The organism is Pedobacter suwonensis, assembly GCF_007833675.1.
GTDB lineage: Bacteria > Bacteroidota > Bacteroidia > Sphingobacteriales > Sphingobacteriaceae > Pedobacter > Pedobacter suwonensis.
Window position 1 is genome coordinate 4381456 of record NZ_CP031708.1, and the last position, 922746, is coordinate 5304201.

At 39.8% G+C, this 922746-nt stretch carries 726 protein-coding genes, 7 tRNA genes, 3 rRNA genes and 2 pseudogenes (1 of these 738 only partly in view); 368 read left to right on the top strand and 370 right to left on the bottom strand.

The window, feature by feature from the left end; translation table 11 throughout:
- Positions 1–625, bottom strand: partial view of a LexA family transcriptional regulator gene (locus DV942_RS18105; RefSeq protein WP_145859904.1) — the 5' portion only. It extends 23 nt beyond the left edge of the window; 625 of the gene's 648 nt are visible here — the first part of the coding sequence; the start codon lies at positions 623–625; its stop codon lies off the left edge, out of view.
- A gap of 99 nt (positions 626–724) precedes the next feature.
- Between DV942_RS18105 and DV942_RS18110 the strand changes: the two genes are divergently transcribed.
- The 5 genes from DV942_RS18110 (at position 725) to DV942_RS18130 (ending at position 5232) form a co-directional block, all read left to right on the top strand.
- Entirely contained in the window at positions 725–1894 is a 1170-nt protein-coding gene (locus DV942_RS18110; protein WP_145859906.1) for a hypothetical protein, read from the top strand.
- Entirely contained in the window at positions 1860–2711 is an 852-nt protein-coding gene (locus DV942_RS18115) for a HEPN domain-containing protein (RefSeq protein ID WP_145859909.1), read from the top strand. Before DV942_RS18110 ends, DV942_RS18115 begins: the two co-directional genes overlap by 35 nt.
- Positions 2712–3264: 553 nt before the next feature.
- Positions 3265–3510: a hypothetical protein gene (locus tag DV942_RS18120; protein WP_145859911.1), complete on the top strand. Its 246-nt coding sequence runs from the start codon at positions 3265–3267 to the stop codon at positions 3508–3510.
- A gap of 96 nt (positions 3511–3606) precedes the next feature.
- Positions 3607–4446, top strand: coding sequence for a 5-dehydro-4-deoxy-D-glucuronate isomerase (kduI, locus tag DV942_RS18125; RefSeq protein ID WP_145859913.1), 840 nt, complete (start codon positions 3607–3609; stop codon positions 4444–4446).
- Between the two features lie 18 nt (positions 4447–4464).
- Positions 4465–5232 carry an SDR family NAD(P)-dependent oxidoreductase gene (locus tag DV942_RS18130; RefSeq protein ID WP_145859915.1) on the top strand — a complete coding sequence of 256 codons (768 nt, stop codon included), beginning with the start codon at positions 4465–4467 and terminating at the stop codon, positions 5230–5232.
- Between the two features lie 325 nt (positions 5233–5557).
- Here DV942_RS18130 and DV942_RS18135 read toward each other — a convergent pair whose 3' ends face one another.
- Complete coding sequence (locus DV942_RS18135) at positions 5558–6184, bottom strand: carbonic anhydrase (protein ID WP_145859917.1); 627 nt, start codon at positions 6182–6184, stop codon at positions 5558–5560.
- A 164-nt stretch (positions 6185–6348) separates the two neighbouring features.
- Entirely contained in the window at positions 6349–6987 is a 639-nt protein-coding gene (locus DV942_RS18140) for a Crp/Fnr family transcriptional regulator (RefSeq protein WP_145859919.1), read from the bottom strand.
- 78 nt (positions 6988–7065) lie between these two features.
- On the opposite strand from DV942_RS18140, the gene DV942_RS18145 reads away from it, so the two are divergent.
- The 4 genes from DV942_RS18145 (at position 7066) to DV942_RS18160 (ending at position 8858) form a co-directional block, all read left to right on the top strand.
- Positions 7066–7761: an HAD family hydrolase gene (locus DV942_RS18145; protein ID WP_145859921.1), complete on the top strand. Its 696-nt coding sequence runs from the start codon at positions 7066–7068 to the stop codon at positions 7759–7761.
- Positions 7758–8402, top strand: coding sequence for a chloramphenicol acetyltransferase (locus DV942_RS18150; RefSeq protein ID WP_145859923.1), 645 nt, complete (start codon positions 7758–7760; stop codon positions 8400–8402). The genes DV942_RS18145 and DV942_RS18150 overlap by 4 nt, the downstream gene beginning before the upstream one ends.
- Positions 8403–8465: 63 nt before the next feature.
- Entirely contained in the window at positions 8466–8672 is a 207-nt protein-coding gene (locus DV942_RS18155) for a hypothetical protein (RefSeq protein ID WP_090984950.1), read from the top strand.
- Between the two features lie 109 nt (positions 8673–8781).
- A tRNA-Ala gene (locus DV942_RS18160) sits at positions 8782–8858 on the top strand.
- A 101-nt stretch (positions 8859–8959) separates the two neighbouring features.
- Here DV942_RS18160 and DV942_RS18165 read toward each other — a convergent pair.
- Positions 8960–10840 (bottom strand): glycoside hydrolase family 97 catalytic domain-containing protein, encoded by a 1881-nt coding sequence (locus tag DV942_RS18165; protein ID WP_450091358.1) that lies wholly within the window; start codon positions 10838–10840, stop codon positions 8960–8962.
- A 536-nt stretch (positions 10841–11376) separates the two neighbouring features.
- On the opposite strand from DV942_RS18165, the gene DV942_RS18170 reads away from it, so the two are divergent.
- The 6 genes from DV942_RS18170 (at position 11377) to DV942_RS18190 (ending at position 16482) form a co-directional block, all read left to right on the top strand.
- Positions 11377–12534 (top strand): hypothetical protein, encoded by a 1158-nt coding sequence (locus DV942_RS18170; protein WP_145859927.1) that lies wholly within the window; start codon positions 11377–11379, stop codon positions 12532–12534.
- 402 nt (positions 12535–12936) lie between these two features.
- Positions 12937–13506 carry an RNA polymerase sigma factor gene (locus DV942_RS18175; RefSeq protein WP_145859929.1) on the top strand — a complete coding sequence of 190 codons (570 nt, stop codon included), beginning with the start codon at positions 12937–12939 and terminating at the stop codon, positions 13504–13506.
- Positions 13487–14239, top strand: a complete 753-nt coding sequence (locus tag DV942_RS18180; RefSeq protein ID WP_145859931.1) for a hypothetical protein — start codon at positions 13487–13489, stop codon at positions 14237–14239. The genes DV942_RS18175 and DV942_RS18180 overlap by 20 nt, the downstream gene beginning before the upstream one ends.
- A 93-nt stretch (positions 14240–14332) precedes the next feature.
- Positions 14333–15127 carry an outer membrane beta-barrel protein gene (locus tag DV942_RS18185; RefSeq protein WP_145859933.1) on the top strand — a complete coding sequence of 265 codons (795 nt, stop codon included), beginning with the start codon at positions 14333–14335 and terminating at the stop codon, positions 15125–15127.
- A 363-nt stretch (positions 15128–15490) separates the two neighbouring features.
- Positions 15491–15640 carry a hypothetical protein gene (locus DV942_RS23880; RefSeq protein WP_244950736.1) on the top strand — a complete coding sequence of 50 codons (150 nt, stop codon included), beginning with the start codon at positions 15491–15493 and terminating at the stop codon, positions 15638–15640.
- Positions 15592–16482: an ABC transporter ATP-binding protein gene (locus DV942_RS18190; RefSeq protein ID WP_244950737.1), complete on the top strand. Its 891-nt coding sequence runs from the start codon at positions 15592–15594 to the stop codon at positions 16480–16482. The genes DV942_RS23880 and DV942_RS18190 overlap by 49 nt, the downstream gene beginning before the upstream one ends.
- Positions 16483–16601: 119 nt before the next feature.
- Here the strand turns inward: DV942_RS18190 and DV942_RS18195 are convergent, their stop codons facing one another.
- Entirely contained in the window at positions 16602–17015 is a 414-nt protein-coding gene (locus DV942_RS18195) for a hypothetical protein (protein ID WP_145859935.1), read from the bottom strand.
- A gap of 134 nt (positions 17016–17149) precedes the next feature.
- Here DV942_RS18195 and DV942_RS18200 point away from each other — a divergent pair, with 134 nt between their 5' ends.
- Positions 17150–17710: a DUF4230 domain-containing protein gene (locus tag DV942_RS18200; RefSeq protein WP_145859937.1), complete on the top strand. Its 561-nt coding sequence runs from the start codon at positions 17150–17152 to the stop codon at positions 17708–17710.
- A gap of 63 nt (positions 17711–17773) precedes the next feature.
- Here the strand turns inward: DV942_RS18200 and DV942_RS18205 are convergent, their stop codons facing one another.
- The 21 genes from DV942_RS18205 to DV942_RS18305 all read right to left on the bottom strand — a co-directional run bounded on the left by DV942_RS18205 (position 17774) and on the right by DV942_RS18305 (position 40799).
- Positions 17774–18124: a cupin domain-containing protein gene (locus DV942_RS18205; protein ID WP_145859939.1), complete on the bottom strand. Its 351-nt coding sequence runs from the start codon at positions 18122–18124 to the stop codon at positions 17774–17776.
- A gap of 333 nt (positions 18125–18457) precedes the next feature.
- Positions 18458–19708 (bottom strand): threonine ammonia-lyase IlvA, encoded by a 1251-nt coding sequence (ilvA, locus tag DV942_RS18210; protein ID WP_090984925.1) that lies wholly within the window; start codon positions 19706–19708, stop codon positions 18458–18460.
- Between the two features lie 350 nt (positions 19709–20058).
- Entirely contained in the window at positions 20059–21219 is a 1161-nt protein-coding gene (locus DV942_RS18215; RefSeq protein WP_090984923.1) for a 2-isopropylmalate synthase, read from the bottom strand.
- 10 nt (positions 21220–21229) lie between these two features.
- Positions 21230–22321 (bottom strand): 3-isopropylmalate dehydrogenase, encoded by a 1092-nt coding sequence (gene leuB, locus DV942_RS18220; RefSeq protein ID WP_145859941.1) that lies wholly within the window; start codon positions 22319–22321, stop codon positions 21230–21232.
- A 141-nt stretch (positions 22322–22462) separates the two neighbouring features.
- Positions 22463–23926, bottom strand: a complete 1464-nt coding sequence (locus DV942_RS18225) for an ATP-binding cassette domain-containing protein (protein WP_145859943.1) — start codon at positions 23924–23926, stop codon at positions 22463–22465.
- A complete protein-coding gene (gene leuD, locus DV942_RS18230; protein ID WP_090984919.1) occupies positions 23926–24510 on the bottom strand; it encodes a 3-isopropylmalate dehydratase small subunit in 585 nt (194 codons plus the stop codon). The genes DV942_RS18225 and leuD overlap by 1 nt, the downstream gene beginning before the upstream one ends.
- A 121-nt stretch (positions 24511–24631) precedes the next feature.
- On the bottom strand, positions 24632–24934 hold the full coding sequence (locus DV942_RS18235) for an antibiotic biosynthesis monooxygenase family protein (protein WP_134204773.1): 303 nt from the start codon (positions 24932–24934) through the stop codon (positions 24632–24634).
- Positions 24935–24993: 59 nt separating this feature from the next.
- Complete coding sequence (gene leuC / locus DV942_RS18240; RefSeq protein ID WP_090984915.1) at positions 24994–26406, bottom strand: 3-isopropylmalate dehydratase large subunit; 1413 nt, start codon at positions 26404–26406, stop codon at positions 24994–24996.
- Positions 26407–26462: 56 nt separating this feature from the next.
- Positions 26463–27944, bottom strand: coding sequence for a ketol-acid reductoisomerase (ilvC, locus tag DV942_RS18245; protein WP_134204775.1), 1482 nt, complete (start codon positions 27942–27944; stop codon positions 26463–26465).
- A 134-nt stretch (positions 27945–28078) separates the two neighbouring features.
- On the bottom strand, positions 28079–28540 hold the full coding sequence (locus DV942_RS18250; protein ID WP_134204776.1) for a DinB family protein: 462 nt from the start codon (positions 28538–28540) through the stop codon (positions 28079–28081).
- Between the two features lie 7 nt (positions 28541–28547).
- Complete coding sequence (locus tag DV942_RS18255) at positions 28548–28925, bottom strand: glyoxalase superfamily protein (RefSeq protein WP_145859945.1); 378 nt, start codon at positions 28923–28925, stop codon at positions 28548–28550.
- A 115-nt stretch (positions 28926–29040) separates the two neighbouring features.
- A complete protein-coding gene (gene ilvN, locus DV942_RS18260) occupies positions 29041–29679 on the bottom strand; it encodes an acetolactate synthase small subunit (protein WP_090984907.1) in 639 nt (212 codons plus the stop codon).
- Positions 29680–29814: 135 nt separating this feature from the next.
- Entirely contained in the window at positions 29815–31566 is a 1752-nt protein-coding gene (gene ilvB / locus DV942_RS18265) for a biosynthetic-type acetolactate synthase large subunit (RefSeq protein WP_145859947.1), read from the bottom strand.
- Between the two features lie 21 nt (positions 31567–31587).
- A complete protein-coding gene (locus DV942_RS18270; RefSeq protein ID WP_145859949.1) occupies positions 31588–32148 on the bottom strand; it encodes an ORF6N domain-containing protein in 561 nt (186 codons plus the stop codon).
- A 45-nt stretch (positions 32149–32193) separates the two neighbouring features.
- Positions 32194–33876: a dihydroxy-acid dehydratase gene (gene ilvD, locus DV942_RS18275; protein ID WP_145859951.1), complete on the bottom strand. Its 1683-nt coding sequence runs from the start codon at positions 33874–33876 to the stop codon at positions 32194–32196.
- Positions 33877–34121: 245 nt separating this feature from the next.
- A complete protein-coding gene (locus DV942_RS18280) occupies positions 34122–34700 on the bottom strand; it encodes an O-methyltransferase (protein WP_090984899.1) in 579 nt (192 codons plus the stop codon).
- Between the two features lie 117 nt (positions 34701–34817).
- A complete protein-coding gene (ilvE, locus tag DV942_RS18285) occupies positions 34818–35708 on the bottom strand; it encodes a branched-chain-amino-acid transaminase (RefSeq protein WP_145859953.1) in 891 nt (296 codons plus the stop codon).
- 867 nt (positions 35709–36575) lie between these two features.
- Positions 36576–38111, bottom strand: coding sequence for an IS1182 family transposase (locus DV942_RS18290; protein WP_145855352.1), 1536 nt, complete (start codon positions 38109–38111; stop codon positions 36576–36578).
- 140 nt (positions 38112–38251) lie between these two features.
- Positions 38252–38497, bottom strand: coding sequence for an ATP synthase F1 subunit epsilon (gene atpC, locus DV942_RS18295; protein ID WP_090984893.1), 246 nt, complete (start codon positions 38495–38497; stop codon positions 38252–38254).
- Positions 38498–38578: 81 nt separating this feature from the next.
- Positions 38579–40081, bottom strand: a complete 1503-nt coding sequence (atpD, locus tag DV942_RS18300) for a F0F1 ATP synthase subunit beta (protein ID WP_090984891.1) — start codon at positions 40079–40081, stop codon at positions 38579–38581.
- A gap of 199 nt (positions 40082–40280) precedes the next feature.
- Positions 40281–40799 (bottom strand): hypothetical protein, encoded by a 519-nt coding sequence (locus DV942_RS18305; RefSeq protein ID WP_145859955.1) that lies wholly within the window; start codon positions 40797–40799, stop codon positions 40281–40283.
- A gap of 93 nt (positions 40800–40892) precedes the next feature.
- Here DV942_RS18305 and DV942_RS18310 point away from each other — a divergent pair, with 93 nt between their 5' ends.
- From DV942_RS18310 to DV942_RS18320, 3 genes are all read left to right on the top strand, one after another.
- Positions 40893–41807 carry an SDR family oxidoreductase gene (locus DV942_RS18310; protein ID WP_145859957.1) on the top strand — a complete coding sequence of 305 codons (915 nt, stop codon included), beginning with the start codon at positions 40893–40895 and terminating at the stop codon, positions 41805–41807.
- A gap of 56 nt (positions 41808–41863) precedes the next feature.
- On the top strand, positions 41864–42328 hold the full coding sequence (locus DV942_RS18315) for a redoxin domain-containing protein (protein ID WP_145859959.1): 465 nt from the start codon (positions 41864–41866) through the stop codon (positions 42326–42328).
- A 99-nt stretch (positions 42329–42427) separates the two neighbouring features.
- Positions 42428–42501, top strand: a tRNA-Arg gene (locus tag DV942_RS18320).
- Between the two features lie 464 nt (positions 42502–42965).
- Here the strand turns inward: DV942_RS18320 and DV942_RS18325 are convergent.
- The 3 genes from DV942_RS18325 to DV942_RS18335 are packed head-to-tail and all read right to left on the bottom strand — an operon-like array spanning position 42966 to position 44342.
- The gene (locus tag DV942_RS18325) at positions 42966–43484 is read right to left on the bottom strand and encodes a recombinase family protein (protein ID WP_186462343.1); all 519 of its coding nucleotides are present in this window, start codon (positions 43482–43484) and stop codon (positions 42966–42968) included.
- A gap of 50 nt (positions 43485–43534) precedes the next feature.
- On the bottom strand, positions 43535–44041 hold the full coding sequence (locus DV942_RS18330) for a recombinase family protein (protein WP_145859963.1): 507 nt from the start codon (positions 44039–44041) through the stop codon (positions 43535–43537).
- Positions 44022–44342, bottom strand: a complete 321-nt coding sequence (locus DV942_RS18335) for a hypothetical protein (RefSeq protein WP_145859965.1) — start codon at positions 44340–44342, stop codon at positions 44022–44024. The genes DV942_RS18330 and DV942_RS18335 overlap by 20 nt, the downstream gene beginning before the upstream one ends.
- Before the next feature lie 365 nt (positions 44343–44707).
- Between DV942_RS18335 and DV942_RS18340 the strand changes: the two genes are divergently transcribed.
- Positions 44708–45163 carry a JAB domain-containing protein gene (locus tag DV942_RS18340; RefSeq protein ID WP_145859967.1) on the top strand — a complete coding sequence of 152 codons (456 nt, stop codon included), beginning with the start codon at positions 44708–44710 and terminating at the stop codon, positions 45161–45163.
- 76 nt (positions 45164–45239) lie between these two features.
- Here the strand turns inward: DV942_RS18340 and DV942_RS18345 are convergent, their stop codons facing one another.
- From DV942_RS18345 to DV942_RS18360, 4 genes are read right to left on the bottom strand one after another with little or no spacing between them, the layout of a single operon-like run.
- Positions 45240–45731, bottom strand: a complete 492-nt coding sequence (locus DV942_RS18345; protein ID WP_145859969.1) for a hypothetical protein — start codon at positions 45729–45731, stop codon at positions 45240–45242.
- 8 nt (positions 45732–45739) lie between these two features.
- Positions 45740–46717 carry a caspase family protein gene (locus DV942_RS18350; RefSeq protein ID WP_145859971.1) on the bottom strand — a complete coding sequence of 326 codons (978 nt, stop codon included), beginning with the start codon at positions 46715–46717 and terminating at the stop codon, positions 45740–45742.
- An 11-nt stretch (positions 46718–46728) separates the two neighbouring features.
- A complete protein-coding gene (locus tag DV942_RS18355; RefSeq protein WP_145859973.1) occupies positions 46729–47100 on the bottom strand; it encodes a TIR domain-containing protein in 372 nt (123 codons plus the stop codon).
- A 10-nt stretch (positions 47101–47110) separates the two neighbouring features.
- Positions 47111–47692, bottom strand: a complete 582-nt coding sequence (locus DV942_RS18360; protein WP_145859975.1) for a toll/interleukin-1 receptor domain-containing protein — start codon at positions 47690–47692, stop codon at positions 47111–47113.
- Positions 47693–48023: 331 nt separating this feature from the next.
- On the opposite strand from DV942_RS18360, the gene DV942_RS18365 reads away from it, so the two are divergent.
- From DV942_RS18365 to DV942_RS18385, 5 genes are all read left to right on the top strand, one after another.
- Entirely contained in the window at positions 48024–48452 is a 429-nt protein-coding gene (locus tag DV942_RS18365; RefSeq protein ID WP_145859976.1) for a hypothetical protein, read from the top strand.
- Positions 48453–48485: 33 nt separating this feature from the next.
- Positions 48486–49166, top strand: a complete 681-nt coding sequence (locus DV942_RS18370) for a hypothetical protein (RefSeq protein ID WP_145859978.1) — start codon at positions 48486–48488, stop codon at positions 49164–49166.
- A complete protein-coding gene (locus tag DV942_RS18375) occupies positions 49133–49942 on the top strand; it encodes a sensor histidine kinase (protein WP_145859980.1) in 810 nt (269 codons plus the stop codon). Before DV942_RS18370 ends, DV942_RS18375 begins: the two co-directional genes overlap by 34 nt.
- Position 49943: 1 nt before the next feature.
- Positions 49944–50645, top strand: coding sequence for a response regulator transcription factor (locus tag DV942_RS18380; protein WP_145859982.1), 702 nt, complete (start codon positions 49944–49946; stop codon positions 50643–50645).
- 174 nt (positions 50646–50819) lie between these two features.
- Positions 50820–51008: a helix-turn-helix transcriptional regulator gene (locus DV942_RS18385; RefSeq protein ID WP_145859984.1), complete on the top strand. Its 189-nt coding sequence runs from the start codon at positions 50820–50822 to the stop codon at positions 51006–51008.
- A gap of 77 nt (positions 51009–51085) precedes the next feature.
- On the opposite strand, the gene DV942_RS18390 is transcribed toward DV942_RS18385, so the two are convergent.
- Entirely contained in the window at positions 51086–51901 is an 816-nt protein-coding gene (locus DV942_RS18390; RefSeq protein WP_145859986.1) for a hypothetical protein, read from the bottom strand.
- A 95-nt stretch (positions 51902–51996) separates the two neighbouring features.
- On the bottom strand, positions 51997–54414 hold the full coding sequence (locus tag DV942_RS18395) for a hypothetical protein (RefSeq protein ID WP_145859987.1): 2418 nt from the start codon (positions 54412–54414) through the stop codon (positions 51997–51999).
- A gap of 298 nt (positions 54415–54712) precedes the next feature.
- Between DV942_RS18395 and DV942_RS24195 the strand changes: the two genes are divergently transcribed.
- A complete protein-coding gene (locus DV942_RS24195; RefSeq protein WP_222431121.1) occupies positions 54713–54940 on the top strand; it encodes a JAB domain-containing protein in 228 nt (75 codons plus the stop codon).
- Between the two features lie 236 nt (positions 54941–55176).
- Positions 55177–55968 carry a hypothetical protein gene (locus DV942_RS18405; RefSeq protein ID WP_145859989.1) on the top strand — a complete coding sequence of 264 codons (792 nt, stop codon included), beginning with the start codon at positions 55177–55179 and terminating at the stop codon, positions 55966–55968.
- A gap of 175 nt (positions 55969–56143) precedes the next feature.
- On the opposite strand, the gene DV942_RS18410 is transcribed toward DV942_RS18405, so the two are convergent.
- The gene (locus DV942_RS18410) at positions 56144–56872 is read right to left on the bottom strand and encodes a hypothetical protein (RefSeq protein WP_145859991.1); all 729 of its coding nucleotides are present in this window, start codon (positions 56870–56872) and stop codon (positions 56144–56146) included.
- A gap of 185 nt (positions 56873–57057) precedes the next feature.
- Here DV942_RS18410 and DV942_RS18415 point away from each other — a divergent pair, with 185 nt between their 5' ends.
- From DV942_RS18415 to DV942_RS18430, 5 genes and pseudogenes are all read left to right on the top strand, one after another.
- Positions 57058–57402 carry a hypothetical protein gene (locus DV942_RS18415; RefSeq protein WP_145859993.1) on the top strand — a complete coding sequence of 115 codons (345 nt, stop codon included), beginning with the start codon at positions 57058–57060 and terminating at the stop codon, positions 57400–57402.
- A gap of 224 nt (positions 57403–57626) precedes the next feature.
- Positions 57627–58172 (top strand): BfmA/BtgA family mobilization protein, encoded by a 546-nt coding sequence (locus DV942_RS18420; protein WP_145859995.1) that lies wholly within the window; start codon positions 57627–57629, stop codon positions 58170–58172.
- Positions 58173–58176: 4 nt separating this feature from the next.
- A complete protein-coding gene (locus tag DV942_RS24050) occupies positions 58177–58659 on the top strand; it encodes a DUF5712 family protein (RefSeq protein WP_280525544.1) in 483 nt (160 codons plus the stop codon).
- A 49-nt stretch (positions 58660–58708) separates the two neighbouring features.
- On the top strand, positions 58709–59098 hold the full coding sequence (locus DV942_RS24055) for a DUF5712 family protein (RefSeq protein ID WP_280525545.1): 390 nt from the start codon (positions 58709–58711) through the stop codon (positions 59096–59098).
- A gap of 9 nt (positions 59099–59107) precedes the next feature.
- A pseudogene (locus tag DV942_RS18430) lies at positions 59108–59784 on the top strand (YWFCY domain-containing protein).
- A gap of 55 nt (positions 59785–59839) precedes the next feature.
- On the opposite strand, the gene DV942_RS18435 reads toward DV942_RS18430, so the two are convergent.
- From DV942_RS18435 to DV942_RS18465, 7 genes are all read right to left on the bottom strand, one after another.
- Complete coding sequence (locus DV942_RS18435) at positions 59840–61450, bottom strand: hypothetical protein (protein ID WP_145859997.1); 1611 nt, start codon at positions 61448–61450, stop codon at positions 59840–59842.
- 81 nt (positions 61451–61531) lie between these two features.
- Entirely contained in the window at positions 61532–62506 is a 975-nt protein-coding gene (locus tag DV942_RS18440) for a hypothetical protein (RefSeq protein ID WP_145859999.1), read from the bottom strand.
- A gap of 122 nt (positions 62507–62628) precedes the next feature.
- Positions 62629–62997 carry a hypothetical protein gene (locus tag DV942_RS18445; protein ID WP_145860001.1) on the bottom strand — a complete coding sequence of 123 codons (369 nt, stop codon included), beginning with the start codon at positions 62995–62997 and terminating at the stop codon, positions 62629–62631.
- Between the two features lie 60 nt (positions 62998–63057).
- On the bottom strand, positions 63058–64728 hold the full coding sequence (locus DV942_RS18450; protein ID WP_145860003.1) for an ATP-binding cassette domain-containing protein: 1671 nt from the start codon (positions 64726–64728) through the stop codon (positions 63058–63060).
- A 264-nt stretch (positions 64729–64992) separates the two neighbouring features.
- Positions 64993–65184 (bottom strand): hypothetical protein, encoded by a 192-nt coding sequence (locus DV942_RS18455; RefSeq protein WP_145860005.1) that lies wholly within the window; start codon positions 65182–65184, stop codon positions 64993–64995.
- A gap of 484 nt (positions 65185–65668) precedes the next feature.
- The gene (locus DV942_RS18460) at positions 65669–66025 is read right to left on the bottom strand and encodes a hypothetical protein (RefSeq protein WP_145860007.1); all 357 of its coding nucleotides are present in this window, start codon (positions 66023–66025) and stop codon (positions 65669–65671) included.
- 69 nt (positions 66026–66094) lie between these two features.
- On the bottom strand, positions 66095–67045 hold the full coding sequence (locus tag DV942_RS18465) for a hypothetical protein (protein ID WP_145860009.1): 951 nt from the start codon (positions 67043–67045) through the stop codon (positions 66095–66097).
- A 104-nt stretch (positions 67046–67149) separates the two neighbouring features.
- Between DV942_RS18465 and DV942_RS18470 the strand changes: the two genes are divergently transcribed.
- From DV942_RS18470 to DV942_RS18505, 8 genes are all read left to right on the top strand, one after another.
- Positions 67150–67356: a hypothetical protein gene (locus DV942_RS18470; RefSeq protein ID WP_145860011.1), complete on the top strand. Its 207-nt coding sequence runs from the start codon at positions 67150–67152 to the stop codon at positions 67354–67356.
- Positions 67357–67791: 435 nt separating this feature from the next.
- Positions 67792–68442 (top strand): RNA polymerase sigma factor, encoded by a 651-nt coding sequence (locus DV942_RS18475; RefSeq protein ID WP_244278824.1) that lies wholly within the window; start codon positions 67792–67794, stop codon positions 68440–68442.
- 101 nt (positions 68443–68543) lie between these two features.
- The gene (locus DV942_RS18480; protein WP_145860014.1) at positions 68544–69722 is read left to right on the top strand and encodes a FecR family protein; all 1179 of its coding nucleotides are present in this window, start codon (positions 68544–68546) and stop codon (positions 69720–69722) included.
- A 140-nt stretch (positions 69723–69862) separates the two neighbouring features.
- On the top strand, positions 69863–73459 hold the full coding sequence (locus DV942_RS18485; protein WP_145860016.1) for a SusC/RagA family TonB-linked outer membrane protein: 3597 nt from the start codon (positions 69863–69865) through the stop codon (positions 73457–73459).
- 4 nt (positions 73460–73463) lie between these two features.
- Positions 73464–74834: a RagB/SusD family nutrient uptake outer membrane protein gene (locus DV942_RS18490; RefSeq protein WP_145860018.1), complete on the top strand. Its 1371-nt coding sequence runs from the start codon at positions 73464–73466 to the stop codon at positions 74832–74834.
- A 14-nt stretch (positions 74835–74848) separates the two neighbouring features.
- Positions 74849–76843: a TlpA family protein disulfide reductase gene (locus tag DV942_RS18495; RefSeq protein WP_145860020.1), complete on the top strand. Its 1995-nt coding sequence runs from the start codon at positions 74849–74851 to the stop codon at positions 76841–76843.
- Positions 76843–78471: a S41 family peptidase gene (locus DV942_RS18500; RefSeq protein ID WP_145860023.1), complete on the top strand. Its 1629-nt coding sequence runs from the start codon at positions 76843–76845 to the stop codon at positions 78469–78471. The genes DV942_RS18495 and DV942_RS18500 overlap by 1 nt, the downstream gene beginning before the upstream one ends.
- A gap of 1 nt (position 78472) precedes the next feature.
- Complete coding sequence (locus DV942_RS18505) at positions 78473–79621, top strand: TlpA disulfide reductase family protein (RefSeq protein ID WP_186462344.1); 1149 nt, start codon at positions 78473–78475, stop codon at positions 79619–79621.
- A gap of 317 nt (positions 79622–79938) precedes the next feature.
- On the opposite strand, the gene DV942_RS18510 is transcribed toward DV942_RS18505, so the two are convergent.
- The 6 genes from DV942_RS18510 to DV942_RS18535 form a co-directional block, all read right to left on the bottom strand.
- Entirely contained in the window at positions 79939–81183 is a 1245-nt protein-coding gene (locus tag DV942_RS18510) for an arsenic transporter (protein ID WP_145860027.1), read from the bottom strand.
- 81 nt (positions 81184–81264) lie between these two features.
- Positions 81265–82482 carry an MFS transporter gene (locus DV942_RS18515; RefSeq protein ID WP_145860029.1) on the bottom strand — a complete coding sequence of 406 codons (1218 nt, stop codon included), beginning with the start codon at positions 82480–82482 and terminating at the stop codon, positions 81265–81267.
- 138 nt (positions 82483–82620) lie between these two features.
- Positions 82621–83976, bottom strand: a complete 1356-nt coding sequence (locus DV942_RS18520) for a sensor histidine kinase (RefSeq protein ID WP_145860031.1) — start codon at positions 83974–83976, stop codon at positions 82621–82623.
- Entirely contained in the window at positions 83977–84660 is a 684-nt protein-coding gene (locus DV942_RS18525) for a response regulator transcription factor (protein WP_145860033.1), read from the bottom strand.
- Positions 84657–85391 (bottom strand): hypothetical protein, encoded by a 735-nt coding sequence (locus DV942_RS18530; RefSeq protein WP_145860035.1) that lies wholly within the window; start codon positions 85389–85391, stop codon positions 84657–84659. The genes DV942_RS18525 and DV942_RS18530 overlap by 4 nt, the downstream gene beginning before the upstream one ends.
- Positions 85392–85643: 252 nt before the next feature.
- Entirely contained in the window at positions 85644–86381 is a 738-nt protein-coding gene (locus DV942_RS18535) for a hypothetical protein (protein ID WP_145860037.1), read from the bottom strand.
- A gap of 183 nt (positions 86382–86564) precedes the next feature.
- Between DV942_RS18535 and DV942_RS18540 the strand changes: the two genes are divergently transcribed.
- The 7 genes from DV942_RS18540 (at position 86565) to DV942_RS18570 (ending at position 97768) form a co-directional block, all read left to right on the top strand.
- Positions 86565–87149, top strand: coding sequence for an RNA polymerase sigma-70 factor (locus tag DV942_RS18540; protein WP_159435250.1), 585 nt, complete (start codon positions 86565–86567; stop codon positions 87147–87149).
- Positions 87150–87652: 503 nt separating this feature from the next.
- Entirely contained in the window at positions 87653–88813 is a 1161-nt protein-coding gene (locus tag DV942_RS18545) for a FecR family protein (protein WP_145860041.1), read from the top strand.
- 192 nt (positions 88814–89005) lie between these two features.
- Positions 89006–92479: a TonB-dependent receptor gene (locus tag DV942_RS18550; protein WP_222431122.1), complete on the top strand. Its 3474-nt coding sequence runs from the start codon at positions 89006–89008 to the stop codon at positions 92477–92479.
- Between the two features lie 22 nt (positions 92480–92501).
- Complete coding sequence (locus DV942_RS18555) at positions 92502–94079, top strand: RagB/SusD family nutrient uptake outer membrane protein (RefSeq protein WP_145860043.1); 1578 nt, start codon at positions 92502–92504, stop codon at positions 94077–94079.
- A gap of 6 nt (positions 94080–94085) precedes the next feature.
- Positions 94086–95198, top strand: a complete 1113-nt coding sequence (locus tag DV942_RS18560; protein WP_145860046.1) for an IPT/TIG domain-containing protein — start codon at positions 94086–94088, stop codon at positions 95196–95198.
- Positions 95199–95457: 259 nt separating this feature from the next.
- A complete protein-coding gene (locus DV942_RS18565) occupies positions 95458–96006 on the top strand; it encodes a carbohydrate binding domain-containing protein (RefSeq protein WP_145860048.1) in 549 nt (182 codons plus the stop codon).
- Position 96007: 1 nt separating this feature from the next.
- Entirely contained in the window at positions 96008–97768 is a 1761-nt protein-coding gene (locus DV942_RS18570) for a glycoside hydrolase family 9 protein (RefSeq protein WP_222431123.1), read from the top strand.
- A gap of 133 nt (positions 97769–97901) precedes the next feature.
- Here the strand turns inward: DV942_RS18570 and DV942_RS18575 are convergent, their stop codons facing one another.
- From DV942_RS18575 to DV942_RS18585, 3 genes are all read right to left on the bottom strand, one after another.
- Entirely contained in the window at positions 97902–99944 is a 2043-nt protein-coding gene (locus tag DV942_RS18575; RefSeq protein ID WP_145860050.1) for a PAS domain-containing sensor histidine kinase, read from the bottom strand.
- A gap of 157 nt (positions 99945–100101) precedes the next feature.
- A complete protein-coding gene (locus tag DV942_RS18580; RefSeq protein WP_244950738.1) occupies positions 100102–101451 on the bottom strand; it encodes a paraquat-inducible protein A in 1350 nt (449 codons plus the stop codon).
- Between the two features lie 11 nt (positions 101452–101462).
- Positions 101463–102785 carry a paraquat-inducible protein A gene (locus tag DV942_RS18585; RefSeq protein WP_244950739.1) on the bottom strand — a complete coding sequence of 441 codons (1323 nt, stop codon included), beginning with the start codon at positions 102783–102785 and terminating at the stop codon, positions 101463–101465.
- A gap of 228 nt (positions 102786–103013) precedes the next feature.
- On the opposite strand from DV942_RS18585, the gene DV942_RS18590 reads away from it, so the two are divergent.
- The 3 genes from DV942_RS18590 (at position 103014) to DV942_RS18600 (ending at position 108234) form a co-directional block, all read left to right on the top strand.
- A complete protein-coding gene (locus tag DV942_RS18590) occupies positions 103014–105941 on the top strand; it encodes an ATP-binding protein (RefSeq protein WP_222431124.1) in 2928 nt (975 codons plus the stop codon).
- Positions 105942–106325: 384 nt separating this feature from the next.
- Entirely contained in the window at positions 106326–107879 is a 1554-nt protein-coding gene (locus DV942_RS18595; RefSeq protein WP_244950740.1) for a PAS domain-containing sensor histidine kinase, read from the top strand.
- A complete protein-coding gene (locus DV942_RS18600; RefSeq protein ID WP_134204787.1) occupies positions 107872–108234 on the top strand; it encodes a response regulator in 363 nt (120 codons plus the stop codon). Before DV942_RS18595 ends, DV942_RS18600 begins: the two co-directional genes overlap by 8 nt.
- A gap of 205 nt (positions 108235–108439) precedes the next feature.
- Here DV942_RS18600 and DV942_RS18605 read toward each other — a convergent pair whose 3' ends face one another.
- The 3 genes from DV942_RS18605 to DV942_RS18615 all read right to left on the bottom strand — a co-directional run bounded on the left by DV942_RS18605 (position 108440) and on the right by DV942_RS18615 (position 111137).
- Positions 108440–109165, bottom strand: coding sequence for a DUF72 domain-containing protein (locus tag DV942_RS18605; RefSeq protein ID WP_145860052.1), 726 nt, complete (start codon positions 109163–109165; stop codon positions 108440–108442).
- Between the two features lie 52 nt (positions 109166–109217).
- Complete coding sequence (locus DV942_RS18610) at positions 109218–109499, bottom strand: hypothetical protein (RefSeq protein WP_145860054.1); 282 nt, start codon at positions 109497–109499, stop codon at positions 109218–109220.
- Positions 109500–109568: 69 nt separating this feature from the next.
- On the bottom strand, positions 109569–111137 hold the full coding sequence (locus DV942_RS18615; RefSeq protein ID WP_145860056.1) for an FAD-dependent oxidoreductase: 1569 nt from the start codon (positions 111135–111137) through the stop codon (positions 109569–109571).
- A gap of 178 nt (positions 111138–111315) precedes the next feature.
- Here DV942_RS18615 and DV942_RS18620 point away from each other — a divergent pair, with 178 nt between their 5' ends.
- Complete coding sequence (locus tag DV942_RS18620; protein WP_145860058.1) at positions 111316–111924, top strand: hypothetical protein; 609 nt, start codon at positions 111316–111318, stop codon at positions 111922–111924.
- On the opposite strand, the gene DV942_RS18625 is transcribed toward DV942_RS18620, so the two are convergent.
- The 4 genes from DV942_RS18625 to DV942_RS18640 all read right to left on the bottom strand — a co-directional run bounded on the left by DV942_RS18625 (position 111921) and on the right by DV942_RS18640 (position 114486).
- On the bottom strand, positions 111921–112394 hold the full coding sequence (locus tag DV942_RS18625; RefSeq protein ID WP_145860060.1) for an ankyrin repeat domain-containing protein: 474 nt from the start codon (positions 112392–112394) through the stop codon (positions 111921–111923). The two genes, DV942_RS18620 and DV942_RS18625, sit on opposite strands and share 4 nt — an antisense overlap.
- 243 nt (positions 112395–112637) lie before the next feature.
- Entirely contained in the window at positions 112638–113195 is a 558-nt protein-coding gene (locus tag DV942_RS18630; RefSeq protein ID WP_090984813.1) for a YciE/YciF ferroxidase family protein, read from the bottom strand.
- Positions 113196–113309: 114 nt separating this feature from the next.
- On the bottom strand, positions 113310–113987 hold the full coding sequence (locus DV942_RS18635) for a DUF6766 family protein (protein WP_145860062.1): 678 nt from the start codon (positions 113985–113987) through the stop codon (positions 113310–113312).
- A 10-nt stretch (positions 113988–113997) separates the two neighbouring features.
- Complete coding sequence (locus DV942_RS18640) at positions 113998–114486, bottom strand: CinA family protein (RefSeq protein WP_145860064.1); 489 nt, start codon at positions 114484–114486, stop codon at positions 113998–114000.
- A 225-nt stretch (positions 114487–114711) separates the two neighbouring features.
- Between DV942_RS18640 and DV942_RS18645 the strand changes: the two genes are divergently transcribed.
- The 4 genes from DV942_RS18645 to DV942_RS18660 all read left to right on the top strand — a co-directional run bounded on the left by DV942_RS18645 (position 114712) and on the right by DV942_RS18660 (position 118712).
- Positions 114712–115266 carry a YciE/YciF ferroxidase family protein gene (locus DV942_RS18645; protein ID WP_145860066.1) on the top strand — a complete coding sequence of 185 codons (555 nt, stop codon included), beginning with the start codon at positions 114712–114714 and terminating at the stop codon, positions 115264–115266.
- Between the two features lie 15 nt (positions 115267–115281).
- On the top strand, positions 115282–117474 hold the full coding sequence (locus tag DV942_RS18650) for a catalase (RefSeq protein ID WP_145860068.1): 2193 nt from the start codon (positions 115282–115284) through the stop codon (positions 117472–117474).
- Between the two features lie 204 nt (positions 117475–117678).
- On the top strand, positions 117679–117870 hold the full coding sequence (locus DV942_RS18655) for a hypothetical protein (RefSeq protein ID WP_145860070.1): 192 nt from the start codon (positions 117679–117681) through the stop codon (positions 117868–117870).
- Between the two features lie 47 nt (positions 117871–117917).
- On the top strand, positions 117918–118712 hold the full coding sequence (locus DV942_RS18660) for an SDR family NAD(P)-dependent oxidoreductase (RefSeq protein ID WP_145860072.1): 795 nt from the start codon (positions 117918–117920) through the stop codon (positions 118710–118712).
- 259 nt (positions 118713–118971) lie between these two features.
- Here DV942_RS18660 and DV942_RS18665 read toward each other — a convergent pair whose 3' ends face one another.
- A complete protein-coding gene (locus tag DV942_RS18665) occupies positions 118972–119979 on the bottom strand; it encodes an SDR family oxidoreductase (protein WP_090985028.1) in 1008 nt (335 codons plus the stop codon).
- 134 nt (positions 119980–120113) lie between these two features.
- Between DV942_RS18665 and treZ the strand changes: the two genes are divergently transcribed.
- The 4 genes from treZ (at position 120114) to obgE (ending at position 128168) form a co-directional block, all read left to right on the top strand.
- Positions 120114–121973, top strand: a complete 1860-nt coding sequence (gene treZ, locus DV942_RS18670; RefSeq protein ID WP_145860074.1) for a malto-oligosyltrehalose trehalohydrolase — start codon at positions 120114–120116, stop codon at positions 121971–121973.
- A complete protein-coding gene (gene treY, locus DV942_RS18675) occupies positions 121966–126018 on the top strand; it encodes a malto-oligosyltrehalose synthase (protein WP_145860076.1) in 4053 nt (1350 codons plus the stop codon). The genes treZ and treY overlap by 8 nt, the downstream gene beginning before the upstream one ends.
- 390 nt (positions 126019–126408) lie before the next feature.
- Complete coding sequence (locus DV942_RS18680) at positions 126409–126984, top strand: adenylate kinase (protein ID WP_090984795.1); 576 nt, start codon at positions 126409–126411, stop codon at positions 126982–126984.
- A gap of 188 nt (positions 126985–127172) precedes the next feature.
- Entirely contained in the window at positions 127173–128168 is a 996-nt protein-coding gene (obgE, locus tag DV942_RS18685; protein WP_145860078.1) for a GTPase ObgE, read from the top strand.
- Positions 128169–128241: 73 nt separating this feature from the next.
- Here the strand turns inward: obgE and DV942_RS18690 are convergent, their stop codons facing one another.
- From DV942_RS18690 to DV942_RS18730, 9 genes are all read right to left on the bottom strand, one after another.
- A complete protein-coding gene (locus tag DV942_RS18690; protein WP_145860080.1) occupies positions 128242–128661 on the bottom strand; it encodes a thiol-disulfide oxidoreductase DCC family protein in 420 nt (139 codons plus the stop codon).
- A complete protein-coding gene (locus tag DV942_RS18695) occupies positions 128646–129467 on the bottom strand; it encodes a hypothetical protein (protein ID WP_090984789.1) in 822 nt (273 codons plus the stop codon). Before DV942_RS18695 ends, DV942_RS18690 begins: the two co-directional genes overlap by 16 nt.
- A gap of 7 nt (positions 129468–129474) precedes the next feature.
- Complete coding sequence (locus DV942_RS18700) at positions 129475–130026, bottom strand: hypothetical protein (RefSeq protein ID WP_090984787.1); 552 nt, start codon at positions 130024–130026, stop codon at positions 129475–129477.
- A gap of 55 nt (positions 130027–130081) precedes the next feature.
- Entirely contained in the window at positions 130082–130387 is a 306-nt protein-coding gene (locus tag DV942_RS18705; RefSeq protein ID WP_090984785.1) for a hypothetical protein, read from the bottom strand.
- A gap of 256 nt (positions 130388–130643) precedes the next feature.
- Positions 130644–131297 carry a response regulator transcription factor gene (locus tag DV942_RS18710; RefSeq protein ID WP_145860082.1) on the bottom strand — a complete coding sequence of 218 codons (654 nt, stop codon included), beginning with the start codon at positions 131295–131297 and terminating at the stop codon, positions 130644–130646.
- A gap of 109 nt (positions 131298–131406) precedes the next feature.
- Positions 131407–132219 carry a sensor histidine kinase gene (locus tag DV942_RS18715; RefSeq protein WP_145860084.1) on the bottom strand — a complete coding sequence of 271 codons (813 nt, stop codon included), beginning with the start codon at positions 132217–132219 and terminating at the stop codon, positions 131407–131409.
- Entirely contained in the window at positions 132200–132865 is a 666-nt protein-coding gene (locus DV942_RS18720; RefSeq protein ID WP_145860086.1) for a hypothetical protein, read from the bottom strand. The genes DV942_RS18715 and DV942_RS18720 overlap by 20 nt, the downstream gene beginning before the upstream one ends.
- Before the next feature lie 11 nt (positions 132866–132876).
- Positions 132877–133371, bottom strand: a complete 495-nt coding sequence (locus DV942_RS18725) for a hypothetical protein (protein ID WP_145860088.1) — start codon at positions 133369–133371, stop codon at positions 132877–132879.
- Between the two features lie 475 nt (positions 133372–133846).
- Positions 133847–134212 (bottom strand): YtxH domain-containing protein, encoded by a 366-nt coding sequence (locus tag DV942_RS18730; protein ID WP_145860090.1) that lies wholly within the window; start codon positions 134210–134212, stop codon positions 133847–133849.
- A 445-nt stretch (positions 134213–134657) separates the two neighbouring features.
- Between DV942_RS18730 and DV942_RS18735 the strand changes: the two genes are divergently transcribed.
- The 4 genes from DV942_RS18735 (at position 134658) to DV942_RS18750 (ending at position 139704) form a co-directional block, all read left to right on the top strand.
- Complete coding sequence (locus tag DV942_RS18735; protein WP_090984772.1) at positions 134658–135038, top strand: OsmC family protein; 381 nt, start codon at positions 134658–134660, stop codon at positions 135036–135038.
- A gap of 92 nt (positions 135039–135130) precedes the next feature.
- Positions 135131–136381: a DUF2130 domain-containing protein gene (locus DV942_RS18740; RefSeq protein ID WP_145860092.1), complete on the top strand. Its 1251-nt coding sequence runs from the start codon at positions 135131–135133 to the stop codon at positions 136379–136381.
- A gap of 136 nt (positions 136382–136517) precedes the next feature.
- The gene (locus DV942_RS18745; protein WP_244950741.1) at positions 136518–138662 is read left to right on the top strand and encodes a glycoside hydrolase family 97 protein; all 2145 of its coding nucleotides are present in this window, start codon (positions 136518–136520) and stop codon (positions 138660–138662) included.
- A gap of 574 nt (positions 138663–139236) precedes the next feature.
- Complete coding sequence (locus tag DV942_RS18750) at positions 139237–139704, top strand: acyl-CoA thioesterase (RefSeq protein WP_145861852.1); 468 nt, start codon at positions 139237–139239, stop codon at positions 139702–139704.
- Positions 139705–140899: 1195 nt separating this feature from the next.
- On the opposite strand, the gene DV942_RS18755 is transcribed toward DV942_RS18750, so the two are convergent.
- Entirely contained in the window at positions 140900–142651 is a 1752-nt protein-coding gene (locus DV942_RS18755; RefSeq protein WP_145860097.1) for a HAMP domain-containing sensor histidine kinase, read from the bottom strand.
- A gap of 1400 nt (positions 142652–144051) precedes the next feature.
- The gene (locus DV942_RS18760) at positions 144052–144573 is read right to left on the bottom strand and encodes an NADPH-dependent FMN reductase (protein WP_145860099.1); all 522 of its coding nucleotides are present in this window, start codon (positions 144571–144573) and stop codon (positions 144052–144054) included.
- Positions 144574–144754: 181 nt separating this feature from the next.
- Here DV942_RS18760 and DV942_RS18765 point away from each other — a divergent pair, with 181 nt between their 5' ends.
- The 12 genes from DV942_RS18765 to DV942_RS18820 all read left to right on the top strand — a co-directional run bounded on the left by DV942_RS18765 (position 144755) and on the right by DV942_RS18820 (position 162456).
- Positions 144755–145558, top strand: coding sequence for a ParA family protein (locus DV942_RS18765; RefSeq protein ID WP_145860101.1), 804 nt, complete (start codon positions 144755–144757; stop codon positions 145556–145558).
- Positions 145559–145565: 7 nt separating this feature from the next.
- Positions 145566–146474: a ParB/RepB/Spo0J family partition protein gene (locus tag DV942_RS18770; RefSeq protein WP_145860103.1), complete on the top strand. Its 909-nt coding sequence runs from the start codon at positions 145566–145568 to the stop codon at positions 146472–146474.
- The gene (locus tag DV942_RS18775) at positions 146474–147187 is read left to right on the top strand and encodes a DUF5683 domain-containing protein (RefSeq protein ID WP_090984752.1); all 714 of its coding nucleotides are present in this window, start codon (positions 146474–146476) and stop codon (positions 147185–147187) included. Before DV942_RS18770 ends, DV942_RS18775 begins: the two co-directional genes overlap by 1 nt.
- Positions 147188–147303: 116 nt before the next feature.
- Complete coding sequence (gene dapB, locus DV942_RS18780) at positions 147304–148038, top strand: 4-hydroxy-tetrahydrodipicolinate reductase (RefSeq protein WP_145860105.1); 735 nt, start codon at positions 147304–147306, stop codon at positions 148036–148038.
- A gap of 138 nt (positions 148039–148176) precedes the next feature.
- Complete coding sequence (gene lepB, locus DV942_RS18785; RefSeq protein ID WP_090984748.1) at positions 148177–149370, top strand: signal peptidase I; 1194 nt, start codon at positions 148177–148179, stop codon at positions 149368–149370.
- A gap of 385 nt (positions 149371–149755) precedes the next feature.
- Positions 149756–153070, top strand: a complete 3315-nt coding sequence (locus DV942_RS18790) for a SusC/RagA family TonB-linked outer membrane protein (RefSeq protein ID WP_145860107.1) — start codon at positions 149756–149758, stop codon at positions 153068–153070.
- A gap of 23 nt (positions 153071–153093) precedes the next feature.
- The gene (locus DV942_RS18795; protein WP_186462346.1) at positions 153094–154812 is read left to right on the top strand and encodes a SusD/RagB family nutrient-binding outer membrane lipoprotein; all 1719 of its coding nucleotides are present in this window, start codon (positions 153094–153096) and stop codon (positions 154810–154812) included.
- Between the two features lie 58 nt (positions 154813–154870).
- The gene (locus DV942_RS18800; RefSeq protein WP_145860111.1) at positions 154871–155449 is read left to right on the top strand and encodes a redoxin domain-containing protein; all 579 of its coding nucleotides are present in this window, start codon (positions 154871–154873) and stop codon (positions 155447–155449) included.
- A 1-nt stretch (position 155450) separates the two neighbouring features.
- A complete protein-coding gene (locus DV942_RS18805) occupies positions 155451–156782 on the top strand; it encodes a c-type cytochrome (RefSeq protein WP_145860113.1) in 1332 nt (443 codons plus the stop codon).
- 188 nt (positions 156783–156970) lie between these two features.
- Positions 156971–158158 carry an ROK family protein gene (locus DV942_RS18810; protein WP_145860115.1) on the top strand — a complete coding sequence of 396 codons (1188 nt, stop codon included), beginning with the start codon at positions 156971–156973 and terminating at the stop codon, positions 158156–158158.
- Between the two features lie 198 nt (positions 158159–158356).
- Positions 158357–159772 (top strand): alpha-L-fucosidase, encoded by a 1416-nt coding sequence (locus DV942_RS18815; RefSeq protein ID WP_145860117.1) that lies wholly within the window; start codon positions 158357–158359, stop codon positions 159770–159772.
- 11 nt (positions 159773–159783) lie between these two features.
- Positions 159784–162456 carry a glycoside hydrolase family 3 C-terminal domain-containing protein gene (locus DV942_RS18820; RefSeq protein WP_145860119.1) on the top strand — a complete coding sequence of 891 codons (2673 nt, stop codon included), beginning with the start codon at positions 159784–159786 and terminating at the stop codon, positions 162454–162456.
- 82 nt (positions 162457–162538) lie between these two features.
- Here the strand turns inward: DV942_RS18820 and DV942_RS18825 are convergent, their stop codons facing one another.
- From DV942_RS18825 to DV942_RS18840, 4 genes are all read right to left on the bottom strand, one after another.
- The gene (locus tag DV942_RS18825; RefSeq protein ID WP_145860121.1) at positions 162539–163723 is read right to left on the bottom strand and encodes a M57 family metalloprotease; all 1185 of its coding nucleotides are present in this window, start codon (positions 163721–163723) and stop codon (positions 162539–162541) included.
- A gap of 522 nt (positions 163724–164245) precedes the next feature.
- Positions 164246–165331, bottom strand: coding sequence for an Ldh family oxidoreductase (locus DV942_RS18830; RefSeq protein ID WP_145860123.1), 1086 nt, complete (start codon positions 165329–165331; stop codon positions 164246–164248).
- Positions 165332–165418: 87 nt separating this feature from the next.
- On the bottom strand, positions 165419–167005 hold the full coding sequence (gene bshC / locus DV942_RS18835; RefSeq protein WP_145860125.1) for a bacillithiol biosynthesis cysteine-adding enzyme BshC: 1587 nt from the start codon (positions 167003–167005) through the stop codon (positions 165419–165421).
- 263 nt (positions 167006–167268) lie between these two features.
- Positions 167269–169113: an alpha-L-fucosidase gene (locus tag DV942_RS18840; RefSeq protein ID WP_145860127.1), complete on the bottom strand. Its 1845-nt coding sequence runs from the start codon at positions 169111–169113 to the stop codon at positions 167269–167271.
- 211 nt (positions 169114–169324) lie between these two features.
- Here DV942_RS18840 and DV942_RS18845 point away from each other — a divergent pair, with 211 nt between their 5' ends.
- On the top strand, positions 169325–169657 hold the full coding sequence (locus DV942_RS18845; protein ID WP_145860129.1) for a hypothetical protein: 333 nt from the start codon (positions 169325–169327) through the stop codon (positions 169655–169657).
- Between the two features lie 119 nt (positions 169658–169776).
- Here the strand turns inward: DV942_RS18845 and DV942_RS18850 are convergent, their stop codons facing one another.
- The 5 genes from DV942_RS18850 to DV942_RS18870 form a co-directional block, all read right to left on the bottom strand.
- Positions 169777–171663, bottom strand: a complete 1887-nt coding sequence (locus DV942_RS18850) for a DEAD/DEAH box helicase (protein ID WP_090984730.1) — start codon at positions 171661–171663, stop codon at positions 169777–169779.
- 256 nt (positions 171664–171919) lie between these two features.
- Positions 171920–172285 carry a DUF2200 domain-containing protein gene (locus DV942_RS18855; protein WP_145860131.1) on the bottom strand — a complete coding sequence of 122 codons (366 nt, stop codon included), beginning with the start codon at positions 172283–172285 and terminating at the stop codon, positions 171920–171922.
- 57 nt (positions 172286–172342) lie between these two features.
- Entirely contained in the window at positions 172343–172804 is a 462-nt protein-coding gene (locus tag DV942_RS18860) for a glycosyl-4,4'-diaponeurosporenoate acyltransferase CrtO family protein (RefSeq protein ID WP_145860133.1), read from the bottom strand.
- A 7-nt stretch (positions 172805–172811) separates the two neighbouring features.
- Positions 172812–173372: a DUF4256 domain-containing protein gene (locus DV942_RS18865; protein WP_403001985.1), complete on the bottom strand. Its 561-nt coding sequence runs from the start codon at positions 173370–173372 to the stop codon at positions 172812–172814.
- Positions 173373–173388: 16 nt separating this feature from the next.
- Positions 173389–173856, bottom strand: a complete 468-nt coding sequence (locus tag DV942_RS18870) for a DUF4293 domain-containing protein (RefSeq protein ID WP_145860137.1) — start codon at positions 173854–173856, stop codon at positions 173389–173391.
- A 202-nt stretch (positions 173857–174058) separates the two neighbouring features.
- Here DV942_RS18870 and truA (DV942_RS18875) point away from each other — a divergent pair, with 202 nt between their 5' ends.
- The 12 genes from truA (DV942_RS18875) to rlmF all read left to right on the top strand — a co-directional run bounded on the left by truA (DV942_RS18875) (position 174059) and on the right by rlmF (position 191884).
- The gene (gene truA, locus DV942_RS18875; RefSeq protein ID WP_145860139.1) at positions 174059–174811 is read left to right on the top strand and encodes a tRNA pseudouridine(38-40) synthase TruA; all 753 of its coding nucleotides are present in this window, start codon (positions 174059–174061) and stop codon (positions 174809–174811) included.
- 128 nt (positions 174812–174939) lie between these two features.
- Entirely contained in the window at positions 174940–176709 is a 1770-nt protein-coding gene (locus DV942_RS18880) for an ABC transporter ATP-binding protein (protein WP_145860141.1), read from the top strand.
- A gap of 110 nt (positions 176710–176819) precedes the next feature.
- On the top strand, positions 176820–178664 hold the full coding sequence (locus DV942_RS18885) for a glycoside hydrolase family 2 protein (protein ID WP_145860143.1): 1845 nt from the start codon (positions 176820–176822) through the stop codon (positions 178662–178664).
- Between the two features lie 94 nt (positions 178665–178758).
- Positions 178759–179343: an RNA polymerase sigma factor gene (locus tag DV942_RS18890; protein WP_145860145.1), complete on the top strand. Its 585-nt coding sequence runs from the start codon at positions 178759–178761 to the stop codon at positions 179341–179343.
- Positions 179344–179439: 96 nt separating this feature from the next.
- On the top strand, positions 179440–180615 hold the full coding sequence (locus DV942_RS18895) for a FecR family protein (RefSeq protein WP_145860147.1): 1176 nt from the start codon (positions 179440–179442) through the stop codon (positions 180613–180615).
- Between the two features lie 166 nt (positions 180616–180781).
- Complete coding sequence (locus DV942_RS18900) at positions 180782–184096, top strand: SusC/RagA family TonB-linked outer membrane protein (protein ID WP_145860149.1); 3315 nt, start codon at positions 180782–180784, stop codon at positions 184094–184096.
- Between the two features lie 11 nt (positions 184097–184107).
- Positions 184108–185499, top strand: coding sequence for a RagB/SusD family nutrient uptake outer membrane protein (locus DV942_RS18905; protein ID WP_145860151.1), 1392 nt, complete (start codon positions 184108–184110; stop codon positions 185497–185499).
- Between the two features lie 71 nt (positions 185500–185570).
- A complete protein-coding gene (locus DV942_RS18910; RefSeq protein WP_145860153.1) occupies positions 185571–186662 on the top strand; it encodes a cyanophycinase in 1092 nt (363 codons plus the stop codon).
- 5 nt (positions 186663–186667) lie between these two features.
- On the top strand, positions 186668–187693 hold the full coding sequence (locus DV942_RS18915) for an isoaspartyl peptidase/L-asparaginase family protein (protein WP_145860155.1): 1026 nt from the start codon (positions 186668–186670) through the stop codon (positions 187691–187693).
- Positions 187693–188532, top strand: coding sequence for a cyanophycinase (locus DV942_RS18920; RefSeq protein WP_145860157.1), 840 nt, complete (start codon positions 187693–187695; stop codon positions 188530–188532). Before DV942_RS18915 ends, DV942_RS18920 begins: the two co-directional genes overlap by 1 nt.
- Before the next feature lie 169 nt (positions 188533–188701).
- A complete protein-coding gene (gene dctA, locus DV942_RS18925) occupies positions 188702–189970 on the top strand; it encodes a C4-dicarboxylate transporter DctA (RefSeq protein ID WP_145860159.1) in 1269 nt (422 codons plus the stop codon).
- Between the two features lie 945 nt (positions 189971–190915).
- Positions 190916–191884 (top strand): 23S rRNA (adenine(1618)-N(6))-methyltransferase RlmF, encoded by a 969-nt coding sequence (gene rlmF, locus DV942_RS18930; protein ID WP_145860161.1) that lies wholly within the window; start codon positions 190916–190918, stop codon positions 191882–191884.
- 157 nt (positions 191885–192041) lie between these two features.
- Here the strand turns inward: rlmF and DV942_RS18935 are convergent, their stop codons facing one another.
- Positions 192042–192473: a cupin domain-containing protein gene (locus DV942_RS18935; protein ID WP_145860162.1), complete on the bottom strand. Its 432-nt coding sequence runs from the start codon at positions 192471–192473 to the stop codon at positions 192042–192044.
- 1538 nt (positions 192474–194011) lie between these two features.
- Here DV942_RS18935 and sucD point away from each other — a divergent pair.
- The 14 genes from sucD (at position 194012) to fabG (ending at position 213121) form a co-directional block, all read left to right on the top strand.
- Complete coding sequence (sucD, locus tag DV942_RS18940; RefSeq protein WP_090984694.1) at positions 194012–194884, top strand: succinate--CoA ligase subunit alpha; 873 nt, start codon at positions 194012–194014, stop codon at positions 194882–194884.
- A 455-nt stretch (positions 194885–195339) separates the two neighbouring features.
- The gene (locus tag DV942_RS18945; protein ID WP_090984690.1) at positions 195340–195843 is read left to right on the top strand and encodes a methionine-R-sulfoxide reductase; all 504 of its coding nucleotides are present in this window, start codon (positions 195340–195342) and stop codon (positions 195841–195843) included.
- 144 nt (positions 195844–195987) lie between these two features.
- Positions 195988–196368 (top strand): septal ring lytic transglycosylase RlpA family protein, encoded by a 381-nt coding sequence (locus DV942_RS18950; protein ID WP_090984688.1) that lies wholly within the window; start codon positions 195988–195990, stop codon positions 196366–196368.
- A gap of 454 nt (positions 196369–196822) precedes the next feature.
- On the top strand, positions 196823–197794 hold the full coding sequence (locus tag DV942_RS18955) for a ribonucleoside-diphosphate reductase small subunit (protein ID WP_090771670.1): 972 nt from the start codon (positions 196823–196825) through the stop codon (positions 197792–197794).
- A 159-nt stretch (positions 197795–197953) separates the two neighbouring features.
- Complete coding sequence (locus DV942_RS18960; protein WP_145860165.1) at positions 197954–200338, top strand: ribonucleoside-diphosphate reductase subunit alpha; 2385 nt, start codon at positions 197954–197956, stop codon at positions 200336–200338.
- Between the two features lie 196 nt (positions 200339–200534).
- The gene (locus DV942_RS18965) at positions 200535–200756 is read left to right on the top strand and encodes a cysteine-rich CWC family protein (RefSeq protein ID WP_145860167.1); all 222 of its coding nucleotides are present in this window, start codon (positions 200535–200537) and stop codon (positions 200754–200756) included.
- 474 nt (positions 200757–201230) lie between these two features.
- A complete protein-coding gene (locus tag DV942_RS18970; RefSeq protein WP_145860169.1) occupies positions 201231–203195 on the top strand; it encodes an SPFH domain-containing protein in 1965 nt (654 codons plus the stop codon).
- Between the two features lie 214 nt (positions 203196–203409).
- The gene (locus DV942_RS18975) at positions 203410–203790 is read left to right on the top strand and encodes a hypothetical protein (protein WP_145860171.1); all 381 of its coding nucleotides are present in this window, start codon (positions 203410–203412) and stop codon (positions 203788–203790) included.
- Positions 203791–203862: 72 nt separating this feature from the next.
- On the top strand, positions 203863–208230 hold the full coding sequence (locus tag DV942_RS18980) for a CusA/CzcA family heavy metal efflux RND transporter (protein ID WP_244950743.1): 4368 nt from the start codon (positions 203863–203865) through the stop codon (positions 208228–208230).
- A gap of 6 nt (positions 208231–208236) precedes the next feature.
- The gene (locus tag DV942_RS18985; protein WP_145860173.1) at positions 208237–209379 is read left to right on the top strand and encodes an efflux RND transporter periplasmic adaptor subunit; all 1143 of its coding nucleotides are present in this window, start codon (positions 208237–208239) and stop codon (positions 209377–209379) included.
- Positions 209380–209685: 306 nt separating this feature from the next.
- Complete coding sequence (locus DV942_RS18990; RefSeq protein WP_145860175.1) at positions 209686–210561, top strand: carbon-nitrogen hydrolase; 876 nt, start codon at positions 209686–209688, stop codon at positions 210559–210561.
- 227 nt (positions 210562–210788) lie between these two features.
- The gene (locus DV942_RS18995) at positions 210789–211865 is read left to right on the top strand and encodes an agmatine deiminase family protein (RefSeq protein ID WP_145860177.1); all 1077 of its coding nucleotides are present in this window, start codon (positions 210789–210791) and stop codon (positions 211863–211865) included.
- 167 nt (positions 211866–212032) lie between these two features.
- Positions 212033–212332, top strand: a complete 300-nt coding sequence (locus DV942_RS19000) for a GIY-YIG nuclease family protein (RefSeq protein WP_244950744.1) — start codon at positions 212033–212035, stop codon at positions 212330–212332.
- Positions 212333–212377: 45 nt separating this feature from the next.
- Positions 212378–213121 (top strand): 3-oxoacyl-[acyl-carrier-protein] reductase, encoded by a 744-nt coding sequence (gene fabG / locus DV942_RS19005; RefSeq protein WP_145860179.1) that lies wholly within the window; start codon positions 212378–212380, stop codon positions 213119–213121.
- Positions 213122–213306: 185 nt separating this feature from the next.
- On the opposite strand, the gene DV942_RS19010 is transcribed toward fabG, so the two are convergent.
- Both DV942_RS19010 and DV942_RS19015 read right to left on the bottom strand, forming a co-directional pair.
- On the bottom strand, positions 213307–214842 hold the full coding sequence (locus DV942_RS19010) for an IS1182 family transposase (protein WP_145855352.1): 1536 nt from the start codon (positions 214840–214842) through the stop codon (positions 213307–213309).
- Positions 214843–214965: 123 nt separating this feature from the next.
- A complete protein-coding gene (locus DV942_RS19015) occupies positions 214966–215700 on the bottom strand; it encodes a L,D-transpeptidase family protein (protein WP_145860181.1) in 735 nt (244 codons plus the stop codon).
- 239 nt (positions 215701–215939) lie between these two features.
- On the opposite strand from DV942_RS19015, the gene DV942_RS19020 reads away from it, so the two are divergent.
- Positions 215940–218024 carry a hypothetical protein gene (locus tag DV942_RS19020; RefSeq protein WP_145860183.1) on the top strand — a complete coding sequence of 695 codons (2085 nt, stop codon included), beginning with the start codon at positions 215940–215942 and terminating at the stop codon, positions 218022–218024.
- 183 nt (positions 218025–218207) lie between these two features.
- On the opposite strand, the gene DV942_RS19025 is transcribed toward DV942_RS19020, so the two are convergent.
- The 3 genes from DV942_RS19025 to eno all read right to left on the bottom strand — a co-directional run bounded on the left by DV942_RS19025 (position 218208) and on the right by eno (position 220748).
- Positions 218208–218822: a trimeric intracellular cation channel family protein gene (locus tag DV942_RS19025; RefSeq protein ID WP_145860185.1), complete on the bottom strand. Its 615-nt coding sequence runs from the start codon at positions 218820–218822 to the stop codon at positions 218208–218210.
- Between the two features lie 105 nt (positions 218823–218927).
- A complete protein-coding gene (locus tag DV942_RS19030) occupies positions 218928–219227 on the bottom strand; it encodes an FtsB family cell division protein (protein ID WP_145860187.1) in 300 nt (99 codons plus the stop codon).
- A gap of 225 nt (positions 219228–219452) precedes the next feature.
- Complete coding sequence (eno, locus tag DV942_RS19035; protein WP_145860189.1) at positions 219453–220748, bottom strand: phosphopyruvate hydratase; 1296 nt, start codon at positions 220746–220748, stop codon at positions 219453–219455.
- Between the two features lie 331 nt (positions 220749–221079).
- Here eno and DV942_RS19040 point away from each other — a divergent pair, with 331 nt between their 5' ends.
- Complete coding sequence (locus tag DV942_RS19040; protein WP_145855910.1) at positions 221080–222480, top strand: IS4 family transposase; 1401 nt, start codon at positions 221080–221082, stop codon at positions 222478–222480.
- A gap of 207 nt (positions 222481–222687) precedes the next feature.
- Here the strand turns inward: DV942_RS19040 and DV942_RS19045 are convergent, their stop codons facing one another.
- The 17 genes from DV942_RS19045 to DV942_RS19125 form a co-directional block, all read right to left on the bottom strand.
- The gene (locus tag DV942_RS19045) at positions 222688–223536 is read right to left on the bottom strand and encodes a DUF2911 domain-containing protein (protein ID WP_145860192.1); all 849 of its coding nucleotides are present in this window, start codon (positions 223534–223536) and stop codon (positions 222688–222690) included.
- A 71-nt stretch (positions 223537–223607) separates the two neighbouring features.
- Positions 223608–224117 carry a GNAT family N-acetyltransferase gene (locus DV942_RS19050; RefSeq protein WP_145860194.1) on the bottom strand — a complete coding sequence of 170 codons (510 nt, stop codon included), beginning with the start codon at positions 224115–224117 and terminating at the stop codon, positions 223608–223610.
- Between the two features lie 31 nt (positions 224118–224148).
- Positions 224149–224508: a hypothetical protein gene (locus DV942_RS19055; protein ID WP_145860196.1), complete on the bottom strand. Its 360-nt coding sequence runs from the start codon at positions 224506–224508 to the stop codon at positions 224149–224151.
- Positions 224509–224523: 15 nt separating this feature from the next.
- Complete coding sequence (gene dacB / locus DV942_RS19060; RefSeq protein ID WP_145860198.1) at positions 224524–225933, bottom strand: D-alanyl-D-alanine carboxypeptidase/D-alanyl-D-alanine endopeptidase; 1410 nt, start codon at positions 225931–225933, stop codon at positions 224524–224526.
- Between the two features lie 106 nt (positions 225934–226039).
- The gene (locus DV942_RS19065; RefSeq protein ID WP_145860200.1) at positions 226040–226642 is read right to left on the bottom strand and encodes a CDP-alcohol phosphatidyltransferase family protein; all 603 of its coding nucleotides are present in this window, start codon (positions 226640–226642) and stop codon (positions 226040–226042) included.
- A 56-nt stretch (positions 226643–226698) separates the two neighbouring features.
- On the bottom strand, positions 226699–227688 hold the full coding sequence (locus tag DV942_RS19070; RefSeq protein ID WP_090986189.1) for an aspartate-semialdehyde dehydrogenase: 990 nt from the start codon (positions 227686–227688) through the stop codon (positions 226699–226701).
- 564 nt (positions 227689–228252) lie between these two features.
- Positions 228253–229122: a sugar phosphate isomerase/epimerase family protein gene (locus DV942_RS19075; protein WP_145860202.1), complete on the bottom strand. Its 870-nt coding sequence runs from the start codon at positions 229120–229122 to the stop codon at positions 228253–228255.
- An 8-nt stretch (positions 229123–229130) separates the two neighbouring features.
- Entirely contained in the window at positions 229131–230006 is an 876-nt protein-coding gene (locus tag DV942_RS19080; protein ID WP_145860204.1) for a sugar phosphate isomerase/epimerase family protein, read from the bottom strand.
- Between the two features lie 8 nt (positions 230007–230014).
- Complete coding sequence (locus DV942_RS19085; RefSeq protein WP_145860206.1) at positions 230015–230905, bottom strand: hydroxypyruvate isomerase family protein; 891 nt, start codon at positions 230903–230905, stop codon at positions 230015–230017.
- 1 nt (position 230906) lies between these two features.
- The gene (locus tag DV942_RS19090) at positions 230907–232145 is read right to left on the bottom strand and encodes a nucleoside permease (protein ID WP_145860208.1); all 1239 of its coding nucleotides are present in this window, start codon (positions 232143–232145) and stop codon (positions 230907–230909) included.
- 253 nt (positions 232146–232398) lie between these two features.
- Positions 232399–233079, bottom strand: a complete 681-nt coding sequence (locus tag DV942_RS19095; protein WP_145860209.1) for a 3-keto-disaccharide hydrolase — start codon at positions 233077–233079, stop codon at positions 232399–232401.
- Positions 233080–233132: 53 nt separating this feature from the next.
- The gene (locus tag DV942_RS19100; protein ID WP_145860212.1) at positions 233133–234590 is read right to left on the bottom strand and encodes a Gfo/Idh/MocA family protein; all 1458 of its coding nucleotides are present in this window, start codon (positions 234588–234590) and stop codon (positions 233133–233135) included.
- A gap of 32 nt (positions 234591–234622) precedes the next feature.
- Positions 234623–235009, bottom strand: a complete 387-nt coding sequence (locus DV942_RS19105) for a c-type cytochrome (RefSeq protein ID WP_090986173.1) — start codon at positions 235007–235009, stop codon at positions 234623–234625.
- Positions 235010–235028: 19 nt separating this feature from the next.
- Entirely contained in the window at positions 235029–236081 is a 1053-nt protein-coding gene (locus DV942_RS19110) for a sugar phosphate isomerase/epimerase family protein (protein ID WP_145860214.1), read from the bottom strand.
- A gap of 9 nt (positions 236082–236090) precedes the next feature.
- Positions 236091–237248, bottom strand: a complete 1158-nt coding sequence (locus DV942_RS19115) for a Gfo/Idh/MocA family protein (protein ID WP_145860215.1) — start codon at positions 237246–237248, stop codon at positions 236091–236093.
- 85 nt (positions 237249–237333) lie between these two features.
- A complete protein-coding gene (locus DV942_RS19120; RefSeq protein ID WP_145860219.1) occupies positions 237334–239034 on the bottom strand; it encodes a GMC oxidoreductase in 1701 nt (566 codons plus the stop codon).
- Positions 239035–239052: 18 nt separating this feature from the next.
- Positions 239053–239640 carry a gluconate 2-dehydrogenase subunit 3 family protein gene (locus DV942_RS19125; RefSeq protein WP_145860222.1) on the bottom strand — a complete coding sequence of 196 codons (588 nt, stop codon included), beginning with the start codon at positions 239638–239640 and terminating at the stop codon, positions 239053–239055.
- A gap of 494 nt (positions 239641–240134) precedes the next feature.
- On the opposite strand from DV942_RS19125, the gene DV942_RS19130 reads away from it, so the two are divergent.
- Both DV942_RS19130 and DV942_RS19135 read left to right on the top strand, forming a co-directional pair.
- On the top strand, positions 240135–241079 hold the full coding sequence (locus tag DV942_RS19130; RefSeq protein WP_145860224.1) for an NAD-dependent epimerase/dehydratase family protein: 945 nt from the start codon (positions 240135–240137) through the stop codon (positions 241077–241079).
- A 74-nt stretch (positions 241080–241153) separates the two neighbouring features.
- Complete coding sequence (locus DV942_RS19135; RefSeq protein WP_090986162.1) at positions 241154–241882, top strand: YebC/PmpR family DNA-binding transcriptional regulator; 729 nt, start codon at positions 241154–241156, stop codon at positions 241880–241882.
- 678 nt (positions 241883–242560) lie between these two features.
- On the opposite strand, the gene DV942_RS19140 is transcribed toward DV942_RS19135, so the two are convergent.
- The 10 genes from DV942_RS19140 to DV942_RS19185 all read right to left on the bottom strand — a co-directional run bounded on the left by DV942_RS19140 (position 242561) and on the right by DV942_RS19185 (position 261417).
- Positions 242561–243340 (bottom strand): carboxylesterase family protein, encoded by a 780-nt coding sequence (locus tag DV942_RS19140; RefSeq protein WP_145860226.1) that lies wholly within the window; start codon positions 243338–243340, stop codon positions 242561–242563.
- A gap of 196 nt (positions 243341–243536) precedes the next feature.
- On the bottom strand, positions 243537–245834 hold the full coding sequence (gene bglX, locus DV942_RS19145; protein WP_145860228.1) for a beta-glucosidase BglX: 2298 nt from the start codon (positions 245832–245834) through the stop codon (positions 243537–243539).
- Between the two features lie 168 nt (positions 245835–246002).
- Positions 246003–247760, bottom strand: a complete 1758-nt coding sequence (locus DV942_RS19150) for a discoidin domain-containing protein (RefSeq protein WP_244950745.1) — start codon at positions 247758–247760, stop codon at positions 246003–246005.
- Positions 247761–247771: 11 nt separating this feature from the next.
- Positions 247772–248173 carry a lactonase family protein gene (locus DV942_RS19155; RefSeq protein WP_145860230.1) on the bottom strand — a complete coding sequence of 134 codons (402 nt, stop codon included), beginning with the start codon at positions 248171–248173 and terminating at the stop codon, positions 247772–247774.
- A 58-nt stretch (positions 248174–248231) separates the two neighbouring features.
- Positions 248232–249608 (bottom strand): glucoamylase family protein, encoded by a 1377-nt coding sequence (locus DV942_RS19160; protein WP_244950746.1) that lies wholly within the window; start codon positions 249606–249608, stop codon positions 248232–248234.
- 53 nt (positions 249609–249661) lie between these two features.
- Positions 249662–251134 (bottom strand): RagB/SusD family nutrient uptake outer membrane protein, encoded by a 1473-nt coding sequence (locus DV942_RS19165; protein ID WP_244950747.1) that lies wholly within the window; start codon positions 251132–251134, stop codon positions 249662–249664.
- Positions 251135–251145: 11 nt separating this feature from the next.
- Positions 251146–254157, bottom strand: a complete 3012-nt coding sequence (locus tag DV942_RS19170) for a SusC/RagA family TonB-linked outer membrane protein (protein ID WP_145860233.1) — start codon at positions 254155–254157, stop codon at positions 251146–251148.
- A gap of 371 nt (positions 254158–254528) precedes the next feature.
- Entirely contained in the window at positions 254529–257408 is a 2880-nt protein-coding gene (locus DV942_RS19175; protein ID WP_145860235.1) for a triple tyrosine motif-containing protein, read from the bottom strand.
- 390 nt (positions 257409–257798) lie between these two features.
- Positions 257799–258734, bottom strand: coding sequence for an oxygen-dependent tRNA uridine(34) hydroxylase TrhO (gene trhO / locus DV942_RS19180; RefSeq protein WP_145860237.1), 936 nt, complete (start codon positions 258732–258734; stop codon positions 257799–257801).
- Positions 258735–258969: 235 nt separating this feature from the next.
- A complete protein-coding gene (locus tag DV942_RS19185; protein ID WP_145860239.1) occupies positions 258970–261417 on the bottom strand; it encodes a DUF5686 and carboxypeptidase regulatory-like domain-containing protein in 2448 nt (815 codons plus the stop codon).
- 244 nt (positions 261418–261661) lie between these two features.
- On the opposite strand from DV942_RS19185, the gene kbl reads away from it, so the two are divergent.
- The 4 genes from kbl to DV942_RS19205 all read left to right on the top strand — a co-directional run bounded on the left by kbl (position 261662) and on the right by DV942_RS19205 (position 265025).
- A complete protein-coding gene (gene kbl, locus DV942_RS19190; RefSeq protein WP_145860241.1) occupies positions 261662–262858 on the top strand; it encodes a glycine C-acetyltransferase in 1197 nt (398 codons plus the stop codon).
- 139 nt (positions 262859–262997) lie between these two features.
- Positions 262998–264038, top strand: coding sequence for a phenylalanine--tRNA ligase subunit alpha (gene pheS / locus DV942_RS19195; RefSeq protein WP_145860243.1), 1041 nt, complete (start codon positions 262998–263000; stop codon positions 264036–264038).
- On the top strand, positions 264038–264448 hold the full coding sequence (locus DV942_RS19200; protein WP_145860245.1) for a Rieske (2Fe-2S) protein: 411 nt from the start codon (positions 264038–264040) through the stop codon (positions 264446–264448). The genes pheS and DV942_RS19200 overlap by 1 nt, the downstream gene beginning before the upstream one ends.
- 1 nt (position 264449) lies before the next feature.
- Positions 264450–265025 (top strand): TetR/AcrR family transcriptional regulator, encoded by a 576-nt coding sequence (locus DV942_RS19205; RefSeq protein WP_090501759.1) that lies wholly within the window; start codon positions 264450–264452, stop codon positions 265023–265025.
- Between the two features lie 230 nt (positions 265026–265255).
- On the opposite strand, the gene DV942_RS19210 is transcribed toward DV942_RS19205, so the two are convergent.
- From DV942_RS19210 to carA, 5 genes are all read right to left on the bottom strand, one after another.
- On the bottom strand, positions 265256–265939 hold the full coding sequence (locus DV942_RS19210; RefSeq protein ID WP_145860247.1) for an XAC2610-related protein: 684 nt from the start codon (positions 265937–265939) through the stop codon (positions 265256–265258).
- A gap of 55 nt (positions 265940–265994) precedes the next feature.
- Positions 265995–266951, bottom strand: coding sequence for a Fic family protein (locus tag DV942_RS19215; RefSeq protein WP_145860249.1), 957 nt, complete (start codon positions 266949–266951; stop codon positions 265995–265997).
- A 115-nt stretch (positions 266952–267066) separates the two neighbouring features.
- A complete protein-coding gene (locus tag DV942_RS19220; RefSeq protein WP_186462347.1) occupies positions 267067–268188 on the bottom strand; it encodes an ABC transporter permease in 1122 nt (373 codons plus the stop codon).
- A 76-nt stretch (positions 268189–268264) separates the two neighbouring features.
- Positions 268265–269029, bottom strand: a complete 765-nt coding sequence (locus tag DV942_RS19225) for an ABC transporter ATP-binding protein (protein WP_145860251.1) — start codon at positions 269027–269029, stop codon at positions 268265–268267.
- 420 nt (positions 269030–269449) lie between these two features.
- The gene (carA, locus tag DV942_RS19230; protein WP_090986133.1) at positions 269450–270562 is read right to left on the bottom strand and encodes a glutamine-hydrolyzing carbamoyl-phosphate synthase small subunit; all 1113 of its coding nucleotides are present in this window, start codon (positions 270560–270562) and stop codon (positions 269450–269452) included.
- A 35-nt stretch (positions 270563–270597) separates the two neighbouring features.
- Here carA and DV942_RS23585 point away from each other — a divergent pair, with 35 nt between their 5' ends.
- The 3 genes from DV942_RS23585 (at position 270598) to DV942_RS19240 (ending at position 272534) form a co-directional block, all read left to right on the top strand.
- On the top strand, positions 270598–270762 hold the full coding sequence (locus DV942_RS23585) for a hypothetical protein (RefSeq protein WP_186462348.1): 165 nt from the start codon (positions 270598–270600) through the stop codon (positions 270760–270762).
- Between the two features lie 113 nt (positions 270763–270875).
- Positions 270876–271691 carry a 3-methyl-2-oxobutanoate hydroxymethyltransferase gene (gene panB, locus DV942_RS19235; RefSeq protein ID WP_145860253.1) on the top strand — a complete coding sequence of 272 codons (816 nt, stop codon included), beginning with the start codon at positions 270876–270878 and terminating at the stop codon, positions 271689–271691.
- Between the two features lie 156 nt (positions 271692–271847).
- Positions 271848–272534, top strand: coding sequence for an RluA family pseudouridine synthase (locus tag DV942_RS19240; protein WP_145860255.1), 687 nt, complete (start codon positions 271848–271850; stop codon positions 272532–272534).
- Positions 272535–272707: 173 nt separating this feature from the next.
- On the opposite strand, the gene DV942_RS19245 is transcribed toward DV942_RS19240, so the two are convergent.
- The 13 genes from DV942_RS19245 to DV942_RS19305 all read right to left on the bottom strand — a co-directional run bounded on the left by DV942_RS19245 (position 272708) and on the right by DV942_RS19305 (position 284007).
- Positions 272708–273181 (bottom strand): hypothetical protein, encoded by a 474-nt coding sequence (locus DV942_RS19245; RefSeq protein WP_145860257.1) that lies wholly within the window; start codon positions 273179–273181, stop codon positions 272708–272710.
- Between the two features lie 145 nt (positions 273182–273326).
- Entirely contained in the window at positions 273327–274637 is a 1311-nt protein-coding gene (locus tag DV942_RS19250; protein ID WP_145860259.1) for a sensor histidine kinase, read from the bottom strand.
- Positions 274638–274745: 108 nt separating this feature from the next.
- The gene (locus tag DV942_RS19255) at positions 274746–275423 is read right to left on the bottom strand and encodes a response regulator transcription factor (protein ID WP_090986123.1); all 678 of its coding nucleotides are present in this window, start codon (positions 275421–275423) and stop codon (positions 274746–274748) included.
- 58 nt (positions 275424–275481) lie between these two features.
- Positions 275482–276672: an aspartate aminotransferase family protein gene (locus tag DV942_RS19260; RefSeq protein ID WP_186462349.1), complete on the bottom strand. Its 1191-nt coding sequence runs from the start codon at positions 276670–276672 to the stop codon at positions 275482–275484.
- Positions 276673–276740: 68 nt separating this feature from the next.
- Positions 276741–277181, bottom strand: a complete 441-nt coding sequence (locus DV942_RS19265) for a hypothetical protein (RefSeq protein ID WP_090986121.1) — start codon at positions 277179–277181, stop codon at positions 276741–276743.
- A 7-nt stretch (positions 277182–277188) separates the two neighbouring features.
- The gene (locus DV942_RS19270; protein ID WP_145860261.1) at positions 277189–277848 is read right to left on the bottom strand and encodes a hypothetical protein; all 660 of its coding nucleotides are present in this window, start codon (positions 277846–277848) and stop codon (positions 277189–277191) included.
- A 33-nt stretch (positions 277849–277881) separates the two neighbouring features.
- Positions 277882–278442, bottom strand: coding sequence for an RNA polymerase sigma factor (locus tag DV942_RS19275; RefSeq protein WP_145860263.1), 561 nt, complete (start codon positions 278440–278442; stop codon positions 277882–277884).
- A gap of 77 nt (positions 278443–278519) precedes the next feature.
- On the bottom strand, positions 278520–279476 hold the full coding sequence (locus DV942_RS19280; RefSeq protein WP_090986115.1) for a transketolase family protein: 957 nt from the start codon (positions 279474–279476) through the stop codon (positions 278520–278522).
- A gap of 88 nt (positions 279477–279564) precedes the next feature.
- Positions 279565–280410: a transketolase gene (locus DV942_RS19285; RefSeq protein ID WP_090986113.1), complete on the bottom strand. Its 846-nt coding sequence runs from the start codon at positions 280408–280410 to the stop codon at positions 279565–279567.
- Between the two features lie 57 nt (positions 280411–280467).
- Positions 280468–280932, bottom strand: a complete 465-nt coding sequence (bcp, locus tag DV942_RS19290) for a thioredoxin-dependent thiol peroxidase (protein WP_145860265.1) — start codon at positions 280930–280932, stop codon at positions 280468–280470.
- A gap of 122 nt (positions 280933–281054) precedes the next feature.
- Entirely contained in the window at positions 281055–282788 is a 1734-nt protein-coding gene (locus DV942_RS19295; RefSeq protein ID WP_145860267.1) for a M23 family metallopeptidase, read from the bottom strand.
- A gap of 3 nt (positions 282789–282791) precedes the next feature.
- On the bottom strand, positions 282792–283403 hold the full coding sequence (locus DV942_RS19300) for a fumarylacetoacetate hydrolase family protein (RefSeq protein ID WP_145860269.1): 612 nt from the start codon (positions 283401–283403) through the stop codon (positions 282792–282794).
- Between the two features lie 73 nt (positions 283404–283476).
- Entirely contained in the window at positions 283477–284007 is a 531-nt protein-coding gene (locus DV942_RS19305; protein WP_145860271.1) for a T9SS type A sorting domain-containing protein, read from the bottom strand.
- 179 nt (positions 284008–284186) lie between these two features.
- On the opposite strand from DV942_RS19305, the gene DV942_RS19310 reads away from it, so the two are divergent.
- A complete protein-coding gene (locus tag DV942_RS19310; protein WP_145860273.1) occupies positions 284187–286145 on the top strand; it encodes a KUP/HAK/KT family potassium transporter in 1959 nt (652 codons plus the stop codon).
- 255 nt (positions 286146–286400) lie between these two features.
- On the opposite strand, the gene DV942_RS19315 is transcribed toward DV942_RS19310, so the two are convergent.
- From DV942_RS19315 to DV942_RS19325, 3 genes are all read right to left on the bottom strand, one after another.
- Entirely contained in the window at positions 286401–286916 is a 516-nt protein-coding gene (locus tag DV942_RS19315) for a transposase (protein ID WP_145860275.1), read from the bottom strand.
- A 238-nt stretch (positions 286917–287154) separates the two neighbouring features.
- Positions 287155–287706, bottom strand: a complete 552-nt coding sequence (locus DV942_RS19320; RefSeq protein WP_145860278.1) for a hypothetical protein — start codon at positions 287704–287706, stop codon at positions 287155–287157.
- Positions 287707–287722: 16 nt separating this feature from the next.
- On the bottom strand, positions 287723–289672 hold the full coding sequence (locus DV942_RS19325; protein ID WP_145860280.1) for an amino acid permease: 1950 nt from the start codon (positions 289670–289672) through the stop codon (positions 287723–287725).
- Positions 289673–289965: 293 nt separating this feature from the next.
- On the opposite strand from DV942_RS19325, the gene DV942_RS19330 reads away from it, so the two are divergent.
- The gene (locus tag DV942_RS19330; RefSeq protein WP_145860282.1) at positions 289966–291189 is read left to right on the top strand and encodes an MFS transporter; all 1224 of its coding nucleotides are present in this window, start codon (positions 289966–289968) and stop codon (positions 291187–291189) included.
- A gap of 615 nt (positions 291190–291804) precedes the next feature.
- Here DV942_RS19330 and DV942_RS19335 read toward each other — a convergent pair.
- From DV942_RS19335 to yihA, 3 genes are all read right to left on the bottom strand, one after another.
- The gene (locus DV942_RS19335) at positions 291805–293508 is read right to left on the bottom strand and encodes a M3 family oligoendopeptidase (protein ID WP_145860284.1); all 1704 of its coding nucleotides are present in this window, start codon (positions 293506–293508) and stop codon (positions 291805–291807) included.
- Between the two features lie 96 nt (positions 293509–293604).
- A complete protein-coding gene (locus DV942_RS19340; protein ID WP_090986088.1) occupies positions 293605–294462 on the bottom strand; it encodes a UbiA-like polyprenyltransferase in 858 nt (285 codons plus the stop codon).
- Between the two features lie 107 nt (positions 294463–294569).
- The gene (gene yihA / locus DV942_RS19345; protein ID WP_145860286.1) at positions 294570–295193 is read right to left on the bottom strand and encodes a ribosome biogenesis GTP-binding protein YihA/YsxC; all 624 of its coding nucleotides are present in this window, start codon (positions 295191–295193) and stop codon (positions 294570–294572) included.
- Between the two features lie 163 nt (positions 295194–295356).
- On the opposite strand from yihA, the gene ubiE reads away from it, so the two are divergent.
- From ubiE to murI, 13 genes are all read left to right on the top strand, one after another.
- Positions 295357–296088 (top strand): bifunctional demethylmenaquinone methyltransferase/2-methoxy-6-polyprenyl-1,4-benzoquinol methylase UbiE, encoded by a 732-nt coding sequence (gene ubiE, locus DV942_RS19350; RefSeq protein ID WP_186462350.1) that lies wholly within the window; start codon positions 295357–295359, stop codon positions 296086–296088.
- Complete coding sequence (gene porT, locus DV942_RS19355) at positions 296085–296882, top strand: type IX secretion/gliding motility protein PorT/SprT (protein WP_145860288.1); 798 nt, start codon at positions 296085–296087, stop codon at positions 296880–296882. The genes ubiE and porT overlap by 4 nt, the downstream gene beginning before the upstream one ends.
- A gap of 88 nt (positions 296883–296970) precedes the next feature.
- Positions 296971–297729, top strand: a complete 759-nt coding sequence (locus DV942_RS19360) for an SDR family oxidoreductase (protein WP_145860291.1) — start codon at positions 296971–296973, stop codon at positions 297727–297729.
- A 194-nt stretch (positions 297730–297923) separates the two neighbouring features.
- On the top strand, positions 297924–298370 hold the full coding sequence (locus tag DV942_RS19365; RefSeq protein ID WP_145860293.1) for a GatB/YqeY domain-containing protein: 447 nt from the start codon (positions 297924–297926) through the stop codon (positions 298368–298370).
- Positions 298371–298543: 173 nt separating this feature from the next.
- Complete coding sequence (locus DV942_RS19370) at positions 298544–299308, top strand: alpha/beta fold hydrolase (RefSeq protein ID WP_090986078.1); 765 nt, start codon at positions 298544–298546, stop codon at positions 299306–299308.
- A complete protein-coding gene (locus tag DV942_RS19375) occupies positions 299309–299971 on the top strand; it encodes a CBS domain-containing protein (RefSeq protein ID WP_145860295.1) in 663 nt (220 codons plus the stop codon). It abuts the gene before it with no gap.
- Positions 299972–299980: 9 nt separating this feature from the next.
- Positions 299981–300862: an NAD kinase gene (locus DV942_RS19380; protein ID WP_090986075.1), complete on the top strand. Its 882-nt coding sequence runs from the start codon at positions 299981–299983 to the stop codon at positions 300860–300862.
- A 2-nt stretch (positions 300863–300864) separates the two neighbouring features.
- On the top strand, positions 300865–301677 hold the full coding sequence (gene porG / locus DV942_RS19385) for a type IX secretion system protein PorG (protein WP_090986073.1): 813 nt from the start codon (positions 300865–300867) through the stop codon (positions 301675–301677).
- 19 nt (positions 301678–301696) lie between these two features.
- A complete protein-coding gene (locus DV942_RS19390; protein WP_090986071.1) occupies positions 301697–302437 on the top strand; it encodes an isoprenyl transferase in 741 nt (246 codons plus the stop codon).
- Positions 302438–302586: 149 nt separating this feature from the next.
- Positions 302587–305130: an outer membrane protein assembly factor BamA gene (gene bamA, locus DV942_RS19395; protein ID WP_145860297.1), complete on the top strand. Its 2544-nt coding sequence runs from the start codon at positions 302587–302589 to the stop codon at positions 305128–305130.
- A gap of 102 nt (positions 305131–305232) precedes the next feature.
- Positions 305233–305763, top strand: a complete 531-nt coding sequence (locus DV942_RS19400) for an OmpH family outer membrane protein (protein WP_090986068.1) — start codon at positions 305233–305235, stop codon at positions 305761–305763.
- 64 nt (positions 305764–305827) lie between these two features.
- Positions 305828–306406 (top strand): OmpH family outer membrane protein, encoded by a 579-nt coding sequence (locus DV942_RS19405; RefSeq protein WP_090986066.1) that lies wholly within the window; start codon positions 305828–305830, stop codon positions 306404–306406.
- A 476-nt stretch (positions 306407–306882) separates the two neighbouring features.
- Positions 306883–307710, top strand: coding sequence for a glutamate racemase (gene murI, locus DV942_RS19410; protein ID WP_145860300.1), 828 nt, complete (start codon positions 306883–306885; stop codon positions 307708–307710).
- 225 nt (positions 307711–307935) lie between these two features.
- On the opposite strand, the gene DV942_RS19415 is transcribed toward murI, so the two are convergent.
- Genes DV942_RS19415 through DV942_RS19430 form a run of 4 tightly spaced genes read right to left on the bottom strand, consistent with a single transcriptional unit; the run spans position 307936 to position 314788 of the window.
- Positions 307936–309075: a cytochrome-c peroxidase gene (locus DV942_RS19415; RefSeq protein ID WP_145860302.1), complete on the bottom strand. Its 1140-nt coding sequence runs from the start codon at positions 309073–309075 to the stop codon at positions 307936–307938.
- Positions 309076–309077: 2 nt separating this feature from the next.
- Positions 309078–310637, bottom strand: coding sequence for a DUF6850 family outer membrane beta-barrel protein (locus DV942_RS19420; RefSeq protein WP_145860303.1), 1560 nt, complete (start codon positions 310635–310637; stop codon positions 309078–309080).
- 35 nt (positions 310638–310672) lie between these two features.
- The gene (locus DV942_RS19425) at positions 310673–312004 is read right to left on the bottom strand and encodes a DUF4876 domain-containing protein (protein WP_145860304.1); all 1332 of its coding nucleotides are present in this window, start codon (positions 312002–312004) and stop codon (positions 310673–310675) included.
- A 3-nt stretch (positions 312005–312007) separates the two neighbouring features.
- Positions 312008–314788, bottom strand: coding sequence for a TonB-dependent receptor domain-containing protein (locus DV942_RS19430; RefSeq protein ID WP_145860306.1), 2781 nt, complete (start codon positions 314786–314788; stop codon positions 312008–312010).
- A 222-nt stretch (positions 314789–315010) separates the two neighbouring features.
- Here DV942_RS19430 and DV942_RS19435 point away from each other — a divergent pair, with 222 nt between their 5' ends.
- The gene (locus DV942_RS19435; RefSeq protein ID WP_145860308.1) at positions 315011–316912 is read left to right on the top strand and encodes an amidophosphoribosyltransferase; all 1902 of its coding nucleotides are present in this window, start codon (positions 315011–315013) and stop codon (positions 316910–316912) included.
- Between the two features lie 374 nt (positions 316913–317286).
- Here the strand turns inward: DV942_RS19435 and DV942_RS19440 are convergent, their stop codons facing one another.
- On the bottom strand, positions 317287–317913 hold the full coding sequence (locus DV942_RS19440) for a LysE family translocator (RefSeq protein WP_145860310.1): 627 nt from the start codon (positions 317911–317913) through the stop codon (positions 317287–317289).
- A 143-nt stretch (positions 317914–318056) separates the two neighbouring features.
- Between DV942_RS19440 and DV942_RS19445 the strand changes: the two genes are divergently transcribed.
- The 5 genes from DV942_RS19445 (at position 318057) to DV942_RS19470 (ending at position 324343) form a co-directional block, all read left to right on the top strand.
- The gene (locus DV942_RS19445) at positions 318057–319493 is read left to right on the top strand and encodes an MFS transporter (RefSeq protein WP_090986049.1); all 1437 of its coding nucleotides are present in this window, start codon (positions 318057–318059) and stop codon (positions 319491–319493) included.
- A 64-nt stretch (positions 319494–319557) separates the two neighbouring features.
- The gene (locus DV942_RS19450) at positions 319558–320016 is read left to right on the top strand and encodes a deoxycytidylate deaminase (protein WP_145860312.1); all 459 of its coding nucleotides are present in this window, start codon (positions 319558–319560) and stop codon (positions 320014–320016) included.
- A 272-nt stretch (positions 320017–320288) separates the two neighbouring features.
- On the top strand, positions 320289–321818 hold the full coding sequence (gene guaA, locus DV942_RS19460) for a glutamine-hydrolyzing GMP synthase (RefSeq protein WP_145860314.1): 1530 nt from the start codon (positions 320289–320291) through the stop codon (positions 321816–321818).
- A 119-nt stretch (positions 321819–321937) separates the two neighbouring features.
- Positions 321938–323149: a type 1 periplasmic-binding domain-containing protein gene (locus tag DV942_RS19465; protein WP_145860316.1), complete on the top strand. Its 1212-nt coding sequence runs from the start codon at positions 321938–321940 to the stop codon at positions 323147–323149.
- Between the two features lie 27 nt (positions 323150–323176).
- Positions 323177–324343 carry an RsmB/NOP family class I SAM-dependent RNA methyltransferase gene (locus DV942_RS19470; RefSeq protein ID WP_145860317.1) on the top strand — a complete coding sequence of 389 codons (1167 nt, stop codon included), beginning with the start codon at positions 323177–323179 and terminating at the stop codon, positions 324341–324343.
- A gap of 502 nt (positions 324344–324845) precedes the next feature.
- Here DV942_RS19470 and DV942_RS19475 read toward each other — a convergent pair.
- The 4 genes from DV942_RS19475 to DV942_RS19490 form a co-directional block, all read right to left on the bottom strand.
- On the bottom strand, positions 324846–325412 hold the full coding sequence (locus DV942_RS19475) for a MarC family protein (protein WP_029274105.1): 567 nt from the start codon (positions 325410–325412) through the stop codon (positions 324846–324848).
- A 79-nt stretch (positions 325413–325491) separates the two neighbouring features.
- Positions 325492–326823 carry a porin gene (locus tag DV942_RS19480; RefSeq protein WP_186462351.1) on the bottom strand — a complete coding sequence of 444 codons (1332 nt, stop codon included), beginning with the start codon at positions 326821–326823 and terminating at the stop codon, positions 325492–325494.
- A 99-nt stretch (positions 326824–326922) separates the two neighbouring features.
- A complete protein-coding gene (locus DV942_RS19485) occupies positions 326923–328380 on the bottom strand; it encodes an amino acid permease (RefSeq protein ID WP_090986039.1) in 1458 nt (485 codons plus the stop codon).
- Between the two features lie 130 nt (positions 328381–328510).
- Entirely contained in the window at positions 328511–330757 is a 2247-nt protein-coding gene (locus DV942_RS19490; RefSeq protein ID WP_145860319.1) for a sodium-translocating pyrophosphatase, read from the bottom strand.
- Between the two features lie 335 nt (positions 330758–331092).
- Between DV942_RS19490 and DV942_RS19495 the strand changes: the two genes are divergently transcribed.
- The 11 genes from DV942_RS19495 (at position 331093) to DV942_RS19545 (ending at position 343846) form a co-directional block, all read left to right on the top strand.
- Positions 331093–332529, top strand: coding sequence for an APC family permease (locus tag DV942_RS19495; RefSeq protein ID WP_145861876.1), 1437 nt, complete (start codon positions 331093–331095; stop codon positions 332527–332529).
- A gap of 913 nt (positions 332530–333442) precedes the next feature.
- Positions 333443–333889 carry a hypothetical protein gene (locus DV942_RS19500; protein WP_186462352.1) on the top strand — a complete coding sequence of 149 codons (447 nt, stop codon included), beginning with the start codon at positions 333443–333445 and terminating at the stop codon, positions 333887–333889.
- 5 nt (positions 333890–333894) lie between these two features.
- Complete coding sequence (locus DV942_RS19505) at positions 333895–334611, top strand: hypothetical protein (RefSeq protein ID WP_145860321.1); 717 nt, start codon at positions 333895–333897, stop codon at positions 334609–334611.
- 34 nt (positions 334612–334645) lie between these two features.
- On the top strand, positions 334646–336451 hold the full coding sequence (locus DV942_RS19510) for a type VI secretion system Vgr family protein (protein ID WP_145860322.1): 1806 nt from the start codon (positions 334646–334648) through the stop codon (positions 336449–336451).
- A gap of 3 nt (positions 336452–336454) precedes the next feature.
- Complete coding sequence (locus DV942_RS19515; protein ID WP_145860323.1) at positions 336455–337393, top strand: hypothetical protein; 939 nt, start codon at positions 336455–336457, stop codon at positions 337391–337393.
- Positions 337390–338520, top strand: a complete 1131-nt coding sequence (locus tag DV942_RS19520; RefSeq protein ID WP_145860324.1) for a DUF4280 domain-containing protein — start codon at positions 337390–337392, stop codon at positions 338518–338520. Before DV942_RS19515 ends, DV942_RS19520 begins: the two co-directional genes overlap by 4 nt.
- Positions 338520–339098: a hypothetical protein gene (locus tag DV942_RS19525; protein ID WP_145860325.1), complete on the top strand. Its 579-nt coding sequence runs from the start codon at positions 338520–338522 to the stop codon at positions 339096–339098. The genes DV942_RS19520 and DV942_RS19525 overlap by 1 nt, the downstream gene beginning before the upstream one ends.
- 312 nt (positions 339099–339410) lie before the next feature.
- Positions 339411–340358, top strand: coding sequence for a TIGR01212 family radical SAM protein (locus DV942_RS19530; protein ID WP_145860326.1), 948 nt, complete (start codon positions 339411–339413; stop codon positions 340356–340358).
- Positions 340359–340705: 347 nt separating this feature from the next.
- Positions 340706–342112, top strand: a complete 1407-nt coding sequence (locus tag DV942_RS19535; RefSeq protein ID WP_090986021.1) for an ammonium transporter — start codon at positions 340706–340708, stop codon at positions 342110–342112.
- Between the two features lie 36 nt (positions 342113–342148).
- Positions 342149–343174 carry a porin gene (locus DV942_RS19540; protein WP_090986019.1) on the top strand — a complete coding sequence of 342 codons (1026 nt, stop codon included), beginning with the start codon at positions 342149–342151 and terminating at the stop codon, positions 343172–343174.
- Between the two features lie 93 nt (positions 343175–343267).
- Positions 343268–343846 carry a DUF4468 domain-containing protein gene (locus tag DV942_RS19545; protein ID WP_186462353.1) on the top strand — a complete coding sequence of 193 codons (579 nt, stop codon included), beginning with the start codon at positions 343268–343270 and terminating at the stop codon, positions 343844–343846.
- Between the two features lie 6 nt (positions 343847–343852).
- On the opposite strand, the gene DV942_RS19550 is transcribed toward DV942_RS19545, so the two are convergent.
- Together DV942_RS19550 and DV942_RS19555 are read right to left on the bottom strand one after the other, a co-directional pair.
- Entirely contained in the window at positions 343853–344320 is a 468-nt protein-coding gene (locus tag DV942_RS19550; RefSeq protein WP_244950748.1) for an SRPBCC family protein, read from the bottom strand.
- 242 nt (positions 344321–344562) lie between these two features.
- Positions 344563–345036 carry a ribonuclease H-like YkuK family protein gene (locus DV942_RS19555; RefSeq protein WP_090986015.1) on the bottom strand — a complete coding sequence of 158 codons (474 nt, stop codon included), beginning with the start codon at positions 345034–345036 and terminating at the stop codon, positions 344563–344565.
- Positions 345037–345250: 214 nt separating this feature from the next.
- On the opposite strand from DV942_RS19555, the gene DV942_RS19560 reads away from it, so the two are divergent.
- The 5 genes from DV942_RS19560 to DV942_RS19580 all read left to right on the top strand — a co-directional run bounded on the left by DV942_RS19560 (position 345251) and on the right by DV942_RS19580 (position 350778).
- On the top strand, positions 345251–345469 hold the full coding sequence (locus tag DV942_RS19560; RefSeq protein ID WP_090986012.1) for a hypothetical protein: 219 nt from the start codon (positions 345251–345253) through the stop codon (positions 345467–345469).
- Positions 345470–345519: 50 nt separating this feature from the next.
- The gene (locus tag DV942_RS19565; RefSeq protein ID WP_145860330.1) at positions 345520–346824 is read left to right on the top strand and encodes a DEAD/DEAH box helicase; all 1305 of its coding nucleotides are present in this window, start codon (positions 345520–345522) and stop codon (positions 346822–346824) included.
- 252 nt (positions 346825–347076) lie between these two features.
- Complete coding sequence (locus DV942_RS19570; protein ID WP_090986008.1) at positions 347077–347310, top strand: DUF1456 family protein; 234 nt, start codon at positions 347077–347079, stop codon at positions 347308–347310.
- On the top strand, positions 347294–349984 hold the full coding sequence (locus DV942_RS19575) for a TonB-dependent receptor (protein WP_186462354.1): 2691 nt from the start codon (positions 347294–347296) through the stop codon (positions 349982–349984). The genes DV942_RS19570 and DV942_RS19575 overlap by 17 nt, the downstream gene beginning before the upstream one ends.
- 59 nt (positions 349985–350043) lie before the next feature.
- A complete protein-coding gene (locus tag DV942_RS19580) occupies positions 350044–350778 on the top strand; it encodes a GDSL-type esterase/lipase family protein (protein WP_145860334.1) in 735 nt (244 codons plus the stop codon).
- 720 nt (positions 350779–351498) lie between these two features.
- On the opposite strand, the gene ettA is transcribed toward DV942_RS19580, so the two are convergent.
- Positions 351499–353178, bottom strand: a complete 1680-nt coding sequence (gene ettA / locus DV942_RS19585) for an energy-dependent translational throttle protein EttA (RefSeq protein ID WP_145860336.1) — start codon at positions 353176–353178, stop codon at positions 351499–351501.
- A gap of 823 nt (positions 353179–354001) precedes the next feature.
- Here ettA and DV942_RS19590 point away from each other — a divergent pair.
- The 7 genes from DV942_RS19590 (at position 354002) to DV942_RS23590 (ending at position 365530) form a co-directional block, all read left to right on the top strand.
- Entirely contained in the window at positions 354002–357253 is a 3252-nt protein-coding gene (locus DV942_RS19590) for a SusC/RagA family TonB-linked outer membrane protein (protein WP_186462355.1), read from the top strand.
- Positions 357254–357269: 16 nt separating this feature from the next.
- On the top strand, positions 357270–359243 hold the full coding sequence (locus DV942_RS19595; protein ID WP_244950749.1) for a RagB/SusD family nutrient uptake outer membrane protein: 1974 nt from the start codon (positions 357270–357272) through the stop codon (positions 359241–359243).
- A 24-nt stretch (positions 359244–359267) separates the two neighbouring features.
- Positions 359268–360470, top strand: coding sequence for a DUF5000 domain-containing lipoprotein (locus DV942_RS19600; protein WP_186462356.1), 1203 nt, complete (start codon positions 359268–359270; stop codon positions 360468–360470).
- Positions 360471–360519: 49 nt separating this feature from the next.
- A complete protein-coding gene (locus DV942_RS19605; RefSeq protein ID WP_186462357.1) occupies positions 360520–361710 on the top strand; it encodes a DUF4998 domain-containing protein in 1191 nt (396 codons plus the stop codon).
- A gap of 238 nt (positions 361711–361948) precedes the next feature.
- Complete coding sequence (locus DV942_RS19610; protein ID WP_145860344.1) at positions 361949–363187, top strand: hypothetical protein; 1239 nt, start codon at positions 361949–361951, stop codon at positions 363185–363187.
- A 1127-nt stretch (positions 363188–364314) separates the two neighbouring features.
- Positions 364315–365376, top strand: a complete 1062-nt coding sequence (locus tag DV942_RS19615) for a cyclic nucleotide-binding domain-containing protein (RefSeq protein WP_186462358.1) — start codon at positions 364315–364317, stop codon at positions 365374–365376.
- Positions 365363–365530: a hypothetical protein gene (locus tag DV942_RS23590; RefSeq protein WP_186462359.1), complete on the top strand. Its 168-nt coding sequence runs from the start codon at positions 365363–365365 to the stop codon at positions 365528–365530. Before DV942_RS19615 ends, DV942_RS23590 begins: the two co-directional genes overlap by 14 nt.
- Here DV942_RS23590 and DV942_RS19620 read toward each other — a convergent pair.
- On the bottom strand, positions 365512–366072 hold the full coding sequence (locus tag DV942_RS19620; RefSeq protein ID WP_145860348.1) for a cyclic nucleotide-binding domain-containing protein: 561 nt from the start codon (positions 366070–366072) through the stop codon (positions 365512–365514). The genes DV942_RS23590 and DV942_RS19620 overlap by 19 nt on opposite strands.
- A gap of 517 nt (positions 366073–366589) precedes the next feature.
- Here DV942_RS19620 and DV942_RS19625 point away from each other — a divergent pair.
- The 5 genes from DV942_RS19625 (at position 366590) to DV942_RS19645 (ending at position 374128) form a co-directional block, all read left to right on the top strand.
- Positions 366590–367654, top strand: a complete 1065-nt coding sequence (locus DV942_RS19625) for an efflux RND transporter periplasmic adaptor subunit (RefSeq protein ID WP_222431126.1) — start codon at positions 366590–366592, stop codon at positions 367652–367654.
- A 19-nt stretch (positions 367655–367673) separates the two neighbouring features.
- A complete protein-coding gene (locus DV942_RS19630; RefSeq protein WP_145860353.1) occupies positions 367674–370811 on the top strand; it encodes an efflux RND transporter permease subunit in 3138 nt (1045 codons plus the stop codon).
- Positions 370812–370912: 101 nt separating this feature from the next.
- A complete protein-coding gene (locus DV942_RS19635) occupies positions 370913–372226 on the top strand; it encodes an efflux transporter outer membrane subunit (RefSeq protein ID WP_244950750.1) in 1314 nt (437 codons plus the stop codon).
- 46 nt (positions 372227–372272) lie between these two features.
- Complete coding sequence (locus DV942_RS19640; RefSeq protein WP_186462360.1) at positions 372273–373370, top strand: sensor histidine kinase; 1098 nt, start codon at positions 372273–372275, stop codon at positions 373368–373370.
- Positions 373367–374128, top strand: a complete 762-nt coding sequence (locus tag DV942_RS19645; RefSeq protein ID WP_145860359.1) for a LytR/AlgR family response regulator transcription factor — start codon at positions 373367–373369, stop codon at positions 374126–374128. Before DV942_RS19640 ends, DV942_RS19645 begins: the two co-directional genes overlap by 4 nt.
- A 146-nt stretch (positions 374129–374274) precedes the next feature.
- On the opposite strand, the gene DV942_RS19650 is transcribed toward DV942_RS19645, so the two are convergent.
- A complete protein-coding gene (locus DV942_RS19650) occupies positions 374275–374844 on the bottom strand; it encodes an outer membrane beta-barrel protein (RefSeq protein WP_145860361.1) in 570 nt (189 codons plus the stop codon).
- Positions 374845–375222: 378 nt separating this feature from the next.
- Between DV942_RS19650 and DV942_RS19655 the strand changes: the two genes are divergently transcribed.
- The gene (locus DV942_RS19655; protein ID WP_145860364.1) at positions 375223–377751 is read left to right on the top strand and encodes a DUF5686 and carboxypeptidase-like regulatory domain-containing protein; all 2529 of its coding nucleotides are present in this window, start codon (positions 375223–375225) and stop codon (positions 377749–377751) included.
- Positions 377752–378335: 584 nt separating this feature from the next.
- Here DV942_RS19655 and DV942_RS19660 read toward each other — a convergent pair.
- Positions 378336–380927, bottom strand: a complete 2592-nt coding sequence (locus DV942_RS19660; protein ID WP_145860365.1) for a phosphatidylglycerol lysyltransferase domain-containing protein — start codon at positions 380925–380927, stop codon at positions 378336–378338.
- 302 nt (positions 380928–381229) lie between these two features.
- On the opposite strand from DV942_RS19660, the gene DV942_RS19665 reads away from it, so the two are divergent.
- Positions 381230–381415: a hypothetical protein gene (locus DV942_RS19665; RefSeq protein WP_145860367.1), complete on the top strand. Its 186-nt coding sequence runs from the start codon at positions 381230–381232 to the stop codon at positions 381413–381415.
- Between the two features lie 125 nt (positions 381416–381540).
- Here the strand turns inward: DV942_RS19665 and DV942_RS19670 are convergent, their stop codons facing one another.
- Positions 381541–383982, bottom strand: a complete 2442-nt coding sequence (locus tag DV942_RS19670; protein WP_145860369.1) for a TonB-dependent receptor domain-containing protein — start codon at positions 383980–383982, stop codon at positions 381541–381543.
- Between the two features lie 212 nt (positions 383983–384194).
- Here DV942_RS19670 and DV942_RS19675 point away from each other — a divergent pair, with 212 nt between their 5' ends.
- Positions 384195–385217: a sensor histidine kinase gene (locus tag DV942_RS19675; RefSeq protein WP_145860371.1), complete on the top strand. Its 1023-nt coding sequence runs from the start codon at positions 384195–384197 to the stop codon at positions 385215–385217.
- Positions 385218–385219: 2 nt separating this feature from the next.
- Positions 385220–385918: a LytR/AlgR family response regulator transcription factor gene (locus DV942_RS19680; RefSeq protein WP_145860374.1), complete on the top strand. Its 699-nt coding sequence runs from the start codon at positions 385220–385222 to the stop codon at positions 385916–385918.
- Positions 385919–385965: 47 nt separating this feature from the next.
- Here DV942_RS19680 and DV942_RS19685 read toward each other — a convergent pair whose 3' ends face one another.
- Positions 385966–386850: a mechanosensitive ion channel family protein gene (locus tag DV942_RS19685; protein ID WP_145860375.1), complete on the bottom strand. Its 885-nt coding sequence runs from the start codon at positions 386848–386850 to the stop codon at positions 385966–385968.
- 484 nt (positions 386851–387334) lie between these two features.
- Between DV942_RS19685 and DV942_RS19690 the strand changes: the two genes are divergently transcribed.
- The 5 genes from DV942_RS19690 to DV942_RS19710 all read left to right on the top strand — a co-directional run bounded on the left by DV942_RS19690 (position 387335) and on the right by DV942_RS19710 (position 393259).
- Positions 387335–387916, top strand: coding sequence for an RNA polymerase sigma factor (locus DV942_RS19690; RefSeq protein ID WP_145860377.1), 582 nt, complete (start codon positions 387335–387337; stop codon positions 387914–387916).
- 58 nt (positions 387917–387974) lie between these two features.
- A complete protein-coding gene (locus DV942_RS19695) occupies positions 387975–388973 on the top strand; it encodes a FecR family protein (protein WP_145860379.1) in 999 nt (332 codons plus the stop codon).
- A 50-nt stretch (positions 388974–389023) separates the two neighbouring features.
- Entirely contained in the window at positions 389024–391585 is a 2562-nt protein-coding gene (locus tag DV942_RS19700; protein ID WP_145860381.1) for a TonB-dependent receptor, read from the top strand.
- 31 nt (positions 391586–391616) lie between these two features.
- On the top strand, positions 391617–392411 hold the full coding sequence (locus DV942_RS19705; RefSeq protein WP_450091359.1) for a DUF4249 family protein: 795 nt from the start codon (positions 391617–391619) through the stop codon (positions 392409–392411).
- 257 nt (positions 392412–392668) lie between these two features.
- On the top strand, positions 392669–393259 hold the full coding sequence (locus tag DV942_RS19710) for a DUF6134 family protein (RefSeq protein ID WP_145860386.1): 591 nt from the start codon (positions 392669–392671) through the stop codon (positions 393257–393259).
- Between the two features lie 474 nt (positions 393260–393733).
- Here the strand turns inward: DV942_RS19710 and DV942_RS19715 are convergent, their stop codons facing one another.
- Both DV942_RS19715 and DV942_RS19720 read right to left on the bottom strand, forming a co-directional pair.
- Positions 393734–393955 carry a hypothetical protein gene (locus DV942_RS19715; protein WP_145860387.1) on the bottom strand — a complete coding sequence of 74 codons (222 nt, stop codon included), beginning with the start codon at positions 393953–393955 and terminating at the stop codon, positions 393734–393736.
- A gap of 26 nt (positions 393956–393981) precedes the next feature.
- On the bottom strand, positions 393982–394455 hold the full coding sequence (locus DV942_RS19720; RefSeq protein ID WP_145860389.1) for a hypothetical protein: 474 nt from the start codon (positions 394453–394455) through the stop codon (positions 393982–393984).
- Between the two features lie 384 nt (positions 394456–394839).
- On the opposite strand from DV942_RS19720, the gene DV942_RS19725 reads away from it, so the two are divergent.
- The 8 genes from DV942_RS19725 (at position 394840) to DV942_RS19755 (ending at position 407632) form a co-directional block, all read left to right on the top strand.
- Positions 394840–396024, top strand: coding sequence for a TolC family protein (locus DV942_RS19725; protein WP_186462361.1), 1185 nt, complete (start codon positions 394840–394842; stop codon positions 396022–396024).
- A gap of 10 nt (positions 396025–396034) precedes the next feature.
- Positions 396035–397141: an efflux RND transporter periplasmic adaptor subunit gene (locus tag DV942_RS19730; RefSeq protein WP_244950751.1), complete on the top strand. Its 1107-nt coding sequence runs from the start codon at positions 396035–396037 to the stop codon at positions 397139–397141.
- Positions 397142–397164: 23 nt separating this feature from the next.
- A complete protein-coding gene (locus DV942_RS24080) occupies positions 397165–399096 on the top strand; it encodes an efflux RND transporter permease subunit (protein ID WP_342354891.1) in 1932 nt (643 codons plus the stop codon).
- Positions 399030–400280 (top strand): efflux RND transporter permease subunit, encoded by a 1251-nt coding sequence (locus tag DV942_RS24085; RefSeq protein ID WP_342354892.1) that lies wholly within the window; start codon positions 399030–399032, stop codon positions 400278–400280. Before DV942_RS24080 ends, DV942_RS24085 begins: the two co-directional genes overlap by 67 nt.
- Before the next feature lie 694 nt (positions 400281–400974).
- Positions 400975–401472: a hypothetical protein gene (locus DV942_RS19740; RefSeq protein ID WP_450091360.1), complete on the top strand. Its 498-nt coding sequence runs from the start codon at positions 400975–400977 to the stop codon at positions 401470–401472.
- 60 nt (positions 401473–401532) lie between these two features.
- The gene (locus DV942_RS19745) at positions 401533–404685 is read left to right on the top strand and encodes a hypothetical protein (protein WP_145860396.1); all 3153 of its coding nucleotides are present in this window, start codon (positions 401533–401535) and stop codon (positions 404683–404685) included.
- Complete coding sequence (locus DV942_RS19750) at positions 404685–406544, top strand: clostripain-related cysteine peptidase (protein WP_145860398.1); 1860 nt, start codon at positions 404685–404687, stop codon at positions 406542–406544. Before DV942_RS19745 ends, DV942_RS19750 begins: the two co-directional genes overlap by 1 nt.
- Before the next feature lie 110 nt (positions 406545–406654).
- On the top strand, positions 406655–407632 hold the full coding sequence (locus DV942_RS19755) for a methyltransferase domain-containing protein (protein ID WP_145860400.1): 978 nt from the start codon (positions 406655–406657) through the stop codon (positions 407630–407632).
- Between the two features lie 81 nt (positions 407633–407713).
- Here DV942_RS19755 and DV942_RS19760 read toward each other — a convergent pair whose 3' ends face one another.
- The 5 genes from DV942_RS19760 to DV942_RS19780 form a co-directional block, all read right to left on the bottom strand.
- Positions 407714–408586, bottom strand: coding sequence for a hypothetical protein (locus DV942_RS19760; protein WP_145860402.1), 873 nt, complete (start codon positions 408584–408586; stop codon positions 407714–407716).
- Between the two features lie 31 nt (positions 408587–408617).
- Positions 408618–409187: a glycoside hydrolase family 108 protein gene (locus DV942_RS19765; protein WP_145860403.1), complete on the bottom strand. Its 570-nt coding sequence runs from the start codon at positions 409185–409187 to the stop codon at positions 408618–408620.
- A gap of 270 nt (positions 409188–409457) precedes the next feature.
- Positions 409458–410471: a phytanoyl-CoA dioxygenase family protein gene (locus DV942_RS19770; RefSeq protein WP_145860405.1), complete on the bottom strand. Its 1014-nt coding sequence runs from the start codon at positions 410469–410471 to the stop codon at positions 409458–409460.
- A 2-nt stretch (positions 410472–410473) separates the two neighbouring features.
- Complete coding sequence (locus DV942_RS19775; RefSeq protein WP_145860409.1) at positions 410474–411670, bottom strand: aspartyl/asparaginyl beta-hydroxylase domain-containing protein; 1197 nt, start codon at positions 411668–411670, stop codon at positions 410474–410476.
- The gene (locus DV942_RS19780) at positions 411667–413358 is read right to left on the bottom strand and encodes a carbamoyltransferase family protein (RefSeq protein ID WP_186462362.1); all 1692 of its coding nucleotides are present in this window, start codon (positions 413356–413358) and stop codon (positions 411667–411669) included. Before DV942_RS19780 ends, DV942_RS19775 begins: the two co-directional genes overlap by 4 nt.
- Positions 413359–413565: 207 nt before the next feature.
- Here DV942_RS19780 and DV942_RS19785 point away from each other — a divergent pair, with 207 nt between their 5' ends.
- From DV942_RS19785 to DV942_RS19830, 10 genes are all read left to right on the top strand, one after another.
- Positions 413566–414282 carry a Fe2+-dependent dioxygenase gene (locus DV942_RS19785; RefSeq protein ID WP_145860413.1) on the top strand — a complete coding sequence of 239 codons (717 nt, stop codon included), beginning with the start codon at positions 413566–413568 and terminating at the stop codon, positions 414280–414282.
- 9 nt (positions 414283–414291) lie between these two features.
- Positions 414292–415416, top strand: a complete 1125-nt coding sequence (locus tag DV942_RS19790; protein ID WP_145860415.1) for an ABC transporter substrate-binding protein — start codon at positions 414292–414294, stop codon at positions 415414–415416.
- Between the two features lies 1 nt (position 415417).
- Positions 415418–416356 (top strand): formyltransferase family protein, encoded by a 939-nt coding sequence (locus tag DV942_RS19795; RefSeq protein WP_145860417.1) that lies wholly within the window; start codon positions 415418–415420, stop codon positions 416354–416356.
- 6 nt (positions 416357–416362) lie between these two features.
- The gene (locus DV942_RS19800; protein WP_145860419.1) at positions 416363–416968 is read left to right on the top strand and encodes a phage tail protein; all 606 of its coding nucleotides are present in this window, start codon (positions 416363–416365) and stop codon (positions 416966–416968) included.
- Between the two features lie 24 nt (positions 416969–416992).
- Complete coding sequence (locus DV942_RS19805; protein WP_145860421.1) at positions 416993–417610, top strand: phage tail protein; 618 nt, start codon at positions 416993–416995, stop codon at positions 417608–417610.
- A 33-nt stretch (positions 417611–417643) separates the two neighbouring features.
- On the top strand, positions 417644–418264 hold the full coding sequence (locus tag DV942_RS19810; protein ID WP_145860423.1) for a phage tail protein: 621 nt from the start codon (positions 417644–417646) through the stop codon (positions 418262–418264).
- Positions 418265–418376: 112 nt separating this feature from the next.
- Complete coding sequence (locus DV942_RS19815; protein WP_145860425.1) at positions 418377–420131, top strand: Ig-like domain-containing protein; 1755 nt, start codon at positions 418377–418379, stop codon at positions 420129–420131.
- A gap of 38 nt (positions 420132–420169) precedes the next feature.
- Positions 420170–427603: an MBG domain-containing protein gene (locus DV942_RS19820; RefSeq protein ID WP_145860427.1), complete on the top strand. Its 7434-nt coding sequence runs from the start codon at positions 420170–420172 to the stop codon at positions 427601–427603.
- Positions 427604–427616: 13 nt separating this feature from the next.
- Positions 427617–428477, top strand: a complete 861-nt coding sequence (locus tag DV942_RS19825) for a PorP/SprF family type IX secretion system membrane protein (RefSeq protein WP_090988298.1) — start codon at positions 427617–427619, stop codon at positions 428475–428477.
- Positions 428478–429209: 732 nt separating this feature from the next.
- A complete protein-coding gene (locus DV942_RS19830) occupies positions 429210–431762 on the top strand; it encodes an ATP-dependent Clp protease ATP-binding subunit (RefSeq protein ID WP_145860429.1) in 2553 nt (850 codons plus the stop codon).
- An 85-nt stretch (positions 431763–431847) separates the two neighbouring features.
- On the opposite strand, the gene DV942_RS19835 is transcribed toward DV942_RS19830, so the two are convergent.
- The 12 genes from DV942_RS19835 to DV942_RS19885 all read right to left on the bottom strand — a co-directional run bounded on the left by DV942_RS19835 (position 431848) and on the right by DV942_RS19885 (position 445620).
- Complete coding sequence (locus DV942_RS19835; protein ID WP_145860431.1) at positions 431848–432720, bottom strand: ATP-grasp domain-containing protein; 873 nt, start codon at positions 432718–432720, stop codon at positions 431848–431850.
- 178 nt (positions 432721–432898) lie between these two features.
- Positions 432899–433966, bottom strand: a complete 1068-nt coding sequence (locus tag DV942_RS19840; protein ID WP_090988280.1) for a PA0069 family radical SAM protein — start codon at positions 433964–433966, stop codon at positions 432899–432901.
- Positions 433967–434082: 116 nt separating this feature from the next.
- Complete coding sequence (locus DV942_RS23885; RefSeq protein WP_244950752.1) at positions 434083–434586, bottom strand: hypothetical protein; 504 nt, start codon at positions 434584–434586, stop codon at positions 434083–434085.
- Positions 434587–434714: 128 nt separating this feature from the next.
- Positions 434715–435320, bottom strand: a complete 606-nt coding sequence (locus DV942_RS23890) for a carboxypeptidase-like regulatory domain-containing protein (protein ID WP_244950753.1) — start codon at positions 435318–435320, stop codon at positions 434715–434717.
- Between the two features lie 793 nt (positions 435321–436113).
- Positions 436114–437349, bottom strand: coding sequence for a carboxypeptidase-like regulatory domain-containing protein (locus DV942_RS19850; RefSeq protein ID WP_145860434.1), 1236 nt, complete (start codon positions 437347–437349; stop codon positions 436114–436116).
- A gap of 120 nt (positions 437350–437469) precedes the next feature.
- Entirely contained in the window at positions 437470–439122 is a 1653-nt protein-coding gene (gene recN, locus DV942_RS19855; protein ID WP_145860436.1) for a DNA repair protein RecN, read from the bottom strand.
- Between the two features lie 99 nt (positions 439123–439221).
- Entirely contained in the window at positions 439222–441318 is a 2097-nt protein-coding gene (locus DV942_RS19860) for a M56 family metallopeptidase (protein ID WP_145860438.1), read from the bottom strand.
- 94 nt (positions 441319–441412) lie between these two features.
- A complete protein-coding gene (locus tag DV942_RS19865; protein ID WP_090988290.1) occupies positions 441413–441784 on the bottom strand; it encodes a BlaI/MecI/CopY family transcriptional regulator in 372 nt (123 codons plus the stop codon).
- 394 nt (positions 441785–442178) lie between these two features.
- Positions 442179–443072 (bottom strand): type IX secretion system protein PorD, encoded by an 894-nt coding sequence (gene porD, locus DV942_RS19870; protein ID WP_145860440.1) that lies wholly within the window; start codon positions 443070–443072, stop codon positions 442179–442181.
- Positions 443069–444265, bottom strand: coding sequence for a bifunctional phosphopantothenoylcysteine decarboxylase/phosphopantothenate--cysteine ligase CoaBC (gene coaBC / locus DV942_RS19875; protein ID WP_186462363.1), 1197 nt, complete (start codon positions 444263–444265; stop codon positions 443069–443071). Before coaBC ends, porD begins: the two co-directional genes overlap by 4 nt.
- Before the next feature lie 77 nt (positions 444266–444342).
- Complete coding sequence (locus DV942_RS19880) at positions 444343–444669, bottom strand: DNA-directed RNA polymerase subunit omega (RefSeq protein ID WP_090988294.1); 327 nt, start codon at positions 444667–444669, stop codon at positions 444343–444345.
- Positions 444670–444672: 3 nt separating this feature from the next.
- Positions 444673–445620: an outer membrane protein assembly factor BamD gene (locus tag DV942_RS19885; RefSeq protein ID WP_145860442.1), complete on the bottom strand. Its 948-nt coding sequence runs from the start codon at positions 445618–445620 to the stop codon at positions 444673–444675.
- A gap of 1098 nt (positions 445621–446718) precedes the next feature.
- Here DV942_RS19885 and DV942_RS19890 point away from each other — a divergent pair.
- The 6 genes from DV942_RS19890 (at position 446719) to DV942_RS19915 (ending at position 454183) form a co-directional block, all read left to right on the top strand.
- A 16S ribosomal RNA gene (locus DV942_RS19890) occupies positions 446719–448240 on the top strand.
- A gap of 263 nt (positions 448241–448503) precedes the next feature.
- Positions 448504–448581, top strand: a tRNA-Ile gene (locus DV942_RS19895).
- Between the two features lie 80 nt (positions 448582–448661).
- A tRNA-Ala gene (locus DV942_RS19900) sits at positions 448662–448738 on the top strand.
- A gap of 431 nt (positions 448739–449169) precedes the next feature.
- Positions 449170–452045: ribosomal RNA gene (locus tag DV942_RS19905) — 23S ribosomal RNA — on the top strand.
- A gap of 139 nt (positions 452046–452184) precedes the next feature.
- Positions 452185–452296 (top strand): 5S ribosomal RNA (gene rrf / locus DV942_RS19910).
- Together the 16S, 23S and 5S rRNA genes with 2 tRNA genes alongside form the textbook arrangement of a ribosomal RNA operon.
- A 906-nt stretch (positions 452297–453202) precedes the next feature.
- On the top strand, positions 453203–454183 hold the full coding sequence (locus DV942_RS19915; protein ID WP_090985332.1) for an acyl-ACP desaturase: 981 nt from the start codon (positions 453203–453205) through the stop codon (positions 454181–454183).
- Positions 454184–454247: 64 nt separating this feature from the next.
- Here DV942_RS19915 and DV942_RS19920 read toward each other — a convergent pair whose 3' ends face one another.
- The 9 genes from DV942_RS19920 to DV942_RS19960 form a co-directional block, all read right to left on the bottom strand.
- The gene (locus DV942_RS19920; RefSeq protein ID WP_145860444.1) at positions 454248–457643 is read right to left on the bottom strand and encodes a methylmalonyl-CoA mutase family protein; all 3396 of its coding nucleotides are present in this window, start codon (positions 457641–457643) and stop codon (positions 454248–454250) included.
- 130 nt (positions 457644–457773) lie between these two features.
- The gene (locus DV942_RS19925) at positions 457774–458142 is read right to left on the bottom strand and encodes a VOC family protein (protein ID WP_222431127.1); all 369 of its coding nucleotides are present in this window, start codon (positions 458140–458142) and stop codon (positions 457774–457776) included.
- Positions 458143–458388: 246 nt separating this feature from the next.
- Complete coding sequence (gene pafA / locus DV942_RS19930; RefSeq protein WP_145860447.1) at positions 458389–460047, bottom strand: alkaline phosphatase PafA; 1659 nt, start codon at positions 460045–460047, stop codon at positions 458389–458391.
- A gap of 67 nt (positions 460048–460114) precedes the next feature.
- Positions 460115–461404: a bifunctional folylpolyglutamate synthase/dihydrofolate synthase gene (locus DV942_RS19935; protein ID WP_145860449.1), complete on the bottom strand. Its 1290-nt coding sequence runs from the start codon at positions 461402–461404 to the stop codon at positions 460115–460117.
- A gap of 489 nt (positions 461405–461893) precedes the next feature.
- A complete protein-coding gene (locus tag DV942_RS19940; protein WP_090985324.1) occupies positions 461894–462733 on the bottom strand; it encodes an energy transducer TonB in 840 nt (279 codons plus the stop codon).
- Positions 462733–463134, bottom strand: coding sequence for an ExbD/TolR family protein (locus DV942_RS19945; RefSeq protein WP_025144642.1), 402 nt, complete (start codon positions 463132–463134; stop codon positions 462733–462735). The genes DV942_RS19940 and DV942_RS19945 overlap by 1 nt, the downstream gene beginning before the upstream one ends.
- A complete protein-coding gene (locus tag DV942_RS19950) occupies positions 463134–463838 on the bottom strand; it encodes a MotA/TolQ/ExbB proton channel family protein (protein ID WP_145860450.1) in 705 nt (234 codons plus the stop codon). The genes DV942_RS19945 and DV942_RS19950 overlap by 1 nt, the downstream gene beginning before the upstream one ends.
- Positions 463838–465652, bottom strand: a complete 1815-nt coding sequence (locus DV942_RS19955) for an HU domain-containing protein (protein ID WP_145860452.1) — start codon at positions 465650–465652, stop codon at positions 463838–463840. The genes DV942_RS19950 and DV942_RS19955 overlap by 1 nt, the downstream gene beginning before the upstream one ends.
- 652 nt (positions 465653–466304) lie before the next feature.
- Complete coding sequence (locus DV942_RS19960; protein ID WP_145860454.1) at positions 466305–467207, bottom strand: class I SAM-dependent methyltransferase; 903 nt, start codon at positions 467205–467207, stop codon at positions 466305–466307.
- Positions 467208–467370: 163 nt separating this feature from the next.
- On the opposite strand from DV942_RS19960, the gene DV942_RS19965 reads away from it, so the two are divergent.
- Complete coding sequence (locus DV942_RS19965) at positions 467371–467946, top strand: RNA polymerase sigma factor (protein ID WP_145860456.1); 576 nt, start codon at positions 467371–467373, stop codon at positions 467944–467946.
- Complete coding sequence (locus DV942_RS19970) at positions 467943–469448, top strand: outer membrane beta-barrel protein (RefSeq protein ID WP_145860458.1); 1506 nt, start codon at positions 467943–467945, stop codon at positions 469446–469448. The genes DV942_RS19965 and DV942_RS19970 overlap by 4 nt, the downstream gene beginning before the upstream one ends.
- 165 nt (positions 469449–469613) lie before the next feature.
- Here the strand turns inward: DV942_RS19970 and DV942_RS19975 are convergent, their stop codons facing one another.
- From DV942_RS19975 to pyrR, 4 genes are all read right to left on the bottom strand, one after another.
- Positions 469614–471311, bottom strand: a complete 1698-nt coding sequence (locus tag DV942_RS19975) for a porin family protein (RefSeq protein WP_145860460.1) — start codon at positions 471309–471311, stop codon at positions 469614–469616.
- A gap of 5 nt (positions 471312–471316) precedes the next feature.
- A complete protein-coding gene (locus DV942_RS19980) occupies positions 471317–474340 on the bottom strand; it encodes a tetratricopeptide repeat protein (protein ID WP_134204824.1) in 3024 nt (1007 codons plus the stop codon).
- 350 nt (positions 474341–474690) lie between these two features.
- Positions 474691–475620, bottom strand: a complete 930-nt coding sequence (locus DV942_RS19985; protein WP_145860462.1) for an aspartate carbamoyltransferase catalytic subunit — start codon at positions 475618–475620, stop codon at positions 474691–474693.
- Positions 475621–475713: 93 nt separating this feature from the next.
- A complete protein-coding gene (gene pyrR, locus DV942_RS19990) occupies positions 475714–476268 on the bottom strand; it encodes a bifunctional pyr operon transcriptional regulator/uracil phosphoribosyltransferase PyrR (RefSeq protein WP_090985290.1) in 555 nt (184 codons plus the stop codon).
- Positions 476269–476535: 267 nt separating this feature from the next.
- Between pyrR and DV942_RS19995 the strand changes: the two genes are divergently transcribed.
- Positions 476536–476937: a thiol-disulfide oxidoreductase DCC family protein gene (locus DV942_RS19995; RefSeq protein WP_145860466.1), complete on the top strand. Its 402-nt coding sequence runs from the start codon at positions 476536–476538 to the stop codon at positions 476935–476937.
- Here the strand turns inward: DV942_RS19995 and DV942_RS20000 are convergent.
- The 3 genes from DV942_RS20000 to DV942_RS20010 form a co-directional block, all read right to left on the bottom strand.
- Positions 476927–477142, bottom strand: a complete 216-nt coding sequence (locus DV942_RS20000; protein WP_145860468.1) for a hypothetical protein — start codon at positions 477140–477142, stop codon at positions 476927–476929. The two genes, DV942_RS19995 and DV942_RS20000, sit on opposite strands and share 11 nt — an antisense overlap.
- Before the next feature lie 140 nt (positions 477143–477282).
- On the bottom strand, positions 477283–477657 hold the full coding sequence (locus DV942_RS20005; RefSeq protein WP_145860470.1) for a DUF779 domain-containing protein: 375 nt from the start codon (positions 477655–477657) through the stop codon (positions 477283–477285).
- Positions 477658–477866: 209 nt separating this feature from the next.
- The gene (locus tag DV942_RS20010; RefSeq protein WP_145860472.1) at positions 477867–479372 is read right to left on the bottom strand and encodes an aldehyde dehydrogenase family protein; all 1506 of its coding nucleotides are present in this window, start codon (positions 479370–479372) and stop codon (positions 477867–477869) included.
- Positions 479373–479702: 330 nt separating this feature from the next.
- Between DV942_RS20010 and DV942_RS20015 the strand changes: the two genes are divergently transcribed.
- Entirely contained in the window at positions 479703–480629 is a 927-nt protein-coding gene (locus DV942_RS20015) for an AraC family transcriptional regulator (protein WP_145860474.1), read from the top strand.
- Here the strand turns inward: DV942_RS20015 and DV942_RS20020 are convergent.
- From DV942_RS20020 to cmk, 6 genes are all read right to left on the bottom strand, one after another.
- Positions 480626–482293 carry a beta-N-acetylhexosaminidase gene (locus DV942_RS20020; RefSeq protein ID WP_145860477.1) on the bottom strand — a complete coding sequence of 556 codons (1668 nt, stop codon included), beginning with the start codon at positions 482291–482293 and terminating at the stop codon, positions 480626–480628. The genes DV942_RS20015 and DV942_RS20020 overlap by 4 nt on opposite strands.
- A gap of 370 nt (positions 482294–482663) precedes the next feature.
- The gene (gene rpsA / locus DV942_RS20025; protein ID WP_134204825.1) at positions 482664–484598 is read right to left on the bottom strand and encodes a 30S ribosomal protein S1; all 1935 of its coding nucleotides are present in this window, start codon (positions 484596–484598) and stop codon (positions 482664–482666) included.
- Between the two features lie 654 nt (positions 484599–485252).
- On the bottom strand, positions 485253–486230 hold the full coding sequence (locus DV942_RS20030) for an SH3 domain-containing protein (protein WP_145860478.1): 978 nt from the start codon (positions 486228–486230) through the stop codon (positions 485253–485255).
- 187 nt (positions 486231–486417) lie between these two features.
- Positions 486418–487914, bottom strand: a complete 1497-nt coding sequence (locus tag DV942_RS20035; RefSeq protein WP_145860481.1) for a TPM domain-containing protein — start codon at positions 487912–487914, stop codon at positions 486418–486420.
- A 48-nt stretch (positions 487915–487962) separates the two neighbouring features.
- Positions 487963–488793, bottom strand: a complete 831-nt coding sequence (locus DV942_RS20040) for a 3-keto-disaccharide hydrolase (protein WP_090985269.1) — start codon at positions 488791–488793, stop codon at positions 487963–487965.
- Positions 488794–489055: 262 nt separating this feature from the next.
- Positions 489056–489736: a (d)CMP kinase gene (cmk, locus tag DV942_RS20045; protein WP_134204827.1), complete on the bottom strand. Its 681-nt coding sequence runs from the start codon at positions 489734–489736 to the stop codon at positions 489056–489058.
- A 74-nt stretch (positions 489737–489810) separates the two neighbouring features.
- Here cmk and arfB point away from each other — a divergent pair, with 74 nt between their 5' ends.
- On the top strand, positions 489811–490218 hold the full coding sequence (gene arfB / locus DV942_RS20050; protein ID WP_145860483.1) for an alternative ribosome rescue aminoacyl-tRNA hydrolase ArfB: 408 nt from the start codon (positions 489811–489813) through the stop codon (positions 490216–490218).
- A gap of 188 nt (positions 490219–490406) precedes the next feature.
- Here the strand turns inward: arfB and DV942_RS20055 are convergent, their stop codons facing one another.
- Both DV942_RS20055 and lon read right to left on the bottom strand, forming a co-directional pair.
- On the bottom strand, positions 490407–491357 hold the full coding sequence (locus DV942_RS20055) for a lipid A deacylase LpxR family protein (protein WP_145860485.1): 951 nt from the start codon (positions 491355–491357) through the stop codon (positions 490407–490409).
- A gap of 83 nt (positions 491358–491440) precedes the next feature.
- Positions 491441–493912, bottom strand: coding sequence for an endopeptidase La (gene lon, locus DV942_RS20060; RefSeq protein WP_090985260.1), 2472 nt, complete (start codon positions 493910–493912; stop codon positions 491441–491443).
- 321 nt (positions 493913–494233) lie between these two features.
- Here lon and DV942_RS20065 point away from each other — a divergent pair, with 321 nt between their 5' ends.
- A complete protein-coding gene (locus tag DV942_RS20065) occupies positions 494234–494854 on the top strand; it encodes a tetratricopeptide repeat protein (protein ID WP_090985258.1) in 621 nt (206 codons plus the stop codon).
- A gap of 55 nt (positions 494855–494909) precedes the next feature.
- On the opposite strand, the gene DV942_RS20070 is transcribed toward DV942_RS20065, so the two are convergent.
- The gene (locus DV942_RS20070; RefSeq protein WP_090985257.1) at positions 494910–495440 is read right to left on the bottom strand and encodes a hypothetical protein; all 531 of its coding nucleotides are present in this window, start codon (positions 495438–495440) and stop codon (positions 494910–494912) included.
- Entirely contained in the window at positions 495440–496963 is a 1524-nt protein-coding gene (gene gpmI, locus DV942_RS20075) for a 2,3-bisphosphoglycerate-independent phosphoglycerate mutase (protein WP_090985256.1), read from the bottom strand. Before gpmI ends, DV942_RS20070 begins: the two co-directional genes overlap by 1 nt.
- 293 nt (positions 496964–497256) lie before the next feature.
- On the opposite strand from gpmI, the gene DV942_RS20080 reads away from it, so the two are divergent.
- The 4 genes from DV942_RS20080 (at position 497257) to DV942_RS20095 (ending at position 500111) form a co-directional block, all read left to right on the top strand.
- Positions 497257–497535 (top strand): DUF4783 domain-containing protein, encoded by a 279-nt coding sequence (locus DV942_RS20080; RefSeq protein WP_244950895.1) that lies wholly within the window; start codon positions 497257–497259, stop codon positions 497533–497535.
- Between the two features lie 129 nt (positions 497536–497664).
- On the top strand, positions 497665–498507 hold the full coding sequence (gene nadC / locus DV942_RS20085) for a carboxylating nicotinate-nucleotide diphosphorylase (protein ID WP_145860489.1): 843 nt from the start codon (positions 497665–497667) through the stop codon (positions 498505–498507).
- Positions 498508–498556: 49 nt separating this feature from the next.
- Positions 498557–499204 carry a glycerol-3-phosphate 1-O-acyltransferase PlsY gene (plsY, locus tag DV942_RS20090; RefSeq protein ID WP_090985250.1) on the top strand — a complete coding sequence of 216 codons (648 nt, stop codon included), beginning with the start codon at positions 498557–498559 and terminating at the stop codon, positions 499202–499204.
- A gap of 100 nt (positions 499205–499304) precedes the next feature.
- On the top strand, positions 499305–500111 hold the full coding sequence (locus DV942_RS20095; RefSeq protein WP_145860492.1) for a M48 family metallopeptidase: 807 nt from the start codon (positions 499305–499307) through the stop codon (positions 500109–500111).
- A 165-nt stretch (positions 500112–500276) separates the two neighbouring features.
- On the opposite strand, the gene DV942_RS20100 is transcribed toward DV942_RS20095, so the two are convergent.
- The 4 genes from DV942_RS20100 to DV942_RS20115 form a co-directional block, all read right to left on the bottom strand.
- Entirely contained in the window at positions 500277–501536 is a 1260-nt protein-coding gene (locus DV942_RS20100) for an anthranilate synthase component I family protein (RefSeq protein WP_145860494.1), read from the bottom strand.
- Between the two features lie 360 nt (positions 501537–501896).
- Positions 501897–503177 carry an adenylosuccinate synthase gene (locus tag DV942_RS20105; RefSeq protein ID WP_090985245.1) on the bottom strand — a complete coding sequence of 427 codons (1281 nt, stop codon included), beginning with the start codon at positions 503175–503177 and terminating at the stop codon, positions 501897–501899.
- A gap of 38 nt (positions 503178–503215) precedes the next feature.
- Positions 503216–503713 carry a Fur family transcriptional regulator gene (locus DV942_RS20110; protein ID WP_145860497.1) on the bottom strand — a complete coding sequence of 166 codons (498 nt, stop codon included), beginning with the start codon at positions 503711–503713 and terminating at the stop codon, positions 503216–503218.
- A 177-nt stretch (positions 503714–503890) separates the two neighbouring features.
- Positions 503891–506098, bottom strand: coding sequence for a RelA/SpoT family protein (locus tag DV942_RS20115; RefSeq protein ID WP_145860499.1), 2208 nt, complete (start codon positions 506096–506098; stop codon positions 503891–503893).
- Positions 506099–506207: 109 nt separating this feature from the next.
- On the opposite strand from DV942_RS20115, the gene DV942_RS20120 reads away from it, so the two are divergent.
- From DV942_RS20120 to DV942_RS20135, 4 genes are all read left to right on the top strand, one after another.
- Positions 506208–506822, top strand: a complete 615-nt coding sequence (locus DV942_RS20120; RefSeq protein WP_145860500.1) for a DUF4294 domain-containing protein — start codon at positions 506208–506210, stop codon at positions 506820–506822.
- Between the two features lie 6 nt (positions 506823–506828).
- On the top strand, positions 506829–507341 hold the full coding sequence (locus DV942_RS20125) for a glutathione peroxidase (protein ID WP_145860503.1): 513 nt from the start codon (positions 506829–506831) through the stop codon (positions 507339–507341).
- Between the two features lie 108 nt (positions 507342–507449).
- The gene (gene bshB1 / locus DV942_RS20130) at positions 507450–508166 is read left to right on the top strand and encodes a bacillithiol biosynthesis deacetylase BshB1 (RefSeq protein ID WP_090985235.1); all 717 of its coding nucleotides are present in this window, start codon (positions 507450–507452) and stop codon (positions 508164–508166) included.
- Between the two features lie 1727 nt (positions 508167–509893).
- Positions 509894–511255 (top strand): acyl-CoA dehydrogenase family protein, encoded by a 1362-nt coding sequence (locus tag DV942_RS20135; RefSeq protein WP_145860505.1) that lies wholly within the window; start codon positions 509894–509896, stop codon positions 511253–511255.
- A gap of 749 nt (positions 511256–512004) precedes the next feature.
- On the opposite strand, the gene DV942_RS20140 is transcribed toward DV942_RS20135, so the two are convergent.
- The 3 genes from DV942_RS20140 to DV942_RS20150 form a co-directional block, all read right to left on the bottom strand.
- On the bottom strand, positions 512005–512406 hold the full coding sequence (locus DV942_RS20140; RefSeq protein ID WP_145860508.1) for a hypothetical protein: 402 nt from the start codon (positions 512404–512406) through the stop codon (positions 512005–512007).
- A 2-nt stretch (positions 512407–512408) separates the two neighbouring features.
- Positions 512409–513740, bottom strand: coding sequence for an L-lysine 6-transaminase (gene lat, locus DV942_RS20145; RefSeq protein ID WP_145860510.1), 1332 nt, complete (start codon positions 513738–513740; stop codon positions 512409–512411).
- 220 nt (positions 513741–513960) lie between these two features.
- Complete coding sequence (locus tag DV942_RS20150; protein WP_090985223.1) at positions 513961–514491, bottom strand: NAD(P)H-dependent oxidoreductase; 531 nt, start codon at positions 514489–514491, stop codon at positions 513961–513963.
- A 97-nt stretch (positions 514492–514588) separates the two neighbouring features.
- Between DV942_RS20150 and DV942_RS20155 the strand changes: the two genes are divergently transcribed.
- Positions 514589–514981, top strand: a complete 393-nt coding sequence (locus DV942_RS20155; protein WP_145860512.1) for a winged helix-turn-helix transcriptional regulator — start codon at positions 514589–514591, stop codon at positions 514979–514981.
- A gap of 10 nt (positions 514982–514991) precedes the next feature.
- Here the strand turns inward: DV942_RS20155 and DV942_RS20160 are convergent, their stop codons facing one another.
- A complete protein-coding gene (locus DV942_RS20160; RefSeq protein ID WP_145860515.1) occupies positions 514992–515861 on the bottom strand; it encodes a 1-aminocyclopropane-1-carboxylate deaminase/D-cysteine desulfhydrase in 870 nt (289 codons plus the stop codon).
- 66 nt (positions 515862–515927) lie between these two features.
- Entirely contained in the window at positions 515928–516959 is a 1032-nt protein-coding gene (locus tag DV942_RS20165; RefSeq protein WP_145860517.1) for a DUF6588 family protein, read from the bottom strand.
- Between the two features lie 104 nt (positions 516960–517063).
- Between DV942_RS20165 and DV942_RS20170 the strand changes: the two genes are divergently transcribed.
- Positions 517064–518092: an RluA family pseudouridine synthase gene (locus DV942_RS20170; protein ID WP_145861887.1), complete on the top strand. Its 1029-nt coding sequence runs from the start codon at positions 517064–517066 to the stop codon at positions 518090–518092.
- A 3-nt stretch (positions 518093–518095) separates the two neighbouring features.
- A complete protein-coding gene (locus DV942_RS20175) occupies positions 518096–518935 on the top strand; it encodes an aminotransferase class IV (protein WP_145860519.1) in 840 nt (279 codons plus the stop codon).
- Between the two features lie 620 nt (positions 518936–519555).
- Here the strand turns inward: DV942_RS20175 and fmt are convergent.
- Positions 519556–520464, bottom strand: coding sequence for a methionyl-tRNA formyltransferase (gene fmt / locus DV942_RS20180; RefSeq protein WP_145860521.1), 909 nt, complete (start codon positions 520462–520464; stop codon positions 519556–519558).
- Between the two features lie 89 nt (positions 520465–520553).
- On the opposite strand from fmt, the gene DV942_RS20185 reads away from it, so the two are divergent.
- Positions 520554–521597 carry a DNA topoisomerase IB gene (locus DV942_RS20185; protein WP_145860523.1) on the top strand — a complete coding sequence of 348 codons (1044 nt, stop codon included), beginning with the start codon at positions 520554–520556 and terminating at the stop codon, positions 521595–521597.
- Positions 521598–521629: 32 nt separating this feature from the next.
- The gene (locus DV942_RS20190) at positions 521630–523480 is read left to right on the top strand and encodes a PAS domain-containing sensor histidine kinase (RefSeq protein ID WP_145860525.1); all 1851 of its coding nucleotides are present in this window, start codon (positions 521630–521632) and stop codon (positions 523478–523480) included.
- Positions 523481–523520: 40 nt separating this feature from the next.
- Here DV942_RS20190 and DV942_RS20195 read toward each other — a convergent pair whose 3' ends face one another.
- Together DV942_RS20195 and DV942_RS20200 are read right to left on the bottom strand one after the other, a co-directional pair.
- Entirely contained in the window at positions 523521–523727 is a 207-nt protein-coding gene (locus tag DV942_RS20195; RefSeq protein WP_134204833.1) for a hypothetical protein, read from the bottom strand.
- Positions 523728–523879: 152 nt separating this feature from the next.
- A complete protein-coding gene (locus tag DV942_RS20200; RefSeq protein ID WP_145860527.1) occupies positions 523880–525148 on the bottom strand; it encodes an exo-beta-N-acetylmuramidase NamZ family protein in 1269 nt (422 codons plus the stop codon).
- Between the two features lie 170 nt (positions 525149–525318).
- Between DV942_RS20200 and DV942_RS20205 the strand changes: the two genes are divergently transcribed.
- A complete protein-coding gene (locus DV942_RS20205; protein WP_145860529.1) occupies positions 525319–526539 on the top strand; it encodes an ABC transporter permease in 1221 nt (406 codons plus the stop codon).
- A gap of 416 nt (positions 526540–526955) precedes the next feature.
- Here the strand turns inward: DV942_RS20205 and truA (DV942_RS20210) are convergent, their stop codons facing one another.
- Complete coding sequence (gene truA / locus DV942_RS20210; RefSeq protein WP_145860531.1) at positions 526956–527762, bottom strand: tRNA pseudouridine(38-40) synthase TruA; 807 nt, start codon at positions 527760–527762, stop codon at positions 526956–526958.
- Between the two features lie 73 nt (positions 527763–527835).
- Between truA (DV942_RS20210) and DV942_RS20215 the strand changes: the two genes are divergently transcribed.
- Positions 527836–528219, top strand: a complete 384-nt coding sequence (locus DV942_RS20215) for a YchJ family protein (protein ID WP_244950754.1) — start codon at positions 527836–527838, stop codon at positions 528217–528219.
- Positions 528220–528345: 126 nt separating this feature from the next.
- On the opposite strand, the gene mazG is transcribed toward DV942_RS20215, so the two are convergent.
- From mazG to mnmD, 6 genes are all read right to left on the bottom strand, one after another.
- A complete protein-coding gene (gene mazG, locus DV942_RS20220; protein WP_145860533.1) occupies positions 528346–529152 on the bottom strand; it encodes a nucleoside triphosphate pyrophosphohydrolase in 807 nt (268 codons plus the stop codon).
- Between the two features lie 20 nt (positions 529153–529172).
- Complete coding sequence (locus DV942_RS20225) at positions 529173–529622, bottom strand: DoxX family protein (protein ID WP_145860535.1); 450 nt, start codon at positions 529620–529622, stop codon at positions 529173–529175.
- A 13-nt stretch (positions 529623–529635) separates the two neighbouring features.
- Positions 529636–529932, bottom strand: coding sequence for a hypothetical protein (locus DV942_RS20230; protein WP_090985198.1), 297 nt, complete (start codon positions 529930–529932; stop codon positions 529636–529638).
- A 1-nt stretch (position 529933) separates the two neighbouring features.
- Positions 529934–531043 carry an AI-2E family transporter gene (locus DV942_RS20235; protein WP_090985343.1) on the bottom strand — a complete coding sequence of 370 codons (1110 nt, stop codon included), beginning with the start codon at positions 531041–531043 and terminating at the stop codon, positions 529934–529936.
- 79 nt (positions 531044–531122) lie between these two features.
- Complete coding sequence (locus DV942_RS20240) at positions 531123–532070, bottom strand: aldo/keto reductase (RefSeq protein WP_145860537.1); 948 nt, start codon at positions 532068–532070, stop codon at positions 531123–531125.
- Positions 532071–532399: 329 nt separating this feature from the next.
- Positions 532400–533065 (bottom strand): tRNA (5-methylaminomethyl-2-thiouridine)(34)-methyltransferase MnmD, encoded by a 666-nt coding sequence (gene mnmD / locus DV942_RS20245; RefSeq protein ID WP_145860539.1) that lies wholly within the window; start codon positions 533063–533065, stop codon positions 532400–532402.
- Positions 533066–533280: 215 nt separating this feature from the next.
- On the opposite strand from mnmD, the gene DV942_RS20250 reads away from it, so the two are divergent.
- On the top strand, positions 533281–533619 hold the full coding sequence (locus DV942_RS20250; protein ID WP_145860541.1) for an MmcQ/YjbR family DNA-binding protein: 339 nt from the start codon (positions 533281–533283) through the stop codon (positions 533617–533619).
- 64 nt (positions 533620–533683) lie between these two features.
- Here the strand turns inward: DV942_RS20250 and DV942_RS20255 are convergent, their stop codons facing one another.
- Together DV942_RS20255 and DV942_RS20260 are read right to left on the bottom strand one after the other, a co-directional pair.
- Positions 533684–534484, bottom strand: coding sequence for a DUF2625 domain-containing protein (locus DV942_RS20255; protein WP_186462364.1), 801 nt, complete (start codon positions 534482–534484; stop codon positions 533684–533686).
- Positions 534485–534871: 387 nt separating this feature from the next.
- Positions 534872–536905, bottom strand: a complete 2034-nt coding sequence (locus DV942_RS20260; protein ID WP_145860543.1) for a M13 family metallopeptidase — start codon at positions 536903–536905, stop codon at positions 534872–534874.
- 360 nt (positions 536906–537265) lie between these two features.
- Here DV942_RS20260 and DV942_RS20265 point away from each other — a divergent pair, with 360 nt between their 5' ends.
- The 7 genes from DV942_RS20265 (at position 537266) to DV942_RS20295 (ending at position 548229) form a co-directional block, all read left to right on the top strand.
- Positions 537266–539257, top strand: a complete 1992-nt coding sequence (locus DV942_RS20265; protein ID WP_186462365.1) for a heavy metal translocating P-type ATPase — start codon at positions 537266–537268, stop codon at positions 539255–539257.
- Between the two features lie 169 nt (positions 539258–539426).
- Positions 539427–540065: a Uma2 family endonuclease gene (locus tag DV942_RS20270; RefSeq protein WP_145860545.1), complete on the top strand. Its 639-nt coding sequence runs from the start codon at positions 539427–539429 to the stop codon at positions 540063–540065.
- Positions 540066–540104: 39 nt separating this feature from the next.
- Positions 540105–540740: a Uma2 family endonuclease gene (locus tag DV942_RS20275; protein WP_145860547.1), complete on the top strand. Its 636-nt coding sequence runs from the start codon at positions 540105–540107 to the stop codon at positions 540738–540740.
- A gap of 251 nt (positions 540741–540991) precedes the next feature.
- Positions 540992–543670 (top strand): valine--tRNA ligase, encoded by a 2679-nt coding sequence (locus DV942_RS20280; RefSeq protein ID WP_145860549.1) that lies wholly within the window; start codon positions 540992–540994, stop codon positions 543668–543670.
- Positions 543671–543896: 226 nt separating this feature from the next.
- A complete protein-coding gene (locus DV942_RS20285) occupies positions 543897–545252 on the top strand; it encodes a Gfo/Idh/MocA family protein (protein WP_090985180.1) in 1356 nt (451 codons plus the stop codon).
- A 95-nt stretch (positions 545253–545347) separates the two neighbouring features.
- Positions 545348–546712 (top strand): 3-keto-disaccharide hydrolase, encoded by a 1365-nt coding sequence (locus DV942_RS20290; RefSeq protein ID WP_145860552.1) that lies wholly within the window; start codon positions 545348–545350, stop codon positions 546710–546712.
- A 323-nt stretch (positions 546713–547035) separates the two neighbouring features.
- Positions 547036–548229, top strand: coding sequence for a Gfo/Idh/MocA family protein (locus tag DV942_RS20295; protein WP_145860553.1), 1194 nt, complete (start codon positions 547036–547038; stop codon positions 548227–548229).
- Positions 548230–548399: 170 nt separating this feature from the next.
- Here DV942_RS20295 and DV942_RS20300 read toward each other — a convergent pair whose 3' ends face one another.
- From DV942_RS20300 to DV942_RS20315, 4 genes are all read right to left on the bottom strand, one after another.
- Entirely contained in the window at positions 548400–549953 is a 1554-nt protein-coding gene (locus DV942_RS20300) for a GH39 family glycosyl hydrolase (RefSeq protein ID WP_244950755.1), read from the bottom strand.
- Positions 549954–550439: 486 nt separating this feature from the next.
- Positions 550440–552089: a protein-disulfide reductase DsbD family protein gene (locus DV942_RS20305; RefSeq protein ID WP_145860559.1), complete on the bottom strand. Its 1650-nt coding sequence runs from the start codon at positions 552087–552089 to the stop codon at positions 550440–550442.
- Positions 552090–552103: 14 nt separating this feature from the next.
- Positions 552104–552553 (bottom strand): protein-disulfide reductase DsbD domain-containing protein, encoded by a 450-nt coding sequence (locus DV942_RS20310; RefSeq protein ID WP_090985170.1) that lies wholly within the window; start codon positions 552551–552553, stop codon positions 552104–552106.
- A gap of 15 nt (positions 552554–552568) precedes the next feature.
- The gene (locus DV942_RS20315; protein WP_145860561.1) at positions 552569–553630 is read right to left on the bottom strand and encodes a PLP-dependent cysteine synthase family protein; all 1062 of its coding nucleotides are present in this window, start codon (positions 553628–553630) and stop codon (positions 552569–552571) included.
- A gap of 195 nt (positions 553631–553825) precedes the next feature.
- On the opposite strand from DV942_RS20315, the gene DV942_RS20320 reads away from it, so the two are divergent.
- Positions 553826–554293 carry an Lrp/AsnC family transcriptional regulator gene (locus DV942_RS20320; RefSeq protein WP_145860563.1) on the top strand — a complete coding sequence of 156 codons (468 nt, stop codon included), beginning with the start codon at positions 553826–553828 and terminating at the stop codon, positions 554291–554293.
- Between the two features lie 321 nt (positions 554294–554614).
- Here the strand turns inward: DV942_RS20320 and DV942_RS20325 are convergent, their stop codons facing one another.
- Genes DV942_RS20325 through DV942_RS20340 form a run of 4 tightly spaced genes read right to left on the bottom strand, consistent with a single transcriptional unit; the run spans position 554615 to position 560651 of the window.
- A complete protein-coding gene (locus DV942_RS20325) occupies positions 554615–555976 on the bottom strand; it encodes a DUF3526 domain-containing protein (RefSeq protein ID WP_145860565.1) in 1362 nt (453 codons plus the stop codon).
- A gap of 8 nt (positions 555977–555984) precedes the next feature.
- Positions 555985–557430: an ABC transporter permease gene (locus DV942_RS20330; RefSeq protein ID WP_145860567.1), complete on the bottom strand. Its 1446-nt coding sequence runs from the start codon at positions 557428–557430 to the stop codon at positions 555985–555987.
- Positions 557430–559937 carry a TonB-dependent siderophore receptor gene (locus DV942_RS20335; protein ID WP_145860570.1) on the bottom strand — a complete coding sequence of 836 codons (2508 nt, stop codon included), beginning with the start codon at positions 559935–559937 and terminating at the stop codon, positions 557430–557432. The genes DV942_RS20330 and DV942_RS20335 overlap by 1 nt, the downstream gene beginning before the upstream one ends.
- An 18-nt stretch (positions 559938–559955) precedes the next feature.
- Positions 559956–560651, bottom strand: a complete 696-nt coding sequence (locus DV942_RS20340) for an ABC transporter ATP-binding protein (RefSeq protein WP_145860572.1) — start codon at positions 560649–560651, stop codon at positions 559956–559958.
- Positions 560652–563618: 2967 nt separating this feature from the next.
- Here DV942_RS20340 and DV942_RS20345 point away from each other — a divergent pair.
- The 5 genes and pseudogenes from DV942_RS20345 (at position 563619) to DV942_RS20365 (ending at position 572062) form a co-directional block, all read left to right on the top strand.
- Positions 563619–565223: a tetratricopeptide repeat protein gene (locus tag DV942_RS20345; RefSeq protein WP_145860574.1), complete on the top strand. Its 1605-nt coding sequence runs from the start codon at positions 563619–563621 to the stop codon at positions 565221–565223.
- Between the two features lie 261 nt (positions 565224–565484).
- A pseudogene (locus DV942_RS20350) lies at positions 565485–568261 on the top strand (TonB-dependent receptor domain-containing protein).
- Positions 568262–568283: 22 nt separating this feature from the next.
- The gene (locus DV942_RS20355) at positions 568284–569543 is read left to right on the top strand and encodes a right-handed parallel beta-helix repeat-containing protein (protein WP_145860576.1); all 1260 of its coding nucleotides are present in this window, start codon (positions 568284–568286) and stop codon (positions 569541–569543) included.
- Between the two features lie 2 nt (positions 569544–569545).
- Positions 569546–570625 carry a phytase gene (locus DV942_RS20360; protein WP_145860578.1) on the top strand — a complete coding sequence of 360 codons (1080 nt, stop codon included), beginning with the start codon at positions 569546–569548 and terminating at the stop codon, positions 570623–570625.
- Positions 570626–571333: 708 nt separating this feature from the next.
- Positions 571334–572062, top strand: coding sequence for a M15 family metallopeptidase (locus tag DV942_RS20365; protein WP_090985144.1), 729 nt, complete (start codon positions 571334–571336; stop codon positions 572060–572062).
- Positions 572063–572118: 56 nt separating this feature from the next.
- Here the strand turns inward: DV942_RS20365 and DV942_RS20370 are convergent, their stop codons facing one another.
- Positions 572119–573021, bottom strand: a complete 903-nt coding sequence (locus DV942_RS20370; protein WP_145860580.1) for a helix-turn-helix domain-containing protein — start codon at positions 573019–573021, stop codon at positions 572119–572121.
- Between the two features lie 541 nt (positions 573022–573562).
- Between DV942_RS20370 and spt the strand changes: the two genes are divergently transcribed.
- From spt to DV942_RS23900, 10 genes are all read left to right on the top strand, one after another.
- Positions 573563–574768: a serine palmitoyltransferase gene (gene spt / locus DV942_RS20375; protein ID WP_145860582.1), complete on the top strand. Its 1206-nt coding sequence runs from the start codon at positions 573563–573565 to the stop codon at positions 574766–574768.
- Positions 574765–575886 carry a hypothetical protein gene (locus DV942_RS20380; protein WP_145860584.1) on the top strand — a complete coding sequence of 374 codons (1122 nt, stop codon included), beginning with the start codon at positions 574765–574767 and terminating at the stop codon, positions 575884–575886. Before spt ends, DV942_RS20380 begins: the two co-directional genes overlap by 4 nt.
- Complete coding sequence (locus DV942_RS20385) at positions 575883–576872, top strand: NAD-dependent epimerase/dehydratase family protein (protein WP_145860585.1); 990 nt, start codon at positions 575883–575885, stop codon at positions 576870–576872. The genes DV942_RS20380 and DV942_RS20385 overlap by 4 nt, the downstream gene beginning before the upstream one ends.
- Positions 576873–576890: 18 nt before the next feature.
- Positions 576891–578216, top strand: a complete 1326-nt coding sequence (locus tag DV942_RS20390) for an inositol-3-phosphate synthase (RefSeq protein ID WP_145860587.1) — start codon at positions 576891–576893, stop codon at positions 578214–578216.
- Positions 578216–578671, top strand: coding sequence for a phosphatidylglycerophosphatase A family protein (locus tag DV942_RS20395; protein WP_244950758.1), 456 nt, complete (start codon positions 578216–578218; stop codon positions 578669–578671). Before DV942_RS20390 ends, DV942_RS20395 begins: the two co-directional genes overlap by 1 nt.
- Before the next feature lie 5 nt (positions 578672–578676).
- The gene (locus tag DV942_RS20400; protein WP_090985131.1) at positions 578677–579051 is read left to right on the top strand and encodes a GtrA family protein; all 375 of its coding nucleotides are present in this window, start codon (positions 578677–578679) and stop codon (positions 579049–579051) included.
- Complete coding sequence (locus tag DV942_RS20405; protein ID WP_145860591.1) at positions 579052–581595, top strand: DUF5686 and carboxypeptidase-like regulatory domain-containing protein; 2544 nt, start codon at positions 579052–579054, stop codon at positions 581593–581595.
- Positions 581596–581603: 8 nt separating this feature from the next.
- Entirely contained in the window at positions 581604–582893 is a 1290-nt protein-coding gene (locus DV942_RS20410; RefSeq protein WP_090985127.1) for a DUF4833 domain-containing protein, read from the top strand.
- A 532-nt stretch (positions 582894–583425) separates the two neighbouring features.
- Positions 583426–584046, top strand: coding sequence for a sterol desaturase family protein (locus DV942_RS20415; protein WP_090985125.1), 621 nt, complete (start codon positions 583426–583428; stop codon positions 584044–584046).
- A gap of 404 nt (positions 584047–584450) precedes the next feature.
- On the top strand, positions 584451–584987 hold the full coding sequence (locus tag DV942_RS23900; RefSeq protein ID WP_244950759.1) for a phosphatase PAP2 family protein: 537 nt from the start codon (positions 584451–584453) through the stop codon (positions 584985–584987).
- Positions 584988–585007: 20 nt separating this feature from the next.
- On the opposite strand, the gene DV942_RS20425 is transcribed toward DV942_RS23900, so the two are convergent.
- From DV942_RS20425 to DV942_RS20445, 6 genes are all read right to left on the bottom strand, one after another.
- Positions 585008–585727 carry a hypothetical protein gene (locus DV942_RS20425; protein ID WP_145860593.1) on the bottom strand — a complete coding sequence of 240 codons (720 nt, stop codon included), beginning with the start codon at positions 585725–585727 and terminating at the stop codon, positions 585008–585010.
- A gap of 245 nt (positions 585728–585972) precedes the next feature.
- On the bottom strand, positions 585973–586839 hold the full coding sequence (locus DV942_RS20430; RefSeq protein WP_342354912.1) for an alkaline phosphatase family protein: 867 nt from the start codon (positions 586837–586839) through the stop codon (positions 585973–585975).
- Positions 586755–587207 (bottom strand): alkaline phosphatase family protein, encoded by a 453-nt coding sequence (locus DV942_RS23905; protein ID WP_244950760.1) that lies wholly within the window; start codon positions 587205–587207, stop codon positions 586755–586757. Before DV942_RS23905 ends, DV942_RS20430 begins: the two co-directional genes overlap by 85 nt.
- A 10-nt stretch (positions 587208–587217) precedes the next feature.
- On the bottom strand, positions 587218–588144 hold the full coding sequence (locus DV942_RS20435; RefSeq protein ID WP_244950761.1) for a metallophosphoesterase family protein: 927 nt from the start codon (positions 588142–588144) through the stop codon (positions 587218–587220).
- Complete coding sequence (locus tag DV942_RS20440; protein ID WP_090985119.1) at positions 588144–589934, bottom strand: RagB/SusD family nutrient uptake outer membrane protein; 1791 nt, start codon at positions 589932–589934, stop codon at positions 588144–588146. Before DV942_RS20440 ends, DV942_RS20435 begins: the two co-directional genes overlap by 1 nt.
- A gap of 33 nt (positions 589935–589967) precedes the next feature.
- Positions 589968–593177, bottom strand: coding sequence for a SusC/RagA family TonB-linked outer membrane protein (locus DV942_RS20445; RefSeq protein ID WP_145860595.1), 3210 nt, complete (start codon positions 593175–593177; stop codon positions 589968–589970).
- Positions 593178–593369: 192 nt separating this feature from the next.
- On the opposite strand from DV942_RS20445, the gene DV942_RS20450 reads away from it, so the two are divergent.
- Positions 593370–593993 (top strand): TetR family transcriptional regulator, encoded by a 624-nt coding sequence (locus DV942_RS20450; RefSeq protein WP_145860597.1) that lies wholly within the window; start codon positions 593370–593372, stop codon positions 593991–593993.
- Here the strand turns inward: DV942_RS20450 and DV942_RS20455 are convergent.
- The 7 genes from DV942_RS20455 to DV942_RS20485 all read right to left on the bottom strand — a co-directional run bounded on the left by DV942_RS20455 (position 593965) and on the right by DV942_RS20485 (position 604289).
- A complete protein-coding gene (locus tag DV942_RS20455) occupies positions 593965–594150 on the bottom strand; it encodes a CBU_0592 family membrane protein (protein ID WP_186462366.1) in 186 nt (61 codons plus the stop codon). The genes DV942_RS20450 and DV942_RS20455 overlap by 29 nt on opposite strands.
- A 283-nt stretch (positions 594151–594433) precedes the next feature.
- Positions 594434–595516, bottom strand: a complete 1083-nt coding sequence (locus tag DV942_RS20460) for a hypothetical protein (protein ID WP_145860601.1) — start codon at positions 595514–595516, stop codon at positions 594434–594436.
- A 91-nt stretch (positions 595517–595607) separates the two neighbouring features.
- Positions 595608–596909 carry a hypothetical protein gene (locus DV942_RS20465; protein ID WP_145860603.1) on the bottom strand — a complete coding sequence of 434 codons (1302 nt, stop codon included), beginning with the start codon at positions 596907–596909 and terminating at the stop codon, positions 595608–595610.
- Positions 596910–597294: 385 nt separating this feature from the next.
- Positions 597295–600540: a TonB-dependent receptor gene (locus DV942_RS20470; RefSeq protein ID WP_145860605.1), complete on the bottom strand. Its 3246-nt coding sequence runs from the start codon at positions 600538–600540 to the stop codon at positions 597295–597297.
- Between the two features lie 168 nt (positions 600541–600708).
- Positions 600709–601731, bottom strand: coding sequence for a FecR family protein (locus DV942_RS20475; protein ID WP_145860607.1), 1023 nt, complete (start codon positions 601729–601731; stop codon positions 600709–600711).
- Positions 601732–602217: 486 nt separating this feature from the next.
- Positions 602218–602808: an RNA polymerase sigma factor gene (locus DV942_RS20480; protein ID WP_145860609.1), complete on the bottom strand. Its 591-nt coding sequence runs from the start codon at positions 602806–602808 to the stop codon at positions 602218–602220.
- A 71-nt stretch (positions 602809–602879) separates the two neighbouring features.
- The gene (locus DV942_RS20485; RefSeq protein WP_145860611.1) at positions 602880–604289 is read right to left on the bottom strand and encodes a S41 family peptidase; all 1410 of its coding nucleotides are present in this window, start codon (positions 604287–604289) and stop codon (positions 602880–602882) included.
- A 190-nt stretch (positions 604290–604479) separates the two neighbouring features.
- On the opposite strand from DV942_RS20485, the gene DV942_RS20490 reads away from it, so the two are divergent.
- Entirely contained in the window at positions 604480–604716 is a 237-nt protein-coding gene (locus tag DV942_RS20490; RefSeq protein WP_145860613.1) for a hypothetical protein, read from the top strand.
- 109 nt (positions 604717–604825) lie between these two features.
- Here DV942_RS20490 and DV942_RS20495 read toward each other — a convergent pair whose 3' ends face one another.
- Positions 604826–605548 carry a class I SAM-dependent methyltransferase gene (locus DV942_RS20495; protein ID WP_145860615.1) on the bottom strand — a complete coding sequence of 241 codons (723 nt, stop codon included), beginning with the start codon at positions 605546–605548 and terminating at the stop codon, positions 604826–604828.
- A gap of 91 nt (positions 605549–605639) precedes the next feature.
- Here DV942_RS20495 and DV942_RS20500 point away from each other — a divergent pair, with 91 nt between their 5' ends.
- Positions 605640–606524: a LysR family transcriptional regulator gene (locus DV942_RS20500; RefSeq protein WP_145860617.1), complete on the top strand. Its 885-nt coding sequence runs from the start codon at positions 605640–605642 to the stop codon at positions 606522–606524.
- Positions 606525–606756: 232 nt separating this feature from the next.
- On the opposite strand, the gene DV942_RS20505 is transcribed toward DV942_RS20500, so the two are convergent.
- From DV942_RS20505 to DV942_RS20540, 8 genes are all read right to left on the bottom strand, one after another.
- Positions 606757–607905 (bottom strand): TlpA disulfide reductase family protein, encoded by a 1149-nt coding sequence (locus DV942_RS20505; protein WP_145860620.1) that lies wholly within the window; start codon positions 607903–607905, stop codon positions 606757–606759.
- A gap of 24 nt (positions 607906–607929) precedes the next feature.
- Positions 607930–608379 carry a protein-disulfide reductase DsbD domain-containing protein gene (locus DV942_RS20510; RefSeq protein WP_145860622.1) on the bottom strand — a complete coding sequence of 150 codons (450 nt, stop codon included), beginning with the start codon at positions 608377–608379 and terminating at the stop codon, positions 607930–607932.
- A gap of 7 nt (positions 608380–608386) precedes the next feature.
- Positions 608387–609634 (bottom strand): TlpA disulfide reductase family protein, encoded by a 1248-nt coding sequence (locus DV942_RS20515; RefSeq protein ID WP_145860624.1) that lies wholly within the window; start codon positions 609632–609634, stop codon positions 608387–608389.
- A gap of 59 nt (positions 609635–609693) precedes the next feature.
- Positions 609694–611154 (bottom strand): RagB/SusD family nutrient uptake outer membrane protein, encoded by a 1461-nt coding sequence (locus DV942_RS20520; protein WP_145860626.1) that lies wholly within the window; start codon positions 611152–611154, stop codon positions 609694–609696.
- 15 nt (positions 611155–611169) lie between these two features.
- Positions 611170–614694 (bottom strand): SusC/RagA family TonB-linked outer membrane protein, encoded by a 3525-nt coding sequence (locus DV942_RS20525; RefSeq protein ID WP_186462367.1) that lies wholly within the window; start codon positions 614692–614694, stop codon positions 611170–611172.
- A 253-nt stretch (positions 614695–614947) separates the two neighbouring features.
- On the bottom strand, positions 614948–616093 hold the full coding sequence (locus tag DV942_RS20530) for a FecR family protein (protein ID WP_145860630.1): 1146 nt from the start codon (positions 616091–616093) through the stop codon (positions 614948–614950).
- Positions 616094–616195: 102 nt separating this feature from the next.
- Entirely contained in the window at positions 616196–616774 is a 579-nt protein-coding gene (locus tag DV942_RS20535) for an RNA polymerase sigma factor (RefSeq protein WP_145860632.1), read from the bottom strand.
- 248 nt (positions 616775–617022) lie between these two features.
- A complete protein-coding gene (locus DV942_RS20540) occupies positions 617023–618570 on the bottom strand; it encodes a cryptochrome/photolyase family protein (RefSeq protein WP_145860634.1) in 1548 nt (515 codons plus the stop codon).
- Positions 618571–619434: 864 nt separating this feature from the next.
- Here DV942_RS20540 and DV942_RS20545 point away from each other — a divergent pair.
- From DV942_RS20545 to DV942_RS20555, 3 genes are read left to right on the top strand one after another with little or no spacing between them, the layout of a single operon-like run.
- Entirely contained in the window at positions 619435–620826 is a 1392-nt protein-coding gene (locus DV942_RS20545; RefSeq protein ID WP_145860636.1) for a TolC family protein, read from the top strand.
- Positions 620827–620833: 7 nt separating this feature from the next.
- A complete protein-coding gene (locus DV942_RS20550) occupies positions 620834–624055 on the top strand; it encodes an efflux RND transporter permease subunit (protein WP_145860638.1) in 3222 nt (1073 codons plus the stop codon).
- A 12-nt stretch (positions 624056–624067) separates the two neighbouring features.
- Positions 624068–625147, top strand: a complete 1080-nt coding sequence (locus DV942_RS20555; RefSeq protein WP_145860640.1) for an efflux RND transporter periplasmic adaptor subunit — start codon at positions 624068–624070, stop codon at positions 625145–625147.
- A gap of 142 nt (positions 625148–625289) precedes the next feature.
- Here the strand turns inward: DV942_RS20555 and DV942_RS20560 are convergent, their stop codons facing one another.
- The gene (locus tag DV942_RS20560; protein ID WP_145860642.1) at positions 625290–625673 is read right to left on the bottom strand and encodes a YidH family protein; all 384 of its coding nucleotides are present in this window, start codon (positions 625671–625673) and stop codon (positions 625290–625292) included.
- Between the two features lie 399 nt (positions 625674–626072).
- On the opposite strand from DV942_RS20560, the gene DV942_RS20565 reads away from it, so the two are divergent.
- Genes DV942_RS20565 through DV942_RS20575 form a run of 3 tightly spaced genes read left to right on the top strand, consistent with a single transcriptional unit; the run spans position 626073 to position 629445 of the window.
- Entirely contained in the window at positions 626073–626747 is a 675-nt protein-coding gene (locus DV942_RS20565) for a vWA domain-containing protein (RefSeq protein WP_145860644.1), read from the top strand.
- Entirely contained in the window at positions 626744–627505 is a 762-nt protein-coding gene (locus DV942_RS20570; protein WP_145860646.1) for a PP2C family serine/threonine-protein phosphatase, read from the top strand. The genes DV942_RS20565 and DV942_RS20570 overlap by 4 nt, the downstream gene beginning before the upstream one ends.
- Positions 627505–629445, top strand: coding sequence for a protein kinase domain-containing protein (locus DV942_RS20575; RefSeq protein ID WP_145860648.1), 1941 nt, complete (start codon positions 627505–627507; stop codon positions 629443–629445). The genes DV942_RS20570 and DV942_RS20575 overlap by 1 nt, the downstream gene beginning before the upstream one ends.
- 245 nt (positions 629446–629690) lie before the next feature.
- Here the strand turns inward: DV942_RS20575 and DV942_RS20580 are convergent.
- Together DV942_RS20580 and DV942_RS20585 are read right to left on the bottom strand one after the other, a co-directional pair.
- Positions 629691–629762: transfer RNA gene (locus DV942_RS20580), tRNA-Arg, on the bottom strand.
- A gap of 226 nt (positions 629763–629988) precedes the next feature.
- On the bottom strand, positions 629989–630729 hold the full coding sequence (locus DV942_RS20585; RefSeq protein ID WP_145860651.1) for a LytR/AlgR family response regulator transcription factor: 741 nt from the start codon (positions 630727–630729) through the stop codon (positions 629989–629991).
- Between the two features lie 388 nt (positions 630730–631117).
- Between DV942_RS20585 and mgtE the strand changes: the two genes are divergently transcribed.
- The 3 genes from mgtE (at position 631118) to DV942_RS20600 (ending at position 633804) form a co-directional block, all read left to right on the top strand.
- A complete protein-coding gene (gene mgtE / locus DV942_RS20590) occupies positions 631118–632494 on the top strand; it encodes a magnesium transporter (RefSeq protein ID WP_090987572.1) in 1377 nt (458 codons plus the stop codon).
- Positions 632495–632503: 9 nt separating this feature from the next.
- Positions 632504–633118 (top strand): HAD hydrolase-like protein, encoded by a 615-nt coding sequence (locus DV942_RS20595; protein WP_145860654.1) that lies wholly within the window; start codon positions 632504–632506, stop codon positions 633116–633118.
- Between the two features lie 356 nt (positions 633119–633474).
- Positions 633475–633804, top strand: coding sequence for a hypothetical protein (locus DV942_RS20600; protein WP_145860655.1), 330 nt, complete (start codon positions 633475–633477; stop codon positions 633802–633804).
- A gap of 218 nt (positions 633805–634022) precedes the next feature.
- Here DV942_RS20600 and ychF read toward each other — a convergent pair whose 3' ends face one another.
- Positions 634023–635123 carry a redox-regulated ATPase YchF gene (gene ychF / locus DV942_RS20605; protein ID WP_145860658.1) on the bottom strand — a complete coding sequence of 367 codons (1101 nt, stop codon included), beginning with the start codon at positions 635121–635123 and terminating at the stop codon, positions 634023–634025.
- Positions 635124–635418: 295 nt separating this feature from the next.
- Between ychF and DV942_RS20610 the strand changes: the two genes are divergently transcribed.
- Positions 635419–635883, top strand: a complete 465-nt coding sequence (locus DV942_RS20610) for a hypothetical protein (protein WP_090987567.1) — start codon at positions 635419–635421, stop codon at positions 635881–635883.
- A 69-nt stretch (positions 635884–635952) separates the two neighbouring features.
- On the opposite strand, the gene DV942_RS20615 is transcribed toward DV942_RS20610, so the two are convergent.
- Both DV942_RS20615 and DV942_RS20620 read right to left on the bottom strand, forming a co-directional pair.
- Positions 635953–636276 carry a DUF3276 family protein gene (locus DV942_RS20615; RefSeq protein ID WP_090987565.1) on the bottom strand — a complete coding sequence of 108 codons (324 nt, stop codon included), beginning with the start codon at positions 636274–636276 and terminating at the stop codon, positions 635953–635955.
- 79 nt (positions 636277–636355) lie between these two features.
- Positions 636356–638146: an ABC transporter ATP-binding protein gene (locus DV942_RS20620; protein ID WP_090987562.1), complete on the bottom strand. Its 1791-nt coding sequence runs from the start codon at positions 638144–638146 to the stop codon at positions 636356–636358.
- Positions 638147–638763: 617 nt separating this feature from the next.
- Between DV942_RS20620 and DV942_RS20625 the strand changes: the two genes are divergently transcribed.
- From DV942_RS20625 to DV942_RS20660, 8 genes are all read left to right on the top strand, one after another.
- Positions 638764–639852 (top strand): Glu/Leu/Phe/Val family dehydrogenase, encoded by a 1089-nt coding sequence (locus DV942_RS20625; protein WP_145860660.1) that lies wholly within the window; start codon positions 638764–638766, stop codon positions 639850–639852.
- Positions 639853–639902: 50 nt separating this feature from the next.
- The gene (gene nusB, locus DV942_RS20630; RefSeq protein WP_134203269.1) at positions 639903–640853 is read left to right on the top strand and encodes a transcription antitermination factor NusB; all 951 of its coding nucleotides are present in this window, start codon (positions 639903–639905) and stop codon (positions 640851–640853) included.
- A 2-nt stretch (positions 640854–640855) separates the two neighbouring features.
- On the top strand, positions 640856–641314 hold the full coding sequence (locus DV942_RS20635; protein WP_145860662.1) for a DUF1573 domain-containing protein: 459 nt from the start codon (positions 640856–640858) through the stop codon (positions 641312–641314).
- 65 nt (positions 641315–641379) lie between these two features.
- Entirely contained in the window at positions 641380–641697 is a 318-nt protein-coding gene (gene yajC / locus DV942_RS20640) for a preprotein translocase subunit YajC (protein WP_090987555.1), read from the top strand.
- 121 nt (positions 641698–641818) lie between these two features.
- A complete protein-coding gene (locus DV942_RS20645; protein WP_244950762.1) occupies positions 641819–642766 on the top strand; it encodes a YbbR-like domain-containing protein in 948 nt (315 codons plus the stop codon).
- Positions 642766–643383, top strand: coding sequence for a dephospho-CoA kinase (gene coaE, locus DV942_RS20650; protein ID WP_145860664.1), 618 nt, complete (start codon positions 642766–642768; stop codon positions 643381–643383). The genes DV942_RS20645 and coaE overlap by 1 nt, the downstream gene beginning before the upstream one ends.
- Positions 643384–643427: 44 nt before the next feature.
- The gene (locus DV942_RS20655) at positions 643428–644369 is read left to right on the top strand and encodes an exonuclease (protein WP_145860666.1); all 942 of its coding nucleotides are present in this window, start codon (positions 643428–643430) and stop codon (positions 644367–644369) included.
- 150 nt (positions 644370–644519) lie between these two features.
- Positions 644520–644660: a DUF5522 domain-containing protein gene (locus DV942_RS20660; protein ID WP_244950898.1), complete on the top strand. Its 141-nt coding sequence runs from the start codon at positions 644520–644522 to the stop codon at positions 644658–644660.
- A gap of 34 nt (positions 644661–644694) precedes the next feature.
- Here the strand turns inward: DV942_RS20660 and DV942_RS20665 are convergent, their stop codons facing one another.
- The 4 genes from DV942_RS20665 to DV942_RS20680 form a co-directional block, all read right to left on the bottom strand.
- The gene (locus tag DV942_RS20665; RefSeq protein WP_145860669.1) at positions 644695–645288 is read right to left on the bottom strand and encodes a Uma2 family endonuclease; all 594 of its coding nucleotides are present in this window, start codon (positions 645286–645288) and stop codon (positions 644695–644697) included.
- A 162-nt stretch (positions 645289–645450) separates the two neighbouring features.
- On the bottom strand, positions 645451–646167 hold the full coding sequence (locus DV942_RS20670) for a ZIP family metal transporter (RefSeq protein ID WP_090987547.1): 717 nt from the start codon (positions 646165–646167) through the stop codon (positions 645451–645453).
- Between the two features lie 3 nt (positions 646168–646170).
- Entirely contained in the window at positions 646171–646734 is a 564-nt protein-coding gene (locus DV942_RS20675; protein ID WP_134203273.1) for a phosphatase PAP2 family protein, read from the bottom strand.
- Positions 646731–647462 (bottom strand): class I SAM-dependent methyltransferase, encoded by a 732-nt coding sequence (locus DV942_RS20680; RefSeq protein WP_145860672.1) that lies wholly within the window; start codon positions 647460–647462, stop codon positions 646731–646733. The genes DV942_RS20675 and DV942_RS20680 overlap by 4 nt, the downstream gene beginning before the upstream one ends.
- Positions 647463–647793: 331 nt before the next feature.
- On the opposite strand from DV942_RS20680, the gene glmM reads away from it, so the two are divergent.
- Positions 647794–649179, top strand: coding sequence for a phosphoglucosamine mutase (gene glmM, locus DV942_RS20685; protein ID WP_145860673.1), 1386 nt, complete (start codon positions 647794–647796; stop codon positions 649177–649179).
- 130 nt (positions 649180–649309) lie between these two features.
- Complete coding sequence (locus DV942_RS20690; protein ID WP_090987539.1) at positions 649310–650458, top strand: cysteine desulfurase family protein; 1149 nt, start codon at positions 649310–649312, stop codon at positions 650456–650458.
- Positions 650459–650570: 112 nt separating this feature from the next.
- Here DV942_RS20690 and DV942_RS20695 read toward each other — a convergent pair whose 3' ends face one another.
- Positions 650571–651131, bottom strand: coding sequence for a transposase (locus tag DV942_RS20695; protein ID WP_244950763.1), 561 nt, complete (start codon positions 651129–651131; stop codon positions 650571–650573).
- Between the two features lie 1333 nt (positions 651132–652464).
- Here DV942_RS20695 and DV942_RS20700 point away from each other — a divergent pair.
- From DV942_RS20700 to DV942_RS20715, 4 genes are all read left to right on the top strand, one after another.
- Positions 652465–652668, top strand: a complete 204-nt coding sequence (locus DV942_RS20700; protein ID WP_090987535.1) for a hypothetical protein — start codon at positions 652465–652467, stop codon at positions 652666–652668.
- Positions 652669–652742: 74 nt separating this feature from the next.
- Positions 652743–653642 (top strand): MBL fold metallo-hydrolase, encoded by a 900-nt coding sequence (locus tag DV942_RS20705; protein ID WP_145860675.1) that lies wholly within the window; start codon positions 652743–652745, stop codon positions 653640–653642.
- A 309-nt stretch (positions 653643–653951) separates the two neighbouring features.
- On the top strand, positions 653952–655286 hold the full coding sequence (locus DV942_RS20710) for a cytochrome ubiquinol oxidase subunit I (protein ID WP_145860677.1): 1335 nt from the start codon (positions 653952–653954) through the stop codon (positions 655284–655286).
- A gap of 67 nt (positions 655287–655353) precedes the next feature.
- Positions 655354–656358: a cytochrome d ubiquinol oxidase subunit II gene (locus tag DV942_RS20715; protein ID WP_145860679.1), complete on the top strand. Its 1005-nt coding sequence runs from the start codon at positions 655354–655356 to the stop codon at positions 656356–656358.
- Positions 656359–656891: 533 nt separating this feature from the next.
- On the opposite strand, the gene DV942_RS20720 is transcribed toward DV942_RS20715, so the two are convergent.
- Together DV942_RS20720 and accD are read right to left on the bottom strand one after the other, a co-directional pair.
- Positions 656892–658439 (bottom strand): M20/M25/M40 family metallo-hydrolase, encoded by a 1548-nt coding sequence (locus DV942_RS20720; RefSeq protein WP_145860681.1) that lies wholly within the window; start codon positions 658437–658439, stop codon positions 656892–656894.
- A gap of 444 nt (positions 658440–658883) precedes the next feature.
- Positions 658884–659729, bottom strand: coding sequence for an acetyl-CoA carboxylase, carboxyltransferase subunit beta (accD, locus tag DV942_RS20725; protein ID WP_090987525.1), 846 nt, complete (start codon positions 659727–659729; stop codon positions 658884–658886).
- A 358-nt stretch (positions 659730–660087) separates the two neighbouring features.
- Here accD and fbaA point away from each other — a divergent pair, with 358 nt between their 5' ends.
- The 4 genes from fbaA (at position 660088) to DV942_RS20745 (ending at position 662591) form a co-directional block, all read left to right on the top strand.
- On the top strand, positions 660088–661167 hold the full coding sequence (gene fbaA / locus DV942_RS20730) for a class II fructose-bisphosphate aldolase (protein ID WP_090987523.1): 1080 nt from the start codon (positions 660088–660090) through the stop codon (positions 661165–661167).
- Positions 661168–661303: 136 nt separating this feature from the next.
- Positions 661304–661810, top strand: a complete 507-nt coding sequence (locus DV942_RS20735) for a low affinity iron permease family protein (RefSeq protein WP_145860683.1) — start codon at positions 661304–661306, stop codon at positions 661808–661810.
- Positions 661785–662207: a GNAT family N-acetyltransferase gene (locus tag DV942_RS20740; RefSeq protein ID WP_145860685.1), complete on the top strand. Its 423-nt coding sequence runs from the start codon at positions 661785–661787 to the stop codon at positions 662205–662207. The genes DV942_RS20735 and DV942_RS20740 overlap by 26 nt, the downstream gene beginning before the upstream one ends.
- Positions 662208–662294: 87 nt before the next feature.
- Positions 662295–662591: a GIY-YIG nuclease family protein gene (locus DV942_RS20745; RefSeq protein ID WP_145860687.1), complete on the top strand. Its 297-nt coding sequence runs from the start codon at positions 662295–662297 to the stop codon at positions 662589–662591.
- Positions 662592–662755: 164 nt separating this feature from the next.
- Here the strand turns inward: DV942_RS20745 and DV942_RS20750 are convergent, their stop codons facing one another.
- From DV942_RS20750 to DV942_RS20775, 6 genes are all read right to left on the bottom strand, one after another.
- Positions 662756–663616 carry a hydroxymethylglutaryl-CoA lyase gene (locus DV942_RS20750; protein ID WP_145860689.1) on the bottom strand — a complete coding sequence of 287 codons (861 nt, stop codon included), beginning with the start codon at positions 663614–663616 and terminating at the stop codon, positions 662756–662758.
- A gap of 83 nt (positions 663617–663699) precedes the next feature.
- On the bottom strand, positions 663700–665034 hold the full coding sequence (locus tag DV942_RS20755; protein ID WP_145860691.1) for an NAD(P)/FAD-dependent oxidoreductase: 1335 nt from the start codon (positions 665032–665034) through the stop codon (positions 663700–663702).
- Between the two features lie 467 nt (positions 665035–665501).
- The gene (gene secDF, locus DV942_RS20760; RefSeq protein WP_090987513.1) at positions 665502–668483 is read right to left on the bottom strand and encodes a protein translocase subunit SecDF; all 2982 of its coding nucleotides are present in this window, start codon (positions 668481–668483) and stop codon (positions 665502–665504) included.
- A gap of 506 nt (positions 668484–668989) precedes the next feature.
- Entirely contained in the window at positions 668990–669493 is a 504-nt protein-coding gene (locus tag DV942_RS20765) for a dihydrofolate reductase (RefSeq protein WP_145860693.1), read from the bottom strand.
- 80 nt (positions 669494–669573) lie between these two features.
- Positions 669574–669945 (bottom strand): four helix bundle protein, encoded by a 372-nt coding sequence (locus DV942_RS20770; protein WP_145860695.1) that lies wholly within the window; start codon positions 669943–669945, stop codon positions 669574–669576.
- Between the two features lie 109 nt (positions 669946–670054).
- Entirely contained in the window at positions 670055–670849 is a 795-nt protein-coding gene (locus tag DV942_RS20775; RefSeq protein ID WP_145860697.1) for a thymidylate synthase, read from the bottom strand.
- Positions 670850–671051: 202 nt separating this feature from the next.
- Here DV942_RS20775 and ispE point away from each other — a divergent pair, with 202 nt between their 5' ends.
- The 3 genes from ispE (at position 671052) to DV942_RS20790 (ending at position 673601) form a co-directional block, all read left to right on the top strand.
- Positions 671052–671855, top strand: coding sequence for a 4-(cytidine 5'-diphospho)-2-C-methyl-D-erythritol kinase (gene ispE, locus DV942_RS20780; protein WP_145860699.1), 804 nt, complete (start codon positions 671052–671054; stop codon positions 671853–671855).
- 79 nt (positions 671856–671934) lie between these two features.
- Positions 671935–672354, top strand: coding sequence for an OsmC family protein (locus tag DV942_RS20785; RefSeq protein WP_145860701.1), 420 nt, complete (start codon positions 671935–671937; stop codon positions 672352–672354).
- 80 nt (positions 672355–672434) lie between these two features.
- Positions 672435–673601 carry a trans-sulfuration enzyme family protein gene (locus DV942_RS20790; protein ID WP_145860703.1) on the top strand — a complete coding sequence of 389 codons (1167 nt, stop codon included), beginning with the start codon at positions 672435–672437 and terminating at the stop codon, positions 673599–673601.
- A 74-nt stretch (positions 673602–673675) separates the two neighbouring features.
- Here the strand turns inward: DV942_RS20790 and DV942_RS20795 are convergent, their stop codons facing one another.
- A complete protein-coding gene (locus DV942_RS20795; protein ID WP_145860705.1) occupies positions 673676–674932 on the bottom strand; it encodes a hypothetical protein in 1257 nt (418 codons plus the stop codon).
- 313 nt (positions 674933–675245) lie between these two features.
- Between DV942_RS20795 and DV942_RS20800 the strand changes: the two genes are divergently transcribed.
- Both DV942_RS20800 and DV942_RS20805 read left to right on the top strand, forming a co-directional pair.
- Positions 675246–675968 carry a pirin family protein gene (locus DV942_RS20800; protein ID WP_090987499.1) on the top strand — a complete coding sequence of 241 codons (723 nt, stop codon included), beginning with the start codon at positions 675246–675248 and terminating at the stop codon, positions 675966–675968.
- Positions 675969–676025: 57 nt separating this feature from the next.
- Positions 676026–676331, top strand: a complete 306-nt coding sequence (locus DV942_RS20805; protein ID WP_145860707.1) for a response regulator — start codon at positions 676026–676028, stop codon at positions 676329–676331.
- A 200-nt stretch (positions 676332–676531) separates the two neighbouring features.
- Here the strand turns inward: DV942_RS20805 and DV942_RS20810 are convergent, their stop codons facing one another.
- The 6 genes from DV942_RS20810 to tgt all read right to left on the bottom strand — a co-directional run bounded on the left by DV942_RS20810 (position 676532) and on the right by tgt (position 685499).
- Positions 676532–676918, bottom strand: a complete 387-nt coding sequence (locus DV942_RS20810; protein WP_145860709.1) for a GxxExxY protein — start codon at positions 676916–676918, stop codon at positions 676532–676534.
- A 177-nt stretch (positions 676919–677095) separates the two neighbouring features.
- Complete coding sequence (locus DV942_RS20815; protein WP_145860711.1) at positions 677096–677377, bottom strand: LapA family protein; 282 nt, start codon at positions 677375–677377, stop codon at positions 677096–677098.
- A 2-nt stretch (positions 677378–677379) separates the two neighbouring features.
- Positions 677380–680184, bottom strand: coding sequence for a TolB family protein (locus tag DV942_RS20820; protein ID WP_145860712.1), 2805 nt, complete (start codon positions 680182–680184; stop codon positions 677380–677382).
- A gap of 2198 nt (positions 680185–682382) precedes the next feature.
- Entirely contained in the window at positions 682383–683261 is an 879-nt protein-coding gene (locus tag DV942_RS20825; RefSeq protein WP_145860715.1) for a DMT family transporter, read from the bottom strand.
- A 2-nt stretch (positions 683262–683263) separates the two neighbouring features.
- Positions 683264–684367, bottom strand: coding sequence for an LptF/LptG family permease (locus tag DV942_RS20830; protein WP_145860717.1), 1104 nt, complete (start codon positions 684365–684367; stop codon positions 683264–683266).
- Between the two features lies 1 nt (position 684368).
- A complete protein-coding gene (tgt, locus tag DV942_RS20835; protein ID WP_145861899.1) occupies positions 684369–685499 on the bottom strand; it encodes a tRNA guanosine(34) transglycosylase Tgt in 1131 nt (376 codons plus the stop codon).
- Positions 685500–685541: 42 nt separating this feature from the next.
- Here tgt and DV942_RS20840 point away from each other — a divergent pair, with 42 nt between their 5' ends.
- Positions 685542–686759, top strand: a complete 1218-nt coding sequence (locus tag DV942_RS20840) for a glycosyltransferase (protein ID WP_244950764.1) — start codon at positions 685542–685544, stop codon at positions 686757–686759.
- A 25-nt stretch (positions 686760–686784) separates the two neighbouring features.
- Positions 686785–687420 carry a 16S rRNA (guanine(527)-N(7))-methyltransferase RsmG gene (rsmG, locus tag DV942_RS20845; protein ID WP_090987485.1) on the top strand — a complete coding sequence of 212 codons (636 nt, stop codon included), beginning with the start codon at positions 686785–686787 and terminating at the stop codon, positions 687418–687420.
- Between the two features lie 8 nt (positions 687421–687428).
- On the opposite strand, the gene DV942_RS24090 is transcribed toward rsmG, so the two are convergent.
- The 5 genes from DV942_RS24090 to DV942_RS20870 form a co-directional block, all read right to left on the bottom strand.
- Positions 687429–688709, bottom strand: a complete 1281-nt coding sequence (locus tag DV942_RS24090; RefSeq protein ID WP_145860719.1) for a M56 family metallopeptidase — start codon at positions 688707–688709, stop codon at positions 687429–687431.
- Entirely contained in the window at positions 688709–689080 is a 372-nt protein-coding gene (locus tag DV942_RS20855) for a BlaI/MecI/CopY family transcriptional regulator (protein ID WP_145860721.1), read from the bottom strand. Before DV942_RS20855 ends, DV942_RS24090 begins: the two co-directional genes overlap by 1 nt.
- Positions 689081–689259: 179 nt before the next feature.
- Positions 689260–690234: a M28 family peptidase gene (locus DV942_RS20860; RefSeq protein WP_244950765.1), complete on the bottom strand. Its 975-nt coding sequence runs from the start codon at positions 690232–690234 to the stop codon at positions 689260–689262.
- A 317-nt stretch (positions 690235–690551) separates the two neighbouring features.
- Complete coding sequence (gene smc / locus DV942_RS20865; protein WP_145860726.1) at positions 690552–694091, bottom strand: chromosome segregation protein SMC; 3540 nt, start codon at positions 694089–694091, stop codon at positions 690552–690554.
- Between the two features lie 459 nt (positions 694092–694550).
- Positions 694551–696854, bottom strand: coding sequence for an ATP-dependent helicase (locus tag DV942_RS20870; protein WP_090987590.1), 2304 nt, complete (start codon positions 696852–696854; stop codon positions 694551–694553).
- 972 nt (positions 696855–697826) lie between these two features.
- Between DV942_RS20870 and DV942_RS20875 the strand changes: the two genes are divergently transcribed.
- Positions 697827–698150 carry a DUF493 family protein gene (locus DV942_RS20875; protein ID WP_145860728.1) on the top strand — a complete coding sequence of 108 codons (324 nt, stop codon included), beginning with the start codon at positions 697827–697829 and terminating at the stop codon, positions 698148–698150.
- A gap of 96 nt (positions 698151–698246) precedes the next feature.
- Here DV942_RS20875 and DV942_RS20880 read toward each other — a convergent pair whose 3' ends face one another.
- Complete coding sequence (locus tag DV942_RS20880; RefSeq protein ID WP_090987473.1) at positions 698247–698600, bottom strand: winged helix-turn-helix transcriptional regulator; 354 nt, start codon at positions 698598–698600, stop codon at positions 698247–698249.
- Between the two features lie 80 nt (positions 698601–698680).
- Here DV942_RS20880 and DV942_RS20885 point away from each other — a divergent pair, with 80 nt between their 5' ends.
- A complete protein-coding gene (locus tag DV942_RS20885; protein WP_145860730.1) occupies positions 698681–699565 on the top strand; it encodes an NmrA family NAD(P)-binding protein in 885 nt (294 codons plus the stop codon).
- A gap of 48 nt (positions 699566–699613) precedes the next feature.
- On the opposite strand, the gene DV942_RS20890 is transcribed toward DV942_RS20885, so the two are convergent.
- The 3 genes from DV942_RS20890 to DV942_RS20900 are packed head-to-tail and all read right to left on the bottom strand — an operon-like array spanning position 699614 to position 702698.
- Positions 699614–701119, bottom strand: a complete 1506-nt coding sequence (locus tag DV942_RS20890) for a PH domain-containing protein (protein ID WP_145860732.1) — start codon at positions 701117–701119, stop codon at positions 699614–699616.
- Complete coding sequence (locus DV942_RS20895; RefSeq protein WP_145860734.1) at positions 701112–701666, bottom strand: PH domain-containing protein; 555 nt, start codon at positions 701664–701666, stop codon at positions 701112–701114. Before DV942_RS20895 ends, DV942_RS20890 begins: the two co-directional genes overlap by 8 nt.
- Positions 701667–701720: 54 nt before the next feature.
- Positions 701721–702698: a GDSL-type esterase/lipase family protein gene (locus DV942_RS20900; protein WP_186462369.1), complete on the bottom strand. Its 978-nt coding sequence runs from the start codon at positions 702696–702698 to the stop codon at positions 701721–701723.
- A 283-nt stretch (positions 702699–702981) separates the two neighbouring features.
- On the opposite strand from DV942_RS20900, the gene DV942_RS20905 reads away from it, so the two are divergent.
- On the top strand, positions 702982–704352 hold the full coding sequence (locus DV942_RS20905) for a dipeptidase (RefSeq protein WP_145860738.1): 1371 nt from the start codon (positions 702982–702984) through the stop codon (positions 704350–704352).
- A 301-nt stretch (positions 704353–704653) separates the two neighbouring features.
- On the opposite strand, the gene DV942_RS20910 is transcribed toward DV942_RS20905, so the two are convergent.
- The gene (locus tag DV942_RS20910) at positions 704654–704842 is read right to left on the bottom strand and encodes a hypothetical protein (RefSeq protein WP_145860740.1); all 189 of its coding nucleotides are present in this window, start codon (positions 704840–704842) and stop codon (positions 704654–704656) included.
- Between the two features lie 341 nt (positions 704843–705183).
- Between DV942_RS20910 and DV942_RS20915 the strand changes: the two genes are divergently transcribed.
- Positions 705184–706164: a glycoside hydrolase family 43 protein gene (locus tag DV942_RS20915; protein ID WP_145860742.1), complete on the top strand. Its 981-nt coding sequence runs from the start codon at positions 705184–705186 to the stop codon at positions 706162–706164.
- A 51-nt stretch (positions 706165–706215) separates the two neighbouring features.
- Here DV942_RS20915 and DV942_RS20920 read toward each other — a convergent pair whose 3' ends face one another.
- Positions 706216–707442 (bottom strand): MFS transporter, encoded by a 1227-nt coding sequence (locus DV942_RS20920; RefSeq protein WP_145860744.1) that lies wholly within the window; start codon positions 707440–707442, stop codon positions 706216–706218.
- A 1611-nt stretch (positions 707443–709053) separates the two neighbouring features.
- Here DV942_RS20920 and DV942_RS20925 point away from each other — a divergent pair.
- Positions 709054–709950 (top strand): glycoside hydrolase family 25 protein, encoded by an 897-nt coding sequence (locus DV942_RS20925; protein WP_145860746.1) that lies wholly within the window; start codon positions 709054–709056, stop codon positions 709948–709950.
- A 485-nt stretch (positions 709951–710435) separates the two neighbouring features.
- Here the strand turns inward: DV942_RS20925 and DV942_RS20930 are convergent, their stop codons facing one another.
- Entirely contained in the window at positions 710436–711533 is a 1098-nt protein-coding gene (locus tag DV942_RS20930; protein ID WP_145860748.1) for a mandelate racemase/muconate lactonizing enzyme family protein, read from the bottom strand.
- Between the two features lie 229 nt (positions 711534–711762).
- Here DV942_RS20930 and DV942_RS20935 point away from each other — a divergent pair, with 229 nt between their 5' ends.
- Positions 711763–713772 carry a thioredoxin domain-containing protein gene (locus tag DV942_RS20935; protein WP_145860750.1) on the top strand — a complete coding sequence of 670 codons (2010 nt, stop codon included), beginning with the start codon at positions 711763–711765 and terminating at the stop codon, positions 713770–713772.
- 10 nt (positions 713773–713782) lie between these two features.
- Positions 713783–714289 (top strand): FKBP-type peptidyl-prolyl cis-trans isomerase, encoded by a 507-nt coding sequence (locus tag DV942_RS20940; RefSeq protein WP_090987807.1) that lies wholly within the window; start codon positions 713783–713785, stop codon positions 714287–714289.
- An 82-nt stretch (positions 714290–714371) separates the two neighbouring features.
- Here the strand turns inward: DV942_RS20940 and DV942_RS20945 are convergent, their stop codons facing one another.
- From DV942_RS20945 to DV942_RS20975, 7 genes are all read right to left on the bottom strand, one after another.
- Positions 714372–715001: a Uma2 family endonuclease gene (locus tag DV942_RS20945; RefSeq protein ID WP_145860751.1), complete on the bottom strand. Its 630-nt coding sequence runs from the start codon at positions 714999–715001 to the stop codon at positions 714372–714374.
- 3 nt (positions 715002–715004) lie between these two features.
- On the bottom strand, positions 715005–715634 hold the full coding sequence (locus tag DV942_RS20950; protein WP_145860753.1) for a Uma2 family endonuclease: 630 nt from the start codon (positions 715632–715634) through the stop codon (positions 715005–715007).
- A 41-nt stretch (positions 715635–715675) separates the two neighbouring features.
- On the bottom strand, positions 715676–716896 hold the full coding sequence (locus DV942_RS20955) for an outer membrane beta-barrel protein (RefSeq protein ID WP_145860755.1): 1221 nt from the start codon (positions 716894–716896) through the stop codon (positions 715676–715678).
- Positions 716889–717473: an RNA polymerase sigma factor gene (locus DV942_RS20960; RefSeq protein ID WP_090504850.1), complete on the bottom strand. Its 585-nt coding sequence runs from the start codon at positions 717471–717473 to the stop codon at positions 716889–716891. The genes DV942_RS20955 and DV942_RS20960 overlap by 8 nt, the downstream gene beginning before the upstream one ends.
- A 121-nt stretch (positions 717474–717594) precedes the next feature.
- Positions 717595–718290, bottom strand: coding sequence for a DUF4397 domain-containing protein (locus tag DV942_RS20965; RefSeq protein ID WP_159435307.1), 696 nt, complete (start codon positions 718288–718290; stop codon positions 717595–717597).
- 138 nt (positions 718291–718428) lie between these two features.
- Complete coding sequence (locus tag DV942_RS20970) at positions 718429–719085, bottom strand: hypothetical protein (protein WP_145860759.1); 657 nt, start codon at positions 719083–719085, stop codon at positions 718429–718431.
- A 65-nt stretch (positions 719086–719150) separates the two neighbouring features.
- Entirely contained in the window at positions 719151–720773 is a 1623-nt protein-coding gene (locus tag DV942_RS20975; protein WP_145860761.1) for an ABC-F family ATP-binding cassette domain-containing protein, read from the bottom strand.
- 377 nt (positions 720774–721150) lie between these two features.
- Between DV942_RS20975 and DV942_RS20980 the strand changes: the two genes are divergently transcribed.
- The 4 genes from DV942_RS20980 to DV942_RS20995 all read left to right on the top strand — a co-directional run bounded on the left by DV942_RS20980 (position 721151) and on the right by DV942_RS20995 (position 724408).
- Complete coding sequence (locus tag DV942_RS20980; protein WP_145860763.1) at positions 721151–721834, top strand: hypothetical protein; 684 nt, start codon at positions 721151–721153, stop codon at positions 721832–721834.
- 545 nt (positions 721835–722379) lie between these two features.
- Positions 722380–722940 carry a hypothetical protein gene (locus tag DV942_RS20985; protein ID WP_145860766.1) on the top strand — a complete coding sequence of 187 codons (561 nt, stop codon included), beginning with the start codon at positions 722380–722382 and terminating at the stop codon, positions 722938–722940.
- Positions 722941–723189: 249 nt separating this feature from the next.
- Positions 723190–723765, top strand: a complete 576-nt coding sequence (locus DV942_RS20990; RefSeq protein ID WP_145860768.1) for a nitroreductase family protein — start codon at positions 723190–723192, stop codon at positions 723763–723765.
- Between the two features lie 190 nt (positions 723766–723955).
- On the top strand, positions 723956–724408 hold the full coding sequence (locus tag DV942_RS20995) for a 3-oxoacyl-ACP synthase (RefSeq protein ID WP_145860770.1): 453 nt from the start codon (positions 723956–723958) through the stop codon (positions 724406–724408).
- 392 nt (positions 724409–724800) lie between these two features.
- On the opposite strand, the gene DV942_RS21000 is transcribed toward DV942_RS20995, so the two are convergent.
- The 3 genes from DV942_RS21000 to DV942_RS21010 form a co-directional block, all read right to left on the bottom strand.
- A complete protein-coding gene (locus DV942_RS21000; RefSeq protein WP_145860772.1) occupies positions 724801–725970 on the bottom strand; it encodes a DUF3298 and DUF4163 domain-containing protein in 1170 nt (389 codons plus the stop codon).
- Positions 725971–726059: 89 nt separating this feature from the next.
- Positions 726060–726938 (bottom strand): polysaccharide deacetylase family protein, encoded by an 879-nt coding sequence (locus DV942_RS21005; protein ID WP_145860773.1) that lies wholly within the window; start codon positions 726936–726938, stop codon positions 726060–726062.
- A gap of 12 nt (positions 726939–726950) precedes the next feature.
- Positions 726951–727832, bottom strand: a complete 882-nt coding sequence (locus tag DV942_RS21010; protein WP_145860775.1) for a polysaccharide deacetylase family protein — start codon at positions 727830–727832, stop codon at positions 726951–726953.
- 176 nt (positions 727833–728008) lie between these two features.
- On the opposite strand from DV942_RS21010, the gene DV942_RS21015 reads away from it, so the two are divergent.
- Both DV942_RS21015 and DV942_RS21020 read left to right on the top strand, forming a co-directional pair.
- Positions 728009–730516 (top strand): S9 family peptidase, encoded by a 2508-nt coding sequence (locus DV942_RS21015; protein ID WP_145860778.1) that lies wholly within the window; start codon positions 728009–728011, stop codon positions 730514–730516.
- A complete protein-coding gene (locus DV942_RS21020) occupies positions 730497–730895 on the top strand; it encodes a hypothetical protein (protein WP_145860780.1) in 399 nt (132 codons plus the stop codon). Before DV942_RS21015 ends, DV942_RS21020 begins: the two co-directional genes overlap by 20 nt.
- Before the next feature lie 809 nt (positions 730896–731704).
- Here the strand turns inward: DV942_RS21020 and DV942_RS21025 are convergent.
- A complete protein-coding gene (locus DV942_RS21025) occupies positions 731705–732541 on the bottom strand; it encodes a M57 family metalloprotease (RefSeq protein WP_145860783.1) in 837 nt (278 codons plus the stop codon).
- Between the two features lie 122 nt (positions 732542–732663).
- On the opposite strand from DV942_RS21025, the gene DV942_RS21030 reads away from it, so the two are divergent.
- Both DV942_RS21030 and DV942_RS21035 read left to right on the top strand, forming a co-directional pair.
- Positions 732664–735489 carry a S8 family serine peptidase gene (locus tag DV942_RS21030; protein WP_145860785.1) on the top strand — a complete coding sequence of 942 codons (2826 nt, stop codon included), beginning with the start codon at positions 732664–732666 and terminating at the stop codon, positions 735487–735489.
- A gap of 158 nt (positions 735490–735647) precedes the next feature.
- On the top strand, positions 735648–737423 hold the full coding sequence (locus DV942_RS21035) for an NPCBM/NEW2 domain-containing protein (protein ID WP_145860788.1): 1776 nt from the start codon (positions 735648–735650) through the stop codon (positions 737421–737423).
- 299 nt (positions 737424–737722) lie between these two features.
- Here DV942_RS21035 and DV942_RS21040 read toward each other — a convergent pair whose 3' ends face one another.
- Together DV942_RS21040 and DV942_RS21045 are read right to left on the bottom strand one after the other, a co-directional pair.
- Positions 737723–738325 carry an outer membrane beta-barrel protein gene (locus DV942_RS21040; protein ID WP_145860790.1) on the bottom strand — a complete coding sequence of 201 codons (603 nt, stop codon included), beginning with the start codon at positions 738323–738325 and terminating at the stop codon, positions 737723–737725.
- 314 nt (positions 738326–738639) lie between these two features.
- Positions 738640–739197 (bottom strand): NADPH-dependent FMN reductase, encoded by a 558-nt coding sequence (locus DV942_RS21045; protein WP_145860792.1) that lies wholly within the window; start codon positions 739195–739197, stop codon positions 738640–738642.
- A gap of 103 nt (positions 739198–739300) precedes the next feature.
- Between DV942_RS21045 and DV942_RS21050 the strand changes: the two genes are divergently transcribed.
- Positions 739301–740503 carry an MFS transporter gene (locus DV942_RS21050; RefSeq protein ID WP_145860794.1) on the top strand — a complete coding sequence of 401 codons (1203 nt, stop codon included), beginning with the start codon at positions 739301–739303 and terminating at the stop codon, positions 740501–740503.
- A gap of 38 nt (positions 740504–740541) precedes the next feature.
- Here the strand turns inward: DV942_RS21050 and DV942_RS21055 are convergent, their stop codons facing one another.
- The 5 genes from DV942_RS21055 to clpB form a co-directional block, all read right to left on the bottom strand.
- Positions 740542–741228 (bottom strand): outer membrane beta-barrel protein, encoded by a 687-nt coding sequence (locus tag DV942_RS21055; protein ID WP_145860797.1) that lies wholly within the window; start codon positions 741226–741228, stop codon positions 740542–740544.
- Between the two features lie 152 nt (positions 741229–741380).
- Positions 741381–741878: a hypothetical protein gene (locus tag DV942_RS21060; RefSeq protein ID WP_145860799.1), complete on the bottom strand. Its 498-nt coding sequence runs from the start codon at positions 741876–741878 to the stop codon at positions 741381–741383.
- Positions 741879–741889: 11 nt separating this feature from the next.
- Entirely contained in the window at positions 741890–742543 is a 654-nt protein-coding gene (locus DV942_RS21065) for an outer membrane beta-barrel protein (protein ID WP_145860802.1), read from the bottom strand.
- Positions 742544–742672: 129 nt separating this feature from the next.
- Complete coding sequence (locus DV942_RS21070; protein ID WP_145860804.1) at positions 742673–744982, bottom strand: M60 family metallopeptidase; 2310 nt, start codon at positions 744980–744982, stop codon at positions 742673–742675.
- A gap of 164 nt (positions 744983–745146) precedes the next feature.
- Positions 745147–747747 (bottom strand): ATP-dependent chaperone ClpB, encoded by a 2601-nt coding sequence (clpB, locus tag DV942_RS21075; RefSeq protein WP_145860806.1) that lies wholly within the window; start codon positions 747745–747747, stop codon positions 745147–745149.
- Between the two features lie 752 nt (positions 747748–748499).
- Here clpB and DV942_RS21080 point away from each other — a divergent pair.
- From DV942_RS21080 to DV942_RS21100, 5 genes are all read left to right on the top strand, one after another.
- The gene (locus DV942_RS21080) at positions 748500–751091 is read left to right on the top strand and encodes an FtsK/SpoIIIE family DNA translocase (RefSeq protein WP_145860808.1); all 2592 of its coding nucleotides are present in this window, start codon (positions 748500–748502) and stop codon (positions 751089–751091) included.
- Positions 751092–751155: 64 nt separating this feature from the next.
- Positions 751156–751806, top strand: a complete 651-nt coding sequence (locus DV942_RS21085; RefSeq protein ID WP_132401030.1) for a LolA family protein — start codon at positions 751156–751158, stop codon at positions 751804–751806.
- 1109 nt (positions 751807–752915) lie between these two features.
- Positions 752916–753818, top strand: a complete 903-nt coding sequence (locus DV942_RS21090; RefSeq protein ID WP_244950766.1) for a right-handed parallel beta-helix repeat-containing protein — start codon at positions 752916–752918, stop codon at positions 753816–753818.
- Between the two features lie 879 nt (positions 753819–754697).
- Positions 754698–754970 (top strand): hypothetical protein, encoded by a 273-nt coding sequence (locus DV942_RS21095; RefSeq protein ID WP_145860810.1) that lies wholly within the window; start codon positions 754698–754700, stop codon positions 754968–754970.
- A 49-nt stretch (positions 754971–755019) separates the two neighbouring features.
- Complete coding sequence (locus tag DV942_RS21100) at positions 755020–755784, top strand: MBL fold metallo-hydrolase (RefSeq protein WP_145860812.1); 765 nt, start codon at positions 755020–755022, stop codon at positions 755782–755784.
- A gap of 29 nt (positions 755785–755813) precedes the next feature.
- On the opposite strand, the gene DV942_RS21105 is transcribed toward DV942_RS21100, so the two are convergent.
- Positions 755814–756452, bottom strand: coding sequence for a DUF6266 family protein (locus tag DV942_RS21105; protein ID WP_145860815.1), 639 nt, complete (start codon positions 756450–756452; stop codon positions 755814–755816).
- 450 nt (positions 756453–756902) lie between these two features.
- Here DV942_RS21105 and DV942_RS21110 point away from each other — a divergent pair, with 450 nt between their 5' ends.
- The 5 genes from DV942_RS21110 to DV942_RS21130 all read left to right on the top strand — a co-directional run bounded on the left by DV942_RS21110 (position 756903) and on the right by DV942_RS21130 (position 762975).
- On the top strand, positions 756903–757577 hold the full coding sequence (locus DV942_RS21110; RefSeq protein ID WP_145860817.1) for a hypothetical protein: 675 nt from the start codon (positions 756903–756905) through the stop codon (positions 757575–757577).
- 95 nt (positions 757578–757672) lie between these two features.
- Complete coding sequence (locus tag DV942_RS21115) at positions 757673–760390, top strand: tetratricopeptide repeat protein (RefSeq protein WP_145860819.1); 2718 nt, start codon at positions 757673–757675, stop codon at positions 760388–760390.
- Between the two features lie 30 nt (positions 760391–760420).
- Positions 760421–761464, top strand: coding sequence for a PIN domain-containing protein (locus DV942_RS21120; RefSeq protein ID WP_145860820.1), 1044 nt, complete (start codon positions 760421–760423; stop codon positions 761462–761464).
- 414 nt (positions 761465–761878) lie between these two features.
- Positions 761879–761962 (top strand) — tRNA-Leu (locus DV942_RS21125).
- 548 nt (positions 761963–762510) lie between these two features.
- On the top strand, positions 762511–762975 hold the full coding sequence (locus tag DV942_RS21130) for a hypothetical protein (RefSeq protein WP_145860822.1): 465 nt from the start codon (positions 762511–762513) through the stop codon (positions 762973–762975).
- A gap of 641 nt (positions 762976–763616) precedes the next feature.
- Here the strand turns inward: DV942_RS21130 and DV942_RS21135 are convergent.
- Positions 763617–764252, bottom strand: a complete 636-nt coding sequence (locus DV942_RS21135) for a hypothetical protein (RefSeq protein ID WP_145860824.1) — start codon at positions 764250–764252, stop codon at positions 763617–763619.
- A gap of 419 nt (positions 764253–764671) precedes the next feature.
- Between DV942_RS21135 and DV942_RS21140 the strand changes: the two genes are divergently transcribed.
- Positions 764672–765241 carry a hypothetical protein gene (locus tag DV942_RS21140; protein WP_145860826.1) on the top strand — a complete coding sequence of 190 codons (570 nt, stop codon included), beginning with the start codon at positions 764672–764674 and terminating at the stop codon, positions 765239–765241.
- Positions 765242–765604: 363 nt separating this feature from the next.
- On the opposite strand, the gene DV942_RS21145 is transcribed toward DV942_RS21140, so the two are convergent.
- Positions 765605–766339, bottom strand: coding sequence for a GntR family transcriptional regulator (locus tag DV942_RS21145; RefSeq protein ID WP_090497403.1), 735 nt, complete (start codon positions 766337–766339; stop codon positions 765605–765607).
- 415 nt (positions 766340–766754) lie between these two features.
- Here DV942_RS21145 and DV942_RS21150 point away from each other — a divergent pair, with 415 nt between their 5' ends.
- The 11 genes from DV942_RS21150 (at position 766755) to DV942_RS21200 (ending at position 783189) form a co-directional block, all read left to right on the top strand.
- Entirely contained in the window at positions 766755–768530 is a 1776-nt protein-coding gene (locus tag DV942_RS21150; RefSeq protein ID WP_145860828.1) for a class I mannose-6-phosphate isomerase, read from the top strand.
- A 6-nt stretch (positions 768531–768536) separates the two neighbouring features.
- The gene (locus tag DV942_RS21155; RefSeq protein WP_145860830.1) at positions 768537–769955 is read left to right on the top strand and encodes a sugar porter family MFS transporter; all 1419 of its coding nucleotides are present in this window, start codon (positions 768537–768539) and stop codon (positions 769953–769955) included.
- 67 nt (positions 769956–770022) lie between these two features.
- On the top strand, positions 770023–773175 hold the full coding sequence (locus DV942_RS21160; RefSeq protein WP_186462370.1) for a SusC/RagA family TonB-linked outer membrane protein: 3153 nt from the start codon (positions 770023–770025) through the stop codon (positions 773173–773175).
- Positions 773176–773198: 23 nt separating this feature from the next.
- Complete coding sequence (locus DV942_RS21165; RefSeq protein WP_145860831.1) at positions 773199–774821, top strand: RagB/SusD family nutrient uptake outer membrane protein; 1623 nt, start codon at positions 773199–773201, stop codon at positions 774819–774821.
- A 13-nt stretch (positions 774822–774834) separates the two neighbouring features.
- On the top strand, positions 774835–775962 hold the full coding sequence (locus DV942_RS21170; protein WP_145860833.1) for a SusE domain-containing protein: 1128 nt from the start codon (positions 774835–774837) through the stop codon (positions 775960–775962).
- 48 nt (positions 775963–776010) lie between these two features.
- Positions 776011–777216 carry a glycoside hydrolase family 76 protein gene (locus tag DV942_RS21175; protein WP_145860835.1) on the top strand — a complete coding sequence of 402 codons (1206 nt, stop codon included), beginning with the start codon at positions 776011–776013 and terminating at the stop codon, positions 777214–777216.
- 19 nt (positions 777217–777235) lie between these two features.
- Entirely contained in the window at positions 777236–779590 is a 2355-nt protein-coding gene (locus DV942_RS21180; protein WP_145860837.1) for a GH92 family glycosyl hydrolase, read from the top strand.
- A gap of 22 nt (positions 779591–779612) precedes the next feature.
- The gene (locus DV942_RS21185; protein WP_145860839.1) at positions 779613–780782 is read left to right on the top strand and encodes a glycoside hydrolase family 76 protein; all 1170 of its coding nucleotides are present in this window, start codon (positions 779613–779615) and stop codon (positions 780780–780782) included.
- Positions 780783–781420: 638 nt separating this feature from the next.
- Entirely contained in the window at positions 781421–782257 is an 837-nt protein-coding gene (locus tag DV942_RS21190) for a PAS domain S-box protein (RefSeq protein ID WP_186462371.1), read from the top strand.
- A gap of 24 nt (positions 782258–782281) precedes the next feature.
- Entirely contained in the window at positions 782282–782644 is a 363-nt protein-coding gene (locus tag DV942_RS21195; protein WP_145860844.1) for a response regulator, read from the top strand.
- Between the two features lie 17 nt (positions 782645–782661).
- The gene (locus DV942_RS21200) at positions 782662–783189 is read left to right on the top strand and encodes a DUF892 family protein (protein WP_145860846.1); all 528 of its coding nucleotides are present in this window, start codon (positions 782662–782664) and stop codon (positions 783187–783189) included.
- Here the strand turns inward: DV942_RS21200 and DV942_RS21205 are convergent.
- The 3 genes from DV942_RS21205 to DV942_RS21215 all read right to left on the bottom strand — a co-directional run bounded on the left by DV942_RS21205 (position 783182) and on the right by DV942_RS21215 (position 785483).
- Positions 783182–783775, bottom strand: coding sequence for an HPP family protein (locus DV942_RS21205; protein ID WP_134203298.1), 594 nt, complete (start codon positions 783773–783775; stop codon positions 783182–783184). The two genes, DV942_RS21200 and DV942_RS21205, sit on opposite strands and share 8 nt — an antisense overlap.
- A gap of 196 nt (positions 783776–783971) precedes the next feature.
- The gene (locus tag DV942_RS21210) at positions 783972–784562 is read right to left on the bottom strand and encodes a nuclear transport factor 2 family protein (RefSeq protein ID WP_145860848.1); all 591 of its coding nucleotides are present in this window, start codon (positions 784560–784562) and stop codon (positions 783972–783974) included.
- Positions 784563–784958: 396 nt separating this feature from the next.
- Positions 784959–785483, bottom strand: a complete 525-nt coding sequence (locus tag DV942_RS21215; protein ID WP_145860850.1) for a TetR/AcrR family transcriptional regulator — start codon at positions 785481–785483, stop codon at positions 784959–784961.
- A 264-nt stretch (positions 785484–785747) separates the two neighbouring features.
- Here DV942_RS21215 and DV942_RS21220 point away from each other — a divergent pair, with 264 nt between their 5' ends.
- Positions 785748–786569: an alpha/beta fold hydrolase gene (locus DV942_RS21220; RefSeq protein ID WP_145860852.1), complete on the top strand. Its 822-nt coding sequence runs from the start codon at positions 785748–785750 to the stop codon at positions 786567–786569.
- Positions 786570–787856: 1287 nt separating this feature from the next.
- Here the strand turns inward: DV942_RS21220 and DV942_RS21225 are convergent.
- On the bottom strand, positions 787857–788723 hold the full coding sequence (locus DV942_RS21225) for a DUF5694 domain-containing protein (protein ID WP_145860855.1): 867 nt from the start codon (positions 788721–788723) through the stop codon (positions 787857–787859).
- 286 nt (positions 788724–789009) lie between these two features.
- Here DV942_RS21225 and DV942_RS21230 point away from each other — a divergent pair, with 286 nt between their 5' ends.
- The 8 genes from DV942_RS21230 to DV942_RS21265 all read left to right on the top strand — a co-directional run bounded on the left by DV942_RS21230 (position 789010) and on the right by DV942_RS21265 (position 795587).
- On the top strand, positions 789010–789687 hold the full coding sequence (locus DV942_RS21230) for a response regulator transcription factor (RefSeq protein ID WP_134203300.1): 678 nt from the start codon (positions 789010–789012) through the stop codon (positions 789685–789687).
- The gene (locus tag DV942_RS21235; protein ID WP_222431129.1) at positions 789684–790937 is read left to right on the top strand and encodes a sensor histidine kinase; all 1254 of its coding nucleotides are present in this window, start codon (positions 789684–789686) and stop codon (positions 790935–790937) included. Before DV942_RS21230 ends, DV942_RS21235 begins: the two co-directional genes overlap by 4 nt.
- A 6-nt stretch (positions 790938–790943) precedes the next feature.
- Positions 790944–791606: a cytochrome b/b6 domain-containing protein gene (locus tag DV942_RS21240; RefSeq protein WP_145860857.1), complete on the top strand. Its 663-nt coding sequence runs from the start codon at positions 790944–790946 to the stop codon at positions 791604–791606.
- A 36-nt stretch (positions 791607–791642) separates the two neighbouring features.
- Complete coding sequence (locus DV942_RS21245) at positions 791643–792335, top strand: VIT1/CCC1 transporter family protein (protein ID WP_145860859.1); 693 nt, start codon at positions 791643–791645, stop codon at positions 792333–792335.
- 282 nt (positions 792336–792617) lie between these two features.
- Positions 792618–793046 (top strand): thioredoxin family protein, encoded by a 429-nt coding sequence (locus tag DV942_RS21250; protein WP_090988014.1) that lies wholly within the window; start codon positions 792618–792620, stop codon positions 793044–793046.
- 10 nt (positions 793047–793056) lie between these two features.
- Positions 793057–793989 (top strand): FAD:protein FMN transferase, encoded by a 933-nt coding sequence (locus DV942_RS21255; RefSeq protein ID WP_145860862.1) that lies wholly within the window; start codon positions 793057–793059, stop codon positions 793987–793989.
- Positions 793990–794134: 145 nt separating this feature from the next.
- Positions 794135–794362 (top strand): DUF4266 domain-containing protein, encoded by a 228-nt coding sequence (locus DV942_RS21260; protein ID WP_145860864.1) that lies wholly within the window; start codon positions 794135–794137, stop codon positions 794360–794362.
- A gap of 13 nt (positions 794363–794375) precedes the next feature.
- Positions 794376–795587 (top strand): DUF3570 domain-containing protein, encoded by a 1212-nt coding sequence (locus DV942_RS21265; RefSeq protein ID WP_145860866.1) that lies wholly within the window; start codon positions 794376–794378, stop codon positions 795585–795587.
- Between the two features lie 393 nt (positions 795588–795980).
- On the opposite strand, the gene DV942_RS21270 is transcribed toward DV942_RS21265, so the two are convergent.
- Genes DV942_RS21270 through DV942_RS21280 form a run of 3 tightly spaced genes read right to left on the bottom strand, consistent with a single transcriptional unit; the run spans position 795981 to position 798663 of the window.
- A complete protein-coding gene (locus DV942_RS21270; protein WP_145860868.1) occupies positions 795981–797180 on the bottom strand; it encodes a winged helix-turn-helix domain-containing protein in 1200 nt (399 codons plus the stop codon).
- Positions 797181–797221: 41 nt separating this feature from the next.
- Complete coding sequence (locus DV942_RS21275; protein WP_145860870.1) at positions 797222–798124, bottom strand: DMT family transporter; 903 nt, start codon at positions 798122–798124, stop codon at positions 797222–797224.
- Positions 798124–798663 (bottom strand): GNAT family N-acetyltransferase, encoded by a 540-nt coding sequence (locus DV942_RS21280; RefSeq protein WP_145860872.1) that lies wholly within the window; start codon positions 798661–798663, stop codon positions 798124–798126. Before DV942_RS21280 ends, DV942_RS21275 begins: the two co-directional genes overlap by 1 nt.
- A 72-nt stretch (positions 798664–798735) precedes the next feature.
- Between DV942_RS21280 and DV942_RS21285 the strand changes: the two genes are divergently transcribed.
- The 9 genes from DV942_RS21285 (at position 798736) to DV942_RS21320 (ending at position 806806) form a co-directional block, all read left to right on the top strand.
- Positions 798736–799602 carry a LysR family transcriptional regulator gene (locus DV942_RS21285; protein ID WP_145860875.1) on the top strand — a complete coding sequence of 289 codons (867 nt, stop codon included), beginning with the start codon at positions 798736–798738 and terminating at the stop codon, positions 799600–799602.
- Between the two features lie 332 nt (positions 799603–799934).
- On the top strand, positions 799935–800315 hold the full coding sequence (locus tag DV942_RS21290; RefSeq protein WP_145860877.1) for a transmembrane 220 family protein: 381 nt from the start codon (positions 799935–799937) through the stop codon (positions 800313–800315).
- Positions 800316–800337: 22 nt separating this feature from the next.
- The gene (locus tag DV942_RS21295) at positions 800338–801195 is read left to right on the top strand and encodes an EboA domain-containing protein (protein ID WP_145860879.1); all 858 of its coding nucleotides are present in this window, start codon (positions 800338–800340) and stop codon (positions 801193–801195) included.
- Between the two features lie 26 nt (positions 801196–801221).
- A complete protein-coding gene (locus DV942_RS21300) occupies positions 801222–802202 on the top strand; it encodes a TatD family hydrolase (protein WP_145860881.1) in 981 nt (326 codons plus the stop codon).
- Positions 802203–802206: 4 nt separating this feature from the next.
- Positions 802207–803088: a UbiA-like protein EboC gene (eboC, locus tag DV942_RS21305; RefSeq protein WP_244950767.1), complete on the top strand. Its 882-nt coding sequence runs from the start codon at positions 802207–802209 to the stop codon at positions 803086–803088.
- 26 nt (positions 803089–803114) lie between these two features.
- Positions 803115–804278 carry a 3-dehydroquinate synthase gene (locus tag DV942_RS21310; protein WP_145860883.1) on the top strand — a complete coding sequence of 388 codons (1164 nt, stop codon included), beginning with the start codon at positions 803115–803117 and terminating at the stop codon, positions 804276–804278.
- Positions 804279–804281: 3 nt separating this feature from the next.
- On the top strand, positions 804282–805166 hold the full coding sequence (gene eboE, locus DV942_RS21315; RefSeq protein WP_244950768.1) for a metabolite traffic protein EboE: 885 nt from the start codon (positions 804282–804284) through the stop codon (positions 805164–805166).
- 77 nt (positions 805167–805243) lie between these two features.
- Positions 805244–805447, top strand: a complete 204-nt coding sequence (locus tag DV942_RS23910) for a hypothetical protein (protein ID WP_244950769.1) — start codon at positions 805244–805246, stop codon at positions 805445–805447.
- A gap of 9 nt (positions 805448–805456) precedes the next feature.
- Entirely contained in the window at positions 805457–806806 is a 1350-nt protein-coding gene (locus tag DV942_RS21320; protein ID WP_145860885.1) for an alkaline phosphatase family protein, read from the top strand.
- 368 nt (positions 806807–807174) lie between these two features.
- Here DV942_RS21320 and DV942_RS21325 read toward each other — a convergent pair whose 3' ends face one another.
- The 3 genes from DV942_RS21325 to DV942_RS21335 form a co-directional block, all read right to left on the bottom strand.
- Positions 807175–807570, bottom strand: a complete 396-nt coding sequence (locus DV942_RS21325; RefSeq protein ID WP_145860887.1) for a hypothetical protein — start codon at positions 807568–807570, stop codon at positions 807175–807177.
- A gap of 323 nt (positions 807571–807893) precedes the next feature.
- The gene (locus DV942_RS21330) at positions 807894–808151 is read right to left on the bottom strand and encodes a helix-turn-helix domain-containing protein (RefSeq protein ID WP_090987986.1); all 258 of its coding nucleotides are present in this window, start codon (positions 808149–808151) and stop codon (positions 807894–807896) included.
- A 723-nt stretch (positions 808152–808874) separates the two neighbouring features.
- A complete protein-coding gene (locus tag DV942_RS21335; protein ID WP_145860889.1) occupies positions 808875–809345 on the bottom strand; it encodes a hypothetical protein in 471 nt (156 codons plus the stop codon).
- Positions 809346–809543: 198 nt separating this feature from the next.
- On the opposite strand from DV942_RS21335, the gene DV942_RS21340 reads away from it, so the two are divergent.
- From DV942_RS21340 to DV942_RS21350, 3 genes are read left to right on the top strand one after another with little or no spacing between them, the layout of a single operon-like run.
- A complete protein-coding gene (locus DV942_RS21340) occupies positions 809544–810146 on the top strand; it encodes a TlpA family protein disulfide reductase (RefSeq protein WP_186462372.1) in 603 nt (200 codons plus the stop codon).
- Between the two features lie 4 nt (positions 810147–810150).
- On the top strand, positions 810151–813387 hold the full coding sequence (locus DV942_RS21345) for a SusC/RagA family TonB-linked outer membrane protein (protein ID WP_145860893.1): 3237 nt from the start codon (positions 810151–810153) through the stop codon (positions 813385–813387).
- Between the two features lie 7 nt (positions 813388–813394).
- A complete protein-coding gene (locus DV942_RS21350) occupies positions 813395–814738 on the top strand; it encodes a RagB/SusD family nutrient uptake outer membrane protein (protein ID WP_145860896.1) in 1344 nt (447 codons plus the stop codon).
- Between the two features lie 37 nt (positions 814739–814775).
- Here the strand turns inward: DV942_RS21350 and DV942_RS21355 are convergent, their stop codons facing one another.
- From DV942_RS21355 to DV942_RS21365, 3 genes are all read right to left on the bottom strand, one after another.
- Positions 814776–815078, bottom strand: a complete 303-nt coding sequence (locus DV942_RS21355) for a hypothetical protein (RefSeq protein WP_145860898.1) — start codon at positions 815076–815078, stop codon at positions 814776–814778.
- A 132-nt stretch (positions 815079–815210) separates the two neighbouring features.
- Entirely contained in the window at positions 815211–815636 is a 426-nt protein-coding gene (locus DV942_RS21360; protein WP_145860900.1) for a MauE/DoxX family redox-associated membrane protein, read from the bottom strand.
- A 143-nt stretch (positions 815637–815779) separates the two neighbouring features.
- A complete protein-coding gene (locus DV942_RS21365) occupies positions 815780–816370 on the bottom strand; it encodes a Crp/Fnr family transcriptional regulator (protein WP_145860902.1) in 591 nt (196 codons plus the stop codon).
- Positions 816371–816688: 318 nt separating this feature from the next.
- Here DV942_RS21365 and DV942_RS21370 point away from each other — a divergent pair, with 318 nt between their 5' ends.
- Positions 816689–816919: a hypothetical protein gene (locus DV942_RS21370; RefSeq protein ID WP_134203311.1), complete on the top strand. Its 231-nt coding sequence runs from the start codon at positions 816689–816691 to the stop codon at positions 816917–816919.
- Here the strand turns inward: DV942_RS21370 and DV942_RS21375 are convergent.
- The 4 genes from DV942_RS21375 to DV942_RS21390 form a co-directional block, all read right to left on the bottom strand.
- Positions 816916–818067, bottom strand: coding sequence for a hypothetical protein (locus tag DV942_RS21375; RefSeq protein ID WP_145860904.1), 1152 nt, complete (start codon positions 818065–818067; stop codon positions 816916–816918). The two genes, DV942_RS21370 and DV942_RS21375, sit on opposite strands and share 4 nt — an antisense overlap.
- A 222-nt stretch (positions 818068–818289) precedes the next feature.
- Entirely contained in the window at positions 818290–818562 is a 273-nt protein-coding gene (locus DV942_RS21380) for a hypothetical protein (protein ID WP_145860905.1), read from the bottom strand.
- A 219-nt stretch (positions 818563–818781) separates the two neighbouring features.
- A complete protein-coding gene (locus DV942_RS21385; protein WP_145860907.1) occupies positions 818782–819981 on the bottom strand; it encodes a pyridoxal phosphate-dependent aminotransferase in 1200 nt (399 codons plus the stop codon).
- Between the two features lie 61 nt (positions 819982–820042).
- A complete protein-coding gene (locus DV942_RS21390) occupies positions 820043–820435 on the bottom strand; it encodes a DUF1573 domain-containing protein (RefSeq protein ID WP_090987962.1) in 393 nt (130 codons plus the stop codon).
- A gap of 170 nt (positions 820436–820605) precedes the next feature.
- Here DV942_RS21390 and DV942_RS21395 point away from each other — a divergent pair, with 170 nt between their 5' ends.
- Positions 820606–823026: an alpha-ketoacid dehydrogenase subunit alpha/beta gene (locus tag DV942_RS21395; RefSeq protein WP_145860909.1), complete on the top strand. Its 2421-nt coding sequence runs from the start codon at positions 820606–820608 to the stop codon at positions 823024–823026.
- Between the two features lie 194 nt (positions 823027–823220).
- On the opposite strand, the gene DV942_RS21400 is transcribed toward DV942_RS21395, so the two are convergent.
- The 10 genes from DV942_RS21400 to DV942_RS21445 form a co-directional block, all read right to left on the bottom strand.
- Positions 823221–823829, bottom strand: a complete 609-nt coding sequence (locus DV942_RS21400) for a DUF1684 domain-containing protein (RefSeq protein WP_145860911.1) — start codon at positions 823827–823829, stop codon at positions 823221–823223.
- A gap of 9 nt (positions 823830–823838) precedes the next feature.
- Positions 823839–824936 (bottom strand): chorismate synthase, encoded by a 1098-nt coding sequence (aroC, locus tag DV942_RS21405; RefSeq protein WP_145860912.1) that lies wholly within the window; start codon positions 824934–824936, stop codon positions 823839–823841.
- Positions 824937–825139: 203 nt separating this feature from the next.
- Entirely contained in the window at positions 825140–826429 is a 1290-nt protein-coding gene (aroA, locus tag DV942_RS21410) for a 3-phosphoshikimate 1-carboxyvinyltransferase (protein ID WP_145860914.1), read from the bottom strand.
- Between the two features lie 137 nt (positions 826430–826566).
- Entirely contained in the window at positions 826567–827706 is a 1140-nt protein-coding gene (locus DV942_RS21415; protein ID WP_134203313.1) for a chorismate mutase, read from the bottom strand.
- Between the two features lie 129 nt (positions 827707–827835).
- Positions 827836–828669, bottom strand: a complete 834-nt coding sequence (locus DV942_RS21420) for a prephenate dehydratase (RefSeq protein ID WP_090987951.1) — start codon at positions 828667–828669, stop codon at positions 827836–827838.
- A 327-nt stretch (positions 828670–828996) separates the two neighbouring features.
- Positions 828997–829266, bottom strand: a complete 270-nt coding sequence (locus tag DV942_RS24095; RefSeq protein WP_145861909.1) for a type II toxin-antitoxin system RelE/ParE family toxin — start codon at positions 829264–829266, stop codon at positions 828997–828999.
- Between the two features lie 54 nt (positions 829267–829320).
- Entirely contained in the window at positions 829321–829512 is a 192-nt protein-coding gene (locus DV942_RS21430; protein ID WP_090987947.1) for a hypothetical protein, read from the bottom strand.
- Positions 829513–829680: 168 nt separating this feature from the next.
- Positions 829681–830643 carry a sterol desaturase family protein gene (locus tag DV942_RS21435; RefSeq protein ID WP_244950770.1) on the bottom strand — a complete coding sequence of 321 codons (963 nt, stop codon included), beginning with the start codon at positions 830641–830643 and terminating at the stop codon, positions 829681–829683.
- A 1-nt stretch (position 830644) separates the two neighbouring features.
- Positions 830645–831700 (bottom strand): 3-dehydroquinate synthase, encoded by a 1056-nt coding sequence (gene aroB, locus DV942_RS21440; RefSeq protein ID WP_090987945.1) that lies wholly within the window; start codon positions 831698–831700, stop codon positions 830645–830647.
- Entirely contained in the window at positions 831700–831906 is a 207-nt protein-coding gene (locus DV942_RS21445; protein ID WP_134203316.1) for an RNA-binding S4 domain-containing protein, read from the bottom strand. Before DV942_RS21445 ends, aroB begins: the two co-directional genes overlap by 1 nt.
- Positions 831907–832000: 94 nt before the next feature.
- On the opposite strand from DV942_RS21445, the gene DV942_RS21450 reads away from it, so the two are divergent.
- Positions 832001–833185 carry a proline dehydrogenase family protein gene (locus DV942_RS21450; protein ID WP_145860916.1) on the top strand — a complete coding sequence of 395 codons (1185 nt, stop codon included), beginning with the start codon at positions 832001–832003 and terminating at the stop codon, positions 833183–833185.
- A gap of 598 nt (positions 833186–833783) precedes the next feature.
- Here the strand turns inward: DV942_RS21450 and DV942_RS21455 are convergent.
- The 3 genes from DV942_RS21455 to DV942_RS21465 all read right to left on the bottom strand — a co-directional run bounded on the left by DV942_RS21455 (position 833784) and on the right by DV942_RS21465 (position 837713).
- Positions 833784–834104, bottom strand: coding sequence for a DUF962 domain-containing protein (locus tag DV942_RS21455; protein ID WP_145860918.1), 321 nt, complete (start codon positions 834102–834104; stop codon positions 833784–833786).
- Positions 834105–834110: 6 nt separating this feature from the next.
- Entirely contained in the window at positions 834111–834746 is a 636-nt protein-coding gene (locus DV942_RS21460; protein ID WP_145860920.1) for an HAD family hydrolase, read from the bottom strand.
- A gap of 258 nt (positions 834747–835004) precedes the next feature.
- Positions 835005–837713, bottom strand: a complete 2709-nt coding sequence (locus DV942_RS21465) for a PQQ-dependent sugar dehydrogenase (RefSeq protein WP_145860922.1) — start codon at positions 837711–837713, stop codon at positions 835005–835007.
- 780 nt (positions 837714–838493) lie between these two features.
- Here DV942_RS21465 and DV942_RS21470 point away from each other — a divergent pair.
- From DV942_RS21470 to DV942_RS21480, 3 genes are all read left to right on the top strand, one after another.
- Positions 838494–838679, top strand: a complete 186-nt coding sequence (locus tag DV942_RS21470; protein WP_145860924.1) for a cold-shock protein — start codon at positions 838494–838496, stop codon at positions 838677–838679.
- On the top strand, positions 838663–838884 hold the full coding sequence (locus DV942_RS21475; RefSeq protein WP_145860925.1) for a S1 domain-containing protein: 222 nt from the start codon (positions 838663–838665) through the stop codon (positions 838882–838884). Before DV942_RS21470 ends, DV942_RS21475 begins: the two co-directional genes overlap by 17 nt.
- Before the next feature lie 262 nt (positions 838885–839146).
- Positions 839147–839929, top strand: a complete 783-nt coding sequence (locus DV942_RS21480; RefSeq protein ID WP_090980674.1) for a helix-turn-helix domain-containing protein — start codon at positions 839147–839149, stop codon at positions 839927–839929.
- Positions 839930–840424: 495 nt separating this feature from the next.
- Here the strand turns inward: DV942_RS21480 and DV942_RS21485 are convergent, their stop codons facing one another.
- Together DV942_RS21485 and DV942_RS21490 are read right to left on the bottom strand one after the other, a co-directional pair.
- The gene (locus DV942_RS21485) at positions 840425–841693 is read right to left on the bottom strand and encodes an Hsp70 family protein (protein ID WP_145860927.1); all 1269 of its coding nucleotides are present in this window, start codon (positions 841691–841693) and stop codon (positions 840425–840427) included.
- A gap of 77 nt (positions 841694–841770) precedes the next feature.
- A complete protein-coding gene (locus tag DV942_RS21490; RefSeq protein WP_145860929.1) occupies positions 841771–843864 on the bottom strand; it encodes an HRDC domain-containing protein in 2094 nt (697 codons plus the stop codon).
- A gap of 226 nt (positions 843865–844090) precedes the next feature.
- Between DV942_RS21490 and DV942_RS21495 the strand changes: the two genes are divergently transcribed.
- Positions 844091–844164: transfer RNA gene (locus DV942_RS21495), tRNA-Ile, on the top strand.
- A gap of 609 nt (positions 844165–844773) precedes the next feature.
- Here DV942_RS21495 and DV942_RS21500 read toward each other — a convergent pair.
- A complete protein-coding gene (locus tag DV942_RS21500; RefSeq protein ID WP_244950771.1) occupies positions 844774–845466 on the bottom strand; it encodes a DUF421 domain-containing protein in 693 nt (230 codons plus the stop codon).
- A gap of 472 nt (positions 845467–845938) precedes the next feature.
- Positions 845939–846229 (bottom strand): hypothetical protein, encoded by a 291-nt coding sequence (locus DV942_RS21505; RefSeq protein WP_450091361.1) that lies wholly within the window; start codon positions 846227–846229, stop codon positions 845939–845941.
- A gap of 340 nt (positions 846230–846569) precedes the next feature.
- On the opposite strand from DV942_RS21505, the gene DV942_RS21510 reads away from it, so the two are divergent.
- Positions 846570–849143: an MASE3 domain-containing protein gene (locus tag DV942_RS21510; protein WP_145860934.1), complete on the top strand. Its 2574-nt coding sequence runs from the start codon at positions 846570–846572 to the stop codon at positions 849141–849143.
- Positions 849144–849209: 66 nt separating this feature from the next.
- Here DV942_RS21510 and DV942_RS21515 read toward each other — a convergent pair whose 3' ends face one another.
- From DV942_RS21515 to DV942_RS21550, 8 genes are all read right to left on the bottom strand, one after another.
- Entirely contained in the window at positions 849210–850037 is an 828-nt protein-coding gene (locus DV942_RS21515; RefSeq protein WP_145860936.1) for a glycerophosphodiester phosphodiesterase family protein, read from the bottom strand.
- A 2-nt stretch (positions 850038–850039) separates the two neighbouring features.
- On the bottom strand, positions 850040–851329 hold the full coding sequence (locus tag DV942_RS21520) for a purple acid phosphatase family protein (RefSeq protein ID WP_145860938.1): 1290 nt from the start codon (positions 851327–851329) through the stop codon (positions 850040–850042).
- Between the two features lie 30 nt (positions 851330–851359).
- Positions 851360–852832 carry a SusD/RagB family nutrient-binding outer membrane lipoprotein gene (locus tag DV942_RS21525; protein ID WP_145860940.1) on the bottom strand — a complete coding sequence of 491 codons (1473 nt, stop codon included), beginning with the start codon at positions 852830–852832 and terminating at the stop codon, positions 851360–851362.
- A gap of 11 nt (positions 852833–852843) precedes the next feature.
- Positions 852844–856296 carry a SusC/RagA family TonB-linked outer membrane protein gene (locus DV942_RS21530; protein ID WP_145860942.1) on the bottom strand — a complete coding sequence of 1151 codons (3453 nt, stop codon included), beginning with the start codon at positions 856294–856296 and terminating at the stop codon, positions 852844–852846.
- 97 nt (positions 856297–856393) lie between these two features.
- Entirely contained in the window at positions 856394–857419 is a 1026-nt protein-coding gene (locus DV942_RS21535) for a FecR family protein (RefSeq protein ID WP_145860944.1), read from the bottom strand.
- Between the two features lie 93 nt (positions 857420–857512).
- Complete coding sequence (locus DV942_RS21540; protein WP_145860946.1) at positions 857513–858070, bottom strand: RNA polymerase sigma-70 factor; 558 nt, start codon at positions 858068–858070, stop codon at positions 857513–857515.
- A gap of 235 nt (positions 858071–858305) precedes the next feature.
- The gene (locus tag DV942_RS21545) at positions 858306–859004 is read right to left on the bottom strand and encodes a LytR/AlgR family response regulator transcription factor (RefSeq protein WP_145860948.1); all 699 of its coding nucleotides are present in this window, start codon (positions 859002–859004) and stop codon (positions 858306–858308) included.
- On the bottom strand, positions 859001–860053 hold the full coding sequence (locus DV942_RS21550) for a sensor histidine kinase (protein WP_222431130.1): 1053 nt from the start codon (positions 860051–860053) through the stop codon (positions 859001–859003). Before DV942_RS21550 ends, DV942_RS21545 begins: the two co-directional genes overlap by 4 nt.
- Before the next feature lie 183 nt (positions 860054–860236).
- Between DV942_RS21550 and DV942_RS21555 the strand changes: the two genes are divergently transcribed.
- From DV942_RS21555 to bla, 3 genes are read left to right on the top strand one after another with little or no spacing between them, the layout of a single operon-like run.
- Complete coding sequence (locus DV942_RS21555; RefSeq protein WP_145860952.1) at positions 860237–861352, top strand: acyltransferase family protein; 1116 nt, start codon at positions 860237–860239, stop codon at positions 861350–861352.
- Positions 861353–861363: 11 nt separating this feature from the next.
- Positions 861364–861864, top strand: coding sequence for a nuclear transport factor 2 family protein (locus DV942_RS21560; protein ID WP_145860954.1), 501 nt, complete (start codon positions 861364–861366; stop codon positions 861862–861864).
- 29 nt (positions 861865–861893) lie between these two features.
- Positions 861894–862799 (top strand): class A beta-lactamase, subclass A2, encoded by a 906-nt coding sequence (bla, locus tag DV942_RS21565; RefSeq protein WP_145860957.1) that lies wholly within the window; start codon positions 861894–861896, stop codon positions 862797–862799.
- A gap of 87 nt (positions 862800–862886) precedes the next feature.
- Here bla and DV942_RS21570 read toward each other — a convergent pair whose 3' ends face one another.
- Positions 862887–863888, bottom strand: a complete 1002-nt coding sequence (locus DV942_RS21570) for a DUF6624 domain-containing protein (protein WP_145860960.1) — start codon at positions 863886–863888, stop codon at positions 862887–862889.
- A gap of 421 nt (positions 863889–864309) precedes the next feature.
- On the opposite strand from DV942_RS21570, the gene DV942_RS21575 reads away from it, so the two are divergent.
- From DV942_RS21575 to DV942_RS21590, 4 genes are all read left to right on the top strand, one after another.
- A complete protein-coding gene (locus tag DV942_RS21575) occupies positions 864310–865254 on the top strand; it encodes an XAC2610-related protein (RefSeq protein ID WP_145860962.1) in 945 nt (314 codons plus the stop codon).
- Between the two features lie 63 nt (positions 865255–865317).
- Entirely contained in the window at positions 865318–865857 is a 540-nt protein-coding gene (locus tag DV942_RS21580) for a hypothetical protein (RefSeq protein WP_145860964.1), read from the top strand.
- Between the two features lie 2 nt (positions 865858–865859).
- On the top strand, positions 865860–866630 hold the full coding sequence (locus DV942_RS21585; protein WP_145860966.1) for a hypothetical protein: 771 nt from the start codon (positions 865860–865862) through the stop codon (positions 866628–866630).
- Between the two features lie 197 nt (positions 866631–866827).
- On the top strand, positions 866828–869176 hold the full coding sequence (locus DV942_RS21590) for a S9 family peptidase (RefSeq protein ID WP_145860968.1): 2349 nt from the start codon (positions 866828–866830) through the stop codon (positions 869174–869176).
- A 193-nt stretch (positions 869177–869369) separates the two neighbouring features.
- On the opposite strand, the gene DV942_RS21595 is transcribed toward DV942_RS21590, so the two are convergent.
- The gene (locus tag DV942_RS21595; protein WP_090980342.1) at positions 869370–870449 is read right to left on the bottom strand and encodes an AI-2E family transporter; all 1080 of its coding nucleotides are present in this window, start codon (positions 870447–870449) and stop codon (positions 869370–869372) included.
- 308 nt (positions 870450–870757) lie between these two features.
- Here DV942_RS21595 and DV942_RS21600 point away from each other — a divergent pair, with 308 nt between their 5' ends.
- From DV942_RS21600 to DV942_RS21635, 8 genes are all read left to right on the top strand, one after another.
- A complete protein-coding gene (locus tag DV942_RS21600) occupies positions 870758–872827 on the top strand; it encodes an NPCBM/NEW2 domain-containing protein (protein ID WP_244950772.1) in 2070 nt (689 codons plus the stop codon).
- A gap of 205 nt (positions 872828–873032) precedes the next feature.
- A complete protein-coding gene (locus tag DV942_RS21605; protein ID WP_145860970.1) occupies positions 873033–873464 on the top strand; it encodes a hypothetical protein in 432 nt (143 codons plus the stop codon).
- A gap of 368 nt (positions 873465–873832) precedes the next feature.
- Positions 873833–874444: an RNA polymerase sigma factor gene (locus DV942_RS21610; protein ID WP_186462373.1), complete on the top strand. Its 612-nt coding sequence runs from the start codon at positions 873833–873835 to the stop codon at positions 874442–874444.
- A 150-nt stretch (positions 874445–874594) separates the two neighbouring features.
- On the top strand, positions 874595–875614 hold the full coding sequence (locus DV942_RS21615; RefSeq protein ID WP_145860974.1) for a FecR family protein: 1020 nt from the start codon (positions 874595–874597) through the stop codon (positions 875612–875614).
- 42 nt (positions 875615–875656) lie between these two features.
- Positions 875657–879244 (top strand): SusC/RagA family TonB-linked outer membrane protein, encoded by a 3588-nt coding sequence (locus DV942_RS21620; RefSeq protein WP_145860976.1) that lies wholly within the window; start codon positions 875657–875659, stop codon positions 879242–879244.
- A gap of 11 nt (positions 879245–879255) precedes the next feature.
- The gene (locus DV942_RS21625; protein ID WP_145860979.1) at positions 879256–880653 is read left to right on the top strand and encodes a RagB/SusD family nutrient uptake outer membrane protein; all 1398 of its coding nucleotides are present in this window, start codon (positions 879256–879258) and stop codon (positions 880651–880653) included.
- Between the two features lie 342 nt (positions 880654–880995).
- Positions 880996–882978 (top strand): TlpA family protein disulfide reductase, encoded by a 1983-nt coding sequence (locus DV942_RS21630; protein ID WP_145860981.1) that lies wholly within the window; start codon positions 880996–880998, stop codon positions 882976–882978.
- Entirely contained in the window at positions 882978–884051 is a 1074-nt protein-coding gene (locus DV942_RS21635; protein WP_145860983.1) for an alpha/beta hydrolase family protein, read from the top strand. The genes DV942_RS21630 and DV942_RS21635 overlap by 1 nt, the downstream gene beginning before the upstream one ends.
- Before the next feature lie 211 nt (positions 884052–884262).
- Here DV942_RS21635 and DV942_RS21640 read toward each other — a convergent pair whose 3' ends face one another.
- Both DV942_RS21640 and DV942_RS21645 read right to left on the bottom strand, forming a co-directional pair.
- The gene (locus tag DV942_RS21640; protein WP_145860985.1) at positions 884263–884535 is read right to left on the bottom strand and encodes a hypothetical protein; all 273 of its coding nucleotides are present in this window, start codon (positions 884533–884535) and stop codon (positions 884263–884265) included.
- 194 nt (positions 884536–884729) lie between these two features.
- Positions 884730–886166 carry an NADP-dependent isocitrate dehydrogenase gene (locus DV942_RS21645; RefSeq protein ID WP_145860987.1) on the bottom strand — a complete coding sequence of 479 codons (1437 nt, stop codon included), beginning with the start codon at positions 886164–886166 and terminating at the stop codon, positions 884730–884732.
- An 88-nt stretch (positions 886167–886254) separates the two neighbouring features.
- Here DV942_RS21645 and DV942_RS21650 point away from each other — a divergent pair, with 88 nt between their 5' ends.
- Positions 886255–887196, top strand: a complete 942-nt coding sequence (locus DV942_RS21650) for a LysR family transcriptional regulator (RefSeq protein ID WP_145860989.1) — start codon at positions 886255–886257, stop codon at positions 887194–887196.
- A 101-nt stretch (positions 887197–887297) separates the two neighbouring features.
- On the opposite strand, the gene DV942_RS21655 is transcribed toward DV942_RS21650, so the two are convergent.
- From DV942_RS21655 to DV942_RS21720, 14 genes are all read right to left on the bottom strand, one after another.
- Entirely contained in the window at positions 887298–888131 is an 834-nt protein-coding gene (locus DV942_RS21655; protein WP_222431131.1) for a DUF6671 family protein, read from the bottom strand.
- Positions 888132–888150: 19 nt separating this feature from the next.
- Positions 888151–890499 (bottom strand): DUF2309 domain-containing protein, encoded by a 2349-nt coding sequence (locus DV942_RS21660; protein ID WP_145860993.1) that lies wholly within the window; start codon positions 890497–890499, stop codon positions 888151–888153.
- Between the two features lie 2 nt (positions 890500–890501).
- Complete coding sequence (locus tag DV942_RS21665; RefSeq protein ID WP_244950773.1) at positions 890502–891848, bottom strand: proton-conducting transporter transmembrane domain-containing protein; 1347 nt, start codon at positions 891846–891848, stop codon at positions 890502–890504.
- 897 nt (positions 891849–892745) lie between these two features.
- Positions 892746–895211: a glycoside hydrolase family 95 protein gene (locus DV942_RS21670; RefSeq protein ID WP_145860997.1), complete on the bottom strand. Its 2466-nt coding sequence runs from the start codon at positions 895209–895211 to the stop codon at positions 892746–892748.
- Positions 895212–895336: 125 nt separating this feature from the next.
- A complete protein-coding gene (locus DV942_RS21675; RefSeq protein WP_145860999.1) occupies positions 895337–896668 on the bottom strand; it encodes a family 43 glycosylhydrolase in 1332 nt (443 codons plus the stop codon).
- A 286-nt stretch (positions 896669–896954) separates the two neighbouring features.
- Positions 896955–898631 carry a trypsin-like peptidase domain-containing protein gene (locus tag DV942_RS21680; protein WP_145861001.1) on the bottom strand — a complete coding sequence of 559 codons (1677 nt, stop codon included), beginning with the start codon at positions 898629–898631 and terminating at the stop codon, positions 896955–896957.
- Complete coding sequence (locus DV942_RS21685) at positions 898628–899716, bottom strand: TlpA disulfide reductase family protein (protein WP_145861003.1); 1089 nt, start codon at positions 899714–899716, stop codon at positions 898628–898630. The genes DV942_RS21680 and DV942_RS21685 overlap by 4 nt, the downstream gene beginning before the upstream one ends.
- 15 nt (positions 899717–899731) lie before the next feature.
- A complete protein-coding gene (locus DV942_RS21690; protein WP_145861006.1) occupies positions 899732–901132 on the bottom strand; it encodes a TlpA disulfide reductase family protein in 1401 nt (466 codons plus the stop codon).
- 30 nt (positions 901133–901162) lie between these two features.
- Positions 901163–902584 (bottom strand): PKD-like family lipoprotein, encoded by a 1422-nt coding sequence (locus DV942_RS21695; protein WP_145861008.1) that lies wholly within the window; start codon positions 902582–902584, stop codon positions 901163–901165.
- 3 nt (positions 902585–902587) lie between these two features.
- Entirely contained in the window at positions 902588–903295 is a 708-nt protein-coding gene (locus tag DV942_RS21700) for a DUF4843 domain-containing protein (RefSeq protein ID WP_145861010.1), read from the bottom strand.
- A gap of 2 nt (positions 903296–903297) precedes the next feature.
- A complete protein-coding gene (locus DV942_RS21705) occupies positions 903298–904707 on the bottom strand; it encodes a RagB/SusD family nutrient uptake outer membrane protein (RefSeq protein ID WP_145861013.1) in 1410 nt (469 codons plus the stop codon).
- A gap of 9 nt (positions 904708–904716) precedes the next feature.
- Complete coding sequence (locus DV942_RS21710; protein WP_145861015.1) at positions 904717–908037, bottom strand: SusC/RagA family TonB-linked outer membrane protein; 3321 nt, start codon at positions 908035–908037, stop codon at positions 904717–904719.
- A 153-nt stretch (positions 908038–908190) separates the two neighbouring features.
- The gene (locus tag DV942_RS21715; RefSeq protein ID WP_145861017.1) at positions 908191–909324 is read right to left on the bottom strand and encodes a FecR family protein; all 1134 of its coding nucleotides are present in this window, start codon (positions 909322–909324) and stop codon (positions 908191–908193) included.
- A gap of 67 nt (positions 909325–909391) precedes the next feature.
- A complete protein-coding gene (locus DV942_RS21720; RefSeq protein ID WP_145861019.1) occupies positions 909392–909967 on the bottom strand; it encodes an RNA polymerase sigma factor in 576 nt (191 codons plus the stop codon).
- 547 nt (positions 909968–910514) lie between these two features.
- On the opposite strand from DV942_RS21720, the gene DV942_RS21725 reads away from it, so the two are divergent.
- The 7 genes from DV942_RS21725 (at position 910515) to DV942_RS21755 (ending at position 922632) form a co-directional block, all read left to right on the top strand.
- Positions 910515–912149 carry an alpha-L-fucosidase gene (locus DV942_RS21725; protein WP_145861021.1) on the top strand — a complete coding sequence of 545 codons (1635 nt, stop codon included), beginning with the start codon at positions 910515–910517 and terminating at the stop codon, positions 912147–912149.
- Positions 912150–912289: 140 nt separating this feature from the next.
- The gene (locus DV942_RS21730; RefSeq protein WP_222431132.1) at positions 912290–913906 is read left to right on the top strand and encodes a glycoside hydrolase family 43 protein; all 1617 of its coding nucleotides are present in this window, start codon (positions 912290–912292) and stop codon (positions 913904–913906) included.
- Positions 913896–916037, top strand: a complete 2142-nt coding sequence (locus DV942_RS21735; protein WP_145861024.1) for a glycoside hydrolase family 43 protein — start codon at positions 913896–913898, stop codon at positions 916035–916037. The genes DV942_RS21730 and DV942_RS21735 overlap by 11 nt, the downstream gene beginning before the upstream one ends.
- 40 nt (positions 916038–916077) lie before the next feature.
- Positions 916078–918018 carry a glycoside hydrolase family 97 protein gene (locus DV942_RS21740; RefSeq protein ID WP_145861026.1) on the top strand — a complete coding sequence of 647 codons (1941 nt, stop codon included), beginning with the start codon at positions 916078–916080 and terminating at the stop codon, positions 918016–918018.
- A gap of 533 nt (positions 918019–918551) precedes the next feature.
- Complete coding sequence (locus DV942_RS21745) at positions 918552–920393, top strand: beta-L-arabinofuranosidase domain-containing protein (RefSeq protein ID WP_145861028.1); 1842 nt, start codon at positions 918552–918554, stop codon at positions 920391–920393.
- 428 nt (positions 920394–920821) lie between these two features.
- Positions 920822–921403, top strand: coding sequence for an RNA polymerase sigma factor (locus DV942_RS21750; protein ID WP_145861030.1), 582 nt, complete (start codon positions 920822–920824; stop codon positions 921401–921403).
- A 68-nt stretch (positions 921404–921471) separates the two neighbouring features.
- Positions 921472–922632 (top strand): FecR family protein, encoded by a 1161-nt coding sequence (locus DV942_RS21755; RefSeq protein WP_145861032.1) that lies wholly within the window; start codon positions 921472–921474, stop codon positions 922630–922632.
- Positions 922633–922746 lie beyond the last annotated feature (114 nt).

Consider the following 922746-nt stretch of genomic DNA (forward strand, 5'->3'; position numbering starts at 1 on the left):
TCCCTTTAATAATATAAAGTGCCTGGATATTTTTCTTACTGATTACCGTATCGCCTTTAAAATTCGGGTTTGAAGAGCGGAGGATGAGTTTGGTATCGTCAGCGTGCTGAAAAATGAGTTTGATGGTGCGCAGGCTATTACTGTCTTCATCCGTCATCACCACATAAGCCTCTCCCCACTGCAGGATTTCGTAATTGGTAATTTCTTTTATCGCTATAATTTCCCCTGCGGCATACTGCGGGGCCATGCTATCACCATAAACCGGTAAATAGGCCGTACAATCATTAAAAGGCAAATAGTTGACCAGGTATTCCGCCCGTTGCTCTTCCACAATATGTTCTTTCGCATCCGACAGGCTCATATCAAAATAAGGAACACCTTCCTTGCTTTCGCCAACAGCTGGCTTCTTTTTGAAGAAAGGCTCACCAATTCCATCTTCCAGCCAGGTTAAATTGACGTCGAATTTCATCTCCAACCTATCTTTAATCGCATTAGATACATTAACCCTTTCTCTTAAAATATCTGACAATGAACCTTGTTGAATATTTAATGCAGCAGCAAAATCCTTTTGAGTCTTAAAATGCAGTAATTCCATTAATTTTTTTAAGCGCTGATTTTCATTCATAACGGTAATTGTTGATAAGTTTAGCTTATTAAAATTAGATTAACTTATTTTATTTTACTAAATTCGTTAGCTAATATAATCATTTTAAAATTAAACAATATGGAAGCGAATACGAATTTTAAAAACGAAACGATGGCACTTATCGGTGCGATTGAAAGCTTTTTTTCTACAAACAGTGTAGATTATCATTTGAACTTTCTAAAAAACTGGTTAAATCCACCCCGTAACGAATTCGATTTCTCGCCTCAGAAGCACCCCGCGCAGCTGTTGGTATTTTATGAAAAACTCGTTCCGCTTTTCGACTATTCCGATTTGGTTTTTAACCATATTGAAACTGATAAAGCATTTATAGAGGCGATTTCGGCTGATGAATGCGGTGTAGAACGCGAAATGGTACTACTTAAGTATTGTCCGAAATTATTGAGCAGCGGAGAAGTGAAAAATCCAAAACTTACCTTTCTTGATATTTTTTTGTTCTTCCAGTCAGATACCTATAAAGTGATGTATAAAGAGTGGTTGCTGGCCGCATTAGAAAATAACCTCGACCTGGATTGGGACCAACATATTTTTCCTTTTTACGAAAACACCAAAAAAATGCTGGAGGCTTGTTGGCTCATACACGAAAGGATCATTACCAGAAATAGTTTTAAAAGTATCGATCGGTATTATCATATGGCAATCTTCGAAAGTACATCGCCTCTGGCTTTTGAACAGGAAGTATTTAACGATCCATTTAAGGTAATAGAATTTTTCTTTAGCCTTGATAACCTAAGCGGGCATAAAACCTATCTAAAAAACTGGTATAAAGCTGCCCTGGCTGAAGAAAAGTGTTTGAGCGATGTGGCCGATTATTTTTTTCTCTATAACCAGTTTATCAAATTGCTAAACGCCGGTTTTTTGATTACCGCCAAAAACTTAACTTACCAGTGTACACCGCCCAAAAATTTGCTTATTGCTACAGATCAGTCAAAAAACAGCGGTACCCATAAAGGCCTGTGCGAGGTAAATACACTGGCTGCCATGCATATCGAAAATCCCTATCTGTTTGTAACGTCTTTTTTTATTCCCGAAAAAATTAAGCAACTGCGTTTAGGGCTCCTGGAATGGTTTTATGCTGCATTCAGTACCAAAAGCAGCATTAAATTACTGGATAAGGAATTCCTGTTTGAACAGTATGAATCCATGCTGATGATTATAGAAGCTTTTTTTTTAATCATTACCAATCCTCCCTTAAATGAAACTGAAGAAAGGTACCATTATGCGGAGTAAGTTTTTGAATGCAGAACATGCCGCATTAAAAGATGAAAGCATGTTACGTTTGTTAAAGGCTATTATAGCCGCAGTTCCTGTTCAATGTGTTTATCTCCATAATAACTTTCTGGCCGGTAAGGCCGTTCAGGAAATCCTGATTATGGTTTCTTTTAAACAGGTACGTATTTTAAATGAATTAATACCAGTGTTAAATATTGTATTTAACGGGCAAACGGAACTGAGCTATCGGGTTTTTCATGTACATGAGGTAGAGCAGGCCCTGTTGGAGGGAAGTTTATTCTGTTACTATGCTACAGCTGCACAGAATTGTTTATTTAGTAAATCCGGTCATCTTTTTGATGGTGATACATCTAAGTTTATTGCAGACCAGGTAAGTGCCAGCTACCGGCATGGAATTGATAAGGCCAATAAATTTTTGGTAGGTGCAACCTTCTACTTTAAACAACAAAATTTTGAATACTGCACTTTCATGCTGCATCAGGTTTTTGATCTGATGTATCGGGCCATCGAGATTCTGGTCATGGGAAAAGATAAAAAAACACACCGCATCCGGGTTCATCAATTGTATATTAAGCCTTATGTTAAGCCGCTTTCAGCATTGTTTAATGATAGTGAGGAAGAGGCTAGCCTATTGCATTTGCTTGATGAGGCTTACCTGGCTGTGAGGTACGAAAACAGTTATGTTATTGGTGAACAAGATTTGTTACACCTGTTTGAAAAAGCAGATTTATTGTATGTGGTTGCAGAACAGGTTTATCAGCGTATCATGAATAATCATTTCGACCAACAGCGGAGCACGATAGATGCGGGTTAAGTGGTAAAACAGCATATTAAAAGCATTCATCTATTTTATTGGAAATTTAGGGTTCGGTATTTCTTCGGCAAGAGCAGTCCCGTTATTGGCTTTATCCCGATATTTTATACTACCGTGTGGACACATCTTTTTAAGAATAGTTTAGGCATTTTGCTAAGAAACTTTAATAAAGCATGGGTTTTAACTAAGGACGCTGTCAATCCCAGGAGCCAGGGGAATCAAAAAAACAGTTGCAGTTCAGATAAATTAGCACTAACAAACCTGAAGCGCAGTGGTTTTGTGTTCATAACGATAATGAAATTTTTCTAAAAAATATTGAACACAAAACGAAGTGCCACTGTTTTTTTTGATGCGTATGGGATTGTGCAAAAGGCTCATTGCTGGATTGACGAAGCGCTTTGGGTACTTTGGCGCTCCAAAGTACCATGCCCCCGCGGCATAGAGCGGAAATAAATCCATTACATCCAGCTATACTTTTTGAGATATTAAATCCTCCTAAGATGCTGAAATAAATTCAGCATGACGATCGCCCTAAAAATATGTGCTAAAAACAATGATCACTAATATAAATGTTTCCATACAAAAGGATAGCAGCGGACACGAGCCCGATATTTCATCGGGTGAAGTAAAGCGGATAGCGGGAAGAAACTTTAATCATTGCATAGAAAGCCGCTCTCCAAACAACTCAATATTAATGGTTTTAAGATTAAGTCTGCATCATGTTAATAAAATTGATTACTTTTCAGTAAAACGAATGTTTAGTACCCTAAAATTAAGAAACCATAAAAAAGGATTATAAAATTGAGTATTAATACCAATAATAAGTATCGTATAAATATATTTGTGGATAGGATCTGAGACCATTTCAGATTTCTCTCAAACTCAATTTTAACCAATGAACAAATTCGAAAGCCGTTACGCCCAAAGCCCAAAAGAAGTTAAACAAATGGATACCGCTGCTTTGCGGGATAACTTTTTGATTGAAAACGTATTTGAAGTCAACCAGGTAAACCTCACCTTATCTCATTTTGACAGGTATATTGTTGGTGGTGCCATGCCGGTTGATCAAAAAATAGCATTGCCAAACCCTGATGATTTAAAAGCGAATTACTTTTTGGAGCGCAGGGAATTGGGGATCATCAATGTTGGCGGAAAAGCAATAGTAACAGCTGACGGGGAAACATACGAACTGGATTATAAAGAAGCTTTATATATCGGCAAAGGTACAAAAGAAGTGTTTTTTGAAACTGCCACTCCAGGCGAAGCTGCGAAATTATATATCAATTCTGCCCCCGCACACCATAGCTATCCTACTAAAAAAGTAAGCAAAGCTGAAGCGGAGATTGTAGAATTGGGTACGCCTGAAACAGCCAATCATAGAATAATCAATAAGTTATTGGTGAACAGTGTTTTACCAACCTGCCAGTTGCAAATGGGCATGACCGAATTAAAATCGGGCAGTGTTTGGAATACCATGCCTGCACATACACACGATAGAAGGATGGAAGCCTATTTCTATTTTGAGGTTCCGAACGGGCAAAGTGTTTGCCACTTTATGGGACAACCGCAAGAAACCCGCCATATCTGGATGCAGAATGATCAGGCGGTGATTTCGCCAAACTGGTCTATCCATTCGGGAGCAGGCACAACCAATTACACTTTTATTTGGGGTATGGCCGGCGAAAACTTAGATTATGGCGACATGGATCACTGTGCCATTACCGAACTGAAATAATTTATTTAAGAATACATCATGGCTAACAACATATTTAATTTAGCAGGTAAAACTGCATTGGTAACCGGCTGCAAAAGAGGAATCGGAAAAGCTATGGCTTTGGCTTTGGCTGAAGCAGGGGCCGATATTATCGGTGTCTCTGCAAGTTTAGAACTGCAGGGCAGTGCTGTTGAGAACGAAGTTTTAGCGCTGGGCAGAAAATTTTATGCTTACCAGTGCGATTTTGGTAAACGCGAAAATACCCTGGCTTTTGCGGCTCAGGTGAAAGCAGATCATCCTGTGATTGATATTCTGGTGAATAATGCCGGAACGATTTTGCGCCAGCCAATTGCTGAACATTCAGACGAATATTGGGATGAAGTAATTGCCGTAAACCAATCGGCACCATTTATTTTAACGCGTGAAATTGGTAGGGAAATGATTGCCAGAGGAAGTGGAAAAGTAATTTTTACAGCTTCATTACTTTCATTTCAGGGCGGAATTACCGTGCCTGGTTATGCCGCGAGTAAAGGAGCAATTGCATCTTTAACCAAGGCTTTTGCAAATGAGTGGGCATCAAAAGGTGTAAACGTAAATGCGATTGCTCCTGGCTATATCGCAACTGATAATACTTCTGCTTTGCGTGAAGATCAGGACAGGAGCACTTCTATATTATCTCGTATCCCCGCCGGAAGATGGGGTATACCTGAAGATTTTAAAGGACCAACGATATTCCTGGCCTCAGCTGCCAGCGATTATGTTCACGGAACAATTTTAACCGTTGATGGCGGTTGGATGGGACGGTAGGGTTAGTCGTTAGTCTCTAGTCCCTAGTCAGGAGTCGATGTTCAGAAGTATTTAAACCTCGCAGATTTTCAAAGCCTGCGAGGTTTTTTTTGCAATTAGTAATGAGGACTTGCGACTCATTACTGCGGACTTAATAAACTGAACTCGATAATTATTTAGTTAAAACACTGTCTTATAGGCGCCCAATCCCTGACCGATTCGTCATGCTGAACTTGTTTCAGCATCTTTTTAGCAGGAAAGACCCTGAAATAAATTCAGGGTGACGGTCGATTAATCAAACGTCAATATAAGCTACCGATAGGTAATATTAATAATCGAACTCAGGTTAATACAAATTATAAATCTCCTTAATATCTTTCAGGATATTTTCGAAATCGATTTTAAGGTCGATTAATTTACCGGTGTGTATATCGAAAACCCAGCCGTGAACGGTTATTCCGCGTTCAGTAATGGCCTCTTGCACTGCTGCGGTTTTTAACAGGTTAACGCATTGTTCCTGAACATTCAGTTCGACGAGTCGGTTGTAACGCGCACCTTCATCCTCAATGGCATTTAACTCCTCTTTGTGGATGCGGTAAACATCACGGATATTTCTTAACCATGGATTTAATATACCCATATCAGCAGGTTGCATGGCCGCTTTAACGCCTCCACAATTGTAGTGTCCGCAAACCACAATATGGTTTACTTTTAAGTGACGAACAGCGTAGTTTAAAACCGTCATTACGTTTAAATCTACGTTATTTACCAGGTTGGCCACATTTCGGTGCACAAAAGCCTGACCAGGTTGTATACCCATTAAATCTTCGGCCGTAACCCGACTATCTGAACATCCGATATACAAAAACTCCGGACTTTGTCCTTTAGATAGCTCGGTAAAATAATTGGGATCAATTGATAGTTTTTCTGCTATCCACTTTTCGTTGTTCTTAAAAACGTCTTCTACATTCATAATGGTGCTTTAATAGCGTTTTGGATAAATAAATTATTGTTAAGCTGTTTTTATTCAATCATAATACCAAAAATAATCTTTTGCTATTAATGCATAGAAATTAAAGGCATTAACAGATAAATTTCTTTTTGATCGCTTTATTAACAAGTTTTATCCCTAAATGTTTACAGATTTGATAGTAGCTTCTTCATATGGGCTACCTGAAGGATGTTTTTAAATTCAGATGTATTAAAATCTCCTTTAGTGATGATCTGTTTTAAACTTCTGTTAAAACTTCTTACGGAAATGCCCAGATAGGCTGCCATGTCTTCTTTGGAAATGGAAATATGCTCATCAGCCTGTAGCTTGAGCAATTTCAAAAGCGCATATTCCAGTGTATATAACTGCTGAAAAGATGCGCGTGTACTGGTTTGTATAATTCTGGTAGACAATTCCTGAAGTAAGAGTATCGTGAATTCGCTATTTTTATTAATCAATGAAAGAAAAAGATGATGAGGGATAACATAAGCCGTAACATCACTAATTGCAGCTACATTACACAGACAAGTAATCTTTTTTAGCGCTTCCAGCTCGCCAACCACCTCGCCCTTACCTAAAAACTCGATGATAAAATCCTTACCATTTTCTTCAGAAATAAAACATTTGCTGATTCCATCTTTAATGATATAGATATTGCTGATTTTTTCGCCCTGCTCAATAAATTTATATCCTGCTTTAAAGTTTTTAAGCGTAATGTCTGCCTCCTTGTTTTCGGTACAAAAACGTTCTATAAAAGATAAGAAAGTAAGGTTGGTGCGTAGCATATTTATTTAGTCGAGACAAATGTCCTTTTTTGAAGGGAATTGTTGCTTTACTTTTGTGGTGCTAAAGTAAGCATAACCATGAAAAATCAGATTACTGTAATTGCTTTTGATGCGGATGATACCCTTTGGGTAAATGAGCCCTATTTCAGGGAAACCGAAAATCAGTTTGCAGGCCTTCTAGAAGATTTTATGCCCCACCATAACGTCCTGGCTGAACTTTATAAAACGGAAATAGCCAATTTGCCGCTTTATGGTTATGGAATTAAAGGTTTCGTATTAAGTATGATCGAAACTGTTTTACGGATAACGGCCGGTAAAATAGACCCTGTTGTGATTAACAGGGCGATAGAACTGGGACAGGAAATGCTTCAGAAACCTGTAGAGCTGCTAGATGGGGTGGAAGAAGTATTGAAGGCCTTACACGGAAGGTATAAACTTGTGGTGGCTACCAAAGGTGATTTATTGGATCAGCAACGAAAACTGACCAAATCGGGACTGGATCATTATTTTCACCATATTGAAATTATGAGTGATAAACAGGAAAGAGATTATCAAAAACTGATCAAACACCTGGACTGTAAACCTGAAGAATTTTTAATGCTGGGCAATTCCTTGAAATCTGATATTTTACCGGTACTGAATATTGGCGGGTACGCCGTTCACATTCCTTTTCATACTACCTGGGTGCATGAGCATATTGATCATACCATTGAACATGCAAATTTTTACCAGATGGAAAGTCTGTCTGAGATTTTACCAAAATTAATTGAATGAAAGAAAAAATAGACATCAATACCTGGATCAGAAAAGATCATTTTAAATTTTTTAGCGCTTTTGAAGAGCCTTTTTTCGGAGTTACTGTGGAATTAGATTGTACCACGACCTACAAAGAAGCAAAAAAACAAAACGTTTCCTTTTTCCTGCTTTATCTGCACAAATCGTTAATAGCCGCCAACCAGGTAGAGCCTTTCAGGTACCGCATTATTGATGGTGAAGTTTGGAAATACGATATTATAAATGCCGCGGCTACCATTAACCGTCCGAATGGAACCTTTGGGTTTGGTTATATGGATTTCTCTGAGAATTTTGAAGATTTTAGGAAGGCAGCTGATCAGGAAATTGAAAAAGTAAGAAACAGCATCGGTTTAATTCCATCTTCATCGGGCGAAAATGTAATCCATTACTCGGCATTGCCCTGGCTAAATTTCACTTCTTTATCACATGCCCGAAATTATGCTTATCAGGATAGCTGTCCTAAAATATCTTTTGGCAAGCTTAGAGATGAAAACGAAAGAAAAATAATGTCTGTCTCTATACATGTAAACCATGCTTTGATGGATGGATTTAATGTTGCCCAGTTTGTAGATTACTATCAGGCGCTGTTAAATAATGAAGAGGTTAACGTTCCTCTTTAATCTAAACCTTTAAGCCTAAGCAACATTTAATATCCAATTAATATTAGATATTTATTTTCGGTAATGTTTATTACCGCCGTAATTATTCCATTTTACCTTTTGGCTATTGTAGCCATGTGTTATATGGATACTGCATTAAAGGCTATGATGTTTTTTGTGATGTTGCTAATTGCCACATTTGTACTTTTTCTGTTCATTAATTATCCCATGCCATCAGCTTTTGCGGTAATCTGTTTGATGGCATTGTTTGCCTTTAGATTTAAAGATTAATTAAAATTTAAATTATCATTTGCATTCGAGAAAGTATTTGCTATTTTTGCAGCCCAGGCCGGAAGCTTGTTTTTCAATGTGTAGTTAATTTACCATTGGATATAAAATTGGGGGATTAGCTCATTTGGCTAGAGCGCTTGCCTGGCAGGCAAGAGGTGACCGGTTCGAATCCGGTATTCTCCACCACTATAAAAAGACCTTTCAGAAACCTGAAAGGTTTTTTGTTTATACGGTGAGAGTCGTTAGCATTCGCTTTAAATCATGTAATTGATACCTTAATATTCAGGTTAATTCGTCTTTTTCAGAATAATACAGGCACCACCACCTGGAGCAAGTTTTACCCGAACTTTAGTGCCAGATGTAACGTTCAATTCTTTCGAGGTATAACCTTCTTTATGCGTGCGATAATCAGAATCTTTACTGTCCTGAATAACAGTTGCCCGGTAGTTGCCTTTACTTAAGAACGATAACGGAATTTCCAGATCGCGGGGTTCTTCGTTAGTGGCTGCACCAACCAGCCACGTTCCGTCGGCTGATTGCCTGGCCATCGAAATATACTCTCCAATAACACCACTAATGGTTTTGCTTTCCCGCCATGGCATCTTTTCAGAAGCATAAAATTCTAGTATTTCCGGATGTTTCTTGTAATTTTCAGGAATATCAGGGATTACCGTAACACCTGAAAACATGATCAATGTACGCGCTGCTTCGCCAACCAAAGTAGAGGGTACGGGTGATGGTTCGTCCACACGGCCAGCCTGGGTAAGGTCTGCCAATCCATTGTTCATGTCAATCGGGCCGGCAAGCATGTTAACAAATACTTCTGTTACAAATGTTTTAGGGGCAACCACGCGATGTGCATCCAGCTGGGCAGGGCCGTATTCGCGGGCGAGTGCATTTGGCCAGGTACGCATCTGTCCATAGGGATGAACAGGGCCATCATGAAAATCGCATAACAAATGGTATTTAGCACACAGTTCTGTAATAAGCCTGGTCCTTATATTTTTGTCTTCCGGATCACCAATCATAAAACCATATTTTATCCCTGCTGCTCCCCAATCACTATATTGTTTCAAAGTTTGCTCAATTGGATATTTACGCCCGCCCACATCATTAATATATAGCCAGATACCAATTCCTTTGGTTTTGGCGTATGTTATGATTTCATGTACCTGAGCTACCTTACCCCCTTTAACCGGATCAGAGCCCTCTGCAAATTCTGGTCCGTACCAATCAGCATCCAGCATCAGGTAACGCATACTGCTTTGCGCCGCGAAATCAACCATCCGTTTCCATGATGGCAGCGACATTTTATACTCGAAGTTATCAACTTTAGCTCCATTAATTCGCCAATCCCATACGGCAACCCCTGGCTTTACCCATGAAAAGTCAATGTTTTTTGCTGGTGGCGGACTTAATAGCTCTATCATATGTGAGTCTACCAATTCTCCTGGTGTACGTCCATACATTACAACCCGCCAGGCAGCATTAGCCTTTGAAGCAATTGTAAAGTTTTTTGAACCTTTTTTCGATTCCAGTATTAGCGGCTCACCCTGTTCTAAATCTGCCTCATGTACGGCCATGTAATCATGATCATCAGCTTTTACCGTCATTACTGGTAAACGCTTCCCGTCCACCTCCGTTAATTTTTCCGGCCCGATATTGTGCAGTTCTCCGTTGTAAAACCATGCAGTGTAATCTCCGCTGAAATTAAATTGCGTTAAATCCCTGGATCTGCGGCTTCCGGCAGGTAACTGGTATTTAATGGCAAAACCATTATTATATGCCCGTGCAACTATTTTATAGGCTTTTAACTCAATTGTAATTTCATTAAACTGGTCGGGCACGATAGTCCGTTTTCCCCATATAGGTTTCCATACAGTATTCACGGAACGATGGCTTGCCTGGATAAATCCTATTTGGTTTAAACTATCCAAACCTAATGCCGATGGCCCGATCAACGTTTTCCCGTATGCGGTAAATGCATACGAGACATGTTTTAAGTCTGAAAAATTGAAAGAAATAAGGAGTTTGCCATCAGGCGATTTAAGTGTTTCTGCTCTACGAGCTATTTGTGCAAAAACAGCGTTTACACTAAATGCGAAAAAAGCAATTGCTAAGCAATTTAACTTTAAATGTTTAATTTTATTCATAATGCTAATAATCATCAAGGCTATTTAAACCTTGTTGATTTTGGAAAATATAATGGACAAAAGGTATGCGCCGCAATCCGGGGATCTCAGGAAGAATTGATTTCACTGCTTCTTATATTCATATATTTAGTTAGTTATTTGGCAAGCTATAGTCAAACACAATTAGTTGTATGGCTTTAATCCGCTGATACAAAGCTAATTTATGGGAGGTATAAAAAAATGGCACAAATGGACTTTTTTTTATACAAATCCGACATATTAGAAATTTGTTAAAAAGCAGAAAGAATAATTTTTATTTGTTGACAGCTGAATGTTTAACATTTGATAATTACCGCCTTATTTTACAAGCTTGGCTAAAATCTGCAGGAATATAAAAATAGTCGCTACTGGCTTATCATATAGGAGATGGGTAGAAAAGGATAGGGAATTAAAGCTGTGAATTCAAAGAATAAGGTTTATTTGTCACTTTGTTTCCCCTGCGTAAACTTCGCATGAATTGCGGTTAAATAAACCAAAAACTATTCTAAATTTGGGCCATAAAACCCAAGCTCATGTTTTTAAAAACAGGTCTGAAGAAGGCCTTAACCTTAATAAGTTTTCTGCTCAGTTCTTACATTGCCTCGGCACAGTTTAATCAATCGGCCTTCGAAAACAGGATCCGTCCCGATAGCAGTTTAGTAAACGAGGTTCATTTTAATTTTTACAATTTAAACTACGTTCGGAATTACGAATACACTAATGATTTTCATGATGGTTATACCTTGTATGGCACACAGCTACAGCCACAATTGGTATATTACGCACATCCAAACCTGGCCATTACCGCTGGTGCCTTTATCAGGAAGGATTTTGGCCGGAATGGAATTTCTGATGCCAAACCATTGTTTAGTGTAAAATACCATAAGCGTAACCTTACCTTGATTTTTGGTAGCTTAGAAGGAAATATCCAGCATAGGTATATTGAGCCTTTATACGATTTTGAAAGGATTTTAACTACACCGATTGAGTATGGTACACAGCTATTGGTTGAGCGTAAGAAATTTACTTTAGATGCCTGGATTGCCTGGCAGAAAATGATTTATAAGGGTGATCCGACCAAAGAGGAAATTATCGGTGGATTATCTACAGAGAGTTTTTTAATCAAAAATGATGACTGGAAATTGAGTATTCCTGCACAGTTTTTGGCTTTCCATCAGGGCGGACAGATTGATGTGCTGAAAGAAATCCCGATTACGACCATGTTTAATGGTGCAACCGGTATAAAACTGCATAAAGACATTAATGGCAATATTAAGCAGGTATATACGGATAACTATATTGCTGTTTATAAAGATTTCTCTCCCGATAAAAGAAGGGCCTATCAGGGCGGTTTTGGTTTATGGTTAAATGCCGGGGTAGAAAGTAAATGGGGAAGTTTAGTGGCCTCTTACTGGAAAGGCAATAACTTTATTTCGATTAAAGGGATGCCACTGTACGAGTCAGTTTCGGATAATTTATATAGTCCAGGCTTAAAGCAAAGTTCCAGAAACATTGTTTCACTACGTTATGCTTACCAAAAAGAATTGATTCCGCATTTATACCTTGATGTGCGTTTCGAACCACATATCGATTTAGATCATACTGATAAACAACTGCAGTTTAACCATTCGTTTTTCTTAACCTATAAGCAAGATTTTAAATTGTTTAAGGCGAAGAAGGATGGAAGGTAGAGGGTGAAGAGGATGGAAAGTAGAGGGTATAAAGGTAGAGGGGATAAAGGTAGAGGGTTTAAGGTGTAGGGTTGAAGTTCGTCCATTTCAAACCCATAGTTTTAAAAAGCTAAGGGATTTGTTATTTTAAGCATTGCCACTGCTTCGTAAACCCGATAGCAGCGGAAAACACGAAGGTGAGGAACGAGCCGAGGCTTTGAAGCGGATAGCGGGACTAACACTTCAAAATTGCTCCTGTCTTTGCTTTCCAAATCAGAAAGCTATATCTTTCCTGAAAAATATGATATCATTTATCTTGCTGATAATCAGTTTGATGATTAATAATTTAACTTTATTTAACTTTTTTTCTCTCTCCATGCAACCATTGTTTGTAATCTGCCATCTTCTATATACAAACACACAATGAAATTGACGCGAAGCTATACAATAAACGATTTGATGGAAGGCTGCAAAGCTGGCAACCGGAAGATGCAAGAGCTGCTTTATAAGCAAACAGCATCGAAGATGTTGGCCGTTTGTATGCGATACGCCAAAGATAGGATGGAAGCTGAAGATGTACTGCAGATGGGTTACATTAAAGTTTTTCAGAAAATTAAGGAATACAGGGGTGAGGGTTCTTTTGAAGGCTGGATTAGGCGGGTGATGGTAAATACCGCTATTGAGAGTTACCGTAAAAATTTACGCAGCTTAAATGTAGTGGAAATAGATGAAGCTTATGAGCAACCATCAACCGGATTTGATTTTAGCCGTTTAGGCATGCAAGACCTGATGAAAGTGATACAAAAACTGGCTGATGGTTACCGGATGGTTTTTAACATGTATGTAATTGAAGGTTACTCACATAAAGAAATTGGCGAGACATTAGGCATCTCAGAAGGGGCGAGCAAATCGCAACTATCGAGAGCAAGAGCAATATTAAAAGAAGAAATTATAAAAATGGAGGGATTTGGTTATGCAACCTATACGGGATAAGGATTTTGATCAGTTATTTAAGGATACTTTTGCTGATGCGGAAGTAACACCTTCAAGAGATTTGTGGAGCAATATAGAAAGCGAAATCGTGCCGAAGAAGAAAAGAATCATACCAGTATATTGGTTGTCGGCTGCAGCGATTTTATTGGTCGCCACGATCGGGATTTTGATTTATCAACAACAAAATACAACCCATCAGGGTAAACAATTGGCAAATAATGTAATTGAAAAAACTAAACCAGAGGTGAAACAACCGATTGCCCAGGATACGGCAGTTACAACAGTTGAAAGTATTGAGCCCGTTTTACCAGTTAGACCTAAAGCAGTTAACGCTATAGCCAAAACAAAGGTTAAAAAGGAAATCAAGTCGACTGGATTGAAGGAAACGCATAGCATGATTACGGCACCTGAAATGCAGAAACAGGAAGCTGTTATAGCGAAAATTGATGAACCTAAAAAAGATCTTAAAACAAAAATCGAAGAGGCAATTCTGCAGCCGAAAGAGGAGACGGTAACCGCGGCTGTTGCAACTCCGGTTAAAACAGATGAGCCTGTTAACGATAATGAACAAAGTAATAAAGGCATCCGTAATGTGGGCGATGTAGTCAACCTAATCGTTAACAAAATGGACAAAAGAAAAGATAAACTGATCCAGTTCCGCACTGATGATGATGATTCGTCTCTGTCATCCATCAATATCGGCCCTTTTAAATTTGGTAAACGGAAGAAATAGCGGTTATCAGTTGGCAGTTTTCAGTTTACAATTTTCAGTTGACAGTTACAAGCACTAAAAAATCACAACATTAAACATAACAAACACATAAATATGAAACGTCTAATTTATACAACACTTTTGGTAAGCGGACTTGCCGGTGTTATGGCTCCTGGTGCTTTTGCACAACAAGATTCTATCAAAAGGAATAGAAGAGATTTGGATTATGGAATTGTAAAGATAACAAGGGACGGCAAAGACAGCGTAAATAAACAACCCAAAAACGGCCGTTTTGTAGGTGGGATTACCTTTACCCGTGTAGATTTGGGTTTCTCCAGGTTAATTGATAATGGTAGTTTCAATTTATCTCCAAATAACGATTTTTTAGATTATAAAGGTGGCAAAACCAGTACGTTCTCTTTTGATGTGTTACAGTTTGGATACCGTTTCAATTCAAACTTTAAGGTTTACGTAGCGGGAGGATTTGACTGGACTTTGATCCGTTTGAGAAAAGATATTACCATTGCAAAAAACTCAAATGAGTTTGTTTATACAGAATCGCCGGAACATTTTTCTAAAAACCGTTTCTCGAGCAGTTATGTACACATTCCCTTAAATTTTGAATTCCGTACTGCAGAAAACAAAAACGGCAAAAGGTTTTACCTGGTATTAGGTCCGGAGGTTAGCTTTTTGTTAAACGGAAAAATTAAACAGATTAGCGAAGAACGCGGTAAAGAGAAACAATATGATAACTACCACTTTCAATCGGTTCGTTACGGTGGTACTGTTAGGTTTGGTTATGGCGGTTTAGGTTTGTTTACCAAATACTATTTCAACGATATGTTTACCACTGCACAGCAAGCTGGCTTAAAGAATATGAGCTTCGGAATTACTTTTGGGTTAAATTAATCCCTAAATCCCTAAAGAGGACCGATTAATCTATTTAGATGAGGTAATCTAAAAAACATAAAGTTGACACACACATGAACAGATCCTGTTTCGGTTAGGCGGAACAGGATTTTTTGTTTATAAGCCTGAATTCGATAATTATTTGTTAAAAAGTTTTTTAAAAAAGCCCAGTCCAGATCGATCGTCATGTTGAATTTATGTCAGCATCTTTTTAGCATGAAAGACCCTGAAATAAATTCAGGGTGACGATCGCGTTAGGAAAAGAGGGAAAAAACTGATCAAAATACAATACTAACAATTATACATGTTTTAACCTTACACCTTCAACCTCAAAACCCTCCACCTTTTTCTTATCTTTACCCTGTGAGCAATATCCTAATCAGCGTTAAAAATTTAACCAAGCAATATCAGGCAGAACAGGCCGGTGGAATCAGAAATGTAAGTTTCGACATTAAAAAGGTGATGTGGTTGCCATTATCGGCGAAAGCGGAAGTGGAAAATCAACCTTATTAAAATCCATCTATGGCTTGTTGAAAACTGATGAAGGAGAAATCTTTTTTGAAGATAAGCGTGTTAAGGGACCAGATGAGCAGTTGATTCCCGGCCATAAGCAGATGAAAATGGTTACACAGGATTTCTCGCTTAACATTTATGCGAAAGTGTACGATAATATCGCCTCACAATTATCCAATACCGACCTGAAAACCAAAGCTGAAAAAACTTTGGCCATCATGGAGCATTTACGGATTTTACCGCTCCAGAATAAGAAAATTATTGAACTGAGTGGAGGCGAACAACAACGTGTGGCCATCGCTAAAGCCATGGTTTCGGATACGCAGGTGCTGCTTTTAGACGAACCTTTCAGCCAGGTTGATGCTTTGCTTAAAAACCAGCTGCGTGCTGATATCAAACGTATAGCTGCCGAAACTGGTGTAACGGTGATATTGGTTTCGCATGATCCGGCCGATGGTTTGTTTCTGGCCGATCAGCTATTGATTTTGCGCAATGGCGAACTTTTGCAAACGGGAAAACCAGCTGAAATTTACCAGCAGCCAAAACACATTTATACAGCACAAATTTTAGGTAATGCGGTAGTTTTGGCGCGAGATGAAGCCGAAAAAATAGGTTTAAAGGCGCAAAAAGATTTCGTTGTATTTTATCCGGAATGGGCGGAGATTAATAATAACTGGAGCAGCAGACGGTATGAAGTAAAAGATGTGTACTATAAAGGTTTTTATGAGGAGCTGCTGTTGGAAAGAAACGGCGTGAATGTACGCGCTTTACAGCTAAACAGGGGAGAACATCAAAAAAATGACCATGTTCAGTTGAATATTAGCAGATACCTGGAGTTTTGATCACGATTTATAATTTCTAACACGAAGAAGTTATAAGTATAACTTTTTCGTGTTAGAAATAAGATAAAAAAAAACGACAATGTTCAATGAACATTAGTCGTTTTCAATATTTTTAAAATTTAATTTCCGGCGTAATCGGAAGGAATAATCACAACCTTTACTAAAGTATTATAGTTAGGTGGGACTGTAGCTGTTAAATTATTAGTGTCCTGAACGTCGAACCTTAAACCTCCATTGAAAATTTTATAGCTAAAAGCATTGTAATTAAATGTGTAAGGTAGCTGAATATCACCATTTGGATCATTAGGGTGCTCAAAATAAACGAGTACGCCTTCATCATCCAATGTTACCCCATCGATTGCAGTTAGTGATCTAGTTACAGAATAGCTCCCATTGGTATTGCGTTGCCATTCGTTAGCATTAATGGTAAAATTATAAGTTTTAGCCCTTAACTCTTGATAAACAGTTTCTTTCTTGCACGAAGCCAGACCTAGTGTGGCAATGCAAAGCATTAGGATGGTAAATTTTTTCATGTTGATTAGTTTTTATTTGTGTGTGATTTTGATATTACAAATCTGCTGCCAAAAAATCCAACAGCCTATTTATGGATTAATTATTGTACAGTAAACCATAAATACCAATTACAAATTTTCATTATTCACCTTATATGAAGATCTTTTTTCGACTCTTACCCTGGTTAATCCTTTTGGTCGCCGCTTACTTTTTTATTTCCAAAAAGTTTAGTATCAATACCACTGTAGAAAGCAAACATCAGCTTTTGGTGGAGAAAATTGAGGCCATAGGTAAACTGGAGCTGGTAAGGTACCAGATCAGCGACGTTTTAGAACATAAAAACAAAACAGATTTTTTACCTGAAGCCAGTGTTTTATTGATTATCAAAGCGGAAGCGGTAGGCTGTATCGATCTGACTAAAATTGCGAAAGAAGATATAAGCATTGATGCGGACACTGCTGTAGTAAATTTACCACAGCCCGAAATCTGTTATGTAAAAATCGACCATAAAAACTCACGTGTTTACGATACGAAAATGGCTTTTTTTCGCGAGGCGAGTTTGGTAGATGAAGCATACAAAGCCGCAGAAAGACAAATTACTGCCGAAGTTAAAAAATCGAGCATTTTAGTGCAAACAAAAACCAATGCTACTACGGTGCTTAAGCCCATTATTGAGGGCTTGGGCTACAAGAATGTGAGGTTTACCTTTGAATAAGGTAGAAGGCGGAAGGTTTAGGGTTGCACCCAACCTCGGACTTTCCGACTCCCGACCTCGGTCTTATTTTAAAAAATCTTCACGGTGTGGGTTAAAGACATCAATCAATATCCCATCTTCCAAACAGACCACGCCATGAAATACATTTGATGGGGCAAAGAAAACATCGCCTTCGTTTAAGATTTTCTTATCATCACCCATGCTTACTTCAAAACTGCCCTTGGCAACATAACTCATCTGTAAATGCGGATGACTGTGAATGGTACCAATGGCATCTTTCTCAAATGCTACTTTAACCAACATCAGGTTGTTATCATAAGCCATAATTTTTCTTCTAACGCCAGCACCTAAATCTTCCCAGCTGATATCGCTATCTGTAATTAAGGTTTTGTTGGTTAAATCTTTGAAGTTCATTTTTTCGATTAAGATAGGGCATGTTGAGCTTGTCGAAACATCTTGATTGTCCTTCGTTGCCCTACCATTGACAGACTTCACTAGGGAGGTCGTCATTGCGAGGAGGAACGACGAAGCAATCTTTCACGCTAAAATGATCCTTGCTGTAAAGATTGCTTCGTCGGCTGAAAAGCCTTCTCGCAATGACGATACTCGGAGAGGTTTATTTCAATTAGATGCTGCTGTCAATCATGTTGATTTTTATAAAATAAATTATCCCTCAGGATGACAGAGGAATTAATTATACTTTGCGTACCTGCGAAAAACTTCGCACCCTTTGCGGTAAAAAAAAAGCTAGACCAAATATTCAAACAAAGTCTGATCCTGATTTAACTCGATAATTTCGAATTTAAAATCTTTCATACGCTGTAATAAACTGGCGTAATCATTTTTGTTCGAAAGCTCAATGCCCACCAACGCCGGACCATTTTCCCTGTTGGTTTTTTTAATAAACTCGAAACGGGTAATATCATCCTGTGGTCCTAAAACTTCGTTCACAAATAATTTTAAAGCACCTGGTCTTTGTGGGAAACGAACAATAAAATAATGTTTTAAACCTTCGAAAAGTAAAGACTTCTCTTTAATCTCCTGCATGCGCTCTATGTCATTGTTTCCGCCGCTAACAACACATACTACCGTTTTACCGGTAATCTGGTCTTTAAGCTGATCTAATGCAGCTATAGATAGCGCTCCAGCTGGCTCTACCACAATGGCGTCCTCATTATACAGTTTTAAAATGGTAGTGCAGATTTTTCCTTCGGGTATTAAATGCATCTGGTCAAGCAGTTCCTTACAATATTCGTAAGTAATGTGGCCAATCCTTTTCACAGCCGCACCATCCACAAAGCGGTCTATTTCATCTAATGTGTAGGGGCCACCATGCTCCATTGCTGTAACCATCGAGGGGGCGCCAAGTGGCTCAACCCCAATCAGTTTTACATCGGGTTTAACAGTTTTTAGGTAAGCACTTACACCTGATGCCAGGCCTCCGCCACCCACAGGCATCACCACCATATCTAAATCAGGCAGGTCTTCAAAAATTTCTACGCCTACGGTAGCTTGTCCTTCAATTACCTTTTCATCATCAAAAGGAGGAATAAAAGTGGCCTTTTTTTCAGCACTGTAAGCAAGCGCTTCTTTTAAGCAATCGTCAAAAGTATCGCCAACCAAAACCACTTCCACATTTTCGCCACCGAACATATAGGTTTGTTTTACCTTCTGTTTCGGGGTAATTTCAGGCATAAATATCACACCTTTAATGCCCAGTTTTTTACAAGAGTAAGCCACACCCTGCGCGTGGTTTCCGGCACTTGCACAAACTACGCCATTTACCAACAGTTCCTGAGGCAGCGAACTGATTTTATTGTAAGCACCACGCAGTTTGTAAGAGCGTACAATCTGCAGATCTTCTCTTTTTAGATAAATATTGGCATTGTAAAAAGAAGAAAGTCCGGCATTAAACTCAAGCGGGGTACGTTTTACCACGTTTTTGAGCCTTTCTGTTGCAGATTTAAAATCTAGTGTATGTGGTGTTGTAGTATTCATTTTTTTAGTATCAAGTAGAGAGGATCAAGTATTAAGACTTAAAATTTCTCTTATATTTTGTAAAGCAGGGCTTGGTATTCCATCGGTTATTACAGCCCTGCTATTCGTTTCAATCTTTTTAATACAGCTGTCGTACTGAGGAGCGAAAAACCTGTTTTCCATCGGTTACAGATGCTTCGTGCCTCAGCACGACATTATATTGAAGTTGGCCGCAATTAAAAAGTATTTCCACTGCTATCAGGTTTAGGGAAGCCGGGTCGGTGTATCAAACTAAAACGCATCGGCTTAACGCCAAAACCCTGAATCTTGAGGCCCTTCGCTTGTCGCTTTTGTCTCTAAACTTTCGGCTTCTAGGCCAGGTGCAGCGCGACCAATTGGTTCAAATCAGTATCGTTAATGCCCTGTTTGCTATCGGCTAAGACCAAAAACTGTTTGTAAACAATATCAAGGTGTTCTTTTTCCAATTGATGGCCTAGGCGTTCTAAATGATGTTTTAAGGCATGGCGACCACTTCTTGCAGTTAATACTATCGTAGCATCAGGAAAACCGACATCTTCGGGTTTAATAATTTCGTAGTTTTCGCGGTTTTTTAAGAAACCATCCTGGTGGATGCCCGAACTGTGCGAAAATGCGTTTCCGCCAACAATAGCTTTATTGGGTTGTACCGGCATATTCATCTGGTTTCGTACCATGTGGCTCATTTCGTAAAAACGGGTGGCATCAATCTGGGTATTTAAACCCAGAACTTTGTGCGTTTTCAAAATCATCACCACTTCTTCCATAGAAGTATTCCCTGCACGTTCGCCAATACCGTTAATGGTACATTCCACCTGGCGGGCACCATTTTGTAAGCCAGCGATAGAGTTGGCCGTAGCTAAACCCAAATCATTGTGGCAATGTACTGAGATTATGGCTTTATCGATGTTTTTTACATTCTCTTTCAAATAAAGAATCTTCGAGCCGTATTGATCTGGCAGGCAATAACCGTTGGTATCCGGAATGTTGACCACGGTTGCACCCGCCGCAATCACAGCTTCAACCATTTTGGCTAAAAATTCGATATCGGCACGGCCGGCATCTTCTGCATAGAATTCAACATCTTCGACAAATTTTTTCGAATACCTTACTGCTTCTACGGCACGTTCTAAAATTTCTTCGCGGGTACTGTTAAATTTATGTTTGATATGGAAGTCCGAAGAGCCGATCCCGGTGTGGATACGCGGCCTCTTGGCGTAACGCAACGCATCTGCAGCAACGTCGATATCATTTTTGTTGGCACGTGTTAAGGCACAAATGATCGGGTTGGTTACTGCCTTTGATAATTCAATTACGCTGTTAAAATCTCCGGGGCTGGATACCGGGAAACCTGCTTCAATCACATCAACACCTAAAAGCTCAAGTGATTTAGCGATTTCTATTTTTTGGTTTGTATCTAACTGGCAGCCTGGAACCTGCTCACCATCACGTAAGGTGGTGTCGAAAATATAAACTTTGTTAGGGTCGTGAATCATAATCTTTGATTTAGGAGTTGATTAATTTTTGTGATAAGAATTTTAATACTAACTTTCCCATTTCGGCGGTACCCAAAACTTTAAAACGGTTAGTGCTTTGGTCGGCAATATCGTGCGTTCTGAAGCCTTCTTTTAATACCTGGTCGATGGTATCAACCAATAATTTAGCTTCTTCTTTCAGTCCGAATCCGATTTCCAGCATCAGTGCTGCCGATAGGATAGAGGCCAGCGGATTGGCTAAATCTTTACCGGCAATATCGTGAGCAGAACCATGGATGGGTTCGAAGAAACCAGTGCTTTCGCCAACAGAAGCTGAAGCCAGCATACCCATTGAACCTGCAATCTGCGATGCCTCATCGGTTAAAATATCACCAAACAAATTAGCGGTTAATACCACATCGAACTTTTTCGGGTTTTTGATCAGCTGCATGGCTGCATTATCGATAAACATATGCTCTGTTTCCACATCAGGATATTGTTTGGCAATTTCCTGAACGGTTTCGCGCCACAGGCGTGAGCTTTCCAGAACATTGGCTTTATCTACCGAACATAAACGTTTGTTGCGTTGTTGTGCAGCCTGGTAAGCCTTATGTGCAATACGCTCTACTTCGTAACGGTGGTAAATCATCAGATCTGAAGCCGTGTTCCGGTCTTCAGAACGTGTTTTCTCCCCAAAATAAACGTCACCCGTTAACTCACGGAAAAACAAAATATCGGTTCCCCTTAAAATTTCAGGTTTAATGCTCGATGCCTGAAGAAGTTCATCAAATAGTAATATCGGGCGGAGATTGGCAAATAATCCCAGTTCTTTACGGATTTTTAAAAGTCCTTGTTCTGGTCTGACTTTTAAACTTGGATCGTTGTCATATTTGGCATGCCCAATTGCACCAAAAAGGATTGCATCGCTTTGTCTTGCTTTTTCCAAAGTTTCGTCTGGCAGGGGGTCGCCGGTAACTTCAATCGCCGCATGGCCCATTAAAGCTTCTTCGAAGTTAAATTCATGCCCAAAAATTTCGGCAATTTTTTCTAATGCTGCTTTTCCCCAAGTCGTGACCTCGGGGCCGATACCATCTCCAGGTATTACTAAAATGTTCTTCTTCATTGTTGACTCCTCTTTTGCTGTTGCTGTTTTTACCACGGATTTGCACAGATAGACACAGATTGATTTCTCCCATGGTTTGTGTTTTCACGAACCATTAGATTTTTATCTGTGTTCATCCTTATTATCTGTGGTTAACTTTCATCAGCTTAATATTTCTGTGTTTAAACTTTCGACGACTTTTACCTCGCCTTTTTCTAACAATATTCTTTTTTCTATGCAGGTTGGCAGCTGCGATTCAAAATGGCCAACATAAATTAAGGTCATCCCATTGCTGCATAATTCATCAACCAATTGATTAAAATGTTTGCTTTGCTGCTGGTCTAAACCCTGGCAAGGTTCGTCCAGAATTAATAGTTCCGGATTTTTTATGATTGTCCGCGCCAACAACACCAATCTTTGTTTACCGAGTGGAAGCGCAGTTAACAATTCATTTTTTTCTTCGGTAAGGCCAAAGTATGCCACCAATTCATCAACCTGTGTACTTTTAGTATAAGGCAATTGCTGGAATAAACCTACAGTATCATAAAAACCGGAGGCAATGCTTTGCCAAACGGTAGCGGTGGGATCGAAATACCAATGAAATTCGGGTGAGATTAAACCGATATGCTGTTTAATGTCCCATATGCTTTCGCCGCTTCCACGTCTGTTGCCGAATAAATAAAGTTCGTTGGCATAAGATTGTGGATGATCGCCGTTGATCAGGCTTAGTAAGGTCGACTTCCCTGACCCGTTATGGCCTTGAAGAAGCCATTTTTCTCCTGCTTTGATTTCCCAATTAATGTTTTTCAATACCTGTTTTTCACCATAGCTGATGTTTACATTAACCATTTTTACAATATCCTGTGTACTGTAAACGGGCGATTCTTTTAAAAAATCCGGTATTTCTCTTAAGTGGATTTCGACAGCAGCACTTTCAAATGCATCTATTTTGAGCAGCTGCCCGTCTCTTATTTCTGCAAATGAACGAATGGAAGTTGGCAATTCAGTGTCATTACTAATCAAGATCAATTGCACACCTTCCGCAGCCACCTGATCCAATAAAGCGTTTAGGTTTTTCCGCGAAGCAGTATCTAAACCTGTATATGGTTGATCGATAATTAACAGCTGCGGTTTTAACCAAAGTGCTTTAACCAGCTGCAACTTTTTGTGTTCGCCGCTGGATAATTCGATTAATTGTGAACTGGCAAATGTTGCAAAACCCAAAGCTTCCAAAATCGGCTCAACCCGATCGAAATGAAGTCCTTTCTCTTTTCCATAATTCACCAATTCTGCATGAACGGTCAAGGTATCATTAGCCTGTAAACTGGTATACCGCTGTTGATAATAAAAATTGGCTACACCTTCCAGGTTTTTAAACTGGTACCAGCTTTCTACATAAAGTACTTCCTGAGGAAGTTTATTCTGCTGGTCAAAATTAATTTCTATGCTTCCCTGAAAAGGGACTAGGCTGGCAATGGCTTTGGCCAAAGCTGTTTTACCTGTTCCACTTTTGCCGCCGATTGCATAGCTTTCACCGCTATTCATTTCCCAATACAAATTCTTTAGCACCGTTTTATTGCGGTAACCTAAATTTAAATCCTGTATGTAAACGAATGGTTTATCCATTACCTGGCCTGTTCAAATTCTTCAATTAATTGTTTTTGGTTTAAGATGAAATCGATGTCATCGTAACCGTTTATCAAGCATGATTTTTTGTAAGGATTGATCTCGAAGGATTCCTGAGCACCGGTTTCTACAATGGTAACGGTTTGTTTTTCCAAATCAACTTCTAAGGCTGATTTTGGATTGTTATCCACTGCTTTAAAAATCTGCGCCAGGAAGGCGTCGCTTACCTGTATGGGTAGCAAACCGTTGTTCAGCGCATTTCCTTTAAAAATATCGGCAAAAAAACTGCTGATTACGGCATCAAAGCCAGCATCCTGAATGGCCCAGGCTGCATGCTCGCGACTACTTCCACAACCAAAGTTTTTTCCTGCAACCAAAATCTGACCGCTATAGGTAGGATTGTTCATTACAAACTCTGGTTTAGGCGTATTATCTCCATTATAACGCCAATCGCGGAACAGGTTCTCGCCGAAACCTTCGCGGGTAGTCGCTTTTAGAAACCTTGCCGGGATAATCTGGTCGGTATCAATATTTTCTATATTTAAAGGCACAACTGCCGATGTTAATTTTGTGAATTTTTTCATGTCAATTAGTATCAAGTAGGGAGTATTAAGTAGCGAGACTTAAATTCCACTTTTTATCTTTTATCTTAAGCCATTTTGCTTAATGGTAGTAATTTTATACTTCATGTGTTTACCTTCCACCTTAAGCCTTACCAGCTTCTACTTTGCTAAAGTGTTCAACTGTCGGAAAAGGATCGTAAAAGTGATGCAATAACTTTTTCCAATCCTGGTAGGCTGCAGATCTTCTAAAACCTTCGGTGTGTGCCTCCAGCGTTTTCCAGTTTACCAGCAGGATATATTTATTTTCTACCTCTACACATTTTTGAAGCTGATGAGAAATGTAACCTTCCATTGAGGAAATGATTTTTTGCGCTTCGTTAAAAGCACTTTCAAAATCCGCCGTTAACCCGGCTTTTACATTTAGTATGGCAACTTCTAAAATCATATATTTATTTGCCGAAGATTAAGCCAGGCATTTTGCCTGTACCTTAAACCTTCTGCCTTTTAACCCTCTACCTTTTCCAACATTTCCCTTACATCGGTAATTTTTCCGGTTACGGCTGCTGCTGCGGCTGTAAGCGGGCTGGCCAATAGTGTGCGTGCATTTTGTCCTTGTCTACCTTCAAAATTTCTGTTTGATGTTGATACGCAATACTTACCTGCCGGAATTTTATCTTCGTTCATTCCTAAACAGGCGCTGCATCCCGGTTCGCGTAACTGAAAACCGGCTGCTTCGAAAATCTTATCCAAACCTTCGTTTTTAGCCTGTTGTTCTACCTGTTTTGAGCCTGGAACAATCCAAACGGTAACGTTATCCGCTTTGCGTTTATCTTTAACAAAACTGGCAACTTCACGTAAATCTTCTATGCGGGAGTTGGTACAGCTTCCGATAAAAACATAATCAACAGGTTTCCCGATCAATGATGAATCATCGTCAAAGCCCATATAATCCAGCGCTTTTTTGTACGATACTTTTTCGGTTTCTGGTTGTGCTGTGGTTGCCGGAATATGTTCCTGGATGCCCATTCCCATCCCTGGGTTGGTACCATAAGTAATCATAGGGGCAATATCCGCAGCGTTGAAAGTTAACACGCTATCAAATTTTGCATCAGCATCGCTATATAAAGTTTTCCAGTAAGCTAAGGCTTTATCCCACTCTTCGCCAGCCGGAGCAAATTCCCTTCCTTTGATGTAATCGAAAGTGGTTTGGTCTGGTGCAATCAATCCACCACGTGCACCCATTTCGATACTCATGTTACAGATGGTCATACGGGCTTCCATGCTTAACGATTCGATTGCCGAACCTGCATATTCGATGAAATAACCGGTACCACCGGCAGCAGAAATCTTCGCGATGATGTATAAGATAATGTCTTTTGCACCAACACCTTTTCCGAGTTCGCCATTTACCTCAATTTTCATGGTTTTAGGTTTCGACTGCAACAAACATTGCGTAGCGAAAACCTGCTCTACCTGCGAGGTGCCGATACCAAATGCAATGGCACCAAAAGCACCATGTGTTGAGGTATGGCTGTCGCCGCAAACCATCGTTTTACCAGGTAAAGTAATGCCTAGCTCCGGACCAATAACATGTACAATCCCCTGAAAAGGGTGGCCCAGCCCATAAAGCTCTATTCCAAATTCTGCACAGTTTTTAGTGAGCATATCTACCTGATAGCGCGAAAGCTCTTCTTTAATTGGCAGTAATTGATTTAACGTAGGCACGTTATGATCGGCAGTGGCTACCGTCTGTTTCGGACGGAAAACAGGTAAACCTCTTTTGCGCAAGCCATCAAATGCCTGCGGAGACGTTACCTCATGTATTAAGTGTGTATCAATGTATAAAATATCAGGAAATCCTTCTTCACTTTTTACAACGTGAGCATCCCAAATTTTTTCTACTAATGTTTTTGACATCTTTTTATGTTTAATAAACCTTACAGGTTTTTAAAACCTGTAAGGTTTGTAATTTATTATGCAGTTTTAATGGCTTTCATAGCAGTCATGGCTTTACGTAAGGTTGCACCAATTTGCTCAACCTGATGAGAACGGATCGCTTCGTTTACCTCAATTAGCTGTCTGTTATCAACAGCACCATCTTTACCTTCATTAAAGTTTTTACCAACTAAATCGGTATCTACTTTTTTCATGAAATCACCTAATAACGGTTTGCAGGCCTGGTCGAACAGATAACATCCGTATTCAGCAGTATCAGAAATTACGCGGTTCATTTCAAATAATTTTTTACGGGCGATGGTGTTGGCAATAAGTGGTGTTTCGTGTAACGATTCGTAGTAAGCCGACTCTGGTTTGATACCAGCCTGCACCATGGTTTCGAAAGCCAATTCAACACCGGCGCGAACAAAAGCCACCATTAATGTATAGTTATCGAAATATTCCTGCTCACCGATTTTAACATCACCAGCCGGAGTTTTTTCAAATGCAGTTTCACCGGTTTCAGCTCTCCATTTTAATAAGTTTTGGTCACCATTTGCCCAATCTTCCATCATGGTACGGCTAAATTCGCCGCTCATAATGTCATCCTGGTGTTTCTGGAACAATGGACGCATAATATCTTTCAATTCTTCTGAAATTTCGAAGGCTTTGATTTTAGCTACATTGCTTAAGCGGTCCATCATGGCCGTGATGCCACCTTGTTTTAAGGCTTCAGTAATAACCTCAACACCATATTGCACCAATTTAGAAGCATAACCTGCATCAATTCCTTTTTCTATCATTTTATCGAATGATAAAATAGAACCGGTTTGTAATAAACCGCAAAGGATGGTTTGCTCACCCATTAAATCTGATTTTACCTCGGCTACAAAAGATGATCTTAAAACACCCGCTCTATGGCCGCCTGTACCCACACAGTATGCTTTAGCTTGCGCCAAACCTTTTCCCTGAGGATCGTTTTCAGGGTGAACTGCAATTAAAGTAGGAACACCAAAACCACGAACATATTCTGCTCTAACCTCACTACCCGGGCATTTAGGTGCAACCATAATTACCGTTAGATCTTTACGGATCTGCATGCCTTCTTCCACGATATTGAAGCCATGAGAATATAGCAAGGTGGCACCTTCTTTCATTAAAGGCATAATTGCATTTACAACTGCGGTGTGTTGTTTATCTGGAGTAAGGTTGATCACCACATCCGCATTCGGGATAAGTTCTTCGTAAGTGCCAACGGTGAAATTATTTTCAGTTGCATTTTTCCACGAATCGCGTTTGCCCTCAATTGCTTCCTTACGTAAAGTGTAGCTTACATCTAAACCACTATCTCTTAAATTTAACCCTTGGTTTAAGCCTTGTGCGCCGCAACCTACAATTACCAGTTTTTTGCCTTTTAATGCGCTAACGCCATCTAAAAATTCAGCACTGTCCATGAAGTCGCAAACACCCAATTGGTTTAGTTTTTCTCTAAGAGGTAATGTGTTAAAATAATTTGCCATTGTTTTTATTGGTTAATTTCTATTTAATTATCGTTTTATATATTCTTTTTTTCTTTCGGATTGATTACCCTGATTGAGTGACTTTACCGATTTTTATTTGTTGTTGTCATGCTGAGCGTAGTCCAAGCATCTTTCTACAATTGTTTTTTCAACGCGGAGGCGTAACCAAAATGTACATTATCATGTCCGATAGTGGTAATCAGGACCTCTTCAATACTATTCAGCTGTACACCGTAGGTTGATGTTAAAAAAGGGGTAATGTTTGTAAATGTTCCTTTTGCGTAATCGGCTTTAATGTTTTCAATACTCAGTAAAGCCATAGCTTTCAGTTCGGCAACTTCCGCTTCCATTACCGTATAAGTTGGTTTTGTATCTTTCTTGTAAAACTCATTAAACTTCACGGCACTTGCATCAGGCCAGATACCGGTACGGAAATAACAAAGTGTCTGAGTGCTTACTACAATGTGCCCAAAGTTCCAGATGATGTTGTTGTTATAACCATCCGGAATTTTATTCAACTGTTCGATAGTTAAGCTATCAACCAACTTAATAAATGCCGTTCTTGAGTTAATAATAAAGTCAAATATCTGATCCATTTTGGTGTTATTTTTCTGCTTCAGTTAAAGTTTGGTTAAAGATTATTTTGTTGTAAAACGGATCATTTACGGTTACTGCCCAGGTTCCGTAAAATGTTTTTTCCAATCCGGGGCGGTTGTATTTATATTTTTTATCAATAATGCTTTTATGAAATTCTTTCAGCCCTGTACAATCTACAAAAACACTTGCACCTGGAGAACAGTCGCCATGATGCTGAGTTAGATGTAATTCGATACCATTGAGTGAAATCTGCATATAAACCGGAGCATTTTCTTCGAAAGTATGTTTCCAGTCTATTTTAAAGCCAAGCCAGTCCACATAAAACTCAATAGCTTTATCGTAATCGAATATTCTTAAAACTGGTATGGCTCTATTGCATTTCATGTTTTTGTTTTTTCGTCATTGCAAGGCTGAATTGCTGTGAGCCGAAGCAATCTATTTGAACTGGTCTATAAGATTGCTACGTCGTTCCTCCTCGCAATGACGGATTTGTTGTTGGCTACATGGTAAAAATTTTCTCTCCTTTATCCAAAAATTCGTTTTCTACCAGTTCTTCCCCAGGTTCAAAGGCTTCAAATTCTTTTAACTTTTCATGGAAACCTGCGCTGTCTTTAATAATGGCAACTCTTGCTGAGCGAACAAATTCAATCAGTTCATAAGGTTCTAAAGCTTTTACCAATGCATCCGTTTCTTCTCGGTGACCAGTTACTGCGAAAACAGTATAATCTTTACGGATCACCACCGCACTTGCGCCATATTGCCTTAATAAACGCTCAACAGTTACTTTTTCCGCAATCTCATCGGTAGAAACCTTATAAAGTGCCAGTTCCTGCCAGATGATCTCATCATTGGTATTAAAATAAACTTTCAGTACTTCGATCTGCTTTTCAATTTGGCGTGCCAGTTTCCTTACTACTTCGTAGCTTTCCTGTATCACAATGTTGAAACGGTGGATGCCATCAATTTCAGAAGGGGAGGTGTTAAGGCTTTCGATGTTAATTTTTCTTTTCGAGAAAATAATCGCAATCCTGTTTAATAAACCGATGCGGTTTTCAGCGTAAACCGTAATGGTATATTCCTGCTTACCGTCAAAGTCGGCTTTTGTTGTTTTATGTTCTAATGTATTTTCAGTACTCATGATAATTTCTTTTATCTATTCGTCATTTCGACCTTTTGGAGAAATCTGTTGTTAAAAGAGATCTCTCCATTTCGCTGCGCTTCAGTCGAGATGACGAATGCGTTTGCTTTTGTCTTTGAGCTTTTACCTTTCAACTTATTTTAACCTGATTTCGCTTACGCTCATTCCCTGTGGAACCATTGGGAAAACATTGTTTTCTCTGCCAACCATTACTTCAAGTAAGTAAGAGCCTTCGTGGTTGATCATGGTTTCCAATGCTGCTCTGAGGTTTGCGCGTTCGTCAACTTTGGCTGCCTCGATGTAATAAGATTTAGCCAGTGCTACAAAATCAGGGCTGGTGATGTTAACAAAAGAGTAACGTTTATCATGAAATAGCTGCTGCCATTGACGAACCATTCCCAAGAAACGGTTATTCAGGATCAGGATTTTTACTGCAGCACCGAATTGCATAATCGTACCTAATTCCTGAGGAGTCATTTGAAAACCCCCGTCACCAATAATAGCAATAACCGTTTTTTCAGGAGCACCGTATTTAGCGCCGATTGCCGCCGGTAAACCAAAACCCATGGTTCCTAAACCACCAGAAGTGATATTGCTGCGGCTATTGTTGAATGTTGCGTAACGGCAAGCTACCATTTGATGCTGGCCAACATCGGTAACAATTACGGCTTCACCACCACAGATTTCGTTGATGTTGCGTAATACTTCGCCCATGGTCATTTCATCGCCAGCAGGATAAAGTTCTGGTGTAATTACTTGGTCTATTTCCTGTTGGTTGTATTGTCTGAACTTAGCTAACCAATCTTCATGTTTGTTTTCATTAACCAAATTGGTTAATAGCGGTAAAGTTTCCTTACAATCGCCCCAAACACCTACTTCAGCTTTAACGTTTTTATCAATTTCAGCAGGATCGATGTCTAAATGTACAATTTTGGCCTGTTTGGCATATTTATCTAAACGGCCGGTTACGCGGTCATCAAATCGCATACCGATGGCGATAATTACATCCGCTTCGTTGGTTAACACATTCGGACCGTAATTACCATGCATACCCAACATACCTACATTTAAAGGGTGAGCAGTTGGGATGGCGCTTTCGCCCATGATGGTCCAGGCAGAAGGGATGCCTGCTTTTTCGATAAAGGCTTTAAATTCTTTTTCGGCCTTGCCTAAAATTACGCCTTGACCAAACAATACAAAAGGTTTTTTAGCGGCATTAATCAATTCGGCGGCCTGCTCAATATATTCAACCCTAACTTTTGGTTTTGGGCGATAACTGCGGATATGGTTGCATTTTACGTATTCGGGGAATTCCTCAAGCTGTAACTGTGCATTTTTGGTAATGTCAATTAAAACCGGACCTGGTCTGCCACTTTTAGCAATGTAAAAGGCTTTGGCCAAAACCTCCTGAATTTCTTTGGCATCGGTAACCTGATAGTTCCATTTGGTAACCGGTGTAGTAATGTTAATTACGTCGGTTTCCTGGAAAGCATCTGTTCCCAATAAATGGGCAAATACCTGACCTGTAATACATACCAATGGCGTACTGTCAATTTGTGCATCAGCCAGGCCAGTAACCAGGTTGGTTGCGCCGGGTCCGCTGGTGGCAAAACAAACACCTACTTTGCCGCTTGCACGTGCAAAACCCTGTGCGGCGTGTATACCACCTTGCTCATGGCGAACCAATATATGTTCTAATTTATCGGCATAATCATAAAGAGCATCATAAATAGGCATGATTGCTCCTCCAGGATAACCGAAAATGGTGGTAACACCTTCTTCAATTAATCCATTCAACAATACCTGAGAGCCCGTACCTTTGAATAAGGTTTTTGAGGTTTCTGCTTTCGTCTCGGTTTGTTGCATTGTTTCTTGTGCAGTTTCCATAGTTATGTTTTTGCGGTTCTATTATTCTTTAATTTTAAACCCTATTCTTTCCCTGTCTTTCCACTTGAATTGAGCAATTTTCTCGTCAATTAAGTTTTCCATAGCATCATAAAGTTCGTTCAGCTGAACATCATGTTCCCTAATCCGTTCTTTAATTTCAGTTAATTGTTCATTAATGTTGCTTTGTTTCAGCAATATTTTACGGACATCAACGAAAGCCCTCATAATGGCGATGTTCATGTTAATGGCTTTATCGCTCTTTAAAACTCCACTTAGCATGGCTACACCCTGTTCGGTAAAAGCAAATGGCAATGCAGAATTTGGTCTTTTAGTTGGGTATGTCATCACAAATTGTGATGACATACCCCGATTCAAGTTTTCAATTTGAGCCATTATGCCTTCAAACTCATGTTTTGCGAGCTGAAACATAAAATCTTCAGGGAAACGCTTAATATTTCGTTTCACAGCTTGATTTAATACCCTTGTTTCAACTTCATAAAGTGCTGCCAGATCAAAATCGAGCATGACTCTTTCTCCCCGGATTTCATAAATCCTATTCTGAATACTTTTAATTATTTGCATAATCTGTTTTTTTAGTAATCAATTAATCCAGGGATGATTTTTGATTTAATATTCGTCAGTTACGCAACCACTTGCTGCGTCTGAAACTGTTTTTGCATATTTATATAGTACACCTTTTGTAACTTTCAATTCTGGCTGTACATATTTTTTTCTACGTTCAGCAATTATTTCATCGCTAACCTGCAGGTTGATGATGTTATTTACAGCATCGATTAAAATCGGGTCTTCATCTTCGACCAGGCCGATTAAGCCGCCTTTGTAAGATTCAGGTGTAATGTGGCCAACCACGAAACCATGTGTGCCACCAGAGAAACGCCCATCGGTAATTAAAGCTACCGATTTACCCAGGCCTGCGCCGATAATGGCTGAGGTTGGCTTTAACATTTCTGGCATGCCTGGAGCACCAACCGGACCAGCGTTTTTTATTACGATGACATCGCCAGGTTTTACACGGCCGCTCGAGATACCGGCAATTAAATCGTGTTCTCCATCAAAAACCCGTGCCGGACCTTCAAATTTTTCGCCTTCTTTACCGCTTATTTTAGCTACCGAACCTTTTTCGGCCAGGTTTCCATAAAGAATCTGCAGGTGGCCGGTTGCTTTGATCGGTTCACTTAATTTTTGAACGATTTTCTGGTCGTAATCCATAATCGATTTCACATCAGCAAGATTCTCAGCCACTGTTTTACCGGTAACGGTTAAACAATCGCCATGGAGCAGACCTTCATTCAGCAAATATTTTAATACCGCAGGGATACCGCCATATTGGTGTAAATCCTGCATTAAATATTTTCCGCTAGGTTTAAAATCGGCCAGTACCGGTGTTACATCACTCATCCGCTGGAAATCATCCTGTGTAATTTCTACACCGATAGCCTTACCCATAGCGATAAAGTGCAATACCGCATTGGTACTTCCACCTAAAATGATAATGGAACGGATGGCATTTTCGAATGCTTTTCTGGTCATGATATCAGATGGTTTGATATCTTTCTCCAGTAAAATCCTAATGTATTTACCTGCATCTGAACATTCTTGCTTTTTCTCCGGGCTTGTGGCCGGATTTGAAGAAGAATAAGGTAAACTCATACCTAAAGCCTCAATTGCTGAAGCCATGGTATTGGCGGTATACATGCCGCCGCAAGCGCCTGCACCCGGGCAAGTATGTTTGATGATTCCCTGATAATCTTCATCAGAAAGATTACCGCAGATTTTTTGTCCTAGTGCCTCGAATGCCGAAACAATATTTAATTCTTCACCTTTATAATGGCCTGGAGCAATTGTACCACCGTAAACCATAATAGACGGGCGATTTAACCGCGCCATGGCCATGATGGCGCCCGGCATATTTTTATCGCAGCCAGGAATGGAAATGATGCCATCATAATACTGTCCGCCGCAAATGGTTTCGATACTATCGGCAATTACATCGCGGCTAACCAATGAGTAGCGCATACCATCCGTACCGTTGCTCATTCCGTCACTTACACCAATGGTATTAAAAACCAAGCCCACTAAATCATTTTTCCAGACCCCTGCTTTGACCTCTTTTGCAAGGTCGTTCAAATGCATGTTGCAGGTGTTACCATCATAGCCCATACTTGCAATACCTACCTGCGCTTTAGCCATATCCGCATCGGTTAAACCGATGCCGTAAAGCATTGCCTGAGCAGCAGGTTGTGTTGGATCTTGTGTAAATGTTTTACTGTACTTGTTTAATTCGCTCATTGTTTAAAATGTATATTCTGGTTCTGTTAGTTGTATTCTTTTGAGGCAAAAAAAAAACCGCCTCTTTTAGGAGGCGGTTTCGATAAGGGTATATTTTTATATTATACGCAACGATTTCCACCTCTTTTTTTAGAAATGACAATAATAAGGTTGCTAATAATGTTTGTATTTATATTCATGTCGTCGACTGAACTACAAACATACTAACTTCTTTAAAAATGCAAAGAACTATTTACTATATTATCCTATTTTTTTACCCCGATTACGATTCCTGTTGCCCAAACTTGTTTGGTTAAGTGTAAATCATCACGGGATTCCAAATCCTTAATCAACTTATTGGCTTTTTCCTGATGACCATCAGGCCAATTTTGTTGAGGTAACATATCATCAATTATATAAAGGCCACCTTTGTTGAGCATGGCAATCGCTTCATCTAAAAGCAAATATTTTCCATGCCAGGTATCTGCAAATATGTAATCGAATTTTTTGCCTTCGTTTTCTTTAAACCACTCTGCGCCATCAGTATTCACTAAGGTTAAACGATCATCATCGCCAAGATAATCTTTTGCAATTGCTAAAAATTTAGCATCGTGATCTATTGATATCAAAGTACTTTGTTCATCTAAACCATCCAATATCCAGGCTGTTGATAAACCGGTTCCGGTGCCAAGTTCAAGAAAACTGCCGGAAGGTTTAGACGCTGCAAGTGTCTTAAGCAAAGAACAGGTTAATACGTCCGAAGCCATGTTAAATCCTGATGCCATAGTAGCCGTATTGATCTGCTGGTATGCCTTTGGATAATTTTGATTGATTTCTTCCGTCATCTGTTATTGGTTGCTCGTTATTATTTCAATTTTTTTTGGCTGCTTATTCACGTCATTTGGTTAATAGCATTTATGCTAATCTGTTATTAGCCATTTGGCGCTGAGCTATCAGCCCATTTAAATGATCACTTCATAATTTACTTTTTCGAGCACCAGGTTTTTATAAGCACGCTGTATGGTATAACCGATAGATTCTCTCCATAATGGGCGATAAACAATATCATCGATAGAGGCAATGCCTGCTATTTCGGTTGCTGTTCCACATAAAAAAGCACTGTCGGCCTTTTTAAGGTCTTCTATGGTTAGCTTTTTCTCCACACATTCTATATCCAAAACGTTGCAAAGTTCTTTAACTGTTGCTCTGGTAATACCGGGTAAAATATTGCCTGGCGATGGGGTATATAATTTGCCATCTTTTTCGAGGAATATATTTGCGCCAGATGCTTCAGCAACAAAACCATGCATATCTAAAAGCAATGCTTCATCATAACCTTTAATGTTCGCTGCTGTAGTCGCTAAGATAGAATTAACATAGTTCCCGCTCAATTTTGCTTCCATCGGAACCGATTTTGGATTTGGTCTTTCGTAATCAGAAACGGTTAATTTTAATAATTTGTTACCCGAATATGCATCCCATTCCCAAGCGCATATTAAAATCGAAACGCCACTTGGTTCGTTTAATTTCATGTTAGGGTGGCAAAATACCAGCGGGCGTATATAAGCATCTTTCAGCTTGTTCAATTGAAGCAATTTATAGGTTGCAGCAATTAACTCCTGTTTATCCCACGGAAAAGGAATGTTTGCCAACTGACAGGAACGCTCCAACCTGTCGAAATGGGCCGCAGCTTTGAAAATTCGGTTACCATTATGTGTTTTATAGGCTCTAATACCCTCGAAAGCGGCATAACCGTAATGTAGTGATTGGCCGTAAAGGTCAGTACTGCTATTTACAGCTTTTTCAAAAGCTCCGTCAAGGTAAATAATCGTATTAGAATTGTAGTATTTCATAATACTCTCTATTTTGTTATTTAAAAAAAGCGTCCCGTTTGTTCGGGACGCTTTAGATATATTTAGTTTATTAAAATCTATTTAAACTGCGTCCGCTTCTTGCCTAAAATATTTAGGAGCAGAAGGTTAAATAAAATGACAGGAAACAACACCACGCTGACAACTGTTGCTGCTAATGCTTTTGGGTTAAAGGTGTGATTTTCAATCGTCATGATTATCTTATTGTTTATAAAACCAATTTAGTTTTTGGTTCATTAATATGCAAGAGAAATCAAAAAAAAGTTAAATCGGAATATAATATTTTAATTTTTACCAAAATCAAAATATTATTCTTAATTGAGGTGTAATTAGTGATTTAATGCCGACAGTTGTAGACCAAATATCAAAACGGTATACGGTCTATTTGTTATGCTTGCATTATAAATTTTCTGATTTTCTGCCTAAAATGAGTATAAGTGCGTTAAAAATTGAAAATTTGGGGTTGTTTAGTCACGAAATAACAACGAAAAATTGCAGTTACCACCTAGGAAGACAACTGGTTATTACAGGTGTTTAATACTTATTGAGAATTGGTACGTCATTTATACAGGATCTACCCTGATCTCATCGTTATTGTACTTATTTCAGGATCTATTTAACAGGAAGGATGCTGAAACAAGTTCAGCACGATGATTGCGTCAGTTAAACCGGTTGAAGGTTAGTCAGTACAAGATTTCGAAAATAAAATAATAAAAAAAAGAGGCTGTCTCAAAATACACGAGACAGCTTTTTTTTGTGTTTAAATAATTCTGTGTGTTATTTGTTCATTGCTGGCTAGAAATGTTTATTGAGCTATCAATTTGTTAAAAAACATCAAAAGCGAGCCTTTTATGCTGCTTTTTTTCTGATATTCTGTGCGATTGCCAGTAATCCCCATTCTATTGCCACTTTTTCCTTGCCCCGGAGCATGAAGCGGCGGAACCCGTGGTTCTGCTTAATATTCCCGAAGACTGGTTCTACATCATGACACCTCTGCTTTCGTTTCCCGATTCCCTTGTCACTGTTGAGTAGCCGGTATGCTTTTGCTTTATGCCGCTTTAGGTTCTCGTTGACCTCTATGATCCTATCTCCCTGGGATTTGTGGCAGGCACCGTTGAGTGGGCAGGCAACGCAGTTCTTTGCCTGGTACCTTTTGCTGGTCTGCTCAAAACCGGTACTTGTTTTTCTCGTGCTGTCTCCGATATAATGCATTTTTTGGCCCATCGGACATATATAACAGTCCTGCTCCTGATTGTAGAATAACCTGTCCCGGGCAAATGGTTTTTTTTTGTTGTGGGCTTCACTCTGCTCTTTATCGAACATGCCATATTTTACATAGGCTTCAATCCCGTTCGCTTCCAACAGCTCATAATTCTCCTCGCTTCCGTAGCCTGCATCTGCGGTAAGGGTTTTCAGGGTTCTGCCAAAACTGGCCTCATGCTGTTCAAGATGTTCCTTTAAAGTGGTGGTATCAGTGGGATTGGGGTGAATGGTATAGTTTACGATGAACTGGTTGGAGGTTGATATCTGTACGTTGTAACCTGGTTTGAGCTGTCCGTTGCGCATGTGGTCTTCCTTCATGCGCATGAAGGTCGCATCCTCATCGGTTTTGCTAAAGCTGTTCCGGTTCCCCAGTATTTCTTCTTTACGTTCATATTCTGCCATCTTTTCCGGATATTCCCTGGTTACATATTTCAGCTTCGCTTTGACCTTTTTGTCCAGACCGGGTTTTTCTGACAATACCGCATTGAGCGTATCCACCGTCTGCTGTACCTTTTGGGTATCAATATCGGTAAAATCCGGTGGTTCGGGCAAGCCGTCTTCCATCTTGGCAACGCTCTGGGCATATTGCCAGATTTCACCCAGGGCTTTCTTCATCTTTTCCTTATTGGTCTGGATGGCCTTTTTCCATACAAAAGTGTATTTATTGGCATTGGCCTCTATCTTGGTGCCGTCGGTATAAACTTCTTCAATGCTCAACAGGCCTTCGGCAGCCAACAGTTTTACCACCTCCTCGAATACGCTGCGAAGGCTTTCCTTAAGGCGGGCGCCACGGAAACGGTTGATGGTATTGTGGTCGGGATAGCTCATCCCGCTCAGCCACATAAAGTTGATGTTCTCCCTGCAGGCCACCTCCAGCTTTCTGCTGCTGTATACATTGCTTAGATAGCCATATACCAGAACCTTCAACAGCATTTGTGGATGATAGCTTGAAGCACCCTTAATCTTGTAAGCATTTAAAAGCCCCTGGATATTGATCCGGTTGATGACGTCGTCTACAATCCGGACAGGATGGCCTTTCGCCACGAGCTCATCAAGCGTGGGCGGAATAGCCATGATCTGGCCCTGGTAATAAGGCTTGAAAACAGGTTTTTGGACAGCCATAAATCTCAATTATTTATATATAAATATCTGAAATTCAATTCAATAAAGCAAGATTAACCGACAAAAAGTGTACTTTTTATCCAAACAAAAGAGGCTGCCTTTTTGAGACAGCCTCTTTCCAAATGAGTTGATTATTTTAACTAAGCGATACCTTCGGCTAAAACCACGATTTTGTTGTGGATAGCTTCAACTACACCGCCTTTGATAAAGAAGCGTTGTTCATCGGTTTTATTTGCTTTAATAATCACTTCTCCATCTTCCAAAGTTGAGATGATAGCGGCATGGTCTCTTAAAATCTGAAAAGAACCTAAAGTACCAGGAACCGTAACTGCTGTTACTTCGCCTTCGAAAACTTTTTTATCTGGAGTTAATATTTCTAAATTCATTTTTTTTAGATTGGAGATGAGAGATATGAGATTTGAGACTAAGTCTCTCTCACATCTCATATCTAGTGTCTCACGTCTCTTTTAGTTCGCTTCTGCTAATAATTTTTTACCTTTTTCGATTGCATCTTCGATGCTACCAACCAAGTTAAATGCAGCTTCAGGGTACTCATCTACTTCACCATCCATGATCATGTTAAATCCTTTGATGGTATCTTTAATGTCAACCAATACACCTTTTAAGCCTGTAAACTGCTCAGCTACGTGGAACGGTTGAGATAAGAAACGTTGAACACGACGTGCTCTTGATACCACTAATTTATCTTCCTCAGATAATTCGTCCATACCTAAGATGGCGATAATATCCTGTAATTCTTTATAACGTTGTAACGTTTCTTTAACACGTTGTGCCGTGTTATAGTGTTCGTCACCTAAAACCGCTGGAGAAAGGATACGTGAAGTAGAATCCAACGGATCTACCGCAGGATAGATACCTAACTCGGCAATTTTACGCGAAAGTACTGTAGTAGCATCTAAGTGGGCAAATGTTGTTGCCGGAGCCGGGTCAGTTAAATCATCCGCAGGTACATAAACTGCCTGTACTGATGTAATTGATCCGCGTTTTGTTGATGTAATACGCTCTTGCATTAAACCCATCTCGGTTGCCAATGTTGGCTGGTAACCTACCGCTGATGGCATACGACCTAATAAAGCCGATACCTCAGAACCTGCCTGCGTAAAACGGAAGATGTTGTCAACGAAGAAAAGAATATCTTTTCCAGCGCCTTCGCCATCACCATCACGGAAATATTCTGCAACAGTTAAGCCTGATAAGGCTACACGTGCACGCGCACCAGGAGGCTCGTTCATTTGACCGAAAACCAGTGTTGCTTTAGATTCTTTTAATTTCTCAGTATCAACTGCATTCAGATCCCATCCACCTTTTTCCATTGAGTGTAAGAAATCGTCACCATAGTTGATTACACCTGACTCGATAAACTCACGAAGTAAATCATTACCCTCACGAGTACGCTCACCAACACCTGCGAATACTGATAAACCAGCATAAGCTTTAGCGATGTTGTTAACCAACTCCATGATCAATACCGTTTTACCTACACCAGCCCCACCGAACAAACCGATTTTACCACCTTTAGCATAAGGCTCTAATAAATCGATTACTTTGATACCTGTAAAAAGCACCTCAGTTTCAGTAGATAAATCTTCGAACTTAGGAGGGGTTGCGTGGATAGGACGACCGTCTGTTTTATCAACTGTGTTGATACCGTCAATCGCTTCTCCAACCACATTAAATAAACGACCTTTAATCTGGTCGCCAACTGGCATTTTAATCGCAGCGCCAGTATCAACTACTTGCATACCACGAACCAAACCATCGGTAGAGTCCATCGAAATTGCACGAACGCGGTCTTCACCTAAGTGCTGTTGAACTTCTAAAACAATTTTTTGTCCATTTTCTTTCGTTATCTCTAACGCATCAAAAATTTTAGGTAGATGGGCATCATCAGCAAAGCTAACGTCAACCACAGGGCCGATAATTTGTGCTATTTTTCCTAAGTTAGGCATATCTGTTGTGAGTAAATTTATTACAGTCAATGAATTAAAGCTGTTTGTAGGGGCTCCAATTCGGTTGGCAAAGTTAAGTTATTCTTGCTGAATTTTAAATATATATTATAAAATTTTTCAACAGCATAAAACTCATCAATTTTTAGCGAAAAATTTTCGCAAAAACCGATCATTTTTAATCAACGAATCCAATGCGACGTTAAAAAGTATAACCCAGTCCAATTCCGATGGTTAATAGGGTTTCATCACCGGTTATCAGCAGTGCGCCGGTTCTATACATCAATCCTCCTGTTGGCTTCTGGTGTCTAAAACCAGCCCTTATCATTACGGGGGTATTTACAGTGTTGTTATGAAAATTATAATCATATCCGTTGATGGTAAGCAGTTGTCCTGAAAAACCACTTAACGGCTTCAATACGGTTAGGCCAATACCTGTTTCGAAGAAATTTTTAGATGTATTACTTTTGCTTAGGAGAAGATTTGCCTCGAGTGGAAAAATCAATACATCCTCAAGAGTTGAAAAACCGACTCTAGGTACAATCTTTATTTGATTGCTTAATTGAAAGATCCTGTCGTAATTGATTGAATATACACCTCCGTTTCCCAGGAGTTCGGCGTAAATGCTGTTTTTTTTGAGGTAAGGTTGTGTCAATGTTGAATCCTGGGCAATGGCTTTAAAGCCAATCAGAAATAATAGAGCAGTTAAAATGGGTTTCATCTTTATATTTGGTTCTCAAATCAATTAGTGAGCAATTTACCATAAAGCTATTACAGTTGGTGGTAAATGAGAAATAATAAATTAATATAAAGAATGAAAAAAATACTGGTTACCGGCAGCAATGGACTTTTAGGCCAGAAAATAACAGAAAAAGTACTTGCCGAAGGGCGGGTAAAGCTCATAGCCAGTTCAGTAGGGGCAAACCGTTATCCTGTAAAAGAAGGGTATGAGTACGCAGAAATGGATATACTAAATCCTGAACAGGTAAAGGCGGTTATTGAAAGATATTGTCCCGATGCAGTTATCCATACTGCTGCAATGACAAATGTAGATACCTGTGAGGAAAATAAAACACTTTGCCATCAGTTAAACGTTGAGGCCGTCGCAACTTTGTTGTCTATATGCGAGGAAAAAAACATTCAATTGATCCATCTGAGTACCGATTTTGTTTTTGATGGAAAAAACGGACCTTATAAAGAGGAAGATGCGGTAAATCCGGTTAGTTATTATGGCGAATCGAAGGTGATGGCTGAAGAGCTGATTAAAAATTCAAAGGCAAATTATGCCATTTTAAGGACAATATTGGTATATGGTATTAGCCACGACATGAGCCGGAGCAACATTGTGCTTTGGGCTAAAGGTGCCTTAGAAAAAGCATCGCCCATAAATGTAGTGAACGATCAATGGCGCATGCCAACCCTTGCTGAAGATCTGGCTGAAGCCTGTCTGTTGGCTGTTGAACATGATGCCAGGGGGACTTACCACATATCAGGCAAAGATTACATGAGCATTGCCGATTTAGTGCGAAAAGTTGCCGATTATTGGAAACTGGATCATTCGTTTATTAATGAAATCAGTTCCGCAAGTTTAAGCCAAATAGCTAAACGACCTGAAAAAACAGGATTTGTGCTAGATAAAGCCATTAAAGATTTAGGGTATAACCCACATTCTTTTGAAGAAGGATTGCTAATTTTGGAGCAGCAGATGAGAGTTAGTCCGGAGTCGTAAGTCTTAAAATGATTAAACAATAAAATACTTTACATTATACATTAAATAAAAAACCAATGGCATTACAAGTTGGCGATACCGCCCCAGATTTTAAATTATACAGTTCTGATTTAACAGAAGTTTCCCTTTCAGGTTTTAAAGGCAAAAAAGTAATTATACATTTTTTTCCGATGGCTTTTACCGGAACATGTACTGAGCAATTATGTACCATGCGTGATAATTTCAGTTATTACGAAGGTATCAATGCACAGGTGATTGGCATTTCTGTAGATTCGCCGTTCTCGTTAGCTAAATTTAAAGAAGTGCAAAATTACCAGTTCCCGTTATTATCTGATTTTAATAAAGAAGTATCAGCAGCATATGGCGCTTTTTATGATGAGTTTTTCTTCGGATTAAAAGGTGTGTCGAAAAGAGCTGCATTTGTAATCGATGAAAATGGAAAAATAGTTTATGCTGAAGTTTTGGAAGATGCAAAGGATTTGCCTGATTTCAAGGCGATTAATGATGTGTTAAATACATAAGGCATAACCAGCAAAGAATTATTTTGAGATTTTTTTAAAATTTAGTTGGAAATTAAAATATCAAGTTATACCTTTGCAGTCCGTTAACGATACGGAAACGCATTCGTAGCTCAATTGGATAGAGCATCTCACTACGGATGAGAAGGTTTGGGGTTCGAATCCCTACGAGTGCACTGGAAAGGGAAGATTGAAAAATCTTCCCTTTTTTTATTGCTCACTAAGTTACTTAAACATTAATTTGAAAGACTTAAATAATTCATTTTCAATTCATTAACTGATAGTAATTCTAATATCATAGGTGTTCGATAAATGCCGTTTTCATAGTAGAGATTAGATTCGAACACCAGCTCAATAAATTCACGCTTTTCCAGGGTATCAAATTGATGGTAAACAGATTTTATGTCCGTAAATGTATCCAGGCGATTGTTGAGTATTTTTATAGGCTTCACCGTGGTTAGTGCTTAAACTGACGATAGCGATTTCCAGGTCGTCTATATTGGTCTTGTACTTTAAATACTACCTTCGGTAAGTCTCTTGGTCGATTTTATTTCTAATCCACTTTTCTTCGACAGCATAGAGTATTTCCTGTTCACCTGCCAGTTCTGCTTTTTTGTTGACCAGACCCTTCCTGTTATTTTCAAGTTCTTTTTCGATCTCCTGATTCGCGCGATCTCTGATTTTTTTTTACGGATTTTTTTTGCAGGCTCATTAATTCCAATGCGGTATCAAATTGGATGTGCGCTTTCTTTGCGCTAATGTTGTTGTGTTTAGAGAATCTGCATTTATAGTAGTAGAAATATTGGCCGGATTTGCCACGTGAGGCTGCGCCGGTCACTACATTTCCGCAATGGCATTTTAAAATGGCTCTCAAGGAGAGTTCGTCGTTGACGATTGTCCGGGTTTTGGCTGGCCTGGTAAATTTACTCTGCACCATTTTCCATGAGATCATGTCGATAATAGGTTCGTGAATGCCGGGGAATAGCCCTCCGGGATGTTCTTTATAGGGCTCAGCTTTAATCAGTCCCGCGTAAACTGCATTGCTTAGGATCCGTTCCACGATCATGTTGCCTTTACGGTCCAGGCTCATTTCGGCTGCTTTTTGTTTGATCAGGTAAAGCGGTACGTTTTTTAGATAAGCTTCATAAATGAAACGCACGATTTTTGCTTCTCGTTCATCGATGATTAGTCGCCGGTCTCTTGGTTCTCCTATTTTTTATAACCAAATGGGCTGATCCCAAAAACAAATTTTCCTTCCTTGGTTTTCTTGGAATATAAACCAGACCTGATTTTGATAATACGGTTAATGTTATCTTCCTCTGCTAAAAGTAGTTGTAGTCCTGCCCTGAAGAAGCTACCTGGGGTATTATAGTCAAATTCTATACCTTCTGAGACACTGATGATCTGGATGCCATATTTGGACTGCAATGTTTTCACCATGCTCATGACCTCGCCCGCGTCCCGGCTAAACCTGTCCATCTGGTCAACCAATAGGTAATCTACATTTTTATGGTATAGACCGATAAACTCTTGTAGTTTAATGAAATCGGGCCTGTCGAAGGTTTTTGCACTTTTTCCCCTGTCGATGAATGTATCTACGAGGTTGATTTTGTGAAATTCTATATAGTGGTCAGTTACCACCCGTTGACGCTCAATTGAGTTTTCGCTCTGTTTTTTGTCGCTAAACCTTAAATATCTAATTGCTCTCTTTTCCATATAATTCTTCCAGTGTGGATCTGACCAGCACTTTGACGATTAAATTTACCAAATTTTCCTCTTTTTGGTCGGCGATCCTACTGATATCGTTATCGGAATTTTCTATACTTTTGGCCTCTATTATTGAAGAAACGAGACCTTTCTGATCCATGTCCGTTGATTTTTTGCTGTTATTGCTTCTAGGAATTTTGGCGGTAACGGCTTTTCGTACTCTTTTTTTTGGTGTGGCAAGTAGGTTCCTGGTAACTTTGCTACCCTTTCTAATCGCTTTCCTTTTTGGTTTGCTTATTATGGTTTCCATAAGGATTAGGGTTTTTAGGTCAAAAGTCCGCCATTTCGGTTGCGCTCTGCCCAATGTTGGAGAAGTTGGATTTTAATCCGCTGCATTCAGATACATTTTAACTTCGATTGACATAGGAAGTGTTGCCGGCATTGCTATCACTCCATTGTAAGATGGACTTTATATATTGGATTAAACTTCTTTAACTGAGGGAAGTATATCTTATTCAATTCAGGTACAAATTTAAGGTTCAGTTCTGGCACGCAAAGGAATTTCCGGCATAAACGCTCCTGTGGCCTTTGCCCGCTACCCATTTATTCCGTTCCTCCTTTTGCTTTGGCAGAAGCTGAACCTTGGCCGGGCTCCATAATTAAATCAGAAAAATTATGGAAAATTTAAGTTTTAAAGTAGCAGAGATTGAGATCAGTTATCATCCGGCGTTTAAATTGGCGGAGTTGCCACAGGTTACATCTGCACAGGAAGCTTACGGGGTATTAATGGAAAGGTGGGACAAAGGCAGGCTTGAGCTTTTGGAAGAGTTTAAGGTGATTTTGCTCAACATGAGGGCTAGGGTATTGGGGGTAGTGAACATTTCGAAGGGTGGTCTCTCTGGAACGCTTGCTGATCCCAAAGTAATTTTTGCAGTGGCACTGAAAGCCTGTGCAAGTGGAATGATCCTGGCGCATAATCATCCAAGTGGGGAATTATCGCCGAGCGATGCAGATATTTCGTTAACCAGGAAATTAAAATCCGGGGGTGATATCCTAGAAATTAATGTGCATGACCATTTGATTGTTTCCAGGTATGGGTTTTATAGCTTTTTGGATAAAGGGACAATGTGATAGCAGATCAAGGATTTTTGGGGAATAGGTGGTGACTCAGGCTACTTAGATTATAATAGGAGAGCCTTAAGTGATATTAATGGTTAAGTATGTTAACTTTCTGTGCATTAATATCGAAATGTAATATTCTTTTTCCTTTACCCAATGCATATTCAACGATATCCGCAGTCCCACCTGTTCCCTTAGCCGGCTTTCCATCCCATATAGCAAAAAGGATGTCTGACCTGTCAGCAACTATTTGTCCCGCTCTGAGGAATGCTTGTTCTGACGGACGCTGATATCCAAGAACTTCGACAGTACAGCATAATTCCAGTATGGCCCGATATTTTTTTTGCTGCCCGTACCTAAAAGTTTGTATATAATCTTCGCAGGGGATTAGTGCAATAAGATCGATGTTATTTCGCAGTATAACCTCAGCAAAAAGCTGATCTGCGCCTATAGCTAGTGAGCTGTAGGCGCAGATAATCTTAGGAATGACAGATATTTCAGCATGTAGCTGTTTTTTTAACCAGCCTTTTACAAGATGTTTATTGAGGTTTTGGTGTCCGGTAATTCCAATACTTATCATTTTACAGTTTAAATTAACTCTTTTTCGACCAACCGTCTGTAATGTTCACCTAGGGCGGTCAAACGGCAGGACTTGCTCTCCATTGCTGCGCTCCACATATGGGGTGCATTTACCGGTTCGAGTAGGTTTAAACGATTGAATTTTTGAAGTCTTTTGAAAATCAGTGTGTTGGCTTCAATTGGCTCAGGCATACCTTCGTCCCTTCCTTTTAGTTCAGCTTCAAAAGTTGGGTCAAGTTGAAACTCATGCCCTGCTACTGGAAAATACTCAACTATTGATCGCAGATCTTCCAAAATTATTGGCGGTGTAACTTCCCTTAGGGACACGAAATTCTTGACATTTGTTTTGAATACAGGGCGTTGCTTATCCCAATCTCCTAGTGACTGGTCTATATGGGCATAAATGCTACCAGGCGTCACTTGCCCTACAAGGTTGGCTGCACTGCCACTTAGAGCGTCCACCATAAGTGTAGTAAAAATGCCGCTTCCGTTTTCTTCCGATGCATACTGTTCTGCAGTTGAAGCGGTGAGAATGGTCATGCCATCGGAGAGGTGCGAAATATCCGCATTTTCCATAGAGGTTCCCGCAATACCTGAATGGCAGCTATCCAGTATGATAATTTTGTTGGTAGCAGGCGAACGGTTGGCCATGGCCAGAATCTCATTTAACGATACTCCATCATCTCCGTGGGTGGCATCTGAGGCAACAAGGTAACCGCCATTTGCTTCAATGTATCCGTGCCCAGCAAAATAAAATAAAGCTACTTCAGCCTTCTGGGAAAAAAGAACGTTGATCAAGTCTTTTAATTCCCGTTTGTTTACCTGGTCAGTAGGCCCAGAAGAGGTAACCAGTTTGGTTTTGAAGTTGATCGAACCTCCATCGTTTCGCTTTAGCATACTTTCAACACTGTATGCGTCGTTTACGCATCCATGTAAACCGGATACGTTTTGGTAATAATCGATTCCGACTATAAGTGCTATTTTCATAATAGTTAAGATTAAATATTGTCGATAAATTTGCCAACTGTTTCCCAGGTCCAGATTTTGGTGGAAACTCCTGGGATAACTGTCCGGTCGTTTGTATAAATCCATATGGCAAGTATGGGCTTACCTTCTTCTTTTGCGCATTTTATTTCCCATTTTTGACCGGTAGAGGTCAAGGAATTTTCACTAACCAGTACTATTACACCATGGCTACGACGGATTCTTGTGCGTACTTTTTCTTTCCAGTCGCTGTCATAAGCTTCTTTAACCGAAAGGTCAATGTATTCGAATGGGCAATGGTCCAGTAATGACTGGCCTTTTAGAAAATCGCGTAAACGCTCATCCTCGATGGCGAACGCGATAAAAACTATTTTTTTATCAGGCATAATATAATGTTTAAAAGAATTTTCGGAATTCCTGTTTTGGTGCAGCGCCCTTTACCCAACTGTCCAGATCTACATATTTAAATTCGGAATCAACTGCAAACATGCGGTTGCTGAACACAGAAAGATCGTTTGGCTTTTCAACGTAGGGGTATAATTTGAGGTATTCTGACCTGTTAAAGGAGGTTCTGGTCAAATTATCTTTTGAGATGGGAACCAATGCACATTGCTGGGTATGTCCATCCACGTAGCCCAACTCCCATGGCACCCATTTGGAAATTTGTGCATTGTGCGAGATAGCGAGCAGAAGCGATTTTGATGACCTTAGCCTTTTGCGGATATGGGCTGCACTTGCTTCTGTGACGTTATCCCGCTCAAGGTGCGGGTCAGTTATCCAATCGACATAAACCCTAAAGCCTTGTTTTGTCAGTTCTAGGTACAATCCTTCAACTTCTTCTGCATCCAGAAAACTGTGACAGAGAAAAATGTCGAAGCTGGTATAACCGGCAGTGCGCTGGGCAGAGAGCTGAACGCTCTCATTTAGGCTTTTGTTCCTGGATAGCCCTTTGAGATAATTACTTGTAAATAATGACATAATGATATTTTTTAAATCGATCAAAACTAGGCCGTAATGGTTTTGGAAAAAACCTGTAATCAAAGGGAGAAACCCTGTAATTTATTTTGCTCGTTTTCCAGCTGATCCAGGCTGTTTTTTTAGGGTGGGGAAGGGCCTGCTTGGTCCGTTAGGGAAAAGCATTTTTTAAGGTGAAGGGAGATCTCCTGTAAAAACCAGGGGTTTTTCCTGTAAAATGACCGTTTTTCAGAAAAAGGGGGCGGTTTTCCGCGCCGAGCAGTTGATGCTATTGGAATCGCTTTTCTGTGGGTGTATCATTGTCCCAGTTTTAAAAACAAATAAATTCAATTTTATGTTACAGCAAAATGGGGCAAGACCCTTACCTTTCTTTTTCGTGGGGAAAACCCTCACCAATGAGCGCATCTTAAGATTTGCGCAGACCAAACATCCTGTATTATCAGAAAAGATCAGTAAACCTGATACCCGTTCGATCTGGTATACTAAAGAACACATTACCTTCCTATTGGAGGAGATGGAGAAGGCCAATGCGGACGGCCTCAGGATTTATTTCGGTGCGTACGGCGAGAAGGACACTTACAACGGGCAGCTTTGCCTGCTAATGGTAATGACCAAACCTGACGAACTTACCGGAGGCCATAGCGATATTTCAATTGAGGACGAGCCTAATTTTCAGGACAGGTCAATGGAAACAGGTGGGCCAAGAGACTTTAACGTTGGTTCACCCTGTCCACCGATGTGTGATGAAAAGGAAGAAGGATAAAGGAAATTCCTAAAAGATGATGTATCTTCAAGGATGAAAAATCCTGCCCAGTATCTTTATCTGATCCCTTTGACTGCCAGTATGATATGTAGTTTGAAGGCTTGGAGAAACGGCTGGGCAGGACCTTACCGTGCATTTTCCGTTTTCCTGACGGTTACTTTTCTGGTAGAGATTTTTGCTGTCAGCTGGAAACTTGGATTGCACAGTACCGCCTACTGGGACTTCCCAAAACAGAATCTCTGGATATATAATCTTTATTTTGTTCCAGAGTACCTGTTTTATATTTTCTTTTATTCCTCAGTTTCTGAAAACCGAAAACAAGGGAAATCTGGATGGTATTTAGCGACCATTTTTGCAATATTTTCACTGGCCAACATTTTTATGATCCAGGGTATGGGACAATTGGATACTTTCAGCATCATTCTCGGAAGTGGCATATTGATTGCCTGTGCAGCATCCTATTTCATTCAGGAACTTAACAGGAAAATTCCACGGGCAGTGGGAAGAGAGCCACTTTTCTGGATTTCGCTGGGTACGTTGGTATTTCACGCAGTCAGCCTTCCCTATTTTATCTTTATCAACTACCTCAGCAGGACCAACCTGTCCCTGGCAATGGCTCTGTTCAATATCCTGCTGATACTTAATATATTAATGTACATCTGCTATCTAATCGCCTTTCTATGCAAGAATCCCGTTCACAGGAAATCCTTCTAACCATTCTGGTATCGACGTCCGTAGTATTTTTCTTCGTATGTCTGCTTACTTATTTTTTCTTCAGGCAGCAAAAAAAAAGGTTTCAGTATGAACAGGAAGTACTTCAGCTGCGGGAAACATTCAATCAGACTGTCCTGCAATCAAAACTGGAAATACAGGACCGTACGCTTGATCATGTAGCAAAGGAGCTCCATGCCAATTTCAGCCATCTTGTTTCTCTTATAAATATTAACCTTTCAGCTGTACTCGCCCAAAGTTCGGGTGAGGTGAGGGAGCATGTAAATGAGACCAAGCTGCTTGCAAAGGAACTTATGGCAGAAGTTAAAGCACTTAGCGTGTCTCTTAATTCGGATTTTATTATGAAGGCCGGTTTTGATAAAAGACTTGAGCATGAACTCCAAAGGCTGGACAAAACAAAGAAATATTTAGTTTCCTATAACCGTGAAGGGGCTCCTTTCCGCTTACCTGCCAGTCAGGAAATCGTGCTTTACCGCCTCTGCCAGGAAATACTCAATAATATTGTCAAACACTCAGAAGCAAAAAATGTAGAAGTTCTTTTAAGTTATTCTGAAAACTCCCTGAACCTTCGGATTTCAGACGATGGTAAGGGGTTTGATCAGCTTAAGGCCACACAGGATGCCGCTGAACGGGAAAGTACCGGGCTGCTTAATATTGCTGGACGAGCGAAACTTATTAATGCTGAATTACAGATCAGTAGTACACCGGGTTACGGTACGCAGGTGAGCGTAGCCATCCCGTTAAATAAACCATATTAGTATGTCATACCACAAACCACAGATAAAAATAGCTATAGTTGATGACCATAATCTATTCAGAAAAGGGTTGATCACCTTGATTAACCTGGCAGACAAACACAATTACCTTGTTGTTCTTGAGGCTGAAAGTGGAAAGGACATGATTAGAAAACTGGATAAAAAAGCACTTCCGGACATACTGCTGCTTGATGTGGATATGCCTGACATGGATGGCTATGAGACCATGTTATGGTTAAGGGAGAATTACCCAAAGATTGCCGTATTAGTAGTATCGATGGTAGATAGCGAAGAAGCAATCGTACGGATGATGCGTTTGGGGGTTAAAGGGTATTTGTCGAAGGATATTGAAGTAGAAGACATCCATCAGGCGCTGCAAGCGATTAATAATAAGGGATTTTACTATACAGATTATCTCACCGGAAAGCTGATCGATTCTTTACAGCAGCAGGAATCTGAAGCTGATGGATCCCCAAGCATAAATGGTCAAGGACTTTGGGATCAGATCAGCGAGATCGAACTCAAGTTTATCCGTTTGGCCTGTTCGGATCTGACCTATGAGGAGATTGCTGGGAAAATGTTTCTCAGCCCGAAAACAGTAGATGGATACAGAGCTGCCATCTTTACGCGCTTTGGTATTAGGAACAGGCAGGGATTGGTACTCTTTGCCCTGAAAAATAAGATATGTGACATTGATAATCTATAATTGGAACTATTTTGATGCCTGTAGTCGTGAGTATATAGCTGAGGTTAGTAAGATATAAGTCAGCAGAATTATTTGTTTTATGCTGTCTATGTTAAGGAATAACCAGCCGAGGGTAGCCGACTGATTTTGGTTTCCTGTTAGACTATGGTTTATCATGAATATTTATATTTGTTCATGGAAAAAGTAATTATAAGTTGCCTGCTCCAGGGCATGAACCAAAAAGAAATTTCAGAAAGGCTTACAGAGCTTGAGATGGTGCCCTGCAGTCTGAGTGCGATTGAAAAGACCATCAAGAAACTAAAGGCACGATATGGGGCTAAAACAATGTTCCATCTTGGAGCAAAGATCGCAGGCCGTAAATGATCGTCGAAACCTTTAAACTGAGAAACCTATCTATTGTAAATATTAATTAACCATTTTATCAGTTCATTTGCTTGTTTTCAGGTTCTGTTTTTGAGTAAATGTTCAATTAACAGCCCGGAAAAAAAACCGAACACACTTGATATTATAAATAAAGTTATTTCCTCGAATATTGCATGAGAGGTATCTGTAAAATTAAAGAGAAGCCCGCTATCTGAGTCATTTACCTGAAAATCGTAATTCAGTAAATTGCCTAAAGGTAAAATACGTTCAGCTGACGGTATGGATGAGTTCAAAACTAATGTTTGAGGAGTATTCAGATTAACGTCTACCTTTTTTTCTGATGAAACACTACCCGATGTGGTGCATAAATAAAATATTATCAATGATTTGTTAGAAAAGCTGTGGCTGAAAATCGCATTATCCAGTTTAAACGAAATCTCACGACTAAAAGGGTTATTTTTAAATTTGCCGCGGAGTAAACTATCCGGGGTTGTTTTTGAAATATTAAATTGGATATTTCCTTCCGGATAAATCTTAAAAAGATAATTCGATACGCTGTCTAAAGTAAGACCATCGATATCTCCAATTGAAATATCACGCGTTCCCGGCGGGAAATTAACATTTAGCTGTTGCCAGTTCTGATTTTCAAGAGAGTGCAAGCTTATCCCGCATGAAATGTTGAAATTTTCATCGACATTTACAGTTAAGGGTAGCGCTTTGACAGTTTGACTAGAAACAGTGATTATTGGGGGATGCGATGGGTTTTTACCAGGCATCCGGAAATAAATAATTATTGCTGGACCAATAGCGATAAAAGATCCGATCAAAAGCCATTTCCTGATATGAGAAAGATTCCTCGCCAGCAGTCTGCGAGTTCTTTGAAGTATTCTCATCAACATAAATTATTTGAGTTTATTTTATTTTTTCCGGAAATACCATAATTTTTAGCTACCCATCCATCACCACTATCCGATGGATTACCAATGGTTTATTTACTTTTAGGTTGCTGTGCCACTCTCTTGATGTTGAAAGATCGCTCCCTTTTTTTGACCAACAATAAAGGCATATCTACCAAAAGTCCGGCAGAAAGCCTGATCGCATCGTTGCCTGTGCCGGTGTCAAAGTCCCTCAGTTGTGGATTCATTTGCCCACCAAAGCTTAAAGTTAAGGGGCTGTTGCCAAGGCCGAATCTTAGATTTACCCCTGGTGAAAAAAGCTGCGACCATCGTACCTCCTTTGGCAGGCCACCTTCCTCTCGCTTAATCCGATAAGAAACAACGGCACCTAGGTCAAACATAATCAGGCTTGCCGTTATATAGGACCGAAGGTTTTTACCGCTTCGCCAGTTGAAATCAAGGGTTATTGGAGCAGAAAAGCCCACTATTGCAGCATTTTGCTTTTCCTTTACAAACTCAATCCCCGCATAAGGACCAAAATAGGCACCTATAGTAATGCTGTGATAGTAATTCTGTTTTAACCGGTAGGAGGCCGGGGGCAAGGCAAAGGTTTCTATTACATCGGCCATTTGCTCCGCCGAGTTAGACTGGAGAATTCCGGATATGAATGATATAATTCGGGATGTTTCCTTCATTGATTTGCTGCCCGGCGAAAGGTAAGAGCTGAGCAGGCTCATGCAGCTTCCAGAGGCGGCACCAAAGTTTTTTTCCTGTATGAGCTGATACACTTCAAATACATTACCGACCTGCTTGACACCTTCTCTGAGGGGTTCAGAAATATTGATGATGGGTTTGTCGCTATTTACCATCAGGGCAACATCGATAACTTCCGAGAGAGCAGTCCAGTAGCTATTGATATTGTAGTTTTGCTTGTCACCTTGCTTGAGCATAACCTGGCTTTCCTGAAAATGCTGCAGAGCCATAAGCATATTACCCAGCCAGTTTTTAACCATCGTTACCTCGTCCTTTTTGAGGGAATAAAGATTGATCTTGTCGAAAAAGCCGGGAAGGTCAGGATATTTATTAATTAGTAGCGAAACGAATATGCGCATGAGGTCGTCATTATTGCGCATATTGCTGATGAAATCACTTGAGCTTATCCAAAAGGTATTAGAGGATTTCAGATTGAGCGAGTCTTTCGGCTTAAACATTTCGGCGTTTATAATATAGGCAAGCCTCATAAAGTTTTTCATACCTGTACTTTTAAGGTCCCTGATTTCTTTTTCGGCAGCGAAATATTCAACCATTTGAATGAAATTGTAGTGCTTAAGGATTTTATCAGAGACCTGATGTCCATCATTTAAATAGTCCAGATAGGGTAACATTTTATCACTTACGATCTGACGGTTGGTTCTCAGGTAATCGATTCCGTTTTTTGGCAGGGAAATAAGGTCCTTTGAGAAGGCGTATTTCCAGGAATTATCGAAGTTTGGCGGTGACATCTGGTCCCAGTCCCATAATTTCTTCGAGGTTTCGGGAAGCATTTTATTTAGCCCCTTGACCAATTCCCATTCACTTCTTGCGCTGTCAAGTTTATTTCTCAAACTTTGCATAAAATAAATCATCGCTTCTTGTTTAACCCGCTTGGCAAGGTATATTGAAAATGCATCAATCAACTCGGATTGGCTTGGCATTCCCTTATTGGTGAGCTGGGTAGCATTATTCACAATGTTTATATTATACTCCTTGGTCTGAGTTTCAATAGAAGCATAACTGCCTGTCCGATAATTATTAAGTACATCAGTCACTTCTTTTTTCTCTGCCTCTTTTTTTATATAACCAACCTCTTCGATGAGTTTTGGATCTCGCATAATGAGGTTTATCCCATTGTCGAAACTCTTGTTTTTTAACTTAAGTTCACTTTTGACCTGATCAATCGTTTGCTGTACTTCTTCTTTTTTTCGCTTGAGTATTATTGCCACCTGAGAAGAGAAACATGAATCCTGGATGTCTAGTGAATCTGGACAGTTTTTTCTTGCTTCTGTGTTAACCTCCAAAGATAGTTTTGTGGCTCCGTTTGGCGAATAGCCTGCAATGGAGCTTTGCAAGTTTTGGAGGGTCAATAGACGGCTGTTTAGCTTCTTGAGATCCTTGGTAGTTTCTTTAAGGCCGCTCAGAAGTGTCGATTTTGCATCTGTTTTTGCCTGGAGAAGTCTCATAATCTCCTCATTGACTTTTTCCCTATTTTTCTTTATTTCTTCTGCAAATGTCCTGGTATTAAATAAATATGTGAGTGAATCAATGATCGGATTTGCGGTATTGGAACTTCCTTTTAGGGTTCTTAGCTTTTGCAATATAGTCCCAACTGTTTTTGTGTTCTGGCTATTTGAATCAATTTTCCACTTATAGAGGGTTATTGCATCCCGATATAAATTTTGTCCAGTCTGGGCAAATGAAGTTGAATAAAAAACAAAAGTAACCGCTATTATTAATATAAGGTTTAGTTTCATCTGTCGAGCATTAGATGGTTTGTAACGAAATTATTGACGAGGTCGAAAGCTTTAGGGGGTTTAGTTTGTTTTTTTGATAAAAAGCTTTGGCTTTTAAAAATAAAGCTTAATTAGCTGTTAATCAATACTTATAATTGTGTATTGCTGGTGTCGTTCTGGTGTCCAGACATTGGTCATACCCATTGATCGATAATCCTTTGACTGGCATAAGACGGCTTAAATTTATTTAAGGGGGAATTGGTGGTAAAGTCGGTATTAGGGTTGCGGGTAGATCAGAATGTTTTGCTGCTGCTTTGTGATGGACGAGGGCAGGTTGGAACTTTTAGAGGAGTTTAACGTTATCTTGCTCAACAGGAGGGGTAGAGTATTGGGTTTAGTGAATATTTCACAGGGTGGTTTTTCGGGAACGGTTGCCGATCCGAAGGTTATTTTGGCGGTGGCGCCGAAAGCTTGTGCGAGTGCGATGATAGTATGCCATAACCATACCAGTGGGAGTTATAACCAAGTGATGCTGATTTGGCACTGACCAGAAAACTAAAGTCTGGTGGGATATTCTTAGGATTAGCGCATGCCACCTTATTGTTTCCAAGTATGGGTTTTATAGTTTTTTAGATGAAGGGATAATATAAGGTTGGCGCTTTGTTGATAGAATTGAGTAGGTTTCTAAATTAGCCACAATATCTATCGCTGGTTTAAGAATATAAAGTTATTCGGTCAGATTAAGGCATGGATATTTGATGACCTTTGTATAACTTGTAAATTATGAGCAATATCATTCGTGACTTTAAGACCAGTGCATTTTCTGATGAAGTAATCAATTTAGCAAAAGATTATACCGAGCTAGCCATAGACAGTATCCTCGATGAAGGTATTTTCAAAGAGATTCCAATAATCGGTTCGGTAGTAAGTCTTTATAAGATGGGATCTGCCATTAAAGAGCTGCAACTGATCCGAAAAATCGCTTCCTTTTTAACAAAACTGGACGGGATTCCCCAAGCTGATAAAGATAAATTTTTGGCCAGGCTCAACAGTGAGGATCCTGCTAGTGAAATTTTTGAAAAGCTGTTATTCCTTTTGGATCGCCTGGATGAGGTGATGAAAGCGGAAATCATCGGTAATCTTTTCCGGATCTATATCATGGATGGAATCGATAAGCCCATGTTCCTACGTCTTAGCTCAATAATCGAGCACGCGATATTGGGAGATCTGATTTCCTTCTATTTACAGTATCATGGGTTTAGCGGCCATCGCTCTAAAATAGATGAAAGATTTATAGACTTTGACAATCGACGGTACGCAAACCTGATTGATTTGAATTTAGCCAATCTGGGGTTATTGAAAACCAAAATCTCGATAAAAAAAGAAAAATCAAACTCATTAGAGTATGGCATAAAGACGCAATTAGAACTTAGTTCTGCTGGAAGAACCTTAAGTACATTTATGTTCTATGAACTGGGTGAACCAACATTTATCAAACATCTTCAAATGCTCATAAAAGAAAATTTGGAAATGAAAGAACTATATGGGAGACATCCGATAAACAGATCTAGGTAACTCTTTTTTAAAGTACAGAGATGCTACAATTCCATTGAATTTGCCAAACTCATTGTTTTAAAGGTGCTTGATTGGTTTTGGATAAGGGTGATTTGGAATAGTACAACAAAATAAGCTAGAGCAACAAAATGTTTGATGCCTTAAGGATGTCTTTTCATAATATTCTATAAATTTATTAAGCCTCATTATTGTTAACGATTTCTTGCTGAAGTCCGTTTACAACTGTTAATTCTTTTAACCCGTGATAAAGGATGTTTATCCGTGTCCATATAAGTTTTGATTTAACCTTATCCAATAGCCAATCAACCACAATATAAAAGAGAAAAGCTGTAAGAAGTTTAGCCCAAAACTCGCCCATAAAAGCAAATTTGTTTTCTAGGTAAGTTCCGAGATAATAAGAAATTGTAAATGAAAGTCCGAATACAAATGCAGATGAAATTGCTTTAAGGCTTTTACCCTTAAGTAGAAACATTAATGCTTTATTTGCGTGGTCAGCTTGACTTTTAAGTGCTAGCCATTCTGAATGGAGCTGATCAAAATTTTCCATATTCTCATTGGACCATTTGCTGGCATCAAACTCAATTTTATCGAATTCTGCGATTGGGTCGTATGCTTTCGAAAGGATTTCGAAATATTGTGGGCTGTCAAAATTTCTAATTGCTTCCTTTGTAATTTCAAACGATTTAGAAGCTGCCTTTATTCCATCATCAAAGTAAGCTAAGGTTCTTGAAAACTCTCTATCCGACGCTTTAATCTTGCTATTATAGACCTGCTTTCTATTATTGTATTTTGTAGTAACTTCATGAAAATTGCTTTCAAGATAGTCATATACATACTCCGGAGAAAGCCGTTTCTCGGCAATTTCGTTTTCCAGATCTAGTCCACTTAGGTCAGTAATTTGCATAGATTGTTTAATTAAAGCTCTAAAGTTACTTCAATTAAAATAGATTGAAAAGGCAATCATAATTAAGGGGTGAGATTTTTAAACATTGTAGATTTTATGAATTAAGCTATAATTATCCAACCATTCCAACATTGGATAAGCGATGTTTTTTCCTAGCCAATTTTGGATACCAAATTCGAAACAACATGGAAACAACTGTACTGGAATTCTCTCCTGATTTGGAAGTAGAACTCGAACCTAAAAATTATCCCTATCGCAAAGAGGATGTCCCGCTTGGTACTTATGCCGCAAAACTCGATTTTATGTTATGGTCAAAAAGTGGCTTGACCATCAACTGTTTTTTTACCCTGCCTGATTCTCATAAAAAAATTAGCCTATCGGTTTACCGGAAAGCTGCCAATCAGGGCAGATATCTGGCTGGTGAGATAGAGGTGCGATACTTGCCTTTTGGAATTTTACTCGAGCTAACAGTTGAGGCAAACGAACTCGGAAAGCCGGTACTGACTGATATGGTTATTAAAAAACACTAACAAGGAAATGGCTTATATCGGCCTAAGAGCACCGGCTCGGGTTCCTCGCCGTTAGTCCTTTTCTCCTCAAAAAGAAAAGGAGCAAGCGGAAGTCGGGCGAAGCCTGACTTTTAGCCCTCTAGCTAGCGCTAGTGGCTATTGGAGAATTCTCCGGGAATTCTTTGCTGCCTTGCAGGTGGCTTTCGACCAGAAAAAGGAACTCCTAGGGGAATTCTAAAAGGGAAATGATGGAACACTTAAACGCAATAAAACACAGCAAAACCACTGGTGACAGACTGCATAAGATCAGCCTGGCCTTAGGCCGTTCCAAGCGGCTGGTGTTCTCCCAGATGGTGGATTATTTCTACCGCAATAAAAAAGATCCCACTGATCTGAATGATGAGCTGTTAAAAAATTCGCTGGCCAAAAGCCATAAAACCTACATGGGTTTTATCCGCTCACAGGAAGAGCTGTTATTGCTGCCGGTAAAACAAGGGGTAGAAAAAATGATTTCCAACCAGCGGGATATTGTAAAATTTTTTAATGAGCAGGTACTTGGTGCGAATAAAACATTACTGGCAGGCCAGCAGGAAATGGCAAAAATCAATCAGGAGAATGAAAAACTGCTAAAAGCCGTATTTCAGCGTATGGAAGCAAAAGAGCGTCTCAAACTTAAATTTTTGCAGGTACTGGACAGTTATATCAAAGCCCGCGAAGAACTGGGTAGTTTTAAGGGCAGGGAAAAGGAAGAGCTGGCGGAAACAGCGAGGAAACAGGTAGAAATTTTGTAGGCTTATGTATATCAATATCACTGGCAGCGAGGCTGGAAACAATAAAGGCAGTAGCGCCCAACTGGTGCATTATCTGGATAAGGAAGCCCGGTTGTTTCCAGATGCAGTGGCTGAACCTTGGTTTAATGGGAATGATCAACACATTGATTCCTACCTGGTAAAAAGCCTGATTGATAAGAATACGGCTAAATTGGGCAGGGATGAGGCTAAGTTTTTCCTGATCAATATTTCGCCCAGCCAAAAAGAAATTGCCCACCTGAAAATGCTTGATAAAATGGGCGCAAAGCAAGAGTTAAAAGCTTTCGCGATAAAGATCATGGATGAATATGCCAGGAATTTTTACCGCAAGGGTATTAACGGCAACGAAGATTTGCTTTGGTTCGGTAAGCTGGAAAACCACCGTTACTATTCCTATAAAGATATGGAGGTCAAAAGCGGGCAGGTGAAAAGGGGAACGGTAAAACCTGGGGAGCAGATGCACATTTAGGTAATTGTTAGCCGCAGGGACATCAGCAATAAAAATCAAACTCAGCCCGATGAATAATTCCAGAGGCACCAATACAGCACACTCCAAAACGGTTGGGCAGTTTGACCGGGTGGCTTTTAAAGCTTCCGGAGAAAAGCGATTTGATGAGCTGTTTGGCTTCGAAAGGCCGGTGAGCGAAAGCTTTAAATTCGTCAATACCCAAAAGAACGGGAGCCTGGAGGAGCGCATAGCAATGGCCGGGCAAAAAGATAATAACATGAATCAACAATCGGTTTCAGATCAGGAACAGAACTTGAACGTTTTGCCAGCGCTATTGGCCCCGCCTGCCGATACGCTAATGGATCTGCTACTCGCCAGGGCTGAATTCGATCCCCTCGCGCCCGTCCAACAGAAAAAGAAACGGAAAAAACGGTACCAGCATTCAGAACTAAAAATCTAAAGAAAAACAATGAACACAGGAGAAGATACCAACGGACTTAGAAAGATTACCGATTTTACCAGGCTGATCAGCCTGTTTATTTTAAGCATCCATTTTTATATGAGCTGTTATTTAGCCTTTAAGACTTGGGGTTTTACCGCAGGGATTACGGATAGGTTGATTTTAAATATTTGCAGGACCGGGCTTTTTGACGGGTTCATGATGCCAAAACTTGCGGCATTATTGTGTTTAGCGATTTCCTTGCTGGGAGTGAAAGGCAGAAAAGATGAAAAGATCAAAAGAAAAGAAATTGTTATTTATCTGATAGCAGGATACTGCTATATTTTGTGGCCTATTTCGTTTTTAGGTTAGGATTTGATGTTCAGCTTACGGCTGGCTTTTATATCCTAACAACTTCTACCGGTTATCTTATGATGCTTTCCGGAGGTGCAATGCTTTCCAGGCTAATGAAAACATCTTTAAATACCGATGTCTTTAACAGCGAGAATGAAACCTTTCCACAGGAGGAGCGGTTGTTGGAAATTGAATACTCCGTGAACCTGCCCGCCAGGTATAATTTAAAAGGAAAAATCAGGAATTCGTTTATCAATATAATTAATCCTTTCCGGGGGCTGCTCGTTACTGGCACCCCCGGATCCAGGTATCCGGAAAAAGGTTTTTTCCGACAGCGTCCGTTTCTATGGTAATCAGTTCTTTCATTTATAATTTGCTGGAACTGTCGGGGTTCAGGGAGGGTAATCATTAGTATAATACGTTCAGCAAGAGTTGCCGTTCTCTTGAAAATACCTGGTAATAGATGTCGATATCCACGAGAATTTTTCTGAGGTGCTGTAGATATTCCCTTTCAATTCTTTTTGGAGAATTCAGTCCGATTATGATGAGTTTTCGGGCATAATTATTCTGGCTGTAGTAATTATATTCGAACAGTTGTCCTATTGCTTCACGTAGGCATGAAAGTACGCTCCCGTAAGTTTTGATCTCATAAAAAGTATATCCGCTCTGCGGGCAGTTCATAACCAGGTCGATAGAGGTTCCGAAGCCGGTGTCATTCTCTGTGCCTATAAGAACCCCGTTTCCTGCATTTTCTTCACATAACTGTTCGTAAATCCGGGTCTGCATTTCCTTGTGGATTAAGGACATACTAAATTCGTTTTTTATCCGTTTTCCCTTAATTATGCCTGTTTTTCCTGATTTGTGGCCCAGCTTAAAACTGAATTTTCCAATGGGCAGTTCGTCAATTGAAAAATCCGCTCTTTTTTCAAGGCATACGTAATGACTATTTTTGCCTATTTCCATCTGAGGAGATTCAATTTTTACCGGTGGGTCGAAACGGATGAAATTCTGTGGTGAAACATCGTAACGTATATTGAAGATCTTATCCTCCTGTACAGGGCTGTAGTCAAATCCGGAAATACCATGTTGTGCCAGATCGTCCACCATTTGCCCCAGCCAGCCTCTTTGCCTGAATTCCGTTAAGGCATGTTGTTGCTGTTCATTGGTTAATACTTCCAAATGTCTGAATTTTCCAACCCAGTAGTATTCACTGAGAGAATTACTGACACGTTTTATGGCATATACATTAAGCGTATATGTCTTACCTTGGTGGTCGCCCTTGTTAAAGGCCTGGATAAAACTGTAATGGTAGCCACCAAGATTTCTATCGGGATTGAATAGCCATTCTTCATACCCATAGCCTTTTTCCCGCTCAAAGCTTGCATCGCTATTTTTGCTTTTACCGAACGGGCCTGATGGCCTGCTCCAGTTATTTTCATTCCAGCAAATCCGGGCTATCTTTTGGATTGGAATAATTTCAGATAGTTCGATGAGTCTAAAGTAGTGTTCACGGTAGCAATCAATAAATTTGATCGTTTTCTCGACAAGGGATTCCCATGTTAATGAAGTAATTTGGCCGATATCCAGAAACACCCTTGCTGCAGACGGACAATTCTCTCTGATATATTTATCAAATTCATAGATCACCGATGGAGGAAGTGCATCTTTGTTGCTTCTTTCGCAGTCCAGTTTAATATCAAGTGTATTTACTACAGAATCCTCGTTTGTGAGTCGGCTTCCAACTCCTATAGTAAAATATATTCTCTTTGTTGAAGCCCCATGGAGCATTATTTTAGCCCAGGTATAATTTCTGTAATATCCGGAGTTTTGCCATTTCATCGATACATGGATATTATATCCATGAGATTCTATCAGTTCGGCCCAGTGCTCAGTTTTGGTGAAAACCGAGTCTGTCTGCAACTGATGTTTATTCTGAATGTGCCGTGCTTCGTCTTTGTTATAAACCTGGCCGCGAAGAGATGAAAAAAAATCGAAATCTGCTGTTTTGAAAAAATCCATTGTGAGCACATAATTTTGAATTCTAAACTAATGATTTGAATCTACATCTGGAAAATAAAGCCATATTATCTTCAACGCTACTTAAAAAGCTAACAAATTGATGTCTCTTGCGATATCCCGCTTATATTTAACGAGGGAACTATTGGATAGGTTCGTATCGTAAAGTTCTGCCCCAAAGAGGTTTTTACGGAGTTCGTCGGGTGATTTTCCCAGTGAATCTGCAAGTTCGGTAATTACCGAATCAGGATATTCTTTCTTTAGCATAAGCAGCCGCAATGCTTCCCGTTTGTAGTGAAAATAACGCCCTTGGAGTTTTAGCACGCTTATGAAGTTGGCATGTGCTGTAGGATTGTTCACCATAATTAGATCAACCATAAAATCGTCGAGATGCTTCACATCGTGTTCGGCGACCGATAAATACAATTTGAACCTGACATCCTGATGAAAACTGAAAGCAGCTGAAGTGGGGCTGGACAATGTTGCGCTTGTACTGTATATTTTTTTTGCACTTTTGAATTTCGAGTTACAGGCGTAACAACAGGGGATGAAATTGTAAAGGCATAAACGCAGATAATGATGCTCGGACTGGTGGTAAAAATGGTCCAAAGTAAAGTGGTTGTGTGTTGCATTATGATGACGCGCCTCTATTGCAGTGCGGATAGAAGGATAAACAGGACAATCATCCATGCTGTCAAACTGTTTGCGTTTTCGTGCATCCAGAATGTTTTTGGCGGTAACTTCACCAATACCCTTAATCAGCTGAAGCTGGGCTCCGCTTGCCCGCCGGATGAAATCCAGCGCATTACTATATTCTCCAAATTCACTGAAAGCATAGATGCTATCAATATTGCAATAATAACAGCTGGAAAGTTCGATCTCCTGTTGCTTCATAAAAAAAGAAGCAATAAGGGGCTGCAAGGTACTATAGGCCATTAATTCTTTAATCTGCTTTTTTTGTGCGATACTGAGAGAGCTGATTGCTATGTTGAGTGGCTGAAGCTCATCAAAAGGTGCAAGAAGGAGTTTTTCAAGATCAAGTACTGTTCCGTCCGACATTGAAATCTTGGATAATACCGTGTTTATTCTACTGTGATTTTTTATAGCAGGGGAAATCGTCTTGAAAAAGGAAGATTTAAATTCCTTCAGACGATCCGGGTCGGTTGGGTAGTTGATTTTGATCATCGTCCGCTGTTTAATTTTTGATTGATGGCTTTAAGCTGTTCTTCCAGACGCTGTTTTTCTGCAGAAAGCTCTTCGGTTGCTTCAATACCGAATTTTTCATGTATGAAAGCGATGTGGTTTTTTAAGATACCGTTGATGACAGGTTCACCTATCTGACTGATGACGAAGCTAAACTTTTTACGAAGTATATCATATTCTTGTTTTAATGTCGAAATGGTATCACCTGAACCTTTTTTTGTATATCTGATGCTTTGGTGCGTGATCTCCCAGTCGGATTGAGTGCCGGTAATTGCTCTTACCCTTTCATAGAACCTGATGATACTTTCATATTGGAACTTAACATAGTCCCCGGTTGTTGACTTCATGAAAAAGCTGTTTGAAAGCATTTGATGGATATTGGCCGCAAAGGTAGCTGGATGGCCTTTTTAAACGTGGCCATTTTCCAGATGCAGTACATTTACTGAAGGAATATCAGAAAGGATAAAAGGAGAATGCGTTAGAAAGAGCAGGTTGATAAATCTGATATTCGGTGTGTTCAACTCACTGATCCGCTTTAGGATCTCAGCAACAAACTTACGTTGATATTCAGGGTGGAAGTAGAGTTCAATCTCATCAAATATAATATTGATTGTATTGTAGGTCAATTTTTGCTGGATCCCGCGGTACTTAAATACGGAATCCAGGTTCAGGATATGATAAAGAACGCTCTGAACAGAATGGACAAACTGCTGCTCACCTGAACTCATGCGGTAAAAATCCTCCCCGTCTTCTAAAATTGCCTTTGGCGTAAAAGGAGCCAAGGGAACAAATTCCATTGGATCCCGCTCAGGATATTTGGCGCAGTTCTTTCGATAACGCTCAGCAAAAAGATCTGCCTGCATGGTGATCTTGGATATTGAGCGACGGATTCTATCATCATCTAGGCGAAGTGGGTCGTTACGGAAGAAGTTGAGTGCTTGGCGCAATTTCAGCGTAATATGAGTCATGTCCTTTTTAAGTTCATCAAGGTAAGGCTCTACTTCTGACAGAGCCGGCACCTGTTCCTTGGAACTCTCTGCATAAAATGAACGGTACTCTGGGTACTTCTTAGCAATGCGGATCACTTTGGTCACCACGTAATCAATGGACATTTCTCTCCATTCATCTTGGGCTATGCTGTTGTAGTCGGGCTTTTCCCCAAGCATCGCTGTATAAATGAGATCAAAAATTTCATTCCGCTGTTTTCCTGTACGGCTTTCCAGCTCTTCAAAGATGCGCTTATTGGAGTGGCCTTCTGGGCGGTTAAGCTTTTGTTTATCAATTACGAAAACGATTTCTTTAACACCTTTACCCGGGAGTATCTCATTTACGCCATGTTCGTCGAAGCGTATATTCGAAAGTAGCCTGGTCTGGGCAAATAGCATTTCTCCATTTACATTGATGGTTCCCTGGTCACGAAATGGATTGAGCACTATCGGGGTCTGATAACCGTCGTTTTTATGGAATAGCCTCCCAAGCCATGTTCCAGTAATGGATTCATTGAGGCCATAAATGGAATAGTTTACGGCCACTGTGTAAAAGAATTCTGTCAGTGGTACCCTGTCTCCGCCGAAAAGGTCATAAAACCTAATGTTCGAGTCAGAGGCGGAACGCGGATTTAGGTTGTAGTCGCGGTCCAATATGATGCAATGGTACTTACCCTTGGCCTGATAGTATACCTCTGCCTTTAGGGTTTCCTCGATCCGGTGTAGGTCGTTGGCTTGTCGTTTGCCTGAAGGAGCTCTTTCATTGATAGGTAAAAGGTCATTTACACTTGCAACGAGATAAGCGCATAAATAGAAAAGTTCGACAAGGGAACTTTTACCAGATCCATTTTTTCCTACAATTGCCAAAACGTTTATTTTCAGGTCACGTCCATTTTGAACATAATCATTGTAGATGTTGTAGTGCGTATTTGTGATTCTGATATTGGAAATAGGACCTTCATTAGGAGAAAAATTATAATCCTGATAGAATTGGTAAAGGGTGTCTGGCAATAAATTATTACTGTATTTTCGATCACAGTTTTTAAGTGGCTTAATTGCCAGGAGTTTGAAATCACTTGCGTGTTGAGGCATTGTTAATAGCGTTTAATTGGATTGGGCTAATATAGTGATCATGCAGAAAATTCAAAGCGACTCGTCTCTTTTTGATAGGTAAATAATAAATTATTATTGTTCTCTTTTTTCGGCTAGCTGGCTGGGTGATAGGTCTTGTTTTTGCCTTTGCTTACAATTAGTGACAAAGGTCATAAAAGACAACTTTTGGAAGCATTAAATGTTTTGGCCAAATGGCAGACGCTGCTTCCGGCAGTTGTCAGGTATTTTAACCTGGGATATCGGTCAGCCCAGATTTACCTGGTTCCAAACTTCTTTAAATTCCTCGCAAAAATTTTCCATTTCCCTGGATTGCAGAGAATAGTCCATCGGTGAACTTACCAGACGTCCCCCGAACACATCCAGACAGAAGCAAAGCTCGGGAGATACAATATCATCTTCCCCTGCTGCTTCTTTGGAAAGAAAAGTATGGACCATTAGGGCATTTTTTTTTGCGGCATCATATCTTAATTTTTTTCAAGCAGCCCTGATCAGGAAGCTAAATTAAGAAATATGATCAAGTGGAAGCCCAAAGTTTAAATGATAGTTCATATTTTGGACGTTTAAAAGGAATTATGATTTTCTTCACTGTTGGGCTTATTCATGTGTAGTCAAATCTTTTCATGAAATCCATCATGCTCAGTTTATAACCGATTAAAAGGCTACACAAGTTCTTGCTGAAAATAAACATATTGAAGGCGTAATCTACTTTTTTACTGATCGGAAACTTGGTTGTTTCTGCCAATCTGATACACATCAAAAAATCATCGCCATCGTCAACCCTGTCGGTATTCATTTTCAAATGCTCGTGTGAGAAATGGATTAACCACTCGTATTTTCATACAATAACCTGAAACCAGGATATATTTCATCCAATTTCGTAGATAGATATTGATCCGTCATTTTATTTCCGTCTGCGTCTTTAATGTTTCGGATACGTTCCCCCATTCTGGATGCGATTATAAAAATCTAAGCGGTCGATAACCAATGATAGGGCAAATAGTCTCATGCAATTATCTGCCTGGAGTCTGATAAGGTTAATGGCAGTTATCCAGGTATTTGCCTCCGTCAGGGTTTTAAAACCCTTATTTAGTTCTAATGCCCTGTGTACAATGGAAAATGTTAAATGGCTTGGTTTAGAAAGCAATTTTCGGCTGGTTTCATTTGTGGAAATATCTAATGCCGTTTGGTTTAGTTTTTTATTGACGACATCTAGAGACTCAAATACTTTAGCCAGGTCTACATCCGAGACCTCATGGTTTAAAGGTTGTTTTTCCATTTTGTTTCGATTTTCTGTTTCGGTAACCCGGAACAATAGATTTGTATTTGATTTATGAGTTAATTTAACCTACTTGTTGATGTTCAGAGCCGTGAGGTAGTAATTGCAAAGTGAAAGTGTTTCCCAGACATCCTGCTCCTTTTCGTTTGCCATTTGTGTCTTATCGTATTCAATAAATGATATGTAGAACTGGGATGAAACTGCAAGGCACATGTAAATCAATTTGAATTTCAAAGATTGGTTTAATTCTTTCCACCTTTCTCTCGATTGGAAATAAGTTTGGGATACACTGGAACTAAAGCCTTCAGAATGTGCAAAGGAAGAAGCGTAGGAATAGTAAGTAGTTACAAAGTTCGTTGGTAATGGGCTTTCTCTGATCAGTTTATTGAAGTTTATAAAATTGATGTAATCCTGTTCGCCTGCTTCGATTTTCTGGATTGCATTCCGTGTTTTTTGTGGCAATGCACCAAATTTGTTGCTACTTTTGATATCCTTGATGAGTTCCTTAATGCGTAAATTGAAAGTGCCTTCATCAAATTTCTCGGGCTTGATACCTTGAAATGATTTTCCATATTTCAGGAAATGCATTGCTGAGGAAAGATCATAGAGATTGAAGTAGAGGTTCTGGATTTCTTTATCTCCTTTACAACCGTTATATAGTCTAAAATATACAAGATAACTTTCCAGTAAGCTTCGTGCGATAATATTGGCGGTGCCCTCATCGAAAATCTCTCCGCCTTTTATATCCACCAGGTCGTTAAAAATTTTGATAAGATTAATTGTCCGTAACCGGAAGTTACAAACTATGGTGTAACGGGTGTTGGCATGATAGGCGGATACTCCTTGATGATTTTTAGCAACCTTAAGGCTTTGTATCCCACATTCAAGAAGTAGTTTGGTGATTTTATCGAAATGTCCGAGCAGTCTTGTTATATCGGGAAATTTACTTTTAGAATATGAAAATTCCCTAGTCATAAAGCCTTCGTAATCAAAGTTGTTTAAAGATTCGTTTGCGTCCATATTATTTGCAGTTTTTTTAGCGTGTTTGACCAGTACCAATTCCTAATGACAAAGAAATAAGGGTACTGCGCAGTGTATTCGCGTAGATAGATAAAATGTAAAATATGCAAAATATTTCAGTGTTGATTATGACAATAGATCCAAATCTGGTTGGCGACAAGTTTCTCTTTCAAAGTTTTTCTAAAAGCGTTTTATATAAAGTCTCAGAAAAAACTGGCCTAGACCCAATTTTGGTCATTTTTGAAGAATTTGCATGCCGAATTGCAGAATGGTTCAAAAACATATCTGGATGCTATTTAAATGGGGTTTGATTCTGATCCCAAAAATGCATTTTTTTGCTTTTTTTGGACGTTTTTTTAGGTGTTGATTTGGTTTAAAAAATAACTTTCCAATTTTTTAGGTTCAAGGGAAAAAATTTAGAAACAGCCTTCTCGCTACCACAAATAGGCTATTTTTGCCTACGTGCCACATTATCAAACAGTGTTAGTAATGGAATTATTTGTTCAAGTGGTGTCCCCAGGTGTGCACTAGAAAGGGAAGATTGAAAAATCTTCCCTTTTTTTATTGGTCACTAAGTTATGTAAACAGTAATTTGAGAGACCTGTGTCCGTTAGTTCTTCTAACCGGCTGATCCTGTTGCTATTGCTTATCATATTGTACAAAAGGAGCAACCGCAGTCACATACTTTACATCTTTTCACTATCATCCTCTGCTTCCTCAACACGAGTTTACAAAATGACCTCAATGTGCATTATAACGTAGCCAGTTCCATTTTCCTATTTCTATTTACCGCAAATAAGTCCTATTTTTACTCATCAATGGACCAGGACTATGCTACATATGGTGATGACAGATTACTTTCGCTATTAATAGCCCGGGATAACAAGGCCTTTTCAGAAATTTATAGCAGATACTGGCCATTACTGTACAGGCATGCCTTTCGAATGCTTAAAGAAGAGAGTGAGAGTGAAGATGTAGTTCAGGAAGTATTTACCAGGTTATGGCAGAAAGCACCTCAACTACCTGTTGACACATCCATTGGTGCCTATCTCTACGTTTCTACCAGAAATGCAATTCTGAATTTTTTTAGTAAAAATCAGGTACACCATGCCTATCTGACAGATCTTGGTCAGTTTTTGGATCAGGCACAGGAGATTACCGATCATCTCATTAGAGAACGGATCCTGGCCAAGCTGATTGAAGAGGAAATTGAAAAACTTCCTCCCAGAATGCGCGAGGTTTTCGAACTAAAACGAAAACAAAATCTTTCCTACAAGGAGATTGCAGGTATTATGAATATCTCTGAACTCACCGTTAAAACACAGATGAATAAGGCTATTTCTACGCTGAGAAGCAAATTTGGTAATCATTTGCCTTCCTTTTTTATCGCGTTGTAGCGCTTTTTCCAATAAATTAATAAAAAAGTAACTTTTTTTAATGTTGCATACAACATTGGTGTGAGCTGCCTGTCATTACTATTATACTACCTATAAAAAACATGAACAAACAAACTATAAGCAGATTTATCAGAGATTATCTGCATAATAAACTTAATGAAAAGCAAAAAGCCCAGCTTGAAACCTGGTATTTGTTAAAAGCTGAAGAAAATAAGTCGGTTGATCCGCCAATAGAATACGAGAAATTGGAAGCAAAAATCTGGAATAAAATTCTTTCTGATGTTTCCCAAACGGAAGCGGAATTGCCTAAAGTTCAGAAGCTGAATAGGTCTTACAAAAGAATAATTTCAATAGGAATTGCCGCAAGCATATTATTGATAGCTGGCATAGGTTATTTGACACTTAAAAATAACGATACCACTCCAGACCAGTTTGTTATCGCAAAAAAATATGATCTGCCTGCTGGTACTGATAAGGCCATATTAACTTTATCTGACGGTAAGGTAATCGATTTAAATAAGGATGCTGTCGGGAAAATTGCTACTGAAGCCGGTATTGAAATTACCAAAGCTGCTGATGGAACTTTGGTTTATAAAACTTTAAATACAGGCAAAAGTGATGGATTTAATACCATTACCACGCCTATTGGCGGGCAATACGCAGTTATATTACCTGATGGATCAAAAGTTTGGCTAAATGCAGGGTCGTCTTTAAAATATCCAACAGCATTTGCGGCAAGTGGAAGAAACGTAACCTTAACAGGGGAGGGATACTTTGAGGTGGCGCATATGGAAGGGACTAAAGGAAGAGTGCCATTTACCGTAACCGTGCTTAAAAACCAAACGCAATCAGAAAAAGTGGAGGTGTTAGGTACACATTTCAACATCAATGCTTATGCTGATGAACCTTTTATTAACACTACTTTATTAATGGGAAGTGTAAAGGTTGCTTTGAGCAATAACAAGACTACATTACTTAAGCCCGGGCAGCTGGCCAGGTTAAGTAATGAAAACATACAAGTACAACAGGCAGATACGGAAATGGCGGTTGCCTGGAAAAACGGAGAATTTGTATTCAGGGAAGATTTAAGAAGTGCGATGAGAAAGGTAGCGCGATGGTATGATGTGGAAATCGTTTATGACGAGACTGCACCAGAAAATTTGATGCTTGGCGGTTGGATGTCGAGAGGTACCAATATTTCAGAAGTACTCAACCATATTCAGTTAACCGGAAAAGTTCACTTTAAACTTGAAGGAAGGAGGGTAGTCGTTTCTAAATAACATTGAAAACGATTCCAAAAAAAACAGAGGTGCTTGGCGGCACCCCTGAATAATTGGCAGTCGACTATAAATAATCAACTAATCACGCATAAGGTCTTGATTTCGAAGCCCAGGCCAAATGCAATAAACCAAACAAACAAATGTATAAAAATTTTACTTCACTAGGGTTGCCCAACAGGCAGCCCCGCAAACTGCTACTCGTTATGCGACTGACGGCTGTGATTTTCTTGGCGGCTTTACTGCAATTAAGTGCATCAACCAAGGCACAAAAAGTTTCCATTGTCGAAAAAAATGCGCCGCTTGAACGCGTATTAAAAGAAATTCGCCGACAAAGCGGATATAATATTATCTATGATCTTAACCTGATCCTCGATGCCAAGCCGGTATCTATACAGGTGAACCAGGTTAATGTTTTGGAAGCCGTTCAAAAGTCGTTAAATAACCAGCCGCTTACTTTTTCTGTTGATGGCAAAACCATTGTAATCAAGGAAAGAAGTATGGCAGATAAACTGGTAGATCTGGTAAAAGACATTGATGTTAAGGTAAGCATCAGAGACTCGTTAGGACGTCCGCTTCCCGGAGCTAATGTGTACAATAAAACCATTAACAAAATGTACGTTACGGATAAAGAAGGTGATATCCTGATTAAGGATGTGCCGGCTAATGGTTATGTATTACTGATCTCGTATATAGGATATAAAGGGGAGGAGATTTTTGTGGATAGAAAGACCGTTACCTATTACGTAAGATTAACGGCGGCTTCATCAGCGTTGGAAGAGGTTAGTGTAGTATCTAACGGTTATCAAAAAATTAGTAAAGAGCGCGCTGCCGGTGCCTATAGTACAATTTCTGGAAAGGAACTGGAGGGAACACCCGCGGTTAACCTTATGGAGCGTTTGGAAGGTAAAATACCAGGCGTAAAATTTGATGTTAAAAGTAATGTCGTGCAGATCCGTGGTGTAAATAATTATGCAGCCGGTTCAGGAACTCCACTGATTGTGGTGGATGGATTTCCATTACTCGACCCAAGCGACAGGGCACAACTAACAAAAACCTATGGTGTTACTTATGGAAATTCAATTATAAGTAACATTAACATTGCGGATATTGAGCAGATTACATTTTTAAAAGATGCTTCTGCTACTTCCATCTGGGGTTCCAGGGCGGCCAATGGTGTAATTGTAATTGAAACGAAAAAAGGTCGCAATGGTACATCTCAGGTTAACCTCAGTTACGTTTTCGGAATCTCCAAAAATCCATCTATTGCCAGTCAGCGCTGGATGAATGCCGCACAATATATCGATCTGGAACAGGAAATGGTTGACAAAGGTTTTCTGGTAGATCCGGCTTCGGCAACACCAGGAAATGCCATTTATACACCAAACAATAGTGAAGCTACTGAATGGATGTTTCGCGTAAAACGTGGAACGGCAACCGTTGCCGAGCGCGATGCTGCTTTAGCACAAATTGCCATGCGTGATGGTGCAGGCCAGATCGAAAAAAACCTGTTGCAAAATGCAGTCAATCATCAATATAACCTTTCTTACTCAGGTGGTACTGAAAATAGTAACTTTTATATTTCTGGAAACTACACGAAAGATGTGCCTATCTATAAAAGTAATTTTGCTGAAAATGCTTTTATTAATGCCAATACCAGTACCGCATTATTTAATAAGAGAATTACATTACGGGCATTAATCAATTACCAATATAACAAATCGCAATCTAACAGTGCTGCAGTTGACGCCCTTTCGGTTAGTACAACCGCGCTCAGGCCATACGATTTATTATATGATGACAATGGCAATAGTATAGGTAGAACGGTTATTTTCCGACAATCATTAGCCAATACCATGATCGCACAAGGCTATCTGCCTTTCAGTTACAATGCAATTGATGAACTCAATTATTCCAACTCCATCGCCAAAAGTAATGTGATAAGATTAAATGGTGGAATTAACGGTAAAATTACGAAGTGGTTAAATGCGGATATTTCCATTTCAAATCAACGTCAGTTCAGCTCAAACAATCTCCTGAATGAATTAAATAGTTATGTGGGAAGACTTTTGGTGAATACGGGTACGGTAATTACCAATGGTAAACCGGTTTACAATGTACCTTACGGCGGGCGCTATTACACCAGTGGCAATAATGCATCTGAAACAGCATTTAGAGGACAGCTGAATGCAGATGTAGCTTTTACTAAAGATCATCATTTCACTGCCATTGCCGGAACTGAATTGAGGGAAACCCAATCAGCCAGTAATTCTGAAGTCAGATATGGTTATAACGAAGATACCGGAGCTGTGGGCATTGCAAACCCTACTGTTTCTTACGTAACCATGTATGGTTATTCGCAAACCTTAGGCAATAATCTAAGTAGTTTGGGTGCATCCAGAAAGCGCTTTTTGTCTTATTACAGTAACGCCTCTTATAGTTACAGAGATAAGTATTTCCTTACCGGTAGTGCCCGATTTGATGATTACAGTATGATAGGGGTAGACCGCAGAAAAAGAGCAATTCCACTATGGTCTGTAGGTTTAAGGTGGAATGCCAATCAGGAAGAATTTATCAGGAAGCTAGATTGGATCAATCTGTTAAGTTTAAGGGCAACCCTTGGAACTGCCGGAGTGGTACCACAGGGAGGGTCAAATATTCCTATTCTTACAACAATAGGTAGCGATTCCCGTACGGGCCAGCCCATTGCCAATATTGACAACCCAGCTAATTCTGAATTAGGATGGGAAACAACTAAGCAAGGTAATCTTGGTTTAGATTTCGGTGTCTTAAAGGGCCGTTTAAATGCAAGTTTTGATGTTTATACCAAACACACCAAAGGTCTTTTGGCTAGTTTCAATTACAATGCTACTTATGGTTGGTCTAACCTATTGTTTAATAGCGGAACCCTGAAAGGGCACGGTTACGAGTTCAGCATAAATGGTGAGCCATTAAGGGCAGGAAGATTCAGTTGGAAATCTTTGTTCAATTTCAGTTATACAACCAATACGGTAACAGAAGCCAGGTATGAAAATAATTCCAACAACCTGGCCGGGTCAGGATCAATAGTAAATGGTGCTACTTTAGGCACATTGTACGTATATAGATGGGCAGGTTTAGATAACAAGGGACAATCACAGATTTACGACCGCAACAATAACATCATCAATAATACCACCAATTTAACCAGTGCCTTTACAAAAGAAGACCTAGTTAAAGCAGGTGTACTTTATGCACCATATTCAACAGGCTTTTTTAACACCTTTAAATATGGCGAATTTGAAGCGGGAATCCAGATTACGGGTTATTTCGGTCATGTATTTATGAAAAATGCAGTCACCAATTATCCAAACTTTCAGGGTGCCTACCCAGGTGTATTAGGCAGGCAGGAAGATTTGGCCAACCGTTGGAGAAATCCAGGTGATGAGGCGATCACCGATGTTCCCGGGCTATCTAACGTAAACTTTAACAGTATTAATCGCTATCGCTTTTCTGATGCGTTGGTGAGAAAGGCAGATAACATCCGTTTACAGCAAATTTCCCTGGCTTATCAATTACCAAAACGTTTTTTACCAAGAAATACTTTCAAATCGATTTCAATTTCTGCTAATGTCAGAAATCTGGGTATCATCTGGAGGGCGAATAAAGATGGTATCGATCCTGAATTTGTTAGCAATGGCAATTTTGGCACGGTAAGCCCTACACCTAGTTACATTTTTGGAATCAATGCAACGCTATAATCAAATGAAGACAAAATATATCATCATCCTGTTTGCGTTGGCAGTTGCCTTCGCAGGCTGCAGAAAGTATGTAGAAATTGATCAACTTTCTGTACGTACCTTAAAATATACATCCGATTACCGGTATACCATGAACAATAACTCGGTTTTGGAAGGCAGTTTTTCTTATCCAATCTTATCGGGCGACGATACAGAAATTACGGATGCCACCCGTCAAAACAACCTGGGCGATATTCTGGGTAATGTGTACAGCTGGGCAGCACTTTATACAGCTGATACGCAAAGTGATGCGGATTGGGATAAACAATATAAAACCATTTATACCTGTAATGAGGTAATCAATGGTGTGTTAAATTCACAAAACGGAACGGAGCAAGAGAAGCAGAAAATTTATGCTGAAGCACTGGTACACCGTGCTTATACTTACCTGGTTCTGGTTAACACTTATGCCAAGCAATACAACAGCGCTACCGCCACCACAGATTTGGGCGTGCCTTTGCTTACCACACCAAATTTATATACTAAACTTAACCGTACACCGGTAGCAGAAGTATATAACCTCATAGTGAAAGACCTGAAGGCATCCATCAGTCGCCTGCCTGATCTTCCTGAGTTTAACGTAAGGCCGGCAAAGGTATCGGCTTATGCTTTGTTGGCTAAAACATACCTTAATCTTCGTGATTTTAATAATGCCTCGTTATATGCGGATAGTACGCTGCGTTTACAAAATACATTGATCGATCTGAAGAATTATGAAAATTCACCAGCTACCCTTCCTTTAAGGTTGAATAATCCGGAAATTATATTTTCTAAAATTGCGGCTGTAACCTATCAGGCCATTTCGTTAAGCAACGACCTGCTTTCTGCTATGGGAACAACAGATTTGCGTTATAAGTTATTTACCGATACCAGAAGCCGTTTCGGCGGGCAATTCAGCACCAGCTTTACAGGTCGTGCTTCCAGTAAGTATTTCTACAATGAATTTTCGATCAGTAATGGGCCATCGGTACCAGAAATCATGCTCATCAAAGCAGAATGCTTAGCTAGAGCAGGCCAAACCGCAGATGCCATGACGGTTGTAAATAACTTAAGGGTTAAGCGTTTTAATAATGCCAATTATGTGCCTTTAACAGCCTCATCTGCTGCTGATGCCTTGCGGATTGTAGTGGAAGAAAAAAGAAAGGAGCTGTTTGGTACAGGTTTACGCTGGTTTGATCAAAAAAGATTAATGCTTGATGATGCCTTTACCCAAACGAAAACCCGCAATTATAAAGGAATAGATTACACGCTCACACCAAATTCTAATCGCTACACCTATCCGATAGGTGATAAGTATATTTTATTAAACCCCGAATTGCAACAAAATCCGAGATAATCTACGGAGAGCTTATGAAAAAAAATCTTTTACTAAATGGTCTGCTACTGCTTTGCCCTTTTTTTGGGCAGCAGCTGGCTGCCCAGACCTTAACCTGGAAACCAGAATTGTTAAGGCAAAATCAACCTGCTACATTTTATTATCAGGCAAAGGGCGGCGACCTTGAATTTAGCGATGAACCAAACGCAACATTGGCTTATTTTAATGGCAAACGCTGGGCATCTGTACCGCTAACACTGAAAAAGGAAAATGATCAGTGGCAGGCAAGTTATACCTTGCCCAATAACGCCGTTTTTTTGGCGCTTAAATTTTACCAGGGCGCTTCAATGACGCCGGAAGCAATCGATAATAACCAGGGTAAAGGTTACTTTACAAAGGTTTTAGGTAGCAACGACAAGGAACAGCGTGGCAGTTATCTGGCAGAAGCTGCATTGCGGTCTAACTTAACTGGCGACTGGAGTTTAAATGATTTTGTTTCGGCGGCAAAAAATGCCCAAACCACTGATTCCTTGTTAAAAAAGGAAGAAAAGATTTCTGGAAAACCATCTGGCCCGTTACTCTTTACCTATCTTGATTTGAAACGTTTGACAATGCCGCCAGAAAAGTTTGATGCCTTTGCTGATGCAACTATACAGGCTATGCTTAAGAAAGAAAAGTTCAGCGACGCCTTGTTAGCAGAAGCCCATGGTTATTATATCCGGGAGAAAAGGGATCAGCAAGCAAAGGAAATAGAAAAGTTGATTTTCCAATATCAGCCAAAAAGCGGAACTGCAAAATTATTAAGCTTCCGTGCGGCAACCAAAGGAGCCTCAACAGAGGTTTACCAGGCGGCATCCGAAGATTTTCTTAAAAAATATCCTTATGCAGAATGGAAGAAAAATCCCGATGACAAAGGTTTCTTATATTATGAAATCTATAGAGGGTTGGCTACCAGATACTTTGATGGTAATCAAATAGATAAGTTCTTATCCCTGTTTAAGGATATTGATTTTAGAACAGCCAACGAAATTTATCGTTGGAACATTACGCGGAATCAAATGTCCATGTCCGGTAAAGCAGATTATAAATTACTTTATGAGCTGAGCAAAAAGATCATTCCTTACTTATTGGAACGCCAGCATGATCAGTCTTATCTAACCGACTTCGATAGGGATGCGGTTAAAGCACAGGAAAACGCCGATAAGCAAATGAACGATCGCTTATTTACCCATATTGCTTTAGCCATTAACCAAAAGGATTTTGCCGCAGCAAAGAACTTTTTCCAATACCTGTCTAAAGACGGAACTTATAGTAATGCCGACATGAATGCGATGCATCTTCGTGTATTAAGCGAACTGAAAGATGAAAAGGCCATCAAATCCTTACTGGAAAATAGTGTGGCAGCCAATGCAGTTACGCCTGAAATGTTTGCTAAGTTGAAAGAATTGTATAGAAGCGAACACCAGGGCCAGGAAAAAGGCTATGAGGAATACTTATCATCTCTGATGCCAAATGATAAAAAAGCAGAAATGAGGGGGCATGTAATGGCCAACATGGTCAATTATCCATTAAAGCCTTTCAGCCTGGAAGATGCCAATGGTAAAATGGTAAATTCTGACGATTGGGGAAATAAAATAGTAGTAATTGACTTTTGGGCCACCTGGTGCAGACCTTGTATTGAAGCTTTTCCTGGCATGCAATTGCTGATAGATCAATATGCAAAAGATCCAAATGTTGCGGTTTATATGATTGGTACCATGCAATTTGGTGATTATAAAGCCAAATCGGTAAACTTTGTTAAGAGCCAGGGCTATCGTTTTAACCTTTTGCATGATGCAGTTCTCCCTAATGGAGAGCAGGCAGCGGTTTTCTTAAGCCTAAAGCCGCTATTTAAGTCGTCAGCCATTCCACGTAAAATCATCGTAAAAAACGGCGTTGTACGCTATTCTTCTGAAGGATACTCCGGTAGTCCGAGCCAGTTAAGCGATGAATTATCAACCGCCATTGAGATTTTAAGAGCAGAGAAATAATGATAAGAAAAACGATAATTACAGCTTTTTTTTCCTTCTGGATAGGGCTTTCCGTTCAGGCACAGATGAATCCGAAGATTAAGCTGCAGGATGCCTTAAAGCTAATCCAGGATAACTATGTAGATCCGGTTAACGATGAACCCGTAGTCGATGCCGCCATCAAGGGCATGTTGAGCAGCCTTGATCCTCATTCCAGCTACATCAGCCGCGAAGAGGTAGAGGCCATGAACGAATCCATGTCAGGAAGTTTTGCTGGCATTGGAATCGGTTTTGCAATGATTTCAGACAGTACATTTATCATCAGTGTCAATCCGGATGGACCTGCAGCAAAAGCAGGCTTAAAAGTAGGCGATCAGATTGTAAACGTAGATGGTCAGACAATTCTTGGCAAAAACCTGAAAAACCAGGAAGTGATGCGGTTACTGAGGGGAGAGAAAGGAAAAGCTGTTGACCTGGCTATCAGGCGTAAAGGACAGCCAGCGCTTTTACAATTCAAGGTAATGCGTGAGCAGATTGCCGAGTTATCCATTACGGCCAGTTACATGGTTACCAAACAGATCGGTTATATTGCGCTGTCTGTTTTCAGTCAGTCTACCCGCCGGGAAATGGATGCCGCCTTAAAAAGCTTGAAAGCGCAGGGCATGACCAAACTGATTCTCGATTTACAGATGAATGGGGGAGGCATAGTAGACATGGCTATTGGCGTGGCGGATGAATTTCTTCCTCCTGAAAAAACTGTTTTTTATTCAGTTACCAATACAGGTGTGAAGGATTATTTTCTCACCGGTGGTTACGGACAGTTTATGGATGGCGAATTGGTGGTTTTGGTTGATGAATCGACTGCTTCTTCAAGCGAAATCCTGACCGGTGCTTTACAAGACTGGGATCGGGCCGTAATTGTTGGACGCAGAACTTTTGGAAAGGGATTGATGCAGAAAGGATTTCCATTAAGTGATGGTTCGGTAATCAGGTTAACAGCCGCTCGCTATTATACGCCTTCAGGCCGATCCATCCAGAAACCTTATACCAAAGGCAAAGCTGATTATTTTGAAGATTTTAACCGGAGGATGGCTTCAGGTGAATTGAAGGAGGCAGGGCATTATCATTTTCCAGATTCGCTTAAATATACTACACTTAATCATAAAAGAACGGTGTATGGTGGTGGCGGTATCATGCCAGATCAGTTTGTTTCGATAGACACGGCATTATATAGCACCTGGCTGAATCAGACCATGAACAGTGGTTTAGTAAATAAAGTAACCTTTGAGCTGGTGCAGCAGAATCGTAGTCAGCTAACCGCTAATTATCCTGATTTCGAAGCCTTTGATAAGGGTTTCAAAGTGGATGAAGCCATGGTTGACGGGATTTTTGATGCCGTCGAAAAACTTCGGATCAAAATGCCTGCAAAAACAGATCAGGTTGCAAGAAAAACCGTCCGGATAGAACTGAAAGCCGGCATAGCCGATATGTTATATGTAGGTAAGGGTTATGCACTGCGCATTCGTAACGAAGCCAGCGCCGCCTTTGATACGGCCTTATCTATTCTCAACTCAAAAGCCACTTACAATAAATTATTGGCAGGAAGTACCGCCAGTAAATCATCTCCTAATCAAAAGAAAAAAAACTAACATGAAAAAATTAATAATTGGTGCAATAGCTGCACTTTATTCCATGAGTGCAACCGCACAAACCGGATATACCATAAAAGGTCAGATCGGAAAGTTGGGTAAGCCTGCCAAAGCTTTTTTGCTAACCAAAATTGATGGCAAGCAGATTCTGGATTCAGTTCCGCTGGTAAATGGAAGCTTTACCTTTAAAGGCAAGGTTTCTTCCCCTATTGAAGCAATCGTGCGTTTGAAACATGATGATGCCATTGAGATTCCGGGCAAAAGAATAAATGTAGATGGGGTGAGTTTGATATTGGATAACGAAAACATTACCATTACCGGTAAAGACTCATTAAAAACGGCTGTGGTTAAAGGATCTGCACAGACCGAAGAAAGCCGACGTGTAGATGATCTTCTTCGTCCCCTTTATAACAAATTGCAAGCCTTGAATAAGGAATACCAGGATATGCCTGAAGCTAAAAAACAGGATAAAGCTGTTATCCAGGATTTAGAAAAACGGGCAAACGCAATAGAAAAAGAAATTGTTGACGCTAAAATCGGTTATGTGAAAAATAATCCAGACAGTTTCATGTCGCTGATGGCTTTAAACTCCACTTTAGCTCCGGGTTTCGACGCGGTGGAAATGGAAAAAGTATACCTGACCATCAATCCGAAGTTAAGAGATTCGTATTTCGGTAAAGAGGTTGGCCTGCGCATCGCTACTTTCAAAAAAACACAGGAGGGCGTAGAGGCCCAGGATTTTGCACAGCCTGATGTTGACGGAAAAATGGTTAAACTTTCTGATTACCGCGGAAAATATGTTTTGGTCGATTTCTGGGCTTCATGGTGTGCGCCATGCCGTAGAGAGAACCCAAACCTGGTTAAGGTTTACGAGCAATATAAATCAAAAGGATTTGAAATTTTAGGTGTTTCGCTTGATAAGGCTGCTGATAAAGCGAAATGGATTAAAGCGATAGCAGACGATAAATTGACCTGGAAACAGGTGGGTGATTTAAAAGGATGGGAAAATGAGGCTGCGGCCAGATATGAGGTTAAAGCTATTCCTATGAATTTTTTAATCGATCCAAGCGGAAAAATTATCGCCAAAGAACTTAGAGGTCCGGCACTGGAGTCGAAAATCAAAGAAATATTTGACGGACGCGCCAAGTAAAAAATCTTATAGTTAATGATGATTAATGCAGGTTGACGGATGTCGCCTGCATTTTTTTTATCATTTGTTTTGGACAAATCAATTGACTACAGGATTAAAGTCATGGCCTGGCAGGATAGCTAACAACCTAAGCTAGATTAATAATATGCTTTAATTTGTGTTATTTGACGCCTTGTATGCACGGTCGTCACCCTGAACTTGTTTCAGGCTCCTTTCGTGCTAAAAAGATGCTGAGATGAATCAGCATGACGAATAGTCTAATAAGCGCTTTTATAAAAAGTTATTTTGTTAAATAATTATCAATTCAAGTTAAAAAGTTAAATCCATAAGGATAGTATAGCAGCAATCAATGCTGTCGTCATAATTACGCTTCCTAATTTTAAAAATGTCCAGGCACTTACTTCCTGTCCTTCTCTTCTTAAAGCCACCAGCCATAATATAGTGGCCAGCGAACCGGTTATGGAAAGGTTGGGACCAAGGTCTACACCAATTAATACTGCACTTTTAACCAGATCGGGCGCATGGGCATTTTGCAATACACTACCTGCTATCAGTCCGGCAGGTAAATTATTCATTAAATTGCAGGCTATCGCTGTTACCGTACCACTAAGCCATACCGCTGCTGTTTCAGATTGTGCTATAGCATCATTTAACACGGCGCTTAAATGTTGTGCCATTCCGGTTTTATTTAATGCTTCAACCACTACAAATAAGCCCGCCACCAAGGGAAGCACTGTCCATGATATTCCTTTAATCACATTAACGGGATTTTTTCTCGCGCGGGTCAATACAATGGCGCTGGTGATGATCCCCGTAATCAATGTGGGCAACCCCAGTTCCATGTTCATGGCAGAAGCAGCTAATAAAACAGTTGCAGTTACACATATTCCAATCAAAGCTGTTTTACCGCCCGGGCTTAGTTCAGGCAAGTTGATCTCTGTTCTTATTTTTTGTTTAAAACACTCACGCTGTGAGAACCGGAGCACAAAATAAGTAACGGTAATGGCACATATCGAAGGGATCAGATACAAACTCAGCCAATGCATTAGGGATGGCATATTCGTACCATAGATTACCAGATTTGCCGGATTTGAAATAGGCAGCACAAAAGAAGCTGCATTGGCAATAAATGCGCAGATCAATAAATAGGGCAAAGGTTTTTCTACCTTAGCTGCTTTAACTGCCGCTGCCACAGCTGGTGTTAATACAACAGCTGTGGCATCATTGGAAAGGAATGTGGTTACCACCACACCAACCAGATAGATGAGTAAAAATAATCGTCCCGAAGATCCCTTAGCCCTCATAGTGGCATGGGCGGCGAGCCAGTCAAACAGTTTTTCCTCTCTTGCAGTTTCGGCCAGCAACATCATGCCAGTTAGGAATAAATACACATCCAAACCTTTCGCTATTCCGGAAAAGGCATCTGAAAAGGTAATCAGTTGGAATAATAATAACAGAGCGGCCCCAAAAACTGCATATACAGCTTCCGTAAATTTAAAAGGCCTGATGATTACACCCGCTATGGCAAGGAAAGAAATAATCCAGATGAGTATGTTATCCATATTTTATCGCGCTAAGATATTGCTTTTCAGTTATGTTCAACTTGGCTGTTTCGCTATACATTTTTTGATTACCTGCCAGGATTAGCAGGCATCCTTAATTGTTTTTGCAAAGATGGTCCACAATAGAATGGAACCAATGGCAAATGCACCAAGAATCATAAAAGCACTGCTGTAACCCATTCCCTGTGCTATCCAGCCCCCGATTGCGGGGCTAAGTGATGCTCCCAGGCCCTGTACCGTCATCACCGCGCCCTGCCCTATATTTACCCTTCCCGTACCATTCAGGATATGGGCAACCAAGCCGGGAACAGCAACACTTTGCAGGCCAGCCCCAACGCCATCTAAAATTTGTACAGGATAGATTCCTATGTGACTGTGCATATACGCAGCAAATAAACCACGTATAGGCAGCGACAAGAAAGAGATAAATAATACTAACCAGTAGCCACTTTTATCAGCCATTTTCATGGCTAACAATGAGGTGCCGATCATAACCAATTGTGCAATGATAATGGTCATGGCTACAAACATGGAGGCATTACCATTTCCACTGGCTGCTGCAGCAAGGCCGTAAAGCGGTAACATGGCACCGTTACCCAAATGAAAAAAAGCCAGTGCGCCCGCCAGTACCAATAATGACTTACATTGAAATAATACTTTGAATCCACTTGCTTTTTCATCTTTCTCTCCCTCTTTCATCCCTCTTGCCACGTCATCATCAATGGAATTAGCCGGAATCAATAATACTGAAATGATAGACAGTATCCCAAAAAAAGCTGCCAGAATAAATATAGCCGTGATGCCAAATTTGTAGCCCAGGTAACCTGAAAGTGCAGAACCTACCACATTGCCTGCATGGTTGAAGGCCTGGTTATAGCCATTTTGCTTGTTAAATCCTTTTTGTTTTACTATACCAAGCGTAATGCCGATGATGGCCGGGCCAATAGCCGAGCCGGCAATAGCTGTTGCCACCTGCGAAATGCTCACCAGCCAGAACTCCTGGGTGAATAAGATTATTCCAGAAGCCAGTATGGTGAAAACCGCCGATATAACCACATAAAACCTTTTTCTTTTAGTGGCATCGATTAATGCACCTGCCGGAATAGTCATGATCATTCCGGCTACTCCACCAATGGTCATCACTGAACCGATCAGCCCGCTTTTCCAGCCATGTGCCAAAAGGAAGATGCCTAGAAATGGTCCGACACCGGCCTGGAGGTCGGCCATGAAAAAATTAAGAGATTGTAAGGGCCAGATAATCCGCTTATCTGTTTCGCCTAAAGCTGCTTGTTTGCTCATACAGGTCTCCTAACACCAAGTGCGATATTTTGTTTAAACACTTAATAGGAATATTTTATGTTATTTATTTGTAAATCAGATGATTGAATTAGTTTTATGCTCGAATTAATTTTTCTTCATACTAATAAATAATAATGATTATAAATCCATACCAGGGTATAGCGTAGTTGGCAAATCAACCACTGCTTCAAAGAAAAAATTGCTGCTTTCTATACTGAATTTTCCATTGTGTAAATTAGTAATCTCTTTAACCAGCCATAAGCCAATCCCTGCACCGTTGGCTTCTATGGTCTCCCTATGGAAGGCATTCTGGAGATTTTCAGTCGGGAAACTTTCCTCGTTAATTGCATTCTTAAAACTAATGGTGATATAATCCTTTATGTTAGATTGCTTTACAGCGCAACTGATCGGCGTTCCCGGGACAGCATATTTAATCGCGTTCTCAATGAGGTTCATCAATAAGATATTCAGCTTGTCATCATCGGCAATGACTAGAAAAGTTTCAGCATCCTGATCAAAATCAATATCTGTGCTTAATTCTTTTTGCTGCATAAATGTTTGGAACCGGTTAAACAACCGGAGTATTACCAGCGAAAGATCTATCTGTTGCCGATGTAACGTAATGCCGCTACTTTTTAACTGGCTTACCAGCAGGAACTCCTGCACCACCTGTTGCAGCCTGTTGATCTCCGTAAGCTGACTTTCCATTAGGTTTGACAATGCGGGTGTCAACCCCGGTTTTGATAGGTGAACTTCTATTTCAGCACGCATAATGGCCAGCGGTGTTTTTAATTCGTGTGAGGCAGAGGCAAAAAAGTTTTGTTGCTGCCGTAACGATTCATCGATCCGAACCAACATGGTATTGATGGTTTCAGTTAATTCCTGCAGTTCGTCATTCGTTTTTTTCACTGGAATAACGTCGCGGAGTTTATGCGCATTGATGAGTTTGGCTGCGTTAATGATGCGCTGCACAGGCTGTAGCAGGTAAAAAGATAAAATATAGGCAATGAGACCTGCAAGTAAAACACTCAACAAGCTGCAGGTAAAAAGTAAAAGGAGCAGGTATTGTAAGTTACTGTTAAGTTGATCAGCACTGCGTACCAGCATCAGTTCGGCTGGATTGTCTTCATTATTGCTGGCCACGTATGCAACCCTCATGCCTAAGGTATCGGTTACGCCTGTCTTTGCAGGTGTTCGGATGTTTTTAATGATGCCCGGAGACTGGAACACCACGATGGGTTTCCCTGCTGAATGATATAATACCCTGATAGAGGTATTCTGATCAGGCAAAGGAATAATTGCAGGCAATACTTCCGTTTTATCCAGAAGCGTTTTGGCCCTCGCTATTAAATAAGCATCATTATCTGATATCATCAGCATCCTGATTTTCCGGTAACAGTAAAGGTTAAAGGAGAAACTTAACAAAATAAAAATCAGACTAAATGCAGCCGTAATTTTAAGTTTGATACCGAACTGACGCTTTCCTATTCTCATTTAACCTTGTTTTACATCGCCTTTTAAAATGTAACCACGCCCCACAACCGTGTGGATCAATTCTTCATCGTAACCTCTGTCCATTTTTTTTCGAAGCTGGTAAAGATGTACTTCTATTACATTGCTGCCGGGGTCGAAGTTGATATCCCACACTTTTTCAAGGATCTGTGATTTGGTAACCACTTTATTTTGGTTAGCAAGGAGGAACTCCAGTAGTGCAAATTCCCGGTTGCTCAGCATAACTGCTTTGCCGGCGCGGCTAACTTCCCTGGTCAAAAGATCTACCTTAAGGTCTGCAACCTGTAATTTGAGTGAATCCTGTGCAAATGATCGCCGCTGTACAGAACGTATCCTGGCCAACAGTTCTTCAAGTTCAAATGGCTTTTTGAGATAGTCAATAGCACCATGGTCAAGTCCGTTTATCACATGTTCTGTATCATTCAGGGCACTGATAATAATAACCTGGGTTTGGTTATTAAAGCTACGCAGGTTTTTTAAAACCTCCAGCCCGTTAAGCGAAGGTAGCATCATATCCAATAAAATAAGATCGTAATGGCCAATCATTGCTGTTTCCAAACCTTTATTGCCATCAGCAACCACATCGCAGATATGGCCTGCCTGTGTAAGGCCGTCAGCAATAAATCCGGCTAACTTTAACTCATCTTCTATTAATAATATTTTCATCTTACCAGGAATGTTTTGTTATCTATTGTGATGCGGAGTACAATATATACTTTGTCATGATTGATGTTGATAAAGCCCTGATCATCCTGCCGCCTCACCGCTTCAAGATTAAAGGTGTTACTTTCTTTAATGAGGTATGCAATATCATCTACCAGCCCGGGTTTAAAGTGAAATAACAGGTTGTTTTTTCTCAATGCCACAATACCACCGTATTGATCTGTAATTATAGCAGGCTTTTCCAGGTTAAATTTTTCTATTTGCTGATTGGGAACATCCGGAGGTGGAGGCAAGTCATCGAGAACCTGGCTGATGCCGGTCCGATTGTTCCGGATGGCTAATAACTGGTAGCCGACTACCTCATCGCTGGGATTTAGCGCATAAGTCGCCTCAATTTCCTCGCCAATAGTACCGATTTTGATTACCCGCGCTGCGGTATGTGGCCGAAAATCAATCGTGATTAAACCGGCTTTTTCCGTTTTCAGTTCCAGGGCATTGATATCCAAATGAGGATTGTTTTTATACCTGATAACGGTTCCTGTAATTACCTTTTGTTTAGTTGCGTGTTCCGTTTTTGGTTCATGATGATGTGATGGCGGTTTAGGTAATACAGGTACCGGAGATTTGACTAACAGCCAAATAATGACCAAGAGTAACAGAATGATGACAACCAGCAGTGGGCGATAATTTTTTATTTTTATCGGCTCATCTGATAAGTCATTATCTTGCTTCATTTTCATATGCGCTGTAAAATATCGTTATTTCATCAGTTAACAGTAAAGCAGCCAATTAGTTCATACGCATTGATAATTATTTTGAGATAGGCGGCTGTATCACAGATATCAAATTGCCAATCCTGAGCCTGTCGAAGAACCGTTGAATGCCCCGTAGAGTTTTTCGATACTTTCGTTAAGCTCAGCACAGGTTAAGCCCAACGTGACAGGCTCTAATGGAATGATAACTTATGATACAGCCACATATGACAACTATCTCAACAAATATGTTTGTCCATTGATCTCGATGGTCTCTGGATGAATAATGGTTGGGGCACCTGATTCCAATACCACACCAGATGGTGGCGTGTCTTTAATACCGGTTACCTTTACTTTATCTCCAGCTTTTAATAAAGATTGTAACTGCTCCATTGCATGTGGCGGTAAATCTATTTCTACCTTGTTATCGAGGCTAAGCCCACGGATTGCACCGCTCTGATCGCGTTTGAAATCATTGATTTTTCCCGTAAACGTTTTAGACGGTTCATTAACAGGTGCAAGAGGTACACTTGGAGGTGTATCTGCTATTTGTGTTCCATCAACAGCTAAACTTGCCATCTGGAATACATTTATGCCATCCGGCCCATTATCAGTAAAGCCCTTTACCGTTACCGATTTGCCCTTAGCTGCGGCACTCATGAGTTGTTTGCCCAATTGTTCCGGAAATCTCACTGTAATCACCTGGCTGCCATTTTGCAAGGTGAAACGATTATAGATATACCTGTCATTCGTTTGGTAAGCAATTACCTTTCCGCTCAATGATGTTAACACCTTTAAACCTGGTCCTCTTTCCATACCATGTTTGTGTAAACGAGGAGTTGGCGGCATTTCGCCGGGTGCGCTGTCCGGTGGTGCCGGAAGGTTATTTGTAGGGCGTACTTGCGCAAAGGTTACGATACTCATCAGCGCCAGACAAGCTGTTACGGCTGTTTTTTTAAGTTGACTTTTCATATGCATTTTTTTAAGATTTTATCATTTTATAATCCAAAGCTACATTGGCGACCTGAAGCGGGTATGAAAAGGGAATTAAATTTAATTCATCTGAATGGTTTGTTCTGTCATGTTCAGCTCAACGGCAGATGGAAACATCTGTCGCAACAGATGGATTCAATTTTTTTTATAATTTTACTGACTATGCGCAACCAACATAACCATACCGATGAAGAGCTGATCGTCATGTTGAGGGAGAATGAAGTGGTTGCTTTCAAGAAAATTTATACAAAATACTGGTACGACTTGTACCTCATGACCAATAAAAGATTAAGGTCGAAAGAAGCTGCAGAAGAGATCATCCAGAATTTCTTCACTACATTCTGGATCAACCGGGGAAAAATAAACATTAAAGGGTCTTTAAAAGCTTATCTCCATTCTGCCATCCGTTATTCTATTATTGATTATCTGGCTAAAGAGGCTACGAGACACAATTATCTTGAATTACTTTCTTTTAGTTATGAAGAGGCTACAAATACCACTGAAGAAGCCATATTTATAAAAGAGCTGGAAAACGGAATTGATGGGGTGATTTCAAAGTTGCCCGCCAAATGCAGAAAGGTATTTGAGCTTAGCAGGAAAGAGCATAAATCCAATAAGGAAATTGCCCAATTACTCGGACTTTCTGAAAAGACGGTAGAAAACCATATTACCAATGCCTTAAAGTACTTCAGGGTTCATTACAAGGTAATTTTGATTGCCTCTGGTTTTGCCTGGTTAATTCGGTAAACTTAACAGCGTTCAATAAAAATCGTCAGCGGGAGAGAGATCTTCTCCGTATGAAAGACCCTGAAACGGGTTCAGGGTGACGGCTGCTTATCAAAAAGGTGGTACAAGCTACTGAAACAAAATCAAACTCAGGTTAGGAAATGAGCGGTTAATGTTCATGGCGGGCTGTAGTCCCGCTATCGCTTATAGTCCGTCATCGTCCTCGTTTGAAACGAGGATGAAGGGCAAAGGCGATTGTATCGCCAAGCACATATTTCGCATTACAAATGTGGGTTTCACTAATCTTAGACGGGAGAGACCCTTTCTATAGTTAAGACCCTGAAACGAGTTCAGGGTGACGATATCCCTGGGGATTTAATGAACAGATTTAACATCGCTTAACTTTTCGTTCTCTATTTAAACTGATCATTTAGCCCTATTTTAATTTTTTTTATTTTTTTTGGGGGCAAGGCCCGGGTTACCCGACTATACTATTAACGAACCAAATATAACTACATACCAACATGGGCAGATCAATAGCCGTTTCCTTATTAAAAAAATATCTTTCCGGTGATTGCACTGTTGCTGAGGTAAAAGAAGTGGACGAATGGTTTGACAGTATGGATGCTGTACCTGAAGAGCTCGTAGGCCTTTCTGATAACCAGCGCAAGCTCGTGGAAGATAGAATTTTTGAGCGCATTCTGCTCAATATCGAAGCTAAAGAACAGCAAAAAATCATATCAGTTCCCAATAAATCAATACGTATAAACGCCATATTATGGGCAGCAGCATCGCTCATTCTGGTACTTGGTACGGTGCTGATCTGGAGATACCATGCGCCGCTAAACCTGCAAAACAAAAATGCAAAATTACAAGCCGTTCATATAAAGCCAGGTGGCAATAGGGCGGTTTTGACCTTAGGCGATGGCTCATCGGTAGTATTAACCGAAGCCAAAATAGGGGCATTGGCCAACCAGCAAAATGTGAGCGTGGTAAAAACAGCTGAAGGTGAACTCCGCTATAAAATACATGCCGGATCTGCATCTTCTGATATAAGTTACAATAAAATTGCCACACCAGTTGGTGGAAAATATAGTATTGTTTTGCCTGATGGAACCAAAGCCTGGCTAAACGCAAAATCCAGCTTACGGTTTCCAACGGCTTTTAAAGGTGCTGAACGAGTGGTACAGATGACGGGTGAAGTATATTTCGAAGTGGCCAAAAATCCAAATCAACCCTTTAAGGTACAATCTGGCGGAACAGAAATTAAGGTACTGGGAACGCATTTTGACGTAATGGCTTATGACGATGAGGCCGGGCAGAAAACCACACTGCTTGAAGGAAGCATCCACTTATCATCCGGTAAATTTTCTCAGTTACTGAAACCCGGGCAACAAGCCCTTGTAGATCCGTCTGGGATAAAGGTGAATCACAATTGTGACCTGGAAGCGGTAATGGCCTGGAGAAACGATCTTTTTATCTTCAAGGATATGGAGATCAAAGAAATTGCCAGGCAGTTGTCGAGGTGGTATGATATTCAGGTGGTATTTAGAGGAACACCTTCAAAAATAACTTACACCGGAACCATATCCAAGGACGTAGAACTTTCAGAGTTGTTAAGTATGCTTCAATTCACTGGATTAAAATATGAATTGAACAGAAACCAGCTTATTATAATCGATTAAAGAATAAAATAAATTTTAACCAAATAAATTATTTAACATGAGAAACTACTACAACACTGCATAAGTAAAGGTGTAACCATGCTTTTTAATAAAAAAAACCGGATCGTGTTCGCAGCACATCCGGTTACTGTAAAGGTTACTTACAATCCCGATTTAGACAACATTATAATTTAACCAAAACTCCATAAAGATATGAATTTATTTTTTAGGATCAGGCTGTTATTGCGCCGTGATTCTTACCAAATCTTATTAAAAATGAGACTCGTAGTGCTTTTTCTTACGCTTACCCTGATGCAGGTTAGCGCTAGCAGCTTCAGTCAGAATCTAACGCTTAAAGAGAATAATTCTGACATCATTTCCATCTTAAAACAAATAGAAAAACAAAGTGGTTACCATTTACTTTTCAGACGGGCCGACATTGACGATAAATATAAAGTAAACCTGAATGTAACCAACATGCCCATTGAGCAGGTTATGGGGGTAGTTTTGAAAAATACCAATCTAGATTTCAAAATCATTAAGAAGACCATTATTCTGAAAAAGAATGCCTATTCGCCGTTTGCAACAATTTCGGTGCGGGACCTCGAGATTTCGGGTACGGTGAGCGATGAAAAAGGCGTAACACTCCCTGGAGTGGTGGTTAATGTAAAGGGCACGAAGCAATCAACCGTGACCGATATTAATGGTAAATTTAAGATTTCACTTCCTGCGGGATCAACTACTCTCGTATTTACTTTTGTAGGCATGGAGCCTCAGGAAATTAATCCTGGCAATAAGAGCATCCTCAACGTGGTACTGAAGGCACAGACCACCTCACTTTCTGATGTGGTGGTGATTGGTTACGGTACACAAAAGCGTACAGATCTTAATGGATCTATCTCGTCGGTAAAAGCGGCCGATATTGCCAATGTACCCCAGGCCAGTATTGACCAGATGCTGCAGGGCAGGGCTTCCGGATTAACGATTTCGCAAAACTCTGGTGCGCCAGGCAGCAATACATCGGTACGTGTAAGGGGCGTAACTTCTTTAAGCGGTAGCAACGAGCCTTTGTATGTAATCGATGGTGTACCCATTTCAGGCGATGCAGGCAACCAGAGTACCAGTGGAAGATCTCCTTTACAGGCTTCATCTTCCAATGCCAATTCGCAAACCACAGTAAGTCCTTTATCGTTAATCAATCCAAATGATATTGAGTCGATCGATGTACTAAAAGATGCATCTGCAACTGCAATATACGGTAACCGTGCTTCAAACGGTGTAATTATCATCACCACCAAAAGGGGGAGGAGCGGTAATTCTGCTATCAATTATGATGGTTATTATGGTTTCCAGCGTGTTGCAAAATATATGGATGTGATGAATCTTCGTCAATACGCAGTGCTTCAAAACTCGCTGGGTGATATTTATGGTACCGGCAGAAGGGTTGAATTTGCAGATCCTTCTGTATTGGGAGAGGGCACCAACTGGCAAAAGGAAATATTTAGAACTGCGCCACAAGAAAGTCACCAGGTAGCTGTTTCCGGTGGCAAAGAGGGATTAACTTACTATATTTCTGGCGGATATCTTGGACAGGATGGTACGGTTATCGGTTCCGATTTTCGCCGCTATAGCCTTCGGGTAAATGCCGATGCCCAGGTGAAAGAATGGTTTAAGCTGGGCATTACCTTGACCGGAAGCCGCTCTGCAGAAAATGTGGTTACCAGTGATAATAACGGGATTATTTACAACGCTTTATTGCAGGCGCCTGATTTAGCCGTAACAAACCTTGATGGTTCATATACCGGGCCACCGGTGTCTGATCCATTGGCTGCCGCAGCGGCATTAAACCCCGTTGCACAGGCCCAGCAAATTAAGAATAAGCTGAACAGGACCAACATTAACACCAACATTTATAACGAAATCAAGTTTATCAAATCATTGTCGCTGAGATCAGAACTCGGGGGTGATTTTAATTTCTCGGATAATAATGTATTTACACCGAGTTATTCGTGGGGCCGTTTTACCAATCCTACAGCTTCATTAAAAGAGAGATTCCAGCAAAGTACATTTTTGATCTGGAAAGAATATCTTAACTATAACCAGACTTTTGGAGACAAACATAACTTAAGTGCCATTTTGGGTTACGAGGTTCAGCAGTCAAACTGGAGGGGAATCGAAGGTACACGTCAGGGATTTTATAGTAATGATGTACAATCTTTGAATTTAGGTCAGGCCATCACGGCTACCAATGATGAATATATTGGTACACAACGTCAGGAATCAATCTATGCACGTGCCATTTATACCTACAATTCCAAATATAGCCTTACTTCTACAATCAGGAGAGATAAGACCTCTAAGTTTGCCGAAGGCTCACAATCAGGTTATTTTCCCTCATTTGCGGCTTCTTGGAAATTGTCTGAAGAGCCATTTATGAAAAGGATCAATAAGGTGGTGAACGGACTTAAGCTCCGCCTGGGTTATGGAGAGGTAGGCAACCAGGATGTTCCCAATTATCTTTACAGCTCTTTGTTAAGGTCTTCACAAACAGGTTTGGGAACTGGTTTTCTTGCCGGCCGGATCGATAATAAATCACTAAAATGGCAAACCTCTATCCAATACAACGGTGGTATTGATATGAGCTTTTTAAACGGTAGGATTAGCACGAGTATAGATGTTTACAAAAAAACATCAAAGGACTTCTTATTCCAGCTTACGCTTCCGGCATATTTGGTGGGTGGGCCTGATTATCTGGGTGGTATTAACCCTCCGTATGTAAATCTTGGAAAGATTGACAACGTAGGTTTTGACTTGAACATCAACTCGCGCAATTTTGAAAAGGGCGATTTCAAATGGAATACCAGTGTAGTGCTATCACATTATAATAATGAGGTTAAAGAGCTTGGTAACGGCCTTACGGAACTTTTTGGGACAGTAACCAATGCTTACCTGCAAACGCCGGTTACCCGTACCGTGGTAGGCCGGTCGGTAGGTGAATTTTATGGTTATAAAGTAAAGGGAATATTTAAAACACAGGCGCAACTTCAATCTGCTCCGGTTCAGTTTGGTAGAGGTATTGCCAATAATAGCAACAGCACCTGGTTGGGCGATGTGCAATACGAAGATGTAAATGGCGACGGCGTTATCAACGAAAAAGACCGTACCGAGATCGGAAATCCAAATCCTAAATTCACCTATGGCATTACCAACACCTTTAGTTATAAAGCTTTTGATTTTACCTTGTTCCTGAACGGTTCTTACGGTTCCAAAATTATGAACCTGTTAAACAACACCATGGGGAACCTGGCGGCTGTATATCAGAATCAATATGCAGCATATAGTAATTTCTGGTCACCACAAAATCCTGATTCCAATATTCCGGCGCCTAAAATTGGTATTGATAATCCCAATCTTTTTGTCTCAGACCGATATGTAGAAAGCGGATCTTTCTTACGCATACAGAATGTGAGTTTGGGTTACAGGGTACCTGCCTCGTGGATCAGGAAATTTAAATTTTCTAATTTAAAGGTGTACTCAAGCGTACAAAACCTTTACACCTTTACAAAATATAAGGGCTATGATCCGGAAATCGGGGCAATGAACCAAAGTGCCATTTTAAATAATATCGACCTTGGAAGATATCCAATTGCCAGGACCATCACTTTTGGGGTAAATGCACAATTTTAGTGACCTATAATTATTGAACAAAATGAAATCATATATAATATATAGCTTTATTTTTATCGCCATTTTTAGTGCTGGCTGTAAAAAAGACTTTTTTAATATTCCTCCACAGGATTCACTCAGCGCTGATAATTTTTACCAAAACACCGAACAGGTGCAGGCCAGTACCATTGCGCTGTACAACTCGCCATGGTTCGACTGGAATGCCAAAGCTTCCTGGTGTATTTCAGAATTGCTTAGCGGTAATGCACACACTTATTCTCCGGATGTGATCAACTTCGGTAATTTTTCGGTAACAGGCGATAATACCCAGTTGGCATCAGCCTGGAATTCGCTATACAGCGTAGTTGCCCAATCTAATGCGTTGATTAATAATCTGAAAGCAAAAGTGCCAGCCAGCGTACCAGCATCTGTGGTTAATAATGCCATTGGCGAAGCGAGATTTATGCGTGCTATGGCTTATTTTTATCTGGTAAGAACATGGGGAAATGTGCCGATTATTGAAAATAGCCTTGATTATGTGAACAATTACCAGATTAATACCAATCCGGTAACTGATGTTTACAAGTTCATGATCAACGACCTCAAATTTGCGGAAGATAATTGCGATAAAATGATCAGGACGGGTTCTGTTTCCCAGGGTAAAGTATCCAGCGGATCAGCATCTGCATTATTGGCTAAGGTTTATTTATACATGCGCGACTATCCTAATGCCCGTTTAAAAGCAGAGCAGGTAATCAATAGCGGCGAGTTTAAATTGTATGGAATAGATATTTCTGGCAAAACCTATGCTGATTTATTTAAAACCGCCAATAATAATAACGAAGAGAGTATCGCCGCGATACAATGGTTGGGCGGATCTTCCTATGGTCATGGTAATGCGCTACAATCCTTCCTTGCCTTTAACTCTGAAATTACGGGTACCGGAGACGGTTATGGAAGTGTTACGCCTTCTATCGATTTGCTTACTGCTTTCGAGCCCGGCGATTTAAGAAGAAAGCCAACGGTGATGATGCAGGGAGATGTTTACCCTGAAATTAACCAGGCCAAAGGTGGTTACACTTTACCTGCCGGAGCGGTTGCTCAGGGGATGCCGGCATTTATTAAAAAATATGTGGTGGGTACGCCTGCAGATAATGGTGGTAAAGGCGCAGCATTTTCTACAGGTAATAATACTTATTTAATGCGTTATGCAGATGTATTGTTGATTGAGGCAGAGGCAGTACTTGCCGGGGCTGAACGTACAGCTGACGATGCGGCACTTGTACCTTTCAACAAAATCAGAAAAAGGGCCGGCCTCATTCCTAAAACATCAATTACTATACAAGATATTTATCAGGAGCGTCGCATGGAATTCGTTTTTGAGGCTGATTATTGGTTTGATCTGGGCCGGTTAGATGGTTTTAATGTAACCTCACACCCTAAAGCAATAGCCATTATTTCCAATCAGGAAAGGGGAATTTACAGTAACACCACGCCTGTTGTCATCTGGGGGCAAAAGTACACGCCAACCGATGCCAATTTCCGTTTGCCTTATCCTACAACAGAAACCATTCTAAATCCAAAATTACTATTGGCTCCGGTGCCTTACAATTTTAAATAAGCTTATATGAAAACGTTACATAAAAATATTATAGCCTTTTATCTTGTTGGCATCTTTTGCATGCTGATTTTTGCCACCTCCTGCAAAAAGGAAAAAGAAGGACAGGGTGCACCAAGCATTACCCGCGTGCGTACCTTGGTTAGGCCGGGCGATACTCAACTTACACCATTGGATTCGACAGTTACTTCGGGCGATGTTGGTGTTACTTATGTTATAGAGGGGGTAAATCTGAAATCGACTAATAAAGTAGAATTCAATGGAGCATCAGCTTATCTTAATACAGCGCTTTTCAGTGATAACAGCATTATCGTGATGATCCCGGCAACCGCCACATGGATCAATCAAACAGGAAAATTAATACTGACTAACCCATACGGCAGTACTTCCTTTAACTTTAGTATTAAACAACCAGCTCCGGTAATTAGTGATTTGAGCCAGTTTGCAGGTAATGCTGGCGATGTAATTACCATTACCGGCTTACGTTTTGATCAGGTGTCAGGCGTTAAGTTTGGTACAACTGATGCCAGGGTCGTTTCATCAACGAGCACGGAATTGAAGGTAACCGTTCCAACAGGTGCGCTCGGTGCAGTAAGTGTGACTACCCCTGGCGGTACAGGTACCGGTCCATATGTATCTTACGATGGCGTTGTGGTGCCGATATTGTTGCCATTCGGATTTACTCATTTATTTTATGACGATCAGATCACAGCGGGTTACGACTTCAATTTCGGAGGTGCGAATGCAGATGTGAATAGCACTGAAATGGTAAAAAGAGGTAACCATTCTATTAAATTAACCTATACGGGAAGTTATGCCGGATATGCGGTTGGCAGTAACACACCTGTTGATTTAACTGATAAAACCTATGTTAAGTTTTCTATTTATGGTACAACAGGTACTGAAGGGAAAGTAGTAAAAGTTGCATTGGGTGATTTTGACAACCGTAATGTAAGTGTGGTATTGCATGCGGGCAAGTGGACAAATTATGTAGTTCCAATAGATCGTTTCCAAAGCGCCAGCCAACCGGGCAAACCTACCAGTTTAAATTGGATCGGCTTTCAGGAGTTGAGCGGCAATGCGCCAGAAACCATTTACCTGGATGATATTGGGGTTTACTAATTGAAAGAATATTTAATTAGGTTATATCATAAATAAGTTAGTCCGACTTTTTCAAAGTCCAGAGAACTTTAACGTAGATATAATACCTGGTGAATATCGTCATTGCGAGGCACGAAGCAATCTTTTTTGCCAGTACCGTTGCCATAAAGATTGCTTCGTCGGCTGAAAAGCCTTCTCGCAATGACGGTTTTATTAAGGAAACCCATACCACAAATATGTTCCAACCCTTCCAGATTTATAATTTTAAAATAATTTATCAATGAAATTAATACAATACATCATTGCCATCATCATCATGCTGGCAACCAGTGCTACTGTTTCTGCACAAAAAAACCTGGTGCTTAACGGTGGTTTTGAAAATGAATTAGAGGGCTGGGTTGATTATTCGGCAAAAGTGACTCCTTATATGTATAGCGCCGGCAAAATGAGTGCTGCCTTATTTTCTTCAGATTCTTCTAAATGGACCGGTATGCACCAGATTGTATCGCTGCCCAAAAATACCCAATATATACTCATGAGCGCGAAGATTAAAGTAGATGGTGTAAGTACCGGAAAAAATGCCTGGAATGGTGCATTATTTCTTTTCGAAACGCTTGATAAACAGGAAACTAAAACAGGGGAGGGGATAAACATTGCCTCAGTTACCGGAGATGAAGACTGGAAGTTGTATGAAAAAGCATATATTGTTACACCAGGCATTACGAAAATAAAATTGTTATTTGCCTTAGGCTATGTTACGGGTACAATGTTCGTTGATGAAGTAAGCTTAAAAGCAATTACGCAATCGGAGTTTGAAAAATATTTGTAGTATGATGAATGGTATGATGTGTAAGTTGTTTTTAATCGGTTTGTTACTGTTTACAACTGCAGTTTTTGCGCAGCAAGTGGCTAGTCCTAAAATTGTGCTGAACCAGTCTGGTTATTATCCAAAGCTTGAAAAAAGTGCAGTTATACTTAGTCCCGTTTCAGAAAGTAAGTTTGAGTTGTTATCCATGCCAGACCGGAAAGTGGTGTACACCGGTGTATTATCGGAACTAAAAACTACCCAATATTCGAACATTAAAACAAAACTAGCCGATTTTAGTGCTTTTGATCAATCAGGTGATTATATCATCCACGTGGATGGCGTTCCTGAATCTCCGGTTTTTAAAATTACAGATCATGTGAACCATGATTTAGCAGTGGCCGCATTAAAGGCATTCTATTATCAGCGTGCTTCAACTGCGCTGGACGTAACCTATGCAGGGAAATGGTATCGTGTTGCCGGGCATCCCGATACTTCGGTTTATATTCATCCATCGGCCGCTTCTAAAAACCGTAAGGTTGATAGTAAGATTAATGTTTCCGGAGGATGGTATGATGCCGGAGATTATAATAAATATGTGGTAAATAGTGGTATTTCTACCTCAACCTTACTTTCTGCTTATGAAGATTTTTCTGAATATTTCGTGGGGCAGGAGGCGCATATTCCACAAGCCAAAAACAAAGTTCCAGACGTCTTAACAGAGGCTGTTTACAATTTACGATGGATGCTGAAAATGCAGGATCCTGGCGATGGCGGGGTTTATCACAAATGTACTAATCTGAATTTCGACGGTATGGTGATGCCAGATCAGGCCTTATCAAAACGTTATGTGGTGGCAAAGGGTACTGCCGCAACATTAAACTTAGCCGCAGTGGCCGCACAGGCTTATCGCATTTTTAAACATTTTCCTGAGCAATATCCCGGATTGGCTGATAGTTGCCTTTCGGCATCCAGAAATGCCTGGCGCTGGGCATTAAATAACCCTAACGTTGTTTACGATCAAGATCTGCTTAACAAAACATCAGACCTTAAAGTAAACACAGGTGCATACGGCGATAAAAATTTTGAAGATGAATGGATCTGGGCCTCTGCAGAACTGCTGGCTTCAACCGGAGAGCAGGCCTTTTATAATGCTTTTTTTGCGCGTTTGAATGCTCCGGTAAGCTTGCCAAGTTGGAGCAATGTAGGCATATTGGGGTATTATACATTAATCAGATGTGAGCGGCAGCTGCCTGAAAGTTATAAAAGTATAACCAGCATTTTGAAGAAGAAAATATTGACACTTGCTGATCGTTACTTAAATGCCTTCAAAACAGGTGCCTACCATACGGTGATTGGCGCTTCGCCTGACGATTTCGCATGGGGAAGTAATTCTTCAGCAATGAATCAAAGTATATTACTCATCAACGCTTATTTATTTTCCAAAAATGAGGCTTATCTCGATGCTGCGGCCAGTAATCTCGATTACGTTTTAGGTAAAAATGCAACCGGCTATTCTTTTGTAACCGGCATAGGTTACAAATCACCTATGCACCCACATCATCGCCTGTCGTTTGCAGATGGTATTGCGGAACCCATTCCAGGCTTACTGGTTGGTGGGCCTAACCGGGAAAAACAGGATGGATTAAAATACGATTCCGAACCAGAATTGTCATACCTCGATGATGTCAATTCTTATGCGAGTAATGAAATTGCCATCAACTGGAATGCACCATTGGTATATGTAGCAAATGCAATGGAGTGTATTGAAAAAGGGAAAAAATAAGGATCAATTGAAGTAACCCATGCCCGGAGTCCCCGCCTGTGCGGACAGACCAGCCCGTACAGGCGGCGAGATATCGATATCTCATAAAATAAAATGAAGCAAGTTGAGTTGGCGGTAATATTTGAAGTTTTATTTAGCTGGCATTGCTCAGCGGAATACTGAAAGAAAAAGTACTACCTTTCCCAAATTCACTCTCTACCCAAATTTTTCCCTGATGACGGGTTACGATTTCTGCGCACAGGTATAAGCCTATCCCGAAGCCGGCGATCGTACTGTCATTTTCAACCCTGTAATACCGGTCGAAAAGTTTTTGTTGATGCTCAGCTTTAATGCCGATGCCTTGATCAATGACACTTATTATAATTTGATCATGATCAACGGAATATTGTATATTAACCTTGCTACCCAGATCAGAATATTTAATGGCATTACCGATCAGGTTTTGAAGTACCTGGTTTAATTTATTGCGGTCTGCATAAACCATTACCTCATCGGCAAGGTGCAGCTTTACTTCGTAACCCGTGGTTAGTGTTAAGGTCTCTTCACAAACCTCTTTTAATAAATCTGTAATTTCAAATTGTTGTTTATCAATGGCTATTTTTCCTGATTCCAGACGTGAAACATTTAAAAATCCGTCAATCATTCTGGTCATCCGCTTTACCTGGTTTAGCGATTTGTCAATTGTAGCGAGCATTCTGTCTTCAGTTTGCTGGCGCGAGAGGTATTGCAACAGTTGCAGGTAGCCATTTATCGAGGTGAGTGGTGTTTTGAGCTCGTGGCTCGCCATACCGATAAAATCATTCTTACGCTGTTCATCCTCCTTTTGCTCAGTAATATCCAGCACCGAACCTATAAATCGCATCGGTTTATCGCTGGCGTCAAAATAAACCTGCCCTTTGGCCCTGATCCACCGCAGGCGTTTGTCTTCAAATCCAATGGTGCGATATTCTACGTCGTAAATGCCGTTGCTGGCTTGTTTATCAAAAACATAAGCTAAAACGGCGTTAATCCTTTCTAAATCATCTTGATGAAGGTTCTGTAAAAAATCCCGCTCAAAATCAACCTCATTCGAATGGCTGATCCCGAATAATAGCCTGCAGCGGTCGTCCCATTGCATGTGGCCTGTAGCCATGTCCATATCGAAAGTGCCCAGCTGAGCAGCTTCTTTAGATAACCTGATCTGTTCATAGGCCTTTTGAAGTTTTTCCTTTGAAATTACATGCTCGGTAATGTCCGTGGCGGTCTGCATCAGCCCGATTACCTTTCCATTTACTTTCAAGGGGGTATAGGTCAGGTCGTAATAGCCTAATGCAGGCTTGCCATTTTTGATCAGTGATATGCCAACACCGGGCACATGGTGGTTGAGCCCCGTGCGGTAAGCATAAAATAACTCGTCTACTACCTGTTGTCCAACCAATTCGGGGATAGCCTCGAACCAGGGTTTTCCTAAAACAGATGAGTCCTTGCCAATCAGGTTGAGCATGGGGCCGTTAATTACGTCAAAAACCATGTTTTCTCCTTTGGTAATCAACATCGGAACCGGAGAGGAGCGAACCATATTTTTAAACCATTCTCGGCTTGCTTCCAATTTTGTCCAGGTTTCCGCTGAAGTAACGCCATCCGCTTCACTTGTTTGAACATCATCCTTGGCAAGCAGCACATGTTCGGTTTCCAATTGCAGGCTTTCGCCTGTTGTTTGCATGTATTCTATATTTCGGCGGTTAATGCCCTTGTTCGTACCAGGCAATATTTCATTTGCAGCTTTCGGGTTTGCCGATAGCTCGTGGTCATTTACAGGCTGATGCTGTTCTGTGGCTAGCGTTGGTTTCGCGATCAGCCAAACCACAATTTTTGGTTCATGATCAGCAGCTTGTTCTAATTTGCTTGCAAAATAAAGATAGCTAGAAAATGGGGATACGCTACTTACCAGGTCAGGAATCTGTACGGGTATTGTAAAGTTGTTTTTTAACTGCAAGAAGAAATCAGAAATGTTTGAAGGCAGGTTTTGGCCCAAAATGTCATGAAGGCTCATCTTCAGGATTTCTTCCAGACTTCCATTTACTAACGCTAAAAATTGAGCATTTGCATATGCTAGTTCCAGTGAATCGGGATCAATAACGAAGATGGGGATTGGCGCCAGGGTTATGAAACTGGAAGTATTGGTTATGGTTAGCATGTTATATCCCGTTAAATACAAATGTAATCATTTTGGCTATTTACCAACGTAATAACATTTTTTAAATCTTGATCTGTTGACCTTGCAATTGTTGACCCAAACAGCAGGACTTCATTCGTGTTTACGCTATTGCCAATCCACAATTATACCTTTCAATTTAGATACAAGGTCCATTTTGTTCATCTATGCGTTTCAGTATAGCGGATAAAATCATGTTATAAGCCACATAGGCAACAAATACAAAAAAGCCTAACTGTAGCGCAGAATTATTCTCAGTAACCACTTTTAGCGCTTCGGTGTCGATATTGAGCCCGGATAGCTGGCTTTTTAAAATCCCGTTAAGACCAATATAGGTCATGGCTATCCCAACTACCATCACATCTGCCATATCCCATTTGCCGAGGTCAAATGCCAGAAAACGGATGAATTTTGAATTGCCTAATAATTTACTGCATGATACCTGCAATCCACGTGCAATGAGGCGTAGCAGGGGCAGTATAACCACGAAAAGCATCAGTAATACGCCTACCAGTACCGCATCTGGTTTGGGTTGTTCTACCAGGGTGCCAATAATACCCAATATACTCTGGCTTTGAAAAAAGAGTACCTGGTTGTTGAAAACCAGTTTTTCCCCTAACAAAGCAAACTCAAGTGTTTTAATTCTGGCGTCTACCTCTATAATGGGTGATGACACACCAACTGCAAGTAAAATGAACGCGAAAAGCAATGATATCACAAAAAGGGTAACTTCGCTATCCACTCGTTTGCGTAATAAAAGCCAAAGCATTAGGGCAATTACAATACAGGCAGTCATCCCGATTGCATACTGATAGCTCAAACCTTTAATGTGGCTAAGTTTGGCATTTACAACTTTGTCAAAAGCGTTGGCATTATCTACTTTATACTTTTTAAAAATGCTATGCTCTACGGATGAGATGGTTTGATCGCTTCGGTCATAAGTCTGTGCTTCCAGCTCGTCGAGTTTTCCGGTTGCTACAGATTTTAATTTTTTCAAGCTTCTGGGGCTGGTTATTTTGGTTACAATGGTACGTGAGAAAGATGGCACCAAGGCATGGATTTCTTTAACATCTACAAATGTATTAAACGCCAGTTTTTTAAGTTTGGCACCAAGTCCTTTCTGCGGTCTCGTCACTTCAGCAACGGCTTTGTTTACCATGCCATGTAATTGTTTTTCAACTTCCTGTTGCATATCCACCTTTTGGCTTTTGGTAAGGTTAAACCCCTTTACCTTCCGATCAACCACTGCTGAGATTTTATCTCCCCAGCGGTCTACCGAAAATATGCCGAAAGTAATGTTGTTTGAAAGGCTGTAATCTTCCTTAATGTGTTTTTGCTCATAAGCCAGTTCGCGGAAATGGTAGCCACAATACGCTGCAGCCATTAAAAGCAGCAAAAGTGCGGCAATCAGGATAAAAGATGCCGACCTGGATTGATCTGGCTTACCCTGCTTATTTGTACTCATATTATCTTTTTGCAATTCGCTCATTCATCTTAGATTTAATGCACCTCGTGCGGGGTAATAGATTTAAGGATGGTCGAAAGGATCAATCCATAAAGTACAAAACAAATAAAAACAATATAACCAGGTTGCAGCGCGGTGTTGTTGGTTGTGAGGATGGTAAGCGAATCATTATTGATATTCAGGGCCCTCAACTGGTTTTCAAGCAATCCGTTAAGCCCAATGTATGCCATTAAAATAGCGATCACAATTACATCGGCCATGCTCCATTTTCCTGATTGAAAAGCAAAATACTTAACTATACCATTTTCTGCCCACTTTTTGCCACCCAGCAGGTGAATCCCTGTTGACGTGAGCTTAACTACGGGGAACAAAATACTAAAAGCCAGAATCAATACGCCAACCAGTACAGAATCTATTGCCGATTGGCTGATGAGTACCCGCACGACATCCATTATACTTTTGCTCTGGAAAAAAAGTACCTGATCATTAAAAACAACATGTTCTCCCAGTAAAACAAAATCTAAAGACCTGATTCTGGCATCAACTTCAATCATAGAGGCGGTTAGGCCGACTGCTAAAAGCATAAAGGCAAAAAGTAACGACATAATGAAAAGCGTGGTATGCAAATCCCTACGTTTGCGCAGCAGCCACCAGAATGACAGTACGATGATTACGCAGCCTAACATCCCAAAACAGTAGTAGTAGGTTTGCTGCCGGATGCTGTTTAATGAACCAGTTAGCTTCTGGTTTAACTGTTGATTATCAGATACGCCATAACGGTTGTAAATTTTTTTCATTATGGCGTTATTGGCTATAAACGCGGTATCCTGACTTTCTTCTTTGGCTATCTCATTAAACTCGCCCAGGGCCATCCGGCCAAGTTGCTTTTTATTCTTAGGATTATCAATTTCAGCAATTATTTTTTTGGCGAAGTTTGGCACTTCTGCGCGGATACTATCCGAATTAACAAAATTTTTGATGGCAAACTTTTGGATCTTTCCGCTAATGGTTTTTTTGGGTTTGTTTACCAGGGCTTCTGCCTTATCAATAAGTGCAAGGAGTACCTGTTCAACTTCGCCCTGTAGTACCTTTTTTTGTTTGCGGGTTATTTTGAGGCCAGAAACCTGGTGGTGAACAATATCTGCTACCTTATCTTTCCATTGTTGCACAGAAAACAGTCCATAAGTGATGTTGTTTACCCTTGAGTAATCGTGTTTAATCTGTTCCTGTTTTTCAGATAGTTCGTGTAGCCTGAAACCAAAAAAGCCTTCGGCTACAAGCAGTATGCCCAATGCGAGAATCAGCAAAAGCCGGTAAATAAGTTTTCCTGATGCAGGTTTGTTGATTATTTTTTCCAATATGTGCGTGATAATGGTGATTACATCTCCCCGAAAGGGTTGAGCTATTTGCAGATAAACATTAATTTTTGCAAAATGTTTTATACCTCTGTTACAGCGGAAAGAGATCGGATAACAGGCTAATTGGATGTATTTCAGTTTTGCAGGGTAGCGTAAGTAAGTTATTCGATTATTAAGGTTTTGTTGATGCTATTTGTATTATCTTTATCGCCATAAATAAATAAAATAATGGATAATCAAAGCTTCTCTAACGAACAGTTTTTATCTGGCGGTGGAGAAATGGGCGCATTAATCCGCTCAATGGATTGGTCTGATAATCCATTAGGCCCGGTTGAAACGTGGCCGCAAAGTCTTCGGACATCTGTGAGTTTGTGTCTTTCTTCCACTTTTCCGATCCTTATTGCCTGGGGACCAGAAACGATACAGATTTATAACGATGCCTACCGCCCCATCTGTGGAACCATGCATCCCCAATCAATGGGCATGAACTTTCGCATTTGCTGGGAATCTGCTCTGGAGGTGGTTGGCGATAAATTTACGCGCGGACAGCAGGGAGAAGGAACTTACATTACCGATCAACAGATGTTTTTGTTTCGGTACGGCTACCTGGAAGAAGCGTTCATGACTTTTTCATTTGCACCTATACGGGATGAATCTGGTGAGGTGGGCGGAATATTTCACCCCATTACCGAAACTACGGATAAAATGCTCAATGGCCGCAGAACGCAGGTGCTCCGTGATCTGGCATCGGTTTTAGCCAGGGCAAAGTCCATTGAAGATATAGGCAGCCTGATTGTGGAAAAGCAGCCGGATTTTGTTGCCGATTTGCCTTTTATCTTATTTTACAGTATAGCAGATGACGGCGCATCTGCCACTTTGATCAATAGTGCAGGCACAGCGCTTGCCCCGGCATTGGCTATTCCTGAAATATTATTTGATGGAAACGCACAAGCCTGGCCGTTAGCAAGAGCAGTTGATGCGCCTTTGGTTTTAGACGATTTGATTTTGAGGTTTGGTAATTTTGCCTGCCAGCCCTATCCTGAAACACCAACTACAGCAGTAATTTTGCCGGTATTCATTTCGGGTAAGGAAAAACCCTTTGGTTACATTGTTGCTGGCGTGAGTGCCAGAAGAGCCATTGATGAAGAATACCTGGGCTTTTACTCGCTTTTGGCCAATACTTTTAGTAGTGCGGTTTCTAACGTATATGCCTACGAGCAGGAACAGAAACGGGCTGAAGCGCTGGCTGCAATAGATAGATCGAAAACAGCTTTTTTTAGTAACGTCAGTCATGAGTTTCGTACGCCTCTTACGTTAATGCTTGGGCAGCTGGAAGATCTCCAGGCCAAAACCATTATGGCCGATCCTGAAATTGGTGAGATTGTACTTTCTACGCACCGCAATTCCATGCGCCTGCTTAAACTGGTTAACAACCTGCTCGATTTTAGCAGGGTGGAAGCCGGGAGGGTAAAAGCTGCTTTTCAGCCGGTTGATATTGTAGGGGTAACTACCGACCTCGCCAGTAGTTTCCGGTCTATTATTGAGAAAGCAGGTATGGAGCTTGTTGTTAAAGCTGATTTACAGTCTTTTGAAGTTTTCCTCGATATCCAGATGTGGGAAAAGATTGTACTCAACTTGCTTTCCAATGCTTTTAAATATACACTTGAAGGAAAAATTACCGTCGAATTGATTAAAGAGGGTGATCATGTGATCTTAAAGGTTTCAGATACAGGGGTAGGCATACCAGAGGCTGAACTTCCGCATATGTTTGAACGCTTTCATCGGGTGGAAAATGCGATTGGCAGAACCCATGAGGGAACTGGCATCGGACTTTCATTGGTTAGTGAGCTTGTTGGGTTACACGGTGGAGATATAGCCGTCGAAAGTGTTTTTGGAACGGGATCAACCTTTACTTTACGTATCCCTTTAGGAAGTTCTCATCTGCCTGCAGAACAAGTTCATCAAAAAGGTTTTCAGGGACTGATGATCGGTTTGAGAGAATCTTTTCTTCAAGAGGCTTCAGGCTTATTAGGTGAAGAGTATAGTGAAATAGTAAAGGAGAACAAACCTACTCAGGCTGACCACCTACACCAACCCGAAGCTAAGGTGCTGATTGTTGATGATAATAACGATATGCGCGCCTATCTGAAACGTTTGCTTGAACCTGAATTTAACGTTTACACAGCAGTAAATGGTGAAGATGCCCTGCAAAAACTCAGCACTTTCACTCCCGAGCTTATCCTTAGTGACATCATGATGCCTGTTATGGATGGAAAAGCTTTGCTTAAAAAAATCAGGGAAAGAGAAGAAAAACATTGGATCCCACTTATTTTTCTTTCGGCAAGGGCAGGCGAAGAAGCCAGGATTGATGGGTTGGAAGCAGGTGCAGATGATTATCTGGTTAAGCCCTTTTCTGCACAGGAGTTACTGAGTAAAGTACGTGCGCAGATTAAAATAAACAGGGTTAGGCTTTACAATGAACGGCGTATGCGCGATTTTGTGGCCGTTGCTTCCCACGAATTAAAAACGCCGTTGACCGCACTCTTTGGTTATATTCAGCTCATAGGGAAAAAGTCTGCAACAATTAATGAACCTTTGATAGCCAATGCAGCAGAAAGGGCCGGTTACCAGATCACGAGAATGGCGAGGATGGTTGACGATTTCCTTGATGTGAGTAAACTGGATGAAGGGATGTTGCACCTGAATTGGGAACAATTTGATATTGATGAACTGGCTAAGGAAATTGCAGCCGAAGTACAATTTACATCTCCTTCGCATATCCTCCATTTCACCGGTGGTGATAATCTCCAGGTAAGAGGTGATCGGGAAAAAATTGGCCAGGTTATCACAAACCTGTTGATAAACGCCGTAAAATATGCACCGGAAGCACCGAAGATTGAAATTGCTGTAAATAAAAACGAAAAACAAGCGGTAATAGGTATACGGGATTATGGAATTGGGATAAAAAAGGAAGACCAAATACATGTGTTTAAGCGGTTTTACCGTACTGAATCTGCAAATAAAGGTTTTAGGGGATTTGGTGTCGGCTTATACCTTTGTGCAGAAATCGTGAACCGCCATGGTGGTACCATAGGGGTAGAGAGCGAACCTATGGTAGGTTCTACCTTTTATTTTTCCTTGCCGCTGGCTGATTAAAGCAAAGCCCATCACACACTGCTTAGCTAAAAAAAGCGACTACCGGATTGCCAGTAGCCGCATCAACTAACTGATTGAACAGTTATTTATTTTAGGTAGATGTGCGGTTATAACATTGGTCTTTTCTTAATTGTTTTGAAAAAAGACTAGTTTAGCATAATATTTTAAATTAACCTGGGTTGAGAAGTAATGTTTATAGTTGTCTTTTTTTCCACATAGATGATTTCCAACACGCATCAGTGTAACCGATTTTAGTTGTAAAGAAATAAAACAAATTACTAATTAAGGGGTTATATGATGGATTTTATTAATTAAAACGAAATTAGAAGTGGTTAAACACTTCTCAAAATACAAGTCAGATACACACAATTTTATACAGATCAATTGGAAACATCTAACAATAGAAAATTTGAACTTTCAGGAAATGCAGGTGCATCTAATTTTCAACTGATGACTATGGCATTGGATGCCTCTATTTCTGGCATCATCATTACCGATAATACCCAGCAAGACAATCCAATCATTTATTGCAATAAGGCCTTTGAAAAAATTACGGGATATTCGAGAAAGGAGATTATTGGACATAATTGCAGGTTTTTGCAGGCACAGGACCGAAACCAAGAAGAACGGGCAATTTTAGGTAAAAGCATTGCAGAAGGGGTAGAATGCCGGGTAGAAATCAGAAATTATAAAAAAAATGGCGATCTGTTCTGGAACGAACTCTATATGTCGCCAGTAAAAAATGCCAATGGTGAAGTAACCCATTTTATAGGGGTGCAGAACGATGTAACCTCAAGGAAGAATGCGGAGCACGATTTGCGGCAGCAAAAATTGGTGATGGAAAACCGGATCAAAGAGCGTACAAAAGAACTTCGGGAAAGCGAAGCCTTCCTGTCCAGTATTATAGAAACGGTTCGAGAGGGGCTTTTGGTACTTGATCCTAATTTCAATGTACTTAGTGCCAACAATCACTTTTTGAGGACATTTAAGGTAAGTAAAGAAGAAACGGTTGGCCGTCAGTTATATGATTTAGGTAACCACCAGTGGGATATTCCGAAGCTTCGTGATCTGCTTGTTAAAATTCTGCCAACCAATAATCCTGTTGTGGATTTCGAAGTTGAGCATGATTTTCCACATATTGGAAAGAAATTAATGCTCTTGAATGCATACCGCGTAGAATTTGAAGGGCAATTTAAAGACCAAATCCTGCTCGCTATTGAAGATATTACGGAAAGGCGTGAGGTGGAAATTAGAAAAGACGACTTCTTATCCATTGCCAGTCATGAACTCCGTACCCCGCTTACTACAATAAAAGGTTATGTGCAGTTGTTAGAACGTGCCATGCCTCAAGATGCGAGTGAGAAATTTCTATCTACTTTTGGCAAAGTATCGGTATATGTAGAACGCTTAAATTCGCTGATTAGCGAATTGCTTGATGTTTCGCGTATCCAGAGTGGTAATATGGAGTTGCATATGGCGCAGTTTGATTTCGATAACATGATTGCTGAAGCTGTTGATGGTATGCGTACAACAGTTCCTGGTCATCAGATCATACTAAGTGGCCAAACTGGTGCAAAGGTGCTTGCAGATGAGTCGCACATTGCTCAAGTGGTGAGCAATTTATTATCAAACGCCATTAAATATGCACCCGATTCGGAAAAAATTGAAGTCAATATTGCCAACGTAAGTGATTATGTAAAGGTATCGGTTAAGGATTTTGGTTTAGGAATGAGTGCTGAAGACAGGAAAAAAGTTTTTGAAAGGTTTTACCGGGGTGTAGAAATCCAGAAGAAGTTTCCAGGGATGGGCATAGGACTTTATATTTGCGACCAGATTATTAAAAGACATAATGGAACCCTATGGGTAGAAAGTGAAATAGGCAAAGGTTCTATATTCAGTTTTACTTTACCTAAGGCAGGAAAGGAAACGAATGGATAAAAAGAAAATCATGATCTGTGATGATGATGAAGGGATTATTGATGTATTGGAAATGATTTTGGATGAGGTGGGACATACGGTGATTTCGGTAAATGACAGTTTAAAAGTACAGGCGGCTATTGATAAGGAACAACCGGATTTGCTGATCCTGGATTTATGGATGCCTAGACTTTCGGGACAAGAGGTACTGAAGCACCTAAGAAAGCACTCGGCACATCATCAACTAAAAGTAATTGTAATTTCTGCCAGCAGAGATGGTGAACAGGTAGCAAGTGATGCAGGCGCCAATCAATTTATAGCCAAACCTTTTGATTTAAACAATATTTTAGAGTCCGTTAACGCCCTGCTTAATTAAAGGAGTTGATACATATTTTTGTTTACCGTCGTCACCCTGATCTGATAGCTCTCTGATTTATTTCAAGGGCTTCTTGCTAGAAGATGCTGACCACGAAGTAGCTACAAGGCAATTGAAATGCTAACGCTACTTGTAAAATGAATTCAGCATGATGAATCTGCATTAAGTTAATCTAAAAGCTAAACTCAGCATTTAAAGCACTTAGTTATATCATTTTCTTAAGCTCAATTGCATTAAAAGCAGCATAACCTTCTTGGTCATTATCAAAATAGAGGTATACATCTTTCTTTTCCTGCAACCAGGCATTACACATCTCAGCCCATTTCGATAAGGCAGATCGACTGTATGAACCCTGGTATTTTTCTCCGGGTCCGTGCAGCCTGATGTATACAAAATCAGCAGTGGCAACAATGGGCGATTGATGCCCGCCTAAATCGTAAATACAGAAGGCACAATTGTATTGTTTTAGCAGCGCAAATACCGCTTCATCGTACCAGGTCTGATTTCTGAATTCAAAAGTATAACGATATCCTGATGGGAGTATTTCTAAAAATCGTTCCAGCCGCTCGGTATTAATTTGCCATTTTGGTGGGAGTTGAAAAAGGATAGGACCCAATTTCTTCCCTAGCCCGAGGCTCGCATCTAAAAATTCTACGATTTCGTTTCGCGATACATTCAGTTTTTTTAAATGGGTAAAATACCGGTTAGCTTTAACGGCATAAGTAAAACGCGCGGGACTTTGTGCCTCCCAAGCTTCGAAATTCTGTAGCGTTGGCTGGCGGTAAAAAGAATTGTTCAGTTCTACAGTATCAAAATTTGCAGTAAAATATTGCAATTGATCTTTCTTTTTAAGATTTGCCGGATAAAAAGTACCCTCCCAATGGCGGTATTTCCATCCTGATGTACCGATAAAAGCCTTACCTGATTTCATTTAATCCTATCTTATGCTAAAATACTTATCACGGTTATCTTATAGCATATTGCTATTCTATTTCACCTTCCGCCAGCCCATCCAAAAACCATCCCGATCTATACTCAAACCGGGCAAATTCGTTTTTCGATTCGTTGGTTACCTTTCCGGTAAAATCATGTGCAATATCACCCTCACTTTCAAGAATCTGTTTGGCAAGCAAAGCGTATTCATTCAGGTCGAGTCCGTCTTTAATGATATACATCAGTTCTCCATTTTCGCTCCATAATGATTCTATTAATCCGTCATCAAACTTTGTCTTTAACGTATGCAGCTCTCCTTTAGGCTTTTTCATAGGTATTCCGTTCATATTGGTATCTAATGTGTTAATAAAAGTAAATTGTGACCTGGGGTTCAGGCTGATTTATTTCTTCTCCCTTACTGATTCCAGCTCATCCAATGGGATGGACCCGAGATCTTTTTGAGGCGGCCCGGTAAGCACTTGTCCATCAATAGAAAAGCGTCCTCCATGGCAGGGGCAGTCCCACGTCTTTTCAGTTGGATTCCAGTTCACAATACAACCTGCATGCGTACATACAGGGTTTAAGGCTGTTATTTTTCCGGCATTATCCTTATACAAGGCCAGTTTTTCTCCATCAAATTCTACAATTTTGCCCTCGCTTTTGCCCAGTTCGCTGGTAGATTTAATGATTTCTGCGCCAAATCGGTCTGCCACAAAATGGTAGGCTACATCTGCATTTTCTTTTACAAATTCGGCAAATCCGGCAATGGGTTTCAACCTCGACGGATTGAACAGTTTTTCATAGGGATTTTCTTTTCCCAGAATAAGATCACTGATCAGTACAGCCGAAAGACTGCCCAGGATCATACCATTTCCATTGAAACCAGTTGCAACATAAATTCTTTTATCGCCCCCAGGCAGTTGACCAACATAAGGTAGCCCATCAACAGGTACATAATACTGTGATGACCATTTGTAACTGATCTCGCCGATGTCAAAGTATTTTTTTGCATAATCCTGAAGATCTTCAAAAGCTTTTAACGGATCTCCGTGGCCGGTTTTATGGTCGGCGCCACCAATAATCAGGTATTGTTGTCCATCAATTTCATGGCTCCTGAAGTAGTGATAAGGCTCTTGCATATCGTAAGCCAGGCAATCAGGATATTTGCCGCTGTTCAGCTTTACGGCAAGCACAGAACTACGGTAAGGTGCGTTGCGTAAAGAAAGGATATTTATCCCCGGCGGAATATGCGTGGCATAAACAATATTTTTTGCCTGTAGTGTAAATTTATCACTCTTTGCATAGTGGATGTCTTCACGCAGCTCTGTACTGTGGATAAAGGTCTGTTCAATAATTTTACCGCCCAGTTTTTCAAATTCCTTCGCCAGTGCGGTAATGTATTTTAATGGGTGAAACTGGGCCTGGTTTTCAAAACGCAAAACGTGATCATAAGGGATCGGAACACCATTTTCATCAGCTTCACTTACTGCCACACCAGCAGCCTGCGATGACTCAAGGATAGATTGGAGTTCTTTTGTTTCTTTTTCGTTCTGCGAAAAAAGATAAGCCATTTTAAACTCAAAATCAGCATCAATTTTTAATTCCTGTACGTTTGTGCTGATCATTTCGATCATCTTCTTTGTTCCTTCTGCTATTAAGCCAGACGTTTCTTTGCTAAAGTCGCCATCTATTTCAGGGTAGGTAGTATCCAGAAAAGTGTTTAAATGGGCAGTTGTGCCGCCGGTGGTGCCAAAGCCGAGGTTTTTTGCTTCAACCAGCGCACAATGCTTACCCTGTTTTTGCAAAAGGTATGCGGTTGTTATACCTGTAATTCCACCACCTATAATCAGCGTATCGTATATTTCTTCCTGATCAGCATAATCTTTTGCGACACTGTTTATTGAAGCAGCCTGCCACATACTGGCATTGGCTCCATCTCTCCTATTTATTTCTGTTTCGTTATTTTTCATTTTCAAAGCAGTTGATAAATTAAGAACCTGTTATCAAACGTAAAGGTTTTAGAATTTCGTTTTAACTGCCTGGAGCAGGTCAGGATGTTTATTTCACTAAACTTGATGTCGATTTTTATTCTGTTTGATAAATAACGAAACTAAGCAGAGGAACACATGGTTTTTAAATAAAAAGACTATGGAAAAATCGAATAATGATTTGGTTCCGCCGCAACTTGTGGGAAGCCAGATGGATGCAGTTGAAGAACGTAAATTAAACACCCTCATTCAGGCTCAGGATTTTTTTGCAGCTGCTGAAAAACGATTACTGGCCGTGAATGAATGGGGCAAACTCTCCGGATTATCAGACTTTAAGGTTTTTACCCCTGACGGAAAGGAAGCCATGCGGTCAGCACAAAAGGGAGATTTTATCAGAATCGATATCCCGGGTCCCGGACCACTATCGGGTGATGGTTTTGATTGGGTGATGGTTGAAGAAATTAAAAGTGAGCATGGAGGTGACCAGGAAATGATCAGTATGTGTGTGCGCCCTTGCCCTTCGCCTTTAAACCAAGATAAGGAGGTTGCTCATTTTTTAAAAGACCATGCCACTTCTACCTTTATTATCCGAAGAGATCGGATTACGGTATGGGCAGAGGAACATGGAAGGAATGAGCAGGCTAATGTTAGTGATGGCAATTTAATTGATAGGGCCCGGAACCTGGTTGTCGGTTTTAGTGCAAAGCTGGGCTTATCCTATCCACAATGGAAATTGCTTGTAAAAGGGTTGCTTGATGGTAAGCCTTAATGCTGCAGCATGGCAAGCCCTTCTTCATTGCCCTGCATGGCTGCAAGTTCTGCAGCCCGCTGTCCGCGTACATCGGTAATGGAAGTATCTGCGCCATTTTCAAGTAACAGTTTCAGCAGGTCATTCCTGCCAAACATGGCGGCAAACATCAATGCGGTCCCCCCGTTTCCATGCTGAAGATCTAGTTTTGCCCCCCTGGCGATGAGTAATTCGGCAATGGGAAGGTAGCCCTTAAAGCAAACCCCCATCAGTGCGGTATTGCCACCAAAATCTGCCGCGTTGATATCAGCTCCTGCTGTTAAAAGTATTTCCGCACATGATAAACGGTTGTTATAACAGGCAATGATTAATGGGGTGTAGCCTTTTTCATCCCTGAAATTCACATTTGCACCCCTGCTAATAAGCTCTTTTAACACTTCCGTTTCTCCTTGTCTGGCTGCGGGTATCATTAATTGGTCTAAATTTTCCATGTAAACATAACTGTGGCTGTAATGAAAAGGTTTGGTTTATTATTCTGGATGTAATAAAGAATATTTCATTGTTGGTGGTAATTTTAACCGATTATTTCAATCGGTTTTTCGTTCTATAGCTGCTTTTTAGCATTTTTTCAACAGAAAAGACCCTGAAATAAATTCGATAACTATCGGATCAGGGTGGACGACGTAAAAATAGCACAAATAAACAAAAGGCTCCGAAGAGCCTTTTTAAATTATTTATTCTGCTACTGCTTCCTCATTAACTGCGTTAACCGCCAGTTCTGTTAAAGCTACATCTGTTGCCTTTTCATTTTCGAGGGTTTGCGTAAGAAGTTCGGCTACATCATTGTGGCCCATATTTTCTGCAAATACCCTTAAGGTTCCATAAGTTGCAATTTCATAGTGTTCAACTTTTTGAGCGGCGAGAATAAGTCCGGCATCGCGAATCATGGTACCTTTATCTGTATCAGCAATAATGCCGTCAGCTTCTTCTAATAATCCAGCCATGGCATCGCATTTTTTCGCAGTTGCTTTTTCGCCTAAAAGGCTAAATACTTCTTCAAGTGTGCTGATGTGTTGCTCTGTTTCTTCGGTATGCTTTTCAAAAGCTGCGGCTAGTTCCGGGCTTGTAGCCGCTTTCTTCATTTTCGGAAGCGCTTTTGCAAGGTGTTTCTCTGCCCAATAAATATCTTTTAACTCATCAATAAAAAACTCGTGGAATTCTGAATTCTCCATTTTTCCTGTTTTACCTGTAGGTTTTGCGGTTTTCTTTTCGGTTTTTTTTGTAGTTGCCATAATTATATTTTTTATAGGTTCTTTATGTATAGAACAGGTTGAAATTTATGATAGTTTTGACTTTTTTTATTGTTTGTAAGATTTGTTCGAAACTGTAGGCTCCACTTCGTCAGCTTATTTCCCTGTTTCCATGTGTGGCGCATCAACAGGTTTTGATTCAGGCGAACCTTTCTGCCTCAGAAAAATAGTGAGTACAACGATAGCGGCAACAGATAGGAACTCGCTCTGCCAATTTTGAAAGGTTTCAAACCAGAAAGTGGTTTGCCCCAGGTAAGCGCCCATCGTATCCGCAGGTTTTCCTTTTAGTGCCTGTTCTATGTTGTGGTCTTGCCAGCTGCCGTAAAAATGCAGATACCAGCTAAGCAAAAACAGTAAAATAAAAGCAATGGAAAGAGAATGGGAATATAGTTTTAAAATCCATCCGCCCTGGCGTACAGCCCATGGTGCATCTTTGGAGGGAACGGGTTCCCGATCCACTTCTTCTTTCTGGTCAATCTTTTTTGATTCTGCAGAACCGATCTGGCGTAGTTTTATCGTTAACAAAACATAAAGCATCATCTGTAAAAATTCACTTTCGAAATTCTCAAAGGTCGCAGAGATGAAATGGCCTGAACGCAGGTAGGTGCCTAAATTAAGGCTGTTTGCTCCATGTTCATTAAGTTCTTTATTGTGTTCATTCCAGCCGGTAAGGGCCTGGGCAAAAAGGGAGCATACAAAAAGGCCGATGAATACAACAGATAGTCCGTTTTTATATAGCCAGGTTTTTTTAGGAAATACGCTGTTAGCTTTCATGATCGTGATATTAGTCTATAGCGCTGAGGTAATTTATAAGTAAATCTGCACAGGCCTCTACCGTTGCCGAAACAATTTCTTCCCGTTCTCCGGTAAAATTAAGTCTTTCTGAAAAGGCCAGCCCACCTTTGCTGGTCGCATAAATAAATACAGTACCTACGGGCTTTTCTTCAGTTTCGCTTCCTCCCGGAGCGGTAAGCCCGGTAATACCGATATGAATATCAGCTGGGATCAACCGTGAAAGGCCCAAACTAATGGCCCGGGTTACCTCCATTGATTCAGGTGTATAGGTTTTAATCAACGTATGATCAACCTGTAAAAGATCCTGCTTTAATTGGGCATCATAACAGGCAATTCCGCCCTTAAGAAATTCTCCTGCATGGTCGATCATTGAAAATTCTGCCGAAAGCCGGCCGGCGGTTGCGCTTTCGGCAAAGGCAATTGTTAACTTTTTACCAATGAGCATTTTGCCCACAGCATCCATTTTATTGCTTTTCATATTTGCTAAAATCTGGCTCTTACTTCTTTATAATCCGATTAAAGGATATATACGCTAATTAACAAGGCGTTTTTAAAAATGGTTTTGAAGAGAAGGTTGCGTTAAGTATCCGTTTTTTTACCCAATGCGTATTAAAACACGGATAAATTACGGAAACTATATAGCAAAATATAGGGTTGTTATAGATGATGGTTAATAAAGAAACATCCTTAAACAAAACATACCATGAAAAAACAAGACAGCGGCAGTAAACCAAAACTCAGTGCTAAAGCCACGGTAGAGGCTTCTCCGGCCTTAAAAGAACTCTTTAAAGATGGAATCTGTGATCTTTATTGGGCCGAAAATCATTTGGTTAAAAATTTGCCAAAAATGATTGCCAGTGCGACAGCACCAGCGCTAAAAAGCGCAATTGAATCTCATCTTACAGAAACCAAAGGACATGTAGCCAGGCTTGAACAGGTATTTGAGCTGCTTGGTGAGAAACCCATTGCAAAAAAATGTGATGCGATGGAAGGATTGGGTAAAGAGGGTGAAAGTATCATTGAAGAAACGGAAGCCGGAACCGCAACACGTGATGTGGGCATCATACTAGCCAGCCAGAAGGTAGAACATTATGAAATTGCTTCTTATGGCGGGCTTTTCCAATTGGCCACCACATTGGGCTTAACAGAGGTTGCAGATTTACTCGAACAAACACTTGCTGAAGAAAAACTTGCTGATACCAAGCTTACTGATATTGCTGAAAATGAAATTAACTACCAGGCAGCTGATGAGGCTTAAGAAAGGAGAAATAAAATGGCAAAAAAAACAACGGTAAAAGATACCAGCCCGATAAAACAGGACAACGATAAAACCGCGAAATTAGAGGCCTTTGTTGCAGATGACAGGGGTGAAAAACTGACTACGAATCACGGAGTTAAAATAAATGACGATCAGAATTCGCTTAAGGCTGGCGATCGAGGTGCAACATTGTTGGAAGATTTTATATTAAGAGAAAAAATTACCCATTTTGACCATGAGCGGATCCCTGAACGTGTTGTACATGCAAGGGGATCGGGAGCACACGGGGTGTTTAAGGTATATGAGGATATGTCTGACATCACAAGGGCAGCTTTTCTCTGCGATCCGGGACAGGAAACGCCTGTTTTTGTTCGGTTTTCAACCGTAGCAGGATCAAGGGGTTCTACTGATCTTGCCCGTGATGTGCGTGGTTTCGCGGTAAAATTTTATACTCAAGAAGGTAATTTTGACCTCGTAGGTAACAATATGCCTGTCTTTTTTATTCAGGATGCAGTTAAATTTCCTGATTTAGTACATGCCGTAAAGCCAGAGCCGGACAATGAAATTCCTCAGGCTGCATCAGCACATGATACTTTTTGGGATTTCATTTCCTTTATGCCAGAATCTGCACATATGATCATGTGGTTGATGAGCGACAGGGCCATTCCAAGAAGTTACCGGATGATGGAAGGTTTTGGAGTTCATACCTTCCGTTTAGTTAATGCATCCGGGGTTTCCAGTTTTGTTAAATTTCACTGGAAACCATTGCAGGGTGTACACTCGGTAGCCTGGGATGAAGCACAAAATATTTCCGGAAAGGATCCCGATTTTCATAGAAGAGATCTTTGGGATGCCATAGAAGCAGGTGCTTTCCCTGAGTGGGAACTTGGTTTACAGATTGTGGCAGAGGAAGATGAATTTAAGTTTGGCTTCGATTTATTAGATCCTACCAAAATCATTCCCGAAGAGCTCGTTCCGGTGCAACGCATTGGTAAAATGACCTTGAACCGAAATCCGGATAATTTTTTCGCTGAAACTGAGCAGGTCGCTTTTCATGTTGGGCATGTGGTTCCGGGAATTGATTTTACTAACGACCCGCTGTTGCAGGGAAGGTTATTTTCTTATACAGATACACAGCTGATCAGGTTAGGTGGACCAAATTTTCATGAGATTCCAATTAACAGGCCTGTAGTGCCTATACATAATAACCAGCGCGACGGTTATATGCGCCAAACCATAAACCGGGGTAAAACCAGTTATGGCCCAAATGGAATAGCTACAAATGATCCGCGGCAAGCCAAAGCTGCCGAGGGTGGTTTTGTTAGTTATAACGAGCGCATTGATGCAAAGAAAATCCGTGCAAGAAGCAGGAGCTTTTTTGATCACTTTTCGCAGGCGAGATTATTCTTTAATAGCCAGTCTGAAGCCGAAAAAAATCACCTGATTGATGCTTTTAGTTTTGAACTGGGTAAGGTAAAAATGGTCGAAATCAGAACACGCATGCTTGGCTTGCTTAACCATGTGGATAAAGGGCTTGCAGCAGCCGTAGCTTATGCGCTTGGGCTTCATGTTCCAACCATCCCTTTAGCAGAACTTAATGGAAGTATCCCGGCAGACGCCGATCCGGCAGATTATACCCCGGAACAGAAAGAAGGTGAACTTGCAAAATCGGAGGCATTGAGTATGGCGGGTACGCTTAAAGATTCTATTGCCACCAGAAAAATTGCCATCCTTGCAGCGGATGGGGTTGATGGCCAATCATTAAGTGAGGTAAAAGATGCACTTGTAGCACAAGGCGCAATTGTTCATATTATAGCACCAAAACTCGGTACTATTCTTTCGCAGGAAGATCAGCAGATTGATGTGGATGAAAGTTTCTTAACGGCCGCTTCTGTACTTTACGATGCCGTTTATCTTCCGGGAGGAATAAATAGTTCTGCTACATTGGAAGCCGAAGCCAATGCCGTACATTTTCTGAACGAAGCTTTTAAACACTGCAAGGCAATAGCTGCCGATGCTACAGCCATACAGGTTTTAGAGGCCACCTATTTCTATAAGAAGCTTCCTGATGAATATTCGCAGGAAACTGTTCTGCGCGAAGGAATATTGGTTTCGGATAATCTTTCTTCATTAGCCGAATTGTTCGCTAAAATGATTGCCCTGCACCGATTCTGGGATCGGGAGGTGCCGAGAAAAATTCCGGCATAGGCGAAATTAATTTTAATACAATATCCCTAACAACATTTCAACCAGGTTATCATTAGCCTGGTTGTTTTTTTTAAAAATAAACCAAACTGCTAAAGGTTTCAACAGGTTCTATAATGGAGGGGCATTTACAGGGAGGAATATTTTTGATATTATCTAGGCAAATTCATCTGTCTGCTCTTGTCAATCATAAATAAGCTTAAGGTTATGGAAAACAAAAAAACAGATCACGAAATGCAGAATGAGGAAAAAGTAGGCGTTATTCCAGTCTCTCAGCTAGCGGGAAGCGATGCAGATAGTGCCCATCAGGAAGATGATGCATCAGAGAAAGTGGCCGAACAAGCTACAAAATCTGATTCGGATGCAGACAAGCAAACCAGTGAAAGCAATACTGACTAAACGGATTATTATTTACACCGGGCTTCACTAAGCCAAAAATACCTACTATGGAAAATACAAAACATTTCGCTCTGATTACCGGGGCAAGCAGTGGCATTGGTTACGAACTGGCAAAGCTTTTTGCAAAAGATCGCTTTAACCTGGTTATTGTTGGCAGGGAAGAGGCTAGCCTGCAAAAAACTGCGCTGGTGCTTGAGGAACAAGGGGTTCAGGTCATTACAGTTATTGCCGATCTTTTTGAACCAAATGCAGCTTTTAATCTTTATGAACAGATAAAAGCGAGAAATATACAGATCGATGTATTGGTGAATGATGCCGGGCAAGGCGTTTATGGTAAATTTATCGATACTGATCTTAATCAGGAACTGGATATCATCCAGCTTAACGTCGCTTCCTTAGTAACGTTAACCAAGTTGTTTGTCCGCGACATGGTAGCACGCGGAAGCGGAAAGATTTTAAATGTTGCCTCCATTGCAGGGAAAGTACCAGGGCCTTACCAGGCGGTTTACCATGGAACAAAAGCGTTTGTGCATTCCTTTAATGAGGCTGTCCGCGCGGAAATTAAAGATACACCGGTTACCATCACTTCTTTATTGCCTGGGCCTACAGATACCGATTTTTTTAGAAAAGCAAATATGCTGGATTCCAAAGCGGTACAGGAAGGAGAACTTGCAGATCCCGCAGATGTAGCTAAAGATGGTTATGAGGCCATGGTTGCGGGGAAAGATATGGTAATCTCCGGGTTTAAAAACAAATTACAGGTAGCCATGGGAAATATAACTCCTGACAGCATGTTGGCAGAACAGACGGGTAAGCAACAGGAACCGGTGGATAAATCATAATATTATCCCCATATCAATATCAGATTTCAAATAGATTTCGTCATCTCGACCGAAGCAACGCGTAGTGGAGAGATCTTTTAATGTGTTTAAAAAAAATCTCCGTGACGCTACCATTGACAAAATCCACCAGCGCGATCGTCATTGCGGGGAGGAACGACAAAGCAATCTTTCATGTAGGTAGTTTTGTGCCAGAAAGATGGCTTCGTCGGCTGAAAAAGCCTTCTCGCAATGACGATACTTAACTATCTGTCACCTAGCATTAAGGCTGCCCATTTCCTCCTGCAGCACCATATATCTGTCCGGTAGAAAAACTGGCATCATTTGCAGCAAGCTGAACATAAATCGACGCCAGTTCGGCAGGTTGGCCGGGCCTGCCCAGCGCAGTATCTTTACCAAATTCTTTAAGTTTTTCAGGGGTTGAACCACCTCCCATTTGTAATGGCGTCCATATCGGGCCAGGTGCAACGCCATTTACCCGGATACCCTTAGGCCCAAGTTGTTTGGCAAGGGATTTTACGAAATTTGTGGTAGCGGCTTTTGTTTGTGCATAATCGTAAAGATCAGGTGATGGATCGGTTGCCTGTACAGAAGTGGTTCCAATAATAGATGAGCCTGGTTTTAGATGTGGCAAGGCTGCTTTAATAATCCAGAATGGCGCATATATATTGGTTTTTATGGTCCAGTCAAACTGCTCACTGGTTAAATCAGCAAGCGAAGGCGTGCTTTGTTGTCTTGCGGCATTACTAATCAGGATATCAAGTCCGCCCAGCTGACTTACAGCGGTATCGACCAGCTTTTTGCAAAAGGCTTCATCTCGGATGTCGCCAGGAATGGCAACGGCCTTACGGCCAGCCTTTTTAATCAGTTCAACAACTTCCCTGGCATCAGGTTCCTCTTGTGGCAGATAATTGATCGCCACATCTGCGCCTTCCCTGGCATAGGCAATGGCTGCAGCTCTTCCCATGCCAGAATCGCCACCGGTAATCAGTGCTTTTCTACCCATCAGTCTTCCCGAACCTTTATAACTGGTTTCGCCATGATCTGGCCTTGGCTCCATTTTGCTGGCTAAGGCCGGCCAAGGCTGATTTTGATGGTTAAAAGGTGGTCGCGGATACTTGGTTGTAGGATCTTCGAGCGCGGCAAGTGGCGAATAATAGGTTTGGTCTACTGTTGCTGCAGTTAGTGTCGGGGCAATGGCCATACTGGCCAACCCGATGCCTAGGCCTCCGAGCGCCTCACGTCGTGTAAAAATTTTTTTTCCGTCCATAATGATGTTTTTAATAGGTATAGATATAACCAGATAAAATTTTAGAAGGTTTGGCTTTTTTGAACATTGATAAACGAGCCCGTCATGTCCAAAACTTTTAGGCCATTCTGCGTGTTTTTTGCTAAAGTGCTTCAATGGAAATAGATATACGAAAGAGAAAAATAGGATTAAATTTTAATGAATACGGGGTAGCCGAAATTTGGCTTTGGGCCCCGTTGGCAGCACAGGTTTCTATTTTAACAGAGGCGCGAGAACTAACTTTATCGCTGTTTGATGAAGGCTATGGTTATTGGCATTTGCAAACAGACCAGATTAGTAAGCACGATAAATATCGCTTTAAAATCACGCCTTTAACCGGTGGAGAGCCCCTTGAACGCGCAGACCCAGCTTCTTTATTTCAGAAAGAAGGACCAAGCGGACCATCAACCGCATTTGATGTAAATGCTTTTAGCTGGACGGATGCCGACTGGAAGGGAGTAGCTTTAAACGATCTGGTAATCTATGAACTTCACACCGGTACCTTTACGTCAAATGGAGATTTCGATGCGATCGAAGCCAAACTTGATTATCTCATCGAACTTGGTATTACAGCGATAGAAATTATGCCGGTAGCACAATTTTCGGGCAGCAGAAACTGGGGATACGATGGCGTATTTCCATTTGCCGTGCAAAATACTTATGGCGGGCCGTCATCGTTACAGCACCTGGTTAATGCCTGCCATGCTAAAGGCTTGGCCGTTATTTTAGATGTCGTTTATAACCATATAGGGCCTGAAGGGAATTATTTTTCCGATTTTGGCGAATATTTTACTGATAAATACCATACGCCATGGGGCAAGGCTGTTAATTTTGACGATGCAGGCTGTGATGCCGTGCGAAGTTTTTTTATCGAAAATGCCTTGATGTGGTTCAGGGATTTTCATATCGACGCCCTGAGGCTGGATGCCGTACACGCTATTAAAGATTTTAGTCCTGCACACATCCTAGCAGAAATTAAAGCGCATACCGATAAACTTTCTGAAATTAGCGGCAGACCTTACCAATTAATTGTTGAGCTTGATTTAAATGACGAACGCTATATCCGGTCTCAAAGCGAATATGGTTATGGTATGGATGCCCAATGGGTGGATGAATTTCACCACGCGCTTCGGGTTTGTACCGGGCAAGCCAGAGAAGGCTATTATTCTGATTTCAATGGCGTATCAGATCTGGCCAAATCCTACAAGGATGCTTATGTGTATACCGGCCAGTACTCGCCACATCGGCAAAGAAATTTTGGAATGCCATTGCAACAATCCTCTGGTGCTAAGTTTATTGTGTTTTCGCAAAACCACGATCAGGTGGGCAACCGTATGCTGGGCGAGAGAAGCAGCAACCTGGTTAGTTTTGAAATGTTGAAGGTAATGGCAGGAGCAGTTTTTTGCAGTCCGTTTTTACCATTAGTATTTATGGGCGAAGAATGGGCAGAAACCAATCCTTTCCAGTTTTTTGTAAGCCATAGCGATGAAGAACTGATTGAAGCGGTAAGAAAAGGAAGAAAGGCAGAATTTGCTGCTTTCCATACCTATGGTGAAACACCCGATCCACAGGCAGAGGCTACTTTTGAACGTTCCAAACTCAATTGGGCGAAAATTGGAGAACCGAGACACAAGACCATGTTCCATTATTATCAAACTTTAATTGCCTTGCGGAAACAAAATCCTGTACTTGCCAACCTTGACCGGGAAAATGTAAAGACAGAAAGCTTTCCAGAAAAAAACTGTCTCTTATTAAAGCGCTGGAAAGCTAACGGAGAAATTTTAGTTGGCTTTAATTTTTCCAAACAGATGCAATCCTTATCCATTGACCCCGCATTTCAACATGCCTCGGTGTTATTAGATTCTTCGTTAACACAGTGGAACGGCCCAAACCCCGAATCAAACCCTATAATGGCTGAAGGCCAGCTTAATTTATTTCCCGAATCGATTCTTATTCTTTACAAAGCAGATGCATAAACCAACTTCTACCTATCGGATCCAGTTTCATAAAAACTTTAACCTCAAATCGCTTGATCAAATTATTCCCTATCTAACAGCATTAGGGGTCGGGACTTTGTACGCTTCTCCAATTTTTGAGGCTATGCCAGGAAGTACGCACGGCTATGATGTGGTAAATCCACTGAAGATAAATCCAGAGATCGGTACAGAGGCAGAGTTGATCAGGATTTCAAAAAAGTTAAAGGCCACCGGCATCAGCTGGCTTCAGGATATTGTGCCCAATCACATGGCTTACCATCCGGATAACGCCTGGTTAATGGACGTGTTGCAAAAGGGAAAAGACTCAGATTTTGCAAGCTTTTTTGACATTGATTTACAAAAAGGAGATGGGCGTTTGATGGTTCCTTTTCTTGGTGAAGATCTTGAAGAAGCGATTGCGACACAGAAATTAAAGTTGATGGCCATTAAGGACAAATACTACCTGAGTTACGGCGAATCCAATTGGCCGGTGAATGCAGAAACTGCAAAAACGCTTTCAACGCAAGCCCTCGGGGAAATTAATAACGATGCTGAAGCGTTGACTCAGATTGTTCAAAACCAGCATTACCGTTTATGTAATTGGCAGGAAACCAATAATAAGATCAACTATCGCAGGTTTTTTACTGTCAATGCCTTAATCTGTCTGAATATGCAGCGTCAGGAAGCATTCGATCTTTATCACCGTTATATTTTTGAACTAATAGGTAAAGGTGTTTTTCAGGGCTTGAGGATCGATCATATTGATGGACTGTACAATCCGGAAGAATATGTTCAGCGGCTCCGGAAAGCGGTAGGTAAAGACATCTACATCGTGGTAGAGAAAATTCTCGAACATGGAGAAGTGTTACCACAAACGTGGAAAGTGCAGGGAACAACCGGTTACGATTTTTTGGCAACGGTAAATAACCTTTTAACCAATAAAGCGGCAGAAAAGCCTTTTAATAAGCTTTATCAGCAGGTGACAGGTAAAAAGCTCGATCCGACTAAGCTGATTTATGAGAAAAAAAGCAATATCTTGTTTAAGCACATGCAAGGCGAACTGGATAATTTATTTGAGAGTTTCCTGGCACTTGAACTGGGAGATTTTTCAGCCATTAAGAAAGCCGATCTAAAAAGGGCGCTTGCCGAAATGCTGATTGCCATGCCGGTGTACCGGTATTATAATTATCGCTTCCCATTGGCGCAGGCTGAAGCACAGTGTGTTCAAAACTTGCTTAAACCCATTCTTGAGCACAAAAAACTGGCTAAAGCAGTAGAGTTTTTGCGCCAGGTATTTTTAGAAATCCCGGGAAAGAAAAACACGGCTTACAACCAAAAACTGAGTCATTTTTTCCAGCGTTGCATGCAGTTCACCGGGCCGCTTATGGCGAAGGGGGTAGAAGACACCGCCATGTTTACCTACAACCGGTTTATAGGCCATGCAGAAGTGGGCGACGCACCGGATGCTTTTGGTATGACGGTGAATGAATTTCATGATGAAATGCATAAACGACAGCAGGAGTGGCCATTTGCCATGAATGGAAGTTCCACCCACGATACCAAAAAAGGGGAGGATGTAAGGGCAAGATTAAATGTGCTTACCGATCTGCCTGGTGAGTGGACCCTGCTGGTGCAACAGTTGAAAAAAACTTTTGCTGCCTTAAAAAAAGAGCATGCCGCTTTTGAGCAGTTACATGATAATGATATTTATTTAGTCCTGCAGACCATTATTGGTGCTTTGCCCTTTCATGAAGATGATGACCCTGACATCGAAAACCGTTTGGCCGAATTTATTGTAAAAGCATTAAGAGAATCGAAAAAGCGGTCAGACTGGGCAAATCCGGATGAAAATTATGAAGATAAACTCACCGAATTTTCGCAGTTGATATTAACTGAACCGCAGGAGAGCAATGGTTTAATCAGAAATTTTATAAAACGAATCGCTGATTTTGCAGTTGTCAACAGCTTAGCGCAACTCACCTTGAAATTTACCTGCCCGGGTATCCCTGATGTTTACCAGGGAACGGAATTATGGGATTTAAGTCTGGTAGACCCTGATAATAGAAGACCTGTTGACTATGAAACCAGGGCCAGTGTGCTGGCAGAGTTTGATCATCCTGTGAATTTTAAAAACCTTTTGAAAGAAAGATTTTCAGGAAAGATAAAAATGTGGCTAACCAAAACTTTGCTGGAGATCAGAAAAGCCGAGGCCGATGTTTTTGAACATGGAGCTTATATTCCTTTGGAGGTTCAGGGTAAGTATAGTCAACATATTTGTGCGTTTGCCAGACAATATAAAGCGCAATGGCTAATTACGGTAGTTCCTTTAGGTTTTGCTAAGTGTTGTAGTGATCAAAATGTGGCAGCCGATAGTTTTGACTGGGAAGATACAGCGGTATTGCTGCCAAACGGGGCACCATTGGGTTGGCAAAACCTGATTACAGGAAAAAAAGAATATAAAGATCCGTTACATCAGGGTATTCAGGTCAGCCAGTTGTTTAACCAGGTTCAATTGGCGTTGATAAAGTTAATTCCTGAAAATAATCAGCGTGCTGCAGGTGTGCTGATGCACATCAGTGCTTTGCCATCCCGTTTTGGTATTGGCGATTTAGGTCCCGGTGCACATCAGTTTGTAGATTTTCTTGCAGCATCACGACAACGCTACTGGCAGGTTTTACCGCTTAACCCAACCAAAAAAGAAACCGGCTATTCTCCCTATTCAAGCAGTTCTTCAATGGCCGGAAATACGATGCTTATCAGTCCCGAAAGCTTAGTTGAACAAGCGCTTTTAAGCGAAAGTGACCTGAATGATTACGTATTACCAGAAACAGGAAAAATTGATTTTGAAAAAACTGAAAAAATAAAACAGCAGGTGTTAGATAGGGCTTACCAACGGTTTAAAACTAAAGGGGATGAAGATCTGGTAAATGAATTCGACCTGTTTTGCAAAACCGAACAAAGCTGGTTAGTTGATTTCGCTGTTTATACTTGCATAAAGCAGCATTTTAAGGGGAAGGAATGGTTTAACTGGTCAGAAAAGTATAAGTTAAAAGATCCAAAAACCATCGCTGATTTCGAAAAAAGCAATCAGGACGAAATTGAAGAAATAAAGTGGAAGCAGTTTATTTTTTATCGCCAGTGGTACAGTTTAAAGGAATACGCAAATGCAAAAGGTGTGAGCCTGATCGGCGATCTTCCATTCTATCTTGATTATGATTCGGTTGAAGTATGGGCGCAGCGAGAAAATTTCCTGCTGGATAAAAACGGCAGTATGACTGTGGTGGCTGGTGTTCCTCCCGATTATTTTAACGAAAAGGGCCAGCTTTGGGGTATGCCTATATACAATTGGGAAAAGATGAAAGCCGAAGATTTTACCTGGTGGGAAAACCGGTTAAGGAAAAATCAGCAATTGTTTAACCTCCTCCGTTTAGATCATTTTAGGGCCTTTTCTACTTATTGGGAGGTTGTGGCTGGTAGTGAAGACGCCGTTGATGGCGTATGGAAAACGGGGGTTGGTGACTCATTTTTTAAAACAATAGAAAGAAAATTAGGTAAACTTTCTTTTATTGCCGAGGATCTCGGTGAAATTTCAGAATATGTGGAACATTTGAGAAAACAATTTCAATTGCCTGGCATGAAGGTATTGCAATTTGCATTTGGCGAAGATATCGCCGGATCGGTACATATTCCACATCGGTTTGGCTCAGAAAATTGCATTGCTTATACCGGAACACATGATAATAATACCACTTTGGGCTGGTTTAAAAACGAAACCGATACAGACCTTAAACAGCGCTTATCCAGATATGTCGGAACAGCGGTTAACGAAAATAATGTTAATGCCATATTGATCAGGCTATGTTATGCCTCAATTGCCAAAATGGCCATCATCCCTATGCAGGATATTTTACAATTAGACGAAACGGCGCGGATGAACATACCCGGCAAGGCATCAGGAAACTGGGCATGGAGGGCAGATAACAATTTTATAACGGAAGAAACAATAAACTGGTTGAAAGCAGAAACGGAATTTTACGGGCGTTAGGCATCCCGAAAATGCATATCAGTTTAATTTCAGGAAGATAAAAATAATGTATCGTATTATTAGTGCAAAAAGGGTGCAGATATGAAGTTTCAAAAGAAAATTGGTGAAAATTTAAAAAATCTTTGGATAATGAGACCTGGCATTTGACGAATATTCTGCCAAATATAAAAATAGCATAAGTTTCTTCTTAGAATAAGATAAATGTCATTAGAATGGCCGTTTTTTAAATATATTATCAATTTTAAATGGCATCTAAATTAATAATTATATATTTGCAGCCTTGAAAGTAAGCAATGTCTAATCCTCTTAATCAGAGGTTTAAACATTACTGCTGACCGAGCCGTAGGAATAAGGCTTTTTAATTTTTTGAAGACAACCTAAACAACCTGAATGCTTAATTTAGTTCTCTTTGGCCCTCCAGGGGCGGGTAAAGGCACCCAATCTGAAAAGCTGATTGCAAAATATCAGCTGGTACACGTTTCAACAGGCGATCTTTTTAGGGCACATGTTAAAGGAGAAACCGAACTGGGAAAAAAAGTGAGTCAACTGTTGGCTGACGGGGAACTGGTTCCTGACGCCATTACCATTGCGATGCTTGAAGAAGAGGTAGATAAAAATCCTGATGCCAAAGGATTTGTATTTGATGGATTTCCACGCACCGTTCCGCAGGCAAAGGAACTTGATTTATTTTTAGAGCGCAAAGGCAGTAAAATTGCCGGTGTTATTGCTTTAGATGTTGACCAAAACGAACTTACCAAACGTATTGCCGAGCGCCATAAAATTAGCGGCCGTCCGGATGACGATGCAGAAAAACTGAAAAAAAGGATTTCGGAATACTTTGATAAAACCATTCATGTATTACCTTATTACGAAGCACAGGGAAAACTGAATAAAGTAAACGGGATTGGTGAAATTGAAACCATTTATAAAGATCTTTGCGCAGTAATTGATCAGTATAAAGTTTAACTGATCATTAAGCAGCAGGTATTAAATACCAGTTAATTGGTGCCAGATAAAATGTATCAAGGTTAATTGCAGTACCTGATATCATCATAAAACATACAGAGAGTTATAATGTTAAAAACGTTATAACTCTTTAATTTTAATGGAATTGTTATATAAACTTTCCGTAGTTAACATTACAAGAATAAAATATGTCACAGGGTTCAAATTTCGTAGATTATGTAAAAATTTGTTGCCGTTCTGGTAAGGGCGGTGCAGGTTCGGCACATTTACATCGTGATATTTTAACGTCAATGGGTGGTCCTGATGGTGGTGATGGCGGTCGCGGTGGCCACATTATCGTTAAAGGCAGTATCCATATCTGGACATTATTACACCTTAAATATCGCAAACATATTATCGCTGAAGATGGCGGAGCGGGCGGTAGTTCGCATAAATCTGGGAGACAGGGTAAGGATGAAATATTAGAGGTTCCCTTGGGTACCATTGCCAAAGATGCGGAAACCGGAGAGGTACTTTTCGAAATTACCAAAGATGGTGAAACCCGGATTTTAACAGCCGGCGGCCGTGGGGGTTTGGGCAATGCACATTTTAAAAATGCTGTTCAGCAAACACCTCGCTTTGCCCAACCGGGCGAGCAGGGCCAGGAGGTATGGAACATTTTAGAGTTAAAAGTTTTAGCCGATGTGGGGCTTGTCGGTTTCCCAAATGCAGGTAAATCTACTTTACTTTCGGTGGTTTCTGCGGCTAAACCAGAAATTGCCGACTATCCTTTTACCACCATCGTACCTAATCTGGGTATAGTAAGCTACAGAGGTGGGAAATCTTTTGTAATGGCCGATATTCCCGGTATTATCGAAGGTGCATCAAAAGGTAAGGGTTTGGGTTACCGCTTCTTGCGTCATATCGAGCGTAATTCGGTGTTGTTATTTATGGTTCCGGCTGATACCAGTCGTTCAATTAAGGAAGAATACGCTATCCTTAAAAGCGAGTTAGAATCCTATAATCCTGAATTAATGCAAAAACCCCACGTTTTAGCCATTACCAAATCAGATATGCTTGATGAAGAACTGATGGAAGAAATGAAACAGGATTTGCCTAATATTCCTTCCATATTTATCTCATCAGTAGCCGAAAAAAATATTTTAGAACTCAAAGATATGCTTTGGAAAGCAATTGAAGGGTAATTACCGTCAAAATTGTCTTTCTAATTCAATAGCTTTAAGCTAACATTTTTTACTTTGCGGGTGCTACAAGTTATTAAATCAAAAACCTGCTTCTCACGTCCGCTGTAGGTACCATACAATGATCGGCTTGACCGAATAAAGCATAACGGTTACGAGCGAATTTTTGATACACCCGGTTTCGTATACAACCTGGTACCAGATAAGCCACATTTATGATTGGCGACCACCAGGTGCCCAGGTTTTTCAAGATGTGTAAAACCGCCTCAGATTTGCTAAAAAACCGGTTGCCGCTGATGACGATAATGCTATCAAATTTGTTAAAATTAACCACGTGTTGCTGGCTAAGTTTCAATGCAGTCTCACCGTCTAATGGAGCGAAAAGAAACCTGTTTAGCCGGTCATGCCTGATGGTGTAATTGATATAACTGTTGCAGAAATTACAAACACCGTCAAACAGGATAATGTCTTTCTGCGTATTTAAAAAAGATGCCATGACATTTGGTGATTAACAAAATAGATTGCCGGGTAGGTAGCCATGAAAGCCCAAAAAAATGAATTTAGTCCCATAATTACCGCAGTAAAAAAATGAAATATAAATCCCCATATCAGGAATATAAGGGCAAACTCCCAGGGTAAAAATAAACAGAGTGGAAATATGCTTTCCATAATGATTACGTTCCAGCATAAAAAGCGATTTGCTACGGGATATTTTTTTAGAAAGCCTGTCGCTTTTTTTGAGCCATAGGTTTTAGTAGAGAAAACATCCTTTATAGCCGTTCCCGAGCGCCACTCAGCAGATACGAGTTTGGCAATACCAGCCACCGCGTAAGATAGACAAGCTTGTAGGGCAATAAACCACAATCCAATTTCTCTTAATTTACTGCTGGCTAAAACCGGCAAATTGCACACAATCAAGGTAATAATAATGAGCATGCTCATCTGGTCGGAGCCATCGCTACCATAATAGGTGGCTAACGATGAAATCAATAAACTTGCACCCAATAAACTGATCAATGCCCAACCGATTGGGCTTTGTAGCGGAAAGAAAAACAATCCAATGATTAGTAGGCACCTGATGGAGAAAAGGACAGTAAGGCCTGATGCACTAAACAATTTAAAAAAAGGTTTTAAAAACGATCTTTGATCGTGTTTGGTCCATTTTAACTGCATTACATTCCAGGATAGCAGTCCGTTTGGAGAAAAGATCTGCACTTTTTTGAGGTACTCGAGTGTAGAAATCAATAAGCCCACACTTAATATAAGGAGTACGGTTTGCGATATATCGTTAAATAAAATCATGATAAGTTTATATTTGGTGAAAAACCGATAATAAAATTAATCCCGGTTCCGTTTCTTTTTGATAACCCGATGACTCGGCCAGCATAAACTGACGGTAGCAGTTTTGCGATTTTTTTTTATATTGACTAACCGCATGTAACACGATGATATAAGGGGTAGAAAACATAAGTAAATTAAGGTTGCCTGTTCGCTCGCGGTAGGAGGGGATACTGGCTACAAGGCTCTGTACAACGTCAGATAAAATTTTTTTGTCCCTTTTTTCAGGGTTCCACAACCATGACCAAAACGTACGTTCTTCGGTAATTTCCAATTCCTGCCATTCGCTGTAATCAGCTTCTGTCACCTTGTCTCTAAATAAGAGGTGGTAATCTCTTTTGCCGGGGTGGGGGGCAAAAAATGTCCATAATGGGATGAGATTGAAAAGATCTATTTTATACCTGATGAACCAGGATATCTTCGTTTCCTTGAATTGGCATAATACGGTTGCTATAAACCAGCAGGCCAGGAAAGCAGTTATTGTCATTTCATAAATAACTGTAGGATCTAATTTCTGTGTCATAACATCAAATAGGTTAGAAAAAAGGAGAGCACGTATGCATGCCCTCCCCTGATTGTTAATTGAATTTTTTGCGAAGTTCGATCAGTTTTTCTAACGATAAACCGTTATCGGCTTCTTTAGCTAGACTGCTGATTTCTTCTTCGTTCAAAGAACTTGCAGCTCCAATTGCTTCTGCAACCTGTGTAACTACTGGTGTAGCTTTCACAGTTACTTTAACTGCCTTTACAGCAGTACGTGCAATTGCAGCAATAAAAAGTGGTGCTGCTGAATTTGATTCAACAATTTCATTGTCGCCTTTCAAGTCGGCGATTAAGGCATCTAGAACTGCTAATTCTGCCTTGGTTAAGCTTGACTTTGCCATTTTGTTTCTTTTTGAGGTAAATAATTAATGATTAGTGTGCCTTGGTTTTGAAGCTTCGTTTGCACAATATAAATGTCGGCACACCAACGTTTCCGCAGTAGTGTGAAAATACCTATTTGAAAAGTAGCGTATTTATACGCAGTTTTGGAAAGTCAAAGGCATGATTTTAATATCAAAAATGCAGAAAAAGTATCTGAAATACAGTGTGTTATGTTGGGTTTGGATAGCCGAAGTGGCTGACAACAAAAGAGAAGAGTTATTCTACTACACCGTTTTTAATGGCAAACATCACCAGGCCTGCGGTGTTGCGAACACCGGCTTTCTCGATTATACGCATTCTAATGCCTTCAACTGACCGCGGACTTAGAAAAAGTTCATTACCGATTTCGGCAGCTGTTTTCTCATTGCAGATCATCTTTAATACATCCAATTCACGTTCAGAGAATGCTATTGTCTGGTTCAGCGAAGGTTTGATCGGACCTTTAAGAGTAAGTTTTTTAAGAAGTGCCTTCGTTACAAGATCATTAAAATAATAGTCACTTTCATATATTGAATAAATGGCTTTTCTAATTTCTTTTGGGTCTGCATTTTTCAGTAGGTAGCCATTGGCGCCGTTCTCCATCAGGTGTATAATGAATTTGACGTCATCATACATTGTTAAAACCAGTATCTTAATATCATTAGCATATTTTTTACGGATCAATTTCATGGCTTCTATACCATCTATTAAAGGCATTTTGATATCCATTACAATCACATCGGGCTGTAATTGCTCTAGTTTTTGGATAAGTTCCTGTCCATCTGAAGCCTCAAATAGTACTTCCAGATTTTTATCGCGGTTAAAGCCAACCTTTAATCCGTCTCTAAAAATACTGTAATCATCTGCTATTGCTATTCTGATTTTTAGCATCTCTGTTTATAAATTACACATAAAATTAACAATCTTAGATAAGAAATGAAGACATTTAATGATTTTTAATACTACGTATTTGTATTATTAATTTAAATCCAGATTTTAATCAGGGTTGATCTATTTGGTCGACGGGTATTTTAATTTCGATCAGATAATCGTCAAGATGATGTGAAAATTGAAGTTCTGCCTTGAGCAGGATTATTCTGTTCTGGATATTTTTAAGCCCTAATCCATTTTTAATGAAACGTAATCCCTGATATTGTTGATGCGTAAGTCCATCGCCATTGTGTGATATATGAAATACCAGGTTATTGCCGATATGGTATGACTGTATGTGGATGTGCTTAGCCCTGGCATGTTTAATGATGTTATGAACCAGTTCTTGTATTATTCTGTAAATACTGATATTTTTATGGCTTGCCTTTGTACTATATTTGTCGGTTAAATTTAAATCGATTTTAATGATATTATTATGGCTGATGTTTCCACAAAAATGAGAAATAGCCTCTTTTAATCCGAGTTCTTGCAAAATGCTGGAATGAAGATTGTGAGAAATGCTCCTGATTTTATGGATGCCTTCATCCAGTAAACTTTTACCTTTATGGTACATTTCCTTGCTAATATCGTCACAATCACTAATATTAATCCCATAAAAATGAAGGCTTGATGATCCGAGGATAGCCCCAACTTCATCGTGTAGTTCTTCGGCTATGCGGTGGCGCTCTATTTCTTCACTTCTTACAGCCGCTTCTATCAGCTTATTTTTCTGGTCATTTTGTAATGCTTGTAAATTAAGCCCGTACTGGATCTTTTTGCGCTGCATAAAGATAAAAATAAGTAACAAGCTTACAAATAACATCAGCATTGCTGCAATACCCGCCATTAACATCAATATGATTTTATTGTTTTCCTGATTCATAAAATCCTTTGGCTATAAACAAATTGAAAATAATGTATGAGATGTTATGCAGGCTCCACAGGTTAATAGCAAAATTTTGAAAATGTATAGTGAGTTCGTTGTAAAGGAGAAAAATGAAAAAATTTAATGCAACAAAGATTCCCAGGCCTGTAATGATCCAGAAACTACTATTGGTAACCTTGATGGTAACATTCTTTTTTATTTCGAATAAATAGTATTGGATCACATAAAACAAGAGTAAAATGGCTTCAGTAGAGAGTAAACGGCTGCTCAGTTTCCAGTAATCAAAAAAGTTTTCGAAAAAGATGAAATTAACGATTAAAAATAAGGTAAAACAGACCGGGATGGCTCTTTTAAGCGTAACTATAAAAGGCTGATCTAAACAGATAAAGAAAGCACTAAAAAGATAAAAGCGAACAATGGAATGTATATTGTACAAAAAATTATTCGACTTAAAGGCAACGGGTAGTATGTTTCTGAATTTCCAGATAAAGTCAATCGAAAGATTTATAGCCAATGCCATCCATATATAAAAAACAACCAGTTTAAGATGACTTGGTTGTTTTTTATATAATAATATAAATAAAGGGATAAACAGTGCCCACACTTCAGACCAATCTATAATGTATTGGAATAACTTAAGCATCTGATAATAAGTTAAAAGTCGCTTATAGTAGCCGGTGGTGATGGGTTGGTAAAAATTGGGTTGGCGTTGATATCCCGGAATAGCTCTACATCTCCTACATCAACCCGTTTAAAGGACTTAATGCTGTAAAAAACATTTCCACGGTTAACGTTTGGAATAAATACAAGATAATCTGGCTTATCACCGTTCTCATCCGGTGTGTTGATCAGAGATAGGATATTGGTGAGCGATATAATATTATTGCTCATCATAATCGGTCCGCTTAAACTCAAAGCATTATTGTTGTAAACTTCAAGGTGATCAAAATAACTGCTGTACTGGTTACTCGAGGCCATATACCCATAAGCGATAAGCCTTAACGGCTTATCCGGCTGATCTGTTTCTGGAAAGAGATAACAGAATACAAATTGATCAATACCCGGCGAATGCTGGATCATTGTTTGGATAGCGATGGTTTCGTACTTTAACCAGTAAAATTTTTGGGTTTGTTTTTCTTTTGTGAGCATTTCGTTTATAGATTTAATACTATAAATATATACAAATTTAGTATATTAAAAAATGCACGTAAGTAAAATTAAAATACTTTTTCATATGGTTAATTAGATGTGCTTGCATATCGATTTTCATAATTAGGAGGGAGTAACAGTTTTGGTTACAATCGATAATACAATCTATTATATAAAAACAGCACCCATTGGCAACATTGCCAATGGGTGCTGTTTTATTATCCGGGATTTAGAATTGCCAATTTCGGATGCAGGTCAAGTCAACCAGTCAACAGTAATTTTAGCTTTCTTATATTCCCGACTACCAAATTGGTATTTCTGCTATTGATTTTTTGATGCTATTGCAAAAGTTAAGCGCAGAAAATGTATCTGCTCCAGATTAATGAAAGCAACAATTTGAGCAGTTCAAAATCTTTAACTTTAGAAATCTAGGCATGAAATACTTAATCCATGCCAAAAACCTGGTTTTGCTTGTTTAACCCTGCCCTTCCTGAACCTGTCCATTTTCATGTGCATTTTCAAGAATCTCTTTCACATCTGATTTACGTTTTTTAGTAACCGTGTGCTTAAAATGGGGTACTTCATGCTGCACAATATCTTCTTCAATAGCCTCTACGCCAAAAACTTTCTCTTTTAGTAAATTATATTTGTCTTGGAAACCATAGCGAAGGTTTTTAGCGCCACCAGCAATTTTTCCCCGGGTGCCCGCACCGCTATCAGGGGCAAATAAAATACTGATTACTGCCCCAGCTGCCAAACCAGCTACTAAGGCCAGGGCTATTTTTGCACTGTTATCTGATTCGTGCTTCAAATATTTTCCGATTAACTTTCTGTATTTCATAAGGTAATGTTTTTCTAAGGAACAATTTGTATGTTATAATGTTTGAGTTTTTTTGATTTGGAATTCGGTTACCACTGCGCTTTTTTATCCAGGATGAGATCAAAGAATTGATACAGATGTTCGGATAAGTTGTTGCCATTGCAATGTAAAGCTTACCTGGAAAAAACAGTGGGATCACTATTTAAACAAGAAAATAGGCGTTTTTACAGTTCATTTCAACTTTTCTGAAGTAGCTTCAAAGCAGGCATGTTTAAGCGTCTATCACCATAATATGTAAGATACCTGTTAATTACTTCGCAAACATTTTGGATAGCATTTGTGAAATATAACATTGCCAAAAATTACAGCGTTATAGAAATTGCAGTACCTGTTTTTAAAAAAAGACCAGACTTTTACATATGTTTAAAGTTAAAGCACAATATTTGGCATACTAAAACGAATTGAAATGGTAAAAGCAACAATAAATAAAGAACATTACGCCTGTTCGGTTACAAATGGTTCGCATGACATTATCGTAGACGAACCGATAGAATTGGGTGGTACCCACAAAGGTTTTGCGCCTAAGGGATTATTAATGGCTTCTTTGGCCTCGTGTGTAGCCATTACCTTAAGGATGTATGCTGATAGAAAAAAATGGCCAATTGATAAAATTGAAGTGGAAGTTAATGTAGATACCGAAAACGGCGAAACGATCTTCTTGGAAGAAATTACCTGTACGGGTGTGCTTACCGAAGAGCAGAAATTGAGGCTGGAAGAAATTGCATCAAAATGTCCGGTGAGTAAAATGCTGGCTGCTGGTCATGAAATCAGATCCAGCGTACTATAGTTATACTGATGGTGCAAAACTCCTTCATGCAATCATAAAAAGCTTTAATTATCTTTGTAATCCCCAGTATTTGCTGCGTTAAAAATAATTTTATGCCGACTGAAATAAAATGCCCCAATTGTGCCCATGTTTTTCCGATGGAAGAAGCTATGGCCGAAGATTATAAGAAAGAGTTAAGAGAGAAGGCGGCCGCTTATGCCAGACAGAAAGATGAAGAATATCAGCGTAAACTGCAGGTTTTTGAATCAGAAAAACAGCAGCAGTTAAAAGCTTTTGAAGCTAAACTTGCAGAAGAGAAAACCAGGCTCAAAGATAACCTGGAGGAAAACCTGCGTAAAAGTATTTCAGCCGATTTTGAAAACAAACTGCAGATCCTGGAAGGTAATGCAAAAGAGAATGCCGAAAAACTAAAGCTGGCACGCGAAAAAGAACTCGACTTTTTACGCCGGGAGGAAAGCCTGAAGGTGAAAGAAGAAGAAATGGAACTTGCTTTTCAACGTAAAATGCAGGAGCAGCGGAATGAGCTTGTAGAACAAATCCGTAAACAGGAGGCAGAAAAAAATAGCATTAAAGATACCGAACATCAACTGCGTTTAAAGGAACTGGAAAAGCAGCTAGACGATCAGAAAAAGTTGGCCGAAGAGATGAAACGCAAAGCCGAACAGGGGAGCATGCAATTGCAGGGCGAGGTGCAGGAGTTGATTTTGGAAGAACTGCTGCGTACCAATTATCCTTTCGATCTGATTGAAGAAGTAGGCAAGGGAGTGCGAGGTGCAGATTGTGTGCAGGTGGTGCGTAATCAATTCGGACAGGAATGCGGCAAAATAATTTACGAGAGCAAGCGTACCAAAGATTTCGGTGGCGACTGGATTGAAAAATTAAAAAAAGACATGCGGAGCATGGGCATTGATGTAGCCGTAATTGTGAGTCAGTGTTACCCAAAAGGCATGAATTGTTTCGGGCAGCGTGATGGGGTTTGGATTTGTTCTTTCGAAGAAGTAAATGCCGTGGCCTATGTCTTGCGTGAGGGTATTTTGCGTTTGGCAGGTGCAGTAAAATCGCAGGAAAACCGTGGTGAAAAAATGCACATGTTATACGATTATTTAATGGGTGCAGAGTTTTCGGAACAGTGGAAGGCCATTAGAGAAGGTTTTATGAGTATGAAACTATCCATACAGCGCGAGCGCGATGCGATGGAACGTTTATGGAAAGCACGTGAAAAGCAATTGGAAAAAGTATTGCTGAATGCGACCCATATCCGTGGCTCAATAGAAGGAATTGCAGGTAGCGATAGTGTGCAGTTGAGCTTAACTGATGATGATGATACCTTGCTTTTGGAATAATCCATGGTATCGTCATCCTGAACTTGTTTCAGGATCTATTTGACTGGGCCGGGTTGCCCCTCGGCAGGTGTAAATTGCAAACTGAAATCAAAACCTGGTTACTAAACTGATAAAATAATAATAAATAAACGACAACATGAATAAGAAAACTAACCAATCTTTTACCGGCTCTAAAATCCTTACTTTAATATGCGCTTTGCTATTTTTCGGGAATGCTTTCGGGAACGTTCCCGGAACGACGTTGCAATCACCTGATGGAAACCTGGTAGCCGGTTTTGCGGTAACTGAAGGAGGAGTGCCTACCTATAGCTTAAAGTACAAAGGAAAAGATGTAATTAAAACGAGTAAGTTAGGTCTGGAACTTAAAGAGGGTAAATCTTTAATGAACGGTTTCTCCATTACCGATACCAAGACCAGCACATTCAACGAAACCTGGAAGCCGGTTTGGGGCGAAGTAAAAGAAATTGTAAATCACTACAATGAACTTGCAGTAACCTTAACCCAGAAAGAAACAAACCGTTACATTATCGTCCGCCTGCGTTTGTTTAATGATGGTTTGGGTTTTAGATATGAATTCCCAGAACAGAAAAATCTCGATTATTTTGTAATCAAAGAGGAAAAAACGCAGTTTGCCCTGGCTGGCGATCATAAGGCTTTTTGGCTTCCCGGAGATTATGATACACAGGAGTACAGCACGGTAACTTCAAATTTGTCGGAAGTTCGTGGAAAAATGAAAGCTGCTGTAACACCAAATGCCTCTCAAACTACGTTTTCGCCAACGGGCTTACAAACGCCTTTGATGATGAAAAGCAAAGATGGCTTATACATCAATATACATGAAGCAGCACTCATTAACTATTCTTTAATGTCGTTAAATCTGGATGACAAAAACATGGTTTTAGAATCCTGGTTAACACCAGATGCAGTTGGCGACAAGGGTTATATGCAGGCACCCTGTTTATCGCCATGGCGTACCATTATTGTTAGTGATAAAGCTGGTGACATCTTAACATCAAAGCTTACCTACAACCTTAACGAGCCCACAAAATTCGAAGATGTATCGTGGATAAAACCAATCAAATACGTTGGTGTTTGGTGGGAAATGATTACTGGGAAAAGTACCTGGGCATATAACGATTTAACGAGCGTGCAATTGGGCGTAACCGATTATTCGAAAACAAAACCCAATGGAAAACATGCCGCTAACACTGCGCATGTGAAAGAATATATCGATTTTGCTGCTAAAAATGGTTTAGATGCTGTTTTAGTTGAGGGATGGAACGAAGGTTGGGAAGATTGGTTTGGTAAAACAAAAGACTATGTATTTGATTTTGTTACCCCTTACCCTGATTTTGATGTAAAAGAACTGCACCGTTATGCGGCAAGTAAAGGTGTAAAGATGATTATGCATCATGAAACTTCTTCGTCGGTCCGTAATTATGAGCGTCATCTGGATACGGCTTATAAATTTATGAAAGCCAATGGTTACGATGCCGTTAAAAGTGGTTATGTGGGAAACATCATCCCAAGAGGAGAGCACCACTACGGTCAGTGGTTAAACAATCATTACCTGTACGCCATTCAAAAAGCGGCCGAATATAAAATTATGGTAAATGCGCATGAGGCGGTTCGTCCGACAGGTTTGGCGCGAACCTATCCGAATTTAATCGGAAACGAATCGGCCAGGGGGACAGAATACGAAGCATTTGGAGGCAATAATGCCGATCATACCACTATTTTACCTTTTACCCGTTTAATTGGTGGCCCGATGGATTACACCCCTGGTATTTTTGAAACGCGGGTAAGTGCGTATAATCCGGCAAATACCTCTTTTGTACACAGTACATTGGCGCGCCAACTGGCACTTTATGTAACCATGTATAGCCCTCTGCAAATGGCTGCCGATTTACCAGAAACTTACAATAAGTATATGGATGCTTTCCAGTTTATTAAAGATGTAGCGGTAGATTGGGACGATACCAGAGTGTTAGAAGCAGAACCCGGCGATTATATCACTTTTGCACGTAAGGCAAAAGGTAAAAATAATTGGTTTGTGGGTCGTACCAATGATGAGGAAGCCCGCACTTCCAAAATCGACTTCAGCTTTTTAGATCCAGGTAAAAAATATACTGCAACCATTTATGCTGACGCAAAGGATGCCCATTATGAAACCAATCCCAATGCTTATACCATCCGAAAAATGGAAGTTACCAATAAAACGAAATTGACTCAGTATTGTGCTCCGGGTGGTGGATATGCGATTAGCATTATTGCAAAGTAGTCTGTCGATTGTTTCATTTTCAGTTATCGTGTGGTGTCAGTTGTTACCAACTGACACTTTATTTTATTAGTCGTAGCGTCTCGCTACGACTTTTTTATTGCTGTTTTTCGCCACGGATAGACACAGATGAACATGGATCTGAACGCTTATCTGTGTTGATCCTTTTTATTTGTGGTTAGATTTAGTGCTTTTATTAGTTGTAGCGTTTCGCTACGACTTTTTGGTGCTGTTTTTAGCCACGGATAGACACAGATGAACACGGATCTGAATACTTATCTGTGTTTATCCTTTTTATCTGTGGTTAGATATTAGTGCTTTTATTAGTTGTAGCGTTTCGCTACGACTTTCTTATTGCTTTTGTCGCTGTTTTTAACCACTGATAGACACAGATTAACACGGATCTGAACGCTTATCTGTGTTTATCCTTTTTATTTGTGGTTAAATATTAGTGCTGTCAGTTGTTACCAACTGATAGCTAAACATTCGAATACGAAACAACAGAAAAATAGTTATTTTATAATATCTTAGCTATACCTTAAAACCAAGCAATTAACTGGACATTACCATGGCTAAAATGAAAAACCATATCGAACTTCAATTTTTAAGCGAACCGTCTGACGTTAACTATGGGGGTAAGGTACATGGCGGGATGATGATGAAGTGGATTGATCAGGCTGCTTTTGCCTGTGCCCTGCAGTGGAGCCAAACCTATTGTGTAACCGTTTACGTGGGTGGAATCCGGTTTTTTCATCCTGTTCACATCGGTCATTTAGTGAAGATGGAAGCACGTATTATTTACACCGGTAAAACCAGTATGCATATTGCCGTTGATGCTTTTTCCAAACCGGTAGCGCAAACCGATTTTGTTAAAAATACGCACTGCATTATTGTTTTTGTTGCAGTAGATGACAATGGGCAGCCGAAGGCAATCCCGGCTTTTCAACCTAAAACCGAAAAAGAAATTGCCATGCATGGTTATGCCCTTAAATTAATGGAATTACGGAAAAGCATTGATAAGGAAATGGAACCATATATTGTGTAAGGGAGTGTTGAGCGGTTGGCGTTTATCATTAACCACAGAGAAAACAGAGGAAAGGCACTGAGTATGCGGAATTAATTTTGCGGTCATGTCAACATCTGATGCTCTGTGAACCTCTGTGAAAAGCTCTTTGCCCTCTGTGGTAACTAACTTTGCGTCCTTCGCCTTTAGTATTTTTATTTTAGGTTTGACCACAGAGAAAACAGAGGAAGGGCGCCGAGTACACGAAATTAGTTTTGCGGTCATGTCAACATCTGATTTTCGGTGAACCCTGTGAAACTCTTTGCCCTCTGTGGTAAAGAACATTGTACACGTTGCGGTTTAGATAAGATCATCGGATGATGTGGTAACCAACTTTGCGCACTTTGCCTTAGTATTTTTATTTTAGGTTTGACCACAGAGAAAACAGAGGAAAGGCACCGAGTACAGGGAGTTAGTTTTGCGGTCATGTCAATATCTGATTCTCTGTGAACCTCCGTGAAAAACTCATTGTACTTTGTGGTAAAGAACATTGTACACTTTGCGGTTTAGATAAGATCATGGAACGATGTGGTAACTAACTTTGCACCCTTCGCCTTTAGAATTTTTATTTTAGGTTTGACCACAGAGAAAACAGAGGAAAGGCACCGAGTACAGGGAGTTAGTTTTGCGGTCATGTCAACATCTGATTCTCTGTGAACCTCTTTGCCCTCTGGTAAAGAACATTGTACACTTTGCGGTTTAGATAAGATCATCGGATGATGTGGTAACTAACTTTGCGTCCTTTGCCTTTAGAATTTTTATTTTAGGTTTGACCACAGAGAAAACAGAGGAAAGGCATAGATAACGAGTGAGTTTTGGGGGCATGTCAACATCTGATTCTCTGTGAACCTCTTTGCCCTCTGTGGTAAAGAGCATTGTGCACTTTGCGATTGAGATAAGATCATCGAACGATGTGGTAACTAACTTTGCGCCCTTCGCCTTTAGAATTTTATTTTAGGTTTGACCACAGAGAAAACAGAGGAAAGGCACTGAGTACGCGGAGTTAGTTTTCGGTCATGTCAACATCTGATTCTCTGTGAACCTCTGTGAAAAACTCATTGTACTTTGTGGTAAAGAACATTGTACACTTTGCGGTTTAGATAAGATCATCGGATGATGTGGTAACTAACTTTGCGCACTTTGCGGTTAAGAAATATTTGCGGTTAAGAAATAAAGGTTATTCCGCAACAGGCAAACTAAAACAAAACGTACTGCCCTCGCCAATGGCACTTACTACCCATATTTTACCGTTTTCGGCTTCAATAAAATCTTTCGAAATAGCAAGACCCAGTCCCGAGCCCGATTTATTCTGGCCATCAGTTGGTACCTGGAAATACCTGTCGAATAATCGTTGTTGGTATTTCTCATCAATGCCTTTTCCAAAATCCCGCACAGCGAATTCGATAAAATTGCCTTTTTGTAAAACATCGATAATTACTTTCGATTTTTCTGAACTGTAGCGCAGGGCATTAGATAAAAAGTTGACCATTACCCAGGCCGTTTTCTGGATATCGGCATTTACATTTGGTAAGTTTTCACCGCAGTTAAGCACCAATTGAATCGATTTCTGCTCTGCCTGGAATTTAACTGCATCAACGGCATAATTCACAATTTCTTCAGGTTTTGTCAGGGCAAAATTGAGTTTTAAATTGCCGGTTTCTACCTGCGAAAGATCCAGCAATTCACTGGTGATTTTTAGGAGTCTGTCGCTATCTTCTTTGATGTGGTGAAGCAACTCGTGCTGCTCTTCATTCATCATTCCCACCCGCTCATCATTAAGCAGTTTTAAGCTCATTTTGATTGACGAAAGCGGCGTTTTTAATTCATGCGAAACAGTAGCTATGAAATTTGTTTTGGCTTCATCAAGCTCTTTGAACTGTGTAATGTTTTTTAAGGTGTAAACGCTGCCAGCCGATTTAGATGAGGCAATCAAGGTACTATCATCTTGCTCTTCATAATTTGGGATAATGATTTCACGGTTTTCCAGCAGAAAATAGGATTCTTTATCGTCAGCATAAATTTTCAGGGTATTATCATTGGTTTCAGGTTTAATAATCCGTTTAAGCAACTCATTTTTTTGCATCAGTTCGGCTACATTTTGACCGATAACCTTATCTTCATCCAAACTCATCAGTTTTGCAGCCAAATGGTTTAGAAAGAGTACTTCGCCTTTCTCATTTAAACCAATAATGGCATCCTGCATTTGTGCAATAATGGCTTCGATACGCGATTTTTCGGATTTGATTTTGGATAAATTACTGTTTTCCCATTCATTTAATTTAAGCACCATTTTGTTAAAGGAATTGGCAAGTTCTGTAAACTCATCCCCGTTTTCGAAATGCAAACGCTGTTTATAATTTTTACGACTGATCTGTTTAATCGCTGCGCTAAATTCGGCGAGCGGATTGGCCACAAAGCCAGGGAAGTTAACAATGAAGGTAAAAAGGATGATAAAGCTTAGCGTCGCTGCGATCATAATATAAAGATTTGCGCGCGATGAGGTTTCGTTCGTCAGTTCATTTTTATCATAAATGGCTTTCATGTTAAACTGTTCTATATTTTGAAGTGCAACACGCAAATTTTTAATATTACTTTCTTTAATGGTTGCTGATTTTGAATTTTTTAGCGCATTAAAGGCTGCTTTTAATTTCCTGAAAGCTGCTTTTTCTCCGGGTTCGGTAATGTTCAAACCCTCATTTTTTAGGTTTTCAGCAAATATATTCAGCTGCGTAGGGCTTAAGGGAAAAGCATTTTGGTCGATTACATTGCGCATGGCGGCAACGTATTTCAAAGATTTGTAATTGTCTTTAAGTATTACCTTTGATTTGTCGGAGAGCTCATTTAAGAAAAAGAGCGCAATTAATCCGAAAGACACAACGATGATAAAGAGAAAGCCGAATCCGAGGCGGAGTTTGGTTTTTATTTTCATGGTGATTAAGTTAACCGCAAAGAGCGAAAAGTTTTTTGCAAAGGTTTTACAAAGCATTCCTCTCTTTTCGTGGTAAAAGTAGCTTATAATTAAATCTGTTTACTAATGAACTAAATTAAATAACAAAGGTTAGATCATCTGCAGCCGTTTAGCTCATAGCCAATAGTAATGCCAGTAGGATGATTTTTTGTTTAAGCTGTTGTTTTATAATTGTTTATGTTGTTTTTTAATTTTAATGAACAGAAGAAACCTTTTCATTTTGAAAGGGTTTTTGTCAATATGAACTATTGCTGCGGAAAGTTTACGTCGCTGTTTTGTAGAGCTAAACCTGATCGCAGATAAAACATAATGCAGTGAAAAGCAGATGCAAACATTGTTTTCCAAAGCGGAAAACATCGAATTGTTTTTTCAAAAGACACAGAAGTATATAAATGCTTGTTGTTTTTAGGAAAGCAGGTTTGGAAGCGTTTAGGTTATTGTAGTCCCACTGTCCGCTTTACTTCGTGCCCGCTTCCATTGGGTTTAGGTGGCGCAGCCGATACTAAAATTTAGGGTTGCAGGGTGCAAATGTTATGTGTTTAGGATTGTTTTAGGAGTTTACAGCATTGTCCTGTGTGCCTAAACCTGATCGCAGCGAACACGGAGTGCAACGGAGTAAAGCGAAGAGCAGGGACAAACTTTGATATGGAATACAGGTTTTGCTTTCCAAAAGCCAGAAAATCTTTAAATGTGGGGCCTTTTAAGGAAAGCAGTTTTCGGAGTATTTAGGTTACTGTAGCCCCAATTTCGCTTATAGTCCTCGCTGCGCTCCAGGCTATTCCGATCATCCGATGGTTATCGGATAGTGGTTTAGGTGGAAGGACCAATAAGAAGATTTGGGGTTGCGAAACGTATAATCTACTATGCCTTAAAATCTACATGGGTTTACCAGCACTGTTTTGTGTATCTAAACCTGATCGCAGCGAACACGGAGTGCAACGAAGTAAAGCGGAGAGCAGGGGCAAACATGGCTATGGAATACAGGTTTTGCTTTCCAAAAGCCAGAAAATCTTTAAATGCGGGTCCTTTTAAGGAAAGCCGTTTTCGAAGCACTTGGGTTACTGTAGTCCCGCTTTCGCTTGTAGTCCTCGCTGCGCTCCGGGCTATTCCGATCATCCGATGGTTATCGGATCATGTTTAGGTGGCATATCCGGTAAGGAGATTTTGGGTTTGCCAAAGTATAATCTACAATGCCTTTAAAATTTACATGGGTTTACCAGCACTGTTTTGTGTATCTAAACCTGATCGCAGCGAACACGGAGTGTAACGGAGTAAAGCGGAGAGCAGGGGCAAACATGTCTATGGAATACAGGTTTTGCTTTCCTAATTAGAAAAAAAATGAGATTATTTTTTCGAAAGCACTAGAACTTAATAAATTTCTCGATCTGCTCATTGGTAAATTTTACCGTATCAGGCTGATGGAGGTTGCCCGCTTCATCTAATTCGGTTTTGATATTCGGAATATGCAACCTTAAGGGTAAAATGTTGAGGTGGATGTAATGACAAACGCCTGTAAAATGATCTACACCACGGATATTGCCGTATTTACCGGAAGAAATGCCAACCAGAGCTGCTTTTTTATCGTAAAAACTATCCGGGAAATTACAGGCATCGATTAATACTTTTAGTACGCCTGGGTAGCTTCCGTTATACTCCGGCATAATGAACAAAAACTTTCCGGTGCTGTTGATCATGTTCTGGATTTCCTGGAAAGCTTCCGATCGTTTGCCATACATATCCGTGTTCAAAACATCTGCAGGCAGGTGTTCCAGACTGAACAGATTGGCATCGACTCCTTTTTCTTTTAATTGCTTTTGGTAATATTTAGCAACTTTTAGCGTATTGCTATTGGGCCTGTTGGTTGCAGCTATAATCGTGATCATGGATAATTGTTAATAAGATGTGTAAAACCCAAATACGCTTCTTGCTAAAATTGCCATATAGTTTGTATCTTAGCTGATTGTGAAAAAGGCCGTAAACAACGCAAAAATAGAACTTTTTTGCCAATTTAAACGCATAAATAACACAGCCCAAATAAACGTTAAGTAAATTTCTGATACATAGATGAGCAAAATTATTGCATTAGCAAATCAAAAAGGTGGTGTTGGTAAAACAACTTCATCTATAAACCTGGCTGCTAGTTTAGCCGTACTGGAATACAAAACTTTACTGGTAGATGCTGATCCTCAGGCCAATTCAACTTCAGGTATCGGTTTTGATCCACGGAATATCAAAGATAGTGTTTATGAGTGTATCATTAACGATATTGATCCGCTCCAGGCCATCCAGAAAACGGATACCCCGAATTTAGATTTATTGCCGGCACACATCGACCTGGTGGGTGCAGAAATCGAGATGATCAACCTCAACAACCGTGAGTATAAAATGAAAGCGGTTTTGGAGAAAGTTAAAGATCAGTATGATTTTATCATCATCGATTGTTCGCCATCTTTAGGTCTAATTACCATTAATGCGTTAACTGCTGCCGATTCGGTAATTATTCCGGTGCAGTGCGAGTATTTCGCACTGGAAGGTTTAGGCAAATTGTTAAATACCATCAAAATTGTTCAGAACCGCTTAAACCCTGAACTGGAAATCGAAGGTATTTTATTAACCATGTATGATGTTCGTTTGCGCTTATCAAACCAGGTGGTAGAAGAAGTGAAAACGCATTTTAACGAATTGGTTTTCGATACCATCATTCAACGTAATACCCGTTTAAGTGAAGCACCAAGTTATGGTGTTTCGGTGATTATGCACGATGCGAATTGCAAAGGTGCCATCAACTATCTGAACCTGGCCCGTGAGATTGTAAAGAAAAACGGCCTTTTAAAGGAAGAAGAAAACATTGGAACAGCAACTTTATAAATTATAGATGACATCTTTTCAGCGAAAAACAGGTTTAGGAAGAGGGTTAAGTGCGCTTTTAGATGATAGCGAATCTACTCATCCGCCTAAACAACAGGTAAATGCGGTGAGCGAAACCGAGCAGATTGGCAATATCAGTCACGTAAGTTTAACTGAAGTTGAAACCAATCCGTACCAGCCCCGTACCGAATTTGATCAGGTAGCTTTAAATGAACTTGCCGATTCGATAAAGGTGCAGGGTTTGATACAGCCCATTACGGTTAGAAAACTGTCGGCCAATAAATACCAGCTCATTTCAGGCGAACGCAGGTTCAGGGCTGCGAAGCTGGCTGGTTTAACGCAAGTGCCTGCCTACATCCGCAGTGCCAACGACCAACAGATGTTGGAAATGGCCCTGATCGAAAATATTCAGCGCGAAAATTTAAATGCCATTGAAGTTGCACTAAGTTTTCAGAGGATGATTGATGAAGTGGGTTTAAAACAAGAGCAATTAGGCGAACGGGTTGGTAAAAACCGTACCACGGTTACCAATTACCTGCGGTTGTTAAAACTTCCGCCTGCAATTCAGGCGTCCATCCGCGATCAGCGGATTAGCATGGGACATGCAAGAGCATTGATTAATGTTGACGGGGTAGACAAACAATTGTTCATCCACCAGGAAATTTTAGAAAAAGGCTTATCCGTACGTAAAGTGGAAGAACTCGTGCGTAATTTGCAGCATATCCCTTTAAAAGCCAGCGAAAAGCCAAAGGAAAAAGCGGTTTCCTTTCAGTATCAGAAATTACAGGATGATCTGGCATCTAAATTCGCTACCCGTGTAAAGTTGAAGGTAAGTCAGAACGGTAAGGGCGCAATAGAAATTCCGTTTATGAGCGATGAAGACTTAAACCGGATTCTGGAATTATTAGACTGGTAATGCAAAAGACTAAGCTTTTTATACTGGTTGCTACATTTGCATTTTTTCTGGTGAACTTTGCCGCTGCGCAGGTTAAGGATACTTTGATAAAACCCGCTGATACCTCAAAGATCAAATTATCCAAATCTTTAGATACCGTGGCTAAGAAACCGATAACCAGAAAGGATTCGATGAAAGCCAGGTATGTTAACCCAGGTAAAGTTGCCGGTAGGAAAGCTGTTTTCAGATCGATGATTATACCCGGCTGGGGGCAATTGTATAATATTCAATTGCTTAATGATGGTTATGGTACCAGGGCCGGAAAAAGCCAGTTTTTTCAAAAGCTTTACACAGGTGGTAAAATCGCGGCTATTTACGGCGGTGCCACTGCGCTTACTTTATCGCTAATGGACAGCCGAAAAAATTATAAACGTTTTTTGGCAGAGGCACAATACCGTGAGGATCATCCTGGCAAAAAGTTGGATTTGACACAATACAGCAATCAAGGTATTCTGGATGGGAAAAGTTTATACAAGCGGAATTCGCAGATTGTGTACTTTTCTTACGGCTTGCTGTATGCAGCCAACATTATAGATGCCTATGTTGCAGCCCGCCTGCATTTCTTTAATATTGATGACAACCTTTCTTTCAGGGTAATGCCAGCTGTAATGGGTGCCGATTCTATGTATGGTTTCAATTTGACGCCGGCGCTAAAATTATCTCTGACGTTCTAATGCCGTAAGCGATCATGGATAGCAATAAAAGGAAAAATACTAAGATCGCTATAATGGCGACCTGGACGGTTAGGGTTGCCTACTAAAATAATAACTGAAAAAATAAACATAACGAAATGAAAATTGCGCTTTTAGGATATGGCAAAATGGGGCAGATTATCGAAAAATTTGCAGTAGAACGTGGCCATGAAATTGTTCTCAAAATAACGATTGATAATCAGGAAGATTTAACCAGACAAAATTTGAAAACAGCTGATGTAGCTATCGACTTCAGCACGCCTGATTCGGTTTTAAAAAATATTGATGCCTGCTTTGATGCAAATGTACCCGTGGTTGTAGGAACAACGGGTTGGTATGGGAAATTGCAGGAAGTAAAAGATGATTGCGATAAAAGTAACAATACTTTGCTTTATGGGTCTAACTTCAGTATTGGCGTGAATTTGTTTTTTAAACTTAATCAAACTTTGGCCAGGTTGATGAATAATTATCCCGCTTATGATGTGCAGGTTGAAGAAATTCACCATACACAAAAGCTTGATGCACCAAGTGGCACAGCCATTACCCTGGCAGAAGGAATCGTGGATAACCTGGATAGGAAACAGGAGTGGTTAAATGAGGTAGTAGGAACTGATGTTGAATTATTTCCGAAAGCCGAACAACTGCTGATCGAATCGCATAGAATCGACAACATACCAGGTACGCATACGGTGATTTACAGTAGCGAGGTAGATGAAATAGAAATTAAACATACCGCGCATAACAGAGCTGGTTTTGCTTTAGGTGCAGTTGTAGCGGCAGAGTGGTTGAAAGATAAAAAAGGATTTTTCAGCATTACTGATATTTTTGAATAAGCAAAAGTTTTCAGTTAGCAGTTGAAAGTTTCTGGTTCACAGATTAACCAATCAGGAAATAAAACTGTGAAACCACAGTAAAGGATTACAGATAACCGGTGGCCGATTTTATAAATCGCTAAACCAAAAATAAGACATATGAATTATAAATTCTGGCAACGAAAAAAAGATGCCCCAAAGAAGAAAAAAACGAAAACCCGCGAATGGGTTGATGCAATTGTATTTGCCGTCGTGGCAGCAACGATCATCCGTGTGTTTTTTATCGAAGCCTATACCATTCCATCCGGTTCGATGGAGCGATCCTTACTGATTGGCGATTTCCTTTTTGTAAGCAAGGTTAATTATGGTGCACGTATTCCCATGACGCCGGTTGCTTTTCCATTTGCTCACCACACCATGCCTTTAACCACATCTACCAAAGCTTATTGGGATGGCGTTCAGTGGAAATATCACCGTTTGCCAGGTTTGTCTAAAATTAAAAGAAATGATGTCGTGGTATTTAACTTTCCTGAAGGAGATACCGTTGCGGTAGAAAACCAGGCAGAAAGTTATTATGCTTTGGTACGGAGCATGGGCCGGGAACAGGTGAGAAGTACCTATACCATTGTAGACCGTCCGGTAGATAAGCGCGAGAATTTTATTAAAAGATGTATTGGTATTCCGGGTGATGTCATTTCGATGCGTAATGGCATTGCTAATGTAAATGGTAAAGATGAACCTTTAAAAAGTACGGGGATGATGCCGTATCGTATTGAGTTTAAAACCATGGACTTTAATTACGCAGCCCTTGATGAGTTTAATTTAAACCTGGGAAGTGTACCTGCAGTGGCTGCGAATACTTACATCGTAGATGCTACACCCGAAATTGCTGAAAAGCTAAAAACTTTTGACTTTGTAAAATCAGTGACGTTAAGTCCTGACCCTGCCGGAGCCGTTCCGGGCGGCGTTTTTCCAAACGATCCAAACAGGGTATGGAACAGGGATAACTTCGGACCGATTAAAATCCCTTCAAAGGGTTGGACTGTTAAAATAGATAGCAATACCATGCCATTGTATTACAGGGCAATCAGAACTTACGAAGGAAACAAAGTTGAACAAAAGGCCGGCGTTTGGTATATAAATGATCAGGTAGCCACAACTTATACTTTTAAAATGGACTACTACTGGATGATGGGCGATAATCGCCATAATTCAGCCGATTCGCGTTACTGGGGATTTGTGCCTGAAGATCATATTGTGGGTAAGGCTTTATTTGTTTGGATGAGCTGGGATAGCACCGCATCTTTTTTACATAAAATAAGATGGAGCAGGCTGTTTATGGGAATCCATTAATAGAATATAATTCTTTAAAGAGGGCGGATAATCAAAGATTATTCGCCCTTTTAATTTACAAAGCATTTATAATTAACTTTTAAAAAAAATTAAAAAGTTTAAATTGTTTATAATTTTTTTTTATAAGTTTGTTGTAAACCAAATTAAACTAAGCGATTACAGATTCGGGTTACGGGCAATTAGAGTGATTAATTATATGTTGCTTCGCCGCTTCAGTCATTATTTAGATAAGAATATTCCTCAAGTATAATCTATTATAGCATTAGTCTACATCAACTAACTTAAACTAATAAATACTTAAACTGAAAAATTATGGCATAGAACAAATCAAACTTAAAATTAAACCGACTAATCAAATAATTTAAAAAAAACTAACAAATAGGACATGAAGAAAATGTACTTTAAATTTTTGAGTCTGCTTTTACTCGTATTTTTTGTAATTGCAGCTCAAGCACAAACTATAATTACCGGAACGGTAAAAGATACGTCTGGTCCATTTCCAGGGGCAAATGTCTCTGTAAAAGGTACTAAAAAATCAACACAGACAGATGCAAATGGCAAATTTAGCATAAGTGCTTCAACTACAGATGTACTTGTTTTTTCGGCTGTAGGTTTTTTACGTCAGGAAGTAACTGTTGGAGATATAAAGAATTTCACAATTACACTCAAGGATGATTCAAAATCTCTTGATGAAGTTACTGTAACAACAGGATTTGGTGTAAAACAACAAACAAGAAAGCTAAGTTACTCTATTCAGGAAGTAAAAGGCGAAGATCTGGTACGCGCTAATGAGCAAAATATTGTTAATGCATTACAAGGTAAGGTTGCAGGAGTGATGATTAATCAAGGTTCCGGTGGACCGCAATCTTCATCAAGAATCAGAATTAGAGGTAATTCATCTTTAAGTCCAAATACACAACCGCTAGTAGTTATTGATGGTGTGCTCATTCAGCCTGGGGTAAGTGGTGCTGATTCGTATGGAAATGGCCCACAGGATTTTGGTAATATCATGAAAAATCTTAATGCTGATGATTATGAAAGTATTACTGTTTTAAAAGGTGCAGCTGCAAGTTCATTATATGGTTCTCGCGCTCAAAATGGCGTTCTTTTAATTACATCAAAGAAGGGTAAAGGAGGACAAGGATTAGGAGTTTCATTTTCACATACACAAACAATAGAAGAAGCTTATAAGACAATGGACCTACAGAATGAGTTCGGTGCAGGTATTAATCCTACCTTCACTAAAGATGCTTCAGGTGCACCAATAGTTGATGCTGCAAACTATTTTTGGAGCTTTGGGCCGCGTTTTGATGGAAGCCAAGTTAAAGATATAGATGGAAGGATAATCAGTTGGAATGCACAACCAAATAACTTGTTGGATGCATATAAGTTAGGTAACTATAGCAATTCGAATTTGGCATTTCAAGGCGGAAGCGAGACTGGAACATTCAGGCTTTCTTACTCCAAACTGTACAGTACCGGTATTTTGCCGAATAACAAATTTGATCGTGATGCCCTGGATTTTAGAGGCTCGCAAAAGTTTGGTAAAATATTCGAGATTAATGCAGGAGTAAACTATACCATTAGTAATAGTTTTAATCCTATTAATCAATCAAATAATAATAATCCTCTGTTTGCTCTTGTATACGGAAATCCTAGGAGTTATGACACAAATTATTGGAAAAATAAATATATTGATCCTGTAAATGGTGGGGTATTAACTGGTAACAATGATCCATATGGACTTTCTCCCCTTTGGTTTTCTATTTATGAAAACAATGTGAGACAGCGTGAGAATAATTTTAGAGGAAACATTGACGTTAAAGCAAACATTACTCCTTGGTTAAATGCGCTTGTTAGAGGAACGTTAAATCAAATCAATATTACTGGAGAAACTAAAAACATCGGTAATGGTGTGGGTTTTGCCGGTGGTGAGTATGCTTTGAGCCAATCAAACCAGAAAAGTAGCAGGTTGCAGTTTTTATTGAATGGCAACAGGAAATTGAGCGATGATTTCGATTTCAATATGAGTTTGGGAGCTGAAACCACCAAGGACTTTGGTAATAACTACACCCGTACAAGAACCGATGGTGGATTAAAGGACCCGGGTAAATTCTTTATGGGCAACTCGGTAAATGCTGCTGTAACCGATACGCGTTTAGATGGTAGCCAAAGAACTGATGCTGTTTATGGCTTTGGAGACTTAACATATAAAAATATGTTGACCTTAAACTTCAGCGTAAGAAACGATTGGTCTTCAACCTTAACTTATCCAGATGGTCATGGCGATTATTCATACACCTATCCTGCAGTTGGTTTATCATATGTTTTCTCTGAATCATTAAAAAATAAACCAGCTTTCGATTTCCTTTCATACGGTAAATTAAGAGCCAATTTTGGATATACTGGTTTGGGAACTAATCCTTATGTTACAAGCGCCGGTAAATATCAATTTTTAGGTACATATACTGATGAGAATGGAAAGCAAATGCCTAGGTATGGTTACCCAGAATATACGCTTGGAAATAATGACCTTAAAAACGAATTAACCAAAGAGTTAGAACTTGGTACAGAATTACGTTTCTTTAAAGATCGTTTAGGGATCGATTTCTCTTATTATAAAAAGAATACCAAAAATCAGATTTTATCTTTAGCCCTACCTTCTGAGTCTGGAGTTACTAAAAAATTGTTTAATGCAGGTAACATCCAAAATCAAGGTATTGAAATTTTGTTAACAGGTACTCCGATTAAAACTAAAAATCTGGAATGGACAAGTTCTATTAATTTTGCGAGAAACAGAAACAAAATTATTGAACTGGCACCAGGTGTAGATTCCTATACTTTAGGTTATGCGTTCGGTGCCGATATGACGTCAGTTGCCATTGCCGGACAAGAATATGGCAGCATTTATACCAGCTATGGTTATGCATCATACCAAGCTACTGACGCAGCAGGAAACAATATTGATAGTCCCAACAATGGTAAGAGACTGCTAAAAGCTAACGGAAGTTATTTCAGAAGTGGTGATGCTGGTCAGGGAAATAAGATTTTGGGCTCCATGATGGAAAAATTTAACGCAAGTTCAATAAACAATATTAGATTCAAAAATTTCAATTTAGGTTTTCAGGTCGATGCTAAAGTTGGTGGTTTGATGGCTTCTGGTACACATCAGTATGGAACAAATTTTGGGGCCTTTGAAAGTACATTATTTGGTCGCTCTGCTGACTTTGGTGGTTTGCCAAGAAAAGATGCATCAGGTACCGTAATTGCTAATGATGGTATTATTCCTGATGGCGTTTTTGCAAAAGGCACAATTATTAATAATATTAATGTTGGTGGGATGACTTTCCAGGAAGCAGCCGATAAAGGATATGTACAGCCTGTGAGTGCACGTATTTATTATGCTAGGCTAACTCAATGGTCTACAGGTATTAGAGAATATTCTACATTCGAAAACAGTTGGGTTGCTTTGAGGGAAGTTTCTTTAGGCTATAATTTACCTAAGAAATTTACTGATAAAATTAATTTCAAACAGGTTAATGTAGGTGTAACAGCTAGAAATTTATTCTATATCTATAATAGTTTGCCTGATCATTTAAATCCAGAAGGTTTATTTAATAATAGTGCAGGTGCATTTGCTGAGTATGGTGGTATGCCGTATATCCGCACTTTTGCATTCTCTGTAAGGGCAGCCCTATAATGATTAAAATAAAGATATTGAAAATGAAAAAGACAAGTAATATAATCCTAATGCTTACGGCATTAATCGGAATTACCATATCATCATGTAAGAAAGAGCAGTTTGTAGAACTAAATACAGACCCTTCTATTATTGATAAAATAACTCCTGAACAGCAATTTATGAATTCAGTTATCAATATGCACGCAGATCGTTTTGAAGCATACTATGATAATTTCAGAGCGATTATGCCATGGATGCAAATGTTAACTGCCCTGAATGGAAACAGTGTAACCTTTATCTCTGATGCGGCAAGTTTTAGAAATGTGAGGTACAATAATTTCTATCCGAAGGTAGGTGGTAATTTGACTGATATGGAAGAGCTGGTAAAGAAAATGTCGCCAGAAGAGCAAGCAAAAAGAGTTTATGAAATAGAAATTGCACATATTGTGAAGGCTTATTACGCTTTTTATGTTTCGGATGTTAGCGGAAGTTTACCTTATACAGATGCTTTTATGGTAAGGTATGGAGGTACAGAAACACCGAAGTACGATACGCAAGAGGCTTTATTTGAGCTATTGGATGCTCAGTTAAAAAAATCAGCGCTTGCTTTGGGTACAACTCAGGCAACTATGCAAGCCTCATTGGGTACAAATGATTTGTTTTATCAGGGTAATGTTGCAAATTGGATAAAGGTTGCTAATTCTACCCGTTTACGCATTGCTATGCGTTTAATGAAGAGAGATCCTGCTAAGATGAAGACCAAAGTGCTTGAGATTTTGGCAGCGCCAGGTGGTTTGATAAACAGTGCTGCTGAGAGCTGGGTATTTAGAGCTAATGCAACATATGCAGATGGAGGAGACTGGTCAGCGGCCGGTTTGCGTGCTCCGAAACCAGTTGTAGATTTCATGTATGCTAACGGCGATCCTCGTATCAGATTTTTCTATCAGGAGAACACATTTACAAAGGCTAATTTTGATGCCGCAAAGGCACAGAATAAAATAGCGGCTTCAGCTACTTTTGACACCAGAAGATTTTATGGTGTACCTACAAGTCCTGATGCTTCCGCCGCACCGGCATTCGCCAATTTCTTTAATAACATTACCATTTCTGTAGTAAATTCAACCGGTCAAACAGTTAACCAGACGATGGATTCACTTTCGTTAATTCAACCTCGTTTATTTGCAGCAGGAGAGAACGGCGGAAAAGGAATTAATGCATTCCCGTTAATTACTTACGCTGATGTTTGTTTTATGAGAGCTGAATTGGCAGCCAGGGCAGTAACAGCAGAGTCCGCAGAAGATTGGTATAACAAAGGCGTTAACGCCTCTATCGCTTTCTATGATGACCTTGCTAACAAGGCACAGATTGTTGATAGGAACGGAGCTTTAAGTTATGTTCCTTCAACCTCAACGGAAATAGCGGCGTACATGGCTAAGTCAGATATTAAATTTGATGCAACCAGAGCTTTAGACCAAATTATAGGTCAGGCTTACCTAAATTTCTTTAAGCAGCCTAATGAAGCTTGGGCGTTATACAAAAGAACTGGAATGCCGAATTCTACAACGGTTTTAAAACTTGAAAAAATTATCGCAAGTGGAACTGAACAGGTAATTCCAAGAAGAGCAAGTTTGGCTTTTCCTGCTGTTACAAATCTAAATTATCAGAATATTGTTGCTGCTTATAAGGTGATGCAAGCTGATCCTGATTTCGGTCAAGGTCCTGGTGATATCCTAGGCAGAGTATGGTGGGATAAAAAATAAAAAACTTTGTTTTAAATTAGCAGAACTCCTAATCTAAATTAGGAGTTCTTTTTGTATTATGAAATTGATAATCAGCATCGCATGGCTATTTTTTCTTTCGTCCAACCAGTTATTTGGACAGACTAGGCTACCTAAGCGGCTGCTGTGGGAACAGATTGAAACGAATGTACCTTTAAGTGTTAAGAATAAGAGAAAAATAGAATTAAAAAAAAATACTGCTTTTGTTTTTTTATCCCCAGAATGCCCGCTTTGTAAAAACTATATTCCGGTATTAAATACATTGGCTAAACGATATCCTTCAGTAAACATTATCGGGATCATACCTGGTAAAGGTTATACAGTTGATGAGATTAAGTCTTACCTTAAGAATTATGATATTTTGTTTGATGTTTATTTAGACAAAAATAAATTCCTGACCAATGCCCTTGATGCTAAAGTTACTCCTGAAACGATTTTGGTAGACCATAATGGAAGCATCAGATACAGAGGATTAATTGATAACTGGCAGGCGAAACTAGGAGTAAAGAGAAAAGTTATTACGGAACATTATTTGGATGATGCCCTTAATCAAATAAATGCGCCTGGCTATAAATACATGGAAACCGCCCCCCTAGGCTGTCTCATTAACGATCTTTAGTATGCTTGATAGAATCATTACTATTCTTTTGTTTTTTTGCCTTTTTGAGAACGCATATGGTCAAAAAATTACTTATTATGAGCATGTTGCACCAATAATCCATAATAAATGTGCATCCTGTCACCGCCCAGGTGAGGCAGGGCCGTTTTCATTATTAACTTATTCGGATGTTGTAAAGAGGGTTTCTTTTATTAAGGATGTTGTAACATCTGGTTTTATGCCACCATGGAAACCTGATAACCATTACCGCGCTTTTGCTAACGATCGTTCTTTAACCGCTGAAGAGAAGAAAACGATTATCAGTTGGATTGATAATAAAGCTCCTGAAGGAAATGATAAACAAGAAAAGACATCAGGTGATACTTTTATTGAGGGGACGCAATACACCCGAAAACCAGATTTAACCTTAAAGGTGAATAAGCCATTCGAAGTGAAAGGCGACAATGAAGAACGGTTTATTGTATTTAAAATCCCTTTTGATATAGCCACAGCAAAAAATGTTGCAGCGATGGAGTTTGTTTCTTCAAACAAAAAAATCATTCACCATGCTAATTTTGCCATACATCCGGTGGCCGACAATATCGACATCAATCAGGCTGCAGATTATGTAAATTTAACGGATGATTCCAGAGTCAATTATGATCAATATTTGCCATTTAAAAAAGAAATGACTTATTATGGAGGCTGGATCCCTGGTACATCTTATGAATCTTATCCTGCTGACTTGGGCTGGATCATGCCCAAAAGGGGAGTTATATTATTGACTATTCATTATGCGCCACTTGGAAAAGATGAGAACGACATATCGGGTATTAATCTTTTCTTTAAAGATACGCCAATCAAAAGGGTTGTTAACGTAGTTAGTTTAGGTTCAGGTGGAGTTGGCGAGAGCTCCATAGATCCATACTTTATGATTCAGGCGGATTCTGTAAAGAAATTCAACCTGAAAATTTTAACTCCTCAAGATCAATCGCTTTTATACATATGGCCTCATATGCATTTACTTGGAAAAAGTTTTAAATCATACGCTGTAACTTCAACGGGTGATACAATCAAATTGATTTCTATACCAGATTGGGATTTTAGGTGGCAAGAAATCTATCGTTTTAATAAGTTGATTAAAGTTCCTAAAGGATCAGTGCTTACTATAGAAGGAGTTTATGATAACACCAAAAATAACCCAAATAATCCTAATAATCCTCCTAAAATGATATTTTCTGCAAACGATATGAAATCGACAGATGAGATGCTAACCATGATATTGGTATTCTTAAAATATGAAGGAGGAGACGAAAATAAGCATCTCGATATTTTAGAGTTATTGAAAAAGTAATTAAAGCGTATAAAAATAAACATATCTAAATTGCAAATAAGGATAAAGAATTTAGCTAACTACAATCCTGTTAAGATGTTTTCACAAAAAATATCTTGAAAATTAAGTGAATCTTTAAGTAGTTCTTTTTAAATTTTTTAAAATAGATTGCTTTTCATTATTTTATAAATTACCCAAACTAAATAAAAATGTCTGCAACCACTGAGAAAGCACAACGATTAAGAGCCGACATCATTAAACTGCTTTATTATAAAAAAAAATCATCACTTACCGATTTAAGTAAACATACAAAGAAGAGCTTACCGTTAATTACGTCAACAGTAAATGCTTTAATAGAAGAAGGTTTGATTATGGAGCAAGGATTGGCTCCTTCTACAGGAGGACGGCGCCCTTTGAATTTTCTATTAAACCCCGATTATAAGAGGTATATCGTTGCCGTGGCAATGGATCAATTAACTAGTCGGTTGACGATTTACGATTTCTCTAACCAGCAGGTTTTACCTACACAAGTGATTGATTTAGATATGACCGAGGATAAAAGTGCTGACACTTTAATTGAATTCATTAATCATTGTATTAAAAAATCAACAATTAATAAAGAAAATTTATTGGGAATAGGTATAGGCATGCCAGGGTTTGTAAATGCGGAAAAGGGAATGAATTATTCTTTTATGCACGTTGATAAAAATATAAGCCTTCAAGACTATCTTACTGAAAAATTAAATTTACCGGTTTACATAGATAACGATTCGAGTTTAATTGCCTTAGCTGAATTAAATTTTGGTGAAGCTAGAAATTTAAAAGATGTACTCGTAGTAAATATTGGATGGGGTACAGGTTTAGGGATGATAATTAATGGTAAGTTATACCGTGGCAGTAGTGGTTATGCTGGCGAATTCAGCCACATCCCTTTATCTAATTCCAACGCCTTATGTTCTTGTGGCAAACGTGGCTGTCTTGAAGTGGAAACATCTCTTTTGGTGATGGTTCAAAAGGCAGAAGCTGCAGTCGAAAATGGGGAGGAAACGAGTTTAAAAGTTCTTTTTAATGATAAAAGTAAAAGTCACTTAGATCATTTCTTAAATGCAGTTACAAAGCAAGATCCAGTAGCGATTTCAATACTAGCTGCTGCTGCATTTCAAATTGGGAAAGGATTGGCTACTTTAATTCACATTATGAATCCTGAACGAATTGTGTTAAGTGGGCGTGGTGCAAAGGCCGGGAAAATGCTTCTACCGCCAATCCAACAAGCTATTAATGAGTTTTGCATACCACGGGTGGCGGAACAAACTGAAATTAAATGTTCCAGCTTAAGTGGCGAGGCTGAATTATTAGCTGCCGCTAGTTTGATGGTAGAGAATAGCTTATTTGAATAATTAAACTAGCAAATACAATAATGTTACAATTCACATATCCAGATGATCGAAAAGCAATAGGAGGTAAACCTTTATATCATTACTGTCAATGAAGAACCTTAATTTGTACTCGAAACAAGTTCATTTGAGGCCAAGTTGCAGAAATATTTGATAACAAATAGTCCCGGCCAACTTTGGTTGGGTTTTAACAACCTAAAGATGAAGCTAAAAAATTACATTATTTTCTGTTTATTGCTTTTTGCATTTACTGCTTTCGCACAGCAAAATGACATCATGCCACAATCTGAAATTTACGAATGGCCTAAAGACGCTGCGGTCAAACAAAAACTGGAACACTGGCAAGACAAAAAGTTTGGCATGATTATCCATTGGGGCATATATGCCGTTCCGGGAATTATCGAATCCTGGTCAATCTGCTCGGAAGACTGGATTGAAAGAGACAGTACCATGAAATACGATGATTATAAAAAATGGTATTGGGGATTAAGTGAGAAGTTTAATCCAACAGCATTTAACCCCGAGCAGTGGGCAAAGGCAGGTAAAGATGCGGGAATGAAGTACCTGGTTTTTACCACCAAACATCATGATGGCTTCGCGATGTTCGATACCAAGGAAAGCAATTACAGCATTGCAAAAGGTCCGTTTGCCAATAATCCTAAAAAAGACGTGGCCAGATATGTATTCGACGCTTTTCGGAAGCAGGATTTCATGATCGGTGCTTATTTTTCAAAACCCGACTGGCATTCTCAATATTATTGGTGGGATAAATACGCTACAGCAAATAGAAATAACAATTACGATATCAGAAAGAATCCATGGCGTTGGAACATGTTTAAAAGCTATACGCAGAACCAGATCCACGAGTTAATGAACAATTACGGAAGTATCGATATTTTATGGTTAGATGGCGGGTGGGTTCGCCCTCGGTCCAGCGTAAATGATGAGGTACTTTCATGGGGTGCGCCGATTCCGGAATGGAGCCAGGATGTTGATATGCCTAAAATTGCAGCTGATGCCAGAAAAGTGCAACCTGGTTTGATTGTGGTTGACAGAACAGTACATGGTCAGTTTGAAAACTACCAGACGCCTGAGCAGAAAATCCCTGAAAAACAATTGGATTATCCATGGGAAAGCTGCATGACATTAGGCGGAGCCTGGGGTTTTGTACCTAACGATCAGTATAAATCTGCAAGAGAAGTAGTTCATAAACTGGTAGAGATAGTGGCTAAAGGCGGAAGTTTGCTTTTGGGCGTTGGACCTAAGGCCGATGGGACGTTGCCTGACGATGTGATTAAAAAATTAGTAGAAATTGGGATGTGGACTTCAAAAAATGGTACAGCCATTTATGGAACACGGAGTACCAAAAACTACCATGACGGGCAAAACTGGTTTACCCAAAGTAAAGATGGCAAAACCATCTATGGCATCACGCTATTGAATGGTACTGCACCTAAAGAAATTTCCTGGAAGGGTAGCATCCCCAAAAAAGGGACAACCATTACCTTATTAAGCAATAAGCAAAAAGTAAAATGGAAATTGATAGATGGCAGAGTACATTTTGATCTTCCAGAAACCGACGAGAAAATTGCGTTGACTTTCTCTTTTACACCCTAAACCAATTAATAATGCTCAAACAAAGGGGATACCTATGCTTATTGCCTGCATTGTTTTTATGCAGCAGTCTTTTTGCCCAGGTCAAAAAAAGCCAGTCTTTACCCTATAAAAATCCGAAGTTAAGCATCGATTTAAGGGTAAAGGACCTGATTTCGAGAATGACTCCTGAAGAAAAATTTTGGCAGTTGTTCATGATTCCTGGCGATGTAACAGAACAGAATAAAGATAAATTTAGGCATGGTATTTTTGGTTTACAGGTAAGTGCGGCTGCGCAGGGAACCGGCAATGCGCAACAGATGTTAACTTACAATACCGCTGAAGACGGGCTATCCCTGGCTAAAAAAATTAATAAAATACAAAAATATTTTGTTGAGGAAACCCGTTTGGGTATCCCGATTATCCCGTTTGATGAGGCTTTACATGGTTTGGTCAGGCAGGGCGCTACTGCTTTTCCCCAATCAATTGGTTTGGCTGCAACTTTTGATACTGGTTTGGTGGGCCGGATCGGTACAGCTATTGGTAGTGAAGCCAGGACGCGTGGCTTGAGAGATCTTTTGGCACCCGTAATCAACATGGCTACAGATGTAAGGTGGGGCAGGGTTGAAGAAACCTATGGAGAAGACTCTTATCTAACCACCGCTCTTGGTCATGCTTTTATGAACGCCATAGAAAAACAGAATATTATTGTTACGCCAAAGCATTTTATTGCTAATGTAGGAGATGGTGGCCGTGATAGTTATCCAATAGAAATGGACAAACATTTTCTGGAAGAAATACACTTTCCGGCATTTAAAGACGGCGTTAAAAATGTAGGCATCCGTTCATTAATGACCTCTTACAACAGCGTTTTCGGTAGGTCTGCAACTTCCAATAAGTGGTTGCTCACTAATAAGCTAAAATCGGAATGGGGCTTTAAAGGGTTCGTTATTTCTGATGCAGGTGCCGTTGGAGGTGCCAATGTATTGCATTTTACGGCTAAAGATTATAAAGATGCCACGGCACAATCTATTAATGCAGGCCTTGATGTAATTTTTCAGGTAGATTATAACCATTACAAACTTTTTTTACCCGCCTTTTTAGATGGCAGTATTCCCAAATCGAGAGTGGACGATGCCTTGACAAGGGTGCTGAAAACCAAATTCGAATTGGGACTTTTTGAGCAGCCTTACGTAGATGAAAGTATTGCTGAAAAGATGTTGGACGATCAAAGTAATCGCCATCTGGCAGAAGAAGCGGCCTTAAAATCTTTTGTATTGCTAAAAAACGACAATAACACACTTCCATTAAAAAGTGCAAAGCGTATTCTACTCCTTGGGGAAGATGCTGTTGAAGCCAGATTAGGTGGTTACAGCGGCACAGGAAATAATAAAATAAATATATTGGATGGCCTGAAAAGCGCAGTATCCAATGATGTTCAGGTTAATTATTTAAAAGGCAGCAGCAGAGAACTACATTCTTATCTTCCAGTTGATAGCCAGTTTCTTTCCACGAATGGGAAAACAGGATTAACAGGGACTTATTACAAAGGACTTCTACTCTCTGGAAAGCCGGTTAAAGAAATTAATGATAAGGTAGTTAATTTCAGTTGGACATTATACCCACCTGATCAACAGCTCCAACTGGATGATTATTCGGTAAGGTGGGATGGTAAAATTAAAGTACCACAAAATGCAGATATTAATATCGGATTGGAAGGTAATGATGGTTACCGGTTATATCTTGATAATCAATTATTGATCGACAACTGGGACAAAAAGTCCTTTAATACGAAGACAATTCCTTTTCATTTCGAAAAAAATAAAGAATATACCATCCGGATCGAATTTTTTGAACCTAAAGGCAATGGTAAGATCAGACTGATTTGGGATTACAATATCAAAAAATCAAATGAAATAGCAGATGCTGTGGCTGCGGCAAAAAATAACGATGTTATTGTATTTGTGGCCGGGATAAAAGAAGGAGAGTTTTTAGATCGGGCAATGCTAAACCTGCCCGGCAACCAGGAATTATTGTTGGAAGAAATCGTTAAAACAGGAAAACCTGTTATCGTGGTATTAACTGGTGGAAGCGCCATTAATATGCAGCCCTGGTTAAATAAAGTAAGCGCAGTTTTAAATGTTTGGTATCCTGGCGAGGCTGGCGGCAGCGCCATTGCAGCGGTATTGCTCGGCAAGGTAAGTCCATCTGGTAAACTTCCAATTACTTACCCGGTTGATGAATCGCAATTGCCATTGGTTTATAATCACAAGCCTACCGGTAGAGGCGATGATTACAATAACTTAAGTGGCGAGCCGCTCTTCCCATTTGGATATGGACTGAGTTATACCAGCTTTTCTTATCAAGATTTAAAGTTCGACCGTAAAAGTATAGCTAAAAATGAAACTGCTACCGTAAGTTTCGAGTTAAAAAATACAGGTAATTACGATGGTGAAGAAGTGGTACAACTTTATATGAGGCCGCTGATCAGCAAATTAGCACAGCCCGTTCTGGCTTTAAGAGGTTTCAAAAGAGTGCATTTAAAAGTTGGCGAAAGCAAGCATATTTCATTTAAGCTGGATAAAGCCGTACTTCAAACACTTAATATAAAAAATGAATGGGAAGTAGCGCCTGGGGAATATAGAATAATGATCGGATCGTCAAGTAAAGCACTTTATTTAAAAGATAATTTGAGCGTTAAGCCATAAAGAAGCTAGGCTAATGGTTAAGGCATAAACATCAACGAAATAGTTGCCGCAGATTCTGGTTAAATCTGCGGCTTTTTAAAGATTAATCTAATCCATAGTTCTTTAGCGCGATGGAAACATAGCCATTTTGTACAGACATATTAAGATTAGAAAAAGTAATTGTTTTATCGGTCGCATTTATAACTCCAGTAACCGTAGATCCGTTTGCATTTGCTGTGGCAGATACCGGAATATATCCTGAACTTATTTTTACGACTAAGGTCGAACTTGGGCTATAGCTATTAATGTTATAAACATAGGTTGAGGTTGTATTTACTGGTGGGGTCGAAATTGTTGCCGCAATATGAGTTCCATTAAGTATTAATCCATAATAAGTTGGTGTATTGCTCATGGTTGTAACCCTAAAGGAATACGTATATGTAGGATAACCATATAGATAATTCAACGCAACAATGTCATTTGTATTAAATGAGCGATCTACACCATTATTGCATGCAAGCATAAATGAATTCGGTTCGGCAGAAGCGGGGGTTCCAGGTATTTGAATCGCACCTGAAAATCTTTGGGGGTCAGCACTATCATAACTACTACCTTCATTCCCACTCTGCTGTGGACAGCTATAACTCCGGTCGTAATAGTCAGTATGTCTTAGACCTATGCAGTGCCCTATTTCATGCTGAATTACAGAGGTAATATAGCCAACATCTGGGTTTGTGCCAAATGCAGCGGGATTTGTATTTAATCCAATTTGATTAAATGGGTTTCCAGAAAAAGGGAAACCGCCAAAGCCTAGCCTAATGCCCGTAGGCGTAGGACCTTCATTAAAGCCAACGATTTCAATATTTCCGTTGCTGTTAACAAGTTGGAAGTTAATTTTCAGGTTTAAGGAGTTATATCTTCCGATGGCATTACTTGCTGCTGTCGAATAAATAGCTGGTAAATTTGAAACAGAAATTGTTATTGTACGGGGCAAGTTTTGAACCAGATTATAGGTTTGGTACTGCTCTGATTTAGCAATGATTAAGTTTGAAGAGTTTTTGGCCTTACCTAGAGAAGATTTTGGTAGAAAAATATCTCCTTCCACAATATATCCGTCTTTCATAATTGTTATTCCATTGGTATTAAATCCCATTTCTTTAATACTAGCTAATATAGATTCAGGTATTTCACTGTGTTGTTTGGTTTCTATGTTTTGTTTTTTAGCACATGAATAAATCATGAAAATGAATAAAACAGCAAAGAGCGAATAAAGATTTTTTTTGATCATAGTTTGAATTTATCTTGTAGATTTATAATAAGATTGTTTGAAATCTAATATACATAAATGTATTATTATATGATAATATGTGTGGAATTATATCGTTAAAATAAGTATTATTTAGTAGATGTTATACATATTTAGTTAAGATAGAACAATTCTTATCAGAAATTAATTACATGATTTGATCATTGTACATTCTGTCTGTAAGGTTAAGCTTAGGTCTCTACCGATACCCAAGAAGATTGAGTTTTCGAATCAATAATCATAATGCGAGGCTAAGATTTTTTCTGGTGCTTAATCCGTAGAGCTCTTTGGAACGATGCAGACAAGTTAGGGAAAATAGATTAGGGGACTATAAGAAGATCATGTAATAAAAAGATCTCTCATTACGCTGGGCTTCAGTCGAGACGATTTTTTTGAGTGCTTCTATCCGTAGAGTTAAGCGCAGCGTCTCTACGGATTTAGTGATAAGATTGAGTTTCTAACTCAACGATCGCAAAAAGTCCCTTGCGGTTAAACAAAAATCAATTATTTCAATTCTGCTAAACCCAATTTTATAGCTAACTCATTCAGGTCTTTTACCACTACATCAATAATCGGAATGCCGCTGATTTTTCTTTCCTGTTCAAATTCGTGTTCAGGCTCTCCTGGTATAATAACCTTTTTGTTGGGGTCTACTGTTTTTGCACTTTTAAAGCGTTCTATCCAATTATCCAGGTGATTTTTAAAGTCTGCAGCTGGTCTGAAACCATCTACACGCATAGCACCTAAAAAGTGGCCAAGTCCTTCACCAACCGGATTCGCAGAGGGTTCTAAGAATGCTACAAAAGGAGGTACCCATGGACCATAATTTGCCCCGGATAATACCGCCGATAAAATATCGACCGTTGCACTCAATCCATAACCTTTATGGCTTCCGTGGTCTTTATCGCTCCCTAAAGGAAGAAGCGAACCACCGTTTTTTAATTCGTTAGGGTCGGTAGAGTTTTCCCCATTTTTATCCTGAACCCAACCATCCGGGATACTTTTGTTGGCGCGCTGTGCTATTTCCAGTTTACCGTTAGCTGCAGCTGCAGTCGCCATATCTACCACTACTGGTGGGTATTTACCTGCGGGGAAAGCATAACACATGGGATTAGTACCCAGTAAACGTTCGTTGGCATAAGTAGGTGCAACCAAAGGGCTTGCATTAGTCATGCTGATACCGATCATGTCTTTTTCTACCGCCATTAAGGCATGGTAACCTGCTATGCCGAAGTGATTGGAATTTTTAACTGATACCCAGCCGCTACCATACTTTTCTGCTTTTTCGATAGCAACCTGCATGGCAAAGGGCGCCACCACCAATCCTAGCCCGGCGTCGCCATCTATTGTTGCAGTAGTAGGGGTTTCATGAACAATTTTAATGTTTGGAGTAGCATTAATTCGTTTCTTTTCCCACAGGCGTACGTAGCCACTTAAGCGCGCAACGCCATGCGAGTCAATTCCGCGTAAATCTGAGCGGACTAAAACATCGGTTGCTAAACCTGCATGTTCATCTGAACAGCCCATTTTTTTGAAAACATGATAGGTAAAGGTCCGTAGGTTGGTTTCGGTAAAAGTGATGAAGTTCATTTAGTAATATTTGTCGTCACCCTGAATTTATTTCAGGGTCTCAATAGATGCTGAAACAAGTTCAGCATGACGGATCTAAAAAATAAATTATGGCAACAAAACCGTAAAGTCACCGCCTAATGGCTCAAAATTCTCTACGCAAGATGATAGAAAATCTTCTCCATAATTAACATACATGGGTGCAATATTCAAAATTCTTTCCTGCAATGTGCCATTTGGGAATAGTCTCTTCTTTACGTTATCAATCTGCTGCAAAGCTGTTTCATGTTTTCTTTTTTCTGCCCTGAATAGTTTCTTTTCCAGGTTTGCTAACAAACGGTTGGCTCTTTGTTTTGCCGTATCTGCAGAAACAGAGAGGGTTTTATCTATCTTATAGGCATTTAACTTAATTTGGTCGAAAATGCTGTTAATTGCGCGGGTTTCATCGGCTAAACTGAGCTCGGCAGTTGTATTCCGCTTTACCCAGATGTTCTTCAGTTCTTCTGCGGGAAGGAAAATATCTTCTAATGAGAACCCCAGTCTGTACAGGTTTTCAGCACTGCGTTTGTCGATCAGTAAAGCAGAATTGCGTAGCAATAATACCGGAAAATCTACCTGATAATAATCAAAATTTGCTTTCAGCTGCATCCAGTAAGATACTTCAGCTCCCCCTCCAATATAGGCAATATTAGGTAAAATTACTTCCTGGTACATGGGGCGCATCACCACATTAGGGCTAAACCGTTCAGGATGAGATTCGATTTCGTCTTTTAATTCAGCTTCGGTAAAACTGATTTCGGTATGGTTGACAATATATTTACCATCTTCAAAAATCAGGCGTTCGCGGAGGTTATCAATCAGGTAAAAGAAATTAATATCACGACCATTAACCTGTGTTTTATAACCCAGTTTCTCAAGATTTTTAGAGCTGTTATCTATATTTTTCGCACTATTATGCTGAATAATATCTTCGGTAATAATATTCGCAAACTGCTTTTTTAATTGAGCGTCATCTGCATTTACAATCACCAAGCCATATTTCTCGAATAAGTTATTCACTAAAAACCGGGTGGCATCGGCTAAATTATCATGTTGCAAATAAGCCTGTTCTACCAGTTTGGCAATCCGTTTTCCATTTTTTGAAATACCAAGGTATCCTTTATATGCGGTTACTGCTGCGGCAACTGTTTTGGTACTTAATCTTCCGGTAGCACCATTGGTTTTCTGGATCCAGCTGATATGTTTCTCATCCACATTAACATGATTGATCTCATCAAAATCATGATCCTCGGTAGCCATCCAATAAACCGGAACAAAGTTTTTTTCGGGATGGGCCATTTTCAGCTCAATAGCTAAGTTGATGGCCGTTACGATTTTGTAAATAAAATAAAGCGGACCGGTAAATAAATTTAACTGGTGACCGGTCGTTACCGTAAAGGTATTATCAAGCGCTAAAAGCTCTATATTTTTGGTAACCGATTTATTGGGCTTTAAATGCCGGTATTGATCTTGCAGAACCTGAACTAAAGTAGTCCGGTTTCCATTGAAATTTCTGTGTTCAATTGCATGGGCTAAACCCTCCATATCCGGTCGGTAACTGTAAAAAGATTTCAGCTGTTCTTCGTCGTTAATATAATCTAAAACCAGTTTTGAAAATGATCCGGTTTCCTGATAGGAAATATATTTTGCCTGCATGATTTGCGAAAGTAATGCAATTTAAGGATAATTATAAAGTCGCGCCACTATTTTACAATTGTTAAATAATTTTTGCCAGGGTGTCACAGCAATCAGGATAATCATAGTTCTGGCTCAGTTACGGAAAAATAAAAAAAATAATGATTTGTTTTTCGTGAATTCGTCCTTTCAACCTTAGCGAAGAAATATTTTAGCTATGTTGAAAAATCGCTATCCCGACTTAACGTTCTGGTTTGCGCTTCAGTGGAGATGACGATTCTCTATTAAAGATTGCTTTCAATCGCGCTAACTTTTTCACGGTACAGTTCAATCGGACGATCTAAAAGTACAGCAATTACGGTTAATTCAGGATCCAGCTTATCTTCAGGTAGTGGAATGTAAACCATACCAGGTATCTTGCTCCAATATAGTTTGTTATAAATTTCGTGCGGAAGCATAGTACCTTCACCTACAATCCTGATCCTGCTGATGCTGTTTTTTAGGCCTTTAATGGCAATGGGGCCAGTTGGTGTGCCTTCTACAAATAAATAAAGCGTTTGTTTATCGGCAGAAAGTGCGGTGTTGCCCTGGTAATGACCGCCAGGGATTCCTTTTCCGGTTTTGTAGAGGGCCTCGGCATTTTTGATTACCCAGTTACTAACTTTTTGATCCGCATTTTTAATGCCTGGGTCAAAGTCTAAACCGTCAGCAGGTAAGCTGGTGTTTTGAAATATATTAATGCCGGCGTTTAGATTACCGGCCAGTTTACCCAGGCATAAGCTGGTTAACTCATTTTCTTTAGGCGCTGCATACAGGTCTGCCAGCGAAAGGGCGGCTTGTTTACTATCCACAAGTTCGATAGGGCCATCTAAGGAGACTTTTATAACGGTTACATCGCTGTCGAAATCAGGTTCTTTTAAATTAAGTAAATAATCAGTTTCATTTAATTTGATTGAATGTATCTGCGCTTTGCTGCCAACCATTTCAATTTTGTTGATTTTCGATTTGATACCTGATAGCAAAATGCCATTTTTTGTTTTATAGTCCAGATACAGATATAACACATCTTTGTTTTTGGATAAACTCGTTTTTCCGACAATGTGGCCACTTGGGATTCCAGCCTGCGTACCGTAAATGGCTTCGGCATGTTTTTGTGTCCAGCGAGCCAAACCTTTTAAAATTTTAACCTGTTCAGGCGCAATGGTTCCATCCGCTTTCGGACCGATATCAAGCAACAAATTACCACCCATACTGATGCAATCAACAAGTGTACGGATAATCATATTCGGCGATTTGTAGTGGTTGTCATAAGGCTGGTATCCCCACGAATCGTTCATGGTGTAACACAATTCCCACTCTGGAGATGCGGGCTTTAACACCGGTACACCCTGCTCCGGTGTATCGTAATCGCCATGGCCATTTAAACGCGAATTAATAATAACATTTGGATTCACCTTACGCAGATTTTCCAATATTTGTTTAGCTTGCCATTCTTCGCCGCTATGTTCCCAGTCGCCATCAAACCAAATTAAATCCGGATTGTATTGATTGGAAAGTTCATTGAGCTGTCCATGAAAATAATTCTGGAATTTTTTAAACCGGTCAGGGTATTGCTTATAGTCGTAACGTTTTCTGTCACGCGTAAAACCGTCATAATCAGGATAGCTCCAATCTGGTAATGAAAAATATAAACCTGTTTTAAGACCTGATTTTTTAAGTTCACTTACAAATGGTGTAATTAAATCTTTTTTGGCTGCACTATGCTTTACCGTGGTGGTAGCACCTGGCATTTTGCTGTCCCAAAGTGCAACACCGTCATGATGTTTTGTTGTAATTACGGCATATCTGGCACCACTCTCTTTTATTAAATTTACCCATGTTGCGGGCTGGTATTTAGCTGCAGTAAAACCATCAAGCTGTTTCATGTAAGCGTTATGATTAATGTAGTTGTTGAAAAACGACCAGGATTCGGAAATTCCATTTACGGAGTAGATGCCCCAGTGAATAAAAATGCCCAGTTTAGCATCGGCAAACCACTGCATTTTTTGATCAGATACCTTTGGTTGGGCATAAAGTTTATTGCCAATAAGTAATGGGAATAAAATAAAGAAAAACCTTAAATAACGCATGATGTTGTTTAGTATAGCTAACGTTAAAGATAATATTCTGAAAGTGATTTGGTTTAAAAGATGCGCATTTATGACATTCGGCGATATGTTGAAACGAAAAAGAGCTAACCCTACTATCGTATTTTTGGTGTTGTATAATTTATAAATTGCGGTTAGATTTCGTACCGGATGTTATCTTCCGGCATCACTAGCCTAAAACAGATTAAATACCTTGGAAAAAGCTACCTTATTTTACCTGGAAAAACCCGATATCAAAATATCGATGGAATTGTATTTTACTGATCGTGATCAACTTTACTTTGATGGATATGATATTGGAAAATCAGTTGAAGCCATGTGGGGAGATACGGATTATGAATATACCTATACCCTTGAACCAGAAGAGGTAGATAAGTTTTATCAAATCTTTAATTTAGAATCAGGGGATAAGTCTGGTTTATTATTCGCTTTAAAGCAGCGGTTTAGCGGTAATAAGGCCTATTCGCTGTTTGGCGAATTTATGAATGCGAATCACATAGCCTATACTGCTTTTTCCTGGAGCTGAAAAGCATAAATAGTTAACCTTTGTTAGGAACAGTGCTTCGGTAATAAATAACCAGTTCTTATTTTAAAAAAAAAGCCGCTCTGAATAATCAGAACGGCTATAAATATTTGGTTTATGTCTTACCATTTTTTACGGCGTTCGCCACTTCCACCTTCACGGTTTCCGCCTTCTCTCCGTCCGCTTCCACCTTTTTCATCACGGCTGCGACCAGAGAAATCTCTGAAACCGCCACCGCTGTTTCCACCTTCACGTCTTCCGCTGCCGCCAGAACTTCTTCTGTCGCCACCACGGTAACCACCGCCGCTTCTGCGTTCGCCGCCGAAACCACCGCCACGTCTTTCACCGCCACCGCGTCTTTCGCCAGCACCTTCACCACGACCGCTATCTCCGCTTTTCTCGATACGTACCTGGCGACCGTTAAATTCAACTGATTTAAAGCCTTCAAAAACTTTGTCTGCAACAGCATCTTCTACTTCAAAGAAAGAGAAAACACCTTTTAAATCAATTTTACCAACGCTTTTGCCACCAATTTTACCGTTGTTACAGATAAAAGATAACATATCGCCGCGGGTAAATTCATCTACAGAACCTAAATTAATAAACAAACGGGTATAGCCTTCGCTACCGCGTCCGCGTCTTTCGCCACGCTCACCTCTTTCACCACGATCTTCACCTACAGCAGCATTTAAATCAGGCGCTTTAGCATAATAATCTAAGAAACGGTTAAATTCCAGCGAAGCAAAACGTTTAATCACATCCTCTTTAGATAGATCTTTAAATTCATCCATAATACGAGGGATGTACTGATCGATCTGTTCGTTGTTAACCTCTACATTGTGTACTTTGTGTACCAGTGAGAACAATTGTTTTTCGCAAACATCAAATCCTGTAGGCAGTTCGGCTTTGGTAAACTGTTTACCGATAATGCGCTCTAACTGACGGATTTTGCCCAGTTCTTTAGAGTTGATGATACAGATTGAGATACCGGTTTTACCTGCGCGGCCGGTACGGCCCGAACGGTGGGTATAACTTTCAATTTCATCAGGTAAAGAATAGTTGATTACGTGCGTTACATTGTTTACGTCAATACCGCGTGCAGCCACATCAGTAGCAATTAACAATTGCATGTTACGCTCACGGAAACGCTGCATTACCTTATCACGTTGTTGTTGCGATAAATCGCCGTGTAAAGCATCAGCATTGTAGCCGTCTTTAATTAAATGTTCTGCAATATCCTGGGTATCTAATTTTGTTTTGCAGAAAACAACGCCAAAAATATCAGGGTTAAAATCTACAATTCGTTTTAAGGCAGCGTATTTATCACGTGCACGAACAATGTAATATTCGTGTTCGATGTTAACGTTACCAGTGTTTTTTGTGCCCATGGTTAGTTCTACAGGGTTATCCATATAGTTTTTAGCTATACGGCGAACTTCCGACGGCATGGTAGCCGAAAATAACCAGGTTTTTTTGTCATCAGGAGTGGTTGATAAAATGTCGTTGATGTCGTCCTGGAAACCCATGTTCAACATCTCGTCAGCTTCATCAAGCACCACATATTTAACATTTGAAAAATCGATGGCTTTACGGCCAATGATATCCAACATACGGCCGGGCGTGGCCACTACGATCTGAATTCCCTGACGGATTTCGCGTAGTTGTTGCATAATGTTCGCGCCACCGTAAACGGCAACTACGTGGGCATTAGCAATGTTTTTAGAAAAGTTTTTAAGGTCGTTAGCGATTTGCAAGCATAACTCACGGGTTGGGCATAAAATCAATGCCTGTGGTTTGTTAACTTTAAAATCGATTAGTTCTAACAGCGGCAAACCAAATGCGGCTGTTTTTCCTGTTCCTGTTTGGGCCAAACCAACAAAATCATTAGTGCCTTCTAACAGTACAGGAATACTTTGCTCCTGAATCGGCGTTGGATTTTCGAATCCAAGGTCCTTTACGGCATTAACGACGTCATCACTTATCCCCAATAATTGAAATGGGTTTGTCATTCGTCTATTTATTTTTAATTGAGCCGCAAAGGTACGGTTAATATTTTGTATTTCACAGAGAATCAAGTAAATAGTTTTTTAGGCTAAATGTTTGGAAATAAGGACGAAATAGGATGATTAAAAAAATAGAAAGAAAATGGCGGGCTGGCAAAGGGCAAATTGTCGCTTAAAACCTTTAGACGGATTACCGCATTAAAACTTGATTTCATTAGTGGCTGAAATCAGGATTTGATCGGTACCGATCAATTTTAATTAGTTATCCGGCCCTCAAAATTTTTTCCATCGATTTGCCTTTGGCCAATTCATCAACCAATTTATCCAGATAACGCACTTGCCTGGTCAATGGATACTCAATTTCTTCAATCCGGTAACCACAAATCATACCGGTAATCAAATGCGCTTTCGGATTGATATTAGCTTGTTCGAAAAAGTCTTTAAAGTTTGTTTTCTGTTGGATGTGTTTTTGGATTTGTTCTTCTTTATAGCTTGTTAACCAGTTAATTACCTGGTGCAGCTCTTCAACTGTTCTTCCTTTTTTCTCAACTTTTGTAACGTAATGCGGGTAAACAGATGAAAAAGTCATTTTAGCTATTTTTTCATTATGCTCCGGGGTTACCTTCATTGTATTCTTTTTAATTTCCTTTTCCTTTGACAATATTTATAAGGAGCGGATATAAATCTAAAGTTTATTGATAAATTGATCTATTCTCCTTTTGTTCTCTTGCTGCAGTAAAGACGGATACAGATTCATGAGTATGTTTACAAACATGATAATGCCGCCAGATTTAAATTTGAAATTGTAAAAAGCAACAATTGCAAAACAAGTTACAAAAATAAACGCAATTAAATGATCTGTTTCAGATGTCGTCATCTCAGCACGTAATTTAATTAAACCAGCCTCGTCAATCTTGCCTTTAAGTTTAAGTTTTTGATTGAAAAATTTGAAAAAAGTATTTTTCACTATCCATTTAAAAACAGGCAATCCAATAATTTTATTCAGTTTTTCACTTTTAATAAAATTAAGGTGGTTTAGGTGATTGTGATAAAAATCAGTTTTTCTGATGAAAGCGTTTATTAACATGCCAACAATCCATGAGATAAAGGCAATCGAAATACTGAAAGATAGATATTTAAGAATCATTTTAAAATCAAACCCTTAAGCAAGCTCTGAAAGCCCTTGCTGCATAATAAGATTCTGCGCCATTATGATAAGTGAAAACTTTTCCATAGCGGTAGTCGCAAAACAATGCACCGCCCAGGTTTCTAATATCATCAGGTGTTTTGATCCAGCTGGAGGTTTTACTGTCAAACTTGCCAATTTGCTGCAAATAATGATATTGTGTTTCGGTTAAAAGTTCAACACCCCATTCATTTGCAAGATTAATGGCGCTGTCTTTTGGCTTATGTTCTTTTCTTGATGCCAGCGCTTCGGCATCATAACACACACTTCTACGTCCTTTTGGACTTTCTGCGGCACAATCGAAAAAAAGATAAATGCCGTTTTTATCGTCAAAATCAACTACGTCCGGTTCTCCACCGGTTTCTTCCATTTCATTCAGCGCCCAAAGTTTCTGCGGATTGGCTTCCAATTTATTCAGTACGTGTTTCCATTCCATATCTTCGTGCCGGTTCATGTTTTTTTCGAAACGTTGCTTTAATAACTTAAGCAATTCACGGGTTTGATCTGTGGATAACATTCGGTTTTTCATCATGAAATCGATTAAACTATCTCAACCTTTCAGCAGAACGGATCAGCCTTTCATCTTTATTGATGCCAAAAATAGCCAGTACAATAAAGAGGATCGCTACAGCTGGCAGGTAAGCGCCAACACCAAAATTAGCACCTTCTATGCCGCCAGGAAGTTCTTTTACATAAATGCTGCACCAAAAAGCAAACCCGGCAATAGCAGCAATGGTAAATACTGCAATCCGTTTTTGCTGAGTGCGTTTTTTAAATCTGAAAATGTTAATGAAGCACAGCAATATCAGTACGGAATGTGTAATGATTAAGGGCAGGAAAACGTCAACATTTAGTACCTTTCCGCTTTTTCCATTAACAAAGTAATGAAGGCCATTTGTGAATACCTGATTTTCATCACCATTGACAACTTTTGTTGCAATTGGTAAAAAAAGCATTAAAATAAGGGTTAAAGTGGCTAAAAAAAGCCAGATAGATTGTATTCTTTGTATCATGAATGTAAATATATTAGAACAAATCTAGCCTTTTTTGATAAAAGAAAGAAGATTAAAGTTACTGGATAGGAGTGAGATTCGTATATAAGAAGCATTAATGACTGTTTGTGACGGGAATTTGCGCTGAACTCCAAACGCTCAACTCCAAACTCTCGTCTTCGCGCTTTGCCCTTTGGCTGTTAAACTGTACTTTTGCATCGTTTTGAGTAAAAAAAGGTATTTCATCCAATTGGCATACGATGGCAGCTTATACCATGGCTGGCAAACGCAACCTAACGCGATCACCGTTCAGGAATTGTTGGATAAGGCGATGTCTGTTTTTTTTCGGCAGCCTATCGAAACATTAGGCTGTGGAAGAACCGATGCCGGAGTGCATGCCACAGATTTTTATGCACATTTTGATGTTGAAGATGTAGAAGAACTTAAGGTACTGAATGCCATTGCTGGCATCAATGCCATGTTGCCCTATCAAATTGCTGCAAAAAAAATAATACCCGTACATCCTGATGCCCATGCCCGCTTTGATGCGACAGCACGTGCTTATCAATATTATATCCACTTTGCAAAAGATCCTTTCAAAGTTAACAGGTCATGGTTGGTAAAAGATCCGCTTGACGTGGAAGCCATGAATGAGGCTGCTGCTGTTTTGTTAAATTATACCGATTTCTCCTGTTTCAGTAAATCGAATACCCAAACTTTTACCAACAATTGTAAAATCACTAAAGCGGTATTTGAAGAACAGGAAGGTGGCCTGGTTTTTACCATACAGGCAGATCGTTTTTTGCGGAACATGGTGAGGGCGATTATGGGTACTTTGGTGTCGGTTGGTAAAAAGGAAATAAATTTAGCTGCTTTTAAGACCATAATAGAAAGTAAAAACCGTAGCAAGGCCGGGCAATCGGTACCTGCATGTGGTTTGTATTTAGTAAAAATAGAATATCCATATTTGAGGTAGAAGGCCGAAAGTTTAAGGCGGAAGGTGCAGCAACCGTTATAGAAATAGTGATAAAAGATAGTATAATTTAAAATTATTAAGAAGGTGTCAGGCCTTATACCTTAAGCCTTACGCCCTAAACCCTAAACATGGCAGTTACAGGCGACGTATATAACACCGGATTACTGAAACGTATTTTTAAATATGTAAAGCCTTACCGTGCCGTTTTTGTGTGGTCGGTTATTTTAACCATTTTGCTGGCAGCCATTTCACCCGTACGCCCGTTTCTCATCAAATACACACTTGATCATTATATTTTAAATGGAAATTACGATGGCCTGGTAAATATGACCATGCTGATGGTTTTTATGCTCGTTTTGCAGAGTTTGATCCAATATAACCATACGCTGTTAACCAATACATTAGGGCAGTCTGTTATCCGCGATCTGCGGATCAGTGTTTTTAACCACATTACCAGGTTGCGGCTCAAGTTTTTCGATAAAACACCAATAGGTCAATTGATCACCAGAACGGTTTCAGACCTGGAAACCATTGCTGATATCTTTTCGGAGGGTTTAATTTCCATGATCGGCGACAGTTTGCAGGTAGTGGTTATTGTTGGCGTGATGTTTTATACCGATTGGGAATTAAGTTTAGTTGTGCTTTTGCCCATTCCATTGCTGATTATGGCTACAAGGAAATTTCAGAAAGCGATTAAGGTTGCCTTTCAGGAAATTAGAAATGAGGTTTCAAACCTGAATACCTTTTTGCAGGAGCACATTACCGGCGTTTCTATTGTGCAGTATTTTGCGAGGGAGAAACAGGAATACCGAAAATTTTATGCCATCAACAAACGTTATCGCGATGCCAATATCCGTAGCAATTGGTACTATTCTATATTCTTCCCTGTAGTTGAGCTGATTTCGGCCATGTCATTGGGTTTATTGGTATGGTACGGTGCAAAAAGCATTCTTTCCAAACCGCTGGATGTTACGCCCGGCACCATTACACAGTTTATTATGTACCTCGGTATGGTTTTTACGCCCATCCGCCAACTGGCAGATAAATTTAATACCTTGCAAATGGGTATGGTGGGTGCAGAACGCGTTTTTAAAGTTTTAGATACGGATGAAACTACCCCTAACAACGGTAAACAAAAACCTGCCAAACTGGAAGGAAATATTAAGTTTGAGAAGGTCTGGTTTGCGTACAATGACGACAACTATGTACTAAAAGACCTCAGTTTTGAGGTTAAAGCTGGTGAAACTGTTGCCCTGGTTGGGGCAACTGGTGCCGGTAAATCTTCTACCATTAATATCCTGAACCGCTTTTACGAAGTGAAAAAAGGAGATATCACTGTTGATGGTATCTATATTGAAGATTTTGAACTCGATTACTTGCGAAGTCACATTGCAACTGTCCTCCAGGATGTTTTCTTGTTTTCAGACACCATTTTAAATAACATTACGCTTAACAACCCCGAAATTACGATAGAAGAAGTGGTAAATGCAGCTAAAAAAGTAGGTGCACACGATTTTATTGAACGTTTGCCTGGCGGGTATCAGTATAATGTGATGGAAAGAGGCGCCACACTTTCTGCAGGTCAGGCGCAGTTAATTTCCTTTATCCGTGCGTTGGTCCATAATCCGGCTATCCTGGTTTTAGATGAAGCCACCTCATCGGTAGATACTGAAACCGAATTATTGATCCAGAAAGCCATTGATAATTTAATGGAGGGCCGTACCTCAATTGTAATCGCTCACCGCCTGTCAACCATTCAAAAAGCCGATCAGATTATTGTGCTTGATAAAGGAGAAATCAAAGAAAAAGGAACGCATCAGCAGTTGTTAAAATTAAACGGTTATTATAAAAAGCTTTACGATCTGCAGTTCTCTTCTAAAGGTATTGCCAAAGTGTAACAATTGCAATCCATTTCTTGAAATTAATTTGACCTACACGCTCATTATCATTACTTTGCAATAGCGAGCGATGGCTTGCTAACATATCCCTGATATTTCAAGATGTTCTGATGATAAATTTGATATCCATTTTTAGACAATACCTGTTTTTCACATTAACGCTGCTGCTTTCAATAACGTTACGGGCACAGGAAGCTAAACTCCCTACCAAATGGACGATTGCTGCTACTACGGCGAAAGTGCCTTTCCCAGATTATCCACGTCCACAGCTGCAGCGCAAAGATTGGCTCAACCTAAACGGCAGCTGGGATTACATTGGCGGAAAGAATGCATCATCGGCCCAGGCGCCTAAGCAGGCCATAGAATTTCCTGGCAGAGCTGAAAAAATCGTGGTGCCTTACTGTCCCGAGTCTTTTCTTTCCGGTATTGAGCGTAAGCAGGAAATTAATATGTGGTATAAACGGGAGTTTGAGATTCCTGCTAACTGGAAAGGAAAACGAGTTATTGCAAATTTTGATGGTGTGGATCATAATGCAACGATATTCGTCAACGGAAAACTTGCCGGCCGCCATTCAGGTGCTTATGATGCTTTTGGTTTTGATATCAGCACGTTTTTAAAGAATGGCTCCAATACACTGATTGTAGCAGCCTATGATCCCAATGATGGAAAAGCACCTTCTGGCAAGAACGGTCCGCGCGGCGATTATACTTTCAGTTCAGGTATATGGCAGAGTGTGTGGCTGGAGCCAGTTGCCAATACGTATATCGAACAGATCCGCATTACACCCGATGTGGAAAATAAGCGGCTTATTCTTTCAGCTAAAGCAACTGATGGCCAGATTGAGGCTACCGCATTTGAGGGAAAAAAAGCCGTTTCGCAGATAAAGGGGGCAGCAGGAACCCGGTTATTTCTCCCGATAAATCAACCAAGGTTGTGGTCGCCGGATGATCCTTTTTTATACGACCTGAAAATTGTGCTTAAAGATAAAAACGGGAAAGCAACCGACGAGATCATGAGTTACTTTGGGATGCGTGATATTAGGCTGGGTAAAGTAAATGGTGTAGTAAGGCCGCTGCTGAACGGGAAGTTTGAGATGCAGGTGGGTTTACTGGATCAGGGCTACTGGCCAGATGGGATTTTAACCGCACCAACTGAAGAAGCGCTGAAATCTGATCTTGAGTTTACCAAGAATGCAGGTTTTAACCTCATCAGAAAACACATGAAAACTGAACCAAAACGTTTCTATTATCTGGCCGATAAAATGGGGATACTGGTATGGCAGGACATGCCCGCCATGTGGTACCAAAACGAGGATACATTGAAAAATCGAAGCGTTTTCAGAAAAGAACTTAAAGCGGTAATGGATGATCTCTACAATTCACCATCAATTATCAGTTGGGTACCCTTTAATGAAAACTGGGGTGCATTTGATGTTAAGGAGATTACCGCCTGGGTAAAAAAATATGATCCATCCAGACTAGTTAATGGCAATTCCGGGTTTAACAATAATCCTGGGTATCAGAAACCGCTGGGCGACCCTGGAAATGGCGATTTTGTAGATACGCATATTTATATTGGCCCGAACGGGGCATCACAACCAGATGAAAATCGCGCCGCTTCATTGGGAGAATATGGTGGTGTCGGACTTTTTGTGAGGGGGCACATGTGGCCGGTCGAAAATAATGCATACGGATACGAACCGACTATTAGTGCGCTTACGGATCGTTATGTACTGCTGATGCAGCAGGTTGAGCAGTTAATGCTTTATAAAGGCCTGAGCACAGCTGTTTACACCCAGACTACAGACGTTGAACACGAAATAAATGGTTTACTTACCTATGATCGTGAGGTGGAAAAAATGGATGTCAAACGTGTAAGGGAAATTAACCAGGCAATTATCGAATCTGGCAGGACCCTTGGTTCAGCTAAGAAAGATAATCGCTTAAGAAAATAATGTTTTGCATGTTTGTGGATATTCAATTCCCGTCTGGATGCATGATATAATTCCTTAAAAATGACTATGTTTGGTTTCGCAACCTACCTAATCATTGAATATTGAAAGAAATAATGAGCATGCCCATGCCCTTTTTGACTTATTAAAGCAAGGAGATGAGGTTGCGTTTGGCAAAATTTATACGTTGTATTGGATCGAACTCTATAATGCAGCCTACAAGCGCCTGCCCGAAAAAGAAAAATGCCAGGATATCATTCAGAATATTTTTACCGACCTGTGGAACAGAAAAGCTGAACTCGATTTAGCAAATCCGGTGGCTTATCTGCATACGGCGGTCCGGTTTCAGGTGTTAAAACATATTGCCAGAAGTCCAAAAAACAGCTTTTTTGGGGAGTCTTTCGAAAATAATTTAATTTCTCCTTTACAGGCCGATGGCATACTATTAGAAAAAGAAGTGGCCGAACTGATAACCTTGTTCATTAAAGCACTTCCTGAAAAACGCCGTAAAATATTTGTAATGCATTATTTTGAAGGGTTATCTACAGCCAAAATTGCTTTTGAACTTAATATTTCGCAAAAAACCGTTCAAAATCAGTTGACTGTCGCCACACAAGCACTGCGTTTAAGGCTTACACATCTCTTTTTGTTTGTTTCGGCTGTAATCGCTGTCATTTCCTGATAAGTTTAAGTTCCTTTTTTAATTTTCTTTGAAATATTTTAAATTTCTTTTGGGATATTTTGTGCTTTCCGGTACATCTATATAAAGCCGGAAAAAATGAACGCCTTCAAACCTCAAAAAGAATTACAAAAAATCATTCAGCGTTATGTGTCGGGTACAGCTACGGCAGATGAAATTATTTTTGTAGAAAAATACTATCAGTATTTGGATAAAAATGCTGATATCCTCGATCAGCTTAATACCGAAGAAATAGCTAAAATGGCTGCTGATAATTTTTCGGCGATTAATGCTAAAATTAATGTAGATCAAAAACGTAAAACCATCCGTTTATATCAGTATGGCGCAGCAGCGGCTATTTTGCTGATTGTTTTTGGACTAACCTTCGCTTTTTTTCATCAAACCAGGCCATTGCTCAAGCCTGAATTGGTCACTCAAAAATTCCTGGATGTTCTCCCAGGTAAGGATAAAGCTGTTTTAACCCTTGCTGATGGTTCAAAAGTTGTTTTAGATGACCATACTGCCGCTAATATTAGCGAAAAAGATGGTTTAAAAATTTCAAAGACAAAAGAAGGCCAATTGGTATATACCGTTTTAAACCAAAGCAATCTAAAATCAGGATCAACAGTTGCCTATAATACCATTCAAACGCCTAAAGGTGGTCAATACCAGGTGATTTTGCCAGATGGCACAAAAGTTTGGCTAAATGCTGCATCCTCTTTAAGGTATCGGGAAGTATTTAGTGGGAACGAACGTAGTGTAGAACTTATGGGAGAGGCCTATTTCGAAGTAGCTAAAAATAAGGCACAACCTTTCCATGTCAAAAGTCATCAGCAGGATGTGGAAGTGTTGGGTACACATTTTAATATCAATAGCTATTTAGACAACAATACCATTAAAACCACTTTACTCGAAGGCCGTGTTCGGATTAGCAATGGCCAGTCCGTAAAAATTTTGAAACCTGGCGAGCAAGCCATTACAGAGGTTTCGGGTAACGGTATCAGGCTGGCAACTGATGTAGATACAGACGACGAGACGGCATGGAAAAATGGTCTTTTTCAATTTAACAATGCCGACCTGAAAGGTATTCTGAAGCAATTAGAAAGGTGGTACGATGTTCAAATCGATTATCGTAGTATCCCGAATAAAAAATATAACGGTATGGTTCCACGTAAGGCCAAACTATCTGAAGTATTAAAAATGCTGGAGAAGACCGGAAATATCAGGTTCGAAATAGGCCATGGAAAGAAGTTAACCGTATTGCCAGAAAAATAATTGCCTATCCCAGAACGGCTTTCTCAATTAACCCACAAATAACCTAATCAATTTAAATTTAAACCAAACTGAATGTATGAACTTTTACACTCAAAGTAATCGGTCCAATGCCTTAAAGGCGGCAGGGCTGGTTACAAGTTATTTTAACCTAACCTGTATTAGAACAATGAAACTTTTTGTTGTTTTAATAACGGTTTTATGCTTACAGGTTAGTGCATCGGCATTTTCCCAGAACATTAGCATAAACCAAAAAAACGTGCCTCTTGTACGTGTTCTGAAAGAAATTAAGAAACAAAGCGGTTATTTTTTCCTGTATGATGCAGATTTGATTGAAAAACTGGCGAAACCGGTAACAGTTGATGTTAAACATGCCGAAATCAAAGAGGTACTTGCACAGGTTTTAAAATCGCAGCCTTTTAGCTGGGAAATTAAAGAAAATACCATTTTAATTATGCCCCTTGCCAAGAGCAACAATAATAATAGTAAAGCGATTGATGTAACAGGTAAAATTGTTGATGAGAATGGAAACCCCATGCCTGGCGCTTCGGTAAAGGTTAAGGGGCAACCGGCTGCTTCAGTTACCGATAGCGATGGAAATTTTGTCATTAGAAATGTCAACGAAAATGCGGTATTGGTTATCTCATACATTGGTTACATGGATAGAGAAGTAATGGCAAAGTCACAGATGGGTACGTTGAAATTAACGCCATCAGCAGGCACTTTAAGTGATGTGGTAGTGACTGGTTATACCAACTATACTAAAACACAATCAGCTGCAGCGAGTTCTTTGGTTACTGCTGATAAAATTAATACAGTTCCGGGATTAACAGTCGATCAGATTTTACAAGGCCGTGTACCTGGAATGAGTGTAATTTCCACCACCGGACAGCCGGGTCAAAGTGCATCAGTTGTCATTCGTGGTATTGGAAGCGTGAACGGTTCATCCACGCCATTATTCGTTTTAGATGGTGTACCGATCGAAGCCGGTTATTTCCAAACCATTAACCCGGAAGATATTGAATCGGCAACGGTGTTGAAAGATGCATCCGCAAAAGCACTATATGGTTCAAGAGGATCGAATGGCGTAATTGTGCTTACGAGCAAAAAAGGTAAGGCAGGTAAAATTGCGGTTAATTATACTTCACAATATGGTTTCTCTAATTTAAGCAGGCCAAATTTCGAGATGATGAACACTGCTCAGCGTTTACAGTTCGAAGAAGAAATTGGCGCAACTTTCGGCCGTAATCTCGGCCCGGGCTGGACATACTCTCCTAAAAACCCAACTTACGCTGCAGGAACCGCAGCATCACGTGCACGTGCTGATTATATCATCGACAGTTTAAAGCAGATCAATACCGATTGGAGAGATATTTTCTTCCAGCGCGGTAAGTTTCAGGAACAACAAGTGAGCATTAGCGGTGGAAATGATAAACTTCGCTTTTACAATTCATTAAACTATTATAGTCAGGAAGGCGTAGCGAAACGTACCGGATTGGATCGCTACTCATTAAGAAGTAATTTAGATTTTAATGATGGTAAATTTAGCGGAAGTACCAATGTGTCTATTGGCTATTCGCAATCAAGCTTTACTGAAGGTGAGGGCGGAACAGGCGCTGGTACGGCTATGGCTTCGGTTTATTATGCTTTGCCTTATGAAAAACCCTATGCATCTGACGGTACCTTGGTACACCCGGGAAACAGATCCCAATATTTCATCTTAGATCAGCGTGAAGGAAGTCAGGCTCTAGAACGTTTACTGAATTCATCAGATAAAACAGAACAATTAAAATCCATCATCAGCACCGCTTTTGCTTATCAGATTTTACCTGAATTAAAAGTAACGACCAGGGCGGGTATTGATTACCGTCAGTCAACTGACCAGCAATTCATTAATCCGGATTCTTATTATGGATCAAGAAGTGTAGCCAATACATTAGGTGGAAAAGGTCGTTTAACTGATGCGAGCAGAAGAAACTTTAATATTATTTCAACTACCGGCTTAACTTACGCGAAGAAATTCAATGACCTTCATGACTTTGAGGCTTCTGCTTTTTATGAATACGTTTACAATAATTACAATTCATTTGGTTTTAGTGCTTACGGTATCGATGGTCGTTTACCGGAAACACCGGCAGGTGCAACAAATGGCAGCGCGACATTTTTGCCAGGTACCACTGGTGGAAAAACTAAAAATGCCCTGGCATCTATCATGGGCGTAGCCAGATATACTTATAATGATAAATACACTTTAACAGGAAGCTATCGTTACGACGGATCGACCAGGGTAGCACCGGAAAATAAATGGCACGGTTTCTATTCATTCGGTGCAAACTGGAATGTAAAAGGAGAAGAGTTCTTAAAGAATAATGAATTAATTAACGATTTAAGGCTAAGAGGAAGTTATGGTATAACAGCAAGTCCGTTCGGTGGCGATTTCTTGTATTTACCAACTTACGCAGTGAATACCTCTTACGGTGGTGCTCCGGCATTAAGAGCAACTACCCCGGGCAATGATGCTTTTGACTGGGAATACGTGAAAGAATTCAATACTGGTTTTGATTTAGCGGTATTCAGCAATAGGTTACGCGTTACGGTTGATTATTATAATAGAAAAACTACTAATATGTTCATCAATCAACCACTTTCGGCAACATCCGGCTTCCTTGAGTTAAACCTGAGTGCTGGTATCATGAGAAACAGGGGAGTGGAGTTTGATGTAAGTGGAGACGTAGTCAAAAACCGTGATTTTATCTGGACTATTGGCGTAAATGCAGGTTATAATAAAAACAAAATTTTGCATGTTACCGATTTAGTGGATTCATATCCTGATGGTGATACGCGAATTTTAAAAGTAGGGATGCCTTATGGCACTTATTTTGCACCAGATTGGGCAGGTGTGAATCCGCAAACGGGAGAGCCTCAATATTATAACCTTGATGGATCGATCACAACAGCCTATAATTTAAACACACAAAGCAACACCAATTCCGGAAGTTTATATCCAACATTTACGGGAGGTTTTAATACTTCATTAAGCTACAAAGGCATTACTGCATCAGCATTGTTTTCTTTCGTATCAAACGTAATGCGTTGGAACAACGAAGATTTTTATAATGAAAACCAGCGATATGCAACCAGTAACCAAACCGTAAGGATGCTCGAAAACAGGTGGCAGGTTCCTGGAGATACAGGAAATGACGCGATTTTACAAAAATTCGATCTTCCAAGAAACTTCACCTCAAAAGATATTCAGGATGCTTCATTCCTTAGATTGAGAAATGTAAATGTGGGTTATTCTTTACCAAAAAGTTTATTGGAAAAAACCAAAATCATCAGAGGTGTTAAAATCTTCGTTCAAGGACAAAACTTATTTACCTGGACAAAATGGAGAGGTTTAGATCCGGAAAACAATGCTGTTTATGGCCGCTTCCAATATCCTAACACCAGAACCTACACAGCAGGTTTAAACGTTAACTTTTAATAATTACAGCAATGATTAATAAAATATCTCAAATATACTTACTGCTATTTTCGTTGTTAGTTTTAACATCGTCGTGCGCAAAATTGGATTTGGTTCCAACAGATACCATCTCACCAGATAAAGCTTACAGAAATATCAATGATATCAATTTAGGTGTTCTTGGTGCTTACGCTCTTTTGGACGGCGGTACCATTGGTGTAGTTTCTACCGTTTCTGATGAAGCTACGTTTCCAACAGAAAATACGGTTGGAAATAGCGATGCTTTCAGGTGGCTTTACAATGCAGGTAGTGGATCCGTGACGTCTCAATATTATACATTTTATGTTGCGATAGACCGTATAAACAGAACCCTGGCAGGTTTAGATGCATTAACGCTAACAGGAGCAGACGCAGCAACCGGTGCACGCTATCGTGGCGAATTACTTGCTTTGCGCGCTTATTTTCACTTCGAGCTGCTCCGTAACTATGCCTCATCTTATCAAACTGGTGCTTTAGGTGTGCCTTACATGAAAGCTTCTGCAATTATTTACCCTGCAAGAGACAATTTTGAAGTAGTTGTTGCTAATGCAAAAGCAGATTTAGTAGCCGCTAAACCGTTAATTCCAACAACTTTTACAGATAAAACCCGTATTACAAAAGCTGCTGTTTCAGCTATACAAGCCAGATTAGCTTTGTATGAAAAAAACTGGAGTGAGGCAATTACTTACGCTAACGAAGCTATTGCGGCTATTCCGCTTGCTACAAAAGCGCAATTTCCAGGTATCTGGACAGATGCGAATGATAGTGAAGTCATTTGGAAAGCAAAACGCGTTGGCACAACAGATTCACGTCTGGGCGAGTTTTATTTCCGGCAAACAGGAGGAATTGTCTTATACGCTCCGGCTTTTAAATTGATCAATACTTTTGATAAGGTTAACGACCTGCGTTACCCGGCTTACATTAAGTTTGATGCTACGCGTACGGGTACAAAATCGCAGTACCTGGTAAATAAATACATTGGCGGAACTTCTACTGCACCAGGCTTAACCGATATCAAATTGTTCCGCACGGGCGAAATGTACCTGATTAAAGCAGAAGCAGAAGCCGAATCAACTGGTGATGCGGTTGGAGATTTAAATGCTTTACGTGCAGCCCGTATTAATGGTTATACCAGTGCTACTTTTGCCGATAAAGCAACTTTGATCACAGCAATTCTTGATGAAAGATATAAAGAACTGGCTTTTGAAGGTCACCGTTTCTTCGACTTGAAAAGAAGGAATTTACCTGTAGTCAGGTTGGCGGCCGATGCTGCAAATGCATCCGGAGCAATCACCCTGCCGGTCACTCAGGCGCAATATGCATTCCCGATTCCTGCAGCGGAGATTTCAGTAAACAAACAAACCGTTCAAAATCCTAATTATTAAAGAAATATTTTTTGACCCTGATCACGTTAAGTTTGCCGAACGCCGATAGATGTGTCCCTTGAATTTTTACAATGAAACAATCCTTTCTTATCATTTTAATGGCATACTGTTTTTCTGTTATGGGATGTAGTAAAGCAACTGAAACTGTTGTACCTCCTTCAACAAGCAATGGTATAAACACACCCGTTGCCAAACGTAGGCCAGCATCAATCGGAATTGTTGGTGATAGTGCCAATGTGGTCAGATCAACGGGTGGCGGTATGGTTTTAATGGGTGGCGGAACTGATGTGGATGCCGCTTTTAAATGGATGATGGAAAGAAACGGTGGAGGCGATGTGGTGGTTTTACGTGCTACAGGAACAGACGCTTACAATCGGTATATCAATGGCTTGGGAAGTGTCAATTCTGTAGAAACGCTGCTTATTAATACGAGAGAACTGGCGAACAACGATACCGTTGCTTACATGATCCGCAATGCAGAGATGGTTTTCATTGCCGGTGGCGACCAGTCTGACTATATGAAATATTGGAAAGACACCAAAACCGAACAGGCCTTAAATTTTCTGCTAAACGATAAAAAAGCACCAGTTGGCGGCACCAGCGCAGGTTGTGCCATTTTAGGTGGTTTTTATTACAGTGGCGAAACCGGTGGCTTAACTTCTGCGCAGGCACTGGCAAATCCGTACCATGCTAATGTTACCTTGTACAATAACGATTTTCTGAAAGCACCTTATTTGCAAAATGTAATTACCGACCAGCACTATTTAACCCGCGATCGTGAGGGAAGGTCTCTGGTATTTCTAGGAAGGATTAATAAGGATTTTTCGGTTCAGGCTAAATGTATTGCTGTTGATGAGCGCACCGCTGTTTGTATTGATCAAAATGGAAAAGCACAGGTTTTTGGTGATTATTCGGCCACAAGGGCTTATAGTTATGCATATTTTATTGTTCCTGATGCGACTAAACAGCCGGAGCGGTTTGAGGCAAACCAAAGTGTAAACTGGAACAATGACGGAAAGGCTTTTTCTGTTTATGAAATTGCTGCCTCGGTTAATGGTGGTGGAAGTTTTAATGTTGCTACCTTTAAAGTAAATGAAGCCAGCGGTGGCAAATGGTACGCTTGGTGGATAGATAACGGAGTTTTAAATAAAAAAGATCAATAGATAAAATGAAAGCATTGAAATTATTTACAGTATTGTTATGTACTGTATGGGCATTGAATGTTAATGCACAACAGAAAAAATATGTAATGGTGATCCACGGTGGTGCAGGTACCATTTTAAAGAAAAACATGACACCAGAGAAAGAAGCTGCCTATGTAGCCGCTTTAACAAAGGCTTTGCAGGCCGGTTATGCAGAAATTAAAGCAGGTAAATCAAGTCTCGACGCAGTTGAGGCAACCATCCATGTTTTGGAAAACGATCCGCATTTTAATGCCGGTAAAGGAGCAGTTTTTACTCATGATGGCCGAAATGAACTGGACGCCGCCATTATGGACGGAAAAACCTTGATGGCAGGAGCCATTGCTGGCGTCACAACCGTTAAAAACCCCATTTCTGCAGCAAGGGCGGTAATGGAAAAATCAGAACATGTAATGATGGTGGGTTCGGGGGCCGATCTGTTTGCAAAAGATGCCGGACTGGAAATTGTAGATCCTAAGTATTTCTGGACAAAGGAACGTTGGAACGGTTTGCAGGAAGCCATTAAAGAGGATTCTACTAAAGCAGTTTTAGATCATGGCAGTAAAAAATCAGGATTGCTTGGCATCAAAAACCACGATTATAAATTCGGTACCGTAGGCTGTGTGGCTTTAGATCAGGCAGGCAACCTGGCGGCAGGAACATCAACAGGTGGTATGACCAACAAAAAATATGGAAGGGTGGGCGATGCGCCGATTATTGGTGCAGGAACTTATTGTAACAATGAAACAGCAGGTATTTCGTGTACCGGCTGGGGCGAATTTTACATCCGCAATGTGGTAGCCAAAACCATTTCCGATTTAATGGAATACAAAGGTATTTCGGTAGCAGAAGCTTCGAAAATTGTATTGGATAAAGTAGGCAAAATGGGCGGCGACGGTGGTTTGATCGCATTAGATAAAAAAGGTAATGTAGCCATGCCTTTTAATACCGAAGGCATGTACAGGGGCACCATCACCGCAGATGGAAAAATTGAGGTAAATATTTACAAATAATGAAGAAACTATTTTTGATGACATGTCTGGTCAGCCTTTCATTAATGGCGGCTGCCCAGGGAAAGCCTGAAGGTAAGCTGTTTATCATCGGAGGTGGCGATCGGTCCGATGCGTTGATGCAAGAAATGCTGAATACAGCTTCACTAAAAGCGAACGATTATATTATTGTGTTGCCAATGGCTAGCGAGTTGCCTGATGTAGGCTTCGGGACCCTTTCTACTCAGCTAAAGAAGCTTGACAACCGGGCGATCAGGAATTTTAACTTCAATAAACATGATGTGAATGATAAAAACTGGATTGATTCGCTAGTCGGGGCAAAACTGATTTACATTTTAGGCGGAGACCAGAACCGTTTTATGAAATCGGTGCTGAATACCCCGGTTTACGCTGCTATTCATAAGGCTTATCAAAACGGAGCTACTATTGCCGGAACAAGTGCTGGCGCTGCGGTAATGAGTAAGTATATGATTACCGGCAAACAACTTTTAGATACCGTTTATAAAGAAACCTTCAATAAACTATGGGATAAAAATATCGAATTTGCTGAAGGAATGGGTTTGTTGCAAAACACCATCATTGATCAACATTTTTTAAAACGTAACCGTTATAACCGGTTAATTTCTGCCTTGGCAGCGCATCCCAATATGGTTTGTATAGGTATTGATGAAAGCACAGCAATCATTGTTCATGGCAATAAAGCAACTGTTGCAGGCGAAAGTCAGGTCGTTCGTCTGGCCAATCCAAAGTCGCTTACAGAAACCGGTAAAGGTTTGCTAAAATTTAAACAGGCCGATTTTGGCATTTTTACCGCAGGTGATGTGATTGACATAAAGCCTTAATGCGTTTGCGCTCATTTTTTACGAGTGCGCAAATAACATGGCGATTCCATCGCTTTCAGGGAAAGCCTATCTTGAGAAATTAAGGTAGGCTTTTATTTTTAATTCAAATATTAACAAACTGTTTAACAAAAGGAAAATTAACTTATCTTTCATTTTTCCTAAATCATAAATGAAAAAGATTTTCTCCAATTTAACAGTTCAGGTTTTGGTCGCTATTGTCATAGGGATCTGTGTGGGTACTTACTTTCCTGGCTTCGCACCAACAGCCAAAATGATCAGTGAGGGTTTTATCAACCTCATTAGCATGTTAATTGCCCCGATTATATTTTTTACCATTGTGTTGGGTATCGCACACATGGGCGATATGAAAAAGGTTGGTCGGGTTGGTGGTAAGGCACTGTTATATTTCGAAATTGTAAGCACTGTTGCCATTGCCATTGGTTTGCTGGTGGCGAATATCTTAAAACCGGGTGCAGGAATGGTAGCCAAAACTGGTGATGCTACAAAAATCGCAGGATATGCCGAGCAGGCAAAAGAGATGAATTGGGGAGAATTTTTCCTTCACATCATTCCACATAATGTAATGGCTGCTTTTGCAGAAGGAAATATTTTACAGATTTTGCTGTTTGCCATTCTTTTTGGTTATGGATTGAACAAGCTGGGGGCTGATGGAACCAGTATTTTAAATGCTTTCGATAAAATCTCGAAGGTGCTTTTTAAAATTATGAAGCTGATTATGCGGTTAGCGCCAATCGGAGCTTTTGGTGGGATGGCTTTTAGCATTGGTACGCATGGTCTGGAAAGTATCTTCGGAATGGCAAAGTTGATGGGCTCAGTTTATTTAACCTGCATTTTATTTATTTTTATTGTGTTAAATGCCATTTGCCGCTATTATAAATTCAGTCTTTGGCAATACCTTAAATACATCCGCCAGGAGATATTAATCGTATTGGGTACTTCCTCTTCAGAATCAGCTTTGCCCAGTATGATGCAGAAAATGGAAAGCATTGGCTGTGATAAATCGGTGGTGGGTTTGGTTATTCCAACGGGTTATTCTTTTAATCTCGATGGTACAGCGATTTACCTGGCCATGGCAGTGATATTTCTCTGCCAGGTTTTTCATGTCGATTTAACATTAGGTCAGCAGATTACTGTTTTAGGGGTACTTATGGTCACTTCAAAAGGGGCAGCAGGTGTAACCGGAAGTGGTTTTATTGTATTGGTATCAACCCTCACCGCGTTAAAAATAATGCCGATTGAGCACATTTCTATTTTAATTGGTGTAGATCGTTTTATGAGCGAGGCCAGGGCCATTACCAACGTAATCGGAAACGGCGTGGCCACTATTGTGGTTGCCAAAAGTGAAAACCAGTTCGATGAAGAAAAATATCTGAAGGCCATTCAACCTGTAACTATAGAAAAGGGTGAGGAAGGTTAGGTTGGAGTTGAGCGTTTGGCATAAGGCGATCAGGAATTCGAAAGCAAACGATTAGTTTGGAGTTCTCCCTCGAGGCGTCACCCTGATCCGATGGTTTGGATTTATTTCAGGATCTTTACTATTAGAGAAATACTGAAGAATCAGGTTTTCTGTAAATGAGGGTTTGTTGCCTTTCGGTTAGATCAGTCCTTCTTTCCGCTATTATCTTTTTGTGAGGGTTTGCAGGCACATTATTTGTTTCTGCACCAAAAAGGATAGCCGCTTCAATAAGGTTTATTGAAGGTGGGGCTTGTAAGAAACCAAGCAACGATTTGCAAATTGTTAGCCATTTTGTACTTTGTGACTTGCATTAACAGTTCGATATAGCCCCCGGGCGCAGCGGTATCCCCGAAGCGCAGCTAGGGATATAGCGAAGCACGGGAACCGACTTTAATTGCTACAGGTCTTGCGCTCCAAAAAAAGTGATTTTTAAGCTGAGTTCGATAGGTGTACCCTTTTGGAACCTAAACCAGGTACTAATTTGAAATGGTCGTCACCCTGAATTCATTTCAGGGTCTTAATAGACAGAGAGGTGCTGAAATAAATTCAGCATACGACAATCCGTAAAACCTTCCCGCCTTCAACCTTTTTATTTATTGAAACAAATTCAACAGCTATCGGATCAAAGTGGCAATCGCTTTATTTCTGCAGTTGTTACTCCCAACTAAAAACGCCCAACTCCAAACCATTTCGATTATTTTTCAAGTCTCCCAATCTTTCACCTTCCCGCCTTCAACCTTCTTATGTGTCTGATTTGCCTGCTAAGTCCAACCAAAAACGCCCGACTCCAAGCTAATTCGGTTGTTTTTCAAGCCTTCTAACCTTTAACCTTCCCGCCCTCAACCTTTTTCCATATCTTTGCAGCAGAAACAGGCAACACAGCTTGTTTAGTTAATCCATAATACATTGGCTCAAGAAGAACAAAGTAACCGCAAAGAAAAAAGCGAGTTACATCCACGCAACAAACACCGTTCGCGTTACAATTTCAAACAACTTACTGCCGCTTCAAAAGAATTAAGACGTTTTGTTTTTAAAAACGAACATAACGACGATTCAATCGATTTTGCTGATCAAAATGCCGTAAAAGCACTAAATAGGGCGCTGTTGAAATATTTCTACGATATTCAGCAATGGGATATTCCACAGGATTTTCTTTGTCCGCCTATTCCCGGCAGGGCAGACTACATCCATTATATTGCCGACCTGCTGGGATCAAGCAATAAAGGTAAAAATCCCAAAGGAACTAAAATCAACGTGTTGGACATTGGCGTAGGCGCTAACTGCATTTACCCGATTATCGGTCATCAGGAGTATGGATGGAGTTTTGTAGGGTCGGAGATTGATCCACTTTCAGTTGAATCGGCAAAACGCATTATTGAAGCCAACAAACCATTGCAGGGTGCAATAGAAATCCGCCAGCAATCATCTAAAATGGGTATTTTCAGGGGGATTGTAGGTAGAACTGAGCGTTTTGATGCCGTGGTTTGTAATCCACCTTTCCATTCTTCCTTAAAAGAAGCTGAACAGGGTACCCGCCAAAAATGGCGCAACCTGGGCGGAAATGAAAAAGAAGTAAAACATGTATTAAACTTTGGAGGCAATAAGGCCGAGCTTTGGTGTCCTGGAGGCGAACGTGCCTTTGTGGAGCAGATGATTATCCAAAGTGCGCAGATTAAAAACCAGGTGTTATGGTTCAGTTCACTCGTTTCAAAAAGCGCAAACCTAAAAAGTATTTATAATGCTTTGGTTAAAGCAAATGCTTTTGAAGTGCGTACCGTTATCATGAGCCAGGGCCAGAAAATAAGCCGCTTTGTAGCCTGGACTTTTCAGGATGAAAGAGCACAGGATGAATGGGTAAAAGGATGGAATGTCTGAGTTTGGAGTCCGCAGTTTGGTGTTGTTAGTTTTGGCTGCATAATCCAATCAGATGGTACAGTAATGCCGAGTGGATATTATCATTCGGCATTTTTTTTGCAATTACTTTCATTAACTGCTTACTGAAAATTGCCAACTGCCAACTGTAAACTGCCAATCATTTTTTTTCATAAACAATCAAAATGGTTAGGTTGTTGCCTGGATCTGGCGCAATCCCGTGCGAACTGCCAGGTCGGGTTAAAATGGCATCGCCAGGTTTAACGGCAAAAGTTTTTCCGTTCATTTGCATGGTTCCTTTTCCACTGATCACATAATAAATTTCATCCTCCTTTTGCAGGTGGTAACCAATCGATGAGCCCGGTTTCAGGATTCTTTTCCTAAAGGCTGTTTTCAGGTTTTTGGCATTGGAGAAAAAGTTAAAGCCTATGGTTTTACCTCCGCCATTGTGGGTTCCTGTTTCTTCCTTAGCTACCTCAGCATCATTTTGCAAAATGTATTTACTGGTGTCAGTTGTTTGAGCTTTCGCGGCAATTGAAACAAAGAGGATAAAAAATAGTACGGCTAATGTTCGGTAACTCTTGTGGCTCATTTTTATGTAGGTTATTGGCTTAAGCTTATCTTTCCGCTTTAGTTTTTAGTCTTTAAGGTAAATTTAAATGTTTTGTCCTATTGTAGCCAATATCACTTAAACTTGTTACTAAACGTGATCGGAGTGGGCCCGGTTTTGGTGGACTCTTCATCGTCCCTTTCCCTAAGCATATTTTTTTAATTTGGAAACGAACGCGCAGTAATTCTTGGCTGTCTTTAGTCCTGCCATCCGCTTTACTCCCTTGCACTACGTGTTCGCTGCTGTCAGGTTTATTACCGAGGGGGCTGCTCCGGTTATGGGTGCCTAAAAGCACCCACATTTGTTACTAAACCCCTGCCCGTTTCAGGTGGGCGATCTTAGTAGATGCTCCCGATTTACGCACTGTTTTTTGTGTTTATTGGTGTGCTTGCTTGTTTTACAGGTTTCATCGGAGGATGAACGGGAGCGGGGCTGAAGTCCTCCAAAAGAACGGGACTGCTCATTTGCTAACCCTAAGCGTTAATGTTTTTAATTTGGAAAAGGACGCGCAGTAATTCTTGGCTGTCTTTAGCCCTGCCATCCGCTTTACTCCGTTGCACTACGTGTTCGCTGCTGTCAGGTTTATTGCCGAGGGGGCTGCTTCGGGATCTGTTGCCAAAAAGCACCTGGCCTTTGTTATTAAACCCGTATTCTTAGTGGGTGCTCCCGATTTTCATCCTACCGTGTGGACACATCTTTTTTAAGAATGGTATGGGCATTTTGCTAATCAACTTTAATAAAGCACTGATTTTAGCTAAGGACACTGTCAATCCCAAGAGCCGGGGGAATCAAAAAAACAGTAGCAGTCTAGATGAACTTGCACCAACAAACCTAAACGCAGTGGTTTTGTGTTCATAACGATGATTTAATTTTTAAAAAAAGATTGAACACAAACCCCGTAGGGCTCAATCAGACCAAAGAAAAAATAAACAATAACTGATTAAACGAAGTGCCGCTGTTTTTTTGATGCGCCTGGAATTGTGCAAAAGGCTCATTGCTGGATTGACGAAGCGCTTTGGGTACTTTGGCGCTCCAAAATGCGTAGCATTCTTGAGCACAAATGAAAAACAACTGCCTCTGCGAAAAACTACCATGCCACCGCGGCATAGAGCGGAAGAAAAATATCATAATTAATTGTGTCCACACTGTAGGATTTTCATCCGAGCAGGAACGGGAGCGGAGCTGAAGCCCTCCAAAAGAACGGGACTGCTCATTTCCTCATCAAAAGAACCAATATTTTTTCTAAATAAGCGATTTGTGTTTCTTCGGTCTCTAACCTTGCCCCACACCGACTCCGATTGAAGAAATCGGTGGTTACGGTTGATGTTGATAACCCGATAGCATCTTTTTTATGATAGTAAGACAATCGTTGATTTGCTTTAGGCTTTTAGCTTTAATCTTTCCCCTTTCGGCTTAAAACCATTTCCTTACATTTTACTGAAAAAACGGACTAAATAATATAGTTTTAGATTTGAATTCCAGTTCAATAATATTAGCTTTGCACAAAAAAATATTGATACATGAGCGTTTTAGTAAATAAAGATTCTAAGGTTATCGTTCAGGGTTTTACCGGAAACGAAGGAACTTACCACGCTGAGCAGATGCTGGCCTATGGTACAAACGTAGTTGGTGGTGTAACACCTGGCAAAGGTGGGCAATTACATTTAGAAAAGCCTGTTTTTAATACTGTTAAAGATGCCGTTGATCAAACAGGTGCAAATGTATCGATCATTTTTGTACCGCCGGCTTTTGCTGCTGATGCCATTATGGAAGCTGCCGAAGGTGGTATTAAAGTTATTGTTTGTATTACTGAAGGTATCCCGACAAAGGATATGATTCAGGTTAAAGAATATATTGCAGATCGTGATGTGACGCTTATCGGTCCTAACTGCCCTGGTGTAATCACTGCTGATGAAGCTAAAATTGGTATCATGCCAGGTTTTATCTTCAAAAAAGGTCATGTAGGTGTGGTTTCTAAATCAGGAACTTTAACTTACGAAGCAGTAGATCAGGTGGTTAAAGCTGGTTTAGGCATTACTACTGCGATTGGTATTGGTGGTGATCCGATTATCGGAACCCCAACCGTAGAAGCCGTAAAATTGTTAATGAACGATCCTGAAACACACGGTATCATCATGATTGGTGAAATTGGCGGTGGAATGGAAGCTGAAGCTGCACGTTGGATCAAAGAAAACGGAACTAAACCTGTTGTTGGTTTTATTGCTGGTCAGACTGCGCCTCCGGGACGTAGAATGGGTCACGCTGGTGCTATTGTTGGCGGTGCCGATGATACTGCAGCTGCAAAAATGAAAATCATGCGCGAGTGTGGTATCCGTGTAGTGGAAAGTCCTGCTGAAATCGGTGCTGCGATGGCAGAAGAATTGGCAAAGTAAGATTTTTAAAATTTACATAAAGAAAAGCGTTTCGATTAGGTTCGGAGCGCTTTTTTTGTTTAACCGCAAAGAACGCAAAGAGCAGTCGCAAAGCGCGCAAAGTTTTGTTTGTCCTTATTAAACCACCGAGTATATAAAGAAAGGCACAGAGAAAAACGAGGATTTAAGTAGGTCTCATTTTTTAACCGTAAAATTGGTTTTGAACACCAAATCGCAAAGCACACAAAGTTGGCCTTTGTTATTGTTTTTCGTTCGTCATTCCTACGCAGGCAGAATCTTAATGCCTTTGGTTAAGTTTAGCTTCGGGTTAAAACCACTTCATTTTGTTTCCCTTTCCTTTAGGAGAGGGACAGCACAGAAGATAATGAGCATCAAACTTTGTCAGGGTGAGGTAAACACTAATACAAACCCTTAAACCAGCAAACCAAAACAATATCTATAGCGTATATTGAGGTATGAAAACGATGTTAAATAAACTATTTTTGCTTTCTGCTGTTGTTTTAACTACAGGGCTATCTGCCTGTGCACAAAAGCAGGATAAGAAAGAAACAAAACAGGCAAAAGAAGCGACACAAATTATACCCAAGAAAAAGATGAACTGGAATCCATTAACGCCCGAAGAAGAAAGGGTAATTGTACATAAGGGTACCGAATATCCTGGTACAGGTAAATATGAACATACTACAGATAAAGGAACTTATACGTGTAAACGTTGTAACGCCCCGCTATACCGCTCAGAAAGTAAGTTCGATGCCCATTGTGGCTGGCCTGCTTTTGATGATGAAATTAAAGGCGCTGTTAAGCGTATTCCGGATGCCGACGGCTCACGTACAGAAATTGTTTGCGCCAACTGTGGTGCGCATCTGGGTCACGTGTTTTTGGGCGAGGGATTTACCAATAAAGACACCCGTCATTGCGTAAATTCGATTTCCATGAACTTTGTGCCGGATCAAAAATAAGGTGGATGTAGATGGGTTAGGTAGAGGCGTAAGGCGATAAGCTTTACGCCTTTTTTAATGCACAAAAATAGACTGTTTTTCCACAAATTATTGATTATAAACTAAATGCTTATATTTGCTGGCTCGATAAAGAAAATTTAGCCTATGAAGTATCTGCTGTTATTAAGTTTTTGTTTCCTGTTTTTACAAGGTAAAGCACAAAATTCTGGTTCATCAAATGAACCGGATCGTATCAAAAAAACAGTTCTCGCGACTTATTACCACAGAAAATTCGAAGGGCACCGAACCACCAGCGGCGCCAAGTACCGGTCGAAAAAACTCACAGCTGCACATCGTACCCTGCCATTCGGCACCATGGTTAAAGTAACCAATCCGGATAACGGAAAGTCTGTGGTAGTTAAGGTAAATGACCGTGGCCCTTTCTCTAAAAGATTGGCTATAGATTTGTCTGAACGTGCTGCAAAACAGATCGGTATTTATCGTAAAGGCATAGGTAAAGTAGAACTCAGTTATACGGTTGAATAATACTCGTTTTAGCTCTATTTACAGCTCAAAATACTCCTAAAATTTAAGTTATTAACACTCATTTTCGTTTGTTAAAGCCTTTAAAAGAAACAATTAGCTTTTTTTTTGCTTGAAAATGATATTAGGCTGATCGTTTTTCCCCAGCAATTGGGTGATGTGTTAACAACTTTGGTTCACAAAAAATAGCCCCCGTATATATATTTGTTATAACAAAGTTCTTTAACTTCTTGCGTTTGGAAACAAATATAAAAGCTTAGTTTTTAGTTAATTATAAGTAGATCTCTCAGATTACCATTCTAAATTTTCGCAACTAAAAATTCAGTTGTTTGCCGGACAATAGGGTTAACACTTTCACAGCAGCGTTTTGATCAAGACATTACAATCATCATATTAAAATTGATGGATGCATGTCTTCGTCGGCTCTGAAAAAAATAAGATTTAAAAACATCAGCGTATGGAACAGGAATTATTACTACAAGAAAACAAAGACAGGTTTGTGCTTTTGCCGATTAAGTATCCGAAAGTTTGGGAGATGTATAAAAGAACGGAAGCCAGTTTCTGGACTGCCGAAGAAATCGACCTTTCTGATGACCTGAAGCATTGGGAGAACCTTAACGACGGTGAAAGGCATTTCATATCTCATATTTTAGCCTTTTTTGCAGCCAGTGACGGTATTGTAAACGAAAATCTTGCAGTAAATTTCATGAGCGAAGTTCAGATTCCGGAAGCGCGCTGTTTTTATGGCTTCCAGATTATGATGGAAAATATCCATTCAGAAACCTACGCTTTATTAATCGATACCTACATTAAAGATCCAGAAGAAAAGGATCGTTTGTTCCATGCCATCGATACTGTTCCGGCAGTAAAAAGAAAGGCCGAATGGGCCTTACGTTGGATTGATAACGGAACCTTTGCTGAGCGTTTAGTAGCTTTTGCTGCGGTTGAAGGTATTTTCTTCAGCGGTAGTTTCTGTTCAATTTTCTGGTTGAAGAAACGTGGTTTAATGCCGGGCTTAACTTTCAGTAACGAGCTGATTTCAAGAGATGAAGGTTCTCACTGCGAATTTGCCTGCTTGTTGTACAGCATGTTGAGCAATAAATTGAGTGAAGAACAAGTGCATGGCATTATCAGCGATGCAGTTGAGATTGAAAAAGAATTTATTACCGATGCATTGCCGGTTGCCCTGATTGGCATGAATGCAAAATTAATGAGCCAGTATATCGAGTTTGTAGCCGACAGATGGTTACAGGAATTAGGTTACAAAAAAATATACAATGCAACCAATCCTTTCGATTTTATGGAAATGATTTCATTGCAGGGTAAAACCAACTTCTTCGAAAAACGTGTTGGCGATTATCAGAAAAGCGGTGTGTTAACTGCTGCAGATAACAAAGCACAAGCGTTTTCTTTAGATGAAGACTTCTAAGGTGGAAGGTTAGAAGGTTGAGGGTGGAAGGTTGTTGTAATCTCGATACCTGAGGCTCATTACTTAATACCAATTAATTAAATTACAAAATATAAAGCGATCATCAAGTCTTGATACTTGATACACGCTACCTAATACAAAACTTAAATCTCATAAAATATGTTCGTACTAAAAAGAGATGGCCGGAAAGAACCGGTGCAATTTGACAAAATCACAGCGCGTATTCAAAAACTTTGCTATGGTTTAAATTCAGATCTTGTTGATCCGATTGACGTTGCCAAAAAGGTAATTGAAGGTTTATACGATGGGGTAACCACGTCAGAGTTGGACAACCTTGCTGCAGAAACTGCTGCCTCGTTAACCACAAAACACCCTGACTATGCTTTGCTGGCCTCGCGCATTGCGGTTTCCAACTTACATAAAAACACCACCAAGTCATTCTCGGGTACGATGAAGATGTTGTACGAATATTTCGACCCGAAAGCGCAGAAAGAGGCTCCTCTTATCGCTGACGATATTTATGAGATCATTGAAAAAAACAAGGATATTTTAGATAGTTCGATCATTTACGACCGCGATTTCGGTTTCGATTATTTTGGTTTTAAAACTCTGGAAAAATCGTACCTGTTAAAAGTTAACGGTCAGATTGTGGAGCGCCCTCAGCATTTGTTTATGCGTGTTTCGGTTGGTATCCACAAAGAAGATATTGAAAGCGCCATTAAAACCTATAATTTAATGAGCGAGCGTTGGTTTACGCATGCAACACCAACGTTGTTCAACGCGGCTACACCAAAACCTCAAATGTCTTCATGTTTCCTGTTAACCATGCAGGATGACAGCATCGAAGGCATTTACGATACCTTAAAGCAAACTGCTAAAATTTCGCAAAGTGCAGGTGGTATCGGCTTAAGCATCCACAACATCCGTGCTACCGGTTCATACATTGGCGGTACAAATGGTACCAGTAACGGAATCATTCCAATGTTACGTGTATTTAACGATACCGCCCGTTATGTAGATCAGGGTGGAGGTAAACGTAAAGGTGCTTTTGCTATTTATCTGGAGCCTTGGCATGCAGATGTTTTCGAATTTTTAGATTTACGTAAAAACCACGGTAAAGAAGAAATGCGTGCACGCGATTTGTTCTATGCCTTGTGGATCAACGACTTGTTTATGCAACGTGTTAAGGATAATGGCAACTGGACCTTATTCTGTCCGCACGAAGCACCAGGTTTGGCAGATTGTTTCGGTAAGGAATTTGAAGAATTGTATACTAAATATGAAACCGAGGGGCGTGGCCGTAAAACCATTAAAGCACAGGAACTTTGGTTTGCTATCTTAGATTCGCAGATCGAAACCGGTACACCTTATATGTTGTTTAAAGATGCCGCGAACAGCAAATCTAACCAACAGAACTTAGGTACCATTAAAAGTTCTAACCTGTGTACCGAAATTATCGAGTATACTTCTAAAGATGAGGTTGCGGTTTGTAACTTAGCTTCATTGGCATTGCCTCGTTTTGTAATCAACGGTGCTTTTGATCACCAAAAATTATATGATGTAACTTATCAGGCTACTTTAAACCTGAATAAGATCATCGATCACAACTATTATCCTGTTCAGGAAGCCGAAAACTCCAACATGCGCCATCGTCCGGTTGGTTTAGGTGTGCAAGGTCTGGCTGATGCCTTTATCCTGTTGCGTTTACCTTTCGAAAGCGATGAGGCTAAACGTTTAAACAAAGATATCTTCGAAACCATTTATTTTGCTTCGATGTCGGCTTCGCACGATTTGGCAGTAAAACATGGTCCTTACCAAACGTTTAAAGATTCGCCATTATCTGAAGGTAAATTCCAGTTCGATCTGTGGAACGTAAAGCCAGATAGCGGCCGTTGGGATTGGGATACATTGCGCGAAAAAGTAGTTAAAGATGGTGTGTACAACTCATTATTGGTTGCTCCGATGCCAACTGCATCTACCTCGCAGATTTTAGGTAACAATGAGTGTTTCGAGCCTTATACTTCTAATATTTACACCCGCCGTGTATTAAGCGGAGAGTTTGTGGTGGTAAATAAACACTTATTGAAAGATTTAGTCGCTTTAGGTCTATGGAACAATGATATGAAAAACAAAATCATATTGGCCAACGGATCAATCCAGGCTATTCCTGAAATTCCTGATTACATTAAAGAACTGTATAAAACCGTTTGGGAAATCAAGATGCGTAATATCATCGATATGGCTGCTGACCGTGGTGCCTATATCTGCCAATCGCAATCATTAAACCTGTTCGTAAACGCACCAAACACATCAAAACTAACTTCAATGCACTTCTATGCATGGGAGAAAGGCTTGAAAACCGGTATGTACTACTTGCGCACACAAGCGGCTTCTCAGGCGGTTAAGTTTACCGTAGAGAACCAGGGCGGCAAAGCGATTGAAGCTGTTATCCCTGCCGAAATCCCACAAGATCAGGTAGCAGAAGAAATCATCACTGGCCCGGTTTGTACCATGGAAGAAGGTTGTATTAGCTGCTCAGGTTAAGGTAGCGGGTTGGAAGGCGGAAGATTTAAGGTCGCTAGCGCCGTCATTGTGATGCACGAAGCAATCTTAATGCAATAGTCGACCCCTTCTCATCATAAAGCAATAAAATAGATAAGGTTTTGGGCAAACGCTCAAAACCTTATTTTTTGTTTATATTTTTGTATTACAAAAGGTTTTACCTTAAACCTTACATCTCATGTCTTATACCTCTACTCATAGCAAACACGAAATCATTCCCTGCGAAAGATGCGGGAGCGCTATTGAATGCAAGGCAAATTCCTATACCAAATGCCAGTGCAGTGTGGTGCAACTCAGCATTAACGAAGTACAGTATATCTCCGAACTCTACGATGGCTGCCTTTGTGCCAAATGCCTGTTCGAACTGCAACAGGAATACAGAGAAGAAATAGGGGTATAAGTTTTAATTAATTATTGCTTTCCAGTTTATATACCTGGTCTTTGGCTAAACACCAAGGCATTGATAACGTTATCCCAAAAACGCGTTCGGTTAACTAATATCTATATTGTTTTCATTGTCCAGCTTTATGAGCATTGTCCTGCGGTTAGGTCGGTTCCTTAGGTCTAAAAAAAGGACATCTTTTTTGCATTAATTGTAATTTATACATTTAAAATTTCTGAGGCTATTTGTACAAATCTAAATGCCCGGATTTTGCTCATTATAAGCGTTCGGTCAGCTTATTCCAGGAAATGTCATCTGCAGATGACATTTTGCACTCAATGGATCCTGAGTCATTTTTGAGGCCTTAAAATCAATAAAAAATAGTTTCAAATTAAGCGCTGAAAATGATAAGAAAGCACATCATTTGATATCCATATCGCGCCTGATAAATGGTTTATCAGGCTTAAAAAAAAAGAAAAATATAAAAAGATTATGGAAGCGCTCATTTCTAATTACTGGTGGGTTTTAGTGGCACTGTTGTGCATTGTTTTATACAAATATATTTTACGTTTCCTATTCGGTATGGTCATCGTACCTGAAGACAGGATCGGGTTAATTACCAAAAAATTTGTGCTCTTTGGATCGGCAAGGGAATTACCGGACGGACGTATTATCGCGATTAAAGGCGAGGCAGGTTTCCAGGGAAAAACTTTGGCGCCGGGCTTATATTTCGGGATGTGGTTTTGGCAGTACAGTGTAAGCATGGAGCAATTTACCATCATCCCTGAAGGGAAAATCGGACTTATTATGGCTAAAGATGGGGCCGAAATCCCAACAGGCAATATCCTGGGGCAAAAAGTAGAATCTGATAATTTTCAGGATGCCGTAAAGTTCCTCGAAAACGGTGGTCAGCGGGGGAGGCAAACCGCTTACATTACTTCCGGTTCGTACCGGATCAATACCATGTTGTTTCAGGTTTCTGTTACCGATATGGTCCGCATTCAGGAAAGTATGGTGGGAATTGTAACTACGCTGGATGGTTTGCCGATCGAAGCTAACCAGATTGCGGGTAAACTGGTAGAAGGCCACAATAATTTTCAGGATTTTGATGCCTTTATAAGGCATGGTGGTAATCGCGGTTTGCAACCGCAGGTAATTCTGGCAGGTTCTTACAACTTAAACCCCTGGGCTATCCAGTTAGAAGAAATTCCCATGACTGAGATTGCCATAGGTTATGTAGGCGTGGTGATTTCGTTTATTGGTAAAGAAGGTGATGATTTAACCGGTGCTGATTTTAAACATGGTAATATTGTGGCTAAAGGATCCAAAGGCGTTTGGCTGGAACCGCTTGGACCAGGAAAATATCCGATTAACAAATACATTATGAAGGTAGAGCTGGTTCCTACAACCAATCTGGTACTCAACTGGGCATCGGCACGTAGTGAAGCACATAACCTGGATAAAAATCTATCAACTATAACCGTGCGCTCCAAAGATGGTTTCCCGTTTAACCTGGATGTGGCACAGATTATCCATGTACCCACCACCGAAGCGCCAAAAGTGATTGCCCGTTTTGGAAACATGGTGAATCTGGTTTCGCAGGTTTTAGAGCCTACCATCGGTAACTATTTCCGTAACTCGGCGCAGGGCAGCGATGTAATTGCTTTCTTAAGTACCCGTAAAGAACGTCAGGAATCGGCAAAAGAGCATATCCGTAAGGTACTTGATGAATATAACGTAAATGCGGTTGATACATTGATTGGTGATATTGTTCCACCAGAATCGCTAATGAAAACTTTAACCGATCGTAAAATTGCGGAGGAGCAAAAAGTGACATACGAAACTCAAAAACAAGCACAGGAAACCCGCCAGGGAATGGAGAAAGAAACTGCCATTGCCGATATGCAAAAAGATATTGTGAAGGCACAGCAAAGTGTGGAGATTGCTGAGCGTACCGCAAGTGCAACAGTGAAAAAATCGGAAGGTGATGCAGCGGGAGTAAAACTAGCGGTAGGAGCAGAGGCTGAGGCTACCAAAATGCGTGCTCATGCTGAAGCTGAGGCTACGAAAGCACGTGCACAGGCAGATTCAGAGGCGATTAAATTAAGAGCATCAGCAGAGGCAGAACAGATTTCGTTAACGGGTGGTGCCGAGGCGGGTAAAATTTTAGCGGTAGGTAAATCAACGGCCGAGGCTTACGAACTTGCTGTTAAAGCTTTGGGAGGCGAAAACTTTACCCGTTACAAAATTACTGAAGAGTTATCCAAAGGCAATGTGAAACTGATCCCGGATGTATTGATTGGTGGAAATGCCAGTGCGGGCGGTTCAGCAATGGATGGTTTATTAGGGTTAAAACTAATGGAGTTAATGGATCCTGAAAAACGTAAGGAGGTGGTTGCTGTTGCCGAAATTGTAGAAACCAAAACGAAACCGAAAAAGGATAATATCAATCCCTAAACAATTTTAAGAAAGCAGGTGAACAGTACTAAAAATGTTCATCTGCTTTTTTTGATATCGATTTCTGAGCTGTACTGGCTCCATTCTGCTAACATTTTTCGATTTTTGACACATTTTTAAATACCAGCTTTAGTTATCATTCTTTTCCGGTAAGTAACAGATATTATAAACGCGCAGGTTTGAATTATTTTGAAAGCTTTGCTATCTTTGCAAGGTGAATAAAGTTGTCCTTCTGCTACTTTTCCCGGTACTCGTTTTTAATACCTCCGTTCGCGAAGTAATAAAGGCACCTCAACTTGTTCTTCACTTTTTACAACACCATCAGCTCAATGCTGAAATCAGTTTTATGGACTTTCTTGAAATGCATTACTTCGGGCATGACCTGGATGATCATGATGATGAAGAGGATATGAAACTTCCTTTCAAAAAAATTGATGGTCATCATATCATTTCAATCGGTGTTCCGGCAGAAAAATTTATTTTACTAAAAGCAGTATGCCTGAATATACATACCAGGAAAACTTTCAGTTACACCAATTCCTATACTAATCCTGCTTTCGGAAGCCTGTTTCGCCCACCCATTGCCATAGCTTAAAATTTATTGTTCAAATTTTTTCAGAACCATTTCCCATGGCTTCTGGATATGTCTGTTATTTTAATTTAAGTTATGATGTTAAATAAAATCATCGGTTTTTCCATCCGGAATAAACTGATTATTGCTTTGTTCGTATGCTCACTAATTGGCTGGGGTACTTACGAGGTTACTAAATTACCGATAGATGCACTTCCTGATATTACCGATAACCAGGTGCAGGTTATTACCGTTTCTCCATCATTGGGCGCACCGGATATTGAGCGCCTCATTACATTTCCCATTGAGCAAGCCTGTAGCAGTATTTCCGGACTTAAACAGATCAGGAGTTTTTCACGTTTCGGACTTTCTTTGGTTACCATCGTTTTCACTGAAGAAACCGATGTTTACTGGGCAAGGCAGCAAATTGCCGAACGCTTACAGCAGGTGCAGCAAGAAATTCCACAGGGTATAGGCTCGCCGGCAATGGCTCCTGTTTCAACAGGCCTAGGCGAAATATATCAATATGTAGTTCGGCCAAAAAAAGGTTACGAAGGCAAATTTAATGAACAGGAATTGCGTACCATTCAGGATTGGATAGTAAGAAGGCAACTTTTAGGTACGCCCGGAGTCGCGGAAGTATCTAGTTTTGGCGGCAGGCTGAAACAATACGAAGTTGCGGTGCGGCAAGACCAACTTAAAGCCTATGGATTAACCATTGCCGAAATATTCGATGCCCTCGAAAAAAATAATGAAAATACAGGCGGGGCATACATTGAAAAGGGACCAACTGTTTTATATATCCGAAGCGAAGGATTAACAACCAATCTGGCCGATATTGAAAAGATTGTGGTAAAAACGCTTGATAACGGAATGCCTGTTTTAATGGGCCAGGTTGCCAAGGTTCAGTATGGCTCGGCCATACGTTATGGCGCGATGACTTATAATGCCCAGGGTGAAGTTGCAGGTGCTGTGGTGATGATGTTAAAAGGTGAAAATTCTTCTGTGGTAGTAAAACGGGTTAAAGATAAAATTGCGAAAATTCAAAAAATGGTTCCCGATGGCGTGGTGATCGAGCCTTTTCTGGATAGAACAAAAATGGTCGACAATGCCATTAGTACCGTAGAGACCAACTTAATGGAAGGTGCGCTGATTGTGATTTTTGTTCTGGTGTTTTTCTTAGGGAATCTTCGTGCAGGCCTGATCGTATCCTCTGTGATCCCGCTATCTATGCTTTTTGCGATCATATTGATGAATAAGTTTGGGGTTGGCGGAAACCTGATGTCGCTTGGAGCGATAGATTTCGGTTTAATTGTAGATGGTTCTGTAATTGTGGTAGAGGCTATTCTTCACCGCTTTTCGCACAGTAAACACTTTAGGGCTATCGGTAAGATAGACCAAAACCAGATGGATAATGAAGTGGAGAAATCAACAGGATCAATGATTAAATCGGCAGTATTTAGCCAGATTATCATACTAATTGTTTACCTGCCTATTTTATCGCTGGAAGGCATTGAAGGTAAGATGTTTAAACCCATGGCCTGGACCATTGCTTTTGCTATTCTTGGCGCATTTCTCTTGTCCATCACTTATGTGCCGATGATGTCGGCCTTATGCCTGAATAAAACCATCAGCCACAAGAAAAATTTAACCGATAAGCTGATGGCATGGATAGAGAGAAAGTACCAACCCATCTTAAGTAAAGTACTCCGTTTTCCAAAAACCATTCTGGTCGTTACACTATCCTTGTTCGCTATCTCTATTTTTATAATGGGTACCCTCGGCGGCGAATTTATTCCACAGCTGGAAGAAGGCGATTTTGCAGTTGAAACCCGTTTGCTCACCGGTAGTAACCTGAACAATACGATTGAAACTACACAAAAAGCATCGAAAATTCTGTTGGATAAGTTTCCTGAGGTGCAAAAGATCGTAACCAAAATAGGAAGTGCCGAGGTACCAACAGATCCCATGCCCTTTGAAGCAGGGGATATGATGGTAATCTTAAAACCTAAAAAAGAATGGACTTCTGCTAAATCATTTCCGGAATTAAGTGCCAAAATGACCAAAGCGGTTGAAGTAATTCCTGGTATTACCGTGGGTTTCCAATTTCCGGTACAAATGCGGTTTAACGAACTAATGACTGGTGCAAGGCAGGATGTAGTTTGTAAAATATTCGGTGAAGACCTGGATTCGCTGGCTGGTTATGCCAAACGTTTAGGAACCATAATCGGTACCGTTAAAGGAGCTATCAATGTTTACGAGGAGCAGGTTACGGGAATGCCTCAGGTAGTAATAAAATACAACCGCGACGGAATGGCTAAATATGGCATAAACGTAGGCGATGTAAACCGGGTGGTTAATACTGCTTTTGCAGGTCAGGTAGCAGGTCAGGTTTATGAAGGGGAAAAACGTTTTGATATGGTGGTACGCCTTGACGAAGCAGCCCGGAAAAATATTAAAGATGTAGAAAACCTGATGGTTTTAACCAAATCCGGTAATCAGGTGCCTTTAAGTATGGTTGCTAATATTGAAGAAGTGGAAGGAGTTAACCAGATTCAAAGAGAAGATACCAAACGCAGGATCATTGTTGGGTTTAATGTGAAGGATAGGGATGTGCAGTCGATTGTAGAGGAACTACAGCAGAAAGCAGCTGCAAAACTTAACTTACCTAAAGGTTATACCATTTCTTATGGCGGCTCTTTTGAAAATATGACGGCAGCGAAATCACGATTGGCAATTGTAGTACCGATCGCCTTATTGCTAATTTTCTTACTCCTTTATTTTGCTTTCAGTTCTGTTAAACAAGGACTTTTAATTTATACCGCTATTCCACTTTCCGCAACAGGTGGCATATTTGCTTTATGGATCAGGGATTTGCCATTTAGTATTTCGGCCGGTGTAGGTTTCATCGCCCTTTTCGGTGTAGCCGTATTAAACGGAATTCTCCTGGTTTCAGAATTTAACCGGTTAAAAAGAGAGGGTTGGACAGATGTAAAAAGAATTGTCATCCATGCTACAAAATCAAAACTTCGTGCCGTTTTAATGACGGCATTGGTCCCATCACTTGGTTTTATTCCCATGGCCATCAGTACCGGTGCAGGCGGTGCAGTTCAAAAACCATTGGCTACAGTGGTTATTGGTGGTTTATTAATTTCTACGTTATTAACATTATTTGTTTTGCCCATGTTATACATATTATTTGAAAAGGGCTTTTCTTATTTCAAACCTAAAAATAAACTTGCGTTAACTGTACTCATCATACTTTTTGGAGCCTTAAATACGAATGCGCAGAAGTCCATCGGCTTAAAAGCGGCGTTAGATACGGCCGTTAAAAACAACATTTCGTTGCAGGTTGCCAAAACCAACGTTCAGTATTATCAGCAAATTGCCAAAAGTAGCTTTGACGCACCAAAAACAGCAATTGGTTTCGATTATGGCAAATTCAACAGTCTGGAGAATGACAATAAATTTTCTGTTGTACAAACACTCGATTTCCCGACTGTTTATGCAAGGCAATTTGCTACCCATAAAACAAATTTGCGCATCAGTGAGATTGAAGTTGATGCGCGCCAGCTCGACTTGAAAACCGAAGTGAAATCCGCCTACTACAGCCTTTTGTTATTAAGTGAAAAAGAGAAATTATTGCTTTGGGCCGATAGCGTTTATGGTGCATTTCTGGATAAATCTACCCAGCGTTTTAAATCAGGCGATGTGGATTTGCTTGAACTTCGTACTGCAGAAAATCAAAAGCAGCAAATTAACAATCAACTTGAGTTGCTTAAAACAGATTATACACTGATGCAAAACAGGTTTAAGTTTTTGTTAAACAGCAGTGAAAACCTGCAGCCGGAGGCTGATAGCTTGCTTTACGCCACAAGGCCTTTATTGAAACAGGAAGAGATCAACCATCCTTTACTAAAATTGGGAGAGGAACAGTTGGTATTGGCCAGACAACAGAAGGCCCTCGAAAAAAGTAAACTGCTGCCTTCTTTAAGTTTTGGTTATAATAACTCGAGTATTATTGGTTGGCAAACCAACAGTATTGGGGCAGAGCAATATTTCGACAAAAGTAAAAGGTTTTCTTCAATTAGTGTTGGGATCGGAATTCCAATCTTTTTCGGTGCGCAAAATTCCCGCATCAAAGCCAATGGCATCCTCATCCAACAGCGTGAAAAAGAATTGGCCTTAACAAAAAAAACTTTGGATAATAATTTAATAAACGCGGTTGAACGGTATAACAGGCTTGAAAAACTGATCGGCTCTTACCATAAAATCGCTTTAAGGAATGCTGGTGATATTTTTAGAACGGCATCTGATAAACTCAATGCCGGCGAGATTGCCTATCTGGATTGGGTGATCTTGGTTAACCAGTTTATACAGGTCAAAGCAGAATATTATGATAAAGTGCAGCAATTTAACGAAGCTGCGTTTGAAATTGAACGTATTACAGCCACAGATAAATAAGATAAAATGAGAACTCAAATATTAGCAGGATTGGTTTGCATGTCACTTCTAATGGCTTGCAGCAGTGCGGATAAAAAAGAAACCGTACAGGCAGAAAAACCTGTTGCAGCAAACACAGACGAGGTGCAACTTACCGAGGCACAAGTTAAAAATGCGGGGATTTTAACCGGAAAAATCACGCGAAAAACGATGCATAGTACCATTAATGTTAATGGTGTTGTAGATGTGCCACCAGAAAATACCTATTCCGTAAGTGTGCCTATGGGCGGCTATATTAAGAAAATGATTATGATGCCCGGAATGTTTGTCACCAAAGGAGCAGTGTTGGCTACCGTCGAAGATCAGCAGTACATCCAACTCCAGCAAGATTACTTAACTTCTCAAAACAGACTGAAGTTTTTGGCGGCAGATTATACCAGGCAAAAGGGACTAAATCAAACCAAGGCAACGAGTGATAAAATCTTTCAGCAAACTGAAAGCGATTATAATAATCAAAAAGTTTTGGTAAAAGCACTTGCTCAAAAACTGAGGCTAATTGGCATTAATCCTGAAATTTTAAATGAAAATTCGATCACCCGTAATATTAAAATTTATTCGCCCATTAGTGGATACGTTACAAAGGTTAATGTAAACACGGGCAAATTTGTTAACGCAGCCGATATTTTATTTGAATTAATTGGTCCGGGAGAATTACACGCAAACCTTACTGTATTTGAAAAAGATGCGGCCAGTTTAAAAAAAGGACAAGAAGTGATCTGCAACACGACAACAAACCCCGAAAAGAAATATATCGCTAAAATACATCTGATTACGCCTAATATTGAAGACGACCGGACTACAACCGTACATTGTGATATTCAAAATTCAGATCATAAACTATTACCAGGCTCATTTCTAAATGCGGCCATTTCTGTTGGCAACGAAACCGTTGATGCCGTGCCGGAAGATGCCATAGTTAAATGGGAAAATAAATATTACATTTTTGAGGAAGTTGGTAATAGGCTGTACAAAATGGTTCCTGTAGAAATTGGAACAACAGTGGATGGGTTTATAGAAATTAAAACCAATAAACAGCTGGGCAGTGTGGTGACAAAAAATGCTTATGCACTTTTAATGAAAATGAAAAACGGAGGAGAAGAGGGCGAATAACTTCGGTCTGAATACCAAATATTTAAGTATGCTGCACAATGCCTCAAAAAGATAAATGAAGCAATTGCAGCATATTTTTTTGCTTTTTGGGCATTGAATTTTAAAAACAAAATGCCTCATCTTAGCATAAATGATTGAAGCCGATTTATACCAATATTTACAATTTTATGCCGTTCTACTCTTAAACAAATAGTAACTTTGCATGTTAATTTAGCATGAGTGAATTTTTGAAGGAGTGAATGTGGTTTAAAATTACAATAACATTCTCTCAATTAACCATTCTCTCATTCTCTCATTTCAGAAAACATGAAGAAAGTAAAAGTTGGCTTAGTGCAGATGAGTTGTACTAAAGATAAGCAGGAAAATTTAGATAAAGCGATTACGAAAGTAAGGGAAGCCGCTGCAAAAGGAGCACAGATTGTGTGTTTGCAGGAACTTTTTACATCCTTATACTTCTGCGATGTTGAAGATTACGATAATTTCAATCTTGCAGAAGCTATTCCAGGTCCGTCAACCGATGCTTTACAGGTAATTGCTAAAGAATTGGGTGTAGTAATTATTGCTTCGTTGTTTGAAAAACGCGCTGAAGGTTTGTACCACAATACCACTGCTGTTTTAGATGCCGATGGATCATATTTAGGTAAGTATCGCAAAATGCACATTCCTGATGATCCGGCTTACTACGAAAAATTTTACTTTACCCCAGGTGATTTGGGATATAAGGTTTTCCAAACCAAATTTGCGAAGATCGGCATTCTAATCTGTTGGGATCAATGGTATCCTGAAGCATCACGCATTACCGCATTAATGGGGGCCGATATCATGTTTTATCCAACAGCAATTGGATGGGCTACCGATCAGGATGAGGAAACCAACCAGGATCAATACAATGCCTGGCAAACCATTCAACGCTCGCATGCTGTGGCCAATGGCGTTCCGGTGGTGAGTGTAAACCGTGTTGGCTTTGAACAAGATGGGGCAATGAAATTCTGGGGTGGCAGTTTTGCAACCAATGCACAGGGTCGGTTGCTTTATTTAGCATCACATGATCAGGAAGAAACCGAAGTTGTGGAGCTGGACCTCGATCAAAGTGATTTTATGCGCAAGCACTGGCCATTTTTAAGAGACAGAAGAATTGATTCTTACCAGCCGATTACGAAAAGGTATATTGATGGGGATTAAGCGGAAAGGTTAAAGACCAAAGCTTAAAGCGAACAACTATGGAGGATTGTTTATTTTAATAAACGTCCAAAATCGTCATTTCGAGCGAGTGAAACGGAGACGAGAAATCTAATCTTCAATTTTTATCAATAGATCTCTCCATTGCGCTGCGCTCCAGTCGAGATGACGAACATCCAAATCCATGGTTCGTGTCCTCACGAACCATTCATTTTATAAATTAAAATTAGATGTCAAACTTTCCGCCAAGAAAAGATTTAAATATCAATCAATTCGATTATTCACCTAAGCAGCAAGGTTATGCTTTCCCTGCTGAGTGGGCTAAACATGAGGCAACCTGGTTAAGTTGGCCGCACAAAGAGGCCAGTTGGCCGGGTAAGATTGAAACTATTTATGAGCCTTACTGTCAGTTTATTAAAGTGGTGGCTGAGGGCGAAAAAGTACGGATCAATGTAAAAGACGAAGAAATGAAAGCCTTTGCCATTGGCGAACTTCAAAAAGCAGATGCCGATTTAACGCAGATTGAATTTTATTTCAACGAAACCAATGATGCCTGGTGCCGCGATCATGGGCCGGCATTTGTGCTTAAAGGCAATGAAAAAGCAGTGGTAGATTGGGGTTACAACGCCTGGGGTGGTAAGTACCCGCCGTTTGATCTGGATGATGTAGTGCCAACTAAAATTGCAAAACATTTTAATCTGCCATTATTCAATCCCGATATTGTAATGGAAGGCGGTTCGGTAGAGTTTAATGGCGCCGGTACAGTTTTAACCACTACAGCCTGTTTGTTGAACGAGAACCGCAATCCACATTTAACCAAAGAACAGATTGAAAAGTACCTGCTTGAATATTACGGTCAGGATCAGGTATTATGGCTCGGCGATGGTATTGTAGGGGATGATACTGATGGTCATATTGATGATATTACCCGTTTTGTAAACGAGGATACCGTTTTAACTGTTGTAGAAAGTAATCCCTTGGATGAAAACTATATTTTATTACAGGAAAATTTGGAAGCGTTAAAGGCGATGAAATTAAAGGATGGCCGCCCATTAAATATTGTGGAGTTACCTATGCCCTCGCCGGTTATCTATGATGATACCCGTTTGCCAGCGTCTTATGCTAATTTTTACATTGCTAATGCGGCTGTAATTGTGCCTGTGTTTGATGATGTGAACGACCAAAAAGCTTTAGATATTATCCAGGGCTGTTTCCCCGATCGCAAGGTGATTGGAATTAACTCAGTCGATATTATTTGGGGATTGGGAAGTTTTCACTGTTTGAGTCAGCAGGAACCGGCGGTATAAGTTTTGAGTTTGCAATTTTAAGTTTCCAGTCTTTAGCAATTCAGCAGTTAACAATTTATATCCAATCCGATTGTCATCCTGAGCCTGTCGAAGGACTTTCGGTAAGCTCAACTTGAGAACATCAGCAAGGAATATTTTTATTAACTTTATGCTTCTAAAGATTGCTAATGATTAGGATACATAATTATTTTGTCTACATTCTGGAGTGTGCGGATAAAAGTTATTATGTAGGTGTTACAAATGATTTGGAAACCAGACTTATTCAGCATAATGATGGAGAAAATGATCTAGCTTATACTTTTTCCAGGAGACCAGTCATTTTGAAATATTACCAAAGATTTGACCAAATAGAAGATGCTATTAATTTCGAAAAACAAGTTAAAGGTTGGGGCAGAAAGAAAAAAGAAGCTTTATTCGAAGAAAATTGGAATGAAATTATAAGATTATCAAACTATAAAAATAAATAACAGATGAGTCTTCGACAGGCTCAGACTGACAAACAATAATACTAAATGAAATTACTAGAAGGAAAAACAGCATTAATTACCGGCGCATCAAAAGGAATCGGTCGTAAAATAGCGGAGAAATTTGCAGAGCAAGGTGCTAATGTAGCATTCACCTATTTATCATCAGTAGAAAAAGGCGAAGCTTTGGAGCAAGAATTACAAAGCTTTGGTACCAAAGTTAAAGGTTATCGTTCTGATGCTTCCAAATTTGATGAAGCTGAGCAATTGATCAGTGATATCGTGGCAGAATTTGGAGCCATTGATATTGTAGTAAATAATGCTGGTATTACCAAAGATGGTTTATTAATGAGGATGAGTGAAGAGAACTGGGATGATGTAATCAACGTCAACTTAAAATCGATCTTTAACGTAACTAAGGCAGCATCTAAAGTGATGATGAAAGCCCGTAAAGGTGTTTTCATTAACATGAGTTCGGTAGTTGGTGTTTCAGGCAATGCTGGTCAGGCTAATTATGCCGCTTCTAAAGCTGGTATTATCGGTTTTACCAAATCGGTAGCTAAAGAACTGGGATCGAGAAATATCCGTGCTAACGTGGTTGCGCCAGGCTTCATCCGTACCGAAATGACAGATGTTTTAGATCCTAAAGTAGTTGAAGGTTGGGAAAAAGATATTCCGTTAAAACGTGCCGGCGAAACCGAAGATATTGCAAATGTTTGCGTGTTCCTGGCTTCAGATATGAGTGCTTACGTAACCGGACAAACCTTATCGGTTTGCGGTGGAATGCTCTAAGAGGTGTAAGGTTTAAGACTTAAGACGGAAGGTTTAGTTCAACAAGCGATAAAAAAGAGGCTGTCTCAAAATACACGAGACAGCTTTTTTTTGTGTTTAAATAATTCTGTGTGTTATTTGTTCATTGCTGGCTAGAAATGTTTATTGAGCTATCAATTTGTTAAAAAACATCAAAAGCGAGCCTTTTATGCTGCTTTTTTTCTGATATTCTGTGCGATTGCCAGTAATCCCCATTCTATTGCCACTTTTTCCTTGCCCCGGAGCATGAAGCGGCGGAACCCGTGGTTCTGCTTAATATTCCCGAAGACTGGTTCTACATCATGACACCTCTGCTTTCGTTTCCCGATTCCCTTGTCACTGTTGAGTAGCCGGTATGCTTTTGCTTTATGCCGCTTTAGGTTCTCGTTGACCTCTATGATCCTATCTCCCTGGGATTTGTGGCAGGCACCGTTGAGTGGGCAGGCAACGCAGTTCTTTGCCTGGTACCTTTTGCTGGTCTGCTCAAAACCGGTACTTGTTTTTCTCGTGCTGTCTCCGATATAATGCATTTTTTGGCCCATCGGACATATATAACAGTCCTGCTCCTGATTGTAGAATAACCTGTCCCGGGCAAATGGTTTTTTTTTGTTGTGGGCTTCACTCTGCTCTTTATCGAACATGCCATATTTTACATAGGCTTCAATCCCGTTCGCTTCCAACAGCTCATAATTCTCCTCGCTTCCGTAGCCTGCATCTGCGGTAAGGGTTTTCAGGGTTCTGCCAAAACTGGCCTCATGCTGTTCAAGATGTTCCTTTAAAGTGGTGGTATCAGTGGGATTGGGGTGAATGGTATAGTTTACGATGAACTGGTTGGAGGTTGATATCTGTACGTTGTAACCTGGTTTGAGCTGTCCGTTGCGCATGTGGTCTTCCTTCATGCGCATGAAGGTCGCATCCTCATCGGTTTTGCTAAAGCTGTTCCGGTTCCCCAGTATTTCTTCTTTACGTTCATATTCTGCCATCTTTTCCGGATATTCCCTGGTTACATATTTCAGCTTCGCTTTGACCTTTTTGTCCAGACCGGGTTTTTCTGACAATACCGCATTGAGCGTATCCACCGTCTGCTGTACCTTTTGGGTATCAATATCGGTAAAATCCGGTGGTTCGGGCAAGCCGTCTTCCATCTTGGCAACGCTCTGGGCATATTGCCAGATTTCACCCAGGGCTTTCTTCATCTTTTCCTTATTGGTCTGGATGGCCTTTTTCCATACAAAAGTGTATTTATTGGCATTGGCCTCTATCTTGGTGCCGTCGGTATAAACTTCTTCAATGCTCAACAGGCCTTCGGCAGCCAACAGTTTTACCACCTCCTCGAATACGCTGCGAAGGCTTTCCTTAAGGCGGGCGCCACGGAAACGGTTGATGGTATTGTGGTCGGGATAGCTCATCCCGCTCAGCCACATAAAGTTGATGTTCTCCCTGCAGGCCACCTCCAGCTTTCTGCTGCTGTATACATTGCTTAGATAGCCATATACCAGAACCTTCAACAGCATTTGTGGATGATAGCTTGAAGCACCCTTAATCTTGTAAGCATTTAAAAGCCCCTGGATATTGATCCGGTTGATGACGTCGTCTACAATCCGGACAGGATGGCCTTTCGCCACGAGCTCATCAAGCGTGGGCGGAATAGCCATGATCTGGCCCTGGTAATAAGGCTTGAAAACAGGTTTTTGGACAGCCATAAATCTCAATTATTTATATATAAATATCTGAAATTCAATTCAATAAAGCAAGATTAACCGACAAAAAGTGTACTTTTTATCCAAACAAAAGAGGCTGCCTTTTTGAGACAGCCTCTTTTTTTGTTACTTCACAACATATTTTCCCTTCACTTCACTTACATCGGCTTGATTTTTATTCTTCTCAAAAGCTAAATAGCCAGGTTGTAACGATGTCCAGAAACTGGCCTGATCAGGAAATTGCTTTGAATACTTTTTTAAGTTTCCATTGGTCATTTTGAAGGGATAAATGTTTACCGGAATCTTTTCCTGACCAGCGTTGCTTGCCTCAACGCCTAGAATATACACTTCTTTAATTTTTTCGTCCGTTAGCGGAATGCAACCAACCGTAACACAATCGCCATGGATGTAAATATCACTTCCCGGTTTTCGGCCTTTTCCAGTTCGAGCATCATCTATCGTATTCGGATAATTTATACCCATTGATAAATGAAATTTGCTCATCGGGTTGAAAACATTGATGTAATAAAATCCTTCAGGTGTTTGTCCGTCTCCTTCCACTACTTTTGGCCCCAGTGTACCCGAATGTGCACAAAAATCATAAGTGCGGAATAATTTGTAGTTTTTATCGGTATTAGCCTTTAACCAAACTTCCAGTTTACCTTCACTTTTATAAGCATTGATTACCATCGAAAATTGATCACCAAAACCTTCAGCAAGGATAAATTTTCTTAATGTTTCCCACTTTTCGCTGTATGCCTTTTCTACTCTTTCAAATTTGATTTGAGTAGCTTTGAAATTATTTTGGGCATTGACCATAAAGCTTAGAGATAGCAGTAACGTTAAAAAGATTAATTTCATAAGATCGATTTGGTTTTAAAGATAGGTAATTAACCACAGAGCATATAGCGTTCTCTTTTTTACCACAAAGGTCACAGAGAAAAGACGCGAAGCACACAGAGTTCGGTGCTTAAAAAGGTTTAGATACTCCATGATCCTCAGTGTACTCGGTGGTTAAACGAATGGTGTTTTAGCTTTAGCATAATTCTTTATGATTAACAACCTTGAAAATTTACCTAAAATTACCATCTTTATGAATTATGAATGTTTTTTTTTCAGGGGCTTCTATTTTGTCTTTTCTGGGTTGCCTGGCATTAGGCATACTCTATGCCTGGTTGCTTTATCGCGGTAATAAAAATCTGGATAAAAAACTTCAATATGGTTTGGCTGCGTTGAGGATTGTGGTTGTTACTACAATTTCATGGTTCCTGTTTGCACCACTCATTAAAACCTTAAATTATACTTTAGATAAGCCTGTAATCATCATCGGACAGGATAATTCACTATCAGTTGGTCAGGTTAAAGCAGCAGGTTTCGATCAAAAGCAATACGAACAAAATCTTGAAAGGTTAAGGGATAAACTCGCAGGTAAATACGAAGTAAAAGTCCTTCATTTTGGCGATCAGGTTGCTGATGGTTTCGACTTTAAAAACCAGGGGAAATTGACCGATGCTTCTGCATTTTTTCAGAAAATCAGAGATGAATATACCAACCGCAATGTCGGGGCAGTTGTTTTGGCCACTGATGGGATTTTTAACCATGGTGGCAACCCATTATACAGCGTTAATCAGATCAATGCACCAATTTACACCATTGCGCTGGGTGATAGTATTCCCAGGCGCGATGTATTGATCTCGAATGTAAATTACAATAACATTGTATATCTGGATGATGATTTTACGGTCGAAGTACAGGTACAGGCTTTTCAAAGCAACGGTGAAACCACATCATTAACCATTAGCGAAAACGATGCAAAGATAGCGCAACAGAATATCTTGATTAATGCCGCTTCTTTTGTTAAAACCATTCCGGTAAAGCTCCATGCAGGCAAAATCGGTGTGCAGAAGTACACCGTACAATTAGGCGCTTTAGAAAATGAAATTACCACGCAAAATAACATTCAGACCTTTTATGTAGAGGTTATTGACGGCAGGCAGAAAGTATTGCTTGCTGCTGCTTCACCTCACCCCGATCTGGGCGTTTTAAAAGAGGCTATTTCGCTTAATAAACACTACGAAGTTAAACTTACCCTTGCAGATGATTTAAATGCAACAGATCCATCTAAATTTGATTTAATTGTTTTGTATCAGTTGCCCGATGTGCAGAATATCTCTTCAGTCTTTTTAAAGAAATTCAACGCATTAAAGAAACCGGTCTGGTACATTGTAGGGGCACAGAGCAATGTAAATGCTTTTGATCAGATCCAAAATCAAGTTAATTTGAGCTCCGCCAATGGTTCTGTTCAGGAAGTATATGCCGATTTTGCCAATGGTTTTACCAGTTTCAACCTGACGGATGAGGATAAAAAGCAGGTTTCATCTTTCGATCCTTTACTGAGTCCCTTTGGCAGGTTAACCGCAAATTCAGGGGTTACACCAGTTTTTAACCAACGCATTGGTAAAGTGAGTACGCAGAACCCATTGCTGTTTTTTGCAAACGAAAACGGCTTAAAAACCGGTTATTTAATGGGCGAGGGGTTATGGCGATGGAAACTTGCTGAAGCTGAAAACGAGGCGCCAAAATCCGTTTTAAATGATCTGATTTCAAAAACTGTTCAATACCTTTCTGTTAAAGATGATAAACGCAGGTTTAAGGTTTTTACTGCTAAAGCCGCTTATGATGAAAATGAAAGCATCCAGTTTAATGCAACACTTTATAACGACAGCTACCAGGCGGTTAATGAGCCCGAGGTAAATCTGCAGGTTAAAAATGAAGCAGGAAAGCTGTTCAATTATACTTTCTCCAAAACGGAAACGGCTTATCAATTGGATGCAGGTACCATGCCAGCTGGTAGTTATTCGTATGTGGCCAATACAGCACTCGGCGGAAAGAAATACACGGCTACCGGTAGTTTTCATGTAAACGCTTTAATTGCTGAATACCAGCAAACAACAGCCAACCACCAGCTTTTAAATACCATGTCTAGACAAAGCAATGGTAAATTGTTTATGCCCGAAAACCTGCTTAAAATAGCTGATGAAATACTGAAAAATGAGAACATCAAAACCATCAGCTATGAAGAACGTAAGTACGATGAACTGATTAATATGAAGTGGCTGTTTGGTTTAATTATGATCTTGCTCGGAACCGAGTGGTTTTTAAGGAAAAGAAACGGGGAACTCTAAGTTTGGAGTTGGGTGTTGTGAGTTTGGAGACTCAGAACTCCGAACTATATATGCTATCCATAGAAAGGCGGTAATACCCGGCACCATTAAACATAAGGTACTTGTGACACCACGGAAAGGAAAAGGAATAGGGAGCTTTAAGTTTGGAGACTCAGAACTCCGAACTGAAAACTCCAAACTGAGTTAGTGCCATTCATCCCGGTAAACAAACTTAGGCATATGCCATTCGAAACGGATAGAAAGCAGTCTCAATGTTAAACCCACTATGGCAGCAACAACAGTTGCAAGCATTTCGGATCCATGAAAATGTTCGATCCCGATGTAAACAGAGCCGGTAACAATTGCGGCACTGGCATAAATCTCTTTGCGGAAAAGAAAAGGCACTTCATTGCAGAGTACATCACGAAGCACGCCACCTGCACAACCGGTGATCATTCCGCTAAAAAGTACAATCAAATAAGGTAAATGAATCTGTTGCGCTACCTGGCACCCGATAATGGTAAACACCACCAAACCCAAAGCATCCAGGTAAAGAAAAAGTTTTTTGAGCCTGGTCATGATCGACGCAATAAAAGCAGCAAATAAGGCCGCCGCCGCGGTAATCACTAAATACTCGGGATGTTCTACCCAACTCATGGGGTAATGTCCAAATAATACATTTCTAACCGTTCCGCCACCCAGAGCCGTAACCCAGGCAATAATACAAACGCCAACCCAATCCATATCGCGCCTGCCGGCAGATAATGCAGCAGTCATGGCCTCGGCAGTTATGGCTATAATGTAGAGGATATGGAGCATTCGAATGTTTAAAGGTTTAATCGGTTAATTGATCGGCAAGTTGTTTAACAGTTGAACTTTAAACTAAATACTTTCAACTGAATACTGCACACTGCCAACTGAAAACTAATCTCTCTTCTCCTCCCTGATAATCACGAAAACATCTTCATTATCTTTCTTCATAAAGTATTTTTCGCGTGCAAATTTCTCTGCAGTATTTAAGTTGGTGTTCAGTTCGTTTAAATCCTTTTTAACCTGGGCGGTTTCTTTCTCGAAATATTCCTTTTCTTCCTGCAGTTTATTCGCCTGACTGCGGTATTCATATTGCGACATCATGTCATTTTTGTCGAAAAATAGCATCCACATCGCGAAAGCGACAGTTGCAAGGAAATATTTATTGCGGAAAAGATCTATTAAACGTTTCATATTTTTCTCGAAAACCGTCATTAAACCTTGCAGGTTTTTAAAACCTGTAAGGTTTGCTGAGCAAATATAGTATTAAATAAAAACATCCGAAGATTTAAAATCTCCGGATGTTTCGCAAATAAGTTTTTCAACTTGTTAACATCAAATTCGATTGTCGTGTTGAGCCCGTCTAAACACCTATCGAAAAGTTCTTCGACAAGCTCAGAATGACACTCATCATAAGAGTTATTTTTTCGCGTATTTGAATTTCGAACCGATGAAACGTGCGTTTTCGCCCAATTCTTCTTCAATACGTAACAATTGATTGTATTTTGCAATCCTGTCCGAACGTGAAGCCGAACCGGTTTTAATCTGTCCGCAGTTTAATGCAACAGCTAAATCAGCGATGGTAACATCTTCAGTTTCACCAGAACGGTGACTCATTACCGAAGTATAACCACTGTTTTGTGCTAAAGTAACCGCATTAATCGTTTCGGTTAATGAACCGATCTGATTTACTTTTACCAGGATAGAGTTTGCCGTATCTTCATCGATACCACGTTGTAAACGGGTTACGTTGGTTACAAACAAATCATCACCTACCAATTGAACGCGGTCGCCAACTTTATCAGTTAAAGTTTTCCAACCAGCCCAATCGTTTTCATCCATACCATCCTCGATAGAGATAATTGGATATTTCGCAGAAAGATCAGCTAAATATTGTGCCTGCTCTTCGCTTGAACGTATAGCACCTTTATCGCCTTCAAATTTGGTATAATCGTATTTACCATCTTTGTAGAACTCAGATGATGCACAATCTAGCGCCAAACAGATTTGTGAACCTGGTTGGTAACCAGCAGTTTCAATAGCTTTTAATACCGTTTCAATTGCATCTTCAGTACCATCAAAAGTTGGGGCGAAACCGCCTTCGTCACCTACCGCAGTAGATAAACCTCTATCGTGAAGGATTTTTTTCAAACTATGGAAAACTTCAGTTCCCCAACGTAACGCCTCAGAGAAAGAAGGTGCACCTACTGGCATGATCATAAACTCCTGGAATGCAATAGGAGCATCAGAGTGAGAACCACCATTGATGATGTTCATCATCGGGATAGGTAAAGTGTTTGCATTAACACCGCCAATATAACGGTATAATGGCTGGCCAATTTCGTCAGCAGCAGCTTTTGCAACCGCTAAAGAAACACCTAAAATAGCATTAGCGCCTAAGTTACCTTTGTTCTCGGTACCATCAAGGTCTAACATAAGTTTGTCAATTGCGTTTTGTTCAAAAACATCAATACCCCTTAATGCATCAGCAATTTTGGTGTTTACATTTTCTACTGCTTTTAAAACGCCTTTTCCTAAATATGTAGATTTATCTCCATCACGTAATTCAACAGCTTCATATTGTCCGGTAGATGCACCACTTGGTACTGCAGCACGGCCAAATGCACCTGCTTCTGTTGCAACTTCTACTTCTACTGTTGGATTTCCTCTTGAATCGAGGATTTGTCTCGCATGGACATTAACGATTATGCTCATTTTTATTTTAATTTTTGTTGATTTTTTAACCTGCTTAGTGTACAAAGTACAATTACTAAGCCCAACATCAAAGTTAGTATAATTTTTAAATAAATAAAGCGTTTTGAGGGTTAATGTTACGATAGTTGACTGAGTTAACAGATGGTTAATTTTAAGTTTATATTAGCGGCGAAACCGATGTAGGTTGCAGCTTAACAGGTATTGAGTACTGATGTTGGTTCGAAAAGCAATTGCAGTATTACTTCGGTTGGGGTTGGCCCCGCTTTTCATTACAAGGCCTCTCCCGATGAAAAATCCTACCGTGTGGACACAAATATTTTTAGTTTTGTAGATGTTATTATCAAATGGGTATAGAGATTGTTTTCCAGACAAGCGTTTAAATAACCGTTGTGTCGAGGTTATAAATAATTTGTTTACCAAAGGTGTCCATTCCATACGCCAACTGTCCGATAGCCTTTCACAGGCAAAAGGTTTTTATAGATTCCTGAAGAATGAGCGGGTTGAAGAAGATAGCATCATTTCCGATATATCCTCCCGTTGTGGAGTAAGTTGCAAGGGAAAAACAGTCTTATGCATCCAGGATAGTACAGAAATCAATATGTACAAACATAGAAACCGATTGCAAAAAGATGGTAGTTTAGGTACTACCAATGCAAAATTCCAAGGTTTGGGCTATTTACTCCATCCATCCCTGGTTGTGGATGCCCAAAGCTGTGTTCCCTATGGCTTTTCCTATATCAAAATTTGGAATAGGCCCGAGGTTCGGGTCAATAAACATGTGCGTAAATACAGCACGCTTCCCATACAGGAAAAGGAGTCATATAAATGGATAGAATCGTCCAAGAAGAGCAAAGAGGCTTTGAAAGAAGCTGAATCCATCATTATTGTACAGGATAGGGAAGGCGATATTTATGAACAGTTTTCCTGCATACCCGATGAAAGAACGGATTTGCTGGTGCGGGCAAGCACCAACCGTACCCTTACGGATAAAACAAAGCTTTTCGACGTGTTTGATGGTCACCCTGCCCAGGGCAGTTATCAGATTAAGGTTGAGGGCGATAAGAGAAAGAAGAGATCTACCCGAATAGCCGATATAGAAGTAAGGTATAAAGAGGTTGAGATCAAAAGAACCGGCACAAGTTCAAAAGAAAGCCCCGATACGGTTAAGCTATTCTATATCGAGGCAAAGGAGAAAGTATCAAAAGGCTGCAACAACCCTGTTTGTTGGAGGATCTTAACGACAATACCTTTAGAAAATATTGATATGGCGTTATGTTGTATAGAGTGGTACAGCTGGCGTTGGACTATAGAAGAAGTTTTTAGGATATTAAAAAAAGAAGGATTCAATATTGAGGCCAGCGAACTCGAATATGGTCAGAGTATTAGGAAATTAAGCCTTCTAATGTTGGATGTGATACTAAAGCTTTTTATGATGCAGCTCTCATATGCTGTTCCAGAGGAAGAAGGCCTCTGTGCCGAAAGCTGCTTTTCCAAACAGGAACAGGAGTGCAGCGAAGATCTTATCAAAATATTGGAGGGAAAAACTGAAAAACAAAAAAATCTATATAAAAAGCAGAGCCTAAAAAGACATGTTTGGACAATAGCCAGACTGGGGGGCTGGAAAGGCTATGCAAGCGAAAGACCGCCTGGAATAACAACATTATGGATTGGTCTACAAAAATTCGCTGAAATAAATATTGGATGGAGAATCAAAAATATCCCTGAAACTTAGCAAAAGATGTGTCAACACGGTAGGATGAAAAATCGGGATTGCGGCCTTTTCATTTCAATCGGGTTTAAATTACCTAGATTCGGTAAATTATAGGAAACAATGCCCGTGCTGAAGAAGCCGTCATCCCGATGCTATAGCTGTAAGATCAGGAGGCATTGGAATGGTGATATTTATCGGTCGGTGTCTCACCGACCGAATAGAGTTTCTTTATTTTTTAGCCTCCGCCAAAAGTTCTGAATTCAGGCGTACATATTCATCAATCTTTTGGGCTTTAGCGGCGTCAATGCCTTGTTGCGCTGTAATTGCAGCAGCAGCCTTATCGCCCATTTTTAACTGAATACGGCCTTTCCAGAGTTTAAACCAAGGAGCCTTTGGATCTGATTTTTCTGCTTCAGTCACCCATTCCAAAGCCTGTTTTAAATCTTTTCCATGCTGAAAATAGTATTGTGCGGCTGCAAAATAAGGTTTCTTTTCACCTTTCATGGCTTCGGCAATATTGGCCATTACTTTTTCATCAATAGAAGTGGTGATATTAACAGCATACGCGCTATTCTCCCACATCATGTTTAATGTTGCAGAAGTTTCGCTGACAGAGGAGAACTGCATGGTCAAAGTTTCAACTTTATCCTTTAGGGCTATCGTTTTTACTTTCACTCGAAGTATGTCGTCACCTTCCTTATAATCGTATGCACCCCACTGATCGGCAGTCTTATTGAAAATAACGGTCCACTCATTTTTACCAGGAATACTGAACAAGCTATATTCCCCTGCTGGTAAATCTTTACCTTCAACTTTAACGTCATCGGTAAATTTAACCCGCGTAGCAGCGTTTGCTCCGTTACGCCATACCACACCCATCGGTTCTATACCACCAAAAATTTTGCGGCCTTTTACATTCGGACGGGAATAGGTTAAGGTTATTTTGCCCAACCCAAAATCCTGGATTAAGGTTTGGCCACTACTTGGTTGAGGGAATTTTGCATCCTGGGCACCGGCGAAATGTGCAGCACCTAAAAGTGCAACAGATAGCATTAATGATTTGATCGATAATTTCATTATTTTGTTGTTTTTGCTTTTTGCGAATTTACGCAATAAGCGCTGGGTTTAACAAAAGTTTAATATCAACTCTAAATCAGCTGGTTTTTTCTGAAACCAAAAATCAGTTCATCAAAATATTCACCATTTTTAAAAATGGTCCCCTTTAATTCGGCTTCAAAAATAAAACCAGATTTCTGTAAAACCCTTTGTGAAGCCAGGTTGGTATGGGTAGTCCTCGCGAAAATTCTGTCGATCTCAAATGTTTTGAAACCATATTGTAGCATTTCTTTTATCGCAAGCGCAACGATGCCTTTGCCCCAATGTTCTTCCCCAATCCAATATCCCATTTCTGCACTTTTGCTGTAAATGTCTGCCAGTTGATGCACGCCTATAGAGCCAATTACTTCATTGTTTAATACAATGGCTTTGATCTGTAGGGGATCGTGACTCGAAGCCAATTGAATAAAAGCTTCACCATCTTTTTTTTCGTAAGGAAAAGGAAATTTATTGGTCAGGTATTTGGAAATGTTAAAGTTATTGGCATGTTTAACCAAATTTTCAATATCACTTTTTTGGTAAGGGCGTAAAATTAATTGCATTGGTTTAGATTTTGATCTGCCGAATGTAAAGCTAAATGTTGGCAAAAATAAAATTTAAACGCTGTAATTCCGTTTTAATCTGGTTCATACCAATTAAACCGCCAGACATGCCACTTGATTGCTGAAAAACATTTACGGTAAGTTCATTTTCTGCTCCTGGCATCATGGTTACGCTGAATTTGTAGTAGGTTGTAAATGCACCCAATAATAGTCTTTTTATGCGGCTGCCTTTTTCTAAAATTAAATTCCCGAATTGTTGATCTATTACCTTGTAGCCTTGTAATTCAAAAAGCCCGGTAATTTTTCTAGTCATTTCCTCAACAGAAATATCCCTGTACAGGTTTGAAATCAATCCGTCAACCGTTTGCAGGTTTTTTACAAAAAAAGTCATAATAGTAAACAGGGGTTATTTTAGTTCATCTAACACCTTAAACAACTTTTTGTTGATACTGTTTCCGCTGTAATTATTAATATTGATCACGACCACGTATTTATTGCCTGCCGCATCAGTGTGGTAACCTGCAAATGCCGAAACATCGTTAATGGTTCCGCTTTTAATTTTCATGCCATTGTATTCTGGTAGGGCTTTATAATAATCAGGGAACCAGTTTTCTTTTTGAATCTGGAAAAGTATATTAGCCATGGCAGAGGTCGTGACCCTATCGCCCGGAGAAAGTCCGCTGCCATCAATAATGTTAAGTGCCGTTTTATCGATTCCCTTACTTGCCCAAAAATTAATCTCAGTTTCTGCACCCTTGCTTGTTATAGCTTCTTTGCCTGATTTTATTGCAATGGTTTTCAAAAGTGATTCGCCATATAAATTAATACTTTTCTTTAAAAACCAATAGGTAATGTCGCTTAAACTTGGCGAACTGATGGTGTTTATTTTCTGTGTAACAGGAGGAATAACTTGATTATTCAGGGTCATCAATCTGGTGGTGGTGGCTTGCTGGCTGGTAGAAATTCCCAGTCTTTTCAATGTATCCTCTAAGCGGTAAGCGCAATCAAACGCAGGATCGGGCAAAGCAACCGAAATGCCTGTTTTAGCAACCCCCATTCCCCAGCTCCCGCGCAGGTAAGCCACATCGCTATAGGGTGGGAGAAAGGCATAACTTCTGTCGCCGGTACCAGACGCACCGGTTTTCAGCTCGTTTATAATCTGAATGTATGGAGTCGCCGGAACTGTTTTTACAATTTTTACCTCGTCAGCTGTGCTTCTACCAGGCCTAAGGTGAATATCAAATTGATTTTCCCGCCAGGCTAAGCCAGATGTTCCTGCGCCATAATAATTGCCTATATCCTGCCATACCCAACCTTCAGGCGTGGTTTGTGTGCCAAAGATACGGTCATCACCAATTATAGCACCATCAATTTTCTTAATTCCGGCCGCCTTTATGGCAGCAACCCATTGCGTTAAAACAGTATTTTCTTTGTTTTGATAACGCCATGAACCCAAAGTGGGGTCTCCACTGCCGATTATCATTATGTTGCCCTTTAAGGTTCCATCGTTGGTAACCGTACCGGTGTAAGCCAAAGTAGTCTGGTATTGGAAATCTTTTCCTAAGATGCTAAATGCAGTAGCTGCGGTGATGGTTTTCAAGGTCGAAGCGGTAGCCAAACCAATCTGTTCATTTTTAGCATATAAGGTTTTGCCTGTATTGGCATCCAAAACGCATAGCGAAACCATCGCATGCCTGGCCTGTTCATCATTTAATAGATTATTAAAAGCTTTTTCTATATTTTGGATTCTGTTTTGGGCAAAGCTCTGGGTAAAGAAGAAAGACAGGACGATGAAAAGGAGTGTGAAAAATTTCATTTGTGGTATAGTAGAAATCACTAAATTATATATAATTTGATGATTATGATCTCTTTTTTATATATAATTTAGTAATTACGAACGCTAAATTATACTAACTCAGAACTTAGCCATTAAACAGCTTATTCCGTTTAATCTCTTTTCCCTGTCTGAGTTTTACGGCATGATAAATCGATGGTACATCGTTTGTCCATTTTTTGAGGGCGAGTATAATAGCGAGTATTTCTGACCTTGTAGCCAGGCCGAGCCAGAAACAAATTTCAAAAAGCACGACCGATTCACAATGCACCATAATCTCAACCAGGGTGCCGAATATAGTAAGTGTCCAGATTTTAGCACCGATAGAGTGGGTAGCAATTTCCTTTTTAAATTTGATAAAACTTAACACATAGGTAGAGGCCTCAAAAGTACCCAGTACGATCAGTTTTATGAGATTGGTTTTAAAAAAATCAGGACATTGGATGTAGGTGGCAATTGCTACAGAAATAAAAAATACCTGGTCTATGCCGGAATCCAGGCGCCTCAGTTTTTCAGATGAGATATTGAGTTTACGGGCGATAATCCCATCAAACACGTCGGTTAACAAACCAACAGATAATAATGTAATGGCTAAAAAAGAATAATGGCTAACATGGAAAACGCTTAACAGAATAATTCCAAAACCGATAAGTAACCGGGAATAAATTAAAAAGATTGGAATATGTTTCATGATGGAATGCGCACAAAAAAGCCCCGATAAATCGAGGCTTTTACTTAATTTATGAATTAAACCAATTCTTTTTGAACCAGGTATTCGGCAATCTGTACAGCATTGGTTGCTGCACCCTTACGTAAGTTATCCGCAACAATCCAAAGGTTTAATGCTTTCGGTGCCGATTCATCTCTACGGATACGGCCTACAAAAACTTCATCTTTTTCATGTGCATCTTTTGGCATCGGGTATTTGAGGTTAGCCACATCATCCACAACAATTACGCCTGGCGCTTTTTCTAAAATACTACGCACTTCGGCTAAATCGAAATCATTTTCGAACTCGATATTAACCGATTCTGAGTGACCACCCATAACCGGGATCCGAACTGTGGTAGCGGTAACTTTTATGTTATTATCGCTCATGATTTTGTTCGTTTCCTTCACCATTTTCATTTCTTCTTTGGTGTATCCGTTATCAGTGAAAACATCAATATGCGGAAGCACATTTAAGTCGATTTCGTATGGATAAGCTTTTGGACCATCAATGCCTTTGCGTTCGTTCATCAACTGATCAACCGCTTTAACCCCTGTGCCTGTAACCGATTGGTAGGTAGAAACGATTACACGTTTGATTTTGTATTTATCGTGCAAAGGTTTTAAAACCACAACCATCTGAATGGTAGAACAGTTCGGATTAGCAATGATTTTGTTATCAATAGACAGTTCATGTGCATTAACTTCCGGTACAATTAACTTAATTGCGGGATCCATTCGCCATGCCGAAGAATTATCGATAACCGTTGTTCCGGCTTCTTTAAAACGCGGTGCATGTTCCAATGAAGTATTTCCGCCCGCTGAAAACAAGGCGATATCCGGTTTCATGCTGATGGCAGTATCCATGCTAACAATTGGGAACTTCTTACCCTTAAAAGTAATTTCCTTACCAACACTCTTTTCTGATGCTACGGGAATTAACTCTGTTAAAGGGAAATTTCTTTCCTCCAATACTTTTAACATGACAGTGCCAACCAACCCGGTGGCACCCACTACTGCTACTTTCATTTTAATTTTTTTTAATATTATTAATTATTTGATATGAGTTCAAATATGCTAAAAATTAAGCTGATATCCCTATTCTTGATAATTAAATTTGCTTTTTATGTTTAAAATTTTTGGTTTTCCATAGAAAATATGGTTAATGGCTAAATCGCTAATTCTATTTAGCAATGCTCGGTAGAAGGGTCGTCATCCGATAGCAATCGGATGCTACTCATTTTGCAATCTTAATACATAAGGCGCTTAGATTATTCATGCGTGTTTTTTTAGTCATGGGCATTCATAAATACTATGTTGTTCCCAATCAAGTGGCGAATGACTATTCGTTGGAGTTTTCAATTTTCATTGAGTAAAGACAATTAGATTTATAGCCGCTGCCATTAAAAAGGATTGTCGTCAGGTTTAGATAAACACGGACAATACTCGCAATAATAGATGAGTTTTGGGTTATGGAAGATAGGAGGAGATGTGATTTATGAAGATAGCTCTCTCCATTTCGCGTCAGTCGAGAGGACGACTAGCATGTATCAAACCCCGCAGGTTTCAAAAGTCTGCGGGGTTTGGATAAGTTTAAATCAAGTTCGCTTTAATATAATCGCAGCTGGTTTTGATCGATCCGATCGGATCTGGTTTATAGTTGGTTTCATGTTCTACAAAGAAATGCTGCATACCCGAAAGTTTTGCCTCAGCAAAAATCGGTTTGAAATCTATAGAACCGGTACCTACTTCAGCATTTAAGGCTGGATTAGTTTTATCCATATCTTTAACATGCCACATCGGGAAACGGCCAGGATATTTTTTAAACAAAGCCAATGGATCATTACCTGAACGCACAACCCAATATAAATCCATTTCAAAGTTGACCAGGTTTTTATCGGTTTCGCTTAAGTAAACATCATAACCGGTGGTATCACCCAATTTCTTAAATTCGAAATCGTGGTTGTGGTAGGCAAACTTTAGGCCCGATGCCTTTGCAATTTCAGCCACTTTATTAAAATCGTCGGCAGTTTTCTTAAAGCCATCTACACCTTTGCCCATATCAACATGTGCACCGGCAATGGTAAAATATTTACCGCCAATAGCTGCTGCTGATTCGATATCTGCTTTTAATTTGTCGGTTTTTCCGGTTTTAGAGAATTCGTCCATTCCATAATGCCCACTTGGTGCTTTCAAGCCGTTCGCATTTAATAATGCTTTAAACTCCTTAGGTGTTAAGCCCCAAAATTTTCCGTTAGAAAAGCCATAGGTTTCCACTTCTTTGTACCCGGCCTGCGCTACTTTTTCGATAATGCCTTTCACGTCTTTCGGTAATTCTCCACGCAAAGTATAGAGCTGTAAACCAACATTTTTGCTGGCTTTATCAAAGGCAAAAGAGGGGATCAGCAATGCTGCTCCGGCCGCTAATCCTGCCTGCTTTAGGAATGTCCTTCTTGAATTCATCTCTTAAACTAAATAATCTCTTTTTTAATATAAGCACAACTTGCAGCAACAGATTCCATCGGATTTGGTTTGTAGTTGGTTTCATGCTCTACAAAGAAATGTTTCATGCCCGAAAGTTTGGCCTGTGCAAAAATCGGTTTAAAATCTATAGATCCGGTGCCTACTTCTGCGTTTAAGGCCGGGTTGGTTTTATCCATGTCTTTAACATGCCACATGGTAAAACGTCCCGGATTTTCTTTAAACAGTTTTAAAGGATCGTTTCCTGAACGTACCACCCAATACAGATCAAGTTCGAAATCAACCAATTTTTTATCTGTCCCTTTCAACAGGATTTCGTATCCGGTAGTATTGCCAATTTTATCGAATTCGAAATTGTGGTTGTGGTAAGCCAGGCGAATACCTGCCGCTTTGCACATTTTTCCAGCTTCGTTTATTCTGGAGGCAATTTTTTGATAATCTTCAGCATTTTTTCTGAGGCTGGTATCTAACCAAGGGATGGTTACATATTCGCTTTTCAGTACTTTCGCTGCTGCAATTGCAGCCTTTAATTCGGTGGTGTTGCCATCACTTAAATAAGTCCCTAAACCGTAATGGCCACTTGGTGCCTTTAAACCGTGAGCATCCAACAATGCTTTAAATTCTTTAGGCGTTAAACCCCAAAACTGATCCTTTATCGAAAAACCATAGGTTTCTACTTCCTTAAAACCTGCTTTGGCGATTTTTGCAATCGTCCCTTTTACATCTTTAGGCAACTCATCTCTTAAAGAATACAACTGGAGGCCAACAACTCTTTTATTATCCGCTGCAAAAGCAAATGACGGAACGATCAGTGCCGCTGCTGCAGCCACGCTGCTGTTGATTAGAAAATTTCTTCTTGATATCATAATGTAGATTAAATATCGCAGATGGATACAGCCTTTTTCAATGAGGCTATTTTATCTGCATGTTTAGGTATAAATTCTTGTGCAACGTAACCTTTAAAGCCGGTTTCGGCAATGGCTTTCATAATGGCAGGGTAATACAATTCCTGCGTATCGTCTATTTCATTACGGCCTGGTACACCAGCGGTGTGGTAGTGCGCAATGTATTGGTGGTACTGCCTGATGTTACTGATTACATCACCTTCATCAATCTGCATGTGGTAAATATCATATAACAATTTGAGATTTTCAGAACCCAGGCGTTTGCAGAGTTCAGCACCCCACGATGTCCTGTCGCATTGGTAATCTTTATGGTTTACTTTGCTGTTTAGCAACTCCATAACCAATACCACCTTGTGCTTTTCGGCCAATGGAATTAACTGTTTTAATCCTTTAACACAATTGTTCCAACCGGTTTCATCGTCTTTACCACGACGGTTTCCACTAAAGCAGATCAGGTTTGTATAACCGGCTTCAGCCACCAGCGGAATCATTTTGGTATAATTTTGAACTAACTTTTCGTGGAATTTTTCGTCGTTAAAACCATCTACTAAGTTAATCTCGGCTCCATTGCACATAGTTGATTCTAAGCCATGTTTTTTTAATGTAGGCCAATCGTTCGGACCAACCAGATCAATTCCTTTGATTCCTATTTTTTTTGCCTCAATGCAAAGCGCTTCAACATCAAAGCTGCTAAAGCACCAGCGGCATACGGCATGGTTGATATTTCCTTTTAGCCTGAGTGGCTCGTTTGATTCTGTTTTGTTCATGGCTAGGGCGGAGAGGCCTGAAGAAACACCAACTGCTGCGGTTCCTGCAACAATATTCTTTAATGCATTTCTTCTATTAATGTTAGAGGTCATATTAAACAGTTTTAACTTCTACTTCTGATTTGGTTTTATCGTTAAATAATAAAGCAAATAATAAGAAAACTGCAGCTGCAATTCCTGCTGGAATAATCCACACCATTTTCCAGTCAGTTACATCCCCTGTTTTATACATATCTGTAATTAAGCCCGCTACTTTAAACCCAATTAACATACCAACGCCATAGGTAGCTAGGGTGATAATACCCTGAGCTGCGCTTTTAAATTTTTCTCCTGCTTTTGAGTTGGTGTAAATCTGACCGGAAACAAAAAAGAAATCGTAGCAAACACCATGGAGTGCGATACCTATAATGAGCATAAAACTTAAGCTGCCGGCATTGCCATAAGCAAAAAGAATATAGCGTACCGCCCAGGCCAGCATACCAACTATAATGGTTTTCTTGAAGCCGTATTTTGAAAAGAACACAGGAATAGCCAGCAAAAATAATGCTTCGGAAACCTGACCAATTGCCATTTTACCTGTTGGGTTGGAAACTTTGATATCAGCCAGGAAAAGGCCTGCATTTTGATAATAAAAGGCTAACGGGATACAGATCAGGATGGAAGAAATAAAGAAGACAGCAAAATTTTTATCTTTTAACAATTTCAATGCGTCTAATCCTAAAATGTCGCCTACTTTTATTTTTTCGTCTTTGGCAACCTTTGGCGGAGTTGCAGGTAGAGTAAAACTAAACAATCCCAATACCAAAGAAGCGATGCCAGCCATCAGAAAGGTGCTTTTTAATAATCCGGCTTGAATTCCTTCCGGAGAATCCCAGTGGAAGGCAAAACTGATCAATAAACCAGCGATGATCCAGCCTATTGTACCAAATACCCTGATGTTAGCAAATTCTTTTTCCGCATCTTTCATTTGGTTGAATGAAACAGAGTTTACAAGCGCAAGGGTTGGCATAAACAAAATCATGTAAGCTAAAACGTAAGGGTAGAAAACACTTACATCCGGCGCACTATACATCTGGTACATTAAAATAGCACCAATAATGTGTAGAACACCCAAAATTCTTTCAGCGTTAAAATATCTGTCGGCGATAAGGCCTATTATAAATGGAGCAATAATGGCGCCCCATGATTGGGTTGAAAATACAGAACCAATTTCAGAGTTGGTTGCTTTCAGGTTGTTGTTTAAGAATGCTCCTAAAGTTACAAACCATGCGCCCCAGATAAAGAACTCAAGGAACATCATGGCAGAAAGTTTAAAGCGGGTAGTGCTATTCATTTGGCTGTTAATTATGTAAGATGGTTAAGGTAAGAGGGATGAAGGAGACGTATCCCCGTAACTCATCTTACAACTTTATAATATTTTAACTGGATTTGGTAAGAGGGTCTTTGTAATTCAAATTATACATTTCCCTCTTACATTTTCTATTTTTCTAATTCTTTTTATGGAGATGTTGTAGCTACACCATCTGAATTTTTAAGAGGGAGACGGAATTCACATTATACATTTTCCCTCTTACATTTTCCGTTTCCTATAGTTCTTTGATAGAGATGTTTTTGTACCAAACTTCATCTCCATGATCCTGTAGGGCAATTTTACCGGTTTTAAAAGTTCCCCAGTTTTCCCATGTGGCAAATTTGCTTCCTGCAACAATCTTTTTCCAGTTATCATCCCAAAGGGTTGTTTTTACTACTTCAACACCGTTCAAAATTAAAGTTAGCTTTCCTTTTTTGCTGATGATTTCAGCTTTGTTCCACTCGCCAACCGGTTTAACGGGTTCTGACGAACTTTTTACCAAATCATAAAGATCGCCGGCACGGTGTTTTGTGATTTTTCCATCAGGGTGGCCATCATTATCGATTACCTGCATTTCTAAGCCGGTAGAATAGGTAGCATGGTATTTAGGCTCTTCGTGAACATAAAAAATAAGGCCGCTATTTGCTTTTGGAGCTACTTTCCAGTCATACTTTAAGTGGAAATCACCATATTCTTTATCGGTAACCAAATCGCCACCACCGTCTTTACCTTTCTTAGCTAAATCCAGGTGTAATGCACCATCCTGAACCTGCCAGCCACTACCAACAGTAGTTTTATTGTAAGTATGCCAGCCAATTGTGGTTTTACCATCAAAAAGTGGTTTAAAGCCTTTTTGTGCTTTTGATATTTGTGTAACTGCCAGCACAATGCAAGCAGAAAGAAAGATTTTTTTCATTTTTTTTAAATTAAACCTCCTAGGTTTTTTAAAATCTGCGGGGTTTGTAATTATTAAAGTGTTAAATTGTTCCAGCCTTTACGGTATTCGCGTTTAACAAACTGGTTTGCTTCATCAAAGTTGGTCACTTTCATTTTATCGTTATCCCAAAGCATTTTCATATACCGGCCCGGGTAACTGGTCTTGCCATTTACCGTTTTTTGTACATCAAAACTTCTGATGGCCAGGTTGGCCATCAATAAAGCCTCCGTTAACGGACCAGCAATTTCGAAAGGCGAACTCACTTCTTGTTTGCCGTAACCAGCAATTGCCGCTTCAACCCATTGCTTGTAGTGTCCGTTTGCTCCATCTGGTACCCGGGCATATTTTGGCGCAACTTTAATGTCCTTGTTTTTACTTAAAGGCAATAATTTAGGGTTTGCACTATAAGTTTCGGCCATCATCTTACCTTTTGTTCCGATAAACAACGTACCATTGCCACCATCGCCAAAAGTTTCATTCGCTTCTAATTCTTCCGGACGTTCTGGCTGGATCCCACCATCCATCCAATGTAGGGTAACATCACCTTTGGTTTTATCCGTTTTAGGGAACTTTAAGGTAACATGGCTTGACGGCGGGCAGCTTTCTGGGAAATAACCGCGTTTAAATTCATCCACATAAACAGAACCTACACTGGCCTGCACCTCTTTGGCATATTTTAAATTTAATACGCTAAAAGGAGCTTCGATTAAGTGGCAACCCATATCGCCTAAAGCGCCTGTTCCGTAGTCCCACCAGCCGCGCCAGTTAAATGGAACCAATTTATCTACATAGTCCTTTTCAGGGGCTGTTCCCAACCATAAATTCCAGTCTAATTCTTTAGGGATTTCTGCTTTTTGACTTGGCCACGGAATACCCTGAGGCCATACCGGGCGGTTGGTCCAGGCATAAACTGTATGCACATCGCCGATTAAACCCGCTTCGTACCATTCCTTCATCTGGCGTGGACCATCATTTGATGCCCCTTGATTGCCCATTTGCGTAACCACTTTATATTTTTTTGCGGCTGCGGTCAGAATCCGCGCTTCATAAATATCGTGTGTTAGTGGTTTTTGAACGTAAACATGCTTACCCAGCTGCATGGCAGCTAAAGCCTGTATGGCATGGTTATGATCGGGAGTAGAAACAGAGACAGCATCGAAGTTTTTATGCTCTTTATCCAGCATTTCGCGCCAATCTTTATAATATTTTGCTTTAGGGAAAGCTTTTACGCTAGTTGCCGCGCGACGATCGTCTACATCACACAGGAAAGCAATATCTGCTTTTCCACTTTTGTAAAACATATCCAAATCGCTTTGGCCTTTTCCGCCAACCCCAATGCCGGCAACCAATAGGCGATCGCTCGGTGCTAAATAGCCAGTTCCGCCCAAAACGTGGCGCGGAACAATCATAAAGGCAGCGGCAGCGATTGCTGAAGTTTTAATAAAATCACGGCGGTTACTCGTGTTTTTATTTTCATGCTCTGTTTTCATATTTAGTAAATCGATTTGCTAGCTAACTTCGACTATTTTTTCTTTAAAGATAAAATATACTTTACCATAAGTTTGGCATCATCTTTTTTAAGCGTAGCATGTGCGGTCATCGGCATATTGCCCCAAACACCTGTTCCACCTTTAATAATCTTATCGGCCAACATGTTGATATTTTTTTCGGTAGCCGGATATTTTTTTGCGATATCTACGTACGCAGGGCCAATAATTTTATTGGTTTTATTATGACAGCCTAAGCAGTCTGATTTGTTGATCAGCTTTTCGCCCGGATTTGATTGAAAGGCAGCGTGGGTTGTTGTAGTGGCTGTTGCAAGCACAGCCTTCTCTTTTGCTAAATCAGCCTTTGAAAACGACGCCATAAAAATGACTACAGCGCCTAAAATTAAAAATGTTTTTTTCATGTTGTGTGTGTTGTTATTTTTATAATCCTAATATTCTTTTATTGAAAGCGCTGTCACTGCCCGATGCAGCAAAATCATCAAATGCTTTATCAGTTACATTAATAATGTGCTTTTTGATAAATTCTGCACCTTCCCGGGCACCATCCTGCTGGTTTTTAATGCAGCATTCCCATTCCATTACAGCCCAACCTTTAAAATCATACTGGGCTAATTTACTAAAAATGGTTTTAAAATCAACCTGTCCATCACCCGGCGAGCGGTAGCGACCTGCGCGGTTTGCCCAACTCTGGTATCCGCCAAAAGTGCCCTGTTTGCCTGTAGGATTAAATTCTGCATCTTTTACATGGAAAGCTTTGATACGTTCGTGGTAAAAATCGATGTACTGAATGTAATCCAATTGTTGCAACACAAAGTGAGATGGATCATACAATAAGCATGCCCGCGGATGATTATTCACTGCCGCAAGAAACATCTCGTAAGTTTCACCATCAAATAAATCCTCTCCGGGATGGATTTCGTAGCAAACGTCTACACCACATTGGTCAAATTCGTTTAGGATCGGTGTCCACCGTTTTGCCAGTTCTGCAAAACCTTCTTCAACCAATCCGGCCGGACGTTGAGGCCAAGGGTGAAAATATTGCCATAATAATGAGCCACTAAACGTTGCATGTGCATTTAAACCCAGGTTCTGCGATGCCTGTGCAGCATATTTCATCTGTTGTACAGCCCATTCCGTTCTGGCTTTTGGGTTTTTATGTACATCTTTTGGCGCAAAAGCATCAAATAAATCATCGTAAGCAGGATGAACGGCAACCAACTGACCTTGCAGGTGTGTTGACAGTTCGGTTATTTCCAAACCGTAGGTTGCAATCTTACCTTTTAACTCATCAGCGTAGGCTTTACTTTCTGCTGCTTGTTTAAGATCAATAAAGCGGGTATCAAGGGTTGGCATCTGGATGCCTTTAAAACCTAAATCTGCAGCCCACTTGCAAATGCTGTCTAGTGAATTAAATGGTGCTTCGTCGCTTATAAACTGTGCTAAAAATACAGCTGGTCCTTTTATTGTTGTCATGCCGGGTTGTTATATTTTATAGTCGAACCATTTTTGGTCTGATTGGCCAGAAGCCACTACATTTTCAATAAATGCCATTCCTCTGATTCCATCTGAGGTTCCGGGGAAATCAAGCATTTCTGGCGTAGGTTGTTCATTGTTTAATTTTGCATCTACAGTAAGTGCAAAGTTTTTATAGATATTGGCAAAAGCCTCTAAATAACCTTCAGGGTGGCCACCCGGTGTACGGGTATTGTGTTTTGCAAAACTATCCATATAGCCGTTACCTGTTCTGTAGATCTGAGCTGGTGCGTCTAACCATCTTACAATCATGGTATTGGGTTCCATTTGGTGCCATTCTAAGCCGCCTTTTTCGCCATAAACCCTGATTTTCAATGCGTTTTCCTCGCCGGCAGCAATTTGTGAGGCCACCAGTACGCCATTGGCGCCATTATCGAATTTTAAGAGTACGTTACCGTCATCATCAATGGCTCTGCCGGGAACTACAATATTTAAATCAGCACAAATTTTAGTGATTTTTAATCCCGAAATATATTCAGCTAGGTGTGCTGCATGTGTACCAATGTCGCCCATACAACCACTTTTACCAGTTTTAGAAGGGTCGGTACGCCAGGCTGCCTGCGCATTGCCTTCACGTTCAGAAAGTGTGCTTAACCAGCCTTGCGGATATTCTACTACAATTTTACGGATAGCACCTAATTTGCCTTCGCTTACCATTTGTTTGGCTTGCTTAACCATTGGATATCCAGAGTAGGTGTGGGTTAAACAAAGGGTTAATCCCGTTTCTTCCACTTTAGCATGAAGTTCTTTTGCTTCTTCTAAAGTTAACGTCATTGGTTTCTCAATCACAACGTTAAATCCTTTGTCCAATGCCATCATTGCCGGGGCAAAGTGGGCAAAGTTTGGGGTAACAATGGTTACAAAATCTATTCTTTCGTCTGCTGGCAACTCACTTTCTTTGGTCAGCATTTCTTCATAGTTGTTGTAAATCCTGTTATCGGGAAGAAAAAGCATTTTTCCAGATTCGTATCCAACTTCAGGATTTACACTTAGCGCTCCGGCAGATAATTCGATCAGGCCATCCATGTTAGCGGCCAAACGGTGTACGGCACCGATAAAGGCGTCTTTTCCACCGCCTATCATGCCCATTCTTAATTTTCTTTTCATGTTTGAATTATGGGGTATAGGGCTAAAGGTTTAGGGCATAGGGTTTTTTAACCTTACACCTTAAACCTTCTACCTTAAACCCTTTCTAGATATTCTTTTTCTTTAGTTCTTTTACTGCATAATCAGCAGCACGCGCAGTTAGCGCCATAAATGTTAACGAAGGGTTTTGGCAAGCGATTGATGGCATGCACGATCCATCGGTTACAAAAACATTGTTCACTTCGTGCATCTGGTTCCATTTGTTGAGCACTGAAGTTTTTGGATCGTTACCCATTCTGGCAGTACCCATTTCGTGGATCGCCATGCCCGGATAGCAGCCATTATCATATGTTCTGATATTTTTTATGCCTGCTCTTTCTAACATTTCAGCAGCGTCATTCATCATATCCACACGCATTTTTTTCTCGTTCTCTTTGTATTCGCAATCAATTGCCAATACAGGCTGACCCCATTTATCTTTTTTGGTTTTATCAATGTAAACCTTGTTTTCGTAGTAAGGCAACATTTCCCCGAAACCGCCCAATCCCATGGTCCATTTTCCCGGAGTGGTCATTTTTTGTTTCAGATCTGCACCAAACGATAATTCAGCAACATCATTTTGCCAGTTGCTTCTACTCGCACCGCCCTGGTAACCGAAACCACGTAAATAGTCGCGTTTATCCTTACCGATGTTCTGGTATCTTGGTACATAAATACCGTTTGCACGGCGACCATACGTGTATTTATCGTCAAAGCCTTCAGCCTCTCCGGAAGCTCCGCAACGGAAATGGTGATCCATTAAGTTATGGCCCAACTGGCCGCTGCCATTGCCCAGTCCATTAGGATGTGCTTCTGATGTTGAATTCAATAAGATAAATGTAGAGCCTAATGTAGAACCGTTTACAAAAATGATTTTTGCATAAAACTCCATCGTTTTATTGGTTTCTGCATCAATAACCATTACGCCTTTAGCCTTCTTGGTATCCTTATCATATATGATATGATTTACGATTGAGTATGGACGCAAAGTTAAACGTTTGGTTGCCATTGCCGCAGGCAGGGTTGAAGACTGCGTACTAAAGTAAGCGCCAAACGGACAACCGCGGCTGCACAGGTTTCTGTATTGGCAATTGCCACGGCCTTTGTGCGGAACAGTGAGGTTAGCCACACGGCCAATCATCATAATCCGTTCTCTTTTATAATGTTCTTCTATCCGCGCTTTTACCGATTTTTCTACAATGTTTAAATCCATCGGAGGCAGGAACTGCCCGTCCGGGCAAGTTGGCCAGTTTTCGTTAGAACCACTGATACCCGCAAAACGTTCTGCATAATCGTACCATGGAGAAAGTTCTGCATAGCGGATCGGCCAGTCGTTTCCATGGCCATCTTTTGCATTATCTTCAAAGTTGTGGTCGCTTAAACGGTAACTTTGACGGCCCCACATCAATGATTTACCTCCTACATGGAAACCACGGTACCAATCGAAACGTTTATCTTCGGTATACGGGCATTCTAAATCGTTTACCCACCATTTTTCGTTTGCTTCCTGGTATGGATAATCCCTTTTTTGTACCGGGTGGGTACGTTTTTGCTCTTCGGTAAGTCTGCCTGCATGTTTAAAATCCCATGGATTTTTCATCGCATTTTCATAACCGGTAATGTGCTCAATGTTCATTCCTCTTTCGAGCATCAGTACACGTAGACCTTTCTCGGTAAGTTCTTTTGCAGCCCAGCCGCCACTAATCCCCGATCCTATAACAATAGCATCGTAAGTATTTTCTGCTTTTAAATTCGTATTTAAATTCATGGTGTTTTGTAGTTGTTGTTAGGAGGTAGCCCAGGATTTTTGGCCAGGTTTTAAAGGCGCGTTGCCATCATAGCGGCCCGGAATAAGGACATATTCCCTCGCTTTGGTACAACCAATTTCTGAAGAATAGTAACCGAGCAGGGTTAAATCTCTTGCTGTTATGAAAAAATAAGCTAAATCTTTATTATCTTCTGATTTGCTTTCTTTCTGAGCAAGTGCAATAGCTCTCAAATCGATCATTAACTTTGTGCGGTCGGCAGGTGTTAACGCAAGATAACTTTTGCCAAAATCTTTCATCGATTTTGCCTGAAAATCTTTAAAGCCTTTTGCAAAGGAAGTTTGCATGGTGGCAGGGTAACAATCTTTCATCATCATCGGAATAAACTTACCTAATCCAGCTGCTTTGGCACCTGCAGATGATTTGGTAGTAGGAACGATAATATCAGCAAATTCAGCAAAAATCTTTTCGTCTTCCAGTGAATAGTTTACAAAGTTTTTTTCATTTTCGGGGAGCGTAAAACTTTCAAATAACACGCCCATTGTACTTGCCGAGATTGCTCCACCCAGCAAAAATGCAACGTTTTTGAGTGCTTCTCTTCTGTGCATCGTATTTATGATTTTATATTTTGGTTACTTATGTGTTGAGTTAGTAATATTAGCAAAAATATAGCGTAAAGAATGAATTTTTTAAATTAAATTAACTGTATGAAATATGATTGTTACTGAGTAGAATTATTCTAAATAGAGGCCAATTTGTAGCTCAGCGGTGTTTTAAACGGTGTTTTTATTTAAATTTTACTTGGTGTAAAAAATACATTTAGTATATATAAATGGGTTTTTGAAATATAAATCTAAAAATGAAGATTTTTCAGGCAAAAATCAGGTATAACGTGGCTTTTAATTTAGCGGTTTTATCAATCACAATTGATTAAAGTTCATCAGACTGAGTTGGTAGTTTTTGGTTAGCATTTTTTCTTGATCTGATCCTTTATCCGGTCAATAAACTTCCCGGTTTATATATTAAAGGTTTAAACGTCATCTTAAAATATTTTATTGCCTTTTATCTCATTTTTTTACCTTTGCTCAATCTCAAAAAAAATATGCAGGAAAAAATTGTTGTTTTAGGTTCTAACGGTCAAATTGGCACCGAGTTAGTAACGACGTTACGTAAAATATATGGTGATGATCACGTTGTTGCGTGCGATATACGCAGGCCGGATTATGATATCAAAAACTCTGCACCTTTCGAATTTGTGAATGTACTTGATAAAGAAATGATCAATGGCATTTTCCATAAATACAGACCCACACAAGTTTACCTCCTGGCGGCATTATTATCGGCAACCGGTGAGCAAAACCCAAAACTAGCCTGGGATTTAAATATGAACGGTTTGCTAAATGTGTTAGATTTAGCCTTAGAATATAAAACGGCAAAAGTATATTGGCCAAGTTCTATCGCTGTATTCGGACCAAATTCGCCAAAAGATCATACTTCACAATATTGTATCATGGATCCGAATACGGTTTACGGAATCAGTAAACTGGCAGGTGAGCGCTGGTGTGAATATTATAACCAAAAATATGGATTGGATGTTCGTAGCATCCGTTATCCGGGACTCATCAGCTGGAAAGCTGCTCCGGGAGGGGGAACGACGGATTATGCGATCCACATTTTTCATGATGCATTAAAAAAAGGCAGTTATCAAAGTTTTTTAAATGCAGAAACAGAGCTGCCTATGATGTACATGGATGATGCGATCCGCGGAACAATTGAGCTAATGGATGCTCCGGCAGACCAGATTTCAGTGCGTAGCAGCTATAATTTTGCGGGGGTAAGTTTTACACCTGAAGTTTTGGCCGCTGAAATCAGAAAACATATTCCGGATTTTACGCTGACTTACAGCGATAACGATCCCCGTCAACAAATTGCAAACAGCTGGCCACGCTCTATTGATGATAGTTATGCAGTAAAAGACTGGGGGTGGAAACCAGCATTCGATTTATCGAAACTGACAATTGATATGTTAAATAATTTAAAAAAATAAGATATAGGTAGAGGGTTGGAAGGTTGAAGGCCTAAGGTCTCACCTCTTACATCTCATATCTCAATACTAAAATAATGGGAAGAGCATTCGAATTTAGAAAAGAGAGAAAATTTAAGCGTTGGGCCAAAATGGCTGTTCAGTTTACGCGTATTGGTAAAGATATTGTAATGGCGGTAAAGGAATCAGGACCTCATCCGGAAACCAATTCCCGCTTACGTACAGCGATACAAAATGCCAAAGCGGTAAATATGCCAAAAGATAGGGTAGAGGCTGCAATTAAACGTGCCTCTGATAAATCGATGGCTAACTATGAGGAAATTGTATACGAAGGGTATGCACCACATGGTGTAGCCGTTTTAATTGAAACAGCTACTGACAATACCAACCGTACGGTCGCAAACGTACGTAGTTATTTTAATAAAACGAACGGTACTTTAGGTAAAACCGGATCGCTGGATTTTGTTTTTAACCGTAAATCTATTTTCCGTTTTGTACCTGTAGAAGGTTTGGATCTGGAAGAATTAGAGTTTGAGTTAATTGATGCTGGTTTGGAAGAGCTTTATGTGGAGGCCGATGAGGAAGGAAACGATATCGTGGTGGCGCAAGGTGCTTTCGAAAACTTTGGTTCTTTGCAGAAAGCGCTGGAAGAGAAAGGTATTGAGTTGAAAAGTTCAAAATTGGAGCGCATTGCTTTATCTCACCATGAGGTTACTGAAGAGCAGGCTGCTGATGTATTAAAATTGATTGATAAGTTGGAGGAAGATGATGATGTGCAGGCAGTTTACCACAATATGGCAGAGTAAGTGCAACTGATATTTACTGAATAAGGCTTGGGGATTTTCTTCAGGCCTTTTTTGCATTTAGACCTTGCAGGTTTTTAAAACCTGCAAGGTCTGGATATGATGATATTTGATTTATCGAACAATTTAATTATGATTAGAACAATTTCCTATTATCTCGTCTTATCGTTTCGCTAAGAACACCCAATTACGTGTTCCAAATTTATATGGGTTAGACTAAGCGCTTAGTGAGGTGCAAAGATTGCATGACCTTAAGATTTCTGAAGTTTTGTTTTTTGGAGAGCAAAACCTGTATTTATCGGTTACGGCAGTCCCGCCACCACTTCAAGTCCTCGGCTTCGTTCCTCAACCTCCGGGCTTTCCGTTTTTGTCGGGTCTAGGTTACCTAGGTTAACCCAGGTAAGTTAAACCTGACAGGAGCGGGCAGGAGCATCAATTTTTTCAATTGGTGCGAGTAAAGCGGATGGCAGGGCTTTCGAAACCGATCATCTACCAAACCCTGCTTTCCAATTCTTTTACCTGAAAATCAATTTTACATTATCTCTTTTAAATTTGTCGTTCTGCTGAACTTCCGGCTGGTAGGACAGGTGTTTTAACATCTATTGAAGAAAGTGAAATAAATCTGATAGCCATCGGATCAGGGTGACGATAGCGAGAAACCTGCGAGGTTCGATTAACTTACTATTTCTTATGCGAAAACAACCAGCTTAATAACTCTGGTTCGGCAAATGCATTATCCCAGCTATTGTGGTTTGCGTTAGGGTACAGCGTGAATTTAACCTCCCCACCAATACTTTTTAGCCGTTCGGCAATGGCCATAGATAATGCCGGATCTACAATATCATCTTTTGCACCATGAAAAATCCAAAGCGGTATTTTTCTATACTTTTTAATGTTATTGGTATTGTCGCCACCACATATAGCAATGGCTGCCGCAAATTTACGCCTCTCTCTCCTCAACAATTCATAGGTACCCATAGCGCCCATTGATAGGCCGCCAACATAAACCCGATCTTTGTTTACATAAGGTTTTTTAAGAAAATCTTTGATCATTCCCTGTAAGGCATGCATTATTTTCGTTGGTTTACCGCCTTCTACAAAGCTGAACGTTCTTTTGCCATTGGCATTTTTTTCAATATTAACATTAGCCCAATAATCGTTCTGCGGACATTGGGGGAAAACGATTATAGCAGGGAAATTTTTCCTTATATCATTTCTTAAAAATAATTTTCCACCATGTACCAGTTGACTGGCGTTATCACTGCCCCTTTCTCCGCTTCCGTGTAAAAAGAAAACGATCGGGTATTTTTGGTTGGGATTAAAATTCTCCGGAAATAAAACCCTGTAGTAAATAGAGTCCTTTCCTTTAATAAAACTTCCCCTGTCGTATTTTTTTAAGTCCTGAGCATTTAAAAAGAGTACAGGAAAAAGAATGCAAATTGTTAGAATAATCTTTTTCATCTGTTTGTTTATTAATTGTACTTGATTATGTCTGGTTTTCGAGCGTGTAGGTTCGATTGGTTTATAGTAGAAACGAAGCGATCATAGGGCTTATTAGTAGCTGTGCTTTTTGAGATCCTGATCGTTCATTCAGCAAAAATAAAAAACCCTGGCTACTTTACAATAGCTCAGGGTTGATAACCGAACCTAATTGTCTTTATTTCAATGTAAAAGATGCTTCTTTTACATCGCGGGAATTTGTACCGATGAATACCTTGAAATCACCAGGTTCTGCAGCGAATTTTAAATCAGAATTGTAAAATTTAAGGTCTTTTTCGGAAATATTGAATGTAACCGTTTTGCTTTCTCCGGCTTTTAAATTAATCTTTTGGAAGCCTTTTAACTCTTTAACCGGACGGGTAATGCTTCCAACAAGATCCTGAATGTACAATTGAACAACTTCTTTACCGTCATATTTGCCGGTGTTGCTTAAAGTAAACGATGCTGTGATCGATTTTCCTTTGCTTAAGGTATTGGCACTCAGTTTAACATCGCTATAATTAAATGTTGTATAGCTTAAACCAAAACCAAAAGGATACAATGGATCATTACTTACATCTAAATAATTGGAGCGGAATTTTTCGAACCATTTACCTTCAGCCAGTGGACGGCCGGTATTTTTATGGGCATAATACAACGGCACCTGACCTACATTTTGAGGAAAAGTTGCGCTCAGTTTGCCTGAGGGATTAACATCCCCGAAGAGGACATCGGCAATTGCATTTCCTGCCTCACTACCCGGGAACCAAACATTTAAAATTGCCGGTATATTCTGCTGTTCCCAATTCAATGCCAAAGGGCGACCTGTAAACAGGACCAATACCACAGGTTTACCAGTTTTAGCCAGAGCTTTTAAAAGGTTTTTCTGTGTTTCAGGAATCTGGATATCGGTTACACTGCTGCTTTCGCCTGTAAATTCAGAACCTTCTCCAATAGTGGCTACAATAACATCTGATTTTTTTGCCACTTCTAAAGCTTCTTTAATCATTTCAGCTTCTGTACGTGGATCACGTTTGTATGTTGGGTTGTGGATGTTTACATAACGCTGCTCCATAGCAGAATCTGCCAGGAAGTTTGCACCGCGTGCAGTTAATATTTTTGCTTTATCACCCAATACATTTTTTAAACCTTGTAGTACCGTTACCGACTTGTCAAAAAGTGCAGCAACGCTCCAGGTACCATACATATTAGCGGTATTATCTGCCAAAGGACCGATTAAACCAATGGTACCTGATTTTTTTAAGGGAAGTAGATTATTGTTATTTTTCAACAGCACGAAACTTTCTGTTGCAACTTCGCGTGCCACCTGGCGGTTAGCCGGGCTAAAAACCTCTTTTTCTGCTCTTTCTGTATTGCAAAATTTATAAGGATCTGTAAATAAACCCAACTTGTATTTGGCCTGAAGCACTAAGCGGCAGGCACGGTCTATTTGTGCGATACCCACTTTTTTCTCTGCCAATGATTTTTTTAAAGTGCCTAAAAAACCTTCGCCTACCATGTCCATATCAATGCCGGCATTCAGTGCCAGGGCGGAAACAGTTTGTAAATCACCCATCCCATGCGCAATCATTTCAGGGATGCCGGTATAATCAGTCACTACAAAACCTTTAAAGCCCCATTGATTTCTCAAAACATCTGTCATTAGCCATTTGCTTCCCGTAGCCGGGATACCATCCACTTCGTTAAAGGAAGCCATAATGCTAGCTGCACCGGCATCAACAGCAGCTTTATAGGGCGGGAAATATTCGTTGTACATCCGCACTTTGCTCATATCGGTTGTATTATAGTCTCTACCTGCTTCAGCAGCCCCATAAAGCGCATAATGTTTTACGCAGGCTAAAATCTCGTTATTGGCCTGGAGTTTTCCCTGATAACCTTTCACCATGGCGGCGGCAATTTGCGAACCTAAATAAGGGTCTTCCCCACTTCCTTCTGAGATGCGTCCCCAGCGTGGATCCCTGGAAATATCGACCATAGGGGAGAAGGTCCAGTTAATTCCACTTGCGCTGGCTTCTATAGCAGCTATACGGGCCGATTTTTGCACGGTTGCCATATCCCAGATACAACTAACGCCTAAAGGAATCGGGAAAACAGTGTTGTACCCATGGATCACATCCATTCCGAATAGCAATGGAATTTTCATACGACTGTTTTCTACCGCTATTTTTTGTACCGCTTTAATTTTATCTACACCCTTGATGTTGAATAAACCCCCAACTTGTCCGGCTTTAATTTTTTTTGAGATGTCGCTGCTGTTGGCCTGTCCTGTAGTAATATCACCCGAACTTGGCAAATTCAACTGACCTATTTTTTCATCAACGGTCATTTTCGCCATGAGGTTGCTGATGAAGGTATTCATCTTTGCTTCTTCTGCCGAAACAGTTTTTTTGGTCTGTGCCGATCCGTTCAGCACAAAAAGGGTTAAAAAAACAACCAGGATATTCGCTCTCTTCATTATATATGTGTTTTATTCTTTATTGATCAAATTTTTGCCGGCACTCGTTAAAAACGAATGCCTGAAAACTTAACGATTCTATTGTTTTACTGTTAATCGTTAAAAACGATTGGCTTTGTCCGCGCTCGTTAGAAACGGGCGCGAGCTGTTTATTTGTGAACATTTATTTTAATCAACTTTTTTTACTTCGGTTTTTACCGAAACGCCATTTTCATTGATGGATTCCATAGCAAAATAATACGCTTTCTTACTGTCCATCGCTTTAAACCAGTATTCGTTAAAATCGTGGATCATGATGCAGTTGTACAGTTTATCCGGGGCTGTACCATAGTAAAGGTTATAGGCAAATGCATTATCAACAGGTTCCCATTTGATATAGGCACTACGTTTATCTTTTTCTGTTCTTAAAACGATCAGGTTTTTTACCTGAGAGGGTTTCTCGCCATTCCCATTGCCGAAAATGCGTAAGCCACTAATGGCAAATTTCCCGGTAGGCATATGGATGTTTACCATTTTGATAAACCTGGTTTTAACCGGCTTTGGCAATTCGATATAATCATGCGGAACATCTGTTTTGTTTTGGCTTTTATCAACCAAAGTCGTCCATTTTTTGCCGTCAAATGATGAAAGGATTTTATATTGATGATAAATTCCTATCTGTTTTCCTAAAAATTCGGCATCCTGATCAGCATAATTAATTTGTATGGCATTAACGGTTGCAAGGCTCCCTAAATCAGTCTGGATCCATTCGCCGTTATCAGCTGTTTTAGCACTCCAATACGTTTTAATATTTTCATCAACCGCATTATTGGCGTTAAAGCCGCCAAGGGTAGAAGATACAGTTACCGGTTTTTTATAGTTAATGAGCATCCACCCGGGACCGGCAGGTCCACTTTCTTTCCTTTCGGCAGGTAAATAAAGCGGATAATCGCCAAATGCGGTATTGGTCCACATTACATCGTCCTGATCAAAACCAGTTGGCCAGATGCCCATGCGGCGTTCCCATGTGTTTTTTACGCAGATAATGCTGGTAGAAATGTGCCAGTAATTTTTGTTATTATCCTGAAAGGTTGCTCCATGACCCGCACCGCGTGAAAATCCCCCACCTTTATAACTTAACGGATCTGATTGCGGTGTGGTAGGCGTATCATAAAACAGCGGTTTGTTACCTACAACCACACCGTCTGAATAGCCGCTAAATTCGGTTCCCGGTGCGCCATATTGGAAATAATATTTGCCATTATGTTTGGTCATCCAGGCACCTTCGGCGAAGGGATCAAGAAAGGTATTGTCCATATACTCGCCGAAGCGTTGCCAGCCATAGCGCCAGCTTTCGAGTAAATACATTGGTGTACGGGTACCTTTGGGTTTAAAAGTTTTGCGGTCGAGCTCTACACCATACATGGGGTAATTATTGCTACTACCATTGTACATATAAAATTTACCATCATCATCGGTAAAAAAGGCTGGATCCCAACCACCTATTTCCAAGGAGTCAACCAAAGGAAACCACTTATTCCCTTTAGGATCTGTACTGCCCCAAAGGGTGAAGTTTTTGGTGTAAGTGCTGCCAAAAACCACCATGGTATCGCCAACAATGCCCACGCCTGGCGCACAGAGCTCATCTTTGGTTTTGTTCCATGGTCGTAAGAATTTTCTTTCGTGGAATTTCCAGTTCAGCATATCGGCACTATGCCAATAACCCCATTGGTTGGTACTAAACAGGTAAAAATCGCCCTTATAGTTTACAATAACCGGATCGGCTGTAGCCCTGTGTTTGCCCCATTCAGTAAAAGACTCGAAAGGCGTGTAACCATAATCTACATTGATGGGATTACAATAGGTTTTTTGCTGGGCAAATGTGGTATAAGTACCGCAGAACAGGACTGTTAACAGAAATATTTTGAATAAATGTTTAGCCATCATTCGTTGGTTAATTAATTGAAAATGTTAATTCTTGCACAGCTTGAGCAGCCTATCGACATTCCGCTTACTGTTAAGCCGGTAACGTGCGATTGGTGTTCCCAGTACACCCACATATCATGTGCGCCGCCTGTTGAGGTTAGTGTAACAGTATATACATCTCCGTTTTCCGGTATCTGTCCGATAACAGTTCCACTAGGTGAATTTGGTGGTATAAAGAAAGAATAAACACCACCGCTGGTATTATTTTCTAATTTCACATATACTCCATCAGTGGTGGCGTTTGTTGCAGTTACATTTACCGTAGCGAATTTTGATTTTATAGTTTTATGTTTAGCTTCATTCACGTTAGTGAAGCCTGAATTAAGGATTATACATCCTATTATTGCTGTTAATATTAAAATTACTTTTTTCATGGTTCTGTAGATTTAATTTAAAATATATGATGGCTAAACATTTATATACAATCTGATATTAGGGTTGAAACTGGAAATCCAGTTTCTTCAAACCATTCTGTACGTCTTCATTTCCCATAAATAACTTCCAGAGCAGACCTGAACGGTAATTTTCGATCATCACTACCATTGGTCCCTGATCAATGCCCAGATATCTTTGAGGATACCAGTTATCAGTTTCGGAAAAAGCATCGTAGAAGCCGTATTTTCCCCAAACTTTGTCTCCCAGATCTTCGTAGAGGTGCCTGATTACTTTCATCGATTCTTTTGGGGTATAGGGGATAGAGGATATTGCTGCGGTAGGAGAGATTACGCCAAAATCTTCCTGAATACTGTGAGCGGCGTATCCTTTTACAGAATAACTGGCCGTTAAACCCCAGCTATTTTGGCCATAGCCTTTAAATTTCTTTGGATTAGCCACGCAATAATCATGTATGGCTAATGTTTGATTTACATTGTTTTGCCAATAATTGGCATAGCGGTCTTTTAATCCTTTAGGATTTAAACCTAAATAGGAATAGTGCGCCCAGAATAATGGACCCACAGAATTTTTTGCACCTTGATAATCTAAAGGGATATGATGCCCGTATAGATCGAAATTTGCTTTAATTGCACCTCCTCTGGCCCAACCTTCGTGATAAACTTCGGCAGGTATACTATGGGTAGGAGAAGATGCTCCCACTACGTACATAATTAAACATTCGTTATAGCCTTTAACAGGAAAATTCATTTCCCACTGGTATTCTGGCGACCAATGCCAGTACAATACATTCTGGCTACCATTGCGGTACCAGTTAAAATCAATGCCTTTCCAAAGTTTGTCAGCTTTTTCAGCTAAAGCTTTTTCGGCATCTGTTCCGTTTTTATAATATTCTTTAATGCAGATTAACGCCTGTGCAACAAATGATGTTTCTACAAGATCGCCTCCGTTGTCTTTTTGTCCGAATGGACGTACCTTACCGGTTTCACCATAAATCCAGTGTGGCCAGGCACCATGAAAGCGATCTGCTTTGGATAGAAAATCCAATATTTTATTTAACCGGTCTAAACCTTCCCTTTTAGACACATAATTTCTGTCAATCCCGCTTAAAATAGCCATCAAGCCAAAACCGGTAGCACCGGTTGCAACGGTGTTCTTGTCGTTTTCGGGATAAACATTATCTATATGATAACGTTCGCGACCGGCACCAGATGTCGGTTCTGCACCATCCCAAAAATACTGGAAAGTCTGTTTTTGAACGAGGTCAAGCAATTGCTCATCACTAAGGTTTTTTTTAATGCTGAGGTCAGGATTATAGACTTGAGTTTTGGCTTTAGAGCATGCACCGAAAACCAACAACGAAACCAAGATAATTGATAATAATGAAATTCTTGTAGGATAGATTTTTAACATCATAGAAGTGTGAAAAAAGGGTTGCCAGTTATCTGGCAACCCTTTAAAATTATGTTTTAGTAACCAGGATTTTGCTTAAGCAAACCTCCACTTAAATCAATTTCAGTTTGTGGAATTGGCCAAACTTCATTTTTATTGGCTTTCCATCCTTTAGGACCAAATACGGTTAATGCTCTTCCTTGTCTGATTACATCGAAATAACGATCGTTTTCCATCGCAAGTTCAACCTGTCTTTCTTTCCAGATAGCTGTTCTTAATGCAGATTGGTCTGTTGTAGTCACATCAGGTAAAATTGCCGGATTTGATCCTCTGGCACGTTTGCGCACCCTGTTTAACGAGGTGAGCGCCTGCGTAGGATTTCCGAGTTCGTTAGCAGCTTCCGCATTCATAAGTAGTATATCAGCAAATCTTAATACCCTTATATTTTGTTGCGCACCTTCATTAAATCCTGATATTCTTGTATTAAACGGAACATAAGATTTTTGATTGTAACGAGGATTCGGTACAGATGTAGGAACAAGGTCGCCCTGTGGAGTAGTTTCTCCTCTGAACAGAATAGTAGCGTCTTTTCTTGGGTCTCCGGTTTCATACGCTGCCTCCAATTCTGCAGATGGTGTATTAAAACCCCATCCCATAACGCCTGCTACTCCTTGCACCTGACTGTATTGTGAGTTAGAGGCAGCAGCGTTGCCTTGAATTAATGAAGCTTGTACTTCAAATAAAGATTCTACACTGTTTTCATTTGCTTCCCTAAATCCTTTTTCATAATCAGGAAACAGATCGTATCCCAAAGTCATTACCTGATTGGTTAGCGCCAGTACATCAGCCCATTTTTTCTGATACATGGCAACTTTTGCTTTCATGCCCAATGCAGCGCCTTTTGTTGCTCTACCTAAATCAGTTGCCGGATAAGACTGTGGTAACACAGCAGCCGCCTCTGTAAGGTCTTTTTCTATCTGCGCATATACAGCTGCTTTATCAGACTGAGGAAGGTTGTATTCTGAATTATCTTTAGGAACGTTTAATCTTAATGGAACGTTTCCGTAAGCCCTAACTAGTCTGAAGTAAGAGTATGCACGTACAAATTTTGCCTCGGCAAGATATCTGGCTTTTAATGTAGCGTCCATATTGATGTTGGGTACATTATCCAACACCTGGTTACAAAGATTTATATTTTGATATTGACCCGTCCAAAAGCCCAATAAAGATCCCTGAGTAGAAGTTACTGTAAACTGATCAAAAAGGTTAAAGAAAGTTGCATCGGTAGGGGTACTGCCTTTGTCTGCTTCATCTGATCCGGTACTTTCAATAGCAATTGCGTTAAATGCCACGTTATCCCAGCTACGTAAATTGGCATAAATGGCATTTACACCTTTTAAAGCATCGTCACCTGTTTTCCAAAAGGTAACAGATGGTTGCTGGCCTTGTGGCGGAACATTAAGGAAGTCTTTTTTACAAGATGCGGTAAAAAGCATTGTACCTAAGGCTGTAGCCACAAGACAAGACTGTATATTTATATTTTTTTTCATTTTGATGTCGATTAGAAAGTTACGTTAACTCCGAAATTATAAGTTGCGAACAAAGGATAAACGTTTGTATCTATACCTGCATTGGTTGGCGTTCCACCCACTTCAGGACTGAAGCCTTTATAGCCAAATATGTTAACAGCATTTTGAGCATTTAAGAATACTCTAAGCCTTTGCATTTTCATTTTTGTACTGATGGCTGCAGGAAGTGTGTATCCTAGCTGAATATTTCTCAATCTGATATAATCGCCTTTTTCTACGTAGAAAGAGTTTGGTGCATTGTTTAGGCCTCCCGCTAAATTTGCTGACGCATAGGTGTTAGATGTACCTGGACCATTCCAACGGTTATTGAAGAAATCTTTGGTGTAGTTTTCATTACCAAAACGGTTGCTGAGATTAGCATTAAATACATCAACATCTGCAACACCTTGAATATCCAAGGTTAGATCGAAGTTTTTGTAGGCGAAATTTGTATTTAAGCCATAGGTAAATTTAGGATTTGGATTTCCTAGAACAACTCTGTCTTTTAAATCAATTACACCATCATTATTGACATCAGCGTATTTAAAATCGCCTTTTTTGAAACCTGGCCATGCGGCAGCCTCAGCATCTGTTTGGAAAACGCCTATAACCTGATAGCCAAAAAACTCTCCGATCGGGCGATTATTAACCGTTCTTGTAGATAGATATCCGCTGGTTAAACCTGCACCACCTTTATAGATTGGATTTGCTCCAGATGTTACATTCATTACTTTATTATTGTTGATGCCAACATTTCCACTGATTGAGTAAGTAAAACCACCAGCTGTTTTATCTGCCCAGGTTGCTAAAAACTCAAAACCTCTGTTACGGATATCTGCCTGATTGGCAATTAATGAACTATTTACAGTACCTAAACTTCCTAATACAGGAATATCGAAAATAGCCTGTTCCGTTTTTCTGTTGTAATAATCAGCTTCAACTGTTAATCTGTTATTCAGAAAGCCCATTTCCAGACCTATATCGGTACCAGCACTTCTTTCCCAGAATAGTGTAGGAGGTACTAAAGATCTGATGCTTGCGCCAGTATAAGGTATGCCACCAAAAATGGCAATTAAGGCTGCCGATTGATCTACCGTTTGAGTAGAAGGGTTGAAAGGTACGCCGGCATTACCCACTTTACCCCAGCTTCCTCTTAATTTTAAATTGCTGAAGATTTTTTGGTCTTTCATAAAATCTTCATTGCTGATTACCCAGCCTGCACCGATTGAAGGGAAGTTACCCCAAACATTATCAGAACCAAAAAACTGTGAAGCACCATCTCTTCTAACAGATGCATTGATTAAATATCTGTTTTTGTAGCCATAATTTATCCTGGCAAAATAAGATGCAAAAGTTGATAATTCGCCCCTATCTACTATACTTCTGCTAGCTGCATTACCTAATGCCAGATACAGATCTCCTTCTGAAGTATAGGGTACGTTTAATGCGTCGGCATTGATTTCATACAGTTTATTGCGCTGAGCAGTTTGTCCCAACAAAACAGTCAAGCTATGATCTGCCCACTTTTTATCATACGTTAGCGTGTTTTCAATAATCCAGTTTCTGTTTTCAACGCGATCTATATCCAGTTTGCTGTTTGTATTTTGCTGGGTATTACTTGCTTTGTAAACCGGTACATATCCCCTAACTTCCTGTTGTCCGAAATCACCTCCAAAGCTTGTTTTAAAGGTAAAGTTCTTTAGGAATTTTAATTCAGCATAAATATTACCGGTAACTTTATACTTTGTGGTATTTTGATTAAAGAAATCAAGTGTAGCCTGAGGGTTCATGTTACTTCCGTTACCCAGGTTAAATGCATTTGGATCGCCGTAGCTTCCATCAGCATTAAATACAGGTACAACCGGAGATGCTGCATACAATGCCCTAAAAATACCTGAAGGAGCATCTTTAGATTTGCTAGAGGTAGCGGTTACATTATAGCCGACTTTTAAGGGTTCAAAAATCTGAAAATCGTTTGATAACCTCGCAGTGTACCTTTTATAGTTATTGTTTTTTACAATACCATCCTGATCTAGGTAACCGAGAGATAGGTTATAGGTAGACTTTTCTGTTCCACCACTTACTGATAGCTGGTGATTTGTCACCAAAGCATCCCTTAATATAACATCGTACCAGTTTGTGCCTTCGCCTAAATTAGTATTTGCGAATAAAGGAGCAACTGGCGGATTTAATAGACTGTAAGCCTCATTTACGGCAGTAGCATATTCCGATGCATTTGCCATTTCAACCTGGTTAGTTACTTTTTGAAAACCTACGGTTCCATTATAGTTTATAACAGCATCTCCTCGTTTTCCTTTATTGGTGGTAACCAAAACGACGCCATTTGCAGCTCTGATTCCGTAAATAGATTGAGAAGAAGCATCTTTTAATATACTGATGCTTGCGATATCTGCAGGATTTAAGAAGTTAATATCATCATACCAAACACCATCAACCACGTATAACGGGCCGGTTTTACCATAAATTGTTCCTGTTCCCCTAATAGTGATAGTTGGTGATGCACCTGGCGTTCCTACGTTTGTGATGGAAACTCCTGCAACTTTCCCTTGTAATGCACTTACCGGGTTAACTGATGGTTGTTTGGAAATATCTTCTCCTTTAACATTTCCCACAGACCCGGTAACATCGATTTTTCTTTGTGTACCATAACCTACCACCACAACCTGTTCTAATTGCTGTGTAGAAGATGCCAATGATACATTAATGGTAGTTTGATTGTTTACAGCTTGCTCAGTTGCTGTGTAGCCTACAAAGTTAAATACTAATGTAGCGTTGGCCGGCGCGCTAATAGAGTAGTTGCCATTTACATCTGTTTGGGTGCCACTTTGTGTGCCTTTAATCAAAATAGATACGCCAGGTAATGGGGTCTTGTCACCGCCATCGATTACCTTACCTTTTACAGTAATGTTTTGCGCTAATGCTACGTTAATTGTTAGCAAACAAAATGCAGCGAGAACAGAAATTCTTGTAAAGATTCTTTTCATGCTTTATTATAAATTTAGTTTAATTGTTAGTTAAATGTGAGGTTGTTTTGGTAGATGTGCAAGTGATTTTACCTCTACATTAATACATCATCATAGCCTTTGGAGTTTCGAAGGCAAATAAACCAAACGCGATTTCAGGTCAAAAACAGAGTTTTTTTTAGTTTTAATGGAATGTTAGCATCTTGCTTTGTGTAAAAAGTACACCAAGTATTTTGTGGGGGTTGCAAAATTTTGATGAGAGGTAATGATGTAGTCCCTGACGAACTAAAAAATCGTAAAAAGCCGCGAAAACGATTTCTTAAAATAATAATCGTTTAATGATGATGTGTTGTCTTTGCATGGATGATCATTAAAAAAATGAAATCCAAAGGCTAGAGTTCCATTAAAAATTCGGTTAAATTTTTGTCGTGTGGCACCTCGAGTTTTTTACGTAAACGGTACCGGCGAATTTCAACTCCTCTTAAACTGATATTCAATAACGACGACATTTCCTTACTGCTCATGTTCATCCTTAAATAAGCACATAGTTTTAGATCATTCGGGACCAGATCAGGATGCTGGGCTTTTAACTTTTTAAAGAAGCTCTCATGGGCTTCGTTAAAACTGTTCTCGAACAGGTGCCAGTCGCGTTCATCATTCATCCCGTCGTTGATCACCTTTTGTATTTTACGGGTCTGCTCTTCCGAAAGTTTCTTACCATTTTCATCCTTTAACTTGGTAATGTCGTCAGCCAGTTTTTGAAGCAACTCGTTTTTGTATACCAATGTCATTGCAGAATTAGCCAACTCCCTATTCTTCGAAGCAAGTTCAGCCTGGAGTTTTTCCGTTTGTAATTTAATAATCTGCTTTTCGCTTATTTCAGCTTCCTGCCTCAATTTTTCTTCCTGCTCTGCTTTTAAACGATCGGTAATTTTCTGACTATCACGCTGCAGTTTCTTTTCGTATATTTTTTTACCCAAAATTAAAACTGCCACAAACAGGATGGTATATAATAAAATAGCCCAGTTGCTCAAATACCATGGTCGTAGGATGGTAAATGTATAAATTGTTTCATTACTAATTGTATTATCGTCAACTTTTGCCCTCACTTTAAAAGTATAAGTGCCTGCGCTTAAATTGGTGAAATCTTTTTGCGTAGCCGAAGACCAGTCAGACCAGCTGTGTGAATAGCCTTCCAGATAAAACTGATATTTCACTTTAGCTTGTCTGTAATAAGGAAGCGCATAAGAGATGCGGATATTGTTTCTGCTATTATGGATTTCTGCTTCTTCGTTGCTATTTCCACCTTCACTGATTAGTGAGAATTTGTCAGTAATATCTTCTACCCGTCTGATTAAAACAGAGGGTAGTTTTTTCTTTTCCTGGTTGAGCTGTTCAGTAGGGTTATAGATTACAAAACCGTCATCAACACTGATGAGATAAATGGAGTTACTGATGCGACTGATATTTTCATAGTATTGCACCATCCGGCCATCCAAAATGCTGAATTGATTAGAATCTATTTCTACCTTGCCCGGCTCACTAAAGTTAACCATCGCCGTTTTGCCATGATTAATAAACCAGTATTTTTTACTGCCTGCGGGGATGATTTTGTTGGAAGTTTCGAATGAGCCCAGGCTTTTATTGAGTGCCTCATATTTGGTGAATTTGTTGCTGAGTTCATCATAGGTATAAAAGCCGACATCAGACGAAAAAACAATTTTATTCTCCAGGTTGAAAATGTTAATGTTATAATTACCAGGTAAGCCATTTTTCTCATCGAAGTATTTAGTGCTCGTTACCCTGGTGTAATCGGGGCTAAGGCTTAATTTAAATAGACCTTTATAGGCATGTCCAACCCAGATATCTCCTCTGTTATCTTGTTCAACATATCTGGAAGGCGCTTGAAAGCCCGCTATTTTAGTCGCGAACTTTAATCCAGAACCTGGCGATTTAGTAAATAAAGATAAGCCTGTATAAGTTCCCTGAACAAGGTAATTTGGATTTGAATTTAGTTTTTTGATGGTCCAGCCACCTGTCGACCTCGATATCCATTCTATTTTATCGCCCAAAACTTTAAAGGTACCGCTGTTATGACCGCAAATTAGCTCATTATCGATAACTGTCAGCTCCCAAACCTGACCCTGCGAGTTAGGAATTAAACGGAAATTGAAAGGCAAAAGATTGTCTGGCGACCACTCGCTGTAAAACAGCCCTTGATTAGTGCCTAAGTAGATTTTATTGTTGAAAATAATACTGGAATAGACCGTCCCAAACTGACCAGTTTTATCGAAGTAGAAATATAAGGGCGAATTCAGTTCTATCCGGTCGATTCCGTTGTCAAGTCCTGTCCAGAAATTTTGTTCGTTATCCGCGTATAAGCTTAAAACCGTATTATTCTGCAAACCGCTAGATTTATTGATCCGCTGCACAATTTTTCCATTTTCATCGATTATGATCAAGCCGTTAAGAATGGTACCATATGCGAAATACTTGCCTAACAAACTTACCCCATTGTTGAGCTGGTAGGTTTTCAGGTAATTATTAGCGGGAGTATTTAAAGGACTAAAATCTTTGCCATCATAAGTAAACAATCCCTGTTTGCTTGTTCCAATGATCAGGCCAGTATGTTTATAGGGAAGAATAGATAATATACCCTCTTTGCCTAGTTTGTCACTATTGGGAATATAGACTAACTTATTGCCGAGTAGTTCAAATAAGCCTTTTTCCAGCACTTCTATAAAGTACCTGTTATTTACCTTATGCAGAAATAGAAACGATGCCGGTGACTTTATCACCTCTATTTTATTATTTCTATAGATAAATATTTTGGAAAAGGACTGGAAGATTACCCTATCCGGATCGACATAGATTTTCCATACCTCATCATCTATTTTTATCCCTTTCGGCAGCAGATTGGTAAGTGAATGGTAGCTTAATTTATTGTTTTTAATTGCCCAGTAACCAAATTCGCCAAAACTACCGGTATAAATTTTTCCACTTTTATCGGTGGCTACAGCTCTAACAATCTGTCTGTTCGGCATTTGGTATTTCTGCCAGTAACGTCCATCGAAAGTTAACAATCCTTCCGCATTGCCAAAGTACATTACACCATTTTTATCTTTGGCTATGCTCCAGTTCTGATTTCCTGACGCATAAACCGCTTTTGGATAATTTTCAATGTAAGGAACGCCAATACTTTTAATTTCTGATGCGGCGCTGGTTATAGTAACGCAGGATAATAATAGTAAAAGCCTGAAGTAGTTTAGCATAAAGTGATATTGGGTACACCCATTATGCCACAAAGTAAAGAAAAATTGTTAGAACATGCGAGAGGTGATGGATGTTAAGGATTCAAGCATGAAAAGATCGAAATTTTAGTAGTTCCTAAAATTGCCGACATTTCGAGGGGTAATTTATTGCATTAAATCGATATAAGTGATATAAAATTCAAGGAAGCAGCGCACTAAACCTAAAGGATCAGCCCGCTACACTGGCTAGTTCTTGACTGCCCATGAAACAAAAATAAAATATTTTATTTGCAAATCGGGTGCAACGAAGTCGAGAAGCACGTAAGTGCTCAGTGAAGCTAAATCTGTCTCAACAGCGCTCTCCATTTCACTGCTTTCCAATCGAAATGACGATCTTTCTATTAATTTTCTCTACCCTTTTACCGCTACCGGCTGCGGAACTTTCACATAGTAACCTGTACCATCGTAAGGGCGTTTGCGCGGATTGGTTGTACATGCTACCGAGCAGCAGCCCTGAAGCTTTTCTCCACAGGCATCGCATTGGGTAATATGCTCATTACACTCAGGATTGGCACAGTTAATCATTTTCGGCGTCGTAACTCCGCAATTATAACAAACTGAAACCACTGTTGGGTTAACCTGGTTCACATCCACTGCTATTCGGTTATCGAATACGTAACATTTACCTTCGAAATCTTTTCCGCCAGCTTCCTTGCCATATTTGATGATACCACCATGTAATTGATAAACATCGTTAAAGCCGTGGTGTAACAATAGGGCAGATGCTTTTTCGCATTTAATCCCACCTGTGCAATAAGTAAGTATTTTTTTGTCTTTATACTGGGCAAGCTGGTTAATCTGCTCAGGAAAATCACGGAAATTCTCTATGTCGAGCGTTACCGCATTTTTAAATTTGCCAAGATTGTGTTCATAATTGGAACGTACATCCAGGATTACTACATCCTCGTCATCCTTCATTTTCATGAAATCGACCGGTTCTAAATGTTTACCGGTTTGTTTGTTGGGATCGATAATTGTCGTGTCCCTTAAACCAGAATGCACAATTTCCGATTTGTAACGGCAATGCATTTTCAAAAATGAAAGCTCTTCTACGTCGTCAATTTTAAACTCTGTTTTGGCGAACCTTTCATCAGCATGTATCGCTTTCATATAAGCTTCGCAGGCTTCCGGAGTGCCCGATATGGTACCATTTAAACCTTCGTCGGCCACGATGATACGGCCAACAAGGCCTAAAGATTTGCAAAATTTAAGATGATCGGCTGCAAATTGCTCTGCCTCTGCTATGTAGCTATAGCAATAGTAAAGTAGTGTCTGATATTTTTTCATAACGCTGTTGATACCGTTGCAAACGGCGTTTAAAGCAGTGCAAAGATAGTAAAAAAAGGTGAAGGTAGAAGGCTTAAGAAGGAAGGTTTTTTTATGATGTAAAATGGAAAATGTAGAATGGATTGCGAACTGCCCTCTCAGCAACTTCTTTATTGAATAGATAAATTATATAAAAAAGTAAGATGGAAAATGTGTTGTCTGCAATCATCCATCTTACATAAAAACATCTTCCGTATTAGAATCCGTACGCGATCCTGAATCCCTGCGTCAACTTACGTCCGCCGTCATAGGCAAAGCCGTAGCTGGCACGCAATACCAGGCGTTGGATACCGAAATAGAATTCTTTATAATTCCTTTTTTCGGGAGACGATAAATAACCTCCACCAATAAATTCCTCCAGTTTTGCTTTACGCAACAAGGGAATTTTATTCATAAAGAAACCTGCAAAATTATGTTCTAAGTGGGCTTCGAAATATTGTTGATTGGTGCTAAACTGATAGAAGTCGAGGTACTGGAATTTTCTGATGTTAGGAGGGAAAATAGTGGAAATGTTACCCGCGAAATGTTTAAAGTCAGGATAATACATGTTTTTGTTGTTCAAAAATTTACCCACACCGGCCAAAAAGGAGGTATAGCCCCATAATCCCATCCCGATCCTGTCTTGAGAAACTTCCAGCTTCACAAAATCGTAGTCAATATCGCTATTCAATACACCGTTAAAACCTTTTTTATATAATAATGTAATTTTTGGGAACTTCGATTCGGTATAAAACTTGCCATCCGGACGGGTGATATACTGCTGTCCGAAGGTATAGGTTAAACTTGCCGTTGCGCTGAAAGAATTATATGTAGGGAACAGCGGTATCTCTTCATTTGGACTGAAAGGGTTGTTCGAAGTAAATTCGAGGTCTTTAACGTCTATAAATTTGAAATTGGTATTATTGGTGAGGTTTTTATTCCTGCTGTAATCCAAGGCCAAGCTTCCCTGAAGGCCTGAGACGAGCTCGCGGGTGGTATTAATATTTATAAAGCTCTTTTCGTAAAATTTGGCAAAGTTTTTTTCATAAAATAATGAGTTAATGGTATTGCCCAGCTGTGTCATAGAGCCCAGATTGTTCAGATCGAATATCCCATTTCCGAATGATGCGCCAACACTGGCCCGCTTACGTGGGTTGTAATAATAGCTTCCGCTCAGACTTCCGGTAAGCTTTTGGTTGGCGAAACCAAACCTCAGCTCAGGTCGGATGGAATAAGATCTTCTGTTCTCAAAATCCTTACGATAGGTAACACCATATTTTATGGCAAATCCTTCTACTGTATTGTAAAATATAGCTTTTAATACAGGGTCGAAAGTCCAATACTCTTTATCATACCGGTCATTGATACTTACACCCCTGAGCAAAAGCTTACCTATTCCGAATTTGTTATTTTCTCTTTCAAGAGAATCGAGATATTTTTTCGATTCTTTTAGTTTCGCTATGCTATCTTTTTTGACATAGTTGATCTTTTCGTCTTCCGTTAGCGGGATAGGCCTGTTGTTTTTCCAATAAATGGAATCTTTTTTATTTACCATTTCGGTAACTTTTAAGATCTCCCCATTAAAAAAGTGTTTTGGGAATTTAGGATCAAGGTTATAATTGCTGTAAATACCAACATAATAACCGTCTATTTTAAATCCCAGCACATTACCGCCAAATTTAAAGTTAATGGCAGTAGGCATATACGCTTCATTAACCTTGGTAAACTGCTGGCTGATGTGCAGCGTATCAATGAAATTGATGCCTGCTTTTTTGGTGAGGTAAACATCGGTATTGTAAATTCTCCAGCTATTATCGATAATATAAATAATTCCCCTGAAAACAGGGTCGTTCTCGCGACGTGGAATCACCTCTATTTTATGGATAGTTTCCCCGTTTTCATTGCTTTCCCCTAATAATTTATATTTATAATAAAAAAGGGCATTATCTGCGATAGGTGAAATGTATCCTCTCGTACTCAATTTGTTTTCAAGCAGGTAATTGTCGTAAAAATCGATGATCAGATCGGATGCCTTATTAAAACTGAATGTATTGTTTCGGCCGGCAACTTTTGATGAAATCATTTCTTCGTGTACCTCATTGGGCCGTTTGAAATTAAATTTGCTCTGTGATTCTGAAAGGTAAATAATACCCCTCCGGTTAGTGTCAAGTTCCAAAATTTTCTGTATATCCTGACCGAAGAATTTTTTAGGTGCACCTTTTAACCTTTGCACTCCTTTAATGTATACGTCACAGCTAAACGCTTTAACTTCATTCAAGTGTGCTTTTCGTTCCTTAATGGCTTTGCGGATAATGGCATAGGCCGGATCTTCAGCACTGACCGTGATATTCACGTTTTCTAGCGTATAACTTTCTGAGGTTAAGATAACGTTGAGCGATTGATCTGCAGATAAATTGACAATATGATCTTGTTGTTTATAGCCAACAGCCCTAAAACTTAAAGTGTATTGGCCATTTTTGAGTTTTAACGCATATTTTCCATCAACATTTGCTGATGTTCCTTTGGTGGTATTTTTTAAATAAACAGTTGCAAAAGGAATAGGTTGGCCGCTATTATCTTTAACCATTCCGGTGATGGTAGATTGCTGAGCTAAAATAATATTGGTAAATCCGCAAAAAAACAGGAGCGATAAAATTCTTATCATATGTTGGGTTAGTAAGCTATAAATATCGAATAACTTTAACACTATACACATAGGTGAGTGTTAAAGTTTGTTAAGATCGAAAAAAAAATAATCAAGATAGATGTTGTTTAAAGATTCGTCATAGAAATGCTGAGCTGATCAGTCAAATATTTGTATTCTAAATGTTGGGATAAAATTGCCCTTTTAGGTCGGAAAAGACTTTTTTTTATAACTTTGGTGCCAAATCAACCATTAAAAAAAGGCCATGTACAAAACATTACAACCTGTTCTCCAAAAGGAACTTGAAGAAATCGAAAACGCTGGATTATTTAAACGTGAACGTATCATCATCACCCCTCAGGGTGCCGACATTAAAGTAAGCGGTGGTACTGAAGTGGTTAACTTTTGTGCTAATAATTATTTAGGCCTTTCTTCTCATCCCAAAGTGATTGAAGCAGCTAAAAAAGCAATCGACGATCATGGCTATGGAATGTCTTCAGTTCGTTTTATCTGTGGTACACAAGATGTGCACAAAGAACTTGAAGCAAAGATCTCTAAATTTTTAGGCACTGAGGACACTATTTTGTATGCTGCTGCTTTTGATGCAAACGGAGGGGTTTTTGAGCCATTGTTTAATGCTGAAGACGCTATTATTTCTGATGAGTTAAATCATGCGTCAATTATAGATGGGGTAAGGTTGTGTAAAGCACAACGTTTCCGTTATAAAAATGCCGATATGGAGGATTTGGAAAAACAGTTAATCGCGGCCAAAGATTGCAGGCACAGGATTATTGTAACTGATGGCGCTTTCTCTATGGACGGTTCTGTAGCACCACTGGATAAAATTGCAGATTTGGCTGATAAATACGAGGCATTGATTATGATCGATGAATCGCACTGTACTGGTTTTATTGGTAAGAACGGTCGCGGAACTCATGAGCATTTTAATGTAATGGACCGTATCGATATCATTACCGGTACATTGGGTAAGGCTTTAGGCGGTGCATCGGGTGGTTTTACTTCAGGCAAGAAAGAAATTATTGATATGTTACGCCAGCGTTCACGTCCGTATTTGTTCTCTAATACTTTGGCACCGGCAATTGCAGGAGCATCTATAGCGGTATTAGATATGCTGAGCGAAACCACATCATTAAGGGATAAATTAGAAAAAAACACCAAATATTTCCGTGAAAAAATGACAGAAGCAGGTTTTGATATTAAACCTGGTTTCCATCCAATTGTTCCGGTAATGTTGTATGATGCTAAAATTGCACAACAGTTTGCTGCTAAAATGTTAGCAGAAGGAATTTATGTAATCGGGTTCTTTTATCCGGTTGTGCCTCAGGGGAAAGCCAGAATCCGTGTACAATTATCTGCCGGGCACGAGCAACACCACCTAGATAAAGCCATTGCCGCATTTACTAAAGTTGGGAAAGAATTAGGGGTAATTAAAAATCCATAAATTTATATAAACAACAAAAGCCGCTGTAAGCGGCTTTTGTTGTTTATGGGTTCATTTTCTTTTATAATGCCATTGTAAACAGATTATTTGAACCGGACAAGCTTAAAATTATTGGATAATTTGCTGTATATTTGATGCCATGTTACAGGACAAAATAGCACAGTATACCGAGAAAATTAATGCTTTCGTAACTGAAAAGGCAGACGAGTTAGAGCAGTTCCGCATTAAATATTTAGGAAGCAAAGGCATCATTAAGGAGATTTTCGACGAATTCAAATCTGTTTCTGTTGAAGAAAAAAGATCGTTGGGCAAGGTTTTAAATGAATTTAAACAACTAGCCGAATCAAAATACATTACACTAAAAGAAGCAACCGAAAGTAATGATGCTAACAGCGAAAGTACGCAATTGGATTTAACTTTGCCTGGCGAAGGTTTCGAGATCGGTTCGCGCCATCCTCTGGCTCTGGTGCGTAGAGAAATTGTGGAGATTTTTGCCAAACTAGGTTTCACTGTAGCAGAAGGGCCCGAAATTGAAGATGATTGGCATAATTTCTCGGCCCTGAACTTTCCTGAAGAGCATCCTGCAAGAGATATGCAAGATACTTTCTTTATTAAAAAGGGAGGTGAGAAAGGCGATATCGCTTTACGTACACATACTTCTTCGGTACAAGTGCGCATGATGGAACAAGGCCAGCCTCCATTCAGGGCAATTATGCCAGGCCGTGTTTACCGAAACGAAGCCATTTCTGCCCGTGCACACTGCTTTTTCCACCAGATAGAAGGTTTATATGTGGATGAAAATGTTTCATTTGCAGATTTAAAGCAGACTTTGTTTTATTTTGTGCAGGAATTATATGGAGAGGGTACAAAGGTGCGCTTCCGTCCATCATACTTCCCTTTTACCGAACCATCTGCAGAGATGGATATTTCTTGTACCATTTGTAAAGGCTCCGGTTGCCAGCTTTGTAAATACAGTGGTTGGGTAGAAATTTTAGGCTGTGGCATGGTAGATCCGAATGTGTTGGAAAACTGCGGTATCGACTCAAAAAAATATAGTGGTTTTGCATTTGGAATGGGGATTGAACGTATTGCCAATCTAAAGTATGAAATTAAAGACTTGCGTTTATTTTCTGAAAATGATGCACGTTTCTTAAAGCAATTTAAATCTGCTTTAATTTAATGACGAAATATCTATATAGCATATTGTTTGTACTCCTTATGGTTACGGGTTGTGGTAAAAACCAGGGTTTTATTCCTGAGGTACCTGTAAACTATAACGTAACGATAACGGAATTTAGCTTAAAGGCAGTAAACAATGTCTTGGTTGTTTCAAACAATGGAGTGGGTGGATTGCTGATTGTAAAAACGCCGCTAGGTGGATATGTTGCCTTTGATCGATGCAGCACGGTAAACCCGGAAAAGATTTGCAAAGTAACACCTGACGATAGCGGTGTAACGGCTACCGATCCTTGTTCGGGCGCCAAATTTTCGCTGCTTGATGGTAGTCCACAAAAAGCGCCTGCCGAAAGAAGCCTGAAAGCTTATAATATTTCTTTGCAAGGCAACACATTATTACACGTAAGCAATTAAGATGGAAGCTGAAAAAATAAAAGAAACAGTAAAAAAAGCTGCCAAAGAATTATTTCGAAAATACGGTTACCATAAAACCAGTGTAAATGAAATTGCAAAAAAGGCCCGCATAGCCAAAGCAACCATTTACAAATATTTTGAGAGTAAAGAACAGGTTTTGGATAGCATTCTGATGGATTACCTGGACCAGAACCTTTATGAGATATTAAACAATAAGGTAAGTTATGCTTCAGAAGAGGAACACCTAAAAGCATTGGTAATGAAAACGAGCCGTTTATCATTTACTGCCTGTAATGAGTTTATCGGCTGGGATTTTGTTCGTGAAAATGCAAATTCGCAAGAGTTTTTGAAACATCTATCAGACCAGTTAGAGGCTTTATTGTTGGCTGCTTACCTGCAACTGGATAACTTTAAAAACAATCCGGCAAGAAGAGAAGGACTGGCATTTTTGCTTAAAGCAAGTAAAAGTATTGTATTTTCATTTGCCTTTACCTCAGTTAGCGATTCTGATGTACGTAAGAATTTTGTGAGTTTCCAGAAAGAAATATTGCCATTTTTAGTAAAAGCAGCACTGTAAACTATTTCAGTTATACAAGCGATCGTCATGCTGAATTTATTTTACAAGGAAGAAATATTATTTTCAATTGCCTTGTAACTACTTCGTGGTCAGCATCTTTCCTGCAATAGACTCTGAAATAAATCCGAGCTATCGGATCAGCATGACAACTCCAGTTAGTTTTACATTTTTAGTGCATTGTTTATTAAGGTAAGCTATTAATTTTAAACTGATGTTAAAAATAAGGTAACTTATTGATTATAATAATCTTTCATCTTAAATTTTTGCACCGTTCTTTTTATTTTTCCATCAACATTTTTTTGAGTAATTACCGTCACGATATCGGCAATGCTGGAGTCTTCAATAACTGATGAGTCTTCGTAAAGTATGTTCTTAGCGTTAAATTTATAGTTTACGGTTTTATCAAAGCAACAACCATCTTTTTGATGGGTAGCAATTTGTTTTCTTTTTTTGTCAAAATCAAACATGCCAAGGTTTTCGCTGGCCAGTTTGGTCAGTTCCTCGCTTTTTAAAAATTTATTTTCTTTTGATGATAAATAAACGTCGTATGATGGGCTGCCATAAGCGCCATTACTACCGTTTCTGATGGCAAGATCTTCAAGCCCGTCAAAATTAAAATCGCCGAAAATTAAAGGCGTTTGGTATTTGCCAAGTTCGAGCCATCCAAGTTTGGCATTTTGAGTTGCTATTAAGCCGAAGTCCAGGTCTTCAGAGTGAAAAATATCTGTTTCCCTGTCTGTAACTTTTTCATAAATAATAATTGTGGCTTTTCCACTACAAGCATTTCCTTCACATTTCTCAACAAAAATTTTGGCCTTGTATTGGTCAGAACTGTTGTTTGCCAGAAACTTAAATTGAGCTTGTGAACTACTGAAAAGAAGCAAAATACCACAAAAGATGAACAGACTTTTCATTAACTATTTTTGGGTAAAATTACGCCAATATCCTCTACCAAAAAGTTAAAAAAGGTTAACGTTTTCTTTTCCTCGTTTTGATATAGCTTTGTACTGCAGCTTTAGTGGTAAGCCAATCTCTACCCTCTTTATAAGCATCTATTTTTCCTTGCCTGGCCAGTAGGCTCACATACTCCTGGCCATAAGGAACATCAGGTTCTGAAACGATATTGGAGATGGGTTCATAATCACCATAATGGTTTCCTGGCAATGCATTTATATAGATATTTAATGAGCGTTCTAGGGCTTGCAACATCAATAAACAAAGTTTATGGTAAGTGCCCTTGTTTGCCTGGTTAAGCGCTTCGTAGTATTTCTTTCTATCGTTTTTGAGGATGATAGCAGGGGGGAAGCCTCTTCGCATAAGTAGTAAATTCATGGCAAGCCTAACGGTACGCCCATTCCCATCAAAAAAAGGATGTATCCAAACAAGTTTATGATGAAAAATACTAGCTAACAAGATATCATTTAAGCCCAATGGGTTATCGTTGATGAAAGTGATCAATTGATCTAATAAATCAGAAACCTTATTGGCATTGGGTGGTGTAAAATTTGCACCTACAATGCGCACACCGCCATTTCTTAAACGACCTGCGTAATCATCCTCAATACTTCTGAGTACCAGGCCATGAAGCGATAAAATGTCAATGCTTCTGAGGGTGTAATCTTTATTAACCAAAGTGTACAGGTAATCGATAGCTTTTTCGTGGTTATAAGCTTCGAAATGTTCCCGTAACGATTTGCCTTTAACCGTTATACCCTCCTGTAAAACCATCTGGGTTTCTTTCAGGCTTAAAGTATTTCCCTCTATGCTATTGGAGTTATACGTCCACTCGAGGGTGAGGTCTTCTTTAATGCGGTGCAGGGCGCTATTAGGCAAAGGCCTTGAAGTTTCTAACTTGGCCTTTTTCTCATATAACCTTTCTATTTGCGGTAATAGCTCTACTAAATCGCTTAAATCAAAATCCCACATGCCCAAAGGTAATAATATCGGATGATATTAAAAATTAAATTATCCGATATTAAAAATTTTCTTTCAAAAAAAATGATAACAATGTGTTATCATTTCAAAATGCTTTCAGGCTGTCTTATTCCCACTTAAATACTTTTACCGCGACGGCGTAAATACCAATTCCCCAAAGCAATAGAATCATAATCTGAAACTTAACATCCCATAATCCTAAACCTTCGAAAGCCACTTTACGCATGGCATCATTTAAATAGGTAAGCGGTAACGCCCTGCTGATTGGCTGTAGCCAACCCGGGAAAGCCTCGATAGAAAAGAATGTACCCGATAGTAAAAACTGTGGCAAGGTAATGATATTTGATATTGGAGGTACCATGCTTTCGCTTTTGGCGATGCCTGAAATAATAAAACCAAAGCCCATAAAAACGATGACCCCAAGGGTGGCCAGTATAAGCATGTTGATGACCGTAAGCGCTCCGTGGACGAGTGTGAAGCCAAAAAAGAAATGGCCAATTAAAATGATAAATAAGGCGCCGATCAAGGCAAAGCCGATACGCGCAATGCCTTCGCCGATAACAATGCTCGATCGCCTCACAGGAGTAGCAAAAAAGCGTTTGATTACTAAGGTTTGGCGCAGACTTAAAAATACGAATGCCGTTCCGAAAACGCCCGTGCTTAATAGCGAAAAACCCAATTGGCCGGGAAGGATAAAATCTATCGTTTTATACTCTCGACCTGTAATGGTACTTTCTATAATTTCTGCAACAGTTGGTTTTAAGGTTTTATCGTAAAAGATGTTATTTAAAACTGATTTTAAAATCCCGCCTTTATCTCTCGATGCCGAAGTATAAACCACATTAACCGAATAGGCGGCGGTATTTACTTTTCTATGTACATCAATCATCGCATCAACATTCCCTTTTTCCAGTAACTTATCGAACTCGGTTTTTGATTTATCTTTTACCAAACGGATCATGCCTGTTTTTTCCAGCATACCCATTACCGGGTTGTTTACATCCGAACCTGGCGTTACTCCAACATCGATACGGGTTCCGCCGCCACCTAAGAATCCAAAAACAAGTATGAATATCAGGGGAAAAGCCAGGGTAAAAACCACCGCAGAGGGGCTCCGCATAATAGAACGGAAACTTGCTTTGGCAAGGGCAAGAGTTGCTGTAAGATTATTGTACCCCCCAGCCCCTGAAGGAGAGTTTGATTTTTTTTTGTGTATATCTGTTTGCATATTGGTTTCGCTGGATTTTATTTAAAAAATGTATGAAGTACATTAGGTTTCAAGTTCCCCTTTTTGGGATAGTGGGCTATTCACGCCATTCCTGACCTGTAAGATGAATAAATACATCTTCCAGATTAGCCTTTTTAACCTCTTTTTTACGTTCAAAACCACTATTTACTAAATTATCTATCAAGTTATCAGGCGTGTCCAGCGCAATAATCTGTCCGCGTTCCACAAAGGCAACTCGGTCGCAAAGCTGTTCAGCCTCATCCATGTAGTGTGTGGTAATAACAACCGTTGTACCTGCATTCCGGATTTCTGTAATTAGGTCCCAAAGATTCCTGCGTGCCTGTGGATCTAAACCTGTTGTGGGCTCATCCAGAAAAATAATTTTTGGTTGGTTGATTAGGGTCGTAGCTATTGAGAAGCGTTGTTTTTGCCCACCTGAAAGTGCTTTGTATTTGGCTTTTGCCTTATCCTGAAGGTTTACTTTTTCCAACATCTCCATGGGTTTAATGTTGGCACCGTATAAACCGGCAAAAAGTTCAACGAGTTCGATCAGATTTAGATTCGGATAATAACCGGCTGCCTGTAGCTGTACACCAATAATCTGTTTGATATCCTGTGGATGTTTGTCAACAGAAAAACCATCAATAATAATTTCACCAGATGTTTTGTCTCTCAATGTTTCGATAATTTCGAGGGTTGTGGTTTTTCCGGCACCATTAGGACCAAGCAGTCCGAAAATTTCATGCTCGTAAACCTCGAAACTAAGCCCTTGAACGGCTACAAAATCATCATATTTTTTTACCAGGTCTTTAACACTGATAATGGCTTTTTTTGTTTCCATATTGCGAATGTAAGGAGCTTTAAATGAATAGGGAATGAATTTTTGAATACATTGATGAAAATGTCGGTAAAATGATGTTTAAGGTAGGTAAACCATCACTTATTATTTTTTAGGGTTGCAATTATAATGTTTTAATTTATCGAATCTGTTTTGTAGTTGTTTTTTTGCCTGATTAAAAGCTTCATCAAAACAATATTATTTTTTTGAAAAAATGAATGTATCACTGGTTTGGATTTTATTGCTCGGCATAGCATATGATTTTCTATAAATGCACTCATATTGCAACCTTTGTTTCCTGGGATTTTGGTAACCCGGTATCTTTTTTTCAAAGTAAGTGCCTAGAAAATTCTAATTTAAATAAAAAAAACACTGCCAATAGAAATGAGCAGTGTTTTAATACTTTATATAAAAAATAATTTTTTACCAGGCTAACTCACCTTTCATTACCTCAACAAAATCATCGAATAAGTAACGTGAATCGTGTGGACCTGGAGAAGATTCTGGGTGATATTGAACCGAGAATGCTTTTTTGCCTTTAACACGGATACCCTCAATTGATTTATCGTTTAAGTTAACATGTGTAATTTCTACCTTGTCAGAGTTTCTAACTTCATCAGGTATTACACCAAAACCATGGTTCTGTGAGGTAACCTCGCAGTGGTTTTTGATGATGTTTTTAACCGGATGGTTTAAGCCACGGTGACCGTTAAACATTTTCATGGTGCCGATGCCGTTAGCTTCGGCCAATAGTTGGTGACCTAAGCAGATCCCGAATAATGGCTTGTCAACTGCTAGAATTTCTTTGATCGTTTCCACTGCATAAGGCATTACCGAAGGATCGCCGGGGCCGTTTGAAATAAAGTAACCATCAGGGCTAAATTTTTCCATTTCGGCAAAAGTGGTTTTAGCCGGAAAAACCTGAACATAGATGTCGCGGTTTTCAAAGCTGCGCAAAATGTTTTTCTTGATGCCTAAATCAAGTGCTGCTACTTTCAAGCTCGCCTCAGGATTGCCATAAAAGTATGGTTCGCTGGTGCTTACTTTAGAAGAAAGCTCTAAACCTTCCATTGAAGGTACTTCAGCTAATTTTTGTTTTAATTCTTCTAAATCAGTGATTTCTGAAGAAATAATCGCATTCATGGCACCTTTATCTCTGATATGGCGCACCAATGCACGTGTATCGATATCTGCAATAGCAACCAGGTTATCGTTCTGAAAATAATCCTGAATAGATTCAGTAGCTTCTTTACGGCTGTAAATGATATTGTAATTTTTGCAAACCAAACCAGCAATTTTGATCGATCCCGATTCGATTTCATCTTTGTGGATACCATAATTACCAATATGTGCATTTGTGGTAACCATTATCTGTCCAAAGTAACTTGGATCGGTGAAAATTTCCTGGTAACCTGTCATCCCGGTATTAAAACAAATTTCGCCGGTAGTAGTTCCAATTTTCCCGGCCGCTTTGCCGTAAAAAACCGTGCCATCGGCCAGTAATAAAATCGCAGGTAACTTGGTGTAGTTAGTCATGGTAATTACAATATGGATTTTGATTTAAAAAAGAGTTGAAAAAAGAATGGCTTTCGGCATTAAAACCGTATTTGCAGGGTACAAAAAAAGATGAAGATATCCCGTCCATTTCGGGGTACAAAGATAGAATTTTAGATTGGAAATCTAAAGAGAAAAATGAAATAAGGCAGAAGCTAAAAGCAAAAAGATTAAAGTATTAAAGCCACATCAGTATAAAAAAGATTTTAGTTTGAGACCGCTTTGGTCTTTTACCTTTCGTCTTTCAGCTTAATTAAAGAAAAAACAATACTTTTGACAACACAAAACAAATCCCATGTCGGTACATAAAGAAATCAAACGAGTTACCACGCATATTTTACAGGAAATGAAAGAGCGTGGTGAAAAAATATCAATGCTTACGGCTTACGATTATTCGATGGCAACCATTTTGGATGATGCAGGATTGGACGTTTTATTGGTTGGCGATTCTGCGTCAAATGTAATGGCTGGTCATGAAACAACTTTGCCCATCACGTTAGATCAGATGATTTACCACGCTGCATCTGTAATCAGAGCCGTTAAACGAGCGTTTGTTGTGGTTGATTTACCTTTTGGCTCTTATCAGGGAAATTCAAAGGAAGCTTTGAATTCAGCGATCAGGATTATGAAAGAATCAGGTGCTCATGGTGTTAAACTGGAAGGCGGAGAAGAAATTATCGAATCTGTTCAACGAATTATTACGGCAGGAATTCCTGTCATGGGACACCTGGGTTTAACCCCCCAGTCTATTTATAAATTTGGAACCTATACCGTTCGTGCAAAGGAAGAAGAGGAGGCTAATAAGTTGAAAAGCGATGTTTTGGCTTTGCAGGCTGCGGGTTGTTTTGCCATTGTATTGGAAAAAATTCCCGCAGCACTAGGTAAAGAAGTTACAGAAAGTTTACATATTCCAACTATTGGCATTGGTGCCGGACCAGATTGCGACGGACAGGTTTTGGTGGTAAATGATATGATTGGTTTAACCAAAGGATTTAAACCACGCTTTTTACGCCAATATATTAACCTTTACGATGAAATTTTAGGTGCAGCGCAGTCTTATATCCGCGATGTAAAAGGAAATGATTTCCCGAACGAAAAAGAACAGTATTAAGTTGGAGTTGGGCGTTTCGAGTTTGGCGTTTTTTAAGGCGCAGATAACCGTCCAACCATTAACAATTAGCAGCTAAATGATTAACCAATAAACTTTCGCATTAGCCGATTTGCTTTATCAAATAAACTAATGACGGATGAACCAATGAACTAACCGATGCCAATTACCGATAACGACATCCTTTTTGAAGACAATCATTTAATCGCTATTAATAAAAGAGCAGGTGATATTGTGCAGGTTGATGAAACTGGCGACGAGCCATTGGACGAGCAGGTAAAAAAGTATATCGCTAAAAAATACAATAAACCAAATGGTGCTTTTTTAGGGGTAGTACACCGTTTAGACCGACCAGTAAGCGGCGTAATTTTATTTGCTAAAACGAGTAAGGCTTTAGAACGTATGAATGCCGTATTCAAAAACAGGGAGGTAAAGAAAACGTATTGGGCTGTGGTGAAGAATAAGCCGGAGAAAGAATCGGCTACATTGGTACACTGGCTGGTTAAAAATCCACAAAAAAACGTGGTTTCTTACTATAACACAGAAGTTACGGGCAGTCAACGTGCCGAGCTTTCATATAAAGTAAAAGCTAAAGTAGGCGATTATTATCTTTTGGAAGTTGATCCTTTAACAGGCCGCTCACACCAGATTAGGGTTCAGCTATCCTCAATGGGTTGTCCGATTATGGGTGATAACAAATATGGTTATCCACGAGGAAGCAGAAAGGGAAGTATTTGCCTGCATGCCCGTAGATTACAGTTTATACACCCCGTAAAAAAGGAACCGGTAAACATATTTGCCAAATTACCTGTTGACGGATTCTGGGAAAGATTTGAGGATATATAGTTCAATGCCAGAATAAGTAAATTCATTACTTCCCGGGATATTTATTTAATAATTTCTTTGAAGTTACCCTCATTTCGAGCGAATTGCAGCGAATTCGAGAAATCGATGGTACCAGACAACAGATTTCTCGACTGCGGTCGAAATGACAACTTTTGAATGAAGATGACGAAGTATTATTTACAATCAATTTTTTCGAAAGTCATTGATCCATCAAACTTTAGTTTGCTCAGATCTTTAAACTTGGTTTCTCCATTTACTTCCTGTACATCACCAAATCCCTCTGTTAGCTGATTACCCTTTTTCAAAAAGGCTACTTCTCTTACCGATGTTTTGCCTTCAGATTGAAAGGTGTAATTTGCAATGATGGTATCGCCTTTGATAATACCGGCTACCGTACCCGCATTTTTATCTTTTTCGTATAACTTATAGCCTAGCGTACCTGTCAATTTGTTATCCAATGTTTTTAACGATAGGGTAGCGGTATCACGGTTTTTAATGTATTGGTAACACTGAACCGAATCAGTTGTCACGGCTGCATTGGCTACAATAGTGGAATCTATTTTGGCCTGTGTTTTTTTGGCTGTTCCGCCCTGGCATGATGCCATCAATAAAGTGGCGGCTCCTAGTATGGGGATAATGTTTTTCATTACAATACGTTTTGCTTATTAAAAATGAATTAACAATAAGCAAAGCCCCTGCCAAAATTTTATACTGTTTGCAGGGTACCGTTGGTTTTAAAGTCAGGCAATACAAACGTATCTTATTTGGTTAAATAATTTGATCAATAAAGTCTTATATTGAAAAGGATAGGGAAATGTTGGTGCCTTTTTGTTCTTCGGATTTGATATCAACATCTATTTTATGGAACCGGGCAATACTTTGTACAATGGCCAGGCCCAGGCCAAATCCATTTTCTTCTGAATTTCCCCTTTTAAAACGATCAAAAGCATTTTCTACCAGTTCTTTGCTCATACCTGTTCCGGTATCGCTGATGGTGAGGATATATCTGTCACTTTCAGTTTTATCAGTTATGGTAATCGTTCCATTATCAACGTTGTATTTAATGGCATTGTTGATGACGTTGATTAAAAGCGTATGTATCAGTGCCTTGTTTCCTGTAAAATGAAAGTCTTTTGAAAGGCGGGCACTGTAACTAATGTTTTTATCCGCAATCCGATCTTCCAGATCCTCATGTATATCATCAATTTCTTGGTTAAGGCTGATTTCTTCCGTTTTTAGGTACTGATTGTTTTCAACTTTTGAAATGAGTAGCAGACTGTTGATAATCAGCTTTAAGCGGTTCAGGGTTTTTAATGAGGCGTATATTTTATTTTCATGCTCAACGGGAATATCCGGTGTATTAAGCATATTTTCAAATCGTGTACTTAAAATCGAAATAGGGGTGAGCAACTCATGCGAAACATTGGCAATAAACTGCTTTTCTAAGGCAAAAAGTGTATTTATTTTTCGCATTAAAGAGTTTATGCTGTTATCAAGGATTTTAAAATCACTGGTGCTGGTTGGGATGTTCTGGTAATTATAATGGCTGGGATCATCAACCAGGTTAATCTTTTTATCGATAATCCGATAAAATGGTTTGAGTAAAAAGTTAGAAAAAGTGTAATCGGCTATCAATGTAATCAGCAATGCAGCCACAAGTACTATCAGCATATAAAAACGGATCGAATTTTTGATAGACTGAAGTGCTGTCATGGTTTCACCGATCTCCAGGTTATACCAGTTTTTGTGATAAGAGAATTTATAATTTAAAATGCGGTATACTTCAATATCACCTTCAATCTCTCTTTTTTCCGTAAATACCTTTGCTGTCGAATCCTTTTGATTGTCGGGAAGAACTGTTAATACAATAAATTCTTCCTTCAAAATATTATAATCAGTAAATGATTGTTCTTTATTTAAAAGGCTGTCGATTTCATTATCATTCAGGTGTTTGATGATTTTGTTCTTTTTTTTAATCAAACGGTTATCAAGCTGGTTGTAAGCCAGTCTATCTAATGAAAATAAAATGATAGCACCCAATACCAGAATGATGGCAACCTTGGTTACGGCATTATATAAAGAAAACTTAACCTGTAGCTTCATTTAGATGAATGATGGTTTACGTAAGATGGATGAGGTGTCATTTTGGTTGGGTGAGCAGGCTAATTGGTCAATTGACGCTCTTCGCCAAACGCCAAACCCTAAAACTCACTAGCAATTGATTCTATAACCTATACTTCTTACCGTTTCAAACCAATCTATTGGCGTAACCCCGGCGAGTTTTTTTCGTAAGTTTTTAACATGTACATCCACAAAGTTTGAGTCAGAGTTAACCTCTAAAATATCGCCCCAAACATGTTCCGTTAAACTCATTCTCGATACTACACGATTTTTGTTCAACACCAGATAGTTAAATATTTCGAACTCTTTTTTGGTAAGGTTTAATCTTTCATCACCATAAGAAACCGTTCTGTTCTGAATATTGAGCAAAAAGTTGTGGATGTTTACCTCGTTTTTTTCCAATTTATGTTTTCTACGCGTAATGGCATGTATACGTGCTAAAAGTTCATTTAGGGAAAACGGCTTTGGCAGATAATCGTCTGCACCCTCATCAAGGCCTTTAATCCGGTCATCAACGGCACTGCGCGCTGTTAAAATAATTACGGCATCGTCGCGGTCTTTAGTCGCTTTCAGCTGTTTTAAAATATCAAAACCATCGCCATCAGGCAAGCCCAGGTCTAATAAAATGAAATCATAATTATTTACAAAAATCTTTTCTTCAGCAGAAGATTTTTTCCAGGCATGCTCTACAATAAATCCTTCTTTGCTCAGGAATTCATCCATTTCAAGCGCGAGGCTTTTTTCATCTTCAACGATTAATACATTCATTTCAGCTAACTTTGTTTAATTTTTTACCGCCATGCGCTTTGCGCTCAGCGCTATGCGTTTACCCTGCAACTAAGTTAATGTTTTTTAAGATGGTCTCGCAAGCATCTTTAATTTCTTCTTTGGTAATAATTAGTGGGGGGGCTATCCGCATAGAATTGCTGCAATGTAAAAACCAGTCTGACAATACGCCGTCTAAAATACAGGCATCGATAATTTTTTTATTAAGTTCGAAATTCTCAAACTCAACAGCGAGCATCAAACCTTTGCCCCTGATTTCTTTAATAGCCGGATGTTTTAAAAGCTGTTTAAATAACTGGCCTTTTTCTTCTACTTCCTCTACAATATGATCATCAACCAGGGTGCGTAAAGTTGCTAAGCCGGCAGCACAGCAAACCGGATGACCTCCAAAGGTAGTCATGTGGCCCAAGATTGGCGTATGCGATAATACCGACATAATCTCTAATGAGCTGATAAAAGCGCCTATTGGCATTCCGCCGCCAATTCCTTTTGCCAGTAGCAATACATCTGGTACAACCTGGTAATGTTCAAAGGCAAACATTTTGCCACTGCGGCCAAAACCTGACTGTATTTCGTCGAAAATCAATAAAGTTCCTGTTTCGTTACATTTTGCTCTTAAAGCCTGCATGTAACTTAAATCGGCCACACGTATTCCGGCTTCACCTTGTATAGGCTCAATAAAAACAGCAGCAATGTCTGAAGTGATTTTTTCAAGGTCAGCAAGATTATTATGTTCAATAAAATTTACGTGCGGTAGGAAAGGACCGTATCCAGCAGAATAAAAATCACTTTCCATTAAACTTTCCGCGCCTTGGGTACTGCCATGATAAGCATTTTTACAGGCAATAAAACCTTTGCGGCCGGTATAACGTTTAGCCAGTTTCATGGCACCTTCTACAGCTTCTGTTCCAGAGTTTAAAAAATAGGTGCAGCTTAAACTTTCCGGTAAGATTTCGGCAAGTGCCTTTGCAAAATTAACCTGGGGTGTTTGAATATATTCACCATAAACCATCAGGTGCATATAGGTTGCTGCCTGATCTTGAATGGCTTTCACTACAGCAGGGTGGCAATGGCCAACATTGCTTACGCCGATACCGGCAATAAGATCAATATGTTTTTTATCCTGTGCATCGTAAATGTAGATGCCTTTTGCCCTTACGAATTCGAGCATCAGGGGCTCCGGAGAGGTTTGTGCATTGTGTTGTAAAAACAACTGACGTTGGGTAAGCATGGTACAAAAGTACGGAAATGAAGGGTGCTTTAAAACAAAAAGACCTACATTGCTGTAAGTCTTTTTCGTTAAGGCTTTTGCCCGCCCCTGTATCTGTTAAGCAACTCACGTTTAAAACCTTCCTGCGCCCTGTAGAACTTACCTACCACTTTTATAGGCAAAGAAGACTTGAATTTGTTGTAATATTTTTTATTTAGATTCAGTTCTCTTTGTCTGAAATCAAACTCACTGGTAATTAGGTTCTGCACCTGCGCATCCGTTAAGTTATCAATTTCATCCACTTTTCTGAAAGAGATCATTTTCTGCATGCGTTCTTTGTGCAAAGAATTGAGCTCTGCCTGCATATCATTATAAATTGGCCAAAAAACCTTAGCCTCTTCTGGTGATAAATCCAGCTTTTGAGTAAAAAAAGCTATTTTAAGCGATTCTATTTCTTCTCCCCTTGGTCTTTGTGCCAGTAAGGTAGTGGGCAACAAAAACATTAAAGCAACAAAAAGTAAATTCTTCATTTCTGTATTAATTGTTTAATTCCTGGGCTAAATCCGATGATGAGAAATTGCTCAGAATGTAGTTTTCCATTTCTGTATCTGACGCAGAATTTGTTTTTATATTAGATGAGGTGGTATTTTGCGTTTCTAAATGATCAATGATCGTACTTTCGTCTATATCATATAATAACTGTTCGTTTGCCATTGCTTCTGCTGCCGGTAATTGCAAACTGGCAGATGTCGAGTTATTCTGATAAAAATAAATACAAAAAGAGGCCATTAACAGGAAACAGGCTGCACTTACATATTTAACCATGTTTCTTCTCCATAAAGGAATAACTTTGGCTTCCTTTTTAGGTTCTAATGTAGCAACTCTGTCAGTAATTCTGCTTTGCAGTGTGTTGAAATAATTGTCAGGTACGGTGAAAGCCTTTCCTGCAACAGGTATTTCAGACAGGGTAATTTGGGTTTGTATGCGTTCCTCTAAATCTTCAAAATACAGCTGCGGAACTTCAAAATCGTTGTTACTTGTTTTCTGCTTTAATCCATCTAAAAATATGGCAGAAAAAACGCCTTCTTCACAATTTTCGAAATATCCATCAGGAACGGAGAAAGGATTACGCTTCTCCAGAGCAGCAAGTGCAGGAGCTTCATTCATCCAATCGTTATTTTCTATATTTTCGTTCATCACAGATATATGATACAATTATCATGAAAAGGTTTAATAGTCTATTTCATCATTTGTAATAAAAGCTTCAATTTTTTTTGCAGCAATGTGAAATGAAGCTTTTAATGCCCCTACAGAGGTTCCTAATACTTCCGAAATCTCTTCATATTTCATATCATCAAAATATTTCATATTGAAGATAATGCGCTGTTTTTCCGGTAAGGTGAGGATTGCTTTTTGAAGTTTGAGCTGGAGTTTGTCGCCGTTAAAATAAGATGTTGCTACCAAATTATCGGCAAGTTCGGACGATACCTCATCCAAAGGTGTATTGTTTCGCTGCTTTTGTTTGTTAAGGAAAGTGATGGATTCGTTAGTGGCAATGCGGTAAATCCAGGTGTAAAGTTGGGAATCATTTCTAAATTTATCAAGATTCTTCCAGACTTTAACAAATACCTCCTGCAAAAGATCATCACAGTCATCATGGTTTAAAACCAGCCTGCGGATGTGCCAATATATTTTTTGCTGATATTTTTTTAGTAACAGGTTAAAAGCTTCATTACGCGTTTGCTCAACGACAAACATGGCAAGAATTTCTGAATCTTCAACTTGTTTCATTACCTATAGATTTGAGATGTGAGAATTGAGATATGAGATTTGATAGTTTCTCAAACCTCATATCTAATTTCTCAAATCTATTTTTTTCTGCCAATTACTTTTTGAGCTGCTTCAACAATGTTTATGGCATCCAAACCATATTTAGACATTAATTGATCTGGTGTTCCGCTTTCTCCAAAAGTATCGTTAGTGGCTACAAACTCTTGTGGAGTTGGTAGTTCAGTTGTTAATAAACGAGCTACGCTTTCGCCTAATCCGCCAAATTTATTGTGCTCTTCACAAGTAACTACGCATCCGGTTTTCTTAACAGATGTTAGAATGGCTTCATCATCCAAAGGTTTGATGGTATGGATGTTGATAATTTCGGCATCGATACCCAATTCAGCTAATTTTTCACCAGCCTCAATTGCTTTCCAAACCATATGGCCGGTAGCAATAATGGTCACATCTTTTCCTTCATTAACCATCCAGGCTTTACCAATTTCAAATTTTTGATCCGGATCTGTAAATACAGGAATTACCGGACGGCCAAAACGCAAATAAACAGGACCTTCGTACTCTGCAATGGCGATGGTAGCTGCTTTCGTCTGGTTATAATCGCAAGGATTGATTACGACCATACCTGGCAGCATTTTCATCAAACCGATATCTTCCAAGATCTGGTGTGTTGCACCATCTTCACCCAGTGTTAATCCGGCGTGAGATGCACAAATTTTTACGTTTTTGTTCGAATAAGCTACTGATTGACGGATCTGGTCATAAACACGGCCAGTAGAGAAGTTGGCAAAAGTACCGGTAAAAGGAATTTTACCGCCAATGGTCATACCCGCTGCAATACCGATCATATTTGCTTCCGCGATACCAACCTGTGTAAAGCGCTCAGGGAAATCTTTAATAAAAGCGTCCATTTTAAGCGATCCAACTAAATCGGCACACAAGGCAACCACATTTTCGTTTTTCTTTCCAGCTTCATGTAAGCCAGCTCCAAAACCCGAACGTGTATCTTTTTTTTCTGTATATGTATATTTTTTCATTTTGTTTTAGATATGAGATATGAGATTTTAGATGTGAGATCAGGCGAACAATCGTCTCAAATCTCATTTCTATTGTCTCAAATCTAATTTAATAGTCCCCTAAAGTTTCTGGTAATTGCGCTAATGCAGCAGCTAATTGTTCATCATTTGGCGCTGTACCATGCCATTTATGGGTACCCATCATATAATCTACTCCGGCACCCATTTGTGTGCTCATTAAATTTAAGATCGGTTTACCTTTTCCTGTTAAGGTTTTTGCATAATGTAAACCCTCAACTATGGCCTTCATATCATTTCCATCAGTATTGATTACATGCCAACCGAAAGCTTCGAATTTAGCTTGTAGATCATCCAGGGCAAGCACTTTGCTGGTAGGGCCATCAATCTGCTGTCCGTTATAATCAACTGATGCAATTAAATGGTCAACTTTATTAAAAGGGGCAAACATAGCTGCTTCCCAGTTTTGTCCTTCCTGTAATTCCCCATCACCTAATAGGGCAAAAATATAAGATTTATCGCCGTTCAACTTTTTAGCCAAGGCAGCACCAATAGCTACAGATAGCCCTTGACCTAATGAGCCTGAAGCAATACGGATTCCTGGTAAATGTTCGTGTGTGGTAGGATGACCCTGCAATCTTGAATCCAGTTTACGGAATGTCGCCAGTTCGCTTTTATCGAAATAACCGGCATGAGCCAATGTACTGTACCAAACCGGAGAAATATGGCCGTTCGAAAGGAAGAATAAATCTTCGCCTGCACCTTCCATCGTGAAGTCGGTTTTGTGGTTCATCACTTCAAAGTACAAAGCAGTAAAAAAGTCTGCGCATCCAAGCGAAGCGCCGGGGTGACCAGATTGGCATCCGTGAACCATTCTTACGATATCTCTTCTGATTTGAGAGGCAATATCTTCTAGCTCTTTAATTGTATGTTTCATTAAAATAAGAGGTTGTTGTTGTATAACAAAGGTAATATTTTACCTGCTATATCATAATTAGTTATTGATTAAATTGAGGACTTGTTGGGTGGCATTTTTGGTATCAACTTTTTTAATGATATGGATAATTTTTCCATCCCCATCAATTATAAAAGTGCTGCGAACCGTGCCCATGTATTTTTTGCCATACATATTTTTTTCTGCCCAAACTCCATAGTCATTTACAATTTTCTGGTCGGTATCAGCCAGGAGGGTAAATGGTAAATTGTGTTTGGTTACAAACTTTTGATGTGATTTTTCATCGTCAACGCTGACGCCTAAAACGACAATTCCCTTGTCCTGTAAGCCTTGATAATTGTCTCTAAAATCGCAGGCTTCAGCAGTACACCCCGGGGTATCATCTTTGGGATAAAAATAAAGTACAACTATTTTTCCTTTATAATCGCTTAACGAAACTTCGTTTCCATTTTGATCTTTTGATGTAATTGCAGGTGCCTGATCACCTTCTTTTAACTCTGCCATATATAAAATGATTCAATTTTTATGTTCATGGATTTATTAATTAATGCTGCAATGTAAACAGTTTAAATTACTATCCTGTTCGTGTGAATTTAAAAGATGACATTTTAAAACATTTTTACCACTTATTTGGAAAAATGTATCGGATATCGTCTGGTGTTTTCTTTCATATCCGTAACCACCAGTTCAAACGAATGTTTGCCAGATGGCGTTCGCTCATCAAAGCTGTGCCAAAGTGTTGCAGTTTTGGCATCAAATTCCATCAATACCCATTGACCATCGATATAACCATCAAAACTTTTTATTCCGGATAGATTATCGCTGATCTTTAAAATGATTTTAGATAAACCTGCCATATTTTTCCCCTCCGAGATATTTACAGGTGATATTCTTGGCGCAATGGTATCAATGGCAATATAAAAGCTCCCAAAGTTCTTTGGTCTGGCCCTAACATAACCGTTCTCGAAAAAACCACCCTGCGATGAACCGTTTGCATTTACAATCAGTGCTTTACTCCTGAGGTTTTCCGGAAGCTGATCAGCCTTGATGGAGATGTCAAATCCGATATGCAATGGTGTATATCTGTTGTGAATCTGATGAACAGCCGACCAGGCATTACCTGCAGGTTTAGGTAGTTTTTTATAAGTGAAGTTTAAATCGCTATACAATGTTCCAAGCGGGAAAAACACTTTGATATCGTCAGTAGTAAATTCGTTTGTTTTATTGTAGGGATAAATTGTTCCAGAAGGGACAATAAGGACTGTAGCAGTTGCTACGCCCGCATTTACAGTAAAAGGGAGAACAGAAGTATTTCCTTTTGAATCGGTAATAATATAGCGAAGCTGATGTGAAGTACCATCATTGAAGTTAATCCTGCCGCTATTTACCAAACCACTGTAAATTTTTAACGGGTTGCCAGGTTCAACAAAACTTTTCTGGATACTTCTTTTGGTATTGAGGTAGGTAGGATAGTCGATATGTGAGTTGATGGCTTTGCTGTTCTCAAAAGCAAAACGTTCTAAAGCCGAAGTATATACCTTTTTTCCATCAACTTCCAATTCGATGGAATAAACACCATTAGTGCCTGACAAACCATTATGCCTGTCGGTTACCACAATGCCGAAACCAACCTCACCGGTTAAACTGATGGGCGCAACGGTTTTATAACTGCCGTTGGCACCACTAATGCCAATAGCCTGTTTTGGCGTATTTTCATTAAAAGTTTTGCCGTTTAACCGATATACATACAATCCATGGATTACAGGGGGGATATTATCGGGAATGATGATCCCGAAAAACTGGGGATTAATGGTTTCTTCAGTTTTGGTATCTCTGATTTCGAAATGCAAATGCGGGCCACCAGAGCTGCCACGGTTACCAGACCAGGCAATAATTTCTCCCTTATGTACAGGGATTAATATGGCATCAGGAAATTCATCAATTTCGAATGATTTCTTTTCATATTCAAGGTTTTTAACAATCGTAGCAATTTTCGAAGCAAAGCGCTGTAAGTGCCCGTAAACGGTGGTAAAACCATTGGGGTGATTAATGTAGAGCGCCTGTCCAAAACCGCTGTTCTGTACCCTTAACCTCGATATATATCCGTCTGCAACCGCATAAACAGGATAACCTTCACGCTGGTTGGTCCTGAAATCGACTCCTGAATGAAAGTGATTGGCCCTGATTTCTCCAAAAGAACCTGCCAGGGCAGGAGGGGTAATATCCAAAGGCTGTCTGAAATCGGTAATCGGGTATTTGTTGTTGCTGAAGATCTGTTGTGCCTGAACGAAAGTAGAAGCGGCTAAAAGGCAAACTGAAATGTAAAATTTTAATTTGTATGGGATCGGGTTGTTAATCATTCGTTACTTAACATCAAAATTTAAAAGTTGTTTTTCTTCCAACCAGGCTTCCAGCTTGTCCCCTCTATTTATTTTTCCTACACCCTGAGGTGTTCCGGTAAAAATTAAATCGCCTTTCTTTAATGTGATGTATTGAGAAACAAAACTGATTATCTTTTCGAAAGAGAATAACAAATCTTTGGTATGTCCAATCTGCCGGCTTTCGCCATTAACCTTTAATTCGAAATTCAGATTGTAGAGATCTTTGTAATCGCTTTTAGGCAGGAAAATACTAACTGGTGCCGAATTGTCAAAAGCCTTAGCCAGCTCCCAGGGCAAACCTTTTTCTTTGTGTTTTGCCTGGATATCGCGTGCGGTGAAATCAATACCCAGACCCACCTCATCATAATAATTAGCTGCAAATTTTTCAGCAATGTGTTTTCCTTCCTTACAGATTTTTAGAACGACTTCTAGTTCGTAATGCACATCATCAGAAAAATCGGGAAGGTAAAAGGGCTTATTGTCTTTTAATACGGCTGTATCTGGCTTCAGGAAAATTACAGGAGCGGTTGGAACCGGGTTGTTTAATTCTTTTGCATGCTCTGCATAATTTCTGCCAATGGCTATGATTTTCATTCTTAATTATAATATATGTGAAAATAACTGGGGAATTAACCCGCATCATTCAAAAATAGAAAAGAAAATGGTGTTATAAAACTGAGATCCGTTTTACCTGGCTTTCTGAACCTGCAATGACCCTTAAAAAGTAGATGCCAGGGTTGATCCTGCTAGGAACGGCAAAGTTCTTGGTATGCTCACCCGCATTTAAACGTTCGTTCAAAAGCGTTGCTACTTCATTTCCCAGTAAATCGATAATTTTAATCGTAGTCTGAGTGCCGTCTTTTCCAATAGATAGGATGATATTTAACTGATCTTCTACCGGATTAGGATATATTTTTAAAATATTCAATAGCTTATCTTTAGCTACAACGGTTGTGCTTTTAGTTACTGTAGAGTAAGTATTGAACATTCCTGAACCGCCAGTAGTCATAAAGAGTGGCTTGTAAGGGGTAATATTGGCTTTAATTTCAGGAATCCGACCAGCTTTTTTTGTCCGGCTTTTTAGGCTGATGTGGATGCTATCCGTTTGTTGCGACCAAGAATTTGAGCTGCACAACAAAACAATGCACCATGTGCATACAAGTTTTGTGAGCAACGTTATCTTAGTGTAGAGTTTCATCAAATTGGTATAGCAAATGTATTAATTTAAAACAAAGAAATTAAACATTTTGTTTAAAACCCATAATTTAACACAATTTAACAATAAAATTTAATTTTCATAGTGTTAAAAATACACAATAATTTGGTTGTTAAATTGTTATAGTTAGTTTACTTTTGCCGCACTAAATAATCAACGAAGTGTCAAATCATAAAAATGTCAACGCGTTAACCGCCGGCGGTGTTCTAATTAGTTTAGGAATTGTATTTGGAGACATTGGTACATCACCCCTTTATACCTTAAATGCGATTTTCACCACAATTTTAGGAGGGAAGCAGGATATCAATCCGTTAAATGTTTTGGGTGTTTTATCCTGTATTATTTGGACATTAACCTTACAAACCACCGTTAAGTATGTTATCATTACCCTTAGGGCAGATAATAAGGGCGAGGGTGGTATTTTCTCTTTATTTTCTCTGGTGCGTAAAAAAGCAAAGTGGTTGGTTGTTCCGGCCGTTGTAGGTGGCTGTGCCTTGCTTGCAGACGGTATTATTACGCCAAGTATCACCGTTACATCAGCCATTGAAGGGCTTACCAATAAATTCGATGTGCCGGTTATTCCCATTGTGCTCACCATTTTAACTATCCTGTTTGTTATTCAACAGTTCGGTACCAATATGGTGGGTAAACTATTTGGTCCGGTCATGTTTGTTTGGTTTGCGGTACTGGGTGTGGTAGGCGTATCTTATGTAATCAAGGATTTTAGTATTCTCAAGGCATTTAATCCTTATTATGCCATACATCTATTAGCTACCAATAAACTGGCATTTTTAATTTTGGGCGGTGTATTTTTATGTACCACCGGGGCAGAGGCCTTATATTCTGATCTGGGCCACTGCGGTAGAAATAATATTCGGATCAGTTGGATTTTTGTAAAACTCACGCTTATTTTAAACTATTTAGGGCAGGGCGTTTGGATTTTGCAGAACAGTGGCAGTTATGTTCCGGGCGCAAAAATGAATCCGTTCTTCCAGATTGTTTCGAGTCAGTTTCAAATTCCGATGGTGATATTGGCTACAATGGCTGCGGTAATTGCCAGCCAGGCTTTAATTAGTGGCTCTTTTACCCTAATTGCAGAGGCGGTACGCTTAAACCTTTGGCCAAAAATTAAAATTATTTATCCATCAGTTTCAAAGGGCCAGTTATATGTGCCATCGATCAACTGGATGTTGTGGATTGGATGCTGTGGTATCGTACTGTTGTTTCAAAAGGCAGAAAAAATGGATGCCGCTTATGGTTTGTCCATCACCATTGCCATGCTGATGACAACAATTCTGGTGAGCTTTTATTTAAGAAGCAGGCGTTTTCCGAAATATTTAATTGCCTTATTTTTCTTTACTTATGTGATTATTGAGGGCACATTTTTGATCAGTAATTTAACCAAGTTCTTACATGGCGGATGGGTAACGGTAATGATTGGTTCTTTATTGTTTACGGTAATGTGGAGCTGGTTTGTAGCGCGTAAAATTAAAAACCGTTTCGTTAAATATGTCGAAATAGAAGATTACTATGAGATTTTAACCGAATTGAGCAGTGATGAATCTGTTCCCAAATACTCCTCACAGTTGGTTTATTTAACCAGTGCCAACTTCAAAACAGAAATTGAGTCGAAAATTATTTATTCCATTATCCAAAAAGAGCCAAAACGTGCTGATGTGTATTGGCTGGTGCATGTTGACGTAATGGATGAGCCGTATACGATGGACTATAAGGTTGAATTCCTGATCCCAGGTAAATTGATCAGGATTGACTTCAGGCTAGGTTTCAGGATTGAACAACGGGTAAATTTATTATACCGTAAAGTGGTTGAGGAGTTGGTGAAAAATGGAGAGATCGACATTACCAGCCAGTACACCTCTTTAAACAAGCATAAAATTGCGGGTGATTTCAGATTTGTACTGTTAGAAAAGCATTTATCGAAGTTTACTAAACTGAGTTTCTATGAAAGGCAGATTATGGATTATTATTTTATCCTTAAAAAATTAAGTTTATCTGAAGAGCGAAGTTTTGGTCTGGATAGCAGTTATGTGGATGTAGAGAAAGTTCCGTTAATTTTTGTTACACCAGATGATATTGAATTGCATAGATTACCAGTGTAAGCAATGAGAACAGCATTGTTGATTTTGGGTACTGTGCTATTTATAGCAGGTCCCGCAGCCAAGATATACCACTTTGATCATGCGAATAGCTACATGATCGCGTCTGGATTAGGCCTCGTGATGATCACCTCTCTGGCATTTCTAAAGAAGAAGTAACATAATCCTCTTTCTGTCAAAGAAGGAGGACTTCTCATTTTTCAATAAAACTTATCCTCATTCCACATCTATCGGTTGGTGTCCCACCAACCGAAACAATTAATCTCTAAAATGTGTCAGTATCTTAAATTGATCAATCCCAGTTTCATAAAAGTTTGCACTACTCCACTTATAATCTTCAGGATATTTGCATAAGTTCCATTTTTCTTTAATCGGATTATCATGTATATAATCTAATTTTTGTATCCAAATGCTTTCTTTACTTAATGGAATAGCTAGCGGATCTCTTTTCCAAAACTGAAAAACTCTATCATTCTTTTGAGATCGATATTGATTTATGAGCATCGGACTATTAACCAAAAGATATTTTCTAAATTGGTGCGCTGTGAATTTAGTAAAACTCGCAGCTGGAGATTCTTTTCCATTTAATTTGAGGATGTTCCAAATTAAATGGATATGATTAGGCATGATGACGTAACCGTAAACTTCTATAAGTTTTTGATCGACTAGAAATTTCAGCGAATTTATGATAATCATTTTTAGATTGTCATCACTTAATAAGTGAGCAAAATTGCAGATGGTATCAGTATAAAAGTATGGATAGTTGTAATCCATTTGTCCCTGTCTTTTGTAAAAGATATGCATTGTTCATTTCATATTTGAGGTGCAGGGACAACCTAATACAATATACAGATATAATGACTAACATCAAATTATTTTCTGTCGGTGAGACACCGACCGATAGAATGAAGGGGGGCGGTTGGTGTCTCACCAACCGAGGTAATTGCTTTTTTTTTGAATAAAATAGGCCGAAATAAATTCTAGAAAAATGTATAGGTTATTAAGTAATAATTTACTGCTTTTTCCTTAAGTATTTGGTCATTGTGTTGGTGTAGTGATCATCAAAGCCTACAGCAGAAATTTCCTTATATTTTACCTTGGTCGGTTTATCATCCAGATAACCCGCAGGATCGAAGTTCAAAATCTTTAAACTTCGTTTCTTTACTTTTACAATCTCCCCAATTTTAAAAAAGAATCTTTTATCGTTTTCATTTTCTACCGTGCAGTTTAAATTTGTGTCTTTAATGGAATTGAATATAGTTTCCCAACTCTCCAGATCAAATTGATAAGGCATTTCGATCAGCTTTTTCTGTCCCTCCTGTTCCATTATCGAATCGAAAAATTGATCATAGTTGTTGTGTCTGATCTTGGTAATAGAAGATATTGGAAAAATGGTAAATCCGTTAAACAGAAAATCATCGTTCACTTTAAGGAAAACGAAATCAAATGAGTGATCTAAGATATAACCGTGAGAAAGTATGTAAGATTTATTACCAACGTCTCTTTTAATTTTGACATAGTTTTTATCTTCCTGATGTTTCTCTATTTTCTCAAAAATTGTCATATCATTCATCTATAACTTAAACCTCTGGATTTGCCAATTTACTATGCTTGTACCCATAGGCAAAATAAACCACCAAGCCTACTACCAGCCAGATACCAAAGCCAATCCAGTTTGAAATACCAAGCTCGCACATCATATATAAGCAGCTAATTAAGCCCAAAACCGGAATCAACGATAAGTTTTTGGTAATGCAATAGTAAGTTATTACTACACAGATGATTAAGAAAATCCACATCGGAATTTTATGCTTAAATAAACCCCAGCCGCTTTCGTATTTTTTCTCTACGGGAACTTTAGAGGCAGAAATAAACTGTTCATAACGATCAGCTGGTAATGCACTCAGGTAAGATTCTGCATCTACTTTCTCGGCCAGTACAATCTGTGGCGCAGCATTTTTAACAATTTCTTCTTTAACAATTTTAAGTTCATCGCCACTTAAGGAGGTAACAAAAGTTACGGTTTGAATGGTTTTAGGTGAATTGAAAAAGAATGCTTTGGTTTCTTTACCAAATTTGGTGAATGCGAAGATCAAGGCACCAATTAAAACAAATGGAACAATAAATTTACTGTTTACATAAGGTATTTTAAATTTTCCACGTTGAACGTCGGGCCTGTTCTGTAACACTAAAACCCCTGCGCAAACCAATACAAAAGCAAAGAGCGTCCCGATAGAACAGAGATCGGTCACAATGGTAAGGTTCATAAACAATGATGGTACAGCTACTACAAAACCTACTACTATGGTTGCAAATGAAGGTGTTTTGTATTTCGGATGGATTTTCGAAAAAGATTTCGGTAGCAATCCATCTCTGCTCATGCTCATCCAGATCCTTGGTTGACCCATCTGAAATACCAAAAGTACACTGGCCATTGCAAATACCGCACTTACGGCAATAATACCGCTCATTAATTTCAAATCAATCTGGTCAAAAACAAATGCTAACGGATCGCCAACAGCTAAAGTATCTGATTTAACAATACCGGTTAAAACCAATGCAATTGCTACATAAAGAAGGGTACAGATAATAATCGCCCACATCATTCCACGCGGTAAATCGCGTTGAGGATTTTTACATTCTTCAGCTGTTGTGGATATGGCGTCGAAACCGATGTAGGCGAAAAATACCGCTGAAACGCCTTTTAAAACACCTGAAACTCCATTTGGAGCAAATGGATTCCAGTTTTTGGTATCGACATAAAATATACCTACCGCCAAAACCAAAAGAATTACTGCTAGCTTAACTACCACCATAGCGTTACTGGCATTGCGACTTTCTTTCATACCGCGGTAAATTAACCAGGTAATCAAAATAATGATGCCAAGAGCCGGAATATCTGCTACAATATGAAAACCACCGATAGTTGGGGCTGTAAGCCAGGCATTATTGGCCAGGGCTGTAGCCGGGTCCAAATCTGCCAGGTTTTTGCCTGCGGCTAATAGCGCTTCGGCATGTTGATGGCCGTTGTAGGCGCTTAAATAATCCATAGTCATCCAATCAGGTACGTGGATGCCATCAATGCCGAGCGGAGGTATTTTGATCGTGGAAAGTAACCCGGTGAAGTAATCAGACCAGGAGATGGCTACCGTGATATTACCAATGGAATATTCCATAATGAGCGACCACCCAATAATCCAGGCCACCAGTTCGCCAAAGGCTACATAAGAATAAGTGTAGGCACTGCCCGAAACAGGTACCATTGATGCGAACTCTGCATAAGCAAAGGCCGCAAAACTACAGGCAACCGCGGTAAAAATAAATAAAAAGATTACTGCAGGGCCGCCATCTGCACTTGCCTTGCCAATCGTACTGAAAATGCCCGCTCCAATAATCGCTGCAATTCCAAAAGCTGTTAAATCGCGTACACCGAGTGTTTTATGTAGTGTATTTTCATGATCGCCATAGCCTTTTGCCGCATCTTGTAATATCTTGGAAATAGATTTCTTTCTGAATAGCTTTTCGAACATCTTTTGTTTGCTTGTTTGCTCAAACTTATAAAAAGTTTGGCTAAAAACGTTTAAAGCAAGATATAATTTTCAATACACTATACCATCACACGACTAAAATGCAGCGAAAAAGAAGCCTGTTTATGGGGTTAAAGTCAAAATTTAAAATTATTTGCCTTGAATTGGCCTTTGGTTGATTGGTAAAATTTTACGCTGGTTAAAAGTGCTAAGTTTGTTGCCGAAAATCAATCAGATCAATATGCGCTATTAATTAGATTTTTAATCTGACCATTTTTTACGATAACAATATTAAGATGAATGCTGATACCACAAAAATAAAATATATTAAAGAGCGTCACCAGGGCCTGGCCACTATACTGGCCTTTGCCTTAATTCCATTATCGGGTTTTGCTACCGATATTTATATCCCCTCCTTACCAACAATGGCAGGCGAAATGCAGGTAAGCAGTGTTCAGGTTCAACTTACTTTAAGCATCTTTTTAATTAGTTATGGTGTTGCACAGCTTTTTATCGGGAGCGTGCTTGATAGCTTTGGCAGGTACAAAATCTGCCTGTACTCGTTATTGATTTTTGCAGCAGCAAGTATAGTCATTGCTACAACACATCACATTTACCTTATTTATTTGATGCGCGTTATTCACGGACTTACTGTAGGCGCAATTGTAGTAGCCAAAAGGGCATACTTTGTTGATCTTTTTGAAGGCAATCAATTAAAACACTACCTCAGTCTGTTTTCCATCATTTGGTCTACCGGGCCAATTGTAGCACCTTTTATAGGCGGTTACCTTCAAACGGTATTTGGTTGGGAATCTAATTTCTATTTCCTGGCTGGTTTCGCCCTCGTTTTTGCTTTACTGGAGTTGCTGTTCAGTGGTGAAACCCTAAAGCATTTTACCGATTTTCAGCTGAAAAAGATCACAGGCATTTATATCAAAATGATTAAAACACCCAGTTTTACTTTAGGCATTGTAATGTTAGGTCTAGCCTATTGTATGGTGATGGTTTACAACATGACCGGTCCGTTTATTATCGAACACCATTTTAAGTTCTCTCCCGTTATTGCCGGTTACAGCTCGTTGTTTTTAGGTTTTGCGTGGATGGTTGGGGGCTTTATTGGCAAGGCCACCATCAACAGGCCCTTCTTTAAACGATTAATGATCAACTCGCTGTTGCAGGTCGTTTTTGTAGCTTTAATGATCGTAAGCTTAAATTTTGTTTCCAACCTTTGGTCGTTAATTTTCTTCGCTTTTTTGATTCATATAGGGGCTGGTTTTACCTTTAACAATTACTTTACTTTTTGCCTGAGCAAATTCCCGAAAAATGCAGGCATTGCAGGTGGATTAACGGGAGGCATTACATATGTAATTGTATCATTTTTAAGCTACGGAATTGTAAATCTGATCCCCGCAAAAGATGAACGTAACCTGAGTTATAGTTATCTGATCATGATCTTGCTGTCGGTTTTAGTGATGTTTGTGATTCTTAGGATCAGCAAAAAGGATCAGGCTGTAGATTAATGATTATATGCATCTATGTAAAGTTATTTTTTTGAAGAGCAAAGCCTGTGAGGTATAGTTTAGTAAAATCCTTTTAGAAAGTTTTGGATAAAAATAATTATCCTTTTCCAAAAGGCAATCCATTCCATCTGTACTATTCAGCGGTGTACAGCAAATAATTACTGATTTTGATCATCTATTCGAAGATTGTGGTTCCGTGCCAGTTATGTTTCGTGGCAAAGAACTGCAATCGAGTCTTAGCGGGGCGCTAAGACCAGGTATAGATTGTCACGCAGAGCGGAGTCGAAGCGTCTTTAAAACATCCGTACACCAAACTAAAAGAATTAAGCTTAAGGTATAGGAAATCGGATAAAATTGACTTTAGTTGCCCAAACATCATTTAAATACATTGGCGGTTCTGCATTATTGTTTAGTTTCTGTGTCTTCTGTGTTTCCGTGGCAAAGGACTGCAATCAGGTCTTAGCGAGAAGCTAAGACTAGGTAAGTATTAAACTGTGTTCATCATTTTTATCCGTGGTTATAAACCAAAAAAGTCGTGGTAAATACCACGACCCTTATTATATTTATATTGAAGGGAAGCCTTCTAACCTCCATCTTTAAACCTTCTACCTTTCCTTATCCTAACTTTTCAAGTTCCGATTTCACAAAACCGGCCAGTTCTTCTACATATTCAGCACTGAAATCAAATTTAATTCCTGCAGTTTCGTAGATCTCGTTTATAGGTCTGGTATAACCCAAAGAAAGTGCTTCCAGATACTGTGCTAAAGCTTTTTCCGGATTTTCTTTATAGTTTTTCCAGACGGCTATGGCACCTAACTGGGCAATTGCATACTCGATATAGTAAAATGGAACTTCAAATAAGTGCAGTTGTTTTTGCCATACGTTTCCGAATTGCTGCTCCAGATCTGTCCAATCGGCAAACCCGGCACCAAAACGACTGTAAATCTGTTTAAATGTCTCTTCACGGTCGGCCGCTGTATGGTTAGGATTGGTGTAAATCCAATGCTGAAACTGGTCAATTACCGCAACCCAGGGCAATGTTTTTAAAACGTCGGCCAACTGTTCTTTTTTGGCACGCTTTAAATCTTCTTCATTATCGAAGTAAACATCCCACTTGTCCATTGAAATTAACTCCATACTCATAGATGCGAGTTCGGCTACTTCAGATGGACAATGTTTGAAATCATTGAGCTCTAAATTTGCGGTTAAAAAAGTATGGATGGCATGGCCACCTTCGTGAACCATAGTCGTCAAATCGCGTAAAGAATTGGCCGAATTCATGAAGATGAATGGTGCCCCTGTCTCGGCCAGTGGATAATTGTAACCGCCCGGTGCTTTACCTTTTCTGCTCTCTACATCAAAAAGATTATTGGCTTTCATGGTAGCCAATTTTGAACCCAGTTTTTCATCAATGGCATTAAAGCAGGCAATGCTTTTATCAATCAGTTCCTCGCCGTTGCTAAACGGTTTTAAGGCTGGTTTACCACTTACGCTAACTTCCAGATCCCAGGGCTTTAGCGTTTCTAAGCCTAGTGCCTCTCTACGTTTTTCGGCCTGTTCTTTTAAAATCGGGACAATTTCCTTTTCAATTGCATTGGCAAAATCATAACAATCCTGTGGGGTATAATCGAAACGTCCCAATGCCTGGAACATATAATCGCGGTAGTTTTCAAAGCCTGCATTTAAGGCAACCTGATTGCGCAGCCTGATCAGCTCATCAAACAAAATGTTTAAATCATCTTTGTCAACCAAACGGCGTTGCTGGATCGTCTTCCAGGCATGTTCGCGTACCTCGCGGTTTAAATCTTTAATAAAAATAGAGGCTTGCTCTAAAGTATACTCTTGCCCGTTTAACTCCACGCTCATGGCGCCGGTAATACTTTGGTATTTTTGCTGTTTTACCTGAAGCTCGGTAAAGAGTTCAATGTTTTCGTCGCGGTAAAGTTCTAAGGCTTTTTTAATGGCACGACTGTACACGAAATATTTTTCTTTGTCCAGATCATCCATAAACGGGCTTTCGACAAATTTTTTGTTCAGTTCGTTCGATAGCGGAGAGATCTTTGGCTCAATTTCCGTCGCAAAATATTGGAAGTTTTTGACCAATTCATCATTCGCCGTATCACAACTCATTTTAATGTATCTCCAGGCAAAATCTTCTTCCAGGGCAGCTTCCAGTTCCGAACGGTCTTTTAACCATTGCTCTAACTCAACGGTACTTTTTATTTCGCGGTTTTGCAGTTCAGTAAAAAGTGGTGCTAAATTTTCCCAGGTAATGTTCAGTTCCTGAGGAATATATGTTCTTGGTTTCTTAGTGATCATAGTAATTAATTATTTAATATGGGAATGATTGAAGGCGTGAATGGTTTTATGACGCAATGTTATAATCTCTCATTCAAAATTCAATCATTCACTCAATTATTTATGTCTTAAATACGCGTCTATTAAAAAGCATATAGCAAACACTACAGATGCATAACCGTTTAAGGTTTGAAATGCCCTGTTTACTTTGCTGATATCATTTGGTTTTACCAGTAAATGCTGATAAACAAGCATTGAACAGAAAAACACAATACCTACGTAATAAACCCAGCTAAAGGATGAAAAAAACACAGGCAAAATAACACAGGCAGCCGAAAGTATATGCAATAGCACAGAAACATTCAAAGCATTTTTAATGCCAAGTGCCGATGGGATGGAATGTAATTTTTCTTCTCGGTCAAATTCTTCGTCCTGAAGGGCATATATGATATCAAACCCACTTACCCAGAACAATACAGTTAACGAGTAAAGTACAGGCACCAGTGCAAAATGTCCGGTTACGGCAATATAGGCACCAATAGGGGCAAGGGCGAGTCCAAGGCCCAATACCAGGTGGCAAAGTGCAGTGAAACGTTTGGTGTAACTATAAAACAAAACCACAAATAAGGCCACGGGAGATAAATAGAAACAAAGTGGATTAATAAAATAAGTGGTAATGGCAAATAGCAGGCAATTGATGATGACAAAAGTAAGTGCCTCATTGGCCGAAACTTTTCCTGCCGGGATATCGCGCATTTTGGTTCTTGGGTTCTTCGCATCAATATTCCGGTCGAGGTAGCGGTTAAAAGCCATGGCCGAATTTCTTGCAAAAACCATACAAAGCAAAACCAGAATAAGTTTATACCATGAAAATGGATTTTCTGTTGTAGTTACGCCCAAGAAGAAACCGATCATGGCGAATGGCAGCGCAAAAACAGAGTGAGCGAATAATACGAGTGAAAAGTATTTTTTCATTTTTTAAAGATGATGACACAGATTATCTGATTACGCAGATTTTAGTTATTTGATTACACAGATTTTAGACGTTAAACTGAAATTGTGTACAGCAGACTGGAAAATGTTTAAAACTTCTTATAGTCTGTCGGAACGACGAAATCTTTATTTACCTCATAAATGAAGTTTAAAACTTCATCTTTTCCGGTTCCTTTTTCAGCAGAAGTGATAAAAGTAGCTGGAATTTCTTCAAAAAATTCGCCCAGCTTTTTCTTAAAGGCCGCAACGTTTTTCTGGGTGGTAGTCATCCCTTGTTTATCTGCTTTGGTAAAAATCAGCGAAAAGGGAATTTGTTTTTCACCTAACCAGTAGCAGAATTCAATATCAATTCCCTGCGGATCTAAACGGCTGTCTATCAAAACAAAAACGCATTGTAAGCTTTCTCTTTTAGTGATGTATGCCCGGATAAATTTCTCCCATTTCTCTCTGCTGGTTTTAGAAACCTTCGCATAACCATAACCCGGCAAATCGACAATATACCAGGCTTCGTTAACTAAAAAGTGATTAATCAACTGTGTTTTTCCGGGGCGCTGAGAAGTTTTGGCCAATCCATGTTGATTAACCAGCATGTTGATCAATGAAGATTTACCCACATTAGAGCGGCCAATAAAAGCATATTCAGGCATAAGTGGTGCCGGTAATGCCGAAATCTGTGTGTTGCTGCAAACAAATGTTGCCGTTTTGATAATCATAGTACAAAGGTATGGTTTTGAGTCCGAAGTCCGAAGTCCGAAGTCGGAAGTACAAACTGATGTTCTTTAATCTGATTTTTGACACTACGGTGAATACTTTGCACCAAAGACTTGGGACTCCGGACTAAAGACTCCCGACTTTTATCTATCTTTGCTTCATATCATGAATCAGAATATTACTCCATACCAGGTAGAAGATGCAACTAAAAAAGAGCAGGTTGCAACCATGTTCAACAACATTTCTGGAACTTACGATTTTTTAAACCATTTTCTTTCTTTAGGGATTGATGTGTTATGGCGCAAAAAAGCCATTAAAGAACTGGTATCTATCCATCCAAGAACTTTACTTGATGTGGCCACCGGAACTGGTGATTTTGCTTTTGAGGCCATAAAAAAGCTTCATCCGGAACGCGTAATTGGTGTTGATATCTCGGAAGGCATGTTAGACGTGGCCAGGAAGAAAATTAATGAACGTGTTTTAAATGAAGTTTTTACTGTTCAGGTAGGCGATTCTGAGGGACTGCATTTTGAAAACGATACGTTCGATGCCATTACCTGCGCATACGGGGTGCGCAACTTCGAAAATCTTGAAAAGGGATTAGCCGATATGTACAGGGTATTAAAGCCCAACGGTAAAATGGTGATTCTGGAATTTTCGAAACCAAAAGTTTTTCCGGTAAAACAGTTGTATAGTTTTTACTTTAAGCAGGTAACGCCTTTTTTTGGAAAACTCTTTTCGAAAGACCATAGGGCCTATACTTATCTGCCAGAATCGGTAGCCGCTTTCCCAGACGGAGAGGATTTTACCAGCCTGATGGAAAAAGTTGGGTTTAAAAGTACCAAACAAAGAATCTTAACGTTTGGAATAAGTTCGATATATGTAGGAACTAAATGATCAGAAAATTAAGCTTCATTCTTTCACTTTTGATGGTCTCTACAGCCACCTTTGCGCAAAACTGGGGCGGGGGGATAGATGATGAAGACTGGAGTTTTGGTTTTAATTTTCAGTACATATCGGCCGAATACAAAATTCATAAAAAGCCGAATTGGCGATCGCCTTTTTATGAAGTGCCAAACGCGCTTGATCCATCATATGATCCAAATTCGGGCATTCCAATTACTCCAAACTTAAATGCTATTTCCAGTGCTCCGTCTCAAGGCTTTGGGTTAGGGTTTGTGATGAACAGAATGATATCAGACAACTTTGATATCCGTGCAACACCTTCGCTTATTTTTAGTGATCGGGTAGTCACTTATGAGTATGAGCCTATGGCCCCGATTGATGTGGGCAACGGGCAAACTAAAAACTTCCAGACAGTAGTTGACAAGAAAGTACAGGCAACCATGTTCGAATTTCCCTTAGGCATAAAGGTTAAATCGAACCGGTTGAATAATTTTAGGGTGTATTGGCTTGGCGGAGCTAAATATTCAATTGATATCGCTTCGAAAAAGAAAACCTTCGATGAAGGAGAAGCAGCCGTAAACAAGTTTTTAAAAAATAAAAGGAATTACCTGTCGTACGAAACAGGTATTGGTTTTGATATTTATTTTGAGTATTTTAAAATGTCGCCCGAAATAAAACTCTCCTATTCGGCTAACGATTTGCTGCAGCATGACAATACCGTTTATGCCAATCCGATAGATAAGTTGAAATTACGTCAATTAACATTCAGTTTGATTTTTCAATAGTCAGGCAATCCAAAAAAACTTACCTTTGTTGGTATAGGTAATTAAAGCTTTTTTTAAAAAGCTTTACCGAGACTTAAAATTCATAGAAATGTCTAAAATAGCATTAATTACAGGTGCAACCTCTGGTATTGGTGAAGCTTGTGCCCATACATTTGCTCAGCAAGGTTACAACCTGATATTACTGGCCCGCAGAAATGATCGTTTGGCCAAAATTGCTCATCATTTAGCAGCTAAATATGCCATTGACATTCAGCAGGTTTTGTCTGATGTTCGCAATAATGAAAGCCTCACGACTGCTTTAGAGGCCTTGCCAGCAGAATGGAAAAAGGTTGATGTTCTGATCAACAATGCGGGCTTAAGCCAGGGTTTAGATCCTATTGATAAAGGTGACACAAATGATTGGGACACCATGATTGATACCAATGTGAAAGGTTTGCTTTATGTAACTAAAATTGTTTCCAATTGGATGATTCCCAATCAGTCAGGACATATTATCAACATTGGTTCTATTGCCGGTAAAGAAGTTTATCCAAACGGAAACGTATATTGTGCCAGTAAACATGCGGTAGATGCTTTGAGCAAAGGCATGCGTATCGATTTATTGCCCCATGGCATAAAGGTTACTGAAATTAATCCGGGAATGGTAGAAACTGAATTTTCGGTGGTGCGTTTTAAAGGTGATGAAGACCGTGCAAAAAAGGTATACGAAAACCTGGAACCACTAATTGCCGATGATATTGCCGATGCCATCTGGTACGTTGTGAGCAGGCCAAAACATGTTAATATCAACGACATGCTCATTATGCCAACTGCACAGGCTACCGCAACGATAGTAAATAGAGGTTAGTTAGGTTAACTGTGTAAACTGTATAAATTGGTTAACTGCTCAGGCGACTAACCTTTGAAACTGTTTAAATTGATAACTGTACAATTAACCGGTTTGAAAAAATAACCAACTGCAAAAGAACAAATTAGGTTTTAGGACTATGGGTTCCGCGATTAACCGATTTGAACAATTAACCGATTAACGATTAAAATAAAATGATATCAAATACAATAGATCAGGAAATTAAGAAAGCCATGCTGGCTAAAAATAATGCACAGTTAAGAGGCTTAAGAGCAATAAAGGCAGCTTTACTGTTGGCTAAAACAGAAAAAGGGTCTTCAGAAGAAATTACAGAAGAGGCGGAAATTAAAATTCTTCAGAAACTGATTAAGCAACGCCGTGAATCGGCTGATATTTATAAGCAACAAAACCGGGAAGACTTATATCAGGTAGAAAACGAGGAAATTGAGGTAATTAATCAATTCCTGCCAAAGCAATTAGACAGGGAAGAGGTAGCCTCAATTATTGAAGGGGTAATCAAACAATCTGGCGCCACATCGGTTAAAGATATGGGTAAGGTAATGGGGATGGCAAATGCAGCACTTGCCGGTAAAGCTGATGGTAAATTAATTGCAGAGATAGTTAAAGAAAAACTCGCTTAATTGCGGTAAAAGTTTAAAGGAAGAAGGTTAACAATCGCCGACGCTTATCGCTTTACGCTTTGCAAAAGACGTTTTTATACCGTTTTCGATTTTATTTCAGAAAAATGGCTGATAAATGCATAAATTTAATTTTACTCTACTAACTTAGTATTACAATACCATCTAAAATAGATATGACTTACCCGATAAAAGAAGAAGACGGATTTAAATACATTGAAGCTGGAACAGGCGAGACACTGGTATTGCTACACGGCCTAATGGGCGAACTCAGCAATTGGGAACAGGTTATAGAACAGTTTAAAGATCGTTATAGGGTAATTATTCCAATTTTACCAATTTACGAACTGCCTATTTTAACATTGGGCGTAAAAGCATTATCAAGATATCTTCACCGCTTTTTAAAATATAAAAATTTAAACCAGGTAGTGCTTATCGGCAATTCGCTTGGCGGTCATGTTGGCTTAGTGTTTACAGTGGCACATCAGGAGTTTGTTAAGGCGTTGGTACTTACAGGTAGTTCTGGCTTATATGAAAATGCTTTTGGAGGGTCTTTCCCGCGTAGAGAGAGCTACGATTATATCAAGGAAAAAGTAGAGTTTACTTTTTACGACCCTGCAACAGCAACCAAAGAACTGGTTGATGATGTTTTTAAAACAGTTAACGATAGATCAAGGGTGATCCGTATTTTGACCATGGCAAAATCGGCAATACGCCACAACATGGCTAAAGACCTTTCCAAAATTACCATACCGGTTTCATTGATATGGGGCAAAAACGATAAGGTTACACCACCGGAAGTGGCAGAAGAATTTCACCAACTGTTGCCTAACTCCGAATTAAACTGGGTTGATAAATGCGGGCATGCGCCTATGATGGAACACCCACAGATATTTAATGCATTTTTAGAAAAGTTTTTAGATAGAATATTGTTAAAGTAAATGTTTGCAGCAGAAATCATATCAGATGCAATTCCATCATTAAGCGCCGATGACACGGTACAGAAAGCTTTAGATCGTATGAACGATTTTAAACTAAAGCATTTGCCGGTTGTTAACGAGGGGAGTTTATTGGGGTTGGTATCTGAAGATGATTTGTTGAACATTGTTAATCACGATACGCTTCTAAGCGATAATGCCATAAACATACTTCATGTATTTGTGTTTAGTAATGCTCATGCTTACGATGTACTCCGGTTGTTCAACCAGTTAAATTTAACAGCCGTTCCGGTTTTGGATCAGCATAAAAACTATGCCGGTTTAATCCCTGTAATCAGTATGGTGAATGCCATGGCCGAACAGTATGCCGTAAATGAGGCAGGCGGAATTATTGTTCTGGAAATCGGTAACCGCGATAATTCATTGGCCCACATTGCCCAGATTGTTGAAGCCGATAATACACAGGTGCTCTCTTCGTATGTAAATTCTTTCGAAGATTCTACGCGTTTAGAGGTAACGCTCAAAGTAAATAAAACAGAAATTACTTCATTGGTAGCCGCTTTCGAAAGATATGATTATCTGGTTAAAGAGGTATACAATAACACCCAGATTGATGATGGATCGCAGGAGCGTTACGATTCTTTCATGAACTATTTAAATGTATAAACCTGCTTTATGAGGATTGCAATTTACGGAAGGGATTTTAATGATACGGTTTTGCCCTATGTACAAGAGGTTTTTAATCATTTAGCCGAACATCATATTCAGCCTGTTTTATATGCTAAATTTAAAACATCGCTACATGGGAAGATAAAACTTCCGGCCAATACCATTATTTTTCATAACCATACCGAACTAAAGGAACGTGCAGATGTATTGTTGAGCTTAGGTGGAGACGGTACATTGCTTGATACTTTATCATTGATTCGCAATTCAGGCATCCCTGTAATTGGGATCAACTTTGGCCGCCTTGGCTTTCTGGCCAGTATCAATAAAAATGAAATCGGATCGGCACTCCATGCCTTGATCAATAAAGAATATACCTTAGATTCCAGATCGCTCTTAAGGCTGGAATCAGATAATGGTTTATTTGGTGAAGAGAACTTTGCCTTGAACGATATTACCATTCACCGCCGCGATAATTCGGCGATGATGATTATTCATGCCTCAATGAACAATGAATTCATCAACTCTTACTGGGCCGATGGATTAATTATTGCAACCCCAACAGGTTCTACAGCTTACTCTTTAAGTTGCGGTGGACCAATTATTTATCCGGATTCTAAAAACTTTGTCATTACACCTATTGCGCCACATAATTTAAATGTACGGCCGGTTGTTGTGCCAGATGGCAATAAACTCTCTTTCGAGGTAGAAGCCAGAGAATCAAAGTTTTTGGTTTCGTGTGATAGCCGGACAGTTACTGTAGAGCGTTCAGTAAAAATTAGCATTAAAAAGGCAGATTTTTGCTTAAATCTTATCCGCCTTAATAATGAAACCTATTTAAACACGTTAAGGAATAAATTATTGTGGGGTATAGATACCCGTAACTATTGAGTATGGCTCCAGGCAAACAGCTGTTAATTATTCTACTTCTCATTGTTAATACGCAGCTGGTTAGTGCACAGCGTACAGTGGTGGGCAACCCTTCCTGGGAAGTTGGGATGATGGCTGGCGGAGCAGGTTATATGGGCGATCTTAACCAGAATAATCCATTGCAGGTAAGTGGTTTCTCAGGCGGTGCTTATGTAAAACGGAATTTTAATCAATATGTTGGCATCCGTTTAAATTACACCTATGGAGAGATCAGGGCAGATGATGCCGATTCGCGTAATGAACAGTTCCGCCAAAGAAACCTGCGTTTTAAAACAACGTTAAATGAGTTTAGCGGACTGGTAGATTTCAATTTTTTTAATTTTAACCTAGGCGGCGGAACGCGTCAGTTTACGCCCTATCTTTTTACAGGGCTGGGTTTTCTTATGTTTAAACCGACTGTAAATGTTTATGGTGAAAAATACCGGTTAGACCGAGTAGCCACCGAAGGTCAGGAAAATGGCTATAATAATGCTGTGTTAACTATTCCGTATGGCCTTGGGCTACGGTATAATTACAAATCTACATGGAGTGTTTTTACCGAATTGGGGTACAGGACGCCTTTTACAGATTATATTGATGATGTAAGCGGAAGGTATCCAACTAATCCAGCTTATGTTAAAAGCGGAGATTACTGGGTTAATTTATCTGATCCTTCAGCTAACCAGATTGGAATGCCGGGCACCCAAAGAGGCGATTTTAGAAAAAGGGATACTTATCTATTTGTTAGTATTGGCATATCTTTTACCTTTGTATCCTCAAAATGCTATTCCTTTTAAGCTGATTTTGACATAATTAATGGGATTTAAAGAACAAATAGACTATAGCCGCCTGCCGAAGCACATTGCCGTAATCATGGATGGTAATGGAAGATGGGCTAAAGGCCAGGGCAAAGTGCGGGTTTTCGGACATGAGCATGGTGTACTTTCTGTAAAAGATATTGTAGAAGGTTGTGTGGAAGTGGGTATCGAATACCTTACCTTGTATGCTTTTTCTACCGAAAACTGGAACAGACCCAAAGAAGAAGTAGATGCTTTGATGCAGATTCTAATTTCAACCATCAACAGAGAAACTGAAACACTTAATAAAAACAATGTTAAGCTGAATGCCATTGGCAATATTGCATCTTTGCCTCAGGAGTGTATTGATGATTTAAAAGAAGCGATGGAGAAAACCGCCCATAATGAAAAATGTACTTTAACACTTGCTTTAAGTTATAGTGCAAAATGGGAGATTATCGAAGCCGCTAAAAAAATTGCATCAGCCGTAAAAGAAAATGTCATTTCACTGGATGATATTAACGAAGACCTGTTTGCATCTAAACTCACAACCGTAAATATACCCGATCCTGAACTCATGATCAGGACCAGTGGCGAACACCGGATCAGCAATTACCTGCTTTGGCAAATGGCTTATACCGAGTTTTATTTTACTGATGTTTTATGGCCGGATTTCAGACGTGAAAATCTTTTCGAGGCTATTGTAGACTATCAAAAACGCGAACGCCGTTTTGGTAAAATTAGTGAGCAGTTAAACTAATTTTTCTTTTAACACTTTTTAACAAGCGTTTAAACTAACTTAGCACCACTTTTATACGATAAATGAAACCATAATAAGGGAACAAGATAAAGGCAATCTGCTTTATAAAACATCGTTACCTTTTGGTCATTACTGAACAAATAATTTTAATGAAAAGAATATTTCAGGTTTTAATCCTACTCATTTTAGCCGCTCCGGCCTTCGCTCAAATACGTCCACAAGGTCAGGCTCCGGTAACCCCTTCGTTAAAGGTTGGTGGCTTAGATCTCGATTATTTTAGTCCGAAAGAGTATATTATCGGAGGTACAACTGTAACAGGTACCCAGTATTTAGATAAAGAGGTATTAATCACCTTATCTAAGTTGACCAAAGGCGATAAAATCGTTCTTCCTGGCGAGGCTACTTCTGATGCGATTAAAACATTGTGGGCGCAGGGCCTGTTTGATGATGTTAAACTTAACGTCGAAAAATTTGTTCAGGATTCTATTTATTTTGAAATTGAAGTAGTAGAACGTCCGCGTTTAAGTTCTATCGATTTAAAAGGTGTTCGCAAATCTGAAAAAACTGCCATTCAGGAAAAACTTAACGATAAAACAGGTAAAATCGTAAACGATAACCTATACAATACCACATCTGCTATTGTTAAAAAGTATTTATTGGATAAAGGCTTTTTCTTTACAAAAATCGATTACAAAACGCGCAAGGATCCGAATGCAGAAAACAGTGTAGTCCTGGAAGCTTATATTGATAAAGGACACCGTGTTAAAGTACAACACATTGATTTTACCGGAAATAAGGATTTCAAATCAGCAAAACTCAGAAAGTTCCTTAAAAACCCTAAACAATTTGCCTGGTGGCGTTTCTGGGGTTCCGGAAAATTCTCAAAAGAGAAATATGAAGAGAACAAGATAAAAATGGTTGCTAAAATGCACGAGAAAGGTTATCGCGATGCAGAATTGTTAAAAGATACCATTTACCAATATAATGATAAAAAGGTTAACATCAGAATGGACCTTTACGAAGGCAAAAAGTATTATTTCGGTAACATTACCTGGGCAGGTAACGCCATCTATCCGGATAGTATTTTAAATAAAGTATTAACGATTGAGAAAGGTGATGTTTTTAGCGAAGAAAGATTAAATAAAAAATTAAATGGCGGTGGTGAAAATGGTGGAGACATTAACAGTATGTATACCGATAACGGATACTTAACTTTTAATATCGATCCGGTACAGACCCGAATTTACGGAGATACCGTTGATGTGGAATTACGTATGTATGAAGGACCGCAGTACACCAACAACCGAATCACGCTGAAAGGAAATACCATTACAAATGACAAAGTTGTTTTACGTGAGATCCGTACTAAACCGGGACAGAAATTTAACAAAAGTGATTTAATCCGTACCATTCGCGAAATTGGTCAGTTAGGTAACTTCGATGAGTCTAAAACAGTACCTACACCTCGCCCTAACCCGGCTGACGGTACTGTGGATATTGAATACGCAGTAGAAGAAAAACCTTCAGATCAGATCGAGCTATCTGGTGGGTTTGGCGGTGGCCGGATCATTGGTACATTAGGTTTAACTTTCAATAACTTTTCGCTACGTAACCTGTTCAATTTAAAAGCATATAAACCATTGCCAAAAGGCGATGGACAGAAATTAAGCTTACGTGGGCAAACTAATGGTAAATATTACCAATCATATAGCTTCTCCTTTTCGCAACCATGGTTTGGTGGTGAGAAACCGGTAAGCTTTGGGGTAAGTGCATTTACTTCATTGCAATCGAATGGTTTAAGTAACGGAGACGCTCTATTTCAAAAAATCCGTTTAAACGGGGTAACCGTGAGTCTCGGAAGAAGATTAAACTGGCCTGATAACTATTTCCAGTTGTCTCATGCGGTAAGTTTACAACAATATATTTTGAACAATTATTCAGGATATTTATTTAATACAGGTACATCTTATAACTTGAGTTTATCACAAGAGATCAGCCGTGATTCAAGAGATTCGCCGATTTTTCCTAAATCAGGATCGTTTTTACGTTTCACCGTTCAGGCTACACCACCGTTTTCATTGTTGAATAAAACAAACTATGCTACGGCATCTGACAAAGAGAAATACCGTTTTACAGAATACCATAAATGGAAATTTGATTCGCAATGGTATCAGAGAGTAGTGGGCAATCTGGTAGTTAAGGCCCAGGCACAATTTGGTTTCCTGGGGCAGTATAACAAAGCCGTTGGCCAATCAGCATTCGAACGTTTTAAACTAGGGGGTGATGGTATGCAGGGATTCGATTTCTTACAGGGGTCTGAGTTAATTGCTATGCGCGGTTATGCCAACAATGCCGTGATACCAAATGGTTCTGACCCTAGAATTGCACAACAATCTGGTAGCCCGATTTATACCAAATATGTATTGGAGGCCCGTTATCCGGTAATTGCGAGTCAGCAGGCAACAGCCTTCGTTTTAGCCTTTGCTGAAGCTGGTAATACCTGGAATAGATTTGGTGATTTTAATCCTTTTAATGTGAGAAGATCAGTTGGTGTTGGTGCTCGTATTTTCCTACCTATATTTGGTTTATTGGGTATCGATTACGGACATGCATTTGATAGGATTCCTGGCGTTCAGGATGGCGGTAAACAAAACTTTACTTTCAGTATCGCACAACAATTAGGTGGATTTTAATTGATAAAGAACAAAAAATTAACTAATTATGCAATAAATCATTGCAATAAGAGTTTAAAGAAAGCTTAGGTTATTAACTATATCATTAAAACACATACACAAATGAAAAAGTATCTTTTTATCGCATTCCTGCTTTGCACTTCTTTTGGTGCTTTTGCGCAAAAGTTTGCTTACGTAGACAGCGAGTATATATTGAAACATTTGCCAGAGTATAAATCGGCACTCAGCCAGTTGGATGTGGCATCTAAACAATGGCAGCAGCAGGTTGATCAGAATTTTTCAGAAATCGACCGGATGTACAAGGCTTATCAGGCAGATCAGGTTTTATTAACTGATGATATGCGCAAACGCCGTGAAAACGAGATTATAGAAAAAGAAAAACAAGCTAAAGAATTTCAACGCTCTAAGTTTGGGCCAGACGGAGATCTATTTCAAAGCAGGGTGAAACTGATTAAGCCTATTCAGGATAAAGTGGCCGAAGCCATTAAACAGATCGCAAAATCTAAATATTTAGACTTCATTTTCGACAAGAGCAGTGAGGCCACAATGATGATTTATGCCAGTAGCAGTTACGATGTGAGTAATGATGTAATTGTAAAATTAGGTTATAAACCAGGGACCGTAAATAATTAGTATATTCGTCCCTGATTTTTGAAGAAAAACAAACAGAAAAAAATAAAAAAAGTAAAGTAAAACGATGAGAAAGTTAATTAACGTATTCTTTGTAGCAGCGGGGTTATTGTTTACAGCGAATATGGCAAGTGCACAACAAAAATTAGGTCACATTAATTCTGAAGAGGTTTTTGCAAATTTACCTGAAGCTAAAACAGCTCAAACTACCTTAGAAACTTTAGGTAAACAAAAGCAAGCTGATATTGATGCAATGATCAAAGAATATCAGACTAAAATGGCTGCTGCAGAGAATAAACAAAAAACGTTAAGTGAGGCGAATAAAGAAACAGTAGGTAAAGAATTACAAGCTGCCGGTCAGGAATTACAGGACTTGGAAAAACGCATTACCGATGCACGTACCAAAGCATCACAAGATATAGGTACCAAACAAGGTGAATTATTCCAACCTATCCAGGCTAAAGTTGCAAATGCAATTTCTGCTATCGCTAAAGAAAAAGGTTTGGCTTACGTGTTTGATATTGCAAACGGTCAAGGAGGTAACAATTTAGTATTCTGGGATGGTGGCGATGATATTACCGCTGCAGTTAAAACTAAATTAGGTATTTCAGCTACTGCTGCAAAACCAGCTGCGCCTAAGAAATAGTCTTCAGTCAGAAGTCAAAAGTCTTTAGTCTGAATGACAAAGCGGAATTAAGTGTAACTTAGTTCCGCTTTTTTGTTTTATTAAGTGTCGTCTTGCTGAACTTGTTTCAGCATCTTAATAATGAGATTATCATTTAGAAGGTAGCGTTCTCAAGAAATCTATAAAAGATTACATGTCATCCTGAGGGATAATTTATTTTATAAAAATAAATGTGATTGACAGATAAATTTTATCAGTTAATATCCCTAGAAAAATCGTCATTCCCAACTTGATTGGGAATCTTAATGCAAGCGCTTTAAGATTCCCGCATGCGCGAGAATGACGACGCGACTACTGGATTCTGTCAATGTTAGCCTGTCGAAGGACTTTCTTAAACGCTTATTACATCATTTGCAAAGTTAAGTTATAAGGTTCTGCTTGCATAACTCTTCAACCATCAAACATTTAAGCTAACTTTACAACATTCCAACTTTTCAATGGCAGGCAAGCAAAATTTTTCACCAATAGGTATTTTCGATTCAGGTTACGGTGGTTTAACGGTATTCCGCTCTATTGCCGATCGGTTACCAGATTACAACTATATTTATTTAGGTGATAATGCCCGTTCGCCTTATGGCGATCATGCTTTTGATACGATTTACAAATACACTTTAGAATGTGTAGAATGGCTCTTTGCCAAAGGTTGCCATTTAGTAATACTCGCCTGCAATACCGCTTCAGCTAAGGCACTTCGAACCATTCAGCAGCGCGATTTACCTGCTAAGTATCCAGATCGGCGCGTACTCGGCGTAATCCGACCTACAGCCGAAGTAATCGACCAGTACACAAGTACCAAACAGGTAGGGGTAATGGGTACCAGAGGAACCGTTAATTCGAAATCCTACCTTTTGGAAATCAATAAATTTTTCCCCGATATACAAGTGTACCAGCAAAGTTGCCCAATGTGGGTACCATTGATCGAAAATAATGAGCATTTAGAGCCAGGGGCCGATTTCTTTATCAATGAATACTGTAGACAGCTGCTAAAACAATCGGCCGATATTGATTGTGTATTGCTGGCCTGTACGCATTACCCTTTATTATTGCCTAAATTAAAGACTATATTTCCTGATTACATCAACATTTTGGCACAAGGTGATATTGTAGCCAATAGTTTGGTAGATTACTTGGCAAGGCATCCGGAAATTGAACAAAAGCTGGGCAAACAGTGTGAGCGATCTTTTTACACCAGCGGCGATCCGATTGCATTCGATGAGCATGCTTCTATCTTTTTTGGCGAAGCATTGAAATCGGGTAAGATGTAAGGTAGTTTATTGGTCATTGGTTTATTAGTCATTGGTTTATTGGTCATTAGTCATTGGTCATTAGGCCATTGGGTGATTAATTTATCGGTGAGTTGTTTATTGGGTATACCAAACGCTAAAGGGCTAACTCAGGCGAGAGTTAATTGTTCAACTGTTCAAAGTGGTTAAGAGACTGTTAACTGCCAACTGAAAACTGCCACCTGTAAGCTCCAAACTCCAAACTAACTATTGCGGTAACTGCTCAACCCTAACCAATACCGCTGGCGATGATAAAGCATCTAAAAAGGCAACAACAGCATCTTTCTCGGCTTTGCTTAGTTTTAAGCCTTTTAACAATTTATCGTTTTTAGGCAAAAGCGGATCGTTTACCTGTTCTGGCTTTACCCTTTGTACAGGCATGCCCACATTGTACATGTTCATTACACCATCCATATCAGGAAATAGGCCATTGTGGAACCAAGGGGCAGTTTTCATTACATTTCTTAAACCCGGGGTTTTAAATTTGCCCACATCTTCCGGTTTTTTGGTTACGTTATATAATCCTAAATCTTCGTATTTACGTCCGTAGTAAGTTAACCCATCATTATGGAATTCGTTATCCGTAAATAAGGGACCATTATGGCAATTGATACAACGTGCTTTAGTACGGAACAGGTGTAAACCCACCAATTGCTGATCAGTAAGCGCTTTTTTATCTTTTCCCAGAAAACGGTCGAAAGGTGTTCTGCGGCTTACAATACTACGTTGAAAAGTGGCCAGGCTCTCGAAAATACGTTTATTGGTAATTTCTTTTGAAGCAAATGCAGATTTAAAATAAGGTTGATAACCTTTTATCCTACTCAGTTTTTTAGATAGTGCTTTCATATCCTGGTGCATTTCATTATGTGCAGCTACCGGACTACCAGCTTGTTCTTCTAAGTTGCTTGCACGGCCATCCCAAAACAGGCGTTTGTAAAACCACACATTCTCTAAAGACGGGGCATTGCGGATATTGGCCAAATGATCGTGTCCAATAGATACCTGGCGGCCATCAGTCCAGTGTAAATCTGGCGCATGGCAGCTCGAGCAGGAGATTTGGTTTGAGCCTGATAAACGAGGATCGAAAAATAAAATTTTTCCTAACTCCACCACACTTTTCACCGAATCATTTTTTAAATCGACAGGCGAGGGAGGAAGTTCACCAAGTTCCTGAAAAACGGCGCCTGCATCTACTGTAGGTTTGGGCCATTGGCTTGTCGGTTTTGAATAAACTTTGCGCAGGCTATCAATACTCAATTCTTCGTCATCATTAAAATTGGCCGATTGAAATGAAAACAAGATCAACCCACTAAGGATTAAGGAAAGGATGACAAAAATTTTACTCATGTTTAAAAATAAAGGTTTAAGCTGATGTTGGAAGAAAAGCGGTCTTTGCCGGGAGTATTTGTTAATATTCTACCGAAATCTTTTAGCTCGTCTCTTCTCCAATAGCTAAGTCCAAGTTTAATTCCGGCCTGGATTTGTTTGAACATCGGGATACTATAATCACTTGATAAGCCAACACCAAATTTTGAGGTCGTATTATAGGCATAGTCGTAGTAAATTACATTTTTAGTAAAAACACCTTCGTTAGCCAGCAGTACACTGAAATCAGAATTAAGGTACTGATTGTATAAACCGGTTAAGCTGATGCCCCAGTTGTGGTTGTTTTTGTTTTGATGGTTTACACCATAACTAAGTGAGTAGATTAGCTGGTTAAATCTGATATCATTTCCGGCAATGCCATCTTGTTTACGTTCTTCATACTGTTTCAGACCCAAACCGAAGTTATGGGTAAGTTGGTTCTTTCTTATGCTGTAGTAAGCCTGTGTACCCAATGACTTGTTTCTAAATAGGTAACTGTTTGCTAAATAAACATTCATGTAATTATCGCCGGTATTTGATTTATAACTAACGTTTATACTTAATGCATTTGAAGCCGTTTTCTTTAACCAAAAAAGACGATAGTTTTCACTTACCAGATTAAAGTTGATATATTCAGTAATCGCCAGTGAAGTTCTGTAATCAAATTTTTGTTTCTCCCTAGATGTGTGGAAGATAAAATTAAAACTTCCCAACTTTTTATTTTCAAAGCTTAAATAAGCATCAAAGCCGTTCCTTATCTGGTTGTTTTGAACGGTTCTTCTTTCATTATACTCTTCGCCTTCACCATACCCGTTTATTAAATAGTTCGTAAATTCAGGAATTACTTTGCCTTGAGAAAGACTACTGTTTTTATATGCAACGTTAACCTTTTCCAATCCGTAGCCATGTCTGTAAGCTGTACCCAGAGCTAGTTCTTTTGTAATATGATAACCTACTGAGGCGAGTAAATTTAATTGGTAGTCGCTGATTTCGCCACGTGGATCATTCGTAGAGTAATGGTTGCCTATCCTATAATCGGTTCCTAAGCCAACGCTTAAATGATCATTCAGTAAATTTTTACTTGCTGAAGCCTTCAGATTATAAACTGTTCTTTGATAATTTAAATTTTTAACTGAACCAAAATAATAAGGGTTTGCCAAATTATTCCGGGTTTGATGAGAAAACGATGTACTGTCTTCTACCGATCTGTTGTATGAGAACAATCCCCACAATGTGATCGAATTAAGTTGTGAAACTCCCTCCGTGCTTAACGAAGTAGTACTTACTTTTGATGCATCCTGGGCTTTCATCAAAGTACCTTTTTCAAAAACCTGGTTAAGCTTTAAACTATTAAAAGTTATGGGCATTAGCTTTTTAATGAAAAAAGGGCTGATTTTTGCGAAATCATAAGCGCCAAATTGCACTGAGTCTGCAGAGAATTGTTTGGCATCTGTTGCGGTATGCTGCGCATCGTTAATTTGGGCTGATGCCCTGAATGCAGTGCCAAAAATTAAAAGTATATATAAAATATTTTTATGCTTCATTTTTATGTTGTGGGCTATTTTGACCCATGTAATAATTATTTAAATCCCCTGGGATTAGCAAGCGGAAGGAAGTCAAAATCCTCTGCTGAGTTATTGGTGTCTTTTAAAATGATCCTGCCATTCACGATGGCTTCTGTTTTTCTGATTACAGATTGAGAAGAATATATCCCATTGGGTACGTAGGTATATAATGCATCAAGGCTTGCAATAAGTTTTTTAGGTACTCTTGATGTTGCTACATTGGTTTGCGTCTCTACTGCATCAATGATGAAGGACCGGGGAATTTGATAATATCTGTCAGCACTAGCACTTGGCGGAGCAATGGTTGGATATGGGTATTTTAGTAAATCTTTAATAGCTGTTGTACCAGAGTTTTTAAATATGATGTATCCCATTCTGCCACTTGTTTCCAAAATCAGATCAGTTCCGTTGTAAGATAAAACGTCAACATTGGGCACTAAAGGATTATCTATATCGGAAGCGAGAGGTCGGGGTAGGAAAGGGGCATAATAGGCTTCAAAATCTGCACCACTCAAATCGATTGTTAAGGATGGGTCTCGCGCTGCAATTACCTTTCCGTCAGAACCGGTAAAAGGTGCTTTGTGGTTTACTGCAGTTTGTGCCAGTACAATACTATTGCCCGGTTGAACCGGATATTGCTTTCCAGTTCCAGGTATCATTAATAGTGCTCTCGTATAAACATAATCATTATTGGCATCAATATTTGTAGGCATACCTTGCGCTTTACTCCAGTCATACTGGCTGTTCGGTTGCCTGTAAATATTTACGGCAGTGAAGTTTTGGATGCCCAATGCTTCCCCGATATACAAACTATCAGCATATAATACAGAATCAGAGTTGTTGTAAATCTCAATAAATTGATCTCTAAAAGAAGCACCGGTTGTGGTATTAGACCCTGCAAAATAGATTTGCTTGATTACCCATGGGCCTGTTGGGCCTGCGATAAGTTTTAAATGAATACTTTGACCGTTTTCAATGGTAATAGTCCTTGCTTTTTCTGAAGCATTAAAGACCACATTTTTAGATACGGTTTCTCCTGTAAGAGTAGAATATTCGGAAGCTGAAATCTCTATGGAGGCTGAAATATCATAGCTTCCCGGCGAAATTGAATCTAAAGAAAGCGTGCCATCAGTTTGGGTAGAATAAATATTTTCTTTGTTATTTTTATTGTTCTTGAAAGTCAACTTCACTTTGCTTAAGGGTAAAGCCTTTGCCAGGTTATCTGAAGCGTATGATGTGATCACCTTAAACTGAACCGGATGGATTTCTGGTATATCTCCCTGGTATTTTTTGCAGGCAGAGAAAAGAGATACAATAACAGCGATTGCGAATATAGTTTTTTTCATAGTCTATAGTTTAATCGATAATTCAGCACCAAAAGTCGGGCTGCTGTTTGGATAGTTGTATGTTCCCGTAGGAGTAACATAATATGGCTGATAATTGAACACATTATAAACGTTAAATGCGAATTTGAAACGTTTCTTAATCTCTTTTGCGATGCTCATATGGTAGTTAGAGAATATACGGGGAAGATTGGCTTCGGCCTGTTGCTCTGGCGTTTTATACAAATGGCCATAAGAAGGGTTATTCCTATCGAAATTTGTAATGGCTATATACTGATTGGTACTGGTGTAATAACCTAATGGGATTCTTGAACTTTCGGTATTGATAACTTTATCCAGTAATTGGAATTCGGCAATAAATGAAACCACGAGGCTTAATTTGGGTACATGGGTTAAGCTGGTAATTCTACCGTTGCTGAAATAAGCTCTGGTATTTTTTGGCTCATAAACGCCAATATAAGCATAGTTCGGGTCTGTTGTAATTGTGTTGGGGATTTCACTGCTTAACAAATTATGAACCGAACGCGATTTAGTTTTAAAAAGTCCGCCGCTAATATTAAAAGAGGTTTTAATCTCGCTGATCTCTGGTGTATTTAAAATGGCTTCAAATCCCTGATTATCAGATAAAAGATCGTTTTTAAATGTTGAATAATTAATTGCGTAAGCTTTTGTTCCTGTTTGATTAATTGTTGGCTTCGCCCCCGCATTGAGGGTTGCAGTATAGCTAGGAAGGAAAATGCTCTGTAAATTTTGAACAGTATATATTCCGTCTCTCGATTTTTTGTTGAAGGCTGTCAGTGAAAGACTAAATTTATTGATTTTTAATTGGGCTGAAAGCTCAATACTCTCGCTTTTTGACGGCTTTAATCCTACACTTGTAGGTTCGTAACGTTCTACATAAACCAAATAGGTACTTTCATTTACCTTTCCATTATATGCGTTTAGTAAAGGTATTTCAAAAAAGGTTGGTCCAGGAAAACGCTGTGCTAAGCCCGGCGATTTATATGATAAACCATAGGCAACACCAAATCTTAAGTTCTTATTAACCTCGTAATTGATGTTTGTTCTTGGAGAAAAAGATGTATAGCCATTTTGTATATCAGTTCTCATCCCTGCTCTTACATTTAATGGCTTGCCTAGTACTGTCGCTGTAAAGAGATCCTCGATATAAAAGCCAAGGTCTTTTTGTGCCAGGGCCAATCTGAAGTCATAATAACGTTCTGAGCTTTTTGTGCCCAGCGATGTGTTTGCAACTCTTGTGGTACCCCGTGGCTCGTTCGGATCAATCGTTTGGCCCAATCCCTTGTTTGCACTGTAGCTAAAACTAGTGCCGAAAGATAGGTTATGCACAAGACTTCCTGTTGCAAACCCTCCGGTAAAATCTAAATTAGCGGCTGCATTTATCGGACGACCATCTATTAATGATTTTGCAGTGTAGATACCTGAATCGTAATATCCTTCGTGTATTCCGGTAGTTGTTGCCGTACTGTATAATACATATGCATCATTAACTAACTCTTCCTTATAACTAACCTGATGTCCTGCTGCATATCTTAAATTTAGACCAATATTTTTTAGGAAACCGTTATTAAAACGATAGTTGCTTCTGTTTGCAACACTAAAATTCCAGCTATCGAATTTTGTTCGGGTACTTTTTTCGTCATCCGGGTCGAATTTTACGCCATCAAGGTTTCTGCCATAATCTATGCTGAAGGTGTTTTTTAATTGCCTGGTATTGCCAAAAGAATTTGTCCACATCGCGTTTGTATTGATTCTTCGGTAAGCTTTTAATTTATCGCGGTTATCCTCGAACGAGTTAACATAATTAACGCCCACATTTACAGCGCCGTATCTTGGACTGATTTCAAAGCCTTTGGAGAAACTATATGACGTGGCATTATCGCGTAACTGCATTCTGACATAGGCTGGAGATTTACCCGCTTGTCGTTCAATAATAATTGCTCCATCGGTTAAGTCACCATATTTTGCGGGTGCCACCCCAGGTATTACCTCTATGCTTTCAATATTATCAGCTGGAATTTGCCTTAAATCGGTACCTCCAAAAGTATAGTCACCAGTATAACCCGTTTTATCATTCCCAGTCCCCCTGATTCCGTAACTTCCACTTTTTACAAATGATGAGCCTACGCCACCGGCCCTGCCAGCATTAAAGCTTTGCATGTTTGCATTGTTACTAATGGTATTCCCATCCATAACTATAGCAATTCCAAATGCATTATTTAGTTCGAAAGCGCCTTTCCCATCAGTAGTAGGAGCATAAGCAGCCCTTAAATTAATATTTTGTACATTTTGAAGAGAAGGCGGCTGGATTTTTCTGTTCGGAATCTGATTCAGCAAATCGTTTACACTCAATGCCGGAGTTTGTTCAATTAAATCCCTGGTAATAATCAGCGAGGAGTTGGTTGAACCCGAATAATTCCGCTTGGCGTTAATTTCAATATTCTCCAAACTTAGATCTAAAACCTCTAACCGGATGTTTCCAAGATTGGTTTCTCCTGCTTTAACGGTTACGGGCAAGCTTAACTTCTGATAACCGATATAGGAAAATTCGAGGGTTAGGATATTATTCGTTTCAGAGCCGTTAATCCTGAACAAACCATTTTTGTCTGTAATTTCATATTGATTGGTTTCTAAAATTTTAATGTTAACAAGTTCCAAAGGCCTGTTCTGCGGATCGACTACAGTGCCAATTACCACATTGCTTACCTGCGCCATTACCGACGAACAAATAAAGAATAATACTAGTGATGTGTAAATTTGTTTCAATTTAGACTAAATCTTAATAATGTTGCAAAAATGTTAATTTCAACTCGTTTTTGCAAGTTATTTAGAATTATTCTAATTAATCATACAGGTTTTTAACTTGGGAAATGCAGAAGCAGTCTATTTGTCTCATCTGTCAGATAAAACTCATCATCACAAAAGAAAACACTTTTGTTTAGGTTCTGAATATTTAAAAGGATAACTTTGCGCCTTCAAATCCATATAATGAGTGATCAGATAAAACACGAATGCGGAATCGCTTTTATTCGCCTGTTAAAACCACTTTCTTACTACCAGCAAAAGTACGGTACAGCACTTTACGGCCTTAACAAATTATACCTTTTAATGGAAAAACAGCATAACCGGGGCCAGGACGGCGCAGGTATTGCCACCATTAAACTGGATATGAAACCAGGCAGCAGGTATATTAGCCGATACCGAAGCATGGCTTCTAATGCGGTGGCCGATATCTTTGAATATGTGCAGAACAAATTTGTTGATATCCAGGAAAACACCCCTGAATTAATGCAGGATACGGAATGGCTCAAAAACAATGTCAGCTTTATTGGCGAAGTTTTATTGGGCCATTTGCGTTATGGTACCCATGGTAAAAACAGCATCGAAAATTGCCATCCTTTTTTAAGGCAAAACAACTGGATGACCCGCAACCTGGTTATTGCCGGTAACTTTAACATGACCAATGTGGATGAGTTATTGGAACAGTTGTACGAATTGGGGCAGCATCCAAAGGAAAAAGCAGATACGGTAACCGTACTGGAAAAAATCGGTCACTTTTTGGATGATGAAAACCAGGAGCTTTTTGATCATTACAAAAAAGAAGGACACGATAACGTTGCCATTACACACAAAATATCTGATAACCTGGATATTGCCAATATCCTTCGCCGCTCGGCCAAAACCTGGGATGGAGGTTATTCGATCTGTGGTATGGTCGGTAATGGCGATTCGTTTATCATGCGCGATCCGGCAGGTATCCGTCCGGCATATTATTATTACGACGATGAGATCGTGGTTGCGGCTTCTGAAAGACCTGCTTTACAAACCGCATTTAATATCCCTTTTAAAGATGTTAAAGAGATCGATCCAGGTCATGCTTTAATTATCAAGAAAAACGGCGAGGTAAGCATGGAGCAGTTCCGCGAGCCTACTGAAAGACTATCTTGCTCATTCGAGCGCATCTATTTCTCAAAAGGAAGTGACGTGGAAATTTACCGTGAACGTAAACAGCTGGGGCGTTTATTGAGTGATAAAATTCTTCAGGCCGTTAATTACGATTTAAAGAATACGGTATTCTCGTTTATTCCAAATACAGCAGAAGTTGCGTTTTTCGGAATGGTTGATGGTGTTCAGCAATATGTACGCAGGCACCAGAAAGACACCCTTTTGCATAAAAAAGAGCAGCTAAACGACGAGCAGCTGGACGAGTTATTATCGATGGCGCCCAGGGTAGAGAAACTAGCGGTTAAAGATGTGAAATTGCGTACGTTTATTACGCAGGATGCAGACAGAAGCGAAATGGTGGCACACGTTTATGACACTACATATGGTATTATCAACAATCATCAGGATACTTTGGTAGCATTGGACGATTCGATTGTACGTGGTACTACCTTAAAACAGAGTATCATTAAAATTGTAGACCGTTTACATCCTAAAAAAATTATTATTGTTTCTTCTGCACCTCAAATTCGTTATCCTGATTGTTATGGTATAGATATGAGCCGGATGGGACAGTTTGTGGCTTTTGATGCAGCTATTCAATTGTTAACTGAGCGCGGCATGTGGCAGGTAATAGAAGATGTTTACGCCAAATGTAAAGCTTCGTTATTGTTGCCTAAAGAGGAAATTGTAAATCACGTTAAAGATATATACAAGCCGTTTACGCCGGAAGAAATTTCGGCCAAGATTGCACAGATCATTACCCCTAAAGGCACTGTGGCAGAAGTTGAAGTAATTTACCAAAGTTTAGAGAACCTGCACGAAGCTTGTCCGAAAAATAAAGGTGACTGGTATTTCTCTGGAAATTACCCTACGCCGGGAGGAAACAAGGTAGTTAACAAAGCTTTTGTGAACTGGAAAGAAGGAAATAACCAAAGGGCTTATTAGTAGCTTCAAAATTTCCCGTGAGGAATAAGATAAAATAGCTCATATCGCTGATATGGGCTTTTTTTTTGTTTATTTGCTGCGGTTCGTGAGGACACGGCTACGGCGTGTAAAAACAAATATTGACTGCTAAGAAACAGTTAATTATTGATTGTAAGTTGGTTATGAAAGTGTTGTTTGCTTGATGTTACAGGCTTTTCCCATCTAAACCTGACATACGCGGAAAGCCCGGAATCCGGTTTTTCATCGGGTGAGGACTTGCAGCATTGGCAGGACGGACCTTAATAGCAGCACTGGCATTGCTTTCCAAAAAAAAGCTGCTAATCACTAAAGTGTTTAGGACACTGTTGGGTATTAATTTGCCAGAAGGTTAAGTTTTACGCGTAAAACTTCAGGTAAGTTTTAATAATGAGCCAGAAGGCGAAAAAGATTATTATTACACCGGCAATTTTATTCAGCTTTTTAAGCGCGTCTTCTTTTATTTTATAACGCAGTTTGCTAGAGTAAAAACTTTTAGCGCCATCAATGCCAAGTTGTGTGGCCATGGCAATAAAAAAGCAGACCAGTTTTTCGTTAAGCATATTGTTGAGCTTAACAGAAATAATTCCGCTCACAATAATCCAGAACATGAGGGTAGAAGGAGTGAGGATACACATTAAAAAACCTTTGAGTACGTAACCTCTTTTGCTTACTTTTTGGAGTGTATTGCTATCGTAATGCACAGTAATTTTTGAAACCAGGTAATAAATCCCCACTGCCAGAAGAAACACACCGCCAATACTGCCTACGTATTTATCAAATTCTGCTTTATAATTAAAAAACTGGCTACCAAAAAGAACCAGTCCAATCAGAATAATATCACTTATAATTACGCCAATGGCTAAAGAGAAACCAGCCTTGAAACCCCGTTCGATGCTGGTTTTAATCATTGCAAAAAATACCGGCCCTGTTAAAAACGATGAAATAATCCCTGCTCCTATACCTAGTAATATAGCTTCAAACATGCATTGTATTGTTTATGATATGCGAATATGCAATTTTATACCTAAAGATGTAACATTTATTTTTGTTGCATAGGTTGCATAAAAAATACTGGTTATTAGTTTTTTTTATTTATGTTTAGCCCCACTAAAACTAGATTTATAATATGAATTCAGAACAAACGCAAACCAAGTGGGCGCAGTTTATTCCACTGGTCACTGTATTCTTCTTTTGGGGCTTTGTAGCCGCCAGTAATGACATTCTCATCCCGGTATTTAAAAAGGCATTTGATTTATCGCAGGCCGAAAGTCAATTGGTTTCACTGGCATTTTACATCGCATATACGGTGGGAGCGTTAATTTATAACCTCATTTCAGTTATTATGGGAAAAGATATTGTAAATAAGCTTGGTTATAAAAATTCATTAGCTCTTGGTTTAGTTATCTCGGCAGCAGGAACCTTACTTTTTTATCCGGCAGCCAATTTGCATTCTTTCCCATTAATGCTTTCCGGTTTGTTCATCGTAGCCTTGGGTTTCTCTTTACAGCAAACTGTTGCCAATCCGTTGGCCATTGCTTTAGGACCGATTAAAACAGGTTCACAACGTTTAACACTTGCGGGTGGTATCAATAACTTCGGTACAACCATCGGGCCGCTTATTGTAAGTTTTGCCATTTTCGGTTCGGCGGCGAATGCCAATACCAACATTAGTGTAGAAAGCGTTAAAATTCCTTATTTAATTTTAGGGGTGGCTTTTATAGCCGTTGCCATTTTCTTAAAAATGTCGTCGTTGCCTGATCGACCTGCTTTGGTGGAAGCTTCGGCAGATGACACTAAATCGATTAAGGGATCAGCCTTGAATTACCCACAACTGGTTTTGGGTATGATCGCTATTTTCGTTTATGTGGGTGTTGAGGTTTCAACGGCGAGTAACCTGCCGGCTTACATGGAAAAAGACTTAGGCTTTGAAATCAAAGATATTGCACCCTATATCTCATTATACTGGGCAAGTATGATGATCGGCCGTTGGACAGGTGCTGTTGAAGCTTTTACCGATAATGTAAGCACACAAAAAGTATTGCGCTTTATTGCGCCTTATTTGGCCTTTGGTATTTTCCTGGTTGTAAATGCAATTGCAAAACACGATCTGGCACCTTTTTATATTTATGCAGCAATTATTTTGGTGCTAATTTTAGCCGATATGGCCAGCAAAGGTAATCCGGCCAGAATGTTATTGATTTTTTCTGCTATTGGCATTACCGCTTTATTAATTGGTATGTTTACTACCGGCATGACGAGTGTATATGCCATTACCAGTGTTGGTTTGTTCTGCAGCACTTTATGGCCATGTATCTTTACTTTAGCCGTTAGCGGTTTAGGTAAACATACCAGTCAGGGAAGTAGTTTTCTAATTATGATGATTATGGGCGGTGGGATCATCAGCTGGTTGCAAGGTTTGGTATCTGAATTCACCGGCATTCAATACAGTTATATTGTGGGTATTATTTGCTTCGCTTACCTGGCATTTTACGCCTGGAGGGTAGCTTCCATATTAAGATCGCAGGGAATTAATTTCGATCAGAAAATTTCTGGCGGACATTAATTTTTATTCCAGTATTTTAGCAGCCACAAAGATTAAGTTCTTTGTGGCTTTTTTATTTTAGCACATGACAGATAAACCAAGTTTCGACTCTATATTTATGAACCTGGCAACCGATTTGGCTGCCCGCTCACATTGTGTGCGTGCGCATGTTGGTGCCGTTTTAACCAAAGATACCCGCATTATTTCGATCGGTTACAATGGCCCGCCGGCCGGTACACATAATTGCGATGAGGAATGGCCGGAGCATGGATGCGCACGAGATAGCAAAGGAAGTTGCTCTCTGGCCTTGCATGCTGAAGAAAATGCGATTTTATATGCTTCAAAAAATGGATCGAAAATAGAAGGATGCACACTGTACACTACCCTGTCGCCCTGTATTGCCTGCGCGCGTCTTATTTTATCTTCAGGAATTAAACTGGTTTATTATTCAAAATCTTACGCTGCTTATAAGGGCCTACAGAGCGATGAAGGTGTTGACTTTTTGAGAAAATTTGGAGTGGAGGTGATTTTAATGGAGGGTTAGGGTTATCGTTTATTAATTAATTGTGGATGCTTATTGCTGGCCATTATCGATAAAATGCTGATATGGCAAGCTATTCAAAAAAATATAACCTTAATCAGTAAAGACGAAAACATAAGTAAATACCGGTAGGAGGGACTGAAGGTTATCTGGTGATTATTGTTCATTAGTAATTGCAAATTATCTTCGGACTCCGGACTGCCGACTTCGTATTTTTCCACTAAAAATCTCTAATCTTCCGTATCAAATCTCATATCTAATTGGTACTTTTGCGGATGCAAGAGAAAATCATTATCGTCGATTTTGGTTCGCAGTTTACACAACTCATCGCCCGCAGGGTTCGCGAACTAAATATTTACTGTGAAATATATCCATACAATAATCTTCCTGAGGTTACACCTGATGTAAAAGGCGTTATCTTTTCAGGTAGCCCTTACTCTGTTCGCCAGGAAGATGCACCTCAGATTGATTTATCAAAATATCATTTAAAATATCCTTTACTGGCTGTTTGTTACGGCGCACAATATATTGCCCAACATTCAGGAGGTAGCGTTCAGCCTTCATCAACGCGCGAATATGGCCGGGCTAACCTGAATTTTGTAAATCAGGAAAACAAATTATTTAAAGGGATCAATATTGGTTCGCAGGTTTGGATGAGCCATGGTGATACCATTACCGATATTCCTGAAAACTTTGAGCTGATTGCGAGTACCGATAGTGTAAGGGTGGCAGCTTATCACATTAAAGATTCCGATACTTATGCCATCCAGTTTCACCCTGAAGTAACGCACAGTATTGATGGGAAAATTCTTTTAGAAAACTTCCTTGTTGATATCTGTGGATGTAGCCAGGATTGGACTTCGGCTGCTTTTGTTGAAACCACCATAGCCGATATTAAAGCCACTGTAGGTGATGATAAAGTTGTTCTGGCACTTTCAGGAGGTGTGGATAGCAGTGTTGCTGCGGTACTTTTGCACAAAGCTATTGGTACAAACCTTCACTGTATCTTTGTTGATAACGGCTTATTGCGCAAAAACGAATATGAAAGTGTTTTAGAACAGTATAAAGATTTTGGCTTAAATATTAAAGGCGTTGATGCGAAAGACAAATTTTTAGGTCAGTTGGCCGGCGTAGAAGATCCTGAAACTAAGCGTAAAATCATTGGCCGTGTATTTATCGAAGTTTTCGATGAAGAATCTCATCTGATCCAGGATGTAAAATGGCTTGCTCAGGGAACTATCTATCCGGATATTATCGAATCAGTATCGGTAAAGGGTCCATCAGCTACCATTAAATCACACCATAATGTTGGTGGTTTGCCAGATTTTATGAAGCTTAAAGTGGTAGAGCCACTTAAAACGCTGTTTAAAGATGAAGTGAGAAGAGTAGGCACGGCATTAGGTTTAGAATCATTTATTTTAGGTCGCCACCCGTTTCCAGGTCCTGGCCTGGGCATTCGCATCATTGGAGAGGTTACTCCTGAGAAAGTGGCCATTTTACAGGATGCTGATAAAATTTATATTGATAATCTGAAAGAAGCGGGTTTGTACGATAAAGTGTGGCAGGCAGGAGCTATATTTCTACCTGTAAGATCAGTAGGGGTAATGGGCGACGAGCGTACCTACGAAAATGTAATTGCTTTACGGGCTGTAGAATCGCTTGATGGCATGACTGCAGATTGGTGTCATCTGCCTTACCCGGTATTGGCTAAAATATCAAACGAAATTATTAATAAAGTTAAGGGAATCAATAGGGTAGTGTACGATATCAGCTCTAAACCACCGGCAACCATTGAATGGGAATAGTCCAGTTTGGAGTTGTTAGTTTTTAGTTTGGAGTTTTTATTCCAAACAATACAAATAATAGGCTTATGCTAGCAAGGTGGAATAAACTTTGCTAGCATATTTTGTTAAAAAAGATAGGTATGAATTTGAAGAAAGTTTATGGGTTGCTGGTTTTGTTTACGATTGTTCTAGGTGCTTGTTCGCCTAAAATCAGGACACCTAAGCCTGAAACCAGTAAACCGGTCGAAAAAGAAAAACCTACAGATAAAAAACCTATCAAAAAGTTTTCGCAGGCAAGCGTTTCTCTGCTGGTTCCATTTAAGCTCGACCAGCTTAATTTAAAAACTGCTACAAAGGCTGAGATCGAAAAATATGCGATGCCTATCGATTTCTATCAGGGCTTTAAACTGGGATTGGATTCTGTCGCAGCACAGGGTTTAAGCTTTAAACTAAATGTCTTTGATACAGAAGATGATAATGCGCATATATCACTTTTATATAAGAATGAACGCTTTAAACAAAGCAACTTAATTATTGGCCCTGTTTTTCCGGAAGGATTAAAATTTATCTCTGCTTATTCCAAAGAAAATAATGCAATTATTGTATCTCCATTAGCGGCATCAGAACCTACTGAATTCAATAATCCCAATTTGGTATCCATTGTAAACAATATTGGATTACATGGAAAAAAGATAGCCACTTTTATTGCTAAAAATTATAATCCTGCTAATACGATAGTGGTGTTTATCAACACAAAAAAAACAGAAGACGAGGCTTTCGCAGCACCGATAAGAAGTTATCTTCAAGCCAATAGCAAATTTGTTATACAGGAATATGCATCAGCCTATGCTTTTGAAACGAGGATGATCAAAGGTAAACAATATGCCGTAGTGCTGACTTCTTCCGACCGCGCTTTTGTATTACCAACTGTAGAAAAACTATACAAACTAAAACATCTCCGGACCGGAGGATATAATATCTCGCTTTTTGGTCACCCTAACTGGGTAAAACAGAATTATCCGGCTGATAAATTGCAGGATCTGAACACCATTATCAGCTCATCTTATAAAATCGACTATAAAAACGGCAATGTGATCACTTTTATCAAAAAGTATCGCTATAAATATGGCTTTGAGCCTGGGGAGTATGCTTTTAAAGGTTTCGATGTTGGTTATTATTTTGGCAGGTTACTGGCAACCCATGGTGAAGATTATCGGGATTATATCGTGAAAGATAAATATAAAGGCTTGCATAATAACTTTTCATTTATTCGTGATGAAAAATCAGGCTACATCAATACCAGTTTAATGTTATTGAAGTATAAAAACTTTGCACTAAGCCCGGTTGAGTAATCAATAATTTTTCTTTTTAATTATCGCATGAGAGCAGATCACCAGTTAAGGGCCTTTGAACAAATTTTGAGCAGTTACGATGGAAATTTACCTTTACATCGTTTTCTGCCTGTTTATTTTAAACAGCACAAGCAGATGGGCTCGTCAGACAGGAGATGGGCAACAAGATATATCTACAGCTTTTTTAGACTGGGTAAGGCTTTACCGTCATTACCTGCCGAGGAGAGGTTAAGTATTGCAGATTTTTTATGTCACGATACGTTAAGCCTGTTGGTAGAAAAGAACCTGCCCGATTTAAAGGGAAGTATAAATTTGCCGCTCGAAGAAAAATTAGCACTGATTAAAGCTAAATATCCAGGCTTTGATGTCGAAGAGATTTATCCTTTTCATACGGCACTTTCTACCGGCATTAATAAAAATAATTTTTTTGCATCGTTTTTTAAACAACCTGATCTGTTTATTAGGATAAAGGCGGAAGATTCAGCAGCAGTGATTTCCAAACTGGAAGCTGAAAATATAACTGTTAAAGTAATTTCGGATACTGCCCTGGCTTTGCCCAATGGAACCAAGCTTGAAACCATTTTAACGGATGGGACTTATCAGGTTCAGGATTTATCATCACAACACACAGGTTTATATTTTAAGCCTAATAAATGGGATAAATGGTGGGATTGTTGTGCAGCTTCAGGCGGAAAAACTCTATTGCTGCACAGTTTGGAGCCAGTAATTGAACTTTTGGTTTCAGATTTACGGGAGAGCGTGCTCTTAAATCTGGATGAACGTTTCCGCTCGGCAGGAATCAAAAAATACCATAAAAAAGAGCTTGATCTTTTAAAGAACAATGATCAGGTTTTACACCATTACCAATTTGATGGAATTATTTTGGATGCGCCTTGTACAGGTTCAGGAACATGGGGAAGAACACCTGAGATGCTCACTTTTTTCGAAGAACGTAAAACTGATCAGTTCGCATCGATACAAAAGGGAATTGCCCAAAACGTAGTAAAATACCTTAAACCAGGAAAACCTTTAATTTACATTACCTGTTCAGCTTTTGCAGCCGAAAATGAGGCTGTTGTACAGCATATGGTTGATACACTGCCATTGGAACTGGAAGAAATGGAATTGATAAAAGGCTTTGAAAATAACGCCGATACGATGTTTGTAGCCAGGTTGATTAAGCAAAATGAATAACAAGGCTTTGAATTGTAAGATTGGGATGCTTATCGTTCTCTACGTCCTTTCGAGCGGAGTGCAACGCATTCGAGAACCAAGGAGCGCTCAGCTAAGCTAAATCTATCTCGGGTTAGATCTCTCCGTTTCGCTGTGCTTCAGTCGAGAGGACGACAATTTAAGTGTGCTCAAACCAGGATGCAAAATTCCTTTTGACGTACTTCACCGCTTCGATTAAAACGGCTATTGCTCCGATAATTAGGGTATATTCTTCAAAGCTGTTCATTGTGTAAGCTTTATGTTTAGATGAATATACGGAATTATTGTTACAGATTGATAGAAAGATTGTCATTTTAGTTGTTGTCTCTCTTGGTCGTCCTGCTGAACTTGTTTTACAAGTAGAAAAAATATTTTTAGTGGCCTTGTAGCTACTTCGTGGTCAGCATCTTTTCTTCCAAATAGACCCTGAAATAAATTTACTTCGTACCTTTTTTCGCTTGGCTAAAGGTCAGGGTGAAGAGTCCTAAAGTCCTGTATTGTTCCTGAACAATTTAATGGCAATGGCCAGTAAAATCACCCCAAAGGCTTTACGTAAAATATTCAGACCAGATTTACCGAAAAGTTTTTCCAGTCTGTTGGTATTTTTCAATACAAAGTAAACAAACAACATATTGAGTATAATGCCTACTAAAATATTCTGGGTATGGTATTCTGTTTTTAGCGAAAGTAAAGTGGTCATCGTTCCTGCCCCGGCAATCAAAGGAAAAGCCAATGGTACTATGGAAACTGTTTCAGGTGCTTCTTCCTTAAAAATGGTTAAACCCAACACCATTTCCATGGCGATGAAGAAGATAACGAAAGAGCCGGCAATAGCAAAAGATTCAACATCCAAACCGATTACTTTTAAGAGCGATTCGCCAACAAACAAAAATAGGATCATTAGACCTGTTGCTACCAGCGAAGCCTTTTCTGATTCGATGTGACCAGCCTTTCTACGGAGTTCGATCACCACCGGTATCGCACCTAAGATATCAATAATCGCAAACAACACCATCGTTGTCGATAGGATCTGGCTTAAGTTGAATGTCATAAAATCAGATTTCATAGCAGCGCAATTTTAAGCAAAGGTAGTGGAATTTGTATCAATTCCTCAATGGTAGGGTGATTTATTAGAAATAGAATTGCGTACGCAAGGTAAGCACGTTATCTTTTCTATCAGCAGTGTAACCCGAAAGCTGAGTGGATTCATTTCTGACGATATCGTAATACAGTACTGCTTTAAAGTGTGGGTTAAAATGATGTAAAAAGCCAAAACCAAAAGTGTCAAAACGAACGTCAGCAGGCGATAGTCCTTTATCGGCCGAAATGTCCATGCCTTTAACTTTAGCATTTGGGTCATACCAGTCGTATTTTAGAATGAGCTGGTTATCGGTACTATTTAAAGTTTGCACAAACGTAAAGTAAGCACCATTAAAAGTTCTGGTATAATAAGGTAAGGCTACAGATTTATTATCAACAGGATAGGTACCTGGTGTGGCCGAGGTAGTTGAAGTGCCGGTTTGTAAGCCCGAAATTACTTCTGCCCTAAGTTCTGATTTCCAGCTTTTGGTTTTTGTGGCCAACTGGATATCTGCACCATAATATCTTCTGGGTGCTACTTTATTAACTGTTGAAGCAGTAGAATCCTTTTCCATTCTCCATTGATCGTTAATCCTGTTCATTTTATAGCTAACAGGTAAACGATGGTTTAAACCGCCTTGCAATGTACTGATGCCACCTGCAATGGTAAACTGATTAAATGCATAAGTTTTATGGCTTAACCTGAAGATGAAATCTTTGCTATTGTCAAACTCACCCGGACCAGCCAAGCCCTGACCATTATAAATACCGAAATCAAACACCAGATTTTTAAGTGTTGCATCTTTCCAGCGTGGATTTAGCGTAAACGTAACACCCAGGTCACGTTCCGTTTTCATTAAAATCTGCGACATCCGTCCACGCTCCGGTGCTTCCCTGACAGAAGAAGACAGCTGCAGCTCGTTCCCGAAGGGACGACCTGAAAGACCAAGCGTTACCGCTAATATTTTCCATTTGTTTTCATAATAACGGCCCCAGAAATCGCGGATGGCTACACCCTGCTCGGTACCATCAAACTGGAGTACAAAATAGGTAGATGGGCTACCATCTTCTGTTAACATCATGTAGTCAGCCCGTAATCGGCCCCTTCTCAATCTGAACCGGTTATTGGTGAATTCACCAAAATTTCCTCCCTGGTATTCTGCCTGTGCCCCATTTGATTGCGCAACCTGAAATTGTGGCTGCAAATATCCACTAAATGATAATGAACCGTATTTCTTTGATATGATGAGTAAATGATTTACTGTTGTAGAATCCATTACGTCATTAATCGTCCGTTGGGCATGCACCAATGTGGAAATGAATAATAAAACAGCAGTGATAAAGAAATAAGTGCTTTTAAGTTTAGCAGGATGGCGGTACATTTTGTTAATTTTTTTGCAAAGGTAACTTTATTAACAATTATTTAACACAAAAAAGCCCCGACTTTTGATCGGGGCTTTAATTAAAAAAGATAGTTTTTTTTATAATTCTGGTTTCGGAGGATCAACAGGTTTAACCGTATTACCGCTGTTTCTAAGAACTGAGTTCTTTTTACCATATAAGAAATAAATCGCTATACCTAATCCCATCCAGATTGCTAACCTGATCCACGCTTCTAATGGAAGTGATGACATTAAATAAACGCAAACAATGATGCCCATAATTGGCACGAAAGGCACTAATGGCGTTTTGAAAGGACGTGGACGATCAGGATCTGTTTTGCGCAACAACATTACACCAATACAAACTAAAGAGAATGCAAACAAGGTACCGATAGAAACCATGTGGCCTAAATCAGTAACCGGAACAAAACCAGCAAAGATGCTTACAAAAAGCATAAAGAAGATATTGGTTTTGAAAGGTGTTCTGAATTTAGAGTGGATAGTGCTGAAGAATTTTGGTAATAACCCGTCTTTAGACATGGTATAGAATACCCTTGACTGGCCCATCAACATCACTAATATTACTGAAGTATAACCTGCTAAAATGGCAATGATTAGACCCATTTGCAACCAGCTGTAACCGGTTACTTTAAAAGCTGTAGCAGCAGGAGAGGCATCACCTTTAAAAACGGTGTAAGGTACTAATCCTGTCATTACGTGCGCAAACAATACATATAATATGGTACAAACCACAAGTGATCCCAATATACCAATTGGCATGCCTTTTTGAGGATTTTTAGCTTCCTGAGCAGCTGTAGAAACGGCGTCAAAACCTATAAATGCGAAGAACACCAATGCTGCCCCGGCTGCTATACCTGAGATACCAAACTCTCCTTTAACACCTGTGTTTTCAGGAATATAAGGCGTATGGTTAGCAGGGTTGATGAATTTCCATCCCAGTGCAATGAAAATGATCACCACTGCTACTTTCACAATTACTAAAATGTTATTAAGACTCGCCGATTCTTTGGTACCGCGGATTAACATTAAAGAGAGTAAGGAAACAATTACTACAGCAGGAAGGTTGATTCCTCCTCCATCTACCTCTGCAAATGATTTAGTTAGGTAGAGGGGCATTTCGAGTCCGAACTCGTGCAATAATTTATTAAAGTATCCAGACCAAGAAACGCCGACAGTTGCAGCACCTAAAGCATATTCGAGAACCAAATCCCAGCCGATAACCCATGCCATAAATTCGCCCATAGTAGCATAAGAATAGGTATATGCACTTCCTGCTACCGGAATCATTGATGCAAATTCGGCATAACATAATCCGGCAAAAGCACAGCCAACTGCCGCTAATACAAATGATAAAGTTACAGCAGGTCCGGCATGATCGGCAGCAGCAATACCCGTTAACGAAAATAAACCTGCGCCAATAATAGCCCCAATGCCCAACGCGACAAGGCTTGTACTGCTCAGTGTCCGTTTCAACGTGCCTTCACCGCTTTCAGCAGATTCTGCTATAAGCACATCAATAGGCTTTTTTAGATTCATAAGTTGTTTAGTCTTTTATGTTTGTTGATTTTTATGATAATAAGCAGTAAACCTAAATAAAAATTACCAAAAACAAAAAGGGATTCTGTTAAAATCCCTTTTATGAGTCTTTATATCTATGATTTTACAACTAACGGCTCAATGTATCGGTTGTATTTATCAAAGTGTCTGTTTTTATGTTTCCCAAAGCATCGGTTTTTTGTTCAATCCTGATTTCTTTCCGAACTTCCTGTTTGTGTTCGCCTTCAATTGCCTTAACTGCGATGTAAGGAGCGATAACCAATGAAACAATAGACATTAATTTAATCAGAATATTCATTGAAGGGCCGGAAGTATCTTTAAAAGGATCACCAACCGTATCTCCTGTTACCGATGCTTTGTGCGGTTCTGATTTTTTGTAGTGCATTTCGCCATTAATCATCACCCCCTGTTCGAAAGATTTCTTGGCATTATCCCAGGCACCACCGGCATTACTCTGGAAAATGCCCATTAATACGCCCGTAACGGTAACACCCGCCAATAAACCACCTAAAACTTCAGGCCCAAAGGTAAAGCCTACAATCACCGGGGTGATCAAAGCAATAGCCCCTGGCATCATCATCTCGCGGATAGAGGCTTTGGTAGAAATGGCCACACATTTTTCATATTCAGGTTTGGCTTTGTATTCCATAATGCCAGGTATTTCACGAAACTGGCGGCGTACTTCCTGCACCATATCCATTGCGGCTTTACCAACTGCCTGGATACACAAAGCAGAAAAAATGAAAGGAATCATTCCCCCAACAAATAAACCTGCCAGCACAGGTGCTTTATAAATATCGATCGCAGTTATGCCGGCAATACCAACAAAGGCAGCGAATAAAGCTAATGAGGTAAGTGCAGCCGAAGCAATGGCAAAACCTTTACCTGTTGCTGCGGTGGTATTACCTACAGCATCTAAATTATCAGTACGTTCGCGTACCTCAGGAGGTAATTGACTCATTTCTGCTATACCGCCTGCATTATCCGCAATTGGCCCGAAAGCATCAATAGCCAATTGCATAGCTGTAGTGGCCATCATTCCGGCTGCAGCAATTGCAACGCCATATAAACCTGCAAAATGATACGAAGCCATAATTCCTCCGGCCAGCACCAGAATAGGAATTACAGTAGATTTCATTCCAACAGATAAACCTGCAATAATATTGGTAGCATGTCCAGTAGACGATTGCTGGATAATCGAATTTACAGGCCCTTTGCCCATCGCCGTAAAATATTCGGTCACAACACTCATAATCGTTCCGACTACTAACCCTACTATAATGGCATAAAAAACATTGATGCTTGAGAATTCGTATCCACGCAGATTAAGCGTTTCAGGCAACATCCATTTCACGATAAAGAATGAAGCTACAGCGGTGATGACAATCGATGACCAGTTACCCAGGTTCAATGCATTCTGAACATTTGATTTTTCATCCTTAATAGTAACGAACCAGGTTCCAATGATTGAAAATATAATGCCCAGCCCACAAATCACCATCGGTAACAGAATAGGAGACATTCCACCAAAATTATCGGTTACATTAATTTCCTGGCCCAAAACCATGGTAGCTAAAATGGTGGCTACGTATGAGCCGAATAAATCTGCCCCCATACCGGCAACATCACCTACGTTATCGCCCACGTTATCGGCAATGGTAGCGGGGTTGCGCACATCATCTTCAGGGATACCAGCCTCCACCTTACCTACTAAATCGGCACCAACATCGGCAGCTTTGGTATAGATACCACCGCCGACACGTGCAAACAGCGCAATGGATTCGGCGCCTAAAGAAAATCCGGTTAAAACCTCTATCGCAGTTTTCATTTCGGTACTGTTAACCGAAACCACATTAAAATGCTTGAGAAATACAATGAATAAGCCGCCTAAGCCTAAAACAGCCAAGCCGGCCACGCCCAATCCCATTACTGTACCTCCGGTAAATGAGACTTTCAGGGCATTTTTTAAACTCGTCCGGGCCGCCTGTGTGGTTCTTACATTGGCTTTGGTAGCCGATTTCATACCGATATAACCTGCTGTGGCAGAAAATACTGCTCCAATAATAAAAGAGATAGAGATAATCCAGCTCGAATGCATCGGGATACCTTTAATCTCGGTAATTGTTCCCGAATAAGCCAGGAGCGCGGCCGTAAAAACAGCAAAAATACTCAATACCTTCCATTCAGCTTTTAAAAATGCCATGGCACCATCGGCTATGTGGCCCGCAAGTTCCTGCATATTTTGATCACCCGCATCCTGCCTGTTCACCCAGGCGCTTTTAATCATCATAACTATAATGCCAACAAGGCCTAGCGCCGGAATACAGTAAATTAAATTGTTTTGTAAAAAGTTCATAGTTAATAACTGGTTTTTATATTTGGTTAGTGTTTACTTATTGATCAACTGTTTGAATCTGTTAAATGTTTAAGCTGTTTTTATTTAGAATAGACACCCGCTCTAAAATCCACACATGGCTAATCCGTTAATTTCTTCAGACTTCGAACTACATACTTCTGGCTTATTTATAGCAAGTTAATAAAATATTTTTCTAGTGATTAGAATTTTCATGGCCAGCGTAAATAAAATTTTGTTCAATTAAATTGTTCAATTAAAATAATACAGGCGAAGCGCGCCTAATTTCTTTTTTTTAAATAAATTAGCCACCGACTAAACCAAACTAAAAGATGAAAATGGAAAAAGAAGGTGGATCCGCTAAAAGAAAGTTAAGCCTTTTTGATGCCACAATGCTGGTAATGGGCTCGATGATTGGTAGCGGTATCTTTATCGTAAGTGCTGATATCATGAGAAATTTAGGCTCCGGTTATTGGTTAATTGTGGTATGGATCATAACAGGAATAATGACAGTTGCAGCCGCAATTTCTTATGGAGAGCTTTCTTCTATGTTTCCTAAAGCAGGCGGACAATACACTTACCTGAAAGAGATTTTTGGTAAAATGATGGGGTTCCTTTATGGTTGGGGTCTTTTTACCGTAATCCAAACGGGTACAATTGCCGCAGTGGCGGTAGCTTTTGGTAAATTTACGGCCTACCTGATCCCCGCTTTAAACGATGCTGATCCGATTTTCCAAGCCGGGAGTTATAAAATTACCTGGATACAGATCTTGGCCATCGGTGTGATCCTGCTGTTAACTTATATCAATACAAAAGGTGTTGAGGGAGGTAAGATACTGCAGAATATCTTTACAGGTTCTAAAATTGTTGCTTTGATCGGTCTGATTATTTTAGGTTTTCTTTTGGTGAAAAATAGTTTTTGGTCTGGAAATATGAGCTTTGGATGGAATGCTTTCAATAACCTAGAAACAGATCCAGGCGGTAATTTCCTGAAATCGGGATGGGAATCCATTTCAGGAATGACCATAATGGGTGGCATTGCAGCAGCGATGGTAGGCTCGGTATTTTCGAGTGTGGCCTGGGAGAACGTAACTTTTGTTTCCGGAGAAATCGAAAACCCTAAAAAAAATGTGGTTCGTTCAATGGTTTTGGGCACATCTGCGGTAATGATTCTTTACATACTGGTTAATTTTATTTACCTCAATACCCTAAACAGAGATAGTATTGCTTTCGCCCTTAATGATCGGGTTGCGGTTGCCGCTTCAGAGCAGATTTTTGGTAGTGGTGCAGGTACAATAATTATTGCGTTGCTGGTGATGATTTCTACTTTCGGTTGTGTTAACGGGATCGTATTGGCGGGAGCGCGGGTGTTTCAGACCATGGCACAAGACGGTATGTTTTTTAAGGCAGCACTTAAAAACAATAAAAATGGTGTTCCAGAAAGGTCGTTATGGATGCAAGGCATTTGGGCGGCAGTTTTATGCTTAAGCGGCCAGTACGGCAATCTATTAGATATGATTTCTTTTGTTATCGTGCTTTTTTACATGATCACCGTTTTCGGTGTCATTTACTTAAGGATAAAAAAACCTGGAATCGAAAGACCTTACAAAACCTGGTTATATCCAGTCACGCCAATTATTTACCTCTTAATCGGCGCAGCATTTTGCATCCTGCTTTTAATTTACAAACAACAATATACCTGGCCAGGACTTATAATTGTTTTGCTGGGAGTTCCTGTTTATTTTCTGATCAATAAAAAAGAACAAGAGGATTAGTGTCCCGCTTGCTAATCCTATAGCTCTCGAACTCGTTTTAAAGGTAGCTACAGCATTTTAATTGTCTTGTAGCTACTATATGGACAGTATCTTATTAATCGCCGGTAGATACTGAAACAAATTGCCGTTCACAGCATCCCTTTAAAAAAGTTGTCATTATAAGGAGGAACGACGAAGCAATCCATCACGCTTTGAGCCTTGTTATAAAGATTGCCTTCCTGAAAATCGGAAAAGGCTATCGCATGAACAGGCCTTCTTGCTATAACGATGCTTTTGAACGATTTGTTCCCATTAATGCCAGGCTAAGCGTAAACTGTATCATCTTGTATACTTATACTGGCAAAACTGCATATTAGCGTTGGGTGTTGGTAAAAAAAATAAGCAAGCATATTAACCTGTATGATTAGTTTAAAACCATCTTCAGTATATATAGATATTTATTTTTCTGCTTTTTAGATTTTCCTTAGTGGTTGTTAATGAGTCTTATGACTTTCAATTGGCCTGATATTTGGTTGATGAGATTGTAGCCCGGCGCTGCACTAATCAAATTTTAACCTTTAAATTTTAAAACTATGGCTTTCAAAGCTGGCTTAAATTTTTCAGGCAAAAGGTACCAGGTACTTCAGCATGCCTACATATTACAACTTAATATAGATTTCCCCTCGTGCTGCGCTTCTAGCTGCCCCAGGAAAAGGAATATATAACTTTAATCAGTCAGGCTCAAGGATTACGAAAATTTTGTATCCCTGCCTTCAATATTTACATTATTTATTCAAAATAAATTAGTTAAATGAAAATGATGCGCTTACCTGTTCGCCTTTGTGCATTTCTTGTTTTAACTGCTGCGATAGTTTGGTGTTTTTCAGGCTGTAGTGGGGGTGATCAAAAGCCAGATCAACAAAAAGGTCATAATTTGGCAAAGAAAACCAGCTCTACCGATAATTTTCTTTCTTACACAGATGCTTTAATCAAATTGCCTTTAAGCAAATTTGACAGTCTGGGTATTGTTCCAACTAACAAAGCATTTGCCGATAAATTACCCATCAGCATTTACAAAGGTGAAGCGATTGGTCGTGATAGCATCATCGTTTATCCCTATAAAAATAGTGAAGTGGCTAACATTAAAGCAGCGATTAGATTATTGGTAGCTCAGTCGATTACAGATTCCTTAACCATAGGAGATTTTACCAGGTACTTTGGGGATATCAAAAAAGAAAAACCGTTGATCGGCAATACCGAAACGCCGCTACCGGTTGAAATTACTGTTGATGCCAATACAGCCCTAAAATTAACGTTTAATAGTAATAAAAAGTTAGCGCTTGCCCATGTCACCATGGTTGAGGTTTTAAAATATAGATAATAGCAATGGATACGCTCGTAAAAATTAAGGAATATGATGCGCATGGTGGACCATCAACCGTTAAAATGGGAGATGATGGCCATGCACAAACCTCTACAACTACGGGTAGGTTTGTGATTAAAAGTATAGAAAAACATGTGAGTTATGGAAAATATGCCGAATGGTCAGGGATAGCATGGGGTACCGAAGTTAAAATAATTGGGGACGTTGTGATGGTAAAACATATGGGTACCTGGAAAAAGTTAACTGATGTAAACGCAGCATGGGGTAAATATAAAAACGATCAGAAAGGCGTAAAAAATTTTATTCTTAAATACCAGCGTGATCTTTACCCCAAATCACCTATTCCAACAAAATGGTTTTTTAATGATTTTGGGCATGTTTCGGTCAAATATTTTAAAGACCTGAACAATGACCGTAAAATGAATGGTAAGGAACGTATTATGGGCGATTTTATCCACACTACGCCGCCTGATGAAGCGGCAACCGCTGCGGGTTTGCCTTTTCTGTTGTCAGAATCACATGGTTGCATCCATGTTAGGCCTAAGGATATTGATACCATGATCGGCAATGGTTATTTAAAAAAAGGCAATACGATTGAAGTGCACCCCTATACGAAAAAGGTTATAGATGCATCTTTTAAGAGAAATGCCTTCGGTACACAATTCGAGGTGCATTTCTACCCCGGACTTTATAAAATTGCAGTTTACAGAGTAATGTAGCCGAAAATGCTACAGAATAGTAATAAAATACATCATGGAAAATAAACTTATCGTAGAAATTAGTATAGAAGATGCAGCAATTGCTCATTTCGCTTCTTTTAATCTGCTACAGGCTTTTAACCAGCACCACTATTTTGAACTTCATTTTAACCACGATCAATTAGGTGAACCTGGTTTGATTAGTTTAGATGATAGTCGCGATTTTGTGGGCAAAACCTTGACGGCTTCCTTTGGCTATTCCCCAGAAAACCTCCAGCATTTTGCCGGACTGGTTACCAAAGTAGAACTCTCGCAAAGTCATGGTTACCACGGTGTGCTTATTGTAAGTGGCTATAGTCCCACCATATTGATAGATCGCGGACCCGATTTAGGCTCATATTTAGATAAGGACTTAGATACCATTGTTAAGCTGGCTACGAATGATACACCAGCTAATGACCTTTCAATAGTAAGTAATGCATCCAGAAAAGCCGCGATTGATTACCTTATACAATACCGAGAAAGCGATTTTGAGTTTTTGAATCGTTTATCAGGCGAATATCATGAGTGGTTTTACTATGATGGGAAGCAGCTTAACTTCGGTAAACCCGATAAGCAAAAAGAAATATCACTTTTTTATGGACGCGATGTGTTTAACCTTCAGTATGCCATGGAGGTTTCACCCATCAAGCACAAACGCTTTGCTTATAATCCTAAACAGGATGAAATGCTGCACAGTGAAAGTACAGGTAAAGCAGACGGAAATCCAGATCTGGCACATGCCATCAAGGCATCAAATACGATGTATAGCAAAACGTTTAATCAGCCATCTTTAATCAGGGTTGATAACAGCAACGATATTAAAAGCCATGTAGAAAACGAAGAAAAAGCGCAAATCAGCGAACTGTTAAAAATTAATGCCAGTGGCGATAATGCTCATCTTAGTATAGGTAGTATTGCCGAAATTACCATGAGCATCCGGAGAGAGCTTGCTTTTGCTACTGAAAGTTTGGGGAAATTTTTGATTACCAACATTAACCACCAGATAGATGGAACTGGTAAGTACAGCAATACTTTTGAAGGTTTGGTGGCTACCACTGAGCGTATCATGGTTAAGAATTACCAAAAACCACAATCCGATATGCAGCTGGCGGATGTGATTGATAATGACGATCCGCAAGGGCAGGGCAGGGTGAAGGTTAAATTTAAATGGGAATGCCAAACAAACGACCCGACCGAGTGGTTAAGGGTGGTGAGCCCTAATGCAGGTAGCGGCGATACCGGAAAAAACAGAGGATTCCACGTTATTCCTGAAAAAGGCGACCAGGTTGTGATCGCTTTCGAAGAAGGAAATATAGCCAGGCCGGTGGTGATGGGCAGTGTATACCACGGTAAAAGTGGCGATAGCAGCGGCTTTAAAAACAGCAATACCAAAGGGCTGACTTCAAGAAAGGGTAGCAGTTTAAGTTTTGATGATCTTAACCATGCTTTAAACCTAGGTACCAATGCGGCAAATTTTGTTAAAATAGAAAACGGGCCGGGATCAATTACTGCACAATCTGCCGAAACCATTGTGATCAAAACCGGGCAGAGCAGTATTACATTAAAGAAAGATGGTACGATTGATATTGTTGGGAAGGTAATTAATATTCAGGGTACTGATAAAATTAATGCTAATGCGAGTGAAAAGCCGGGTACAACAGTAAACATCGGTACAGTTGCAACAACCGGGGTAAATGTAGGTAGCAAAACTTATAATTTGGAATCGCAGGGTACTATCGTAGTGTGTTCTGATGCCAGCATTTCTCAAACTTCGGGAGGCGAACAAAAAATAACAGGTAGTCCAGTTAAAATTAATTAAGATATGAGCAGATTTAAATTTTTTGATGAGGATGAGTCCATTCATGTAGAAAATAAAGTTGATGCCGAGATTGGTGAGGTAATTGATTCTGAGCAGACAGAGCCCATTATCTTGAAGTATCGTTGCGAGCAAACTGTTGCGACTAAATTTAATAATGTGATTACTAATCATGCAACCACAAAGCGAGAGTTTCATGTTAAAAATAAAATTGACAAGGGGAATCTGATCGTAGAGGTCTTGCTTTTTGATAATATCATTCAGATAAATCCTTCTAATCTTTCTGAAGCAATGGATTTATTTTCATCTCTGGATTTGATTAAGTGTAATGTGACTGTACAGGTTGACAGTGAGACTGGGAAAATAAACAAAATACTAAATTATGGGGAGGTGTTAAAAAATTGGGAAAGCTTTAAAAAGAATATAAAAGAGAAGTATTCCTTTTTGAGATCAAGTAGTGCTGAGATAGAACTTCAAAAATTTATCTATTTAGCAGAAGCGCAGATCAAAGATGAAAAACTTCTCATTGAAGATATACATGCAAAGTTATTTTTTGATCTTTTTTTCGATCGGTATTTGGTGAATCTATCAGAAGTTTATAAGCCTTATACTTTAAATTACAGTTCTCAGCTTTTCGAAGGCGTTTCGGTTCCTCTACATGTTTCTTCAGAAATTGTTTTTGAAAAACCTGAGTTTGTTGAGCTTAAAAAGCAAAGTAAAATTGATCTTAAAGAAATTGATACCAGCAATATAAAAAAGCAATATGACCAAAAATTTCAGCCCATTGTTGGATATAAGTTTTCTAGTTATGACTTTCAATACCAAGTGAGGCAAGTTATCAATACAGATTTGTCATTGATCGAAGAAGCTGATGTTTTTTTAGCTGAAGAAGTTAAAAATAACGTTGAAATAATTGTAGATTATAAATTGAGGAGGATAGAATGAGTTATTCTTATGTACATGAGGGTGCTAATGTTATTTGTACCAATATGACTAATGGAAAGCCTCTTCAAATAGGTATTACGAGGGTTTCTACAGTAATATTATCAAGCAGGAAGGCGCCTTTATTAAATATCGATGATAAAAAAATCAGTGATACTTTTTCATGTAAAGTAGCAGGTAAATTTTGGGGCGGTTTACAAATTTTAACCGCAGTAATTGCTGTAGCTGCGCTTGCCGTCGCAACAGTAGCAACCGGCGGGTTGGCATTGGTAGCCGCAGGAGTAATGTTTGCCGCTGCGGCAACGAGTATTGGTGCTGGGGTAACTGGCTTGTATAAGATGGCGCACGATTGTGATGCTACTTTAGAAGGGAAATGGATGTTGCCGCATGGAGGGGTTGAAATTGAAAAAAAACAAGCTTTACTTAATCAATCATTGATGAACTGCCCCAAAGGAGGTGTGGTTTCTATTATCATAGATCCGGTTATTGCAATGGCAGCCGCAAAAGAAATTACCAGTAACAATAATGCTGAAGTTGCCGCCCATTTTACTTCTCAGGCAATAATCGGTGTAATTACTGCTGCTACAGCTTTTACACCCATAGGCTTATTGGTGGCAGCTCCTATTGCCGTGTATGGTTATGTAGATGGCGAAAATAGTAAGGAAGAAGCGGCAAAAAAAAATCTCCCCGTATGGAGATGGAGCGATGTTGGAGAGAGTGCCAAGACAGAGGGCTTAGTTAATCAGCCTATAGGGGCTGTTGGCGCTGTTGTCGAAAATGGAGTAAACTTAACACGTACCAATCAACAAATTACCCGCGAGATGATGGAATTTAATACCCAGGCTGCGATGAGAGAAGCAGCTGGTGACGCGGCTGGTGCTGCCAACTCCAGATTAGCGGCCGATATTGCATCAAGATCTTATCCTTCAACACGCTCATCACTGGTAGGCAAGGATTTTTTTAAAGGCTTGGCAAAAGGGGTTGCCGGTGCCATTGCTAACTATTTGATTGATAGAGGGTCGGATAGTTATGAAGCTGCAAAAGCTAATGATTCCGCAAAAGCGGCTCGAATGGCAAATTTTAATGATGATACTAACAATATTAATGTCGTAGCAGATAATCCGTCATAATGAATAAACAAATATCACAAGCCTTGGGATGGCTAATCGGGGTTTTAATAGTTTTTCCAATAATTATTTTTGGTATTAACTATCTCTTTAAAAAGAAAGAAAATAACGCAAAGACGGCTATTCCCCGTTATATTGAAAAGTGTATAGAACTTAAAATTCAATTTCCAAACCAATTGAAGTTTAGAGATACGCTATACACAATCTCATTAATGTCTCCTCCACTAAAGATTTATAAGATTTTTTTCAAAGATTTATCTATGAATAAATATATGGAAATAACTTTTTTTAATTACCCTGAAGATAAAGGTATGGCTTTTCCTTCTTCTTTGAGGGGAAAAGAAACCTTAATGACTATCAATAAGGATGATTTAAACGATCCCAGCTACGGTACTCAAGAAAATCCACTGCCTGTTTTTAAAGTAAGAGAGATTCTGCCAGCCTCAGCTAGTATAAATAGAGGAGAAGAAAATGGTTGGAATGTTGATATTACAGATAAACAATTTAAGTATAATGTAGAACAGTATTTAACCTACATCATGCCCAAAGAAGAATTTAAAAAACGTTTTGAAAAAAACTAATAAACGATATTTTGTAAATCGATGTATTTACGAAAACTAAACAATTAAAAATAGGTTGCTGCTATATACCGATCTAAAATGAGATGTGAAAATAAATATAACCTACTTTCAAATAATTAAAACAGAACTTTCTTCAGGTCTGTTGCACCGCTAACCGCTAACCGCTAACCGCTAACCGCTAACCGCTAACCGCTAACCGCTAACCGCTAACCGCTAACCGCTAACCGCTAACTGCTAACCGCTAACCGCTAACCGCTCTCAAATCTCAAAACTCACTCCACGTCTCAAACAAAAAGCGTATTTTTGTAAACAATGGGAACACTAGTAGATTCAGGGATAAAAGGTTATAAAAATTACGGGACTTACCTGCGTGAAAAGTATAAGGGGCAGCGCGTGTTTAAAGTAATTGTAGATGGTGGTTTTACCTGCCCAAACCGGGATGGGAGTAAAGGGTTTGGGGGTTGCACGTATTGCAATGTAGATTCTTTTACACCAGAGCCTTCACGTCAAAACCCAAATATTAAAGATCAGCTGGCCGAAGGGATGTCCAGGGCTAAAACCTCTTATAAGGCAGATAAATACATTGTTTATTTTCAGCCGAATACCAACACCTACGCGCCGGTGCATTATCTGAAGATGATGTATGATGAAGCCTTATCCGTTAATACCGAAGATATTGTGGGGTTTGCAGTAGGTACCCGTCCTGATTGTATAGATGCCGAAAAAGTGGCACTGTTGGAAAGTTATACCGATCGTTTCGATGTAGACTTAGAAATGGGTATGGAATCGATCTATGACGAAACCCTGGATCAGATCAACAGGGGCTGCAGTCATGGTGAATTCGTGGCTGCGGTAGAACTTTTAAAAGACAGTAAACTCGATCTGTGCGTGCATACCATTTTCGGTTTCCCATGGGAGACGAGAGAACAGATGTATGGTTATATTCACGAAATTAACCGTTTTCCCCAGATTAAGTTTGTAAAGTTCCACCATCTTCATGTTGTAGAAGGTTCTATAATGGGGGCTAAGTATAAGAAAGAACCCTTCAAATTGTTTTCGCTAGAAGAGTATACTGATTTACTTTGTGAGTTAATACCCTTATTGCGCCCGGATATTGTGATTCAGCGCCTTTTTGGCATTTCAGATTGGGATTTATTAATTGCACCTAATTGGGGGCTCAATAAATCAGCAATTCAAACTTATATGGACAAAGAAATCGAAAAACGAGGAGTTGTTCAGGGTTCCGCTTATCGTTTGTGAAATTAAGATTCTTTAGATATTTTTTTGCTAAAACCCATGAATTTTCATGGGTTTTTCTGTGTTAGTGCGGTTTTTCAGTTTGTTTTTAGTATATTTTAGCTAAAATAATGTCGGATTAGGTTAATATTCGATTTTATTTTTATCAAAAACGCATGTTAAAAATAGATGTATTTTTCGTTATTTTTATTTTAAACCTTTCTTTTTGTTTTGTTTTATAAAAATTTCTATTTTTTATTAAAAAAATTGAACTAAATGGTTTAAAAAATGCAATATGTTGTATTTTTATAAAAATAAATCAAGCATATTTAAAATATTTAAAACATCACAAACAAATTAACCTAAAAACTATGAGTAAATTATCCTTTAAACAGTATGCGCCTTTTGCGATATTGATGATTGTCGCAATTTTCGCTCTATTTATCCCGCTTCTTCCAAATTTTGATGAAGGCAAGTATAGTGGACCAGACATTGCGTTTATATTAATCGCAGCAGCGCTTGTGTTTTTAATGACTCCGGGCCTTGCATTTTTTTATGGTGGAATGGTTCATCGTAAAAATGTATTGTCTACCATGATTAAAAGTGTAGTGGCAGCAGGCGTTATTACCGTTTTATGGACGGTAGTAGGTTTTAGTTTAGCCTTCGGAGATACTATTGGCGGTTTTATCGGAAATCCATCCACGTTTTTGTTCTTTAAAGGTGTAAATTCTGGAGCACCACATCTTCAGGGGGGAGCAGACTTAACTATTCCGCTTTCTTTATTTGCTGTGTTTCAGTTAATGTTCGCCATCATTACACCAGGTTTGGTTGTTGGAGCAGTTGCGGAGCGTATACGCTTTACTTCTTATATTTTGTTTATTGTTTTATTTGCCATATTTGTTTATTCGCCATTAGCACACTGGACATGGCATCCCCAAGGTTTCTTGTTAAAGATGGGGGTATTGGATTTTGCAGGTGGTACGGTAGTGCACATATCTGCCGGTATGGCTGCCTTAGCAGGCGCGTTGGTGCTTAAGCGTAGAAAATCGCATTTAGAACACAAAGAAGTTCCGCCAGCTAACATTCCTTACGTATTAATCGGTACTGGTTTATTATGGTTTGGTTGGTTCGGTTTTAACGCAGGCTCGGCATTAAGCGCAGGTAGTTTAGCTGTTTCTGCATTTTTAACAACTAATACCGCTGCGGGCGCTGCAGGTTTATCGTGGATGTTTTTTGATGTTGCAAGAGGCAAAAAACCATCTGTATTGGGTTTCTGTATTGGAGCAGTTGTTGGCTTGGTAGCCATCACTCCAGGTGCAGGTTTTGTAAGTATTCCATCCAGTGTATTTATCGGTGTTATTGCCGCTGTTATCTCCAATCTTGTAGTTTCATGGAAACAAAAAACCAGCCTGGATGATACATTAGATGTTTTTCCTTGCCATGGTGTTGGTGGTATTGTAGGTATGCTGTTAACTGGTGTTTTTGCAACCAAAACCGTAAACGCTGCCGGCGCTGATGGATTGTTTTACGGAAACCCTGCTTTTTTTATCACCCAGTTAAAAGGTGCTGTAATTGTAATCGCATTCAGTTTTATCGTGTCCTTTGTAATCTTTAAGCTGGTAAATCTTATTAATCCGATCAGGGTTTCAGAAGAAGAAGAAGAACTTGGTTTAGATGCTTCTCAACATGATGAGAAATATTCTCAGGGCACTTTACTGGTAGAAGAACGCGCCATCTATATCGAAAGAAACAGTCCAATAACAGAACCAATTTCTTAAAGATTTAATATATCTAAACTCAAATCAAGCTCAAACATGAAGAAATTTTTAACCGCTATTTTTGCAATGGCCAGCACTACGTGTGCCCTGGCTCAAGAGACCACATCATCTCCACTTGAAATTTCAGGGTCGGTAGATACCTATTTCAAGTATGATTTTGCGAAAAATCCGCTAAACTCCAAAACCTCTTTTGTAACCGATCACAATTCCGTTTCCCTTGGAATGATCGATATTGCACTGAAGAAAAAAACAGGTAAAGCTTCATTTGTAGGTGAGCTTTCATTTGGCCCTAGAGGACAATCGCAATCCATACCTGATGCTGCGGCTGGCGGTTCGTCTTTTAATATTCAGAATTTGTACGTTAACTACGATTTTACTGATGAATTTAGTATGACCGCTGGTTATATGGGTACATTCATTGGATATGAGGTAATCTCACCAGTTGGAAATTTCAACTACTCTACTTCTTATCTATTCACAAATGGTCCGTTCCAGAATGCTGGTATCAAAGCAACTTACAAATTCTCTGATAAGGCCAGTTTAATGGCAGGTTTATTTAACGATTGGAATGTATATTCTGCTACCCGAGGTGTTTCGGCCATTGGTGGGCAGTTAATGGTTGCCCCGGTTGAAGGCTGGACAGCTTATATAAATGCTTTATCTGGTGCTGGCTTTGGTGGTTACGGAACCATTGTCGACTTAACAACTGCTTACCAGATTACAGAGAAGTTTAAATTGGCTTTAAATGCAGCTAATTACGATATTAAGGATAATGCGGTGCCGGGAAGTTATGCTGGTGCAGCACTGTATCCTCAGTATGCGGTATCAGATGCTGTAACTTTAGGTTTGCGGGGCGAATATTTTAAATTTAAAGCAGCAGGAGCAGTTCCGGAAACGGCCTTCACTGCAGTTACACTTACAGCCAATATCAAATCTGGTGGCTTAACTTTTATTCCTGAAGTTAGATTAGACCATAATAAAGATAAACCTTTCTTTAATAAAAGTGGAGCGGCTGCGCCAAACGGTGGTCAGTTTTCACTTGCAGCAGTTTACGCTTTCTAAATCATAAAGTTGAAAAATATGGAGCCGTCCTGGTGCAAATCAGGATGGCTTTTTTTATCTTTAATATTTAGTTTTATCCTTTTATTTATTTCCATGAAATATATCATCTTTGGTCTTCTTACCATTTTTACAGTTAAATTATCGGCGCAGCAAAAACAGTTTTCTAAAAACGATAACGGTAAATTCATCTATTACAAAGTGGTAGATTCGCAACTAATTGACAAAAATATATTGCTTCAGCGGGCCAGGTCTTTTGTTGATTTGGTATATAAAAAATCAATGAAACTGGAAAACAGTACAGATTCTTCTGTTTTAGCCACGGGAAATATGGTAATTGATAAAACTATTCTGGTTGCCGGTCACCCCAGCGGGGAGATCAGTTATAACTTCGTTTTTGAAGTGCGCCAGGGTAAATACCGGTTTTGGTTAACCGATATGCTGTTTATTCCTTATCAAAGAGATCGGTATGGTAATTTTGTGCCAGCCACAACAATCGGCGTACCGTTAGAGCGTACACCAGGTAAACTTGGTGCTGGCGCCTGGAAAGACATTTTAAACAGTACTTATAATAAAGTCGAAAAATTCGGTGATGAATTTAAAAAATATTTAGCTACCAATAGGATGGAAAAAACCAAAAATAAAGCGGAAACGATCTCAACCAAAAAGTGGTAATTAAAGCTAAAACCTGCCAAATAAGTCCTCCACCTTTTGATAACGGAACTTAAAAATTTCGTTGATTCTGTTTTTTACGATCATGGCATTTGCAATCACACCGATTGGTCCCCAGCCGATGCTGTAGTGTAAAACATCGCGCATCAATACCCCGCCATCTATTTTTTCAAAATGATGCTGATGGTGCCAAAAAGCAAACGGACCAAAACGCTGTTCGTCTATAAAATATTCTTTGTCCTTAACATGTGTAATTTCGGTTACCCAACTCAATTTAATGCCGAACAAAGGAGAAACCTTATAGGTTATAATTAGCCCTGGATACATTTTAGTGCTGGCCATATTTGGCGAAGTTACGTCAAAGGCCATGTTCTGTGGAGTGATTTCGGCCAAATTCATTGGCGAAGAAAAAAAGTCCCATGCTGTATCCAGGTTGATAGGCAGTTTTTGTGTGAATTCTAGTCTGTACGTCTTCAATTTCTTTTATTTTAAAGCACAACAACAAAGTGTCGATTTTGTTGAGGTCAACCGCAAAGTTAGCAAAGTGAGTCGCAAAGATGAGCGTTTTGAACTCTTCTTGCCTTAGAAATAATGATATATTTAAATCACCCGCAGCGATAAGTTCCCATAACCCTTAACGGATAATCCTTAAACTTCGGAACACTGGCCCGGACTTCCGGAATAACTTATTATCCCTTTTCCATCACACACATTCCCTTTCAGTGCACCATTTTATCAGCACAGGTAGAACTGGCAAATGCCTCCGGCTTAGCTTTAAAAATAAAACCCATGCTTAAAATATAGCCCATAGCATCATTTAATGCTTTGTTTGATTTAAATGATGGGTTGGTATTGATGTCAGCATGTACTTCAAGCGCCACATCGTAGATATCAAGTAAATCGCAAATGGAATATGCCGTTTCTATAGATTTTTGTACTTCCATCAGCATTCTTTCTTTGATACTTACCTGCTGCGTACTTTTTTCCTGGTGGATGTACATAAATCCGCCATGATGTTCTCTCAAAAGTACAATTACGGTTGCGAAATCGGTTATTGCGCCCTTAACCTGCGAATCGGTACCGATGCAAACTTTAAGTTTATAACCTTTTTCACTTTCTCTGATAATCGCATTTTCTATTTCTTCTAGAATTGAAGACTGAATGATTTCACCACTAAATTTTTTCCACGTCATATACTGGTTTTTTTGAGGTTAACGAATGGTAATCAGGTTTTTATAAAAATAAGTGCTATAAATTAAATAAGTGTTAAGTGAAGGTTGTTTATTTGCTAACAAAAAGTTAGTTATCAACAAGTTAGTGATAATAATCCAAATCAAATCTAAATTATCGAAACAAATCATTACCCGGTCCGTTAATTATTTATACATTCATTTTAATTTGTTGATTATGAGAGCAGAATTAATTCAAGAGCTCCAGTTATTACAAAATAGCAGAGCGAATAAATTGGTAGATGAACTCACTGACAGAATTCTATCTTCAGTTGATGCCGTTAATGAAAAGGTAGTGTCTTCAATGTCTAAACGCGGCAGAATGTTAATGTTGCTGGATAAGAGACTTAATTTTTCTACGCTCCGTAAGCTGCGAAGAAAATTTTTAAGAGCCTAACCAGGCATGCAATTTTTGCCCTGAGGAGAAATGATTACCTTTAGGGCGCAATGATGGAAAATGCCTTAAAAAAACTGAATATTTCTGCACTTAACGAGATGCAGGAAGCTTCTTTAAAAGCCGCTAAGACTGGAAAAGATGTAATATTGATAGCGCCAACGGGTTCCGGGAAAACGTTGGCTTTTTTATTACCATTGCTTTTCAATTTAAAAACCGGGGTAAATGGCGTACAGGCTCTGGTTTTAGTACCATCAAGAGAGCTTGCCCTACAGATTGAGCAGGTTTTTAAACAAATGGGTACAAAGTTTAAAGTAAATTGCTGTTACGGCGGTCATTCGGTAAGGGTAGAGAAAAATAACCTTGCACATCCACCGGCTGTTTTGATTGGAACACCAGGCAGGATTGCTTACCATTTGGAACATCAGAATTTTGACGAATCTTTTATTGAAACCTTGGTTTTGGATGAATTTGATAAATCGCTGGAGTTTGGTTTTGAAAATGATATGTCGTACATTATTGGTACTCTGCTATCACTAAAACAGCGCATACTCACTTCCGCTACCAAAATGGAAGAAATTCCGGTTTTTGTAAAGTTAAATGCTCCCGTTGAGGTTGATTTTTCAAAAAATATCGAAGCAAAACCCGATTTAAAGCTCAAAAAAGTAATAGTACCTGCAGCCGACAAATTAGACTATCTGTTTAGGTTACTCAGTAAAATCGGCAATAAAAACACATTGGTTTTCTGCAACCACAGGGAAACGGTAGACCGGATTAGTGATCTATTGTTCGGGAATGGATTAGGACATGATGTTTTTCATGGTGGAATGGAGCAGTTGGATCGCGAAAAGGCATTGCTGAAATTCAGAAATGGCAGCCATCGGATTTTAATTACGACAGATCTGGCCGCTCGTGGCCTGGATATCCCCGAAGTAGAATATATTGTACATTATCAATTGCCCTATACCGAAGATGCCTATATTCACCGCAATGGCCGCACGGCCCGTATGTATGCCAAAGGAACTGCATACGCTATTTTAACCACTGAAGAAAACTATAAGTATCTGCCTGACGACGTGGAAGAGGAGGTTTTAGACGACCATTATGCACTACCTGAGGCAAGCGACTGGGTAACCTTATACCTGGCACACGGAAAAAAAGATAAAATTAATAAAATTGACATTGTAGGCCTGTTTTTACAAAAAGGGGATCTAGGAAAGGATGATTTAGGCTTGATTGAAGTAAAAGATACCGCCAGTTATGTTGCGGTAAAAAGGAGCAAGGTTACTCAATTGTTAAAAAAACTAAATGGCGAAAAAATAAAAGGGAAGAAGCTTAAATTAGAAATAGCGAGTTGAGGTTTTTGATTTTATAGTCCGTTTGTTGGTTAGTCATTGGTTCATTAGTCATTGGTTAATTAGTCATTGGTCAATTAGTCATTCGTTATTGGTTCATTAGTCATTAGTTAATTGGTCATTGGTTCTTTGGACAGACGTTATGTCGAATTTCAGTTTTTCTTAATTAAAATTTTTCCAACTTTGCAACATTTCAATTTTAAAACGTTCTAACATTAACATTCCAGTAAGCAATCATTCAATAAATCAAACTGCATGAGCAACAACGATATATTAAAAAAACTAAGGGTAGCCTTATCACTTAAAACAGAAGATATTATCACTATTTGTGACCTTGTTGGATTTAAGGTAACCAAGGCGGAGCTGGGCGATATTTTCAGAAATGAAGATCACGAGAATTTTAAACCCTGCGGCGATCAGATTTTGCGTAATTTTTTAAATGGTCTTGTCATTTACAAAAGAGGTCCAAAGGATGAAAAAAAGCAATAATTTATGCTTTTTATTGTTTTTTATACTGATCATATTTTCCTTTAACGCTCTCGCACAGTCTCAGTTTAAAATAAGTGGCCATGTAGTCGATTCTTTGAAGAAACCTATTGAGGGTGTAAGCATTAGATTGATTACTGATCAAGACACCCTCCGTACAAATTCTGACGAGAAGGGGGACTTTTCATTTGTAAAAACACCCAAAACAAAGTTTTACCTTTCCGTTACTGCATTGGGCTATAAGCCTTTTAATTCTATCTACGAAATTGAATCGCTTAAAAAAAATGCTGTTTTAGACCCGATAACGCTCCAGACGGAAACAATTCGTTTGGAGGATGTGCAGGTTAAAGTAAAAGTAGATCCCATCAAAATCAAGAAAGATACCATTGAATATAATGCAGGAGCATATACCGTTCGAGAAAATGATAAGGTAGAAGATCTGCTCAGACAACTGCAGGGTATTGAGATTGACACAAAAGGGGCCGTTACCGCTATGGGGAAAAAAATGACCAAACTTCGGGTAAACGGCGAAGATTTTTTTACCAATAACGTAGAAGATTACATCAGGCAATTGCCCGCAGATATCATTGCGAAGGTGCAGGTTATTGAAGATTATGGTGATGAAGCCAATTTTACCGGTATTAAAACAGGTACACCACAAAAAATGTTAAATCTGGTTACCAAGCCAGGACTCGGCAAAGGTATTTTTGGTGGCGTAGATCTAAATTCTGCAACGAGTAATGCACATAATTTGGGCGCTAAGGGAAACGTGTGGAAAAACAACAAGCAAATAGGTTTTGGTGGCCGGTATGGTATGACCAATAATGAATTTTCTACGTTGAACAATGGTGCTTTAAATGGCAATATCAGAGACAGAATTTCGAAAGAATTTAGTATTCATGGCAGTTACGATTTCAGCAATGGAACCAACAGATCTGTTCAGAGTAATTACCTGGAAACATTTAATCCGCAAGGAACCATCTATGATTTAAGAGAAAGCGTCAACCATTCCAATTCATTAACAAACGACATTAACCTTGGTTTAAACGGCTCTACTGCAAAAAATTACTTCAATGTTTCACTTGCTGGCGCGTTGGCTGATACCCGGAATGAAGCATCTTCCACTTCAAATAAAAGCGGAATAATCAGGCAGGACCTCAGTTCTAATTCAGGATCAAGGAACAACAACCCAAATCTTAATGGAAGCATCAACTGGTCGCGACGGCTATCTAATAATAAACGCTCATTATCCATGGGCATTAACTTTGGTACCAATGGAGGGAAAACCGTCAGCAGCATTAACGATATGATCCGGTATTATAATGAAACGACCAATATTTTGCTTAAAGATTCAATTTTAAACCGGTTGGTGGAACATAATGCTTCAAGTTCCAATTTTGGCGGTAATATTCAGTTTTCAAATTCCTTAAAAAAGGCGACTGATAGTACCGGATACAATTTCATCAATGTATCTTATCGATTTATGTTGAGCAGGAGCCGTAACCAGCAAACAACTACGGTTAACCATCCATTGGGAAACAGTTTTGTAGTCGATTCGCTTGGGCAGGATTACGTTTCGAGTTTTATCAATCAGAATATCAGCATTGGCTATAATGCCAACAAAAACCAGCTTAGTTATAATTTTGGGATTAATTTTTCGCCAAGTATCATTATTGGTCAGTACCGGGACACGGGGCAGAAACTTAAAAACTATCAGTTAAATTTTTCGCCTTTGGCGAATTTAAGCTACCAGATCAAAGACAATGAAAGTTTAAGTTTTGACTACCTCGGCTATACCAGTTCACCCGATTTTAATAAACTGCAACCCATCAGAAACAATAATGATGTGCAGAACCTGATTATTGGTAATCCTGATCTTAAGGCAACCTCAAGCCACACGGCTGATTTAAGTTATAATAAATTTGGACTTAAATCTGGTTTGAGCATGATGGCTAATTTATCGGGTACTTTTGCCATTAACAGTGTGGTGAGTAATACGGTTTTTCTCAGGGATACACTAAATAGCCTAAAACAGCAGACCACCTACGAAAATGTAAACGGTATTTACAATATTGGCGTAAATTACGCTGTGAATAAAAGGTTGTTGGATAACAGACTTTCCCTATCTATCGATGGTAATGTTGCCTACAACCACAATGTTTTTTATACCGATAATGTGCTGAACCGTAGCAAAGGTATCAATGTTTCCAATGCGCTAAAATTTAACCTTAACCAGAAGAAATATAATTTTAATACAAGTGCATCTTATAGTTTCAGTTCCAATACTTATTCGGTAATAAACCAGAACATTAAAAATGTGCAGGTTGTGGCGCTAAGCGGAAGTGCAAGCTGGATTCCCGGTAAACACTTCAGGCTAAATGCATCAGCGTCTAAAAGTTTAAATTTTGGATATAGCTTATATGCCGGGAATCCATTATTGGTAAATTTGGGATTGAATACTTCTTTTCTGAAAGACAATAGGCTGTTATTTTCTGTTCAGGCGAATGATTTGTTTAACCAGGGAGCGCTGTTTAGTACCAGTATTACCAATAATTCCATTTCAGAGAACAGGACCAGGTTCATCAGCCGCTTTATACAGGCAACATTAAGTTATAACCTGAGGCATTTTGGTAATAAAAACAGCAGGTTAAACAGTAACATTAATGCTGAAGAATAAATACTTAAATCCAGATTATTTAGTTTTAAGGTTTGATTACATTTATCCAATTTTACCTTATGAATAAATTCCTCTTTTTTGTTTTATTGCTTTCCGGTCATGTTGCGTTTGCCCAAAATCAGCAAGCAGACTCATTAAATACCAAAGCTGAAAAGGAAAATTTTAGCGACGATTGGGCTGCTTTAACGAAATATCAGAAAGAAAATGAAATTTTACCGCTGCCAACCAGAAGAGAAAAAAGAGTAGTGTTTTTGGGAAGTTCTATTTTCGAATTCTGGAAACAGAAAGATCCTGAATATTTTAACAGGAATAATTATGTGGATAGGGGAATAAGTGGCCAGCTTTCGCCACAATTGCTGATCCGTTTTCGGCAGGATGTAATTAACCTGAAGCCAAAAGCGGTGATTATTTTGGCAGGTAGTAATGACATTGCAGGAAACACTGGCCACGTTACCATAGATAAGATTATGGATAACATTAAATCTATGGCAGAACTGGCAAGGTTGCATCATATTAAGGTTATACTTTGTAAATATCTTCCGGTTTACGAATATCCATGGAACAAGCGCATCAAAGCAGCCGATAGTATTGTGAAGCTAAATGAAAAAATTGAAGCCTACGCCAAAGAGCGGAACTACACTGTTCTGGATTATTGGACACCTTTGGTAGACGAACGAAAAGGTCAGCGCGCTGAGCTAACGGTAGATGGTGTTCATCCTAACCTTGCAGGTTATAAAATAATGGAAGAGGTAACCGACGCTGCGGTAAAAAGGGCTTTCAAAAACTGGCACTAGAAAGATCATTGGGCCATTAGTTCATTGGCTGATGATTCGAAAATTTGAGCGCTTCAGATCAAAACTACTTTCTTTTATATCATTCTCAACGCAGTGAGTAATCTTTAATAAAGCCGAAACAATACGTATAACCTTTGGACTTCGATATTTTAATTTAATTGAGGCTTTGAGTGCTAAAATTGGTGGTTTTACCATTGCCCTGGCATTAGCTGTTTATTAGCATGAATTTCTTTTTTCGGACAAATGCAAACAAAAGAAAATCAAGACCTGTGCCATTTGTGCAGCCTGCGTAATCATGAAAATGAGCCTGTCTCAAAATAACAGATTAAATAATAGCAGGAGAATTAAATTTGGGTATGTCGTCATGCTCAGCTTGATCCGATCGCTATCGGATGGGCATCTTAATGCTTTGGTGGACTTATTTAGTTGTTGTTCTATCGCATTAAGATTAGCTTCGCTGAGCGCTCCGTGGTTCCCGTTTTCACGGGAATGACGCCCTTTCTAGATATTATTCTGCCAAAATCTCCAAAATCGTTTCTGAGACAGCATACTGTGGAAAACGATAATTTGTTTACGATGATTGCTCGATTTATTATAGCATATATTTTATCTAACTGTTTTAGGATCAATCTAAAGAATATTTCCGGTCAAAAGACCGATGATTTTTATTAAGGCAGTCATCTCAAACAAAAAAAGTCCCGATTTAGTCGGGACTTTTTATTAATCTAATTTTTTATACCTGATGCGTTTTGGAGTTACATCGCCCAAACGTTTTTTACGGTTTTCCTCGTAATCAGAATAGTTTCCCTCAAAGAAATAAACTTCAGAGTTTCCTTCGAAAGCCAGGATATGGGTACAGATCCTGTCCAAAAACCACCTGTCGTGACTGATTACTACTGCACAGCCGCCAAAGTTTTCTAAAGCTTCCTCCAGCGCACGTAAAGTATTTACATCAATATCGTTGGTTGGCTCATCCAGTAGCAATACATTGGCCCCTTTTTTTAAGGTAATGGCTAAATGCACGCGGTTACGTTCACCACCCGATAAAATGCCGACTTTTTTCTGCTGATCACCACCATTAAAGTTAAACTTTGAAACGTAGGCACGGCCGTTAACGGCTTTGGGACCTAATTGTATATTGTCTAATCCATCAGTAATGTTTTCGTAAACGGTTTTCTCGGCATCTAAATCATTGTGCATCTGATCTACATAACCCAGCTCAACCGTTTCACCTACGCGGAAAGTACCGGCATCTGCCTCTTCCTGTCCGGTAATTAAACGGAATAAGGTGGTTTTACCTGCACCATTGGGCCCAATAATACCAACAATACCTGCCGGAGGAAGGGAAAAGTTCAAATTGTCGAACAGCACCTTATCGCCATAAGCTTTGCTAACATTCGTGGCTTCAATAACAACGTTACCCAACCGCGGGCCTGGAGGGATGAAGAGTTCCAGTTTCTCTTCTCTTTCCCTGCCATCTTCCGAAGCTAATTTATCATAGTTGGCAATACGTGCTTTCGATTTTGCATGACGTGCCTTAGGTGCCATGCGTACCCATTCGAGCTCTCGCTCTAAAGTTTTCTGACGTTTGCTCTCGGTTTTTTCTTCCTGTGCCAAACGTTTTGCTTTCTGATCTAACCAGCTGCTGTAGTTCCCTTTCCATGGAATACCTTCACCACGGTCTAACTCTAAAATCCATCCGGCCACGTTATCAAGGAAATACCTGTCGTGGGTAACCGCAATAACTGTTCCTTCGTAATTTTGCAGGAATTGCTCCAACCAATCGATACTTTCGGCATCTAAGTGGTTGGTAGGCTCATCTAATAGTAATACATCAGGATGTTGCAGCAATAGACGGCACATGGCCACACGGCGGCGTTCACCACCAGATAACACACTAATTTTAGTGTCCGGATCAGGGCAACGTAAGGCATCCATGGCCCTTTCCAGTTTTGAATCAATTTCCCAGGCACCTAAAGAATCGATTTTATCCTGCAGTTCGCCCTGTCTGGCCATTAACTTATCCATTTTATCTGGATCAGAATAGTTTTCCTCCAAACCGAAGGCCTCATTCACTTCTTCATATTCTTTTAAGATGGCCGTAACTTCGGCTACACCTTCTTCAACTACCTCGCGAACGGTTTTTTCCGGATCAAGGATCGGCTCTTGAGCCAGATAACCAACCGAATAACCGGGAGAGAAAACAACTTCGCCCTGGTAAGATTTATCCAGGCCGGCAATAATTTTTAGAAGAGATGACTTACCAGAGCCATTTAAACCGATTACTCCGATTTTGGCGCCGTAAAAGAAAGAAAGGTAAATATTTTTTAAAACCTGTTTTTGTGGCGGGTAGATTTTGTTTACCCCTGCCATTGAAAATATTATTTTCTCGTCAGACATGTTGATTTTTTGTATTTAGCTTATTTAAAGGCACTATTATTTCCAAAACGAATTTTTATAAGCAGAAATTTTATTTCTCAAAATTATCCGGTTTGCAAAAGCGGCAGTGCGAGGCCGGTTACAAAGATAGAAACAACAGGACCATTACAAAATGGTTTACAAAGTATATCGTAACTTTTCATGATGGAGTGAAGTATACGCGTTTGACAAATTAGATCGAATAATTCTGCCCTACGGTAAAAAATAAGTATACTGGAACTGATCTAAACCGTCGCAGGGGCTATGGTTTATTTGCCTGTATTTATCTTGCGTTCGATAGCATCATATTAAATCATCATGGATACTATAAACTGTACGATGCCAGTATTCAACAGCCGCCAACGGAATGGATTTACGTGCGCTAAAAACAAAACCTGCTGGTGATAATGTTTAAGACAAATTAGTTTAACATTATCGTTATAATTCGATAATATGGGTTTTTTAGGTGCTTCAACAGCTATCTTATTAATTTGGCCCCTAAAAATTACCATATTGCCCCTCACTCATATGCAGATTTTAGTGGTTAATTTGTTACAGCCAAATATACTATTGAACATATGAAGAAAACCAGACTATCAAGAACATTCAACTAAACCTCTGCTTACAATTATCTCTATTGAGGTGATTGCTGCCAAATTATCATCAAGCTTTTTTTTAACTAGGAAAAGCTTTCTGGCGAGTTTTGCAAAGTAAGAATATCTGTCATTATACGGTTTTACCGTATGGTGGTTGGTACGCTCATGAATAAACTAATAAACAAACAATTTCAAACTAAAATCAAAAAATGAGAAAAATCTACAAAAAGAAAGCTCAAATTTCGGGCTGCCTGTTTTTCCGTGGAGGCGTATTCCGAACGCTTGTGGGCATACTGATGTTCATGGGCTTTTGTTTTACCGCCTCTGCACAAAATGAGGTTACCGTTAAAGGGGTAGTTAAGGATACCGTAGGCGGTTTACCCGGGGTAAACGTTAAGGTATCTGGAACAGTTCGTGGAATATCCACAGATGATCAGGGGCGGTATACTATTAAATTACCAAGATCAGGTAAATTGCTTTTTAGCCTGGTGGGTTACAAACCGCAAACAAAAACAGTTGCAGATTATGAGAAATCAGCTGATGGGACGTATGTGATTAATATTACGCTTAAATCAGATGCCAACTCACTTGAGGATGTCGCAGTAGTAGGCTATGGGACGCAGAAAAAGGCGAGTTTAATAAGTTCTATTACGACAATCAATCCGAAAGAATTAAAAGGGCCAACCAGTAACTTAACTACCATGTTAGCTGGTAGGGTAGCGGGGATGGTTGCTTTCCAAAGAAGCGGAGAACCAGGATCAGATAATGCTTCCTTTTTCATTAGAGGCTTGGGCACATTCGGTGCAGGAAAACAAGACCCTTTAATTTTGATTGACGGTGCGGAATCAACTCAAAACGACTTGGCCCGTTTACAACCGGATGATGTGGCTACGTTCAGTGTGCTGAAAGATGCTGCGGCTTCAGCTGTATATGGCGCTAGGGGTGCAAACGGAGTGTTGTTAATCACAACCAAAAGAGGTCAGGCCGGAGAAACCCAGTTTAGCTTCCGGGCAGAGAACTCTGTTTCAAGTAACACCAGAAATTTCCAATTTGCGGATAACGTGACTTATATGAACCTGGCAAATGAAGGTGCATTAACACGTAATAGGCTGTCTCAATTGCCATATCAACGCAATAAAATAGATGCTACTGCTGCCGGCGAAAATGAGCTTTTATACCCAAATAATAATTGGATAGATCAACTAATTAAAAAATATACACTTAATCAAAGATTTAATTTAAACATCACAGGCGGTGGCTCTAAAGTTGTTTATTATCTATCTGGTACATACAATATTGATAATGGTGTGTTAAAGGTAGATGACGTAAATAATTTTAACAGTAATATTAAATTGAAAAATTATGCTGTTCGTTCTAATGTAACTATTAATTTAACTAACACTACTACTGCCGACGTATTGGTATCTGGCCAATTTGATGATTATACAGGGCCAGTGGGTGGTGGTGGACTGGCGTTTAATAGAGCCTTATGGTCCAATCCTGTGGCCTTTCCGGCTGTTTACCCATCTAGTTATCAGCCTTACGCTAAACATCCGTTATTTGGTAACGTGATTTCACCTAACGGAAATCTTTATATGAATCCTTACGCAGAAATGGTAAGAGGTTATCAAGATCGGAATTCTTCTACATTACAGACACAAGTCGAAATCAAGCAAGATTTAAAAGATCTTACTCCCGGCTTGAACCTTCGCTTTATGACTTATGCACGTAGGTACTCCTATTTTGATGTTTCAAGAAGATATAATCCTTTTTACTATTCTTCAACAGCACAACCTGACGGTAGTGTCTCACTAAGTTTATTGAACGGTGGAAATACTTCATTAGTTAGACCGCTCGGAACCGAATATCTTGATTATTCACAAGGATCCAAAGACCTGAATTCCATATTTTATGCTGAATTGGCAACCAACTACGCCAGAACTTTTGGGAAACATGATGTAAGCGCGATGGTGATCACGACTATGAGAAACTTTCTTTCAGGTAACGCCGGAGACTTGCAATCATCTTTACCATCTCGTAATCAGGGGGTAGCTGGACGTGCTAACTATACATACGATAGTAAATATCTTGCAGAATTTAACTTCGGTTATAATGGAACCGAACGTTTCGCACCTAACAACCGTTTTGGATTTTTTCCTTCGTTCGGTTTAGGTTATTTCATTTCAAATGCTGAGTTTTTCAAGCCGCTTCAAAAGGTGATCACATCGGCAAAAATCCGAGGTACATATGGATTTTCTGGTAATGATATAATAGGAACATCTACTGATAGATTCTTTTATCTTTCTTCAGTGCAAATGGAAAATGGCAGCTATGGTGCACAATTTGGTGAAGATGGGGGGTATTACAGACCTGGTATCTCGGTTTCAAGATATCCAAATAACTTAATTACCTGGGAGCGTTCCAAACAGCTAAATCTTGCAATGGATATGACCTTATTCAGGGACCTGAACTTTACAGTTGAGGTTTATAAACAAACCCGCTCCAACATCTTAACTTCACGTACATTTATTCCAAGTACGATGGGATTACAGGCTAATATTCGTGCTAATACCAACAAAATGGAGAGTAGAGGTGTGGATTTCAATACCAATTATAACAAGACATTTAGCAATGGAATATCTTTACAATTGAGAGGAAACTTTACCTATGCAGCAAGTAAGGTTCTAATTGCTGATGAACCTAGTTACGATAGTAATGAAGCATATCGCTATGTTGCCGGTAACTCTGCTTCGCAATCATTCGGGTTAATTGCAGAGAGATTATTTATAGATGATCAGGAAGCAAAAAATTCGCCCGTTCAGCTGGGTGGAGTACCTGGGTTAACTTATGGTGGTGGAGACATCAAATATAGAGATGTGAATGGTGATGGTTTAGTAACCGATGCTGACAGGGTGCCTATAGGGTTACCAACTGCGCCAGAAATTATCTATGGTTTTGGTGGTACCTTTGGGTATAAAGGATTCGATTTTTCAGTATTTTTTCAGGGATCTGCTCGTTCATCATTCTTCATCAATCCATATAATATTGCTCCATTTGTATTAGGACGAGAAATGGTAAATAATCAATTTACTGATAACGCCAATGCAATACAAACTGGTTTGTTAAAAGCAATTGCAGATAGTCATTGGTCTGAACAAAATCGCGATAGCTATGCATTTTGGCCACGTTTAAGTAGCACATATGTACAAAATAATTTACCAACATCTACTTGGTGGATGCGGAACGGTAGCTTTTTAAGGTTAAAAAGTGCAGAGATAGGTTATAATCTTCCAAATAAGCTTCAACAAAAATTGGGTATAAAAACAACAAGACTGTATTTGAATGCTACCAACCTGGCAGTTTTAAGCGCTTATAAATTATGGGATCCGGAGATGGGAGGTAATGGAATAGGTTATCCGTTGCAGGTAGTTTATAACGTAGGTCTAAATTTGAAATTTTAGGATGATTTGTAGAATTATGAAAAATAAAAATATTTTGATTCAAACCAGTAAAAAAACAAGTGTTAAGAAGTATAGTGCTATTGTTTTTTTGCTTGTTTTATCTTTAGCATCATGTAAGAAATATTTGGATATTGTTCCAGATAACGTAGCGACACTAGACAATGCTTTTAGCTTAAGAAATGAGGCAGAAAAATATTTGTTTACCTGCTATTCCTTTATGCCGTCAAATGGAAATCCCCTGGCCAATATGGGGTATATGACTGGTGATGAAATATGGACATCTTTGGATGAACGTGAATTTATTTCAGCAGGTTGGAGAATAGCCCGGGGAAATCAAAATGCTGCTTCTCCTTTATTCAATTCTTGGAGTGAGGGTGATAGGCAGCTATGGAAAAATTATTGGCAAGCCATTAGGAATTGTAATATCTTTTTGGAAAATGTATCAGATGAAACAAAGATTCCGGATCTACAATTAGATGAGCGTAAACGCTGGATTGCTGAAGTTAAGTTTTTGAAAGCCTACTATAATTTTCTATTGATGAGAATGTATGGCCCAATACCTATTGTAGATAAAAATCTTCCAATAAGTGCTTCTGAAGATGAGGTGAAGGTTAAGCGCATGCCTTTTGATGATTGTGTTAATTATGTTGTTGGCTTGTTAGATGAGGCTACCCCGGATTTACCTCAACGTATAAGAGATAAAACACTCGAGCTGGGGCGTATTACACAACCGATCGCTTTAGCCATGAAAGCGAAAGTGCTATTAACAGCAGCTAGCCCGTTATTTAATGGGAATTCAGATTATGTAGGTTTTAAAGATAAGGACGGAGTAGCATTATTTAATACTGCTTATGATGCAAACAAGTGGAAAAAAGCCGCTGATGCGGCAAAAGCTGCCATTGATGCCTCTGAAGCTGCGGGCTTCAAACTTTATACTTTCCCTGGTACAACAGCATTGAAAATTTCAGACTCTACTAAAAGGCAGTTAACCATAAAAGGGGCGGTTACAGAGCGTTTTGGTCTGAACTCTGAAACGGTATGGGGTAATCCGAATAGTACAACAGGATTTTTACAAGCTGTTGCAATGCCACGTTTAGATGGTGCAAATCCTGTTCCGGTTGGCCAGGCCAGACAGCAATTGGCTCCTCCGATTAAAATAGCTGAGATGTTTTACTCTAAAAATGGTGTTCCTATAAATGAAGATAAAACCCTTGACTTTACCAATCGCTATTCGTTGAGGAAGGCAGTTAAGGCTGAAAGATTTTATATCAAAGAGGGTTATACTACTGCGAGGCTGAATTTCGACAGAGAACCGCGTTTTTATGCTGATTTGGCCTTTGATGGCAGTACCTTTTTTAAATATGATAGTCCAGGTAATACAGATGAAGGCACATATACCGTAGAAGCGAAATCTAATCAAATATCAGGAGCTAATAACTTTGGTTGGTATAATGAAACAGGCTATTTTGTTAAGAAGGTTGTGGATTGGAATATGGCTCATTCTGAAAATAATGTAACCTACAGAACCTATGCATGGCCTGAACTTAGATTGGCGGATCTGTATTTAATGTATGCTGAAGCCTTAAATGAAAGCTTGGGTGTTCCCTCTCAGGAGGTTTATGAATATATTAACAGAATCCGGTCTAGAGCAGGTTTGCAATCTGTAGAGGTATCATGGTCAAACTACTCAACCAGTCCAACAAAATATACCACAAAAGATGGTATGCGTCAAATCATTCAACAAGAACGAATGATCGAAATGGCCTTTGAGGGAAGCCGTTACTGGGATATTAAACGTTGGAAGAGGGCGGCTGAACTATTTAACCAGTCAATTACAGGCTGGAGTATTTATCAACCTACTTCGGAAGAATATTATCGTGTGAGAACAATATTTAATCAGAATTTTATATCGCCTAGAGATTATTTGTGGCCTATACAAACGTACGATTTAACAGTGAATAGAAACTTGGTTCAAAATCCAGGATGGTAGTAAATGATAATTAAAATTATAAAAATGAAAGCATTAAATAAATTACTATTTGTTTTTATTAGTGGTATCTCCTTAATGTATTCTTGCAAGCAAGATGAATTAACACCACTTGAAAATAACACAACGCCTCCAGGTCAGGTAAGTAGTGTAACTGTAGAAAGTGGACCTGGTAATGCCAAGTTATCGTATAAACTGCCTTCAGACAAAGACTTGCTTTATGTAAAAGCAATATATAGTCTCAAGAATGGTCAACAGATGGAAGTAAAGTCTTCTTACTACAATAATTCTTTGCTAGTTGAAGGTTTTGGAGATACAGATTTACATGAGATCAAATTATATGCTGTAAATAGAAGTGAGATTGCTTCAGAACCTGTGGTAGTTAAAATCAGGCCTTTAGAAAATCCAATTTGGGGAGTTTTTAGAAGTTTAAAAGTTCTTCCTGATTTTGCAGGTTTGAATTTTAAAGCAACAAATCCTGCTAAAGCTGATCTTTCTATCGAAGTATTGAGATTTAAAGATGGTAAGTACGTTGGCGATCCAAAAAATAACATTTATACCTCTGCAATTGACATTGATAAGTCGATCAGAGGTTTAGACACTACTTCCCAGAAATTTGCAGTTACGGTAAGAGATAGATGGTTGAATTATACAGATACTTTGTATACAACATTAAAGCCATTGTATGAATCACTTTTAGCTAAGAATTTATATAGGGCAGTTAACCTGCCTACTGATGTTGGTCAACAGTACTCATCAACCGGATTATCCAAAATGTGGGATGGTGATATCATCAACTGGCCGAATATTTCATTAACCAGTACTGGTACATTAACTTCCCAGTGGGTAACTTTTGATTTGGGGCAGTCTGCTATTATGAGTCGTATTGTGATCTGGAATTACCCTGAATATTTGAATGCGGGAAGAACATATTATTATGGCGGAAATCTTAAGAAGTTTGAAGTTTGGGGAAGTGATAACCCACCAAGCGATGGTAGTTACAATAACTGGACCCTTTTAGGTACTTTCGATTCTACAAAACCTTCAGGAAGTGCATACGGCGTGCAAACAGCAGAAGATTATGCCTTTGCTAATGCGGGTATCAGTTATACATTCCCTGCAGGTAACACGAAGAAGGTTCGCTATATACGTATAAAGTCCATCAGTAATTGGCAGGGCACTACATTTATGAGTATTGCAGAATTACAATGTTACGGAGATCCGAGGTAAGGTTAAATTCATCAATAAAACAATAAATATGTTTAACAAAATAAAACTGATGAGACTTACGACCCTATTTGCGGTTGTAAGCATTTTTGCAGCCTGTACTAAGGCTGACGATTATAAGAAATATGTAGCTGGAGGAGAAATTTCATATCCCGGAAAAATTGATTCTGTTAAAATTAGCTCTGGAAATAATCGGGTACAACTTAAGGCATTATTTCTCGCTGATCCAAAAGTAGTTTTGTGTAAAGTTTTTTGGAATAATTTCAAGGACTCTCTGTCTATTCCGGTAGTAAAGAAAAATACAGTTGACAGCTTGACTATATTTGTTCCGAATGTAGCAGAGGGTTTGCAAAGTTTTACCATTTATACTTATGATAAGGATGGAAATCGTTCGATTCCTGTAAACAAAACCGGTATGTCTTATGGAGATCGTTACAAAGCATCTCTAAGTAACAGAGGCATAAGTTTAGCACAAACAGGTTCGGATGGGGTAACGAAAATTGATTGGCTTGGAATGGATAGGTTAACAGGAGTATTTGCTACAGAAGTACAATATACGAATAACAGTAACCAAACAGTAACCATAAAGGCTCCTATTGATGCGACGAGTACTACCTTAACAAACTTTAAAACAAGTTCTAATATTAAGTATAGAACATTATTCTTACCTGATAGCTCTTGCGTAGATACTTTTAAAACGGAATTCGCTGATCGTTATGTCCCACGATATGTAGAACAGGACGTGACTTCAGCTTATCTTAAAAATACCGGGCCATTTAATAGAGATACCTGGGATGGTTCACGATGGGGTACACTAGCTGACTGGATTAGTAGCTCTGGCGCTAAGAATATCAACAGTAATCGTTACGGTGGTTATGAGTACCGTGGAGGTGTCGGTGTATTATCATTCGAATCTGGTTGGGGAATCACTACGCCGGTTACCAATGGATTGATTTATCAGACAATCACGCTTCCGGCTGGTACCTACAGCTTCCGTTTGAGTGGAATAGATCAAAATAGTGGAGGTTCAAGATTCATTGCAGTTGCTGCAGGAAATACACTTCCGAACGTTGGAGATATCTCTTCAGCATCTATAGCTTTTGCGAATATTTCAGATGGTAAATTAGATTTCACACTTGCACAGCAAACTACTGTATCTATAGGTTTTGCCGTTTCAATAGCAAATACAGGTCAATATATTAAGGTTGGCAGTGTCAAACTGATTAAACAAGCTTATTTGTAAAAAATGACTAGCAGGCTGTAAAGAAAGCATGCTAGTTATTTTAATCATTAATTGATATCTCTTAGATATACGGATATTTATTTTTTGATACGCTTTCATTTATTTATTCTTCCTTTTGTCAAATACTGTATAAAAATAATTTCCAATCTGATCAACTGACATTAATCAGCTCAAATAATCAGGAAATTTCATTTCTGTTAACGCTGTCTAAATTGTTAACCTTTAATAACATCTATTAATGAAGACTCAATCAAAAAAATATCTTATTGCAATATGTTTTATTCTTGCCCTTTTTGGCGGATGTAAAAAGACTGAAAAAGTAGCTGAAACCACAACACCTAAAACGGAGTCAAATGGTTCCATTGCTACTATTACCACTAGCACTTTTACAAATATTACCACCACTTCTGCCATGAGTGGGGGAGTAGTAACAGACAAAGGCGGGTCGCCGGTTACCGACCAGGGGGTTTGCTGGAGTACCTCTCCAAAACCAACGGTGGATAACAATAAATCCGGAGTAGTAAGTGTGAGTGGATCAGGCACGTTTACCAGCGAAATTAAAGGACTAACTGCTTCAACTAAATATTACGTAAGAGCCTTTGCTGTGAATAAAGCCGGAGTTGCTTATGGCAATGAAATCGAGCTTGTTACCGCCAGCATAGCCAGCGCTACCTTTGGTTTTTCTCCCATGTATATTATAGGTTCTACTGTGGCATCAGCAGATATTGAAGTGTTAACAGATGGTGGTGATGCCATAACAGAACGGGGAATTGTCTATGCTTCCACATCAAATCCTACCATTAATAGTAGTAAAGTGAAGCATAGTAATAAAGGGCTTGGTAAATTTAGGGTGAGTTTAAAAGACCTGACGCCAAAAACCACCTATTATGCCCGGGCTTATGCCATTAATTCAAAAGGAGTAAGTTACAGTAGTGAAGTGACGTTTAAAACCATTGCAAAAGGTAACTTCACCTATACCTTTAACAAATCTCAAAATCCTGGGGCGGAAGAGCTCGCTGCGTATAGCAGGCTGCAGGTTGCTATTGATAGTGCAGCCTGGTATTTTAATAACTATACTTCTGTTACTAAACACGTATATCTCAATTATGTTGATGGTGTACCAACAGCTGACGCAAACAATCAGGGTTGGATGCGTTTTGGAACCAATTCTTCCTATCAAAATCTCCGCACAATGCTTCATGAAGGCTCGCACACCTTAGGTACAGGAACTTCTTCATGGTGGTGGAATACGTTGGTCAATGGTAAACTTCAGGCGCCTAGTGTAACGGCTATATTGAGGCTGATCACAAATGACAATACTGCCCAGCTTAGTGGCGATAGCCAGCATTACTGGCCTTATGGTCTTAATCAGAATTCAGAGGTGACGACAAGCTGGGATTTTGCTTATACCTGCTTAATTATCGAAGCCATGCGTAAAGATGGTTTAACAGAATTCAGCGGTAGCTATACACCATAATGGCTATATTTGAATGCAATAGTATATGCCGGTTTTCAATAACGAAATGAAAACAGGCTGTTCCAAAAATAGTAAACCCCAAAGGCTTTAGTTTAGCTTTTGGGGTTTTTATTTGTATATGATAAGTTTTAAAAAGTTGCCTTATTGACTTAACCTGTGTCGGGTGTAACGAATGTCCATATGTTTTAAAAACATCCTGACAAATCTTTCGAAGGTCATCAAAACGGTTCCATACGGTTGGAATAGCTTCAGTTTCCCAGATTTTGGATCGTCAGGGATAGCAGGTACATTACGTAGATCTTATAAACCCTAAATTAGTATCGCGTATGCTTTACGGTCAAGCTATTCAGGATGATGGTTTTTAATCTCTAATCTTCCCAGAAACCAAAATCATCCAAATCAGGCTTTTTATTCTTTACCTTTAATCATTTTCTGCAATACGAAGATTCATCTTTTAGGTTTTGTGTATAATGTATTCATTTTCAATTATATGTAATTTTTTATTCTCGTTTAAAGCTAAGGATTTGATCTCTGCAGCGCTCAACTTTTGAATCAGCAAAAAAATTAAAGAACTGAAAAAATACGCGAATAAAAACGATTTATTAAAATAAATTGTATTATGCTTATATTTCTGTTTGATTTTTTTCAACCCATTAGTTGATGATGATCAAGAGGTTTTTTTATTTTTTTAACAACCTTTGAGAATATCTACCCTAAGTCTTTAACATTAATGCAATGCAAACCTTTTGAAATAAATGTGATTACCATAAACGCGATCACAAAGAAAAAAAATGTAACGGATATGGATTTTTAATGTCTCAATCGATACGTTTGATTATCAGGTGCTTTTCCGGGCTTTGTTTTATGTTTTTCCTTCTGATACAAAATTGCTATTTAAATGCACGCAGTTTGGTGGCTTTAATGATTAATTATTGACCTAAGGTAATGAGATAGCCCTTTTGGGATGATATGCTTTTACTAGGAATTCCCTGTTATACCCAGTTTCAAAGCGATTAAATGCTTTGGCTAGGTAATGCTTTTTTCTGTAACAGCCGGATAAGGAACAATTAACAAACTTCGATACCTAACAGGGGCAAATGGTTTTCTGTTGGAAAAATTACATGCAAATGGAAGGCTCTAAGATATTGATTATATTAAAGGACGCCAAGCTCAGGGCGAAGATTTCCGATATTTTGGTCACAGGTAAATACCTGGTTGAGTTTACAGATAATGGGAAAAAGGCTATGGAGCTGATCAGAAACCTCCCCATAGATCTGATCATTTGCGGCATGGAGTTAAATGGGATTGATGGGTTTGGTGTACTGCGGATGGTAAACAAGTTTATTGATACGGTGAGCATATCTGTCGTGATGATTGTAAAGGGAGATGATCAGTATGCGATAAGAAGATTGATGGAAATTGGTGCCGATGGCTTTCTTATTGGCGACTTTGACGATGCGGAGTTACTTAACCAGGTGGAGGCAAGGTTGAGAAAAAGACGACTTCAGTATGAGTTTTTTCTCCAACAGCAGTTTCAGCAAAAAAGTCCTACGGGCATGGATAATGGTCTTTTCTGGTTGAATGCCAAGCGACAAACATTAGTACCAAGAATTTTTAAAAAAAAACAGATAATTTTTTATAAAGGCGAACCTTGTACGGGGATTTATTACGTACTCTCAGGAAAAATAAAAACTTTTATAGCAGATTCTTCAGGCCGTGTATTGATTACAGCATTATATTACGCAGGTGATTATTTTGGTTTTCAGGATTTTACCGCCGGATCACGCATGTCAAATACTGCAATGGTTGTTGATGATGCACAGGTAGTGGTTATTCCTTTAGGGATTATTAACGAGTTGATTCAGGAACACCCGGAAGTGACCAATTTTTTGGCTAAAAAATTAGCAAGAATGGTACACGAAAGGGATGAACAGACATTAGAACTCGCTCATGCCACGGTAAGGGAACGGGTATCCAGATCCATTGTTAAATTGGCGAAAAAGGAAAGTAATGTATCTGATAACACCCGGCTTACACTTCCCAGAACCGACCTTGCAAATGTTATTGGAATTGCATCAGAAACCCTTAGCAGAATCCTCGGCGATTTTACAAAAGAAGGTCTTATTGAAAAGGATGGAAACGATATCATTTTAAAAAAAGTTGAACGTTTAAAAAATGTATATAGCTAATTCAGGCAAAAACTTCAGACAAAGCTGGAGCAGCTATTCTGCTGGTTGGTTCTCTATTGTGTTGCACCGTACCGATTCTCTTTATCTTGACCATTTGAATACAACTAAAAGGATTGATCCTGGTAATTTCGGCGATTATCCACATAAAGCGTAAGAAAGAAGTAGTTCTTTTGGCAGGCGTTCGTACATCCCCGGATAAAATGTTCGAAAACGCGTAATTCTGCAGCCTGCATCAGGTAAACGAAAAATTATATTTCTTTCGCTAACATCGTTCATGGCACAGGGAAGAAGGTGGGAATAGAATAATTCAGCTAACTCGGGATGTGATTTATAGCAGGTTTCAAGGTCTTCATAATCTATTAGAAAAACGATGGCATCCTCTATGGCCTCTAAATTGAGATTTTCGGGCCTGGAACTGTTCTGACCTTGACAAATATAAATGCTACCTTCCTGTCCCAACCATACGTTTATCTTGCCAAATTCGTCATCTTGCAAAAAACTGTTAACCAGGCCACTGCATATCATAATAATCTGACCAGCGGTGCTGAAGGTGTTTTTCGGAAAGAGCGTTTCTCCTTTATGTATGTTTAACGCTGTGGTATGCCTAAACAGGCATCTTAGTGCTGCCCGGCTTTTAGTTCGATCGATTAATGGCAGGAACATTTTCAAAAAAAGCTTAATTTCTAATATTTCCATTTCCGGTTCTTTTGATGCTTTGCACAGCACGCTTAGCTTGTTTATGCCCTAAACAGATAAAACTATCAATAACTTTAGAAAGTTATGGAGTGGTTTAGCTATCGCATGCTGTTAACTAATAAAGTCTATGCACTAAATTCTCCTTTACAAACTGCTATTCTATTGATTTTGCTCAAGGCGATACTTGATTCATTTCAATTAGGAGGAAAATATTAAAATAACCCTGCCAGTTCATGTTCCATTCAATCTCTATTTTAATCGGATACCAAAGTATAATGGATGTGTATTGGCCATTTCTCAGAATAAAAGGCCTTAAGGGTGTCCGCTTCAGGGCGTATATATTACGTTTGAGCTGCTATTTTCAACACCTGGGTATCATTTTAAATAAGGGTTTTCCTCATGGGGATTTATTTTGTAGCCGAACAGGTAATAGGACCTGTTTTCTACTTTCAAGATTATCATGAAAATGGGCATAACAAAAAAATCCTTGAGCTGGTTCTGTATCTCTTTATTATGGGTGGGGTGTAGCCAAGGACCACAAAATGCTTCTACAGTACAGTCGCAGGCTTTAGAGACTGATTTTATTACCTTAAACCCTGGCCACGCAACAGTTAAACAAACGTACCCAGGCAATATAGAAGGGCTCGTGAATGTTGATATCAAAGCACAGGTGAGCGGTTACCTGGAGAAAATATTTGTTAAAGAAGGTGATTATGTACTAAAAGGACAGTCGCTTTTTAAAATCAAGTCAGATGTTTTTCAGGAACAGGTTAGCAACAGCCTGGCCGCCTTGCAGGCTGCAATTGCAGCACAGGTTAACGCTCGGATCGAAGTAGAAAAAATGAAATCACTTGTTGGCGGAAGCGTGGTGTCGCCAATACAATTGAAGACGGCTGAAGCTAACCTGCAGGCAGCTAATGCACAGGTAGCCCAGGCGAAAGCCACTGTTGGAACATCTAAAATAAACGCTGGTTTTGCACTGATCAAAGCACCCGTAAGCGGCTATATAGGCAGGATTCCGAACCGGGTTGGCAACCTGATATCAGCAACTGATGCTACTCCACTAACCACCCTTTCAGATATCAGTACAGTATATGTTTATTTCTCGGTAAGTGAGGCAGAATTTATGCGTCTGCATTCCGGAAATCCCGATAGCACTGCCAAAATGAAAATTGCCCTGGTTACAGCCGACGGGCAGGATTATCCCGAAAATGGTAAGCTACAGATTGCCAGTGGAAACGTTGACCGGATAACCGGAACAGTAAGCATGAAAGCCGTATTCAATAATCCAAAAAGAATTTTGCGTTCTGGAGGCTCGGCCAATGTGGTAATAGAAGAATCTATATCGAATGTGCTATTAGTTCCTAAAGCAGCAGTTAAAGATATACAGGATAAGTTTTTTGTTTACCGCCTGGCTGATAACAATATGGTGAGATTGAGTCCTATTGAAATAAAAGCCGAAAGTGGTGATGACTATATTATCAGATCGGGTATAAAAAATGGGGAAAAGGTTGCCATCAACCGTATGGATGTGCTTTATGATGGCGTTCAGGTAAAACCAAAGATCAAAACAAAATCTTAAACTTTTTTCATTGAAATTTATGTTACAAAAAATAATAGATAGGCCGGTATTTGCAACCGTTATTTCCATTGTCATCGTGATTTTGGGTGTAATTGGTTTAACACGCCTGTCGCTAACCCGGTTTCCGGATATTTCTCCGCCCACGGTAATGGTTTCAGGTGCCTATCCCGGAGGAAACAGTGAATCTGTTATCCGTTCGGTAGTTACCCCGCTGGAAGAACAGATTAATGGTGTTGAAGATATGCAGTACATCAAATCAACAGCATCAAATGATGGTTCGTTTTCTATATCCATCATTTTTAAGCAGGGTGTAAATGCAGACCAGGCTGCCGTTAACGTGCAGAACCGGGTACAACAAGCCACACCAATTCTTCCGCAGGAAGTGGTCCGTAACGGGCTAACCACTTCCAAGCAGCAGAATAGTATGATCATGATTTTTAATCTGTATACTGACGACAATAAAAAATATGATGAGCTTTTTCTGCAAAACTATGCCAATATCAATTTAATTCCACAGATCAAACGTGTTCCGGGCGTAGGCCAGGCACAGGTATTTGGTACGAAAGATTATTCCATGCGTATTTGGCTCAATCCACGTAAAATGGCTTCGTTGGGACTTGTACCTGCAGATGTTTCTAATGCTATTGCAGACCAAAGCCTTGAGGCTGCCCCGGGAAAACTTGGTGAGGACTCTGATGCTGCCCTTGAATATGTAATTCGTTATAAAGGAAAGAAAAACCTGGTTCAGGATTACGAACGCATGGTGGTTAAACGAAACGGCGGAAGTGTCATCCGTCTGAAGGATGTAGCTAGAGTGGAATTTGGGTCGACCAGTTATTCAGGAGCGAATAAATCGAATAACCGTAATGCGGTAACTATTGCGATTAACCAAACAACCGGATCGAATGCAAATGAAATTGAAAAGGGCGTTGATGTTGAAATTAAAAAGCTGGAAAAAACTTTTCCGCCGGGAATTCATTTTTCTAAGATTTTAAGTACAAAAGAAAAACTCGATCTCTCGATCAGCCAGGTTAAAACTACCTTGATAGAAGCATTTATCCTGGTATTTATTGTTGTTTTCCTGTTTCTTCAGGACATCAGATCAACCATTATCCCTGCTATAGCAGTACCGGTGGCCATTATTGGAACTTTTTTCTTTTTGTTAGTTTTAGGATTTACCATAAATGTGCTTACACTCTTTGCCCTGGTGCTGGCCATTGGAATTGTAGTGGATGATGCCATTGTGGTGGTTGAAGCGGTTCATAGCAAGATGGAAACTTCCGATTTAAGCGGTCGTGCAGCCACAAAAGCTGCAATGAGTGAGATTACCGCGGCCGTAATATCGATAACCCTTGTAATGGCAGCGGTATTTATTCCAATTGGATTTATGTCCGGATCAGCTGGGCTTTTTTACAAACAGTTTGCCTATACCCTTGCCATCGCTATTGTCATATCAGCTGTTAACGCGCTTACGCTTACGCCTGCTTTGTGTGCAATCCTATTAAAAAACAATCACCAGAATGGTACAGCTACAGCACACCGTAAGCCGATTGGGCTTAAGGATCGCTTTTTTAACGCCTTTAATGCTGGCTTTAATCATTTAACGAATAGATACATCAGTGGGCTGCGGTTTTTAATTTCAAAAAAATGGATTTCAGCAGGGCTTATCGCATTAACGATTGGGGTGGCGGCCTGGTTGATGATCACCACCCCGAAAAGTTTTGTACCAGAGGAAGATGATGGAATGTTCATGTTTGCGCTATCCATGCCGCCGGGGACAGGGCTCAATAGAACTAACCAGGTAACCAAAGAAATTGGCGACAAACTCGCAAAAATCGAAGCTGTGGGAGAAAATACCTCCATTACCGGTTTTAATTTATTGAGTAATGCAGCAGGACCATCCTATGCAATGGGTTTTGTTACCGTAAAACCTATCAGGGAGCGCGGTAAAGTAAAAGATATCAATCAGATCATGAACCAGGTTAACCAGGCCATTACTACTGTTAAGGGCGGAACTGTAATGGCTTTTCGGATGCCGCCTGTAGAGGGTTATGGCGTTACGGGTGGTGCTGAATTTGCCTTGCAGGATCGTATGGGACGTAATCCACAACAACTTAAACAAAAGGCTGATCAGATTATCGGGGAACTATCAAAGAAGCCGGGAATAGCCATGGCATATACCACTTTCAGGGCCGATTATCCTCAGCTTGAACTGCAAGTGAACGAAGATAAGGCAAAACAAATGGGGGTTGGTGTCAGTAATCTGCTGGGTGTTGTACAAAATTATTTTTCCGGAGACCAGTCGCTGAACTTCTCCAGGTTTGGTAAATTTTACCGGGTAAATATCAAGGCCGAAGGAATATTCAGAATGGATGCCCATGCTTTTCAGGAAATCTATGTAAAGAGTGAAGACGGGCAAATGGTTCCGGCATCTACGCTGGTAACCCTGCACAAAGTATACGGGCCAGAATCGGTAGGGAGGTACAATCTATACAACTCGTTAAATATCAATGTGACCGGGGCGCCTGGTGTAAGCAATGGGGTGGTTATGCAACGGGTTGAAGAAACGCTATCAAAACTGCCTGCTGATTATAGTTATGAATGGACGGGCTTAAGCCTGGAAGAAAAAGCCAGCGGTAACCAAACAGTTATAATTTTAGGGCTATGCCTGCTATTCGTATTTTTTATTCTTGCTGCAAAATACGAAAGTTATCTATTACCGCTTTCTGTGTTGCTTTCCATTCCTACAGGTGTTATAGGCGCTTTTATAGGTGTCAAGGCAGTTGGATTGGACAATAACATTTATGTGCAGATCGGCCTCATCATGCTGGTGGGTTTGCTAGCCAAAAATGCGATCCTGATTGTAGAATTTGCCATTCAGAAACGCCAGGCTGGTTTAACTATTGTAGATGCAGCTATTGAAGGCGCCCGTTCAAGGCTGAGGCCAATCATCATGACCTCTCTTGCCTTTATCGTTGGAATGATTCCGCTCATGACAGCCACCGGGGGGACTGCAGTAGGTAACCGTTCCATCAGTGTAAGCTCTGCTATGGGCATGCTTTCCGGTGTAGTGCTAGGCGTAATTGTTATTCCGTTGCTATTTATAATATTTCAATATCTGCAGGAAAAAATTTCTGTTCAAAAAAATAAAGTTTAGATAAAATGATTCGGATACAGAATTTGATATTATTGGCGTTTTGCATCATGTTTTATTCATCTTGTTTGTTGAGGAAGCCTCAGGTTAAGCCCTCCATGCAAATGCCCAAAAGCTATAGGGAATCTTCATCACTTACCGGCGATTCCCTAAGCCTTCCCTGGAAATTTTTTTTCGGTGGTGAAAAACTACAGCATCTGATCTCCATGTCCTTAAAGCGAAATAATGATCTGGCGGCAGCCAAACTTACTATAAAGCAGCTGGAGGCTGGATTAAAGGAAGCCAAACAGGCGCTCCTGCCAACCCTTGATCTGAATGTAACGGCGGCCAGAAACTGGATGTCTAAAAACTCATTAAACGGTTCATTGAGCGAGCAGTTTACGAAAACGAGCTATATAGATGATTACAATGCACAGTTCAGGGTATCATGGGAAGCCGATATCTGGGGGAAAGCCGCCCTGCAGCAAGACGGTGCTTATGCAGATTTAATGGCGAATAAGGAAAGTGCCAGGGCTTTGCAAACCAGAATTATTGCCCAGGTAGCCCAGGCATATTATAATTTGCTGTCTCTTGATGAACAATTGAGAATTGCGGATCGAAATAAGGTTTTAAGCGACAGTACGTTGAAGATGACGGCTTTGCAGTACGACGCCGGACAGGTAAATTCATTGGCTGTTCAGCAGGCTAAAGCACAATTGAAAACGGCCGAATTACTGGTTCCGCTGGTAAAACAAAACATCGCTATACAGGAAAATGCATTGAGCATATTGTGTGGTGAATTTCCAGCTTCTATTGACAGAGAACAAGACTTTAGTCTGGCTGCACTTAACCAGGGTTTTGGTAGTGCATTGCCGGTAAGGTTGCTAAGCAGAAGGCCGGATGTTAAAGCCGCAGAATGGGTTGTAATGAATACACAGGCCAAATTAGGGCTGGCAAAAGTGGCCATGTATCCTTCGTTCAGCCTAACACCATCTATTGGCGCCAATTCATTTAAACTGAACTCCTGGTTTAATTTGCCTGGGTCGCTGGCTAAAAACCTGGCAATAAATCTCACCCAGCCGATATTTCAGAAGAGGGCACTTAAAACAGCTTATGAGCGAGCCTCTTTGGAGCAGGAAAAGGCTGTACTTCAGTTTAAGCAGAGCGTGCTGACTGCCGTGGGAGAGGTGAGCGATGCACTGGAAAAACAGAAACGTGCTGCAGAACGGCTGGTATTGGTTGACGAAAAGGTAGTGGCCCTAAAAAAAGCAACGAAAGATGCTTCGTTACTTTACCAGAACGGGATGGCAACCTACCTGGAAATTATCACGGCGCAAAATAATTTACTGCAGACCGAACTTGAAGGCGCCAATATACGTTTGGAAAAACTTCAGGCTGCTGTTGATTTGTACCGTAGCCTGGGCGGAGGATTGCAATGATATGAATAGCTTTGCTACTGATGCTGGCAAAGCTTATTTTTACACTATGGGAAAAACAAACTATATAAGGGAAAAAATGCCTGTACGCCATGTAATTATAGTAAGTTTAGTCGCGCTGCTGATTCTCACCCTGCTTTCTTATCTAGTAGATCCATACGACCCCTACTGGAAAGAGCATTATATTAGTCCGGGCTGGATTGCTTTTCGCGATACCCTGTACACTTACATATATGTTTTGCTGCTCACGTTAATTAGTTTTTGGGTAGATCGTAAACTTGATCGATGGTTAACCTGGGAAAAAAAATCGGGCATAAGGCTGCTTGTCCAGACACTTTTGCAGACCATTATAGCCATTATCTCTGTTCACCTTATGGACCTGGCCTATGTTGCTGTTTTTTTAGAGAAAGAACCTAATTATTCAAGAGAGGAACTCAGGCTTTTCTCGCAATTTCTAACCTCAGCAGTTATTCTTTCTTTATTGATCATGGCGGGTAATATTGGTTATTATTTCCTGACCAGCTGGAAGAAAACAGCCACACTGGCGCTTGAACTGGAAGTAAATGCAGCCCAGCATAAACAGGCTGCCAGTGAGGCCGAACTCTATGCTTTAAGGCTGCAGATCGATCCGCATTTTGTTTTCAACAACCTGAGTGTTCTGGCAGAGCAGATTTTACAGGATCAGCAAAAAGGCTTTGAATATGCAGAAAACTTCGCCAAGGTGTACCGCTATTTGCTGGTCAATTCAAAAAAAGATAAAATTTCGGTTGCTGAAGAACTTAGGTTTTTAGAATCATATTTGTTTTTGACCAGGGTTAGGATTGGCTCAGGGATCTCCTTTACCATAGATCTTGCGCACATCAGTAAAGATGCCATGATACCACCTATGTCACTGCAGCTGTTGGTAGAAAATGCCATCAAGCATAATCGCACTGTGAAATCAGATCCTCTGCTGATCGAAATTAAATCGTCAAAAAGCGACGAAATTTTAGTGTGTAATGAACTAAAACCATTGTTGACCCATCTGGATGGAACCGGGATTGGCCTGGATAATGTCAGGGATCGTTATCGCCTGCTCAATGCGCCTGAAATCATAATAACCAAAACGGACAAGCATTTTACGGTAATTTTACCCTTACTTAAATGATCAATATATTAATTATAGAAGATGAACAGCCTAATGCCGAACGACTCAAAAGGTTAGTGCTGGCCATAAAACCGCAAGCGGTGATTTTGGATGTATTGGATACCGTTGCCGGCAGTGTTGACTGGCTAAAATCAAATCCTGTTCCTGATTTGATCTTGATGGATATCAGACTTGCCGATGGAATTAGTTTTGAGATTTTTAATCAGGTAGAAGTGAAAAGCCCTATTATTTTTACAACAGCCTACGATGAGTATGCTGTACGGGCGTTCAAGTTTAACAGCGTGGATTATCTGCTTAAACCAATAGAACAGGAGGAACTTGCTGCAGCGCTTGAAAAAGTTGGTCAACGGATAGAAAATGTATCTGCAATGATAACCGACCGGTTGCAGGGCGTAATTGATGCACTAGAGAACAAAAAGATCAGAACACGTTTTCTAATCCCTCATAAAGACGGTTATAAAATTCTTGCCGCTAATGATGTCAGCTTTTTTCATTCTGAACATAAAGTTACTTACGCACATTTGCCCAATGGCAAGAACGAGGTTGTACCCCAAAATCTGGAAGAACTGGAAGAGCAATTGGATCCAACACTTTTTTTCAGGCTCAACAGACAGTATATCGTAAACGTAAATGCCATAGACAAGGTCTACAATCATTTCAATTCAAAACTCAAAGTTACTTTTCGTCATTATGCCCTACACGAAGCATTTGTAAGCCGGGAACGGGCACCGCTATTTAAAGCCTGGTTAGACCAATGACAATCTGGTCTAGCTTTAAATACGACTGGGTTTTAACAAGCTGATTGATTTAAAAGGAATTGCAGTAGCCATTTCAAAGATGCAAGTATTTCATAGATCTTATACGGTGAATTTACTGAAGACCTTTTGCTGATGACTGACTTATTTTAAAAAACAACTCCAAAATTTAGTGAGACCCCATGTGGATTGATGTCTAAATCATTTAAGCTCATTTTGTAACCTTTAAAACCAACGCCCATTAAGGCGTTCATTTTTGGGCTTAAATTAAATTTTGCTCCCAAACCGAAATAGGTATAAAATCCAGATTCGCTTACCTGTTTTGTTTCTGGTGGACCAAAATCATAAGAACTTTGATATCGGTTTAGCGAAATTCCCAACGATGTTTCGGCAAAAGGGCTAATTTTTCCCCGTATTTTAACCGTATACCTTAAGTTGGCGTATACAGGAGAGAATCGAAGATTTCTTAACGTGTAATTATTGCTTTTATGAAGAGGGGCGCTGGCAAATTCGATTCCTATGCCAGGCTCAAGCCCATTTTGAACCAGATAATTAACTTTGATGGAGCCGCTGTAGAAATAATTCCGATGTGTCGATCTCAGTATTTCGATGCCGGGTGTAACATAGAATTGTTTTTTGCGCTTTGAGTTGGTCTGTTGTGCGTGGCCATAAGCAACCAATAAAATTAGCACGGTAGTTAGCAATAGTTTTCTGGTCATCTGCGCGTTATTTATTCATTTGATTTTTAAAGTAACTGATGTCGGCTTAAAGCATTTTTAATCAAAAATGGTAGACCTTTCGGTACTACCATTTTAAACAAACAGGATTACAGATGAAATTTTGGTACGGCCAGATGAAACCGGATGATACCAAAACTACTATCTGATATTAAACTAGTTTATCTTAATGAGCAGATGTTTTTAAAAAAGTCCTAATTTTTTATAAAAAAAAGTTTAGATTCTTTGTTTTCTCTACGGAAAAAAAATATGCTATGAAAGCAACCATTGTGTTGTAGGTACATTGGAAAAGGATTATGATTTCAGCTAACCATTAGGACTTTTTAGATCTTCTCTTGTCAACTGGACAGGAGATTATAGATGAATAGTAAAATAAAACAAACAAGATTTTTAATAATAGCAGTGGTGCTGCTTATCTTCTCTGCAGGAAGTACAATGGCACAGCAAAAAGAGCTATCAGGTGTAGTTATTGACAAATCTACAAAGGATCCTATTCCATACGCAACGATCAGTATCGTTGGTGAAGTTAATAGAGGTACCCGATGTGATAGTGCGGGCCATTTCGGCATCCGCTTTTCTGGTCAGGTAAAAAGCATCAGGATAAGTGCAATAGGATTCCGATCGGAGGTTCGTTCCATCAGTGGTCAAGGTAATGTTTTAATTATTGAGCTTGAGCCAGATAATAAAATGGATGAAGTAACGGTTAAAGCCAGGCGGGTTAGATACCGAAATAAGGATAACGCTGCTGTAGAACTGATACAGCGGGTTATCAATGCCAGAGAAAAAAATAATGCACGGCTTAACCCCATGTATACACATTCGGTGTATGATAAGCTTTCCATGTCATTGGCGCTAAAAAATGATGCGGTCGAAAAATCCAGTTTGCTTAAAAAGTTTTCTTTTTTAAAAAACAGAATGGATACCGAACTAATGCCGGGAAGGACTTTGGTGCCTGTTTTTTTTAAGGAGGTGTCATTGAAAGAAAATTACAGTAATGGGAAGCCGGTAGCCAGCACTGTTGTTGCCATGCAGGAAAGTAGAATTGACCAGAAATTTGACGAAGACGGCTTTGATGAGTTTATGGACAAGGTATATGGCAAGCCTGATCTTTATGATCATGATATTCAGCTTGGAAATAGGCAGATTTTAAGCCCGATAGCTCCAGAGGCAACAGCATTTTACAAATACTTTATTATTGATACCATAAAAACCACAAAACCCTGGAAGGTAAAGGTATTGGTTTCGCCAAGAAACAAAGAAGATGCTTTGGCAACCGGTTTAATTTTTATTGATTTGGACGGTAAAGACGCCGTTCAACGGGCTGAATTAAAAATCAACGAAAAGTCGAATATCAACTGGGTTGATCACGTAAAATTTGATATCCTTTACCAACAGCACACTGACGGTCGGTATTTTCTATCGAAATGTACCATGTCTTTAAATCTGGGCGTATTTAAAGAAGGAATGAATGTTTTTGGTGTGAGGACCCTGATCATGACTGATTTCAGTTATAAACACAGTAACTTTCCAACTGGCACAGCAAAAGACAATAAAAGGACTTTGCCCCAGATGAATGTCCATTCTTTCGACACCTTAAGGCCTGAAAAACTATCGGCCCTCGAACAGACCAGTTTCAATAACGTCGACAGTTTAAAAAGCAATGCTGCTTTCAATAGAAGTATGAACATCGCCTCAATGCTTTTCTCAGGTTTTGTTAATTGTGGGAAAGTTGAATTAGGGCCTCTGAATTCGCTATATAGTTTCAATAGTTTGGAAGGAAGCCGTTTCCGGATAGGAGGGCGCACAACAGATGCTTTCAGTAGAAAAATTGTTTTTGACGGCTACGCGGCCTACGGCACCAATGATAAGCGGTTAAAATACAAGTTCGGAACAACATTTTCATTGACGGATAATTCTATTTATACATTTCCTGTAAGGTCACTAAATATTCAATATGGTTTTGATACAGAGATTCCAGGTCAGCAACTCAACAACGTTTCTGATGATAATGTATTGCTCTCGATAAGAAGAGGAGTTAACAATAAAATGTGGTATAAGGATAAGTTTTCTGCTGAATATCTTCATGAGTTTGAAAACCACCTTTCATTTAAAATAGGCGTAAACCGGCAAACATTAACACCTATGGGGAGTTTGAGTTTTGATTCGCCCTTACAATCGTATCGTTCATTAACAACTTCAGAGGTTACAGGCGAGATCAGATGGGCTCCCCATGAAACTTTTTTTCAGGGGAAGCGTTACCGTCGCATCATCAACAATGGCTACCCAATCTTATTGTTGAAGGCTGACATTGGATTTAAGGGTGTCATGGGCAGTTCATATAGTTATCAACGATTTACTTTTAGTGCCTCCAAACGTTTTTTTCTCTCCCAATTGGGCTATTCGGATGCCCAGCTTGAAGGTGGTGTAATTTTTGGAAAAGTACCTTATCCTCTCTTAAATATACATCGTGCTAATCAATCCTACATTTACCAGTTTTCTTCCTACAATTTAATGAATTTTATGGAGTTTATGAGTAATAGATACGTTGGTGTTAATGTACAACACCAGTTCAATGGATTTTTTCTGAATAAAATCCCTTTGCTTAAAAAACTCCAGTTGAGAGAAGTTGTGTCATTCAAGGTACTAAAGGGCTTTTTAGATTCATCCAGTGATCCTTCTATTCATCAGGAATTATTTAGATTGCCTGCTGATAATGTTAGTGGCCAGTTTTCAGGCAGATTAGGTAGTGCGCCATATATGGAAGCCAGTATAGGGCTGGGCAATATTTTTAAAGTGCTGAGGGTGGATTACGTTCGTAGATTAAATTATCTGAACAACCCAAATGTATCGCCATCGGGAATTCGGGCGAAGCTTTCCTTTGATTTTTAATCCTATCCGGTTAAGCTATTTAATTTAGCGTTTCTTTTTCTTGTTATCGCCCGGCTGGTAGATTTATTACCGGCCGGATTTTTAAAAAAAGACTTTCATTTATTAACCTGATTCCTTGTTTTTGGCCAAAAAAAAAGATCGCTACTCCCACTAACAGACTCCAACAGAATGCTCATGTTCCACAAGTACAAGGAATCTTTCGTGTAACAGTTTTCAAAAATATTTTCCATTTGCAGCGTATTTTTCAATGGAATTGGTCGTCATCTTAATCCACTAGCTCACCCTCAAAAGGAAAGGCATATAGATGCATGCAAGACCCTTATACGAGTTCGGGGTGACGTTTTTACAGAGATTTACTGGAATGCTTTAGCGTTGCTGAAATTTGGTTTCCCGGTTTCGCAGAATACCGTTTCTAATGACAGCGTTAATAAAAGTTGTTAATCTGCTCACCAGAGTTAAGTTTATTTCATTAAAGCGCCTTGAATAGAGTTGGGGATGACGATATTTTGAAGAGTTCTATCTAGATAAAAGTATCTTTTCTATTTAAAGGTTCTCTGAAATATTACCTAAAGTCCTATTGTTCTTCAATAAGGACGTGCAGGAACTTCCATCACCTTTTTTATGGCTTTTGGCAAAAGAATTAAATCACATGCATTTTCATACACTAAGAATCTGTCTTCCCATTGCGGATCAAATTTATCCTTAAACTCTCTTAGGCCCTTCCAGGCCTTAATCTGAGGCGCATTTTTCCGGATCAGTTCCATAAGTTTCTCATTGAGGCTATTGTTGGGGCGTGCTCCGGAGAAGGGGGCCAGTCCCATATTTAAACGGCTGTAGCCTTGTTCTCTGCAATATTCTATAAATTTCAGGATGAGTATATCAATATTGCCACCCTCTTCAGGTGTGAGTTTCCTGATCAGGTCATAGGTCGTCTCGCCAGGAACATAATCTGGTATCACATTAAGAAACGCAACAATTTTACCTGTCGCATTTTCCAATACGATAATATCCTGATGTTTTAGTTGCTCAGGCGCGAATGTTCCTTGCGAAAATCCGCGTTCTCTTCTTCCAGTGGCCGCCAGCCAGTTATCAGAAATCGTTTTCAACTCCACGAGCATAGCATCTGAAATCGGTGCCTGATATACTTTGGGTTCATAACCTTCACGCTTCAGTTTATTAACGGTGTTTCGCAATGCTTTGCGGTTTTTTCCTTCCAAGTTAAATTTTTCAATGTCAATTAAAGCCTCCTGGCCGATATGAAAAGACTTTTTTCCCATTTCTACCAATACAGCCCGCAAAGAAGGATTTACCTGATAGTAAGCCGGGCGGATTCCTGTGGTTTTACAGAAATGCTCAAATTCGATAATCGCTTTGCGGATATGATCAAATTGTTTTTTACAGACTGGACCTTCTAATACAATGGCGTACCCTGAAGATATGCCAAAAGCAAAGAAACCTTCAACCTGTTTACAAACATAATAATGTTTATCATCCAACAATTTAAAATAATCCACTGGCGAAAGGCCATGTCTGTTTACAATGTCTCTGGCACGCCTGATGCTTTTTGCAGGAGGCTCAAGCCTGGGTAATTGGGGTTTCAACCATTTATAAACCAATAAAACCAGAAATATGGTGCCAAGTATGTTTAAAGAAGTTAAAAATGATACCCCAAGAATGCTCCAGGGCTGTATGCCTTCATTGCTTAACAGTAAAAAATGCTTCATACTATTTATAAAGGCAATAGGCAAAGTAAAATTGCCATCAATATGTTTTCCTTGCAGGAAATAAAATCCTAAGGTTCCGTAGCCAATTATGGCAAGAAAAACGGATGCCCAAATCACCAATTTTTTACTTTTTAAATTAATATTGCCTTTCATATCGTAATGCGGATAAGATATCAGTAGAAATATCATTACCATAAGGGCTAGTAGTGATTCTTCATAATCGAACCCCTTTGTCAGGTTGCCAAGAAATGATAGGGCCACCATGACAAAGGCCATATACCAGGCGGTTTTAACACCAAGAAATAAATAGTAAGTGCAAATTGTCAGTAGTACCCCCATTAATAATACCATACCGTTTGACAGATCTACACCAATGAGGGGAATAAACTGATCTAAAACCCGTATACGATCAGTAAGTGCGGGACTCATTACTGAAATAATATTTACCAAGCCCAGTATTAACACGAATAATGCAGGCAAAAGCCGGGCCCAAAATGCCATTTTTTTGAAAATAAAAGGACAGATGCCTGCAATAAGCGGTAACCAAAACTCAAAGCCCCGGTATAACAGTGTTATTGATATTGCTTGCGATTCTTTAATCCCTGCCCCCATAAAAACCATAACCATTGATACTTCAACTGTCCCGATTCCTTTTAACACAGGAGAAAAACAATATAAAAGTGTTGCTATTGTATACGCCCAAATGCATATACCCAAACTTGGCTCAATGTCAAGTGCTAACATCGCAATATATACGTGGGCAATGCCAACAACTTCAGTAAGTAGGGCAATAAACAAAGGCCTCCGCCAGTTTACCTTAGCATTTTTGAGCAAATCAATTTGAGTGAGAAAAGTTTCTACAGCAGGGAAAAACCGGTATAACACCTTAAAAATGTAACCACGCCTTAAAAACGACCACGTAAGAAACGTTATCAAAGCAGTCGATAGGCTTATCCACGAAACTGATTGCCAAAAAGTCGCTGTCGCCTGCCCTGCAACCTGATACCAGATGATAACCGGAATAGCCAATAATATTAAGGAGGCAATACCCGCAACGGCATAGATGATCGACCCCATGTTGATTTTTTCACGGCTGAGCTTTTCTGCTTTTAATTCATCAGAAAAGAAAGCTAATGATGTAAAACCGCCTGCAGGTAGCATGATGCTCAACAAATTTCGCTTCAGGTATAAATTAACAGCATGCTGTAAATCTACCTTGATGCCCAACTCGCGAAAACTGCTTACATATAAGTATCCTTGCAGGTAGATATAGCTAAAACTTAAGCTAAGACCAATAATGATCCATAGGTTAAGCGTAGTTAGAAGTTCAACAGATCCTTTAATTTCATGTCTCTCGTGGAAGAAGAATAATACTAACATCACCAAGGTGGCGACTGCAAATAGTGTTTTAAAAAATGTTCTGTATCCTTGATAATTTACTTTGCTGATCATAGGGATGTGCGGACTGTAATGTTTTTTTAAAGACAACGCTTTCCTTAAAAAGGCCCAAGCCAACCGAGCACAATTGAAACATTTTAAACCGCTTTAAGCCAGGCTTTATGATAGTGATTTGGTACTGCCCATGTTTATTGTTCCTGGCGTATCGGAAAGGCTTAGGCCATATTAGGACTTTTAAGGGAATTGGTTGTCAGAAAGGCATGATAGATCAAAATTGCTTACTAAATAAAAGATGTATTTTAATTTATATTTATTTTTTTGCCTTGCTGGTAGTTACGCTTTCATCCTGCAGCCCAATGAGTGAAATTGCGAGGGAGAAAGCATTAAGTCCGGATAACGCATTTAAAATCTGTAAAATAGGCGAAAGAATAGGCAGGTATAGATTGGTAACGGTAATGGATAACCAAAACAACTACTATAGTTGGATAGCGAAGGATTTTCCCTACCATCTGAAGCCTGGTGATGATTATCCTGCCCACTAATTATCGGCACTGCCTCATTAGCATCTTCTATTCATTAACTTCCTCAAGTCAGCACTCCTGTAGATTTTTCCATTCCACTGCGTTTCAGTCCAATGACGCTGCTTTTCATTACCTATTATCCATGATTATCTTATCCTTTTACCACGTACCGGTTTCGCATTCGGCTCATCTGGAAAACGACTTTCTTTTTCGCGTGACGGCTTTAGCCCACCGAACTGCCAGCTAAAAGATATAGTTGCCGACCTATTGTAAAACCTGTTGATGCCTGTGCTCTGAAAAGTTGGTGCAAAAGCATAAACATTTTCTTTAAATGTTTTCTGAAAAGGGTTAACCGTTGCAAAGGTGATACTGGCCTTTTTGTTCCAGAATTGCTTGCTGATTGCGAAACGGTAAGAATAATTAGCTGAATTTTTACCCTGCAAGGTGATAAAACCATTTCCATAATCGCCAGAAATGCTTAAAGAAAGATCGTGGGGCAGGGTAAGTGTATTGTTTAAAGTGGTATTAAAAAATGTGCCTTGATTTGATATGTTTAGGGCCTTGCTGGAAAAACGTAAATGGAAAATTTCTGCCCCTGCATTTACCGTCCAATTATTTATTGGCTTGAAAACTCCATTCAGGTTCATTCCTATTCTCGTGTTCTGGCCAATGTTAACCGGGTTACTGTAAGAAATGCCGTTTGCTTTCACAGTAGTTACCGTTTCTATAGCGTTTTTGTTTGCACTGTAATAAAGGCTACTGATCAATGTTGTTTCCTTTTCACCGGTAAAAACATGGGTCAGCTCCAGATTACGTGTTAATTCGGGTTTCAGGTATGCATTTCCCTGGGTGATGTTAAGCGGATCGCTGGCATTGATATAAGGGTTAAGGTCGAAAATGTTCGGACGGCGAATCCTTTCGGTATAGTTTAGCTTAAGTTCGTGTTTTTCTCCAAGCTTTTTAGCGATCAGGAAATTGGGTACCCAGTTCGTAAATGTTCTTCCAAAAGATGGAACAGATTGGAAATCTGCATTGATTCCCGTCCTTTCAAAACGGATACCAGGCCTGAAAGTCCATTCGTTGCCCGTTTCAAAGTTTAAACTCATGTAACCCGCCAGGACGCGTTGCCTGTAGCTCATACTTCCTGAACGTGTAGGGTCTGCCTGTAAGCGGCTGTTGTTTACTTCATAAACACTCGTAGAAGTGGTTCCCTGGTATCTCGTACCCAATTCCATAGTCGTTTTACCCGACTTGCTTAGTGGATGGGTATAGTCTGCCTGAAAATTCCAGTCCTTTTCCGTTCCTTTGTTCGGTCCCCTTTCCTCAAATGAAAGTGTTCCATCTGTTTTATATTGTTTGGTAAGGTAGTCTGAAAAGTCTGAAGATAAAGATCGCTGCGCAAGAACTTGTAGTTCCTGGCCCTCGCGCGTAAACTTCTTGTGATAGTTCATTACCATTTCTTTGTAGGTAAACTGGCCACTTTGATCGCTTATCTGGCGATATTCATCATTTACACCTCCATTATTATAACGGTTGTAGAAACTGTTTTTTTGAGGCCATACGCCTTTCCAGTAAGAAAAACCACCTTCCAGGGTTTGTAGCGAATCAATCTGATATTGCGCCGATAAGCTTGCAGATCCACCTCTGTTGATCATTAAGCCATTGTTTTTTTGAAACAGGCTTCCCGTTTGCCTGCCATCCATGTAAGAGAAACGCTGTAATTCGGTCATGCTCTTTTCTCGCTCGCCACTATAGTTCCCTACAGCAGAGAGATTGAGTTTGCCAACGGTCATGTTCAGCGCAAGGTTCCCGGTCTGTTCCAAATTCCCTGCTGAAAGATCCAATGTGCCACTGGTTCCCTTCAGTTTCTTTTTGGTAATGATATTGATCACACCGGCAGCACCTTCTGCCTGATATTTAGCAGAAGGGCTCGTAATCACTTCAACGGATACGACTGAACTGGCAGGAATTATTTTTAAGGCCTCTTTAAGATTTTTAGCCATAATTTTGGATTCAACACCATTGATTAACACCTTGATGTTGGAATTTCCACGCATTTTCAATTCTCCATTGGCCGTTACGGTAAGCATAGGAGCCTTGCGCAAAACATCGGCAGCATTACCCGATTTATTGCTGATATCGGAAGCAGCATTGTATATAATTTTATCTTTACTGCTCTGGATGATTGGCTTTTTAAGGCTGCCTACTATTGTTATGCCTTGCATTGTTGTGCTTTTTTCTTCCAGCACCATTCTGCCCAAATCAAGTATCTCACCTTCAACAGGAATGATGCCCGAGTGATAATCATGATAACCTATATAACTGATTTGTAACTTAATCTTCGGAACCGATTTCACCTTTGCCGTGAAAGCCCCGTCATTGCCAGATGCTACAGTAGCCAATAAATCGCCAGTTTCGGTCCGTAATATTATAGTGGTTGCAGGGAGGGTAAGGTTGTCCGACTTGCTTACTACAATTCCTTTTACTGTTATCTGTGAATTATTCCCTGTCTGGGCAAATGTTGCCATCGAAATAAGCATAATGCCCAACATAAGTGGATACGACAAAAATAATTTTACTTTGCTCATATTGAATATATTTTAATGCTGCAAAGCAACACAAGAAGGTGTTTTTAAGGGAATATAAATGACCAGTCTGGCAAATAAAAGGTTGAATACCGTTTGTCATTAAGATTTGTTGCTTTAACTTAAAACGGGGAATTTTGTGCATCTTAAAGTGTAATGCTTTTGCAAAACTTAATCTGCCTGATTAGGATGGGATCATAACGAAAATAATTAGAATGGCAAATTCAAATAAAATAAGCAGTTTGTGGATACAGGAAGCCGTAATATTTTGCGCAATGTTCGCATTGACTATGCTGCACGAGTGGATATTTATCAACTCACCAGAAAACTTTTTGAAAGGATTGGGCTTCTTTCTCATTTTATATGCCCAGGCCCAGGTACATCGTTTTTATATCTATCCTTACTACCTGCGCAGAAGCTATCTGGTTTATACTATCCTTACACTTACTGGAGTTTCAGTGGGTGCAATTATGCTTTTTACGGCCGATTATTATTGGATAAAGCCCGATTTTTTTGGAGATGAAGGCTTTTTATTAGGGTTTATCTACCATTTTGTAATCTGCGTAGTAAGTACGGTAACCATTATGGCCCTTTCGCTAATGAAAAGCTACGCAACAGAATTACAGCGAAGGAATCATGATCAGCTCTTACTCAATGAAATGAACCTTAAATTTCTGCATGCTCAGCTCAATCCGCATTTTTTCTTTAATATGCTCAACAACTTGTATGGTGTTAGCCTTACAGAACCTGAAAGGACCCCCGCATTAATTGTAAAACTCTCCGAACTGATGCGTTACCAGATCGAAAACTGGAATCTGACCAAGGTGAAACTTGAAGGCGAAATCAGCTTCATCGAAAATTATGTTGACCTTGAACGTGAACGTATTGGTAAGCGGTGCGATATCAGGTTAAATTATTCGAGCAGTACAAGCGATACACAAAATCGATTTATCGCTCCCTTATTATTGATTGTTTTGATCGAAAATAGTTTTAAACACAGTCAGAATTTTAAGCATTGGTTTGTAAATATCGATATCCACCTTTCTGAAGAAGGACTGAAAATGCACATTGAAAATTCACTTGCTGATGAGAGTCTGAAAAAGCACTCCACACAGATTGGTCTGGCAAATATTCAACAGCAACTGGAGTTTCTTTATAAAGATGCCCATCGCTTTACTACCGAGCGACTACCTGACCGGCATTGTACCGAAGTATTTATTAATTTAAAAAATAGTTAAACATGGACATATTGAAATGTATTATCGTAGATGATGAAGAGGGTGGACACCGGGTTTTGGAACACTTTATTGGCCAGGTAAGGTATCTGGAAATGGCAGGATCATTTTATACCGCTCTTGATGCGATGGAATATATTTACCAAAATGATATCGATCTTGTTTTTCTGGATATTAATATGCCGGGCCTTAGTGGATTGGATATGCTCGGTGCAATATCTGCAAAGCCATTTGTGGTGCTAACTACGGCCTATAAAGAGTATGCACTGGAAAGTTACCAATATGATGTGGTGGATTATCTGGTTAAGCCCTTCGATTTTAAAAGGTTTTTGGCCTCTGTTGATAAGGTAATGAACCGTCTTGCACCCAAACAGTCTACGCAAAAAGAGCATGCTAAAGCTGCATATTTAGTGTTAAAGGTTGATGGGGCAATGATCAAACTTAACTTTGATCACATCCTTTATACGCAGAGTTATGGCAACTATGTAAAGTTTTTTACCGTAGATGGAATGCGCTTAAGTCAGATTACCACAACAGAAGTGGAAAACAAGCTTGATCCCAAAAAATTTGTCAGGATCCATAAATCATATATTGTTGCGGTGAAAGAGGTTTCAGCCGTTTCGGGAGGGGAGGCCATTCTTTTTGATGGAACCAGGCTCCCCGTTGGAAACCTTTACCGAAAAACTTTGCTGGATTCCCTGTAAATGTACTTAGGTATTAGCAGACGATATGGTCAAAAATATTGTCGTTATTAATCTTTAGGGGATGTTTTATCTGCCGAACTGCCTATAGCGATTATTGCATCTTGCATGGTTCGATAAATATGGCGTTCTATTATTTTGTTGTCATCTGCAAGTATAAGCTGGGCTTTACAGTGAATCAGGTCGTGTTTCATCGCAACTACCTGGAGTGAAAAGCTGTTTTCTCTGATACTGGTTAAGAAAGGTGTGATCGAAGATTTTAATGCTTTTTCTACCTCATCGATTGAAAATGCATGATCCAGGCGCAGTTCAAATTCTACCGCCAACTGTCTGATGTTTTTTTTGCTCCGGTTAAGCACAATGGAAGAAGATACTACAGCATTAGGGATGACTATCATATCCCCATCCTTATTTTCGATGATGATATTAATCAGTGTGATATCCCTGATCTTTCCGCTAAATTCACCTATGGTTATTTTGTCGCCCAGTGAGAGCCTGTCAGAAAACATGATAATCAGGCCATTTGCCATGCTCGTGATGTAATCTTTTGAAAGCACGGCAATTGCTGCGGCAACAATACTCAGGCTCACAAACATATTCCTTATGTCGATATCAAAAAGAATCATGACGGAGATGATGAACGTACCGGTATTGATGATAGAAGAAATGCGGTTAATGCCAAGAACAAAATTGTTCATGTCCATTTTTTTATCTCTGTGCTTCCTTAAGTATAAAGCAATTACAATGAGCCGTGCAAAAGAAACAACTACATTGAAACTGAGAAAGAAAGTAGTGGCATATAAAAGCCCCTGGGCCAGCGAAGTGTTTATTTTAAATAGTTCTTCGTTAAAACCAAAGTAGATCAGTACCGAATAGACTAGTAGTTTTGCCGTAAAATATAAAGCCGGCTTTTTTAGGTCATTTTGGTGTTCCATCTTTGAAGTTATAGAAATTAACTGTTAAGTGTAGTTCATTTAACCATCCATGTAAAGGATAGTTAATATTTAATGCAAAGAAAGTTGAATTTAGGTTTGACATAGAAAATTAAATGATCAACCTGGGGAAATATCTTACCAACGTTGTTCGTCAGGTGTAAAGGAGTTTAAACCCTGATATTGAACGGTAAAATGAATAGGTAACTTTATACCATTTCCTTATATTTTCCACAAATAAAAGATGACAAATACCGTTTGTCATTTATAATTGTACTTTACTCATTTATTTTAGCAAGTTGGCTGCGGAATATATTTCTTTGATCATCAGTTTATTGAAACATAAACAAATAAATAACGAATTTGATTGGGACTTAATGCCAATGCTGTTGTCATTAAGCAAGTGGTGATGTAACCAATTTAGTTGGAGTTGTCGTCACAGCGGTTTCCAAACATTTGTGATAAATATTTAAAACTTTCTGCTAACATGATCGACCACGATGCCGAGCTAATGCGAGGAATTCGACAAAAAAACAAAGAAAGCTTTGAGCAGCTTTATAAATTGTATTACAAAAAAAATTACCTCTTAGCATATAAATACCTGCGCAACCAGGAGCAGGCGGAAGAAATTGTACATGACGTTTTCCTGAAGCTCTGGAATAATGGCAGAGAAATCTCTATCAAGCAATCATTAGGAGCTTATCTCTCCAGGAGCATCATAAATGGTTCGTTAAACTTGATAAAGCAGCAACAACGGCTTGATGCACATGTTGAAAGCTTTCGATATGCTATAGATGAGGAGGAAGAATTTAATGATGATGCTCAAATATTAGAAGATAAACTACAACGCCTTGAGCAGGCCATTGAAACACTTCCTCCTCAATGTAAAAAAGTGCTGATGATGAGTAAGTTTGACCATTGTAAACAGCAGGAAATTGCCGATGCTTTAAATATTTCCGTTAAAACTGTTAAAAACCACCTTACCTTAGGTTACGAAAAGATAAGGATGCTCATGAAAAAAGATCTTTCGTTGCCGATCGCCATTATTTTTTTTAACTTCTTTAAATAGGACTAATTTTCAATGGTATTGTCTTATTAACAGAATGGTACTAAATTAATGAATTGATATGGAAGAAAATTATACTCAAAATGAAATCCCCTACCAGCTGATCCTGGATGAGTTGAACGGAACCCTTACAGAGCATCAGCGCACTGAACTGGAAAAGTGGAAAGCGGATTCACAAGCGAATGTGGATATTTATCTGGAAATTATTGAAATTTCAAGAAATGCGGAGTTGCTTGGCGAAAAACAGCATTTGGATACTGAAAAATCATGGCAAAAGCTTAGTGCACTGGCTTTTAAAGATCCTGAAATTCCTGTCCATAAGGTTCTGAAACTGAAAAAGGTAAATTATTTAAGATGGTCTGCCGCCGCAGTACTACTTATTGGTATCTTGGTAGCCATCAATATCTGGAAAAATAACGCCGAACAGATGGTGCAGACGGGTGAAAAAGAGCGCCAGCATTTAATATTACCTGATGGAAGTGAGGTGATTCTAAATCAGAATAGTTCATTCAGTTATAATAAGCGCGATTTTGCCAAATCCAGAAAGGTAAAACTGATGAGTGGCGAAGCCTATTTTAACGTAAAGCATAATCCGAAAAATCCATTTTCAATTCAGACCGGAGAACTTAAGGTAATGGATCTGGGTACCAGTTTCAATTTAAATATTGAGTCTAACTCCGTAACTGTGATTGTTAACAGTGGAAAAGTGGCCATGGAATACAGTGGCAGCAAAAATAAGATACTGTTAGATCCGCAGGATAAAGGGATTTTGGATGTGTCGGCCAAAGCCTTGACCAAAAGCCCAAATGAAGATATTAACTACAGAGCATGGTACGATAAAACATTACGCTACAAGCAAAGCCCACTTGAGGTAGTTTCCAAAGATCTGGAGAAAATATATGGCGTTAAAGTGATGTTTCAGGACAATGAACTTAGGGAACGCCGGTTGACAGCGTATTTCAAACAAAAATCAGTGGAAGAAATTATGCAGATTATCGGGACTTCCCTTAACCTGAAAGTTGTAAATACAAATGGAAGTTTTGCATTAAGCAACCCGTAGTTTGTTTGGATAAAACTTTAACCAGTAGCATTAATGTGCGATATTTGTACATGAACACAATCACAGTAAAGGATTTTATTTCGATAAAGCTGATTGTTTTTTGTGTTTTTTTACTGCTAAAGGTGAATGTTTATGGCCAACAGCAGTTGCTGAACAAAAAAATAAGTATTCGTTTATCAGATTCTTCTCTTCTACAGGCACTTGATTTAATGAGTACTGAGTATTCGGTGCCTTTATCTTATGATCCTGAACTGATTCCCGGTGAACACAAAGTTGACAGGGCATTTGTGAATGTATCTATTGCTGAAATACTTAAGGCCGTACTGGCCGGAACTGGTCTGACCTATAAAATACTACACAATGAAATTATCATTATTCCGATAGATAAAGTTAGCTTAAGCGGCAGGATCGTTGATGCTGAAAGTGGCGAAGACCTTATCGGTGCGAGTTTATATATTCCCGAACTTAAGCAGGGAGTGATCAGTAATGGTTATGGATTTTATTCATTAACAGTACCGCCAGGGAGGTACGAAATCCAGGTCAGTCTTGTTGGCTATACCACACTTAAAACTACTTGTTCGTTGGTTTCTAATGAAAACAAAGTATTCCAACTACAGAGAAAGGTTCTGGAACTGCAGGAAATTCAGGTAAGGCAGCCAGATGAAAAAGATTCATCTGCGTTCTTAAGTCCCGGAAAAACATTTAACTGGGCCAATGGCCGTCAGCGTGCATATTTTAAAGGCGAAAGTGATCTGATTAAAGCGCTTCAAATGGAAAATGGCATTACTGCTTTAACTGAAGGTAGTAGCTATATGTTTATCAGGGGTGGGAATAAAGATCAAAATCTAATCATTTTAGATGAGGCCACCGTTTACGGTCCGTCGCATCTTTTCGGCCTAACATCCGTTTTTAATCCCGATGCGCTAAAAAACATTCAAACTTTTACTGGCGCAATGCCTGCCAATTTCGGCGGCCGTTTATCATCGGTTATTGATGTGCGTACGGCTGATGGTGATGACAAACAGCTGCGATTGAAAGGAGGAGTGAGTTTGCTCACAGCAAGGGCTTCGTTAGAAGGTCCAATCGTTAAAGATAAGAGTTCTTTTCTTTTTGCCGCCCGCAGAAGCCTAAATAATCTTTTAAGCCACGACCTTGAATTGTTTGATCTGCGCCCTGCATACTATGATCTTAATTTTAAGCTCAATTATAAACTAAGTCAGAATAACAGGGTTTTCGCTTCTGCTTATGTAGGTAGGGATAGGGTTAATTCATCTAATGGGTACCTTAATAAATGGGGCAACCAGACAGCTACCTTAAGGTGGAACCATATCTTCGGGCCGAAACATTTTGTTAACCTTTCGGCAATCTATAGCAATTACAAAAATATACTCAGTATCAATGCAGATTCCTCACAGGGAACAAACAGGTGGATCACCGGGATCAGGGATGTAACCTTAAAGGGTGATTTTATAAATTATCCCAATCCACACCACCAGTTTCTTTATGGTTTTAGCAGTATTTATCACCTTTTTATCCCAGGAGAGAGCAGTAGTTCGGTTTACAATAATATTTCTCGTGTGAGGGCAAACGAACACGCCCTTTATTTTTCACATAAACTCTCCCCCTGGAAAAAAATCAAGCTGAATTACGGGTTGAGGATGAGCTATTTTAATACCATTTCAAATGAAAGAACCTATGATCTGGACGAACAGTTTGAACCTGTAATTGTAGACGCGGCAAATAAAAAAGGCTTTTTACGCTGGGAGCCAAGGTTATCTTTACAGTACATGCCAGGTGCAAACGGTTCGTTACTATTGAGTTATAACCGTAATTATCAATACCTTCAGCTGGTGCAAAATGATGAGCTTGCATTTTCTTCGTTAGAAAGCTGGATTCCTTCAGGTATAAACTTGTTGCCCCAGCGATCTGATTTTATCTCCCTCAGCTATAAAGATATTTTGTTTGGAGGAAGTTATATCTTTGATGTATACTATAAGAAAATGCAGCACCAGCTTGAATTAACCGATCATGCCCAGCTGATCTCCAATAGTTTTATAGAGGGCGAATTGCGTCCTGGTTTTTCAAATGCATATGGAATAGAGTTTTCCTTTTCTAAAAACATCGGTAACTTTAAGGGTAATTTAATGTACGCCTTTTCTAAAGTTTACCGTACCATAAATGGTATCAATGAGGGAAGGCGTTACCCCGCAGGATATAACATTCCGCATGTTTTAAAGCTTAATTTATCTTACCAGATTTCCAGAAACTTCTCCGCAAATTCTTTCTTTACCTATAGCACTGGCCGTCCGCTTACCTCTCCAATTGGTTATTATGAGCAGAATGGTTTGAAAGTACCTATTTATGGAGATCGGAACTCGTCAAAAATGCCCGATTATCATCGCCTTGATCTTACCATCCAGTGGACACCTGCTCCAATAGCGGTGCGGAACAGAAACTGGTTTAATACCTTTAGTGTAGGATTGTTTAATGTTTATAACCATAGGTCTCCGTTGTTTTACAGGATCAACCAGCAGGATCTGCAGGAGTTGAACTTTGATCAGCAATCTTTCTCCGGGAGGACATTAGGCCTGTCATATACCTTCAAATTCTAAAAGGATGCATTTAAAATCAGTTTTTTCGATAATGGTTACAGCTTTTCTCTTTATAGGATGTAAAAAGGAAGGATCTGTTAATGAAATCCCTTATGATTTAACTATAGAGGGTGGCATCAACACCTATACTACCCAACAGTTTATCAGGATTACCAAACCAGCATCCTTAGATCGGGATCATGCATCGGCAGTTTCAAATGCCACGGTAAGCATTAACGATGGCCAGCATGATATTCCACTTAAAGAAATTTCTTCATCCGGAGTTTACTCGGGTGTGGTAATGCAGAATAAAAATTTTTTCAAGGGCTATACCCTTACGGTTATTTATAACAATAAAAAATATACGGCAACGGATACATTATTACCGGTTTTGCCGATAGATTCCACCTATATTCCGGCTGTGGTTACCAATAGAAATGGAGGATACCGGGTTACCATACCCAAACATACTTTCGGAACTTCTACAGCACAACAATGGTTGATCCTGGCAACAGGGAAAACCTGGACGGAAAGTAAATTTGACGAAAATTTCCCTTTCAGTTATTCTCATACTTTCGGGACACCTGATGCCCTGCACCCATTAACCCAACAATCGAGGGTACTTGATCTGGCGATAAGTGATCACGTTAATATTTATAAATTTTCACTGTCTGAAGCTTATAGCACTTACCTGTATAACCTTTTTCAGGAAACAGACTGGAAAGGATTGCTATCTTCCGTTCCAGGAAACGTTAAAGGCAATATTTCTGGTAAAGCAAGTGGCTTTTTTTATGCAACAGATGTAGAAATGCAAGAGCGCCCGTTAAAAACGTTAGCAGGCAAATGAATTTACTTCTTACCTTATAGGTCTCACCTAAAGTTGATGGAATTCTAACGGCCTTGCGCTACCGCACTTAAAGGTCACTACCCGACTTAAACATACAACCTCTTATTCTAAGCAGAACATATCCAAATTAGGACTTTTTAGTGTATCTGCTGTCATCATTAAAAACGCCCGTTAATTTTTAACCTGTTTGCTATTAATTGAAAGATCAGGGGATTTAAATTTCAGGATAGGTGCGGTTCCACTAGATATAAAGTGATATGAAAAAGTGTTTATTAATGGCTATTATGGTACTTATCGGCCAAGTTGTGTTTGCACAGTCGCAATCACACACGTACAACGTATTTTATAATGAAAAAAACGTTGGAAAGATGTTGATCACTAAAACAGGCAATGATCAGGATTGCGTTATCAGGTTAAATTTTACCGCTAATTTTAACGTAGTGCTTAAAAGCATTCTTATTGAGGGGCAGGAAGAAGCCATGTTTGAAAAAGGAATACTGAAATATTCTACCGTATTGCGAAAAGTTAATGGCAAGGTTCGGACCAATAAGCAGACCAGGATAGCCAACGGGACCTACAGTGGCGTTGATGAAGGAACAGTTCAATCTGTTGATGTACCGGAAATCCGTTCGAATTTTCTAAGCATATTATTTTTTGAACCTGTTGGCCGGCAGCATATTTATGCAGATAACCTTTTGCAAAATGTTAAGGTAGTTAATAAATCGGCACATACTTATCAAATTCCCTTACGCAATGGTAGCTATAATCAATATACCTATGTAAATGGGAAATGCGCTGCAATTGAGTTGAATACACCGTTTTTGAAACTGAAATTAAAGCGGATCTGATCGCTGCGTTTCCAGTTTTTCTGGGAAGCTATTTTTCCTGATTACAGATCCTTCGCTTCACTATCATTGTCAGAATTCACTAGAATGCTCGTCATTCTCGCGCATGCGGGAATCTTAAAATACTTGCATTAAATTATTCGCGAGATTTCCTTTTCTAATCGTCATTCAGGAGCATGCTTCGGCTCCCCATCAAGTCCGGAATGACGATCTCTTGAAGAATATTAGCAACTGGAAATTTACCTGTCAAGAATATTGATTTTATACAATAAATTACTGCTCGGGCTGAAAGAGTTCAACAAAAATGTTCGCCATTGTAAGAAGGAATCCTGAAGTTTTGAGCAGGTAATCTTTTATGTTATCAATTTGCTTAAAAGATTGCTTAAATATATTGATAGCTGTTTTATTTAAGACCTTTCGTTGCGCTCAGTATAACAGCAAAAAAAGGTGCCAGATTTACGCTGGCACCTTTTAAGATTAATTTTTCTTTGCAGGTTTTGGATGCATTACTGGCCTGCTACCTACAAGGGGCTCTTTTTTCTCCTCTTTTTTAGTGGCTTTTGCCGGAAGTTCCCTTTTTGTCGTATCCTTTTTTAATGATTTTTGAGCTGGTTTTGTTTGTGCATTAACCGTTGAAGTTAACAAGCCTGCTACCATAAAAGTGAACATGGTACCTTTCAAAATTGATTTGATTTTCATGATGTTTTAATTTAAGTGTATAATAATTAATTACTGTTTTTTAATGATAACAAACCGCTTATTTCTCCATTGGGAAATCGGGAAGAGATTACGTGTACTGAGATTTTTTGACCTATTAGCGATGCCTGATCAACATCGCCTAAAATTACTTCACCCTTAACAGGAGAAACATACTTCGCTTTTGGTTTTTTAACGGTACCTACAACAGCATTTTTTTCATTTCTGAATTCGATCAGAGATGGTTCAATCTCTTTAAAATAGAGCGCAAATATTAGTTTTTTACTGGTGATGGAATATAGCCCCGATAAATTTCCGCTAGCTTTCGAACCGGTTTTAGTCATGCTGCCGTCCACCAGCGAAGTGATCCGGTAGGTGGCTTCTTTTTGCCGTGATGAATTGGGTCTTTGCAGTGTGTTTTTTTTGCAGGCACTCATGCTGGCTATGGTCATGCAGGTTATTCCGATGGCAGCAATATGCTTGAATTTAATTGGTGTTTTCATGCTGAACCTTATGATGTGTAAATGAAGTCCGTGTTATTAGGTGGACTTACCTTTAAGACCGTCCATTCTTTTTAAAGTCCTAATGGTTTTTTGAAATTTTTTCTAAGCAAAATCCTGGTGGCTATATCCGATCAGATTCCTTGGGCATTTTTACGATAAGCTTTAATCTTTTGTGTGCTGGTAGGATCCTTTTCTGATCTGCTTTTCAATGAAAAATTGTGTTGGGACTATTTTTCAGATCTGGTGTCTTAGAGTCAAATTCAAAATATCCAAACGTACCCAATGTGTATACTTCGTTTCCAAAAAATCAATTTATGCAGGTATTTAACTGCTTGTTTGATTTGTTTATCAACCCTCGGGCTGCATGCCCAAAACAGGGATACCGTGAGTTTATCCCTTCCACAAATAGAAGCCAGGTTTCTAAGTCATAACCTGAAACTGATTGCGCAATACTATCATATCGACAGGGCCAATGCAGAAATCATAACGTCAAAATTATTTCCGAATCCGGTGTTCTCCTTTGGCCAGGGGCTATATACCAAAAGTCGGGATACGAATGTTTTTAGTCAGCAAACTTATGGGATCTCCCAATTAATCTTAACTGCCGGAAAGCGTAATAAAGCCCTTCAGCTGGCTCAAGTAACGGCAGAAAATGCCAGATATGAGTTTTTTGATCTGGTAAGAACATTAAAATTCAGTTTAAGGAGTAGTTTTTATAACCTCTATTTTTTACAAGAATCCCTTAATTTATATCAGCAGGAGATCGCTTCGTTACAAAAAACACTACAGGCCTTCCAATTACTAAACCGAAAGGGTAATATTTCTCAGAAAGAGGTACTCAGGATACAGTCACTGGTATATTCCATCCAGAGTGAGCAGGTTGCATTGATCACACAAACGCATGAACTTCAGGCAGAGCTCAGTCATCTTATTGGTGAAGATGGAAAAATCGTGGTGAAGCCAGCTTTCTCACCTATGGCGGCCAATGGGAATGATGTTTCCAAAATACCATTCCAGGCTTTCTTGGATTCGGCACTTTTAAACAGGCAGGATTTGAAAATAGCAAAATCCAACATCAATTATCATATAGCTAACCTGAAACTTCAAAAAGCTATGGCTTATCCTGATCTCACGCTTTCACTCAATTATGATAAAAAAGCCGGATACGGACTTAAATATATTTCAGGAGGTATCTCCATTCCTTTGCCCATTTTCAATAGGAACCAGGGCAACATCAGGTTGGCCCGTGTAATGTTGGATCAAAGTAAGGTTTTAATGCAGGACCAGCAGAATACAGTACAGAATGAATTGGCAGCAGGTTATGAAGATGCGGTCAAACTTGAAAAAGTATATCGAACATTTGATCCAAAATTCAGAGATAATTATAGGCAACTGATTATTGAGGTATATAAAAACTATGAAAAACGAAATATCAGCCTTGTCGAGTTCTTAGACCTGTATACCTCATTTAAAATGAATGTGATCCAAATGAATAATCTCCAGCTCCAAAGAATAATGACTTTGGAAAAGCTCAATTTCTTAACTGCAAGTCAATTCTTTAACCCTTAAACTCCTTATCATGAACAATCAATTTTTAAACACATATCTAATAATAGGTATGTGCGCTTGTCTTACTGTCTGCTCATCAGGTTGTAGCCGTACGTCTGGGAGAACCAATCAAAAAAAAGAAAAGTTCACTGTTACAAGCGAACTGCTTAGGGAACTTTTGGTCGATACCGTTAAAACTGCATCTCAAAGTACTTTAGTTAATTTGAGTGGTAAAATTCAGGCAGACGAAAGTAAAATGATCAAAATTTTTCCGCTGGTTAGCGGTATAGCCGGAAATGTTAATATTCAGCAGGGTGATGCCGTAAAAAAGGGACAATTGCTTACCACATTAAAAAGCCCCGAAATGGCAGGTTTTGCTAAAGATGCCATGACTTCCGAAACAGAATTGAGAAATAGCCGCCGGGCATTGGAAGTGGCAGAAGACCTTTACAAAAGTGGTCTTGCCTCTCAAAAGGATCTGGAAGCGGCCAAGGGAGAATATCAAAAAGCAAAAGCCGAAACCCAAAGAAGCAGGGTAGTCATGGGCATTAATAAAGGTAATTCCAAATTAGCATACGAGTTGAGAGCGCCGATCTCCGGATTTGTAATTGAAAAAAATGTGACCAGCAATATGCAGGTACGCACAGATAACGGACAAAACCTGTTTACAGTGGCAGATCTTTCTACCGTTTGGGCAATTTTAAATATTTATGAATCTGATGTTTCGAAAATAAAAACCGGAGATGCGGTCAGCATTTCTACCATTGCTTATCCGGATAGAAATTTTGAGGGTAGAATTGATAAAATATATGACATTCTTGATCAGGATAACCGGGTGATGCGGGCAAGAGTGAAAATCAGAAATACAGATTTCGCGCTAAAACCAGGAATGTTTGCAAATATAAAAGTAACCGGGCATTCAGTCGATCACCTGCCCTTTGTGAATAGCCGTTGCCTGGTTTTTGATAAAGACAAGAATTTTGTTTTGGTATTGGATAAAAAAGCGCATGTACGCATTCAGGAGGTAGAGTTGGCCAGACGGATGGAAGACCTCGTTTTTATCAGCAAAGGCCTAAATGCAGGTGACCGGGTCATCGCCTCCAGACAAGTTTACCTATACCAATCCCTTAAAAATTAAGTTAAACCTTATCAATTCATCTTGTGAATAAATTCATCAAATCTGTCCTTACTTTTTCCCTGAAAAATAGGTTTTTTATCTTTTTACTTACTTTTCTTTTAACGGTTGCAGGTTATATCAGTTTTAAAAATACCCCGATCGACGCATTTCCGGACGTAACCAATACCACCGTTACCATTATTACCCAATGGCCTGGCAGAAGTGCTGAAGAGGTAGAAAAGTTCATTACCAGGCCCATAGAAATTGCAATGAATCCTGCTGAGAAAAAAATGACGATCAGATCGTCGTCTCTATTTGGGCTATCGGTAATCAAAATCAGTTTTATGGACGGGGTTGATTATGCATTTGCCCGGATGCAAGCAAATAATCTCCTTGCTATGGCCAGCCTTCCTGAGGGTATAAGTCCTGTTATACAACCTCCCTACGGCCCCACTGGCGAAATTTTTAGATTTACACTCACCAGCAATAAAAAATCGGTAAAAGAATTGAAAACCATCCAACAGTGGGTGGTTGAAAAAGAAATCAGGGCCGTTCCCGGGGTGGCTGATGTAAGTAGTTTTGGTGGCGAAACCAAAACCTATCAAATTACGGTTGACCCGAAAAAGGCGTTGGAATTTGGGGTAACGCCGGTAGAAATATTCTCTGCGGTTTCTAAAAGTAACATGAATGTAGGTGGTGATGTGATTGAACAGAACGGACAGGCCTTTGTGGTCAGGGGTATCGGACTTTTGAACAATATTGATGAAATCAAAAATATCATCATTACCCATATTAAGGGACTTCCTGTTTATGTCAAAAATATTGGAGAGGTAACCGAATCATCACTGCCGAGGCTTGGTCAGGTAGGACGAGATACAGATCCTGACGCAGTTGAAGGGATAGTTCAGATGCGTAAAGGGGAAAATCCAAGTGAAGTAATTGAGAAATTAAAGGTTACCATCAATAAACTTAATCAAGATATTTTACCTGATGATGTAAAGATAAAAACCTTCTACGACAGAGAAGTATTGATCAGCTATGCTACAAATACTGTACTTCATAATATGATGGAGGGGATTGTATTGGTTACCCTGGTGGTATTTTTGTTCATGGCCGACTGGAGAACAACAGTAATTGTTGCGGTAGTGATTCCATTAGCTCTTCTTTTTGCTTTTATCTGCCTAAAGTTAAAAGGTATGCCGGCAAACCTGCTTTCTATGGGAGCAATTGATTTTGGGATTATCATTGATGGGGCAGTGGTGATGATGGAGGGTATTTTTGTGGTGCTCGACCATAAGGTGAAAGAAATTGGCATGGAAAAATTTAACAGGTTAAGTAAACTTAGTCTGATCAAAAAAGCATGCCTGGTAAATGGTAAAGGAATTTTCTTTGCCAAAATGATTATCATCGCAGGTTTGCTGCCAATCTTCAGCTTCCAGAAAGTAGAAGGAAAAATGTTTTCTCCTTTGGCCTGGACTTTAGGTTTTGCTTTGCTCGGTGCCTTGTTGCTAACTTTTACCGTGGTACCGGTATTGGCAAGTTTTTTATTAAAAAGGAATGTGCGCGAAAAACACAATTTGTTTATCGTTTGGCTCAGCCGTAACTGTATTGCTGCATTTGATGTGTGTTTTAGACACAAAAGGGCAAGTTTTTTTACTGCCATGGCTGTAATGTTTGCTGGTCTTGCCTGCTTCAAGTTTGTTGGATCGGAGTTTTTGCCACAACTCAATGAAGGATCTATTTATGTGCGGGCAACAGGTCCTTTAAGTACTTCTTTAACAGAATCGGTTAAGTTATCCGATCAGATGAGAAAGGTTTTTTTAACATTTCCTGAAGTGAAACAGGTAATTTCTCAAACCGGCAGGCCCGATGGGGAAGTGATGCCACGGGGTTTTACAACCAGGAGTTTTTGGTTGATCTATTTCCAAAAAATGAATGGGCAAGAAAAATCAGTAAAGATGAACTTATTGGGATGATGAATGAACGCCTCAAAGTATTTCCGGGCATAGATTTGAATTTTTCGCAGCCCATATCCGATAATGTAGCTGAAGAGGTTTCGGGGGTAAAAGGTTCCATTGTAATTAAAACGTTCGGGCAAGATCTTAAGGTTACCGAAGAAAAAGAGAAAAAGATTTATCAGATTATGAAAGGAATTAAAGGAGTTGATGATCTGGCTATTTTATATAATCTCGGTCAACCCGAGTTACTGATCAAACCAGATCAGGCTAAAATGGCTCTTTTTGGCGTAACTACGGCGGATGCCAATGCCGTTATACAAATGGCCATAGGCGGCCAGTCTGCTACGCAGATTTATGAAGGCGAACGTAAGTTTGACTTGAGGATCCGTTATCCTGAAAGTTTCAGGAACAGTAGCGATGCTATCGGAGATTTAAGAGTACCCACACTTTCAGGGACAAAAATTCCGTTAAGGGAAATCGCAACAATTGAAAAAAAGATCGGTCCAAGTATTATTTATCGCGACAACGGAATGCGATATGGTGCTATCAAATTTTCTATCAGGGGACGCGACATGGGAAGTACCATTGCTGAAGCACAACAAAAAATTAAGGAAAATGTAAAGATGGATAAAGGTTTCTTTTTAGAATGGGCAGGCGATTTTGAAAACCAGAAGCGTGCTACAGCCCGCCTGCAACTGGTGGTTCCCATTTGTCTGCTGGCAATTTTTCTGATTTTATTTGTTCTTTTTGGATCCATCAAAGATTCCCTGTTGGTGCTGAACAATGTGCCGTTTGCCATTACCGGAGGTATATTGGCGCTTTTATTCACACAGGTCAATTTCAGTATTTCTGCTGGAATTGGATTTATCGCCTTGTTTGGTATCTGTATCCAAAACGGTGTAATCCTCTTAACCAAATTTAAAAGCAACATGGTCGAGTTAAAATCAAATCCTCACACGACATTCACCGATGCTTTACGTGATGCGATGGGCGATCGCCTCCGTTCGGTAGTGATGACAGCAATGATGGCTGCCATTGGTTTATTGCCTGCAGCTGTTTCATCAGGCATAGGATCAGAGGCATCCAAGCCATTGGCTATAGTGGTAATAGGCGGACTGATTACCAACACCTTTTTTAACCTGTTTATTTTTCCAATAGTTTTTTTCTGGTCTTATAAAAGGCAGGTAATAAATGCAAAATAGCTCGTATCAACACGCTGTTACAACTGGTTTGAATAGGCCAGAATAAGCATAATTAAGGCAAAATGTTCCAATCATTTTGCCTTATGCACTTTTAGGAATTACTGAGTAAAAACAATTTCCACGCATATTAAGGCTTTTATTGCCATCTTCTACTCCAGATACCATCTTAATATTTTTTCTTCATAGAGTTTTACTTAAAATAATAAAAATATTATATTCGTAAAGCAGTTATCTTTAAGATGCAATAACTGTTCAGAATTATCTAACAATAATTTTGAAGAAACAATCCGGATACGCAACGCTCTCAGATCACAACTCTTTCTCGTTGCAACTGTATTGCACAAGGCCATTTTCTATTCGCCATAAATGGGCTGATATTTTTTGTGCCTAAAAATGGATTTAACGACCAAATATAGTTGATATGCAAACAATAATAACCTTAATGCGGGCTTTGGCAAAAAATGCCAGAGACAAATCAAATAATAAGCCAGCTTGTGTAGGCTCATATCACCGTTTTTAACTAAGTCGATTTTTGAAACCATTGCCGATTGATGATAAATTGCTGAGCAATCTGTATTCGACTGGCTAATCATCTTATAAAGACTAAGTGGAGTCCAGAGACCACCAAGCAAACGGGGCATCATCCGAAAAGCCAGAGGAGTAGGAAAAATAAGAACTTAAAAAAATGAGTAACATGAATCTTCAGTTGGGCGTACAGTTCCAATTACTTAAAACCAAATTAGTAGCAGTTTATGAAAAAGCCGGGAACGATTCTTCTTTTCTTTTGATGCCAACAAATTTGGAGGAAGTAGGTAGCGCTACCTTAGGAGAAATGATGCAAGATTTAACAACTGCCTTTAGTGATAGTGTAGATACAGAAAAGATAAAATCTGATCTTCAAGCATTAAGTGCTGATAAGCCTGAATCTAAGTTTAAGTTAGATAACTTGAAATTTAGCTTGAAAACCGCTTACATTTATGTAAAAGGAAATGTGAAGGAATATGCTTTTGCCATTGAGGTAGATTTTGGAGATGCCGTTCCTGATTTAGGATTCGTAACAATTGAGAAGTTGGCTTTTAAAATCTGGAATACGAAAAAGAATGTCGTATTGAAGCAGCTAAATTTAGATACCATTGAAAATTTAGTTAGTAAGCTCAATGTACCTGAAAAACAACTGGTCAAAGGAGAATAACCAGCGATTTAGGATAGTTTAGATTAAGCAGCGCTGCCAAAGCATAATTTTTGATTTCAAATGAGCAACCAGACCAATATCGCTTTTTCGGCAACCGGGAAGATTTTTGAGTTAGATGCCTCAGTAACCATCATGGTAAATAACAATGAAAAATTGATTTTTGGAGAGCTTGACACCAGTCGCGCTAAAATCAAAGATTTGTTGAATAACAATGAGTTAGGTGTGGATGGGCTGGTTGACCAATTTACGTTATTTAATAGCTTATCCGGGACCTTTAAAGCACAGGTGCTGAAAGCTGCAGGTGTCTGGTCTGTGGTGATTCATTACGATAAAGATGTGGCAGGTGATAAAGCTTTTCTTTATGCCAACGTAGTGGTGCTAACCGATGCTAAACAGTTGGCTTTAAGTATAGATACCGGTTTTTTTCGGAATGGCAATGCATTGGAGCAGTTCATTTATGATACAATGACTTTTTTTAGTATAAAAAAAGTAGCGCTAATCGTCAGGAACAAAACCTCCGATGCAATTAACCAGTATTTGAGGCGAACCGCATCAGGTCATTTTCCCGATATGGTCATGTCAGACCGCTTTAGCCAGCAGTTGGTTGCTAACTCATTGTTTGATCTGAAAAATAGTGATAGTGCATTTGGAAAGGGACTTTATCAATTAACAGGTCTGGATCATATTGATCTGATCATAGGAACGGCGTTAAACGCTTCAGCATTTGAAGCAATGCTGATCAGTTCCGATATCAAAAAAGAAGGTTATGAAATTGAAAATTTGTATTTCGGCATTAAACAGCATAATGGATTCTACTTAGCGGCAGGAGGGAAGCTCAATTTTCCATTGGAAGAAGATGTGTTAACCTTTGTTCTTGCCGGAAGCCTGTCCGTTTCTTCCTTTAACCTGTCTGCCTCTTCAAGCTATAAAATACCGATAAACAATAAGATTAGCCTGAGCGATTTAGGTTTGATGATTGGCGTTGGGGCAACTGGTGTTACTTTCGGCATGACTGGTAGGGTAACAACCAATAATATATCCATTTTTGCAGGGTTTATTGTGAGCCAGGCTAATATTGGATTAATTACCGCTGCAATTACCTCTACCAAGGGCAGGACTTCCCTAAAGGATATTATTGTTGATATTGCGGAAGTTGATTTTCCTGGAATAGAGTTCCTCGATGTGGTAGCCTTGGCTGATTTTGAAATCAATAACGCTAAAATGTCCCAATGGACATACCCATCTCATCCGGATAATACCGATAAAGCGGAGATTTTAAAGAACTTCAATTCAAGCCTGCCAACTGAACTCGCCATACCTGCCGTTGAAAATCTTCAGGTTTCTGATTTAGGAGGCAACCACCAATGCATCGTTACCGATACCTCAACCATGCGCCATTACCGGGTTGATACCTCGGGAGCCATATCTCTAAACTGCCAGCTGTTTATATGTACTCAGCCTACCGTAATTGGAAATTACCAGATGAATGTGGGCTTTTTTCTCTGTGGTACCATCGAAATCTTTAATGTAAAGGCAAGAGGACTTTTCCTGATCGAACCTGGTAACGCTATTTTAGCATTGATTGAAATTTCAAAGATTGATATCAAGGGAATATTTGAATTGACGAGGTCCCGAAAAACAATGCCTATGGAACCTGTAAAGGGTGGGCTGGCGAGCGCGCTGATAAAAGCAGATGCTCAAGGCCCGGTATTGTATTTAAATGTTAACAGGGCAACAAAAAAACTCGAATTTTATTTAAGTGCTTATGTCAATATCTTAAATATTTTTCAGTTGGATGCCCTGATTCTCCTTAAAGACAGGATGGTATTTATTGATCTGGAACTGCAATATGTTGGTTTTAAAATCCTTTTTCATTTAGAAGGAAACTATGCCAATTTTTCGAGCAGTGGATTTAATGCGCGTGTGGTGTTTGATACCAGTGGATTTATCAAGCTTTTGGAAGAAGCACAGAATGCAGTGCGGGATGCAGCCAGGACCGTGCAAAATTCTATAGAAAATGCAAACCGAAAATTGACTGAAGCCCAACAGCAGATCTTAAATCTGAATAATACAATAAATGAGTATAACAATTACATCAGAGATTATGGTAATAGAAGAGCAGATGCTTCTTGGTGGCGGGTGGATGAAAAAATTTATTATTCAGCTCAGATTTTATACTATGAAACCCTAAAAGTAGGTGTAAATGTGGCTATCGGAGTAGCGTATGGTGCTTTAGAGATAGCGAAGGCAGCTTTAACGCTTGGCGGTAAAATTGCATCAGGAGCTTTGGAAGCGGTAGCTAATATTTTAGGCGCCATTACCAGGTTATTTTGGATCAAATCTTTTGCATTGGGCATGGAATTTACCCCTGATGCCAAAAAAATAGAAGCTGAACTTGAATTGACCGTTTTTGGAAATGATATCACATTAAAAGGCTCGTTGGATATCGATAAAGCAATGAATGATATGGGTGCTTTGATTACCGGTTTTGTAAAGGATAAACTATCTGCTAAAACGAAAGAAGTGACCTCAAATATCAATAACGGCATTTTCAGAACTTTAAGTTCAGAAACGGATTATCATATGTTAACACCTAAGCTGCAAAGCATTGCCCAAAATAAAAAGGACTATTATGACTTGCTCGAATTTCATGAAATGATAGAAGATTTTCTGGTCGAATCGAATAAGAAATACCTGACCGAGTATGAAAAACAACCCGACGACTGGCAACAAAACATATGCGAAATGGAAGAAGTAAAAATCAAAAATGACGTGATCCAGCGCGAGTGTGTGGAAGCCTTTGACGATGAGTTTGTAAATTCATTGGATGAGGTGATTACATTGGTACGGGAAAACCAGGTGAGAGCCAATATTTCTAATGAAGCGGATCAGCAAATGACCGATCTTCTGAATCTTGTTAGGGATATCAATAATCAGAAAACAGTTGCAAGAAGTTTGAGGAGCGAAAGACGTTCTTTGTTTTCAAGGGTAGAAAATGTTGTTGAAGATAATAACGAGGTTAAAAGATCATTTAAGGCCAGTAGCGATTTTGACATCGATCAGGCCAATGAGAATTATGCAGATGGATTGTCAGAATTGCTGAAAAAAACCTTCCCGGATAATACGAATGAATATAGCGAGGAATTTAAAGAATCTGTTGCCGCAGCCATTTATCAATTTAGAAACCCTCCACAAGTTAACCCGAGAAGATAATGGGCCTTATTAAAACAAATGTCCGTATACTGTTCATACTGGCTGCACTGGTATTTTACGCCGTTACCAGCCATGGCCAAAACCTGGAGCCTAAACGCAGTTTTGTACTGCTGATCTATATGAATGGTTCAGACCTGGAAAGCAAGCATGAATTGGCCAGTGAAGACATTAATGAGATTATCCGTTCCTATAAAAGCACTGAGGATAATTTTGCAACGGTGATTTTGCATGGTGGGACTAAAAAGTGGCATTTTTCTGAGCAGATCTCCGGCGATAGCCTTACTTATAGTAAGGTGACCAAAGAGGGGTTTGAAAAAGTAAAAGTAACAGCAAACAAAAGTATAGGAGATCCATCAACCTTGGTTGATTTTATTTCTTTTAGTAAAGAGAACTTCCCGGCAGAAAGATATGGGCTGATTTTTTGGAATCATGGAAGAGGCAGTGTGCATGGTTTTGGTTACGATGAATTATTTCCTGAAGATATTTCTCTTTCCCTGCATGAAATGGGAGAGGCTTTCGCAGATTTGAAACGTAGCCAAAATGATTTGGATCTGGATTTTATAGGTTTTGATGCCTGTTTAATGGCAACTATCGAAACCGCCACTGTATTTGCACCTTATGCTGATTATATGATAGCTTCTCAGGAACTTGAACCAGGCAATGGCTGGAATTATGAATATATCATCAACACCTTATCTACTCAACCAAACCTAAAAACAGTTGATCTTCTGGAGGGAATTGCAAAATCATATATTGATGCCTATTCGTATCAACCTTATTTGCAAGCAACCTTATCAGTAATCGCGCTTGATAAAGTAGCTGCTTTAAATGCAAGTGTAGGAAACCTGATCAGTAAAATTTCTGCAAATCTGAATTCAACCTATCCGGCTAAAGAAGCTTTTAAACAGAAATCCAATGACAGGGCCAGGTCCAAATCATTCGGATTACCTTCTTTTTCGTTCGCGGCTGAAGATATGATTGATATTTCCAGCTTTTTTAAAATAGCAGCGAAAAGCACTGACACATTGTTTGGCGATTTTGAGAAAAAGCTGAAAGATGCAGTTGTGTGCAATGTTTATTCAAAAAACTTAGATAAAGACGCCATTTCAGGTCTTTCGGTGTATTTTCCTTATTATAACAGAAAAACCGCCAGTCAACTAAAAGATTATCTGCTAACACCATTCAATATAGAATTTGAAAAATTTATCGAAAATTATGTAGCCGAACTGATTGGAGGAGATGCGGATAGCGTTTTTGTTAAAGATTCCGGAAGAAAGCTAAATGCAGCCATGTTGGTTAACACCAATAAGATTTATTTAAATATCAGAAGGTTAACGGGAGGCAGTACGTTGGTGTCGTACGGATTGGATGCGTACGATACTAATGTAGATGACCGCGGATACATCACCCTGTATGGCGGGAATAAAAAATGGGACGCCAGGTGGATCAGTATCAACGATATCAACGTCTGTGCATTTATGGGACTCTCCAACCAATCGGGGATATCATATAATGTGCCTGTACTTTTGAATGGAAAACAAGCAGAGCTGGTAATAAAGTATTTTAATGTTGGAGGAAAGAATCTGGCTAAAGTAACCGGATATCGGGAGATTTCTGCTGAAGGGATTACAGATAAAATTAAGAGCCTGCAGGCGTATGATGAAATTACTTTTCTGGGTCAGAATAGTATTGATGGATCAATGAGTATCACATTGGGTAAACTGCTTATCGCTGATCCTTTAGCTTTAGACGTCAAACTTTCAACCATGCCAAAAGGAAATTATCAGGTAGGGTTTTGTATGGTCGATTTTTATGGCAATAAACACTATACCAAATTTGAAGATTATATCATTAATTAAAAACCTCGTTACTACAGACCTAAATAGATTGATGATCAGATCATCATACCAACTAGCTTTATACTTTTAGTTTAGCATCAATTTTTCAGCACTAGATATCAGAAATAAACATGGAATTAACGACTCAACAGCGCAATGAAAGCCTTTCGGCAGCTACGCATACCTTACTTTTCGACAATGACTATCTGCACATTAAAAATGCAATTGAACAACTCCATTTGCTGTTTGCCGGCGTAACCGGAGTTAAGGCAGGCAACATTACAGATCAGGATATAAAATTAGCCTTTGGCACTGCTGTTTCAACCATTAAAGCTGCGCATTGCCTTAAAGAATTAGAACGTACCCTTAAATTTATCAGGGGCATTCATCAGGCAGTTAATCATTTATTAAATACAATGCCCGGGCAAACTATAAATATATTGTATGCCGGTTGCGGCCCTTATGCCACGTTGCTTACACCTTTAACCTCAAAATTTACCTCGGCGCAGATCAACTTCATTTTACTGGACATCAATACAGATTCGTTGGATGCTGCAAAAGTGCTTTACGAGCAATTAGGCCTGTCTGATTACGTAATCGACTATGTTTGCGCTGATGCAACTATTTACACATTTCCTGATGCCATCCGTATTGATATGGTGATTTCTGAAACCATGTTAAATGCGTTGCGTAAGGAGCCACAACTGGCCATTATGAACAATTTAATACCACAAATGCGTCCAGAGGCTATATTTATTCCGGAAAAGATTTCTATTGAGGCCGTATTAACGCGGTGGGAAGAAGAATATCGCTATTTTACAATCCCTGATTATCAACCTAAAAGGATAAAAGCAGGATTGGTATATCTTGCCAGCCGTCAATTTAAGCTTCCGCAGCCTATTATTATACATATACCTGCTTCTGAAACCCATAACCGGCTTGAGTTATTTACGGAAATAACCGTATTTGGCGAAGAAATGCTAACTACCTACAATTGTAGCTTAACCATGCCATTGGCTGTATGTAAGTTAGAAAACCAACATGAGGGTAAAGCCGTGAAATTTGAATACATCATGTCTGATCATCCTGGCTTTACCTATACCATTTAAAGATTGAAATACCGGCAGATATACTTTCTGCCGGCGCTTTTAAAATTAAACTTGCTAAGAATAGGGTTCATTACGATCATTTTACGATGATGGATTTGTGTCCTCCGATGCCGCTCCCGAGTTTTGATACGATGATGTATCGTTTGCAGGAGGCGTGTTTGTTGGCTGCGGTATGGGATTAGTTACCGCCGGATTTACCTGTGAAATCGAAGGAGCAGCCTGCTGTTGTCCTGGCAAAATACCTGGTGATGGATTATTTGCTGCAGCAGAATCAATTGAGGGAGCATTTTCCTGGGTTTTTAAAACCAAATAGGCAGCGCTGCTTATGCCGGTAAGCCATAAAAGTGTCTGGCTAAGTTCAGGTAAGGCACATCCTGTTTTAATGCTGTATACTTTATTGAGAAAAATAATAACAGCAATGCAAGTCCATACAACTTTTTGAAAACGATGTACGCTGATGCCATTATCATCAGAAAGAATATCTACAAAAAAGCCTTCAGAAGGGCTGTTCTGATGGCGAAAACGGCCATCTTGTATTTCCCGTTTATCAATTATGGAGCCACCTGCAGTTACAGCGGCGCTTATTCCCATTAACACCAACGCGGTTTCATTTAATCCTGTGTCGTTACAGTTGGCCATACAAAGTTGCAAATAAATATAACTGCAGGAGATCACCACTGTCCAAACCCCTAATTGAACACGAGACAGGCTAAAGGGATTGTTACTTTTAAACATCAGCAGCCGTTTCTGCTGTTTTATTTTCGCGGCATTGGCATTAAACGCATCCGGATCATTTACATCATCACGAAGCATGTTGGTGAACATGGCCAAAGCAAAAAATGCGGTGATAATCCCAATGATGATAACCAGTGCCAATGTTTTATGAAGATCATAAGTTTGTGCGTTTCCTTTGCATCCTGTTGCAATCCCTGTAACAACTAATGCTAACATCATTATTAAACTGCTCTTTTTCATAATGGATGAGTTATGGTAATGATGGATTAAATGGCGTTAAACGACTGAACCAGGAGTTCTGAAACTGCGCCTGGGAAGGGTTTTGTTTAATAATGTTTAAATATCGCTGTTTCCGAAGCGCAATAACCTGGTTATACAGCGCTTCCAGCGGCATACCGTTGGCAGCCGCAATGGTTTGTGGCCCAACTATGCCATCTACTACAAGTTTGCCAGGTGTAATATTATTTACGGCCTGCTGCAAAAAACGGGAAGCGATACCAGTACCCATATTTACAGCCGTATCAAAGAGCTGGTTGGCTAGCTGTTGGCTGTTTAAGTTGTCCAGACTGATCACATCCCAGAAATTCTGTTTGTAAAATGATTGCACTTCGGCCTGTACTGCACTATCGGCAGCAAGTGTGGCATTTATGTTTTTAGGATGTGTTGAAACAGCCTGGTCTACCGCGGGCCAACCACCCCAGTTAGGCCAGAAATTTCTTGCGATACCGGCGTAGGTTTCACCACCGCTGTCATTTGGGTTATTGGCATAACCGCCTTCGTTACCCATTGTAATTTTAAATGCAGAATTGAAAATTGCCATATGTAGATATAATTAGTTTTTAACTTCACTATCTATATGTCAATGCATTCATGTATAACCCACTGCTGACCGTGGTTAAATTGAGATTGATGAGAGCATTAACGGCCTGTTTTTAAACTGCTACATGGTATTATCATATTGTTTATAAACAGGTTAACTCAAATATAGCTTTTTCCTTTTTATTAATCAGCAAACTGAAGTATAAAATTATCTGAAAGTTTAATCAAAAATTTTTACAGCTGATAAAGTTTTACAACAGGTGATTATGACCTACATCCATTTCTTCTGAGCAGTAAAATCTGCGGGCTGATAGTTGATATATTGTACAAAGCGCGGCTTTGATGAGGTGTTGGGACTGCTGCCATGCGGTAAAGCCTGATGCCAGATGATAAAATCTCCCGCCTGGGCAGCAATAGGTAAACTGCCCAGCATGTGCAAGTTCTCTGTTCGGGGATTTGTACCATTAGGAAGGGAATGAAGCCATGCTGAAATGCGGTTATGGAATCCTGGAACCAACGTAAAGGCTCCCTGATTTGGCGCCGTATCGGCAAGGTAGAGTAAGCCTTGCAGATTAAATGGAATAGGCAGCTCAAGGCTGCAATCCCAATGCAGGTCAGGCCCCGGAAATTTCCATGTTTCCGTTTCAGGGGGATTAAAACCAACGCGGTCAGTAGTTACCCAAACATCGCTACGTTGCCATAGTTGTTCATAAGCCATCCTGATACGCGCTGTTTGCCTATTTTTCTGTAATAATGGGTGTTGAAAGAGTTGTACCATAATACCCTGCCTCGAATTATGATCGCCATACCAGGTGTTAATATCATCGAGTTTGATGTTCAAAAAATCACATATTACATCAACGGTGGCTTGGCAATCTTCCTTCGGAACAGCATTTTTAAGAATCAGATAGCCGTTTTCTTCCCAAAATGCCAGCTCCTCAGCAGTTAGAACTGAAAGTATGGGTTTACCCATATCTGGCATTTCATCAAATATGCTATTAAATTTATCAACCTGTTCGCCTGTAGGCATACCAGCGATATTCACAATCCAGTGTTCAAACTCTTCAAATGCAGGGGCGTACAGGAAAACATATTGGAGTGTTTGTTCAAGGCCAAGCCCTAGTACGCTTAGCAGGGTTTTATCCAGCTGCCATTCGTTTTTCCACTGTTCTTCATCAAACTCGCCCGATCTTCTGAGCATGATCTTTTTCCAAAACCGTTTTAGATGCATCAGGCCCAAAGCGCTGGTTTCTGTTGATGGTGGTAAAATAAAATCTGATGTCATTTTTATTTTTCTTCAGTATGGTTGATGTACATATTTTGTTTACAGGTCCAGCTGATCATTTGTGGAAAGGACAGGTTGTTTTCGTGTCCTGAAGGATAAGTCATCCCATTCCATTGTAACAATGGCACACCGAAAAAATTGCCTTTCTTAAAGTTATCCACAAGATTCTGGCCCCCACCTTTATATCCTTTATCGTGGAAGATGATAAGGGGATCGATATCCAGGTGTATACATGCCGCGTACGACCAGGCAATAGCCATCATTTCACCACCATTGTTGAGGTCATTATTCGGCAGCGAATCGCTCATCTCCATGCGTATTTCAGCTGGCATACAGGCCAGATGCCCCGCTTCGTGTAAAATATCGCCCGGATACAATAGTTTTTCGGTATCTATAATCAATGTACCGTCTCTTAGTTTAAGCCCCGGTAAGAACGTTTCATCAGTGATGGGTTCTAATTGGTATTGTAGCCCGATTTCAGAAATAAAACTGAGCATTTTGGCTGTTAACAAATTGTTTTGCAGGTCCTTTTCCATTTGATCTGCAAGATCATCTGCCTCGGACGTGTTTGCAAGTCTCAGGCTTTTAATTACTTGTTTGGCAGTTTCCGGATCTTTTTTCAGAAACACTGTTTTTTTTATACCGGAGGTAATCCGTTTGGTAAGCCAGTCATTTACTACACAGTCAATAACCAGGTGTATCCGGTCTGTACTGCCATGATTTGCTACATGGTGTTTTTGATTTGCGTTAATGTACCAGCAGTCGCCTTCATTCATCACAATACGCTCTTCATCCACATAAAATTCAACTTGCGGGTTAGTGAATATAGGGACATGCAAACGTGCTTCTCCATGCTCGAAAGACAATTCAAGGTCGCGGTGCGGCTTAATAACCGACCCTCTGCGGAGATTTAATAAGCGAACGGAAAGTTTTTCGCAATCCAGTGCTGTTAAAAAACGGGCAGTTTCCGGCAGTTTATTTAACAGTGCGGTATCTTCAAAATTTTTGAGGCTAAAAAGATCGGCAAAGGCATTGTCAGCATTTCCTCCTGGCGTACGTAAAGGCAAAACATGCCAGTTCCCTGTGTAATCGGCGGTATTGTAGTGGGGCATCCATTTATTGCCATTTAAGAGGTCATTCAATTCTTTTTGCAGCGAATGGATGTTAATGTTGAGGTTTAATTTAGAGTAGCAGATCATGATTGTTTGTAAATTATAAAATTATTTAATACCAATATATCAATTGAGCCAGATAAAAAAAGCGATAAAGCTTCTGCCGGTGTTTCCACTACAGGCATCCCTTTACGATTGAGTGAGGTGTTTAATAAAACACCAATTCCCGTTTCTGCCTCAAAATCGCCGATAAGCTGATAAAACTCAGGATTAAAAGCACTGCTTACCGTTTGTACCCGGCAGGTGCCGTCTTGATGAACAATCCCACCCAGCTGATCTTTCCATTCTGCTTTTATTTCGTCAATTAATATCATGTAAGGGCTTTCCCACCCATGAACAAAGTATTTCTGTGCATCATCAATCCTAACCGATGGAGCAAAGGGCCTGAAATCTTCCCTGAACTTGATATTGTTGTTAATATGGTTTTTGATATCCTTGATACGAGGATCGGCCAGTATACTCCTGTGGCCTAATGCCCTTGGCCCGAATTCGGCGCCGCCCTGAAACCAGCCCACCACTTTACCACGGGCAAGTTCGGCTGCCGTAAGCGCTACAAAATCTGGCGTTTGTTTGATGGAAAATTCAGCATTGTTGGTAATGCCGGCATTCAATATGGCTTGTCTGATATCATCATCGGAGTATTGACGTCCGAAAAAAATATGGTCGGGAACGCTTCTTTTTGGCTGGCCCAGGATCTTGTGCCAGCCGTAATAGGCACAGCCAATAGCCAGTCCGTTATCGCCTGCTGCAGGTTGGGTATAAAGATTCTTTACAATGCCCGAACGGCGTAACTTATAATTCGCCACAGCATTTAAAGCTACACCACCGGCATAAGCAAAATTAGCGTGCGGTTGCAGTTTAGACCGTTCCTGGAATAGGTAAATGATGGCCTTTTCGGTTTCATCCTGTACCCAGCGTGCCATGTCTGCATAATGGTTAAAATCATTTTTAAAAGCGTCATATCCGGATGAAGGTTTGGTAAAATGCCGGTCAACATTTTCGTAAAGCACTTCGATCATACCATTATCCAATTTAAATAGTGGTGGTTTGCCGTTTAGCGTGCCATAGGGTGCCAGACCCATTAGTTTTCCCACGTCATTCAGATTGCCAAAGCAGTATTGGCTTGCTGCATGATAAAGGCCGCCTATGGAATGATAGTTGGTTGGCAATTTTAGGGAAGAGGTTTGCTGAAATAACTTAACCTCAGAAAAATCTTTGAATAAAGGCGTTAAGTTTGTGCCATCGAAAAAGTAAAAACTGTCTTTCTCACAATACATACCGTTGCTAAATGGATAGGTGGGTACTGTTGTTTCTTCTAAGTCTAGGCAATGACTATAAGGGCTGCCAGCGCCGTCAACAACCATTACGTTGCATGATGTAAACGAAGACATCCCTACAGCACTCCAGGCGTGGGCCAGGTGATGGGACAAGGTAATTACGGGTGTCTGAATATCCTTTTCAAAGTACCTTTGCCCGGCATATTGGTTTGGCAGAATATGGTTTTCGAAATTTGAAGCTTGTACAATTAATGTTAAATCATTGGCGCTAATCCCCGCAAAATCTAGGCAGTATTTGACCGTATCAAAATCATTACCTCCATCATGTTTGATCCTGCTGAGCCTTTCCTTTTCAATGGCAACCAATATTTTGCCGTTTTTCAGTAAAACTGTTGACCCATCATGTGATAGGCCTGTTCCTAGAATATAGGTGTCCATTAGCGCTATAGATATGTATTTGGTAGAAATTTCACTATAAACATATAAAGAATTTTGAAATGATCTAAAACCTAAAACCATTTGTCTGTTAAAATAGATAAGTGATTAATAATATTTGTTGACTTTTGTCAAATTATTTTATTTGATACCATGTGTAATATGAAAATTAATTAATAGATTTACACTAATCTAACCTGATATATCTTAATGAGCTCTCAAATTATAAACGCGGATATAAAAAATACTTGTATTTTAAATAGTACATATCTGCATGTCCATGATTTACTTACCGATAGTGAAGTTAACAAGATACATGCTCTTTTCAGATCCGGTACATTTGACGATGGCAGGTTGACGGCACACAGCGCCGCAAAAGCTGTAAAAAGCAATCTGCAGCTTAATCATCAAACTCAGGAGCATACTGCTATCCAGCAAATCATTTTAGCCGCACTTAACCGGAATCCCGTATTCCGAAACGCTGTGTTACCTCAAAGCGTCCATCCCTTTATCATTAGCAATTATAAGCCTGGTATGCATTATGGCTGGCATGTAGATAGTCCGGTTATGGGGAATATGATCCGTACAGATGTGGCCCTAACCATTTTTCTGAATGATCCGGAAGCTTATGATGGGGGAGAGCTGGAACTTCAGACTGCGAACGGAAATGTTTTGTATAAGCTCAATAAGGGTGATGCCATCTTTTATCCCTGTACTCAGGTTCACCGGGTAAGAGAAGTTACCCGTGGCGAGCGGAACGTTGCGGTTAGCTGGATACAATCACTGGTTAAAGAAACCGCACACCGGAAAATGTTATTTGAAATTTTCCAGATTACTGAAAATCTCCGTAACAAAGCGGTGAGCGAGGAAGAATATCTTTTATTGCAGCAACACTATAGTAACCTGTTGAGGATGTGGGCAAACTAATTAAAATGAATGGAAACTAAAAAATTAACGGTAGGCGTTTTGCTTTCTAACTCAAGTATACTGCCCATGGCTAAGCACTTTAGCGCAGGGCTGAAAAATGGATTAAAGGCGTTAAGCCAGGAGGTTGAACTGGAGATTGTGCCTGAATTTATCGGGCAGGGATCAAGAGAACTGGCTGAGAATGCGATTACCAAACTGGTTGGTTTTGACGGTGCAGATGTGATTACTGGTATCGTTTCCAACAAAGTAGGAGTCGATCTTTCAGAGAAGATCGCAAATGTTAAGCGGCCCTTCATCATCAATAATATAGGCGAGCACTTGCCCGATCCTGAAAAGTTTAACGATTATATGTTTCTTAATTCTATCCATACCTGGCAGCAATTGTGGTCAGTAGGTCAGTGGGGGGTGAAGAATTTCGGCAAAAAAGGAATGTATGTTTCAGGTTTGTACGACTGTGGTTATTCATTTCAGAGCATGTTAAGTGCCGGCATGGAATCGGCATCAAGTGGTGTATCCATGCCATTTGCCATTGCACCTACGCCAAACCCTAAAGAAGCAGGCGATATTGCTGCTGTTTTTGAGCATATACATAAATATAAACCTGATTTTATTCTGGCAACATTTTGTGGAAAAGAGGCCGAAATGTTCCTGAAACAATATGTAGAGCAGGGTTTGCATAAAACCACTCCACTGCTTGGTTTGCCTTTTTTGCTTGAGCCATTTAATGCTAATGAGCCTGTTGAAGTTTATACTACACTTTCATTAAACAGGGCGCTAAAACAAGAGCAGCTTGATGAGGTAAGTAAGGTGATGGCAAACCCCTTTACACAGTTCGGTTTTGAAACTGGTTTGCTCATTGCGCAGGCTGTTAAAGGCCGGGGCGGAAAATCATTACAAAAAGCCATTGCTGAAGCGGCAATTGAAACGGAACGGGGCAGGGTTGAAGTTGAGCCCCGCTCAAATGCGGTACAAAGCAGGGTTTATTTAGTTAAAAATACTTTTAATGGTGTTACCGGCGAAATATCGCGACAGCTGGTGGCTGAATTGGAAACGATTGATACGGAACACGCAGATGTGCTGCGGGTAAATAAACAGTCGGCAGCGTGCTGGATGAACCCTTATCTTGGTATCTGATATGAAAATAACGGTTGTTTGCAATTCAGATTCGCTGGCATTTCCTGCCATTCAGGCATTGTATACACAAGGGCTTTTGGCTGCTGTGGCTATTCTTGAGCGGAATAAAAAGGTATTACTCGAGCCTTTACTGGCTATTGGAATAGGCAATGAAAATGTGCTGCAATTAAATAAAGCAACATGGCAAAATCAGCTACAGCGGGGGCTGGCAACTACAGGTACCGACGCCGTTTGGGTATTTGGCTTTCCCTGGCTAATACCTGATGATTTGTTGCAGGCCGTACCCCGTGGTTTTATCAACTTTCACTTTGGTGAACTGCCAAAATACCGGGGTGCCGACCCAATATTCTGGCAACTTAAAAACAATGAAGATGTTGCGACGCTAACCATACATCAAATAACGGCGGATGTCGATGCAGGTCCTGTGTTGTACACAAAGCAACTGCCCATTATAAAAGGTGAAAATTATGGGCTGCTTTGCCAGCGCTTGGGCTTTGTGGCTACTGAAGCAATCCCCCAGTTGCTAAATGAAACCGGTATACCATCTGCTTTGAACCGAAGTATTGCTGTTGCATCATTGTTTGATCAGAAACCCGGCAATAACGATTTGGTTATCAACTGGAAGCTACAGTCTGCGGATGCGATAGAATGTCTGGTTAATGCTGCTAACCCTAAGTATGACGGTGCAACGGCTTGCATTAAAAATACCGAATTACGTATACTGGAAGTTTCACCGGCTGAAATCCAATTGAAGGAGGAGTTTAAACCCGAGCCTGGTACAATCGTTTACGCCGATGCCCTTTATGGATTGATTGTAGCATGCATAGAAAATCGTTTTTTAAAGATCAATACTGTACATATGCGTGAAGGCTACTTCTCCGGATCTAAGCTTTTTCACATGGGCATACAATCAGGAGAAAAATTTATAAACCTAAATTAAAACACAATGGAAGGAACACTAGCTGAAGTCCGGATTTTTGCCGGTAACTTTTCGCCCAGAACCTGGGCTTTTTGTCAGGGACAACTGTTAAGTTTAAGCGCCAACCAGGCATTATTCGCCTTGTTAGGTACAACATACGGTGGTGATGGACGGACAACATTCGGATTACCTGATCTTCGTAGCAAAACCGTGATCGGTGCGGGTACCGGCGTTGGTTTGTCGGCTTACACACTGGGGCAGAAGGTAGGAATAGAAAAGGTAACGCTTACAGTAAGCCAGATACCGGCCCACACGCATCAAGCCGTAGTAACCCCGACCTCAGGTCATCCAGCTGCGACATTTTTTGCCAGTCCGGATATTGGGACTCAAGTGAATGGTTCAGGTGCATTCGTTAGTGAGGATGGCTCCGGTCAGGTTGCCTGTTATAGTAACGATGGCAGCGCGCTGACACCTTTAAGTCCGAAATCTGTTGAGGTAACCAATTTGAATATACCTGCTCCAACGGTAAGCCTGCTCAATGTGGGAGGTAGCAATTCCCATAATAATATTATGCCGAGTATCGCATTAAATTATATTATTTGTTTACAAGGCATTTTCCCCTCAAGAAATTAATTATAAACCTTTAAGAAAAAAATTATGGAAGGAACACTTGGCGAAATCCGTGCTTTTGCAGGTAATTTTGCACCCCGCACTTGGATGTTTTGTACAGGACAATCACTATCTATTTCAATGTATACCGCGCTTTATGCGATACTTGGCACCAATTATGGCGGTGATGGGGTTAATACCTTTAGTTTGCCAAATATCGCCAGTCGTATTGTGGTAGGAGCAGGCCAGGGGCCAGGTCTTAGCTATTATAGCTTGGGAGAGGTAACCGGAGAAGAGCAGCATACGCTCATTCAAACTGAAATGCCTACGCACACGCATTTAACTACGCAAACAAATACCACAACTGCAGCGGCCATTGATATTTCATTAAATGGTGTTGATGTAGATGGTGCTTTAACAACCCCTCAAGGTAACTACCTGGCGCAGGAATCAACCGGAAATGATAGTATTTATGCCAATCCAGATAATTCACCAAATCTGGTGAGTCTCAATGGCCAGGCCGTACAGCTTGGTAATCTGGCACCACCTAGACCTGTTGTAACCATAGGCGTAACGGGCGGAAGTATGCCACATACTAATATTCAGCCGGTACTTGGCGTAAACTATGTTATTTGTGTGGAGGGTTTATTCCCATCTAGAGATTAATAATTGATTAATTCATACTAAATTTTATCAAAAATGGAAGGAACTATAGGCGAAATAAGAATGTTTGCCGGGAATTTTGCACCGTATGAATGGGCCTTTTGTGCCGGGCAGACATTTGCTATACAAGCATATACTGCACTTTATGCAGTAATTGGAACATACTATGGCGGTGATGGAAGAACCACATTTAAGCTGCCAGACTTGCAGGGACGTACTATTGTAGGTGCAGGGCAGGGAGCAGGGCTTTCACTTTATAATATTGGCACTAGTATAGGAGTTGAGGGTGTTCCAATTGACACTACTCAGATTCCAATGCATACACATGCGGTAAATTATGCTCAAACCGGTTCCGCCAGCGTAGCAATTAAGGCATCTGCAGATCAAAGCGGAGAACCAAACCCTTCTGGCAATCTTTTGGGTGCGCCAGCGGCGGTTTCAGAGATTTTATATAGCACTCCGATTCCTCCAAAACAACCTGTGGCTATGGGGCAGGGTACGCTCAAGGTAAATAGTGTAAGCGGGCCTCAGTTAACGGGTCTTACTGTTCAATCCACCGGGGGCTCAGGTCCCACTTTGGTACATGAGAACAGGCAGCCGGGATTGGCACTTAATTATGTGATTTGCATTAACGGAATATTCCCGGCGAGAAATTAAAAATCAAAGCACAGTATATTATTTTATGGGTATAACCGGTGTTCTTCAATCCCGGTTATACTCTTTTACTTATCGCAAGATACCGTATTGAAGATTTACAAAAAGTTGTTATATGAGGAAATTTTACACTTTAAAAAAGATATATCGTTTTTTATTAATCATCCCGCTGCTTTTGATGGGCTTATCGCAGGTAAGGGCTTCTTTATCTAAGGGTGATCTTGCGGTTATCGGTATGAACGGTGATGTGGATGTGTCATCTACTGTACGTAGTTTTGCTGTAGTTGCTTTAAATACAATTGCTGCTAACGAGACGATCTATATTACGGATAGGGGATGGATTAATGGCTCTCCAGGGAATTTTACCGCTAATACGACCTTGGATGGAACGATCCGATGGACAACATCTTCTACCATAACAGCGGGTACAGTAATCATATTTAAACTGAATATGGCTTCTTCCGTAAATAAAACGGTATCTGCAACAAAGGGAGATGGTATAGCAATTCCGGGTGCGGATGTATCGATCCTTTCAGGTTGGACCAATTCTGTAGTTACATCACTACCTTGGAACAACGCCAGTGGCGATCAATTGTTGATTTATCAGGGAACGGACAGTAACCCATCTTTCATTTTTGCTTTTAATAACGTTAGAGCTTCAGGAACAAATAACAGTTCCGGTGGCTGGTTTGTTAATCCGAGCAGTGTTACAGGCAGTCCAAATACGGCAACAAGCAGTATTCTCTACAGCGAGTTGCCTTCGGAGCTTGCAAGCACTGATTATGCTATCGGTTTTTTGACAAATAGTTCCAGTGATCCACGTTATCCAAATATGAGCTACGTACCAGGTTTATCAAGTGGAACAAAGGCCACTTGGTTAGCGGATATTACTAATACAGGTAAATGGACAAGCAATCCAGCGGGTACCCCTTTTAACTTTGGGCTTGGCTTCGGCAGTAATAGTTTAACACAATTTACTATAACGAGTGGAGTGCAGGCACCTACGGTAACCAGTGTCTCTGTTCCGCCTAACAACACCTATAAAATCGGAGAAACACTGTCCTTTACCGTAAATTTTTCGGGCAATGTTACAGTAACTGGCACTCCACAATTGGAACTTACTCTGGGTTCGGCCAGTAAACTGGCCAATTATATAAGTGGTTCTGGTACCTCGGCATTGACATTTAGTTATACGGTTGCAAGTGGCGATCTGGATGCAGATGGCGTTGCCGTTGGCCCTTTGGGCTTAAACGGAGGTACAATTATGGATGGGTCAAATAATAATGCTACCCTAACGTTAAACAATGTCGCCTCAACAGCCAATGTACTTGTAGATGGAGTTGCACCTACAGTAGTGATCAGCAGTACGGCTGGTGCATCGGGTGGCTCGACAGGCACTTCACCAATTCCTTTCACCGTTACCTTTTCAGAATCGATAACGGGTTTTATAGCGGGAGATTTAACTGTAGGGAATGCTACGATCAGTGGATTTTCGGGAAGTGGAACCACCTATACTTTTAACGCAACGCCAACAGCAAACGGCGCTGTTACGATCAATGTGTCAGCTAACGTGGCTCAGGATGCTGCGGGCAATGGCAATACAGCCGCCAGTCAGTTTTCTATTACATATACACAGGCCGTAACCGCCGCTCCGGTAGTGGTTAGTCCTGCCAATGGTAGCTTAGTGAGTACCACCACTCCAGGATATTCAGGGACCGCAACAGCAGGTGCAACCATCACGGTTTACGTAGATGGAACATCTTCAGGCACTACAACAGCAACTGGTGGAAACTGGTCACTTACGCAGCCTACGGCATTGGCACAAGGTTCCCATACGGTTTATGCAACTGCACAGCTGGTAACGCGGTAAGTGCAAACAGCAATACCAATACTTTCACAGTTGATAATGTGGCACCTACAGTGGTGATCAGCAGTACGGCTGGTGCATCAGGCGGCTCAACCAGCACTTCACCAATTCCATTCACCATTACCTTCTCAGAATCCGTAACGGGCTTTGTAGCTGGCGATTTAAGTGTAGGCAATGCCACGATCAGTGGATTTTCGGGAAGTGGAACCACTTATACTTTCAACGCAACGCCAACTGCAAGTGGCGCTGTTACGATCAATATTGCAGCTAACGTGGCACAGGATGCAGCAGGTAATGGTAATACAGCCTCTGCAACTTATACACTTACAGCACTGCCTTCGAATGTTGTTCCTGTCCTTACTACAACCGGCGGTTCAACAGCATTTTCTGGTTCGGCAGTTGCCATAGATGCCGGGCTAACGGTTACAGATGCTGATAATACAACGCTTACCAGTGCCACTGTAACCATTACCGGGAATTTCCAAACCGGGCAGGATGTTTTAGCTTTTAGTAATATCAGCACTACTCTTTACGGTAATATTATTGGCAGTTTTGACAGCAACAACGGCACCTTAACCTTAAGCTCCAGTGGGGCTACCGCAACGGTTGCGCAATGGCAGTCAGCTTTAAGGGCAATTACTTACGCCAATTCCGCATCTACGCCAAATACAGCAACCCGAACGATAAGTTTTAGGGTAAACGATGGTATCTCAAATAGCAATACGGCGACCAAAAATGTAACAGTTAGCAATCAGCCCGCCTTAACATCGTCTGTTATCTCTCAAACTAATGTGGCTTGTAATGGTGGTTCTAATGGATCAGCTACTATTTCCGTTTCGGGAGGTACTCCAGGCTATACTTATTCTTGGTCACCTTCCGGAGGTACGGCTGCTACGGCAACGGGATTGTCTGCCGGAACTTATATCTGTACCATCACGGATGCTAATGGTTTAACAAAAACTCAAAATGTTACCATTACCCAGCCAACAGCCATTACGGCAACTACATCAAAGACCAACGTAGCCTGCAACGGCGCAAGCAATGGTTCTGCTTCGGTAACAGCTTCCGGAGGCGCAGGTGGATATACTTATTCATGGGCTCCTTCAGGAGGAACGGCCGCTACGGCAACGGGATTATCTGTTGGAACTTATACCTGTACCATTACTGATGCCAACAACTGCCAAATCATCAAAACCTTTACCATTACCCAGCCAACGGCCATTACGGCAACCACTTCGCAGACCAACTTGGCCTGCAATGGCGCAAGCAATGGTTCGGCTTCGGTAACTGCTGCCGGAGGTGCGGGCGGATATACTTATTCGTGGTCACCTTCAGGGGGAACGGCTGCTACGGCAACGGGATTGTCTGCCGGAACTTATACCTGTACCATCACTGATGCCAACAATTGCCAGATCATTAAAACCTTTACCATTACCCAGCCAACAGCCATTACGGCCACCACATCAAAGACCAACGTGGCCTGCAACGGCGCAAGCAATGGTTCTGCTTCGGTAACAGCTTCCGGAGGCGCAGGTGGATATACTTATTCATGGGCTCCTTCAGGAGGAACGGCCGCTACGGCAACGGGATTATCTGTTGGAACTTATACCTGTACCATTACTGATGCCAACAACTGCCAAATCATCAAAACCTTTACCATTACCCAGCCAACGGCCATTACGGCAACCACTTCGCAGACCAACTTGGCCTGCAATGGCGCAAGCAATGGTTCGGCTTCGGTAACTGCTGCCGGAGGTGCGGGCGGATATACTTATTCGTGGTCACCTTCAGGGGGAACGGCTGCTACGGCAACGGGATTGTCTGCCGGAACTTATACCTGTACCATCACTGATGCCAACAATTGCCAGATCATTAAAACCTTTACCATTACCCAGCCAATGGCCATTACGGCCACCACTTCGCAGACCAACGTGGCCTGCAACGGCGCAAGCAATGGTTCGGCTTCGGTAATTGCTGCCGGAGGTGCGGGCGGATATACTTATTCATGGTCTCCTTCAGGGGGAACTTCTGCTACGGCAACGGGATTGTCTGCCGGAACTTATACCTGTACCATCACTGATGCCAACAATTGCCAGATCATCAAAACCTTTACCATTACCCAGCCAACAGCCATTACGGCCACCACATCAAAGACTAACGTGGCCTGCAACGGCGCAAGCAATGGTTCGGCCTCGGTAACAGCTTCCGGAGGTGCAGGTGGATATACTTATTCATGGTCACCTTCAGGGGGAACGGCTGCTACGGCAACTGGATTGTCTGCCGGAACTTATACCTGTACCATCACTGATGCCAACAATTGCCAGATCATCAAAACCTTTACCATTACCCAGCCAACTGCCATTACGGCCACCACATCAAAGACCAACGTGGCCTGCAACGGCGCAACCAATGGTTCGGCTTCGGTAACTGCTGCCGGAGGTGCGGGCGGATATACTTATTCGTGGTCACCTTCAGGGGGGACTTCTGCTACGGTAACGGGATTGTCTGCAGGAACTTATACCTGTACCATCACTGATGCCAACAATTGTCAGATCATCAAAACCTTTACCATTACCCAGCCAATGGCCATTACGGCCACCACTTCGCAGACCAACGTGGCCTGCAACGGCGCAAGCAATGGTTCGGCTTCGGTAATTGCTGCCGGAGGTGCGGGCGGATATACTTATTCATGGTCTCCTTCAGGGGGAACTTCTGCTACGGCAACGGGATTGTCTGCCGGAACTTATACCTGTACCATCACTGATGCCAACAATTGCCAGATCATCAAAACCTTTACCATTACCCAGCCAACAGCCATTACGGCCACCACATCAAAGACTAACGTGGCCTGCAACGGCGCAAGCAATGGTTCGGCCTCGGTAACAGCTTCCGGAGGTGCAGGTGGATATACTTATTCATGGTCACCTTCAGGGGGAACTTCTGCTACGGCAACGGGATTGTCTGCCGGAACTTATACCTGTACCATCACTGATGCCAACAACTGCCAGATCATCAAAACCTTTACCATTACCCAGCCAACGGCCATTACGGCCACCACTTCGCAGACCAACGTGGCCTGCAACGGCGCAAGCAATGGTTCTGCTTCGGTAACTGCTGCCGGAGGCGCAGGTGGATATACTTATTCGTGGTCTCCTTCAGGGGGAACTGCTGCTACGGCAACGGGATTGTCTGCAGGAACTTATACCTGTACCATCACTGATGCCAACAATTGTCAGATCATCAAAACCTTTACCATTACTCAGCCAACAGCCATTAGTTTCACAACAATAGTTTTGCCTGGCTATGATTATAATACGGGATATAGTCAAACTATAGTAACTTCTGGAGGAACGGGATCTAAAACGTATGCAGTTACAGCGGGCAGTTTGCCTTCTGGTTTTTCGCTATCAACAGCTGGACAGATAACAGGTACTTCAACTCAAATTTCTGACAGTAACTTTACGGTTACCGTGACTGATAATAATAACTGTACTGCCACATATAATTATGTGTTAAAATTAAATCAAATTCCAGTTGTAGTAACAGCAACTGCATCTCAAACAAAAGTATATGGGCAAAACGAGCCGACTTTAACTTATACTGTAACGCCAAGTTTATTATCAGGAGATAGTTTTACAGGGAATTTAACCCGGACTGCCGGAGAAGATGTAGGTACTTATACGATAAGTCAAGGCACACTTTCTGCAGGTTCTAAGTATTTAATAACTTTTGTTGGAGCTGACTTTACAATTACAGCCAAGCCAATAACTGTAACGGCTGCGGCGAAGAGCAAAACCTATGGTGATGCCGATCCTGCGCTGACTTATACCTTTGCTCCGGCACTGGTAACCGGTGACAGTTTCAGCGGAAGCTTAACCAGAACACCGGGCGAGAACGTAGGTACTTATGCGATCAACCAGGGTACACTTGCACTAAGCAGCAATTACAGCTTAACTTATGCTGGTGCTGATCTGACGATCGGTGCGAAAACCATTACGGTAACGGCTGCGGCGAAGAGCAAAACCTATGGTGATGCCGATCCTGCGCTGACCTATACCTTTGCCCCGGCACTGATAACCGGCGACAGTTTCAGCGGAAGCTTAACCAGAACACCAGGTGAGAACGTGGGTACTTATGCAATCAACCAGGGTACACTTGCACTAAGCAGCAATTACAGCTTAACTTACGTTGGTGCTGATCTGACGATCGGTGCGAAAACCATCACGGTAACGGCTGCAGCGAAAAGCAAAACCTACGGTGATGCCGATCCTGCGCTGACCTATACCTTTGCTCCGGCACTGGTAACCGGCGACAGTTTCAGCGGAAGCTTAACCAGAACACCGGGCGAGAACGTGGGTATTTATGCGATCAACCAGGGAACACTTTCTTTAAGTAGCAATTATAGCCTGACCTATGTTGGTGCTGATCTGACGATCGGAGCGAAAACCATCACGGTAACGGCTGCAGCAAAGGGCAAAACCTATGGTGATGCCGATCCTGCGCTGACCTATACCTTTGCTCCGGCACTGGTGACCGGCGACAGTTTCAGCGGAAGCCTGACCAGAACACCAGGCGAAAACGTGGGTACTTATGCAATCAACCAGGGTACACTTGCACTAAACAGCAATTACAGCTTGACCTACGTTGGTGCTGATCTGACGATCGGTGCGAAAACCATCACGGTAACGGCTGCAGCGAAGGGCAAAACCTATGGTGATGCCGATCCTGCATTGACCTATACCTTTGCTCCGGCACTGGTAACCGGCGACAGTTTCAGCGGAAGCCTGACCAGAACACCGGGCGAAAATGTGGGTACTTATGCGATCAACCAGGGTACACTTGCACTAAGCAGCAATTACAGCTTAACCTATGTTGGTGCTGATCTGACGATCGGTGCAAAAACCATTACGGTAACGGCTGCAGCGAAGAGCAAAACCTATGGTGATGCTGATCCTGCGCTGACCTATACCTTTGCTCCGGCATTGGTAACCGGCGACAGTTTCAGCGGAAGCTTAACCAGAACACCGGGCGAGAACGTGGGTACTTATGCAATCAACCAGGGTACACTTGCACTAAGCAGCAATTACAGCTTAACCTATGTTGGTGCTGATCTGACGATCGGAGCGAAAACCATTACGGTAACGGCTGCAGCGAAGAGCAAAACCTACGGTGATAGCGATCCTGCGCTGACCTATACCTTTGCTCCGGCACTGGTAACCGGTGATAGTTTCAGCGGAAGCTTAACCAGAACACCGGGCGAAAATGTGGGTACTTATGCAATCAACCAGGGTACACTTGCATTAAGCAGCAATTACAGCTTAACTTATGTTGGTGCTGATCTGACGATCGGAGCGAAAACCATTACGGTAACGGCTGCAGCGAAGAGCAAAACCTATGGTGATGCCGATCCTGCGCTGACTTATACCTTTGCTCCGGCGCTGGTAACCGGTGACAGTTTCAGCGGAAGCCTGACCAGAACACCAGGCGAGAACGTGGGTACTTATGCAATCAACCAGGGTACACTTGCACTAAGCAGCAATTACAGCTTAACTTACGTTGGTGCTGATCTGACGATCGGAGCGAAAACCATCACGGTAACGGCTGCAGCGAAGAGCAAAACCTACGGTGATGCCGATCCTGCGCTAACCTATACCTTTGCTCCGGCACTGGTAACTGGTGACAGTTTCAGCGGAAGCTTAACCAGAACACCAGGCGAGAACGTGGGTACTTATGCAATCAACCAGGGAACACTTTCTTTAAGCAGCAATTACAGTTTAACCTATGTTGGTGCTGATCTGACGATCGGTGCGAAAACCATTACGGTAACGGCTGCAGCGAAGAGCAAAACTTACGGTGATGCCGATCCTGCGCTGACCTATACCTTTGCTCCGGCACTGGTAACCGGTGATAGTTTCAGCGGAAGCCTGACCAGAACACCGGGCGAGAACGTAGGTACTTATGCGATCAACCGGGGTACACTTTCACTAAGCAGCAATTACAGCTTAACTTACGTTGGTGCTGATCTGACGATCGGAGCGAAAACCATTACGGTAACGGCTGCGGCGAAGAGCAAAACCTATGGTGATGCCGATCCTGCATTGACCTATACCTTTGCTCCGGCACTGGTAACCGGCGACAGTTTCAGCGGAAGTCTGACCAGAACACTGGGTGAAAACGTGGGTACTTATGCAATCAACCAGGGTACACTTGCACTAAGCAGCAATTATAGCTTAACCTATGTTGGTGCTGATCTGACGATCGGAGCGAAAACCATTACGGTAACGGCTGCAGCGAAGAGCAAAACCTATGGTGATGCCGATCCTGCGCTGACCTATACCTTTGCTCCGGCACTGGTAACCGGCGACAGTTTCAGCGGAAGCTTAACCAGAACACCAGGAGAGAACGTGGGTACTTATGCGATCAACCAGGGTACACTTGCACTAAGCAGCAATTACAGCTTAACCTACGTTGGTGCTGATCTAACGATCGGTGCGAAAACCATCACGGTAACGGCTGCAGCGAAGAGCAAAACCTATGGTGATGCCGATCCTGCGCTGACTTATACCTTTGCTCCGGCACTAGTTACCGGTGATAGTTTCAGCGGAAGCCTGACCAGAACACCAGGCGAGAACGTGGGTACTTATGCGATCAACCAGGGAACGTTAGTCTTAAATGGGAACTATGTTATCTCTTACGTAAGCAATAACCTGACGATCAGTAAATCAGTACTAACTGTTACGGCTAATAATGCGGTGATGTGTCAGTCTGACGGGTTCCCAACCTTTGGTGTAACTTATAGCGGCTTTAAAGCTGGCGATAATGAGAATTCGTTAAGTACAAAACCAACGGTAAGCACTACAGCAAATAGAAATGTAGCAGGAAGCTATGTACTTTCAGCATCTGGTGGTGTATCTAACAATTATAGTTTTGTGTACGTAAATGGTACATTAATAATTAATGCCATCCCATCGGTAAGTATAGTAAGCAGTAAAGGGACTGAAATCAGTAAAGGCGAAACATCGGTATTAACGGCCAGTGGAGGAACAGCTTATAGCTGGTCTGCAGCAAGCGGTATCGTTAGTGGGCAAAATACGGCTTCTCTAAACGTTCGTCCTTTGCAAACCACAACGTATACGGTTCGGGTTACCAATGCCAGTGGTTGTATCAGTTCAGCATCCATCACTATTAAGGTAAATGAAGATTATAAGTTGGTTGCAAATAATATCCTAACACCAAATGGTGACGGGATAAATGACACGTGGTTTGTACAGAATATCGATATGTATCCAAACAATGAAGTCCGTATTTTCGACCGAAATGGAAGGGAAATGTACAGCAAGAAATCTTATGATAATAGCTGGAATGGAACGATAGGAGGAAATGACCTTGCAGAGGGAACTTATTATTACATCATTACTTATGGCCCAAATAAATTGGTTCAAAAAGGATTTATCACGATTATCAGAAATCGCTAAGAAAATGAAAAGGATGAAAAAAACAATATTGATACTGGCTGCTCTTATTGGTATTTCGAAGGTAAATGCGCAGACTAATCCATTATTAAACCAGTATTTTAACAACACATATCTTGCTAACCCGGCGATGGCCGGATTAGCAGGAGGAGCAACCGCAGACCTTACTTTCCGTTCACAATGGAATAATATTCCCGGAGCCCCTATGGTACAAAACCTGAGCGCCACTTATGGATGGGAAAGAGTAGGGGTGGGACTAAACATGAATCTGGATAAAGCTGGCTTGCAAAGACAAACGAGGATTCTGGCAAGTTATGCCTATCATCTTCCGCTCAATGGATCTGCAAAATTACATTTTGGTTTATCCGCAGGCTTTATGAACCAGCGGGTTGATATGCAGGATTTGATCGGTAATCCAAATGATCCACAGGTTGGCACTTACAATACCGATCACAGAACCTACTTTGATGGAGATTTTGGGGTTGGGTTAACTTCACAGCGATTTAATGTAGATTTTGCGATGGTGAACCTTAAAAATTATTTCAATAGGGATAAGTTAAAACTAATCAATACACCAGCTGTATATGCTTCGGCAGGTTATAAAATTGATTTGGGAGAAAGCTTGCTTCAACCTAAGGTGGCTTACCGTTCCTTTACGGGCATTGATGATATCGTGGATATTGGCGCTCAACTCGGAGTTGCTAATCAACAGTTATTGTTTACAGCCATGTATCATACCAGTAAGGCCGCAAGTTTCGGTGTGGGCTTACATTACAAAAAAAAGTATATGATTAATACCGCATATACTACACAAACCGGTAATTTAAGTGGTTATACGGCAGGAAACTTTGAAATCAATCTGGGTATTAACTGGTAATGGATAATTTTCCAAACAAATAAGTATCCAAAGATTGAAATGGCCATAGCGATAGCTGTGGCCATTTTAATTTACTCATCTGGTCTTAATGTCGTACAAGGAAGCGGGCTGTTCCGACCGTAAAGATGGACGCTCTTTTCCGGAAAATTTTTATCACGGGATCGTTCTTACTTAAATTTCCTTCGCTGTGTTCCGGACTGCTACTATCTACCTCATGGTCATATTGCGTAAATTTCTTCGTTAAAAATCATTATACAGTAACAAACTCATGAGTTAAAAAACAAAAAGGACGTAACTATAGTTAATTTCGTATAAAGATTATTTTATGGAGGTTCGATTATTGTTGATCATTATTGACAATAATAATTAAATGATGTCATGTTCTTTTTGTTTTTCTGTCAAAACTTGTAAATTGCTTAAGTAAAACGATACATATTGTCAGTTTCTGATGGCTTGGAAATCCTTACAATAAACCGACAATGTGCTGCCTGCGGTTGGTTGTTTTTGGTAAATGTCACTCTAAAACCTTTAGAATACTTATTACGTAGATAGATATAAGAAAAATAAGATTTATCGGCATCATAATCTTACATTGAATTTTGGGTTTTTAGACACTTGCAAGCCTCTTTATCCACCCGTATGGCGCAATTGTTGATAAAATAAAGAAAACAGTACATTCTTTTTTATAAAGTTATTTTATAGTTTAGGGACGTAGCTGTTAAGAAAGGTATTATGGAAGCAAAATTTTCACCACAGGTTAAAGATGTAATCTCTTTTAGTAGGGAGGAAGCACTCCGTTTAGGACACGATTACATTGGAACCGAGCATTTATTATTAGGCCTCATACGCGAAGGCGATGGTATGGCTATCAAAATTTTACGATCGTTAGGAGTTGATACTGGTAAATTGCGCCGCTCAATTGAAGATGCTGTTCGCGGTACTTCGAGTGTGACAGTAAACCTGGGTAATATTCCATTAACTAAACAGGCAGAAAAAGTTCTAAAAATTACTTACTTAGAAGCTAAAATATTTAAAAGCGATTTAATTGGCACCGAACATTTGCTCTTATCGGTTTTGAGAGATGATGATAACATCGCCTCACAGATCCTATTGCAATACGGCATTACTTATGATGTTTTTAAACAGGAGGTAGAAGTGAATAAAAATGGTTTTAGAGATGATATCTCCAACAGTGCATCTACAGGAGGCGATGACGATTATCGCGAAGAGGAAAGCTTTAGCACACCTAAAAAAGTTTCGGATATAAAATCTAAGACCCCTGTTCTGGATAATTTCGGCCGCGATTTAACAAAGGCTGCAGAAGAAGGAAGATTAGATCCGATTGTAGGCCGTGAGAAAGAAATCGAACGCGTATCGCAGATTTTATCCCGCAGAAAAAAGAACAATCCGATTTTAATCGGAGAACCAGGAGTTGGTAAATCGGCAATTGCAGAAGGTCTCGCCTTACGCATTGTACAACGTAAAGTTTCACGTGTGCTTTTTGGCAAACGTGTAGTGACTTTGGATTTGGCATCGCTGGTTGCCGGTACAAAATATCGTGGACAGTTCGAAGAGCGTATGAAAGCCGTGATGAACGAGCTTGAAAAATCTACTGATGTAATTTTATTTATTGATGAGATCCATACCATTGTTGGCGCTGGTGGCGCATCTGGATCATTAGATGCATCCAATATGTTCAAACCTGCTTTGGCAAGGGGCGAAATTCAATGTATAGGTGCTACAACATTAGATGAATACCGTCAGTACATTGAGAAAGATGGTGCTTTAGACCGTCGTTTCCAAAAAGTGATGGTTGAACCTGCTACACCTGATGAAACTGTAGAGATTTTAACGCGTATTAAAGATAAATACGAAGAACACCATGGGGTTACCTATACAGAGGAAGCTATTTTGGCCTGTGTTACATTAACCTCGCGTTATATCTCTGATCGTTTCTTACCTGATAAAGCGATTGATGCCTTAGATGAAGCTGGTTCGCGTGTTCATTTAACCAATATCCATGTTCCGCAGAACATTATTGATATCGAAGCCAAAATTGAGGATATCAAATTGGAGAAAAACAAGGTGGTACGTAGCCAGAAGTATGAAGAAGCTGCAAAACTGCGCGATACAGAGAAAAATTTAATTGAAGAATTAGATAAAGCTAAAGCAGAGTGGGAAGCCGAAACCAAAACTAAACGTTACGAGGTATCAGAAGATAACGTAGCCGAGGTAGTTTCGATGATGACTGGTATTCCGGTACAACGTGTTGGACAAACAGACAGTGCAAAACTGTTGAACATGTACGATAAAGTGGCTGAGAAAATTATCGGTCAGAATGATGCGATCAAGAAATTGACTAAAGCCATCCAACGTACAAGAGCTGGGTTAAAAGATCCTAAAAAACCAATCGGTTCCTTTATTTTCCTGGGGCCAACTGGTGTAGGTAAAACGGAATTGGCAAAAGAATTGGCGCGTTTCATGTTCGATAGTGATGATTCTCTGATTCAAATCGACATGAGTGAGTACATGGAGAAATTTGCTGTTTCGCGTTTAGTAGGAGCGCCTCCGGGATACGTAGGTTATGAAGAGGGTGGCCAATTAACTGAAAAGGTTAGGAGAAAGCCTTATGCCGTAATTTTATTGGACGAGATTGAAAAAGCACACCCTGATGTATTTAATATCTTATTACAGGTTTTAGATGAAGGACAGTTAACAGATAGTTTAGGTCGTAAAGTTGATTTTAGAAATACCATCATCATCATGACCTCTAATATCGGTGCACGTCAACTTAAAGATTTCGGTCAAGGCGTTGGTTTCTCTACAACAGCAAAAACAAGCCAGGCCGATTCTCACAGTCGCGGTGTAATAGAAAGCGCATTGAAACGTGCCTTTGCGCCTGAGTTCTTAAACCGTGTTGATGATGTTGTGGTATTCAACAGCTTAGGTAAAGAAGAAATCTTTAAGATTATCGATATCGAATTAAAAGCCTTATTCGGTCGCGTTCATACACTTGGTTATGAGATTGTATTGACTGATAATGCCAAAGAATATATTGCAGATAAAGGTTTTGATAGTAATTTTGGTGCCCGTCCATTAAAACGAGCAATTCAGAAATATTTAGAAGATCCGATTGCTGAAGAGATTCTGAAAGGCGAATTGACCGAAGGTGATGTTTTAGAAATTGATTATGATAAAAAAACCGAACTCGTATCAATTAATCATAAAAAAGGCGAAAGCAAAAAAGAAGAACCAAAACAAGAAGAAGATTCTTCAAGTAAATAAAAAAAACTCCCGATGAAAGTCGGGAGTTTTTTTATTATATCTGCCTGGAATTAACTGATTGCAGGTAACGTTTAGCCAAAGGCAATTACATCAGTTTTTTCAATGCTTCATAATATCGATCATAATTTTCAGGAGCTGTATTTAAAAATAGAAAAGGTTCTATGAGTTCCAACTCCATCAGTAAAAATTCGCCATTTACGAAAGTACCGTCAACACGGGCATAAAGACAGTTTTTAGCAAACAAATCAACATATTGCTGTGCCATGGCAATCAGGTCATGATCGGGATTTTGCGGATGTACAGATCCACCATGTGCTGGCTGCACCCTGAAATCGCCCGGTTTAGCTTTTTTAATGAGCGAGTGGCTGTAAGTGCCATTGAAGAAAATGAACGACCATTCTCCGCTTTCCAAAATTTCCGGTAAAAATGGTTGAATAATAAAATCCTCTTCCTGCAGAAGATGGTTTAACTGATGATTCACTGCTTCAACATAATCTATTGTTACCTTGAAGGTATTTTTTGCACCACCGCTGATGCAGGGTTTCACAATTAATTTGTCCGTATTGAACTCGTCGAAGAAGTGTTTAAGCGATACGCGGTTTTGCTTATTGATGAAAATACTGGGTATAATTTTTAAGCCAGCGGCTTCGATCTCTTTCAGGTAGCGTTTATCCGAATTCCACCTCACCACATTTACTGGGTTAAGCAGTTTTACTTTTTTAGTTACTAAAAGATCCAGCCAGGTATAAAAATCTTCAATCAGGTCAAAATAATCCCATGGTGATTTTAAAATCGCCACCTGGTAATCCTCCCAGTTGATATGTGGATTATTCCAGATTACCAGATCAATGGTAAATCCTTTTTCTTTTAAAAAGTAGAGGAGTTTGTCGTCTTCACTTTCAACGGTGGTTGTATCATAGGCGCCTTTGTCCAGGTAGGTAATCAATGCAATCTTCATGGTTTAAAACTAAGTTTTATGTCAGTAGTTTACAAATCTGTATTTACAAAGAAGTTTTTCTATGATGAATTACAAACCCAAAGCTCAAAAATCTTTATTACAATCGGAACAAACACATTGAGATGGCCGTGATCATAAACCACGGCCCCGAGCGTTGGGGATTTCTCTCCCCGAATGTTTAAAATAGGCTCGCCTGGTTACTCGGAACCTTAAACAGCGTATGATCTAAAATAATGTCTTTTATATTTAAGCCATTTAAACGGCAATGTAATCTGAAATTATCCCTGATTATCTGCGAAATATTGCCATCGCCGCGCATGCGGTCGCCAAACCGGCTGTCATTTACATTACCGCCGTGGCAACTCTGAATGGAATGCCAGACTTTATCAAAGCGGTCCGGAAAATTTTTCAGCAGCCAATCTTCAAAGATCTGACCGATGGCACCATTGAGCCTTACTACCGTGTACCCCGCTTTAATGGCGCCAGCATTGGCTACTGCTTTTAAAATTTTTGGAATTTCATGGTCACTTAAACCTGGAACAAGAGGGGCAACCATTACACCCACAGGGATTCCATCCTTACTGAGTTCTTCTACCACCTTTAACCGTTGTTTGGCCGTTGTGGTACGTGGCTCCATTACCTGCCTTAAATCTTCATTCAAACTGTTGATTGAAACATAAACCATGCACAGGTTTAATTTGGCCATCTCTTTCAGAATGTCCCTGTCGCGCAGGATGAGTGAATTTTTGGTAATCATCCCAATCGGCTGTTTGTAGGCCAATGCAATTTCAAGCAACTGTCGGGTTAGCTTAAATTTTCTTTCGGCAGGTTGGTAGCAATCGGTATTGCCAGAAAGCGAAATGGTAGTGGCATCCCAGCCTTTTTTCTCCAGAAATTTTTTAAAGAGCGTTGGTGCATCTTTTTTGACGATTATTTTCCGCTCAAATTCTATTCCGGCGCTATAGCCCCAATATTGGTGCGAATTGCGGGCGTAACAATACGTACATCCGTGCTCACAACCTTGATAAGGATTTAGGGAATAGGCCATGCCAACATCCGGACTGTCGACCTTATTTACAATGGTTTTCGAATTTTCGAAAATGAAAGAAGTTTTACGATCACTTTCCTCCCAGTCGTCTATTCCTTCATCGTGCTCTTTTACATAAACATCTTTCAAAAATTTGTTATGTGGATTGACCTGTGCACCTCTACCCTTAAAATATTGATTTTCTCTTTCCCCAATCATAATTTAAAATTACTAATATTTTTAGTAATTTTAAGTATCAGTTGTGGTTACTTTTCAACAATTAATTTTAGATTGATCATCCATTTTCCGTCTTACCGCTCACATCTTATCGTCCATTATTCCTTCTTCGGGAGTGGAACATAATCCATTGGTACCATATCGGCCACTTTCTCATATGCCCAGTAACCTTCATAAAGCAACGAACGGGAATCGTAAATGCCACCATTCTCGTAAAAACGCACACCTTCGCCGGTTAAGTTCGCTACTGAAATTTCATTTTCCGGTACATCCAGTGGCCTGAAGATCCAGAAGCCTGTTTTGGAGTATGCAAGAGATTCTTTCTCCTTGGTATACTGAATCAAAAGGGCATCAGTATAGCTCAGGTACTTCAAATTCTGGTTGTAGTTATGTACTAGAGTATCTGTAAGTACTTCCGCCCTCGAAAATTTATCAATTGTTTTAGGCATTTCCTGTTGTTTCGTCCAAAAAGCAAGTAAGGCGGTATCTATTTTCCCTTTCATTTGTCTGATGCCTGTTTTCTCAGGTACGGCTTTAATTTTTGCTAAGTTGGCATTGATCACGTACTGCGGATATCGATTAGGATTGGGAATTTTGATCATTTTATTAATGATGAAACCTTCTTCCTTTGTTTTATTGGCATAGAGTGAGCGGAAAAAATGTTGTGAGGAGCCATAATAAGCCAATTCTCTTGCCGCAATATACTTTTTCTTTTTGGCCGCCGAAGCTTTTAATTCTTCAAAAACGGATGGCCAGAATAAAAAATGATGTGTGTACGGGAATTATACTCAAAATGATCAAGCATATATTTTAGGCGATAGCCCAATGCTTTATTTTCGACAATTAAAAATTCGGTAGTAGATACCGTTAAGGTACTTCTGGTAATATCGAAATCTACATTCAGAACCTGAGGATTTAATATCCTGCATTGAGCTGCATTTGGTGTCTTACCAATAAAAAATTCTTTAAACTGGTTGATATATTTCTGTCTGTTCGGGTCAGCCCTGATTACTACTTCATCAAGCTGTGCAACATTCTCTTTCAAAACCAGCTCTACCTGAACTGATTTATCAGAAATGATAACACTTTTAGAATAGGGGAGGTAGCCAACAAGCTGCACAAGCAGGTCGTAACTGCCAGGCTTTAGATTTGAAAGTTTAAATTTTCCATCGTTATCGGCAACTGTTGCAATCTTATATCCGCTTAAGTAGATACTCGCGCCAGGCAATCCATCTTTTTTATCCCTAACTACGCCACTGATTGAGAAGGTATTTTGAGCAATGGCATTAGTACCCAACATGATCAGTATACAGGCTACTAAGAGGTTTTTAATCATGGAGACGAATGTACCCAAAAGGCAGAATATTTATTAAAATCGCTAAAATTTTTTAACAAATTTAACATTTGATATGGATCGTCAATGCCACTTTCCCCGCGTGTATAACGAAGGATCTTTTATCACGCAATTTATCCAAACCAGGCCTGATTTAGCCTGTTGCATTTTAATGGCATGGTCCCAAAACCCTTAATCGTGTTACCGGCACTGCCAGCTAAACCCGACCGTAGTGAAAAACCCACAGCCCGAAGCATGAGGGCGAGGATTTGTAACAAAGGGCGGGACGATCGGAACCGATTAGCAGTGCGCTTGCTTTCCAAAAAATATTTTATTCAAATCCTGGCGGGCGGCTAAGCCCAGATAATTATAAATAACCTGAGTTTGATTATTAATATTGTCTTTCGTTAACTTATATAGGTTATTTGATTAAGAGGCCGTCACCCTGAATTCATTTCAGGGTCTTTCCTGCTAAAAAGATGCTGACCACGGAGTAGCTACAAGGCCATTGAAAATATTATTTCTACTTGTAAAACAAGTTCAGCATGACGAATCGGCCAGGGATGGGTCGTTTATAAGGCAGTATTTTAATTAAATAATTATCGAGTTCAGGTAAATAATAAATTGCTGTAGTGCTAAGCCTAGCGAAGAATCTTTTTCAAGTTAATCATTAAGGCATTCTGATAAGCAATTATCTTTTTGTTTTCAAACAAATTAGCAGTGCACTTGCTTTCCAAAAAATATTTTATTTAAATCCTGGCGGGCGGCTAAGCACAGATATCGAAACACTACATTCCTATTTTTTCACATCAACCTGCGGTAAATAATCCATTGGCACGCTATCTGCAATTTTTTCCCATGCCCAATAGCCGGCATAAAGCATAGCGCGTGGATTATAGATTCCACCATTCGCATAAAAATATACCGGTGCTATTTGAAGGGTAATGGTCGATACCTGATAATCGGGCATATCCAAAGGCCTGTTGATGGATAAGCCTATACGGTTGGCAAATAATGCATCTTCCTTTTCTTTAGTATAGATAATATAAAGTTTATCAGTAAAGTTTATGCTTTTAACGTTTTGGTTTTTGATATGAACCAAGGTGTCTTGTGCAACAGGACTGCGGCTTAAAATGGAAATACCATCAGGTAGGTTTTTCTGTCTGATCCAATAGCTGAGTGAGTCTCCTTGATTAAAATTTATTTTTTTTTGTAATAAGCCTCCCTGCAGCTTTGTTAAACGTTTAATATTTGCGTTTATGATACTATCGGCAGGTTTGTCGCGATTTGGCTGGGTAATTAATTTGTTGATGATAAAACCTTCTTCAGTTGCCCTGCCATTGTAGAGCGATGTAAAAAAATGCTGTGGGGAACCCAGGTAAGCGGTTAAGCGTTTCTTTGCCCATATCTTTTTTTTCCGGGCCGATCCTTTTAAATCTTCATAATAAGGAAATCCTTCATAATAGATGATCTTCGTTCGGCTACTGTACTCAAAATTATTGACCAGGTATTTTATCCGGTATCCCAATGCCTGGTTCTCGATAATTAAAAATTGATTTGTCTTAACCGTGAGCTTCGCTTCATCTCTGTCGTAATCAACCAATAGCACATTCGGATTGATCATTTTACACTGTTGGGCATTTGGCGTAGTACCAATAAAAAAATCTTTGAACATGGCGATATAATGGGCCCTGTCCGGATCTGGTTTAATGGTAACTTCGCTTAACTGGGTAATACTTTCTTCTAAAACCAGATCGAGTTTTATCGCCTTATCAGCTATAATAATGCTTTTATTTACCGTTTTGTAGCCGATTAATTGTACTAAAATATCGTAGTTTCCAGGTTTTAAGGGAAGAGTATAATTGCCATTATTATCTGTTACAGTAGCCATTTTATAACCACTTACATATACGCCTGCACCAGGTAAAACTTCACCACGTTTATCTTTAACTGTCCCCGAAAGCACGTAATTTTGTTGGGCGAAACAAATTTTAACGACCAGGGAGAAGAATAAAACTGAAAAAGATTTCATTGTATAAATATAAACTAATTTATTAGTTTATATTTAATTCATAATGTAAAATTATTGGTGTTTTCTTATTAGGGCCTGTCTGATAAATATGAAATTGTTAGTGGGGATCAGGACAATAAATTAAGCCAATAGTTCTTTGGCATTTTCTATAGCCGATGCACCCGGATTTTTACCACTTAACATTTCGGCAATTACCTCAATACGTTCTTCCTGTTTAAGTTTACGGATGGCAGTAGTGGTTTTTCCGCGGTCTTCATGTTTATGAACATAATAGTGTGATCTGCCTTTGGCCGCAATCTGTGGCAGGTGTGTAATGGAGATTACCTGCATGTTCTGGCCTAAATCGGAAATGACCTCTCCAACTTTTAGCGCAGTTTCCCCGGAAATTCCGGTATCAATTTCATCAAAAATAATGGTCGGCAAGGAAGTATGTTTAGCCAGTAAAGCTTTAATGGCTAGCATTAAGCGTGATAACTCGCCACCAGACGCTACTTTATTTACCGGTGCGGGCGCCTGTCCAGCATTAGCTGTAAATAGCAGGTTTATTTCATCTAAACCATCTTTATTTAATTCGCTAAATACTTTTTGGTCTAAAACCAGTTTTGCATTTAGCATGCCCACTCTTTTTAAGGTCAAACTGGTTTGTTCTTCAACTACTTTAATCGCTTTTTTGCGGTTGGCACTTAACTGTCCGGCCTGCTGAAGTAATACTTTTTGAAGTTGATCTATTTCTTTCTGCAGGTTTTCGATATGCTCATCAGAAGATAAGAGTTTGTTGAGATTTTCTTCCAGTTGCTTTTGAAACGCTAATAATTCGGTATTGTTAGCAACGCGATGTTTTTGCTGCAGTGAATAGAAAAGATCCAGCCTTTGATTAACAATTTCCAAAAGATCGGCACTGTGGATGGTATTTTCTTCTATGGCAGAAACCTCATCGGTAATATCTTTTATTTCGATAATGGAGGAGCGTAACCGTTCGTACAGCACATTAATTGCAGGATCAAATTTTTCGATACTTTGTAACTGTAAAGAAGCTTCTTTTAAAATCTGGAGAGCGGAAGGCTCACCTTCGCTAATTAAACCGGAAGTGGTGAGTAATGCTCGTTTTATGGTTTCGGCATGGGTTAACCGTTCTAATTCCTGTTCTAAATCTTCCTGCTCGCCATCCTGTAGTTTTGCCTGTTCCAGTTCGTTGAACAGAAACTGTTCATAATCCTGTTTATTCCTGGCCTCGTCTGCTTCGGCTACCAGTTTCTTTAACAGGCTGCTATCATGCTTAAGCTTTTTAAATCCGCGGCGGTAGTCAGTCAATAATGATTTATGGTTGGCCAGTGCATCTACAATCAACAGTTGAAAATCGGTATCGTTAATTTCCTGTGTAGCATGTTGTGAATGGATGTCGATCAGCTTTTCGCCAATCTGTTTTAGGATGGATAAATTTACAGGCGTATCGTTAATGAAAGATCTTGTTTTGCCATCTATTGATATTTCTCTCCTCAGGATGCTTTCGTTTGAGAAATCAAGATCATTTTCTTCAAAAAGACCTTTCAGGTTTTCATCTGCCAAATTGAAATTGCCTTCAATAACACATTTTTTGTCCTGGTTAAAAAAGTACTTGCTTTCTGCCCGCTGACCTAAAATTAGCGACAATGCGCCAAGTATGATCGATTTACCAGCGCCGGTTTCACCTGTAATAATATTCAAGCCTTTATCAAATTCGATATCCAGACTATCAATTAATGCGTAATTACGTATAGAAAGTTTTTGTAGCATGCTAAGCAAAAATATTAAAATTTATTCAACAGGACTCTACAAAACAAAAACAGCGAAGAATAATCTTCGCCGTTCATGATTTGTTTGGTTTATGTGTTGTTATTTGATAGCAATGTTAATAGTATTGTCAGTAGCAATTTTTAAGTTGGGTACCTTAAGATAAGTTTTTAAGGCCAATTGATCAGCATTTGTAAAGTCTGATTTTTTATAGGTTACCACCGCATTTAACGTATTAAGCGCTTTATCGGCACCTGTAAAATCTTTATTTTGATACAAAATAACTGCTGGATTAACCTTTGAGCTTTTATTACTACCTTCAAATTTTTCTTTTTTCTCTTTCTGTTCTATTTTTTCCTTTAATTCTTTTACCTCATTGTCAAATTTTTCTTTCAATCTTTTATACTCTTCCGTTTGTTTCACTTTATTATTCGAGTCATCATTCAATTTTAGAAAAATACCGTCTGAAAGCTGATAATCTTTTCCTGATTTTAAGGTCTTCACGCTTAGATTTTCAATTTGAGCCTTAAATTCCGGAGTATTTATCGTAGCCGCCAGATCTTCGCCTATTTTTTTCCATTGTGCCTGTGCTTCTGGCGATGAGAATTGTTTGTTCATATCTTCAGCAAATTTTTTCCACTTCGCCTGCGCCTCTGGTGAGCTATACTGTTTGGCTACATCTTCACCAAACTTTTTCCATTTGGCCTGTGCTTCTGGCGAACTGTATTGTTTGGCCACATCTTCACCAAACTTTTTCCATTTGGCCTGTGCTTCTGGCGAACTGTATTGTTTGGCCACATCTTCACCAAACTTTTTCCACTTCGCTTGTGCTTCTGGAGAATTGTATTGTTTGGCTATATCTTCACCAAATTTTTTCCACTTGGCTTGTGCTTCAGGAGAGTTGAATTCCTTGTTGATTTTGGCAAATAACAGCGAATCGTCTAATTTAAATTTAAAATTGCTATCAGCACGCAGTCTATAAATATTTTTACCTGCAAACAGTTCGTCCCTGTAAAAATCTCTCTTTAGGCTATCCGGCATTTCTTTTACCGAGTTATATTCGGTCTTTTTACCATTAGCATCAATGGTCACAATTTTAATTTTACGTTTTTTTGTGGTATCCGTGTAAACAACGGTTTTCAGATCATTGTGGTTGATGACACTTAAGACTTCAATTTTTGTTTTTTGGGTATCTTTTTTATTTTCTGTTGGATTGATCCAGGCAATAGAAAACAGGCAAGCTACTCCTAAGGTCAGGGCTGCCATTTGCTGTTTGGCGTTTAAATAATTTGTTTTCATGTTGGTTATTCTTTTTATGCGTTGATACAAATTCTGGGTTTTGCCTGTTGCCGCCAATGCATAAGCCGGACTGTTTTTGTCTTTTAATAGTTCCAGTTTAAGTAGGGCATGGGCATAATTAAGTGGTTTTCCGGTAATCTTTAATACCAGGTCATCGCAGGCATGCTCGCGTTCAATGTGTATAAACCTCCCTGCCATCCATACAAATGGATTATAAAATAATAGGGTTTCAATAGCTGTTTTAATCAGGTTTAATAAAAAGTCGTTTCTTCTGATATGTGATAATTCATGAATGAGTATCGCTTCCACCTGGTCATTGTCTAATTGGTTTACCAGGGCCAGTGGAAATAATACAACGGGTTTCAAATAACCGATAACCAAAGGCACATTAACAATAGAAGAAATGTGAAACTGAATAGCTTTGTTAATTTTAAGCCGGGCCGTTACATGGTCAAAAATAACTTTCCAGCTATCGGGTATTGCACTTAAACTTTCTTTTTTTAGTTTGGAAAGCTGTCTATAACCTTTAATAATAACAAACAACTGAAGCACAATACCAATGGTGTAGAATATAACTACTGTAGGGAAGTATTGCTCTGCCTTGCTGCTAAAGGTTGGTGGTAAGTTATTAAGGTATTGGTATACCTGTATATCCTGAGCTTTGATTGCTGATGCATGCGTGTGTGCATGTGACATTAAATAGTGTATGAAATTATAGCCAAAGCCCATAAACATTAAAATGATGGCACCAAAAGCAAGGTTATGCTTATGTTTTGCGGCCAGTTTTGGGATGCCAAGCATGATAATAAATAGGATACCATAAATGATGGCGCTTTGCCAAAGCGAATTTAAGATGCTCCAGCCAAATGCTTTGATGAACTGTTGTAATAAAGTTTCCATAACGGTGGTTTTAATTTTTTATACGGATATCGTCCGAAATCTTAATGTTTATTAGGGATCTAAACCCTACACCTTCCAACCTTCAGCAATAGCCTTACTTTAGGCTATCCAAATATTTTTTTATTTCGTCAATTTCTTCTGCACTGGCGCTGTGGTTACCCAGGGCCTGCATCACTAGTCTCGCTGCAGATCCGTTAAATACATTATCGATCATTTTGTTTACCAGTTGTTTTTCCGTTTTATCCTGACTAACAAGTGCTTTATATACGTGTGTTTTTTGGGTAGTATCTCTGTCGACCATGCCTTTCTCATGCAAAATCTGCATCAGTTTTAAAGTAGTGGTGTAACCAGAGTCTTTTTTATTTAATGCCTCATGAACCTCTCTTACCGTTGCATTCCCCTTTTGCCAAAGCACCTGGAGGATTTCCATTTCACCTTCCGTAGGTTTGATGTTATAATTATCCATATGTTACAAGTTGTACGAATTGTTTCGTATTCAAATGTACGAAGATATTCGTAATATCAAAATATTTTAAAAAATTTTTAATCTATTGATTGTGGAAACTGGTTAATCGGTTAACATTTTTGTAAGAAGTATCTGATGGGATGTATCCTGATTATTGGGCATTAAAAAGGAACCTGCCTTGTGAAAAACCAGTTTGCGTGATTAAACCTGATTGATGTGGATACCGGCCTGTTTGTAAGGCCTGCAGACGTATAAACGAAAGCAGGACTGCGTTTAATTGAAATGCTAAAATTGCTTTCTAACATTAATCACAAACAAATAGAGAAACTACCTAGCGGTTAACCATATGATGTACAATTAACCGATTTAAACAATTAACCAGTTAACCAACATATTAATTCTTCTTTAACCCTTCATATTTACCAATGTTTGCCGGATCAATTTCTGCCAACATGTTGTAGGCTTTCATACGTTCTTGTCCATTAAGTTTAGAAAGTACATTGGTTACTTCTTCTGCTTTGGCAGCAAAGTAAACATTAGGAAAGATAGAGCCGAGTTTCTGTTTATCCATTTGCTGTAGTGCGGGCAAGGCGGCAACAATCTGCGCTAAGCCCTTATCCTGATCGGTTAGCTGATCAAGGCCGCTTAAATGATAACTGTAGATGAAATTGCGCAGTTCTGCAAAAATGGGGTTTAAAACATTTTCATTAAACCAAAAACGATTACGTAAGCCATCGGCAGCTCTCCAGCCGGTATTGCCCGAGGCTTGTGCAAGGTTGATGATGTTCTGTGCTTTTTTATAAAAAGGAGTGCCACCCATTTTGCTAAAACTATCCTTATCCATCCCGATAATGGTGTAGGCATAATAAGTGAGTAGCGCACTGATATTTGAAATATAATTCTGGTCAGAGAAGTCGATTGTAGCCCCATCGTTAAAGTTGAAATCGAAATTCTTATCACTCATATTTAACAAAGTGCTATTATAAGAACTGTTAAAAACGGGGCGGCTGCTTTGAATTTGCGCTTCGGCAGTATAACCAGAGCCACCATCCCACGAATTGATGGTGATGACGAAACTACAATCTATACGCTCCTGCGGCTTATAACTTTCGTTGCTGAATTTGTTGTTGTTCAAAAAATCGCGGATTGTTTTTTGCAAAGCGTCTAAAGTTGGTTTGCTGATGTTCGAAACCTGGGGAGCCAGTAAGGTTACCCGAGCGTTTAGTTCTTGCGCCTGTAGCTTTCCAAAGCCCACCAATATCAGTATCCAAACAATCTTTTTTATCATTTCACAATTTTTAAAATGGCAGTACAAATATCTTTTGCAACATCTGTTTTCGATTTCATTTCAAATACAGTCCGTTCTAAAGCTTTGTTAAAAATAGTAATTTTATTGGTATCTGATTTAAAACCTGCTCCTTTATCATTCAAAGAATTTAGCACCACCAGGTCTAGATTTTTCTTTTCCAGTTTGCCTTTGGCATAATTCTCTTCGTCGTTGGTTTCTAAAGCAAATCCAACCAAAATCTGTTGCGGTTTTTTTGCCTTACCTAAATAAGCAAGTATATCTGTTGTTTTTTCCAGTTCCAAAAACAATCCGCTATCATGCTTTTTAATTTTTTGCGTAGCAACCTGTTTAGGCCGATAATCGGCCACAGCTGCGCACATCACAGTAATTACTGTTTCTTCAAAAGCAGCGGTACAGGCCTCAAACATTTCCTGCGCACTTACCACATCTATCCTTTTTAACGTTTGACTGGCTTTTTGGGCAGTTGGTCCGGCAATTAAAGTGACATCAGCACCCAGTTTGGCCAACTCATCAGCCAGGGCAAAACCCATCTTACCTGAAGAATGGTTGCCTATAAAACGTACCGGATCGATAGCCTCATAAGTAGGCCCGGCGGTTACCATTACCTTTTTGCCAAACAGGGGTAACGATTTCTTCACAGAATTATCCAGGAAAGTAACAATTTCTTCCGGCTCGGCCATTCGGCCTTCTCCCCAAAGTCCGCTGGCCAGTTCGCCGTTAGCCGGAGCAATAACCGTATTACCAAAACTGGTTACACGACTAATGTTGCTTTGGGTTGTTTCGTGTTTCCACATATCCAGATCCATAGCCGGGGCTACGTAAACCGGGCATTTTGCCGAAAGATAAACAGCCGTTAATAAATTATCGCAGATTCCTGTTGCCAGTTTGGCTAAAGTATTGGCGCTTATCGGAGCGATGATAATTAAATCAGCCCATAAGCCCAGTTCAACATGATTGCTCCATACGCCGGTTTCTTCTTCGAAATATTGTGTGTAAACCGGATTTTTAGAAAGCGTAGCAAGGGTAAGTGGTGTAATGAAATGAGCACCATCAGGGGTAAGGATAACCTTTACGTTTGCGCCAGCTTTTACGAGCAGCCGAACCAAAAATGCCGACTTATAAGCCGCGATGCTACCGCAAACGCCAAGGATTATATTTTTATTTTTTAGCATAATGCGCAGAGTAGATAAGGCATGGAGCATAGAGCGTAGTGCTAAACGCTTTGCCCTAAACGCTATGCGCTATGCAGTTATTTTTGTTCTTTAGCAGGGTTTCTGTGGTAAACTTTGCCATTCAAAAACTCATCCATAGCAACTAAAACAGGCTTTGGCATTCGCTCGTAATGCTTGCTGATCTCAATCTGCTCACGGTTTTCGAAAATTTCTTCCAAATTATCGTTGCTAGAAGCAAATTCTGCCAGTTTACCGTGTAACTCTTCTTTAACGTTGTTCGAAATTTGATTTGCCCTTTTCGCAATTACCACTAACGATTCGTATAAGTTATCAGTAGTTTTATCTAAATCGTGTACGTTTCTGGTTACTGTAGTATTGGGTACAGCAGGTTTGTTAGTATTCATCTGTTACTTGTTTTTAATATCCGTATTATCTGCATTCGTTGGTTTTGTAGAAACAGTATCCTTTAATTTACCTGTTCTAATCAACATCTGCTTGTATTTTTCCTGATCAGCAGCATATAATGCCAATTCTTTTTTTGTAGCCGCAATTCCTGCTTCAACATCACTTTTAAGCGCTTTTGCATCTTTAGCAAATTTACTGTCAGGGTGGTTTTCTGTAAATTCAGTATATAAAGAAAGTGCTTCATTGTAACGGTCTTCCTGACGGATGATGTAACTGTTTTTTGCGTATAAATATTGCGCCTTTATCATCAGGAAATCCATTTCCTCAGCATATTTAATGTCTGGGAAATCTCTTTGTGCATTTTTTAAGGCAATAACAGCTGCTCTATAATTATCTACATTACTTGGTCCTGTAGTTAAATACATTTTAGCATTTTCAAAGGCTTTATCCTCTAATTTCCCCCTTAATACCGCAATATATTTTCCGGCAGCAGCAGCACGATCGCTGGTAGGGTATAGGTTAATGAATAATTGTAGCGCATCAATAGCCTTATAAGTATTTTCCTGGTCTAAAGAGAAATTTGGCGACTCTAGGTAATAGCAGTATGCTGCCATGTATCTGGCTTCTTCAGCATTCTTACTTGCCGGGTAGGTGTCTGCAAAACTTTTAAACTGGTACCTCGCTGTGGTATAGTCACTTAATCTATAAAGGGTATAAGCATAATAATAGTTCAGGTCTTCTGCTTCTGCACGACCACGATATTTTTGAGATAGGTCCTCAAAAAGTACTAATGCCTTACTGTAATCGCGTTTATTATACAAACGAAGTGCCTCTTGGTATTTTTTTGCAACGTCATTGCTCGCCCTCAATTTCTCGAAACGACTTTTACAGCCCGCCATACCCAAAGCGGTAATAAATACTAAAATAATTAAGTGTTTAACTTTAAACATTCTGCAAAGATAATTAATAATACGATAACATCAATAAAAACAATTGGCCGCTAAGCTATGCAAAGCAATTCAGTACAAATATACAGTTAACAATTTTTAACATATATAAGTATCGCTCGTATATGTACATATATTGTTGTTGGTTTTAGCAAAGCAGGGTCAGTGGTACTATATAGGCATGTTCCCGCTATTTGCTCCAAATCCTCGCTGCGCTGCGGGTTTTCCGCTGCTATCGGGTTTAGGTGGGTAGTTTCTTCCGAAGTTTCAAGTGGCTTGGCGCAGGGGGACTTCGGAAGTTTAGTGGGTTTCTCCAGCCGATCCCTTATCCTGAGCGTAGCCGAAGGATCTTTTTTTCGTCCTGGCTACCGGACCTTATCAGATCCTGGAACTGTTCAGGGCGGTGGTAAACAGGAAAAAGGCATAATTGTTTTGGCTGGTCGAAAAATATTTCCCATTGAAAACCATTTACTTACGCTGAAATGAACAGCATTTAATAAATATCCTTTGGTGTTTTACGGATTTTTCCTACTTTTGCATCCCGCTTCGGAGGAAGGGGTTTGTTGAAAAAATGGCTTAGAGAGATGGAGGGCGATATTATTTTAAAATAAATATTGCTTAAGAGAAAAAGATTGCTACCTTTGCAGCCCGGTTCGGAAGAACGGAAAGCTGGTGAACACCGGCATATTGAAACAGAGGGAGAGAAGAAAAAGCAATCAGAAAAATAAAAATTATTTTATTTGGAAGTTCGAAAAGATTCCTACCTTTGCACTCCCAACGGAAACGAAGGGAAAACAAAGAAAGATCAGGTAGCGGATGTTACGGCGATCAGCAGAAAAGATTGAAACAGACGGAAACGCGTTCAGGACAAACAAGACCTGGACGAACTGAAATCTGGAGATATATAAAGACGGGCCGCGAGGCAACAACAGTCGATAAGTTCTTAAAAGAGATGTCAATGTAGCGCAGTGAGGTAATGAAGTACGTATTCAAGTACAGAATGCCTGACTGAATTTTAAAGTCAATGTCTGACAGACATAACAAAAAAGAAGACTATTTTTAACGATAGTTAAAACTGGTCAGTATTGAACAACACATTTTACAATGGAGAGTTTGATCCTGGCTCAGGATGAACGCTAGCGGCAGGCCTAATACATGCAAGTCGAACGATACTTTCCAGCTTGCTGGAGAGGAAAGTGGCGCACGGGTGCGTAACGCGTATGCAACCTACCTTCATCAGGGGGATAGCCCGGAGAAATCCGGATTAATACCGCATAAAATCACAGGATGGCATTATCCAATGATCAAACATTTATGGGATGGAGATGGGCATGCGTGTCATTAGCTGGTTGGCGGGGTAACGGCCCACCAAGGCGACGATGACTAGGGGATCTGAGAGGATGGCCCCCCACACTGGTACTGAGACACGGACCAGACTCCTACGGGAGGCAGCAGTAAGGAATATTGGTCAATGGAGGCAACTCTGAACCAGCCATGCCGCGTGCAGGAAGACTGCCCTATGGGTTGTAAACTGCTTTTATCCGGGAATAAACCTAAATACGTGTATTTAGCTGAATGTACCGGAAGAATAAGGATCGGCTAACTCCGTGCCAGCAGCCGCGGTAATACGGAGGATCCAAGCGTTATCCGGATTTATTGGGTTTAAAGGGTGCGTAGGCGGCCTGTTAAGTCAGGGGTGAAAGACGGTAGCTCAACTATCGCAGTGCCCTTGATACTGATGGGCTTGAATGGACTAGAGGTAGGCGGAATGAGACAAGTAGCGGTGAAATGCATAGATATGTCTCAGAACACCGATTGCGAAGGCAGCTTACTATGGTCTTATTGACGCTGAGGCACGAAAGCGTGGGGATCAAACAGGATTAGATACCCTGGTAGTCCACGCCCTAAACGATGAACACTCGCTGTTGGCGATACACAGTCAGCGGCTAAGCGAAAGCGTTAAGTGTTCCACCTGGGGAGTACGCCCGCAAGGGTGAAACTCAAAGGAATTGACGGGGGCCCGCACAAGCGGAGGAGCATGTGGTTTAATTCGATGATACGCGAGGAACCTTACCCGGGCTTGAAAGTTAGTGAATGATTTAGAGATAGATCAGTCCGCAAGGACACGAAACTAGGTGCTGCATGGCTGTCGTCAGCTCGTGCCGTGAGGTGTTGGGTTAAGTCCCGCAACGAGCGCAACCCCTATGTTTAGTTGCCAGCATGTCATGGTGGGGACTCTAAACAGACTGCCTGTGCAAACAGAGAGGAAGGAGGGGACGACGTCAAGTCATCATGGCCCTTACGTCCGGGGCTACACACGTGCTACAATGGACGGTACAGAGGGCAGCTACATAGCAATATGATGCGAATCTCACAAAGCCGTTCACAGTTCGGATTGGGGTCTGCAACTCGACCCCATGAAGTTGGATTCGCTAGTAATCGCGTATCAGCAATGACGCGGTGAATACGTTCCCGGGCCTTGTACACACCGCCCGTCAAGCCATGGAAGCTGGGGGTACCTAAAGTATGTAACCGCAAGGAGCGTCCTAGGGTAAAACCGGTAACTGGGGCTAAGTCGTAACAAGGTAGCCGTACCGGAAGGTGCGGCTGGAATACCTCCTTTCTGGAGTAGCGTTGACTACTCACTGCGCAACATGATATTTCTAAATAAGGTAGAGGGTAAAGAGGTAGAAGGTATAGGGTTCAAGGACCATATCGTTCAAGCTGATACCATATACTTTATAACAAAGAGAAAAAAAAAGAAACACCCAGAAGAAAACGGTGGGCATACTATAAGGGTAAGCTTAACGGATGAAGCTGAGGTTAGCAAAGGAAAAGCGGTAGCGGTAAGATACTATATACTGCATCAGATGCTGCCCAAAGCAAAGTCCCGTAGCTCAGCCTGGTTAGAGCACTACACTGATAATGTAGGGGTCTCCAGTTCAAATCTGGACGGGACTACCATTGAAGTTTACAATTGGCGGTTTGCAGTTGACAGTTACCATAACTGAAAACCTGGAACTGAAAACTGATAACTACACTCTGGGGGATTAGCTCAGCTGGCTAGAGCGCCTGCCTTGCACGCAGGAGGTCAACGGTTCGACTCCGTTATTCTCCACCATTAAAGGTTGAGGGCTGAAAGGTAGAAGGTTTAGGGTAAGACCCATGGCACTACCGGCCACGACAGAAAACAAAAAAACGAGTTTACCTGGATCGGTAACATACATTGACATAAAGAGAGAAAAGAAGAAAACGCCACGGGGCACATACATTACAAAAAGTATGAAACGGTTCGAGACCGCAGTTTTTCACTAACAAGGTTAAGCAGAGGCTTAGGCGCAGGACAATGAAACCCTCCACCTTTATACCCTCTACCTTTAACCTCGGTAAAGTTCTTTGACATATTGGAAGAAGTTAAAAAAGAAGAGCAAACAACAATAGGCGACTGTTGTGTTTGTGCTCACCAGGCGGAGTAGCAATACGATGTTAGGTATGAGACATCATAACAAGAGCAAAAAAGCATACCATGCGGCGCAAAAGGCGCATGAGTAGAAGAAAGTAAGAAAGAGTACACGGGGGATGCCTTGGCTCTCAGAGGCGAAGAAGGACGTGATAAGCTGCGATAAGCTCCGGGGATCTGCAAATAGGAACTAGATCCGGAGATTTCCGAATGGGGCAACCCGGCATGTTGAAGACATGTCACATATAATGAGCAAACCTGCCGAACTGAAACATCTAAGTAAGCAGAGGAAGAGAAAATAACAATGATTTCCTGAGTAGTGGCGAGCGAAAGGGAAAGAGCCCAAACCTACCTTGTTACGGCAAAGTGGGGGTTGTAGGACTGCAACGTGGCATTGGTAAACAGAAGTGGAACGGGATGGGAAGCCCGGCGATACATGGTGATAGCCCAGTACACGTATAGAATACCAGTCTAGCAGTATCCTGAGTACCGCGAGGTCGGAGACGCCTTGTGGGAATCAGCCGGCACCATCCGGTAAGGCTAAATACTCCTGAGAGACCGATAGTGAACCAGTACCGTGAGGGAAAGGTGAAAAGAACCCCGAACAGGGGAGTGAAATAGAACCTGAAACCGTGTACTTACAAGCGGTCGGAGCATCCAAGTGGTGTGACGGCGTGCCTTTTGCATAATGAGCCTACGAGTTACTCTTCTCTGGCAAGGTTAAGTGCTTCAGGCACGGATCCGAAGCGAAAGCGAGTCTGAACAGGGCGTATAGTCAGAGGAGGTAGACGCGAAACCTTGTGATCTACCCATGGACAGGTTGAAGGTGCGGTAACACGTACTGGAGGACCGAACCGATAAACGTTGAAAAGTTTCCGGATGATCTGTGGGTAGGGGTGAAAGGCTAATCAAACTGGGAAATAGCTCGTACTCCCCGAAATGTTTTTAGGAACAGCGTCGGCATCGAGTTACATAGAGGTAGAGCTACTGATTGGGTGCGGGGGAGTCAAATCCTACCAAATCCAGACAAACTCCGAATGCTATGTAATATGGCCGGCAGTGAGGCGCGGGGTGCTAAGGTCACGCGCCGAGAGGGAAAGAACCCAGACCATCAGCTAAGGTCCCCAAGTTACGGTTAAGTTGAACTAACGAGGTCCGATTGCACAGACAGCTAGGATGTTGGCTTGGAAGCAGCCATTCATTTAAAGAGTGCGTAACAGCTCACTAGTCGAGCGATCGGGCATGGATAATAAACGGGCATTAAACCGTACACCGAAGCTATGGGATTGAAATATATCGGTAGGGGAGCATTCTATGTGCAGTGAAGGTATCTGGTAATGGGTGCTGGAGCGCATAGAAAAGCAAATGTAGGCATAAGTAACGATAAGGCGGGCGAGAAACCCGCCCACCGAAAGGATAAGGTTTCCTGATCAACGCTAATCGGATCAGGGTCAGTCGGGACCTAAGGAGAACCCGAAGGGGAAATTCGATGGACAACTGGTTAATATTCCAGTACTTTTTATAACTGCGATGTGGGGACGGAGTAGTGACACTGCCGCGATCTGACGGAATAGATCGTTGAAGGCTGTAGGTATATCGAACATAGGCAAATCCGTGATCGATGCTGAGCGCTGATAGTACCAAGGACCTTCGGGCGATTGGATAGTGCAGGTAATCAGACTTCCAAGAAAAACCGCTAAGCTCCAGGTTATAAAAACCCGTACCGCAAACCGACACAGGTATCCGGGAAGAGGATTCTAAGGTGCTCGAGTGAATCATGGCTAAGGAACTCGGCAAAATGGCCCTGTAACTTCGGGAGAAGGGGCGCTGACAGCAATGTCAGCCGCAGTGAAAAGGCCCAGGCGACTGTTTAACAAAAACACATGGCTTTGCAAAATCGAAAGATGAGGTATAAGGCCTGACACCTGCCCGGTGCTGGAAGGTTAAGAGGGGATGTCATCGCAAGAGAAGCATTGAATCGAAGCCCCAGTAAACGGCGGCCGTAACTATAACGGTCCTAAGGTAGCGAAATTCCTTGTCGGGTAAGTTCCGACCTGCACGAATGGTGTAACGATCTGGGCGCTGTCTCAGCCATGAGCTCGGTGAAATTGTGGTCCCGGTGAAGACGCCGGGTACCCGCAACGGGACGGAAAGACCCCATGCACCTTCACTACAATTTAACATTGACATTGGGTACAGGATGTGTAGGATAGGTGGGAGGCTATGAATCGGTGTCGCCAGGCATCGTGGAGCCAACGTTGAAATACCACCCTTTCTGTATTCGGTGTCTAATCCCGCTAAGCGGGAGACATTGTTTGATGGGTAGTTTGACTGGGGTGGTCGCCTCCAAAAAGGTAACGGAGGCTTTCAAAGGTAAGCTCAGTACGCTTGGTAACCGTACGTGGAGTGCAATAGCATAAGCTTGCTTGACTGTGAGACATACAGGTCGATCAGGGTCGAAAGACGGATATAGTGATCCGGTGGTTCTGCATGGAAGGGCCATCGCTCAAAGGATAAAAGGTACGCTGGGGATAACAGGCTGATCTCCCCCAAGAGCTCATATCGACGGGGAGGTTTGGCACCTCGATGTCGGCTCGTCACATCCTGGGGCTGGAGAAGGTCCCAAGGGTTCGGCTGTTCGCCGATTAAAGTGGCACGCGAGCTGGGTTCAGAACGTCGCGAGACAGTTCGGTCCCTATCTGTTGTGGGCGTAGGAATTTTGAGTGGGGCTGACCTTAGTACGAGAGGACCGGGTTGGACCAGCCTCTAGTGAATCTGTTGTTCCGCCAGGGGCATTGCAGAGTAGCTACGCTGGGAATAGATAAGCGCTGAAAGCATCTAAGTGCGAAACTAGCCACGAGATGAGAATTCCATATAGGACCGTAGCAGACTACTACGTTGATAGGCTACAGATGTAAAGGTGGCGACACCACAGTCGAGTAGTACTAATCATCCGAAGCTTTCAAAGCAAACAGAACTGTTGTTTGTTCTTCATGCTAACTTCTTTCAATAATATGTCATTTGAGGCCGGAAGGCGGAAGGCATAAAGGCGGAAGGTTTACCCTCTACCTTAATACCCTCCCTCCCTCAACCTTAAATAAAAATATTCAGGTGCCTATATCGGTGGTGTCCACCTCTTCCCATTCCGAACAGAGAAGTTAAGCCCACCAGAGCCGATGGTACTGCGGTAACACGTGGGAGAGTAGGTCGGTGCCAGATCTTAAAGAGAAGCCCTTCAGCAGTAATGTTGAAGGGCTTTCTTGTTTTATCAGCAAAGGGCATAGGGCATAGGGCATAGCGGTTTCCCGGCGTTAGGGGGTTAGGGCGCATAGCGGTTCCCCGCAGATTACGCTGATCTCCGCTGAAAGCATTCCATCATCCGTTTTACATTTTCCATCTTTACTCCTCTATTTTCTGTCCCGGGTTAAATAGCCCTGATGGGAGCGGCATCCCTTTTGGCTAAGAAAATTTGTTTAAAAAATAAGGTTTCCAAAAGGATAGAGCGCACAGCAGGAACGGAGCCGGCCCAAACGCTCGGGACACTGCGCTCCAAGACCAAGAGGTATTTAAACCATTAAGGAGTTGAGAAAAGTTAAGGTTGTGCTCCCGCAGAAAACGCTGATCTCCGCAGAGACCATTCCATCATCCGTTTACATCTTCCATCCTTACTCCTTTATTTTATGTCCCGGGTAAAACAGCCCTGATGGTAGCGGCATCCCTTTTGGATAAGAAAAATTGTTTAAAAAATAAGGTTTCCCAAAAGGATAGAGCGGACAGCAGGACGGGACCTATCCCAAATGCTCGGGACATTGCGCTCCAAGACCAATAGGTATTTAAACCATTAAGGAGCTGAGAAAAGTTAAGGTTGTGCTCCCGCAGAAACGCTGATCTCCGCAGAGACCATTCCATCATCCGTTTTACATCTTCCATATTTTACGTTATGTTCCTGATTAAATAGCCCGGATGATGCGGTATACCTTTTGGGCTGGAGATTAAAATTATTTCTCTTAAGGTTGCCAATTATCGTTAAATTTAAAACTGATTAATACTAAATATGTTTAATATCACAAGGTTTGCCACAATATTTGGTTATCTTTGTTTTTAATAAAAATATAATCATAAGTAATGAGTTTTTTTGCAGATAAAAGAAGGGAAGTAATGGTGCATATCGAAACGTATATGCTGGAGATGATGGATACCTATCTTAAACCAATTGATACGAACTGGCAACCATCTGATTTCCTTCCTGACTCTACGAGCGAAACATTTTATCAAGATATCAGAATTTTAAGGGACAATGCAAAGGACCTTTCTTACGATCTTGTAGCGGTATTGATTGGCGATACGATTACTGAAGAAGCTTTGCCTACTTACGAATCGTGGTTATCAATGGTGCAGGGGCCGAGTATGAAAGAAGATGGTGGCTGGATGAAATGGAACAGACACTGGACTGCTGAAGAGAACCGCCATGGCGATTTATTGAATAAATATTTATACTTGTCTGGTCGCGTAGATATGCGCCAGATGGAAATCTCTACACAATACCTGATTGCCGATGGTTTCGATATTGGTACTGGTCATGACCCTTATCGCAACTTTATTTATACGTCTTTTCAGGAGATGGCAACCAATATTTCTCACCGAAGGGTAGCTTCTTTAGCCAAAAAAGATGGTGATACTTTATTATCGAGAATGTGTGGCGTAATCGCTTCTGATGAGGCGAGGCACGCCAAAGCTTATAAGGATTTTATGAACCGTATTTTCGAGGTCGATCCTAATGAAGCCATGCTGGCTTTTGAAGACATGATGCGTAAAAAAATTGTCATGCCTGCGCATTTCTTACGTGAGGTAGGTTTAAAAATAGGTCAAACATTTGGCCACTTTACAGATGCTGCGCAACGTTTAGGTGTTTACACGGCGATTGATTATGTTGAAATTATGCAGCAGTTAATCGAGGATTGGAAAATTGAAGGCATGCGTGATTTAAATGAAGCAGGTGAAAAAGCACGTGATTATATTATGGCATTGCCTTCGCGTTTATTACGTGTTGCAGAACGTATGAAAAATCCAACGATTGATTATAAATTTAGCTGGATTGCCGGATAGTCGGTTGAAAAAATATTTGGAGTCCCCCGATGTAAATCGAGGGATTTTTTTTTGGCTTATTCCCTTACATATTTCTTCTGTATTGACCACCCACTTCGTAAAGGGCATTGCTAATCTGGCCTAATGAACATATTTTACACACTTCCATAAGTTGCTCAAAAATATTATCACCTGCTACGGCTGATTTTTGAAGTTGTTTTAACAAATCCGCTGCACGGTCTTCATTACGGTTTTGAAATTGTTGTAATGCAGCAATCTGGTATTGTTTTTCATCCTCCGTTGCACGAATTACCTCTCCTGGAACAATGGTAGGTGAACCATTTTTATTGAGAAAGGTATTTACACCTACTATCGGGTATTCACCTGTATGTTTGAGCGTTTCGTAATACAAACTTTCTTCCTGGATTTTTCCACGTTGATACATCGTCTCCATTGCGCCCAAAACACCACCACGATCGTTGATTCGTTTAAATTCGGATAGAACAGCTTCTTCAACCAGATCAGTCAATGCTTCAATAATGAAAGCACCTTGTAGCGGATTTTCATTTTTAGCCAGACCTAATTCTCTGTTAATGATCAACTGGATGGCCATGGCTCTCCTTACCGATTCTTCCGTTGGGGTGGTGATGGCTTCGTCGTACGCATTAGTATGAAGGGAATTGCAATTGTCGTAGATGGCGTAAAGTGCCTGTAGCGTAGTTCTGATGTCGTTAAAATCGATTTCCTGAGCATGTAATGAACGGCCTGAAGTTTGAATGTGGTATTTAAGCTTTTGCGAGCGGTCGTTTCCTTTGTATTTGTTTTTGATGGCTTTAGCCCAAATTCTTCTGGCTACGCGGCCTATAACGGCGTACTCAGGATCGATACCATTGGAGAAGAAGAAAGACAGGTTAGGCGCAAAGTCATCAATATGCATGCCCCTGCTTAAATAATATTCAACAAAGGTAAATCCATTACTTAAGGTAAATGCCAGCTGAGAAATAGGATTGGCACCCGCTTCTGCAATGTGATAGCCGGAAATAGATACCGAGTAGAAATTTCTCACTTTCTCATCGATAAAGTATTTCTGAATGTCGCCCATCATTCTTAAAGCAAACTCTGTAGAAAAGATACAGGTATTTTGCGCCTGATCTTCTTTTAAAATATCAGCCTGAACCGTTCCCCGTACTGAACTGATGGCTTTAGCTTTAATAGTGGCATAAACATCGGCAGGAAGAACCTGATCGCCAGTGACACCCAAAAGCATTAAACCTAAGCCGTTATTTCCTTCCGGTAATGCGCCATTGTAAGATGGTCTTTCTATATTTTTGACTTTATAGATTGAAACAATTTTAGCCTCTACTTCTTCTGTCAGACCATTTTCAATGATGTATTTTTCGCATTGCTGATCAATCGCCGCATTCATGAAAAAACCTAATAACATTGGTGCCGGGCCATTAATAGTCATTGAAACTGACGTGGAGGGTGCACATAGGTCAAAACCGGAATATAGTTTTTTGGCATCATCCAAAGTGGCGATGCTTACACCGGAATTACCGATTTTACCGTAAATATCGGGGCGGATATGCGGATCTTCTCCATAAAGTGTAACAGAATCAAAAGCGGTAGATAAGCGATGTGCCGGTTGACCTAACGATACATAATGAAAACGTTTATTTGTTCGTTCAGGGCCACCTTCTCCGGCAAACATTCTGGTAGGGTCTTCACCGTCTCTTTTTAAAGGAAAAACGCCTGCCGCATAGGGGAATTCACCCGGAAGGTTTTCGGTTAACAACCATCTTAAAATATCGCCCCAGTCTTCATATCTTGGCAGAGATACTTTTGGGATATTTAGTTTTGAAAGTGATTCGTAAAATAAAGGCTGTTTAATTTCTTTATCGCGGACTTTATAAATGAAAAACTCCTCTTTGTATGCTTTTTTGGTTTCTGGCCATTGGCGCAATAGGCGTTTGCATTCGCCATCTAATTGCTCTTCGAAGAATTCATAGCTTGTCTTTAGTTTTTTGGATATCTCATTCTGAGAATCTTTTTCTAAAGATAGTGGATTAGTCTCACTTAATAAGTCGATTACCCCTTTAAGCTGGTACATTTTACGCGCGATGGTAGCCTGTTTCTCTACCCGATCATTGTATGTTTGGCTTGCCTCTGCAATTTCTGCCAAATACCTGATCCGATCGGGAGGAATAATGTAAATTTTCTCTGACTGATCAGAGGTTAATTCCATTTTGGCCTTAAAATCAGTTCCGGTTTTTAATTTAATCTGATCCATTAAAGCGACGAACAGGTTATTCATTCCCGGATCATTAAATTGGGAAGCCATAGTACCATACACTGGAATTTCATCGTCTTTAGCATCGAAAATGTTATGGTTGCGCTTATATTGTTTACGCACATCCCTTAGTGCATCCAAAGCCCCTCGTTTATCAAATTTGTTAATCGCTACCAGATCAGCAAAATCTAGCATATCGATTTTTTCGAGTTGTGTAGCTGCCCCAAATTCAGGCGTCATCACATACAATGAAACATCACAGTGTTCGGTAATTTCTGTATCCGACTGGCCAATACCAGAGGTTTCTACAATAATCAGATCATAACCTGCAGCCCTACAGATATCGATACTTTCCTGTACGTTTTTTGATAAAGCAAGGTTGGCCTGTCGGGTTGCCAATGAGCGCATGTAAACCCTTGAATTATTAATCGCATTCATTCGGATGCGGTCGCCAAGTAGGGCACCTCCTGTTTTTCTCTTTGAAGGATCGACCGAAATGATAGCCAGGGTTTTATCTTTTAATTCAACCAAAAATCGACGGACCAATTCATCGACCAAGGATGATTTTCCTGCACCACCGGTTCCGGTAATACCTACAACAGGAGCATTGTTATTCTGGGATAAACGCTTTAATTCGTCAACAAATTTTTGAGCAGCTTCAGGATCATTTTCTGCGACAGTAATGGCCCCAGCTATAGCTTTGATATCTTCCGTGGAGATGCTTTTGAGATCATTGCCAATGTCTATTTTGGTTACAAAATCAGTTTGTATCAGCATATCATTAATCATGCCTTGCAGCCCCATTTTACGTCCATCATCAGGAGAGTAGATTCTGGCAATTCCGTAGGCCTGTAATTCTTCTATCTCTGAAGGTAGAATCACGCCGCCGCCACCTGCAAATATTTTAATATGACCCGATCCTCTTTCCTGTAAAAGATCATACATATATTTAAAATACTCAATATGTCCGCCCTGATAGGAGGTCATGGCAATACCTTGTACATCTTCCTGAATGGCACAGTTCACTACCTCATCAACCGAACGGTTGTGGCCAAGATGGATAACCTCAGCTCCTGATGACTGCAGGATACGGCGCATGATGTTAATGGTGGCATCGTGTCCGTCGAAAAGGGACGCAGCGGTTACAAAACGGATTTTATTTTTAGGTTTATAGATTTCTACTGGTTGCATACTATGGGATTTAAAGGACTGGCATGCTCGGGTAACCTATCCTTGTTTCCAAATATATTTGGTATGCAAATGTACTAAATTATGCTGCTTAAAGCATGAATACCCTATACCGTTATGGCTTTTGGTTCAGCTATAAATTTTGTCCAAACTGAAGTAAATAACCATTATTATCATAAATAGCAAACTCTCTCATACCGTAGTCGAAATCTTCCGGCGGATAACAGATTTCACAATGATCTTTTAAACTTTCCCAAAGAACAGTTACTTCATTTGTTTTGATGTAAAGCGAACCGCTCATGATGGATTTATGAATATTGCGATGTTTGTTAGGGGTGCAAAACATGACTTCTATTTCATCTTTTTGCAGGCTTAACCAGCTCAGATCATCAAGTTTTGCTGTACAGTTAAACTTTAAAATTTCTGTATAGAATTTTAATGTCGCAGGCATATCATGCGATTCGAGCATAGGTGTTAGTTTGATAGCGGTGTACGTTGCCATAATCAAAAATAATAAAAAATGCAATTTTTACCATATGAGACATTTGAGACCATATAAGCTTTAGTTCGATTGATAGTTATTTATAATGATCAATTTTTGCTTCTTGCCCAAAGCTATCGTCATGCTGAATTTATTTCAGCATCTTTCCTTAATGAGACCCTGAAATGAATTCAGGGTGACGACGCTAGTTTAAATAAATACCGTTAGAACAAAAAAACTATGCTGGCGGGCATAGTTTTTTTAAAATTATTTGTTGATGATTTCAGTGATCGGTTCACCTACTGTTCCATTCGGGGTTTGGATATGCAGTAGAGCAGCTAATGTTGGTGCAATATCTGTCATGTAATGCGTAGTGTTGGTGGCACCTGGCTTAATTCCCCAACCCATAAATACCAAAGGAATGTGCGAGTCGTAAGGATTCCAGTTACCATGTGTGGTTCCCGTGCTGCCACCATTAAACCAGTTTGGTTGTAAAACATAATAAATATCGCCACTTCTACGGGCATTGTATCCGTTGGTAATCATTTTCTTCTGGATCTCCTGAAGTGTTGCCTGCGATACTTTTGCAATATCTACCGCATTCTGAAAACCATCCTGTCTTTTTAAGAATTCAACCGAGGCGGATTTAATCACATCGAAGCTGATATCTGCTTTGTCTGTCTTGTCATGATCGAAGATGATCTGGTTATTCATCGATTTTAATACGACATTGTCTAACTTAAATTTATCGTTTAAATAGGCATTTAATTTACTTGCAATTTCTCTGTCGCTCACCACACCGGCCGGTAGCTTATTCTCTTGCATAAAGCCAGGTACATGGGCAGCGCCATGGTCGGCCGTTAGAAATACAGTATAATTTCCTTTACCTACCTTTTTATCCAGATAGTTGAAAAACTCTTCGAAATCTTTATCCAGACGCAAGTAAGTATCTTCAGCCTCAATAGAGTTTGGTCCGTAAGCATGACCAATATAGTCGGTAGAAGAACAGCTTACTGCTAAAAAGTCGGTGATGTTGTCTTGCCCCAGGTCTTCGGAAAGAATAGCAAGTTTAGCTAAATCTAAAGTGATGGTATTGCCATAAGGTGTACTTCTGATGGCATCGAAATTTTTATCAATGTTTTGTGTTAGCTGGTGTGGAAATGTACTTGATTTACCTTCATATGCATTTTCATCTTTTGTGCTGTTTACATAGGTATTGATCGGATATAGCGTTTCCCAGTTTTTTGCATAAAACTTGTTCGCGAGTTTCAGTTTGTTATAATCGGCAATCCAGCCCGGAACCTCTTTCATATAATAGGTACTGGTAATCCAGTTTCCAGTACTACCCTGGTACCAATACGCTGCATTTGCGGCGTGGCCAGCCGGAAGGATGGAACCTCTGTCTTTCAAAGAAATACCGATTACTTTCCCTTTAAAGTTTGTAGCCAGTCTTAACTCATCAGTAATTGTTGTGGTGAGCATATTTTTTGGCGACATATTGCCTTCTGATGAAGGTGTACTGCCCACTGTAGAAACCGAAGAATCTTCTGTGCAGTAAACACTTTTTCTGGTTTCAGGATCGTACCAATCATTACCGATAATACCATGAACAGCTGGAACTGAACCCGTGTAGATGCAAGTGTGACCACATGCAGTATATGTCGGTGTATAGGGAATAAAGGTGTTTTCAACAGAAAAACCTTCGTTGATCAGCCTTTTAAAACCACCATTAGTGTAGCGGTTATAATAGCGGTATAAATAATCCCAACGCATTTGGTCGACCACCAAACCTACCACCAATTTTGGACGTGCAACCTCCGCAGGAAATGCTTTGGCAGATGTTGTGTTTGTTTTTTTTGTTTGGGCGGTTGAAAATGAGATCGAAAAAATAGAAACGGTAAAGATTAAACGGAATATTTTATTCATTATGCTTTAGTTAAAGGGCTAAAGTAATGAATTTAGATAAAGCTACTTTGAAGTTAATGTAAAGATTTTATATCGCTTCGGCCACTACAAACGTACTTCCACCAATAAAAACCAGATCTTTAGGGCTTGCCGATTGAATAGCAGTTGCTTTTGCTTCAAGAACTGATGTAAAACTTTTTCCTGTTAAGCCAAATGCGGCAGCCTGTTCTTTTAAGCGATCTGCATCTAAACCGCGTTCTAAAGCGGGTTTGCAAAAATAATAAGTTGCATTTTTTGGCATTAACAACAATACCTTCGAAATGTCTTTATCGTTAACCATGCCGAAAACAATGTGCAGGTTCTGGTAAGGCGTTTGTGCAATATTTTTGATCACCTCAGTAATGCCAGCTTCGTTATGCCCCGTATCGCAGATTACCAAAGGTGTTCTGCTTAAAGTTTGCCAACGTCCCTGTAAACCAGTTTGCTTTTTAACCTGGCTGATGCCTTGATAAACACTTTGCCAATCGGTTTTAATTTCCGTTTTCTCGTTCAGCACAGTCAGGGTTTGGAGAACGGTTAATATATTTTTATGCTGATAAATTCCGGTAAGATCACTTTGAAGATCTTTATATTTGATTTCTCTTCCCAGATAAACGGATACGGAAAGTTTACTGTTTTTGACTTTAAGATCCTGTGTGGTTAGTACCTGGTCGGCAAAAACAATCGGCGCTTGTTCAGTGTTGGCTTTTTTAATAAAGACTGGCGCAGATTCTTCTTGCGTTTCGCCAATCACCACTGGGATACTCTTTTTGATGATGCCTGCTTTTTCTCCTGCAATTTCTGCAAGGGTATTCCCGAGCATATTCATATGATCGAGGCTGATATTGGTGATGACTGAAATTTCCGGGGTGATGATATTGGTAGAATCCAGCCTCCCGCCCAAACCCACTTCAATTACTGCTACATCTACCTGATGTTTTGCAAAATGATCGAACGCCATAGCAACAGTTACTTCAAAAAAGGAAGGTTCGGTTTTTTCGATGAGTTTTTGTTGTTCTTTTACGAATGATACCACTTCAGTTTTGCTGATCATTTTTCCGTTGATGCGTATGCGCTCACGGAAATCTTTTAAATGGGGTGAAGTATACAATCCCGTTTTATATCCCTGGGCCTGTAGCACGGAAGCGAGCATGTGGGATGTTGAACCCTTCCCGTTTGTTCCGGCCACATGGATGCTTTTAAATTTATGTTGAGGATTATCCAGCGCTTCGCAAAGGACGATGGTATTGGTTAAATCTTTTTTGAAAGCTGCTGCGCCAACGCGGGTAAACATCGGAAGTTTACTGTATAAAAAATCAAGCGTTTGTTGGTAGTTCATAATATACGTCAAATATAGGTTGACTAGCGTAATTATGAAATGAAATGAGAAAGATTTTGTTGAAGCAATTTCAAAAGTTTGTTGGTGAAGTCAGATGTTTTCATCTGACTTATGGTTAGATGATACTCATGCAGCATTAATCGTTAAGAAATCCTATCAAGCTTTTGAACAAATAGTCTGTCAGATAGTAATATCTGACAGCATAATAAATTATTTGTTGGTGAAGTCAGATGTTTTCATCTGACTTATGGTTAGATGATACTCATGCATCATTAATCGTTAAGAAATCCTATCAAGCTTTTGAACAAATATAGTCTGTCAGATAGTGATATCTGACAGCACAATAAATTATTTGTAGGTGACGTCAGATGTTGCCATCTGACTTATGGTTTAGATGATACTCATGCATCATTAATCGTTAAGAAATCCTATCAAGCTTTTGAACAAATATAGTCTGTCAGATAGTAATATCTGACAGCACAATAAAAATTATTTAACTTTAAAATTAAACATCACAATTCCGGTTTGTACATCTGGAGCGGATTCCAGTTTGTTTAAACTTGCACCCAATACAGCCTGCTCGCATTTTCTCCAGAGGGCTAAATCAGATAAGGTTGTACCTTTAGCTCCGGCACGTGCCTGTACAACTTTGCCATTTTTGTCTACGCGGATCTGGACGGCAATTTTTCCTGCGCTCTGTCCATCATCCTGTATTCTGGGGATATCGATAAATTTTCTGCTGGCTAAAGATAGCTGTACATTCCCATTTCCGGAACCACCTTCACCATAATTTGATGCTAACGGATCGCCATCTTTATCACCCTGGTTGCCTGGCGTTTTTCCGGTACCGTCTCCTTGCCCCTGACCGGTATTTTTCTTGCCTTTGTAAAGTGCATTTTGGTTAATTACCGGCTTAGCAGGTTTATCTTCTGTAACAGGCGTAGGTGCAGTTGTTGTAGCTTTTGTGGGTTTGGTATTTACGGCAATGGCATCTTCGGTATTCTGTGTTTGCACCTCTTTATCACTGCTTTCGGTAGCGGTATTTGGTGTAACCTTCTCTTCAGGTGTTACCTTTTCAGGTGCTTTACCATTCGCATTTGGATCTGCAGATGGTTCTTCAATGCTGGTATAATCATCACCCATACCTTCTGCCGAAGTTCCGTAATTTACCACCATGCCGCCCATACCTACTTCTTCAGGTGGTTGGAATGAACCAATCACAATAAAAAAGCTGATCAATAACAAAAATCCCATAATACCGCTTGCTATAGCAATGGCCTTTGGATAATTGTTTTCCTCCTGAGGTACGTTTTGTGCTTTGTAGTTCATTATTTTTTAGGTTCAACGGCTACAACAAGTTTCAATTTCAGTTTATTGGCAATATCGTTCACCACAAATCCATCCTGATAAGTTACATTGCGCGATACATATAAAAGTATGGTCATATCTGGTGCCAGCTTTTGATATGATGCCAGGGTAGGCTCTAATTCCTCAATGCTCACCGGTTTCTTTTCAACGAAATATTTTAAATTTTCGTCTATTGTAACGGTAACTGCTTTTTTGGCGGTAGATTGCTGTCCGCTTGATGATTGTGGCAACAATAATTTTACTACTGTAGGATTGACTACTGCAGAGGCTAATAAGAAAAACAGCATCAGGAAGAACATAATATCGTTCAACGCTGAAGTATGTACTTCTACCGATCCTTTTGTTCTTTTGCGTAAATTCATTATTTGCCCGGTTCTTCTAGTAAATCAATAAAGTCAATTGCATCGGTCTCCATTTTAAGAATGATTTTCTCAACCATAATATTTAAGATATGATAGAGTACATAAGCAATAATCCCGATAATTAATCCGGTTGCAGAGGTAATCATTTTGGTATATAAACCACCGGAAATTGTTCCGATTTCGATTGCTCCCTTAATCGATACCTGGTGGAAAATGGTAATTACCCCCACAATTGTACCTACGAAACCGAGCATTGGCGCAATACCTGCAACAATACCCAGGATACTGATGTTCTTCTCTAATTTAGAAACTTCTAATTTGCCCACATTTTCAATTGCGCCTTCAATATCTTTAATCGGGCGGCCAATGCGTTTTAAACCTTTTTGCAACATGCGCGAAAGAGGGGAGTTGTTATTTCTTAAAAGCGACATGGCGCCATCTAAATTTCCGGATTGGATATAAGACCGGGTTTGCACCATAAGGTTAGCCTCATCTTTTGTGGCTTTTTTAATGGTTAAATAACGTTCAACAAAAATAATTAAAGCCAAAAAAGCCAAAAAAGCCAACGGAATCATTACCCATCCGCCTTTAAAAAGCAGATCGATGAAATGGAGTTCTTGCTGTGGTTGTGTTAATGTTTGGTTAATTGCATTTGCTGTGTCTTGCAATGCTTGTGTGGTGTCCTGAATTAATAAAGTTATCATTATGGTTGTGTGTTGTGTTTTTGTTGTACGAAATACCCTTTGCCTTTAAGTTTTTTCTCTAAAATATCTTTTTGCTCTTTAGCCTCTTTTTCTGTGCTGAAGCTTGCTATACTCACCTTTTTTAAACGGCCCGGAACAGATGCTATTTCGGCCTTTAACCCAATTTTTTCCATTTGCTTGATAAAAACAAGCGCCTTTTTTTCTGATTGGAAAGATGCTGCGATAACATAGAACGTAGAAGGACCAGTGTTTGGTACAACTTTGTTTTCTTTAGGCGTTTCGATAGCTGGTTTAGCCACAGGCTTAACCACTTCTTTTTTAACGGTATCTGTTTTTTGCTGAACCTGATTAGCCTTTAATATACTATCGGTTTTGGCTATTGAATCCTGTTTCGCTTTCAAAGTATCCACTGCAACCTTAGGCGAATCGATAATTACTTGTGCAGGTTTCTCAGTACCGGTTGTTTCGCCTGTAAATAACTCGGGCTTAATCAAAAAGGTTATTGCTGCAACCACTAGCAAAGCCACAATTGCAATCGTAATCATTAACCAGGCAGACATACCTTGCCTAGCTTCATTACTGTGTTCGAGCGGGTCATGGCCAAAACGGTTTGGATGTTCAGCATGCTGTTCTTTTATAAAAGCTGGTGCCTCAATTACCGGCTCTTCTTTTTTAACTTCCTCTTCTAAATTAATATATGTTTTTGGCTCATCCGTTTCTGGCCTCAATGAAAAACGGCCCGAATAATCTTGTGGGCGTAGAACCGGTTCAGGGCCTGCTGCTTCTGCATTTTTTTCTGCTTCGGGGGTATGCCCAAAACGGTCAGGATTTTCCTCATGCTGTTCTACTATCGATGCAGGAACACCAACCTGGTTAACGTCTTCAACCGGGCCGGGTACGCCAGTATCTTTTACCTGTTCGGTTTTATTCGTTTGACTATCTTCAACAGCACGGTGCTCAGCAGCAATATTTTCTACCTCTGATTCTGGTGCATGACCGAAACGGTTGGGATGTTCCTCGTGTTGCGCTATAACTGATTCAGGGACCTCTACTTCCCTGCTAATCTTTATCGTTTCTTCTGTTTCAGCAGGTTCTTGCGTTTTACTGGTCTGCCGATCAGCAGCAATATTTTCTACTTCCGATTCTGGAGTATGGCCAAAACGGTTTGGATGTTCTTCATGCTGTTCTTTGATAAATTGAGGCGCTTCAGTAATTGCAGATGTATCTGTTTTTGTATGTTTTAAAGTGTTTTTAAGATCATCCTTAACTTCATCTAATTCGACGTTTTCAATGTTAGGGGCCTGATAAGACTTATTCTCAAAAGGAGATGGTGCAACTGGCGCCTCCGCAATTTCTTCATAAACCTCTTCCTCTTCGTTCTTTGGTAAATCTGTTTTTACCTCTTCAACGATCGTTTCTTCCAGCGGTGGAAGTCCGTAAAATTCCGAACCATAATTCATGTCTTTAACTGGTTCGAAAGCTAAACCTTGTTCAGTAAAAAATAAGCGTCCGGTATTTTTAAGTTCGGCCTCGTGGTCTACTTCAAGTTTTTCATTTACTTCTTCAACAAACTTTGCAATGCGATTGAGGGCATCTTCATTTGTAATATTGGTTTTAGTTGAAATAAAGTTAGCCAAAGCTTCCTGTTCGGTTACTTCTTCGGAAAACCGGAGCGTATAACCTGGAGGCAAAAACGTTTGCTTTTCCTTATCGTATCTTCCAGGGTATTTTTTCTTATAAAAGGTGCCCAAGCCGGTAATACCAACTTCTTTGCGTTGCTGCAAGAGTGCCAACAGGTATGATAAGATATCCATTCGGGTAAAATTAAGCGTTTTAAATTAAAAATTATATTTTACCTTCAAATAGTGTCTTTGGATGCTATTATACATCCTATTTTAAAAGGGGACAGAAACCGGTACAGATTGTTGTTTCAACTATGAAGAAACTACAGTTCTTTAAACGTATAGCTGTATCCGAGCAAAGATAACGGTTACAAAGATAGAAATGGTATGCGAGTAAGCAAATGACAAGATCAATATAATCAGGTTAATGGCCTAATGTTGTGATGTAATGATGATAAAAAAAGCAGGAGAACTGAGGCTATCCTGCTCAAATGTTGTTTGTAGCGGTAAAATTATCCGGTTAAAAATCACGGCGCATACAAATATTAATCATGTAAATCGCATCCTTGCTCAAAAGTATCTCACATGTTTTTTTTCTTTCCGATGATTAATTGCTTTAATAGCCAGGTATATACCCAGGAATAGAAGTAATGCTGAAACAAGCAATCCGGTTGCTACGGGAAGAAACAGGCTGGCGGCAGCAAAAAAATCGGTCCAGTTTATAAGCGGATAATAAAAGTAAGTGAGCATTAAAAAAGCTGCTAAAGTTAAAAAGGAGCAAATGTAAAGGGTTATTACGGTTGTTTTGGTTCTCATATTTTGGTAATGGTTGGAAGTGTTGGGCTTAATCTAAATAAGGGTTTTGCGGAATGTAAACCAGATGGTATCCATTTTTCTTGAGGAGCACTATTGTACACTCATCCGGCAACTGTTTAAAAATAACGGTGGCTAATACCTGCGAGGGCATGGCTTTTATCCTGACGAGAACATCAAGGATAAACTTCTTTAATCTGATAAAGAAAAACTTTTTACTATAGCGTTCAGTTGATACCAGATCTGCTCCTTTAAACCAGTAATTTGGATTAATCTTTTTAAAGCCGATTAGAGGCAGGCCTAAACCAGCTGCTAACTTTTCAAATTCTCTTTCCGAAACCTTATAAACAAAATTTCCGACCGGCTCAAATGAAAAGCGGTTATTCCATAATTTATTTAAAAAATGCGCATTCTGGTTCAGAAGATTGCTTAACATCAATAGCAGTGGCATCTTGAATACCGGATCTTGTGGCTCTATAACGATTACGCCTTGTTTGGCTACCCTGATCATTTCGTACATGGCAGCATAGGGCCTTGGAAAATGGTGATAGGATTCTTTACAAAGTACAAAATCAAAACTATTGTCTTCTTGTGTAAGTTTTTCTGCATTCTCCGCAGCACAGGCATCAATGATCCCTCTTTTTAGTGCAATATTTAGAAAATCTGTATTGAGATCAGTTGCCAATACACTATTGCCTGAGCTGAGGATGTATTGCGCATCAAATCCATAAGCATCACCTATGGTAAGCCAACGTTGTTTCTTTTTTGCTAAAAGCGGATCAATACAGTTAAAGAATAGTTTTTGAAGCCAATAAGCTATATTATTTTTGCCGGTGGCCATGGCTCGTTCATAAAAAACGGTTTTAGCACTTTCAGATGGGAAATGTGTGTTATACCATTCATCATGTCTATTGTAGCTTTCGGTATGGCGCATATAACAGGTTTTATAAACTTATACGAAGGCATTATTATAAACGCTTGGTCGAAAATAAAATAGCGTAGCAAAAAATAAATTAATTTTAACCCAGCGTTTTTCATATTCATCTCGTAATCCTCTTACAACACGATGAAGAAAAACCGCTTACCGAACCAAATGGATGAACCTTTTTTCTAAGCAAGATACTAAACTGATCAAAGGCTGTAAAGCTAATGAGCGGCAAGCACAGGAGAGGCTCTATAAACTTTACTATGCCGATATGCTGCGTATATGTTTCCGTTATTTAAAATCTGATGATTTGGCACAAGATGCACTAAACACCGGTTTTTTGAAGATTTTTCAGCACATCCAAACCTTCGATGCAAAAAAAGGAGAATTTGGAGCCTGGATCAGAACGGTAATGGTGAGATCATGCATCGATATTGGCAGAAGAGAAGCCAGGTTTAATGAAACCGTTAGTCCGGATGAAATAGAAGAAATCTTTATTCAACCCTCAGTATTAGATAAACTTTTTGTTGAGGATCTCCTAAAATTGATACGCTTATTGCCAGCCGCTACGCAGCTGGTTTTTAACCTTTCGGTTATAGATGGCTATTCGCATAAGGAGATAGGGGAACATTTGAATATTACCGAGAGCACCTCAAGGTGGCATCTCTCTGAAGCGAAGAAACAGTTGAGGGAAATGTTAGCGTCCTCAGCCATTGATAAACCAACTGAAAAAACGAAAAAGAAATGAAAAATTCAGCATGGTATCATAAACTCTGGCGCGATAAATTTGATGGTTTGCCTGTCAAGGATGCTGCTGATGCCTCATGGACAGGGATGCAGAAACTGCTCAATGAAAAAATGCCGATCGGTACGGGTGGTAGCCACGGACCACATTTATCAACAGGCACCAAACTATTAAAAGTAGTTAAAATAATAGGATATACCTTCTCTGTAGCTGCTGCAGCCTCCACTGTGGGCTACTTCGCACTTAAAAAATCGGACAATAAGCAGAATGAAATAGAAAAGAAGGTTAAATCGGTCTTTTCGGATTCGATGCTTGTGGATAGCAATAAGGTATTAAATTATAATGAAATAGCTGACAGCACAATAATCAGAGATAGCCTCAATGGCGCAGAGGACTCATTGAATGCAGGTGTGGAGCAAAATAAATTTGTTGGCGATAATGCTTCTGAGCTGGAAAAACCGGCCCGGCAAATGCAGAAAAACGCTTCAACAACCATGAAAGCAAATGCAGTTACTCCTTTAAACAACACATATTTCGTTGCAAAAGAGTCTAATCGAGTCGAATCAATTGAAGATTTAAATAAGATAAGCCTGAAATCCAGTTCAAAAGTGGAAGTCATCAGCAATACTAATCAAAAGGAGAACAGCTTATTTGGGAAAAGCGGCAAATTATTATCGTGGCCAAAGCAATATCAACAAGGAGTTACATCCTATATTGATCTTCCCCTAAAAATTCAGCAAATAGCAATACCGGTAGTTAAAGCTCATGATTTTCAACATTCATCAGGGAATCAAGATGACAGAACACGGCATTACGGTAAAAAAGCTGAACGTATTGCTAATGGTAAAAATCAAAAGGAAACAAATATCAGCTTGCCTAAAATCAGAACGAATAAAACCAAACAAAACGGTTCTATTGATCCAAAGTATAGTTATGGTTTAACGTCCGGCATGAATGTGCAAAAAGGAAATAATAGTTTTTATATAGGTGTATTTGGTTCCTATGCATTCAATAAAAACTGGCAACTTACAGTTGGTTTAAATGCCAACAGTAACCAAAAAATTGCAGGGGAATTCACACATCCGAGTTATTACCGACCAGACTCGGTACCACCGCTTATCATTGCTACAACTCGAAAATTGATTACAATCGATATTCCATTAGCTGCTGCGTATAAGTTATCAAAGCATATCGATTTGAAAGCTGGTCCGATAGTTAGTTTTGTAGGCAGGCAATCTATAGGAATCACCAAATTAAATCCAAGAGTCAATCCGCGTGATACGTTATACCATAGCAAGCAAATCGACTCTATCTTAGTTAATACCAATACCGTAAACAATAGGGTAAACATCGGAATTACAGGGGGCATCAGCATCCATATTAAACGATTTGATGTTAATGGCAGCTACCAATGGTTAACCCCATACAAGCTAAGTAATAGTTTGGGTTCTTTTAAACAGCGCAATCACTTTTTTAGGATTGGGATAGGGTACAGGTTTCGGTAAAGGCACGCTGATGGTTATTTCATATGCTTGCACTGACTATTTCAGAACGACAATAAAAAGTTTACCAGAATACTTTGCCCACGTTTAGAATGAAAACTTGGAATAAACTAACAAAAAATGCCTTCCCGATTTGGAAAAGCATTTTTTGTACGCTTAAATAGCTGCTTAAAAAGAATAAGTCAATCCGCCGAAAATATTAAATCCGTTTGCCTGGTAATATAAATACCTGCTGTAGTTGTTGTTTAAAATATTGTTCGCTTTAGCAAAAACAGAGAATTTTTTATTGATCCTGTAATCTGCACCAAGGCCTAAATCTACATATCCTTTAACGGTCTCAATAAGTTCTATGCCCGGGTTCGGAATTACATATTGTGAAGCAGGAACCGGAGCACCTGTATATACTTTAGCTTTTACATCATCCTGAATGACTACACCAGCATTAAAGCTTAGTTTTTTGTTGAAAGTATACATAAAGTTCGAGCTCACTTTTAAGCCCGGTTTAAACCAAGAGTAGGTTTCAGAAGCCGGCTTCCAATCATCCAGGTTTAATTTTCCGGTCCATTTTAAAGCATCGCTTACCTGAACTGAAATTTCGCCTTCCAGACCAGTTAATTTTGTTTTGCCGAAATCGTAAATGACATCAAACTTATTAAAGTCGGTAAAGTTGTTTACAAACAAAGGCATATCATCAAACTGTTTTACATAGATACGGGCTTTGTAACCAAAACCAGGTCCGCCTGTACCTTTAACACCCGCGCTGAAACTTAATTTTTCTACAGTATTTTTAACCAGGATATTACTGTTTAGCCATGGATTTTCATCGGTAAAGTTTTTTAACGAGTTTCTGTTTACATCTCCTTTAACTTCTCCAAAAACCTGTAAATAATCAGGAATCAGCGTAAAGTCGGCCGTAACTGCAGGGAATACCTTCGTGCTGCTATAGGCACCAAATTCCTGAACGAAATTAACGCCTGCGGTAATTTTAGCCCCCTTAACCTGTAAGCGGATATAAGGGTTTAAACGCAGCAAATTGTTGCCAACACTCGTTAAAGCATCTTTCGTGTTTCCAAATTCAGTTGACGCAGCTAAGCCAAGGTTTAAAGAATTAATACGCTTGTTAACATAACCGTTTAAACTCAGGTAATTTTCTTTAGCGCTAAATTTATCGTTCCAGATATAGCCATTGGCTTTTAAGGCATAGCTAAAAGCATCTTCGTCCTCGGTGAAGTTTTTCACCAATTCGCCTTCTAATTCGATGGTCGTTAATGCCTGTTTATCCGGATTGGGATTTAGCGTAGGCCTGCTGTCGTCGATCCCATAAAAATAAGTGCCGTTACGCTCAAAATTAATGCGCCCACTTACCGTATTCTCATCCAAAATACTGCGACCAAAAACGCTTAACTGTTGGTTGCTACTGTTCTGTTTATTTAACTTTCCTTCCTGACTGAAGTGTTTAAAATAGCCACCGACCTGTAATCCTTCATCTTTGCCAGTGTTGAAATATGCTTCTCCTAAAAGAGTAGCCAAAGAACCAAATCCACCTTTTACATAATTGTTGACTAAAATGCTTTCTTTTTCTTCGGCAAGTGCCTGGGCCTGTAATTTTTGGATATCACTGTTTAGCGCCAGCTTTCTATCCATAATGCTGTAGTTTAATTTAGCCTTATATGTTTTAACGTCATCCAAATTTGGGCTTCGTCTCAACTTTACCGCTTCGGCCAAAATGGGTTTGTATGGGCGCACTACCTCAATCTCTTCATTTACTACGCCTTTTTCCTCCGTTTTTTTATCCTGGGCCTGTGCGGTCATTAAGCCGGCAGCTACAAAAAACAGCGAACTATATATATATTTAATCGATTTCATAATTGCTACTTCTTCTTGTTTAGTTTTTCTAGTTTTTCTTTGGCTGTCGGAATGATATCGTCCTTGCCTTCGTAATTATCAATAATACTGAGAAGTGTACTTTTCGCCTGTAAATTGTCTTTAAGGGCTACATAATTATCAGATAAAAGGATAAAAGCTTTCGCTACCCAATAATCGTAAGCGGCCATATTATTAATCAGGTCAAAACAGGTTTTAGATGAAGTTTTGAAATCACCTTTGTTGTATTCCAATAAAGCTAAATTGTACTTGGCTTCGGCAGCAGCAACAGTTTTGGTTTTGGCCACTACATTCTTAAACTCTTTTATGGCAGTTGTAGTGTCGCCTTTTAGTAAATAAGCTTTACCGGAGTATAAGCCGGAACTGTTTTTTTCTTCTTCCGATGCTTTTTCTGATTCTTTCGTCAGCTGCGCATACTTAAGCATGTCATCAGGCATGTTTAAGGCGGTATAAGCCTTTAACAAGTTATTGATAGCAAAACTATAATGCGATTTATAATCAGTAGTTGTTTCCAGTCTTTTTAGGTAAACAATGGCTTCATTGTATTTTTTCTGGTTTAAAAACAGTTGCGAGATACTTACCAATGAACGTTCTGTATAATCACTTGTCCAGTCGTTTAAGATAAATTCGTAATCAGGAATGGCTTCATCCGGACGACCTAATTTAACCAATGATTCAGCTCTGATAAATTTGGCTTCCTTTTCATGTATCGCTTTAGGGAACTTATCAAAATAAGCATTTATCGCCTGAAAAGCGCCGTTCGCATCTCCTTTTAGATAGGTATTGTTAGCTGCAGCAAATACAATGTTATCCTGCTCTGCGCCAGAGTAATTTCCAAGTGGAGTAGTGGCTGCATACGCAATAAAGCCATCCGCATCACCACGGTCTACATAAATATTTTTAATTGATTCCATTGCCTGTTTAGCTTCATCGGCAGTTGGATAATCACGGATTACTTTTTTAAACGATTCTAAAGCAGCATCATCCTGATCCTGATTATATTGAACCAGACCAATGGTAACCAGTGCTTTAGCTACGTAGCTGCTTCGTGGATATTTGGCAACCAAAGCTACAAGGTCAGATTTGGATTTATCAAAATCACCTTTATTGAAATAGGTATAGGCTGTTTCGAAACCGGCATCATCCGCGTAGTTTGAGTTTGGAAAAGCCTTCAATAAGTTTTGCATGGTTGCAATTTTCGCATCATACTGATTTTCCAATCCCTGGATCATTCCTTTCTGGAAAGTAGCATAATCCTCGGAAGTGGTATGTCTGTTGATGATCTTATTGTAATTCGCCATCGCGTCACCATAATTCTTATTAACGAAATACGAATCGGCTAACCGGATAGTGGCATCATCAATGGTTTTTTGATCTTTATCGTTGCCTGCAAGGAATTTTTCGAAATAATTGGCCGCCTTGCTGTATTTTTCATCTTCAAAAGCTGCATAAGCTAAAGCATAGTTGGCAAAATTGTATACACCTGTCTTATCGGCATCCGGCATTTTCAGGAATTTCTCGAAAGTGCTAACTGCTTCTCCATACTTACGCAGTTCGTACATCGATTCTGCTTTCCAATACGTGTTTAAAGCATAAATCTCATTGTCTTCCGGAAATTTGTCGGAGCGTAAAAACATGGATAAGGCATTTGGGAAAGCCCTTTCGTTGTAAAATTCCAATCCTCTGAAGTAAGTAACCTTTTGATAGGCTTCTTTAGCCTCCAGGTTTTTATCAGGAATAGGTTCTAAAATATCTACAGCGGCCTGATAATTTTTAGTGGTTAATAAAACCTCGCCCAATAAAGTTTTCGCTTCGTTTATTTTACGCGATTTTGGAAACGTTTTTAAGAAACCCTGGGTAGCTTCCAGGGCCTGCTGGTGAAATTCTAACTCATAGCTTAATTTAGCGTAGTTTAACCAGGCTTCTTCCTGTATACTTTTATCGAAACTCAAGCGTGAAGCCCTGAAAAAGGCACTTTGTGCTTTCTGTTTATTTCCCAGCTGGATAAAAGCCTTACCTAACGTATGCATACCGTTTTGCAGGTAAATATCATCGTTATTCAGTTTTTCTAAAACGGTAACCGCTTCTTTGTACTTTTTATTCTGGAACAAACTGTATCCATATTGATAAATAAAAAGGTTGTTTTTGGTTTCGCTTTTATCTTTTGCATAATATTCTGCAAAATATTTTTCCGCATTTTTGAATTCAGATTTTGCAAAGTAAGATGCCGCAACCAGGCTCAGCATCTCTGGTTCAAACTGTTGTTTTGTTTTTTGAATGGCTGCCAGCGCATAGCTGATCACATCATCATAACGCTCATCCAGGTAGTACATCGATGTGATATAATATGGATAACTCGCCTCATAGGTAGGTGAGCCCTTCAGCTTTTCGAAGTTGGCCAATGCCGTTTTATACTCTTTATTTAAGTAATTGATGTAGGCGAAGTAGTAAGTGGCACTTTCCTGAAAATCACCTTCTTCTTTTTTTACTTTTTCGAATAAAGGCTCTGCCTTATCGTAGTCTTTAAGTTCGAAATAGGCATAACCCTGCTTAAACTGGTATTCATTTCTTTGTTTGCCCGAAAGAGTAGAAGGGTCGGTTTTTTCGAACCACTCTAATGCTTTTTTGTAGTTTTTTTGATTGAAATAAGTTTTTCCAACGTAGAAATAAGCCAGTTTGGTATTCGGATTTAACGGATAATCGCGGATGAATGCCTGAAACAGACTCTCGGCATCGGCATTGGTCAGTTCCAATGCACAAACAGCTGCATAAAACTTTGCGTTTTCCTTAAGTAACGACAGTTCGGCATTGCTTTCTGTCTGGGTAGAAGGTTTATAACGTTGCAGCTCAACGAGTTTAAATTGTTGCGCAGCTGCCGTATATTTTTCTTTGTCTAATAATTCTAAGCCCGTTTGATAGTTTTTGTTGAGGTTTTGCACTGCACTAACTTGCGCATAAGTGCTAAAACTTCCTGCTAAAATTAGCGGAATTAGTAAGTATTTTTTCTGCATCGGTTTCAAATATGGTTGGTACTAAATTAGAAATAGTATCAGAGCTTATCAACAGAAGTAATTAACATCTGTTAATAACACAAATTAACGACGGGATTCTTGGTTTGGTATTAAAGGGCGATCGAATGTGGAAAAGTTAGGTTCAATGGTCGTCAGTCCATTCGTCATTGATATCGCCAAATCCTGTATTGGTTCAGTGGCCGATTGGCATTGGTTTATTGTTGTTACCATCAAATCTGTGTAGAAATCGCGTGGATGGTTAATTGGTTAGTTGTTTAAATCTGTTAATTGCAGGAAAAATAGACTCCCGACTCAGGACTCCAAACTAACAACTCCAAACTCCAAACTAATTATCCCTGACTGGCTAGCAGATACAACACGGCCATTCGGACGGCCACTCCATTCTCTACCTGTTCCAAAATAATCGATTGTTTACTGTCGGCCACATCGCTGGTGATTTCCACACCTCTGTTTATCGGACCAGGGTGCATTACGATGATTTCTTTATCAAGGTTATCTAAGATCTGTTTATTTAAGCCATACATCATGGCATACTCTCTTAAAGATGGAAAATATTTTATATCCTGACGCTCCAGCTGGATACGCAACATGTTGGCCACATCACACCAGTTCAGTGCTTTAATCAGATTATGTTCAACTTTTACCCCAAGTTGATGGATATGTTTGGGGATTAAGGTGGTAGGGCCACAAACCATCACCTGTGCACCTAAGCGCTGCAGGCAAAGAATGTTGGATATCGCAACACGAGAGTGCAGAATATCCCCTACGATAACCACTTTTTTACCAGCCACATCGCCCAATTTCTGGCGGATGGAGAAGGCGTCGAGTAAGGCTTGGGTCGGGTGTTCATGCGCGCCATCTCCTGCATTTACAATCTGGGCTTTTACATGTTTACTTAAAAACTGGCCTGCCCCGGCATAAGGATGACGCATCACTACCATATCAACTTTCATTGATAAGATATTATTTACCGTATCTATGAGGGTTTCTCCTTTACTTACCGATGATGAGGAGGCTGCAAAATTAATCACATCAGCCGAAAGTCTTTTTTCAGCAAGTTCGAAAGAAAGTTTGGTGCGGGTAGAGTTTTCGAAAAAGATATTGGCAATCGTAATATCACGAAGTGAAGGAACCTTTTTGATCGGGCGGTTAATCACTTCCTTGAAATTATCTGCAGTTTCGAAAATCAGTTCGATATCATTCCGGTTAATATCTTTAATGCCTAAAAGATTTCGGGTTGATAATTTTTCTGCTGCCATTTTTTATTTATTGTTTTTCTCTGTTTTATTATTTGGTTTTAATTGTCAGATAGCGCTTCCATGTCAAATATTCCTATTGTAAGGTATCTAGGCTCATTTTGGCAGGGGCGGTTCTGATATTAAAATCACTTTATCTTCACTTCCTTCGCTGGCCCAGGTTACTTTTACCTGTTGTGAGTTTAAGCTATCTACCTGATGACCAATATAATCAGGTTCTATAGGTAAGTGCCTGCTAAACCTCCGGTCTATTAAAACCAAGAGCTCCACTTTTTCAGGGCGGCCATAAGCAAGCAGGGCGTCGAGCGCTGCCCTAATGGTTCTGCCTGTCCAAAGTACATCATCAATCAGGATTACTTTTTTGCCTTCAATAATGAAATCCATCGAGTTGCTGCTCGCGGTAACCAATCCGTCTTTTCGTCGGAAATCATCTCTAAAGAAAGTAATGTCAAGGTTTCCCTTTAAAATTTTCTTGTTTTTTAAGATCTGTTGAAGATCCTGATGAATGCGGTCAGCCAAAAAGATACCTCTTGGCTGGATGCCAATTAAAACGGTATTTGCGAAATCGTCGTGGTTTTCAATTAATTGATGGCAGAGCCTCTTAATTGTAATCTGAATTTTTTGTCCGTCAAGAAGTGTTTTCTTTTGCATTGAAGAAGGATTGGGCAAATATATAAAAATGTTTTAAGCTAAGAAAGTTGACATTGATTGTTTTAACGATTCTGCTGCTAAATTGTTCGTTATCAAAAAGTAAAAGGGAAAAAATAATTTTATGTGGATGGAAATGGTAAATTACAAAAATGGTGAAGTTAGTCCGACAGGAGTAATTCGACTTAAGTTTTAAACTTTCTGCTTTTCGCTTAAATTTTGATCGGAGTTATGGCTGTTTTTACATTTAAAACATTATTTTTATAGTCTATGATCCGGCAACCTGTAATCTTTTTTGATGGCGTTTGTAACTTGTGCAATTCATCTGTACAGTTTGTTATCGCGCATGATCAAAAGAACCAATTTAAATTTTCGGCGTTACAGGGTGATTATGCCAAAGAAATGCTGCCAAAATTTAATGCAGATCCGGAAAAGTTGAATACCATTCTATTGCTGGAGGATGAAAAGCTCTATACCAAATCATCAGCGGCACTGCGCGTGGCCCGAAAACTGAATGGATTAATTCCGTTGCTTTATACATTTATAATCGTTCCCAAATTCATTCGTGATTGGGTTTACGACAGGATAGCTAAAAACCGTTACAAGTGGTGGGGTAAGCAGGAGAGTTGTTGGGTGCCAACGCCCGAATTGAAAGGTAAGTTTATTGCTTAATTTGATTGATCGTTTTTTTCTTTCCACGCGGCGACCACAGCCACAGCGATAACACAATCAGTGGGATACAGATGCTTAACGAAATGACAATAAGGATCGGGCGCTGTTTAACCATATCTGCTTCCTGAGAAAGGAAAACATATATTGCTTCTTTAATGGCAAATAGGGTAATGATGGTACAAAGGACAGCAAATAGTTTACGCATAATTTTGTTTTGAATGCAAAGATTGCATAAATTTTTAGAAACAGGAAAGATGCTGGCCTAAATCAGCATGACTGAACAGTCAACAAAAAAAGTCAGCCGGATTACTCCAGACTGACCTGTGTTTACCAAATATACAAAACTTACTCGGCTGTTTTAACCGGAGTTAAATTTTCTAATTCTTCTTCAGAGAATAACCGGTAATGTATTTTGAAGGTTTTCTGCATTGGAGTTTCTAAAGAAAAACCACCTACGCCGAAACCATCGAGCACATCTAACGTAAAGTGCGAAAATTTCCAGTATTCAAAAAGATCCCTGTCTACCCAAAATTCGCAGCCTTCTACTTCACCCAAACAAACATCGCGCATCCGAAGGTAATAACCACCTTTTTCAAAACATTGCGGCTGTGTGCCTTCGCAACATCCGCCGGCCTGGTAAAACATGAGTTCACCATGCTTTTCTTTAAGAACCGCAATCAATTCTTTTGCTTTTTCTGTACTGTCTATTCGGGCTACCATGATGTTAATTTTAATAATGGATTTTCAGAAGAAAAGATTTTTTAAGGTTGACGGTTCATGATTAGTTAGTTGATAGCCGTGGTGCTTATCGCATGTCTTTTAATTTACAAGCCATTGTAATAAACGGTAGGCTGTTCACTATGAACTACCAGGCTATAGCCATACAAAATGGTCAGCTATGAAGTAACAAACCATCCACTATGATCCAATTAAAAGAAACCCAATTTGTTTTTATCGTAAGAAATCAACATGTTTTTAGTCTGGCGATAATGACCCAACATCATTTTATGATTTTCCCTGCCTACACCTGATTGTTTGTAGCCACCAAAAGGAGCACCTGCAGGGTAAGCATGATATTGATTTACCCAAACACGACCTGCCTGAATGGCTCTTGGTACCTGGTAAAGTTCATGAGCATCGCGTGTCCATACCCCTGCGCCTAAACCATATAAAGTATCGTTTGCAATCTCAATGGCTTCTTCAACGGTTTTAAAGGTCGTTACCGCCAACACCGGACCAAAGATCTCTTCCTGGAAAATCCGCATTTTATTATGCCCCTTAAAAATCGTTGGTTTTATATAATAACCGCCACCCAGTTCGCCAGGTAGTTCATTTACCCCTCCACCAGTTAATACTTCTGCACCTTCTTCTTTACCTAATTTGATGTACTGCGCAATTTTTTCATATTGGATTTTCGAAGCCTGCGCCCCCATCATCACCGTTCTATCCAGCGGATTACCAATTTTTATTGCTTCGGTTCTTTCGATTACTTTTGCGATAAATTTTTCGTAAATATCTTCCTGAATTAATAAACGCGAGGGACAGGTGCAAATTTCGCCCTGATTTAAGGCAAACATCACTGCACCTTCCACTGCCTTATCTAGAAAAGCATCATCTTCTGCCATTACCGAGCTAAAAAAGATATTTGGCGATTTTCCACCAAGTTCAAGGGTAACAGGGATGATATTTTCAGTAGCATATTGCATCACCAATCTTCCGGTAGGGGTAGAACCTGTAAATGCTGCTTTTGAAATTTTAGGATTAGTAACCAATGCCCGGCCAAGTTCTGATCCGAAGCCATTTACCACGTTAACCACACCCGGAGGTAGTAAATCACCGATTAACTCCATTAAAACCATAATCGAAACAGGTGTGCTTTCTGCAGGTTTTAATACCACACAGTTACCTGCCGCCAGCGCAGGGGCCAGTTTCCAGATACCCATTAACAAAGGGAAGTTCCAGGGAATAATTTGTGCCACTACGCCAATCGGCTCATGTACGATTAAGGAAACTGTATTTTGATCAAGTTCTGACAACGAACCCTCTTCTGCACGGATCACACCGGCAAAATACCTAAAATGGTCTATGCCAAGTGGTAAATCAGCAGCTAAAGTTTCCCTAACCGCTTTTCCATTGTCGATGGTTTCGACAGTGGCCAGGTATTCGAGGTTATCCTCCATCCTTTGTGCAATCTTATTTAAGATAATGCTTCTTTCGGTAGAAGAGGTTTTGCTCCAGGTTTTAAAAGCCTCATGCGCAGCATCAACGGCTAATTCTAAATCTTCTTTCGTAGAATGGGCCGCCTTGGTAAAAACCTGACCGTCAATCGGCGATATATTATCAAAATACGCACCTTTAACCGGTGCTACAAATTTTCCCCCTATATAGTTATCATATTGGGATTTGAATGAAGGTTTCTCAATTAAATTTTCCATAATTATTATTGATAATTAAATTTTAAAAACCATTCTGAGCGGGTTTGATATAGGGTTTTTAATGGTATGGCTCATCATGATTTTACGGTAATAAGATTTGGCTGATACAAACCTAATGGCAAATTGGGTGGTACAGATAGGATAATCGAATCAATTGATAGCATTATTGTTTCAGGTTTTGTAACCATTTTATAACCCGACCTGCTTTACGGGGCAGCCAGTGGAAATGATGCTATATTGCCGGATAACAGGGCTTTCGGATGACCGTTTGAAAAGTTGGAAATCATTATATTTGATTATAGTAATAGTCTAACCAAATTATTTCGGTTTATGCAACATACATTAGATCATGTAAAACTCAGTACTACAGAAACCTTGCAGACACTGGTAGAGAACAGAACCTCTTATACCTTAGAGCGCTGTGAATTAAATGTTTTCGAAACTTATACCCAATCTTATAAGGTTCCCCTCACTTTTAACGATTTTGTTATTACAAGTATGCTGAGGGGTAAAAAAGTGATGCATCTGTTTGATAAAGAAGGATTTGATTATTTTCCTGGTCAAACCGTTATTGTTCCTCCATCGGTTACCATGGAGATTGATTTTCCGGAAGCCACTAATCAAAATCCTACGCAATGTATTGCCCTTGCTATTGACCAGGAACAGATCCAAAAAACGATTGCTTATTTAAACGAGTTTTTCCCAAAGGAGGGAAGTAACGAAAAATGGTTGCTGAACTATGATGAATACCATTTTTACAACAATGAAGAAATTGCCTACCTCATTAATAAAGTCATCCGGATTTGCGCCGAACGTAGCAAGGAAAAAGATGTGCTGGCCGACTTAACCTTAAAAGAATTGCTGGTGCGCATTATGCAGACTCAAAATCTTAAAACCGTCAGCGATGAAGGTTATAACATCAATCAAAATCCATTGGCCTTTGTACTGAACTATATTAAAACTAACCTGAACGAGAAGATCAGCATCAATAGCTTGAGCGATAAGGCCTGTATGAGCAAGGCCACGTTTTACCGCTTGTTTAAACGCGAGCTGGGCATTAGTCCCAATGATTTTATCCTGGCAGAGAAAATTAATAAAGCCAAGATCTTACTTACCCGGCCTGGTGCAAAAGTGGCTTCGATAAGTTATGAATTGGGTTTTAACGATGCCAATTATTTTATCAGGACATTTAAAAAGATCGTCGGCATCACACCTGGCACTTATCAGGTACAGGTAGCAAAACAGATCATCCACTAATTTTCCAGATACCTTTTAGAATAGGTAATTCCCATTAAATCGTATCGTTTAAACTGCGTTTTTAATCTTTTCTGAAAATCCGGATAATTACGTTTGTCTTTTGGACTCCACAAAATTTCGCTCAGGGCATCTAACCTTGGGAAAAGCTGATATTGTACTTTAGCAGGAGTGGTGATGTATTCGGTCCATAAACAGCCCTGCGCACCCCAAATGTATTTTGCCTGTTCGGCATTTAATTCAGTAGGTATGGGTTCATAATTGTAAACATCAATCAGGGGCGAAAACTTATTTGCAGCCAGGCTATCTTCTTTTACGAACTGCCTGTGGTTAAAATACATGGTATTTTCTGGCGTCATGATGGCTTTATGGTTTTGCCTGGCCGCCTCAATGCCCCCTTTCTCTCCCTGCCAGCTCATCACCACCGCATTTGGTGCCAGGCCTCCCTGTAAAATCTCGTTCCAGCCAATAATGGTTTTACCTTTGCTGTTTACAAATTTCTCCATCCTGCGGATAAAATAACTTTGTAGTTCACTCTCGGTTTTTAAGCCGTTGGCTTTCATGATCTGTTGAGAAACAGCTGATTGTTTCCACCATACTTTAGCAGCTTCATCTCCGCCAATGTGGATATAAGGAGAGGGGAATAAATCCAGCACCTCTGTTAAAACATTTTCTAAAAACTTAAAGGTAGTGTCAGAAGCCTGCAGTACATTGTTGTATTTGTTCATCATGCCCCAGGTTTCGGCTACGGTGTACTTTTTGTTGGATTCAGTTCCCAATTCCGGATAGGCTGCCAGTAAAGCCATGCTGTGTGCCGGCATCTCAATTTCCGGGATAATGGTGATGTAACGTTTAGCCGCATAATCTACCACTTCTTTAATCTGTTCCTGGGTATAAAAGCCACCATGGAGTATGTGGTCAGTTCTAATTACAGCATCTTTTGGCGTAATTTTAATTTCGTTGGGCAGTACCTGATATTTAATATTTTCGTTGCCTTTTCCTGGCCATAAGCCAATAATACTCCCATTGCGCCAGGCACCAATTTCGGTTAGTTTAGGATATTTTTTAATTTCAATCCGCCAGCCATGATCATCGGTTAAATGCCAGTGAAAATAATTCATTTTATGCAGTGCTAAATAATCAATGTACTGTTTTACAAAGGCAACATCAAAAAAATGACGGCTTACATCAAGGTGCATGCCGCGGTAGTCTAAGCGGGGATAGTCGGTTATAGAAACCGCAGGAATTTGAAGCGGAAAGTGTTTTGAAGTTGGCAATAGCTGAATCAAGGTTTGGATACCTTGGAAGATGGCTGTGTCAGAGGTAGCGCCTATAATAATTGATTTATTCGTAACCGTTAAGGTGTATTCTTTCTGGTTAGCAATCTTTTCATTAGTGATCAAATTGATCGCGTTGGTTCGGTTTATATCCGGAATTCTAGTTGTTTTGAGTTTGAATTTATAGTTTAAACTAAGATAGTTTTGTAGGAATTCTATCGATGCCGTGGCAGAAGAATCGTTTGAATACAATACTGTAGTGCTATCTATTTTAAATGGCAGCTCATTCGGATTGGTTTTCAATTGTACAGGCTGTGGAATAATATTAATCTCCTGAGCAGAAACTTTGAACGAAATAAGGACCAGAAATAAAAAGATAATTTTTTTCATGCTGAAAAGGCTAGGTTAAGCTTTTCAAAAGTAGTGATAATAGGAGGGATGTACAGAATAAGTAGAGGAGAATGGATTATTTTGTTACATAAAAGTAATGACGTCATTTCGAGCGAAGTGCAACGCAGTCGAGAAATCTGTCTCGATAGATCTCTCCGTTTCGCTGGGCTTCAGTCGAGATGACGTTTCGAGGTAACTTCGTCACTACTAAACGATTTATTAAGAAAATCCCCGAGCTCGGTGTTTCCGTGGCTGCTATAGGTTGTAGGGTAAAAAATAATCCTGTAAGGTTTTTGAAACCTTACAGGATGGGGCAAAAAAAAATCCCGATAACTTTCGCTATCGGGATTAATATTTCAGTCAAAAAGAACTAGCCTTTTTTAGCTTTGCTTTCTTCGCCTTCTAATTGCGATTTCAATTGAGCCAATACGTCTAAGTCTCCTAAAGTAGATTTCTCTACAGAATCTTTAACTTTTTTAACCGCAGTTACAGCAGCTTTAGCTTCTTTTTTCTTAGCATTTCTTTCTTCTGCTACAGCTTCAGCTTTAACCTCTTCCCAGATACGGGCGTGAGATACTACGATACGTTTTGCTTCTTTGTTGAATTCAATGATTTTGAAGTCATTGGTTTCTTCAGCTTTAACTGAAGTACCGTCTTCTTTAACCATGTGTTTAGTTGGTACGAAACCTTCTACACCATAAGGTAAAGCAATAACAGCACCTTTATCAGTTACTTTAACAACAGTACCCTGGTGAACCGAATCTAAAGTGAAGATCGTTTCGAAAGTATCCCAAGGGTTTTCTTCTAATTGTTTGTGACCTAAGCTTAATTTACGATTATCAACGTCTAATTCTAAAACAACAACGTCTAATACATCACCAACTTTAGTGAATTCGTTAGGGTGGTTTACTTTTTTAGACCATGATAAGTCAGAGATGTGGATTAAACCATCAATACCTTCTTCGATTTCAACAAATACACCGAAGTTAGTCATGTTTTTAACAGTTGCTTTGTGCTTGCTTCCAACAGGGAATTTAGCAGCAACTTCTTGCCATGGATCGTTAGATAATTGTTTAATACCTAAGCTCATTTTGCGCTCGTCTCTGTCTAAAGTTAAAACTTCAGCTTCGATCTCATCACCAACTTTTAAGAACTCTTGTGGGTTTCTTAAGTTTTGTGACCAGCTCATTTCAGAAACGTGGATTAAACCTTCAACACCAGGGATGATTTCTAAGAAAGCACCGTAATCTGCAACAGTTACGATTTTTCCTTTTACTTTAGAACCAACCTGAATGTCAGTGCTTAAATTCTCCCAAGGGTGTGGAGTTAATTGTTTTAAGCCTAAAGCGATACGTTTTTTCTCATCATCGAAATCTAAAACAACTACGTTGATTTTTTCATCTAATGATAATACTTCTTTTGGATGCTCTATGCGGCCCCAAGAAATATCGGTAATGTGAAGTAAACCGTCAACACCACCTAAATCGATGAACACACCGAAATCAGTAATGTTTTTAACAGTACCTTCCAATACCTGACCTTTTTCTAATTTAGAAACGATCTCTACTTTTTGGCTTTCTAAATCGTCTTCAATTAACACTTTATGAGAAACAACTACGTTTTTAAACTCATGGTTAATTTTAACAACTTTAAATTCCATTGTTTTACCCACGTATACATCGTAATCGCGGATAGGTTTAATATCAATTTGAGATCCTGGTAAGAAAGCCTCAACGCCCATGATATCAACAATTAAACCACCTTTAGTACGGCTCTTAACGAAACCGTTGATGATTCTGTCGTTCTCAAGCGCCTCATTGATAGCTTCCCATGATCTTTGGGTTTTTGCTCTTTTGCGGGAAAGGATCAATTGACCGTTAGCATCTTCTGGTGCTTCAACGAAAACGTCAACTGAATCGCCGATTTTTAGATCTGGTGTATCACGGAATTCTGAAGTAGAAACCAAACCGTCTGATTTGAAACCTACGTTTAATACTACATCTTTGTTGTTGATTGAAACAACAATACCGCTGATGATTTCACCTTTAGTGATCTGGTTGAATGTTCCGGCATACATATCTTCAAACTTTTTACGGTCTGCTTCATTGTAATTACCAAAAACTTTTTCATCTGCATCCCAGTCGAAATCTTCGCTTGGTGTTGCTAATGATGATTTGATCGATTCGATCGAAACTGAATCAGCTTCTGATTCAATTGTTTCTTTTTCAGTCAGGCGTCCGCCTTCTCCCTGAAGTTCAGCTGTTTTAGCCGCTAATTCTTTTTCTGCTACTTGTTTTTTAGCCATTAATTAATTGTCTCCTTTTTTCCCTATTTAGGGATTGCAAAGGTAAAAATATTTTAATTAATAGAAAAGATTTTTTTAATAAATCTTGCTGATTTTTAGCTGATTATAATATATCGGTCCGTCATCCTGAATTTATTTCAGGATCTGGGCGAAGAGGCCTATCGCTTTATAGATTGATTTTTTATAATGATTTGAAAATGAGCGTACCGTATTTTATCGGGGGCAGCAGTCCCGCTATCGCTTATAGTCCTCTCCCGATGAAATCGGGATCCGGGCTATTCCGCTTTATCGGGTTTATAAACAAGGGACTGTGTACAAATGACTTTCAAACGTTCTTAAGTAGCGACTTAATAATTTAAGGTGAAAATAAAAAAGCCATCCTGAGGGATAATTTATTGTATAAAATCAATAATGAATAGACAGATTGATAAAGAATGTTAATGGAATCGAAGTCTCGTCATTTCGACCGCAGTGGAGAAATCTTTTAATATAGTTTAAAGATTTATTGCAATTCTAGTTCAAAGATTTCTCCATTTCGCTGCGCTACAGTCGAAATGACGGAGATTTTTTAAATCGGTCATTGATAGCCTTTCGAAGGACGATCGCTTACCCTTCAAAAAGATTCTGAAGCAAATTCAGAATGACGATTTGCTGCTATCTTTTCGTAAAAGTTCCCCTGGTAAAACCTTCTCCAATTAATGTTCTTTCATCCCTGATTAAAAGCATAATGGTGTTCTGCTGATCGTATAATTTAATCATATCGCCATCAATTACATATTTAGAGGTAAACACAGAATCGGTATAGGCATCGGTAACGGTTACTGAATCTTTTGACTTAAAATTGAAAGTTTTATACTGTATATCTTCATTGCTGGCAAAGGTACCTGTTACCACTTTTGCCTGTATAAAAGTGATATAACAGAAATACCCGATTACCAAAATTACAATTACCGAAAAACCGATCAGAAACTTATTGCCACTGGCATATTTAACCGAAAAGTATAATATGGTAATCAGTATTAAGGCAACCACAGCAAAAAAGATAATGTTCGTATAATCCTTTTTTTCCAGAGGTACAGATGCCGTGATGCCTGTTTTTTCAACTTTTGCCTTTACAGGCGAAATCCTGATCAAAAATTCTTTGCTCACCCATCCTTCGCCATTTGTTACTTTAATTTTATAAAAACTGGTGTTAGAAGAATCGATTACGGCAACATTTTCATTTTTAGGCAGGTAACCAACAATTCTACTTTTCGGATCAGCTTGTTGCCTAACCCTCAAATCGTCAACAGTTACACGATACATGTCGGTGTTTGTTGTTTGCGGAGCGGCATCAGGCTGCGCAGCAGTTGTTTGTGGTGTTGTAGGTTTAGCAGCAGGGGCAATTTTTTCAACGAAATCTTTGCTCACCCAGCCCTCGCGGTTTTTAAACTTTACTTTGTAAAATTTGGCATCACTGGCATCTAAAACCGTAATATTTTCATTCTGAGCTATATTTCCAATAATCTTACTTTTAGGATTGCTGCTTTCCCTAACACGCAATTGGTCGGCCTTTACGCGATACAAATCTTGTGCGCTTAAACGATTAGCAAAAAAAGAAAGAGCAATGAGGAGGAAGAAAATTCTAGTCATAAGTATAAGTTTCTGCGAACAGTTTAGTAAGTAATCGCAAACACGCTATAAGCAAACACCGTGCTAAGTGTTTCAAAATTAGAAAATACTTTTAATAGCTAGGGATAAGTTTGAAAAAAGGAATTATCTTTCTTCATAAAGCTTCTTTATGCAGTGTGATGTTTTCTTGGCAATCACATAAGCTAAATTACCAGCTTCCACCAGTGCCACCACCGCTGCTACTGCCACCGCCCCAGCTACTGCCAGAGGAAGATGATGAACTGCTGCCAGATGAAGACGAACCGGACGACGAACCCGATTCAACCAGCATCGCTAAGGTAATCCATTTAATAAACTCTGTTTTTTTACAGAAGCTGCACTCGTTTATGATTTTGGCTTGTCCCTCATGGCTGTAAGTAGCCTTTTTAGTGGTTACCTGTTTGTTGAGCTGGTAGGTACGGAAATAACAATCAGGGCATTCAGTATAACTATTATAAGCTTCCGCAGGCCATGGCTTGATAAGATGTTCCTGATGATCAACACTTTCCCAGATATCATAATCATAGGCTTTTACTATTTCCTCCAGACGCTGGCCTTTTGTTAAAAAAGGTTTACCTTCAATATTAATATCCCTGTCCAAACGCACCATTTCCCGTCCCTTACTATCCAGCACTGCTTTAAACCGATTAATATTCTTTACCTTTTTAAATAAATAGATGATAATGTTGATTAAAATAAGGGGAGAAAAAATGATCAGCCAAAAATTCTTTTTATGAAAGCTGCTTACCGAATTGAAAAAGTTTTTATCGTCATTATGCATTTTTCGTAATGCCGAAATGTGGAAAAGGTACCTGCCGAAAAGTACAAGCGCCAAAATAACATACAAAATAACCGGAATATTTTCTGGCCTTATTTTTTCAACTAAGCTGAAGCCATTAAAAAAGATGAATATAAAAATAGCTACAAAAATAACCATCATAGCCACCGCGCAGCCTTTTCCTATCTTTTCATATTGCTTCCCATCTGATTGAGGTTTATCTTTTAATACCTTTTTTGCCTGCCGGTTTACAATTTTAAATGCACCCCAAAAAAGCAGCAGGATGATCCCGCTAGGTAGTAAGAAGTTTTCAAAATCACTGTTGCTTTTTTTTGGGGTGAACAATTGATTGAGCTCTGATTTGTTTTCAGGATTTAAAATGATTGCTCCAATGGCATTAATGGTATTGGAAATTCCTGTGGCGAAATCATTTTCCCTAAAAGCTGGTAAAAGTTGCTGTTCGGCAATATGTTTGAGCTTTACATCAGGCAGAACACCTTCAACGCCTGTGCCCGTAATAAACCTGTACTTTCGCCGCGTTTTCGAAATAAATAACAATAAACCATTGTTGCTGGTTTTTGAGCCGATTCCCCAGGTATTGAACAATTCGTATGCAAAGTCGAAATCTTCCTGATCATGATCAAAATCATTAACCACCACAACCGCCACCTGCACATTAGTTTCACGCTCAAAATCGGCAATGGTATTGTTGAGCTGGGCTACTGCTCCGGTACCCAAAATGTTATCGGGGTCGCTAACATAGCCACCTCCATTTTTTTTCGGATCGGGAATATCTCTTACCTGATAGGCCGTTTGCGCAAAAACAAAATTGCCTAAAAAAAGGAAAATGAAGAGTGCGAGAGGTTTGATTAAATGTTTATTGAGCATCGTATAAATTTATGGCCTCATCATTTAACAAACAGTTGGCGGTATGGTTTACTCTTTTAAAATTTTTGCCAATACTTTATCCAGTTTTGCTTTATCTTTCATATAAGCCTCCAAATTGTAAAGCTGTACTGTTTTGAATTCTATCGGGTGGCTTTCGCTCTGTAATGAAATATAACCTGATGTTAAGGCTTTACCATCTGTTTTAACTTTTGGGTCGAAATTTGAAACATTACCACCGCCAATTTGAGGTTTGGTATATTCTAAAACCACTTCGCCATCAATAATGTGCTTGATCACAGAATCGCCTAAAACTAAAAATTCTGCGGTCACCCATTGGTCGCCAGCATAAGTTTTGGATTTAGAATCCAAACAGTGTGGTGTAAATAATTTACCATTATAATTAATCAGGGTTCCGGGGGTGCAAACATTGCTGGTGTGGCGTTCATGTTCACCATCTCCACCCAAAATCTGTCCTTCGATAGAAATCGGGAAATCCTGGTCTTTCAACATGGTAGCCGGGTCCTGGCAATGCAACATAGCGCCGCTGTTACGGGTAGCCCAACCTTCGCCACCTTTAGCCTGCTCGCCTACAAAACGATAGGTTACTTTTAAAAGATAGGCTGAAAAAGGCTTTTTATAGAAAATGTGTCCGTATTGCTGGTCAAACTCATTGTAGCCATCATAACTTACTTTCATTACACCGTTCTCTACACGGAAAGTATTCGCATAGTTTTCATTGTAGTCGTGTTTGGCAATTTTAATGTTCCAGTCTTTTAAATCTTTTCCGTTAAAGAGGTTGATCCAGCCTTTTTGGGCATTTGCATTTAAAATAAAGAAGGATAGAAATAATGCAGTAAGGTAAATTGATTTTAATTTCATAGCAACATTTGGTTTTGGTGCTAAAAATATAAATTTTTTCCCGAAGTCAATGTTCACTAGTTGGATAGTTCATAATCGATAACCTGGATTGCATACGGACAAACACCTCTTTATAAGGCTCCGCAACAGTCGAGATGATAAACATCTGTCAGAATCGGTTAATCGTAATGACTAATTAACCAATGACCACCGTACCAATGACTAATTAACCAATAACTAATTAACCAATGACCAATGACCAATAAACTAATATACCAATGAACTAATGTACCAAAAAAGGCTTTACTCTCTCTAGTGCAAAATCCAATTGTTCCTGCTGTGTAAGATCGGTATTATCTAAAATAATGGCATCATCGGCCCTAACCAACGGACTTTCTTTTCGGGTAGTATCGGCATAATCCCTGTGGGCAAGGTTTTCAAAAACTTCTTCTAAAGTCGTTTCGTTATTGCCTTTGCTCTCCAATTCTTTAAACCTGCGTTCGGCCCTGATTTTCGGGTCGGCGGTCATAAAGAATTTTACAGGGGCATTTGGAAAAACGGTGGTGCCGATGTCGCGGCCATCCATTACAATGTTTTTAGATTTCCCCATACGCTGTTGTTGTTTCACCATTTCATGGCGGACAATTTTATGCGCAGAAACCTCACTTACATTTTCTGAAACCGGCATCAAACGGATCTCGTCTGAAACTTCTTCACCGTTAAGGGTGATGTGCGATTCATAATCGCGCGAATGGAAATTGAGTTCGATGTGTTGCAAGGCATCTTCAACCTGGGTATCATTGCTCACATCTATGCTGTTGCGTAAAAAATATAGGGTAACCGCACGGTACATGGCCCCGCTGTCTACATAAATGAAACCTAATTTTTTAGCCAGTGCTTTCGCTAATGTACTTTTTCCGCAAGATGAATAGCCGTCAATAGCTATAACCAAGTTTTTCTTCATTCCGCTACAAAGGTAAAAAAAGCCGATGGGTTTGCTAACTTTTTTTAGATCGATATTCTTTGTATTTTTGCCTGATGTTACCTAACAGAGAAGAAATTTTACGATCAGCCATTTTTAAAACATCGCGTAGCGGGGGTAAAGGCGGACAGAACGTAAACAAGGTTTCGAGTAAGGTAGAACTGGTTTTTAATGTAGAAACATTTGCATATTTTACTGATGAGGAAAAAGCACAGCTTAAAATAAAGCTGCAGAACCGCATGGATAGTGAAGGTCTGCTGCATGTTGTTTCGCAAGAGGATAGGAGCCAGTTGCTCAATAAAGAAAAAACCATCATCAAGCTGATCGATCTGCTTAAAAAAGCATTGATGGTTCAAAAAAAAAGAAAACCAACCAAAATCCCAAAAGGTGTTATCGAAAAAAGGTTAAAAAATAAAGCCTCAACAGCGGAGAAAAAGAGAAACAGGAAAGTGGTTGATTTTTAGTTGTTTGAAAAGATCTGTCATCGTTTGCTTTTTGAGGGTTAAAATGTCAGATAGTAATATCTGACATCACAAAAAAGAATCGTCACCCTGAATTTATTTCAGGGTCTATACGGCGGTTGCTAAAATAATCCAATAGCTATATTGCTATGTTAATATGTCTTTAAATAGCTATCAATGAAGCGGTTATTCTATCCTTTCCCAAATCGATAATATAAGCTTAAACCACCATAATTTTGTGCTTTAGCCACACTTTTAACTTCCTTTGTTTTAAAAATTACGTTAAAATCGGCTGTAAATCTTTTTGAACTATAATTTACACCAAGCTGTTGTTCGAAAACGAATGGCTTTACACCAAATGTTACCGGACTGTCGTTGTTGAAAAGGCTTCCCTGAATGGTTGCATCGTAAGCTACGAAATTGAGCTGCGGTTTTACATAAAAGAAAAATTCAGCATTATTTAAGCTTTTGGTTTTCGAATTTCCAATTACGGCATTATGGTAAGCACTATTGAACAATTGATTGATTTTACCAGCCCTAAAAAGCACTGAAGTACCCAATCCCGAAAAGGTGGTGCCTAAATTGGCATAACCCTGGGCACTGATATCTGCAATTGGATCTTCAGGCCTAAAGAGCAATTTACTGTAATTGGCAGCCAGGTTTGCGGCCAGTTCATTTTTGATCTGGTAATCCCAACCTGCTGGCGTGTAAAAACCAACCGTTTTATGGAGAAAACGTTGTGCATCCTGTGCAAGTGAGTTGGGGCCAACCGTTCCCAATTCTACACTGGTTTTTAAAACACTTTCGTTTTTGTAGAAAACCGAATAGGCACCACCGGCATACAGGTAACCTGCAAAAGGTCTGTCCTGATCTTCTTTTTTCGGTACCTGACCCCAATATGGGGTATACATTTTTTGACCCGCAGAAATTTCGTAGGTCTTCTTTTCGATCTTATCTGATAACTTTTCGGTATTAAGGGCTCTTCTGAAATAAATAAATAAGCCGTTGGTATAATAACGATCATTTAAAGTAGCCAGATAAGCATCATTTTCGGTTTTAAAACCAAATTCGTTTTTAAAAGATTGGGCAAAACCAGTTGATACAGCCAAACAAAAAAATAGTGCAAATAAAAGTGATTTCATAAAAAAGTCCCGATAATTACCGGGACTATAAAAGTATTTATTGTAATTGGATTTTTGATTGTTCTCTGTTAAAAGATTATAAATTAGTTTACAATCGGTGCAATTTTAATACTTAAATCCAAAGGTTTTTTTACCTTGTTTTTAGTCAGTGCCAAATCAATTACTTCGCTCATTTCGGTTACATAATGGAATTTTAAATCCTTGATGTAACTTTCTTTGATTTCTAAAATATCTTTACGGTTGCTCTTGCACAGGATAATTTCTTTAATGTCGGCTCTTTTGGCGGCCAGGATTTTTTCTTTTATACCACCTACCGGAAGCACTTTTCCGCGAAGAGTAATCTCACCCGTCATGGCTAGATGCTGTTTTACCTTACGTTGGGTAAAGGCCGAGGTTAATGCCGTTAACATGGTTATTCCGGCCGATGGACCATCTTTAGGCGTAGCGCCTGCCGGAACGTGTACATGTACATCCCAATTATCAAATAAAGTATAATCAATGCCAAATTCTGCAGCATGTGCACGTAAATAAGCCAGTGCAATCACCGCCGATTCTTTCATTACATCGCCCAGGTTACCTGTTAAGGTTAATTTTCCTTTCCCCGGACTTAAACTCGATTCGATGAATAAGATATCTCCACCAACACTTGTCCATGCTAAACCTGTTACAACTCCGGCTACTTCATTGCCTTCGTACAAATCTTTGTCGTAAATAGGAGCACCTAAAATACGCTCCACATCATCATTGTCCAAATTTACGTTGTAGGTTTCTTCCATGGCAATTTTTGTGGCCACACCACGTACCAGAGAGCCTATTTTTTTCTCTAAACCACGCACACCTGATTCTCTGGTGTAATCTTCAATTACTTTTTCGATCAGGGCAGGTTTAATGGAAATATCTTTGGTCTGCAAACCATGATTTTCTTTCTGTTTTGGCAACAGGTATTTTTTGGCAATCTCTATTTTTTCTTCAATGGTATATCCGTTTACTTCAATAATCTCCATACGATCTAACAACGCAGGCTGAATAGTGCTTAACGAGTTAGCTGTAGCAATAAATAGGATGTTTGATAAGTCATAATCCACTTCTACATAGTGATCGTAAAAGGCATTGTTCTGCTCAGGATCTAAAACTTCCAGCAAAGCTGATGATGGATCTCCACGGTGATCGGTACCAACCTTATCAATCTCATCCAGCACAAAAACCGGATTATCTGCGCCGGCTTTTTTAATGGAAGAAATGATACGTCCCGGCATAGCGCCGATATAAGTTTTGCGGTGGCCGCGGATTTCTGCTTCATCGCGGATACCGCCTAAAGCCATGCGCACATATTTACGGCCTAATGCTTTTGCAATCGATTTTCCCAGTGATGTTTTGCCGACTCCCGGAGGGCCGACCAAACATAAAATAGGCGCTTTCATATTGCGTTTTAGTTTTAGTACAGCCAGGTATTCAATAATACGTTGTTTTACTTTTTCTAAACCGAAATGATCTTTATCTAAAATGCGCTGTGCTCTTTTTAGGTCGAAATTATCTTTTGTAAACTCGTTCCACGGTAAATCCAACAGTAATTCCAGGTAGTTTAACTGTACCGAATAATCTGGCGCAGCAGGATTCATTCTACCTAACTTGTCTATTTCTTTATCAAAATGGTCGGCAACGGCCTGGGTCCATTTTTTCTTTTTAGCCCTTTCCTGTAAAGCGTCAAATTCCAAATCGGCAGCATTACCGCCAAGTTCTTCCTGAATGGTTTTTAGCTGTTGATTTAAAAAATAATCACGTTGCTGTTTGTCTAAATCGGTACGTACTTTTGACTGGATCTGATTTCTCAATTCCAGCATCTGCAATTCCACCATCAAAAGTTCCATTACCTTTTGCGCTCTTTCCTGCAATTTATCCATTTCAAGGATTTTTTGCTTATCGGCCATTTCGGCATTCATGTTTGATGAAATGAAATTGATCAAAAATGAATTGCTCTCAATATTTTTAAGTGCAATGCTGGCTTCGCTCGGGATATTTGGCGAAAGCTGGATGATCTGTGCAGACATCTCCCGTATAGAGGCAATCAAGGCTTTAAACTCTTTATCTGCCTTGTGCTTTTGTTCTACAAACTTTTTAACAACCGCTTTAATGTAAGGTTCGTTCTGCACTTCTTCAATCAAACTGAAGCGTTGTTTACCCTGGATAATTACAGTTGTATTTCCATCAGGCATCTGCAATAGCTTAATGATGTTGGCAACGGTACCAACGGTGTTAAGCTGCTCAAAAGTAGGGTCTTCAATAGAAACATCTTTTTGAGAAACCACCCCAATAATCTTATTTCCTTTATAGGCTTCTTTAATCAACTTAATCGATTTGTCCCTTCCCACTGTAATAGGAATAACTACTCCAGGAAATAGAACGGTATTTCGCAAAGGCAATATCGCCAGGGTTTCCGGCGTTTCTTCATTGTTCATTTCATCTTCGTCCTGTTGAGACATTAATGGAAAAAACTCTGTATCCTCATTTATGATTGGCATTGCTGTTTGGAAATCAAATATATCTTGTTTACTCATTATCACATTTTCCGCTAACGACAAACTGGCAGTTTAATCGTATTTAATTTGTTTAATTTTTGTATTCCCTTCATAAATTCAACTCTTGTGCCAAAATAAAAATAATATTAATGATATGTTAAAAAGGCAGAGTAATATAAATATTTTCGCCCATATCATATAAAGCATTTTTTAGCGTTTAAGCTAATGTTCAGGGCAAGCGGTTTTTAATGAAAGAAAAATTAAAAACTTTTAAATTATCAGAATAGGATTATATTGCAAAAAAATTTCTCCTATAAAATTTGATTTAGGGGTTAGATTTGTTACACTTATTATTCATACATGGACTATTTTAAAAAAGCGATTTTAGGATTAATGATTTTTACATCAACCGCTAGTTTCGCGCAGAGCAATTACGAGAGGAGCATGCAGGCGATGATGAAGGGTGATTACAAAACCGCTGCTATGCAATTAGAAAAAGCTGAAGCTAAAACTCCTGATAATGCTCGTGTACTCCAGATGCTTGGTTATTCTTACTTCCAAAATCACGAATACGAGAAATGTATCGCCACTTACAGCCGATTGCTGAACATCAAGCCTACTGAAGTTTCGGCATATTATTATCGTGGCATAGCGAGGTTAAAAATTGCTAATGATCCTAAAGAATCGTTAAACACGATGCGTGAAAATTTTTATCAGGCATCTTTAAAAGATTTTACAAAAGCAATTGAGATTAACGGAGATGAAGATGCGCAGATGTTTCAGAATCGTGGCTTAGCTTATAAAGATTATGCAATTTTCAGGTCTTTCAAAGCAAAGAAAAAGGAAGAAAAAGCAGCTTGTATTGCTTTATTCAATAACTCTATTGCTGATTTTCAAAAGGTATTAACGCTACAGCCGTTAAGAAAGGATATTATTGATTGGGTAACTTATGATAAGGCGCAGATTGCCAGCCTTAAATAAAAAAAAATCATTGAAATGGAAAAGGGATCTGAATAATATTCGGATCCCTTTTTTTCTATTTCAGTTTTCCGACCACGGAGTATCTTTTATCCTTTAATAGCCTGATTTTCTGGTGCTTTTTGATGCTGTATAAGCTGTCGGGACAATAAGTCAGCGTATCCTGAGATTGATAGAGGATATTTTTATTATCGATAATGATCTCTATTTTACCTGCTTTCTGACCTTTCCAGGTAATGGAAACCTTCTTTATTGGGATTTTTTTATGGTCAGAAGTATAAATATCAATTCCGTTTTCCTGGTTTGTTTCAAAACTTCCTTTCCATGATGTTTTGTTAATATCTGCATTAACAAAAATGGCAAGTTCCTTTGTCCAGTCAGAAATTTTAACGTTTTTGTTTTCAACCGTCCCATCTACGCTTACGGTTTTATTTACAACGGGGTTTAGCTTTTGTAAACGTGAAATTTCTTTCTCAAAATATCCTTTTATATCAAAATATGCCAAATTGGTATTTGCTTCAGCTGCTTTTCGCTGGTTACAGGAAAATAAAGCCAAAGCAAATACGGGGATAAAAAGTTTTTTGATCATTATACTAAAACGTTTCCTGTCATTTCTGCCGGAATATCCACGCCTAATATTTTTAAAATAGTAGGGGCAATATCACCTAATTTGCCGTCTGCAATGGTTTTGTAGTCTTTATCAATTAAAATGCAAGGAACCAGGTTGGTTGTGTGCGCTGTGTTGACAGACCCGTCGGCATTCACCATAAACTCAGAGTTTCCGTGATCAGCTAAAAGAATGAAGGAATAGCCGTTTTCCAAACCTTTGTTCACTACAGTTTCGGCACATTTATCTGCCGTTTCTACTGCTTTTACCACGGCCTCAAAAACACCTGTATGACCTACCATATCTGGATTGGCAAAATTTAAGCAGATAAAATCAGCCCATCCTGTTTCCATTTCCTTAGTAATGGCATCGGTAATGCCTGCAGCACTCATTTCCGGTTGAAGGTCATAAGTTGCAACTTTTGGAGAAGGAATTAAGATGCGTTTCTCATTGGTAAATTCGGCCTCTCTACCGCCAGAGAAGAAGAAAGTAACGTGCGGATATTTTTCGGTTTCGGCAATACGAATCTGGTTTTTATTATTGTTCGCCAGTACTTCCCCGATAGTTTGGGTTAAATCATCTTTGGTGAAGATTACATTTACTTTTTCAAAACTCTCATCGTAAGTTGTCATAGTAACGTAATACAATGGCAGTTTATGCATCTGCTGCTCCGGGAAATCTTTCTGAGTCAAGGCTGTTGTAATCTCACGCCCCCTGTCAGTACGGAAATTGAAACAGATGACCACATCATCATTCTGAATAGTGGCTACCGGAGCAGCATTATCCTGCGTTAATACAATTGGTTTTAAAAATTCATCTGTAATACCATCCGCATATGATTTTTTGATTGCAGCTAAAGCATCCTCGGTTTTTTCACCTATTCCATTAACCATTACATCATAAGCTTGCTTTACACGTTCCCAACGGTTATCACGGTCCATGGCATAATACCGGCCAACCATAGTTGCCAGTTTAGTATTGGAATTTTGTAAGTGGTTTTCCAGGTCGGTAATAAAACCCAAACCGGAGTTTGGATCCGTATCACGGCCATCCAAAAAAGCGTGGACAAAAGAATTTGGAACATTTGCTTCATTTGCGGCATCGCATAAAGCTTTTAAATGTTCAATGTGTGCATGTACTCCACCATTTGAAACCAGACCGATAAAATGAACTGCTTTATTATGCTGTTTGGCATAATCAAAGGCACTTACTAAAACCGGGTTGTTGTGCAATTCCCTGTCGGTTATAGCTTTATTAATTCTTCCAAGCTCCTGATAAACTACCCTTCCAGCACCCAGGTTCATGTGTCCGACTTCTGAGTTGCCCATTTGGCCTGCAGGTAAGCCTACTGCTTCGCCAGATGCCTCAAGCCTAGAATTTGGGTACTTCTGTAATAACGAATCGAAAAAAGGAGTGTTGGCAGCATATGCGGCGTCAGAATTATCTTGTTTTCCATAGCCCCAGCCATCTAGAATTATAAGCGCGAGTTTTTTATCGTTTACCATTTTTATTGTAAAATTTATTGATCTTTGTCAAAACATTTTCATGTATAACATGTTTAGTGTTTTGTTTACATGGCAAATATAACTTTATTGAAGCGTATCCAAATGAAGAAATCCTTTTTTTGATATGCTAATGGCATAATTTTAGCTATAGGGTTCTGTATAAAATACAGAAATGATCCGGAGCTTATTTTTATTCATAATTAGTTTATCGTCGTTTATATCATCCAAATGCCTTTCAGGCCGATATAATCGATGATTTATCGTCGTATTTTAAGGCTGGCAACTCAAAGGAAATCGCTAAAGATTTTGCCTCAACTATCGAACTGATCATTATTGATGAAGAAGATGTATACTCTAAAGCACAGGGTGAACAGATTTTGAGAGATTTTTTTATTAAACATCCACCAATAAAAACAAGTATTTTTCATAAAATCAATACCAATCCAAATTATCGTTTTGGTGTAATCATGTTGAGCACTGCAAAAGAAACTTTCAGGGTTTCGATCACCATGAAAAAATTCAACACCAGTTTTTCTATTACCGAGTTACGGATAGAGCCTGCGAAGGATTAATGAAGTTGCAATTTGTGTAATTGAGCTTCTCTAGTCAGAAACCAAATTAGGCTTAACGATTCAGATTAACCCTTAGGGAATTGTCTGCTAATAAATAATTATTATTTTTGCGGCATTAAAATCTATATTTTGGATAATCAACTGATACAGCAATTCATCAAAAATGCACTTACTGAAGATGTGGGTGACGGAGATCATACTTCACTTTCTACAATCCCGAAAGGAACACAGGGGAAAGCCAGACTCATCATCAAAGAAGATGGGATTTTAGCTGGAATTGAATTGGCCATTGAAATATTTAAGGAGGTTGATCCCGGTTTGGAAGTTGATGTATTACTACAAGATGGTGCTGCGGTTAAATTCGGAGATATAGCCCTAACCGTTGCCGGAAGTACACATTCTATTCTAATTGCCGAACGACTGGTGTTAAACTGCATGCAACGCATGAGCGGCATTGCTACTAAAACACATCGCATTGTCTCACTGTTGAAGACAACCAAAACCAGGATTTTAGATACCCGTAAAACTACCCCTGGTTTGCGCTATTTAGAGAAATGGGCGGTAAGGATTGGTGGAGGGGTAAATCACCGCATAGGTTTATATGATATGATCCTGATTAAGGATAACCATGTAGATTATGCAGGAGGGATTTCAAATGCCATTACAGCTGCTCAGCGATATATTGCAGATCAAAATAAATCACTTCAGATCGAAATCGAGGTGCGGAACCTGGAAGAGTTAAGGCAGGTTCTTGCTGTAGGTGGTGTGGACCGGATTATGCTTGATAATTTCAGTTTTGAAGACTTAAAAGCCGCAGTGGAACTAATTGACGGGAAATTTATTACCGAGGCTTCCGGAGGGATTACTGAGGAAAACGTTGCAGTATATGCAGCTTGTGGAGTAGATTTTATTTCGATGGGTGCGCTTACACATTCTGTGAAAAGCCTGGATATGAGTTTAAAAGCATACTAAATTGATTTGCTCTAAAATTAAAAGCTTATTTTTTGTAACATTGTAGGCTATGGTTACGGTTTATTCTCTCAGCGCGTTAATAATTGCTTACCTTTTCGGATCTATCCCAACGGCTGTATGGCTAGGTCAGGCCTTTTATGGTGTTGACGTTAGGGAATATGGAAGTGGTAATGCTGGCGCAACCAATACCTTTAGGGTGTTAGGCAAAAAAGCCGGAATTGCCGTAATGATCATTGATATTGCAAAGGGCTATACTGCAACCAATTTAGCCTATCTCATTGGCATGTCGGTAACAGGCCCCCAAAATTCAGTTGTTTTTGTTAACTACCAGCTCGCCTTGGGGGTAACTGCAGTAATGGGGCATTTGTTTCCTGTTTTCGCTGGCTTTAGGGGAGGAAAAGGAGTGGCTACACTTTTTGGAATGGTTTTAGCAGTTAACTTCGAAGCATCTATGCTTTGCGTTCTGGTTTTTGTGGTGGTACTGCTGTTAACTAAATACGTTTCATTAAGTTCCATTTGTGCGGGATTTACCTTTCCGTTAAGTGTGGTTTTCCTGTTTCAGGTTTCCATTAAATCTGAAGTGCTTTATGGTATGGTGGTTTGTATTTTAATTTTGGTTACGCACCAGAAAAATCTCGAAAGATTGCTGAAAGGCAAAGAATCAAAAGTGTATTTGTTTAGAAAGAAAACGAATTAACCAACAAAAGACATTTCTGTAAAACTTATTTATAGGCTTGCTGTTTAATCAACGGCTTTTGCTTATCAGTTTTACGAATCATTTAAAAAAAATCGCATTTATGAAAAAAATATTTTTAGCAGCAAGCGTTGCTGGGATCTTATTATTTAACTCATGTTCTACTGTTCCTTTAACGGGTCGTAGTCGATTTGATCTGGTAAGTAACGACCAGGTTTTGCCAATGGCATTCCAGGCTTATAATACTTTTTTAACGGAAAATAAATCAGCCGTTTTACCGGCGTCAAATGCTCAGGCTTTGAAAGTTAAAACCGTTGGAAACAAGTTAATTACTGCAGTAAAGTCATATATGAACAGCAATAACTATGGTAATCTGATTGCTGATTATCAATGGGAAGTTAATGTAGTGCAGAACAATGAAAAAAATGCCTGGTGTATGCCTGGTGGTAAGATTGTGGTTTACACAGGTATTTTACCCATTACACAGGACGATGCTGGTTTAGCGACAGTTATGGGACACGAGATCGCCCATGCCATTGCAGGTCACTCAGCAGAACGGATGTCGCAAGAAATGGTAGCGCAGGGCATAGGTGCTGCTGCAGGTGTGGCGCTTTCTAAAAATCCGAAAACCCAATCTATTTTTAATACATTGTATGGTGTAGGTACACCTGTTGCGATGTTGAAATTTAGCCGCAACCAGGAATTGGAGGCCGATCGTTTAGGTTTAATTTTTATGGCCATGGCCGGATACAATCCGCAAAATGCTACTGCTTTCTGGAATAGGATGTCAGACGCGTCAGCAGGATCACAAAGGCCACCAGAATTTTTAAGCACCCACCCAAGTGATGCAACCCGTATAGCACAGATCCAAAAATATTTGCCTGAAGCGAAACAGTATTATAAGAGGTAGGGTAGAGGGCACGAAGGTTGAAAGTTTAGTCTAAAGCAAAATATCTGGTCTTAGCGTCTCGCTAAGGCCTTTTTTGTTTCAAAAAAATATCAATTGCGTCCCGGATGACAGACTCTTTTTAAGAATATTCATTAAGTCTTAGCAGGACGCTAAAACTGGGGGATGTTAATGGCCTCCTAATACCTGCAAAATTGCACTGGCTTTGAGTAAACACTCTTCATACTCTTTTTCGGCATCTGATTCATAAGTGATCGCTCCTCCCACCTGAAATGATAAGTATTGATTATTACTATTGTATAAGATGCTTCTAATCACCACATTAAAATCGAAATCGCCATCAGGTGTTATATATCCAAATGAGCCAGAATAAACACCTCTTTTGCTTAATTCATATTCTTCAATCAATTCCATGGCTTTAACTTTTGGGGCACCTGTCATAGAACCCATTGGAAAAGTGTTTTTAATGGCATCGATAAAGTGGATATCAGGATTTAATTCGCAGCTCACGGTCGAAATCATTTGATGAACCTGTGTGAAACTGTAGATGCCAAATAATTCATCAACGTTAACAGATCCCTTCACTGCAGATTTAGTGAGGTCATGGCGTACCAGATCTACAATCATTACATTTTCTGCCTGTTCTTTAATGCTGTTTCGGAGCTGCAATTTTACAGCTTTATCTTTTTCCGGATCCGAACTTCTTTTTGCTGTGCCCTTGATGGGTTGTGAAATGAGTCTCGATCCGCGTTTGCACAAAAATCTTTCTGGTGTGGCAGATAAAATATATTGGTCGTAAATCTTGAAATAGCCTGCAAATGGTGTGGGCGAAATCTGGTTTAATGCCTCAAAAGTATGAATGGGGCCTATTTCGGCATTTTCTGCAAAAAATTCCTGGCAGAAATTGACTTCATAAATATCCCCTCTATGGATGTGGTTCCTTAAAGCCTCAACTTTAGCTATGTATTGATCTTTAGATAATCTATGTGAGATCTGTATCGCTCTAAGTTGTTTTTTATTTTCAAAGGATAAAGATTCGATATCATCTAAAACAGACTCATTACCAATAAGAACTTCAGCTTTACCATCCTTAAAAGCGATTAGGTATTTTGGAACAAAAAAATATAAATTCGGGAAGTTTAAACTGTCGGGATTATTAGATTGAAGATCTTCTATTTCGTTTTTTAAATCGTAGCTGAAATAGCCGAAAACCCATTGTTTGTGCTTAGCATTAAAAGTTTTTAACTGATCAAAACCATTGCCTGTCGAGCAGTTTAGTTCTTCATGTACATTTGCAGCGATAATGAAATCGTACGCGCAGTAAGCATCTTTATAATCGTTTGAATCTAAAAAGCAACAAACTCCAAACTGGTTGGCCCAGTGTAGCGCTTTTCGTTTAAAATCAGATATGTTTTGAATGGTTTTCAAGCTGCCGCAAAGGTAAAAATCACAGCGATAATTGTAAGAAATTAATTTTTATCTTTTGATTAGGGTTTCTTAATTAGGAATATCGTCATTTCGAGGGGAGGGCAACGCAGTCGGGAACCACGAAGTGCTCAGCGAAGCTAAATCTGTTTAGATAGATCTCTCCCCGCCTTTACGGGCAGGCACTTTGCTTTGCTACGGTCTAGAGAAGATTTTTTATAATGAATAACTAATAAACAAAAAAGCAATCCGCTATGGATTGCCTTTCTTTAATTGATCGTCACCCTGGATTTATTTCAGGGGCTATTAGTGTTAATAGATTAAATGGATGCTGAAATAATTCAGCATGACGAATCTTATATTTTAACGTAATTCTAAAGTCTGTGCCCTATCTGGTCCTACAGAAAGGAATTTGATCGGCACCTCCAATTCTTTTTCTAAGAATGCAATATATTCAGTCAGTTTAGCCGGAATTTCATCTACAGAGGTGATTTTGGTTACATCAGTAGCCCAACCATCAATGGCTTTCAATACTGGTTTTGGTTCAATAGAAATGATATCATAAGGCATGTAATCGATGGTTTCGCCATTATATTCGTAATGAGTACAGGCATAAATGGTATCGAAGGTATCTAAAACATCAGCTTTCATCATAATTAATTCGGTTACACCGTTTAACATGATGGCATACTTTAAGGCAGGAAGATCAATCCAGCCACAACGACGGGCACGACCTGTAGTTGCGCCAAATTCGTGACCTAATGCGCGCAGGTTTTCACCAACCTCATTATCTAATTCGGTAGGGAACGGGCCGCCACCAACACGAGTACAATATGCTTTGAAGATACCATAAACAGCACCTACTTTATTAGGGGCAATACCTAAACCGGTACAAGCACCTGCTGTTGTAGTGTTGCTTGATGTTACGAAAGGATACGAGCCGAAATCAACGTCTAACAACGTTCCTTGTGCACCTTCTGCTAAAACCGCTTTTCCTTCTTTCAGGAAACCATTTACATAATGTTCGCTATCTACATGAGGAATGGTTTTTAGGAATTCGATGGCCTCAAAAAACGATGCTTCTTTCTCCGCTAATTCATATTCAAAACCTTCATAATGAGAAAGGATTTCGGTATGTTTTTCTACCAGTTTAGCATAACGCTCTTTGAAATCAGGTAGTGTAGTATCGCCGACACGTAAACCGTTACGGCCGGTTTTATCCATATACGTTGGGCCAATACCTTTTAAGGTTGATCCAATTTTATTTTTACCCATGCGTGCTTCGTTAGCTGCATCCAATAATTGGTGGGTAGGTAAAATTAAGTGTGCTTTGCGGGCAATCACTAATTTGCCATCGGCAATTGGGTCATGACCAGCTTTTTTTAAATTATCTAACTCTCTTTTTAGGATAATAGGGTCGATTACTACACCATTTCCAATAAGATTCATGGTTTTTTCGTTAAAAATTCCTGAGGGAATGGTATTTAAAACGAATTTTTTGCCATCAAACTCTAAAGTATGTCCGGCATTTGGGCCACCCTGAAAACGGGCGATAAGATCATATTTTGGACTGAGTACATCAACGATTTTTCCCTTTCCTTCATCACCCCATTGCAGGCCGAGAAGTACATCTACTTGCGTCATTATTTAATAAATTAAGCTGGTTTTATTTGTATTTTGATTTAATTTTGTTCGATTTTTTCGGCTGTTGCTGCACTTTCATTTACTTTCCTGGCCATGCTACAATCAGAGCAGAAACCATAAAGATTTAGCGAATGGTGTTTCACGTCGAATTTTAACAGATCACCCACCATGGTTTGGATCTGGTGGATGCGGGGATCACAGAATTCTACTACTTTACCACACTCGATACAGATCACGTGATCATGCTGGCGGTAACCATATGATTTTTCGAATTGCGCCATGTTTTTACCAAACTGGTGTTTGGTAACCAAGTCGCAGGAAACCAATAATTCCAACGTATTATAAACCGTGGCACGACTAACGCGGTACTTTTGGTTTTTCATGTGGATATACAGGGTTTCTACATCAAAGTGGTCGTTTCTTGAATATATTTCTTCCAATATAGCGAAGCGCTCTGGTGTTTTACGTAGATTTTTGTTCTCTAAATAAGCCTCAAAAATCTTGCGGACGAGCTCATTTGTTTTTTGTTCAGACATAGTTTTTAAACTCCATTCAAAGGTAGTTAATTAGTTTGATTGTTCGAGGCTTAGATTGTTTAAATGTTGTCAAAGTCGGAGTTCTGAGGTCTGGATCCGGAAGTTGAAATCGCAAATAGACTGCAACTTAGACTCTAAACCCAGACTTCGGACTTCGGTCTACAGACTCCCGACTACCTATGCGTCAAACCTGGTTACTCCGGTAACACCCCTTACTTTTAATAAATTTTTAATCAGGTTTTCCAGGTGTTCGGTATCATTTACAAAAATCATAATCGAACCATCAAAAATCCCCTCATTGGTATCGACGGTAATTGAGCGCATATTTACTTTAAAATCAGTAGAAATCACGCGTGTAATATTGTTGATTAAGCCAACGTCATCAATACCTACAATACGTAAGCCGGTTAAGAAGGTTAATTCCTGTTGTTTATTCCATTTGGCTTTAACCACCCGGTAGCCATAATTGGCCATTAGCTGCGCGGCGTTCGGGCAGTTGGTACGGTGTATTTTTATTCCTTCGCTCACGGTGATGAATCCAAAAACGTCGTCACCAGGTATGGGGTTACAGCAGGCTGCCAACGTATAATCAATACGCTGCATATCTTCTCCAATGAGTAAGATATCAGAATCTCCTCCTTTAATTTTGCTCTTTATTCCATCAACAGAAAGATTTTCAGGGCGTTCGGGACCACGGTGTTCAACTTCTTTTCCGCTTAGCAGGTACTCTTTAATATCTTTTAGTTCTATTTTACCGAGGGCAACATTTACAAAGAGTTCCTGGGTAGATGGTAGTTTAAAGAAATAACTCAGTTTTTGAATGTTATCGGTATTGTAGGTGATTTTAAGCGATTTCAGTTTTCTTTCCAAAATCTCCTTACCATTTTCTGCAATTTTCCGTTTTTCTTCTTTTAGTGATGATTTAATTTTCGATTTGGCTTTAGCCGTAACCACCACATTGAGCCAATCTTCTTTTGGGGTTTGTTTGCTCGAGGTGATGATCTCTACCTGATCGCCATTTTGAAGTTTGTATGAAATAGGAACCAGCTTGTGGTTAACCTTGGCCCCAATACAGGTTGCACCTACATCGGTATGGATCTCGAAAGCAAAATCCAACGCTGTAGCACCTAAAGGCAGTTGGATCAAAGCACCTTTTGGTGTGAAAATAAAAATCTCATCCGAGAAAAGGTTCATTTTAAAATCATCGAGGAAATCCAAAGCGTTGGCCTCAGGATTACTCAACATTTCGCGTACTTTCTGGATCCACTGATCGAGGCCGTTGTCATTGCTCGACTCTTTGTATTTCCAATGCGCGGCGAAACCTTTTTCTGCAATCTCATTCATGCGTTGCGTACGGATCTGTACTTCCACCCATTGCCCGCGCGGTCCCATTACCGTGGTGTGCAAGCTTTCGTATCCATTTCCTTTTGGAGATGATACCCAATCACGTAATCGATCTGGATTTGGACGGTATAAATCGGTTACGATGGAATATGCTTTCCAGCAATCTGCCTTTTCATTTTCGGGAGCCGAATCCAAAATAATCCGGATGGCAAAAAGATCATAAACCTCTTCAAAAGGGATATTTTTCTTTTTCATTTTGTTCCAGATGGAGTGGATCGACTTAGGCCTGCCATAAACATCAGCCACTAAACCTTGTTCGTGCACAATCTCGTCAATAGGCTCTACGAATTTTTTGATGAAGAGTGCACGCTCTGCCTTTTTCTCATTTAATTTTTTTGCAATGAATTTATAGGTGTCAGGATCGAGATATTTCATCGAAAGATCTTCCAACTCTGATTTTATAGCGTATAAACCCAAACGGTGGGCAAGGGGAGCATATAAATAAATAGTTTCTGAAGCGATTTTAAGCTGCTTGTGGCGGGGCATAAAATCCATTGTGCGCATATTGTGCAAACGATCGGCGAGTTTGATCAGGATTACCCTTACATCATCAGCCAGGGTAAGCAACATTTTACGGAAATTCTCTGCCTGTAAAGAGCTGTTGGTGTCAAAAACACCTGATATTTTGGTTAAGCCATCGATTATTTTAGCGGTTTTTTTGCCAAATTCGCGTTCAATATCTTCTAAAGTGATGTCAGTATCCTCTACCACATCGTGCAATAAGGCGCATACAATGGAAGTGGTTCCGAGTCCAATTTCTTCAGCAGCAATCTGCGCAACGGCAATTGGATGGTAAATATAGGGCTCGCCAGATTTGCGCCGCATATCTTTATGGCTTTCGAGTGCCATATCAAAAGCTTTTCGGATTTCTTTTTTATCCCCTTTCTGTAAGGTAGATTTACTTGCCCGAAGTAAGGCCCTGTATCTTTTTAGAATCTCTTGCTTTTCCGCCTCTAAATCAATCACTAACTCTGTTTTCATTTGTATTTTTTGCGTAAAAATTGCGTCTTATTTATGAATAAAACTTATATTAGTTCTGTGAAACAACTAATATATGAAATAACACCTAACTTTGTAAAAGTATAAATTTATGAAATTTAAAGGGCTATTTTTTCTTTGTATTGTAATGATTTATGGTGTTTCACTGCATGCACAGGAACCAACTGCCCCTGTATTCCCTAAATTAGGTAAAAGCGATACGATAAGAGTAGCCTCCACAAATGATAACGGCGTGATGATTCCATGGATGCAACTGAACGAGGTTAACATTTATGCGGCCAGAATCTGGAAATCGCCGGCAGAGCAGGCCGCTTATAACCGTTTACGGTATAACGTATTAAAAGTAATGCCTTATGCCTTGTTTGCCAAACGCCGTTACGAACAGCTGGAGCAGGATTTAGCCAAAACTTCAGAGAAAAAAGAACAGAAACAATTGGTTAAACAATGTGATAAAGAAATAAAAGACATGTTTAACCGCGAGATAAAAGAGTTGACGATTACACAAGGCCAGATTTTAACGAAACTGATTGACCGTGAAGTGGGCAGAACAACCTATGATATTGTGAAACAAACCAAAGGCGGTTTTGCGGCATTTTCGTACCAGATTGTTGCCCGTGTGGTTGGACATAATTTAAAAAGCACTTACGATCCGAATACAGATAGGGATATAGAATCTATTATCCGTACTTCGGGATTTTATCAATAACATACAATGCAGGATCGCATACCCAATATTTATTCCTTTAAGGTGAAGAAAGTTAACGGCGAAGAACAACCGTTATCAGCATATCAAAACAAAGTTGTTTTAATTGTAAATACCGCATCAGAATGTGGTTTAACACCCCAGTTAAAGGAGTTACAGCAACTTAAGGATGAGATTAATAACCCCGATTTTGAAATCCTGGGTTTCCCTTCTAATGATTTTGGAAAGCAGGAACCTTTGAACGGGGCTGATATTGCATCTTTCTGCGAGATCAATCATGGTGTAAAATTTCCGGTTTTTGATAAGATTTTCGTTCGCGGGGAAAATGCTCACCCACTTTATCAATTCCTGAGTGACAAAAAACAAAATGCCAAATTAAGTTCGAAACCCCGGTGGAACTTCCATAAATATATTGTGAACAGAAATGGCGAGCTGGAAGATTATTTCTTCCCGTTCACCAAGCCTTTGAATACGAAAATTAAAAAGAAAATTCAGCAGTTGCTGAGTCAAAATGCCCGATAATTGAATTAGTGAAACCGACATTATTAAAATAATCATTAAGCCAGATGAATAATGATTATTTTAATGATCAAAGGTTCCATCTGACAATTAAAAAACACGAAAACACAGATGAACTTAGATATTTTAGTAATCGCTGTGCATCCTGATGATGCGGAGCTTTGCTGTTCAGGTACGATTTTAAAACATATTGCCCTGGGTAAAAAAGTGGGCATTGTAGATTTAACCAGGGGTGAACTTGGTACAAGAGGGACAGCAGAAACAAGAGATGAAGAAGCGGCAGATTCAGCCAAGATTTTAGGATTGCATATCCGCGAAAATTTAAGGATGAGGGATGGATTTTTTCAGAACGATGAATATCACCGTTTGGAAGTGATTAAAGCCATCAGAAAATATCAACCAGAGATTATTTTGAGTAATGCGCTGGAGGATCGCCACCCCGATCATGGAAGGGCTGGTGACCTGGTTTACGATTCCGTTTTTTTATCAGGTTTGCCAAAAGTAGAAACCTCAATAGATGGGATTAAGCAAGAAGCACATCGCCCCCGATTGTTATTGCAGTTCATTCAAGATCGGTATTTAAAGCCTGATATTATTGTAGATGTATCTGATCATATGGATAAAAAAATCGAATCCATTAAGGCTTTTAAAACACAGTTTTATAATCCCGATGTTGAAGGTCAACAGACCTATATCTCCTCCCCAGAGTTTTTTGAAAGTGTAATCGGTCGTTCAAGGGAGTTTGGTAAAAGCATAGGCGCCACTTTTGGCGAAGGCTTTACTTCGCGAAAATTGTTGGGTGTGGATAATTTGTTTGATTTGAGGTAGGTCTTTTTTTAACCGCAAAGTTCGCAGAGAAAGGTGCAAAGAGCATTGAGTTGGGTACATTTTTTAATGACTTGAAACCTCAAATGTCTTTGTGAAAAAGTTTTGCGCCCTTAGCGGTTAATCTCGGTGTTCCTCTGTGCAAGCCTCAGTGCCTTCTGTGGTAAAAATAAGATGATGCTTTGCGTTTCTTTGCGAAAAACTTTACGCCCTTTGCGGAAAATCGAATCCACTGAAATAGCGCTTTGATCTTAACCACAGAGACTCACAGAGAAAGGCACAAAGAGCATCGAGCTGGGTCCATTTTTTAATGACTTGAAACCTCAAATGTCTTTGTGAAAAAGTTTTGCACCCCTAGCGGTTAATCTCGGTGTTCCTCTGTGCAAGCCTCAGTGCCTTCTGTGGTAAAAATAAGATGATGCTTTGCGTTTCTTTGCGAAAAACTTTACGCCCTTTGCGGAAAATCGAATCCACTGAAATAGCGCTTTGATCTTAACCACAGAGACTCACAGAGAAAGGCACAAAGAGCATCGAGCTGGGTCCATTTTTTAATGACTTGAAACCTCAAATGTCTTTGTGAAAAAGTTTTGCACCCCTAGCGGTTAATCTCCTGTTCCTCTGTGCAAGCCTCAGTGCCTTCTGTGGTAAAAATAAGATGATGCTTTGCGTTTCTTTGCGAAAAACTTTACGCCCTTTGCGGAAAATCGAATCCACTGAAATAGCGCTTTGATCTTAACCACAGAGACTCACAGAGAAAGGCACAAAGAGCATCGAGCTGGGTCCATTTTTTAATGACTTGAAACCTCAAATGTCTTTGTGAAAAAGTTTTGCACCCCTAGCGGTTAATCTCGGTGTTCCTCTGTGCAAGCCTCAGTGCCTTCTGTGGTAAAAATAAGATGATGCTTTGCGTTTCTTTGCGAAAAACTTTACGCCCTTTGCGGAAAATCGAATCCACTGAAATAGCGCTTTGATCTTAACCACAGAGACTCACAGAGAAAGGCACAAAGAGCATCGAGCTGGGGCCATTTTTTAATGACTTGAAACCTCAAGTTTTTTTGTGAAAAAGCTTTGTGCCCTTAGCGGTTAAAATCTCTGTGTTCCTCTGTGCAAACCTCAGTGCCTTCTGTGGTAAAAATAAAATGATGCTTTGCGTTTCTTTGCGGAAAAAATTTGCACCCTTTTCGGAAAATCGAATCCACTGAAATAGCGCTTTGATCTTAACCACAGAGACTCACAGAGAAAGGCACAAAGAGCATCGAGCTGGGTCCATTTTTTAATGACTTGAAAGCTCAAATGTCTTTGTGAAAAAGTTTTGCGCCCTTAGCGGTTAAAATCTCTGTGTTCCTTTGTGCAAACCTCAGTGCCTTCTGTGGTAAAAATAAAATGATGCTTTGCGTTTCTTTGCGGAAAAACTTTGCGCCCTTTGCGGAAAATCGAATCCACTGAAATAATGCTTTGATCTTAACCACAGAGACTCACAGAGAAAGGCACAAAGAGCATCGAGCTGGATCCATTTTTTAATGACTTGAAACCTCAAGTGTCTTTGTGAAAAAGTTTTGCGCCCTTAGCGGTTAAAATCTCTGTGTTCCTCTGTGCAAACCTCAGTGCCTTCTGTGGTAAAAATAAAATGATGCTTAGCGTTTCTTTGCGGAAAAATTTTGCGCCCTTTGCGGTTATTTTGACAGCCCAACAAAACAGCCCTTCATTTGTTATTCTCAAAATGAATAATAATGGCGAATATATTTTCATCTCTCAAAAACGCTTACCGTCTTTTTAAACATGTAGATTTCGATAAGCTGGAAGCTTTATCAAAAAAAGTCGATTTACCTAAAATGGTCGAAACGATCTCGAGCCTGGATGATAAACAGATTCAGGGAATGATGAAAATGATGGGCGGATCTGGCAAAAAGAAAGCGTTGCCACCTATAGAAGGCGACTTTTATCATTTGGGCGATGAAGCATTAAAAGATGAGGACCGTGCGCTCCAGTTGAAAGTGCGTGCCTTTTTGGAACAGGAAGTGAAACCCATCGTTAACCATTACTGGAACAAAGCCGAGTTTCCATTTGAAATTATTCCAAAACTTGCCGAGCTCAATATTTGTGGTTTAACCTACAAAGGTTATGGCTGTCCGGGGAAATCCAATTTGATGGAAGGCATTTTAGCGATGGAGATGGCCAGGATCGATACTTCTATATCAACTTTTTTTGGTGTACAGAGTGGCCTGGCCATGGGTTCAATATACTTATGTGGCTCGGAGGAACAAAAACAGCAGTGGCTGCCGCTGATGCAACAATTTAAAATCATTGGGGCATTTGGGTTAACTGAGCCGGAAGTAGGGTCTGCTGCTGCCGGCGGACTAACCACTACATGTAAAAAAGTAAATGGAAAATGGATATTAAACGGTCAGAAAAAATGGATCGGTAATGCCACTTTTGCAGATATCTTAATTATCTGGGCACGTGATGAAGAAAGCGGGGACGTAAAAGGGTTTATCGTGAAGAAAGATAATCCGGGTTTTGCTGTAGAGAAAATGCAGGATAAAATGGCCTTAAGGATTGTACAGAATGGCTTGATTACCTTAACCGACTGTGAGGTAGAAGAAGCCGATCGCCTGCAAAATGCAAACTCATTTAAAGATACGGCAAAGGTTTTGCAAATGACACGTGCAGGAGTAGCCTGGCAGGCAGTAGGTTGTGCGCGAGGCGCTTATGAAAATGCCCTGGAATATACACGCACCCGAAAACAGTTTGGTAAACCCATTGCATCTTTTCAATTGATTCAAAATCACCTGGTAGAAATGTTATCGAATTTAACGGCGATGCAAACACTTTGTTTCCGTTTATCACAACTGCAAGACCAAGGTTTGTTAAAAGATGAACATGCTTCGCTGGCCAAGGTTTTCTGTTCATTAAGAACGCGCGATGTAGTAAGCAAAGCAAGAGAAGTGATGGGCGGAAATGGTATTTTACTCGAATATAACGTAGCACGTTTTGTGGCTGATGCTGAAGCCATTTATTCGTATGAGGGCACTAAAGAAATTAATACACTGATTGTAGGTAGGGCCATAACAGGCTATTCAGCTTTTGTTTAGGGGTTGGGAAAACTCACGAAGTTTAAAGGGCTAATGCGCTGGGAAAATTTGTGAGTTTAATGTTGGGTCTGAGCTAAATTATATTAGATACTTGTCAGTCTGAGCGTAGTCGAAGACTGATGTAAGGATGATAAATAGCAGGATTTTTTAGGTTTAGGAAATGAATGTCAGCATTTCATAGGTGCTTCAGTCCTGCCATTCGCTATAGCCCGATGGAAAAATCCGGGCTGCCGCTGCTGTCAGGTTTATTGAACAAAGGTTTTTTGAATACATCCCTATCCTTTTCGTAGAGTTAAGCGCAGCGTCTCTACGAATTGGCTAATGGTAATGAGTTTTCAAACTCAATGATTGATTACGAATTAAAGACGCTTTTCTAATTATTAAATTTTATGTCAGTCTGAGCGTAGTCGAAGACTTAGGTTTAGGAAATGAACGTCAGCATTTCATAGGTGCTTCAGTCCTGCCATTCGCTGCAATCTTTTTGCTGGTTTTGTAGTGCTCGGTTTATCGCAGTGTTTCATCGCTTGCAGATGCTTCGTGCCTCAGCATGACAGCCTATTAAGGTTGCTGCAGGCAAAAAGGATTTTCGCTGTTGTCAGGTTTATTGAACAAGGGCCTGTTTTCAAGGCACAAAACGTTGTTAATAAATCCGATATGAGCGGGAGTATATTTGCCAAATGCTCAGAACCCTTCATTTCCAAATAAATAAGGTTTAATTTTTTTGCTAACTAATGTGCCGAATGTTCCGTTTAATAAGGGTGTTTATTAAAGGCCACCTGGCTCATTGCACTTTTTTCATATAACGCAATACAGTCCTTGTTAAAAACCGGATCGAAATTTACTTCGCCTGGCGTTAAGCTTGGTGGAATCTTCCCATTATGCATAAAGAAATACACTTTGGTATTACCGTATTTAGTATGTGGCATTAAATTACCATAATCTTTCATTTCTTTCCAGATCGAATCTTTAACTGTCACCACGTAAATCCGTTGTATTGGGCCAGTGTTATTGTCATTTCTATACTTAATCACTTCTTTAAAGCCAGCTTTCATATCACTAATCCCTGGCTGATCAAAAACATTTTTAACCATAAAAAAGATCAATACTAAAACTCCTGCAATTAGGAAATAAACAAACGATTTTCGCTTCATGCTTACAATAAAGGCAATATTTTTTCCATAACGGTCAGGCCTTCGTCAATATGCTTTTGCTCAATGCAAAGTGCCGGGCGGAAACGGATGGTTCGCTCACCACAGCCTAAAAACATCACATTGTTTTCCAGCCCCTTGCCAATAAAGGCATTGCGCAGTTCTTTTGTCGGGAAATCGAAAGAACATAATAATCCTCTTCCGCGTACATTTGTCATCTGATCAAATTTATGCGCCAGGTTTTCTAATTGATCTTTTAAGTATTTGCCTACTTTTGCTGCGTTCTCACATAGCTGATCCTCTTCCACGATCTGTAAAATCTGGGAAGAACGCACCATGTCCACTAAATTGCCTCCCCATGTTGAGTTAATCCGGCTGGGTACTTTAAATACATTGCTTTCAATTTCGTCTACCTTATTACCAACAAGAATGCCACAAACCTGCATTTTTTTGCCAAAAGCGATAATATCTGGCCGGGCTTTTTCGCTAAAGTGCTGGTGGCACCAGAATCTACCGGTTAACCCCACACCGGTTTGTACTTCATCATAAATCAAAAAAGCATCATTTTCATCGGCCAATGTTTTAAGCTGGATTAAAAACTCTTCCCGCAGATGGTTATCTCCACCTTCTGATTGGATCGGTTCTATAATAATGGCACAGATTTCATCTTTATTTTCTGCAAAGGCTTTTTTAATCTGGGCGAGCGAGGCTTCTTCAGTTGCAATGGCATGATTTAAGTTATCTCCGGAAAGTGGAAAGCTAACTTCCGGAACAGCTACCCTTGGCCAATTGAACTTGGCAAACCATTTTGTTTTATCTGGCAGGGTATTGGTTAAACTCAGTGTGTAACCCGTACGGCCATGAAAAGCCTTTTCGAAGTGCAAAACCTTGAAACCTTTTTCTTCGGTATATCCCTTGGCAAAGTTTTTTTGAACTTTCCAGTCCATGGCAACCTTAATGGCATTTTCTACCGCCAAGCCTCCACCTGCAATAAAAAAAGCATGGGGCAGATAATCAGGAATGCCAATTTTGGAAAATGTTTCCAGGAATTGTGCATACTGCTGGGTGTAAACATCGGAATTTGATGGATTGGCCAGAGCAGCCAGTAAAAGATTCTTTTTAAAAGCTTCATCATCAACCATTTTTGGGTGGTTGTAACCTAAAGGAACGGAAGCAAAACAAGTGAAAAAATCGAGTAAAGTCCTATTGTATTTAGAGTCGTAAATGTAAGCGCCATGGCTTTTTTCCATATCATAGGTCAGGTCGAAACCATCGGCCAAAATGTGTTTACTTAACGATTCGTTAACGCGATCTGAAGGTACTGTTAATTGATACATAAACTTGGTTTTGGTATAATCCAAATTTAGTTAAATGTGCCTAAAATCAAAATTTAAGCACTTTTTCTACACTTTGCCTAAAAAATAGGTTTAAACAGTTTAAAGTATGATTATAGACAAAAACCGATTTTGGACTTCACATATGTGGAAAACTTTTTCGGTAAAATCGCATTTGAGCAATACATCTTTTACTCTTAAATTGAGAGATATGAATGATATCTTACAATTTGTCAAGAAAATCCAGGTACAGCGGAACACTTTTTTCAACCCATTCTTTTGAAGCATTGTGCTCAATTCCATAATAGGCAAAAAATGGTCTATAATCGGCCTTAACATATTCAAAAGAAAGCTCAAAAGGACGTGTGAGTTCTTCAAGTGGATATTTGTAAATACCTGAAGAACTGAGTTCCTCCTGATCTACACCTAATGAAATGGCCAGTGCAATTTTCTTTCCCGCAACCTTGTAGCCGCTTTTGCTTCCATATGCCCAACCATGCGTAAGGACCTCATCTAGCCACTTTTTAAAAAAGGCCGGGCAGTTAAACCAATAATAAGGGAACTGAAATACTATCTTTTCATATGCTTCGATCAGTTTTTGCTCAGCAGGCACATCAATTTTCTCATCAGGATAAACTTCATGCAATTGATGCACATGGAATTTATCAGGGAATTTACCAAGTTCTTCGATCCACCTTCTGTTAACAACAGAGTTTTGAATATCAGGATGAATGACGATAATGAGTGTTTTCATTTTAGCAGTCTTAAATTATTAACCACAAAAATAAGGTAGCTTACATAGAATATGTATATTGGCTACCAATTGTATGGTACTATAAAAAATGTAAGTAATGTCTAAAATCAAGGAAACATCGACTAATTACGCCAATAAACAGGCATTGGCCGAGGAATGTCCAGAGGTTTATGCGGCCAATATTATTGGTGGGCAGTGGGCATTGGTCATCTGTTCCTGGCTAATTAACGGCAAACTCAGGTTTGGTGAACTGAAAAAATTGTTGCCTAATATTACCGAACGGATGTTGACTCTTCAACTCAGAAAACTGGAAGAGAACAAAATTGTTAAGCGAACTGTTTATGCTGAAGTACCACCACGTGTAGAATACGAACTCACACCGATAGGTTACGAACTTAAAGCCATTATAAAACAACTGGAAAGCTGGGGAGATAAGCACAAAGCGTTGGATTCTGCAAACCGCTCAAAAACGACCAAAGCTCTTAAGTAAGCAGGACTTTCTAGAACTTGTCCTTCATTCCAAAAAGGCCCATCAGGCCTCCGGTATGAATAGCCAATACCTTTTCTTCTTTGCCGATAATGCCTTGTTTTGCTAAATCCTGGATGGCATAAAACATTTTAGCCGTATAAACCGGATCTAAAAGCAGTCCGCTTTTTGCCGTAAAGTTCTTGATGAAACTAATCAGTGCGGGAGTGGTTTTGGCATAGCCACCAAAATGATAATCGAGGTGGAGTTCGAGATGATCAGACACTGGCGTATATTGTGCTATTTCTTCCCTAATAAAAGAAGCCCCCTTTAACACCGGGATGATATGTAGTTTTGTATCTAATCCATGCTGCTGAAGTCCGCGAAGCAGCCCTGCCGCAGTAGTTCCTGTTCCGGCAGCACAAAAAATGTGATCATAAGGGGTTGATAATTCGTTAATTATCTCTGCACAGCCAATAGTGGCTTCCATAGAGGCGCCTCCCTCATTTACAAAATAAGCCTGTTCATAAGAAGCAAAATTTGAATTAAACAAATTATGCTTATCCCGATAACTTTCACGGTCGGTGAAAATGAGTTTCATTCCAAATAACTGGCAAAGCAATAACATCTCATTTTTTACTTCTTCCCCACGTACAAAAGCGGTTGATGTAAACCCTGAGCGTGATGCTGCAGCTGCTGTAGCGACCAAGTGATTCGAGTAAGCACCACCGAAAGTAACCAGGTGCGTCTTGCGGTCGGCTTTGGCTTTAGCCAGAATATGTTTGAGTTTACGCCACTTATTGCCCGAAATGTAAGGGTCTATAAGATCATCCCTTTTAACGAACAGGTTTTTTAAAGGTGGAAATGCTATTTTCTGTACCGGGCTATATATTTCTTCAAACACGTGTAAAAATAAAAAACACCTGAATATTTCAGGTGTTTTTGAACCATTATTATGCCTGTAAGTTTTTTATTTACCAATGCCTAAACCGATACCGGCATTAACCATGCTGTATTTTGCCTGCGTATAGGAACCATAAAACTTAAAGAAACCAAACTTTAGCTGAAAGCCTAAACTTGCTCTTACGCCATTGATATCCCTTTGATTTACAGCAATCGGGTCGGTGTAGTTTACTGATTGGCCATTACCGGTATCAAAAGAGTAGGTACCCAAAGCCTTTAAATCCGTATTGGAAGTTTGATACCCCACACTTGCAAATGGCGTAAAAAACAAAATTTGTTTTGATACAATGGCGTCAAAATTTACACCATTGAACTTGGCATCAATGCGTTGGTCTGAATTTGCATTATTGTTAATATTCAACGGCAAATTATATTTGTATTGGGTAAATCCTCCTGCTACAGCAATATCTACCGGAATCAATTTCTCTGTAGTCGAACCCATAAAAAGTGGCAGCAATTCTACTTTTGCACCGAAGCCGATCATTGATAAACTTCCAAGGTCGCTACCCAGTTTTATTTTAGGCATAGCTCTTAAAGTAACATCAATGTTTTTGGGCAGTCCCAAGGTAGCCTGTAATTGTACTGCAGGTACAACATGGAAGCCCAAACCTTTAGGAAGATTAAAAAATGATGTAGTAGGTTGTCCGTTACTGGTGTAGATCTGCATTTTCCCGCCAACCTCATCGTTACCAAAAGCAGTGGGACCTATAGATGATGAACCAACTGCCGGCCTGATATTGTTCAGACCCAGCGTATTTACATCATAGCTGCGGGCTGATTGTGGCACAAAGGCGCCCGAAACCGAAAAGCGGGCATCGAATTTTAACAAACCTTTAGATTTTGCGGTATTACTCCAGCCATCCGTTAAGCCAATGCCCAAACCTTTGTATAAGGGATCGAAATAAGCATTGATTAATTTAGTCGCATCGGCGGGACCAGACTTAAAAAGGTCTCCAATATTCTGTTGTGCATTAGCCTTTTTAGCCGTAATCAATAACATTAAGGCACACATCGCCTTTAAGGTGTAGTATTTTTTCATAGAGGGAGATTTAAAAGATTTTCATTGTTAGTAAATATAATGCTGTTTTTGCGAAAACTGTAATCATTAAAAAAATCTTGAAGTTAAAAGTTTATTTTTGCGCCATGGAAAATGTGGCTGGATTGCAGGAATCAGAAGAACAGGAGTTATACGAACATTTAAAAATTATTGTGGATAAAGGGCAGTCGTTACTGCGTATCGATAAATTTTTGATGGTACGTGTAGAAAATGCCTCGAGAAACCGTATTCAAAATGCAATTGATGCAGGAAACGTACTGGTTAACCAGAAACAGATAAAGGCCAGTTATAAAGTTAAGCCTTTTGATGAGATATCTATCGTTTTACCTCATCCGCCACGAGATACAGAAGTTTATCCCGAAGATATTCCACTGGATATTATTTACGAAGATGGTGATTTACTTGTGGTAAACAAGCCTGCCGGAATGGTTGTACATCCTGGTTTCAATAATTATACCGGAACATTGGTTAATGCTTTGGCATTCCATTTTGAGCAACTCCCTCAGCTACCCGGAAATGACGGCCGCCCGGGCCTGGTGCACCGCATTGATAAAGATACTTCAGGCTTACTGTTGATCAGTAAAAATGAAAAGTCGATTACACACCTTGCGCGCCAGTTTTTCGATCACAGCATTACCCGTAAATATATTGCGTTGGTTTGGGGCGATATTGAAAATGATGGTACCGTTACAGGTTATATTGGCCGTAGTGTAAAGGATCGCCGTGTAATGGATATTTACGATGATGAAGAAAAAGGCAAATGGTCTGTAACGCATTATAAAGTACTAAAGCGGTTGGGATATGTTACTTTGATCAGTTGCGAACTCGAAACTGGTCGTACGCACCAGATCAGGGCTCACATGCAACACATTGGTCATCCCTTGTTCAACGATGCCATGTATGGTGGTGATAAGATTTTAAAAGGTACTACGTTTAATAAATACAAACAGTTTGTAGATAATTGTTTTGAATTGCTGCCCCGTCAGGCCTTGCATGCGCAAAGTCTGGGTTTTATCCATCCCACTACTAAAGAGTACATGTATTTCGAATCGCCGTTACCGTCCGATTTTAAAGCCGGATTAACCAAATGGGAAAATTATATCGCAACATCATAAAATATGCTTCAAGAGTACCTCTTATTTAATGATGAATTTCAGGCGGTTGATGCCCCAATTTTGACAGCGGCTAACCGAAGTTTCAAATTTGGCGATGGATTGTTTGAAAGTATGCGCATGATCAATAATAAGCTGCAATTTGCAGACTTACATGCTGATCGGTTAAGTGCTGGCATGAAAGCACTAAAAATAGACGGACATGCTTTGATGGACGATTATTTTCTGCGCCAGAAAACAGCTGATTTGACAAAAAGGAACAAATGGAACGGCAATGTTCGGTTCCGACTTTCTGTTTACAGGGGAGGGGCTGGAGTATACACACCTGAAATTAATAAAGCTGGTTATATTCTGGAGGGTATTCCGCTAAAAGCCTCTACATACGAGTTAAACAGCAAAGGCTTGATCATTGATGTTTTTGACGAAATGACCAAACCAGTTAATAAACTCTCGAATTTTAAAACAGCTAATGCACTGCTTTATGTTATGGCCGGGCTTTTTAAAAGTCAGCACCGCCTTGATGAGGCGATGATCCTGAATCAATATGGTTTTCTTTGCGAAAGCATCAGTGCAAATGTTTTTGTGGTGTACAACAAACAGATTTATACACCAGCCCTTGCCGAAGGTTGCATCAGCGGCGTAATGCGTACAGCTATTATGCAGTTGTGCAAAATGAACGATATGCCTTTGATTGAGGCGCAGATCAATCCGGAAATCTTAAAAGAAGCTGAAGAAGTTTTTATTACCAATGCTACGCAAGGCATACAATGGGTAATGGGCTATGGTAGGAAACGTTATTTTAACGAGGTTTCGAAGTTTTTGTCGGAGAAGCTGAACGCCATTTAGTTATAAGTTCATTAGTCATTGATTTATTTGTGTTTGGTTGTTTATTTACTGAAGCACTCATTACTTTTTTGGAAAGCAAAGCTTGTGGTGCTTCGGTTCCGCTAGTCCCGCCCTTTGCTTAATCCCGATAAAATTTCCTTCAGGATAAACAGTTCCTAATCGGGATAACGCTGCCGGTCGGGTTTATTTGACATTGGACCATGCACTGACTGTGCCACCTAAACCCGATCAAAGCGGGATGCCGATTCCTTCAAATTGGCAGAAGCGGGAGCGGGGCTGTATTGACATATAAGCTACTGTTACTGCTTTCCAAAAAAGAATAATGAACTAAGTTCATCAGGCACAGATTTATTCCACTTCTTTTTTGGAAAGCAAAGTTGTGGTGCTTCGGTTCCGCTAGTCCCGCCCTTTGCTTAATCCCGATAAAATTTCCTTCAAGATAAAAAGTTCCTAATCGGGATAATGCTGCCCGTTGCAGGCGGATGATCGAAGTATGATTTCTTAAATAAAAAATCTAGCTTTATTTAAAAGATCCTTCATTGCATTCAGGGCGACATGTAATATAAGTTATTCGACTCCAGATTGATGACTTCGGACTAAAGACTTTAGACTAAGGACTACTACAACCGTATTCCTCTTAAAAAATCTTCTATCGGCATGCGTTTTTTGCCCTCATACTGAATGTCCAATAGTTTGATAAAACCATCTTTAGCGGCGAATTTTAAAAAAGTTTTGCCGTCGGTTAAAAAGCCTCCGGCAACAATACCTGGTTCTTTATGCTCTATTTCGGCCTTAAATATTTTTAAGGTTTTATCATTTAAAAAAGTAAAGGCGGTAGGATATGGGCTTAACCCGCGGATTAAGTTATATATCATTTGTGCTGGGTTGTTCCAGTCGATTTTGCAATCTTCTTTGAAAATTTTCGGCGCATGTTTTAAGCTGCCGCTTTGTGGCTGCGGTTGTTCGCTAACCTCACCGGCCTCAATGGCTTTAAGCGTTTTTACCAATAGGTTGGCGCCAATGTGCATCAGTTTATCATGCAGATCGCCAGCGGTTTCGTTATCAGCGATTGGGGTACTCTCGCTTAGGATAATATTGCCGGTATCAATTTCATGTGTGAGGAAAAAAGTGGTTACGCCACTCTCTTTTTCTCCGTTTATGATGGCGTGGTTTATTGGAGCCGCACCCCGGTATTGCGGTAAGAGCGATCCATGAAGATTAATGGTTCCTTTTGGCGGCATATTCCATACCACTTCTGGTAACATTCTAAAAGCCACCACTACCTGTAAATCTGCATGATATGATTTGAGTTGCTCAATAAATTCAGGGTTTTTTAATTTTTCGGGTTGCAGAATATCGATCCCTTTTTCTACCGCGTATTTTTTTACCGCACTTTCACTTAGTTTCTGCCCACGCCCTGCAGGCTTGTCTGGCGCAGTAACCACTGCAACCACATCAAAATTGGCTTTTACCAAGGCATCTAAAGAGGCTACCGCAAAATCGGGCGTACCCATAAAAACTATTTTCATACGAAAGTGTTGTGTTTCTGAAATAACGTGGTCATCCACGTTTAGTTTTGCAAAATAACTAAAAATAAACCCATACTTATAGCCAAAAAATGGTACAAGGTAAAGATGTTGTAAAAGCAAGCGGATTGGTGTATGTAACTGATGCCATGCCTGGTATTTACCGTAAAGGAAAACCAGGAAAATTTTATTATGTAGATAAAGACGGAAATAAAATTACAGATGACAAACACCTGGACCGGATTAAAGCGCTGGTTATTCCGCCCGCATGGCAAAATGTATGGATTGCCAATAAACCTAATGCTTATTTACAGGTGACGGGAATTGATGCCGCGGGACGAAAACAATACAAGTACCATGCAAAATGGACCAGCCGGCGTGCGGAAGATAAATATTTCCGCCTCCTTGAGTTTGGAAAATCTCTGCCCAAAGCCAGGAAAAATCTACAGAAAGACCTCCGCCGCAAAGATTTCGACGAACGGAAGGTACTGGCTATTTCGGTAGATGTACTTCAAAAAACATTAATCAGGGTAGGAAATGAGAGCTACAAACAGCTGTATGGATCTTTTGGCCTCACCACCCTACGTGATAAGCATGTAAAAATAAATGGAAGTAAAATTACCATGGATTTTGTGGGAAAAAAAGGCGTGAAGCAGAAACTGGAACTTAACGATCGTTCGCTGGCAAAACTGGTTAAAAAATGCCGTGATATTCCTGGTCAGGAGCTTTTTCAGTTTTATACACCTGATGGCAAACATAAAAGCATCGATTCCGGTAAAATAAATGCCTATATTAAAGAAATTACAGGCGATGATTTCACGGCAAAAGATTTCAGAACCTGGGGAGGTACCCTCGAAGCCCTTCGGCAGTTTGCCCAATGCCAGGTGAATGAAAATGCAGGTTTAAATAGTAAAAAACAAATTGTTGCCGTTTTAGACTGTGTAGCCAAAAAATTAGGTAACACCCGGGCGGTATGTAAAAGCTCTTACGTTTACCCGCTTTTGCTTACGGCTTACGAGAATAATCAGCTTGAAAAATACCTTAAAAAAATGAATAACCATGCACTTAAAGGCAAGGTGAGTTTAGAGGATAATGAAAAGGTGTTATTATCTTTTTTAAAATCTGGTAGCAAGTAAAAAAGCAACTATATTTGTCTTTTATCCCAATTATGCAAACTAATCTCGCCGATAAAGCCAATATTTTTAATACGCTTATAGAGGAGTCTCCAATGCCCATTGCGCTTTATACCGGAGAAAATATGATTATAGAGGTAGCCAACAAGGCTATGCTTAAAGCCTGGGGAAGAGACGCATCTGTAATAGGTAAAGAATTGGCTCTTGCGCTGCCGGAGTTGAAAGATCAACCCTTTCTTGATATTCTTAAACAGGTAAGAAGCACCGGCATGCCTTATGAAGCTAAAGAAGACAAGGCCGTGCTATTAAATGATAATGTACTCCAAACTTTTTATTTCGATTTTACTTATAAACCGCTGCTTGATTCAGATGGTAATGTATGGGGCATTTTAAATAATGCTACAGATGTGACCGAATTAGTAAATGCAAAGTTTAAAGTAGAGCATAGTGAAGCCCTGTTAAGGCAGATGATTTACGATGCGCCTGTGGCTATTGGAATTTTAAAAGGCAGAGACCTGATTATAGAAGATGCCAATGATGATCTGCTAAAGATATGGAGGAAAAGTAAAGCTGTAATCGGTTTAAAACTTTTAGATGGACTGCCTGAAATTGCCAATCAGCCTTTTCCAGAATTGCTACAGCAGGTTTACAACAGCGGTGTTGCTCATTATGGCTACGAAACGAAAGCCCGATTGGAGCATAACGGGGTTGAAGATGATTTTTATTTCAACTTTGTTTACGATCCAATATTTGGTCAGGATGGAGAGGTTACCGGCATTATGGTAGTCGCTAACGAAATTACCTTACAGGTTGTATCAAAAATGGAGGCTGCTAAAAGCGAAGAACGCTTTCGCAACTTTATGTATGATATACCGATGGCCACGGCCTACTATGAAACAGAAAACATGGTAATCAGCCTTGCGAACGATGAAATGCTCCGGTTTTGGGGAAAGGATAAAAGCGTAATCGGTAAAACCGTTGCGGAAGCCATACCTGAATTGAACTTACAGCCATCAGTTGAAACTTTGAAAAAGGTATATCAAACAGGAATAAGTTACCATGCTGATCAGGAAGAATTCCTGGTGATTATTGATGGTAAAGAACAGAAACGCTGGTTCAGCTTTACCTATAAACCGATAAAAGATGCTAATGGGCAAGTGTATGCCATTATCCACGCTGCAACGGATGTGACAAAGCTAGTGCAGCTGCAACAGCAAAAAGATGAATTTTTAGGGATCGCCAGTCATGAGTTAAAAACACCCGTAACCAGTATCAAAGCGTATGCCCAGGTGCTTGAACGCATGATCAGGAGTGAGGGAGACGAAAAAAAGGCGACAATGGTACGTAAAATGGACCAGCAGCTGAACCGGTTAACGGGCCTGATCGGCGATTTACTTGATGTAACCAAAATTCAATCAGGGAAAATGACTTTCAACCCAATTGAATTTGATTTTGATGCTGTTGTTGAAGATATTGTAGATGAAATGCAGCACATCAGTTCAAAACATAAGATCATTTGTAACCTGGAAAGTAATGCCATCGTTTTCGCTGATAAAGAACGCATTGGGCAGGTTATTACTAATTTTTTATCTAATGCAATTAAATACTCTACCGATGCCGATGAAATAGATGTTGCTACCTATAGTCAAGACGGAGAAGTGATATTAAGCGTCAGGGATTATGGTATTGGTATTTCAGAGGATTTGCAACACCTGGTTTTCGACCAGTTTTACCGTGTAGATGGTAACTTGCAACATACCTACCCGGGTTTGGGCTTAGGCCTTTACATCTCAGCTGAAATTATAAAAAGTGAGGGCGGCAGGATTTGGGTAGAAAGCACTGCTGGAGAGGGTGCCACTTTTTTCTTTGCTTTAAAAATAAAATAATCGTTCAGCTCATACCATCAGATGGAGTCTGAACGATAATTTATGCTTTAGGTGCTTTCTTGATCGGCTGTACCGGTTGCTCTTCGTTTTCGCGCTGTTTAGCGGGATTATTGGTGCGAACCGGCTTGTTGGGGGTGCTGTCGTTTTCGTGTCTGACGGTTTTATGGTCAACAGGCTCCCTTCCTTTAGGCACCTCTTTCTCGTAATTGCTTCCTGGTTTATCGCTTTTAACTTTTGGACCGCTCATGTTATAATGATTGAATGAATGAATTTTGAATGATTGAATAAAGAAAATCTTTATCCCTTTAAATCATAACAAATCAGAATACGTTAAGTTTAAAATCTTCTAAAATTTATCATTTTTTCATTCTCTCACGCCCTCATTCAATCATTCTCACATTAATTATAAAGCAAGTATTTCTTACGCATGGTTTTATACGCACTTAAGCCTGGTTCCCAGCTGGCTCTGATCTCTGCTTCACTTTTACTGTCAATTATCTGCTGCCTGAAATCAGCTACGCCCACCAGTCTTTCAATGACGCCCATTTCTTTACTCAGTTTGGTATTAAAAAAATCTTCTTTTTTGGGCGATGCCTGATACAATGAAATTAACCATGATAAATTAATCTGTTTGGTTTTGCGCAGTTCGGCTGTATCGTAAGTTCTTAAATCTAAGCCATAACAAACCTGATCTTGAAATAATGGTGTTTCTGCCATACCCTTTATGCTTTTTGGGGTAAAACTGAAATCGAATTTACCTTTTAGGTAAGGCGCCCCAACAATAGTAAAAGGAAACATGGTTCCACGGCCATGATTTAGGTAAGTTCCCTCAAATAAACAGGTAGATGGATAAAGTAAAATAGATTGCTGCGTGTTTAAGTTAGGAGAGGGCTTAACCGGTAAAGTATATTCCATGTTATGATCGTAATTGGCATTTTTGATAATGGTAATTTTGCATTTCACCTTATCTTTCAACCAGCCTTCGCCATTTAACATCTGTGCATATTCTCCAACTGTTAAACCATGCGCAATAGGTATAGGTTGTATGCCAATGCCCGACTTAAATTTAGGATCTAAAATAGGTCCGTCGATTAAATAACCGTTTGGATTTGGTCGGTCTAAAATCAGTAAAGGTTTATGGTTTGCGGCACAGGCTTCCATCACATGCTGCAAAGTGTTGATATAGGTGTAAAAACGAACACCTACATCCTGAATATCGAAAACCATAATGTCAATATCAGCTAAATCTTCAGCTGTAGGCGTACTATGTTTGCCGTAAAGGGAGACGGCTTTTATTCCTGTTTTAGTGTCAATATCATCATTAACACTCACACCAGCGCTGGCATTGCCTCTAAAACCATGTTCAGGACCAAATATCTTCTGGATTTTTACTCCTCTTTTCAAAAGGCTATCAACTGATGTTTGCGTACCAATAACAGAGGTCGGATTAACCACCATGCCAACACGTTTGCCATTTAACAACGGCAGATATTTTTCGGTTTGCTCCGCACCGGTTTTAATGGCTGTTGGTAACTTTGCTGTCTTAATCATCAGTTTTTTGTTTTCAGGGCTATTCTTGCCCAAAACCTCTTGCTCCTGCGGTTTGGGCTGTCCACATGCAGATAAAGCAATTAAACTGGTTAACGTAAAGCTGATGTATTTTTTCATTTTAGTGTATTCTGGATATTATAATAAAACAATTTACAGCATATTTTAATTATGCTATTGGCGTTTTCTTTTTAAAAGTTAACGATTGATATTTAAAGTTGGTTATTTATTTTCGAAAATGCCATTTTTAAAAAGGAATTGAGCATTTTTGTTAATACAAACCTATTAAATTGAACTTCGAATATTTCATTGCAGGGCGGATAGCCATTAAATCTGAACGTACCTTTTCAAAACTCATTGTACGTATTGCAATAGCAGGCGTGATGTTGAGCCTGGCTGTTATGATTCTTTCCATAGCCATTATCAAGGGCTTTAAAACTGAAATTCAGGATAAAGTGAGGGGATATTTAGGCGATATACAAATTACCCGCTACGATCTGAATAATTCTTTTGAGCATTCTCCCTTTATTTTAGATCGGGAAACGGAAAAGATGCTCAAAAATAATCCTGATATTGAATATTATTACCCTTTTGCTACAAAACCTGGTATTCTATCGGCCAATAATGAAATTGAGGGCATAAACTTTAAGGGGATAGATAAAAGCTATAAATGGAATTACATTAAACAGCATATTATCAGCGGCACCATTATCGATTTTTCTGATAGTACGGCGGCCATGCAAGAACTACTGATTTCGAAATACACAGCTAACCGGTTAAAACTTAAAACAGGCGATGATTTTATCATGTACTTTGTTCAAAACCAGTTACGCCCGCGTAAATTTAAAATTGTAGGTATATACGATATTGGTGTTGAAGATATTGATAAGGGTTTTGTACTGGGCAATCTGAATATCATTAAACGCCTGAATAACTGGAAAGCTAATGAAATTGGTGGCGTAGAAATCAGGATTAAGGATTTCAGCAAACTTAAACCCATTTCCGATCATATTTATGAAAGTCTCCCACGTAGTTTACGCTCGTATTCCATTGAAGAAAATTTTCCTAATATTTTTACCTGGTTAGGCCTTCTTGATGTAAATACCAAAGTATTATTGATCCTGATGCTCATAGTAGGTGTAATTAATATGATTACAGCCTTGTTGATTATGATTCTGGAAAAGACCAACATGATCGGCATGTTAAAGTCGTTCGGGGCAAGCAACTGGAGCATTATGAAAATTTTCCTTTACAATGCGGCTTATTTAATCGGTATAGGATTGTTACTAGGGAATATTCTGGGCTTAGGTCTTGGGTTTTTACAGCAGTCTACGCACATTTTTAAGCTTAACCAGGCCTCATACTTTTTAGCTTATGCACCCATAGAGTTTCATTTTATTGATGTGCTGCTGCTTAATATCGTTACGGTAGTGGTTTGTTTAGCCGTTTTGATTATTCCTTCGTTGCTGGTGAGTAAGGTTTCGCCACTTAAGGCAATCCGGTTTAAATAAAAAACTTGGGACACCGGACAGATCATTTCCCGATGCCCAAGCAACCTAAACTATACCCTTGCTTACTCACACCTTTATGGCTTGTGCAATATTCCATTTCTGATGAAGAACCCCGTCTCAAATCATATTCCAGTCAAAAGCTGCTGTCCATACACTGATATCCTCAAATCGCCAAGGTCATATTTGAAAGTATGAGTTCCTTCCAATGATTTGTAAATTGGCATCTGGTGCAATGTTGAATTTCCATCCCATAATGCAACCGACTGATTTCAGGTGCAAACACGGTGATCATCGATACTCCACTCCAAAAACATCTACATTGGTGTTTTTTTGGAGCCTAAAGATAGAATGAGAATGAAAAGGACAATACAGATTTGGACATTCATACCCCTTAAACGGAGTTGATAATAAAAACGCTACACTCCAATCGAAATCCATTCTGTACCTTGTGTACTGTGGATAAATTCAGTCCTTGGTTCGAGGTTTAGATAGGGATAAGTAACTTTGGAAAGATATAGACCGGTAGGATGGGCAGGTAATGATATTTTGGAAGGTTTAAGGGTAATGAGTTCGCTTTCAAACTCATCAAAACTGAGTTGTCCTTTGCCTACCATCAGGATTTTGCCCATAATCAAGCGGATCATTTTACCCAAAAAGCGGTTGCTGGCAATATGAAACCTTAATCTGTCGCCCTTTGGGTTTACAAATAAATCGGCTTCCATTACGTTGCAGATGGTATGTTCATATTTATCCGGATGCGTACAAAAAGCCCTGTAGTCTTTATACTGAGGTAATAATTTTACCACAGCTTTCATTTTATCAAAATCTAAATCGTTTAATAGATAAAAAGAACTTTGGTTAGTTAAAAAAGGATCTTTGTAGGTATGGACGAAATAGTCATATTTACGCTGTACAGCATCAAACCTTGCATGCGGCTTGCCTTCCATTTTGATAATGTCAAACACGGCGATATTGGAAGGTAAAGCTTTATTCAAAATGTAAAGCAGATTGGGATTGATCTCTTTTTCGATATCAGCATGGAAGAAAAACTGACTGGCATGCACGTGTGCATCAGTACGGCCGCAGCCGTTAATGGCAATTGGCGATTTTAAAATCTTCGACAGGGTTTGTTCTATAACTTCCTGAACGCTTTTTATACCAGGTTGTTTTTGCCACCCATTGTAGTGCTGGCCTTGATAGGCAATATGAAAGAAATACCTCATTATTCTGCTGCAATTTTACGGAAATTTTAGCAGCAGGAATATTAAATGATACTTTTGTGCTGTAAATTTTAATATGGATTCAATAAACTGTCCTTGTGGAAGCGGAATAACTTTTCAGCAATGTTGCCAGCCTTATCACTTAAAAACGAAAACAGCGCCAACTGCCGAGGCTTTAATGCGTTCCAGATATTCGGCCTTTGTAGTCGCTGATGCAGATTATCTTTATGAAACTACGCATATCAGCAAAAGAAAGAACCATTCTAGAAGGGGTTATTTAAGCAGTGCGAAAAATACCAGATGGCTAAAGCTCGAGATTGTTTTTTCCGCTTTTGATGTGGTAGAGTTTAAGGCCTACTATCTGAACAAAAAATTTCAGACCGAAGTGTTGCATGAAAAATCTAACTTTAGGTTAGAAGATGGTAAATGGTATTATGTTGATGGGGATTTTTACTCATGATAAAAATTCATTCAGGTTATCGGGCTTAATCAGCTATTGCTCTTGAATCATAATCGCAAATTTGATATAAATTTTGCGAATCGATTCGCAAAATTTATATTAAATTTGCGAATTCACTCTTTTTAGCTATATTTTCTTCGCTTCGTTCCAATATACATCCATTTCTGCAAGTGTCATATCGGCTAAGGCCTTTCCGTTTTCCTTTGCTTTATTTTCCAGGTATTGGAAACGTTTGATAAATTTTTTATTGGTTTTCTCTAATGCATTCTCCGGGTTGATATTGATAAAACGGGCATAATTGATTAATGAGAATAATACATCGCCAAATTCTGACTCAGCTTTTTCGATATCGATTGCCGTATTATCTGCTACATTAAATTCAGTTTTAAACTCCTGCAATTCCTCCTCTACTTTTTCCCATACCTGGTTTTTATCTTCCCAATCAAAGCCTACTCCACGTGCTTTTTCCTGAATACGGGCAGCTTTAACCAATGCGGGCAGTGAAGAGGGCACACCAGCCAATACCGATTTGTTGCCTTCTTTTAGCTTAATTTGTTCCCAGTTGCGTTTAACATCTTCTTCATTCTCTACCTCAATATCGCCATAAATATGTGGGTGACGGTTTACCAGTTTATCGCAAACGCCGTTTAAAACATCAGTAATGTTAAAATCGTTGGTTTCTGAAGCAATTCTGGCATAAAAAACGAGGTGCATCATCACATCGCCAAGTTCCTTTTTAATTTCGTCTAAATCGCCGTCTAAAATGGCGTCGCTTAATTCATAAGTTTCCTCAATAGTTAAATGGCGCAGCGTTTCCATGGTCTGCTTTTTATCCCAGGGGCATTGCTTGCGCAAGGTATCTAAAACGGTAAGTAAACGTGTAAAGGCATCAGCTGGATTATTGGCGCTTGCAGGAATTGGATTGTTAGGCATGTTTTATGGTTGAAATAGATTTATCGAACGCTAAAGTACCAAACCCAGGCGATTAAGAAAAACTGAAAAGGAATTCTGAACCATAAATATTTTGGTCCGGGGCCTGGTTTATATAAATTTTCGTAATTGATGCGGTGTCTGGCTGCATAAATATTTGCAGGTAGAATGGCTATGTAAAAAATAATCAATGCTATTCCGGAAAAATGCCTGGTGCTGGGTATAACCAATCCGATTGCAAATAAGATTTCCAGAACCCCTGTTAAAAGTACAATTTCTACTTTTTTAGGAATAAAAAGGGGAACCATGGCCGCCATACTGGTTTTAAATTTGAAATGGCCAACAGCGGTAAATATCAGCATTGCGGCCATTGCCATATTACCTGCAAAAATATCTCCTTTATCAAAGGTCGTGTGTGGGCCAAAAGCCATCAGCGCTACATAAACGATTACCAGGACAAATAGGGGTTTCATTAATTCGACCGATTTACTTTATTAAATTAAATGCAATTAGTATTGTAGCAACAAACAATACCAAAAGGCCGGATAAGAAGATGAAGTCGGCGGCCTTTTCCAGCCGCTGGCTTGTTGTTTTTTGTCTTCTCATTGAGATAAAAGATAAGATGCAGCTGGTCATAAAAAACATTACCGCAGCTACGGCAAATTCGTCAATCAGCGAGCCATCGTTGAGTGCGAGTTTTTTCAAAGACGTGAGTACAATAAAGCAAATACCCAGGAGATTGGCAGAAGTGCTTAAAATATGAGGCGATCTGTTTTCGGCCATTTTAATCTTTTTCTTCTAATTTAATCTTTTTTGTAATCCGGTAAACCCGTTTCTTTTTATCGGGCCTGTGTTCTTCTCCCATTAATATGCCCCAGGGTTTTAAGCCATCTACTCTATCGAAAATTATTTTTAAGATGGCCAAATATGGAATACATAAAAACATGCCTGAGATACCCCAGATCATTTCGCCAACAACGATACCGATAAAAGCAAATAAAGCATTTATTTTTACTTTAGAACCTACTACTAATGGCATCAGCACATTTCCATCTATGGCATGCACCCCAACATACGCAATTAAAACCAGCAGTACTTTACCAGCACCTGCGGTAGCGAAAGTGATCAGGCAGCTTACCAGTAAGGCGAAGAATATTCCCAAATAAGGAACCACATTGAAAATCCCTGCCACCAAGCCCAATAGAACAGCGTATTTAACGCCCAATAAACTCAGCACCGTAATCATTAATACCGTAACAATAAGCATTTGCAAGAACAAACCTATAATGTATTTTTTAATGATGTACTGAATCTGGCTCACAATTTCTGCGACTTTTTCTTTATGTTCTTCGCTAAAAACAGAAGTTAAGAACGTAAATAATACCCTGCGGTAATTTAAAATAAAGAAGGTGAATAGTAATGTGAAACCTAAGAACAATAGGGTAGAAGATAAGGTTGATAGGGTTGTAGCTACAATTGCAGCACTGGTAGCCAAAGCTTTTTCCGTGCTATCGTTTAAATAACTGAGCTGTTTCTGAGAATTTATGCCGAAAGTATGCGAAATCCATTTTTGCAGTTCGTGATAGGAAACGTTTGCTTTCTCTTTAAGTAACGGCCAATCTGCCCATAAATCGCTCAGTTGATTGCCAAAAAAGTATACAATTCCGCCAATAACAGCAATCATCAGAATCACCGAAAGTAAGGTTGACAAACTTCTTTTGAATTTTAAACGGTGCTCTAAAAAATTGCCTACCGGTAATAGTAAGATTGCCATTAAAAAAGAAAAAAGCAAAGGAGCCAGCAAAGAGTGGCCTAAAATGGCAATGTAGGTTAAACTGATTAAACAGAAGAGAACCAGTGCCAGTTTGGGTAGAAAAGATAGTTTTTCTTTCATATTTATAAAAAATCCTGTTTAATACAAAATGCCCGAATAATTGTTTCATTAATCGGGCATTTAAATATAAGAGATATTTTTAATAACTACTGGCTTGATCTAAATGAGAAATTTCTTCTGCTGACAATTTCAAATTAGCAGCTTCAGTAAACGACTTTAGTTGGTTTAAATCAGTAACACTTGCAATTGGGGCAGTAACAGACGGATGGTTGATTAACCAGGCTAAGGCTACAGAAGCCGGCTCCACCTGATGTTGCGCTGCAACCTGATCAAGGGCTGCTAAAATTTTAAAACCACGTTCATTCAGGAATTTTTTTACGCCCCCGCCACGCTGGCTTTTGTTCAGATCGTTTTCGCTGCGGTATTTGCCGGTTAGGAAACCACTGGCAAGCGAATAATAAACCACAACACCCAAATCATAATCCAGGCAGATTTTTTGGTGTTCCTGCTCAAAGTCTGCTCTATCATAAAGGTTATACCCTGGTTGGTAGACTTCATAGCGAGGCAAGCCATTTTCGGTAGAATAAATTAAAGATTCCCTAAGTCGATCGGCAGAAAAATTTGAAGCACCGATCCAGCGGACTTTGCCTGCCTTAATTAAAGTTTCGTAGGCATTTAAGGTTTCTTCAACAGGGGTAGTTTCATCGTCAAAGTGCGAAAAATAGAGATCGATATAATCGGTTTGCAAGCGAGATAAAGAATGTTCTACCTGGTTGATGATATAATCTTTCTTCAACGATTTGCCCTGTCCCATATCTGAACCTACTTTGGTTGCGATAATAATTTCGTGGCGTTTGTTTTGTTTTTTCAGCCAGTTACCAATAATCTTTTCCGATTCGCCACCATTGTTTCCAGGCACCCAACGGGAATATACATCCGCCGTGTCGATAAAATTGAAGCCACTTGCTAAAAATTGGTCTAATATTTCAAATGATTTCTTTTCATCAATCGTCCAGCCGAAAACATTTCCTCCGAATACAATTGGTGCAATATGTAAATCTGTTTTGCCTAAAATTCTTTTTTCCATGATACGAATGTTAATGTTAATCTAACAAATTTAGATTGTACTGGTTTGGCAGGTGCTCTAAATTATGTAAAATGATGTTGTAGATTAACCGCAGAGTGCGCAAAGAGAAAGGCGCAGAGCACACGGAGTTGGGTGGCGGTTCTTGTTGTGCATATTTTTACCACGAGGCATGAAGACACTAAGAGTAAGGCACGGAGGGCACAGAACTGGGAGACTATTCTTATGCAATGCCATCTCCGGACATTCTGACCCCAACTTCTTCCATATCCATCCTCCATTTCACATCGTCCATTTTACATCCTCCATTTTCATCATCCATTTCACATCTTTTACATCCCTTTAACTGCCCGTAACATTTCCCTTTTTCCGGGGGCGCCAGGCAATTTTTCTATGTTAAATCCGCAGGCTTTAACCGCTCTTTTTAATTTTCCCGTAATGGCGTAGGTAACAAAAGTTCCTCCAGGCTTCAAGAAACTGCAGGCATGTGCAATAATTTCATCACTCCACATTTCGGGTTGGTGCTGTACCGAAAATGCATCGTAATAAATCAGGTCAAATTTTTTATTGCCGCGGTATTCGGCCAATGTAGTATACGGAATTCCTAATGTGCAAAGTGGTGATAATTTTTGAGGGCCTTTTAATGCTTCTGGGTAGTTGGAAATAAAACTGGTCCATATTTCTTCAGAAACATATGCTGCATAACCTGTTTGCTCAATTATTGTTGTAGTCAGCGGAAAAGCTTCAATGCTGGTATAATTCAGTTTTATATTATTTTCTGCACAATATTCGAAACTTAAAATAAAATTTAATCCCGTGCCGAAACCAACCTCTAAAATGGAAATTTCATCTTGGTTGGCGGAAGCAAATTTCAAACCTGCATCAATAAACACATGTTTGCTTTCCTGCAGTGCACCATGTTTACTGTGGTAGTGTTCGCCTATGGTTTCGTTATAAAGTGTATTGGAACCGTCGGCAGTAGGCGTTATAATATTCATGGGCTTGGATTATTTTATTTGTGAAGGTAATGGTGCAAATATAGGAACAGGATGGATAGGATTTTTGGATTTTCAGGATCAATTAGTAATTCAATGATCAAGAATTAATTAAAGATCATATCTGTGTTTATACTTTCATCTTGCTACTTGTATCTTTGGTCTTTAACTTTTAATCTTTTGTGATTAGCTTTGAGCTTACCCTAAACCTAGCAAATATGGATATCGAATCGTTCAGAGAATATTGTTTAAGTTTACCCGGTACTACAGAAGGCATGAAATGGGAGCATTTGTGTTTTATGATAGAAGAAAAAATTTATGTCATTATCGCTATTGATGAGGGGAATCGTTTTTCTATCAAATGTAATCCGGATGAATTTGACGAACTTTCTGCGAGAGACGGCATTTCACAAGCGTATCACATGGCAAAGCGGCAATGGATCCAGATCCAGAATTTAGAGGTATTGAACGATAATGAGCTAAAAAGAAGGGTGGCCGATTCAAGAGCGATGGTGTTAGCCAAATTACCAAAGAAAACACAGGCAAAATACGCTTAATTTTTATGCTAAGGTATCTTTCACGTGCTTTAGGTGCAGGATTATGCTGTAAATTGACTGGGAATTATTGTTCGCCCTTAGTTTCTGCTTTTGTTGTTTCGTCTTTTTTTATGCCTTTATCTGCATTCAGTTCTTTCGACTTCATAATATTAAAACGGTACATTTCTTCAATACCAACCAGTTTTCGCGTGCATTTATCAATATCTGTGCCTTCTTCCCATAAATAAGGACGGAAGCTATAGGTTTTGGTTCCATCCAAATTGGCAATGAATTGATTCCAGCTGCTCCAGCGTAATCCCTTGTAAAATTTGGAAAGATCACTGTCGAAGCAAAAAACGAGAAACTCGCCATAGCCAGCTCCAAGTGGTTGCCAGGTTAAAGTATTGGGTTCAAGATAATACACATTTTTAATGTCTTTGCCCAAACCGCCGTAGTTGATGGCAAAAAAACCGCCTACGGCATCATCGGCAATTAAGAGGTAGGGAATGTTATCACCATACTCCTTTAAGGTTTTCCCTTTGTTCCAATCGGCTACGTTTCTGTTTAATCTTTCACTGCCGGAGCCTAAAATTCTAATCCAGCCGTTATCTACCATAATGCCTCCGGTATTGTAAATTACCGAACCAAGTGTGGCATAGGTTGTCATTTGCGAGTGGTACAAAACCTCCTTCGCTCTTGCAGAATCAACGGGCAGAACCTCTACCTTGTTTTTTGCAGAGTCAATCCATTTTTTTACCAATGGCCATGCAGGATCTGTTTTGTTGATTAATTTTTCAATACTGATCATGTTATTTTCCTGGGCAAAACCTGAGAGGGAAAATAAGGATAACGCAAAGATAAAGAGGTAGGAAATTGGACTTTTCATGGATAGGGTAATTATGTTTTTTCAAAGATAGGATGATAATTAAGAATTGTTTAAACGAGCAGGATTAATTTTTGATTGAGGTAGAGGTTGATTAGTTATTGTTTCGCGGGGATACGAACCATTGCCCATCGGGACAGGGTAAATGTTGAATTATTTATTGGTTTGTGGGGACATAAATCAAGGCGGGAATGGAGATGGGAAGACCTTGCACCGCATTTGAAAAAAAAGCGTCCCGAGATAATCAGGACGCTTATAATATTTAAATTTATGATAATGAAATTTTAAAGTTGAGGGAGATTGAGTCTTATAAATTCGACTTTCAACCTCCACTAAATGATCGAGTAAAAGAGCCTTACACCCTTCACCTTCCAGCCTTCAACCTCAAATCTACCACATTCTGATTCTGTCTTCAGGTTTTTTGTATAGTTTATCCCCAGGTTTAACATCAAAAGCTTCATACCAGGCATCTATATTTACAGGCGCACCAATGGTACGGTAAGGACCGGGAGAATGCGGATCTGTTTTAATTAACTGGGCTGCACTTTCAGGTAAAATATTACCCCTCCATACCTGCGCCCAGGCCAAGAAGAAACGCTGATCTGGTGTAAAACCATCGATTTTTTCATTACTTTGACCTTGTTTGGTCATTTTAAAAGCCGTGTAAGCAGCATTTAAACCGCCTAAATCGCCAATGTTTTCGCCCATGGTTAACTTACCGATTACATGAACCGTATCTAACACCGTATAGGCGTCAAACTGCTCGCCCAAAGCTTTGGTTTTAGTATCAAATTTAGCTTTGTCTTCAGCTGTCCACCAGTTTTTTAAGTTGCCGGCGGCATCATATTGGCTACCGCTGTCATCAAAGCCATGACTCATTTCGTGACCAATTACCGCGCCAATACCACCATAGTTAACGGCATCGTCAGCATTTGGGTCGAAGAAAGGGAACTGTAAAATACCAGCTGGAAAAACAATTTCGTTCAATGTAGGGCTGTAGTAGGCATTAACCGTTGGAGGCGTCATGCCAAAGCGTTTACGATCAACCGGTTTACCTAACTGGTTAACCATTTCATTATAACCCCAAACGCTTGCATTGCGTAAATTCTGGAAATAAGTATCTTTATTGATCACTAAGCCATCGTAGTTTTTCCATTTTTCGGGATAACCAACTTTGGGTGTAAATGCATTTAATTTAGCTAAGGCCTTTTGTTTGGTTTCAGGACTCATCCATTCTAAACCTTTAATTCGGATTTCGAATGCTTTACGCAGGTTCACAATCATCTGGTTCATGCGTTCTTTAGCTTCCGGTTTAAAATATTTAGCTACATAAAGCTGGCCTAATAATTCGCCAATGGTGCCATCTGTTAGAGATGACATGCGTTGCCAACGCGGCGTTTGCACTTTCTGACCGGTTTGAGCCTGTGTGAAAGCAAAACTTGCCTTTACAAACGGAGAACTTAAACTAGAAGCTGAACCTTTTAAAATATTCCATTCTAAATAGGTTTTCCAATCTTCAACAGGAATTGATTTCAACATTCCATCCAGGCTTGCCATAAATTTAGGCGATGAAACCAGAACAGTATCTTGATTTTTGATTTTGAATTTGGGCAAATAGGTCGTCCAGTTAATGTCAGGCGTTTTTTTGTTCAGCTCTGCAACGGTAAGTTTGTTATACGTCGCATAAGGATCGCGCATTTCCAAACGGCTCATCTGCGCTTCAGCAAATTGCTTTTCAATTTTATAAACAGTTGTTGCTTTTTGTCTGGCTTCTTCAGCGGTACTTCCTGTTAAGGTAAACAAAGTTACCATATAGGTGTTGTAAGCATCGCGGATCTTCACACTTCGCGCATCGTCTTTAAGGTAATAATCACGGTCAGGAAGTGTTGTACCACCCTGACTGATATTCACCATGTATTTGTTCACATTCTTGCGGTCCTGGCCAACACCCAAACCAAACATTCCGCCGCCCAAACCATTAGTGCGCATGTAGGCCACCTGATCAAGCACACCCTGGATGTTTTTGATTTGCTTGATTTTCGCTAAATCGGCTTTGATAGGTGTATAACCCAATTTTTCAATGGTCGCACTATCCATGGCGGCTGTATAAAAATCGCCAACTCTACGCTTAACCGAACCTGCAGGAGCAGATTTATCGGCAGCTGCATCTTCCACTAAAGATTTAACGGCATTGATATTAAAATCGCGGAGTTCGTTAAATGAACCCCAGCGCGTTTCTTTAGCAGGAACCGGATTGTTTTTTATCCACGTACCACTCGCGTAGGTGTAGAAATCGTCGCCTGGTTTAACGGATAAATCCATATTAGCAGGGTCGATAAATTTTTTCGTTTGTGCATTTGCAGAAAAGCCAGCAGCGATTATACCCAGCGCCGCAAAATATCTTTTCAAATTTTGGTATTTCATTCGCTTAATAAGTTAATAATGATGCGAAATTTAGGAAATACTAATTGATACTGGTGTAATATATTAAGAATATTACTTGTTAAACCAGTAATAAATTTTTGCCAAGCCAAGACGTCTGATCAAGTCGGAAGCTGAAAAAGGAATTTTGATAGATTTCATGATTTTAAATCTTTATATCACTATTAACATTTTTTAACAAAATTTATTGTGCGCTTGTGAAAAATATTGCTATCAAGAATGATTCAGAATAAAACCTATTATTTTCCATAAATTTGAAATACTGATTAAACTTAGCATGTTTTTTGAAGTTTCAAAGTTTAGTAAGTAATTAAGAAGGTAATGCACTAGATACAATATATAATGACCCACTCACATGATAACGAAGATAGCTGTTGCAGCAGTAAAGAAAATGCCGAATCAAAACACGCACATCATGATGGTCATGCACACGAAGAGGGTGACGGCCATAACCATGATCATGGGGGTGATCCATCAGTCTTTAAAACATATTTGCCAGCTATTGTAACATTGGTCATGCTGCTGGTTGGAATTGCGTTTGATAACTTTTTTAATTTGCCGGCATTTCAGGTCATTCGTCCTTACTGGTACATTGTGGCTTATTTACCCGTAGGTGTTCCGGTTTTACGCGAAGTTTGGGAAACATTTAAGGCGAAAGATTTTTTTACCGAGTTCTCTTTAATGTCTATTGCTACCATTGGCGCTTTTGCCATTGGCGAGTATCCTGAAGGCGTAACGGTGATGCTTTTCTATACTATTGGCGAGCTGTTTCAAATGGCTGCGGTAAACCGCGCAAAAAGAAATATCAAAGCATTGCTTGATGTCAGGGCAGAAGTGGCGCATGTATTCCGAAATGGAAAATATGAAGATGTTGATCCCGAAAAAGTAGAAATTGGTGAAACGATACAGATAAGGGCTGGTGAGAAAACGCCGTTGGATGGCGAATTGATCAACGATAAAAGCAGTTTCAATACTGCTGCGTTAACGGGCGAGAGCAAACCCCGCACCATTGTTAAAGGTGAATCGGTTTTGGCCGGAATGCTTAATTTAGAGAAGGTAATTGAAGTTAAAGTTACCAAAGCTTTTGCAGACAGTGCATTGTCGCGCATTTTGGAAATGGTTCAGAATGCCACTACACGTAAAGCCAAAACCGAACTCTTCATCCGCAAATTTGCGAAAATATATACGCCGATTGTTTTCTTTTTGGCCCTTGCGCTGATCACTCTTCCAATTTTGGTTTTGGGAAGTGAATATCACTTCCAAACCTGGTTGTATCGTTCGTTGGTTTTTTTGGTTATATCTTGTCCATGTGCGCTGGTGATTTCTATTCCACTGGGTTATTTTGGAGGGATTGGTGCAGCATCAGCAAATGGTATTCTTTTTAAAGGCTCAAATTTTCTTGATTTAATTACTAAGCTTAATACTGTTGTGATGGATAAAACAGGCACCTTAACAAAAGGTGTTTTTAATGTTCAGAAAGTAGAAAGCAGTATAGATGAAAAAGATTTTTTAAGCTTACTAACGGCTGTAGAAGCGAAATCTACCCATCCAATTGCGAAAGCTATTGTAGCATATGCAGGCCAGAAAGAAATCCATCCTGCCGAAAATATCGAGGAAATTGCCGGGATGGGTTTAAAGGGTTTGGTTAATGGCAAAGAGGTTCTGGCAGGTAATGCTAAACTTCTGGAGAAATTCAATATTGATTTTGAGCCGAAAATTACTTCGATAGAAGAGAGTATCGTTGTGGTTGCTATTGACCAGAAATACGTGGGTTATGTTTTAATTGCAGATGAAATAAAAGAAGATGCCGCCGATGCCATCAAACAGCTTCACGAAAACGGAATAAAACAGGTGGTGATGTTAAGTGGCGATAAAACCTCAATCGTTAAAAAAGTTGCCGAAAGTTTGGGGATCGATACTTATTTCGGAGATTTATTGCCCGAAGACAAAGTTGCCAGACTGGAAGAAATTAAAAGCGATAAAAGCAAGGTTGTGGCTTTTGTGGGCGATGGAATTAACGATACACCGGTATTGGCGCTCAGCGATATCGGTATGGCCATGGGTGCAATGGGTAGTGATGCAGCTATCGAAACGGCAGATGTAGTCATTCAAACTGATCAACCTTCTAAAATTGCGACCGCTGTTAAAATAGGTAAAGCCACGAAAAATGTAGTGATCCAGAATATCATATTGGCATTTACCGTGAAAGCAATTGTTTTAATTTTAGGTGCAGGCGGAATCGCGACCATGTGGGAGGCTGTTTTCGCTGATGTTGGCGTAGCACTCCTGGCGATTTTAAATGCCGTGAGAATTCAGAAAATGAAGTTTTTTTGATGGATTAATTGTTTAAATTGGTTAATCGGTTCACTGTCTTCAGAATAAAACATTTTTTTTCACTGATTCAATGGTAACTGCTGATTGCCAGCTGAAAACTTATTGGTGGTTAGCAAGATATGTTGAAAAATAGAAAATCAGATTGCTATAAAAATTAGTATATTCGTTTATGTCAGAGCCAGTTCCATATCCTGTTTTAAACGATGATGAGCCTGTAAGGCAGCTTAATGAGCTTGATGCGTCATTAACTTACAGCTATGCCAATTATTTAAACTGGCTTTTTCCTGAAAGGGTAGAACTGATTAAAGGTAAAATCTTTAAGATGAGTCCAGCGCCATCAAGTTTTCATCAATTGATTTTGGGCAAAATATACCGTAGATTAGGTAACTTTCTTGAAAAACTACCCTGCAGGGTTTTTATCTCTCCATTTGATGTTCGTTTTCCTAAGGAAAGTCAAAATGATGAAGCTATTTTTACCGTTCTACAGCCCGATATATGTGTAGTTTGTAATAGCAGTAAAATTGATGCCCGTGGTTGCATCGGTGCACCCGATTTGGTTGTAGAGGTTTTATCGCCAAGCAATACCAAAACGGAATTGCTTCATAAATATCGCATTTATGAAGAATTTGGCGTTAAGGAATATTGGGTGGTGAGCCAGGGCGATAAAAGCATTTTAATTTATACCTTAAATGAGATGGGTAAATTCCAGCCCTCTAAAATATTTGCCCTAAGCGAAAAAATTACATCAAGCATATTACCAGGTTTTGAACTGGCTTTGGACGATGTTTTTGAAGATATAAATCCATAAATAATTTTTGGATTGCTACTTTTTTTAGTATATTCGTTTATGTCTGAACCAGTTCCATATCCTGTTTTAAATGATGATGAGCCTGTAAGGCAGTTCAATGAGCTTGATGCGTCATTAACTTATAGCTATGCCAATTATTTAAACTGGCTTTTTCCTGAAAGGGTAGAGCTGATTGCCGGTAAAATCTTTAAGATGAGCCCAGCGCCATCAAGAGCACATCAGGAAGTCGCTGGTCGTATTTTCTTGAAAATCGGTAACTTCTTGGAAGGCAAACAGTGTAAGATTTATTCGGCTCCATTTGATGTTCGTTTTCCTAAAGAGAGCAAGGCTGATAAGAATGTATATACTGTATTACAACCAGATATTTGTGTCATCTGCGATAAGAGCAAACTGGATGCCCGTGGTTGTATCGGTGCGCCCGATCTGGTTGTCGAAATTTTATCACCTGGCAATACCAAAACGGAATTGCTTCATAAATATCGCATTTATGAAGAATTTGGCGTTAAGGAATATTGGGTAGTGAGCCATGGCGATCAAAGTATTTTAATTTATACCTTAAATGAGATGGGTAAATTCGAGCCCTCTAAAATATTTGCCCTAAGCGAAAAAATCACCTCAACCGTATTGCCCGGCTTTGAACTGGCATTGAATGATGTTTTTGAGGATGTAGATTAATAACTTTATGATCAGCCTTATTTTGTACAGCCTAATTTTTCAAAACTGATTGATAGCCCAGCGTGACCTCTGAATTGTAGAACAAAGCAAGGATAGATAAAATACTTTACCTGCTATCTAAAAACTCATACTTACTATCTGCCAAATAAAGCATATCCATACCTCATCTGTATTAGTCTTTGGCTTTCTCTGCTTTAGTCTTTCAGCTTTGCGCTTAATTAGCTATTTTTGGGCTTTTATAACAATTTTTCATGAGCATTTCCACCAAGTACAATCCTGCAGAAACAGAAGATAAATGGTATAGCTACTGGCTATCTAAAAAGTTTTTCCACTCAGAACCTGATGAGCGCGAACCTTACACCATCGTCATTCCGCCTCCAAACGTCACAGGTGTACTTCATATGGGGCATATGCTCAACAACACCATTCAGGATGTATTGATCCGCAAAGCCCGTATGCAGGGTAAAAATGCTTGCTGGGTACCCGGAACCGATCATGCTTCTATCGCTACTGAAGCAAAAGTGGTTGCCATGTTAAAAGAGCAGGGTATAGATAAAAAAGATCTTTCGCGTGAAGAGTTTTTGAAATGTGCCTGGGAATGGAAAGAGAAGTACGGTGGTATCATTTTAGAACAGTTAAAGAAATTGGGAGCAAGCTGTGATTGGGACCGTACCCGTTTCACCATGGAGGAGGATCTTTCTGAGGCAGTTATCGATTCATTTATCCATTTATACAAAAAAGGATGGATTTATCGCGGCATCCGTATGGTGAACTGGGATCCGGCTGGTAAAACAGCAGTTTCTGATGAAGAGGTAATCCGTAAGGAAGTAAACCAGAAATTATATTACATTAAATATCAGGTATCAAGCAGCAAGAATCACGATGAGGCTGAATATTTAACTGTGGCTACAACGCGTCCGGAAACCATTATGGCCGATGCTGCCATCTGTATCAACCCAAATGATGAACGTTTTGCACATTTAAAAGGTAAAAAGGTTTTCGTGCCGTTGGTTAACCACGAAATTCCGGTTATTGAAGACGAATATGTAGATATTGAATTTGGAACGGGTTGTTTAAAAGTAACACCAGCACACGATCTGAACGATTACGAACTGGGTGTTAAGCACAATTTACCAGTTACCGATATTTTAAATGATGACGGTACCTTAAACGAACTGGCGGTAATTTTAGTAGGTGAAGACAGGTTTGTTGCCCGTAAAAAAATTGCCAAAATGTTGGAAGAGGCCGGTCATTTAGAAAAGGTAGAAGATTATAAATCACAGGTAGGTTTTTCTGAACGTACCGATGCCGTTATCGAACCGAAGCTGTCGATGCAATGGTTCGTGAAGATGAAAGAAATGGCTCAGCCGGCATTGGATGATGTTTTGAACGGTGAAGTAAACCTGATTCCGAATAAATTTGAAAACACCTACCGTCACTGGATGGAGAATGTGCGCGACTGGAACATCAGCCGTCAGCTGTGGTGGGGACAAAGAATTCCGGCCTGGTATGATGATAAAGGAACCTGGGTGGTTGCCAAAACCAAAGATGAAGCGTTGGAAGAATTCTGGAAGAAAAAACATCTGGATGAGAATTGTTCAGACGAGGAAAAAGCTGGATTCAAGCATCAGTTAGCGCCATTTTTAAGACAGGATGATGATGTGATGGATACCTGGTTCTCGTCATGGTTGTGGCCAATTTCTGTTTTCGATGGCTTTAAAAACCCGGAAAATAAAGATATCAATTACTATTACCCAACCAATGATCTGGTTACGGCACCTGAAATTTTATTCTTCTGGGTGGCCCGTATGATTATGGCCGGACATGAGTTTATGGGCAAAAAGCCGTTTACAAATGTATACTTAACTGGTATTGTACGCGATAAATTAGGTCGTAAAATGTCTAAATCGTTGGGCAACTCACCAGATCCGATCGGATTGATTGAAAAATATGGTGCCGATGCGGTTCGTGTTGGGATGTTGATGTCATCACCTGCCGGTAACGATTTGATGTTCGATGAAAGTTATTGTGAGCAAGGCCGTAATTTCGCCAGCAAAATCTGGAATGCTTTCCGTTTGGTAAAGGGATGGGAAGTTGATGAAAACCTGGTAAACCCAAATACGCAGGCCATATCCTGGTTTGAAAACCGTTTTAACGAGGCATTGGTAGAAATTGAAGCCAACTTTAAGCAATATCGACTTTCGGAAGCATTAACGATTACGTACAAATTGGTTTGGGATGATTTCTGTGCATGGTATTTAGAAATGGTTAAACCTGCTTACCAACAACCAATTGATGCGGAGAGTTACAAAGCTACGATTGCCTTTTTTGAAAATATCATCAAGTTATTGCATCCGAATATGCCTTTCATTACTGAGGAATTATGGCACGATGATTTGTTTGGTGATCGTGCAGAAATGGATTGCTGTATTGTGGCTGAGTTCCCGAAAGGGGGGGCTTTTGATGAGCAATTATTGAAAGATGCAGAGGTTATTAAAACCGTTGTAGCCGAAATTAGAAACGTAAGGAATCAGAAACAGATTTCTCCTAAAGAAGCCTTGCCTTTAAATATCAAAATAAATTCTGAACTTGATTACGAAAAATGGTTAAACATTGTTTTCAAATTGGCCAATGTTTCAGAAGCGGAGATTGTAAATGATAAAATTGTTGGTGCAACAGCTTTTATGGCAGGTAAAGATGAATTCTTTATTCCACTGACCGAAAATGTTGATGCCGAGGCTGAGCGCCAACGCCTAAATGCTGATCTGGTTTATCTTCAGGGTTTCCTGAAGTCAGTTGATGCCAAATTGAGCAATGAGCGTTTCGTGCAGAATGCGAAACCTGAAATTATTGCCAACGAGCGAAATAAAAAAGCCGATGCTGAGGCAAAAATCAAAATTATTGAAGAAAGTTTAGCGGTTTTAGGCTAGTTACAACTTCTCAGACCTATAAGGTTTTCAAAACCTTATAGGTCTTAAAAAGGGATTTTCTTTTTCCTTTCATTTCCCATCATACACCCTCTTACTACCTTCCTTTCTAAATTGTTACCTAAGCGTAGCATTATATTAAACTAGAAACGCTAATTTGGATGCTGTTAAACGTGCATTAAATCGTTTAACTTGCAATCTATCTAACCTTATTAAACCGTTATATTCTATGGAAAATTCCAGAAGAAAATTTATAAAACAATCAGCAATATTTGCTGCAGCAACCTATGCGGGTACCATGGGTATGAGTGCTAAAAGTTATGGCCGTATTATTGGCGCAAATGATAGGGTACGAGTTGGTGTTGTTGGATTTTCTGATCGTTTTAAAGATACGCTTCTGCCTTGCTTTCTGAACCATAATAAAGAACTTAACTTCGATATCGTAGGTCTTTCCGATCTTTGGAACTACCGAAGAGATTTAGGAATTGCCCATTTAAAAGAAAAATTCGGGCATGATATTAAAGCCTGCCGTAACAATGATGAGCTTTATGCCACAAAAGATCTGGATGCCGTAATTATCAGTACAGCCGATTTTCAGCATGCGCTACACACCATTGAGGCGGTAAAAGCCAGTTGCGATGCTTATGTGGAAAAGCCGTTTGCTGAGACGATGGATGACGCTAAAGCTGCATTTAAAGCGGTTAAAGCCAGCAAGCAGATTGTACAGATTGGCTCCCAAAGAAGGAGCGGTGAAAATTATATCAATGCTGCAAAATTTATCCAGGATGGAAAATTTGGGCCCATCACTGCGGTAGATCTGGTATGGAATGTAAACCAGCCCGGCAGATGGCGTAGACCGGATTTAGTGGCTAAATTAAAGGAAGAAGATATTGATTGGAAAAGATTTTTACTTAATCGGCCAAAGGAAGCTTTTGATCCAAGAAAATACCTGGAATATCGTTTATTCTGGCCTTATTCATCAGGAATGCCCGGGCAATGGATGAGCCACCAGATTGATACCGTGCATTGGTTTACCAATTTAAAACACCCGCGTAGCGTAGTGGCAAACGGAGGCATTTACACCTGGAAAGACGGCAGGAGGAACTGGGATTCGATGGTAGCTGTATTTGATTACGGCCAGCCGGATACCACCGATGGTTTCCAGGTTACCTTTACTTCAAGGATGCAGAACAGTGTTGGTGATGTAGGTGAAGTTTATTACTCGAATGGTGGTGAACTCAACCTGATAACCAATAAAGTATCGCCAAAGGGTGGTTTGAGGGAAAAAGAAGCTGCAGCCATGGGATTGAAAGCTAATCTTTTGCCTGAATTTGATTTAAGTAAAACCGAAATTAAAGCCGCAACCGGTGCCAATATGGGTGGTGATAGCTTAACCTCCGGTCATATGCGCAACTGGATGGAATGTGTGCGCAGCCGTAAAACACCAAATGCGCCTGTGGAAGCAGGTTATTCGCATTCTATTGCCAATATCATGACTAATGCTGCGGTACACACAGGTGCAAAAGCCATTTTCGATGAAGGAAAACAGGAAGTAATGGCTAACGGAAAAGTATTTAAGTATTAAAATAAAAATATCGTCATTGCGAGGTACAAGCCATCTATTTTGCAAAAAGATCGCTTCGTCATTCTTACCCGCAATGACGGCAAGACAAACCTATCATGTTAAATTTTAAAAAATATAGTATTCTGGCGTTTTCGCTAATCAGTTTATCAGCAGCTGCCCAAAAAGCAAAACCATTATTTGATGGTAAAACGCTTACCGGCTGGAAAGCCGTTGCAGGTGCTGCTCCATATAAGGTTGAAGATGGAATGATTGTGGGAACGATGACCAAAGGCACACCCAACTCATTTTTGATTACCGAAAAAGAATACGGCGATTTCATTTTAGAACTGGATGTGAAGCTGGAAGGCGAAACGACCAACTCGGGTGTGCAAACCCGTAGCCATATTAAACCCGAAGGGAACGGCGGTAAAGGGTTGGTTTTTGGCAGGCAGGTAGAAATAGACCCTTCACCGCGGGCGTGGACGGGAGGAATTTATGATGAAGCCAGAAGGTTGTGGCTTTATCCTTTAGAACTTAACCCATCGGCCAAACCATTGTATAAAAAGAATGAATTTAACCATTACAGAATAGAATGTATCGGTAATGAAACCAAAACCTGGGTAAACGGAACGCCCGTTGCCTATGTGATCGATACTTTGGACCAATCTGGCTTTATTGGCTTACAGGTTCATGGTATTGGCAACAACCTGGATAACGATGGCAAGAAAGTTTATTTTAAAAATATCAATATCCAAACTGAAGGCTTGAAAGCCAAAGCTTTTCCAAAAGGTATTTATACCGTTAACTTAACACCAAATGCCTTATCTGCTTACGAAAAATCGGAAGGCTATAAACTGTTATTTGATGGTAAAAGCAATGCAGGCTGGGTTGGTGCCTATAAAACTGCTTTCCCTGCCAAAGGATGGAAGATTGCGGATGGTATCATCAGTGTTGAACCTTCAGGAGGTGCAGAATCGACTAATGGAGGAGATATTGTAACGAAGGATGAATATGCTGCTTTTGACTTATCATTTGAGTTTAAGCTGACGCCCGGAGCCAATAGCGGTGTGAAATATTTTGTTACTTTAAGTGAAAACAATTCAGGTTCGGCCATTGGTTTGGAGTACCAGGTTTTGGATGATGAATTACATCCTGACGCTAAATTGGGCAGAGATGGAAACCGTACTTTGGCCTCTTTATACGATTTGATCACTTCGAAAAAAGAAGCCCGTTACCTGCGCCCAATCGGCAGCTGGAACAATGGACGTGTAGTGGTTTATCCGGATAACCGGGTAGAGCATTATTTAAATGGCGTAAAAGTGCTGGAATATACCCGTGGTTCAGCAGAGTTTAAAAAACTCGTTGCTATGAGTAAGTATAAAAACTGGAAAAATTTTGGTGAGGCGCCAAAAGGGCATATCCTACTGCAGGATCATGGTAACAAAGTAGATTTCAGAACGATTAAGATCAAAAAAATATAAGTTTTGATCTGAAAACGGGCATTGGTTCAGTATGGCGGCCTGCAGTCCCGCTTTCACTTATAGTCCTCGCTACGCTGTGGTCTATTTAGCTCATCTGGTAGCTGAGATCGGGTTTATCATTAACGTTTGTGCCTTGAAACAAACCTATGAGCACTGACGGATGGTAATTAGCCCCGACATACGCGGAAATACTTTTTGTTGCATGTTCGGTCATATAGCAGCTACCTTGAACAAAAAGATTGCAGCATTGGCGGGACTACCTTTAATAGCTGCAGCAGTTAGCGCTTCAAATCAACATTAAAAGAATAAAATATTAAGATATCATGCATCGTCGATCTTTTGTTAAAACATCAGCTTTAGTAGGTTCTGGTTTACTTTTAGGCCATGAGGGTTTCGCCAGTTTAGCAGCTGAGGAAGTTGTTAATGTGGCCATGATCGGTTGTGGAGATCGTGGCAAAGGTGTTTTGTCGGTCATTAAGTCTATGTCTGCAAAGTATAAAATTAAAGCCTATTGCGATCTGCTCGATTTTAGGCTAAAGGAAACTGAAAAATATGTTCCTGCTGAAGCAAGGGCGATAAAAGATTACCGCAAAGTTTTAGATGATAAAACAATCGACGCAGTTTTTATTGCCACACCTTTAAGCGAACATTTTAGAATTGCAAAAGATGCAGTGCTGGCCGGCAAACATGTGTATGTGGAAAAAACCATGACTTACAACATTGCCCAGGCACTAGAACTTAAGAAACTGGTTAAAAAACATCCTAATCAGGTTTTTCAGGTGGGTTATCAGTACCGTTATTCGCCATTATATTTCAAGGTAAAAGAGATGATCCAGAGTGGTTATTTGGGTAAGGTTAGCCAGATTGATTGCCGTTGGGACCGTAATGGGAATTGGCGCAGGGCTGTTCCGGATCCGGCTTTAGAACGAAAAATCAATTGGAGAATGTATAAGGAGTATTCTGGTGGTTTGGCTGCTGAGCTGCTTTCACACCAGATCGATTTTATTAACTGGGCTTTCGAAACCCAGCCTGATGAAATTATGGGCTCGGGAGGGATAGATGTTTTTAAAGATGGCCGCGAAACTTATGATAACATTCAGGCCATACTGAGGTATGATGAGAAAGGTATGATTGGCAACTTTGGGGCTACTTGTGGCAACGCGCATGATGGTTACCTCTTTAAAATAAAAGGTACGAACGGTTCGGTTTCTCTGCTGACCAATACCGGCTTATTTTACCCCGAAGCGCGTACCAAAAAAGAGTTGGGTATTGTTGATGGCGTAACCGGGGCAACCAAAATTGTGGTTAATAAAGACGGCGGAATCCCGATTTTGGATAAGCCCACCATAGATGGAACAAACTATGCGCTTGATGAATTTTATAAGTCGATCACTTCAAAAACAGAACCTGCATCAAACATCAATACCGGAACCCAGGCAGCTATATGTGTGGCCATGTGCAACGAAGCGATTTACAGTGGTAATAAGCAGGTTTGGAAGAAAGAATATAGCCTGTAAATCAGGGTCATTCTCAACAGACTGAAGAATCTTTTGTATTGGCTGTTGCCGCACCGGCGAGCGTCAACTATTATTCCATGCTCATTTAATGACGCAGATTAAATATCGAACCGATAGATGGAAATGGTCTGTGAGCCACAGACCACGGGATTAGATTAACACAGGGCCATCTACCACTCCAACTTTAAAAAAGCTACTCCCTGTCTTGCCAATTCCATCTCAAATGGACCGTTGCCTGTATTGAATTTGGTGGGTTTACCCATCATTTTAAGTTGACCGGATTTTTCCAATGTTGCAATCTGTTTTGCATCCGGATTTTGTGGCGAACCCATTTTTTTCCATTCGGTATAAGCATTGCTATTATCAGTATCGATAAGATATTGGGTGATGTTTACTGTTTTTGCAGGCAGTTGATTTAACGAGATGGAAACAGTTTCTTTCGTTCCAGTTTTATCTTCATCGTGGTAATTCCAAACGATAACAGCAGCTGTTCTATCTGCTTTGGTGGCTAAAGCGCCAATATCTGTCTGCGTTTTTCTGATACTCGAATCGAGGATGGAATTTAAATTGTACATTCGATTGCTTATGGTCTCCACACGGTTTCCTTTCATGTGGCCAAACATCCTGAACACATTTAATACAGGTTTATCTACGCCGTTGGTTGCTAGATCGCGAAAACCCGCAAACCAGGGCTGGTTTTCAAATTCGAACGACCAGGTAACAGCGCCCAATAGGTTGATGTTATATTTGTCTGTAAGTTCATAAAGCCTGGCAAAAGAAGCTGCAGTATAACTCGAATACATGGTGCCATTGCGGTAGGCATTTTCTGGATTGGTACTCATACCACAGGCGGCACAACCTTCGGGATCAGATTCGCCAATAATGACAGGTATATTTTTAAGTTGAGGATATTTACGGATGATCTTGTAATTGGCATCGATATTACGGAGCTGCGCCCTTACATTCATTACAACAGTTCCATCAACTACGCGGGGTGATCCTTTAGCATGAAACAATACAGCATCTAAAGGTGAACCGATTTTACCGGTTACGTAATTGGTATCGGTTAAGCAATGTTTGATAAAAGCGTCTAAAAAACTGGTGCCGCCACCGGTTACATTGGCACCACCAATTTTTGCAGTGGGTAAAGCCCTTTTCAGCCCATCGGCAGCATAATCATAAAGTTTAAAGAATTCAGCCTGTGTACCTTTCCAATAGGCGCCATCGGGTTCATTCCATACTTCCCAATACCAGCTTTCTACCTCTGCCTTGCCGTAACGTTCTACACAATGTTTAACCCATTCATATACCAGGTTGCCCCATTTTTTATAATCTTTTGGGGGGTAGGCCCAACCTGTTAAAATTTCGTCGTAACGTGCGCCAGGTTTCCATTTATGCTGGTAAGGAAAAGGCTTGATCGACAATGCCTCTGGCATAAAACCGATCTGCGCCAAAGGTTTCATACCTCTTTTTACGTAAGTATCGAAAATCTGATCGACAATTTTCCAGTTATAAACCGGATTACCTTTCAAATCTTCGGTGTAAGCATTTGTAGATCCCCATTTTAAAGCAGGGGTTCCATCTCCGGATGTGAGCAGATTATGGGTACGTACATACACCGGAACCGGGCTTAATTTTGAGATTTCGGTGAGCAATTTCCGGCCGTCTTTCATATAGGTATAATTTGGTTCATCGTAACCAAACCAGGCCCAAATAGGTTGCATAGGTGCTATGTTCTTATCGAAATTAACCTGAATATTAGCTTTTGACTGAGCGTTTGCGGTATAGGTGAAAACTGCTAAACCGATGAAAAAGCAAGTTTTTTTTAAGAGGTACATGTGGTATTTATGACGTTTGTTTGAGACTGTAACTTCCACGTTTAAAGTAAATAAAAAAAATGATATTCATCAGGCTGCCCGCTAACAAATTCAAATATTCGATAATCGTTCTTCCAAAATCTCTCCGTTAATTTTCAATATGGCTTTTGGACTTTTAATGGAAAAGAGTCTCTGACTTGTTATGAGTTTAGTTTGAAACTTAATCTCGTCACTAAATCCGTAAAGACGCTGCGCTTAACTCTACTGACAGTTACTGTAAAAGTAGTCATGGCTCAGTTCAAAAGCCTAAATTAAAAAAAAGGACAGACCATCCGGTACTGTCCTTTTACATCATTAACTAAAATTAAATTCAACACTTTTATTTCTATCTGTTTAGTGGAAAGCGTTTAAACCACTGAGTAAGAATTTTTTATAATTTTTTATCTCATAATCAGCACCTTGCGGCGGTGCCAATAGGGATTCTGTTTTTGGATCGAGCAGTACATAAAACGGCTGTGAATTGGATTGGAATTTCCTGGCTTGCAAGTCGCTCCATTTTTTACCAATGGTGGTAAGTTTTTTCCCTTCGGGTGTAACTGCTACATCAGCAGGAGCCAATTCCGTTTTATCATCTACGTATAACTGGATCAATACATAATCATTGCTTAGCATTTTGTATATATCCTTGTCCGGCCAAACGTTGGCTTCCATTTTTCTGCAGTTTACACAGGCATGGCCGGTAAAATCGATCATTACAGGTTTGTTTAGCTTTTTTGCTGCGGCCATACCTTCATCATAATCGAAATAAACATTCAGCTTTAAAGGTGCATGGAATTTATCTGCATATTTATGCGGACCATCATTTGTTGCAGTTTGTTTTCCGCCTAATAAACTGGCTGTATACAGATCAAAGTCCTGGGTTTCCTGCGGCGGAAGAAAAGCAGAAATGCTTTTTAATGGCGCGCCCCACATGCCCGGGATCAGGTAAATAGTAAAAGCCAATACTATGGTAGCCAGAAAAAGCCTCGGTACGGAGATAAATGCCAATGGGCTATCATGCGAAAACCTTAGCTTACCCAGAAGATAGATGCCCATCATCCCAAAAATAACGATCCAAAGGCTTAAAAATATTTCGCGGTCAAACCATTCCCAATGGTAGGCCAGGTCTACATTACTTAGAAATTTTAAAGCAAATGCAAGTTCAAGAAAGCCAAGCACAACTTTAACACTGTTTAACCAACCACCAGATTTTGGGAGCTTGTTCATTGCAGACGGAAATAAGGCGAACAGGGCAAAAGGGATGGCCAGGGCTAAGGAAAAGCCAAACATACCTACGGCAGGGCCTAATAAGGCGCCGGTTGTTGCGGCCTGTACCAATAAAGTGCCAATAATTGGACCAGTACACGAAAAGGATACCAGGGCCAGCGTTCCGGCCATAAAAAATAAGCCTGCTACGCCTCCTTTATCAGAATTGGCATCCATTTTATTTACCCATGAAGAGGGTAGGGTAATTTCGAATGCACCTAAAAACGAAGCTGCGAAAGCAACAAGCAATAAGAAGAAAAAGAAATTGAATATCCCATTGGTAGATAAACTGTTTAAGGCATCTGCACCAAAAATTACGGTAACCAAAAGTCCGAGTACCACATAAATGAGAATAATAAAAAAGCCGTATAACGCCGCGCGTTGAAAGGCCTTTCCTTTTTCTGAACCTTTAGTGAAAAAACTTACCGTAAGCGGCAGCATAGGGAAAATGCAAGGCATCAACAGGGCAGCTAAACCGCCAACAAAGCCCGCAATAAAAATACCCCATAAAGTTTTGTGTTCTTCTTTCGATGGTGCAACAGTTTGATCAGCCTTGTTTGGCGCCGCTGGTGCTGTTTTAACAACTGTATCGGTTGCTTTGATGATACTGTCAGGCGTCTCAGGTTTAATCTCTGTAAAGGTAAGGTCATCGGTACCGGAGCTGTCTTGTGCATATCCGTTTAAGGATATGGCACCACAGAACAGCAATCCAAGACAGATTTTTTTTAAGGATGTCATATGCTTGTTTACGCTTATTTTACAGGAATACTAAAGTCAACCTGTTCTGGCGGCAAACATTGTTTATCGTCGCATACCATAAATTCTACATTACCTTTAATGGTTGCCGTTTTACCTTTCAGCTTTACTTTTTGTTGAAAAACGACAGATTTTTCGAAGTAGCTCACCTCCATTTTGAAAGTAGGTTCGAACTTGGTTATTGCTTTTGGCTCGATCGTTTTGCCAATCAATGTGTAAGCAGCAGCTGTTGGAAAGGTAAAGGTTGTTTTAACCGGACCACCATCTTTAACAAATTGCGAGTAGAGGTGCCAGCCCTGGTCTATCGTAGCTTTAATAAAAACAGTAGCGGTATTTGGGCCGGTTTTTTTTGCAGCGTAACTCCAGGTTACGGGTTTTAAGATCTGGCTATATGCGCCAAGGTTAATCAGGCATACGGCACATAACAAAAAGGTGATTTTTTTCATGTTGTGGTTATTAAATTATTGGTTATGGTGGTTTTGTAATCTGCTAAAGGCCTGGTAATCCAGAAAATCTACTTCAGGGGTAATGTATCCAGCCTTAACTGGTTCCTGCTTCATTAAATCGGTACTTAAATATTTCTTGTTGCTATCAGAAAAAATGGTGACTACACAACTGTCAGTTCCCATTTTTTGCTGTTGTTTAATGGCACCTATTACGTTGGCTCCTGATGATATACCTACAGCTAAACCAAGTTTTTCTGCCAGTTTTTGCGCCATGAGTATGGCATCGCCATCGTTTACCTGCACCACTTCGTCCAGTTCATTCAGTTTAACAATTTCAGGAATAAACTCATCAGAAATGCCCTGGATTCTATGGCTGCCTACTTTATAACCTGTAGTTAAAGTTGGTGATTCTGCAGGCTCAAGCGGATGTATTTTAATACCGGCATTTTGCTTTCTTAAAAAATTACCTACCCCCATAATGGTTCCTCCGGTGCCTACGCCGGCAACAAAAGCATCGGGCGATATGTTTTTTAATTGCAGTTGCCCCCAGATTTCCTTCCCAGTGGTCTGTTCGTGTGCTTCCGGATTGGCAATATTTTCAAACTGTTTTGGTAAAAAGATATTCGGGTCTTTTGTAGCCATTTCTTCTGCAAGTTTAATGCTACCGATAAATCCACCTTCTTCTTTGCTCACCAAAATAATTTCAGCACCTAAACTTTTAATAATATCCATGCGCTCTTTGCTCAGCCAATTGGGCATAATGATGGTTACCGGGTGGCCTAAAGCTTTACCTATTGCTGCAAATGCAATTCCGGTATTACCGCTCGTCGCCTCCACTATCCGGTCGCCGGCTTTAATTTTACCTTCAGCATAAGCTTTTTTGAGGGTATAAAGCGCCATCCTGTCTTTAATACTGCCCGTTAGGTTATAGTGTTCACATTTAACGTAAATTTTGCCCAAACTTCCACGGTACGTATAAGTAAGCTCCAGCATTGGGGTGTTGCCAACCAGAAGTGATAAATGTTCAAATTTTCCCATATTGGAAATTGTTAATTCATTAGCGGTTAATGCTTTCATGGAGATTTTTTAAATCAATTAAAGTAAATTTTTAACTAATTAAATTTCGGTAAAACTCTGTATTATTCTGATTTGGATCAATACAAGTCGATTTTTTCGGAAATTTTTTGCTATTTTTATCTTTATTTAATTTTTATTTCAGTTTAGGTCATTTTTTTTAAGGTCTGTTATATTTTTTTTCATTCATCAGCGTATATGGTACAGGGCGATTTAGATCAGGTTGACATCGAAATATTAAAATTGTTGCAGCATGATGCCGCCTTAACCCATAAAGAAATCTCTTTGAAGCTGCATAAATCGATAGCAACCATACACGAACGTATAAGGAGATTAAAGGAGCAGGGCTATATTAAAAGAGTGGTGGCGATTCTTGACCGGAAAAAGATCAATAGAAACCTGATTGCTTTCTCTCACGTACTGCTGAAAGAACATACTGCCAAAACCCTGATCGAATTTGAAACCGAGGTGTCTAAGTTTGGAGAAGTAATGGAATGCCTGCAGATGACGGGGGCGCATGACTTTATTCTCCGTATTGCCACTAAAGATATGGATGCCTATCACGAATTTTTACGGAATAAACTGGCTACACTGCCTAATATTACGACTGTTCAGAGCTACTTTGTACTTTCCGAACCAAAAAGTGAAACTGCTTATCCGCTGTAGAGAGGTAATGGTTCATTAGCCATTGGTATATTGGTCAATAGTTTACCGGCATTTGTTTTCTCCATAAAGCTTGCGTCATTTCGAGCGGAGTGCAACGCAGTCGAGAAATCTATCAGGATAGATTTCTCTGCCGGGTGTTCGAGACTGCGCTTTAGTCGTTGGTATGACGACACTTTCTATGGGAGGCTATCAATAATAATCGGGTGTAAAGAAGCCTAAAATCTTAATAAGTAGATTTCTCCCCGCCCGCCGCATAGGTGGGCATTTCGCCGCCGAGGAAAAACGGGATGGCTCCAGTTGAAAGGACTTTTTATTAGCAGGCTAACTGTTGAATCTTTTCAAATTTAAAGCTGTTGCGCCAATCATAACCATGGTGAGCAATGATACCGAAAGCATATTAATCCATACATGCGGAATCTGTTGACGGTTATATTTTTCCAGTTTATAATCTTTAATATCGGTATCGTTAACATCTCGATTAAGGAAGATTGCCGGATAAAAATGCAAGCGAATCTGCTCGTGGTATTTTCTGACCGCCTGTTGAAATTCAAGATGTGTAGCAAGATCTGATCCTGCCATTTTATTTAATCCGAGCTGCGTTTGTATGGTAGGCAGGAAAAAGGTAAAAATATCTGTAAAATCCTGCCTGCTGGCCAATTTCTTTTCGATGGCCAGCCTGCTTGCCAATGCCTGGTCATCACCCATTTGCTGCATGGCATAATACCAATACCAGCTAAAGGTTTTCTTTTCAGGAAACGGATATTTCTTCAATTGGGGATAATGTTTAAAAAAGGGTTTCATGGTTACCTCTTTAGCCATATCCCATTTTTCATGATAGCCTTCGCGTTGGTTAATTACATTTTGCAAGGCCTCAGGTACCGGGTATTTTCGCGTTAGAAAAAGATTAAATGATGCCGGAATAACGATGCAGAGCAGTACCCACACGGCTATCAGCGCTGAGGCATTAAAATTTGAAGACTTACCTAAAGAGATGAAGAAAAAGGAAACAGCAAACCAAAAGCTCAGGTAGAGTAAAATAAGTACGGTAACCGAAAGGAAGGTTACGTCTTGCGGCAATGCCAGGTAAAACATCGCTGCCAATAACAGCAATAGTGCAACGCTAAAAATCACTGCAACCCTAACTAAAAATTTTTGCCAGATAACCTGGAAAGATTGGTTGGTTTGCGCCCTTAAAAGCGACCATATCCCACTTTCCTTTTGTTCTGAAAGGAGATTGTAGGTAAAGGCAATAATGACCAGGGGGAACAAAAATATAAACACGAAACTAAGATCCATGTTGCCTAGCAGCAGGCTGACCGGATTATTGATATCGGTGTCATAAAGCTGGCCTTCAAGGCCCAACATGGTTACCGAAATTAAGTAGGGGTTTATATCGCGCTGTCCGTTGGCAAAGGCCGCCCAATTATCAGGTGCGTTGGCCAGTGTAAACTTATTATGGAAAAATAACAGGCCAATATCATCGCCGAAATGCTCGATATTTTTAAGGGTATTTTTCTTTTGCAATATGGCCGCTTTTTCAATTACAGCTTCTTGCCTGGCGATGAAAGTTTTGCCGAAATACAGGCCGGCAAAACCTGTTATAAGAAGCACAAAGATGCCAATCCAGGAAGAACTGCTCCTAAAAAACAATTTAAATTCGAGCTGATATCTATTTTTTTTCATGCGTATTGCTATATCGTTTTAAGCCATTTGGTTGAATATTGGAGCAAAATAACCGTAACCAATAACCAAAAGGTTAAGGCACTCAGCGCTAGTAGCTCATTTGACAGAACAGTATCTAATGTTTTAAAACGATAATTAAAATCGGGTTGTTCTGCCCAGTTGGATTTGCTAATGGCTAGCGGTTTCTCTTCATCGCCAGGTTTAATGTTGCTGATTTTCTCAATCTGTAGCTTATTCATCTTTTGAGCGAGCTGATAGCGGTAAGCTTCTGCCTGATGCTGAAAATCGACGTAGGTATTAAAATCAGATGCGGTTAAAGCCATCGAAATATTTTTCAATGATAAATAAGGGTTTAAGAAACCCGTGATTGTAGTCATGCTGTTCTGCTTTTTGAAAATTTTGTTCAGATCATTCTGGTGGCTACTGTAAATTTTTGAGGTAATCTTTTCACCTTCAGCCATAATATAGCCACCATAGTTAAAAGGAAGTTTTTTAACATCATCTACGGCATAAGCTTTCAGAAGCGAATCCTTAATGGCCGCGTAATGTGGGTCGTTAGGATCATGGCTATCACCCTGCTGATGAACTTCTGTCGCAATGGCATCTGCAAACTCTATTTTAGACGGCGAAGGATGGATCTTTACCCCAACCGCCTGGGTGATGCGTGGCATAATCACCATAAAAAATATCCAGCAGGCCAATAAGGTAATCAAAGCGGATTTAGAACTGCGGGCAAAGGCAGAAACCAAAACCGTAACGGCTGACATGATGAAAAAATAGATGGCATAAGTTAAAACCAGGAGTAACAGACGTAAGACTGAATCCATACTGATTTGCCAATGACTTAATGATGCCCATAACAAGATGGTGAGCAGGATAAGCGGAATAAATATAGAGAGGCACACGCCGATAATTCCCATAGTTTTCCCCCAAAGAAGCTGTCTCCAGCTTACGTCCTGGCACAACAGGATTTTTAAGGTACCCGATTCACGTTCGGCCGATATACTGTTATAACCTAAAAAGAAAATGAGTAAAGGCACCAACAATTGTAATACCATGGCTACACTGATTTCGCCAAAGCTTAACATACCGTTTGTAAAACCTGCTTCGCTAAAATTAACGGTATTCTGTTTGTGTGCCTCTAAAAAAATAGATACCCCTGCAAAACTTTCTATGCCAAAATCGAAGAAACTGAGTTCATGTTTTTCGCGAAAGGCGAGGTAGCCATAGTGCGCCATCCGGTGTGGATGTTTATCTGGTTTGGCTAACCATTGTGCCCTGACCAGCGCTTTATAATGGAGCCGTTGATTATTTTGCATTTTAAAGTTTTGCCAGCCAACATAAGTAGCCAAACAGAGTGATAAGCCCAATAAAATTGTTAAGGCTAATGTTGCTTTATTGTTAAATGCGGCTTTAAATGTTTGTTTTGCGATAGTGCTTATTCTACCCGACATTATATTCTATAGGTTACGTTAAACATTACATTTCTTGGCGTGCCAGGGAAAAGACGCAGGTAGTTTTGCGCACCTACCCAATAGGTTTTATTTAAGATGTTATTTACATTTAAGGCCAACTGCACCTTTGAGCCGGCCGGCGAATAATAAGCTGCGGCATCAACAAGGGTATAGGCTGGTAATGTAAAATCTCTGATGTATAATGGAAGTTTAGTACCGCTATATTGTAAACCTGCACCAAAACCAAGGCCCTTCAATTTTTGAGTTTCAAAATTATAACGTGTCCACAAACTGGCACTGTGCTTTGGCGTGTTCTGCACCCGTTGACCAATCAAAGCCGGGTTGAAATCATCCATAATAATAGCATCTATATAACTATAGCCTGCATTGAACTGCCAGTTCCGGCTGATGAAACCTGAAGCTTCAAACTCAAATCCGCGGCTTCGCTGTGCGCCACGTTCAATTAAACGGTTCACATCCAGAGGGTCGTTGGCATTCATCAACAGGTTTTTCTGGTTAATTTCAAAAACCGAAACGTTGACCATTAAACTTTTATTCAACCATTCTGATTTTGCGCCGATTTCTTTTAAGTCGCTGGTTAGGGGTTTAAAGTTTGTGCCTGCAGGTGGCGGTACAATAACCAGTGAAGTGGTATTGCCCTGTGGTTGGTAACCCTGTAAATAACTTCCATAAAGGTTAGTGTTATCGGTCAACGCATAGGTTAGCCCAACTCTCGGTAAAAGCTTCTGCTGATCGATCTTCTTTTCTGTTGCCAGTTTGTAATTGCTGTAATCTTCGTACCATTCCTGTCTCAGGCCCAGGGTTAAAGTGAGTTTACCGTATCTGATCTGGTCCTGAAAATAAACCGCATTAACTAAATTATAGGCCGGGGGGATTTCAGTTTTGGTAAAAATATAATCGCTTAAATTTTTGATCGTATAACTTGGGTTAGTAAGGTTGAAATGCTCAACATTAGGTACAGGTGCATTCACCCCATTCACCATTTTAAATAAATAGAGGTCTTTTTTTGCCGGGTCATACCTGCTGGCAATGGTACCATCTTTTAGGCGGTAACCCTGTGCCGCATTTTCGCCGCCGCCACGTAGTTTCTGGGTATTGATCCGGTCGTAGCCGATTACCATTTTATGGTTTAAGTGAAATGTATTGGCGTTTATACTGAAATAAGTACTTAAATTATCGGTACTCCACTTTTGCTGGCGCTGAACTGCCCGCATAGCAGCAAGGGTGGGGATCGGTTGATTGTTTTCATCAACACCAAAAGCATTGGTGGTACGATGTTCCAAAAGATCTTCATTCCAGTTTTGCTTCATATAAGCCACATTAAATACAATATCCTGGTTAAAGCGATGAGAAAAATTGGTCATCAACATTAAATCCTGGGTGTTAAAACGATCATTGCTGGCACCCATATTAAAACTGATGGGTGTGCTTTTTAAATCGGTTTGCCCGGCAATGGCGCCAAAAATAGCCTGGCCACGGTCCAATCTCGAATTGCTGTTGTTTAGCACAGCCTCTACATTTAAACTGGTACGCTCATTCGGGATGTACGAAAACGAAGGGGCGATTATATAACCCTTTCTGTACTGGAGGTCCCTGAAACTTTTGCTGTCTTCATATCCAAGATTCAGCCGGTAAAGCACGGTTTTATCCGCATTTAAGGGGCCTGTAAAATCTAATGCGCCACGTATCGTACTAAAACTTCCGGCCGAAATGCTGATCTCCCTGCGGTCTTCTGCCAGCGGCTTTTTTGTCACCAGGTTAATACTTCCACCCGGGTCTACACTCGAAAAAGTAGCACTTGCCGGACCTTTTATCACCTCAATCCGTTCCAGGTTGTTGGTTAATGGTTGGTTAAAATAAAATTGGCGGGTACGCATGCCGTTAATAATGGCACCTTCTTCATTTTGGTTGATCCCCCTGATGGAGAATTGGTTGTAATAACTGCTTTGCGATACACTGGTTACGTTTTTGATGGCATCAGCTAGTACAGCAGCCTGCCTGTCGGCAATTAATTCTTTCGAAACCGAAGAAATAGCCTGTGGAATGTCTTTGTTTAAAGTGGCCGTTTTTGTGGCTGAAAAGGAATAATTACCGTAATATTTCTTGCCATTGGTGCCTACAACTTCAACGGTTTGTAGTTCTTCATTTAAAGTTTGCAATACAATGGCATCAAGATTTAAATTGCCTGTCTGGTTTATAGGATATATGCGGCTAAAACTGCTATAACCAATGGCACTAACCGTAACCGCATAACTAGCTGTTTTAGGTAAAATAAGCGAGAAATTCCCTAAAGAATCGCTCATTGTATTTAATTGATCTTTGCCATTTTTAAATTTAATGGTGGCTTTGTAAATGTTTTGACGCTCTGTATTGATTACTTTCCCGCTTACTTTGATCTGGGCAATGGCTTGAATGCTTACCAGATTGAGCAGGAAGAGTAGAAAAAATGCAGCGGCACCATAAAGTGCCTTATGTTTTGGGTACATGAAGTGGATTTGATTTATTTATATGGTTTGTAAGTATAGTTCCTGCAGGTCGGTTGCGTTAATCTCGCTTGCTTTAAGGGTATGGATTAATTCGCCCTGTTTCATAATGCCGATGTGCGAGCCTACATTTACGGCATTAAAAATATCATGCGTCGCCATTAAAATAGATTTACCTTCTGCAGCCAATTGTTTAACCAATAGGGTAAATTCGGCTGTGGCTTTTGGATCTAAGCCACTGGTTGGTTCATCCATTAAAATAATTTTCGCGTTTTTAGCCAGGGCGATTGCAATACCGACTTTCTGGCGCATCCCCTTGCTGAAACCGGACAGGTTTTTATGGTGAGCCGATTCTTGCAAACCACATTGATTTAGAAAATTGGTCAAACTCCCGGTTTCATAATTAAAACCTGCAAGTTTTGAAAAGTAATCAAGGTTCTCTATGGCCGAAAGGTTACCGTAAAGCATCACCACTTCAGGAATGTAGGCAAGGTGTTTGCGGCGCTCGTGATCATGCGCATCCAGCGCTTTGCCATCGATTAAAATTTTACCCGCGCTTGGTTCAATAAAACCAAGAAATAAATTAATGGTGGTCGTTTTGCCTGCACCATTTTGGCCCAAAAGGCAAAAAACCTCGCCGGCGTTAACAGTTAAATTAAGCTGGTTCAGAGCCTGATAAGCTCCATAATTTTTAGATAATGAAATAGCTTGAAGCATAAAATATATAGGAAATATAGGCGCATGCCGGATACAGCTGCACATTAAACAAAATAAATTTGTCGGATAAATAAAGTAAACCTGATTTTGAGGTTAGGCCATTAAACTTGGCGGCCCTTTATTGCTAAAAGATAGAATATAAGCAACAGGTTGCTTTATGAGGAAAACACTGGGTTTAACACCTGGTTTATTTATAGGTAAAAGAAATGCCAGCGGTAAAGGGCGATCGAAAAAGTACGATTGGTGTTTCAGCACTTCGCAGAGCTTACAGGTTAACTTTGCCGAAACAAGTTGCGCGTTGTATTTTGAATGCGATGTATGGTTTACGGAATGTTTCGCTGCGTGGTGGTGTAGACTTTCGACCAGTGTAGCATTAAGAAATACCCCTAATAACAAGATTGCCCATATGCGGGAAAAAATTTCGCGGCGGTATTTATATTTCGAATGCTTCAATGCAACAAAGTTACATTTAAAAAATTAAAATCAAACCTTTTAATAGGATTGGTTGTAAGACTGATGTTTCAATACTTGTAATCAGTATGCTAAATGGAACTATGGCGGTAGCGTTAAAATAAAAATGGTTCATGCAGACACGACCCATGGCTATGTATATTTTCGACTCAATATCGTCACCCTGAATTTATTTCAGGGTCTTTAGTTTTGGTATCTGATGTTACCCGTGGTGTCTGATGTTACCATCTGACACGAAAAAAATGTTGCATTGATGTGGTTAGCTTTTTAATATCAAGCTTAATCATTCTGTTTTTTTAGAAAAGCAATACCTGTGGTGCTTCGGTTACTTTGGCCCCACCTTCTGCTTAATTCCGGTAAATTAATCACTAAATATAATAATGTCTAAATCTTGATTATGGAAAATTATCTGTTTTTTTGGAGCGCAGTTTCCTGTGCCTGTCGGTTGGGTTCTGTCCTGCTGTGCGCTCTATCCTTTTGGAAAAATTATTTTTTAAACAATTTTTCTAAGCCAAAAGGGATGCCGCTCCCATCAGGGCTAGTTAACCCGGGACATCACATGGAAGATGTAAAACGGATGACGGAATGCGCTCTGCATAGATCAGCGTTTTCTGCGTGATCAATGCGAGGATAACGCTACCGGTCGGGTTTAGTTAACCCAGGCCTCGGCGGTGTTTAATAAAAATGGTTCGTGCAGACATGAACCATAGCAGTGGTTACTTTAGCCTCGCTCTCTGCTTAATCCCGGTAAATTTATCACTAAATAGAATACCCGTGGTGTCTGATGTTACCATCTGACACGAAAAAAATGTTGCATTGATGTAGTTAGCTTTTTAATATCAAGCTTAGTTATTCTATTTTTTTAGAAAAGCAATACTTGTGGTGCTTCGGTTACTTTGGCCTCGCCCTATACTTAATCCCGGTAAATTTATCACTAAATAGAATGTCTAAAGCTTGATTATGGAAAAGTATCTGTATTTTGGAGCGCAGTTTCCTGTGCCTGTCGGTTGGGTCCTGTCCTGCTGTGCGCTCTATCCTTTTGGAAAAATTATTTTTTAAACAATTTTTCTTAGCCAAAAGGGATGCCGCTTCCATCAGGGCTATTTAACCCGGGACATCACATGGAAGATGTAAAACAGATGATGGAATGCGCTCTGCGTAGATCAGCGTTTTCTGCGGGATCAATACTGGGATAACGCTGCCGGTCGGGTTTAGTTAACCCCGGCCTCGGCGGTGTTTAATAAAAATGGTTCGTGCAGACACGAACCATAGCAGTGGTTACTTTGGCCTCGCCCTATACTTAATCCCGGTAAATTAGCTGGTAAATAGAATAAAGTTTAAACCGGGATAACCCTGTCGCTCGCCCCGCCAGCAAACTATCGTGTGGACACATCTTTTAGTTTGTTTTTTTAAACGCTTTGCTAGCTTGCTTTAATAGATTACAGGTTTTACCGAAGAACGCCGTCAATCCCAAGAGCCTGAGCTATCAAAAAAACAGTTGCAGGAAAGAACAAATAGCATTACCAAACCTTAAACGCAGTGGTTTTGTGTTCATAATACTAATTTAATTGTTAAAGAGAATTGAACACAAAACGAAGTGCCGCTGTTTTTTTGATGTGAGTGTGGTTGTGTGAAAGGCTCCTAGCTGGATTGACAAAGCGCTTTGGGTACTTTGGCGCTCCAAAGTACCATGCCCCCGCGGCATAGAGCGGAAAAACAATATTTTTGTTGAAAAATAATTTTTCTTAATCAACGGAATTAATAGTATGAAAGATGCTGACCACGAAGTAGCTACAAGGCAATCGAAAACCATATTTCTCTTTGTAAAATAAATTCAGCATGACGATCGCCTTAGAACTAAGTGCTAAAGAACAAATAATGGCTAACAGAGATGTGTACACACGATAGGCCTGCAACGGGCAGGGGTTTAGTTAACAGAGGCCTTTCGATTTATCGAATCCTTGTATTTTTCTGATTTTTTAGGTGGTCTGTGGGGACACAGACCACGGCGATAAGGATACAGACCACGGTGGTGTGCTTCGGTTAGGGTAGTCCCGCCCTTTGCTTAATCCTGGAAATTTATCACTAAATACAATAATTCCTAAACCAGGATAACGTTGCCGGTCGGGTTTAGCTAATTCATGTTCATCTGATACCTGTTTTTTGTTCTGATCACTCAGGTAGCCTGTGAGGACATAGACCACTGCAATAAATAACGGCAATAAAATGAAAATGGTCCATGCGGACACGAACCACTGCTATGGAAATAGTGAAATCCTCCGTGTCAGTCCGTGTTTCCGTGGCAAAATATAAACAGCTTATGATCGGTGGTGTCAGATGTTCCCATCTGACACATAGTAAGTTAATATCACTTAGAACTCAAAGCGAAAAAGACTCCGTGAAGCACCTTAATTATATCACTTGAGACTTCGCTTAACTTTAAGTTAACACCGGTATCTTTTCTTTGCTCCATATTGCCTGATAATTGCTTTTAAGATGATTAAACACATTGGTTTACTTATATTTTTTGTTGTCTTGATTTCCAATGTAAACGCCCGGGAAGATCGGTTTGAATCGATTATTGCACAGAATCAAAAAGATCCGACTACAGCCCTGGCTCAATTAAAGAGGATCTATGCCAAAGCTATTGATGATAGTGATGAGTTATTAGAAGGCAAATGTTTACAGCAGATGGGCAAAATTTGTTATACACAAGGCCACTTTAGTCAATCTTTAGAGTTCTTTTTAAAAGCAGACAAGATATTTGGTAATGCCAATCAACCATTGTTATTGGCAGCCAATCTTAATGATGCCGGCGTGCTTTACTATTATATGAAACAGAAAGATAAGGCCATGAATAGCTATCGTAAAGCTATTGATCTCTATAAAAGATTGAATAATTTAACCGGACAGGTAACAGTATTGGGCAATATTGGGCAGTTGTACGAAAAAAGGCAGTTTTATGATAGTGCGTTTTATTATCAAAAACTGGCTCTAAACATAACCGAAAAGCTTAACAATAAAAGCGAAGCTGCAAAAATACACGAAAACTTCGGGAGCATATATGAAGATCTGGAGCGTTACGATTCCGCTTACATACATTTTAAACAGTCACTGGATTTATATCAAAAAGACCGGAATAAGCTGGGAAGTATTGAGGTCATTAACAATTTAGGCGATATTTTGCGTAAAACCGGTCGGTATAAGGAAAGTATTGTGCAAACCGAAACGGCTCTAAAACTTGCCGAAAAAATGGGCAATATTTATCAGTTAAGTTCCTGCTGCAGAGATTTAGGAAAAGCCTATGAGTTATTGAACAATATGGACAGCGCCTATCATTATGTAAAACTTGGTTATAAATATACTATTGATCTGTATTCGGTAGATGGAGCCAGGCAGGCCGCATTTTTGCAGGTGCTTTACGATATCAATAAAAAATCGGATGAAATTATCAGATTAAAAAGCGACCGGAAGGTAAACCGGATTATTGCTTTTTCTTCTGCCATTGTGGTGATATTATTGGTTGTTTTGGGTTTTGTGATTTTCAGCAGGCAACGTTTAAAGTTAAAAGATCAACAGATGCTGGCCAAGCAAAAGGCCATAGAACACGATATGACCAGCCTAGAACTCAAAAATCTTCAGCTCGAAGAACAAAATCTAAAACAATTACTGGAGGTAAAAAGCAGGGAGTTATCTACTCATACTTTAAATCTGATTAAGCATAACCAATTTCTGGAAAACCTGAGAAGTACCTTGCAGGCGATGGTGAAAGAGGATAAACGCGATCAGAAAAAGCAGATGAGCCAGATCCTAACCGAGATTAACCAGAGCTTTAACCACGAGCGCAACTGGAAGGAATTTACGGCGGCTTTTGAGCAGGTACACCATCAATTTCTGGAAAGCCTTAAAAAATATAGTCAGGAGCTTACCTCAGCAGATATGCGCTTAATCGCGTTGTTAAAAATGAATCTTGATTCGGGAGACATTGCCACCTTGCTCGGTATATCTACCGATAGCTTAAGGGTGTCAAGATATAGGTTAAGGAAAAAGCTAAATCTGGCTCAAGGCGATAATTTATCCGCATTTATCCAGGCCTTATAACCGTTACATCGATGGCTATCTACTGCCTGTTTCTAATGGTTTTTAGGGCTTAACAATTCGTTAATGTAACGGTAATAAAAGCATAATGGCGTTTTTTAATGTGTTTAATTGTCTTATTTACAGTTATTTGTTTCTTTTTGTTGCTTTTTGATATATGCCTGTTGTAACGCTGTTGCCTTTATGTAACCCTTAACATTTTCTGATGTAATCTGGCGTGTACATCTTTGCCCTGTCGATAATAAAAAGACAAGACCAAACGCAATGAATAAACCATTACAAATTCTGTTTTTACTTCTTTTTTGTGCAGGCACAGTTCATGCCACAAAACTAAAGGGCCATGTTTACGATAAGCAAACCGGCGAGGCCATTGTAGGTGCAACAGTGGTTTTAGAAAATCCAAGGCGCATAACCAATACCGGATTAGACGGTACTTTCGAATTTAAGGATGTTAAAGTTGGTACGGCTAAAATCAGCATAAGCTATGTTACGTACAAAACCATCGAAAAAACATTCGTGATCCTGAAAGAAGATAACGATCACTTAAAGTTTTACATGGAAAGTGATTCGAAAATCCTTGACGATATTACCATTAAATCCAATACGGTTAGTTCTACTGATCAGGGGGCTAGACGCTTAGAAAAAAATGCGCCACAACTGATGAACATCGTATCAGGCAGGGCGATTGAAATTTCACCTGATCTCACGGTGGCGAATGTGATGCAACGTATTTCGGGTGTATCCATAGAGCGCAACAGCAACGGCGATGGACAGTACGCGATATTAAGGGGGATGGATAAACGCTATAACTATACATTAGTCAATGGTGTTAAAATCCCTAGTCCGGATAATAAATACCGTTATGTTCCGCTCGACCTTTTTCCTGCTGATTTACTCGATCGTTTAGAGGTGTACAAAACCCTTACCCCAAATTTAGAGGGCGATGCTATTGGCGGTGCGATTAATATGGTGATGAAAAATGCACCGGGTTTGTTGCAGGTAAATGCCAATGTTGCTACTGGTTATAGCCAGTTGTTTTTCGATCGTAAGTTTACCAGCTACAATGCTTCGGATATCAGTTATAAATCGCCTTATGAAATAAACGGCAGAACCTATAATGCTACACAGAACGATTTTACCAAAGGAACGCTTGATTATAAATATAAAAACCCTGCACCTAATCTAATCGGAAGTTTATCTTTAAGTAAACGCTTTTTGGATAACAAATTAGGCGTAGTGTTAGCAGGAAGTTATCAAAATGCCTATCGCGGAAGCAATAGTACCTTCTATAATAATTCCGTTGTTGGTACAGATGCTTATGCCACCATTACCAGTAAAAGTTACCGTGAATTTTCGGAGCAGCAACAACGTACAGGTTTGCACGGGAAAGTTAATTATGTTTTTAACAAAAACCACCAGATCAGTTTTTACAATGTATATGTTAACCTGAAAAACCAGCAGGTTAGGGATGCCGTAACTACTACTTATAATAAAGATTATGATCCAACAGCAGGAAATGCACAGTTGGTTTTCGATACCCGTAGCCGTTTAACTGAGCAGCAGATTTACAATTCAACGTTGCATGGCGACCATCAGTTTTTTAATGATAAATTTAAGGTGCAGTGGTCGGCTGTTTATTCTTCTGCCAAAAATGATGTGCCTGAAAATACCAGTATCAGTTTAAATGGGTTGGAACAGAATTTCCAGCGCAAACGCACCAGCTTGGTGAATACCAACCCGGTTACCCGCAGGTGGGAGCGTAATACCGACGAGGATGTGGCAGGTTATCTGGATCTGACCTACCATGTTTTAGCAGGTAAGCATAAATTGGATGTTATGGCTGGAGGTTTATACCGCGATAAGCAAAGAAGCAGCTTCTTTAATAACTACAATATGGCCCAGGCCGCAGATCATGCAAATGATGTTTACGGTGTAAATTTCCAAAATTATACCGATCTGAACCTGGTGGTAAGCAATCCAACCGGCGCTGTAGCCAATTCCCTTACCTACGATGCCACGGAACAAACCACTTCCGGTTATGGAATGTTTAAATATAATTCAGCTAAATTAGAAGTAATTGGTGGTGCAAGAGTAGAGCATACCAATCAGGGTTATCACCTTCTTTTTGCCGCAGGAGAATCTTTTCCAAAAGGAAACCAGGTTTACACCGATGTATTGCCGAGTTTAACCGCAAAATATTTCTTAACGGAAAAAGCACAGTTACATGCCTCTTATTATAAGGCGCTTAACCGCCCGGGTTTTTATGAAATTGTACCTGGAAAAGTGGTAAATGAAGAATTTCAGGAACGTGGTAATCCTAATTTGCAACGTGCTCTGGCTGATAACTTCGATTTAAGGTACGAGCTTTTTCCCGGCGCTTCCGAGCAATTATTGGTTGGTGCTTTCTATAAAAGGATAAAAATCCAATTGAATATACTTTTCAAGCCGATGCCGTTCGCGGTCAGGATATTTATTACAGCCCGGGCAACTTTGGTACGGCAAATAACTACGGAGCTGAGGTAGATTACATCAAATATTTTAGTAAAATAGGGGTGAAGGCCAATTATACTTATACCCATTCGCGTATTAATACCACTAAAACCACCAGGGTAATCAATAACACTACCGGAGATACAGAGCCCGCAAATGTGAATCAGGAGCGTCCGCTTTATGGTCAGTCGGCACATATTGCTAACCTGTCTATATTGTTTAAAGACACTAAAAAAGGCTGGGATGCTCAGGTTGCAGGTGCCTATACGGGGCCACGGATCAACACGGTTTCGCAATTCTTAAACAACGATTTATGGCAGGAAGGATTTATCCAGGTTGATGCCGCTGCAGAGAAGCGTTTTAAAGGCGGAATAAGTGTTTTTCTAAAAGCCAATAACATTTTAAATACCCCGACAAAACTATTTATAAAAGGTACAAATCCCGCAAATAACGATATCAAAGAAGATTTGGTTAAAAACGGAAATACCTTGATCAGGAGCGATTATTACGGCCAGAATTATCTTGTTGGCTTTAGGTATAAGTTTAATTAATAGCATTTTAAGAAACAAAGACATGAAATCAAATCAGATTTTTAAATTATTAATCCTTGTTGTGCTAGCCCTGGCAGGATGTAAAAAAGCCAATATAGATGTGGATACCACTGTTATTGATGGTTCGGCAATCGGGGAGGTTTCCGGGGTTTGGGCAAAAGGCAGTACACAGGTAATTAAAGGCGATATTGTCATCCCTGAAGGGAAAACCCTGACCATTGAAGAAGGGGTGACGGTGCTGATGGACACAGTTGCTAAACCAGAGATTGTGATAAAAGGTAACCTGTATGCACTTGGAACTGCAGAAAACCCAATCAGGTTTACGGTAAATGAATTTTATAAAACTGCATCAAAAAAATTCGGAAAGCTTTGGGGCGGTATATTGGCCGGGCCAACGTGCGAGGAACTGGTGCTTGATCATGTAATCCTCGAATATGCTGGCTCCACTACTTCGGATGCTTCTACATCCGTAAAAATGGGGCTTTATAAGGCCAAGGCCGGAGAAAATCTGCCCGCACTCTGGTTTGCCAATGCCAATGGCAAATTAGTGGTTCAGAACAGTATTTTCAGGAACCTCCAGGAAGATTGTACCTATATTGAAGGTGGGAAGATTATTTTTGCCAATAATGTGTTTTATACTACGGGTGTGACAGGAGGGGAAGCCATGAATTTTAAATCGGGCTGTTTAGCAGATATCGCTTATAATCTGGTTTATAGCACCAATACCAATGCCTTAAAATTATCCAATACAGGAGATAAAACGCCGCAAACCTATATTATTGCGTATAACAATACCCTGGTGAATACAGGGTGGAGAAGGCCAACGGCCAAAGGCGGATCAATCTGGCTGGAAAGTACCGTACGTGCCGATCTGTATAATAACCTTTTTGCAAATACCCGTTTTGGCGTAAAAAGAGATCCGAAAAAACCTGAAGACAGCCGTTCTGCTTATGGCAATAACTGGTATTATGGTTTTGATCAGGCCACTGTAAATCAGTTTCAGCCAACAGGCGATATTGTAGGTGGTAAAAACGATGTAATCAGCAATGTGGCCGGTGCAAATGATCCTAAATTTGTGAATTATCCTTTAAACACGGCAGTTACCAATGCCGATTTCAATACCGCATGGGATTTTCATCTGCAGGGTAACTCACCCGCTTTAGGCAAAGGCATCACTAACTTTAACCGTCATCATAAAGGAGGCATTGTAATGAAAAACGGAATTACCTATATCTCGCCTTCACCATCTACATTTGTTGGTGCATACGGAACTAAAATATAAAAATGAAATACAACCATATTTTAAAGTTTGCCGCTTTTGCGGTTTTAAGCCTGGCCATTTCTTGTAAAGGAGGTGCGCAAAATGGAAATAGTACTGTCGTAAAACCCTTATATGTATCTGACCCTGTCGATTTTGATACCGATGATCCTGCAATCTGGGTAAACCCAAGCGATCCTGCACAATCTTTGGTAATTGGTACCGATAAAGATACCAATGGTGGCCTGTATGTTTTCGATCTGAAAGGTAAAATCATCCAATCCAAAACGGTTAAGGGTTTAAAGCGACCTGATAATGTGGATATTGCCTATGGTTTGCAGCTGGCTGGAAAAAAGACAGATATTGTAGTGACAACTGAGCGTTATACCCATAAACTGCGTATCTTTTCCCTGCCGGATATGAAGGCAATTGACAATGGCGGAATTCCGGTTTTTGTGGGTGAAACAGGAGCAGAGTACCGTGATTTGATGGGAATTTCGATGTATACCGATCCTGCTGGAAAAATTTATGCCATTGTAGGCCGTAAAACCGGCCCTAAAAATGGAGGTTATCTTTGGCAATATGAATTGACAGATGACGGAAAGGGTAATGTCAAAGCAGATTTAGTGCGGAAATTTGGATTGTATAGCGGGAAAAAAGAAATCGAAGCTATTGCCGTTGATAACGAATTGGGCTTTGTTTATTATTGCGATGAGCAGGTAGGCGTACGCAAGTATTATGCAGATCCGGCCAAAGGAAATAAAGAACTGGCATTGTTTGGACAAGGCGATTTTGCCGTGGACAATGAGGGTATCGCCATTTATAAAACACCAGGCAATAAAGGATATATCCTGGTGTCTGATCAGGGTGCCGGGCAGTTAAAAGTATATGACCGGGTGGCCAGGAAAAATACGACCCATCCGCATCCGCTATTAACCACCATAAAATATTCAGCTAATCAAACAGATGGTATTGATGTGGTTTCAGTTCCACTAAATAAAGATTTTAGGCATGGTTTACTCGTCGCCATGAGCGATGATAAAACCTTTCACTTTTATAGATGGGAGGATATAGCGGGTAAAATATTGACTATTGCAAATCCATAACATTAATATTTATTTTTTGTAAAGCAATTGCAGAAGCGGTTGGGTTGGTTAAGTCCAGGTTCTGACAATTTGAAGGAAACCGGTATTCCGCTTAGATTGGGTGTAGGGGCGATGAATAGTATTAATATGGTGTTGACATAAACCCCGTCCACTGCAAGCGGGTGCGCGGTCTAGTTAAGTTAAGCTTTTTTAACCACAGATGCACACGGATAAATGGATTTTCATATCTGTGTGCATCCTTTCTATCTGTGGTAAAATTATTTTTGTGATGGCGAATGGTTTGCCCTGTTGATATAAACCCTGCCCGTTGCAGGCGGGTAATCAATGGGGTTAAGTTTAGGAGAAACAATTACCGCCCTGAACCTGTAGAAGGCCAAATTTTTTCGAATAGTCAAGATCTTCGATAGACTCACGCTTAGAAGTGATCATTATTAAGGGGTATTCTTAACCATTCCGTCCTTTCGAGTGGATTGCAGCTTAGTCGGGAAATCTGTTTCAAGATAGATATCTCCATTTCACTGTGTTCCGGTAGACATGAGCAAGCCCCACTTATAATGACAATTGTAGCTAACTAATATTAAGTATTTTTCCTTTTTTTATTGATATACGAATATGGCTTGTCGTTTTTAACTTGATTTTTGTGTATATTTAATTGATTATTAATATGTTATTAATAAATTATCGTAAAACTTAATTAACAAACTCATCATGGACAAACCAAGCCAAACAAAAATTCAACTATTGCATCCCGATTTAAGGGAACTGGCAATAAGTACGTTTTCTCAGGCGGAAGCTAAATTAACGGGAAGATCTAAACCGCGGATAACTGCAACCCTCAGAACATTTAAAGAGCAACAGGATTTATATAATCTTGGCCGAACGGTAGTAAACCCTGATGGTAGATCGGCCAGCAAGCCTATGGGTAATATTGTTACCAATGCAAAAGCTGGTCAATCGATACATAATTACGGTTTAGCACTTGATTTTGTGCTGGTTATTGATGGAAAAGATACCTCATGGAATATGGTTAAAGATTATGATCAGGATGGGCGTAGCGATTGGATGGAAGTGGTTAATGTTTTTAAGGCCAATGGCTGGGAATGGGGTGGTGATTGGGTAAGCTTTAAAGATGGCCCACATTTACAGCACGATTATGGGTATACCTGGCAACAATTACAGGCTAAAATGATTGCTGGCGAACAAAGGAACGGTTATGTGATTTTGGACAGGCCGCCGGTAGTGGTTCCAAACCTTTATCGTACAACAACTGCTCTAAATTTTAGAACCGGACCATCCGTTACCTCAGAAAAGATAAAAAAGATCCCGGTGATTTTAAAGGGCGAACATGTTGCAGAAATATCCCGCGACGGGGAATGGAGTTTGGTAAGTTACGAAGAGATCCAAGGATATGTTAGTAATAAATACCTTTCGAAGTAATCCAATTGATTTAAGCCAAAGATATACACGGATCTACAGGGATTTTATATCTGTGGTTAAATCTTAAACCGCAATATTATTCGATAATTTATATTCAGACGGGGTAATTCCCGTCTGCTTTTTAAAATATTTACCAAAAAAGAGGAATTGCTAAAACGCAGTTCCATGGCTACTTCCGAAATATTCATTCTGTGGCTCGTTAGTAATAATTTCGCCTCCCTGATGACCATTTCATCAATGATTTCTCCCGCTGTTCTATCCGTTACATGTTTCACTACTTGTGATAAATGCCTGGGTGTAATGCGTAAGCGGTTGGCATAATAAATTACACGCTTTTCCTTTTTGAAATTTTCTGATACCAGCGATAAAAACCGGTTCGTAAGCTCTGTTTTGCTATCATGCACAAAAGGCATTGCATCTTTCTGTTTGTGCTTTAACAGAAAAATATCATACAAGAGTTCTAAAAAGCTGTTGTGAACAATGTTTTTAATCTGAGGCGTGTCTTTAGGTACATTCAGTTTTTTGTGTATGGCAAGCATGTCATAATAAATGAATGTATGCTCTTCTTTTGATAATGAAAATTTATGGATAGGATTGGTCTGGAACATTCTGTAAGCTTCGCCACTGTTAAAAAATACCCCCCTGGTTTTTAAATAACTTTTGCTAAAATGAATACTGATAAATGAAACCTCGCTGTTATCTCTTATTTCATAAACAGCATGCGGAAAAATGAGTAGAATATCCCTTTGGTTTAATACATGTTCTGTAAAATTTATCCTGAGGTTCATTTTCCCTTTGGTGATCAGGATTAGCGCATAACTTGATACACGGAACGGCTCGGAACTGCAATAATTGGGGTCTGTGCTATGATGGATTTTAGCCATCAGACCATCATTTAAAGACAGCGCTTCCTCATGGTCTTTTTCAGAAAAAGTTTTGGTGAGTAAATCTTCTTGCATAAAAATTGTTCCGTATTTTTAATCATTTCTTAACAGATCCAATCATCTTTTGCACCACAATTTCATCCACCCTATTTGGATAGTTTTTGCCCCCTTATCTATCGGATTTTTGATCTGGCAAATGTAATGTTCAGAATTAATTTTTCAAGAATATTTTTTTTAAATGACTAATTTCTGATTGATTTTTACGTTTTTGATTAATAATTTAAATAAATTAAAATGCTTTAAAACAGTTATTTATGTTGTTTAAGCGCTTTTTAGTCTACTTTTTAACTTTTTTACTATTTTATAATAAAAGTCAGAATGTCAATTAGTCAATTCATCTAAATGTCACATTTTGCCTATCCAACATTTTGACCAATATATCCCACATTTGAACCTTTTTTTGGCTTCACTTACGCACTAAAATTGTGTGATCAAATCATTTGGTTAATGTTGCCTTAATCTACGCTGTTGATTTTAATTTTTAGAAGTAGCATTCAGGTTGCAGATCAATGTTTCAGAACGGGTTTTAAAAAACTGAAGAATATAAGTGTTCAGCATGCGTAAAAAATTACAAGATAGAATTGCCTCTTTTAAGGATGCAGCGGTGATAAAAGAAAAAGGATTATATCCTTATTTCAGGTCCATAGCATCTGGTCAGGACACCGAGGTAGTAATCAATGGGGAAAAAGTACTCATGTTTGGTTCAAATTCCTATTTGGGTTTAACCAACCATCCCAAAATAAAAGAAGCCGCTAAAGCAGCGATAGAAAAATACGGAACCGGCTGTGCAGGATCGCGGTTTCTGAACGGTTCGCTCGATATCCACCTCGAACTTGAGAACCGCCTGGCCGAATATGTAGGCAAAGAAGCTGCAGTACTTTTCAGTACCGGTTTTCAGGTCAACTTAGGGGTAATATCCTGTTTGTTAGATCGTAACGATTATCTGCTGCTGGATGAGTATGATCATGCCTCTATTATTGATGGTAGCCGTTTGGCCTTTTCGCGCACGATTAAATATGTGCATAATGATATGCAGGATCTTCGTCGCAAATTGAGCCGTTTACCTGAAGATGCTGCGAAACTGATTGTTTCTGATGGTATTTTTAGCATGGAAGGTGATCTGGTTAATCTTCCTGAAATGGTGGAAATAGCCAACGAATTTGGCGCCAATATTATGATGGATGATGCACACAGCCTCGGTGTAATCGGTTTTAATGGATCTGGAACAGCATCTCATTTCAATCTCACTGAGGATGTAGACCTGATTATGGGCACTTTTAGCAAATCGCTGGCCTCACTGGGCGGATTTATTGCCGGTAATACAGAAACCATCGAATATATTAAACACCGTGCCCGTTCACTCATGTTCAGCGCCAGTATGCCGCCATCAGCTGTGGCCAGCGTGATTGCTGCGTTGGATATCATTGAATCGGAACCTGAACGGATTGATCAGCTTTGGGCCAATACCGAATATGCGAAGAAACTTCTGCTTGATGCCGGTTTCGATATCGGGCACAGCAACAGTCCGATTATACCCATTTACATCCGCGATAACACCAAAACCTTTATGATTACGAATATCCTTCAGCAAAACGGGGTTTTCGTTAATCCGGTAGTTTCGCCAGCTGTTCCGTCAGATTCATCTTTGATCAGGTTTTCTTTGATGGCTACGCACACTTTCGATCAGATTGAATCGGCCATAGCCAAGCTAAGTGCAGCTTTTAAGTCCGTTAATGTAGAATTAGTCGGGAGCCAATCATGAGAGAACTGGTAAAGGTTTCCGATAAAAAAGCATTGGCTGCGTTTGTAGATTTTCCGCACGATTTATATGCGGGCGATGTAAATTATGTGCCCGAACTTTTCATTGCCCAGCGCGATCTGCTTAGCCCCGGAAAACATCCTTTTTACGAACATTCTGAAATACAGCTCTTTTTGCTTTATGATGAGGGTAAAATAGTTGGGCGGATTGCCGCCATCAACAACACCAATCATAATAAGGTCTATGAATCGAGTGATGGCTTTTTTGGTTTTTTTGATTGTATCAACGATGCCACAGTAGCTAAACAGCTTTTTGAAGCAGCAGAGGATTGGTTAAAGCAAAAGGGATTGACCAAAGTTTTAGGACCGGTAAATTTTTCTACCAATGAAGTATGCGGCTTGCTCATAGAAGGTTTCGACGGCCCTCCGGTAGCCATGATGCCTTATAATGCCCGGTACTATCTGCCGCTTTTGGAACAGATTGGGTTTCAGAAAAATGTTGATTTAAGGGCCTACCGGTACACCGCTGGCAATTATAGCGACCGGTCGGTGAAACTGATGGACAGGATTGAGGAACGTTTGAAACGGAATGACATTATTCTGCGCAAAATCAACATGAAGAAATTCAAGGAGGACTGTAATGCGGTAAGAGAGGTATACAACAAAGCTTGGGATAAAAACCTGGGTTTTGTACCGATGACGGATAAAGAGTTTGACTACACGGCAAACGATTTAAAACTCATCCTTGATCCTGAATTTTGCATCCTGGCCGAGCAACATGGCAAGATTATAGGTTTTGCTTTAGCAATACCCGATATCAACCAGATTTTGATCAAAATTAAACGCGGAAGACTATTCCCAACGGGGTTGATCAAGCTTTTAGCCAATAAAAAGAAAATTGATGGGATCCGTATTTTATTGCTTGGCGTGGTAGATGGTTACCGTAAAATGGGGATCGAAGCCTGTTTATATGGACGGATTATCAAACATTTTGAAGCTAAAAAGATGAAATATGCGGAGGCGAGCTGGACTTTAGACCATAACGAGCTGATCAATAAACCCATTGAAGATATCGGTGGAAAGTTATACCGGAAATATAGGATTCTAGAGAAAGCGATATGAAAAAGCGGGTGTTGATTACGGGAGCAACGGGATTTGTGGGTTATCACCTCATTAAATCCGCTTTGGCCAACAATCTGGAAGTATTTGCCAATGTACGTAACAATACAACTGCAGGTCATCTTAAAGATTTTGAAATCAATTATGTAGATCTAGATTTTGAATCGATCTATTTGCTGAAAGAGAATATTGAAGAGAAAAAGTACGATTATATTGTACATGCTGCTGCAGTAACCAAGGCAAAAAAATTAAGCGATTACAATAAAATTAACGCAACCTATACCAGGAATTTGGCGGTAGCTGCTTCAAAATCCACACATCGCATCAAGAAGTTTGTATTCATCAGCAGTTTGGCGGCACTGGGACCTTTAAAGCAAAAAAATGAAAGGCTAACGGATAATGGTGCTTCAAATCCGGTAACCAGTTATGGGATCAGCAAGGCATTAGCCGAAACATACCTGGCCCAGATTTCGGATTTACCCTTAATTATAATCAGGCCCACTGCGGTTTATGGTCCTCGGGAGAAAGATATTTTCATACTGATCAAAACTATAAAGGCTGGGCTGGAGCTTTACATTGGCAAGCAGGAACAGGAACTCAGTTTCGTGTATGCTACCGATCTGGCCGATCTTATCATTAAGGTACTCGCTTCTGATGTGGTGGGCAGGGCTTATAATATATCAGATGGAGCAGTATACAAGCGCTCATCGCTTGCTCATTATGCAAGGAAGGCCTTAGGCAAAAAAACAGTAAGGTTAAATGTACCTGTGCCATTGATTAAAGGTTTGGCCTGGTCGATGGAGCATTTATATGGCATGTTTAATAAAATACCCGCATTAAATGTAGATAAGATAAAAGAAATCACGGCGCCTAACTGGGGCTGCGACATTAAAAATATTCAGAATGATTTTGGTTTTGCTCCCCGGTTTGGCCTGGAACAGGGGCTAAATGAAACCATCAACTGGTACCGTAAAAACAATTGGTTATAAGATTTTAAATAAAATAGAATGAAAGAACAAGTAAAAGCAGCTGAAGGTAAGCTGGGAATATTAATGCCGGGATTAGGCGCCGTAGCAACAACCATGATCGCCGGAGTTGCTGCAATTAAAAAAGGCATCTCAAAGCCGATCGGTTCTTTAACGCAGATGGGTACGATCCGTTTAGGTAAAAGAACAGAAAAAAAGGAGCCAAAAATTAAAGATTTTGTTCCTCTGGCCAATCTGGAAGATTTGGTTTTCGGTGGCTGGGATGTTTACGAAGATAACGTTTACGAAGCTGCTTTAAACGCCCGCGTATTGGATGCCAACCTTTTACGCGATGTACGCGAAGAATTACAGGCCATTAAACCGATGCGCGCTGCTTTCGACAGAAACTACGTAAAAAACCTGGATGGCAAATATGTAAAAGATATCGATAACCGTTATGAACTGGCTCTGGCTGTAATGGAAGATATCAAAAACTTTAAAGCTGCAAACAACTGCGACCGTATTGTACTGGTTTGGTGTGGCTCTACCGAAATTTATTTCGAAGCGTCAGAAGTTCACGAATCACTTGCTGCATTTGAGCAGGGTTTAAGAGATAACGATCCACGTATCGCGCCAAGTATGATTTATGCTTACGCGGCATTAAAATTGGGGATTCCTTTTGCTAATGGTGCGCCAAACTTAACGGTAGATATTCCTGCTTTGATCGAACTGGCTAAAGAAACCAATACCCCAATTGCAGGTAAAGATTTTAAAACCGGTCAAACCTTGATGAAAACCATCTTGGCACCTGGTTTAGCGGCACGTTCGTTAGGTGTAAACGGTTGGTTTTCTGATAATATTCTGGGTAACCGCGATGGTTTGGTGTTAGATGATCCGGATAACTTCAAGACCAAAGAAGTATCAAAACTGGGTGTACTTGAAGATATCTTTAAACCGGAGCTCAATCATGATCTGTACGGCGACATGTACCACAAAATCAGGATCAACTACTATCCGCCTCACGGTGATAACAAAGAGAGCTGGGATAACATCGATATTTTCGGTTGGTTGGGTTACAAAATGCAGATCAAAATCAATTTCCTTTGCCGCGATTCGATTTTGGCCGCACCGATAGTATTAGACCTTGCGCTGTTTATCGATCTGGCTAAACGTGCAAATATGTCGGGCATTCAGGAATGGTTATCATTCTACCTGAAATCGCCACAAACAATTCCGGGTGTGCCTGCAGAAAACGACATTTTTAAACAGTTAATGAAACTTCAGAATACCCTGCGTTACATTATGGGTGAAGAATTGATTACCCATTTAGGGCAGGATTACGAAGAAGAACTGATAGAAACAGTATAGTGTTTATCCACAAATTTCTTTCAACGGCTTTGGGCATTGGCTACATCGGTAAAGGTGCCGGTACTTACGCTGCAATAGCAACGTGTATTTGCTGGCACCTTTCCCAGGGCCCTTATACCAATCCATATTTATGGCCTATACTTTTTACCATGTTCATTGTAATGATTGGGGTAATGAGTGCCGATAGGGTGGAGGAGATTTGGGGTAAAGACCACAACCGGGTAGTAATTGATGAAGTTGCCGGAATGTGCATTACATTACTGCTTATACCTTTAAAATGGCAATATACCCTGATCGGCCTTATTCTTTTTAGGTTTTTTGATATTCTTAAACCATTTGGCATCCGCAAATTAGAAGAGCTGCCAGGTGGTTGGGGGGTAATGGCTGACGATGTGCTGGCTGGAATTTATGCGAATATTATACTGCAACTCATCGTTGTTTTAGCAATATTTTAAACCTGATGTTCACTTTCCTAAAAGCACAGGCATCATCCTTAGTGGCCTCGGCAACAGATTTCGGCGTGACTATTATGGCCGTAAATCTTTTAGGATGGTGGTACCTGGCAGCCAGTATAACAGGCACGGTAGCAGGTGGTGCCGTTAACTTTTATGTAAACCGTAAATGGGTTTTTGAAAGTGAATCTACAGCCATTAGGTGGCAGATATTAAAATATATTTTGGTATGGGCCGGCAACCTGATCATTGTAACCTCGGGGGTATTTATGCTCACGCATTTTTTTAATCTCAATTACGTACTCGCCAAAGTCTTGAGCTCCGTTTTAACGGGTATCAGCTACAATTATATCATGCAAAAGCAGTTTATTTTTTCAAATTAAATGAAACCGATTTATTCATTTTTATTATTCGTTACGCTCTGTTTTATTTTGCAGGTAAATGCCTTTGGCCAAAGAACTGTTGTATCTGGTACCGTACGCGACGCAGTAACCAAAGAAACGCTGCCTAATGTTTCGGTTTTCTTTAAAGATACCCAGATTGGTACACAGACCGATGTAAACGGGAAATATTTACTTGTTTCTCCAAACCCACAAAATGAGATCAGTTTCAATTATGTTGGTTATCGTAGTGTTCTTAAAAATACCGTTCCATCCGCAACGCAGGAACTGGATATTGCCATGGTACCCGATTCGAGAGTCTTGGATGAAGTGATTGTGGTGGGCGGTAAAAAGACAAAATATCGAAATAAAGATAATCCCGCGGTGGAATTGATCCGGCAGGTAATTGCGCATAAAGATGAAAACCGCATTAAAAGTTATAATACAGTTTCTTTCAGGCAATATGAAAAAATGCTCTTCTCACTGAGCAATGTATCAGATAAGTTTAAGAATAAAAGGATGTTTAAGAATTATCAGTTTCTGTTTCAGGAGCAGGATTCGACATTAATCGGAGGGAAAAATCTTCTTCCGATTTATATTCAGGAGCAACTTGCCGATCATTACCTGAGTAAAGATCCGGAAAAGAACAAAACGATCGTAATCGGAGAAAAACAGGTCCAGTTTGATAGCCGATACATTGATAATAAAGGAATGAAATCCTATTTCGACAGGATGTATCAGGATATTGATATTTATAAGAATAATATCTCCGTGATCAGTAATGAATTTTTGAGTCCTATTGCAGATGGTGCGCCTAATTTTTATAAGTTTTTCATTACCGATACCATTAAAACACAGAAACCTGAAATAATAGAAGTGTCTTTTACCCCGCGTAATACCGGCGATATGTTGTTCGAAGGGAAGATTTACGTGACCAATGATAGGCATTATGCGGTTACAGGAGCCTCTTTCGGTGTAAACAAAAATATTAACCTCAATTTTGTACGTGCACTTAAAATCGATCTGAATTTTGAACAGAACGATAAAGGCAAATACAGTTTGAGCAAAAGCAGTTTACTGGCCGATTTCGGCATTGGTAAAACCAAAGGTATTGGCTTTACAGGCGAGCGTTCGGTTACTTTTAAAAATTACCGGTATGATACCGTGCTGCCTGATACGATTTTTCAAGGGAAAAGCAGCGTAGTACTGGCTGATGCGGCAAAAAAAGACGATACATTTTGGGAGAATAACCGGTTAGATACCATTTCGAAGAACCAGCTGAAGATTTACAGCAATATTGATACGCTGCAAAATCTGCCATCTTTCAAGCGGACCATGAAAATCGTGACCCTTTTATTTGCAGGTTATCAGAATCTTGGCCCCTATGAAATAGGTCCGGTAAACACCTTTTATAGTTTTAACAATGTAGAAGGTTTAAGGCTACGGTTTGGTGGCCGAACCACTCCAGAATTGAGCAAACGTTACTATTTCGAAAACTATCTGGCTTATGGCATTAAAGATGAGAAATGGAAGTTTTTCCTTTCCGGTACCTATTCACTGAATAATAAATCAATCTACGCATTCCCTCAACATTATATTAGGGCTAGTTTTCAGCGCGATACTAAAATACCCGGACAAGAGTTGCAGTTTGTACAGGAAGATAATTTCCTGCTCTCGTTTAAACGTGGCGTAAACGATATGTTGTTGTATAACGATTTTTACCGTTTGGATTATGTGAAGGAGTTCGAAAATCACTTTTCTTATAACCTGGGTTTCAAAAAATGGAGCCAGACACCGGCCGGTGGGTTAAGTTACCTGAATACAAATAACCAGTTGGTAAACCGGTTAACCACCAGTGAAGTTTCTGTTCAGTTAAGGTACGCCCCGAATGAGAAATTTTACCAGGGGAAGATATACCGCGTGCCCATTGCCGATCGTTATCCCGTATTTAATCTCCGTTACACCGCGGGTTTGAAAGGCGTTTTGGGCGGTGAATATAATTATCACAACCTGCTGGGAAGCATCGATAAACGTTTTTATTTATCGCAGCTGGGTTATAGTGATGTAACGGTAGAGGGCAGCTACATTGCCGGAAAAGTGCCTTTTCCTTTGCTGGATATCCATCGTGCCAATCAAACCTATGCTTATCAGCTTAACTCATACAACTTAATGAACTTCCTGGAGTTTGTAAGTGATCATTACGTAAGCATTAATATCGATCATAATTTTAATGGCTTCTTTTTTAATAAAATGCCGTTGATCAAGAAATTGAAGTTGAGGGAAGTGTTCTCATTCAAAGCCCTGTATGGTGGCTTGCGGAATGAGAATAATCCGAATTTTCAAACCGGATTATACCAGCTTCCGGTTTACGAAAATGGTGCACAAAGAACTTATGCATTGGGCAATACACCCTATATGGAAGGCAGTATCGGTGTAGCTAACATCTTTAAGTTATTGCGGGTAGATCTGGTAAAACGCTTCAGTTACCTCAATAATCCGGAAGTTTCTGAGTGGGGGATCAGGGCAAGGGTAAAATTTGATTTTTAAAATAAGCTATGGAAAAAAATCTGAGAGACAGCCTGCAACAGGGCATTTATAAAGTCATTAATCCTTTTGTAAAGGGATTGATCAAAATGGGTTTAACACCTAATGCGGTCACTACCATAGGTTTAATTTTAAATATTGGCGTGGCCGTTATTTTTGTGCTTGGTGCAGAAAAATCTAACCGAGGCGACATGTCTTACATTGGTTGGGGAGGTGCACTGGTGCTTTTTGCTGGTCTTTTCGACATGCTCGATGGCCAGGTGGCGCGACTAGGGAACATGAGTTCGAAGTTTGGCGCTTTGTACGATTCGGTACTCGATCGTTATAGCGAAATGATTATGTTTTTGGGTATCTGTTATTACCTGGTGGCACATCATTACTTTTTAAGTTCATTGTTTGCTTTTATTGCATTAATTGGTTCGATGATGGTGAGTTACACGCGTGCAAGGGCAGAAGGATTAGGAGTGGAGTGTAAAGGCGGTTTAATGCAGCGACCGGAGCGGGTAGTGACCATTGGCGTTTTTGCCATCTTCTGCGGTATTGCAGGTCATTTTATCGGTGGTAATTATAAGTTATATGTGCCGGGAATTTCTTTCCATGTATTCGAAACCATGTCGATTTTTACCATGCCCATTACTGTAATGGCGGTATTGACCAATATTACGGCTATTAAACGTCTTCAAGAGGCCAAAAGAGGCCTGGAAGCACAAGAATTTAAGGAAAGAAAAGGAAATAATAAGGCGGCATTAATTGCAGGTTTAGTTTTTATGGTAGGTTTAACCGGGATGATTTCGTTGCCTGCGAATGCGCAGGGGGCAGATCCTTCCCCGATCAGTTTTCCGGTACCAAAAGACATTAGCAATCAATTATTTTACTTGCAGCGCGATCCGAATACCAATACCATCATTTGCCAGTTAAATGTAGATAAACATGGAGAAGTGAATAAAGAACAACCTGTAAATGTATTTTGGATGCGTTACGGAGATCAGGGTGAAAAAAAAGAACTGAGTTATATACAGCGGAAATTCGCTTATGGCATTATTAGCAAAAACTTAGGCAATGGCCAGTTTGAATTGCGGTTTACTTCACATAAAAAGCTGCCGATGTACCTGAATAAATCTGCTGTTGATAAGAAATATCATGTTTTTGCGACAATCAACAATAAGAAAATGCAGCTGGAACGGATATTCCTTCGGATTGAAGGGGGCACATTCTGGTTTCCTAATGTGAAATATGTTGAAATTAAAGGTTATGATGCTTCGGAGCCGTCGAAAGTATTAGTAGAAAGGATTAAGGTTTGAGATAGATCGTCATTCCCAACTTGATTGGGAATCGTAATGCCAAGTCCTTTAAGACTATTGCAATTCCAGATTGTCATTCTGAGGGATAATTTATGGTGTAAAAATCAATATGAGTGACATACAATTGTGTTTTTTTGTTCTATGGCGCAGTCTTGCCTCGGCTCACCGCCGCCGAGGGGCTCTTACTTTTTGACATCAAAAAGTAACAAAAAATGCCGGCTGAAAATTTTTCTTTCAAAGCCAGCGGCAAGGCCTGGTCAGTGGAACCCGAAAAATTTGTTAGGCCGGATTTAAGTAGAACGTAGATTCGGCGGTATGGCCTAGCTGGATGGAATGCATAGTCTCATAATTCGATCGTTAGTAAGTGATTTCGAAATAGAGTAAATGGTAGTGCAACGAAGTTCAGAATGACGGAAGTTTCTATGTCTGAGAGGAGTCGAAGACTTTTAGCGGATAGTTAGCATAAAGATCCTGAAACAAGTTCAGGATGACGATTAAATGAGTGGAGCTGAAAGCCAATTAAATAATTACAATGAAAAAGAATTTTGTTTCCAATTCAACCGCATCCATCAGGATGTTTAAAAACGACTTTTTAGAGCGTCTATCAAAAGTTCAGTTTTACGTACCATTAATCGTATATGTTCCGGTTATTGCCTTTCTGTTTTGGAAAGCACTCTGGGAAATAAACATGACGGCTTTAAGTTTTACAGGATGGTTTTTGCTCGGCCTGGGCATCTGGACCATCACCGAATACGTGCTCCATCGGTATGTTTTTCATTTTGAACCTGAAGTTGAATGGGGTAAGAAAATCCATTTTATTTTCCATGGGGTACATCATGATTACCCAAATGATGCCAAAAGGCTGGTGATGCCGCCCTCTGCCAGTATTCCAATGGCTCTAGGCTTTTACTTTCTTTTCGACTGGTTATTGCCCGATACCAAAGTTTATCCGTTTTTTTCAGGGTTTATGATCGGTTATCTGTTTTACGATATGGTACATTACGCGCTTCACCATGCAAATTTTAAAAGTGGTTTCTGGAAAAAACTAAAGCAGCATCACATGCTTCACCATTATTCCGACTCGACCAAAGGTTATGGGGTAAGCTGGACTTTTTGGGACCACATTTTCAGGTCTAACTTTGATAAAAAGTAGTATGCAGCAACAATCATTGCTTAAAAACAATTTTATGATATCCGTAATATTTATCTGACAGTTGCTATATCTGTTGGATATCTATTGTTATCAATACTGCTGGTTGGCTTTAAAACTGATCAGCTGGTGCTGATTTTTATCTTTAATGCCTTGTTCTATATATCAAGGGGAACCAGAAAGTTTATACTCGGTTTTTCTATATTTATCGTATACTGGATCCTGTTTGATTACATGAAAGCCTTTCCAAACTATCTGTTTAATACGGTGCATATTGAAGATTTGTATGATTTGGAAAGAAAAACTTTTGGCGTTAATTACCACGGAGCAATACTAACACCGAACGAATACTGGAAAATAAACAGTACCCCGTTTTTAGATGTATTGACGGGGTTTTTCTACCTAATGTGGGTACCCGTTCCATTGGCATTTGCTACCTATCTTTTTTTAAGAATAAAGAACAGTTTGTTCGGTTCTCGCTCACCTTTGTTTGGGTAAATCTGCTGGGTTTTGTGGTTTACTATGCTTTCCCGGCTGCTCCACCGTGGTATGTACAGGAACACGGTTTCGGCTTTGTAGCTAAAACAGCCGGTAATACCGCCGGCCTGGTCCGTTTTGACCATTACTTTGGGATTACACTTTTTCATGGAATATACAGCAAAGGTTCTAACGTATTTGCGGCCATGCCATCGTTGCATTCATCATATCCGGTTATTGTGGTTTATTATGGTTTGAAAAATCATTTGGGAAAAATTAATATTTTCTTCTTTACTGTAATGCTGGGCATCTGGTTTTCGGCGGTTTATACCAGTCATCATTATACGCTGGATGTGTTGGCAGGATTAACCTGTGCACTTTTGGGCATCATTTCTTTTAATTTATTAATGCGCTACACCAAATTAAAACAACTTGTAACCAAAATGGTAGCCGCCATTGGTAAATAGCATGTTCGTTTTAACTCAAATTAAGCAGAAATAGGAAATGAGGATTGAGCCTGGTGTGTTTTTAATTCTATTTCAATGTTTTTTGCATGGGCAAATAGATAAAACTCTACACTTGCAATAAGAATAAGTGCATAGCCAAAGAGTTCGAGAGACTCTTCTGATACATTTTTGACATCACGGACGTACTGTGTTTCCATAACGGCCATCCAGAAAACTTTCCTTCCGTACAGGCGCGCAAAAATATAGGTTGTTACAATACCTGATAATAAAATTCCAAAAGAGAACTGGTGTACAAAATTGTTTAAGTTGGAGAAAAATATGGCTTTCTTTCTGTAAATAAGGAGACTTGCCAGGATAAGGAGACTGAATGCACCGGTTTGCCATGCACCATCATAAACATGTTCGTCCAAAAAAGCATCCTGTTCCCGGATCAACGAAGCCATCATAAAAGCAAATAGCGCGAAGGAAAGTGGGAATAAGGATCTGTATTTAAAAGAGGTGTAGAGAAAAACGGTTGAACTTAAAAGGAGCAAAATGCTTTGAACATATTCTACCGCAGAATCTTCACTGAATTTATTGCTTACTGCTTCCTGTTTTACATTCCATTTAAGAAATTCGGCAAGCAGGTAAATGAGTGCACCATAAATAATAAGCCGTAGAAGGGCAGTTTTTAAACCTGTAGGGGTTGATGTGATGGTATATTTAGCCACTTTAATGAATCTGGGTTGGTGATCAGCCAAATCAAATTATTGATGATTCCGCTTTGATGAAATTTATGATACAAATTTCGATCAGGAACCGCTTTCAAAAAAGGTCTAAAGCTCCTAAAAATTGGTTTAAAGGTACGAATATTTAAAATCTAAGGACAAATCTTGTTATGTAAGTAATTAGGATAAGCGCTACAAGTAATTAAAAAAGCCTTATAGCTGATCGCTTAAGATCAGCTATAGGGCTTAAGAATATGAATTTTTCGGAATGAAATTAATTATTTAACACTTATCCACTTGTTAAGCGTATTGTCTGGTGCTTCAACCACTAGTTTATAGTAAGGGGATGGATAGTTATTAAGGTCGGCCAGGTAATGTTGCTGATTAACGTCAACCTCTCCCAATAGATGATAATCATCTTTTCCGCCAGTTTTAAAGGCATTAGTGGTTGCCAGCCAAATTTTTACTTTTCCCTTCTTTTCCAACGCCTTCCAGGTGATGTCTAAGTGGTTTTGTACATAATTTGCCTTGAGTGCGGATATGGATACCGGGCCAATAAATGAAGTACCATCAATTTCCTGTTCTACATTTTTTGGAAGTTTTATATTCAGATAATCAGCAATGGAAGGCATAATATCTACTATACTAAGATCGAAGTATTGCGCATAAGTATTCAGGTTTTTATAATTACTTACCATCCAGGTAGAACGCTGACGATCCGATTTTCCGCCATGTCCGCGACCTGTTTTTTCATCGCGTCCGTGATCAGTTGTAATTACAATCAGCCAATCTTCTTTAAATCGCTGTTGACGGTAATTAATGGCATCCCAAATTTGGCCCATTTGTTTGTCCAGCATCTCAACAGCCTTATAAAACTCCGGACTATCACCATAGCGATGGCCCATATCATCCGTATATTCCAGGTATACCCATGATAGATCCGGTGCTTGATCATGAATGGTATTAGAAGCTCGTTTAACCACTTCCTCATCAATAAAATGCATATAGTCAGCTTTTTTATCATGTTTAAAGCGGACAGTATCTAACTCAAAACCATCAGCTACAAAATCGGGTTTAAAGTTTCCGGTTTCGGGAAGGCCATCGCCAAGCAGTTTGGTTCGGTTGTCAGTCCAGCTGGAAAAAATAGCTGTTTTTTATCAGGGTATTGATTTTTGAAAAGCCTGAAAATATGCTGATAATTATAATTTGGAGCCTTGATATCATTATCGGGTACGTTATGCTTGTTTACCCAGGTGCCGGTAAGCAAGCTATTGTAACCTACAGCAGATATGGTTGGTGTTTCGTTATAACTTGCTTTATCTCCGCCCACATGCATGCGCGAATAGGATCCTGCAGAGATGATTTTTTTGAAGTTAGGTAATTCCAAACGTTCTATTACATCGGCAGGGATACCATCGGCGATAACATAAACCACTTTTCGTGGCCTGCTTTGAGCAAGTGATGATAGTGATAAAGAAAAAAAGCAGGCAAAAATAAATGTCCTTAATAACATCGTTTTATGATTAGAAAGTGTGTGAGAAATATTCGTTTTCAACTGTTCCATCATCGTACATTTTAAGTATAGCATATCCGGGTGGCGTTTCCTGGTAATAACCGGGGCCTGCTGATTCTGCATCGCCTTTGCCCCACCAAAAGCCACTCATGGCTCCATTGCAGCAGTATTGCACACCATTGTATACCGTTTGATCAGAGAGATGGTTGTGTCCGCTCAGGCAGATTTTTACCTTATCGCGATGTTTGTAGAAGAGATTCTTCAGTTTTTTACAATCCGAATGTCCGCCGCCAACCAATACCTGGGTGGTGCCCAGGATCGGATAGTGTGACATGATCAGCGTAGGTGTGCCGGCAGGCAGGTTTTTTAATTCCTGCTCAAGCCAGTTATACTGTTCATCATCAAGAGAAATTTTGCTGTTGTTGCCGTCAAGGATAATAAAGTGCCAGTTTTTTTTAGAGAAACTGTAATAACGATTAGGAATTTTCAGCCGTTTTACCACATAGTTCTTTCCATACATTTCATCGTCTGTTGCAGGCGCTTTCCACCAGATATCGTGGTTGCCAATACAACTGTATATTTTGTATTTATCGATCACCTTTGTGCATTCATCCCAAATATCCCATTGTTCAGTTACCTGATTGCGTACCACATTATCATAAGAAGCATCATTAATGGAATCTCCTCCGTTTAAGAAGAAATCAACTTTATGTTTGCTGATTATCTGATTTAAACATGCTTTGAATCGTAGCGGGGCATTTTCTCCTGCACGGATATGAACATCAGTAATGTGTGGCACAGTAAGCACCAGCTTCTTACCTCTCGGTTTATCTGTAAGCGTTTCTGAAGCCAGACCGGGCAACGCGCCCGAAAATACCGTTCCTGCCGATATTCCTATTGCCTTTATTAAAGACCTTCTCGTTATTTCTGCCATCATTACCAGCCAAAAATTTGTTTCAGTTTAGGATTCAGGATGACTTGTTGCTGCGGGATAGGGCGGTAATAGAATTTGGGTTCTTCGAAGTTTCTGGTCACATTTTCTGTTACGATATTACCGCCGTTGTTGCCATTCTTCAAATAAACCGTTGCATCAGTACCGATAAGTCCTGCACGGTAATAAATAAGTTTTACCCCAAGTGAATTTTTTTCTTTCTGGTCTTCACCAGGGATCGTTGCCGTTCTGTCAATCAGAATAATATCATCAACGCCGTCACCGGTAAGGTCGTATTTGCCCAATCCGGCAAAATACATGCCTTGGGGGCTTGTGGTAAGTAGTTTGCCTACCTTCCAACGCATTAAATCATCAAAGCGCATGTTTTCAAAAGCATATTCTACCCTGCGTTCCCTCCTGATTTCGAGTATAACACCTGCGTTAGCGGTGACATTCGGATACTGTAATTGCAATGCCGGATCTGGATTGGCATTAGCCGTTGCCAGGTTGAGATCGGGCAACCCCGCTCTTTTACGAAGAAGATTTATCGATTGATCGAGTTGGGCCTGCGTTAAGGTACCCAATTCAGCAAGTGCTTCAGCATAAGTTAACAGGATTTCTGCATAGCGGTATACCGGAAAATCTACACCGTTTAAGATCGCGTTATCAGTGCTGTTTACATAACCTTTCAACTGATGATAACCTGTAAAATTTTTGTTTAAACGCTGGATATAGGGGGTAGCATCGGGTACCCTGATCCAGCCCGGGTAAACCATTGTTTGCGACATCCGCGGATCGCGGTTTTTAAATTCTGCCACAAAACCCAGCTGCGTGTAGTTTGCTACATCTGTAAACCTCGTTCCATCTTTCATTAAGTAAGTTTCTAACAGGTTCTTGGCTGGTGCCTGCTCATAATCGCCAAAGACGGTAGAATTTACATTCTGGCTTTTGTTTTTACTCAGGTCAAAGATGTTGACTAAAATGACCTCGCTATTGGCTGTTAAATCCTGACTGGAGAAAAGTGTTGCATAATCCTGTTCCGGTTTTCCGGTGTTGTAAATGTTAAACTTTTTGCTGGCGATGATTTCTCCTGAAATTCTTGCTGCAGTTTCTAAAAATGCATTTGCTGAACTGCTTAAATTGAGTTCGTTATGGTATTTACGATAAGTGCCCTCATAAAGTGCTGCCCGTGCATATAAAGTGGCCACTGCCCATTTTCCCGGAGTACCTACCGGGACACTTTCCCTCACATTTTTATAGGCAAAATCCAGATCTGCCATGATACTGTCGGCAATCAACGTCCTTGGATCCCGGGCTTTGTAGAGTGCATCATCACCAGGTTCCAATGTACCTGAATACCAGGGTACGTCAGAGAAACGCTTAACTTTATCTAAATAGAATTCAGCGCGGTAATACCTGGCTAAACCTGCGTAGTGGTTTTTAACGGCAGCAGAAACCTGTGCTTTTCCACAATTCTCTAGAAAATAGTTAATGTTTCTTAACCTGCTCCAGCTCCAGCCAGTGGTAATGTTTTGGGCGGTCGCGTTGCCTCCCATAATATTTTTTATCTCAACTGCTGCTGTAGTGGATACGTTATCCGTACTCTGATCATTAAGGTAAGTACTGCGGTCTGGCTGCGAGAGTAGGCCATTTACATAGAGCGAAAGATCACTTTCTGTGTTAAAAAAGAGGCCAGGGGAGACGGAGGTTTGAGGGAAACGATCAAGCCCGGCTTTTTTACAGGCTGCGAGCATACCTGCAACTGCAATAAACACGATATATATATACTTTTTCATTTTCTAATGATTTAATTATGATAGATCCAAAAATTAAAAATCGAGGTTTAAACCGAAAGCATATCTCCGTTGATAAGGATATGCCCAGGCACTTGGTCCCTGGTTAACCGCTTCCGGATCAATAAATTTCTTGATAGAAGAGAACTCATACAGGTTTTCTCCGGTCACAAATACGCGAAGACGGTTTACATGAAACTTTTTGGTCCACTGAACTGGTAAGGTATAACCAAACGATACGTTTTTGATCCTCAGGTAAGCACCGTTTAGCAGATATTTAGTCTGGGGAATATCTAAACCCGATCCATAATTGGCATCAGCAAGCCAAGATTGTAATACCGGATATTGAGAATCGGTATTGGCATCAGCAAGGCCCGCGGCGATATATGAAGCGGAGTGTTTGGCTCTTTGTTCCGGCGAATCAGCTGCTCCACGGTAAAAATCAAGGTTCCATGGATAAACGTTGGCATACGGCTGCTGGTAAGGCCCCCAGAAAAGATAGTGATGAGGATAAAAATCTCTTTTTAATACGCCCTGCAAAAATACAGAAACATCAAAACCACCCCAATCCATATTCAGATTGGCACCGATCGTATAACGGTCAGCACTGTTACCGATAATTTTTAAATCTTTCGGATCGTTTGAACTTAAACCCCTTTCAATTTTCTTATTTCCATCTAGGTCAACATATTTTGGCCATCCCTCAACAATGGAAAGTGCACCCCATGGAATAATGGCAGATTCATCTAAAGCAGCAATTTCTGCTTTACTCCGGAAAACCCCGTCATTCTGTAATCCCCAGATCTCTCCGAGTGTCTGCCCCTCGCGGTAATTGGAAAAGAGGTTCTGATCATTTTTAAATCTGGTAATTTTAGCTTTAGAATCGGCCAGGAATATTTTAGTATCAAAGCTGAAAGGTTTTGAACCCAGTTCAAACCTGTCTCGGTAAGTTACTGAAAGTTCCCATCCTTTGGTACGAAGATCTGCTGAATTCTGACGTGGTACACCCGTGCCTAACACCCCTGGAAGTTCCTGTCCTGCAGTAAGCATGCCTTTGGTATCACGGATATAATAATCGAAAGTGAAAGAAAGTTTATCGTTCAACAGACCAATATCGGTACCCATATTTAAGGTAGATACCCTTTCCCATGTATACGTGCGTGGATCCACATTTAATCCAGGGGCACCATTGATCACCTGGTTCTGGCCATTGCCTCCTATTAAATAACCTGAAGTACCAGGTACCAGAGACTGGATATAACCAAAATCGCCCACATTCTGGTTTCCAAGATCGCCATATGAAGTACGAAGTTTAAAAGTAGATACCGTAGATAATAATGGTTTAAAGAAATCTTCTGCACTTCCTATCCAGGCGATCGATGCCGAAGGGAAGAATCCCCAACGTCTGTCTATAGGGAACCGCGATGAACCATCGTACCTTCCTGTAGCTTCCAGGATGTACCTGTTTTTGTACGTGTAATTTAATCTCGAAAATGCACTATTGGTAGCATAAGCGGAATAACCTGCACTAGCAGTAGCCGTTCCACTGGTGAGCGATAGGTACGGTAGAGAAGAAGAAATCAGAATGTCTTTACTCGCGTTTACGGTAGAATAGCTGTAATCTTCGCTATTAAAACCTACCATTGCACTGAAAAAATGGTCGCCAAGCGTCTTTTTATAAGTGCTATAGATATTAAATGCGTTATTAAACAGGTAACCATTGTTTTCGGTTACTGAACCAGTCCCACCTTCTTCGCGGATATCATTCGGACCATAGCCGATTTTGTATTTTTTACTGTCATTATGCGTTTTCCAGAGTTCACGTTTAAAAGAAGCGTCAGCGTTTACCTGAAGATCACCTTTTAAAAATAAAGCTGTTGCACTTGTAATATTTTGAAAACCAAACATATTTTGAAGGTTATTTCCTCCATCTACCAGTTTTGCAGCCAGTTTTCCAGCAGCGGTATTCGCCCATGTGCCATCAGGATTCGTAGCTACGTCGGTAGGCATCAGGTAATACAGGTCGGTAATGTTTCCGTTAGGAAGTGCCCGTTTAGTTTGATAAATATTCAGGTTATTATCTATTTTAAGCCACGAAAGTGGAGAAAAACCCACTTTTGACCTCAGTCCATAACGGTCCCAGTAATCTGCAGTCAGTTTATTTAACCCATTATCTCTGGTATAATCTGCAGAGAGGTAATAGGTTAAAGGCTTTTCGTTTACCGCAGCTCCACCAGAAAAAGTAAGGTTATGGCTTTTAGATAAACTCGAGTGATTAAAAAAATATTCATACCAGTCGTTACTGCCCATATAGGCCCACTTGGTGGGGTCGGTTGGATTTAACCGGGTATCGGCTATAGCAGGGTTATCCGATCTTTCTTTCGCCCAGCGGTAATACTCGTCAGAATAATTTACATAATCCCATGGAGTGTTATCTGTAGCAGTTTCTAATACTCTCGAAAAAATATAGGGATCGATCACCGGCCTGGGTAGTAAGGTTGGCTTTGCCCATGATTGGAAAGTATTGTAACTAATGGTATTATTACCAGCAACACCTTGTTTAGTGGTAATCAGAATTACACCGAATGCAGCACGTGCGCCATAAATGGCTGCCGATGCCGCATCGCGCAATACGGTAAACGAAGTAATATCGCTAGGGGTTAAGCGCAACATATCATCAGTGCTGGTAGCAGGAATACCATCGATAACAATTAATGGCGAGCCACCATTAATGGAAGTATAGCCCCTGATATTGATGTTGGGTACACTGCCCGGCGCGCCGCCTGCGTAAGTAATATTGAGTCCGGGACTGATGCCCTGTAAGCCCTGTAATACGTTGCTTACAGGTCTTGACTCAAGCTGTTTGCCAGAAATCTGATCAATTGCGCCGGCAACATTGATTTTTTTCTTGGTTCCAAAACCAACAACCATTACCTCATCGAGGTTGGCAAAGTCAGGAGATAAAGAAATATCGATTTTTGCCCGACCACTAACCAAAATTTCCTGTTGCTTGTAGCCAATGTAGGAAAAGATAAGTGTGGCATCAGGTTTTACATTACTTAAGGTATAAATACCATTACTGTTGGTGGCGATATGCAGGTTTGTCCCTTTTACAGTAATGTTTACGGCAGGGAGCGATTCCCCCGTCTTTGCATCGGTAACCACGCCTTTTATTGCGATCCCTTGTGCAAAGCCGCTTGTAGACAGAATCAATAGCATGAATATCCAGAGTAGCCTTTTTTTCATTTTCTTAATATTTAGTTGTTTGATTTGGAATAATAAGCTCTTTTCAGCAGTGCTAAATTGAACATATCATATTAAGGATAGGTTAACGTTCAATTAATATATTAATTGAACGTTCATTCAATATATTTAGTAAAATAAATTTGCAGAATCCAACCGCTTTTGATTAGTTTGCCCCATTAAATTAACTGCACGATGGGACGTAAAAGCCTAAAAGAGACAAGGAGACAGGAAATTATAAAGGTATTTTACCAGGTGGCCAAAAAAGAGGGCTACGAAAATACCTCTATAGCCAAGATTGCAAAGGTGATGGATATTAACCCGAGCCTTATTATTCATTATTTTGAAACCAAGGAAGGACTCACTTACGAATTGATCGACCACATACTTGACCGGTATTTACTGATCTATACCGTAAAGAATAAAGAGAAAGCATCCTTAAGCGATTTGCAAAGTACGATTGAAATGCTGTTTTCTAAAAAATGGAACCTGCTTTTTGATGACGGTTTATTTTATACTTTTTACGCTTTGGCGTTTAGGGAGAAAAAAATCAAGCAAAAGTATAAGCTAATTCTGGATTCGTTGCGCAAAGGACTTGCACAGCTGATTGAACAGTGCAATGCGCAGTCCATTACAAATGTAAACGACCCAAAGGTTGCAGCCGATTTCATTTTTGTAATGGTTGACGGGGCTTACTTTTATCTTTCGCTGGAAAATGATAAAAAAGCTTATTCGGAGCGATTAGCCTATTATAAGCAGAAAGCTTATGATCTGCTTTGCATACCTCCGACTAAGGCGCTTTCTGATCACGTTTGCTAAACTGGCGACCCAAAGCAAATAAGCCAATAGACATCCAGAGTACATTGGCAGCAGCATTGGGTAAATCGTGCGTATCTAAGGCGGTTACGGCTAAACACAAGCCACCCAATATATTTAGGGCCTGAAAAGAGAACGAATCCGACCGGATTAATTTCATACTTAAAAAAAGGTATGCCAGCGTACAAAATACTACTCCAGACCATCCGATAAGTGACATCATTAATTTCATTCTGTTGTATGGTTTGCTGGGTAAAGCTATGAAATAATGTGATTACCTTTAGATAATTACAGCAATAATCAGATATATCGGGTGGTAGCGCTGTAGCAAAAAAAATGTTAGTATCGGGATGCTGGTTCTTTAATTTCAATAAAGAAAAAGGAGATCACCGTTGCAGTTTGCTTTGGTTTCCTCCTTTTTTTAAAGAATGAACATGTTAATGTTATTTGAAATATTGAGAAAGGTCGGTTACTTTACCGGAAAAATAGGTACTTCTTGTATTCGCTAAAATATTTTTAGTATCGGTGATAACAAACAACCTCGACTTGCCGGCTTCAAAATTAATTTCCCCATAACGGCCCTGGTTAGGTTTAAAGGGATAAGCGGCTAATACAAAAGGCGCGCTTGTTGTGGTGTAGGGTACATTATCGGTGCCTTTTTCAACAATATCAAAACTATATATATAATTGGCATCTGGTAGTGGTGGAAGTTCTATCTGGTTAAAAGTACCATCTTTAAGCAAAGTAAGCCTAAGTTCGGGCTGTACCTTTGTTCCGGCGGTAGCATACGCTGCGGTAGATTGGGGTTTAAGCCTGGTGTAGAAAACGAGGTCTACATCAACATTTTTAAATTGTGGTGCAAATAAAGTCTCGAACTTTGCACTAACCATCATATTTGCAGGATTTAAAGGCGGGTTAAGGCTTACATTATCAACAATTTTGATTCCATCGTAAAAGAAATTTATGCTTTGGCTATTGCTGGTTGCATCGATCGTTTTAGCAAGCAGAATATCGGTTTCGCCTTTTTTGCGTACCGTTATTTCTCTCTTTGTACCTTTATCAATCAGGATAGGGGAGGTGTTATTTATCGAACCGGTGCCGGATAAAAATACATTTCCATCTATTAAAAATTCGAGTTCACCCGCCAGTGCGTAGCCTTTGATGAGTAATGAAATGGAACTGTTGTATATTTTAGTGCCATCATAAAAAATACTGATGTACTGATCGAACGGTGCTACCGTTATCGTTCTGGAGAGTAATATCTCCGTTGAACCTTTTTTTCTGATTTTCAAATCAGCGTGCTGATCTTTAACGGTAAGCAGGGTTTTTACGTTGATGCCCCCCGCAGGTGGTGCGGCAATTACGCTGTCTTTATACAGGTACTCCAGCTCAACACTACTTGCACCTGTAACATTTAACTGAACAATTTTAACCGGTTCGGGTTGGAGTAGTTCTGCCTTACGACAGGATAAACTTAATGTGGCGATGGCCGAAAGGAAAAAAAAGGCAAATATTTTAAGTTTCATATAAAGGTTAATTATCATTTAAAACAGCGTTATCCTGTTTTATTATAAGAGACTATGCCGAACAGCATAGTCTCTTTCTATTAAGAAAAAATTAAAATACAAGTTTTGACCAACCTGAAGCCCAGCTCGGAAGTGTAACTGTAGCAGGAGAACCCGGAGTGTTATACCATGGTTGCGCAACACCGAAAGTACTGGCGTTGGTTGCATTTACTACCAAAGTATTGCCACCACCATCAGCATAAGCACCAACGGCAGCTGTGATTGAATTGTTGAAACCATGAACAGAAGTAGAAGAAATATCTGAAAGACTTGCATTGGCATCACTGTCGAAAGCGATACCGGTATTGTAACCAGAAACAATCACACTAATTAAGCTTACTTCAGAACCTCTGCGCTCGCGGATACCGTTACGGTAGCCTAAACCAGAAATACCGTTTTTATTTTCAGTTCCGAAAATGCTTACATTTTGTAAGGTTGGATGTGTTTTAGGGGTTAAGCTAAACGTACCATCTTCCGCAGGTGCATTGTTATCAGATTCGATACCGTTTGAATCGCTGTTGCCTCCACTCGTACTGTGTGTAGAATTTTTATCGGCAATGGCCACACAGTCGCTTAGTATACCGGTAAAACCGTTATCGAAATCAAACTGGTCGTCATCAGAAGCCAGCGCAATTAAATTACTTGGACTAACTGTACCACCAAAAAACTCAAATCCGTCATCCAGACCATAAGAAACCTGTACATGATCGATCGTTGTGCCACTGCCCACGCCACCTAAAGTTAAACCGTTAACTTCGATGTTTGGAGCCAACTGGAAACCTGCATACTCAATACGCACATATTGGAAAGTACCTCGGTTATCTTCGTCATTTGTACCTCCGTAATGGAATTTAGGATTGTCAGCTAAACCTTCTATCAGTTTATCACCAACGTTGATTCTGGCATTACCTAAAATAATGGCGCCGCCAAAGTCGCCTGGTTTACCAGTTGTACTGGCATCACCATCTAGAAGGTAGCGGCTGGTGAATACAATTGGATTTTCTGCTGTACCTACTGCATTGATGTTACCATCTTTGGCAACAACCAATACACCATTTTGTACACCCGGAGTATTTACCGAAGCTTTGATATAAGTACCTGGTTGGATGGTTAAAGTTGCACCATTTCTAACCGTTACTACACCGCTTAATTCGTAAACGTTTCCTGCGGTCCAGGTAACAGAGCTGGTAATGTCTCCGCTAACAGCCACAACCGGCAAGGATGATTGTGAATAATCTGCTGCTGAAGTGCTGCGGTTACCGAATGCATCAGCACCACCTTCGTTTTTTTTACAAGCTGTAAATGAAACAGCAACAATTGATAAAAGACCGATTAAATTTTTAAAATTTTTCATTGTCATTTTTTGTTTTTCATAGGATCTTATTGTTACGATCCATGTTTTTTAGGTTGATTTTTTTCAAGGTTATTTAGGTTTACAGCCAAGTTATTTGTTGGTTTTTAAGGAAATAAAAGCCTGATATACCTAAATATGATGTTTTTTTATATCTTAGCTGTTCATATAGATTTAACTAAGTAAAGCTGTTAGCTACCCTGGGTTTTTAACAGTAGATTTAAAAATATTTCAGGTTTTTCCTGATTGGCCGTTCCACTGCAAATGATCGGTTTAAACGAAGGGTTCTGATACAACCTTTCGTTTTTTTTATGGCTATGCAGGAAATAAATTTCCTCCTTTCCTGTTAAATGGTTTAACCTTATAAAAACTGTTTTTCATGGTCGTTCTAAAAATTATAGGTAATAGAGGTGCTGTAGGTGCGGCCAAATTTTTGCGAAAACATCACCTGGTCTCCATCATCCAGGTTGTTGGAAAAACCTGGTTTCAATCGCAACTTATTGCTGTAATCTGAACCCGGCTGGTAATCGGGGTTAGCTTCGTAACTTGCGGTATTTCTATAAATCAGCGAGGCCCTGTTGAGTAAATTCCCGGCATTGATTTTTACTTCGAACCTGTTTTTATAAAACTTATAACTAATCTGTGCATCAATCTGGTCGCGCGGGTTTTCATATTCAATGTTATTCAGTTCCGGACTAACCAAAGTTGTTTTGCGCCCAGATTTATTATAGGCCAGGTTGAAGCCAAAATGCTCGTCCAGATACTGTAGCCCGGCATTGATCAGGTAAGGTGCCTGCCCATACATGTTCCTTTTGGCTTTGGCACTTACTATAACACTTTCGCCATTGGTACCGGTAGTTTTGTAGGTCCCAACCACATTGGCTGTTTGTAAGGTAAGGTTGCCGTAAAGCGTTAATCTTGAAAGCAGGGTATTGTTATTGATGAAACCCAGGTTTTTCCTCAACTCCAGTTCCAATCCATAAACTTTGGCTTGATCAGAATTTTTGATATAATAAAAACCGCCTCCGTTTGAGATGCTGTAAACCACTTCTACGGGTTGATCGAATTTTTTATAAAAGGCACTTGCCGAGATGATTTCGCCCAAGCCGGGGAACCATTCAAATTTAAGATCGTAATTTTTTATTTGGGTACTGGCTAAACCCTCGTTCCCAAACTGGGCGTCAAACATCGGGTCGTATCTAAAGAACTGACTGTTATCCATTAGTTCGGGCCTTACTACAGCATTTGAAAAAGCGGCCCTGATGTTAATCTCTTTTGTAGGGCTATAGGTAAGATTAGCCGAAGGTAACCAACGCCATTTTTTCTCAGATGGAAGTGCGAAACCACTCACACCCCTAACATTGAGGTCGTTGCGGAGTTCGGTATATTTGAAGTACTCTGCTCTTAGGCCCCATACCAAACGTAATTTTTCAGCAAGACGGTTATCAAGCATCATATACGCCGCCTGGGTGGTACTTTTACCTTTATAGCCGTTTAAAAAGTATGGGTTAATAAAATAATTGTAGCCATTATTGCCAATGTTGGCAGGATCAATCATTTGGGAAATAGAGATGAATTTCAGGCTATCGGGTATCGATGCATTACGGACCAGTGATGCGATTTCCCAGTTTAAGGAACCTTCTTTGTGTATACCAAAATACCCCGTTTTTACCGTGTTATTTAGTGAGCCAATTTTGAAAGGCATACTTGCATCGCCACCCCAGGCAAGATGGTGTTCATTATTGCTGTAGTTATGTCTTGAGGTAGGTTTGATATAGCCCTCCCTTTGGCCACTTGCCTGGTAAAAATATTCATAATCATTACCAAATTGCTGCAAGTTTTGGGTGCTAATACTCAAATCCTTCTCTTTACGGTCTATTGATGTACGCGATAAATTCCATTCCAGCTTTACTTTGCCTACCTGGTGCTGGCCATTGAGTTTATTCTGTAAAAGGTCGGTGTACGTAGGATCGTCAGCTTCAACAATAGCGTTTGGTTTTCGGCCATTGGCAAAGAATTCAGATCCATTATCAGCATCATAACCAATGGTTCTAAACAGGTCGTTATTGTAAATGTGTGTATAGGTGTTGCGGAAACTAAATCTGTTTTTCTCAAGCTGTAAACCTACATTTAACATGGCTGCTAAAGTGGTGTTGAACATATATTTCGCACCGGTATTTGGCGTATTGATATTCCATTCACCTCTTGTTTGCTGTTCAATGGTATTGATATTCTGGTTGTTGCGGTAGCTTAATGATGTGGCAAACCCCAGTTTTTTATTATTTGTAGTATCAATGCCTATGGTCCTGCCTATGGTAAACTGATAATTTTGAGATGGTGCCGTTTTGTACCTGTACATCGTGAAATTATCATTGACGAATTTCTGGCTTTGGACAATCAGCTTTTGCTGGTACTGCTCGTCTGTAAGGGTATTGTTGGGTGCCGTTGTACGTTCAGTATGTTCTAAACCGACCGGAAAATTTCTTCTTCCATCATCAAACCCAAAATAATCGTATTTACCTCGCTTATGACTTAAAAAATCTTTTCCTGTGCTTTGATCATTATACGAAGTACCTGCTGTAAAAGACATAAAGTTCTCGGTAGGGATATCTTTGGTATTGATCTGTATTAACCCACCCCCGAAACTGCTGTTCATATCAGGCGTAACGGTTTTACTCACCACAACGTTATCAACCATGTTTGAGGGAATTAAATCGAAAGAGAAGTTACGGGTTTGTGCCTCTGTACTGGGTAGCTTAATCCCATCCAGCTGTGCAGTGTTATAACGTTCACCTATGCCGCGTACCAGTACCATTTTATTATCTACCGAATTTACCCCGCTAATGCGTTTCAAACTTTCACCAATGTTTTTATCCGGTGTTCTGGAAATCTGGTCGGCACTAATTCCGTTGCTCATTTCAGCAGCATTTTTCTGACGGGTCAGTAAGCCTTCAACGGAAGCTTTTTTATAGCTGGCGGTTATCACCACATCTTGCAAACCTTTTGCATCGGGTTTTAGGGCAATGTTGAGCGGGGTGCTTTTATCTGCCCTGACTTCTACATCACTTATGCGTTGTGTAATGAAAGATATATAACTAATTTCTACTGTATATTTTCCGGGTTCGGCAGTTAATGTGTAACTACCATCGCTGGCCGTTTGTGTAGCTTTGCCCGTTTCGTTAATTTTAACAGATGCACCGGGCAGGGTTTCACCTTTTTCGTCAAAAACCTTTCCTGATATGTTTCCTGGTTTTTCCGGATCCGGAAGTTTATATAGCAATATGGTATTGGCATCAGCAAACCGGTAGGCTACTCTGGTTCCTGAAAGTATTTTTTTTAAGATCAGCTCAATGGCCATGTTTTTTACTTCGAGGCTTACTTTCCCGTTTTTGCTGAAAATCGATTTATTATAATTGATTGATAAACCTGCTTTTTCTTCAAGCAATGAAAGCGCATCAGGAATGCCCATTTCAACTATCTTAATGCTCAGTATGCCTTCTTTTGGCGTTTGTACAAAGCTGTTTGCCACTGCCTCGTTAAATAAAAAAGTAGATAGTATGATGAAGGTTACCAAAGGGCGGTAATCTAAATTGATAATATATTCTTTTATATATTCATAAATTCCTATTTTCATAGGTTCAAGATGTTTTTTAATTTTCACGGGTTAAAAACTTTTGTTTTAGGAGCTGGATTGTTCGAGCAATCCGGCCCCTTGTTGATGTAAAGAGGTTTAATCTGTTTTTTGTAGGTATAAATCTGGTTTGTTGCACCTTTTGCCGCGCTATAGCATTTTGCTAACTCATCATTGACAGCCCTCCCCCCATACGGTTATTATTTTGTTTGAATTGTCTATTTTATATCTCATTTTTTTGCCGCTCATGATCTGGATTTCTTCCATTATATCGCTGATGCTTTTGCTGGTAAATGTGGCATTGTACCTGCAATCGTTTAATTTATTGGTTTTCATTTCGAAACGGACATTGTAATATCTTTCCAGTGACTGGAACATGTTAGCCAGGCTTACATCTTTAAAGGCAAAGCTGTTCTTAATCCATGCATTAATTTCGCTGATACGTTCGTTACGGATATCATAGTGATGTGCTTTCAAATGATATGATAATTTCATTCCGGGAGTAAGTAGCGAAAGATGTCTTAATTTTCCGGTACTGTTCTCTGAAACGCCTACTTTACCGGTACGAACAGCGACGCTGAAAGTTTCATCTTCAGGATAAGCATAAATGTTGAATGAAGTACCCAAAACCCTGGTCTGCATCTCTCCGCTCTGTACGATAAATGGGCTGGTGGTATCATGTTTTACTTCAAAAAAAGCTTCTCCTTCCAGCTGGATATTTCTTAAATTACCTTTTACGAACCGGGATGGCCAGGTTAGCCTGCTTTCGGCACCAAGGTATACAACAGAACTATCAGGTAAAATCAACTTTAGTCTTTCGCCCTTTTGAGTGGTTTTACTTAAAAAGATGATCGATGTTTGTGTAGCTTGTTGTACGTTCCGGTACAGATACCAGCCAAGCGATGCAGAAATAATGACGATAACTGCCGCAGCATATCTCAATAGTGGCGAGAATAATCTGCTTTTAGGCTGGCGTTTTTCTACTTTGTCCCATATTTCTGCAAGTCCGTTAACAGCAGTTAAAGAGTAATCGGTTTCTGTTGTTTGTGCTGTCCACGCGCTTTCCATTACACCATAAAATTCACTATCGGCGTTCGCTGGGTCAGCAAGGTACTCCATTAACATTTTTTCTTGCTCTGGAGTGGTTTTACCTGCTAAGTAATATTCAAATAGTATTTTAATGTTTTCTTTCACTTTATTATTTGTAAGCTTTAGCGCTGCGCACTAATGTATATATGCACGAGCGTGGTGATATAGCTATCGGAAAATGAAATTTATTTTAAAAAGCAATTAGGGGCAGTTACGGGGCAGTTTTATTTGCTTGTTATCCTGAGAAATAATTTTAGAATTTAACTAAAAGTAAATCTCCTCGATTGATTTATGCAGGTATTCATCGCGGCTCTTGCCTGAAAATGATGATAACGCTTAAAACTTATATGCGCTTATATAGTAGCAAGATATATTAACGATGAGCTGCTTGTATAAACGTTATTATAAGAAGGCTTTTTTCTTGTCACCATCGCATTTTTTTGGAGCTAGCCAACGGTGACCTAACGGGAGGCATCCTCGCTAAAGAAAATTAAGATGGGAGAATGTAAATGAATTTAATAACGATCAATTGGCAGAGTAGATTCAGAAACCATGCAGGTAGCCATAAGTACTTTTCTTATGGGGCAACCTTCAACAAAAGATCACTATAGCCAATGATAATATCGTTTCCGGGGAATAGGTGCTGAAGTATTTCCGCAAAGTCCCAAGTGATTTTTTGAGGTGGTTGTTTACCGTGTTTTTAGAGATGCCCATCAGTTGCGAAATTTCTTCGTGGGTATGGTGGTCGTTACGACTCAATAAATATATTTTTTTAACCTGCGGAGAAAGACTTTCTATCACTTTATTTACAATTTGTTTCGTTTCTTTGGCATTGAGTTCCTCTTCTATGGTATTGAAAGATGGTTCACATTTAAGGTTTTCGTTGCTATAAGCCTTCTCTCTGGCTTTTTTACGAAGTATAGAAAGAAAATTATTACGGATAAGGGTATAAAGAAATGCCTCAAAATTCTTTTGTGTATCAATTTTTGATCGGTTATCCCAAAGCCTTACAAAAACATCCTGGGTAAGTTCTTCGGCTTCTTCACTGTTACGGCTAAAATGGTAGGCATAACCATATATTTTTTTTCGATACTGGTGGTAAATTTCATTGAAAGCGGCAGAATCGCCAGCTTTTACTGCATTGAGGAGTTTTGCATTTTTAAAATCTTCCAACTGTTCCATAAGTAGCGTTTATGTAGGCAAGTTAGTAGTTGCGTATAAAGTTAATGTTAACGCAATGAAAACCTTTTCTATCACCTTAACTGATGGGTGATGACTATGCTTTGCTGTGCAGACACCGTCCTCGAATCCATTAATACACGATCAGGCTGAAAGCTGTTAGTCAATACATTATTTATTACAGTAGAAGTTTTGATAGCCTTACCGGTTATGGCAGCAATTGCTGCTCTCACCATTGGATCTGCAGTATCGCCAGGTTGAAGCAAAGGCAGATTATCCATTTCATTAACCTTGATATCGGGGGCAATGCCTGTGCTGTAACCGCCAATGCCTTGCGCGTTAAAAAGTTTATAAACAATCGGGTGTATTTCCCAGTTCACCTGTTTAGGGCTTCGGGCATCAAAGATCCTAAATGACGCTTCATCTTTTCCCCTCGTTTTTTCGCCGATCAGTATCACCTGAATAAAAGGTTTAAGATTATTAATCATGACTTCTGAAGCAGATGCGGTGGCTGCTGTTGATAGGATATAAACCCGGCTTAAGCCAAGGTTTTGCTGCAAGATGGCGTTAAAATTTAAAGTGCCATCGAATGTTGCTGCAGTACCGATTGATTCGGTTTTGGTGCCTCCGTTTTTATTGCCTTTGTAGATAATAAAGGGTTTATTGAAAGATACATTTTTAGCAATCATAGCGCATAAGCCGGCTGCTTCTGCTACCTGGCCACCTGCGTTATAACGGAGGTCGAGAATGAGCTCAGCGATGCTTTCTGATTTAAAATTACTGAAGGCAGCAGTAAGCGAACTGGCCAAACCACCATTAAAGTCCAGAAAATACAGGTAACCGATTTTTTTTCCATCACTTTCTATCACCTTGCTGATCTCACGCTGATCAAGTATGATACTTTTATTCAGCTGAACAGTACGGGCGTCTGTCCAGATATTGTTTTTCAGTTCAGCTAAACCCAAAGAAAAGTGATCGCTAGTTAATATTTCAGTTTGCAAAACCTGTGCATTATCAACCGTTATTGTTTTGCCGTTAATTTTACTGATATAATCTCCACGTTTTAAACCGGCCCTCGAAGCCGGAGAGTCGTTTAGTACCACTTTAATAATTCCGATAGCTTTTGAACTGTTTTGGTCACTCACCACGGTATAATCAAAGCCAAAATTTCTATTGCCTGGTATTGCAGTGGCAGGGTCATTAGGGATAGTGATGTATGAAAAACGATCCGACGAGTTGCGGATGGAATTAAAAAAATCTTTTGGTGCCAAACTGAGATTCGGATTGGCAGGCAATTGGTCATTCCAATAATAATATCGTTTAAGGCTATCAAGTATCCAGGTGTTGATATGCTCGTTGCTTCCTATTGGATAATCAGGTTTTTGACTGCTTTTTTTGCAGCCCGACAGGACAGTTAAAAATAGAATAACTATATAAATAAACTGATAAGTTGTTTTATTTAAGTTTGTTATGGACGTGGTCATTGCCTTTCCTGGTTTTAGAACAAACTTAAAATTACTATTGTTAACCCGGCATTAATTTTCAAGTTAGCATAATCTACCAAATATAGGCCTGGAAAGAATGGTTCCTGGTGTTAAATTATCATTATAGACTTATTTAATGTTAACGTAACAATAATTAAACATTCGCGTTTTATTGCATTAACTTTGCGCTGTGAATTTTCCGCTTTATATCTACTACGAATTACTAATCCGTTTATCTGAAATCGAATCCGGAATCGGCGATTACGTATCTTCAAATGCTAACGATGAAAATTGTGTATTGCGTACTACAAATGGTATTATAACGGTTCCGATCAACCTCTTAAGGCGACAGTCAGCAGATCCCAATCTGATTAACCTTGACGAATTAATTGCATTAAGTAAAAATTTCAAGCCCGGCTATGCCTAATTCAATAGGGGTGAACTGATTTAAAATAAAACATAATCTTTTGCTTAAATAAATCATTAAGGTTTAATAAAGATGTAATAGATCGTTTTTGGAAAATCGCAGGCATCTTTTATTTTATCGCACCGAATGCTGCAAAACAAGCGTTCTTGTGGAGGATCTCGGTCGTGGTAAACCCAACTTTTTTTAGCAAATCCAGCTGATAATTAACCGAACGAGGGGTATCTTCATATTCAATATAATCTAATACTTTTTGTTTGTATGCTTCACCGCCAAGTGTTTTCAGGTATGCTCCGTATTGATCCTGAAAAAGTTTGTCAACTAAAACTGAATCGTGGGCAATGAGGTCTGAAATCCAGATACTGCCACCGGGTTTTAAAGCCTGGTAAATCTTAGTGAAAACAAGTTCCCAATCGGCATCGGTACGTAAATGATGAAATGTAGCCGCGGCCAGTACAATATCGAAATGGTTGTCGGGCAAATCCAGGTTTCGCATATCATCCTGTATCAGCGTTATTTTTCCCGCGGTTTGCGCCGATATCCGATCTTTTGCACGTGTTAACATAGGTAGGCTCAAATCGTTTAAGGTACAATTTAGGTTTGGGATTTTACCGAGCATTTTCAATGTATAATTACCAGCGCCACAGCCAATATCCAACAGTTCTGTAGCGGTTGAATTAATGTATTTGGCAGCTTCGGTGCAAAGTTCCATGGTAAGGGGCGCATCAATAGTGGTTTGCTGACCGCTTTCTAAATTAGAGAAACGTTCTACATCGCTGTCGAACCTTGTTTTTATCTCATCGTTTGTTGCTTTATGCGAATAATCTTTATTCATTGCTTTTAGTTTTTTGTAAAGTTATCGTAGTTGATCATATTTGTAAAATATCAATTTATGCATAAATTAATACCTAAAAAGTATTGTAGATATGGAGCTCAGACATTTGTCATATTTTAAAACTGTTGCAGAAGAACTGCACTTTACCAAGGCAGCAACGAAACTCTTTATTTCGCAGCCGCCTTTAAGCAGGCAGATTAAAGAATTGGAAGAAGAGCTCGGCGTAAAGTTATTTATCCGGAATAATAAGCGGGTTGAGTTAACAAATGCCGGTAAATATTTTAAGAATGAAGTAGATAACCTGTTTAACAGGCTTGCAGAAAGTAAAGAGGTGGTGCTTAAAATCCATGAAGGTGTTAGCGGCGAATTTAAGATTGGTTACATCAGTTCGGTTTATCAATCGCAGCTTGCCGAAATTTTAAAGTTGATGCATCAGGAATTTCCCTACTTGAAAACGAGTTTGTTTGAAGTACCTACACTGGCGCAGATTAAAGCGCTGGAACATGGTGACTTAGATGTTGGGATTCTGAGAGCTCCTGTTTTGTCTGAAAAATTGAAAGTAGAATCTTTGTTTTTTGATCCTTTCGTGGTGGTTACCCCTTTAGGAACACATAAAATAGGCAATGAACATGAACTTGCAGATTTTTTGAGGAAGAGCCCGTTTATTTTCTTTAATAAAACATTTGCCCCACAGTATAACCAGAAACTTGTAGAGATTTGCCAGAGATTGGGCTTTAGTCCGGATATTACACACGAGGCTAACAATGTACATTCTATACTACAATTGGTAGAGGCGGGTCTGGGAGTATCTATTTTGCCACTGTCGTTAAAAAAGCAATACCGACAATTGAACGTATCTTTTATTGAAGTCAGCGATATTCCCATTAACACAGAGGTGGTACTTGCTTATAAAGAATCAAATAAAAACGAGGCATTGAATTGGTTTATTAAACATTATACACGGTTGAAAATATAAAAAGGCTGTATCAGAAGTAAAATCTAACATTTAAACCCGAAATTTTATTTTAATTTTAGTCATTCCCGCGCAGGCGGGAATCTTAAAGCGCTTTGCGATAGCATTAAGATTTCCAATTAAATTGGGAATGACGACCTTTCAAAATATTATTCTGCTAAAAATCTAAAAAATCATTTCTGATACAGCGTCTGTACGCAGCTAGAAAGATGTTAATTGCTAAAAATCCTTAATCTTAATGTGAAGGCTGACCAATCATTTCAATGAGTTTATGCTCAAGTCCTTTTCCAACTAAAGTTTTGCCTACAATTTTTCCATTTGGATCAATCAGGAAATTCTGCGGTATGGCGCTAACGCCGTACAATTTTGCTGCGGTACTATCCCAGGCCTTAAGATCAGATAGTTGCAGCCATGGTAAACCATCGTTCTTTATCGCAGCCAGCCATAGATTCTTTGCTTCTGGCTTATCGAGCGATACACCAACTACGGTAAAGTTTTGATCTTTGAATTTGTTATAAATCCTGAGCAGGTTTGGGTTTTCTGCCCTGCAAGGGCCACACCATGACGCCCAGAAGTCTAATAAAACGTATTTACCCTTAAAAGAAGAAAGTTTTACCGATTTTCCTTCTGTATCAGCCAACTCAAAATCAGGTGCCGTTTGTCCAATGGCTGTAGCTTTCATCTGAAGCAAGGTTTTAGCAAAGTTTATACCTTTAGTACTTTTCTTAATCCTGTCAGAAAAACCATCAAATAGAGATTTTACTTCAGCGTATTCACCGTCATAAGCTAATTTCGACATCAGGTTGAGCGCAAGATCAGAATCAGGGTGGGTTCTTACGAATTTTGCATAAGCTTCGTTTGTTAGTTTGCTATATCTTTTTTTGAATTCTTCCAGCTTATCCTCAAAATCAGGCGTGTTTTGCTGATTTGATTTTCCTTCCATGAAAGCCTTATCTCCCGGAGACATCTTTGCCAGCGATTCGTCTACAAGATTGTTAAATTCGGTATAATCATTGTTCATAGGTGTACCGGTTACTTCTAATCCGTCAAAAGAACTTCCTCCTTTAATAGCGACCATTATCTTACCAGGTTCTAAAATTACGGTACCGCGCTCCAGGCTTTTATCTCTACCGACACCTTTTGTGTCAAAACTCAGTTCGGCTGAAACTGGCGAAGAAGTCGCTGTGCCGGTGAATTTAAATGCCCCGTTTTTCAATACAACCGAATCGGTAATATCTTTGCCATTTAAAGTATATTCTAGATAGGCCTTTACCGGTGCATTAAATTCACCATATTTTCCTGTGATGGTAAAAGTATTTTTTCCGCCCTGTGCAAAAGCACTCAATTGTAGTATGGATAAGGCGATGATCATTAATCGTTTCATATTTTTATTGTATCGTTCTGGATATTAATTGATGTTAATGGTAAAATCGACTTCATCCGGCGGAAGGCACATCTTGTCGTTACAAACCATAAATTTGACTTTTCCTTTAACCGTTGCTGTTTTGCCTTTTAGCTTTACTTTTTGCTGAAAGATGACTGAATTTTCGAAAAATCCGACTTCCATCATAAAGGTGGGCTCTAAACGCACAATGGCCTGAGGTTCTTTTGTATAACCTGCGACGGTATAGCCATCTGATTTTTCAAATGTAAATTTTGTCGGTTGCGGACCACCTTTTTCTACATACTGTGAGTATAAGTGCCAGCCTTTTTCTAAGGTGGCTTTTACATATACAACCGCTTCATTTTTACCTGTTTTTTTGGCCGCATAACTCCATTTGATGGGGTGGTAGATTTGCCCGAATCCTTTTATTGTAAAAAACGAGCAGAGTAACAGCAGAATGATATTTTTTTTCATATTGATATTAATTATTGTCGGCAGCATGCTTTTTAGTGATTTCTACCATTGCTTTTAATTCATAATATTCCCGATCTGTGGAGCCAGCGTAGCCAATTCCTTCCATTCTTATTATTCCTTTAGGATCGATGATAAATTTATGTGGTGTGCCTTTAGCACCAATTGCTTTATAGAATTCCATATCGGGATCTCTCAATACATCTAAAGTCAGTTTGGATTTGTCGACATATTTTTGCTGGGTTTCTTTGTCCTCAGCTATTCCGGCTACAAATAGTTGAAATGGTTCATTTTTATAGTCTGCAACTATTCTTTCGAAAGCAGGAAAGCAGGCTTTACAGGGCGTACAGGTGGTGCTCCAAAAATCGACTACCATGATTTTTCCTCTATAATCAGATACTTTAAATTCCTGACCATTTAATTTGGTAATGGCAATGGTTGGAGCAGGTTTGCCAATTGGATCCCATTTGCTTTCAAGCGCCTTATAATAGTGCTGGTACGCCTCGTCCTGTAATGAAGTGACATATTTTTCAGCATTATCTTCTCCATTTATTTTAGCATAGATGGTTTTAAGCATAGATAAAAGTTTGGGATTAGATTCTGCTTCTTTAACGGAAACGGTTAATGTATCAATTGCCTTTTGCGTTTGGCCATTTGCATCTAAAATGAATGCATAACGACTGATGAAATTTGGCTTAGAGTCTTTAAAGTAATTCATGTTCCTCATTTTAGCATCTTTAAGTGCTTCGTTGATTTTTGCTAATGCAGAACTTTTATCGCCATTGATACAATCTACCGTAGCTGAAATTTCCAGTAAAAGTTCGTGTGCATGTTCAAAATCATCTTTACGTAATCCGTTTTCAATATCTTTAATATATTGTTTGGAAATTACATCAACCCATTCCATGTGTTTTTGCTCATCTAACCACTTTTCAAGAATGTTGGTTAATTCAAATAACGATAAACCATCTTTAACTGACTTGTCATAATGTTTGAACTTTTCTAAATTTTCATCATGAAGCCAGTTAATGGCTATTGCACCTTTAATACGGTCGTAAATTTTTCTGTTTTTCTCCGTTTCAGGTATTTTCTTTATTAAGTCCTTATAAAATTTTTCCTGATCCTGTACTTTGCCAATAAGCGTAAATTCTTCATATTTTTCAACCAAAGGATTAGGCTGTTGTGCTTTAGCTCCATAGCTGATAATCAGCATCATGCTTAACGCGGTAAAGCAGTTTATTAATTTGTTGATTTTCATAACTGTTATTTAATTGATGTGTAATATTGGGCAGCCTAAGGGCGCCCAGGTGGAATGATTTATTGATTATCTGCTAATCCCTGATTTTGATTGACCATAAGTTCCCCGAATTTCATTGCATAGCGTTTTGGGGTCAGCGTATAAGTTTTTAAAATGTTGCCATCTGCATCCAATAGATAGTGGTTAGGATTAATGTGATCCTTATAAATCGGATCCACCGAAAGACGACGCATATCTAACCAACGCAAACCCGAAAGCGCAAATTCCCTGATGCGTTCGTCGAGAACAAATCTAACCATAGCTTGCTGGTTGGAAGCTACGTTTGGCGGCACGCTCGCAGCTGCAGCAGTCATTCTTTTCAACCGCAAGGCCTCAACATCTGCCTTTGCGCCGCTCAGGTCATTTTCCCGAGCCTTTATTTCTGCACGCATTAAATACATTTCGGGTAGCGACGGCCCGATATCCAGAAAGAAATTCGGATAACGACGTACTTTTTTGGGATAAATCAGGTCGCCAAACATCTCCGTGTCTGAATAAAGCAGTAATCTTTTATCATCATCACCGTAAAGGGTAGCCACCTGAGGCGTGAAAACCGGGCAATCAGCAAAATTGAAATTCCAGACTGTGGTAGAAATATTATAAATGACCTGGCTGTTGTTTGCTGCAAGAGGCAGATTGCTTAACGCACCCAGGAAGTTGAGCGGAAACCAGGAACCGGCTGCATTTTCATCCAAAACAGTATTGTAGTCGTAAAGTGAGAGCGGTATGGTTGATTTAGACAATTCTGCGAATGCGCCATCAATATGTGTTTTAGCGGAAGAAAAATCAAGCATATTCATATATACTCTGGTGAGAAAGAATTCGGCAGTCATTTTAGATAGCCTTCTGCGATGCACAACTGGTCCGAGGCCTGGAAAGGCTTCTGTTAAATCTTTTATGATTGCAGTATAACACTCTTTTACTGTTGCCCTGGTAAAGGATGTTTGGGTAACATCGGCTGCAGTAATAAGCGGAATCCCCAAATCAGTTGTAGCCGATGCAGGGTTGTAAGGGAGTGAAAAATCATTTAAAAAGGCCAGATTGCAAATGGCCCTTCCAACTTTCGCTTCAGCCAATAACTGCTTTTTCTGCTGATCTGTTCCTTGTGTAGATGTTGTCACCTCATTGATAATCTTGTTAAAAAGGTATAGTCTTTGGATGTAACCCGTAGCTGCGGTAATTTCCTGAGGGAGTTCGTTTTGCTCGTAAACCCTGTCTTCATACCTAAACAGGCGTTGAACCCTTAAGGGTACTCCATCCAAATAGCTATTTTGCAATGCAATATCGTCTCCAAGATATATGGAAGCGGAAACGGTATTTTGCAAATACAAACCATTCAGGATCTGTTCATAATCATTTGTTGTTTTTGCTATCAGTGATCCTTTAGGCTGTATTTCCAAAAAGTCTTTTTTGCAGGAGCCCGATAAAAGCACTATACAGGCCACCAATGGCGTTAAAAAGTATTTCGTTGTAAGTTTCATAACTGTTAATTCTGTTTAAAGTGTGATATGGGCACCTAGTGTTATTGTTCCCTGTCCGGTGCGCAGATTTCTTGTCGCACCGGTGTTGCCTGCCGTTTGCGTTGCACCGACATTTCCTAAAGACTGGAATTCAGGATCGATCCCCAAATCATTGGCTTTCCACAACATTAAGTTAGAAACTTGTGCCCTGAACGTTATGGCCTGTGCATGTAGCTTTTTGATTATTCCACCTCTAATATCATAAGCTAATGTGATATCCCGGACCTTTGCGAAGGAAGCATTAAACACATTGCTATTTGAGTAGGTGTAATAGTTGGTGTTTCTATTGCCACTGATTGCGCTTGTGGCAGCATATCTGGGAATGTTAGTCTTCTTTTCGTCGCCAGCTATCTTCCAACGCTCGGCAAACTCACTGGTCATATAATTTAAATAAGGTACGCCCGACCAGAATGTATTTACATCGCGAAACATGACGTTTCCACCGTTGTAAATGATGTTAATGCCCAATGTGAGGTTTTTATAGCGGAATTTGTTGGAAAAGCCACCACTGTAAACAGGTTGTGAAGTTCCCATGTACAACACATCCTGAGCCATAGTCGCTGTCGGGTTTGAGGTAACCGTTCCATCGGCAAGTTTAACCTGGGGATCTCCTGAAGTATTTAAACCTGCATAATTGTAGGCAAATACTGCAAAAGAAGGATAGCCATCCAGGAATCTGGTATTGATCATGCCTGGGCCTGTAGTAATCGGTGTAGCGTTCGCAAGCCTCGATATCTTATTTTTATTATAACCCAAATTAAATGAGGTACTCCAGGTGAAATTGCTATTGCTGATGTTTAGCGAACCGAGCGAGACATCCAAACCCTTGTTTTGCAGATCGCCAAAGTTTCTGATCACTGACGCAAAGCCTGTTAGCGGAGCAGTTGTCAGGTTGCCAATCAAATCATTTGTTTTTCTGAGATAGGCATCTATCGAACCGAAAAATATGCCATTCAGGATTTCAAAATCCATACCCAGATTATAATTTTTGGTCAGTTCCCAGGTCAGTTTCTTGTTTGCAGGTGCATTAATGATCAGGCCAACGCCGTTTGGATAATTAACATTGGTTTCAGCACGTAAAATATCCCATGATGCCGCCGTACCCGGAGTCGGGGCATTACCCGTAATACCGTAAGTGAGCCTTAAATCCAATCGGCTTAGCCAATTAACCGGTTTGATGAAATCTTCTCTCCCAAGTGCCCACTTCGCACCAACACTCCACACTGGCCTGTTCTGGGCTGAACGGTCAAAGCCGAACAAATTACTTTTATCTATACGGATACTGCTGTTTAGCGTGTACTTCCGGTCAAACGTGTAACCTAGATTGGCAAAATAAGAGGATGTACGGCTTATTACACCTTCGCCACCGGTTACATTATTGGCTAATGTCCTAGTTCCTCCTGGTACTGTTCCTGTGATACCCTCACCTAATAACTGATAATTTACAGGCCTTGCTACCTGAAGCTGATCATCCCAGCCCCGATAAATACTTGTTGTTGAAAGTGGTGAAATGCTTGTCGCTTCCTGTCCTGCCATAACCGTCAATTGATGCTTTTCAAGCCAGCTGTGATCGTATAAAAACTGATTTCTGATGGTCCAGCTTTTAAGCAGTTCATCGGTAGCAGTTAACCTGCCACCAAAAGCGGGCACATTATAGATAGGGGTACTGTTTACAGTAGGTGCCTGGGTAAATGTCATCACCTCATTTCTTACGGCATAACTGTTTTGATCCAGTTCCACGCGATTTTTAAAGGAATTAATGTTATAGCCAAATGTCCCTTCATATCGAAGCCCTTTTATAATCTCCAATGTTACGCCCCCTACAACCCTTGTAGATAATGCATTACCTTTGGTATATCCATTTTCGATCTCCTGCAAAGGGGAATAATCGAGATTGATCCGGCTTCTTGACTGATAGTCTTTGCGTACATCATCGCTATAATTACCCATATGGTTAACAGTCAACGGATTTCCAGATGGATCGGCAAATAGCTGATAGGGAACCAGATCTAAATCTGGAACGGTTATATTATTACTCCAGGTAAGCCTGTTCGTAAAGTCGGTAATGAGGTAAACCTGAAGGCGTTTGCTGAATTTAAAGTCCTGGCGCAGATTAATTTTATACTGATCATCTGTTTGGCCGGGTATATTGTTAACTATTCCAATATAATTGGCAGAGCCATAGAAAGAATGGACTTTACTACCTCCAGATACGGAGACGGTATGGTTGGTGGTTGCAGCCTGCCTGTAGAAATATTGTTTAAGCTGATCGCGATTATCAATCCCAGCCAGGCTATCTAATTTTGTATTCGCCTGGGCCTGGCTTATTAAACCCCGGTTTGCATCATATTGGTATTGCAGATGGGGGGTAACGGGTGCAATTAATTGAACTGAATTAAAGGAGTTGCTGCCAACATATTGAGGGAATAGTTCCCTTGCTGCAGCAATAAACTGACTACTGTTCATCTTCTGGATGTAGTTCAGATCTGGTATGCCCTGAAAGTTGTGATAGCCATCATAGTCAATTTTTAATTTTTCATCTGCAGATCCTTTTTTTGTAGTAATTACAATTACACCATTAGCCGCTTTGGCACCCCATATAGACGAAGAAGTTGCATCTTTAAGTACAGTGATATCTGCCACATCCTGCATATTGATGTTTTGAATAGCATTATCGGGTACCTGTACACCGTCTAAAACTACGAGCGGGCCTCTGTTGGAGTTAATGGATGATAAACCACGAATTAAAAAAGGATTGTTGCCCGCATCAGGAGCATTATTTACGGCTAAGCCAGGTACTAAACCATCCAACCGTTGTAATACATTTGTACTGCCTGATCTCTCGTTCATAACAGCCAGGCTGGGCTTTGAAAATGAACCTGCACTCCGTTCTCTTGACAGTGTTTGATACCCTGTTGAAAAGGTCACATTTACTGATTCCAGCTCATTAGATGCAAATTCGAGCTGAATGGTTCCCATATCTGGCGATGCATTGATCTCTTTAATGGCATAGCCTACATAAGAGATCATTAAAACCGCATCACTGGCAATACCGGCCAAACGAAATGAGCCGTCAGCCGCAGTTTGTACGGAAGTATTACTGTTTTTAACCTTAACGGTGGCGCCCATCAATGGTTGTTTTAACATGTTTAGCACAATACCTTTTACATCCATCAACGCTGTGGGCTTGGCAATTGCTGCAGTCGGTTTGTTGAAGATTAGAATCGCTTTGCTCTCTTTATCAATGCTGTAGGAAAGATTGGTTTGGGCAAGTATTTGTTTAAGGGCAGTTTCCAGGGGGGCGTTAGTGAAACTGACATTTATAATTTTGTTCTTCTCGCCCGCATCTGCCCAAACAGAACTATACCCGGTTTGCGACCGGATCTCTCTGAACACCTTTACTAAGGCAATTTTTTTTTGATTGAGGGTAATATTTTGTGCTAAACTGGATGCGCTTACATGTAAAAGCGAGATCAGTAGGAGGGTAAAAGTTAGCTTCATAAGCCTTAAAATTTTATGCGCGCAGCGTGGAAGCTGCATAAAATCTATCGAAGAAATTTTATACATTTACATTCTTTTAAATCGTGAATTATCTGGTAAGAAACGTTCATTTCCGATCTGATCGGAAAGATTTAAGAGTTTCAAAAGGGGTGTTCCAGCACTCCTTTTTCTCTTTTAAAATGGTGGCAATTAGTTACTCTTCATGTGGTTTGGTTTAGTTAAGTTTGGTGGTTGATAATTAATTGGTATTGGTTTATGGTGTAAAATGCGCAACCTTGATTGTTCTTCCCTGCACATTAAAACGGACCTTTTTGGTCATTTCTAAAATCCGCAGCACATTTTTAATATTTCCGTGGCGTGTAATAGTGGCCAGAACCGGGATGCTTTTTAGCGCTTCATCCTGGTATTCAACCTTTACATCATACCACATGGCAATTTTATTCATGGCACTTTCCATCGGTTCGTCAAACATAAAATAGCCGTCTTTCCAGGCAATCATGTTCTCAACGTCCACATCGTTAACCACAATTTTCTTTTTACTAAATAAGGCCTGTTGACCAGGTTTTATCTTTTTAAATTGCCCGCCCGACTCCACTTCAATAGCGCCCTCCAGTAAAGTGGCGGCAACATGGCCATTATTAGATGCGCTGTTGATATTAAAACTCGTTCCAAGGTCCCGAACTATCCCGGCAGCTGTTTTAACTGCGAATGGAGCATCTGGCCTATGTTTCACTTCAAAATACGCTTCACCATAAAGAAGTTCTACATCGCGTTTGTTGTCCGCAAATTTTTCAGGAAATCTGATTGCACTTGAAGTATTGAGCCAGATTTTGGTGCCATCGCTCAAGTTAATCTGGTAAACTCCACCTTTTGGCGTCCGCAGGGTATCATAGGACATTGCAAGTGATGTATTTGCGCCCCTGTGATAAGTCAACGATCCGCTTGAATCCTGTTGAAGTACCAGATCAGTATTGGGGATCTCAATTTTTTGAAGGCCATTGCCAAGTACTACCTTTTTCCCATTTGCCATCAGCAGTTCTGCCTTATGGCTACCTGGCTTAATTTCCAGATTAACAGACTGGTCAACAGGATTGGATTTTCTCGAATTCAATAACAGATAGGTGCCTGCAAAAACGCAGATGAGCACAGATGCTGCTATAGCGACATAACGAAGGGAGAACCTGCTGCGCTTAACTAAAATTGAATTCAGGATTTGTTGCGCATCTTCTTCAGGGAGTTCCTGGTCAGACTCATATTCCAGCCAAATATCGTTTAGCAGTTCGTCTAACTTTTGTCGGTCTAATACATTCAGCAGCGCAAATAACTCTTCCAGCTCTTTTTCATCACACTTGCGATCTACATATTTAGCTAGTAAAGCCTTTATTCTATTTTCCGACATACATAACAATTAATTGAGCGCAATTTTAGTGCGTTTTTAATTGTAAGACGACGAAGTGGTAAGAATGTGCAAAAGAAAAATAAATATTTTTATATTTTTAGCTTACAAGCGGAATAATATTATTAGCAAGAACGAAAATAGGCTTCCTTTTAAAGTATTTAGTGCATTTCTGAAGTGACTTCGGATAGTTGGAATAGAAAGATTAAGTTTTTTTGCGATTTCTCCGTAGTCTTCACCTTCAATATGACGTAATTCATAGACCATACGCTGTTGCTTAGGTAATTTCTTTAGTGCAAGTTCATATTTCAATTGAATTTCTGTCGCTTTCATATCCTCAAACGGATCGCTGGACGTACGCTCTTCAGAAACCAAGCTAAGGGTTGAAAGGGCTGTTGACTCGCGCGAAGCCCGCTTTAGCTGATCGAGAGCGGCATTTTTAGCCATGCGGTAAACCAATGCATTGAAATTTTCTACTTTGTGGGCATTACGGCGTGTTTTCCAGATCTTTAAAAAAACGTCTTGGACAATGTCTTTCGCAATTTCGCTTGATCCCGTTATTCCAAAAATAAAACCATAGAGTTTATTTCGATAACTGTTAAAAAGAGTAGCAAAGGCCTGTTCGTCATCTAATAAAAGACGGCCAAGTAATTCCTGCTCCTTTTCAAGTGTTAACTTATACATCTAAATTCGTATAGATCCTGCCTTTAAGCGTCTTAAATTTAAATCCACTTAAAAGCTAAAACGACTGTTATATAAAACGTGGTTAATTTATTAAAAATATCTTAATATTTAATAAATACGTAAATGTTCTGGAAGTATGCGAATGATTAAATAAAAAGTAACTTGCTACCCCCTAAGGGGGTTAAAGGCATATTGAATTAAGCGGCGAACTATTTTACTGTATATCATGTAAAGTAATTCCAAATATATCAGAGATTATTGAGATTTTTTAAGACAAAGTCTGCTCTTGTCAGCACATCAGATCTCAAATCAGGATTCATTTTATCCCAGATCCGGTAAACCATAGAAAGCCTGTGGTTCTTGCCAAGTTTAGCCCTGTTTCTGTCATGAAAGTCCCAATACAGGCTGTTAAACGGACAGGAATTTTCTCCGGTTTTTTCATTGCGGTCGTACTTACAATTATCGCAATAATTGCTCATTTTATGGATATAATTCGCAGTGGCAGTATAGGGTTTGGAGCCGGTAATGCCGCCATCTGCATATTGGCTCATTCCCCTTGTATTTGTTATTTCTACCCATTGTATTGCATCGATGTAGATACCCAGATACCAAAAATCGACCTCATCCGGATCGATGCCGGCAAGCAGCGCAAAATTTCCTGTGATCATTAAACGCTGGATATGATGTGCGTAGGCATATTCAAGAGACTGATTAATGGAATGCTTTAAACAGTTCATCTCCGTTTTTCCCGTCCAGTACCATTCAGGAAGTTTCCTTTTGTGGTCAAAGAAATTCATTTTTTCAAATTCAGGCATTTTCATCCAATAAATACCCCTCATGTATTCACGCCAGCCTAAAATCTGCCTGATAAATCCCTCTATCTGATTCATTGTGGTCGATTTCTTATTTTCATTCCAATATTTAATGGCTGAACTGACCACTTCAACCGGAGAAATAAGTTTGGTATTCATGCTAAATGATAAACGCGAATGATAAAGAGACCATTCATTGGTTTGCATGGCATCCTGAAAGGTACCAAATAGTGGGAGACAGTTTTCACAGAAATAATGTAGCAGTTTTAAAGACTGATCTCTGTTTACAGGCCAAAGGAGATGTTTTGGGTTAATATTGCCGATAGTTTTTATCTCCGTAGCACTTACTCTTTTATATTGTTGGCTTACATCGTTATCAAATAACAGCGGAGGGTTTGGTTTGTGGTTTTTAGGAAGTTTCTTCCGGTTTTCCTCATCAAAATTCCATTTGCCGCCTACCGGATCATGGTCGTCATCTAACAATATGTGGTGTTTTGCGCGCATTGCCCGGTAGAAACTTTCCATTAACAATTCTTTTTTACCGGAAAAGAAATCCGCCAGCTCGGTTCTGCTGGTGTAAAAATGTTCGGTATCAAAAGGGCAGTGATTAATAGGCAGACTTTTACAGAACTTGTTTAGTTCCTGATCTAGCCGATACTCATCGGGCAACTGATAATGAAATTCTTTTACGTCAAACTTTTCTATTAAATCGTTCAGGTTATCTGAAAAATTTTGTTTGTTCTTCGGGTCATCAAGCCGAAGGTAAATGGTTTCAAATCCTTTCTCATTCAGCAGTTCAGCGAAATTTTCCATTGCTGCAAAAAAAGCACATGCCTTTTGGATGTGGTGCCAGACATAACCGGCTTCCGTTTTTACCTCCATCAATACATGCAACGTGCCTGGCGCTGGTTTCTTAAACCAGGAATGCTGGATATTGAGCTGGTCGCCCAAAATGAGCCGCAATATCCTGTATTTTTTTTCCATGGTTAAGAATGTCAGCTCAAATTGTTTACGAGTAAAAAACTATATTACCGTTATATTGTTTGCAGGAAAACGAATAAAATAAGCAATCTTTTTATTGATAGGATAGCTTAAAAATTGACTTAATACCAGTGATCATATCCGGTGGTTTAATATCTTTTTCTTCGGCATTAATTAAGATATCGTCTTTTGAAGAGCAGGGTTGGTTTTGATCATTATACTGGTGAGCTATTGGGTATGTGGTAGTTGCGGCAAAATAATACTGTTATTAATTTTTGTAACAGCTTTGTTGCTGTTAATGCTTTTGCTTTTTTTATTTAATACAGATTTTAGCACCAATATATTAGGTTGTCGATTTTGAAGGATATAAAGATTAAGCAGATACCCAATTGCTCTATCATCGGAGTTGTTTTGCTATATCTGATCATCTCTCTCGGCAACATCTTTTTTTTATCCAACCTGTCTCTTTTAGAGCCAGCTAAGGGCATCAAATCAGCCGCACAACATAGCGGTAGTTTTTCCCCTCTCGGAAAAGATTCGAAGATTACCAGACAGTTTAAGTGTATCGTTGATGAACGGAAGAAAACCGTACTTCCGGTTCTGGAAGGGCTTATTCTCGGTATTATCTTGTTTCTGGGGCTTTCCCTTTTAGCCTCCGGCCTTCACAGGTATTTTATTGAGATCAGATACCGGATTGCCGGATCAGTTCCAATTTATCTTTCCAATCAGGTATTTAGAATCTGAGATTCATTCCCAACTTTCTTTTATGGCTATACTTTACACGCTAAAGTGATAACCGTAGGTTAATTAGCGGGCACTCGCGGCCGCGCGCCTTAAATCTTTTTTCTCCATTTTTAATTTAAATACATGATCCGTATTAAACAGGTTTTCTGTTTGTTCCTATTTTTATATCTGGGGGTGGAAACCCATGCCCAAATATCACCAAAACCGATCGGGATCGTTGATCTGATTGATCACGTCACTGCTTTTTCTCCTGCCCTTGCTGCTGATTCTGCAGTGGTAGATATTCGTGCCGCACAGTTAAAGGAGACTGCGGCAAATGCACTTCCAAACCTGAAACTCAACTATCAGGCAGATCTGGGTACTAACAATAACGTAGCTGGGCCATATATGGCTTTTGGGATTGTACCTTCCAATTCAAGGGGTGTTCGAACGGTAAGCAACACCCATGCCGCACTGACCAACCTGGGGATTGTTTCCCTCGATTGGGAGATTTACAACTTTGGCGCTTATAAAGCCCAAAATGCGGTAGCTAAATCCGAACTTGTAGCAGAACACTCCAGATTTGCCCAGCGTCGCTACCAAACCAGGGCTATTGCGATTGATGATTACCTGACGCTGTTAAAACTTCAGGATATGTTATCCATACAGCAGCAGAACATCAAACGTAACGAACAGATTAACCGCTCTATTATCTCTCTTGCCAGAAGTGGTATACGCCCGGGCGTAGATACCAGCATTGCGGGGGCAGAACTTTCCAAATCAAGGCTGAATTATATCGAAATGGACAATACCTATAAAAAGGTTCAGCTTGATATTGCAGCAATCAGCGGCTTGAGTCCGCAAAATATTGTGGCAGATAGCACCATGCTCGATCGCCTAAAACTGCTGGAAGTAAACCTTTCCGTAACCCTGACTGATAGTTCGAGCCATCCGTTGCTTGATTTTTACAGAAACAATTACTTCAGTAGTATTGAGAAAGAAAATCTCGTTAAAAAGGCCTATAATCCAAAGGTAAGCCTCCAGGCCGCAGTTTGGTCAAGGGGATCAAGTATCGATGCAAATGACAATTTCAACAGACTCTCGACCGGCCTTGATTGGCAGCGGGAAAACTATCTGGTGGGCCTGGGCATTAGCTATAACCTCTTTGATTTACGCAGGCGTCAGCTGAAACTCAGGACCCAGAAGGCGAATAGTAATTTTTATTTAAAGGAGTTAAAGCAGGAGCGGCTAATGTTATCAAATGCCGCTCTTCAGGCAGGTGTCGAAATTAATACTGCACATAAGCGGCTTGAGGAAATCCCCAATCAGTTAAAGGCAGCTTCAGCAGGCTACCGCCAGAAACTTTCTTTGTATAAGAACGGGCTAACCGATATTATTGAACTCAATACAGCCCTGAACATCCTCTATCGGGCAGAAAGCGATTTTGTTAATGCAAAGTATCTGTATATCCGGTCACTTTTTCAAAGGGCTATTGCCACCAATCAAGTAGATTCAATTTTAAACGCATTAAAATAATAAATATATGTCAATGGTTACTTCGGCCTTGAAAAGGCCGATCACAACAGTAGTCATCACCGCGAGTTTATTGCTCTTCGCAGTACTCAGCGCGATGAATATCCCAATCGATATTTTTCCCCAGCTTAATTCTCCAACGATATATGTTATCGAATCTTATGGTGGTATGTCACCACAACAGATGGAGGGTTTTTTCTCTACACGCTTGCAGGACCAGTTCCTCTATGTTAATGGCATCAAAAATATTACTGCAAAGAACATCCAGGGATTAACGATGCTCAAATTAAGTTTTTATGAGCAGACCAATATGGCCGAAGCCTCTGCACAGGTAGCCTTACAGGTGAACCGTGCTATGAAGTTTTTTCCTCCCGGTGCACTACCCCCTCAGGTAGTCCGTTTTGATGCCTCTTCACTACCCGTAGGCCAGCTCGTGCTTTCTGCAAAGTCCAGGAGCCTGAAAGAAATCTACGATATGGCGGCAACACGTATCAGGCCGATGTTTTCTTCTGTAGCAGGGCTTTCCGCACCACCGCCATTTGGTGCCAATTCGCGTTCCATAACCATCAATGTAGATCCGAGCAAGCTCAGGAGTTACAACCTTACCCCAGATGAGGTGGTAGGCGCCTTATCCAAATTTAATGTGATGTCTCCTTCCGGAAACCTGAGGCTAGACAATACCATGATGGTAACTTCTATGAATTCGCTTGTAAAAACGGTGGATGAATTTAACAACATTCCTATTGCTACAAAAAATGGCGTTTCGGTATTGGTGAGAGACGTGGCCAGAGTTGCTGATGCTGCTGACGTTACGGTAGATTATGCACTTATTAACGGAAAACGGTCAGTCTATATACCAGTGGTTAAAACCGCTGATGCGTCAACCTGGTCGGTAGTGAAATCGCTTAAGGCGAAAATTCCTGAAATGCAAAGCCTTTTGCCTGATGATGTTCACATCTCTTATGAATTTGACCAATCTGTAGCAGTGATCAACTCTGTTAAAAGCCTGATCACGGAAGGTGGTTTGGGCGCAATCCTTACCGGCCTTATGGTACTGTTGTTCCTGCGCGACCTGAGAAGCAGCCTTATTGTGGTTATTACTATTCCGGTATCAATTTTAATTGGTGTGCTGTTATTGGGGATGTTCGGGCAGACAATTAATATCATGACTTTGAGCGGGCTTGCACTGGCAATCGGCATTCTTGTTGATCAGGCAACAGTAACCATAGAAAATATCCATCAGCACCTGGAAATGGGAAAGCCGAAACGTGAAGCCATTTATGATGCCTGTGAAGAGATCGCTTTTCCGTTACTATTGATATTATTATGCATCCTGGCAGTTTTTGCACCATCTTTTATGATGAACGGAATACCAAAAGCAATGTTTCTGCCTTTGTCTCTGTCCATTGGTTTTACCATGATTGTCTCCTTTATAGTAGCCCAGACATTGGTTCCGATTTTATCCAACTGGATGATCAGGGAAGAACGCTACCAACATTATGACCACAGTAAGATCCACGCACATGCAGGGGAAGCTTTAGACGAGAGAGAAGAAGACCAGGTTGAAATACATCTGCAGAACGAAAAGGATGAACCGGAAAAAAATGATTTCTTTGAAAGGGTAAAGGCGCGTTTTATGACGATTATTGAACGCTGGATGCCAATGAAAAAAGGAATTGTAGGCACTTACCTTTTTATCGTTTTTATTTTGGCCGCACTTGGTTTTGTTTTCATTGGTAAAGACATGATGCCAAAGCTCAATAACGGGCAGTTTCAGATTCGCATCAAAGCTCCAGACGGTACGAGGTTAGAGCGCACCGAAGAAAAATTTAAGCAGGTGCTCTCCATCATTAACCAAACCGTGGATAACCATGTCGCGGTCAGTTCTGGCTACGTGGGACTCATTCCGAGCAGTTACGGAACCAGTAACCTGTATATTTTTAATACAGGAACCCATGAGGCTGTGCTACAGGTAAACCTGGATGAGGATTATAAGGTAAATATGGATGAACTCAAAGATGCCCTGAGAAGGAACATCGCTTATAAGCTTCCGGATCTGAGAATTACTTTTGAACCGATTGACATGACAGAAAAAATCATGAGCCAGGGCGCCGCTACTCCGATTGAGATCAGGGTAGCCGGAAAAGATATGGCCCAAATTGAGTCGTATGCCAATAAAACACTCGCTAAACTGAAAAAAATAGACTATTTGCGGGATATCCAGATCGCCCAGCCATTACACATTCCAGTGGTATCCATTACGCTAGACAGGCTCAAAGCCGCGCAGTTCGGACTGAACGTTGTTGATATTGCCAGATCGGTTACCGCGAGTACCTCTTCCAGCCGTTTCACGGAGAAAAACCAATGGCTCGATGAAAAAACCGCCTATACTTATCAGGTACAGGTGCAGATTCCCGAATATGTGATGAATACGATGGATGAACTCAAAGAAATTCCGCTGGTAAAAGGGCAAAGCAGCCCGGTATTGGGTGATATTGCAACATTTAATACCAGTTATGTTCCAGGAGAGTATGATCGTTCTGGTCCGAGACGCTTTTTAACTGTTAGTGCGAATATTTACAAAAAGGATCTTGGAACTGCAACAGCTGATGTAGAGAAAGCCCTGAAATCAGTAGGTACACCTCCTAAAGGGCTAACCGCTGAAGTGAAAGGCATGTCAAGTTTGTTAACCGAAACGCTATCATCACTTCAGGGCGGCCTTGCCTTTGCCATTTTGGTTATATTTTTATTGCTGGCAGCCAATTATCAATCTTTCAAGCTTTCGCTCACGGTGCTGTCAACAGTACCGGCTGTAATACTTGGTTCGCTTACTGCATTATTGCTTACCGGTTCCACGCTTAACCTGCAGAGTTATATGGGGATGATTATGTCTACGGGAGTGTCGGTTGCCAATGCGATACTGATCGTAACCAATGCCGAAAAACTCAGGCTGGATTATAAAGATTCTTCCCGCGCAGCAATTGTTAGTGCTGGAATTCGTTTAAGGCCGATCCTAATGACCAGTTTTGCCATGATGGCAGGCATGATTCCGATGGCATCTGGGTTAGGCGAATCTGGCGAACAGACTGCTCCGCTGGGTCGAGCGGTTATCGGCGGACTATTTTTTTCTACTCTTGCAGCATTATTTATCCTTCCGCAGGTTTTTGCCTGGGCACAGAAAAATAGCAGTCTGACAGAACCAAATCTAATGCCCGGAAAAACAAAACTTTAATTAAATAAAAATATGAAAACCAGATTTATTCCCCTCATCATTATAATTGGTTTGCTGGCCGCCTGTAGTGGTAACCAGAAACCAGTAGATATCAGTAAGGCAAAAAATGGCAAAGATGCTAAATACGAAACGGCCAGGGTAGCAGAAGAGGCCCTTTCCAGTTACACCCGCATACCCGGAACGTTAAAACCCTTTAACCAGGTAAACATTTTCCCAAAGGCCAATGGCTTTGTGAAGGCGATATTGGTCGACTTGGGATCAAAAGTGACCAAAGGTCAGCTCTTGATGATCTTGGAGGCACCAGAACTTGAATCGCAGTTACAGTCTGCAAATTCCCGTTACCTTCAGGCTCGTGAAACGGCATCCGCAAGCAGTGAAAAATACCGGAGGTTAAAAGAAGCTGCAAAGGAAGCAGGTTCTGTATCCCCCTTGGAGCTCGATAATGCACTTTCAAGGATGAAAGGAGATAAGGCCATTGTGGAGGCCGAACGATCTAATGTAGCTTCTGTACGTACCATGCAAGATTACTTAAAGGTATATGCCCCATTTGACGGCGTAATAGTTGACAGAAATGTGTCACCCGGAGCGTTGGTATCAGCAGGAAAATCTTCCGATCTGCCAATGTTGGTTTTACAAGACCTGACCCACATGCGGCTTGAAGTATCCATCCCTGAAGATTATGTTGATAAAGTAGACTTAAGCCAGATGGTGAAGTTTTATTTTAATGCCTTGCCAGGGGAGGAGCATCGGGCGAAGATCAGCCGTTCTGCAAATTCCCTGGGCAATATGCGCCAGGAAATTGTGGAGATTGATGTAGCCAATAAAGATAACAGGTTGAAGGCTGGAATGTACGCTGAGGTAGAGATTCCGCTAAAATCAGGTGCTACTTCGTTACTGGTGCCCAACTCCGCTATTGTACGGTCTACCGAACGAAAGTATATCGTAGAAGTGAAGAACGGAAAAGCCTTGCTCGTTGACATTAAAGAAGGAATGAAAGGCACAGCCATGACTGAGGTTTTTGGTCCTATCAAAGCCGGTACAGAGATCATTTCGCCTGCCAACGATGAGATTAAAAATGGCGAGACACTTTAACGCACAGCCGGACGGATATAAGCCGTCCGGCAAATTTTTTTATCCTTATATGTCAGACAAACAGAAGAGTATGGCACGAGCAATACGTTCAAGATGGTAGCCAAAGCTTAAGATTTTAACTGCTGGAAAATAGAATAACGCTTTAGGAAATAGCATTTGTCAGATAAATAAGCAGCGCGATACTGGCAGCAAAGATCATTACGGTAATTGCCTTAATAAAAATTGTAGAATGATAATAAAGCCCTTTTTCCAGTTGATATTTCGTTTTCTGATACCTTAAAAACGATAGTATAATGGTGATGGTGCCAAGCGCAACCAACAATATCCCAATCTTTCTCGAATCGCCGGTCTGGTGCACAGAAACTTTAGTTCCAAGGGCTAACGAGATCTGCTTGATGAATAAGGAGAATTTAACCACCACAAATCCAAAACCCATAACCGCTATACTGGTTCTGATCCAGGCTAAAAAAGTACGTTCATTGGCCAGGTGGTCTCCTGGGGCACCTGTAGAATGTTTTTCGCTCATTGTTCATATTTACTATCATTAACAGTTGTGCTCTGTTAATAGTTTCACGGCATGTTGTATCTGGTTAGTTTTGATTTGAAGTTTCAACAACTCATAGTAGAATAATGTTTTCAAACGATTAGTTCTATGAGGCTGCTGAGTTGATGTGGTTATATGAAGTTTTGGTTATCATAAATAACAAGACAAATAATCTAAAATTGATTTGTTTCGTTTTCAGATGTAGATATGGCAATTAAAGCTTTTTTTATTGTGAATTTGTTGCGGATTGTATCTCGAAGAATATATAGAGTGTATCGAAATTACAATTAGGGGAAACCGTAAGATCTAACTAAAACTTCTTCCTATTTTTATTGATATGATTTTTTATTTTAATTTAGCACAAACTAAACAACTTATCTTATGGATGAATACATCTCTTTTGAGCAAGTTCCCTTTGGCTCCGATGACTTTGCCGATAACCCTGAATCTAGATGTCCTTGCATGTTGCTTTTGGATACCTCTGGCTCTATGGGAGGAATGCCTATTCGTGAACTTAACGATGGTATACAGGGCTTGAAAAATGAACTTCAGCAGGATGCCCTTGCCGCTAAACGCGTAGAGATTGCTATGATTACTTTTGGGCCAGTATCTTTGGAATCGGATTTTCAAACTGTCGATAATTTTTATCCCAAAAACCTGGCAGCAAGTGGCGATACCCCAATAGGTAAGGCAGTAGCTATGGGTATTGAATTGGTCAACCAGAGAAAACAAACTTATCGTGAGAATGGTGTGGGTTATTATAAGCCATGGATTATTCTTATTACTGATGGTGGCCCGACTGATGATTGGTCTGCTGCTGCAAGAATGGTCCAAGAGGGTGAGGCTGCAAATAAATTCGCATTTTTTGCAATCGGTGTGGAAAGTGCAAATATGGAAATATTAAGAAAACTCTCAGTTCGGGAACCTATCAAATTAAAAGGTTTGATGTTCCGGGAATTCTTCCTGTGGTTATCCGCTTCAATGAAAATGGTTTCCAGCAAAAATCCTGGTGAGCAAACCCGACTTCTTCCACCAAGCGGCTGGGTAGATTTATGATCTGGAAAATAATTGGTCAGAGTGTAATTGGAACTTCTCATATTCAGTCAGGCAAAACTTGTGAAGACGCTTCTAGCTTCAAAATACTGACCTTGCCCGATGGAGAAGAGGCGCTTATTTTATTTGTAAGTGATGGTGCAGGGAGTGCAGCTTTTGCCGCAAAGGCAGCTGAAGAATCGGTAATAAAGGCGATTGATCTCGCAACAGTTCTTATCCAGTCAGAAAGTGTATTTAATGATGGTATTTTACAAGGGTTTGGTGAACAGCTCTATGACCATATCGAGAGATTGGCTAAAGAAGAGCAAGTACCTAAAAACGAATTTTCCTGCACTTTGCTAGGTGCTATTTTACTGCCTGATAAATCAGTTTTTATTCAGATCGGGGACGGGGCTATTGTGACTAGTAATCAAGACGGTTTTTTCACGCCAGTTTGGTGGCCCCATAATGGCGAATACCAAAATACAACTGCTTTTCTTATTGACGACCCTAACTTGCCAACCCTGAAAATTAAAGTCCTTGACTCAGCAGTAATGGAAATTGCCGTTTTCACAGATGGTTTGCAGATGCTTACCCTTAACAATGAAACTGAAAGTGTGCACCAGCCATTTTTCGAAGGTTTGTTTCCTTGGCTTAGAAAGGCTAGCTCATCTGAAAATATCTCCATTTTAAATAGTAGGCTAATCGATTATCTTTCGGGAGCGAGTATTAATGCTAGGACAGATGATGATAAAACCCTTTTACTGGCAACTAGGCAATAATGACGGTTCAAAAATTTGAGGGCCTAAATCAAGATAGCTATACCCTTGGACAAAAGATAGGGCAAGGTGGTGAAGGAAGCGTTTTTATTGTAAACGAATTTCCCGATAAGGTTATTAAGCTATATGCTGAAATCCCTGATCGCAATAAAATCGACAAGCTTATCTTTATGTCGACAATAGCTAGGGAAGAAATTTTGAAATTTGCCGCATGGCCTACTGACGTTGTTCGGGATAATGCAGGCCGCTATTGTGGCATTATTATGCGTCGGCTCGATGCTTTCGTTCCCCTCCACAAGCTCTTTAGCCCTATGGACCGGAAGCAGACTTTTCCGGATAAGGGGTATAATTTTCTAGTACACGTTGCGAGCAACCTTGCAGCAGCCTTTCATAAAATACACGAAGCAGGCATTGTAATTGGTGACGTAAATGAGGCTAATATCCTCGTCAATCAAATTGGTATGGTTGCGCTGATTGACTGCGACTCCTTTCAGATAAAACATGGTAGTCGTTATCATTTTTGTGAAGTTGGTATTCCAAGATATACACCACCTGAACTCTTATTACTAGGGTCTTTTGACCAAATTATACGTACAACTAATACCGACAATTTTTCACTTGCAACACTTGTTTTTCAGCTTTTGTTTCTGGGGCGTGCACCTTTTACGGGCGTTAATCTTACAGGTCAAGATATTGATGAAGAAACTGCAATAAAAGGCCATGAATTTGCATATTCCTTAAGAAGGTCGAATAAAAAACTTTTTCCAGCAAAAAACAGCCTAACACTTAATACAATGACTTCAGGAACTTCTGCCTTGTTCCATGCAGCTTTTGAGCAGAACCTACAACGTCCGGCTGCTTCAATTTGGGTACAGGAACTGGGCATATTAAAGAAGTCACTGGTACAATGTAGCAAAACCAAAATCCATTTCTATCCCAATGTGATTGGAGAATGCCCTTGGTGTATTTTCAGGGATCGGGCAAATATCCATTACTTCTTGGATGATTCGTACTTAAAAGCCTTACCCGAATTAAATGATATTAATCAATTTGTAAATGGTTTTAAAATAGAAAAAATTAGTATCACAAAACTTGACGTTGACTATGAACGGCCAAACATGACAGCGAATAAAGTACCCAATGAGTTTCGTAAACTCAAATGGATTGACTTGGCTGTCATCACAGCTTCGATAATGTTGGCTTTAACCTTATGTATACTCTTTAACTGGGGCTTTATTGTATTAGGCGTGATTTCAATATGGACTTACAGCTCGGTTAGCCCGACTAAACACAAGCTACAAGCCGAATTAACAATCCGGGAAAATGCTTTTAATCATCTCAAAAAAAGTTATGAAAACTTAATCAGTCAGCATAATCAGCCTCCAGAAATGTACCGATATAATCAAATTTCCCATCAATTATCTTTGAAGATTAATAGTTTTAAACGCCTGCCGGAAGACTTTGATATTGGAAAGAAACAAATTGAAATTCGTCATTACCAGAAATCACTGAACGCCTATCTCTCCAGATTCGATATCCGGGACCATGTTATCCCGACCTTCGGAAGTTCGAAAAAACTGCTAATTTATAGTAATGGTATTCGAACGGCTGCAGATGTGACCAAGCTTTCTAATATTAAAATAGTTGGAATAGGACCTAAAAATATTCAGGTTCTGCTCGACTGGCAAAGGCAAGTCTCAGCTGGTTTTACTTATTTACCTGAAATTAATGCTATTAATTTGGAAATCAGCCAGCTTGCCAGCAACCTATCTGCACGTAAACAGACATTTGAGGTGGAGATCAAGAAAGAATACAAAACATTGACGTTATTGAAAGGAAATATTCTTGGTAATGTTAAAAACCTGCGATCGCAATATGAAGGAATGGCCTTTAAAGTCAACCAAGCAAAGCTTGATCTCGATGCGTTTAGAAAATTGTATTAAATTTCGACTTTATTATTCAAATTGTGTAACTAACTAGATGATAATCGACTTCTGATTTCTTCAACTAAATTATTTTGCTGGCTAATATTTTTTGACCTGGTTTCAAGTGTATAGATTCCATTTCGAAACACCTTAAAATGCAATACAAATGAAAATGATAATTAGTAGCAAAGCAGTTGAAAAATACCAGCTAAGTATAGAAGTTGATTATTCCTTATTGAATAACCTTTTTAAAAGTATAAATGTGCTCCCGACGAGATTCGAACTCATATCGATGGTACCGGAAACCATAATTCTATCCATTGAACTACGGGAGCAAGGCTGCAAATATAGGATTTGAAAACATATTTTTTTCGCATTTTTAATAAAAAAAATACAGTTAAATTCAGCTATATCTTTTGCTACAATTTTTTAGAGCCGAGAAAGGGTTTTAATTGCTTCGCAGTCCTTTAGGCCAACATCAAGCCCTGAATAGGCTCAGCCTGAGTTGAAAAAGTAGATTGATCATCTCCACAACGAACCATCCGACCTTCAAAACTAGGGCTAATTTCTGCCTGATAATAAAAAACGTTCTTCAATAAACTTGCTGAAAGCAGCTTTGTAATGTGCCGCCATCAATACCTCATACTTTCCGAGGTTTATCTTATTACCTTCAATTTTCTTTACGTAAGCCGAATTGATGATGTAAGATTTGTGTACCCTGAAAAAGCTTGTATTGTATTTAAGTTTTTCTTCCATCTCCTTAATGGTCATGTAAACAGAGTAATTTTCAGTAGGAGTGTATAGGTGGATATGATTATTTGAACCCTGGATATAAATAATGTCAGTTTTTTGCACGGTTAAGATTGTGCTTTTATCACTGGACTTTCTAAAATAGAAAACATCTTCACTATCTCCTTCAAAATTGTGGCTTCCGTAGCATTCTTTTAATACATCATTGACCACTTTTGCAAATTCTGAAAGATCAAATGGCTTAAGAAGATAATGCTTTGCCCTGACTTTGAAAGCATCTATCGCATATTGTGGGTAGGAGGTGATAAAAATAATATTGTGCGGTTCGCCCTTTAGATTTTCTGCCAGGTCAATGCCTGAAAGATTTGGCATATCGATATCTGTGAAGATGATGTGGCTTTGCTTCAGCATGGTGATATCGTTTAAAGCTGAAACCGATTTTGTGTAGGTGAATTCTAATCTAAGCCTTGGAAATGCGGAGATAAATTCTTGAAGAATGTCAATAGCTGACTGGTCATCATCGATAATGATGCAGGGGATTGTGTTATTCATGAGAGATATATTAGATATGACAAGATACAAAATATTCCTGATTTAGAATCAAATACATTTGAAAGGTTTTTACGCGTTCGTTTTTGTCCCCTAACCAATAGATGTTCAGGAAAGATCTCAATTGGATAATTCAATTACAGAGATGGTTGTTAATCCTGCTACCATTTCTGCACCCCGGCCCTACTCTTTCAAGTTGATGATTTTGATGTTAACAAACGATTAAATCATTGCCTAAACATGCCCTTGTATTGACTTTATGCTTCTGTAATTTTAATTTAGGCTGTCTCCTATACTGATTTTAGGGGCTTAGGTTGGCTTTTTAAGAAATAAAATGCACCTTTGCGAACCGTTAAATAGGTTTAAGCATGTAACAAATAAATAGCTGTGTATGGAAGAAATGGTTGTGGAAGAAATTCAGGAACTACTTGAAAAAGAGAACGACAAAGCATTAAAACAATATCTGGATCAACTGAATATATCAGATGTTGAAGAACTGATAGATGAACTCCCACAACACGCAGCTAAATTTATTGAAACCTTATCCCTCAATAGGGCAGTAAATGTATTCAGGATCCTGGATTTTCCTACACAGGAACGGATCATTAAAAAACTTTCAGGCAATAAACTTAATCAGATCATTAAAGATCTGCCACCTGACGACCGTACCGCACTTTTCAGTGAGTTAAAAGGAGATGTGGTTAAAAAAATGATCACCCTTTTGCCGCCGGAAGAACGCAAAGAATCGCTTGCGCTTTTAGGCTATAAAGAGGATAGTATAGGTCGTTTAATGACGCCTGATTACATTGCTGTGAAACCCGAATGGTCTATCAGCAGGGTTTTGGCGCATATCAGGCGTTACGGGAAAAACTCAGAAACCATCGATGTGGTATATGTAATCAATAAGGATGGGGTGCTGTTGGATGATATCAGGATACGGGAAGTTTTGTTGGCCGATCCCGAAGCCATTATAGGCGAGTTGACCGATAAACGTTTCATTGCCTTAAAAGCAAATGACCCTCAGGAAGATGCAATCAACATCTTTAGGATGAATAACCGCGTGGCTTTACCCGTGGTGGATGAGCATAATATCCTCCTGGGTATCGTTACCGTTGATGATATTTTGTGGATTGCCAATGAAGAATATACTGAAGATATGCACAAAATCGGGGGTACCGAGGCTTTGGACGAACCTTACCTGGATATCCCGATTTTTAAACTGGTAAAAAAACGTGCCGGTTGGCTAATTGTACTGTTTTTAGGCGAAATGTTAACCGCAACAGCCATGCAGCATTTCGAAATCGAACTCGAAAAAGCAGTAGTACTGTCTCTTTTTATTCCTTTGATTATGAGTAGTGGCGGTAATAGTGGTTCACAGGCATCTACCCTAATCATCCAGGCCATGGCCTTAGGCGAAGTAACCATTGCAGAATGGTGGAGGGTAATGCGGCGCGAACTTGTTTCAGGGGCTTTACTCGGAATCATTCTTGGAACTATTGGTTTTGTTCGTATTGTAACCTGGCAAGAGTTACACCTCTATAATTATGGGCCACATTGGTTTTTAATTGCTACTACTATATTCTTTACACTTGTTGGCATTGTACTTTGGGGCAGTTTAATCGGTTCGATGATGCCAATTATCCTGAAAAAACTGAGACTTGATCCTGCAACCTCATCGGCACCATTTGTAGCCACTATGGTAGATGTAACCGGAATTGTTATTTATTTTAGTGTAGCCGTATTGATTTTGAAAGGCGTTTTACTTTAAATTTAAATCATGCAAAAGAAAATTACCACACTTTTTACTGATATCGGGGGCGTTTTATTGACAAATGGCTGGGATAGGCAGGCAAGGGGAGAGGCTTCTGTACTTTTTAACCTCGATTCCGTTGATCTCGAAGAACGGCATCACCTTACTTTCGATACCTATGAAGTGGGCAAATTAACGCTTGATGAATACCTGGAGCGTATCGTTTTCTTCAAAGAACGCAATTTTACCTACGATGATTTTAAGGAATTCATGTTCAAAAAATCACTTCCTTATCCGGAGATGATCCAGTTGATCTGTAATTTAAAAAAGAAATACAATTTAAAGGTCGCCGTTATCAGCAATGAAGGCCGGGAACTCAACCAGTATCGCATTAATACTTTCAAACTGAATGAGTTTGTCGATTTTTTTGTGTCGTCAAGTTTCGTGCATTTCCGTAAGCCCGATGCCGATATTTTTAAAGTAGCCATTGATATTTCGCAGAGTGACGTAGAAACGAGCTTGTATATTGATGACAGGATGTTATTTGTGCAGGTTGCCGAAGGTTTGGGCTTAAAGGGCATTCATCATACCGATTATGAAGATACCAAAGCGCAATTGGCTGCTCATGGGTTGGAGGTTTAATATAAGTCGTCCTCGACTGAAACACATTGGAATGGAGAGATCTATTTTATTGGTTTTAAGAGGATTGACAATGGTTGGTCAATTATAGAGTATAAATATTTGCTGCTTAGGAAAGTTTATGTATCTTTACATCGTGAAAATTACAACAGCAAAATATTGTTTTAACCTGTGTTTTGGTTACTCAAAAAGTAACGGGTCGACTTTATTTATCTGATAAAATATAAAATGAATTAAAGCCGCTTGTTACAAATGTAATAAGCGGCTTTTTTGTTTCCTATCGTTTGGTATGCACAATGGATGTGTGCTGGTCTGCAAAACCAGTGTAGTCAGTTCGATTCTGACACCAAACTCAAAAAATGAAGGGGCGTGAATGTGATCTCATGCTGCAGTTGAAAGGTGTCTTTTATGTTTTGAAAGCACAGACAGCAGGTCTTTTTAAAGTTTCGTCCCGCTCGTTGCAAATCCTCACTTGGTTGCTGGTTTTCCATTTCGATCTGGATCAAAGCACAAAGCCACTGCTAATACCTGAGGCTGGATACACTGATAATTCTTTTTTCTGTATCTTCTCTAGCGTTCGTCATCCTGAATTTATTCCAGGATCTTTTGTAAATATTCAGAGTTGTTACCTTTTAAGAAATATAAGTTCATTTAAGCTTACAGGTTTGAGTGATACGCCAGCTTGCTAAAAAGTTAAAAAGGATGTGCTACACTTCATTATCCGTGTTTATACGTGCACATCCGAAGTTAATACCTAAATGATACTAACTGTGTCTGACAACGTAACATCTTCCGTGTTTTCCGGGCTTCCGTGGCAAAACCTTCAGTGGCGAGGCTTTATAAATAAAAAAGCCATTCTTGCGAATGGCCCTAAGTTTTTTAAAGTCCCCTATAGGGATTTGGATGTTTAAACATTAAATCTGAAGTGCATGATGTCGCCATCTTCCACTACATAGGTTTTTCCCTCTACACCCAATTTTCCAGCCTCTTTACAGGCATTTTCAGAGCCCAGGGTTACAAAATCGTTATATTTGATCACCTCTGCGCGGATAAATCCTTTTTCGAAATCGGTATGGATTACCCCTGCAGCTTGCGGCGCCGTAAAACCTTTGGTAATGGTCCATGCCCTTACCTCTTGTACGCCCGCAGTGAAATAAGTATACAGATTTAATAATTTATAAGCTGCACGGATCAGTTTATTTACGCCAGATTCAGTTAAACCTAAGTCGGCTAAAAACTCCTGGCGCTCTTCGTAACTGTCCAGTTCGGCAATTTCTGACTCAATTTTAGCAGAGATTACCAAAACTTCGGCATTTTCATCAGCAACATTCGCTTTCACCAGGTCAACATATTTGTTTCCGGTAACTACCGATGCTTCATCCACATTACAAACATACATGACCGGTTTTTGAGTGAGCAGGCCTAAATCCAGGATAAACTCGAAATCTTCTGTTACCAATGGTGCAGTACGAACAGATTTACCGCTTTCTAAATGAGATTTAACCACGGTTAAGATTTCATAAGTACGTTTAGCGTCTTTATCTCCACCTGTTTTAGCCATTTTTTCAACTTTTTGAATACGTTTTTCAACGGTATCCAAGTCTTTAAGCTGTAACTCCGTATCAATAATTTCACGGTCGCGGATCGGGTCAACAGAACCATCTACGTGGATGACATTTCCGTCATCAAAGCAACGCAGAACGTGGATAATGGCATTGGTTGCACGGATATTTCCTAAAAACTGGTTTCCTAAGCCTTCACCTTTCGATGCACCTTTTACTAAACCGGCGATGTCTACAATCTCGATGGTGTTCGGTTGTACTTTGTTTGGCTTAACCAACTCCGCCAGTTTGGTTAACCTGTCATCAGGTACTGTAATTACACCAACATTGGGTTCAATTGTGCAAAAGGGAAAGTTTGCAGCCTGCGCTTTTGCGTTCGATAAACAGTTAAAAAGAGTCGATTTTCCCACATTTGGTAAACCCACTATACCACATTGTAATGCCATTATTTATTAGTCTTTATGTCTAGTTCCGGGCTACTGATTCATAATCTTAAGGTCAACAGCCCTATGCTCGTTTTTTGATCTTTAGTTTGGGCGCTTTGGCCATGATCTATCAAACCATCAACCATTTTACCTCTTTCCGCTTTCCTCTTTCCGCTTTCCGCTTTCCGCTTTCCGCTTTCCGCTTTCCGCCCTAAATTCCGCGCAAAGATAAGCTTTTAAAACCTTTATTTAAACCCTTGCTCTTGTATCAAATCTATATTTTATCTAAGTTTAGCCCAAAATACATAGAGATTAAATGGAAGATTTTGAAAAAGAAGTGCCTCAGGAAGTGAAGTTGGTTGTTACGGAAGAAATGCGTAGCTATTTTTACGATATGAGTAAATGGGCAAGATTTCTATCGGTTGTAGGTTTTATTGTCTCTGCATTTTTAACCTTGAGCTCATTTGGGATAGGGGCCGCAATATCTGCAAACCCAGCAATGCTTAATCAATTAGGGCCATTGGCCGGTATTGGTGCAACAGGCATCACCATATTTTACCTGCTATTAGCCTTACTCTTTTTTTACCCAAGTTTATTGCTCTTGCGTTTTTCGGCCAAGGGCAAGCAAGGTGTGCTGTTTGGCGATCAGGAGACTTTTAACGATGCCATTTCAAGTGTAAAATCACTGTTTAAATTTTGGGGCATACTCACCATTATCTTTTTGGTAAGCTATTTTCTGTTAATTCTCGCCGTAGCAGTAAGCGGTGCAGGTATAAAATAGAAATATCAAACGATAAAAAAAAGCCTCCGGATTATTAAATAAGGAGGCTTTTTATTGAAATTATATTACTTAAAAAGTAAAATCGTCGCTTGTTTTCGTGCTATGTTCTCCATTTTCAGAATATTCATAACGTTTTTCAACCACATCCTGATGAGTTTTGATATAATCTACAGTTTCATTTAATCCTTCTGCAAATTTTTCGAAATCTTCTTTGTATAAAAAGATTTTATGTTTTACAAACACACCGTCTTCTAATCTTTTCTTGCTCTCGGTAACTGTTAAATAGTAATCACCCGATCTTGTAGCCTTCACGTCGAAGAAATAAGTTCTCTTTCCTGCTCTTACTTTCTTTGAAAAAACTTCTTCTCTTTCCTTGTTGTCGAATTCTCCCATGGTTGGTATTGATGTTGGTTTTTGGTTTCGGTAAATATAAAGCAAATATTTAAAGTTCAAAATACAATTTTAATACAATTTAAATCGTTCGCGTTTCCTCTTCCAAAAGTTGGTTGTTATAAAGCTCCTTATAACTGCCATTTAGGCTAAGTAATTCATTGTGTGTGCCTTGTTCAATGATTTTTCCGTTGTCCAGCACCAGAATCTTATCTGCATTTTTAATGGTCGAAATTCTGTGGGCAATTAAAATACTGGTTTTCCCGGCCATGATTTTACCCAGGTTTTGTAGTATTTCCTCCTCTGTTTTCGTATCAACAGCCGAAAGGCAATCGTCGAAAATGAGGATCTTAGGCGATTTAATCAAGGCTCTGGCGATAGATACACGCTGTTTTTGTCCTCCCGAAAGGGTTATTCCCCGCTCACCCAGCATAGTCTCGAATTTTTCTTCGAAATCAATAATATTGGTGTAAACCGAGGCATTTTTTGCGGCTGTATGTACTTCTTCATCGGTTACCGCATCTAAACCAAAGGCAATATTGTTTTTTATGGTATCCGAAAAGAGAAAAACTTCCTGCGGTACAAAGCCAACCTGGCCGCGATAATCTTTAAGGTTTAGTGTTTTTATATTTTTTTTATCGATGTTTATTGCACCATTTTCTACATCATACATCCTCATCATCAGGTTTGCCAAAGTTGACTTTCCCGATCCCGTCTTGCCGATAATGGCTACAAATTCGCCTGCATTAACTTCAAAACTCACATTTTTCAAAGCTTCAATGCCTGTATCCGGATAGGTAAAACTCACATTATCGAATCTGATATTACCCTTTAACTCGATTTCTGCTGTTTCGTTCGATTGAATATCTGATGGGATGTCTAAAAACTCATTTATCCTTTTTTGCGATGCAGCAGCCCGCTGGATTAAAGAAGTAACCCAGCCCAGCATGGTTACGGGAAATGTTAATTGATTGATGTAAATGATAAATTCGGCAATGTTCCCTGCAGTAATGCTGCCGTTCATCACCTGTATACCACCTATATATATGGTTAAAATGGTGCTCAATCCTATTAACAGCAACATGGTAGGGTAAAATAAAGCCGATACTTTAACCAGGCTCATGGAGTCTTTTTTATAATCATTGCTCTGGATCTCAAACATGTTGCGGGTATAATCTTCTCGCACATATGATTTGATAATCCTGATTCCCGAGAAACGCTCTTGTACAAAACTGGAAAGATCTGATAAACGCTCCTGGATCTTCCCGCTTTTTTTAAAAATCAGGGTGTTTACGTAGTAAATGATCACCACCAGAAAAGGCAGGGGCAATAAACAATAAATAGCCAGTTTGGAATTTACATCAAACATCGACCAGATAATGAGTACAGATAAAACAAATGTGTTAATTGTATACATAATTGCCGGTCCAACGTACATTCTTACCCGGTTCACATCCTCGGTTGCACGGTTCATCAAATCGCCGGTATTATTTCTGCGGTAAAAACCTAAGCTCAGCTCCTGGTAATGCTGATAAATATCATTCTTCATATCAAACTCTATATGCCGCGACATTAAGATAATGGTTTGGCGCATAAAGAAAAGGAACAGTCCCCGCAGTAAATAAAGTGCAATAACCAGTAAACCAAAAAATAACAGGTTACTGCTAAAAATATTATAAATAATGGCCTGACGATCAAAACCAGCAAAAAGGTTAAACAGCTGAATGTTTTCGCTAATTAAATCAACTGCATAACCGATTACCTGTGCCGGTACTACACCGAAGATATTAGAAATCACCACAAAAATACTTCCGGGAATAATCCACCACTTGTATTTAAGAAAGTATTTGTTTAATCGGCTCAGATGTTTCATGTTCTGCAAACTTAGATAAATTTGTTATTTCATGCTACTTATTTGTCCATTGGAAATTGAGCTTTAATAATTAATGACATTTTGAGTGCAAATGCCGTTCGTTGTCCGTCTGTTCTGTTTTTGAAATGTATGGTATGCCTTTCATCGCAATTATAGTCCTGCTGTTGATTTCAAGCCTGTTGAATGACTGGACTTTACATTATGTCGGTTATAGATTCTTTTGTGCGCAGTTTTCGTGGTGTCTGATGTTTCCATCTGGCACTGCTATATTTCTCCAGCCCTCATTTTTCGTGGTGTCGGTTTCCATCTGACACTACTACATTTCTCCAGTGGCTCATTTAATTCAGCATGACGTTCAACCTGCTCAGATGGGAAAAATCAATCTGGATTAATAAAATCTATCTGCGCGATAGGCCTGCTCAGCAATGATAATGATGCGGATAAATTCATGGATAGCAGAATAATAGCCTTTTTAATAGGTTACAGATCTTTCGTACGCAAAGTGACGATCGGAAGGAGATTGCGGCCTTAACGAATAAATTTTGTCATAGTTTTCTTAAATACGTGTAATAATCGTTTTTTATTTTAATTTTGCAGCAGGTTATCCGAACGTTCATATGCCAGCAAATTCTCCGTCAGATTCATCAATTTTAGATCAATTAAGTGCTTACGGGCACAAAAAATTGGTTTTCTGTAATGATCCAGATACAGGTTTAAAAGCAATTATTGCTATACATGATACCACATTAGGTCCTGCTTTAGGTGGAACACGTATGTGGAGTTATAGTACCGAAGGTGAAGCATTGGAAGATGCATTGCGGTTATCCCGCGGAATGACCTATAAAGCTGCAATCACTGGCCTAAACCTGGGCGGCGGAAAAGGTGTGATCATTGGCGATTCCAGAAAAGACAAAACCGAAACTTTAATGCGTAGCTATGGCAGGTTTATCAAAAACCTGAATGGCGAATTTATTACCGCAGAAGAAATGGGTACCAATACACGCGATATGGAATATATCCGTATGGAAACCAATTATGTTACAGGTGTTCCCGAATCGATCGGTGGCGCGGGTAATCCCGCTCCGTTTACTGCGCAAGGTGTTTATTTAGGTATTAAAGCGAGTGTTAAAGAGGTTTTTGGTACAGATATGCTTGCCGGAAGAACCATTGTAGTGCAAGGAATTGGAAATGTAGGTGAACACCTGGTTGCCTTATTAAGAAAAGAAAATGCTGAAGTGTTGATCAGCGATATTAACCAGGAACAATTAACTTATGTTGCCCGGAAGTATAAAGCAAAACCGATCGAGGCAGATAAAATTTTCACCACCGATGCCGATGTTTATGCGCCATGTGCAATGGGTGCTACCGTTAATAACAAAACCATCGAAAAAATGAAATTTGCAATTATTGCAGGTTCTGCCAATAACCAGTTAAAAGATGAGGTTCTGGATAGCGAATTACTCTTAAAAAAAGGGATTTTATTTGCGCCTGATTACCTGATTAACGCAGGTGGATTAATTTCCTGTTATTCGGAGTTAACTGGTTTCGGCAAAAAGCGTACCGTACAGCTTACTGAGAATATTTATGATGCTACACGCAGTGTAATTAAATTAAGTAAAGCAGAAAATATATCAACAAACATTGCCGCAAACCGGATTGCCGAGAAACGGATTGCAGATATTAAAAAAATTAAATCGTCATATTAAATCATAATTATTAAAACAGGTTTTAAATAACCGCACTCGTTCTTACATTCATGTTAAACAGAAGGCACTTAAGAATCAAAGCTTTGCAAAATATTTTTGCTTGGCACATGGCAGACAAAAAAGACATTAAAGGAGATTTAAAAACTTTAATGCAAAGCATCGATAGCGTGTACGAAATGTACATCTGGATGCTATCTTTAATGGTAGAGGTTACAGAATTTACCGCTAACGACGCAGCAGAGCGCGCAAATAAGTTTATCAAAACAGCAGAGGATATCAATCCGAACATGAAATTGCTACACAATAAGTTTAGCGTTTTATTGCAGCAAAATCCTGAATATGCTTCCGCAATTAAAAAATATAAGGTTGATTGGGGGTTCGATCCTGAAATCCGTAAAACCGTTTACAATTCTTTAAAGGCGTCAAAAGAATATGCTGAGTATCTGGCCGATCCAAACGAAAGTTTAGAATCATCAAAAGACATTATTAAATACATTTTTCGTAAAATCATCTTGAAAAATCAGGCTATTATCCAGGTTTTTGAAGAGAAATTTATCAATTGGCAGGTAGATCATGAAGTGATGAAGGGGATGGTAGCCAAAACCTTGAAAAACTTTACATCCGAAGATCCTTTCAAAAACAAATTAACCGAAATTAGTGCCGATTGGGTTGAAGACAGCAAATTTGTTCAGGATTTATTTGTGCACACTTTACAAAATGATGCGAAATACCAGGAAATGATTGCTGATCGGACTAAAAACTGGGAATCGGAACGTATTGCTTTGATGGACACTATTTTGATGAAAATGGCCATTTGCGAGCTGTTAAATTTTCCATCTATTCCGGTTAAAGTAACTATTAATGAGTACTTAGAGTTGTCAAAAGATTACAGTACACCGAAAAGTAATTCATTTATTAACGGTATTTTAGACAAAATTTTAGGCGATCTGAAGAAAAACAATACCATTAAAAAGATCGGCCGTGGATTAATCGAAGATTAAAAATGAAAAGAACATTTATCCTGGCTATTGCTGCGCTTTCATTCGTAGCCTGTCGCAATGCAAATAATCAAACCAGCGAAACTGCTTCGGCTGTTTCGGTTGGCAATGACACTTCAAAAACAGCTAAAGTTGCCCCGGCAGATGCACCTGTTATCGTTTTCGAACGCGATATTTTCGATTTCGGTAAAATCACACAAGGTGAAAAAGTTAAGCACGATTTCAAATTTAAAAATACAGGTAAGAGTCCGCTCATTGTTTCCAATGCAACGGCAACCTGTGGCTGCACCATTCCGCAGGTACCTGGCGAACCTATTTTACCAGGTAAAGAAGGTGTCATCAGTGTAGTTTTCAATAGCGAAGGCAAAATGGGTATGCAGGATAAGGTGATAACGGTAACATCTAATGCAAACCCGACCATAAGTACCGTCCATCTGGTAGGAGAGGTGCTGGAAAAAAAATAAATCGGTTTGGTGGCTTGGGCATCATCCTTAACGATCAAAATTCATAATAAACAAATAAAAAAGAAATGATATCAACAGTAATATTACAAGCAGCAGGCGGAAGTAGCACGTTAACTACAATTGTACCAATGGTACTGATCATGGTAGTTTTCTACTTTTTCATGATCCGTCCGCAAGTTAAAAAAGCTAAAGACCATAAAAAATTGGTTGAAGAATTGAAAAAAGGAGATAAAATTGTAACGACTGCTGGTATTCACGGCCGTATTGCAGATATGAATGAAACTACTTTTTTAATTGAGGTTGAAGGTGGCGTTAAAATCCGTTTCGATAAATCGGCAGTTTCTTTAGATGCAACCAAAGCGGTGATTACACCTAAAGCATAATAAATTAATAAAATTTAAGTGCAGTCCCGAAAACTTTCGGGACTGTTTTTGTTTTATTACATTTGATTAAATGCATTTTGGAAAATTGTTTTTCCGGATGATAGTCCATATTTAATTTATTATGCCCTTCATTACATTAACGAAAATTGAAAAAAGACGTGTATTTAGCTTACTGGCCTGCCTGTTGCTGGCCATAGCCGCATGGCTTTTTATGGCATTAAATAATAAGTATGTTTATGTTGCTAAAACCGTATTGGTTTTTAAAAACAGTCCCACCAAAAGAGCATTTTATCCTTTACAGTCTGATACGATAGATTTACAGGTAGAAGGGACGGGCTGGCAGCTGCTTTTTGCCCGTTTAAGAATCAATCCACCTTCTGTTTCTGTTAGTTTGAGCCAGCTCAATACCAAAGATTTTATCGTCTTTTCCGATCAGCTTTTTAATATCAACAGGCAGTTGGAAAGTACGCAGAAAGTAATTTCAGTTAAGCCCGATACCCTTTATTTCGATTTTACCAAACGCGTCGTAAAAAAAGTTCCTGTAAAATTGATTGATAAATTAGGGTTTGCAAAACAATATGGCAGGTCAAGTGACGTGATCCTCAATCCTAAATATGTAAAGGTTGCCGGCCCCTTGGAAGAACTTTCTAAAATAACATTTTGGCCAACTGATACACTTAAACAGGATAAAATACAGAACAGTATTACCGCAAGGGTAGCTTTACAGCACAGCATTCATAAAAACGTAAGCATTTACCCATCATCTGTTGAAGTTAAAGTGCCCGTTGATGAGTTTACGGAAAAGACCATTGAAGTGCCTTTAAAAATCATCAATAACCGGAGTTATAACAGCATTAAACTTTATCCTAAAAAAGTTAAGGTTACTTTTTTAGTTGCTCTGAGTAATTACGATCAGGTTGATGAAAGTTTTATTACTGCAACTGTTGATGTTGATGAATGGAAGGATTTAGGGCATCGCCAGTTTACGGTGAAGATAACCGAATTTCCCGACTACTGTAAATTGGTTAGCGTAAAACCTTCAAAAATAGATTTCATTGTAGAAAAATAATGTATAAAGTAGGCATAACAGGTGGCATAGGCAGTGGCAAAACAACGGCCTGCAAGGTTTTTGAGGCGCTGGGGATTCCGGTATTTTACGCTGATACGGTTGCTAAGGAAATCATGTGCAAAGATGTTTTGTTGGTTGCCGGAATAAAAACTGCTTTTGGTGAAGAAAGTTATTTTGCAGATGGAAAACTGAACAATAAACATATCGCAGGCATAGTTTTTAGTAATGAAGAAGCGCTGGCAAAATTAAATGCGTTAGTTCATCCGGCCGTTTTTAGGGCATTTGATGCTTGGGAAGAGACCGTGCCAAAAACTGTTCCTTACACGCTTAAAGAGGCAGCTCTGCTTTTTGAAAGTGGTTCTTACAAGATGTGCGATACCACTGTTCTGGTTACTGCACCATATGAAATGAAGCTAAAAAGGGTAATGCAGCGCGACAGTGTTTCGGAAGAACAGGTTAAAGCGCGCATGGACAAACAATTTAATGACGAAGAGAAATCTAAACTAGCCGGACATTTTATTGTAAATGATGAACAACAATCCATCATCGGGCAGGTATTAACCTTGCATCAGCAGTTTTTAAAGGCTGCGGAAGCCCTTAAGCTTGCCAATTTATAACGATCTACTCTAATCATACCATTCTTAAATCCTTTCATTTCAATATGATTTTAGCAGATTTTATTACCATTACCCCAACGGGCTTATATTGTATTTACGGGGATTTTTATCTTGATCCACAGCAGCCGGTTAAAGAAGCGGTTGTTTCGCATGCCCATGGCGATCATGCTATCGGTGGGAGCCAGAACGTGTACTGCACTGCTGCTACTGCAACTTTTATGAAACACCGGTACCGTAAATTTGCTGCGGTTGATTTTTTCACCAAAAATTATCACGAATCTTTTAAAATAAAGGAAGTTACCATCACTTTTTATTCTGCCGGACATATTTTAGGTTCGGCACAGGTATTAATGGAATATAACGGTGTAAAGTATCTGTATACTGGTGATTATAAAATTGAACATGATGGTACTTGCGCACCTTTTGAATTTGTAGAGGCTGATGTTTTAATTACAGAAAGCACCTTCGCCAATCCGGAAACCAAACATCCTTCTCCCATAACCGAAATTAAAAAGCTCAACGAAACCCATTCGAATATCATGCTGGGTGCTTATGCCTTAGGTAAAAGCCAGCGGATAATCCAGTTGCTCAACCAGCATTGCTCTACAAAAAACATTATGGTTCACCATAGCATTATGCCTTTTGTTAAAATATATGAAGATTATGGCGTGAAAGTAGGGAATTACAAAATGTATGATAGGAAGGTGATGAAAAATAATCAGGAACATCAGGTTTACATTGTGCCGCCAATGGTGTTCCATAGTTACCATAAGGCCATTAATGTTGTCCGTGCCTTTGCGTCAGGATGGAAGAACCTGCAGCAGCGAAACGGGATATCACTTTATATTTCTGATCATGCCGATTGGGATGCGATTCTGGAAACCATAGAAAAAGTTAAACCCAGGCAGGTTTGGACTTTGCACGGTGATGGTAGACAGCTTAAAGATTATTTTAAAGATAAACTGGAGCTTAAAATATTAAATTAATCAGTGTTCGTCATTCTGAACTTGTTTCAGGATCCTTAGCTATTAAATGAACACTCAATCATTCATTATTCATTCAATCATTCAAAATTCAATCATTCAATATTGGCTATGAAAGAAGGCGAAGACTTTTATTTCAATGAAGACGGACTAATGGTTTTCACAGAAGCCTACCATTTAAAACGTGGTTATTGCTGTAAAAATAAATGTAAACACTGCCCCTGGAGTTATGGGAAGAAAAAAGAGAAAAGTAATCAGTTGACGATTTGCAGTTTGCAATTGACTGGGAAATAGGCCAATTGGTACCGCATCGTTCTGAGTTCAATTGTTAAAAACGGACAAAATAGTAGATGTCGCTTAGTGCCATGTCAAATCCCATTGAAACAAGGGTTAATGTATCAGAAATCTCTTTGTATTCTCTTAACAGCCAATTTCTATTTTCATTAATGTGATAGGATTGTACAAAAACAGATTCCGAATCAATCATGATGTATTCTTTTAACGATGGAATATCTTTATACAAGTTGAATTTTTTATTCCTGTCGTAATTTTTGGTTGAAGGAGAAAGAATTTCAATAATCGCAGTCGGTAAAATGGAAGTGTCTTTATCAAAATTACTATGTGTTGAACCATTGCAATAAATGGAAATATCCGGATAGGTAAACAAAGTATTTTCCGGAATATTCATTCGTTTATCACTTCCGTAAGGTCTGCAGGGCTTGCCTTTAAGCTTTTTGCCTATTTCCACAAAAACATTACTGAAAATCTCATTGTGATTCTCTCCGGCACCAGACATGGCAAAGATCTCTCCCTGGTAATACTCATGTTTTACTGTTGACGCTTTTTCCATCTCCAGGTATTCTTCAATAGTATAATGCCTTTTTTGATAGGCTATTGCGGGTTCATTTACAATTTTATCCATGTCTAAATTTACAGATGTTTTCCCGTAAAGATTGAATAAATAAACGATTTAAACGTTTAAAACGGCTATAGGATTAACTGTTGAGTGGTCTAACCGATTAATCGCCAACCGAGAGCTTTAAACTGAGAATTGTAAACTGCCAACTGAAAACTGCCAACTGAATTAGTGTCCGGCAAAGAAACCGATTAATGCTACGCCAATTCCTAACAAAACAGCAATCATTTTGCGGGTGTTGATTTTATGATCAGCGCTTGATTCAAACAGGATCGTAGTAGAAATGTGTAAGAAAATACCAATTACAATCCCCATAATTTTATTAAAATAAGCATCAATGCCCCCAATAGTGCCGTTGCTTAAACCAACACTTACATAAAAACCCAGTGGAGCCATAATGGCAAACACAATGAGGTAAAAAATAATACTGCTTTTTTTGAAATGATTCTGCATCAATATGCTTGCCAATGCAAAGGCAGCAGGAATATGGTGTAGTGAAATCCCAAAAATCAATTCGTTGTGCTGTTCTTTGGCCAATGGCATACCCTCTAAAAAGGCATGTAAACACAAGCTAATCATCACCCCAAACGGAAATACATGCCCATCGTGTTGTTTATGGATATGGCCATGCTCTACACCTTCTGAAAACTGTTCTAAGAAAATTTGTAATAAAAAACCGATAAGAATAAAAATGCCAATCTGTCCTTTGTCCGGTCCGCTGTAGGCATCAGGAATTAAATGTAAAACGGTTATGGCAAATAAATAGGCGCCGCTGAAAGATAAAATCAGCTTGAGCAATTTAGATTTATCACTTTTAACCAAAAAGATAGCCGTTCCGCCTAAAAAGGCACAGAAAAAGAGTACGCAGAGTTTCCAGATTTCCATAGGTTAAAAATCAGGTTGTAATTTTTTAAATATTCTTGAACAGATCACGCCTATTACTATTCCTAATAAAGCGCCGGTAGTTACATCAACGGGGTAATGGACGCCAACATATACCTGTGCAAAGCTGATGATAAATGCCCAGAACAAACCAACGGGTAGAATCGGTTTCCATCTGCTGTAAAAAACGCAGATCAAAAAAACAGCTATAGCAAAATGATTGGTAGCGTGTGCCGAAGGAAAACTCAAACCACTTCCGCAGGGTACACGATGGATGATATCATTAGCCAAACTTAAATCATTGCAAGGCCTCACGCGTGATATCCAGGGTTTTAAAAGCCTGGAGGCGATTAAATCGCCCATGGCGAAAGTAAAAAGCACCATGCCTATGATATAATAGCCTTGTTTTTTATACTGCCTGATGCAAAAAATAACAATAAACAGGTAAAGCGGCGACCAAAAGAAGCGGTTGCGCATAAGGGGCATCAGCCAATCAAAAAAGCCGTTTGAAAGTCCGCGGTGAATTTTCAAAAACAATTCTACATCAAATTGCTGTATGCTTTCGATCATGCTTTTTTACAGATTAAAATTAACCGGTCTGAATTAGTTTTGTTAAAATCAGCCAAGTCGTAATTGCCAAAGGTTTTCTGGATAACCATTCCCGCTTTTCCCAGCATGCGTTCAAAATCTTCAAAACTAAATGCCTGTACCCGCTCTTCGAAATGATATACCCTTTGTTGATCTTCGAAATCGATCTTTTTAATGATTTTCCCATCAACAACACTTTTGGTGATTTGAAAAGTGATGCCGTCCAGTGATTTCGTTTCGCAGGAATTTAAATTCCGGATGATCTTCTCCGTATTAAAATAATCCAGCACCAGAATCCCCTCAGCAGTTAAACATTTGCGGAAAGTTTTAAGGGCATTTACGTGTTCTTTTTCTGTATCAAAATAACCAAAACTGGTAAACAGATTTAAAGCTACATCAAAATAATTGATGTAAAACAGCCTCCGCATATCATGCACCAGAAAGTGTAATTTGCTGTTTTCAAATTGCTTTGCGTACTTTATACTCTGTTCAGATAAATCAATACCTGTAACATCAAAGCCTTTTTTATTCAGGTAAATAGAATGCCGGCCTTTTCCGCAGGCAATATCAAGCATTTTGGCATCAGCTTCAGGATTTAAAAAAGAGGTAAGCTTATCAATAAAAAATTCGGCCTCAGCATCATTTCTTTGTTGGTAAAGAATATGATAATATGGCGAATTGAACCAATATTGAAACCACTTGCGCTGCATATAAAAGCTGTTTGTATCTTTAAAAAGATGCAAATATAAGGTTTTACAATCGCTAGTAAAGTTAGAATGTGCTTTTATGCAATAATGTTGCAAAAATATTATGGGTTGATTTTTTATATCAAGTAAATCAACTTCTTATGTAAGCACCTGAAAAGATCCGCTGTAAGGAATTTAGTTACACAACATTTTATTGTGACGCGCTACACTGCTCTATTAAATTGACCGCGTAGGTAGACATAAGGACTACATAAATTCAGGTATATAGCCAGGTTTAAATAGTAGCTATCTTGTTTTTTTTCTTATTTTTGGAGCCTCTAATAAATTATAAGAAGTGACTCTAATAAAATCGATTTCAGGAATACGGGGAACCATTGGCGGAAGGGCAGGAGCGGGCTTAACTCCATTTGATATTGTAAAATTTACAGCTGCCTTTGGTAGCTGGGTGGTAAATAAAACCGGCAATAAAAGGATTGTTTTAGGCCGCGATGCAAGGATCTCCGGCGAGATGGTCAACAACCTGGTTATTGGAACCTTGCAAGGCCTTGGTATTGAAGTAATAGATTTGGGCTTATCAACCACACCAACTGTTGAGGTGGCCGTTCCTGATGAAAATGCAGGAGGTGGGATTATTTTAACTGCTAGCCATAACCCTAAGCAATGGAATGCCCTGAAATTATTAAATGACAGTGGGGAGTTTATTAGCGATGCTGATGGAAAAGAAGTTTTAGATTTAGCAGAAAGTGCTGATTTTGATTTTGCCGAGGTAGATAAGCTAGGGAAAGTGATCAAAAATGATACTTACCTGCAAAAACACATCGATAAAGTTTTGGCTTTGCCATTGGTTGATGTTGAAGCAATAAAAAAGGCTGATTTTAAAGTGGTAATCGATTGTGTAAATTCTACAGGCGGTATTTTTATCCCGGCGTTATTAAAAGCCCTGGGCGTAAGTAAGGTGGTAGAATTGTACTGCACGCCAGACGGACACTTCCCGCACAATCCTGAACCTTTACCAGAAAATTTAACTGAAATATCGAAAGAAGTACAGAAACAGCATGCTGATTTAGGCATTGTAGTAGATCCTGATGTTGATCGGTTATGTTTTGTGAATGAAGACGGCAGCATGTTTGGCGAAGAGTATACCTTGGTAGCCGTAGCTGATTATGTATTAAAAAATACGCCTGGAAATACCGTTTCAAATCTTTCATCAACCCGTGCCTTACGCGATGTAACCGAAAAAGCAGGATCATCCTATCATGCTTCAGCGGTAGGTGAGGTAAACGTGGTTAACAAAATGAAAGCTACTCAAGCCATTATTGGTGGTGAAGGAAACGGAGGGATTATTTATCCCGAATCGCACTATGGGAGGGATGCCTTGGTGGGAATTGCTTTGTTTTTAACACATTTAGCTAAATTTGGTAAATCTATTTCGGTACTCAGGGCCAGCTATCCGCAATACCATATCTCTAAAAATAAGATTACCCTTACACCTGAAATGGATATCGATTATTTATTAAAGCAGGTAGAAGAGAAGTATAAAAATCAACCTTACAGCACAATTGATGGTTTGAAGATCGAATTTGATAAAACTTGGGTACATTTGCGCCGCTCTAATACCGAACCGATCATCAGGATTTATAGTGAGGCAGAAAATGAAACCATTGCCGAAAATTTGGCAAACAAAATTATTTCTGATATTAAAGAAATATTACACCTTTAATCTCTAATACGGATTCTGGGATCAGGCATACCTGTTCAGGATTCAATAAAACGATTAAATCCTGAACATTTAAACAGGGCGGACCTTAACCAGGCAGCTTTGCAACACTAACTTTTTAAATATTCATAAAATGAAAAGGGTCTATTTAGATAATGCGGCCACAACGCCATTAGATCAGGCGGTAATCGCGGAGATGACAAACGTGATGGAAAACTATTTTGGTAATCCGTCTGCCATTCATGCACTTGGCCGCGAGGTGAGAACATTGGTTGAGAAGGCCCGTAAAACTGTTGCCGGTCTTTTAAATGCGTCTCCATCTGAAATATTTTTTACATCCGGTGGTACAGAGGCAGATAATACCGCTATCCGCTGCGGCATTTCAGCCTATGGTATTAAACATGCCATCACTTCAAAAATAGAACACCACGCCGTTGAGCATACTTTAAATACAATGCTCAAAAATGGCGAAATTGATAAGTTAAGTTTCGTCAATATCGATGAGAAAGGCAATATAGATTACAACCATTTAGAAGAATTGCTTCAAAATAACGAACGTACTTTCGTTTCGTTAATGCATGCCAATAATGAGTTAGGCACGCTAACGGATATGGTGAAAGTTGGCGATATCTGCGAAAAATACAATGCCATTTACCATGCCGATACCGTTCAAACCATGGGGCACTATCCACATAATGTACGCGAACTTAAAGCGCATTTTATCGTATGCGCTGCGCATAAACTCCACGGACCTAAAGGTGTTGGCTTTTTATATGTAAATAGCAATATTAAAATTCCGCCTATGATTTATGGTGGCGCACAAGAGCGCAATATGCGTGGTGGTACCGAAAATGTATATGGCATTGTAGGCTTAGCGAAGGCCTTGGAAATTGCCTATGCAGAGATGGATGAGCATCAATCTTATATTCAGGGCTTAAAAGATTATCTGAAAACACAACTAATTGCCGAAATCCCGGGGATTGCTTTTAATGGAGAAACGGATGCCGATAAAAGTCTTTATACCGTGCTGAACGTTTCGTTCCCTGAAATGGATATGGCCGATATGTTATTGTTCAATTTGGATATCAACGGGATCTGCGCTTCCGGGGGTAGTGCCTGTTCATCGGGTTCAAATATAGGCTCACATGTGCTAAATGGTATAAAGGCCGATCCAAACCGTCCTTCAGTACGTTTTTCATTCAGTAAATACACCACTAAAGAAGATTTGGATTACGTAATCGAAAAAGTTAAAATGGTAGTGAAGCAGAATGCTTTAGCTTAAAATACTATTCCCTGGCTGGTGACGCACCAGCCACAATATTTATCACATTTCAAAGGTTGGTGGTTCACCAACCATAAAATATTCGTGTTTAGTGGGCCAATAAATATAGAGATTAGAATATATCTCTGTAATCGGTTAGTATATTAAAATCATCTACGCCAGTTTTGTAAAACCTTGAAGAAGACCAATAATAATCTTCAGTGTTTTGCGCCAAACGCCATCTCGCTTGTAATGGGTTATGATGGATATAATTTAGCTTTTGCTCCAATATATTGAGATCGAACATATTGATTGCAAGGGGATCACGTTGCCATATCCGATATTTACGATCAGATTCCGTTACCTCGAAAAGTCTTAAAAAATTAGGATTGTTGATCCTAAGGTCTTTTCTTAATTCATGGGAAGTATCCTTCAAAAAACTGACATTCGGTTTTTCTTTACCGTTTGGTTTTAAAATTTTTAAAATCAAATGGATATGGTTTGGCATAATTACAAAGCCATACACCTCTATAAAATTATTTATAACAAGTTTTCTTAAAGAATTTAAAACTAATTGCTTGTAATTTAGTGGTTCTAGCAAGTTCAACCAATCCTTAATCGTGCAAGTCCAAAAGTAAGTTTCATTATAGTCAATGAATGATTTTCTTCTATCTTTAAAAATATCGGAATTCATGTGATTATATTTTTATCAAGATAATAATAAATTGTTTGATTCTCATTTGTTGAGTTTCATATTGTGTTTGTGAGTCACCAAACATTGAAAGCAACCCAGGTAGTATTCCTGGCCGTGACATCTAAACCTGATCGGAACGAACACGTAGCACAGCGGAGTAAAGTGGATAGCAGGACTGTATTGAGCTAAGTAGTACTGCCATTGCTTTTCTTAAAAAACAAGGCTATTATAAATACAATGGTTTGGTATAAATAGTGTAATATTGAATCACTAGCTACTGTAAAACATGTGCAGTATTCCATTTTAATGTTCGTCCTGCTTTACGCTCATACGCCTGCAGGCCTTATGCGCCTGGGCCGGTATCCGCTTCAATCAGGTTTAGCTCCGTTAAGCCGCTGCTGCTATTGAAGGTTGTATGTTGCAGAGATATTTGTTCTGATAGACAAATTCTTTGCGCCCAGCAACCCCAAATAGTATTCCTGGCCGTGCCATCTAAACCTGATCAGAACGAACACGTAGCACGGCGTAGTAAAGTGGAGAGCAGGACTGTATTGAGCTAAGTAGTACTGCCATTGCTTTCCAAAAAAAATGATTTAGGAAAAACTAAGGTTAAATACTTCTGCGCACAAAAAGTAACTTGCAAAACCCGAAAAATAAACTTATATTTATCGAACGTATGGCAATCCACGCCATTTAACCTGTTGTTGCGGCAAGAAACCTTATCAGATTCCCATGGTATAAGGTTAAGCAAATTTTAAAAAAGCTTTTAGTCATTATTAAAATTGTTAACCCTGAAAGCCTGCAAGGTTTTCAATAAATTTATGTCAACATGGAAACGAACCACAACACTCAAAATCAGGAAAACGCTAAATTGGAAGAAAAATCAAATGAAGAAAGAAAACACATTTACAGGTTTATCTTCAGTCCGTTTTCATTTGAGTCCTCAAACCATTTTAATAAAATCCATAAAAGGAAGTTTCATTCATTCGGTTGCATTCATGAGTTAGGGAAATTGCCCGGGGCAATGTTGTAAAACGTAACAGGAGACGTTGTATGAGGTAGTAAAGTTCTACGCCTAACAGTCATTTCGAGCGGAGTGCAACGGAGCCGAGAGCCACGGAGTGTTAGCGCAGCTAAATCTGCATAGACAAGTCTCTCCATTTCACTGCGTTTCAGTCGGGATGACCACAGTTATTAATAGCATTTTATAGAAATCAAGTATCTTATTCATGGCTCACCAACAATAATATCGATCAAATCCCATTCCCGCGAGGATTAATAAAAACAATCTCATTTTTTGCTTGTTCCTATAGTACATCAATTTACAATTACTATGGAAACGAATAAAGAACAAGGTAAAGTTGTTGAGAACGATTTACTGGATAAAACTGTAGAAGATATTAAAGAAGATAGAACTTTAGATGAGAATAAATCATCAAAAGTAACCACCAATCTGTTTAACAAAGATAAAGACAGGAAGAATAATTCATTCGGTCCCGGGCATGAACCGGGTACTACGCCAGGTGCAGGTATATAATTTGCTATTTTGGCATGTAAATCATTAAATTTAAACCACAGCATTTGCTGTGGTTTTTTAGCATCATCCCGAAAATGGAAAGAAGAAACTTTATTAAAAATTCAGCACTTGCTATGGCCTTGCTATCAGTATATAAAACCGATGTTTTTGCTCAGCAAGAGTTATTGCGCGCTTATGATTTTAAGCCGCTCCGTAATAATGTTGGTATATTTACCGAGCAGGGTGGGACCATTGGCTGGTTAAATTCAAGCAGCGGTTTTGTAGTAGTGGATGCGCAATTCCCAACTACGGCACCGCATGTGATTGATGAATTGAAAAAGTTAGGCGAAAAACCTTTTAAATACCTGATCAATACACACCACCACGGTGATCATACCGCAGGGAATATTTCTTTTAAAGGATTGGCAGAAAAAGTCGTGGCTCACCAAAATTCATTGGTCAACCAAAAAAGAGGAGCAGAGAAAGCCAATAATTTAGATAAACAGCTTTTGCCTGATAGCACTTTTGGTACAAGATGGAGCGCTAAAGTAGGCGACGAAAATATAAAGGCTTATTACTATGGCTCTGGTCACACCAATGGTGATGCCGTTTATCATTTCGAAAACGCCAATATCGTGCATGTAGGCGATCTGGTATTCAACCGTAAATTTCCATATATTGATCGTGAAAATGGTGCCCACATCGGTAACTGGATCACTGCTTTGGATAAGATTCAGAATCAGTTTGATAGTGATACCTTGTTTATCTGGGGACATAGTCTTGATCCGGAAAAAGTAACCGGAAGTAAAACTGATGTTAAAGCTTTTCAAAATTACCTCCAAAACCTTTTAACCTATGTAGGCGGCGAAATTAAAGCAGGTAAAAGCAAAGAAGATATTTTAAAAACCACTACCATCCCAAATGCACCCGAATGGAAAGGAGAAGGCATTGAAAGGAGCTTAACCGCTGCTTATGATGAATTGAAGGGAGCCTAACCTCATATTGCATAAGAAAACTCGTCCTCGACTGAAGCGCAGTCCCGAATATTCGGGAGAGAGATCTGTCTTGACAGATTTAGCTTCGCTGAGCCTTCGGGTTCTCGACTGCGTTGCACTCCGTTCGAAACGATATCTGCCTGTACTCATCTGTGGCAAAAAAAAATATGGTTCCTTTACGACAGCCCTCCAAATCTTTTTTCAATTTATAAACGTTCTATATTTTAAATAATCCTTTCAACATCATTGAATGACCATAGGCTTTAATCATTAACGACTATATTTGTTACCATACAAAATCTACAGCCCATGGATGATTTTATCGCAGCCCGCTCGCAAATGGCCTTGTCACTAGGCTTCCACATTATTTTTTCCTGTATTGGTATGGTGATGCCTTTCTTTATGGCCGTATCGCATTACAAATGGCTTAAAACGAACGATGAGGTGTATAAAAACCTGACTAAAGCCTGGAGTAAAGGGGTAGCCATATTCTTCGCAACTGGCGCGGTATCCGGTACCATGTTGTCATTTGAACTGGGCCTGTTATGGCCCAAATTTATGGATCATGCCGGGCCAATATTCGGAATGCCTTTTTCGCTTGAAGGAACCGCCTTTTTTATTGAAGCGATAGCACTCGGTTTTTTTCTTTATGGCTGGAATAAGTTAAATAAGTGGTTTCATTGGTTTACAGGAATGGTGGTAGGGGTAAGCGGTTTGGCCTCGGGTATATTGGTGGTTGCCGCCAACGCCTGGATGAATAGTCCGGCAGGATTTGATTTTGTAAACGGACAATACCTTAATATCGATCCTATCCAGGCCATGTTCAATAAAGCCTGGTTTACTCAGGCGCTGCACATGTGTTTAGCCGCATTTACAGCAACTGGTTTTGCTGTGGCAGGCGTACATGCATTAATGATTTTAAGGGACAGAAATACCTATTTTCATTTAAAAGCTTTTAAAATAGCGGCCGTATTTGCCTGTATTGCGGCATTGTTACAGCCCCTGAGTGGCGATATTTCTGCGAAAGACGTCGCCAAACGCCAACCGGCAAAACTGGCGGCGATGGAAGCATTGTACAAAACCGAAAAGCCAGCGCCGCTATTGATTGGTGGTATCGTAAATGAAAAAGATAAATCGGTAACAGGCGCAATCAAAATTCCGGGGGCATTGAGTTTTCTGGCACATGGCAATTTTAAAGCTGAAGTTAAAGGGCTGGATCAGATTCCTGAAAACGAGCACCCACCGGTAGCCATTACCCATTATGCTTTTCAGATCATGGTGGGGATTGGGACATTATTGCTCTTTATATCTTTAACCTATTTTTTTACCCTGCTCAAAAAGAAGCCTTTAATAGAAAAACGATGGCTTTTAAAACTATTTGTTTTGGCTATTCCGCTTGGTTACCTTGCTTTAGAGGCTGGTTGGGTAGTTACAGAGGTAGGGCGTCAACCGTGGATTATTTATGGTATTATGCGTACCAGGGATGCGGTTACCCCAATGCCCGGTATTGCGTATTCCTTTTATGTCTTCACCGCCATTTACCTGTCGTTAAGCATAATAGTAACGTTTTTGCTTTACCGGCAGATTAAAATGGTACCTGTGTTATATGATAAAGTCGAATCCAATACTCATTTGCATAGCTAAGTATGAACAACACGAAGCAAATCTCATTAATCATTGTAATCAAAATACCGGTGTAATCATATTGAATATGAAAGAAGTAGTAATCACATTTTTATGCATGGCCATTCTGCTTTACTTTTTATTGGGTGGAGCCGATTTCGGTGCAGGAATCATAGAACTCTTTACCTCAACAAAAAATAGGAGCCGAACACGTAAAACCATGTATCATGCCATTGGTCCGGTATGGGAGGCTAACCACATGTGGCTGATTATTGCGATTGTAATCCTGTTTGTTGGTTTTCCGTTTATTTACACCACCATGTCGGTTTACCTGCATATACCATTGGCCATTATGCTCATCGGAATTATAGCCCGTGGTACCGCTTTTGTATTTCGCCATTATGATGCTGTAAAAGATGATATGCAATGGTTATACAACCGGATATTTCGGTATTCGAGCTTTATAACCGCTTTATTTCTGGGCATCATTGCAGGAAGTTTAATTTCAGGACATATTGATGCGCAGGCCACCGATTTTTATACAGCCTATATTTCAGGCTGGTTAAACTGGTTTTCTGTTGCTGTGGGTTTCTTTACGGTTTCACTTTGCGGTTTCCTTGCGGCCATTTATCTCATCGGCGAAACAACAGAAACCCATGATAAACGTCGGTTTATAAAAAAGGCAATGTTTATGAATGTGGCAGCAGTTGTTTTTGGTGCAATGGTATTTGTTGCTGCGCAACGGGATAAAATTCCACTGATTGATTGGGTTTTTAAAAGCCATGTAGGTTTATCAGCCATTATTTTAGCCAGTTTATCGCTTATGCTTTTATGGTACCTGTTAATTAAAGGAAAGACTAAGGTTTTACGCATTTTAGCGGGCTTTCAGGTAACGATGATCCTGTTGGCGATAAGTTATGCCCACTTTCCAAATTTTATCCGTTTAAAAAGCGGAGATTCGATTTCGTTACTCGAAACTGCGGGACCGGACAAAACAATTTATAGTTTGGGTTTAGCTTTATTGTTAGGTAGTGTTTTAATTTTGCCTTTTCTGGGGTATCTATTCTATAAATTTCAGAAAAAAGAGGAGTAAAAGTAAGTTTGGAGCAGCGGGTTGTTAGTTGATAGAGAGGGGTTGTGTTTAAAACTTGCTAAGATAAAAATGTCGAAAATCTATATATACAGCATCCAAATGAGCCTAAAACAATTGCTACCGATATCATGGCTATCACGAGCCTATTGCTAAATTTAATGAGATCGATATTTTCTGAATTAGCCTTAAATCTAATTGATAGTTTTAGGCCTACTGTACTGTCGTATAAGCCTAAAAGTGCGCATAAAGCTAAAACAATTATTACTTCGAAATGCCAACTAGATAGGAAATAGCCTATGCCAATGTATATTGCAAAAGATAACATACCTAAATAGGTGTATTTAAAATCAAATTTCCTGGAGGTCCATGCCCCCAAAGTTGCAATTAAGGTAATGCAGATTAATCCAATAAGAAAGGAAATCGTGAATAGTAAGTAGGCGTTAGTCATTTTGTATTGCGTTAATAAGTATGAATATAATTTAAACGAGCATCTGTTTCCAAATGCTCGTTTAAATTATAGTAAAATTCTTTCGCTACAAACCGCCTTTTCTGTTTGATTTTGTTTGTACCGGCCAGGTTGCTGGTTTTCCGGTACGCTCATTTACAGGTAAATCGGTTGCTTTTTCGGTTGAGGTTTTCTCAGGATCTTCACAAGCCATATAAACCATGATGGCGGCCAGAATTACGTTACTTCTGATTTCGTCGAAAACCAGTTTATCATAACTATCGCGGTTGGTGTGCCAGGTATAAGTGCCATAATCCCAGCTGGTAGAACTTAAAGAATAACCTAATGCCCCGGCAGCAACAAACGATGCAAAATCCGATCCTCCTGCGCCCGGTGTCCCCGGAAAACTGGTTTTGATCTGGTTTTTAATGGTATCTGGTACGGCTGCCAACCAACGGGTAATGTACTCTTTTGATTTTGCAAAACCCTGTCCGCCAATGTTAACCACACGGCCCGTACCGTTATCCTGGTTAAACAGCGCCTGCAGGTTGTTCACGATTTCCGGATGATCTTCTACAAATGCCCTCGAACCATTTAATCCTTGCTCTTCGCTACCCCAATGCCCCACTAAAATGGTGCGTTTTGGGTTGGGGTAAAATTTCTTTAAAATGCGCATGGCTTCCATCATTAAAATGGTACCCGAACCATTGTCTGTTGCGCCGCTCGCACCATCCCACGAATCGAAATGTGCCGAGAGCATCACATATTCATTTGGTTTTTGCTTGCCCTTTAACTCCGCTATGGTATTAAAGGTTGGTACAGTTCCCAGTTTTTTTGATTCTGATTCAATTTTAAGCATCGGTTTGTTGCCATTTAAAGCCAAACGATATACCAAACCGTAATCTTCGACAGATAAATTTAATGTTGGCACCTTAGTGGTATTGGCGCCAAAAATCTTGTCTACACCGAAGCCCTGCGACCAGTTATTGATGACCACAGCCACCGCACCAGCATTTTCTAAAGCTACAGGAAGTGTTCTTGCGGTAAGACCTGTTTTAGCTAAATTGGCCGTCCATGCTTTTGCTGCATTGGCTTTTTCTTTCTTAAATTTTTCAAAAAGATCTTTTGTAGCAAACTCTTCCCAGTTTTTTTCTGGTCGCCCAGATATTTGGTTCATTGAAATTAAAACAATTTTACCTTTTACGTTGGGTAACCATTTCTGAAAAGATGCCGAATCTGTAATTTCCGGAAGGATAATGGCTTCTGCATTAATGGTTTTACCATTGGTTGATGGACTCCAGGCCAATTGTGTGCCTTCTAAGGTCCGGACCCTCGGACTTACTAAATCAATGTGTGTAATGCCGCGTTCCCAACCGGCCCATTCGCCCCACTTTTCGTTTTTAGCCGAAATGCCCCAGTCGCTATATTTTTTTACCGCCCAGTCGTTAGCTTGTTTCATCTGTGGCGAACCAACCAATCGTGGTCCAACAACATCCAAAAGTTCGTGCGCCAGTTTCTCCAATTGAGAATTTTCGTTTACTTCTTTAATGATATTATCAATTACTTTCCGGTCTTGTGCAAAAAGACTGGTCGAAGCACAAAGAAACAGTGCAGAAAACAGTAGTTTTTTATTCATAATTAGTTAGAGTTAATGTGTTGAGGCTAATTTATGAAATATGAGTTAGGCTTGTGAGATGTTAATGGAAATGTTGCAAGACACGTTCTATTATCGAGTCATACTGACGCGTAAGGCAAGTAACTGAGTTCATCTAAATAAATAATAGCTTTGCCTTTGTGGCTTAAAGCCTTTGTAGTAAATGCACTCGCTGGAAAAAATTATCAAAAGAATTACTAGTTCATATTAAATAAATGTGATTGCATGAAAAGCCCGGAGTGTAGCGGGTGCTTAAAGCAAAAAGCAGGACTGATTTAACCTAAGTTATTCAAATCCTGCTTTTTTTATAATGTCTATTTATTCATTGGAGACTTTCACTAATCACCAATAAAGCAATGACTAATGGACCAATTAACTAATGACCTAATGGCCAATAAACCAATGACCAATGAACTACTGAACCAACTAATTGTTCATCATTTTTACAAATGCGCCCAATTTAGCTTTCATGGCCCTTCTATCTACAATAAAATCCAGGAAGCCATGTTCCAACACAAATTCTGAAGTCTGGAAACCTTTAGGCAGATCTTTTTTAATGGTTTCTTTAATTACCCGCGGACCTGCAAAACCGATTAATGCGCCTGGTTCTGCAATATTGATATCGCCCAACATAGCATAAGAAGCCGTTACACCGCCAGTAGTTGGATCGGTTAATAAAGAGATATATGGAATTTTTGCCTGACTTAACAAAGCCAGTTTCGCTGACGTTTTAGCCATTTGCATTAATGAAAATGCAGCTTCCATCATCCGTGCACCACCTGATTTTGAGATCATGAGGAACGGAACTTTATGTTTAATGCTATAATCGATCGATCTTGCGATCTTTTCACCTACAACTGAGCCCATTGAACCGCCAATAAAAGCAAAATCCATGCAGGCAATCACGATGTCTTCTCCCTCAATTTTACCAACCGCCGAACGGATCGCATCTTTTAAGCCTGTTTTAGCCTGGCTTTCTTTAATTCTATCGGTATAAGGTTTGTTATCGTTAAAATTTAAAGGGTCGCCCGAAGTAAGGTTAGGAAACAACTCTTTAAACTGATTATTATCAAATAAAACCTCGAAATATTCTTTAGAGCCTACTCTCAGATGGTAGCTGCAATAGTGGCAAACATATTTGTTTTCCTGAAGCTCTGCCTGATGTAGCGGTTTTTTGCAATTCGGACATTTATTCCACAACCCATCCGGTGCTTCTTTTTTCTCCTCTGTTGTAGTAATGATACCTTTTTTTTCTCTCTTAAACCAAGCCATATAATTTTTTGAAGAATTGGATTGCAAAGAAACGAAAAATAAAATTAAGATAAAGAATTACCAATGATCAAATCGCAATGATGAATAATTAATGATCAATATTCAAATCACAATGATTAAACTCGTAAATCGGAACATTAATTGTTGACATTTGATCATTGTACACTGGATTTTGGTTGTTTGTTAAAATTCCTTGTGAATTGATTATTTCTAAAGGTGTGTCTTTTTTACACTAAGGATAATGTGTTTTTTACACTAAACGGGCTTTGTTTTGCTTTTAGGCAGATAATTCTGTTGTTACAAAAGCTGGTAATGTTAATTTTTTTTATAACTTCGGACTTAATAAAATTAACAAGAAATGAGTTTAAAAGGCTACAAAGGCGTAATTTACGGAGATGCCGTTCAGGAATTATTTGAGCAGGCTAAAAAACATCAGTTTGCTTTACCAGCAGTAAATGTTACCGGTACCAATACGGTAAATGCGGTAATGGAAACTGCAAAGGCAGTAAATTCGCCTGTTATGATTCAACTATCTAATGGCGGTGCCCAGTTTTATGCTGGTAAATCGTTGGATAATGAGAAATTACAAGCATGCATTCTAGGTGCTGTATCAGCAGCTAAACATGTACATTTATTGGCAGAACATTATGGTGTTGCTGTGGTTTTACACACTGACCACGCAGCTAAAAAATTGTTGCCATGGATTGATGGATTATTGGATCATGGTGAAAAATTCTTCGCTGAAACCGGCAAGCCTTTGTTTTCATCTCATATGTTAGATTTATCGGAAGAGTCTATCGAAGAAAACATGGAAATTTCTGCTAAATACTTAGCACGTATGGCTAAAATGAACATGACTATCGAAATCGAGCTTGGTGTAACAGGTGGTGAAGAAGATGGTGTTGATAATAGCGATGTAGACAGCTCGAAATTATATACACAGCCTAGTGAAGTAGCTTATGCTTACGAAGAGTTAAGCAAAGTTTCTCCTCGTTTTACGGTTGCTGCAGCTTTTGGTAACGTACATGGTGTTTATAAACCGGGTAACGTAAAATTGCAACCGGTAATTTTGAAAAACTCTCAGGATTTTATCAAAGAAAAATTCAACTTAACAGCCGAGAAACCAATCAATTTCGTATTCCACGGTGGTTCTGGTTCATCTCAGGAAGAGATCAGGGAAGCCATTTCTTATGGTGCAATTAAAATGAATATTGATACGGATATGCAATGGGCATTCTGGGAAGGTATTTTAGAATATTACAAAAAGAATGAAGGTTATCTTCAAGGCCAGATCGGTAATCCTGACGGCGATGATAAGCCAAACAAAAAATATTACGATCCACGTGTATGGTTACGTAAAGGAGAAGAAGCTTTTGTTAAGCGTTTAACTACCGCTTTTGAAGACTTAAACTGTATCAACGTTAACGATAAGCTCTAAGAGCTTAAAACGTTAAAAGATTGTAACGGTGCAACTTTTCAATCTTTCAACATTACAACATTAGCGAAAGCGCCATAGGTTTAAAACTTATGGCGCTTTTATTTGTTTTATGGTATCTTTAAGCAAACAAATGGTGATGGCAAAATCTAAAGGCAATAATAAAAGCAACAATTTTTTTGAAAAATTTGCTAACGCGGCAACCAAGTTTACCGGGAGTTCTGCGGCATTTATCAGTGCAACAGCAATTGTTGTAATTTGGGCGGTGAGTGGCCCTATATTCAATTACTCTGAAACATGGCAACTGGTAATTAATACCGGAACAACAATTATTACCTTTTTAATGGTATTTCTAATCCAGAAAGCGCAGAATAAAGACGGGAAAGCGATCCAGCTAAAATTGAATGAGTTAATTGCCGCGCAACAAGGTGCGAGTAACCGCATGGTAGATATTGAAGACCTGAGCGAAAAAGAATTGGATCAATTGCATAAATTTTACGTTGCGATTGCTACACTTGCCAAAAAAGAGGCCGATATTCATTGCTCGCATTCAATAGATGTTGCGAAGCAATTGAATGAAATAAAAGTAAAGTCAAATAAACACTTTAAAAAACACGATAATGAGTCTGCACGTTCAAAAAGTTAACCATCCCGAAGATTTAGATAAAGTATTTGCGATCCGTAAAATTGTTTTTGTAGATGAACAGAATTGTCCGCCAGAGTTGGAATGGGAGCATGAGGACGAATCAGTACATTTTCTGGCCACCAATAACGGACAGCCTTGTGGTGCATGTAGGTGGCGTAAAACGGACAACGGTTATAAATTAGAGCGTTTTGCTGTTTTAAAGGAGTTTAGAGGGCAAGGGGTAGGCCGGGCACTGATCGCTGAGGCTTTATCTGATTTGCCGGAAGATGCACATTATATTTATTTAAACTCTCAACTGGATGCCATGAGTTTGTATGCCAAGTTCGGATTTGTAGCAGAGGGTGATCAATTTGAGGAGGCTGGTATACAACATTTTAAAATGGTGAAGCAAGTTTGAAAATTGTATCGTCATTGCGAGGAACGAAGCAATCTTAATGCGATCGCTAGACCACTCATTAGGTCTTAATTACTAAACAGAACTAATATGGAAAGAGGAGGCTGCATATATATCATGGCAAATTCTTTTAATACCGTATTTTACACGGGCGTAACTTCTGATTTACAGGGTAGGGTATGGCAACATAAAAATAACGAGCTTCCAAATAGCTTTACTTCAAGATATAAATGTTATAAATTGGTTTATTATGCATTTTTTTTCGGAATTGAAGAGGCTATTAATGAGGAAAAAAGAATAAAAGGGGGAAACCGACAACAGAAAATAGATTTAATTGTATCCAAAAATCCAAATTGGATTGATTTATATGATGGATTGGATGCGTAGTTCCCGTCATTTCGAGGATGCTTTTTCTGGCAACCAAGCCTGCTGGCAACAGGCTGGCAATCTTAAAGTGATAGCCGTATCAATTTATCTACCCAACCAAAGTAGTAGGATTGCTTCGTGCCTCGCAATGACGAATTTTTGTTATGGGGTGGATCAAAAATTACCTATCCAAATATCTTACCAGAGAAAGCAATTGCCTCCTTCCATTTATCCATATTGAGGTTTAGGATTTCTTCTTTCGAGTTCAGGTAGCTAATTACATCTTCCGTAGCAATATTTCCGGTGAGGTCATCGGCAGCCATAGGGCAGCCGCCAAATCCTTTCAATGCAGAATCTATGCGGGTTACGCCTGAACGATAAGCAGCCTCAATTTTCTCGAAACGATCGGCGGGAATGGAGTGTAAATGAATGCCGATCTCGGTATTTTTGAATTTTGAAATCAGTTCTGGTAATATGTTTTCTATCTTTTCTGGTGTGGAAATGCCTACCGTATCAGCAAGCGATAGAATTTCCGCTCCTTTGCCCACTAATACATCAGCCCATCGTTCTACAATCCCGTAATTCCATTCATCACCATAAGGATTTCCAAAACCCATAGATAGATAAATGACCGCCTTCTTATTGTTTTTTGCACAAAGTGAAAGCATTTCTTCAACCGTATTTAAAGATTGCGTTATGCTGGAATTGGTATTGCGCTGTTGAAAGGTTTCAGAGATCGAAAACGGAAATCCGAGGTAATCAACTGCTTCATGCTTTATTGCATCTTCTACACCCCTTAAATTCGCTACAATAGCCAACAGTTTAGTATTTGTATTGCTTAAATCCAGCTGTGCTAAAACTTCAGCGGTGTCGGCCATCTGCGGAATGGCTTTGGGAGAAACAAAACTTCCAAAATCAAGCGTATCAAAACCGACCTGAAGCAGTAGGTTTAAATATTCAACTTTAAGCTCGGTCGGAATGAAATTGTGCAATCCCTGCATGGCATCGCGCGGACATTCAATCAATTTGAAATTGTTTTGGCTCATATTTTCGGTTTAACCGCAAATTGCGCAAAGTTTTCCATTAAGAAAAGAAGAAAAAATTTTTAACCCAAAACTCCTCTTAAATACTAAAACACCTTGACTTCATCTTTTACAGAGGGTACTTCGGCTCTGTAATCCACACTTCTATCCTTTGCAAAGGTTCTGATAATCAGACGTGTTCCTCGATCATAACTAAAATAACTCCAAACCCAATTAACAAAAACAATAATCTTATTTCTGAAGCCTACCAAAGTCATTAAGTGGACAAACATCCAGGTAAACCAGGCGAATACCCCTTGAAAGCGGATTTTGCCTATATCAACAACTGCTTTGTTTCTGCCAACTGTAGCCATTGAGCCTTTATCGAAATATTTGAATTTCTCTAAAGGTTTATTTTCTTTAATGTTGATCAGGTTTTTGGCCAGATGATGTCCCTGTTGGATGGCTGCCGGCGCAACTCCCGGGTGACCATTAGGTGTTTCTTCGTCAATAATAGCGGCTACGTCGCCAATGGCATATACGTTTTGATAACCTACCACTAAATTTTGAGTGTCGGTTTTCAACCGGCCTCCACGAACAACTTCTGCCCGGTCTAAACCGGCCAATAGTTCTCCTTTTACTCCAGCACTCCAGATTACCGTAGAACTTAAAATAGGCGCTTTATCCTGTAAGCTGAGTTTTAGTCCGTCATAACCTAATACCCGGGTTTCGTTCATAATCTGTACACCCATATCGGTAAGGAAATCTTTAGCTTTTTTCTGTGCCTGTGGAGACATTACACCCAATAATTCCGGCGAGTTTTCAATCAGGTATATATTAACCTTGCTTAAATCCATTTCCGGATAATCGTTTGGAATAACATGTCTTTTAAGCTCTGCAATGGCACCGGAGGTTTCAACGCCTGTTGGGCCACCGCCAACCACCACAAAGTTTAACAGTGCATTTTTCTTATCCGGATCTTTTTCGATCAGCGATTTTTCGAAATTCTGTAGAATCAAACTTCTCAAATCCAGTGCTTCCGGTATAGATTTCATGGGCATTGAATTGGTCTCGATCTCTTTATTACCAAAAAAATTACTGGTAGAACCTGTAGCGATAACCAGATAATCATATTTAATTCTGCCAATATCAGTTTGTAAACAGTTTTCTGCTGCATTCACTTCCGTAACTTTGGTTACGCGAAAAATCAGGTTCTTTTGACCCTTAAAAATCTTTCTTAGCGGGAACGCGATCGAATCGGCTTCTAAACCTCCTGTAGCTACCTGATAGAGTAGGGGTTGGAACGTGTGATAATTATGCTTATCAAGCATCACAACCTGAAAAGGTTTGTTCTTTAAACGTTTTGCTAATTCAATACCACCAAATCCACCGCCAACTATAACTACTCTCGGGTACTCGCTTTTAGGAAGTTGTAAATCCATTTTTATCTCCTTGTATCTAATGCTAACGTAACAAAAAAATAGCTAAAAGGTTTATTAAATGAGGTTTTTTGGCAGTATCAATCATTCTTTTGCCACATATATAACGTTTCCATGACGAAGGGGGATTTGCAGGTGTTTAGCACCACCTTAAATGATTTAAACCTGATAGAAATGGAAATCCTTTTTAATTTGCAACAGCCCTGAATCTGCTGTCATGCTGAGGGACGAAGCATCTGTAACCGATGAAACACGTGCTTCGCACTCCGGTATAACAGTGCGTATTAAAAAGATTGGAATGCATAGCAGGGCTATCGGAACCGAAGAATTACAGGACTTGCTTTTCGAAAGAAATAAAAAGCTTTGAAACTTTTATCTTTTAAACCTGATAGGTTTCAAAACCTATCAGGTTTAGCACAAAAAAAGCGCCCCGATTTCCCGAGGCGCTTGTATATTTTAAGATTTTGATCTTATTTCTTCTCTGCAGAACTACCTAAATCGATTACGATAGGAGTAGAAATACATAGTGATGAGTACGTACCGATGATACGGCCAATTAACAAGGCGAATATAAATCCGCGGATGCTATCGCCACCGAAAATGAAGATTACCAATAATACAAAGAATACGGTTAATGAAGTTAAAATGGTACGGCTTAAGGTACTGTTCAACGCGAAGTTGATTAAGTTGTTACGCGCTTCGCCATGTAAATCTTCTTTGCCAGACTCTTTTAATTTCTCGCGGATACGGTCGAATACAACAACGGTTTCTGTCATGGTGTAACCCATTACCGTTAAAATTGCGGCGATAAAATCCTGACCAATTTCCAATGAGAACGGCATCACACCATCTAAAATAGTATAGAAAGACAATACCATTAAAACGTCGTGGAATAATGCGATTACCGCACCCAAACCATATTGCCATTTTTTGAATCGCACGACAATGTAGATAAACATGAACAAACATGAAATCAATACTGCGTAGAAAGCACCATTTACAATATCACTTGCAATGATAGGCGTTACTTTTTGCGAACTTACAATTTCATATTTTGAACCTGCTAATCCTTTATTTAAAGCATCTTCTACAACTTTATCCGTTTTAATGTCCTGATCTTCGATGTGGAAAGTAGTGGTGATTTTTACCTGACTATCTTCACCTGCAGTTTTCACCTCTGGCGTTTCGTTACCGAAAACCGGGTTTAACTTTGTTTTTAAATCTTCAGTATTAACAGCTTTATCAAAGTGAACTAAATAAGTTCTACCTCCTTTAAAATCAACACCTAAGTTTAAACCACCATTTTTGAAGTACATACCGATACCTGCAACAATGATGATGGTAGAGATAATGTAATAGATTTTACGACGGCCAACAAAGTTGAATGCTAAGTTTTTAAATGCATTACGGGTAAGGCTGTTATCGAAACTTACATCGATTTTGCGGTTTAACAACGATTCGAAAACTACTCTCGAAATGGCTACAGCTGCAAATAATGAAGATAGGATACCAATACATAATGTAGTGGCAAAACCCTGAACCGGACCGCTACCGAAAACATAAAGAATAGCACCTAAAATAAACAAGGTTACGTTTGAGTCGATAATGGAAGGCATCGCATGTTTGAAACCTTCTTGAATTGCTGAAGCAGTATTCTTGCCATGTGCAAGCTCTTCACGTACACGTTCAAAAATAAGGATGTTTGCATCTACCGATAAACCAATGGTTAATACGATACCGGCAATACCAGGTAAGGTTAATACTGCACCAAGTGATACCAGGATACCAATGATGAAGAATAAGTTGATTAACAAGGCAAAGTTAGCCACCCAGCCTGCACGGTGATAGTATAACGCCATGAAGATCAGGATAACGATAAAGGCAATTACAAATGAGATTAATCCATCATGAATAGCCTGTGCACCTAATGTTGGACCAACGATGTAGCTACCAGCAATACGTGCAGGAGCAGGTAATTTACCCGCTTTTAAGATGTTTGATAAATCTTTGGTATCGGCCTGTGTAAAGTTACCGGTGATTGATGAAACGCCACCGGCAATCTCGTTTTGTACGGTAGGGGCAGAATAAACCTGGTTATCCAATACAATGGCGATTGATTTTTTGTTATTTGGATCAGCTGCAGCTTCAGCAGTAATTTTTTTCCATTTTGCAGCACCTTCGCTGGTCATGTACATGGTTACTTCCGGTTTGCCTTTTTGGTCAAAGTCAGCACGCGAATCGCTGATTGCCTCACCACCTAAGTCTGGTTTACCATCTGCACTAACCATTTTAATGGCATATAATTCAAAAACTTTCGAGCCTTCCCGAGGTTTAACGCTCCACATGAATTTCATCGTTGATGGAATAGATGCAGCAACTTCAGGAAGTTTTAAGTAAGCATTAACCTTTGCAGTATCTTTTTGTAAAGACATACCTACAACTGCGCCCGGCATTAACTGTTGTTGTCCGTTTTCGCCTTGATAAATAGGAAGGTTAAGAACAGCATACAATGGGTTGGATTTTATCAATTCGGCTCTAACTGCACTCGAATCTTTTTTGCCCAGGCCGGCAAGTTTGCCGCCTTTAGCTGAAGAATCTTTAGCAGCGGCTTTTTCTAGGCCCGCCAATTTACCGCCAGCGGCAGGAGCAGCGGTGGTATCTTTAGCTGCCGGAGCATCGGTTTTTAATGTTGCCGCTAAAATTTTATTAATGTTTTCTAACAATGGTGCAACTTCCTGTACCTGGTATACCTGCCAGAATTGTAATTCGGCAGAACCCTGTAAAAGTTTAGCAATACGTTCTTTATCTTGTACACCTGGCATTTCGATTAAGATCCGGTTACTGCCTTCTTGTTTTTGCATGTTCGGACTAACTACTCCGAAACCATCAATACGTGAACGTAAAACAGTAAATGAACGATCGATAGCACTGGTTGCTTCTTTTTCCAAGAAAGATTCAACTTCATTATTGCTTGCATTAGGTTTTAACTGAGATGCGTTATCCTGATTAGAAAAATAATCTGCAAGTTTTACTCCAGGGCTTAATTTTTCGAATTCATCAACAAAAATTTTGATGTAATCTTTACCACCGGCATTTAATTTGATCTGCGCGTTTTGAATTGCTTTGTTGAAATTTGCATCAGTAGGGTTGCCTGCCAATGATTTAACCAACTCTGCTAACGATATCTCCATCGTTACGTTCATTCCGCCTTTCAAGTCCAGACCCAAATTAATCTCTTTCGCTTTTACCTCTTGATAAGTAAACCCAACAACTGGATAAACTTTTTCGGTACTCATCGAATCTAAGTAAGCCTTTTCTTTGGCTAAGTCACCTTTCGCATAGTTTTTCGCGTCTTTTTCTACCTTGGATGCCACCAAAGTAAAAGAAAGTGCATACGCACAAACGATAGCCAATACTATCGCTATAAACTTAATAAAACCTTTTCCTTGCATTGTTTGTTTAAAATAATTTGTCTTTCGCTGTTTTTTAACAAGTCGGCAAATCTAATTAAATTTTTAAATTATAGAACCCCTTAATTGATAATTTATTAAGATTAATTTTTGCGGGGCAATATTCCTTTAAGATTCATTACGCAGAATTCATTTCGGAGGACTAAGTTTAAAATGAGATAGATTTGGAAAGCAATTACAGCAGCTTTAGGCTTTATTCTAGCCTGGTCATGTTTTAATCTTTTTCTTCTGTCATGCTGAGGCACGAAGCATCTTTCATAGATGGGTTCTTAGAAAAAGACAAAGTAATAGATTTCTTATTGAAAAGCAATACCTGTGTTTCTTAGGCTCCGAAAGTCCCGCTGTCCATTTTATTTCGCTGCGCTTCATGCTCATTGCCATCGGGTTTAGATGGCAGGGGTAGTGGTTCTATTCGCAAAGGATAACTGGTAAAGAAGATGCTCTGCGTTCTTTGCGAAAATCTCTGTGTTCTTTGCGGTTAACTTGAACTAAATTCTTTCTAAAACCTCAAAAGTATAATCATACTTGTTTTTTTCGTCGGCTTTATGGGCTTCGCTGCTGATCACCTTCCATTCTTTCCGATCAATTTCCGGGAAAAAAGTATCGGCCTCAAAATGATGGTGAATGGTCGTTAAATAAAGTGTTTGCGTTTTAGGTAGTGCTTGTCTGTAAATCTCTGCCCCTCCAACAATGAATACTGGTTTTTCTTCTGTCTTGCTGATTGCTAAAGCTTCATCTAAGCTATTTACCACTTCAACACCTTCAATTTTTAATTCAGTATCGCTGGTAATCACAATGTTCCTGCGGTTTGGTAGCGGCTTGCCTACAGAATCGAACGTCTTGCGGCCCATAATAACGGTGTGTCCAGATGTTGTTTGTTTAAAAAACCTTAAATCAGCCGGCATGTGCCACAAAAGCTGGTTATTTTTACCTATTGCGTAATTTTCGCCTATTGCTACAGCGATGGAGAGGTTTTTCGGTTTATTTGTCATTGGTCATTCGTTTATTAGTGCCTGCATGGCGTATTAAGCAAAGTTTGTTATACCAGGTTCGGACATGCATCAACGATAAGTTAAAATTTATTTAGGTTTTTGCCAATATACTTAATATAAGCGTTCAGTTTTAAGTGGATAATTTGTAGTTCAGCATAAAGTTCCGAATAACAATCTTCAGATATTAAATTTCTGTTCTTTGATTTCCTTAGAAAAGATTTTACTTCTAAGACTGAGCCCCTGCTATAGTAACAAAAGTTTTTGTTCTCTTTAAAATGATATCGGCCATACCCTTCTGCAATATTTGCACTGATAGAATCAGCTGCCCTGCATATTTGCTTTCCGATGGTATCTTTCGCAAAATAATCCCATCTCATAACAATATCCCATATTTTATCAGATATTAACTCAGATAGATTATAAACTTCTAAGTCCTCTAGTTTGTAGTTCATTTTTCATACAGTTTAAGTGAATTTTATATTTCGGGATGATCTATAAAATCAGCTGTTCAGTTCTGCACCCAAACAAATGAACAATTGGCTAATGACCAATGAACAAATATTATACCGCAACAATACCTTTAATATGAGGATGCGCCTCATAATTCTCCAATGTGAAATCTTCAAACTTAAAATCAAAAATGCTTTTTACTTCGGGATTGATTTTCATTGTTGGAAGTGGTTTAGGCTCGCGGCTTAACTGAAGGTTGGCCTGTTCAATATGGTTATTGTACAAATGCGCATCGCCCAGGGTGTGGATAAAATCTCCGGCTTCAAGATTGCAAACCTGAGCCACCATCATGGTGAGTAACGCATAAGACGCAATGTTAAAAGGTACACCCAAAAAAATGTCGGCACTTCGCTGATATAACTGGCAGCTTAACTTTCCATCAGCCACATAGAATTGAAAAAAAGCATGACAAGGAGGCAAAGCCATATGTTCTATTTCAGCTACATTCCAGGCAGAAACAATAATCCTGCGAGAATCGGGATTGTTTTTTATGGTGTTAATGATATTGGTAATCTGATCGATGTGCTGTCCGTCTGGCGTGGGCCAGCTTCTCCATTGTGAACCATAAACCGGTCCCAGGTTACCGTTTTCGTCAGCCCATTCATCCCAGATACGTACGCCATTGTCTTTCAGGTATTTAATGTTGGTATCGCCGGTTAAAAACCAGATCAGTTCATGGATAATAGATTTTAAGTGCAGTTTTTTCGTCGTCACCATAGGAAAGCCTTCCTGCAGGTTAAAACGCATCTGATAGCCAAAAACGCTTATGGTTCCGGTGCCCGTACGGTCGTGCTTTTGCGCGCCATGATCAAGCACATGCTGCATTAAATCTAAATATTGTTTCATACTGTTTTTATAATTTACAAATATCGAAAATTTATCAAAAGTTAAATATTTTAGTTATTGACACTACGCGCTTTTAAAATTTATTAATTGTTTATTTTCTGATACTTTGTTATCAAAACATAACATTGTATGTTTGCAATGATGGTCGTTGCTGTGTTTGCAATTAGGACTCAAGACTTACGACTCACGACTTTGGACTAATATGCTATCTTTCCCCAACGCGAAAATAAACCTAGGTTTAAATATCACCGAAAAACGTGCCGATGGTTACCATAACCTAGAAACGGTATTTTATCCGATCAACATTAAGGACGCGGTTGAGATTACCGATGCAGCAGTAACTTCCTGCAAAATTCATGGTATTGATATCCCCGGCGATCCGAATGATAACCTGTGTTTCAAAGCTTATCAGTTAGTGAAAAAGGATTATGATATTCCTGCTCAGCAAATTAATTTGTTAAAAAACATTCCGGTTGGCGCAGGTTTGGGTGGCGGATCAGCAGATTGTGCTTTTCTGATCAAACTTTTAAATGATAAATTCAGTTTGGGGCTGTCTGTTGATAAAATGGAGGGCTATGCTCGTCAATTAGGCGCTGACTGTGCATTTTTTATTGAAAACAAACCTGTTTATGCCTTTGGTAAGGGGGATGAATTTGAAAAGTGCGAAGTAGATTTGTCAGCCTGGTTTAAAGTTTTGGTGAAGCCGCCTGTACATGTCAGCACGGCCGATGCCTACGCCCATGTAAAACCGCAAAAACCTTTGCAATCGTTAAAAGAAATGATACATTTGCATCCAACAACATGGAAAAATAAGGTTATCAACGATTTCGAGCCATCGGTATTCGCAAAGTATCCCCAAATTCATCAAATAAAAACCAGTTTATACGATGCAGGCGCAACATTCGCTTTAATGAGTGGTAGCGGTTCGTCGGTTTTTGCAATGTTCGACCATCCGGTTAAATTGCCTGAACTGGAAGAAAACAATATAGTTTATTATAATATTTAAATAGAGCTTAAAGGTTAAAGCAGAAAGACTAAAGCAAATGCGTCTTGATGCTTGATACTAAATACTTGATACTATCGATATGAATATAAATCTAGTCCGCAAAAGCGGGAAATTTAATTTTGAAGCAGAAAACGAGAGCGGCTTTACGGTAGAGCTGGATGCAAAAGCGGCTATTGGTGGCGAGGGAAAAGGTTTCAGGCCGATGGAAATGTTACTTATCGGATTAGGGGGCTGTAGTGGCATTGATATGGTAAATGTGCTTACCAAGCAGAAGGAGCCGCTTGATGATATTAAAATCGCTATAAATGCCACAAGAAAAGAGGAAGAAATGCCGCCGATTTTTGATGTAATTGATGTCCGCTTCGATTTATTCGGTGATTTAAGCACCCAGAAAGTGGAGCGTGCATTAGCCATGACTTTCGATAAATACTGCTCCGTATCGAATATTTTAGGCCGTTCAGCCACAATTAATTTTACTTATACCATTAATAAGGGGTAAAAAAGGTTTATGGTGTAGGGTTTAGGGTGAAAATCTTCTGTCTAACATCTCAAATCTCATATCTCATATCTCACAATAAAATGAAATCCGAAAATTTTGAAACCATAGCTATACGCACACAAACCGAACGCAGTTTACATAAGGAGCATTCATCGCCGATTTATCTAACTTCGAGTTATAAGTTCGATGATGCAGAAGAAATGCGTGCATTGTTTGCCAATGAAAAGGAGGGGAATGTTTATAGCCGTTATTCAAATCCAAATACTTCAGAGTTTATCGAAAAAATGTGTCTTTTGGAGGGAGCAGAAGATGGATTTGCTACAGCGACTGGTATGGCGGCAATTTTTACCACGTTTGGTGCATTTTTGAAAAATGGCGACCATCTGGTATCAAGCCGCTCTGTTTTTGGTTCTACACACCAGTTGTTAACCAATGTTTTTTCGAATTGGGGTGTAACTTTTGATTATGCCGATCTGGATAAACCACAGGATTGGGGGGCTTTGATTAAGCCTAATACCAAAATGATTTTTGTTGAAACCCCATCCAATCCTGGTATTGATATTATTGATCTGGAGTTCCTGGGGAACCTGGCTAAAAAATATCAGCTGTTGCTGGTTGTGGATAATTGCTTCGCCACGCCATATCTGCAGCAGCCAATTAAGTTGGGTGCTCACATTTCCATTCATTCGGCTACCAAATACATCGATGGACAAGGCCGTGTATTGGGAGGGATTATTTTAGGTGCTAAAGAACTGATTGCCGATGTAATTGGTTTTGCCCGTCACAGCGGACCAGCATTGTCGCCTTTCAATGCCTGGGTATTGTCTAAAAGTTTAGAAACCCTGGCCATCCGTATGGACCGCCATTGCGAAAATGCTTTGAAAGTTGCTGAATATTTAGAAAAGCACCCGAAAATTAAGCTGGTTAAATATCCTTTGTTACCATCGCACCCTCAATATGATATTGCTAAAAAGCAAATGAAACAAGGCGGGGGCATTGTAACCATCGTTGTTGAAGGCGGTATCGATGCCGCACGTAAATTTATGGATGGTTTGCAGCTGTTTTCGATCTCGGCAAATCTGGCTGATACCCGTTCCATTGCGACGCATCCTGCAACAAGTACGCACAGCAAGCTCACTGAAGAGCAGCGCAATGAAGTGGGGATTGAGCAGGGATCTATCCGTTTATCTATTGGATTGGAGCATATTAACGATATTTTGGCTGATATTGAGCAGGCATTGGCTTAGTTTAATCTCAAAAATAAATGATGAAAAAGGGAGGATTATTTACATCTCCCTTTTTTTTGCTTTGAGTCACTATTTTATTCATATTTGGAGAAATCAACTGCAAATATGCAACGGTTAACCTGACTTCCATTATTGGCACCAGCGTTGGGTTCGAATTCTGTTAAACTCCATAAATATCCATATTGCGTTTCAAGATATAAGGATTCGGCTCCGTAAGGCCACCGGTATCTTACCGTATTGGTGTCGCCATCGGTGTATCTGGCCAGGCGGGCGGTAGATCCGTATGATTCGCTGGGTAATCCTGTGCAGGAGAGCCATGTTCTGTTGCCTTTTCTAAAAACGCCCTGTATGCCATGTGCATGATCGGAAGCAAACAAACTGTTTTTAGGGATCACGGTTTGTATACCCGAATTTTGCAATTCTCCGGAGCTGTCAATTGGAAATCCAAATATTTTAGGTACAATTGAGGCATCGGCACTGCCAGCATAATACTGACCCGTCCATAGTTGGTTATTTTCGTAATTTACCTGAACGGTAGAAAACGGACTTGCGTCATTGATTTTATAGTAACCTATCTGTGGGAGAATATATCTGTAACTAAAAGCATAAAGATTGCCACCGGCATCTTTGCCGCATTTATTTTCGGTGCCGGTTCCAGAGCTTACTTCGATGATTTTATCTAAATCGAATACCCTTAGGCCTAAACTCGTGCTGCTTAAATAAATTTTTCCATTAAAATAAGCGATTCCACCTGCATGTACATTTAATGGTGCATACGAACCGTATTGCGTATAGTCTAACGTCCCGGTTGGTAGGGTAGGCTGTACCAGTAAAATGTGTCTGTAAGTTAAGTAAGTACCGGAACTTGGACTAATGTCGATAAGGCTTATCCTTGATCCTTTGCTCTCAGCTGCATCTTTTGCATACCAGCTCACTAGCAAATAACGCACCCCATTTCTGGAGAAACCTGCAATACCCTGTGGCCGCCAGATCGAAGTGGTTTCATCATCTTCATTCCATCTGATCCCCCTTATCCGGTTTTCTTCCGGCACATTAAAGCCATATACTTCAGTATAGGCATTACCACCAATCGCCTGGCGGTTTTTGTCAATTTGTGTAGGGTTTAAAAATGAAAAACCGGAGCTGATGTAAGCCGATGTATTAGAATAAGTATTTACGCTTGCAGCAGCGCTAACTGCGGCCGTACCGACCGTCAGTATGTTTTTGTTTTGATTTGTCGTAATGGTCTGATCTGCTGTCAAGGTATTCTTTTCACAGGAAAATGTAAATAGGCAGGACACCAATAGCATCCCGATCATGTTTTTTTGCATGAGTTTATAAGGTTGATTGTTCTGGTTGAATTAGCGCAAGTTTAAGGGGTAGAGATAAACTTAAAACTGAAACCATGTTAAGGATAAATTATCTTTAATGATTTGAATTTATATGCCTTTCAATTGATGTGGAAAGAATTTCAAATGCTATGACGTGCTTAACCGAGGCAGTATACCTGCAAAGCTGAATGCTTAGTTAAATCAATCCCAGAGGTTCTGCGCTCTCCGCTCCGCGCCAAACTTTCTTACCCTACATCAATGCCTGCTAAACATCACTGCTGTAAATTTGTATCATAAATAAGAAAGGAAATTTATGTCACAGTTTATTTTGCACAAAGCAAACACCCGGGGTCATGCCAATCATGGCTGGTTAAATGCGCATCACTCATTCAGTTTTGCTAATTACTACAATCCGGAAAGAATGCATTTCGGGGTTTTAAGGGTTTTAAATGATGACTTGATTGATGGTGGTATGGGTTTTGGTACCCATCCGCACGATAACATGGAAATTATTACCATTCCGTTAGCCGGTGCAATTGCACACAAAGATAGTATGGGTAATTCGGCCGTTATTAAAAACGGAGAAATCCAGGTGATGAGTGCCGGAACAGGTGTAAGCCATAGTGAGTTTAATGCCAATGCAGATGAGCAGCTAAATTTACTGCAGATCTGGTTATTTCCGAATAAGAAAAATGTTACGCCACGTTACGATCAGCAAACATTGGATGTGGAAGCCAGACACAATAACTTCCAGCAGATTTTATCGCCAAACGCAGATGATGCCGGTGTATGGATCCATCAGGATGCCTGGTTTTCATTAGGTAAATTCAATGCAGGATTTGAAACTGAATACAAAATCAAAAAAGCTGGCAACGGTGTTTATGCTTTTGTGATCAATGGCGAAGTAACCATAAACGGACAAGTGTTGAGCAAAAGAGATGGTCTGGGTGTTTGGGATACCGATAAAATCAGTTTTAAAGCCAATACTGCAGATGCAGAGGTATTGTTAATGGATGTGCCGATGGAATTGAATTAGAATAATTTAACCAAACCCCGCAGATTTTAAACCTGCGGGGTTTATTTATGTAAAAATATGCAAACTACCATACTTTATATCGGCAGGGATACTGAAATTACGACTGTGATGAACCGATTGTTAAATGCCAGACCGGAGTGGAAAGGAATCTGCGTGTGTTCAGATGATGAAGCCATTTCCATTTGCAGGGAACAGCACATAGACCTGGTTCTGCTCGGAAATGGAATTGATGAAGGATGTGAAAAGGTGTTGATGGCAAAATTAACTGAAATTAAACCCGATGTAAAAATTATCCAGCATTATGGAGGGGGAAGCGGACTTCTTTATGGGGAAATTATGACGGCGATTAGCCAGGATTTTTAAGATGATAGGATTTCAAGATCAGGGTTAGTGACTTATTTTTATTAGCATTTCATCTCACCATCCTTATAAGGATTTCAGGATTAAGTTTCATAGATGTTTTTATCAGTATTTAAATCCTTTTGCCTTGAATCACATTAATCCTGGCCAACTTCATCCCGTTGTTTACACTTGAATCTTATCATCCTTAAATCATACTAGTCCTAGCGCTTGTTATCTGGGTGCTTCGTATTATAAACCCTTTTAAAGGTCAAGCTCCTGCTGCCGAAATTGATCAATAATCCTACGGGTAATTTGTATGCTTCGAGATAGTTAATTGCTTGCGCAAGGTGTGCGTCATTCAATTCGGATACGGCTTTTAATTCAACCATGATTTCGTTTTCGACGAAAAAATCTACTCTTCTAAAACCGATTTTTATATCCCGATAAAAAATGGTCATTGTCATTTCTTCCTTATAGGATAATTTGTCAATTTCCATTTCAATACCCAAAGCCCTTTGATATATCTTTTCCTGAAAACCCGAACCTAAATAAGAATGGACCCTCATTGCACATCCAATGATTCGCCCGGTTAAATCTCCATACTTCATGTTAATAAATTAAAATTTATTGTAAGAAATAGGGATGTTTTTTACGGCTAAGTTAAACTATAAAGTTTTGAAATCCAATAATATTGAAACAGCACAATCCTAAAGCACCGCGATTCTGAAATTGAATAATGTTAGGCAACTTGATCTTACAATCAAGTAATCCTGTTAATCCTGGCACTAGCTAATATACTCCCTGTCCTCATCACTCAATTCTTTTTTATTCGAAACAGTTTGATTCCTTTCGATCTCGTCATCATAGCTGCTAACTGTTTTTTTCGGTCTGCCTACCACAAAGCCAATAATGAAACCGACGATGATACAAACACCAATAACGATCAGCTTGGATACCTGAACATCGTTTGCAACGATAAAGTTAAATGGCACCTCATCACTGTTCAAAAATAAGAAGGCGGTTAATAAGGCCGTTAATATGATTATCGAAATTGTTTTTGCGCTCATGTTTAAAAACTATAGTTGAATGAAAACTCTAATATCGGATTTTGATTGTAAATCTGATTAACAAAAACCAATCTTGCTCCTAAATCTACAACAGGTTGGTAGCGTAAAATGTTTACACTGGTATTTAATTCTACCCCATATGTTTTCGGATCGTTAAAGGTTGTGCCGCTACCGATATTTTCATAATGGCAGAATAGCCCGGCCCTGAAATTTCTCACGTAAGCCAACGGACCTAACTCCCAGTCTGGAAAGGCGAAGGGGAAGCGGTAATTGAAAAGAAGACTGTTTTGTAGTTTACTTTTAGCTAAAATATTGTTGTACCCATAAACAGTTGCAATCTCCGTTGCGTACTGATTTACCCCGGTTGCTTTTTGATAATTGAAGCTCGCCAGAAAGGAATGGTTTTTTGCAAAACCCGGAAAGTAAAGGAAGCTTTCGAGCGCTAAAATTTCTCCTTTTAAATTTTGATCAAAGGGCTGGTGATTGTAAGTTGCCCTGAACACCTGCCCCCATCTGGGTGCAATGTCTCTCTCGGTCGTGCGTACGCTGTGGTTAAAAGTAAAATTATACTCCATTGGAAATTTAAGCTCGCGTATAAAACCGGCAGGCATGTTTTCAGGCATGTACCTTTGCGTAAAACTGGTTGCTGTATTCAGGGTAAAACTATAGTTGTTATTGCGTGCATTAAATGATAATGGAAGGGATGCGTTAAGTTTAATGTAGTTCTCCCGCCAATCGCCTTGTTGTACGGTGTTTTTAGCGCGGTAGAACGTGCGTTTAGGTCTGTTCCGATATAAGATGCTAAATACAGGATAAAGTGCCTTATAGCTGATATCTGCAGTGTATTCAAAACGCCTTAAATCCCGGTGGTATTTTGCGCCAGAATAAAAATCCATTGTGTTAAGCAGGTTGTTTGATTGCAGTTCTAAACCAAAAACATATTCGTTGTCAATTACCGGAACAATACTGTGGATGTTGAAAAGATTTAACGCTGTATGGTACCGCTTTGATGGGTAAATGCTATCCGGAATGTTTTGAAAAACATTACCAACATTTTCCTGCTTTTCTGCTGCTGCCGAAAAATCCACAAAGTTATTTTCGCCAACTGGTTTTTCTACAACTGTGGTCTCGGCAATTTCATAACCATTGATTTTGTAATCATTAAATATGATTTTTCCGTCACCGCTTTCCGTAGCGTTGAAGGCTCCATATTTCGATGCGCTAAGTGCTGTGATTTTTTTTGAAACGGGATCTATTTCGTAAATATTATCGATGCCGTTAAAGTGTGCATTGAAAACAATTTTATCTTGAATAAAAACCGGTCGGCTGAGTTGTTGTCGGCTGTTGGAAATGAGTATGGATTTTTTATCTCCGTCAACGAGCCATAAACTTTTTCCTTTCTCGCTTACGCTGATATAAGCTACCTTATTTCCTGACCGGTCAAAAGAAGGTGTTTGCAGGATTTCGTTTTCAGGGTTTACATAAGTCTTTAAAATCTTTCCTGAGCTGGCATCGATTTCTACTAAATTAAATTGATTATTAAGTTCAACCTTAGCTGCAATAATTTTCTTTCCATCCTCAGACAGGCTGGGAGAGAAGAGCCTGCTTTTGCTGCTTAATTTATTGAATTTTTTGGTCATTAAATTATACGAACAGATCACACTGTAACTCCGTTGTTTGTACCTGGGGTCATAGCGGATTTCATCCCAAACCAAAAGATCATTTTTTAAGCTAAACCAAGGTTGTTCCTGATAACCGATTCCGAATAGTTTTTGCTCCGATTGATCCTCATTAATGATGACGAAATATCGCGCATCAGTTTTACTTTCTTTGAGGGCTAAAATCTGGTTTTTATTTAATCTTACCGGTAAGAAATAATGCGTTGCTATTTTTGTTTTTTTATTTAACCTTTCATAGTTTTCTGTGGAAGATTTTTCTTCCTGTTTTTTCCACGTTTCTGCCAGCTTGTTCTGGGTAGATAAAAAATATTGCCGCGTATTTTCTCCGGTATATTTTTTTAAGCTTTTCGAAAATGGATACGGTCTCCATGGTCTTTTCCTGATGTCGCCAAGTAAGCTGTCTGAAATGAACTGACCATATTTTTCCTTCATGTCAGATACCATCAAATATCCTGTTTGATAATAACCCGGCGTTACCTCTTTGTTCGATCCAAAATAGGCTTTGCTGTAGGTAAATTTTTTTCCTTCCAGAAGTGAAGCCCGGTAAGGCATGATCCAGTTTGGCTGTCGGCCCCTGCCCGAATTCGTCAAAGCAGTTTCGTTCACCACAGCATCGCCTTCGAAAAACCAAATCGGTATACCCGCACCAAAGTATGCGAAGTAAACCAGTTCAGGAAAAGGGTGCGACTGTGTTCCTGTCAATTTGTCAAACTGTGCAATGTGCCTGAGTTCATGCACGGCAAGGTTGTTCAGCCAATCCTGGCTGTCAAAAAACTGTGGAGGCGTAGCATAGAACTCCGACTTCTTCGGTCCTAGTTGCACAAAGCCATTAGCTACCGTTCCCCGGTTCTGTAAAAGCAGTGGGATAGAGGTTTGTTGCTGGTTCAGGCCCACCCCGATTTTGTTATAGATAAAGGGTAGGGTGTTAGCCATTCTTTGAGCTTCTTTTTCCAGTTCCTTAGGATAGATGATTTTGAAGCCGCCGGATGAAATGTAGTTCCATTTTACACTAAGTGGGTTTTGCGCAGTGCTGAAAATCTGTCCAGAAACAGATAATGAAACAAAACTTAAAGTGATTGTACTTAAATAACTGATAATTAGTTTTTTGTTTGATTTTTTTAAGCTCATCTAAAATCTTTGCTAAAATATTTAGTTTTTTGAAATTTATAGTTGTTTGAAGATGTGAATTTTTAATTTATATAAATTTATTTAAACATCTGATTTATAAACATTATTGTAATTTAATTGAATTGATAAAATGTTCGTTTATGAATAAAAATTCGCGAAAATATACTACTGGTTGTTGCTTAAATGGCTATTTTTATTTTAATCAGTTTTATCCAATTAATTTACACTTATTAATCGATTTTACTGAAAATTTTTCCTTCCATTTTTAAATTATGTATGACTGGCAGAAGATGATCGCAGTTCTCGGTGCTAAGCCAAGCGTATCGAATTTATCGCGTCAATGGATGATTAGGAAAGATTAACAAACGCCCGGGAAATTAAAGGAAAGCTTGACAGCGAAATTGATTTGTTTGAATACCAAAAACTGACCTGGATCAATCAATGATTGAAACGTTTGTTGTGTTAGTTTTTAAAATTTTGGGAAATGAAAAAAAACAGATTATGGCGGGGCGAAGATTTTTATAATGACATAATGTCTGTTTTTTTGCTAGGATATCAGCTTAGTTTTAAAGTATTTTGAATCCCGATTTTGGCTGAATTAACCGGATTTACATCAGTTTAAAAAATTAAGATGGAAGTTCACGTATTCTTAAAACAATAATTTTTAAGTACCAAATTCAGGTTTTGGAGCTTAAATTTTAGTTATAAATTAGGCTCAAATTTTAATGATCTGTATATTTTTTGCTGACTTTAAGCCTGAAAAACCATAACATTTTGCCTGGATAATGCGGTTTCCTTGCGATATTCGTGAATAAAGGCGTTTTCCGGATATTTTATCGAAATTTGATTTTTTGAAGTAAAAAGTGGCTTTATTATGGTTTAAACGCATTTTTTTTGATCAATATGTATTTTCAGATCGTAATAGTGGGATCTGATAATTCTTCATCTTTAGGCGTAAAAAGTGCTCCAGCAATTTAGTTTTACCGCTCAATTTTTAGTGTTTTGATAATGATTAATTCCAAAAAAACTACGCTGTTTGTGGCTACATAGTAATTGTTTGTATTGCAAATTGAAAGCTATGCTGAGACGAGGTATAGCATCTTTAAGATGGTTCTATCTTATTTGAGGACGATACGTTCGCATTACTTATATTAAATTTAGGATATAAATCTCTGGATTTAATATTGTTTTATCGCTGCTTTTTTAAGATGTAATTAATATTTTTTATTTGGGATCCAAACGAGTTTTTATAAGGTTTTTGCGCTAATAAATCCTGAGTTTTTCAGTGTTTTTATGTTAGGTTTTTGGTAGTTTTTATTGTTGATTTGAAGCTGTTTTGTCAGTGAATTTTTCATTGAAAAATTTAATCTTTTAACTTTTATATTTTTCTGGTTTCAGGCCTATTTTTAGCGTATGTTTATTGATCATTTGTAATCTATTTTATGCTCAAAATTTGTGTTTTATTGGCTTTATATTTAACCTATTTTTTAAAAGTTTATTTAGATGGCCATCAAAGGAATTTCGTTCATAAACTATTCGTTTTTGATAAGTTGAAATTATATTTTGAAGCTTGGTTTATAGTTCTGTTTTTGAGGTTGATCCAGATGGTATTTTTTACGTATTTGCTCAGCTGATATTGCTGAATCCTCCATAGGTTTTATCTGTCAAAAAGGTATAATTTAAGGATATAAAATTCAGCTTTGTTATGCTATAATTACAACTTCAGGTAGTTAGTTAATATTGCCTGGTTCTGAACGGAAGGCGCGATCACGTCGGGTATTTTTGGCAAACGTATTCTTTATTGAGGTGGTGTAAAGTGGTTGCGAAATAGAGGTGTTTTAGATTCATCTCTTGTTGGGAAATTGCATTTTTTAAATCGTAGTTTCCTTTTTTATTTACGCTTGTTTATATGGAACTGTTATCGCTTGGATAAAGTATTTTACTAGGCTTTAACGATTAGTTTTTGACAAGTTTGAGTACTTCTAAATTGGTATTGTGGTAAGTTGTTTTGAGCCGTTTGCAACTTATATTCTGCGCTATCTTTTAAAGATTTTTGATCATGCTTTAGTTGGGAATCAGATCTGAATAAAAAAATCGACCCATCAAAATATAGGGATACAATAGATCGTTCGGCTTAAATTATCTTAATAAAAAACGGTTGGCTTTTTGACAAATATATCCTATTACAGGGCTTTGTTTTAGAGCCGGTTCTTTCTATTTTTATAAATGGGATAAAGAAAAATTGAGGCCAATATAATGGTTGCGCCGATATAAAATCCACCTGTCATTTGCTCTTTGCTTTGAAAAAAAATAAAGGCCAATACGATGCCGTATACAGGCTCAAGATTGGTAATTAAAGCAACTCTAAACGCGGATAAAGTTCTCATTACGGCAACACCTGCAACGTATGCAACAGATGTGCAAAGCGTGCCCAGCAGCGCAAGGTAGAACCAGTTTTGAGCGCTAAGATTGAATCCTGTATTCAGCAGCGAACCATCATATAAACGATATAGTGTGATCCAGAAAAATGCCCCAACAAGTTCATAAAAGCTGATGATGGAAGGTTCGCTTTTTTGTACCAGCGTGGAATTTATGGTTGAGAAAAGACTGGATGCAACTGCAGCCAAAAGACCAAAAATTATTCCTAATGTATACTGACCTTCGAATTTAAAGATCATATATATTCCCAGAATGATGAGTAAGCCGATTAAAATATCGCCAGGTTGTATGGGTTGTTTTTTGATCAGCGGTTCTAAAATTGCCGTAAATAAAGTAAAAGAAGACAGGCAAACCAGGGTTACCGAAACCGTAGAAACTTTAATGGCATGGAAGAAAAATATCCAATGGATAGCTACAGCTCCGCCCGTTAAAAAGAACTGGATGAACTGTTTTTTACTGATCTTAATGTTCTTTTTGGTAATTAAAAACCATGCTAAGAGTGTGGCTGCGGCAATCATTACACGGTACCAAACCATGGGCACTGCATCGATAGAAATCAACTTGCCGAGCACGCCTGTAAAGCCCCAAACAAATACGGTAAGATGGAGGATGAGTAAATTCTTTTTGGTAATGTCCATCGTTATTTTGGTGCTTTTCTTAGCAGGTAAAAACCTAGTAAGCCAAAGAATAGTGTAGGCATGATAACGGCTGCGAAAGGAGGTAATCCGCCTTTGGTCGAAAACATTTGTGTAAACTGGTTAAATACGATGTAAGCAAAGCTAATGAAGATTCCGATACCTAAGGATACACCAACCCCACCGCGAACTTTACGCGAGGAGAGTGCAACACCGATCAGCGTTAACACATAAGCCGAAAGTGGGTGCAGGTAACGTTTGTATTTTTCAAACTGAAGGTCGTTCATTACGCCTGTGCCACGGATTTTTTCTTTCCTGATCTTCTCAGAAAGTTCTTTGGTTGTTAAGTTTTGCACCACGTTATCATAGGCCGAAAAATCATCAGGACGCATATCCAGAATGGTATCTTTAAGTTTGCCGTTACCATAAATCATGGTTTCTTTCAGACCATCAATCTTACGGATAGAGTAATTGCTCAACTGCCATTTACGCTTAAGCGAATCCCATTTGATATTTTCCGCAACGATCTTTTTGGTCAGCACATCTCCACTAAAGTTATCCAGAGAAAACCGATATCCTGAATTCGTTTTGTTGTCGAAATTATCAATATAGATATAGGTTTTGTCATCCAGTTTCATATGGATTTTTGATTTTGTGGAAGGATCATTACGTTTTACATAGGTGTTCTCGAAGCTATTCTTTAAGGTATTGGTATAAGGAAGGACGTATAAATTTGAAAGTAGATTGGCCGAGAAAATAATGGTGGCCGATACCAGGTAAGGAAATAAGAACCGGTTAAAACTTACGCCACCACTTAAAATCGGTACAATTTCGGTTTGATCAGCCATTTTAGCGGTGAAGAAAATTACGGCAATAAAATTAATCAGCGGCGAAAGCATATTCACATAGAATGGAATAGAACCAGCGTAATATTTAGAGAGGATTCCCCAAAAACTCAGGCCGCTTTTCATAAAATCATCCATCTTTTCCGATAGGTCGAATACAACAATAATGATCACAAAAATGGCAAGGGTATAAATAAATGTACCCAGGTATTTCCCGATAATATACTGATCGATGATTTTTATTCTCCCTTTTAACAGATTCATTTTATAGCTTATTGCCTAATACTTTAACCATTTTGTTTTTCCACTCGTAAAATTCACCTGCAATGATTTTTTCCCTGGCCTGTTTTACCAGCCAAAGATAGAAATGCAGGTTATGTAAGGTAGCAATTTGAGCGCCAAGCATTTCATTGCTATGTACCAGGTGCCTCAAATAAGCTTTCGTAGTTACCTGATCTGCATGTAGATCGCTTTCTGCATCTAATGCAGAAAAATCATTCTCCCATTTTTTGTTCCTGATGTTGATAATACCATTTCTGGTAAATAGCATGCCATTTCTTGCATTTCTGGTTGGCATCACACAATCAAACATATCTACACCTAAGGCAATATTTTCCAGGATGTTGATCGGCGTACCTACACCCATTAAATAACGCGGTTTTTCAACTGGTAATATGTCGCATACCACTTCTGTCATCGCATACATCTCCTCTGCAGGCTCTCCTACTGATAAACCACCAATTGCATTGCCTTCGCGGCCCATGCTGGCAATAAATTCTGCCGATTTAATTCTCAGATCTTTATATACAGAACCTTGAACAATAGGGAAAAGTGTTTGATCAAAACCATATTTAGGTTGAGTATTATCAAAATGGGTGCAGCAACGCTCCAGCCAGCGATGGGTCATTTTGATGGATTTGGCGGCGTAAGTATAATCGCATGGGTATGGCGTACACTCATCAAAGGCCATAATGATATCGGCACCGATGGTCCGCTGGATATCCATGGCATATTCAGGTGTAAAAAGATGTTTTGAACCATCAATGTGCGAACGGAAAGTTACACCTTCTTCCTTAATCTTACGTACTTTGCTTAACGAATATACCTGGTAACCTCCGCTATCAGTTAAAATAGGGCGGTCCCAACCAATAAATTTGTGCAAACCGCCTGCTTTTTCTAGAATGTCAAGTCCTGGCCTTAAATAGAGGTGATAAGTATTTCCGAGGATGATTTTTGCGTCGATATCATCTTTAAGTTCGCGCTGGTGTACGGCTTTTACCGTTCCAGCTGTGCCCACAGGCATAAATATCGGAGTTTGTATTTCGCCATGGGCAGTGGTTACTGTTCCGGCCCTGGCTTTAGATAGTGGATCGTTAGCCTGTAAACTAAATTTCATCATGTATTTTCCTCGTCAAAAATCTGCCAAAAATAGCAAAAATTGAGGGCATATTTTTGTTTAATTTTTTATCCACATAAAAGTGATTTACAGATTAAAAATGAGAAATTTGCGCCTATTTATTTTACCATCGTGATATTAACCCCGCTTGAGATTATTCTGCTCTCGATATTGGCTTTTTGCTTATTGGTTCAGCTTTATTATGTATTGTTTGTTCATTTAAGGCTGGCCAGGATAAGCATTGAAAAAGTGCCTTTTTCGGCACATAAACCAATAAGTGTTATTGTTTGTGCCCGGAATGAAATTGTTAACTTAGAGCAGTATCTTCCTTCGTTATTTAGTCAGAATTACCCTGAATTTGAAGTTGTGGTGGTTAATGACCGCTCCTGGGATGGTACGGAAGAGTTTTTAGAAGCTTTTGAAAAGAAGCACCATAACCTTAAAGTGGTTAAAATTTTAGATAACGATAAATTTATTGCCGGCAAAAAATTTGCCGTTACCATGGGTATAAAGGCAGCTAAATATGATTGGCTGGTATTTACAGATGCTGATTGCATGCCTGCATCTGACAACTGGCTAATAGATATGCAGCAACCTGCTGATGAGCAGACTGAAATTATTTTGGGGTATTCGCCTTATATGAAAAAGCGCAGCCTGTTAAATGCGTTGATCCGGTTCGAAACCTTTTTTACTGCGGTCAACTACCTTTCTTTTGTCCTGAAAGGTATGCCTTATATGGGAGTTGGGCGGAATATGGCTTATAAAAAATCGCTGTTTTTTAAAAATAAGGGCTTCGCAGCGCATATGCATATTCCATCCGGGGATGATGATCTGTTTGTAAATGCACACGCCAACAGCGATAATACCGAGATTCGCATACATCCAGATAGCCACGTGTGGAGTGAGCCAAATAAAAGCTGGGCAGGTTATTTGAGACAGAAAAAACGCCATTTTGGTGCTGGTAAATTTTATAAACCGAAACATAAGTTTATTTTGAGCCTTCAGATTATTTCCCAGTTTCTGTTTTATGCCTTTTTTGCTGCTTGTATGTTTTTAAGTCGCGAAGCGCAATATGTAGCGCTTGTCATCCTCGGATTAAGCATTGTAATCAGGTGTTTTATCTATCCTAAATTACTTAAACGGTTAAACTATGGCGATTTACGTTGGTGGTTCCCGATTTTAGATATACTTTTGTTTCTGTTTTTAACCTTAAACGGATTTTTATCCATGTTTGGGAAGAAAAATGTAAAATGGAAATAGTTCATAATCCTTTAGTTATTGCAATATGCCTGATGTAAAGCCAGATATCATTTTAAAATATTTTCCCGATCTAACTGAAAAACAGCTTGGGCAGTTTTCCCGGTTGTTTGAGTTATATAGCTTCTGGAATGCACAGATCAATGTAATTTCGAGAAAAGATATTGAAGAGTTGTACGAGCGCCATGTGCTCCATTCACTGGGAATAGCTAAAATCTGTACCTTTAAAGCAGGAGAATCTGTGCTGGATGTAGGAACTGGAGGCGGCTTTCCGGGTATTCCTTTAGCTATTTTATTCCCTGAAACGCAGTTTTACCTGGTTGATTCTATCGGGAAAAAAATCAAAGTGGTAAAAGAAGTGGCTTCGGCACTTGGACTGGATAATTTGCGTGCCGATCATTTAAGGGCTGAGCAGGTTAAAGAAAAATTCAATTTTATAGTATCAAGGGCAGTGACCCGTTTAGGCGAATTTTACCCATGGATACAGGGAAAGTTTAAAAAAGATTCAATAAATGCCATTCCAAATGGAATTCTGTACCTGAAAGGTGGAGATTTGGCAGAAGAGATCAGGGAATCGAAACTGAAAGCAGAATTATATCCGCTTTCAGCTTATTTTGAGGAAGATTTCTTTGAAACCAAATATGTGGTTTATGTGCCGCAGTAAGAATTATATTAACCCTTCTTAGCTGGCTTTGTCTCGGTTGGAGTTGGTGCAACTAAGGTGATTCTAAGTACTTCACCTTTTGTTGTTTTTGGTTCTACAGGCGGCGGTGGAGGTACAGGCTTTGTATCCGGAGTGATCATTATTGGCGAAGGTAGTTTTTTGCTGTCCTTTTTAACAGCAGGTGAAGCAAACCGAATTTTATTTACTTTTGATTCATTAATCTTTTTTGCTTTTAAAGGAACTGGTTCTACCGGGGGCGGCGGTGGTAATCTTTTGTCATACTTGATGATAACGGGTTCATTTATCCTTATCTCTTTACTCTTTTTGACTTTGGATGAGCTAGCTTCTTTTGGAGGTGGGGGAGGCAGTCTCTTTTTATCCGATTTTTTCTTCGTCGTATCCTGTAAAACAAGGGTTAAGCTTTCCTTTTTCTGTCCAAATTGGATGGTAGTATAATCTTTTGTAAATGCCATTGTAGATAGGCATAGCATAAATCCGGTTAACGGAAGTACGAGTAACAATCTGAGCCTGGCCCATTTTGCTGATTTTTTTTGATTTAACATAGTTATTCTATTTTTTAGTAATGAGGAATTAAAAAGATGGTTACTAAGGGTAATTTTGTCATTCCCGTAAGAATTTTGGATCAGGAACAACGCATACTCATATTTTGCAACGTCTTTTCTGGTAGTAGCCTCATCAGCAAGGTATTCATGTACAAGCCTGATATCGTTCTTCATGAAGTAAATAACCGGATTGAACCAGCTGGAAACCTGTATCAGTTCGAATAATAGGATATCAAGACTATGTTTTTGTTTAATATGCACCATTTCGTGTTTTAGCACAGTAGCTTTTTGGTTCATCTCCGGATCCATAAAAAGTAGATTGAAGAATGAAAATGCCGCTTTTGAATGTTTGATGTCAATAACAGTGATGTTATCTTCTTTACGCTTATGTGCATTTTGCATTAATTTTGCAAGATGTCTTAGCCCGCACAAAAATTTTAGAATGAAAATTGATGAAACTGCCAGATATAATACTAAAAGGACGTTTTCCAGCGTAAAATAGGATGTACGTTCGTCAATCCGGATAGATCCTGTATAGTGGAAAATCATTTCCTTCTTTAAGAACCCCAGCTGAACAAACGGAAGTGTAAAAGCCAGCATCGAACTGAAAATCAGGTAAGATCTGTTTAAAACATAAAAGGTTTCCCTGTGGAGAAATAATCTATAAAATCCATAAAACAGAATGAGGTATAGATTTGCTTCGAGTAAATAATATAGCCAGCTCATCACTTGTCTTTTTTAAGTTTCTCTGCCAATTGAATAATTTCGTTGAGCTCTTCGTTACTCATACTTTTTTCCTTCACCAGAAAGGAAACCAGGCTTTCATAAGAATTTTCGAAGTAATTGTTCATTACCTTGTCGAATGCAAAACGTTTGTAATCAGTTTCTTTGATGATAGGGTAGTAGATATGTGTATTACCGATCGCCTTATGATCAACAAAACCTTTACTTTCCAGCACCCTGATTACGGTCGAAACCGTGTTGTAAGCGGGTTTGGGTTCATTCATTTTTTCAATGACCTCTTTTACCAGGGCTTCGCCCATTTCCCAAAGGATAAGCATCACCTGTTCTTCTGCTTTTGTGAGTTCTTTTATCATAGCAACTATTTTTGTAGTTTATTTAATTGAAGTTACTACTATAAAAATAGTTTGCAAACTATTTTTATAGTTTATTTTATAACTGGTTGATAAACAGGTAAATAATTTTTAATTGGATTTTGTAAAGCATAAAAAAACCTGCCGATAGGGCAGGTCTCAAGTAAACTTTAAGGATTTTGTTAAAATCTTTCTGACTTTCGCGGATTATCCATCATGATCATTTTATTTTTTAACAACTGCTGTAAACCGGTTTGTTTGTCGATGTTCTTTACAACATCCAATACGGCATTTGCTGCATGGCTGAAAAATTGCTTGGTGATTGTAGAATATTCGTCACTGGCTTTATGGTAATCTTTATGGTCTTCTACACCGAAGTATAAGAATGGAATATTTTTAACATTAAAAGCACCCTGATCGCTTTGATTGGTCCAGTCATCGTGACCAAGTTTAGGATCGTCGTGGCCTAAACTTACTTTTATATCAGTCCGTGTGGTATCAATGTATTGCTTTAAATCCGGGTACCTGAAAGTTCCGCATACATAAAGTTCACCTTTATCACTATGGCTGATCATATCCATATTTAAATCAATGGCAATAGTATTAATAGGTACTGGTGGATTGCCTACAAATGCCTTGGCACCTTGTAAACCCATTTCTTCAGCATCAAAAGCAGCAAAAATAATGGTGTTATTGGGCTTGTTCTTTGAAAAATAAGCTGCAATTTTCAATAAACCTGCCGTTCCTGATGCATTATCATCAGCGCCATTAAAAACTTCATTTTTTATCACGCCTAAATGATCGTAATGCGCAGAAACAACAATTACATTGGTTCCTTTGCCTGGAATGAAGCCGATAACATTGGTGCCGTTTACTTTCGTACTATTTCTATCATTAAAGGTGAATTCCTGGGCATAATTTACATGTTGAGGATAAGATTTTAAACCTAATTTTTTAAATCTTTCTATAATATAAGCCCTGGCCATTTCTGCACCCTTAGTGCCCGTTTTACGCCCCTGATAAGCATCAGAAGAAAGTACTTCAACATCTTTTAGTAATTGGTTATCCAGCTTTTCATCACTGCCAGTACTTTGCTTCCTAACTGATGAGCAACAGCTTAGCATCATGGCTAAGGGAATAATGTATAAGATTTTCATAGTTGTTCTGTAACAATTTAGGATCGTCATCTCGTGGAAACTTGCTTAATAGAGAGATTTATTGGTATAGATTTCTCGACTACGTTGCACTTCGCTCGAAATGACGATTAATTGTTTAAAATTTCCTAAAGATATTAATTATTGGATATAGAAAGCGTTTCTAAATTTTATGTTTATTTGCAACAAGCCTGAATATGCGGTTATGCTGAGGTACGAAATAGCTACAACTTATGAAACAGATGCTTCGTGCCTCAGCATGACAAAAAATATAATTATCAATGTCGGAAGCGTTGGGTTTTGCTTTGCTCTTTCAGCTTTTAGGCCGCTACCTCTCTTAAATCTACCGCAACAACCCGGGAAACACCTTGTTCTACCATGGTTACGCCATAAATAATATCAGTGCTGGCAATGGTGCGTTTGTTGTGCGATACGATGATAAATTGCGACTGATCGGAGAATTTACGAATGATATTATTGAATTTATCGATGTTGGTATCATCCAAAGGGGCATCAACCTCATCAAAAATACAGAAAGGAGCCGGTTTTAGCAGGTAAAGTGAAAATAACAGCGCGGTAGCCGTTAACGTTTTCTCGCCACCGGATAACTGATTGATCGACAATGGCCTTTTCCCTTTCGGACGGGCAACAATATCAATGTCGGCTTCTAAAGGATTGTTGATATCGGATAAAATTAAGTCGCAGCTGTCTTCTTCGTTAAATAAGGAGCGGAAAACCACGATAAAATGTTCACGGGCCTGTGTAAAAGCCTGCATAAATTTATCTTTTGCAGTATCGTCTATCTCCTTAATGGTTTGTAAAAGATCAGTTTTGGCTGCATTAAGGTCTTTTTTCTGGTTCTGGATGAAAGTATAACGCTCTTCCATTTCCTTAAAGGCCTCCATGGCCATAGAGTTGATGGCGCCAAATTCGTCCAGCTGGCGTTTCATTTTTTCTACTTTCTGGCGGATTTCAAATTCACTTTCCAGCGCTTCAACAGCAGTATCTGTTTCTAAAAGATCGTTGATATCAATGTTGAATTCTACCGCTAAGCGCTCTTTTAAAGCATTAAGGTCGATTTTTAAAGCATTCTTTTTATCCTTGATCTCGGTTAAAAGGAAATCGGTTTCTTCGCGGTTTTTGCGGATGTTGGTTAAATCGGTTTCTACCTGGTTAATACTGCCCTTAATTTCAAAATACTCTTTTTCTGCCTCTGCAAGCCCTTTTTCCATCTCCTCCCGTTGCTGATACATCTCTAAAAGGGTATCATCGCTCAGATCGGTGTGCTGCAAAGTTGCCGTTATTTGAACCAGGGTTTCCTGTAATTCTTTATCGTTTTGGGCGATGCGCTTATTTAAAGCTTCTTCCTGTACAAAGCGGTAATCTAAATCTTTTTCTAAGCCCGATAACTTATTTTGTTGTTGGTGAAAACGGATATTGTCCTGGTTGTATTTTCCCGCGCTTTCGTTTACCTGATCGGCAATTTCCTGATAATTGAGTTGCTGCTCCTGTAAATTAACATGCGCTTCCTGCTGATCCTTTTGCAATTGAACCAGGGCCGGTAACTTCTCCGATAAAGCTTTCTCTATTGATACGATTTTTTGTGCGATATCTGTTTTCCGGTTTTCACTGGTGGTAATAAACTCCTGGTACTGATCGCGACGCGTTTGTACAGAAATATGCTCGTTATTTAAGCGGTTCATCTCTTGCTGCAAAGCATTGATCTGACTGATTTTTGAAGCTTCTTTTAAGTTGAAAATCTGATCGGTTTCTGCTTTAATGGCCTCGTTGTACTTGTTGATCAGCGATTCGGAAGCTTTAATTTCTTTTGCCAGATTCTCTAAATTCTTGGCGCGCCCAATCCTTTTACCTTCGAACAAACCTACTGAACCGCCCGCCAGCGTAAATTTGGTTTGTGCATATTTACCATTTTTGGCCAATACGGTTAAACTGTCAGTCGGCGTGTTTTTAAATCGGTTTTCTTGTTCGTTTTCAGCGATGTAAACATTTTGCAAAAGCAAATTGCAGAGGTTCTGGTATTTTTTATCAACCTCTACTACTGATAAAGCGGATATCAGCCCTTCATAACTGCCGACAACCGGATTTTTATCCGGAACATTTTCTAAAATGAAAAAGTTAGCCCTTCCACGGCTGGCATCGGTTAAGAGGTTAATCGCCTGAACGGCATCTGTATACAGGTCAACCACATAATGGTTCATTACCGGTTCAAGATAGTTCTCAATGGCAATGCGATAATCTTCGTTACAGAATAAAATATCAGAAAGAAGTAAGGCACTTTTGGCAAAAGCATTGCTTTTCTTTAAAAAGCGGATCGATTCAGGAAAACCTTCCAAGCTGTCAACCAACGATTTAGTAAGATTATATTCGTTTTGCTTGGCATCTTTTTTACGGTTTTCGGCCATTAGTTTTTCCTTGTTGGAACTCAGGTTAGCTTCTGTGGTAGCCAATTGTATTTTTAACAGCTCTTCTGCTTCGGTAAGGTTTTTAATATTGGCCTGTTTTTCACGCACCTGGATATCAAGCTCAGCCAGGGCATGATCAAAAGCCTTTAATTCCAGCGTTTTCGTTTCGGTATCATCTACATTACGGTTGCTTTCCTGTACCAGGGCATCTTTCTGGATGTTCAGGATATCAATTTCTTTTTGCGATTGATAAACGGTATTCTGCAGTTCGTTAACCGATTTGATCAGGTTATCAATCCGGTTTTTTTCAATCTGCTGCTGCTCGCGCAAAGTATCTAATGTTGATTTAAGTTGCTTTAAATCAGCTTCCAGACGGTTAAATACTTCGGTTTCTGTTACCACTTCTTCATTTAAACGTTTGATGTTGTATTTGATGTGGTTAACCTGGTTTTTATCTTTTTCCAGTTCGCCCGATAAACGCGTTTCTTTTTCCTGCAGAAAACGCATCTGCTCGTTTTTTACCTTTTTCTCACTTTCGTAAGCGCGGATTTTGGAAACAAACTCGTTGGTGGCTTTTTGCTGTACGGAAAGGTTTTTCTCCTGGCTGATGCTACCGAGTTTCAGTTTTTGCAGTTCGGCTTCACCGGTATCTATTTTGGTGCTTAGCTCGGTGCGGTTTAGCATTTGCTGCTGCTCCTGGGTCTCCAGTGCAGTTAAATCAGTACGGAAAAAAGCAATGCGATGCGTGGCCAGTTGTACACTTAACTCACGGTACTGTTCTTTGAGTTTATAATAACGCTCTGCCTTGCGTGCCTGGTTTTCTAAGGTCTTAAGGTTTTTTTCGATTTCGAAAAGCAGATCTTCTACCCGTTCTAAATCGGCTTCTGTATCTTTTAATTTGGTGAAAGTCTGTCTCTTACGAAGCTTGTATTTTGAAATGCCGGATGCTTCCTCAAACAGCGACCTGCGGCTATGCTCTTTGTTGGTGATAATTTCATCTACCATTTTCAGCTCGATAATCGAGTAACTATCAGAGCCGATCCCGGTGTCCAGAAAAAGGTCGGTAATATCTTTTAACCTGCACTGTACATCGTTTAAGCGGTATTCGCTATCGCCATTGCGGTATAGTTTGCGTGTTACGGTAACCTGAGAATAAGCAGTAGGAAGAATATTTTTAGTGTTATCAAAGCTTAATGAGACCTCGGCAAGCTGAGCCTGTTTACGGTTTTTCGTGCCGTTGAAAATGATGTTTTCCATCTTTTCAGAACGTAAAGCTTTGGTACTCTGTTCGCCCAGCACCCAACGCATGGCATCAATTACATTCGATTTTCCACAACCATTAGGTCCTACAATAGCAGTAACCCCTTCATTAAAGTTGATGGTCACTTTATCGCCAAAGCTCTTAAAGCCTTTAATTTCTAACCTGGTAAGTTGCATGGTTTGTAATCGGGAGAACCGGACCCAATATTAAGGATAAATTTGGGTTTTTTCAACTTTTTAACCCTGGTGTTTTAACCGTAATGAACGCGAAGAGAAAAGGGAGGAGTGGACCGAATTGGTTAAATTTCAAGTAGCAATTCCGTCATGCTGAACTTGATTCAGCATCTTTTGTTTTACCTTTAAAAGATCCTGAAACAAGTACCATTGACATACTCCTCAAAAAAATCGTCATCTCGACTGTAGCGAAGCGAAATGGAGAGATCTTTGAGCCGAGTTATTAAAATCTAGTTTAAAGATTTCTCCACTGCGGTCGAAATGACGATACTTTTAGGCCATTTAAACTTCTTTGTACATCCATCACTCATATTGATTTTTAAACCATAAATTATCTCTCAAGATGAAGAATCTTGTTGTTTCAGCGTCTCTGAATTTCGGCGGCTAAATCTAAATCCTTACTTATTTAACAATCATCAATTTGGCAAACTTAAGAAGCAATTGTTTATTCCCCAAACCCTGAAAAAATACCGTTGCTTTTACATCTGGCAGCGTGCCTTCCAGGCTAATAATTTTTCCAAAACCAAATTTTTCATGTTCCACTTCCATACCGCCCTGAAATTCATGTGGCTGTGATGGCGTAAAACCAGGTGTTGGCACATGCGCTTTGGCTAGCAGTGAAGTTGTTTTCGGACGCGCAGGTGGGGCAGAAGTAGTTGCACCGGCCGCCGGTTTGGGTTTACTTATGAAATCGCGTGGCTGCGATGTCCACGATTTACGCTCGCTGTCAAAACTGCCATCAAAACTGGTTGATTTGGCTGGTTTAACATCCAGTTCTAGAAATTTCGGATTAATCTCGTTAATGAAACGGCTGGGTTCGCAGTTGGTTAAAGTACCCCAACGATAGCGTGAAGTGGCATAAGTGATGGTCAGTTTTACTTCTGCACGGGTAATGGCCACATAAAACAAACGGCGCTCTTCTTCTAAATCGGTGCGGTTGGTTAACGACATCTGTGATGGGAACAGGTTTTCCTCCAATCCCACAATAAACACGTTTTTAAACTCCAAACCTTTGGCCGAGTGGATCGTCATTAAAGAAACGGTATCCTTATTTTTATCGCCGTCCTTATCATCATTGGTTAAAAGCGCAACATCCTGCATAAAAATATCAAGGCCTTTTTCCTCAATATCTTCACGTTCCGCAAATTCTTTAATACCGTTTAATAATTCCTGGATATTTTCATATCTCGCACGTCCTTCAACACTGTCATCAGTATAAAGTTCTTTTAAAATACCGGCATGCTGGGCAATAAACAGCGCCGAATCGTAGGCGTCAAGTTTTTTAGCCTCTGCCTGAAAACTTTGCACCATCATGGCGAAATCATTGAGCTGATTGGCCAAACGCCCGTCAACATACTGGTGTGCATTCGAAATCACATCCCACATGGTGAGGTTATGCTGATCGGCCGCAACAATGATTTTATCGATTGAGGTATCGCCAATACCACGTTTTGGATAGTTGATTACCCGTTTAATGGCTTCTTCATCTTTAGGATTAAAAGTTAAACGGAAATAAGCAATTAAATCTTTAATCTCTTTGCGTTGATAGAAAGAGGTACCCCCGTAAATTTTATATGGGATATTCAGCTTACGCAAACCTTCCTCCATCGCCCTGCTTTGCGCATTGGTACGGTAAAGAATGGCGAAATCGTGATAAGTATAACCTTTTAAGCTGCGCTCCTGGATAATGGATTCGGCAACCAGTTTTCCTTCTTCATTATCAGTAAAAGCACGGGCAACTTTAATCCTGTCGCCAGGATCATTTTCGGAAAATACATTTTTTTCCAATTGATTTTTGTTGTTGGCAATAATGCTGCTTGCCGCATCAACAATATTCTGGGTAGAACGGTAATTCTGTTCCAGTTTGTAAACCTTTAAATCAGGATAATCACGCTCAAAATTAAGGATGTTCTGGATATTGGCACCACGGAAAGCATAGATACTCTGTGCATCATCACCCACCACACAAATGTTCTGATAAGCAGCAGCCAGTTTTTTCACAATCGTATACTGTGAAAAGTTGGTATCCTGGTACTCATCTACCATCAGGTACCTGAATTTTTGCTGGTATTTATTTAAAACATCCGGATGTTCTTTTAACAGGATATTGGTTTTGAACAATAAATCATCAAAATCCATTGCGCCAGCCCTGAAACAGCGTTTGGCATAGGTTTCATAAATCTGGCCCAACAGCGGACGTTTATTCTGGATATCTTCAGCCTGGATCTGATCATTAGCCTGGTATTCTCCCCAGGAAATGAGGTTGTTTTTTGCCGAAGAAATACGACCGTAAACAAAATTTGGCGCATATAATTTATCATCCAGCTGCATTTCCTTCAAAATTGCACGGATTACACTTTTACTATCATCGGTATCGTAAATGGTAAAATTGTTCGGATAACCTATTTTTTCAGCCTCTACACGTAAGATTTTTGCAAAAACAGAGTGAAAAGTGCCCATCCAAATGTTTTTTGCCTCTGCTCCAACCACTTTACTGATCCGCTCGCGCATATCCTTACTCGCCTTGTTGGTGAAGGTTAAAACCAGGATGTTAAATGGATCGGTACCAGTCTGGATCAGGTGGGCTACACGAAAAGTAATTACCCTGGTTTTGCCCGAACCTGCACCTGCAACAATCATTACCGGTCCTTTTGTGTTCTCTACTGCTGCTCTTTGTTGTGGGTTTAATCCTGCTAAATAATCCAAATCGGCTCCTGTTTTTTTGAGTTTCAAAAATAACAATTCTAAGGGCTTTTTGCCAAAGGTGTTGGTAATTAGTTAAAAATCTAATCGGTCGTCATGCTGAACTTGGTTTATTCGCTGTTCTTATTTTTTTTAGGCTACTTCGTGGTCAGCATCCATCCGGTACTTCCTTTTGAGTATGATTATAAAATCAGTCTTAATCGCAAATTAGCATTGGCAGGTCAAATCCATCATTTTTGCTTTCAGAAAAGCAGTGACAGTATTTCATTGGCATCGTTAGTCCTTTGCTTTGCTCATACGCCTGCAGGCCTTATGCGCCAGGCCGGTATCCGCTCCGCCAAGGTTTATGTAATGGAGTTTGTGCTGCTATTAAAAGTCAAAACCCGAATTCATATCTATTTTGGCCTTTTAAAGCTTATTTGGTGTTCAAAGAATTCGTCTTGCTGAACGTGTTTCAGCATCTTTGGCTGTCTAGCTTATTATGGGACCTTCTATGTCTTATATGGTTAGAGCAGTGTACAATGGATGTAAGCACAAAAGGTGTTTGAGTTAATTGATTAAGTAAAGCAATAGCCACATTTCATTGGTATCGTTAGTCCTTTGCTCTGCTCATATGCCTGCAGGCCTTGTGCACCAGGCCGGTATCCGCTCCGCCAAGGTTTATGTAATGGAGTTTGTGCTGCTATTGAGGGTTTAAAACCCAAAGTGATATCTATCTTGATCTTTTAAAACTTGTTTGGTGTTCAAAGCATTCGTCTTGCTGAACTTGTTTTACAAGTAGAAATAGTATTTTTAATGGTCTTGTAGCTACTTCGTGGTCAGCATCTTTTGCTGTCTAGCTTACATGGGAACCTCTATGTCTTATATGTTAAGGCTTTCGATTAGCTATGCCCGCCAAAAATCTTCGGGTTAAAGCCATTTGCTGTCAGATTTACATGCTTATTTTTTAGGTATAGAATTTGAGACAGTGCAATAATGGAAGAGAAAAAAACAAATAAGGATATTGAATTTACCGATATCCCTGAGGGGACCAGCCAGGATATTTATGTGAACTTAAAAGAGAAACTGGAAAGTGTCGAAAAATTTCCAGGTGTTTACAATTTTAAATTCATCATCACGGGTGGCTTAGATAAAATACAGGATTTACGTAACATCTTACCTAATGATGAGTTTATTGAGCAACTTTCAAAAACAGGGAAATATGTTTCCATCACGGTAAAAAAACCAGTACAAAATGCTGATGAGGTAATTGCTGTTTATAAGCAGGCAGGAAGCATCAAAGGAATTATGATATTATAGTTTATTACTTCTAGATAATTTTAGCTGGATTATTGTCATCCTGTAATATACTTTGCCAGCGATTCGGTTTAACTTATAACCTTATTGTAATTTGAGTTAAACCGATCCGTTTTTAATGGCCCAATCTACCATCGAATCTAATACCTGAAACAGATCCTCTCCGGATTTTGTGAGGCTATATGTTACAACGGGCGGAATAACAGCTTGAGCATCCCGATGAACAAGGTCATCATTTTGCAGTTGTTTTAAATGTTGTATCAGCATTTTCTCCGTAATCTGTGGAATGGCACGTTTTAACTCGCTGTAACGTTTTGGTCCACTCATTAAATGAAAAATAATAATCGGTTTCCAATAACCACCAATTTTTTCCATTACAAAAGTAACAGGGCAGCTGGTTAGCGCTACACCTTTATTAAAATTACGGGTCGAACTTTCTTTAACGGCTGTCATATTTACATACTTTGGGGTAAGTACTTGTATAAAAGTAAGTGCAAATATAACTTTGTATTCAATAATTAAAAGCAGAAATCATGAAAATAACATTAACAGGATCAACAGGTAATATTACAAAGCCATTAGCTGAAATATTGTTGGCTAAAGGCCACGAAGTAAAGGTAATTAGCAGCAATGCAGATCGCGCTGAAGAAATTAAAGCATTGGGTGCAAATCCTTTAATTGGTAGTGTGAGCGATACCGGATTTTTAACAAATGCTTTTGCAGGGGCCGACGCGATTTATACCATGGTTCCACCAAATTTTGCTGCGCCAAAATTTAGGGAATATATTAAAGGTATCGGCGAAAATTATGCAGCTGCCATAAAAGCATCTGGTGTTAAAAAGGTAGTGAATTTAAGTAGCGTAGGGGCAGATCTGCCAGACGGAACCGGCCCGATTGCAGGTTTGCATGACGTAGAGAATACTTTTGCCGAACTAAATGGAGTAGCGGTAAAACATTTGCGCGCTGGTTACTTCTATATCAACTTCCTGGCCAATATCGATATGGTTAAACATGCAAATATATTAGGATCTAATTTTGGAGCCGATGCCAATCTTGTTTTGGTACATCCGCAAAACATTGCAGAAGTAGCAGCTGAGGCATTGGAAAGCGATTTCACAGGTAAAACTGTACAGTATGTAGCCAGTGATGATGATAGTACTCCTGCTGATGTGGCCAAAGCCATTGGTAATGCAGTGGGCAAGCCTGAATTACCCTGGGTAGAATTTAGTGATAAAGATGCCTTTAACGGAATGGTAGGGGCAGGTTTGCCTGAAGAAATAGCCAAAAACTATGTAGAAATGGGCGATGCGATCAGAAGTAATAAACTTTTTGTAGATTATTATAAAAACAGACCTGTTTTAGGTAACATTAAACTTAAAGATTTTGCCATAGACTTCGCCGAGGCATACCATAGCTAATTAAAGCCTTACAGTTGTTCGGTTTAGCAGCCGGACAACTTTGTTTAACTACATCCAATTCTCATTTCTGCTTTCTATCTGGTACAGCCAGTAATTTACAAGTTGCTTAATTTCGGTATAATTGCCGTATTTAAAATGAATCTGACCAGCAGCCGTATGTAACGTGAGGTGGCCAACATCCACCGCTTTATGCCAGGGATATTGAAAAGTAGTAATGGACTGAATTTTATTTGGCACTACAATTTCATTCGAAATGTCCCAGATTCCGCTGGTTTTGATAATAAAATCCTGATTTACTGAAATCCGGTGCCGGCGGTAGCTAACGTAGATCATGAATATGCCTATAAGCAGATAGGCGATCGCAAATCCCATATAAGGTTTCACTTCCGGGGTATTAAAAGCAATGATCAAAAAGATTGATACGGGTAAAATTAGTTTAAAGAAAACAGGCAGGTTTAAAAAACGCCAGTCTGGAACAAAGGTCCTTTGCTTTAGTGGCACCTTGCCCAATATCATTTTCAGCAATTCGTCGCGTTCGCCAGCATTACAACCTGGAATTTCTAACGTGTTTCCCTGCATTTCATGTCCTTTTTTACTCTGGCCAAAATGAGCCTGCTTTAAACTCATATTTAGCAAGTTCAGTTTTTTCTGAAAGTAATTCTGGCTGTAGGTTGTAATCTGAACTTTATTTGGACTAACCAATGTGTTTTTCTTGGCAATCAGTCCCGAAGAGAGCAGGAGCGTGCTGCTATGTTCACTAATTTCCAGTTCGAAATATTTGTAAAAGGTTCTCACCAGGTTAACAATTAACAGTATAATTAAAAGGCATGCTATTAAAATAAAAACCGTAACAATGGTTAACATGCTGGTTACCGTGCTCTGGATTTCATCTTTATCAATTTTAAAAGCGTCAAGTAACTGCCTGCCTTCATATATAACAGTGTAAAAAAAAGCAATAAGTAAAGCTAAGCTTTGTCCGTAGTTGGAGGTTAATCCAACTTTAAACAATGTCCACGAGCTTAATTTTAAAAATGGTTTTTCTGCTGTCTTGTTGTTTTCCAGTTCAACTTCCTGTTGAGTTACGCTTGTACTTTCTCCATTTAACAGGTGTTCCTTAAGGATATAGGCAGAGGTTTCGTCAATAGCTTTTATGCTCACTTCCTCTCCATGGGCGCCGGCGGTATCTATTTTTAATCCATAAACACCAATAATTTTCTGTAAAATATTCTGGTTGATGTTAACCTGCTGTATTTTATCCAGCTGAATAATAACCTGATCGCGATTGAATATGCCTTTATTGACTATAAATTCCTGCTTCTCCTTATCTAAAAAGAAGGTGAACTTTAAGTACCATAAATAAGCAAAAATAAAGCTGAATACCATTAATGCCGAAATACCCAGCATGAGGTAGAGGAAAGAAGTGCCAGACATCTTGACGAAAACAATGACTAACAAGAAAAAAGCTGCCTTGCCAATTTTGAGCATGGTATGCGCACCCATGATAATAATACCAAGGGCCGATTCGCGCTGCGGTTTACTGAAATCATTATTCATTGGTATTCAATGCTGTTGTTGGGGTTTCAAGCTGCTCTAATTTGTTCAATAGCAAGTCTCTGATGCCTTTGGCCTCGTCAATTGCAATTCCTGAAATATGGATATGGCCGGTTTGTCCACCTGCGGTAAATAACTGTAGCGATCCCAGCTTGTACATTCTTGAAAACAGGCCTTCATTTAATTCAATATGTTGAATCCGGTTTAGCGGAACAATGGTGGTCGACTCGGCAATAATTCCACTTTTATAAATTACATCGTGGGTTCGGATCGCATATCCCCGTTTTTTAAAACTCAGCCTAAAAAGCAAAAAGAAGCTGACCAAAAGCGCCAGATAAAGGGGAATCATCCATTTAGCATTTGGTTTTAACTCATCAACAAAAAACAGCAAAATACTCAGTAGAATGCCCAGCAGACCAAAAAAGATCGTCAGATTGATACAAATGATTTTCCAATAATCCCGATGTGGCCGGTTCAGCTGAATGTGCTCATATTTTGGAAGAAGGTCGAGATTTATAACTTCGTTGGTGAAAGTGGTATCCGTGTGCATAGTTAAAGGTATAAAACATATTCCCTGGATATAGACTCCTATTCAAATCTTTTGTTACCTCGCCACAATAAACTTTTTGGTGGTGTTGTATTGGCCGGAATCAGAAGAAATCTTAAAGAAATAAATGCCTGGAACAAAGGTAGAGGTATTGATGTCTAAAGTATGTTTCCCTACATTAAGATATTCATTTACGACTGTTTTAACCAATCTCCCCATTAAATCGTAAATCTGGACGTTAATTTTATCCGCTTCAGGCAATACAAGATCAATAAATGTTTGCATGGATGCAGGATTCGGGTAATTTTGCGTAACGGTGAATTTCAGGAATTTATCAAAAATTGCCTTGTTGATCGCGTCGAAAATAACATAACTGATCAATCTGTAACCGCGTGCATTTGGGTGAAATGGATCCTGATAAAGTGAAAAATCCCTTCTCATGGCTGCATTTACGTCAGCCAGGTATATTTTATATTCTGCCGCTAATTTTCTGTAAGCCGCATTGATATTCCTGATGTTGATATTTATCGCAATATTACCTTTAATGGTTCTGTCATCCACAAACTGTAGCGTGCACAAAATAGGAACCAGCTTCTGTTTAAGGCTCACGGTAATTAACGAGCGCATATTGGCAACGGTTTCGGCTACGCTTCCTTTACCCATAGTCATGGCAATAGCATCGTTAATCCCCATATCAATTACGATAAAACCTGTTCTGTTGGCTATGGCGTTGTCTATTCTGAGTAATCCCTGAAAAGTAGTCTGACCACCGATACCATGATTGGTAATATCGACTATTTTGTTGGTATAACAATTGATAAAATTGTTCTGGAGCATGGTCTGGAAACCAAGCCCTTTTACACCCTCTACGGTGCTGGCGCCAAAAGTTACGATATTGATACTGTCTTTTGAATAGTATTGCGCGGCTTCCGGGCAACTAACCCGATTTGGAGGTGTTGATCCTTGTGCGAATAAAGAAATACGGGCGAAAAGAAGCAGCAGCAATGATAGAAATACTTTCGCGCTAAACTTCATCGTTAAAAATTCTTTCGTGCAGGATTTAAGGATATTTTTAATTGCGCAATTTACTAAAAAGTAAATATAAATAATATTTGTGCTCTTATTTTTTACAAACATAAAACGATTTGTATCTTTTAAAAGACGTTTCCAGCCATTGGCCTGATGGCCTATTTTCGCGCTGAATAATTAATCTTGGCATATCTCATCTTCCATACAAGTTTACGTTATGGATGATAATTTAATCGTTTACTGTGCCTTTTATCTGGTAAAGCCTATATTTGCCCAAACTAATTTTGTTATGCAAGAGATTAAAAAATACGTAGAAACGCACAAACAGCGTTTTTTAGATGAATTGTTTGAGTTATTGCGTTTTCCATCGGTTAGTGCCGATCCTAAATACAAAGGCGATGTTTTAAAAACGGCCGATTATGTAGCACAAAAATTAAAGGATGCAGGAGCTGACCACGTAGAAATATGTCCAACAGCCGGATACCCTATCGTATATGGCGAAAAAATTATCGATGCTGCTTTACCAACGGTTTTAATATACGGCCACTATGATGTTCAGCCTGCTGATCCGTTAGAACTTTGGCATACCCCACCTTTTGAGCCAACCGTGCGCGATGGCAAAATTTACGCCCGTGGCGCCTGCGACGATAAAGGACAGTTTTACATGCATGTAAAAGCTTTCGAACTGATGATGGAAACCAATACATTGGCTTGTAACGTTAAGTTCATGATTGAAGGTGAAGAAGAAGTGGGTTCTGCCAACTTGGGTATTTTTGTAAATGAAAACAAGGAGCGTTTAAAAGCAGATGTGGTTTTAATTTCTGATACTTCAATGATTAGTATGGAACATCCGTCAATCGAAACCGGTTTACGTGGTCTCGCTTATATGGAAGTTGAAGTAGTGGGTCCGAACCGCGATTTACATTCTGGTGTTTATGGAGGTGCAGTCGCCAATCCGGCAACCATCCTATGTAAAATGATTGCTTCGTTACATGATGAAAATAACCATATTACCATCCCTGCTTTTTACGATAAGGTGGTAGAATTATCAGATGAAGAGAAAAAAGCTTTAAATGCCGCACCGTATGATGAAGCTGAATACAAAAAAGATCTTGATATCGAAGAAGTTTGGGGCGAAAATGGTTATTCTACCTTAGAGCGTACCGGTACACGCCCAACCTTGGAAGTAAACGGTATTTGGAGCGGTTACATTGGCGAAGGCGCTAAAACCGTATTGCCAAGTAAAGCCAATGCCAAAATTTCGATGCGTTTGGTACCCAACCAAAGCTCAGAAGAAATTGCTGATATTTTTACCAAACATTTCGAAAGCATTGCACCTAAAAATGTAAAGGTAAAAGTTACGCCTCATCATGGTGGTGAGCCTGTGGTAACCCCAACAGATAGTATTGCTTACAAAGCTGCTGAAAAAGCCATTGAAGATAGTTTCGGTAAAACCGCTATTCCAACCCGTGGCGGCGGCAGTATTCCAATTGTAGCACTGTTTGAGGATGTATTAGGTATTAAATCGGTACTTTTTGGTTTCGGTTTAGATAGCGATGCACTGCACTCTCCGAATGAGAAATACGATATTTACAATTATTATAAAGGAATTGAAACACTGCCTTTATTCCATAAATATTTTGCTGAGTTGAGCAAATAAAGCAATAGATCGTCATTGCGAGAAGGCTTTTTCAGCCGGCGAAGCAATCTTTAAAGCAAGGATCATAAGCGTGATAGATTGCTTCGTCGTTCCTCCTCGCAATGACGACTTTTTTTGGGAAGTCAGTCAACATTAGCTGAACCAATAATGTCAGTCTGAGCGGAGTCGAAGACCGTCCCTGCCTATTTTTAATAAGCAGGGATTTTTTTTGCCTTTATTGTAAACGAACGGTCTGTGTTCCATAGCTACTGTAGCCCCGCCATTCGCTTATAGTCCTCATTTCGTTTCCCTCCATTCCGGGCTATCCGCTGCTGTCGGGTTTATTTAACTGCAGGCCGTTCTTCGAAGCCGAGCCTGTCCCTGCATTCGCTATAAAACCTTTAATAGTATTACCGGTCTTGCCACCTAAACCCGATCTGAGTGGATGCTCGCGGTTCTTCATCGGAGCAGGAACGGGAGCGGGGCTGGCGAAACCGACGGGCACTGCCATTGCTTTCCAAAACCATTCCTAAATCTTAAACTTAGTGTTCTCCACGCCCTTTCTTCGCGTTCTTCGTAGTTAAATCGCCTTTATGGCCAGTCTCAGTTTTCTCTGTGTCTTTTTCTTTGTTTCCTCTGTGGTTAAAACGATATCCTCCCAACTTTGAATTCTTTGCGTTTCTTCTTCGCGACCTTTGCGGTTAAATCGCCTTTATGGCCAGTCTCAGTTTCCTCTGTGTCTTTTTCTCTGTTTCCTCTGTGGTTAAAACAATATCCTCCCAACTTTGCATTCTTTGCGGTTAAAAAGAACCTCAAATTTTTAAACCACATATTTTTTTCTAAATTGTACCCATGAAATATTTATTCTCATCTCTTTTATTTTTATCGGCGCTCACTTCTTTTGCGCAGAATACTAAAACGATTAAGCAATCTGGAAACCCCATATTTCCGGGTTGGTATGCAGATCCGGAGGCTGCTGTTTTTAACAATAAATACTGGGTTTACCCAACCTATTCGGCCAGGTATAAAGAACAGGTTTTTTTAGATGCTTTTTCATCTGATGACCTAGTAAAATGGAAAAAACACCCTTATGTTTTAGATACCGCTGCGGTTAAATGGGCCAATAAAGCCATGTGGGCACCGGCCATTGTGCAAAAAGATAAAAAATACTATCTGTTTTTCGGTGCTAACGATATCCAGAGCGATAATGAGGTGGGTGGAATCGGTGTTGCAGTGGCTGATAAACCGGAAGGACCGTTTAAAGATCATTTAGGGAAACCTTTGGTAGATAAGTTTTATAACGGGGCACAACCGATTGATCAGTTTGTGTTTAAAGATAAAGATGGGCAGTATTATTTAATTTATGGTGGTTGGAAACACTGCAATATAGCCAAACTGAATAACGATTTTACCGGCTTTTTACCTTTCGACGATGGTACCATCTTTAAAGAAATCACGCCCGATAATTATGTAGAAGGCCCTTATATGTTCATCAGGAATGGTAAATACTATTTTATGTGGAGCGAGGGTGGCTGGACCGGCCCAGACTATTCTGTAGCCTACGCCGTAAGCGATTCGCCATTTGGCCCGTTTAAAAGGGTAGGTAAAATTTTACAGCAGGATGCAAGCATTGCAAGAGGGGCAGGACACCATTCTTTAATCATTAACGAGAAGAAAAATAAATATTACATTGTTTACCACCGCAGGCCATTAACCGAAACGGATGGCAACCATCGCGAAACCTGTATAGATGAAATGAAATTTGATGCTGATGGTATGATTTTACCGGTAAAAATTACCAAAGAAGGCGTTAAGGCGCAGAAATATAAGTAATTCTTCAGCTTACCATTTTGAGTTTACAGTTGGCAATTTGCCAATTGTAAACTAATCCGCTTCTAATACCGTTTGTTGCCGGTGTTTATCCATTAGGCTAAAACCATAGGCACAAAGCAATAAAATGCAGGCCAGGCCAAACCAAAGCCAGTTATAACCCAGGTGTTTGGCAATATAAAAACCCGCAAGTGGTCCAACTACCTGTGCGCAAGACCAGCTTAACGTATAACCTGCTGCATATAAACCACGGTTGTGTTCGTTGCTTCTGCTAATCACAACGGTATTGATAAACGGGAGTACAAACATTTCGCCAACGGTAAAGGTTACAATGGTTAACACAGCCGATAGCACATGGAAAATAATCGGTGCGCTTAACAACAGGTAAGATACCGCAAAGAAAATGGAGCCGATAACGATGAAAAACATGGGCGATCTTTTCTTTTCAATCTTATTAATCATAATCATTTCAAAAAGTGCAATGATAGCACCGTTTAAACCGATAATAATCCCGATTGCAAATTCATCGATATGCCATTCCTCTTTAAAAAATACCGGTACCACCCTGAACATCAAAAAAGCACAGGTAATAAAAAGGGTAGTTAAAAGAATAAATTTTACATAGAAACCATCTTGCCAGGGTTTCAAAATCACCATGGTGCTGCGGGTTTCTTTTGCTTTTTTAATAAAATCATGCACTTTAGGTAACAAAAACAAAATCGAAAGTCCAACCAGGATACTTACCGATCCTTCTACTATAAATAAAAGTTTGTAATTAATAGACGCAATAATCCCCGCCATGCTAATCCCTGCAGACCAACCGATATTAACCGCCAGCCGGTTAAGTGAGTAGGAGCGGGTGATGGTATTTTCTTTTGCATAGTGGGCCACAGCGGTAAAATTGGCCGGACGGAAAGCTTCAGAAAAGAAACTGATCACCACAGCCAGCACACACAGGGTAGAAAAATGGCTGATGGTTGAGAATAAGATAAACAGCAATCCGCCAATAATGGAAGAGAGGATTTGTACCGGCCTGAAACCGATCATATCGGTTAGTTTCCCGCCGGTTGCCGAACCTAAAATAGAGCCTACGCCAAATAAGGTGATGATTAAACCAGCATCCATTTCAGACCGGTGTAAACTTTGGGTAACGTATAAACCCATAAACGGAACAGCCATGCTTCCGCAACGGTTAAACATCATTACGATACTTAAAAGCCAGGTTTCTTTGCTTAATCCGCTGAATGATGTTTTATAAGTGTTGAAGATAAGTTTGAACATGGTGTGTTTAGATGGCGTAAAAGTACCAAAAGCCAGGTGTTATTTAATCATCTTAATTCAATTCTTTCCATTGAGACTTTTTATTATTTCTGTCTTCCTGATCGTAGTCGAAGGATCTCCTTCCATCATCTCCCAGGCCGGGTTAGCAGGGTGCAGATCGCATAGAGTAGAATAGCGTGGAGCATATTGCAGGCTAAGGCGATCGCTATAATACGGTCGTCATTCCCGCGCAGGCGGGAATCTTAAAGCGCTCGCTAGCCTTTGCCGTTTGCTTAGCCTTGCCTCGGTTAGCCACCGAAGGGCTTTTACTTTTTCCTTGATGAAAAAGTAACAAACCTGAGCGTAGCGAAAGCATGCCTGCCGTTAAAAACAACAAACACAAAGGCATAACTGAAAGGCTTGCAGCGTTTTTTATGCGCTAATGTTGCTTTTATCGGTATAAAAGATTGCTGCGCAATTCCTTGTAAAAAGCTACGGAAATCTTGATAGCGGCAGCATCGAGGCTCTCATCCCTTGCTTGTCTCCACCGCGCCCGCTTTGATCCTGCCTTGGGCTGTGGGGTATGAGGGGGAACTGCAAAGATTTCCGTGCTTTTTCCGGCGGAAATCTGCGAGGCCGGATAGCAGGGTGCAGACAGCATGGTGCAGATGGACTTCCCAATTTGCTGTCATCCTGAGGGATAATTTATGATATAAAAATCAATATGATTGACGTTTTTTCCTTCGCACAATTCTTGCCTCGGCTCACCGCCGCCGAAGGGCTCTTACTTTTTGGCATCAAAAAGTAACAAAAAATGCCGGCTGAAAATTTTTCTTTCAAAGCCAGTGTTATGGCTAGAACAGTGCAGTCCGAAAAATTTATTAGGCCGGTTTTAAGTAGAACGGTGATACGGTGCTATGGCCTAGCTATACGGAAATGCATGATGCCGCATTCTGCTCATTAATAGGTAATTACAAAATAACGTCAATGGTAGGTACGAAGGATCTTTTGATTGCCGTTATCGCGAAAAATCCGTCATTTCGACCGTAGCGGAGAAATCTTTAAATTAGTTTACTAGCTACAGTTTTCTCCCTTTGCTCTGGCTTGCCTCGGTTAGCCACCGAAGGGCTTTTACTTTTTTCTTGATGAAAAAGTAACAAACCTGAGCGCAGCGAAAGCATGCCTGCCATTAAAAACAACAAACACAAAGGCATACTGAAAGGCTTGCATCGTTTTTTATAAGATCATGTTGTTTTTATTGGTATAAAAGATTGCTACGCAATTCCTTGTAAAAAGCTACGGAAATCTTGATTGCGGCAGCATCGAGGCTCTCATCCCTTGCTTTGTCCCACCGCTCCCGCTTTAATCCTGCCTTGGGCTGTGGAGTATGAGGGGGAACTGCAAAGATTTTCGTGCTTTTTCCGGGGGAAATCTGCTAGGCCGGGTAGCAGGGTGCAGACGAACTTTCCGTTTTGCTGTCATCCCGAGGTACAAAGGGTCTTTTGATTTAAAGATTTGCTTCGTAGAGCTTACGGGTTCTTCCCTGGGTTCAGAATGACAATTAATGGTTTTCCCGCAAACCCGCTTTTTTATTTCCATACATTTTCCTCAACTTAGCGGCATTAAATACCTATGCCGCCAGAAAAAACAACACCAATAAACAAAAAACCGGTTACCAGAAAACCTGCCGTTAAAAAGCCTGTAACCAGAAAAACCACAGCAGGCAGAAAAAAGAAAGGTGGCATTTCTGTTCAGCTGAAGTTGGTTATTGCTGGTTTATTGTTGGTTTTACTCTCGCCATTTTATTACGGCTATATATTAAGAAGCTTTGTGGCCACCTGGCGCTGGGTAAAAGATTGGGGACAAGACGCGAATTACCGAACTTACGAAAGTTTTAACATTAAGATCCCCAAGAAATATACCGTTCATGGAATTGATGTTTCTTACTACCAGGGCAAAATAAACTGGCAAAAAGTAAAGGAAATGAAAGAGGATGAAGTGAGTATCCGTTTTGCCTTTATCAAAGCCACAGAAGGATTAGTGATGGTCGATCCCTATTTTCAGCGCAACTGGCGTGAAGCGCCAAAAGCAGGAATTATTTGTGGGGCCTATCATTTTTTCAGACCAAAAAAGGACGGTAAAACGCAGGCCAAATTTTTCTTACAGGTGGTGAATATAGAGAAAGGCGATTTGCCACCTGTTGTGGATATTGAATCTTTAGATGGCGTTTCACCATTGAAAATGAGGGCTGAGCTGTCTGATTTTCTCAACTATGTTGAAGTGAAAACCAAAGTAAGACCGATTATTTACACCGGGCTTAAATTTTATGAAGATTATCTGGTCGATCATTTTGATGATTATCCCTTGTGGATTGCTCATTATTATCAGCCAAAATTAAGGATGGATAAGAGTCGCTGGAAATTCTGGCAGCATTCTGATAAAGCGAAAATTAATGGTATTGGCCATGTGGTTGATTTTAATGCTTTTAATGGTGATAGTTTGGCGTTGGATAGGTTGTTGGTTCGTTAGTTTATTGGTCATTAGTTGATTTGTCATTGGCGCATTCGTGTATCCCGAGTTTATTAGTGCATTACTTAGCATGAATAAATATTGATTTTTTCGCTCTATGCCGCGGGGCATGGTACTTTGTCGCGCCAAAGTACCCAAAGCGCTTCGTCAATCCAGCAATGGGCCTTTTGCTCATAGCCCTAGCACATCAAAAAAACAGCGGCACTTTGTTTTGTTCGTTAGGGGTTAGTGAAAGGCTTTTGCAAACATGAAGCACAAAACTCACTGCGTTTAAGGTTTGGTAATGCCAGTTGTTTTGGTATGCACCTGTTTTTTTGATTGGGCCGGCCCTTGGGATTGACGGGCGTAATCGGTAAAACCTGGGTTTTATTAGCGCAAGTTAGCATAATGCCTTAAAAAACATCTCGGAGAAACGCTCAACTCAAAACTATTTACTTGGCGCTATACCGGAAAACTAATAAACCATTGACTAATGAACAACTGAACTAAATAGTCCAGCTTTCACATTTCTCCAGAAAAAACTCATCCGCTTCTGCGCCGATACCAATTTCTTCGGGAACATCAAGAAAATAACCATTATAAGTAAGACCACCAACCACCGGATCAACCAGGTGGCCCAATAGTGCTGTATCTAAATCAAAAAACTCCACATTTGGACTGGCGTAGGCAAAATGCAGGTTGGCGCTCAATGCAATCCGGCTTTCGAGCATACTGCCAATCATACACTTAACGCCATGTTTTAAGGCTTCTTCATGTATTTTCTGGGCTTCTAAAATGCCACCTGATTTTGAAAATTTAATGTTTAAGTAAGTGGTAGACTGGCTATTAATCAGTTTTCGGGCATCGTGATGGTTATAGCAGCTTTCATCTGCCATCAATTTAATTGGCGAATTTACATTCAGCTCCGGTAATTGATCATCATACCAGGTACGCATGGGTTGTTCGCAGAATTCTATGTTGTATTTTTCCAATTCGCCCAAAGCAAATAAAGCATCATCAAAACTCCAGCCCTGATTGGCATCCAGGCGTAAAATCAAATCTTCGCCCACGGCTTCTCGGATCTGTTTTACCCTCTCTATATCATCATGCACTTTTTTGCCCAGCTTAATTTTTAAAATCCGGCAACCCTGACTTTTATATTTTAACGCAGTTGCAGCCATTCCCTCTGGTGTATCGATGCCAATGGTCATGTCGGTTTCTATATTGCGTTTAGTTCCACCAAGAAATTTATAAAGTGGTAATTTTGCATTTTTGGCTGCAATATCAAACAGTGCCATATCGAAAGCGCTTTTTATAGTGGCATTATGATCTGCATAACCCAATAAATCGTTCATCCGCTCCGGAATTTCCAAAGGATCTTTACCTTTTAAAATAGCGGCGAAATCTTTGGCCATGGCAATGCAGGTTTCCTGCGTTTCGCCTACAATCATCGGGAAAGCAGAACATTCGCCAATGCCATGGATGCCCGTATCAGTAAAAATGCGGATCAGAACATTCTGTGCAAAATGCATGGTTCCTGTGGCAATTACAAAAGGCTCCATGGGGATGCTGAAGCGGTATATTTCGGTATGGGTGATTTTCATGGGTTTGAGGTTGAGGGCTGAAGGTGTAAGGTTAAAGGTGTAGGGTTGAGGGTGTAAGGTATGTTATCTGTGATTAAATAGCTCATTTTTACTCAATTCTATTCCGTCAGATAGATTTCTGACTAAAGTATAAAAACAAAAACTAAATAGGAACAGGTTTGTAGATTATTAATAGATTTACGCCTCGAAATAAATTCCATTTTCCTTCTTACATTTTACATAACCTGTCATGTCAGATACCAATAATTTAATCCACGCTTCATCACCTTATTTGCTTCAACATGCCCATAACCCGGTTGATTGGTACGAATGGGGAGCGGAGGCATTAGAAAAAGCCAGGGCCGAGAACAAACTGATTTTGGTGAGTATTGGTTATTCTGCCTGCCATTGGTGCCATGTAATGGAGCGCGAAAGTTTCGAAAACCATGAGGTAGCCGAAGTGATGAACCAGCATTTTGTGTGCATTAAAGTTGACAGGGAGGAACGCCCGGATATAGACCAGATTTATATGTACGCCATCCAACTCATGACCGGGAGCGGTGGCTGGCCTTTAAACTGTATATGTTTGCCCGATCAGCGGCCCATTTACGGTGGAACTTATTTCCGTAAAAACGATTGGATTAATATTCTTGAAAATGTGGCTGCGCTTTGGGCTAACGAACCCGATAAGGCTATCCAATATGCGGAGCGGTTGACTTCGGGCATTAAAGACAGCGAAAAGATCATTGCTGCGGTAACTACAGAAGAATATACCCAGGCACATTTAACTGAAATTATTGACCCCTGGAAGCGACATTTCGACATTGGTTATGGTGGTTATAACCGCGCACCCAAATTCCCTTTGCCCAATAACTGGGTGTTTTTATTGCGCTATGGCTTTTTAAAAGATGATGAATCTGTTTTTACAGCAGTTTGCCATACGCTTGAAGAAATGAGCAGGGGCGGTATTTATGATCAGATTGGAGGTGGTTTTGCCCGCTATTCGGTTGATGATAAATGGCATGTACCACATTTCGAGAAGATGCTTTATGATAATGCGCAGCTGATTAGTTTATATGCCGAAGCTTATCAGTGCACCAAATTCGACTCTTTTAAACAGACTGTTGTTGAAACCATTAATTGGGTGTTTGACGAAATGACTTCTGCCGATGGCTTATTTTACTCTGCACTGGATGCAGATAGCGAAGGTGTTGAGGGCAAATTTTATGTTTGGGACAAAGCAGAATTTGACCAGGTGTTGGGAGAAGATGCCCAAATGATGGGCGCTTATTATAATATTATCGAAGAAGGGAACTGGGAAGAGGAACAAACCAATATTTTACGCAAAACCATCAGCGATGACGATCTGCTTGCAAAATATGATATGGATGCAGCACAACTTTATGATAAAGTGAACTCGGCCAAATCAAAATTAATGGCTGTGCGCAGCAAAAGAGTTAGGCCGGGTTTGGACGATAAATGTTTAACCGCCTGGAATGGCATGATGATTAAAGCTTTGGCTGATGCGGCAGCAGTATTAAATCATCAGGCCTATTATGAAAAGGCCTCAACTGCGGCCAGTTTTATGTTAAACCACTTAAAAACTGAAAATGGCGGCTTATACCGTAACTATAAAAACGGAAAGGCTTCTATTACGGGTTTCCTGGATGATTATGCCTTTTTTATTGAAGCGCTAATTGCCCTTTACGAAGCCGATTTTGATGAAAAATGGTTGGAAGAGGCAAAATCACTGACGGATTATGTAATGGCTAATTTTACAGATCCTGATTCGCCGATGTTTTTCTATACCTCTGCAGAAAGCGAAGATTTAATTGCCCGTAAACATGAAGTGATGGATAATGTAATCCCTGCTTCGAACTCTGCCATGGCACAGAATTTAAAGAAATTAGGACTCCTTTTCGATATAGAAGCTTATGCAGAAAAAGCTTCGGCAATGCTTGCTGCAGTTCAGCCGAAGATTAAAAGTTATGGATCTGCTTACTCGAACTGGGCCATTCAGTTATTGAACGAAATTTATGGCATAAACGAAATTGCCATTACCGGATTGGAAACCGAAGCGGTTAAATTGGAATTGAGCGGGCATTATATTCCGAACAAAATTACATTGGGTGGAACAAAAAGTAACTTGCCACTGTTAAAAGGTAAGCAAAGCAATGAAACAAAAGTTTATATTTGCCGAAATAAAGTATGCCAGTTGCCGGTTAACACTGTTGAGGAAGCATTATTGTATGTACAATAAATAAATTTAAATGAATATTTCACCAAACTCTGTAGTAGCGTTAACTTACGAATTGCATACTACTAACGAAGAAGGACAACAAGTTTTTGTAGAAAAAGCTGACGAACAAAATCCTTTAGTATTTTTATATGGCGTTGGCATGATGTTGCCTAAATTTGAAGAGCATTTAACTGGTTTAAAAACCGGTGATGAATATTCATTTGAACTATCTGCAGCAGATGGTTATGGTGATATTGATCCGGGTGCTTTTGCTGATTTGCCAAAAACAATGTTTACCGAAGCTGGTGGCGAATTGCCTAACGTTGGTGATGTGATTCCATTGCAAGATAACAACGGCAACCAATTTAGAGCAGGTGTTACTGCTGTACACGACGAAACCATTTCAGTAGATTTAAACCACCCAATGGCTGGTAAAAATTTAATGTTTAGCGGTGTGATTTTAAATGTACGTGAAGCTACTCAGGATGAATTAGCACATGGCCATGCACACGGTGCTGATGGTCATTCAGGTCACTAGTTAATATAAACGATTTCAAGGAAGTCAAGTTTAAATAGCCACTTTGCTATTTAAACTTGACTTCTTTCATGAATTAGCATTTTTAATCCTGAAAAACCTCTTCCAAAACGAGTTTAAGGCTGGGTATAATTGATGTCGTAACCTCTTCACCCTCGGTAAGCATTTTGGTCGGCTGAAACTTGCCGTTTTCATCGAGGATATACCTGAAAAATGTTTTGTGCGCAGGACTTACAATCCAGTATTCTTTTACCCCGGCTTCTTCGTAAACCTCATATTTGTTGATCAGTTCCTTTTTATTATTCCCGGGCGATAAAATCTCGACCACAATATCTGGTGCACCAATACAGCCACGCTGATCTAATTTAGCCGGATCACAAACCACCACGATATCAGGTTGCACTACGGTGAAAATTTCTTTATCATCTTGCGTTTTCCTGGCTAACCGCACATCAAAAGGTGCTGAATAAACACGGCAGGATTTCCCTTTGAGCGCATTATATATTGGAACGAAAATGTTGCCTGAAATACCTTGGTGAATTCGGGAAGGGGCAGGGCTCATTTTAAATAAGTGTCCTTTAATAAGTTCCAGCCGCTCTTCAAATTCGAAGCGCATATAATCTGCATAACTGTACAAAGCAGAAAAATCAACCTCATTAAGTGTTTTGTACGCAGGTTGTTCGTCTTCAGTTAGGTAAGGTTTAATATTTTTCATACATTAATCTCTAAATACCTCATCCAGTACCAGTTTAAAGACAGGTATAATCTTGGTAGTCACCTCTTCACCCTCGGTAAGCATTTTTGTAGGCTTAAATTTGCCGTTTTCATCGAGGATATACCTGAAAAATGTTCTGTGTGTAGGACTTACAATCCAATATTCTTTTACGCCAGCCTCTTCGTAAACCTCGTATTTATTGATCAGTTCCTTTTTATTATTCCCTTGCGATAAAATCTCGACCACGATATCTGGTGCGCCAATGCAGCCACGTTCATCTAATTTAGCCGGATCGCAAACCACCACAATATCGGGCTGGACCACCGTGAAAACTTCTTTATCATCCTGCGTTTTTTTGGCTAAACGAACATCAAAAGGTGCTGAATAAACTTCGCATTGATGACCATTTAATGCATTGTAAATTGGATTGAAAATTCTTCCGGATATTTTTTGATGTATCCTGGAAGGGGCAGGGCTCATCCGGAAAATGTAACCTTTGATAATTTCTAAGCGTTCTTCAAATTCGAAACGCATATAATCTGCATAGCTATAAATAGCAGAGAAATCTATCTCGTTAAGGGTTTTAACCGGAGGTAGTTCTTCTTCTGTGGGGTAGGATTTGATGTTTTTCATATATAAGGCGTTTAACCAAATATACTAAATATCTTAGTTTTTTAGAAATCGATTTTTAACCGCAATCCACCATTGGTCAGGTTAAGGTTTTCTTTTGAGAAAGTTTTCATGGGCAACCTCAAAAAGGGCTCAATAGCAATATTATTCTTTTTCGAGATTTTCTGCTTATAACCTAAAGAGAAATTATAAAATCCGATGTATTTATCAGGATCGATATTCGCTTCGGGTTGAGGCTCGACCTTTTTTTCTTGTATAATCATGGTTTTAGAATCTGCGTAACCATTTACTGCGGGAGCAGAGAAACTTTGAACCTGATTGACTATATAACTATTTTGCTGCGAATTATTTAACACGGCAAGGGCAGAAACCCCAACATTGGTATAAAGTTTATCACTGATGTTGTATTTTAGTTCTAAAGGCACATTAATTCCACGCACTTTGGCATCAACCGAAGCTAAATTTTTACCGGATAAGGTTTGTGGCGCAGTGGCATTTAATGATTCTGTGGTGCTGATCGAAGCATAAGATACTCCAGAACTTATTGATAATTTATTGGCGATGGCATACGATAAAGAAAACCCATAATTCATGGTTACTTTATTGTCGTTACCCATAGCCGGGGCAACGTATACATCTGGTTGCCATTTGGAGTTACCACCCGATTTATCGGCAGGTTTTTGTTGGTTTACATAACTATCATGAGCCAGTAGTTTTTCAAAATCTGTTGGTGTACTGATGGGCTGTGTTTCCTTTTCCGTTAAGATTTCAAATGGTTTTGATTTTAAACCTGAAAGATTTATCGCAGATAGTTTATTCTCCAAAAGGTTATGATTAACTGGATCTAACGCTTCAGATGCATTTAAAAGTGAATAATTGTTTCGCTGTTCTGTTGAAAGTTTTGCAATTGATGAAGTTTGAATGGGGCGACCAGTTATTAAATTGGTTGAGGGATTAGTATTGTTATTTAAATGCGCCAAATTATTTTTAGAATGAAGATGAGTGTCGGTATGCCCGCCATCAGCAGCATCGCTTTTAATTTTAGGCTTAGTGATGACAACCATTTGCTTTTGAGCCGTGTTGTTTAATGTAAAAAACACTCCTGCAACAATAAAAATAAGGGCAGCAGCAGCCCATAAAGGCCAGAAAGCGATGCCTCTTTTCTTTTTTTCTTTCTCCGAAAAGCGCTCCCATGCACCATTAGAATAAGCTTCCTCATGGTTTTGGAGTTGCGCGGTGATCTGCTCAATTAATTCCTTATCCATTTTTTTCGTATGAGTTGACCATGGTATTTAGGTAAAGGGTACGTAACTTATTTTTAGAACGGGTAAGGTAAACACGACTGGAACTTTCAGGAATGTTTAACATCTTCGAAATCTCATCATGAGCGAAGCCTTCAATTTCATATAAGTTAAATACCAGTCTCTGCGTATCTGGTAAGTGATTTAGTAAATTTAAAATATCGTTAACGTGTAATTCAGAGGCAACAGATACCTGTGTAACCGGATGTTCACTTTCTGCTAGATCATCAACATAAAACTGGACTTTGGTACTCCGGATCTTATCTATCGCTGTCCGCGAAGCAATTTGCGCAATCCATCCTTTAAACGATCGTTGTAATTCTTCCGGATTTTTTGGCGCCTTGAAGCCACCAACGTGTTTGAAAATCTTGATAAAACTGTCATTTACAAGCTCTTCACTATCCGAAGGGTTTTTGGTATACCTTAAAATTATGCCCATTAAATAGCCATAAAATGATTTATACATCATTTCTTTACAGCTATTGTCGTTTTTTACACAGCCTTTTAAAATTTCCTCAAAACTGAGTATTTTTTTGATCACCGTTGTAAGGGACTATTTATAAAAGGTTTATCATGGTTAACTGATGGCAAATTTAAGAAAATAACACCACCCAATTTTTGAGTGGTGTTCATTTTCGTTTTCACAGGTAGAGTGAATATTTTTATTTGTTTGTCATCACTGATAAGCCAACGCCCGTGCTATCAGTTTTGCTCGATAAGCCTTTAGCCCATATGGTATAAATTTTACCTTTTTCGATTTTAACCGCCGGCAAGCTAACTTTAACCGCTCCACCTTGTTTCAATTGAAAAGTATAACTGTCATTAGGTGCAATGTTGCTAAAAGTGGTAAACTCTTTAAATGCTTTTGCCGTAAACAATGGTGCATCTGTACCGGCAATGGCTAAATCAAATGGCGCAGACCCAGGGCTTAAGTTTACAAAACGAACTTTGGCCTTATCGGTTTCTGGTGCTTTCAAATCATCCTCAAGGATTAAAAGTTTGGTTGATTTTAAAGTATCCACTACGAAAACCGAATAAAATGATCCCGATTTTAAGGTTGCATTCGCAGTAGTTAAATATTTTAAGGTATCCTTTTTGGCAACCCCCACTAACCTGATGCCTGGGTAAGCTGCATAGTAGCCAAGATCTTTTGTATAAGTAAAGCTATTTATTTTTTGGTTATCCAAAATAAAATCAAGTGCACCCGTTCCCGGCGATGCATGCACAAAGCCAATACCGGCAGCTTCTATCGGATCGTTGTTAAAATCCTTCTTGCAGGCTGTTATCGTTAAAGTAATCGCAAGGAGAGAGAGTATAATTTTTGTAGCAGTGCTAAAATTTTTCAAATCCGTTTTCATTTCAATGTTTAAATCAATTTCTGAACAAAATTGGTTAATGGCCATTAACGCTTTTTCTTGTAAAACGATTAAGGGAATGAAAACGCTACAGTTAAAATTATTTTTTTATAAATATTGGGTTTGCGAAAGAATTTTGACTTAATCGACGGTTACATCACCATTAACAATTAATTTGCTTTTTACCGCTCTACCATTCACTTTGGCAGGCACGAAAGCAAGATCATCGGGATGAAACTTAGCAAGGTTAATAATTTCAGTTTTGTTATAGGATGGAGAAATAATTTTTACTTCATAATTAAGTAGCTGACCGCTATCGCTAACAGTAAAGATGTAGTTTAATTTGTGAAATCCTTTAATATGTTTTAATTCATTAGGGATACGAAAGCGTTCAGTTAAAAAGTACATTCCATATAAATTACCACCAATTTTTGCAGGATAAGTAACTTTATCGCCTTCCTTTAGCGAATCAATTTCGTACGTTATCTCTTTAATTGGTGCGTTGTATTCTAACTTTTTAGTTGAATAATTATATATCTGTTGAAGTGTGTCTAACGGACAAAAAAAATGCCAGCGACCTATTCGTTCATTATTTTTATACATGCCTGTGGCAAGTTTTCTTTTACCTGAAAGTATGGTTGCAATACCATTCTTAATTCCCTTTTGTAACTTTAATTCCGTAGAATGCTCAATAAAACCTCCGCGTACATAGCGGTAATGCGTGTGTGTAGAGTCTGTTTTTTGGGCTACAACAGTAAAAGAAATGAAATAGAGAAGGACGGAGAGCAGCGTTTTCATAATTTAAATTGGTTATATAAAGAAAAAGAGTTTTGATATTATTTCAAAACTCTTTTTCGTTTTATTTACGAGTACATTTCTTCGCGGAGTTTCGCAACGTCCGCATTGTTAATGTATTCATCGTAAGTCATTAACTTATCAATAGTACCTTTTGGTGTAATTTCGATGATCCTATTGGCAACAGTTTCTGTCAACTGGTGATCTCGTGAGGTAAACAAAATCGTGCCTTTAAAATCTTTCATACCATTGTTTAAGGCCTCAATCGATTCTAAATCCAGGTGGTTGGTCGGCTCATCAAACATCAGTAAGTTGGCCTGTTGTAACATCATTCTCGAAAACATACAACGCATTTTCTCACCTCCTGATAATACTTTAACGTTTTTCAATACTTCTTCGCCCGAGAATAACATACGGCCTAAAAAGCTGCGAACAAATTGCTCATCAGCATCGGTACCAGAATACTCACGCAACCAGTCTACCAGGTTTTCGTCTTTACCAGCAAAATATTCAGTATTATCATTAGGGATATCTGCAGTGCTAATGGTAACGCCCCATTTAAATTCACCTTTATGATCGGTATCTCTACCCGTCAAAACATCGTAAAATGCGGCGGTAGCTAAACTGTTTTGAGATAAAACAGCAATTTTATCGCCCTTGTTTACCATAAAGGTAACTTTATCGAACAATATACCGTCATTTCCGCTTTTACCCAGGTTTTCTACCTGTAAAATCTGGTCGCCAGCCTCACGACCGGTATTGTTGAATATAATGGCCGGATATTTTCTGCTCGAGGCTTTAATTTCGGTGATATCAATCTTATCTAAAGCTTTCTTACGTGAAGTTGCCTGTTTAGATTTAGAAGCGTTGGCACTGAACCTGCGGATAAATTCCTGAAGCTCCTTCACCTTATCTTCCATTTTCTTGTTCTGGTCGCTGCGCTGTTTTAGGGCCAGCTGACTTGATTCGTACCAGAAAGTATAGTTACCGGTATAGATACTCATCTTAGCAAAGTCGATATCTACAATGTGCGTACAAACGGCGTCTAAAAAGTGCCTGTCGTGCGATACCACCAATACAATATTCTGATAATCAGCCAGGAAGTTTTCCAACCAGGCAATGGTTTCGATGTCCAAATCGTTGGTCGGCTCATCCAGTAACAAAATATCCGGGTTACCAAACAGGGCCTGTGCCAATAACACCCTTACTTTTTGTGTGTTATCCAGCTCCTTTAGCAATTTATAGTGATTATCTTCGGTAATACCCAAATTACTTAACATGGTTGCTGCGTTGCTTTCCATGTTCCAGCCATCCATTTCTGCAAAAAGATTTTCAAGCTCTCCGGCGCGTTCGCCATCCTTTTCAGAGAAATCTTCTTTCATATAAATGGCATCTTTCTCTTTCATGATGGCATAAAGTTCTTTATGACCGATCATTACGGTTTCCAATACCGAAAACTCATCAAATTCGTAGTGATTTTGTTTTAAAACCGCCATTCTTTCGCCTGGGGTAAAAGCTACGCTACCAGAGGTTTGACTCACTTCTCCTGATAAAATTTTAAGGAAAGTAGATTTACCTGCGCCGTTAGCCCCAATTACGCCATAGCAGTTGCCCTGGGTAAATTTGAGGTTAACATCTTCAAATAATGTGCGTTTGCCGTACCGTAACGATAAATTAGAAACTGAAATCATGCTATAATTGAAATAAGCCGCAAAGATACGCAAAAAGGTTGAGGGTAGGAAGGCATTTGCCTGTTGTAAAGTTTGAATGTTGTAAAGTTGAATGTTGTAATGTTGTAAAGTTAAAGGTTTGAATGTTGTAATGTTAGAAAGTTGAAATATTTCGGAAACGAAGGGTTCTGTTCTTTGTAGCCAGAAGCAGTCCCGTTATCCGCTTTACTGCGTTGCACTCCGTGTTCCCTGCTACCGGGTTTATTTTACAAAGGGGTAGAAGCTTTTCGCCAATGGCTTAAATCGCAAAGCCTCCAATTGAGAAGATTATAAATGTTTATTCGGTCTTTCTTGCGCTAATTTTAGTATTTTAGCAATACACACAAAATGAAGTCAATATGAATAAGTTAACCCTATTAGGCATAATGATGTCTAGCATGTCCGTCATGGCTTATGGCCAAAATTCCCGGTATAAATATAAAGTAGACTTTTATGGAGATACAACACTTGTTGATGAGCGGGATCATACCATAGGTAAGCAGAAGAAAGATTTTTTCGGCAATACCATTATAGTGGATAAAGATGGTAAAACCATTGCAAAGGAAAAAAAAGATTTCTTTGGCAATACGGTATTGGAAAATGAAGGTGGGAAAACCGTGGCTAAACAAAAAAAAGATTTTTCGGGCAATACCATTTTGGAAACTGAAAGCGGTGAGAGATTGGAGCCAAAACCATTAAATGGTTTAGTGCCGGGCGATGGGAAAACAGCAGTTAAGATCAGGGAAAAAAATGATATTTTTGGTAATACCATTATTGAAGATGAACATGGTGAGAAGATAAATGTATATAAAACTGATATCTCAGGGAACATAATAATAGAAGACGGTAATGGTAAAACCATAGGAAAGCATAAAAAGAATTTATTTGGAGAAACCATTGTTGAGGACGAGCATGGAAATGTGTTGGCAAAATACAAAGCAGATGTATTCGGCAATACGGTTATAGAAGATGTTAATGGTAAAAAAGTAGGTGTTTTTAAAACCGATATTTTCGGGAATAAAACTTTTGTTCCGGAACATTAAATTATTATTTTTAATAAGCTGTTTTAAAGTGGGGAATAAGTCATTCTTGCGCATGCGGGAACCACGAGGTGTTCAGCGAAGCTAATCTTAATGAACGCAGCATTTATATATTAAATAAGGTCTTCTGATAAATTATTGTAATCCTAAGGGATAATTTATTGTATAAAAATCAATATAAATGGACAGATGTTAAAGAAATTGAATGGTATCGAAGTATCATCATTTTCACCGCAGTCTCCGCCTGTACGGGCAGACCTGATCGTAAAGGCTGGAAGAAATCTTTTAAACCAAGTTTTAATAATTCGGTTGAAAAGATCTCTCCATTTCGCTTCGCTACAGTCGAGATGACGATTTTTTTAGGGGAGTCTGTCAATGTTAGCTTGTTGAAGGATCTGCTTTGAATCTCTTTAAGGCGTTTCGATACTTCGTCCAGCTCAGCACAGGCTAAGCTCAAAGTGACAAATTTGATTAAAATACAATTTATGATACAGTATCATGACAACTTATATGAATGTACTTTATCCTAAAATATTTATTTTAGCCTCATGCTAAATCAAACCTTACTCGAAACCATAAAAACCACCCTTCAAAAAAGTAAAGTAGCAAAATTAGCGGCCATCGCTTCAACTGATGGCTTTTCGGTAAAAGACCTCATCGATCTCAGTTTTTATCATGATCAACAGATCGGGTTTCGGGCGGCCTGGATTTTGGAGAATGTATTTGTTAACCATCAACAAAAGTTTTTACCTCATGCGTTCTATTTCCTGGAGCAATTTCCGAAACAGAACAACTTATCGGCGTTGAGGCATTACGTTAAGATTTTAGCCCTTATGACCAAAAGAAACGCTTCAACAGCCATCAAAAAAAATATTGACGATTATGATACTGACCATTTGGTGGAGGTTGTTTTTGCTCGGTTGATTGACGATCAGATTCCCGTTGCTGTTAAATCTCATTGTTTAAACATTTTGGCTAATCTAAATGTAAAACACAACTGGATTAAGGAGGAATTGTTGCAGACCATGGATTTTTTGGTAGACAAAGAGAGTATCGGCTTCTTTGCAAAGGTTAAACAGATCAGGAAACAGTTGGCAGTTCGCAGTTGACGGTTTTCAGTTGGCAGTTTTCAGTTGGCAGTTTTCAGTCGGCAGTTATCAATTTACTGTTACAAATTACCAATGACCAATGAACAATAAACCAATGACCAATGAACCAATGACCAATGAACCAATGACTAATCAACCATTACTAATTTTAGTTGATTCAAAGTTAAATCTTCAATATTTTAGCCCTAAACCTTACACCTTCAACCCTCAGCCTTATAAAATCTTTCAGCTTTTAGCTATTTTTACCAAATGAGTACTACATACGATATCATCTCAAAAGTTATAAAAGAACGGCGCAGTATTTTTCCTGCAAGCTATATCAAAAAAGAAATTCCGGTTGAAGTCATTAACCAGGTTTTAGAAGCGGCCAATTATGCACCCACACACAAGTTGACCCAGCCCTGGCGTTTTGTGGTGATCAGGAAGGCTGGCCTGGCGAGGCTAGGTGAGGAGCTTGGTAACCTATATAAAAAGGTGGTTTCTCCACAACAGTTTTTACAGAAAAAGTACGATAGTTTTGCTGAAAAAACGAGTCAGGCTGATTGTATTATTGCCATTAATATGAAACTAAGCGGTAAAATACCCGAGTGGGAAGAGTTGGCAGCGGTTTCCTGTGCGGTTCAGAACATGGCTTTAACCGCAGAGAGTTTGAAGGTTGGCGCTTACTGGAGTTCGCCGCCTTTGATTGATCATTTAGGCAGTTTTTTAGATCTGGGTGAAAACGAGAAATGCATCGGCTTATTTTACATGGGGTATCATAACGAAAAACCCTGGACACCAAACCGGACGCCCATGGAAGAAAAAGTGAGGTGGATTGAGGGGTAGTTTTTAGTCCTTAGTCTATAGTCCAAAGTCTGGAGTCTGCAGTCCTTAGTCTATGTTCATTAGTCCGGTTAATGATTTGATCGGTCATGGCTATTGTGCTGTGAACCATTTACCATTATCCCATCCCATCAACCATTTTACATCATCCATATTCCATTATCCATCCCCCATTATCCATTTTACATCATTTATGTCTGCTTTAAAATCTAAACTTTATCAGCTTTGTCTGACTTTTATCCAAAACAGGATCGAAAATATAGAATATTCGCTGCAACAGGCCAGGCAGGCATCGAATGATGACACCAAAAGCAGTGCTGGCGACAAATACGAAACTACGCGCGAAATGATGCAGCAGGAGATGGATCGCAACAATAAATTATTGTATGAAGCCGGTCAGCAGAAAATTGCTTTACAACAGATTGAAAATGTCGCATCAGATCGGTTGGTTAAAAACGGTAGTTTGGTAATCACCTCGGCAGGTAATTTTTATATCAGCATTAGCGCAGGGGAGTTGAATACGGACGGACAAAAATTCTTTGCTGTTTCTCAGGTATCGCCCATTGGCAGGTTTCTGATCGGAAAAGCTGTAAATGACAGTTTTAAGTTTAATGGTAAAGAATATATCGTAGAGGAGATACTTTGACAGTTTTCAGTTGGCGGTTGACAGTTTTCAGTTGGCGGTTTCCAGTTTTCAGTTGACAGTTTTCAATTCACAGTTAATCAGTTTAAACAATTAACCGGTTAATCAATAAATTCCCGCAGATTTAAAATGATTAACGCGGTTGACAGTTTTCAGTTGGCGGTTTCCAGTTTTCAGTTGGCAGTTTTCAATTCACAGTTAATCAGTTTAAACAATTAACCGACTAATCAATAAATTCCAGCAGATTAAAAATGATTAACGCGGTTGAAAGTTCGCAGTTGGCCATTTCCAGTGTTCATTTGGCAGTTTTCAATTCACAGTTAATTAGTTTAAACCATTAACCGATTAACCGTTTAGTGATGATTAACTGTTAGCCCGTAAATGGAAGCTGCAAACTACTTTATGCCCATACGCTTTGCAAAGGCTGGTACCAGATAAGTCCTTATATCCGAATAAGGAATAAATATTACAATTTGTCCTTGTGCATAACTGGCAACCTCATATGGATTGTACATAAAGGCAATGCCATTGGCATTAAAATAGAAGTTATTATTGGGTTTAATAAAATCATCAAAAAGAACGGTGCTTAATGCATCTTTTGCTTTGATATTATATTCCTTACGGAGATTGCGTTCTAAAATGCCTGACAAAACATTTGAATCTATCTTAATGATATCAGTTAGTGCCAATTGTTTTTTGTTCGGCACATCTAAACAGATCATGCTGCTGTTGTAATTTCCGTGTGCACCGCCAGTGTAAGTATCGGTAAGGAAATCAACCACAACATAACCATTATCATTGTAATTAACCGTTTGCTGACTATTGTCTGTATAATTCATCCAGGCCTCAAATTCACTTCCCCGGCCATCTTTTTGCTGTTCGGCAACCTCTGTTTTATAATCGCTGAAATAGGTAGCTGCCAGATTTTTGAAACCGGTTAAGCGATCGGCCTGTTCCAGACCGAAGATTTTTTTAAGTTCTGAATCAAGCCATTTGCTATTCTCATCATTGCTTTTGCTTTCAAGATATTGAAAACTGATTTCGGCAGTAGGAGATTTTGTCCGGTCAGCAAATGCTTTAACGGAGTCTCTGTAAATTCCGATGCTGAATGGATAACTACCTTCCGGATATTTTTCTGTTAAAGCTACCGGATATTTTTTTGTTTTATTACCACTTTCCCATATACCATCAAAACCCTTTCCATTCCATTTTAATTTTAAAAGTGGCGATTTTGAATCCTGATTAAAGTACGATTCGTAAAAATTGTACTCTGCCAGCACAATGCTATCCTTGCCGATTACCGTATCAGTTGAGAGATTAAGCCATGATCCATCATAATAATAGGTGCCACTCACTTCATCATGATCATCAACTCTTTGCAGATGCATAACTACCTTTTTACCTGCAATAGTACCTTCTAACCTTTTGTAAAAACTCTTTGGAAGCTCTTTTTTAGTCGCATTTATACCATCTGTGGTTGCATTATTGTTGTTCCCGTTTTTAGGGTTATTACAAGCCAGTGTTATCGCTAATCCAAAAAGAAGAAAAACAAAAGAATACTTCATAATGCAATGGTTAAAGGTTTTAATGCTGAGTTATCATCTGGAATATAATTCTTCCATCTTTTAACCCCGCAACGCTTAATTTTTAATCATTAACCGCTTTGCTTAGATTTTGTTTTATTAAAACTTTTGTTGATGCTATAGTAAAGGTTTTTTGCCGTGTATCTTCCCGGATCAATTATCCTCCTGATGGTGTAAAGCGGATAATTTTCATCTCTTGCTGTCGACAGGATAAAGGCTGCCTTAAATCCATGTTCCTTTAGCTTGTGCAGGGTAGATGATTTGTAAACACCATAAGGGAATGCAAAATATGCTACTTTTTTGCCTGTAATTTCTTCCAGTTTTTTTGTGGGTTCATCAATCTGGGTTTTCCAATCCCAATCAGTAAATTGTGCAAAATTTTTATGGTCGTAGGTATGGCTGGCAATGGTGTTTCCCTCATCAGACAGTTGTTTGATCTGCTCTTTGGTCATGTAATTGATCCGTCCTTTTCTGCCGATCGATACCGTCATGATAAAATAAACACCTTTAAAGCCATATTTTTTCAGCGTAGCATTGCCAACTGTAAATTGATCTTCATCCGTATCATCAAACGTGATCATGATGGGTTTTTCAGGTAACCTGGCACCATAAACCAGGTAATTATACAATTGATCAGGCAGAATAGAATGGTAGCCGCTATCGGCCAGCATTTTCATGTGTTCCCTGAATTTGTCGGGAGCAATGATATCATCATGTGCTCTTTTGCTGTCGCTGGCGATATTGTTTCTGATCTGGTGATAACACAGAACGGGCACCTCTCTGCGTGCCATAATGGTTTTGTTATCGGCAGGTTTGGAATTTGTAGAATCTATTTTAACCGTTGCTGTAGCATTTGTAACCGCTACTTTTTCTTTTGAAGCCTTTGACGGCTGGCAAGACGTTAAAAGTAGCGAAGAAACTGAAGCATAGAGCAGAGCACTTTTGATCATGACTATATTGATTTAAAAGCTATTCTTAATGCTGTTGCTTAAGGTTTTTGGCGACCAGTAGCCACTGGCAATAATCCGGCGGATGGTAAACAACGGATCTTTTTCATCACGTTTGGTTGATAACTGGAAGGCCATTCTGAAACCGCGTTTTTTTAACTCAGGAATGCCTTCTGCATTCCATAAACCAAACGGATAAGCAAATTCGGTCATTTTCTTGCCTGTAATCTCCTCCAGTTTTTTGGTTGGTTTGTCTAGTTGCTCTTCCCAATCCTTGCCCGCGTATTTTTTGAAGTTTTTATGGTCGTAAGTATGGCTGCCGATCACATTTCCTTCGTCAGACAGTTGTTTAATCTGCTCTTTCGTCATGTAATCTACAAACTTGCCTTTTCTGCCGATTGAAACGGTCATGATGAAATAAACTGCTTTATAACCCAGTTTTTCTAACGTTGGGCGCACAACGGTAAATTGGTCCATGTCAGTATCATCAAAAGTTAACATAATGGGTTTGCTTGGTAATGGAGCACCGGTATTGAGGTAAGCATAAAGCTGATCGGGTAAAATGGTATGATAACCGCTATCGGCCAGCATTTTCATCTGGTCTTTAAAATTCTGGATTTCTACAATATAGTCTTTGCCTACCTTGCCATCAGTTGGTTTCCAGTTTCTTACCTGGTGGTAACATAAAATCGGGACTTGTTTTCTGGCCAGGATGGTTTTAGCATCAGCCACTTTTATTTTTGAAACATCAATGGCAGCAGCGTTGGAATTTTCGCTGGTTTGTGTTGTTTTCCCAGTTGAATCGTTTCCTGTAGAACTGTCTGTTTGTGATTTAGATTGGCAGCTGGCAAATAAAATTGCACCGGCTGTTATTAAGGTTAAAAAGCTGTATTTCATTGTTAGTGTATATGGGTACAAAACTATAAAATCCCTCAATTATTTATCTATCAAAATAAATTGTGTTAATAATTAATTTGAGTGGTAAGAAATTATACTAACTATCGCATTTATTACATATCAAAGCCTGCTTAATATCCTTTAATTAAATAATTTAGCAACTCAAACAAATTTTAATGAAGAAACTCTACAAATTTCTGCTGGGCGCGCAGTTTTTATCCTTAACTGTTGCTGCACAAAATAAAACATTTACCCTAACCGAAAATATTCAACCACAGCCTAAGGCAAATTATCAGCTCGCTTCGCGGTTTTCGCCAAATAAGCTGAAAAAGATGGTGTATTCCACAGCTGTAGATCCGCATTGGTTAAAATTGAGTAACCGTTTCTGGTATACTTTCGAAAGTCCGAAAGGAAAATTCTGGTATTTGGTAGATCCTGCTGCGAAAAGCAAAAAATTAATGTTTGATAATGCTAAACTTGCTTCAGATATTACGCTGATTGTTCGCGATCCGTTTGATGCCGAACACTTACCCCTGGAAAACTTAAAATTTGCCGCCGACGAAAAAAGTATTTCTTTCGAAATCAAGAGCACGGTTGAAGAACTAAAAAAAGATAGAAAGGATAAAAAAGCAGCAGATTCTATGCAGAAGAAAATATTTTCTTTCAAATATGAACTGGCCAGTGCAAAATTAACCGAGGTGCCAAATTTCAGTAAACCCAAGCCTAAACCATCATGGGGCTCGGTAGCACCCGATTCTTCAGCCATTATCTTTTCCCGCAATTACAATCTGTATTGGATGGATAAAGACAACTACAAAAAAGCAGTTAATAATGAAGAGGATAGTACCATTGTGGAGCATCAGCTTACCAAAGATGGGGTAAAATTTTACTCTTATGGAAGTGACGGCGATGGCGAGAACAATGTGGAGAACGAAAAAAACAATAAGAAACGCCGCGGCGCTTATGTGCTCTGGTCGCCAAATTCTAAATATTTTGTGTTAGACCGCACCGATTCGCGTAAGGTAAAAGACCTTTGGGTAATCAACAGCGTTACACCTGGCCGCCCCACTTTAGAAACTTATAAATACCAGATGCCCGGAGAATCCGAAGCTCCTCAGGATGAAATTTTATTGTTCGATTTTGCAGCAAAAGCTTATAAAAAACTAAATGTATCTGCATTTAAAGATCAAAGTGTATCCATTTGGAGCAAACCGGCTTTAAATAAAGACCGTGATAACGAATTTCGTCCATCTATCTGGTTAGGTAACAATAACAGGTTCTATTTTTCGCGTACCAGCCGCGATTTAAAACGTATCGATATCGGTACTGTTGATATTGCCACAGGCAAGGTTACCCCATTAATTGATGAACGCTTTAATACCTACGTTGAAGTGAACCGCCCGGGTTTGGTTAATGATGGTAAAGAGCTGATTCATTGGAGTGAACGTGATGGTTGGGCACATTTTTACCTTTTTGATGAAAATGGTAAGCTGAAAAATCAGATTACCAAAGGTGCTTTCCACTGTGAAAGTATTGTTAATATCGATGAGAAAAAACGCATACTGTATTTTACGGCCAATGGTAGGGAAGGCAAAGAAGATCCTTATTACTTACATTTATACAGCATCAATTTCGATGGTTCGAATATGAAATTATTAAATGCCGGTGACTTTGATCACCTGGCGAATATGAATGATAACAACACTTTTTTTGTAGATAACTATTCGAGAGTAAATACAGCACCAAAAGCGACGCTTTATGATGGAACGGGCAAAAAAGTAATGGATCTGGAAACAGCCGATCTTTCATTGCTCATGGCAGCGGGCTACAAATTTCCTGAGCCTTTTAAAGTAAAAGCGGATGACGGGATAACTGATCTGTATGGCGTTATGTATAAACCTTTCGATTTTGATCCCAATAAAAAGTATCCAATCATTGAATATGTTTACCCGGGGCCACAAACCGAAGCGGTAAATAAAGCTTTCAGCAAAAGTATGGACCGCACTGAACGTTTGGCTCAATTTGGTTACATCGTAATTACGGTAGGCAACCGTGGCGGAAATCCTTCACGTTCTAAATGGTACCATACTTATGGTTATGGAAACCTGCGCGATTATGGTTTAGCGGATAAAAAAACAGCTGTTGAGCAACTGGCTGCCAAATATTCGTTTATCGACGAATCTAAGGTGGGTATTACCGGTCACTCCGGTGGTGGTTTTATGTCTACCGCGGCCATGCTGGTGTATCCCGATTTCTTTAAGGCGGCGGTTTCAAATGCCGGAAATCATGATAACAGCATTTACAACCGCTGGTGGAGCGAAAAACACCATGGTGTTAAGGAAACCATCTCTTTAAAAGGCGATACATCATTTAAATACAGCATTGATAAAAATCCTGATCTGGCAAAAAACCTGAAAGGACATTTGTTATTGATGCATGGTGATGTAGATAACAATGTGCACCCGGCAAACTCTATCCGGGTAGCCAATGCGTTAATGAAAGCAGGTAAACGGTTCGATTTCCTGATTATTCCGGGGCAGCGCCATGGTTTTGGAGATATGACAGAATATGCTTTCTGGAAACTGGCCGATCATTTCAATAAATATTTAATTGGCGATTTTTCTGAACCGAGCGATGTTGATCTGGTAGAAATGGATCGGGATATTGAGCAGAACGGAAAGTAATTTAACCGCAGATGAAAAGGATAAACACAGATCAGGATTGTTAGCTGTGTTAAGATCCTTTGTCGGACTTAATAATAAAGCCGTGGTTCGTGTCCTCATGAACCTGGTTATTTTATTAATTGGTGATGCCCTTTGCCGTGGTTCGTGTCTTCACGAACCACTCATCCATGCATCTTTTGCAATGATTCGTATCATCACGGACCATTTGTTTTTAAACATTGTTGTTTTTCGGAAAGCAGGCTTGGGTGGTTCTTGGGCTATTCCAGTCCTGCTATTGCCCATAGTCCCGATAGGAATCTTTTTATATACAATTTTATTTAAAATCGGGAGCTATCTGGCGCTATCAGGTTTACCTCATTTGGGCTTGTGTTTCAAATGAGACTGTTCAACCGCGAAGTTTTTCTCCTTCTTTCGCCAAGGTTCTTGTCCTCACGAACGTAGTTATTTTAGTAATTGGTGATGCCCTTTGCCGTGGTTCGTGTCTTCACGAACCACTCATCCATTAAATGATTATCTTAGAAATCAGCATCTTTTGCAATGATTCGTATCATCACGGACCATTTGTTTTTAAACATTGTTGTTTTTCGGAAAGCAGGCTTGGGTGGTTCTTGGGCTATTCCGGTCCTGCTATTGCCCATAGTCCCGATAGGAATCTTTTTATATACAATTTTTATTTAAAATCGGGAGCTATCTGGCGCTATCAGGTTTACCTCATTTGGGCTTGTGTTTCAAATGGGACTGTTCAACCGCGAAGTTTTTCTCCTTCTTTCGCCAAGGTTCGTGTCCTCACGAACCTTATTATTTTTATAATTGGTTAATATCCAAAATAGGCTACTATGTAGCCTTACCCCGCCGTGGTTCGTGTCTTCACGAACCGTTATTACCGCTGCACAGCCAGGCGGCTTTTCTACTTCAAAAATGAAATGCTGCCCTGGCCACTTAGCCCCGGTTGAAGCGATACCCTGCAGCAACGAGGTACGAGGCAGCGAAGCGTATAAGCGTAAAACGGGAAGAAACTAACTGTTTTGCATTGGCTGCGCGCTCCAAATCCAACGTTACCAAAACCTGACTTTTGGAGCGTCTGTTCCGTAAACTTTCGATCATCTTTAATTTTAAATAAAAAAAGCCTCCCGATTGATCAAATCGGAAGGCTTTTTTAGGTTTTAAGATAATCCTGGTTTTTTGATCTTATTTGTAAAGGTAATTTAAGGCAATGACATCATTTGCGTTGAAAGTACGGTTGCCGCCGTTTGAACAGGCCAGCATGAATGATGCTGCATCCGGATTAGCAGGCGTTCCCGGTATTCTTACCGCACCAACATTTGATGCGCCTTCATTGCCGGCACCACTCGAACCACAGCTAAAGGCACGGTTCATGTAATCGGTATGACGGAAACCGATGCAATGGCCAACCTCATGCTGAATTACAGAAGCCAGGTACAATAAATTAGGGTTTGAACCATAGGCTGCTGAATTGGTGTTCATTCTGATCTGATTAAATGGCTGGCCTGATGAAGTCGGGAAACCGGCAGAGCCTAAGGTAATAAAACCACCGCTCGGACCTTCGTTAAAACCTACAACATTAATGTTTCCGGTTGTACCGGCACTGGCTCTTTGGAAAGTGATGCGTAAACCCAGCGAGTTGTATCTCGAAATCATGGTGTTCACCGCATCGCTATATACCTGAGGCAGGTTGGTTACCGATACCGTAATTACACGTGGCAACGATTTTACAATGTTTGTGGTTCTGTACTGTTCTGTTTCGGCGATATTTAGATTGGCCCCTGTAGAAGGCTCAGCTAAATTGTCGTCGGTTAAAAGAATATCTCCCTCTACCAGATAACCTTCATCTGTTTTACGGATATTGTCAGTACTGAAACCGAGTGATTTGATCTGTGATAATTTGCTTGCAGAAATTTCGCTCTTATTTTCTACGGCATTTTCTGTATTATTACTCTTACAAGAGTATAAGTTTGTGAGTAGAATGCAGGCGGCTGCAATTGATAAAACGTTGGTTGTTTTCATCTTAGTTAGAATAAAATTAGTTTAGGTTGAATAAGTTAGTTAATAATATTTGCGGATTACCTTATAAATCCTAATTTAGGGAAGATATATCATGTAACCAAAATTTTATAATAAAATATTTTTTGAAAGTCATTACTGTATTTTTAGTTTTATGTTTTTGTCTGTCTGTTTTTAGTTTAAACGCACAGATACAACCTGGTGGAATAGATAAAAAAAATGAAAAATATATTTCAAAAACGGGTAGTGTTACAAAATTAAGTGATGATCAGTCTATTTTGGTAAGATTTAAACAGGTGTTAACAGCTGAAGAAATTCAGCGGTTAAAGCCCCAAAAAATCCTCTCTGGCGATCATTTTATCGTCGAAAAATCGAGTGTTTCTAACTTTTCCAACAGTATCATTGATCAGGAACAAGCTAACGGGCTCTGGAAAGTTAGTAACAGACTGATGAAAGTGCTCAATAAAAGCAGTAAAAAGAATGATTCTATTCTGGTTCGGTTAGCCTTTAAAAATGTAAATCCGCTACCAGTGGCGCTGGCAGGTGTAAAAATAAAATCAATCGATAACATCAATCACATCTGTACAGCTTACTTCTCGCCAAAAGATTTAATGTTTTTGCTGGAGCTTGGTGATCTCTTATATGCAGATGTTTTGCCTGTAGCCAAGGAGGAGGTTGTAATCAACGGTCTCGACCTTAGCCTTAACCAGATCTCTAACGCCCGAAACCTTTATCCTGATATCGATGGTGTTGGTATAAATGTGTCCTTTAAAGAAGGAATGTATGATGCTGCTGATCTTGACTTAATGGGGAGAACCGTTGTGGGAGCCACTATTGGTAAAACGCCAACTACCCATGCTACCATTATGGCTACCCTGGCTTTGGGGAATGGTAATTCCTTTATCCGTGGACTCGGTGCAGCACCAAAGGCCAGACTGGCCTATTCTGATTTTACGAATTTAATGCCTGATCTGGCTACCGATTTAAACAAGCTTCGGGTTAATGTTCAAAATCATTCTTATGGGACCGATATCGATAACGATTATGGAATGGAGGCTGCGGCATACGATAAACAGATTTTTGAAACCGACACCTTGATCCATGTTTTCTCGGCTGGAAATAAAGGTACTGCCACACCATCTGCAGGGTTTTATCAGGGTATAGCAGCCCGCGCCAACTTAACCGGCAATTTCAAGCAGGCCAAAAATTTATTGGTGATAGGAGGGATTAACAGAGAAAATATGGCTGAAAACCTGAGCAGCAAGGGGCCTGCTTACGATGGACGTGTAAAACCTGAATTGGTTGCCCTGGGCGAAGACGGAACATCGGGGGCTGCAGCCATTACCAGTGGATCTGTTGCTTTGGTAGAACAGTTTTATCAGCAGAAATATAAAAAAGCGGCATCTGCTTCGCTCATCAGGGCAACCTTAATCAATTCTGCTGATGATTTAGGTACTGCACAGGTCGATTTTGTGTATGGTTACGGAAAATTAAATGTGAGCCAGTCGTTAAAAACCCTAGATGAAAACAGGGCATCACTATATCAGGTAGCCAAAAACCAGGATTTAATGATCCCCTTAACTATTCCCGCTAATGTGGAGGAAGTAAAGCTGACCATCGCCTGGAATGATCCTCCTGCTATTGTAAATGCTGCACAAAGCCTGGTTAATGGATTGGATTTAAGCCTGGAAACACCCGCAGGGAATTTGATGCTGCCCTGGGTATTAAGCAGCTTTCCTCATTTAGATTCCCTTTCAAAACCAGCGGTGCGTAAGGCCGATCTTCTCAATAACGTTCAACAGGTTACGCTCAATCAACCATCCGCTGGTACTTATACTATTCATGTTAAAGGTGATCGGATTAAACAGGGCAATAGTCAACCTTTCGCATTGGCTTATCGTTACACATTCAAGAATGATTTTTCCTTTGTTAGTCCTGTGAAAAACGAATATTTTTTTGCTAATGAAGATAACTATATCCGATGGGAAAATACATATACGAGTAAAACAGGAAACCTGTCAGTTAGCTATGACGAAGGTAATACCTGGAAATCTATTGCCGCCGGTGTTGATTTAAGTAAAGGATTTTACCACTGGATTCCACCAAACCTGTTTGTTAAAGCCATGATAAAAATGGAAGTGGAAGGTAAGGAAATATTGAGTCAACCCTTTGTTATTTCAAGTCCGAGGGTATTAAAAGTTGGCTATGCTTGCAAAGATGGTCTGGTACTCAGCTGGAATGCACAGCCCGGAGCAAAGGACTATACATTGTATAATATCACAGATAATATCCTTTCGCCGGTTTTAACGCTTGCTGATACCATAGTTAAGCTGGATGCCGGCAAAATCAATAGTAATTACTTTGCCGTGGCGGCAAATGGTGTAGGTTTTACGGGTTTAAAAAGTTATACCATCGATTATACCCAACAGGGCATTGCCTGTTACGTGAGAAATTTGTTTGCTTCGTTAACCGATGATAAACGGGTAAAAATTGAACTGAGTGTGGGTACCACTTTGGATATAAAGAACATCATCTGGGAAAAACAGACCGGACCAAATACTTTTAGTGTTTTACAGCAAACCAGGCCCGTTTCAAACCAGCTGGATTATACGGTTTTTGATGATAAGCCAAAAACCGGAATCCAGTTTTACCGCGTTACGTTCGAAACGGCCAACGGTCAGGTAAAGAGCGATCTCGTATCGGTAGTGTACCTGAAAGAGAATGAATTTTCATTCTTTCCTAATCCGGTATCTGATTATTTAACGATTCTGAGCGGATCATTTGAAGATTACAGCCTGTCTATCTTTAACATGTTAGGTCAGAAAGTTTTCGAAGAAAAAGCCACCAGTTCGAATAAATTTGCACTTAATGCTTTATCAACAGGGGTGTATGTGGGTGTGATCAATAAAAATGGGCAACAACTGAAAAAATTTAAGCTGATTAAGAAGTAATTAAGGGTAAAACTTGTTTTCGGTCAAACCCTAATAATCCGCATGTAAAAAATTAAGAAGAGCCACGCTAAGTCGTTAGGCAATAGGGGTAAAATCTTAGCCGAAATGGGTGCTGATATTTTTTACTACATTAGCGATAAACCAAATCAACTTTATTAATGACTCTCCAAATCAAATCAGTAATAATTGTAGTTCTTTCCTGCTTCCTTGCCATTAATGGCTATTCGCAGTTACCTCAAACCGCTCAAAGTATAATATCGGCTTCAAAAAATATAATTAAAAATTATAACAAGGACACACCGAAAGCCAATAATGTAGTTAAGGTGGTGTATTTTTATGGAAAAGGCCAAAAGCTATCCGCTAACTGGGAAGAGCGCTTAAACCGCGTATTGAGCGCTGTGAGTGATTTTTACAGAGACGAGTTCCAGCGTTATGGAATAAAATCTGATGGCGTAAACTTTGAGAAATCAGGGAATAAATATATGCTCACTGCAGTTGAAGGAGATTTCGATTCAAAGAGCTATAATGTCAATTCCGCTAATCAGCTGCAGGCGGAAATATCGAACAAAGGAGGTGGCAAAATTGATTTTTACAAAGATCATGTGCTGATCATAACTGGGTTATATTATTGGAAAGATAGTACAACCTATGTTTTTGACTCGCCCTATATGGGCATTGGTTCATCAGTTAACGGAGTAAGCTTTGCCGCCGATTGCCCACTGCTCGATCCAAAGTTACTAACGGATAAGGTGAACCGGATTAAGTACGCTGAACCAGGCAGGGCCGACAGGGAGTGCAGTGTAGCAGAGTTTAACAGCTGGTATATAGGGGGTATTGCTCACGAAATGGGGCACATGTTTGGCCTGCATCACGATTTTGGTCATCCATCCGAATTGAAGCCCTCATCAATATCCTTAATGGGAGAGTATGGAAGCCGCCATTTTAAAGGAAGCGTTTGGGGCGATACCCAGACTTCTTATATTTCAGCCGCCGGAATATTGCAGCTGCTCAGTCACCCCGTGTTTACCGGATATGCTAAATACAATAAGACTGATACACAACTGTCGTTAAATAACATTTCTTGCAGCTATACCGACAATGGCATCCTATTGAAAGCCGGTATTGCCGGTAATTTAACCCCTTACGCCCTTTCAGTGCTGATTAGTCCTTTGAATGAAACAGAATATTTCAATGAAAGTACTATTTACCCTGTTAACAGTACTGGATCGATCGCTGTACCGTTAACAAAATGGAAAGAAGGGAACTACCGGATGTATTTGATCTTTATGCTCCCTAATGGGATGGTGTATCCTTTTTACAAACTTTTTATGGTGGGGCATAACCATGCAGAGGTGATGGAAATTCCAACAGGAGAGGCATTAAATGTCAAAGAACTTTATAACCGGTTATCCGTAATGGAGAAGACCAGGGAAATAAAGAAAAAGCTTAGCATACTTGAAAGTGTGATTAATCCCATCCCGCCTGTCGATCCTGCAACGTATAAAGGAGATAGTCTTTACCTTTCAGACGCGAAGTGGGAGCTTGCCAGCGTGGGTTGGGAAAAAGCTGCACGTAATTATTTTACTGCCGAGTCGGAATACGTTTTTTTTCTTGCTAACCAGGGTCAGATTTATGAAAAGGGATTATTTGCGCATTCACCGTCTGTTTATTCGTTCCTGTTAAATAAAAAATGGACAAGGTTTTCCGCTATTGTAGGTTTGAGAGATTATGCCCACCAGCAAGGCTCGGCAAGATTTACCATTATTGGCGATGGTAAAGAGCTTTACCGGTCGCCGGCGTTAAGAGTTGGAGAGCAGAGCCGGATAGATATCAGCATTGAGAATATAAATAAAATCGAGCTGCGCGCCGAAGGAACAGAAGGGCATAACCACAATTCATGGGCCATCTGGCTTAATCCACTGCTTAAGCGGTAAGCGGTTATTGCTGATTCACCAAACAAATCGGGATTCATCATCACCTTTGAACCCGATCAAAAGTAGATGATTGCTATTACTTTCATTTAATTCTGACCTGTTTTTGCCTGGAATACTTATCAGAATGAAACCATTCCGGAACAGATGGACGGACGGGCACCAAATTCTCCTCTGCCGGATCAGCAAAAAATCAGGTTCATTTTACCGAATGGTACAACAAACAAAAAGCGTCACGATGTTCAATCGTGACGCTCTCTGAAAAAAAGTCATTTATTAATTGCCTCCCGGGGGAGAATTAATTAAAAGTAGAACTGAACACCCAATCTTGGTGCAAAAGTATCAGCGTTTAAGCCAAATGTATTGGTTTTAGCTTTAGCACCGGTTCCTTCAGCCTTAACAGTATAATTGTCGTAGCTTAAGCCTTTAACTGAAAGTTCAATACCGATTTTTTTGGTTGGGAAGAAAGCAAAACCTGGAGCAAGTTCTACGCCGATATTGGTGGTAGTACCTAATTTAACCGCGTTATCACCATTGGCATCAGTTGCTTTTAACTCACCAAAAGCCAAAGGCACAGATAATTGTCCGAAGAATTTAAACTGGTCTGATAAACCAACATAATAACGTCCGAAAGGGGCAACTTTAAAAGCGCCTTCTTGTGTTCTGTTGCTTACTTTTTTATCGTATTCGTAACCAACACCTGTACCGATTGCAAAGTTGTTGCCAACAAAATAGCCAATGCTAGGTAATACGCTAAACTTGAAATCTGCTTTCGGAGCGCCATCTACTTTTGTAGAATTTACACCTACGTTACCACCTAACATAAAATTTCCTTTTTCAGTTTGTGCCTGTGCACCATAAACTAAACCGGCTACTGCTACTAAAGATAATAATAATTTTTTCATCTTTTTTATGATTTATTTGTTATAAAAATATAGTCAATTTTACTATTTTAATTTCTGACTATATTTGCTTAAAAGTCAACACTTATGCCAAAAAGCTTTGCCAAAGTCATCAAAAAATCAGTTTTTGGGTAACTTGTTAGCTTACAAACAGATGTAAATTCAGTGTTAATTCAATATTATTTTCGTGTGACGAAAAATCAATCGATTGATTAATTTTTTAGGTATGACAAATTGACAATCTGACTTTTTTTGTAGAAATGTCAGATATTGAAGTGGTAGAAATGGCAGGTTTTGAAGTAACTTGTAAGGTTTAGTTAAACCTTACAAGCCGAAATGAGGTTATCTATTTTCTTTTGGATAATGGAGATGGTTTTTTCATCATTTAAATTCCCATCCGCATCAAATTTATTTTGAGCCTGGGCAATCAAAACTTCTGGCTGCAAAACCGGATTCATATTTAAAAAAGTAAAAACAGGTAAAAATGCAGCTTGCATCCTAACTGTGCCCCACATGCCCTGCGTTGCACCCATCAGGGCAACCGGTTTGTGCATCAATGGAGAGTCCTTTCCACGGCTGGCCCAGTCAATTGCATTTTTTAATCCCCCGGGAATGGAATAATTATATTCAGGAGAAACAATAATAAAAGCATCCGCGGTAGCCAGGGCATCCCTGAATCTTACTACACTTGCTGGTCTTTCTTCAACCTCCGGCAGATCATGGTCTGCATTGTAAACCGGAACATCATCATATGCAACAATTTCGAATTCGATACCTTCAGGAATTAAACTACCTGCAAGGTTAAGCAACATGGCATTATAAGAGCCTTTACGTAAGCTTCCGCACAACCCAATAATTTTTTTGTTTTTTTCCATAGCTATAAAACGAAAACTTTACTAAAATGTTTGTTTTTTGCAAGGGCAACCGCTAAGCTATAAAAAAATATTATCCCTAATTTTGGCACATAAGCTACCCGTTATGACTGAAAATACATCTACTACCGCCATTATCGAAAAAACCGTTTTCCCGATACTTTTTGCCTTAAGTTTTTCGCATCTGTTAAATGATACCATACAATCGTTAATTCCTGCAATTTATCCCATTATTAAAAACAGCTATCGCTTAAGTTTTTCGCAGATCGGGCTCATTACCTTAACCTTTCAATTGGCCGCATCACTCTTACAGCCTTTTGTGGGTTTATACACCGATAAAAAACCTCAGCCATATTCATTGGCGATAGGCATGGGGTTTACGCTGCTTGGTTTGATTTCGCTTTCGCTGTCCGGCCATTTTTACACCATATTAATTTCCGTTTCTTTTATCGGCATCGGTTCATCGGTATTTCATCCCGAAGCCTCAAGGATGGCACATGCTGCATCTGGAGGGAAGAGGGGACTGGCACAATCGGTTTTTCAGTTGGGCGGTAATGCCGGCAGTGCTTTGGGTCCGCTCTTGGCCGCCTGGATTATTGTGCCTTATGGGCAGATCAGCGTCATCTGGTTTTCGGTTATTGCGCTTTTAGCCATTGTTATTTTAACCTATGTTGGCAATTGGTACAGAGGTTTTATGCTTTCGAGAAGTAAAAAGATCAATATTCAAACCGTTGTGAATCAATTTTCAAGAGGAAAGGTGATCTTCTCAGTGTGTATTTTACTGTTATTGATCTTTTCGAAATATTTTTATATGGCGAGTTTAACGAATTATTTTACCTTTTACCTGATCGATAAATTTAAGGTTTCCGTGCAAACCTCACAGCTTTATTTGTTTGTTTTCCTATTCTCGGTAGCTGCCGGAACGTTACTGGGCGGACCAATAGGAGATAAGATAGGACGAAAATATGTCATTTGGGTATCGATATTGGGTACCGCTCCATTTGCTTTATTGCTTCCACATGCCAGTTTGTTTTGGATTGGGGTCCTTATTGTTCCTATCGGGATGATTCTGGCCTCTGCTTTTTCTGCCATATTGGTTTATGCACAGGAATTGATTCCCGGAAAGGTAGGTTTGGTTGCAGGTTTGTTTTTTGGCTTTGCCTTTGGTATGGGGGGCATCGGATCGGCCTTATTGGGTAAACTGGCAGATTCAACCAGTATCGAATACGTATTTAACGTTTGTGCGTTTCTGCCTTTAATCGGTTTATTAACCGGTTTCTTACCGAATATAGGAACAAAGAAGAAATAAAAATAGTGCCGTCTTTATTAGAGATGGCACTATCTGATTTAAAAATGTAAGTTAACCCCAATACCTGGGGTGAAAGAACTAAAGCCAAATATAAATGTTTCATTACTTAAGGCTTGAGAATTTAAATTTACACCATCATCTTTCATGTTTTGTTTACTGTAAGCAAGTAAAGGAAAAGAAAGCTCAACAGCCCATTTTTTAGTAGGGAAGAATGCAAAGCCAGGGTCGATAGAGGCCTGATAATTGGTGTTTTTATAATGGGTGGTTTCAGTAACATAATTTCCTGATAACATTAGGTTATACGTGCTTTTTCCAAAAGCCATTCCAACATTTGCCTGGCCGAAGAATTTAAATTTATCAACAATATCTACGTAATACCTTAAATATGGAACAACATTAAAGGAGTGACTTTTACTAACTGAATTAATGAATTGTGGACTGCCACTTCCCAGAAAATATGTTGATTGGGATTCCGCCTTATTTCCGCCATATCCAATCTGTAGGCCCAGAGCCAGGTTTTTTCCAAAAAAATGGCCGAAGCGCGGTGCAATATTATACGATTTTGAATTACCGGTAGAAAAAGTATTGGTAGAATTTAATGGCTCCTGTTTGTTATGGCTAAATCCAATAGAACCACCGATTAAATTGTCTCCTTTTTCTGTTTGGGCATTAGCACCAATAGTGATAGCGCATATTGCTACCAGCGTTAATAATTGTTTTTTCATTTGTGTTTTTTCTATGTGTCCAATGATAACCAAAAACCCGAAATAAAACTATGATGTTAGTTATTTTGTATGTAATTAACTCATTTTCAGTTTTTAAAAAAAAATAGTCCAGGTTAAATTTCAGTCTGAAGTTTTTTTATTTGTGAGCTATACTATTGGCAATTCAGTTTTTCGATAAAATAATAAGTGTCCATGGCATCTTCCGATTCACGGTCCTCGTTTTCATTAACAATTGATTTTATTTTACCGTCGCTTTTTTGAGATCCTGTGTTGTTGTACTCAAATTTGATATTACCAATGGATTTAATTTTTCCATCTTCCGATTTAAAAACGGAATTGTAATATTCAATTTTAATATCACCAATGGATTTTATTTTTCCGTTTTCAGAAGGGAATACGCTGTTGTAATATTCTACTCTTTTATCGCCGATTGTTTTTACTTTTCCATCTTCAGATTTAAAAACGGAATTATAGTATTCAATCCTGGTGCCATTTATAGATTTGATTTTCCCATCTTCAGAAGGAAATACACTGCTGTAATATTCTATTTTGCCTCGAAAGCGTTGTGCATTTGCCTCAATGGAAAGACTTAAAAGAAATAATAAGCTTATGCCTGCCCGGCTGAAGCTTTTGGTGAATATATTTTTCATCGTAAGGAATGTTAGAAGTGATAATTAAAAGTAAATGTTGGTGTGAAATTTTGCAGGGCAAGCTTCAAATTGTTCGTTTTATCGTAATTATAAAGCGATTCTTCAGCATAGTAATTTTGATGAAAGAAAGAGACAACAGGTACTGAAAAATCCAAAGCGGCATGTTTAGATATGAAATAGCTAAAACCAGGACTGATACTGGCGCCCCATCCTTTTATTTTGGCATCAGTACGGATCAGGTAACCTTCGTCATCAATGCGGTTAAAGGTATTTACCTGTAAGAGCAGGTTGGCCTGCATAAAAAACTTAAAACGATCTTTAACATCAATGTATTTGCGTACAATGGGAGAAAAACCAAAGCTGAATTCTTTTACGCCGCGCTGTTCTTCGTAATATCCGTATTCACTGTTCCATGCAATATAACTTTCGCCCCTGAGCTTCGACAGATTTAAGGGGACTTCCAGGCCGATGGCAAAATTATTGGCTAAAAAATAACCTCCCCGCGGCGTTAAAGTAAAGGTGTTTAAGCTGGGTGATGAAGGGTTTTGCCTGGAGGTTCCAAAACCCAGGCTTCCGCCAATAAAGCCGGATCCTTTTTCAGTTTGGGCATAGCTGCGCCAACTAACGGCGCATAGCAGCGCCATAATGATTAATTTAGGTTTCATTTTATTTTGTGTTTTTGTGTGTAATCAATAATAATCATTATCGAAACAAAAAACAAGAAAAATGAACGGCTATGTTAGTTAATTTTTAAATGTCAAATCCCACGGAAATAAGTGCTTTGGGATTTGATATTATTGATTGTCAGTATGATGTGGCAGGTAAGTGGCGAACTCGTCAGGAATCCAGGTTTTATACGCTTTAGCCTCTTTTTTTGCCCTTTCGCTTACTGGTATTTTCCATATCTCAAAAAACGACGATAAATCTGAATTCGTAGCTTTACTGATGGATGTAAACCAAAGATCGATCCGTGCTTCATTGCTCAATTCGTTTTGGTAATATTTTCTTGGATCCATATCGCGGTATATTTTATTGGCTTTGAGGATAGACTCCCATCCAAAATGTTCAATAAGCTGGATATACATACACAAAGCGGTGAAGGGTTCCTTTCCCCATTTTTCAAAGGTAGGCTGGTTTTGAAGATAACTATTGATTTTCTGCTTTACTTCATCTTTACTTTCCATTCCCTCGTGGTTGTAGAGGCCCTTTTTTAGTACTTTATCATATACATACATGGTATAAAGGTTGGTGGTTACTTCACCAACTTCATCCATATCAAGCCCCCAAAATTGATGGCGATGGCCGAGCTCGTGGAAATGGCCCCAGCTTCCTTTTTCTTTCAGCATTTTTTCATTAAGCATTAATTCGCAACTTTCATCATTGGGGGCCACAATTTTATCCCAGACGGTGAACATATAGCCATAGGCAACCTGATTATCGATGACTATCCTTTCAGGATGTGTTCTGGTTCGGCTAATGATGGCTAAATCGGCATCTGCATCCATTACTTGGTCCCATAACTTTAGTAAGGAGTCAGGATTTTCCAAATTTTTAATGCGATAGGTGGGTACGGTGAGTATAATTTTATCCGTCGCTAGTTCTGTCCATGGTGCAGGATTATTTTTAATGCTTGCCCATTCGGTCAGGTTATTTTTCTCTAATTTATAATAGGGGGCTTTTACTACACCATTTGCAATAATACTTATTGATTTGAGCGAGGAACTGTCAGGAATTCTGATATACAATAGTCCACCATATGGTGAAAAAATGGTCGTGGTATCTTTTTCCAGTTCAAATGATCTGGTTAAGTCAAAACCCGATCTTTCCAGCTGATCCAGATGTCTTAAATCATCATTATGAATGCCGATCTGCGCCTTTAAATATTGGTTTTTATATTTTGGGTCGATCACGATGCTCACTTTTTCGCCGGCCGGAACATAAACGCCTGTACTGTGTAACCTGAAATAATTTGGATAAGGTTCAGCTAAGCCTTGCGAACCTACCTGTACGGCTATATCAATCAATTCTGTGCTACGCCTGGCGTTTTTGGGTACCTCTCCAGGAAACGACTTACTTTCCGGATATACAAAATCGGTCGAGTTTTCTTTATTGTGAGATTTTTCATAAATATATTTTGAAAATTGATAGCCCGCTTTTTTAGCGGCAGTGGAAATATCCAGTGGTTTGTTTAGTGCGGGTATCGGAAGTGAATCGCCAATGGAAAGTGTCGATTTTATTTTCCTGATCAACATACTGGTATCTGCATTATTCGAAAAAGCCAGCTCTAATGTAGGCTCTATACCGTAGGCATATTCGGTGGGGCTGGTCGGTTTAGGAGAAGGTTTCGCCAGCTCACTCAAAATATTCTTCAATAGAAGATAAAAAGGTTCTTTTGTTAACGTCAAACTATCTTTGGCATGCTCAGCCGTAAACATGGTATAGGCATTAAATATTCCCGCCTTACTTAATAAAGCATTTATTTTTATCAGATCATTTAAATATGATTTATTGGGATCTCTGTGCTTAAAAATATATGGGTAGGGGGAGCCATAAACCAAATTTCCACCATCAGCTATGTATTTTTCAATGACTTTAAGCGCTGCTGTATCCTTCACGTCATTGGTTAAAAAGTAAATGTCGGTATTGGGCTGTAGTTTACTGCTATCAGCGATGTAAACTTGAGCATTGTTGGCTTTCAATGCATTGATCAATCCTGCATCGGCAGTTTTAGTGACGGCTACTTTAAGTTTTTTGGGATGATTTCTTGCCGATTGGATAATGTTTTTTAACAAATGTTGAACATTTTGATCGCTCAATAATTTGCTTTCAAAATACTCGGACGAGCCTATGGCAAAAATGTGTCCTTTACCCAGGGCGCTGCTCATCATTACTGTTGCTGAAACATCAACTTGCGATGAAAGCAAATGTGTAGCTATGATCTGAGGTTGTTCATTAGTGCTAAAGAACGCAGAAACAAATTTTCCCGTATCAGGCATAGGTAAGGTATTAATGCCTTTTAAAAGTGCTGATTTTTGAAATTTTTGAGCGAAACTTTGGATGGCAAGACAGGTCAAAATAAGAAGAAGCGTAGTTTTGAGATTCATTTTCAGGTGGTTATATCTGCAATTTTAAGTATCTCAAACTACTGCTACAACACACTTTATGTTAAAAAACGCTAAATAAATCAGGCTTTAGGTACAACAGGCAATATGGGTAACAAAAAAAAATCCCGTCCAGATGAACTTGGACGGGACTCGATTTTTGTATTTTAATCCGCTTTCTGGTTCAGGAACACAAATTTATGATCGAACATGTCTAACTTAATCTTGCTGTCTTTGTCAACTTTTCCTGCCAGGATCTCTTTCGATAGCTCGTTCAGGATTCTTTTCTGGATGACCCTTTTCAACGGCCTTGCGCCAAACTGCGGATCATAACCCAGTTGTGCCAACCAATCTAAAGCTTCATCACTGGCATCCATCTCTATACCCATTTCGGCTAAGGTTTGCTGTACCTGTTTAAACTGTAAGCTTACAATATTTCTGATTTCGCTGCGGTTTAATGGGGTAAACATAATCAGCTCATCAATCCTGTTCAAAAACTCCGGACGAATGGTCTGCTTCAATACCTCAAATAGTTCGTTTTTGGTTTTCGCAATAACCTCTTCACGGTTTTCGTCGCTCAAATCTTTAAAGTTATCCTGAATTAAATGCGCACCAATGTTCGAGGTCATGATGATGATGGTGTTTTTGAAATTCACCGTTCTGCCTTTGTTATCAGTTAAACGGCCATCATCCAATACCTGCAACAAGATGTTAAATACATCCGGATGTGCCTTTTCGATCTCATCAAGCAATACTACCGAATAAGGTTTGCGCCTAACCGCTTCCGTTAACTGTCCGCCTTCATCATAACCCACATACCCCGGAGGCGCTCCGATTAAGCGTGATACGGCATGTCGTTCCTGGTACTCACTCATATCAATACGGGTAAGTGCATTTTCATCATTGAATAAAAACTCAGCCAGGGCTTTGGCAAGTTCCGTTTTACCTACACCCGTAGTACCTAAGAAAATAAAGGAACCAATAGGTTTACGTTTATCCTGTAAGCCGGCACGTGAACGGCGGATGGCATCAGAAATGGCTTCAATAGCCTCGTCCTGGCCCGCTACACGTTGGTGCAGCTCTTCTTCTAAATGCAACAGCTTCTCGCGCTCGCTGGCAATCAGTTTGGTAACCGGAATACCGGTCCAACGGCCAACCACACCTGCAATATCGTCAGCAGTAACCTCTTCTTTTAGCATGCGGCTATCGGTTTGCTGGCTTTCTAAATCGGCTTTAAGTTTTTCAACCTTGTCCTGGGCTTCCTTTATCTTGCCGTAACGGATTTCGGCAACCTTGCCATAATCTCCGGCACGTTCTGCCTGTTCGGCCTCTAATTTATAATGCTCAATCTGCTCCAATTCATTATTCACTGCATCTACCAGGTCTTTTTCGCCTTGCCATTTCGCCTTAAATTCATCACGCTCTGCAGACAGGTTAGCAATTTCTGCTGAAAGATCTGCAACTTTCCTATCGTCTTTTTCCCGTTTTATCGCTTCGCGTTCAATTTCCAATCGCATAATCTCACGGTCTAGCGCATCTACATGTTCAGGTACACTATCCATTTCCATGCGTAGTTTAGAAGCAGCTTCGTCCATTAAATCGATGGCTTTATCCGGTAAGAAACGATCAGAAATATAGCGCTGACTCATTTCTACGGCTGCAATAATTGCTTCATCTTTAATCCTTACCTTATGGTGGGTTTCGTAACGTTCCTTTAACCCACGGAGGATCGAAATGGCATCCTGGGTATCTGGTTCCTCAACCATTACCTTTTGGAAACGGCGTTCCAAAGCTTTGTCTTTTTCCAGGTATTTCTGATATTCATCTAAAGTCGTTGCACCAATAGCGCGGAGTTCTCCACGGGCAAGTGCCGGTTTTAAGATGTTTGCGGCATCCATTGCACCCTCACCGCCACCGGCACCCACCAAAGTATGGATCTCGTCGATAAAAAGGATAATATCACCATCACTTTGGGTAACCTCCTTCACTACTGCCTTTAAACGTTCCTCAAACTCGCCTTTATATTTCGCGCCGGCAATTAATGCACCCATATCAAGCGAATAGACCACTTTACTTTTCAGGTTTTCTGGCACGTCGCCTTTTATAATCCTAAAGGCAATACCCTCTGCAATGGCGGTTTTACCTACACCAGGTTCGCCGATCAATATCGGGTTGTTTTTGGTTCTGCGCGATAAAATCTGAATAACACGGCGGATTTCCTCATCGCGACCGATTACCGGATCCAGTTTTCCGCTTTCTGCATATTCATTTAAATTGCGTGCATATTTATTTAAGGCCTGATAAGTGGCTTCCGCATTTTGATCAGTTACCCTGTTATCGCCACGTAACGCTACAATGGCTTTTTTAAGGTCTTTCTCGTTAACACCTTGTTCCTTTAACAACTTAGCGGTGCTATCGTTAACAGATAAGATACCTAGTAACAGATGTTCTACAGATACAAATTCATCCTTAAACTCTTTTAAAAATGTTTGCGCCTTTTGTAAAACGCTATTGGCATTGGATGAAAGATATACATTGCTTCCGCTCACTTTCGGGAACCTGGCAATCTCTGCATCCAGATTTTGATTTAATACATTTAGGTTAACGTTTAATTTCTTTAAAACATAAGAAACCACGTTTTCATCAACAGTAAGCAGACCTTTAAGCAGGTGCGCCGTTTCAATAGCCTGTTGCTGGTTGCCCTGGGCTATTTCAGAAGCCTGTTGAACTGCTTCCTGGGCTTTTATGGTAAAATTGTTGAAGTTCATATTCCTTTTAAATCAAAACAAATGCCATGTTGATTTTGATTTTCAAATCGGAAATTTTGTCGTGAAGTTGTTGTTTTTAAGTGAATAAATGACTGATTTTGAATGGTTTATGCTGAAAATTTGTCTTGTTTTAGCTTACTGTCATCCTAAACGTCGTGAAGCATCTTTAAAAGCTGGGTTTATGTTGAGGATCGGTAACTGTTAACTGATTTGGGCGTTCCCCAATCCCGAGAAATACGGGAAAGGGTCGGGCTTTACAGGGCTCTGCTTCGCTCCGGTACCGATGAAAGATCGGCACTGAACCCTTACAATCCCTAACGCGGTATTTATCGCAGTAAAATTTGGCAAGGTTGAGCATGGTGATATGAAATGCCTGACCATCGTTAAATGCGTTTAGATTGGATAGCAAAAAAATCCCGTTTCACCTCTCCAGGCAAAACGGGATAAAACCTAAAACAAAATCCGTTTCATTTGACAAAACGTTACAACTTGTGTGTTGTTAAAATAATAGACAGGAATTTCTGTTTAAGGTTTAATACCTGTTGAATATCTTTTATTTAATTTAAGGCATATGATTAAATAAATGATAGCAAGATATTCTTCAGGTTTACTAAATTGTTTTAAAAGAGGGCTGCGGCGAAATTGTTTCGAAATGATGGTTACAGCATGTAATTATTTTTTTTGCGAGGCTTTCGTTAATGCTGCGCAGTTTTATCTAAGTTTGTTCAATAATAAATTATTAAGGATAGAAAATGTCGGTAAGGGGTAACCAGTTTAAGGCCAATACATTCAGAGATAAAGGTGCAGAAAATGCACCAGGCAGGTCATCATTGGGCAGGCAGCCAAAGCGAAAAATGGATTTTTTGCCAAGCTTTGACCTGGCAGATGGCCGTGCAGTTAAAATTATAGGGCTGTTTTTCGTCATATTATCATTATATTTTTTAATCGCTTTTACTTCCTATCTGTTTACCTGGCAGGATGACCAGAGTTATGTAATTGATGCAAATGGCGGATGGAGCAATCTTTTTAAAACATCCGAAGAACTGAAAGAGGCGGGTGTTTCCATCCCGGTGGTTCAAAACTGGCTGGGTAAATTCGGTGCGCTGTTATCACACCAATTTATTTACGAATGGTTCGGGATTGCATCTTTCCTGTTCGTTCTGGCCTTTTTTATTATCGGCTACCGTTTATTATTTAAGGTTAAAATTCTTTCTATTTCTAAAACATTAGGGTATAGCTTTTTCTTTTTGCTTTTTATTTCATTAACCTTAGGTTTTGCACATGGTTTCTGGTCAGAATCGCCACATTATCTGGAAGGAGAATTTGGCTACTGGAGCAATAAATTATTAAGTGCCCAGATTGGCGCTGCCGGTGTTGCCGGATTAATCGCTTTTGCCGGATTAACCATTTTAATCATTGCCTATAATATCGATTTTAAGTTTCCGGAGCGTAAAGCGAAGGAAGTTTACCTGGATAATGAAACGCCTGATTATGTGAACGACATTAGGGAGCAGGTGGTAAAAAACAAAACCTATGAAGAACCTGCTGCACCTATTGAATTTCCGGTACGCGATAAGCCGGTAAGTAACGAACGTAAACAGCAGAACGTTGTATTACAGCCAAGCCGTTTTGAAGAAAAAGAGGAAGAGGAAACGGTAGCACCGGTGATGCTCTCTCCATTGGCGACAAATTTGCCATTGGCTACTGCTGCGGCCGCTTCATTGCCTTTAACGGTAGAGCCAGCGGTTGAAGTAGAAAAGGAACCTGCCTTCACGATCGAAAAAACTGAAGAAGAAAAAAAATCAGAAGACCTGGTTGAACAGTTTGGCAATTATGACGAAAAACTGGATTTATCGGGTTACAAATACCCTACAGTTGATCTTTTGGAAAATTATGGCACCAATAAAATCTCGGTAAATGCGGAAGAACTGGAGGCCAATAAAAATAAAATTGTTGAAACGCTTAATCATTACAATATCGAAATTGATAAGATTAAAGCGACCATTGGTCCAACCGTTACCCTGTACGAAATTATACCAGCGCCGGGCGTAAGGATTTCGAAAATTAAAAACCTGGAAGATGATATTGCGCTTTCTTTAGCGGCTTTGGGCATCCGGATTATTGCGCCGATGCCAGGTAAAGGTACGATTGGTATCGAGGTGCCAAACCAGCATCCTGAAATGGTACCGATGCGCAGCATTTTAAATACCGAAAAATGGGCACAAAACACCATGGATTTGCCTATTGCCTTAGGTAAAACCATTAGTAATGAGGTTTTTATTGCCGATCTGGCCAAAATGCCGCACTTATTGGTGGCGGGGGCAACTGGTCAGGGTAAATCGGTGGGTATTAACTCTATCCTGGTTTCGCTATTGTTTAAAAAACACCCTGCACAACTTAAATTTGTACTGGTTGACCCGAAAAAAGTGGAGTTAACCCTGTTCAACAGGATTGAAAGACACTTTTTGGCTAAACTGCCCGGAGAGGCTGATGCCATCATCACCGATACGAAAAAAGTTGTGAACACCCTAAACTCGCTTTGTATCGAGATGGATCAGCGTTATGATTTGCTGAAAGATGCGCAGGTGAGGAATTTGAAAGAGTATAACGATAAATTTGTTAAACGCAAGCTTAACCCAAATCTTGGTCACCGCTTTTTACCTTTCATTGTGCTGGTGGTAGATGAGTTTGCCGATTTAATGATGACCGCCGGTAAAGAGGTTGAAGCGCCAATTGCCCGTTTGGCCCAGCTGGCCCGTGCCATCGGTATCCACCTGGTACTGGCTACCCAAAGGCCGTCGGTAAATATTATTACGGGTACCATTAAAGCCAACTTCCCGGCCAGGTTAGCTTTCAGGGTATTATCAAAAATCGATTCGCGGACCATTTTGGATAGTGGAGGTGCCGATCAGTTAATTGGCCGTGGTGATATGCTTTTATCTACAGGCAGCGACTTAATCAGGCTACAGTGTGCTTTCGTTGATACACCTGAGGTAGACCGCATATCTGAATATATCGGTAATCAACGCGGTTATGCAGATGCTTACCAGCTACCAGAATATATTGATGAGGCAGGAGAGGGAAGCAAAGCTGATTTTGATCCCAACGAGCGTGATAAATTCTTTGAGGATGCAGCCAGGCTGATCGTTATGCACCAACAAGGTTCAACCTCGCTCATTCAGCGTAAATTAAAACTAGGTTACAACCGTGCCGGCCGGATTATTGATCAATTAGAGGCCGCGGGAATTGTGGGACCGTTTGAAGGAAGTAAAGCGCGTGAAGTTTTATACCCTGATGAATATTCTTTGGAACAGTTCTTGAATGGTATGGATAACAAAGATTAGATTAAACCATTTCACAGCAATCTACTCTAACGTTTCAAAAGAAAAATTTTTTAAAAAAGAAAAGATGAAGAAATTAATTTCAGCATTAATGGTTGTCGTTGCTTTTACAACTTCAACATATGCGCAGACTGATGCGAAAGCTAAAGCCATTTTAGCTGAGGTAAGTAAAAAATACAAATCGTACAATGTAGTTAAAACAGATTTTACCTTCACACTGGATAATCCAAAAGCTAAGGTAAAGGAAACGCAACAAGGTACTTTGTATGTTAAAGCCAATTCTAATAAGTACAAAGTAGCCATGACGAATCAGGAATTATTTAGTGATGGCAAAAGCCAGTGGACTTATTTGAAAAAAGACAAGGAAGTACAGGTGAGCAATGTAGATAACAGTGGCGATGCGATTAATCCGGCCAAGATTTTTACTGTTTATGAAAAAGGATTTAAATACGTTTATACAGGAGAACAAAAAGCTGGTGCCAAAACTTATCAGATGATTGATTTAACACCGGTTGACGCTAAAAAATCTATTTTCAAAGTACGTTTAAGCATCGATAAGGCTGCTAAACAGATTGCAAACGTGGTATTATTCGATAAAAACGGAAATAAATATACCTACAACGTAAAAACTTTTTCGCCTAACGTAAATGTACCAGAAACTACCTTTGCTTTCGATGCCAAAAAATATCCGGGTGTTGAAGTGGTAGATTTAAGATAACAGATACAGTAGCTGGCGCGTTATTTAGCGCTATGTCTAAAAAAGCGATTAATCAGTTTATCTGGTTAATCGCTTTTTCTTTTATATCTCCTTTGTTTAATGAGTTCGGTTAATATTTGAAATCATAGTGAGTGTTCAAGGCCACTTTACCTCGCGCTATTGTCATGATGCTGTATCAGAAATTATTTTGGAGATTTTTGGCAGAATAATATTTTGAAATGTCGTCATTGCCGTGAAAACCTGTCGTGTGGACACATCTTTTTTAAGCGTGGTATGGGCATTTTGCTGACCAACTTTAATAAAGCACGGATTTTAGCTAAGGACGCTGTCAATCCCAGGAGCCGGGGAAATCAAAAAAACAGTAGCAGTCCAGATAAACTTGCACTAACAAACCTGAAACGCAGTGGTTTTGTGTTCATGACGATAATTTAATTTTTAAAAAAAAAGATTGAACACAAACCCCGTAGGGCTCAATCAGACCAAAGAAAAAATAAACAATAACTGATTAAACGAAGTGCCGCTGTTTTTTTGATGCGGGTTGGATTGTGCAAAAGGCTCATTGCTGGATCCGATAGCTATCGGATGACGAAGCGCTTTGGGTACTTTGGCGCTCCAAAATGCGAAGCATTCTTGAGCACCATTAAAAATAACTAACAATTGCGAAAAACTACCATGCCACCGCGGCATAGAGCGGAAGAAAAGTATCATAATTAATCGTGTTCACACGGTAGGTTAAAATGGGAACCACGAAGTGCTCAGCGAAGCTAATCTTAATACGATAGAACGGCAAATAAGTAGTTCCTTACCAAACCATTAAGATGCCCAGTCAAGCTGAGCATGACGACATTGCCAAATTTAATTCTTTTGCCAGCTCTAAATCTGTTATTTTGATATAGCCTCATCTTTCCTGCTGCTAAGACCTTGAAATAATTACCCTGGGATTTTTACGATTTATGAGTACTGCTTACAAGCATGATTTTTACTTTGTATTTTTCTATCCCTAACTTAATTACGGGAACGATTGCATAGATATATCTTATTTATCATACATTATTGTATCTAAATTTTTAATTTCATTTTTATTATTAACCAAATATAATTCTACAAACATGAAAACGAATTCAGGTATTCTCGTACTCGGGATGGCTATTGCATTGTTCGGATGCAAGAAAGACAACACTACAATGGCTGATGTTGCAGATGGCCAATCCATCGTTCAGCCAAATAAAATGGAGCTTGCAGCTGCAGCTGTAAGTGCTACTGTAACCACTGAAGCTGCTTTAAAGGCCGCCATATCAAATGCGCAACCAGGCGATGTCATTACCGTGAGCGGTACCATTTATCTCACCAGCACGCTTCAATTACTTAAAAGTGGTACATCCGGTTCGAAAATTAATTTTACCGGTGGCATATTGGATTGTTCAGGTATTTCTAGTGCCAACTGGGGAGTTAAGGTAAACGGAAGCTATTGGAATATTACCAATATGACCATCAGAAATGCGCCAGACTGCGGTATTGTGTTCCAGACCGGTGGCTACAATTACGTAAATAAGGTAACTACGCATGGAAATAAAGATTCCGGGTTACAGATCTATAACGGCGGTCACCACAACAGCATCAATAATTCCACTTCGTACGACAATTATGATGTAGCCAACGGTGGTGAAAATGCAGATGGTTATGCCTGTAAGTTATCTGCCGGTGCAGGTAATCAGTTTAACTCCTGTAATGCCTACCACAATTCTGATGACGGATGGGATTTATACGGACAACCTTATACTGTTGTTATCAATAATTGTACGGCCACCAATAATGGTTACGGTACCAATGGTGATGGAAATGGCTTTAAGCTGGGTAGTGCGGGGCAAAATGTTGCACATACTGTGACCAATTGCACCGCCAGCAATAACAAGGGAAGCGGTTATGACGGTAACGGAAACATGGGGCATATCACCACCACAGGCAGCGGTGGCTCTGGTAATGTAAAAGGGCTTTTTAACCGAATTTACTAAAATGGTTCTCTCCGTAAAAGGTTCAGTTGGCAACAGCTGGACTTTTTTATTGAAATAGGATTTTAGGTGTATTATAGGATATATAGCTTTTCTGGAAAGCAATTGCAGCAATCTCGCCATTCGCTATTGGGAACGATTCAGAGCACTTCTGTATGGAGCCCATCCGTTTTGAGCGTAGTTTCGGCGTTATGCTAGCTCGCTTTAATAACACACAGGTTTTACCGAAGGACGCTGTCAATCCCAAGAGCCGGAGAAATCAAAAAAACAGTTGCTGTTCAGGCAAAATGGCACTAACAAACCTGAAACGCAGTGGTTTTGTGTTCATAAGAAATGATTCGAAGCTCTGAAAGAATTGAACACAAAACTAAGTGCCGCTGTTTTTTTGATGCGGGTTGGATTGTGCAAAAGGCTCATTGCTGGATTGACAAAGCGCTTTGGGTACTTTGGCGCGACAAAGTACCATGCCCCGCGGCATAGAGCGATAGACGAATATTATAATTAATTGTGTCCAAACGATAAGCCTGCGCAGGAAAGACGACCATTCTATTGGAGTCTGTCATTGATAGAGTTTAGAATTTTTCAAATATATCGGAGTGTTGATGTTAGATATACAAGGGGCTTCATTTCGACCGTAGCGGAGAGATCTTTTAGTCCAGTTCAAAGATTTCTCCCCGCCTGTACGGGCAGGCAGCACGCTTTGCTACGGTCGAGATGAAGCCAATTTAGCGTATACCAATGATAAGATGATAGGGCTTTCGTAACCTATTGCTAACAGCAACCCAATTTTCTAAATATTTTTATTGAAATGAACATCGTGGTTGATAAAATTTTCATCATGTATTTATGAATGCTGCATAGATTTATCTAAGTTTGTTTCCAATGTCATTGCCACTAACAAACCATACTTTAGAAAAATTAGAAGCCCTGCTTTTAGCGATGGGCTATAAGGTACGTTATGAGAAAGGGAACTTTAAAACCGGTTCGTGCCTGCTTGAGCATAATAAGATCGTTGTGGTTAATAAATTCTCCAACCTGGAAGGAAAAATTGCTGCACTGGTTAACCTGGTCAAACAAACCAATGCCGGGGAAAACCTGTTAGACGAGAAACAACGACAGTTTTATCAATCGTTACAACAAACCGAATTATTTTAATGAAGATACAAAGCAAGGATTACATATTTAGAAAGGAAAGTTTAAGCAGATGAAAGTTACTTTTTTAGGTACCGCTACATCACAAGGCGTTCCTGTAATTGCTTGTACTTGTGAGGTTTGTAGGTCTGCCGATCCGCGGGATAACCGCTTAAGAACATCTATTTTAATCGAAACGGCTGATAAAACCCTAGTGGTAGATAGTGGTCCTGATTTTCGTTACCAGCTTTTGCGCGCCAAGGTAAAAGACCTGGATGCTGTTCTGTTTACCCACGAACATAAAGACCATATTGCTGGTCTGGATGATATCAGGCCGTTTAATTACCTGCTGCATAAAGTTATTGATGTTTATGCTACCGAAAGGGTGCAAACTGCTTTAAAAAGAGAATTTTATTACATTTTTGCCGAAACCAAATACCATGGCTTGCCGCAGATTAACCTGCACACGGTAATTAACGGTGAGGATTTTAAAATCGGAGAAAACACCATTACACCTTTCGAGGTGATGCACCATTTATTGCCTATTACAGGCTACCGGATAGGAGATTTTACCTACATTACCGATGCCAAAACCATATCAGAACAAAGTTTTGAAAAAATAAAGGGATCAAAAATATTGGTATTGAATGCTTTGCAGAAAGAACCTCACATTTCTCATTTTACTTTGGGCGAAGCCATTGCCTTTGCCGAAAGGGTAGGTGCCGAAACTACTTATTTAACGCATATCAGCCATAATTTAGGCCTACATGCGCAGGTAGAAAAAGATTTGCCATCGAACATCAGGCTGGCCTATGATGGACTGTCTTTTGAATGTTAAATAGCATACAGCGGTTAATTCGGTTACTATTAAAAAACAAAACTGCCACAATAGCTACTCATTGATATTTCCATTCTATCATCTGAAATAAAAGCCATCCAGGTATGAAATGTCTTTCCTTTATAAAAGGACGGAATTTCCAGGCTTTCCCTTTCTTTAAATCGCCTGGCGCTGCTTGTTTCATAGATGGCCGTTTTGTTGTCCACATCATAGGCCATCAGCATGACCTGGTCATATTTCCTGGCATTATTGCCGTTAGCATTATCCCTCCAGCTGAAATGTACACCCACATCGTCGTGTTCCAGTTGAACACCCTCCGCACCGCTGAGCTTTCCAAAACTTAAAAGCACAGCGGGATAGTCTATTTCGCCGGCGGCATTTTGTGCATTTAACATGTTATAAGATTTTGCAGCATTATGTGCCGTCATCATTCTTTTTTTCGATTCCAGGTTAAAACCAATGCGGATAAAACCAACAATCGGGCTTAAAAAAGTCTGCATGATGGTAAAACGCGACCTGCAAGCCTTTTGATCTGCACTGCCTGTCTTGTTTTTGATCGATTTTCTGCGCTTGCTCCTGATCACCCATTTCCCGTTCAGGTAATAGCCCGTTACGGATCCTACCGTTCCGGTAAATCCGCCGTTAATTCCATTTTCTATTTTTCCCATGATTGCGTTGTTTATCTTATACAAGATAACAAATTGCTGATTATTAAACAAATGACTTGTATTTGTTACTGATTTAAGTCGACTGTTATTCGGGTTCAATTGTCATAAGTCCGACGAAACCCCGACTTAAGTGCGGCGAAAGTCCATCGTAATGATTAGGCTGTTATATTGGTCTCTATACCTGGAATAAGTTTACAAACAGAAAGCCCCGTTACCGCTATTTGTAAGATTTTACACATAAATCACTATAATTTATTTCGTGGTACACCTAATTAGAACCGCTAGTTAGATAACATCGTTAAGCAACGATTACTTAATATCCATTTCTTCTGCTTGAGGCATGATATGATGTCTAAGTGAGAATTTCGGTAAAAATTCAAAGAAATATTCGGTATGACGTTAATTGTAGACATAAAAAAAATGTATAGCTTTAAGCAAAATTAATGTTCTATGTATCCAGTTTTTAACAATAGCTCTCAAATAGGCCACAGTGCAGACAGTTTACAGGAAAGTCTAATCGAAATCTGTAACAGCCACAGAAATGCAGACAGGGCTTTAGCTTTCGCATTTATCCTATATGATTTTACAAACCCTCAAGTCAGCAAAGTTTTGCACGATAGTGATTATTGGATGGCGTTGAATGAAATTTCCGGAAAATATCTTACCGTGTTCAGTATTCATAAAAGCTCGAAATCCGAAGGAGAATCTAATAAACTTGCAAAACCAGAAATTGCAATGGCATATATGACTGGTTTTTCCTCAGTTGAAAGACCTGAACTAACGACTGACCAAATTATCACACGCTATTTTGATGCCGATTTTAAAGTTGAATATCCGGCAATTCTTTTTTTTCAGGTCGATGAGATGGAGGTTGTTGATGGCGTTATGATTGGACTAAACGAAGAGAAGTTAGAAGACGCCTACCTGGAAATTCAGTCGTACATTCGTTCGGCTGTTAAAGCACTCGCTAAAATTGAGCCTGAAAGTAAAGGGAATTTCCAAGAGATTTTCAATCAGCTTGAAGGGAATGTTAAACAGAACCGTAATGCAAGAGTGATCCGAAAGTTTACCAAAAAAGGGGTTAATCTCTTAGGAATTGTAAGTTCTGTTGTTGGGTTTGTCTAATGGACTTATTTTAAAATGCTATATATTAACATGCATTAGGACTTTTAGTGCCATCTTTTACAGGGATTAGAACGCCGACTCTGATTTGATAGGGTATGAAAAAAGAAACTGTTAAACGGCTTGCACCTTCTAAAGAAACATTAAAATTTCTGTTCAGTCTTTGCGGGAATGAATGCGCTTTTCCAGGTTGTCAGCATCCGGTATATAGCGTGAAGAATAAGCTCATTGCGCAGGTTTGTCATATTGAATCGGCGGCCGAGGGCGGAGAACGTTTCAATCCTGATAGCAGCAATGAAGAACGTCGTGGTTTCAATAATTTATTGGTATTGTGCTATGAACATCATATTGAAACTGATGATGTCGCCGAATATCCGACTGACAGGATGCGCCAGATCAAATCCGAACATGAGAATCGCTGCAGAAACCGTTTTAAACCTTCACCTTCCCAAATAGATGAGGCCTTTGAGATTGAACTGAGAAATGCTTTTGAACGGATTGAATATAAGGCAGATATAATTATTTCCAAACAAGATGAGCACAATAGTATTTTAGGGTCGCTGGATACCAATGTGGCTGCCGTACTGGCCAAATTGGATGCAGTGCAATCTGGACAAACCAACTATAACCAAAAGATTGATGAGATCTTTTTGCTTCGTAGAAACAAGCAACAGCGGGCAGCGATTTCGCTGTTTGATTCTTTAAAATCTACTGGCTGGTCAAATTTATCAGCACATGAAAAATATAGGCTTATGGTTTTAAAAGGGGTCTGCCATTTGGATCTCAATGAAGTGGAGTTTGCTAAAGGGCTTTTTTTTGAGGGCTATCATTTGCAGCCGGAAAATGTAAAAGCCATTTATTACGGGATGCTTGGGTATATGCTTGATGGCAATGATGAGGCAGCTCTATTTCTTGCTGAAAAAGGTTTAAAGCTAGATCCCACAAATTCAGGGATCATCTCGTCGCTGATAAGATTAAACAGGGGAAAATCTTTGAAGGAAATTCTGTCCTTGATCCCTGAAGGGATGAGGAATGATGTAGAGGTCGCTTTTGAAGTGGCAGTTTGTATGCTTAACATAAAGCAATATGATGAGGCTATCAGCTGGCATCGCATAGCACTCAAAAATAGTACGGGGCCATTTCATGATCTCAAGGCTTCACTTGCTTCTGTTATTCTCGAGTCGATATTCGACAAGTTCAGGGTTTTCACTAATCAGATTACCCAGGAAATGAGGAATAAGGCGGAATACATTCTACAGCTTTATAATGAAGCTTGGGCTGAGGTTTCAGATAGTGAACTACGCATGTCAAGGACATGGTATTTGCTGAATCGTGGGATTGCTAAGAAACTTACTGGTAATTTTGATGGATTTTATGAGGATTCTTTTGAAGCCTATCTGATAAATCCTGACTATGCTACCACCAAGCATTTTTATATGGTGTGTAATGAACTGCGTAATAAGCCGAAAGCAGAAGAACTCCTTGAGGCACTGAAGGTGTTGGCTAACGGAGAACAGCTCAATGAAGTTTTGCTTTTCGAGGGACAATTTCTTTTCGATACTGACAATTACGATAAAGCGCTGGGTGTTTATCAGGATTTGCTTCGTAAAGATATTAGCCAGTTGCATCGGAAAACGGTCCTATTGGAGTTGGTATCATATTATTTAAGTGTTAAAGATTATGAATTGGCCGAAAGGTATAACCGTCAACTTGGAGAACTTGCACCTGAAGAGATTTCCTATCAGACGCTTCAAGCCCGAATTGATGCAGCATTAGGTAGAACAGACTTTGGAGTAGCTTTGCTGGAAATATCTAAAAAGGTAAACGATGAGACTCCTAAAAGTCATATTGAAGTATTGGCTAATGATCTGGCAAAAACCGGTCTAATACGGGAGGCCATTGATTTAAATGAGCGGGTGACTGAGAAGCTGGTCTATTCATCTCAGTCTGTTAAGCTTATCAATCTTTATCTTGAGGCTGGCGAAAGCAGGAAAGTTTTAACGATGGCTAAAGATTGGCTTGAGAAGTACGGTCCCATAAGGGATGTCACTACTGTCGTTGCCTATGTATACGAAAGTATAAATGATGTAAACTCTGCTATAGCAGCCTATAAAAGCTATCTGGATGTTTACCCTGGAGATCAACAAATCAACTATCACCTTGCTGCAATATATCGAAGAGAAAATTTTGTGGAGCTTTTAAAGGCAACCTTAGAATCATTTGTTCATCTGGATCAGCATTTAACCATGGATGCGCAATACAATCTTGCTGTTATGATGCATAATTGTGGTTTTGTAGACAAAGCATATGCTTTCGCTTATCAAACCCGCCGGCAGTTTTTTGATTCTGCAGCTGCCCATGATAGGTTTGTAGCCCTTAGTACAACATTTGATCAGGCCGACAACCATCCTGCAGATCCCTTGGAAATTACCCCTCAGTGTGCGGTTATAGTGGAAACGGACGGAAATAGGCATGACTATATTATTCAGCAAGCGGAAGATCTGGTAAAATCAAGGGGAGAAATATCTCCTGATAGTTTTGAGGGAAGGATTTTAATTGGTAAGAAAGTTGGCGACCAAGTTATTCTGGCTTCAAATCAACCAGAGCATGCCAGTCAAATTCTTGGCATCCAGCATTTATACAATTATGCTTTTGTACAAAGTATGGATATGTCTTTTTCCGTGTTTGCGGGCGAAACCAAATTAAAAAGGTTTCAAACAGGAACAAGCGGGGATTTCAAAGAAGATTTCAAAGAACTTTTTAAAAACTTGGATGATTTGCAGAAATACAATGCCAGTATTGAAGAAAATTATTAAAAAGGGAGTCTGCCCATAGGTGCGATAGCTTTGATTAAAAAAGAAAACCCAATTAATATATGGCTGATATGTATCAGTAATCCTTCTATGGGCCTCACCACCTCATCGGATGCGCAAGAGCATTTTTTAGGCAGTAGCATGCTGCTCGGCACAGCTCCTATTGTGCTCGATATTATTTCGCTGTGTACCATATTCTTCATAGATGCTCATTTACTGATATCAAGGCTGCCAAATAGATTAATCGTAGCTGCAGCCTCTGTAACAGAAATTAATGATATCATTTCTGAACTCGAAAAAATCAGGCCTGTTGGCTCAATGACTTTAGGTAAAGTAAATGGAGCATACATCAGGCACATTAGGACGCCTGAAGACATACATAACCAGATTAAACGGTTTTTGACGCTGAAAGCTTGGATTGAAACGAATTGCGAGATACTACCATGTGAAAGCGCCTTGGATATGAATGCACATGAAAAAACTAAATACGATAAGGCTATTGGGGAGAGCTTTGTCGATTCCATTTTAACGGCACGGGCGCAAGAAGCAATTTTTCTGTCCGAAGAATCCTCGCTAAGGAGACTTGCTTATCAGGAATTTGGTTTATCGGGGGTAGCGACTTTTACACTACTGCTATTCATGAATCAACAAAGAACGATATCAGTTGAAGAATACCGGGAAGCGACAATAAAACTAATTGTAATGTATTATAGGGTCATCCCTGTAACGTCGCAAACCTTATTGAAAATCGCCCATACCAGTGGCTATAAATTTAACTCGGTCATCGAACAAGCTTTTGAAGGACTTTTGTCTAATATTCTTCCACCTGATAAAGGTGCAGAGTTTGGAGCACAGTTCATTTTCATGGTTTACAGCGCCAAAGTTGACTTTATCATTGATACCAATTTTGAAGAATATAGGAGGTTTGTATGTGTTAAATGCCTGGATACCTTATGTAGAAAATATATTTCAAAAGATTTAGCTTCGTATCTTGAAAATTATTTTCAAAATCCAGTTTTTGCTGCTGCTGCTGAATTGCCAGCTATTAAAAGACTGCTTAAAAATTATTTCAGCTAATATTAGGTCAGTTAAATGATATCTGCTGAAATCAACATATCCATAAATGTTTATTGAGCAGTTTAAAGTAGAGTTGGGTACTGATTTGTGAATAAAGATAATCTTTTGAACAAAGCTGGCTTATATTTTCTTAGTTCGAAATAATTGCTGGGTTGTGTAAAGGTTCCGGAATGTTAGAAGCTGAATGATAAGTAAAAAACAGAAATGAATTATTAGCGACGGCTATCTCGTAATATTACTGATAATAACCCTTGTTCATTTTGCAGATTGTTCTTCAATCTTCAACTTTCATTTTTTTAAGCAAAAACAACAGGAGAAACTAGAAGTTTTTACAATTCAAATGATATATTTGCAATCACAAATAAGTGGTGACCCTGATAGTTATAGGGGTGGTAGATGAAATAGCTAAATCATACCCAGGTGGCGAAATTGGTAGACGCACCAGCTTGAGGGGCTGGCGCCTGTATGGGTGTGGGAGTTCGAATCTCCTCTTGGGTACTTTTAAAGCAAAACGCTTTGTGAACAAATGTTCGCAAAGCGTTTTTTGTTTATATACACTTGGGTATATAAAGTAACCGTATAGTTAATTTTGGTCGATACCAACTATGGGTTTGGTGGTGGTATTGTTATTATCAAATTTGTAATAATAATCACAATCCAGTGAGAAAAAATAGTAAGCTGTACCAATGTTTTATTATCAAAATGGTAATAAAATGTTATTGTAACCATTTTGTTACATTTATGGATTTTGGCATTTTAAATTATAAATTTTGGTTTAAATCAAAATTAGACGGTTTTCCGTAAAGTAATTGCCAGCAATTGGCGAATGAATGAACGAATCATTGTAAAATTACGGATTTCCTCTTGACTGGGTGAAACCTTTCCCTTACATTAGATGTTAATTAAGCACCGGCGCTAAAATGGGAATATGTTCTAAAGGCATATTTTTTTGTACAACAAGGTTTTGTCCGATAAAAATTCCTACTTTTGCACCCCAATTATAAAATACACTATCACAACAGTAACAACGCTTTCTTATAATGTTAATGGAACAAGCTATATCATCGAATAAAGCTGCATCTGACTGGAAATTAGATCCTCAAAAAGGAGACGTTTACACAGGGGATCAAGTTATTGATGCATATCTAACAGGCAAAAAACATGGCCTGCAATCCTACCAAAAGTCTTTGTACAATTCACTTCAACAAAATGTTGATGCTTGTGCGGTAATTACTAAAAGTGTTTTAGAATATCTAAAAAAAATCAATATTGAAAGCGATACAGCATTCTTAAAGATAAACAACTGGGATAATTTCAATATAATTCTTCCAGTAAAGGAGGAAGACTTCTTAGATGAAAAGTTTTTAAGTGTATACGATTTTGCTTCTGATCTCGAAGAAAAGTCAATAAACGATACATTCAACTTTGGAGTCTCTTTTCTAGACTATACTGAAAAATTAAACGAGCATAACTTGCAATGTGATGGCTTCATTCTAAAATTTGCAAATTAATTGAATGAGGTTTCAGCACGGAGAGCACAATGAAGGACTTTCGGATTTACTATTAAACTATCAAGATAAGCCCTATAACGATTGGGTAGTTACTACCTCTTTTTACGCTTGCATACAATTTGTTGAACACAAAATATTCCCTCGCGAAATTGATGGCGAAAAGTACGACACTTTTAATGAATATTGTGATTACCAGCACAATGTTTTAAAGAATAGGACTTCAAAACATGATTTGAAAACGCAGTTAGTTAAAAAGTTCATACCTTCTGTTCATGCACAATATAGACTTTTAAAGGACTTGTGCTTTAATTCTCGGTATAATAACTATATCGTTTCAGATAATAAAGCAACATCTGCTAACATGACAATGAAAGTAATAAAGAGAAATTGCTCATGATACCAAAGTTACCCAACTAGATGGCTTTTCTTGTTTTATAGCTTTTTGTTATATTGCATTGCGGAAACCATCTACCAACATCGGATTAGGGGACTTTGATATTTTTATTATACAGCGTTATATATAATCAGTAAGCATATTTAAAGGGTTAAATGCTTATCAAACTTTGATCTATTCCATTGACCTCTTTTTTTTATAAAAGCCCCCACAAATCCGCAAGGGCTTTAATTTAGTTAACCATTTATCACTCAAAACTCCCTTTCCCAACCACATAACTATAAATCACCACATATTCAATCCCGTTTTTTTCAAAATACCCGATAGGAATATCACCTTTTTCAAAGTAAGCCGATTGACTCTCGAATGGAACGCCGCAAAGGATGGTATCAGGTTCTATATGATGATAAACTACATCATGCCTACTATTTGCAATGGCCATTAATGTGGATAAACTTTTGCTCGATCCTTTTTGGTTGTATTTTGGATGATGCGGGTGCTGATCGGCCCAAATCCATTCACCGCATACCATCGGTTTATAATATTTGCCTAGCGGGATATCGAACCGGCGTGGTAAAAAGCAGGAAGCTATTTCGCCATTGGGGCTTATAGTTCCGGTTTCGATAAAGAAATGGCTAATCTGTATCCAATGCCGGGTGAGCTGATATACATATTCCCTAACCGCATTTTGACCATCCTCTAAAAATTCTGCCCAACCGCTATAGCGTGGCAAAGTCATCGTGATTTCGGAAACATGCCCATCAATATGATGTAGGGTGGCCTTTACCGCGCAAATGGCAGGCAATACATTCATGTTGTTGGTTACAGCTGCAACCTGAAGAGGGAGCTGTGTGTTTTGTTTTTTACTTTTGGTACTTCGCATGACCTAAAAATTTAAAATATCCCGGCCGCTGCGAAGTACCAAATAACTCTTTTCAGAGACATAGGAAATGAGGGGCTACCTCTCGGCCGGGAATATCGTTAAAATTAATTTACTGGATTTTCTGTCTACTGATTAAATGAAAAAATATATTATTTGTACTTCGCATAGGCAATTTAGAAAAAAAATCTAAAAACACAAAGAAAAATCTTGATTAAATTAATTATCCCGGTTGTGGTAAACTGCCAGCTAAATTATTGAAAAATTAAAGTTTTGCATGGCAGGGTTTCTAGCATGATAGATTGCTAAGATAGACGCTTCTTTCTTGGATTTCTGTCAAGCTCCTGCTTGTCCTGTCAATTCCTTTTTGCTTTTCCCATTAGGAATACTTACTATTGATTACACACAAAAACAATATACAGATGAAACGTTTACAATTAAAGAGGGGATATTTTCTGATGCCCTTTGTAAGGAGTATGATGTGCTTACTGCTTACCAGCTGGCTAGTGCCGGCAAATGCACAATTTTCGGTAGATCTAAATGATAACAGGATCTTTTCCATACTTAATGGAAGAATTGGGCCCGTTGGTAATACTGATGTCACCTATTATACTGGTGATTTTTATCCGGAAATTAAAGGTAAGATAAAATCTATCGGCAATACTAACATCACCTATTACACTGGTGATTTTTATCCTGAAATTAAAGGCAAGATAAAATCTATTGGCAATACTGACATCACCTATTACACTGGAGAATTCTACCCTGAAATTAAAGGTAGGATAAAATCAGTAGGTACGATAGATTTGATTTACTACACTGGAGACTTTTATCCTGAACTTAAAGGTAAACTAAAAACTGTTGGCGATGCCGAGATTGTTTATTACACTGGAGATTTTTATCCAGAGCTTAAAGGTAAAGTAAAATCAGTGAATGGGAGTTTTCCCGAAAGCATTTTGTTTCTTTTTCCCGAACTGGGCGTTACCAATTAGCATGCTGAACAGATCAGGCAATAAAGTAGGTACCTGTAGTGGTGTTAAGTTTAGTATGATTGCATTTGAATCCTAAACAAAAAGGGGCAAAATTATTTTAAAGATTTTTGCCCCTTCTGTCTATAGTCTTGAGGCAGGATTGAGGGTAGGGAGACTACGGATTAATTAATATAAGAGCGTTTAATTGCTTTTACAGGTCTTCTGGATATTTATGCTCAAAAATTTTATCCTTAGCCTGGCCAATAGCTTTTAGTTTTATAACTTTTACGCATCACAATAGCAGCCTCTTTAATATTTAAGCCATACTCTTCTAACGGTGAGGCTTGCGAAATCGCCATTTAACAGAAACAACGATCAATAGATCTAATCTCTTCTGCTTTCCACCGTATAAATAAAGCTATCGGCCTTATAAAAGCCGAGGTTGTATTCAATTGGTTTTTCGTCAATATCATAAACAAAACGCTTCCGGAATAAGATAGGGGAACCTATATCTGTCTCCAGTTTGGCGGCAATAAATTCATCCGCAAGTAAAGCACTGATTTCCTCTTTGGATATCATCGCAACAACCGCATGTTCCTTTTCGAGCATTTCATAAAGGGGCGCTTTGTAATCCTCCTCGCCCGTTAAGCCTACATTTGGATGAAAGTAAGATTCGAAATAGACGAAAGGCCCCTCCGGGCGGCCCCTTAAGCGAACCAGTTTAAGCACTTTCTTATCTTCCTTAATCTGAAAAAAACTAGCGAGCCGTTTTTCCGGATAAACCCAGCTCACATGCAATTCGAAATTTCGAATCGGAATTCCCCTGGCGCTCATTTCCTGAGAGAAACTCATCCAGTTTTTGGATTTGGAACTCAGGGATTTCGACTCGGCAACCCTGGTACCCACGCCTTTTTTCCGGCTCAGCAAGCCGTCGTAAACCAGTTTATTGATCGATTGGCGTAAAGTAGTACGTGATATGCCCAATTCTTTTGATAAGTCTACTTCATTGGGAAGCAGTTTGCCGCCGGCATATTCAGGGCTTTCAATTAATTTTCGTAACAATGCTTCTGCCTGTACATGTAATGGCACCTGACTTTTATGGTCTATTGTTAGTTTCATACTAGATACAATGATATAAAAAAATCGCTTAATTACATCATGTACATACATGCTATTGCTTGCTGCGATTTAAGCCCCCGTTTAGTCGCATCTGGTAATCAGGTGCGAAAAATAATCGAATAAAAATTTGGAACTCATTTATTTAATAATACATTTGTATATACATACTAAAGAATGTACTATCTAACCAGATAATTTACTTAATTTTTAAAATTTTCGTCATGTTGAGCCAAATACCCATTCTGAATACCTGTTGTGTTAGTTTTAGTAATGATGGTTCAACTATGATCACGATTAAAGCATCGTTTCCGGGATAAAAAAATCTCATTTCGTGTGCCTGAAATCGTGGATGCAAGAACATTGTATGAACATGGACCAAATTCAAAATATAACATACCAGCACCCTTACCCCAATATGTCAATAGAAGAACCGATGCGAAAGACCGAGCAGGAAATTATGCCGGCATTTATTAAAGAAATCAGCAAACCGCAGGGCTACGATATCTACCCGTACTTTGCGCTGGGAGAAAAACAAATTTTTAATGGTTTTGCTGCCCTTGCCGATTACATCACGCGGCAAAAAACCGTCGTTGTGGATGGTTATGTGGGGATATATTGGAATTTATTCATCCGCTCGCTTAAGAAAGAGTTTGAATCCAGAAAGTTACGGGTGCACATTATAGATACAGCTTCTTTTTTTAAAGATGAAGACTTGATTGATGAAATGACGCTAGACTTTTTAGGTGAGAAGGACGGGGTGTGGGGAAAAAAGACCACACTGAGCCTGGGTGATTTTTTTGATCTTGAGGCTTTAAAGGCTTCAGAAGTGAATGAAGATTGTGATGTAAACATTATGATCGGCTGCGGCGCTTCGCTAAGCGAATGGGATGCACCCCTGATTTATGTGGATTTACCCAAAAATGAGCTGCAGCACCGAATGAGTGCGGGCGCCATCTGCAATTTGGGCAAGTCTGGTCCGCAAGAACCAACTGAAATGTACAAACGTTTTTATTTTGTAGACTGGGTTGTACTTAATACCCACAAAGAGCAGCTAGCAAAAAATGTAGCTGTTTTTGTTGATGCGCAGTGGGAGGAAGACATTAACTGGGGTTATGGTGACTCGGTTAGGGAAGGGCTTCAGAAAATGTCTGCATCGGTATTTCGTGCAAGGCCGTGGTTTGCCCCCGGCGCCTGGGGTGGACAGTGGATGAAAAAGCATATGCCCCAACTTGATCAAAATGAGGTTAATTATGCATGGTCTTTCGAGCTTATTGTTCCGGAAAACGGCCTGGTGTTTGAAAGTGACGGCCTGCTTTTAGAGGTCTCTTTCGATCTGCTGATGTTCACCCAATCGGAAAACATACTGGGGAGGCATGCAGAACGATTTGGAAATGAATTTCCGATAAGGTTTGATTTTCTCGACACCTTTGACGGCGGTAACCTTTCTATCCAATGCCATCCAAGTCTTGAATATATTAAAGAACAGTTTGGAGAAAATATCACTCAGGATGAAACCTACTATATTCTGGATTGCAATGATGAGGCAAGCGTTTACCTGGGCTTTCAGGAAGGTATCGATCCGGCTGCTTTTAGAACAGTACTGGAAGATAGTAACCGAAATGGAGTAGAAGTAGAAATTGAGCAATACGTACAGCGTCACCAAGCAGAAAAGCACGATCTATTTCTGATTCCAAACCGCACCATTCACAGTGCAGGTGCACAAAACCTGGTGCTTGAAATTAGTGCAACACCCTATATTTTTACTTTTAAGATGTATGATTGGTTGAGGCTAGACCTCAATGGCAAGCCACGGCCAATTAATATCGAACATGCTTTTAAAAATCTCGATTTTTCACGAAAAGGAAGCAAGGTAAAACAAGACCTCATTTCCAAACCGACTGTCCTTTTTGAAAAGGAAGGGTGCACCTGTTATCACCTGCCTACCCACGCCGAACATTTTTATGATGTACATCGCCTGGACTTTGATTTACACGTTGATGTTGAAACGGACAATGTTTGCCATGTTCTGATGCTTGTTGAAGGTGATTCGGTTACGGTAAGCACTGCCGACGGCTCTACTATGCATTTTCAGTATGCTGAAACTTTTGTGATCCCGGCAGCAGCCGGAAGCTACAGCATTACGAATAACTCAAACGGGCAGGCGAAAGTAATTAAAGCTTTTTTAAAATAAATTAACATGACTATACAGGAAAAACATACCGATATCAAAAAAAGTCGTTCCTACTTGTACCTTGTGAGCCTGGTTGCTGCCTTGGGAGGCTTTTTGTTTGGTTTTGATACAGCCGTGATATCCGGTACCATCAGCCTGGTTACCAAAGACTTTGGCCTGGATGCGGTTAGCGAAGGATGGTTTGTGAGTTGTGCCCTTTTGGGCTGTATCATCGGGGTAATCATTTCAGGTAAGCTCAGCGATAAATTCGGACGGAAAATCGTCCTTATTCTCTCTGCCTTTCTTTTCCTCACCTCAGCCCTGGGCTGCATGTACTCGGGATCCTTCTCTGCCCTGATTATCTTCAGGCTTATTGGTGGCATCGGAATCGGCGTGGCCTCGATGGTATCACCGCTTTATATTTCGGAGTTTGCGCCTTCAAGACTGCGCGGAACCATGGTTTCGCTCTATCAGCTTGCCCTAACCATTGGTATTGTTGTGGCCTATTTTACCAATGCTTACCTGGCAAATCACGCTGGCGGGGTGCATTCAAATGCAGCGTTACAAAGAATATTTTCTGCAGAAGTATGGCGTGCCATGCTTGGTTTGGGCGCTTTTCCGGCACTTATTTTTCTTTTGGCGCTCTTTGCCGTCCCCGAATCGCCGAGATGGTTACTAACCATGGGACGCAAAGATTTAGCAGCGCGGATATTGATCAAAATTGACGGTGAAGCGGCGGCAAGGAAAGAACTGGAAGCTTTCTCTGGTCAACGAATTTCGGGAGAAGAGGGCTCACTGAAAACACTTTTTAGCCCGGTGTACCGTAAAGCACTTTGGATAGGTCTTTTGCTTCCCTTTCTCTCTCAGGTTTGCGGCATTAATGCCGTTATTTATTACGGTCCGAGAATATTGGAACAAGCAGGCTTTACGCTGAATAACGCCCTGGGCGGGCAGGTAACCATTGGCATCGTAAATGTGGTTTTCACATTTGTAGCCATTTTTACGGTCGATAAATGGGGACGTAAACCCCTCCTTTATGTTGGCGTAGGAGGGGCGGTGATTTCGCTTATCATTATTGGCATGCTATTTCAGTTCGGCGTAATCTCAGGTCCGTGGATCCTCATTTTTATCCTCGCTTTCATCGCCTGTTTTGCTTTTTCTTTCGGGCCGGTATGCTGGGTAGTTATCGGAGAGATTTTTCCTAACGGCATTAGGGGTAAAGCCATGTCTTTAGCTACACTAACCCTCTGGATCGGTAATTTCTTTGTCGGTCAGCTTACGCCGGTGATGCTTCAGCGCATCGGAACTTCATGGACCTTCTGGATTTTTGCCATCTGTTGTTCTCCGGCATTGCTCCTCACCTGGAAGCTGATTCCGGAAACCAAAGGACGCTCTCTTGAAGAAATCGAAGAACACTGGCAACGAAGCGAAAGTATCCCCAAATAAATAAACACCAAAAGAACCTAACCATATATCAAAAATGCCTGTAGGCATGCTAACCAATCAAAATGTTATGAGACTCAAAATTTACCAATCAAAAAAACTTAAGTGGTGCTGCTGCAGGCAGCTGGCCTTGCTGTTGGTAGTACTGGTGCTTTTTATGCCAGGTTACCTCGCTGCAAGCCCATCTGCTTTAACCCCATTGAGGCAGGGATCTAAAAATATGACCATAGGTGGAAAAGTAGTGGATGAGAAAGGCAGCGGCCTTCCGGGAGTAAACGTGCAGCTTAAAGGCACATCGGTAGGCACTGTTACAGATGCTAACGGAAACTACAGCATTTCAGTTCCTGATAACCTGGCGTCAGGAAGCCTCTCTTTTTCCTATATCGGTTATACGGGCCAGGAGATTGCCATTGCCTCGCGAAAAATAATTAACGTAAAGCTGGCGCCTGCTGCCGGAAACGAGTTGAATGACGTGGTGGTTGTGGGTTATGGTACACAAAAAAGGGTATCTATAACGGGTTCGGTGAGCACGATTGATGCAAAGAACATCGAAAATAAGCCCGTACTGAATGCCTACCAGGCACTGCAGGGCGAAGCGCCCAATCTCATCATTCAGCAAACCAACCTAAACCCGGGAAGTGATGTTACCGTAAATATCAGGGGGGTAGGAACTTTAGGAGACAATACGCCCCTGGTGGTTGTGGATGGTATTGTTGGCGGGAATCTGAACACCATCAATCCAAACGATATTGCCAGCGTATCTGTCCTAAAAGATGCCGGTTCTGCTGCCATTTATGGTTCGAGGGCTGCCAACGGAGTAATTTTAATCACTACAAAAGCTGGTAGGCTCAATCAGAAAACGACAGTTTCTTATAATGGAAGTTACGGTATCCAGGATGCCAATGTGCTGGTACATAAAGTTCCGGCCTGGCAAAATGCCTATTATAAAAACGAATCTCTGGTTAATTCTGGTTTAAGTCCGGCTTATACACCAGATCAGATTCAAAAACTCAAAGATCAGGGAGATGGTACCTGGGATATCGAACATCTTTTGCGCACCGCACCACAACAGTCACATAACGTAAACATTGCCGGTGGCGGAGAAAAAAGCGCCTTCTACGTTTCAGCAGGTTTCCAGGATCAGCAAAGTAATTTTATTGGCAATGGGGGTGAGGGATCAAAATTCGGCTATCAGAAATACAATTTGAGGTTAAATCAGACCAACGTTATCGGAAAATTGCGCACGAATTTCATCTTACTTTATACCAAAACCAGAAACAAGACCAACAGCGTGGGTGATAACAATATCTTCGCCGATGCAAACAGGGTTCCACACAATTTCAATTGGCAGGACGAAAATGGCAACTACCTCACCAATCCTTTTGCCTCACAGTACAATGAATACGGCGTTCTGGAAAACGGCGGATTTAACCAGGCCGATAATGATGAGATTTTCGGATCATTCAATGGCCAGTTTAACATTACCAAAAACCTGAAACTAACCGGTGAATTCGGTGGAACCTTGCAAAACAATGGCACCTTCTTCCGCCGTAAACAGGTAAATTATCTTCCTTCAGGCGTTTACGGAGATGATCGTTCGGTTTTGGATGCCAACAGCAAATCGCAACTTTTCAACACCAAAGTTTATCTGGAATATGGAAAGAAAATTGCAGCGCACGATTTTAAAGTTCAGTTGGGTGCTTCGAGCGAAAATTATTCACAACGCGGCTTTCAGCTTCAAAAAACCTTAACAGACCAGTTACTGGGAACGCCAACAACAGGAACTATAGTGGATCCCATTAATTCTAATAATAGCTTAGCGATTAACTCCAATAGCTTGCAGTCTTTATTTGGCAGACTCAATTATGCTTTCGAAGACCGTTATCTGCTGGAGGCCACAGCACGGTACGATGCTTCCTCAAAATTTGCCAGGGGTAACCGCGGCAGTTTCTTTCCATCGGTGAGTGCAGGCTGGATCATCTCTCAGGAGTCTTTTATGGAATCCTTAAAGCGTACGGTAAGCAATCTGAAACTTCGTGCCTCATACGGGGTTTTAGGAAATCAGAATGTGGGCAACTTCCAGTATCAAACCACCTATTTTAACTATGCAAGTGCTTATGGATTCAATAATATCCCGGTAGGTGGCGCAGGTACATTATTATCTAACCGGGATTTAACCTGGGAAAAAGCTTCTACCTTGAACATCGGTTTAGAAGCAGGTTTTTTTGACAATGCATTAACGGCTACTTTTGATTATTTCAATAAAGTAACCAGAGATATCCTTCAGCCAAGGCAGGATGTTCCGGCAATATTTGGTGCGGCTACACCCGATTTTAATGTGGCGAAAGTGAGAAGTAAGGGCTGGGAAGCTTCGGTTACCTACAATTTACGTGGAGAAAACGTAACCCAAAGTTTTAGCCTTAATGTGGCAGATAACCAAAACAAGTTGCTTCAGTTATCAGGCGGAGCTACTGAGCAGATCATCAATCAGGATGTATTCCAGTTGCTTAGACGTGTGGGCGAACCCATTACACAGTATTACGGCTATCAAACCAATGGATTTTTTCAAAATCAGGCAGACATTAACAGTGCTCCGAAAATTGCCGGAAATGCAGTTGTTCCTGGAGACGTTAAATTTAAAGATCTGAATAATGATGGTGTGATTGATGCAAAAGATAAAACTGTATTGGGCAATCCTTTTCCAAGATATACTTTCGGGTTCACCTACCGCCTGGCTGTAAAAGGTTTCGATCTTCAGTTGTTCATTCAGGGTGTGGGTAAACGCGAAACATTCCTTCGCGGAGAACTTGTTGAGCCTTTTCATTACGGTTATGGTGCAACAGTTTATGAACACATGACCGATTACTGGAGTCCGGGAAATCCTGATGCACGCTACCCGATTTTTGCCAATATCGGATCGCCATCAAATACCAACAACTGGAGAACGGGTTCCGATCTTTACAAATATGATGCGGCTTACGCACGTTTAAAGAATGTGAACATCGGCTATACCTTGCCGCAGGCACTGACACAAAAAGCAGGTATTCAACGCTTAAGGGTTTCCCTGATCGGGCAGAATTTGTTTACGCTTTCAAAACTTAAATTTATCGACCCGGAAACGTCAGAATTCGGGAATAACCTGAGCACTGGTTCGAGTTCGAATAGCGCCCGCCAGTATCCATTACCGATTTTTTACGGAGCAGGTTTGGACATCACCTTTTAATATTCACGGCTAGAATTATTCATATGAAATTTTTAAATAAAACCCTCATCATTGCTTTCAGCCTTCTTGCCTTTGCAGGATGTAAAAAGCTCGATATTGCGCCAACCGACCGGTTTTCAGATTTAACATTCTGGACCGTGGATGTGAATGTAAACAGTGCGCTCAATAATAATTACAGCTTGCTTTATAACAGTTCATTATATTTTGAGCCGGAAGCACTCTCTGATAACGCATATTCACCTTCAGGAGACCTTAACCTGATTGCAAGCGGAAATGCCACTTCGCTTACCGCCAAGTTTGCCGGAGACTGGGCAAGTTATTACAAAACCATAAAGTCAGTCAACATATTTTTAGAAAATGTAGACCAAAACAAAACACTTCCGGCGGCAACTATCGCCAGGATGAAAGCCGAAAACCAATTTATGAGGGCTTTTGCATTGTTTAATCTAAGTAAATGGTATGGAGATGTGCCCCTTCCGGATCATGACCTTACACCAGAAGAGGCTCAGGTAATTCCACGTAGCGCAAAAGCAGCGGTAAGCGACTACATTATCGCTCAGCTTGAAGCGGCCATTCCTAATCTTCCAAGTAAAGATCAGCTCCCGGCCAGTGAAAACGGCAGGATTACAAAAGGTGCAGCACTTGCCCTGCAGATGAGAACGTTGCTTTACCAGGGAAACAAAATGGCTGAAGTAGTGGCGGTTTGCGAAAAGTTGATCAACAATCAGGCGACCTACGGCACCTATTCATTAACGTCGAATTACAGTGCCTTATTTAGTGACCCTGCAACCAATAAAACCAACAGCGAAAGTATATTATCCCTTCAATATGTTCCAACGGTGAGAACCTGGCAGAATTTCTGGGATTTTGCCCCGAGAACAGTTGGCGGAAGGGTGAGTGCAATGGCTCCGACACAGGAGTTGGTAGATGACTATATCATGCTCAACGGAAAAGGAATTAAAGAAGCCGGTTCGGGTTATGTGGAAACCAACCCTTATATCAACCGCGATCCCAGGCTCACTGCCACGGTGGTTTATGACCGGTATACCTGGGTAAATCCTAATAATACGACCAAAACAATTTACATCAAGCCAGGTTCAGATCCCGTTCAGCCAGGCCTGGATGAATATTCGCCGGGTTCGCAAAGTGCTTCTGCTACAGGTTATTACTGGAGAAAATATTTCGACCCCATTGCTTTATCAAGTTTTGTATCCGGAAATAATTTACACCTTTTCCGTTATGCGGAGGTGTTGCTCACTTACGCCGAAGCGAAAAATGCCTTGGGGCAGATGGATGCCACTATATGGGCGAAAACAATTGGTGCGCTCCGTGCCAGGGCTGGTTTCACCGATCCGGCAGCCTTAAGTTTTCCGTCAGGAGATTTAACCGCTGTCATCCGTCGCGAACGCAGGGCTGAACTTGCAATGGAAGGTTTGAGAACAGATGACATCAGACGCTGGCGAGTAGCAGAAGTAACCATGAATGGCTTTGCCCATGGTGCAAAATTTGCAACAGACCAGAACGTAGATGGCGGCTACATCAGAACACAACAACGCAAGTTTAATCCGCAAAGAGATTATTTATGGGCAATTCCGTCAAGCGAGGTTAGCCTGAACAAAAATTTAACCCAAAACCCAGGCTACTAATCCTTATTAGCATATGAAAAATCTCAAAACATTATTTGCTATGGTGCTAGTGATCTGCACCGCTGCAAGCTCTTGCAAAAAGGATGAGCACTCACTGAACGAAAACATAAGCACAACCGGCGCATTAAGCCTGCCGGCCAATATGGCGAGCATAAAACTCACCCCCGCTAATGCAGCTGCCTCCCAGCAGTTTAAGTGGACGGCAGCAACTCCCGAAGATGGAGGACTTGTACTTTATGAAGTGGCCTTCGACAAAGAAGGCGGCAACTTCTCTAACCCGGTTTTTAAAGTAATTTCTGATGGGGGAGGGATACAAGCTCAGGTTACCATATCACATAAAGACCTGACTAAAATTGCGGCTTTATGTGGTATTAATTCCTCTTCTACAGGCAAGGTCAGCTGGACCGTAATCGCTTCAAAAGCCAGTAACAAGAAAACCGGTCAGGAAAGCAGGACCTTACAGCTCGAACGGCCGGCAGGATTTGCTGATGTGCCAACCGACCTTTACCTAACCGGTTCGGCGACAGAAAGTGGTGATGAGGTGAGCAAAGCGCTCCGGTTTAAAAAGCTTGAAGACGGCGTTTATGAACTATATACTTCACTAAAAGCCGGAACTTACCAGCTTACAGACAAGCCAACTGCCAGCGGAAGAAAATTTTATGCTGAAGGCACTTTAATTAAAGAAGGAACAACAACAATTACCGTTACCGGCAATGCAAAAGTATATTACCTGAAGTACGATTTCAATGTAGCAAGTGTGTTAGAAGTAACAGAAATTCAAAGTCTGGGACTTTATATGTCTGCTTATTCAAGCGAAATCGGACAATTAAACTACACGGCTAACGGCACCTGGCAATCTGGCGCAATACCGGTTGTTTTCTATCCGTTTTCATGGGGTAGAGACGAGCGTTATAAATTTGCGCTTCATACCGCTGCAGGTATAAAATACATGGGCAGCAGCAATGTAAACAATGTAAGCCCGGCAGGTCAGGCAGCATCCTATTTTTATCTGAATGCTGTATCCAACGATCAATGGAACAATACCTATAAGTTCGATCCTGCTGCCGATAACAAAAGCGTGAAGGCAACTGTTAGCCTTAGCGCCACTGGTCCGTATACGCATAGCATCATTACTCAATAAATTAAGCGCTGCCACCGGTGGGTTGCCGGTGGTTTTTAAACCTGTTTTATGAAAGCAATACTCAGATATACCGTATTTATGCTCGCCCTCTTTTTCGCAGTTTCATGCAAAAAAGAACCTGCGCCGGCACCAGTTCCTCCACCGCCTGTAGTGCCTCCGGTAGTTCCGGGCGCACCGGTCAATTACCTTCAGCAGGCAAAGGATACCCACAATTTTACAGTGAATAACCTGCTTACTGCCAGCTACGGATACCGGGCCAACACCACAACCAAATCTTCGAATTGTTTTGAGTGGTATAACGTAAGCCAGATTTATGCCGATGCCGCCATGGTTGCTGCAGGAGAAACTGGTTATTTGGTGTACATGAACAATACATTCAAATTCATGGACAACATGTGGGATAAGAAAGACCTGCGGGGTGGGTATTTCGCTTCGGTTAACCTTGATGGTAGCGGCGCGGGCGGAGATAAATATGTGGATGATAATGCATTAAGCGGAATGGTATACCTGGAGGCTTATGAGGTAACAACAGGTGCCGATAAACAGGCTTACCTGGCGAAAGCTAAAGCCTGTGCTGACTGGCTGATTAACAGTGGCCTTTGGGATAACGCTTACGGCGGAGGCTTTTACTGGAACACCCAGAAACCTGAAAAACCAACGCAGACCAATGGATTAACCCTCCAATTGTTCGCTAAACTGTATGGTTTAACCGGCGCATCCATCTACAGAGACTGGGCAAGGCAGGTTGATGCCTGGCTGAGTGCAAAAATGTTCGATCCAAATACCGGCCTTTACATCTGGAAGATAGATGGCGCCGGTGAAGGCTTAAAACACAACGAAAAATTTACCTACGATAATGCCATCATGGTAGAAGCTTTTCTGATTTATAGCCAGGTTTTCAACGATCCTTCTTATCTAACCAAAGCACAAAACTTGGGAAAAGCCATGAATAATACGCTCTGGAACGCTCTTTACAAAGGTTATGTTTTTAATACCGCAGAGACCAGGATCAACCCGGCATGGTGTGCCTGGGGCTCGCAAGCCATGATCAGACTTTATGAAGCCGACAAAAATGAAGCCTGGCTGGTATATGCCAGAGAAAATATCAACCGGCTAAATATTGCCAATCGAAATTCAACTACATTGGGCTATTATTTCTTTGCAGGCTTTGATGGCCAGAACCGTTCTACAGAAATGGAAACTGTAGATCAGGCCTGGATGCAAAGACTACAGGCAATGCTATCAAAATTTTAATAACAGATCCTCCATTTTTATGAAAACAGGCCTTAAATCGCTATCCGTTCTCCTGATTTTAATTTTTTTTCATGCTATTTCCTATGCACAGGATGTGCTGAAATTTGTGAATCCTAACATCGGTACCGCACACAGCAGGTGGTTTTTTTACACCCCCGCAGCAGTACCTTATGGAATGGCAAAACTTGCACCTTCTACCAATGGCAGTTACGGAAACCTGCAAGGCTGGGAGGCCGTTGGTTATGATACCCGGCACACGTCAATAGAGGGCTTTGTGCATTTTCATGAGTGGCAGGTTGGCGGGATCAGCTTTATGCCAACAGCGGGTAGACTGAAAACTGTTCCCGGGGCACTTGAAAAGCCCGGAAGCGGTTATCGTTCAGGTTTTTCGAGAAAAAATGAAATTGCAGCACCAGGGTACTATTCCGTAATTTTGGACGATTTTAAGATTAAAGCAGAACTTACGGCTACAAAGCGTGTGGGATTTCATCGATATACCTTTCCAAAATCAGACAGTTCAAGAATCATCCTGTCGATAGGAAATGTTCAGGGCGAAAGCGGGCCGGTAACCGACGCCTCGGTAGAAATGATTGATGATACCCATTTTCAAGGCTATGTAATTACCTATCCTAAATATGTTAAAACCTATGATGAGGGCGGGCGCGTTGCCATGTATTTTTTTGGGGAACTCAATAAAAAGCCATTTACAGTGGGCGCTTTGGATAAAGATGCCGCAGTAGCGAATCAAAGATCATCGAAAGGAATCGGTGCAGGTTTATATTTAGGCTATAAAACTGCAGAAAAGGAAAGCATCGAAATCAAGGTTGGCCTCTCTTATACCTCCATTGCCAATGCAAAGCTCAACCTTAAAACTGAAGCCGAACACCTGGCCTTTGCTACGGCAAAAGCAGCTGCTCAGCGCGAATGGAGTATTGCACTGAATAAACTCAAGGTATCAACCAAAAATGTTGCGGCTAAAACAAAATTTTATACCGGCCTTTATCATGCGCTTCTGGGGCGGGGAATCGCCAGCGATTTGAATGGAAATTTTCCAAGACACGATGGTACCATCGGTCAGCTGCCTAAAGATGCAAAGGGGAAATTCAGCTACAATTTTATGAATACTGATGCCATATGGGGAGGTTTCTGGAACCTTACCCAACTATGGGCACTTTCTTATCCTACCCATTACAGTGATTTTGTGCACACCCAGCTGGAAATTTATAAAGAACGTGGCTGGTTTGGTGATGGAATAGCCAACAGCAATTTTGTTTCCGGCGTGGGCACCAATTTCGTGGGCTTAGCCATCGCGGGGGCTTATCAGGCTGGCATTCGTGATTATGATTTGAATTTAGCTTATGAAGCCGTAAAGGGAAATGAACTGGGTTATCAAAACCGCCTGGTAGGTTCGGGCAAAATGGATACCAAAAGTTTTATAACGAAAGGTTACGTACCCTATTTAGATGCCGACAAAACAGATTCGACCGGGTCTCATTTTTCCGGTTCGCATACGCTTGAGTACAGTTACAGCGCCTTTGCTGCAGCACAATTTGCCAAAAGGTTGGGTAAAACAGCAGATTATCAGAAAATGATCCAACTGTCAGATGGTTGGAAAAATATATTCGATAAAACGTTAAAGCTTGTGCATCCTAAAATGGAAGATGGCACGTTTATCAACAAGTTTGATCCTTTAGAAGCATGGCGGGGCTTTCAGGAAGGAAATGCCACACAATATACTTTTTATGTGCCGCAAAACCCTAAATCCCTGATCAATGAGATCGGAGAGAAAACCTTTAATAACAGGCTGAATGAAATTTTCGAAACCTCCAGAAAGAATGCTTTTGGTGGCGGCAAAACCATAGATGCATTTGCAGGCATACAGTCTCTTTACAATCATGGCAATCAACCCAACCTGCACATCAGCTGGCTATTTAACTACTCTTCATCGCCCTGGCTTACGCAAAAATGGACGAGGGCCATATGTGATGAGTTTTATGGAACGGAAAGCATCCACGGTTACGGTTATGGTCAGGACGAAGATCAGGGCCAGCTGGGTTCCTGGTATGTCATGTCATCGCTCGGACTCTTTGATGTAAAGGGATTGACGGATTTTAGGCCAACCCTTCAGATTGGAAGTCCTGTTTTTGACCAATCAATCATTACACTGGGCAACGGGAAATTGCTGACCATAAAAGCTGAAAACAACTCAAATGAAAATGTTTTCGTACAATCTGCTTCCTGGAATGGAAAGGTACTTAACCAGGCCTGGCTGTATCGGGATCAACTCATGCAGGGTGGAACGCTTACCCTGAAAATGGGAAGTAAACCCAATAAAAACTGGGGAGTAAAACTGCCGCCCCCATCAGTTCAGTAAACCGCGGTGAGTGCTAAAATATATGAGAAAGATCACCTGCATCCTGGTATTGCTTTTCTGTGGTAGTGCCTATGCTCAAACACCCGTCTTAAAAAACATATACAAAGCCCGGGCTGAAGAGATGTTCACTAAAATCTGGACACACTATCGTATTGATAGTTTCCCGGGGCTCTTTAGCGAACATTATCCATCAGGTAAACAGGTAAATCTCGATTATTTTCAGGGTGTGGTTGTACACGAAAAAAAGGTTAGCTTCTTATGGCCTTTTTCAGGGATGTTCTCTGCCGCCAATGTATTGGTTAAATATCCAGATCTAAAGGATAAATATACGCAGTATCTGGATTCACTGAAGATCGGTGTTTTGGCCTATCGGGATACCGTACGCATTCCGTCAGGTTATCAGGCATATCCCGTAGCACTGGAAAAAGCAGACCGGTACTATGATGATAATGCATTGGTGTGCATTGATTACCTCGAAGCCTACTTCAATACAAAAGACCCGCTGTACGTCAGAAAGGCTAAAGAAGTATTCCGTTTCATCGAAAGCGGTTGGGATGAAAACCTGCAGGGCGGCGTTTATTGGCTCGAAGGCCACAAGGATCAGAAACCTGCCTGCAGTAATGGCATGGCAACCCTGGCAGGACTAAAACTTTATGAAGCAACTCATGAAGTGGCTTATCTGAATTGGGGAAAACGATTTTATAAGTGGATGCATGCCCGGCTTAGAAATCCTGATGCCATTTATTACAATGACATGAAGATGGATGGTACTCAGAATGCTACTTATTATACTTACAATACAGGATCTATGCTGGAAGCGGCCGTACTTTTGTATCGCTTTACAGGCGATCGCACTTATCTCCATGAAGCCCGGCTGGTCGCAAAAAATGCCTTCACGTTTTTTTCTACCCCCAACAAGGGGGGATTCCGGTTCAGGATTGATCTTCCCTGGTTTGTTACGGTTTTATTCAGGGGATATGAGGCGTTATATAAAGTAGACCATAACCCAACCTATGTTAATGCGATCGCTGCAGATCTGGACCGCGCCTGGAAACTTTCCAAAGATCAATACGGATTTTTAACGGCAAAATGGGCTACCGACCAGGAAAGTAAAGAAAAGCCAAAATGGCTGCTTGATGAAGCTTGTATAGCAGAGCTTTACGGGCGAATTGGATTGTTGAATATCAGATAATTCAATAAAAGATATAAACATCTCATTCCTGGGGCCGGTATCGGCGGTTTGCATCACTTCCGATTTGGTTAATGTGGAGACCGGGAATTTAGTGCCTGAATCTACCCATCGGATAAAAGTTGATTCGAAAGGAAATTCATCAAATATTATACAAAGTCGTCGCCAAAACTTTAAACGGGACACCACATTCAGGAAAGGTTGCAATAGCCATTTCCGGACCATTTGATTTATGATAAGGGTATTTCCTTACATGAAAGGGTTCGGTATACGAAAATTCATGGTTTTTACTATAGTAACCGGCTATGGTTCTGCAAAAGGGATGAACGGAAAGCAACAGACGCTGAATATTGGCATTATCCCTCTATGGGCAGCATTTTTGAACTTGCTGCGGTTCGAATGAGATATTGATTACCCATATTGCATCAAATCTCCATCAAAATATAGCTTAATTACCACGGCTAACTAGTAATGTTGCCGTAATTTGGGTTAAAATCTGGTGATAAAACTGCCATATTAAACCAAAAACTGACAAAATTTTATATCTCATGGAATTATGAAACAATAGCTATAACTATGTGTTGCAAATGCATAGGGTATGAACGGGGGACATGCCTGTTTATCATGCAGAAACATGTAAAATGAAAGATAAATACGTTAATAACCAGGCTGACCTCGAATATTATTTTGAACAATATCCAAACCTGCTGTGCATTGTGGGTGAAGACGGATTGCTGAAGAAAATTAATCCTGCCGTTCAAAATTTATTGGGTTACTCTGATGAAGAGCTGTTTAATTCACCTATAGATGATTTTATCCATCCCGATGATCGGGAGGTTGCTTCTCATGTGAGAACCGCACAGGTAAATAGTGCGCATTTTGCCGAGTATGATAACCGCCTGCTGACCAAGGATGGTAAAACGGTATGGCTTTCCTGGTCATCTGTTTTTATCGAGCGCGATCAGGTTTTTTTCTCCATTGCAAAAGATATTACCAGCAAAAAAAAGGAAGAAGAGCAAAGTCATATTGTCTCCATCCTAAACCGTTTGGGAGAAGAGCAAAAGGCCAGGTTTTCGCAGGAAATTGCCTTTATCAATCCCGAAATCCACCCTGAAGTGCCTGATTTCAGGTGGTTGGGACTCAATGAGACCTTAGCGGTTGCCGACCAGAAGTGGATGGAAAAGTTTGAAACGCTGGTCCGCAAACATGCAGGTACGGCTAACCTGAATTTAAAGTTTTTAAGCGCGGAAATGGCCATGAGCGAACGTCAGGTTTACCGCTATATCGATAGGATTGTTTCAATGACACCGAAAAAACTAATTACCATGGTACAAATGCACATGGTGTGGGAGATGATCTCGAAAGGAAAAGAACACAGCCCGGCTGCTTTAGGTAGAATGGCAGGTTTTTCCTCGACCAGCCGGTTTAAAAAAATGTTCTATAACATTTATGGAATTGATGTTACAGCACTGCTGTAAATTAAAAAATTTTAATCTGGGTATATGTATAAAAAAGTATTGGTTATTGATGATGATGAAGAACTTTTATGGCTTTTCGAAACAATCCTTAACCAGGAGCAAATTCAGACCGTTACTTATCATTCCGGTATTCCCTTAGCAGACATTATTGCTACAGCACCTGATCTGGTGTTATTGGATGTAAACATTATCGGATATAAAAAAAGCGGGGTTGATATCTGTACAGAAATCAAAGCCAATAAGCACCTCCTCCATACACCGGTTTTGTTGGTATCGGGAGAATCGGATTTAAATGCACTGGCGCGGCGCTGCGGTGCAGATGATTTTATTGCAAAACCTTTTAATATCGATTATCTGATGGATAAAGTAAAGAAACTGCTAACTTAGGGCAATTTTAAAATACTATGTCCGAACAAACCAATCCACCAAATGCCTGGGAAAGGATCAACCTTGGTTCTGAAAGGTTAAAGCTTTTTTTCATCAAACATCTCGACCGTATTTATACCGCTAAAATACATTTAACCCATAAATTACCCCTGCTGGCCGAAGAGGCCCGTTTTAAAGATCTTCGCAACGCCATTTCCGATACTGTTGGAAATGTGGAGAAGCAGCTTGCACGCTTGCAGCTGATTTATACCCTGTTAGACAGTGATCCATCAAAAGGCAGTATTCATGGCCTCTCCGGATTAATTGATGATGCCTTTGAAGCCATTAATGAACAAAAAGGAGAAGCAGAACTTCAGGACCTTTCGATTATATTCTACCTACAGAACATCGAAAGTGTAGAAATGGCCTCATTTCAGATTTTACAGATGGCTGCAGTCAGGCTCCATAACCCTCATATCAATAAACTACTGAAAGAAAATTATGAAGAAGCAAAGTCTGACCGGACCTTGCTGTTATTAATTTCTTCGAAATATATTGTTAGCTAGTTTGTTTTTTCGCTTTTTTTCTCAATAATCGTCTAAATCTGGTGCGTGTAGGGTAAGTTCTGTTCTTAGTCATATTGTTGAAGAGCAAAGCTATCAATAACAAGATGATACATCCTGATAATACAGGAGAAAGTACATACCAATAACCTAAACCGGCAATTTTACCGGGAGAGCTTACCGCTATCAAAGCAGTTGCACCACCGGGAGGATGCAGGGTTTTGGTGCATTGCATTACTATAATGGAAAGAGATACTGCCAACGGTGCAGCTAACCAGATAATATCAGGAATAAGCTGGTTGATAGTTACCCCTACCAGGGCCGACAGCACATGCCCGCCAATTAAATTTCTGGGTTGCGCAAGCGGACTTTGGATTGCTCCATAAATTAATACACTTGAGGCTCCAAAAGAGCCTATCAGGAATATGTTCTCTTCCTTTAACAAATAATGCGACTGAAGAAATGCAATTAGCCAGATTCCAACAAAGGCACCAAGAAACGACCAGAAATGTTCTTTATAATCAATTAGGGTTTCTTTGTAGATAATATACTTTGATACCCTGAATGTTCTTCTCATCAATTTCTTCATTAGATTCTGTTTGATATATAAAATTAGTCGAATGATTTTATAATTATGATTTTAATTTCTGTGAGTAAAAATATTGTATCAATTTTTCTATAGCAAATGGACCTGGGAAATTTTAAATTCTCAAGTCCATTAGATATGTTCAGATCAATTGGAAAATATTGGCTATAATTTCTTTTATTTTGAAATTCGAGTTTCACTAGTTAAACTTTCGCTCCTCTTCTTTAATGGGTAAATCATTAATGCTGGCATAGCGCTTTTTCATTAATCCGTTTTCATCAAATTCCCAATTTTCATTGCCATACGCTCTAAACCATTTTCCATCCTGATCCATGTACTCGTATTCGAATCTGACAGCAATGCGGTTATCGGTATGCGCCCAGTACTCTTTTTTGAGCTTATAGTTCAGCTCCTTTTTCCATTTATCGGCAAGAAATTTTATGATGTCAGCTCTGCCATTCACAAACTTATCCCTATTTCTCCATTCGCTGTCAATGGTATATGCCCTGGAAATTTTTTCAGGGTTTTGACTATTCCAGGCGTCTTCCGCAAGCTGCACCTTTTGCAAGGCAGTTTCCAATGTAAAAGGTGGGAGCGGATACTTTTTTTCTACTTGCGGAGGCTGTTGGGCTTTTTCGGTCACTGCAATAGCAGAAGTGTTGCAGGTAGCATTTTGTAATCCTGCTTTAGCCTGATCATTGGTAAGGGTGTTAGTTGAACCATTGTGTGCGGTTGCTACCGTTTCTGCCAATCTTCCAGCTGATTGCGGAGTTTGTGTAAGAATTCTCATAACGCTGAGTTTTTTAAAATTTAAAAATGAAGTTTGGTCAACAAAATTGACAATAAAGTTAGCTGAATCATTTTTCGTCAATAACATCCTTTTCCGCTGTTGAAAATCAGATCGGTTGCATGATTTATGATTAATGTTGACATAAACTAATTATTTAACATCACAAATGTATCACTTAAGACAAATATAGACAAACCTGTCTGTATGTTTTTTGAATATTATTTTTTTTATATATTTAAAGTTTTAATAATCAATGCAATATTTTTTAAGGTGTGATAATTGCTTCGAAGAAAATTCTGTTTAGCGTTTTTAGGCAATGTTTATGGGTGATGAAAAGGAATTCTTTTCGCCCTATGGACTACAGAAAGATTATTAAATTATTCTTTTTCTAATTTATCAGATTAGATTTTTGATAATCATTTTTGATCTTTCTATCAATTGGTTGGATTTAAACATTTTACTTTCCATTATTGAACTTTCAAAAAGCATGTAAATTTGGTCGGATGTACTTTCATCGTTTATAAGAGATGAAAAAAAATTTCGAAGATCTGTTTTGTGATCCTGAATTACTTTTAAGATTTTAATATTGTCGTTAGGAATCTCTGCCAGGACATTTAGAAAGCTGCAACCTCGAAAATGTTCCTTTGCGTTCATATAAATCAAAAAGTTGAACGATGAGATCACTTTTGATTTTACATCTTTTTCTGCTTTTATAAAATGATCAAGTTCAGCAAACCAATATTTATGCCTTGCCTCCAGGAATGCAACACACAAGTCTTCCTTAGATTTAAAATGCTGATAAAAACTTGCTTTGGCTACATTTGCTTCAGCAATGATCTGATTAATTCCAGTTGAATTATAACCTTGATTAGCAAAAAGGTTGAGCGCTATTTCTAAAATTCTTTCTTTTGGTGAAGGCATACTGAGTATTTAACAGACAAAGATAAGAGATATCATTTGTAAATAGACAAACTGGTCTGTGTTTTACTTGTTTTCGGAATCAACTGTCATGCGCTAAAATTATTTCTTGCCAAATAGAAATGAGCATCAATGATTTACCAGATAAATGTGAAAGATACCATAGGTCAAGATTGATTTGCATTTACAACACTACATTTGGTATATAATAAGAACTGAAAACATTTTCTTAAAATATAATCGACCATAAACAAAAAACTAAAAACCATGAGTACACTAAAATTAAAAGACGGAACAGAGATTTTTTACAAAGATCAAGGTCAGGGACCAACTTTAATGTTTCACCACGGCTGGCCACTATCATCAGATGATTGGGATGCACAGGTGATCTTTTTTTTACAGAAAGGCTACCGGGTAATTGCGCACGACAGGAGAGGGCACGGCCGTTCCAGCCAGGATATCTACGGGCATACGATTGAACAATATGCGGCTGATGCGGCTGAGCTGGTAGAATTTCTTGATTTGAAAGATGTGGTTCACATCGGCCATTCTACGGGTGGTGGCGAAGTGATTCGTTATGTTCATAAATATGCCAATGGCAGAGCAAAAAAAGCTGTATTGATTAGTGCTGTTCCACCGATTATGGTTCAAAGTGAAAGCAATCCGGATGGTGTACCCATGTCTGTTTTTGATGGTATCAGAGAACAAACATTGAATAACAGACAGCAGTTTTATATTGATTTGACGATTCCGTTTTACGGATATAACAGAGAAGGGGCAGTTGTGAAAGAAGGCGTGCAAAGAAACTGGTGGAGGCAGGGAATGATGGGCGGAATTGTTGCGCATTATGATGGCATCAAGGCGTTTTCTGAAACTGATTTCAATGAAGATCTGAAAGCTGTTGATATTCCGGTCCTGGTGCTTCATGGTGAAGATGACCAGATTGTTCCTTACCAAAATGCTGGTTTAAAATCTGCCAAACTGTTGAAAAATGGGAAATTGATCAGCTATCCAGGCTTTCCTCACGGCATGCCAACTACGGAAGCCGAAACAATTAATAAAGATATTTTAGCGTTTATTCAGTCTTAGCTGCCCAAAGTTTAGCGGTATAATGAGTAGTTTTTTCCCCGGTCAGGTAGTCTAAAAGTTCAAAATAAGCCTACCGACCGGTATACAAAGAGGCTGCATCATGGGTAAAATTGTCATCCTGAGGGATAATTTATGATATAAAAATCAATATGATTGACGTTTTTTCCTTCGCACAATTCTTGCCTCGGCTCACCGCCGCCGAAGGGCTCTTACTTTTTGGCATCAAAAAGTAACAAAAAATGCCGGCTGAAAATTTATTCATTTTTCGATATGGTTTTCATCGGCATTCATGAGGGCTTCGCCGTTTTCTTTCAAAGCCAGTGTTATGGCTAGAACAGTGCAGTCCGAAAAATTTATTAGGCCGGTTTTAAGTAGAACGGTGATACGGTGCTATGGCCTAGCTATACGGAAATGCATGATGCCGCATTCTGCTCATTAATAGGTAATTACAAAATAACGTCAATGGTAGGGGTAATTTAATGGATAAAAATCGATGGCAATGACAGCTAATTTAGCAAATTGAAAGGCGAAGAGGCATCGTCATTGCGAGAAGGCTTTTTCAGCCGACGGCTAGCCCCGACTTTTCGGGGAAGCAATCTTAAAACGATCGCTACTAGCGTGCGCATTAAGATTGCTTCGCTGCTCGCAATGACGATTTTTATATTGGAGTCTGTCAATGGTAGGGGTAATTTATTTAATAAAAATCAATTCGCAAAAAAAGATTGCTTCGTCGTTCCTCCTCGCAATGACGACTTTTTTACGGACTCTGTCTATAGTCGCTTTTCGAAAAACAAGGTTTCTAAATGCTTTAAAGGCGTTTCGATACTTTTACTTGCTCAGTACAGGCTGAGTTCAACTTGACAAATTAGAGGTGAAATTTCAAATTTTATAAAGCTTCTTTTGTTTTTTTACAGCATTTTTAATGTAAGCAATTCAACAGACAGGGATTGGAAGTTATATTTTTTTAAAATTTTCAAAAACCAAATGCTTAAGATTCCGTTTCTTCGACATGGAAACTTTTAAGAGGCTAATTTCAATTATTTTAGACGTATTTTTTATTTGTCTGGTCGTTAGCGCCATTCTCGGCATGACCTTAGCTAAGCTGGCTTAATTTTTCATCTGATTTTACAAACCATTACGTTATTTAATTTGCATGGAAAGTTTAGATTCATTTGAAAGGTTGCTGGCCATATTTTTTGCCACCATTTTATTGCTTGGTTTCATTATCGGTACAGCCCTTTACCTGCTGGTATAAACCATGGCTTTTCAGGAGTTAATCCATTGGCGCTATTTCAGGCTGTCGAATTCGATGAACTCATATTCCGGCGAGCTCTCCAGTAATTGCCGGAGGATAGCACCATGACCGTTGCCGAATATGACTAGAATCCGGTCTTTTGGACTTTCGGTAATCTCCTGAAGGTTTCTAAAAATCCGCAGGTTCCGGCTGTACCAGTTTATGGCCAAGGCATCTGCACCTCTTTTATCATCTAACTTAAAATCACCCACAAGGTAAGCACCATGCCCAAGCTGGTGGTAGCGCTTCGAGTTTGTATGTCTGAAGTATGCTAACAAGGAAGTTTTAGTGCGTAAACTGTCTTCAGCTTTATACCAATGTTCATACATTTTGGAGTAAGGGTCTTCACTTTTATAGTCATAATCTTTAAACAAAGCTTTAAAATACTCCGGATCGATTTTGCTCAATGCAGAAACCATTGAGTTATCATCAATTGAATAAATGGTATCCAGCTTCAGTTCAATTGCCAGCCGCATACCAAGCTGGTAGCGTTCATCCCGCTCCGCCCTGTAGGCTCCGTTTTTGTATGCTTTTAATTTCTGTGTCGCTTTCCATTCAGGAAAAGCCTCAATTGCAATTTTTGTAGGCCTGAATTTTTTGATATAGTTTACCAGATCAGTAAGTTCTTTTTGCCTGGATGCTGACAGTACATCCACTTGATCATCGTTTGCGGTTATATGGGCATCTAATCCGGGATAGTGAAAATGAAAAGTCCCGACAAATAACACTTTTGTGCTTTGTTGAGGGAAATATGATTTTGTTGAAGATAAATTTTGATTGTGCTGTGCAAAAACGGATGAAATACCAATCAGCGATGGAATAATTAAGGCTGCCAACCGGCTAAAAATTGTTTTTTTCATATTGTTGTAATGGATTTGTGTATAAGACAGGTATTGGTTATCAATGTTGCATTACCAATACATCATCTGGATATAAACCTTTCGCGTTTGGTGTAAATTTAAATAACCACTCACTACCTCCGTAAAGGATATCTGGAAAAACCATTTTACCAACAGCTGTTAGCACCTGCTTTAATGTATTTTATGCGTCTTGGTTTTATCACATCTTCCAAGTAAATTACACCAGCTTTGTTTTTTATGTAAAACTTCAACATGTCTTCAGTATCTTATACCATATTTGTTTATCATGAAGATTCTGATTATTGAAGATGAGCCAGGTTTGCAACAAAGTATTGTGCAATACCTGATGTCTGAAGGCAACCAATGCAGTATGGCTTCAACTTATGCGCAGGCGCTTGAGCGCCTGGGGTTATACGATTATGATTGCATTCTGCTTGATCTTGGTTTGCCGGATGGAGAAGGACTTCAGTTATTAAACTATTTAAAAAGACTGAACCGGACAGAAGGCGTGATCATCATTTCGGCGAGAAATTCGATTGATCAAAAAATAGAAGGTTTACGTTTGGGGGCTGATGATTACCTGACCAAGCCTTTCCATCTTTCTGAACTTAATGCCAGGATACTTGCTGTTGTACGCCGGAAAAGTGCGCATGGAGAACGCCATATCGAGTTTAACGAAATTCGCATTGATTTAGACGCCAAGGAGGTTCTGGTGAAAGGTAAGTTGGTTTACCTGACCAAAAAAGAGTTTGATCTCCTGCTTTATTTTGTTGCCAATAAAGGAAAAGTAATTTCTAAATCGGCGGCGGTGGAGCATATTTGGGGTGATGATTCAGACATGGCAGATAGTTTCGATTTCATTTATACCCATATCAAAAACATCAGAAAAAAATTAACTGATGCGGGGAGTGGCGATTATTTTCAATCCGTATATGGCGTGGGTTATAAATTTATGGAAATATGAAGTTGTTTACCAGGTATAATATCATATTGATGGCGATCAGCCTTTTCGGGTTGCTGTTGATTGGTTCTCTTTTTTACCGGTTGCTGGGTTATTACCTGGATAAACAGATTGATCATGATCTGGTAGAAGAGATTATGGAAGTAAAAGAATATGCTTCAAAAGGAAATTTTTATCAGCCGCACGAATTTGAGGATCTGGTTGTTCAATACAAAAAAATAAAAAAAGCCAATCCTTCCAGCAGCTATGCTGATACCATTTTTTATGATCCTGTAAAGCATCATACGGAAACGGCAAGATACCTTAAAACAGAACTTGAACTGTTGGGCCAACCCTATCAGATCCTGGTCATCGCCTCAAAATCTGAACGCCAGGAGCAGATCCAGAACATCTGCCTAATCATTCTCATCCCCGTGATGCTGCTTTTTGCTTTGCTTTTGCTGGTGAACCGGATTTTGCTTAAGAAAATCTGGACGCCATTTGAACAGCTGCTGAAAAATATTACGGCATTCAATATTAATCATGAAGTGCCCTATCAGCCGGTAGAAATGCCTGTTGCCGAATTCAGGCAGCTGAATAAAGTATTGGTGGAGCTTTCCGGTAAAGTTAAATCAGACTATAACGAGATCAAGCTATTTACTGAAAATGCATCGCATGAGATGATGACACCCCTCGCTGTGATCAATTCCAAGCTTGATAATATGCTTCAGTCAAATGTTTTGGAGAAAGAGCACGGAGAAACGCTTGTTGAATTGTATAAGGCTACCTCTCGCTTAACAAAGCTTAATCAATCTTTGCTGCTTTTGGTTAAAATTGATAATAATTTGCTCCAGGATAAAGAAAAAATTAACCTGAAGTCGCTTATCGAAGAAAAATACGTTTATTTTCACGAGCTTATCAATGGCCGCAACATACATGTGGAATCGGTTTTAGCCGATGTAAGCATTTATGCAAACCAGCAACTTCTGGAGATATTAATCAACAATTTATTTAGTAATGTTATCCGGCATAATTATGATGGAGGGCAGGTTGAGATTCGTTTAGACCCGGATAAAATTGTATTTGCCAATACCGGCCATAATCCGGCGCTCGATCCCGAAAAAATATTTGATCGTTTTTATAAAGATCATGCTTCTGAAGGTACAGGCCTGGGGCTTGCTATACTTAAGCAGATCTGTAACCGGCAGCACTTCCTGTTGGATTATACCTATCATCACGACTTGCATACTTTTATTATTACCTTTAAACATTGAGTTAATATGGCGATTATCGAACCTATCAATCATGAAATCGGAGAAATCAATACCGGAAAGAAATACCCGGCCAGCCTGCGCTTTTGGCACTGGGTAAATGTTATTGTGCTTTTCGGATCGTTGTTCACGGTACTCATCAACGCTACGCTTTTCGATCATGCGCAACGCAGTTTTGTCAAAACAGCGCTAATGAATGCCGGCGCACCCGTAAGTGATAAGCAGGCAGGCGCGGTAACACATGGGCTTGAGGACCAGGTTTGGGGCATCCACATCTACTTTGGCTATGCCCTTGCTACGCTTTTTTTATTCAGGTTGATTGCTGAATTTTTTCTGCCTGCTGCCCAGAGAATTTCTCCAAAAATTAAAAAAGCTTACCTGGCTTATTTTATCTTAAAAAAAGAACGGGAGGCAGCAAAGCACGAATTGGTAGTAAAAGGGCTTTATCTGGTTTTTTATATTTTGTTAGCGATTATGGTGGTTACAGGCTTATTGCTGGCCTTTGAGGATTATACCGGCATTCCCAGAAACATGAATCACAGCATCAAGGAATTCCATGGCTTTTGCATGTATCTGATCCTTGGCTTTATTTTCATTCATTTGGCGGGCATTTTTCTGGCCGAACGAAAAGATGGAAAAGGAATTGTTTCAGATATGATCAACGGGGGGTGAGCAACATTACCTGATGACAGACATTATTTTTAAACAATGAGAAAGTCCCATAAAGAAGAACATCTTAAAAGTTCCGCATTTATTTCTGATATCGTGATCGGGATGAGTGACGGGCTTACTGTACCTTTTGCACTTGCCGCAGGTTTAAGTGCTGCAGTAAGTAGCAATTCGATCATCATTACGGCCGGTATTGCTGAGATCATTGCAGGCTGTATTGCCATGGGGCTGGGCGGCTATCTGTCTGGCAAGACTGAACAGGAACATTATGAGAGCGAGCTGAGGCGGGAATACCTGGAGGTTGAAAAGGTTCCGGAGATGGAAAAGAAAGAGGTTAAAGAAATCTTTGCCGCATACGGACTGGATCATTACGCACAAGATCTTTTGGTGGATCAATTGAGTAAAAACAAAGACCAATGGGTAGACTTTATGATGAAATTTGAGCTTGGCCTTGAAAAACCAGATATCAACAGGGCCAGAAACAGTGCACTCACCATAGGTTTATCTTACTGTGTGGGCGGCATGTTGCCCTTATCTGCTTATTTTTTTACGTCAAAACCACAGGATGGACTGCTGTTATCTGCCTTACTCACTACCATTTGTTTGTTCGTATTTGGCTATTTTAAAAGCAAGTTAACCGGTCAGCCAGCAGTTAAGGGTGCCTTCAAAGTTACCGCTATCGGCCTCATTGCGGCAGGTGCGGCCTTTTTGATTGCGAGATGGATTGCTTAAGCTTTTTTGCATTTTTTTAAGGTTATTTTTAACAGATGTTTAACAATTTTCTTTCAGAACTTCAGAATGTCTTCAGACTTGATTTATATTTTTGTTAAAAGATCAACCTTCTGATTTTGTTATTGCGCAAAATAGAAAGTTGAGGACATACTTAAATCAGAAGTTTTTATAGGAACAATTTTACAAAGATTTTTCAAGCTGTATTTATTGATCATAAAAGCCTGGCTATAATGCCACTGTTGGATCATCTTATCGTATTGCTGATTTAATTATAAAAGAAGAATGAAATTACTTTTTGTTGCCCTATTAGGGCTGTTTACCATTCCTGCATTATGGATGGAAAACTTTTCAGAAGCACAACAGCAGGCTAAAGCCACGCATAAACAGATTTTAATTAATTTTTCGGGCTCAGATTGGTGCGGCCCATGTATCCGCCTGCGCAAAGAAATTCTAGAATCTGAACGTTTTGAGCAATATGCAGATCAGAACCTGATTTTGGTAAGGGCAGATTTTCCAAGACAGAAGAAAAACCAGCTGACAAAAGAGCAGGTTAAACTTAACGAGGCATTGGCCGAGGTATACAATAAGGATGGTAAATTTCCATATACGCTTCTTGTTGACGAAGATGGAAAGGTGCTTAAAACCTGGGATGGATTTCCTAACGAAAGTCCTGAAGCATTTGTATCTGAGTTGGATAAGCTAAAGAAATAACCTAAATAAGATGGCTAAGCCTGTTTCTGTAAACCGGATACTAAAACTCATGGGAAACCGGTTTGAGTTTACGGTAATTGCTGAGCATGAGCAGGAGGGGAATGCAGCAATAGATTCGGCAATAAAAGAAGTGCAGCGGATAGAACAGCTGCTTACTACTTACAGCGAACTTAGCCAAACGAGTTTGATAAACAGGCACGCGGGTTTAAAGCCGGTAAAGGTTGATGAAGAAGTGATTAACCTGATCGAGCGCTCAATAAGGATCTCTGAAATTACCGACGGCGCTTTTGACATTACCTATGGCTCTATAGATAAAAGATTGTGGAATTTTGATCAGCTTATGACGAGTCTTCCTGATGAAGAAACTGCACTCAAATCTGTCGGATTAATTGATTACCGGAATGTGATCATCGATAAAAAGCAATCAACTGTACTGTTGAAAAATAAAGGAATGAGGATCGGCTTTGGTGGAATTGGAAAGGGCTATGCAGCTGATAGGGCAAAATTAGTGCTGCAAGAACTGGGTATTAGAAGCGGAATTGTAAATGCAGCCGGCGATTTGATCACATGGGGTACGCAAATAGGCGGCCACGCGTGGACAGTTGGCATTGCCGATCCTGAACAAACCGACAGGCCGTTTTCTGCACTAAAAATTAGTGATATGGCGATTGCAACTTCGGGTAGTTATGAAAAATATGCGACCATTAATGGGAAGCGTTACTCGCATACCATTGATCCTAAAACCGGACTTCCGGTAAGCGGGGTGAAAAGTGTCAGCATTATTTGCCCGAGTGCGGAACTGGCCGATGCACTTGCCACACCGGTTGTGGTAATGGGGGTAAAGGTGGGGCTTGAACTCATTAACCAGATTAAACAAGTAGCCTGTATTGTTATTGATGATGATGATCGGGTTTTTACCACAAAAAATATTAATGTGATATAATATGAAACCATCATGATTTTACCAAAACCCGAACGGGAATGAATATTTGAAATCATGATCGCTTCATCACCTTTAAACCGAGCTTGCGAGCTCATTGATACCATAAAAAACATAAACTATCGTCAATAAAATAAATCATAGATAGATGAGAATTTCCAGAATTTTCCTTGCAACGGTTAGCGCTGTTTCACTAATCAGTATGCTCAGTGCCTGCAGTAGCGTAAAGCCTTATCAAAAAAATAAGATTAACGATGCCGATATGACCTTATCAGCCCGAAAGGTGCAAAAATTTGAACAAAGTTTTCAGCTTTACCGCGAAGGTGCATCTGGTGCCAACGGTGGCAAAAGCGGTGGAGGTTGTGGCTGTAATTAATGAATGATCGGAAATGAAAAAAATATATCTCCATGTGCTCTTCATGTATTTCGGTATATTAGGCACTTATGCACAAAGCAGACCGGAACCGGCAAAAGTAGATAGCAGCAAATATCAGTCGAGAAAGCTAAAAGTAGATGAAGTCAATCTTGTTTCGGCTTATTATCATCAGAACGGCAATAATTCTGCGGTAACCGGTGGTATCGGTACCGAGAAACTGAGTGATTTTGCGAATACTATCGACCTTCAAATGTCTAAGTTCAACAAAAGGGGCAAAAAAAATACTTTTCTTTTTGAGCTCGGTGTTGATCATTATACCTCGGCTTCTTCAGATAAAATTGATCCGAATACTATTTCTTCCGCTTCTTCTGCAGATACCCGTATTTATCCGTCACTAAACTGGACACATTCGAACGAAGAGACCGGTAATTCATTCGGTTTTACAGGTTCTTACTCAACGGAATTTGATTACCAGTCGCTTGGGGCAGCCTTTAATTTAACCCGCCTGTCAAAAGATAAAAATACCCAGTTTGATTTTAAACTGCAGGCATTTTTAGATCAGTGGACAGTGATCCTCCCGATAGAGTTACGAACGGGCAATACGGGCAGGGGGCACGAACAGTACGATACCGCACCAAGAAATTCGTTCAGTACATCTTTTTCCTTGTCTCAGGTTATCAGCCAAAAGTTTCAGGCCGCTTTGATTTTGGAGCCATCTTATCAGAAGGGATTGCTGGCGACTAAATATCAGCGTAATTATTTTACGGATGGTTCGCTCCGCGCTGAAACATTACCCGATAAGCGTTATAAACTTCCCATAGGCTTACGCATGAACTATTTCCTGGATGATCATTTTGTAATTCGTACTTTTTACCGTTACTATATGGATAACTGGGGCATCAGGGCGCATACAGCTGAACTTGAAATACCGGTGAAGATCAATTCTTTCTTTTCGATCAGTCCTTTCTACCGGTATAATAACCAGGTGGGTACCAAATATTTTGCACCTTACGGGCAACATGCCCCATCTGAACAATATTTTACCAGTGATTATGATCTATCTACACTAACAAGCGACTTTTATGGTGCAGGTATTCGTTTTGCCCCACCCAAAGGTGTTTTTGGCTGGCAAAGACTTAACATGCTGGAGTTGAGATATGGGCATTATTCGCGATCGACAAGTTTGGTTTCCAATATCCTATCACTAAACCTTAAATTTAAGTAAGATGCTATCCGTAATAAAGAGCTATTCAAGTATTTAAATTCTTCTGACGGGTACATTGGGGCTGTATCAAAATAACAGATTTGGCGCCGGCAAAAGAATTAAATCTGGCGGTGTCGTCGGGCATCTTAATGATTTGGTAGGGAAGTACTTATTTTCTATACTATTGCATTAAGATTAGCTTCGCTGAGCACTCCTTGGTTTCCGTTTTCACATGAATGACGACCTTTCAAAATATTATGCTGCCAAAAATCCAAAAATCATTTATGATACAGCTTTTTTTACTAAAGTTAACCTACATTCTTTTTTAAAATAAAGACATTGTTGGCTAGCTTTTAATAAACGGTTGTTAACATTGCAAGAGTTTAGTTTTTTCCAGATGTAGATCTTTCAAACTTAGTATCCATCCGAAAATGCTTCACTGATTAAGTTAAGCAGGTCGTTACGGTTTGATTTTTTAAAGACCACATCATTGCACTTATTGAACAGAATAAATTCCTTTAAATGATGGATAAGCTTATCGATGGTTTTTTCGTCAGGCTCAACGGCTTCAAAATGGAGATTGTGGACGATCAATGTTTTCTTTTTCCGGTCGGCTTTGGCATCCATCCTGGCAATAAACCTTTCTCCGGCCAGAATAGGTAAAGAGAAATAGCCAAATTTTCGTTTAGGAGCTGGCACGAAGCACTCAATCTGATAATCGAAGTCGAAAAAATCTTTTAAGCGTGCACGAAATACGTTCAGGATATCAAAAGGCGAGAGGATGAAAACTTCGTCTTCTATATTAACATTAACATCTGTGCCAGAAAGCATATACAATGGTCCTTTTACACCCTCTACCTTTGCCGTTTTAACTTCTCCTGCCTGCAGCATCTTTTCCAGTTCTTTTTTTACCAGGTTGCCTTTTACGCGGCGGGCACGCCAGGCCATTTCTTTTACCGATGAAATGCCCAATGCACCGAGGGTGCGTTTAATGATGTAACGTGCATAATCTTCGTCAGTAGGTTCGGTTTGGTCGGTGTCATGTGGTATTACATCCAAAGGAAGCTGGTAAACTTTTTGAAATGCACTATTGCGGCTGATCATCAGTTTGCCTTCCAGGTAAAGCTTTTCTAATGCAACTTTTGCCGGACGCCAATCCCACCAGCCCGAGCTGGCTTCTATACGGTCGTTCTCAAAATCGCCAACCATCACCGCCCCATCCCGCTCAACCTGATCTAGAATTTGTGTCATTAAATCCGATTGTGCTTTTGTTAAGGGGCTACCCTGCGTTGCAAATGCTTTTTTTACCGGAAGCGAAAATCGGAAATCGTGCATGGGCAGAAATCCTGCATCGGAAGTGAAATATTCGAAAACATCACCATCATTACATAGGGCTGCAAGCCATTCTGTTTGATAATCCGGAACCCGTGTAAAGAGGGCATGATGGTGGGCACGTTCTACAACATAGTTGGTATCTAACTGTACATAACCCAAATGGTCAATTACACGGTTAACGGCCTCAATACCAGTACCAAACTGCGCTTTTCCGGAGAGGCCTGCCGCATGTAAAATCATTCTCCGCGCCTGCGATCTGCTGAGTTCAATAGCTTCCATTGTGCTAAGATATTGATCATTTATCAGGCATCAAATATTGCTTAACCCTTTTTCGGTTTGGATAAATGTGCTATTGCCATCTCTCCATGTATCCTCCATTTAAGCTCCGAAATCAGCGTGGCTGTAAAAATCAATCCTCCGCCTATTAATAAGCGGGAGGTAATGGCTTCACCCAGCATAAAATGTGCGGCAATGGCACCAAAAACCGGTTCGAAAAGATAAATGATCGATACCCTTTCGGCGCTGATGTATTTTTGAGCGATGTTTGATATGGTATACATGTATGCAGTAGAAAATAACGCACAGAAAATGATACCGAACCAAAAAGTTTGCGTTTCGGGAATCCAGACCGTGTTGTTTTGAGAGGAGGCCAATAAAAAAGTGAAAAGCGCACAGGTGGCAAACATGGGGACTATGCTGGGTACAATATCACCTTCTTTCGATTTCTTTTCCACCTGAATTAAATATACGGCGAAACAGAAAGCCCCGATAATGGTATACAAATCGCCGATACCAATACTCAATTTATCAGTAAGTGATATGACGAAAAGGCCAGTTAGCGCTACGCAGGCCGCAATCCATATTTTCAGCGGCGCAGCTTTTCGGTAAATCATCAGTTTGATTACAGGAATGATCACCACGGTTATGCCGGCTACAAAGGAACATTGCGATGCTGAAGTATGTGTAATACCGAGGGTTTGCAGGTAAATGCCCAATACAAGCGATATTGCAAGGCCCGCGCCCGTTTTCATCGTGTTTATATTAAGCTTCTTTACGTGCTTCCAGAAAATTACGGATAAAACCATAGTGGCTAAAAGGAAACGGTAGCATAAAAATAAAAGTGGCTGACCATGGCCAATGGCCAGTTTGGTAACCGAAAAAGAAATACCCCAGAAAGCGGTGCCCAGGACGAGTAAAATCAGGAAAAGGGTTCTTTTTTCCATTATAATGTCTTTAATTCGTTTGAATGATCCAGTTCTTTTTTCATTAACAAATCGGTTTGCTCATCGTTACCGAGCCAGAATGCATGTTTTCCAAATGCTTTGAAGCCATTTTTTTCGTAAAACCGTAAAGCTCTGTGGTTTTCTTCCCATACCCCAAGCCATACCCATTTTGCTCCTTGTTCGCAGGCCATATCAATAGCCTTTTGATAAAGGGCCTGGGCTACTTTTTTGCCATGGAATGTTTGTCGTACGTAAATCCGTTCGATTTCAATGGCATCATCTATTTTTTCGTTTTGTGCTTCACCAGCATTAATTTTCAAATAAGCCACAACATTACCATTTACCATCGCAAAATAAAACTGCGAATCCCTGTTATTCAGTTCCGTTTTCAATTTCTCCTCCGAAAAACTTTTTTCCAGATAATCTTTCATATCGTCTTCCGTATTTACGCCGGCAAAAGCTTCATAAAATGTGCTTCTCCCGATTTCCTGAAGTTTAGGGATGTCGTTTGTGGTTACCTTTTCAATACTGATTTTCATGTTACGAATGTAATTAGTTGTTAAATGATTTAAAATGTTATTATTTCATTTATTAATGCATATTTTGCATTAATGGATCTTCAAAGAATCAAATATTTTTTAGCCCTTGCAGAGCAGCTTCATTATTGGAAAACTGCAGAGAAGGTTAACATTACACAGTCAGCACTCAGTCGCCAGATCCAATCGCTCGAAAATGAATTGGGCCTGCAGCTGTTTGAGCGTAATAAGCGTAATGTGAAACTTACGCCGGCAGGCAAATTCCTGAAAGAAAAGTGGGAAATCGAATTAAATGAACTTGAATATATCCATCAATTTGCTAAACAGCTCCATTTAGGCGAGCGTGGAACCATTACCATTGCACATCCCGATTCCATATCCGCTTCGCTCATGCCTGATATGCTGGCTAAGATCACACAGGTACTTCCCCGGCTTCAGATCAAGTTGGTACAGGTTTTATTTGAAAATCAACTGGATTTCTTAAAAAACTATAAGATTGACCTGGCCATCACGAGAGATATCAACAGCGAACCGGGGATCAGGGCGAAAAAACTGTATTCCGATCACCTTGCATTGGTGGTTCCGGTAGAACATCCTTTTAACGTGTTCGGAGACCTATCTACCGAAAGCCTGAAAAATCAAAAATTTATACTGCCCACCAAAGATGAGGGAAGCAGTTACAGCGAGATTATCCAGGCATTATTTAAATTTTACGATTTTGTTCCGGATGTGTTTTTACACTCTGAGTTTGGTTCTGCCATCATCGCATTGGTGAGAAAGGGCTTGGGCATAGCCATTTTACCCGACTCGTATATGCACCATCAAAGTCCTGGTTTGCGCTTCATCCCGCTGCCATTTAAAACAGATTTATGGATCAATTGGCGGGCTGAAGATCATAATCCTGTGCTGGCCAATATTTTGAAACTTGTTTTTGAAGAGTAAATAAGATTTACGCGGTTTAATCTGGACCTTTAAATTTAGTTTCTACATTACTTATTATTTTGGGTTTAATTTATCGTATAAAAATAGAAGAGGGTGATATAAGCTTTAATGTAGGATAGGTTGCGATGAATCGTCATTGCTGACGACCTTTTCTGTTAGAATGTCAAATGGTATCCTTATATTATATTATTGAACTATTCATTTTTAATCAAAAAAATATTTTACTGCAGTATATAATTTACATTTTATAGGCAAAAAAAGCATTCAGTTTAAATAACTTTGTTTTTTATTGAAAAATCGGTGAATCGATTTATTTAAACCAAATAATTAAAATGCTTTTACTTATTCTCAACATTATTTTCTGTATCTCCTTTTTGGGTTTTGCCTATGTAAACCTTAATGATAACGACGCTTTTTTATGGGTGTCTATTTATTTAAGTGCTGCAATATGCTGTGGATTGGCTGCTGCCGGTAAGTATTATCCATTTGCTTATCTGTTTTTAACTGCTTTTTATTTGATTTACGCGGTCATCCTGTTTTTTGCAAAAGACGGCGTACGCGATTGGATCACTAAATACAGGCGCGAGAGCCTGGTACAGAGTATGCAGGCTACCAAACCCTATATCGAACAAACAAGGGAATTTTTTGGCCTGTTGATTATTGCAGGTGCATTGATGATCAACTATTTTGTTTCTGCAGGTATCACCGCATAATAGCTTTTTTTGACATTAATTTATGAGAAATGAGCATATGAAGGCCGTGAACGAGATTATAGGGGCTGTTGTAAAAAATAACATCAGTGTAGAAGCCGAAAAGTGGCTGGATGAATTTACACAAGCTCAAGACCAAGCTACACTGTTAGCTAAGGTATTTGTGATGCTGCCCCGCAAAACGGGTAAATTACCGGTTGCTATTTCTGAGGAGCAGCAAGCAGTGCTGAGTGCGGCAGGTTTTGGGTATATCAGCAGCTGGACGATAGACAGGCTCGCCCGGGTGTGGCTGTTGGCAGGTTTGGATCCGGGAGATAAGGAACTTCTATTTTCCTCCGTTAACCCCTTATTTCTGTCGGCAGAAGTAAACGAAGCTGTGGCTCTATATTCGGCTCTTCTGTTTTTACCCCATCCCGAAATCTGGGCGAAACGCTGTGCTGAAGGGATCAGGAGCAATATTGGTTCTGTACTCGAAGCCATTATGGAAAATAATCCTTATCCGGCAGCAAACCTGGATGAAGCCGCATGGAACCAGCTGGTGCTGAAAGCTTTTTTTACCGAGAAGAATATTAAACTGATAGTAGGGTTAGATCAACGCGCCAATCTGCAGCTTGCTTTAACGCTGGTAGATTACGCTCAGGAACGCTGGGCTGCGGGCAGGGAAGTACATCCACAGTTGTGGCGCCTGGTGGGTAGATTTATCAATCCTGAAATTTTTGAAACCCTTAAAACCGGTTTGCAGCATTATAACCAGATGGAACAACGCGCCATTGCGCTGGCCATTTCGCAGTCTGATTACCAACCGGCAAAAGATTACATCAATACTTTTCCGGAACTGAAATTGGCCCTGGCTGATGGAAGCTTAAACTGGAATTCATTTTAACCTATAAAAAAATCTAAGATAAAGATATGTGTTGTAGCAGTTCAATAGAAAGAGATAAAGCCATGATGGGCGAGCCTGAAGCTTTCGACATCAGTGCGGTAAAGGGAATGAAATTCTTCGACCCACATGTGCACATGACTTCGAGAACAACAGACGATTATCAGGCTATGGCCGATGCTGGTGTTGTTGCTTTGATAGAACCCGCATTTTGGTTGGGCCAGCCCCGTACCGGATTGGATAGTTTTAGGGATTACTACAGCAGCCTGATCGGTTGGGAGCGTTTCCGTTCGTCTCAATTTGGCATTAAACACTATTGCACCATTGGTCTTAACTCCAGAGAGGCCAATAACGAAAGCCTGGCCGAACAGGTAATGGAAATCCTGCCTTTGTTTATTTATAAAGAAGGTGTGGTTGGTGTTGGCGAGATCGGTTTTGATGATCAGACTGCTGCCGAAGAAAAGTATTACCGTTTGCAGCTGGAACTTGCTAAGGAAGCAGGTTTGCCTGTTCAGGTACATACCCCACACCGCGATAAGAAAAAGGGCACCCAGCGCAGCATGGATATTGCTTTGGAGCATGGCCTCGATCCTTATAGCGTGATTATCGATCACAATAATGAAGAAACGGTAAAAGAGGTGTTAGAAAGAGGTTTTTGGGCAGCTTTTACCATTTATCCTTTTACCAAAATGGGCAACGAGCGTATGGTAGAAATTGTAAAGCAATACGGTTCGGAGCGTATTATGGTCAATTCTGCTGCCGATTGGGGCATTAGCGACCCCCTGGCGGTACCGAAAACTGCCGCTCTGATGAAAATGCGTGGACTAAGCGATCAGGATATTCAATTGGTTACCTACAACAATGCCATAAAGGCTTTTGCACAGAGTGGACAACTTGATGAAAGCGATTTTAACGCACAGATAGACCTTACAGAGAAATTTGAAGGTAATACCATCTTAAGAGGCGGACAGCAGCCCAGACCAGATAAATCTTCTATCATTATTAGTTAAAGTATTGAAAAAAATAACTGTCTATCTGCGCATGATGCGCCCGGCCAACATCGTTACTTCAGTAGCCGATATTCTGGCAGGGATTGCCATTTCAGGGGTTTTAAGCATTGGCTTTCCCATCCCATGGCTGTCTATTATATTATTGGCTGCATCAACCGCCTGTTTATATGGCGGAGGGATCGTTTTTAACGATGTTTTTGATGCAGATCTGGATAAAATAGAACGTCCCGAACGGGCTATTCCCAGTGGCATAATCAGTTTACGGGATGCAACCTTATTGGGAGGCCTGCTACTGTTTGCGGGAATCGCTTTTGCGGCTTTAAATAGTCTGACCTCGGGATTATTGGCCCTTCTGGTAGCTGTTTTTGCCTTACTTTATAATAAATTTGGGAAACACCATTCTTTTTTCGGACCGTTGAATATGGGCTTATGCCGTGGATTTAACCTGTTGTTGGGTATAAGTATCGTGCCTGAAATGCTATCCAATCACTATCTGGCTATTATTCCTGTCATTTACATTTTTTCCATTACCATGACCAGCCGTGGCGAAGTTCATGGAGGCCGTGCTAAAAACTTATATTTGGCCGCGTTTCTATATGCTATAGTAATCTGTGCCATAGCTTATTTTGCATTTGTAAATGAAAGGTTGCTGCTGTCAATGCTATTCCTGGTGCCATTTGTCGTCATGATTTTCAGGCCACTTATAAAAGCCATAAAAGAGCCTGTTGGCAAAAATATCGGTGGCGCAGTAAAAGCCGGCGTCATTTCACTTATTCTGATGGATGCTGCCTGGGCGGTAACCTTTGATGCTTTGATCCTGGCTTTTATCATAGCAGCTTTATTGCCTTTATCCATGTGGCTTTCTAAATTATTTGCCGTTACTTAACCATCAAATACACCTTCGCAATTGTTATGGAACATTTATATCAATCCTTTACTGTACAGTATCATTATAACGTTTTCTTCACCTCTTCGCTTTTTTCGCCTGAAAACGAATTGTTGAATAGTTTTTTGGTTAACTTAAATCCGGCTGCTGCAATAAAGAAAATTTTATTTGTTATTGATAAGGGGGTAGCAGATGCACACCCAGGACTTACTGCGCAAATTAAAGCCTATTTCTTACAGCATCATCAAACTCAACTGGTTCAGGATATGCTGGTCATCCCAGGTGGAGAGCAGGTGAAAAATGACACGGGATATTTTGATCAGGTATTAGAAGCCATTAATACATATGGTATAGACAGGCATTCGTTTGTTGCGGCCATTGGTGGCGGGGCAGTACTAGATATGGTGGGTTATGCGGCTACCGTTGCACACCGGGGCATTAAACACATCAGGATTCCGAGTACCGTGCTTTCGCAGAACGATTCGGGTGTCGGGGTAAAAAACGGAATCAATTATTTCAATAAAAAGAACTTTCTGGGTACTTTTTCGCCACCCGTTGCTGTTTTTAACGATGAAGTGTTTTTAAATACTTTATCTGACCGCGATTGGCGTTCAGGTATTGCCGAAGCGGTTAAAGTGGCACTGATTAAAGATGCCGGATTTTTTGAATGGCTGGAAGCAAACGCAGTTGCACTTGCAAACCGCGATGCCACTGCTATGAACTACCAGATCTGGAAATGTGCGAAATTACATATGGAACATATCCGCAGTGCCGATCCATTTGAGAACGGTTCGGCCCGTCCACTGGATTTTGGCCATTGGAGTGCACATAAACTGGAATACCTGACCAATTTTGAAGTGAGACACGGGGAGGCGGTTGCTATGGGCATTGCTTTAGATACTGTATATTCTAATTTATCGGGCAGGATCAGTGCTGAAGACGCACGCAGGGTGATCGACCTGATTCAGCAACTTGGTTTTGAACTCACGCACCCGTTGTTGCAGGTTAAAGAAGGCAACAGCCCGATTTTGGATGGATTGGAAGAATTCCGCGAGCATCTTGGTGGGCAGCTTACCATTACTTTGCTTACCGGACTGGGCAGTGGCGAAGAAGTCCATGAAATTGATGCCGACATTTTAAAACAGGCCGCAGAAATTTTAAATCAACAGACCGCTAGTATTCAACATTAAGCTATGAAATTAACTTCAGGGCACTTGACCTTCTGTACCAATATTTACGCGGGCGAAAACTGGGCGGCACATTTTGATGTGTTAACATCCAGTTTCCCAATACTAAAAGCAAAATTATCTCCAGATGCACCAATGGGTATCGGTTTACGCCTTTCCAACCTGGCCAGCATCGAACTGTTGGAGGGAAATCATCTTGAAACATTTAAGCAGTGGCTTGCACAGGAAGGTGGTTACGTTTTTACCATGAACGGATTTCCATACGGCGGTTTTCACCATACCAGGGTGAAAGATCAGGTACATGCGCCCGATTGGACAACGGCAGAGCGTGTTGAGTATACGCTTCATTTAGCAGAAATCCTGTCAAGGCTGCTTCCTGATGATATGGAAGGTGGTATTTCAACCTCACCATTAAGTTATAAGCCCTGGTTTAATGATATGGGGGCGAGAAAAAGCGCGACATTTAGTGCAACGGCCCATATTATACAGGTGGCGGAAGGTTTACATCGTATTTTTAGCCAGAGCAGCAAGGTTATCCATTTGGATATTGAACCCGAACCGGATGGTTTTCTTGAATCTGGACGGGAATTTATTGAGTGGTACGAAAATATGCTTTTACCTGCAGTAAAAGATGAAAGCCTGATCAAAAAGCACATTTGTTTATGTTATGATGTTTGCCATTTTGCAATCGGTTACGAACCACATACCGCCATTATAAAAGAATTGCAGCAAAAGGGTATCAAAATTGGGAAAATCCAGATCAGTGCGGCGCTAAAAGCTAAATTGCCGTCCTCTGAGGTAGAAAGAAACGCGGTATTGGATCAGCTTGCCCGATTTGATGAACCTGTTTATCTTCATCAGGTAATCGCCAAAAAAATGATGGCAGTTTAATTCGTTATCCTGATCTTAAAGAAGCACTGGCAGAAAGTAAAAACTATGCAGTAGAGGAGTGGCGGGCGCATTTCCATGTGCCTATTTTTGTAGAAGACATGGGCCTGATCCAATCTACGCAATCAGATATTACAGCCGTGCTGAACCTTCAGAAAACTAATCCGTTTACCGATCATTTAGAAGTAGAAACCTATACCTGGGAAGTTTTGCCTGCTGCGTTAAAAGCGCCCCTTAACGATTCCATTATCAGAGAACTGGACTGGGTAAAAAAAATATTATAAGTGAAGCATATGCATAAAACCGTTGTTATCGATATTGTAGCCTTATCTAATTCTGTGATAGGAAAACATACACCCTTTCTTCAGAAATACATCGCTGAACGCCACCTCAGTACGATTGAACCTTTATTGCCAGCGGTTACCACGGCGGTACAGTCGAGTTACCTGACGGGTAAATTTCCTTCAGAAAACGGGATTGTGGGCAATGGCTGGTATGACCATGAGGATGCGGAAATCAAATTCTGGAAACAGTCTAACAAACTGGTTAATGCTGAAAAAATCTGGGATCAGGCTAAAAAGGAAGATCCGGATTTTACCTGTGCCAATATGTTCTGGTGGTACAATATGTATTCTACAGCCGATTTTTCAGTAACACCCCGACCTAATTACCTTGCCGATGGACGTAAATTGCCTGATTGCTATTCGCAACCGGCCGAACTTCGCGATCATTTACAGGCTAAGCTGGGTCAGTTCCCTTTGTTTCAGTTCTGGGGACCAGGTGCCAATATCAAATCAACAAAGTGGATTGCAGATGCCTCAATGGAAACCGAGAAACTGCATAATCCGACACTTACCTTAATTTATCTGCCTCATTTAGATTATTGCCTGCAAAAGTTTGGCCCAGAGCTGGAAAAAATCAGCGCCGAGCTGAAAGAAATTGACCAGGTGGTAGAGGAACTGGTGCGTTTTTATGAAAGCAGGGGGGCGCGCATCATTTTACTTTCTGAATATGGGATTGCGCCTGTAAATCAGCCCATTCATCTGAACCGTTTGTTCAGGGAGAACGGCCTGATCCAGATCCGTGAAGAAAGAGGATTGGAATTGCTTGATGCGGGAGCTTCAAAAGCCTTTGTAGTGGCCGATCATCAGGTGGCACATGTATATATTAATGATAAAAGTGTTACCGAACAGGTTAAAGCGCTATTGAAAAATGTACCTGGTATTGATTTGATACTTGATAAGAAAGAGCAGGAACAATACCGTATTAACCATAAACGTTCTGGCGATCTGGTACTGGTTGCAAAAGAGAACAGCTGGTTTACTTATTATTTCTGGTTAGATGATGCGAAGGCACCGGATTACGCCAGGGTAGTAGATATTCATAAAAAACCTGGATACGATCCGGTAGAAATGTTTATGACCTCAAAATTAAGGGCCGGATATAAACTTTTGAGAAAAAAGGCCGGCTTCCGTTATGTGATGGACGTCATTCCGCTTAACGCTACGCTGGTTAAAGGGTCGCATGGCGGCATCAATACCGCTGATCAATATAAACCTGTTCTGGTTACTTCAAAAGCAATTGATAAGACCTTGCAGGCACCTGATATTTATCAGGTAATTTGGGATAGTTTAACGGTTTAAAAAGGTAACCATTCTACTGATCCGATCGCAATCGGATCAGCTAGACTTTGTGATTTTAAGCAATGATATTGTAAAAAAAAAATCGCGATTGCGAGAAGCCTTTTCAGCCGACAACTAGCCCCGACTTTCCGGGGAAGCCATCTTTTTTATCGCACTATTGATATAATCTGTCAGCAGGGTTGTAATTCCCGCGCATTCGGGAGTTTTAAAGCAGACGTTTAAGATTCCACTCAAGTTGGGAATGACGATTCCCCGGGGATATTACTAATTAAATTTTATCTGGCATTCATATTGATGTTATCCATTGGATTATCCCTCAGACTAACAATGTGTATTTTTATACTTTTTTAAACCTTGACCTCAAATTATTATTCTCTTATAAACCTATACCCGCAACCCTCAATACAAGGTGGGTTAAGTTCCAGCGATTTTGCTGAAGCCCGGTATCGGAAAATTGCCGGCATTTTATTGTTGTCGCTATAAACCTCCATTTGTACACTGTCCAATATTTTAAAGGAAAATAGATTTGGGATTGCATCACCTTTAATTATTCCGGCTTTATCTACTGATTTCTCCAGAATCAAATATTTGGCACCACCTGTAACCTTTGTGTACTTCCCTTGTCCATTACCAATATCAAACAAGGTTTCGGCCAGTTTCCATTTTCCGTAAACTTCGCCTTTGCCATCATTACTATAGTCTGATTTTTTGCACGATGCATTGATCATGCCTACAGCCGCCAAAAAGAATAAAATTTTTTTCATAAAGTTGAATTTACAGCGTATACGCAGACGAATCCCAAAACGCTACCGGCAGGCTGAATTTAACTATTTATTTTTGCGGGTGAATATCTTCATTTACCTATAGAGAGCGGATTATCTTGCTGACCTCACAACTATCAGGGTTGTTGTAACCGCAAATACTTTGAAACGCTCTTCAGCTGTAGGTTGCAGACAGCTGTTCCTTATGGCTATTATAAATAAGGAAGAAAGCCGAGGATATTTTGTCAATGCAGGTTCGATTGAATTCATATCAGTATCAACCTCGAGGTTGCCATCAAAAACTCCAGCAATTACCGTTGTATATTTTATTCCAGTCCAGCGCTGAAATCTATTCCAAAGTCAAAATCAAGCAGCACTGTCGGGTGGATTTTTAAACCGATGGCCAGTCGCATAATGGTAATAAAATTTGGACTGGTTTCGCCATTTTCATATTTGATGATGTCGCCGGTGTTTACCCCACTTCTTTTATAAAATTCGCGATAAGAAAGTTCCTGTTTCTCTTTTAAGGATTTTAAATGCTCGCCAAAGCTTTTCAGAATTATTTTTTCTTTCTCACTGATCATTTCATTGCTAATAAAAATACAATTGGCAATGTCTTTTATATTTTATTCAAAATCGTCATGCAATTACTTGACATTTGTCTTTTTTTATTTACATTTACGTAACAAAAAAAAATAGACCAGTAAAAGGTAAAATTAAGAGTCTTGCAACCTCAAATCTCACGCCGTTGGAGCAAGACAGCAGATTTTATCCCATTTCTTATAGCGGAATTGCTATCTTTAGCTTTCCAACATAAGAGTGGGCTTCTGCTGTAATTCCATTTCAACGTAAGGCGTGAGAAACATTATGAGGTTATGGTTTGGGAAGCCCACTTTTTTTTCTCTCCGGCAAGACTCATAACATATAGTTATGGGAACGCAAAAAATAAATAAGATGAACAGGTTGTTGCTTACCAAAGTAGGTGTACGCCAGTATGTTTGTTTATTTATTTGTTATTTGCAGATATTTCTATACCAGTCCCTGTTAAGTTGTCCATTCGATAGGCTTTATGCCTTGAAACCTAAAAATCCCGAATAATTTTTTGATAAGGCAGGCTAACCTTAAAGGTTAATGAAAATTTAGGTTTTTTAATGATGATGGCCTGCCTTATTCCTTTTTGCAGAGATTATTGATATGCCGGTTAAACTTTGGTTTAGACGGAATATTCTATAAAAACTAAGTGGCTTATGCTGCAATGGGATCGTTATGTCTAAATTTTTCGCCAAAATACTTTTTTTCCTTTTAAATCAATATCCGATAAGGCTAATTTTTAAAGTCCAAATTAACCGGATCACGCCAATTAAACGATGAGATTCAACAATGCTTATTTGCCGCTTTTTTTCTTTTGCTGGGCCTTGTTGTACAGTCCACTGGCGATATGGTATGTTTTTGAACAAAATGAAAATCTGAATACGGCTGTTCCGAAGGGTACACATGCTGATAAGATGGATGAGGCAGGGGATTTTGAATGTTTTCCTTTTACCTACACATCGTGCTGGTTGATCATTGGGCATAATCATCAAGGTTGCAATTTTAGCGATAGCTATATTCCAGTTGTTTTTTATAAAGTTGATCAATGCAACGTGCATAGCGCAAATTAGGTGGTTTCTGCTTGATTGTCGCATACTGGAAAGTAAATTGGTTTGAGGATAACCAGCCCGTAACCTAACCATTGATAAGGCTTTGGAGTATGCACTTATCCTGATAAAATTTTCCATTTAAACTAATTAAAATTAAAAATAAGCGGTTTTGGCTGTATTGCAATTGCTATGTCTTTTTAATCCAGACTTTTCCGCTGGGATTACCCTAGCCGCAAATAGGGTACAGTGGCTAGCGAGGCTTATGAGGGAATGAGTTTCTCTCATAGCCTCTGCTTTAACATATCATGCAACTTGAACCAACTAAACAATTTATACATGAATAAAAATATTTATACTGTTTTACTAATCATGCTGTTTGCACTTGGCGTGTCAGCACAGCGTGTTGCGCCAATAAAGATTACTCCTATTGCCGTGGGAGATCAATTGCCAAAAACATTTTGGGATTTGAAACATGTTATGCTGAAGCGTGGCATACCTCATGAATATAACCTCTCTGCTGATAGGGGAAAACTTATCATCATTGATTTTTGGGCAAGCTGGTGCGGTTCCTGCATTAAAAGATTTCCTGAACTGGAAAATATCGAAAAGACCTTTCCAGAGAAGGTAAAAGTATTGTTAGTTAATTCGGTAGGTACTGAAGATACCATAGAGTCGCTATTAGCCAAATTTAAAGCTGGTTCGGCTAGTTTTACTTCCACAAACCTATCAATAATTGCGGCTGATTCGCTATTTCTTAAAGCTTTCCCCCACAAAGCTCTTCCACATTATGTGTGGATTGCCGATGGTGGCGTGCGTGCAATAACTACTGCAGAGCTTTTAACAGTAGAAAATGTAAAGTTGTTGCTTGAACATATGAATGAGATAGGAGATAGGAGGATGAAGATTGAGGCAATAAGGGCAAAATCTAAAAAAGATTGAAGCTATGGAGAAGATAAATCGCAAGTTTAAATTATATACGGCATGTCGCCAGTGCTATACAATTTCACTTTTGGTATTTTTCCTATCTGGCTTTTATTCTGCGGCGTTCGCACAAGAACGCTTAACAGGCGTAGTATTAAGCTCAGATGGTAAGCCACTTGCAGGTGTTACTGTTCACGCAGGTAGCGGAAAAACAGCTGTTTCTTCTGAAAAGGGTGAGTTTTCATTATCATTAACCACAGGAAACCATAAACTTAAATTGTCAGGACTGAATATTGATCAACTGGATACCGTTGTCTCTATTCCATTTTCAGGGGTTTTTAAGATAATATGTTCCGTTAATGATGTACAACTCCAAACTGTTGAGGTAAGTACAGGCTACCAACAACTGCCTAGGGAGCGGGCAACCGGATCTTTTGCCGTGGTTTCAAACAAGGTGCTTAATGAGCAGGTCGGCACCGATATTATCGGCAGGTTGGAAGGAATAGTAAGCGGTTATAGTGTAGATCGCAAAAGCAACGGCGGCGGGGGCTATGGGATCATCATCAGGGGAGTTAGTACATTAAGGGGTATACGTGCGCCGCTGATTGTGTTAGATAACTTTCCATATGAAGGTGATATCGATAATATTAACCCAAATGATATTGAAAGCGTAACCGTACTTAAAGATGCTGCCGCTGCGTCAATCTGGGGAGCCAGGGCCGGAAATGGGGTGGTGGTGATCACCTCTAAAAAAGCAAAATATAATTCAGCGTTAAAAGTAGCTTTTGCGGGAAGCTTTAAAGTTACAGATAAGCCAAATCTCTTTTACGAGAATAAGATCAGCGTTTCAGATTTTGTACAGGTTGAAAATTTTCTTTTTGATAAGGGTTATTTTAATGCTGTAGAAACAGGCACAGATAGATTCGCTCTTTCTGAAGCAGTGGAGTTAAGGATTGCCGCAAGAGATGGTAAGCTTTCGGCAGCCGAACTTGCAAAGAGGATGGATTTGCTAAGGAGTTATGACCTCAGGAAAGAGCTTGACCGCTATGTGTTCTCAAAGGCCACTGCGCAACAGTATTCGCTATCCTTAAATGGAGGCACAGATAAAAGGAACTGGCTTGCTTCATTCGGGACAGATAAAAATATAGATGCGCTCGGTACACCATTCAGCCGCTATAGTTTAAAGGCAGATCAAAATATAAAGCTTACCGATAAACTTACTTTGGGTGCAAATCTATTGTTCACCTATTCTTATAATGGCAGGGGCAGGGAAGATGTTTCCAAGCTGAATACGACCACCGGGAGCTTACCGCCCTACACCAGGCTTGCTGATGATAACGGCAACCCGCTCGTAGTTATGCGGAATTACAGGTCATCATACCTCTCCACTATTGGAAATGGTAAGCTTTTAGACTGGCAATATGTTCCGCTTGAGGATTATAAAAATATCACGGGAGGCACTGGCGTAAATTCAGTCCTGGCTTCGATCAGGGCTGCCTATCAGCTTACTGATTGGCTAAAATTTACGGCGAGTTATCAGCTGCAGCGCGAAGGAACTAAAACGAATACCAATTACCTTGAAAACAGTTATATGGTAAGAGAAATGGTAAACCTTTATTCCTCAGTTGATGCCAACGGTTTGCTGAAGAGAAATATCCCAACAGGATCTATCAGAGATCGGGGGCTTTCACTGCTAACGGCGCACAACGGTAGGGGACAGCTTGATTTTAATAAGTATTTCGGCAGACACTCCATTGTTGCACTGGCTGGTGCAGAATTAAGAAGCACAGCGATTGATGGAGAAACCAAGCGAGTTTATGGCGTTAACGAATCTACCCTCACATCTGGCGTGGTAGATTATGTAAACCCTTATCCTACCATCATAACAGGAAATACTGCATTTGTACCTAATGGTGATGGCTTTACGGGTTCTGTATCCCGGTTTGTATCATTGTTTGCCAATGCAGCCTATACCTTTGATGATCGTTATACGCTCTCGTTAAGTGTTAGGAGGGACGCTTCGAATCTTTTTGGCCTGGCTACCAACGACAAATGGAACCCGCTTTTTTCTTCAGGTCTTGCCTGGAATATTGCGAAAGAGAAGTTTTATACCTCAACTTTATTGCCACTGCTAAAACTCAGGATGACTTTTGGGGCGAGCGGTAATACCGACCCCAAAGGATCAGCCGCAACTTCGATTATATTTTCAAGCATCAACTCTCCTTACACACAGTCTCCTTATGCGATCTTCAATAACTATAATAATCCTGAACTAAAATGGGAACGTGTATACATGTTCAACGCAGGCCTTGATTTTGGCTTTAAGGGTAATAGGGTAAAAGGAAGCATTGAGGTTTTTAGGAAAAAATCAGTTGATCTTCTAGCCCTGAGCCCTATTGACCTTACCGCGGGGATAGGTTCTACAGTAGTAAAAAATACCGGCTCGATACAGGGTAATGGCGTAGACCTGGAGATGAACACCATTAATACAGCAGGGAAATTTATATGGACTACAGACTTTTTCTTAAATTATTACAAAGACCGCGTGATGAAAAACTATGACGCTTCTAGCAGTGTTCGCGCGTTGGTTAATGGGAATATTACCACAACTGGTGCGGTTGGATATCCACTTTTTAGCATGTTTTCTTACAAATGGGCTGGCCTCGATCCTCAAACTGGTGATCCACAGGGCCTACATGCTGGAGTCGTCAGTAAAAATTATACAGCCTTATTTGGTAATACATTGCGTATTGAGGATATGGTATATCATGGTTCTGCTCTTCCGGTTTTATCTGGTGCCTTGGGTAATAATTTTTCCTATGGCCGCTTTAGTGCCAGTTTCAGGCTAAGTTTCAAACTGGGTTATTACTTTAGGAAGCCCTCGTTAAATTATAATGCATTGTTTACTGGACGTGATGGTAATGGCGAATTTGCTTCGAGGTGGCAAAAACCGGGTAATGAGGCGTTCACCAACGTACCCAGTATGGTGTATCCGGCATCATCCAGCAGGGATGAGTTTTATATTGGCGCTGAAGTCAATGTGCTAAGGGGAGATCATGTGCGTATGCAATATATCAATATTGGCTTTGATGTTTCAGATAATAAACCAGGCAAAAAGCTTTTCTCCCAAGCAAAGGTATTTTTGGTGGCGTCGAACCTTGGAATTATCTGGCGGGCAAATCGTGAAGGTATTGATCCCGATTTTAGGGCCATACCAGATCAAAAAAATATAGCGATAGGTTTTAAGTCAAATTTATAAGTATAACATGAAAAAAATATTTTATATCATCTTACCCGTGCTGTTGATTACGTTTTCGTGTAAAAAATTTCTTGATGAGAAATCTGACCGTTCTTTGGCTATTGCTGAAACTTTAGCTGATCAGCAATCGCTATTAGATCATTATCAGGTGCTCAATCAGGCCGACGGCAATTCTGCGGAAATAAGTTCAACCGATTTTTATCTCACAGATGCCGATTTTTTTGCCAGATTAGAGAATGAACGCAATATGTATACTTGGCAGCGGGCAAATGTATTTTTGCCAGACCTAAACGAGTGGGGCAATAACTATAGGGCTGTGTATAGGGCTAATAGTGTTATAGAGAATCTGGCTAAAATTCCACGTACTGCTGCAAATGCGTCACGATGGGATAATGTGAGCGGACAAGCTTACTTTTACAGGGCAAAGAATATTTTGAAGAGCCTTTATGTTTGGGCACCAGCTTATGATTCAGCAACAGCTGGTACCGATCTTGGTGTGCCGCTTAGGGACGGTACTGATTTTAATGTGCCTTCTTTTAGGGCAACTGTGGCGGAGGGATATGCTCAGGTATTGGCCGATCTTAAGGTTTCCATACGATGTCTACCACCAGTTGCTGTACATGTAATACGTCCATCAAAGGCTGCTGCTTTTGGATTGCTGGCCAGGGCTTTGCTCTCTATGCGAAAGTATGATGAGGCCTATCTTTATGCAGATTCTTCATTAAAGTTAAAAAGTGAACTCATGGACTACAATACACTTAATTCGGCAAGTACATTCCCTGTTCCAAGGTTTAATGTAGAGGTGCTTCATGACAGTTATTTTACCGGCGTTCCTTTATCAAACGTCAGGGCGAAAACCGACCCCCAACTGATTGCTTTATACGAACCTAACGACCTCCGGAAAGTGGTGTTTTTTAATGATAACAGAAACGGAACATACGGTTTTAAAGGAAGTTATGAAGGGGCCACAACATTTTTTGCTGGCGTAGCTGTCGATGAGGTGCTGTTAATCAGGGCTGAATGTCTGGCCAGAATGAATAGGCTGCCTGAAGCACTTGCAGATCTTAATAAATTGCTGCGTAACCGATATAAGAAAAATACTTTTACAGAAAGGCAGAGTTCAGATCAGGAGTTGGTTAAAAAGATGATTTTAACAGAACGGAGAAAAGAATTACCGATGCGTGGACTAAGGTGGCCTGATGTAAAGCGTTTAAATAAAGAAGGTGCTGGAATTACCTTCGGCAGGACTGTTAATGGAGTAAATTATTCCCTCTTACCTAACTCATCCGGATTTGTACTTCCTATCCCTGAACAGGTGATTGAACTTTCAGGGATGCCTCAGAATCTCTGATGTAAAGGTGCAGTCTGATAAACTGCACCTTTTATGGTTAATCTCTGGTTGATCTGATTTCAGGAGAAGCCATTATTTTTTCTGCTGTGTCATAAGTTGAAAGATAGCTAGATAGCGATCCTGTAACTTCAATAGTGCAGGGCAATACTTCTTCTTCGCTACAGCTAAAAGATGGTGCGCCCGCAACTGGCTCCCACGAAGCTTGGTCGTTAATTGTGCCGTTACTATCTTTATAGTGGTACAGCGTTCCAAAAGTTTTAGTAGTGAAAGCACTTTGTGTTGCGATAAGGCCGAACCCCAATACGAGGGCTACAAGACCTAAATTGATTTTTTTTAGCATGTTTTTTTAAGTTTGATATTTACTGCTTATCAAATAGGGCTTAAGCAGCTAGCCCTGCTGTTTGTTCTCCTTGGCCATCAATACAGCTTGTAGTTTTTGATCTGTTGGCCTGGCCAGGACCATTATTTAAGCTTAATCTTTGTCACGTACCTCCGGCTTTAGTTTAATAAATAGTGAGAGCATTGCGGCGCTAATAAAAAAAATGTTGAAAATGAGGTGAGCTTTCCAGCCCATGGCTTTAATTATGCCACCACAACTACATGGTACTTTAGGGAAGTATCCTGAAATGATGAGTAGGATATATCCGGTAAAAATCAACATGAGTAAGAGTGATAAGGCTAAACCCAGCTTATTGGTTTTTTTTATCAATAGCAGTACAGCAGCAATTATTTCCAGGAATGGGATTAAGTATAATAGCACCGCTGTTATACCTGGGCTAAAAACTTGCAGACTCATTTGCTGCTGGTAAGCCTGGAAGTCAGTCAATTTGCTCCCAGCGGTATATACCCAGAGTAAAATGAATGCTGCGGAAATAACCTGTACTATCGATGTTTTCATATCCGTTTTCTTTGCTATTTCGAAATTGGATTATATTCTGCTAAACCGCCTCACATCTAAATGGGAAAAACCAATATCTTAATCAAAAATGACTAAAGCGATGTGGGTTGATCATGCTGCTGTTGATCGATAGGCCAAGTAAATTATGGTGTATGTTTGTAATTTCTATTTCTCATTGCACTCAGCGTACTGCTATGAATGCCCAGGTATGATGCCACATCTTTTACTGCAGTCTGGCTAAAAACCATCGGAAAAGATGCAAGTAATTTATTCAGCCTTTGGTCGGCACTTTGAGTTTTTAATCCAATCATCATTACGATTACTTTGGCCAATAATTCAGCATTTATTTCAGCACTTAAAGTGGCCGATTCGCGGAATAGCCTATGCATGTTATTGCCGTGTTTTACGGGTATGGCAAGCAAAGTAGTGTCTTCTGAAAATTGTATAAAAAGCTGCCTTTTTGCATATCTGAAGATGGATTTAAAGTCTGGTAAAACATCGTTTGCCTGGAAAAACATCAAGGTGATTTCCTGCTCATTCTCGGTGTCATCAGTAAATATTCTTCCACCGCCTTTGGCCAGATAGCAAAAATGGCCAAGCGCTGTGTTGTTGAGTTCGATTTTTTCCAGTTTCATAAAATCGGTTTGGTACATCGCGTAACAAATGTAGGCGCGGAAGCCGACCGAAAGTTTTTGATAGGATGATAATTTAGAGAGGTATTGTTCTTTTTCCATAACCATTTTTTTGAAGGTAAAGAAATGGATATTTCGACGTTTGTCAAGTTGCTGTTCCAGCCACCCTCAGCAACCCGGTTATTTTTTCGTTTTAAGAAAATAAAAGGCTTAGATCTGTTATATTTGAGCCATGAAATAAAAACTAATTACATATTGATATTTGTAGCATAGCTATTTTACTGTTTTAGAAAACCGCAAAACTTCAAAAGACACAGGAAAAAATAGATGGTTGCCTACGCTATGCGTGGGTGCCTGTTTATCTTGTGTCTGGGCATTTGCGGTGCCCCTAAAACGGATATCGGGTTAACCCACGCTTTTATGGACAGTTCCTCCCAGTCAAATTACTTTCTTCTCAATCTGCCCATTGCAGAACTTCCACTATCTGAGAATTTTAAGCTTAGAAGCAAATTAATGGGCTTTTTTACCCTTCAGGATATTATTGGAGTAAAACAAAAAGAATTATCTACGCTTGAGGATTATTCAGAACACTGGTATTTTGAATTTGTAGATTTCTTACACAGGAAAGAATTATTAGATCTTCTTGGTTAGCATTTGTCCTGGGCAATGTTCAACATGACAACGATTTTTTCGATCACCTTTTGGATATCCTTATCCACATAGCCATAGTATGCATTTTTAAAGCTTTTTTCTGATATAACCTCTTTTTCAGTCGTACTATAATGTTTAGTAATGTATTGGTGCAGCAGTTTTGGACTCTTTGTTGTAATAATGCCCGCCTCGACTTGCAAGTTGATAAATAGGGCAAGCTGCCTAACGGTGAAGGTTACCTTAAAATTGCTTTCTAAAATACCACCGCGCGTCAGATCTTCGGCTATGGTATCTATTGATTGCAGGTAGCTGATTTCACTTTCAATATACCTGAGTATGGCTTCATCAATATCGGGCAAATTTTTATGGTATGGTATACTGATGGTTTTAAAAACCTGTCCAATCAGTTTTTTAAAGAAATGGATTAATCTATATTGCTCGCTTATGTTTTCGCAATTCTGAAGCTCGCGATTAAGGTGGCTGCAGCAGGAGTGATAAAAGAAGGGATGATTAAAATTTAATGATACGAGTAGAAGAATAATGTCGGAAAAATCTAAAGGTGGCACAAAAGTATTTAAAGCCATCTTTATGGAATCAAAAAAAGCGTACAGATATTTAGCCTGTTCAAAAGTGAAACGCCCTGTATAGTCGTTCAGGTTTTTGAAGAGCTGTTTAAACAGGTTGATGGTTTCCTTGTCAGCATGTAATTCTTCAACTTTTTTCAGGATCTGGCCGGAATTTGATGCAATATCTAAAATGAGTTCTTCCTGGCTAGCCGCTGAAACGGGGCAATCGAAGTCAAAATAATATGGTAAATGCTGCTGAAGATCGATTACCATTTGATTAAGTAGCTTTACTAAACTACTAATCATTCCGTCTCTACTTTTTTGGTCAGCGTAAGGCTCATTTTCATTCGTTAGCGCCTCTGCCTCATCAATTAATTGCATCAATCCTCTTTGATGTTGCCTGATGTAAGCTTTAGCTCTATCAGGCTCAACCAGCGTAGCATGATGTAGAATGGAACTCATTATCCGTTTACTTTCTTTTATGATTTTGTGTTGCGATTCTTTGTCATGGCATTGCCCTGCCACTTTAATCTTAATAACATCTAAAATCAATTCCCTGAAGCTTATAATTTCGTACATCATTTGCTCAAAAGCCGATTGCCTAATTCTAGCTTTTTTATTTTCATTTTCCGAATCAACTTGGTGAAAAGCTACTTTAACGTGGCGAAAATAAATGTTAACAATTGTTGGCTAGCGTAAGCAGGCTATATCATGTGGTAAAGTAACATCCACATTCAAATTAGGGAGGTGGGGAAAATGCATAGACTTTCCCAACTCATCGTTAGGAAAATTGCATTGGATATATTATTGCAGATGGTTTTCTATTGCGCCGGAAATCTGGTTGATCTCGGCTACGCCTAAAGAAATGTGGTGACCGCTTCCAGTCAGTTTATTTTTAGTGACTAATGTTTCAGCATCGATCTCTTCTGCTTTCATTAAGATCCAGTCAGATCCTTGTTTATTTAAAATGCCTAAAATCTCTTCTAAATAAACAATCCTAAAATAATCATCTTCTGGAATAATGGTCAGTGTTACTGCCTGATCATTATGGTTAATTTCAATATTAAATGCATTCATGATCTCAAAACCATTGCATTTTGTTTATTGTTTTGGTAAAATGAAACAGGTGATCAGAATACACAAACAACTATCATGGATCAGTTGAAAGAAATGTTTTTGGATCTGCTTTGATGTTTAAATGTTATCATACACATTCAGCCAATCTGGCTTAACTATTTAGCCGGTTACTTGTAATGAACCGTTGTTCACCAAGCAACCGGCTTAAACAAGGTATCGTTAATCCACTCTTCCCGGATATTGCTTCAACGCTATTTCCAGACAGTCCATAGCCGCATTTAAGTCATCGGTATTTAAAACGTAAGCCATACGGACTTCATTTTTACCAGAGCCAGCGGTAGAGTAAAAGCCGGTAGCTGGCGCCAGCATAACCGTTTGATTATTGTGATTAAAATCCTCTAAAATCCACTGGCAAAATTTATCGGCATCATCAATCGGGAATTTGGCTACTACATAAAATGCACCCCCCGGATTAGGACAAAAAACGCCATCAATATTATTTAACCGGTTAACCAATGTATCTCTGCGTAAAGTATATTCGGTATTTACTTTTTCGAAATAACTGTCCGGAGTATCTACAGCTGCCGCACCAGCAATCTGTTCTACCATGCCCGGGCTTAATCTTGCCTGTGCGAATTTTAATCCTGATGCAATCACTTCTTTATTTTTGGTAATTAAACAGCCTAAGCGTGCGCCACATGCACTGTAACGTTTAGAAACCGTATCCATAACCACCACATTTTCATCCAAACCATCCAAATGCATTGGCGAAATAAATTCCCTGCCATCATAACAGAATTCGCGATACGCTTCATCAGAGAATAAAAACAGATCGTATTTGACACAAAGCGTTTTTAAAGCCTCTAATTCTTCTTTAGAATATAAATAACCCGTTGGGTTATTAGGGTTGCAGATAATAATTGCTTTGGTTTTTTCGGTAATTAATTTTTCGAATTCGGCAATCGGTGGCAATGCAAAACCATTTTCGATATAAGAAAGAATCGGTTTCACCACAACATTGCTCATACAGGCAAAGCCATTGTAATTGGCGTAAAAAGGTTCTGGAATGATAATTTCATCTCCTTCATTTACACAGGTTTGCATGGCAATGGTGATGGCCTCTGAGCCACCAACGGTTACCAAGATATTTTCTGGCGTAATATCGTAACCCAGTTTATTGTAGTATTCGGTAAGTTTTAAACGGTAAGCAAGGGTACCTTCTGATGGTGTATAGGCCCAAACATTAAAATCAATGTTTTTGATGGCATTTAACATTCCTTCTGGTGTCTCTATGTCTGGCTGACCAATATTTAAATGGAAAACTTTTTTACCATCTTTTTTAGCTTGATCTGCAAATGGAGTTAACTTTCTGATTGGTGAAGCAGGCATCTGCACACCCTTTTGTGAAATTTTTGGCATGGCACAAAAATAAAAAAGTCCGGATGAAAATCCGGACTTTTTAAATATTATCGTTTAAAAATTATTTTGAAGAAGCGGCAACTGTTTCGCCTTTAATGTAAAGCACTTTAATTGGTGTTTTTGCATTTGAAGTAATGGTTACGGCTTTAGAAAAGGTTGACGGACCAGCAGCGGCGTTAAACGTTACTGAAATTACACCGGTTTCACCTTTTTTTATTGGTGTAGAAGTATATTTAGGTACTGTACACCCACAGCTTGCCTCAGCTTTGGTGATAATTAAAGGCGCTTCGCCAACATTGGTGTATTTGAAATCGTAAGTTACTGGTTTGTTCAAAACAATTTTACCAAAATCGTGCGTTTCTGATTCAAATTTGAACTCTGCAGGTTTGGTTTGTGCGTTTGCTGCAAGACCCAAACCTAAAACAAAAGCGAATAATACTAAGATCTTTTTCATGTTATGTGGTGTGATTTATTTTTAATAATTCTAAAACAAATTTAATGTTTTCCTAATAAAACAAAAACTATTCCAAATATATTTTGCAAATCCATATATAATTTTACAATGTAGGGTAAAGGCAAACTTTTAATTTTCCATATATTTGCCGCAACCAATCTTTGATTACTATGCCGAATGAAAAATTGATGACCAAAACTATTGATGCTTCCGAACTTAGTTTTAACGATTTTAAATCTATTGTTATAAACGACTATAAAATTGCCTTCGAAAGCAGGCAGGCCAGTATTTTAGGCCGCAGGGAAGTATTAACAGGTAAGGCTAAATTTGGCATTTTCGGCGATGGTAAAGAGGTTCCGCAATTGGCCATGGCTAAAGCATTTAAAAATGGCGACTGGCGCTCGGGTTATTACCGAGATCAAACTTTTGCCTTTGCCACAGGGATCTCTACTATCAAAGAATTTTTTGCCCAGCTCTATGCTAATCCGGCAGAAGGTGCGGATCCATTTTCGGGGGGAAGACAAATGAACTGCCATTTTGCAACAAAATCTGTAAACGAAGATGGCAGCTGGAACGATTTAACGCAGATTAAAAATTGCTCATCTGATATTTCGCCAACCGGTGGGCAGATGGCCCGCTTGGTAGGTTTGGCTTATGCTTCTAAATTATTCAGGCAAAATAAAGAACTCGATTATTTAAAACACTTTTCTGTAAACGGAAATGAGGTGGCCTTTGGCACCATTGGCAACGCATCAACTTCTGAAGGGGTATTTTTCGAGGCCATTAATGCTGCTGGTGTGTTACAGATACCCATGGCCATTTCTATTTGGGATGATGATTATGGCATTTCCGTTCCGGCAAAATATCAAACTACAAAAGAAGATATTTCTGAGGTTTTAAAAGGTTTTCAGCGTGATGCTGACCAGCCTGGATATGAAATTTATAAAGTAAAAGGCTGGGATTATCCGGCTTTATGTGAGGTGTATGAAAAGGCGATACAGGTTTGCCGGGATGAACATGTACCTGTTTTAATCCATGTTACCGAACTCACCCAGCCTCAGGGACACTCTACCTCTGGTTCGCACGAAAGGTACAAATCAAAAGAACGCCTATCCTGGGAAACTGAATACGATTGTATCCAGAAAATGCGTGCCTGGATGCTCGAATCGGCCCTGGCAACCGAGGAGGAAATCGCAGCGCTTGAAAAAGAGGCAAAGATTTTTGTTCGCAACGCACAAAAAGAAGCCTGGAATGAGTTTTTGGACAGCATTAAACCAGAACAGAAGCAAGTAGTTGATTTGGTTAGCGGCGTAGCTAAACATCAGCCCGAACTGGCAAAAATTGCGGCGGGATTAGCTTCGATTGCTGATGCGCAACGCAGGGAAGTATTTGCTGCTGCACGCAAAGCCATCCGTTTATCAGCTGCTTTTAGCAGTCCTGAACGTAATAAACTGGTGGAATGGTATAAACAACAGGATCATTTAAATTACGATCGTTACAATTCTAAACTGCATACCAATGGTAAGGAAAGTCCGGATAAGATTCCACTGGTCGAAGCCGTATATGATGAACAATCGAAAATGGTTGATGGTAGGGAAGTACTCAATGCCTGCTTTAATGAAAACTTTGCACGCGATCCGCGTTTGGTTGCTTTTGGAGAAGATTTGGGAAACATCGGGGATGTAAATCAAGGTTTTGCAGGTTTGCAGGCTAAATATGGCGAGTTAAGAATCACCGATACCGGCATCAGGGAAATGACCATTATGGGGCAGGGAATAGGTTTAGCCATGAGGGGTTTAAAGCCTATTGCCGAAATCCAATATCTTGATTATTTGATTTTTGCCTTAAATGTGCTTAGTGATGACCTGGCATCGCTCTCGTACCGCACCAAAGGAATTCAGAAAGCGCCGGTTATCGTGCGCACCCGTGGTCATCGACTGGAGGGAATCTGGCATTCCGGATCGCCAATCAGCATGATTTTAGGAGCCTTAAGAGGTATGCATTTATGCGTACCAAGAAATATGACCCAGGCTGCAGGTATGTATAACACCCTTTTTAGGGCTGATGAACCAGCCATTGTAATTGAATGTTTAAATGGTTACCGCCTTAAAGAAAAACTGCCAGGTAATGCCGGCGATTTTACGGTACCCTTAGGCCGGGCAGAGGTTTTAGAAGAAGGAACTGATATTACGGTTATCTCTTACGGTTCGTCATTAAGAATTGTTCAGGAAGCAGCAGAAGAGCTGAACTTATTGGGTATTTCTGTCGAAATTATAGACCCACAAACGCTTTTACCTTTTGATACTACACAGGTTTGTGTAAAATCACTTGCCAAAACCAATAAATTATTGGTGGTGGATGAGGATGTTCCCGGAGGGGCATCGGCCTATATCCTTCAACAGGTACTGGAAGAACAGAAAGGTTATTTTCATTTAGATGGTCAGCCAAAAACATTATCGGCCAAAGCACATCGCCCACCATTCGGATCAGATGGTGATTATTTCAGTAAGCCTTCTGTTGATGATGTAATTGAAGCTGTTTACCAGATGATGCATGATGCAAATCCCTCTAAATATCCTTCGCTATTTTAACGAATAGCTGGATAGTTAGATGATTGGTTATCGTCTTTTTATTTCTATAGGGATGATTTAGTGTTGAGGAATGATTAAAAAAGTGATTCCTTAATCGTTTTTTTTTCTTGAATAGATCAAACTTAATCTGGAGTTAGTTCATTAGAAAGGAGTAAAAGTTGTATCAACGATTTTCAGCGTAATTTTCCTATCACTTAGTTTTGATGTTTCTTTTTCCCCGTATATAATTTCTCTCCTGCTTTTATGGCCAATTGCAGGTCGTTTTCTTCTGGTGGTACCGGACAGCGATAGCCTTCACTATAGGCGCAATAGGGATTATAAGCCTTGTTGAAATCGATTTCGATATGATGATCGACAATTTCTTTAGCATCCAGATCAATGTACCTGCCACCACCATAAGTTTCCTTATTGTTGGTTTCATCTGTAAAAGGTAAAAAGAGGTGATCTTTATATAATGGGTTGTTTGACAAAGCAACACTTCTATACAAAGTCATTTGGATTTTCTTCTCATCCAAAACGAAGTTAACATGTGCATACCGGTAATAATCGCTGCTTGAACCATTAAAAGCAGGCATCTTGAAAACTTTTTCGTTTTTTAGTAATGCTATGGTAGCGAATATTTTATAAGTACTGTCCGCGTCGTAAAAGTGCAGGTTTTGCAGGTCACTTTTCTTTAGTGGAGCGCGTTCATCTTTTATAAAATCCTGCTTGTAAGCCTCACGGTGCTTTGCAATCTGTTCAGCGTAGCTTTGGGCAAAGCTGTTCATGCTGATGAGGAGCAATAGAAAGGTGAAAATTTTCATTGAGGAAAATTAGATGATACTGGCTTTGTTTCTTAAAAACTGATCGGCTAAAACCAGTGCAGCCATGGCTTCAACAATAACTACAGCTCTTGGTACTACACAAGGGTCGTGCCGGCCTTTGCCTTTAATCTCCGAGGCTTCACCCGCCGCATTTATAGTTTGTTGGTTATGCATGATGGTCGCTACAGGTTTAAATGCCACTTTGAAGGTAATATCCATTCCGTTGGATATCCCGCCTAAAATACCACCCGCATAGTTGGTGGTGGTTTTAAACACTTTTGAATCGGCAGCTTTTGGTTGGGGGATATCGTTATGTTGTGAACCCCTTAATTCGCTTCCTGCAAAACCAGAGCCATATTCGAAACCGTGAACGGCATTAATGCTGAGCATGGCTTTACCTAAATCAGCGTGCAATTTATCGAAAACAGGTTCACCTAAACCTGCCGGGCAACCTTTTATTACACAGCTTATTTTTCCGCCAACGGTATCGCCATCTTTTCTAATCGAATCTATAAATTCAATCATTTCGTGTGCAGTTGCAGGATCGGCACAGCGAACAATATTGTCTTCTCTGATTTGCAATAAAGCAGATAGGTCATTGCTTTCTAAATTTGGCGCTTCAATTGTACCTACTGAAGTTACATGGGCGAAAATTTCGATCCCCTGTTGCTTTAAAAGCAATTTGGCGATTGCTCCGGCTGCTACACGGGCAGCGGTTTCGCGTGCAGACGAGCGTCCGCCACCGCGGTGATCGCGGATTCCGTATTTGGCATCGTAAACATAATCGGCGTGGCTGGGGCGGTAAACATCCACATTATGCCCGTAATCTTTTGAACGCTGGTCCTCATTCGGAATTAAAAGTGCAATCGGCGTCCCGGTACTTTTTCCTTCAAATACACCCGATAGAATCTGAACGGTATCGCTTTCTTTTCTTTGCGTGGTGATTTTAGATTGACCTGGTTTACGTTTATCCAGTTCTGATTGGATAAAATCCATATCAATATCCAATTGTGCCGGACAGCCATCGATAATTACACCAATAGCCACACCATGAGATTCGCCAAAGGTTGTGATGCGAAAAAGTTGTCCGAATGAGTTGCCTGCCATGTTTACTAGATAAGAGAGAGTAGATATGAGATTTGAGAAGAACCAAATTCGTATCTAAACTTCAGTTTTTAAATTATTTAGGGGTTAGATTTGAGAAGTTTTCCCCCTCAAATCTTGTTATTTATTTGTCTTAATTAATCTGATGTCTCCACAACGATTTATTCTCTGTCAAATCTTATGTCTCACATCTGGTATCTCACTTCTTAAATCTCTTTCACCTCAAACCCTGCTTTTTTCAAATCTTCCCAATAATATGGATATGATTTTTCTACCACCTGCATGTCTTCAATTTCGACTTCGTTAATCAACAATGCCAGTGGTGCAAAAGCCATGGCCATACGGTGGTCTTCGTAGGTTGCAATGGTAATTTTATCCGGGAAATGAAGATTATCTGTGTTTAGTGTATAAATCAGATTGTTTTCAGCCAGTGTAACGCCAATTTTTGCCAGTTCGTTCTGAAGGGCCGCAATGCGGTCTGTTTCTTTGATTTTTAAAGTTTCCAGGCCCGTAAAAGCCATGTTTTTACCCAAAGCTGCAGCAATAACGATAATGGTTTGTGCCAAATCAGGGCAGGTTTTAAGGTCTAGTACCTGATTGGTATCTAAAGACAGGCCCAGGTTGCTGATCGAAATTCCTTTTTCCGTTTTACTGGTTGCAATGCCAAAAATCTTCATGATGTTTTTTATCTGGCTATCGCCCTGCAAACTTCTCTCTTTTAAAGCCGGTAAATTAATTTCTGCTTCATCAGCGAGAGCTGCAATGCTATACCAATAGGATGCTGCACTCCAATCGGGCTCTACAACCAGGGTCCCTGGTTTAAAAGCCTGGTTTTCAATAGTGATCGAATTTCCGTTCCAGCGATGTTCGATACCAACTTCTGCAAGCATATCCAAAGTCATATCTACATATGGCCTGGAGGTAAGCTCACCTTCAATTTCTAAAGTCAAACCTTGGGGCAGGACAGGGGCAATCATTAACAATGCCGAAATATACTGACTACTGATATCGCCTTTAATTCTTACCTGGTTTGTTTTCTGGTCTAACGGACCATTGATATTCAGCGGTGGAAAACCTTCAGCCTCTGCATAAGAAATGTCAGCACCAATGGTTTTTAAGGCTTCGGCCAAAATACCGATCGGGCGTTGCTTCATGCGTTCGGTCCCCGTAAGTAAAAAGTTGCCGTTTTTTGCCGAAAGATACGCCGATAAGAAACGCATAGCGGTTCCGGCAGGCCCCACATCAACCAGTTCGGAGTTTGCCGTTTTCCGGTTAGCGTCTACTCTCAAATCACTACCCTCAACTCCCAGCTTGTTCAGGATATCATTTAATGTTACGGTATCAGCGGCGTTGGAAAGATTATCTACTTTAACCAGATTTTTACTTAAAGCGCTTATAATTAAAGCCCTGTTGCATTCGCTTTTTGAGCCTGTTAACTGGATTTCCGCATTAATATTCTTGGTTCCTTTAAAAGAAACTAAGGCATTTTTAGACATTTTTATTCTGTTTTAAACTTAAATGTAGGTGTCAGATGGTGACATCTGACACCACATCGATAATGTTATATGTAGAAGATTTCTTTTTAAGGTTAGGTTTCCCCCTCTACCTTACACCTTCCAGCCTTATACCTTACTTAGGCTTTAACTTCATTATGTTGCTCAGCAGCGATGCCTTTCTCGGCTTTACCGGCATTCATAATTTCAGTTTGTTTACGGATGGATTCACCATGCATTAATTCCAGGAATTTCTCTGTAAAGTTTAAATCCAGTTTCAAAGCTTTTGCAAAAGCATGGCCTTTTTTGATGATGGCATCCCAACGGTTTACCTGTAAAATCGTTACCTGGTTATCACGTTTAAATTCACCGATTTTTTCTACAATAGCCATACGCTCACCTAATTTCTGTAACAAGATATCGTCAATTTTATCAATTGATTTACGCAGTTCGGCTAATTTATCGGCAGAGGCTTCATTTGGTACTTCAGGTTCACGTACGGTTAAACGATCTACCAAATCAGCTAAAGCTGCTGGTGTAACTTGTTGTTTGGCATCTGTCCAGGCCACTGATGGATCTACATGAGATTCGATCATTAAACCTTGCATATCTAAATCCAAAGCTTTTTGAGCAACGTAAGGGATTAACTCACGGTTACCACAGATATGGCTTGGATCGTTAATGATGGGAAGTTCAGGGCATAAAGTTTTTAACTGGATAGCCATCTCCCACATTGGTTCGTTACGGAAAGAACTTTTCTCGAAAGATGAGAATCCACGGTGAATAGCACCGATTTTAGTAATTCCGGCACCATTGATACGCTCAATTGCACCGATCCATAACTGTAAATCAGGATTAACCGGGTTTTTAATTAATACCGGAACATCATGACCTTTTAAAGCATCAGCAATTTCCTGAACGGTGAACGGATTTACTGTAGAACGTGCACCGATCCAAAGGATATCTACACCAGCAGCCAAAGCCTCTTCAACGTGTTTTGCATTTGCAACTTCTACAGCTGTAGGTAAACCAGTTTCCGCTTTGGCGCGTTTTAACCACTCTAAGCCAATACTTCCGATACCTTCAAATTCTCCCGGACGGGTGCGTGGTTTCCAGATACCTGCACGTAATACCGATACTTTACCGGTAGCCGCTAATAAGTGTGCTGTAGTTAACAATTGTTCTTCAGTTTCTGCACTGCAGGGACCGGAAATGATTAGTGGTTCGTTGTTTACGTTTAACCAGGTGTTTAAAGGTTGAATGTTTAAATTAAGTTTCATGATGAAGGGTTTGTTTAAAGTCCTTAGTCCGCAGTCGGAAATCAGGAATTATATTTTAATTATTTTATTATTACAAGTTTGAATATTCTATTATTTGTCTTCGGCCCAGACTTCGGACTCCAGACTTATTTATACTTTATCGTTCTTTTGATATTCTCCTAATATGTTAAAGTTCGATGTATATTTTAATGCTTTTCTAATGGCCTTATCATATTTTTCGGTGCTTGGCCATTCTAAATCTACGTAAAAGTAATATTCGTTTCTTTTACCTAAAACCGGCATAGATTGTATTTTTGTTAAGCTTACTTCTTGTTCTGCGAAGATATTTAACACTGTTGCCAATGAACCGGCTTTGTGGCCAACCTGAAAGCAAATAGATGCTTTGTTTATTTTTTTGCCTTCGTCAGTTTTGTCTTTTTTCAGGATCAGGAAACGGGTATAGTTTTTCTTATTTGATTCTACACGGCGTTCTAAAATGTTTAGGCCGTAAAGTTCTGCTGCTAAGTTGTTTGCAATGGCCATCGTATCTGTTAGTTGCTCTTGCTGTATGCGTTTGGCACAGGCTGCGGTATCATTGCTTTCTACGATTTTAATGTGTGGATAATCATAAAAGAAATCGATACACTGGCGGATGGCGATGGGGTGTGAAGTAACCACTTTAATATCTTCAAACTTTACGCCTGGTAGCGCCATCAAGTGCAATTGGATAGCTAAGTAAACCTCGCCTACAACTGAAAAACCAAAATCTCTGATCAGTGTATAGTTTGGTAATAAACTGCCGGCGATAGAGTTTTCAATCGCCATTACAACGAAATCTGCCTCGTTTTTTTCTAATTTATCGCAGGTTTCTTTAAAAGAATTACACTCAACAGTCTCAATGTCTCTACCAAAGAATTTGTATGCGGCCTCCTCATGGAAAGATGCCTTAATACCCTGAATTGCTACTCGTTTTGTCGTTTCCATTTTTGCGTTAAAACAAAAAAGTCCCGGCTGCTTGCCGGGACTTTTTTATACATTTTAATATTGTTATATATCTTTTTGCATATTAGCCCCGGCTCTTACTAAAATAGTAAAAGTAACCAAAGTAATATGTGTTTGTATTTTGCATTTCTTTTTTTGTTGAGCCAAATGTAGTAACAAAATTTAATTTGTCAATAGTAAAATGAAAATATTTTTAATGAAATTTAATTTTTTTTGTTTTTGAACCGTTTTGGCAATGAGTATATAATATTCAAATCTATTGTTTAGTTGATATGTAACTATCGATTTTAACTCAGATATTAATTGAATTTACAAGCTTTCTATTATTTTCTGAATATCTTTTTTAGTGATAGTAGCTTCTTCAGATTTATCATAAATGTAAATCATATTGATTTCATTTTCAATCTGCAGATAAGTAATTACCCTATAACCACCGCTCTTTCCTTTTCCTTTACTTTTAACAGCTAATCTTATCTTAAAAATTCCATTGCCAAGATCGGCACCAATTCGTGGATTTTCGAGCAGTTGGGATTCTAATTCGGATAAATCGTTAATTAGAGATAAATGTTTTTTTTTAATTGCTTGGCTTTTTTTATAAAAATAGGTGAGTAGATTATCTTTATTTCCATTGTTTCAGATATCTTTTAAAGATAACGGCTCAATTTTGCCAGATTTAATTTCTTTTGCTTCTTTTATCCCCTGAGCAATACCATTTAACAGAAGTTTTTTCTTAGAAGGCTGAACCACTTTTGCATTAATTCTTTTTAATACCTCTAGCAGAAATTCAGTATCGTTATCTTTAACTTGTATGGTTAATGTGGTCATAGCAGTAAATTTTATACCAAAAATACGAATTATATCTAAGTATAATAGATATTAAGTTTAAAGAGAGAAATTACCAAATACTGTGCCTGATGGAGCGTAATCAGTGATAAAATTAGATGTGGCATATCATAAACCAAGGTCTGTGGAGACACAGACCTTGGTTTATTTTTATCCTGCAGAGCTTAGCTCGCCATGGTTGTTAAGTGCTTTTACTTTTTGCTTTTGCTCGTCATCATGTCTTTTCTGTTCTTCTTCGCGCAGCTCCTTTTGCATGATTTTTGCAATTTTGGTACTTCCGTCATGGCTCCACCCCGGTGGGTTAAAAATGTATTTCACTTTATCCATAAAGGTGGGCGCCTTTTTTACATCTGCTGTTAAGGCAATAAACTCGTGGAAAATAATGTTTACAGGGCCTGTATCGGTAGGCTGGGTGGTTAAGCCGTATTTAACTTTATCTTCAGGTAACTCGGCCTGGAAGGTTCCAAACCACCTGTCCCACAGAATTAATACCATACCCATGTTTTTATCAAGGTAACGCACATTACTGGCATGGTGTACACGGTGATGAGATGGCGTTACAAAGATATACTCGTACCATTTCGGGAATCTGATATTGTATTGGGTGTGAACCAGGTTGCCATAAATTTGGGTAACCAGGTAGGCAAAAAGAATATCAACTGCCGTAAAGCCCATAAAGGCCAGGGGCAGGTAAAAGAAAACGCGGTATAATGGCTCAAAAACAGTTGAACGGAAACCCGTGGTTAAGTTAAAGTGTTCAGAAGAGTGATGGGTAACATGCATTGCCCAGAAAAAGCGTACGTAATGACCTACGGTATGCAAAAACCAGTATAAAAAATCCTGTGCTAAAATCAGCACGATCCAATAGAGCCAAATATTGGAAATCTGAAACAAGCGGAACTGGTAACAATAGGCCAATAAGAAAAAAGTAAATGTTTTGGTACCTAAATTAATCACAACAGCTGCAGTCATCAGATAGATGTTGGTCCAGGTATCGCGTTTGGTATATAATTTTCTGTCGTGCTGGTAGCTAAAATACATTTCAACCAGGGTTAACACGATTACGAAGCTAAAAAGCCCGATAACAGAAATATCACTTCCGGTATATTTCATTTTATAAACTGTTATAATAATCTAAACTGCTTAAAATATCGGTTGTACTTACACGGCAGTTAAACGTGCATTTACCTATGTTTTCCAAAAGTGAAAAGAGAATGTTTCCGTCTTCGTTCTTTTTATCACTTTTCATTAATTCCAAAAGGGTGTTATAGCTTTCTTTTTTAATATGATATTTGGGATACAACGATAAGATATATCTGCTGATATCTTCCAGTTCTTCTGTGCTCAATGTGCTGTTGTTGATTGAAAGCGCTGCCTCGCAAACAAAACCGATGGCAATGGCTTCACCATGTGTAAGCGGATTTTCGTCATTTGCCAAAGAATAACCTTCAATAGCATGGCCGATGGTATGTCCAAAGTTTAAAATCTTCCGCAGGTTTTTCTCATGCGGATCGATGGTTACCACCTCATTTTTAATCTCGACCGAGCGGTAAATATCTGCTGCTGCGGGCGTTAAATAGTCACTAACCTTAAGTTTTTCGTAATAAGCTTTGTCGTAAATTAAACCATGTTTAATCATCTCGGCAAAGCCCGATAAAAGTTCGCGCGGGGGCAGTGTTTTCAAAAATGCGGTTTCAATAAAAACCATTTGCGGCAGGGTAAAGGTACCCACCATGTTTTTTACATTATCGATATCAATTCCCGTTTTACCGCCAACTGAGGCATCAACCTGAGAAAGGAGGGTGGTGGGAATGTTGATAAAATCGATTCCGCGTTTATAGGTAGAGGCAATAAAGCCACCCATATCGGTAATTACACCTCCACCGAGGTTGATCATCAGGCTTTTACGGTCGGCTTCAAAATCCAGTAAGGTTTTCCAGATGCCAATGCAGAAATCGATGTTTTTATTTTCTTCACCTGCTGAAGTTTCAATCAGGTCAAATTCAGAAAAGTCTAAGATGGATTGAAACAGGGGCAGGCAAACTTCACTGGTATGTTCATCAGCCAGTACGAAAACCTTGCTGTATTTATTGCTTGCTAAAAGTGTTTTTAAAGCGTCTAAATTGCTTTCGAAATAAAGCGTATGGCCTGCGCTGGTAAGTGGTTCCATTAAATAATTTCTATTTTATTTTCGCCAAAAGTAACAATATCGCCAACCCTAACCTTATAACGTTTGCGGAATTCGACCTCGCCGTTGGTTTTTACTAAACCATCTTCAACAACGGTTTGGGCATCACCGCCACTGCCTACCAATCCGCTTGCTTTTAACAGCTGGATCAATGGAATAAATTCGCCCTCTAATTTGAATTGTATCATTTTGTGCAAAAATACGATTATTTAAAGGTTTTTAGTTTTAACAACCAATGCTTTTTATAATTTTGCATCAATCTGACTTATTATATCGTAACAAATGGATTTATCCACTAAGAAACTGCCAAATTTCGATAATACGGAAATTGCATTCCGCCAAAAATCTAACCAGGAACTTAAAAAAGCATACTGGCTTTTTAAAATGATCGGAAATAATTTCCTCACGAAAGTTGGTCCCGCCATTACAAACTTCTTTTTAAATATTGGCCTGCCGATTCAGGGCGCCATTAAAGCAACCATTTTTCAGCAGTTTTGCGGCGGTGAAACCATTGCAGAATGTGATAAGGCCATTGCGCAACTGGACAAAGGTGGGGTAGGTACCATTTTAGATTATTCGGTGGAAGGAGAAGAGGAAGAACGGGTTTTTGATGAGACCTGTGCCGAAATTATCCGCACCATTGTGCGTGCCGATGGCGATCCCAAAATTCCGATTACGGTATTTAAGATAACAGGTATCGGCCGTTTTGCGCTATTACAGAAACTGGATGCTAAAGAGACGCTAACTGCAGCAGAACAATCAGAATATGAAAAGGTGAAGTTACGGTGCGAAATGATCTGTAAAGCCGCTTATGATAGAGGAGTGCCTATCATGATTGATGCAGAAGAAACCTGGATTCAAGATACCATCGATGAACTGGCGCTGGATATGATGCGTAAATATAACCGCGAACGCATTATTGTGTACAACACTTACCAGATGTACCGCCATGATAAGCTGGCCGATATGAAAGCTGATCATTTGATTGCAAAAGCGGATGGCTTTATTTTGGGCGTAAAAATGGTGCGTGGTGCTTACATGGAAAAAGAGCGTAAACGTGCTGCGGAAATGGGATATCCCTCACCGATCCAGCCGGATAAAGCCGCATCAGACCACGATTACAATGAATCTTTACGCTATTGTGTAGATCATATTGAAGATATTGCCATTGTTGCCGGAACGCATAATGAGGATAGCAGCCGGTTATTGACTTACCTTTTGGAGGAAAAAAAGATTACGCACAATCATCCGCACGTATACTTTGCCCAGTTATTGGGCATGAGTGATAACTTAAGTTTTAATCTTGCTGACTCGAATTATAATGTGGCTAAATATGTTCCTTATGGCCCGATTAAAGCGGTAATGCCTTATTTGTTCAGAAGAGCACAGGAAAATACGTCGGTGGCCGGACAAACAGGTCGTGAGTTAGGTTTGATTGAAAGAGAATTGAAGAGAAGGAAGCTGTAGTTCAGTTTTCAGTTAGCAGTATTCAGTTAACAGTATTCACATAACAGCGTCGTCATTTCTAAATAAGTGTGATTGTCATCCTGAGGGATAATTTATGATATAAAAATCAATATGATTGACGTTTTTTCCTTCGCACAATTCTTGCCTCGGCTCACCGCCGCCGAAGGTCTCTTACTTTTTGGCATCAAAAAGTAACAAAAAATGCCGGCTGAAAATTTTTCTTTCAAAGCCAGTGCTATGGTTAGAACAGTGCAGTCCGAAAAATTTATTAGGCCGGTTTAAGTAGAACGGTGATACGGTGCTATGGCCTGGCTATACGGAAATGCATGATGCCGCATTCTGCTCATTAATAGATGATTACAAAATAACGTCAATGGTAGCGTAGTCGAAGGATCTCTGCTACACTTCATTCGGGATGGCGATTTTTCTTTTAGTCACCAAAACAATTATCTCTTATAAAAGATCAGTTGCTTTTTGGAAACGAGCATGCAATAGTCCTTTGGGAGGTACAGCCTAGCTTTTGCTATATCTTTTTGGCTGCCCTTCGACTACGCTCAGGGTGACAGCCAAAAAGGATAGTGCGCTGAATATCGCAAAATTAAGTTTTCACTATAAAAGATTGTTTGCCTGTTAGCAGATCATAAAAGAAGATAAAATCGCTGGCTAAACTATAAAGCGGGTATTGAAAGGTAGCGGGTTTATTTTTTTCAAAAAAGAAATGTCCAACCCATGCAAAGCCATAACCCAATACTGGCATGGCCAAAAAGAAATGCCAGTTATGAAAAAGAAATCCGGTAAAAAAAGCCAGGCAAACTAATCCGGTACCGATAAAATGCAGCACACGAGATATGGTATTGCGATGTTCTGATAAATAAAACGGGTAGAACTCTTTTAACGACTTAAACTTTTTTTCTGACATATTAATTTATAAAATTCCGTTCGCTTTTAGGAAGGCACTCAACTGTGCCGGCTTTTCGGTCATTAATAATGCGTTTAATCCCACTTTTTTAGCGCCTTCAATATGTTGTGGACTATCGTCGATAAATAGGGTTTCAGCAGGGTTTAGGTTGTTTTCTTTTAGCACCTGTTCAAAAATATTGGTATTGGGTTTACGCAATTTCATGTGTTGAGAGAAATAAGCTTTCTCAAAATAAGCATCGTAATTATTAATCTGGAAGGTTGTTTTCAGGTAATTAATAATCCAATCGTAATGAATTTCATTGTTGTTACTTAATAAAAAAGTACGGTATTTTTCTTTTACTTCCAGCAGTAAATCATGGTTTTCCTGTATGGTTCCAATTAACAGGCTGTTCCATGCGTCATCAATCTGTTCGTCAGTTAATTCTGGTTGGCCGGCAGCGTTTCTAATTCCTTCTCTAAATTCGGAAGGAGAAATGGCACCGGTTTCAAAATCATCAAATAATTGGTTGTGCGCTTTATGCGCAAAGAAATTCTCGATGTCAGTAACACCTAACTTTTGAAAAGAAGCCTGGGCAACTTTGAAATCGATATCAAATATTACGTTTCCGTAATCGAAAATTATGTTTTTAATATTTTGCATGAGATTCATCCTGATTTACTGCAAAGATATTAATGATGGATATTAAAACACCATTTTTTTATAAAATGAGGATATCAAGCTGATATCTGCTTTCGATGCTCATGTTGAGCCTCCCGAGGCTTGGGGCAGGTCGTCGAAACAGCCAGCAAGATGCTTTGATGAGCTATTGAAGCCCGCCATTTGGCAAAAAAGCCTGTCAGTTTATATTGATTAACATTGAATTCCCGCGTAGGCGGAAATCCAATGTTAAAAAATTATTTATTTAGGCGCTACTGTAATCGATTGGATTATGGTCCGTTTCTTCTTATCACCCGTTTTTAGGGTTTTGAACACAAAATAAATATCGTGTGATTTCCCGTCCGAAATCATTTGTACCGGCACACTTTTTCTAAAGGTAGACTTACCGATCAACATGCCTTTACTATCATCTAATCTGATTTCGATTTCTCCGTCGGATTCAGGATCGAGGTTCAGAAATGAATAGCTAAAACCTGAAATACCGGTTAAATCGACATTTTTAATGGCTATCCAACCATTGTCGTTGGTGAGAATGAGTTTTTCGCCGCCATAAATGTCTTTACGTTCAAAACCTGCAAAATCTTTAATGTCATCTGCATCAATGATATTGCTTTTGAGGTTGATTACGTTTGTTGTGGTTAATGGTTTTAAACCTGCACCACCGGCATCGGTATAGGTTGCCTTTAAAGTAAATACCGTTTTCTTTTTATCTGCAGCTGTTGCAGGAACGATTTTTCCCGAAGTTGGCAGTGAGGCTTTAACGGCTTCTTTGTTGCCTAAAGTCATAATCCACTCGGTAATTTTCTTCACTTCGGCTTCTTTCATTGCCGGGTGTGCAGGCATTGGTACTTCTCCCCATACACCATGGCTACCACCAATTACTTTTGATGCCAGGTAATCAACGGCTTTACTATCATTTTTATATTTCATTGCTATTTTTTCGAAAGCAGGGCCGATAGAAACAGCTGATTCTTTATGGCAGGTGCTACAATCGGATTTCAGCATGAGCGATTTGCCAATTAGCGTTTGTGCTGCCTGCTGGTGGCCTAATTGTGCGCCGGCCAAATCAGTCCCTTCGGTATAGGTGTTTGAGATGTAAATGCGGTTGGTATTCACCTTTGCACCTTTATCGCTTACTAAAACTTTATAATCAATTGCTTTATTCGGGAAATAAAAACTCTTGTTACCACTTAGATTAATGGTTACAGTTGGGTGTTCGTTACCTGCATAAACAGGTATTACCTGGCTTTTTGCAGAAGCTTTACTGTTGTCTATCACCGTTACGCTTACCGGATATTCGCCCTTTTTAGTAAAAGTATAGTTTAATGTTGGGTTACTGGTGGTTTTGGTAATCCCTTTTCCTAAGTTCCATATGTATTTTAAAGGGTCGCCGTCAGGGTCTTTAGCCGTAACGGTTGCCGTCATTTTATAAGGCAGTAAACCACTGGATTTTGCGATATTAAGGCGTTCAATAGCCGGCGGACGGTTACCTTTCAGGTAATCAATTCTGGTAATTGCGGCATCAGGGTTTTTGCTAAACCAGCCTTTACCATACTCAAGGATGTATAGTTTTCCGTCAGGACCTAATTCCATATCGATAGGCGCAGCTAAAGAAACGTTAGCCATAAATGGCTCCATACTTACGTAATCGCCCTGCGCATTCATGGTTACTGCCTTAACCCAGCCCCGTACCCATTCATAAATAATCAGCTTTCCATTGTAATAAGCTGGGTAAGGTGAGTTAGCAGTGGCATAATATACGGGACCCGCCATTGCGGTACGCCCGCCCGCACCCACTTGCGGAAACTCTTTGGACTCGCCATAAGGATACCAGATATAGGCTGGTTGTGCAGGTGGAAGTTTCTCCAAACCGGTATTGTTTGGCGAATTGTTTATAGGTGATTCGGGATCGAACGCATTTCCGTTTGCGCCGTTGGTATAATCATAAGCCTTATATGGATAGTTGTTGCCTATAAACAGGGGCCATCCAAAATTACCTGCTTTACGCGCCTGGTTCACCTCATCATAACCTCTGGGGCCTCTTAGTGGATCGTCGTTGGTGGCATCAGGACCAACTTCGCCCCAGTACAAAAAGTTGGTTTTCTGATCAACTGAAATACGGTAAGGGTTTCTATTGCCCATTACATAAATTTCAGGTCTGGTTTTTGGGGTATCTTTAGGGAAAAGGTTGCCATCCGGTATGCTATAGGTGCCATCTTCATTTACTTTGATCCTGAGTATTTTTCCCCTCAAATCGTTGGTATTTCCGGCCGATCTTCTGGAGTCATACTGCTCAAATCCTTTTCTGTTATCAAGGGGAGCATAACCTTTGTTTACATATTGTTGTTTTGGCGCATCAAATGGGGTAGAGTTGTCGCCTGTTGATACATAAAGCAAATTATCTGATCCAAAAGCAATGGAGCCGCCGGTATGGCAACATATCTCGCGCTGAGAATAGAATTCGAGCACAATTTTTTCAGATTCTTTAACAATCTGATCGTTAACCAGTTTAAATCTCGAAAGGCGGTTTACAGATTTGTCAAATGGGCTGTAAAAAAGATAAATGTATTGATTTACGGCAAATTTTGGGTCTGCGGCCATGCCCAGTAAACCTTCTTCAGCATTTACATTCGGTGTATTGGTTTTGAAATAGACATCAAGCTTGCCCGCTTCTTTTATTTTTTTGGTTTGGTTCTTATAGATCAATACTTCACCTCTTCGCTGGGCAACTAAAATGTCCAGATTAGGGAGCACTGCCATCTCAGTTGGCTCTGTAAATTCTCCCTGCGCCAGGGTAACTTTCACAAAGCGGTCTTGATCTGGTGTATCTATTTTTTGCTTTGGAAAAAAATTGAAAGTTTTGTGCTCAAAAACTTTTTTGTTTAAAGTTGTTGCCGATATAAAGATAAGTGCAAGAGCAGATAAAAATAGGCTAAGTGCTGTTTTCATTTATTTGGTTGAATGATTTTCAATAAATATAGGGTATAGTTTTGTAGGCTGGGGTATTGTATCAAAATTTATGCGAAAGGTATCGGTATAATTTACCAGGCAGTGCGTATTTGGATCGAATTTAAAATTTAATAATTATCTCATTATTAGTTGTGTAGATTGAAAATCAGCATCAAAAGGATTGCAAATTGTAATAATTGCTCTTGAAAATCAAACAACCAAGGGTTGTTTTTTGCATTTATTTTATGTCAGTCTATTGTCATTGTGGTTTTAATATGTAAATTACGGAATGAACGATAAAATTAATTTTATTCTTGGAGTAGTTTTCCTGTTAGGCGGTTTTAGTGTTTTCTTTGTGATTTTTAGCGGGAAAAAGGGTTAGTTGTTTCTTTAAAAGCAAAACGCAATCTTCCTTTTTTGACTTCTTAAATTCTGTATCGAAATAAAATTTGATTGGTTGATATTCCACCTTGTTGTTACATGTGGCATTGTAAAATCATGCTGTATCAAATGCTCACAATCTCTTAGATGTCAATCGCGGGATCTTGATATCTGTAATATGACCAAGACCGGTTAATTCAATCTAACTTTTTCCTATGTAGACGGTACTACAGCATGTAGGTAAGTTTTGCATATCGTGCATGGCTGCTGCGCATATCATAGGCGCTTAGCGTTAAATTATTGTTATGATCGCCATATTTATTGAACTGGCAAAAAAAATGTATTTAATGGCTAAACCTTTTGATCTTTTTTATGTTTAAGCAGTAAATTCCAGATAAAATGCAGGGGACAGTAAAGTTTTATAATGAAACTAAGGGATTTGGTTTCATTATAACAGAAAACGGAGAAGAAATTTTTGTTCATGTTACCGGCTTAAGCAATAAAGTAAGCCAGCATGACCGGGTTGAATTTGAGGTAGTACAAGGAAAAAAAGGTACAAACGCAGTTAATGTTAAAAAGATTTGATAATTCGATGAGATTAGGTACTGTAAAGTTTTATAACCCGGAAGAAGGGATGGGCAGTATTATACCTTCAAATGGAGGGAAAGAATTAAGCGTTTTTGCCCATGGCGTGGTTGATCACATTAAAACCAGTAACATTGTTCAGTTTGATATCGAATTTACGCAAAATGGCATTGAAGCCACTAAGGTAATTGTGCTGTCGGCGTAGAAATAAGTTCTGGATATTATATAATCTACAAGCAAGAGTTGCTGATAGCGGTCAGCTACAATGAAATGATTTATTTTGATTTGGAAGGAGGACAGGTGGATGAGTGGTATGGTAGAAAATTTTGTGGGTCCGGACGGCTTAATAACAGTATCCGTATTACGCTGGCTCCTGCGGACCAGCGCCTCCTGGTCATAATATATTTCAACAACTTGTAACCAAGTCGGATAAATTTGGTCTTATTGTTGTTTATCCTCAAGTTTTTATGATTCAGCTAGAGCCAATTAGCGGTTTTTTTCGCAGAGAGCGTGCCTTACAGGCTATATATCCTATGCGCATGTTGATTGTATGCCAGGGAAAAGGCTTTCTGTGTATGAACTCTGGCGATTACCCACTTTTGAATGGCCGGATTTTTTTTATTCCTGAAGAGGGGCTGGTTAGGCTCGACGGAGAAATGAGTTCGGGTTATTGGCTAAGTTTTAGTAGTTTGTTATATGCAGAATTTTTACAGCAGCACTTGGATCCGCAAGCTAAAAATCTTTTTTTAAACCTTTCTTTCAGGGATCTTGATCCGCAAAAATCAAGCAAAACGTATAATTTACTAGATCAGCTGAAAAGAGAAATTGATCATAAAAGGGATATGTCTTATATAGCACAATATTTATCGTTGTTTTTGGGCTTTACAGCTGGTTTGGATGGCTATCTTGCAGCGTTAACCTTAGATGATTTACAGCAGGTATTAAGGTTCCGGGCAATTTTAGAGCAATTTTATAAGCAGGAAAGATCCATTCAGTTTTATGCTGAAGGCATGGGGATGAGTCCGGGCAGATTGAATAAATTTTTAGATCGGGTGCTTGGAAAAAGCTTGACCGTACTGATTAAAGACCGTATTATGCGCGAAGCGGAAGTGCTGTTGCTTCATAGTGATTATACAATTGATCAAATAGCCGAAATATTGGGTTTTGAACAAACCACTAGTTTCAATACCAGTTTTAAACGACATAAAGGCATGTCGGTATTTCAATTTAGCCGCCTAAGCATCAGTTAAAATAAAAATTGGTGCGTCTGCCAAAGAAACGTCCATCAATTTGATTTGATCTCTTCTAGAAAACAGGTATTCCACACCTCACCACATTAATTGTTTCTCGCCTAACGCGTAAAGCTTTGCTCACTGTTGCTATTTTATCAGCCGCACCAATTTATGTTTGCTAAATTATAAAATCTTAATTTAAAGAAGAAGAAATATTCCTAAATATATTACGTATTTGTATTTTAGTATTTACAATTCCGGATGTTGCCGTTTTACAAGGATAAAATACACATTTGGCCAATCTAGAGTTTGTTGAAAAACGATCCTTTTCAGGTTGAACAGCGATGAATTTCTGAAATGGGGTACGAGGTAGCAAAGCGTAAAAGCATCAAACGGGAAGAAACCTGGTGCATTGAATTAGCCCTGCGCTCTTTATAAAAAAACGGTTCTTTCTGCCGCGATATAGTTCATTGTGCTATGCTGTAAATTCCCTGATAAAGCCTTTGGCCTGTGTTAATTTTCAAACAGATAACCGCTGTAAGCCAAACCTTTGGCTACACTTTTAAAATTATCGCCGGAGTTTAACGGAATATGTGGAAACTTGGTTTTAAATAGATTTTGAACGGCAGCTACCATCGAGGTTCCCCCGGTCAAAAACAAACAGTCAATATCTGCCGGGTTGATTTTATATGTTTCCATAAAGCGGTCCAGATAGGCATCTATTTTATTAATGTCTTTTTCGATAATGGAATTATACTGTTGCAGCGAAATATTTTCATCAATCTCGATTTCCATATTGCTATAGGCAAAAGTAGAATCAAGCTGATCAGAAAGTTCGATTTTGGTTTTTTCTATCGATCTGAATAAAGAATAACCCAGGTTATTTTCGATCAGGGTAATCAGGTTTTTGAATTTCGGATCGTTTCCGGAGTAATAATAATATTCTTCAATTTCTTTCTGAATTTTTAAACCGTTAAAGAAATTCATTTTATCCCAGGTGCAGATATTTGCAAAGAGCGATTTGGGTACATTTAAGACCTTGCCTGGTGTAGCTTCATACAGCGTGTTTTTACCAAAATATGGTGTTCCCCTGTCCCACATGAATGCCGAATCAAGGCTATCGCCCCCAATGTAAATCCCACCAGAGGCAATCATATCGTTTTTACGGTCTTTGCTGCCCACTTTATCGGGATCAAGAATCAGGTAAGTGAAATCTGTTGTACCTCCGCCCAGATCGGCCACCAGTACGCGCTCTTTCCTGGTAATGGTTTTTTCGTAGGCAAAAGCAGCCCCGATAGGCTCAAACTGAAAGCGGACATCGGTAAAGCCGGCACTTTCTGCGGCTTTTTTTAACCTGGTTTGCGCCAGGGTATCTTTCATCGTATTGTCGTCATCAAAAAATACCGGGCGACCTATAATGGCCTTGTTACATTCTTTGCCAATAATCTGATCGGCCTTCGTTTTCAAATCCCTTAGGATTAAAGTGACCAGGTCTGACGCAGTATATCTTTTATTATGGATACGGGTTTCGGTAAAAGTAGTTCTGGAAAGGATCTGTTTGATGGATTTTATAAAACGGCCTTTCATGCCATCGCTTAAATAAGCATCTATTGCTTTTTCGCCAACGATATGACTTTCGCCATCAATAAGACTTTTTACTTCTGTAAAATAAATTAAGGATGGAATAGAAATGGTATCTACAATTTCTTTCTTTTCTTCATCGTAAATGGAAAGTGCCGAATTGGTTGTTCCAAAATCGATTCCGTATAGAAAATTACTCATGGCTTGCTATGTTGGGGTTGGCGGGACTAAAATGGGGTTGCGAAAGTATTAAAAAAAGTGTTAAGAAGTAAATTTTTTTAAAATAACTCGCTGGTACCCAAATGTGCATTAACGATGCGGGTAATCTGTTGGCCGAGTTCTTTTGCATTACCAATGCCTACGCTTTTGAGTGCTGCCAGCTGATCGGTTGTTCTTGGCATTTTTTCGGCAATAGAAAGTAATGCTAAATCGGAAAGTACAGCATAATCCTGCGTGCCGCGTTGCTGTGCAATTGTGCTACGCCATTCGACGAGGTTTTTATAAACCTGAGGATTTGAAATTTCTTTTGGTTTAATGCCCGATTTAACCGGTTTTTTCTCTGCTTGTTTATTGCCTGCGGCATGTAAAGTATTGATATAGTCTCTAATGGAAAATGGATTCCAGGGAATTTTAAACAGGGCCAATTTGATCTGGAATCCGTCTTTGCAATCGTTTAATATGGTAAGTAGTTTATCAGAATGGGTGTCGTTATAAAAGTTGATGGCCACAATTTTGGAAGTTAAAGTAATGAGCTGTTCCAGTTTTGGAACAAAATAATCTGACGCTTTTTGCAAGCGATCCATAAAAGCCCTTTCATCTGCCGTGTTGTTATCGGTATTGATTTTCGAAAATTCCTTTGCAATAAAATTTTTGGCTACTTTAAAAATCTCGTTCTGAAAGATCTGATTTCCAGGTTCGTAAATAGCTAAAAATGCATTTTGCTCATCTCTATCGATCAGCTTGGAGCGCCCCAGTTTTTCCCAGTCTTTGGCAACCAGCGAGAAATCCAGTAGTTCATGGATCAATCCCCAACTATATTGCTGCGTATAACGGATTAACAGTTGTGGTGTAGGTTTATTCTGATGGGCGGCTTTTGTAAAACTGATTACTTTAGCATCGGTAATGATATTTTCGGCAACCACAGGCGATTTTAAAATGAGCCCTTCCAAACTTCTGCAACGGCTCAGCGCCACGTAGGCCTGTCCGTGGGTAAATGCAGTGCTTACATCTACTATCGCCTGATCAAAAGTTAAACCCTGGCTTTTGTGCACGGTAATGGCCCAGGCTAGCTTAAATGGATATTGGGAGAAGGATCCTGTACTGGTTTCATCAATTTTATTTTCTTCATTGCTCAGGCTGTATTTAACATTCTGCCAGATTTCTTTCTCTACTTCAATTTCTCTGCCACCGTTGGTGAAAGTTACTTTTATCGCATCCTGACTGATTGCAGTAATTTTAGCCGCTTTTCCGTTGTAAAATTGCTTTTTACCTGAAGAATCATTTTTGATGAAGATGACCTGCGCACCCAGTTTTAACTGAAGTTTTTCATCGGTGGGATAAGCGTCTTTAGGAAAATCACCACTGACTTCTGCATTAAATTCGAAAATTTCCCCTGGTAATTTTTCCAGACAGCCTTCGTTAATTTCGTTAACCAATTGGTTGTGCGTGGTAAGGGTGATATAATCATCTTTCCATTCCTGATCCAAAGAGGGATCGTAACGTTCATTCAGTTTGGCCAGGAGTTCTGCATTAAGGCTGTTTTCACGCATGCCATTTAAAATGTCAAGAAATACAGGGTCTGACTGGCGGTAAACCTTATCTAAGGTAAACGTCAGCATCGGCGTAGACCTGAAAATGATGCTGTCAAAAAAATAAGGACTGGAATAATAACTGCCCAGGATCTGCCAGGCATCATGAAAGATAGGGGAGAGCTGGTAAAGATCACCGATCATTAATACCTGCACGCCACCGAAGGGACGATTTGAACCTTTAACACGTTTTAAAGTACTGTCGATAAAATCAATCAGATCTACCCTGACCATACTGATTTCATCAATAATCAATAAATCAAGGCAACGTAAGAGTCTTGTTTTCTCATCTGAATACTTAAAATTGGTTTCTGCATGTTCATCAACAACCGGAACCAATGGCCCGAAAGGGATCTGAAAAAAGGAGTGTAGCGTAACACCGCCAGCATTTATAGCTGCAACTGCGGTGGGCGCAACAATGGCGAAATTCTTTTTGGTGGTATCCCTGATTTTGCGCAGGAGGGTAGTTTTACCTGTTCCGGCTTTACCGGTTAAAAAAACAGGCTGATTGGTGGTGGCTAAAAAGTCTAAAAGGAGTTGGTTGTCCTGGTCGGGCGTGTTCATATCAACTACAAAATTAACCTATTCGAAATGGATTTACGGGTAGGTAAACAAGCGTTTTATCCACATTTTTTTAATAGTGGCCAGGCTTGCTATAATGAAAATTAAAATTAAGCGGTTGAAAATGAGTTTATATTCATTCTTTTTGTGAAAAAATGCCGAAAACATTTTCCTAATTTCAATACAAATTTGTAACATTGCACTCGCAAAAAAGGAATGCCTTTTTTCCGGGCCTATAGCTCAGTTGGTTAGAGTAGAAGACTCATAATCTTTTGGTCCCTGGTTCGAGCCCAGGTGGGCCCACTGACAAAAAATCGCCCTTCAGCATATTCTGGAGGGCTTTTTTGTGCTCTTGAAGGTCGTTTGAAGCCATTATACATTAAAGTTGCTCTAATTATTGGTGTTAGCTTTAACAAAAATTAATGTTTAAATTAGTACAAAAAACTTAGGAAAAGCTTAGGAAAGTGTGTCAATTTCACTCAAAACTTAGGAAAAACTTAGGGAAAATTTCAGAGCTAAAAACATTAAATCAAATTGTATGACGACAGTTTCAGCTACGATCATTAAAAAAGATCAGAAGTCCGACAGGACGTGGAATGTTAAAATTAGAGTTTGACACAAAAAACAGTCAGCCTATATCGACACGATTCATTCCGTCAATATAAAGCAACTTTTGGAAAAAAAGCCCTAATAGCTACTCGCTTATCATAAAGAATAAATTTATACTGGAACGAATCGCCGCTGATTTAAGAAAGTATAGAGACTGGATAGGTGATAACGAACACCATGTGGCCAAATTATCGGCTAAACATGTAAGGGACAAGCTAGTTAATTTAAAGAAGGGAGATTTGACAGAAATTGAGAGATAAATACCAAAAAGCAAATAACGCAGGAAATAATCCCTTCCCAAAATTACTTTATCCTTGGCCTGTCGTCTGCTTTTACCCATTCATCATGTTTACAATTATTGCACTCGGCTTTTTGTTCTTCATTGATGTTGTGAACTTTGCCGCAGAAGCTACAGGCGTAAAGTCCGGCAAGATCTACAATTTTGGACGCTTTCGCAAAATCTTTGGGCATGATCGGCAGGCCTGGCTGCACCTCTTCATCTGAAAAAAAGAAGATGCTTACGCAGCCAGAAGTTTCCAGTATGGCCGTTTTAACCTGACCGAGATGGGAAACGCCCTGTTGCCGCAGTTCCGAAAAGAACTCATCCTGGGCAAGGGTTTCTTTCCGAAATTCATTTACCGAGAATATGCCTCCCTCAATGATGTAGGTAGCTTTGCCTTCAACCAGGTCGTCAAACCGCTTGCTTTTAGCCATTAGGTAGGTGGTAAGCCTGTAGGCACCTACAATGATGGCGAATATGGCTAAAGGTACCATAAGCCCTATTTCCTTATAAAACATTGGATCTCCGGCTGCGGAACCCAGACTGATGATGACTACCATTTCAAATACCGATAACTGTCCTACCCCTCGCTTGCCAAGAAGCCTTAGCCCGATGAGTATGATAAAGTACATCAGTATCGTGCGTATGGCAATTTCGATGAGAAATCCCCACTGTTCTTCACCTACCATGATTTTGGTCCAGTCGATATCCTGCATAATGAGATTTATTTTATGTGAATCAGTTTAAAGTAACCTCCTAAGTTAAATGTAAATATTTCTCAAAAGTTGATCTGCCTGAAATTCCTTACCAGTAAATGGGTATCAACGGTTTAGGTCAGATCTTCTTTTGTGTTCTTATGACAGCCCCGGCAGCCGAGCCAGTGCGCTCATCACAGTGCCACAAATATTTTTTTACCCCGCTGATTCAAAAGCCTGCACACTTCTATTCCGATCCAATCTGGCAACATGAAGTCAGGTTGAATAAATCCGGATTCAGGTTGATTTGATAAAAATCATTTACCCTGGCAGGTGCTTTAATCCGAAAACCTTTTCTAATACCGCATATTAATGATATTGGCCATGCGGGGATCACTTGTTAAAATGTACATATTTATTTGCGCAATAGATATGAATGGTCGGTTTTCAGGTCTGTGGATTGAAATACTCGAGCGGCATGAAATGCCTGTATTTATTCTTGTTCCTTGTCAGAAGTTTCAGTGCTGCCCTCTTCATACTTTTTTTCTCCATTTTCATCCTCATGTACAATAAGCGAATGCGGTGCAGCAGATGATGGATTACTTCCGGTCCCCGAGATCTCGGGTATGGTTAGTATGTCGTTGTTATTGTCTGCTGAGGGTTGAATTGCTTCGCTGTTCCCCAATGCGGCCTGGGCAAGTTGTTCCTGGTTAGTAAGACCTTCTTCCTGCTGTTCTTTTTTGTTTGCGTTGTTTTCCATAATTTCTTTATTGTAGGTTAACATTTAAAACAGTTCGATAGTTTGCTTAATGCGAAAATGTAAGTTGGCCGATTTTGGTAAGGGAAAAATTCAGAACTATAAAAGCCTGTTCTATAGCCGCCTGAGTTTAGATTACTCAGGAATTTGCTTCTCTTCAAATTGTCACCTGGGAAACTTCTTACCAGCCGGAGCCTCTGACCGTTTGCTTCAGGAGTAACCTGAAAAAGCGTTTGCCTTTAGCCTCTTTTCCGCTCAGGCTGATGTTTTTATCAAGCAAAGATTAATGTCGCTCAGGTCAATTTCTTTGTTGTTATTTCCATAACACTTCTCAATAGCCTATATTTGTTGATAGATTTTTATATCCTTGCGAAACATCACCTCTCTTTTCAATCGTTACTATCGTACTGCATTTGGTATTATCTGCCTGATACTGGTTTTTGTTTACAGCAAGCGGTATGGTTACATGCTTTTCCATACTTTGGTTGAACTCTTTTCCATCGTAATCGCTTTCGCGGTGTTTATTGTGGCCTGGAATTCCAGAAAAATGCAGGATAACAAATACCTGCATGTTGTGGGAATATCCTATCTGTTTATTGGTGCTCTGGATTTGTTACATACTTTGAGCTATAAGGGGATGAATATCATTCCGTTACCTGGATATCCTGCCAACCAGTTCTGGGTGGCAACACGTGGCATGGAGGCGGTGATTTTTCTAGGCGGTTTTTTAATGATTGGGCGCAAACGAAAAATTAATACCGAACTGCTTTTCCTCCTATATTTTGTGGTGGCTTCACTCATTGCTGCAAGCATTTTGGTATGGAAAGTATTTCCCGTTTGTTTTGTGCCGGGAGCTGGTCAAACCCTTTTCAAGGTGGTATGTGAGTACATTATCATCTTATTTTTATTTGCAAGCTTATTCTTGCTTTACCGGAGAAGGGCTAATTTTGACCGGAAAACTTACCATCTTCTTTCAGGATCTATTATAGTTGCCATTCTAAGTGAATGTTGCTTTGCCACTTATACATCAAACTACGGACAGTTAAATGAGTGGGGACATTATGGGAAACTGATTTCTTTCTTTCTTATTTACAAAGCTAATGTACAAATGGCTTTTGATAAGCCCATGGCGAGTATTTTTCGCGAGCTTAAGGCCAGCGAGACGGAGTATAAGACTTTGGCTGAAAATCTTCCGGATCTGATCATGCGTTTTGATGAAAACCTGGATTGTATCTATGTCAATCAGGAAATCAGTAAGCTTCCACCGTTTGCTGATTCAGATGTTCAATCGTTGAGTAAAAGAATCTGGAATGAATTGAAACAGGCACTTGTTACCAGAAAAAATATTGCCGGAGAATTAGAGGCAGGCATGCAGGAAAGCCGCTATTATTTTTCATTTCATATCATTCCGGAAATCTTAGATGACGCTTCTGAGGTTAGACTTTTGGTTATTTTCAGGGATATTACTATTGTAAGGAAGGAGAAACTTCATCTATCGAAACTTCTTGATACCCTACCACAACAAGTATGGACGGCCAGGGCTGATGGTACAATTGATTATGTTAACGGCGTGATCATCCGTGATTTCGCACTCGATCCTGAATCCCCTTTTGGTATCGGCTGGCAACACTACGTTCATCCTGATGATTTGCATGAATGTATAAGGGTGTGGATGCTTTCACTTGGTAATGGTACCGAATACCAAGTCCAGTTTAGATTGAAAATGGCAGATGGTCAATATCTATGGCATTTGGGGCGGGCCGTGCCTATTTTCGAAAATGGTGAGGTTATATTATGGATTGGTTCGAATACCAATATAGACCTGCAAAAGAAAGGAGAGGAGCAGCGGGATGAATTTATTTCTATTGCTTCGCACGAGTTGAAAACACCATTAACCAGTATTAAAGCATTTAATCAACTGCTCGCAAGAACCAATGATCTTGATCGGGCAAAATCTTACTTACAAAAAGTAGATCTCGCTACGACTAAACTGGAGAGCCTGATTAACGATTTGCTGGACGTAAGCAAGATCAATGCAGGTAAACTCCAGTTCAATAAATCGATTTTCAATCTTAACCAGCTGATTCAGGAATGCTGCGAAAACCTTCAGCTAAGCGTTAATACCCATCGGATCATCTTTACAGCGAACGAACAAATTAATATATATGCCGATCGTTTCAGGATTGAACAGGTAATCGATAATTTACTCAGCAATGCCGTTAAATATTCTCCCAGTGCAGATGTGGTAAATGTTACGTTCAGGGTTGAACAGGAATCGATTATTATCGCAGTCGAAGATCATGGTATAGGTATAGATAGTGAGGAGCTAGAAAAACTTTTCGACCGTTATTACCGATCAGATAATGCTGCGGGGCGCTTTGGCGGACTGGGTTTAGGCCTTTTTATTTCTTCCGAAATTATTAAAGCTCATCAGGGTACATTCTGGATCGAAAGTGAACTCGGGATAGGAACTACAGTTTACATACGCGTTCCAATGAGCGAAACTGGGATTACAAAAGGTTCGGTTGCAAAAGGACTTAACTATAGCGATGAATACCTGACCATCAGTTACAATGATCAGCAAGACTGGATGGAAGCAAACTGGACCGGGCATCAGAATTTTAAAAGTGTGCAAAACGGGGGGCTTCAGATGATAGAGATGCTTAGGTCATCAGGACTTAAAAAAGTGCTTAATGATAATCGAGAAGTGCTTGGAAATTGGTCGGAGGCATCAGATTGGGTGGGAAAGGTTTGGTTTCCGATGATGATTGAAGCTGGCCTGCAGGATTTTGCCTGGATTTTTTCTCGAAGTATCTTTGCGCAACTTGCCGCTCAAAAAAGTTTCGATGTATCGGACGGTAAAGCCAATGTTCGCTTTTTTTACGACATGGAGGAAGCCAAACGCTGGTTGAAGGAAACCAACAAGGTTAAGCCTTTGTGATTTTTAATAAGGTCTGAATTGAAGATAAATCCGGTAGCAGGATTTATCTTCAGTATATAAATTTATTTATGTCCTATCTCTTATTTTGTGCTCCCAAAGATAGTCAATTAGCAACTTCGGGTGATCGGTCTGTAATCCCTGAATGCCTGATTTTATTGCTTTCATCCAATCATCGGGTGTTTCATTTGCTTTTTGTACATCCATAAAAATACTGATGCCCATGGTTTTTAGAACTGGAAGTAATGTTTCATTAGGGGCATTGTCAATCGCCTCCAAGGGGGCTTTTGACATTGCTTGCATCAGGGCTTTTTCGGTTGTGATGGTATTATCCAAACGAGACATTAAAGGCATTTCGGGTGCTGTTTTCCGCCAGGAAAGGTAGTCGCTATGGCTACTTACATAAACCAATACATTGTACTTCATACCTGCCTTTTTAATGGCCTTATATGCTTTCTCTGCTTCAGCTGCTTTAAAATCCAGATAGATATTTATTTTTCCTTTGCAAGCCTTTAATGCCTCCTTAAAGCTGGCAATACGGTGTAAACTACTGTCTTTTCCTTTAAAAATAAGTTGTCTTGCCGCTTCAAAATCAAGGTCTTTTATTTGTCCTTTTCCATTACTTAAACCGTCTACACGGTCGTTATGCAAAAGTACCAGGTGCCCGTCTTTTGTCGTACGCAGATCAAGTTCCACATAATCTGCACCCAGTGCAATAGCCTCCGTAATGGAAGCTATTGTATTTTCTGGTTTGATTAAATGACTACCACGGTGGGCAATCACAATAAAAGCATTTTTTGATTTCGGTAATGGCCTCATTGCATGTTGTGAGAATACCGGTATACAGAGGCAGCTAAATAAGATGGCCAGTAAAACCGGTGTTATATTTATGCTCATGACTAGGGATTTTGTGTAGGGTTCATATCTGTGAATGCTGCTGCGCTGTTTCTGTCAGATTTTTTTAAGGAGAAAGCATCGAAAAGCTCGCCAGAGGTTTTATAGGCCTCAAATTTAAGGTTTGGCCCGTCAACATGGATAACCTGGAACAGCTGGGTGTTTTCTAAAGATACATCCATCCATTTTGCTCCATCTACTTTGTACATTTTAGGGCCTGCAACCGAAACCAGATAAACCGGTCCGCTCACTTCCCTTCCCGATAGTCCCCTTGGCAGGTTTTGGCCACGGCTGTATGTGTGGTCATGGCCCTGCAGTACAAGATCAATATGGTATTTATCAAATAAGGGTTTAAACCGATCTCTGAATTCCTTGTTATCCCTGCTCTTTGCTGTCGAAAAAATGGGATGGTGAAAGGTAATTACCGTCCATAGCTTGGTATTTTCTTTTAATACTTTTTCGAGCCACTCATATTCAGCTTTGGCCGAAGCTTCGTCCAATATAATCATTTGCGAATCAAGGGAAATGATCCTCATGTCCTGATAATCGACATAATAAACCGATTCTTCGAGACCTTTTGGGCCATTGCCGGCAAAAGTGTACTGTACGCCCCAATGTGGGTCAAGCACCAGTTTTCTTTTGTCATCGCGTACATATTCATGGTTTCCGGGGGAGGGGATGCTGGGAATCATACCATTGATGAAACCACCTCCATAATGCCATTCGCCCCATTCCTGGTCGTTATTGGAACGATTGATCAAGTCGCCGGCATGGATGATAAATCTGGCATCAGGCTGGTGGGAAAATGCTTTACGGATTACTCTCGACCATTTTGAACGGATGTCGTTCTGTGCATCGCCAAGGTAAATGAATGAAAATGGAGTGCTTTTAACTGCTGCAGTGGTAAACTGGAACCACTCGCTCCAATATTCACCAGAGCCAACCCGGTAAGCATAAACCGTCGCAGGTTTAAGGTTGGTAAAGGTAACGTGATGATAGCTTGCAATTTCGTAATTATTTCCGCTTCCAAGTAAAGTAGAAATGGCATCGTAACCCGTAATTGATTGTTCAAGCGCCGGATTGGAATCTTCAGCTTTGATCTGGGCTTTTGAGGCTTTAATAGTGGTATCGGTACGCCAGTTTACGGTTTGGCTTGTAGCAGGATCTCCGGCCCATGTTAAAACTACGCGATCGGGAAAATGCCCGGGTTTAAAATCCTGGGCATGTGTTTTCACGCCAATGGCCAAAACAGAGAGTGTAAATAAAAAAGAGAAAGATTTGATATATAATTTCATATTATTTTATTCAGTAGTAAAGGAATTGATTTATTTTAGGTACCACATTAAGGTATACTGATTGTCGGCACCAAAAACGGAAACGGCTTTTTGATAGTTAACACGGTTTTTTGCACTTTCCGAATCTGGGTAGGTATAACGTTTTGGAATGCCTCTCCCGGCTGCTAAGGGACCTGTTACAAAGGCAGGGTATCCGGTACGGCGCTGATCAAACCATCCTTCAGCACCTTTAAACAGCATAGCGAGCCATTTTTGGGTAATCAATTGTTCAAGTGTGCCATCGTATTTTACCAAAGGTTGATCATAATAGGCCTGTGTTGCACTTACAGCGTAGCTGCTCATCGATTCTTTGATGCCTTTATAGTACAGCGATTCTGCAGTTTCGCCACTCACGCTTAGTTTTCCTTTTTGTACGGCCTCAGCCAAAATAAAGCACTGCTCGGTATAAGTGATTAAGCTGGCTTTTAGTAATGCATTTGAACTACCGCCATTTTTCCTGAAAAAAGCAGAAGAGAAAACCGAAACATGATCTTCACCGCCGTTATAGGCAGAAGGTGCGTCAATGGCATTAGGCACTCCCACATAGCGGTTCAGATCAACAGTTGATCCGGTGGTACTCTTTACCGGTTCTACCCAGACAGTCAATCTTGGATCATTTCTTTGTATCAGTCTGTCTGCCAGTTCTTTGCTTGCTTTTGTTTTCAGGTAATCGAAATCGATCATCGCCAAAGGTCCACCCGGCCAGCTATAGGCTGCAATATTGCCCAGATAGGCTACTTCCGCATTGTCTGCACTGCTTTCGAAGATAGGATAAGCTATTTTATCGTTCAATATTTCCTGCATTTCGGTAAATGCCGGTGCATAATTTTTTGAGATCCGCAATAACATCCGGAGACGTAACGAATTGGCAAATTTGCGCCAGGCAAGCGCTTTACCTTTAAACATTACATCGCCTTTGGCATTGATTTCCTGAACGTTGCCTTTTAGCATATCGTTGGCTTCCCTTAGCTCCCTCAACAGATCAGGATAAATGACCTGCTGCTGATCGTATTCAGGATAAATAATATTAGCCTCTTTCGATTTTAATGCCTGCGAATAGGGGATATCGCCATATAAATCGGTAAGGTAACCAAAGTTAAAAGCTTTCATAATTTTACCGATGGCCACGTACTGGTTTTCAGAACGTTTTTTTGCAGTTTCCATAAAGGTTTTGTTTACGGCTAAGCGGGCGTAAATATCGTCCCAATCAACCGGACCCCAATCCAACAGGTCATAGCCGGTATTTCGAACCAGGGTAAGGTAGCGCGCTGCAGAGGCGGGCCGTCGGTTCACAGCATTTTCCTGGTAGGCGTAAGCGGTAGAAACCAATACGTCTGACATTAAAAATTCGGTATTGGTGGTTTCAGGAGCATTGGGGTTGGTATTTATCTTTTCAAAATCTTTGGTACAGCTTGTAATCAAAGCCAGTATAGCGAAAAGTAGCGTTGTATATTTGAATTTCATTTCTGTACAGGTTAAAAGTTACAACTTAATTTAAAACCGAATGAGCGTGTTTCCGGAAGTGTCCAATGACCTACGCCCAGTTTAAAGCCTTCGGTAACACTCATGGTCGTTTCAGGATCATAACCCAGTCCATTGGCGGTCCAGGTATACAGGTTCCTGCCAATAAGCGATAGTGACAGGTTGCTGATGGGCAGTTTGCGGATCAGTTTTTTATCGAATACATAGGTTAATGAGGCTTCCCTGATTTTCAGGAAGGAGGCCGAATAGGTTAACCTTTCATAGTATTTGTTGTAGGTATTGTTATAAAAATCAGAAGCGGCGATAACTACCGTGTTTTGGGTCAGGTTTCCGTTCGCATCTGCAATAAAGCCCGGAATAATCATTCCGTCGTTCCGTTTTCTGCCCTGCGAATCCGTCCATGGTAAACCTCCGGTTTCTGCATCTCGGCCCACCAGTGTGTTATCGGTTAAGCCCGCGTTGATAAGTGATTTTACTACGTAAGAGTAAAAATTGCCACCCTTACGCCAGTCTAAAAGTACATTTAGGGTAAAGTTTTTGTAACTGAAGGTATTGTTGAAACCCATGGTAAAATCGGGGTTATAGTTTCCGACTTTAAGGTATTCGGTATTGTTGCGAATGTAATGCCCGGTTTTGTCTAGCAAGGCTGCTCCCGCGTTTGGTCCGCTTGCTACTTTGGTATAACTCGGAGTGTAGAAGTCGCCGATTTTGGTACCTTCCTTAATCAGGTAACGAATGTTGTCTCCATCGGCACTGCCCATCGAATATTCTTTTAAACCTTCTGATAACGCTATCACCTTGTTTTCATTTTTGGTAAAGTTTACATTGGTTTCCCATTTGAAGGCACCATCAAACGGAACAGCATTTAATCCGATTTCCCATCCGCTGTTCTGGATATTTCCGGCATTGATCAACCGGTTTGATGAACCTGACGCAATGGTGGTTGGGATGTTGATGATCTGGTTCCTTTTGTTTGTTTTGTACCAGGTTACATCGACACCTACCCGGCTTTTGAAAAAGCGGATGTCACCGCCAAACTCATATGATGTGGCGATTTCAGGCTTCAGGAAGTTGTTTTTAAGGTTAAACTCAATGGTGGCTCTTTTTACATCGCCCCAATCCTGATTAAAGGGAATGGTATTATACAATTGGTAAGGATCGGTATCACTGCCCACCTGCGCCCAGTTGGCCCTCAGTTTAAGGAAAGAAAGTACATCTGATTTGATCGTGAACACATCCGTTACAATGGTGCTTAACGATGCAGAAGGATAAAAGTACGAATTGTTGCCGGCGGGAAGTGTGCTCGACCAATCGTTTCTGCCCGTTACATCAAGAAAAACCATATCCTTGAACGATACCTGGCCAAGACCATAAATACTATTGATGCGTTTGCGGGAATTATATTGCGAATTTACGATGGTACCTGCCTGCGCATTGGCAATATTGTAAACACCCGGAATACTCAGGCTCTCTGTTTTCTGCGCGGTAAACCGGTTGGTTTGATCCATTTGGTTTCCTCCGGCAGAAAGACTCAAAGACCAATCCTGATTGAACAGTTTTTTATAACTCAGTAAAAAATCTGTGTTCTGTTCCTTAAAGAAAGAATTATCGACTCCATATCCGCCAAATTTAAAACGTTTTGAACTGAAGGGGCGTTTGGTCTCATGTTCTTCATTGTACATGTCCAGCCCGGTACGTGCCATTAAACTTAAGTTTTTGGTAATATCGTAAACCACCTGTATATTCCCGGTTAAGCGGTTCCTGTCGTAGCCATTTGTATGCTCGTAAGCTACGAAATAGGGGTTGTCAGAATCATCTGCTGAAAACTGCTCGATGTTTTCCCTTCCCGGTTTCCAGTAGTTTTTCAGGTCGTTGATGTTCATATTTGGTGGAAGTGAATACAGCATCTGTGTTACACTTTCCCGGTAAGCCGATGGCCGGTTGTCGCTTTTATTGTTTACATAACCAATATTGGTGCTAATTTTCAATTTGGGGTGCAACACATAGGTGGCCGAAAGGTTAAGGGTATTCCTTTTGAGATCGGTATTGGGGACAATCCCCTTATTGCTCAGGTTGGTGTATGATAAACGGTAATTACCATCTGCATTTTTGCCACTAATGGAAATGTTGTTGGTGTAGGTAGAACCGGTTTCATAGAAGTCCTGCGGATTGTTCGGATGCGATACCCAATCGGTAGCAATTGGTTTCCCGCTGGCATCCAGGGGGCTGTTCCATTGCAGGTGTTTGGTACCCACATCAAGCCGCGGCCCCCAGGCAGATGTGGTGGAAGATGCCTGATCGTCGGTATATTCGCCTCCCCCAAAAGTGTGCTGAAAATGTGGGAACATCCATGCCTGATCGTACATGGCATTTGAATTAAAATTTATTCCTAAACCCTTTTTGTTTATCAGGCCACTTTTTGTGGTAATCAAAACCACACCACTTCCGGCCCTGCTTCCATACAATGCAGCAGCACTTGCGCCCTTTAATATGGTAATACTTTCTACATCATCCGGACTGATATCCGCAATCGGGCTACCGTAATCAACCGATGAACGGCCAACCTCTGATGTTGTCCGGAGGGAATGTGCTACCGGAACACCATCTACCACAAATAAAGGCTGGTTGTCGGTTGCGATTGATGATTGCCCCCTGATGGTGATAAATGAACTTGATCCGGGATCAGCACCTGTGCTGACCACATTTACACCAGCCACCTTTCCGGCCAGTGAGTTGATCACATTTACTTCTTTTACTGTATTAACATCACTTCCTTTTACGGTAGCGATCGAATAACCCAGGGCCTTTTCGGCACGTTTAATACCAAGTGCGGTAACCACTACATCAGAGAGTGCTGTTTCGTCAGTGGAAAGGTTAATGTTAAGTTCAGTTTCACCCTTTAGTGCAATTTCCCTGCTCTGATAACCGATCATTTTAAAGATCAGCAAGGACTGACTGTTCAATACGTTCAGGTTAAATTCTCCATTTAAGTTGGTGCTGGTAGCATTGTTACTTCCTTTTTCAATTACGTTTACTCCCGGCAGTGGCATACCTTTTTCGTCAGTTACCTTACCTTTAATTCGTATTGATTTTTTGATGATGATCTGGTTTTTCTCGATCAGGTAGCTGAGCTGAAAAGGAGGTAATATCCGGTCGAGCAAAGCGCTTACAGCTTCATTTTCTGCCTTAAAACCACTTAGGTTTTGTTTCTCTATGGCATCTTTGTTGGTGTATACAAAGTATAGGCCGGTTTTCTTTTCTATGGTTTTAAAAAGTTCCGTTAAAGATCCCTTTTTGATATTGATACTTACTTTAACGTCTAATTGTTGTGCATTTACCGGCGATGCCTGCCCTACAAAGAGCATGGTGGAGAGCATGATGTAAATGAGGGTAAAAAAACGCATTGCGCTAAAAATTAATTGACTAGTCACTGCGGACTTTTTCATAACTTTGTTTGTTTTAATCTTGATGGGTTAAAATAAAATTTAAAATTTCTTAGCTGCGGCATGCGCCAACATGCTGCAGCTATCTTTTACTGGTTGTTTAATTACATCTACCTCCTTTTATATAAATAGTCTGTTTGTTTATGGTATACTGGATATCGAATGTAAGCTCCAGTGTGCGCAACACCTCTTTTATACTTACATTATCAAATTTTGCCGTTAGTTCACAGTTGTCAAATGATCTGGCTGAAACTACTTTAAGGGCATATTTCCTTGATATGGTCTGGAATACATCTTCCATGGGCGTTTTATTGAAAAACATTTTACCAGTCCGCCACTCAGTTGATGTTTTGGCATCTTCTACATTTTCGCGTACCAGGAGTGCCAGTTTTGTATCGTAAGTTACTTTCTGATTTGGAAGAAGGTGGACAGCTGCTGACTGTGTACCTGCAGAATCTCTAGAAACGGCTACCTTTCCGGTAAGTACAGTTACTTCAGGCCTGTAATTTTTCCATGCCCGGATGTTGAAACTGGTTCCCAGCACCCTGGTTTGGATATTGTTGCTTTTTACTACAAAAGGATGAGCAGGGTCTCTTTTTACTTTAAAAAAAGCCTCTCCATTGAGTTTGACCATTCTGATGCCGGCATGTTTCTGGTTTTGTGGAAAGCTGATGCTACTCCCTGAGTTTAACCAGATCTCGGAACTATCCGGAAGTAATACATTAATAATTTTACCTGGCGCTGCAGTTTTGGTTGTCCATACAACCTGATTTTGCTTGGAAGTCAATAACTTTTTATCTCCGGCAATAAAAAAGATTAGTGCCCCGATAATTGCCGCAGCAGTCGCCGCTGGCCACCATTTTAATAGTTTGAACTTTCTGACTGGAGCCTGCTTGATCTGTTCTCTGATACCGGCAAAACTTTCCTTCCACAATCCGTCATCCGGTAGTTGAGCCGTGTCCTGCCATAGCAATAATACCGTTTCTAATTGCTCCTCAAGATCATCATCTTCATCTACCCAGTTCCTAAGCCTTTTTTCCAACAATGCAATTTCAGCTTTGCTGCTGCTCAAATCTTCCTTTACAGCTAAATATTCGAGTACTAATTTCCACGTTTCCTGATCCATTCACATGCTTTTATGCTTATAGGACAAGGATAACAGGCGCCCTACGGGCCCAAAAAAGTTAACTTTGCGTTAAGAAATTATTAAGCGGTGTTTTTATCTGAATTCTGACTTGTTTTCTAATACTTTTTGCTGAAGAAATTGAAAGCCTTTTACCAGGTGGTCTTCAACCGTACGTACTGATATGTCCAGTAAAACTGCAATTTCCCTGTAACTAAATCCATCAATTCGGTACATGTAAAAAATAAGCCTTCGGCGTTCGGGCATCTGATCAATAAGCGTGTAAAGTACGCGGTTACGGTCTTTGTTCTGAAAAGCCTGCGACGGGGTTTCTTTCACGTCTATAATTTCAGAAAACTCTTCTTCGCTATCGATGTACCAAAGATTGGCTTTGGCTGCCTTATGGTAATTTGTAGCAGCATTTTTAACGGCCCGGAAGAGATATGCTTTTTCGTTATTGAGGATAGTGCCGTTTTTCCAGATCGATATAAATACATCATTTAAGATGAGTTGAGCATCTTCTACATCTTTGACAAGATAAATGGCGTATTTTTTTAAAGTAGGGTACATGCGGCGATAAAGGTCTTCGAAGGTTTTTTCATCAAACTTCTTGTTATTATCAGCATTAAGTCCGGCAATAGTGTTTTGGGGCATAAATTATGGCCACAAAATTAAAATTCAAAAACGATACACATATTAACAGAATATTAACAATAACCAGATGATTTTGCGGTTAAAAGTAGCGTGATGATAGTTAGCCTAATTATGCTTTAAATAGTGTGCTGACAAGTCAATTACCAGGTGATCGTACAAAACGAATCTTTGGATGGTACAGATAGCATGCGTTTTGCCATTTTCCCTATAAAAACGAAAATCCAGTTTCAAAAGCTTAAAACAAACGCTTTGCCGAAAAAAGCCGTGCAAAATCATCAAATGTTTTACGGAAACTTCGACCCACCGGAATGGCTATTTTATCTATCAATACCTCCTGGTTGCTAATGGCAGTTACCTGATGCTGATTGATGATAAATGACCGGTGAATCCTTAAAAATCCTTTTGGCTGAAGATGTACTGCAAGTTCCGAAACTGACATTTTAGAAACCATGAAAAGTTCGTTCTGAAGCACCGCCTTAATATCGTTTCCGATGCTTTCAAAATAAAGAATATCTTTCAGCAAAAGCTTGCGGCTGAATCCCTCTGACTTTAAAATCAAGAAATCATCTTCGTTTTCCTTTTTTACATTTCTAAGAACCCTGTCTACAGATTTGAAAAAGCGTTCGAAAGTGATGGGTTTCATCAGATAATCTACCGCTTCAAGTTCAAAGCCTTCGATGGCAAATTCCCGGTAAGCGGTGGTAAAAATAACAGACGGCTTTTTATTCAGCGACCTCAGAAATTCTATGCCGTTGAGATCGGGCATCTGAATGTCCAGAAAAAGCAGATCCACTTCCTGCGTTTGTAAAATTCTATAAGCCTCGAGTGCATTTGCTGCTGTAGCTACCAGCTTTAGTTCCGCTATCTTTGAAATATGGTTTTCCAAAAGTCTAACGGCCAAAGGCTCATCATCTATCACAATACATTTAATCATGTTGTTGGAGTCATTAAATTTACCTTAAACCAATTATCTGCCTGCGCTATTGCTAATGTATATTGATTCGGATAATAAAGATCGAGTTGTCTTCTGATATTTTCCAATCCTATTCCGGTTCCTGGTTTTTTATGTTTCCCAAAGAACTGATTTTCTATCCTGAAAAGCGAAGCGTTTGCATGGGTTTCAATCGAAATTCTGATGGTTACGTTTCCACTTGTTTTTTCGGCACCATGTTTAAAGGCATTTTCTACAAAAGACAGATACAGCAAAGGTGGGATGAGGCCTGGAAATGCTACTTTTTCTTCTATCTCAAGTTTCAGGCGTTCATCATAGCGCAGCATTTCAAGTGCAATATAATCTTTAACGATTTTCATTTCTGCTGTAATTGGTACCATTTCTTTTTGTCCGTGATAAAGAATATAATCCAGGATGTCTGAAAGCCGACTGATGGATTTGGACACGGCATCTGAACCGGTGATGGATAATGAATAAATATTATTCAGGGTGTTAAACAGGAAATGAGGATTCAGCTGTGCCTTCAGTGCTTTTAATTCAAGCTCCGATTTCTCTTTCTGAAGCTGCAGGGCATTTTGCTTTTCATCCCTGTACCGAAGCATAAACATCATCGAAACAAAAATGAAAGATCCGGAAATAATGGGCAGGATGTAATGAAACAGGAGATATTTAACATCCGTTAGAATATCGAAAATACTGTTTTGAGGATAGTTTGAAAATAAAGGTTCTGCAGCATATACAATAAAAAGCCGATTTAACACACCTAAAATGTACATCCCGGCAACAAGGTAGAGCATAAAATGAAAATATTTTTTAGCCTCGAAAAATCTGCGGATCAGAATGAAGTAAATCCAGTTGGCGCCGATGATCTGAAAGATCCAATGACATACACCATAGTAAAATACTTCTCGGAAATCAGGCTGCTCAGGCTCGCCGTAATTACGGAATATTCCAAAAATAAATAGCGCAATCCAGAGTCCGGTTTGATAGTTGATTTCCTTTCTTAACTTGCCGTTTGATATTTTGCTCACAGAACGTAAAGATATTACTAAAAAGCTTTGTATGTGCTGATAGGATTCAGATGTATCCATTTTGGTGATGAATTGCAGGAGCAGGCATTCGAACAACAAATAATGTTGTATGCAGGCAGAAGCGGTCTTTCTGCATTCGTCTCTTGATACCCATGGTAAATAGTAAGATTATTGCAGAAAAAAATGATGGAAAAAGAAAAATTCGTTGGGTTAGATCATTTACGGGCGGTTGCGATCCTGCTGGTATTCCTGTATCATTATGGAATGTTTAAGCATCCCGCCTGGGTAGATACTATCGGTTGGATCGGATGGACAGGAGTTGATTTGTTTTTTGTATTAAGTGGTTTTTTAATTTCCAATCAGCTCTTCCAGGAAATTAGCGCAAACCAGACCATTCGGCTAAAAACCTTCTTTACCAAACGGTTTTTCAGGATCATTCCTCCATATTTGTTCACGCTGTTACTGTATTTTTGTTTTCCGGTATTTAGGGAAAGGGAAGCTTTGCCACCCTTGTGGAAATTTCTTTCTTTTACTCAGAATTTCGGTTTGGATGTGATTAACCAGGGAACCTTTTCTCACGCCTGGTCATTGTGCATTGAAGAACAATTTTACTTGGCGCTACCGGTTTTGCTGCTGTTTTTGATCAGATTGAAGCAAATGAAATATCTGAAAATCATAATTGTTTTGCTGCTGATCTCTACTTTTTTTCTGCGCGTTTTTTCCTGGAGTGAATATGTTCTCCCGAAACTGGAAACGCCCGCTTTCTGGAAAGACTGGTATATGCATATCTATTACCCTACATATACCAGGTTGGACGGGCTGGTGATTGGTGTGCTGATTGGGGTGCTGTTTCAGTCGTCAACATTCAAAGCGATGATCAATCGAAATGGAAATCTAATGGTCTTTACCGGCATAACAGCCGTTACATTTTCGCTGTGGTTCTGCAGAGATGCCTATTCACAGCAGGCCTCTCTCTTCGGATTTACACTGGTAGCTGTAAGTTACGGAATACTGGTAACAGGAGCTATTTCGGCCACTTCGTTCCTTAGTAAGAAATCCAACATGATCACTACTCAACTGGCAGCCTTGTCTTACGCGATTTATTTGTCGCATAAAATTGTCATCCATCTTGTACAGTTGTTTCTTGAAAGAATTAAAATTCCGGCATCCTATTCAACTGTATTGCTGATCTGTTTTGCCTGTTGTATTCTTGCCGGCCTAGTTTATCGCTACTGTATAGAAAAACCATCTGCAACCATCAAAAATAAAGTCCTTAACAGGTTTAATCGCGACTACTAAACAATTAATTTATGAAAACAATTAGTTTAAGCATCTTCATCCTGATGTCTCATTTTGCTGTAGCTCAGCACTTCACTGAAGAGAAAAAAGAAATCCAACGTGTGGTCTGGCAATTTAAAGAAAGCATCATTAAAAAAGATTCAGCTACTTTTAACAGTCTGTTCCATGAAAACCCGGTGGTCTGGATTGGTGTTGTGAAAAACAGATCTCAGCAAAAACGTCTGGAAATTAATCCTTCGAACCGCAAAAATTACTTCAAAGACACATATCAAAATTTTTTCCACTACATCATGGAAAAAGGCCGCAAGGAAGAAAAATTTGATAAGATCAGGATCGTTAATGATGATGTGATTGCCAGTGTGAGTTTCGATTACTCATTCCGGGAAGAAAATATTGTCACCAATTGGGGAAGCGAATACTGGCACCTTATCAAAGCAGACGGAAAATGGAAAATTGTAAGCATTATTTATTCTTACGAAAACGCAAAATTTTTCCCCATAAATTCGCGTTAGCAAATAATAATGATTAATAAGATACAAAAATGAAGAATTCCTTCAAACTTAGCCTTTTTTTGCTGTTTACCACCTGCTATCAGGTTTTTGGGCAAAGCCATGTCCTTAATGATAAGATACAACAGATTATCGCTTCAAAGCATGCCAAAGTAGGAATTGCCATTAAAGGGCCAAATGAAAGGGATGCCCTATCTATTAATGGAAATGAACATTTCCCCTTACAAAGTGTATTCAAATTCCATATTGCTCTGGCGGTACTATCTCAGGTAGATAAAGGAAAATTCAGTTTGGGTCAAAAAATAAAAATCAGTAAGAAAGACCTTTTACCGGATTTATATAGCCCTATTCGTGATCGATATCCAGATGGTGTAATATTACCATTATCTGAAATTTTAGCATACACCGTTTCACAAAGTGATAATGTAGGTTGCGATATTTTAATGAGGATGATTGGAGGTCCGGAATTTGTTGAAAAGTACTGTAACAGCATCGGCATTCATGATGTATCCATAAAAATAAATGAAGAGGAACAACAGGGCAACTGGAATTCGCAATTTAAAAACTGGACCACGCCCAAAGCAGCTAATAACATCCTGGAACTTTTTTACATGAATAAAAACAATCTCCTTTCAAAGAAAAGCCATCATTTCATTTGGAAAGTGATGCGTAAAACCAAAACAGGAGCGCATCGATTGAGAGGATTGCTCCCTAAGAATACGCTTATAGCCCATAAAACAGGTTCGTCAGGCACAAATAAGCAAGGTATAACGGCAGCAGTAAATGATATCGGGATCGTATTTTTGCCAAATGGATCATACTATTTCATAAGTGTCTTCGTAACGGAATCGACAGAAAATGAAGTAACAAATGAGAAAATAATTGCTGATATTAACAAAGAAGCCTGGGAATATTTTAATGGCAATAGATCGTTATAAGGTCAGACCTAATTTAATATTTTAAATAAACCATCCGTAAGCTGGTAAGCGGCCTTACGCTTCAATCGTTACTGTCACGAATAAAAGTTACTTTAAATACATTTTTTTTAGCTCAGGAAGTTCTTTTTTATATTGATTTATGTCGAAATCTATATTGAAAGATGATTTCATGTAAGACTTTAAAGATTCCAATCCTACCTTAGCCCGTCTTTCGTCCACATTATCGATGTCAGCTATAGGATAGAGGATGTATTTTTTGCTTACTTTATCTATTAATGTCTGTGATCCATATTGTTGCATTTTTCCTACTCTCATATTTATCCTATCTTCTAAATAGGCAAAATCTTTTGGCAATACCTTTCCATCCTTAAGGCCTTTTTTGAACAGCGGTAGATATTTTTTCTGGGCATCAAGATCAGCATGTTGCAAAATAAGAAATAGATACTGATTGTTCTTATATCCTACCTCAGTGGGGCCGAGCCATCCATATTGTTTAATAATGGTTTCAAATGCGCGAAAATTAGTTGAATCCTGTTTTTTCATTACCAAAATAAGTTTTTTCTCGGCTGTAGAGTTCAATCCGTCAACCTTTCTAACCGAATCCAGTTTAAATCTAATTGACTGGTCTGCCGCTCCAATTTTCCTTATCCTGTCGGCAATATCCCGCTTAATGCCATTTAAAAAAGTATTTTTTTTATTCTTTGCCTCATTTAATGAACTTGTCCACCGAGGGTCGACTTTAATCGGCTCAAAATCGGTGTCCTTAATTAACATATTATAAAAGTCAACGGGATCATCCCAGCTTTTGATCATTTTATTGTTAAGGATATTTTGGAGATAAAGAAAAGCCTTATCGTTATTTCCTGCCAAGCTCCATGCGCATGCCGCATTGTATAAATTTGTCTGTGTGGTATTCCCATTAAATTCTTTTAATGCCTGGTCAAAAGCTTGCCCGGCCTCATGGTATCTTTTATCGTGGTAAAACTTCATCGCGGAATCAATATTTACAAAATATTTCAATTCCTGTGCGTTGCTGCTTGTGCTGAATGTTAACAGAAGTACTAAAATGGAAATTATTTTTTTTATCATTTTATCTTTAAATTTAAAATTGAAGCTGAACCTTGATAAGTTTAGTAGTGTATTTAAGATTGCCATCCTGCGTATAATAAACAAAATGATCAGAAAAAAGGTAATAGTTTAGGTTATAAGACACAAAAAAGAATAGTTCGTTGCGTAAGATTTTTTGAGTAAATCGATTAGGGGAATTTTAATTATCAGCTTAAGTCATCATTTAAATACTCAACCAGGTGTTCTGGCTAAGTACTTCCGTCCATGTAAACTGTCTTTCCAGGCTAATATCCGATATCATATTATTTTTATACTTTTATTTCCTGGGCGCAGGCGATACAGCGCTATAAAATATATTAAATTTTCATCGTACCTCTTGTGGCCGTAGCAATTATCTGGCAGAGCAGGCGATCAGGAAAAAATAATAAAGACTATAAATAGTATGGCGAAAACAATACTTATAGTGATACTGGTAATGATTTTTGGTCAGGCCAATGCTCAAAAAGCAAAGTTGACTGCTAATCTAAATTTTACGGGTAAAATTGGTAAATACCCAATAGAAATGAAACTGAGTTTAAACAACTATAATGACAGCATTTTTGGAGAATACTACTATATCAAAAATGGCTACGGTAGCAAGCTCTATCTGGAGGGCACTTTAAAAGATGACAAAATGTTCCTCAAAGAAAGTGCATATAACGCTAAATCGAAAAAAATTGAAACTACAGGTTATTTCAAAATGGCTTATATATTGCAAAAGGCCTTAGCGGGTAGCTGGGGCAAAAAAACGAATAGAGAAAAAACGCTGGACATCAAGTTGCAGTGTCGCGAAAATTTGCAGGCGTTTAATCCACTTAGCTTCGATTTTATCATGTCGAAGACCAAGCCTGACGAGGATTCGATGACTGAAAATTCGGTGGGCTATTTCACCTTGCTCTCCCTAAAAATTAATGCCAATAAAAATTCAGGATGGATACTTCATGATTTTGATAAATATGATTTAGTTAAAGATAAGGTAGAACTGGAAGATGTAAATTTCGATGGTTATCTGGATATAAAATTGCCTGTTTTTTATCCGGATAGAATAAAAGGAGATTATGGCTATGTGTATTTCGTATATGATGTAACACGTAAAAGCTTTATTAAAAACAAAACTTTAGATGATTTGGGTGTCGTATTTTTTGATTCATTTAAAAAACAAATTTATAAATATGATGCAGACGGTAACGGGAATGAAGGAAAGATGTATTATCGCTGGCAAAACGGAAAACTCTTATTAGTGAAAGCAGAACGTATTTATGAAAACGATACTTTTACGCACTACGAGGAATACAAAATTGAAAATGGCAGGTCGGTGAAATTGAGGGATTATAAAAAAAGAGGATAAATACGGAGCATTGTCAATCTATACAGCCGAATGGATAACTGCATAAAAAATAGCTTAAACAGAATGAAAGGTATCATAACCGCATTAATAATAGTTACATTTTTGGGTTGCCGATATACGCCAACTACGGAGATCGTAAATACAACAACAGATACTTTAAAAACTAAAAAGGATGGCATAGCTGTGGTTAAACAAGATCGCATCCCCGCTAAAAAAACAGAAAAAAAAGATACCATTAGAAATGACAAAGATACCCAAATGAATGAGGCGTTTTTTCAAAAGGCAATGATCAACCTCAGCGACAGCTCGCTCAATGTTTATGATAATATTAGGGCAGATTATCGAATTTTTGGTTACGAAAAACCAGATACCAGCTCCAGAAAGATGATCTTATTCTCTGTTTTTACTTCTGACGTAAAACATAATCCTTACAGATGTAAGTTTGGTGCTTACTATTCGTCTGGAGCCATGCATAATACCAAAATTAAATATTTTAAGAAAACCGGCGCTTTTGTAGAAGTACATTTGATTAAGGAGTCTGATATTAAACCTCCATCTGTCTACATGCTTAAAGATTGGGTGGAATTTGAAAAAAGGAATTAAACATGAAAAATCATTTTTCCTGCCTGTTGTTTCTAGGTTTTATTGTTTTTGCAGATATTTTATCAGCAACTAATTTACAAAGCTTTAACGGGAATTTCACTGGTAAATTCGGGCGTAAAATTGGTGTCGTTTTCAGCTTAAAAAATACCAAAGGAAAGCTGAGCGGTTTTTACTATTACGAGAACATCGGCGCAGAAATCAGGCTTGCAGGGGAAGTGATTAATGGTATTGCTACTATTTACGAGTTTGATTACCTAAACGTAAAAAGAGCAAAAATTACCGGCAAGTTCACAAAGGATGGTTTTAATGGCAAATGGGAAAGTTTATCTTCGAAAAAAGCATATCCCATACGGTTAACCCCAACCAATAAAACTATCCCGTCGTTGCCCCACAATCTTATTGGCAATTACCAGGTAGATGAACAAGATCAATGTGCTTTAAGTGTGACCATTTCCAAAAGTAAAGGGCAATATCGCTACCATTTTTATAGTTCTACAAGAAATTTAAATGGCAAAATTACCTTCAGTAGAAGCCTGGATGAAAACTTAGTTTATATCGATTTTCACGGTATTGAATGGGATGAAGACAGTGGCGATGTGACCAAAGATAACAATGAAGAGAGTTTTTCTGGAAATGAACAATTACCGACCGTTGTTCAGGGTTTGTTAAGTGATGGTGAAATTGTTATTCAAAACACTGGCAATGCGATGAACAGGTATGTGAAAATTGGTGAATGCGATTTGAAGTATATTCATTTGAAGAGGGTAAAATAGACTCAGCTGATTCGCGCTAAAACTTTTTTTACGCAAAAAAAGCTGAACGATTATATGAATAAAAAAACAATTTGATTTTAACTGTTCTAAATCATAGCAAGGCTAATTGTCAGAATACAACTATTTTTCTATACTTGCACTTTGTTCGGTAGCTACGCGAACTTTCAAATTTCAGTAGCCAAATAAATCCTGTAAGTATGATATCATTATCCGCCGGCAAAATTGGTCTGGCGTCAATTTTAGCTTTGGTGTTTTCTACTGCACTAGCCCAACAGCAACCCGCAACAATCAATAAAGGCAAAAAAGTGTTAACCGGCTCACAAAGAGATTCAGTACGCAGCGTGATTTCCGCGGCGCTGGTCCAGCCTTCGTGGATATTTAACAGCGACTTAATACTCTATAATACCAGTAGTGCCGCCGGATTAAAAACCTATTATATTGCCGATCCTGATCATAGCAAAAGTATACGATTGTTTGACGGCAATGAACTTGTTGAACTTACATCCGCTTACCTGTCACAATCCGTACACCCTACGAAGGTAGATTTCAGTATCCAGGGTGTTTCGCCAACAGATCCAGCTATCTTATTATGCAACGTACAAGGTGTAGCGCTGCAGTATGATTTAAAAAAAGGCATTTTTGGCAAGGTTGATCCAGGTAAATCCGCCAGCAAGCCTTTTCCTGTAAAAGCAGTACCTCGTAAAGATATCTGGACATTTTATACAAAAGATGGGGCATACGGTGTTTACGCTAACAACCATAATCTCTTCTTAAAAAAATCAGGTGCTTTGGGAAAGGATTCGGTGGTTCAATTGACCTACGACGGAGATCCTAATTATTCATTCGCAAGAAAAACCGTCTCTAACCATAACAGAGGTCAACGCGGACCATGGCTGGGGGAATGGTTAGGAGATACACATATCGGCTTTGCCTTACGGTCGGATCAGCGCAAAGTGAGAGACCTGACTTTAATCAATAGTTTAGCCATATATGCACCCGTTCGGGTAGATTATAAATACGAATTGCCTGGCGATGAGAATGTAACGCAGTATGAGTTATGGCTATTGAATGCAGATAACGCTAAAATGCAAAAAATAAATATTGATCGTTTTCCTGACCAGGAAGTGAAAATGAATCAAAACCAGCAATCTGGGGGAATCTATTTTACGCGGGAGAGCCGTACGGTAGATACCATACAACTGTGTAGGGTAGATCCATATACCTTCAAGACTACTGTACTGATCACTGAAGTTGGAAAACCAATTCTAAACGATCAATTGCAGACTTATATGGTGATTAATGAGGGTAAGGAGGTTATATGGTGGTCTGAACGCACAGGTAAAGGTGCTTACTATTTGTATGACCATACAGGTAAACTGAAGAATGCCATTACCAAAGGTGATTTTGTTGCCGGCAATATTGTCGATGTAAATACTAAGGCGCGTTATATGATTTTGGAAGGCTTTGGCTACAAATCTGCAAATAATCCCTACCATAAAAAATTCTACAAAGTGAACCTGGATGGTTCTGGCTTTGTTGAATTAACACCGGGGCAGGGTGATCATTCCATTATGCCGTCCCTGGATAAAAAATTTATCATCGACAGCTATTCTTCTGTAGACAGTTTACCCAAATGTGAAATAAGGGATATGAATGGAAAAGTGCGGACGGTCATTCCAATGTTGGATCATCGTACTTTAACTGACTACGGCTTAAACATGCCGATACTGCGAAAAGTTAAGGCGGCTGATCATATTACAGATTTATACGGGATCATCTATACACCAGCTGATTTTGATCCTCATCAAAAATATCCCGTGATTTGTAATGTATATCCCGGACCTCAGGTTGATGGCATACCACAAGGTTTTAATATTACGCCAAGTAACAATGCAAAACTTGCCGATCTGGGCTTTATTGTACTGCAATTTGGTTATCGGGGCTCATCGCCGCTTCGCGGACGGGATTTCTATACTTTTGGACACGGCAATTTACGAGATTATGCATTAGTAGATTGCAAGTATATAGTAGAACAATTGGCTGAAAGTTATCCCTATATGGATCTAGACCGGGTGGGTATTTACGGGCATTCGGGAGGAGGATTTATGACAGCAGCGGCAATGCTAACCTATCCTGATTTTTTCAAAGTCGGGGTGTCGTCATCTGGTAATCACGATAATAACATCTACGGAAAATTCTGGACAGAAACCTATCAGGGGGTTGAGCAAACTAAACCTGCTACCGTAGACTCACTAGGTAAATTGCATGCTTCTTTTAGCAGCAGTGCACCAACTACCATCGAACTGGCTAAAAATTTAAAAGGTAGAATTTTATTGGTAACCGGCGATATGGACAATAATGTACATCCTGCAAATACCATACGTTTGGCCAACGCCCTGATTAAAAACAATAAAAGATTTGACTTAATGATCCTGCCAGGTATCGCTCATGAAGTAAGTGGCGATTATTATAGAAATTTAATCAGTAATTATTTCGTGGATCATTTAAAAAACTGGAAAGGCTTTGATGTGAATATGGTTCAATAATTTTTGGTAAAATATCTGACCAGAAAGTTATTCAATCCACAAAAAAAATGTGCCGCATCAATCTTCCATTAGATTTAGCGGCACATTTTTTTATTAAGGGCAGATGAGTACCGGTGCCCATTGGCTAAGTTTTCCTGCGTAACCGGTATCCCAATCTAGGCAGTTCCTACCGTATATGCTGAAAATCAGGTTATCAGTAAACGATATCATTAGTCCGTTGCTCCAGTTGTGGATCTTCCGGAAACTGTCGTAGATAAAATTCTTCGTAATATGCTTTGATGATGGCTGCAAGCGGTGTGGATAGCAGCGCGCCAGTTAGTCCAAATGCTGTGCCCATGGCCAATAACAAAAACAGCGATGACATCGGATGAATATTCATGGTTGAGGAACGAAGTTTAGGCATCAAAAAATCTGAAATCAGTTCATTCAATAATAAAAAGAATACCAGGCACCAAAGTGCAGTTGCCGGGCTCACGGAGAGTGCAACCAGGGTAGGGGGAATCGCCATGATATAAAATCCGATTTTTGGGACAAGTTCAGAAAAGAAAGCCAGTGCAGCCCAAACCAGTGCACCCGGAACGTTCATTAAGGTTAGAAAACCATATACCAATACCGCCTCAATAGCGCCGCCAATGAGATTGGATTTCATCCAGCCCACCAGCATCACCGAAGTGTGTTTTATCGCATTTTCTGCTTTTTCCCTTTGTTTTACCGGAAATACAGTTAGATAAAGCTCGATGATCGGTTTGGGATTTCCTACAAAAAACACAACCATGCAAACAAATACAATGAATACAAAAATACCTCCCAGAATCGAAAACGAAAAGTTTCCAATTCCCATTACGGTGTTGCCAATAGAAGGTATAGCTGAAGAAATTGACGAGCCTCCCTCACTCATTTCTTTCCTCAGTTCAGGAAATTTGCGTAACAATGAATCCAGGTAACCCGATACGCTGGCGTAATACTTTGGCAGGTTACCGATCAAAACATCCAGCTGATCGCTCATGTGTGGAACCACCATCCAGCCAAGCAATGCCGTAATCCCAAAAATGATAAAAAATACAATCAAACTCGCCAGCCAGCGCTTCATCCCTTTTTTTTCAAGCCGACTTACCGGAGCATTAATGATTAGTCCTAAAACGATAGCAAAAATACCCAGAAGCACGATGCTTAGAATTTTTAATAGAAACCAGAGCAGAATGATAAGTCCGGCCGTGTAGAGGATAATTGAAGTAACCGTCCTAAAGATTCCGTTATTTGATTTAATGTCCATGTATCAAACTAACCCTGTTTAATACAAAAATGTTTGACTGCAGCTGTAAAGTTTATGCCGCCAATTCAAATACTCCTTTCACAAAGTAAATGTTACATTTGCTGATTCAAACCACAAACCGAATATGATATGCCTGAAAATGAAATACCGGTGTACGCGTTGATGGATAACCCCCCGGTTATTTAACATTATTGTAAGTTAACCATACAAGTGTACCCTATTGCTATACCTCGCCCAACTAAATTTGTTGTCAAGGTAGTTAGATTTTTACCATAGGCATTTACATTAATGCTTAAACCAAATATTTATTGCACACTGATAAACAAACCTATTTCGAAATCATCATGAAATTAATAAAACACCTAATGCTAAGCATCAGCTTTGTCATGTTAAGTTTTTTGGCCATTGCTCAATCTTCTACTAAAACCGTGTGGTTAGATGAGTTAGACTTAAGCAGTGCTACCCAGGGGTATGGAACCCCCAGAAAAAACAAAACCGTTGATGGCAGAACAATGAGTATAGCAGGCAAAACCTTCGAAAGAGGTTTCGGAAGCCATGCAACCAGCCTGTTAACGGTTATTCTAGATGGAAAAGCAAAATCCTTTTCTGCCATGGTGGGCATTGATGATGAAGTGAAAGGACAACAACCAGCAGCCGAATTTGTGGTTATGGGCGACGGTAAGCAACTTTGGAGCAGTGGTATAATGAAAGTAGGAGAGGAAGCTAAATCATGTCAGGTTAACCTGGAAGGGATAAACAAATTAGAACTTATGGTTACAGATGGAGGTAATGGCGATTATTACGATCATGTAAACTGGGCAGATGCTAAGTTTGAGGCGATAGGGGTAAACACCTTCAAAACGTATAATCCAATTTCTTCTACCCCTTATATATTAACGCCAAAACCAGCAGCTTTTCCCAAATTTACCGGAGCAAAAGTATTTGGTGTGCGGCCCGGATCCCCGTTCCAGCATCGGGTTACGGCAACCGGCGAAAGACCTTTGACTTTTACCGCTTTGAATTTGCCTAAAGGATTGAAAATAGACAACAAAACTGGTCTGATTACCGGTAAAATTACGCAAGCGGGAACCTATCTGGTTACCTTAAAGGCGAAAAATGCCAGGGGTACGGCCGAACGAAAATTCAAAATAGTATGTGGCGATCGCATTGCCTTAACGCCTCCAATGGGCTGGAACAGCTGGAACTGTTTTGCCCATGAGGTATCTGCAGATAAAATAAAACGTGCTGCTGATGCTATGGTAAAGAGTGGGTTGATTAATCACGGCTGGACTTACATCAACATTGACGACTTTTGGCAAAACAGCCGCGATTCAAAAGACCCTGACTTACAGGGTAAATTCCGCGATGAGGCAGGAAATATCATAACCAACAAAAGATTTCCGGACATGAAAGGTCTTGCTGATTATGTACATCATCTGGGGTTGAAAATCGGTTTGTATTCTAGTCCCGGACCATGGACTTGCGGAGGCTGTGCCGGTAGTTACGGTTATGAAAAAAACGATGCCAAAAGCTATGCTAAATGGGGTTTTGATTACCTAAAGTATGACTGGTGCAGCTATGGTAACGTAATTGATGGTTTGCCGGATAATGACCCTTATAAAGTTTCATCACTATCTTATAAAGGTGGCGAAAAATTAAATACCGCTGTAAAACCATTTAAAATGATGGGAGATTTTTTACGTGCGCAGCCGAGGGATATTGTTTTTAGTTTATGCCAGTACGGCATGTCTGATGTTTGGAAATGGGGCGATTCGGTACATGGAAGTGCGTGGAGAACGACTAACGATATTACCGACACCTGGTCTAGCGTGAAAAGTATTGCGCTGGCACAAGATCAGGCGGCCCCTTACGCCAAACCAGGCAACTGGAACGATCCTGATATGCTGGTAGTGGGCCAGGTTGGTTGGGGAAATCCTCACCCAAGCAAGTTAAAGCCAGATGAACAATATTTACACATCAGCTTATGGAGCATGTTTGCAGCACCTTTATTGATAGGATGTGATATGGAAAAACTGGATGATTTCACCCTAAACCTGCTTACCAATGATGAGGTAATTGAGATTAATCAGGATCCGCTTGGGAAACAGGGCGTTTGTTTGCAAACTATTGGCGATTTAAGGATTTACGTTAAAGAACTGGAAGATGGAGGAAAGGCTGTTGGTTTCTGCAATTTCGGAACAGAGCCTGTAGATATGGATTATGCAGATTTTAAAAAATTGGGGTTAAAAGGTCGTTTTAGCGTAAGAGATCTATGGAGACAGCAGCAAATAGCTACAGGAGATGCCAACACCTCAAAAATAAAGCTAAAAGTGCCGGCACATGGTGTATTATTGTATAAGTTCTCAGCTTTAAAATAAAATCTGGCGCTCTATCAGATGCCAAACGTAATTAAAACAATTTCTCATTTTGTTTGGCATCTGCTTACACTAAAAATTAACTCCATTTATGAGTTGTTATTGGTGCTGCTGCGGTTGCAATTTTGCCTATAATCGTCGTTTCTTAAGGAAATAAGATTTTAGATGGCATATTTATTGTTTGTGTCAGAAATCTAAACTAATTGATATGAACAGATTAGCGATAGTAGCTATTGTAATGATGTTGTTCTCTGCCTGTGGAGAACGAGCCGGCAAATCGGAACAGAAAGGTAAGCAAGATACAGTAAATGTCGGAGCTGATCAGGACGAGCATGGATGTATAGGCTCAGCCGGGTATACCTGGAGCAAATTGAAAAATGATTGTATACAAATTTTCAATGTTGGATTTCGATTAAATCCGGTAGCCGTTGAAAAGGACAGGGAGATGATCAGCGCTTTCGTGCTGATGAGTGATGACCAGGCTAAAGTAGAGTTGTTTCTGCCAGATGATGATCAGCACTCCGTACTTTTAAATAAAACCGGAGATTTGATTTATGGAAACGGTACTTACCGTTATGATGCGAAGAAATCAATTCTCTACCTTAAAGATCAGGTAGTCTATAAAGGCAATGTGGAATAGCAACATTAGAATATATAAGCCTTTGATAAACATCACCCAACCTGGTTTCAAATGGCTATACTGTGACTACTATTTTGTTAAAGATGAAAAATACGTCTTAAAACTCATCCGTAAAAGCTCATTGAGTCTGGATTTAAGTAAATAAACGTAGATGATATTTACGATTATGCACAAGGTAAAGTTGAGCATAAATTTTAAATGCTTATTGTTTGGATAATCACTAAAATCATCAACTGGCTTTTAACATGTGAAGTGCTGAATAAATAATGAGCACGTTGTTTCTGGGAGTTACACTCGCCAAAAAAGAAATGTCCTGTTAAATTCCTTTTTTACAAAGGAGTTGTATCTTTGGTTATCAACAGTCAAACTTGAATCCTGAACTTTCGGATACTGCCCTTTGGTCCCGCCTACTTAATGGCGAGGAAGATGCCCTGGATCAAATCTATAAGGTACATTTTCAGTCATTATACCAATATGGAATGCGCATGCTCCATCAGGAAGATGAGGTGAAAGATTGTTTGCACAACCTTTTCGTTAAACTTTGGGAAAACCGAAAAACACTCAATCCAACAACGCAGATCCGCTATTATCTGCTCGCTGCCCTTCGCAATACCATCGTTAACCACCGGACAAAGGAATCGAAATACGAGAAAGTGGAAGCAAGCGACGAATATCTTTTTGATTTAAACTTCACCCTTGAATCTGCCTATATCCGCAAAGAAGAAATGAACCAAAAGGCTGTACAACTGGCAGCAGCCATGAATCAGCTGACACCCAGGCAAAAAGAAATTATTTACCTCAAATATTTTGAAGAACTGGATTATAGCCAGATTGCAGAAATTATGGATCTGAGTACCAAGGGTACCTACAAGCTTAGTGCAAGGGCATTAGATGCCTTGCGCGAGATTATGAAAGTAGATAAGACCTCATTGGTATTGTTATTACTCGAATTAAACAAGCTCCATAAATGGCATATCTAAGTGAAGTAATCAGATGGCCTTTATTTATAACGCTGCCAAGCCATTTTTTACCGATGGAAAATATTTTTAAAATAATTTAATTTCCATGGGGTAATTTCCTTTTCTTTCTTGTTTGTATAATAGTATGGCCATCATTGGTCACACTGTTTTATGACCAAACACAACTATACTACCTTTACAACAAGCGATTTTTTAGAAGATCCCGATTTTCTGCGTTATGTAAAATATCAGCTGCCAGAAGATAGGCTTTTCTGGGAAAACTGGCAGAAGGCACAACCGCAAAACCTTGCTGCATTTTCGGATGCCGAATTGCAGCTGCGACTAATGCTCAGTCCCAAGCCTTTTAAAACTTCTCTCCATTTAGAAGAAAACCTGTTAGCAGCCATTCATCAGTCTATCGCAAAGGGACACAGAAAAATAAAAATCAGCAGGCAAAAATACTTTTGGGCAGGAGGGCTGGCCGCCAGTTTAATCGTGGCATTATTTATCGGCTGGTTCCTGAATTCTACCGTGAGTATTCATACGGCTTTTGGCGAACAAAAAAAGATTGCGCTGCCAGATGGTTCTGAGGTGATTTTAAATGCCAACTCTACCTTGAGTTATCCACGGGCTTATGTCTGGAAAGAAAACAGGGCAGTTAAACTGGAGGGTGAAGCCTATTTCAAAGTCAGACACCTCAATCATAACACCGCTCATATCAAAGCCGGCGAATTATTTAAGGCAGAAACCAGGACTATAGAAGTGCAGGTTTTAGGTACTACGTTTAATATAAAGGAAAGACGTGGTATGGCTCATGTTGCCCTGGTTGAAGGCAGTGTGCGGGTACGGGCTGTAAAAACCGGACAGCATTACCAGATGTATCCTGGCAATGTGGTACAGGTAAATAGTCGCAACGGTTTGTTAACGGTAGAAAAGCTTGGTTCGCTACAGCAATCAGCCTGGACAGATGGCCGTTTAATCGTTAACCAAACCACGGTTAACGAAATCCTGCGAAATTTCGAAGATGTTTATGGGTACCGGGTGATTCTGGATGATCCGACACTTGGTGAGAAAAAGATTGATGGCAGCATTTCGATCAAAAGCGAAGAGGGCTTGCTCTTTACCCTGAGCCATATTTTAAATGTAAATATCCAAAAACAAGGCAAGGTTATTTATCTCAAACGCAGATAAATGCCGGCCCATATTATCAACAAACAACCAAACTAATCAAACATGAACAAAAACTTTACCAGACCCATTTATTTTCTGATGGTGGTAGTGCTGGCTTTTGGCGCTGCATTCCAGGCGGCGGCTCAAGATCAGCAAATCAGTCTGCAACAGGCGCTTGATGCCATTTCGAAAAAATACAAAACCAAGTTTGCTTACGAACACAGTATTGTACAGGGAAAAACAGCATCTACGGCAAGTTTGAAAGCAAAATCGGTAGATGAAGCGCTGAAAAATGTATTGTATCCTAACAATTTATTATTCTTATACGTGAGCGAAGGAAATTATACGATTGTAAGCAGAGACGGAAAAAACCTCGATGTAAATGCTCAGACCAACCTGCCTGAGGTAAGCAGTGGTAATAACAGTAAAGAATTTTACATCTCGGGGCAGGTGGCAGATGAAAGCAATAATCCGCTGCCTGGCGTTACCATAAAATCTAACGGATCAAACCGTGTGGTTACTACAGATGGAAACGGAAAGTATGCGATTTTTGTACCAAATACGACTACATCCATTAGTTTTTCTTACCTGGGTTACCAAACCAATAATTTACCCGTAACAGCTAGTACCAAAAACCTGAATGTATTGCTAACTCCTGCAGCAGGTAATCAATTACAAGATGTGAATATCGTTTCAAATGGTTATCAGATATTACCTAAAGAGCGCTCAACCGGAGCAGCATTTGGTGTCACGGCAGAAGACCTGAAAAAAATCCCGACGCCAAACGTGGTGCAGCGCTTAGAATCACTGGTGCCTGGATTAAAGGTAACTTTAAACACGGATAACATATTTACTTATGGAACTACCCAGCAAGGTATTAACTCCGGAACCCGTGCATTAGGCAAGGCCGATTACAACATGGAGATCAGGGGTAGTAATACCTTAAGGGGAGAAACCTTTCCGCTGGTTGTGGTAGATGGTGCGATTATGGAACTCGATTTATCGACGCTCAACCCGAACGATATTGCAAATATTACCTTTCTGAAAGATGCAGCAGCGGCCTCTATCTGGGGAACCCGCGCAGCAAATGGTGTAATTGTAATTACCACTAAAAAAGGTAAAACCGGTCAGGCACCTCAGGTCAGCTTTTCTATGAATGCCGCAGTGGCTAATCGTCCTGACCTTGGTTATCTGAACATGATGAATGCTGCACAGACAATTGCATACGAGCAGGACCTTGTGGCCAAAAACCTGATTTTTGCACCAAGCGCAACTACAGCATTTAGCGGAGCGGTATCAGAAGCCACAGACCTAACTTTTAAGCTAAAAGCCAAAACCATTAGCCAGGCTGATTATGATGGTGCGATCAGTCGTTTGAGCGCGCTAGATAACCGTTCGCAAATCAATGATTACCTGTTGCGCCCTTCCAGTAACCAGCAGTATAATCTCTCGGTATCAGGTGGAGGAAAAAATAGCGATTACTTTTATTCCGCTTCTTACAGCAAAGAAAATCCTTACACAAAAGGTGCTGAGGGCCAGCGCTTAACTTTAGCTATGAACAATAATTTCAAATTGTTTAAAGTAGCCACATTATCTGCAAATTTCAGGGCCTCCTTCTTTAAATATAAAACCGGTGCGGTAAGCCTCACCAACCTGTTATCGCCATCAGCCAGTACCTTTATGCCCTATAGTCAATTTGTAGATGAAAACGGCAACCGGAAGGCTTATTCTACCACTTATTATGCTGGTTGGGTAGATAACCTGCAGAATCAGGGTTACCTGGATTGGAAATATAGTGTGCTTGATGAGATGGATAATGTGGACAATTTACAAAGTGAAAACAACTATAATTTTAACCTGAACCTGAATGTTCCTGTTTTTAAAGGTTTATCAGCCAATGCTTTTTTTGCGAATGAAAGAAGTTTTGGGAATACCCGTAACTATTATAGCGAGGCTACTTTTTTCTACCGTAACCTGGTAAATACTTATACCCCGATTCCAACTTCAGGAAGAGCCGTTAATTCCATCGGACTTTCTCCGGGAAGTGGCATTTTAAACAACCTGAACGGATACAACAACAATTACACCTTACGTGGGCAATTGAACTACGATCATATATTTAGTACTGATCATCAGTTAACGGCCATTGCCGGTTCAGAAATCCGTCAAACTAAAGTGGGGCAGGGAACCAGCGTATTATACGGTTACAATACCGGAAATGGTATTTCAAGACCGGTGAATTTCTTTACGCCTTATGCCACTATACAGGGTTTTAACCAAGGTATTCCAGGCAGCCCTTCACAACAGGATAAAGTAAGAAGATACCTGTCTTATTATAGTAATGCGGCTTATACCTACAAGGGAAAATATACCTTATCCGGAAGTGTGCGTTACGATGATTACAATAACTTTGGGGTTGATCGTAAATTCAGGGCAACGCCGCTATGGTCGTCCGGATTAAAATGGGATGTCAAAAAAGAATCGTTCCTAAAAGCACAAAACTGGTTGAACAGCTTAAGCCTGCGCGCTACTTATGGAGTGAATGGAAACATTTCTACTGATACCTTTCCGTTTACCTATATCAGCCTGGGTTCGGGAGACGGTGTAACAGGTTTACCCAATGCCAATATCATCGCACCAGCTAATCCGGAGTTGAGATGGGAAAAAACCTATGTGGCAAACTTAGGTATAGACTTTGCCTTACTGGATAGCCGTTTATCAGGTTCGGTAGATGTGTATAGCAAAAGAGGTAAAGATCTGTTTTATGAGTTCCCAATTAATGGTACTTATGGCTTTACTTCCATCAACAGAAACGTCGCTTCCATGTCGGGCAATGGTGCAGAGTTTAACCTGAATGGAACTGTGATCCGCGAAAAGGATTATGAATGGAATGCCGGTTTAAATTTTGCTTACAACACCAATAAAATTACCGATACCCGTTTTATCGTAAACTCGTCTTTCCTGTCTAACCCTGCTTTCGGCAGCGTACCGCTGGATGGTTATCCCAACGACAAGATATTTGTGTTCCGCAATGCCGGTTTAGATGCCAATGGTTTAACCCAGGTTTTTGACCAGAATGGAAATAAGGTAAGTGCCGGCCAGAATGTATCGTCTATTAATGCGCTGGTATATGCTGGGCGCAGAACTCCGCCATACTTTGGGAGTTTTAATACATCATTTAGGTATAAAGCCTTCACCTTAATGGCCGTGGCCACTTATCAGTTCGGTAACGTATTTATGCGCCCAACCATTTCGGCATATCCTTCTTCCCGTCAGGGCTTGAAATATGATCTGAATGAAGACATCACTAGACGCTGGATCAAAGCAGGAGATGAAGCTTTTACCAATGTACCTGGTGCGGCAGGAGCCCTGGCACCAACCAGCTTACTGCGCTATCAGCAATCGGATATCAATGTTTTAAAAGGCGATTATATCCGCCTGCGTGAATTGGCCTTAACCTATCATGTTCCGGTAGAACAACTGAAGTTTATCAGGTCTGCAAATGTAGGCTTCTCTATAAGGAACCTGGGCTTACTTTGGAGAGCCAATAAAGAAGGACTGGATCCGGATTTTGTGGGTGGTTTAAACTCCTCTACATTGGGGCTTCCTTCACCGGTATCCTATAATTTCTCCCTTAACCTTAACTTTTAAACTGAACCAAAATGAATACATCGTATAAAATCTTTGGATTTCTTTTAACCGTAGCCACATTGACCGGCTGTAAGAAATTTGTCGACATTAAGACCCAGGGGCAGCTAGTACCCAATCAAACCATTAATTACCGCTACCTGCTCAATAACACGTCTAATTTTGAAACGGTAGCTAACCTTTCTGATTTTGCCTCTTCTGATATCAGCCTGAATGATGCAGCGCAACAGACAGCACTTAGCGGAACCTTAAGTTACAATTACTTTGTGGGCAGTTATACCTGGCAACAGGTTATCTATCCTTTGGGATCGAATGTGGAACAAGACCTGAACTGGAACCGTTTGTATACCAATGTTTTGAATTGTAATACCATCATTAACGAATTGCCAGGCAGTAATGGCAACCAGGCAGATAAAGATGCTTTAACTGCTGAAGCCTTGGTACACCGTGCAGATACCTACCTGAACCTGGTAAATACCTATGCCAAACCCTACAATGCCGCAACAGCAGCAACCGACCTGGGCGTGCCATTGATCCTGGTACAAACCTTGAGTCAGAAATTAAACCGTGCCTCTGTACAGGAGGTGTATAACCAGATCATCAGCGACCTGACTAAAGCTATTCCGGCGCTGCCGCAAACGCAAGCCTATAATACCCTGCCGTCAAAAGCTTCGGCCTATGGCGAACTGGCCCGCTGTTACCTGATGATGAAGGATTATACCAATGCTGGCATATATGCAGATGAAGCCCTTAAATTAAGAAGTACCCTGAATGATTTGTCAACCATCACAGCCGTGAGCAATGCAAATTATTCGAGAAGAATTGCAGATCCGGAAATATTGCTTTCTAAAGTGCCTTTAAATAATTCTTTAAATTTCTTTCCTACGGTATTAAAACCCAGTGATGAATGGTTTAACCTGGTAGGTACCAAAGATCAGCGGTATACACTATTTACCGTACCTGCATCTACGGTTTCGACCAGTTTGAGCGGACGCGTTTACATGAAGGAAAAGGCCATTGGCGAAACACGGAATGAAGGTCCTTCTGTGCCAGAAATGATGCTGATCCGTGCTGAAGCTTATGCACGTGCCGGCGATGCCGCCAATGCAATGATCTGGGTAAACAACCTTCGTATAAAAAGATTTAAAACTGCAGATTATACACCTTTGACGGCCACTGATGGCAATGACGCGCTAAACAAGGTTATTGATGAGCGCCGCCGTGAGTTTTTTGGTATTTCGCTTCGCTGGTGGGATATGCGCAGGTTAAATAACGAAGCGAATTTTCAGCGTACTTATACAAGGGTATTTAATGGTACTACCTATACGCTGGCGCCAAACAGTAACCGTTATGTATTTCCAATTGCTGAATATTTCCGTTCATTGAACCCTGAACTGGAACCCAACCCATAATTATTATAAATGATATAAGGATGTAATTTTGAGTCTGATTTGTCATGTTGATCCTGTCGAAACGCCTTATAAAAATTAAAATTGCGTCTTTCAACAAGCTACCATTGACAGCATCCAAAAAAGGGCGTCATTGCGAGGAGAAACGACGAAGCAATCTATCATGCTAGAGATTCTTGCTATAAAAATTGCTTCGTCGGCTGAAAAAGCCTTCTCGCAATGACGATTCCTCAAAAAGATTTATTTCCATTAAAACCTACTGTCATTTATATTGATTTTTATAAGATAAATTATCCCTCAGGATGACATTTATACCCATAGTAAAATCTCACTTAATTAAAAAACATGTTAAAAAAAATCCTGTTTCTGCACATTTTACTGGCGTTCTCCCTTGCTGTTTTTGCGCAATCTCCTGCAGCTTTTAAGGTATCTCCTGAAAGGCCTGAAAGTGGTAAGGCCTTAACCATAACTTACGATGCTTCGCAGACCGTATTATCGGGTAAAAAGCAGGTAAGTGCAGTTGTTTACCAGTATATTAATTACAAATGGAAAGCTGCTGACCTAAAATTGGAAAGCGTGCAAAACCTTTGGAAGGCAACTTTTAATGTGCCCGCAGATTGTGGTTTTCTGGGTTTTAAATTTACTTCCGGAGACCAGATTGATAACAATCAGGACCAGGGCTATTTTGTGATGTTATCTGACGCTAAGCGTAAAGGGCTGATTGCTCCGGGTGGCTATGCCGGTTGGGGCATGGCCCGTTCACCAAAATATGGCATGGATATCCCGAATTATATCAAATTTGAAGGCATCAGCGATTCGGCTACCTATCATTGGCTTAACCAGGAAATCAGTTACAATCAGCCATCAAAGTCTATGCTGGCTTATCCCTACGCTTCAGCGCTAAAAAATACTTATAAAGATAGTGCAACGCCGCGTTTACAGCGGGTAATGGCTTACTTGAAAAGGCCTGAGGCTAGTGAACTGGACTTGTTCAATGGACGCCGGATAGCACAATATCTTTTAAATGATAAAAATCTGGCTGATTCTATTGAAAAAGTCTGGGCGCAACGTTTTCCAAAAGGAAGCCTCGCCCGAATAGCGGCCTATAAAAATATTGGACAAAGCCGTGATATAGCTATAATTTTGGCTGCATCAGAAAAGTTTCTGGAAGATTTCCCCGAATATAAAAGCAGCCCGGAAATAGATTCCCAGAATCGCATCAGTTATGGCATGGTTTATCAAAATATCATGGTGTTTGGTGCCATGCAACATCCGAACGGCAATGAAGTAGCGCATTATGTAGATTCTTTATCGTTCGAAGCCCTGCCAAATGTATATTATAAGCTGATCCAGATTCCTTATGACAAAGGGAATCTCAATCGTTTAAAGGAATATTCAGATCTGCTGGTGAAAAGATTTGAATACTTTAAAACGCATCGGCCTGAAAGTATGGCCTACCTCTCGCCAATAGAATGGCAGAAAGAATATCAGCGGCTTTTTGTACTTAATGTGTCAAGGGTATACGCTGGTTTACTTAATAAGGCTGGTCTTTATGCTCAGGCGCTTCGCATTACACAAGAGGCACAACAAATTCAGCATTATAAGCAGGCTGCGATCAATAATGAGCAGGCCATTGCCCTTCAAAAACTGGGTAAAAGTGCTGAACTCGAAAAACTGCTGATCAAAAGCATGTTCGAAAATCAAAGTTCGACTGAAATGACGGCCATGCTCAAAGCTTTATACATCAAACGGAAAAAATCAGCTGCCGGTTTTGAGGCTTATGTGGAATCGCTTAAAAATCCTGCAGATCTGCAGAAAAATCAGGAAGAACTAAAAGCCAGGATGATTAAAAAGGAAATGCCTGCATGGAGCATGAAAGATCTGAAAGGAAATACCGTTACCCTAGCCGCGCTTAAGGGAAAAACGGTTGTAATGGACTTTTGGGCCACCTGGTGTGTACCCTGTAAAGCTTCCTTCCCAGGTATGAAACTGGCCGTAGAGAAGTATAAAAACGATCCGGATGTGGTTTTCCTTTTTGTGGATACTGAAGAATATAAAGCCGGCTTCCAGGCAGAAGTAGCTAAATACATCAAAGATAATCAATATCCCTTTAAGGTTTTGTTTGATAACCAGACCGAAGGTGCTAAAACCAATGATGAAGTATTTAGCCGCATAGCCAAAACCTTTAGTATTTCGGGGATTCCGCAAAAGCTGATCATTGATCGAAACGGCTATTTAAGGTTTATTTCCATTGGCTACGGGGGGAGCGCGACGGCCCTGGCCGATGAAATTTCAAGCCTGATTGAACTCACCAAAAGCGCAAACTAATGGAAAGAAAAATCATCTCCTTATTCGTGCTGTTGTTATTTGGTCATTTTACATATGCGCAAAGTTATCGTTCAGAAGACGTAATCTTTAGTTCGGCAAAAGACAGCATCACTTACGGTGGAACTTTAACCATTCCATCGGGCAAGGGTCCATTTACTGCGATCGTAATGGTTTCCGGTACGGGAAAACAAGACCGTGATGGTACCATGGGTGGGCACAAGATATTCCAGGATATTGCAGATGGGTTATCCAAAAACGGTTATGCCGTACTCCGGCTTGATGATCGGGGCGTTGGTAAAACCACCGGTGTGTACGAAAAGGCCACGACACTTGATTTTGCCAATGACGCCCTTGCTGCGGTAGCCTATCTACGGGGCCGTAAAGAAATTAACGCCAAAAAGATCGGTTTGCTGGGTCATAGTGAAGGGGGCATTGCCATCAGCATTGCAGCGTCAAATAGCAAACAAGTCGCTTTTTTGATTAGTATTGCCGGGCTGGCTTCCAACGGACTGGATGCTTTGATCAGGCAAAACCGAGATCTGGTTGCAAACGCCCAGCTGCCAGATTACGATAAAGCCCGTTCTAACCAGATCAATGAATTGATGTTTCAAACGGCCTATAAATATGCAGACTCCGCCAATATCGAGGCAAAATTAAATGAAACCTATAACCTGTGGAAGGTAAAAGATGATGCTTATTTCAAAACGTTAAACCAACCTTTTGATCACTTCCGCTTTCCGATATATAGTTATGTGAAAATGGCTACAAGTTCCTGGTACCGCTTTTTTATTCAATATAATGCGGTGAAAACCCTGGCGCAGATTAAGGTGCCTGTATTGGCTTTAAATGGCGACAGTGACCTCATGGTGGCCGGAAAGGAAAACCTGCAGCACTGGAAGGAATATACGCGTCAGGGTGGAAATACCGATGTAGAAACGGTGCTGATTCCCAATTTAAATCATTTGTTTTTACCCTGTGTTACCTGTAACCAGGCTGAAATTCCTACGATTAAAGCCGGCTTTTCAGATGTAGCCATGAAGCTTATGATTGATTGGTTGAAGAAAAAATTTTAGATGATGACAGGGTGGTGATTTACCAGTTCAGCAAGGTAATCATGATCTATACTGAACTGGTTAATCCTGGTCAAAACACCATCTTAGGCAGAGGCTGACCCGATAAAAATTTGCTTTTTGAATTGTTGGTGAAAATCTGGCAACTTCGATTTTATGTAAGATGAGCTAAATAATGCAGATTTCTTTTTGAATAATGGCCAACACCAACTTACTATCGTTTTATAGTAATATGACCTTCGATTTCCAGCAACTCGTTGGCAAAGTCTGGTGCCGACAATAGTGAAGAGATTTCCTGTTTCACCTGTTTTAGTGCAGAAACTTTTTGCTCAATCTCCCTGGCGTCTCCTGGTTTACCTTCATGAATTGCGATAAGCTGCAAATTATGGAAATTAATTTTGGTATTATAAAAGTTAAATAAAATTGACTTTGCGTCTTCCACGGTAAACTTTCCCTGGATAAGTGTAAACTGATTGTTGTGTTGCATATTATTTTAAAATTTGATATTGGTTAGTTTTTATTTACTAGGTGTTCACCAGAACTATGCCTTGCACAAGGGTTTTTTTTAATAGATTGCTAAAGTTTGAAGATAGCAAACGAGTAACTGTTTCTTGTTCGCTGATCCGATGCTCAAGTGATCGTAGCTTTAATTTTTTAAAAACGGTAATGTGATTAGGTTAGCTACTGTCCCTGGCCAAGAGAAAATGCATCTACACCGTCAAAGGCATACAGGTTTTCGCTTTTGATCACCTCAAGTCCAGCCAAAGTAGCAGTAAGAAACAGGCCAATAATTTTTCTCTGGTCAATAGAGGTATCTATGGCTGGCATGAACCGGCATCTCCAGTGATCAGTACAGAAAGTTTCGGGGAATCCACCAGGCCAAACCTTAATTCCCCTATTGGTAATCATCGAAAGCTCAATTCCTGCTGTCTCGATCGTTTTAAGTTTCGCTGCAAGCGCATCCGGGCTGTTGCCTGTCCAATGAAAAAAGATGTCTATTCCCTTAAGTTCTTTAGTCTTCTGAGGCTTTCTCACGTATTTTGGAAGTTTAAGTGCCGAACTGCCTGTGTAGGAAACTGGTTGAAGTATTGAAGGCTTTAGGCCGAGATTGTCTATCACCGCACTGGCAAATGCTTTGGTACCTACAAGGATACTACTCTTTCCCGGTTTATAAATATCTTGTGTATGCACACCATCTTCAATCGTTTTAAGCCAGGCATTATGGATTTTTTCTGCCGCTTGAGCCTGCCCAATATGGTTTAGCATCATTATTGCACCGTGAATCAGGCCCGAGGGATTTGCTACATCCTGTCCCGCAATTGTAGGTGCAGAACCATGAATGGCTTCGAACATTGCGCAAGATTCGCCAATATTAGCAGAACCGCCGAGGCCAACGGATCCGGTAATCTGGGCCGCAACATCACTTAAGATATCTCCATAAAGATTTGGCATCACAATCACTTCAAAACATTCTGGTGTATCTGCCAGCTTAGCTGCACCGATATCCACAATCCAGTGTTCTTTTTCTATATCAGGATATTCGTTCCCGATCTCATTAAACACCTGGCGGAACATTCCGTCGGTTTGTTTCATGATGTTATCTTTGGTAAAGCATGTCACTTTCTTTTTGTTGTTTTGCAAAGCATATTCAAAAGCGTATCTCACTATCTTTTCGCAACCAGGGCGACTGATGAGTTTAAGGCACTGGACAACTTCATCGGTCTGTTGATGCTCAATACCTGCATATAGATCCTCTTCATTTTCTCTTACAATCACCACATTCATTTCGGGATGTTTGGTTTCAATAAAGGGATGAAGACTTGCGCATGGTCTTACATTGGCATAAAGGCCAAGGAATTTTCTGGTACTTACATTTATACTTTTATATCCGCCGCCTTGTGGAGTGGTCACGGGGCCTTTTAAAAATATTTTATTCTTTCTGATGATTTCCCAGGCTGCAGCATCTATACCAGAGGAGTTACCATTTAAGTACACCTTTTCACCAATATCAACGTAATCCATTTGGATTTCGGCTCCTGATGCTCGTAAAATGGAAAGTGTTGCCTCCATTATCTCGGGGCCGATACCGTCACCCTTTGCAATTGCGATTCTTGTCATAAGATTAAATTATTTACTGATGCAAAGTTGAAGTCTAATTTTCATATATTTTCATTTATATTTGCGATAGAAAACATAAAATTATTTTATGAATTATACGTTGCACCAGCTTCAGATATTTCTGAAAATCACTCAAACCAAAAGCATTACCAAAGCCGCTCAGGAACTCCATCTTACACAGCCGGCCGTATCCATACAATTAAAAAATCTGCAAGACCAGTTTGATATCCCACTTACAGAAGTAATGGGAAGGCAATTATATGTAACCGACTTCGGAGCTGAGATTGCCATTGCTGCAGAAAAAATACTTGGGGAAGTTTATGCGATTAATTACAAGACTATGGCTTATAAAGGTCAGCTAAGCGGCAGGCTCAAGCTTTCGGTGGTGTCTACAGGTAAATATGTAATCCCTTATTTTCTGTCAGATTTTCTGAAACAGCACCAGGGTATAGAACTTGTGCTTGATGTGACCAATAAGGCCAGGGTAATAGAAAGTCTCGAAAAAAACGAGGTCGATTTTTCCTTAGTCTCTGTATTGCCGGAGAAACTCGTGGTAGAGTCCATAGAGCTTATGCAGAACAAACTTTATCTTGTCGGATCCGGACGGGAACCCCAGCCAGTTAAGGCCAATACTTACGAAGTGCTTGAAACGCTTCCTATCATCTACAGGGAACAAGGCTCAGGCACAAGGTATACGATGGAGCGATACATTTCCAAGCATAACCTCAATGTGAAGAAAAAAATGGAACTTACTTCAAATGAAGCCGTAAAACAAGCAGTTGTAGCCGGTCTTGGCTATTCTATTATGCCACTGATTGGCATCAAAAACGAACTCCTGAATGGCGAGTTATGTATTATTCCTGTAAAAGGGTTGCCGCTCAGTTCAGTCTGGAACATGATTTGGTTAAAAAACAAGTCCTTTTCGCCAGTAGCGGCCGCTTTCTTGTTGCATCTTCAAAAGGAAAAAACCAGGATCATTGCCGATAAGTTCTCCTGGTTTGAGCAGTTTGTTGCCAGGCAGAATAGTTGAAAGCTATTAACCTGAATCCGATAATTATTTGTTAAAAATAGTGTTTTGAAAGCAATAAGTTTATAAGTTGCTAAATAGCTAACGGAGTGCTTTGAAACTGCTCATGGATTACAATAGTCGCAATATCGCGGATCTTCATTCCTTTTTTCATGCGGATAAAGTTGCTCTTCGGTATGATTGCATTTTTGGCATGTATACGTATGCGAAAGCGTATTTTTTGTCGGAAGTCTACATTCAGCACAGGGGAGTCCTGGATTTACTTTTGAAACATCATACCCGGGAAAACTACATTGAGGACATATACGCAATATGCTTTGGACAAGCTTTTCTCCTGCCTCAGCAATAACGGCCATACGCATAGGATTGTACATGGCCCGCATATCGGTCTCCAAAACAACCGATCCATATTCCCTTAAGTATCTATTAAAATATCCTCTTAGTATTTCCCAATCCTGAATCCCCTTTTTTACCTGCGTACGTTGCTGGTTTGAAATGATAAGCCCGTGACCGGGAAACCTGGCTGAATTGGCAAAATGAGCAGCAGTTTCCCAGTCAGTAAAGGTTTTTGCACCAAAGTTTGTTTTCAGGCTAACAATCCTCGTCCTTACACAGATATCATTTTCAAGGTCCATAAATACAAGTATTTCCTCGTTGGCAGGTGTAAAATAAATGGTTGGGTGAGGGCCGAAAGATCCTTCACTTGCTACGGCCAAACCACAGCCAACGATGCGGCAAGCATCCAGGCATTTTGCTTTTGCTGCCTCGAGTGGATCCATTTTACGCAGTATTTCTCCGGAAAAAGTTCCGTAGAGATCTGTATTGAAACTTTCCGGAACGATGGTTTCTACACCAAGTGCTTTTTCAAGTATTGGACTTAATACGCTTTCCTTACCATGCATGGTAGCTATAACCAGCTTTCTTCCTTTAAAATTCAAGATTTAGTTTTTATTTATTTCAAACCATAGATAATCTATGCAAAGTAGCCGGCTCTTCACAATCTATCAACAACCAGCTTTCATCACTTTGATAAAGATGGATTTGATTGTCATCTTGTGGATTTATGACCAAAAGGTATATCCATTCGTTGATAATGAGTTGCTTTAGCTGAGCATTTTTTAAGAGTATCTGTTCAATTCTTTCAAGCGGCGCCTGGATAATAACAGATAGCCTAAGGGGCTGATGGTAAATGGTGCGGTCAGAACTATTAACCGACTGCAGCGGAAGCCCATACTTAAGGTCTCCTCCATTGCCCCTCATCACACCGAACCTTCCGGTAACATTGTGGGTTATTTTTGACCCTCCGCCAAATTTTTCATTATCTACTGTAGAAAAATAATAGTGGTTGTTGATCCATTGGGTAACAACCATTGGACCCTGCATAATCATTTCCAGGGAAAGTCCGTCATGGTCCGTTTCCCAGTCATAAGAGTGCAAAAAACACCTGCCTTTTAGATTCAGCTCTCTGGTAACGTTGCGAGGTGCAATGATGAAGCCGGCATTTCCGGCAAGCCCCCATTCAGGCCTGGTTTCTGCCCAGTTTGTTGATTTTTTATGTGCGAGATCCATCCCGTTTTTCTCTTTAAGCCTTTCTGCGATGGCTTGTTGCTGAACCTCTTTCAGATCTGATTTGAGCAACCTGATCATTAAATGATGTGATGCAGGCGCTTCTATGTCGAAAAGTTCCAATTCATCAGTAACAGTATTGTGCTCAGCACCCAAAAAGAAGGTCTGCTCTGGAATATCTATGTTAAATTCGGTTCTAAGCAGTGTCCTGACTTCCGGATGATTGGCCAGTGTGGCCAGCATTCTGGCGTTGTGACGGCCCGGACTTGCCGCACAGGCTCCGCAATCTAAACTTGACGCAAATGGATTGTTAACGGAATGGCTCCCATGGCCCGCAAAGACAACCAATGGCGCAAAATCTTTCCAGCCTAACAGCGCAAAGGCCGACTTTACAATGGCTGCTTTTTCCCTGATTTTTAGCTGCTTCTCTGTGCTTTTATTGTGGTTTGCATTTAACTGTGTTATGCAGCTATTTTCATGGCCTGGTTTATTTACTAATCTCGTTGAATTTCTTAGTCCTCGCCATAACAGTGCCATTCCATAGAAAAGACCGGTTCCCTCTACGTAGCCAAAAGCCGAAGGAAGCATATTTTTCATGCGCTGACCGAGGAAATCCATAAATGCCTTAACGCCGATTTTCTGATGATAAGCCGACATTTCCGAAGCCCTTCCCGGTAATGGCTTCTCTGAAATCGTGTATGCTGAGGAAAGAATAGGTGGACATGATTTACGCAAGAGGCCCGTACCCGGATCCTCGTAATCAGCCGCTATTCCAAAAAAACCTGCATAACCAAAAGTTTCATATTCTCGTTTCGCTTCAATATGCCTCCTGATAAGCTCAGACCTGGTATCAATACAAAAAACAAATTGGGCCAAAGGTTTTGTTTTCGTTTGACTTTCAATTTTCATTTGCTTCAAATTGTTGCCGATAGCTTTCCCCAGACTCATTTGCCAGCTTTTTTCCCAGGCTTTTAGCCATAACATTTTTAAACTGAACATATCATTCTGTTTTTGATCTGTAGTTCGTTTAGTATAGATGCCGCACGCGATCTTATTGGCTATACATAAACGCACTGCCAGGTAATCCTTCAGGGTGATTGGGTACTTCTGCTGCCATGGTGAGCATTCACTCATTCTGTATTTAATGTAACCGGCCCAGCCTGGCATAGCTGCGAGGTGCTCGGTAAAGATGCTCACACACTCCTGGTACGAATAGCCCATCAGGTAAGCCGAAAGCGCCTGGTCTGCTGTTTCCGGTATTTCATTCTCTGAGCTAATTCCAATCTCCTGATCATAGATGCCCAGTTTGCGCCAACAAGAAAAAAAGCCATTTTCCCGTCCGGGCATTTCCCATTCCCCCATGCCTTCATCCATAAAGGCACAAAGCCACTTGGCAATAATCCTGTCTAGCTTACGGTTTTCGTTAACTGGTTTGCTATCTTTTAACCGTTCCATTTCTTTGAGGTAAAATTCGCTCTGCTGATGTAACCCAGCTTCTTCCAGCATCTTCTTTAGGATATGATTATTGATTTCTCCAGAGCCCCAGGCCTGAGCGAACATTGAGGATGAAGGAAGAACGGAGGCATCAAGGTATTTGCTTGCTTTCCTGATCGCCTGCCCGAAAGTTTTGTCCTCATAGCCAGATAGGGGATTGGAGGTTACAAAGCCATAAAGCGGCCAGGTTTTTCCAATTACCGATGATGCTTCTTCGATACTGGCTGTAAAATCTGAATTGATCATATTTATTTATTTTTATAGTTTAGAATAGTGTGACGGTAAGGTTGGCTGATATTCAATAACTTAACGTATAGCCAGGGAAAATTTGTATACAATCCCAGCTTCATGATGAAAAAGCCCAGCAGAAAAATTACACCGAATAGGATTTGTACCAACGAAAGAGGAGATGGCACTTCAACAAAGGCAAAATCTTTCATAAGGTAGCTTACGCCATTATATATTAGCGCATAGCTGCCTATCCCTGCCGGAAATACCAACAGCTGAAGTACAAGTTTTTGTCCGAAGGTTAGTATACTTTGTTTTACGATGTTATAGGTTACCTGTCCTACTGTAATCGCGACGACTAATATTAGAAAAATGCCACTGTCTAACACTTTTCCTTTTCCTGTTAGCCATGCAAAAAATCCTGCTCCAATAATTCCGCTCATTATTACAACAAGGGCCTGTAATGGCCTGATCAGTATTGGCATTGGTTTTTCAGGCACAGATGCCTTAATGTTTTCTCCGGAGGAAAGGAAAAGGTAGGCTTTATAAAATCCATGAAGAATTAAATGCGTCACCGCAGCATTGAAAAAACCCAGCCCGCATTGCATAATCATAAAGCCCATTTGAGCAATTGTTGAACAGGCCAGCTTTTGCTTAACGCTAACCTGAAGTAATTTTGTAAATTGGGCAATGATGGCGGTAAGGCCCCCAACTGCAAATAGCAGGGGCAGTACATCTGCATGAACCATTAACGATGCAAACAGTGTAAGTATAATCCCCGAACCATTGACAAACCCCGCATGCATAAGGGCCGAGGCAGGAGTAGGCGCTGTCATGGCAGAGAGCAACCATCTATGAAAGGGGTAAATGGCTGACTGTATTAAACAGGAAAAAATAATAAATAGCGAAGATACCAAAAGGGTTGGCTTAGGTAAACTGCTCAGCGCAGGTATAATCTTACCGAGGGTAAATTTCTCCGTGCTAAATGCAAGTAACAATACACCTGCGCTAAGCATCACCCCTGACAAAATGAAGAACCTTTGCGCATATTTTGACGCAGCACAGGCTTCCGGCCAGTCAGATTCTATCCCAATCAGTCTTGCCATGAAAAATCCCATTAAGAACCAGGAAATTAATAATGCAACAACGTGATCGGCAGCTACCAAAACCATTACTGATAACGTAAAGCCCAAACAGAGTGCTGCAAAACGTGTTCGGTATCTGAATCCTGTAAGATAGCTTAAGCTATAAATGCTCACCAGCGTACTGAAAAAGCTTACCACGCCCCAAATCAGAAGTGTAAAGGCATTTATTCTGAAGAGCCCCCAAAAGTTTAAGTCCAAATGTTTGGTTGTTGCGATGAGCATAAGGACCGCGGCAAGAAACACTATAGCGCATATAGCTGTAACTACATAACAGTAGTAGTCGGAAATTTTTCTCTGAGGCCTTATAAAAGGAGTTTCAAATGCTTGTTTTAAGTTCATGTTGTAATGGATGTTTTTATGTATTACGGCGCAAAACTGTTGAAAATCAATTATAAATTTTTATTTATATTTTATATATAATGCATAAATATTTTTTATGTTTTCAGGGGTAAGATGATACAAAGGATTTTCCCTTAGAAGATTCTGTCGGAAGTCAGGATGGAAAAACCTGATTAATTTAGCATTTGCAGAAAATTACATGCCATCACGGTATTAAGCGAAAAAATGATTACTTCAAGGCCTAATTTTTTAGCAATTAAAGCTTGTTATTGGTAATAAGATGCTTGCCCCGTATTTGCTTTCAGGCCTTTAAATAATTATAATCTGCTAATAAAACAATTTCATCAGCATGAATAAGAATATGGGTTAATGCGATAGGCATGGCGACCAGAAAATAACAATGTTCATAAAACATCTTCAGCGCAGATTATTAATCGAGCTCAGATTTTTATCTTAGGTATTCACGAACATTAAATGGTTTGCATTTGATCGCTATCGAATTGAGGTGGGAGTGACGATAGTTCTAAAAACCTAAAATTTACGGAAGACGGCTATCGTTTTTCTTTTTTTATGCAAAAAAAAATAAACTTCCGGCGGCGGCACACCTGCACTGGTACTTACTCGGTAGCAGAGGCGAGCCACGCCGAAAGGCAAAAGCGATAAATAGTGGGTTATTCCTGTTAAAATGATCCGATAAATGATCATTCAATAAAGCGATAAGGAATAACCGTTATTTTCGTTCAAAGATTGTAAGAGGCATATGTAAAAAAAAAATGTCTTTTATGTTGATGAAAATGAGTAGGTTATGCCTTTTTTAGATTTCATACTATACATAAAGTTACCATCTGCCTTCCTGGCAATTGCATTTACCCCTTTAATTTTTATCTGGTTTGAGGTCCTGATTTTAAAGGGTTCTCCATTTAATGACTTGATGGTTCCGCTGTGCAGTTTTCCGTCCTTCCATTTAAGTGATACTTCAAAACCGCCTCTGGCTTTCAGTCCGGTAATGTGTCCGCTCGGCCAGGCAGTTGGTAGTGCCGGTAATAAATCAAGGATGTAAGCATCCCGGCCATTTGCGCTGGTATATGTTTCCATACTTTGTAACAGCATTTCAGTCATGCCTGATACCGCTCCAAAATTTCCATCAATCTGAAATGGGGGATGGGCATCAAAAAGATTGGGATAGGTACCCCCAGCATCCGCCATGATGGTTTCAGTCTGGTAAGTGGCGCGCAGTTGATTTGATAAAAGCTTATGCGCATGGTCACCATCTCTTAACCTGGCCCAGAAATTTTCTTTCCAGGCGATAGACCAGCCGGTGCCATCATCGCCACGTAACTCCAGGGTTTTCCTGGCGGCTTTAGCCAGTTCAGGCGTACCCAGGGCAGTGATCTGTCTTCCCGGGTGCAGGGCAAATAAATGCGAAACATGCCGGTGATGCGGATCGCCCGAATTCAGGTCCCAGTCTTCATTCCACTCCTGCAACTGTCCGGCTTTGCCGGTTTTTAAAGGACTGATTCCGTCGCGTACTTTTTTCACCTGAAGCTGAAAGGTCTGATCGTCATTTAAAGTTAATGCAGCCTGTGCCACATTGTTCAATAAATCCCAGATGATGGATTTTTCCATTGTTGCCCCTTCGGTTACTGTTCCGCTTTTACGATCATTGGTAACAAAGTAATTTTCAGGAGAGGTAGAGGGTGAAGTGACCAGGAAACCATTTTTATCTTTGATCAGTGTTGCCATATAAAATTCCGCAGCACCTTTTAGCGTTGGGTAGATGGTTTTCAGATAATTTTTATCGCGGGTAAAAGCATAGTGTTCCCAAAGGTGCTGACAGGCCCAGCCGCTTCCACCGATAAAAACACCCCAGGGTAGGTCTGCACCAGGACTTGTCCAGGCCCAGCCATTGGTGGTGTAACCATAAAACCATCCCGGTGTTTGCGGGCCATAATAGGTTTTGGCGGTTTTGGTTCCGGGTTTCACCAGGGCCTGTGTCAGGCGGATCATCGGCAGATGCATTTCTGATAAGTTGCTTTGCTCAGCAGGCCAGTAATTCATCTCATAATTAATATTTGATTTGTAATCGCATTTCCAGGGTAAATCAAGTCCATCTCCCCACAAACCCTGCGAATTAGAAGGGAGCAGGTTACCGGGACGGCTGGAAGAAATCAACAGGTACCGGCCATATTGATAAAAAAGTGTCGCAAAAGAAGGATCTGCCAGTCCATTACCATAAGCTTTTAAACGTTCATTAGTAGGTAATCCTGAATCTTTATTGTTGCCAAGTTCGAAGCTCACCCTGCGGAAATACGGCTGATATTCATTGATGTGGTCTTTCTTTAATGCCAGGTACGGCTTATGGATTGCCCGTTCCATGCGTTGCGTTACGGCTTCATGCGGGTCTTTTCCAAGGAAAAATTTTTCATAATCCAATGTATAAGAGGTCCCTGCCGCCATGATAATCGTTAGCTCATCAGCATTAACAACTTCAAGCTCCTGCCCCGAAACCTTAACCGAACCACCGGTGTTTAGTACAGTAAGCTGTACTTCATAAGTTAATTTTCCACCGGCATGGCCTGTCATGATGAGCGTATTAGGTGCAACAAAACGCGTTTTGGCATTTTCGATCCTGCTCAGCCCCAGTTTCAGGCTCAAACTACCTTTTTTAGAAGCGCTCAGGCGCTGAACCATAGCCTGATCTGCCGCACTGGAAAAGATTTCCCTTTGATAAGCAATGCCATTTACATTAAAAGAAACACCTGCGATAGCCTGGTCGATGTTTAGCCAGCGGCGGTAATCCTCTACAGGCTTTCCTTCAGGTAACTTAAACTTCATGGTCAAGTTGCCTAAGGTCTGATAGGAAGCATTGTATGGTGCTGGGGAAGTAAAATGATCACGTGTTAACTGTTCAGCCAGTTTATAGTTTTGATTCCGTATCGTTCGCCTGATGGTATCCAGATACTGGTAAGCATCCTTGCGGTCTGCATCAGGCTGTGGATCACCCGACCATAGTGTAATTTCATTGAGTTGAAGCTTTTCATTTGACGGGTGGCCAAAAATCATGGCACCGAACTGACCGTTTCCAATAGGTAAAGCTTCTTCCCACACTTTGGCAGGTGAGGTATACCACAAGGTTTTATTGTTAAGCGGTAGGAGTGGTGCAGTGCTTTTGGTTTGAGCATAACCTAAGCCTACCTTAAATAGCATCGAAATGCTGAGGAGACTGGTCGTAAAGTTTAGTTTCATTCGAAAAGATTATAGGATACTAAAATAAATGTTTTTAAGTTTATTGTTTAATGTATTAATCAGGTTGTTGATTATTGGTTGCCCGTAAACTGCCAGGAGTCGAAATAAAATAAATCATGTTTTCCTTAAAACACAAAATAAAGATTATGCGAACCGGTTAACGATTTAACTGGTGTTTTTATGCTTCTCCAAACATCACCCTCACCTTTATAGTTAACATTCACTACTCCTAACAGCGGACCATCTATGGCATCTCTTCGTACTTCTATCTGACCTCCGTAGAGTGTTGCTACTAATACCTCCAAAGTATTTGCTCCCTTTGAAAAGTCTACGCTTCTTATTTTGAGATAGTCTCCGTTGTGTATGGCAGTAAGTACTATTCCTGAAGGAATTTTTCCGCCGTTTGTGGCAGATTTAAGATTTCCCAGCGTTGATGCCACCGCTGTTTTAACGCCTTCGCTGTAAGCCATGCTAACTGCTTTCACATTTTTATAGGGATTGATCGTTCCGACACTTTTCAACTCTTCAGGTGTCCAGAACGGAAGCTTTTCAAGGGTACCGTCTGCGCTGTACCTGAGTTCTTTAACCTGAACTGAACGGCGCTCGTAAGGCTGGCTCATCGTTTTCATTCTCAAGCTTTGGTCAAATCCGAATACGTAAGATTTTCCTTTGTAATCAATAATTCCCGGATGGTTGCCGCCGGATCGCGGGTCTCCATCCATAATCATACCTGCGTATTTCCATGGGCCTGTAGCGGTTTCGCCCATAGCATAACCTATACCTTCGGGGCAGCAGGTTGAGGCATAGGCCATATAATATTTCCCTTTCCGTTTCCAGGCCCAGGGACCCTCCTGATAATTAAAAAAATCATGATCTGCTTTACCTTTTGCGAATGAAGGATCTTTGATGAGATCACCAGAAATCGAAATCATATCTTCATTAAGTTTAACATACCAGAGATTAGGGTTGCCCCAATATAAGTATGCCTGTCCGTCATCGTCAATCAAAATACTAGGGTCTATATCTTCCATCGAATTTTTGATCAGCGGCTTTCCAATAGAATCTCTGAATGGTCCGTATGGGCTGTCGGCTACCATTACACCAATACCAATGGCATTTGGCATGGAGCAATAGAGGTAAAATTTTCCATTTCTGGCTATGCATTGGGCAGCCCATGCACCATCTTCTGAATTTGCCCATTTAAAATCCTTTACAGATGCTACAGCACCATGATCAGTCCAGTTAACCATATCTGTGGAGGTATACAGTAACCAGTCTTTCATTCTGAAGCCGAATGCCTGGTCGTCATCATGTCCGGTATACAAAAAAACGGTGTCTTTATATACCATGGGAGCAGGATCAGCCGTAAATTTAGTTTGAACAACGGGGGTTTGAGCTAATGCTATCCGTGTAAAGAAAAATATGGTTAATGCGATGCGTAAAAGTTTTAGTTTCATTTTGAGAAGATTGGCTGATTATTATTTGGCTATATCTGGCTTGCAGACATTCAAATATAATCTCCTGATGATGTGATAAATTTATCTGAAACCGACATTTTTTATCACTATTCCGATATTAATCGTTTTTCCTCTTGATTGTGGTGGCATTTAACCCATTTTTTCTTGCGAAGAAAGCGTTAAAAATGCTGCTAAAAAAGAAAGCCCCATTAAAGGAGCTTTCGTAGATGTTGATTATATTTTAAATTCAGCACACACATATTTTTTATAATATGAGCTCAAACGGTCAACTTTTAGCTGAACCCATCATTTTAGCAATTGATTTTTTAATTACATCCACAGGTAAAATGATCGTTGCCGTTCGGCTGTGCCTGGCAATGTTAATGCCCATGAAGTTTCCATTGCTATCGAAAACCGGTCCTCCGCACTCATCCGACCGGATAGCAGCATCCTGAACAAATACTTTTTCAAACCCGTCAGAGCGCAAACTTCTTTTCCCTTTATAGTTACGGGTGATGTCGCGCGTTGGCCTGTCTGTAAAATCAATATCTATGTTAGAGGTTTTATTGTTCCTGATGATGCCTAAAGTAAGGTGATCACCGATCATCAGACGGTTCATTTCCTGACCATATCCATCTTCGTTTTGTACTTTTTTGCCGTTTACAGCTATGATCTGATCGCCAATTTTCAGTACCTGTTCGGCAGGATAATGTTGTGCAATATCTTTTACTACCATTTTACCGGCTTCTTCTACTACCAGCGCACCCAGTTGTGCACGGCTAAACAATAAAGGTAGCTGGATTTCTTCGGTACTGATGATTCCTGTCTTGCAATTTTCAGGGGCTATTGGTGAATATAAAAATTTCCCGAGATCATCGGTAGTGAGGGGCTTGTAGCGCATTTCCCCGATTTTTATACCTTGAATGCCATTTGGACTATGCGCCGAATTTAACAGTACCAGGTCATTTTCGGGATCACGCGCTATGACCTCCAGCTGAATATTTTTGCCATTATAGATCACGTAAGGCTGTTCGCCAAGCATAGAACTTTTACTGAGCCATAAAACAGATGAAAGGCCTTTATTTCCAGGGCTTATTGCAGTAGCCAGAATGGTTTGTTGGGTATTGCCTTTGGTACTATGCAGGGTAATTACATCGTTTAAAAAACCAAGGCCTGCCTTTGAAAAATAGGTGGATGGGGCTACAGTAAAACGTTTGCTTGCCTGTAAAGCGGGGAGTGGCGCTGCGACCGGTAACTGTTGGTAATTGACAGGCTTTTGCAATGCAGTCCAGTACCGGCGGAACAGATTAACCTGGATATCAAAATTTTCATCCTCATTGGTCTGAACTTTATCACGGATACCGATCAATTTACCTTGCAGATCAAAGAGGCCACCGCCTGAATCTCCAGGTTCCATTTTGCAGGTGGATTCCATAAATCCATCGCCGGCATCTAAACTGGTCAAACGTCCGAAACGAAGATTAGGCTTTTTTTGAAAAAAGCTGCCCGGATAGGATATGGCCAGGCAGCCTTCTCCAACCATCAGGTTTCTGCTGTCTGCCATCAATACAAAAGGCCATGGGCCTTTGCCTTCCATTTGGAGCATTGCCAGGTCGAACTGTTTATTTTGTGCATCCAGCGCAATTTTCCCTAAAGCTACAGCCACACCTTTTTGTCCGTTTGGAAATTCTACCCGGTATCGATGGGTAGGTTTAACGGAATGCGCAGCAGTTAAAACAATGCCATCTGAAGAAACGATCACTGCACTAAATCCACCAAAATCCTGGTCTGCCACCGTATCCCTGATTACCAGTTTAATACAGGCATCAACCACCTTCAAGTTTGTTTTGCGAAGCAGACTTTCTATTTTTTTGACAGATGTGACCTCTTGTTGTGCCTGCGTTTCTGCTAACAGGCTGGAAAAAAATAACAGGATGCAGACTATTTTATAAAGATATCTCATTTTTTGGAGAAGACTTCGTCTAATTTTTGAGTAAGTTCTTCACCCCGAAGATTGATGGCGAGTATCTTGCCGTTACCATCTACCAGGAAATTAGAAGGAATGGATTGTAAACCATAGTATTTTAAGATTTCCCAATCTCTCACCTGTTTCCAGGGAAGATGGTCTTCATTTACCGCTTTTTTCCATTTTGCCACATCTGTATCACATGAAATCCCAAGAATATCAAACCCTTTAGCATGGTGTTTATTATAGTTTTCCAACAAATTAGGGTTTTCTTGTCTGCAGGGTACGCACCAGCTTGCCCAGAAATCAACCAGTACAATTTTACCTTTATAATCTGCCAGGGTAACGGTTTTACCATCTATATCGGGAATGCTAAAGGTTTTTAAGGGTTTGCCTGTAGCCGAAAGTTGTAAAACAGAGAGGCCTTTTTTTACTGAAATACTTGCTGAGGATTTTTTTAAAGACTGATCAATGCCCTGGAAAAGTGCATTTGCCCTGTCGTAATCTATCCTAGAACCAATAAGTAAACTTAGCAAATGCAGACTTACATAGTTTTTCGGATTATTCCTGATGTACTGCTCCGCCAGGCCGCTTGAAATCATTTGTCCGATTTTAAACAATTTGAGTTTTACCATAGTGGTATCTGCATTACCATTGGTCATTAGCGCATCCAAGCTATCTGCCTGTTTAATTAAGGACATCCTTGCTTTAATGTAAGCATTAAACACATTTTGAGTGGGCGCACCGGTAATGCTAAGATTCATAATGGAATCCAGGTTGTCTACGTTTCCGCGTAGCTTCAGCTCTCCGCGTTCTGCAAAAAAAGGATAGTCGAAACTTTGTCCTTCAAAGGGAAGTTTCAATGTGGCCATAACAGGCGTATCAATCGGTGCAGTTATGGTAAATACACCGTTTTTAACAGGTATCCTGTCGTTATGGTTTCTGCCGTTAAGCATATAGCTTATGGATATGCTATCGGCTTTACAGCCATCCAACTGACCGTTCAATCGCATTTGTGCTTGCAACTGGCTCTTTACGGAAAATACCAGCAACAATAAAAGAAGATAAATTTTGTTCTTCACTGTTTGATGTTTTATTTAATTTAATTTTTTAACCGTTTCAATAATGGCGCCCATTTCTGCTGCCAGCTCAGCTGTTGAGCCGGGAAAGCCTACGCCACTGTAACGAATAAAGCCATTACGGTCAATAATCAGCTTATGCGGGATCCCAGCCACCTTAAAACGATCTGCTACTTTATTTTTTTTGGTATCTTTATCTTTTAGATCTATATAAAGTGGAAGCGTAAAATCATGTGATTTAAAATAAGCCAGAGATTGGTCTCTTACCTTACTAAAAGATTCGCCAGTGATTTCTTTGGTGTGAATGAACAGAAATTTTACCTCCGGATCATTTCTGTATTTATCTACCAATAGCTGCATACCTGGCAGCGCTGCCTTACAGGGCATACACCAGGTTGCCCAAAAATCAAGCACCATAATTTTATCTTTAAAATCTTGCAATGATACCGCGTTACCGTTTACATCCAGCAGTTCAAACTCCGGTGCTTTTTCTTTAATCAGGTTTTCACCATTATAGTTCTTGTATTTGGCTTCATACTGTTTGACCCTTGAATTACCGATAGAATCAAGATGCGCTTTTGCATCTCTGTTCGGATACATGAATTGGTAAGCCTTTTTATATTCACTCTTGATTTCCTCATCCTCTGTTTCTTTGTTGATCATTTTTTCGAGTGCTGGAAACGCCGCCCGATAGTTGCCACTTTTGCTTAGTAAAATGTTGTAATGATCAATTTCATTCTGGCTCGGATTTGGATTCAGGTTCATTGCTTCTTTTGCAAGGATAGCTGCATTTTTATAATCCTCCTTTTGTTCAAAAAGAAAACGCTTCACATTCAAAAGCATAAGCTTTTCTGCTTTAGGTAAATTTTTTTGCAATAAATTTTGGTCTATGCGCAATGCAAGCTGTTTTGATATGTTAGGGTCGTTTACCAAAGCGAGCTGCGCCCAAGCCATGGAGCGGTCTTCGCCTTTTGTTTTTTGCAAGCATGCCATGGCCTTTTTAAAGTTACCGGCCATGGCAAAGTCTCTTGCAAGCAGAGCGTAGTTATACCCATACTTCTCCTTTGGAAAATTTTTTTCCATTTCGGCCAGTATGGCTATCTTTTTATTCAGATCCTTTTCTTTATAGAATTTATTTTGTACCTCATTTTTTTTACGTTCTTCTTTGGTAAGACGTTTAGAAGCAAGCTCTTCCCATTTGCTTGCCGGCCAGCCTTGTGCAAGTCCAAATTGGGAGAGCAGCTTTATATCTTCTTCAGATCCCAAGGCTAGTTCAGCAATCTTTTGATTGAGTACTACCGTGTCTTTGATGCTTTTGAGTTCTTCCAGTTCCTTTTCGAGATTACGCGTATTCTGTGCAAAGGACTGGCTGATGCAACTGATCAATAGACTCAAACAAATGATTAAATTACGAAACATAGCTTTTTTTTTATTTGTCAATATGGCATTCTAGTTGGCCCGGCGATAACTTAGCGTTGAAATTTCTCCGAAGCCATCAATCTTTTTATCATACGTTCCATTGAACAGCCTACCTTGGTTATTTATTTTAAAGAAGTAAACGGACCCTCTGGCAGACTGGTTTGTGGCGACCAATAGCGTTTTGCTATCAGACTGATCTAGCTTAATCTGTTTGATCTGAACACCTGAAGGAAAAGTATAAAGTAGTCTGGAAGAGTTAGAAAGGATATCATACAGGTAAATACTATTGTCTGTAGAATAATATAGTTGCCTCAATGCAAGCGATGCTGCGAATGATTTAGCAGAACCAATGTCGGGGCTGTTCATTATCTTCTGGTTCAGGCCCGGAGTTGCACCCAATAACGAGTAAAGGAAACGGTCACCATTACTATCCTGCATGATGAAGAAATACTCATCTGAAGAAGATTTTGCACCATCCATCGCGCCCACCATCAACATTCCTGTATTTCCAATATCAAAAGCCGCGGCGGCCGATCCGAAAGCGGGAAACAAATTGAAATTGGCAAAAGGAACATACATAAAACGCTTATATTTATTATCATAGAAATAGGTGGCAAACATTGTGCTGGTGAATACCTTTGGAAATAGGTTATAGTCTCCCACAAATCTTTCTGTATAAGTAATATTTGTGGGATCATTAAACATAGAGGCCGCATAAAGTCCTCCATCATTAACAATGTACTCTTCAGTCGTAAATTTAGATACAGCAAAATCCAATTTATCTTTAACAGGCTTAAAACTAGCCGTTGATTTTCCTGAAGTTAAAAAGTCGCTGGCGTTAAAGCGGTAGCCTCCCTGGTCTGTAAAAAAGGTGACCCCAAAACGGCTGCCGCTATTATTGTAATAAGGGTAAGCGCCAACAGCATTCCCCGGGAAGGTGGTTTGGTTAACATCTGCCGGCGGATTGTAAAACACCCTGTAGTCAGACCGGATAAAACCTAATTGCGCATTGCCATTAACCGTACTGGTAACCATCCATCCCTCACTAAATACGCCCTTTATCTCTATATTATAGATCTTAAAAGTAGATACCCCTGTGGCCGAATTGGTCACCTTGTATTCTAACGTATAATTCTTTTTCAACGGCGGGTAAGCGATAACTGTACTAAGTGCCCTGGTTGTAGCGATTACCTTTGGGTCAATCCCATCAATAGGTTCAGTTGGATAAAATTTCCACTGATAAGTAAAACCTTCACCTGCAGGTTTGCTCTGTACAATCTGAGGATCAATTTTTAAGGTATCGAACTGTACGACCGATAAATTTGCACTGTCTCTAATTTCCAGTTCGTTCAGATCTTTGTAATTAAATTCCTGGTTTTTTTTGCAAGACCAAATGCTGGCACAGCCCATTAACACTAAGAACAGACCGATATAATATTTTAATTTTAACATGATTTAGAATGTAACTTGTTTTCCGAATTCATCAATTAGTGGCCCGTTTGCCTGAACGTAATCGGCTAATGCCTTTTTCAATTTTACCTGTAGCCTAAATATTTCACCAAGATCAACTACATTCGGACTAAAGTTAGTCAACCCTGTTACCTTCACCATAAACTGAAATCTTACTCTGCTAAAGTCGCCGAACAGAAAAACTATGTTTTGCCAGTAGTCTGGCTTGATAAGTTGACCCGTCATATTCACTTTCATGACTGGTAAATTTGAAGACAAACCAACAGCTACTCCTGGTGCACCCGGAACCAGTTCACTTTGTGGATCAACACCGAGCAATAGCTGAAACGTTTGCTTATCCATCTCTGGTGAGTTTAATACCACAAGGGGATAATTCACGAATATTTCATTCGCCGGCAGTTTAATTTCAGGTAACAGATAATCTACGTTTGGTCTGGCTGTTGATCCTGCCAATGCCTTAAGCTTGATGCCACGGGCTATATTAGCCGGTTTCCCAACCAAACGCATTTTGATAAATACAGTGTCTCTGGTTTTTAATTCCGGCTGTAAGGCAAAAGAATAATTAATGCTATCCGAATTAAGGTAGAAGGTATTGTAAAAACTAATTCCATCACGGCCTTCAAATGTGGGTATGTCGTCTTTTTTGCAACCTATGGCAAAAACCAACAGGCATATTATGGTTAAATATCTCATGGTTAGTTATAATTTGGGTTAAACTCTAATTCTTGATCCGGAATCGGCAGTACATATTGCGAAGGCGAAACAGTACTGCTTTTGAATAGCATTTGTGTGAATTTTTTGCGTTTATAATAATAAAAGAGCTGTCCTTCGGCCTGAAACTCTTTTTGATATTCCTTTGTAATCTCATCGTTCAAGGTGTTTTGGTCCAGGTTATCGGCCAATGGATCGATATTTCTGTTTTCCCTAACTACGTTTAGGTAAGCAATACCATCCGTTGTTGATGCTGCACATTCAGCAAGGATATAATACATTTCCGAGAGCCTGATCATTGGCACGAGTTGATCCAAACGGTTATCAGAAGGAGCAGTACCAGGAAATGTTTGCCAGAACTTTGAGCAAAACAGGTTGCCAAGGTCGTTCGTTTTGTCTGGTTCTATTCGGCCAAGGTATCGGATATCGGTACTACCAACAGACGATACTTCGTAAAGTTGGTTGTAATCAATTGCACTAAGACGCATGCTGGAAGCCCCCCTAAAATAGCCTGGATCAGCCCAGTTTCTTAGATTGGCTACCCTTAAACCAAATATTTGTTCGGTGATATAAAGCCGGTCTTTGTCTTCTGGTTTAGCTGTTGCAGCATTAACGCTTACGAAAGGAAATTGATCAGCATCAACCACCAGTTTCGCAGCTGCAAACGCTTTATCCTTATCGCCTGCGAAAAGATATACCCTGGCCTGCAGCGCTTTAACCGCATAGTAATTCATCCTGGTTCGGCGGTCGGTCTGCCCATTTACAATGGGATCTGTTTTAGCCAAAAGCTGTTCCGCTTCAGTTAAATCAGCAAGTATACTTACAACGGTATTCTGCGTAGTTAAAGGAACTGATGTATATTGATTTACATCTTTACGGTAAGGAATAGCTTTCTTGCTTAGCCCGGTAGTGTACTCCGGACCAAATAAGCGCAGCACTTCGAAGTGCATATAAGCCCGCAGGGCTATCGCTTCGCCACGGATCCGGCCGTAAGCCGTGGTACTTAATACATCACGTCGCTTTTCTGTATTCTGGATTATTTTATTTGCACCAGCTATTGCGTTATAGCTGCTGCTCCAGATTGAACTTCCAATACCAACTACTTCTTCTGAATTAAAATTTAAGTTCGATGTTTCGTAAAATCTCGAACCCGTCGGAATCGCGTAATTCTGTGCCAGAGCAGAGCTGAAGCCCATACTTAGGTTATCGCCGAAAAGGTTTTGAGAACCCAATAGTGCATAAACACCATCTAATGCCTGTTGAAAGCCCAATTCAGAGCTAAATAATTGCACCTCTGAAACAGATGATTTTGGATTTACGTCAAGATATTTTTTGCATGACGTTAGCATAGAGGTTAAACAAACCAATATGGCTAAGAATTTTTTGTGGTTCATGTGTTTTAATTAAAAGCCTGCTCTTAAGGTTAACGAATATGTCCGGGCAAATGGGTTGCTTGTACCGCGTTCTACCTGTATAGAACTTATCCTGAAAAGATCGTTGGTAATAGCGGTGAGTTGCAACGTGCGTAAGCCTATTTTTTTCAAAAATTGGTTTTTGTAAAAAGTATAGCCCAATGATGCCGAACTTAGGATCACGTTATTATCATCCTGTACAAACCTCGAAGTAAGCTTCGTGATGCTCGGATTAGCCGTAATCCTCTTGAATTGACTTACGTCGCCGGGTTGGGTCCATCCCAGGTCGTAAGCCCTCCTGTCTACGTTAAATTTGGCATTCACAGATTCTACCCGGTCTACCAGGGTTTGGTTATACATCTGTCCGCCAAACTGGTAGTTAAAGATCAGGTTTACTTCAAAACCCTTGTGTGAGAAGCCTGTTCCGAAGTTTCCATTCCAAAGGGGTTGGCTAATTCCTACCGGAACCTTGTCTGCTACATTCCAGTCCAAGGTCGTTTCTCCCGATTTTGTCAGGAATACCTCCGAACCAGTTGTGGCATCTATTCCCAACGAACGGACCGCAAAGATGGTATTGAGTGATTGTCCTTCTACCAGTTGCAGATTTGGTTTTACCTGATCAGGATTTCCATTGTTAAGCAAATTGTTTGAAGATTGAAGTGCGTTTGAAATTTTTCTGAGGGTGTTTCTATTCGTAAATCCATTTACGTTTACCGTCCATAGCGTCCGGCTAAACGGATTTTGCAGGATGGTATACCGGGCATAAAATTCGAAACCTTTGTTTAATAATTCTCCAAAGTTTTCGGTATAAGAATCAAATCCTGCCGAAGGTGCCAGGGTAATTTGAGTGACCGCTCTTTTGGTATTTTCTCTGTAAAACTCAAACCTCAGGTTTAAACGGTCTTGTAACAAATCTGCATCAAGCCCGATATTGGCTTTCAATACATCTTGCCAGCTTAAATTTTCGTTACCTAAGCCCGCCATTATCGCACCAATGGAATTGAAGTAAGCGGTGCTGGCATTTACATTATACCTGAATTGAGAAGCATAAGCCGGTACATTAAGCGAGCCTGTAGATCCGTAACTTCCCCTTATTTTCAGGCGATTGACCATGTCGTTTTTTTGAAAAAAGGATTCGTTGTGGATGTTCCAACCCGCACCAACCGACCAGAATGTTCCGAAACGTTTATCACTACCGTATTGAGAGGAACCATCTCTTCTGTAAGAGACACTTGCCAGAAAGCGATCATCATAGATGTAATTTCCACTATAAACCAGACCTATACGACTCACAGTGCCTTCATCTCCACCTGGCCTGCCTTGATACTGGGATGCAAACAGAATATTATCTAACGCATCGGTTAGCAGTCCCGTAGCCGAGACTGAATTATAGGCTGAGCTACTTCGAGCGGCATTAAATCCCACGTTAGAGAATATTTGATGTTTGCCAAATATGGCATTCCAGTTGGCCGTGGTTAAACTCTCATATCCCATATTACTATTTTTAGTCAGGTCATAACTTCCTCTCAGGTTAAGATCAGCAACATTATTAAACCTGGTATCCTGCGCCGAATAAAATAAATCGCTACCCCCGCTTTGTTTATTAATGCTTAAACTACTTTCTATATATATAGATTGTGTGGGTTTATAACGCGCACTGAAGTTGTTGGAAATTCCAAAATAGTTAGCGCTGTTGATGGAATGAAAACCTACGTTGTAAAGTGGGTTTGCCGTCTGATAAACAAATCCAAGAAAATTCAGATCTTCCAGCATTCTATTAGCTTTACCGTTTGCATCATAAGGTGCCCAGTAGGGGTTCATTCCTACGTAATCGGCGAAATTTCCGTAAGGAGATTCATTAGATTTGTTCTGAAAAACGCGCAGGGAATTCCGGAACTCAAATTTCTTTTTAAAATAGTTTAAATCAAACTGGCCGGAATAGTTGGTACGGTTCTGGCCTTTCATCACGCCAGACTGAAAGTCACCCGATACCTGTAGGGCATAACGCACAACGGTATCACCACCCTGGGCATAAACAGAAGTACGGTTACTATAGCCATTTTGTGTCGGGATAGATAACCAATCCGTATTAACGCCTCTTGCATAAGCCTTGTAACGTTCATTGTATAACATGTCAAAAGAAGTCTGTAATAAGCCACCACTTGTTGTGTACAAGCCTACACGTTTTTCAAAGTCAAGTTTTTCTTCCGAATTAAGTAATTGGTAAACGGAAAGATCTGGTGTTGTGAAACGAAAATCGTGGGTCACATTCACCTGAAGTTTACCAGCAGTAGGAGCTACAGTAGTAATTACAATTACACCATTTGCTCCTCTTGAACCATAAAGTGCTGTAGCAGAAGCATCCTTTAGCAGGGTTACGCTTCTAATTAAATTCATGTCCAGATCCACTATACGTTGAAGGTTTACTTCAAAGCCATCCAAAATCAGTAGCGGAAGGGTTGGGATAGATGACAATTGCCCCGAAAGGTTTGGAAATGAATTTTCCCCGCGAAGTTGAATATTAGGCAATTGGTTAATATTACCGCCCGTTACGTTGTTGGGAACTATCCTGAACGATGGATCAAGGGCGCCGATCGCTGCAAATACGTTGTTGGCACTTACCTTTTTCAGCTCTGCCCCGGTTAAGGTATTTGCTGCACCCGTGAAGTTTTCTTTGCGTTGTGTAAAGATACCATTAACTACGGTTTCGTCTAAGCTCAAGGCCTGTTCTTCCAAGAAAATACTGAAATGGCGTTCATTTTTAATTTCAACTTCGGCGGTCTTATAACCTATATACCTAAACTCCAAAACTTTGGCATTTGCTGGAATATTGAGTTTGAAACGGCCGTTATTATCTGTTTGGGTTTGAAATTTAGTACCCTTTATGGAAACAACCACCGCTGGTAATGGATTGCTTGTTTTGCGATCTCTAACTACGCCGTCAATTTCATCATTCTGTTTAAATTTACTGGTCAGTACAACCGTTTTATCCTGAATGGTATAGCTGATACCTTGCGGGTCTAAAATTAATTTTAGTGTGGCATCAATAGATTGGTCTTTCAGGTTTACACTGATTTGTTTGGCATCTGAAATGATTTTATCAGAGTACACAAAATTATAGCCAGTCTGGCTTTTAATCATCCGGAAAACTTCCGAAAGCGGTTGGTTAGAAACGTTTAGTGTAATCCGTTGCGCGAAGGTATAAGCACTCACCTGCAAAAAAGATAAGATGAGCAGGAAGTGGAACAAGGTAGCTATCCGCAAAATTCTGGGACGTGCAGCACAATGCACAGCCATTTTATTGGTCTTCATTAAGTTGGTTTGGTTTGATAGTTGGATTAGTTGATTCTTGGTTTGATTCTGTAATTTTTGCAGTTTACAAAAACTAGAATTCTTGGTCTTTAAGTTAGTTTTTTACCATAGGTTGTTATATTAATGTTTGTATAATCATGAGTTAAATTAATCTTATTGTATCGCCGATACGACTACGCGGTTACCTGCTGTTTTGATCTTAACCGTTCCGGTAGCCTGAAGGATGGTGAGTACACTGTGAATGTCTGCAAATCTCGAAATGCTGCCACTTATTTTCTCTGACGGTATTTCACCTTCATAAGTAATATTTACGTCATACCATCTCGCGATCAGTTTCATAATGTACCTGATATCCTGACTCGCAAATACGAATTCGTTATTTTTCCAACCGGTTGCAGCTTCGATATTTGCAGCTGCTTTCTCAATGTTTCCATTACGTACTGTTCCCTTTTCACCTGGTGCCAGTATAACCTTTTCCCTGTTGGTATTCATGCTGATTTTTCCCTGTACCAGTGTGGTTATTTCCTCATTGTCATTTTCATAAGAACTTACATTAAATTCTGTTCCCAATACCTTTATATCGTGCCCGCGTGTAGTTACTACAAAGGGATGTTCGCTGTCATGAGCTACTTTAAAATAAGCTTCGCCATTTAATTTTACCTTCCTGATTTCAGCAGTAGCAAGATTGGTGGTGTAGGTAAGGCTTGAAGCTGCATTAAGCCATACCGAAGATCCATCCGGAAGTTCAACCTTAAAGGTTTCTCCCTTTGCGGTAGACAGGGTATTTGTTTTTAAGGTGTTATCGGCTTCATTTTTAACCTCGTACACCAATTCGCCTTTGGCCGTCTTGGTAATTTTTACACCAGCCTCTTCAGCAAAAACGCCATTTTTCAATTGGCTTAACCTGATTTGCTTTCCATTGGCCAGCGTAAGCGTTGCGCCATAGGTGCCTGGCGTTATTTGTTCTTTTTTGTTTTGCACCAACGGTTGCTTTTGAGGCAAATTGTGTTCATAAAGTTTAAAAAGGCTGAACAATACCAGTACAACCGCTGCAGCTGCCGCAAATCTTGGCCATAGCTTCCGTTTTACTGAAACTTCAGTTGCAGGAAGTTTCGCCCAGATTTCCTGTCCGATCAGTTCCATATTTTCCGAATGTTCAACATCGGCAATGGTATTGGCATAGGCATTAAACCAGGCGTCAATCCGGATTTTTTCTTCTGGTGTACAGTTACCTGCGTTGTAACGGTTAAGCAGTTCCTTCGCGTATTTAGTTTGGTCTTCAGTCATTTTTGGTCAGTAGATACTGGCTTAACGACTAAGTAGGACGAAAGTCCCATGCGGAATGAAAAAAAAATTAAAAAAAGATAAGATAGGTGTTCATGGTGTCGCCCAGCTTGTTTCTGAGGGTTTTTAAAGCCGTGCTGAGTTGATTTTTAACGGTCTTGTTGGAAATCTGAAGTTCATCTGCAATTTCCTGGTTGGATTTATACTCTTTGCGGCTCATTTCAAATATCCGTCGCATCTTTTCGGGTAAGTGCTGAATTTCACGCTCAATCTGGTCATACAGTTCTTTTTCTATATATAAGCGGTCTGGTGTAGCATGATTAAGCTGTATAAAGCTGGTTAAAGATTCCAAATATCTGTTCTCTACCTTTGTGCGTTTTACCAGATCAAGAATGCGGTTTCTGGTAAGCGTATATAGATAGGCTGCAAGTGGTACAGCCGTATTCTGACTTTCTCTTTTGGCCCACAAAATGGTGAAAACTTCCTGTACCACATCTTTTGCCACATTTTCATCCTGCAACATTTTACGTGCGAAACGGTACAGCACCTGCCAGTAACGATCGTAAATTTCTTTATACGCGCTGCTTCTTCCGGCTTTTAAAGCGGTTAGAAGATCATTGTCGCTAACGAATAAAGGTGTTGGCATGTTGGTTTCTGATTGGTAACAAAAGGCACAATCTAATGTTTATCCATATGGTTTGCAAATGTGTCGAACATAGAAAAAGTGCTACAACAATAATCGGTTATACGGATTTAATCTTCAAATATACTTTACTTTTATGGATTTGGTTCTATTTTAAAACTTATAGTTTGAGGTTTTATAAAAGTAGGGCAAGGGGTTGGAATGGATTTATATGAAGATGGTCGACAGTTGTAAGTTAAAGATTATCAATTTTTTATTATTAAACCGATCCTGGTAAGCACTAAAGGTTAAAAGTGGTATTTCAGGTGTTTTTATTTATGAAATTTAATAATATTTCTTAAATCGTATTATACTTGCCCTGTTGCTAAAGAGGTAAGAATGTCGGATTTGTACAAAAAAAAGTCTTATTTATTTCTTTTTTTGGTTTAAAGTCAACTAATTTTGGTTGATAGATAGGTGTCTAATGATTCCTTGATTTTAACCAAATAGATCAGACAGATTAGCAGAATCTTATTCTTATCGGATAGAGCTATGCCAAAAACAACACAACATGAAAAGAAGAACCTTAATTAAAGGTATGGCTTTGAGTTTATCATCGCTATATCTATCTAAAAGTTATGCAGGCCAGCTGCTTAATGCGCCTTATGCAGCTGGTCCGTTTAAACCTACCTGGGATTCACTGTCTCAATACAAAACGCCTGAGTGGTTTCGCGATGCCAAATTTGGCATGTGGGCACATTGGGGGCCCCAGTGTCAGCCGGAATTCGGTGATTGGTATGCCCGCGAAATGTACATGGAAGGCGGACATAAATATAAATATCACTTAGAAAAATATGGTCATCCTTCTAAATTCGGTTTTAAAGACGTGATTAATGAATGGAAGGCTGATCAATGGGATCCGGAAGAATTGGTGGGGCTGTACAAAAAGGCTGGCGCCAAATATTTTATGGCCATGGCCAATCACCACGATAACCTGGATCTGTATGATAGTACACACCAGAAATGGAATTCTGTTCGCATGGGGCCTAAAAAGGATATTATTGGTGGCTGGGCGAAGGCCGCAAAAAATCATGACCTGCGCTTCGGGGTAAGTGTGCATGCGGCGCACGCCTGGAGCTGGATGGAGACCGCCCAGCGTGCTGATAAACATGGCCCAATGGCCGGTATTCCTTACGATGGAAAATTAACAAAAGCTGATGGTAAAGGAACCTGGTGGGAAGGAGAAGACCCTCAGGAGCTATATGCTCAAAATCATCCACTCAGTAAAAATAGTGAAGATAACGGGATGATCCACAGTCAATGGGCTTGGGTAAATGGTGTTTCCCTGCCTTCTAAAGCCTATTGTGAAAAATTCTACAAACGCACTATTGAACTGTTGGATAAGTATGGGCCGGACGTCATCTACTTTGATGATACGATTTTACCTCTATATCCGGTTAGCGACGCCGGACTAAGGATTGCCGCACACATGTATAATGCCAGTATCAAAAAATATGGTAAACTGGAGGCGGTATTATTCGGGAAAGTGCTTGATGAACAACAGCGTAAGTGTATGGTGTGGGATATCGAGCGTGGGCAAACCAATGAAATTGCTAAAGAGCCTTTCCAGACAGATACTTGTATTGGTTCCTGGCATTATGACCGTCCGGTTTATGATAACAACTGGTATAAAGATCCCAAAACCGTTATTCATATGTTGTTGGATGTGGTCAGTAAAAATGGCAACCTGATGCTGAATATTCCAGTAAGGGGAAATGGAACCATTGACGAAAAAGAACGCGCCATAGTGGAAGGAATAACCGATTGGATGCAACGAAACAGCGAATGTATTTATAGTACGCGACCATGGAAAATCTTCGGAGAAGGACCGGCAATTGCAAACGCAAAGCCACTAAGTGTACAGGGCTTTAACGAAGGTAGTGTAAAATTTGGGGCAAAGGATTTCCGCTTCACCACCAAAGGGAAAGATTTGTTTGCAGCCATGCTTGACTGGCCTTCTGATAGAACAGCATTGATAGAGAGCCTCGCATCAAATAAAGTCAATAAAATACAAAAGGTAAGTTTATTGGGTTATCCCGGATCAATTGAATTTGAACAGACAGGAGAGGGATTAAAAATAAAACTTCCTGAACAGGCACCAGGCTCCATTGCCTATGTGTTTAAAATTTACGGCGCTATTGTCTAAATAGGATTGTACTCCTTAAATGAGTTGGTTATCTCTCCGTCCTGGAATGAATCAGCCAGATCATATTTTACTCACTTAATTGTTAAAACACATCATTCATGCACCAATATGGCGCATGAATGATTTAATGAAGTCGTTACATGATTGCTAATAAAGTGATACGAAAACGTGCGATTACGCTGCTTTTCATCATGCTATTTTTGCCTGCTCTTACCTTCGCACAATCTCCGGTTAATGCACCCACCTGGGGCAATTGGACAAATTGGGGAGATCAGGGCAATGGCACTTACCGCAACCCGGTTTTACCTGGCGATTACAGCGATGTTGATTGCATCCGCGTAGGTGATTCCTATTATGCGGTTTCTTCTACTTTTCAATATTCGCCTGGATTTGTTATCCTGAAATCGAAAGATCTGGTTAACTGGCAGATACTGGGACATGCCGTTAAAGATATTAGTACAATTTCACCTGCCATGAACTATACGCAGATGGACCGTTACGGAAAGGGAATCTGGGCAGGTGCCATCCGGTATCATAACAAACGTTTCTGGATTTATTTTGGTGATCCGGATGAAGGTTATTTTATGAGTTCTGCAGCTAAGCCAGAAGGACCGTGGACGCCTTTACATAAGGTATGGGGCGAAAAGGGCTGGGATGATTGCTGCCCTTTTTGGGATGAAGATGGTCAGAGCTATCTCATCGGCACCCACTTTGCTGATGGCTATAAAATTCATCTTTTTAAAATGAAGGCCGACGGCAAGTCACTGATCAAAGATTCAGATCAGGTAATCTATCAATCACATGGGAGCGAAGCCAATAAGCTGTACAAAATCAATGGCTATTATTATCACCTTTTCAGTGAGGTGCGTAATAACGTTCGCGTTTTAATGATGGAAAGGGCCAAAAATATCTGGGGGCCTTATGAAGGACCACGGCAGCTGAGCGAAGGGCAACCTGAGTTTAATGAGCCCAATCAGGGCGGATTGGTACAGACCCAAACCGGTGGATGGTACTTCTTGACCCACCATGGTTCTGGCGATTGGTCCGGACGGATTCTAAGCCTGCTACCTGTAACCTGGATGGAAGGCTGGCCGGTAATCGGAAAACCTAACGCCAATGGTATTGGCGAAATGGTATGGTCTGCGCCTATGCCGGTCAAATCAACCCGCAAAACATATCCGCAAAGCAGTGATGATTTTAATGCCAAAAGCCTCCAGCCCCAATGGGAGTGGAACTACCAGCCCAAAAAAGATCAATGGTCATTATCCGAGAGAAAAGGATGGTTGCGGTTACATGCATTTAAACCGCTAAAAGATCATATCCTTTCTGCCGGCAATACCTTAACACAAAGGGTTTACCGCACATCTAAAAATACGGTTACCGTAAAGTTTGATCTTAGTGGAATGGCCAGTGGGCAAAAAGCTGGTTTATCGCATTTTGGTGCGCCGGATTATGCTACGCTTGGGTTTGAATGTACCGACGGAACCAAGAAGTTATCTTTTACAACGAAAAATCAGGTTTTAACAGGCCCTGAAATTCAAGGTAATGAGGTTTGGATCCGATCAGTATGGGGTTTAGATGGGCAAAGTACCTTTAGTTACAGTATGGATGGCAAAACATTTAAATCATTTGGTGAGCCTTACCAACTTCGCTGGGGATCTTATCGGGGTGACCGGATTGCCATTTACAATTACAATCCTCTTGGTAAAGGGGGATCTATTGATGTAGATTACCTTCATTATGATTATGATAAATAAAATATTAACACATCAAAAATCCCTTACACTTTTTATTCAGCAGTATTTTAACCGGTCATTAAACCTGATCGTCTATACTTTGCTATTCATTTTAATTGCTTCAAGGAGCTATGCCCAAAGTTCCTGGACGGCAGATAATGGAAATGGTACCTATACCAATCCCCTGTTTTATGATGAATTCTCCGATCCGGACCTCATTCGTGTAGGGAATGATTTTTACCTCACCGGTACCACCATGCACAGTGTACCGGGATTACCGGTGCTGCACTCTAAAGACCTGGTTAACTGGAAAGTGATCAGTTATGCAATGGACCGTTTTCGGCAGGGAGGGGAATTTAATCTTCAGGATGGGAAAGAAGCCTATGGTCAAGGCATATGGGCACCTTGCATCCGGTACCACGAAGGAATTTTCTATATTTTTTCCAATGTAAACAAACATGGTCTGCAGATTTTTACGGCCTCCAATCCGGCCGGGCCTTGGAAACAGCACCAGCTGAAAGGTCATATTTATGATTTGTCGGTGCTGTTTGAGAACGGAAAAATCTATGTTGTTTATGGTGTCGGGGAAATCAAACTCATTGAATTAAAACCTGACCTAAGCGGTTTTGTAGAAGGTAGCGACCGTGTGATCATTCCCCGGGGAAATGCCATGGGCGAAGGTAATCACATTTACAAAATCAATGGGAAATATTATATTACCAATGCCGATAACGGTCGCCTGCAATGTGCGCGTGCCGCCAATATTGAGGGGCCTTACGAAACAACAGTGGTCAGTGCAAAAGAAACCATGGGAACAACGCTTGGTTGGTTGACCAACAACATGTGGCTGGATTCTGCCTTGCCTGCCGCAAATGCCAGATTATCGATGACCAGGCAAAGCGATCAATTGTTTGGATCAGTTCCCATGCATCAGGGTGGTATTGTTGATCTGCCCAATGGCGAATGGTGGGGCTTTTCGATGATGGATTTCCGGGCAGTGGGCAGAACAACCTTTCTGTCGCCTGTTACCTGGAAAGATGGCTGGCCTTTCTTTGGTATTGAAGGTAACCTGGGCAGGTCGCCACGTACCTGGTTTAAACCCAATGTGGCTCAACCCGATCGTCCGCAGGCGCCCTACAAACGCAATGACAATTTTGATGCACCGCAATTAGCCTCTGCATGGCAATGGAACCATAATCCTGTAGACAGCAAATGGCAGTTGAACGGCGGAAGCCTGCGCCTGCATACCTTACCGGCAAAAGATTTCCTTTGGGCAAGAAATACCCTGACCCAGCGTGGCGTTGGTCCTGAATCTGAAGCTAACGTGGAATTGAACGGTCAACAACTGAAAGATGGTGATATTGCAGGTTTAGGTTTAATGAACATCCCTTATGCCTGGATCGGTATCTTGCGCGAAGGTAATCGTTATTTGTTCAGAATGTTCGACCAGTCTCAGCAAAAAACCATCGATAAACCCATAACATCGCCAAGGGTCTACCTGCGTGCTTTTGGCAATTTCGATGATGATATCGCACAGCTGAGCTATAGCCTGGATGGGAAAACCTTTGAAAAGGTTGGCGACAGTATCCGCTTGCCCTTCCAGCTGAAGACCTTTCAGGGTACCCGATTTGCGCTTTTTGCCTATAATACCAAAGGTACCGAAGGTGGTTATGCACAATTTAAAAATTTTACTTTGAAAGAACCTTTGGCCGATCGTGCAAAAAATCTGCCTTTGGATCAGGTAATTACGTTAACAAATCTTGCAGATCGCCGTCAGGCATGGGCCAATCCACATGGGATGCTTTGTCCGGGCAGAAGTTTTTCTCCGGAAAAAGATATCAACTACCTGTTTAGGGTACTGGATCGCGGACAGGGGAAAGTAGCCTTGCAGGCCCTGAACGGATCAGGTTTCCTGACGATTACCAGCATGGGCTTGTCTGCCGATGTGCGGCTCATCAAGGAAGAAACAGCAGGTAGCCTGTTCGTATGGCAGGATATGTTGAGGGGGCAGTGTATGTTATTGTCGTTAAAAACAAACCGTTTTGTAGGCTTAGATCCGCATACGGGAGAATTATATAGTGCAGATTGGCCAGGTACTTTACCGAACCGCAAAGACGGAACCGTTTTTAGCTGGCAGGTAGTAAATGAATAAACATTTAGCCGATTACCTAAAATATTAAAACACAAATCAAATGATACTAAGAAAATCCTTTATCCTTTATGTTTTGGTGACTTCACTTTGGTGCAGTATGGCCTATGCACAAAAAATACAGTCTTACCCGATCATTTCGCCCAATGGCAAAATCAAACTGGTGCTGGAATATCATCAACAGGCAAAAATTGACAGTAGCGCATCTGCGGAGTTTGATGTATATTATCTAACCAATGGAAAATGGGTGCCGATTCTTTCCGATACTGAAATCGGTATCGCCACCCAAAAGGAGCAGTTTAAAAACCTCACCTTAAAAAGTGCCGGATCTGTTAAACGGCTGAATGCCCGGTATGAAATGATAAGCGGTAAAAGAAAGCTTTGTAGTAACCAGGCGAATGAAAGTACCTGTAACTTTGTCAATGCGAACGGTAAGGCATTGAATGTGATTTTCCGGGTATACAACGATGGTATTGCCTTCCGTTATGAATTTCCAAAATGGTCAGACCAGCCGGTTCATATCGAAGATGAGTATACCACCTTTAATATTCCGGCACAGACAGATCGCTGGGTACAAGCCTACGATCCGGGTTATGAAGATTTTTATCCTTATAGCAATAACGGTAAAGGAGAAAAAAGCCAGGAGTGGTCTTACCCTGCCTTGTTTAAACATCAGGAAGCACCAGTGTGGTATCTCATTTCTGAAGCCGGAAACAGCGAATTTAATGCAGCTTCCAGATTGGTGAACAACAAAGATGTTAACCGGTACAAAATCAGCTACTCGGCAGGAAGGAAAAGCTTTCCGCAACAAGGTGATATTAGCACTTTACCCTGGAAGTCACAGTGGCATACTGTAATGATCGGAAGCCTGGCAACTGTGGTAGAATCTACCTTGATTACCGATGTGAGTGAGCCAAGTCGTATTGCACAAAAAGATTGGATCAAACCAGGTGCGGTAGCCTGGATTTACTGGGCTTATAACCATGGATCTAAAGACTATCAAAAAGCGGTAGAATATACCAACCTCGCCAAAACCATGAGCTGGCCTTATGTGCTGATCGACTGGGAATGGGATGTAATGGGCAATGGCGGGAAACTGGAGGATGCCGTTCATTATGCCAAATCAAAAGGCATCAAACCCTTAATCTGGTACAATTCTGGTACAACTGACTGGTCAAAGGATACACCTGTAGACCGCATGAGAACCCGGGAAAGACGCATCAAAGAGTTTGAATGGTTAAATAAAATAGGGGTGTACGGAATTAAGGTAGACTTTTTTGCCGGAGACCAGCAGGATATGATGAAGTTGTATCTTGATATTTTGAAAGATGCCGCAGATCACCATTTGATGGTTAATTTTCATGGTGCAACCATCCCACGTGGCTGGTCTAGAACCTATCCGAATTTAATGAGCGTGGAAGCCGTTTTTGGTGCTGAATGGTATAATAATGGAGATGTAATGACCAATAAGGCAGCTGTACACAATACAACCTTGCCTTTTACCAGGAACGTAATTGGCCCTATGGATTACACCCCGGTTACCTTTTCTAACAGTCAGCATCCGCATATTACTTCTTATGGTCATGAATTGGCCCTTTCCGTTGTCTTTGAATCGGCTTTACAGCACTTTGCAGACCGGCCTGAAGCTTATTATGCACTGCCTGATGCACCAAAAAACTTTTTGAAGGCTGTGCCTACCGCCTGGGATGAAACACGTTTGCTGAGTGGCTTTCCGGGAAAATATGTGGTGATGGCGAGAAGACGTGGTGCCAAATGGTACATTGGAGGACTGAATGGGCAGGAAGACGCTAAAGTATTACAGTTCAATTTAGACTTTTTGAACAAAAAGCAAGCAAACATCAACATTATCCGGGATGGTGAAAATGACAAATCTTTTAAATCACAAAACCAGTTATGGCATAAAGGACAACCAGTTAAAATTAACTGTTTGCCACGTGGTGGTTTCGTAGCGGTGGTAGAATAAAATGTTTTGCGACCATTTATGGAATCCCATGTTGCGGTCGTCATTCTCACGAATGCGGGAACCACTAAGTGCTCAGCGAAGCTAATCTTAATGCAAGCGCCCAAGATTCCCAATCAAGTTGGGAATGACGATTCCTTGAGGAATATTACATAATAAAATTTATCTGTCACTCATATTGATTTTTATACATAAATTGTGAGTTTTGGCTCTTAACTTCATCATTGCGAACTGAAGAAGGGACTTCGCGCAGGAGTGAAGCAATCTTTTTTGATAATAAATTACACGGCTCGCTCATATCCCGCCTCGCAATGATGGATTATCTTGTAATGACCTTATAGTCAACTATAAATAACCATAATTCACGTTAGATTATCCTTAAGGATGGCAATTTTATATTTATGATACCAACCTCAAGAGTTATGATCGAAATGTCTGTACCAAGCCTAAAGAAATATTAACAGCGAGTCTGATTTTAATCAAAAACATAATCTTGATAAATAATGATGCCTTTGAAAAGAAATGTTATAAAAAAAATGAGTTCTGGAATAATCATCTTTGCAGTGATCTATTTATTCATACCTCAAAATATCCATGCCCAGACGGTTCAATATTCCCGAGGCGTATCTGCCTTTCAGGCTAATGATGTTTTACTAGATCCTTCGTGGGTAAAAGACCGTGAAGAACTGAACACCAATTACCTTTTAACACTCGATCCCGATCGCCTATTGCATAATTTTAAGATCAATGCGGGCCTGCCTTCTCTGGCCAAACCTTTGGGCGGATGGGAGGCCCCGGATATCGGTCTTCGTGGTCATTTTACCGGTCATTATCTTTCGGCAGTTTCACTTTTGGTAGAACAGCATAAAAGTCCATTATTGCGCCAAAGGCTTATTTATATGATTGATGAGTTATATAAATGCCAGCAGGCTTTAGGTAAAGGTTACCTGAGTGCTTTTCCGGAGCGTGATTTTGATACCCTCGAAAAAACATTCGGAAATGTATGGGCGCCTTATTATACCTACCATAAAATCATGCAGGGGCTTTTGGATGTTTATATGCATACCGGTAACCAAAAGGCCTATACTATGGTTAATTTAATGGCCAGTTATGTGCAAAACAGAATGGCACGGCTTGATTCGCAAAGCATTGAAAAAATACTATATACAGTTGGTGCTAATCCAGGCAATGAGGTCGGTCCGATGAATGAGGTGATGTACAACCTGTATCAGGTTTCCCATAAGCCTGAACACCTCGCACTGGCGAAACTATTTGATAGGGATTGGTTCTTTCGCCCACTGGCAGAAAATCAGGATATCCTTTCCGGGCTGCATTCCAATACCCATCTTGTGCTGGTGAACGGTTTTGTACAACGTGCCATTATTACCGGTGAAAGCGCTTATCTGAATGCATCAAAGAATTTCTGGAATATGTTGATGCATCATCATGCTTATGCCAATGGTTCTAGCAGCGGTCCGCGGCCAAATGTAACCAGTCCAACATCGCTTACAGCAGAACACTGGGGCGTTCCGGATCATTTAAGCAATACGATGACCAAAGAAATTGCCGAATCATGTGTTTCTCATAACAGCCAAAAACTAACCAGCTATTTGTTTTGCCAGGATCAACAGCCTGTTTATGCTGAAACTTATATGAATACTTTTTATAATTCGGTAATGGCCCTGCAAAATGGAAGTACTGGTGCAGTAGTTTATCACTTGCCGCTCGGTTCGCCAAGAGAAAAGAAATTCTTAAAAGAAGACGATTTCAGGTGCTGTAACGGAACATCTATCGAAGCTTTTGCCTCGCTAAATAAAGGGATTTATTACCATGATGCAACTTCTGTATGGATCAATTTGTATGTACCTTCTACATTGAACTGGAAAGAACAGAAATTTGCACTTCAACAGGAAGGTAACTTTCCAACCGATTCTACGATTACATTCACTATAAAATCTGCTAAAACAGAAGCATTGAAATTAAATCTCCTGATCCCGAGCTGGTCAGAAGGGACAGCGGTTTACATCAATGGAAAGCGTGAGTCTCCTGCTCCGGCTGCCGGTACTTATTTGTCTTTGAACCGCACTTGGAAAGCTGGCGACCAGATCAAACTGGTTTTTCACTACCGTTTTCACCTTAAAGCCTTGCCTGATGACGAAAATGTATTTGCCATTTTCTATGGACCAACCTTGTTGGCTGCAGAAACTGACGCAGAATTTGTTTTAAAGGGATCTAAGCAGGAAATCCTGAAAAACATGAACCAAGAGGGAAACGATTTTTTCAAACTCCGCAATGCCAATAATACCTTTACCTTGCGCCCACTTTATGATATTAGCAATCAAGCTTATGGAGTATATGCAACTTTACGGAATTATTGATCTGAATGCTTAACTTTTTTGGCGATCATCCCAGCTCTTGTAATTGTATCAGGCGGGATGATTCGAATTTAATAGAAATTAGTCCTATACCCGGATATTTATGATGGGAACGGGAATTTTAACTGGTATTATTCTTGTATAAATGCAGTATAGATTTTATGTTTTTTTGCAGGCAAATATCATCTTCGGAAATTAAAAAATATGAAATCCGGTTATTTTGCTACTAAGTAAGGTATTGGTTTAAGCTGAGAGGTGCAATCTATCCGTTAAAGTAAAGATAAAGTGAGTTTTGTTTCGTATGTATGAACATATCTTAACTGTCAACACTATTTTTTCTTAGTAGTCAATGAGCTTTCATTGAAATAATAGCTTTGTTTGTTGGTTTTTGATGTTTTATAAGTTAATTTGCTTAAACTTTCCCTAAAGCTATGAATAGCTACGAGTCTTTTTCGGATGCCCAGCTAATTTCCCATATCAAAAATGGCGATCAAGGTGCATTTACGGAAATATACCGCAGGTTCTGGGATAAGGTATTTGCCGTAGCCTACCACCGTCTGTCTAACCAGGCCGAAGCTGAAGAAGTGGTACAGGAGGTGTTTTTAAGTCTCTGGAAAAGGCGTTCAAACCTGCAGATCAAATATAGCCTGCGTACTTATTTAAGTGCAGCAACCAAATACCAGGTGATTAATAAGCAAAGTAGAGGATATTTTCATGAGGCCAAAAAAAAATCACTTGAGGAGATTGCAGAACAGGGGATGGATACTACTGAATTATGGTTTTCAGAACGGGAACTCAGACAGGAATTAGACAAACATATTAACGGGCTTCCGCTTAAATGCCGGCTGATTTTTAAAATGAGCAGGGAAGACTACAAATCAAATGCAGCAATCGCTGAGGAATTAAATATATCTGAAAAAACAGTCGAAGCCCATATTACCAGGGCACTCAAAATTTTGAAGGGTAAATTAGGGGCAGGACTGCCATTGATTTTATATCTTCTTTCCAAATAAAAATTTATTTTAAAATTAATATAGGGTTAGGCCTTGTTGATGTGACTATATGTTAAATCAGCAAACAATTGGATCAACGCGACAAAACCTATTCCATACCAGAAATTGCCTTTAAGTGGCAACAAGGAACTGCTACGCCAGAAGAAAAAGCCTTCTACGAGCAATGGTATGCTTCTTTTAATGATGAAGAACTCGATCTCCGGGAAACCAGCTATACCGGATTTGATGAGTTGGAAAAAAGTCTTTATGCTAAAATAGAAATCGGGATTAAAGAAGAAAAAGTAAAACCCTTAAAATCTAAACTTTTTCCGATCTGGTTTACAAGTGCAGCTGCTATACTGGTGTTCGCTATTGGTTTTATTGCCTATCAATCCGGTTGGTTTAACATGCTGATTTCTCCTGAAAAAACTAAAAGTGAAATTTTACCCGGAACCAATACGGCTATTCTGAAACTATCGAACGGAAAGATTTTGCAGTTAAGCAATAGTAAACCCGGCTTAAAAATCGATTCTGCTGATCTCGAATATATAGATGGGGGTGGAATAGCTTTAGATAAAACGAGTGCTGTAACTAAAGAGATGGAGATTAAAACACCAAACGGAGGTACCTACCAGGTGGAACTACCTGATGGTACAAAAGTTTGGCTTAACGCTTCCAGCAGTATTTCGCTGCCTGCAAATTTTTCATCAAACTTCGAACGGCGTTTAAAGTTACAGGGCGAGGCTTATTTTGAAGTGGCAAAAGTAAATACAGCTGTTAACGGTATTCAAAAAAGAAGGCCTTTTATTATTACGGTTGATAACAAATCTGTTGAGGTATTGGGTACTCACTTTAATGTAAGGGCTTACAATAATGAACCATCACTTAAAGCCACCCTGCTAGAGGGCAGTGTAAAAGTGGTTGATGGTAACACCGCTAAAAAAATAGTTCCCGGCGAGCAGGCAACAGCTGTTAATGGACTTATTAATATAAATAAAGTTGATGTGGATGATGTTATCGCCTGGAAAAACGGCAATTTTCAGTTTACAAATGTGGGGATAGAACGGATTATGCAGGATATTGCCAGGTGGTATGATGTAGAAGTAGTTTATAACGGGCCGGTAACAAAAGAAAGCTTTGGAGGGGCCATCTCCAGAAATAAACCCTTACAGGATGTACTTTCGTCGCTTGAAGAAACCGGCGGTGTACATTTCAAAATTGAAGGAAGGAGGGTAATCGTGATGCCATAAATTTACATAGCTACGTTTCCAGAAAGAACCGGAGGTGAGATGAAGCACCCCCGGCAGTAAATTTGGAGCGGTATAAATGAAGAATATATTCAACTAAACCAAACAACCAAACAA

Excerpts from the sequence above, each read along its gene's own strand:
- DV942_RS18110 (WP_145859906.1), top strand. The coding sequence starts at position 725 with ATGGAAGCGAATACGAATTTTAAAAACGAAACGATGGCACTTATCGGT.
- DV942_RS18115 (WP_145859909.1), top strand. The coding sequence starts at position 1,860 with ATGAAACTGAAGAAAGGTACCATTATGCGGAGTAAGTTTTTGAATGCA.
- DV942_RS18120 (WP_145859911.1), top strand. The coding sequence starts at position 3,265 with ATGATCACTAATATAAATGTTTCCATACAAAAGGATAGCAGCGGACAC.
- kduI (WP_145859913.1), top strand. The coding sequence starts at position 3,607 with ATGAACAAATTCGAAAGCCGTTACGCCCAAAGCCCAAAAGAAGTTAAA.
- DV942_RS18130 (WP_145859915.1), top strand. The coding sequence starts at position 4,465 with ATGGCTAACAACATATTTAATTTAGCAGGTAAAACTGCATTGGTAACC.
- DV942_RS18135 (WP_145859917.1), bottom strand. The coding sequence starts at position 6,184 with ATGAATGTAGAAGACGTTTTTAAGAACAACGAAAAGTGGATAGCAGAA.
- DV942_RS18140 (WP_145859919.1), bottom strand. The coding sequence starts at position 6,987 with ATGCTACGCACCAACCTTACTTTCTTATCTTTTATAGAACGTTTTTGT.
- DV942_RS18145 (WP_145859921.1), top strand. The coding sequence starts at position 7,066 with ATGAAAAATCAGATTACTGTAATTGCTTTTGATGCGGATGATACCCTT.
- DV942_RS18150 (WP_145859923.1), top strand. The coding sequence starts at position 7,758 with ATGAAAGAAAAAATAGACATCAATACCTGGATCAGAAAAGATCATTTT.
- DV942_RS18155 (WP_090984950.1), top strand. The coding sequence starts at position 8,466 with ATGTTTATTACCGCCGTAATTATTCCATTTTACCTTTTGGCTATTGTA.
- DV942_RS18165 (WP_450091358.1), bottom strand. The coding sequence starts at position 10,840 with ATGATTATTAGCATTATGAATAAAATTAAACATTTAAAGTTAAATTGC.
- DV942_RS18170 (WP_145859927.1), top strand. The coding sequence starts at position 11,377 with ATGTTTTTAAAAACAGGTCTGAAGAAGGCCTTAACCTTAATAAGTTTT.
- DV942_RS18175 (WP_145859929.1), top strand. The coding sequence starts at position 12,937 with ATGAAATTGACGCGAAGCTATACAATAAACGATTTGATGGAAGGCTGC.
- DV942_RS18180 (WP_145859931.1), top strand. The coding sequence starts at position 13,487 with ATGCAACCTATACGGGATAAGGATTTTGATCAGTTATTTAAGGATACT.
- DV942_RS18185 (WP_145859933.1), top strand. The coding sequence starts at position 14,333 with ATGAAACGTCTAATTTATACAACACTTTTGGTAAGCGGACTTGCCGGT.
- DV942_RS18195 (WP_145859935.1), bottom strand. The coding sequence starts at position 17,015 with ATGAAAAAATTTACCATCCTAATGCTTTGCATTGCCACACTAGGTCTG.
- DV942_RS18200 (WP_145859937.1), top strand. The coding sequence starts at position 17,150 with ATGAAGATCTTTTTTCGACTCTTACCCTGGTTAATCCTTTTGGTCGCC.
- DV942_RS18205 (WP_145859939.1), bottom strand. The coding sequence starts at position 18,124 with ATGAACTTCAAAGATTTAACCAACAAAACCTTAATTACAGATAGCGAT.
- ilvA (WP_090984925.1), bottom strand. The coding sequence starts at position 19,708 with ATGAATACTACAACACCACATACACTAGATTTTAAATCTGCAACAGAA.
- DV942_RS18215 (WP_090984923.1), bottom strand. The coding sequence starts at position 21,219 with ATGATTCACGACCCTAACAAAGTTTATATTTTCGACACCACCTTACGT.
- leuB (WP_145859941.1), bottom strand. The coding sequence starts at position 22,321 with ATGAAGAAGAACATTTTAGTAATACCTGGAGATGGTATCGGCCCCGAG.
- DV942_RS18225 (WP_145859943.1), bottom strand. The coding sequence starts at position 23,926 with ATGGATAAACCATTCGTTTACATACAGGATTTAAATTTAGGTTACCGC.
- leuD (WP_090984919.1), bottom strand. The coding sequence starts at position 24,510 with ATGAAAAAATTCACAAAATTAACATCGGCAGTTGTGCCTTTAAATATA.
- DV942_RS18235 (WP_134204773.1), bottom strand. The coding sequence starts at position 24,934 with ATGATTTTAGAAGTTGCCATACTAAATGTAAAAGCCGGGTTAACGGCG.
- leuC (WP_090984915.1), bottom strand. The coding sequence starts at position 26,406 with ATGTCAAAAACATTAGTAGAAAAAATTTGGGATGCTCACGTTGTAAAA.
- ilvC (WP_134204775.1), bottom strand. The coding sequence starts at position 27,944 with ATGGCAAATTATTTTAACACATTACCTCTTAGAGAAAAACTAAACCAA.
- DV942_RS18250 (WP_134204776.1), bottom strand. The coding sequence starts at position 28,540 with ATGGATCAGATATTTGACTTTATTATTAACTCAAGAACGGCATTTATT.
- DV942_RS18255 (WP_145859945.1), bottom strand. The coding sequence starts at position 28,925 with ATGAAATGCAATAGAGCCATACCAGTTTTAAGAATATTCGATTACGAT.
- ilvN (WP_090984907.1), bottom strand. The coding sequence starts at position 29,679 with ATGAGTACTGAAAATACATTAGAACATAAAACAACAAAAGCCGACTTT.
- ilvB (WP_145859947.1), bottom strand. The coding sequence starts at position 31,566 with ATGGAAACTGCACAAGAAACAATGCAACAAACCGAGACGAAAGCAGAA.
- DV942_RS18270 (WP_145859949.1), bottom strand. The coding sequence starts at position 32,148 with ATGCAAATAATTAAAAGTATTCAGAATAGGATTTATGAAATCCGGGGA.
- ilvD (WP_145859951.1), bottom strand. The coding sequence starts at position 33,876 with ATGAGCGAATTAAACAAGTACAGTAAAACATTTACACAAGATCCAACA.
- DV942_RS18280 (WP_090984899.1), bottom strand. The coding sequence starts at position 34,700 with ATGACGGAAGAAATCAATCAAAATTATCCAAAGGCATACCAGCAGATC.
- ilvE (WP_145859953.1), bottom strand. The coding sequence starts at position 35,708 with ATGAAATACTACAATTCTAATACGATTATTTACCTTGACGGAGCTTTT.
- DV942_RS18290 (WP_145855352.1), bottom strand. The coding sequence starts at position 38,111 with ATGGCTGTCCAAAAACCTGTTTTCAAGCCTTATTACCAGGGCCAGATC.
- atpC (WP_090984893.1), bottom strand. The coding sequence starts at position 38,497 with ATGAATTTAGAAATATTAACTCCAGATAAAAAAGTTTTCGAAGGCGAA.
- atpD (WP_090984891.1), bottom strand. The coding sequence starts at position 40,081 with ATGCCTAACTTAGGAAAAATAGCACAAATTATCGGCCCTGTGGTTGAC.
- DV942_RS18305 (WP_145859955.1), bottom strand. The coding sequence starts at position 40,799 with ATGAAACCCATTTTAACTGCTCTATTATTTCTGATTGGCTTTAAAGCC.
- DV942_RS18310 (WP_145859957.1), top strand. The coding sequence starts at position 40,893 with ATGAAAAAAATACTGGTTACCGGCAGCAATGGACTTTTAGGCCAGAAA.
- DV942_RS18315 (WP_145859959.1), top strand. The coding sequence starts at position 41,864 with ATGGCATTACAAGTTGGCGATACCGCCCCAGATTTTAAATTATACAGT.
- DV942_RS18330 (WP_145859963.1), bottom strand. The coding sequence starts at position 44,041 with ATGGAAAAGAGAGCAATTAGATATTTAAGGTTTAGCGACAAAAAACAG.
- DV942_RS18335 (WP_145859965.1), bottom strand. The coding sequence starts at position 44,342 with ATGGAAACCATAATAAGCAAACCAAAAAGGAAAGCGATTAGAAAGGGT.
- DV942_RS18340 (WP_145859967.1), top strand. The coding sequence starts at position 44,708 with ATGGAAAATTTAAGTTTTAAAGTAGCAGAGATTGAGATCAGTTATCAT.
- DV942_RS18345 (WP_145859969.1), bottom strand. The coding sequence starts at position 45,731 with ATGATAAGTATTGGAATTACCGGACACCAAAACCTCAATAAACATCTT.
- DV942_RS18350 (WP_145859971.1), bottom strand. The coding sequence starts at position 46,717 with ATGAAAATAGCACTTATAGTCGGAATCGATTATTACCAAAACGTATCC.
- DV942_RS18355 (WP_145859973.1), bottom strand. The coding sequence starts at position 47,100 with ATGCCTGATAAAAAAATAGTTTTTATCGCGTTCGCCATCGAGGATGAG.
- DV942_RS18360 (WP_145859975.1), bottom strand. The coding sequence starts at position 47,692 with ATGTCATTATTTACAAGTAATTATCTCAAAGGGCTATCCAGGAACAAA.
- DV942_RS18365 (WP_145859976.1), top strand. The coding sequence starts at position 48,024 with ATGTTACAGCAAAATGGGGCAAGACCCTTACCTTTCTTTTTCGTGGGG.
- DV942_RS18370 (WP_145859978.1), top strand. The coding sequence starts at position 48,486 with ATGAAAAATCCTGCCCAGTATCTTTATCTGATCCCTTTGACTGCCAGT.
- DV942_RS18375 (WP_145859980.1), top strand. The coding sequence starts at position 49,133 with ATGCAAGAATCCCGTTCACAGGAAATCCTTCTAACCATTCTGGTATCG.
- DV942_RS18380 (WP_145859982.1), top strand. The coding sequence starts at position 49,944 with ATGTCATACCACAAACCACAGATAAAAATAGCTATAGTTGATGACCAT.
- DV942_RS18385 (WP_145859984.1), top strand. The coding sequence starts at position 50,820 with ATGGAAAAAGTAATTATAAGTTGCCTGCTCCAGGGCATGAACCAAAAA.
- DV942_RS18390 (WP_145859986.1), bottom strand. The coding sequence starts at position 51,901 with ATGAGAATACTTCAAAGAACTCGCAGACTGCTGGCGAGGAATCTTTCT.
- DV942_RS18395 (WP_145859987.1), bottom strand. The coding sequence starts at position 54,414 with ATGAAACTAAACCTTATATTAATAATAGCGGTTACTTTTGTTTTTTAT.
- DV942_RS24195 (WP_222431121.1), top strand. The coding sequence starts at position 54,713 with ATGGACGAGGGCAGGTTGGAACTTTTAGAGGAGTTTAACGTTATCTTG.
- DV942_RS18405 (WP_145859989.1), top strand. The coding sequence starts at position 55,177 with ATGAGCAATATCATTCGTGACTTTAAGACCAGTGCATTTTCTGATGAA.
- DV942_RS18410 (WP_145859991.1), bottom strand. The coding sequence starts at position 56,872 with ATGCAAATTACTGACCTAAGTGGACTAGATCTGGAAAACGAAATTGCC.
- DV942_RS18415 (WP_145859993.1), top strand. The coding sequence starts at position 57,058 with ATGGAAACAACTGTACTGGAATTCTCTCCTGATTTGGAAGTAGAACTC.
- DV942_RS18420 (WP_145859995.1), top strand. The coding sequence starts at position 57,627 with ATGATGGAACACTTAAACGCAATAAAACACAGCAAAACCACTGGTGAC.
- DV942_RS24050 (WP_280525544.1), top strand. The coding sequence starts at position 58,177 with ATGTATATCAATATCACTGGCAGCGAGGCTGGAAACAATAAAGGCAGT.
- DV942_RS24055 (WP_280525545.1), top strand. The coding sequence starts at position 58,709 with ATGAATAATTCCAGAGGCACCAATACAGCACACTCCAAAACGGTTGGG.
- DV942_RS18435 (WP_145859997.1), bottom strand. The coding sequence starts at position 61,450 with ATGGATTTTTTCAAAACAGCAGATTTCGATTTTTTTTCATCTCTTCGC.
- DV942_RS18440 (WP_145859999.1), bottom strand. The coding sequence starts at position 62,506 with ATGTCGGACGGAACAGTACTTGATCTTGAAAAACTCCTTCTTGCACCT.
- DV942_RS18445 (WP_145860001.1), bottom strand. The coding sequence starts at position 62,997 with ATGAAGTCAACAACCGGGGACTATGTTAAGTTCCAATATGAAAGTATC.
- DV942_RS18450 (WP_145860003.1), bottom strand. The coding sequence starts at position 64,728 with ATGCCTCAACACGCAAGTGATTTCAAACTCCTGGCAATTAAGCCACTT.
- DV942_RS18455 (WP_145860005.1), bottom strand. The coding sequence starts at position 65,184 with ATGGTCCATACTTTTCTTTCCAAAGAAGCAGCAGGGGAAGATGATATT.
- DV942_RS18460 (WP_145860007.1), bottom strand. The coding sequence starts at position 66,025 with ATGGAAAAACAACCTTTAAACCATGAGGTCTCGGATGTAGACCTGGCT.
- DV942_RS18465 (WP_145860009.1), bottom strand. The coding sequence starts at position 67,045 with ATGGACGCAAACGAATCTTTAAACAACTTTGATTACGAAGGCTTTATG.
- DV942_RS18470 (WP_145860011.1), top strand. The coding sequence starts at position 67,150 with ATGCAAAATATTTCAGTGTTGATTATGACAATAGATCCAAATCTGGTT.
- DV942_RS18480 (WP_145860014.1), top strand. The coding sequence starts at position 68,544 with ATGAACAAACAAACTATAAGCAGATTTATCAGAGATTATCTGCATAAT.
- DV942_RS18485 (WP_145860016.1), top strand. The coding sequence starts at position 69,863 with ATGTATAAAAATTTTACTTCACTAGGGTTGCCCAACAGGCAGCCCCGC.
- DV942_RS18490 (WP_145860018.1), top strand. The coding sequence starts at position 73,464 with ATGAAGACAAAATATATCATCATCCTGTTTGCGTTGGCAGTTGCCTTC.
- DV942_RS18495 (WP_145860020.1), top strand. The coding sequence starts at position 74,849 with ATGAAAAAAAATCTTTTACTAAATGGTCTGCTACTGCTTTGCCCTTTT.
- DV942_RS18500 (WP_145860023.1), top strand. The coding sequence starts at position 76,843 with ATGATAAGAAAAACGATAATTACAGCTTTTTTTTCCTTCTGGATAGGG.
- DV942_RS18505 (WP_186462344.1), top strand. The coding sequence starts at position 78,473 with ATGAAAAAATTAATAATTGGTGCAATAGCTGCACTTTATTCCATGAGT.
- DV942_RS18510 (WP_145860027.1), bottom strand. The coding sequence starts at position 81,183 with ATGGATAACATACTCATCTGGATTATTTCTTTCCTTGCCATAGCGGGT.
- DV942_RS18515 (WP_145860029.1), bottom strand. The coding sequence starts at position 82,482 with ATGAGCAAACAAGCAGCTTTAGGCGAAACAGATAAGCGGATTATCTGG.
- DV942_RS18520 (WP_145860031.1), bottom strand. The coding sequence starts at position 83,976 with ATGAGAATAGGAAAGCGTCAGTTCGGTATCAAACTTAAAATTACGGCT.
- DV942_RS18525 (WP_145860033.1), bottom strand. The coding sequence starts at position 84,660 with ATGAAAATATTATTAATAGAAGATGAGTTAAAGTTAGCCGGATTTATT.
- DV942_RS18530 (WP_145860035.1), bottom strand. The coding sequence starts at position 85,391 with ATGAAGCAAGATAATGACTTATCAGATGAGCCGATAAAAATAAAAAAT.
- DV942_RS18535 (WP_145860037.1), bottom strand. The coding sequence starts at position 86,381 with ATGAAAAGTCAACTTAAAAAAACAGCCGTAACAGCTTGTCTGGCGCTG.
- DV942_RS18540 (WP_159435250.1), top strand. The coding sequence starts at position 86,565 with ATGCGCAACCAACATAACCATACCGATGAAGAGCTGATCGTCATGTTG.
- DV942_RS18545 (WP_145860041.1), top strand. The coding sequence starts at position 87,653 with ATGGGCAGATCAATAGCCGTTTCCTTATTAAAAAAATATCTTTCCGGT.
- DV942_RS18550 (WP_222431122.1), top strand. The coding sequence starts at position 89,006 with ATGAATTTATTTTTTAGGATCAGGCTGTTATTGCGCCGTGATTCTTAC.
- DV942_RS18555 (WP_145860043.1), top strand. The coding sequence starts at position 92,502 with ATGAAATCATATATAATATATAGCTTTATTTTTATCGCCATTTTTAGT.
- DV942_RS18560 (WP_145860046.1), top strand. The coding sequence starts at position 94,086 with ATGAAAACGTTACATAAAAATATTATAGCCTTTTATCTTGTTGGCATC.
- DV942_RS18565 (WP_145860048.1), top strand. The coding sequence starts at position 95,458 with ATGAAATTAATACAATACATCATTGCCATCATCATCATGCTGGCAACC.
- DV942_RS18570 (WP_222431123.1), top strand. The coding sequence starts at position 96,008 with ATGATGAATGGTATGATGTGTAAGTTGTTTTTAATCGGTTTGTTACTG.
- DV942_RS18575 (WP_145860050.1), bottom strand. The coding sequence starts at position 99,944 with ATGCTAACCATAACCAATACTTCCAGTTTCATAACCCTGGCGCCAATC.
- DV942_RS18580 (WP_244950738.1), bottom strand. The coding sequence starts at position 101,451 with ATGAGCGAATTGCAAAAAGATAATATGAGTACAAATAAGCAGGGTAAG.
- DV942_RS18590 (WP_222431124.1), top strand. The coding sequence starts at position 103,014 with ATGGATAATCAAAGCTTCTCTAACGAACAGTTTTTATCTGGCGGTGGA.
- DV942_RS18600 (WP_134204787.1), top strand. The coding sequence starts at position 107,872 with ATGGATAAAAAGAAAATCATGATCTGTGATGATGATGAAGGGATTATT.
- DV942_RS18605 (WP_145860052.1), bottom strand. The coding sequence starts at position 109,165 with ATGAAATCAGGTAAGGCTTTTATCGGTACATCAGGATGGAAATACCGC.
- DV942_RS18610 (WP_145860054.1), bottom strand. The coding sequence starts at position 109,499 with ATGAAAAAGCCTAAAGGAGAGCTGCATACGTTAAAGACAAAGTTTGAT.
- DV942_RS18615 (WP_145860056.1), bottom strand. The coding sequence starts at position 111,137 with ATGAAAAATAACGAAACAGAAATAAATAGGAGAGATGGAGCCAATGCC.
- DV942_RS18620 (WP_145860058.1), top strand. The coding sequence starts at position 111,316 with ATGGAAAAATCGAATAATGATTTGGTTCCGCCGCAACTTGTGGGAAGC.
- DV942_RS18625 (WP_145860060.1), bottom strand. The coding sequence starts at position 112,394 with ATGGAAAATTTAGACCAATTAATGATACCCGCAGCCAGACAAGGAGAA.
- DV942_RS18630 (WP_090984813.1), bottom strand. The coding sequence starts at position 113,195 with ATGGCAACTACAAAAAAAACCGAAAAGAAAACCGCAAAACCTACAGGT.
- DV942_RS18635 (WP_145860062.1), bottom strand. The coding sequence starts at position 113,987 with ATGAAAGCTAACAGCGTATTTCCTAAAAAAACCTGGCTATATAAAAAC.
- DV942_RS18640 (WP_145860064.1), bottom strand. The coding sequence starts at position 114,486 with ATGAAAAGCAATAAAATGGATGCTGTGGGCAAAATGCTCATTGGTAAA.
- DV942_RS18645 (WP_145860066.1), top strand. The coding sequence starts at position 114,712 with ATGAAAAAACAAGACAGCGGCAGTAAACCAAAACTCAGTGCTAAAGCC.
- DV942_RS18650 (WP_145860068.1), top strand. The coding sequence starts at position 115,282 with ATGGCAAAAAAAACAACGGTAAAAGATACCAGCCCGATAAAACAGGAC.
- DV942_RS18655 (WP_145860070.1), top strand. The coding sequence starts at position 117,679 with ATGGAAAACAAAAAAACAGATCACGAAATGCAGAATGAGGAAAAAGTA.
- DV942_RS18660 (WP_145860072.1), top strand. The coding sequence starts at position 117,918 with ATGGAAAATACAAAACATTTCGCTCTGATTACCGGGGCAAGCAGTGGC.
- DV942_RS18665 (WP_090985028.1), bottom strand. The coding sequence starts at position 119,979 with ATGGACGGAAAAAAAATTTTTACACGACGTGAGGCGCTCGGAGGCCTA.
- treZ (WP_145860074.1), top strand. The coding sequence starts at position 120,114 with ATGGAAATAGATATACGAAAGAGAAAAATAGGATTAAATTTTAATGAA.
- treY (WP_145860076.1), top strand. The coding sequence starts at position 121,966 with ATGCATAAACCAACTTCTACCTATCGGATCCAGTTTCATAAAAACTTT.
- DV942_RS18680 (WP_090984795.1), top strand. The coding sequence starts at position 126,409 with ATGCTTAATTTAGTTCTCTTTGGCCCTCCAGGGGCGGGTAAAGGCACC.
- obgE (WP_145860078.1), top strand. The coding sequence starts at position 127,173 with ATGTCACAGGGTTCAAATTTCGTAGATTATGTAAAAATTTGTTGCCGT.
- DV942_RS18690 (WP_145860080.1), bottom strand. The coding sequence starts at position 128,661 with ATGGCATCTTTTTTAAATACGCAGAAAGACATTATCCTGTTTGACGGT.
- DV942_RS18695 (WP_090984789.1), bottom strand. The coding sequence starts at position 129,467 with ATGATTTTATTTAACGATATATCGCAAACCGTACTCCTTATATTAAGT.
- DV942_RS18700 (WP_090984787.1), bottom strand. The coding sequence starts at position 130,026 with ATGACACAGAAATTAGATCCTACAGTTATTTATGAAATGACAATAACT.
- DV942_RS18705 (WP_090984785.1), bottom strand. The coding sequence starts at position 130,387 with ATGGCAAAGTCAAGCTTAACCAAGGCAGAATTAGCAGTTCTAGATGCC.
- DV942_RS18710 (WP_145860082.1), bottom strand. The coding sequence starts at position 131,297 with ATGCTAAAAATCAGAATAGCAATAGCAGATGATTACAGTATTTTTAGA.
- DV942_RS18715 (WP_145860084.1), bottom strand. The coding sequence starts at position 132,219 with ATGAATCAGGAAAACAATAAAATCATATTGATGTTAATGGCGGGTATT.
- DV942_RS18720 (WP_145860086.1), bottom strand. The coding sequence starts at position 132,865 with ATGCTTAAGTTATTCCAATACATTATAGATTGGTCTGAAGTGTGGGCA.
- DV942_RS18725 (WP_145860088.1), bottom strand. The coding sequence starts at position 133,371 with ATGCTCACAAAAGAAAAACAAACCCAAAAATTTTACTGGTTAAAGTAC.
- DV942_RS18730 (WP_145860090.1), bottom strand. The coding sequence starts at position 134,212 with ATGAAATACAGAAAGTTAATCGGAAAATATTTGAAGCACGAATCAGAT.
- DV942_RS18735 (WP_090984772.1), top strand. The coding sequence starts at position 134,658 with ATGGTAAAAGCAACAATAAATAAAGAACATTACGCCTGTTCGGTTACA.
- DV942_RS18740 (WP_145860092.1), top strand. The coding sequence starts at position 135,131 with ATGCCGACTGAAATAAAATGCCCCAATTGTGCCCATGTTTTTCCGATG.
- DV942_RS18745 (WP_244950741.1), top strand. The coding sequence starts at position 136,518 with ATGAATAAGAAAACTAACCAATCTTTTACCGGCTCTAAAATCCTTACT.
- DV942_RS18750 (WP_145861852.1), top strand. The coding sequence starts at position 139,237 with ATGAAAAACCATATCGAACTTCAATTTTTAAGCGAACCGTCTGACGTT.
- DV942_RS18755 (WP_145860097.1), bottom strand. The coding sequence starts at position 142,651 with ATGAAAATAAAAACCAAACTCCGCCTCGGATTCGGCTTTCTCTTTATC.
- DV942_RS18760 (WP_145860099.1), bottom strand. The coding sequence starts at position 144,573 with ATGATCACGATTATAGCTGCAACCAACAGGCCCAATAGCAATACGCTA.
- DV942_RS18765 (WP_145860101.1), top strand. The coding sequence starts at position 144,755 with ATGAGCAAAATTATTGCATTAGCAAATCAAAAAGGTGGTGTTGGTAAA.
- DV942_RS18770 (WP_145860103.1), top strand. The coding sequence starts at position 145,566 with ATGACATCTTTTCAGCGAAAAACAGGTTTAGGAAGAGGGTTAAGTGCG.
- DV942_RS18775 (WP_090984752.1), top strand. The coding sequence starts at position 146,474 with ATGCAAAAGACTAAGCTTTTTATACTGGTTGCTACATTTGCATTTTTT.
- dapB (WP_145860105.1), top strand. The coding sequence starts at position 147,304 with ATGAAAATTGCGCTTTTAGGATATGGCAAAATGGGGCAGATTATCGAA.
- lepB (WP_090984748.1), top strand. The coding sequence starts at position 148,177 with ATGAATTATAAATTCTGGCAACGAAAAAAAGATGCCCCAAAGAAGAAA.
- DV942_RS18790 (WP_145860107.1), top strand. The coding sequence starts at position 149,756 with ATGAAGAAAATGTACTTTAAATTTTTGAGTCTGCTTTTACTCGTATTT.
- DV942_RS18795 (WP_186462346.1), top strand. The coding sequence starts at position 153,094 with ATGAAAAAGACAAGTAATATAATCCTAATGCTTACGGCATTAATCGGA.
- DV942_RS18800 (WP_145860111.1), top strand. The coding sequence starts at position 154,871 with ATGAAATTGATAATCAGCATCGCATGGCTATTTTTTCTTTCGTCCAAC.
- DV942_RS18805 (WP_145860113.1), top strand. The coding sequence starts at position 155,451 with ATGCTTGATAGAATCATTACTATTCTTTTGTTTTTTTGCCTTTTTGAG.
- DV942_RS18810 (WP_145860115.1), top strand. The coding sequence starts at position 156,971 with ATGTCTGCAACCACTGAGAAAGCACAACGATTAAGAGCCGACATCATT.
- DV942_RS18815 (WP_145860117.1), top strand. The coding sequence starts at position 158,357 with ATGAAGCTAAAAAATTACATTATTTTCTGTTTATTGCTTTTTGCATTT.
- DV942_RS18820 (WP_145860119.1), top strand. The coding sequence starts at position 159,784 with ATGCTCAAACAAAGGGGATACCTATGCTTATTGCCTGCATTGTTTTTA.
- DV942_RS18825 (WP_145860121.1), bottom strand. The coding sequence starts at position 163,723 with ATGATCAAAAAAAATCTTTATTCGCTCTTTGCTGTTTTATTCATTTTC.
- DV942_RS18830 (WP_145860123.1), bottom strand. The coding sequence starts at position 165,331 with ATGAACTTCATCACTTTTACCGAAACCAACCTACGGACCTTTACCTAT.
- bshC (WP_145860125.1), bottom strand. The coding sequence starts at position 167,005 with ATGCAGGCAAAATATATTTCCTATCAGGAAACCGGATCATTTTCAAAA.
- DV942_RS18840 (WP_145860127.1), bottom strand. The coding sequence starts at position 169,113 with ATGCGTTATTTAAGGTTTTTCTTTATTTTATTCCCATTACTTATTGGC.
- DV942_RS18850 (WP_090984730.1), bottom strand. The coding sequence starts at position 171,663 with ATGACAAACCCATTTCAATTATTGGGGATAAGTGATGACGTCGTTAAT.
- DV942_RS18855 (WP_145860131.1), bottom strand. The coding sequence starts at position 172,285 with ATGAAGGTAACCCCGGAGCATAATGAAAAAATAGCTAAAATGACTTTT.
- DV942_RS18860 (WP_145860133.1), bottom strand. The coding sequence starts at position 172,804 with ATGATTCTTAAATATCTATCTTTCAGTATTTCGATTGCCTTTATCTCA.
- DV942_RS18865 (WP_403001985.1), bottom strand. The coding sequence starts at position 173,372 with ATGAAAAACCGAATGTTATCCACAGATCAAACCCGTGAATTGCTTAAG.
- DV942_RS18870 (WP_145860137.1), bottom strand. The coding sequence starts at position 173,856 with ATGATACAAAGAATACAATCTATCTGGCTTTTTTTAGCCACTTTAACC.
- DV942_RS18880 (WP_145860141.1), top strand. The coding sequence starts at position 174,940 with ATGGCAGTTACAGGCGACGTATATAACACCGGATTACTGAAACGTATT.
- DV942_RS18885 (WP_145860143.1), top strand. The coding sequence starts at position 176,820 with ATGATAAATTTGATATCCATTTTTAGACAATACCTGTTTTTCACATTA.
- DV942_RS18895 (WP_145860147.1), top strand. The coding sequence starts at position 179,440 with ATGAACGCCTTCAAACCTCAAAAAGAATTACAAAAAATCATTCAGCGT.
- DV942_RS18900 (WP_145860149.1), top strand. The coding sequence starts at position 180,782 with ATGAAACTTTTTGTTGTTTTAATAACGGTTTTATGCTTACAGGTTAGT.
- DV942_RS18905 (WP_145860151.1), top strand. The coding sequence starts at position 184,108 with ATGATTAATAAAATATCTCAAATATACTTACTGCTATTTTCGTTGTTA.
- DV942_RS18910 (WP_145860153.1), top strand. The coding sequence starts at position 185,571 with ATGAAACAATCCTTTCTTATCATTTTAATGGCATACTGTTTTTCTGTT.
- DV942_RS18915 (WP_145860155.1), top strand. The coding sequence starts at position 186,668 with ATGAAAGCATTGAAATTATTTACAGTATTGTTATGTACTGTATGGGCA.
- DV942_RS18920 (WP_145860157.1), top strand. The coding sequence starts at position 187,693 with ATGAAGAAACTATTTTTGATGACATGTCTGGTCAGCCTTTCATTAATG.
- dctA (WP_145860159.1), top strand. The coding sequence starts at position 188,702 with ATGAAAAAGATTTTCTCCAATTTAACAGTTCAGGTTTTGGTCGCTATT.
- DV942_RS18935 (WP_145860162.1), bottom strand. The coding sequence starts at position 192,473 with ATGAGCCACAAGAGTTACCGAACATTAGCCGTACTATTTTTTATCCTC.
- sucD (WP_090984694.1), top strand. The coding sequence starts at position 194,012 with ATGAGCGTTTTAGTAAATAAAGATTCTAAGGTTATCGTTCAGGGTTTT.
- DV942_RS18945 (WP_090984690.1), top strand. The coding sequence starts at position 195,340 with ATGAAAACGATGTTAAATAAACTATTTTTGCTTTCTGCTGTTGTTTTA.
- DV942_RS18950 (WP_090984688.1), top strand. The coding sequence starts at position 195,988 with ATGAAGTATCTGCTGTTATTAAGTTTTTGTTTCCTGTTTTTACAAGGT.
- DV942_RS18955 (WP_090771670.1), top strand. The coding sequence starts at position 196,823 with ATGGAACAGGAATTATTACTACAAGAAAACAAAGACAGGTTTGTGCTT.
- DV942_RS18960 (WP_145860165.1), top strand. The coding sequence starts at position 197,954 with ATGTTCGTACTAAAAAGAGATGGCCGGAAAGAACCGGTGCAATTTGAC.
- DV942_RS18965 (WP_145860167.1), top strand. The coding sequence starts at position 200,535 with ATGTCTTATACCTCTACTCATAGCAAACACGAAATCATTCCCTGCGAA.
- DV942_RS18970 (WP_145860169.1), top strand. The coding sequence starts at position 201,231 with ATGGAAGCGCTCATTTCTAATTACTGGTGGGTTTTAGTGGCACTGTTG.
- DV942_RS18980 (WP_244950743.1), top strand. The coding sequence starts at position 203,863 with ATGATGTTAAATAAAATCATCGGTTTTTCCATCCGGAATAAACTGATT.
- DV942_RS18985 (WP_145860173.1), top strand. The coding sequence starts at position 208,237 with ATGAGAACTCAAATATTAGCAGGATTGGTTTGCATGTCACTTCTAATG.
- DV942_RS18990 (WP_145860175.1), top strand. The coding sequence starts at position 209,686 with ATGAAGAAAGTAAAAGTTGGCTTAGTGCAGATGAGTTGTACTAAAGAT.
- DV942_RS18995 (WP_145860177.1), top strand. The coding sequence starts at position 210,789 with ATGTCAAACTTTCCGCCAAGAAAAGATTTAAATATCAATCAATTCGAT.
- DV942_RS19000 (WP_244950744.1), top strand. The coding sequence starts at position 212,033 with ATGATTAGGATACATAATTATTTTGTCTACATTCTGGAGTGTGCGGAT.
- fabG (WP_145860179.1), top strand. The coding sequence starts at position 212,378 with ATGAAATTACTAGAAGGAAAAACAGCATTAATTACCGGCGCATCAAAA.
- DV942_RS19010 (WP_145855352.1), bottom strand. The coding sequence starts at position 214,842 with ATGGCTGTCCAAAAACCTGTTTTCAAGCCTTATTACCAGGGCCAGATC.
- DV942_RS19015 (WP_145860181.1), bottom strand. The coding sequence starts at position 215,700 with ATGAAATTAATCTTTTTAACGTTACTGCTATCTCTAAGCTTTATGGTC.
- DV942_RS19020 (WP_145860183.1), top strand. The coding sequence starts at position 215,940 with ATGAATGTTTTTTTTTCAGGGGCTTCTATTTTGTCTTTTCTGGGTTGC.
- DV942_RS19025 (WP_145860185.1), bottom strand. The coding sequence starts at position 218,822 with ATGCTCCATATCCTCTACATTATAGCCATAACTGCCGAGGCCATGACT.
- DV942_RS19030 (WP_145860187.1), bottom strand. The coding sequence starts at position 219,227 with ATGAAACGTTTAATAGATCTTTTCCGCAATAAATATTTCCTTGCAACT.
- eno (WP_145860189.1), bottom strand. The coding sequence starts at position 220,748 with ATGAGCATAATCGTTAATGTCCATGCGAGACAAATCCTCGATTCAAGA.
- DV942_RS19040 (WP_145855910.1), top strand. The coding sequence starts at position 221,080 with ATGTTATTATCAAATGGGTATAGAGATTGTTTTCCAGACAAGCGTTTA.
- DV942_RS19045 (WP_145860192.1), bottom strand. The coding sequence starts at position 223,536 with ATGAAATTATCGATCAAATCATTAATGCTATCTGTTGCACTTTTAGGT.
- DV942_RS19050 (WP_145860194.1), bottom strand. The coding sequence starts at position 224,117 with ATGCAATTAATTTTACGCCCTTACCAAAAAAGTGATATTGAAAATTTG.
- DV942_RS19055 (WP_145860196.1), bottom strand. The coding sequence starts at position 224,508 with ATGACTTTTTTTGTAAAAAACCTGCAAACGGTTGACGGATTGATTTCA.
- dacB (WP_145860198.1), bottom strand. The coding sequence starts at position 225,933 with ATGAAATTTTTCACACTCCTTTTCATCGTCCTGTCTTTCTTCTTTACC.
- DV942_RS19065 (WP_145860200.1), bottom strand. The coding sequence starts at position 226,642 with ATGAAACATATTCCAATCTTTTTAATTTATTCCCGGTTACTTATCGGT.
- DV942_RS19070 (WP_090986189.1), bottom strand. The coding sequence starts at position 227,688 with ATGAAAGTAGCAGTAGTGGGTGCCACCGGGTTGGTTGGCACTGTCATG.
- DV942_RS19075 (WP_145860202.1), bottom strand. The coding sequence starts at position 229,122 with ATGAATTCAAGAAGGACATTCCTAAAGCAGGCAGGATTAGCGGCCGGA.
- DV942_RS19080 (WP_145860204.1), bottom strand. The coding sequence starts at position 230,006 with ATGATATCAAGAAGAAATTTTCTAATCAACAGCAGCGTGGCTGCAGCA.
- DV942_RS19085 (WP_145860206.1), bottom strand. The coding sequence starts at position 230,905 with ATGACCTCTAACATTAATAGAAGAAATGCATTAAAGAATATTGTTGCA.
- DV942_RS19090 (WP_145860208.1), bottom strand. The coding sequence starts at position 232,145 with ATGAATAGCACTACCCGCTTTAAACTTTCTGCCATGATGTTCCTTGAG.
- DV942_RS19095 (WP_145860209.1), bottom strand. The coding sequence starts at position 233,079 with ATGAAAAAAATCTTTCTTTCTGCTTGCATTGTGCTGGCAGTTACACAA.
- DV942_RS19100 (WP_145860212.1), bottom strand. The coding sequence starts at position 234,590 with ATGAAAACAGAGCATGAAAATAAAAACACGAGTAACCGCCGTGATTTT.
- DV942_RS19105 (WP_090986173.1), bottom strand. The coding sequence starts at position 235,009 with ATGAAAAAAACATTTTTAATTTTAGGCGCTGTAGTCATTTTTATGGCG.
- DV942_RS19110 (WP_145860214.1), bottom strand. The coding sequence starts at position 236,081 with ATGACAACAATAAAAGGACCAGCTGTATTTTTAGCACAGTTTATAAGC.
- DV942_RS19115 (WP_145860215.1), bottom strand. The coding sequence starts at position 237,248 with ATGAAAAGAAAATTAAGAATGGGCATGATAGGCGGTGGAAAAGACGCC.
- DV942_RS19120 (WP_145860219.1), bottom strand. The coding sequence starts at position 239,034 with ATGAATTTAAATACGAATTTAAAAGCAGAAAATACTTACGATGCTATT.
- DV942_RS19125 (WP_145860222.1), bottom strand. The coding sequence starts at position 239,640 with ATGCACAGAAGAGAAGCACTCAAAAACGTTGCATTTTTGCTGGGTGGA.
- DV942_RS19130 (WP_145860224.1), top strand. The coding sequence starts at position 240,135 with ATGCAGGAAAAAATTGTTGTTTTAGGTTCTAACGGTCAAATTGGCACC.
- DV942_RS19135 (WP_090986162.1), top strand. The coding sequence starts at position 241,154 with ATGGGAAGAGCATTCGAATTTAGAAAAGAGAGAAAATTTAAGCGTTGG.
- DV942_RS19140 (WP_145860226.1), bottom strand. The coding sequence starts at position 243,340 with ATGAAAAAGATTATTCTAACAATTTGCATTCTTTTTCCTGTACTCTTT.
- bglX (WP_145860228.1), bottom strand. The coding sequence starts at position 245,834 with ATGAAGAGAGCGAATATCCTGGTTGTTTTTTTAACCCTTTTTGTGCTG.
- DV942_RS19150 (WP_244950745.1), bottom strand. The coding sequence starts at position 247,760 with ATGATGGCTAAACATTTATTCAAAATATTTCTGTTAACAGTCCTGTTC.
- DV942_RS19155 (WP_145860230.1), bottom strand. The coding sequence starts at position 248,173 with ATGAAAAAAGTAATTTTAATATTAACAGCAATAATAGGATGTATAATC.
- DV942_RS19160 (WP_244950746.1), bottom strand. The coding sequence starts at position 249,608 with ATGATGTTAAAAATCTATCCTACAAGAATTTCATTATTATCAATTATC.
- DV942_RS19165 (WP_244950747.1), bottom strand. The coding sequence starts at position 251,134 with ATGAAAAAAAATATAAATATACAGTCTTGTCTTGTGGCTACAGCCTTA.
- DV942_RS19170 (WP_145860233.1), bottom strand. The coding sequence starts at position 254,157 with ATGAAAAGAATCTTTACAAGAATTTCTGTTCTCGCTGCATTTTGTTTG.
- DV942_RS19175 (WP_145860235.1), bottom strand. The coding sequence starts at position 257,408 with ATGCTAAACTACTTCAGGCTTTTACTATTATTATCCTGCGTTACTATA.
- trhO (WP_145860237.1), bottom strand. The coding sequence starts at position 258,734 with ATGAAAAAATATCAGACACTACTTTACTATTGCTATAGCTACATAGCA.
- DV942_RS19185 (WP_145860239.1), bottom strand. The coding sequence starts at position 261,417 with ATGATAAGAATTTTATCGCTCCTGTTTTTTTGCGGATTTACCAATATT.
- kbl (WP_145860241.1), top strand. The coding sequence starts at position 261,662 with ATGTACAAAACATTACAACCTGTTCTCCAAAAGGAACTTGAAGAAATC.
- pheS (WP_145860243.1), top strand. The coding sequence starts at position 262,998 with ATGTTACAGGACAAAATAGCACAGTATACCGAGAAAATTAATGCTTTC.
- DV942_RS19200 (WP_145860245.1), top strand. The coding sequence starts at position 264,038 with ATGACGAAATATCTATATAGCATATTGTTTGTACTCCTTATGGTTACG.
- DV942_RS19205 (WP_090501759.1), top strand. The coding sequence starts at position 264,450 with ATGGAAGCTGAAAAAATAAAAGAAACAGTAAAAAAAGCTGCCAAAGAA.
- DV942_RS19210 (WP_145860247.1), bottom strand. The coding sequence starts at position 265,939 with ATGAAAAGTCTGTTCATCTTTTGTGGTATTTTGCTTCTTTTCAGTAGT.
- DV942_RS19215 (WP_145860249.1), bottom strand. The coding sequence starts at position 266,951 with ATGTGGGATTTTGATTTAAGCGATTTAGTAGAGCTATTACCGCAAATA.
- DV942_RS19220 (WP_186462347.1), bottom strand. The coding sequence starts at position 268,188 with ATGCAAACAGATATACACAAAAAAAAATCAAACTCTCCTTCAGGGGCT.
- DV942_RS19225 (WP_145860251.1), bottom strand. The coding sequence starts at position 269,029 with ATGGAAACAAAAAAAGCCATTATCAGTGTTAAAGACCTGGTAAAAAAA.
- carA (WP_090986133.1), bottom strand. The coding sequence starts at position 270,562 with ATGACTAACTACACCAAGTTACCTGCGATTTTATTACTGGCCGATGGC.
- panB (WP_145860253.1), top strand. The coding sequence starts at position 270,876 with ATGTCGGTACATAAAGAAATCAAACGAGTTACCACGCATATTTTACAG.
- DV942_RS19240 (WP_145860255.1), top strand. The coding sequence starts at position 271,848 with ATGCCAATTACCGATAACGACATCCTTTTTGAAGACAATCATTTAATC.
- DV942_RS19245 (WP_145860257.1), bottom strand. The coding sequence starts at position 273,181 with ATGAAAAACATTATCCCCATACTAGGAGCCGCCACTTTATTGATGGCA.
- DV942_RS19250 (WP_145860259.1), bottom strand. The coding sequence starts at position 274,637 with ATGAAGCTACAGGTTAAGTTTTCTTTATATAATGCCGTAACCAAGGTT.
- DV942_RS19255 (WP_090986123.1), bottom strand. The coding sequence starts at position 275,423 with ATGAATGTATTAATCGTTGAAGATGAAAAAAGCCTCGCGCTTGAAATG.
- DV942_RS19260 (WP_186462349.1), bottom strand. The coding sequence starts at position 276,672 with ATGCTTACCCAACGTCAGTTGTTTTTACAACACAATGCACAAACCTCT.
- DV942_RS19265 (WP_090986121.1), bottom strand. The coding sequence starts at position 277,181 with ATGAAGAATTTACTTTTTGTTGCTTTAATGTTTTTGTTGCCCACTACC.
- DV942_RS19270 (WP_145860261.1), bottom strand. The coding sequence starts at position 277,848 with ATGAACGAAAATATAGAAAATAACGATTGGATGAATGAAGCTCCTGCA.
- DV942_RS19275 (WP_145860263.1), bottom strand. The coding sequence starts at position 278,442 with ATGAAACAAGTTGAAGATTCAGAAATTCTTGCCATGTTTGTCGTTGAG.
- DV942_RS19280 (WP_090986115.1), bottom strand. The coding sequence starts at position 279,476 with ATGAAAAAATATACATATACAGAAAAAAAAGATACACGTTCGGGTTTT.
- DV942_RS19285 (WP_090986113.1), bottom strand. The coding sequence starts at position 280,410 with ATGAAACATACAATTAAAGAGCTAGAAGATATTGCCTCTCAAATCAGA.
- bcp (WP_145860265.1), bottom strand. The coding sequence starts at position 280,932 with ATGGCAGAGTTAAAAGAAGGTGATCAGGCACCTGCAATTACATCAAAA.
- DV942_RS19295 (WP_145860267.1), bottom strand. The coding sequence starts at position 282,788 with ATGATTAACAACCCGATCCCATACAAATTAAAATTTTACATTTCAGTT.
- DV942_RS19300 (WP_145860269.1), bottom strand. The coding sequence starts at position 283,403 with ATGAAAATCATAGCCATTGGCAGAAATTATGCAGAGCATGCAAAAGAA.
- DV942_RS19305 (WP_145860271.1), bottom strand. The coding sequence starts at position 284,007 with ATGAAACTCTACACTAAGATAACGTTGCTCACAAAACTTGTATGCACA.
- DV942_RS19315 (WP_145860275.1), bottom strand. The coding sequence starts at position 286,916 with ATGGATTACAACTATCCATACTTTTATACTGATACCATCTGCAATTTT.
- DV942_RS19320 (WP_145860278.1), bottom strand. The coding sequence starts at position 287,706 with ATGACAATTTTTGAGAAAATAGAGAAACATCAGGAAGATAAAAACTAT.
- DV942_RS19325 (WP_145860280.1), bottom strand. The coding sequence starts at position 289,672 with ATGTTCGAAAAGCTATTCAGAAAGAAATCTATTTCCAAGATATTACAA.
- DV942_RS19330 (WP_145860282.1), top strand. The coding sequence starts at position 289,966 with ATGAATGCTGATACCACAAAAATAAAATATATTAAAGAGCGTCACCAG.
- DV942_RS19335 (WP_145860284.1), bottom strand. The coding sequence starts at position 293,508 with ATGATCACTAAGAAACCAAGAACATATATTCCTCAGGAACTGAACATT.
- DV942_RS19340 (WP_090986088.1), bottom strand. The coding sequence starts at position 294,462 with ATGAAAAAATACTTTTCACTCGTATTATTCGCTCACTCTGTTTTTGCG.
- yihA (WP_145860286.1), bottom strand. The coding sequence starts at position 295,193 with ATGATTATCAAAACGGCAACATTTGTTTGCAGCAACACACAGATTTCG.
- ubiE (WP_186462350.1), top strand. The coding sequence starts at position 295,357 with ATGAATCAGAATATTACTCCATACCAGGTAGAAGATGCAACTAAAAAA.
- porT (WP_145860288.1), top strand. The coding sequence starts at position 296,085 with ATGATCAGAAAATTAAGCTTCATTCTTTCACTTTTGATGGTCTCTACA.
- DV942_RS19360 (WP_145860291.1), top strand. The coding sequence starts at position 296,971 with ATGTCTAAAATAGCATTAATTACAGGTGCAACCTCTGGTATTGGTGAA.
- DV942_RS19365 (WP_145860293.1), top strand. The coding sequence starts at position 297,924 with ATGATATCAAATACAATAGATCAGGAAATTAAGAAAGCCATGCTGGCT.
- DV942_RS19370 (WP_090986078.1), top strand. The coding sequence starts at position 298,544 with ATGACTTACCCGATAAAAGAAGAAGACGGATTTAAATACATTGAAGCT.
- DV942_RS19375 (WP_145860295.1), top strand. The coding sequence starts at position 299,309 with ATGTTTGCAGCAGAAATCATATCAGATGCAATTCCATCATTAAGCGCC.
- DV942_RS19380 (WP_090986075.1), top strand. The coding sequence starts at position 299,981 with ATGAGGATTGCAATTTACGGAAGGGATTTTAATGATACGGTTTTGCCC.
- porG (WP_090986073.1), top strand. The coding sequence starts at position 300,865 with ATGGCTCCAGGCAAACAGCTGTTAATTATTCTACTTCTCATTGTTAAT.
- DV942_RS19390 (WP_090986071.1), top strand. The coding sequence starts at position 301,697 with ATGGGATTTAAAGAACAAATAGACTATAGCCGCCTGCCGAAGCACATT.
- bamA (WP_145860297.1), top strand. The coding sequence starts at position 302,587 with ATGAAAAGAATATTTCAGGTTTTAATCCTACTCATTTTAGCCGCTCCG.
- DV942_RS19400 (WP_090986068.1), top strand. The coding sequence starts at position 305,233 with ATGAAAAAGTATCTTTTTATCGCATTCCTGCTTTGCACTTCTTTTGGT.
- DV942_RS19405 (WP_090986066.1), top strand. The coding sequence starts at position 305,828 with ATGAGAAAGTTAATTAACGTATTCTTTGTAGCAGCGGGGTTATTGTTT.
- murI (WP_145860300.1), top strand. The coding sequence starts at position 306,883 with ATGGCAGGCAAGCAAAATTTTTCACCAATAGGTATTTTCGATTCAGGT.
- DV942_RS19415 (WP_145860302.1), bottom strand. The coding sequence starts at position 309,075 with ATGAGTAAAATTTTTGTCATCCTTTCCTTAATCCTTAGTGGGTTGATC.
- DV942_RS19420 (WP_145860303.1), bottom strand. The coding sequence starts at position 310,637 with ATGAAGCATAAAAATATTTTATATATACTTTTAATTTTTGGCACTGCA.
- DV942_RS19425 (WP_145860304.1), bottom strand. The coding sequence starts at position 312,004 with ATGAAAAAAACTATATTCGCAATCGCTGTTATTGTATCTCTTTTCTCT.
- DV942_RS19435 (WP_145860308.1), top strand. The coding sequence starts at position 315,011 with ATGAGTGATCAGATAAAACACGAATGCGGAATCGCTTTTATTCGCCTG.
- DV942_RS19440 (WP_145860310.1), bottom strand. The coding sequence starts at position 317,913 with ATGTTTGAAGCTATATTACTAGGTATAGGAGCAGGGATTATTTCATCG.
- DV942_RS19445 (WP_090986049.1), top strand. The coding sequence starts at position 318,057 with ATGAATTCAGAACAAACGCAAACCAAGTGGGCGCAGTTTATTCCACTG.
- DV942_RS19450 (WP_145860312.1), top strand. The coding sequence starts at position 319,558 with ATGACAGATAAACCAAGTTTCGACTCTATATTTATGAACCTGGCAACC.
- guaA (WP_145860314.1), top strand. The coding sequence starts at position 320,289 with ATGCAAGAGAAAATCATTATCGTCGATTTTGGTTCGCAGTTTACACAA.
- DV942_RS19465 (WP_145860316.1), top strand. The coding sequence starts at position 321,938 with ATGAATTTGAAGAAAGTTTATGGGTTGCTGGTTTTGTTTACGATTGTT.
- DV942_RS19470 (WP_145860317.1), top strand. The coding sequence starts at position 323,177 with ATGAGAGCAGATCACCAGTTAAGGGCCTTTGAACAAATTTTGAGCAGT.
- DV942_RS19475 (WP_029274105.1), bottom strand. The coding sequence starts at position 325,412 with ATGACATTCAACTTAAGCCAGATCCTATCGACAACGATGGTGTTGTTT.
- DV942_RS19480 (WP_186462351.1), bottom strand. The coding sequence starts at position 326,823 with ATGTACCGCCATCCTGCTAAACTTAAAAGCACTTATTTCTTTATCACT.
- DV942_RS19485 (WP_090986039.1), bottom strand. The coding sequence starts at position 328,380 with ATGAATCTAAAAAAGCCTATTGATGTGCTTATAGCAGAATCTGCTGAA.
- DV942_RS19490 (WP_145860319.1), bottom strand. The coding sequence starts at position 330,757 with ATGAACTTTTTACAAAACAATTTAATTTACTGTATTCCGGCGCTAGGC.
- DV942_RS19495 (WP_145861876.1), top strand. The coding sequence starts at position 331,093 with ATGGAAAAAGAAGGTGGATCCGCTAAAAGAAAGTTAAGCCTTTTTGAT.
- DV942_RS19505 (WP_145860321.1), top strand. The coding sequence starts at position 333,895 with ATGGATACGCTCGTAAAAATTAAGGAATATGATGCGCATGGTGGACCA.
- DV942_RS19510 (WP_145860322.1), top strand. The coding sequence starts at position 334,646 with ATGGAAAATAAACTTATCGTAGAAATTAGTATAGAAGATGCAGCAATT.
- DV942_RS19515 (WP_145860323.1), top strand. The coding sequence starts at position 336,455 with ATGAGCAGATTTAAATTTTTTGATGAGGATGAGTCCATTCATGTAGAA.
- DV942_RS19520 (WP_145860324.1), top strand. The coding sequence starts at position 337,390 with ATGAGTTATTCTTATGTACATGAGGGTGCTAATGTTATTTGTACCAAT.
- DV942_RS19525 (WP_145860325.1), top strand. The coding sequence starts at position 338,520 with ATGAATAAACAAATATCACAAGCCTTGGGATGGCTAATCGGGGTTTTA.
- DV942_RS19530 (WP_145860326.1), top strand. The coding sequence starts at position 339,411 with ATGGGAACACTAGTAGATTCAGGGATAAAAGGTTATAAAAATTACGGG.
- DV942_RS19535 (WP_090986021.1), top strand. The coding sequence starts at position 340,706 with ATGAGTAAATTATCCTTTAAACAGTATGCGCCTTTTGCGATATTGATG.
- DV942_RS19540 (WP_090986019.1), top strand. The coding sequence starts at position 342,149 with ATGAAGAAATTTTTAACCGCTATTTTTGCAATGGCCAGCACTACGTGT.
- DV942_RS19545 (WP_186462353.1), top strand. The coding sequence starts at position 343,268 with ATGAAATATATCATCTTTGGTCTTCTTACCATTTTTACAGTTAAATTA.
- DV942_RS19555 (WP_090986015.1), bottom strand. The coding sequence starts at position 345,036 with ATGACGTGGAAAAAATTTAGTGGTGAAATCATTCAGTCTTCAATTCTA.
- DV942_RS19560 (WP_090986012.1), top strand. The coding sequence starts at position 345,251 with ATGAGAGCAGAATTAATTCAAGAGCTCCAGTTATTACAAAATAGCAGA.
- DV942_RS19565 (WP_145860330.1), top strand. The coding sequence starts at position 345,520 with ATGATGGAAAATGCCTTAAAAAAACTGAATATTTCTGCACTTAACGAG.
- DV942_RS19570 (WP_090986008.1), top strand. The coding sequence starts at position 347,077 with ATGAGCAACAACGATATATTAAAAAAACTAAGGGTAGCCTTATCACTT.
- DV942_RS19575 (WP_186462354.1), top strand. The coding sequence starts at position 347,294 with ATGAAAAAAAGCAATAATTTATGCTTTTTATTGTTTTTTATACTGATC.
- DV942_RS19580 (WP_145860334.1), top strand. The coding sequence starts at position 350,044 with ATGAATAAATTCCTCTTTTTTGTTTTATTGCTTTCCGGTCATGTTGCG.
- ettA (WP_145860336.1), bottom strand. The coding sequence starts at position 353,178 with ATGTCTGACGAGAAAATAATATTTTCAATGGCAGGGGTAAACAAAATC.
- DV942_RS19590 (WP_186462355.1), top strand. The coding sequence starts at position 354,002 with ATGAGAAAAATCTACAAAAAGAAAGCTCAAATTTCGGGCTGCCTGTTT.
- DV942_RS19595 (WP_244950749.1), top strand. The coding sequence starts at position 357,270 with ATGAAAAATAAAAATATTTTGATTCAAACCAGTAAAAAAACAAGTGTT.
- DV942_RS19600 (WP_186462356.1), top strand. The coding sequence starts at position 359,268 with ATGAAAGCATTAAATAAATTACTATTTGTTTTTATTAGTGGTATCTCC.
- DV942_RS19605 (WP_186462357.1), top strand. The coding sequence starts at position 360,520 with ATGAGACTTACGACCCTATTTGCGGTTGTAAGCATTTTTGCAGCCTGT.
- DV942_RS19610 (WP_145860344.1), top strand. The coding sequence starts at position 361,949 with ATGAAGACTCAATCAAAAAAATATCTTATTGCAATATGTTTTATTCTT.
- DV942_RS19615 (WP_186462358.1), top strand. The coding sequence starts at position 364,315 with ATGGAAGGCTCTAAGATATTGATTATATTAAAGGACGCCAAGCTCAGG.
- DV942_RS23590 (WP_186462359.1), top strand. The coding sequence starts at position 365,363 with ATGTATATAGCTAATTCAGGCAAAAACTTCAGACAAAGCTGGAGCAGC.
- DV942_RS19620 (WP_145860348.1), bottom strand. The coding sequence starts at position 366,072 with ATGGAAATATTAGAAATTAAGCTTTTTTTGAAAATGTTCCTGCCATTA.
- DV942_RS19630 (WP_145860353.1), top strand. The coding sequence starts at position 367,674 with ATGTTACAAAAAATAATAGATAGGCCGGTATTTGCAACCGTTATTTCC.
- DV942_RS19635 (WP_244950750.1), top strand. The coding sequence starts at position 370,913 with ATGCCCAAAAGCTATAGGGAATCTTCATCACTTACCGGCGATTCCCTA.
- DV942_RS19640 (WP_186462360.1), top strand. The coding sequence starts at position 372,273 with ATGGGAAAAACAAACTATATAAGGGAAAAAATGCCTGTACGCCATGTA.
- DV942_RS19645 (WP_145860359.1), top strand. The coding sequence starts at position 373,367 with ATGATCAATATATTAATTATAGAAGATGAACAGCCTAATGCCGAACGA.
- DV942_RS19650 (WP_145860361.1), bottom strand. The coding sequence starts at position 374,844 with ATGACCAGAAAACTATTGCTAACTACCGTGCTAATTTTATTGGTTGCT.
- DV942_RS19655 (WP_145860364.1), top strand. The coding sequence starts at position 375,223 with ATGAATAGTAAAATAAAACAAACAAGATTTTTAATAATAGCAGTGGTG.
- DV942_RS19660 (WP_145860365.1), bottom strand. The coding sequence starts at position 380,927 with ATGATCAGCAAAGTAAATTATCAAGGATACAGAACATTTTTTAAAACA.
- DV942_RS19665 (WP_145860367.1), top strand. The coding sequence starts at position 381,230 with ATGAGTGAAATTGCGAGGGAGAAAGCATTAAGTCCGGATAACGCATTT.
- DV942_RS19670 (WP_145860369.1), bottom strand. The coding sequence starts at position 383,982 with ATGAGCAAAGTAAAATTATTTTTGTCGTATCCACTTATGTTGGGCATT.
- DV942_RS19675 (WP_145860371.1), top strand. The coding sequence starts at position 384,195 with ATGGCAAATTCAAATAAAATAAGCAGTTTGTGGATACAGGAAGCCGTA.
- DV942_RS19680 (WP_145860374.1), top strand. The coding sequence starts at position 385,220 with ATGGACATATTGAAATGTATTATCGTAGATGATGAAGAGGGTGGACAC.
- DV942_RS19685 (WP_145860375.1), bottom strand. The coding sequence starts at position 386,850 with ATGGAACACCAAAATGACCTAAAAAAGCCGGCTTTATATTTTACGGCA.
- DV942_RS19690 (WP_145860377.1), top strand. The coding sequence starts at position 387,335 with ATGATCGACCACGATGCCGAGCTAATGCGAGGAATTCGACAAAAAAAC.
- DV942_RS19695 (WP_145860379.1), top strand. The coding sequence starts at position 387,975 with ATGGAAGAAAATTATACTCAAAATGAAATCCCCTACCAGCTGATCCTG.
- DV942_RS19700 (WP_145860381.1), top strand. The coding sequence starts at position 389,024 with ATGAACACAATCACAGTAAAGGATTTTATTTCGATAAAGCTGATTGTT.
- DV942_RS19705 (WP_450091359.1), top strand. The coding sequence starts at position 391,617 with ATGGTTACAGCTTTTCTCTTTATAGGATGTAAAAAGGAAGGATCTGTT.
- DV942_RS19710 (WP_145860386.1), top strand. The coding sequence starts at position 392,669 with ATGAAAAAGTGTTTATTAATGGCTATTATGGTACTTATCGGCCAAGTT.
- DV942_RS19715 (WP_145860387.1), bottom strand. The coding sequence starts at position 393,955 with ATGAAAATCAAATCAATTTTGAAAGGTACCATGTTCACTTTTATGGTA.
- DV942_RS19720 (WP_145860389.1), bottom strand. The coding sequence starts at position 394,455 with ATGAAAACACCAATTAAATTCAAGCATATTGCTGCCATCGGAATAACC.
- DV942_RS19730 (WP_244950751.1), top strand. The coding sequence starts at position 396,035 with ATGAACAATCAATTTTTAAACACATATCTAATAATAGGTATGTGCGCT.
- DV942_RS19740 (WP_450091360.1), top strand. The coding sequence starts at position 400,975 with ATGAATCTTCAGTTGGGCGTACAGTTCCAATTACTTAAAACCAAATTA.
- DV942_RS19745 (WP_145860396.1), top strand. The coding sequence starts at position 401,533 with ATGAGCAACCAGACCAATATCGCTTTTTCGGCAACCGGGAAGATTTTT.
- DV942_RS19750 (WP_145860398.1), top strand. The coding sequence starts at position 404,685 with ATGGGCCTTATTAAAACAAATGTCCGTATACTGTTCATACTGGCTGCA.
- DV942_RS19755 (WP_145860400.1), top strand. The coding sequence starts at position 406,655 with ATGGAATTAACGACTCAACAGCGCAATGAAAGCCTTTCGGCAGCTACG.
- DV942_RS19760 (WP_145860402.1), bottom strand. The coding sequence starts at position 408,586 with ATGATGTTAGCATTAGTTGTTACAGGGATTGCAACAGGATGCAAAGGA.
- DV942_RS19765 (WP_145860403.1), bottom strand. The coding sequence starts at position 409,187 with ATGGCAATTTTCAATTCTGCATTTAAAATTACAATGGGTAACGAAGGC.
- DV942_RS19770 (WP_145860405.1), bottom strand. The coding sequence starts at position 410,471 with ATGACATCAGATTTTATTTTACCACCATCAACAGAAACCAGCGCTTTG.
- DV942_RS19775 (WP_145860409.1), bottom strand. The coding sequence starts at position 411,670 with ATGATCTGCTACTCTAAATTAAACCTCAACATTAACATCCATTCGCTG.
- DV942_RS19780 (WP_186462362.1), bottom strand. The coding sequence starts at position 413,358 with ATGGACACCTATATTCTAGGAACAGGCCTATCACATGATGGGTCAACA.
- DV942_RS19785 (WP_145860413.1), top strand. The coding sequence starts at position 413,566 with ATGAGCTCTCAAATTATAAACGCGGATATAAAAAATACTTGTATTTTA.
- DV942_RS19790 (WP_145860415.1), top strand. The coding sequence starts at position 414,292 with ATGGAAACTAAAAAATTAACGGTAGGCGTTTTGCTTTCTAACTCAAGT.
- DV942_RS19795 (WP_145860417.1), top strand. The coding sequence starts at position 415,418 with ATGAAAATAACGGTTGTTTGCAATTCAGATTCGCTGGCATTTCCTGCC.
- DV942_RS19800 (WP_145860419.1), top strand. The coding sequence starts at position 416,363 with ATGGAAGGAACACTAGCTGAAGTCCGGATTTTTGCCGGTAACTTTTCG.
- DV942_RS19805 (WP_145860421.1), top strand. The coding sequence starts at position 416,993 with ATGGAAGGAACACTTGGCGAAATCCGTGCTTTTGCAGGTAATTTTGCA.
- DV942_RS19810 (WP_145860423.1), top strand. The coding sequence starts at position 417,644 with ATGGAAGGAACTATAGGCGAAATAAGAATGTTTGCCGGGAATTTTGCA.
- DV942_RS19815 (WP_145860425.1), top strand. The coding sequence starts at position 418,377 with ATGAGGAAATTTTACACTTTAAAAAAGATATATCGTTTTTTATTAATC.
- DV942_RS19825 (WP_090988298.1), top strand. The coding sequence starts at position 427,617 with ATGAAAAAAACAATATTGATACTGGCTGCTCTTATTGGTATTTCGAAG.
- DV942_RS19830 (WP_145860429.1), top strand. The coding sequence starts at position 429,210 with ATGGAAGCAAAATTTTCACCACAGGTTAAAGATGTAATCTCTTTTAGT.
- DV942_RS19835 (WP_145860431.1), bottom strand. The coding sequence starts at position 432,720 with ATGAAGATTGCATTGATTACCTACCTGGACAAAGGCGCCTATGATACA.
- DV942_RS19840 (WP_090988280.1), bottom strand. The coding sequence starts at position 433,966 with ATGATTGGGGAAAGAGAAAATCAATATTTTAAGGGTAGAGGTGCACAG.
- DV942_RS23885 (WP_244950752.1), bottom strand. The coding sequence starts at position 434,586 with ATGATCAAAATTCCCAATCCTAATCGATATCCGCAGTACGTGATCAAT.
- DV942_RS23890 (WP_244950753.1), bottom strand. The coding sequence starts at position 435,320 with ATGATTAAAAACCTCTTAGTAGCCTGTATACTGATCATGTTGGGTACT.
- DV942_RS19850 (WP_145860434.1), bottom strand. The coding sequence starts at position 437,349 with ATGAAATCTTTTTCAGTTTTATTCTTCTCCCTGGTCGTTAAAATTTGT.
- recN (WP_145860436.1), bottom strand. The coding sequence starts at position 439,122 with ATGCTACAAAAACTTTCTATACGTAATTACGCATTAATTGATAGTCTG.
- DV942_RS19860 (WP_145860438.1), bottom strand. The coding sequence starts at position 441,318 with ATGGAAACTTTATTACAACAGTTCATCAAAGCATTTGGCTGGAGCATC.
- DV942_RS19865 (WP_090988290.1), bottom strand. The coding sequence starts at position 441,784 with ATGGATAATTATAACATCAAACCTACGGAAGGTGAAATGGAAATCCTC.
- porD (WP_145860440.1), bottom strand. The coding sequence starts at position 443,072 with ATGATAAAAAAGATTGTTTGGATACTGATATTGGTGGGCTTTGGAAAG.
- coaBC (WP_186462363.1), bottom strand. The coding sequence starts at position 444,265 with ATGCTAAAAAATAAAAATATAATCCTTGGCGTTTGCGGTAGCATCGCG.
- DV942_RS19880 (WP_090988294.1), bottom strand. The coding sequence starts at position 444,669 with ATGAATACTAACAAACCTGCTGTACCCAATACTACAGTAACCAGAAAC.
- DV942_RS19885 (WP_145860442.1), bottom strand. The coding sequence starts at position 445,620 with ATGTTTAAAGTTAAACACTTAATTATTTTAGTATTTATTACCGCTTTG.
- DV942_RS19915 (WP_090985332.1), top strand. The coding sequence starts at position 453,203 with ATGAGTTTTTTTGCAGATAAAAGAAGGGAAGTAATGGTGCATATCGAA.
- DV942_RS19920 (WP_145860444.1), bottom strand. The coding sequence starts at position 457,643 with ATGCAACCAGTAGAAATCTATAAACCTAAAAATAAAATCCGTTTTGTA.
- DV942_RS19925 (WP_222431127.1), bottom strand. The coding sequence starts at position 458,142 with ATGGCAACGTACACCGCTATCAAACTAACACCTATGCTCGAATCGCAT.
- pafA (WP_145860447.1), bottom strand. The coding sequence starts at position 460,047 with ATGAATAAAATATTCCGTTTAATCTTTACCGTTTCTATTTTTTCGATC.
- DV942_RS19935 (WP_145860449.1), bottom strand. The coding sequence starts at position 461,404 with ATGAACTACCAACAAACGCTTGATTTTTTATACAGTAAACTTCCGATG.
- DV942_RS19940 (WP_090985324.1), bottom strand. The coding sequence starts at position 462,733 with ATGAACTACAAAGCACAAAACGTACCTCAGGAGGAAAACAATTATCCA.
- DV942_RS19945 (WP_025144642.1), bottom strand. The coding sequence starts at position 463,134 with ATGAATTTACGCAAAAGAACAAAAGGATCGGTAGAAGTACATACTTCA.
- DV942_RS19950 (WP_145860450.1), bottom strand. The coding sequence starts at position 463,838 with ATGATAACTTTATTAATTCAGGACACCACACAAGCATTGCAAGACACA.
- DV942_RS19955 (WP_145860452.1), bottom strand. The coding sequence starts at position 465,652 with ATGGATATCTTATCATACCTGTTGGCACTCTTGCAGCAACGCAAAGAA.
- DV942_RS19960 (WP_145860454.1), bottom strand. The coding sequence starts at position 467,207 with ATGCGCCATACCGAAAGCTACAATAGACATGATGAATGGTATAACACA.
- DV942_RS19965 (WP_145860456.1), top strand. The coding sequence starts at position 467,371 with ATGAACCTTTTTTCTAAGCAAGATACTAAACTGATCAAAGGCTGTAAA.
- DV942_RS19970 (WP_145860458.1), top strand. The coding sequence starts at position 467,943 with ATGAAAAATTCAGCATGGTATCATAAACTCTGGCGCGATAAATTTGAT.
- DV942_RS19975 (WP_145860460.1), bottom strand. The coding sequence starts at position 471,311 with ATGAAATCGATTAAATATATATATAGTTCGCTGTTTTTTGTAGCTGCC.
- DV942_RS19980 (WP_134204824.1), bottom strand. The coding sequence starts at position 474,340 with ATGCAGAAAAAATACTTACTAATTCCGCTAATTTTAGCAGGAAGTTTT.
- DV942_RS19985 (WP_145860462.1), bottom strand. The coding sequence starts at position 475,620 with ATGGCAGCAGAAAAATTATCAACCCGAAATCTTTTAGGCATTAAAGAT.
- pyrR (WP_090985290.1), bottom strand. The coding sequence starts at position 476,268 with ATGCAAAAGAAAACACTTCTTGACGGACAAAAAATTCAGATTACAATT.
- DV942_RS19995 (WP_145860466.1), top strand. The coding sequence starts at position 476,536 with ATGATCCGGCAACCTGTAATCTTTTTTGATGGCGTTTGTAACTTGTGC.
- DV942_RS20000 (WP_145860468.1), bottom strand. The coding sequence starts at position 477,142 with ATGCGTAAACTATTTGCTGTCCTTTGTACCATCATTACCCTATTTGCC.
- DV942_RS20005 (WP_145860470.1), bottom strand. The coding sequence starts at position 477,657 with ATGGTAGCCCGAATAGACAGTACAGAAAAAGCAAAAGAATTGATTGCG.
- DV942_RS20010 (WP_145860472.1), bottom strand. The coding sequence starts at position 479,372 with ATGGAAAATTTAATTGAGAAACCTTCATTCAAATCCCAATATGATAAC.
- DV942_RS20015 (WP_145860474.1), top strand. The coding sequence starts at position 479,703 with ATGCAACATACATTAGATCATGTAAAACTCAGTACTACAGAAACCTTG.
- DV942_RS20020 (WP_145860477.1), bottom strand. The coding sequence starts at position 482,293 with ATGAAAAAAATTATCTTTTTATTTCTGGTCCTTATTTCGTTCAAAGTT.
- rpsA (WP_134204825.1), bottom strand. The coding sequence starts at position 484,598 with ATGGCTAAAAAACAAGTAGCAGAAAAAGAATTAGCGGCTAAAACAGCT.
- DV942_RS20030 (WP_145860478.1), bottom strand. The coding sequence starts at position 486,230 with ATGACTAGAATTTTCTTCCTCCTCATTGCTCTTTCTTTTTTTGCTAAT.
- DV942_RS20035 (WP_145860481.1), bottom strand. The coding sequence starts at position 487,914 with ATGCTCAATAAACATTTAATCAAACCTCTCGCACTCTTCATTTTCCTT.
- DV942_RS20040 (WP_090985269.1), bottom strand. The coding sequence starts at position 488,793 with ATGAAATTAAAATCAATTTACCTTACTGCATTATTTCTATCCTTCTTT.
- cmk (WP_134204827.1), bottom strand. The coding sequence starts at position 489,736 with ATGAAGAAAAACTTGGTTATAGCTATTGACGGCTATTCATCTTGCGGA.
- arfB (WP_145860483.1), top strand. The coding sequence starts at position 489,811 with ATGTTACCTAACAGAGAAGAAATTTTACGATCAGCCATTTTTAAAACA.
- DV942_RS20055 (WP_145860485.1), bottom strand. The coding sequence starts at position 491,357 with ATGAAATCACTTTTATTTGCACTATTTTTTTGTTTGGCTGTATCAACT.
- lon (WP_090985260.1), bottom strand. The coding sequence starts at position 493,912 with ATGAGTAAACAAGATATATTTGATTTCCAAACAGCAATGCCAATCATA.
- DV942_RS20065 (WP_090985258.1), top strand. The coding sequence starts at position 494,234 with ATGGACTATTTTAAAAAAGCGATTTTAGGATTAATGATTTTTACATCA.
- DV942_RS20070 (WP_090985257.1), bottom strand. The coding sequence starts at position 495,440 with ATGATCAAAAAACTTTTTATCCCCGTATTTGCTTTGGCTTTATTTTCC.
- gpmI (WP_090985256.1), bottom strand. The coding sequence starts at position 496,963 with ATGGTAAACGATAAAAAACTCGCGCTTATAATTCTAGATGGCTGGGGC.
- plsY (WP_090985250.1), top strand. The coding sequence starts at position 498,557 with ATGGTTACGGTTTATTCTCTCAGCGCGTTAATAATTGCTTACCTTTTC.
- DV942_RS20095 (WP_145860492.1), top strand. The coding sequence starts at position 499,305 with ATGAAAAAAATATTTTTAGCAGCAAGCGTTGCTGGGATCTTATTATTT.
- DV942_RS20105 (WP_090985245.1), bottom strand. The coding sequence starts at position 503,177 with ATGACGCAAGTAGATGTACTTCTCGGCCTGCAATGGGGTGATGAAGGA.
- DV942_RS20110 (WP_145860497.1), bottom strand. The coding sequence starts at position 503,713 with ATGTCTGAACAAAAAACAAATGAGCTCGTCCGCAAGATTTTTGAGGCT.
- DV942_RS20115 (WP_145860499.1), bottom strand. The coding sequence starts at position 506,098 with ATGAAAACAGAGTTAGTGATTGATTTAGAGGCGGAAAAGCAAGAGATT.
- DV942_RS20120 (WP_145860500.1), top strand. The coding sequence starts at position 506,208 with ATGAAATTTAAAGGGCTATTTTTTCTTTGTATTGTAATGATTTATGGT.
- DV942_RS20125 (WP_145860503.1), top strand. The coding sequence starts at position 506,829 with ATGCAGGATCGCATACCCAATATTTATTCCTTTAAGGTGAAGAAAGTT.
- bshB1 (WP_090985235.1), top strand. The coding sequence starts at position 507,450 with ATGAACTTAGATATTTTAGTAATCGCTGTGCATCCTGATGATGCGGAG.
- DV942_RS20135 (WP_145860505.1), top strand. The coding sequence starts at position 509,894 with ATGGCGAATATATTTTCATCTCTCAAAAACGCTTACCGTCTTTTTAAA.
- DV942_RS20140 (WP_145860508.1), bottom strand. The coding sequence starts at position 512,406 with ATGAAGCGAAAATCGTTTGTTTATTTCCTAATTGCAGGAGTTTTAGTA.
- lat (WP_145860510.1), bottom strand. The coding sequence starts at position 513,740 with ATGTATCAATTAACAGTACCTTCAGATCGCGTTAACGAATCGTTAAGT.
- DV942_RS20150 (WP_090985223.1), bottom strand. The coding sequence starts at position 514,491 with ATGAAAACACTCATTATCGTCATTCATCCTGATATTCAAAACTCTGTT.
- DV942_RS20155 (WP_145860512.1), top strand. The coding sequence starts at position 514,589 with ATGTCTAAAATCAAGGAAACATCGACTAATTACGCCAATAAACAGGCA.
- DV942_RS20165 (WP_145860517.1), bottom strand. The coding sequence starts at position 516,959 with ATGAAAAAATACTACACCTTAAAGGCGATGTGTGCCTTAATGTTATTG.
- DV942_RS20170 (WP_145861887.1), top strand. The coding sequence starts at position 517,064 with ATGGAAAATGTGGCTGGATTGCAGGAATCAGAAGAACAGGAGTTATAC.
- DV942_RS20175 (WP_145860519.1), top strand. The coding sequence starts at position 518,096 with ATGCTTCAAGAGTACCTCTTATTTAATGATGAATTTCAGGCGGTTGAT.
- fmt (WP_145860521.1), bottom strand. The coding sequence starts at position 520,464 with ATGAAAATAGTTTTTATGGGTACGCCCGATTTTGCGGTAGCCTCTTTA.
- DV942_RS20185 (WP_145860523.1), top strand. The coding sequence starts at position 520,554 with ATGGTACAAGGTAAAGATGTTGTAAAAGCAAGCGGATTGGTGTATGTA.
- DV942_RS20190 (WP_145860525.1), top strand. The coding sequence starts at position 521,630 with ATGCAAACTAATCTCGCCGATAAAGCCAATATTTTTAATACGCTTATA.
- DV942_RS20195 (WP_134204833.1), bottom strand. The coding sequence starts at position 523,727 with ATGAGCGGTCCAAAAGTTAAAAGCGATAAACCAGGAAGCAATTACGAG.
- DV942_RS20200 (WP_145860527.1), bottom strand. The coding sequence starts at position 525,148 with ATGAAAAAATACATCAGCTTTACGTTAACCAGTTTAATTGCTTTATCT.
- truA (WP_145860531.1), bottom strand. The coding sequence starts at position 527,762 with ATGAGGTATTTCTTTCATATTGCCTATCAAGGCCAGCACTACAATGGG.
- DV942_RS20215 (WP_244950754.1), top strand. The coding sequence starts at position 527,836 with ATGGATTCAATAAACTGTCCTTGTGGAAGCGGAATAACTTTTCAGCAA.
- mazG (WP_145860533.1), bottom strand. The coding sequence starts at position 529,152 with ATGCCTAACAATCCAATTCCTGCAAGCGCCAATAATCCAGCTGATGCC.
- DV942_RS20225 (WP_145860535.1), bottom strand. The coding sequence starts at position 529,622 with ATGAAACCCCTATTTGTCCTGGTAATCGTTTATGTAGCGCTGATGGCT.
- DV942_RS20230 (WP_090985198.1), bottom strand. The coding sequence starts at position 529,932 with ATGGCCGAAAACAGATCGCCTCATATTTTAAGCACTTCTGCCAATCTC.
- DV942_RS20235 (WP_090985343.1), bottom strand. The coding sequence starts at position 531,043 with ATGAAAGAAAAACTATCTTTTCTACCCAAACTGGCACTGGTTCTCTTC.
- DV942_RS20240 (WP_145860537.1), bottom strand. The coding sequence starts at position 532,070 with ATGGAAAAAAGAATTTTAGGCAAAACAGATTTACATATTGCACCAATT.
- mnmD (WP_145860539.1), bottom strand. The coding sequence starts at position 533,065 with ATGAATATTATAACGCCTACTGCCGACGGTTCCAATACACTTTATAAC.
- DV942_RS20250 (WP_145860541.1), top strand. The coding sequence starts at position 533,281 with ATGGATATCGAATCGTTCAGAGAATATTGTTTAAGTTTACCCGGTACT.
- DV942_RS20255 (WP_186462364.1), bottom strand. The coding sequence starts at position 534,484 with ATGAAAAGTCCAATTTCCTACCTCTTTATCTTTGCGTTATCCTTATTT.
- DV942_RS20260 (WP_145860543.1), bottom strand. The coding sequence starts at position 536,905 with ATGAAATACCAAAATTTGAAAAGATATTTTGCGGCGCTGGGTATAATC.
- DV942_RS20265 (WP_186462365.1), top strand. The coding sequence starts at position 537,266 with ATGACCCACTCACATGATAACGAAGATAGCTGTTGCAGCAGTAAAGAA.
- DV942_RS20270 (WP_145860545.1), top strand. The coding sequence starts at position 539,427 with ATGTCAGAGCCAGTTCCATATCCTGTTTTAAACGATGATGAGCCTGTA.
- DV942_RS20275 (WP_145860547.1), top strand. The coding sequence starts at position 540,105 with ATGTCTGAACCAGTTCCATATCCTGTTTTAAATGATGATGAGCCTGTA.
- DV942_RS20280 (WP_145860549.1), top strand. The coding sequence starts at position 540,992 with ATGAGCATTTCCACCAAGTACAATCCTGCAGAAACAGAAGATAAATGG.
- DV942_RS20285 (WP_090985180.1), top strand. The coding sequence starts at position 543,897 with ATGGAAAATTCCAGAAGAAAATTTATAAAACAATCAGCAATATTTGCT.
- DV942_RS20290 (WP_145860552.1), top strand. The coding sequence starts at position 545,348 with ATGTTAAATTTTAAAAAATATAGTATTCTGGCGTTTTCGCTAATCAGT.
- DV942_RS20295 (WP_145860553.1), top strand. The coding sequence starts at position 547,036 with ATGCATCGTCGATCTTTTGTTAAAACATCAGCTTTAGTAGGTTCTGGT.
- DV942_RS20300 (WP_244950755.1), bottom strand. The coding sequence starts at position 549,953 with ATGCAACCTATTTGGGCCTGGTTTGGTTACGATGAACCAAATTATACC.
- DV942_RS20305 (WP_145860559.1), bottom strand. The coding sequence starts at position 552,089 with ATGACATCCTTAAAAAAAATCTGTCTTGGATTGCTGTTCTGTGGTGCC.
- DV942_RS20310 (WP_090985170.1), bottom strand. The coding sequence starts at position 552,553 with ATGAAAAAAATCACCTTTTTGTTATGTGCCGTATGCCTGATTAACCTT.
- DV942_RS20315 (WP_145860561.1), bottom strand. The coding sequence starts at position 553,630 with ATGAAAGCATTAACCGCTAATGAATTAACAATTTCCAATATGGGAAAA.
- DV942_RS20320 (WP_145860563.1), top strand. The coding sequence starts at position 553,826 with ATGGTACAGGGCGATTTAGATCAGGTTGACATCGAAATATTAAAATTG.
- DV942_RS20325 (WP_145860565.1), bottom strand. The coding sequence starts at position 555,976 with ATGAAAAAAAATAGATATCAGCTCGAATTTAAATTGTTTTTTAGGAGC.
- DV942_RS20330 (WP_145860567.1), bottom strand. The coding sequence starts at position 557,430 with ATGTCGGGTAGAATAAGCACTATCGCAAAACAAACATTTAAAGCCGCA.
- DV942_RS20335 (WP_145860570.1), bottom strand. The coding sequence starts at position 559,937 with ATGTACCCAAAACATAAGGCACTTTATGGTGCCGCTGCATTTTTTCTA.
- DV942_RS20340 (WP_145860572.1), bottom strand. The coding sequence starts at position 560,651 with ATGCTTCAAGCTATTTCATTATCTAAAAATTATGGAGCTTATCAGGCT.
- DV942_RS20345 (WP_145860574.1), top strand. The coding sequence starts at position 563,619 with ATGATTAAACACATTGGTTTACTTATATTTTTTGTTGTCTTGATTTCC.
- DV942_RS20355 (WP_145860576.1), top strand. The coding sequence starts at position 568,284 with ATGAAATCAAATCAGATTTTTAAATTATTAATCCTTGTTGTGCTAGCC.
- DV942_RS20360 (WP_145860578.1), top strand. The coding sequence starts at position 569,546 with ATGAAATACAACCATATTTTAAAGTTTGCCGCTTTTGCGGTTTTAAGC.
- DV942_RS20365 (WP_090985144.1), top strand. The coding sequence starts at position 571,334 with ATGGACAAACCAAGCCAAACAAAAATTCAACTATTGCATCCCGATTTA.
- DV942_RS20370 (WP_145860580.1), bottom strand. The coding sequence starts at position 573,021 with ATGCAAGAAGATTTACTCACCAAAACTTTTTCTGAAAAAGACCATGAG.
- spt (WP_145860582.1), top strand. The coding sequence starts at position 573,563 with ATGCGTAAAAAATTACAAGATAGAATTGCCTCTTTTAAGGATGCAGCG.
- DV942_RS20380 (WP_145860584.1), top strand. The coding sequence starts at position 574,765 with ATGAGAGAACTGGTAAAGGTTTCCGATAAAAAAGCATTGGCTGCGTTT.
- DV942_RS20385 (WP_145860585.1), top strand. The coding sequence starts at position 575,883 with ATGAAAAAGCGGGTGTTGATTACGGGAGCAACGGGATTTGTGGGTTAT.
- DV942_RS20390 (WP_145860587.1), top strand. The coding sequence starts at position 576,891 with ATGAAAGAACAAGTAAAAGCAGCTGAAGGTAAGCTGGGAATATTAATG.
- DV942_RS20400 (WP_090985131.1), top strand. The coding sequence starts at position 578,677 with ATGTTCACTTTCCTAAAAGCACAGGCATCATCCTTAGTGGCCTCGGCA.
- DV942_RS20405 (WP_145860591.1), top strand. The coding sequence starts at position 579,052 with ATGAAACCGATTTATTCATTTTTATTATTCGTTACGCTCTGTTTTATT.
- DV942_RS20410 (WP_090985127.1), top strand. The coding sequence starts at position 581,604 with ATGGAAAAAAATCTGAGAGACAGCCTGCAACAGGGCATTTATAAAGTC.
- DV942_RS20415 (WP_090985125.1), top strand. The coding sequence starts at position 583,426 with ATGAAAAAGAATTTTGTTTCCAATTCAACCGCATCCATCAGGATGTTT.
- DV942_RS23905 (WP_244950760.1), bottom strand. The coding sequence starts at position 587,207 with ATGTTATTAAGGACATTTATTTTTGCCTGCTTTTTTTCTTTATCACTA.
- DV942_RS20435 (WP_244950761.1), bottom strand. The coding sequence starts at position 588,144 with ATGATGGCAGAAATAACGAGAAGGTCTTTAATAAAGGCAATAGGAATA.
- DV942_RS20440 (WP_090985119.1), bottom strand. The coding sequence starts at position 589,934 with ATGAAAAAGTATATATATATCGTGTTTATTGCAGTTGCAGGTATGCTC.
- DV942_RS20445 (WP_145860595.1), bottom strand. The coding sequence starts at position 593,177 with ATGAAAAAAAGGCTACTCTGGATATTCATGCTATTGATTCTGTCTACA.
- DV942_RS20450 (WP_145860597.1), top strand. The coding sequence starts at position 593,370 with ATGGGACGTAAAAGCCTAAAAGAGACAAGGAGACAGGAAATTATAAAG.
- DV942_RS20455 (WP_186462366.1), bottom strand. The coding sequence starts at position 594,150 with ATGAAATTAATCCGGTCGGATTCGTTCTCTTTTCAGGCCCTAAATATA.
- DV942_RS20460 (WP_145860601.1), bottom strand. The coding sequence starts at position 595,516 with ATGAAACTTAAAATATTTGCCTTTTTTTTCCTTTCGGCCATCGCCACA.
- DV942_RS20465 (WP_145860603.1), bottom strand. The coding sequence starts at position 596,909 with ATGAAAAATTTTAAAAATTTAATCGGTCTTTTATCAATTGTTGCTGTT.
- DV942_RS20470 (WP_145860605.1), bottom strand. The coding sequence starts at position 600,540 with ATGAAAATAGGAATTTATGAATATATAAAAGAATATATTATCAATTTA.
- DV942_RS20480 (WP_145860609.1), bottom strand. The coding sequence starts at position 602,808 with ATGGAACAGTTGGAAGATTTTAAAAATGCAAAACTCCTCAATGCAGTA.
- DV942_RS20485 (WP_145860611.1), bottom strand. The coding sequence starts at position 604,289 with ATGACCACGTCCATAACAAACTTAAATAAAACAACTTATCAGTTTATT.
- DV942_RS20495 (WP_145860615.1), bottom strand. The coding sequence starts at position 605,548 with ATGAATAAAGATTATTCGCATAAAGCAACAAACGATGAGATAAAAACA.
- DV942_RS20500 (WP_145860617.1), top strand. The coding sequence starts at position 605,640 with ATGGAGCTCAGACATTTGTCATATTTTAAAACTGTTGCAGAAGAACTG.
- DV942_RS20505 (WP_145860620.1), bottom strand. The coding sequence starts at position 607,905 with ATGAAACGATTAATGATCATCGCCTTATCCATACTACAATTGAGTGCT.
- DV942_RS20510 (WP_145860622.1), bottom strand. The coding sequence starts at position 608,379 with ATGAAAAAAAATATCATTCTGCTGTTACTCTGCTCGTTTTTTACAATA.
- DV942_RS20515 (WP_145860624.1), bottom strand. The coding sequence starts at position 609,634 with ATGAAAATCAACAAATTAATAAACTGCTTTACCGCGTTAAGCATGATG.
- DV942_RS20520 (WP_145860626.1), bottom strand. The coding sequence starts at position 611,154 with ATGAAACTTACAACGAAATACTTTTTAACGCCATTGGTGGCCTGTATA.
- DV942_RS20525 (WP_186462367.1), bottom strand. The coding sequence starts at position 614,694 with ATGAAGCTAACTTTTACCCTCCTACTGATCTCGCTTTTACATGTAAGC.
- DV942_RS20530 (WP_145860630.1), bottom strand. The coding sequence starts at position 616,093 with ATGTCGGAAAATAGAATAAAGGCTTTACTAGCTAAATATGTAGATCGC.
- DV942_RS20535 (WP_145860632.1), bottom strand. The coding sequence starts at position 616,774 with ATGTATAAGTTAACACTTGAAAAGGAGCAGGAATTACTTGGCCGTCTT.
- DV942_RS20540 (WP_145860634.1), bottom strand. The coding sequence starts at position 618,570 with ATGGAAAAAAAATACAGGATATTGCGGCTCATTTTGGGCGACCAGCTC.
- DV942_RS20545 (WP_145860636.1), top strand. The coding sequence starts at position 619,435 with ATGATCCGTATTAAACAGGTTTTCTGTTTGTTCCTATTTTTATATCTG.
- DV942_RS20550 (WP_145860638.1), top strand. The coding sequence starts at position 620,834 with ATGTCAATGGTTACTTCGGCCTTGAAAAGGCCGATCACAACAGTAGTC.
- DV942_RS20555 (WP_145860640.1), top strand. The coding sequence starts at position 624,068 with ATGAAAACCAGATTTATTCCCCTCATCATTATAATTGGTTTGCTGGCC.
- DV942_RS20560 (WP_145860642.1), bottom strand. The coding sequence starts at position 625,673 with ATGAGCGAAAAACATTCTACAGGTGCCCCAGGAGACCACCTGGCCAAT.
- DV942_RS20565 (WP_145860644.1), top strand. The coding sequence starts at position 626,073 with ATGGATGAATACATCTCTTTTGAGCAAGTTCCCTTTGGCTCCGATGAC.
- DV942_RS20570 (WP_145860646.1), top strand. The coding sequence starts at position 626,744 with ATGATCTGGAAAATAATTGGTCAGAGTGTAATTGGAACTTCTCATATT.
- DV942_RS20575 (WP_145860648.1), top strand. The coding sequence starts at position 627,505 with ATGACGGTTCAAAAATTTGAGGGCCTAAATCAAGATAGCTATACCCTT.
- DV942_RS20585 (WP_145860651.1), bottom strand. The coding sequence starts at position 630,729 with ATGAATAACACAATCCCCTGCATCATTATCGATGATGACCAGTCAGCT.
- mgtE (WP_090987572.1), top strand. The coding sequence starts at position 631,118 with ATGGAAGAAATGGTTGTGGAAGAAATTCAGGAACTACTTGAAAAAGAG.
- DV942_RS20595 (WP_145860654.1), top strand. The coding sequence starts at position 632,504 with ATGCAAAAGAAAATTACCACACTTTTTACTGATATCGGGGGCGTTTTA.
- DV942_RS20600 (WP_145860655.1), top strand. The coding sequence starts at position 633,475 with ATGAAGGGGCGTGAATGTGATCTCATGCTGCAGTTGAAAGGTGTCTTT.
- ychF (WP_145860658.1), bottom strand. The coding sequence starts at position 635,123 with ATGGCATTACAATGTGGTATAGTGGGTTTACCAAATGTGGGAAAATCG.
- DV942_RS20610 (WP_090987567.1), top strand. The coding sequence starts at position 635,419 with ATGGAAGATTTTGAAAAAGAAGTGCCTCAGGAAGTGAAGTTGGTTGTT.
- DV942_RS20615 (WP_090987565.1), bottom strand. The coding sequence starts at position 636,276 with ATGGGAGAATTCGACAACAAGGAAAGAGAAGAAGTTTTTTCAAAGAAA.
- DV942_RS20620 (WP_090987562.1), bottom strand. The coding sequence starts at position 638,146 with ATGAAACATCTGAGCCGATTAAACAAATACTTTCTTAAATACAAGTGG.
- DV942_RS20625 (WP_145860660.1), top strand. The coding sequence starts at position 638,764 with ATGCCAGCAAATTCTCCGTCAGATTCATCAATTTTAGATCAATTAAGT.
- nusB (WP_134203269.1), top strand. The coding sequence starts at position 639,903 with ATGTTAAACAGAAGGCACTTAAGAATCAAAGCTTTGCAAAATATTTTT.
- DV942_RS20635 (WP_145860662.1), top strand. The coding sequence starts at position 640,856 with ATGAAAAGAACATTTATCCTGGCTATTGCTGCGCTTTCATTCGTAGCC.
- yajC (WP_090987555.1), top strand. The coding sequence starts at position 641,380 with ATGATATCAACAGTAATATTACAAGCAGCAGGCGGAAGTAGCACGTTA.
- DV942_RS20645 (WP_244950762.1), top strand. The coding sequence starts at position 641,819 with ATGCCCTTCATTACATTAACGAAAATTGAAAAAAGACGTGTATTTAGC.
- coaE (WP_145860664.1), top strand. The coding sequence starts at position 642,766 with ATGTATAAAGTAGGCATAACAGGTGGCATAGGCAGTGGCAAAACAACG.
- DV942_RS20655 (WP_145860666.1), top strand. The coding sequence starts at position 643,428 with ATGATTTTAGCAGATTTTATTACCATTACCCCAACGGGCTTATATTGT.
- DV942_RS20660 (WP_244950898.1), top strand. The coding sequence starts at position 644,520 with ATGGTTTTCACAGAAGCCTACCATTTAAAACGTGGTTATTGCTGTAAA.
- DV942_RS20665 (WP_145860669.1), bottom strand. The coding sequence starts at position 645,288 with ATGGATAAAATTGTAAATGAACCCGCAATAGCCTATCAAAAAAGGCAT.
- DV942_RS20670 (WP_090987547.1), bottom strand. The coding sequence starts at position 646,167 with ATGGAAATCTGGAAACTCTGCGTACTCTTTTTCTGTGCCTTTTTAGGC.
- DV942_RS20675 (WP_134203273.1), bottom strand. The coding sequence starts at position 646,734 with ATGATCGAAAGCATACAGCAATTTGATGTAGAATTGTTTTTGAAAATT.
- DV942_RS20680 (WP_145860672.1), bottom strand. The coding sequence starts at position 647,462 with ATGCAGCGCAAGTGGTTTCAATATTGGTTCAATTCGCCATATTATCAT.
- DV942_RS20690 (WP_090987539.1), top strand. The coding sequence starts at position 649,310 with ATGAAAAGGGTCTATTTAGATAATGCGGCCACAACGCCATTAGATCAG.
- DV942_RS20695 (WP_244950763.1), bottom strand. The coding sequence starts at position 651,131 with ATGAATTCCGATATTTTTAAAGATAGAAGAAAATCATTCATTGACTAT.
- DV942_RS20700 (WP_090987535.1), top strand. The coding sequence starts at position 652,465 with ATGGAAACGAATAAAGAACAAGGTAAAGTTGTTGAGAACGATTTACTG.
- DV942_RS20705 (WP_145860675.1), top strand. The coding sequence starts at position 652,743 with ATGGAAAGAAGAAACTTTATTAAAAATTCAGCACTTGCTATGGCCTTG.
- DV942_RS20710 (WP_145860677.1), top strand. The coding sequence starts at position 653,952 with ATGGATGATTTTATCGCAGCCCGCTCGCAAATGGCCTTGTCACTAGGC.
- DV942_RS20715 (WP_145860679.1), top strand. The coding sequence starts at position 655,354 with ATGAAAGAAGTAGTAATCACATTTTTATGCATGGCCATTCTGCTTTAC.
- DV942_RS20720 (WP_145860681.1), bottom strand. The coding sequence starts at position 658,439 with ATGAATAAAAAACTACTGTTTTCTGCACTGTTTCTTTGTGCTTCGACC.
- accD (WP_090987525.1), bottom strand. The coding sequence starts at position 659,729 with ATGGCTTGGTTTAAGAGAGAAAAAAAAGGTATCATTACTACAACAGAG.
- fbaA (WP_090987523.1), top strand. The coding sequence starts at position 660,088 with ATGAGTTTAAAAGGCTACAAAGGCGTAATTTACGGAGATGCCGTTCAG.
- DV942_RS20735 (WP_145860683.1), top strand. The coding sequence starts at position 661,304 with ATGGCAAAATCTAAAGGCAATAATAAAAGCAACAATTTTTTTGAAAAA.
- DV942_RS20740 (WP_145860685.1), top strand. The coding sequence starts at position 661,785 with ATGAGTCTGCACGTTCAAAAAGTTAACCATCCCGAAGATTTAGATAAA.
- DV942_RS20745 (WP_145860687.1), top strand. The coding sequence starts at position 662,295 with ATGGAAAGAGGAGGCTGCATATATATCATGGCAAATTCTTTTAATACC.
- DV942_RS20750 (WP_145860689.1), bottom strand. The coding sequence starts at position 663,616 with ATGAGCCAAAACAATTTCAAATTGATTGAATGTCCGCGCGATGCCATG.
- DV942_RS20755 (WP_145860691.1), bottom strand. The coding sequence starts at position 665,034 with ATGGATTTACAACTTCCTAAAAGCGAGTACCCGAGAGTAGTTATAGTT.
- secDF (WP_090987513.1), bottom strand. The coding sequence starts at position 668,483 with ATGCAAGGAAAAGGTTTTATTAAGTTTATAGCGATAGTATTGGCTATC.
- DV942_RS20765 (WP_145860693.1), bottom strand. The coding sequence starts at position 669,493 with ATGACAAATAAACCGAAAAACCTCTCCATCGCTGTAGCAATAGGCGAA.
- DV942_RS20770 (WP_145860695.1), bottom strand. The coding sequence starts at position 669,945 with ATGAACTACAAACTAGAGGACTTAGAAGTTTATAATCTATCTGAGTTA.
- DV942_RS20775 (WP_145860697.1), bottom strand. The coding sequence starts at position 670,849 with ATGAAACAATATTTAGATTTAATGCAGCATGTGCTTGATCATGGCGCG.
- ispE (WP_145860699.1), top strand. The coding sequence starts at position 671,052 with ATGCTATCTTTCCCCAACGCGAAAATAAACCTAGGTTTAAATATCACC.
- DV942_RS20785 (WP_145860701.1), top strand. The coding sequence starts at position 671,935 with ATGAATATAAATCTAGTCCGCAAAAGCGGGAAATTTAATTTTGAAGCA.
- DV942_RS20790 (WP_145860703.1), top strand. The coding sequence starts at position 672,435 with ATGAAATCCGAAAATTTTGAAACCATAGCTATACGCACACAAACCGAA.
- DV942_RS20795 (WP_145860705.1), bottom strand. The coding sequence starts at position 674,932 with ATGCAAAAAAACATGATCGGGATGCTATTGGTGTCCTGCCTATTTACA.
- DV942_RS20800 (WP_090987499.1), top strand. The coding sequence starts at position 675,246 with ATGTCACAGTTTATTTTGCACAAAGCAAACACCCGGGGTCATGCCAAT.
- DV942_RS20805 (WP_145860707.1), top strand. The coding sequence starts at position 676,026 with ATGCAAACTACCATACTTTATATCGGCAGGGATACTGAAATTACGACT.
- DV942_RS20810 (WP_145860709.1), bottom strand. The coding sequence starts at position 676,918 with ATGAAGTATGGAGATTTAACCGGGCGAATCATTGGATGTGCAATGAGG.
- DV942_RS20815 (WP_145860711.1), bottom strand. The coding sequence starts at position 677,377 with ATGAGCGCAAAAACAATTTCGATAATCATATTAACGGCCTTATTAACC.
- DV942_RS20820 (WP_145860712.1), bottom strand. The coding sequence starts at position 680,184 with ATGAGCTTAAAAAAATCAAACAAAAAACTAATTATCAGTTATTTAAGT.
- DV942_RS20825 (WP_145860715.1), bottom strand. The coding sequence starts at position 683,261 with ATGGACATTACCAAAAAGAATTTACTCATCCTCCATCTTACCGTATTT.
- DV942_RS20830 (WP_145860717.1), bottom strand. The coding sequence starts at position 684,367 with ATGAATCTGTTAAAAGGGAGAATAAAAATCATCGATCAGTATATTATC.
- tgt (WP_145861899.1), bottom strand. The coding sequence starts at position 685,499 with ATGAAATTTAGTTTACAGGCTAACGATCCACTATCTAAAGCCAGGGCC.
- rsmG (WP_090987485.1), top strand. The coding sequence starts at position 686,785 with ATGCCTGATGTAAAGCCAGATATCATTTTAAAATATTTTCCCGATCTA.
- DV942_RS24090 (WP_145860719.1), bottom strand. The coding sequence starts at position 688,709 with ATGAGCTGGCTATATTATTTACTCGAAGCAAATCTATACCTCATTCTG.
- DV942_RS20855 (WP_145860721.1), bottom strand. The coding sequence starts at position 689,080 with ATGATAAAAGAACTCACAAAAGCAGAAGAACAGGTGATGCTTATCCTT.
- DV942_RS20860 (WP_244950765.1), bottom strand. The coding sequence starts at position 690,234 with ATGAAAATCTTATACATTATTCCCTTAGCCATGATGCTAAGCTGTTGC.
- smc (WP_145860726.1), bottom strand. The coding sequence starts at position 694,091 with ATGCAACTTACCAGGTTAGAAATTAAAGGCTTTAAGAGCTTTGGCGAT.
- DV942_RS20875 (WP_145860728.1), top strand. The coding sequence starts at position 697,827 with ATGGAAGAGAAAAAAACAAATAAGGATATTGAATTTACCGATATCCCT.
- DV942_RS20880 (WP_090987473.1), bottom strand. The coding sequence starts at position 698,600 with ATGACAGCCGTTAAAGAAAGTTCGACCCGTAATTTTAATAAAGGTGTA.
- DV942_RS20885 (WP_145860730.1), top strand. The coding sequence starts at position 698,681 with ATGAAAATAACATTAACAGGATCAACAGGTAATATTACAAAGCCATTA.
- DV942_RS20890 (WP_145860732.1), bottom strand. The coding sequence starts at position 701,119 with ATGAATAATGATTTCAGTAAACCGCAGCGCGAATCGGCCCTTGGTATT.
- DV942_RS20895 (WP_145860734.1), bottom strand. The coding sequence starts at position 701,666 with ATGCACACGGATACCACTTTCACCAACGAAGTTATAAATCTCGACCTT.
- DV942_RS20900 (WP_186462369.1), bottom strand. The coding sequence starts at position 702,698 with ATGAAGTTTAGCGCGAAAGTATTTCTATCATTGCTGCTGCTTCTTTTC.
- DV942_RS20905 (WP_145860738.1), top strand. The coding sequence starts at position 702,982 with ATGCAAGAGATTAAAAAATACGTAGAAACGCACAAACAGCGTTTTTTA.
- DV942_RS20910 (WP_145860740.1), bottom strand. The coding sequence starts at position 704,842 with ATGGCAGTGCCCGTCGGTTTCGCCAGCCCCGCTCCCGTTCCTGCTCCG.
- DV942_RS20915 (WP_145860742.1), top strand. The coding sequence starts at position 705,184 with ATGAAATATTTATTCTCATCTCTTTTATTTTTATCGGCGCTCACTTCT.
- DV942_RS20920 (WP_145860744.1), bottom strand. The coding sequence starts at position 707,442 with ATGTTCAAACTTATCTTCAACACTTATAAAACATCATTCAGCGGATTA.
- DV942_RS20925 (WP_145860746.1), top strand. The coding sequence starts at position 709,054 with ATGCCGCCAGAAAAAACAACACCAATAAACAAAAAACCGGTTACCAGA.
- DV942_RS20930 (WP_145860748.1), bottom strand. The coding sequence starts at position 711,533 with ATGAAAATCACCCATACCGAAATATACCGCTTCAGCATCCCCATGGAG.
- DV942_RS20935 (WP_145860750.1), top strand. The coding sequence starts at position 711,763 with ATGTCAGATACCAATAATTTAATCCACGCTTCATCACCTTATTTGCTT.
- DV942_RS20940 (WP_090987807.1), top strand. The coding sequence starts at position 713,783 with ATGAATATTTCACCAAACTCTGTAGTAGCGTTAACTTACGAATTGCAT.
- DV942_RS20945 (WP_145860751.1), bottom strand. The coding sequence starts at position 715,001 with ATGAAAAATATTAAACCTTACCTAACTGAAGACGAACAACCTGCGTAC.
- DV942_RS20950 (WP_145860753.1), bottom strand. The coding sequence starts at position 715,634 with ATGAAAAACATCAAATCCTACCCCACAGAAGAAGAACTACCTCCGGTT.
- DV942_RS20955 (WP_145860755.1), bottom strand. The coding sequence starts at position 716,896 with ATGGATAAGGAATTAATTGAGCAGATCACCGCGCAACTCCAAAACCAT.
- DV942_RS20965 (WP_159435307.1), bottom strand. The coding sequence starts at position 718,290 with ATGAAAACGGATTTGAAAAATTTTAGCACTGCTACAAAAATTATACTC.
- DV942_RS20970 (WP_145860759.1), bottom strand. The coding sequence starts at position 719,085 with ATGAAAACGCTGCTCTCCGTCCTTCTCTATTTCATTTCTTTTACTGTT.
- DV942_RS20975 (WP_145860761.1), bottom strand. The coding sequence starts at position 720,773 with ATGATTTCAGTTTCTAATTTATCGTTACGGTACGGCAAACGCACATTA.
- DV942_RS20980 (WP_145860763.1), top strand. The coding sequence starts at position 721,151 with ATGAATAAGTTAACCCTATTAGGCATAATGATGTCTAGCATGTCCGTC.
- DV942_RS20985 (WP_145860766.1), top strand. The coding sequence starts at position 722,380 with ATGCTAAATCAAACCTTACTCGAAACCATAAAAACCACCCTTCAAAAA.
- DV942_RS20990 (WP_145860768.1), top strand. The coding sequence starts at position 723,190 with ATGAGTACTACATACGATATCATCTCAAAAGTTATAAAAGAACGGCGC.
- DV942_RS20995 (WP_145860770.1), top strand. The coding sequence starts at position 723,956 with ATGTCTGCTTTAAAATCTAAACTTTATCAGCTTTGTCTGACTTTTATC.
- DV942_RS21000 (WP_145860772.1), bottom strand. The coding sequence starts at position 725,970 with ATGAAGTATTCTTTTGTTTTTCTTCTTTTTGGATTAGCGATAACACTG.
- DV942_RS21005 (WP_145860773.1), bottom strand. The coding sequence starts at position 726,938 with ATGATCAAAAGTGCTCTGCTCTATGCTTCAGTTTCTTCGCTACTTTTA.
- DV942_RS21010 (WP_145860775.1), bottom strand. The coding sequence starts at position 727,832 with ATGAAATACAGCTTTTTAACCTTAATAACAGCCGGTGCAATTTTATTT.
- DV942_RS21015 (WP_145860778.1), top strand. The coding sequence starts at position 728,009 with ATGAAGAAACTCTACAAATTTCTGCTGGGCGCGCAGTTTTTATCCTTA.
- DV942_RS21025 (WP_145860783.1), bottom strand. The coding sequence starts at position 732,541 with ATGAAAACAACCAACGTTTTATCAATTGCAGCCGCCTGCATTCTACTC.
- DV942_RS21035 (WP_145860788.1), top strand. The coding sequence starts at position 735,648 with ATGACTCTCCAAATCAAATCAGTAATAATTGTAGTTCTTTCCTGCTTC.
- DV942_RS21040 (WP_145860790.1), bottom strand. The coding sequence starts at position 738,325 with ATGAAAAAATTATTATTATCTTTAGTAGCAGTAGCCGGTTTAGTTTAT.
- DV942_RS21045 (WP_145860792.1), bottom strand. The coding sequence starts at position 739,197 with ATGGAAAAAAACAAAAAAATTATTGGGTTGTGCGGAAGCTTACGTAAA.
- DV942_RS21050 (WP_145860794.1), top strand. The coding sequence starts at position 739,301 with ATGACTGAAAATACATCTACTACCGCCATTATCGAAAAAACCGTTTTC.
- DV942_RS21055 (WP_145860797.1), bottom strand. The coding sequence starts at position 741,228 with ATGAAAAAACAATTATTAACGCTGGTAGCAATATGCGCTATCACTATT.
- DV942_RS21060 (WP_145860799.1), bottom strand. The coding sequence starts at position 741,878 with ATGAAAAATATATTCACCAAAAGCTTCAGCCGGGCAGGCATAAGCTTA.
- DV942_RS21065 (WP_145860802.1), bottom strand. The coding sequence starts at position 742,543 with ATGAAACCTAAATTAATCATTATGGCGCTGCTATGCGCCGTTAGTTGG.
- DV942_RS21070 (WP_145860804.1), bottom strand. The coding sequence starts at position 744,982 with ATGAATCTCAAAACTACGCTTCTTCTTATTTTGACCTGTCTTGCCATC.
- clpB (WP_145860806.1), bottom strand. The coding sequence starts at position 747,747 with ATGAACTTCAACAATTTTACCATAAAAGCCCAGGAAGCAGTTCAACAG.
- DV942_RS21080 (WP_145860808.1), top strand. The coding sequence starts at position 748,500 with ATGTCGGTAAGGGGTAACCAGTTTAAGGCCAATACATTCAGAGATAAA.
- DV942_RS21085 (WP_132401030.1), top strand. The coding sequence starts at position 751,156 with ATGAAGAAATTAATTTCAGCATTAATGGTTGTCGTTGCTTTTACAACT.
- DV942_RS21090 (WP_244950766.1), top strand. The coding sequence starts at position 752,916 with ATGAAAACGAATTCAGGTATTCTCGTACTCGGGATGGCTATTGCATTG.
- DV942_RS21095 (WP_145860810.1), top strand. The coding sequence starts at position 754,698 with ATGTCATTGCCACTAACAAACCATACTTTAGAAAAATTAGAAGCCCTG.
- DV942_RS21100 (WP_145860812.1), top strand. The coding sequence starts at position 755,020 with ATGAAAGTTACTTTTTTAGGTACCGCTACATCACAAGGCGTTCCTGTA.
- DV942_RS21105 (WP_145860815.1), bottom strand. The coding sequence starts at position 756,452 with ATGGGAAAAATAGAAAATGGAATTAACGGCGGATTTACCGGAACGGTA.
- DV942_RS21110 (WP_145860817.1), top strand. The coding sequence starts at position 756,903 with ATGTATCCAGTTTTTAACAATAGCTCTCAAATAGGCCACAGTGCAGAC.
- DV942_RS21115 (WP_145860819.1), top strand. The coding sequence starts at position 757,673 with ATGAAAAAAGAAACTGTTAAACGGCTTGCACCTTCTAAAGAAACATTA.
- DV942_RS21130 (WP_145860822.1), top strand. The coding sequence starts at position 762,511 with ATGGAACAAGCTATATCATCGAATAAAGCTGCATCTGACTGGAAATTA.
- DV942_RS21135 (WP_145860824.1), bottom strand. The coding sequence starts at position 764,252 with ATGCGAAGTACCAAAAGTAAAAAACAAAACACACAGCTCCCTCTTCAG.
- DV942_RS21140 (WP_145860826.1), top strand. The coding sequence starts at position 764,672 with ATGAAACGTTTACAATTAAAGAGGGGATATTTTCTGATGCCCTTTGTA.
- DV942_RS21145 (WP_090497403.1), bottom strand. The coding sequence starts at position 766,339 with ATGAAACTAACAATAGACCATAAAAGTCAGGTGCCATTACATGTACAG.
- DV942_RS21150 (WP_145860828.1), top strand. The coding sequence starts at position 766,755 with ATGTCAATAGAAGAACCGATGCGAAAGACCGAGCAGGAAATTATGCCG.
- DV942_RS21155 (WP_145860830.1), top strand. The coding sequence starts at position 768,537 with ATGACTATACAGGAAAAACATACCGATATCAAAAAAAGTCGTTCCTAC.
- DV942_RS21160 (WP_186462370.1), top strand. The coding sequence starts at position 770,023 with ATGAGACTCAAAATTTACCAATCAAAAAAACTTAAGTGGTGCTGCTGC.
- DV942_RS21165 (WP_145860831.1), top strand. The coding sequence starts at position 773,199 with ATGAAATTTTTAAATAAAACCCTCATCATTGCTTTCAGCCTTCTTGCC.
- DV942_RS21170 (WP_145860833.1), top strand. The coding sequence starts at position 774,835 with ATGAAAAATCTCAAAACATTATTTGCTATGGTGCTAGTGATCTGCACC.
- DV942_RS21175 (WP_145860835.1), top strand. The coding sequence starts at position 776,011 with ATGAAAGCAATACTCAGATATACCGTATTTATGCTCGCCCTCTTTTTC.
- DV942_RS21180 (WP_145860837.1), top strand. The coding sequence starts at position 777,236 with ATGAAAACAGGCCTTAAATCGCTATCCGTTCTCCTGATTTTAATTTTT.
- DV942_RS21185 (WP_145860839.1), top strand. The coding sequence starts at position 779,613 with ATGAGAAAGATCACCTGCATCCTGGTATTGCTTTTCTGTGGTAGTGCC.
- DV942_RS21190 (WP_186462371.1), top strand. The coding sequence starts at position 781,421 with ATGAAAGATAAATACGTTAATAACCAGGCTGACCTCGAATATTATTTT.
- DV942_RS21195 (WP_145860844.1), top strand. The coding sequence starts at position 782,282 with ATGTATAAAAAAGTATTGGTTATTGATGATGATGAAGAACTTTTATGG.
- DV942_RS21200 (WP_145860846.1), top strand. The coding sequence starts at position 782,662 with ATGTCCGAACAAACCAATCCACCAAATGCCTGGGAAAGGATCAACCTT.
- DV942_RS21205 (WP_134203298.1), bottom strand. The coding sequence starts at position 783,775 with ATGAAGAAATTGATGAGAAGAACATTCAGGGTATCAAAGTATATTATC.
- DV942_RS21210 (WP_145860848.1), bottom strand. The coding sequence starts at position 784,562 with ATGAGAATTCTTACACAAACTCCGCAATCAGCTGGAAGATTGGCAGAA.
- DV942_RS21215 (WP_145860850.1), bottom strand. The coding sequence starts at position 785,483 with ATGCCTTCACCAAAAGAAAGAATTTTAGAAATAGCGCTCAACCTTTTT.
- DV942_RS21220 (WP_145860852.1), top strand. The coding sequence starts at position 785,748 with ATGAGTACACTAAAATTAAAAGACGGAACAGAGATTTTTTACAAAGAT.
- DV942_RS21225 (WP_145860855.1), bottom strand. The coding sequence starts at position 788,723 with ATGAAAAAAACAATTTTTAGCCGGTTGGCAGCCTTAATTATTCCATCG.
- DV942_RS21230 (WP_134203300.1), top strand. The coding sequence starts at position 789,010 with ATGAAGATTCTGATTATTGAAGATGAGCCAGGTTTGCAACAAAGTATT.
- DV942_RS21235 (WP_222431129.1), top strand. The coding sequence starts at position 789,684 with ATGAAGTTGTTTACCAGGTATAATATCATATTGATGGCGATCAGCCTT.
- DV942_RS21240 (WP_145860857.1), top strand. The coding sequence starts at position 790,944 with ATGGCGATTATCGAACCTATCAATCATGAAATCGGAGAAATCAATACC.
- DV942_RS21245 (WP_145860859.1), top strand. The coding sequence starts at position 791,643 with ATGAGAAAGTCCCATAAAGAAGAACATCTTAAAAGTTCCGCATTTATT.
- DV942_RS21250 (WP_090988014.1), top strand. The coding sequence starts at position 792,618 with ATGAAATTACTTTTTGTTGCCCTATTAGGGCTGTTTACCATTCCTGCA.
- DV942_RS21255 (WP_145860862.1), top strand. The coding sequence starts at position 793,057 with ATGGCTAAGCCTGTTTCTGTAAACCGGATACTAAAACTCATGGGAAAC.
- DV942_RS21260 (WP_145860864.1), top strand. The coding sequence starts at position 794,135 with ATGAGAATTTCCAGAATTTTCCTTGCAACGGTTAGCGCTGTTTCACTA.
- DV942_RS21265 (WP_145860866.1), top strand. The coding sequence starts at position 794,376 with ATGAAAAAAATATATCTCCATGTGCTCTTCATGTATTTCGGTATATTA.
- DV942_RS21270 (WP_145860868.1), bottom strand. The coding sequence starts at position 797,180 with ATGGAAGCTATTGAACTCAGCAGATCGCAGGCGCGGAGAATGATTTTA.
- DV942_RS21275 (WP_145860870.1), bottom strand. The coding sequence starts at position 798,124 with ATGGAAAAAAGAACCCTTTTCCTGATTTTACTCGTCCTGGGCACCGCT.
- DV942_RS21280 (WP_145860872.1), bottom strand. The coding sequence starts at position 798,663 with ATGAAAATCAGTATTGAAAAGGTAACCACAAACGACATCCCTAAACTT.
- DV942_RS21285 (WP_145860875.1), top strand. The coding sequence starts at position 798,736 with ATGGATCTTCAAAGAATCAAATATTTTTTAGCCCTTGCAGAGCAGCTT.
- DV942_RS21290 (WP_145860877.1), top strand. The coding sequence starts at position 799,935 with ATGCTTTTACTTATTCTCAACATTATTTTCTGTATCTCCTTTTTGGGT.
- DV942_RS21295 (WP_145860879.1), top strand. The coding sequence starts at position 800,338 with ATGAGAAATGAGCATATGAAGGCCGTGAACGAGATTATAGGGGCTGTT.
- DV942_RS21300 (WP_145860881.1), top strand. The coding sequence starts at position 801,222 with ATGTGTTGTAGCAGTTCAATAGAAAGAGATAAAGCCATGATGGGCGAG.
- DV942_RS21310 (WP_145860883.1), top strand. The coding sequence starts at position 803,115 with ATGGAACATTTATATCAATCCTTTACTGTACAGTATCATTATAACGTT.
- eboE (WP_244950768.1), top strand. The coding sequence starts at position 804,282 with ATGAAATTAACTTCAGGGCACTTGACCTTCTGTACCAATATTTACGCG.
- DV942_RS21320 (WP_145860885.1), top strand. The coding sequence starts at position 805,457 with ATGCATAAAACCGTTGTTATCGATATTGTAGCCTTATCTAATTCTGTG.
- DV942_RS21325 (WP_145860887.1), bottom strand. The coding sequence starts at position 807,570 with ATGAAAAAAATTTTATTCTTTTTGGCGGCTGTAGGCATGATCAATGCA.
- DV942_RS21330 (WP_090987986.1), bottom strand. The coding sequence starts at position 808,151 with ATGATCAGTGAGAAAGAAAAAATAATTCTGAAAAGCTTTGGCGAGCAT.
- DV942_RS21335 (WP_145860889.1), bottom strand. The coding sequence starts at position 809,345 with ATGGAAAATTTTATCAGGATAAGTGCATACTCCAAAGCCTTATCAATG.
- DV942_RS21340 (WP_186462372.1), top strand. The coding sequence starts at position 809,544 with ATGAATAAAAATATTTATACTGTTTTACTAATCATGCTGTTTGCACTT.
- DV942_RS21345 (WP_145860893.1), top strand. The coding sequence starts at position 810,151 with ATGGAGAAGATAAATCGCAAGTTTAAATTATATACGGCATGTCGCCAG.
- DV942_RS21350 (WP_145860896.1), top strand. The coding sequence starts at position 813,395 with ATGAAAAAAATATTTTATATCATCTTACCCGTGCTGTTGATTACGTTT.
- DV942_RS21355 (WP_145860898.1), bottom strand. The coding sequence starts at position 815,078 with ATGCTAAAAAAAATCAATTTAGGTCTTGTAGCCCTCGTATTGGGGTTC.
- DV942_RS21360 (WP_145860900.1), bottom strand. The coding sequence starts at position 815,636 with ATGAAAACATCGATAGTACAGGTTATTTCCGCAGCATTCATTTTACTC.
- DV942_RS21365 (WP_145860902.1), bottom strand. The coding sequence starts at position 816,370 with ATGGAAAAAGAACAATACCTCTCTAAATTATCATCCTATCAAAAACTT.
- DV942_RS21370 (WP_134203311.1), top strand. The coding sequence starts at position 816,689 with ATGGACAGTTCCTCCCAGTCAAATTACTTTCTTCTCAATCTGCCCATT.
- DV942_RS21375 (WP_145860904.1), bottom strand. The coding sequence starts at position 818,067 with ATGATGTACGAAATTATAAGCTTCAGGGAATTGATTTTAGATGTTATT.
- DV942_RS21380 (WP_145860905.1), bottom strand. The coding sequence starts at position 818,562 with ATGAATGCATTTAATATTGAAATTAACCATAATGATCAGGCAGTAACA.
- DV942_RS21385 (WP_145860907.1), bottom strand. The coding sequence starts at position 819,981 with ATGCCAAAAATTTCACAAAAGGGTGTGCAGATGCCTGCTTCACCAATC.
- DV942_RS21390 (WP_090987962.1), bottom strand. The coding sequence starts at position 820,435 with ATGAAAAAGATCTTAGTATTATTCGCTTTTGTTTTAGGTTTGGGTCTT.
- DV942_RS21395 (WP_145860909.1), top strand. The coding sequence starts at position 820,606 with ATGCCGAATGAAAAATTGATGACCAAAACTATTGATGCTTCCGAACTT.
- DV942_RS21400 (WP_145860911.1), bottom strand. The coding sequence starts at position 823,829 with ATGAAAATTTTCACCTTTCTATTGCTCCTCATCAGCATGAACAGCTTT.
- aroC (WP_145860912.1), bottom strand. The coding sequence starts at position 824,936 with ATGGCAGGCAACTCATTCGGACAACTTTTTCGCATCACAACCTTTGGC.
- aroA (WP_145860914.1), bottom strand. The coding sequence starts at position 826,429 with ATGTCTAAAAATGCCTTAGTTTCTTTTAAAGGAACCAAGAATATTAAT.
- DV942_RS21415 (WP_134203313.1), bottom strand. The coding sequence starts at position 827,706 with ATGAAACTTAATTTAAACATTCAACCTTTAAACACCTGGTTAAACGTA.
- DV942_RS21420 (WP_090987951.1), bottom strand. The coding sequence starts at position 828,669 with ATGGAAACGACAAAACGAGTAGCAATTCAGGGTATTAAGGCATCTTTC.
- DV942_RS21430 (WP_090987947.1), bottom strand. The coding sequence starts at position 829,512 with ATGACCACATTAACCATACAAGTTAAAGATAACGATACTGAATTTCTG.
- DV942_RS21435 (WP_244950770.1), bottom strand. The coding sequence starts at position 830,643 with ATGAAATATACCGGAAGTGATATTTCTGTTATCGGGCTTTTTAGCTTC.
- aroB (WP_090987945.1), bottom strand. The coding sequence starts at position 831,700 with ATGGAACCACTTACCAGCGCAGGCCATACGCTTTATTTCGAAAGCAAT.
- DV942_RS21445 (WP_134203316.1), bottom strand. The coding sequence starts at position 831,906 with ATGATACAATTCAAATTAGAGGGCGAATTTATTCCATTGATCCAGCTG.
- DV942_RS21450 (WP_145860916.1), top strand. The coding sequence starts at position 832,001 with ATGGATTTATCCACTAAGAAACTGCCAAATTTCGATAATACGGAAATT.
- DV942_RS21455 (WP_145860918.1), bottom strand. The coding sequence starts at position 834,104 with ATGTCAGAAAAAAAGTTTAAGTCGTTAAAAGAGTTCTACCCGTTTTAT.
- DV942_RS21460 (WP_145860920.1), bottom strand. The coding sequence starts at position 834,746 with ATGCAAAATATTAAAAACATAATTTTCGATTACGGAAACGTAATATTT.
- DV942_RS21465 (WP_145860922.1), bottom strand. The coding sequence starts at position 837,713 with ATGAAAACAGCACTTAGCCTATTTTTATCTGCTCTTGCACTTATCTTT.
- DV942_RS21470 (WP_145860924.1), top strand. The coding sequence starts at position 838,494 with ATGCAGGGGACAGTAAAGTTTTATAATGAAACTAAGGGATTTGGTTTC.
- DV942_RS21475 (WP_145860925.1), top strand. The coding sequence starts at position 838,663 with ATGTTAAAAAGATTTGATAATTCGATGAGATTAGGTACTGTAAAGTTT.
- DV942_RS21480 (WP_090980674.1), top strand. The coding sequence starts at position 839,147 with ATGATTCAGCTAGAGCCAATTAGCGGTTTTTTTCGCAGAGAGCGTGCC.
- DV942_RS21485 (WP_145860927.1), bottom strand. The coding sequence starts at position 841,693 with ATGAGTAATTTTCTATACGGAATCGATTTTGGAACAACCAATTCGGCA.
- DV942_RS21490 (WP_145860929.1), bottom strand. The coding sequence starts at position 843,864 with ATGAACACGCCCGACCAGGACAACCAACTCCTTTTAGACTTTTTAGCC.
- DV942_RS21500 (WP_244950771.1), bottom strand. The coding sequence starts at position 845,466 with ATGCAGGATATCGACTGGACCAAAATCATGGTAGGTGAAGAACAGTGG.
- DV942_RS21505 (WP_450091361.1), bottom strand. The coding sequence starts at position 846,229 with ATGTTAACCTACAATAAAGAAATTATGGAAAACAACGCAAACAAAAAA.
- DV942_RS21515 (WP_145860936.1), bottom strand. The coding sequence starts at position 850,037 with ATGAGCATAAATATAACACCGGTTTTACTGGCCATCTTATTTAGCTGC.
- DV942_RS21520 (WP_145860938.1), bottom strand. The coding sequence starts at position 851,329 with ATGAAATTATATATCAAATCTTTCTCTTTTTTATTTACACTCTCTGTT.
- DV942_RS21525 (WP_145860940.1), bottom strand. The coding sequence starts at position 852,832 with ATGAAATTCAAATATACAACGCTACTTTTCGCTATACTGGCTTTGATT.
- DV942_RS21530 (WP_145860942.1), bottom strand. The coding sequence starts at position 856,296 with ATGAAAAAGTCCGCAGTGACTAGTCAATTAATTTTTAGCGCAATGCGT.
- DV942_RS21535 (WP_145860944.1), bottom strand. The coding sequence starts at position 857,419 with ATGGATCAGGAAACGTGGAAATTAGTACTCGAATATTTAGCTGTAAAG.
- DV942_RS21540 (WP_145860946.1), bottom strand. The coding sequence starts at position 858,070 with ATGCCCCAAAACACTATTGCCGGACTTAATGCTGATAATAACAAGAAG.
- DV942_RS21545 (WP_145860948.1), bottom strand. The coding sequence starts at position 859,004 with ATGATTAAATGTATTGTGATAGATGATGAGCCTTTGGCCGTTAGACTT.
- DV942_RS21555 (WP_145860952.1), top strand. The coding sequence starts at position 860,237 with ATGATGGAAAAAGAAAAATTCGTTGGGTTAGATCATTTACGGGCGGTT.
- DV942_RS21560 (WP_145860954.1), top strand. The coding sequence starts at position 861,364 with ATGAAAACAATTAGTTTAAGCATCTTCATCCTGATGTCTCATTTTGCT.
- bla (WP_145860957.1), top strand. The coding sequence starts at position 861,894 with ATGAAGAATTCCTTCAAACTTAGCCTTTTTTTGCTGTTTACCACCTGC.
- DV942_RS21570 (WP_145860960.1), bottom strand. The coding sequence starts at position 863,888 with ATGATAAAAAAAATAATTTCCATTTTAGTACTTCTGTTAACATTCAGC.
- DV942_RS21575 (WP_145860962.1), top strand. The coding sequence starts at position 864,310 with ATGGCGAAAACAATACTTATAGTGATACTGGTAATGATTTTTGGTCAG.
- DV942_RS21580 (WP_145860964.1), top strand. The coding sequence starts at position 865,318 with ATGAAAGGTATCATAACCGCATTAATAATAGTTACATTTTTGGGTTGC.
- DV942_RS21585 (WP_145860966.1), top strand. The coding sequence starts at position 865,860 with ATGAAAAATCATTTTTCCTGCCTGTTGTTTCTAGGTTTTATTGTTTTT.
- DV942_RS21590 (WP_145860968.1), top strand. The coding sequence starts at position 866,828 with ATGATATCATTATCCGCCGGCAAAATTGGTCTGGCGTCAATTTTAGCT.
- DV942_RS21595 (WP_090980342.1), bottom strand. The coding sequence starts at position 870,449 with ATGGACATTAAATCAAATAACGGAATCTTTAGGACGGTTACTTCAATT.
- DV942_RS21605 (WP_145860970.1), top strand. The coding sequence starts at position 873,033 with ATGAACAGATTAGCGATAGTAGCTATTGTAATGATGTTGTTCTCTGCC.
- DV942_RS21615 (WP_145860974.1), top strand. The coding sequence starts at position 874,595 with ATGACCAAACACAACTATACTACCTTTACAACAAGCGATTTTTTAGAA.
- DV942_RS21620 (WP_145860976.1), top strand. The coding sequence starts at position 875,657 with ATGAACAAAAACTTTACCAGACCCATTTATTTTCTGATGGTGGTAGTG.
- DV942_RS21625 (WP_145860979.1), top strand. The coding sequence starts at position 879,256 with ATGAATACATCGTATAAAATCTTTGGATTTCTTTTAACCGTAGCCACA.
- DV942_RS21630 (WP_145860981.1), top strand. The coding sequence starts at position 880,996 with ATGTTAAAAAAAATCCTGTTTCTGCACATTTTACTGGCGTTCTCCCTT.
- DV942_RS21635 (WP_145860983.1), top strand. The coding sequence starts at position 882,978 with ATGGAAAGAAAAATCATCTCCTTATTCGTGCTGTTGTTATTTGGTCAT.
- DV942_RS21640 (WP_145860985.1), bottom strand. The coding sequence starts at position 884,535 with ATGCAACACAACAATCAGTTTACACTTATCCAGGGAAAGTTTACCGTG.
- DV942_RS21645 (WP_145860987.1), bottom strand. The coding sequence starts at position 886,166 with ATGACAAGAATCGCAATTGCAAAGGGTGACGGTATCGGCCCCGAGATA.
- DV942_RS21650 (WP_145860989.1), top strand. The coding sequence starts at position 886,255 with ATGAATTATACGTTGCACCAGCTTCAGATATTTCTGAAAATCACTCAA.
- DV942_RS21660 (WP_145860993.1), bottom strand. The coding sequence starts at position 890,499 with ATGATCAATTCAGATTTTACAGCCAGTATCGAAGAAGCATCATCGGTA.
- DV942_RS21665 (WP_244950773.1), bottom strand. The coding sequence starts at position 891,848 with ATGCTCATCGCAACAACCAAACATTTGGACTTAAACTTTTGGGGGCTC.
- DV942_RS21670 (WP_145860997.1), bottom strand. The coding sequence starts at position 895,211 with ATGAAACTAAACTTTACGACCAGTCTCCTCAGCATTTCGATGCTATTT.
- DV942_RS21675 (WP_145860999.1), bottom strand. The coding sequence starts at position 896,668 with ATGAAACTAAAACTTTTACGCATCGCATTAACCATATTTTTCTTTACA.
- DV942_RS21680 (WP_145861001.1), bottom strand. The coding sequence starts at position 898,631 with ATGAGATATCTTTATAAAATAGTCTGCATCCTGTTATTTTTTTCCAGC.
- DV942_RS21690 (WP_145861006.1), bottom strand. The coding sequence starts at position 901,132 with ATGTTTCGTAATTTAATCATTTGTTTGAGTCTATTGATCAGTTGCATC.
- DV942_RS21695 (WP_145861008.1), bottom strand. The coding sequence starts at position 902,584 with ATGTTAAAATTAAAATATTATATCGGTCTGTTCTTAGTGTTAATGGGC.
- DV942_RS21700 (WP_145861010.1), bottom strand. The coding sequence starts at position 903,295 with ATGAGATATTTAACCATAATATGCCTGTTGGTTTTTGCCATAGGTTGC.
- DV942_RS21705 (WP_145861013.1), bottom strand. The coding sequence starts at position 904,707 with ATGAACCACAAAAAATTCTTAGCCATATTGGTTTGTTTAACCTCTATG.
- DV942_RS21710 (WP_145861015.1), bottom strand. The coding sequence starts at position 908,037 with ATGAAGACCAATAAAATGGCTGTGCATTGTGCTGCACGTCCCAGAATT.
- DV942_RS21715 (WP_145861017.1), bottom strand. The coding sequence starts at position 909,324 with ATGACTGAAGACCAAACTAAATACGCGAAGGAACTGCTTAACCGTTAC.
- DV942_RS21720 (WP_145861019.1), bottom strand. The coding sequence starts at position 909,967 with ATGCCAACACCTTTATTCGTTAGCGACAATGATCTTCTAACCGCTTTA.
- DV942_RS21725 (WP_145861021.1), top strand. The coding sequence starts at position 910,515 with ATGAAAAGAAGAACCTTAATTAAAGGTATGGCTTTGAGTTTATCATCG.
- DV942_RS21730 (WP_222431132.1), top strand. The coding sequence starts at position 912,290 with ATGATTGCTAATAAAGTGATACGAAAACGTGCGATTACGCTGCTTTTC.
- DV942_RS21735 (WP_145861024.1), top strand. The coding sequence starts at position 913,896 with ATGATAAATAAAATATTAACACATCAAAAATCCCTTACACTTTTTATT.
- DV942_RS21740 (WP_145861026.1), top strand. The coding sequence starts at position 916,078 with ATGATACTAAGAAAATCCTTTATCCTTTATGTTTTGGTGACTTCACTT.
- DV942_RS21745 (WP_145861028.1), top strand. The coding sequence starts at position 918,552 with ATGAGTTCTGGAATAATCATCTTTGCAGTGATCTATTTATTCATACCT.
- DV942_RS21750 (WP_145861030.1), top strand. The coding sequence starts at position 920,822 with ATGAATAGCTACGAGTCTTTTTCGGATGCCCAGCTAATTTCCCATATC.